The organism is Arthrobacter sp. KBS0703 (assembly GCF_002008315.2).
Classification (GTDB): Bacteria; Actinomycetota; Actinomycetes; order Actinomycetales; family Micrococcaceae; genus Arthrobacter.
The window spans coordinates 2,156,708-3,079,453 of the sequence record NZ_MVDG02000001.1 but is presented as its reverse complement, the minus strand read 5'-3'; the positions used below and the strand labels follow the sequence as shown (position 1 = coordinate 3,079,453).

Sequence of the window (922,746 nt, the reverse complement as noted above, 5' to 3'; positions counted from 1 at the left end):
GGAACCGGCGAGGTCGCGATACGTCTCAAAGTAGGCCAAGGACGTGACGGGGTTTACGTTGAACGCCCGGCTGATGCTGACAACGGTCGACTCGGCCACCTTGCCCCGGACCAGTTGCTGCGCCAGGGTGGTGCGCTTGACCCCCGACAACCTGCAAACATCCGCGATGCTGGTGTCCGGCGCAATGCCGTGCAGCCAGCGTTGGAAGGCTTTGGCGGGGAGTGGCATGGGACGCTCTCTGCGGAACGGATGATTGGCTTGATCTTAGCGGCGGGCGGCGGCCCGCACCGTACCGTCCCGGGTCTTTCTGCCCGCCCGGAGCTTGGCCACCCAGATCAGCGCCAAGCCGAACACAAAGCACAGGATGGCGGTGTAGTTGATGATGAACGTTAGGAAGCCCAGCGCAGGCGGAATCAGCTGGAAGAACATGCTGAGGTTGACGGCTATCCCGCCGACGGCCAGCAGGAGTGCGCTGATCCGGAGCAGGGCCGGCAGGGTGCTGCGCACCGCGCGAATCATGGCAGGCAGGAGGGCAAGGCAGACATATGCCGGGTAGGCCCTGCCGGCTGCCCCGTAGTACTCAACGAGGACCCTGTTCCGGTCATCCTTGTCGTAGACGCCCATCATCCCTGCTGATGATCCCTGGGTATCCATGAACGCGAACAGGACCAGCAGGGTCACTGAAATCAGCGCCAGGATTGCAGAGCCGGCATGACCCCGAACGAGCTGGAGGCCGCGCTGGTCTCCGAAGCCGTTCGCGATCCGGATGCCCAGGAAATAGATCGCCCCGAAGATGATGAACCGCAGGAGCAGATTGGCCAGGTTCGTGCCCCCCAGCAGGCCGTCAATGACCAGATAAGGCCCCTGGATACTCAGGAGGATGGCAAGGGTCATCAGCGCAAGAATGTAAAACAGCGATCTGTTCGTCTTGCGCACCAGATTCGGGACCCGGGACAGCGCCGCAGCTCCGCAGACGATCAGGGTGCTCCACTGCAGGATCTCAATCATCCCAGGTTCTCCCAGATCTTTTCGGTTTGTTGATGGTCGTGTTCCTGGCGCCGCAGGGTTTTCCCGAGGGCCTGGAGGCGGTCTCCCGCCAAAACTGTCAGGTCGCCGTCCGACAGCATATCGAGGGCTGCCTGCCGGGACCCCGGTTCCCAGCCTGCTTCGGCTTCTGTGACGAGGCCGGTGGCCACGAGGCCTCCGGTGAGTCCCACGCCGGCAGCGCGGGAGGTGGCGATGGCCACCTCGGGTGCCATCCGGTTTGCGGTCAGCTGGGCCGAGTAGTTCTGCGGGGCGATGCCCGTGGCGGCGGAGACGCGGTGGCGGAGCTCGCCGTCGTCGATTGCGTCCACCCAGTTCTTCACGGACGTGGCGTGCGCGGCGGGACCGAGAGCCAGCAGCCCGGCCTGCCGTGCCCCGGAGGCCTCCGGAGCCGGCTCGTTGCCGGAGCGCGCGATCATCGCGCGCAGGAGGTCCACCGTGGCGATCTGACTGACCAGCTCCCGCGGCGACGGCGGGATCTGGGAACCGGCGAGGTCGCGATACGTCTCAAAGTAGGCCAAGGACGTGACGGGGTTTACGTTGAACGCCCGGCTGATGCTGACAACGGTCGACTCGGCCACCTTGCCCCGGACCAGTTGCTGCGCCAGGGTGGTGCGCTTGACCCCCGACAACCTGCAAACATCCGCGATGCTGGTGTCCGGCGCAATGCCGTGCAGCCATCGCTGGAACGCCTTGGCGGGGAGTGGCATGGAACGCTCTCTACTGAACGAATAGGTGACACTGTGTTGGCGGCGGCCGACGTCGATTTTACGTAGCCCTCGGCATCAACTATGCTAGATGGTCGAACCCGTTGGTCCGTACACCCCCCAAGTCCGGACCAGCGGGTTCTTTCATGCCCGCCGGAATTTTCGGGCCAATACGGGCAGCGGTGAGAGGATGGACTAATGACTGCAACCCTTGTTGCCAAAGAACTTTCAGGCGGTCATGATCACCGCACCCTCTTCTCGAAGCTGTCCCTGACGGTGGCCCCCGGGGACGTTGTCGGCGTGGTCGGCGCCAACGGTGCCGGCAAGTCCACGCTGCTCCGGCTGTTGGCCGGCGTGGACCAGCCGCAGCAGGGCAGTGTCAGCCTGGCCCCGGCCGACGCCTTCGTGGGCTGGCTTCCGCAGGAGCACGAGCGGATACCCGGCGAGACCATCGCCGGGTACATCGCCCGGCGCACCGGCTCCGCCCAGGCAACCCACGAGATGGAAGCCACGGCCGAGGCCCTTGGCGCGGGCGCGCCCGGAGCCGACGACGCCTATTCCCTTGCGTTTGACCGCTGGATGGCCTCAGGCGCCGCGGACCTGGACGAACGCATACCGCCCGTCCTGGCCGATCTGGGCATGGACGTCGGTCCTGATGCTGAAATGACGGGGCTCTCCGGCGGCCAGGCGGCGCGCGTTGCACTGGCGGCCCTGCTGCTGAGCCGGTTCGACATCGTGCTGCTGGATGAACCCACCAACGACCTTGACCTGGACGGGCTGGCCAGGCTCGAAGCCTTCGTCCAGGGGCTCCGCGGCGGCGCCGTGCTCGTCTCGCACGACCGCGAATTCCTGGCCCGCTGCGTGACCACCATCGTGGAACTGGACCTCGCCCAGAATTCCGTGGCAGTGTACGACGGCGGCTACGAGGCCTTCCTGGAGGAGCGCGCCGTCGCCCGCCGGCACGCCCGCGAACGCTATGACGAATTCGCGGCCACCAAGGCGGACCTGGTGTCCCGGGCGAGGACCCAGCGTGAATGGAGCTCCCAGGGCGTCCGGAACGCGATGAAGAAAAACCCGGACAACGACAAGATCCGCCGCGCCGCCAGCTCCGAATCGTCGGAAAAGCAGGCGCAGAAGGTGCGGCAGATGGAATCCCGCATTGCCCGCCTGGATGTCGTGGAGGAACCCCGCAAGGAATGGCAGCTGCAGTTCAGCATCGGCCAGGCTCCGCGGTCGAGCTCCGTGGTGGCGACCCTCCGCGACGCCGTCGTGCGGCAGGGGAGCTTCACCCTCGGGCCGGTGAACCTGCAGCTCAACGCCGGCGAGCGGATCGGCATCACCGGGCCCAACGGGGCCGGCAAGTCGACGTTGCTGCGGCTGCTGCTGGGAGTACAGGAACCGGACTCCGGTGATGCGTCCCGGGGAGCGTCCGTGGCCGTCGGCGAAATCGACCAGGCCCGGGGGCTCCTTGCCGGCCACCTGAAACTCGGGGATGCGGTGGAGGCCGTGCTGGCCGATCAGACACCGGCGGAGGTCCGCACCCTGCTGGCCAAGTTCGGACTCAAAGCGGATCACACCGCCCGCACTGTGGACTCGCTGTCGCCGGGCGAGCGCACCCGCGCCGCCCTTGCCCTCCTGCAGGCCCGCGGCGTCAACCTCCTGGTGCTTGACGAACCCACCAACCACCTGGATCTGCCGGCGATCGAACAGCTGGAGGACGCGCTGGAAAGCTATGAGGGCGCCCTGCTGCTGGTGACCCACGACCGCCGGCTGCTGGAAAACGTCCGGCTCGATGTGCGCTGGAACGTGGACAACGGCATGGTGACCGAACTTATGACAGGCAAGATGGAGCACAAACTATGAGCATGGATGGCGTGGCCTGGCGCTCGCTTTACAACCTCACCAGCGCCAAGAGCGGCTCCAAGCCGTTCTCCAAGGAGACTCTGAAGCGCGTCCTCGGCTTCGCGCGGCCGCACCGCGGGCGACTGATTGCCTTCGTGGCGGTCTCCATTGCGATGGCCTTCCTGGCAGTGGCAACGCCGGTGCTGGCCGGCCAGGTGGTGAACGCCATCGTGGCCCGTTCGGGTTCGGGCGAAGTGATCCGCCTCGCCGCGCTCATCGCCGGCGTGGCCGTAGCGGAGGCCGCGATCGGCATGGTGAGCCGGTGGCTGTCCTCCACCATCGGCGAAGGCGTCATTGTGGATCTCCGCACCCGGGTCTTCGACCACGTGCAGAAAATGCCGATTGCATTCTTCACCCGGACCCGCACAGGTGCGCTGGTCAGCCGGCTCAACAATGACGTCATCGGCGCGCAGTCGGCGTTTGCCGGCACGCTGTCCGGGGTGGTCAGCAACGTCGTGGCCCTCGTGCTGACGCTCGTGGTCATGCTCAACACATCCTGGCTGGTCACCGTGCTGGCCATGATCCTGCTGCCGATCTTCCTCATTCCCGCACGCAGGATGGGCTCCCGGCTGGCCGACCTGCGCCGCGAGGCCGCCGAGCACAACGCCGCCATGGGCACCCAGATGACCGAGCGCTTTTCCGCGCCGGGCGCCACCCTGGTGAAGCTCTTCGGCCGCCCGGACGAGGAGTCCCGCGAGTTCGCCGTCCGGGCCGGACGCGTCCGGGACATCGGCGTCCGGACGGCGATGCTGCAGTTCACCTTCGTGACGGCGCTGACGCTGGTTTCGGCGCTGGCCCTGGCCCTCGTCTACGGCCTGGGCGGCTGGCTGGCCATCGCAGGCCAGCTCGCGCCCGGCGACGTCGTGGTGCTGGCCCTGCTGCTCACCCGCCTCTACGCACCGCTCACCGCGCTCTCCAACGCCCGGGTGGAGATCATGAGCGCCCTGGTCAGCTTCGAGCGCGTGTTTGAGATCCTTGACCTCCAGCCGCTCATCCAGGAAAAGCCCGATGCCGTGGAGGTCCCGCCGGGCCCCGTCGCCGTGGAGTTCGACGACGTCAGGTTCGCCTACCCGTCCGCGGACAAGGTCTCCCTCGCCTCGCTGGAGGAAGTGGCCACGCTGGACACCCGCGGCGGCGAGGAGGTGCTGCACGGCATCAGCTTCCGCGTGGAGCCGGGCCAGACCGTGGCCCTCGTGGGCTCGTCCGGTGCGGGCAAATCCACCATCGCCCAGTTGCTCTCAAGGCTGTACGACGTCGACTCCGGCGCCGTGCGCCTCGGCGGCCCGGCATTCGATGGCATCGGTTCGGGGGGCCTGGACGTCCGCGACCTGACCTTTGATTCCATGCGGGCGACGCTGGGCATGGTCACCCAGGACGGTCACCTGTTCCACGAATCGATCGCCTCCAACCTTCGGCTGGCCCGTCCCGACGCCACCGAGGAGGACATGTGGGACGTGCTCCGGCAGGCCCGGCTCGAATACATGATCCGTTCGCTGCCCGACGGCCTGGACACCGTGGTGGGGGAGCGGGGCTACCGGCTGTCCGGCGGCGAACGCCAGCGGCTCACCATCGCCCGGCTGCTCATCGCCCAGCCGCGCGTGGTCATTCTCGACGAGGCCACGGCGGCGCTGGATTCCACGAACGAAGCCGCCGTCCAGGCGGCGCTCAGCGCAGCGCTCGAGGGGCGCACCGCCGTCGTGATTGCCCACCGGCTGTCCACGATCCGCGCCGCGGACGTGATCCTGGTGGTGGAGGACGGCTCGATCGTGGAGCGCGGCACGCACACTGAGCTTCTTGCCGCCGACGGACGCTATGCCGAGCTCTACCGGACGCAGTTTGCCGAGGCGACCGCGGTGGCCGAGGAAGCCGTCCCGGAGCTCTAATCGCCTAGCGCTGCCAGGGCAGGAAGGATGTGGTCCGTGAGCAGCGGGGCGAGGTCGGCGGGCAGATCGGCGGCCAGGTCCAGCCAGCGGATTTCGGCGATCTCGGCCGAGGGGTGCGCAACCCACGTCCCCGGTGCCGTGAAGACCGTTGCCTCGATTTCGGTGGCGGCCTCGTTGGCGGCATCGGCCAGCCACACGCCCATGAGCGTCAGCTCGCGCGGATCCACGACGATCCCCACTTCCTCCTCGAGTTCCCGGGCGGCCGCCTGCACCGCGGTTTCGCCCGGTTCCGGCTTGCCGCCGGGGTGCATGAACTTGTCCGTTCCGCGTTTGCGGACGGTCAGGAGCCGGCCGGCCGGGTCATAGACGCAGACGGCGGAGACGATGATGCGCGGATTCACGGGTTTGAGCCTAGCTGTTCGGGGCCCGTCTGCTCCCTGCCCGGCTGCTGCGTGGCCGGCTGCTCTTCCGGGAAAACTGCCGCGGGAAGCCGCAGCAGCACGGATTCCAGCAGCAGATCCTTGCGGGGCCCGGAGACGTCCCAGGCGTAGCTGAATTCGTCCGGGCCGGTGAGCGAATATGTGACGCGGTAGGTGTCGGGATCACACCAGTGCCGGTCCTGGCTGGCCGCCGCGGAGAAGCTCATCCGGTGGAACGGCCGGCCGTCGGGAAACACCATGTCCATGGCGTCCGGGGAGTCGGTGGGCCGGAGCAGGTAGTCGCGTGTCGCGGGACCGGTGAAGGTTCCGCCCTCCGCAGCAGGCCAGCGCACCGTGCCTTCTTCGTGGAAGCGCAGCGCGCCGTCGTCGTCCGTTTCCGAAAAGGTGACGACGCCGGCAAAGGTTCCGCGGGTGCCGGCCGCACGGTCCAGCATGGTCCGCTGCACGGACCAGCGGCCCGCACTGCCCGGGCCCAGCAAATAGCCGCGGAGACCGGAGCTGTGCTGCGCATTCAAGTGCCCTCGATTGGAATCGAACCAACGACACCGGCTTTAGGAGAGCCGTGCTCTATCCACTGAGCTACGAGGGCGGGCGTCCGGCGCCGCCGGTATTAGCCGGCCCGTTCGAACACGATTACAAGCATACAAGGTGACGGCGCGTACTACGCTCTTGGCATGGCCGCCGCAGCTCAAGCACCGTCCGTCCGGGGCACGTTCCTGCCTGACACCGCCTCGACCCGGCAGTACATCGGTGCGTGGGCGGTCCTAAGTGTGGTCCAGTATTTCGTGGCGGAGGCGGCCGTCATCGGGGCCTGGGCCGGCCCTGAGCGGTACAGCCGGCGGACCGGCCTCATCAGCGATCTGGGCGCCGTCAGCTGCGGTATTCATGACGGGCGCAACATCTGCTCGCCCCTGCACGCACTCATGAACGCCTCGTTCGTGGTGCAGGGCCTGGGGATGCTGCTGGGCGCCCTGCTGCTGAGTTCGGCGCTGTTGCGGATCGCGGCCAGGCCGGGAGTGCGGGTTGCGGTCACCCCTCGCGGTGACGTGCCGTGGCTGGCGGCGGTTGCCGCGCGGATCCTGAGCGGGGCTGCCGGTGCCGGAACGGTCACCGTGGGGCTGGTCCCGGAGGATGTGGGCTCGGGCTGGCACTACGCCGGGGCGGTCACGTACTTCATCGCAGGAGCCTTCGCGCTTCTCCTCTTGGGCGCAGTGTGGCTGCGCCAGACCCCGCTGGGATGGCTCATCCTGGGCGCGGGCGGAGTGTCCGCGGCGGCGCTCGTCACGGCGGGCGTCACCGGACTGGACGTCCCCGAACCCGGCACCCTGGAACGGTTCATGGGATACCCCATCACCATCGGCCTGGCTGCCGCGGGCCTGGTCATCGCCCAGCGCGTCCGGCAGGAACGGGTGGCGCGCAGGGCCCTCCGGGTGGCGCTGTCTCTTATACACATCTGGCAGCCCGGGCTAAGCGGTGCCTGTGCCGGCGACACTCGGCCTAGGCCGGCGGCGGCTGCTTCCGCGCCCGGCGCCCCAGGAAGACGGACACGCCGCCGATCACCAGGCTCAGCACCAGCAGCACCCAGCCGGCAACCGTGAGGCCGGAGGCCAGGGCCACCTGGCCGGGATCGAGGTCGACGGCAGCCACCACGGAGTCAACGGCCACATTGGCCCAGAGGCGGACCACCACGAACAGAAGCGGCACGCACCACAGCGCCCAGCGGAGGGCCTTCTTCGCCACGTTCGTGCCGATCAGCAGCAGCCAGGTGAAACCGAAGATCAGCGGGAACAGGGTGCCGGCCGTCTTGTGGATGAAGTTGAGCTGGCCGCGCGCGTCGCCGTCCATGGCCCGGCGAAGCTGCTCCACATAGCCGGCGTCGAAGCCGCCGATGAGGGAATCGGGCATGGGCAGGCCGCCCGAAAGCTGGGTGAGCTGGTTCAGCGTGAGCAGGTGGACGTACCAGAACAGGAACAGGCTGGCCACGACGCCGGCTATGACAATGAGGCTGCCGTTGTTCTGGGCTTTTTCCGGCGTGCGGGCCGTGGTGGGGTTGATCACCGGAGGCAGGTAGTGCTGGGGGACAGCGGCCTTTGCGCCGTGCTTTTTGATCCGCTGTGCGGGTGTCTTGGCCATGCGTCCATTATCGCCCGGCAGGAAAGACCGGAACCGCATCGCACTGAGGGCGGCCGCGCCGATAGGCTGGGGACCGTGACCGAACTGGGAAGACACAAATTGGGTAAACACAGCGCCGCCAACCTGAGCCCCGAGCTCGACGACTTTGAATTGGCTTCCGCCCTGGTCCGCGAGGCGGGAATGCTGGCGCTGATGATGCGGCAGGGCGGGCTCGACGCCCAGCGCAAAACCTCCGTCTCCGACGTCGTCACGGCCGCCGACCACGCGGCCGAGGCGTACGTGCTGGAACAGCTGCGCCGCTGCAGGCCGGACGACGGCGTCCTCGGCGAGGAAGGCGCCGCCGTCCACGGCAGCAGCGGGCGGACGTGGGTCATCGATCCGGTGGACGGAACCTACAACTTCCTCCACGGCTCCACCTACTGGTGCTCCGCGATTGCCCTCAAAGACGAATCCGACGTCATCCTGGGCGCCATCTTCCAGCCCGAGGAAGACAAGCTGTGGCTCGGCGGCACGGGCCGCGCCGCCACGCTCAACGGCGATCCCGTCACCACGTTCGCGCCTGACGGGGCAAACCGCAGCGCCGACGATCTTTCCCAGATCGGTGCCGCCACCTACATCCACCCGCGCTGGCTGGCGGATCCGATGTGCGCCATGCCCTGGCATGCCGCCGCCAGCTCGGCTGCCACGCTGCGCATGTTCGGGTCCGGCTCGTGCGACCTCGGGCGCGTGGCGGACGGTGAGCTCGGCTGCTGGTTCCAGCACAGCTGCCCGGAGTGGGACTGGCTGCCGGGGAAGGCGATTGTGCTCGCCGCCGGCGGCGCCACCGGAAGCGTTTACGTCAACGGGCTGGAGTGGTTCATGGCAGGAGGCGCGACGGCGGTACACCAGCTCCGTGCGGCCCTTGAGTCAGGGTCTGTGGACTAGCTCGCTGCGGGGCTTCCGGGGGCACCATCGGGCCTTATCCACAGGACGGACTGCAGTGTCAGCCCCACCGCCTAGACTTGTAGTCACCATGGATATGTTGTTTGACCCGTACGCTGACGGTCCGTTCAAGGCAGGCTCCCGCGCCGCCGCCCTCACCAAGTCGCGCCCGGAATCCGGGCAGGCGCCCGTCGAATTCGGCGGCGGCGGACCCGGCCGGGGGGACCGCGCTGCGGGTTCCTCAACGGGTCCGGCCGGCGGCCCCACCGGTGGCGGCCAGCCTGGTGACTGGTCTCCCCGGCCGCAGCTGCCGGACGCTGCCGCCCTGCTGGAGGGGCTGAACCCTGAACAGGAAGAGGCCGTCAAACACGCCGGCAGCGCGCTGCTGATCGTGGCCGGCGCCGGCTCAGGCAAGACCCGCGTGCTCAGCAACCGGATTGCCTATCTGATCGCCACCCGGCGCGCCCACCATGGCGAGATCCTGGCCATCACGTTCACCAACAAGGCCGCCGCCGAAATGCGGGAGCGCATCGAAGCCCTCGTGGGCGGCCGGGCCAAGATCATGTGGATTTCCACCTTCCACTCGTCCTGCGTGCGCATCCTCCGGCAGGAAGCCGCCACCGTGGGGCTCAAGTCCAATTTCTCCATCTATGACTCCGCGGACTCCCTGCGGCTTGTCACACAGGTGTCCAAGAACCTGGACCTGGACCCCAAGAAGTTCGCGCCCAAGGCCATCCAGCACAAGATCTCCGCGCTGAAGAACGAGCTGATCGACGCCGATTCCTACGCCTCCTCCGCCAACCACAACGACCCCTTCGAACAGGCCGTGGCCGACGTCTTCAAGGGCTACACCCAGCGTCTCCGCCAGGCAAACGCCATGGACTTCGACGACCTCATCGCCGAGACCGTCTACATGTTCAGGGCGTTCCCGGCGCTCGCCGAATCGTACCGCCGGCGCTTCCGGCACGTGCTGGTGGACGAATACCAGGACACCAACCACGCCCAGTACGCGCTGGTCCGGGAAATCGTGGGCGAGGGGCCGGGAGCGGCCGAGCTCACTGTCGTGGGCGATTCCGATCAGTCCATCTACGCCTTCCGCGGGGCCGACATCCGCAACATCGTGGAGTTCGAGAAGGACTACCCCGACGCCCGCACCATCAAGCTGGAACAGAACTACCGCTCCACCCAGAACATCCTGAGCGCCGCCAACTCCGTCATCTCCCGCAATCCGAACCGGCCGGAGAAGCGCCTGTGGACGGCGGAGGGCGAGGGCCACAAGATCATCGGCTACGTGGGTGAAAACGAACACGACGAAGCCCAGTTCATCGCCAAGGAGATTGACCGGCTGCAGGACGAGGACAACCTCCGCCCCGGGGACGTCGCCATCTTCTACCGCACCAACGCCCAGTCGCGGTCCATCGAGGACGTCCTGGTGCGCGTGGGCCTGCCCTACAAGGTGGTGGGCGGCACCAGGTTCTACGAGCGCAAGGAAATCAAGGACGCCCTCGCGTACCTCCGTGTCCTGGTCAACCCCGACGACGACGTCAACCTCCGCCGGGTCCTCAACGAACCCAAACGCGGGATCGGCGACCGTGCCGAGGGCGCCGTTGCAGCGCTCGCCGAGCGGGAACGGAGCTCGTTCATGGCCGCCGCCCGCCGCGCCGACCAGGCTCCCGGCATGGCCACCCGTTCGGTCAACGCCGTGCTCGGCTTCGTCAAGCTCCTGGACGACCTCGCCGAAGTGGCAGCCGGTTCCGGCGCCGCCGCGGCGCTCGAAGCCGTGCTGGAACAGACCGGATACCTCGCCGGGCTGCGTTCCAGCACGGATCCGCAGGACGAGTCCCGGGTGGAGAACCTCGCCGAACTCGTGGCAGTGGTGCGGGAATACGAACAGGAGAATCCGGAGGGTTCCCTTGGCGCCTTCCTGGAGCAGGTATCGCTCGTCGCGGATGCCGACCAGATTCCGGATGCGCCGGGAGCCGACATCGACGCCGCGGTGGCAGAGGCCAAGCGGCTGGGCGTGGTCACGCTCATGACGCTGCACACGGCCAAGGGCCTCGAATTTCCCGTGGTGTTCCTGACCGGCATGGAACACGGGCTCTTCCCGCACCAGCGCTCCGCCACGGACCCCAAGGAGCTGGCCGAGGAACGCCGCCTCGCCTACGTGGGCCTCACCCGCGCCCGGAAGCGGCTGTATGTCACCCGCTCCGAAGTCCGGAGCATGTGGGGCCAGAGCCAGTACAACCCGGCCAGCCAGTTCCTCGAAGAAATCCCGTCCGAGCTCGTCGAATGGAAGCGCGAGGGCACCAGCCGGCAGGCAGGCGGCTGGGGGAGCGGCGCCCCGATCGGCTCGAACCGGTACGGCGGATCGTTCTGGGGGGCAGGTACGGCGCGCAGTGCCAAGGCCGATTCCTCGGCAGGCTTCAACGCGGATGTTCCGGCCGCCGTCGCAAAGAACCGCGTCCAGCCGCAAAAGGAAGTCGTCGCGGTCAGCGTGGGGGACAAAGTCAACCACACCAGCTTCGGCAACGGAACGGTGCTGGCGGTCGAGGGAGCGGGGGACAAGACCGTGGCGAAGGTGAAGTTCGACGTCGGCGAGAAGCGGCTGTTGCTGCGCTACGCGCCGCTCACCAAACTCGACGCCTGACCATGGCGGTTCGCTGGGCTGCCGCGGCGGCGGCCGCCGGCCTGCTTGCCGTGGTCACGGGCTGTTCCGTCACGGTGCGGGACCCCGGGTACACGCCGCCCCCGCCGCTGCCCGCCCTTGAGCAGCTGAGGCAGGCGCCGTTGTCCGATGCCCGGACATTTTCCGCGGGGGAGGACGTCCTGGCCTTCGTCACCGCGGACCGGAACGTGGTCTGCTCGCTGACCTCGGCGCACGGTCCGCACGTCAATCTGCCCTACGAACAAAACAACTTCAACGACCCCGCCAACCGGAAACTGGCCACGGTTCCGGCAGCGCACTGCGAGCTCGCGGTCTACCCGGCGCCCCAGGCCGCGGATATCAAGGACGACTGCTCGGGGACCGGCCTGGGCTATCTGGGCGGAACGGCCGTGCTCACGCCTGACCGGGCCGGATACGGCGAGTGCCGGTCCGGAGTCACCCAGATGGAGTCCGAGTACGGGCCCCAGGGGTCGCGCACCGGCCCGATCTCGCAGCTGCCGGTTCTTCCCGAGGGCGGAAACCTGGAACGCAACGGCCTGAGGTGCTCCGCATACGACGCCGGGGTGGCCTGCGGGAACCTCTCCGGAGGCACCGGTTTCTTCGTCAGCCGCGATCATTACGAACTCATCTCGGGCGGCGGCAAAAAGGCCTCCACGGCGCCCTCCAAGGCCTCAAAAACCCCGTAATCATGCGGTTTTTCTACGCTCCATAGAATAGTGTCCTTGCTCACATAACAGGTAGTCTGGAACGGGCATGTCCCCATAAAGGACTAGAGTTCCGAGAGGAGCATTGCGCCGCGCGGCTCGTTTCCTGACCTGCCGCAGGGCGCGTTTATTCCGCAGCCCGGTAACCGCGAGAACGTGGGGTCCGGCTGTACAGAAACTACTTCGACGTAGAAGGACACTAAACCGTGGACCTGTTTGAATATCAGGCGCGCGATATGTTCGAGGCGCACGGTGTACCCGTGCTTGCTGGCATCGTGGCGCATACCCCTGAAGAAGCAAAGGCAGCTGCCGAGAAGATCGGCGGCGTAACTGTCGTCAAGGCGCAGGTTAAGGTCGGTGGCCGCGGTAAGGCCGGCGGCGTCAAGGTGGCCAAGTCCGCCGATGAGGCGCTTGAGCACTCCACCAACATCCTGGGCATGGACATCAAGGGCCACACCGTTAACAAGGTGATGATTGCCCAGGGTGCGGATATTGCCGAGGAATACTACTTCTCCGTCCTGCTGGACCGGGCCAACCGCAACTACCTGGCCATGTGCTCGGTTGAGGGCGGCATGGAAATCGAGCAGCTCGCCGTCGAACGCCCCGAGGCGCTCGCGAAGGTTGCCATCGATCCCGCCGTGGGCATCGACCAGGCCAAGGCCGACGAAATCGTCGCCGAAGCCGGCTTCCCCGAGGAACTGCGCGGCAAAGTCGCCGCCGTCATCCTCAAGCTCTGGGACGTCTTCAAGAAGGAAGACGCCACCCTTGTGGAGGTCAACCCGCTGGTGAAGACCGGCGCGGGCGACATCGTTGCCCTCGACGGCAAGGTGACCCTGGACGAGAACGCCGAGTTCCGCCACGCCAAGCACGCCCTCCTCGAAGACAAGGACGCTGCAGATCCGCTCGAGGCCAAGGCCAAGGCGCAGGACCTGAACTACGTCAAGCTCGACGGCGAAGTGGGCATCATCGGCAACGGTGCCGGCCTGGTCATGTCCACCCTGGACGTTGTTGCCTACGCCGGTGAAAACCACGGCAACGTCAAGCCCGCCAACTTCCTGGACATCGGCGGCGGAGCTTCCGCTGAGGTCATGGCTGCAGGCCTCGACGTCATCCTCGGCGACGCGCAGGTCAAGTCCGTGTTCGTGAACGTCTTCGGCGGCATCACCGCCTGTGACGCCGTCGCCAAGGGCATCGTCGGTGCGCTGGCCGAGCTGGGCCACAACGCGAACAAGCCGCTGGTAGTCCGCCTCGACGGCAACAACGTTGAGGAAGGCCGCCGCATCCTGGCCGAGGCCAACCACCCGCTGGTTACCCTGGCCGCCACCATGGACGAGGGCGCCGACAAGGCCGCCGAGCTCGCCAACGCAGCTAAGTAAAGGGACGCACCATGTCTATCTATCTGAACAAGGACTCCAAGGTCATCGTCCAGGGCATCACGGGCGGCGAAGGCACCAAGCACACCGCCCTCATGCTCAAGGCCGGCACCAACATCGTGGGCGGCGTCAACGCCCGCAAGGCCGGCACCACCGTCCTGCACGGCGACACTGAAATCAACGTCTTCGGCACCGTCAAGGAAGCCATGGCTGAAACCGGCGCCGACGTCTCCATCGTCTTCGTGCCGCCGGCATTCACCAAGAACGCTGTTGTTGAAGCCATCGAGGCCGGCATCGGCCTGGTCGTTGTCATCACTGAAGGCGTGCCGGTCCAGGATTCCGCCGAGTTCTGGGCACTGGCCCAGTCCACGGTGGACGCTGACGGCAACCAGGTCACCCGCATCATCGGACCGAACTGCCCCGGCATCATCACCCCCGGCGAGGCACTCGTCGGCATTACGCCGAACAACATCACGGGCAAGGGCCCCATCGGACTGGTCTCCAAGTCCGGCACCCTGACCTACCAGATGATGTACGAACTGCGCGACCTGGGCTTCTCCACCGCCATCGGCATCGGCGGCGACCCCGTCATCGGCACCACCCACATCGACGCCCTGGCCGCGTTCGAGGCTGACCCGGAAACCAAGGCGATCGTGATGATCGGCGAAATCGGCGGCGACGCCGAAGAGCGTGCGGCCGACTTCATCAAGGCCAACGTCACCAAGCCGGTCGTCGGCTACGTGGCAGGCTTCACCGCTCCGGAAGGCAAGACCATGGGCCACGCCGGCGCCATCGTCTCCGGTTCCGCCGGTACCGCACAGGCTAAGAAGGAGGCCCTCGAGGCCGCAGGCGTGAAGGTCGGCAAGACGCCGTCCGAGACCGCCAAGCTGCTGCGCGAGGTCTACGCAACCCTCTAAGCTCTCCCCAAAGCAACGCGGGGTCACTTTTCGCATTTCCACCCGGTGGATTCGGCGAAAAGTGACCCCGCGTTGTTTGTTTTGACCCTTGCGCGGAATCCGGCACGGGCCTAATGTTGTTAACAACCAATTGGTTGATCAACAACTTAATTGATTACAGCAGCGCACTGATACACGAGAACGAATCCGGGGCAATGACAGTGGATACCGGGAACGACGACGACCTTCTGAATGCGGCCTTCCTGGCGCTCTCCGATCCCGTCCGGCGCCGTCTCATCTCCCGGCTCAGCCGGGGGCCAGCCACCGTCAATGAACTGGCCGAACCCTTCGCGATCACCAAGCAGGCGGTCTCGAAGCACATCCAGGTCCTCGAGCAGGCACAGCTGGTCACGCGCAGCCGCGATGCCCAGCGCCGGCCCGTCCACCTGAATCCCGCACGGCTCGAAGCGCTCACCGCGTGGATCGACCAGTACCGGCTGGTCCGCGAGGCGCAGTTCCGCAGCCTCGATGCCGTACTCCGCTCCAATGCCGCCCCGGCGGCGGCAGTGAAAAGGACCGACAATGAGCAACCCACTTAAACTCACCGTCCCCGACGGCGTCCCGTTCATCGACTTCGAGCGGGAATTCGATTTCCCGGTTGCCGACGTTTTCCGCGCCCACAAGGAGCCCGGGCTGATCAGCCAGTGGCTGGGCCCGCGGAACACGAACATCGACATCGACCACTATGATTTCCGCTCCGGCGGCACCTACCTCTACAACCACACCGGTCCGGACGGTGTGACCTACGCATTCAGCGGCATCTTCCACACCGTCCGCGAGAACGACTTCGCCATCCAGACCTTCGAGTTCAGCGGCTACCCGGACATTGTCAGCATCGAATTCATGAACTTCGAGGACCTGGGCGGCGGCCGTTCCAAGATCAGGGGGCATTCCGTCTACCCCAGCATGGAAGCCCGCGACGGCATGGCCCAGTCCGGCATGGAAGGCGGCATGACCGAGGGCTACGAGCGCCTGGACGAGCTGCTCGCCAAGTGATTTCGGCGCACCGGCGAGAACTCCGAAGCCGATAATTCCAGAAGTACGACGGCGGGCGGTCACCTTCTGCGCGAAGGTGACCGCCGCCGTCGTACGTCTTTAAGAAGCGCTCCAAATGCGGCCGGCCCGCGCCTGTACGCCGGTCCCGTGAGTTTGATAGTATGTCAGGACAAACTAGCAAGGGAGCGGAACATGCCACTGGTTCGAATCGACGTCAATGCAGGCCGCAGTCCGGAAGAGCTGGCTAGTCTAAGCCGGGGCATCCACGATGCCATTCTGGCCGAATACGGCATCCCCGAGCGAGACTACTTCCACATCCTGACCGAGCACCCGGCCGGGCAGATCGTCGCGCAGGACGCGGGCCTGGGCTTCGACCGCACGGCGGACGTGGTCATGATCCAGATCTTCACGCAGGGTGGCCGCAGCCAGGAGGCCAAGCAGTCACTCTTCGCCGCCGTGGCGGACCGGCTCGGACAACTCGGCGTTGCCGGTGAGAACGTCTTCATCGGCTATGTGGAAAACACCGCCGGCGACTGGTCGTTCGGGTTCGGCCGCGCGCAGTACGTCACGGGCGAGCTTGCGGTACCCAAGAAGTAGCCAAGAGGCAGGCCCGGCCCAGGTCTGGCGGCCTTGGCCGTTAGAGCGGTCTAATTGCGTTCCAACCGCGCGGATGCAAGTTGTAAATATGTCAGTACAAACCTTTGACAGGACATGAATTCTAGGGCAAAGTAGTGGATGTGGTCCCGCTCACGGGGGCCGCGAGGCACCGTAGCCCTGGCCGTTCGGCTGCTTAGAGGTACAGAGTTCAAACAGAAAGGTCCACGATCACCGTGACCCACGAACTGCTCACGATCGGGCGCATCAGCGTTGATATCTACCCGAACGACATTGGGGTGGACCTGGAGGACGTGACGTCCTTCGGCAAGTACCTCGGTGGCTCCCCGTCCAATGTTGCCGTGGCCGCTGCCCGCCACGGCCGCCGCGCGGCCGTCATCACCCGGACAGGAGATGACGCCTTCGGGAACTACCTGCACCGCGAACTGCGCAAGTTCAACGTGGACGACTCGTTCGTCACGCCGGTGAAGGAATACCCCACGGCCGTAACCTTTTGTGCGGTCAAGCCGCCCCACGATTTTCCGCTGTATTTCTACGGCCGCTTCCCCACGGCGCCGGACCTGCAGATCAAGGCCGACGAGCTGGATCTCGAGGCCATCAAGGGTGCCGGGATCTTCTGGTCCACCGTGACCGGCCTGTGCCAGGAACCCAGCCGCGAGGCGCACATCAAAGCCCATGAGGCACGGCCCCGCACCGAGCTGCGCGAAGGCCAGTACACCATCCTGGACCTGGACTACCGCCCCATGTTCTGGGCCTCCGAGGAGGAAGCCCGCGCCGAGGTTGCCAAGGTCCTGCCGCACGTCACCGTGGCCATCGGCAACGACCAGGAGTGCGCCGTCGCCGTCGGTGAGGGAACCCCCGACGAGCAGGCGGACCGGCTGCTCGCCGCCGGCGTGGAAATCGCCGTCGTCAAACTCGGGCCCGAAGGCGTCATGGCCAAGACCCGCACCGAGCGCGTGGTCTCCGCCCCCGTGCCGGTGGAAACCGTCAACGGCCTCGGTGCAGGAGACTCCTTCGGCGGCGCCTTCTGCCACGGACTGCTGTCCGGCTGGCCGCTGGCCCAGGTGCTCGACTACGCCAACGCCGCGGGCGCGCTCGTCGCCTCCCGGCTGTCCTGCGCCGATGCCATGCCGACGCCGGCCGAGGTCACCTCGCTGCTGGCCGAACGCGGACGCCTGGTCCCCGGCAAGAATGCCAGCCAACTCGCCCCCGAAGGAGCGGCCCTGTGAGCCTCAATCCCGGTACCGCCACCCTCTCGGTGGATGACGACCCCCGCCGCTACGCGCACCTCAGCGCCATCCGCCTGGAAGATCCGGACGCCGTTGCCCGCGCCGCCAAGGCCCGGCGCCGCCACCCCGGCCCCAGATCCGGCAAGCAGAACTTCATTGTTGCCGCCGACCACCCGGCACGCGGCGCCCTGGCGGTGGGCAGCGATCCGGTGGCCATGGCGGACCGCCGCCAGCTCCTGGACCGGCTGCGGATTGCCCTGGCCAACCCGGACGTGGACGGCGTGCTTGCCTCACCGGACATCATGGATGACCTGCTGCTGCTCGGAGCGCTGGACGGCAAGCTGCTGTTCGGTTCGATGAACCGCGGCGGGCTCACCGGACTGGTCAACGAATTCGATGACCGGTTCACCGGCCACACGGCCGCGGCCCTCGAGGCGCTCGGAGCCGACGGCGGCAAGATGCTCACCCGCATCTGCCTCGGGGACCCGGACACCGTGTCCATGCTGGAGGCAACGGCCAAGGCCATCGATTCGCTCGCCGAGCGCAGGCTGATCGCCATGGTGGAGCCGTTCCTCTCGGTCCGCGAGAACGGCAGGGTCCGTAACGACCTCTCCACCGACGCCGTGATCAAGTCCGTGGCCATCGCCGAAGGCCTGGGATCCACCAGCGCCTACACCTGGATGAAGCTGCCCGTCGTGGCCAACATGGAACGCGTCATGGCCGCCACCACCATGCCCACCGTGCTGCTGGGCGGGGACCCCGAGGGCACCCAGGACGAAGTCTTTGCCACCTGGGAAGCCGCCCTGGCCCTTCCCGGCGTGCAGGGACTCACCGTCGGACGGACCCTCTTGTATCCGCAGGACGGCGACGTTGCCGGCGCCGTCGCCGCGGCCGCCTCCCTCCTCACGCACACCACAGAAGTATCGGAGTAAACGATGGGAACAGGAACCCGCCGAATGACCGTGGCCCAGGCCGTGGTGGAGTACCTCTCCAAGCAGTACACCGTTGACCGCATCGGCAGCGAGGACTACCGGGAACGCCTGATTCCGGGCACGTTCGGGATCTTCGGCCACGGCAACGTGGCCGGCGTCGGGCAGGCGCTGAAGCAGTACCAGGCCGCCGACCCGACGATCATGCCCTACTACCAGGGCCGCAACGAGCAGGCGCAGGCGCACCAGGCAGTGGGCTACGCCCGCCACACCCGTCGCCGCCAGACGTTCGCCATCAGCACCTCGATCGGGCCCGGATCCTCCAACCTGCTCACCGGCGCGGCACTGGCCACCACCAACCGCCTGCCCGTGCTGCTGCTGCCCAGCGACACCTTTGCCACGCGCGCTGCGGACCCGGTCCTGCAGCAGCTCGAGCAGCCCTATGCCTACGACATCACGGTCAATGACGCCTTCCGTCCGCTGTCCAAGTTCTTCGACCGGGTCTCCCGCCCGGAGCAGCTGTTCTCCGCATTCCACCACGGGCTGCGGGTCCTGACGGATCCGGCCGAGACCGGCGCGGTGACCATCTCGCTGCCGCAGGACGTCCAGGCCGAGGCCTTCGACGTGCCCGAGGAGTTCTTGGCCGAACGCGAGTGGCGCATCCGCCGGCCCGACGCGGACGACGACGACATCCGCCGTGCCGCCGAAGCCATCCGGGCGGCAAAGCGCCCCCTCATCATCGCCGGCGGCGGCGTCCTGTACGCCTACGCCAACGACGAACTGGGCAGGTTCGTGGAACTCACCGGCATTCCCGTGGGCAACACCCAGGCCGGCGTCGGCGTCCTGCCCTGGGACCACAAGCTCTCGCTCGGAGCCATCGGCTCCACGGGCACGACGGCGGCCAACGCCATCGCTGCCGAGGCGGACCTCATCATCGGGATCGGCACCCGCTACGAGGACTTCACCACCGCCTCGCGGACCGCGTTCCAGAACCCGGACGTAAAGTTCGTCAACATCAACGTCGCCGCCATCGACGCCTACAAGCACGGCACCACGCTGCCCATCGTGGCCGACGCCCGGAAGGCCCTCATCAAGCTGAACCAGGCCCTGGGCGGCTACCGTGTGGGCGCCGACCTGGAACAGCAGGTCGCCGCGCAGAAGAAGCGCTGGGACGCCACCGTGGACGAAGCGTTTGGCACGCGGTTCACGCCCCTGCCGGCGCAGAACGAAATCATCGGCGCCACGAGCCGGGCCATGGACGCCCAGGACGTCGTCATCTGTGCTGCCGGCTCGCTCCCGGGCGACCTGCACAAGATGTGGCGCGTGCGTGACCCGTTCGGCTACCACGTCGAGTACGCCTACTCCTGCATCTGTCTCTTATACACATCTAGATGTGTCGTCAAGCGCGCATCTAGATGTGTATAAGAGACAGAGGCGGCAGCGGGCGGCGCCCAGCGCGACGTCGTCGTGATGGTGGGGGACGGCTCCTACCTGATGATGCACACCGAACTGGTCACCGCCGTCGCCGAGCGCATCAAGCTGATCGTGGTCCTGATCCAGAACCACGGCTACGCTTCCATCGGATCCCTCTCCGAGTCCCTTGGCTCCCAGCGTTTCGGCACCCAGTACCGTGCCCTGAACGAGGAGCAGCACAGCTTCGACGAAGGCGAGACCCTCCCGGTGGACCTGGCCCTGAACGCCGAAAGCCTCGGCGTGAAGGTGATCCGGATCGAACCGGGGGAGAAGGTCATTGCCGAACTCGAGCAGGCCATCCGCGACGCCAAGGCCGCACCGGAACGCGGCGGCCCCATCCTGATCCACGTCGAATCCGACCCGCTGCTGGACGCCCCGAGCTCCGAATCATGGTGGGACGTGCCCGTCTCCCAGGTTTCCGACCTCGACTCCACGCAGCAGGCCTTCAAGGCCTACACCGACCACAAGAGCCGCCAGCGCAAGCTGCTGGGCTGATCCCCTCCGCGAACAACAGCACCCTTCGACCACTCAAGGAAGAGTCCCATGACTGCCATAACTGACCAGAGCACCACCACGATCCACCACTTCATCAACGGCGCCGAGACCGCCGGCGAAGGCAGCCGCACCCAGCCCGTCTACAACCCCGCCACGGGCGCGGTCAGTGGCAAACTGCGGCTGGCGAACCGGGCCGACCTGGACACCACCGTTGCCGCGGCCCGCGCCGCCGCTGACAGCTGGGGCGACATCTCCCTGGCCAAGCGCACCACGGTGCTGTTCAAGTTCCGCGAACTCGTCGCCGCCCACGTTGATGAACTGGCCGAGCTGATCACCGCCGAGCACGGCAAGGTCCTCTCCGACGCCAAGGGCGAAATCGGCCGCGGCCTGGAGGTCATCGAGTTCGCCTGCGGCATCCCGACCCTGCTCAAGGGCGACTACTCGGACCAGGTCTCCACCGGCATCGACGTCTTCTCCTTCCGCGAACCGCTCGGCGTCGTGGCCGGCATCACGCCGTTCAACTTCCCCGTGATGGTGCCGCTGTGGATGGCGCCCATGGCCATCGCCACCGGCAACGCCTTCATCCTCAAGCCCTCCGAGCGCGACCCCTCCGCCTCGATGCTGCTGGCCAGGCTGTGGAAGCAGGCCGGCCTGCCCGACGGCGTCTTCCAGGTCCTGCACGGTGACAAGGAGACCGTTGAGGGACTCCTGACCCACCCGGACGTGGACGGCATCTCGTTCGTCGGCTCCACCCCGATCGCCCAGTACGTGCACGAGACGGCCACCAAGCACGGCAAGCGGGTCCAGGCCCTGGGCGGTGCGAAGAACCACGCCATCGTGATGCCCGACGCCGACCTCGACAACGCCGCCGACCACCTGGCCGCCGCCGCCTTCGGTTCCGCCGGTGAACGCTGCATGGCCATCTCCGTCGCCGTCGCCGTCGGCGATGCCGCCGAACTGCTGGTCAAGAAGGTCGAAGAGCGCGCCCTGGCCGTCAAGGTCAACAACGGCACCGCGCCCGACGCCGAAATGGGCCCGGTCATCACGCCGGCGTCCAAGGAACGCATCGTCAAGATCGTCACCGAGGCCGAAGCCGCGGGCGCCGCCATGGTGGTGGACGGCCGCGACCTCGTGGTTCCCGGCCACGAAGAAGGCTTCTGGGTCGGCCCCACCGTCCTGGACCACGTCAAAACCGAAATGACCGCCTACACCGAGGAAATCTTCGGCCCGGTCCTCGTAGTCGTCCGCGTCGACGACCTCGACGCCGGCATCAAGCTCATCAACGCCAACCCCTACGGCAACGGCACCGCCATCTTCACCTCCTCCGGCGCGAACGCCCGCAAGTTCCAGCGCTCCGTGCAAGTCGGCATGATCGGCATCAACGTGCCGCTGCCCGTCCCGGTGGCCTACCACTCCTTCGGCGGCTGGAAGGCCTCGCTGTTCGGGGACAAGCACATCTACGGCCCCGAGGGCGTCTCCTTCTACACCCGCGGCAAAGTAGTGACGTCGCGCTGGCCCGAGCCCACCCACGCCTCCGGCGCCTCGTACAACTTCCCGTCCAACTGAGTCCGGGCCCAAGAAGAAAGACAACGCTGTCATGACTGAAAACAAGCTGATCATCGGCACGGCACCGGACTCCTGGGGCGTCTGGTTCGCGGACGACCCCAAGCAGACACCGTGGGAGCGGTTCCTCGACGAAGTGGCCGAATCCGGCTACAAGTGGATCGAACTCGGCCCCTACGGCTACCTGCCGAACGATCCCAGCCGGCTGGCCGAGGAGCTCAAGGCCCGCGACCTTAAGGTCACCGCAGGAACCGTGTTCACCGCGTTCCACCGCGGACTGGACCAGTGGGAAACCGCCTGGGAGCCGGCCCGCAAGGTTGCCGAACTCACGGCAGCCATGGGCGGCGAGCACATCGTGGTCATCCCGGCCATGTGGCGCGATGACGTCACCGGCGAGGCGGTGGAAAGCGGCCAGCTGACGGAGAAGGCCTGGAGCGACCTGTTCGCCGGCCACAACCGCCTGGGCAAGACCCTGCTGGACGACTTCGGCCTGAAGCAGCAGTTCCATTCCCACGCCGATTCCCACGTCGGGGCCCAGGAAGACATCGAAACCCTGCTGGCCGCCACGGATTCGAAATACCTGAACCTGTGCCTGGACACAGGCCACGCCGAATACTGCGGGGCCTCCAGCCTCGAGCTGATCAAGAACTACCCGGACCGCATCGGCTACCTGCACCTGAAGCAGATCAACCCGGACATCCTCAAGAAGGTCAACGAGGAAAACATGACCTGGGCCGCAGCCAACCTCGCCGGCGTCATGACCGAGCCGCCGAACGGGCTGCCTGACCTCCGCGCCGTCATTGAAGCGGTGGAGGCACTGAACCGCCCCATCTTCGGCATCGTGGAGCAGGACATGTACCCGGTGGCCTTCGACGTCCCCATGCCGATCGCCAAGCGCACGCGCAACTACCTGCTCTCCTGCGGCTCCCGCACGGCCGTCAACTAACCGCCGCCTGGCACCCGAAACGTAAGGAAATGACAATGACTGAAACCCTTCGCGTCGCCGTTATCGGCGCCGGCCGCATGGGCGCGGACCACATCCAGCGCCTCAGCAAGCGCATCCACGGCGCTGAAGTCGCCGCCGTCGTCGATGTCGACCTCGCCCGTGCGCAGGCCGCCGTCGAGGGCATTCCGGGCGCGGTGGCCCTGGCCGACGCCGAGGAAGCCCTCAACAACGGCGACGTCAACGCCGTCCTGATCGCCACGCCCGGTTTCCTGCACGAGGACATCCTGCTCAAGGCAATTGCCAAGGACATCCCCATCCTGTGCGAGAAGCCGCTCACCCCGGACGCCGCGTCGTCCTGGAAGATCGTCCAGGCCGAGGAAAAACTGGGCCGCAAGCGCATCCAGGTGGGCTTCATGCGCCGCTTCGACGCCGAATACGCGGCCCTCGGCTCCATGATCCGCAGCGGCGAGCTCGGCGAACTGCTGATGCTCCACCACCAGCACCGCAACCCGACCACCCCCGCGGGCTTCACCAACGAGATGCTGATCAACGACTCGGTGGTGCACGAGTTCGACGCCATCCGCTTCTTCACCGGCGAGGAAATCACCAGCGTCCAGGTCCGGCTGGGCAAGGCCACGAAGAACGCCCCGGCCGGCCAGCACGATCCCCAGCACGTCCTGATCGAGACCGAGTCCGGCGTCCTGGCCGACGTCGAAATTTACGTCAACGCCAAGTTCGGCTACGAAGTGGCCACGCAGGCCTCCTTCGAAGACGGCATCGTGAGCATCGGCGGCGACACGGGTCCGTACACCCGCAGCGCCGGCCGCTGGGGCGGCAACGTCACCCCCGGCTTCGAAGAGCGCTTCGGCGCCGCGTACGACGTCGAAATCCAGGCCTGGGTGGACGCCGCCCTTCGCGGCGAGATCGGCGGCCCCACCGCCTGGGACGGCTACGCCACCGCCGCGTGCTGCGAAGCCGGTGTTGAGGCGCAGAAGAACGGCGAAAAGGTCGCCGTGAAGCTGAACTCCAAGCCCGCCCTCTACAGCTGAGAACGACGGGAAGGGGCCGGCACTTGCCGGTCCCTTCCCCTCCTTCCGGTCCTTTGCACAAACTGACTGATCCACAATGGAGTGCCCCGTGAAAATTGCCCTCGACCCCACGCCTTTCCACCACAGCCACAGCCTGCTGGAATTCCCCAAGGTGGTGGCGGACCTCGGCTACAAGTACATGCAGATGACGCCGCACGCCGATTTCATTCCGTTCTTCAACCACCCCAAGGCTGACGACGAGCTTGTGGGCCGGCTGAAGAAGTCATGCCGGGATGCCGGGATCGAAATTGCCTCGGTCCTGCCGGTGCTGCGCTGGTCCGGTCCGGACGAGGACGCCCGCGAGGCCGCCGTCCGCTACTGGAAGCGCGCCATCCAGATCACGGTGGACCTGGGCGTGGGCACCATGAACACGGAATTCAGCGGCCGCCCGGAGAAGGCAGAGGAATCCGAACGCGCCTTCTACCGCTCCATGGAAGAGCTGCTGCCCATCATCGAACGCGAAGGCATCGACCTCCTGATCGACCCGCACCCGGACGACTTCGTGGAGGAAGGCCTCGCCGCCATCCGCGTCATCCGCGGCCTCAACTCCAAGAACGTTGGCCTGGTCTACGTGGCCTCGCACAGCTTCCACATGCAGAACGCGCCCCTGGACATCATGCGCGCCGCGGGGGACAAGCTCCGCCTCGTCCACGTTGCCGACACCATGGACCACCACGCCTCGCACGGGCTGCGCTACATCACCAACCCGCCGGGCAATCCCGTGCGCGTGCACCAGCACCTGAAGATCGGCGACGGCGACGTCAACTGGGACGAGTTTTTTGGCGGCCTGAAGGAGATCGGCTTCCTCGACAGGGACAACTCCGTCATGGTGTCCAGCGTCTTTGCGGAAAACGACAACGCGCAGGACGTCTCGCGGTACCAGCTGGAGACGATGAAGCAGTACGTGCAGAAGGTCAGCGTATGAGGCAACAGGAAGACACCCGCGCAAGCTCTGAAACGACAGAAACCCCGGTACGGGCGGCGGCCGCCGCCAATCCCAAGGGGTTCTTGCGGCGGGTTGCCCTGTTCTCCACCTTTGGCGGGCTGCTGTTCGGCTACGACACCGGCGTCATCAACGGTGCACTGCCGTTCATGCAGCGCGACCTTGGGCTGACGCCGCTGACAGAAGGGCTGGTCACGTCCACCCTGCTGTTCGGCGCGGCGTTCGGCGCCATCACCGCCGGCCGGCTGTCGGACCGTTTCGGCCGGCGCAGGACCATCATGGGGCTCGCCCTGATCTTCGCCGTGGCCACCGTCGCCTGTTCCATTGCGCCCACCACGGAACTCCTCGTCGCCGCCCGCACGCTCCTCGGCCTGGCGGTCGGCGGGGCATCGGTGATCGTCCCCGTGTATCTGGCGGAAATGTCGCCGGCGGCCCAACGCGGGCGCATCGTCACACAGAACGAGCTGATGATCGTCACGGGCCAGTTCCTGGCGTTCACGTTCAACGCCGTGCTGGGCAATGCCTTCCCGGAGGCCTCCCACGTCTGGCGGTGGATGCTCGTGATCGCCACGCTGCCGGCGGTGGTGCTCTGGTTCGGAATGCTGGTGCTGCCCGAGAGCCCGCGCTGGCTGGCCTCGGCAGGACGCTTCGGCGAGGTCCTGGACGTGCTGCGGAAGACCCGCGCGGCGGAGGACATCTCAACCGAGTTCGACGAGGTTCGCCAGGCTGCCAGGGAAGACTACCAATCCAAGCTCGGAACCTTTCGGGACCTCACCGTTCCCTGGATCCGCCGGATTTTCGTGGTGGGCCTGGGCATGGCCATCATCAACCAGATCAGCGGCGTCAACGCCATCATGTACTACGGCACCTCCATCCTCTCCAGCTCCGGATTCGGGGACCAGGGCGCCTTGCTCGCAAATGTCGTCAACGGCGTCACTTCCGTGGTCGCCGTCATCGTCGGCATGTCCCTGATGACCCGTGTGCCCCGGAAGTCCATGCTGATTGTCGGCCTGGGCGGAACGGCGTCCTCGCTGCTGGCCATCGGCCTGATTTCGATGCTGATCCCGGAAAGCACTTTCCGGGGCTACCTCGTGCTGCTGTTCATGGTGACGTTCCTGGCCTCCATGCAGTCCTGCATCGGCACGGTCACCTGGCTGACCATGTCCGAGATCTTCCCGCTGCACGTCCGCGGGATCGGCATGGGCATCTGCGTGTTCGTGCTGTGGATGATCAACTTCCTGATCGGCTTTTTCTTCCCGCAGATGGTCGCCTGGGTCGGCGTTTCAGCGACGTTCTTCGGCTTCGTGGCCATCCAGCTGGCGGCCATCGTCTGGGTGAAGCGCGTGGTGCCCGAGACCAAGGACAAGAGCCTCGAGGACCTCGAGCACTACTTCAAGCAGCTCGCCGCCAAGTAGGCCTGGCCGGACAGCCAAAGAAGCCCCGCCCCGCATCAGATGCGGTGCGGGGCTTTTGGCTGTCCACTATTTACCTGTCCACCGCTTGCCGGGCCGTCAGTTGCCGTCCAGGCGGCTGGCTCACAGCGTTTAGAGGCGGGCGTGCAGCCGGGGGAGGGCGTCCACCAGCGTGGCCAGCTCGGGGACTTCCTGGGCCTCGGCCAGGGTCCGCTCCAGCGTTGCATCGTGCACCGGGCGGGCCTCCTCCAGCAGCTTGATGCCGTTTTCCGTGAGCTCGGTGTAGATGCCGCGGCGGTCGTCGGCGCAGAGGATGCGCGTCAGCAGGCCGCGGTCCTCCAGCCGGTTGACCAGCCGGGTGGTGGCGCTCGCGCTCAGCGCGGTTGCCCGCGCCAGCTGCTGCATGCGCATGTGCCAGCCGTCCTGCCGGCTGAGCGCGTCCAGCACGGTGTACTCCACGACGGACAGCTGCGCCCCGGCCTGCAGCGAGCGTTCGAGTTCCGCCTCGATCAGCCCGTGCAGCGCCGCGAGGGTCCGCCAGCCCTGCGCGCGCACTTCCACGGCGTCGTCCTTGATGCCCATCGTTCTTCCTCCTTCAGCGTGCCCGGCAGTTGACGGGGCAGCTTAAATAAATAGTTGCTTGCGCGTGATATCTGCTTGTGCAACAATAAATAACGCGTCTGCAACTAGTAGCGTACGCGCCCCACTCCATTCCGTACAGTTCCTAAGGAGCACCTTCATGCCTATTGGCCTGATTGCCCTCGCCCTCGGCGGGTTCGGCATCGGACTCACCGAGTTCGTCATCATGGGCCTGCTGCCCGAAGTGGCCGCGGACTTCCGGGTCAGCGAGGCCTCGGCGGGCTGGCTGATCTCCGGCTACGCGCTCGCCGTCGTGGTCGGAGCACTGGGGCTGACCGCCGCGGTGACCCGTTTCGAGCGGAAACCCGTGCTCGCCGTCCTGCTGGTTCTGTTCATCGCCGGCAACCTCATCTCCGCCGCGGCCCCCGACTACTGGACCATGATGATCGGCCGCATCGTGGCAGCCCTGGCGCACGGCGCCTTCTTCGGCATCGGCGCGGTGGTGGCCGCCGGCATGGTGGCCCCCACCAAGAAGGCCGGAGCCATCGCCATCATGTTCACCGGGCTGACCGCCGCCAATGTGCTCGGCGTCCCCTTCGGCACCATGCTGGGCCAGGCCGCGGGCTGGCGCTCCACCTTCTGGGCCATCACCGGCATCGGCGTGTTGGCCTTCGCCGGGATCCTGGCCCTCGTGCCGAAGGCCGGCCACGGTGACACGGCGCCCGGCGGATTGCGGAGCGAACTGCGCGCATTCCGTTCAGGCCAGGTCTGGCTTTCAATCCTGGTGACCATCCTTGGCTACGGCGGCATGTTCGGCGCCTTCACCTACATCGCCTTCACGCTCACCCAGATCTCCGGATTCGCCGCGCCCACCGTCCCCTGGCTGCTGATCGTGTTCGGCGTGGGCCTCTTCATCGGCAACACGCTCGGCGGGAAGGCTGCCGACCGGAACGTGGACCGCACGCTTCTCGTCGTCCTGTCGGTCCTGGTGGTGGTCCTCGTGGCCTTCGCCCTGACGGCCGGCAACCAGACCCTCACCATCGCCTCCCTGGTGCTGATGGGCGGGTTCGGCTTCGCCACCGTGCCGGGCCTGCAGATGCGGGTCATGAAATACGCCGAGGGCGCCCCCACCCTCGCGTCCGGCGCCAACATCGGCGCGTTCAACGTGGGCAACGCCCTGGGTGCATGGCTGGGCGGCGTGACCATCACCGCCGGCCTGGGCTACACCTCGCCCATCTGGGCCGGTGCCGGCATCACGCTGCTGGGCCTGGCCGTCATGGCCTTCGCCGCGGCCAAGGCCCCCGCCACGCCGCGCCCCGTCACCGCTCCGGCAGATTCCGACGCCTCCGACGCACTCGCTCCCGCGGTGCCGGCCGCCCGCTGATCCAGCCAAGCACCACAAACAACAGGAGAGAACTTCCATGAACACCGCCCCGATCCCCACCGTCACGCTCAACAACGGCGTCCGGATGCCGCAGCTCGGCTTCGGCGTCTTCCAGGTGCCCGACGACGACACCGCCGCCGCGGTCAGTGCGGCTCTTGCCGCCGGTTACCGGAGCATCGATACCGCCGCCATCTACGGAAACGAGGCCGGCACCGGCCGGGCCCTGGCGGAGTCCGGGATAGCCCGGGAGGAACTGTTCGTCACGTCCAAGGTGTGGGTTGCAGACCTCGGCTACGACGCCACCCTTGCCGCCTACGAGTCGAGCCTGGAAAAGCTGGGCCTGGATTACCTGGACCTCTACCTCATCCACTGGCCGGCTCCGGCCACGGACGGCTACCTCGAGTCCTGGCGGGCCCTGGAAAAGCTGCTGCGGGACGGCCGGGTCAGGGCGATCGGCGTGTCCAACTTCCTGCCGGAGCACCTGGAGAAACTGATCGGCCTGGGCGGAACCGTCCCGGCGGTCAATCAGGTGGAGCTGCATCCGGCGCTCCAGCAGCGGGACGTCGCCGCGTCCAACGCGGCCCACGGCGTAGCCACCGAGGCGTGGAGTCCGCTGGCGCAGGGTGCCGTGCTGGGGGAGCCGGCCGTCACCGCCATCGCCGCGGAGCACGGTGTGTCGCCCGCCCAGGTGATCCTCCGCTGGCACCTGCAGCAGGGCCGCATCATCATTCCGAAGTCGGTCACTCCGGCGCGGATCCGCGAGAACCTGGACCTGTTCGGCTTTGAGCTGGCGGACACCGAGCTGGCCGCCATCGATGCACTCGAGCGCGACGGCCGGACCGGCCCGCATCCCGCTGAATTCAACGGGTAAGCCGGGCGCTAGCCGCGGAACGGCAGCCGGGGATCCACGTCCTGGCCTTCCCAGCTCTGGCGGACCCACCCGTGGTGGGGGTCGTCGCTGATGAGCCAGTCGCGGACGCGGCCGGGGCCGGCCATGACATTGAGGTAGTACAGGTCGTAGCCGGGCGCGGCCATCGCCGGACCGTGCCAGCCGTAGGGGACCAGGACCACGTCGCCGGTGCGAACCTCCGCGGCGACATCGATGGGCCGCTCGTCCGAGGCATAGACCCGCTGGTAGCCGATGGCGTCAGCGTCCTCCCCGGGCCCGGCGATGCCGGGAAGATCGGCCACCCGGGTCTCGAAGTAGTAGATCTCCTCGAGGCGCGTCTCGCCGTCGTTCTCCTCGTCGTGCTTGTGGGGAGGGTAGGAGGACCAGTTGCCGGCGGGGGTGATCACCTCGCACACAATGAAACGGTCCGCCTCCAGCGCGGCCGGCGTGCCAAAGTTGTGGACCTGGCGCGAGCAGTTTCCGGCGCCGCGCAGCTCCACGGGCGTCTCCGCCGCGGTGATCAGGCGGGTGGGGTACTGGACCTTGGCGGGCGCCGTGGCGACCGCGACCCGGCCGCCGTCGGACGAGCTGACAGTGACGGCCTTCCCCGTTCCGGAATACAGCACATCGGAGGGGCCGCTGAAGACACCGGCGCGGCCGGCCAGCTGGTACTTCTCACCGTCCACGGTCACCGTGAAGGCGCCGCTGAGCGGAATCACGATCCGTTCCTCGCCCGCGGCGGGGAGTTCGACGGCGGCACCCGGGGCCAGCGTTGCCACCTTCAGTCCCGTGTGCGCCCACCCGTCGACGCGGAGTCTGGAGTCCGCCGTTCCCAGTGAGATGTCCCAGCAGCCTTCGGCTGCGCTGCCCAGCGGATATACCCAGTCGGCCATGAATGTGTTCTCTTTCAGATCGTGTCGGCTGCGCTGAGTGTCTAGCGCTGCACAAGGGTCATTTCAAAGCTGTACGAATCGGCGCGGTACACATGGTGGCCCGTCTCGACGTTCCGGCCGGTGTCGTCCACGGCGGTGCGCTCCATGGTGACCAGCGCGGAGCCCGGCTCGGTCTCGAGGAGCGGGGCCTGGTACCCGTTGGCCACCATCGCCCCGATCCGCTGCGTGGCCAGCCGGAAGTTGACCCCGCCGCTGCGCAGAATGCCGTAGAGGCCCTGGGAACCGAGCAGTTCCTCATCGATCCGCGTGATGTCATCGCGGACCCAGTTCTCCATCAGGGCCAGCGGCTTGCCGCCCACCTTGCGCAGCCGGGTGAAGTGGTAGACCTTCGCGCCTGCCGGGAGGTGCAGCGCCTGCCGCGTGGCGTCGTCGGCCTCGATGTGCGCGAACGTCAGGACCTCGGTGGTGGGCTTGCTGCCGTTGTTGGTGAGGTCGTCATAAAGGCTGGACAGCTCCAGGGGCCGGCGGACCTGGCTCGAAACCACCTGGGTGCCCACGCCGCGCTTCCGGACCAGCAGCCCGGAGCGGACCAGCTCATCCATGGCCTTGCGCATGGTGGGCCGGGAGAGGTTCAGCTGGGCGGCGAGATCTATTTCATTCTCCAGCCGGCTGCCTGGCTCCAGGAGCCCGGTGTGGATCGCGGCCTCGATGCCCTGGACCACCTGGTGGTACAGCGGCACCGGCGACGACCTGTCGATGCTGAGGTGAAGTTGGTTCGCCATTGAGTGCTCCCTTAGTGCTGCGGGCCGTCCTGCGTCCAGGAATTCGTATGTTCGGTGCATGTTCGCTTGATAGGACATACTGCCTTTTTGATAATAGCAGTGAGTTGCAGCCGGTCAAGGGTGCTCGCGGGCCCTTTTTGGACCGCTGCGCGGACGGCGCAACGGGCTCGCAGCGGGCTTCGGCTTCGGTCCCGGCGCCGGATCTCGTTAAAACATCCTAATGTCAGGACAAACTATTGACATCTGTGGCCTGAATCACCATGATCGGTGTAGCAGGCTTGCTGACCCCGCATTGTGGCGGTGGTCGCGGCCCCGAAATCAAAGGAGATAAATCGTGAAGAACTTTTCCTGGCGGAAGACGGCTTTGGTAGCGGCCGTCGTGCCGATGCTGGCGCTCAGTGCATGTTCAAGCACCGGCGGTAAGCCCGCAGACACGGGCAATGCGGCTGGCGGTGGGGGCCAGGCAGCCAGCACCGCACGCATCAAGGTCGCCCTCATCACCCACGCTGCGGCGGGCGACACTTTCTGGGACATCGTCCGCAAGGGCGCCGAGGAGGCGTCGGCCAAGGACAACGTTGAAATCCTCTACACGTCGGATCCTGAAGCCGGCCGCCAGGCCCAGCTCGTGCAGCAGGCCATCGACCAGAAGGTCGACGGCATCGCTGTCACCCTCGCCACGCCGGATGCCCTTAAGGACGTCCTGAAGAAGGCGGCCGACGCTGGCATCCCCATCGTGAGCCTCAACGCCGGTGAGGGCATTTCGGCGCAGTTGGGAGCATTCACACACTTCGGTTCCAATGAGAAGCTCGCCGGCGAGGCTGTCGGCACCAGGCTCGCGGCAGGGGGCTACAAGCACCCGGTCTGCGTGATCCAGCAGCAGGGCCACGTCGGCCTTGAAGCGCGCTGCGCCGGCGTCAAAGCCAAGGTGCCCGGAACGGAAATCCTTTATGTCGACGGCAAGGACATGACCGCCGTTCAGTCCACCGCCACCGCCAAGCTCCAGGCTTCCAAGGACGCCGACGTCATCATCGGCCTCGGCGCCCCCATCACTCTCACGCTCCTCAAGTCGGTCACGGATGCCGGAAGCTCCGCCAAGGTTGCAAGCTTCGACCTGAACGCGGACCTCGCACAGAAGATCGTCGACGGAGCTGTTCTTTTCACTGTGGACCAGCAGCCGTGGCTGCAGGGGTACATGTCCGTTGACGCTATCTGGCAGAACAAGCGCGGCGGATTCAAGCTCGGCGGCGGCCAGTCGGTCCTCACCGGCCCGAGCGTCGTCGACAAGAGCAATGCGGCTGATGTCCTGAAATTCGCCCAGCAGGGTATCCGCTAACAGCCCGCTGGCCGGGCCGGCCCCGCGCCGGCTCGGCAGCAAGGAAGAATTATCATGACCATTACACAGACAAAGCCAAAGCCCGCGGCGCCCGATGAGCGGGTCGCCAAGCGCAGCCCGTTCCAGAAACTTCTCGGACGTCCGGAGGTCGGCGCCCTCGTGGGCGCGATCGTCCTCTTCATTTTCTTCGCGTTGGTGTCCCCGACGTTTACCCAGCCGAATGCCTTTGCGACCATTCTGTACGGCAGCTCCACGATCGGCATTATGGCCGTCGGGGTGTCCCTGCTGATGATCGGCGGAGAGTTTGACCTTTCCACCGGTGTGGCCGTGATCAGCTCGGCGCTGACGGCGTCAATGTTCAGCTGGTACTTCAGCACGAACGTGTGGGTCGGCGTCCTCCTGGCCTTGGTGGTGTCGCTGTCCATCGGCTTCATCAACGGCTGGATTTTGATGAAGACCAAGCTACCGTCCTTCATTGTGACACTGGCGACGTTCCTCATGCTTACCGGCCTGAACCTGGGCCTGACCCGGCTGATCGGCGGCGGGGTGTCCTCGCCGTCGATCTCCACAATGGACGGCTACAAGGGTGCGCAGGCGGTGTTTTCCTCCTCGGTGAACATCGGCGGCGTCGACGTGAAAAACACGGTGTTCATCTGGTTCGCGCTCGTGGCGGTGGCCTCATGGGTGCTGCTGCGCACCAAGGTGGGCAACTGGATCTTCGCTGTCGGCGGCGATGCGAACGCCGCCCGCGCCGTGGGTGTTCCCGTCAAGGCGACCAAGATCGGTCTGTTTATGGCGGTCGGTTTCTGCGGCTGGATCCTGGGCATGCACAACCTGTTCGCCTTCGACGCCGTCCAGTCCGGCGAAGGCGTGGGCAACGAATTCCTCTACATCATCGCCGCGGTCATCGGCGGCTGCCTCCTCACCGGCGGCTACGGCTCGGCCGTGGGCGGCGCGATCGGCGCATTCATCTTCGGCATGGCCAACAAGGGCATCGTCTACGCCCAGTGGAACCCGGACTGGTTCAAGTTCTTCCTGGGCCTGATGCTGCTCCTGGCCACCATCGTGAACCTGATCGTCAAGCGCCGCGCAGACTCAAGTAAGTAAGGGCTGAACACCATGAACGCCAAACAGATCGACCAGCAGCAGCTCCTCAAGGACGAGAAGGACCCGCTGACCCACACCCCCGTGCACCTGCTCTCGCTGGAGAACGTCGGCAAACACTACGGCAACATCGTTGCGCTCACCGACGTCACCATGGCAGTCGACAACGGCCGCGTCACCTGCGTCCTGGGCGACAACGGCGCCGGCAAGTCCACCCTGATCAAGATCATCGCCGGGCTGCACCAGCACGACGAAGGCGTCCTCCACATCATGGGTGAAGAGCGGAAGTTCAGCTCTCCCCGCGACGCACTCGACGTCGGCATCGCCACCGTCTACCAGGACCTCGCGGTGGTGCCGCTAATGCCCATTTGGCGGAACTTCTTCCTCGGCTCGGAACTGACCAGCGGCTTCGGCCCGTTCAAAAGCATGGACGTCCAGCAGATGAAGGACATCACCAAGAAGGAACTCGCGGACATGGGCATCGACCTCCGCGACGTCGAACAGCCCATCGGCCAGCTCTCCGGCGGTGAACGCCAGTGCGTCGCGATCGCCCGCGCCGTCTACTTCGGCGCGAAGGTGCTGATCCTGGACGAGCCGACGGCGGCCCTCGGCGTCAAGCAGTCCGGCGTGGTGCTGCGCTACATCCTGCAGGCCCGCGACCGCGGCCTCGGGGTCATCTTCATCACCCACAACCCGCACCACGCCTTCCCGGTCGGTGACCGGTTCCTGCTGCTCAAGCGCGGCAAATCGATCGGCTACTACGACAAGAAGGACATCACCCTCGACGAACTCACCGCCCAAATGGCCGGCGGCGCCGAACTCGCCGAACTCGCCCACGAGCTCGAACAGCTCGGCGGCCACGGCGACATCGTCAAGGAAGTCCAGGCCGAAGTCGCCGAGGCGGCAAGCGCCGGAACGCCGACCCAGCTGCGTGCCTGAACACGGAGCCACTTCACTCAAAGGAAACGCATGAAGGACATAACGCTTGGACTGGTCGGCGTAGGCCGCATCGGCGTGATGCACGCCCGCAACATCACATCGCTGAACAGCGTGCTCCACGCGCAGGGGATCAAGGTGCGGCTCCGGCTGACGGATGTCGCGGCGGATCACGCCCGCACCGTAGCCGATAGTCTGAGCGCCGAGTTCCTGCCGTCGGTGGAGGAGCTGATCGGATCCGGGATCGACGGCCTGGTCATCGCCACCGGCACCGGCACGCATCCGGAGCTGATCAGGGCAGGCGTCGACGCCGGCATTCCGGTGTTCTGTGAGAAGCCGGTGGCCATGAACGTGGCGGATTCGCTTCCGGTCCTGGAGTACATCCGGGCCAACCGAGGCACCGTCCAGATCGGCCATCAGCGGCGGTTCGATGCCGGCTACCTCGAGGCAAAGCGCGCTTTCGAGGCAGGAGAGCTCGGCTGGATCCACTCGCTGCGCGCCGTCACCTGCGACATGGCGCCGCCGCCCGTGGAATTCCTGGCGACATCCGGCGGGCTGTTCCGGGACTGCTCGGTGCACGATTTCGACATCCTGCGCTGGCTCACCGGCCGGGAAATCGTCGAGGTCTACGCCAAAGGCTCCAACAACGGCGACCCCGCCATCGGTGCGGTGGGGGACGTGGACACGGCGCTGGCCTTCGTCACGTTCGACGACGGCACGCTCGGTTCCGTGGGAGCCTCGCGCTACAACGGGGCCGGGCATGATGTCCGGCTGGAAATCCAAGGCTCAGCCGGTTCCCTCATGGTGGGCCTGGACGAGAACTCGGCGCTGACGTCGGCGGAGGCGGGCATCGCGTTCCCGTCCGGAGAGTCCCACAAGACGTTCGCGGAGCGTTTTGACCAGGCCTACCGCTCCGAGATGGCGGCCTTCGTGGAGCTCGTGCTGGGCCGCCGGCAAAACCCGTGCACACCGGAGGACGCCGTGGCGGCTTCGCGCGTGGCGGACGCGGCGCAGGAGTCACTAGAAACCGGGCTGCCGGTGCGTCTGGCCGCCGCCATCGCCATCTAGGAGCAGTTTTACCCGCGGCACACGTCCACGAAGGCCCGGAACGGCGCCAGCCGCTGGGCCTCCGGCAGTTCGACTGCCTCGGGGTGCCACTGGACCGAAGCCACCCACCGGTCGGGATCCTCGAGGGCCTCCACTGTTCCGTCATCCGCGACTGCAGTCACCACCAGGCCGGGCGCCACGTGCGCCACGGCCTGGTGGTGTCCGGAAGCGATCTTCACGCTGCTGGCCCCGGTGCTTCCGGACACCGGATCCGTGACCGCGCCGTACAGCCGCGCCACCTTGGATCCTTGCGTGATGGTGACGTCGTGCCAGGCCCACAGCCCGCCGCCGTCAGCGGGGCTGTCGCGGTGGGGCACGGCTCCCGGTGCCATGTCCTGGATGAGCGTGCCGCCGTACAGGACGTTGAGCAGCTGGTGTCCGCGGCAGATCCCCAGCAGGGGGAGTCCCGCCTCGATCGCCTGCCGCGCCACCGCAATGTCCAGCCGGTCCTGTTCCGGGCTGACGTCGTAGCAGGCGCCGCCCGGTTCCTCGCCGTACAGCCGGGGGTCAAGGTCGCCGCCGCCGGGAAGGACGACGCCATCAAGCGCCCCGGGCGACACGGCGCCGCGTCCGCCGTCGCGCGTTCCGCCGCCAAGCAGTTGGGGAGTGAGCAGCACCGGTTCCCCGCCGCCGTCGCGCACCAGGTCAACAATGTAATCGAACAGGTCGTTGGCCTCGGCCACCCGGGGGTCGGGGTCGGCTGAGCTGCTGAGCCGGACGGGAATGCCGATGCGCGGACGCCGGACACCGGCTGACGATGAAGTCTGCATGCTCAATTCTGCAACACTTTGGAACGGCTAGGCTGGCGGGATGAACAACCGCTACCTCGTGTCCAGGGACCGTTTCATTGCCGCCTCGCCGGAAGAGATTTTCGAGGTCCTGGCCACGCCGGCCCTCCACAGCGAAATCGACGGCTCGGACACCGTGAGGGGCGCCCAGCCCAGCGGACCAGAGAGGCTGGGGCCGGGGGCCAGGTTCGGCATGGAGATGAACGTCAAGGTGGACTACAAGATCCTCAACACTGTGACCGAGTTTGAGGAAGGCCGCCGAATCGGCTGGCGGCACTTTTACGGCCATGTCTGGCGCTACCTGCTGGAACCGGCCACGGACGGCACGGGGACCCCGGGTACGCGGGTGACGGAACAGTGGGACGCCCGGCAGGTCCGCGGCAAGCTCTTCCTCCGGCTGGTGGGCTACCTCCGGCGCCACCCGGCGAACATCGAAAGGACCCTCGGGCGGCTGGACGCCTATGTTACGGGCTCCCGTGCCAACGGCTGACCCGCGGCCGGGCGTTTTCCTGAGTGTGCCCGCGTTTCTGTAGTGTTAGGCGCATCGAGGGGAAGTATGCAAGGCGAAAGTAGGACGTTCCATGGGTCGCAGGACACTTGTTGACGACCTCGTTGACGGCCTGCTGGACGACGTCCTTGACGGGCGGCTGAAGCCCCACGACGCCCTGCCCCCGGAAGCCGACATCGCCAAGGCCTACGAAGTCAGCAGGCTGACCGTCCGCGAGGCACTCAAAGTGCTGCGGGCGCAGAACATCCTGTATGTCAAAGCCGGGCGCGGAACGTTCGTGAACCCCACGGACAACTGGACCGGCCTTGACGCGATCATCAAGGCGGCCTCGCACGGCAATGCCGCGGACCAGGTTTCGCGGGGCCTGATTGAAGTGCGGCGCATGGTGGAGACCGGCGCCGCCGCTCTCGCCGCCAAGCGCCACACTCCCGAGCACGCCGAGGAGATGCGGAAGTACGTTGCGGACATGAAGCGGCACCACGAGTCCGGGGACCTGGACGGTTTCGTGCTGGCGGACATCGCCTTCCACGACACGGTCCTGAAGGCTTCCGGCAACCCCTTCGTCCGCGCCCTCCTGGCCCAGCTGGGACAGTCGCTGTACCTGGCGCGGCGGGAGACCTCCGCCATCAAGGAAATCCAGCGGCACGCCATCGCCTTCCATCAGCGTGTGCTCGACAGCATCCTGACCGGGGACTCCGAACTGGCGCGCCGGGCCATGGATGAGCACATGGACCAGACATTTGAGGACTACGAGCGCTACGTTTACGGGCCCAAGTCCTGAGCCTGCGCGGCCGCCCTTGACGTAATGCGCATCACCCTTCTATGCTTTTGCTCATGTTCTTCCGTCAGATGTCTGACATCAGATCGAATTCTGATCCAGCTTCCTGAACCGGGCAGAACCCCCTCATAAAAAGCATCGGATTCCCGCCGCGCGCAGCCGCCGGTCCGGAACCGACAGATAGAAGGTCGATGATGACTTCATTAACCAATAGGTCCACCGGACTCGGAGAGCTTGGCGACCGCACGCTCCGCAAGGTCCGCCGCCGCGTCATGCCCCTGATCGTCCTGCTCTACTTCGTTGCCTACCTCGACCGGAACAATGTCGGATTCGCCAAGCTCACCATGAGTGAGGACATCGGCCTGAACTCCGCTGCCTACGGCCTTGGCGCCGGCATCTTTTTCCTCGGGTACGCACTCCTCGAGGTTCCCAGCAACGCGGGCATGTACCGCTTCGGAGCCCGGAAGTGGCTGGCGCGCATCCTGATCACGTGGGGTCTCTTCGCGACCGCCATGTGCCTGGTGAACGGCGAAAGCACCTACTACATCGTCCGGTTCCTGCTCGGTGCCGCCGAGGCCGGCTTCTTCCCGGCCATCCTGTTCTACCTGACCCTGTGGTTCCCCGCAGCGCAGCGCGTCACCGTGCTGGGCATCTTCATCCTCGCCCAGCCCGTGTCCAATGCACTGGGCGCCCCGGTCTCGGGGCTCCTGCTCCAGATGGACGGCGTCATGGGCCTGCAGGGCTGGCAGTGGCTCTACATCCTCGAGGGCATCCCCGCTATCCTCCTGGGCCTGCTGACCCCCATTCTCATGACGGACCGCCCGCGGGACGCCAAGTGGCTCAACACCGACGAGCGCGAATGGCTTGCCACCACCATGGACGCCGAACTGGCAGCCAAGTCCAAGGGCGGCAGCCACAACTTCCTCTCCGGCCTCAAGGACAAGCGCACCCTCGTCTACTCGGCCCTGTACTTCGGCCTCGTCTGCGGCATCTACGGACTGGGTCTCTGGATGCCCACCATCGTTGCGGCCCTCGGCAAGTTCTCCACGGCCGAGGTCGGGTTCATCGTCCTCATTCCTTACGCCATCGCCGCGGTCTTCGTGTACTTCTGGAGCAAGCGTGCCGACAAGACCGGAAAGCGCGCCTGGCACAGCTCGGTGAGCATGGTCCTCGCCGGAATTGGCCTGCTGGCTGCCGGCTACCTGCTGCCCGTCAACCCGATCCTCGCGATGATCGCCCTGACCGCCGCTGCCATGGGCATCTACGGCGCCATCGCCCCGTTCCTGTCCATGCCGTCCGCAGCGCTCACCGGCGCAGCCGCTGCTTCGGGCCTCGCCCTGGTCAACTCCCTCGGTAACCTCGGCGGCTTCGTGGCACCGTATGCCGTAGGCCTGCTCAAGGACGCGACCGGCAGTAACCAGAGCGGACTGCTCTTCCTGTCCTTCTGCCTCTGCGTCACGGCAATCGCCACCTACCTCTATGCACGCAAGCGCCCCGAGGGCGATGCAGCGCTGGATCCGGCCGTCGCAGCTGCCGCTGAAGTCACCGTTACCCGCTAAGTACGACCCAAGTACCACCTGAAGGAATACCCGCAATGAGCTCAACCACTCCTTTCCCCGCAGAACGCACGGTCGTGCTGACCGGTGCGGCCTCCTCCCGCGGCATCGGCCGCGCAGCGGCTGACCGCATGGCCCGCGAAGGCTGGTCCATCGCGATCCTGGACATCAACGCCGAGGACGCGAAGGCCGCAGCCGCCGAGATCGGCTCCAACCGAGCGGTAAAGGCAATCGGCGTCGGCGCCGACGTCTCCGATGCAGCGTCCGTGGACCGGGCGATCACCGAGGTGGAAGAAGCGCTGCCGCCGATCGTGGCCCTGGCCAACCTTGCGGGCATCAGCTCGCCCACCACCTTCATGGAGACCACCGTGGAGGAGTGGGACAAGGTCTTCGCGATCAACATGCGCGGAACCTTCGTCGTCTCCCAGCGTGTGCTCAAGGGCATGATCGAGCGCAAGCTCGGGCGCATCGTGAGCATCTCCTCCATCTCCGCCCAGCGCGGCGGCGGCACCTACTCCAAGGTTGCCTACAGCGCATCCAAGGCCGGCATCATCGGGTTCACCCGTGCACTGGCCCGCGAAGTGGGCCAGTTCGGCGTCACCGTCAACTCCATTGCACCGGGCCCCATCGACACGGACATCATGGGTGGCACGCTGTCCGAGGAGCGCAAGGCGCAGATGTCGGAAGGCATCATGATGGGCCGCGTCGGCACCCGCGAGGAAGTGGCCGCACTGATCTCCTTCCTGTTGGGCGAGGACTCGGGCTACATCACGGCCGCCACGTACGACATCAACGGCGGTCTCCAGGTCTCCTGACCTGGTTCCGGCAAGACACGACTGAAGCGCCCCGCGGCCCACGCTGCGGGCGCTTCCGTTTTGGTGCCCGGCCCGCCGCACCCGCGCATGGCGGCGTCTCTTATACACATCTAGATGTGTATAAGAGACAGCCTGGCCCCCGCGCCTGGCACCACTCGCTAGGCTGGCACCCATGAACCCCTCCGGCAGCCTGACTCCCAGTCCTCGGACACTTGAGGTGGACAGCGTGGCCGGTTTCGACCAGCTGGTTCGCGCCGGCGCCAAGGCCATGCACGGCTGGCACGCGCAGTCGCTTGACCTCCGCGGGAGGTCGGCCGCGCTGGCCGCCTTGGACGCGGAAGGCGCCATTTTCCTGGGCTGCACGTTCGATCCCGGCGTGGAGGACTCACTGCGCCGGCGCGGTGCCCTGATTTTCCCGCGGCTCGGCGGCGTGCCGTTCGACCCCTACCGCGGTGAGCTGTACACACCGCAGGAGCTGTACGCCGGCATCCGGCACGCGCCGTATGAGGCAACCCCGGACGCTCTCGTGTACCAGTGGAGCATCCGGCCGGGCCAGCGCCGCCGCCTGGATTCCACCCTGGCGGCCGCCCTGCACGACCACGCCATCGGCGACGCCCTCGAGGCACTCGCGGGCTCGGCCCGGAGCGAGGGACGCACCATCGTCGGCGTGATGGGGGGCCACGCATCGCAGCGCGGAACCAAGGACTTCGCCGACGCCGCCATGCTGGGCCGGCTTCTCGCCCGCGGCGGGCGAATGGTGGCCACCGGCGGCGGGCCGGGCGCCATGGAAGCCGCGAATCTGGGCGCCTACCTGAGTGCGGTGCCCGGAACGGAATTTCACGGCGTCCTCGGTGAACTGTCCTCCGTCCCCGGCTTCCGCCCCTCGGTGTCCGCGTGGGCGCGGGCCGCGGAAGCCGTCGTCGAGCGCTTTCCGGGCGGAACCGCATCCCTGGGCATCCCCACGTGGTTCTACGGACACGAACCACCCAACTACTTCGCCACCCACATTGCCAAGTACTTCGCGAATTCGGTCCGCGAGGCCGTGCTCCTGGAGCTCTGCAACGGCGGGATTGTCTTCCTTCCCGGCGCCGCCGGAACCGTCCAGGAAATCTTCCAGGATGCGTGCGAAAACTACTACGGCGCCCCGGAGACAGTGACCCCCATGGTGCTCGTGGGGCGAGACCACTGGGAACGCCGGTTCCCCGCGTGGCCCATGCTCCGGAGCCTCGCCCAGGGCAGGAGGATGGAGCAGCGGATCTTCCTGGTGGACAGCGTGGAGGAGGCGCTCGCCGTCCTGGACGCCTGAGGGCACGTGCCCGCTGGAACCGCGGCTGGAGGACGCTGCGGCCTAGAGGTCCTTGCGGCAGGGCGCCTTGCCCAGCGCCTGCAGGCCGTTGAGGTCTCCGGAAGCCAGTCCGTCCGGAGCGCCGATCTCCGGGTACATCAGCTGGACGGGGTCATCAACGTGCTCGAGCCCCATCACGTGGCCCAGCTCGTGCAGGATGACCGCGGTGGCGTACGCGGCGCCGTCCGGGCGGTCCAGTTCCTCCGCAATCTGCGGGGCGTCCAGCTCGAGGCTGCCGGTGACAAACGTCTTGGGTCCGTCGCCGTAGCTGTAGTGCGTGCTGCCGCCGGTGCCGATGATCTGGCCCTTGAGTTTCGGCGCCACGTCCGGGTTGGTCCAGGCGACCAGCAGCGGCGCCCACCTGTCGCCGTACGTCCCTGGCTGGTACGGGGCGCGGTGTTCCGAGGGCTGTTCGTCCGTGGCGCCGTCGTTGATGAACCGGATGCCCGTGGCGCGGGACACGGTCTTGATCGCCTCGCTGACCAACCCGGCCGCTCCCTCCGGTGCCAGATCTGCGTTCACGACGTAGTGAAGCGGACGGCACGGCGAGTAGCCAACCGGGGTGCCGTCGGCATTCACGGCGAGGAACTTGTACGAGTCGCTGCGCTCCGCCGGAGGCACCGGCGTCCCCAGCGGCGAATCCGACTCCTCGAGGCCAGGCGGCGGCGCGTCCGCGGCGCGGCCTGCCCCACCGGGCTGGATACCTGGCCTGTCTCTTATACACATCTAGATGTGTATAAGAGACAGGCCTCCCCGGGCCCGGCCGCCCGGCCCGCGGGCTGGCCGCCGCCGGCGCGGAAATCCAGCAGCCCAACAAGGCGCTGTCTCTTATACACATCTGAGTCCTGCCGCCAGGAAAGCCACACACCCGAAGACGGCGATGAGGACAAGTTTGCGGACAAACCTGGCCGCCCCCGCTGGTGCCGAATGCCGCGCATGCTTCCTGCGCCGGAGTCCGCCGCCAGGGTGCTGGGCCCCTTCGCCCTGTTCGACCGGACCGTCCACTAAAGCGCCCCGGTAAGGTGCCGGGCGCCGGCCGTTCCCACTAGGCGATCACGGCGCCGAAGGCCATCCCCAGCAGATAGGTGACGCCGGCCGCGCCCAGGCCGATGGCCAGCTGCCGGAGGCCACGGGTCAGGGGAGAAGTGCCGGACAACAGGCCGACGACGCCGCCGGTTGCCAGCAGCGCGATGCCCACCAGGGCTGCGGCCACCACGAGCGCGCCGAGTCCCGTCATGCCGAAAATGAACGGAATGATGGGGACGATGGCGCCCGACGCGAAGAAGCAGAAGCTGGAGAGCGCCGCACCCCATGCCGTGCCCACAGCCTCGTGCTCATCCTCGGTTTTCGGCAGCTCGGGCCGGAGTGAAAGGCTCGGATCGCAGTCGCAGGCGAAGAGGCCCATGCGCTCGGCCACCCTGTGCTCGGCGGCCTCACGGGACATGCCGCGGGCGAGGTACACCAGCAGGAGCTCGTTGTGTTCGATGTCCAGCTGGGGAGCCGCGGCGAGCGTGACCTGGGTGGGAAGGGTTGCGGCCAGCAGTTCCCGCTGCGAACGCACGGACACGAACTCACCCGCGCCCATGGAAAACGCGCCGGCGAGCAGCCCGGCAATTCCGCTCAGCAGGACCACGGCACTGCCCACGCCCGTGGCCGCCATGCCCATGACCAGTGACAGGTTGCTGACCAGGCCGTCGTTCGCGCCGAAGACCGCCGCCCGGAACGTGCCCGCGAGCCGGTTGCGGCCGCGGGTGGCCAGGCCCCGCACCACTTCTTCGTGGATCTGTTCGTCGGCCGCCATGGCGGGGGTGGCGGACGGTTCCTTGGTGTACGGGGAGCGTCCTTCGGCGCGCTGCGCCAGCGCGAGCACGAAGACGGAGCCGAAGTGCCGTGCCAGGAAGCCGAGCAGCCGGCTGCGGAGCGAGGCGTGGCGGGGCTTGCCGGCGTGACCGCCGAGCAGCTTGAGCCAATGGGCCTCATGACGGCCTTCGGCTTCGGCGAGGGCCAGGAGGATGGCGCGCTCCTCGCCGGACCGGCTCTGGGCCAGGTCCCGGTACACGGCGGCCTCGGCGCGTTCGTCGGCCAGGTACTGGCGCCAGCGCTTGATGTCCGCTGCAGTGGGAACGCTGTTCGGTGCGGCGGTGTTTGGGGCTGGGTTCTTCGGGGCTGCGGCGGTGGATGCGGGGCCGAGCCCGGCGGGCGCCGTGGCGGCGTCGGGGTGGCGGTCAGATTTGGCGTGCTGAGACACGTGAGCTCCTGGGCTAGATGAGGCATGGTTCGGCCCCATTGCATGCCCAGCTTACCCCGCAATTCCGCGGATTTTCGGCCGGTGGTCCTCAGGCAAGAGTTTAGGGAGCCCTTAAAAATGCGGTCCCTTGCGGGGTTTTCCGTGGCCTTCCGCGCTGCCCTTGACCGCCCGCGCCCGTGGTGTTCGAATGAAACCCAGGGCGGGTTCGCCGGCAGGCCCGCCCCCGGCCGATTCGGGTTCAGGCCAGGCTGAAGGCGTGGTTCGATTCGGCTGCCGTCAGCCCTAGCGCACGGAGGTTTCACCATGAACACCAACGGCAAACTCCCCATCCCGCCCGTCCGGAACTCCCTGGAGTCCGATCCCGCCTACGACTACGCCGAGGACGCCCCCGTTAGCGATGACGAGACGGAGGAGGAGGAGTTGTTCGACGAAGCCGAGCGCGTGGTTCCGCTGGACGTGGACGACTTCCGCGGCGAGGACCAGCCCATCGTGCCGCCGCCATTGGACGGAGACGAGTTCCTGGAGTCCGAGGAAAACGAGTAAGCGCCACCACCTTGCTGTGAACGACGACGGCGGTGCCTTCCCCGCGAAGGGAAGGCACCGCCGTCGTGATTAATTCGGTGAGGCTCAGGGAGCCGCGTGGCTGGCCACCGGGTGGGCTTCCAGCGGGAGTTCTTCGGAGACCGCTCCGGCAACGCGACGGTCCCAGGCCTCGCGGACCTCGGGCTCCGTGGGAGGGGTGAGGTAGGAGACCACGACGTAGACGAGCAGCGATGCCCCGAGGCCCCAGTAAATGGGATCGTTGGCGTAGACGCCGTCTTCGCTCGGGATAATCCCTGTTGCGTAGGCGATCAGCAGAGCCAAGGTCAGGACCGAGCCGACGGCCATGGACCAGGCCGCAGCGATGCCCGTGCCACGCTTCCAGACCAGGCCGCCCAGGATGGCAACCAGCAGGCCGCCCACCAGGATGTCGTAGGCGATGGTCAGGGCCACCACGACGTCCTGCGCCGCCATGGAAATCAACACGGCCACGATGCCCAGGCCGAGGACCCAGTAGCGGTTGGCCCTGACGTCGTGTTCGGGGTTTTCGGTGTCGTCGGTGTTGATCGTCTTGCCGAACCAGCTGGCTACGAACGGGACCACGTCGGCGCGGGCAACCGTTGCAGCGGCGATGAGGGCGCCGGAGGCCGTGGACATCATGGCGGCGACGGCGGCGGCCATGACCAGGCCGCCGATGCCGATCGGCAGGATGTGGGTCGCGACCTCGGCGTAGACAACGTCCTTGCCAAGGGCCTTGACGTCGATGTCGGGCAGGGCCACGCGGGCGGCCAGGCCGATCAAGGCGCCGGCGACGCCGTACAGGATGCAGTAGACGCCGGCGGTGGCGCCGCCCCAGCGGGCCACGGTGGGGGTCTTGGCGGTGAAGACGCGCTGCCAGATGTCCTGTCCGATCAGCAGTCCAAGTGTGTACACCACGAAGTACGTGATGATGGTCTGCACGCCGATGCCGTCGAGCTGGAAGAAGCTCGCGTCAACGCGGGCACGGATGCCGTCCAGGCCGCCCGCGGCGTTGAGGACGAACGGGAGCATGAGGAAGAAGATGCCGACCGTCTTGATGATGAACTGCACTTGGTCGGCGAGGGTGATGGACCACATGCCGCCGATCGTGGAGTAGACCAGCACGATGGCGCCGCCGACGGCGATGGCGAGCCAGCGCTCCCAGTCGAACAGGACCACGAAGATGGTGGCGTAGGCGCCCGTGGAGGTGGCGCAGAGCATCAGCGTATAGGCCAGCATGACGATGCCGGAGGTCTGGGTGGCGCGCTGGCCGTAGCGCAGGCTCAGCATCTGGGAGACCGTGTAGATCTTCAGCCGCTGGATGGTGCCGGCGAAAAGCAGGCTCAGCAGGAGAACGCCCGAACCGATGGCGACTACCAGCCACATGCCGGAGATGCCGAACTTGTAGCCCAGGCCGACGCCGCCCACGGTGGACGCGCCGCCCAGGACGACGGCGGCCATGGTGCCGGTGTAAAGCAGGGGACCAAGGCGGCGGCCGGCCACGAGGAAGTCGCTGTTGTTCTTGGTGCGGGACTTGCCCCACCAGCCGAAGGCTAGCATGGCGACCAGATAGGTCACCACGATGGCGATATTGACGAAGTTTGCGTCCATGATTTTTTGGGGCTCCTTGGAGCTCTGGCAGCTTGTGCTGGAATCCGGGGGAGTGCCGTTGGTGGTGCAAGGATTCCGCTGCTCTGGGAGTGGAAGTGTGAAGGATTCACCTTCGGTTGCTTGATAAGCAACACTTGTTGCACAAAAGCGTAGGCTGTGATCGGAGTAACAGTCAAGACGCAATCTCCTGTGACGCGATTCCCGCCGCGTCGGATCGGGGGCGGGCCGCTAGTATGGCTCCAAAGATGGGGCCGAGCGGCCGGCCGTGAAAGGTTCGTAAATGAAGGCACTACCAGTTGAGCCGAGCAATGTTCCGGTTGCCATCGGTTCAAGAATCCGTGCCGCACGCCAGTCGCAGCGGCTCACCATTGAACAGGTTGCCGATGCCACCGGCCTGACCAAGGGCTTCCTCAGCCGGGTCGAGCGCGATCTGACGTCGCCGTCCGTCGCGTCGCTGGTCACGCTGTGTCAGGTGCTTTCGATCTCCATCGGCGACCTGTTCGCCGCCCCGGAAACCCACCTGACAAAGCGCGACGCCGGCCCGCGCATCTCGCTGGGCGGCGAAGGGATCGTGGAGCGGCTGCTGACGGCGCGCTCCGAGCGGCGCGTCCAGATCATCCAGGCCGTCATTGCCCCGATGGGCCGCGGCGAATCGGAGCTTTATGCCGTTGACTGCGACGTCGATGTGCTGCACGTCATCAAGGGCACCATCAAGCTCATCCTCACCAATGAGGAGTATGTGCTCAATTCCGGCGACACCGTCACCTTCCCGGGGCGGGAACCCCACACCTGGGTGAACCCGACGGATGAATCGGTTGAGGTGCTGTGGGTCCTGGTGCCCGCAGCGAGCCGGTAGCCCCCTTTCTCCCCTGAACTGAGTTCTCCCTTGAGCTGAGCCGGCCGCTGTGGAAGCGGACCGGGCCGTCCGCCGCGCGTTCATGCCCCGCAGTGCCGCATACCCCGCCGTCGGAGATGTTTGTAAACAGATGATGCGCATTAGGAAACTTTGAGTGTATGATGGCTGTCACACCCAACCTTTCATCCTCGAAGGAGAGGCGTTCCTTTGGAAGAGCTGCGCATCGAAGCCAACGGCAACCTTGGCCCCATCGATTCATCCCGTATTCCCCGCTACGCCGGGGCGGCCACGTATGCCCGCCTGCCCCGCCTGGACCAGGTGTCCAAGGCGGACATTACGGTGGTCGGCGTGCCGTTCGACTCCGGTGTTTCCTACCGCCCGGGCGCGCGTTTCGGCGCCAACCACGTCCGCGAAGCCAGCCGGCTGCTCCGCCCGTACAACCCGGCCTGGGACGTCAGCCCGTTCGAAAACTGCCAGGTGGCCGACGCCGGCGACATGGCCGTCAACCCGTTCAACATCAACGAGGCCATTGAGACCATCCAGCAGAACGCCCTGGACCTCACCGCCGCCGGCAGCAAGCTGGTCACCCTGGGCGGGGACCACACGATCGCCCTGCCGCTCCTCCGTGCCGCCGCCGAGCGCGCCGGGGAGCCTGTGGCCATGCTGCACTTCGATGCGCACCTGGACACCTGGGACACCTACTTCGGGGCCGAATACACGCACGGCACCCCGTTCCGCCGTGCGGTGGAGGAGGGCATCCTGGACACCGAGGCCATCAGCCACATCGGCACCCGCGGCCCGCTGTACGGCAAGAAGGACCTCGACGACGATCACCGCTTCGGCTTCGGCATCGTCACCTCGGCCGACGTCTACTACCAGGGTGTCCTCGAGACCGTGGCCAAGGTCCGGGACCGGATCGGCAACCGCCCGCTGTACATCTCCGTTGACATCGACGTCCTTGACCCCGCCCACGCCCCGGGCACCGGCACCCCCGAGGCCGGCGGCATCACCAGCCGTGAGCTGCTCGAGATCATCCGCGGCTTCCGCGGCATGAACCTGGTGGGTGCCGATGTCGTGGAAGTCGCCCCCGCGTACGACCATGCGGAAATCACGGGCGTCGCCGCCAGCCACGTGGCCTACGAACTGGTGACCCTGATGGCGGACAACACCGTCGCAGGGGACCGGTTTGGTGCCGACACCGGCTACGCCGCCCAGTCCCTGGGACAGGAAGCGCGGCGCCCGGCCGGGTTCGCCGCCCCGGGAGCGCCGAACCGGGCCGCCGAACGCATCGAGATCTCCGAGGCAGCGGGGGCCGTCAAGTGATCGACTTCGACCCCGGGACGGCAGCCCCCACCAAGGGGACGGACGTCCGCAACGGCGGGGATCTCGTCGTCGAAACCCTTGAAGCCCTGGGCGCGAAGACTGTCTTTGGCATTCCCGGCCAGCACGCCCTGGGCCTTTTTGACGCCATGGGGCGCGGAAACCTCCACTTCGTATCCTCACGCGTGGAGAACAACAGTGCCTTCGCGGCGGACGGCTACTCCCGTGCCACGGGCGAAGTCGGCGTGCTGTTCCTGTCCACCGGCCCGGGCGCGCTGACCTCGCTCGCCGGGCTGCAGGAGGCCTATGCAACCGGCGTGCCCATGGTGGTCATCGCCAGCCAGATCCCGCTCGAGGGCCTCGGCGCGCGCCGCAAGGGCATGCTGCACCAGCTCGATGACCAGAAGGCCTCGGCCGCGAACGTCACCAAGAGCCAGCGGCTGATCCAGCACGCCTCCGGCATCCCGTCGGCCATCCAGGATGCCTGGACCGAGGCGATCTCGTCACCGCAAGGCCCTGTCTGGCTCGAAATCCCGCAGAACGTGCTGCTGGACCCCATCATGGTGCCGCCCGTCGAGGATGCGCTCGCGGAAGCGGCGGACAACCCGCCGCGCGTCGAGCTGGTCCGCGAAGCGGTCAAATGGCTGTCGACGGCGGAACGTCCCGCCATCATCGCCGGCGGCGGAACGCGCCGCGGCCGGGCGGAAAAGTCACTCCTCTCCATCGCGGAGAAGCTGCGCGCCCCGGTCATCTGCACCCCCGGCGGCAACGGCGCCTTCCCATGGAACCACGAGCTGTCGCTGCAGTCCTGGATCGAGGACCGCCACATGACGGACCTGCTCGAGGACGCCGACGTCCTGATCGTTGTCGGCTCGTCGCTGGGTGAAGTAACGTCGAACTACTTCACCTTCGAACCGCGCGGCAGGATCATCCAGATCGACGCCGAACCGCGCGTCCTGGAGTCCAACAGGCCCGGCCTGGGCATCCGCGCCGACGCCGGCCAGGCCCTCGCGGCGCTGGACGCGGCACTGATCGAGCCGCACGGGGAACGCGCCAACTGGCATGGCACACCGCCCGAGGACCTGGTCCGGGAATCGGTGGCCAAGGTCAGGGAACGGCTTGAATCCCAGGACCTCGGCAAAGAGCTCAAATTCATGGCCGATATCCGTGAAGCCGTGCCCCCGGAGATGCAGACGTTCTGGGACATGACCATCTCTGCCTACTGGGGCTGGAGCTGCTGGGACGCCCGCGAGGGGCAGTTCCACTCGGCCCAGGGCGCCGGCGGCCTGGGCTACGGCTTCCCGGCGGCCATCGGCGGCGCCGTGGGGCTGGAGACGGTGGGCAAGTCCGGCGCCTCGGCGCGCGTGCTGGCCGTGTCCGGAGACGGCTCGGCCATGTACTCCATCTCGGAACTGGCCACGGCCAAGCAGCACAACGTGCCGGTCACGTGGCTGATCGTGGACGACGGCGGCTACGGCATCCTGCGCGAGTACATGGTGGGGGCGTTCGGCAAGGCCACGGCCACCGAACTGGCCCGGCCCGACTTCGTGAAGCTCGCCGAGGCGTTCGGCGTGCCGGCCACCCGGGTGGCGCCGGAGGACGTGGGGGACGCGCTCAAGGCGGGCTTCGCCGCGGACGGCCCGAACGTCGTCGTCGTCGAAACCCTGCTCCAGATGTTCGCCCCCACGCACCTGGCCCCGTAGCCGCACCAGCAACCTCCTAAGCGCGAACAACTCAGCGCGAACTGGCAGCTAATGACCTCTCAGCACGAATTTGAGGTCATTAGCTGCCGGTTCGCGCTTCGTGTTTAAGGGCAGGTTTACCGGCCGGCAGAGCAGTTAGTTTCCTAAAGCAACCATTTAAGGGTATAGTTGCCTAAGGCAAGCGATTAGGAGCAGTCCGTCATGGCAGTCGAGCCAAACACCGCGGCAGAACTAGTCCACCAGATTTTCGACCTTCAGCGGGCAGTCCGGTGCGTTGCTGTCGCCAATGCGCGCGGCCTGGACACCGGGGTGGCGCTGCAGGGGGTCCTGCGGTTCGTGGGGGAGAAGGAGTCCCGCGCAACACACCTGGCCGCGCGGCTGGGAGTCAGCGCACCCGTCCTCAGCCGGCACATCGCCGAACTCGAAGAGCTGGGGCTGGTCCACCGCAGGCCCGACCCCGAGGACGGGCGGGCGCAGCTCGTCGCCCTCACCGAGGCGGGGCGGGCCAGGCTGGTCGAAATCGAGGAGCACCGCACCGCCACCCTGCAGGGTTACCTGCAGGGATGGAGCCAGCAGGACGCCGAGGAGACGGCGCGAGTTCTCCGCAATCTCGCGGGATCCCTCAGGGACTCCGCCCGGGCAAAGACGGCCGGACCCATCACAACGAACCCCACTTTCTAGGAGATTCAGTGTCGATCCAGACATCTGCGCCGCCCGCGGCGATGACCCATCGCCAGATCATGGAAGCCCTCACCGGCCTCCTGGCCGCATTTTTCACCGCCATCCTCAGCAGCACCATCGTGGCCAATGCGCTGCCCACCATCATGTCTGAGCTGAAGGGCACGCAGACCGACTTCGCCTGGGTCATCACCGCAGCGCTGCTGGCCAACGCGGCCACCACGCCCATCTGGGGCAAGCTCGCCGACCTCTTCAGCAAGAAGGTCCTGGTCCAGCTCAGCATCGTGATTTTCGTCGCCGGATCGGTCATGGCCGGCCTGTCCGCAACCATCCCCCTGCTACTGACTGCACGCGTTATCCAGGGCGTGGCCATGGGCGGGCTGACGGCGCTGGCACAGGCGATCATCGGATCCATGATTCCGCCGCGCGACCGCGGCAAGTATTCCGGCTACATGGGCGCCGTCATGGCCGTCGGCACTGCCGGCGGACCCTTGCTCGGCGGTTTCATCGTCGACAGCCCGCTGGGCTGGCGCTGGACATTCTTCGTCTGCGTGCCGCTCGCCGTCGTCGCCCTGGTTCTGCTCCAGATCACCTTGAAGATCCCGCACATCAAGCGTCCCGCCAAGATCGACTGGCTCGGTTCCATCCTGCTCACGTCCGGCGTCAGCCTCCTGCTGATCTGGGTTTCGTTCGCGGGTAACCCTGACTACTACGACTGGTGGTCCTGGCAGTCGGCCCTGATGGTGGGCGGCGGCGTGCTCCTGCTCGCGCTGCTGGTGTTCGTGGAGTCCAAGGTGGCCCAGCCCATCATCCCGCTGAAGATCATTTCCGAGCGCACCACAGCACTGGCCATCGTCGCCTCCGTCGCAGTCGGAGTGGCCATGTTCGGCTCTTCCACCTTCCTCGGCCAGTACTTCCAGGTTGCACGCGGCGCCACGCCAACCGAGGCCGGCCTGCTGACCCTGCCCATGATCGCCGGCAACCTGATCGGCTCTGTGGTTTCAGGACTCCTCATCAGCCGCACCGGCAAATGGAAGCGCTACCTGGTTGTGGGCTCCATTCTCCTCATTGGCGGACTGGGTCTCGGCGGCACCATGGACCACACCACCGAACTCTGGCAGGCCGGCATCTTCATGGCCATCCTGGGCCTGGGGCTCGGCATGCTGATGCAAAACCTCGTCCTGGCCGTCCAGAACACCGTCAGCGCACGCGACATCGGCACCGCCAGCGCATCCGTGGCCTTCTTCCGGTCCGTGGGCGGCGCGATCGGCGTCTCGGTCCTGGGCGCCGTCCTCGGAAACCGCGTCAAGGAACTCGCCGCCCAGGGATTCGCAGCGGCCGGCATCCCCGTGGGCGGCGGATCGGCAGGGGCTACGCTCGACCTCGCCGACATGCCTGCCCCCGTGCGGGACATCATGCGGGCAGCTTACGGCGACGCAACGGCCGAGATCTTCCTGATCGCAGGCGTTATTGCCGTGGTGGCGCTCATCGCCGTCCTGCTCATCACGGAGCGCCCGCTGCGCCGCACAGTGGACATCCAGCCCGCCACCCACGCCGCAGATGCCGCGCAGGGTCCGGCCGGCACCGGTGAGGCGGCGGAGCGTGAAGTACAGCCGCGTGAAGCACGGCAGGAAAGCCCGACGGCGGAACTCACCTCAGCGCGCAACTGACCCGCAGCCTGCTGCGCGCCCCGAGCGTACTCCGTGGGGATGATCTTCGCCTGCCGATGTTTCGCACGGGCAACGGATTTCGTAGAGTGGGAAGGCCTAGGATGTCAGACCGGGCTGATATTACTTCCAGTACCAATTCGCGCTCTCTCCCAAAGGATCCGTGAGCATGCTCGTCACCCTCATACGGCGCTATTCCAAACCGTATATGCCGTACATATTGGCCGTTATTGTTTTTCAATTGGCGTCCACCATCGCGGCCCTCTACCTGCCAAGCCTTAATGCCCAAATCATTGACGAAGGCGTTTCCCGCGGCGATACCGACTTTATCTGGCGGACGGGCGGCGTCATGCTCGTGGTGGCGTTCATCCAGGTGGGCGCCGCCATCGCTGGTGTGTACTTCGGCTCCAAGACGGCCATGGCCGTGGGGCGCGACCTGCGCCGCGGCGTTTTCCGCAAGGTGACCAGCTTCTCCGCCAAGGACGTCAACACGTTCGGTGCACCCACGCTGATCACCCGCGGCACCAACGACGTCCAGCAGGTGCAGATGCTGGTGCTCATGGGTCTGAACTTCATGGTCTCCACCCCCATCATGTGCATCGGCGGCATCATCATGGCCCTCCGGGAGGACATCAGCCTGTCCTGGCTGGTGTGGGTCTCGGTGCCGGTGCTCATCGTCGTCGTCGGCTACATCGTGGTCCGCCTGATGCCGCTGTTCCGGTCCATGCAGAAGAAGATCGACCGCATCAACGAGGTCCTGCGCGAGCAGATCATCGGCATCCGCGTGGTCCGGGCCTTCGTCCGGGAGCCCTACGAAACCGAGCGTTTCGGCGAGGCCAACAAGGAACTGACGGACGTCTCCCTGAAGATCGGAGCGCTGTTCGTCCTCATGTTCCCGGCCATCGGCATGATCCTCCACCTCTCCACGGCAGCCGTGCTGTGGTTCGGTGGCCAGCGGGTGGACTCCGGCGACATGCAGGTCGGCTCCCTGACGGCCTTCCTGCAGTACCTGCTCCAGATCCTCATGGCCGTCATGATGGGCACGTTCATGGCCATGATGATTCCCCGCGCGTCGGTGTGCGCGGACCGCATCGGCGAGGTGCTCGACGTCGAGCCCTCCATCCATGACCCCGCACACCCGGAGACGCCCGCGGCACTGGAAGGCGTCGTGGAATACCGGAACGTCACGTTCGCCTATCCCGGGGCGGAAGCCCCCGTCCTGAGCAACATCAGCTTCACCGCCCGCCCGGGGGAGACCGTGGCGATTATCGGCTCCACGGGCGCGGGAAAATCCTCGCTGCTGTCCCTGCTGCCCCGGCTGTACGACATCGCCGAAGGCGAGGTGCTGCTCGACGGCGTCTCCGTCAGCAAGCTGGACCGGGCCGAGATCACCAGACGCGTGGCCCTCGTACCGCAGCGGCCCTACCTTTTCTCCGGAACCATCGAGCACAACCTGCGCTTCGGCAAAACCGAGGCAACCGACGAGGAACTCTGGGACGCCCTGCACGTGGCGCAGGGCGACGGATTCGTCCGGGACAAGAAAAACGGCCTCGCGTCCCGGATCGCCCAGGGCGGCACCAACGTCTCCGGCGGACAGCGCCAGCGCCTGTGCATCGCCCGGGCTCTGGTGACAAAACCCAGGGTCTACCTCTTCGACGACTCATTCTCGGCCCTGGACGTCGCCACCGACGCCCGGCTCCGCGCAGCCCTGAAGCCCACCACGGCCGACGCCACGGTGATCATCGTGGCGCAGCGGATTTCCACCATTACTGACGCGGACCAGATCCTGGTCCTGGACAACGGCAGGATCGTGGACCGCGGCACGCACGATGAACTGCTGGAAACATCGCCCACCTACCAGGAAATTGTTGAGTCCCAGCTGAGCGTGGAGGAAGTGGCATGACGGCCGACAAGAAGGGCGCACGCCTGGATAAAGCATCACTCGCGGAGCAGCCGGCCACGGACGCCACGGAGCTGGAGGACGACGACTTCGTCGAGGAGGAGTACAAGCCTTCCGAGGCGGACGGCGGCATGTTCGGCGCGATGCCGGCGAAGAAGGCCCAGAACTTCTGGCCCTCCGCCAAGCGGCTCCTGAGGCTGCTGAAGCCCGAGGCCGCGGGCATCTACGTCGTGGTGGCCATGGTCATCGTGTCCGTGGTTCTTAACGTCATCGCGCCCAAGGTGCTCGGCCAGGCCATGGACGTCATCTTCGGCGGCGTCGTAGGCAAGCAGCTCCCCGGCGGAGCCAGCAAGGAGCAGTTCGTCGAGGGCCTGCGGGCGCAGGGCCAGGACAACTTCGCCGACATGATCTCCCGGATGGAGCTCGTCCCTGGCACCGGAATCGACTTCCAGAAGCTGACCGTCCTGATTTCCGCAGTGCTGCTCATGTACTTCGTGGCCAACATCTTCCTGTGGCTACAGGGTTACGTGCTGAACCGGATTGTCATGAAGGTCATCCGCCAGCTCCGCGACGACACCGAAAAGAAGCTCAACCGGCTTCCGCTGAACTACTTCGACACCCGCCAGCGCGGCGATGTCCTGTCCAGGGTCACGAACGACGTCGACAACGTCCAGCAGGCGCTGCAGCAGGCTTTCGCCCAGCTGATCAGCTCGGTGCTCACGGTCCTAGGCATTGTCATCATGATGTTCATCGTCTCGTGGCAGTTGGCCCTTATCGCCCTGATCGCACTGCCGCTGTCCGGCGTGGCCGCCGGCATGATCGGCGCGCGCAGCCAGAAGCTGTTCGCCGCGCAATGGAAGAACACGGGCGAGCTCAACGGCCAGATCGAGGAGTCCTTCTCGGGCCACGACCTGGTGCGGGTCTTCGGCCGCGACGCCGACATGCTGGAGCGCTTCGAGGAGCGGAACGAGGCCCTGTACAAGGCCAGCTTCGGCGCCCAGTTCGTCTCCGGCATCATCTTCCCGGTCATGCAGTTCGTTTCCTACCTGAGCTACGTCGGCATCGCCGTGGTGGGCGGCCTGCGCGTTGCCTCCGGCAGCATGAGCCTGGGCGACGCCACGGCGTTCATCCAGTACTCGCGCGAGTTCACCCAGCCGCTGGGCCAGATGGCGGGCATGGCCAACATGCTGCAGTCCGGCGTGGCCTCGGCCGAGCGCGTGTTCGAGTTCCTGGACGCGGACGAGCAGGACCCCGAGACCGCCACCGAGCACCTGCCGGCCAAGACCGACGGGCACGTGGAATTCCGGAACGTCACCTTCAGCTACACCGAGGACAAGCCGCTCATCGAGCACCTGTCCTTCACGGCCGAGCCCGGGCACACCGTGGCCATCGTCGGGCCCACGGGCGCCGGCAAGACCACCCTGGTGAACCTCGTCATGCGCTTCTACGAGCTCAACTCCGGTTCCATCACGCTGGACGGCGTGGACGTCACACACCTGAGCAGGGCCGAGCTCCGTTCGAAGGTGGGCATGGTGCTGCAGGATGCATGGCTGTTCGGCGGCTCCATCTACGACAACATCCGGTACGGCAAGCTCGACGCCACCGAGGACCAGATCATGGCGGCGGCCAGGGCCACGTTCGTGGACCGCTTCGTCCGGGCGCTTCCGGACGGCTACGACACCGTCATCGACGAAGAGGGCAACAACGTCAGTGCCGGCGAAAAGCAGCTCATCACCATCGCCCGGGCCTTCGTGGCCAACCCGTCACTGCTGATCCTGGACGAGGCAACGAGCTCCGTGGACACCCGCACCGAACTCCTGGTGCAAAAGGCCATGGCGGCGCTGCGCACCGACCGGACCAGCTTTGTCATCGCCCACCGGCTCTCCACCATCCGCGATGCCGACACCATCCTGGTGATGGAGAACGGCAAGATCGTGGAGCAGGGCAACCACCAGGCCCTCCTGGCGTCCGAAGGCGCCTACTACCGGCTGTACATGTCCCAGTTCGCCGGCGCGGATGCTGAGGAAACGCCCGTGGACGACTCGACGGCGGTGCACAGCTGAGCGCGGCCGGATCCGGAAGCCCCGACCCCCGGCGCATCGAGGTGCTCGTCCCGATGCGCTGGGGCGACATGGACGCCTACGGGCACATCAACAACGTGCAGATTGTCCGCATGCTGGAGGAAGCCCGCATCGGCGCCTTCGGTCCGCCGCGCGGCGCCGGACTGCCCGGCGTTGAACCGCACGTCTCCCTATTCAACGATGTTCCCGCGGGCACCATGGCGCTCATCGTGGACCACCGCATCCGGTACGTGAAGACGCTTGAGTACCGGAACGTCCCCGCGGTGGTCCAGGTGTGGATCGGTGCCGTCAAGGGTGCCAGTTTCGACATTCACTACCTTGTGCAGGACCCCGTAACTCGCGACGATTGTGTGAAGGCCTCAAGTCATCTCGCCTTCGTTGATGAAGCCAGCGGAAGGGTCCTGAGGCTGACGCCGGAGCAGAAGCAGCGGCTGGAGCCCTTCACCGAACGCAGGGAGCCTTAACCGTGGAAAGGGAGCCGCAGCTGTGAAAAAGAAGAAGACATCCTGGAAGGACATGCCTCCGGCCGCGCGCATTGGGACGGTGATTGTGGGCGTGCTGCAGCTGGCATTCCTCGCGGCCGCCCAGCGGGACATCTCACGCCGGCCCGCGGAACAGATCCGCGGCTCGAAAGCCGTCTGGCGGATGGTCACGCTGATCAACTTCATCGGCCCCGGCAGCTACTTCGCGTTCGGCCGGAAGCCCCTGCCAGAGGCTACCCGGAGGTAGCTTTCCCGGCCGGCGTGGTGCTGGCGTTCAGCTTAAGCCTGTAAATTTGGAGGCATGACCCCCGCCACGAAGCCTCCCCTGCCCCGTGCCCTCGGAATCTCCAAAGAAATCGAAGACGCAGCATGGTTCGTGCTCGGGGCCGGGCTCCAGGGCAAGCCCTCGGCCATGGACGGGCGCACGCAGACGTGGACGTCGGACGCCGCCGCGGAGGTCCTGGAACGGCTGCAGCGGGGAGTGGCCGACGCCAAGGCGCCCATGATGACCAACCTGCGGCACAACCTTGAGGACGCCTCCCGCGCGGCGAAGCTGCTGGCCGTGGAACTGTTGTTCCTGCAGTCGCTGCCGCTGGCGCACGAGGTGAAATCGCTCAAGGTCAAGCGGGCCAGGGTTGCCGAAGCCGCGTCCTGGCTGGAGCCCGCGCTCAAGCTTCCGGACGAGCTCTACCAGGGCATGACCGACCACGGCGTTATCCGGGACCGGACGGCCGAGTTCAACTGGACCATCTGGGACCACCTGAAGTGGCTGTGCCGGTTTGTGCAGCACGTGGACCAGCAGCCCGCCCCTGCCATCAACAAGGCGCTCAAGGATCCGCTGGCCTTCCATGTGCTGGCCGCGGGCACGCCGGAGGACCAGCCGGCCATCCGGCGGAGCGTCGAATACCTGGCGTGGCCCAGCTACTTCGAACCCGTGGTGGCTGACGTCGAACGCCAGGAGATCCGGGACGCCTTCGCCTCCCTCGTGGGCGGTGCCAAGGGAGACAGCGACGAAGAAGTCACGGCCGACATCCGCCGCATCCGCCTGCACCTGGATGAGCAGGCAGGCCAGCGCATCGACTGGTACTCCCGGCAGCTGGTGAGCCAGTGGCGGAAGGTGGGGGACCCGGGCCGCCGGGCCTGGCTGCTGCGCACCCATCACGACAACGCCGAACTCCTCACCGCCTGGCAGGACGAGGAGAAGGTCACCCTCGGCGTCGAACACCTCCGCCTGCTGGACGCCGGCGTCACCGCTGGGCTGGTCCAGCACGCGGTGGACGAGGACTACAAGCACCTCGGCTACGTGGAGCGGGAGGACACGAAGACGGCGGTCTTCGCTTTCCTGACCGTCATGAAGCCGGGCGACCTGGCGCTCTACCAGAGCTCAGGGGCAGTCCGGATCGGCGTCGTCCTGGGCGAGCCGGACCACAACGAGGACAACCGCCGGATGCGCCGCAAGGTCCGCTGGTTCGACGAGGCCCACGCCACCGCCGACCTGCCGCGCCACGTCCAGCGCCAGCTCGCCACCGCCGGAGATGTGTATAAGAGACAGTGACCCGCGTGGTGCAGGCGCTGTCTCTTATACACATCTAGATGTGTATAAGAGACAGGGCGGAAACGGAGCCCGACGGCGGCACCGAGCCGGCCGCCGTCGCCCTTTCCGTCCAGGACGGGTTCCGTCCGCTGACGCAAGAGTTCGCGGACTCGCTCCACATGGACCTGGACCCGCTGCAGGAGATCGCCGAACTGCTGGAGGAAAACCGCCAGCTGGTCCTCTACGGCCCGCCGGGAACCGGCAAGACCTACCTCGCCAAGCACCTGGCGGCCGAGCTCGCCCAGGACAGCACCGACGAGCGCGTGAAACTGGTGCAGTTCCACCCCTCCTACGCGTACGAGGACTTTTTCGAAGGCTACCGGCCGGACAAAACCGATGAGGGCCAGGTGTCGTTCAAACTGGTTGCCGGGCCGCTGCGCCGGCTGGCCGAGGAAGCTGCGAAGCCCGGCAACGAGTCCAAGCCGTTCTTCCTCATCATCGACGAGATGAACCGCGCCAACCTGGCCAAGGTGTTCGGCGAACTGTACTTCCTGCTGGAATACCGCGACGACCGCATCTACCTGCAGTACAGCCCCAACGAGCCGTTTACGCTCCCGGACAACCTGTACATCATCGGCACCATGAACACCGCAGATCGCTCCATCGCCATGATGGACGCCGCCATCCGCCGCCGCTTCGCGTTCATTGAGCTGCATCCCAAGACCGAGCCGGTGAAGGGGTCGCTGCTGAGGTTCCTGGAGGCACGGCAGCTGGACACCACCCCGGCCCTGCTGCTGGACGCTCTCAACGATGCGATCGACGAGTGGGACCGCGACCTCATGATCGGGCCGTCCTACTTCATGAAGAAGGCCGCCCAGACCCCTGCAGGGCTGCGCCGGATCTGGAAGTACGAGCTCATGCCGCTGCTCGAGGAGCACTATCACGGGCAGCTGAACCGCGCGCAGCTGGAAGAACGCTTCGGGCTGGACCAGCTGCTGGGACGCCTTGCGGATCGCTAGTCCCGCAGCCGGCCGCGGCCAGGCAACCGCGCCGCGGCACATCGTGGTGGACGAGCTGTCCGGCGGCGTGGTGGAAAAGCTGGATGCTGCCAGCGCGGCGTTCCTGAACGCGAGCGGACTGGCGAAGGCCTCGCCCATGGGCATGGGCCTCTATCGTATCGAGCCGGTGGGCATGGTGGGATCCGTGCGGACGCCGCTGGTGCAGCTCGATGTGCGGCCCAAGGGGAGGCTGGGGCTCAGCAGGCTGCTCTTCCTCCTCAGCTTCGCCGGCGACCAGGGGTTCCGCGACGATCCCGTCGCCGCCGCCGAGGACACCGAGCTGTGGAGCGCGCTGGCGTCATCCCTCGCGCAGCTCGCCGAGCGTGCCCTGCAGCGCGGCGTGCTGCAGGGCTACCTCACCGTGGACGAATCCCTGAGGACGGTGAAGGGCCGGATCCGCATCTCGGACCAGATTTCGCGGCGGCCAGGCATGCTGGTGCCGTTGGAGGTGTCCTACGACGAATTCACCGAGGACATCGCGGAGAACCGGATCCTGCGTGCCGGCCTGGAACGCATGTCCCGTGTCCCCGGGGTACGGCCCGACGTGCTCAGCCGGCTGCGGCAGCTCAAGGGAAAGCTCGACGCCGCCACCCGGCTTCAGTCCGGCGCTCCACTGCCGCCGTGGCGGCCCAGCAGAATGAACACCCGGTACCACGCGGCGCTCCGGCTGGCCGAGGTGATCCTCCGCAACTCTTCCGCCGAGGCAGGGGAGGGCCGGCACCAGACAGCATCCTTCGTGGTGGACATGGGCAAGGTCTTCGAGGACTTCGTCGGTGCGGCGCTGCGGCAGGCCATGACGGCCTTTCCGGGTGAAATGAGGCTGCAGTTCGACGCCATGCTGAACGAGGCCGTCCGGGATTCGGACCGGCTGACGGTGCGGCCCGATGCTGTGCACCTGCTGGGCGGCCGGCCCGTGGTGGTGTACGATGCGCAGTACAGGGCCCGTTCGGACCATGGCGCATCGCTGTCGGCGGACCATTTCCAGATGCTGGCCTACTGCACCGCACTTCGCGTGCCCACAGCCTGGCTGATTTATGCCGGGGCCGGGGAAATAAAGCTAAGGCGGATCCTCAACACGGATATCGACATCGTGGAGTTTCCGCTGGACCTGTCCCTGCCGCCGTCGGAGATTCTGGCCGCAATAACTGATTTGGCTGAGCAGTCCTGGGGAGAAGTGGTGCGGCAGGCGAGCATCACGCGCTAGGGGAATTCTGCTTGATCGTCCTCGGGCCGGCCGTGCAGGGACAGCAGGTGATCCAGGAGGGCTTTCTCGGGGCGGCCGGCGTTTTGGGCGAGGCACTCACGCAGCCGGCTTCGGATGCAGGCGCCTTCCGGGGCGGGATCGCCGAGAATCGACCAAATGATTCCCATGACCTGCCGCCGGAGCGGGACCAGGTCCGGGTCCTGTGCCGCGCAGACCGTCGGGGGCATCGCCGGCAAGTCCGAGAAGTACCGCAGTTCCACCGGAATCAGTTCCTGCGACATGTCATTCTCCCGGACGTCTGGCAATTCACGTGCGGCTTATTCCGCATAAGCGGTGCGTCACGTTCTTGATAATTCAGTTCTCGATGCGTCGACTTCGCGGCCCGCCAAATTCGAGGGTCCAAAAAGGACAGATGACCTTTGAAAACCATATCGCAGGACAGACAAGTCTGTCTCGCTTTTGCGATAGGATATTAGCAATGGCCGATTCATACAGTTCAGGATCACCGCGCGCCGGAATTTTTCCTTCCGGCGGGCTACAGTCCGGCCCGGAAACCGACGCTTCCCTGGCCGGTGCCGCTGGATTGGATGCCGCAGGCATAGATGCCCCGGCTTTGGTTCCCACGGTCTCGGGTTCCGATGCGCCCGGTGCGGCCACGGCCGGTGCAGCCGGGATGCGGGAACGGATCGTCAACGCGGCCTATGATCTCTTTGCGCGCCGAGGCGTCCGCGACGTCGGCATCAATGAACTCATCAGTCGTTCAGGCGTCGCCAAGGCCACCTTCTACCGCCACTTCGCCTCCAAGGACGAGTTGGTGCTGGCTTTCCTCGAGCAGCGCGACCGCGTGTGGACGGTCAATGCAATTGTGGGCGAAGCGCGGCGCCGGGCGGACACGCCCGAGCAGCAATTGCTTTCGATCTTCGATGTTTTCTCCGATTGGTTCCGCCGCACCGACTTCGAGGCGTGCTCCTTTATCAACGTGCTCCTGGAAATGGGCTCCACGCATCCGCTGGGCCGGGCGAGCATCGATTACCTCGCAAAGATCCGCGGCCACGTGAAGCAGCTTGCGGACGAGGCCGGTCTCGAGCGCACCGAGGATTTCTCCCGGTCATGGCACATCCTGATGAAGGGCTCCATCATCTCCGCCGCCGAAGGTGACCTTGAGGCAGCCATGCGGGCGCGCCAGCTCGCCGGATGGCTGATCGAGCACCACCGGGCCTGACCGAAGGCAGCCCGCCGGCACCGCTGGTTCAGGTCGGCACCACTGGTTCAGTCGGCACCGCTAGGCCGGCACCGCAAAAGTGAAAGTGGTGCCTTCCCCTACTTCGCTGTGGAGCGAAACGCTGCCGCCGTGGGCTTCCACGATGGCCTTGCTGATGGACAGTCCCAACCCCACCCCGGGAATCGCGGAATTGCGGACAGCGGCCGAGCGGAAGAATTTGGCGAAGACCTCCTCCTGGTCGTGTTCACTCATCCCCATCCCGGTGTCGCTGACGCTGCAGACCACGTGCCCGTCCTCGGACCTCAGCGAAACCATCACGTCACCGCCGTCCGGCGAGTACTTGATGGCATTCGACACCAGGTTATCCAGCACCTGGGAAATACGGGCTGGATCGACGTGGGCGGCCACCCTGTCGGGGGCGTCCGCCATCAGCCGGATGCCCGAAACGGCGGCCCGCGGCAGTGCGGCTGTGACGCTGGCCCGGACCAGGTCCGCCACGTTCACGGCCAGGGGGCTGACGATCAACTGTCCGTTCCTGCTGGACAGGAGATCCGAAACCAGGGTGAGGAGCCGCTCCGAGTTCCGGTGGATGATCTCGAGCGGCCCGCGCTGGTACTCCGTCAGGTCGTCGTCGTCATCCAGCATGAGTTCCACGTAGCCCAGGATCGAGGTCAGCGGGGTCCGGAATTCGTGGGAGACGTTGGAGACGAAGTCGTCCTTGGCCGCCAGGGCATTCACGAGTTCGGTGACGTCGCTGAACACGATGACCGAACCCGCGAAGTTCCCGTCCTGGTCCCTCATGGGCCTGGCGCTCGTCGTGATGGCTCGCTGCTCGCTGCCGTGGCCGAGCCAGACGAGGTAATCGGTGAACTCCTCGCCCAGGATGGCACGCCGGACGGGCCGCTGCTCCACGGGAACAAGCGTGCTGCGGTCGGCCGCGAAGACCAGAAGCTCGGATTCATTGGGATCGGCGTTGCCGGCTGGAGTCGCCAGCTTGTGATGGGCACGCTGCTTTCGGTTCATCAGGATGTCATTGCCGTCGGCATCCACGGCGAGCACGCCCAGGTGCACTGTATCCAGCACGGTGTTAAGCAGCCGCTCCTGGCCCTTGCTGTCATCGAGCACCCCGCGCAGCTGGGCGTCCTTTTCCTCCAGATCGCGCTGCTGCCGGACCATGCTGAGGGTCATCACCGTCACCGAAACGCCGATCCCCAGCATCATGACCGGAAGGAGGAAGGACCTGGCCAGGTCCTGTCCCGTCACATCCCCACGGATCATCAGCGGCACCCAAATGATGGCCAATGGGCCGAAAAAGGAAATCCCCACCGCGGTTTTGGGAAATACCCCTGAGGCGCATAGCCAGATCACCGGGAAGACAGCCATGAGGCTGATTCCGGTCAGGCTGTCCTGGCCGCCCTCCCTGCCGAGCGCGATCGAGACCAGGTCCAGGATCGGAAGCACCAGGAACGCCGGGTACGGCAGCTTGTCCCACGGCACGGCGTAACAAAGCAGCAGAATGATCCCCTGCGACAACAAGAAGCTGATGAATAACGGATTCATGAGCGTCTCTGGGAAGAAAGCCAAAATCAGGAACGCGGTGATACCAGCCGTTACCGAGAGCGGCATCTGGCTTAGCGTTACGCGGCCCCGCAGGGAGTACTTATGGAACGGCCGCCGGAAGAGAAGGATTCTGCCGGAAGCGTCCTTCCACGTTGGACTGCTCATGGGTGCTTGTCCGATAGGGCGGGGCCGAAGAAACGCATACCTGCAGGATACTGGGCGGGAGCTATACTGCAGACGGGATGTAGCGGGCTGAGGGGGCTGCGATGGGTGATGCACGCGTGGGACTGGTCATTGAAGATGATCACGATATTCGCGAACTGGTGCGCGTTGTACTGACGCAAGCCGGTTTTGACGTGACCGCTGCGAGCAGCGGAGCCGAAGGCGTTCTGGCCGCCAAGGAGCTGGACCCCGCGGTCATCACGCTGGACCTCGGCCTGCCCGACATTGACGGGTTCGAGGTGGCACGGCAGATCCGTCAGTTCTCCGACGCGTACATCGTCATGCTCACCGCCCGCGCGGAGGAACTGGATACCCTGATCGGTCTCGAGTCCGGCGCGGACGACTACCTCACCAAACCCTTCCGTCCCCGGGAGCTGCGCGCCCGCGTCGCGGCCATGATGCGACGCCCGCGTTCGACGCCGGATCTCGCCGAAGAGACCGGCGCACCCTCCGCTGCGGCCAGTGATGAGAGCCTCTTCAGCCACAACGGGCTGGACCTGAGCTACGACTCCCGCACCGTGACCGTGGATGGCAAGGAGCTTAGCCTGACGCGCACCGAGTTCGACCTGCTGCATGCCCTCCTGGAGGCCGGCCGCATGGTCCGTACCAAAGCGGACCTGGTGCGCCGCCTGCGGGACGAACCGTACGACGTCGGAAGCTACATCAGCGAGGCCGACGAACGATCCGTCGAAGTGCACATGGGCAACCTGCGCAAGAAACTCGGTGACTCCGCGCAGAGCCCGCGTTGGCTCCAGACCGTCCGCGGCGTCGGCTACAGGCTCGCCCCCGCTGAACACTGACCACGCCGGCCTCGGTGCGTTCAGTCGCTAGCGAGGAATTGCTCGAGTTGCCGCTCCAGGGCTGATGCGTCCCGCAGTTCGCACTCCCACACGGTGAGCACCTCCCAACCGGCGCTTTCGAGCTGACGGCGCTGATCGGCGTCGCGGTTCCTGGTCTTTGTCCGCTTCGCCTCCCAGAATTCCGCGTTGGCTTTGGGGGAGTGCTGGCCGGCCTTGCAGTCGTGGAAGTGCCAGAAGCAGCCGTTGACGAAGATGACCTTGCGCCTGGCGGCGAAGACAAGATCGGGGTTCCCCGGCAACTTGGTGCCGCGGGAGGCACCGTGCAGGCGGTAGCGGTAGCCTTTGGCATGCAGGAGGCTGCGCACCAGTAATTCGGGCTTGGTGTTCTTGCCCCTGATCCGGGACATGTTCCAGCTGCGCTGCTCAGGTGTCAGCCGGTCCGCCATGCTTCAAGTCTAGGCTTGCTGCGGCTTGCTAGATTTCCCGTTCGGGCTGTTCCCCAAATTCGAAGTGCCGGCCGCTGACCGATCCTGGATCGATCTCCACGTAGAAGTCCTTGAGCGTGGGGACCCATGACGCGAGTCCGAGGGCCTCCGCCTCCGCAATTTCTGCGGACTTGCTCAGAACCCGTGCCGTGCCGCGGAGGACCACGGACCACGCCTGGTCTGACATGATGCCGTCCGTTTCGAAGAGGACGTGGTCGTTGATGGTCACTTGGGCCAGCTTGTTGCCGGGCGCAGTGCGGAAGTACAGCTTCCGGCGGCTCGTCACATAGTTGACCGGGAAAATATCGGGTTCACCCGCAACAGTGACCACGAGGCGGCCGTGCTTGGTGCCCTCCAGCAGCTGCCAGCATTGTTCGTCGTCGAGGATCAGGATGGGGTCGCCGTCTGCGTGGTTGAACATCATGGCTCCATTCTTCTACGTCTTGTAGAAAAACGATAGGGATATGAGGAAATTTTCCCAGCCGTGGACGTGAATCCGCCACCGTCCTGAGTTTGGGATACCCCGCCGGCGGAGCCCGCGGAGGAAAGCCTTGGATCTTTAACACCTTTGTAATGGCCCCGTGACGGGTCCGTCTCACGCGGTGACTAGCGTCAGCAAGGACCAACTGGCGACGAAAGCGATGAATGATGACCAATGATCTGAAGGACACCGAACTGCTGGAGCCGACGGCGGGCGGCGACACCGCCGTCGGACGCGGTCCGACCGGCAGCTCGACGGCGGGCAACGCCGATGCTTTGAGCGCCACCAAGGAAAGCCTGGAGGACTACACGCTGAGGTTCGCCCCGCGCTCCTACCGCAAGTGGAGCGCCGGGGTGGTGGCAACCAGTGCACTGGGCGGCATCGCCTACCTGGCCGATTTCTCGATCGGGGCGAATATCGGGATCGCCTATGGCACGGTGAACGCGATCTTCGGCATTCTTGTGGCCGCCGTGATTATTTTCGCCACGGGCTTTCCGCTGGCTTACTACGCTGCGCGGTACAACATCGACCTTGACCTCATCACGCGAGGCTCGGGCTTCGGTTACTACGGATCCGTGGTCACCAACGTCATCTTCGCGACGTTCACCTTCATTTTCTTTGCCCTGGAAGGGTCCATCATGGCCCAGGGGCTGGAGCTGGGACTCGGCGTCCCGCAGTGGCTGGGATATGCCGCCTCCACGGTCATCATCATCCCGCTCGTGATCTACGGGATGAACACCCTGGCCAAGCTGCAGGTGTGGACCACTCCGCTGTGGCTGCTTCTCATGGTGGTGCCGGTGGGATACCTGCTGGTGTCCCACCCCGGCAGCATCGATGACTTCTTCGCGTTCACGGGAGATTCCGGCGCCGAGGGCACCAGCCTGGCGTCCGTGATGCTGGCGGCTGGCGTCTGCCTGTCCTTGATGGCGCAGATTGCCGAACAGATTGACTATCTGCGCTTCATGCCGCCCAAGACCGCCGAGAACAAGGGCGCGTGGTGGAGGGCCGTGATCCTCGCCGGGCCGGGATGGGTCATGTTCGGAGCAGTGAAGCAGATCGTCGGCATGTTCATCGCCGTCTACCTGATCGCCAAGCTTGATCCGGCCGCCTCCGCGACGGCCAACGAACCCGTGCACCAGTTCCTCGGCGTTTATCAGGAAATGATGCCGGGATGGCTGGCCATGACGTTGGCGGTGGTGCTGGTGGTCATTTCCCAGATCAAGATCAACGTAACCAATGCCTACTCCGGCTCGCTGGCATGGACCAACAGCTTCACCAGGGTCACCAAGACCTACCCGGGCCGCATGGTCTTCGTGGTGGTTAACCTGCTGATTGCGCTGGTCCTGATGGAAGCAAACATGTTCAGCTTCCTCAACACTATTCTGGGCTTCTACGCCAACTGCGCCATGGCCTGGGTGGTCACCGTTGCGTCGGACATCGCGATCAACAAGTACCTGCTGAAGATCTCGCCGAAGACCCCCGAGTTCCGGCGCGGCATGCTGTATGCCGTGAACCCGGTGGGCTTCGTCTCCATGCTGGTATCCGCAGGGATTTCGATTGCCGTGTTCTTCGGGGCGTTCGGAGCGGGCATCCAGCCCTATTCGCCGATCTTCGCTGTGGGGCTTGCCTTGGTGTTGCCTCCGGTGCTGGCTGTCCTGACCAAGGGGCGCTACTACCTTCGGCGCACCGACGACGGGATTGACCTGCCGATGTTCGACGCCGACGGCAACCCGAGCGACGCCAAGCTCCTCTGCCACGTGAGTGGAATCGAATTCGAACGTCCGGACATGATCCGCTCCGCCCAGGACGGACCCGACGGCGAACCCCAGTATGTTTCTTCGCTCGCCTTGTCGGCCGATAAGTCGGGGGAGCTGGTGCTGCCGGCTCAGCGCTAAGGAATACGGGGCCTGTTTTGTTGGCCTCTGCGGTATTGACGGGTCCGGTGGCAAAGTGCATCGGGCCCGTTTTTTTGTGCGGTGTTCTCACGGTGCCTTGCGGAGTTTTTCTCGCTCGGAGCGGCGGCTTTGACTTTCGGCGCTGGCCGGCAGGTGGTAGAACGAAAGGGTTTGCTGGCTGTGGATAACTTTGAGCTCGAAAGTGTAGCCTCGGCTACCCTTTAACCATTGTTCGGAAACAGATGTCTTGAAACCTATCCGGGGGGATTAGCGCATGACTTCTCGTACCTTCAGTTCCGGGCGTCTGCGCCTCTCCGCGATATCCGTCCTCGCCGCTTCCGTTCTGGCGCTCAGCAGTTGCAGCAATGGTGAAGACCCTAAAAATGGTTCGAGCGGCGGGACCACGCCCTCGGCCTCGGCTACACCCACGCCGAGCGCCACTCCTACTCCCACCCCGAGGCCCGTGTATAAGCCCGCAGATGCTAAGGGCAAGGCGCAGAACGTGCCGGTTCCAGTGAAGCCAGCGTTGGCGGACAAGAATTCGAAAGAGGGCGTGGAAGCGTTCGCGAAGTACTGGTACGCGCTGCTCAATTACGCTCTTGAGACGGGAAATCTGAAGCCAGTCAGGGGCATAACTGGGCCGTCATGCGCCCTCTGTAGCAAGATTTTCCCGGGGATTGAGAAGTGGAACAAGGATGGCAAATGGATTGTAGGTGCTGGTATCCAAGTTCGTGCAGTTCAGTCGGCGTTTGTGAGAACAAGTTCGGGTGAATATCAAGTGGCGATGCAGTCGCAGCAGTCTGCCGGTTCCTTAAGGCAGGCTGACGGAACAGTGGGTCAGACCGTAACCGAGTCGCCCATGCTGGGGGACCTCATGATTGCGAAATACGTGGACGGTCGTTGGAAGGCAAACAACGTCGACAGGCTTGGCGGCTGAAATCATGCGCGCCCGGGGTAAACGCAATTGGTTCAGAGTCTTATTTTCGCTTGTGTTGGTCGGAACTATTGTCGGAATAGTGCCGGAACAATCATTTGCAGCTGACACAGATGTTTCTTGGACAGACGATGGCGTGGGTATCTGGCACTTCGACTCGGATCACCACGTTTGGGTCGATTCTCCTGGGGCATTGGAAGAAGACCCCAACGCCTACAAATTTGAGTACCTCTGTCTGGATGACGGCCGGAATAATTTCGATGTCGGCTGCCTGAATGCGGCGGTAGAATGCACGGACGGGAAAAATGGCCGTCCCGTTCGTTGGTATTCCTCCTTGAAGGCTTTTCGGCCGCCAGTCTGGAGCCAGATTCGTCCTGATCGCTGCGTCTACACGGAAGACCCGAGCGACGTCTTGGGGAGGATTGCGGCGCAGATTCAGTCAAAGTTCGAGCAGCTACCCGTTAAAGCGGGAACTGCCGGCGTGCAGCCAAGCCCGCATACTCTTCGCGGTGCTGAGACGAACTTCTACGCGGAGGCCTCGGAACAATCCTTCAGTGTGAACATGCTGGGCCAAAGCGTCGGAATTGTGGCCAAGCCAGTCCAGTACCGCTGGGACTACGGCGACGGCGCCTCGCTGGGCCCGACAACCACCATGGGTGGGCCCCTTACTCAGGATCGCTGGGGTGAGACGACGCGCACCAGCCACGCCTACGCTGCGACAGGTGACTTCAGCGTTGTGCTCACCACGTACTTCCAGGGCACATATTCAGTGAACGGCGGGCCAGCCCTTCCCATCCCCAACCAAGGCCAGTTCAGTTCGGCTCCACATACGGTAAGTGTGTGGCGTTCCGTCACGCGGAACTATGCGGACGACTGCATCGCCAACCCCCGCGGCCAAGGGTGTCCGGGAGCTGGCCCGGGCAACAGGTAAACGACCCGAACCACACCAAAAAACCAAGAACCAGATGCGGATAGGGCACTGAAGCAGCGGACCTACGAAGCGGACGACGACGGCGGTACCCCCTTGGGCGCCGCCGTCGCTGTGCTCGGAGTGCTTTGGACGCCGTAATCCCATGACCTGCGTCACACCCGGAATACTTGCACGCGCGCGGCAGTTGCACCGACTGGACCCAATGCATTCTGAAAGGAACCACGCATGCTGTTTTCTCCGCTGTCCCTCGGTGAGCTCGAACTGCCCAACCGCCTTGTCATGGCACCGCTCACCCGCCTCCGCTCGGGCAGGGAAGGCGTACCGGGACCGCTCGTGGCAGAGCACTACCGCCAGCGGGCCACCCTCGGCCTCATTGTCAGTGAGGGCACGTACCCCAGCCCCGCAGGCCGCTCCTACCCGGGACAGCCCGGCATTGTCACCCCTGAGCAGATCGCCGGCTGGAAGAACGTCACGGACGCAGTCCACGCAGAGGGCGGACGGATTTTCGCGCAGATCATGCACGGCGGCCGTGTCTCCCACGAGGACATCACGGGCGGCCACCGCATCGTTGCGCCGAGCGCCATCGCCGTCGAGGGCGAAACCCGGACGTACACCGGCAAGCAGGCATACCCGGTGCCGCACGAGCTCTCAACGGATGAACTCCCGGTAGTCCTCCAGGAAATCGTCACGGCGTCGCGCAATGCCATTGAAGCGGGGTTCGACGGCGTCGAACTGCACTCGGCCAACGGCTACCTCCTGCATGAATTCCTGGCGCCGAACGCCAACGTGCGCACGGACAGCTACGGCGGCTCGCCCGAAAACCGCGCGCGCTTTGTCATCGAGACCGTCAATGCGGTCGTCGAAGCGCTCGGAGCCAACCGCGTCGGCATCCGCATTTCACCGGAGCACAATGTTCAAGGCATCGACGAGAATGATCCTGCGGATGTCCGGGCAACCTACGAAGTGCTGGTGAACTCGATCGCTCCGTTGAACCTTGCCTACCTGAGCATTCTGCACAGCGACCCCTCGGGTGAACTCGTCCAGGATCTGCGTGCCCGCTTCAACGGCACGTTCCTGGTCAACACCGGGTTCGGGCTCGTCACCACCCGCGAGGAGGCAGTCGCGCTGGTGGCAGACGGTCACGCGGACGCCGTGGTGGTGGGCCGGCCGGCCATCGCCAATCCCGACCTCGCCCGCCGCTGGCGCGAAGGCCTGCCCCTGAACGAGCCCGACCAGGCCACGTTCTACGGCGAAGGCGCGAAGGGATACACCGACTACCCGGTGTACGAGACGGCCTAGCCAGCCTCAGAATCACCCAACCAGGGGAACCGTCCGGACACCGGGCGGTTCCCTTTGTTTGACCTTGTTTTCGGGGCAATATTTTCTTGAGTGAATCTTGACCTTTTGTGGCATCGAGTCCTGAGCCAGGCGCGGCATTGTTCTGGGTAGCAAGACAACTGCCACCACAAAATTTGAAGGGTCTCATCATGAAGAACAGCGCACTGATCAAGGGAACCGCCGCCATCGCCGTAGGCGCTGCACTGCTGCTGGGCGGCGGCGGCACGCTGGCCTCCTGGAACGCATCGGACAACGCGGCGCCCGGCACCGTCATCGCCGGCGACCTGAACGTCGCCAAGTCCGCGGCCGGCGTGTGGAAAGACCGCGCCGGCACCACGATCGACATCGCAACCTACAAAGTTGTTCCGGGTGACAAGCTCACCTACACCCAGGTCCTGGACGTGACCCTCACGGGGAACAAGATGGCTGCCGACATCACTGCCACCGGCACCGGCACGGCCAACGGATTCACCCCGGCCAACGTCGTTGTCTCCGGCCCCGTGCTGACCGTCGGCGGCGTGACCGTTGCCAACCCGCTGACGACCTCCAAGACGGTCACAGCCACCATCACCTTCGAGTTCCTCTCCACCACCACGGGCCGCGCCGACGTCAGCGCGACATACAACTTCGGCAACGTCGCGTTCACCCTGCAGCAGATCACCCAGACCGGCCTGTCCTAGCGAACTGCCGGCCACCCGCGGACTTTACTTCGCGGGTGGCCGGCATCCGCACCGAGGCAATAACCAGAAGAGGGTCAGGAGGAGGAACCATGGGCATCCCGCGCAGTTTGCGGGCCGCCGCGTTGATCGCCGCGGCGGTGCTCCTGGGACTCCTGACCGTGCAGGGCTCGTACGCCCTGTGGGCGGCCAATGCCTCCGCTGCTCCCGGATCCGTATCCGCCGCATCATTCAACGTCAGCCTCACGGGGCTGCCCTCCGGCCAGGTCACCAACATGACGCTGGCCGGCGGAGGGGCGGCCACCCTTGCACTGACCACCTCGGGCACGCCCCTAGCGCCCCTGACGCCGGGCGCCGCGGTCCACTCCAGCGTTTCGGCCACCAATAATTCCGACGCCGGTGGGCAGTTCAGCATCAGCGTCACCGCCGGCGCCCCAACAGTCACTAACGTGGGCGGGGGATCGCTGGCGCAATACCTGACCGTTAGCGCCAAGAACGTGGCGACGACCGCCGAATGCAGCACCACCACGGGCTATACCCAGCTCTCCCCGGCCGGCCTCACCACGGCGGCAGTCCCCAAGGGCGCAACCACCATCATCTGTTTCGAAGTCAAGCTCTCCTCCACCGCTCCAGCCACTGTGAAAGGACAAGCCGTGAGCATCTCGATCCCCCTCACCGCTACGCAGCTCTGCGGGGTGCCCAGTGGCTGCGCTTGATACCTTCCCGGCCAGCGGCAGAATGTCCGCTTCAAAGAGCGGCACGAAGGTTGCCGGTGAACAGGCCGCAAGCACCGACCAGGCAACAAAGCCGGCCCGCCGCCGGCTGGCTGGCGCGGGCCGCGTCGCCACCGTCGTGCTGCTGACGGTCGCAGTTTTCGCCGCACTGGTGCTGATCCTCGTACCCAAGGCCACCGGTTCCCAGACCTACTCGGTGCTGACCAACTCCATGGCTCCGAAGTACTCGCCGGGCACATTCCTGGTGGTCAAGCCCGCCGCATTCAGCGAACTCAAATACGGCGACATCGTCACGTTCCAGCTGGAATCGGGCAAGCCGGCAGTGGAGACGCACCGGATTGTCGGTTTCGGTGCCACGCAGACCGGGGAAAGAACCCTGATCACCAAGGGTGACAACAACGACATCAACGACGCCAACCCGGTCCGTGAACTCCAGGTCAAAGGGAAATTGTTCTACGCCGTCCCGCTTGTAGGTTACGCTGCCAATGCACTCGGCAATGCGGATCGTGGCCTCTGGGTGACGGCGGGCGCTGCCGGTCTCATTGGCTACGGCCTTCTGCTTATCGTCCGGCACATCCGCAGCCGGCGCCTGGAATCAGGAGAGGCGGCATGACCCCCCAGGCCAAGATACCCGGCGCCATGCTGGCGCTATTCGCATTTATGCTGACGGTGCTCCTCGGCATTGGCGGCACTGCCGCCGTCGCGCTCTGGCAGCAGTCAGCCACCGCGACTATGTCCGTCTCGGCAGGTGTCAACTGGGGTTCCCCGATCACACTGACCTGCGCCAACAGCACCAATGAAAAGACGGCAACCCTGACAGTCTCGTCGGCGCAGAGCCCCGTCACGCTCACCATCGCTGCCCGCCAGGCGGATGGCACGTACAGTCCCCTGGCCACCGAATACCCCGCCGGCTCCGGAACGGGGCCGATCGCCATCAGTGAGGGATCTCCCATCGTCCTAGCGAACCCCGGCGTCACCCCCTTGACTGTCCGCGTGACTGCGGCATTCGCGGACCTGCAGAAATCGACCGCGGAATGGAGCTTCACCATCATTCAAACCGGTGGAAAGGTGAAGTGTGGTCCATAGCTTCCCGCTGATCAGGCCGTGGGGTCAGCCCAAGGCCGGCCCCTATAGGATTTGACCATGCAGAAAGCGTCCAATGGCCCCCGACCCGGCAGCCAGCCCGCCGTGCAGGCTGACCGCAGGGGCGGCCGCACCGTCAGCCGCCAGGTCCTGGCAGACCATGTCTACGAGGAACTCCTGGCGTCCCTGATGGACGGACGGCTGGAGCCCGGCGCCGCAGTCAGCATCGACGGAACCGCCCGCGAACTCGACGTTTCGCCCACTCCGGTCCGTGAGGCCTTGGCGCGGCTGGAGCACACCGGCATGGTCCGGCGGGTGGCGCTGAAAGGCTACAGAGTGGCCCCGGTCTTCACCCGGGAGGACTTCGCCGAGCTCATGGAAGCGCGCCTCGCGATCGAGCCCGTCAACGCGCGGCTCGCCTGCGCGCGCCTGACACCGCAGCGGTTCGCCGAGCTGGAACAGGCGGTCGAGGACCTGAAATCGGCACCACGCGGCCCGTCCTTCTCCGAGTACAAGGACTACCTCGAAGCCGACGAACGCTTCCACCAGCTGATCGCCCAGCAAACCGGGAACCAGTTCATGGTTTCCGCGTACGCCGCTCTGGGCGGACAGGTCCAGCGCTTCCGGCTGTTCGGCGGCGTGGGCATCACGGACGCCGAGAACGCCATCGCGGAGCACCAGTCGGTGCTCGACGCACTTTCCACCGGCGATCCCGAAAAAGCCGCGGCCGCCATGGCGGATCACGTCCAAAGAGTCCGCGAGCGGGCCATGGCCGATGCTCCGGTTGACTAGCCTGAAGGTCGCGGGGCAGCCTGACCAGAGGGTCCACAGGACCGCCTGAAAAGCGGCCGAGGGCGGCCGCGTGAGCTTACCCCGGAAAACGACGCGCGGTTGGTAACAACTGTGTGACGATCCTCACAGCCTGTCCGATGTCCCTATAGGATCTTTGATTGTGCCGGCAATGCTGCCGACACCGCGATCACAAGGGAGTGAAAATGCAGACAGACACAGTGGCCGCCAAGCCCAGGGACTCAGCAACACGCCGCACTATCAAGAATCTGCGATGGGGGATCCTCGGCTGGGCCCTGCTCGCGGGCATCGTCAACTACATGGACCGCAGCGCCATCTCCATCGCTGCGCCACAGCTCATCAAAGACTTCGGCATGACCCGGACGGACATCGGTCTGCTAGGCACCGTGTTTTCCTGGACCTATGCCTTCAGCCAGCTCCCGGCCGGCTGGCTGGTGGACAAGCTGGGCGCCCGCCGCATGTACTTCCTGGCCATCGCCGGCTGGAGTATCGCCACGGCGCTGATGGCCGTCGGAGGCAAGATGTGGCAGTTTCTTACCTTCCGCTTCCTGCTGGGCGTGGCCGAAGCCCCCAATGGACCGGCGTCCGCCAAGCTGACCGCCGACTGGTTCCCCCGGGCCGAGCGTGGCCAGGCCACCGCCATCTGGGACAGCGGCTCTAAGTGGGGGCCCGCCATTGCCCCGCCCATCCTGACCGCCATCATGCTCGCCTTCGGCTGGCAGGCCATCTTCATCTTCCTCGGCATTGCCGGCCTGATTCTGGCCGTCGCTTTCTTCCTCTACTACCGGACCCCCGAGGACCACAAGCGCATCAGCGACGAGGAACTCGCCTACATCGAAGCCGAACGCACCGCCCAGCAGCTCTCCGCCAAGAAGGTCTCCTGGCTGGGCCTGTTCAAGCACCGCCAGATCTGGGGAATGATGGCAGGCTTCTTCTGCGTCATCTGGATCTGGAACATCTTCATCGTCTTCCTCCCGCTCTACCTGCAGGAAGAGCGCGGAGCGAGCATCGCCAACTCCGGCTGGCTGGCTGCGGTACCGTACCTCGGTGCGGCCATCCTGGGCATCACCGGCGGCTGGGTCATGACGCGCTATTCCAAGAAGGCCGGCCGCGATCCGCTGCTGGCCAAGCGCCACGTCATGTCCGTGGCTGCCATTGCTGCCGGCATCCTGATCTGCCTCATTCCGTTCGTGGATTCCCTCCCGCTCGCCATCGCCGTGATGACCGTGGCGCTGGGCTTCGTCGCCACCATGCAGGCGGCTGCCTGGGCCATGCCCGGTGACATCGTGGACAACTCCCAGGTGGCATCCGTCGGTGCCATCCAGAACTTCGGCGGCTACTTCGGCGGCGCTTTCGCCCCGCTGCTGACCGGCGTGATCGCGGACGCCACGGGCTCCTACGCGCCGTCGTTCGTGATCGGCGGCATCATCGCCGCCCTCGCCGCCGTGGCATACACCGTGCTGGTCCGCGAACCCATCAAGGACAAGACCGCAGTACTGCAGACAGAAAGCTGAACCGACGCATGAGCACAGCAACAAATGCATTGACGACGACGGCGGTCGCCACCTCGGCGGCCGCCCCGGCGGCGGGAACCACGCTGGCGGAGGGAACCACTACTGCGGGAACCGCCCGCCCGCCGTTCACCGTAGCCGTCACGGCCGACGCCGCGCGGCCCGACGGAAGCTCCATCCATGGAGACCTTGGACTCCGGAGACTAACCGAGAACGGCATCAGCTGGAGCGTCTTGCCCAGTTACACGGACCCGATCCCGCCAGCGGACCTTGCCGGCGTCCACGCGGTTCTGTCACTGGGCCACATCGCCTTCGATTCGCGCACGCTGGACCACGCGCCAGAACTGAAGCTGGTTGCCCGCTTCGGGGCCGGCTACGAGACCATCGACCTCGACGCCTGCACGCGCGCCGGCGTCGTCGTCACGAACACCCCGGATGCCATCCGGCGGCCGCTCGCGGTCGCGGGACTCACCCTGCTGCTGGCGCTCTCGCACAACCTGTTGGCCAAAGACCGGCTGACCCGCACGTCCGACTGGGCCTCCCGCGAACAGTATCGCGGTGCGCCCCTCGTCGGCCAGACAGTGGGCATTGTGGGCTTCGGGAGCGTGGGCGCAGAGCTCGCCAGGCTGCTGGCGCCGCTGGGAATGAAGGTCGTCGGCAACAACCGAAGCGGCCGCCATCCGGAGGCCGCCGAGCTTGGTGTGGAACTGCTCGGCCTGAACGAACTGCTCGAGCGCTCGGACTACGTGGTGCTCTGTGCCGCGCTCACCCCGGCCACAGAAAAGCTGATTGATGCAGACGTCCTGGCCCGGATGAAGTCGAGCGCCTACCTCATCAATATCGGCCGGGGGAAGCTTGTGGATACGGACGCCCTGCGAGACGCCCTGCAGTCCGGTCGCATTGCCGGCGCCGGCTTGGACGTCTTCGAGCCGGAACCGTTGCTTCCCGATGACGCGCTGCTGACCTTGGAGAATGTGGTGCTGTCGCCTCATTCGCTGTGCTGGACGGCCGATTTCACCCGGGACGTCGCGGACGGAGCCCTCGCCTCGATCCTCGCAGTCGCGGCGGGGGAGCGGCCCCGGAATGTCCTCAACCCTGAGGTCTTCGACACCGCCGCTTTCGCCGCGAAAGGACACTAAGCTTGCCGTGTGACCTTGACAACACCCCACTCGATGATGAATCCTATAGGAAAGAGGATTCCCACAAAGGAGTGAACAACAACGTGGTTTACACAGCTGATAACTGGCCCATCACCGCAGCACTGCTGCAGTTTCCCGGCACCGACGCGCAGGGCAACCACATCAACGATGCCGACGCGTCCGCCTGGGCCGAGGTCCTGACCGAGGTCAAGGAAGCCGGCTTCAGCAACGCCGACCTCACGGACAGCTGGGTCCGCCCCGGCGACCTCAGCAAGGAGCGCCTCGCGGAATTCAAGCAGACCGCCCAGAACGTGGGCGTCGGCATCCCCGTCATCTCGGCCATCCGGCGTAGCGTGATCGAGGAAGGCAACTGGGAAGCCAACCTCGAATACAGCCACCGCACCATCGAGGCCGCCGCCGAGCTCGGCTGCGAAGTTGTCTCGTTCGGACTGCACCAGGCGATCACCCCTGAGCAGCAGAAGCAGCTGTGGTTCTGGACCGTCGAAGGCTACAAGGATCCGGTCGGGGACAAGGATGCCTGGAACAAGGCCGTCACCCGCTTCCGCGAACTGGGCCGTCACGCCGCAGAGGTGGGGGTCCTGCTCTCGCTCGAAATGTATGAGGACACCTACCTCGGCACCGCGGACTCGTCCGTGCAGCTGGTCCAGGACATCGGACTCGCCAATGTGGGCCTCAACCCGGACATCGGAAACCTGATCCGCCTGCACCGGCCCATCGAGGACTGGCGCGAAATGGTCGCCAAGACCATGCCGTACTCCAACTACTGGCACATGAAGAACTACATCCGTGACGAGGACGTGGCCCGCGACAGCTACGTGGCCATGCCCGCCCCCATGGAAAGCGGCCTGATCAACTACCGCGAGGCATTCAAGGTGGCCATCGCCGCCGGCTACCAGGGGATCATCTGCACCGAGCACTACGGCGGAGACGGCCTCTCCGTGACGGCCAGCAACCAGGAATACCTGCGCCGCCACGTCCTGCCCAAGAAGGACGGCTACGCGCTCGGCAAGAGCCTCGTGGCACAGGGACGGCAGCAGCCGGCCGCCGTCGGACTCGCCAGCTCCTAGTCTCCCGGAAGTCAGGTTCCCACCGGAGCCTGACTTCCGACGGCGGCCGCCGGCAGTGCTCGGACGGCAGTCATCCCGGGGCACCGGCCGGAGTACGACTCCGGCCGGTGCCCGCCAGAACTGATCAACCCAACTCGGATTCAATGAGGAACCATGACTCAGATCTTCGACAATCCCGCTGATTTCGCGGATGAGGCGCTGGACGGCTTCGTGGCTGCCAACCGCGGCTACGTCGCCCGCGTGGACGGCGGCGTCGTCCGCTCCACCGAAATGACCTCCGGCCAGGTGGCACTCGTAATTGGCGGCGGCTCGGGACACTACCCGGCCTTCGCCGGGCTCGTCGGCCCGGGGCTTGCCGCAGCCTCCGCCTGCGGCAACATGTTCGCGTCCCCCGCGGCCGGGCAGGTCTACCGCGTGGCCAAGGCAGCCAACGCCGGCGGCGGCGTGCTCCTCAGCTACGGCAACTACGCCGGCGACGTCCTGCACTTCGGCCAGGCCCAGCTGCGGCTCAACGCCGAGGGCATCGAGACCCGCACCGTCCTGGTCACCGACGACATCGCCAGCGCCCCGCTGGACCAGATCGAAAAGCGCCGCGGCATCGCCGGCGACCTCACCGTCTTCAAGATCGCAGGCGCCGCAGCCGAGGCCGGCCTGGGCCTCGATGAGGTGGAACGGCTGGCCATCAAAACGAACCACCGCACCCGCTCACTGGGCGTGGCCTTCAGCGGCTGCACCCTGCCCGGCGCCTCCGAGCCGCTCTTCCAGGTGCCGGCCGGCCAGATGTCGCTGGGCCTGGGCATCCACGGCGAGCCCGGCATCTCCGAACACCCCATGCCCACCGCCTCCGAACTGGCCGAGCTACTGGTCTCCCGCCTCCTGGAGGATAAGCCGGCAGACTCCGGTGACCGGGTGGTGGCAATCGTCAACGGCCTAGGCACGGTCAAGTACGACGAACTGTTCCTCCTCTTCGGCAAGGTCGAAAAGCTCCTCAGCAAGGCCGGCCTGACAGTGGTGGAACCGGAGTGCGGCGAGTTGGTCACGAGCCTGGACATGTCCGGACTCTCGCTCACCCTCCTGTGGCTCGACGACGAACTCGAGCAGTTCTGGGCGGCCCCGGCCGACACCCCGGCGTACCGCAAAGGCAACCTCGCGCCGCGTGCCCGCCGCGAAATGGCCGGACCCGAAGCCGTCGCTGCGGAAGAGACCGAGAAGGCCACTGCGGCGTCCGCGGACCTGGGCCGGCTGGCAGCCGCCGTGCTCGCCCAGGTGCGGGACGTCGTCGTCGAACATGAAGAGGAACTGGGCAACCTGGACGCCATTGCCGGCGACGGCGACCACGGTATCGGCATGCGCCGCGGTGTGGACGCCGCAACGGCCGCCGGCGAGCAGAACGCGGCGGCCGGAGCCTCGGTACAGCACGTCCTCACCGAGGCCGGAGAAGCGTGGAGCGAGCGCGCCGGCGGAACCTCCGGGGCGCTGTGGGGATCGGCCGTGATCGCAGCGGGCCTGGCCCTGGGCAACCGCGAGTCGTACCGGGCCGCAGACGCGGCAGCCGCCGTCACCGCCTTCACGGACGCCATCACCGAACTGGGCAAGGCAGAACCGGGGGACAAGACCATGGTTGACGCCCTGCTGCCGTTCCGGGACGCCTTCCTGAAAGCGTCCGACGGCGGTGCCTCCTTGGGCAGCGCCCTCGCCGAAGCCGCTGCCGCGGCAACGGAAGCCGCCCGGCAGACCGCGGACCTTCGCCCCCTCAAGGGTCGGGCCCGCCCCTTGGCTGAAAAGAGCCTCGGCCACCCCGATCCGGGCGCAGTCTCCTTCGGACTGATCACCGAGCGGATCGCCACGTACATCGAATCCGGCGCCGGGACTTCGGGCGCCGACAATTCAAAGCTGGCCGCAGCGGCCGGAAATGGAGCAAAAAATGACTGACACCGCAGGCTGGCGCATTGTCATCGGCAACGATGAGGCCGGCGTCGAATACAAGGAAGCCCTGAAGGCCCTGCTCGAGGCAGACAGCCGCGTGGCATCGGTGCTGGACATCGGCGTGGGCGCCAACGATTCCACTGCCTACCCGCACGTCGCCGTCAACGCCGCCCGCAAAGTAGCCGCGGGCGAAGCCGACCGGGCGCTGCTGATCTGCGGCACCGGGCTCGGCGTGGCCATCGCGGCCAACAAGGTACCTGGAATCCGTGCCGTAACCGCACACGACAGCTACTCCGTTGAGCGCTCCGTCCTGAGCAACAACGCCCAGGTCCTCACCATGGGCCAGCGCGTGATCGGCCTCGAGCTCGCCAAGAAGCTCGTGGGCGAATGGCTCGCGCACCGCTTCGATGAGAACTCGTCCTCGGCCGCCAAGGTGGAGGCCATCTGCTCCTACGAACCCGACTACACGAAGGCTGACTGACCATGACAGAAACACCCAACAGCTCGCGCAAGATTGCCGTCGTCGGCTCGGGATACATGGGCGGCGGCATCGCGCAGGTCCTGGCCCTTGGCGGCGCACGCGTTGCCTTGGCTGACGTGTCCGCCGAGGTTGCCCAGAAGAACTACGAGCGGCTCCTCACCGAATCCGACCAGTTCGTGGCCGACGGCCTGTTCCCAGCAGGAGCCACCGAGATCCTGAAGCAGAACCTCTGGGCTGCCAAGGACATCGAGGAGGCCGTCGCGGACGCCGACTTCATCGAGGAGGCCGTGCCCGAGGTCATCGAGATCAAGCACCAGACGCTGGCCCGCATCAGCGCGGCCGCCCGTCCGGACGCGATCATCGGTTCCAACACCTCCACCATCTCCATCGCGGACCTGTCCGAACCGGTCAGCAACCCGGAACGCTTCCTGGGCGTGCACTTTTCCAACCCCTCGCCGTTCATCCCGGGTGTGGAGATCATCCCTCACGCAGGCACTTCGGCCGAGACCGTGGGCGCCGTCCGGGACCTCGTCCACGCCGCCAACAAGCAGACCGCCGTGGTCAAGGACGTCACCGGATTCGTGCTCAACCGCCTGCAGTACGCGCTGTTCCACGAGGCCGCGCAGCTGGTGGAACAGGGCATTGCGACGGCGGAAGACGTTGACACCCTGGTCCGCACCACCTTCGGCTTCCGGCTCCCGTTCTTCGGCCCGTTCGCCATCGCCGACATGGCCGGCCTGGACGTCTACAACTTCTGCTACAAGTCCCTGCAGACCGACTTCCCCGAGCGCTTCGCCACGCCCAAGATCCTCACGGACCTCGTTGAGGCGGGCAAGCTGGGCACCAAGACCGGCGCAGGCTTCCTGAACGTCCCGGCCGAGCGCACGCCCGAGCTGATCGCCTACCGCAACAAGGCCTACGTTGCGATGCAGAAGCTCATCGAAGACCTCGGCCCCGCGCCGATCAACTAACAGCGCCCATTAACTACGCGCTGATCCACTAACGACCCACTGGTCCGGGCCTTCTGGTCCGGACCGCAAGAAAGCGTCAGTCACTGCCCGGTCCTTGCCGGGCAGTGACTGTTGCTGCCTGCCCTTCGCCACACCCCAGGAGCCTATTCATGAGCATTTTTCCGTCAGAACGCACCGCAATCGTTACCGGAGCCGTCTCCGAGCGCGGGATCGGCCGGGCCACGGCCAACTACCTCGCCGAGCAGGGCTGGAACATCGGCATCATCGACCTCGACGACGCCCTTTGCCGGGCCACGGCCAAGGAAATTGCGGAACAATACGGTGTGAAGGCGCACGGCGCCGGCGCCAATGTGGCCGATGAGGCGTCGGTGCGTGCCGCGATCGACTCGATCGAGGCCGAACTTCCGCAGATCGTCGCGCTCGCCAACGTGGCAGGCGTCAGCTCGCCAGTTCCGTACCTGGAGCTCGACGCCGCCGAGTGGGACCGCGTGCTGAACATCAACCTCAACGGCGTCCACTACGCCACGCGCCGCGTCGCAGAGTCCATGGTCAAGAACCGGATCGGACGCATCGTGAACATCTCCTCCGTCTCCGCCCAGCGCGGCGGCGGAACCTTCTCCAAGACCCCGTACTCCGTGGCGAAGGCCGGCGTCATCGGCCTGACCCGCGCCACCGCCCGCGAACTGGGCGAGTACGACATCACCGTCAACGCCATCTCGCCGGGCCCCATCGACACCGACATCATGGGAGGAACGCTGAGCCAGGAACGCAAGGACGAGCTCACCAAGGACCTCGTGGTCAACCGCGTCGGATCCACCCGCGACATCGCAGCAGCCATCGCCTTCCTCATCAGCGAGGACGCCGGATACATCTCCGGCCAGACGCTGAATGTGGATGGCGGCCTCTACATGCACTAGGAAGGACCACCATGGCCCAGAACAACCACCGCGCCGGCCCGGCGAGCACACGGCCGGCAAGCGCCCAGGCACTTACCGCCGGATTCAGCTCGTGGACCAGGGAACGCAAGATTTACCTGGCCGTCGGCGTCCTCGCAAGCCTGGTAGGCGTACTGCTCATCGCGTTCTCGTTCTGAGTGCTCCGCTGACTTAGGCGCCCACCGAATTACCTGACTGGTTCCCGTCGAATCGGTCTCATCGATTTGCCTTTCTGATTTGCTCACTTACCTGCTCAACGAGGAGTTTGAATGACTGTCACAACGCCGAGCACTACCAAGGAATTGCTGGACTCGCCGGTTCTCAAATCGGCGATCTCCAAGGCGTCCTTCCGGCTCATGCCGATGCTCGTCATCCTTTACGTCGTGGCCTTCCTGGACCGCACCAACGTGGGCTTCGCCGAGGCCGCCCTCGGCGTGGACAAAGGCATCACGGCCGGTGCGTACGCCCTTGGCGCGGGCATCTTCTTCATCGGCTACGCCCTGTTCGAGATCCCGTCCAACCTGCTGCTGACCAAGTTCGGCGCCAAGGTGTGGCTGGCCCGTATCGCCATCACCTGGGGCATCGTTTCGGCCTGCTTCGCCTTCGTCCAGGGCGAGACCTCCTTCATCATCCTGCGGTTCCTGCTGGGTGTGACCGAAGCCGGGCTGTTCCCGGGCGTCATCATGTTCCTGGCGGCCTGGTTCCCGAACAAGGTCCGCGTCAAGATGTTCGCCATCTTCTACCTGGCCCAGCCGTTCTCCCAGATGATGGGCGCACCGCTGTCCGGCTGGCTCATCAACATCGGCGACCAGGTCCCCGGCGTCCAGGGCTGGCAGGTCATGTTCTTCGTCGAGGGCATACTCGCGGTGCTCGCCGGCGTCGCCGCCTTCTTCTTCCTCATCAACAGCCCGCAGGACGCCAAGTTCCTGGCCAAGGACGAGAAGAAGGCCCTCCTTGACGTCATGGCCCTCGAGGACACCGTCAAGGAAGAATCCGGTCCCCGTGGCGTGCTCGCGGCCATGAAGAACGGCAAGGTCTGGTACTTCACGGTGATCTACTTCTGCCTCCAGATCGCGGTTTACGGCGTGACGTTCTACCTCCCGCAGCAGGTGGCCCAGCTGACCGGCCAGAAAGTTGGCCTCGCCGTCGGGCTCATGGCAGCCATCCCGTGGTTCTTCGGCATCTTCGCCTGCTACTTCATCGGCAAGGCGGCCAACACGGTGGTCCGCCGCCGTGTCTGGGGTACCGGGCTGTTCATCTCCACGGGCCTCTGCATCTTCGGCTCGGCCTGGGCCGGCGCCAACCACGTTCCGGCACTGGGCATCGTCTTCATTTCGCTGGCGGTCTGCAGCTTCCTCTCGATCGGTCCCATTGCCTGGTCCTACCCGACGGCGTTCCTCACCGGAACCGCTGCCGCGGCCGGCATCGGACTCATCAACTCGCTCGGTAACCTGGGCGGCTTCGTAGCCCCGATCCTGCGGACCACCGTCAACCAGGTCACCGCATCGGACACCGGCACCATGGGTGTCTACGCGCTCGGTGTGCTGCCGTTCCTCGCAGCAGCCATGATGTTTGGTACCAGGAAGTTCCAGAACAAGGCAGACGAACTCCTGGAAAAGTAGGCACTGAAAGAGGCTGGCTGGTGCCCGATCGAACCTCGTATTGATCAGGCGCCTTCGCAAGTCGAGGAATGCCAGTCCCGGAACGAAACGGCAGGAAACACATTGACGCAGCTCAACCCGGTCAGCACCGGCACCGTGTACGTCGGAGTCAGCACCAAGATGTACCTCGGCTACCGGGACAGCCTGCGCTGGCTGGGCGAGCTGCGCAATGAAGTGGACGCCCGTCCGGCCCTCGCGGCCGGGCGGGTGGTCCCGTTTGTCATCCCGTCCTTCCCCGTGCTGCCAGCCGCTGGCGAGATCATTGCCGGCTCGCCGCTGGTCCTTGGTGCACAGAACTGCGGCTGGGCCGACGGCCCGTGGACCGGGGAAGTGTCGCCGTCGCTCCTCGCTGAGCTGGGCGTCCGGCTGGTCGAAATCGGCCACGCCGAACGCCGCCGCCACTTCGGCGAGGACGACGCCATGGTTGCGCTCAAGGTCAAGGCGGCCGACGGCGCCGGCGTCACCCCGCTGCTGTGCGTCGGGGAGGAAACCACTCCGGCGGCGGACGCCGATCCAGCCGACGGCGCCGGGGCAGCAGCCGCTTTTGTGTACGGACAGATCGAGGCCGCGATCCGGGGCGACTGGGACCTCGCGTCACGGCTGGTCATCGCCTATGAGCCCGTCTGGGCCATCGGCGCTGCCGAGCCGGCCAGCGCGGCATACGTGTCCGCCGTCGTCCGTTCCTTGCGGGACATGTTGGACGCCCACCGGTCCAATGAGGGCGGTTCGCACGGCGGCCGCAGTCTGCGGGAGCTGCCGGTCATCTACGGCGGCTCCGCGAAGCCCGGGCTGCTGCCCGACCTCAAGGGTGTGTCGGGCCTCTTCCTGGGCCGGTTCGCGCACGACGCCGCGAACTTCGGCAAGGTGCTGGACGAGGCGCTGTCGTTGGCGGAGACCCAAGGACAGTAGGGTCTTCAGCGGCAAGGCGCTTCAGAGGAACGCCTCGCGCCCGGTCCCTTCGCTGAGCACCAGCTCGCCGTCCTCGATGGACACGAGGAGGCTGCGGGGCCTGCCGTGGAGCTTCTTTTCGGCGCTGAGGTTGCGGCTGGTGACTTCCACGCCCACCGTGGCGCCTTTTGCGGGCAGTTCCACGGACACTTCCTCGGCCATTCCCAGGAGCGCCCGGGTAGTGACATCGCGGTCGTACCGGGCCTCCTTGCCGTTGACCGTGATGGCGACTTCGTCCCCGTTGAAGCCGTCCTGAAGAATGATCAGCAATTCCTGCATGATGCGCCGCCTATGCCGAGGACTTTCGCTGCCTACAGTCACTACACCACTTAAGCCCTGCCGTGGGTAGAGTGCGTTGGTTGGCCCGGGCCGGCCTGCTGGACGTGCCCGCCGTGTGCCCCCGTCTTCCGGCCGGGGTCCCTCCCGGATGGGCTGTTTTCCCGCCGTGCGGGGCCAAGTGAGGCAAAATGTACGGGTGACCCAAATCCCGCAGCCCCGTTCCGTGCCCGCGCCAGCAACAGTACCCACGCCCACCGCTGAGCGTGCTGCCGACCAAGGCGCCGCCTCCATCGCGGCCCAGATCGCCGACGAGCTCGGCGTGAAGACCTGGCAGGTGAAGGCCGCCGTGGACCTGCTCGACGGCGGATCCACCGTTCCCTTCATCGCCCGGTACCGCAAGGAAGCCACCGGGACGCTGGACGATACCCAGCTCCGCGAGCTCGACGAGCGCCTGCGGTACCTCCGCGAACTGGAGGACCGCCGTCGTGCCGTCCTTGAAGCGATCGCCGCGCAGGGGAAGCTGACGCCGGAACTGCAGGCCGCCGTCGTCGGCGCCGACACAAAATCCAGGCTGGAGGACATTTACCTGCCCTTCAAATCCAAGCGCCGCACCAAGGCGCAGATCGCCCGCGAGGCCGGGCTGGAGCCGCTCGCGGATGCGCTGCTCAAACGGCCCGAGCTGGATCCGGAGCAGGAGGCCGCGAAGTACCTGAACTCCGAGCACGCTATCGAGGACCCGGCTTCCGCGCTCGCCGGCGCGCGGGCCATCATCGTGGAGCGCGTGGCGCAGGATCCCGACCTCGCCGAGACGCTGCGGGAGAGGCTGTGGACGCAGGGGCGGATGGCGTCGCGCGTGAAGAAGGGCAAGGAGTCCGACGGCCAGAAGTTCGCCGACTACTTTGACTTCTCGCAGGCACCGTCGGGCATGCCGTCGCACCGGGTGCTGGCGCTGCTGCGCGGCGAGAAGGACGGCGTCCTGGAGCTCGACCTTGCCGAGGCGGACCCGGCCGACGACGACGCCCTCGCCGCCGCGCGCGCCCGTTACGAATCAGCGGTGGCCAGGTTCCTCGGGGTGGCCGACCGCGGCCGGCCTGCCGACGCTTGGCTGCTGCAGACTGCACAGGTGGCGTGGCGCTCCCGGGTGCTGGCGCGGCTGACGGCTGACCTGCGCGGGCGGATGTTCGCCGCCGCGGAGGACGAGGCCGTCCGTGTCTTCGCCGCCAACCTGCGGGATGTGCTGCTGGCCGCCCCCGCCGGAAACCGCGCCACCCTGGGCCTGGATCCCGGGCTGCGCACCGGCGTGAAGGTGGCTGTGGTGGACGGGACGGGCAAGGTGGTGGCCACGGACACCGTCTATCCGCACGCCCCGGCGCGCAAGTGGGACGAGGCGCTGGCCGCGCTCGTACGGCTGGCGCGGAGGCACGCCGTCGAGCTCGTGGCGATCGGCAACGGGACGGCGTCGCGCGAGACGGACAAGCTCGCGGCCGAACTGCTCAAGAGGCTGTCCGCGGAGGCGGCCGCAGGAACAGAGGCGGCTGCCGGGACTGGGGCGGCTGCCAGCGGGGCTGTGAAGCCGCAGAAGCTCGTGGTGTCCGAGGCCGGCGCGTCCGTGTACTCGGCGTCAGCGCTGGCCGCGGCCGAACTGCCGGGCATGGACGTGTCCCTGCGGGGCGCCGTCTCCATTGCGCGGCGGCTGCAGGACCCGCTGGCGGAACTCGTGAAGATCGATCCGAAGTCGATCGGCGTCGGGCAGTACCAGCATGACGTGACCGCAGCCAAGCTGGACCGCAGCCTGGACGCCGTAGTGGAGGACTGCGTGAACGCGGTGGGGGTGGACGTGAATACGGCATCGCCCGCGCTGCTGAGCCGAGTGGCCGGCGTCGGACCGCTGCTGAGCGAAAACATTGTGGCCTACCGGAACGAGCACGGGCCCTTCGCCAAGCGCAGCGAGCTGAAGAAGGTGCCGCGGCTGGGCGCCAAGGCCTTTGAGCAGTGCGCCGGGTTCCTGCGGATCACCGGGGGAGCCGAGCCGCTCGATGCCTCCAGTGTGCACCCGGAGGCGTACTCGGTGGCGCGGAAGATCCTAGCCGCGGCGGGTGCTCGGTCAGGGGCTGCATCCGGCAACGCAGGTGGGCCGGTCCATGCTGGGCTTCTGCCGGCGGGGGCGGCCGCGGCCAGTTCCCTGAATCCGGAGGACTTCGTGGACGGCACGTTCGGCTTGCCCACGGTCCGCGACATCATCGCCGAGCTGGAGAAGCCGGGACGGGATCCGCGGCCGGCGTTCAAGGCGGCCACCTTCTCCGAGGGCATCGAGAAGATCTCCGACCTCAGGCCCGGCATGGTGCTCGAGGGAACCGTCACCAACGTTGCCGCGTTCGGGGCGTTTGTCGACGTCGGCGTGCACCAGGACGGGTTGGTCCACGTGTCGGCACTCGCCAACCGCTTCGTGTCGGATCCGCGCGAGGTGGTGAAATCCGGCCAGGTGGTGAAGGTGAAGGTGCTCGAGGCGGACCCCGAGCGTAAGCGCATCTCCCTCACGCTGAGGCTCGACGACGAACCGGCGCCCTCCGGAGGAAGCGCACCTTCAGGAGAACGTCAGAAGAGCGGGGGCCGTCAGGCGGGCGGGGACCGGGCACGTTCCGGGGACCGTCAGGCGGGAAGCAACCGCCAAGCCGGAGGCAGCCGTCAAGAGACGGCAGCCCCGCGGAAGGCGTCTCCTCAACAGGCACCGAGCCAGGCGAACACGGCCATGGCGGAAGCGCTGCGGAAGGCCGGCCTCGCGAAGTAGCGGCCACACAAGCAGGCCAAACAACTGAAGCGGCCGGCGGTATTTACCGCCGGCCGCTTCAGTTGTGTGTTGAGGTCTGTGTGTTGAGGTCAGCTCAGTTGCCGGACCTGCTCCTCATGCGGAAGGAACCGCACCGTCATGGCCTTGTAGCCGGGGGTGTTCGACTCGCGGGCCACGAGCTCGCGGTGGACCAGGGCGTTCGCCTCCGGGAAATAGGCCGCTGCGCACCCGCGGGGAGTGGGGTAGAACACCAGCCGGAACTTGTCCGCCCGGCGCTCCTGGCCCTGGAAGGTGCTGACGACGTCAACAAGATCGCGGTCCTGGAAGCCGAGCTCGGCGGCGTCGTCCTTGTTGATGAGGACGACCCGGCGGCCGTTGGAAATGCCGCGGTAGCGGTCGTCCTGGCCGTAGAACGTGGTGTTGTACTGGTCGTGGCTGCGGACGGTCTGGAGGATCAGGTGCCCTTCGGGGGCCTTCAGGTATTCCAGCGGGCTGACGGTAAACCGCGCCTGGCCGATGTCGGTGGCGAAGCTGCGGGTGTCCCGCGGCGGGTTCGGCAGGATGAAGCCGTTCTTCGTCCTGAGCCGCTTGTTGAAGTCCTCGAAGCCCGGGAGTACGCGGGAGATGTGGTCGCGGATCACGTCGTAGTCATCCGCCATCGCCTTCCAGTCCACGGCATGGTCCGGGCCCAGCGTGGCTGCGGCCATGCGGGCCACAATCACGGGTTCGGCCAGCAGGTGCTCGGACACGGGGGTCAGCCGGCCTTGGGTGGAGTGCACGCAGGACATCGAATCCTCGACCGAGAGGATCTGGCGGCCGCCGGGATGCTTGTCGTCGGTGTCGGTCCGGCCGAGCGTCGGCAGGATGAGCGAGGTCTGGCCGTGCATCACGTGCGAACGGTTGGGCTTCGTGGAAATGTGGACCGTCAGCCCGACGCGCTTCATCGAGGCTTCCAGGACTTCGGTGTCCGAGCACGCCAGCGCGAAGTTGCCGCCCATCGAAACGAAGACGTCGACGTCGTCGTTCTCGAAAGCCTCAACAGTCTCCACGGAATCCAGGCCGTGCTCGCGCGGCGAAACGATCCCGAATTCCTGGTCGAGGGCGGCGAGGAGCCATTCCTTGGGCTTCTCCCAGATGCCCATGGTGCGGTCGCCCTGGACGTTGGAGTGGCCGCGGACGGGGCAGGCGCCCGCGCCGGGCTTGCCGAAGTTCCCCTGCAGCAGCAGGAGGTTGATGATCTCCTTGATCGTGTCCACCGAGTGCGGCTGCTGGGTGAGGCCCAGGGCCCAGCAGATGATGGTGGCCTTGGACTTGACCAGCATCTGGGCAATCGTGGAAATCTGCAGCCGGGACAGCCCGGTGGCAATTTCGATTTCCGCCCAGTCCAAATCCTTGCGGGCTGCGCGGTAGGCGTCGAAGCCCTCGGTGTTGGCCGTGACGAACTCGTGGTCGACGACGGAGCCAGGGACACGCTCCTCCTCTTCAAGCAGGAGGTGCCCGAGCGCCTGGAACAGGGCAAGGTCGCCGCCCACCTTGATGGGCAGGAACTCGTCGGCCAGGGACGAACCGTTGCCAATGACGCCGGAGATCGACTGCGGGTCCTTGAAATTGAAGAGGCCGGCTTCCGGCAGCGGGTTCACGGCCACGATCTTGCCGCCGTTGCTCTTGCAGTCAGCAAGCGCGGAAAGCATCCTCGGGTGGTTGGTTCCGGGGTTCTGCCCGACAACGAAAATCAGTTCGGCGTTGTGGATGTCTTCCAGGGACACGGTCCCCTTGCCGATCCCGATGGTCGGGTTCAGGGCGCTGCCCGAGGATTCGTGGCACATGTTGGAGCAGTCCGGCAGGTTGTTGGTGCCGATGGAACGGGCGAACAGCTGGTACATGAACGCTGTTTCGTTGGCGGTCCGGCCGGAGGTGTAGAAGACCGTGCGCTCCGGGGTGGTGGCGCGAACATGCTCGCCGATCAGGTCGAAGGCTTCCTGCCACGCGATGGGGGAGTAGTGGGTGTCACCGGGGCGGATCACCATCGGATGGGTGATGCGCCCTTGGTTTCCGAGCCAGTACTCCGTTTTGGTGGCCAGTTCCGCGATGGAATGCTCCGCCCAGAACTCCGGGGTCACGGTGCGGAGTGTGTTTTCCTCCGCGACGGCCTTGGCGCCGTTCTCGCAGAACTCCGCCGGCTTCCGGGTTCCTTGCGACTCCGGCCAGGCACAGCCCGGACAGTCCGTGCCGTCGCGTTGGTTCAGGCGCAGCAGGGACTGCATAGTCCGCGTCACGCCCGCCTGGGCGATCCCGCGTTCGAGGGCGACTTCGACCGCCTTTAGCCCGGCGGCTGATTTCTTGGGTTTTCCGACCAGCAGGTCATCTTCATTGATGTCATCGACAGGAGCTCCGCGTTTCATTAGTTCATCCTGACCGGTAGCCGACGCGAAATCGAGCTTATGGGGTGAATTTGGACTCGAAAGCCTTGCCATAACGGTCAACGGCTGAATTGTTACCGAGTTTCCCGTCAGACTCTCCCCTGCGCGGGGTCCCGGGCTGTGCGGGAGGGCGTGGCTACAGTAGCCCCATGAGTTTCACGCGGCCGGACCAATTCACCACCCGTCCCACCCTGCGGGGAACGTTCGGCATGGCTGCCTCCACGCACTGGCTTGCCACGGCTACCGCCCAGGCCGTGCTGGAGCGGGGCGGCAATGCTTTCGACGCCGCCACCGCGGCCGCGTTCGTCCTGCACGTCGTGGAGCCGCACCTCAACGGGCCGGGCGGTGACATGACCGGAGTGTTCAGCACAGCGGCGGAACCGGGAAAACCCGTCATCCTGATGGGGCAGGGCCCGGCGCCTGCCGGCGCCACTGTTCAGCACTTCCTGGACGAAGGACTGGACTTGGTTCCCGGCTCCGGTGCGCTTGCCGCTGCAGTACCCGGCGCCGTCGACGCCTGGCTTTTGCTGTTGCGGGACCACGGGTCGTGGGAACTGGCGGAAGTGTTGGACTTCGCGATCAGGTATGCGCGGGACGGGCACCCGGTGCTGGCGCGGGTAGGGAGCACCATTGCCGCGGTGGCCGGGCTGTTCCGGGAGCACTGGCCCACGTCCGCTGAGTTGTGGATGCCCGGCGGACGGATTCCGGAGGAGGGCGAATTGATCCGGAATCCGGCCCACGCCCGAACCCTGCAGAAGCTGGTGCAGGCGGGGGCCGGCCTCGGCGAGGCTGTCACGACTGCGTCGCACACGCGTGAAGCGCGCATTGACGCAGCTCGGCGGGAGTGGAGTGAGGGATTCGTTGCGCGCGCCGTGGCCAAGGCGGTGCAGGCACCGCACCGCCACTCGTCGGGGACGGACCACCGCGGCGTCCTGGCCATGGCGGACCTGGCCGGATTCCGCGCGTCCTATGAAGACGCGGCCACGCTGGAATTCCGCGGCCACACCATCGCCAAGACGGGGCCGTGGGGGCAGGGGCCGGCCCTGTTGCAGACGCTGGCCATACTGAACGGTTTCGACGACGACCGCCTCGACCCTTCCACGGAACTCGGCGCGCACACCATCCTTGAGGCGCAGAAGCTGGCGCTCGCTGACCGCGAGGCCTACTACGGCGACACGGACGTTCCGCTGGACTACCTGCTGTCGTACGAATACGCCGCTTCGCGCCGCGAGCTGATCACGGACAACGCCTCCCACGACTTCCGCCCTGGCAGCGTGCCCGGCCGGGAGCCGTTCATGCCCGCGCTGCGCACCGAGTACGTGCCGCGGGCGCTCGCGGGTGACGACGGCGGTCCCCGCGCCGACGGCGTAGATGTGTATAAGAGACAGCCTTACCGGCGGTGCCGGCGTTGGTTTCGCCGGCGTTGGCGAGCCGACGCTCGGCGAACCCACCGTGGAGGCGACGGGGGAGACTCGCGGCGATACGTGCCACATCGACGTCGTGGACCGCTGGGGCAACATGGTCTCGGCCACTCCGTCCGGCGGCTGGCTCCAGTCCTCGCCTGCCATACCGGAGCTGGGCTTTTGCCTCGGGACCAGGCTGCAGATGACATGGCTCGAAGAGGGGACGCCGTCCACTCTCACGCCGGGCAAGCGGCCCCGGACCACGCTGACGCCAACACTGGTGCTGCGCGACGGCGTTGCCGTGACTGCCCTTGGCTCACCGGGCGGAGACCAGCAGGATCAATGGCAGCTCCTGTATCTGCTCCGGACGATCGTTGGCGGATATTCGCCGCAGCAGGCGATCGACGCCCCAGCGTTCCATACGACGTCGATGCCCGGCTCGTTCTGGCCCCGCACGTGGGAGCCGGGTGGCGCCGTCGTCGAGGACCGGCTGGGCGACGACGTGATAGCGGGCCTCGAGCGCAGGGGGCACAGAATCACGCGGGCGGGTGACTGGGCGCTGGGCCGGCTCTCTGCCGTCGGCCGTGATCCGGCAACGGGCGTGCTCCAGGCCGCCGCCAATCCGCGCGGGGCTCAGGGATACGCGGCAGGGAGATAGCGGCCGGGAGATAAACGCGTGCAGGTGGACGCTGGCTCGAGCGATTCATCTGCCTCGCAGGCGCGGCGGGGTTTCGGCCATGGGGGCCGTTCTGCAAGGGTGGCAGCATGACTTATTTCTTGGAATACACGGTCCCCACTGCGCCCGACAACGCCGAATTCGAGTTTCCGCACGATGAAATCCAGACCGGGACTACCATCCCGCTGTCGGAAATGGACGCTGAAATAGTCCACACGCCCGAACTGCCGGCCCGCACGGGCATTATTGGGGCCACGGTTTCTGAGGCGAAGCTTGAAGCCGAACAGCTGATCCTGCACAGCCGCGCCACGGAGGCGACTTTGTATGAGGATCCCTCCAACTCCCTGCAGGCCGGCGTCGGAAACGTTGTGGCCACATTCGCGGAAGGCAGCGGCTGGCAGGACGCCTAGGGCGTCGCACTGAATTCAGACGATGAGTTGACGCGGTGAACTGCCCCCGCGAATTGAGAAGCTACTGCAGCGCCCGGACGCCCTGAACGGGACCGGGCGCTGCGTTGATTAGTGCGCGGACTCTGTCACCCGAACCGGCCTTCGCGGGCCCCACGGCTCCCGCGACTTGGTCTGGGAGTTCCAGCATTATTCAGGCACTCCCCAGCGCGATCATTTAGGCACTTCCCGGCGTGCGGGTGGCTTCTTCGCGTCGCGCCCTCACATCTCGGCTTCCCCGTGTCCGATTGCCTGGGCAGAGGGTTTCCCAGCTTGCGTTCCCCGGTGGGTTTAGTTGTGGTGTTGGTGGTTGCGGCGGGGTGTTTGTTTGGGGTCGATGTGGGGTGGGGGGGGGGGATGAACCAGGGGATGCCGGTTTGCATGTGGATGGTCCATTGTTCCTTGTGGATGAGGTGGTGGTGGTGGGTGCAGAGGAGTGTGCCGTTGTCGGTGTTGGTGGGTCCGCCGTGTGACCAGTAGGTGGTGTGGTGGGCTTCGCACCAGGGGCGGGGATGGTGCAGTTGGGGAAGGTGCAGCCTTGGTCGCGGGCGGTGATGGCTTTGCGGATGTGGGGCGGGAAGATGCGGGTGGTGCGGCCGATGTCGAGGATGCGGCCTTCGCTGCCGAGGAGGATGGGGATGATGTCGGCGTCGCAGGCGATTTTGCGGATGGTGGCGGGGGTGACGGGCCCGGTGTAGGTGAACGTTCCGGTCCCGGTCGCGGTGCCGGGTGGCCCGCCCGCGGGGGTGTTGTAGCGGGGTCCGTTGGTGGCGGTGGTCTCGAGGCGGTTGAGGAGGTCCTGGTAGCTGATGGTGACCATGACCTGGGGCCGGAGGCCGCCGGTGGCGGGCAGGGTTGCGGTGGCGAGGGCGGTTTTGCAGGCGCCGATGAGGCCGTCGAGGAGTTGTTGGGGCCGGGTGCGGCGTTCCAGGTGGGCGGTGTCGGCGGCGGCCTCGGCTGCGGCGCCGAATCCCGGCCCGGCGTGGGCTGCCGCCGTCGAAGTGTTCGTGCTCGCGTCGCTGTTTCCTGCCGCGCCGCTTGTGCTGTCTGTGCCGGTTCCGGGGCCGGTGGTGGGTGGGGTGCGGGGTTGGTGGCGGTGTTCATGACGGTGAGGAGGTGTTCGTATTGGTCGGCGGTGGCGAAGATTTCGAGGTGGTGGAGTCCGCGGCGGGGGCGGCGGAGGAAGGTGCCTTGGCGGTGGCGGAGGTCTTCTTCGCTGGGTTCGGTGCCGTCCTGGTCGATGGCGTCGGTCCAGCGCTGGGTGATGCGGGTGAGGAAGTCCTGGTCGTTGGTGGTCGCGGTGCGGGTCAGGACGTGTTCCATCCGGGCGAGGTCCTCGGGTGCGGCGATGTGGCGGACGCGGTCCAGGGCGGTGGTGATGATGGTGCCGGCGCGGGAGGCGATGGTGCCGGTGGCGAGGGCGGCGGCGGTTTCTTCGCAGGCCGGGGGCAGGGGCTGGCCGGTGATGCCGGTGCGGGGGAGGACGGCGGAGGCCAGGGCGAGCCGGCGGCGGGCTTCCCCGCCCCGATCCGCAGCCGGACCCGCAGGAACTCCGCGGTGTTCCGGCACCCGTCATCGGCCGGCGACACCGCCGGGACAGAGCCAGCGGAGTTTGTGGCGGCGGAGCCGGAAGGTGAAGTGGGAACGGCAACAGAGTCTGGAGAAGCGGCCGCGGCCGCGCCGCCGGCACCAGCGGCTTCGCCGTCGTCAGCCTCGTCGTGGCCCCAGCCGGTGGTCCAGCCGGCGGCTTTGCTTGCGGGTCCGGCGGGGTTGATCGCTTCGGTGCGGGTCCGGTCCACGGCCCCCGCACTGAGTACCTGCAGGTATTCGGCCCGGCGGGCGATCTCCTCGGCGAGCCCGGCGAAATCCGCGGCCTCCGCGAAACCGGCCAGGGCCAGCTCGTCCGGCGCGGACTCGACAGCGGCTTCCAGAACCGCCAGGCACAGTTGCAGGCGGTCGCTTGCCGCGCCAAAACCGGCGGCACCAAAGCCGGCGGCAGCACCGCCGTCGGACGCCACGCAATCCGTGCGGAAGGCAGAAGCAGGAACGCTGCGCAGCCGGCGGCCCCGCAGCAGGGCAACCGCGCCAAGGCCCGGCGTGACCGCCCGCCCCGCGGCGTGACCCGCTGCGCATTCCCCAATGGCTTCCATAGGGAAACTCTCCCAGAGGGGTCAGACAATTAAGCCGCGCCGGGGAAGTCAGGCGGAAAGCATGCCCGTCGCGGGCCGGGCTACGTCTCGGAAACCGCGGATTCCCGCTGCCGTGATCCGCCTGACCCGCCCGCGGCCGGCTCCTTCTGCCAGGGCCACCGGCCGGTGATCTCCAGCTCCAGCGAGAAGCTCAGGAAAGTACGGATCAGCACGATGATTGCCAGCACGCCCACGCTTTCAAACGTCGGCGTGACGGCCACGGTGCGGATGATGTCGGCCGCCACGAGCAGCTCCAGCCCCAGCAGAATGGAGCGCCCCAGCAGTTGGCGGTACGACCGGTAAACTGACATTCGCGCGGCATCCGCAGGCAAACGCCTCGGCTGGTAGCCGCGCAGCGCCATGGGGATCGAGACCAAGGCGCCGATCACCATCACCGCCACGCCCGCGAAGTCCATGAACCTGCCGATTGATTCAATGATGTGCTGAAAATCCATCACGCCCCCATACTTCCGGTCTAAGTTTTGTTCCGCTCTGGCTGAATCAGGCGGGTTGAATCAGACTGCCTGAACCTGCCTGAAGCAGGTCCAGAGGCAGCGAACGCCTAAGGATGCCGTACCCCAACGCCCGCCAGAATGTCCCGATACCCTTCGCGGAATGTGGGGTATTTGAACGAATATCCTGTGCCGCGGAGCAACGCGTTGCTGCAGCGTTTGTTGCCGCCGCGTGCGTCGCCAGCATTGCCCGACGGCGGGGCGTCCAGTCCCAGCTCCGAGGCCAGGAAGCGGAGGACGTCGCCCAGTTCGGCGGGATCGTCGTCGACTCCTACATACACGGGTGCCGGTTCCTCCGCCATCGTGCACAAATGCACGATCGCGGCAGCGGCGTCGTCGCGGTGAATGCGGTTGGTGTACCTCGGGTCGTCGGGGAGGACTGCTGTCCCGTCTCGGACCTGGTCAATGAGACGCGTGCGGCCAGGCCCGTAGATGCCGCCCAGACGGAGTATCACGGGTGCCGTCAGCGTCCCGCGCAAACGGTTCGCCAGCAGTTCCTCCGCCTCGCAGAGGATGCGGCCGGAGAATCCGCCGGGTGCCGGCGTCGTGCTCTCATCCACCCAGCCTCCGCCGGCGTCGCCGTACACCGCGGTGGAGGAGACGAAGAGGATGCGGCGTGGCGTCACGCCGTCGCGCTCAAGTACGTCCAGCACATGCGACAACCCGTCGACATAGGCGGCCCGGTAGGCCGCCTCGGTAGGGGAATTGGCAGCAATAGCGACGACGACGGCGGCCGTGTCCGCCGGGACCGGCGGCAGTTCAGCGGTGCTCAGGTCAGTCGCGGCGCCTTCGATTGCGGCCGGGAGTTTCTCCGGCGAACGCCGCCATCCCACGACTCGATGTCCTGCCGCGGCGAACCGCAGCCCCGCCTCGGTGCCAAGGTCGCCGCAGCCGGCGAGGAGTATGGTCATCCGGCTTAGGGGGCCGGGACCGGGAAGAAGACTCGGGGATCCTGCAGCAGGGCCGGGTAGTCGAACGCTGAGCGGTCCACAACATCGGTGACTTTGAAGTTTCGGCCGAAGCGGCCGTCGTCGAGCGTGATGGGCCGTCCCAGTACTATCCCGAGGGCGAACTTGTTGCCGTTTTCTAGCGGGATAGCCAGGGGCGACTTGCCCGGCAGGGTTGAGAAGGCCGCTTCCTGGCGCTGCCGCTTCCGCGACGGCTTCTTGACGAGCTTGCGCGGGAGCTTGCGTGCGACCTTGGCCGGCCGGCGCGATCCCGAGTCGGCGTATACGAACTGGTAGTCGTCGTCGGAGTCCCCGCCGGAAGCCTTGCCGGCGGTCTGGGCCGCACGGCCCACGGCGGGCAGGGCGACCTTGTCGAGCTGCTCGGGGTCGATGTTGCCCACGTGTTCGCGCAGAATCCATAGGACATCGCCCTCGGGATCCTGGGGCAGGAATTCATGGTGCGGCTCGGGCCAGACGTACTCGAGGTCCGCCTCGGTGTCCGGGAACACCTCGGAGTAGAAACGCGGGTCCTTGCGGACGAGGTTGGAGCGGTGGCTCAGGTGAAGCTCGGGATCCCCGAGCCACGGCGGCATGGGAATTTTGGCGGCGTAGTCCGGGTGGCCGGCCTGCGGGGCGAACTCGCGGATGTTAGCCCTGGTGGTGTCATCGAATCCGCGTTTGGTCCATTCGTCCACCATGGCCAGCCCGTACATGGTGAGCGCCGGAACATAGCCCATCCACATCCGGATCGCGGGGTGGGACTGCCAGCCGTACTCCGGGATCACCAGCGCACGGAGTGTCTGCAGCGCCTCCACGCGCTGCTTGCCGAGCCTGGCAGGGTCCAGCGCGGCGGCACTTTGCTGGAAATCGGAGTACGGGAGAAAGGTTTGCATCTCTTCAGTCTGACGCCCCGCGCCCGATGTGCCAATTGCGGTGTCCGGGGCCACATGCAGTCCTGCGGGCCGGCTGCCATGCAGGGCCCGCAGTGTTCACATAGTGGACCGATGCATACAGCGCTGCGCCTCAACCACTAAGATAGCCGAAACCTCCCCCAGCGTCCGGAAGCCCTCACATGACTCTTACCTCGCCAGCTCCTCTGTCAGCCGCGTCTTCAGAGCCTAAATCACACGCGTCACAGGAGCCTCAGCTGTTCGTTCCCAAGTACGGCCGGATGCTCGGCCCCGACGCGAACGGCATCCTTGTTCTCGACGAGTTTACGCTGGATCCTGCGGCCGCCCGCAAGGAGCAGCACCGCTTCCGCACGGCTCTTGCCTCGGTCGCATTGACCGTGCGCCGCCTGGTTGCCCTCCGTGTTGTGATCGCCATCGTGGCCATCGCCAATCTGCCGCTGTTCCTGATGTCCACCGGTTGGTGGATTTACGCCGTGTCGCTGTCCCTGGTGATCGGAGTGCACTTCGCCGTGAACTGGCTGAACCGCCACGAGCCGCGCGTGAAGCAGCGCCACGAACTTGAACTGCACCGGCACCGCGAACGCAGCGCCAACTACCGCAAGGTGCGCGACGCCGTGAAGTTCGTCATCGACACCCCCTCGCGCATGAACGAGCACCTCTACCTCGAACTGCTGCACGCGAAGCGCGTTGCCCTGCACATCACCTCCGGCACCGTCGCACTCCTGGATACCAGTGACGACGCCGCTTGGAAGGTCCGCATCGTCCGCGAGCTTCCCACCGCGGCGTAAGGCCAAACTCCACAGCAGACGACGACGCCGGGCGTCCCCGCAAGAGGGGGCCGCCCGGCGTCGTACTGCTTTAAGCGCTGTATTAAGGTGGTCGCCGGCGTGTCAGGTGCCGGCGTTGCGAAGCGCGTGATCAGCGAGCCTTCGGCATTAAACAAACGGCGCCGGGCGTCCCCCGTAAGAGGGGACGCCCGGCGTCGTGGTCACAGCCAGAGTGGCTGCCGGCAGCTAAGCCTAAATAGTTAGGCAGGCAGCTGCAGAACCTGGCCGACGAACACCAGGTCAGGATCGGTGATGCTGTCAGCGTTGGCGTCGGCAAGGTGCTGCCATCCGCCCTGGACGCCGAGCTTGTCGGCGATCTTGCTGAGCGTGTCGCCGTTCTGCACGGTGTAGGTCTCGCCGCTCACGGGCACTGTGGCCGCGTGCCTGGCCTGGGCCGGAGCCTCGGTGACAACCGGTGCTTGGGCCACGGGAGCGGTCTGAACCGGCGCCGTCTGAACGGGTGCTGCCTGGACAGGTGCTGGCTGGACAGGGACGCTCTGGGGCTGGATCTGCGGGGCGGCTGCGGTAGCTCCGCCGCTCAGGCCGAGCTTCGCGGCACAGGCGGGCCATGCGCCCCAGCCCTGACCGGCCTGGACCTTCTGGGCTACGGCGATCTGCTGGGCGCCTGAGGCGCTTTCAGGGGATCCCGTACCGCCATAGGCAGCCCAAGTCTGAGGGGTGAACTGGAGGCCTCCGGAGAAGCCGTTGCCGGTGTTGGTGGCCCAGTTGCCGCCACTTTCACACTGGGCGAGGGCGTCCCACGTGGAGGCGCTGGTGGCCGTGGGCGCTGCTGCGTTTGCTGCCGTGGCGGACAGGGCCAGGCCTGCAGCGGAAACGGCGGCCAGAGTGACTCCGCGGCGCGCGGCAGTACTGAAAGTTGATTTCTTCATGGTCGGGATGCTCCTGAGGCCACCCGCGCTCGGTCCGTCCCCGGACGTTGTCGCGCTACCGCCCGCCCCTGACAAATAGAGGTCATTACGGTGTCTGCCGGCCGGGCAGTAACTGGTGGAGGCAGCACCGGGCATTCTTGTCCCGCGCGGCGCGGGCATGTATTCCACGCTAAAGCAGTCCTGCTCCGTTATCAAATCGAGATCAATTTTCACGGTCAAATCAAATTGGACACCGAGATCGTGTCACCGCGGCGGGCGGCAGACGCCTCGGCGCCGAAGTGGACGCCGCGCTTGGGAATTCCAGGCCCGCCTCACGACGCCAGGGCCGCAGCCAGATAGGGTGCCGTCCGGCTGTCCGGTGAAAGTGCGACGGCGGCTGCCGTCCCGGCGGCTACGATCTCGCCGCCGGCGTCGCCACCGGCAGGTCCGAGGTCAATGACCCAGTCCGCGGCCGCCACCACATCCATTTCGTGTTCCACGACGATGACGGTGTTGCCGGCGTCGACGAGGCGGTTGAGCTGTGCCATGAGGAGTTGGACGTCCGCCGGATGCAGGCCGGTGGTGGGCTCATCGAGGAGGTAAAGCGTGTGGCCGCGTCGGGCCCGCTGGAGTTCCGTGGCCAGCTTGATGCGCTGGGCCTCGCCGCCGGACAGTTCGGTGGCCGGCTGGCCAAGGCGGAGGTACCCCAGGCCCACCTCGAGGAGGGTCTGAAGGCTGCGGGCCGCCGCCGGGACATCGGCGAGGAATCCGGTTGCGGCGCCGACGGTCATGCCCAGGACCTCGGCTACGTTCTTGCCGCGGTACGTAACGTCGAGTGTTTCCGGGTTGTAGCGCGAACCGCCGCACTCAGGGCAGGGCCCGTAGCTTCCGGGCAGGAACAGCAGTTCCACGGCCACGAAGCCCTCACCCTGGCAGGTATCGCACCGGCCGCCAGCCACGTTGAAGGAGAAGCGCCCTGCGCCGAAGCCCCTGGCCTTGGCTGCGTCCGTGGCGGCGAATTCCTTGCGGACCGCATCGAAGAGCCCGGTGTATGTGGCGAGGTTGGATCGCGGCGTGCGGCCGATCGGTTTCTGGTCCACCTTCACCAGCCGGTCCACCTGCTCCAGGCCGGACACGGGTCCCACCGTCATCGGCGCGCTGAGCCCACCGGCGTCCGCGGATTGAGCCGTGTCCAAGGGATCCGCTGAGTCCGCCCCTTGTGCCGTGTCCGCAGGGTCCGCCGAGTCGGCGCCGCCGCCGTCGGATGCCGGGTGCAGCAAGGAGCCCACGACCTCTGCAAGCACCTGGCTGACCAGCGTTGACTTGCCGGAGCCGGAGACGCCTGTGACGGCGGTGAGGACGCCCAGGGGGAAGTTGGCGTCAAGCTCCCGCAGATTGTGCCGGCTGATGTCGCGCAGCTCCAGCCAGCCCCCGGGTTCCCGCCGTACATCGTCAGCAGTGGGACCGCCGCGGGCGCCGCCGCCGCGCGCGCCAGTGTCGTCCGAACCGGCGTCGTCCGAATCCGCAGCGCGGGCGCCGCCGTCGTTCTTCTTTGCATTGGAACGCTTTGCAGCGGAACCCTTCGAATCGGCGGACCCCTTGGAACCAGCAGAACCGTCGGCGCCGCTGGGAAAAAGGAACGGCCGGGTCAGGGAGGCCTCCACCTCGGCGAGGCCAGCCACGGGGCCGCTGTAGAGCACCTCGCCGCCGCCTTCACCGGCGCGGGGACCGACGTCGACGATCCAGTCCGCATGGCGCACGATGTCCATGTTGTGCTCCACCACGAACACAGAGTTGCCGGAGGACTTGAGCTGGTCCAGGACGGCGAGGAGGGGCTCGGCGTCGGCCGGGTGCAGCCCTGCAGACGGCTCGTCCAGCACGTAGATCACGCCGAAGAGTCCGGAGCGCAGCTGGGTGGCGATCCGGAGGCGCTGCATTTCGCCGGGGGAGAGCGTGGGCGTGGAGCGGCCCAGGGCCAGGTAGCCCAGCCCGAGCTCCAGCAGCACGTTGACCCGGTGCAAGAGGTCGCGGGTGATGGCCACCGCCACCTCATTGCTTTCGCCCGAGGCCTGCTTGCGCGAGGCGGTTCCGGCGTCCGTGAGCTCGGCGGTGGGACGGATGATGTCCGCCAGTTCGGCCATTGGAACGGCGTTGAGGCCGGCGATGGTGTGGCCCGCGAACGTCACAGCAAGGGCCTCCGGCGTGAGGCCCGTGCCGCCGCAGCGCGGGCAGGGCCCGGTCTCCATGAACCTCAGTACGCGCTCGCGCATCGTGCTGCTTTTGGAATCGGCCAGGGTATGGAGGACATAGCTTTTGGCGCTCCAGAACCGGCCCTTGTAGGGCTTGGCCACGCGGTCGCGCTGGGGCGTCACCTCCACCACGGGCTGTTCCTCGGTGAAGAGGATCCAGTCGCGCTGCTTCTTGGGAAGCTTCCGCCACGGGGTGTCCACGTCATAGCCGAGATGGCTCAGGATGTCCCGCAGGTTCTTGCCCTGCCACGCACCCGGCCACGCCGCGATGGCACCGTCGCGGATGCTCAGCGAGGTGTCGGGGACCAGCGATGCCTCACTGACGGTGTGCGCAATCCCGAGCCCATGGCATTCGGGGCAGGCGCCCGCGGCGGTGTTGGGGGAGAACGCGTCGGAGTCCAACGGGGCCGCGCCGGAGGGATAGGTGCCGGCTCGGGAATATAGCATGCGGAGCGAGTTTGAGAGGGTGGTCACCGTGCCCACGGTGGAACGCGAGCTCGGTGAGCCACGGCGCTGCTGGAGGGCGACGGCGGGCGGCAGCCCGGTGATCATTTCCACCTTGGGGTTGTGCCCCTGCTGGATGAGCCGCCGGGCGTAGGGCGCCACGGACTCGAAGTATCGCCGCTGGGCCTCGGCGTAGATGGTGCCGAACGCCAACGAGGACTTGCCTGAGCCGGAGACGCCGGTGAAGGCGACGATTGCGTCGCGGGGGACGTCCACGTCCACGCTACGCAGGTTGTTCTCGCGGGCACCCCGGACGCGGACAAAGCCGTCAGTGTGATGGTCGGGTGCCAGCGCGGTTGTCAGCTCGGGCAGATAGTCAGCAGGCTGTTCACTTCGCATCTATTCGACTCTAGCGGTGATGTCTGTGCCGGGGTCTATTCTTGCGGTGTGGATACTTACGACGGCGCCGCCGAACCGAATGATCAGACCGCACTTCTGAACGAACCGGTGGCTGTGGCGGCACCGCCGATCCTGCCCGTGGCGGAACTGCACCTGCACATTGAGGGGACGTTGGAGCCCGAACTGATCCTTGCGCTCGCGGAGCGGAACGGAATCGAGCTGCCGTATTCGGGACTGGACGATCTGCGGGCGCGGTACGAGTTCACGGACCTGCAGTCGTTCCTGGACCTGTACTACGCCAACATGGCCGTGCTGCGGACCGAGGCGGACTTCGCGGACATGACCCGGGCCTACCTCACGCGTGCCGCGGCCGCCGGAGTGCGGCACGCGGAGATCATGATGGATCCGCAGGCGCACCTCTCCCGCGGAGTCTCGCTGGAAACCTGCGTCAACGGGGTGGCCTCGGTGCTGGCCACGTCCCAGGAGGAATTCGGGATTTCCACGCTGCTGATCGCCGCCTTCCTGCGCGATCTGTCCGAAGAATCCGCACTGGAGGTTCTTGAGGCGCTGCTTGCCATGAATGCGCCGATCGTCGGCATCGGACTGGATTCTGCCGAGGTGGGCAATCCGCCGGCCAAGTTCGAGCGGCTGTTTGCCCGGGCCGGCGAAGCAGGCCTGCGCAAGATCGCCCACGCCGGCGAGGAGGGCCCGCCGTCGTACATTATTGAGGCCCTGGACGTGCTGGGCGTGGAGCGGATTGACCACGGCATCCGGTGCATGGAGGATCCCGACCTGGTGGAGCGGCTGGTGGCCGACCGCGTGCCGTTGACCGTGTGCCCGCTGTCCAACGTGCGGCTCCGGGCCGTGGAGATGCTGGCCGAACATCCGCTTCCCGCGATGCTGGCGGCCGGGCTCAACGTGAGTGTCCATTCGGATGATCCGGCGTACTTCGGCGGCTACGTGGATGACAACTTCGCCCAGCTGGAATCGGTGATGGCGCTGTCCGAATTCGACCGCGTCCGCCTCGCCGCGAACTCGATCGGGTCCTCCTTTGCCACGGACGAGCGCAAGGCGGAGCTGCTGGCCGAGCTCTCAGGCTAAGCCGGGCGGGCCTTCAGCCTGAGCCGGGCGTTCGGGCGGCGCCGCCGTCCTGCCTCCGGTGCGGACGATCCACCAGCCCAGGGCGGCCATGGCCAGGCCGATCGGGATGCCGTACGGCGGCAGGCCCGCGTTGTAGCCCAGGAATCCGGCCACGATGAATGCCACGCCCGCCCACGCGGGGAACATGCGCGCCCGCCAGCCTGTAATGCCGAAGACGATCCAGCCGAGGGCAAACAGCACGTAGCTGGACAGGCCGCCGATCGCCAGCATGCCGGAGCCCCCGGCGAGGACGGCGCCGGGCGCGACGTCCACGATCCACGGTGCGGCGAATCCGTCGAACCACATGTTGCCCGCCATGTCCAAGGTGCCCACAAGCGCGAAGCAGAAGCCGGCGGCGCCGAGCCTGCCGGTGCGGCCGGCGGTGCGGAAGTACACGCAGACGAGGGCGAGGACGAGCCCGATGAACACCACCCAGTACAGGGCGTTCGTCACCTGGAACGGTGCCTGTCGCATCATCTCGATCCGGTCGAGGCTGCGGTCGGCAGTGAGCAGGCGTGCGAGGTCCGTGGCGGCAAAGACGAGGCCCGCCACTAGGGCGATCGGTCCGGCGGCCGAGGCGAGCGGTGAGGACATCTTCTGCTCCTGGGGATCGGTGGTGAGGCTGAGCGCGGGGGTGCTGTGCTGTCTGGCGCGGTGCCGGCCGGTGCTGTCCGGGGGGCTCTGCCGCGGGCAGTCGGTTTACATCGGACGCATCCTGAGGGAAAAACGCCCGACGGCGGTGGCTGAGCGGGGTGCCTTGCGCCAGGCCCCGCGGTCGAGCAGCACGGTGGCAAGAACGGCCAGGAGGACCATGACGAAGTAGATCAGTTCGGCGCGGCCGGCGTCCGCGCCGGTGAAGCCGAAGGAACCCACCGTGAACGTGCCTTGGCTGTTGTGGAACACAAGGCTCAGCAGGACGCTGCCACCGGTGCGGTTGAACAGCCACACGTACAAGGAGGTGATGGCGAACGTCGTCGGCAGCCCGATCAGGCTCAGCCCCTGGAAGAGGACCAGCGGCAGGTGCCACAGCGTTACCAGCAGGCCAAGAATTGCCGCGGACAGCAGCGGCGGGCGGGTGGCCTGGAGCAGCCGAAGCGCATAGCCGCGGAAGCCGGGTTCTTCGCCCAGCGGCCCGTCCATCGGGTTGACCAAACGGATCGCAAGCACCGTCAGCAGCTCCAGGTCAGGCGCGCAAGGCCCGGCGCGGAAGCGCCGAGGGCCATGGTGACGAACCCCGTCGCCAGCACCAGCACGGCCGGAAGCAGGAGGGCCACGGCGTACCAGATCCAGCCCACGCGCCAGCGGATGAGCCGGCGGCCCCATGCCCCGAACCCGGTTTTGCCTTCGGCAAGGGCGACCACGATGACTGCGGCAGCCAGCGGGCCTATCGGCAGGAACTCCATCCTGGGCACCAGCCCCGCCGCGTAGGCCGGCCACGAGGACCACGAAATCGCATAGGCAAGGACGAAGAAGGCCAGCAGCCTGTGGCGCTTCAGCCAAGCATTGGAACGGCGCATGACGGCTCCAAACGATCGTTGTTTGGTGGCCCAATTGTCCGCCCTGCCCGCGCCGGGGCGCCAGAGGGAGCGGGTCTCGGGGCCGCCGAACGGCCCTGTTGAACGCGCACAAGGAATGCTTGCAGCGGCCTGGCATACCTGCTACGCCTGAGAAAGGGGGAACACGAAGGCGAGTTCCCGGCCGCAGCCGCAGGAACCCGCACGGGCGAGCCAAGGAGGGTGCAGCATGCCGCGCAAGAACCCGCGTGTGGATGAGGCTAACGGCAAAGACCTTGAGGTAGGCAAGCCGAAGGAATGGGCCGCGGGCTTGCCTGGCGTGTATCACTCGATGGGGCCGGCAATCCAGCAGATGGGCGTGGGCAGGACCGGAAAAACGCTGCTGGCGATGAACCAGAAGGACGGCTTTGACTGCATGAGCTGCGCGTGGCCCGATCCCGGCGACCGCAAGACGTTCGAGTTCTGCGAACAGGGCGCCAAAGCCGTGACGTGGGAGGCCACGCCGCTGGTCATTGCCTCCGACTTTTGGGCTGAGCACCCGGTCAGCGAACTGCGCCAGCAGCCTGAGTACTGGCTCGGAATGCAGGGGCGCCTGACGGAGCCCGTTTACAAGCCGGCGGGGGAGGACCACTACCGTCCGGTCAGCTGGGAAGAGGCCTTCGGGATCGTGGGCGGCAAACTCAACAGCCTTTCCAGCCCGGACCAGGCCGCTTTCTACACCAGCGGCCGGACGTCCAACGAGGCCGCGTTCCTGTACCAGCTGTTCGTGCGGGCCTACGGAACCAACAACCTGCCGGACTGCTCCAACATGTGCCACGAGTCTTCGGGCTGGGCCATGGGCCAGACCATCGGCATCGGCAAGGCCACCATCTCCTACGACGACTTCGCCAAGTCCCAGCTGATCATCATCATGGGGCAGAACCCGGGCAGCAACCACCCGCGCATGCTCACCGCCCTGGAGGAAGCGAAGAAGGCCGGCTGTGAGATTGTCGGCGTCAATCCGCTGCCGGAAGCCGGGCTCATTCGCTACAAGAACCCGCAGAAGGTCAGTGGAATCGTTGGCCGCGGCACGGAACTCGCGGACCAGTATCTGCAGATCCGGGTGGGAGGGGACATGGCACTGTTGCAGGCCCTTTCCAAGCGCGTCCTCGAGGCCGAAGCGAAGAATCCGGGAACCGCGCTGGACTGCCAGTTCCTCGCGGAACACTGCCTGGGGCTGGAGGAACTCAAAGCGCACCTTGCGGTACTGGATGAGGACACCGTCGTCCAAGCCACGGGACTGCGCAGCGACGAGATTGACGAGCTGGCCGCCCGGTATTTGAAGGCCGAAAGGGTCATCATCACGTGGGCCATGGGCATCACGCAGCACAAGAAGGGCGTCGCCACCATCAAGGAAATCATCAACCTGCTGCTGCTCCGGGGCAACATGGGCAAGCCGGGCGCCGGTGCCTCGCCCATCCGCGGGCACAGCAACGTCCAGGGCGACCGCACCATGGGCATCTGGGAGAAGATGCCGCCCGCGTTCCTCGACCGCCTCGGCAAGGAGTTCCATTTCGATCCGCCACGCGAACCCGGCGCGGACGCCGTCGATACGATTCGGAGAATGCGCGACGGCGACATCAAGGTATTTGTGGCGCTGGGAGGCAACCTCGTCTCAGCAATTTCGGACACGCATGCCGCTGAAACAGCGATGGAGAACACGGACCTCACCGTCCAGATTTCTACGAAGCTCAACCGCTCGCACACCGTGACCGGCAAGGCCGCGCTCATTCTGCCCACAATGGGACGCACCGAGATCGACATGCAGGCGTCCGGCCCTCAGTTCGTCTCCGTGGAGGACACCGTTTCTGCTGTGCATGCCTCCGAAGGCCGGGTGAGGCCCGTCGCACCGAACCTGCTGTCCGAGGTGGCCATCGTGTGCCGCCTTGCCCGCGAGACTGTGGACGGCAAGACGAGCGCGGACTGGTCCGGATTCGAGAAGAACTATGACCTGATCCGCGAGCACATCTCGCACGTCGTGGCGGGCTGCGAGGACTACAACGACCGGATCAGGCAGGAAGGCGGGTTTGTCCTGCCGAACGGACCAAGGGACTCGCGCACCTTCAACACTCCCACCGGCAAGGCCATGCTAACGGGCAACCGACTGGAGCAGGTGGAGCGCCCACCCGGGACCCTGATCCTGCAGTCGGTCCGGTCGCACGACCAGTTCAACACCACCATCTACGCCAACAGCGACCGGTACCGGGGGATCAAGAAGGGCCGAAACGTCGTCTTCGTCAGCCCTGAGGACATTGCTGAGCTCGGGCTCAGCGACGGCCAGTTCGTGGATCTCCACGGGGTGTACGGGGACAACGTGGAGCGAGTGCTGCGCAAGATGCGAGTGGTGTCCTACCCCACGGCCAGCGGGTGCGCGGCCACCTACTACCCCGAATCCAATGTGCTGGTTCCGCTGGACAGCGTCGCGGAGGGGAGCAACACACCTGCGTCGAAGGCGGTCATCGTGCGGTTGGAGCCCAGTACCGCGTGAGGGGCAGGGCGCGCCGGCCCGAGGTACGTCGGCCTCGGGCATTTCTGCACCGCTGTGGCTGCACTGCGCGGCCGCCGGACCCGTGTTTCCGGGGGCCAGCAAAGGTGGGCCAGCCCAAAGTGGTGCAGAAATGCGTGGGCCGGGCCTTAGACACGGCTTGGGTCTGTCCAGCCCGGACCGCCACGGCCGCACGGCGTGCTCTGCCGGGCCCTTTCGCCGGTCGTCCCACATGGCTAGGCTGGCAATCCCAGACCGGCGGCCGTTGCGGCAGCCTGCACAACCCGAGGAGTGACGGCGATGAACAACCAGGAGATTCTGCAGCAAATCCAGGCGCTGGTTGAGGAAGAGCATCGGCTCCGCGACTCGACGTCATCGGGTGCGCCAAACGGGTCGGCGGCAGGTGAGGCCGAGGCGGAGCCGGGGGAGCGACTGGCCCGGCTTCGGCAAGTGGAGGAAGCCCTGGACCAGTGCTGGGATCTGTTGCGGCAGCGCCGGGCCAAGGCCAAAGCGGGCGAAGATCCCAACGAGGCCGACGCCCGCCCGGTCAGCGAGGTCGAAGGCTACCGGCAGTAGGCCCCATGGCGCGGGCTGAAGCCGGAGAGCGGCCTACTGCTCCGCACCGCCGTGCAGCCCGTCATCGCTGCTGTCTCCTGAAGCCACATCGCCGGTGTCGTCGGACAGGTCCATGTTCCCGCGCGCTTCGTCCATGGTGGGGCCGCCGGTGGGAACGCTGTAGGTCTGGGGCCGGATGCCGTGCGACTGCTCCTCGATCAACGCCTGTTCCTCGCTAAAACGGATCACGTTCGCCTCATCGCCGGCGTCGCCCGGAAGGTCTTCGCGGATCTCCGAAGGGTTTGGGCTGACAAAGTCGTCTTCATTCGAGCTGTGTTCGGTCACTTGTTCGTTCCTTCCATGCGGTGGCTTACATGGTCAGCCTACTTTCCATTTCAGGGCACCGGGAAGGATGGCCTCCGGTCCCAAAACGATGCCGCCTAGGACGCCCCTGACCCCTAAAAATCCGAGACTTCAGACTCAGTTCGGGTGTAATCCTCGTCATAGTCGGTCACGACACACACTGTTTACCGTTTCAAGTCGCCAGATTTACCGTCTACTTGGCAAACTACTGGGGGAACAATCGCTCTATAAGGGGAACCATGCGCAAGACCGCCGCAGAAAACACCAACTTCCGGCTTAAGGCCGTGCTGGACGTTCTGGCAGAGGGGGTGCTGTCTGGTGATCCCCAGAATGCCGGCACCGTCCTGGCTGAAGCACTCGTCCGGGTTCCGTTGAACGCCTACGAAGCTGAGCTGCTCAGCGGGGGCATTCCCCGGGGCCACAAATCGCTCACCACCGCAACGGCCAAGTTGGTCAAGGCCGGCTGGCTCGTCAAGGGCCGCTCCGGCTGGACCATCACCGAAGACGGACTGCGCGCCACTGTCGCGTTCGCGGATGCTGAGGCTTTCTCCGCAGCGCTCGACGCCGGAACTCCGGTTCCGGCCGGCACGCCCCTTCCGGTGGCCGCACCTGTCAAGCCCGCAGCCAAGAAGGCGCCCGCGAAGGCTACGAAGTCTGAGAAGGCACCTTCCAAGGCCGCAAAGGTTGTGGACAAGGCTGCCCAGCTGATCGAGGACGCCGTGGCTCCCGTTGCCAAGGCAGTGCGTGGCAAGAAAGCCGCCGCCGCCGAAACGTCCGTTGAAGCGGTTGACCAGCCGGAGGCCGTGGCGGTTGCCGGTGACTTCAACACGCTGCTTGGTGCTCCGGAAAACTGGGCCCCGCAGTACGACGAAGCGCAGATGCAGCTGGACGTCCTGGACCAGCTGTGGAAGCTTTCGGCTGACATCCCGGCCGGGTACTACACCTTCAAGATCGCGCTGAACCGTTCGTGGGAAGAGAACTACGGCGCGTTCGGCGCATTCGATGGTGCCAACCACGAACTGCACCACGACGGCGGCCAGCTCACCATCCGCTACGACCACCGCACCCGGGACATCACCGTCAACTGATTCCCGCTGAGGAAACACGCGACCGGTAGGGTCAGGGAACCCGGACAGTCTGAAGCCCCGTTGCCGCAACCGCGGCAACGGGGCTTCGCCGTTCCACGCCAACTTGGGGCACACGTGTGCGGGAGTGATGCTGGTCGTGACGGTCGTGACGCGGAGGGTGTTGCTGGTCGAGCCTGTCGAGACCCCGGCGGCGGGACTACATTGAATTCATGACTGGCTCGAAGGCATCGGATCCGGACATCGTCCGTCTCACGGCCCGCGTCACGGGCATGGTCCAGGGTGTCGGCTTCCGTTACTGGACGGCGCGGAAGGCCGACGAGCTGGGCCTCACAGGTGCGGTGAGAAACGACAACGACGGCTCGGTCTCCCTCGTAGTTGAGGGTCCGCAGCCGGTCATCATCGAATTCCGGCGCTGGCTGAGTTCCCCGCAGGCGCCGGGCCGGGTTGCCCACGTGGACGAGAAGATGTCGCCTGCGGAGGGCGGGTTCAGGAGCTTTGACGTAGTCGGCTGAGCGCAGGTGGTCAGCCGACGGGACGGGGACTGAGTCCAATGAACGCGCCGAGCTCCTCCAGCGCCGACGGCCGGGTGGGCATGTAGTTGGTCAACTCGGGCGAGCGGACGATCACCGCACGCCATTGGCCGCGGGAAACGGCCACGTTAATGCGGTTGCGGTTCAGCAGGAACTCGGCTCCCCGCGGCGCCTCGGCGATGGCGGAGCATGCCATGGACACGAACACCACGGGGGCCTCCTGGCCCTGGAATTTATCGACCGTCCCCACCCGCACGTCCGGGAGTCCTGCGTGATCGAGAGCGTGCCGGATGGCCTGCACTTGGGCGTTGTAGGCGGCCACGACGAGGATGTCGCTGGCCTCCAGCCGGCGCACGGGCTCATCCCGGCCCGGGGTCCACTTGAGCCCGATGTGGTCATTTGCCAGCCGCACGATCATCGCGGCTTCCTCCCGTGAGCTGGTGGTGTTGCCGCTGTGCTCAACAAGCACCGTCTCCACCCCGGCCGGGACCCCGTCCAGATGACGCAACGATGCCGCCGGAGCCGACTCCAGCTTCGCGTCGTAGCTGAGCCGTGACACTGCCTTACACAGCTGGGGATGCATCCGCCAGGAATCAGCAAGGAAGTAGCCCAGCTCGGCAGGCATGGTGGCATGTCCGGCGGACAGCCAGCCGAGGGCGGACTCGTCAACGGGCTGGGGATGGGACCCCTGCGTGACCTGTGGCAGTTGCTGCGGGTCGCCGAGCAGCAGCAGGCGCGAGGCGGACCTGGCCACTGCAAGGGTGTTGGCCAGCGAATACTGCCCGGCCTCGTCAATCACCAGCAGATCCAGCGATCCGGGCGGCACGCACTTGCCGGTCAGGGTCCACGCGGTCCCGCCAATCAGGCAGCCGGCCTGCCCGTCCAGGAGCCGGACGATGTCCTCGTCGGCGGTATGGATCCAGGGAACGTCGTGCGGCTGCGCCAGCCGCTTGGCCACCACCCGCGGATCCACGCCGGCCTTCTCAATGGCGGTGCACAGCATGTTTTCGACGACGGCGTGAGACTGGGCAACGACGCCCACCTTCCACCCGCGTTGCACCAGGCGGGCGATGACGTGCGAGCCGACATACGTCTTGCCAGTGCCCGGTGGCCCCTGGACGGCGAGGTAGGAACGGTCCAGGTCTTCCAGCGCCCCGGTGATGGCGGAGACGTAGTCGGCATTCCCCGAGGCATCATGCGCCACCGGCGGGAGGGCCGGCAGCGAGGCCAGCCGTGGAGGCTCCCGGCGGAGGATGTCGAGCCCGGCATGTTTGGGCAGCGACGGAAGTGCGGCGCCGACGAGTTGGGCGAGTTCGGCCAGTGCCGCTTCAATGCTCGCGGTGGGGATCGGCCGGTCCGGGGTCAGCGCCATAGGAAGCTGGAAGTACGGCGGGACCCGCCCGGACGACTTCTCCGTGACGGTGATGACGGTCTTGCCCTCCTGCTCGGGATGGTCCTCAACCGCCTCCACCACGGTGCCGAAGATCCCGTCCCGGGAGAGTGCTTCCCTGGCGATTCCGGCCTGCTGTGTCCCATCAGCGGTGTGAAGCCCCGCGCCGGGAGACGAGGGCCGCGGCGTGCGTCCGCCGTCGACTTCTCCGAGTCCGTCCGGCAGGGGGTCCTCGAACATGCGGAACCACGTGGAGCCGGCACGGAACTCCGAGGCCTCACTCATGACGCCGGTGAGCTGCAGGGTCCTGGATTCCGTGCGGGCACGGGCTGTGGGCGGCGCCCAGTCCGACAGGACGGCAGCCGACTCGACGATGAAGACGTTCCGCTGATCCGACCATCTGTCCACCTCGGATTCGAGGCGGTCGAAGTGCTCCCACCAGAACTGCTTGCGCTCCCGGCGGTGGTAGCCCGTGGCGGCCGCAACCATGGCCACGGCCTGTTCGTCGGCTGTCAGTTCGCGGTTGTCCGGGACGGCATCCAGATACGCGCGGAGGCGTTCCTCCTCGGCGCTTGGCTCGGCGTCGGGCTCTATCGCGGGCGCTTCCGGCGAGGAAACCTCTGCCTGGCCGGCGGCAGGCGCCGCGGCAGTAGCATCCGCTGGCCCAGCGCCAGCGGCCGGAACGCGGGCCGGGCTCCCACCCTGGTGTCGGAGCTCCAGCAGCCAGTCCCGGAGCCGCAGCGTGGAGAGGCAGTCGTACTCGTTGTAGTCGGAGATGGAGGCGAGGATGGCGGCAGCCTCCGCCTGGGTTCCGGGTCCGCCGTCGCGCGCGGTGCAATACGCCGCGTAGGCAACCACGGAGGCGCCGGCGTCCTTGACGTCCCCGGACCGCAGGTTGTTGCCCATGTACAGCGGCTCGAGTTTCTTGATGGAGTAGGAGGCCTCGGAGATCCGCAGCGAGTGCCGCACGGTTGCGTACAGGTCCACGAGCACCCCCTCGCGAAGCCAGCTGTCCACGATGTCCTCACCGGCAACATGGCTGAGCGACAGCTTGCGAAGTGCCGTCTTTTCGTACGGCGCGTAGTGGTAGACGTGCATGTCCGGGTACCGGGCGCGGCGTTCCTCCACGTAGGCGAGGAAGTCCAGGAAGGCCTGCCTTTCGCCCGCACGGGAGTGTGCCCAGAAGGGCCGGAACTCCGGCTGGGCGCCGGGAGGGTCTCCGGGCAGGGGCGCCTCAATGACGCCGAAGAGGTACTCAAGTCCCCACTGGCCCGCGGGGTCCTGCCACAGCGGATCGCCTTCGAAATCGAAGAAGATGTCACCACCGCTGGGTGCGGGGATGCTGGCCAGCGCGTTGTCCGCCAGCACCTTGTAGGTCACGGTGTGCTGTTCGCCGTCCTTGACGAAGGTGCGCGATCCGTCCGGATCCTCGCGGCTCGTCTGCATCCTGGCCTGGTCCCGCAGGCGGCGCTTGGATCCCGTCGCCAGCTCCTGCGGGAGCTCGGCCAGGGCGTCGATGGTGGTGACGCCGCCGGCAATGAGCTTCTTCCGCTGCACGGAGGTCATCCCCGCCACCATCAGCAGGTCACGGTGTTCCGCCACCTGTTCGGCGCAGTAATCGCACCTGCCGCAATGGCCGACGCCGGGCTGCTGCCACCTCACGCGCGCATCTGATGCCCGGTGGGCCGCGGTCAGCTCGCGGAACCGGACACGGCGCTCGCGGTACACAGGCAGAAGATCGGCGAGTGAGTGGACGCTGTGTTCGAGGTTGCCGAGAACCAGGGTGACACGCGGCGCCGGGGTGAGCCCGAGTTGGATCAGTTGGTCACCGTAGGCGGCCAGCTGCAGCAAGGCGCCCACCTTGGCATGCCGGGCCAGCTTGGTGTCCCACACGGCGTAGCGGCCGGCGGGTCCCCCGGCGTGGCCGCCCTCCTTGATCAGGAAGTCCGCATAGCCCAGGAACTCGCCGTCGAAAAAGGTGGCCTGGAAGACGACGTCAGCACCGGCATGTAGGGCGGCGGCTGTTTCATTGTGTTTGCTGGTCAGATCGGTGCGGTCAGTGGTTCCGCGCTCCACAGAGTAGACCCCCGTGCCGTTCGCGGCATCCCAGGCGCCGTGCTCGGCGATGAGGCCGGCCAAGACCTTGTGCTCGTGGAGATCGCCCAGCGTGCCGGCGCGCGCCTGCATCTCGTCGGCCGGAAAGTCGGCCTTGGGGGAGCGGCCCAGCTTCTCGTCGAGGATCCGGAGCGTGCGGTACTCGCACTCGCTGGCGGCCACAAGGTCAGTCGCCGAGAACACCAGATCAGCGGGCGCTCCCGGCGCAACAGGTTCGAGCAGGAACATGGGGCCTCCCCATTGGCAGCCTCGCTCCGGGACGGTTCCCGGTGCGCTGATTCGAATCTAGCAAGAGGCTATGACAATAAGGGCGATGACAATGGAGAACCCAGGATGCCTGCGTGGTTGGTGCCGCGTTGGTTACGTGTGTGCGTAGGTGAGGCAGTCGGCGTTGTCAGCACCCGGGCCCACATGGACTTCCGGGGCGTTGCACATCAGGTGGTCGTTGTGGACGCACTCGGCTCGCTGGCACGCCCCGACGTTGGCCAGAACCTTCGGCAGGCCGCCGTGGCTGCCCGTATCAATGAAAGTGGCGCAGGACGCGTGGTCAGTGGTGCCGCCAACCGTGATGGCCTCGGCGTTGCAATGGGTGTGGTCATTGAAGGAGCAGTTGGTGACGCTGCAGTCTGCGACGTGCGTGCTCATGGAGTTCCTCCGGGGTGGGTGCCGCCCGGGCTGGGCGAGGCGCTGGTTCCAACGTAGGCCCGGCCGGCCCAATCAAAAAGACCCAATAGTGTTGCGTATTTATTTGGTTCCGGGCGTCCGCTGCGGGTTGTTCGCCGGCGTGGTTTCGGCCCGGCGCATGCCGGTGAGGATCTGCTATCAATTTCCAAGTGAAGCCGGTAGACCTCACCTCCGCCGGAGTCCTAGACTGGCCTGACCCTCCACTGTCCAGGCACTGACGACGGCGTCCGGCCTGCCGCCGGGGCCTGCCCGGGAGGGCGCATCAGATCGCTCATGTATCACCGCCGACCCTTCATCGGGGAGGGTCCGGGAGGCCAGGAGGAAAAGATGGAAGGGAACAAAGCCGTTGCCTACAAGGGACCCGGCAAGGTGGAAGTCATTGATATTGACTACCCAAGTTTCGAACTCAAGGACGGGCCGGGCGTCAATCCGGCCAATGTGGGGCGCAAGGTTCCCCACGGCGCAATTCTGAAGACGGTGGCCACCAACATCTGCGGCTCAGACCAGCACATGGTGCGCGGCCGGACTACCGCTCCGCCGGACCTGGTCCTGGGCCACGAGATCACCGGCGAGGTGGTGGAGGTGGGACCGGGCGTCGAATTCATCAAGGTGGGCGATCTCTGCTCGGTGCCGTTCAATATCGCCTGCGGACGCTGCCGGAACTGCAAGGAACGCAAAACCGGTGTCTGCCTCAACGTGAACCCTGACCGGCCGGGTAGCGCGTACGGGTACGTGGACATGGGCGGCTGGGTGGGCGGCCAGGCCAACTATGTGCTGGTGCCGTACGCCGACTGGAACCTGCTGAAGTTCCCGGACAAGGACCGGGCCATGGAGAAGATCCTGGACCTGGCCATGCTGTCCGACATCTTCCCCACGGGCTTCCACGGGGCAGTCAGCGCCAACGTGGGCGTGGGCTCCACGGTGTACGTCGCGGGGGCGGGGCCTGTTGGACTCGCAGCGGCGACCAGCGCGCAGCTGCTGGGTGCCGCCGTCGTGATTGTGGGCGACCTGAACAGCGAACGGCTGGCACAGGCCCGGAGTTTCGGATGCGAAACAGTGGACCTGACCAAGGGCGGCCCGGCGGAACAGATCGAGCAGATCCTGGGGGTTCCCGAGGTGGATTGCGGCGTGGACGCGGTGGGCTTCGAGGCGAAGGGCCACGGTCAGGGCGCGCAGGAAGCCCCGGCCACCGTGCTGAATTCGCTGATGGACATCACTACTGCCGGCGGCGCACTGGGCATTCCGGGCCTCTACGTGACAGGTGATCCGGGCGGCATTGACGAGGCCGCGAAGAAGGGATCGCTGAGCCTGAGCCTCGGCACGGGCTGGGCAAAGTCGCTCAGCTTCACAACCGGCCAGTGTCCGGTGATGAAATACAACAGGCAGCTGATGATGGCCATCCTGCACGACCGCGTGCACATCGCCAAGAACGTCAACGCCAAGCCGATCCTCCTGAACGACGCTCCGAAGGGCTATGCCGAGTTCGACGCCGGTGCGGCCACCAAGTATGTCCTGAACCCCAACGGCTACCTGAGCTAAGGCGGCAGTCCGAAAGGAGGCGCGCGGAGCGGCGGTCCGGACGCCGGGCTGCCGCCCCGCCACGCGCCACACCAAAAGCGGAAACGCCCAGGGAAGCAGAGAGCCCCGCACTGCCAAATGGCGATACGGGGCTGCTCCTAGCGGCAGGAACACCACGGATGGGGGATCGAGGTGAACCTATAAATAAGGCTACGTACGTTTCCTGAAAATTAGCTAAGAGTTTGGGGGCAGTGCGGCAACTCCGGCAGGCGGACCCAGGGCCGGGTGCGGGGCCCCGTGGGGGACCTCCGTGTGCGCGTGAGGGGACTTGTTGGGGGCCATCGCCTCGCGGTTGATCCTTGACTTCACCGCCGCGCCGAACAAGTGTTGAGACCGCATCATTCGGCTGGTTTTTCGTCTTTAAGGAGATACGAACATGACTCTTCCCGCAGGCTTGACCCCCGGCACTTGGATCCTCGACGCGGCCCACAGCGAGATCGGTTTTACCGTTCGGCATGCCGGGATCAGCAAGGTCCGTGGGCGGTTTACCGACGCTACCGCCGAAGCCCGTGTGGGCAACTCGCTGGCGGAGTCATCGCTTCGCGCCACCGTCAAGACTGCCAGCTTTGACTCGGGGGACGCCAACCGCGACGCCCACGTGCGCGGACCGGACTTCTTCGACGTCGAGCAGTTTCCCGAGATGACGTTCCGCGCCACGAGCATTGAGGGCGATGGCGAGGACTACACGGTGACCGGGGACCTCACCATCCGGGGCATCACCAAGCCCGTGGAACTTGAAGTCGAGTTCACCGGCGTGGCGGTGGACCCGTTCGGTGCCACCCGGGCCGGCTGCTCCGCGGAGGCGGAGATCAGCCGCAAGGAGTTCGGCCTGACGTGGAACGCGGCGCTGGAAACCGGTGGCTTCCTGGTCAGCGACAAAGTAAAGATCGATATCGATGCAGCGCTGGTGAAGCAGGAATAGGTCAAGCAGGAACAGGTCAAGCAGGAACAGGCGCAACAGTAATGGCGCCGGCAGCAACGGCGCGTCAGGAAAGGCGCGCGATGCTCCGGCGGACAGGGCGGGATGCCGTGCCGTCCGAAAACAGGTCGGGCGACGACGCCTGAATACGCTTGACGTCCTCGAACACGCCGCGAAGGTGGATGCGGAGGGAGCTGTCCGCGTCCGCAAGGTTGTTGGCTTCCAACGCGTCCACCACCGCCGTGTGCTGCTCAATCAGCGTCGATACGGGGCGCGTGTCAATCAGGCTCAAACGCCGGGCACGGTCCAGATGCGCCTTGGCTGAATTGACGGCCGTCCAGGCCGATTCGTGGCCCGCGAGCCGGAGGAGCTCACGGTGGAAGTCCTCGTCCAGCCGGAAGAAGTCCTCGACGTCGCCCGTGGCCTCGGCGGCACGCTGGCTCGCGAGGATTTCCCGGAGGCCCGCTATCCCGGAAGCATCCAGCACCACGTCGGCGAGGGAAGCGCATTCGATGGCCTCGCGGACGAACTGCGCCTCGGATACGCGCCGCAGGTCCACCAGGGACACAAACGATCCGATCTGCGGAAAAACCTGAACCAGGCCCTCCTCGCGCAGCAGGATGAGGCTTTCGCGCACCGGCGTCCTGCTGACGCCGAGTTCCTGGGCAAGCTCGTTTTCGGACAGCGGCTCACCGGGCGGGAGCTGCAGGGAAATAATCCGACGCCGGAGGGTCTCCAGGGTCTGATCGCGCACCGAGAGCCGCGGTGACTGTCCTTTTTCGGGTCTGCCGTTTGCCATGTATCCAGTCTAGCTATCGTTGACAAACTAGAATGGTAGTGCTTGTATGGTAGTAAGAGGGCCGCCGGGACGCAGTCCCATGCGCTACCCAGGGTGGCGGCCACCTTCGCCCCGCAGAACAGCTCCACCTTCCTTTTTCATCGCCTGCAAAGGAGCAACAGATGACCGAGAGCATCGCACCGCCCACTACCACCAGGCGGGAATCCAGGACCACCCAAGACCTCGCCAAGGTTGCGGTGTCCGGCTGGCTGGGAACGGCCATGGAATTCATGGATTTCCAGCTCTACTCCCTGGCCGCGGCCATCGTTTTCAACAAGATCTTCTTCCCCGACGTAAGTCCCGTCATCGGCCTCATCGCCGCCATGGCCACCTACGGCGTCGGGTATGTGGCCCGCCTCGTGGGCGCCGTGTACTTCGGCCTCATGGGTGACAGGATCGGCCGCAAGAAGGTCCTGTTCATCACCATCGCCCTCATGGGCGCATCCACCACCCTCATCGGCGTCCTGCCCACCTACGCCATGATCGGCATCTGGGCCCCGATCCTCCTCGTGGCGCTGCGCTTGATCCAGGGCTTCGGAGCCGGCGCGGAAATCGCCGGCGCCACCGTGATGCTCGCGGAATACGCTCCCGCCCGCCGCCGCGGCCTGATCTCCTCGCTCGTCTGCCTCGGCACCAACTCCGGAACCCTCGCGGCCTCCGCCCTCTGGGCCATCCTGGTCAGCGTGCTCCCCGAAGACCAGCTGCTCAGCTGGGGCTGGCGCGTCCCGTTCCTGGCCAGCTTCGTGCTGATGATCTTCGCCGTCTGGATCCGCCGCTCCCTCAAGGAGAGCCCGGTCTTCGAACAGCGGGCCGACGTCGTGGACGGCGTCGCGCTGTCCAAGGCGGAGATCGCCAAGCAGGAAAGCGCGCAGCAGGAAACAGCACGTCCGGAAACCGTCAGGGCAACCGCCACCACAGCCAACCCCGCGGTTCCCGACCTTGCCGGCACCAGCACCATCGAGGCCGCCCTGCACCAGCGCAAGGGCAAGGCCTTCCTGATCGCCCTCGGCCTCCGCTTCGGCCAGGCCGGCAACTCCGGGCTCATCCAGACCTTCCTCATCGGCTACCTGGCAACCGTCCTGCTGGTGGACAAGTCGGTCGGCACCACGGCGATCGTCTACGGCTCCCTACTGGGGTTCATCACCATCCCCATCATGGGCCTCCTGGGTGACCGTTTCGGCCGCAGGCCGCTGTACCTCGTGCTGAGCACCCTGACGGCGCTGTTCGCCATTCCCATGATGCTCATGGTCACCAGCGGCAACACCACGCTGATCACCATCGCCATCGTCGCCGGCCTCAACCTCGGCGTGCTGAGCCTTTTCGCGATGGAAAGCGTCACCATGGCCGAGTTCTTCGGAGCGCGCACCCGCTTCACCCAGCTGGCCCTGGCCAAGGAGGTCGGCGGCATCCTCGCCACCGCCATCGGCCCGCTGCTGGCCGCCACGCTCACGGCCGTTACCGGACACTGGTGGCCGCTGGCCGCCATGCTGGTTGGCTACTCGCTCATCACCCTCGTCGCCGCCGTCGTCGGGCCCGAGGTCCGCGGCCGCGACATGGTCCGCCTGGAAGACGCGGTATGAAAGCCGTCGTAGTCCACGGAGCCAACGACCTCCGCATCGACGACCGCCCCGAGCCCGTTGCCGGGCCGGGGGAGGTAGTGCTCGACGTCGAATGGGGCGGCATCTGCGGATCTGACCTTTCGTATTGGCGCCACGGCGCCTCGGGGACGGCGGCGCTGAAGGCGCCGCTGGTCCTCGGCCATGAGGTGGCCGGCCGGATCGCCCAGTTGGGTGCCGGCGTCGAAAACCTCGACGTCGGCCAGCCGGTTACCGTGCACCCCGCGGAGCTCGTGGGGGACGGGACCATGCCAGAACGCCTCACTGGCAGGACGAACCTCTACCCGCAGATCAGGTACTTCGGCTCGGCGGCCTTCGATCCGCACACCGACGGCGGGTTCAGCGAACGGAAGCTCGCCAGGGCTTCGCAGATCCGCCCGCTGCCCGATGGCGTGGACACCCTGCACGGGGCGCTCGCGGAACCGCTCGCCGTCGCCATGCACGCCGTCAGCCGCGCCGGGTCGCTTGCCGGCCGGGACATCCTGGTCAACGGCGCCGGACCGATCGGCTCGCTGGTGATCGCGGCGGCCAAGTACGCCGGGGCGAGGGCCGTCATCGCCACGGACATCAACGACGCATCGCTGCGGATCGCCAAGGCCATGGGAGCCGACGAAGTCCTGAACGTCTCCGGCGGCGGCGCCCTGCCGCAGGACATGGAGCTGGTGTTTGAAGCCACCGGCATCCCCGCTGTGCTGGGCGGCGTCCTCCGGGCCACCGCCCGCGGCGGAACCCTGGTGCAGGTGGGCAACCTGCCCGGTGCCCCGGCGCCCGCCGCGCTGGGTGACCTGGTGACGCGGGAGATCACGTGGATCGGTTCCTACCGGTTCGTGGACGAGATCGGCGACGCGCTCCGCGCCATGGCCGACGGCCTGGACGTCTCCCCGGTCATCACCCACAAGTTCGGCATCGACCAGGCCGAGGAAGCCATGCGCGTCTCGGCTGACCCCTCTGCCGGCAGCAGCAAGGTCATGCTCCGCCTCAGCCCAACTGAGTAGCAGCAGGTGTCGTTCTGAGGGCTCAAAACGGCATCCGCTGCGACCTACTTGCCTATTTCCACCACACATCCGAAGGACCAACCAGTGAAGATCACCGACGCACGGGTAGTGGTTTCGTCGCCAGGACGGAATTACGTCACGCTCGTTATTGAAACCGAGGACGGCGTGACCGGCATCGGCGACGCCACGCTCAACGGCCGCGAGCTGGCTGTCGCGTCCTATCTCTCCGAGCACCTGTGCCCGCTGCTGATCGGCCGCGACGCACGCCGCATCGAAGACGCGTGGCAGTACTTCTATAAGGGCGCCTACTGGCGCCGCGGGCCGGTGACCATGACCGCGATCGCTGCGATCGACGTCGCGCTGTGGGACATCAAGGGCAAGGTGGCCGGCATGCCGGTCTACGAACTCCTGGGCGGGGCGGCGCGCGAGGGCGTCATGGTCTACGGGCACGCCAGCGGCTCAACGCTGCAGGACCTGAGCGCCGATTTCCAGCACCACCTGGACCTCGGTTACAAAGCCATCCGGGCGCAGGCTGCCGTGCCGGGGCTGGAAAAGACCTACGGGATCGCCCCGGTGGACGGCAGGACCTACGAGCCGGCCAGCGACAACGTCCCGCAGGAGGATATGTGGGAAACCACGTCCTACCTGGACTTCGCGCCGAAGATGATGGCGCACGTTCGCGAGGAGTTCGGCTACGGCGTGCACGTCCTGCACGATGTGCACCACCGGCTGACGCCAATCGAGGCCGGCCGGCTGGGCGCCTCGCTCGAGCAGTACCGCCCGTTCTGGATCGAGGATCCGACGCCGGCCGAGGACCAGTCGGCGTTCCGCCTGATCCGCCAGCACACCACCACGCCCATTGCCGTGGGCGAGGTATTCAACTCGATCTGGGACTGCCAGCAGCTGATCTCCGAACGCCTGATCGACTACATCCGCACGTCCGTATCGCACGCCGGCGGCATCACCCACCTGCGCCGCATCTTCTCGCTCGCGGACCTGTACGGCGTCCGGTCCGGCTCGCACGGCGCGGGTGACCTCTCGCCCGTTTCCTTCGCCGCGGCCCTGCACGTGGACATGAGCATTCCGAACTTCGGCGTGCAGGAATACATGGGCCACCGGGACCCTGCGGGCGAGGTCTTCAAGACGTCCTACACCTTCACCGACGGCTACATGCACCCCGGTGAGGCCCCGGGCATCGGCGTCGAGTTCAACGAGGAGGCGGCTGCCGCCTTCCCGTTCGACCCGAAGTACCTGCCCATCAACCGCCGGCTCGACGGGTCGGTGCACGACTGGTGAGCGCCTCAACGCAACAGAACGGGCCGTTCGACGTCGTCGTGATGGGGGAGATCCTCGTTGAGGTGGCCACCGACGTGGCGTTCGGCCACGGCGTGCCGGCCCAGCTGGGCATCTCCTGTCTCTTATACACATCTAGATGTGTATAAGAGACAGTCGCGGCGGCTGCCGCGGCGGCCGGCGCCCGCAGGGGCTGCTGGCCGTGCTGCCCGACGACGACCTCGGCCAGGCGATCGCCGCCAGAATCCGGGAACTCGGCATTTCCGACGAGCTGCTGACGTTCAGGACCGGCCAGCAGGGCGTCTACCTGGTGCACTGCGATCCGGACGGGCAGCGGGAGTTCTCCTACGCCCGCTCGGGCAGCGTGGGGTCCACGCTCGGCCCGGACGATGTTGATCCGGCCGTGGTCGCGGCGGCAGGGGCTGTCATTGCCGGCGGGATCGCCTGCGCCATTTCCGCGTCGTCCCGGGCGGCCGTCCTCAAGGCAGCGGCCGTGTCCCGCCGTTTCGTTTTCGATCCCAACTTCCGCCCCCGGCTCACGTCCGTGGAAGAGGCGACGGCGGTCCTCACCGAACTGGCGCCGCGGACCTTCCTGGTCACGCCGTCCTTTCCGGGCGAGACGTCCGCGCTCCTGGGCTGCGCCACACCGAAGGAAGCCGCAGCGAAGCTCCGCAGCCTTGGTGCCGCGAACGTCGCCGTGACCTGCGGGGCGGAAGGCATCCAGCTTGAGAGCGAGCATGACTCCGCCTGGGTCAACGCGATTCCGGCGCCGTCGGTGGTGGACCAGACGGGGGCGGGCGACGCCTTCGTGGGCACCCTGACCGCCCGGATGGTGCTGGGCGACAGCCTTCCCGCGGCCGCCCGGTACGGCGCGGCAGCCGCATCGCTCGTGGTGGGCGGCAAGGGCGGCACCGGCTTCATCCCCACCTTCGAGCAGACAAGCGCACATGCGCTGCGGACCCCCGAAGGAGAACTGTCATCACACGCCTGAGCGCCGCGTCGCTGGCTGCGTCGCTGGCTTCCGGCGGAAGCCGCCAGGAACTGTTGCCGCGCGAAAAGCTGCGGCCCGGCATCGTGCACCTCGGCCTGGGTGCCTTCGCCCGCGCGCACACGGCCGTGTTCACCGAAAACGCGATGCTGGCCACCGGCGATCTTAATTGGGGGATCACCGGGGTCACCCAGCGCTCGGATACGGTGGCGCGCCGGCTGGCGCCGCAGGACGGGCTTTTCACCGTGACCGAGCGGGGGAGCGGCGCCGCTCCGCTCCGCCTGGTGTCGAGCATCGTGGAGGCCATTTCCGGGCGGGACCATCCCGGAGCCGTGGTGGACCGCATTGCCGACCCGTCGACGTCGGTCATCACGCTCACCATCACGGAGAAGGGCTACCGGATCGATCCGCGCACCGGATCCCTCAACACCGCAGACGAACAGGTCCGGGCCGACCTCGCGGGGCAGCCTCCGCAGACGGCCATCGGGCAGATCGCACGCGGGCTGCAGCAGCGTGCCCGGGCCGACACCGGGCCCATCACCGTGGTTTCGTGCGACAACCTTCCCGGCAACGGGGAGCTGACTGGCAGGCTGGTGCGCGCGTTCGCCGCCGAACTCCCGGCCGCCGAGGCCGAGCCGCTGCTGGCCTGGCTCGCCGCGAACGTCACGTTCCCCAACACGATGGTGGACCGGATGGTCCCGGCCACCACGGCCGGTGACCTGGACGCCGTCGAACGCGAACTGGGGCTCCGCGACGAGGCCGCCGTGGTGGCGGAACCGTTCCTGCAGTGGGTCATCGAGGACAACTTTGCGTCCCGCCGGCCGCGGTGGGAAGACGCCGGCGCCCTGTTCAGCACGGACGTGGCGGCGTGGGAGGCGGCCAAACTGCGCCTGCTCAACGCGAGCCACTCCATGCTGGCGTACCTGGGCCTGGCGGCGGGCAAACCCACCATCAGCGACGCCGTGGGCGAGGACGCGTTCCTGACCGCTTGCCGGCGGATGATGCACGAGGACGCGCTGCCCACCATCAGCCTCCCCGAGGGGCTGGACGGGAACGAATACTGCGCCCAGGTGCTCAGCCGGTTCGCGAATCCCGCACTAGGCCACACCACCGCAAAGGTGGGCAGCGACGGCTCGCAGAAGATCGGGTTGCGGCTGCTGAGCACCGTCCGCGGGAATCTCGACGCTGGCCGCGAACCACGGTGGGCCGCGCTCGCCGTTGCTGCCTGGATGCGGCACGTGGCGTCGACGCCGCTGGAACAGCTCGACGATCCCCTCGCCGCTGAACTCCACGCGGCACTTCCCGCCACGCGGACCGCCGCCACGGTGGTGCCGGCGCTCCTGGGTTGCGGCAGCATTTTCGACGGCGAACTGGCGGCGAACGCTGTTTTCGCCGCCCTCCTCACGCACTGGTACGGCATTATCGACACGCACGGGCTGGACGGCCTGAGAAAAGAGATCAACCATGGCTGACGCCACCAGCGTTCTGCACGTTTCCCCGGTCATTCCGGTGGTGACTATCGACGATCCCCAGCACGCGGTTCCCGTGGCCCGCGCACTGGCCGACGGCGGCATCCGGATCATCGAGCTCACCCTGCGGACGGACAGCGCCCTGACGTCGCTGAAGCTCATCGCCAACGAGGTGCCGGACATCCTCGTGGGCGCGGGCACCATCCTCACGCCGGGCCAGGCCGACGCCGCAGTCTCGGCCGGCGCGCAGTTCCTGGTCAGCCCGGGCGTCACACCCGCCCTGCTGGATCACATGCTCGGCCTGGACGTTCCGGTGCTGCCCGGCGTGGCGACCGTGGGCGAGGTGATGGCCGTCCTGGAAAGCGGGCTCGAGGCCATGAAGTTCTTCCCGGCCGGTCCCGCCGGCGGCCCGGCCTACCTGGCGGCCATCGGGGCGCCCATTCCGCACGTGCAGTTCTGCCCCACGGGAGGCATCAGCCTGGCCACAGCGCCGGACTATCTCAGGCTGCCCAACGTCTCGTGCGTCGGCGGCAGCTGGCTCACCCCGCGGGCGGCGGTCGAATCCGGGAACTGGCAGCAGATCACGGACCTCGCGCGGCAGGCTGCAGGGCTCGGGACTTAGGCTCTTTAAGTCAGGCCGGCGTCAGCCCTGGGGATTTAGACCCCCGATTCCGGCGAGCATGGACGAACTCCGAAATTCCATAGTCGTGGCAACTGGACGCGCGTAGAGTCGAGAAGGACCGGTCTACCGACGGTCGCAGGCTGGATAGACGGACACTGAACGGAGGAGTTCACGATGAACTTGGGCAACAAGATCAGGCATGCCGCAGAACGTCTGAAGGGACGGACAGGCGGTGCCGCCGGACACACGGGCATGGCCCGGCCGAATGTTTCGGGACGCGGCCACACCGGCGCCAGCGGAATCGGCGAAAGAATCCGGCACTTCCTGAAGAGGCACTAACCCTGCGTGCATACCCCGAGTGTCCTGTGTTCCCGTGGTGACGTGTCGGGACTGACCTACACCTGACTGACACGCACGGGGACGCCGGACTGGCAGATAAATTGCGAAGCGGTCTTGGCCGCCGCCAAGGAGCAAGCGCAACGCGGGGTCACATCGCGCCCAATGGAGCGGCCGAATTGGGCCGTAGGTGACCCCGCGTTGCTATTTCTCTCCGGCCCGCTCAAGCGCCTGGTCGTGCTCGGCGTGGGCCTTCCGGAGCAGGTCCATGAACTCGGTCTCGTTCCGGATCAGCCGCTTGTACTTCTCCGGGAGCTTCTTCAGCTCTTCCTCCTCGCGGACCATCTTGTCGAAGATGCGCTCCCGCTCCCTGATGTCCGTTTCGTAGTTGAGGTCCACATACTCGGTGGCGTGCCGTTTGGCGCCGGATACCTTGGTCTTGGCCTTGCCCTTGGGGCTGAGGACCGAGGCGAGGACGGTGACGGTGAGGACGCCGAGGATCACCGCGAGGGAGGTTGCGGTGCTGATTTCGACGACGTTGACGTGTTCGCCGTCGTTGACGAACGGCAGGTTGTTCTCGTGCAGCGCATGCAGGATGAGCTTGACGCCGATGAAGGCGAGGATGGCGGCGAGGCCGTAGGCCAGGTAGATCAGGCGGTCCAGCAGTTCATCGATGAGGAAGAACAGTTGCCGCAGGCCCATGAGCGAGAACGCCGTGGCGGTGAAGACGATGAAGACGTTCTGGGTCAGGCCGAAGATGGCGGGGATGGAGTCGAGCGCAAACAGGATGTCCGTGCCGCCGATCGCCACCATCACCAGGAGCATCGGGGTGAGGACGCGTTTGCCGTTGTCCACGGTGAAGAGTTTGTCGCCGTCGTAGTGTTCCGAGGCCGGCAGGAACTTCTTGGCGAGCCGGACCACCAGGCCTTCGCTGTCGTCGTCGTGGGAGTCGGGCTTGAGCAGGTTGCCGGCGGTGATGAGCAGGATCAGTCCGAAAATGTAGAAGACCCAGGCGAAGCTGTTGATCAGCGCGGCGCCGAGGAAGATGAAACCGGTCCGGGCGATCAGCGAAAAGACGATGCCGAACAGGAGGACTTTCTGCTGGTCCGCGCGCGGCACCTTGAAGCTGGCCATGATGATGAGGAAGACGAAGAGGTTGTCCACGGACAGCGCCTTCTCGGTGACATACCCGGCGAAGTACTCGGTGCCCATCGTGTGGCCGCCGAAAATCCAGACGCCCAGGCCGAATGCCAGGGCCATGCCCACGTAGATGGCGGACCAGACGGCGGATTCTTTCAGGGAAGGGGTGTGGGCCTTGCGGACGTGGAAGAAAAAGTCGAAGGCCAGGAGCGCCAGAATTCCTGCGACGGTGAGGATCCAGACGAATAGGGGAACTTCCATGCTGCCTCTTTCCTGAGCGATGAGGGGCGCGCCGGAGAGCCCGCCGGGCAATTCTCCCGTGTGGAACACACCCCGGGGCCTGGAAACAACCCTACCCAGTCAGGTCTGGCGCGCCGCAACCCGCAGTTTCCGCGCAGCAGTTCCCCGCGGCCCGCTCAGGCGTACATGAGGGAGCCTGGCGTCGTCAGTTTCTGGCCGGTTTCGAGCCAGGTCTTCAGACCGGAGAGGATCATTGGCCAGCCGCCGTAGAGCTGTTCGTTGGCGCCTTCGCGGAGCTGATCGTGCGTGACGGTCAGGTGGCAGGAATCGTCGCCTACCGGTTCGATCTCCCAGGTGATCCGCGAGGTGCCCTCGGCCTTGACGTCCTCGCCCCAGAGTGCGCGCATGGTCTGCACCAGCCGCCGCGGGGGATCGACCTCGACGTTTTCGCCCTCGCCGAGGAGGTCCCCTCCCGCGGGCGCCATCTCGAACCGGGACCCCGGCGTCCAGTCCGACCGGATCCGCATCCCGAACTGGTACTTGCTGCGGATCTCGCTGTCCGTGATGGCTTCCCAGAGCCGTTCCGGGGTGGTCTTGATGTAGATCTCGAAAATCTTTTCCATGGGACTTTCCAATCTGGTTTTGAGGTCGCTGAGCGCAGCGGCCCATGGTTCTGCATATTTGCTCACCCAGCGGTCGTGGACGAGCCTGATGGGCACCGGATTCAGGAAGTGCAGCTTCTCGCGCCCCCGACGCCGGGTCACCACGAGGCCGGCGTCCTCTAGCAGCTTGAGGTGCTTCATAACCCCGAAGCGGGTGATCTCGAACCGCGCTTCCAGGGCCGAGAGCGTCTGGCCGTCCTCACGGAAGAGTTCGTCCAGCAGTTCCCGGCGGATGGGGTCGGCCAGGGCCTTGAATACGGCGTCCACAAGGCCAGAATAGGTGACCATTTGGTCACATGTCAACGGTCCGTGGGGGCCGCGGGGTTTCCGGATTCCGGGTTCGGGGGATTCCGGGGTTGGCGGCCGGCTTGGAACCCCTGGCCTCCGGCAACTGGGTAGCAGCTGACGCCGTTTTCAGGGCCGTTTTCAGGGCCCAGAACGGTGTGTGCTGCTACCCAGTCGGGCTGAGCGCTGAGCGCTATTTTGGGGGAGCGCCAGCGGTCAGGGAATAGAACGGGGTGCAGCTGGCCCTCATGCCGGGGGAAATATTGGACCGCACCATCGACGCGCCCTCGAGCGCTGCGAGGTGGTAGCGGACGGTGTCCCTGGAGGCACCAAGTGCGCTGCTGATGTCGGACACTTTGCTCGCCCCGTTTTCTGACAGATATTCGACGATCCCCGATCTGATCCGGTTGCGTCGCAAGGCGGGGCCGACGGTATCCGTGTGATGTGGCGCCCGGCGGACCGGGACGTTCATTACCTTTGGCAAGTAAACTGCCTTCCAGCCCGGGTCAGCGCGTCGCAGTTGCCAGGTCGCGGGCCTCTTGCCCGTCTTCAACCGGGAGAGCCTCAACCGGGAGAGCCTCGTCGCGGGGAGCAGATTTATCGTGGCTTCGGCCGATGACGGCGGTGGCGATGGCATTTCCCAGGATGTTGGTTGCCGTGCGGCCCATGTCCAGGAGCTGGTCGATCACCAGAAGGACACCGATACCTGCCGCGGGGATGCCGAAGCCTGGGACGACGGCGGCCACGACGACGAGCGACCCGCGCGGCACGCCCGCCATGCCTTTGCTGCTGAGCAGAAGCATCGCGGTCATGGCGATCTGCTGGCCAAGGTCCATGTCAATGCCGTACGCATTCATCAGGAAGACCGAGGCGAAGGTCATGTACATCATGGATCCGTCGACGTTGAAGGAGTAGCCCAAGGGCAACACGAAACCGGTGGTGCGCTTCTCGATGCCGAACTTGGTCAGGCCTTCAATGAGCTTGGGCAGGGCAGCTTCGCTGCTGGAGGTCGCGAATGCGATGACAATGGGTTCGCGTATGATCCGGACCAGGCGGAACGCCGCCCGTCCGAGAAAGGCAACGGCCACGGCGATCATGAGGACCCACAGGGCCGAGAGGGACATGTAGAACCCGCCGATGAAAGAAGCGTAGGTGGCGAACGCGTCGAGGCCCTGGGAGGTGAAGGCCGACGCGATGCCCGCGAAGACGCCGACGGGTGCCGCCAGCATCACGTACCCGGTCACCTTGAACATGACGCCCATCAGCTCGTCGATTGCGTTGGCGATGGAGGAGTGGCCCTTCTTCCGAAGGTTCAGCAGGGCGATGCCGAAGAGTGCGCCGAACACGAGGATCTGAAGGGGATTGTTGGCCGTCAGGGCAGCGAAGACGCTCGTGGGGATGATGTGGGTGATGAACTCCTGGTAATCGAGGGGTTTCGTTTCCATCCCCGCGTCACCTCCCGGCATCAGGTGGAGGCCGTCACCGACATTGAGTACGTGAGCCGTGATGAATCCGAAGGCGCCGACGAGGACGGAGGCGGTCAGGAACCAAATCATCGAACGGCCGAAGAGCTTCCCCACGCCGGCGGATTTCGCAGCTCCGGCAATGCCGGAGACAAGGGTGGCGAAGATCAGGGGAGCGATGATCATCTTGATCAGGTTAAGGAACATATGGGTCACGGTGTCGAGGACCGTCACGAGGGATTCGCGGGCGTCTGCGGCCAGCAGCCAGTGGCACACCAGACCGCTGATGATCCCGAACAGTAGCGCTGCCAGAATCCACATAGTTGATTTGTTTTTCATCGTCAGTCCTTGGGTAGGTCCAGTTTCACGGACGGTTCCGGGCACGACGGCGTGCCCCTCACCACTGTGCGGGAAGAGTGAATGGGTGGCTGGTGCGGCGGCGTGGTCGCCGGCCGCTGGGGGAGCTTGCGTCCGCCGGTCGAGCTTGTCGAGACCTGCGGGTGTGCCTATTTGCTGAGGTTGGCGAGGCGTTCGGGGCTGAGGAGTTCCTGGAGTTGGTCGGCGGTGAGGAGGCCGTGTTCGAGGACGAGTTCGGCGACGCCGCGGCCGGTGGCGAGGGCTTCCTGGGCGATGGCGGTGGCGGTGGCGTAGCCGAGGTGGGGGTTCAGGGCGGTGACCAGGCCGATGGATTGTTCCACGGTGAGGCGGAGGTGTTCGGTGTTGGCGGTGATGCCGCGGACGCAGCGTGCCGTGAGGGTGCGGGCGGCTGCTTCGAGGTGGGAGATGCTCTTGTGGAGGCTGTGGACGATGATGGGTTCGAAGGCGTTGAGCTGGAGCTGGCCGGCTTCGGCGGCCATGGTGATGGTGACGTCGTTGCCGATGACTTCGTAGGCGACCTGGGAGACGACTTCGGGGATCACGGGGTTGATTTTGCCGGGCATGATCGAGGATCCGGACTGGACCGCGGGGAGGTTGATTTCGCCGAAGCCGGCGCGCGGGCCGGAGGAGAGCAGGCGCAGGTCGTCGCAGATCTTGGAGAGTTTCACGGCGACGCGTTTGAGGACGCCGGAGAGGTGGACGAAGGCGCCGACGTCCTGGGTGGCTTCGATCAGGTCGGGGGCGGTGACCAGCGGCAGGCCGGTGATCTCGGCCAGGTGGCGGCAGGCGGCGGCGGCGTAGCCGGGGGGTGCGTTCAGGCCGGTGCCGATGGCGGTGGCGCCGAGGTTGATTTCGTGGATCAGCAGGTCCGCTTCGGCGAGGCGGAGGCGGTCTTCGCCGATGGTGATGGCGTAGGTGCCGAATTCCTGGCCCAGGGTCATGGGCACGGCGTCCTGGAGCTGGGTGCGGCCCATTTTGACCACGGTGCGGAATTCCAGGGCTTTTTCGGCGAACGCTTCTTCGAGTTCGGCCAGGGCGGAGAGCAGCTCGCGGGCGGCGAAGATGGTGCCGAGTTTGACCGCGGTGGGGTAGACGTCGTTGGTGGACTGGGAGAGGTTGACGTGGTCGTTGGGGTGCAGGCGGGTGTAGTGGCCTTTGGGGTGGCCGAGGATTTCCAGGGCCCGGTTGGCGATGACCTCGTTGGCGTTCATGTTCGAGGAGGTCCCGGCGCCGCCCTGGATGACGTCGACGACGAACTGCTCGTGCAGGTCTCCGTTCAGGACGTCGGTGCAGGCGGCTTCGATCGCGTTCGCACGTTCGGGGTCCAGGAGCCCGAGTTCGAGGTTGGTGCGGGCGGCGGCGAGTTTCACCGCGGCGAGGCCGCGGACCAGGTGCATGTTGGTGGACAGCGGCTGGCCGGTGATGGGGAAGTTCTCCACGGCGCGCAGGGTGTGCACGCCCCAGTACGCGGCGGCGGGAACGTCCCGGTCACCGAGGAGGTCATGCTCGGACCGGACGTCCGGGGCGGCGGTGATGGTGGTCATAGAGGGTCCTCACGGGGCTTCGTTGACGGGTTTGGACGGGAAATCAGGGTGTTGCGGCAGGCCGGCTGGGCGGGCATGTTGCCGGAGGGAACTCAGGCGCTCCGCATTGGAGAGTGATTGGGCACGGTCAGGGCGACAACTGGGCGGCGCCTCGTGGGCAGGCAGCGCCGAGGCCGCCGCCGGAAGCGGTTATGAGGATGGATCCGGGACGGGTCAGATTCTTCGTCAGCTCTCGCCGCCGGGGACGATGCTGCCCAGCGCACATTCCACCCCATGCAGGTGCCGTGTCATGGCCCTGGACGCTTCCTGGGCGGACCCGCGCTCGATGGCGGCGAAAATGCGGGCGTGCTCCCGGTCGGAATCCTTGCGCCGGTCAGCTACCAGGTTCAGGGTGTTCGACTGGTCGGCCATGGCCTCGCGGATGTCTGACAGGACGCCCACAAAGACCCCGTTGCCGCTGCACCGGGCGATGGTGGCGTGGAACTCGGCGTTGAGAAGGATCCACTGCTGGAGGTCATCTTCGTCCGACATGGCCTCGAGAATGTCCCGAAGTGCCTCCACATCCTCGCCAGTCCGGCGTTCGGCGGCGAGCGCTGCGGCGGGTACTTCGATGTGGGGACGCGCCTCCACGAGGTCGCGGGCGGAGTATTTTCCGAGCTTGAGGTCCGGGGCAACCCGGTCCGCGATGACAAACGTACCTTTGCCCGTGAAGGTAGCCGTCAGTCCGAGCGCATTGCATGACTTCAGTGCTTCCCGGACCATGGACCGGCTCACCCCGTACAGCTGGGCCAGCGAGGCCTCCGAATCCAGCCGCGCGCCGACAGGAATCTTGCCGGCTTCGATGGCGTTTCGAAGGGATGCGAACACGGCCTCGGCTGCGCCGACCCGTATCACTTTATCTTGTCCAACTGTCCAGCTGTCCAACAGGTTCATGCCGCCAATATGGCATGCGTCACGCCCGGCTGTCAACCGGTTACGGCGTCCGATGCGGCCTATCCAGAGGATCCTGCCAGCAGTCGCAGCTTTTCGAACCCCTCGGTCCAGCCGCTCCTGTGCAGTGCGAGCCGTTCCTCCGTGGCGAAAGTGTCCTGGGTGAGCGCAACGTGCGTGCTGTTCTCCGGTGCTTCGAGGGTGAGCGTGACCACCGTTTCAGGGTTGAGAACGGTGTGTGCTGCTACTCAGTTGGGTGGGGCAGCCCGTCACTTCGCCAGCGTCAGCAGCTTGCCCTCCGTGACGGCCTGCCGCGATAGCGTCTTGTAACCCTCCTGCTCGAACAGCACGGTGATCACGTCCTCCTCGTGCCGCATTACCAGGCCGGGCCCCCATTCCTTGTGCACAACAGCGGCCTGGAGCGGGAAAGGTTCCACGCCTGCGGCGGTCGCGGCGCCGCCGTCGTAGTCCTCCTCGTCCGCGGAGCCGTCCGCGCAGTTATCACAGTTGCCGCACGGCTCGGGCCGGTCCTCGCCGAAGTAGCCCAGCAGGAACTGGCGCCGGCAGCCGTCCGTCTCGGCGTAGCCGCGCGCCATCTCGATGCGCGAGCGATCCACGCGCTGGCGTGCTTCGGCGAGTTCGACGGCGCGTTCCACCACCGTGGGCAGTTTGGCGCCGGCTTCCAGCCGGATGCCGCGCTTGCCGGTCTTCACGGCGCGCGTTTCCTGCAGCTGGTTCAGCAGCCCGGTGAGTCGGCGGGCCGAGAGATCGGTCTGCTCGGCGAGGGCTTTCTGGGTGAGCGGCCTGTCGGCGGCGCGCAGCACCTGAAGAACGGCCATCAGCGAATCCTGGTCCGGGCTGTGCGTCCCAAAGAATTTGCGCAGGCCCAGGTCCTCGGGCCGGTAGTGCAGAACGGCGGCGGCCGGCTCGCCGTCGCGGCCGGATCGGCCGATCTCCTGGTAGTAGCTGTCCAGGGACTCGGGGATGTCCGCGTGGATGACGAAGCGGACATTGGGTTTGTCGATGCCCATGCCAAACGCGGTGGTGGCCACTACGACGTCGAGTTCGTCCTCGAGGAACTGCTCGTGGACCAAGTCCCGCTCGACCTGCTTCCGGCCGGCGTGGTACGCCGCCGCGCGAAGGCCGCGCTCGGCCAGCTCCGACGCGTAGGTTTCGGTGTCCTTTCGGGTGGCGGCGTAGAGCAGGCCCGGCCCCTTGAGACCGGCCAGCTGTTCCAGCACGGCGCGGCGCTTGTCGGTGTCCCGGAGGTGGCGGACGACGTCGAGCCGGATGTTGGGGCGGTCGAAACCGTGGACCAGCACCAGGGGGTGTGTCATCTTCAGGCGCTGCTGGATCTCGTCGCGCACCGGGGGAGAAGCGGTGGCGGTCAGCGCGGCGACGGGCGGATTGCCGAGATTCTGGCGGACCTCGCCGAGGCGGAGGTAGTCGGGCCGGAAATCGTGCCCCCACGAGGACACACAGTGGGCCTCGTCCACCACTAACAGCGAGACGTCGAGGGCGGCGAGCCGCTCCACGGCTTCGGTCTTAGCCAGCTGCTCAGGCGCGAGGAAGATGAAGGCGGCGTCGCCCCGTTCCGAGGCTTCCCAAGCGGCTTCGACGTCAGAATCGCTGCGCCCGGAGTTGATGGCGACGGCGGCTTCTCCGCCGAGGTCTTCCAGCAGCCCGTCCAGCTGGTCCTCTTGCAGGGCGATGAGCGGGGAAACGACGACGGCGGGACCGGCCGCCGGGGCATCCGGACTTGCGCAGTGGCCGGCGCGCGCACGGTGCAGGTGCAGGGCGGCCACCTGGTAGATGGCAGACTTTCCGTAGCCGGTGGGCATCACGGCGAGGACGTCCCGGCCCGTGACCAGGGCGCGCATTCCGGCGAGCTGGCCGTCCCGGAGGTGGGCGAGACCCAAGGAGCTGGCCGCGATCTGGCGGAGGCCGGCGTCGGTGTCTGGGATGTTGGCGGCGGCGGGATCTGAGGTGCTGGCGGCGGCTGAAGCGCTGGGGGCTTGGTCGACAGTCAAAGGGCTACTCCCGGGGTAACGGTGCAGTGGCCGGATGGCTTCAGCCGTGGGTTCAGCCTAACCCGGCGCCGCAGTGCGTCAACTTAACGTTGCTTAAGGGTTTTGTCCGCAACTAACGTAACTGAGGTCACATCAACCCAGAACGCAGGGAGGAACGGTCATGAAACAGCGCAGCGGCAACGAAGCTGTGGCGCACCGTCCGTCCCCTGTGTCGGCGGCGGCAGTCGCGAGGGCCGCGGGTGTTTCTGCTGCGGCGGTGTCGTATGTGCTCAACGGCAAGGCCGGCGTCTCCACGGAAACCAGGCGCCACATCATCGGCGTCGCCAACGAGCTGGGCTTCAGGCCCCGTAAGTCCACCCAGGCCGCGGATCCGCAGCGGACGCGGGTCATCGGCCTGATCCTCCCGAACATCATCAACCCCATGTTCCCGCGGTGGGCCCAGAGCATCATCACAGCGGCGGCCGACTCGGGATACGACGTTTTCGTCGCCACGACCCAGGATGATCCCGCAGTCCTAGCCCAGGTGACCGCCACCCTGGCCAACCGCAACGTGGACGGGATCATCCTCGCGGCCGCGCTCAGGGAGGACTCAACTGCGATGCGCACCCTTCGCTCGGCGCGGATCCCGTACGTCTGCCTCTCCCGGCGCGCCGAGTTCCTCCAGAGCGACTTTGTGGGGATCGACGATGACGCAGCTGCGGCACTGCTGATGGAGCACATGCTGGAACACGGCTACACGGACATCGCCACGGTGATCGGACCGCGGTTTTCCACCGCCTCGCTGGCGCGGGAACAGGCGTTCGTGCGCGCCGCCGCCGCTGCCGGCATCACCATCAGCGGCGAACGCCGGATCAGCACGCGAGTCAACAATGAAGGGGGCCAGCTCGCTGCCGAGCGGCTCTTCTTATCGGAGCGGCCCCCGCGGGCGGTGGTCTGCGGGAGCGACGAGCTGGCGATCGGCGTCATGGAATATGCGTTGGCCCGGGGACTTCGAATTCCGGACGACGTCGCCGTGGCCGGGTGTGACGGTCTCCCGCACAGCAGGTCCGGCCTCATCAACCTGACCAGCATCGTCCAGCCGCAGCAGGAGATGGCCCACGAAGCCTTTGCCATGTTGCTGAAGCGGATCGATGCACCCACCGACACCTACAGTTCCCTGATCTGCCCGCACCGGCTGCACCTGGGGAGGACCTGCGGCTGCAACCCGCCTGATACCTGATCCCCGGAGCAGTTCCGCTGCAAACCGAGGCCAGTTCCCCCTCATAACCGGCGGCCCGTCCAAGGACCCGCCGGCGCCAGTACCCTCATCGCCGTATCCCGGCATGCCCACTAAGGCCCGCCCCACAGCAACGCGCACTCCGCAGGACATTCCGCGCAGGGCCCCGATTCAAGGACGAAGACCCATGTCAGCTGTATCCGCACCAACGAAGATGCGCACACCGCAGGAAATCAACCGCGTGATTCTTCGCAGAGTCATGCCGCTGCTAATCGGCGCCTACATCATGGCTTTCCTGGACCGCACCAATATCGGCATGGCCAAGGACCGCCTGGAGATCGACCTCGGACTATCCGCCACCGCCTACGGGGTCGGCGCCGGCCTGTTCTTCCTGACCTACGCCCTTTCCGAGATCCCTTCCAACCTGATCATGCACAAGGTCGGCGCCCGTTTCTGGATCATGCGGATCATGATCACCTGGGGCATCATTTCGGCCGGCATGGCCTTCGTCCAGGGCGAATGGTCCTTCTATATCATGCGCATGCTGCTCGGCGTCGCCGAGGCAGGGCTCTTTCCCGGCGTGATGTACTTCCTGACGCAGTGGTTCGTGGTCAGGGACCGGGCCAAGGCCAACGGCATGTTCCTGCTGGGCGTGTCCATCGCCAACATCGTCGGCGCTCCGCTGGGCGGCCTCCTGCTGACCATGGACGGTTTCGCCGGGCTGCACGGCTGGCAGTGGATGTTCCTCGTCGAAGGCCTGCCTGCCTGCATCCTCGCCTACGTGGTCTGGAAGAAGCTCCCGGACAGGCCCGCGAAGGCCACGTTCCTCAGCCCCGAGGAAGCCTCCGACCTCGAAGCCCGCATCGCCGCCGAAGAGAAAGCCGGAGCGGAAGCCTCCGGCAACCACCGCCTCCGCGACGTGCTCAAGGACAAGCAGATCCTCCTGGTGGTGGGCGTCTACTTCACGCACCAGATCGCCGTCTACGCGCTGTCCTACTTCCTGCCCTCGATCATCGGCACCTACGGCAAGCTCAGCCCGATCCAGATCGGCCTGCTGACCGCCATCCCCTGGATCTTTTCCGCCGCCGGCGCCCTCCTGGTGCCGCGCTTCGCCACCGACGGCAAGCGCTCCCGCCTCCTGGTGACCGGCGCAATGATCGGGATCATCGCCGGATTCGCCATCGGCGCCATCGGCGGCCCGGTGCTCGGCATGATCGGCTTCTGCCTCGCAGCGTTCAACTTCTTCGCCCTCCAGCCCATCCTGTTCACCTACCCGGCCACCCGCCTCAGCGGCGCCGCCCTCGCCGGAGGCATCGCGTTCGTCAACACCATCGGCCTGTTCGGCGGCTTCGTCGGCCCGTACGTCATGGGCTTCATGCAGGAGGCCACGGGGTCCAAGCTCTCCGGCCTGTGGTTCATCGTGGCCATGTGTACGGTCGGGGCGCTCCTGTCCCTGATGCTCAAGCGCGGGACGGAGAAGCCGCAAGCCGGTCCCGCAGCGCACTGACTCAACCGCACCACTCAGGCAAGGAAAACTCATGGATTTCACCGCAAAAAGGGTCCTGGTCACGGCAGGGGCCAACGGCATCGGCCTGGCCATCGCCAACAAATTCCGGGACCTTGGCGCCACCGTCTTCGTCACCGACATCGACGCCGATGCCGTTGAGAAGGCCCGCGTCAACGGGCTGGCTGCCGCTGTCAGCGACGTCTCGGACGAGGACCAGGTCCGCCACCTCATGAACACGGTCCGCGAGGAACTCGGCGGCCTGGACGTCCTGGTCAACAATGCCGGCATCGCCGGGCCAACCGGCCCGGTGGAAACGCTCGACACGGCGGCCTGGAAAGCGACGTTCGACGTCAACATCCACGGCCAGTTCTTCTGCATCAAGCACGCCCTGCCAATGCTGCGGCAGGGGAGGGATGCCTCGATCGTGAACCTCTCCTCCGCGGCAGGCCGGCTGGGCATGGCGGGGCGCAGCGCCTATTCGGCGTCGAAGTGGGCGGTCGTCGGGCTGACCAAGACCCTCGCGATCGAACTGGGCCCGGACCAGATCCGCGTCAACGCCATCTGCCCCGGCGCAGTCAACGGCCCCAGGATCGACGCCGTCATCGCTGCCAAGGCGCAGATGCTGGACCGTCCGGCGGACGAGGTGTCCACGCTGTACCACAGCCAGTCCTCGCTCGGCCGGCTGATCGAAGCGGTAGACATCGCCAACATGGCCGCATTTGCGGCCAGCGACATGGCACGCAACGTCAATGGCCAGGCCCTCGCCGTCGACGGCAACACCGAAAAACTCTACTGAACCAGCCCACCCGGCAAGATTTCGGCCACCCAAGGAGACTTTCCCATGGCTACCGCACGCAAGGTCATCATCACCAGCGCCGTCACCGGCGCCATCCACACCCCCTCCATGTCCCCGCACCTCCCGGTCTCCCCGGACGAGATCGCTGACGCCGCGATCGGCGCCGCCGAGGCCGGAGCCGCGATTGTGCACATGCACGCCCGCGATCCCAAAGACGGCCGTCCCTCCCAGGACCCGGAACACTTCGCCCCGATCCTGGACAAGCTCAAGCGCAACACCGACGCCGTCATCAACATCACCACCGGCGGCTCACCGCACATGACGGTCGAGGAGCGAATGCAGCCTGCGGCGCTGTTCAAGCCGGAGCTGGCGTCACTCAACATGGGCTCCATGAACTTCGGGCTGTACCCGATGCTGGAACGCTTCACCGAGTTCGGCCACGAATGGGAGCGGGAAGGACTCGAAAAGAGCCGTGACCTGGTCTTCAAGAACACCTTCCAGGACATCGAGACCATCCTGGGCATCGGCAACGAGAACGGCACCCGCTTCGAGTTCGAGTGCTATGACATCTCGCACCTGAACAACCTGGCCCACTTCCACGCCCGCGGCCTCGCCAAGGGCCCCCTGTTCGTGCAGTCCGTCTTCGGCCTCCTCGGCGGGATCGGTGCGCATCCCGAAGACCTCATGCACATGCGCCGCACGGCCGACCGGCTGCTGGGCGCGGACTACGAGTGGTCCATACTGGGCGCCGGTAAGAACCAGATGCCGCTCGCTACCATCGGGGCGGCCATGGGCTCCCATGTCCGGGTAGGACTGGAAGATTCCCTGTGGATTGGCCCCGGGCAGCTGGCCACGTCCAACGCCGAGCAGGTCACCCGAATCCGGACCATCCTCGAGGCGCTCAACTTCGAGATTGCCACGCCCGACGAAGCCCGCCAGATGCTGCAGCTCAAGGGCCGCGACAAGGTGGGTTTCTGACGCGGACATTGAGGAGTGCGGCCAAGCTCCGGCCGCGCCGCGCGGGGAATGCAGACGACGACGGCGGGACACCCGCCGTCGTCGTTTTTACTTAATGCCGGGACCTTCACAGGCCGCCATGCGGCGTGTTCTGGAACGCCACGCGGCGGTGACGCGCGGAGTCCCAGAAGGCAGGTATCATCCCTTCAGGGGGCGGGGACGCCGCACGTCAAAATGGGGGATATCAGCGCATGTGCATGCCATAAAAGCCTATGGAATCAGGCGAGTTTTCAGAGGCCTGCGAGGCATCTGAAACGAGCTTGCCGCGCCGGGTCACGGCCCGTCACGCTCCGGAGGATCCGGCTTGCTCCTGCCTGCTGAACCTGCGGTCACTACCCCTTCTGCCGAACCCACTGCCCGCTGAGCCCTACGGCTCCGCTGGCATGGCGGCAACCTCCCCTCACTCACCACCATCACTCCGCGCATAATCGGTGACCCCTGCCGTCGCCAGCCCGAAAGGACAACCATGAGCCAGCCCGGCCCAACCCCGCCGCCACCGCTTGCCTCCGACTACACCACCTACGGTGTGCCTCAGATTCCCGCCGGGCAGCAGTATGGCGACGGGCAGTATCCTGGCCAGTTCGGTGCGTCACAGCAGTTCCCGGCGCCCCCGCAGAAGTCCTTCCTCACCACCTGGCTGCTCTCGCTGTTCCTGGGCGGGCTGGGTGTGGACCGTTTCTACCTGGGGAAGATCGGCACCGGCATCGCGAAGCTGCTTACGGCGGGCGGTCTCGGCGTCTGGTCGCTCGTGGACCTGATCATCACGCTGGCCGGCAAGCAGACCGACAAGAACCGGCAGCCGCTGGCGGGGTATCGGCAGCACAAGGTGCTTGCCATTGTTGTCTCGGCCGTCCTGGTGGTGGGCGGAATGGTCATCGGGATGGTCAGTGGGGCCGTGGCGGCCCTGGCCATCCAGAGCGCTGCCACCTCGCCGATCATCTCGGCTGCACCGGTTACGAATGAACCGGCGGCAGCCGCGAACTCCTCCGAGGCCCCGGCATCCGCGGAAGCAACCGCGGGGGAAGACCGTCCGTTGCTGGACGCGCAGACCCTGGCCGGCACCGGCGACGACATCAAGACCGTTGACCTCAAAGGCCTCCCGGCCGTGGTGACGCTCACTTGCAGCGCCTGCAAAGGCAACACCGTTCTGGAGACCAACGGGGCCGAAATGCTGCTGGTCAACACCGTCGGCGGCTACACCGGCTCGCACCTGGTGGACACCAGCACCGGTTCCCCGACCACCGAATTCAGCATCAGCGCCGACGCGGCGTGGACGCTGAAGATCGAGGACGTCGATACCATCGCCACGTCCGCCGGCAAGGCGAGCGGGCACGGCGACAAGGTGCTCTACTGGGACGCGCCGGGCACGAAGGCCGCCATCACCAACAAGGGCGCGGGCAACTTCCTGGTGGAAGGATTCGGCAGCGAGATCCCCGAGCTCGCCGTCAACAAGATCGGCGCCTACAGCGGCACCGTCCAGCTGACGCCCGGCTTCGTCCAGGTGAAGTCCGAGGGCGACTGGACCATCACCGCGAAGTAGCCGCATAGTGGCGCGTGATCACAGTCAGCGGGCACGACAGCAAATAGATGGCCCCGCCGGACGCCTTGGTTTCCAAGGCTCAGTCCGGCGGGGCCATGCGTTTTCAGGTGTGCAACACCTGGAAGCCGGTCTCTTCCGTTTCCGCAGCGAGCGACTGCCCGAAAACGCCAAGTGCCCGCGCCACCTCGGGAAGCGACTCCTGGCGGTCAAGGGCCGCGCGGTCCTCGAACACCTCGGTTGCTATAAAGACGTCCGGATCGGTCACGTCACGGCCGATGTCGAAGCTAATGACGCCGTCCATGGCTCGGCTCGGCGGGACGACGTCCTTCAACGCAGCCATGACGTCTTCGGCCTTGCCCGGCTGGCACCGCACCAGAAAACGAACCACGATCATCGGGGCCTCCACTCAAAGTTGGGGGGTGAATGCTACGCCGTTCGGCTGCTGGTGGGCAGGTCGGGCGGGCGCAAGCCACATGAACCTATGGCAAGGCGGCCGCCCCCGAAAGGGGACGGCCGCCGTCGTGCGTCCTGGCTGGAAGACTCTAGCCGTTCAGCGCGTAAGCCTTCGGCAGCTTCAGTCCGCGCTCCTGCATGAGGGTGCGCAGGCGCGTGGGGTAGTCGCTGATGATGCCGTCCACGCCGAGGTCCATCAGGCGCTCCATGTCCGCGGTGGTGTTGACCGTCCAGGGGATAACCGGCAAGCCGAGCTGGTGGGCTTCGGTGATCATCTTGGGCGTGACGGAGCTGAACGTGGGGGAGATGACGTCGTAGCCCTGGGCCTTGGCGGCCTTGGCGAGGGATCCGCCGTAGGTGTCGATGTCGATGCCGCCGAGGTTGGGGCTGGCGCCGGGCTTGCCCACCTCGAGCCACGCGTCGCCGCTGGAGAGGGCCACGAGGGGCAGCTGCGGGGCGATCTTCTTGGTCAGGTTCAGCGAGGACCAGTCGAACGACTGCACGGTGGTGCGCCCGGACATGCCGGCCTTGTAGATCTCGATGACCACGGCCTTGGTCAGCGCAACCATGCCGTCGCCGCCGGACTTGCCGTCCTCCACCTTGGTCTCCACGTTGAAACGGACCTTCTTGGCGTCGTAGTCGCGGGCCAGCTGGTAGATGTCCTTGAGCTCGGCGATCCTGTTGCCCGGGATGACCTGCTGCTCCGGGAAGCCGGGCAGCTGGGTGAAGCCGCAGTTCAGCGTCTTGATCTGGGCCAGGGACAGCTCGGCCACGCGGTCCCCGACGTACGGGAATTCGGGGTCGCCCGGGGTGGCCGGGGCAGTGTCGGCGCACTTGTTGGCCTGGATGGTGTCGTCGTGCCAGACGATGACCTTGCCGTCGTCGGTCAGGTGGGTGTCCAGCTCGAGGGTGGTCACGCCAAGCTTGAGCGAGTTGCCGAACGCGGCCAGGGATTCTTCGGTCCATTCGCCGCGGCCGCCGCGGTGGGCCTGCAGGTCAAAGTAGCCGCTGCCCTCGTTTGCCTTGATGCCGGACGTTGCTTTCCCGGCAGCGTTCGACGACGGTGTGCCGGCTTCCGCGGCAGGGGCGGCGAGATGTGTATAAGAGACAGCTGTCTCTTATACACATCTAGATGTGTATAAGAGACAGGCGGCGATGAGCGCGGCGGCGGCCGCGGCAGTCAGAACTGTGCGCATGGGAATGGTTCCTCCTGGATGAGACCGGTGCCGGCGATGCGGCCGGCTGACCCATCCACGCTACCCAGGCCAGATGGCGCGTGGTGTGCGGGGAGTTGGATGGGAGGTTAACAAGTGTGCTGACGGTCTGCGAAGTTCGGGCACCGGACTCCTAGGACGGCGGGAGGCTCAGAAAATGATGGGACGCGCCTGGCTGTCTTTCCCCGTAATCACGGGATATTGACACGCAGATTATCCGGGAATACGGTCTGCCTTAACGGGGCGTTCTGCCCCGTTCCTAAGTATTCTCGGCGCTGAATCTGGGCCGCTTTTGCTTGGCGACGGCGCCAGCGAGGAGGGTTCTGATGTCTTGGGAAATGTCCGGAAAATATCTTGCGAACTGCAACTGCCAGTTGATCTGTCCGTGTCCCGTGGACAACCCGCCCACGGGGCCGAACGGGGAATGCCGCGGCGCGGCGGTCTTCCACATCGCCAGCGGCCGGCTCGATGACACCGATCTTTCAGGCGTCGACTTCGCCTTCTGCAACCTGTTCCCGTCCAACCTGACGTCCGGTAACTGGAAGGTCGGCATCGTCCTCGGCGACGGCATCTCCGACGGCCAGGCCCAGGCCTTGGAGCGCATTCTCCACGGCGACGAAGGCGGTCCCTTCGCCGACTTCGCCGCCCTCTACGGCGAGTGGCTCGGCGTGGAGCGCGGAAGCATCAGTTTCTCCGACGGCGACGCCCCGACGGCATCGGTGGCGGGGCACACGAACCTGGCGTTCGAATCGCTTCCGGGCCCGGGCGGGGGAGTCACCACCGTCAAAAACGCGATGTTCGGCTTCGCCCCCGAGTTCCTGATCGGCAAGGGCAAGGGCGGATCGGACCTCTTCGGCCTCGACTTTGAGGCGGTATATGGCGAGACGGCGGATTTCACCTTCGCAAGCGAGATGGCTGAAGGTGGACCCAAGGGCCGCGCATGAGCCCCGGCATCACAGGCAGCGCAGCACTCTGATCCCGGGACCGGGCACGCAGGTCAACGCCGGCGTTGCACGTCCCGGGACGGGTCTGCGCGGCTACGGTCCCCGCAGGATGGACCTGCAGCGGATCGACGTGCGCCAAGCCGGGCTGGTTGCCGTTCTGCTCCTCCTCGCGGCGGCGGGCTGGGTGTTCACCGCTGACCGGATGAACGGAATGAACATGGGAGGCTGGACGGATCCGGGGCCGCTGGACTTCTTCCTCATCACCTGGGTGGTGATGCTGGCCGCCATGATGTTTCCGTCGGTGGCGCCCATGGTGACGGCGTACGCGAAGATCGGCCGCCGTCGTCGGGAAACGGGGCGGTATGCGCCGCGCGGTTCCACCGCGCTTTTCGTGGCCGGCTACCTCCTGGCGTGGACGGCGTTCGGGCTTGTGGCGTACGCGCTCTATGAGGCCGTGGCTTCGCTGGTGCCGGGCGGGCTCACCGCGGAGCCCGGCGGACGCTACGCCGCGGCCGGGGTGATCCTGGCGGCGGCCGTTTACCAGCTGACCCCGGCCAAGAACGTCTGCCTCACCAAGTGCCGGACGCCCCTGGACTTCATTCTGCACCGCCTCCGGCCGGGATACGGCGGGGCGCTGCGTATGGGAGCGGAGCACGGCGCCTGGTGCGTCGGCTGCTGCTGGGCGCTTATGGTGGCGCTGTTTGCGCTGGGCGTGATGAGCGTCGGCTGGATGGCGCTGGTGGGCGCATTCATTGCTGTGGAGAAGATGCTTCCTTGGAAGCGGCTGGCCAACCGTTCGGTTGCCGTGGCGCTCGCCGTCATTGCCCTCAGTATCGCCCTCACACCGGCGGCAACGGGCGGGATGGGGATGTGACAGCACGGTCCGCACGCCGAGTGCGCGTCCATGCATCCGGGGGAAAATTTGAACGGTCTCATGCACTGGAGGAGTCGGAAATGTCTGACGGGGCTGGACTGATCAAGCGTTTTTACACAGAGGTAATTGAGGGCGGAAATCTAGCTCTAATTGATGAATTGTCAACGAAAGACTTTGTCGATCACGAAGAGGGTTTTCCTGGACAACCGCCCGGCAAGGAGGGCGTCCGGTTCTTCGTGAATGCGATTCGGTCAGCGTTCCCGGACATCAAAGCCAAGACCATCGAGCCATCGCTGGCGGAAGGAGACATGGAAGCGTGCCACGTGATTCTAACGGGCACTCATGGTGGGGAGATGGCCGGCATTCCGGCAACGGGCAAGACGGTCGAGTTCAGCACTACTGACATCATTCGCGTCGTGGACGGCAAGGTCGCCGAGCACTGGGGAACCACCGACAACCTGAGGCTCATGCAGCAGATCGGTGCGATCCCGGAGTAGCGGAGCGCATCCGGGAAACAAGCCAAACCGTTCGCGGGACCGGCCAGAGGAGGGCCAGCCCGAGCGCGGGGACGAGCGCGACTCCGACGTCGGGAAACTGGCGGACTATGACGGCAAGATGGGTGTCGAACCGCGCGGGGGCGTAGACCAGGCACAGCCACAGCGCGAACCCGTCGAGGGCGAGCGCTGCAGCGCCCCCGGCCCACGGCACCCACCGCCTTCGGGCGGCGGACCTCCGCAGAAGAAAGGCGAGGGCCAGCGCGAGGCTCAGCAGTTCAGCGAGCAGCAGTACCAGCGACACCAGCCAGCTGGAGCGCTGGAGCCAGTCCTCCTGCACCACGGCCGGCACCGGCGGCTGCGCGTGGAGAATCCGCAGGACGTTGGTGTCAATGGCCTTGAGCCGTGACGGGGCCGACGTGTCGTTCGCGTTGATGACGAGGGCCACGCCGAGGCGGGAGGCCGGAACCATGGCCTTGTAAGTGTGGCTGTTGCCCCATTCGCCCTGATGCTCCAGGAGCAGGGGCAAGGCCTGGTCCGCGGTGGGCGGGTCTGCCGTGGGCGGGCTTGCGGCCCCGCTTGCGGGGCCAACGGACTCCACGAGCGGGCGGGTGAACCAGCCCATGGCGTAGCCCTTGGACTCGTCAATCTGCACCTCCGGCTTGAGCAGGGTTTCCACGCTTTCCGGCCGGAGGAATGCGCGGCCCCGGTACCGTCCCTCGTCCAGCAGGGCGGTCAGTTCGTGGCCGATGTCCTCGGCCGAGGAGTACATCGTGGAGGACGGCATTCCGGTGGTGGGCGCCGGCACTCCGGTCTGCCGCCAGAACGAGCCGAACCAGAGGGAATAGCCGGCGGCCGCGTTGTCCGCCTGCGCTGCGGCGCGTGTCGTATGACTGTGGGCCATTGCCAGCGGCGCAAAGACGTGCTGCTCCATGTAGTCCCCGAACGGCTGGCCGGAGACCGTCTGCACCAGCAGGCCCAGAATGTTGAAGTTGGCGCTGGCATACCGGAACCCCTCACCCGGCGATCCGGCCAGCGGGGAACCCGACAGGGCGCGCACCCCTTCCTCGATGGCCTCGGGGTCCTGGGCGTCGGAGGCTTCGAACGCCGTGTCCTTGGACGCCATGCCGCTTGTTTGGTGGAGTAATTGGCGCACCGTGATCGCGGAGGAGCGGCTGTCCTGCAGGGTGAACCAGGGAAGGTAGGTCCGCACCGGCTCGTCCAGCCGCAGCCGGCCCGCCTCCACCTGTTGCATCACGGCCATGGCGGTGAGGGGCTTGGTGGTTGAGGCCAGCAGCACCGGCGTCTGGGCTGTCATCGGCCGCCCCGAGTCGTCGGCGTGCCCGAACGCCGCGGAATGCACCTGGACGCCGTCTTTCACGACGACGACGGCGGCTCCCGGAAGCCCGATGGCTGCCATCTGCTCCCGCAGGTAGGCGTCCACCGCTTCATAGCCCCGGTCCGGGATCGCAGGTCCGGTCGCCGGCGTTCCGGTCGCCGGTATTTCGACGGCGGCCGCTACCGGCGTGCCGAACCCGCCGAGAACGCCAACCGCCAGGACGCATGACAGAACGCAATGCGACGATGCGGAAATGCTTCGGCGCGTCCTCACAACCTGCCTTCGACAACCCCGGCGGCGTCCTGTGCTGAACGTGTGGCCGGGCCCCAGGAACTGAGGAGGGCCAGGCCTGCTGCAGCCGCTGCGCTGAGCACCACCGCCCCCAGCCAGAGCGATACGGGCCAGCGGATCCCGTCCGCCACCGCGAAGGCCACCAGCTGGCCCGTCCACAGGAGAGCGGCGATGCCGGCCGTCACCGCGGGCAGCCGCCGGTTTAGCCAAGCCTGTGGCAGGCGGGCCAGCAGCACGTCCGCCGAAATTGCGGCCGCAGTGGCTCCGGCGGCTCCGGCGATTGCGGTGGGACGCAAGCCCACCATCGCCACCGGCAGCCAGGCGGCAGCTGCCACCAGCATGGTGACGATCCCGCGGGCAGGGCGTCGGGAGGCGGAGAGCGTAAAGAGGAAGGGAGCAATGATCAACGCTGTGGTCAGCAGGTAGCCGGTCAGGCTGACCACCACCGGCAGCTCCGCCTGTAGACGGCCCGGCGTGCCCACCGGCGTCGGGACGAAGAGGGCCGTCGGCCCGGGCCGGACGAAGGCAGAGCAGTAGATGAGGAAGAAGGCTCCCAGCCCGGTCATCAGGACGACGGCGAACAGCGCCGCCGGGGTCCACTCAAAGTTCCCGTTACGGCTGGCTGCGCGGGCGCTGCGGACTGCCGTTCCCAGAATGAGGAAGAGGCTGAAGCCGAGCAGCAGATGGGTGGGACTGACGAGGGCATCCAGCGAGACTTCGATGCCCAGAATTTCGTGCCACAGCAGGTCCAGGCCGCCGGCCACGCCGAAGAGGACCACCCCTATCGCGGTGCCGCGGTAGCCCGGCGGTGGGGCCTGCGAGAGCGGCTGCCCCGGCGTCCGGTTCCGCCAGATCACGAGGGCGGTCCACGCCGCGGTGGCCACCATGCCGGAGTAGAGGGCGGCGTGCCACGGCGTGAAGAATGTCTCCAGGCTGGGGAGGTTGAGGTGCGCCCAGCCGTCCAGGAAGACGGCCAGCAGCAGCCAAACACCCAGCAGCTCTGTGACCAGGTCGCGGCGCTTTTTCGTTACAGTGTTGCCTGCCGTATCGAGCATCGTTGCCCACTTCCACGGAGCTGTTCAGTGAGGGGATGGTACTGCTCTGGCCGGGCGCTCACAAGGGAAGCACGATCGGCGAGCGTATGGTCGCCGCGATGAACGCAGTGTCCACGCCGGCCGTGTTGCACCACTCGATCAGTGCCCTGGCGGCGAATTCCGTGCCGTGGCCGACTGTTCTATCGGGAGCCCGTTCGCCTTCCACTCGGGGAAGCCCTCCTCAAGCCTGGTGGCGACGCGCCCTTCGTCCGTGAGCAGCCGCACGGCTTCGTCTGCATATAGGCAGTATGGTCCGCGGCAGTAGGCGACGATTTCGCTCCCCTGGGGAACCTCGCGGAGTCGAGACTTAATGTCCGAGAAGGGTACGGAAAGCGCACCCGGGATATGTCCGGATTCGTACTCTGGCTGCGGACGCACGTCCAGCACAACAACGTCGCCCTGCCGCAGCCGCAGCAGCAGTTCGTCGCGCGTGATCATGCTCAGGTCGGCGCGATCGCCGACGTAGGCACGGACGAGATCGCCCAGCTCCCCCGAGTGCGCCTCGGCCGTCTCCCGAAGTGCTCGCCATAGCCGCTCCACTGCCGGGCTGGCAAGGGAGTAGTAGATCCGCGTCCCCGAGCGTCTGGAGCAGGCAAGGCCGGCTCGCAGCAAGCGCTGCAGATGCTGGGATGTGTTGGCCATAGTCTGGTGGATCTCGGCGGCCAGCTCGTCAACCGACCTCTCGCCCTGCCCGAGGATATCGATCAGCTGCGCCCTCCTGCCGTTCCCCAACGCCCTGGCAGCTTCTACGAGGGCGTCGAAGAGCGCATCCTTTTCCTGCTGATCGCCCACTCGGGCCTCCTATTCAAGAGTTCTCTTGACAATGCTACCGTCAAGGGATTCTTATTCAAGTACCTACTTGAATAAGAAAGGGGGTGGTGGCCGTGTCCACCATCCAAACTCCCCAAGCGGAACAATCCCGACTCCGGACGGGAGCCGCTCTCATGACACTGGCCGGGCTGGCCTTCGTGGGGTACGCCGTAATCTTCTTGGTACTCAACTTCACGGACGCCTTCCTCGAGCTGGGCATCGGCCCCGATCAAGTGGATAAGGGAAAGGCGGAGATCGAGGCGTTCAGCCCGCAGCTGTATCACTACATCAGCCATCTGCACATCGCGGTCAGCGGCTTCATCGCTGCGACCGGGCTGGCTGTCGCAGGCCTGTCCTGGTACGGGGTGCGCCGCGGAGAACGGTGGGCCTTCGCCACAGCCGTTATCGTCCCGGTCGTCGGACTCGCTGTGGCCCTCCCCGCGCACTACCCATGGGGTCTGGCCACGCTTGGGCACCTCGGCCTGATCTACCTCGCGGTCCTCGTCTTCCTGGTGGGGGTCGTGGCAGCCTACAGCGGAATGCGAAGCACCACGAGTACACACCGCACGACGGGCTGAATCCCTTAATCCAGCCGGGCGCTCGTCCAGAGCTTCAGGTCGCCCTGCCACGGGTTCAGCGCAAAACTGAGCTGGCGGTGGAGGCGATGGTGGCCAGGAAACGTCACCGAGTTCGCCGCAGAAGCGCCCCGTGGGGAAGACTGTTGCCGTGAGCAACCCTTCCCGCGCCGGACTCGCGGTGGCTGGCCTGAGCCTGGGCACGTCGCTGAACCCGCTGAACTCGTCGATGATCGCCGTCGCCCTGGTGGTGCTGCGCGAGGATTTCAGGCTCGACGTCGCCACGGTCACGTGGGTGATCACCGCCTTCTACATCACCTCGGCCGCGGGCCAGCCACTGATGGGGCGGCTGGCCGACAGGTTCGGGCCGCGGCGGCTCTTCATGCTCGGCATGGCGCTGGTGGCGGTGACCTGCGCGCTAGCGCCCTTCTCGCCTAACTTCGTGTTCGTCTGCATCGCCCGGGCGCTCATGGCGCTGGGAACTGCGACGGCGTACCCGAGCGCCGTCGTCATGGTCGGCGCCCTGGCCAGGCAGGCGAACTCGACCTCTACCCGGCCGCTGGGACGCATCCAGATGGCCAACACGTCCGGGGCCGCCGTCGGCCCGGTGGTGGGCGGGCTGCTGGTGAGCCTGGTCGGCTGGGAAGCGCTGTTCCTGATCAACGTTCCGCTGGCGCTGGCCGCCCTGTTCATCGTGCGGAGGTTCGCCCCTGCGGACCACGCGCGGGAGCAGGGCAGCGTGGCCACCCTGCTCCGCGACTCCGACATCCCCGGCATCCTCGCGTTCACCGGCGGTATGGTGCTCTTGCTTATGGGCCTGCTGAATGCGCTGCCCGGACTCCGTTGGGGGCTGCTGGGCGGGGCGATGGCGCTCGCCGTGCTGTTCGCCTGGCGCGAGCTGAGCTTCGGGAAGCCGTTCCTGGACCTGCGGCTGCTCGGCAGGAACCGGCCGCTGCTGCTCGTGTACCTGGGCTTCGTGCTGTTCAGCTGTGTCTACTACTTCGCGTTCTTCGGGCTGCCCCAGCTTCTGCAGGAGGCGGCCGGCTACGACCCCGGAGTGGTGGGCGGGCTAATGCTGCCGCTGGCTGCGATGTCCGTGGTCATTACGCCGCTTGCCGTCCGCGCGATCGACCGGTCCGGCGTGCGGCGGGTGCTGATTGTCGGCGTCGTGCTTCTGACCGTGGCGGCAGCTGCACTCTGGCTGCTGACGGCGTCGTTTGCCGTCCTGCTGGTGCTCGCCCTCACGGCCCTGATGGGCGTACCGTACGGCTCGGTCAGCATCGCCTCCAACCAGGGGCTGTACCTCTCCGCGGCCCCGCAGGACAGGGGAGTGGCCGCCGGGATCTTCCAGACCTGCCGCTACGTAGGGGCCATTGGCGCCACCGTGATGATCGGCATCTTCTACGGCGACGGGGTGAACCAGGAGAACTGGGGCCGCATGGTGCTGGTGATGCTGGGCCTCTGCGCGGTGACGTTCGTGGTGGCGTTGCTGTGGCGGGAGCGGAAGGCGGCGTAGGAACCAGGTTTGCGCGAGGGCATTGACCAGCGCGCTGGAAGGCCTACCATGAGCCGCATCAGGACATTTCAAGGAGGAGATGTGTGATGTCACGCGCTGATGTAGAGCAGCTTGATGACCGCGGAATGGCGGCCTGGGACCAGCACGATGCGGCGGCGTTCACCGCTCTGCTGGCCGACGGATTCACGTTTTCGGATGTGATGGCGCCTGAGCCGTTCCGTAGCCGGGAGCAAGTTCAAGCGTACATGGAAGGGTGGTTCACGGCATTCCCGGACATGCGCGCCAGGTCCACCAGCAGGGTGGTCACCGAGGACCAGGTCGCAGGGGAAGTGGAGTTCAGCGGCACCAACACGGGGCCGTTGCGGATGGGGAATCAGGAGGTCCCGGCCACGGGCAAGTCGGTGACCGGCACCGGCACCTACTTCGCGTCCGTTAAGGACGGAAAGTTCGTCTCCTTCCGCGCCCATCCGGACGTCGCGTCCATGATGGCGCAGCTGGGGCTGATGCCGGGGGTGTGATGGCGCGGTGCGTTGGGGGGCCTTGTGCGGGCGCTTGCCGGCCGGTGCTGAGTACCGCTCTGGCTGGCGCTCAGTGCTGTTGCCCTGCCCCGTTCCATTGCTGTGGCAGTCCTGCGGTGGGAAACTGATCGGAGGCTAAAGCCAACGACCGCGCCACTTGGGGATGACGCATGACCTCCACAGGAGGAATGAAAATGCCGCAGATCCAGCCGGAGGACAGTCGACGCGGGAGCGCCGCAACAGGACGGCCCAGAATCCGCCGCCTCCGCGTCTCCGACGTCAACGTTGTTGACCACCCCACGCTGAAGAAAGCGCTCGGCGGGACCATCGTGGGCAACACGATGGAATGGTACGACGTCGGCGTGTTCGGTTACCTGATCACCACCATGGGCCCGGTGTTCCTGCCCGAAGCGGACAAGTCCGTGCAGAACCTGTTCCTGCTGGGAACCTTCGGGGCCACGTTTATCGCCCGCCCGCTGGGCGGCGTGTTCTTCGGCTGGCTTGGCGACAAGATCGGCCGCCAGAAGGTCCTCGCAATGACCCTGATGCTGATGGCCGCGGCCACGTTCGCCGTAGGGCTCCTGCCCGGCTATGCACAGATCGGCATCTGGGCCGCGCTACTGCTGGTGGTCACCAAGCTGGTGCAGGGCTTCTCCACCGGCGGCGAATACGCCGGAGCCACCACATTCGTCAGCGAGCATTCGCCGGACAACCGCCGCGGCTTCTTCGCCAGCTTCCTGGACATGGGCAGCTATCTGGGCTTCGCCATCGGCGCCGGGATGGTCTCCGTCCTTCAACTGACCATGGGCCAGGAGCAGATGGAGGCGTGGGGCTGGCGCATCCCGTTCCTCGTCGCCGGCCCGCTCGGCATCATCGCCATCTACTTCCGGATGAAGATCGAGGAGTCACCGGTCTTCCAGGCAACCCTGGAAGCGGAAGAGGAATCGGCCCGGCACCCCGAGACGGGTGAGATCCTCGGGGCCATGGGCCCGGTGGGGATCTTCAGGGTCTATTGGCGCAGGATCGTGCTGGCCATGATCCTCGTGGCCGCCGCCAACACGGTGGGGTACGCCCTCACGTCCTACATGCCGACGTACCTGACCAGCAACAAGGGATACGACGAGATCCACGGGACGTTGCTCACCATCCCCGTCCTGGTGGTCATGTCCCTGTGCATCCCGCTGACCGGGCATCTTTCGGACCGGATCGGGCGCCGCCCGGTGCTCTGGATCGGAGCCGTCAGCACCGTGGTGCTGTCCATCCCCGCGTTCCTGCTCATCTCGCTGGGAAACGTTCCGGCCACGCTCACCGGCCTGGCCCTGGTGGCCTTCCCCGTCACGTTCTACGTGGCCAACCTCGCTTCGGCGCTGCCGGCTTTGTTCCAGACGGCCCACCGCTACGGGGCCATGGGCATCGCCTACAACTTCGCCGTCGCCATCTTCGGCGGCACGACGCCGTTCATCATCGCCTCCCTCATCCAGGTGACGGGCAACGACATGATGCCGGCCTACTATCTGATGGCCACCTCGGCGATTGCCGCCGTCACCATCTACTTCCTGCCGGAATCCGCCCAGCGGCACCTGCCCGGATCCATGCCCAGCGTGGACTCCGACGAAGCGGCCCGGGAGCTGGTGGCGACGCAGGACGAGAACCCCCTGCTGGACATGGACACGCTGCCGTTCGACAGCAGCTATGAGGCCGCGCGGGCCGCGCATGTGGCACATCAGGGGAGCCCGGGCAGCTAAACAGGTTAGGCGTGCACCCGTAGCTCCGGGGCCGCAGGCTCGGCCTTCACGTGGCCGGACTCCTTCGGCCCGGGCGGGTACGCGTGGTTGCGCCCGGTCACCATGATCCCGAGTGCGACGACGACGGGCACCGCCGCCGCGACCGGCACCAGCAGCGGGCCTGCCGTGGTGAGGGCGGCCGCGCCGTAGAGCGCCCCGACGGTGATGCCCAACTGGATGGTGAGGACGGTGAGGCCGTTGGCGGCTTCCCGGTACTCCTTGCCGGCACGGAGAATGGCGGACTGGTTGTAGATGCCGATCGCGCCGAAGCCCGCTCCCCAGACGGCCATGAGCGCCAGGGCGCCGGGGACGGTTCCCGCGCCCAGCGGCAGGAGGAGGAACGCGGCGGCGATGACCGCCGTCGTGATCAGCAGCGAACGGCGCGGCCGCAGGTCCACGGTGATGCCGGCTATCCAGATGCCCACCAGGCCGGAGAAGCCCAGGATGGTGAGCGAAAGGGTGATGCTGTAGCCGGGCAGGCCGGCCTCGCGGAGGAACGGGGCGATGAAGGTGAACAGGGCGAAGTGCGCCATCAGCATCAGCGAGATGTGTATAAGAGACAGGCTTCACCCCGGGCTGGCCGATCGCCTTGCGCAGCGACGGCCGCGGAGCGTCCGCGAGCCGCCGCACGGCCGGCAGCAGCCACAGTGCCAGTCCAGCGAGGACGACGCCGGTGCCCGCCAGCAGGAGGAACGACGCCCGCCAGCCGATCAGCCCGCCCAGCGCGGTGCCCAGCGGGGCGCCGATGGCCAGGCCCAGGCTGTCTCTTATACACATCTAGATGTGTATAAGAGACAGGGCCGGAACAATGCGCGCCACGAAGGGTGCCATGGCGGTCCAGAGCAGTCCGTGGGCGATGCCGCCCACCAGCCTGGCGGCGAGGGCGGCGCCGAAGTCGGACACCAGGCCCACGAGGGCATTGCTGATGGCGAAGGTCAGGACCAGCGCCACCATGAGGATGTGCCGGGGGATGCGGGAAAGCAGCAGGGCGGCCGGGATCACCGTGGCCACAATGACGGCGGCGTACCCGGCGGTGAGGTAGCCCGCCACGGGTTCGGACACATTGAGGCCGGCGCTCATCTGGGGGAGCAGGCCGGAGGGCAGGAGTTCGGTGGTGATGGCGGTGAAGCCGATCATCGACAGCACCAGCAGTGCGCCGAAGGGCATGCGGTCACGTGCGGGAGCGGAGGTCGCGGAAGACACGGGTGAAGGGTCCTTTTCAGGGAGCGGGGAAGGAGCACGGCGCCGGTTGCCGGTATCCTCCACTCAAATTACCTGATTTATTGGTGCTGAGGCAGGGTCTGCCAGAACCACCTTGACGGAGTGACTCTGGGGTTGTCAGCAGCCGTTGTTAGTGCGCCCAACTGGGCCTACGCTGTGCGCACGGACCCACTCCGGGGACGGCTCCAGGACTCACCCTCGATAGTGTCAGGCGCACCCTCGGTCGCCAGCGTCCTGGACATCACGGGAAAGGAAGGACCATGACCAAGTACCTCTTTGAAGCGAATTACGTGGGCGATGGCATCAAGGGGCTCATGCGCGAAGGCGGTTCCAAGCGGCGTGAGGCGCTGGTTTCCGCCCTCGATTCCGTCGGCGGATCGCTCGAGAGTTTCTACTATGCCTTCGGTGAGACTGACGTTCTGGGTATCTTTGATGTCCCGGAGCAGGCCAACGCCGCAGCGCTTTCGCTGATGATCAATTCGACCGGCAACGTGAACGTGCGTCTGAGGCCGCTTATGACGCCGGAGGATATTGACAACGCCGTCAAGAAAACACCGACCTACCGGGCCCCCGGTCAATAGGCGAACAGGAATTAGCAGGGCAAAGCAAGCGGAAGGGCAGCCATTGGCCGCCCTTCCGGCCTCCCTGAAGGCGCCCGATTGAGTCCGGCGCCAGGTCAGAAATCGACAGCAGTCAGCCGATCCGCTCGGCCAGGGACACGATGATCCCCTCCGGGCCTCGCACGTACGCCATCCGCCAGCTGTTCTCGTACTCGCCGATGCCGCCGACCAGCCCGTAGCCGTCGGCGGCCAGCCCGTCCACCGCCTCCTGAAGGTCGTCCACCTCGAAGGACACGTTGCGCAGCCCCAGCTCGTTGGCCATCGCGGCGGGCGAACCGGGCGTGTGGTCGGGCCGTACGAAGCTCGCGAGCTCGATCCGGCTCCCTCCGTCGGGCGGCCGCAGCATGACGATCTCGGTGCGGGAGCCCGGGATGCCGCAGACGGTGTCCAGGAACTCGCCCTCCACGAACGTCCGGCCCTCGACCTCGAGACCCAGTCCGACGAAGAATGCCGTCACCGCGTCGAGGTCCGCCACGGTGATGCCGACATGGTCGAAACGTTGTATATGTGGCACGGGACCACCTCCGTTCAGTACTTGCCCTTGATCACGAAGTAAGAGCCGCGGATGACGCCCGCGAGCTTAGATTTCTGGCGGGCGAACTTGAAGCGTGACGCCAGTTCCTCCGGAATTTCCATGCCGTCGGCAAGTTTGAACCCTACGGCCCGCTTCCCGCCGTCCTCGATGCTGTACATGACGTTGACCGACAGCCCCGACTCGTAGAAAACGTAGGCCATTCGCAAACCGTCGACGTCGAAGGCGGTCGCTTCCAGCGGGCGGGATCCGATGACGATGTCACGCTCGTCCCGGAGGATCCGGCTCACCCGGTCCACAACCTCGGGAACCTCGCTGGCAGGGCTCACGGTGAAGACGTGGCCGTACTTGTTCCGGTAATAGCGGGCCTCGTTGGCGCGCAACCCGGCGGCGGCCTCGGGCACCGGTGACGATTCCAGGCCGGCAGTGGAAACGTTCTCGAAGTCAACGATGTGCGGCATGCGCTCTCCTGGTCAGATGGGGTGGGACCAATGCTAACGCGCCGACAGCGACGACTGCCTCCGCACGCCAGCTGCCGCCGTCGTCCGCGGTGGCCCGGCCGGGGCCCGGACTACGCGTCCGGGACCGTCATGCCGCGGGCCCGTTTTACGGGGAACGCGGTCCGGAGCTGTGCCCGGAACGTCAGCGGGCTGCGCCGGCTCACCGCGATGACGGACAGCAGGCCTGTCAGCAGCACGATCGTGCCGCCTGCGGCCACCGACCAGCGTGCGCCGAATTCCGTGCCGATCCATCCCATCAGCGGCGCCCCGACGGCGGTGCCGCCCTGGAGGACGGCCAGGTAGAGGGCCAGGACACGCCCCCGGAACTGCGGCTCCACGGAGAGCTGGATGGTGGTGTTGCAGCTGTTCAGGAAGGTGATTGAGGCCAGGCCCACCGGTATCAGCACTGCGGCGTAGAGCCAGAACGACGGCGACACGCTGCCTACCAGCGTGAAGAACCCGAGTCCCAGGGCCCCGCCCAGCATGAAACGAAGCCGCGGGCCGGACCGGCGGGCCGCGAGCAGGGCACCGGCCAGGGTCCCGACGGCCATGATGGAGCCAAGGAGCCCGAATTCGCCCGGTCCCATCCGGAACTCCGCGGTGGACATCAACGCGTTGGTGATGGGGAAGTTCATGCCGAACGCGCCAAGGATCCCCACCATGACCAGGATGAGCACCAGGTCCGGCCGGCCCCGCACGTACCGCAGGCCCTCGGCCACCTGGTGTTTGCCGCGGGCTGCCAGCGTGGCAGGGGCCAGTTCGGAGGTGCGGATCCGGAACAGCGAGATGATGACGGCGGCGAAGCTGGCCGCGTTGAGTAGGAAGACCGGCCCGGTGCCCACCCAGGCAATGAGCACACCGGCGATGGCAGGACCGGTGAGCCGTGCGGTGTTGAAGGATGCGGAGTTCAGGGCCACCGCATTGGCCACCTTGTCCTGTCCCACGAGTTCGGAGACGAAGACCTGGCGGGTCGGCGCGTCAATGGCGCTGGCCAGTCCAAGGCACAGGGCGGCCAGGTAGGCGTGCCACAACTGGGCGGTGCCCGTTACCACCAGGAGTCCGATGGCAAGCCCGCACAGGCCCATCGCCAGCTGGGTCCACAGCAGGATCACCCGTTTGCGGTGCCGGTCCGCGAGGACACCGCCGTAGGGACCAAGCAACAGCATCGGCAGGAACTGAAGGGCGGTAGTGATGCCGACGGCTGTGCCGGAATGGTCGGTGAGGACGGTCAGTACCAGCCAGTCCTGCGCCACCCGCTGCATCCACGTGCCGATGTTGGAGACGAGTGCCCCTCCTGCCCATACGCGGTAGTTGGGGTTCTCCAGTGCCCGGAACATGGCGCTCATTTGGCGCTCAGCTGCTGCATGATGCAGGCGGCACGGCTGAGGATCTGGCGGTCCTCGTCGCTGAGTCCGGCGACGCGTTGGGCCAGCCAGGCGGTCCGCTGCTCGCGGGCCTCGGCCAGGACATCCTCGCCGGACGGGGTGATTCCCACCTGGACCTGGCGGCCGTCAGTCGGATGGGCTGTCCGGGTGACGAAGCCCTGCTCCGTGAGGGCGTTGACGATCCGGGTCATGGACGGCGCCTGCACGTGCTCGCGTTCAGCCAGTTCGCGGAGGGTCTGCGGGCCCGTGCCGTTCAGCTGGGCCAGGACGGTGTACTGGCCGGGGGTGATGACGTCACCGGTGGCCTCCACGCGGAGCCTGCGGGAGGTGCGCATCACCGCCGTCCGCAGGTCGATGGCCAGAATGTCCGGTTTGATGCTGTCCCTGGGCTCCCGGTCCGTAGCCGTCACTGTGTGTTGCACCTCCTGGGAATTTACTTAGCACTGCTAATTAGCTCTGCTAACCATTATGCTCCGGCTGAACGGAGGCGGCAAGTGCCTGCCGCCCTCGTGCGCTGACCGGGGGATTCCTCATCGGAGTGAGATCCGTTCAGCACTATTTCCGTAGGCAACAATCAGTTCCATAATGGCCCCATAAGCTTCGGGGACCCTCGCGCCATAGATGGCTGGCGGGGCGTCGCAGAGTCCCAGGTGGCCGGGCCGGTAATTGGCGGATCGGGCGGCCACGCGGCCCCGGACATCGGCGTTCCGGAACCGCCACCGGGGGAGGGTATCGCCATCAGCGCCAGAACAATGCACAAAGGAAAACATCATGCTCACGGATTCAGACATCATGGCTGTCCTGCCCGCGAAGGACATCAACAGGGCGAAGGATTTCTACCGGGACAAGCTGGGACTGGAACCTTCCGAGCCCGGGGCGGAGGACAACCTGATCTACACTGGCGGCCACGGAACGGGTTTCCTTCTTTATCAAACGGAGAATGCGGGGACGGCGAAGAACACCCAGATGGGCTGGAGCACGGACAACATCGAACGCGAGATGGAGGAACTGCGGGCCCGCGGCGTCGTCTTTGAAGAGTACGACCAGCCCGGGTTGAAGACGGAGAACGGCGTTGCCACGGACGAGTTTGGGAAGGCCGCCTGGTTCCTGGACAGCGAAGGGAACATTCTCAACATCTTCCAGCGGGCGTAGCGACCAACGTCCGGGCGGGGCAACGCGGCGAGCGTCGCCGTCGTTAACTTTGAAAGAGTACGACGGCGGCGCTCGCCGCTGTCGGCCCCGCGCCGCCGAACGGGAGCCGGCACGGGGGCCGGGCTGGTGAACAGCATCGACCCGATGGGTGTTGCGGTCCCGACGTCGCCACCGCGGAGGTTCAAGACGCGCAGGCACGCGCTCATGTGTCTCGTAACTAACCATGAACACGCCGATTCAAACAGAAGGTTGCGAGACATAGTTACGAGAATCGCCGGCCGGGGACGAACCCGCAGCAGTCGCCCGGGATACGAGACGCCTCGTATCCTAAGGGTTTCGAGACAGCAACGCGTTTAACAGTCCGGGCTAACCCCGGTTCCTGAGCTCTTTTGTCCTGGAAGGTTGAAGCCCGGCCGGGAAGCTCAGAAAGCGTCCCGGCCGGGCCGTCTTCCATCGGGTCAGGTTGCGACGGGCGCGGGCTTCCTGAGGAACAGCGCTACCAGGAGTGCCGCTGCCAGGCAGAGCGCGGCATTGACACCGATGGCTGGCAGGACTGCCCCCAGGACCTGGCTTGGGGCACCGCTGGAGCCGTGGCGGAGCAGAGCCGCGGCGATAATGGTGCTCATCACGGGGATGCCCATTGTGATGCCGATCTGCTGGCTCGTGGTGGTCAGGCCGGTGGCGAGGCCCTGCTCAGTGTCAGGAAGTCCCGTGGTGGCGGTGACCATGAAGCCGACGATCGCGGCGAGGTTCGCTACGCCGCCGACGAACGTGGCGCTCAGCACGATCACCAGCGAGACCTGATCAGCGTTGATGAAGAGCAGGGCACCCGTGGCAGCTGCCTGGACGGTGAGCCCCGCGATGATGGTGTTCTTGTTGCCGAGTTTGCCGATCAGTCTCGGGGCGATCATCCCGCCGACAACCGTGCCGATGCCGAGCACCGCGAACGCCAGGCCCGCTCCAAGGGGCGTGTAGCCGAGGACCTGCTGCAGGTAGAGGGTAAGGACGAACACTAAAGAGGTTTCAGTCGCGAAGGCCAGAACCCCGGCGACGTTGCCCCAGGCGATGTTGTTCCGCCGCAGAATGGCCACGGGCACCAGCGCGTGTTCTGTGTTCTTCTCGACGAAGAAGAACACAACGAACAGGATCAGCCCCGCTGCGAGGGGTCCCCAGGCCAGCAGGTCAGCCCAGCCTTTTTCGCCGGCTGTCGTTAGGCCGAAGACGAGCAGCAGCAACGCCAGTGTCACATTGACAGCGCCGGGCACGTCCAGCTTGGTCCGGCTTCCACGGGCGGACTCGGTCAGGAGCCTTGGTGCAAACACCAGGACGAACAAGGCGACGGGGATATTGATGAAGAACGCCCACCGCCACGAGAGAAGGTCAGTCAGCAGCCCGCCGAGGATCGCACCGGCGGTGAACCCCGCAGCCATCAGCGACCCGTTCAGTCCCAGCGCTTTGTCCCGCAAAGGTCCCTCGGAGAAAGCCGTGGTCAGCAAAGACATCGCAGCCGGGGTGACAGCCGCCGTGGCCAGGCCTTGGGCGAGACGAGCGGCGAGCAGCAGCCCGGGATCATTCGCGAGCCCGCCGAGCAGCGAGCCGATGCCGAGCAGCGCCATGCCGGCGATGAAGAGCCGTTTGCGGCCAAACAGGTCAGCGACCCGGCCGAAGAACAGGGTGAACCCGGCAGCGCACAACGCGAACGACGTGGCGATCCACTGCAGGTGCTCCAAGGAGAACCCGATGTCTGCCCCGATCCGCGGCAGTGCCACGTTCAGGATCGAGAAGTCCACCGCGAGGGTGAAACTCGAGGTCAGCAGCAGGACCATGATCAGCCGTTGCCGGCCGGTCATTTTGGCAGGAGCTGGCTGGACCGGCGGCTTTGGTGGTGCGGCGAGCTGAGGGAGAGGTGTGGTGTCGTTGGCTGTCATCGCGGAAGGTATCCAATCACTAGGTGCATGGGCGGGGTTTCCTCTCCACCCTGCCGAGCCGTGACAGGAACAGCTACGCCGAGTTGTGGGTAGCACTGGCAGTGCTACCCAGGTTCTTCATTGTTCGTGAATACTCGGGGACATGAATGAATCAGCGATGGGCGACTTCCTGCGCAAACGCCGGGCTTCGCTCACCCCGGCAGATGCGGGCCTGATGGACTACGGAAGCCGGCGTGTACCCGGGCTGCGCCGTGAAGAGGTCGCCATGCTGGCAGGAATGAGCGTGACCTACTACGCCCGGCTCGAACAGGGACAGCATGTGAATGCCTCCGACGCCGTCATCGACTCGCTGGTCCGAGCCCTGGCCCTGACCGAGGTCGAGCGCAAACACCTCACGGACCTGTCCGGGGCCAAGCGCCGCACACCCAAGACGGTAAGTAGCAAGCCGGATCAGGTCCGGCCCGGAACAAAGCGCCTGGTTGATTCCATGGGCGGTGTCCCATCGGTGGTACTGGGCAAACGGACGGAGGTTCTGGCCTGGAACCAGACGGGGCACAGACTCGTCGCTTCCCACCTGAGCTTCGACGCCCCGGACTCTGCGACGGGGCGCCCGAACATGACCAAGTTGCTCTTCATGGACGAGGCCACGCGCAGCCTTTACCCGCAGTGGCGCACCGAAGCTAAGCGTGCCGTCGCTTCGTTGCGGCTGCTCTCCGGCCGGTTCGCCGATGACACCGAGCTGGCAGCGCTGGTTGGTGAACTGACCCTCAAGAGCCCGGACTTCGCGACGATGTGGGCAGAGCACCCAGTCGAGAGCTGCATGTCCGGGCGGAAAACCCTTGAGCACCCCCAGATCGGCACATTGGAGCTCGGATTCGAAGTCCTGACCCTGCCCGATGACTCCGGGCACCGCATCCTCACTTACACAGCAGAACCCGAGAGCGAAGCGGCCACAGCCCTCACCCGACTAGTTCGCCCATCGCTGACACTGGCAGCGGCACCGAAGGCAGGACTTGGTCAGGCAGGTTAAGACGTAACCCGGTGTCTCGAAACCCATCTGTCTCAAAACGCTAAGGTTGCGAGACGGCCTAGCGCTCAAGTTGGGGGACCCGACAGTCGTCTCCTGCTGTGACTTTCGGCGGTAAATGGCGGTCTTTTTGCGGCGCTATTTGGCGCCCGGGGTGGTGGTCCGATAGGGGATCGTTCGTTGAGAATCGTCCCCTCGGCCGGTACAAGATTATGGGGCCCTGTGCCGACTGAAGCTGATTCACTTATCGGCTTCGGCCCCCTCCGCTGTCGACGTGTCTTGGTCCGGTTGAAGTTCCAAGTTTGCCCGCCAGCGAGTCAGCCGAAGCCAGACACCTCCAGTTTGCCCGCACACCCTCTCCGGCCACGCGCACCGCCCTGCGTGCTCGATGACAGGTGGGCCAAACCCACCTCGACCAGACAGGGCTAGGTATCTAAAATTAAGGCGCTGGGGCTAGTGCGCCGAGGCAGCCCTTGACCGGGGGCGGCGCAGGTGCGGCCCGTCCTTCAGGCTTTTTGGCTTCATCGTCTGGCGGCGTCATGAAAACGTCCTTTTTACCCTTTCTTGGTGGACTGGCCGGAGCGGTGCTGATCCTCAGCGCGTGCACCTACTCGGAGCCGGTTCCGGCCCCGACATCTTTTGACGCCGCGCCGCCGCCCACCAGGTCCATCGATAACACGATGCGCACGTTCGCGGAGCAGGGCTCGGTGGCCGTGGTGGCGGAAGTCAGGTGGCCGGGAGGGTCGTGGTCCCGGGCCTATGGCGTCCGAAATCTTGAGTCCAAAGAGGCCGCGACGCCGCAGGACCAGGTATTTATCGCCAGTGTTACCAAGTCCATGACTGCGGTCTCGGTCATGAAGCTTGTGGAAGACGGCCGGATCGGTCTGGATGATCCGGTGAACGGCATCCTAGAGAGTTTCACGACGGTCCTTAAGCCGCCTGGCCCGATAACCGTCCGCCAGCTTCTGGGGCACACGTCGGGCATGCACTCCTTCGAGGAGGTCACTGAAAAGACCGCCGACGACGTCCCCCGCCTAATGACGGAAGACATCACTTCAGAACGCGCATTGGAACTGACGGGTCAACTGCCGTGGGATTCCCGGGACGTGGGGTTTTTCCGGTATTCCGATTCAAATTACGTGGTGCTCGGCCAGCTCGTGGAAAAGCTACGTGGGCGGCCGTACCCTGAGGTGCTGCGCCAAGACGTGATTGAGCCGTTGAAACTGAAGCACACTTCCCTTGATAGTGCTGCAGTCGCTGAATCCAACGTAATTCGTGGCTACATCGATTACAGGAATGAACGCCTTGATATGACAAAAGTGCCAGGAGTTCTGGGGTCACCGGCCTATGGAGCTATCTCCACTATGTCGGATGTCAATGACTTCTTCGCCGCCCTATTCCGGGGAGACTTGGTGTCCAAAGAGTCACTGCAGGCGATGACCAAGACCGAGGCAATGCCGCTGTACGGCCTGGGGCTTTGGAAGTGGAATCAGGGATGCGATGGTTCCTATCGATACGGCGGCAAGGGGGGATTCTGGACCTACCGCACCGCGTCGGTCGCCAGCACCGATGGCCGGTACCAGGCCACCATGACCCTAATCCCACCACCGATGCCCACACCCCTTGAAGATCCCGGAACTCAAGACAAGATCAACCTGTGGGACCGTCAGATGGCCTCGGCCCTGCAGGAGACCCTGGACGAGCTCTGCCCATAGAGTCGCCGTCATGGCCGGCGCCGTGTTAGGCAGGTGCAGGAGGACTCACGGCAGGTGACACCCTACGGTCGGGGCCGGATGAGGCCTGCATGCCGCCAGCGTTCATCGCCCGTGTCTTGTAAATCAACAGCTTTCCGAGACACTGATGTCGTGTCTTGGAGGGTCTAAAGAATCGGCGTCGTGCCGGGCCGGCCCATGTCTTGGAAAGATGTCTCACCGTGGATCGTCTCAGGCGGGTGCCGCCCGGGGGTTTCTGAGGCACAATGGCCGGGTGAGACAACTTGGGTATACGCGTGTGAGTACGTCGGGCCAGGACGCGAAGCTGCAGCTCGATGCTCTTGTCGATGCCGGGATCCAGAAGCGTGATGTTTTCGCTGACGTCACGTCCGGAAGCAAGGCAGCCATTGAGCGGCCCGGGATGAAGAAACTCCTTGCGTATGTGGAGCCGGGTGACACGGTTGTCGTGTGGCGGGTGGACCGGCTCGGCCGGTCCTTGATCGATGTGTTGAACACAGTGAATCTGCTGCGGGAACGCGGTGTGTACCTGAGATCCATTTCAGACGGGATTGACCCCACAACAACGTCGGGCCGTCTGATGCTGAACATGCTTGCGACTTTGGCCGAGTACGAGAGGGAGCTGATCGTCGAACGCGTGAACGCGGGCATTGCCGCGGCGCGGCAGGGCGGAACCCGGTTCGGTCGGCCACTCTCTGATCCTGTCGTGATAGCCGACAAGCTTCGGATCGTGACCGACGCGCGGGCCAAGGGCCGCACCGCCGAGGAAGCAGCCCGGCTCGTCGGGTGGAGCCGGGCAACGCTTTACCGTCACCAACAGGCCCTCGCAACCAGCGAGAGCACCAAGATGTAGCTGCCGAATGGACGGCGCGGAGCGGTGGCGGATCCTTCGACTGCACGTCGAAGATGACATCCCACTCGCGGAGCTGGCCCGGGAAACGAAGGTCAGCCTGCGCACGCTGGAGCGCTGGCACCGGTTGTTCCAGGAAGGTGGCATCGCAGCGCTGGACCCGCGGACCCGCGTCGATGCCGGCACGCGCCGCACGGCATCGGAGACCTTGGCCTTCATCGAACGGCTCGCTCTGACGAAACCGCGCCCGAGCCTTGCGACACTGCACCGGCTCGCCGTCGCCGACGCCCGACAAAGGAATGCCCCGGCGCCAGGCTATTCAACTGTCCGGGACATCGTTACGGCCCTGGACCCCGGGCTCGTCACCCTCGCCCTGGAGGGACCGGCCTCATACCGTGATCGGCACGAACTCGTGTACCGCCGGCGCGCCGAACGGCCGAACCAGATTTGGCAGGCAGACCACACCGAGCTCGACATCCTCATCATCGGCGCCAACGGCAAACCGGACCGCCCCTGGCTGACCGCCGTGATGGACGACTACTCCCGGGCAATCTGCGGCTACACCGTCTTTAGCGGCGCACCCTCAGCCCTGAACACAGCACTCGCACTGCGGCAGGCGATCTGGCGCAAACAGAACCCGTCCTGGGTGATGTGCGGACTGCCCGACATCCTGCACGTCGACCACGGTTCCGACTTCACCAGCCACCACCTTGAACGCACCGCCGTCGCGTTGCACATCCGAACCATCCACTCCACCGTCGGCCGGCCTCAAGGCCGCGGCAAGATCGAGCGTTTCTTCGGAACGATCAACACCGAAGTGCTCGCCGCGCTGCCAGGACGCCTGGGACCCGGAACCCGCACACCGCAGCCCGCACTCGACCTGCCCGCACTCGACGGCGAGATCGGGGCATTCATCACCACGTACAACGACCGGACACACAGCGAACTCGGCACATCACCCCGCGACGCCTGGGTCGCTGACGGCTGGCTTCCACGCATGCCCGACACCCTCGAAGAACTCGACGGTCTCCTCCTCACCGTCCCGAAGAACCGCGTCGTGCAACGCGACGGCATCCACTTCCAAGGCCAGCGCTACCTCTCGCCCACCCTGGCACCATTCGTCGGGCGCACCATCACCATCCGCTACGACCCCCGCGACATCTCCGAGATCCGCGTCTACGACCACGCCACCTTCATCTGCACCGCCATCGACGAGGACCACCCGAATCTCCGGCTAAGTCTGCGGGACGTCGAAGCCGCACGCCGCGCACGCCGGCGCGAACTGCGCCGCACCATCAACGACCGCATCCCGATCATTGCCGTCCGCGAACAACCCCGAACCCCTGAACCACCGCGCCGCCGGCCGCGGCTTCGCACCTACGAAGAGGACGAATGATGGACCAGCCATTCATCGTGACCAAAGAACACCGGCGTTCCGCGACAACCACGACCGCACCCATCTCGGGATCATCCTCATCGGCATGCCCGGCATCGACCAACGATTCCGCCACTACCCTCAGCTCTACAGCCGTCTCGGCTTTTCCCACCGCTACAGGGCACTCGGTCGCGACGAGCTCTTGTTCGTCCTCGATCGGCACTGGAAACGGCTCGGCCGATCACTCGACCCGGACGACTTCACTGACGCCCAGGCAATCGCCGCGATCGAACGGATCACCCGCGGGAACTTCCGGCTCCTCGAACGGCTCTTCCCCCAGATCACCCGTGTACTGAAGATCAACCAACTCGAAACCATCACCGACGACGTCATCGAAGCAGCCGCCAGCACCCTCGTCATCGGCAACTAACGACAAAGAGCGCCAACAAAACACCGCCAAAAAGCGCCGAAGTCCACACGTCTCCTGCCTTGACGAGATCTTGACCGAGCAGAGTTAGATTGCGATGGTTGCCGTTTAGAGGCGTGATGTTTGGATTGGTAAATGCTCGGGGGGCCATGGGGACCGCATGGAAGGGTCGGTAGACATGGCTGGGTTACTCATTCGGCAGGGCGACGGGTCTTGGCTGGAGCCAGCCGATGCCGGCTACGCGTTGGAGTCTGAGCTGCAGGGGATCTTGGCATCACACCCGGAGCTCATTCCCGGAGTTAGCGCAGCTGCCAGGACCTGTCGTGAGTTCCAGTCGGAGGCTGGTCCTGCCGATATTGTCGTCGTGGACTGGACGGGGGAGTTGACGTTAGTGGAGTGCAAATTGGCCTCTAACCCGCAAATAAGGCGCGAGGTCGTGGGACAGATGTTCGACTACGCATCTCGTCTCTGGAAAATGGATGTCGACGAGTTCGCTACGCAATGGCGTACTCGCACATCCCGCCCGCTGGACCCCGATGATGCAGCGGAAGGATTTTCTCTGAGAGATTCCTTCGCGATGAACCTGGCGGAGGGCAGGTTCAGGATCGTTCTCGCCGTTGACCGCATTAACCCGCCGTTAAAGAGAATGATCGAATACCCCAATGTCATGGCGGGGCCTGCAACATCGGTCATTGCTGTCGAATATTCTCGACTCAAGCAAGGGGAGGTCGAGATCCTGATGCCGCATGTCTATGGGCAGGAACTGGCAGAAGCCAAGTCTGTTCCGGTTAAACGTGACCTTACTGCCTGGGATGCAGACAGCATCCGTTCATGGCTGCAGGAGTATGACAGTGGGAACGTCGACCGGTTCGAGCTATTCTTGGCGACGGCACGCTCGGCCGGATTGTCGTTCCTCGGTTCCAAGACGGTGAACCCCGCTGGAAGCCTGCCGATTTTTGGCCCCAGCAACACCCAGCTTGGAACAGTTTCCATCTTCTACTTCAGTGGACAGGGATCATCAGTGGAATTCAACTTCACCCGGATGTCGAAGATGTCGGACGAAGGAGTACCTGACTCCCCCGTGCTGGACCAGTTCCTCACGCAACTCGAAGACATCCCTGCCCTTCGGGATGTCGCACTGAACCTCCGGTCCAGCAGATTCGCCAGCCGAAAACCGAATGTACCGCTTTCCGACTTATCAAACGATTCAATCCAGAAGATGGTCGATGCGCTGAAGATCCTTACCTACAGGGCTGACTCAGTGTCTTGATACCACCGCGCCTCTAAACACAAGGGTTTTGAGACAACCTGGTGTGTAGCGTTTAGGGCACCTTCGCCGGGCAGTTTTGGGCCGGGGGGTCATGCCGGAATCCAAGAACTGCCGAACGGTGGGAATCCTGAAGAACCTTTGTTGAGGTTTGGCGACGGCCCTTGGAGGACCGGCATACGGGCACCCTTTTTCTGGGAGGCCGCCTGTTCCTTACTCGGTCGGCTCTCGGATGGGTCGGTGTAACAGTGGCCAGGGCTTAGAAAAATACAAGCAACTAATGGTTGCGCAACGAATCGGCCTGAGATACATTGATCTGCAACCAAACGTTGCAGAAAGCGGGAAGCTCATGGAATTTGGAAGCATCGAGCGAGAGATCTACGTCGACGCGTCCCCAGAGATCGTCTTCGAGGTAATCAGCAGTCCAGAGCACATCAGGGAGTGGTGGAACGGCGCGGAGACCGATATCTCGGCGACCCCGGGCGCGGTCGCCGAGATCGCATGGGGCAGGGATACACCAGAGCCGCATATCCAGCCGCTCACTGTTGTCGAAGCGGAACCGCCCCGCTTGTTCTCGTTCCGGTGGGTCTACGATGATGCAGCCGTGGCCACCCCTACGAACTCGTTGCTGGTCACCTTCGAGCTCGTGCCGTCCGGCACGGGCACAGTGGTCCAACTGAAAGAGACCGGCTTCCGAGAGAAGGGATGGGAGATCGCGGTCCTCGAAGCGGCATACGCCGACCATGTTCGGGGTTGGGACATCTTCGTGCCCAGCCTCGGCAACTACATCAACAGGTTGGTGTCGACGCCATGAGCATCGCAGTCGACGACGACCTTTGGTCAGCGATCGGGGACCCCACCCGACGCCGGATGCTCGACCTCTTGCTCGCCGAGGGCGCCGGCACACCCACTACTCTCAGTGAGCGCTTGCCGGTGACGCGTCAGGCCGTCTCGAAGCACTTGGTGATCCTGGACCGCGTCGGCCTGGTTCATGTCACCCCTTCCGGGCGCGAGAAGCGCTACCAGGTCGACGAAGCCCAACTCGCCCGCGCGGCCGCCCAGTTAGCAAACGTCGGGTCGACCTGGGACGCCCGCCTGCGGCGGATCAAGGGAATCGCCGAAGCGCTTCAGCGCCGCCAGGAAAAGTAAACAGTTCCCAAAGCAAGCAATATACGAGACGAGGAATCAACATGGTGGACATACTCCATAGAGTCGGGATGAAGTCGGCGTCAGTAGATGAGGTGTACGCGGCCCTGACCACACTCGAAGGCCTGTCGGGCTGGTGGGCGACTGACACCAAGGGCCGGGCCGAGGTCGGAGGGACCCTGGAGTTCCGGTTCGAGCCCGGCGGTTTCAGCATGAAGGTGCTCGAAGTGAACCCTTCCCGGAGCGTGCTCTGGGAAGTTACCGACGGGCCCGCCGAATGGATCGGCACGACGGTGCGGTGGGACCTCAAACAGGAAGGCGACTACGCGATCGTCCTGTTCGCCCACAAGGGTTGGAGGGAGCCCGTCGAGTTCATGTACCACTGCAGCACAAAGTGGGCGACGTTCCTGGTGAGCCTAAAGCAACTCGTCGAGACGGGAACCGGCGCACCCGAGCCGTACGACCTCAAGATCTCCAATTGGCACTGACCGGGTTGAAGAGATCGCCAATAACGAGGATCCCTAAAACTCCTAAACGGGCTCAACCGCACGGCTTAGGCAAGCAGCGCAATACGAGACTGTCGGAAGCCAACTGCAGAAAGCGGCATGCAAAACCCCGGTCAAGCGGCCAACATGCCCGGCCCGTCGGTTTTCGTTTTTGTAGAGCGTGAGCGGTCGCTGAGGTCGCTAGGTGCCCACCGCGAGGTAGTTGCCTAGAGCCTCGAGCAGGCCCAGGGTACCCTTCTCACGGACGTCGCTGTCAGCCCAGAACTGGTCGAAGAAGACACCGTGCTCGACGTGGGTGAATCGGGTGCCCTCGTCGATCGGGTCGAAGTCCAACGACGTCACTGACGTCGACGTGTGGATCCCGTCGAGCCACATGTCGTACGTCGTGACGATGCGGTTGTGCTCGACAATGTCGGTGTATGTGGCCTCGTACGGAGAGACTGGACCGTTGTGAAATTTGCCCTCAGCTATGTCCCGTCCGCCGACGCGGAAGTCGAAGGCCCAGTCGCGGGCCTCTATGCTGTTGCCGCCGCCCCACCAGCACAGCTTCTGCTTCTCGTCAGCGAACGCGTTCCAAACGCGCTCCATAGGTGCTGGGTAATCGCGGGTCAGGGTGAAACCAGAGCGGGCGAGTCGTCGTTGGATCGTCATGAGCGGGTGGCTTGTGAAAAAGTGTCGCTAAGGGGTCGCCGTGCGGCGCCCATTATCCGGCGCTGGCGCATGACCTCGAGGTTGGGGTGCTGCACCGACTCCGCGTCGCCCCGGCACCGACCTGGATGATCATGACCAGCCGCCTCGCCGTCCAGGTGGTTACCAACCTGGTTGCCTCTATCGTTGTCCTCATTGTCGGGGCGGCCGTGCATCATCTGGTACTGAAAGTGTAGCTGCGGGCACTTAGCAGGTGACCTGGCCGGTTTTGGTTCCGCCGGTCCAGATGTTGCTGGTGCCGGGGACCGTGTAACGGTTTTGGACGGTCCAGGCGTAAATGGTGCCGGTGTTGGGCGTGACTTTCAGGGCGTAGTGTGAGGTGTTGCCTTGGGTGCTGGTGGCTCTGAAGAGGTGTGTCCGCCGCTGGTTACGGTGAACACTCCGGTGAAGCGCGGATCCGCGATTGCCCAGGCCGTGAGGTTGATGCTGAGGTTCACACCTGAGCAGCTCACGGTGACGGTTGCGGTGGATGCCGGGATCAGGGCGGAGGAGATGGGGAGTGAAGCACTATCGGACCCATTGAAAGCGGCTTGGGCGATGCCGGGGGCGAAGACCAGTATTGCAGCCGCCGCCAGGACCGCGGCGACGCGCCCGGACGCGGGCGTCCGCCCGGTGTCGGGGGTGCTCCGGCTTCTACGCAAGGTGGGCGGCTTTCTGTCGGGCCCGGTGGTCCATTCCATTCTTACCTCTTTCATGCGGCAAGGGCAGGGCACCCGGTTCGGTTCTGTGAAGAGGATCTCATGCACCGCGGCGGGCGGTGTGACCGCCCAGGGCTTTCTCCAGCTGCTGCTGGTGCTGGCGGACGAGTTCCCCGGCCTGGACCGCCGCGGTGTGATCGGTCATGACCAGGGCGTGTTCGAGGCGGCCGCAGTGCTGTTCCATCCGGAGCGCCCCCACCATCGAGGAGCTGGTTTTCAGGCTGAGGACTGCATCCATCTCGTCTCGCTATGCGCGGGCACTTCCCGTTGTCGCAGTACGGGCGGCAATGGCGAGGGTGAAGGCTGTTGCGAGCCCGAGTATCGTCCAAGCGTAAATTTCCCAGCCGGGGAGGCTAGTGGTGGCAAGCCAGCGGATGGCGTAGTTGGTGGTTGCGCCCACGGGAAAGGTAAACACCCAGAACGCTGGTGAGAAGGGCAGCTTGCGATATTCGGGGAGGAGCATGACCTGCAGTAGCGCCATGATTGCCAGCACGCCGGTGAGCCCAAGCTGCGCGGCCCCCATTGGACCGGGGTGTGAGACCATCCAAGCGATGTTGGCCGTTGCAGGCGCAGCCAGGTATGCGGACAGTCCGGTCTTGGCTGCTGGTACCAGCGCGCCTCCGGTCATGAGCCGGACGGTGACGACGGTGCCCACGACAAGCCAAAAGAACACGCCGACGCCAAACGCAGCCATGGCCGCATCATGGACGTGGAGGCTTGAGAATCCGATGCTCGCAACGAAGGACCCGGCAACGACAGGCAGCAGGTAGCCGGGATGGATGGACTGCATCGATACCCCGCCGGTGACCCAGTGTGCGAGAAGTTGTGCGGCGACGATGGCCAGGGCGGCGATGAACGCCCCACACAGCCAGGCACCCCAGGGCGGCAGGTACTGGCTGTAGTGGGAGGAAAGCAGGATCCCGATGAGTGGAATAAAGGATGCGAAAGGCCCTGCCACCTCGTGCTTGAGGTCAGAACGGAATGTTCCTTTCCGCCGAAGGCCCCGGAACACGTACGTGACGGTCAGGACCAGCCACAGGGCGGTGGCTGTTCCGTAGAGAATTTCCTCCGGCCACACCGGGGATCCGAGAGCCCCCCTGGCAGCGGACCAGCCGCCGCCCAGACCGGCAAGCCCCAGCGGTACGCCGAACCGGCTCAACTCATGCATCCCTGGCTCGGCGTTCAAAGGCTCAGCAGGTTCGTGAGCTGCAGGTGCCGGGGCAACAGTGGCGGCACTAGGTGTCATGGTGTCAGCGCCTCCGGTTGGTGGGGAAAGACGAGGAGTGTGCTTGTGGCGGTGGCGAGGAGTTCACCCTCGGTGGTGCAGAGGCGGCCCTCGGTGAAAATCAGCCGCGAACCAGCTTTCACCACTGACCCCTCTGCGCGAAGGGCGCCCTGCCGAAGCGTGACGGGCCGCAGGTACTTCACCGCCAGGTCGATGGAGGTGTAGCCGAGACCTGCTGCCAAGGTGGTATGTGCTGCGCAGCCGAGGGCCGTGTCAAGGAGGGTGCAGGCAAGGCCGCCGTGCACCATTCCAAGGGGGTTGTAGTGCGCTTCACTTGGACGGCACTCGAATTCGACGTGCCCATGTTTAGCTTCGACGAGATCGAACTTCATCAGGGACGCGATCGGCGGCGGCGCAATGCTGCCATCGCGGAGGCCGGAAAAGTAGTCCAGACCCGACAGCCGTGGAAGCTGCTCGAGCGCGATTGCCGGATCAATCCAGGTGAAGGTCTCCGAGCGCTCTGCGGAGGTGTTGCTTGTCATGAATGTATCTCTCTGAGTTCTTAGGAGGTCTTCAGGCTTTGTCGGGTCATGCCGGGGCGCTGGCTGCCAGCGCCGGGTAAAGATCGGAGATCGCACCAGAGAGGCCAAGCTTCACCCCGGCAGTGATGTCATCCACGATGACCTCGTAATCTCCCTGCTCGAGCGCATCGAACGACTTCCGCACGACTTCCTCGGGAGAAGTTTTTGGGGCATCGACTCCCTTCGCCATGGCCGTATCGATGTAGCCGACGTGCACGCCCGTGACGTGCGTGCCTTGGGGAGCCAGTTCCACCCGGAAGGAGTTGGTCGCGGACCACAGCGCCGCCTTTGACGCGCTGTAGGCGCCGGTGAGCGCGATCCAGCTGAGCGCCGAGTGGATGTTGAGGACCACTGACGTCCCGCTGGCCGCGAGCACCGGCGCGAATGCCTTGGTAAGGGCGACCGGCCCGAAGAAATTGGTCTCCATCACGTTTCGGAATTCCTCGTCAGGCAGTGCCAGGAGTGTGTCCGATTCCACGAAGATGCCGGCGCTGTTAATCGGGACCGTGACGTCCGGAGCCTGCGCCACGGCGGCCCGGATTGAGGCAGGGTCGGTGACATCGAGAGCGAGAGGGATGACGCGGGAATCGTTCCATTCCTGGGGACGCCGTGCCGACGCGTAGACCTTCGCAGCGCCGCGGGCGAGGGCCTGTTCCACGAAGTGGCGGCCCAGCCCCCCGTTCGCGCCGGTGACAGGGACGACGGCGCCAGACAGCTGTGGCATGGATTCTCCCGATCTCAGACAGGGCGGCGACGCGGTTGCCGCTGCCTTCGAAAGTAAGGTTAGCGAAGTTAGTTTGATTTTCCAACTCACTTGTATACTTACAGAAAGCACTGAAAGCAGGTAAGTCATGACACCAACCGATACGGCCAGGGATGCGCCCAGGGCGTGTTTCATCGCAGCAGGGCTCGAGGTACTGGGGGAGCGGTGGGCGTTGCTGGCGCTTCGGGAGATGTCCCTGGGCGTTCATCGTTTCGATCAGATAGCCCGAAATACAGGCGCGTCCCGCGACATCCTGACGGGCCGGCTGCGCACACTCGAAAGCCACGGCGTGATTGAGCGCGTCCAATATTCCGAGCGCCCCCCGCGCCATGAGTACCACCTCACAACTTCCGGGGCCGAAGTTGCTCCCATCCTCATCTCACTCGCGGCGTGGAGCAGTACCTGGATGCGCGACGAGACACCCCGCGCCTCTTACCGGCACAGTTGCGGGGCCGACCTGAATCCGGTGCTGACCTGCGCCGAATGCGGCGAGGAATTCAGAGTGGGCAGTCTGATGCTGGGACCGCTGGTGTCAACGGCCGACGCCATCCCGGTCGAGCGGCCGCACGAACCAAGGAATTTCAATAAGACATACATCAAGAGGAGATAAATGTCCGGCAATCGGGCAGTAGTGACACTGGAGATGGTTGACTTTGAAGACCCCAGAGCAGCCAGTCTGCGGGATCTGTTAACAGACGAGCTGCTCGCCCGATACGCTACGGAAGAAGAACCTCATCTTTCCAAAGCAGCGCAGAAAGCGCTCTCCGTACCACCGCAAGATTTCGTCGCCAACGTCCTGGTACTTAACACCGTAGGTGAAGCCATAGGGCACGGCGCTCTCCGTCGGTTGAATGGGGAATGGGAGGTCAAGCGGGTCATTACAGACCCTGCAGCCCGAGGTATGGGCGCTGCGACCGGACTCATGGCGGAACTCGAGAGGATTGCCGCCAGTGCCGGCGCCCGCCGCGTTATCTTGCAAACCGGGGGTAAGCAGCCGGAAGCTGAAGCTTTTTATCGAAAACTTGGATACAGGCAGATACCCACTTATCCTCCCTACGAGCACTCCATCCCGTCGTCGATCTGCTTTGCAAAAGAGCTTCAGCCTATGGAGGACCGAATCCCGTCCATTCTCGGCCAGGAATAGAGGTCCGGCCGTGGGGGAGAAAAGGTCCATCTCTAACTTGAGCTATTAGTCTCGCTCGAACCCCGATAGTGGGCCTTCCGTAAGCTACGACGGTGGGGCAACGGCGCATCGACGGCGCCGTGTTCGGATGCGCATCCGGTTCGTTTGACGATCACTCTGTCGCCCGGGTTCAGGTGGATCCAGTTGTGGTAACTGAGCAGGCGGGTTTGGGGTACGGAGAAAGGGACGTCCACTAGGGCGTGTCTCCTTATTGGCGTAGCCAGATGACGACGGCGTAGAGGACGACGCCGGCTCGATAGGTCAGTGCGAGTTTGTCGTAGCGGGTGGCGATGCCGCGCCATTGTTTGAAGAGACTGAAGGACCTCTCCACAGAGTTGCGGCCCTTGTAGGTCTCGGCGTCGAAGTTCACGGGCCGTCCGCCGCGTGAGCCGCGGCGTTTGCGGTGCCCGATCTGGTCAGAAGGTTCCGGAATGACGGCTTTGATGCCCCGTCCGCGCAGCAGTGACCTGTTCGCCCTGGACGAGTAGGCTTTGTCGCCCATCACGGCATCCGGCCGGGTCCTGGCGCGGCCGCCGCCCAGGCGAGGAACCCGTACTGCCTCCATGACGACCGGGAACATGGGCGAATCGCCGGCCTGCCCGGGGCCGAGAATCATTGCCAGTGGTCGGCCTTTCCCGTCGCAGGCGTGGTGGATCTTGGTGCTCAGCCCGCCGCGGGAGCGGCCGATGGCGTGATCCGAGGGTTCAGCAAACAGTTTCTTGTAATTCGGGAGTTCCCCCTGTGGTGCGGGGAAGGTTCGTCCCGTGCTGGTGAGCTCGGTTGATGGTCGAGTCCACCGAAACCGTCCAGTCGATCACCCCGGCGGCGTCCGCTTCGGCCAGAAGCTTCCCGCGGACCTGGTCCCACGTTCCGTCGGACGCGTATCGGCGGTGCCGCTTCCACACCGTCTGCCACGGACCGAACTCCGCGGGAAGGTCCCGCCAGGCAATGCCGCACCGGTACCGGTAAATGATGCCTTCAACGATTTGGCGATTGCCCCGGAACGGACGTCCACGCCTCCCGTCAGAACTCGGCAGCAACGGCTCGATCCGGGACCACTGATCATCACTCAAAACAGAAGTTCGCGACACCTCTCAAGCATTCCAGCTAGCCAACCCCCGATTTAGGAGACACGCCCTAGCTGGGTGGCTGCATTCATGGTGTTCCGTCCGGTGGATTTGGCGTTTCCGTCCACCAGGTCCGGGTATATAAGGATGGGCGGGGGGCACCCGTGTGCACGCCCCGCCCTTTTTCCTTTAGCACTGCTAGGTCAGTTCTGGGGTACTACTTGCATGCTTGGGGGCTAGCGCCTCCTGCTCGGCGGAATTGTCTTCTGTGTCCGCTAGGCCCTCCTTTTTCTGCACCCGGCGGGCCCATGCTGAGGTGACGATGGGGCAGAGCACTGCGGAGACGACGACCGAGGCCGCCACGAGGACGGTGGCGTGTTCCGCGGCTGGCGCGTAGACGGGGTTGGCCGTGGCGATGATGGCGGGGACGAGGGCCGCGTTGCCGGCTGTGGTTGCTGCGGCGAGACCTGCTACGCCGTCGCCGCCGGTGAGTTTGTCGGCGAGCAGCAGCACTGCACCGCCGGCGAAGACCACGAACAGGCCAAGGGCGATGCCGAGCAGTCCTGCTTCGACGACGGCGTTGAGGTTGATGGTCAGGCCGAGGGCCAGGCCCAGGAACGGCACCATTGCCGGTACCAGCGGGGCCAGGAGATGCCGCATGTTCTTGTCCAGGTTTCCCAGGAGCATGCCCAGCGCCAGCGGGAGGATCGCGCCGACGAGTGCCTGCCAGGGGAAGGCAGCGAGGCCGGCGATGCCGAGGGTGACCATGGTCAGGAAGGGGCCGGACTCGAGCGAGAGGATGGAGTAGGCTCCGGCATCGCGTTTGCGGCCGAACTGTCCCATCAGGGAGATGTAGAGCCCGCCGTTGGTGTCGTTCAGGGCGGCGACGAGTGCGAGGGTTGACAGGCCGGCAAGGATTCCGGAGCCGATGGGCGCTTCGCCGAGGAAGCGTCCGGTGATGACGCCGATGAGGATGGCGAAGAGGATTTTTGAGCCGAGGAGCACGCCGCCCTTTTTGAGGATGTAGGGCGTTGATTTGACTTCGAGTGTCGCGCCGAGGCAGACGAAGAACACGGCCAGGAGGGGCGGAAGGCCGGTGAAGAAGGCCCCGGTGAAGGATCCGAAGAACTTTCCGGCGTCAGGTGCCAGGGTGTGGATGACGGCGCCGATGCCAAGGGGCACCAGCATCATGCCGCCGGGTACTTTTTCCAGGGCTTTCTTGATGGGAATCGACATTGATTTCTCCTGTGAATAGCTGGGGGCTTTGGTTGGCGCGTTCTGCGGGGCAGATTCGCGGGTGGGGGTGTGTTTAGCCGAGGCCCGGGATGAGCAGGACTTTGCAGGCGTCGCCGGTGAGCAGTTCGACGGCTTCGTCGATTTCGCTTAGCTTCTTGCGGTGGGTGATGAGCCAGTCCAGGTCCAGCTTCCCGGAGTCCAGCAGCAGCAGGCTTTGTTCCCAGGTTTCCCAGAGCCGACGTCCGAAGATCCCGCGAAGGGTGATGCCTTTTTTGTTGATATAGGCGGCGATGTCGACTTCGGCGGGGCGGCTGGGGTGGCCGACGGTGATGACGGTGGCTTCGCGGCGGACGGCTTCGAAGAGGGTTGTCAGAGTGCCGGGGGCCCCGGAGCATTCGAAGGCGACGTCGAAGCCGCCGCGGCGGCCGGTCAGCTCGCGGCAGCGTTCGATGATGCCGTCATTGGGGTGCAGGGCTGTCGCACCGAGCTTTTCGGCTTGGGCCCTCCGGTAGGGGTTGGGGTCGACGGCAATGACATGGCTGGCGCCCATGAGCAGCGCCAGGTTCACCACGACGAGACCGACCGGGCCTGCGCCGCTGACAAGCACCGCCCGGCCAGCGACGGAGTAGTTGGCACGCTGGATGGCATGCACAGCCACACCGGCTGCCTCGAGCAAGGCTCCGGACTCGAGCGACAGGCCGGTGGGGAGCTTGACGCAGATGTCCTGCGGCACGGCGGCGTATTCGGCGAAGACACCGTCGATGTGCATGCCGAGGATGCCGGTGCGTTCGCAGGTGTGGGCGTCGCCGGTGCGGCCGGGGAAGCACTGGCCGCAGGTCAGGTGGCTTTCGAGGGCAACCTGGTCGCCAACCTGCAGTCCGGTGACACCGGGACCGACCTCGACGATTGTTCCTGCGCCTTCGTGACCGAGGATGACCGGGAGGTTGAGGTTGAACGCCTGGGCAGAGGGGGTCCATTCGTAGAGTTCGCGGTCGGTGCCGCACAGGGATGCTGCGCCGACTTCGATGACGACTGTGCCTTCTGTTGCTTTGGGGTCGCCGGCGTCGATGACGTAGGTGACGCCTCGCTCTGCTGCGTTCTTAACTACTGCCCGCATGGGGGCCGCCTTTCATTGGTTCTGGTGGTGCGTGGAGGAATTGTGTTGGGGGGATCAGCCGGGGAGTTGGCCGGCGAAGCGGCGCAGGATGTCGGGCGGGCCGACTTGTCCGCCCTTGAGCAGGAGCCTGCACCCGCCGACAGCGGAGGCTCCGCCGGCCTGCAGGATCGGGCCGGCCGTGACGAACTGGTCGGAAACGCGCAGCTGGCGTACGCCCATGGCGATCAGTGCATGGCTGGAGGTGTCACCGCCGCAGACGGCGATGTCACGGGTGAGCCCGGCATCAGCCATCCTGGCGGCGATGCCGCCGATCAGTGTGCCCACGTAGCCGGCGTCCACCGGCGTCGATCCGTAGCGGGGGTCAGCCGCGCCGCGGGTGGTGTGAACGACAACGTTCCTCCCTGCCCGGAGGGCAGCCGAGACCCGTTCATCGAGGGCGGCCACGAGTGCGGTGTCATCGCGCTGCAGCAGCTCGGCCGGCACCGGAACGTCCTCCCAGCCATTGGAGACCGCGTCGTTAATCTGTTCCGCCGTGGTGCTGGACGCCGAAGCGCTCACGGCCAGCACCGGTCCGGTCGGGCGTTGCGGTCCGGGTGTGCGCGGAGCCTGGTCCGAGATGGACCGTGCCAAGGCTGCCATGATGCCGCCGGATCCCACCACGATCGAGGGACCGTGGCCGTGTTCCTCCCGGGTGAGGGCTTCTGCGATGGCGTCCATCTGGTGTTCGTCCACGGCGTCGACCACAAAGGCCTGCGCCCCGCGTTCCCGCCGCCGGTCCGCCCAGGCATCCTTGAAGGTGCCGTCGTCATAGGCGGGCAGGTGCATCGCCCCGGGCACCTGGCCGCCGCCGAGCTGTTCGGCCAGGACCTCGCGGAGGTCCGCCTCGGACATGGGCGTGGAAGGGTGCCGCGACATCACCGGATGGCGGTCCAGCCGGTAAATCTTGCCGGCGTAGGTCGCGTAGTGGTTGCTGAAGGCTGTATAACGACCGAAGCCCGGCTGCGCCGGCACCACGGGAATGGGGCCGTGCAGGGGGAACTGCTCATGGAGCAGCTGAATCCCGCGGCCAATGCTCCCGACAGTGACGGAGCTGTCGAACGTGGAGCAAACCTTGTACAGCAGCACGTCCAGATTCAGGGCCGCAATCCCGGCAAGGTCACGGGACACCAGGGTGTCGAACGCTGTTCCGGACAGGGACCGTGCCGGACCTGCGAACCCGACGACGTCGGTGTCCGTAGGCAGCGGCGCGTCCCCGATGACCAGCGCAGCTTCCAGGCCGTAGCGGTGGGACTGGGCCAGGACATCGGCGGCTCCGGTGAGGTCGTCGGCGACGAAACCAAAAGCTGGCATGTCAGGCACCCTTCCCAAAAGTCTGAACGGCGTGCAGGAGAGCATCGTCCCCCGTTGAGGCGAGTTTGTCGGCCGCCGACTGCAACGGCACCCCGTCCACGGCCGCTTCCCACGCCTGGCGCAGGCTCCGCACTCCGGCACCCGGGCCGTCCGGGTGGGCCGCGACACCGCCGCCGGCCAGCATCATCAGGTCCGTGGACCCCACCGCGTCAAACGTGGGACCGGGAGTGGTCACGTTCTGCCCTGAGGACAACACAGGCAGCGGTGAAATGGTCTGTCCGAGGGGGTCGAGCAGGCTCCGGATGTTGGCCGCGACCTCTTCGTCCAGTTCGTAGAACTTACTGCCAAGACCGCTGGCATGTAGGTGATCGGCGCCGGCGAGGCGGGCCATCTGCTGCCAGACCCGGTAATCCATGCCCAGGGCCTTGGACCGCATGGAGGCGGCGAGGCCGGCACGGTGGCCGTGAATGGGGACCTCCGCGAAGCTGCGCAGCAGGGCCAGGGCGGGCAGACCCATGACCGGGATGTTCAGCATCACGCAGCGACCACCGGCTTCAACAACCAGGTCGTGGCGCTTCCGCAGTCCGGCGAGGTCACCGGTGATGTTGAAGGCATACATGGTGGAGTGGCCGGTAACCTGCTCGGCGGCGCGGATTTCCTCGGTAGCGACCGCGACCCGGCGTTCCAGCGGCAGGTACGCCGGATCAGTCATCAGCTCGTCGTCCTTGATCAGGTCAATGGACGCCATCGCCAGATCCCGGACCACCAGTCGGAACTCCTCTTCCGAGAGCCCGACGTTGGGCTTGACGATAGTGCCGACCATCACGCCCTGAACGTCGCTGATGAGCTTGCGCGTCCCCTCAATCCCGAGGGCCGGGCCGGGATGGGCGGCGACGAAGTCCTCTGGCAGCTCAATGTTTTGGAGCCGGCAGGCATACAGGTCGCCCAGTTCGAAGAGGTTGCCTGCAATGGCGGTCTGCAAGGTCGCCAGGTCGGTTCCGACGTTCTCCATCGGGAAGTCGACGGTTACCAAGGCAGCGCGGACTTTTTCCGGGTTGGCACGTGACGGCAGGGAAGGGCGGCAAAAGCCAAGCTCCTGCACATCGGATATCCGGGCGGCGTGCCGTTCCCGGATCCGGGCCGATTCGCCCGGGACCGGCAGGAAGGTGCCGCTGGACTGCTCGCCCGCCATGATGGCGGCGGCCTTCCCGGGGTCAATCTCGGACTCTAGATAGTAGGTGCAACGCACCGAGCGCGGGTCGCGCATGGACTCTCCAATTCGAGGGGGTTTTGAAACTCACGTATCCGACTGTCACCTGCAGGTACTTTCACTTCGCTCACGCGCCGATGCGGGCTTAAGCAGGTGACTCGCACTTCGGGTCCGCGGCATCTTCTGTGATCCCTTGGCCGAAGTTGTACGTACCTTTGATACGTACAATAATGGGTGGCGTAGGTCACGTCAAGCCCGGCTGATAACACTGCAGCCCGCTAGGAGGCAGCGGGAGGGCTAAGATTTGCACAGCGGCAAAGGAGTTAGCGTGAGTTTGGAACCAGCAGAAACAGCGTCGGAGCCGGCGGGACGCAGCGGTGGTTTGAACCGGGAAGCCGGAGGCCCGCTCCATGCACAAATTCGGGACATCCTGCACCGGCAGATCGTGGACCTTGCACTGTCCCCGGGCTCCTCCCTGCCCACTGAAGAAGAACTGCAAAGGCAGTTCGGGGTCTCCCGCAGCGTCGTGCGTCAGGCGCTGTCAGGGCTTGCCGACCTCGGCTTGATCCGGCGCCAGCGGGGCCGCGGCAGCGTGGTGGCTGCGACACCTGTCCTTCGCCGGCACGTTCAGCGCGCGGGCGGTCTGGATGAACAGGCGGCCGCGCACGGCCAGCGCCTGCGCACCCATGTCCTCAGCGTAGAACCTTCCGAGCCGCCCCAGGCAGGCATCGAGGCCCTCAACACCACCAACACCTGGAAAATTGAGCGGGTCCGCTACCTCGACGATCTTCCCGTTGCCTTCATGCGCACCTGGGTCCCGCGGGACTTCTTCCCGCATTTCACCGTGGAATTGCTCGAAAACGCCTCACTCCTCAGCCTGATGCGCGACCACGGTTACCACCCCGCCGGTGGACCCCGCCAGGTACAGGCGGTGTCCTCAGATCCTGACCTGGCACGGAAACTGAACATCAACACCCGGGAGCCACTGCTCCTGCTCCAAGGTGTAACCCGGGACGCCCTCGGCCATGGTCTCGAATGGTTCAACGTCTGGCACAGCCCCAACACCGTTTTCGACGTCGACGCGCAAGTCACCAGCCAGCCAGGACGCGTCTCCCAAGAGCACCTCCGCCGCCTGCGGAACCTGACCCAGCAACTTGAATCAGAACTAGCCGACCTCGAACGAGGAGCACACTAAAGCGCGCCCCCACGGCCAACCGACGTCTGACATCTATCGGGACACCTCAAGAGTTGGAGTCGACGCCGGCAGGGAGCCGGCGCAGCCTTACCGGCCGCCAATGCCTACTCCTGTTTGGACGTTGCTTGTCTCATAACCTATGTGCCTCAAATCCCTAGGGTGGTGAGACGGCAGGGTGTTGGAGCCTCAACCACAACGTCGCTCCCCGCATTTGTGCTCTAGATGGGCATCACTCCTCCCGGGAAACCCGAGCCAGTCGCTAACCGTTGGATTACCGGGCCACCGCTTCACCATCACGAGAGTCCGCCTTACCATTGAGGTGCTGGGGCGACGGCGCCGTTGCAGGTCTGGCCGGACGTGGTGTCGCAAGCGGCCAAGAACCTGTCATCTCGTCCCGAGCGGATGGCCCGCAATGCGCACGAAGAATCACGTCTGGAGGCGGGCGGCCTTCGCCGTCATCCTCGCCGTCTCTGGCTGTACCTACACCACAGACGACACCATACCGCCACCAACCTCACCGAATCCCCTGGCTCCCTTGGAGAAGCAGGTCCAGCTGTTCATGGACCAAGGCGCGGTGGCCGCCGTCGTGCAAATCCGGTGGCCGGAGGGCGAGTGGTCCAAGGCATACGGCGTGCGCGACCTCGAGTCCAGGACTCCGGCGCAGCCGATGGACAGGGTGCAGATCGCCAGCGTCACCAAAACGATGACAGCCGTGGCGGTGCTCAAGCTCGTCGACGACCACCTCATCGGCCTCGACGACCCCGTCAATGACGTCATTCCGGGGTTCACGTCCGCGCTCAATCCTCCGGGGCCGATCACAGTGAGGCAGCTGCTCAGCCACACATCCGGGATGCCCGAGGTCAACGATGCCCTGCCACGCGATGTCGACTTCCGTTCCGCTAGCTCCCGTACGCTGACGATGGAGCGGGGCGTTCAGTTAGCCGGGACCCTCCCTTGGACCGCGGCCGGCGTCGGGTCCTTCGCGTACTCGAACACGAATTACCTCGCTCTCGGTCTCCTGATCCAGACACTGCGACACAAGCCCTTCGTCGAAGTCATGCGCGAGGAGGTCTTTGACCCGCTCGGCTTGAAGAACACCAGTCTGGACCGTCTCGACCTCGACGAGACCGGACTTTTGCACGGCTACGTTACCCTCCGCGGTGAACGCGTCGACACCACAGACAACATCTTCGCGGTCGGCTCTCCGGCATCGGGGGCCGTGTCGACAGTGGAAGACCTGAACCACTTCATGGCCAGCCTCTTCCAGGGACGGGCGCTCTCTGCGGCGTCGCTGCGGGAGATGAAGACTAGCCCCGGCTTCGCCCCGTACGGGCTGGGCCTGTGGGAGCACTCGGACGGATGCTCGGTCGAGTCGCGGCACGAAGGCCGGGGCTCCTTCTGGGATTACCAAACGGTCGCAGTCAGCAGCGGCGACGGGCGCTACCAGGCCGCAATGACCGTCACCACGCCACCGATGCCCACCGAGTTCGAGGACCCGTCCAGCCAGAACAAGCGTGTCCTCCTAAACGGCCAGATCGAGTCCACCCTCAATGAGACCCTCGACCGACTCTGCCAACCAGCCAACTGAGAATGCACGCGGAACTGCCCATCAGTCACGCTTCGCTCCCAAGAGTTCACTCTTCATGACGACCCACGGCCCGGTTGAGCGGCACCAAGCGATCACAGAACGACGACGGCGCTCGCCGCTGCCGGCCCCTCGCCCGCCGGGACGGGCGCCGGCGTCGTTAAACCGCGCATAGTCAGCCGTTGAGGATCTGCTCGCGCAGGATGTCTGCGTGCCCGCAGTGCTGGGCGAGCTCGCGCAGCATGTGAAGGTACACCCAGCGCAGCGGAAGCGGACCCCTCCGGTTGCCGCGGACCAGGTCGTCCAGCCCCAGGGCGGCCGCCGCGCGGCGTGAGGCCTCGCACGCCTCTCGGTGTGCCCGCTGGACGCTGGCGACGGTATCGCCGTCGTCGAAGATGAACGACTCATCCGGCGTGGCCGGTCAGCCCGTCCAGAGAGTCGTCGAGTGCGGCCCGGTGCTCGTCAATGAACGCCTCGAACTGGGTCCGGAGCGGCTGGCTGAAGACGTCCGGGACGAACGTGGCGGGGAGGCTGGGCATGACTGCAGTATGCCAAGGTCGCCGTGCGGGGGCAACGAGTACGCGGCCGGCTGCTTGTGCCGCTACTGCACCTGAGGGCAGGGGCATCCCACTTCTTCAGTGACGCATCAACCCCCTATTTGGGGTGGGAAATGACGTGAATTGCGGGTCGACTCCCACTTTTTCCTAGGGCGCGACGCTGACAGTGGGGTGGTCCTGACGTTGAGGGATTGGGAGCCCCGCTCAGGACCACCGGGCCCGATGCTTTCCCCATCTGCACCGGACACGGCGCCTAGTCCAACGACGGTCTGAAGCAGGTCTCAAACATGCGCGATCATCACGAAACTGGGGCGTTGACTCGCGCCTCGGCTGCAAGGGTGTCCTCCAGGCGAACTTCGCAGCGGCAACGCCGGCGCGCGTGGAGTGCTCTTTTGTCGGCAGCCCTGGCATTCACCGGCCTGTCCGTCAGCGAAGTCGCCGCCGCGGACGTCGGCACGATCGGCCGCGACACGTTCCGCACCGGGTGGGACAGCACCGAGAGCACGCTCTCGCCGTCGTCCGTCTCGTCATCGAACTTCGGCAAACTGTTCTCCACGGCGGTGGACGGGCAGGTCTACGCCCAGCCGCTCGTTATCGGCGGCACGGTGATTGCCGCGACGGAAAACAACGCCGTTTACGGGCTGGACGGCGTCACGGGGGAGACGAAGTGGCAGCGTTCCCTCGGGCCGGCCTGGCCGGCGTCGACCGTCAGCTGCGGTGACCTCGCGCCCAACATTGGAATCACCTCCACCCCGGTCTTCGACCCGGAAACAAACAGCGTCTTCCTGCTGGCGAAGACGAACGACGGATCCACCCCCCAGCTCCCGCACTGGTACATGCACTCCCTCGACCAGGTGACCGGTGCAGAGAGGCCCGGGTTCCCTGTCCTCATCAGCGGCGCCCCCACCAACGATCCGACCCGCCCCTTCAACGCGATGACCGCCATGCAACGGCCCGGGCTGCTGCTCATGAACGGGGTGGTCTACGCGGGCTTCGCCAGCCACTGCGACTACACGCCCTTCGTCGGCTACGTCATAGGCGTGTCCACCAGCGGACGGCAGACGACGATGTGGGCCACGGAGTCAGGCAACGCCAACGCGGAGGGCGGAATCTGGCAGTCCGGCGGAGGGCTGGTATCCGACGGTCCCGGTCAAATCCTGTTCGCCACCGGGAACGGCATCTCCCCGAAGGCCGGCCCGGGCAACATGCCTCCCAGCACCCTGGCGGAATCTGTGGTCAGGGTCCAGGTTGGAAGTGACGGCAACCTGACCCCAACCGACTTCTTCAGCCCCGCCGGCAACCTCAAGCTGGACCAGAACGACGCCGACCTCGGTTCCGGGGCCCCGGTTGCCATTCCTGACGGCTATGGCACGGCCGAGCACCCTCACCTGCTGGTACAGGTGGGCAAGGACGGGCACGTCTACCTGCTGGACCGGGACAATCTGGGCGGCATGGCGCAGGGGCCGGCCGGAACCGATGCAGTCCTCGACGCGGCCGGACCGTACAACGGAGTGTGGGGGCGGCCCGCGTTTCTCGGGACGGACGACGGCGGGTATCTCTACACCATCGAGAGCCGGGGGTTTCTGCGCGCGTTCAAGCTTGTGCCGAGCGGCACCGGCGGGATCAGGCTCGCCTCCGTCGGGACGTCCGCGGGCACATTCGGGTACACCTCCGGGGCGCCAGCGGTGACCTCGTCCGGCACGGACGGGTCCACCGCCCTCGTCTGGGCGGTCTACTCCACCGGAGCAACCGGGGTCAACGCGGAATTGCGGGCCTACCGCGCCCTTCCGGACAGCACCGGGTCCATCCAGCAGGTGTTCAGCGCTCCGCTAGGTACAGCCTCCAAGTTCTCCTCGGTGGCCACTGACAACGGCCGGGTGTACGTCGGCACCCGCGACGGCCACGTGCATGGCTTCGGCGCCCCGACAACGGCAGCCGTGGGCGCGACGGACACCGACCTGGGCGCGGTAGAAGTCGGCGCCACCCAGGCCGGCACTGTGACCATCACCGCCACCCGGGCCGTGACGGTCAGCTCCGTCACAACAGGGGCGCCGTTCGGGATCGGGGCTTCGGGCAGCCTGACCGGGACCCTGCAGAGTGGCGAGAGCCTGACCGTCCCGCTGACCTTCTCGCCGACGGCTCCCGGGCAGGCTGACGGCACGCTGAATGTTAAGACGGCCGACGGCGAGACCGTGCTCCTGGGCATCCACGGCGTCGGCACGCGGGACGGCCTGGGCGCCACCCCGGCCGCGCTCCAGTTCACCAACGTGCCGACCCTGACGAGCAACCGGCAAACTGTCAACATCGTCAACACCGGTGCGACCGTCGTCGAGATCACCGGCGTTACCGTGCCCGCGAACGCGGGGCTTAGCGTCGATACGGCCACCCTTCCGGTGGCGGGCCAGCAGATTCAACCTCTCGCGTCGGTTCCAGTGTCGGTGACGTTCAGCCCCACGACGGCGGACCCGGTGGCCGACTCGCTGGTCATCGCGAGTGACCGCGGTTCCGTGAGCGTGCCGCTGACCGCGACTGCCGTGTCCGGTGCGGCGCACCTGGAGATGCCGCCCTCGCTGGACTTCGGTGACGTCCCCGTCGGAACATCGGCCACGGCGGACTTCACCATCCTCAACACCGGCAATGTCCCGATGACGATCACCAAGGCGAAGGCGCCGCTGGGAGTCTTCTCCACTACCGCGCCCATCTCCGAAGGCCTCACCGTTCCCCCGGGTGAGTCCGCCTTCCAGAGCGTGACCTTCACGCCGGCGGCCCTGGGGCAGGCCGGCACACTGGACACCTTCTATCTGATCACCGCCGATGACGGCCAGGGCGCGCTGAAGGTCATGCTCACGGGCAACGGCACCGACGACCCCATCGCCGTCAAGGCACAACAGATCGGTGCCGGCCGCCCCGCGTCGTCCCTCGGGCGCGCGCTCACCGGACAGTACGCCGTCGCGGATGGAAAGTGCCAGGACTTCGTCAGCGGGGTGATCTGCTGGTCACCGGCGACGGGGGCACATGAAGTCCATGCTCCGATCTGCAACAGCTACAAGGCCGCGGGCGGCGTCACGGGCATGTTCGGCTTCCCGACCACCGACGTGACGGTCACGCCGGACGGCGTGGGGCGGTACAGTCACTTCTCCGGTTCGGGCGGGGCCTCGATCTACTGGTCAGCGAAGACCGGCGCGCATGAGGTGCACGGCCCCATCCGGGCCTTGTGGTCGTCGCTGGGCTCGGAGAAAGGCCTCCTCGGCTATCCAACCACCGACGTGGGCGGCACTGCAGACGGGGCGGGACAGTACAGCCACTTCTCCGGTTCGGGCGGGGCCTCGATCTACTGGTCGCCGAAGACCGGCGCGCATGAGGTCCACGGATCGATCAGAACCAAGTGGGCGGCACTGGGCTGGGAGAACGGCCCGCTCGGCTATCCAACCACCAACGTGGGCGGCACTGCAGATGGGGCTGGACAGTACAGCCATTTCTCCGGTTCGGGTGGGGCTTCGATCTACTGGTCGCCGAAGACCGGCGCGCATGAGGTCCACGGCGGGATCCGGGCCAGGTGGGCGGCGCTGGGCTGGGAGAAAGGCCCGCTCGGTTATCCGATGACTGACGAGATGGGCACTGCGGACCGGGTGGGGCGGTATGGCCACTTCTCCGGTTCGGGTGGGGCTTCGATCTACTGGTCGCCGAAGACCGGCGCGCACGAGGTCCACGGGGCGATCCGGGCCAGGTGGGCGTCGCTGGGCTGGGAGAAAGGCCGGCTCGGCTATCCAGTCACAGACGAGTACTCGGTTCCGGGCGGCCGGGAATCGGATTTCCGCGGCGGCCGGCTGGTCTGGAAGGCGCGGACAGGGGTCATTAGCGGATAGCGTCAGGGCAACCAAACACGCCGTGTCGACGGATTACCCTGACGAGATCTGCCGCTTGACCTGCTCAAGCTCATCTTTGAGCAGGTCAACGGTGGCACGGTATTTTTCGAAGTCCGCGGTTCGGCGCCTAGCCGCGGCGAAACTGATTCCGGCGGCGAGAATGGCAAGCGGGAACGACAGCAGCAGGGCCCAGCCGGCAGCGGCAAGGAAGTCCAGCGCTATGGGAAGTGCCTGCTTGAATGCCAAGAACTCGTTCACCCCGCCGACCACACCGTTCAGGGCGGAGTCCAGGGGGCCCAGAAACTGCCCCACGACTGGCGTCCCGGAAAACGACGGGGCGCTCAGCGGAGGTTCGTCTCCGGTAGACCAGCGCGAGTCACTGAAATGGTTCAGGACGTAGATCCCGGCACCCGCGTTGAGGGCCGCGAAGAGCAGGACGGAACCAAGCGCGGTCCAATGAAGCTGGCGCGGACGCCAGACGCCGGCCACAAGCGCGAAGACGGCGGCCGCAACCCAAGAAAAGATGCGGAGTTCGTCGCGGCTCATGCCGCCCAGTAGATCCAATGGAATTCCCGCCCTGGCAGTTGGAGTCGATGCTTGTTCCGGTTCCAAGCGAGACTATCCCAGAGGTACGGGTTCCGAACTCCTCAGGTGGATGACGCCGGGGCGCTCTCAATACCGAAGTGCCACAGTGCGGCGTCCAGGTCCTCAGCGCGCCACCCTCGTGAGTCTGCCGCAGCGCGGATCACGGCCGACATGTTGGCGTAAGACGTGTCCTCGATGCCGGCGGCCTCGGCCACTCTTCGTATCCGCGCATCAGTGGTCACCTGCGTTGAGAGTCCACTGAGAGCGTCGATGTAGTCCAGCGTCTTGGGGCTCACATGACGAACGCCTGCGAGGGCATCACGAAGAACCGGCCTTTCAGCCGGGTCAGCGAGTCTGGCTCGGAGTTCCTCTACAGTTTCGACGCCCTGATCCTCAAGCACACAGGTTAGGTCGTCTATCTGAGCGAGACGGCCCGGCGATGGCCAATCGATGACTTCCGAGAGGGTTCCCGTGGCCAGACGTTTCCGGAACCCACTCGTGGTTCTTGCATCTGGCCATGAGGCAAGAAGAGCGTCAACGCGCGGCTTCACGGTTGCCTCGTAATTCTGGCGTCGCTGCAAGGAGGCATCGACAATGATCGCTCCGATGGAAGCCCAACCACGGCTAACCTCAGTCGAGGCGTCGATGCCGTGGGAGTCAATGAAGGCTAGGAGTTTGGCGGTGTCGCCGTCGATAGTCATACGTGAATACTTCCACGGAAAACAGGGTGGTCGCGGAGCGCCGCCAGCTTCTCGTGGTAAAGCTCGACGGCGGTCCCCAGCCCTGGGGCGGTGCCCACCAGTTGGTGGAACTGCTCGTCCGCCCGGTGGTGGTCGGACCAGTCGATGGATTCGGCGACGGCATGGTGAGCTGGCGAGCTCATCCGGCTGCTCAGCCGCGGCATCGATGGCCGGACACACGAACAGGGAGAGTCCCTGGGGGTTACTCAGCACGCAAAAACTTGCTGCCCCGTTGGGCGCCCCAACGTGGACGGACAAAAGGGATAACCGCCCACGTTGGAGGAGTGCTGGCTATTTCGTCACATGGACGACAACAGCCTTATCGACGGATTGTTTGGTGCCAGGTCGGTCTACACCCGTAACTGTCCAGTTGCTGAGAAGCAGAACGGTTTTACCAGTATCGGAATTGTAGATAACCTTCTTGAATCCCAACGCGGTTAGGTCGTCGTCGAGGGCTTCAGCATTCATCCCCGCCACATCTGCAGGAATAACAGCCGTTGCTGGCACGGCCGGTGCAGCTGCTGCAGCCACCACCTCAGCAGGCTGTGGTGCAGCTGTCACAGTTGCGGTAGCGGTGGCCGTCACGGTTTCCGTGGCTGTCTGCGTCACAATCTGAGTGACTGCGGGAGCCGCTTGCGTTGCGCCGCCGGCGCAACCGGCGAGTGCCAAACACAAGAAAGCTCCAGCGGCTAATGCCTTCTTCATATGAATAGTTTCTCTTTCCATTGTCGTGATCGATGGTTTCCGGAGTGATTTAGCTGTTAATTCTTCAGCGCACTGATCTTCAGGAGAATCATTTGGAGGATCCGACGCAGAAAATCTTGTCTCAATTGTTGGATCTTGATGTTGATCCCAATACTCGGAATCGCAGCTCGTAAACTATCCTCGCTCCAAAGCTGCCGGATTGGCCGAGCTTGCGCCAATCCTGAGGGAACGCTGTGGAAATGACGACGCAGGGGCGTAGCGGACGGACATTGCTGGAGTAGAGGGCCGGCAACGCCATTTCACAGGACGCCGCGGCGGGTTGGTGATGGGCGCGGGGGAGGCAGTAACTGGGCCGTTCGAGGGAGGGGCTTCGCCCTGTTGGCTTCAACTGATTTTGCGCCCCTAATGCCAACTCCACAGCCCACCTGAACCATCGTCTGACGGAAAGTCAGGGGAGCTTTTGAACAGAGATGCCCCGGCCAGAAACGGCCGGGGCATCCTGGTTTCCAGCGTCGGAGTCGGGCTCGACACCATCGCGAAGAGACCTGAGACAGGCTGCTAGAGGCCCGTCTTGCTCACTCCGTACTCGGCCTGCGCCGGGGTGTAGCCCTCGAAGGTCAGTTGGTCGATCAGGCCGGTGCGCGAGAAGGCGGTGTATTCGAGGTAGTCCTTGGCCTTTTTGGCTGCCTGCTCGTTCCAGTTGACGGTCACGCGGTCCACGGCCCAGGTCGCATCTGCCGTCGAGTAGTCCTCGAACTCCAGTTGCCCGATCAGGCCGGTGCGCGAGAAGGCGGTGTATTCGAGGTAGTCAGCAGCTTTCCGCAGGGCGTTCTGCTGACTGACCGTCCCAGCCTTGGCGGCGGCCTCAGCGGCTGCTTTGGCAGCAGCGTCGGCTGCGGCTTTTTCGGCTTTGGCTGCAGCGTCGGCTGCGGCTTTTTCGGCTTTGGCTGCAGCGTCGGCTGCGGCTTTTTCGGCTTTGGCTGCAGCGTCGGCTGCGGCTTTTTCGGCCTTGGCTTTAGCGTCAGCCTCAGCCTTTTCGGCCTTGGCGGCAGCGTCGGCTTCAGCCTTCGCGACGGCGGGATCCTGCGCGGCGGTCTCAGCCGGAGCAGCAGCAGAGTCACTCACAGTGGATATGGACGTCGGGGCAGATCCGCCGCGGCCGGCGTTGAAGACGATGCTCAGGAGGATGACGACTCCGGTGACGATCAAGGCCACCTTCTTGTGCTTGTCGTATCCCTCCAGCGGCAGACCCTGCTTGTCGCGGGTTTTGTTAGTCAGTACGAGGATCAGGTCGATCAAGGCCCATATGCCCAGACCACCGAAGGTGACCAACTTGAGGATGCCGGTTCCGACTTTTCCCAGATAGAAGCGATCCACGCCGAACACGCCGATGAGCAGGGAGAGGAGCCAAGTAACGAGGAAAGACTTGTTGCTGACGCCGTATCCGCCCAGTGCTGGGCCTCCTGGATAGGGTGCGGGGGCACCGGGGTACGGCTGTGTACCCGCTGGTGCTTGCCCATAGGGGACCTGCGGCTGTTGCGGCGTTCCGTAGGGGTCGGTTGAGCTCATTGGGTTCCTTTCAAAGGGCGCCCCGGTGCAGGGCCCCCGGAATGCGTCGTGGGTGCGAGGATGTGCGGTCTGCTGGAAGGGGTGCGCCGGTGATTCGCCGGCGGACGGTGCGGAAGGATGGCTTGGCGCCATGGCATGCACATGTGTCTATCGCTTCCCCCAGAAGTGCGTCTACGGTGTAGCCGCCCGGCTTTAAGCATGCCCCGGCGCAGGCTTGGATTCAGGCAGTATTGCCACAGGACTGTGGAAGGCTTTGCCCAGTAATGACGGACTGACAAATGTTTTGCGCAGCGTCGAGCCCCAGTGCGCTGGCGCGTCAGGGACCACAGCTCTGATCTGCATTTCTCCGGCTAAGAGCGGCACCTATGGTCCGTCGACGCCGTCATGCGCCGGACACCGCTCATCACTCAGAGGCGGAGTGAGTCCCGCCGTCGGTCAGCCCCATGAACATCGTCCGGTGCAGGATGTCGACGTGCTTGCGGGCGATCTCCACGGCTTCGTCGCCGTGGCCGGCGCGCAGGGCTGCCACGAGCGCGACGTGGTCGCAGTTTGATTTGTGCAGCAGTTCGATGGGGTAGGGGATGAAGTAGGCGTAGAGCTCGGCCAGCGTCTCGTGGTAAACCTCGACGGCGGTCCCCAGCCCGGACGCGGTGCCCACCAGTTGGTGGAACTGCTCGTCGGCCTGGTGGTAGTCGGACCAGTCGGTGGATTCGGCCATGTCGCGGGTCAGCCGGTCGAGCTCATCCAGCTGTTCAGCCGTGGCGTTGATGGCCGCGTAGTGCGTCACGGCGCACTCGAAGAGCAGCCTCCGGTCCACCAGCCGGTTCACGGCCCGGGATTCGGCCGGTGATGCCGAGAGTTCGGCCAGCACGTTCCGCGGGGGATCATCGGCCACAAACGTTCCGCCGCCCCGGCCGCGGCGGCGGACCACCACGCCCTGCTCCGCCAGGCTTGCGAGCGCACGGCGGGCGGTGATCGGGCTGACGGACAGGCCCAGGGCCACGTCCTCCTGATCGGGCAGTCGCTCGCCGGGTTTCAGCAGCCCCAGCGAAATCGCCATGCCGATCCGCAGCCGGACGGCATCGATGGCACTGCGCCGGTCGATGCCGGCAAGCCTGCCGGCGCCGATGGGCGAAGCGTCGGCGGTGTCCTCCAACTGACGGGTCATATCCGCTACTTTACGGCCCAATCCCGCCTCTTCCCATAATTGGATCATTCTGATCTAATATAGTCCAGATCACATCCCCAACGCGGAGAACACCATGCAACGCATCCTTCCCCTCATCGCGGCCCAGGCCCGGCCCCGGCTCATCGGCGAACCCGTCTCGGCCTTCGCGGACGAGGTCACTGCCGCCCTCGCCGTCCAGCCGCACAGCACGCTGGCGGTCTTTCCCGAGCTGCACCTGTTCGGCGATTCCGACCCCGACCAGCAGCGCACGGAAATGCTCCAGGCCTCCGCCGAGCCGCTGGACGGACCCCGGGTCAAGGAGCTCCGGCAGCTTGCCGCGGACCTGGGCATCTGGCTGGTCCCGGGCAGCGTGTGCGAGCGAGGCCCGGAAGGGCAGCTGTTCAACACCCAGCTGGTCCTGTCCCCGGCGGGGGAGCTCGCCGGCTACTACCGGAAGGTCTTCCCCTGGCGCCCGTTCGAGCCCTACGACCCCGGCGACCGGTTCACCACCGTGGACCTGGCCGGCGTCGGCAGGGTGGGCCTGAACATCTGCTACGACGCGTGGTTCCCGGAGGTGTCCCGCCAGCTCGCCTGGATGGGCGCCGAGGTAATCCTCAACGTCGTGAAAACCACGACGCCGGACCGCCGACAGGAGCTGGTGCTCGCCAAGGCCAACGCCATCGTGAACCAGGTCTTCGTGGTCAGCGTCAACTGCGCCGGCCCCACCGGCAAGGGCCTGAGCATCATCGTCGACCCGGAGGGCAACACGCTCGCCGAGGCCGAGGGCGACGCCCCGGTGCTGCTCACCGCGGAACTGGACCTGGCCGCCGTCGAGCATGTCAGAACGCACGGCACCGAAAACCTCAACCGCCCCTGGTCCCAGTTCCGCGACGGCGAAGACGCCGTCGAACTGCCCGTCTACCAGGGCCGGATCAACCCCGCCACCTGGGCTCCCCAGACCTTCAACGCCTAAGGAAAACCCGTGACAACAACACCCTCCCTGACCCGCACGCTGAAGCTGCCCTCGCTGGTCCTGTTCGGCCTGGCGTACCTGACCCCGCTGATCGTCCTGGGGATCTTCGGCATCATCGCCGAAACCACCGGCGGGGCATCGCCGGCCGCCTACCTGGTGGCCATGGTCGCCATGCTGTTCACGGCGCACAGCTACGGCCGGATGGCCATCGCGTACCCCGTGGCCGGTTCCGCCTACACCTACGTCCGCCGGTCCATCGATCCGAGGGTCGGGTTCCTGGTGGGCTGGGCCATCCTGCTGGACTACCTCTTCCTGCCCATGGTCATCTGGCTGATCGGCGGCTCCTACCTGACCGCGCAGTTCCCCGGCATCCCCATCGGAGTCTGGATCGTGGGCTTCATCCTGATCACCACTGTGCTGAACATCCTGGGCATCAAGGTGGCGGACAAGGCCAACTACGTGCTGATGGCGTTCCAGCTGCTGGTCATCGTGTTCTTCGTGGCGCTGTCCGTCGGCAACGTGGTGGCCACCTCCGGCGCCGGCGGCCTGGCCAGCACCCAGCCGTTCTTCAACGACACCTCCAGCGTCGCCACCATCTCCGCCGGAGCCGCCATCGCCGCGTACTCGTTCCTGGGATTCGACGCCGTCACCACCCTCACCGAGGAGACCATCAACCCGCGCAAGAACATGCCCCGGGCCATCATGCTCATCGCCCTGATCGGCGGCGGCATCTTCGTGACCGTCTCCTACGTGACCCAGCTGGTCCACCCCGGCGGCGTGTTCGAGGACTCGGCCTCCGCGGCCAGCTCCATCGCCCTGCAGATCGGCGGGCAGCTGTTCGGCGCGGTGTTCCTGGCCGGTCTGGTGGTGGCGCAGTTCGCCTCCGGCCTCGCCGCGCAGGCCAGCGCCTCGCGCCTGCTGTACGCGATGGGCCGGGACTCGGTCCTGCCCAAGGCGGTCTTCGGCCGGCTCAGCGCCAAGTTCCACACCCCCGTGGTCAACCTGATCGTCACCGGCATCATCGGCCTGATCGCGATCTTCCTGGACGTGGCCACCTCGACGTCGTTCATCAACTTCGGTGCGTTCACCGCGTTCACGCTGGTCAACGCCTCGGTGGTGTTCCACTACGTGCGCCAGCGCCGGGCCGGGCACCAGCTGAACGTTGTGTCCTACGTGGTGGTCCCGGTGATCGGAGCGATCGTCTGCGCCTACCTGCTCTCCCAGCTGGACAGCAACGCGATTACGCTGGGACTGTCCTGGCTGGTGCTGGGCATCGTGGTCCTGGGCCTGATCACGCGCGGCTTCAAGGCGGCACCGCCGGAAATGACGGCCACGGAAAAGGCGACTGTCGAGGCGGCCGCCTGAACCGGACGTCTGGTTCCGGGCGGGCTGACCGAAGGGAAGGAACAACCGTGAGGATAGCGCTCGGGCAGCTGGAGTCGGGCACCGACATCCGGGCCAACCTTGCCGCGATCGACCGGTTCGCCGCCGGGGCCGCCCGCGACGGCGCCGCGCTGGTCGCCTTCCCGGAGTACGCCACCTATGAGAAGAAGAAGGTGGACGCGTCGTTCCCCGAGGTGGCCGAGCCGCTGGACGGCCCCGTCGGCCAGGAACTCGCCAGCATAGCCCGCCGCCACCGCATCGCGCTGGTGGCCGGCGTGGTGGAAACCTCGGACGAGCCGGGCAAGGCGTACAACACGCTGGTGGCGTTCGGGCCGGACGGCGGTCGGCTGGCTTTCTACCGGAAGATCCACCTGTTCGACGCGCAGGGCTTCGGGGAGTCGACGTTCATCAAGCCGGGTGCCTCCACGGACCCGGTGGTGTTTGAGGCCGGGGGAGCGCGGTTCGGCCTGATGACGTGCTACGACCTGCGGTTCCCGGAACTGGCCAGGTCAATCGCCGACGCCGGCGCCCAGGTGCTGCTGGTCTGTTCGTCTTGGGTGCCGGGCACGCACAAAACGGAACAGTGGCTGGCCTTGAACGCGGCGCGCGCCATCGAGAACAGCGTGTACGTGGCAGGGGTGTGCCAGGCACCGCCGGTCTCCGTGGGCAGGAGCGTTCTGGTTGATCCTATGGGGGTCGTTGAAGCTGACCTCGGGCTGGAACCCGGCGTGCGGGCGGTGGATGTCTCGCTTGAGACAGTGGCAAGGGTCCGGGAGCTGTTCCCGATGTTCCGGCAGCGGAGGCTGTCGTAGCGCGGACGCCACTGTTGGGCGTGTGGCGCTCTCACAGCCTCTTCAAAGGGCGTTCCATCGCTGCCTTCATGTTCGTGGGCAATGATCAATCAATGGGGCTTTGGAGGAGGGCCTTTGTGCCTGGAATAGCAGCTTTGGCAGTCATTTTCCTGAGCGGGGCCACCGCGTCCGGCATTGACCAGATGGCAAACGTCAAAATTCACAGTCCGACATCGGGCACGGTGTCCGCTGTCATGGCTGACGGTCAAATCTCGCTGCATCACTTGGTCCTGCGCGGTCTTGCCAAAGGGTCGCTTCCCGGTGGCTATCCTTACGATGAACCCCGGGATGAAAGGTCCGAGGAGAACTATCAGGAAACTCTGCACCAGCACCGATCATCGGTGAGCCCTGCGGAGTAGGAAAATGTCCGGTTGAAGCAGGCTTCCCTGCCGCTCCGCATCCTCACTAGTGCAAAATAGCGCTGATCTCAGCTCTGACCAGCCGCTCGGCCAGTTCGCCAAGGTCCAGGTTCAGGACGGCTTTGAGGGCGCGCGCCATGTTAGGGGCAGCGGCAAGGAATTCGGCCAGGCCTGGATCAGATTCCAACTCCCGTCCGAGCTTTTCTCTAACGTCATCAGCGGTCCAACGGCTGTCGGTATGCTGACTGGTGAGTACAGTCCTAGCGTTCATGGCCCTGTCCTTCCCTGCGCCCTGAGCATTGGCTTTGCTATAAGCGACTATGCCGGGCAGGGCTCAAGAATCCGTCATGCAACAGGCCAGATTTGCGCAGGATTTGTTCAGGTTTTATTGGGGTCCGCAGTTGGGAGAGCCGAAGTGTCCCGAGTTCGCTCCAGACGCACCGTGTGCGGAAGACTGTTGCCGTGAGCAACACTTCCCGCGCCGGACTCGCGGTGGCCGGCCTGGGCCTGGGCACGTCGCTGAACCCGCTGAACTCGTCGATGATCGCCCGGTTCAGCAGGCTACCGTGCAGCGCTTGACCGCGATTCCGACGGGATTGCCTGCGAGTAGACGCTCCTTCGTTCCTTCCCTGACATGTGCCGTGGATACCTGAATTCCCCGTCCGTAAAGGCAACCCTGGGTTCCCGAAGTGGACTACGCCACACCGCGGTCTGCCGCCGGGTAACAGCCTTTCGCGGAGGCCGTTGGATCGGGCCGCTTTCTGGCCCGTGATCTTCCCCGGGCCTCATGGCACACCATGCCGCTAGTTCGTGTCCGGTTCCCCCCGCCGCCGGTGTCTGTGGTGCAGCTCGTAGCTGTCGAACACATCGGACGATGTTGTTCCAGAGTGGCCGAATTTGCCGCGAAGGACCTCCGCAAGTCCGTCCAGCGCCGCGTGGAGCATCCGTCCGGCGAACTGGAGTTCAGGGCTCTCGCTGAGCTGGGCCTGGGATGCCAGCTCCTGGGCGTAGGCGACCGTGGCCGGCAAGGAGCCGCGCTGCTCGGCTTCACGGAAGTAATAGGTTTCATGGAAGGCAAGCAGATCTATGCTTACCGAAGCCACGCTTCCGGCCATTGACTCCAACAGCCCGGCAGCATGCCGGGGATCCAGCGACAATACACCCGCCGGACCTGCAGCCTCCCTGAACAGGTTCAGCTGGTGGGCAAGGGCCCGCCGGCGGTTCAGGGCAGGGTACGTCTGCAGGATCCAGGTGACCGTTGCTGTCAGCAACCCGAAACCGGTGACGGACTGGAGGGCGACAACCAGCCTGAGCAGCGGATGCGCTGCCACGATATCGCCAAACCCCACGGTGGAAAGAGTGACCAGGGAGATGTAGAGGGCTTCGGCAAAGTCGGCCCGCAGAGGAACCCCGGCTCCGTAAACAAAACCCTCCGTCAGATGCGGCAGGTAGAGCAGGGCCCAGCCGATGGCTGCCAGGGCTGCCCAGGCGCCAATGACAGCGGCCATCGCCAAGGGTGCTGCGATGAAGGAGCTCCGGCCCCGCAGTTTTCTCGACAACAGCCAGAATCCGCGCATGATCGCCCGGCCTACAGGACCGGAACCATGCGGATAAAGGAGCGTACGAAAGACGTCGACGAGCATCAGCAGAACCAACCCCGCACCCAAAACCGTCCAGAGCGTGTCCTCGAAGTCCATGCCTCATCATATGGGCGCGCGTTTGGGCACAGTGACAAACAGAGGAACCCCGCAGTGCTGGGCACTGCGGGGTTCCTTGCTGCCGGATGCCGGTTACTCGGAATCCGGTTTCTGTTCCCGATCCCGGAGGTTCTTCTTGATCTCGTCGAACTTCTCCTTGATGATCCGTTCCGCCTCCGCGAGGGTTTTCCCGGCGGTGCTCAGGGGATCCATCTGAACGTAGACGTTCTGGCCGACAGGCACGTCGTACTCGTCCTTCAGATGGGTGCCGCCGCCCACCCCTGAAGAGACAGGTACACCATGGCCTCCGTCCTGGCAATGCCGGACAGGGCCCGTGAAGCTCCGCGGGTTAATCGTGAGACGCCAACGCATGGGAGAAGCTGGCAAAGAGGCCGACGCGATCTGGCTGAGGCCGGCGTCTGGGTCATCGAGGAATGCAGGGTAGGGGCCGCCTTGGCCATGGCAACGGGTGCGCGCGTCTCACGCCCAAGATGCGTGGCAGTTACGCATTGAATGCGCAGTGTGACACGGATCCTCAAGGTTGGCTCAAGACTGGATCCACGTTGCCCAAGGATGCTGCCGATGCGTCCTACGGCACTGGCCAGTCCGACGCCGGTGGCGCGCATCCACGTGGGGAACAGTTCCGGGGTGTAGGCGTAGACGCCGGCGTAGGGCGGCCTCACCGAAGCGGGGGCCGCTTCGTGGACTGGCTTCTGCAGTTGCGGGAGCCAGTCTAATTGCACCTCCGCGGCGAATCGCGAGTCAACGGACGGGGCCACCCCTTCGAAAATCGCGGGTCCAATACGTCGCGCAGTCCTTGATGGATGGGCGGTTCACCGGGAAAGATGGCGCGCATGGCAACCTTTACCGAGTCCGATGACCTGTGGGGCGCGCAGTTTTCCGATGTCAACCTGAGCGGGTCCAGGTTCGTCCGCTCCGACCTGTCCGGTGCGGTGATGCGCGGTGTTTATGTTGAGCGCCTGGACATCGACGCTCCCTGGCTCCTCGAGGACCAGGGATCGATGCTGGTCAACGGCGTGGACGTGGCTCCGCTCGTTGACGCGGAACTCAACCGGCGCTTTCCTGGCCGGGAGCTGCGGCACGCCGGCGATCCGGACAGCCTGGGGAAGGCCTGGACCCGGCTCGAGGATACATGGGCCGCCACTTTGCGGCGGGCGGCTGCGCTGCCGCCAGGCACCGAGGATGTAACGGTCGACGGCGAGTGGTCGCTTGCGCAGACGCTGCGGCATCTGGTGATGGCCACCGATAAGTTGCTGGGTGGGGCGGCTATGGGGCTGGAGCAGCCGTACCACCCGATAGGGGAGCCAAATGTTGAGTACGAAACGGACGGCCTGGACATGTCGGTGTTTCAAACGGCAAAGCCATCCTACGATGAGGTCCTTGAGGTTCGGGCCGGCCGGGTGGCGGCGAGGGCAGCTAACTGTCCGCTTCAATAGCGCGGCCACAAAGATAAAATCCTTGGCATTTTGTGGCTTCTTTTGGAATTCTGGCAGTAGTTGTCGATCTACGCTTCCGGCGGGCGTCGTATGAGTAAGGGCTCGATTGGAAGGCCCTTCTGACAACGAGGTCTTCGACGTCGTTGCAGTGAAAGCGCAAACCAGAGTTACGACGAAGGGAGCACGAAAATGTCAAAGTATCTGGTCCTGATCTTCCAGGACGAAGCGGCGAAACAATCCGACGGCGAGGACATGAGCGCGCCTTACCAGGAGTTCCAGCAGCGCCGCGGCACGTCCCTGCTCAACGGGGCCGCACTGCAGCCACCTTCGACGGCGACGTCCATCCGGCGCGACGGAGCGGGTGGATTCTCGGTCACGGATGGTCCTTTCGCCGAGTCGAAGGAAACGCTGGGCGGCTACTACCTGATCGAGGCAGACGACCTTGACGAGGCGCTGGAGATCGCCAAGGAGGTTCCCGCCGGCATCGGGGTAGAGGTCCGGCCCGTGCGAATGGTCAGCTGATGGCGCAGGCCGCCAGCACGGAGGTTGCTGCCGCGGTTGCCGATGCGCACCGCAGGGAGTGGGCCTTCGTGCTGGCGGCCACCGTACGTGTTAGCGGTGATATCGATACCGCTGAAGAAGCCGTCCAGGACGCGTATGCCAGCGCACTGTCCACGTGGGGTCCGCGCGGCATCCCGAAGAACCCTGGCGCGTGGCTCACGGTGACCGCCCGCCGTCGGGCCCTGGACATGCATCGCCGTGCCGCGACGGCGCAGCGGGCGCTCCCCAAGCTGTTCGATCCGGAGGAGTACACAGAGGACGAGCCGGGCCGGGACTCGGAAGACATTGCCGATGACCGGCTGCAGTTGATCTTCACCTGCTGCCACCCGGCGCTGGCGATTGACGCCCAGGTCGCCCTGACGCTGCGGCTCCTCTGTGGCCTTTCCACGGCTGATGTGGCGCGGGCGTTTCTGCTGCCCGAGGCCACGATGGCGGCTCGGATCACCCGGGCCAAGAAGAAGATCGCGGCCGCGCACATCCCCTACCGTGTGCCGGCGGCGTCCGAGCTGCACGAGCGCGTCGACGGCGTGCTGTCCGTCGTCTACCTGGTGTACACCACCGGGCACACGGCCCCGTCAGGAGCAGACCTGATGCGCCGTGATCTCGCGGAACGCGGCCTTGAGCTCGCGAGAATGCTCCGGCTCCTGCTTCCCCACGACCGCGACGTCGCCGGGCTCCTGGCTCTCGTTGTGCTCACCGACGCTCGCAGGGGCGCCCGGCTCGATGAACACCGGGACCTCGTGCTGATGGAGGACCAGGACCGGTCGAAATGGGACCGGCCGGCCATCGAAGAAGGGGTGGCGCTCCTGGGCGAGGCGTTGAACTCGCGGCCCCCGGGCCGCTTCGCCGTCATGGCGGCGATCGCGGCCGTCCATGACGAGAGCGCGTCGTGGTCCGACACTGACTGGCAGGAGATCCTGGGGCTCTACGACGTGCTCATGGAGACGTGGCCATCTCCCGTTGTCCAACTCAACCGGGCCATAGCCCTCGGCTTTGCGGTGGGCCCGGCGGAAGGTTTGGCGGAGCTGGATGCGCTAGGTGCCGTGCCCCAGCTGGCCCGCTACCCATATTTGGCCGCCGCACGCGCCGACTTCCTGACCCGGGTGGGCCGTCTCGGCGAGGCGCGGGTCGCCTTCGAGGAGGCGTTGATCCTCAGTGAGAACGACGCCGAACGGCGCTACCTCCGGACCCGGCTGAACGAACTGACGGGTTGAGCCGGGCTTCGGGCCTCCCCTTGGGGTGCGACGGGGGCAGTGGCCTCTCAGCGGAATCGCCGGAGGGTGGGCAAGGTCGTGGTCCAAGGCCAGCGAACGCCGGCACCGTCGTCGCATTGAGCTGTACAAAATCAGAAACCAGGCGGTGCAGGCGGAACAAGCCAGCCAGGCCCAGGTCGCCGCCCTCATGGCAGCGCACGCCGCCGTGAACCGGCGGTGGCTGGACGGCCTCATCGTCCTGCCCGAGGCCACCATAGCGGCGCTTGAAGTGGAGATTGTAGGCGAACTGAACGCACCACACACCTCGGAGTAAGGGAGTACGACGGCGGTGCCCGGTCGGGTGGCGACCACGGCACCCCTGTATCCTGACAATGCACGTCGTGGAATCGCCGCCCGCAATCGTCAGTCTCCGATCCGCCCCCGGACACTTGGAATGGATCTATATCACTACTGACACGCCAGCTCCCGTGGGAATCCCGACGCCGGTCCCCAATCCCTCGCGCACAGCTGCGGTGGATGATCCCGCCGTCGTGACCTGGGCCGAGGCCGGTGGCAGCATGACCGCGCGATGGCGTTCTGCCAACGGCAGGCCGGCGCCGACGCGCGTCGAAGTGGTCTCCGACTCTCTTACGGCCGATGATGCGAACCGGATGGCGTCACAGGGGATCGCGATGCTCTGGCACGGTGACTTCCACAACGCGCGGCAGATCCTCAACGCCATGGACCGGCGGATGGGCGCCGGAAAGAAAGAGACCGCAGCAACTCCGGCCGATAGGTTCTACCGGCACCGCCAGTCCCGCTCGCACCGTGCACGCGTTCTCGGCCTGCTGCTGATTCCTCTTGATCCGGGCCCCGTGGTGCCGCTGCGCCGCGCACCGGACATCCGGCAGGCCGCCGCTGAAGCGTACGGTGATATCGGCGAATCTTCCATTGTGTCCCTGCATGAGCTTGTCGGGGCCATTGGCGCCCACGAGTGGCGACGGAATGGCGTCCACGTCGATGCCCTGCAGGGCCGCATCCACCCGCACTATGGCACGTTCTTCCCCACCCGGAGCGAGTATGTGGATCTCGTGGCCGCCGCTGCGCTTCCCTCTGACACGCTGGCGTTCGACGTCGGAACCGGCACGGGGGTGCTCGCTGCCGTCCTCGCGCGCCGTGGCGTCCACCGCGTGGTGGCGACGGACAATGAACCGCGTGCAATCGCCTGCGCCGCTGAGAATTTCCGGAACCTCGGCGTCCAGGACCGTGCTGAGGCCGTCCTGACCGACATGTTCCCGCCCGGACGGGCACCCCTGATCGTGTGCAACCCGCCCTGGATTCCGGCCACGCCGCATTCCACCCTGGACAACGCCGTCTACGACCCCGGAAGCAGGATGCTCTTCCGCTTCCTGAACGAACTCACCGACCATCTGGAGCCGGGCGGTGAGGGCTGGCTTGTCCTCTCCGACCTGGCCGAGCACCTTGGCCTGCGGACGCGCGACGATCTGCTGACCGCCATCACGGCGGCCGGGCTGAAGGTGGTGGAGCGGCTGGACACCAAGCCAACGCATCCGAAGGCATCGGACCGCGACGATCCCCTGTTCGAGGCGCGCACGGCCGAGGTCACGTCGCTGTGGCGGCTTGTCTGCCGATAGTCCGGTGCGATAGGGCGTAGCCGACGGGTCACCTGGCCAGCGGCCGCCGTCGTGGAGTACGACATGTCTCTTATACACATCTAGATGTGTATAAGAGACATGGGTGCCGCCCAGCCCAACGGCTTCGCAAGTTAGCCTGCCACCGCAGCGCGGGCTGCCCCGACGGCGCTGGCAAGGCCGAGCCCGATGGTCTGGAAGGCCGTGCCCACCATGACCAGGTCCTGCGGCCGCGGGATGTGCCAGTACATGGGGGCCCAGCCGAGGAAGTGCCCGCCGTCCTGGACCACGGTGCGGCGCTCCGGCAGCACGGCATCCAAGGCTGTGGCAAGGGCGCGCGGGTCCAGCCGGCCGGCCGCCCCCTCGCCCAGGCGCCTGCGGGCTTCCGCGCGCCACGCTTCTGCCTATCAGGTCCTGTCGAACGCGCCTGAGTGCTGCTGAAGCGCCGATTCCCTGACTTCCGGCTCTGACGAGCCGCCCTCTTCCGGCCCGGCGGGTAGGCGTGCTTCCGGCCGCCCGCGTGACCACGAGGGCGACAACGACCGGCACGGCCGCGGCGACAGGCACCATGAGCGGGCCGGCCACCACCAGGGCGGCGGAACCATAGAGCGCGCCGATGGTGATGCCGAGCTGGATGGTTAGGACGGTGAGGCCGTTGGCGGCTTCCTTGTACTCGCCCCCGGCCCGGAGGATAGCGGTCTGGTTGTAGACGCCGACGGCGCCGAGCCCGGCACCCCACACGGCCATGAGGACCATGGCGACGGGTATGTTGCCTCCGCCGAGCGGGAGGAGGAGCATCGCGACGGCGATGGCCGCCGTCGTGATGAGCAGCGAACGGCGAGGCCGAGAGTCCACGGTGAGGCCCGCCATCCAGATTCCGACCAGTCCGGCAACGCCGAGGACGGTGAGGGAGAGGCCGACGGCGTAGTCGGGCAGGCCGGCTTCCCGGATGAACGGCGCGATGTAGGTGAAGAGTGCGAAGTGTGCCAGGACCAGCAGCGGCCAGGCGATGGCCACGGATTTCACGCCGGGCTGCGCGATCGCTTTGCGCAGCGAGGGGCGGACGGCGTCGGGGATGCGACAGACCTGCGGCAGCAGCCAGACGGCCAGGCCGGTCAGGAGCAGGCCGAAGCCGGCGAGGAAGAGGAAAGCCGCGCGCCAGCCGAAGAGCGTGCCCAGTGCCGTGCCGACGGGAGCGCCGATGGCCAGGCTCAGGCTGTTGCCGCTGAAGACGATGGCCAAGGCCTTGCCCACCTTATCGGCAGGGACCACCCGCGAGACGAACGGGGCCGTGGTGGTCCAGAGCAGGCCGTGTGCCAGGCCACCGACCAAGCGCGCGGCCATGGCGGCGGTGAAGTTGGGCGCGAGACCGACCAGGACGTTGCTGAGCGCGAACGTCAGGACGAGTGACACGAGCAGGGTCTTCCGCGGCACCCTGGCCAGCAGCCGCGCGGCGGGGATCACGGTGACCACGATGACGGCGGCGTAGGCGGCGGCGAGGAAGCCGGCGACGGGCTCGGAGACGTTCAGACCCCCGCTGATCTGCGGCAGCAGGCCGGACGGCAGCAACTCCGTGGTGATCGCGGTGAAGGCAATGGTGGCCAGAACCAGCATCGCGGCGAGCGGGAAGCGTCTGGGCGCAGGTAAAGGCAGGGCGGAAGACATGGGGAGCGGATCCATTCAAAAGGGAGGAGCGGAGAGGGACGTCGCTGGCCCAGAAGTTCCAACCACAAAGCTAGCCGTTTTATTCGCGGCGAGGCAGGGCCTGCTAGTGCCTGTCTCAGGTCGACTAAGGGCGAAGACGAATTCGGCACCATCTGTCCGAGTAACAGAAGTGGCCTGGTCAAACAGCGGAAAACGGAAACCCCGGCATGATGATCAGGCCGGGGCGCGTCACATATGGGCTCGCGTGTCGATGCCACTATATTCTAAGCATGCTTACGAATGGCGTTTCGGGTCGGTCGGCTAACGGCGGGGTCAGGTGTGACTCCGGTGTACGACCTGGTTGCTGCGGTACCTCCCAATAGGAACGCGCGCTTATGGGTAAAGTCACCGCAACGATGTAGCACGGAAACGAACAGGGGCTTTCATTGGCAGGGAATGCAACTTTCCGGCATAGCAACACCGCGCTGCTCTCTGTTAGCAGTGTGGAGGCTCCCAGGATCGTGAGTTCTAAGGATTTCGACCGCAGGCTGGCTTCGACCCTGCAGCGGCTGAACTTTCCGCCCCGGTTGCTTGAGCGTGTTGCCGGCGTAACGCACCGCCGCTGGTGGGCGGCCGGGACCTCGTTTGATGATGCTGCCACCGAACGGGCGCCAAAGCCCTGGCCGAGGCTGGCGTCGAAGCGTCCGACGTCGGCCTGTTGATCAACACCTCGGTGACGCGGCGGAACCTTGAACCGTCCGTCGCGGTGAAGATCCATCACGAACTCGGCCTGCCGTCGTCGGCCATGAACTTCGACCTGGCCAACGCCTGCCTGGGGTTCGTGAACGGCCTGACCCTGGCGGCCAGCATGATCGACTCGGGGCAGATCACACACGCGGTGATCGTTAACGCCGAGGATGCCGAGGCCACCCAGGAGGCCACGCTGGCCCGCCTCCAGCGGACCGAGACCACGCGGGAGGACTTCAACCGCGAGTTCGCCACACTCACCCTGGGCTCTGGAGCTGCTGCCGCCGTCCTGGGTCCCGCGGACAAGCATCACGGTGCTCACCGGATCGTCGGCGGGGTGATGCGCGCCGGCACCGAACATCACGAGTTGTGCGTGGGCGGTCTTGACGGCATGACCACCGACACGAAAGGACTGCTCGACGGCGGCCTCCAGCTCGTCGTCGACGCCTGGCATGAAGCCCAGCCGGAGTGGGACTGGACCGCCATTGACCGCTACGTAACGCACCAGGTGAGCAATGCCTACACGCAGGCGATTATCGACGCCATCGACCTGGACCCCGCGAAGGTGCCCATCACGTTCCCGCACTGGGGCAACGTGGGCCCGGCCTCCCTTCCCATGACTCTCGCCGCCGAGGCCCAATCCCTTGAAGCGGGGGACCGGGTCCTGTGCATGGGCGTTGGATCCGGGCTGAACACCGCCATGCTGGAGATTCTTTGGTAACCGCCAACTGGCCTGGCGTCGATCCGGAATGGTCGCGGGAGATTGACGTCAAGTCCACCTCCGGCGCCGATACCCCGGGCACGGTGCGCCGCTGGCACCTGCTGGACAACGGAGCCCAGCTCAACAGTCTCGGACTGGTCCCCGCCGGTACCCTGCTCTGTGTGCACGGCAACCCCACCTGGTCGTATCTGTGGCGGACGTTGCTGGCAGCCGGATCGGATCCCGCCCACCCGTGGCGCGTTGTGGCGGTGGACCAACTGGACATGGGCTACTCGGAGCGCACCGGCACCTTCCGGCGCCTGGCCGACCGCATCAACGACCTAAGTGACCTGACCGGCGCTCTCGGCCTGGATGGGCCGGTGGTGACAGCGGGCCACGACTGGGGCGGCGTGATCAGCCTGGGCTGGGCCCTGGCGCACCCGCAGCACCTCGCCGGGGTGGTGCTGACCAACACGGCCGTCCACCAACCCTCCGGTTCAGCGATCCCGCCGGCGCTGCGCCTTGCCCTGCACCCCGCCGTCCACGGTTGGGGAACGACGACGACGGACGCGTTTCTTCGGGTGACGCACTCGCTGGCCCACCCGCCGCTGCCCGCCGACGTCCGAGCGGCCTACATGGCTCCCTACCGCGAAGCCCACCGCCGCACCGGAGTAGGGAACTTCGTGGCGGACATCTCCGTGGACGCCTCCCACCCCAGTTTTTCCGCGCTCACCGGCGCCGCGGAAAGGCTGCGCGGGTTGAAGGTCCCGGCGCTGATGCTCTGGGGCCCCCGTGATCCCATCTTTTCCGACCGGTACCTCAAGGACCTCATTACCCGGCTTCCGCATGCGGATGTGCACCGCTTCGAAGGCGCCGGCCATCTCGTGGCGGAGGACCGGAACATTGCCGCGCCGGTCTTCCAATGGCTCGCCAGAAACTTTGGCGCCGGAAATGCTGTCGCCCCCGACAGCCCATCCGCGGTAGCGGACGCCATGACGCCCGGCGGCCGGCGGCCGGACCACGCAGCTGAGCCGGAGCAGACCGAATTCCGGCCCCTGTGGGACCTGCTCGGCAAGCAGGCGGCAGGGCCCGGGGCGCGGACACCGCCGTCGCGGAAATGGCGCCGGACGGCACGGTGGCCAGCTCGCTCAGCTGGCAGCAGCTGGACCGGAACATCCTGGACCTGGCTGCGGGACTGCGGGAAGCCGGGGTGCACAGCGGCAGCCGGGTCAGCCTGATGGTTCCGCCGGGGTGGACCTGACCGCCGCCCTCTACGCCTGCCTCCGGCTGGGGGCCGTGGTGGTGGTGGCCGACGCCGGACTGGGAACCAGGGGCCTCAGCCGTGCCGTGAAAGGCGCAACCCCCGATTTCCTGATCGGAATCGACAAGGCGCTCGCGGCCGCCTCAGTGCTCGGCTGGCCTGGACGCCGGATCAGTGTGCGGGAGCTCCCGGCCGCCCGCCGCCGGATGCTGGGCGTCGAAGCCTCCCTCGACGCTCTGGCGCGTACCGGTGCCGCCGCGATTCATTGCAGCCGGGGACGGCGTGGACGCGGACGCCCCGGCCGCCGTCCTCTTCACCTCGGGCTCCACCGGCCCGGCGAAAGGCGTGCTCTATACCCACCGGCAGCTTGCCGCGATGCGGGACACCGTGGCCGCAACCTTCGACCTCCGTCCCGGAGCACGGCTGGTGGCCGGTTTTGCGCCGTTCGCCCTGCTGGGACCGGCACTCGGAGCAGTGTCGGTGACACCGGCCATGGACGTCACCGCGCCCCGCACCCTGACCGCGGGCGCGCTCGCCGGCGCCGCCAAGGCGATCGACGCCACGGTGGTCTTCGCCTCGCCGCCGCGCTGCGCAACGTCATCGCCACCCGCGATGGCCTGGATGAAGCAGGGCGTGAGGCTTTGACGGCATCGGATTGCTGCTCTCTGCCGGCGCGCCCGTCCCGGAACCGCTGCTGGCAGAGGTGCAGCGGCTGCTGCCCCGGCCTCGCTGCATACCCCGTACGGGATGACCGAAGCGCTGCCCGTTACCGACATCAGCCTGGGACAGATCCAGGCGGCCGACGCCGATGCTGCCGCCGGCACTGTCGCTGACACTGCCGCCGGCGCTGACACTGCCGCAAGCGCCGTGGCGGGAGCAGGCAACGGCGTCTGTGTGGGGTGGGCGGTGCATGGCGCCCGGGTGGCCGTCGTGCCGCTGGCGGCCGATGGCACGGCGCCCGGTTCCTGTCCCGTGACGGAGCCCGGAATAACCGGCGAGATCCTGGTCAGTGCCCCGCACGTCAAGGAAGCGTACGACCGGCTCTGGCTGACCCAGCAGGAGAGCGCGAGCCTGCCCGGCTGGCACCGCACCGGCGATGTGGGGCACTTCGACGGCGCCGGCCGGCTGTGGGTGGAGGGACGCCTCGCCCATGTGGTGACAGCGCCTGGTGCTGTGGTGACGCCCGTGGGCGCGGAGCAGGCCATCGAACGCCTGGACGGCGTCCGGCTGGCCGCGGTCACCGGCGCCGGGCCGGCGGGCACCCAGGCCGTGGTCGCCGTCGTCGAAACCGTCCCGGCCGCGCGTAAAGCCGCCCTGCTGCCCCGCAGCTCGCCGGGAGAGTCCGCAGGGCGGCGCTTGAGGCCGGCGTCCAGGTATCCGCTGTGCTTGAGGTCCCCGCACAGCCCACCGACATCCGGCACAACGCCAAGATCGACCGGAGCCGGCTGTCCCGCTGGGCTACGCGGGTGCTGGCCGGCGGGCGGCCAGGGAAGCCATGAGGGTCCTCGTCACCGGAGCAAGCGGGCTGCTCGGGGGAGAAGTTGCCAGGCTGCTGGTGCGCCAGGGCCATGACGTCACCACCTTCCAGCGCCGTCCGTCAGGGGTCGACGGCGCCACGGACTTCTGCGGGTCCGTCGCGGACGCTGAAGCGCTGCGGAAAGCAGTCGAAGGCGCGGAAGGAATCATCCACCTGGCAGCAAAGGTTTCTTTCGCGGGTCGTGCCGCGGAGTTCGATGAGGTGAATGTTGAAGGCACCCGCCGCCTGCTCCATGCCGCCCGTGCGGCCGGAGTGCGGGACCTGGTGTATGTGTCCTCCCCGTCCGTAGCCAATACCGGTGCCGCGATCGCCGGGCTGGGCGCGGAGCCGGCTGACCCGCAGCGTGCGCACGGTGACTACTCCCGCACCAAGGCCGAGGCTGAGCTGTTGGCGCTCGCAGCCGACGCTCCGGAATTCCGGGTCGCAGCCGTGCGGCCCCACATCGTCTGGGGCCCCGGGGACACCCAACTGGTGGAACGGGTCCTGGCACGTGCAAGCCGTCACCGCCTGCCGCTGCTCGATGCCGGTGCGGCCCTGATCGACACCACCTACGTGGACAACGCGGCCGCGGCCATCGTCGCCGCGCTGCACCGCATGGAACACGTGCACGGCAGGGCTGTGGTGGTGAGTAACGGCGAGCCGCGGCCGGTGGGGGAACTGCTGGCGGGCATCTGCGCCGCGGGAGGCGTCCCCGCGCCATCGTGGCACGTGCCCGGTGCGGTGGCACGGGCGGCGGGAGCCGTGGTGGAGAAGCTCTGGACCTGGGTTGGAAGGAAAGAGGAACCGCCGATGACCCGGTTCCTCGCCGAGCAGCTCTCCACCGCCCACTGGTTCGACCAGCGCGAGACCAGGGAACTCCTCGACTGGACCCCCGCCGTCTCGATCGACGAGGGGCTGGCGAGGCTGGCAGACGCCTACGCAGCGCGGGTGGGCCCTGCCCGCGTAGCGGTGGCGGAAACCGGACACCGCGCTGAACATCCTCCGGCACACCGCTTAGGTATCTGTCCGCCGTGACCCCGCGGGTTTAGCAATCCGCGGCCAAGGCGCCGGGCAGTTCGTCCAGGGTTGCCAAAGTGTAGTCCGGCTTCGAAAAATAGGCGGGGTACTGTGCTCCGGTGCGGTTGAGCCAGGCGGTGTGCAAGCCTGCCCGCGCGGCCCCGTGGATGTCCCAGGGGTGTACCGCCACCAGCAGCAGTTGCCCGGCCGGAACACCGAGGACGCCGCTGGCGTAGTGGTAGGAGGCGGGCGCCGGCTTCCAGGCCGGTGCATCCTCTACGGATAGCAGGAGGTCAAACTGGTCCCGGATCCCGCCGTCCGTGAACAGTTTCTCGGCGGTGCCAGTGGAGCCGTTGGTCAGTGTTGCCAGCCGGTAGCCGGCGTTCTTCAGTGCCCGTACGCCTCCGGGGACGTCCGGGTGCAGCTTCAGTCCGGACAGGGCGGTCATGATGTGTTGCACGGACTCCTCCGCGTCCCGGTTGAGTTCCTTTGCTGGAAGCAGCCCGCGCAGGGCTTCAGCCCCGATATAAGCAAACGCCTGCTTGTCCCCGGCGGCGGCAAGGGCGAAGCCGTCACGCAGCAGGCTGGCAAACCACACCTTCGCCAGCAGCGGAGGAGCACCCACGTCCGCAAACCGGTCCGCCAGGGGTGACATATCGGACAACGTCTCGTTGACGTCGAAGACTATTGCTGCAGGGTTTCCAGCCATGGTTTCCTCCCGGGTTCCGGCGCGATCCGCCTCTGCCATTGTGCCCGGACTGCCGCTCGAAGTGACAGTGTCGGATGGCCTGGGTTGTCGGCAGCTGCTGAACGTGAGCCTTCCCACTTTATTTTGAGTAGCTCGTGATAAGCCCTAAAGTTGAAACCAGGCCACCGTCGCCCTTGAGTACCGCACCGGTGAACATTCCCGGGCCAGCTGGGCATGCGACACAAGCCGCGGGCGCCCTTCTGCTTGAGCGGCACAAAAATCTGAACGGCTCTCATCCTGAAACCCCAAGGAGAACCCATGACTTTGCTGGCCGAACGCCCCGCAACCTCGCCATTGACCACCGAAACCGTTATCCCAGCCGCTGGCACCGCACCGCGTGGCGGTAGCTACGTGACTCGTCCTGCCGGCAGTCCCGCGGCCCGCTTTGAGGGCACGTATGTTGCCGTTGCCGGCAGCCGGAACCTCCCCCCTGTCACCCGTGGCAGCTATGCCACGGTGGACGGGCTCCCGACTGTTGACGCGAGTGTCGTCGAGGGCAACTTTGTAACACTTCCCGCGGCGGCTTAGACGCCCGGTGCCCCGGCGGGATTGCACCACCGAGGGTTGAGCAGGAGGCCGACGGCGACAGTCAGTGTCGTCGTCGGCCTCCTTTTTGGTTCTATCAGGGCGGGAGTCGGTGCTCGGCTAGCTCCCCAGGTCCAGCAGGGTTTCTCCTAGGTCCAGCAGGAATGCTGGCCGCCGCAGCCCCCGCCGCAGTCGGACACCACAACACCTTCCGCCCCGACGAACTTGGCAGCCGTTCTCGAGGGGAGCACCGCCAACTTACGCTGGACAGCCAGCAGCGATGACGTCGCCGTCGCTGGCTACCGCGTAACGCGCAATGGAACTGTCCTGCCAGGCACCGTAGCCGGCACGCTTCGCCGACCAGGGTCTCGCCGCCGGCACATAGACGTATTCGGTTACAGCCATCGACGGCGCCGGCAACGTATCGGGCCCGAGCAACAGCGCCTCAGTAACGGTCCCCGCAACGGAACCGCAGCCGCCGGACACCGCGGCCCCCAGCGTCCCGGCGGACCTATCGGCCATCGGCGAACGGCCACTACTCACGCACCAAGGCCGAGGCGGAGCTGCTGGCGCTGGCAGCGGACGCTCCGGAATACCGGGTCGCAGCCGTGCGGCCCCACATCGTCTGGGGCGCGTTCACGCCCGAACCGGCGATTGTGAGAATGTCCGACTTCAAGTCCAACGAGTACGCCAACCTCCTGGGCGGACCGGCCTACGAACCGCGCGAAGAGAACCCGATGCTCGGCTTCCGCGGCGCCTCACGCTACCTGGAGCCGTCCTTCCGTGACTGCTTCGACCTTGAGTGCGAGGACCGCGGGTCATCGAGCTGCTCGCCGAGAACGGGCTGCGCCGCGGCGAGAACGGCCTGAAGTGGTCATGATGTGCGAGCTTCCCTCTAACTCGCTGCTTGCCGACGAATTCCTGGACTACTTTGACGGCTTTTCGATCGGCTCCAATGACATGACCCAGCTGGCGCTGGGCCTGGACCGCGACTCGGCGATCGTGTCCGCAGGTTTCGAAGAGCGCGATCCTGCCGTCAAGAAGCTCCTCAGCATGGCCATCAGGGCCTGCCGGGAACGCGGCAAGTACGTGGGCATCTGCGGCCAGGGCCCCGGCGACCACCCGGATTTCGCAGAGTGGCTGGTGGATCAGGGCATCGACTCCGTCTCGCTGAACCCGGACACCGTGGTGGACACCTGGCTCCGGCTCGCGGACGTCGCGGCCAACGCTTCCCCAAGAGCCTCAGCCGGAGCTGAGGCCGCGGCCGTGGCGGGGGCGCTCTGACCCACCAGCTGTCCTGACTCACGAGCCTGACTGGCCTGCCGCCGTCGGAACATATCCGACGGCGGCAGCCTGAGGTAGTTAACCCGCCACCGCCGCCTTCGCCTCCTGCTTGGCCTGCATCCACTCGCTCAGCCACGGGGCCCGGACGCTCGACGTGATGCGGCAGTCGGCCACGAAGGTTCCTTTGGCGCCGGCGTCGATCCAGTCCTTGAGTGCGTCAAGGTCCGCCAGTGAGCGGATGATCGCCGACTCGGCACCGAGCGCGCGGGCGATGCCGCTGAAGTCCACCTCGGGGATCAGCATGGGCTTTTCAGTCAGGCCCTGGGAGCCGTACTGGTGGATTTCGGCTCCGTAGGCGGCATCGTTGTAGATCACCACGACGGCGCTGCCCGCCGCTCCAATCAGTGATTCGAGGTCGGACAGGCCCATCAGGAAACCGCCGTCGCCGGAGGCCAGCACCAGGGTGCGGCCGTCCTCCACGGCGCGGGCTGCCCCGACGGCGCTGGCCAGGCCCAGCCCGATGGCCTGGTAGGCGGTGCCCACCATGACCAGGTCCTGGGGGCGCGGGATCCGCCAGTACATGGGTGCCCAGCCGACGAAGTGCCCGCCGTCCTGGACCACCGTGCGGCGCTCCGGCAGCACCGCATCCAGTGCCGTGGCAAGGGAGCGCGGGTCCAGCCGCCGTCCGGCGTCTCCGCGGAGCCTGCCTGATGGGCCGGTCCCTCGGCCAGGCGCCGGCGGGCTTCCGCGCGCCAGGCATCTGCCCGGCCAGCGTCCGGCGAGGCCGTGCCATCCAGCATCCTCAGGATGTGTCCCGCAGCAGACTTCACGTCCGCGCTGACGAACGTATCCACCCGGGGGTTCGTCGGCTGCAGCGCGGCGTCGATCTGGACGACGGTGCTGTCCGGGCCGAGCAGGTGCCCGAACCGCATGGTGAACGGGCTCAGGCTTGCCCCGGCCACCAGGACCACGTCGGCCTCAGCCATGAGCCCGGCCGCGGTATCCGTGCCGAAGCCGCCGGCGACGCCCAGGTACCCCTCGCCCTGGAGCAGGTTGAGCGCCAGGGCGGTTCCGGCGGTCAGGGCGCCCAGCCGGTCGGCAAGCTCGCGGAGCTCCGGGCCGGCGCCGGCGAGGTGTCTCTTATACACATCTAGATGTGTATAAGAGACAGTCGCCCCGGCGAGCAGGCGGGCCACCTGCCCGAGTCCGCCGTCGACGTCGTCAATCACCGCCGGTGCCAGCGGCTCGGGAAGCTCTTCGTCCGCAGCCTCGAGTGCCGCGAGGTCGTAGGGGATGGCAATGACGACGGCGGTCCGCTTGGTGAGTGCGTACTCCACCGCCTGCTGCGTGATGGAGCCCGCGGCGTCGCGGGTGACGGTGAAGGTCGCCGCGCCGAGGCCTGCAGCGATTGCCGTCTGGTCCACGTCCTGGGGCCGGGCGCCGGTGCTCGGCGCGTCCCCGGTGATCAGCACCACGGGGATCTGGGCCTGGACCGCCTCGGCGAGGGCGGTGAGTGCGTTGGTGTAGCCGGGGCCGTAGGTGGTGGTGCCCGCGGCGAGACGTCCTGACGTCCGGTAGTAGGCATCGGCCGCGGCGATGGCGGCGCCTTCATGGCGGACGGGGGAGAAGCGGAGGCCCAGCTTTTCAGCGGCGTCCAGGAAGTAGACGTTTCCGTTGCCCATCACGCCGAAGACATCGCTGAGATAGCTGCTGAGAACCTGCGCCACGCGGCCGGAGACGGTAAGTGAAGTCATGCAGGAATCTTGTGGGCTGGTTCACAGATAGGCAAGAGAGTCGAGTTCGATTGGGATATTTGGCAGGCGAGTGCCGATTGAACTGAAAATATGCGCACCTGTGGTGTGCATCACCCGCACTCAGGAGGAGGGGCGGGATTCCTGCTCGGAGAGCCGGCTCAGGAGGCCGTCATAGCGGGGCGGCATGAGTTCCAGTACGGAAATGGCCGTGCTGGTCCGCTGGATCCCCTCGATTTCCAGGATCTCGTTGGTGATGCGGTAGAGATCCGCCGTGCTGCGTGCCACCACCTTGGCCATGAGGTCCGCGTCCCCGGTGGTGGCGTGCACCTCGATGACCTCCGGGATCGCGGCGAGCCCGTCTTCCACCGCGCCCGTCCGCGTCTGGCTGATGGACAGCGAGAGGAAGGCCATCAGGTCATAGCCGAGCGCGGCGGGATCCAGCCTCCGGCTGAAGGAGCGGAGGGCGCCGCTGCGCTCGAGCCGTGCCAGCCGGGCGTGCACCGTGTTCCGTGCCACGCCGAGCGTCCGCGAGAGTGCCAGGGCGCTGGCTTCGGGATCTTTGTCGAGGGCCAGGATGATCCTGCCGTCGAGAGAATCCAGGGCGCGGGGGTTCGGGATGGTCATATTTTCACCACAGACTGTTGAAGTTGAGCAGAAGTCCCAATGGCTTGAGGGTATCTTGCATTGTGGGCAGGGTCACAACCATGATCGGTCCTCATGACCCGTGATCAGCTCCTCACCGCACCGGACACCGCGCTCCCCACCCTTCGTGGCGCGGTGGCCGGCCTCCCGCCCTACGTCCCGGGACGGCGCAGCGCAGGCGCGGACATTGCAGCCCTCGCCAGCAACGAAAGCCACTACGAGCCCCTGCCCGCTGCCGCCGCCGCGGTGGCCGCCGCGGCCGGTACGATGAACCGCTACCCGGACAGTGCCGCCGTCGAACTCCGTGAACGGATTGCCCTCCACCTCGGCGTCACGGCCGGAGAGGTGGCGGTGGGACCCGGCAGCGTGGGCGTCCTCCAGCAGATCATCACCGGCCTGTGCGACGCCGGCGATGAAGTGATCTTCGCGTGGCGCTCGTTCGAGGCCTACCCCATCCTGGTTGAGCTGGCAGGCGCCCGGCCGGTCCGCATCCCGCTGGACGACGTTGAGGGCCACGACCTCGAGGCCATGGCCGCGGCCGTCACTGACCGCACGAAGGTCATCCTGCTCTGCACCCCCAACAATCCCACCGGCGTGCCGATCAGCCACGACCGCATTGAGGCCTTCCTGCAGGCCGTCCGCTCCGACGTCCTCGTGGTGATCGACGAGGCCTATGTGGAATACGCCGAAGCGGGCAGCGGCCCCGATTCCCTGGCGCTCTACCGCCGGTACCCGAACGTCTGCATCCTGCGCACCTTCTCCAAGGCCTACGGGCTCGCCGGCTTGCGCGTGGGATACGCCGTGGCGGTGCCGGCCATCGCCGAGGGACTCCGCCGGACCGCCCTTCCCTTCTCGGTCAGCGCGCTGGCCCAGAAGGCGGCCATCGCGTCGTTGGACGCGGGGGAGGAGATGGAAGCGCGGGTGGCCGCCGTCAGGCAGGAACGCGCACGGATGGCCGCGCAGCTCGAAGCCCAGGGCTGGAAACTGCAGCCGAGCCAGGGCAATTTCCTATGGATCCGCGCAGACGAGAGCCTCCGCGCGAGGCTGGTGGATGCGTTTGACGCCGCCGGCCTCATGGTCCGGGCGTACCAGGGCGACGGCGTGCGGATCACCGTTGCCGATACCGCCTCCAACGACCGCGTGCTCCGGCTCTTGGAAGCGCACGCAGCCTGACAACCGACTGACTTTTACCAACCCGTTCCACCTACAACCAGAGGAATTCCCATGGAACAACAGACAAAGACGTCTGCCCGCGCCCTCGGCGCGGCCCTCAAACCCCGCCAGCTCACCATGATGGGCCTGGGAAGCGCCATCGGCGCCGGCCTCTTCATCGGCTCCGGCGCAGGCATCCAGGCTGCCGGCCCGGCGGTGCTGATCTCCTACCTCGTGGCCGGCACGCTCATCATCCTGGTGATGTGGGCGCTGGGCGAGATGGCCGCCGCCAACCCGGACAGCGGCGCCTTCTCCGTTTACACCGCCAAGGCCTACGGGCCGGTGGCCGGTGCCACGGTGGGCTGGCTCTGGTGGCTGCAGCTCGTGGTGGTCATCGCGGCGGAAGCGCTCGGTGCGGCCGGCCTGCTGGCCACCATCTTCCCGGCCCTGCCCGTGTGGCTCATGGCCTTCGTGTTCATCGTGGTGCTCACCGCCGTGAACCTCACCAGTGTGAAGAACTTCGGCGAGTTCGAGTTCTGGTTCGCTCTGCTGAAGGTGGCAGCAATCGTGGCGTTCCTCGCTGTGGGCGCCGCGCTGCTCTTCGGCTGGCTGCCGGGCGTCCAGTCGCCGGGCCTGTCCAACTTCACGGGTGCCGGATTCGCGCCCAGCGGTTTTGCCGGTATTGCCACGGCACTCTTCGTGGTGGCCTTCGCGTTCGGCGGCACTGAGATTGTCTCGGTGGCGGCAGCTGAAACCGCCGAGCCTGCACGCAGCGTGAAGAAAGCAGTCCGGACGGTGCTGTGGCGCATCCTGGTCTTCTACATCGGCGCCATCTTCGTCATCGCGGCTGTTGTTCCCGTCGGTTCGGCCGGGCTGAAGAGCCCGTTCGCCGCAGTGCTGGACGCCGCCGGAATGCCCGGTGCTGCCACCGCCATCACCCTGGTGGCCGTGGCAGCACTGCTTTCGGCCCTCAACGCCAACCTCTACGGTGCGTCACGGATGGCGTACTCCCTCGCGGAGAGGGGTGAGGCACCACGCCTGCTTGCCTCGGTGTCCAAGGCGCGTGTCCCGGTTGTCGCAGTCCTGGCCAGCGTTGCCTTCGGTGTTGTCACGGTGGTGCTGGAGCTGGCCTTCCCCGAGAAGGTCCTGCCCGTCCTGCTCAACATCGTGGGTTCGACGTGCCTGCTGGTGTGGACGTCCGCGCTCCTGGCCCAGCTTGCGCTGCGCCTCCGCGCCGACCGCGAGGGGATGGAGCTTCCCCTGCGGATGCCCGGCTTCCCGTGGCTCACGGTGTTTGGCCTGGTCATCCTCGCCGCAATCTTCACGGTGGGCTTCATCGGCGAGGATTCCCGTCCCCAGCTCCTGAGCACTTTCGCACTCGTGGCGCTTCTTGCGGTGGGGTGCTGGGTGCACCACCGGAACCGGAAGGTTGCGCCGGTTGTCGAATCTTCTGAGCCCGCCAAGTCCCCGGTGCTCATCGACTGAACCCGGTGCTGTGAACCACTTCGTAGGGTTCGTATCAAACGATGGGCGCGTCCGGCTTGGTCGGACGCGCCCATCGACGCACACCAGAAGGCGTTGTTCAGCCCTCAGGCAACGGCCATGGCGCCAGAGAGTCCATCGTCATCATCATCGACGCTGCCAGATCTCGGTTCGTCAGCGTCAAGTACCGCCTCGAGGGTTGGAACCCTAGGTGTGATTACTCCGCCTCCGCTGAGGTATTCTGCAGCCCTCAACAGCGACTGAATGTTGTCGCGAAAGAGCCCAAGGCCGCGATTGCAGTCGGGGCAAAGGAGTCCTCGAATACAATTCCCGCATGAAAGGGTTCCCGGGCAACAAGCGTGGTCATGGTCTATGGACAAGCGAAAACCGTCAGCCCTTGCAGTTGCTGGGCAAATGGCACATTGCCCTCCCTGGGCTTGCATCAGCGTTTCGAACTCGCCTAGATCAATGCCGTACTTCGCCTTCTTTTGAGCCGATGCATGACAACGCCTGCACCGACCGTTCAGTCCGTCGCTGGACTTGGAGTTCTTGGAGAAGTCATGCTCAGGCTTCCACTCGCCGCAGGGCGGACACAGCTTGTTTCCAAACATGTCACGGACGAGCACTAGACGACCACGGTTCGGAGTTCCCTTAAGGGGGACAAGCTCATGGCCCAAGAACTGCTGGCGCCAATGGTGGCGACAGTATCCATTGCCGTCCGGAGCATCAAGGTACCTGCATCCAGGAAATTTGCAGGGAGTAGATAGTCCCCGCTTCCTGCTTTTCTTGAGCGGCGTCAGGACGTCCCCCCGATGTTGTTGGGCATAATGGCCACCACAGAGCTTCAGGGACTTGTTTTTCATCGGCCGCCCGCATGAGGTCGCTCCGTCGCCTGGACCTATGCAGGGGCCGTCTGGAGTGTTGGTACGGCGTATCGGTTTAAGATTCCCGGTTTTGCGGAACTGCCGGTCGTGCGGGGCGCAGTATCCGGAGCCGTATTCGGCCTTCCGGCCACAAGTCGGGGATCCGTCTTGCCCAGGTCCCTGACAATCGGAATCAGGAACCGGGGCTGGCTTCGGTGCTATGGTCCCCAACCAACCCCGGCGCTTCAATTGGTCGTAATGTGATTTGCAGACCCCATCATCCTGTCCTGGATCCCGGAAATAGACCCGACGGCCACAGGCCTCGCCATCGGGGCCGGGACCCACGCAAGGAGCCTTGCTTTTCCGCGTTCGCAGGGGTATCAGCTCGCCCCTCCGGCGTAGTTGACGGTCGTGGGAGGCACACAGGTTGGCAGCCTGCCTCACGGCGGGGTTACCGCACTTCACCTCGCCATTTCGACCAGGTCCACCGCAGGTCGGCCACGGGGTCCGCGGGTTCGTGCCGTCTCCGCGGGAATCCGGCATGACTGACGGTGGGGGGCCTGGCACATCCGATGGGGAGAAAATTTGCGCAGGCGTCTCACCTTTCAGCGCATGCTCACCCTTTTCCACATTATCTGATCCAGAAATCATGAGGGAATCTGTCCTTTCGTCTTGAGTCAGAAAATAACCGCCGATATTTGATGACCATCAACGTAGCAGCATTTTTTGAGAACGAAAAGCCAACCTTTCTTATGGCCTCCGGCGCAAAAGCGGCACCAAGGTACAGAGTTATGGCATAAGTACGTACCACCCCTTTAGGCGGCCACAAGGTTGTGTTTATATATGTAACTCGACCATTCTTCGGAAGTGTCGGTAGGTTGTGTGTATATGCGTAATTCAATCTTTCTTTGTGAAATGTCCGAAGGTTATGTGTTTATATTTAACTTAATCTTTCTTTGGGAAGTGTAGGAAAGTTGTGTAGATATGAAACTCAGCTTTTCTGGTCTATGCATGACTGCGAAGGTGCACGTGTTCGCTGTGTCAAACGTTCATGGGTTGCGTTCGTGGGCTTCATCGTCATCACCAGGCTGGTGAACATCCTGGGCATCAAGGTGGCGGACAAGGCCAACTACGTGCTGATGGCCAGCTGCTGGTCCTCGTGTTCTTTGTGGCGCTGGCCATCGGCAGCGTTGTGTCCGCCGACGACGCGGGAGGACTGGCCAGCGGACAGCCGTTCTTGAACGACACCGCCAGCTTCACCACCGTCTCCGCCGGCGCGGCTATCGCTCCTGGGGCTCGACGCCGTCACCACCCTCACCGAGGAAACCATCGCCCCGCGCCGGACCGTGCCGCGCGCCATCATGCTGGTGGCCCTGATCGGCGGCGGCATCCACGTGGCCGTGTCCTACGTGACGCAGCTGGTCCACCCCGGCGGCGTGTTCGAAGACTCGGCCTCCGCGGCCAGCTCTATCGCCTGCGGATCGGCGGGCAGCTGTTCGGCGCGGTGTTCCTCGCCGGCCTGGTGGTGGCGCAGTTCGCCTCCGGCCTCGCCGCACAGGCCAGCTCCCGGCTGCTGGGCGCGATGGGCCGCGACTGCGTCCTGCCCAAGGCTGTCTTCGGCAGGCTCAGCGAGAGGTTCCAAACCCCTGTAGTGAACCTGGTCATCACGGGCATTGTGGGCCTGATCGCCATCTTCCTGGACGTAGCCACGTCGACGTCGTTCATCAACTTTGGGGACTTCGCCGCCTTCACGCTGGTGAACGCCGCGGTGGTGTTCCACTATGTGCGCCAGCGCCGGGCTCCAGCTGAACCCGGTGTCCTACGTGGTGGTCCCAGTGATCGGCGCCGTCATCTGCGCCTACCTGCTCTCCCAGCTGGACAGCAACGCCATTGCGCTGGGAGTGTCCTGGCTGGTGCTGGGCGTGGTGGTCCTGGCCCTGATCACCCACGGCTTCAAGGCGGCACCGCCCGGAGACGACGGCCACGGAGAAGGCAACGGTCGAGGCCGCCGCCTGACGCTTGCGAGTTAGTAGTGTGGCCGCTGACGCGAGGGAGGGAACAGCCGTGAGGATAGCGCTGGGGCAGCTGGAATCGGGCACCGACATCCAGGCTAACCTCGCCGCGATCGACTGGTTCGCCGCCGACGCTGCGCGCGACCGCGCCGCGCTGGTCGCCTTCCCGGAGTACGCCACCTACGAGAAGAAGAAGGTGGACGCGACGTTCCCCGCAGTCGCCGAGCCAATGGACGGACCCGTCTGCCGGGAGCTTGCCGCCATCGCCCGGCGCCACCGCATTGCGCTGATGGCGGGCGTGGTGGAGACCTCGGAGGAGCCGGGCCGGGCGTACCAGACTTTGGTGGCGTTCGAGCACGGGGCAGTGCGGTTTGGCCTGATGACCTGCTACGACTTGCGGTTCCCCGAGTTGGCGAGATCATTGGCCGACGCCGGCGCGGAGGTCCTGGTGGTTTGCTCGTCCTGGGTGCCGGGCGAGCACAGGACGGAACAGTGGCTGGCATTGAACGCAGCCCGGCGAGCGAGAACAGCGTGTACGTGGCTGGGGTGTGCCAAGCGCCGCCGGTCTCGATGGGGCGGAGCGTGCTGGTGGACCCGATGGGGGTGGTTGAGGCCGATCCCGGCTTGGCTTCTGGTGTCCGGGCGGTGGAAGTATGGCTGGAGGCGGTTGACCGGGTGCGGGAGTCTTTCCCGATGTTCAAGCAGCGGCGGTTATAGCTGGCGCGCGGAGGCGGGTAAATCAAATCGTTCGGGTCCTGCCTCAACCGCTCGGACGAGTTTACGAGATATATGTGGAAGGGCCGGTACCAAGCCTTGGAGCGTGCAAGAGGGTGCGCTGGCTCCCTCGATTGATTCCTTTACCTTCCACGACGTAACAAGGCGGGCAGCGGCAGTAGATTGTTCCGGTCCCCTTTGGACGGTTACGGCCGTCAAGCGGCTAGGCTTGGCCCGAGAACCAATCAGCAGGAAAGGCTTCAAGCGTGAAATTGCAGGGCCAGTTAGTCGACAAGCTCCCGCTAAAAGAAGCGGCAACGAGGTCAATAAATCCGCCAGGCTCATTGATGCCTCTGCTCATTTCGCAACGTTGCCTCAGTAACGCCACTGAAGAGCTTGCCCGGCAGACGGGTGCTCTGGTCAAGTCTCATTACTCGCCAATCGTGGAAACGATCACAATGCCTAAGAGGGGGCATGGGCCAAGGCCGATAACTATCCTCCCACCTGAAGCGAGGGTGCTCTACGAAGCCTTGGTGCAGGAACTTGAGCCGCACCTCCCCGCTTCCTCCCGTGACATCGACATTGATGAACACCGCAAGTTTGGTACAGACGATTCTGTGGATCCGACAAAGTACATCGTTGACTTCGATATAGCCGCATTTTACGAATATGTTGACCACAGAATATTAGCCGAAGAGTTACTGATGCAGACTATGAACTCTTCCGCAGTATCTGCGCTCAACGATCTTTTACATGCAATGTTCCCCCGCAAAATTGGCATCCCTCAAGCAATGCAGCCAAGTCATCGCATTTCCGATGCCTACATACAAAAGTTAGAGCGACAACTTGTGCGCAAGGGATTTTCTGTCCACCGGTACGTCGATGACTTCCGGCTTATTGCCGATGATCAAAGCGCAGCACATGATGCAATAGAGTATGCGGTCGACATGGCTAGGGAGATTGGCCTAGTGCTGGCGGATGGGAAGACTAAGCTGTGGCCAAAGCAGCGAGTTAAGGAAGACATAGACAAAATCAACCGTGCATTCGACGAGTTTCGAAGCCAAGCTGAGGACGAACTCTGGGCTGTAGAAACCGAGAGGATGGGCTATGACGACGAGCCATTCTTTGACGATGACGATGACGATGACGACTTGGCGGCGCAGGACGAGGACGAGATCGACTTCGCATCTCTGAGCAGAGTCATAGAAGACTGGAGCCGCGGGGAAGAGCCCATGCGCGGTGTCCATGCTCATTTCGGCCCCGGTACTCTAAAGCGTCTCCAGTCGGCAACCAGCCGGCTAGAAGACGACTGGCTCGTTAAGATCACCGAGCGTGAGCCCATCAGGCTCTATGAAGTCATCTCCTACTTACGCCGACGGTCAGAAATGGATCAAAACTGGGCTGCACTGAGACGCTTGACCCAACTGCCGCGTCAAAGCCCATGGGCGAAGTTGTGGATGGTAGGGTTGGCGGGTCAATTAGCTGCAGGAGCCTCTGAACATGAACGGGAAATCCTAGATTGGGTTAAACAGCTGTTGCAAGACAGGCACGAGACGGTTAGGGCGGAAGCGGCCTGGTTCCTGTCAAGACGAAGGTCTATTTCAATGGAGGAGTTGGCCGAGATCTACATGCAAGCGTCTGATGTTACTAGGGTTGGTGTCGCCGCTTGTGTCGGATCCCTGGATGGTAATACTGCGAGCACGGTCGGAAAGGCCATCAAGGGAGACTCAAAGTTGTGTAATGCTGCCTATAACTGGGGCTCCACATATGTTGATTAGTGCTTCCGTGCATGCGCTTACAGAAGACACCGTTAGGTCACTGAACCGCGACAGTTTCCGATGGAATAATGACGTAAGTGGACAGATCGTAGCAGTGTCTTCCAGAGTTGAGGCGCTGGCAGATCGCTTTATCGATCTGCTGATACGAGATTCGGGTGTGGACTCCACTCAATTGGGAAAGAATTTGCTTCAAGAATATGGCGATTCATTTCATCAGTCTTGGCTCGCGCGGAATAGAGTTTTTAAAAATGGATTTGGTATTCAAGCGGCAAGTATGCCCGCATGGCAAGATATGGAATTGGTCATTGAAGTTCGAAATGCCATTGTCCACGGTGATGGCGGTCTGACTAGTAGGCAAGCAAAAGATCCTGCCTCGCTGATAACTATGCGAAAGAGAATGGCCAAGCTCTTGCGCTCGGATGTCCAAGGGCGCTTAGTGCGACTGAACGATGAAGCGGGTGTCCTCAGCGCGGAGATCGCCATCAGATATGCAACTTCTTTGGATGAAGTAGTATGTGCGGTCCGTCCTGCCTTCGTTGAGTGATGGTGCCCGTAGAGCGAAGACATGTAGATGCAATGCTACTGCGCCATTATCATGCGCATTTTTCGCCTGTCCTGGGGGCATGCCGCAGACCAATATCAGATCGCTGTCGGTCTAATCGTGCTTACGGCGTGTTGTGGGTGATCGCCTGATCAATCAGGACATTCGAAATCCTAACGGCAGAAATGCGCAATACACTATGGGCTCTTTATGCGCATAAACGACTTATAAAGAGCGGCTTCTTGAATTTGGAGGTTGATCTCAGTACATAGGTCCAGAACGTCCGACGCCACTGCCCTGGCATCTGCCGCGGTGATCGGCTGCCAATCGCCGTGGGCGATTCGATGCCTACGCCCACAGAGAACAGTGTCAATGTAGTTCTCGCGCGTTTCGTAGGCTGGCAGATAGGCGAGGCCTGCACAACCCAAGAGCGCTTTAAGCGTGGCCGCAGTCATGTTTCCGGTCTTCACGACTTCCTGCGGAGTAATCTTGAAGGGCTCTGCGGCTCGCGCATCCAGCAGTTGAAGCAAGTCTGAAATACGATCGACTGTTCGATCCGGTTCTACCGCCGCCCGGATAGAGTCTCGAAGAGCAAGTCCTTGCAGTCCGAGCTGCAAGTCTCCCACATTTAGCCCGCGGGTAAGCAGGTATTCCAGGTACCCTTTCAGCGCTCGTTTTACGAACCCTTCCCAATGGGCATATGCCATGACATGACAGGCGCGGGCCAAGAGGTCAAGCCGTGCCCCCGTGCTCGCGCTCACCATTAGCCGAATGTCAATAAGCTCCCGTCGTCTATTCGCCAGATCGCTATCTAGATCGTCAACAAGTTGCTCTAAAAGCGTGACCACTTCTACACCACCTGTTTTCTACTTTTGAAAAAGTTTTCTGCCGAGCGGGACGCTCTTCGCCATGCGGGTATCCGCCCGGACCCCTGTAGCGAACCCAGTGCTGAATTCATCATTGGCCCAGAAAGTCTTAGCTTTTTGGATAGCATCTGTCTCAGCCGCATCCGTGTAGGAATCGATGCTGTGACCAAGTCCCATTCCTACAACTTCGAAAGCTGTGTTGAGAAATGGCCCCTGGAATCGGTCTTTGGTATCATTCCAGCGCTTAAAGACCGAGTCATTCCCTACCTCATCGAGCAATGCAAATGTCTTCTTGAATGCGTCGCCCTCCTTGGCCATATCGAAAGCCGGGTCGAGTGCCATTCTTAGTGCCTGAGATGAAAGAAAGTCGCCTAGATTGCCAATCTTTGCTATCTCGGTCTCGGGGAGCGTCCTTAGGATGATGAAGCGCAAGGCGAGTTCTAGGTGGTACTGCTCATTGATCAGGCGCTCACTTAGAGCCACTGTCGAGAGGAAATGAGGATCTCTGGCGAGGTCATTGAGCCACGCGTAGAATTCACGATTTGTCCCAATGAGCATGCAACTTCTGACCTCTTGCGTGGTTGCTTGCGAACCGTATGAGTTCAGTCTCTGAAAGAGATCGTACTTGCTCTCGGCGCTGGATTCGCGCTTTACGATCTTGAGATCGAGCTTCGCCCTCTTAAAGTCCAAGCGTTGTGCTTGGGTTAGGGAGAGGGCCGGCGCGTCGTCGTTCTGCCATTGCTTACCAGCGAGGGACGGAAGAAGAGTTGTACCGTGCAAATTCAAGGGAGGTAAGGTTTCGCCTTCATCATTTTTTAGCACACCTTGAAACTGGAGAATAGTGCTCAGGCGCTGGACGCCATCTACAATATCCCACGCTCCATTTTCGGCCTGTGCGACAAAGATAGAGGGCAACGGTATCCCCAATAGGAGGCTTTCTATCAACCGTGATTTCTGAAGGTCATCCCAGCGAAAAATTCGCTGGAATTCCGGATGGATATCAACCTCGCCCTCCCGGTACAGATTGGTCAACTCACCGATGGACATGCTGTATGCGTCCGTAAATATGTCCCGCCGTCGCGCTGCTATCTCATCTTCCAACGTGGTCATGCCCACTCCATTCAGTATGTCGAGCTCGCTAATGCATCCTGCACGATCATGCCATGATGAGGTCAGCGCCGTATCCGTTCCGTAAAGCGCGCGTCAAGGGCTGCGATCTGTCCGAAGCAACGACACCGCTTAGTGGCTCCAGTCGGCCCCAAAGGCAAGAGAGTGATCCGCTGTGTGCGGTATTGACCAGGTGTGTGCTTTGACGTTTGCAACCTCTAGTGGAGATCGCTGTCGGCTTATCTGGTCATTGGAGTCCAGCGACACGGTAGACGGCTTGGCGGCATCTCACGTGACATTTGCCGGCATCCTTTCGCCAGCAAATCCAAGCTGAGAGTACCGGACCAGTCCTAGTCTTGAACTTGCACCGCGGTCAGATATTGGTTTCTGCGGCTACATTGCCATACATAATGGCTTGGGAGGGGTCGGCGGCCGACACATCGGTCTACCTCCCCATGGGGTCCACGAAATACAGGAGCAGGGTCTTGACAGTTACAGCCACACACCGGGAACTCAACGTCGCACCCGGTTCGGTGGTCCGTGTCCGGGACGAGGACTGGCTGGTCACCAGCGTCGAAAAATCCGTGGACGGCACCCTCATACGGGTCCAGGGCCTTAGCGAGCTCGTTCGGGACACCACCGCAGCTTTTTACTCCGCGCTGGACACCGTCGAAGTCGTGGACCCGGCCAAGTCCAAGGTCGTGGCCGATGACACCCCCAACTACCGCCGCGCGCGCCTCTTTCTTGAAACCACGCTTCGCAAGACTCCGACACCCCAGTCGGCAGAGTACCTGACTGTCTCCACCCGCATGCTGTCGCGGAACCTCAAGTACCAGCAGATCGCCGTCGCAAAGGCCCTGGACACCGAGAACATCCGCCCGCGCATCCTGATCGCAGACGCCGTGGGCCTCGGCAAGACCCTCGAGATCGGCATGATCCTCAGCGAGCTAGTCAAGCGCGGCCGCGGCGAACGCATCCTGATCGTCACCCCGCGCCACGTGCTGGAGCAGATGCAGCACGAGCTCTGGTGCCGCTTCGCTTTGCCGTTCGTCCGTCTCGACTCCGCCGGCATTCAGAAGATCCGGCAGAAACTCCCGGCCACCCGCAACCCCTTCACCTACTACAAGCGCGCCATCATCTCGATGGATACGCTGAAAAGCCCCCGCTACCGGGCCCAGCTCGGCAAGCTGCATTGGGACGCGGTGGTCATTGACGAGGCCCACAACGTCACGAACACCCAAGCCATGAACAACGAGCTCGCCCGGGTGCTCGCGCCGAACACCGAGGCGCTCATCCTGGCCTCCGCTACCCCGCACAACGGGCGCAACGAATCGTTCGCCGAAATCCTGCGTCTGCTGGACCCCACAGCCGTCCGCCCCGACGGCACCTTCGACCCAAAACACGTGGAGAACCTCATCATCCGCCGGCACCGGCACAGCCCCGAGGTCGCTCAAGAAGTCGGCGCGGACTGGGCCGAACGGGATGAACCGGACAACAGGCTCGTGTCCGCCTCCGCCGCGGAGAACGCGATTGCCGAGGAGCTCTCCGACGTCTGGCTCTACCCCGAAGGCAAAACGGCGCCGTATTCGGGCCAGAACGGCGCCCTGTTCTCCTGGATCCTTGCCAAGGCGTTCCTCTCCAGCCCGGCCGCCCTTCTGGAGACGGTCACTGAGCGCCTAAGGAAGCTCGACGCCGATTCCCCCTCCGAAGCCAAGGAAACCGAAGCCCTCACTCGTCTCGCCAAGCTCGCCGAGGCGGCCAACACCGGCGAATCGGCCAAGTACACCGAGCTTGTCAGCTACCTGAAGAAGATCGGCGTCGGCAAGGGCTTCCCGTTGCGGGCTGTCGTCTTCGCCGAGCGCGTTGCCACGCTCAAGTGGCTTCAAGAGTCGCTACCCAAATCCCTCGGCCTCAAACCGGAAAACGTCGGCCTCCTGCATGGTGGCCTCAGCGATGTCGAGCAGCAAAGCATCGTGGACCAGTTCAAGCGCGGCAACAGCCCGCTGCGTGTACTGGTCACCGGTGACGTCGCGTCCGAAGGCGTGAACCTGCACGCCGAATGCCATCACCTGATTCACTTCGACATCCCCTGGAGCCTGATCCGGATCGAACAGCGGAACGGCCGGATCGACCGCTTCGGCCAGCGCCAGAAACCGCAAATCACCACATTGCTCCTGAACCCGCACAACACCCGCTTCTCCGGCGACATCAAGGTCCTCACGCGTCTGATGGAACGCGAGTATGAGGCGCACACGGTCCTCAACGACGTCGCCTCCCTCATGGGGCAGTACAGCGTCAAGCAGGAGGAAGACGCCATCCGCGACGTCCTGCTCGGCAAAAAGGACTTCGAGGACGTTGTCGGGGAGCCAGACGCCGATCCGGACTCCGGTGACCTCTGGGACTTCCTCGACTTCGAGGCCTTGAAAGACGACGGGGAGACGGAGACGATCCCGGTCGAGAAACCGCTTGGTCTCTACTCCACGGATCTTGACTTCCTTGACGAAGCCCTCAAAGAGGCCTTCGGTGATCCGCACAAGGTCCTCGGCTGGACCATCCACGCCGGCCACGGCCTCGCCGAACTCAACCCGCCCGTCGACCTCCAGCACCGCCTCGGCTACCTCCCGCAGGACTACCTGTCTGAGCGGCGGGTCACCGAGCGCCTCAAACTCGCCACAACAGTCGACGCCGGCACCCGGGAACTGAACCGCGCCCGCGAATCCGATGACATGAGTTGGCCCGAGGCCCACTACCTCGGCCCCCTCCACCCCGTGCTGGACTGGGCCAGCGACCGGGCCCTCTCGTCGATGTCCCGCAGTGAAGTCCTCGTGGTCCGCGGCGACGTGGATGCCACCCAGATCCTGCTGATGGGGACCTTGATGAACCGCCGCGGGCAGGTGGTCTCCAAAGCCTTCATCGCGGTGGACTTCCCCGACCCCGCCAACCCGACGTTCTGTCTTTCCGAACCCCTCGGGGATCTGGGCGAGCACCTGAGCAGCATCGGCGTCGACGCCAAAGCGACCAACCCCGGACCCGTCACCGTGAACGGGCTGCAGGCCCTGCTGCCGCAGGCGGTGGAGAGCGCCCGGCAGACTATGCAGCTAACCTTTGAAGCAGCTGCCAATTCGGCCAACCAGCGGCTGCAGGTCTGGAAGGACCGGGCCACGGGCTGGACCCAGCTGTCCTTCGACTTCGCGCAGCGGGCGGAAGTGAAAAAGCAACGCGAGCGTGTCAGCGAGGAACAGCGCATCGCGGAGTCGCTCGCCCCTGCCCAGCGCCTGGTCCGCCCTCTCCTGATCGTCGTTCCCCGCGCAACCCCTGTCGCCATCCCGGAAGGTGCTGACCAGTAATGCCGTCCTTTGATTCAATCGTTGTAGGCGAAGACTGGATTAGTGAACACTTTTTCACCACGGACTCCACCAAAGAATCCTTCCAGGCCGAGGTGGTCAAACTCCGCAAGAACTGGGACGAGGCAGCCAAGGAGGGGCACTCCACCACAATGACCCGCTTCGCCGAGGTGCGTGGGCGCCTTCAGATCCTGCTCGCCGGGCTCTCGGAAGACTCGGCGGGTGCGTCTGAGGCCTACGCACTCGTGCGCGGCGCCCTCGGCTTTACGGGCCCGACGGCGGCCGTCACCTTCGAACGCAGCGGCACCGAAACGCTCGTACCCGGCGTGTGGGCAACGGAGAACTCCGAGGTCCTGTTCATCGAGGCCGCCCCGGCGGACGCGCTGGAAGACGTGCTGTCCATGGTGCTTCCGCTCGGGCGGGTTCTGGTGGACGGCAAAGAGCCGTCCCCGGCGCTGACTGTGGCGAAGGCCGTGTCTGAGGCCTACCTTTCGGACAAGGCCCCGAAGTTTGTCGTTATCATGGCCGGCCGGTGGCTGGTGCTGACCGAACAGGAACGCTGGGCCGAGGGCCGCTACTTGGCCGCGGATGCGCTCCTGGTTGCGGACCGCAACGACACCAAGAAGAACTCCGAGACGGACCGGTTTCTGGCGATCTTCGGCCGTGACTCCCTCATGCCGACGCCGGACGGCTCCATCTGGTGGGACGGCGTTCTCGACGCCTCCGTCAAACACACCGTGGGCGTCTCCCAGGACCTTCGCGAGGGCATCCGGCGCTCCATCGAAATCATCGCCAACGATGTCCTGGACCGCCGCCGTGCAGCAGGTCTGGGCGTCGAGAACGTGGACGGTCAGGTCCTGGCCCGCCAGTCTTTGCGGTTCCTCTACCGGATACTCTTCCTCCTTTACGCTGAGGCCTCCCCGGAGATGGGCGTCCTTCCGGTTGGTGCCGGCGAATACAACGAGGGCTACGGCTTGGACCGGCTGCGGGAACTGACCCTGGTCAACATCCAGTCCCCGGAGTCCCGGCGCGGCACCCACATCTACGAATCCCTCGCGCAGCTGTTTCACCTGGTGGACAACGGCCACGCTCCCGCAGGGACCAGCCCCTCCGACGAGGCCTCCGGCGAGAACGAAGGCCTGGCCTTCCAACCCCTCAAGGCCGACCTCTTCCACGACGCCGCAACCTCTCTGATCAGTGATACCAAGCTCAGCAATGCCGAACTGCAGCGAGTCCTCCAGCACCTTTTGCTCAGCAAGGAAGCCAAGGGCAAAGACCGGGGTTTCATTTCCTACGCGGAGCTGGGCATCAACCAGCTCGGGGCCGTCTACGAGGGGCTGATGTCCTACACGGGGTTCATCGCCGCGGAGCCCCTGCACGAGGTGGCCAAAGACGGGAACCCGGACAAGGGATCCTGGGTGGTCCCGGTGGACCGGTCCGAGTCCATTGACGCCAAGCACTTCGTAGTCGAAGAAGACGAACGGACGGGGGAGCGGCGCCCCGTGCTGCACGCTGCGGGTTCCTTCGTTTTCCGGCTCGCCGGCCGCGAACGCCAACAGTCCGCTTCCTATTACACGCCCGAGGTGCTGACGAAATTCGTTGTATCCCAGGCGCTCGAAGAGCTGTTGGACCAGAATGCGCAGAAGACCGCGGCCGACGACATCCTGGACCTTACGGTCTGCGAGCCGGCCCTGGGGTCCGGTGCGTTCGCCTTGGAAGCTGTCCGCCAGCTCGCGGACGAGTACCTGAAGCGCAAGCAGGATGAGCTGGACGTCCGGATCCCCGCGGACGAATACCCGCAGGAACTCCAGAAGGTCAAGGCCCAGATCGCTCTGCATCAGGTCCACGGCGTGGACCTGAACTCGACGGCGGTGGAACTCGCCGAAGTCTCCCTCTGGCTCGACACCATGGTGAAGGACCTGCAGGCCCCCTGGTTCGGGCTTCGCCTGCGCCGCGGCAACTCCCTGATCGGCGCCCGCCGGGCCACCTACTCACGGCAATCAGTGAATGACAAGTCGTGGCTGAAGAGCGCCCCGCAGGACGCGCCCTTGACCGGGCTCGTCGAGGCCATGACTGCCGAGACGGACGATCCCAATGTGGTGGGCCGCATCCACCATTTCCTGCTCCCTGCCGACGGCTGGGGGGCGGCGGCCGACGCCAAGGAAGTCAAGGATCTGGCGGGGGAAGCCCAGCAGGAGCTCAAGGCCTGGCGCAACAAGAGCAAGTCCAAACCCAACAAGACCCAGGTCGACCGCATGGTGAACCTTGGCCGCCGCGTCGAATCCCTGTGGAAGCTCACTCTGCGCCGGCTCCAGGTCGCCGAATCGGAGGCCCGGCGGGACATCAACTACTTCGGCAAGCAGCCCTCGGTTGTTGAACCTGGCGCTGCCGGCACGAAGGTTCAGGCCGTCACCCGCGAGCAGATTGAGGAAACTCTTAACGACCTGAACGGCGCCTACCAGCGTCTCCGCCGGGTCATGGATGCCTGGAACGCGCTGTGGTTCTGGCCCCTGACTGAGCGCGCCACCGGCGGGGCAACACCTCCGACACTGGACGAATGGCTCGCAGCGCTGGAGGCGATTCTTGGCCTGCACGGCAAAGAGTCGAAGATGACGGGGCAGCAGACTTTTGGTGCTGCGTCGACCTGGGACGAACTGAACGACGCCGAACGGGCGGACCTTGAGTTTGCCCTGGTGTCCGACATCGAGGTCGCTAAGAAGCAACATCCCTGGCTGCAGGTGTGCGAGGGCATCGCGGCCGACCAGGGGTTCTTCCATTGGGAACTCGATTTCGCCTCCGTCTTTGGACGCGATGGATTTGATCTACAGGTGGGTAACCCGCCTTGGGTGCGGCCAGACTGGGACGAAAACGCTGTATATGCGGAGTTTGATCCGTGGTGGCAGCTGAACGACAAGCAGACGCAATCGCAGAAGGCCGAAAAGCAGCGCCTGGCCAAGGCGGATCTCGCTCAGGTTGAGTTCATGTGTTCACAAGCTGTCGGGATTGTGGCGGTTCGTGAGCTTCTGACGTCGCCCGCGTCCTACCCGATCTTGGCTGGCCTTCGTCCGGACCTCTATCGGTCTTTCATGGAGAGGACGTGGGCCTCCGTTGCGAAGACCGGCGTTGTTGCTCTACTTCATCCCGAATCTCATTTCACGGAAAAGAAAGCCGCACACCTTAGGGCTGAAACCTACCGGCGTCTCCGCCGACATTGGCAGTTCATCAACGAACTGTCGCTTTTCGAAATCGACCACCATGTGACCTACGGTGTGCACGTCTATGGTGCGCGTGGCGAGTCTCCACGGTTCAAAATGGCGGCCTCGATCTACCATCCGGACACCATTTCACGCTCTGAGGTTCACGACGGATCCGGGGAAGTTCCGGGTCTCAAAGACGGTGACGGCAAATGGGATACCCGCCCTCACTTGGAACGCATCATCAATGTGGACGAATCCGTTCTGAGTGTCTGGGCTGACATCCTTGACGAGCCGGGAACGCCTGCAGTCCAGGCCCGCATGGTGTACCCCGTCAATCGGGCAAGCTCGCGGGTACTGGAAAGGCTGAGCAAAGCGCCACGGGTGCGTGAGCTGGGGCTGCAGTATTCATCCGGTTGGAACGAGACGACAGACCGGAAAAACGGATACTTCGAGGTTGGATCTGCTGTCCCGGGCTCATGGAACGACGTCATCCTACAAGGCCCGCACTTCACAGTGGCGAATCCTTTTGCCAAGCAGCCCAACCCAACCATGAAGAACAACCTTGACTGGACGGAGCTGGACCTCGAGGCTCTTCCGGGCAACTTCATCCCGCGCACCAGCTATCAACGCGTCGGCGACGGGCCGTTATATAACTCTAGTTTCGGGTCATGGGTGTCAGCCGACGGACGGCCGATTCAGCAACGGAGCCAGTACCGCATGGTCTGGCGAAGGATGGCCGCCGTCACGGGCGCCCGAACACTCCATCCTTCGGTTATCCCCCCGGGCGCTGCGCACGTTGATAACGTCTACGCGGCTGGCGTAGTTGTAGCGGATGACGCTCGAACGCTAGTGGCCGTAGCTGGTCTTTCGTCCTCGTTGATTGCTGACTTCCTGATGAAAGTCGTCGGTGCTTCCAAAATCTCCGGTGATGACATCGGCCGGCTCCCAATACAAATTAAGTCGCCATTTATCAACTCCATTGTGGAGAACTTTCTTAGGCTTATCTCTCTTACAGCAGCCTTCACTTCATTGTGTGAAGAGGCAGGAAACGCAGGGGCGGCCAAATCCGTCGTACGCAAAGCAGCCAGTCGTCGGTTAGTTCAAGTCGAGCTGGATGTACTCGCCGCTCTTTCTTTGGGGGTGCCCGTCGATGAACTCTGCACCATCTATCGAACTCAGTTCCCCGTTCTTCGAGGCTACGAGCAGATTGACCTCTACGACGCCAACGGCCGCAAGGTTCCGGGTGACATGAACCGGCTTTATCGTAAGGTCGGCGAGAGCCTGACTCCCGAGGAACGAACCTGGACGCACCCGCAGAGCGGTATCCAGTACGTCTTCGAGTTCCCTTTCCGAAGCTTTGATCGCGAGGAAGACATGCGGAAGGCTTACGCGCACTTCGCAAGCATGCTGGAGGAAAAGTCCTGATGTCTGAGCTTCTGCCCACCACCCAGGCCGGGGATCTTCGCCGCGGACTTTCCGACTACCTCGCCACCACGTTCGCGCTCACGGACGGGAACGCGCAGTCCGCCATCAAGGACTTCCTGGCAGATCCGGATCAGGGTCTTTTCAAAGGCGCCTACGTCCGGCTGCGGCTTCCCTTCGAAACCGCCGAGCCTGGATGGCGTGACTGCCTCGACTGGTACGAGGGCTTCGAACCCTACGGCCACCAGGCGAAGGCTTTCCAGCGGCTCAGCAGTAAGGGGGTCGCAGGCGCACACCGTCGCCCCGAGCCGACCCTGGTTACCACCGGCACAGGATCCGGTAAGACGGAAGCTTTTCTCTACCCGATCCTGGACCATGTGCTGCGCGCCAAACGGGACGGCATCACAGGCATCAAGGCGCTCATCCTCTACCCCATGAACGCCCTCGCCAACGACCAAGCCAAACGCTTGGCCGAGCTGCTAACAACTCATCCAGAGCTCTCCGGGGTCACCGCTGGCATCTACACGGGCCAAAAGGACACAAACCGCACCAGGGTCGGACCGGACGGTTTGATAAACGACCGCGATGTGTTCCACCAGGACCCGCCGGACATTCTGTTGACCAACTACAAAATGCTGGACATGCTCCTGCTCCGGCACACGGACGCACCGCTCTGGCAGAAGTCGGCAACCAGCCTGCAATACGTGGTCCTCGACGAATTTCACACCTACGACGGTGCCCAGGGCACCGACGTCGCCATGCTGCTGCGCCGGCTCGGATTGACGCTCAAGAGTTATTGGCCGGATGACCTGACGGATCATCCACACGGGCTGAGCGAGCAAGACCGCGCTCGGCCGCTCGGCCGGGCCACACCCGTTGCCACGTCCGCAACCCTGGGCAGCAAAGGTGACCCGGAAGCTATGCTCAGCTTCGCAGAGACCGTCTTCGGCGAAGTCTTCCGGCCCGAGTCCGTAATCACGGAAGCGCGTATGTCCGGTTCAGCTTGGAGTCAGGGCGGACATGACGCTGATCTTCATTCCCTCGATGCGATCGCAGAGGACTTGTCCCCTTCTCTAGAACATATCTACCAGGCGCCCGGTACCGATCGTTGGTGGACTGAGCCAGAAAGCGGCATTGATGTTGAGGTGGAGACGACGCTGGCCGACGCTATCGCCGACACACTTTTTCGAACTCCGCCGGCAAATCTGGTACTGAGCCTTCGGCGTCATCCGCTGACACTGGAGGTCCTCAAGCATGCCACTGCGGCGGTATCCCTTCGAGACCTTTCTAACCGCATCTTTTCCCGCCGAACCATGCTTTGGGGAGCAAACCTGGACGATGCTGAAGAGTACCTTTCACTCTTTATCGCCTTACTAAGTCATGTTCGCGCGACTGCGGGCCGTTCTGAGCTGACCGTGGAAACGCACCTGTGGATCCGCGAGATGTCCCGCGTGGACGCTGCCGTCGACACCTCACCGCGCTTCCGCTGGTCCGACGACGGCGTGGACCAGTCCCACGACATGTTCCTGCCGGCACTCTACTGCCGGCACTGTGGCCGCTCGGGCTGGGGCGCCGTCCTGGCCCCCACCGGCCTGGACCTGGAGCTGGACGATTCCAAGATCCGTGAAGCACGCGTCACGAACAACCCGCGCTTCCGGACCCTCGTCTCCGCCGCCGCCGAGGCGGACATCATCGAATTCCACCAGGACGGCTCGGAGCAAGTGCAGGGCCTGCACTGGCTCCACACCGTCAACCGTGGCCTCTCCACCATGCCGCCGAAGGCGGACAGCGCCGACCTTGCCGAAGGGCGGATCATTCCCGTCCTGATGCTCACCGGCCAGGACGCGGACGACCAATCCAAGAAAGACGTCTGCCCGTCATGCCTGGCCAAGGACGGCATCGCGTTCATGGGCAGTGCCATCGCCACCATGCTCTCCGTGAGTATCTCCAACCTGTTCGGCGCCGAGGGCCTGAACGATGAGGAAAAGAAAGCCCTCGTCTTCACCGACAGCGTCCAGGACGCCGCGCACAGGGCCGGGTACGTGCAGTCCCGTTCCCACACCATGACGCTCCGCACCGCCCTGCGGCGAGCCGTCGGCGAGCAGCCAGCCACGCTCTCGGAACTCGTGGACGCCGCGATTGCCCGCGCGGACACACCGGGGGCGCGGTACCAGCTGATCGCACCTGAATTCGTGGACCGGCAAAGCTTCCGGCCGTTCTGGGACCCGAAGGCCTCCCCGGCGGAACGCGTGCGGGCCCGGCGTTTCGCCAAACGCAGGCTGCAGTTCGACGCCCTCTTGGAGCTCGGGCTGCAGTCACGGACCGGCCGGACACTGGAACTCACCGGGTCTCTGGCCGTCGAAACCGACGCCGGCAACCCCACCCGCGTGCTCTCTGTGGCCCGGAAAGCCTACGACTCGGCCCTCCACCAGACCATGGTCGGGGAGACCCCGCCCACGCAGCAGCAGCTGCTGCAGTGGATCCGCGGCACCGTGGAAAGGGTCCGCCTCCAGGGCGGCGTCCACCACGAATGGCTCAAAGGCTACATCGCGACCGACGGCAAACGCTGGCAGATCTGGGGCGGGCGACCCAAGGGCGAAGGCATGCCCGCGTTCCCCTCCGGCCGGCCAGCCCCGGCCTTCCCCCGGATCGGCAGTGCCGCCGCAGCGACCGACAACCTGGACGGCGTCACCTCCTCGGCCTCCTGGTACTCACGCTGGACAGCCCGCTGCCTCGGCGTCGCCCCCGCAGACAGCGGCTACCTCGCCAAGGCACTTATCATCGCACTCGCCGACGACGGAACCCTCGGCAGCTCGAAGACGAACTCCGGCGCCGATGTCTACTGGCTCGACGCGGAGAAAATCGTGCTCTCCGTCCCGGACGCCGATGACCTGGCCGCAGGACGCCACACCGTCCAGTGCAAGGTCTGCCAGGCCATCACCCCGGGCAGCCTGACCGTCGTCGACCAGCTGGTTGGGGCCCCCTGCACCCTGGTCCGCTGCAGCGGCACCCTGCAGCGGCACGCCGCCGACGCACGCAACTTCTACCGCGATCTGTACTCCTCACGCGAAAGCAAGCGTGTCGTGGCCCGGGAACACACCTCGCTGCTCGACGACGCGACAAGGATCCTCTACGAAACGCAGTTCAAGTCCGGCGCCGACAACCCGCAGGCTCCCAATGTCCTGGTCGCGACCCCCACGCTGGAGATGGGCATCGACATCGGGGACCTGTCCTGCGTGATGCTTGCCTCGCTGCCGACGTCTGTGGCCTCCTACCTGCAACGGGTAGGGCGCGCCGGCCGCCTGACCGGCAACTCACTGGTTCTTGCCTTCGTGCGGGGACGAGGCGAGCACCTGCCCAAACTCCACGAACCGCTCTCCGTCATCAACGGCGAGGTCCGGCCGCCCGCAACGTATCTCGATGCCGAAGAAATCCTGGGACGCCAGTATGTAGCCCACGTCGCAGACCGCTTCGCCCGGGTTGCGGGCCGGCCGCACCCGGTTGACGCCATCCAGGCCCTCGGGAGCGTCGCGCCCGGATCATTCATCGGCGACCTCATCGAGGACGCCACGGCGAACGCTACCGCGTATCTCACCGAGTTCCTGGACCAGTTCGGCGAGCGGATTTCCGCGGACAGTGCCGCACGCCTGACAGCGTGGGCGTCGCGGCACGACGACGGCGAGCCCAGCGGCCTCGCCCGTCACCTAATCCGGGCGGCACGGGAGTGGAAGGCCGACGTCGACGAACTGGACACTCGCCGCAAGGAAATCGGCAACGCCCTGCCCGAGCTGGAGGAGGCCGCCGCCCTGGCGGAGCGTCTGGACGACAAAACCTCCGACGCGCATCAGGCCCTCCGGACCGCCAAAGCTACCCTCAAAATGATCCGCGACCAGCTCAAACAGCTCCGGGGCCAGTACTGGATTTCGGTCCTGGAGGCCTACGGCGTGCTGCCCAACTACACGCTTCTGGACGACTCGGTGAGCCTGGACGTGGGGCTGTCCTGGAAGGACGCAGACACACAGGAATTCGTAACCGACACAGTGACGTACAACCGAGGCGCCTCGGTGGCCCTGAGCGAATTCGCGCCCGGCGCTACGTTCTACGCGCAGGGCATGGAAATCCTGATCGACGCCGTGGACCTGGGCCCCCAGCAAAGCCACATCCAAAAATGGCAGGTCTGCCCGCAGTGCGGCTGGATCAAGACGGACCTCGGCGCCGCCGCGGCGGTGCAGAATTGTCTGCGCTGCGGCACTTCAGCCATCGCGGACATGGGCCAGATGATGGACGTCGTGGTCATGAAAAAGGTCTCCGCCGAGGTCCGCCGTGACGAGGCCGCGATCAACGACCGCCGGGACAACCGCGTTCGGGAACGCTTCACGATAGTCGCCGCGGCGGACATCGACCCGCAGCACCTGCAGAAGCGCTGGTTTGTGGAGGGCTACGACTTCGGCGCCGAATATTTCAACCGGGTGGACATCCGCTGGCTCAACACCGGGCGGACGGCCTCCAACGGCGGGGTGCGGACCATCGCCGGCGACGACGTCCGGACGCCCATGTTCCGTCTGTGCTCCTACTGCGGCCAGCTGGACCAGTCCGCCAAGGAGAATATGCCCACCGAGCACCGGTTCTGGTGCAAGTACCGCAAGGCAGCCCAGGAGAGCGTTAAGGAAGTGGTGCTTGCCCGTGAACTGAACACCCAGGGCGTGGTGCTGCATCTGCCCCTAGACGTGACCTACGGCGACGACTTCTCGGTCCCCAGCCTCCAGGCCGCCATGCTGCTGGGTCTCCAGAAAGTCCTGGGTGGGGCCCCGGACCACCTTGGGGTGCTGCGGATCAACGATCCGGCTTACGGCGGGGACCGGATTGCCCTGATGCTGCACGACAAAGTCCCTGGCGGAACCGGCTACCTGGCCGAGTTCGCCAACGCCGAACGGGTGTGGGAACTGCTGCACGCCGCGTGGCAGACCGTGCGGGACTGCAGCTGCCGTTTCGAGGAGCGGCTGGCGTGCCATCACTGTCTGCTTCCCTTTGCCGATCCGTGGACGGTGGACAAGGTGGCCCGGGCCAGCGCCGAACGCCTGCTCGGGTTGCTGCTGCGCTCCGGCGAGGCGGCCACGGACGGCGGCCTCCCGCCGTCGTTCTCCGACTGGACCGTCACCGAAGAGGCGCCCGACGCCGAGACCTCGATCGAATCGCTACTGGAAAAGCGCTTCCGGAAGGCCTGGATGGATCGGCTGAAGGCGGTGGGTGCACACACGAAGGTGACCCCCGGTGCGCTGGCGGACACCATAACCTTCCGGATCCCCGGGCAGCAGTTCCAATGGCAGCTCATCCCGCAGGTGGATGTCGCCGGAACCCGCCCCGACTTCTTGCTGAAGGGACCGCCGGACCCGAACTTCCCCGTGCTGGCGATCTACACAGATGGCTTCACTTTTCACGCGTCCCCGGAACACAACAGAATCGCGGACGACGCCACCAAACGCGACAAGCTCCGGCACAGCTCGGAGCTATCCGGGGCCGCAGTGCCGTGGGCCGTGACGTGGCAGGACGTGGAAGCGTTTGAAGCTGGCCGCGACGCCGCTGCTACGCTGCCTTCCTGGGCCAATGCCAAGCTCAACGCCCAGCTCATGGCCAACTACCCGGTGAACGCCGCGATCATGGACATGCTGGGTCGCGACGCCATGACAATGCTCTGGGAATGGGTCAACCGGCCTGATCCCGAGGCCTGGGCGAACTTCTCGGAGCTGGTGCCGCTCATGCTAATGGCCCAGCGGCCCGAGCCCGGCGACGCCGACGCGATGTACGCGCACGCGGCGGCACTGTCCCAAGGCCTGGCGCGATCTTTGCCCGCTGGCACGGTCTCGGCCTGGACGTACAGTTCGGGGAGCCTGGGGTTCGCGGCGGCCGGGTCGCCCAAGAGCCTGTCCACCATCGCCGTCGGGCTGTGCCTGGATGACCGGACAGAAGCGGTCGGCTCGCCTGTGCACGAGGCGTCCTGGCGCGAGTGGCTGCGGCTCTCCAACCTCCTGGCGTTCAAACCGATCGGTCTGACGATTGGATCGGTGATGTCTCCGGTCAGCGCTGGCGGTTCAGTTGAGGAGGAGGCCGTGCGGCTGGAGATGTCAGACGGCCTCAGCCCTGCCTGGAACGAGCTGCTGGAGCAGGCAACCGAGTTCGAAAAAACACTCCTGCTGGCTATCGCCAACGCGGACATCTCTGTCCTGCCCGAACTCGGGTTCGAGGTGGACGGCCTGCCGGTCTCGATAGCCTGGCCGGACTATCGGATCGCCGTCGTGATGGACGGCGACGACGGGCGCGCTGAACTTCAGGCCGCCGGCTGGGCCACCGTGGGAACAGACGTTGACGAAATTTGCGAACTGCTGAAAGTGAAGGGAGCTTGATATGGCGCTGGTGACATGGATCAAGCAAAAGGACAAGATCGACGGCACCATGAAGAACAAGGTGTACTCCTTCTTCGAGAAGCTCCAGAAGGACGACACCGCGCCCGGGCTCCATATCGAACCCATGCACACTCCCGCGGACCCCCGCGTGCGGACCGGCCGGATTGACCTCAACTACCGGGCCGTGCTCTTCAAGGTCGCCTTCGACACCATCCCGCACTACTTCTACTACGGCGCCTGGCCGCACGACGAGGCAATCGACATCGCCCGTTCCAGCGTGCTTCAGGTGAACTCCGTCAACGGCGTCCTGGAGGTCATCCGGGCGTCCACGCCCGACGGCGGCGCATCTGTCCCGCCAGTTCCGCCTGTTGCGCCGGTTGTGCCTGATGCTCGGACGCCGGAGGCCGAAGTGGAGTCCGAGGTTCAAGAGCCGCCGGGCGGCGAGACGGCCGAACCCTGGACGAACCCGCTTCTTGGGTGCGGTATGGATCTGGCTGAATTGGTTTCAGAGCTTGGCCTCGGCTTGGACCTTGTGGCCCGGGCATTCGCTGCGTCCTCGGACGAAGATCTCCTGGACGTCTTGGACGAGGCGCCCGAGTGGCAGGCAACTGCCCTCCTTGAACTGGCTGCCGGCACCTCCGTCCAGGAAGTCCAGGACAAGCTCGCGCTGAGCCGCTACGTGGACGATCCGCAGGCGACAGAAGAGGAGAAGATCCGGAAGTCACTGGAACATCCCGCCACGAGGATGCAATTCACGTTCGTGGGCGACAACTCGGACGAGCTCAAAAAGGTCATCGAGGGTGGAGACTTCGATTCCTGGCGCACGTTCCTTCATCCGGAACAACGTGTCTACTCGGAACGCCGCTACAACGGCTCCTTCCGTCTCTCCGGTGGTGCCGGAACGGGCAAGACGGTGGTCCTTCTCCACCGCGCCCGGATGCTGGCCGCGGCTGAACCGGCATCGCGGATTGTTCTGACGACCTACACGACGACACTTGCTGACTCGCTGGAAAGCGGATTGTCGAAGCTGGACGCCGATCTTCCGCGGGCGGCCAAGCCAGGAGCACGCGGCACCTATGTTTCCGGCGTTGATTCACTCGTCAGCAAGGTGTTTCGCGGTGCTCAGGAAACGGAGCAGCGCCGTGCCATGAAGAACCTTTTCGGGCTGGAGGTCTCTGCTCCAGGGAAGATCTTGGACACAGATGGTGCACGCCAGCAGTGGGAGTCCGCCCTGGCCGACGTCGATTATCAGCTGGAGCTCGAGCTAGCCAATCCGACATTCCTCCAGCAGGAGTACGAGACGGTGATCCTGCCCAACTTCATCAGCGGCAAGGACGAATACCTGAAGGTGCCCCGCGCCGGCCGGGGTACAGCCTTGAACCGGGCGAAGCGGCTTGCAGTCTGGAAGGTCGTGGAATCCTACCGGTACTACAACCGGATCGAAATGCATGCCTCGTTCGTGGAGCTGGCGCACCTTGCAGCTCTGGTGCTTCGCCAGCGTGCAGAGGCCAACGGGGCACGTCTTGCTGACCATGTGCTGATCGATGAAGGCCAGGACTTGCACGCCGGCCACTGGCTGTTTCTCCGGGAACTGGTCCAGCAGGGGCCGGATGACCTTTTCATCGCAGAGGATTCGCATCAGCGTATCTACGGTCAGAAGGTCCCGTTGTCCCGCTTCGGAATTGGCATCGTCGGTCGGTCACGCCGGTTGACGCTCAATTACCGCACCACCCAGCAGAACCTGGCCTACGCCGTCGGACTTCTTAGCGGAGCTCCGGTGACGGACATTGAAGGCGATCAGGAGTCTATTAACGGCTATACCTCTTCGCGGGTAGGGCCGCGGCCAGAGGAAATAGCCTCTGCCTCGATCGCTGAGGAACTGGACAACCTTGCTGACTATCTGCGGAGGTGGACAGACGAAGGGGTGCCGCTGGAGACCGTCGGAATCCTGGTCCGCTCCAATTTCCAGGTCGGCAAGGTCATCAACGGGCTGAATGAACGCGATCTCGAAGCCAGGACAGCTACTGCAGCGACGGTACCTGGCGTGCCGTCAGTGATGACCATGCACCGGTCGAAGGGTATGGAATTCACGAGAGTGGTTCTTTTCGGGATTTCGGACCAAACCCTGCCGGCTTCCTATCAGGTCAAGGGCCTAGCGCCGGCGGAGCAGGCTGACGCCATTCTTCGTGAACGGTCGCTGCTATATGTCGCGGCTACACGCGCCCGCGACGGCTTGGTCGTGTCTTGGAGCGGAAAACCGTCGGAGTTGCTTGGTACAAAGTAGTTTCAATATTCACGAATATAAGTGACAACTATTGGGGGAGTAATGACTGTTAGTGCGGTTGGGAACAAGGCGCGTTGGTGGGACGGCGACGCCTCGCAGCGTTACTGGATGGAAATCGCTTTTGAAGCGAAATTCGGAACGCAACTCATTGCTCCACCGACCGGCAACCATGACCGAATGCATGATGTGAAAGTCGGCGACGTAGTTCTGCACTGGGTAAGTAGGAAGAACCCAATGCGCTGGAAACCCGGGATCTACGGGGTCTCTCGAGTCGCCGGTGCACTTCGGTCTGACTCAGGCAGCTGGCTGGGGGAGAGCGCCGATACGATTCCCCTGACTGATTACAAGCCTCTTCCTCGTCCACAATTACTAGATGACTTGCGTGAGGACGAGGGGGTCATTCTTGGGATCCTTGACTCGCTTCGTGCCGAGTATGCCAAGCCCAAGCAGGATATCCATTTTCCTTTCAACCGGCACCGGAGAGCCGGACTAAAGCCAAATCAGGGCTATTTGTTCAAGATGCCCCGCCAGGTCATCGACGCCGTGCCCGAATTGCTCCCTGACAGCGACTGGGGCGGGTTCGACCGGCCACTCGTCGCACCGCCCGTAAGCGGACAAAATGGCGTGAGACAGCGCTACGCGGGCTTCTGCGCCGACCCTATATTGAAGAAGGCGATTGAGATGCAGGCCGTCCGGCAGGCAATTGTTCACTACGAAGCAGCTGGCTACAGTGTCGAAGACGTCGGCGCCTTCCGCTCTTACGATTTGCTGGCAATACGTGGTGACGAAGAGCGTCACATCGAAGTGAAGGGCTCTCAGGGATACGTGCAGAAAGTCATCCTGACGCGCAATGAGGTTAAGCACGCTAATGACTATGGCCTGACGGACTTGGTAGTGGTGGCTGATATCCCGTGGGAGCGCCACCTCGATGGTTCCATCACCAGCGACGACGGGACGATGAGTGTCTACCCGGATTGGCGGCCTTCGCCGGAGAACCTGAAGCCGCTGAGCTACGAGTACTTCCTGGACTAAGACCCGGTTTTGCGTGGGGGGTCGGAGGACCGACCCCCCACGCTAGCATTAGTAGACCTTGTCGGCTAGCTTGTCCGCGAGGTCCGCGGGTGCAAAATCGTTCGTGTGGTAGGTAGTCCAACCTTGTTCCGCGAGCCAGTCGTCGCGTTCGTCATCCCGTTCGACAAGTACCGCCACGCGCGAAGCCGCCCAGGATAGATCAACTTGCCACTGGTTCTCGGGGCCAATATCGGCGCCCCAGTCTCCAAGTTCCACATTTACCTCGACGAGCTCGGGAATGAGTTCCTGGAGCTCGGGACCGGATTCGGCGAAGACTGTCAACCAGGGGCTTTGACGCACGCTGACAGGGACGTTGTCGTCATGGGAAACGTCCGAAACGCTGCCTGGTTTTTCGGCGCCGGTAGTGGCAACGGGGTTAAGGGCCGCCCAGTCCATAAAGCCAAGCCCGATCTGACCATGGACGCCAAACAAGGAGCCCCGGTCGAGATTGGAATTGAACAGCTCGCAGCTTGTTTCCGGCACAAGGACGCAGCAGTGGCATGCCGCGAGGTTTCGGGCATCGGTTCCCGAACCTCGAGACTCGATGCAAACAGGATCCGCTGAACACCAGGACGTGCGGAACAGTCCTTCATCCAAGGAGGGGCCAAGGCGCCTGGGGCTCGCCTGTGCAGCGATGCCGCCCAGGCTGCCTGCAGAGTCGGACGATGCCGTATACAAGAGCACTCCGACTTGCTCAGGACCTACATAGAGGCGTTCCCGAATAGAAGACGCGGGGTAGCCAGCGTCCAGCGAGAGCTGGTCGATGATGATGTGGGAGAGGGTGTGGATCAGGGTCTCAACAATGCTGACGGGAATGGGGTCCTGGCCGCGCTGCTCAGCTGCGCGCTTCGCATTCAGGCGGAGAGTCTTCTCCCTGCCGGCTGCGAAGTCCGTTTCAGCCCAAGCCTCAACCTGTGATCGGTCCAGCGCCACAAAGAGTCCCTCACCCAGCGTCTCAATTGCGGGCAGCCAATTCTGCCGGTTGTCGTCGGGTGACAGCGGCGATAACTTGGCGTCAGGCTTGTCTTCGCTCCGGGGGTGTAGACGGCTAAAGCCGTATAGGGCGCGGACCTCCCTGAGCCGGGTGACCTTTCGTGCCGCCTTGATCCAGTGTTGATGGGCCTCCGGTACGGTGACTTTCTCAGCTACAAAATCGGTGTCCGGGCTGTCACGGCGGCCGTTCATCAGCGCGAGGAACTCTTGCTCCCGCAGCTGGTCCTCGGAAAGTTCAGCTTCCTCACTGCCGTGGAACTGGCGTTTTATCTCGGCGCGGAGTTCGTCGACGGAGAAGCGGCCGTCAAATTCATTGACCACGCCTTCTAGAACCCAGGTGGAACCGGGCTCCAGAGCCTGCGGTTGGCTGAGCTGCGACGCTTTTGATGTGACCACCTTGGCAAGAAATTCGGAATATGGCGGGATCGAGATTGCCGACCGAACCACCGGGAACCAGACATTTGAGGCACCGCGCTGAACCGTTTTTGAGGCTTTGCCGCATCCACGTTCGCTGTAGCCCCAGCCGAGCCAGGGGCGGTTCCCCTGGCACTTCATTTCCTTCAAGGCAATTGAGTTGAACGCATCGGCCATCGTTCGAGACTTTCCGCACGAGCACCGCACAACCATGTCGGCAAGCGACGATGTTCGGCCCTCGGACGCGAGAGACAGCAGATGATCCGCGTCGTCGCTCGGGGTGTGACCATGGACCCAATAGGAATATGGGAAGTCATCGATATGTCCGTCTTCGCACGCCACAACGAATCGGGAGGGGGTCAGCGGCGCCAGTGACTTGCACAAGCCGCACTTCGGGTCCTCGTACGATGCTTGCAGCTGCTGAACCCGTCCGATTCGATTGCAGTTGGGGCACACGAGCATCTGGGGAAAGCGCACAACCGGGATCTTCCCGCGCGTGCCGGCTGGCGGCAGCAGAAGCTCTGATACCCCGAGGCTGCGTGCCAGGCGCGGCTCACTGACCGGCTTCAAATGCTTCTTGTCCCATTGATCAATGCTTGTGATCATGAAGCTGTTGTTTTCGGCGGGGAATAGACTCCCTACTCCGAACGTGGAGATCAACTGGCTGCGTCGGGCAGCATAGGTCTTTCTAGCCAAGGGAGGCGTCCTTCCTCATAGGGGCCGGCCGGAGCGCGGTTTCTGCGTCCACGTCGCGCATGCTTCGGGGTGTCGGCCAGGGGATGCTGCTCGTGCTGTAGACGAAGTCGGGATCTTCGAGGGCTTTGCTGGAATCGATAAGAAGAGAGCGTGGCGAATTCTTCTTGCCTTCGTAGGGCAGGTCGGCGTCCGCCAGGGCAGCCTTTCGCCAGATGTTCAGCAGCCGCTCGAGCTCCTCGCGAGTTGCTGGGGCTTCTTCCGTATCGACAGCCGCGACACGGTCGCCTATCCACGACATGATTCCGTCAACTGTTGGGGACTCGTCCCGGACGTGACCAGCAGTACTCCGCAGCTCGGGGACGAGCATCCGAAGCGCAGAGACGAGAGTGGCATGAAGTCCTCGGTCGCGCGACCGAGCCGCGAAAGGTGTGGCACTGGTGGCTTCCACCGCCCGGTAAAGTGCACCGTGAAAGTCGTTGAACGATTCGTAGTGCGACCGGTCCCGTGTCCGCGCAGCATTGAAGATTGTCACAACAAGGCCCGGGTGCTGACGCCCTACCCGGCTGGTCGCCTGGATGTACTCAGCGCTGGACTGCGGCTGACCCATGACGGCCATCAACCCCAGACGATCCACATCCAGGCCGACTGAGATCATGTTGGTAGCCAGCACCACGTCTTCAGGCGTGAGGCCACTCATCAGGCTCTTCTCCAGGGACTTTAGAGCCTCGGGGATCTTATGGTTTTCGACGCGGCTCGTGAGCTCGCTCAACTGGATTCCACGCGCCCCCAGCCTGCCCTCCCGTTTGGCCAGAAGGTTAAGGCGAGCTCTGACGTCGTCGTACACCTGCAGGTATGCCGAGCCAAGCACGCGCAGGCTATTGAAGTAGCCGACTAGCGTCCAGTAGGGGTCGCGGTCCTCGGTTGCGGCCCCTTCGATGACGTTGGATGAGTGAAGTAAGGATGCGTAGGTGCGAACCATAAGCGTGGCGTGGCTCGTGCCAGATGCCAGGACGCCGACATATTGCCGTGTTCCGAACTGATCAGAGGGCGCCTTGTTGGCGAAGAAGGAATCGTCGGGGTCTAGCCCGGGCGGCGGGAACAGGCTGGATTCGCGGTTGAAGACGGACCGGATCTGATCCTTGGCTCGTCGGATTGTTGCTGTCGAGGCAATGATTTTAGGCTTTCGACTGGCGGAGCCAACTTCACGTCCGATGCCGCTTGCCGCCAGGTCGACCGCTGTTTCAAAGAGACCAACGGTTGAACCGAGAGGCCCCGAGATGAGGTGCAGTTCGTCCTGGATGATGAGGTCCGGGCCCAGATCGGCAGGAGAGATACGTCCCAACAGGGTTGCGATTTCACCTCGCCACGACATACCGGCAAATTTGTCCACCGTCCCGATCACGAGTTCTGGACGTTCCCGGTAGACGTCTGTGTCGATGATGTGAACGGGTAGGCCGTCCTCGAACTCGCATGCCGTGTTGGAGCAGCTGACGAGCATCCGGTCGGAGGGCACTTTCACGATCCGATAGTCGTCGACCGTGAGCCGAGTGCCGCACCAAGGGCAGGCTTCGATCTGCTTCGGATTTCCCTCGACGACTTCCTGATTGTTTCGAAGCTTTCCCAGATTTGTCCGTGCAGTTGCGATGTCGTTTGGCGTCGCGCCTCCGCCAACCCAGAGTCCGATGCCGAACGGTGCACCGCCGACCCGGTCCTCATTCGCCAGTCGAACAGATTCGAGGGAACAAATGAGCATGGCAGCACGCTCAAATTGCTGGATCGTCAGAAGCCGCAGGGTATAGCGCATGATCACGGCCACGCCCCGGACGCTTGTGTTCCTCAGCCGTCGGAGCAGCAGGAGGTAGGCGACAAGCCCCAGATAGGCTTCTGTCTTCCCTCCGCCTGTGGGGAACCAGAGGAGATCAGCAATGTCGCGTTCCGGGTGCTGGTCGTCGGTTACCGACGGCAAATTAATGAGGATGAATGCAATCTGGAAGGGCCGCCATGCCTGGGCGCCAAGCACGAACTCGCCCTTGGCGCCGTTGCGGACCCAATCCTGGCGTGAACGCTGCATGTGCATGGCCTGATTCGCCAGCTGAAATGCCTCAAAGGCTCTCTCATCGTTGACCAGCAACTGGATGCCCGCTTTGATTCGGTCGTGCGCCGTCCCCGCCTGCTTCATATGGTCGGCAGCGACACCGCGCAAGTGCGGCGGAACCTGGGTCTGACCGTCTGCTGTCACCGAGTCACTGGATGCAGCGATCCACGATGCGTAGTCCTCCGCGAGTAAGTTCAGCTGCGCGACCACATCTTCGCGCGTGGCCGAACCCATGAATGAGAGCGACAGGTTGGCGTTGCTGACGCCAGCCATGGACCTGTGGACATCTTGCCGGGGAACAAACGTCGTGGTCACTCGCTGACAGAGCCGGCCATCGACGTCGGACGCCTCCACATCGACCGCACAGCCGTGTCCGGCGCCGAAGACCATGTGGTTTCGGTAGAGGAGTTCGGAAGACGCCAGGTCGGGGTCCGAGGGAAGCGTGGTGCGCAGCTTCGAACGATCCACAAGAGCGGGCTTCTCGGTGTGAACGGAAAGGCCAGCCTGGAACCAGCACGCCACGTCTTTGTCTGATGTGGGGTCAGGTTTGGGCTGCGTGTTCCGCAGCACCACGGTCACGGTCACGACAGTCTCTTCGGGAATGCGTACCAAGGCGTAGAGCTCCAAAGCCCCTCCCTCCAGCAGATGCCTTTGGGGCCCAGCTGAAGCCAGGTCGATTTGCACCTCGGGGAGTTCTGCAGGCAAGCGCTGCCAGTCATATGCGTCGCGGCGCTTGCTACCGCTGTCCCGGACAGAAGGGATTGGGGCATATCTGGCGGCAGCAGGCGAGACGAGCAGAACGGTAGAAAGTGTAGTGTCCACGGAGACCGTCATGCCTACGCTGCTCGGGTAGGTCAGCCGTGCGTTCGCCACAGGGCTGTCGACCGAGGCCTCGCCGGAAGTGGCAGCTACGGACTCCGGCTCGTCCGGGGCCTCGGCATAAGAGTCATCTGCAGCAGGCCAGAGCACTCCTGTCACATACCGCTCAAGAGGGCGCTCCGTAATGAGCTCGTCGGAAGCGCCGGGTCCGTAGAGGTCGGTGACAAGGCGATCAACGATTTCGCGGCGGAAGGCGTATTTACTGTCCAGTTTCGACACTGTCATTCTCCTAGTCCTTAATCCGGCTGATAAGTCCGGTAAGCCGGGGTACCAGCCACATTCCGGAGGAACCGAGTCCTGCGAGTTTGGTCTCCTCCGGATGACCGGTGGCGCACTCGATGGATGTGACCCGGGCGCCGGTAAAGGCGATGGGCCACTCTTGGCCGGGGTGTCCTTTGAAGCTGAAATTCTTCTTCAGCGCGTACGCAAAAGATTGACTGGTTCGGCCAAGCACGCGGCCGTTGCTGGTAGTTAGCTCGTAGCGGGGAACTTCACCGGGCTCCGGTGGGGAGTCAATGCGGCCGGAAACGACTTCTCCCAGAAGGTCATCCAGTACAAGGCTGTTCTGCACCGCCTGAGCGTCTCCGTCTGCCGGGAAATAGGGCGAAATGTCGTCAATGTCGGAGTTCACGAACTCCATCCGTGCCGTGTATTGACCGAATTTCCCGTAAGCCTTCTCCAGCCATCGCCCAGTGGACCCGTCGGCGCGCTTGAGGATCTTTTTAGGCAGTTTGGTGGAGACGATCTCTTCTCGAGCCCGGCTCAGGGCTACGTACTTCTGCTTCAAGGTCGCTGCGTTCTGTTCTGCGGCGGGAGATCCGAACTCCGGTTGCAGATAAAGGACATTGGTGAACTCGAGGCCTTTGGCCCGATGTACTGTCGAAACGATCAACGGGGCGACGTCGGCCACCGTGAGGGTCAACGGGATCGATCTGCTGCGCAGCCGTTGGCTGAGCTGGGGGACATTTAGTGAGTCGTACGCTGAGAAGTTGCCCTCCGCTGTCTTCAACGCAAGCCAGCGGTCGGCAGCTGCGTCTCCGAAGAGCCGGTGCAGGCGTGACTTTATCTCATCGGCGTCATACGTCCTGTCTTCCAGGTCCCTGAACACCTGATGAACCCAAGGCGCCACACTCATGTCCTGTGCCTTCCGCCGGATCAGGTGCGGGTACCCGTTCTCCCACAAAAGTTCACTCGCGATGAGGACTTCGTAATTGGTCGAACACAGTAGGGCGGTGGTGTCGCCGTCATTCGGACTGAGCGCACCAGACTCATTCAGCACGGAGGTGCTGGAAACTTCTCTGCGGAAGTCGTCGAGCAGGCTATGCGCGGCCTCGCACGTTGGGTTGTCGAGCGCTCCCAGGTTGCGGATCTCGTCGCCAACGGAGATCAGCTCCCTCGTGCGATCGGTCACCGCCCTGTAGTGCTTCGCCAGCGTCTGTTGCTCGGCGCCAAACTCCTTGACGAGGGTCTCGATGAGCTCCGCGGAGGTGAGTTTGGATTCGGATTCTTCCAATTGAAAGTCGTAAATGCCTTGCAATGGGTCGCCGAGCACTGTGAAACCGAAGTCGTCACCGAGGACGGAGAACAACGCCAAGACTAGCTCCGCGCGGTCTCCCACGAGGTCCTGAGCTTCGTCGACCAGGATGTGCTGCAGATAAGTGAGCCGATCGGGCGTCTCGTCTCCAGCTATATACTTCGTGGCTTTTCGGATCCGGGCGTCAAAGCTGTCGCCCAGAGTCTCTTCGTCCATGTCGATCAGAATCTGCGCCGCAAAGGAGTCGAAAGTGCGGATTTGAAGACCATCGAGATCATGGATGCGTGCCCGTTTCCTGACAGCTTCGACAGCCGCCCGGGAAAAGCTGAGCACAAGGATTTCATCGGCAGGATTCAAGCCATCTTCAACCAAGGTCTTTACCCGGGCCAGAAGGACCTCTGTTTTCCCTTGCCCGGCCGCGGCCGTCACGAACATTCGCGCATCCGGATCGGCTTCCGCAACGTCTCGCTGACTTTCGTCCAGTTCAATCTCGGCGAGCACTACGAACCGTCTTTCCACAAGTAGTCGAGCTGGGTAAACGCAAGCTTGTCGCCGTATTGGTCCAAATTGTCTTTGACGTTGACTATTAGGACCTCTTGGCTTCCGCCGTTGAGCGGTCCACGGAGCCCTCGGCCGATCATTTGGATGTATTTATTCGGCGAGAACGTAGGCCGGCAAACGTATACGGCGTCGACCTTGGGTGCATCGAAACCCTGGGTAAGCACATCGAAGTTGGTCAGCACACGGATCTTTCCATTGCGGAAGTCTTCGATGATTGAACGCCGGTGGCCCAGATCCGTTTTTCCAGAGATGGCGGCGGCCGGAATTCCTTCTACGGACAGTACCGCCGCGAGAGCTTCGGCGTGTTCCACTGAAGCAGCGAATACCAAGGTCGGCCCGTTCGTCTCGGATGCCTTGATATGGTCGAGGATCGCTTCGTTGCGCTGAGTGCTGTCCGCTACGTGCTGCAGGTCGATCCGGGCCTCAAGCATTGCACTTTGGGAATCCTCGTCTGTGGCCGAGCGCATGTCCTTCAGCTTGAGCTCGATACCCTTCAACTCGCGATGATTGACCTTGGCCAGAACGCCCATACCTTGAAGATACTCGTGGGCGTTTTCCGCGCTGAACTCATCCGGCTCGATGAGATTACGTCCGAATCGGGCTACAAGTCGCTCGGTCTCTTTCTCGTTTGTACCCCGGTACGGCGTGGCCGAAAGTCCCAGCAACGACCGGGACTTTTCATTGAATGAGCGGCCGAACCAAGAGAGAACCGGAGTGTATGACGTTGCGGTCGCCCCGTGGGCTTCATCGATGATGACAAGATCGGGGTTAGACATCCATTCGTACATGGACTTTCGAGTCTGCAGGATGCTGCTGAGCGTCTGGATGGTTGCGACGATGAGGTGGAGTTTCGTTTCCTCTCGTATGGCGTTGTTCCCGCCCCACAGTCGGCTCACCGCCATTCGCTCACCGGGAACTCCCGCTGCCTGCCAGACGTACGTCCACGTGTCGATGGCCTGCTCGCAAAGTTCTTCTGATTGGGCAATCCAGATGACCAGGCGGTGGTTTTCCTTCGGAGAGGCTTTGATATCCCGGATAACGGATTCAACGGCTACGCGTGTCTTGCCGGCACCCGTGGGCAACTGCACCAACCCGCGGCGGTGCTTGGTATCCCCAGCAAGGAGGCCGACGATCTTCTTGCTGGTCGTTTCCTGGTACCGGTGAAGGGGGTTCAAACCCACCGGTCCAACGAACTCTTCGCGTTCCGGCTTTTTCTTGATTGACTCTCCAGCCATGGCCGGGGAGAACCCGAGCTCTTTCACGAACTCTTGGGCCGTGCGCCCCCCGCGGAACTGATCAGGCGTTTCAATGCCGGCTTCCGACAGGGCAGGCTTGAGCACTTTGAGGAGGCTGCTGCCGTGTAAGTTGCTAACGATCTCGAACAGGCGTTCATCGGTGAGGTCAAGTTCACGAGCATCCAGCATCTTCATGACCGCGTCTGGGATCAGCTTTCGAAGGGTCTCGCGACCAACAAGTTCGGCGATCTTGCCGGCATCCGTCTTTTGCTTGTTGACTCGTCCAATTCGGGCTTGGGCTTCGTCGTCCTTTTTGAGCTGCCGCATTGACTGCATGACCTGCGCGGTCGCGCGTTTGCTGCCGAATGCACCGAGAATTGTTGTGAGCAACGCCTGGTCACCCTGCGGGGCCCGGTAGTAGAGGACACCATCCTGGAGGCAGGACGCTTTGGGCGTGGCTTCCGCCCGAGAGTCGAAGCTGTTTGTTCGCACTTCATCCACGGAAGTGCAAGGAACACAGAGGGTCTGGACGGCAACTTCACTGGCTGCGCGCTTAAGGAACGGAAACTTCGACTTTATGCTCTCGGGTACCTCCCCATCCATAGGCGTGGCGCGGGCTGAGATATGGAACTCGACCGTGACCGGCTTGAGCCCCCAGTTCTCGGCTAGGGCTTCGTCCAAATCTGGATGGCCGGTGTATATGACGGGCACGTCCGCTGTATCAACCAGATAGTCGCGGGAGCCGAGGTCCGCAGCCAGAACTACATCAGACGTCAGGTAGCGTGTGTTTCGACCTCCGCTGAGAGGAGTCAGAAGCTCCTTCGGTGGACGCACATCGAGGACGGCAAGCGCCCCATAAAGTTCATGCAACTGGAGAATGGGCAGACGCTGCTCTGCCAATGAAAGGACGAAACTCCATTGGATCTTGCGTGTATCGGTGGGCAGTCCTAACGCCCTAGATTCCTCCTCTCCAGGAAATGGCAAAAAGTCTGTGGGAATCCCATCGATTTTGCCCACGCAGTGCTTGGTGTCTACTAAGCCGAGAGGGGTCTCAAAAGCGCCGTGGTTTTTTACCCACCAAAGGTCTGGCCCGTCGATTGTTTCAGCGGTCCTGAAGCCGCTGCTGAACTCAACTTTTGTCGGGTACTGCGGTCGGCCCAAAATTGTTCGCGTAACCTTTGCACGGGTTGCTGCAGATGCATCCGCCAGCAGATGGAGTCCATCTGTTGTCAAAGCCTGGCCAAAGCGGATTCCCGCTTCGGAAAGACGGACCGGTCCGTTCCGGGACTCATTTGAAAAGCGGGTTGCCTCTTGCCCTTTCCATAAATCGTAGGTGCCCCCGGCGCGGACCATCTTCGAGTCCCCAAGTGACGTTCGTGCGCCAAGATTTCTCAGCAGGGCGAGGTCGTGGCCGTGGAACTGATCGTCTACTAGAAGGTGCTCATCCCCGATATTGGTTTGGGGAATCAAGCCACCCGGCAGCCAGACCTCACCCAGCGTGCGCCACTTGTGATCGCGGCACCGAACAAGAATTTTGGTCGGTTCTGTTCTCTCATTAAGTATGGAGAGACTTTCCGGGACGGACAGCGAGCGGGTTAATTTCCAAAGAGATCCGGCCAGTTCTGTATCTAGATAGTCTCCGGCGACATCGCTCGCGACACGATTGACGATGCCCCGACCATCCTGTGCCTGGAGGTCCAGGGCCCGAAGGTAAGCATTCGCATTTCCATGATGCATGAGCTCATAGGACACAACATTGGCTGACTCGTCGTCAGCCTTCATGGGTAGAAAGACCCTCGAAGTGATTGGCGGTTGGACACTGCCGTCTGACATGAGCACAATCCGGCTTCGCCGCATTGCGGGCCGGTAGTCGGTGTAGGACTTGTCGATCATCGCCGCGATCTGCAGGGCGTTTTCATAATCCTGGAGATCTCCACCTGCGACAACTTCTTCCAGCCACTCCTCGATGGATGCGCGCTTGAGATTCGCTTCCTTCAATATGCGTACTACCTGGGATTCCCGCCGCAAGGCTGACGAGTGTAGCCAGAGCCGGCCCGCTGGCACCCAGGTGTCCCACAGAGCGATGAGTCGAGTGGCTTCTTCCAGGGCCGGTTGTACTTTGATTTCACGGGGGAGCCTGAGAACGCCCGATCTGTCCGGCAGACAGGGTGCGAACGGCAGAATTTCAAAAATGGGTTTGTTGATCACGGAGTCGGCCCACGAACTTGACTCCTTGTCACGCGACGGCAGAATGTCCAGAAAGAGAGCCGGATCCTCTGGTGTCCTGAGGTCGTTTAGGGCGCTTGCCACCATACGGGGAAGCGTCCGAATGAGAATTTCCCGGTTGTAGAGGGTCTCCAGCATGCTGTGGCGGTCTTCGTTCATTTTGAATGCCGCGTTAACGATGCCGCGAAGCGAAGTCTCGTGCTGAGTCGGGAAGTAGTTCCAGAACCGGCCCATCTTGCTCCGGTGGTTGCCCGTCAACGGGACAGCCCAAGTCACGTCAACATTTTGTCGCGCAACGATGCTTCCGGCCTCGATCGCAGCTTGAGGGCTGACCTCGTGCCTATTTTTGAATATCAGCCATTCGCTACTGTTTGCGCCGTCATAGAGGCTGACACGGCTGCCGTCGCGTGTTGCCGTCCACGTCCAAGATGAGCTTTGGGCTCTGTCCTCAAATTCAAGGGAACCAATCTTGTCGGAGAAGAGGAGGAACTCCTCGGGAAACTTCTTCATTTCGTCCGAAAGCCAAGAGACGCTGCCACTCAGGGGAAGCTTGACCACCGTGGTGGCCCATTCAAAAAGCTCCGAGAGGACGGGGTCTTTGGCGGCTTCGACGTCGGGGTCCACCGGGGTAGCCAAACGCAGAATCGGATAGGTAGCCAGGCGCGGATACAGGCCCTCCAAAAGCTTTCGGCTTTGATCCTGGCTCCAAGCAACGGAACCGCTTCGGCTGAATATCATGGGCTCTTCGGTCACCTGAATGACTGATTTGAACCCGAGGCCGAAGCGGCCGATCTCGTCGTCACGCTTCTCGGAGGAGTGGGACAGCATGAGGGTCCGGAAACCGGCCTCGGTGAAGGGATCTCCTTCGTTCGCGCAATAGAGTGAATCCCTTGTGAGGACGACTCTGATGCGGCCGCCCGGTTCCTTGATGGCATCAGCAGCGTTCTGGACAAGCTCGTTGAGCTGTTTTCGACCGTAGCCGCCCTGAGAGATAGCCGCCTCGATGTTGCTGTGCTCGCGTACCAGATCCGGGCGAGCCCGGTAAGCGTTGAGCGCGCTTTCTGTTTCGGCCGCTACGAACCTTCCGAGAGGCGAGGTCGTACCCGCCCACGAATGCTGAACCATCATTGGTTCCATCCCCCAAATCGAGATTAGTGCTCTCGGCCCCCGCCGAAGTCTTCACGCTAATATCTACCATCTAGATGCGACTTTTTTGCGCAGACTCCTTATAAAGCGAGGTGTCTTAGAGGTGCCGCACGAGCTGGCGGGCTATGGCACTAACTAGGGCTGTGGGGACCGCGTTGCTGTAGATCCAGATTTCTTCCAACATGGAGCGCGGGTCCCCGGGGAGATTTACCGGAAGGATCCCAACGAATGGGTCCAGCGACAACTTGGCGTGGCGCAGCTGAAATTAGGATGCCCAGACCTTGGCGGACTACGGGCCCGCAGTCTCGAAAGCACGCCATGTCCTTCGGGTATCTTCCCTCCCAGGGTTCCCCCATATCGGGCTAGGCCGCTCGCGTCTGGGGCGTGTCGTGATTCACCACCGCCGTCGGTTCCGATGATCCAGGCTGAGCGCGGCACGACAAATGAAGGAATCTGGGAAGAGAATCTGCTGTAGCGAGGGGACGCTCAGCGTTGTGACGACACGCGGCTGAGGGCCTTCCGGGACGGTTCGTCGACTGATCGTCGCCGCCCCGGTCCAGTCCTGGGCACAGGACAGTCGTGGGTACCCTCGGTGTTTTGTGGTGTGGGCGCGGTTTCGTCGGCCGTCTCGGTCCACCGTTTTCTTGTCATCGTGTCGAAGAAATCCGCGTCAAGTTCTCGACCGAGAGCTGCTGCTAGGACGTGAGCCGCCAGGCGCGGTGGAATGGCGTTGCCAATCTGTTGCGAGACGTCCTTGCCCGACCACGGGTAATCAGCGGGGAACGTCTGGAGCCGGCCCGCTTCAGAAACTTTGAGGCGATCGAGTTCATCCACGTTGGAGAACAAGCGGTTCCGGGACACTTTCCCGGTAACCGTGAAAGCCGGTTCCTTCGAAGTGCGCCGACCGCGGGCCTTCGGATCACCACCAGTTCCATAATTGGAGATCATCACAAAGGGCTCTACCCGGTCCAAGGTCTCGCCGATGCTTTGGCAGGGCAGCAACGCAGGTCGGTCCATAGAAGCTTTGACCTCATTTCTCCTGAACCGCTGATGCGTTGGGGCAGGAAGTACGGGCGTGCCGTACCGGTTCGCGATGAGGATCGCGCGGCGGCGGGTCTGCGGAACCCCGTACTCTTCTGCGTGGAGTATGCCAGTCACGGTCTCATAACCCAGTGGTTCCAGGGCCCTCGCCATGGCCTCCCACACGGGCAGAACCGCTGGCACCTGCTCTAATACGATCACCTCGTATGCGTTTCCCGCCTCATGGGCCTCCAATGCCCATCGCAGCGGCTGCAGCACCAGCCCGGTTCGTTCGTCATCCAACGTCGTTAGCTCGGTTGTGACGTCGTCCCCATCGGCCATGCGCGCAATGAAGGAAAGGACCTGGTCCAGTGCCTTACGCCCAGCACCTGCCCCGGCCACGGTGTACGTCTGACATGGAGGGCCCCCGGCGAGGATCCTCGCCTGGGGAAACTCGGCCGGACCGTGGTCCCGTACGTCACCTTGCACGGTTCCAAGCCCGGCGGCCCGCCTGGTTTCGCAGGCATTCTCGTCCCACTCGATACCGGCCACGGACAATCCCAGCCAGCGTGCAGCGACATCCAGTCCACCAGGACCGGCGAAGAGATCCACCATGTGAGCGTCAGAAGAAGGTGGGTCCAATTGCACGAAGGTCATGGGACACGATCTTATCGGTCGACAGGTCGCCGGCGTGGCAGCATCCCCGTTATCCCAGCCGATCATGCGCAGTTCTCGGCGGCCCGACGGTGACGTAAATCACGGTAATGATTGTCTTTGGGACAAACCTGGATGGAGACTCGTCACCGAGAGTGACGGTGGGCGAGGTGCTGCGACACCCTATACGAACTATTGTCTATAGCCCCTTTCTGAGGGCGAACCTGAGCAACAAGCAGGATAGCGGTGCATATTGGTCACGGTTGTGCTTTTCAGCAGGTGCATGGCGGCTTTTCACGGCGCTATTTGTCGCTTGGAACAGCCCGCAAGGGGGATCCCCTATTAAACGCACAGCGACCAGTCTGAGTGGTCACAGCTCGCTTTGTTGCTCTTTGGGCCACTAAGGCCCTCTGATGGACCCGAAAACAGCCCGCATAGGGGCCTGATCAGGGTGACGTTGATTGCAGAAGTCTTCGTTGCACTAGAGCTACGTGCATGCGACGAACCCCAACGTCAATTGAGGATTGGCGCGGCGCGTCGAGACCCTTGGTAATCCTGAACGGCGGCTGCGCTGTGTAGGTTCAGCTTTGGGCTTGTCTCGGGCCATCCCTTGCGGGGAGCCTATGACGGCGAATGACAATTGATTCACCCAGCTAGGAATATGCAGTTATGGCGACGAATGAGAACAAGGCATGAAGCCCGAGAAGGTCAATCCACGGGAGGTCTTCTATCAGCCCTCGAGACTGGTGGTGCCTCTTTTCCAGCGCCCTTATGTCTGGTCCAAGGAGCGGCAATGGCAGCCCCTGTGGGAGGACATAGCGCGGCTCGTTGATGTTCTGGCGACGAAGAACCCGGCCGCTACGCACTTCCTCGGCGCTTTCGTCGTACAGCAGCTGCCTTCCACGCTTGGCACCATGCAGGAGTGGAGTGTCATCGATGGTCAGCAGCGACTCACGACGCTCCAGATCCTCCTCGACTCACTTCACTCGCAGCTTGACGACCGCGGTCTGACGATGCTCGCGGCACAGGTCGAGCCGCTCATCGTCAATCCGGCCGCCTTCCTCAAGAAGCCTGAGGACTGCTACAAGGTCTGGCCGACGAATCTCGACCGGGTGGGATTCAAATCGGTCATGAGCGCCCCTGCTCCAGTTGACTACTCGAGCGTCGTGCCATCGCGGCTCGCAGAGGCGCATCAGTACTTCAGCGATTCCATCGGCGCGTGGCTCGACAAAGCGGACGAGTTGGAGATCAGCGCAAAGTTGCTCGTTGATGCCGTGTCCGGTCAGCTCGAGATCGTGAGCATTCGGCTCGACGCGACAGAGGATGCGCAGGCGATCTTTGAGACGCTGAATGCACGGGGCGAGCCGCTGAGCGCCGCTGACCTCATCAAGAACTTTATCTTCCAGAATCATGCCGGCACCGAAGCGGAAGTCGAAGTCGCGTACCTCAGTAACTGGGCTGAACTTGAGACTCCGTGGTGGGTCACGCAGGTCACGGCCGGACGCATCTCTCACCCGCGCGCGTCCTGGTTCCTCTGGCACTGGCTGCGCGCCCGACTGCTCGAAGACTTCCCGATCCGAGAGCTATTCACGCAGTTCAAGGGCTACGTGACTGACAAGCGGCCCGACCTGTCCAGTTTGCTACCGGAGATCAGGACGGCGGCCGATAGATATCGGTTCGTGATCGAGGGGGCGCAGGCGGTGAACGGTCCGTTGACGAGGGCGCAATGGTTCAGTTACCGCGTCGGCACTCTCGATTCCGAGGTCGTGCGACCGCTGCTGATTTGGCTCGATGAGGAGCCGCAGTCCGATGTTCCGGAAGAAGACAAGACCCAGATCCTCAAGCGCCTCGAAAGCTGGTTCGTCCGCCGCGCGATCGTGAAAGCGCCCTCGCAGGGCACAAACCGATTCATGGTCGACCTCATCGTCCACCTCAGCAAGCAGCCGCACGATCGTCTGGCCATTGAAGTCCAGTCCTACCTCGCTTCGAACAAGACGCCCGTCGGGTACTGGCCGGACGACGCAGAGGTCACCTCGGCGCTGAAGGGCGCGCCCGCATACAACAAGTATCTCCGGGCTCGACTTCGAATGATCCTTGAAGCGCTCGAAGACTACCGCCGTGGTTACCCTGATTGGAATGCACTCAGTATGGGGCCGATCGCGCGTGGGGTCGGCACGGTCGAGCACTTCCTCCCTCAGAAGTGGCGGGCAAACTGGCCAGCTATATGGTCGCCTGACGAAGCCGAAATGAAGGCGGCGTCACGTGACCGCACTCTGCACGAACTCGGCAATCTCACCTTGGTGACGCAGAAACTGAATTCGAAGGTTTCAAACGGGTCATGGGCGACGAAGGTAGAGCATTTTCAGAACATCAACGACGTGCTCCTCACGAACGATGTCATTCAGTCCGCCCCAACCAATTGGGACGAGACGATGATCACTGCGCGTACGGCCACGCTCGCGGCGTCGGTCCTAAAGGTTTGGCCTGCCCCAGCAGGACACATCGGACTCGCAACGCAGCCGGCGCAGCCTGAAGCTCCCGGGGAAGTCGACCTTGCTCTGCTTGTCTCGGAGGGGCTCATTCAGCCGGGAACCGTGCTCGTCGCTCGTCCCGCTGTCCTGAACGGTGCGACCGCCGCAGTCGGGCTCGACGGGCGCGTGTTCGTCGGCGATGTCGGTTATGACACGCCGTCCGCGGCGGGGGTGGCTGCCAACTCGGCCGACCTGTATCGGGGCGGCATCAATGGTTGGCGATTTTGGAAGATCCAAGGGTCTGGGAAGTCGCTCTGGGAGGTTCGCAACGAATACCGCGCCAGTCTTGGCGAAGATGACGGAGGAAACGAGGTCGGCGAGGATGTCCAAGACTCAGAGCAGATCGAGGCCGAACTGGTCGCCGCGGAGAGCGCAGACGAAGTCGACGACGAATAAGTCAACAGGCTTCTGCCTCTTCCCAAGCACCTCGGACGCGCTGGGTCGAATTTTGCCATGACTGTTCGGGTCAGCGATCGTCTGCCTGACACCCATGGATTCAGTGCCTCGATGTTCGGACCTTACGTATCTCTCTTGCGTCGTCTTCCAAACACGTCCACGGCCTGAAAGTCCCCAGCCCCCATGTCCGTGGACAGGCATCGAACCAGCAGCCCGGCGTCCCCACTGGCCCGCACAGCCGCCCCGACGGACAGATCCAGCTGGTCCCGCAGCAGCTGCACCGGCAGAACACCGGATCGGCTGAGCAGGGGAGCGGTATACGCCTCCAGGGCATCGGCCACCCGCCAGTCCCGCAGCAGCCGCCCCCGAATCCGAACGTACGGCCGGTCCGGCAGCCAGCCAGTACGGGTTCGATTCCACCGCATCAACGAGCATCGACCGCACCCGGAAAATCTCCGTGCGGCGTGCCCGCGTCGCCGTGCAGCTCGTAGGCCAACTCCTCCGCGGACCACCCCTGCGACCGCGAATCCGGCAGCGCCAGGATCTCCGCCCGGCGCAGCGTCAGCGGTACCCCGCTCCCGTCAGCCAAACACCGCGGCAGGCCTGTCGCCCAGCAACTCCAGCGACGACACCGCAACACCAGGGTCGCGCACACCATGCCGGGACGCATGAACAGAAGACGAAGCACCCAAGGAGGCTGTCGCCGTCGGACGTTCCCAGCAGTGACTCCGCCACCCCGACCGCGCACCGCACCATCCGCGGCGTGTCCGCGCTGATGGTGTCCAGCGGCCCGGAAACATCGAGCACGCCCAGCAGCCGGCCCGTGGCCGGGTCCGTGATGGGCGCCGCCGTACAGGCCCACTCGTGGTGAGTGCGGACCAGGTGCCCGGCGGAGAACAGCTTCACCGGCCGGCCGGTGACCAGCGCCTCGCTGATGGCGTTGGTGCCGATGCCGGCCTCGGACCAGTCCGCCCCTTCGGCGAACTCCAGCCGGTCCGCCCGCCGCATCCGTCCGGGCTGCCCACCCGCCACAGGATCTCGCCGCGGGCGTCGGTCAGCACCAGCAGGTGCCGACCGGAAGTGGAATCGTCGGCCACCAGGTCGTGGAGCGCCGGCATGACCTGCTGCGGCCGGTGCTCCCGCCGCTGCTCCAGGACGTCGGCGACGTCGTGCAGGTGCCGCGGGCTGTGCTGATCCGGGCTGATGCCCAGGCCATGGAGCGGCGCCACGAATCCGCCAGACCGGTGGGGATCTCCGGGCCCGTGACACCGGAAATGACCAGTTCGTGGGCGCGGCGCAGGGCACGCCTCGTCCTGGATCTGGACTCAAGCCCGTCGGGGCAGCCCGCGGAGGTAGTGTTGGCGAGGGGGGACCGTACACGGTCAAGTCCTACACCGGTGTTCAGGTTGACCGCGGCGGGCCGCACAGCAGCACGTCACCGGTGTCCGAGGTGACGGTGGAGGCGCCGTCCGGAATTACTGAGGAGCGTGACTGGTGGGCAACGCCAGTGATTGGGCTTTGGGGCTAAGAAAATCCATGAGAAGCAACTGGACCGTCCCCGCCGTGTACACCGGCTCGGCCGGACCAAAATTCTCTTCACGACCGGCCACGCGGCATGCACGGTGGGCGCAGCGGTGGGGGCAGTGTCGATCGATGCTCCCGATCTTGTTTTCTGGATTGCAACGGTGGCAGGGTTTTTCGGCGGCAAGTACTTCTACCCGGTTCCCCGCAGCAGTGTTGCGAGCCCATATGGCGTCAGGGATTTCGCCAAGAAATCCCCGGCCGAGCTTGACTTCATGACCCCGGCGCAGATCCGGGCCTACCAATTCAACGCAGAGTTCGCCCAAAAGGGCGTGACACCATTGGCTTTGGGGACCGAAGAGGCCCTGGGCCGCCAGCGGGAGGCAGTCCGAACAGAGTCCCAGGCCGCAGGCGTGGACGCCGTGTTGCTGGCTGATTTTTCCATGGCGGAGCTGAAGGAATACGGAAGGACCGCGGACCGCCACGATCTGCTGAAGCGGCGCTGGCTCACCTACGAGGTGGACCCGCAGCTGCAGTTCGACTTTCCCGCGATGTCAGATACTTCCCTTCCGACCACGTCAGCCATGCTCAGGGCCATGCGCGCCGCCGACCTTGAGAGAACCGCTGGTGCCCCGGGCGAGTACAAGCTCGCGGTGGACAGGTTTTCCCAGGCCTTGGCGGCGGCTGAAGCAGCAGCGGGAGTGCCCTGACCACGGAGCCGTCGACGCGGTGACCTGGCCGGCGGCGGGGGAGGGCTGAGCGAGAAGATCCCGGTGGACGCGCATCACGGGCCGGATCCAGCTGGAAGACCAATGGAGCAGGGCTTCGACACCCTCATCACTTAAAGGACATGGCGGTGAAGGTTCTGGGGCACCCGTAAGTTCTGGTGGGGTGGCGTCTGGAAAGACGACGGCGGGAGGCGAATACCGCCGTCGTCATTCCACGTCTGCCCTTGGCCGGGCGACCAGCCCAAGGTCTACAAGGACTCAGCGATTACTTCTCAGCATTGGCGCAGGAACACGGAAGCATTGGATCAAGACCGGTTTTGCCAGTGGGTTCACGTGAGACGATTCACGCACTACGCGCACCATGCACGATTTGGGGGTCTCCAACAGTGAAGTACAAAAGGTTATTGCCGTCGCTTGCTCTCATAGCGCCAACTGAACTGACCATCAGGCACGCGGAGCAACCTCCGCGCGCTCAGCCTGGTGAAAGTCACAGCCGTGGAATCCGCATCGAACTTGAGGGACACTGATGACCTTCGACTTCCACTCAGATACTCCGGCAGGCAAGGACCCCGACTCCTTCAGCCCCGCCCTGCGGAAGTACCACCAGCTGTTGTGGAGCAAGGAGTTGCCCAGCGGCCAGCACTTCCACCTGGCTATGGAACCCCGCAGGTACCTCGTGCACCGATCCTTGTCAGGTGTTTTCTTCCTCGCCAGCGACACGATCACCACCAGGCTGCGAAAGAAGGCTCGTAACGTCATCCGAGACATACCGGAAGGCGACCTACCCGAGTACCTCGGCTACACCCCCGGAAGCGCGCTCGTGTTTCCAGGCAACAGGATCGGCCGAAAGCCGACGATTAATGGTGCACGCGGACTCCATCCCAGGATCGCCGATCGCTTCGATCTGACCCTGGAATGCATCCGCCGCCACTATCTTGGTGAGCAGAGCCCCCTCTCAGCGGTCCTGCTCAGATATGCGGACTTCTTCGCACTGTTCGGGGATTTCGCCGGGTACGTCAGATTCTTTTTACTGGAAGACCTTGTGGAGGATGACGGCCGGACAATCCGGTTCTTCCACCCGTTTGCCGACTTCAGCACACCAGCTGTTCCGAAGGGCCGTGACGAATACCTCGGGTATCTACGGCTCAGCAACGCTTTCATCAGCGCGCGCAATCGTAGGATCGACGAAGAACTTCAAGGGCGGATCGCACGGTAAGCCGGAAGTCCACTTGGTCGCAGCCCCACCGGCCCTGCGGAACGGCGGCGTCCGCGGTCATAGCTCGCTGTGTCGGCCGGACTGCTCTTTCTCCGTTTCCGTAGCGTCGGGAGGGCCGAAAGGGCCGCAAACGACGGGTTCAATTGGTCCGGGCCGTAACTTACCGGTTTTCCGGACCGCTGAGCGGCGCCAGAACCAACAGACACGCAGGATTGTCAGTGCCGGATGCCATGATTGGTTGCATCGAGTGAATGACGGTACTGATGCCGGTGCCGTAGATGGGGGAATTTGATGAGTCTGTCCAACCGCGAGTATGTGGGCCGGGCCCTTGAGGCCTTGGCGGTTGGCCTTGAGCCCTACATCGCAGCAGTGCTCGCTGAGGTAGCCCCCGGCGTGGCATGGACCAAGATCATCCAGCACAAGGACGAGAACGCTGGCCGCGCTGCGCAGTCCTACGCACCCACGGATCTCAGCCTGCAGCTGCGCATCATGACTGAATCCATGGGCTCACTTGGCTACCCCTTCAACCTCCCGCATGACGCACGCAGCCACACGTCCGAGCTGCGCCAGGCACGGAACCGCTGGGCCCACAATGAGACCTTCGACGACGCCGATACCTTCCGTGCCCTGGACACCGCAGGCCGGCTGGCCAAAGTGCTCGGGATGGACCAAACTCAGAGCGAGTTGGTTGCGCTTCTCACCGAGTATCAAAACCGGGCCTCTCCGAAGGAACAAACGGAAGAAGACCAGCAGGCTCTGCCGGCCGCCGTCGCGCAGACCGACCACCCGGAGGAAAGCTTTCCGGGTGAGCCCGCGGTCCATGGACCGGCTATATCCGCTGCCCACGTTGTGGTTGAGGTGATCACTGCAGATTCACTGAGCTACGCGATGGCGCACAACGGCTTCCGCTTCGTCAGGCAGGTCAAGATCACCAACAATGGCGCGGAAATCCGTGGTGCAGTGGTCCAGGTGGAGGCCTCCGCGCAGACAGGCCGGATCTCCGGCGACTTCCAGCAGTATGTGGACCTTGCCGCAGGCCAAACCATCACGCTCGATGACCTCAACGTCCCGGTTCAGGCCACCACCATGTATGAACTGGCTGACCGCCAGATGGGAAAGGTGCTGGTGACCGTCCATTCGGCGGGCGCCGATGCCGCCGTGGCGGAGCTGGGCCGCGCAGAAGCGGACCTGACGCTCCTGCCCGCCCAGTTGTGGATCGCCGGACGGGGACTCGTCTCCTACGAGTTCCTGGCCGCGTATGTGCAACCGCACCATCCCAGCATTGCCAAGCTCATGTCCGAGGCCGCCGACATCCTCGTGCAAACAACGGGCAGCGGCAGCTTCGACGGGTACCTGGAAGACGGGGACCGGGTTGATCAGATCGTGTTCGCCATCGCCCAGGCGATGAGCGCCCGTGACATCCGCTACAGCATGCCACCCGCCAGCTGGGGACTGGAAGGCCAGCAGGTACGGACACCGGCGCAGGTCCTTGACGACCGTTTGGGCACGTGCCTGGACACCACGCTGGTCCTGGCCGCCGCTTTGGAATTCTGCGGCATCAGGCCTCTGCTCTGGCTGGTGGAGGGCCACGCCTTCCTCGGCTACTGGCGGGAAGAAGGCAGCCTCAGCACTGCGGCGTCCGACGACGTGCCAGAGCTGGTCAGCCTTGTCCAGCGGGGCTTCATCAGCCTTGTGGAAACCACGCTCCTCACCGGCAGCCAGCCGATCTCGGCGGCCGCACTCCGCAGCAGCCCGCTGAACCGTTATGTGGAAAGCGGCAATGACGAGATCAACGCGGTGACTGATGTCCGGCGCGCCCGCCTTGACGGCATTTACCCGCTGCCTGCCCGCACCACGTCTGACGCCGGAACCCACATCGTGGTCAACTACGTTCCGGAAACCAGGACTGCGCCGGCTCTGCCCCAGAAGGCACCCTCGAGCGGGGGAGCCTCCCGGACCGCATCCGATGTTCCACCCCGGGTGCTCCAGTGGAAGAACGCCTTGCTGGACCTGAGCCTGCGGAACAGGCTCATCAACTTCACTGAAACCGCCCGGTTCCCGCTCGCAGTGCCAACCGCATGGATGGGTGCCTTCGAGGACCTCATCAGCAAGGGCACGTCCGTCAGCCTGATACCTTCCAACCAAATCAGTGCCATCCACCAGGAGCGAGGCATCCGCTTCGGCCGGGACCTTCCCCAGGACGAACTCGCCGACCTGCTCAGCTCCAAAAAGGCCGTGTTCGCCGAGGTCAGCGAAGACGGCTACAGCGCCAAGATGCGCGGTCTCGCCTACAAGGCGAAGACCCAGCTGGAGGAAACCGGAGCTAACAACCTCTACCTGGCCATTGGCAGCCTGATGTGGGAGCTGGACGGCCGGGCGCTTCGGTCCCCGCTGGTTCTGGTCCCGGTGAAGCTGACTTCTGCAGGGAAAAACGGTCTGTACCGCGTCACACTCGATGAGACCGGCCAGTCCACGCCGAACTATTGCCTCCTCGAGAAGCTGGCGCAGTCCCATGACCTGCGCATTCCGGGCCTCGCGGAGCCGGAGGAAGATGGATCCGGAATCGATCTGGACGCCGCGTTCGCTGCTGTGCGGGCCGCCGTTTCGGCCAAGGGCCTGGCTTTCCGCGTGGAAAACACCGTGGACCTGTCCATGTTGCAGTTCGCCAAATTCCGCCTGTGGAAGGACCTTGACGAGAACTGGAAGGAATTCACCGCCAACAGCCTGGTCAAACACCTCATCAGCACCCCCACGGAACTGTATTCAGACAATGTTCCCGTCACACCCGACGTCGACCTGGACGCCCTTGCGGCGCAATGTCCAATACCAGCGGACTCGTCGCAGCTGGAGGCAGTCGCGTCAGCAGTCGCCGGCCAGACGTTCGTCCTGGAAGGCCCTCCGGGCACCGGGAAGTCACAGACCATCACCAACCTCCTGACCCGCGCCATTGCTGACGGCAAAAGGGTCTTGTTCGTCGCGGAGAAGCGGGCAGCACTGGATGTTGTCCAGAGGCGGCTCGACGACGTCGGGATGGGACCGTTCTCCCTTGACCTGCACGACAAGGGCAGCAAGCCTGCGGTGGTTCGGGCACAGATCAAACATGCCCTGGAGCTCCGCCTGTCTGCGAACAAGCAGCAGCTCGAGACTGCCTCCACCGATCTTGCCTCAGCCCGCCGCGGACTGGTCCGGTACGCCAACAACGTCCATGAGGAGAATGGCGCGCAGCTGTCCCTCTACAGCGCGCGGACCAAGGCTCTGACCTATGAACCTGACCACGCTACAGTTCCTCTTAGCCCGGAACTGACAGCGTCCCTGAATGACTCCACCCTGAGCTCGATTCGACAGGTGTTCCGGGAACTTCCTGAATTCACCGACCCCGTCCGTCCTGGGCCTGACCACCCATGGCGGTTCGTCTCTGTTGCCGGTGGCGACCAGCAGGAACAGCAGCTGCTGGCTGCGGGACGTCGCCTTAATGAGGCGCTGAACGCCTTGCGGCCAACGCCTGGACTACCGCCGGTTCTGGACGCAGCGCAAACGCCGGCCGACGTCGTAACTCTCGCTACTCTGCTGCAGGACCGGAACGTCCCGTTGGGAACACTGGATGTGGTCCGCTCCGGCGACTGGTCTGTCAACGCTGAACAACTGGAGAAGCTGGTGACGGCCTTTGCGTCCGTTCAGCATCCAGGCCTTGAGCACGTAGCGCCGGGGGCTATGGATCTTCCGCTGCCGGAAATCCTCGGCCGTGCGCAGCAGGCCGCAGCATCCGGGTTCTGGGGACGCAAGAAGCGGCTGCTGGCAGTGGCCGCCGAACTGTCTCCCGTGCTTGTATCCGGAGCTGAAATCCGCCACAAGGAGCTTGTGCCGCTGCTGGAGAAACTGGTGGCCGTCCAGCACGAGGTCTCCGGCCTGCGGGCAACGCGGGGCTCTTTGCCTGGGCTTCCTGCGGATCAGCAATGGAACCCGCTGAAGCCGGACGCACAGGCTGACCTGAGGCACCGTATTTCCTGGCTTCGCTGGGCCGCGCAGGCGGTGCAGCCGTCTCCGGAGCCTGACGCGGTGAGCTTTCAGACCGAGCTCCGCACGTTCCTGAAGGATGCGCCCGACGTCCACCAGAACGTTATCGGCTGGCTCCGGGAGCTTTCTCATGCCTGGGAAGAATTCCTTAAAATCCAAGGTGTGGGTAGCGATGACCTGCGTGCGTGGACCAGTGAGCGAGGTTTCCTGGCCCAATGGTGGGAAACGTCCGTGCCGCGGCGACTGGACGCGGCGGGGTCGGTACCGCTGACGCGGTGGCTTGAGCTGATTCGTCATGTCGAACCGCTGCGTACCGCGGGACTGGTGGACGCCCGTATTGCCATCCTCGACGGCGAGCTGGAAGCAGATGACGCAGCAGCAGCCTTTGAACGCGGCTTGGCTGAAGGGTCGCTGGCCGAACGGCGCATCGCTACCGGGTTGAGCGACTTTGACACCATCGTGCACGAGCGCACCATCGAGCGGTTCACCAGCCGAGCGGAAACGGTACGCGAGCTGCTCAAAACGAACCTCGCCGCCGAGGTCCTGCACTCCCGGACGGTTTCGTCGTCGTCGACCTCCGGGCGCATGGGCGAGCTGCAACGGCAACTGACCAGGCAGCGGGGTGGCATGTCCGTCCGCAAACTGATGGAACACTACGCCGACCTCATCACGGGGATCATGCCTTGCACACTGGTCAGCCCGGATTCGGTGGCGCGGTTCTTCCCTGCCAAGGCCGGTCTGTTCGACATCGTGGTGTTCGATGAAGCCTCACAGATCCGGGTAGCCGACGCAGTGGGTGCCATGGGCCGCGGTGCCTCCGTAGTGGTGGTGGGTGACAGCAAACAGATGCCGCCCACGTCGTTTGCGGAGATTTCCTCTGACTCCGGCACCGACGGTGACGCCGAGATCTCAGTGGTGGAGGATATGGAGTCGATCCTTTCCGAGTGCGTGGAAGCGCGGGTGCCGCGGCAGTGGCTGTCCTGGCACTACCGGAGCCAGGACGAATCGCTGATTGCTTTCAGTAACCAGCAGTACTACGACAGCAAGCTTTCCTCGTTCCCGGGCCCGTCCCACGGCGCTGCGAATGCGGGTGTCCGCGGGCACGGGGTGAACTTTGTCCGTGTTGTCGGCCAGTTCAACCGCTCGGGACCGTCCAAGGTCCTTCGTACCAATCCCGTGGAGGCCGCGGCAGTGGTGGCCGAGATTCGCCATAGGTTTGATGCTGATCCGGCGGGGACTCCCTCCGTTGGTGTGGTGACGTTCAACCTGCAGCAACGTGCCCTGATCGAAGGGCTGCTGCGCGACACCGAGGATCCGCGTATCGTCGGTGCCCTGGACGAGGATTCAGAGGGGCTCTTCGTCAAGAACCTTGAGAACGTGCAGGGTGATGAGCGGGACGTCATCCTGTTCTCGACGGGGTTCAGCAAGAATGACAAGGGATACCTGCCGCTGAACTTTGGTCCCTTGAACCGGTCTGGTGGGGAACGGCGCCTCAACGTTGCTGTCACCCGTGCACGCCGGCAAGTTATTGTCTTCTCCAGCTTCAACCCGGCCGATCTGCGCTCCGAGGAAACCAGTTCCGTTGGCATTAAACATTTGCGGTCCTACCTTGATCTTGCCGAGCAGGGGACCGCTGCTCTGCCTTACGATGGGCGCCGCGCTGCCAGTATCGACCTGCACCGGGAAGAGATTGCCGACGCACTGCGGGACCGCGGCTTTGTCGTTGCAACAGACGTGGGGCTGTCCGACTTCAAAGTTGATATCAGCGTTGCCGTTCCCGACAACCCCAACCGCCCGTTGATGGCCGTCCTTCTGGACAGCCCCGCGTGGGCTGCCCGCCGGACGGCGGGCGACCGGGACGGGCTTCCCGGGGATGTTCTTACCCGCATGATGCGCTGGCCCTCAGTGCAGCGGGTCTGGCTGCCGGCCTGGCTGGCCGACCGGGACGCCGTGCTGGACAAGCTTGAAGCTGCTCTGGAGGAAGCGTACGAGGCGGCAGCTCCTGCTTCAGAACCTCAGGATGCGTTGACTGGCGGAACTCCCGCGGTGACGCGCTCCGGACGACGGGCGGCAGAGGCGGCCGCACCTGAGCAGGAGTTCGTTCTGGTCGCCGGCAAGGACACTTCGCCTCTTGGCCCGGGAACCCTCCTGGAGGCCTCTCAAGCGAACCCTAGGCCAGCCACGCTTGTTACCGCATACGCCCAGTCCAGCTACGAGCCTTGGACTGTCCGGCGCTTCGGCGGCCTTGAAGTACTGGACACGCTTCGCTCCCGCCGCTCCGTAACAGCCGTACGCGAAGCTATCCAAGATGTGATCGCAGCAGAAGGACCTATCCACCAGGAGCGGCTGGCCAAGCTCGTCTGCGCTGCTTTTGAACTCAACAAGGTGAACTCGCAAAGGGCAAATTCCGTACTCGATGCTTTGGACGAATCACTCCACTACTGCGACGCCGACGGTTTTAGCTGGGACGCCTCGGTTGACCGGGAGATGTGGGAGCAGTTCCGCCCGAACAGCGCTGACATCACGAGGAAGCCTGAGCACATCAGCGTTGTCGAAATTCGGAACGCGATGGTCGACATCGTGCGGCTCTCCGGTGGCATCGCAGTGGACGAGCTCCACCGAGAAACCATCAGGACTTTCGGTGGCAAGCGTTTGACGGCAGGTGTGACAGCCCGCCTGAACGAAGGACTGCAGTATGGCGTCGACACGAAGAGGCTTGAGCTTCGAGGTGCATTCGTGCAGCTGGCTAGCTAGGCGAATAAGGCATTTAGGCAATCATTGATTTTTCCCAGAAGGCATAGCAAGCGGGCCTGCAGATGCCGTTAGCTAGCTGGCGCTCGCACCCTAAACACATTGATTCAAATTTTGATCGGAGTTCCCATGTCCCAAGAACCCACACTGCTCTTTCTGCACGGCGTCGGAGACGGAAACAGAGACCGTGCCTGGCTGACTGGCCTTGAGGCGGCGTTATCGCGCCTGGGGTATCCGGGCATAAACCCTGAACGCATACTTGCACCCAGGTATGCCCACGCACTCAGGGACTGTGATGAATCCTTCCCTCTTCCGAAGATCAACGTGAAGCAGCCTGCGAGGGATAAGGTCCGCCAGAATCGCCGGGATTTTGAGCGACGCACAGCTGCGCTGGAGTTTCGGTTAGGAAGACATGACCACGGAACCGGCTGGGGTGGCGCCGAACTAGTGGTTAACGGGGCGGCGAACCTTCCCGGTTTCGCGCAAGTCCGAAAGTACCTCGGTGACGCTGACGTCAGAGCACAGGTTCTGCGGCTCATCCTTAGCAAACTGCCCGCAGCCGGCCGGATAGTAATTGTTGGTCATAGCCTAGGGTCAGTAATTGCTGCAGACCTAATTCAGCGGTTACCCAAAGAGCTCGTGGTGGTCGGCTTGGTCACCATCGGCAGCCCACTGGCGAGCGGCAGATTCGATGTCGACAAACTGCGCGAAAATATGCAGGAGCCACCCACCAACTTGGCTTGGTGGGCAAATTTCTGGAACGTGCTGGACCCAGTAGCGGCCCACAGAGGCCTGTCGTCGGTGTACAACTGGATGCTTGACTTCCGAATTGGAACTGGATTTAACCACCACGTACACGACGCCGAAACGTACCTTTCACACGATGCCGTCGCCGAAGCCGTGGGGTTTGGGCTCTTCGGATCCAAGTCCAAGGAAATCGTCCTCGCGGAGCGAGGTCTCGATATTCCACTGGATGCGTCTGAACTGACTGCCTTGGTGGCACTGCGTTATGCCCATCTGCTCAAGGAACGGCTTGACGGCGAACAGGGTATTCGATTTGCTGGAGCGTTGCGGCAAGTGCAGGCCACCGTCGTCGATGAAATTCGTCAAAGGAATAAGGAAGCGGGGAGGCCGCTGCCCTCTCAAGTTGCAAGGCTGGCCTTCGACGCATCAGACTCGAATGCGAACGTCCCTGAGCCCCTGCCCAGCCGTCATCTCACTAAAGAGGACGCGGTAACGCTGCTGACAGTTCTGGCATCCGAAAATGTGATCAGGCCGTTTGATATCAATGTAGACCGCGGTAAATGGCTCGGCGCAATGCGGGAGCTTACCTCGGAGATGGGGTTGGGTAGCCAGTACGGTACTCACGTTTTTGAGGCTGCCAAAGAGGCCCAAGATGTGCTCAGTGGAGCGCTCGTAATTGATTGGAAGAAATGGGGAGCACTCGGCGCGGGTGCCGTTGCACTAGTCGTTGCTACCGGCGGCCTGGCCCTGGCTGCGGCACCTGGGGTAGTCGGGGCCGCAGTCATCACGAGTGCCCTGGCCGGATTCGGTCCTGGAGGGATGATTGGTGGACTTCTAACTGCGGGAACACTGGTGGGTGCGGGTGGTGGTGGCATCGCCTTTAGCCTTGCCAGCCCCGGCACTTCAGCCGAAACCGTCGAAGCAGTGATTCAGCGCCGCTTGGCGGCCGCAATACTCCGCCAGCGGCAAAACCTTGAACCGGACTACACGTTGTGGAGCATCCTAACTTCAAATGAGATAACAGTCCGCCGCGAATATGAGCGGCTGGACGAGTTCTCCGATGAGTCCGCTCAGGCACTGAAAGAGCTGAAGAAGAAGCTTGAGACAATTGGAAGGGCAATGAAGTACTTGTCCGAGAACGGCCTTGAGCCGAAGCTGGTTGAAGATCTAGCGGAAGATGCAGAGGACCTGGCGGAGCGCCAGGACACTGCTGCGCGCCAGCCCTCACCACTCAGCTAGGCGTACTATTCACCGAGGTTGGGAACGCGCGGCTCGCAGCCTTATGCCCAGGGCGGGTGGCGCGTCATAATCGGCCAGTTCTTGCTCTTGTATATGGTCTGAGGAAACCTGACTCGGCGATCCGCTGCGGCCGTTCCATACTGTGGAATTCCGAGAGGGTCTCGAGGACGAACAAAAATGGAGTCTCAACGATCATGAAGTTTTTGAAAGCAATAATGAATTTTTTCAAAGTCCGCGTTCTGCTTTGGCTTGTCCTGTTGGTCGTCGTGCTAGTTGTTGCAGGAACGGGCGTCGCATTTGCAACCGGCGGACTCAACGCGCTCGCACTCAGATCGCTATTCACCAGCAGCTCGCACGAACGTGATTCGCAGGTGGTTCAGTCTGTTACGCGCTTGCAAGAGGTCGCCCTGCTCAGCCTTCACATGGAGGGTATCTCGAGGCACGAAAGCAATGGAGAGGTTCTCGGTGTGGCCATACCCGCGAGCGAGAAAACGACCCTGATCCAGTATCAGTTCGACGCAAAATTAGGCATCGATGGGTCACAGGTAAAGATCGAACCCACCGGTCCAAAGTCCTTTCGGTTGACCATTCCTCAATTCATTGGCATCGGCTTCGACAAGCCCACGTTCGAGGACCCCCTAGAGAGCAACAACGCGCTTGGCTGGCTGGCAACGCCAGCAGTTGAAACTCGCATGGTCAACAACATCCTCAGTGACGAGAACAAGCAGAAATACATCTCCCAGAACGAAGTAGCGCTGAAGGAGCAGGCCAAGGTTTTCTACTCCGGACTCATCGAAAGTGTTGATTCCGAAATTACCGTCGACTTTGAATTTGCGGGGTAGACGCCGGCAGCGCTCCGTCCTCGCCGCATGAGCCCGAGAGTATGCTGCCGCTGTGACGCCTCCTGGTGCGCGCCCAGGGCCTTGGCGCCGCCGTTGTTGCGGGCAATGCCCCTGCTCTTTGGGGTTCGGCGGATCAACCACCGGCCGAGTCGGGCGCTTTCGACAAGATCGACCACCGCCAACTCCAACCGGAACACCCCCAGCAGCACATCCTCACCCGGCACGTACCAATCGCGGGCCGGGACCCTCCGGAAGCCCAGGGATTCGTAAAGAGCATGCGCCCGTTCCATGAACGTCGCGCTCGTAATGCTGATCGCCCTGATATTCGGAAACGACTCCGCGTGTTCGATGACCCGCCGGACAACGGCACGCCCAACGCCGCCGCCTTGAACGGCAGGATCAACCGCGAGCATCCGGAATTCGAGCTCATTTTCCACCGCGACCTCGCTGTACGGCTGGCCCGCGAACGTCAGCGTCACGGCCGCGACCACCGTGCCGGAGGCTTCGGCCACCCACACCTCGGCATGCTCCCCCCGGTGCTCCACGTTCTCAAGCACGCTCATGTACGGGTGGTCAGCCGTGAAATGCCCGGCGTGGAGATACGCCTCATGGGTGATTCGCCGGACCTCTGAATAATCGGCGGGCGTTGCCGGCCTGAAAACCAGATTCACCGCGGATTAACCCCGACGCCAGCCACTCGGGAAATGTATTCCTCCAGCGGAGCCAGCGCCGGCTGGGAAGAGGGATCGCTCACGGCGTCCGCCCCCACCGCGTTAGCCACCGCCAGCGCCCGAGCGTAGGAAAGTCCGGCCCGGAGCGCCAGAACCAGGGCCGCGCAAAATGCATCGCCCGCCCCGATCGTGTTCGCCACCGTCGCTGCCGACGCCGGCGCCTCAGCCACCCGTCGCCCGTGCTCAAACATCGCCGAGCCGTCCTTCCCGTACGTCACCGAAACGAGCTTGGCCTCGGCCAGCGCCGGGATCAGCTCGTACTCGGTCTCGTTGACGATCACCAGGTCGCAGCGCTCCAGCAGCTCCCCCGGCAGGTCTATCGCCGGGGCAGCATTCAGCACGAAGAATCCGGACGACCGCCGGGCCGCTTCCAGCACCACGGGCAGGCCGACCTCGAGCTGGCACAGCACCGTCTCCTCGGCAGAGAACTCCACGCCCTCCAGGGAGAACCCCGCGTTCGCTCCCGGGCACACCACGATCTGGTTCTCGCCGTCGCGGTCCACCACGATCAGTGCGGTGCCGGTCGCGTCGCCGTCGAGCACTGACACGTCAGACGTGTCCACGCCGGCAGCAGCCAGAGACTCAAGCATCAGGCGGCCTTGGGCGTCGTCGCCCACCGCGCCGATCATCCTCGCGCTTCCGACCAGCCGCGCCGCGGCGACAGCCTGGTTGGCACCCTTGCCGCCGGGCTGCTGCTGCAGAACCCCGCCGCCGATGGTCTCGCCGGCGGTGGGCAGCCGGTCCGTGGTGGCGATGATGTCGAGGTTGATGCTGCCGACGACGGTGACGGCAGGAAGTCGAGTGCTCATGGGAAGTCCTATCGGGTGAAGCCAGGGCGGCTGGATTAGGAAATAGTGTACGCCATGGTTGTACTTGTTCGTCATACATGGTTGTATAACAACTCACATCCCAACGGCAGGACCCCGCCTGCAGAACAAAGGAGTTTGATGTGAACAGCCCAACCCCGGTCACTACCTCGCCGCCAGCCGCCGTCGGCAACGAAACAAACGCAGACCAGCCACAGTTCGCCGGCCGCCGCGCCGCCCTGCTGATCTCCACGCTGCTGCTCGGCGTGCTGTCCTTCCAGCTCAACGCCAGCATGGTCACCCCGGCGCTGCCGCAGATCGCGGCCTCCTTCGGCCTGGGCGCCGACAGCGCCGCCCCCGTGCAGTCCATGTTCTTCCTCGCCGGAGCCATCGCAGGCCCGGTGATCGGACGGTGGAGCGACTTCATCGGCCGCCGCGCCGCGCTGCTGCTGGTCCTCGGCATCATGGGCGCCGGAACCCTTCTGTGCATCGCCGCCCCGACGCTGCCCCTGCTCGTCGCCGGCAGGTTCCTCCAGGGCGTGTCCAGCGCCGTCTTCGCCCTCGCCTACATCGTCCTCAGCGAGAACCTGCACGCCCGCCTGTTCGGCACCTCCGTGGGCATCATCGCCGCCATCAACGGCGGGATCGGTGGCGTCGACGGCTACGTCGGCGGCCTCATGGCCGAAACCCTCGGATTCCGGTCCATCTTCGTCGTCGTGCTGGTGCTGACCGCCGTCGCCGCCGGCTGCATTCTCAAGATCGTCCCGAAGGGACGGCCGCGGGGCGTCCGCGGCGCCATGGACTGGTGGGGAGCGGGCTCGCTCTCGGTGTTCCTCGTCTTCATCACCTACTTTGTCTCCGGCGGATCGGCCGCCGGCTGGACAGCGCCCAGCACCCTGGCCCTGCTGGCCGGCACTGTCGCGTCCTTCGCCGCCTTCTGGATGATCGAGAAGAAGCGCAGCCACCCGCTCATCGCCGTACACCACCTGCGCTCCCGCCGGGTCTGGCCCGTCATCGCCACCACCGTCCTGACCCTGGCCGGCATCTTCGCCGTCATCAACTTCACGGTGGTGCTGCTCAGCCAGGACATCCACCACGGCTTCGGGTTCAGCGCGTCCGTGTCCGCCCTGCTGTTCCTGACCCCGGCCGCGCTCATCGGCGTCTTCGCCGCACCGCTCGCCGGCTGGCTCGCCGACCGCCGCGGCTGGATCAAGACCCTCCGGGCGGGAACCGGGCTGAGCCTGGCCTGCGCCGTCGCCGCGGCCACGTTCTCCGACAACCAGGTGGCGGTGATGATCGCCGTCGCATCGCTCGGAATCTTCTACAACGGCTTCTTCCTCACCGCCATCAACGGGCTCTCCGTCCTGCTCTCGCCCAAGGAAGCCCCGGCCGCCCTGCCCGGCATCAACGGAGCCTCCTTCGGCATCGGCGCGAGCCTCGGCGTCGTGCTCGTGGCACCGTTCGCCGCCCAGGCCACCTCCGCCGGCTACGCCACCGCGCTCTGGATCTCCGTTGCCATCACCGCGGCGGCCTTCATCGTCAGCCTCTTCGTCGCCGCCCCCAAGGGCGAATCCCTCTGACGTCCCACCCCACCCAGCACCAACGAAACGAGAACCACCGCAATGACCACGCCCACCAGCAACCCGTTCTACCTTGACTGCGACACCGGGATCGACGACGCCCTCGCCCTGGCCTACCTGCTCGCCTCCCCGCAGGCGGACGTGCGGGGGATCGGCACCGTCAGCGGCAACGTCAGTGCCGCCGTCGGCGCCCGGAACACCCTGGACCTGCTCCAGCTCGCCGGGCACGCGCACATCCCCGTCGCGCTCGGAGCCCACGACCCGCAGACCGGCACGTTCCACGGCGGGGCGCCGCACGTCCACGGCGCCAACGGCATCGGCGAGGTTTCGCTCGAGGCGGCCTCTGTTGAGCTCGCGTCCGAGACCGCGGCGGAGATGCTCGTGCGGCTCGCCCACGAGCACCCCGGCACGCTGCGGATCCTCGCCATCGGCCCGCTCACCAACATTGCGGACGCGCTGCGGCTGGATCCGGAGCTTCCCCGGCTCGTGCAGGAGATCACCATCATGGGCGGCGCGGCGCTGGCCCCCGGAAACATCACCGCGGTGGCGGAGGCCAACATCGCCAACGACCCCGAGGCCGCCGCGGACGTCCTCGCCGCCGACTGGAACATCACCCTGGTGCCGCTGGACGTGACCATGTCCAACGTGCTGGAGGAAAGCCACCGGCAGGAGCTGCTGGCCGCCGGCCACCCGGTTCCGCAGGCCCTGGGGGAGATGCTCGGCTACTACTTCCGGTTCTACGAGGGCATCTTCGGCCGGGCCTGCTCGGCCATGCACGACCCCCTCGCGGCGGCGCTCGCGGTGGGCGGCGTCAAAGCCGCCGTCGCCCCGGTGGTGCGTGTCGCCGTCGACACCACTTTTGGGCCAAGCCGTGGTCAGACCGTCTGCGACCTGCGCGGACTCTACCTGGACTACCCGGAGCAGCCCGGCGCCCGCTGCCGGGTGGTGCTGGCGCTCGACGGCGACTTCGCGCCGCACTTGGTGGAAACGCTGCTGTCTGTTCCTGAAAGTACGACGGCGGCGCTCGCCTCCGCGGTCACGTCACCGGCCTGAGCATGTTGTCCGAGGCGAAGCCCCGGCATGCCTGGTCGTGCAGGCGCCCCGCCAGTACGTGCGGGGCGCCTGCTTTGGTACCAACGCTGACGCTTATGCCGGTGCGCCCACGAGGTGGCCGGCCGTGAGGGGCAGGCGCTGCCCGTTGATCTGTTCCGCATCCAGGCCGAAGATCCGCTGTACAGCGTCGGCAAGGACACTGACATCCGTGAAGCCCGGAAATTTCCGTTCCGGCTGGGCTGCGCGCATCCGGTCATCGACCAGAGCCTTGACGACGAAGACCAGGGCGGCCGAGTGCTGAGCGGAGAGGGGGCTTTCGTTTCCTCCCTGCAGGTGCCGGAATCCGTCGGCCACGGCCAGCGTCCATGCCTCGGCGGCGGACTTGACGGCGGCATAGGCGGCGCCGTCCGCTGTGGGCGAGGAAGCGGACTGTGCGGAAACGATGGCCAGGCGACCCACAGGGGAGGCAGCCAAGTCATCGTAAAACGCGCGGCTGGTGTTCCTCAGGGTGGTGAGGACGCTGGTGTGGAGGAAGTCCCAGTCTCCATCCGTCTGGCCTTTGATGCCGGTACCGCCTCGCCACCCTCCTACAAGGTGGATAAGGCCGTCCACGGGACCCAGATCGTTCCGGACCGACGTCGCCAAGTCCTCAACGGCCTGCAGGTCCGCGAGGTTGCAGACATAGCCCGTGACGTTGCCGTACGCTGCCGAGAGTTCCTGCACCCGGTCCTCAAGAATGTCCACGGCGGCCACGCGTGCCCCTGCTTGCGAGAGGGTGCGGACTACCGCGACGCCGGCTGCGCTTGTCGAACCGGCGACGACGACCGTACGCCCAGAGAGGTCCTGGCTCATGCGCCTACCTCGCCCTCAGTCTTCGCAGGGCTCTGACCGGTGATCCCGGCAGTTGATTCAATGACCGCGGACATCTTCTTCTCCAGTGCTTCGTAGAACATCGACAGGGGGAATTCGTCATCAAGGATCTGGTCCGTCAGACCCCGGGGAGGGCCTTCGAGCGGAAGGGCCTCCGGTCCCTTGGCCCACACGGAGGCCGGGTGGGGGGTGAGGGTTTCCGAGACGAGCTCGTAGGCAGCCAGCCAGTGTGCGGTCTTCGGCCGGTCGATTGAACGCCAGTAGAGTTCCTCGATGCGGAGACCCAGTTCGACCACCACGCCGGCGACGTCCTTCCAGTCGATGCTCAACTTCCCATCGGTCCAGTGCAGGACCCGGTGCTGGTGCATCCAGGCGAACAGCAACTGGCCGCCCACGGCGTCGTAGTTACGGACCCGGTTCCCGGTAATCGCGAAGCGGAAAATGCGGTCGAAGATCACGGCGTACTGGACCAGCTTGGCGTGCTTGCGGGCGTCCTCGGACGCCGTTTCGTCCCGCTCGATGAGGACTGATTCGCGGAAGGCGGTCAGGTCACAGCGGAGCTCCTCCAGGGAGTACAGGAAATACGGCATCCGCTGCTTGATCATGAACGGATCAAAGGGCAGGTCACCGCGCATGTGGGTCCGGTCATGGATCAGGTCCCACATCACGAAGGTCTTCTCCGTGAGGTGCTGGTCATCGATGAATTCCGCGGCGTCAGCCGGCAGGTCCAGGGAAGTGATGCCGGCAGCAGCTTTTAGGACGCGACGGAACCGGGCAGCTTCGCGGTCCGCGAAAATGCCTCCCCAGGTGAAGGAGAGGGTGCTCCGGACCGCGACGCTCTCGGGGAAGAGAACTGCGGAGTTCGTGTCATAGCCCGGCGTGAAATCGACGAAGCTGATGGGGACGAACAGCTTGTTGGAGTAGTTTCCTGCCTCCAGTTCAGCGACGAAAGAAGGCCAGATGACCTCGATGAGGACGGCCTCGAAGTAGCGGTTGGTGCTGCCGTTCTGCGTGTACATGGGGAACACCACCAGGTGCGGCAGCCCATCGATGCGCCACTGCTCGGGGTGGAAGGCTACCAATGAGTCGAGGAAATCCGGCACGACGAAGCCCTCGGACGCCCACCGCTGGAAGTCCTGCGCGAGCAGTTCAAAGTAGTCCGAGTCGTGGGGGAGGTGGGGGCGCAGATCGTTGATTGAGTCAGTAATGATGCCGACATTCTGGCGGGCCTGGCCATGGTCAGCGGGTTCCGGAACGGAACCGTCCTGCACTTGAACCTGCTGCAGTCCGATGACGGCTGCCTTCAGAGCCTGCCATGCCGGGAGCGCCTTGAGGTCTTCTGCCCGGGTGGTTGTCACTTCCGGGATTGCGATTACAGACATGCTCGTTCCTTCCGTTGAGGGGATTCCTTAAGAAGCTAGCAGTGCGTAAGCATCCGTGAAGGGTTATTCGCTCATGCATTAGGAATGCTTTTGCTGGTGGCTGTCTCTTCGCTGCTATGCCTTCGCTGGGCCTTAAGGTCGGGGTGTCTTTAGGGCATCCCAGAAACGGCCGCACTAATCGGCCCGCGGGCACGCCTGGCGTCATTCGCCGAACGCCGGCCGGCCGCTATAGCAGATCATCAGAGCTGCTTACTCGCCAAGCGTGGGCAAATCAGCAACCCTTAGGCTCAAATCGAGTAACCCATGCCCATGCGTAAGGACTTGACCCGTGGGGCGTGCAACATTCGCCACGCCAAAGGTCGCTCCCTTCACGTGTGTTAGCTTGATCACCATCCTTCCCGGACCGGGGCTCCGGAAGGCGTTAATCCACCGCAGCTACCTTTTCGGAGGCACCATGGGACCTGGCTCCCACACGCAAATAAGTGATCGGGCTATTGCTCCCGGCACCACCCCTGAAACCGCTCTTTGCTCCGGTTCAGGACTGATTCTTAGCTCCCTTGGCGGTGTTGCATGACACCAATGAGCGGAACTGCCGTAGACATCAAACCCGATGAAACAGCACAACAGGGGTCCTCTATTGCGATAGGGGCAGATCGCGCTTCCGGCGAAACCGGCAACGAACTCAAGCGCGGGCTAAGCAGCCGCCACCTGCAGATGATCGCTATCGGCGGTGCTATCGGTACCGGGCTGTTCGTGGCCTCGGGCAGCACCATTTCCCAGGCGGGTCCCGGCGGTGCGTTGCTCGCCTACGCGCTGGTCGGGCTGATGGTATTCCTGTTGATGCAGTCACTGGGCGAGATGGCGGCCAAGATTCCGGTCGCCGGTTCTTTCCAGTCCTTTGCCACCCGTTTCGTCTCCCCGTCCTTTGGGTTCGCGATCGGCTGGAACTATTGGTTCAACTGGGCCATCACAGTGGCCGCCGAGCTGGTCGCGGCCGGAATCATCATGGACTTCTGGTGCCCGGGGGTCCCAGGGTGGGTGTGGGCCGGGATCTTCCTGCTGGTGTTGACCGGGCTCAATGCCCTCTCGGCGAAGTCCTTTGGTGAATCGGAGTTCTGGCTCTCCCTGATCAAGGTCAGCGCAGTGGTGCTCTTCCTGATCGCCGGCGTGCTGATGATTTTCGGCATCCTCGGGGATAACTCTCCGGGACTGAGCAACTGGGAAAACCGCGATGACGTGTTCCACGGGGGTTGGGTCTCGATCATCTCGGTCTTCATGGTTGCCGGGTTCTCCTTCCAGGGCACCGAGCTCGTGGGAGTCGCCGCAGGCGAAGCCAAGAACCCGCGTCGCGAAGTGCCGAAGGCTATCCGCGCTGTCTTCTGGCGCATCATGCTTTTCTACATTGGTGCCATCTTTATCATCGGCTGCCTGATCCCGTTCAGCGATCCGAGCCTGCTGGCCTCCGGCGAGTCCGATATTGCGGCGTCGCCGTTTACCCTGGTCTTCTCGCGCGCCGGAATCGCCTTCGCGGCGGCCTTGATGAACGCCGTGATCCTGACCGCCATCCTGTCCGCGGGCAACTCCGGACTGTATGCCTCCACCCGGATGCTCTACGCCATGGCCCATGACGGCATGGCCCCGAAGATCTTCGGCCGAACCAATGGGCGTGGTGTGCCGATCCCGGCGTTGATGGCGACCGCGGCCGTGGGACTCTTCGGGTTCCTCTCCGCGATCGTCGGTCAGGGTGCAGCCTACTCCTGGCTGCTGAACATGTCAGGCCTATGCGGCTTCATCGTCTGGGCGGGAATCGCGGTTTCCCACTACCGTTTCAGGCGCGGCTTCCTGGCCCAGGGAAACAAGGTCAGCGACCTGCCATACAAAGCATCGCTGTTCCCCATTGGCCCACTGCTGGCGTTCGCCCTGCTGATACTGGTCATCGCGGGACAGAACTACGAGGCTGTGCTTGCCGGACGGACCATGGAGGTGCTTTCCTCCTACATCGGGTTGCCAGTCTTCATCGTTCTATGGCTGGCCCACCGCTTCATCACCAAGTCCAAAGTGGTGCCGCTGCTCGAGATGGATCTCACGGCACCTAAGGACCTCGAGGACGAACCGAGGGGCGGCACCCAGTAACCATGCTGCGCGGGCGGGTCTGTCAGAAAACGGTGGGTCTGGCCTGGCTTGTGGTTAGTTGATTCTGCTCTCGAATGCGATCGCGAACGCGTTCAAAGCCGGTTTCCACCTCGTGGCCCCTCGTGCCCGGCCCTGCCCTGTGGGGTCAAGGGACCGGGTCACGAGGTAGAGGCATTTCAGCGCCGCGGCATCGTTCGGGAAATGGCCCCGTGCCCTCACCGCGCGCCGGTAGCGGGCGTTGAGGGATTCGATCGCGTTGGTCGAACAGATCACCTGGCGGATTTCGGAGATGTCGCGGGAGTCATAGCGGATCGTTAAGGTGTGTCCGACGAACGGGGCGAGGTAGCGCTGGCCTTGGAAGTGGATGCCGTCGCGTTGCACCGTGCGGTGTTTGGGCACGGTGAGCAGTAGGCCGTCGAGCAGTTCGAGGCTGTTGGGCATCCGGGGAAGCCAGCCGTCGGAGACCCAGGCGTCCCGAGGAGAATGCCCGAGTTCCTGGTGGGGTCTTTCGTTGTAGGTGGCAATGAATGTGCCAATGGCTTGGTCTAGCCGGGGAAGGTCGAGGGAGGGTTGTGGTTTGCGGCTCCCGGGGCCGAGGTGGCCGGGGAGCGAGGCTAAAAAATCGGTGTTGACGGTGCCGAAGAAGCGCGTGCGTTCGAGGTGGGTGCTGGTGGAGTCAGAGCCGTGGTCCACGTGCAGGATGTCGGGAATGCCGCACATCGCCCAGGCGGGATCACTCTTCCGCCAGACGGCCTGCCGCAGTGAGAGTGCGGTGTTGAGGGCTGAGGGAGCACCGGTAAAGACCATGTAGCCGCAGATTGCCCTGGAATGATCGTCCGTAACAGTGGTCAGCCAAGGCCGGTCCGGTTTCCCGTTCAATCCCATGATGAGGATGTCACCAGCACTAAGTACGGGTACTCTCTCGGGCGGCAAGAGCGTGCTGATGTCGGTACAACGTTGCCCGGCTCCAGCCCACCAGGCGAGCCGCGTCTTCGGCCGTACGCCCCTTCGCCCTTGGGTCCGGCGCTGACAGCTTGTCTGCGATAACAATCGGATCGGAGGCTGGCCTGCCAAAGCGCGTCCCGTTCTGTCTAGCAGCGACAATACCGGCATTGACGCGCGCGCATGTGGTGTCTCCGGGCGCAGGTGGGTGGGATGGTGCTCAGGGCCTGACGTAGGCCCAGCCTTGCCACTGGCGTTTCGTCAGGTGCGCCACTGCTGCTGGAACAGTGCCGATGCGAACGGCAAGGTCAGCTGTTTCCAGTCCTGCTGAGCGCAGGCTGTTTGCACACGCGAGAATTTCTACGCCGAGTTGCCGGATATTGGTGATCGCCTCTTTGATCGGCGAGTGTCTGGTGAGCAGTCGGACACCTGCGCCTTGAACGACCACTTCGATCGCCGGGCCGTGCTTAAGTGCCGCTCGGGCATTGGCTGAACTGCGCAGCACGCCGGCCAGTGATTCCGCATCAAGCGGACCGGCTGCATGGAGGAGCAGGCCCGGATCATTCGGTCCTGGTGATGACATGGGTGAGCCCTCGTTGGCGGTCATGGTTGTCCGTGTCAGCTGTTTAGTGCTGCGAGGGTGTTCCGGAGGCGGGTACCGGCGTCGTCGGCGATTTCCTTGACGGCAGGAGCAGCGCTGAGCTGGACCATGGTCTGTGGGTCGATGGCTTCGATGGTGGTGACTCCTGCATTCTGGCCGCGGCGTACGACGACGTTACAGGGCAGGAGTGCTCCAATCTCGGGTTCAGCGGCAAGGGCGCGGCTGGCCAGGGCGGGGTTGCAGGCACCGAGGATGACGTAGTCACCAACCGCGTCAGCGGCTTCGACACCCAGTTTGGCTTCGAACGTGGACCGGACGTCGATTTCGGTGAGGATCCCGAATCCCTGGGCTGCCAAGGCCTCCCGGGTGCGCTTCACGGCTTCGTCCCATGGAAGATCGATGGTCGTGCTGAGCGTGTACGTCATGGTTCTCCTTTGGGGGCTGAAACGGGGGTCTGGTCAGGCGAGGGAGAGGAAGAGCTTCTCCAGGTCCTTCTTGTCCATGGTGGCGTCCTTTTGGACGATGCACTGCTCAAGGCCCGTAGCGATGATGGCGAAGCCGGCCCGGTCAAGGGCTTTGGACACGGCCGCCAGCTGGGTGACTACGTCTTTGCAGTCCCGCCCTTCCTCGAGCATCCGGGTGACAGCGGCGAGCTGGCCCTGGGCGCGCTTGAGGCGGTTGATCACGGGCGTGAGTTCGGTTGGGTTCAATTCCATAGGGGTTCTCCATCGATGGGGTGCTGCCCTCAACCATATACCCCCACGGGTGTTTTGACTACCCCGGGGGGTATCTGTAATACTCGGTGGGGTATCCACCCGACCCCTTCCGAGAGGCCACTTATGACTTCCCCCTCCAAAGCCACCGTCGCCGTTACGGCACTCGCCCCCGAAACCCTCCAGGCCTGGATCACTGAACACCAGGACCTCGTGGTCATCGACGTGCGTTCCGCTGCCGAATTCGAATCCATGCACATCCGCGGCTCCTACAACGTGCCGCTGCCGCTGCTGTCCGAGCACACCGACGAGCTCGCCGCCCGGCTGGGCTCCCGCGTGGTCCTGGTCTGCCAGTCCGGCGTGCGCGCCGAGCAGGCCCGGCAGCGCATGGCCACCGTGGGCCTCGACACCGCCTACGTGCTCACCGGCGGCGTTCCCGGCTTCGCTGCTGCCGGCGGCGACGTGGTCAAGGGCAAGGGCCGCTGGGACCTGGAGCGCCAGGTCCGCCTGGCCGCAGGCTCCCTGGTGATGCTGGGCCTGGCCGGGGGCAGGTTCGTTTCCCCAAAGGTCCGGATGTTGGCTGGCGCCATCGGCGCCGGGCTGACGTTCTCCGCGGCGACCAACACCTGCGCCATGGGCAATGCCCTCTCTGCCATGCCGTGGAACAAGGCCGCCAAGGAACTCACCCGCGAAAGCGCCATCCTGCAGCTTCCTCTGCAGGCGGCCACAGAGGACGCCGCGGCATGATCCCGGCCCTGGGTCTGGGGCTCGTTGTCGGCATCGTCCTGGGCGTAGTGGGCGGCGGCGGGTCCATCATCGCCGTTCCAGCCCTGGTCTACGGCGTCGGGATGAGCGCTGCCCAGGCCATTCCTACCTCGCTGCTGGTCGTGGGCATATCCTCGCTGGCAGCCCTGATCCCCAGGATCCGCGAGGGCCTGAACTGGCCGGTGATAGCACTGGTGGGAGGTGCCGGCATCCCTGCAGCCTGGGCTGGTGCGGCCGTAGGCAAGCTGCTGGATCCCAACATCCTGATGCTGGTATTTGCGGTGATCATGGTGGCCGCGGGCATCCGCATGCTCATGAAGACCCGCGAAACCGAGGGATCCTGCAGCACCGGGCCGGGCAGGGCCTTCCGGTCCTGCGCCCCGAAGGCCGTGGGGGTGGGCCTGCTCGTCGGGTTCCTCACCGGACTGCTCGGCGTGGGCGGCGGCTTCCTCATCACCCCCGCGCTGACCATCTTGCTGGGGCTGCGCATGAAGCAGGCCGTTGGGACCTCGCTGGCAATCATCGTCGTCAACTCCGCGGCGGGGTTCAGCGCCCACGCCGCCGGCTACACCATCGACTGGGCCACCACGCTGGCGTTCGCGGTACCGGCCATCGTGGGATCGGTGGTTGCCGCCCGGTTTGCCCGCCGCCTCAAGGACAAACACATCCGCATCTCTTTCGCGGTACTCATCTTTGCCGTCGCGGCATGGGTCACCGCCGGCGCCGTTACCGCCTGACCCATCCACAGAGGAGAACACCATGGGACTGATCGATTCCCTCAAGAAGGCCTTCAGCAAGCCCTACAAGACCATCTCCGTGGCGCAGGCCATGGAACTCCTGGGTTCCGGGGCCACGCTCATCGACGTCAGGTCAGCCCAGGAATGGCGGACCGGCCGCGCGCCGCAGGCCACGCACGTCCCACTTGATCGGCTGCAGACAAGCACCGCCGGCATCCAGAGAACCCGCCCGGTGATCGCCGTCTGCGCCTCCGGCGTACGCTCCGCCTCAGCAGCCCGGTTCCTGGCCGCCAAGGGTTACGACGCCTACTCGGTGCGCGGCGGCATGACCGCCTGGCGCCAAGCCGGCGAACCCGTCCGCTGAGCAAGCACCCACACCTGGACAAGGACCTCCCCACCAGCCGAAAACCACTTCGAAGGAGAACCATCATGGCTGAAATCACCATCACCGAAGCCGAACAGCGCCGCTCCACCGCCCGGATCCTCGACGTCCGAGAGGACTTCGAAGTCGCGGAGGGCATGATCCCCGGCGCCCTGCACATCCCGATGGGCCAGCTGCAGGCGCGCCTGGGCGAGCTGGACCCTGCCATCCCCGTGATCGCCGTATGCCGCAGCGGCAACCGCAGCGCCGCCGTCGCCGATGCCCTCAACGGCGCCGGCTACAAAGCGGACACCATGGCCGGCGGCATGACCGCCTGGACCCGCGCCGGACTCCCCACCACCTAGCCCCCGCCGCAGGGCAACCACACAACCCGCCCGAAAGGACACGACAGATCATGGCAACCATCGACATCACCGGCCAATCCTTCGCCCAGACCCTGGAGGACAACCACATCGTCTTTGTCGACTTCTGGGCAGCCTGGTGCGGGCCCTGCCGCATGTTCGCCCCCACTTACGGCGCCGCAGCAGAGCGCCACCCGGACATTACCTTCGCCAAGGTGGATACCGAAGCCGAGCAGGCCCTCGCTGCCGCAGCGAACATCACGTCCATCCCCACCCTGATGGCCTTCAAGGACAAGACCCTGGTCTTCTCCCAGCCCGGCGCCCTGAACGCCACGGGCCTGGAGGAAGTCATCCAGGCCGTGAAAAACCTGGACCCGGACAAACTCCGCGCCGAGGCCGGCCACCAGCACGCCTGACCGGCCCCGGCCGCCGCGCCCAAATGACCTTGGCGGCAGTCCCCTTGCGTTATACCCCCCGGGGTATCTAAACTTGTTATCAGAGACCCCCTTCATGAAGGAGAGCACCAGATGCTTATCGAGCGCATTTACGATGAAGACCTTGCCCAGGCCAGCTACCTGATCGGCTGCCAGGCCAACGGCACCGCCGTTGTTGTCGACGGCCGCCGCGACATCGCGGTCTACCAGGAGCTTGCCGAGAAGAACGGCATGAAGGTCGTGGCCGTCACCGAGACCCACATCCACGCCGACTACCTTTCCGGCACCCGCGAACTGGCCGCAGCGACCGGCGCGAAGATCTACGTTTCCGGCGAGGGCGGACCGGAGTGGCAGTACGAATTCGACGGCGAACGCCTCTACGACGGTGACAAGATCACCGTCGGCAACATCAGCATCCAGGCTGTCCACACCCCCGGACACACGCCGGAGCACCTGTCCTTCCTGGTCACTGACGGCGCGTTCAGCGACCAGCCCGGCTACCTGCTCTCCGGTGACTTTGTCTTCTCCGGCGACTTAGGCCGGCCCGACCTGCTGGACGAGGCAGCGGGCGGCGTGGACACCCGCTTTGAAGGCGCCAAGCAGCTCTTCGCCAGCCTGCGGGACAAGTTCCTCACCCTTCCCGATTATGTCCAGGTCCACCCCGCTCACGGCGCCGGCAGCGCCTGCGGCAAGGCACTGGGTGCTATCCCGTCGTCGACTGTGGGCTACGAGCGGCTCTACTCCTGGTGGGGACCTTACTTGGCCGCCAACGACGAGCAGGGTTTCATCGACGAGCTCCTCGATGGACAGCCTGACGCGCACGCCTACTTCGGCCGGATGAAGCGCGAAAACCGCGTCGGCCCGGCCGTCATGGGCGAACGCACCCCGCTGGCCGAACTGGCGACCGGCATGGTCGCCGCAGGCCTGGCCGAGGACACCCTGACCTTCATCGACACCCGCCCCAATTCCGAAGTCCACGAAGGCACGGTAGTCCGTTCGCTGAACGTTCCGGCCGGGAAGTCCGTGGCCAGCTACGGTGCCTGGGTAGTGAACCCCGAGACGGACAAGAACCCGCTGGTCCTCCTGGCCAAGGACCAGGAGGCTGCCCAGGACATGTGGGACCACCTGGTCCGGGTCGGCATCGACAACGTCGCCGGTTACGTCACCAGCATCGAGGGGCTGCCCACCTTCACCCCCAAGCTGATCCAGCCCGAGGAACTCAAGGGCTTCGACGCGGCCATGGTTCTGGACGTGCGCAACCGCAGCGAGCACATCGCCGGCAACATCCCGGGTTCGTACCAGCTCAGCGGGGGCCGCGTGATGTGGCACCTGGACAAGCTCCCGGGCGAGGGAACCATCGTGACGTACTGCCAGTCCGGTGTCCGGAACTCCGTGGCCGCCAGTGCCCTGCGCCGGGCCGGGTACGACGTCGTCGAACTAGACGGCAGCTACGCCGCGTGGAGCACCTGGCACAACAGCGTCCCCGCAGCCTAAAGGCCCAACCACCCCAAAACCGCCCGGGCAGGACCCCCCTCCTGCCCGGGCTCCCGGCCCGGGCGCGTTCCCCCAACGCACCCGGGCCACCTTCATGTCACGGACCAGGACGGAACAACCAATGCCGGGCAAAACATTTCCCAACGCCTCCGGTTCAGCCGGGCTCGCGCTGGGCCTGCGGCAGAACCTGGCCCAGTTCATGCTGCTGGTCACCGTCAACGCACTGGTCGGCGGCACCCTTGGCCAGGAACGCACCGTCCTGCCCCTGCTCGCCTCACAAACATTCCACCTCGACCTGTACACAGGCGCGCTGACGTACATCTTGGCGTTCGGCCTGTCCAAGGCCGCGATGAACTACTTCGCCGGAACGCTTTCCGACAGGTATGGCCGCAAACCTGTTCTCGTCGCTGGCTGGCTGGCCGCTGTACCGGTTCCGCTTATGCTCATCCTTGGCCCATCCTGGGCCTGGATCGTGGCGGCCAACGTGCTGCTCGGCATCAGTCAGGGCCTCACCTGGTCCACCGCGGTCATCATGAAAATGGATCTCGTGGGCCCGAAGCGGCGCGGCCTGGCCATGGGCTTCAACGAGGCGGCCGGCTACCTGGGCGTCGCCGTGACCGCACTGGTTACCGGCTACCTGGCCGCCACCTACGGCCTCCGCCCTGCCCCCTTCCTGCTCGGAGCCGCCTACATCGCCCTGGGCCTTGGACTGACAGTCCTTGCCGTCAGGGAAACCCACCATCACGCCCAGACCGAGGCCACCCAGCACGTAGAGGCCCACAGCGACGCCCATGCTGGACTCACGACCGGCCAGGTGTTTACCCTCACCAGCTTCAAGGACCGGTCCCTCTCAGCAGCAAGCCAAGCCGGCCTCGTCAACAACCTCAACGACGGCCTGGCCTGGGGCCTCTTCCCCGTCCTGTTCGCCAGCGCCGGGCTGAACCTAGGCCAGATCGGCATCCTTGCCGCCGCCTACCCCGCAGCCTGGGGCGCCGCCCAACTGGTTACCGGCGCCGCGTCCGACCGGTGGGGCCGAAAATGGTTCATCACAACCGGCATGATCGTCCAGGCCGCGGGTTTGGGAATCACCGCCTCAGCCCACAGCTTCGGCCCATGGCTCGGAGCCGCCATCGTCCTGGGACTCGGTACGGCCATGGTCTACCCAACCCTGCTGGCTGCCATCGGCGACGTAGCCCACCCTGCCTGGCGGGCGCGATCCGTGGGCGTATATAGATTGTGGCGCGACGGCGGCTTTGCAGTCGGTGCGCTCCTCTCCGGCATCCTCGCCGACCTCTACGGCATTCCCACCGCCATCGCCGCCATCGCCGCGCTCACCGCAGTATCCGGCGTCGTTGTAGCCGTCCGCATGCGCGACAACGACCACGCGTAGGCGATCAAAGAAGACCGCCATGAAGCGATCAAATCCACAAGACCAGAAGGAGGGAAGCCGGGTGAGAATAGCACCCGGCTTCGCTCTTCCCCCCAGGTCAATGACGACCGTTTCTGACCCGTCCGCGGCTAGCCTCCAAAATTGTCTGAGAATGGCAGCGGTAAGTGTCCAAGCGGATGGTCAGGCCGCCTACCGAAGCTGACCGGCCCGGCGGAGAAGTTCTCCTGCAGGTGGCCGATGGCCCCGCCGTCGCGGATCAGGGCCGATTCCCAGAGCCAGCAGTCGGCGCCGGGCTCGACACAGACACCGGGCGGGCCGAACCCGGATCCGCGGGCTGGCGCTCCCGAAGGAACGACCCCGAGGCCGCCGCGGATGTCCTCGCCGGCGACTGGAACATCACCCTGGTGCCGCTGGACGTGACCATGTCCAACGTGCTGAAGGAAAGCCACCGGCAGGAGCTGCTGGCCGCCGGCCACCCGGTTCCGCAGGCGCTGGGGGAGATGCTCGGCCACTACTTCCGGTTCTACGAGGGCGAGGGCATCTTCGGCCGGGCCTGCTCCGCCATGCACGACCCCCTCGCCGCGGCGCTCGCGGTGGGCGGCTTCAAAGCCGCCGTCGCCCCGGCGGTGCGTGTCGCCGTCGGCGCCACTTTTGGGCCGGGCCGCGGCCAGCCGTCTCTTATACACATCTAGATGTGTATAAGAGACAGAACCTGGACTACCCGGAGCAGCCCGGCGCCCGCTGCCGTGGGTGCGGCGGTCGCCTGACCGCGGCACCGGTGCGCCATTAAAGCGCTGAGGGCCACGCCCAGCGTGGCCCTCAGCGTGAACTCGCCGCCTACTCGGGGGTCACGTAGGCTCCGGCAATGCCGCCATCGACGAGGAAGGTGGAGGCGGTGATGAATGACGCATCATCGCTGGCAAGGAAGGCCACGGCAGCGGCCAGCTCTTCAGGTTCGGCGAACCTGCCGAGGGGAACATGGACCAGCCGGCGGGCGGCCTTCTCGGGGTCCTTGGCAAAAAGCTCTTTCAGCAGGGGCGTGTTGACGGGGCCGGGGCACAGGGCGTTTACCCGGATGCCCTCGCGGGCGAACTGGACCCCGAGTTCACGGCTCATCGACAGGACGCCGCCCTTGGAGGCGCTGTACGAGATCTGGGACGTGGCTGCGCCCATTACCGCGACAAAGGATGCCGTGTTGATGATGGACCCTTTGCCCTGCGCCTGCATGTACGGCAGGGCGTACTTGCAGCAGTAGAACACGGACGTGAGGTTCACTTCCTGCACCCTCCGCCAGGCGTCGATGCCCGTGTCGATGATGGAGGCGTCGTCCGCCGGAGAGATGCCGGCATTGTTGAACGAGATGTCCACGCTGCCGTAGGTTTCGTTGGTCACGGCGTAGAGGTTCTTGACCTCTTCCTCGCTGGTGACGTCCACTTTGACGAAGAGGCCGTCGATTTCTTCGGCGGCACGCTGCCCGGCGGTCGGATCGAGATCGGCGATCACAACGTGCGCCCCCTCGGATGCGAACCGACGTGCGGTGGCTAGTCCGATTCCGCTTGCGCCGCCGGTGATGACTGCGCTGCGGCCTTTGAGTCGGTTGGAGATGACTTCAATCATTTTGCTTTTCCTCGTCTTGTGTTCAGGCGGTGGTGGAGATGAAAACGTTCTTGGTTTCGGTGAAGGCGTTGAGGGCGTCAGGTCCCAGCTCACGGCCCAGGCCTGACTGCTTGAATCCGCCAAACGGCGTGGAGTACCTGACGGATGAATGCGAGTTGACGGACAGGTTTCCGGATTCCAGTCCGCGGGCAACCCGCAGTGCGCGTCCGATGTCCCGGGTCCAGATGGAGCCCGACAATCCGTAGATGGTGTCGTTGGCCAGGTGGAGCGCGTCCGCTTCGTCCTTGAAGGGGACTACTGCCACGACCGGGCCAAAGATCTCCTCTTGCATCACCCGGTCCTCGCGGGACGGAGTCAGGACGGTGGGCGGGAACCAGAACCCCTTGCCTTCGGGCGCCGATCCGCGGAATGCGACGGGCGCGCCATCAGGCACGAAGCCTGCCACGGCGCGGTGCTGCGCGGCGGAAATCAGCGGCCCCATGAACACGTCCTCGTCGCGGGGGTCCCCGACTTTCAGCGCTTTGACGGCAGGTTCAAGCAGTTCGAGGAACCGTTCGTACACATCGTGCTGAACCAGGATGCGGGACCGGGAGCAGCAGTCCTGGCCGGCATTATCAAAGGCCCCGCCAGGGGCTGCCGCTGCGGCCGCCTCCAGATCTGCGTCAGCAAAGATGATGTTCGCGCTCTTGCCGCCCAGCTCCAGCGTCACCGGCTTAACCTGCTCAGCGCAGCCGGCCATGATCCGCTTGCCGACGCCCGTTGAACCGGTGAAAACCACCTTGCGCACAGCCGGGTGTGCGACGAAGCGCTCACCGACGACGGATCCCTTGCCGGGAATGATCTGGAGCACGCCGTCGGGCAGTCCGGCTTCCCGCGCCAGCTGCCCGAGGCGCAGGGCGGTCAACGGCGTCAGCTCGGCAGGCTTGAGGACGACGGTGTTGCCCGCTGCAAGCGCCGGAGCAAATCCCCACGCGGCAATGGGCATCGGGAAGTTCCACGGGACGATAACTCCCACAACACCCAAGGGTTCGTTGAAGGTGACATTGACGCCTCCGGCAACAGGTATCTGCTGGCCCGTGTGGCGTTCGGGTGCGCCGGAATAGTACGCGAGGACATCCCGGACGTTTCCTGCCTCCCACCGGGCGTTTCCGATGGTGTGGCCGGCGTTGATCACTTCGAGTTGGGCGAGGTTCTCAAGGTCGGCATCCACTGCAGCGGCGAAGCGGCGCAGCAGCAGTGCCCGGTCGGCGGGTGAGACGTTGCGCCACGTTTCAAAGGTCACGGCGGCCTTTTCGATGGCGCGGTCCGTTTCTTCCAGTGTGGCGAGCGGGACCGTTTCAATGATCTCTTCCGTGGCCGGGTTCAGGACGTCAAACGTGCTGGTGGACATCGACTAGGTTCTCCGTTCGTACTTGGCGGTAGTTGCGGGCTGCTTCAACAAATCCCCTGAAAAGCCGCAGGTCGTCCGGGTTCTGTTCGGGGTGGTACTGCACTCCCAGCACCCATCCCCCGGCTGTCGTCTCGAGGGCCTGTACGGTTCCGTCCTGCGACGCCGCCGTCACAGACAGTCCATCCGCGATCCGGTCCATGGCCTGGTGGTGGTAGCAGGGGGCGCTGGCCCGTGGCCCGAGCAGGCTTTCGCTGATGCTGCCGGGCGCGGTGGTGAACTCGACGTTGCCAAACACTCCGGGCGCCGGCTGGTACCGGGCTGCGCCCGGATTGACGTCAGGGACGTGTTGGATCAGGGATCCTCCCAGGGCCACGTTGAGGATTTGGGCGCCGCGGCAGATGGAAAACAGCGGAAGCCCTGTGGCCAGCGCCGCCCTGGTCAGGGCGATGTCATGGGTGTCCCTCGCCGGTTGGGAGCGGGTCAGTTCATGAGGCTCCGCGCCGTACTGCTCCGGGCCGACGTCGGTTCCCCCCGCGATGATGAGCCCGTCCAGGAGGTCAACGATTGTGGAGTCTGTGCCTACCGGCGGCAGCAGAACCGGCGTGCCGCCGGCAGCGACCACTGCCTGTACATAGGTTCCGGGCAGGATGGCCGCATCGGCCTTCCAGACTCCCCAGGCGGCCTCTTGGTAGTAGGTGGTGAGGCCGATTCTCGGCCGGTAGGAATCAGAGACGTTCAAAGCCACGCTTGTGCTCCCAATCTGTGACTGCACTGTCGAATGCCTTGAGCTCGACGTCGGCCGCGTGCACATAGTGGTCCACCACTTCGTCGCCGAAGGACTTGCGGGCGATTTCGCTGGTGACCAGCAGTGAGCGCGAGTCACGAAGCGTCGTCGGGATCCGGTCGGCAGTGGACTCGTAGGCGTTCCCGGCCATGACGGGCTCCAGGGGCAACTCGTTCTCGATGCCGTGAATGGCTGCCGCAATCAGTGCTGCCGCGGCCAGATACGGGTTGACGTCACCGCCGCCCACCCGGTTTTCCACGCGGAGGCCGGCGCCGCGCCCCACGATGCGCAGTGCACAACTGCGGTTGTCCAGGCCCCACGCGATGGCGGTCGGTGCGAAGCTGCCCTCGACGAAGCGCTTGTACGAGTTGATGTTTGGCGCCAGGAAGTACGAGAGTTCCTTCATGGCTGCCAGCTGGCCCGCGACGAAATGCTCCATCAGGGGGCTGAAGCCGTGCTCACCGTCACCTGCAAGCACCGGATTGCCGTCCAGGTCCGTCAGGCTGAAGTGGATATGGCAGGAACTGCCTTCCCGCTCGTTGTACTTGGCCATGAACGTGATGCTTTTGCCGTGCTTGCCCGCGATCTCCTTGGCACCGTTCTTGTAGAACGCGTGGCTGTCGCAGGCTTGGAGCGCTTCTGCGTACCTGAAGGTGATTTCCTGCTGGCCGTGGTTGCACTCACCCTTTGAGGATTCGACGACGAGCCCGGCGCTTTCCATGCTGTTGCGGATGTCGCGGATGACCGGTTCGAGGCCGGCCGTCGCAAGCAGGGAGTAATCGACGTTGTAGCGGGTGGACGGCTTCAGCCCCACATACTGCTTGTCCCATGCCTGCTCGTAGCTGTCGTCGAACATGATGAACTCAAGTTCCGTGCCGATGTGGGCACGGTATCCGAGGGCCTCGAGGCGTTCGATCTGGGCACGAAGGATCTGCCGCGGCGACTGGGTGACGGGGCGGCCATCAAGCCAGAGGATGTCGCACTGGACCATCGCCGTGCCCGCCAGCCACGGCACCAGCCGAAGCGTGCTGACGTCGGGCCGCATGACCATGTCACCGTAGCCGTTTGCCCAGGACGACATTGCGTATCCATCGACCGTGTTCATTTCCACGTCGACGGAAAGGAGGTAGTTGCAGCCTTCGGCCCCATGTCCGAGGACGTCCTCGAGGAAGGACCTCGCGCCGCAGCGCTTGCCCTGCAACCGGCCCAGCGAGTCGGTGATGGCTACGACCACCGTGTCGATTTCACCTGAGGCAACCTTCTGCTTCAGCTCCTCGACGGTCAGCCTTGCCGGGGAGTCTTTCACTGCGATTTCATTGGTCATTTGATTTCCATAACTTCGATCGGGGTGTTGGACGTGATCCGTGCTCTCCGCCGGACAGTGCCGGCGAGCGTGTATCAGTTGCTGAGTTCGGCTTCGGCTGCCGCGAGCTGTGCAAACTCCTCTTCGGGTGCGCCGGCCACAATCCTGTGGCGGCTGTAGAACCAGTAATAAAGCAGCGCAGCCGCGAACACAGCGGCGGTGATGGACGCAGCCAGTACATCGACCACGAAGGTGGCAACGACGGCAACGGCAGCCAGGGCCAGGGCGATGCTTGTGGTGACGGCACCCCCGGGGGTCCGGTATCCCCGGGGAAGGTCTGGTTCCTTTACCCGCAGGACTATGTGCGACAGGTTCAATAGCACGTACGAGACGGTGGCCCCGAAAACCGCGATATTGATGAGCAGGGCGCCGTTGCCCGTGGCGGCAGCCAGGACGAATCCGAGGGTGCCGGGAACGATGAGCGCCCAATACGGCGTACGCCTCTTACCCGTCAATGACAACCACTTGGGGAGGTACCCTGCGCGGGACAGTGCGAACAGTTGCCGGGAGTAGGCATAGATGATGGAGAAGAAGCTGGCCACTAGCCCTGCCAGTCCTGCATAGTTCACAAAGTCGGCGAGGATCGTATTGCCACCATAAGCCCGGCGGATCGCTTCCGGGAGGGGGTTGCTTGAGGTACCCATCGCGCCTGATCCGGCCGCACCGGGAACCAGGACGAGCATCAGGGCTCCGAAGATCACCAGCACCAGGAGAGCGACGATGATGCCGCGGGGCATGTCCTTTTTGGGGTCGGCGGTCTCTTCCGCTGCCAGTGGAACGCCTTCGACGGCGAGGAAGAACCAGATGCCGTATACGAGGGCACCCACCACGCCGCCGATGCCCATGGGGAGGAACGCGCTGGACGTCGGCGAACCGTCCGGCACAACATCGAAGAGGTTTGCCGCGTTGAAGTGCGGTACCAGGCCGACGACCACCGCCGCCAAAGCAACGACGGCTATCGTGGTGATCGCAAAGATGAGTTTCAGTGCCTCGCCAACTCCCCGGAGATGGATTCCGACGAAAACAGCGAAGGTTACAAGGTAGACCGGCCAGGAGTTGGTGAGGCCGAACAGCCCCAGGGCTTCGACATAGCCGCCGATGAAGGTGGCGATGGCGGCCGGTGCAACAGCGTATTCGATCAGCACGGCCATTCCGGTGGCAAAGCCGCCCAGCGGGCCAAGCGCCCTGCGTGCGAATCCGTAGCCCGCGCCGGTGGTTGGCAGGGCGGAGGACAGTTCGGCCAGACCGAACACCATGCACGTGTACATGATGCCCATCAGAATGAATGCGATGAGCAGGCCGCCCCAGCCGCCCTGGGCCAGGCCCAGGTTCCAGCCGGCGAAGTCTCCGGAGATCACATAGGCGACTCCGAGCCCTGCCAGCAGGACCCATCCGGCCGCTCCACGTTTGAGTTGACGGTGATGGAGGTAGCCTTGGTCGTCGTTGACGGGCTGCTCCGAGGGACGTAATGACATGGGATTTCCCTTCTTTCAAGGGTCTTAATGGTCTGTAATTAGTCCAAAAGTCCTTTGCCAGTGTGGTGCACATCACCGCAAGGAGTCAAGGGTGATGGTGAATTTCACCGAAATGGGCCAGGCTTACGCCTAAAACCGGGTGAATCATAGGCCTGTTATTAGACCGCGCTAGGATGGGGTTATGGAAGAGGCATTGCTTGGGGTCCCCACTAGGCTCATACGGCCGGTCCGGCATGGGAACGCCTTCGAGGAAACCATCGAACGGCTGCTCCAGAACATCAAGCTGGGGCTTTTCGGCGTGGGTGACAAATTACCTGCCGAGCGCGAGCTCTCGGAATTGCTGGGAGTATCCAGGGCAACGCTGCGCGACGCCCTGGCGGAGCTCCAAAAGGCCGGCTACGTGGAAGTCCGCCGCGGCAGGTCCGGCGGAACCTACGTCTCGGCGCGGAGGCTGGGGGAGTTGAGGGGCGCTGCAGGCCTCGACCCTGCGGAGGTCAATGACGTTCTAACCTACCGCGCCGTGCTGGAACCGGCCGCAGCATCGCTGGCCGCGCAGGCCATGCTGTCTCCCGGGCAGAGGCGCCATCTGCTGAACACCCTCGCTGACGTGGCAGGGGCACCCGCGGAACTGTACAGGCCGAAGGATGCGAGGTTCCACGTGGCCATCGCAGAGGTGAGTGGATCGCCAAGCCTGGTTGCCGCCGTTGCAGACGCGCGTGCACGGGTAAGTGACCTTCTGGACCGCATCCCGTTCCTGGAGCCCAACCTTGAGCATTCCAACCGGCAGCATCAGGAAATCATCGACGCCATACTCCGCGGCGATGCGGACGGCGCCTACCGCGCTGCCCTGGATCACCTGCAGGGCACGGCCTCGCTGCTCCATGGATTCCTGCTCTCGCCGGAGAATTCCTCGGCAGCAACATCCGACGTTCCGTGACCTGCTTGAGTGCCATACCCGCATTGCACGTTTGTGCAGATGCGTCTGGCGGTTCTCCCTGGCCGCCGTCCTGCGATAAAAGCTACTGACCAGTAGCTTTGGGTTAGGCCGGAGCGTCACGTCAGGGCAGACAGGCTTCGCCAGACAGCCGATTTCCGCGCACATCCGTGCAAAATCATGGCCGTACCGGACTCCGGGCTGCCTACATTTGAGTACCCGGGGCAAGCACTGGCTCAGACGCTGAACTAGGTCTTGCTCCTGCCCCCGGCCCCAGACACACGAACAAAGAGGTTTTCATGTCGCTGCTCACCAGAGCCCTGTCCGTTACCGCTGCCGCCGCCCTTGCCTTGTCCCTGGCTGCGGCTCCAGCCCAAGCAGGCCTCGTTGAGATTTCCCCGCCGGGAGCCAACGACTGGTCCTGCAAACCAACGGCCGCGCATCCCTATCCGGTCATCCTGGTGCCGGGCACCTTCGAGAGCATGGAGAAGAACTGGTCCACCCTGTCGCCCCACCTCAAGAGCGCCGGGTACTGCGTCTTCGCCCTCAACTACGGCGAGACGAACGGAGTGTATGCCACCGCCCCGGTGGCCAAGTCTGCGCAGGAACTGGCGCCATTCGTGGATGCGGTCCGCAGCGCCACTGGCGCCAAGAAGGTGGACCTCGTGGGCCACAGCCAAGGCGGCATGATGCCCCGCTACTACATGGGCTTTCTCGGCGGCGCCAAGTATGTTCATCACCTCATTGGTATCGCACCCTCCAACCACGGCACCGAAGGTGTGATCGTCCCGTCGCCGGGCGTTGTCCCGGATCCGAACTACACCGGCCTGGGCTGTGCCGCCTGCGCCGACCAGCAGGCAGGGTCGGCTTTCATGCAGAAGCTCAACTCCATCGGGGACACTGTTGCGGGGCCCTCCTACACCGTCGTCTCCACGGTCCACGACGAAGTGGTGGTCCCCTACAACAGCCAGTTCCTTAACGGCCCCGCGCGGCAGGTCACCAACATCACCATCCAGGACAAGTGCCCGGCCGATGTCTTCGAACACGACCAGACGCCGAACGACCCCGTGGTGCACCAGATTGTGGCCCACGCGCTAGGTAATGCGTCCGGTCCCGCTGATCCGGCCTACCAGCCCAGGTGCCTTTAACAGTAAATGACGGCAGGCCGCGGGGGTAACTTTCCGGAAGTCACTATCTAGCCAGTGCAGATTGAAGCAAGATACTCCCCATGAAGAGAATCGTTATAGCTAGTTTCGCGGCGGTAGTCATAGGCTGTGGCGCAATCACGTTCGCTGCCCCGAGCAACGCCGTAGCCCCAAGCAACGCACTCCCGAGCAATGCGGCGGCCCAGCCGTCACACATTGCGGGGCACATCATGGTGAACTTCCGCGACAAAGGCGCGGCAGCCGGCGTACTGCGCCAGCATGGCCTCAGTGCGGGCCCCAGTATCGGCAGCACCGGCGCTCAGCTCATCAAAGTGCCGGCCGGCAAAGAGCTTCAACTCATCGACGCCCTAAGCCGGAACCCGGCTGTCGACTACGCCGAGCCGGACGAGCTCGCTACTGCCTCTACAGCGGACGAGTATTTCCCCCGCCAGTACGCCCTGCAAAACAATGGCCAGTCATTTACCAACACTGCCGGCACCTTATCTGTAGCAGGGGGCACGGTGGACGCTGATGTGGACGCCGTCGAAGCGTGGAACGTCACGACAGGTAGCGGCATCAAAGTCGCCGTTCTTGATTCGGGTGTTGCCAGCGACAACCCCGACATCAACCCGAAGGTTGTACTACGGGCCAATTTCAGTAGTTCGGCAACCAATGAAGACAATTACGGCCACGGCACCCACGTGGCCGGTATCGTCGCGGCCAGTCACAATACCGTTGGTGTGGCCGGTGTATGCCCGGGCTGCACGATTCTGGCTGGAAAGGTGCTGAACGACACCGGTGTTGGATCCAGCTCAACCCTTGCAAACGGGATCAACTGGGCCGTCAATAACGGTGCGAAGGTTATCAATATGAGCCTCGGAGTGCGGGCGTCACGCACACTCGAAACTGCCGTCAATAACGCCTGGAGTAATGGTGTGGTGCTCGTTGCCGCGGCAGGCAACGGCAGTAACCAGACCAAAATCTACCCCGGCGCATACCCCAACGTCATTGCCGTCGCCGCTACCGACAACACCGACGCCAAAGCATCGTTCTCGACCTACGGTGCCAGCTGGGTGGACATCGCAGCACCCGGAGTCAACGTCTACTCAACCTTCCCGAACCACACGTTCGTCCTCGGGACGCAGAACAACCGCTCTTTCGGTTACGACGTCGGCAACGGGACCTCGATGTCCTCACCGATCGTCGCCGCCACGGCCGCGCTTGCCTGGAGCTCCCACCCCGGCGCAACGAACACGTCAGTCCGCGCAAACGTCGAATCAACCGCAGACCCCATTTCCGGCACTGGTACCTACTGGGCCCACGGCCGCGTAAACGCAGACAGAGCCGTCCGGTAGTTTCCGGTCCTTGGGTCTAGGACTGGAGGGACTGCATCACGGAGAGGTGCCCGACGCGGTCCGGGATGAGGCACTTCGCCAGGTAGAAGGGCCGGTTCGCGTGCCTGACGTACTGCGTCAGCACGAGGACCGGATCCGATGCGCGCAGGTCCAGGAGCTTGGCCCGGCTGGGCCCTACCTGGCTCAGGCCAATCTGGCATTCGCCCGGTCCCAGAACCCGGCCACCGCGTTTGTAGAGCGCCGCGAGCAGCGTGGTGCCGCCGTCGTCGTCGAGCTCCAACGTGGCGGCGGCAGCGGAACCGCTGGCGAAGCTGACCGGCCCGGCGGAGATGTTCTCCTGCAGGTGGGCGATGGCCTCGCCGTCGCGGATCAGGACGGACTCCCAGAGCCAGCAGTCGGCGCCGGGTTCGACACCGATGCCGGGGGCGACGAACTCGGAGGCGGGCTGCCGCTCCCTTTGGACGCGTTTGATCTCGATGTGCTGCCCTGGGCCGCCGAGGACTTCCTCGAAGGGGCGGATCCGCTCGATGCCGATGCGGGGGAGGGTGTCGGAGACGAACCGGCCGACGCCGCGGCGGGCCCGGATGAGGCCGTCCTCCTCGAGCAGCATGAGCGCTTCGCGGACCACGGTGCGGCTGACCTTCATGTCCGTGCCGAGCTCGGTTTCCGTGGGCAGCATCGAGCCCGGCGTCAGCAGGTTGTTGCGGATGGCCTCGGCGATCCGGGAGTACACGGCAACCCGGAGCGGTGAGCCGGGCTGGGCCTGCACCGGCTGGGACAGGAACCTGGCGGCGTCCTCGAGCACGTTATGCCTCGCTTGCGTTTGGTCGGGGAAGTCCAGCGTACCGCGGGGTGTGACGCGTTTGTTGGACAAGGTCAGCGGATCTATGTAGGCGACGCGTCCACTGCGGAAAAGCGCACGTTCGGGTGTCACGTTCGGCCGGGCCAAAGCTGCCGCCGGCAAGACCTTCGCCTATCTTTCGTGAAACTTTCGCCGATCTTGCCTGAACGGGGTCACCATCAATTCATAGCCGGAAGGAGTGGACATCATGGCTGACGATCAAGAATTGCTGGACTGGATTTCCCCGCGCAAACAGAGGGAAATCGACAAGCAGGCGGCATTTCTGCTCTATCTGCTGGAGCGTGAAGAGGCGCAAGCAGGTGGGACATCATGAACGATTTCGTTCCCCGTTCTCGTGAACCGTACGACGCGCATTGGGTCATTAAACGCGACCTGGCGAACATCATCGCCAAGTACACCGCTAGGGGCGACTATGAAACCGCCGCCGTCTACATGGAAGCGCTTGCCCGTTACAACGGCAACTGAATCTGGCAACCGGCGGGCTTGGTTTCGGCGGCGGGAGGGTTTACTCAGCTCTGCGTCGTACGCTTAGCCGTGAACCGGGTATCCGGATCCCGACGTTGTCCGAACGGAACCGGCATGGCAGAGCTCAACGTCCGCGAGCGGAGTTTCCACCAGCTGCCCATCACCGACGCCGCAAGCCTTGCGGCCGAGCAGGTGGTTGAGCAGCTGGCCTCCGGGCCGGCAGGCCTGTCCGACAAGGAAGCAGCGGTGCGCCTTGCCGAGCTGGGACCCAACGCCGTCCGTACCCACCGCGCCAACGGCTGGGCAGTGCTGGGCCGGCAGTTCGCCAGCCCCATCCTTATCCTGCTGCTCATCACGGCCGGGCTGTCCCTGTTTCTGGGCGATGCCACCAACTCAATCGTGATCGGCGTGATCCTCCTGGTCAGCGTGGGGCTGGGCTTTACCAACGAGTTCCGCGCCGAACGAGCCTCTGAGGCCCTGCACTCCCGCGTCACCCACCGCGCCGTGGTGCTCCGCGGCGGAACCACCAAGGACGTGGACGTGACCACCCTCGTGCCCGGCGACGTCGTCCATCTGTCCCTGGGCGCCATCATCCCCGCCGACATCCGGCTCCTGAACACCAGGAACCTCCTGTGCGATGAAAGCATCCTGACGGGGGAATCCCTGCCGGCCACCAAGGACCCGGCGCCCGTGGCGGCCGGAGCCGCCCTGGGTGACCTCGCCTCCTGCGTCTTCATGGGCACCGTCATCCAGTCCGGCAGTTGCGCCGGTGTGGTGGTGGCCACCGGTGGCCGCGCCGAATTCGGCCGCATCGCCCTGGGACTGGGGGAACGGCAGCCGCAGACCGAATTCCAGCTCGGGCTCAGGCGGTTCTCGTTCCTGCTGCTGCAGGTGGCCATCGGGCTGACTACCCTGATCTTCATCGCCAACCTCCTGCTGCAGCGCCCGCTCATCGAATCGCTCCTCTTCTCCCTGGCCATCGCAGTGGGCATCACGCCGCAGCTGCTCCCCGCCGTCGTGAGCACCAGCCTGGCCACCGGCACCCGCCAGCTGGCCAGGCGGAAGGTCCTGGTCAAACGGCTGGTCTGCATCGAGGACCTGGGGGACATGGACATCCTGGTCACGGACAAGACCGGCACCCTGACAGAAGGGCGCGTCAGTTTCACGGCGGCCCTTCCGGCCACCCCGGAGACGTCCGACGCCGGCCTGCTCACCATGGGGCTGCTGGCCACCGAAGCGGACTACGCCGAAGCCAGATCCTCCTCGGCAGGTCAGAACCCGCTGGACGCGGCGCTTTGGGACAGCCCCGGGGCATCCGGCTTTGATCCGGCGCGCTTCGAGCGTCTGGACCTGGTGGGCTTCGACCACCAGCGACGGCGCACCACCGTACTGGTGCGGGAGGCCGGCGGCACCGCACGCCTGGTCACCAAGGGCGCCCCCGAGGACATTCTGGCCCTCTGCGGGCCCACCCTTCCTGCCGTGCAGGCCATGCTGGACGAACAGTTCGACGCCGGCTCCCGGGTAATCGCGGTGGCCTCCCGCCCCGCCCCGGGGCAGTCGACCATCACCCCGGCCGACGAGCGCGACCTCGCCCTGGCCGGCTTCCTCATCTTCCTGGACCGGCCCAAAGCCAAGGCCAAGGCGTCCCTGGACCAGCTGGCCGCACTGGGAATCTCGGTGAAAATCGCCACCGGCGACAACGCCAAAGTCGCGGAGAGAGTCTGCGCGGACCTCAGCGTGCGCTCCGGTGGGACCCTGACCGGTGCCGACATTGACGCGCTGTCCGACGACGAGCTCGCGGCCTCCGCCCGGACCGCAACCATCTTCGCGCGCGTTTCCCCGGAGCAGAAGGCACGCATCATCAGCCTGCTGCGCCAAAGCGGTGGGTCCGTCGGCTTCATGGGCGACGGCGTCAACGATGCCCTGGCCCTGCACAAAGCGGACATCGGCGTCTCTGTGGACAGCGCCACTGATGTTGCCAAGGACGCGGCCGACGTCGTCCTGCTGGACAAGGACTTGGGCGTTCTGGCCGAAGGTGTGATGGAGGGCCGGCGGATCTTCGCGAACACCATCAAGTACGTGCTGATGGGAACGTCCAGCAATTTCGGCAACATGTTCAGTGCGGCCACGGCCTCCGTGGTGCTGAGCTTCCTGCCCATGTTGCCGGGCCAGATCCTGCTCAACAACCTGCTCTACGACACCGGCCAGCTGGCCATTCCGGGCGACCGCGTGGACAAGGAACAGCTCCGGGCCCCTTCTCACTGGGACATTGCCTTCATCCGGCGGTTCATGGTCCTCTTCGGGCCCATCAGCTCGCTCTTCGACTTCGCCACGTTCGCCCTGATGCTGTTCGCATTTGACGCAGTCCCGGGGGAGTTCCGGGCCGGCTGGTTCATCGAATCCATCGCCACGCAGACCCTCATCATTTTCGCCATCCGAACCCGGCGGGTGCCGTTCCTGCGCAGCCGGCCTTCCGCCAGCCTGATCGTCGCTTCGGTGGGCGTGGTTGCCCTGGGCATCTTCCTGCCGCTTTCGCCGCTGGCGGGCGTGCTGGGGTTCGATCCCCTCCCGGTCCCGTTCTTCCTGGCCCTGCTGGCCATGGCGGCGGTGTACCTGGTCCTGGTGGAGGTCGCCAAGCAGTGGTTCTTCTCCAGGGCCGGGCAGCGACTCCCCAGTGTTCCCCCTGTCTCTTATACACATCTAGATGTGTATAAGAGACAGCCACCACATCGCCCGCCGCGCCTCCCGCTTCAGCGCGCCGGTCCGGGTACGCGCGGCGCCGCGCGGCAGTGTCTCTTATACACATCTAGATGTGTATAAGAGACAGGTACGGGCCGGCCGGCCGGGCGGACGCGTTAGTGCAGAGCCCGGGCGGTTCCGTCGTAGCCGCCTGCAGGCGGCTTTAGGCCGTAGATCCCGCCGATGGTCGGCGCGACGTCGGCGGTACGGGCAGCTTCGGACGAAACCGTCCCTTTCGCCACCAGCGGGCTGCCGCCGGAGATGAAAAAGGGAATGGGCTCCGTTGCGGGGTGACCGTGGTTACCCGGAATCGGATTCGAGGCCACGTATGGGTCGGAAAAGCGCCAGCCGGCGCGGCAGAAGGCTACGAGGTCTCCGGCCTCGGTGCCCAGCCGGAGGTCGGCCGGCCTGTTGACGGACAGCACGCCCTCATGGGCCCTTACAAGCTGTTCGACGGCGGCCAAACCAGCCGTGCGGTCTGCTTCGGAGCCGGTCCAGTAGAGCAGGTCAGCACCGCCGTTCTGGGCGATTTTGATGCTGTTCTGCAAATCCGGGCGGGACTGCAGGATCAGGTCGACCGAAATGACGTTCGTGGGAATGGACCAGTCCATGGAATGGTCCGCGAGCACCATAACTACGCTGGACTCCCACTTGCCGGTGCTCTTGAGGTGGTCGATAAAGCGCCCCACCTGCACGTCGGTGTCCGCAAGGGCAGCCTCACGCGCTGCCCGCAGCGTGGTGCCGGAAACGTCGGAGTGGCCTACGCGGTCAATGTCGCCCAGGTTGGTGAACACGAAATCCGGGTCCGGCCCGCTGACCATCGCGAGCAGGGCGTCCATCGTGGCGGCGTCGGGCGCGTGCCCGGTGACTGGCAGCAGCGGCTGGGGTTCCCAGCGGTAGCTGGCGCGGGTCCCGAAAATGCCGTAAAGGTACTTCTTGCTGAGCACAGATCCGGTCGTGAGCCCGCGCTCCTGCACCCGTTCCAGGAGGGTAGGGAAGCGGAGGTCCGTGGACCGGTCAAGGTCGCGGACCACGCCTTCGGTCTTGTCGAAGATCGAGTTGGCAGGAACGCCGGAGCGGTCCGGGCGGACGCCCGTCATCATCATCACGTGGTTAGGGATGGTTTCCATCACTGGCAGGGAACGTGCGGCCGGGAAGTTCCTGCCGTCCGCACGGAGGCTGGCCAGCCGCGGAGTCAAGGTGGCTGTGATCTCGTCCGGCCGGCAGCCGTCCACCACGAGCACGTAACTGCGCGTCCGTCCCGCCGCCGGCGCGGCCCACGCTGTTCCCTGCGCGGCGGACAGCACGACGGCGGCACCTCCGGCAGCGGCGACTTGCAGGAACTGCCGGCGCCCCGGCGTCGAAATTCTGTTGCTTGCGGGCGCGCCCTGCTGCGGTGAACGGCTCACTGGAGTCCTCCCCGTGTCGGCGTGACTTTGCCGGTGTTGGCTTGAACATTGAACGACGTGGACAGCGTGGACCCGGAGCTGGCCGAGGTGCGTTCGGCCAGGACATACCAGTCCATCCGGACTCCGGCAGGGGTCACGTCAACGACTGAGTATCCGTGCGAGTCGAAGTCCAGGTACTTCACGTGCGGGTTTGCTGCCTTGATGGCGTTCTCGACCGCGACGGATCCGGTCCGGGGCGGAACGTTCAGGATATCGTCGAGGTTATCGCTCGTGACGGAGGTGCATACCAGCTCTGCGGCCACGGAATCGCCGGTGGCCGGGTAGGTGGAGGGATCCGCGGGGATGTCGCAGGCCCAGCCGGAGTGGATATCGCCGGTGAGGAATACGGTGTCCTTGACGGCGTTGTCCCGCAGGTGGCGGACCACGCGGTTACGGTCTGCTTCGTAGCCGTCCCACTGGTCCACGTTGTAAGGGACTCCGCTGATGTTGGTGCCACCCATCAGCTTCTGGACGCCAGCCAGTTCGGAGGTGCTCAGGGTCGAGGGCACCCGGACGGGGGCAATCATGACGGGGTTGCCCACGAGCTTCCATTGGGGGCCTGTGGATTTGAGGCTGCCCAGCAGCCAGTCCATCTGGGCGGCGCCGGTGATGGTACGGACGGGGCTGCTGATCGAAGAGTCTGCACCGTTGGCGGCCTGTTGGTCCCGGTAGGAACGCAGGTCCAGCATGGACAGGCTGGCCAGCGAACCGAAGTCCAGCCGGCGGTAAATCTGGCCGCCCGGTTCGTAGCGCACGGGCATCCACTCGGCGTAGGCCTGGTGCGCCGCCGCAAACCGCTCGCTCCACGCCCCTTCGGCACCCTCGGTGTGGTTCTCGGCCCCGCCCTTCCAGGCGTCGTTGGCCGATTCATGGTCGTCCCAGGTCACGATGAACGGTGCGGCGGCGTGCAGGGCCTGCAGGTCGGGATCGGTCTTGTACTGGGCGTGGCGGCGGCGGTAGTGGGCCAGTTGGGTCATCTCGTGCGAGGGGTCGTGGGGACGGACCACCACGCCGCGTGACTGGTATTCGCCCGGTCCGTATTCATAGAGGTAGTCGCCGAGGTGGAGCACCGCGTCGAGATCACCTCGGGCGGCGAGGTGGCGGTAGGAGGAGAAATAGCCAGCCTGCCAGTTGGCGCAGGACACCACACCAAACTTCAGCCGGTCAACCGGGGCTCCTGCCGCCGGTGCCGTGCGGGTGCGGCCCACGGGTGAAATCTCCTGTCCGAGAGTGAACCGGTACCAGTAGTTCGTGGCCGGAAGCAGTCGGCCTGCAATGACCTTGACGGTGTGGTCGCGGCCCGGGCCAGTCGAAGTAGTACCTCGGCCCACCACTTTCGTAAACGCGGCATCGGTGGATACTTCCCATCGGACGGAAACGTCCGGGCCGGCACCGCTGCCGGGTAGTGATTCCGGAGTGGGCGTCACACGGGTCCACAGCAGCACGCTCCCCGGCATGGGATCTCCTGAGGCGATGCCGTGGCCAAAGACGCCGTTCTGGGAGGCGGCAAACGCGCCCGCCGGAGAGCCCGAAGTCACGGCTCCCGCCACGGCGGCGACCCCCGCTGAACGCAGTACTTGACGACGAGTAAAGGTAGTCATGTCTTCCAGTATCCAGATGATCTAGGCACCGATCGGCGGTTTTTAGGGCAGTTAACCCGACGTTCGCCCAGAGTTCCCCTTGGGAAAACCCGACGAACCTTGTGGGCCGAAATTCCTCCGCTACCGAAACGCCGCCCCGGTTCCCGGGGCGGAGGGCACCGGCCCCTGGGCAAGACGGGCCCCCATGGTCTCCAAGGTTCGCCGGGAAATCATCATCAGTTGCCGCAAGCATATGGAGGGACAGATAAAGGTGGATCCTCTTGCAGACCGGGGATCACCGGCAGCTCGCCGGTGTGAACGGCCGCACGGGCCGGGCATGGCCGGCACCGGCGAAAGGCACGACCCGTGACGCTCTTCCAACTCCAGCCGCCCGCCAATCCCCGGCTGTGGCGCGACCTGCCGCTACCAGGGCCGGTGCCCGCGGTTTCGGCGCCGGCCCCGATGGCTCCGGCTCCGGCTCCGTGCGGGGGACTCCTGCAGTTCCAGCTCAATCGCCTCATTGCGGACCTGCTCGCGCAGCCGGACCTCGATCCGGACACTCGCGTCTCGCTGCTCGTGCATTTGGTCGAGAGGCCTGGGCGTCCCGAACAGGCCCTGGTCGCCCACCTCCGCGACATCCAGGACCCCGAGGACCTCCCAGCATCCTTATAGGCGGAGCACGGTATCAGGATGCCGGAGTACTTATTCGGATGGATCTGGCGAGGAGACCCGCATGGTGGCAAGGGCTCAGCGATTCGTGTCGGGCGGTTGAGTGGCCGGCCTCGAGCGTGGGTGCTGCAGCTTGCGGGTGAGCCTGGCGTTCTCGGCCTCCAGTTCCAGGACCCTGGCAATGCCAGCGAGGTTCAGGCCCTCTTCAAGCAACTCGCCGATCCTGCGGAGAACGGCGAGGCCGGATTCGCTGTATTGCCGCGTACCCCCGGATGTCCGCTCGGGCGTCAGCAGACCTTTACGTTCGTAGAGTCTGATGTTTTGCTGTCCGGTTCCGATGAGTTCTGCTACCACCGAGATGGCGTGGACACCCCTGTTCCGGTCCTGCGGTGCGTCGGCCGCTCGTCCTGCCATGATGCGCCGACTCCCTCTGGTTCTTGTTCTCGCCGGAATTTTCGAAAGTACCTCTTGCACCACTATGGCACCGATGTTATAAAAAATCTGTACCCGCTGACATAGAAAATTGATGCGGCGCAATACAAGGCCATTCGAACAACCCATGCTGAAGGAGTGGGAAATGATGTTGATGCGGACGGACCCGTTCCGTGAGTTGGACCGGCTGACCCAGCAGGTCTTTGGAACAACTGCCCGGCCGGCGGCGATGCCGATGGATGCCTGGCAGGAAAACGGCCACTTCGTCGTAGCCTTTGACCTTCCCGGCGTCACTGCGGATTCCGTGGACCTGAGTGTGGAACGCAACGTGCTCACCGTCCGGGCGGAGCGTAGGGACCCCGCAGATCCCGACGTCGAGCTCATCGCTTCGGAACGGCCGCGCGGGGTCTTCAACCGGCAACTGATCCTGGGCGACACGCTGGACACGGAGAATGTCGCGGCGAGCTACGACGCGGGAGTCCTGACCCTTCGTATCCCCGTGGCTGAACAGGCTCAGCCACGCAAAATCTCGATCGAGAGCAAGCAGGACCAGTCCCGCGAGATCGCGAGCTAGCGGCGCTGCCGGGCAGGGCCGGGGCGGCTTCCGCCGGAACCGCCCCAGCCCGACCGCGCATCGCCGGTCCGGTGGGAGAACGGGCCATGGGCCGGGAAGTTACACCCGATGAAGGAAGGAGACTTAAGAAATGAGTGACTGGCGCCGCTACGACTCCCACCTCTTTCCGGCGTTTTACGAACGCTTCGAGCAACGCTGGGGACAGGGCACGGCACCGTTCCTGGACCCGGAAGCCCATGAACAGCCACTGCCCCGGGCCCAGTGGGTCAATCCCGGGACCGGTGCGGCACTGGCCGTGGTTCCCATCTGGACAGAGGATGACCAGCAGCACCGCTCGTTCGGTGTTTTCTATTTGCCGCCCGCCGGTGACATCTGGGTGCTGCGGCCCGGCTTTACCGGCTACTTGGAACCGGCGGATGGCGACACGGAACACCTGATCGCCCTTCGCAACGACGCGTTTAAAAAAGCTGTCGCACACGCCAGGGAATTCCTCTACGGTCCGGAGGGCATGGCCCAGTAAAGCCTCCGGGCAATCCCGGGGCCTCCGTGCTGATCCACTTTGACTAGCAGCGGGCAGCGGAACGCCAGCCGACCGCATCCACAGCTCAAACGGGCTTGGCAAGACGTCTTCGCGCCCAGTCCCAGCGGATCAGCTCCTGTTCCAGGCGGACGGATGATCCATAGGTGTCGTTCCCGAGTCCTTCGTAGAGCGCTGCTTCCCCAGGAGTCAGCCTGGTCAGGGCCGCCGTAGATGGTGACGGCTCCGTTGCCCAGGCATCGCGATGGGACAGCAGTGTTTCTTCGTCCATCAGCACGCTCTCCACGTACTTACTGCGGAAGTCCGCCATCAGCCGGACGGCGCTTTCCGAGGCTCGGGCGATGCGCTTGGATAGGGCATCGATGGTGTCCGTCAGCCCGGAGCGGACCGAACTTTCCACCGTGCCGGTGTTCTTGTAGGTCAGTGTCTTGTCCCCGAGCGCGGCGGCGGTGGGCCCTTCGACGGCCGGAAATACTACGTTCCCGGCCAGGACGAACCCCGCCAACAGGGAGCGTGACGTAGTCCCGTCGTCGAAGTCCAAGAGTTTCGACAGCACGGGCACGGCCACCGGCATAGACGGGGCGAGCCGGGGAATCCACGCCACCAGACCAGCATCGATCCCAGCCCTGCCGTCCCCACCATGCGAACCCATTCCCCAAGAATGCTCCGGGGGACCGCAAGCCGGCAACGACCTTGCGCAGTGGCCGTGGCGCTCGCGGACAACGTTCCCGTGGATGACGCTCCTGCTCGCCCTGACGGGACCCGGCCAGCGTTGACGCCGTTCCCGGGAGCTGCCAGTCTGGCCGGGAAAGCGTTGTTTCGCGACAACGATGCTCTGTGGACCGGCGAAGGAGAAGGGCATGGGCGAACTCGAGGATTTCCTGACCGCGATGCTGGACCGCCAGATAGCGGCGGAAGCGGCGCTTCACAACGGCGATGCGGAGCCGAGGATTGCCCTGTGGTCACGCGCCGACCCGGTCACATTGTTGGGTGCCATGGGGATGTCCGATTCGGGGTGGGACACGGTCAGCCGGACCTTCCGCTGGGTTGCCTCCCGGTTCTCCCACTGCACCGCCTACAGTTTCGAACTTCTTGCGGCGGGAGCCAGCGGGGATCTTGCGTATACGGTCGGTTTTGAACGAGCAAACCTGTCGGTCGACGGCGGCCCGCCCCAGTCCACCAAGCTTCGCGTCACCCATGTCTACCGCCGCGAAGCCGGGGAATGGAAGATCGTCCACCGCCACGGCGACTACGTTCCGGTTGATGAGCCCGCCGGCTGAGGAAGCTGGCCAACCGTCACTGCTAGGTGGCGGAGGAATTGAATCCCGGGTCATTGGTAGCGGTTTCGAGGAGCCGGTCGAAACTGCCAATGCCGTAATCGGGTGGCGTGCCCGCGATGACGATTCGGGTCGTGGTGACCGCGTCAGTTTTCGGCGGGGCAATCTGCTTCGGCTTGGGCTTCGGCGTGGGCTCCGGGATGACCTTCAGGTGCAGACCGGACACCCCGTTCACAAGCCGCGGGAGGCTCCCGCCGTCGACGAGCAGTGAGCGGAGCTCATCAGTCGAAAGCTGGTTCGCCCTGTCCGCCGTGAGTTCGAGAATCACTTCATTCACAGCGGCAGTCAGCCGCTGCAGAAACGCGCGCTCGCTCGAACCCGTGCCCAGGATGCCCAGGACCGTGAAAGTCGAGGCGAAGATCCCGACGAACAGCATGGTGGCGCCGACGTCCCGGAGGCCGGGCACGAACAGCATCAGGATCAGGCACAGGACGAAGCCGACAATTGAAAAGCCGCCGAACATGGCGCCCGCGCCGTCGGCCGGCCTGCCGGTCCATTCCTTCGAAGTGAAGCTGCAGATTTCCCGGTGCTCGGTCCGTGGAATTTGCATGTTCAGTTCCCTTTCACTTCCAGCAGGGCTTCGGCCAGGATGATTGCTTCCCGCGCCTCCCGCAGACTTTCCTGTAGGCCAGGGTCCGGGAAACCGTGGCTGATGCCCTCACCGGTGACCGAAAGATCGGCGACCACCTTGCTGAGATTCTCGCGCTCTTGCGCCAGCATCTTGGACGACGTTAATTTGACCTTGCTCTTCTCCAGCTCAAACAGAGACGTGTTGATCTGAACCCGGCGGGCCCTGATCACGTTGCACACCTGCTGTACGCGCTCCGCTCGGCTGCCGAACATCTGCTTCATCTTGATGGCAATGTCGTGAAGCTCCCTCAGGGTGCTGTAAGTCCGCGCCTCCCGGTTGCCGGTGTGCTGGTCCAGGATTTGATGCGGGAGAGGCGCTGGCCCCAAAGCTCGAGCCCTGCGTGGTTCTGGTGGTGGAGCAGCTCCGCAGCACCAAGGGCCGTGGTCAGGGCATCCCGCCGCGGCGTGAGCCTCCCGGCTGCTGCGTCCAGCCGGCCGAGGAACGCCGCGTAGTTGTCGAGCGGCGGCGCTGACGCTGCGATGGTGCCCGAGGCACGCACGGCGGAGCGTTCGTTTGCCGACGCCGGATGTTCCTTCGCTGTTCCGATCCGCGGCGGTTTGGCAGGCTTCCGTGGTGGGACGGCGCGGGGTTCTGAACTAACGTCAGGTGCGCCGTTGCTCATGATCAGCCATCCCCATTCATGGTCCGTCCAAGGCAGCTTCACGCTGCCCACAGACGGAGCAGGAGCGTCGACGCGCCTGCGTGAGAATGCTCGTTGTAGAGGTCGGAACTGACGTTGTCTGCGGGGCGGCGGCAGCGGAGTTCTCGGCTTCGGGTGTTAGGGCGCTTAGCCTGGCGAGAGGGCACTCAGCCCCGCCTCTGTCGCTCACAGCAGCGGACTCGGTTTCTGGCGGACAGCCGGGCAACGCGGGGTCAGTTGGCGCCCAATCAAGGCGGCAAATTGGGCGCCAAGTGACCCCGCGTTGCTGTCTGAGTGCTGGTTCAGGTCCGGCTGGCTAGGGGAGCGGCTGCCGTTCGCCGACGGCGGCCGCGCCGTCGAGCGCGACGTACGTCCGCCGTCGTCGTTCCAGTCTTTCCTGCTGCGCTGGCGACGGTATCTGCGCGCCTTTCGCGCGGTTGCATCTGCTGCACGCGGCGACGAAGTTCTGCAGACTGGTGGACCCGCCCTTGGACCACGGATAGAAATGGTCGCCGTGCTCTGCCGGCCGGGAACAACGACGGCGGAAGCCCGCCTCCATCTCGCACTGGCCGGCAGCCCGTGCCATGCCTTCGCAGCGCTGCTGGCGGCTGAAGCGCCGGACCGGGCCGCGGCGCCGGACGTCCCGGGCTCTCATGACGGCGGCCACGATTACCAGGGCGACGATGAAAGTGGCGGGAAGCGCCACGGCGACCAGGACGCCGTCGAACATCTTCACTGACGCTACGGGGAGGCGGGGCCTCTCCAAGAGCATGTTCGCAGAGGGTGTTCTGGTTCAGGTCGGACTGCAATACCTTTTTCCTATGGCCATGGGCAAGCAACGGTGCTCTGACCCCCTACAGGAATTTCTACTCAGAAGGAGTGGGAAAGGTCATGAATTCACGAACCAAAATCTTCTTTGGAGTCATCGTCCTGCTGCTGGTGGTTGGCGGGGCGACACTTTTTGCCTTCGACAACACAAAAAGGAGTAGGGCCGCGGAGTACAACCCACAGGTCAACCCCGCCGATTTCACCACGAAAATCACCAATAAATACTTCGCCCTCCCTGTCGGCAAAAAACTGACCTACGAAACTACCGCGCAAGGAACAGTCACCGAGAGGATCGAAATCGAAATCCTGCAGGAGACCATGACCATAGAGGGTGTTGAGACGGTGGTGTATCTGGATAAGGAGTACAAGAACGGGCAGCTCGTAAAGGAAACCCGGGACTACTTGGCGCAACACAAGAACGGCGACGTGTGGTACTTCGGCGAGGACGTGAACAACTACTGGAATGGGATGTTGCTGCACCACTCGGGCAGCTTTCTCCACGGAAAAGACGGGGCAAAAGCCGGCATCTGGATGAAGGCCGAACAGCGCGTCGGCGACTCCTACAGGCAGGAATTTTACGTTGGTAACGCGGAAGACATGCGGGACACCGTCGCTACCGGCGAGACCGTCACCACCAAATCAGGCACATACACCGATTGCGTCAAGGTCTACGACTGGACGCCCCTCGAAAAGAACTCGCGGGAGCATAAGTATTACTGCCCGCAGGTTGGTTCGCTGGTGCTTACAGAGGACCTGGAGACAGGCGGCCGGTCAGAACTCGTGAATGTTGTCCTGCCCTAGGCTTCCACAGCACATCCGCCCGCAACCGGATGACCGCCGAAACGTCAATGTTTTCGGGATTCTTCACTCGGCCGGTGAAGGTGGCCAGCTTACATCCGCGCGAATTTGGCCTTCACCATCAGGTAGAGGCCGTAACAGATAAGGCCGACGCCGACGGCGGTCAGCATATACACCCCGTACGGCTGCTCGCGCAGCGCCTTCAGTCCGCCATCCAGGCCGGTGGACTCCTGAGGGTTGGCCTGAACGGTGGAAATGATGAACAGCAAGCCCACCAGAAACAGTGCGACGCCCTCCGCTATGTAGCCGACCACTCCCAGCCCCGTCACGACGGACCGCGCGGTGCCCGAGGGCGGCAGCTGCAGGTCCTTCTTGAACGATCCCTTGAAGCCGAGAACCACGAAGACAAGGCCGGCGATGGCGATGGCGGCTCCGATGATCATCAGCAGGAACGCGCCCCCTGGTGCTTTCATGATTGAGACGGTGAAGTCGCTGGTCGTCTTTCCGCTGGTTTGGCTGTTTCCGCTTGCGGAGGCAGCGAACGTCAGCGCCATGACCGCGAACACGACGGCCTTGCCGGCTGCGGACAGCTTCCTTACCACCTTCTTCCTGGCCTCCAGCTGACCGTAACCGAATACGGCGTTACTGGTTTGCCAGAGTGCCAGAGCCACGCAGGCGGCGAATCCGACCCACAGCAACAGCAGCCCCTGCGGCTGGGCAGCGAGTTGGGCGACGGCACCGGCCTGATCCGCCTTTCCCGCCTTGCCCAATGCCAACTGGATAGCGACGAACCCGACCAGAAGGTGCAACAGGCCGCTGACGGCAAAACCTGCCCTGGCCGCAAGCACAAAAGCCCTGGAGTTCGACGCATCCTCGACCGCGTTCGCGGCGTCCTTCAGCTCTTTCTTCATTGCCGATCCTTAAGGAAAGCGCAGATGTGGTGGCGGGCATGCGGAAGGGGGTGCCTTACGACGCCGCAGGGGGTCCGGGGTGACGGCGCTGAAGTGAGCGTGTCAGATCAGCTGTTTCCGGGATCGACGAGGCTGTGTTCGTTCTCGTCCTGTGCAGGGGCATCCTTGAGTCCCAGAGGTGAAAGATCCATATCCTCCACTTCGGCGCCAGGTTCGTTCCCCTCAGCGTCCTTGTCCGGGCCGGGATGTACAGACTTGCCAATGGTTTCTTCTTCACCGGCATTGGTATCGGGTGTCTCTGCGGTGGGGACGGGATTCTGTGTCATGAAGTGTCCTTATCTTTCAGTAGCGCCAAGGCATCCGAGGAGCCCAAGGCTCCTTTCCAGTCTATTCTTCGGAGGGCCGGCGCGGCCGCCGTAGCGGGCGATGGTTTTTGGCCAAGCCACCGGGCCCCGGCGCCGGACCCTGGCACCCATGGTGACAGCGACGAATGTCAGGCCGAAGATGAACTACTTCTTGGCCCGGGGCTTGGAAACCTTCGGCTCCTTGGGCGGCAGCCCGGCCACATACGAGTAGGCCTTCGCCACCCAGGCTTTGGCCCGCGCATCATCACCGCTGCCCTCGGCGTTCCATACCTCCGGCAATCCCGTGTAACCGCCCATGGGCCGCTCAGCCGGCCCGAAGGGAACGGTCCGCTCAGTGCCTTCGAGTTCCTCCCGGTCCGCGTCCGCGAGTTTCACCCCGATGGTGGGGCCGAAGAGGCCCGCGAACATGTTCCCGTTGACGAAGGCGCCAAGGTTGCCGAACATCGGCTTCACCACGACGTCGGGATCCGTGGGCATGACGGCGCGGAAATGTTCCTTGTCGGCCTCTGACGGCTTGGGCATCTGCATGGCTTCTTCCTTCGGTACGCATGGGAGACCAATGGGGGCTGGTTTGTGTGAAGCATATTGCGTTCCGGGGGCGCGGGCGAGGCTATCTGCCGTCCGTGCCAGCCGGGTCGTTTGGGCGGTCTCCTGCTGCCTTCCGTACTGAGCGGATGTGCCCCATCTGGCTTTTGGTAGGTCCCGCCCTGAAACACGTGTACAGTAGAGACCGTTGTTGTGTTTGTATTTGGTAGTTCAGGCAGTACGCGCGGTCGAAAGTCCGCGTTCTTCTGAAGTAGCGGTTTTGAACACCCCACACCGGAGGACCCGAAAGTCGGGACTTTTCCTCCACCTTCACGAAGGACAAAAATAATGGCTACTGGTACCGTCAAATGGTTTAACGCTGAAAAGGGCTTCGGCTTCATTTCCCCCGATGACTCTTCACAGGACGTCTTCGCACACTACTCTGCGATCGCTTCCTCCGGCTTCCGCTCCCTCGAAGAGAACCAGAAGGTCTCCTTCGAAACCGAGCAGGGCCCCAAGGGTCCCCAGGCTGTAAACATCCAGGCTCTCTAAGACTTAGCTTCTAGCTAACTCTTCTGAGTCCGGAACCTTACAGGTTTCGAGCAGGGTCCGTCTTTGACGGGCCCTGCTTTTGTTTAACCCGAGTGTGCTTGTTCGGAGGTTTCGACAGTCTCAACCAACGTGCCGCTTCGCCAGGAACGCCTCCAACGCCGGGTTGTCGATCTCCTTCGCCAGCCAGGGCACCGTCTGGGCGGCTGCCTCGTCGCCGAGCACCGCCCGGTGCGACTGGGCCCGCACCACGAACTCCCGCATTCCACTGCGGCTCGCCAGTTCGAGCAGCCGCCCGACGAACTCTGAAGCCCGGGGGGACCGGACGGCGATGGCGACTTCCGCCGCGGTATCCAGCAGCCGCGCCGAATACCAGAGGTACCACGGCTTGGGTTCAAGGCCGCGGCCAACCCAGTGTTCCGCGGCCACCAGATCGCCGTGCGCCAGGAACAGCCGTGCCTCGGCGCCTGCCGCCAACGCCATGTAGCAGTGGTCACCCGCCAGATCGGCCATGACCCAGGACCGGTCGATCAGTTCCGCAGCTTCCTCCAGCCGACCGGCGGCCAGATATGTTTCGCCCCGCACGCCGTCGACAAACGGTTCGAACGCCGTCCAGTGTTCTCCGGCGATCCAGTCGCGGGCCTGGTCCAGTGAACTGGCCGCCTGATCCAGTTCGCCGCGGAGCAGCCGCACCCTGCCGAGCAGCGCCTCGCTGAAGGCCTGCTGCCGGCGGTTCCGGAGTTCTTCGGCGAGCCTTCCGGACTCGGTCAGCGCTGTCACGGCGTCTTCATACCGGGCGGTATCCGAGGCGAGCATGCCTTGGATCCCGAGAATTCTTGCCTGTTCGTCGGGGAATCCCTCGGCAGCCCGCATCGCCCGGTCAAGCCAGCCGGCCGCGCGGTCCGGGACGCCCCGCTGCACCTGTCTCTTATACACATCTAGATGTGTATAAGAGACAGCTCGCGGTACGCCGCGGCGGCAGTGCGGGAGGCGCCGTCGGGCCCTGTCTCTTATACACATCTAGATGTGTATAAGAGACAGCGGTGCAGGAAGTCCGCCACCTCGGCGCCGCGGCCGCCGGCTTGGTGGATCAGCGCCCCGGACAGCGTCACGAGGGACTCGGCGAGCAGATGGTCGTCGCCGGTGCGCTGGGCCAGCACGACGGCGAGCCGTAACTGATCCAGCCCCCGGTCGACGGCGCCCGCCCAAAGTGAGGCGCCGCCGGCGTCGAGATAGGACCGCACTGTCGCCGCAGTGGCACGGATGCCGGGGTCCGCCTCCGGAGCGGCAGCGGACAGGGCCTGCCGGATTTCCGCTGGCAGCGGCAGGCCCAGCTCCTGGCGGTAGAGGTTCCCGCATTTGGTGACGTGCTCCCGGGCCCGGCGGTGCTCGCCCAGTGCCACGAGCGCCTTGACCAGAACGGCGTTGCAATCCGCATGGAACGGATCCCGGTGCAGCGCGAGCGTCGTCAGCTCCACCGCCTCACCCGGATTGCCCGCAGCAAGTGCGGCCAGCGAGGCCTCATAGAGCAGGGACTGGACCACGTTGTCGAGGCGGTAGCGCTGGTCCGCCAGCCAGGAATCAAAGACGGGACAATCGGCGAAGGACAGCCCTTCCAGCAACTGGCCATCGAGCGTGCGGGGATCGAGTCCTCCCAGGCCGCCCGAGTGGACTGCCTGCATAGCGTCGCAGCGCCACGGCGGCTGAACGGCCCAGCCGCAGGGGATCGCCGGCGATTTCCACGCCGTCGAGGGCCCGCCGCAGCTCGGACAGGTTCCAGCGCAGCGCGCCGAGCGGATCCTCGGCATCCGGAAACAGCAGCGCGGCTGTCCGGGACCGGCCTGTGGCGTCCGCCTGCAGCGCGAGGTAGGCCAGCACCGCCCAGGCCTTGCGGCCCCGGGGCTGCGGGGGAGTTGTGCCAGGGGACTCGATCCGCGGCGGACCGAGGAGCCGGATCCACGTCTCGGCCATACCGCCCATGGTACTGCTGCGGCTTCCCGGCGTCTGCGCTGCCTCACACGCTTGCTCACACGCAGGGCGGACACACTGAAATCACCCAATCAGCACACACTCAACCGAGGTGCACCACCATGGAACTGCTCATCCTCCTGTTCGTCGGACTCGGCGTTGTCTCGGCCACCGTCCGGTCCGTCATCACCGACGGCCGGGGCCACACTCCCGGTGTGCGCTCCACCGAGCCGTGGAAAGCGGGCAACCTTCCGAGCGTGCCGTTTTCGGAGGCGCGGTTTTAGCGGGTTCGGCCGACTTCAGCGGCGGCTGGTTTCGGCAAGCTCAACCAGCGGCCGACGGCGGGAGGCCGGCAGATCTGCCGGCCTCCCGCCGTCGTGCTCATGATCCGCCCTCACCCGCGGTTCCTGTGCCCAGCCGCGAGGAGTAGGGTCGATATATGTCTGTGTGTACTCACCAGATCGATCCGCTGCAATATCCGTGGAGTCCGCCTGAAGCCTCGGGTGTCATGCATGGCGGTGATTTCATTTCGCTGCAGCTGGCAGCCGACCTGCCGCTGGGGCAGTCGACCCTGCTGGATGGCGAAGACGATTCGCTTTCCTCCTGCCTCAGTGAGGCCCTGGCGGAAGCCAATGCGGAGCCGCTGGACTCCCGGTCTCCCGTGGTCTCCATCGGCTCGAATTCCAGTCCCGACGTCCTGAGGCGAAAGTTCGCTCGGTTCAGGCATCCCGTCAGCGGAATTCTGCCGCTGGTCCGTGCCCAGTTACACCACGTCGCTGTGGGCCACTCGGCGCACGTGAGTAAGGCCGGCTATATCGCGGCCGCTCCGTATTCCCGGCGGGGAAGGCGCAGCACCGTGTGGGTGGCGTGGCTTGATGAGTGCCAACTGATGGCGCTCGACGAGACCGAACCGAACTACCAGCGGATTGAACTCAATGGCGAGGACTGTCCGCTGGTATTGGACAACGGCGAGCGGCCGGAGTCCTTCTCGCTCTTTGCCTCGAGCTGGGGTGTTCTGACCGATGGCCGGGGCGAGAAGCTTCCCTTCCTGGACCAGCCGGCTCTCTTTCGGCACCTCGCAGCCAGCGTGACCGCGGAAGACCTGCAGGACGGGAAATCAGTCTTCGATGGACCGCCTGCACGGGTTGTTGGGCAGCTCGCGATGCCTTCGGTCCAGGCAAGAGCCAAGGAATGGTTCCGCGCGGCCGGGTTGGCGGCGCAGGTGGAATTCGCCGCTGTGGGTGCGGGGTAGGCGGGGTTCTCGAGGCCTCGGTTTCGACAGACTCAACCAGCGTTGCCGGCGATGTGCTCCGCGATGTACTTCGCGTCCCGGCCCACGCCGGCGAAGATCGATGAGCCGTGGCTCGTCAGCCAGGGCAGCCCCACGGCGTACAGGCCGGGGTGTTCGGTGACGCCGCGGCTGTGCCGGGGATAGTTCCACTCGTCCAGGACCGGGATGTCCAGGATGCTGAAGTCCAGCCGGTAGCCGGTGGCCCAGATGACTGACGTGATGTTTTCCGCCGCCAGGTTCACCCGCGCGGGTCCGGCGGGGAGCCAGTCATCCGCCCTGGGCGCTTCCGCCGCCGGCGCCGAAATCCCGGCCGCGGCGATGTACGCATCGAACATCGGCTGCATGCGCTGGTAGAACGCTGTCTCGACTGTGGCCAGACGCTCGGCGAGGTCGTCGCTGAAGACGAGGCCGCCGTCGTCGGCTGCTTCCAGGTGGCCGTGCAGCCGGACGCCTCGGCGGCCGAGGTTCCGGAGGCGGATGTCGTGGCCGCCGTCGGCGCCGGACACCAGCGGGTTGCAGGCGAACCGCGCCGCGGGGGAGGGCAGCTGCCCCGTGGTGAGGCCGTTGAGTCCGTACTTGGGCCCGTGCTCGGCAAGGTGCATCATCCAGAAGAGGATGTCCCGGCCGCGGTACCGGCGCGGCGCCTCCGGGCAGGTGTACACGGCCAGGTGGATCTCGCGGCCGGCGGCGAGCAGCTCCTCCGCGATCTGGCCGCCGGACTGGCCGGTGCCCACGATCAGGACGGCGCCCGCAGGCAGCTGCTCCGGGTTGCGGTAGGCATCGGTGTGCAGCTGCAGGATGCTGCCTGGCAGTTTCGCGGAAACTGCGGGGATCTTCGGTTTCTGGTAGCCGCCGGTGGCCAGCACCACGTTGCGTGCCCGCCAGCCGCCCCGGTTCGTTTCCGCGCTGAATCCGCCGCCGCTGGGGGCGATCCGCGTGACGTCCGTGTCCGTGCGTACCGGCGCGCCGACCGTCTCCGCGTACTTCCGCATGTAGTCCACCACGTCCGCGCGCGGCATAAAGGCTTCCGGTTCGGGCCCGTCGTAGGGCATGCCGGGCAGCGCGAGCGAAAAGTTCGGCGTGTTCAGGACGAACGCGTCCCACCGGTCCTGCCACGCGCCTCCGAGGGCGGGGCGCCGCTCGAGCAGCTGGTGTTGGACGCCGGCCTGGCTCAGCCAGTAGCTCGTGGCCAGGCCAGCCTGCCCGGCGCCGACCACCAGGGTGTCCACCTCCTGGGCATCATCGCCCGGGCGGAATTCCATGCTGTTGGCAGCGGCATTTACCGGTCCCATGGCAGGAGTGTACGCCCGTGGCGGGCGCTTCAGGAGGAGCTGTCTGTGGCCTGGCCGGACAGCGACGGCCGCACCTGCCGTTTCAGCTGGTTCGCCTCGCGGTTGTAGACCTCGTAGCGCGCCTTCCCGCCGTGTTTTGCCGCGTACATGGCGGAATCCGCCTGCCGCAGCAACTCCGCGGCGTCGGCCGTTTCGGCGCTCCGCTGGGCCACGCCGATGCTCACCGACACGGTCAGCGGAAGATCGCCGATGAGAAACGGCTCGCTCAGCGTCTCGTAAATCCGTTCGGCGACGGGCCCCGTCGCGGGAGTGCCGTCGTCGTTATCCAGAACGACGACGGCGAACTCGTCGCCGCCCAGCCGGGCCACCATGTCGTGGCTGCGGACGCTGGCCCGGAGCCGGGCAGCCAGCTGGACGAGGAGTTCGTCGCCGCCCTCATGGCCGAAGGAGTCGTTGACGTCCTTGAAGTCGTCGATGTCAATGAAAAGCAGGCCCTCGTGCTGCGTCCTGAGGTCGCTTCCGGAGGCGAACGATCCGGCCAGCCGCTCGGTCAGGGCGGAGCGGTTGGCGAGTCCGGTGAGGGCGTCGTGCGTGGCGCGGTGCGTCAGTATCCTGTGGCTGTCCTGCAGCGCGGCTGCCATCCCGTTGAACGCGGTGGCCAGCTCGCCCAGCTCGTCCCGCCGGGCAACGCTGATGCGGTGGCCGTAGTCACCGGCCTGCAGCTTATGGACGCCGCGGCGCAGGCTGTTCACCGGCCGCATCAGGTCCTTGACCATGCGGCGCCGGAAGTAGAGGGTGGCGCCGACAGCCACGGTCAGCAGCCCCGTCCTGCCCACAATGAGCAGCTGTTCAAGGTCGCCGGTGTCAACGAGCCCCCTGTCCAGCGCTTCGAGGGCGGACCTCTGGATGCCTATGAGTTTGTCGCGCACGCCCTTGCTGGCCGTGGCGAAGGCGGGAGTCTCCGCCACGTGGTTCCCCTTGAGTTCCAGCACCTGGTTTCCCCAAAGGCCGCGCGCCGTCAGGGCCGCCTGCCAGTCCTGCCGGCCAAGACGGAGGGCGGACTGCATGCCGTCCTCCTCCGGCAGGACCCCTGCGGTGTCATCGAAGAGCTTCGAGACTTCGCGCTGCTGCAGGATGAACGCCTCGCGGTTCACCGGCGCATCGGCCAGGATCTGGTGCCCAAGCTGCTCGTGGTCGTCAACCGCGGCGGCCAACGTTGCTGCCGCGCGGGACTCGAGCTGTATCTGGTGGGCCGTCGTCTCCAGCTGGTGGACCACGGCCCGCACACCCACAATAGTGACGATCGCCCCAAGTATCAGCGCCGACAGCATGAAGACGAAGGCCCTGGACCACTCACGCTGTAAACTCCAGGTGCGGGCCGGGCTCGGGGGAGCCGCCGGAGGTGGGGGATTGACGTTGGCCGGATCAGCCGGCGTGTCCGCAGGCGTTATCTCCGGGGCCGTCCCGCGAGGATCGGTTGACCCGACCATCGGTCCGGTTGTCATAGGAGGAGGCTAGCAGGAGCGGGGTTCACGGCGGCGTTGCCGCGGGTACATTTCGTTGTCATGATCCCGTGTGATGGGGGCGCCGCACTTTGCAGGCCGAAAGTGCGGGAGACTTGAAGCCACGACCACGAAAGCGGAACACCATGATTACTCTCCAGCAGGACACAGAAGGCTTCATCCGGATGAGCCGGCACTTCCCGGAAAGCGTCCTGATTTCCATCACGTTTGCCGACGGCACGACGGAACAGGTCGCGGGCGGCCGGCTCAACAAGGCCTACGACGACGCGCTCGCCGAATACCGTGCCCAGAACCACCTGGACGCGAAAGGCTTCACGAGGTCCCCGGCGAAGAAGAAGGCCAGCCCGGGCAACAAGATCGACTTCGTAAAGGTCCACCCCGGCATGGGTGAGTAGCCCGCTGGCCCGCTAGGTTCGACAGGCTCAACCAGCGCTCGCCGCTGATCGAGCCTGTCGAGATCCAGGGGTTTAACCAGCAGCCGTCCACTTCCTGAGCCGCAGCGGTGCTTCTTCGCCGCCGTGCTTTTGCACCAGCACCTGGTTTACGCCGGTCAGCCCGTTCTCGAAGCCCAGTGCGCTCGATGCCATGTACAGCCGCCAGATCCGGGCCCTGCCCGCGCCGGCGAGCCGAACGGCCTCGTCCCAATTCTCTTCGAGGTTCCGTACCCAGGCGCGCAGGGTCAGGGCGTAGTGCCGGCGGAGGGCCTCGACGTCGAGCACTTCGAAGCGGCCGCCCTCCAGCGCCACCACCATGTCCGAAAGGCTCAGCATCTCGCCGTCGGGGAAGACGTAGCGGGGGATGAACGAATCGGGGTCGTCCTCGGTGGGCCCGGCGTTCCACGAAATGGCGTGGTTGAGCAGCAGGCCGCCCGGGCGCAGCAGCCCGTGCAGCGTGGAGACGTAATGCCCGAGCTGTTCGCGGCCGACGTGCTCAGACATGCCGATGGAGCTGATCGCGTCGAACGGCCCGTCGTCGATGTCGCGGTAATCCTGGACGCGGATGTCCACGCGCTCGGTCAGCCCGGCCTCGGCCACCCGTTTGCGGGCCCGTTCCGCCTGCTCGGTGGACAGCGTCACGCCGACGACGTTTACCTCGTAGCGCTCCGCGGCATGCAGGGCAAAGCTGCCCCAGCCGCAGCCCACGTCCAGCACCCGCATCCCGGGCTTCAGCCCGAGCTTGCGGCAGACCAGATCGAGCTTCGCTTCCTGGGCGGCCTCAAGAGAGGTGTCCTCGCTGTCAAAGACCGCGCAGGAGTACACCATCGACGGCCCGAGGACCAGGCGGTAGAAGTCGTTGCCGACGTCGTAATGGTGCGAGATCGCCGCGGCATCCCGCTTCTTCGAGTGCCGTCGGCCGTGCTTTTCCACCTTCGCTTCCTCCGGCGGCGGCGCGGGATTCGGCCCAACCGCGCCCACACTGACGGCGGTGGTGAGCAGCGTCCCCAGCTCACGTGGGGTTGGCTTGCGGAAGGGGCCGGGCTCAGCGAACTTGCCCGCGGAACTCAGGGCCGTGAAAGTGGCGAAGATGTCGCCGTGTGCTTCAATTTCGCCGGCTACGTAGGCCCGGCTCAGGCCCAGCTGACCGGGGGACCACAGCATCCGCCGCAACGCCCGGCGGGACCGGAACTCGATGACCGGCGCATCTGCCGGACCTGCTTCCGAGCCGTCCCATGCCCGCAGCCTGATGGGGATCTCCTCCGTGCCCAGGACTACGGCCAGTGCCTTGGCCAGCCGTGGTGCCACACCCGATGTCTTTGCCATGTTCGTTGCCTCTCGTCCGGTGCTCGCGTCAGGCGGGGCGGGACTGCGCCGTTGCAGTCCCGCCACTAGAACCTAAAGTTACACAAGCCCGCGGGCCCCGGACAGGGAGACAAGCCTGTCCCGTTTTTCGTGTCGGTCCGTTGCCGCTCGCAGCGTCCGTTGTTATTGACTCTGGACCGGGAATCTGTGGTGGTGGGATCCTGATCGCACACTCTCGGAGAGGGAAGCTGGTGGCAGACCATGGACGATTCACCGGAGACTCGTCAGAGCTTGTCCGACCGCATCGACCAGAAACAGCAGGACATCCGATCCTATCTGGGACGGCAGCTGCCGCGCCGGCACAAACTCACAGAATTCAGCGTGGTCGGGAGTGTGCTGGCGGCCATGTTCACGGCAGGGCCTGCGTTCGGAGGCACGGAGTTCACGGGAGCGGTTCAGGACACATTGTCCCTGGGTGACGCTTCAATCGTTTGGCGTGCTTTATGCCTAGGTGCTGTGATTCTGTCCGTCGGGGCGGGGCTGGCCACGAACTTCGCCAACTCCCAGGCTCTCGCCGAAAAAGTCAGCGCGGCCGAAACGGCGATTGCACAGTTGGAAGGGCTGCAGCTGTCTCTGAACTTCGGACACTTAGCCCTCGACGAAGCCGCGATGCTATTTAAGCAATATGTTTCCCACGTAACGTTCATGGACCAAGTACCCGCGCGCTGACGTAGCGAGAGCGCGTCCTTCTTTGCCCGCCATGCCTCGCTTCCCTGCGGCCAATCGCGGCTGCCGGCACCGGAGCGGCCGAGTCTGGACCGGTCACGGGTGCGGTGGGATCCTGATCGCAACCGTCCGACAGGAAGGCTGGTAGCAGATCATGGACGAATCACCGGAAACGCGGCAGAGACTGTCCGACCGCATCGAACAGAGGCAACAAGCCATCCGCTCCTATCTGGGGCGGGAACGGCCCCGCCGGAACAGGCTGTCAAACATCAGCATCGTGGGCAGCGCACTGGCCGCCATGCTCACCGCCGGACCGGCGGCCGGCGGCACAGGGTTCACCGAAGCGGTCCAGGGCATATTTTCGCTGGGCGACGATTCCGTGGTGTGGCGATTTCTGTGCCTGGCAGCGGTAATCCTGTCCGTAGCAGCCGCGCTGGCCACTAACTTTGCCAACTCACATGCCCTGGCTGACAGGGTCACTGCGGCAGAGACAGCGAACGCACAACTCGACGGCCTGCAGGACACGTTGAACTTTGGCCACATCCCCATTGACGACGCACTAAAGCTGTACCAGCAGTACGTCGCCCAGGTCCCGTTCGTGGACCAAGTGCCGTCGCGTTGAGCTCGGCAAAACGGGAACGCACGACGGCGGGTGGCTGGCAGATATGCCAGCCACCCGCGGTAGGCAAGAGCGGTAGATGGTAAATGGGAAGGGTATTCAAAAATAAATACGTGTTTACTAGCTAAATTCCGCCAACAGCCGCGCCCCGGTCCGGGCACCGTCGGACGCCCGGATCCGGCGGCCCACCATGGAGGCAGCCGTGCGGAAAATCGCAGAGTCCACCACAGTCATCAGGGCCCGGCCGATCTCCCCCGGGGACGATGACGCCTTGATCAGCAGCCCTGCGCCGGCGTCCTGCACCGCCTTGCCCACCATCCGCTGGTCCAGCATCGGATGCATCGGGGCGATCACCAGCGGGAGTCCGTGGGCCAGGGCCAGCATGGTGGTGGCATGGCCGCCGTGGCCGATCACCGCGCTGCAGTCCGGCATCACGTCCCGGTGCGGCAGGTAGCGGTGCACAATCGTGTTGGCCGGCGCTCGCAGGCCCGCCGGATCAATGGCGGGACCCGTAGTCACCACCACCTCGAGCGGCAGATCGGTCACCGCGTTCAGCGCCTTCTGAAGAAACGCCTCCTGCCCGGGGAAGGCCGTGGTGCTCAGGCTCACCAGCACCCGGGGCCACAACCCCGGCGGGGCAGGGTTTGCCGGCTGCTGCACTTCCACTACCGCCCCGGACCACCCCACCTTGCCGTTGCCGTTCGCGCTGCCGGCCGGGTCCAAGAGGGGATCGGAGCAGACAAGGATCCGGTCTGCGCGCTGCATCACGTGGCGCGGTCCAAGCCCCCGCGCGGCAATGATGGCGGTGACGGGCGTCCGCCGGAACGGACCGTCGAAAAACGCATAGAAGCTGTGGACCAGCACCACGGTGCGAAGCCCTGCCTTGGCCGCGGCGTCGATGGCGGCGAGCAGCAGGCAGTCCACGATCACCACATCCGGAGGGTCGCGCCGTGCCTCCTCAGCGAGTTCCCGCGCGATTCCGGCGTCGGTGAACACGGACACCATCATGGATATCTGCTGCAGGGCGGACATGTGGTCCGCCGGGGCCATCGGCTGGGAATGGCCGTACGCGCGGAATTCGGCGCCCGCCGCTTCTATCGGCCCGGCCTGACGCGCGTGCCCCAGGAAGCGGACCCGGTGGCCGTCACGGACCAGTTCACGGGCGATGCCGAGGGCCGGCGGCAGGTTCCTTCCGGCGTCGAGCGTTGCGAAGAGAAAATCCGTCATTGGAACCTCCCGGCGGTCATGCCGGCGGTGAACACCGGCGGGCAGAAGCCTAGTCCCGATGAACTCTCGCGAACAGTGGCCGCTAACAGAGGCCCCGAACAGCAGACGCAACACAGCCTGCGGAGTGAGCTAGCGGGAAACCCGACGTAACGCGGGCGTTCACATCACCGTCGCCGCCGGTTCACACGCACCGTCAACGATGGCAGCATGACTCCTTTCACCCGCCGAAACATCCTCAAAGGCGCCATCGCCGCTGCCGGTGCTGCCGCCGTCACCCCTTCACTCGTCGTGCCCGCGCACGCAGCCCGGCCCTCCGGCGTCGCGCTGGTCCGCGACCGCCTGACCCTCCCGTCCGGCATCTCCACCGGCGATGTCACCGCCGACTCCGGCGTCCTGTGGTCCCGCGCGTCTGGCCCCGGCCGGCTGGTGGCCAGCCTGCTGGCGGTCTGTCTCTTATACACATCTAGATGTGTATAAGAGACAGCCCGCCCGCGGCGGCCGCGCCTTCCGGCGGGTGCTCCGGGGACCCGGGCCAGCGAGGCCACCGACTTCACGTCCAAGATCAATGCCCGCGACCTCCCGGCGGGCACGCGGTTCGCCCTGACCATGCACTTTGAGGACCCCGAGGGCCAGGCAGGCGAAACCGCCCGCGGCTCCTTCGGCACCGCGCCCGGCACGGGCGGGTTCGCGAGCGGCCGCACACCCCGTCGCCAGAGCTTCGTCTGGACCGGTGACACAGCCGGCCAGGGCTGGGGCATCAACGAGGACATCGGCGGCATGCGCGGCTACGCTGCCATGCACGCCACGAAGCCGGACTTCTTCATCCACTCCGGCGACACCATCTACGCCGACGGCCCCATCGCCGCCGAGGTCACGGAGCCGGACGGGCAGGTCTGGCGCAACCTCGTCACCGAGGAGGTGTCCAAGGTGGCCGAGACGCTCAACGAGTTCCGCGGCCGGCACCGCTACAACATGATGGACAAGAACATCCGTGCCCTCTACGCCGAGGTCCCGGTGATCGCCCAGTGGGACGACCACGAAACCCACAACAACTGGTACCCCGGGCAGATCATCACCGACGCCCGCTACACCGAACGCCGCGTGGACGTGCTCGCCGCCCGCGGCCGCCAGGCCTGGCAGGAGTACCAGCCCATCGCCCAGCTGAGCGATGGCAGCACCGGCTTCGAGCCAGCCCGCATCTACCGCAAAATCTCCCGCGGCCCGCAGCTGGACATCTTCTGCCTGGACATGCGCACCTTCAAGGACCCCAACACGGACGGCAAGGAAACGAGCCTGACCCACATCCTCGGTGAGGAACAGGCCCGCTGGCTCATCAAGGAAGTCAGCAAGTCCAAGGCCACCTGGAAGGTCATCTCCGCCGACCTCCCGCTCGGCATCATCGTGCCGGACGGCCCGGTCAACCAGGAGTCCCTTTCAAACCGCGACGCCGGCGCCCCCTTGGGCAAGGAACTCGAGATCGCCGGGGTACTGTCCGCGTTCAAGCGCAACCGGGTTAAAAACGTCGTGTGGCTCACGGCTGACGTCCACTACTGCGCCGCCCACCACTACTCGCCGGAGCGGGCCTCGTTCCAGGACTTCGACCCCTTCTGGGAATTCGTGGCTGGCCCTATCAACGCCGGAACGTTCGGCCCCAGCCAGATGGACGGCACCTTCGGCCCCGAGGTGGCCTTCTTCAGGGCCGGCGCCTACGCCAACGAGTCCCCGCGCAGCGGCGAAAGCCAGTACTTCGGCCACGTGGACCTCGGCGAGGACGATGTCTTCACCGTCAGCCTCCGCAACGCCAACGGCACCGTGCTCTGGAGCAAGGCTCTGCAGCCGGAGCGCTGACCAGGTTTAGCTCAACCAGCGGTAACGCCCGACGGCGGGTGGCCGGCAATCATTGCCGGCCACCCGCCGTCGGGCTTTCTGAAGTTTTACGTCCCCTGCCGGCGGCCACGCTATTCGAAGAACTCAATCCTCGGTTCGCCCTGGACGCCGCCCCTTTGCATGGCGTCTTTCAGCTCCGGATTGGCGAAGAACGCCTTGGCGGCGTCCACGGTGTCGAAGTAGTGGAGGACTAGAACGTTGTCCGGGTCGCCGGCCATCCGGTGTACGGACTCCTTGGTGACGCCGCCGGCCTTCTGCACGTCGGCGAACGAATCGTAGACCTTACGCCAGGCATCGTAGTCGGCTACCTGGTGCAGGACGACTGAAACAGCCATAACGGTACTCCTTGGTGCTCGTTGCTTCGGGTGGTGGCTTACGCCTTGGGGCCCGCGGTCAGGTAGTTATGCACGTCGAAGAACGTGATCTCCGGCGGGCCGGGGATGCCCACTTCGGCGGCTATTGGTGTGGTCTTCTCCTGCGTAAATGCCTCGAACAGTTCGCGGCTCTCCCAGGTGTCCACGACACGGATGCCGGTGTCCGTGGCCGCTACCCAGTGGGTGAGGCCGCCAGGGGCGCCGGGTCCGCCCGGCGTGAAGCCCATTTTTTCAAGGACTTGGTCATACTGCTCGAGTGTTCCACCGGGGAAATCCAGGATGACGGCGACAGGCATGTGATGCTCCTAAGGCTTTCAGAACAAACCAGAGACGGCCCGGGAGTGGACCGTCTAAGCCCCGTGGTACTCCGCCGCCGGTGGGGTGTCAACGGTGAGTTGCTTGGGCCGTGGACTGCCCGCGGCGCAGTGCCCAGACGGCGCCCCGAAGCGTACACTGAGAGCCACAAATCGGCTCATTGCCGCAGGTCCTGGACGCCTTCGCTGCAGGTCCGGGCGTCCGGCGATGGCCTGGTTGTAGTGGCGGGCGGAGGAGGATCCGTGGTCAGGTCGGCTGAAAGCGTGATCATCAGGCGGACGCCGGAAGAGGTCTTCGCCTACGTCGCGGATCTGCGTAATGAACCCGCCTGGCACGTCGACATTGACTCGGTGGACCCTGCCACGGAGCCCGTGCCAACCGTCGGCACGGCGTACCCCCTGCGGTTCAAGCCGTTCATGGGCAAGACCGAGGGCACGTTCACGGCGCTGGAAGTGTCGCAGGGGGAGCGGGTGGTGTACCGCGGTGACTTCGCCGGCCTCCGGCCCCTGATCACCTACGCCGTGGAGCCCGCGCCGGAAGGCGCCCGGTTCACCCGAAGCGTGGAAATGCGGCCCCGCGGGCTGAGCGCGGTGATGGCGCCGGCCATGGCCTTCATGGTGCCGCGCAGGAACAGGGTCTTTGTCAACAACCTCAAGTCGGTGCTCGAACGCTGACGCGGGGCGGCGGTTCACAATGCCGGCGGGACTGTAATCTGGCATGCCATCTGCGAGAATGTTCCCGTCAGCGGAACAGGCCAAGCAGCTGCGCCTTCCGCCCATTTAGCGCGCCTGGGGGAGGCATTCATGGCTGGAATCAGCTTTACCGCCATCGACTTTGAAACCGCGAACAGCAACCCCGGGTCGGTGTGTGCTGTGGGCTTGGTCAAGGTCCGGGACGGAAAAGTCGTGGACAAATCGCATTGGCTCATCAAACCGCCGCCGGGCATCGACCACTTCGATCCCATCAACGTCGAAGTCCACGGCATCAGGGAACGCGACATTGTGCACGCAGCGGACTGGGAGATGTCCATCGAGGGGATCCTGCAGTTCGCCTGTGAGGACCAGCTGGTGGCATACGACGCCCCGTACGACGCCTCCGTGATGCGGAAAGCCACCGAACAACTGCAGCTGGACCTGCCCGCCAAGGACTTCTACTGTGCCCAGGAACTGGCCCGGACCGAGCTGGGGCTGCCGAAGCACAACCTCAACGACGTACTGGAGGCGTTGAAGCTCCCGCCCGTCCGCCATCACGAGCCCGGCACGAATGCCCTGGCCTGCGCCAACGTAGTCCTGACCATCGCCGCCCTGCGCCAGTTCGCCAGCCTGGCCGAGATCTGGGGTGGCCCTGCCGCCTCGATCGGCCAGCGGCGCCAGGGCCGGCGCGTCCGTGATGAGGAATCTGAGGCGGAGGGTGAAGCGACCGACGCCGACGCGCGCGACGGTGAGGCGCCGGACGGCGAAGCGCGTTACGGCGAGGCGCCCGACGCCGTCGGGCCTGCCGACGCGGTGCGTCCCGCAGAAGCGCAAACGGCTCCGAACCCGGCCCCGCGGGCCGAAGCCACTCCCACCCCGGCCCCCGCACGGCCGGGGGGCCGCCGGGGGGCCAGGTCCGGCGTAAAATCCGGCCTTGCCCTGTTGGCGGCGGGACTTCTTGCCGCCTTTTTCCTGTCCGCCCTTTCCGGCCTCGCGATCCAGTCATTCTCCGCGGGCCAAGTAGGAACCGGCGCGGTGGAGGCGGCGCTGGCGGTGGCCGCAGCGTGGGGTGTCTGGGCCTCCATCACCGCCGGCTGGCGAAGGATCTGGTCTGCCAGGTAATCGCGCCGCCACAGACCAGATTCTTGGATTCCTGAGTTATGGGGCCTTGGGAATGATGATCCACAAAGCGATGTAGACGAGTTCTCCGACGCCAAACAAGCCGAAGAGAACGAAGCCGATGCGGACTAGCGTCCTGGAGATGCCGAAGCGGTCTGCCAGCGCTGCACAGACTCCTGCGATGATTTTGCCGTCCCTGGGCCGAGCCATTAATGCTGCCATTTCGCCACACTAGCAGCCGGTCCGGGGCCAGGTAAGCGGTCCGGGAGAGTCAATCTCGGGTTCGGATCGGCACGGCCTTGCCGGCTGCCGTGGATTGCGGAAGGGCCTTGAACCCGGTTTACCCCGACGACGGGAGGACAGCATCGTTGGCACCCTCCCGCCGTCGAGCTTTTGGTGACCGGACATTCACATGAGGAGAGCCGGTCAGGCGGCAATGACGGTGCGGGAGGCAACTTTCTGCGGGGCAGTCCAGCACAGATAATCGACGGCACGGGTGTACGTTCCGGGCGAGGGAAAGCGCAGCGGGACGTCCGTCACGGCCAGGGGAACAAATCCGCCATGGGCGTGGACGTCCAAGATGCTCACGGCCGGGCCCTGAAGCGCTGTCGGCCGGAAATTGAAATACGAGAATTCATGTCCCCCCCATAGCTTTTTGCGGACATTGCCCATCGTCCCCGCGGAAACCTAGAGAAACGTTGGGCTCCGCGGGACCGGAATGGGGGGGGCAGGAATGCGCCTCAGGAAGAGGTGGACGACTGGGCGGTCCGGATTTCGAGGCGCTGTTCGAGATCGTTCATGACCACCGCGGCGAGGTCCCCGAGCATCTCGGCTTCCGAGGCATCCAGGACGCGGGGCTCGTAGTCGAGGATGCACAGGGTCCCCAGGTTGTACCCGTCCCGGGACTTGAGGGGCGCCCCGGCGTAGAACTTGAGGCCGAACTCGCCGGCGACGAGCGGATTCGCCAGGGCCCGCGGATCCTCCGGGGCGTTCTCGATGACCCACACGTCGTCCTGCAGAATCGCCGACGCGCACAGGCCGGGATCCCTGTCGATCTCCTCAACGGCCACGCCGTGGTGGGACTTGAACCAGATGCGGTCGTGGTCCACAACCGAGACGATTGCAATGGGCACCGAAAAGACCCTGGCGGCCAGTGACGTGACCCTGTCGAAGGCGCCGTCGGCGGGGGTATCGAGAATGGCATAGCGTCGAACGGCCTCCATCCTGGCCTCCTCGTCGCTGGGGATCAGGGCGGTGTCCACTTTGTGCTTTGCCCTGCTGCCGGCGGACTGGTCCTGCAGGGCCTGTGTCACCTCCCGGCTCGAGGGCCGGTCCTCCGGATTCCGTGCCGTCATGGCGGCCAGGAGCATCTGCCACTCCGGCTCCAGGGTGGCAGGGATTCTCGGATCCTCGATCAGCCGTGCGAGGGCACTCTGCAGCGGATCGCCCGGAAAGGACTGCTGGCCGGTGAGGCATTCGAGCAGCACCAGGCCCAGCGAGTACACGTCGCTGGCGGGACCGACGCGCTCACCCCTTGCCTGCTCCGGGCTGAGGTACCCGGCGGTTCCGAGGAAACCGCCGTCCGGACCCTCGGGCTTATCGGCAATGAGGGCAATGCCGAAGTCCGTGAGTTTCGCGCGCATCCTTGCGGCGTCATGGTCGTAGTCGAAGACCATGACGTTTCCGGGTTTGACGTCCCGGTGGATTACGCCGCATTCGTGGATGTATGCGAGGGCGTCCGCGAGGTCGTGACCGATCTGGGCTGCATGGCGGGCCGGGAGCGGCCCGTCCGCCAGGCGGCGCTTGAGATCCGGGCCCTCCACCAGCTCCATCACGAGGTAGATGCGCGGCCGTTCCGGTTCGGTTCTGTCGACGCCCGCGTCGAGGAGGGTCACCAGGCTGTGGTGGTTCAGGCGCGCCAGAACCTTCAGCTCCGCCTCGTCGTCGTGCGGCGCATCGTTGCCGCGGGACTTGGTGACAATCTTGACCGCAACGTCGCGCTCGAGGAATCCGTCCAAGGCCCTGTAGACGTTTGCCATGGCGCCCGATCCGATTTGTTCCAGGACGTGGTACCTGCCGCCTAGGATCGTGTCTGCTGAAATACCGGACTGTACGTCCATCGTGTGCCTTTGGGTCTTGCCGCGCGGTGCTCGGGGCCCGTACGCGTATTAGATTGTGAGGTTTTAGCAGGAGTGCGTTAAAAGCGAGTGGCTTAAAAGGCCGAAAGAGCCGATTCGCATCGACTCTTCCTGGATGACTGGGCTATATGAGGCTTGGTGCGCTGGCAAGGATGTAGTCCGCAGCTGCCGGCCCGGTCATGGCAAGCTCACAGTCCTCGGGAGAGATGCCCTGGTCCTTGAGCGATGCCCATAAGGCAGCGGGAGGCTGGGGCTCTGTCTGGTGAATGAGGCACCAGCTTGTGTACAGGCCGTAAAGATCGTCCGGGGTCAGCTGGGAGTCGGTCTCGCGCTCCGCAGTGAGGGCCTCGGCTACAAATCGTTCGAAATGGGTGGCAGTCATGGGGTCCTCCAAGGCAAGCATATTGATCCGCCGTTCTGCTTCAGCGTTAACGGATCGCCGCCCGAGGGCCAGTGATCTCCTTGAAATCTATGCGAGACAGACCGTTCTGTCTAGTCGTCTCCAACCGCCCGTCGCGCCGGCCTGCTCGGTGGGACTACGGCGTCCGGCCGGCCGATTTGCGCGGATGATTCCGGGTGTGTAAAGTAATTCGAGTCGCCGCCGCTGAAGCGGAAAAATAGCGACCGACCCCAATGAAACAGCCCGAAAATGGCGTACTTACTAGTGCGCCGACGACGGGCGGGGACCTTCCTGTTGAACCGAAAATCGCGGAAACGCTGATTTGCAAAGGTTCGCCGGACCGGGTAAGTTTGAAAAGTTGCTCCGGAGCGATCCACGGCTGTTTGGTTGTGGTGGTGCCGGGTGTGTCTGTTGTTTGAGAACTCAATAGTGTGCCAAGTTTGTTGATACCGGTTTATTTTATATGAATTGGTTGAATTTGCCAGGTTGCGCCACCCCGTGGTGTGGTCTGGTTTTGACAGCTGGTTTCAAATTTTGTGCAGGGTGCGTGTCCCGTTTTCCCGGGGGCGCATGTTGTGTCTGTTTTACTTCAACGGAGAGTTTGATCCTGGCTCAGGATGAACGCTGGCGGCGTGCTTTAACACATGCAAGTCGAACGATGACCCGGTGCTTGCACCGGTGATTAGTGGCGAACGGGTGAGTAACACGTGAGTAACCTGCCCTTTAACTCTGGGATAAGCCTGGGAAACTGGGTCTAATACCGGATATGACTCCTCATCGCATGGTGGGGGTGGAAAGCTTTATTGTGGTTTTGGATGGACTCGCGGCCTATCAGCTTGTTGGTGAGGTAATGGCTCACCAAGGCGACGACGGGTAGCCGGCCTGAGAGGGTGACCGGCCACACTGGGACTGAGACACGGCCCAGACTCCTACGGGAGGCAGCAGTGGGGAATATTGCACAATGGGCGCAAGCCTGATGCAGCGACGCCGCGTGAGGGATGACGGCCTTCGGGTTGTAAACCTCTTTCAGTAGGGAAGAAGCGAAAGTGACGGTACCTGCAGAAGAAGCGCCGGCTAACTACGTGCCAGCAGCCGCGGTAATACGTAGGGCGCAAGCGTTATCCGGAATTATTGGGCGTAAAGAGCTCGTAGGCGGTTTGTCGCGTCTGCCGTGAAAGTCCGGGGCTCAACTCCGGATCTGCGGTGGGTACGGGCAGACTAGAGTGATGTAGGGGAGACTGGAATTCCTGGTGTAGCGGTGAAATGCGCAGATATCAGGAGGAACACCGATGGCGAAGGCAGGTCTCTGGGCATTAACTGACGCTGAGGAGCGAAAGCATGGGGAGCGAACAGGATTAGATACCCTGGTAGTCCATGCCGTAAACGTTGGGCACTAGGTGTGGGGGACATTCCACGTTTTCCGCGCCGTAGCTAACGCATTAAGTGCCCCGCCTGGGGAGTACGGCCGCAAGGCTAAAACTCAAAGGAATTGACGGGGGCCCGCACAAGCGGCGGAGCATGCGGATTAATTCGATGCAACGCGAAGAACCTTACCAAGGCTTGACATGGACCGGACCGCCGCAGAAATGTGGTTTCCCCTTTGGGGCCGGTTCACAGGTGGTGCATGGTTGTCGTCAGCTCGTGTCGTGAGATGTTGGGTTAAGTCCCGCAACGAGCGCAACCCTCGTTCCATGTTGCCAGCGCGTAATGGCGGGGACTCATGGGAGACTGCCGGGGTCAACTCGGAGGAAGGTGGGGACGACGTCAAATCATCATGCCCCTTATGTCTTGGGCTTCACGCATGCTACAATGGCCGGTACAAAGGGTTGCGATACTGTGAGGTGGAGCTAATCCCAAAAAAGCCGGTCTCAGTTCGGATTGGGGTCTGCAACTCGACCCCATGAAGTCGGAGTCGCTAGTAATCGCAGATCAGCAACGCTGCGGTGAATACGTTCCCGGGCCTTGTACACACCGCCCGTCAAGTCACGAAAGTTGGTAACACCCGAAGCCGGTGGCCTAACCCCTTGTGGGAGGGAGCCGTCGAAGGTGGGACTGGCGATTGGGACTAAGTCGTAACAAGGTAGCCGTACCGGAAGGTGCGGCTGGATCACCTCCTTTCTAAGGAGCACCTACAGTCGCCTTGCCTCATGTATGTGAGTGTGGAGGGGTTGTCAGGAGTAAAGCCCGTTGCGCAGGCGATTGTTCTGCGGCGGGTGCTCATGGGTGGAATATCAACGGATAGCGGCCGCAGGTTCTTTTCCTTGCCCAGTACGGTTCCTCTCTTGAGGGGTGCCTGGAACGGTGGGGCGGGTGCGTGCGGTTTAGTGTTTGGCACACTGTTGGGTCCTGAGGCAACAGGACCATGGCCCGCGGGCCGTCCCTTGCGGGGGACGGTGGTGCGGGGTGTGGGACTTGTGTTTCTGGTTTCCTGGCTGCACCGATCATGCATGGTGGTTTCTTCTTTTGGGAGGGGCTGGTGTGTGGGGTGTGTGGTACGGGGTTGTTGTTTGAGAACTACATAGTGGACGCGAGCATCTTTTATAAGAAGCAATTTCCAAGAATATGAACCTGGATCTGGCTGCGCGTGATGATGGCGCCCTTTTTGGGGTGTGGTTGTTGGGTGTGGTTGGTTTCTGTGGTTCTCTCGTAAATTAGCGTTTTTGATCTTTTGTGGTCAAGTTTTTAAGAGCACACGGTGGATGCCTTGGCATTAGGAGCCGAAGAAGGACGTAGGAATCTGCGATAAGCCTGGGGAGTCGATAACCGGACTGTGATCCCAGGGTGTCCGAATGGGGAAACCCCGCCAGGGGCGCGAGCCACCTGGTGACCCGCATCTGAACACATAGGGTGCGTGGAGGGAACGCGGGGAAGTGAAACATCTCAGTACCCGCAGGAAGAGAAAACAATAGTGATTCCGTTAGTAGTGGCGAGCGAACGCGGATCAGGCTAAACCGTTCCATGTGTGATAGCCGGCGGGCGTTGCATGGGCGGGGTTGTGGGACTTTCCGTTCTGTCTCTGCCGGGACAGTGGGGTGAGGGTGCAGGTATAGGTGAACGGTCTTGAAAGGCCGGCCGTAGAGGGTGTGAGCCCCGTAACCGTAATGCTGTGCACCGCCTGGAGAGTATCCCAAGTAGCACGGGGCCCGAGAAATCCCGTGTGAATCTGTCAGGACCACCTGATAAGCCTAAATACTCCCTAATGACCGATAGCGGACCAGTACCGTGAGGGAAAGGTGAAAAGTACCCCGGGAGGGGAGTGAAACAGTACCTGAAACCGTGTGCTTACAATCCGTCGGAGCAACCGCGAGTGATCGCATAGTAGTTGTGACGGCGTGCCTTTTGAAGAATGAGCCTGCGAGTTAGTGTTACGTCGCGAGGTTAACCCGTGTGGGGAAGCCGTAGCGAAAGCGAGTCTGAATAGGGCGTTGCAGTGGCGTGATCTAGACCCGAAGCGAAGTGATCTACCCATGGCCAGGTTGAAGCGACGGTAAGACGTCGTGGAGGACCGAACCCACTTCAGTTGAAAATGGAGGGGATGAGCTGTGGGTAGGGGTGAAAGGCCAATCAAACTTCGTGATAGCTGGTTCTCCCCGAAATGCATTTAGGTGCAGCGTTGCGTGTTTCTTGCTGGAGGTAGAGCTACTGGATGGCTAATGGGCCCTACAAGGTTACTGACGTCAGCCAAACTCCGAATGCCGGTAAGTGAGAGCGCAGCAGTGAGACTGTGGGGATAAGCTTCATAGTCGAGAGGGAAACAGCCCAGACCACCAACTAAGGCCCCTAAGCGTGTGCTAAGTGGGAAAGGATGTGGAGTTGCGAAGACAACCAGGAGGTTGGCTTAGAAGCAGCCATCCTTAAAAGAGTGCGTAATAGCTCACTGGTCAAGTGATTCCGCGCCGACAATGTAGCGGGGCTCAAGTACACCGCCGAAGTTGTGGCATTCACATATTTTCCAAGCCTTCGTGGTTCAGGAGTGTGGATGGGTAGGGGAGCGTCGTGTGGGCAGTGAAGTCGCGGTGTAAACCAGCGGTGGAGCCTACACGAGTGAGAATGCAGGCATGAGTAGCGAAAGACGGGTGAGAAACCCGTCCGCCGAATGATCAAGGGTTCCAGGGTCAAGCTAATCTGCCCTGGGTAAGTCGGGACCTAAGGCGAGGCCGACAGGCGTAGTCGATGGACAACGGGTTGATATTCCCGTACCGGCGAAAAACCGTCCATGTTGAACAGGGGATACTAACTGCCCGAAGCCTGCCCTATCACCCTTGTGGTGTGCGGGTTTTGGTGGAGCGCGGGACCTGATCCTGGGAGGCAAGCGTATTAACAGGTGTGACGCAGGAAGGTAGCCGAGCCGGGCGATGGTTGTCCCGGTCCAAGGATGTAGGGCGAACGGTAGGCAAATCCGCCGTTCATGATGCCTGAGATCTGACGGGACTCCCGTAAAGGGGGATTCGGTGATCCTATGCTGCCTAGAAAAGCATCGGCGCGAGGTTTTAGCCGCCCGTACCCCAAACCGACACAGGTGATCAGGTAGAGAATACTAAGGCGATCGAGAGAATTATGGTTAAAGAACTCGGCAAAATGCCCCCGTAACTTCGGGAGAAGGGGGCCCCAACCTTGAACACCACTTGCTGGTGGGAGGGATCGGGGCCGCAGAGACCAGGGGAAGCGACTGTTTACTAAAAACACAGGTCCGTGCGAAGTCGCAAGACGATGTATACGGACTGACTCCTGCCCGGTGCTGGAAGGTTAAAGAGGACCGGTTAGCCGCAAGGCGAAGCTGAGAATTCAAGCCCCAGTAAACGGCGGTGGTAACTATAACCATCCTAAGGTAGCGAAATTCCTTGTCGGGTAAGTTCCGACCTGCACGAATGGAGTAACGACTTCCCCGCTGTCTCAACCATAAACTCGGCGAAATTGCAGTACGAGTAAAGATGCTCGTTACGCGCAGCAGGACGGAAAGACCCCGAGACCTTTACTATAGTTTGGTATTGGTGTTCGGAGTGGCTTGTGTAGGATAGGTGGGAGACGTTGAAGCCCGGACGCCAGTTCGGGTGGAGTCATCGTTGAAATACCACTCTGGTCACTTTGGACATCTAACTTCGGCCCGTAATCCGGGTCAGGGACAGTGCCTGATGGGTAGTTTAACTGGGGCGGTTGCCTCCTAAAAAGTAACGGAGGCGCCCAAAGGTTCCCTCAGCCTGGTTGGCAATCAGGTGTCGAGTGTAAGTGCACAAGGGAGCTTGACTGTGAGAGAGACATCTCGAGCAGGGACGAAAGTCGGGACTAGTGATCCGGCGGTACATTGTGGAATGGCCGTCGCTCAACGGATAAAAGGTACCTCGGGGATAACAGGCTGATCTTGCCCAAGAGTCCATATCGACGGCATGGTTTGGCACCTCGATGTCGGCTCGTCGCATCCTGGGGCTGGAGTAGGTCCCAAGGGTTGGGCTGTTCGCCCATTAAAGCGGTACGCGAGCTGGGTTTAGAACGTCGTGAGACAGTTCGGTCCCTATCCGCTGCGCGCGCAGGAAATTTGAGAAGGGCTGTCCTTAGTACGAGAGGACCGGGACGGACGAACCTCTGGTGTGTCAGTTGTACTGCCAAGTGCACCGCTGATTAGCTACGTTCGGATGGGATAACCGCTGAAAGCATCTAAGCGGGAAGCTCGCTTCGAGATGAGATTTCCATACACCTTGTGTGTGAGAGGCCCCCAGCCAGACCACTGGGTTGATAGGCCGGATGTGGAAGCGAGGACTAACGACTCGTGAAGCTGACCGGTACTAATAGGCCGATAACTTACACCACACACCACCCCGCAAACGGATTCAAAAGCGTTTGCACCCAGGGGCGGTACGAAGATAACAAGACTGCTTGCGTCCACTATGTGGTTCCCGACCAACAAACCCGCACCACCGGTTTGTTGCACAGGAACCAACAACTACATAACAACACCACACCTGCCCTTCACCGGGCAGGGATGTTGTAACCACAAATTTCCCACCCCGGGCCTAACACCCGCGGGACGGGAGCAAGGGTTACGGCGGTCATAGCGTGGGGGAAACGCCCGGTCCCATTCCGAACCCGGAAGCTAAGACCCACAGCGCCGATGGTACTGCACCCGGGAGGGTGTGGGAGAGTAGGTCACCGCCGGACAACCATTACACGGTCGAGAGCCCCAACCACACGGTTGGGGCTCTCCCGCATTTAAACGTTTATCCAATTTTGGTGCTTAAACGTTTATCCAAACTCATGAGCCTTTTTCTTCCAGGAAGTTGGATATTCCTGGCGACGCATATGCTCTGGTCAGATGCCAGTCGCGATCATTGTTTGCGGGATTCCAAATATTTTGCCGCAGAACTTTGGTCTTTTTCCTTCTGCATATGGCTAAGGTGTACAGACGCATCGATGACGATGCGTACATCGGCTTTAGGAGTCCCCGATGAGCATCGAAACTGACTTCCCCAAAACCAGGAAGAGCACCCGCAGGAAGCCGCTCAAGCACCGGTTTCCGCGCGCCAGGTTGGTCTCTCTGGCTACAACTTTCCTACTCGTGTCCACAATTTCGATTATCGGAGGCCCCGCGGAAGCGGCTACCGTGACCATCTCCCCTTCTGCGGACGCAGTGGTGAAACGGGACACTCCAACCACCAACTACGGCACGGCTACCGGCTTGAAAGCCGACAATTCACCGGTCGAAATGGTGTTCCTGAAATTCACCGTAAGCGGCACGGGCAGTACCGTTACCGGGGCAAAGCTCCGGCTGTTCGTAGCCGACCCGTCCAACCTCGGTGGCCAGTTCCGGAGGGTCCTGAACAATTCGTGGGTTGAAAACACCATCAACTTCAACAATGCACCGGTAGCCGAAACCGCCGTGATCGCGTCGGTGGGCGCCGCAACGCAGAATACCTTCGTGGAAGTGGACGTCTTCAGCGTCATCAAGGGCGACGGGACCTACTCGTTCCGGATCAGCAACACGTCCTCCGACGGAGTGATCTACAGCTCAAAGGAGACCGCAGACCCCACCCGCCGGCCCCAGCTGATACTGACCACCAATGCAACGCCGCCCCCGCCTCCGCCACCTCCACCGCCGCCGCCCCCACCGCCGCCTCCGCCAGCCAACCCCTGCGGCCAGACAGCGACGCCGCCGGCTGTCTCTTATACACATCTAGATGTGTATAAGAGACAGACCTACGACCATGTCATATGGGTTCTCTTCGAGAACAAGACCTACTCGCAGGTCATCGGGAGCCCGAATGCGCCGTACATGAGCCAGACTGCCCGGCAGTGCGCCTCGGTCTCCACCTGGAGCGACGCCGGCCAGGGGCTGCCGTCCCTCCCCAGTTATCTGGCCATGACCTCTGGCAGCACCCAGGGAGTCACCAGCGACTCGAATCCCGGCAACCTTCCGCCTATCACCAGCGACAACATCTTCAGGCAGGTCAGGACACGAGGCCTGACCTACAAGAGCTATCAGGAGGACATGTCCACCAACTGCCGGCTGAGTTCCTCCGGCCTGTATATGGTTCGGCACAACCCGGAAGTGTATTACCAGGGTCCGGGTGACAGGACGGCGTGCGCCACCAACAACATCTCGCTGGGCACGCCAACCTCTGGAAACCTTGCCCGCGATCTCGCCAACAACACCCTGCCGAATTTCTCCTTCATCACGCCGAACGTCTGCAACGACATGCACGACTGCAGCATCGCAACCGGTGACACGTGGCTTTCCGGATGGCTTCCCGTCATCCTTAACAGCCAGAGCTATCAGGCAGGGCGAACGGCAGTGTTCGTGCTCTTTGACGAGGACACGCCCGTTCCCAACTTCGTCGTGGCGCCCTCGGTCGTCCCCAACAGGGTGGTGCAGGGCTCGTTCAGCCATTACTCCCTGCTGCGGGCCACAGAGGAAATGCTGGGAATCAACGTCCTCCTCCTCAACGCGGGGCAGGCGCAAAGCCTTCGGCCGGCGTTGAACCTGTAGCCTCCTCGAATCACAACTCCGTAGCAAACAGCCGACATCCGGCCGAGGAACATATCCCGGCCGGATGTCGTTGTGAGAGCGGAGCCAGTTCAGCTTGGGTTCCGGTTGCCAGGCCATCTCCGACGTCACTCAAAGGACCCTCATGCCCCAGCGCACCATCGTCATCACCGGAGCCAGCGACGGCATCGGAGCAGCAGCCGCTCGGAACCTAGCGAAGGCAGGCGAGCGGATCGTCGTCGTCGGGCGTTCCCCGCAGAAAACCGCAGCGGTGGCCGCGGAACTGCGTGCCGACTACTTCGTCAGTGACTTCGCCGAGCTGGCGCAGGTGCGGGAGCTGGCCGCTGCGCTGAAGGAAAAGTACCCGCGGATTGATGTCCTGGTGAACAACGCCGGCGGCATCATGGGCGCGCACGAGCTCACCGTGGACGGCTACGAGAAGACGTTCCAGATCAACCACCTGGCTCCGTTCCTGCTGACCACCGAACTGATGGATGTGCTCACGGCCAGCCGCGCCACGGTCATCAATACCGCCAGCGCGGCGAACGGGTTCGGCAAGCTGGAACTGGATGACCTGAATTCGGCCGGGAGGTACTCGACCAACCGTGCCTACGGAACTGCCAAGCTGGCGAACATCCTGTTCACCGCGGAGCTGCAGAACCGCTTCGGCGGTGCTGGAATTTCGACGGCGGCCTTCCACCCTGGCGTGGTGGCCACGAACTTCGCGGCCGAGTCCACCAGCTGGATGCGGCACGCCTACAAGACGATCATCAACCGCTTCCTGTTGACCCCGGAACAGGGCGCAGACACCCTCGTGTGGCTCGCGACCTCGACGCCGGGGCAGGACTGGGTACCCGGCGCCTACTACGCGAAGCGCGCCCTGGCCAAGGCCAACAAGCAGGCCTACGACGCCGATCTCGCACGTGAACTGTGGGACCGCAGCCAGGAGATGGTGACGGCCAGCGAGCCGGCGGAAAAGCCTGAGCTGGACAACGCCTGACGCAGGCGGGTACCCCTGATCGAGCTTCTCTACCGCTGATCGAGCTTGTCGAGATCCAGAGGTTTCGACAGGCTCAACCAGCGGCGAATGCTGCTCAACCGGCGGGGAGCGGCGCCTCACCGCCTTAGCCGCAGGCCCTCCAGGGCGTCGATGGCGTCGGCCGAGCGCAGGATGGCCAGCTCCAGTCCGGACTCGGGTTCCGGATGCGAGAACAGGTAACCCTGCAGTGAATCGCACTGCAGGTCCGTCAGGTAGGCGGCTTGTTGGGCCGTCTCCACGCCTTCCGCCGTGACCCGCAGGCCCAGGCTGTGGGCCATGTTGATCATGGAGCTGAGGATGGGCAGTTTCTCCGCCCCTGTGCGGATCATCGAGACGAAGGACTGGTCGATCTTCACCGCGTCCACGGGCAGGTCCTGAAGCCGGCCCAGCGAAGAATAGCCCGTGCCGAAGTCGTCCAGGGCAACCCGCACCCCGGCGTTGCGCAGGCTTCCGAGCTGCCGGATCACGTGGGCGTCTGGGTCGAGGAACACGCTCTCGGTCACCTCCAGCACGAGCTGCCGCGGATCCATCCCGCAGGATGCGGCCAGGCACAGCACGGCGTCGGCGAAGTCGCGCTCCCCGAGCTGCACACTGGAGACGTTCACCGCGAGAGACCGGTCCAGCCGTCCGCCGAGCCATGCCCGCAGCTGCAGGAAACTTTCCCGCATCATGTGCATGCCGATCGTGGAGATCAGTCCGCTGCGCTCCGCCGTCGGAATGAACTGCGACGGCGGGACGCTCTCGCCGCCGCGGGCCCACCGCGCCAGCGCCTCGAACTGCGTCACTTCACCCAGCCGCGGCGAAACGACCGGCTGGAAATTGACGGTGATCCCGCCGTCGTCGACCGCGAGCCGCAGGCCCGCTTCCATGGCCGTCCGCTGCACCAGCGCGGTCATCATTTCGGGCTGGAAGCGCATGAACCGGTTCTTGCCGGCGGCCTTCGCCGCGTACATCGCCACGTCCGCCCGGCGCAGCAGTTCCGACGCGGCCACGGCATCCTCGCACATCGAAGAAAGCCCCAGGCTCAGGCTGGGCCGCAGCATGGATCCCTCGATCCGTACCGGAACGTTGAGCGACTGCACAATGTTTTCCGCCACGGCTTCGGCGTCGGTGGACCCGGTGAGGAGCACCACGAACTCATCGCCGCCCAGCCGGGCCACGGTGTCCTCCGGCCGGACGCAGGCCCTCAGCCGCCGGGCCACCTCCACCAGCATCTGGTCGCCGGCGTGGTGGCCAAGGATGTCGTTGACCTCCTTGAAATCGTCCAAATCCAGGAGGAGGACGTCGACGGCGGTGCCGTCCTTGCCGTGCAGGGCTTCGGTCAGCTGGTCGTGGAACAGCTTCCGGTTGGCCAGCCCGGTCAGCGGGTCCTGGAACGCCATCGCCTTGAGCTGCGCGGCCTGCTCGGCGAGTTCCGCCATCGCCTGCCTCGCTTGTTCCTGGGCACGGCGCCGGGGAGTCACATCGCGGAAGCTCCAGACGCGGCCCACCACCGCGTTGCCTACCCGCTGCGGGCGTGAGTAGCGTTCAAAGGTGCGGCCGTCCAGGAAGTCCAGGACGTCGTGGCTTTCCGCCGTGGGGTGGGCGTACAGCTCGTTGACTTTGTCCACGAAGCCTGCCGGGTTGGAGAGCAGCCCGAGCACGTAGTCGATGACGGCGGCATCATCGCCGGTGGCCATGAGTTCGTCGGGGATGCCCCACATGGTGGTGAACTGCTCGTTGATGCCGGCGATCTTTCCGTCGATGCCCACCACCAGGATGCCGTCCGCCGTCGATTCCAGGGTGGCACTGAGCAGTGACATCGCCTCGCGGAGCCCGGCATCTGCCTCCTCCCGGTGGAACGTCGCGCGGACTGCTGCGACCACGGATGTGCTGTGGTCCGCATGCAGGAAAGAGCAGGCCACCTCGGCCGGGAACTCGGTCCCGTCGCTGCGCAGGCCGTGGGCTTCAAACGGTGTGGGGGCCGGGACGTCGTGGCCGGATTCCTGGCTTTGGCGAAGGCCGGCGAAGAGCTGCTCAAAGCCGCGCCGGTGCCCGTCGGCAAAGGCCATGCGGTGGTCCTTGCCCAGCAGTTGGTGTTGTTCGTACCCGAACAGCCGGTCCGCGGCGGCGTTGGCCTGGCTGATAATGCCGGCGCCGCTGATCACCAGCACGGCGTCCGGCAGCGCGTCGAAGAGCACGCCCTCGATGCCGGTTTCCAGCCGTTGCCCGGGGCGTGAAGGAACGGCCATTATGCAGCCACCACGTGAGACCAGGAAATATTCATTGAGCGTCCTCCCCTCTGGAAATCATAGAGGTTCGTTGCCTAGGGACTCGACCCTTGCGGGGTTTCGACGGGCTCAATTTGCGTGCAACGTCAGTATTGACCGGCGATTCGGAAACGTTCTTGGGTGGCAATAAGCATACGAAGGACGATTAATCAATGGGTGATTTAACTTCTAAAGGGAGGAAACGGGAAGTACGCTTACCTCCTCAACGCCGTGAAGAGCGCACGGCCCGCGCCACGAATATAACCGTGATGAAGCTGGCGGCACCTTCCACGGAATACGCGCAGCGATTGCTGCGTCACTTTGCCATGATTTCTGCGGCCAAAGGCGGCCGCCGAGCACTTGGAGAACCTGATGAAACGCACTACAGCCCGTCGACTCGCTCCGCCACTCCTGCTGGCCGGTTCCCTGCTGGGACTGTCTCCCGCAGCGAACGCCGCCCCACCTGTTGTGGGGCCCCCTCCGCCAAATTTCTCGGCCGATCTGCCGGCCGGACAAGGTTGTCCCGATTTTGCATTGAGGGTTGACGCCGACGGCTCAAACGTGACCGTGAGGACATTCGTTGACCGGAAGGGGAAGACCCTGCGCACGCTCCAGGCGGGAAGAGGATACACGCTTACTTATACGAATCTCGACACCGGGAAATCAATAACTATTCGGCCAACTGGTTCGAACCGGAGCACAGTAACCAATCCGGACGGAACGTTCACGGTCACCGAGACGGGTACCGCAGGAATTATTCTCTTTCCGACTGACAATCCTCAAGGCCCCAGCAGCACGCAGTACTACGGTCGAATTGTCTACACGCTCAAGGCTGATGGTTCCACGCTCACGTCCCTCACTACAAGCGGTACGAGCATCGATATCTGTGCCGCACTGGCTTGATACCGCGGGCCCACTGCACAACCTAATCGTCAATTAACGGTCAGCCTTGCCGCGGTTCAGATGGCCGCGGTGAGGCTGACGATTCAACCCGCAGTTGATGCGGGCGGCGATAGTTGATGTCGGGGTTTGGACAGGCTCAACCAGCCCGGGCAGGCTCGGTTAGCGGACGGTCCGGGTTTCGGCGGGCTCAGCCAGCGGAACGTCGGCATGCTGGTTCGTCCCGAGACCGCGGACCGTCCAGCCTTCCGCCCGCCATGCCGAAGCGTCCAGCACGTTCCGTGCGTCCAGCACCGCCCGCCGTCGCACAAGCTGTCCGACGGCGGCCGGCGACAGCTCGCGGTACTCATCCCATTCGGTGAGCAGCAACACCAGCTCGGCGCCTTCCAGGGCCCGCTTAGTAGAGGCCTCGAAACGCAGCTGCGGGTAGCGCATCCAGGCGTTGTTGATGGCCTTCGGATCCGTCACCGTCACGTGCGCGCCTGCCGCTGCGAGCCGGAGGGCGACGTCCAAGGCGGGGGAGTCGCGGGTGTCGTCCGTTGCCGGCTTAAACGCAGCACCCAGCACCGTCACTGTCCGGCCGGCCAGATGTCCGGCGCACAGCTCCCGGGCGATACCAACGGTGCGTGCCCGCTGGCCGAGATTGATCGCGTCCACCACGCCCATCCAGTCGTCCACGGACCGGACCTCGAGCGCCTGCGCCTGCGCCCGGAAGCTGCGGATGTCCTTGGGCAGGCAGCCGCCACCGAAGCCCAACCCGGCATGCAGGTACCGGTTGCCGATGCGCGGATCCATGCCCATCGCCTCACTCAACTCGGTGACGTCCGCGCCGGAGGCATCGCACAGTTCGGACATCGCGTTGATGAAGCTGACCTTCGTGGCCAGGTACGCGTTCGACGCCGACTTGATCAGCTCCGCGGTGGCGAAATTGCACACCAGCCGCGGAATGCCGGCGCACAGCAGCGGCTCATAGACGGCGTCGAGCACCGCCGTCACGCCTCGCGCCGCGCCGGTCCCGCGCTCGAAGGCGGCCTCCCTGTCTCTTATACACATCTAGATGTGTATAAGAGACAGCCGTACACCAGCCGGTCCGGCACCAGCGTGTCCTTCACGGCAGTGCCCTGCCGCAGGAACTCCGGGTTCCAGCCCAGCAGCACGTCCGGACGGGTAGCCAGCATCCCGCCGAGCATGTCCACCGTGCCCACTGGCACCGTTGATTTGCCGACGACGGCGGACCCCTGGCCCAGGTGCGGAAGGAGACTTTCGGTGGCGGAGACCAGGTAGGTAAGGTCGGCGCCGTCGGACGTCTTGGACTGCGGCGTGCCCACGCACAGGAAATGGACCTGGGCGGATGCGGCATCCGCGAAGTCCGTGGAGAACGTGAGGCGGCCGGTCGCCCGGCCATCACGGAGCAGCTCATCCAGGCCCGGTTCGAAGAACGGTGCGAACCCGCGCGCCAGGTGGTCCACTTTGGCGGGATCGACGTCGATCCCCACCACCGTGTGGCCCATTGACGCGAGCGTGGCCGCGTGCACGGCGCCGAGGTAGCCGCAGCCGATCACGGAAATTTTCACAGGGGGACTCCTTCAGGGGCGCGGGCTCGGGTTTCGCGGGCGGCTCCGGTTTCGCTCCCCGCAGGCACCCTAACCTCGCAAGCTCGGCCAGGGGACCCTGCCGGCGTGGGCCCCGGCTCAACCAACGGTCTCGCGGGGCCTTGATCTCGGCAGGCTCGATCAGCGGAAATCGAGACCGGGGTACCCGCGATCACGGACGTGTAGTGCCGGACCAGTTCCGCGCTCAGGGCCGGCCACGTCCGGCCCTGGACCGAAGCGTGGGCTGCAGCCGCGAACGCCCGGCGCTTGGCGTCGTCGCCCATCAGGTCCATGACGTGCCGGCGCAGGCCGGCCAGGTCGCCGGGCTCGTACAGCCACCCGGTGCGGGAATTTTCCACGAGGTCCAGCGGGCCGCCGCGGCCCGTGGCCACCACCGGAACGCCCGATGCCATGGCCTCTTGGATGGTCTGGCAGAAGGTCTCGAATTCGCCGGGATGGACGAAAAGGTCGAAGGAGGCCACGGCCCGGGCCAGCTCCTCGCCGCCGAGGAAACCGGCAAACACGGCGTCCGGCAGGGCCTCCTGAAGGGCCTCCCGCTGCGGCCCGTTCCCCACGATCACCAGCCGGGTGCCAGGAACATCGGCCAGCACGGCCAGGTCCTCCACCTGCTTCTCAATCGCGAGCCGGCCCACGTAGCCGATGATCCGCTCGCCGCCGGGCGCCATCGAAGCCCGCCAGCCGTCGTCGCGCTTTCCCGGCGCAAAACGCGCGGTGTCCACACCGCGCCGCCACATGTCCACCCGCGGAATCCCGCGGCCGCGCAGCTGGTTCAGCGCGAAGGTGGACGGCACCAGCGTCCGGGAGGCCAGCAGGTGGATGTTCTCCACCCGGTTCCAGGCCCAGTTCTCCAGGAACGGCACGCCGTACCGGGCGGCGTAGCTGGGAACCTCGGTCTGGTAGATGGCCACGGTGGGGATGCCCAGCTGGTGCGCCGCCTGCGCCGCCCGCCAGCCGAGGACGAACGGTGATGCAAGGTGGACCACGTCCGGTGCGTAATCGGCAAGGATTCGCTTGACCCGGTACACACCGCCCAACGCCACCCGCACGTTCGTGTATCCGGCCAGCGGCACGGAGGGGAGCCGGTGCACAACGGCCCCGTGCACAACGTCGAGAACATCTGTGTCCGACGTCGACGGCGCAATCACCAGCACCTCATCGCCCCGTTCCTGCAGATGCTCCAGCACCCGCAGGATGGAGTGCGTAACCCCGTTCATCAGCGGCAGGAATGATTCGGCAACGATTGCGATCCTCACCCCTCCACGGTGTGCCCGGCGTCTGACACTGCGGGGGAGCAGGCGTTACCGGGAGGGGAAGGTTGGGTTAACACGAAGTCGGCGGGTTTCGGCAGGCTCAACCGGCGCGGCGGGTTCGGCGGGTTTCGGCAGGCTCAACCAGCGGTGTCGGGCCGGAGGATGTCCGGCAGCTCGTCCACGTAGACGGTCTGGGGCGGTTCGAAGTAGATCACCAGCACCTTTTCCCCGACCCGGAAGACACTGACCTTGTCGAACGGGTGGGCATGGAAGGCGCTGGTTCCGCCCCGGTACGGAAGCATGACCTCGCCGATGGTTCCTGGCCCGATCAAACCGGTGACCCTGCCGATCTTTCCGGTCAGGCTCCGGTCCACATTCCTATGCACCGGGAGTCTTCGGAGGCCGTTTGGCCGGATCCTGCCCGTTCTTGAGCGCGGACGATAGGCGGGGCAGGAAGGTGCCGGCCTGGGAGAGGATTCCGCCGACCATGCTGTTGAGGCCGTCGGCGCCGTTCAGGACCGTCAGCTGGTCCACATGGCCGAACGGTTCCGCGGCTGCTGCCACGATGGCCGGCATGTTCTCCGCCAGCTGCTGGGCGATGACGGCGTCCTGGTTGCTTTCGAGGGCCTCACCGCGGGCCTTGATGCCGTCGGCTTCTGCCAGGGCCTTGGCCTTGATCGCGGAGGCGGCAGCATCGCCGCGTGCCTTCGTCGCGGCGGCTTCAGCTTCACCTGTCACCCGCGTGGCGCCGGCGATGGCCGCGGCGGCAGTTGCGCTTGCCTGTGCCTCGACTTCCACCCGCCGGGCGTTGGCCTGGGCCTCGAGCTCGGTGCGCTTGGCCCGTGCTTCGGCGGCGCTGATATCGGCGGCCTTCTGCGCTTCAGCCTCGGTCCGCTGGGCGTACGCCTTGGCATCGGCGGGTTTGCGGATGGTGGTCTGGAGTTTCTGCTCCTCACGGTCGGCCTCAAGCTTGGCCACCTCAGTTTCCTGGACCACCACCTGCTGGCGCGCTGTTGCGTCTGCCAGCGGGCCGGCCTGTGCTGCGTTGGCGCGTGCCCGTTCGGCATTGGCCTGGGCCACGGACTGCTTGATGGCCGAGACGCTCTGCGCGTCGGCAATCTGCGCCGCCGCCTCGGCTTCCTTCTCGGCCGCTTCGCGGTTCCTGGTGGCCTCGGCGATGCGGGCTTCCATCTTGACCTGCGCGATGTGCGGCTTGGCGATGTTTTGAATATAGCCGGTGGGATCCTGCAGGTCCTTGATTTGCAGTGAATCGACCACTAGGCCGAGCTTCTCCATCTCTACGCCGCTCGCGCCGCGGACCTGTGATGCCAGTTTGTCGCGCTCGCGGATAATTTCCTCGACCGTCATGCTGCCGATGATTGACCGCAGGTGGCCTTCAAAGACGTTGTAGACCTGGCTTTCCATTTTTGGCTGCTGGCCGAGGAACCTACGTGCAGCATTGGCGATAAAGGCCGGGGCGTCGCCGATTTTGTAAATCACCACGCCGTCCACGATCACCTGGATGCCCTGGGACGTCACACAGGAGACTTTGAGTTCCGTTTCGTTCAGCGTCAGGGAGAGGGCCCGGACCGTCTGCAGCCCGGGGACCACCAGGGCGCCTTTGCCCGTGACGATTTTGAAGTCCATCCCGTCGGTGTTCTCCAGCGTGCCGCGCGTCAGCCCGGAAATAATGAGTGCTTCGTTTGGTTCAGCCACCTTCCACATCAGCTTCACGGCCAGCCAAATCGCCGCAATCCCGCCGAGCACCGCCGCGATGGTGGCGATGAGGGGGAGGAAGGCTGCCAGGTTCTCCATGGCCGGGTCCTTTCCGAGCAATCAAAATGGTCTAACGGGAGACCCCCAAAGACGGAAGCTAAATCCTGCTTGGTTGACTGCAGGAACAGCAACGCTGGTGAACCTCGAGCTGCGGGAATCCCAGCTGTAATAGACAGTTTGGGCAGGTCAGAGCGCAGAAGTCCAGCAATTCCGCCATCCGGAATCTGGGCACGTACCCGGCAGTAGCCATCTGGCGCTGGCACGAAAACGGCCGCCCTGCCCGGAGGCGAGGCGGCCGTCGTCGTCGTCAGAGACTTAGGTGTTCTGGACGCGGTCCTTGGCGTCCGTGGCGCTGTCCTTGACGTCGGAGACGGCCGCCTGGCCTTCTCCCTTGACGTGCTCGGCAGCGTCGGTGGTCGTGGCTTTGACGTTTTCCATGGCTTCCTGGGCGGGTTCCTTGAGGCCCTGGGCGACGTCCTTTGCGGCCTCGGTCAGTTGCGCGGTGACCGGTTCCGCGGCTGTCTTCAGGGCATCGGCAGCCTCCCGCTCCTTCTGGCTCGGCGGGATCAGCGACGACACGAGAAGCCCGGCGCCGAAGGCGATCAGCCCCGCCGCAAGGGGATTGCCCTGCGTTTTCACGGCTGCCTTGTGCGGCGCATCGCCGATGGCTGAGCCCGCGTCGCCAATGGTCGATCCGGCAGAACTAGTGGCCGAGTGGACGCCGCCTGAAGCGTGGTCCGCTGCTCCCATGACTTTCTCCTTCACTCCGAATACGGCGTCTTTGACCTTGTCGGTCTGCCTGTGGACGATGTTGGACGGTGTTACTTTGTCAGCAACCGCGTCCACGTTAGTGCCGAGGCGCGCGCGGGTGGCTTCAATGTCGGCGCGGATGGCGTCCGGGTTTTCACTCATCGGTGGTCTCCATTGGGTTTCAGGGTGGGCGGGATTTCCTGGACGGTCTCAACGGTCTGGGGCATGCCCTTGATCGCTTTGAGTTCCTTGCGGCCCATCGATGCCAGTACCGCCGCGATGATGCCCCAGAGCACTGCGACGACGACGGCGGACCAGCCAAGGCCCATCAGTTCGCCCAGTGCGTACCAGAGTGCGACGGACAGGAACAGGAGGACGAAGTGCCCGGCCACGCCGGCGCCGGCAAGCATGCCGCCGCCCTTGCCGGCCTTGGTTGCGGACTGCTTCGCTTCGGCCTTGGCGAGTTCCACTTCCTGGCGCATCAGGGTCGATATGTCCCGGGAAACCTCCCCGAGGAGATCGCCCAAGGAGGTGGAGTCCGCCTTGGCGTGTGCGGGTGTGGACGGAATTTCGCTGCTCACAGGTGGCGTCCTTCACCCTCGGCATTGGGGTCATCTGCATCGCGCAGCGGAACGCCGGGCGCGGTGGTACCCCGTGGCTCACCGTAAGCGGGTTCGCCGTAAGCGGGTTCGCCGGGTGCGGGCTCGCCGAAGGCCGGTTCCGCGCTGGCGGGTTCGGCGTAGGCGGGCTGACCATACCCCGGGGCGCCCGGTGCGGGCTCACCGTAGGGCGGCTCGCCGTAGGCCGGTTCCGCGCTGGCGGGTTCTCCATAGGCGGTGGCGGTGTAGGCAGGCTCGCTGAGTTCAGCATGGTCGTAGAACGGTTCTCCGGCGCCCGCGTCTCCGGCGCCCGCGCCGACGATGCCTTCGGCCACCGGAGGCTGGACCGGCTGAGGGGGCACAGTCGTGCCCGTCGCGGAACTGGCGTCCGGGGCTCCGGCCTGCAGGCTCCTGCCCAGCCGGCCTGCCAGGACGCCTGCCCCGGCCGCGATGAGCAGGAATGCGCCGGGGCGCTGGCGTGCAAAGGACTTGACCTCGTCCAGCAGTGATCCCGGGTCCCGGTTGTCCAGCCAGGAAGCGACCGCCTGTGAGCGCTCCGCAGCCTGGCGAACCAGGTCCGAGGCGACACCGGGCTGGTCCGAGGCGCTGGCCATGCTGTGCAGTTCGCCGGAGATGTTCCGGAGTCCGGCGGCGACCTTCTGCTGTTGCGTTCCTGCCTGGCTGGTGAGGTCAGATTTCGCCTGGTGCAGAAGGTCCCGGGCGTTCGTCTTCACTTCGGAGGCAACGTTCGCTGCCTCCGCCTTTGCCGTCCCCGCCACGTTCTGGGCGGCCCCTGCTGCTTGGTCGGCCACGTTCGCGGCTTCTTCTTTGGCCGTGTCGGTCTTCGAGGCTGACGCTGGGCTCCCGGAGAGGCCCGAGCCATATGCTGTTGAGTTCTGTGTAGCCGGGGGAACGGTGAGGCTACCGTCCTGCGGCCATTGGTTCTCTGTCATCTTCGCTCTCTTTCCGAAAAGGTCAGCTGCTGTTTCAGGAACCAGCATTGCTGGCATGCAATAGTAAGCATGATTACTATTAAATAGTAAGTACCCTTTGCAATCTCGGGAATAACCGAAGGAAGCTTGCCCCCGGGATGGTAAGCATGCTTATGGTGGAGTGGATCGATACCGACGGCGTTGACGGTACTTGCCGCCGGCATCGCAGAACTCCGGCGCTCAGGCAGTTCACGGGCGGTGACGCGTCCTGGCCAGCCACCTTGGTGCTTTCCAGCGTCGAGGGCCGGGCTCCCGACCGACTCAGACTTGAGAAAGAAGGATGACACCGATGGTCCCGAATGCTGACGCTGAGCCGTGGGGCCCTCATCAGTTGCTGTCCATGGCAGCCCGACTCATCCAGCGCCGCCAAGATCAGGCGCTTGCAGACCTGGGGCTCACACACGCGGCCGTCATTGCCCTTCAGGGGCTCACCGCGGGTCCGCTCAATCAGGAGAATCTGGCCGCCGAGATCAAAGTCCGCAGCCAGTCGCTCGGCAGGGTGCTCGCGCGGCTTGAAGGCGAGGGTCTGGTGACGCGCACGTCGAGTTCCCGCGACAGGCGCAGCAATGATGTGGCCATCACGGACGCAGGGCTTGGCGCCTTGGCGGCTGCCCGCGAGGTGGAGAAGGATGCCCTGCCGCCGAACTTGGCCGAGGGGGCTGTCTTGAGTCGCGAACTGGCGCGGGTGATCAGCTACTTTCCCGGTCCGCACCGGGCTCGTGCGACGGGCAGGGAGGAAGCGGCGACCGAGGCGCCAAGCGGAGCGGACCGCCCCACGGCCACGGAGAACCCTGGCGCTACGACGCCTCCGGGCGCAGCGCAACAGTCCGCCGACCGGGCGCCGGACGTAACGGATTTCACTGAGGACTCATAGACCCTGAGGCTTCAAAAGGCGCTGGGGCCTTGCGCGATGCCCGGGCTTCAAACGCCGTGGCCCTAAACAGGGCCTTTCCCTAAGTGCGGGCTGAGAGCCCAGGGCGCCCGGACGGCGGGTGGCCGCCGGGTGGCCGGTACGTCTAGGGTGACGGATTTCAACGTCGTCCCCGCGCCGCCGCCTGGCAGCGCGGGCACAAACGTCGTCCGTGATTCTGCTGAGTGATCCCTTCCAGGACTTCTTCGGTTGACCGAGGCGACCTAAGACCTGGCAGCCAGGCTGCGCCGGCCCATCGGGTCCGGCCCGTTGCCGATGATTCCTGACATGGGATCGGGCCAGTTTCCGATGCCCGACCGGGCCTGGGCTGAGTGGCCGCGAACGGCTCCGGATGATTGCAGGGCAGGACGCGGGGCAGCGGGAAGTTGGGTGTGTGTAGACATGACATTTTCTCCTGACTGAACTTTTGAGCCGTACGCCGATGGCGCAGGTGGTCATTTCTGCCGTGATGAGGGCAGAGTTGACCTGTTCAGTCGGGAGAAGACCCCGGATCGAAGGCGGGGCTGGCAGGGACGGATTGGCTGGCGTCATGGGTCCGTGCGCCGGAACGGAGGTTCATGCCGCTCCAAGATCCGGCGACGTCGGCCGCCTGGACGCCGGAACCTTGTGCCGCTGAGGACGACGATCCGGACGGGCCCTCTGCAAGGGATGCGACCGGTTCCAGGGGCAGCGTGGCGCGGGGCAGGCCAAGGGGTGCCGACCGGATTGCTCCGGCTGCCTCAGGCCGGTGGGGAGTTGTCATCTGAAGCTGCGCCAGCGACGGGCCGGCCACATCGAATGTCGGCACTGCTGTGGCGCGAGCGGGTGTAGTGGCTTTCGATTCGTTGCCTGCGCCGAGGGACGGTGCGGCTTGCGCCTTATCCGCTGCGGCAGCTTCAGGGGCATCGACCCGCGGGGATGTCACTACCGGCGGCACGCCCGGCAGCGATTCCACCGGCGGTACGGAGGGAACAGCGCCCTCTACGACGCCAATGACCTCGTTCGCTTCCGCCAACACCGGGGCCGCCGGCTTGGTCACCGTTGATGCGACGGCGGCCGCCTCGCCGACTACCGTGTTGGCGGTGCCCGTCGCACTGCCGACGACGGTGTTGGCGGCGCCCGTCGCACTGCCCACTGTGGTGTTGGCGGCGCCCGTCGCACTGCCCACTGTGGTGTTGGCGGCGCCCACCACAGCGCTGGCCGTTCCGGTCACGGAGTCTGCGGTGCTCGCCACGGCGGAAATTGTGGTGGCGACGGGAGCCTTGAGGTTCGGGATCGCCGGGTCGGCAGGCGCAGCCCGCAACGGTTTTGCGGCAGGCGACGCAATGAGATCTGAAGCGGAACTGGCAGCAATCCCGGCCGGGCCCGCATCCAAAGTCGAGGCCTCCGCAGCGGCGGACCCCCATATCAGCCATGCCAAGGCAAGGATGGCGGGGGCCAAGAACGAGCGCACGGCAACAGAGCAAACGAGACGCACGCTGCTGCCGCCCATCCGATACACCCCCCAGAGGCAATGGGAAACCAGAATATGCCCGGCCAGCGGTTCCGTCTAGACAAAAAATATCCCAGCGCCAATTTGGCCGCTGATTTGTGGGCCGCTGACAGCGATCCGCCGGTTCCTCCGCCGTAAAATTAAAGCAAGAGGTGTTGGAGGAATGTCCGGTTCGATCGCCGTCGTCCTGCTGGTTCTGGCAGTGATTGCCGTTGTGGCCATTGCCGCCACGGTGAGGGAAGTCCTGCGCGCGGGACGCGGCCACATGCCCGCCGAGCCGTCGCAGCGCCCCTGGACGGCGGGCAATCTGCCGAGCCAGCCGTACTCCCTGATCCGCTTCTAGAACCCTGTTGAGGTGCCGCCTCCGCAGGTGGGGGTCTGAGGAGGTGGCGGTCATGGGTGCCGGCAGGCGCCAGCGAATCGGGGGAGATGCCGGCGGTGAAGCCGCAGCGCCTGGTTTTGCGGGACTGCTAGACGATATGAAGTGTGGCGGGCCGGTCCCTGATGTAGGACTGGAACCTCGGGTTCAAAGAGGTTCGTGGGTTGCCGGGCCACGGTCTGTTCCGCCACCAAGAGGCGGGGGTGTGGACTGGTAGAGCCACATTTGAACGTCGGGAGGTTCCAGCCATGAATAAGCGTACCTACGTGGGTTTGGATGTCCATGCGCGCAGTGTGAAGGGCTGCGCGATCGATCGTGAGACCGGCGAGATCCTGCGTCAGAGCCTCGCCGCGAACGATGCCGGGATCGCCGAGTGGATTTCTGGATTGCCGGGTCCGGTCCGCGTTGTCTATGAGGCAGGCCCAACGGGATTCGGCCTGGCCCGGTTGCTGGCAGCCGCAGGGGTCGAATGCCTGGTCGCGGCGCCGTCCAAGCTCCAGCGGCCGTCCGGGGACCGGGTGAAGACCGATGCCCGCGATGCAGAGCATCTGGCCCGGTTGGCGCTGCTCGGGCAAATTACCCCGGTGCGGGTCCCGGGTCCGGCTCAGGAGGCGGCCCGTGATCTGGTACGTGCCCGCGAGGACGTCCGTTCGGATCTGATGCGGGCAAGGCACCGGATCTCGAAGCTCCTGCTGCGCCACGGTCTGGTCTACTCCGGCGGCCATGCCTGGACCGACGCCCACCACACCTGGCTGCACCGGCAGCGTTTCGACGATCCTGCCCTGGAGGCTGCGTACGAGGCCGGCCTGGAAATGGCAGAGCTGACGCTGGACCGCCGCAACCGTTTGGATGCGAAGATCACGGCGATGGCGGCGACCGAGCCGTATGCCCCGGTCGTGCGGGCGCTGATGTGTCTGCGCGGCATCTCGGTGCTCACCGCCTTCGGCCTGGCGGTGGAGATCGGCGACTGGACCCGCTTCACCGGCTCCACGATCGGCGCGTATCTGGGTCTTGTCCCCTCCGAACATACCTCCGGTGCGTCCCGGTCCCAGGGAGCCATCACCAAAACCGGAAACACCCACGCCCGACGCCTGCTGGTCGAGGCCGCGTGGCACCACCGGCGCCCCTACAACAATGCCAGCCGCGACATGCGTTCCCGCTGGGATGCAGCCGACGAGGCCTCCCGGGTCCGCGGACACCAGGGGAACCACCGGTTGCACCACAAGTGGGAGCAGTTCGAAGCCCGGCACAAACGCCGGGTCATCGCCAATGTCGCCGTCGCCCGCGAATTGGCCGGCTGGTGCTGGTCCCTCGCCGCCGCGGTCCAACAGGAGCAGCCGTGGACGGATGAATAGACGTGTGCCGTTCCCGGCCCTGTCCTGATGGCTTGGCAGCGTGGAGGAGACCCGCGAAACACCTATGGACAACCGGGTAGTTCCGGTGACGCCCGACATTGCTAGACCAGCGGCACCCCTCCAGCCGAACACCTCGTCCTGCGGTAACCAACCCGCGCATATCAGTCTGACAGCGCCCGTCGATCACGACGCGCCAGCCAGCCCCGGACGGGCCCAAGGAACGGAACACAAAAGGAGCGGTCCAAGACACCCAGTCTCGGACCGCTCACCCTTGCCCCCTTGACAAGAAATACCTACATATCAGGTGTTCACCACGGCACGCATGGGGCTGACGGTGTCGAGGACCAGGTCGTCGCCCACCACGCGGCCCTTGCCGTGCACCACGTTGAACACGCCTGCGGCAGCCCGGCATCCTGAAGTGCGTATTTGGCGGTTTTGGGTGTGGGATGTCCCCCGACACAGAGCTGGTGCAGCTGCCCACGAATCTGCGCGGGTCACCTGCACCAACCGGTAGTACGAATATTCAGATTAGATATCTACTCATTCGCGGCTCCTAGTTCCCGGCGTTCGCGTTCCGGGTTTATTTCCTGTCCTCGGCCAGATGCCGCGAGAACATCCAGCCGGCGGCAATCATCAGTACACCCACCACCAACAGGGTCCAGCTATCCGTCATGTTCAGCGACAGGAAATTGGCCGCCGAATCCACTCCGACACTGAGCCCGTAGATGCTGAGGATGATGTACAGCGCCCCGGCGCCCATGAGGAACCTGCGCGCACCCATTTCACTGCGGGACATCGCCCAGCCGGTTCCGCCGATAACCAACTGCACAACGTTGAGCAGGATGGATACCTGGAACAGGCCAAACAACATGGCGTGCGAATCAGGCCCAAGGAACATCAGTTCGCCATACCGGGCGGTGATGCCTGGGACAAATGCCAGTACACCAGCCACCAACGCGACAATACCAACACCCATGCCAGCGTTCTGGACGTCTGCCCGACCAAAGTGAACGCCGTGTGCATGTGGGGATGCGGTAGTCATTTTCTGCCTCCAACCACTGATTGCGGACATGCTAATTTTACGTCCGTACCCTCGAAAAAGCGCTGGGCATGGCCTCTATGACGGGCCCTCCCGACTCCCTCGCCACGCCGTCTTCTCAAGGGATTGAGCCTGTCGAAAACGGCCGGGCGGGGCCGCCCATGGCACGATGGAACACGATGAAACTGCGCGCTGATCAGACCGGAGACCGTGGCCTCCCCATGCCCCTATGGCTGCAGGGCGGACTGGAGTCGGCCCAGGCGGCAATCATTTCCGCCCTGGCGGTCATTGCGCCCATCGCGGCGGTGTGGGCAACGTCCGGTTTCCGCGACACGCACCTCGACGTTTTGGCCCGCCTGGCGGGCCAGGCATGGCTGGTCATCCACGGCGTGCCGCTGTACGTGACCACCGTTGCCGAGGGTGCCGCGGCCCGGCCGGCAACCGGCACGCTCTCGCTCATCCCGCTCGGCCTGACGCTCATCCCGTTCCTGTTGGCCTGGCGTGCCGGCCGGCGCCTCGCCCGGGCTTCTTACACGGACCAGTTGTGGCAGGCGCTGCTGGGTTCCTGGCTCGTCTACTCGGCTTTTGGCATCGCCACCGGCTTCGTCTGCCGGACTGACGAGGTGGAGGTGTTCCTTTGGTGGGCCGCCCTGCTGCCCCTGGTCCCCTTTGCCCTGGGCATGGTGATCGGCGCACGGCGCGAGGCCGGATCATGGAGCCGGCTGATCGGCGTCGACGCCGTGGATTGGATTGCCCGCACCAGCCAGCACTCCCGCTGGGCCGGGTCCTACCTGGCCTCCGCCGCGAAAGCGGGTTTCGTGGCCGTCATGGCGGCGGTGGCGATGTCCTCGGCGCTTTTGGCGGCGGACCTCTTCATCCACTGGAACCTCGTGGTGGCGGTCTATGAAGGGCTCGACGCCGGAGCCATGGGAGGCGCGGTGCTCACCATTGCCCAGCTCGGCTTCATCCCCAACCTCGCCGTGTTCGCGCTCGCCTGGGTGTCCGGCTCGGGCTTTGCGCTCGGCGCCGGATCGCAGGTGGGTCCGCTCGGCACGGCCGTCGGCCCGCTGCCGTCCGTCCCGGTGTTTGCGGCCATTCCGGCCGGCCCGCTGGACTTCGGCTTCGTGGCCCTCGTGGTGCCTGTGCTCGCCGGTGTCCTGGCCGGCTGGTGGTTCCTGCGCGAAGGCGAAAACCACTTCGACGAATGGCTGTCCATCAAGGTCCGCACGCGCTGGTTCACCGCTGCCGCCTCCACGGTGGTCCTCGGCGGCATCATCGGCGTGGCCGCCGGGGTGCTGGCCGGTGTCCTGGCCTGGATCGCGCGGGGATCGGCCGGAATCGGCCGCCTCACGGACATCGGCCCGGACCCGCTGTGGACGGCGGTCTGGCTGGCCGCGGAAGTGGGCATCGGCGTCGTCGTCGGATACGCGGCGGGACCCTGGCTGGAACGCCGGCAGCAGCTGCGGGAAGAAGCGGACCTCGGGGCTGCACCAGGCAAGTAGCCCCGCGGCCGGGTTGAAGTGACCCGCGGCAGAAGAGGGCTTACGGCCGGAACTGGCCCGGCAGCGAGTCTTCCAGCTGGACCCGGCAATCGGTGCTGGCCTTGCTGGTCAGGGCATGCCGGGCGCACTGCTGGTAGTCACGAACCTGGTTGTAGAACAGGGCCGAGGTGAGCACGATGAGGACCATCACGGCGGACACCACCAGGCCGGAGATCGAGCCGAAGAGCACAAGCCGGGATTCCTTGAGCTTGATGGCGCGGATGAGCAAGATGATTCCCAGCACAATACCGGCGGCTGTCAGGATGGCCGTGAGCCACAGGTAGGCGATGTCCAGCTGGAAGACGAAGAACGAGCCCAGCACGGCCACGATGAACATGCGGAACAGTGTGTGCGTCTTCAGCAGCGACGATTTCGCGGCCTCGCTGAGCGGATGCCTGGTCCGCTGGGACCCGTTCGGGCCCGGGGTGGGGTTCATGTTTTCCAGCCTACGCGAGCAGCCGCCTAAGCTGGACCAATGCGCATAGTAGTCCTCGTTTCCGGAACCGGCTCCAACCTCCAGGCCGTCATCGACGCCGTGCAAGCCCGGGAACTGGACGTGGAGATCGCCGCGGTGGGCGCGGACCGGCCGGGGACCTTCGGCGTGGACCGCTCCGCCGCCGCCGGAATCCCCACGTTCGTGGTGGACTTCAAGGCGTATGCGGACCGCGCGGAGTGGAACGCGGCGCTGACCGAAGCGGTCGCGGCGTACCAGCCGGACGTCGTGGTGTCCTCCGGCTTCATGCGGATCGTGAGCCCGGAATTCATTGACGCGTTCGACGGCAAATACCTCAACACCCACCCCGCCCTCCTGCCCTCTTTCCCCGGGGCCCACGGTGTCCGCGATGCCATGGCCTACGGCGTGAAAGTCACCGGCTGCACCGTGCACTGGGCGGACGCCGGAGTGGACACCGGGCCCATCATCGCCCAGGAGGCGGTGGCCATCAAGGACGGCGACACAGAGGAAACACTGCACGAACGGATCAAGGTGGTGGAGCGCCGGCTGCTGGTGTCCACACTCGGGTCCCTCGCCGCCGAGTACCGCCGCGCGGCATCGACTCTCAAAAGCGAGTAACCCGGCCCGCTAAACGGGTATGACCGGCGAAAAGACGGGTAGCTGGAAGCACCCCACCACGCTGGTTGAGCGCAGAATCCGCGCCATACGCTGACACCGTCTAATTCAGCGTATGCCGATCCTGGAGGTCTCCCGTGTCCCAATTCAGCTTAGCCAAAACCAGTCCGAAGGTGTTGTGCCTTTCCGTTGCCCTTGTTCTCGGAACAGGGGCAGCGACGGCCGTCTACGCGGCGTCCACCACGCCTGCAGCAGGCGAGATCAGCGCCTGTTTCAATAACAACAACGGCGGCCAGTTGCGTGTGCTTCCCGCCGGCGCGTCCTGTGACACCAAGAAGGAGACGCCGATCTCCTGGAATATCCAGGGCATTCAGGGCGTCCAAGGCGGCCAGGGTAACCAAGGAATTCAGGGACTCGTCGGCCAAACGGGTGCACAGGGGGACAAGGGCGACACCGGTGAGACCGGTGCGCAGGGCATCCAGGGTGAGAAGGGCGACACCGGTGAGACCGGTGCGCAGGGTATCCAGGGTGAGAAGGGCGATACCGGTGAGACCGGGGCGACCGGCGAGACCGGTGCGCAGGGCATCCAAGGGGAGAAGGGCGATACCGGTGAGACCGGGGCGACCGGCGAGACCGGAGCGCAGGGCATCCAGGGCGATACCGGCGCCACCGGCGCCCAAGGCATCCAAGGCATCCAGGGCGAAAAGGGTGACACCGGAGCGACCGGTGCGACGGGCGCCGTCGGGCCCGTCGGTGCCACAGGCGCTACCGGAGCCACGGGCGCTACCGGAGCTGCCGCCTCCACGAGCGTTTCCGTGGTGACGGTCAGCGGCTCGGGCTTCACAGTCTCAGCCCTGTGCCCCGTCGGCAAGGTCGCCATCGGCGGCGGTTTCAGCGCCCTGCTGACGACCTCCAGCAACCAGGTGACGGCAAGCAAACCGGTCACGGTCGGGACGCAGACCGGTTGGTCGGTGTCTCAGAGTAAGGACAACTTGTCCATCACCGTCCATGTCACCTGCATCCAGTAACCCGTTGCGCTATCACTTGTGGTGGTTCCCAAGGCTCAGAAGCACTGCAAGTGATAGCTCATCAGGCCAGGCCTTACTCGAGGCGGCGCTGACGGGTCTCGGGGGAGAAGAACATCATCCACAGCACGGCCAGCACCACCAGGCCGCCGGCCAGCGCAAAGGACGTTGCCAGCCCCAGCTCCGGCCAGAAGTAATTCGCGAAGACCAGCGGGCCAAAGCCTGCCCCCAGCCGCGAGAACGTGGACGCCCAGCCGAAGCCCGATCCCCTGAGCTCGGTGGGGTAGAGCTCGGAGACGTACGTGTAAAGGACGGGGATGGCCACCTGCACCACGAACCCGAACACCAGCAGCCAGAACACGGCCGCCGCCGGAATGTCCACCACGAACGCCACGATCACCAGCGTCAGGGCGGACAGCGGTCCGGTGACGGCCAGCAGCCACTTGCGGCCCACGCGTTCCACCAGCAGCGCTGCCGCCACGACGCCAAGAAGCCCGACGGCGGCCATTCCCGCCGTCGTCAGGAACGCCTTGTACTCGGCGAACCCGGCGCCGATCAGGATCCGGGGCATCCACGTCAGTGACAGGTAGTAGACCAGCAGGATGCTCAGGAACAGCGCCCAGGACGCCGCCGTGATTTTCCAGTTGAACTGCCAGACGCCGCGCAGCTGCTGCCATGCGCTGCCCGGTGAAAGGCGCGGGACGGCCTGCGGGTCGGGCAGGCTGTAGGCACGCGGTTCGGCTCCGGTGGCCAGGACCAGCTCGTCGATCACCTTGGCTGCTTCCTCGCGGCGGCCCTTGCGGATCAGGAACAGCGGGGATTCGGGCACGCTGCGGCGCACCCAGAACACGAGCAGGGCCGGCAGCACCATCACCAGCATGGTGAGGCGCCAGTCCGCGAAGGCCGCCACCAGCCCGGCGGACACGAAACCGCACAGCGCGGCTCCCACCGGCCACCAGCCGTCCATCGCCGTGAGGACCCTGCCGCGCTGCTTCCGGGGAGTGAATTCACCCACCAGCGCGTAGTCCACCGGAATGCAGCCGCCCAGGCCGAATCCGGCCATGAACCGGAACACGCAGAACCAGGTGAAATCGGGGGAAAAGGCGCCGAGCACCGTGAATAGCGAGAAGATCAGCAGCGTGGCGGTGAAGGCCTTCTTCCGGCCGATGGTGTCCGCGATGGTGCCCCAGATGAAGGCGCCGAGGGCCATGCCGATCAGGTTGGCGGTGCCGATCCAGCCGGCTTCGCCCGGCGTGAGCTGCCAGTGGGTCGAGAGCAGGGGGATCAGGATGCCATTGAGCGTCACGTCCCACGCATCGAACATGAACCCCAGGCCGCCGATCACGAAGATCCTGCCCTGGACCTTCCAACGCCACGGCAATTCCTGGACCACCTGTTCGCCGCTGGGCACAGTGGTGTAAATGTTCATTTCGGCCTCCTGTTAAAACCTTACGTTGCGGCGCGGCCGGGGTGCGCCGCCTTCACACTCCGGCCGGCAGGAAGACCACGTCCGGCAACGCGATAAACTGGCCACATCCCCACCAACCGCGGCACCCACCGTGTCAAAAGACGGAGACCTTTGTGAGCTTTACGCAGCTAGACCGTGTTCCCATCCGCCGAGCCCTGATCTCGGTCTACGACAAGACCGGTCTGGAGGAGCTCGCCAAGGGCCTGCACGAAGCAGGCGTCAAAATCGTCTCCACCGGCTCCACCGCCAAGAAGATCGCCGCCGCCGGCATCCCGGTGCAGGAAGTCGAGGAAGTCACCGGTTCGCCGGAGATGCTGGACGGCCGCGTCAAGACGCTCCACCCGCGCGTCCACGGCGGCATCCTGGCCGACCGCCGCGTCCCGGCCCACATGGAAACCCTGGCCAGCATGGAGATCGAGGCATTCGACCTCGTCGTCGTCAACCTCTACCCGTTCGTGGAGACCGTGAAGTCCGGCGCCGCGCAGGACGACGTCGTGGAGCAGATCGACATCGGAGGGCCCGCCATGGTGCGCTCCGCGGCGAAGAACCACGCCGCCGTCACCATCGTGGTGGACCCCACGTTCTACGGCAACGTTGTCCGCGCCGCCGCTGAAGGCGGCTTCGACCTGAAGACGCGCCAGCGCCTTGCCGCCAAGGCATTCGCCCACACCGCCACCTACGACACCGCCGTGGCCACCTGGACCGCGAGCCAGTTCCTCGACGAGGACGGCGACGGCGTCATCGACTGGCCTGCCTATGCCGGCCTCGCACTGGAACGCTCCGAGGTGCTCCGCTACGGCGAAAACCCGCACCAGCAGGCCGCGCTCTACGTAGACAAGGCCGCTCCGGCAGGCATCGCCCAGGCAGACCAGATCCACGGCAAAGCGATGAGCTACAACAACTTCGTTGACGCCGATGCAGCCCTCCGCGCCGCGTTCGACTTCGCCGAGCCCGCCGTGGCCATCATCAAGCACGCCAACCCGTGCGGCGTGGCCGTCGGTTCCGCCGACGCCGCGGACCCCATCGCGGACGCCCACGCCAAAGCGCACGCCTGCGACCCCGTTTCGGCTTTCGGCGGCGTCATCGCAGCCAACCGCGTCGTAACCGCCGGCATGGCGCGCACCGTGGCCGGCATCTTCACCGAAGTGGTCATCGCGCCCGGTTTCGAGCCGGAAGCCGTGGAGATCCTCTCCAAGAAGAAGAACATCCGCCTCCTGTCCCTCCCGGAGGGCTACGGCCGCTACCCGGCCGAAATCCGCCAGGTCTCGGGCGGCGTGCTCGTGCAGATCTCAGACAAGGTTGACGCCGACGGTGACAACCCCGCCAACTGGACCCTCGCCGCCGGCGAAGCCGCTGACGCCGCCACGCTGGCCGACCTCGCGTTCGCCTGGACCGCCTGCCGTGCCGCCAAGTCCAACGCCATCCTGCTGGCCGATCACCGTGCCGCAGTCGGCATCGGCATGGGCCAGGTCAACCGGCTCGACTCCTGCAAGCTGGCCGTGGAACGCGCCAACACGTTGGGCGTGAAGGTCGAGTCCGACGTCGAAGGTGCCGGCGGTGCCTCCAACACCGACGCCAGCGGCGCCCCGCAGCGTGCCCGCGGCGCCGTGGCTGCGTCCGATGCGTTCTTCCCGTTCGCTGACGGACTGCAGATCCTGATCGACGCCGGCGTCCGCGCCGTGGTCCAGCCCGGCGGTTCCGTCCGGGACGACGAAGTCGTCGCCGCCGCCAACGCTGCCGGGATCACCATGTACTTCACCGGAGCCCGCCACTTCTTCCACTAGGCCGAGGCGCCGGTTGGGCTTGTCTAAACTGGTGAAACGCCCGACGGCGGTCGCCCCTCAAGGGGGCGGCCGCCGTCGGGCGGTTAACGTTGGTTCAGTTGTCCTCACGCTGTGTGTCAGGTTCGCCTGCCGCCTCCGGGAGGCTGATCTCCCGGGGCTTTGCCAGGGTCATCCGCTCCGGCGTCCAGTACGCCAGGACTTCCTCCGGCGTCTGGCTGACCTGGGCGAAGCTCACAGCTTCGCCACTTTCATCGCGGGGCAGTTCAGCCGGCCCGGAGCCGTCAGGCGGACGAGGCATTCTGGTAAACCTTCTCTATGGTCTTTCCCCAGTACGGTCCGAACATCGTGGTGGACTGCGTGCCGTAGCCGTAGCTGTTGATGGAGTTCTGGAAGCCGTTGGAGTCGCGGTCGGCGTCCGTGCCGCCCTGGACGAACCACGGCCCGCCTGAGGAACCGCCGGTCATGTCACACGGGATGCCCTGGGTCTTGAACTGGGGGTTGATGGAGTCCGTGCCGGCCTTGCCCGTGCAACTGACCAGAGTCTGGCCGGTGAAGGGGACCGCTGCCGGGTAGCCGAACGACATATAGGTCATCTCGCGCGCCTGGTTGAACTGGACGCCGGATGCGCCCACCACGTCTGACAGGCTCTCACCGTTGACCTTGGAGACGATAGCGAATCCCGTGTCGTACTGAATGTTCCCCAGCTTGCTCCACTGTGACGGCGCGTAGAGTTTCCTGGCCGGCCACTTTCCGTAGGGCGCCGTACCGTTGACGTACCCCGGCACGAAGACGAAGTTGGTGGCGAAGGCGCCGGGGCCCTCGTTGACACAGTGGCCGGCAGTGGAGACGGTGCTCTTGTTGTCGGCAATCACCGAATTGCCCGAGCAGACGTAATTGGCGCCGGCCATGGTGAAGAAGACCTTGCCGATGTGGGCGATGGGGGCAACGTTGGCGTGCAGCGCCTGCAGCGTGACCTGCGCTGTGGTGCCCGCGATCTCGGTACTGGTGCCTGTTTCCGCGACGTCGGCAGTGGCGGACGGGCCTTGGTTGATCTGACGGGCCACTGCCTTGTCAGCCAGCACATCGCCGGGAACAGCTGCCCGCATACGCTCGGGCGTCCAGTATTGGTCCGTGGGTGAATTGGAAACTACGGTGCTGGTGACCTGCAGCGGGTCGGAATCCTGCGACTTTGCAGGAGCAGCGGTTGCGCCGCCGGCTACGGACAGCGCCAGCATCAAACCAGTTGAAAGGCTCGCCAGGCTGGTCGCCAGAGTCTTTTTACTCGTCATTGCGGTCCTACCTATCGGGGTGGAGGGCGGGCGATGGTGGTGCCAGCCGAGTGACGGATTGACCTACCCGGGTATGACAAGCGCTGTAGTTGGAAACGTCAAGTGTGTATTCCAGGTAGGGGTTGTGTAGATATTTCCCCGCCGCGAGGGGTTCACTGGTACGTTCAGCCGCCGGAGCGGTTTTCCTTCATGAGCTAAAGATAGGGCTCAGCCGGGTTTCGGACAATGGATCGATGCCGCGGATGGCCCGGAGGGTGGTCACGGAATCGGGTCCGGGTGACCCGGTAGGGTTCAAAACGGTCTCCTCGGGTAAGTTAAAGGTTGGTGAAATAGCCGGATTTCCATATACAAGCCGACCTTCAGGGAGACGCCCGAGCATGGCCAAAATTATCTATACCCACACCGACGAAGCGCCGATGCTGGCCACATATTCGTTCCTGCCGATCGTCGAGGCGTTCGCCTCCACCGCAGGTGTGCAGGTGGAAACCCGCGACATTTCCCTGGCCGGCCGCATCATCGCCGTCTTCGGCGACTACCTCACTGACGAGCAGCGGATCAGCGACGCCCTGGCTGAACTCGGCGAACTGGCGAAGAAGCCGGAATCCAACATCATCAAGCTGCCGAACATCAGCGCCTCCGTGCCGCAGCTGAAGGCGGCCATCGCAGAGCTTCAGGCCCAGGGATACAAGCTGCCGGACTACCCGGACAACCCGTCGTCGGACGAAGAAACCGTCATCCGCTCCCGCTACGACAAGATCAAGGGCTCCGCCGTGAACCCGGTCCTGCGCGAGGGCAACTCGGACCGGCGCGCGCCGCTGTCCGTGAAGAACTACGCCCGCCAGAACCCGCACTCCATGGGTGCCTGGTCGTCGGATTCGAAGACCAACGTTGCGCACATGGACGCTAATGACTTCCGTTCCAACGAAAAGTCCGTGGTCATCCCCGCTGACGGCACCATCGAAATCCAGCTGGTCCGCGAAGACGGCACCGTCAAGGTCCTGAAGAAGGCCTTCCCGGTCCTCGCCGGCGAAGTGATCGACGGCACCGTGATGCGCGCTGCTGCGCTGGACGAGTTCCTCGCCGCCCAGGTTGCCCGGGCGAAGGACGAGGGCGTGCTCTTCTCTGCTCACCTGAAGGCCACCATGATGAAGGTCTCTGACCCCATCATCTTCGGCCACGTGGTCAAGGCGTACTTCTCCGAACTGTTCGACACCTACGGCAAGCAGCTGGCCGCTGCCGGCATCAGCCCCAACAACGGCCTCGCCGCCATTCTGAGCGGCCTGGACGACCTTCCCGAGGACGTGCGCGAGGGCGTCAAGGCCGCGATCAAGAAGGGCCTGGAAGATGGCCCCGCCCTTGCCATGGTCGATTCGGACAAGGGCATCACCAGCCTGAACGTACCCAGCGACATCATCGTGGATGCCTCCATGCCGGCCATGATCCGCACCTCCGGCCACATGTGGGGCCCGGACGGCAAGGAAGCCGACACCCTGGCGGTTCTTCCGGACAGCTCGTACGCCGGCATCTACCAGGTGGTCATCGATGATTGCCGCGCCAACGGCGCCTTCGATCCCACCACCATGGGCACCGTGCCGAACGTCGGCCTCATGGCCCAGGCCGCGGAGGAGTACGGCAGCCACGACAAGACCTTCGAAATCCAGGCGCCCGGCAAGGTTCAGATCGTGGACGGCTCCGGTGCTGTCCTGATCGAACACGAAGTGGCGCCCGGCGACATCTGGCGTGCCTGCCAGACCAAGGACCTGCCGATCCGCGACTGGGTCAAGCTGGCAGTCACCCGCGCCCGCGCCTCGAAGACGCCCGCTGTGTTCTGGCTGGACGAGGACCGCGCGCACGACGCCCAGCTGATCGAAAAGGTCCGCGAGTACCTCAAGGAACACGACACCGAGGGCCTGCAGATCGAAATCATGTCCCCGGATAAGGCCACGGCATTCACGCTGGAGCGCATCCGCAAGGGCGAGGACACCATCTCCGTCACCGGCAACGTGCTCCGCGACTACCTGACGGACCTGTTCCCGATCCTGGAACTCGGCACGAGCGCCAAGATGCTGTCCATCGTTCCGCTGATCAACGGCGGCGGGCTCTTCGAGACCGGCGCCGGCGGATCCGCCCCCAAGCACGTCCAGCAGCTGCTGCAGGAAAACCACCTCCGCTGGGACAGCTTGGGTGAATTCCTGGCGCTCGCCGTCAGTTTCGAGCACCTTGCCAACACCACGGACAACGCCCGGGCCCAGGTCCTGGCCGACACCCTGGACCGCGCCACCGGCACGTTCCTGCTGGAGGACAAGTCCCCGAAGCGCAAGGTGGGCGAGCTCGACAACCGCGGCAGCCACTACTACCTGGCGCTCTACTGGGCCCAGGAGCTGGCCAAGCAGACGGAGGACGCCGAGCTGGCGTCGTCGTTCGCCGAGGTGGCCGCGGCACTGGCGTCCAACGAGGAGGCCATTGTTGCCGAGCTGCTGGAGGTCCAGGGCTCTCCCGTGGACATCGGGGGCTACTACCGGCCCGACGCCGCAAAGGCCTCAGCCATCATGCGGCCGTCGGCAACGCTCAACAAGGTTGTTTCCAGCCTGGGCTGATCTCCGGCAGCTTGCCTGGGTTTGAAGACGAAGCGCCCCGCCACTCGTTCGAGTGGCGGGGCGCTTCGGTCTATTGCCGTCCGTCCGCCCGGCTGGTTGGCCGGCCCGGATGCGGTGGTTAGCGGTCGGGCGTCTCGTCGCGGCGCGTGTCGGCATGCCGGGTTTCTGTCCGCGGGTCACCTGTCTCCGTGTCCCCGTAGGGTGCGTCGACGGCGAGATCCGGGTCGGCGTCGACCGGCCGTTCAGTGGCGGCTGCGTCGTAGGCGTCGCCTGATTCGTAGGTTCGGCCTGGGACGGCGTCCATGCCGGAGCCGGACGCGTAACCCGTGCCGTCGTCGGCAGATCCGTTGCCGATGCCCGCTCCTGCGGCGCCGGCTCCCGCGGTGCCCGCTCCTGCGGTGCCCGCTCCCGTAGCGCCCGCTCCCGCTCCCGTCGGGCTTTCCACTTCGCCTTCGTTGACGCTTTCACGCCAGGCGCCGGTTTCAGAGCCACGGCTCTCAATGAATTCCTTGAACTTCTTCAGATCCGAAGCAACCTGGCGGGAGTCGAGGCCAACGGCGGCGCCGATTTTCTCCATCGCTGATTCCGGCTCCCACGTGAGCTCGACATTCACCTTGGTTTCGTCAGGGCCCAGGGACTCGAACCAAACGGTACCGGCGTTACGGGGTTCGTTCAGGCTTTCCCACGTCACGCGCTGATCGGGTTCCTGAACAGTGATCTGGGCATCATATTCGCGCTTGACGCCGCCGATGCTGGTCTCGAAATGGACCGTCGTGTCGTCGAGTTGGCGGACGGCGTCGACGCCGCTCATGAAACGTGGGAAGTCCTCGAACTGGGTCCATTGGTTGTAGGCCTGGCCTACCGGGACGTTGACGTCGATGGATTCCTGAACAGTTGCCATGCGTAGTTCACTCCTTCAGCGTGCAGGCGGTTAGCCCGTAGTTCTGATTGCTGGGTGTTCGGGTGGAACATCTCCAACGTATCGGGAACGGATCGGCAATTGAAGAGAAGAAGTAAGTTTGCTGACTAAAAAGTGTGATGGGTTTGGATTGAATGCCCGCATACCCCTGAAACTAGTCCTTGCCCTTGCCGGAACCCTTGCCATTGCCGGAGCCGGTACCGGAATTGCCCTGCTCGGACTTCCCGGGTGCCGGCGCGACAACCTGCGGTGTCGCCGGGGCAGGAGCTGGTGTTGCCGCCTTCGAGGCGGCTGCCTTCTTGGCCGCAGCCGCGGCCGTGAGGTCTGCACGCACGGCGTTGATGGCCACGGTGATGCTCTGGTGCCGCCGGAAGGACACCTGGCCGGCGACAGCAGCGGCGTCGAGCTCTGACCCCAGTCCTGTCTCTTATACACATCTAGATGTGTATAAGAGACATTGGCGGGGTCGCTGCCGGCGGCAGCGCTGGTGACGGCGAGGACGCGTTGCTGAAGCTGGGCCGCGGTCTTGCCCTCCAGTTCCGGGGCGGGCCCGGCGCACCCGGCGAGCCCCGCGGCGAGGAGGCCGGCCGCCAGAGCGGCCGACGCGCGGATCCCGGCGCACGACGCCGCCGTGGTCCGGCGAGCAGGATCACGGCTCCACGCTCTTCTGCAGCTCCGAGAGGTGGTCGCCCAAGGTTCCGGTCACGGTGGGGTACGTGACGACGTCGGGCGTTGTAGGTGACGTTAAGGCGACCGTCACCGCGGCTACGCCGCCGAGCAGCGCCGCAGCAACAAGGGCCGAAGCAATCCGGATGCGACGGCTGCGCCACTGCACGCCGGCGGGGCGCGAGCGGCCGTGCAAGCTTGCCGTCGCAGGTTCCTCGACCGGCTGTTGCGCCGTGTCATAGCCCACCGGAAGAAAGGACGACGGCCGCCGCGACGGCAGCGCCGGGAGGACCTTGGTATGTTCCTCGGCCAGTACTGCCGGGGTTGATTCAGGTGAAACCAAGGCTTGACGGAGGGCAATCTCCAGATCGGCGGCCGTCGGCCTGACCGCCGGATCGATGGCCGTCATGGAGGCCAGGAGCTGCGCCCACTCCGCCGGTACGTCCCCGGGGATTTCCGGCGCGCGGTGCAGGCGGGCCACTGCCGATTCCACAGCGCCGCCGGGGTATTCGACCGCACCCTTGATGCATTCCAGGAGCACGAGGCCCAGCGAGTAGATGTCCGTGGCCGGTGAGAGCGGCGAGCCCATGGCCTGTTCGGGGCTGAGGTACGCTGCGGTGCCCACCATGGTGCCGGTTGCGGTAAGCCGGGTGGCGTCGATGATGCGGGCGATTCCGAAGTCGGTCAGCTTGGGCCGCAGGGGTTCCCCGGGCCGGACCTGAACGAGGAGGATGTTGGCCGGTTTGATGTCGCGATGGATGATCCCCAGCCCGTGGACGTAGGCGAGGGCGTCGGCGATTCCGGCGCCGATCACTGCGAGTTCGTCGAGGAGGACCCGGCTGTGCCGCAGGCGGCCCCGCAGGTCCTGCCCCTCCACGAGTTCCATGGTGAGGAACGGCCGTGGCTGGTCCGGGATGCGCGTGTCAATGCCGGCGTCGAACAGCGTCACCAGGCTCGGATGGTTCAGCGTGGCCAGCAGCTCGATCTCGGCTTCCTGCCGCTTGAGCTCATCGGCGTCCGCTGCCTGGGGCGCGAACAGCTTCAGGGCCACATCCCTGCCGAGGTTCTCGTCCCGGGCCGTGTAGACCGAGGACATGCCGCCGCGGCCAATGACGTCTCCGAGCCTGTACCGCCCACCCAGTACTTCAGCTGCCACCCCGCGGGGCGAATCTTCCAACACTTTGCCGTCCTTATCCGCAGTGGCTCCGGTTAAGGGTAATACGCCCATGCAACTGTGGGGGACCGCAGGACGATTCACGGCGGGCATGGCTGCGCCGGCGGCCTGGCTCCGGAACGTCCAAAGACCAATCGGAGCCGGACAGCCGGCCATGGAGCGCGGGGATAGCCCGGACCGGAAGTCCGGGCTATCCCTTCTTGGCTAGGCCATCTTCCTCCGGAGGACCATCAGCATGCCGATGGCGAGGAGGAGAAAAGCGAAAGGCAACAGCTCAGGGTTCGCGCCGGTGTTGGCGAGCGACTGCTTGCCACCCGCCATCTGGGCCGAGGTGGCAGCCGATGCCGAGGCGCCGGTTGTCATCGAACCAGCGGGCTGAATCGTTATTCCCGAGCCTGCCCCGGTGTCTGTTCCGCTGCCGGTGCCGTCTGTGCCCGTGCCGGTGCCGCTTCCGTCGGTGGTACCTGATCCGTCGGTGGTGCCTGATCCGTCGGTGGTGCCTGATCCGTCGGTCGTGCCTGTTCCGTCGGTGGTTCCGTCACCGGGATCCGTGCCGGTTCCATCACCGGGATCGGTAGCGGGAGGGGTGACTACGGACCCTGCGCCGAGGTCGACACCCAGATCGATGCCGAGATTGACGGAAGAATCCGTACCGGTGCCGAGCCCCAGGTCGATTGCGCCTTCAGCAGCCGCACCTGCATCATCCAGAGGACCCGGGTTTCCGAGGTTGACGTCCACGACGGCGGTTGCATCGGTTGCCGGCGTGGTGCCGGTTCCGGTGGTGTTGCCGAGGTTGACGTCGACGAGGGCGTCGGCGGTGGTGCCGGTTCCGGTGGTGTTGCCGAGGTTGACGTCGACGGCGGCGTCGGCGGTGGTGCCGGTACCGGTGGTGTTGCCCAGGTTGACGGCGGCTGCGGCGGCTGCGGCGGTTGCCGGTGCCGTGGTGGTGCCGGTACCGGTCGTGTTGCCGAGGTTGACGTCGAGGACGGCGGTCGCGGCGGTTGCCGGTGCCGTGGTGGTGCCGGTTCCCGCGGCGTTGCCGAGGTTCACGTCGACAAGGGCCGTCGCATCGGTGCCGGTTAGGGAAGTATTCGACGGCGTTGAGCCACCCAGCAGGCCCAACGACGCCGAAGCAGTGAGGTCCGCAGTGGCGGATTCAGGCGCGACGGTGACCGCGCCATTGATGGTTGTGTCCGCGCTTGCTGCGGTTGCTCCTAGGGCCAAGAGCCCGCCCGCAAACAGGGTGCCCAGCAGGCCCCTGCGAAGATTCTGATGCATTGTGATGTCTCCTGAAGAGTTGTTTGTCAGGCGCTCAAGGCAGCCCGATTGGCCGTGTTTCTGCACATGGAAAGGCAGAAAGGCCCAACTAGTCAGGAGAAGAGCCGGGGTCGATGGCCACCGGCGAAGGGACGTGCTGAAGGGGTCCGCTTACCGGAACGATGCCGGTGAGAGGAAGGTAGTCAAAAGGGCTGGACAGCCACGCGGCCGAGGCCGCCGGGCCGCCCGAGGATTGCCCGCTGCCAGAGCCCGAAGGCGAAGCCGGAAGCAGGGCTTCGAGAACTCGTGTGGCGTCTCCTGCTGGCCCGCCGCCTGCAGGGCTGGCGGGGGAGGACGCAGGGCTGTCGCCGGAGCTTGAAGAACCCGAACTCTGAGAATGAGTCGACAGCGTCCCGCGGGCACCAGTGGCGGCCAAAACGGATGGTAACGGCGGGGTTGCCGTGCCAAGAGCCGGGCCGTCAGGCCTGGCCGCGGGAGGGCTCCCGGGGGCGGACGCTGCCCGATCCGCTACAGGCACGACGTTATTGACAACCTCCACCACGCCGGCAATCGGCGTGACCACCGGAGTAATCAGCGGCGGCGCACCTGCCAGGAGGTCTGAAATTGGCTCGACCGGCAGGTCAACGGGAAGCGTGTCCGTCACGGGTTGACCAACGGTGCCTGCGATGTCCGCAGCCGCTGCGTCAGCCAAGGCAACCACCGGGTCGGTCACCACAGCCACGGGGGCCGGAGGGAGGATGGCGGGCGCAGGCAATTCGCTGAGGAGTGTGTCCACCGGCCCGGTAATCTCGGCCACGATTGGCGCCAGCGCGGTTTCAGGCGCAGCCATCACAGGCACTGCGTTCACGGGCTCGATCGCACCGGCGGGCGCCTTGGTGATGGGCGACGGCACAGGAACCTGTGCCGGATTCGGTGCGGCGGCGGAATGATTGGGAACGTGCGCTCCGCCGGCCGCGTTCCCCACGGCGTCGCCCACCGCCTTGCCCGCGCCGTTGCCGACGGAAGAAACCGTCGACGCAATGCCGCCAAGAAGGGAAGGTTCATCGTGCGGATTGTGGGCGTCCGCGGCCGGTGCGGAAAACGCCAGCCACGCCAAGGCCGCGGCTCCGGCGAGGAGGACCGGGCGCAGGGGGCGGAACGCAGCCCAAGGCAAACGTGCATCGGCCATGCTCAACACCCCCCAGTCACCGAATAATTCGACGATCGTCTACAGCCTAAGCCTGCCGCAAAGTGAGAGTCCAGACCCGGGGAATTAAATCTTCCGATTCGATAAAGCGCCGTCGAGGTCAGCGAAGGACGTCAGTGGGCATCATTCGGGTAACTGACGCCAAGCTGCGCGCGGACGCCGTCGAACAGCCGCATGGTGTTCAAGGAGTCTTCCAGCGGCATGACCGGGCTCTCTGTCAGGCCCTGCTGGACGCACCTCGTGACCTCACGAAGTTCGTAGGTGTAGCCCTGGCCGGCAACCTCGAAGTGCTCGGTCCGGGGGGGCTCACGGCCAATTCCGACCACGAGCTGTTTGGGATTGTTGATGGAACCGAGCGCCTGGAGGTAGCCGAGGCTGCCGGCAACCGTGGCAGCACGCGGGCCGTACGCCAGCAGCGACGACGTGAGTTGCGCCTGGGCGCCGTCGTGGTAGCCGAGGGTCAGCGCATTCTGGGCGTCGACGCCGTCGTCGTTGAGCGTGCCCATGGCACTGACCGCCTGCGGGAATCCCAGCGTGCCCAGTGCCCACAGCAGCGGGTAGACAGTCAGGTCGAGGAGTGCCCCGCCGCCGTCCTTGACGGCCCAGAGCCTGGCTGTGGGGGAGTACGGTGCGGGGAACCCCAGATCGGCGGTGACCCACTGCACGGTCCCCAGTTCGCCCGATCCGGCGATCTCGAAGGCCCGCTGCATGCTGGGGAGGAAGCGGCTCCATACGGCTTCCATCAGGAAAAGGTTCTTCTCGCGGGCCACGGCTACCAGTTCGGCCGCCTCCCGGGCATTGATGGTAAAGGCCTTCTCGCAGAGGACGTGCTTTCCGGCGCTGAGGGCCGCCAGCACCATCTGGTGGTGCTGGGCGTGGGGCGTGGCCACGTAGACGACGTCCACGGAATCGTCCGCGAGCAGCCGTTCGTAACCTTCCTGCCCGCCGTCGTCCCCGTACGCCGTGGTGAAGCCGAACTCCTCGGCGAACGCGTCGGCCGTGTGCTGCCCGCGGGAGCTGACGGCGTAAAGATCAGCGTCCTCAAGCAGGGCCAGGTCCCGGGCTACCAGCGACGCGATGCGCCCCGTGGCGATGAAGCCCCACCGCAGTGGGGCTCCGGTGGCGGCGCGGGGATCCTGATTCTGCTGGCTGAACAGCCACGGCTTGGCAATAGGAGAGGTCATCTCGCCATCCTCTCACCCGTCTGTTCGTGTACCGGGAAATTACGGCGGGAGGCGCAGGAGGGTTGGAACCTCCCACACCTCCCGCAGCGCGCACCTCCCGGGGCGTGGATTACACCGCCGCCGGCACCACAGCGCGGTTATGTGCAGGTTCTTCGGTCAACTTGCCCTGCTGCAGCCTGAACCGGCGGTCCGTCTTGTTGGCCAGCGAACGGTCATGCGTGACCACAAGGATGGTGGTGTTGTGGTCCCGGGTGAGCGAATTGAGCAGCTCGATGATGTGCTCGCCGGTCTGCTCGTCCAGGTTGCCCGTGGGCTCATCGGCCAGGATCAGCTTGGGTTCATTGGCCAGCGCCCGGGCAATGGCGACCCGCTGCTGCTCGCCGCCCGAGAGCCGGTTGATGCGCCGCACGTGCTTGTCCGGGTCCAGCTGCACCTGCTCAAGCAACTCGCGCGCCCGCTGGGCCCGCGCGGACTTCCGGACCCCGGCGAACTCCATCGGGAGCATCACGTTATCCAGGGCGGACAGGTTGGGGATCAGGTTGAACTGCTGAAACACGAAGCCGATGTCCCGGCGCCGGTATTCGGTCAGCTTGCCGTCCGGCATGCCGGCCAGGCTGACGCCGTTGACGACGACGTCTCCGCTGGTGGGCTTGTCCAGCGCGCCCAGGAGGGACAACAGCGTGCTTTTGCCGCTGCCGCTCTTGCCCACGATGGACGCCAGCGTGCCCTGTTCCAGCTCGAAGCTGACGTCATTGACGGGCTTGATGGTGCGGTCGCCGGACTTGAAGGCGCGGACGAGGTTCTTGACTTCGATCATGGCTATTCTCCTCGGAGGACTTCGATGGGACGGATGCGGGCGGTCAGCAGCGCCGGAACCAGCGCACCGATGATGGCGACGCCAAACACCGCCACGATGCCCGCGGCAATGACGCCGGGGGACGCGCTTGCCGTGACGGACGTGAGCAGTTGCGAACCGCCGCCGAAGGGTCCGCCCTGACCCGGAATGCCGCCGGCGAAGCCGCCGCCCGCGATGCCGGGGCCGCGCTGGCCGGCGGTCGCCGTCGTCGTGCTTGTGCTCGAACTGACCAGTGCGGAGGCGATGCCGCCGCTGGCAAATGACGCGATCGCCGCGCCGACGACGCTGCCGAGCGCCACCAGAACCAGCGCCTCGAGCACGAACTGCAGGCCAACGGTCCGGTTAGGTGCCCCGATGGCCTTCAGCACGCCGATTTCGCGGCGGCGCTCGCGGACCAGCATGACCATGATCAGCAGGATGATCAGGCCGGCCGTGCCCAGCGCTGCGATGAAGGCAACGAGGGAGATGTTCTTGACGCTGTCCAGCGAGCTGACGGCGGTTTCGAGGTTGCGCTGGCCCTGGGTGACATCGGCCTTGTCGGTGCCGAGCGCGGACTGGAGCGCGGTCTTGGTGGAGTCGACGTTCTCCATGCTGTTGACCGTGACGATCATGGTGGAGAGCTCGCCGGGCAGCGCGGCAAGGGTCTGGGCCGCCGGAAGGGTGACGTACAGGGCGTTGTTGCCGAAGGTCGTGCCGGCGTCAAACAGGCCGGCCACGGTGAAGGTCTTGCTGTTGATGGTGAACGTGGAGCCGACCTTGAGGTTGTTCTTTTCGGCGAGCGTCGTGCCGAGCAGGGCCTTGGCGGAGTCCGCGGTGTAGTCGCCGAGCCCGGTGCCCGCCGTCAGTGCGAGGGCCTTGCCGGTGCTGTCCACTTCCTGTCTCTTATACACATCTAGATGTGTATAAGAGACAGCGCCGGCTGCGTGGTTCCGGTTGCGCCGGTGGTGCTGTCGCTGGCCTGGTTGCGGTTGCCAAGGGTTCCGGCGTCGACGGCGGCGGTGAGGCTGGTGGTGAGCGTCGTGGTGGACTGCCCGCCGGGACCCCCTGGCCTCCGCCCGGGCCGCCTGTCTGGCGGGCCGCCGCCTGCGCGGCAGCTTCGACGGCGTTGCGGAGGCGGAGGGCCTTTGTTCCGACGACGGCGGTCACGTTGGGCACGCCGGCCGCGGTTGCCGCCAGATGTGTATAAGAGACAGGCGGTCAGCGGCTCGCCGCCGCCTTCGAATCCCTGGCCGCCGGCCGGGTTGACCGTCAGGACGGTCCCCACCGAAGCGTTCAGCTCCTGGACCTTGGCGGCCACGGCCTGGTTGGCCACGAGCATGGCCAGGGCCAGGCCGATCGCTACGGCCAGCACGGCCACCACGGCTGCCGTTCTGACCTTGTTTCTAAAGGCATTGCCTACACTTCGGGCGAGGACGCTCACTGCACTCCTTGGGATCACGTGCCGGCGGAATGTCCGGCTTCAGATCCCACATTGGTGCCTGCTGCTGTGTAGGAAACCGGCCAAAGCTATGTTTGCGCTGTGAAGGGCCCCCGGCCCGGGCAGCGGACGGGGCCCGGCAGCAGACGGGCGCCCCGGCCCGGGGAGGCGGACGGGGAGAAGGGGCCGGGGAAAGGGCCGGGGACGCCAAAAGCCCCGGCCCTCCCTCGCGGGAGAACCGGGGCCCTTGGATGCAGCGCCTGGGACGTTACTTGGTGATCGGTCCGAGTACCGGATCGTCCACGTAGGCCGTCTTGACGTTTTCCTTGGTCACGATGACCGGCTCCAGCAGGTAGGCCGGAACGGTCTTGACCTTGTTGTTGTAGGACTTGTCGTCGTTGATTTCGGGCTTCTTGCCTGCCTGGATGTCCTTGACCATGACGATCGCGTGCTCAACGAGCTTGCGGGTGTCCTTGTTGATGGTGGAGTACTGCTCGCCGGCCATGATGGACTTGACGGACTCAACCTCGGAGTCCTGCCCTGTGACAACCGGAAGCGGCTTGCCGGCCGCCTTGACTGAGGTCAGGACTGCACGGGCCAGGGTGTCGTTCGGGGACAGCACGCCGTCCAGCGAAGCGGAGGAGTAGCTGCCGGTCAGCAGCGTGTCAGCACGGCGCTGGGCGTTCTCTGCCTTCCAGCCCTGGGTGACAGCCTGTTCGAACGTCTTCTGGCCTGAAACGACCTTGAGGGTGCCGTCGTCGATCTTGGGCTGGAGCACCTTCATGGCGCCGTCGAAGAAGACCTTCGCGTTGGCGTCGTCAGGAGATCCGGCGAAGAGCTCGATGTTGTAAGGGCCCTGCGGCTTCTTCTTCGCCATGCCCTCGAGGAGTGCCTGGCCCTGCAGCTCGCCGACCTTGAAGTTGTCGTAGGCCACGTAGTAGTCCACGTTCTCGGTGTTCAGGAGAAGACGGTCGTACGCGATGATGGTCGCGCCGGCGTCCTTGGCCTGCTTGAGCTGGGTGCCGAGCTGGGCGCCGTCGATGGCTCCCACGATGATGACCTTGGCGCCCTTGGTGATCATGGCGCTGATCTGGTTCTGCTGCTCCGAGACGCCGCCGTTGGCGAACTGGACGTCCGCTTTGAAGCCGGCGCTGGTGAGTCCGTCGTTGAACAGCTTTTCCGCCAGAACCCAGTTTTCGGAGGTCTTCTGCGGGAGTGCGACGCCGATCGAGGAGTTCTTGGGGAACGCCTCGCCGCCCGCAGTGCCACCGCCCGTTGTACCGGAGTCGGAACGGCCGCAGGCTGTCAGCGCCAGTGCCGCAATGGCAGCGATCGCTGCCGCCTTTCCTGCTTTACCAATCATTCGCATTGCTTGGTTCACTTTCTATAGGGGTGGGAAATGCATCCGGGAGCAGTGCGTGCTCAGGCTTCCCGGGAGATGGTTTCTTTGGTCGAGGTGACCTCGTCCGGCTGGAGCGGCGTGCCTCCGCTGGGACGGTTGAAGCCCTGGGTCAGCATGCCGATGATGGACCTCTTGCCCTGGGACTTGTTGTAGACATCGAATGCCACAGCGATCAGCAGGACCAGGCCCTTGATGATCTGGGTGAGGTCCGCGCCGACACCGAGGAGCTGGAGGCCGTTGTTCAGGACGGCCATCACCAGGCCGCCGACGATCGAGCCGATCACGGTGCCCACCCCCCCGGTCACCGCTGCGCCGCCGATGAACACGGCTGCGATGGCGTCCAGTTCCCAGCCGACGCCGTCGAACGGGCCGGAGGCCGTGGACCGGCCCACGAAGATCATGCCGGCGAGGCCGGCCAGGATGGACATGTTCATCATGACCAGGAAGTTGACCTTCTTGGACTGGACGCCGGAGAGCTCAGCGGCGTGGCGGTTGCCGCCCACTGCGTAGACGTGGCGGCCGACGACGGTCTTGGCGGAGATGAAGCCGTAGATCAGGACGAGGACGGCGAGGATGAGGCCGGGGATCGGGAACGAGGTGCCCGGGCGGCCGGTGGCGAAGAGGTACGTGGCGTACAGGATGGCGCCGCAGACCAGCACCAGCTTGGTGATGACCACCCAGCCCTCGGGGACCTCGGCGCCAAGCGCCTTGGCGGTGCGGCGTGCGCGGAGTTCGCTGAAGACCACGAACGCGACGCCCAGCAGGCCGAGCAGCAGGGTGAGGTTGTTGAACCCCGTGTTCGGGCCGACCTCGGGCAGGTAGCCCGAGCCGATGTACTGGAAATCGGCCGGGACCGGGATGGTGTTGGACTTGCCGACGAACTGGTTGAAGCCACGGAACAGCAGCATGCCGGCCAGCGTCACGATGAAGGCGGGAATCCCCACGTAGGCCGTCCAGAACCCTTGCCAGGCGCCGATCAGGGCTCCCAGCCCGAGTCCGAGCAGGATGCCCAGGTACCAGGGGATTCCCCAGTCCCTGATGGCCAGCGCCACGGTGACGCCGACGAATGCCGCCACAGAGCCCACCGACAGGTCGATATGGCCGGCGATGATGACCAGCACCATGCCGATGGCCAGGATCAGGATGTAGGAGTTGCCGTTGAAGAGGTTGATGACGTTGCCGGGGGTGAGCGTGCGGCCCTCGGTGGCGAATTGGAAGAAAACGATCAGTGCAACCAAGGCGAAGATCATGCCGAATTGGCGGGTGTTGCCGCCAAAGAGCTTCTTGAGCGCGTTCATTGTGTCAGTCCTTGTTCTGGAAGGTTCTGGAGGATTCCAGAGGGTCAGGCGGTTTTTCGGGCGGAAGTCATGAGTTTCATGAGGCTTTCCTGGCTGGCTTCGTCTTTGTCCACGACGCCGGTGATGGCGCCTTCGAAGATGGTGTAGATGCGGTCGGAGAGGCCGAGCAGCTCAGGGAGTTCGGAGGAGATGACGATGACGCCCTTCCCCTGGTTGGCCAGCTGCTGGATGATGCCGTAGATCTCGTACTTGGCGCCGACGTCGATGCCGCGGGTCGGTTCGTCCAGGATCAGCAGGTCGGGGTCGGTGAACATCCACTTGGCCAGGACCACCTTCTGCTGGTTGCCGCCGGAAAGCTTGGCCACGCCTTCCTCCACGGACGGCGTCTTGGTGCGCAGCGATTTGCGGTACTGCTCGGCCACCGTGAATTCCTTGTTGGTGTCCACCACGAAGTGCTTGCTGATCTTGTGCAGCGCCGCAGAGACCGTGGTGGTCTTGATGTCGTCCAAGAGGTTCAGGCCAAGGGACTTCCGGTCCTCCGTGACGTAGCCGAGGCCGGCATCGATGGCCTGCTTGACGGTCTTGAGGTGGAGTTCCTTGCCGTCCTTGTAGATGCTGCCCTTGATGAATCGGCCGTAGGAACGGCCGAACACGGAGCGTGCCAGTTCGGTGCGGCCAGCCCCCATGAGCCCGGCAAAGCCTACGATCTCGCCGCGGCGGACGAAGAAGTTGGAGCCCTTGCAGACCAGGCGGTCCTGCACCTGCGGGTGACCGACGGTCCAGTTCTTTACCTCGAACAGCACCTCCCCGATCTTGGGCTCGTGGTCCGGGAAGCGGGACTCCAGCGTGCGCCCCACCATGCCCTTGATGATCCGGTCCTCGTCAACGCCGTCGGCCTTTACGTCGAGGGTCTCGATCGACTTGCCGTCGCGGATGATGGTGATGGAATCCGCGATCTGCTCGATCTCGTTGAGCTTGTGGGAAATGATGATCGACGTGATGCCGCGGCCCTTCAGGCCCAGGATCAGGTCCAGCAGGTGCTGGGAGTCGGATTCATTCAGCGCGGCGGTCGGTTCATCGAGGATGAGGAGCCTCACGGACTTGTTCAGCGCCTTGGCGATCTCCACGAGCTGTTGCTTGCCGACGCCGATTTCCTTCACGGGGGTATCCGGGTCCTCCCGCAAACCCACGCGGGCGAGCAGTTCCCGGGTGCGGGTCCGGGCCTCGGCCCAGTCGATCACGCCCCGCTTGACGGGCTCGTTGCCCAGGAAGATGTTCTCGGTGATGGACAGTTCCGGGATCAGCGCGAGTTCCTGATGGATGATCACGATGCCGGCGTGCTCGCTGGCGCGGATGTCCTTGAACTGCTGGACCTCCGCCTGGTACACGATGTCGCCCGTGTAGCTGCCGTACGGGTAGACGCCCGAGAGCACCTTCATCAACGTGGACTTTCCCGCGCCGTTCTCCCCGCAGATCGCGTGGATCTCGCCGGCTTTCACCCTGAGGTTCACATCGGCCAATGCTTTAACGCCGGGGAACTCCTTGGTGATGGAGCGCATCTCGAGGATTACCGGATCACTTTGCGTGTCGAGGGACGTCATTTGCCCTTACGCCTCCAATGCGTGACTTCGTTGTCTGCCCTGCAATCCGCAGGGCCGTCTGATGAAAAAGTAAACTGGATCACAACCCTTGTCGTCAAGTCTTTAACGCAACGGGCAGATAACGAAAAGCTTACGAACGCCGGATTCCGGCATGTTGGAAGACCAGGGCTGCGGCGCCCAAGGCTTCGGCGCGGTCGCCCAAAGAGGACATTGTCAGGGTTGTGGTTTCCCCGATAACGGGCACTGCATGCCGCACCAGGCCACGGCGCACGGGGTCCAGCAGCAGCTCGCCCAGCCCGGCCAGCGGACCGCCCACCACTATCACTTCCGGGTTGATCAGGTTAGCCACATTGCCTAGCGCCCGGCCCACCGCCAGCCCGGCGTCGTCCACGACACGCAGGGTTGCCGCGTCCCTGGCCAGCGCCTTGCGGACGATGTCCGCGGGTGTCAGCGGCCGTTCCTCACCCCGGCCCAGCAGCTCGATCATGGTGGTGGTGGAGGCGATGGTCTCGAGGCAGCCCCTGTTGCCGCAGCGGCAGATCAGGCCGTGTTCATGGATGGTGGCGTGGCCGATTTCGCCCGTGATCCCCACGTTCCCGTAGTACGGAATGCCGTTCAGGATCAGGCCGGCGCCGATGCCCGAACCGATCTTGAGGAACATCAGGTTGCTGACGCCGCTGTGCGGGCCCCACGTGACCTCGGACAACGCCCCCAGATTGGCGTCATTGTCAATGAATACCGGGAACTGCAGGGTGTTTTCGAGGTGCTCCAGGATGTTGATGCCCACCCACTCGGGGAGGATGGCGCCCTGCGCCACGGTGCCCGTCCGGCGGTCGATGGGCCCGGGAATTCCGACGCCGGCACCCACCACGGCGCTGCGCTCCACGCCGCTGCCGGCGAGGAGTTTGGCCAGCAGTGTAACGGCGGCTTCGATGCCCTGATCGGCGTGGTGCCCGAGGGGAAGCAGGACGGATTCCTCGGCGATGATGTGGTAGCTGAGCGAGGCGAGCACGACGCGGAGGTGCCTGCGGCCGAAATCGATCCCGACCGCTACCGCGCCGTTGCTGTTCAGCCGGACGTTGAGCGCCCGCCGCCCGGAGCTGGTGATCGGCTCGGTGGACGCCAGCCCGGAGTCCTGCATGATTTTGACGATGTTGGACACCGTTGCGGTGGACAAACCGGTTTGCCGGGCGAGTTCCGCCTGCGTGGAGGGGCCGTTCAGGAGGCACTCGATGATCCGCTGCTGGTTGAGGTGTCTCAGAGCGGACTGCGATCCGGGGTTCTTGGTTCGGCTCCTCGTTGAGCGCGATGTTGAGGGCATGGTAAGAAGATTGCACCATCGGCTCCTTGTAGTCAAGAAGTTAACGCAAGGCGGGCTCGCCCGAGGTTTTGGGCTCCCCGGACGATCCGTCCCGCAGGCCGGTCTGGCAGGTGCAAATACACCGGCGCGCCCGGCCGGCACCGCGGATACGCTGAGGAGAAAGACGGCCCGGTATGGGGCGGGCGTTCACAAAGACTCGAGGTGATCATGGTGCTACTGGCGCTGTTGCAGGCAAATGCCGCTGTTTTAGACATCGAACGGAACTGCCGGGCCGTTGACGAGGCTGCCCGGAAGGCTGCCGAAGCCGGGGCCGGCGTGCTGCTGACTCCCGAACTCTTTCCCGTGGGGTACGCGCCGCTGCGGATCCGCACCGATCTGGATCCGGCACTCCTACCGGATATCCGCAGCACCTTGGCGGAAATCGCCGCGCGCCACCGGATCGCGCTGGTCTACAGCCTGCCGGCGCTCACGCCCGAGGGGCAATGGCAGATCACCGCGACGCTTCTCGGCGACCGGGGGGAGGAACTCCTCACCTACGCCAAGGTCCACTTGTTCGGGCCGGAGGAGCGTAAGGCGTTCAGCCCGGCACAAGCAGCCCCCGCCGTCGTCGATCTGGCCGGCGTCAGGGCATCGCTGGCCATCTGCTATGACGTGGAATTTCCCGAGATTGTGCGGGCAGCCGCGGCCCGCGGCGCCGAACTGCTCCTGGTTCCCACCGCGCTGGCGCACGGATTCGACGCCGTTCCCCAGGTCCTGCTGCGCGCCCGGGCGCTGGAGAGCCAGCTGACGGTGGCCTACGCCAACCATTCGGGCGCGGAGGACGGCTGCGAGTTCCTCGGCGGAAGCGTCATCGCCGCCCCGGACGGGTCGCTGCTGGCCGCCGCGGGCACCGGCCCGGATCTGCTGTTCGCCGAGGTCAGTGCCGACGCCGTCCGGGACGCGAGGGCGGCCGTGCCGTACCTCGACGACCGGCGTCCCGCCGTTTACCGGTCTTGGGAAGACGGCCTGGGCGGGGACGGCTCAGCCGGGAACTAGGACGGCTCCGCCGGCGGCTGAGCCGTCGGCCGGAGGTAGGTCTGCTGAAGGGACCGTCGCCGGCAGCTCATCCGCGTACTGCAGCGCAATCCACAGCTCGGCCCGCACCTGGGCCTCGTTGAGGTCCATGTCCAGCAGCTCCGCCACCGCGTTGATCTGGCGCCGGACACTGTTGCGGTGCAGCCCGAGCACTTTCGCGGTGGCGTCCCAGTTGCCGTTTTCGCCCAGCCAGGATCTCAGCACGGAGAGCTGGGCGCGGCGGCGGTCGGCGTCCTGGCTGAGCAGCGGCTCCAGGAGCCGGCTTGCCAGCATGGTGCCGGCCTCGCGTCCCAGCAGCCCTGCCACGGTCCAGCTGACTTCGCCCACCCGCGCACTTTTGCCGGTGCTTTGGACGCGGGAGCGGAGGGACGTCACGCGCTGGTAGGCGCCGCTCAGGCCGGCCAGTTCGGTGGCATCGCCGATCACCAGGCGCCAGCCGAGCTTTTCGATTTCGGCCAGCAATGCATCGTCCACTTTGAGGCGGGTGACGGCCGCGAAGCCGTAGTCGGTGATTTCCACGAGCTTGGTGTCGAACAGCCGGCGCCACTGCAGCAGCTCACGCACCGGGCTGTCCCCGGCGGGCCACGTTGCCTGGTCCGCCTTGACGCCCTGGACCACCCGAACCGGGGCCGAGCGGGTGGACGAGGTGCTCTGGGCGAGCAGGTCCCGGAGCCCGTTGATGTGCCGCGTTCCGCCGCTGGCCAGGCTGTCCGGGTGGAGCAGCAGTGCCGTGGCCAGCTGGCTTGGCGCCAGGGAACCGCTGGTCCGCTGCCGGACCAGGAGTTCCAGGAGGCCGACGGCGGATGACACCACGCTGTTCTGCGCCGGTGTCAGCGGGGCGCCGGCACCCAGGACCAGGGCCCCCAGGTTGGCGTCGCGGGTGCTGCGCAGCGGATGCCCGAAGACCAGCGCCGACCCTGCGACGTCGAAGGAGTCCATTTCCACCCGGGGCCCGCTCCCGCCCAGGAGGCGGTCCAGGATCGGCTGCAGCGCGGGAAGTTCGACGCCGGAGCCCGCCCGGGCGCGGACCCTTCCGTCCGCGCCCACCAGCACGGCCCACACGGGGACCCTCCGGGTCAGCGCTGCCAGGAGTTCGTGCTCCGGCCGGGCGGAAAGGACGGCACGCATCAGCTGCCTGTTGGTGTCCGCCAGGTGCCGGAACAGTTTGGCGTTGTCCGACTCCAGGAGCTGGGAGAACTCGAGTCCGATCGCCGCGAACGGGACCGTGCTGGGCACCTCCACGAGGGTCAGGTTGTGCCGCACGCAGGCCGCCACCACGGTCTCCGGCACGGCGTCGAAGTACGGTTCCAGCCCGAATCCCAGGGCCCCCACCCGGGCGTGCACGAGGCGTCGCACATAGGCGTCAACCCGGTCCGCGTCGCCCGCCTCGCCCACGAACGGCAGGCCGGCCGTGAGGAGGAACTCGCCGTCGAGCAGGTAGGGGGTCGGGTCTTCCAACTCACTAGGCTCCACCCACCGCAGCAGGCCGGAGCCGTTGCCGCCGTCGTGAAGCACCTTCAACGCCGGCGGCAACTTTGCCAGGAACTGCTCCAGCGTGACGACGCTAAGCCGCTCGGCGCCGGTGGCGGCCTCAGGCGACATGCGGCACACCGTCCCGGGGATCCTCGTAATCCGGGCACTCGTAGGCCCGGGGGAGGCGCGGGGCAATCCTGTTGATGATTTCGTCGCCGTGGCTGCCGATCGCCGCGCCCCATTCGTCCGCGCTGGCCGCACCCGTGCCCGGATCACCAAACAGGACGGCTGTGTCGCCGACGCAGACGCCGCCGGATTCCGGGCCCAGATCCACCATGAACTGGTCCATGCATACCTTGCCGATCACGGGAACCCGCCTGCCGCCGACACGGACGATGCTGCGGCCGGAAATGCCCTTCGGAATGCCGTCCGCGTAGCCGAGCGGGATCAGCCCCAGGAACCGCTCCTCGTAGGTGATGGCCTGGTGCTCATAGCTCACTCCGGTGCCCGCCGGGACCTTCTTCACGAGCACCACGGGAGCCGTCACTGTCAGGGCCGGGCGGAGCCCGTAGTCCGCCGGATCAAGGTGGTCGGCGGGGGCCAGGCCATAGATGGCCAGGCCCGCCCGGACCATGTCGAACGCGAATTCGGGGCGGTCCAGGATGTTGGCGGAGCTGGAAACATGCCTGAGCTGCGGATCCAGTCCGGCCTCCCGCGCCTGGCGGACGGCTTCCTCGAAGGCGGCCACGGCCGCGGCGTTGCCCGGGTGGGCCGGAACGTCGGCCCAGGCGAGGTGGGTCCAGACGCCCCGCACCGTCAGGGTTCCGGCCACCTCGGCCGTGCGTGCGGCGGCCACGAGGTCCGGCCAGTCCTCGGCGCGGGCGCCACCTCGGCTCAGCCCGCTGTCCAGCTCGAGGTGGACGGCTGCCGGCCGTCCCAACGACCGGGCAATGGCCGCCACCACGTCCAGCTGGGCGGTGCTGCCGACTGACATATCGACGTCGTTGTCCACCGCTTCGCGGATGATGTCGCTGGACGCTGTGGCGAGATATAGCCAGGAAAGAACCGGGGCTGTGATGCCGGCGCGGCGCAAGGCGAGGGCCTCGGTGAGCTGGGCGGTCCCGAGCCAGTCGGCGCCGGCCGCGAGCGCCGCCTGCGCCACGTCCACGAGCCCGTGGCCGTAGGCGTTGCCCTTCACCACCGCCATGAAATGCGTGGCAGCGGTGAGGGAGCGGAGGGCCCGGACATTGTCCGAAATCGCGGCCAGATCAACGCTGACCTGGCCGGAAAGCGCCGCGTTTGGGGCGCCTGTCTGTTGTGCATTACGTCTCATGCCAGAACACTATAGGTCATTTTGCACACCGGTGAGAGATGGCTCACACGCCTACTCTTGGTGAGGGGAATCGACAACTACTCACGAACGGACGTCAACGATGACTGTGCCCACCTACACAGAACAGCGGCCGGCGGCGCCGGCTGGCCGCCCCGGCCTGGCAGCCCAGCTGCTTCGCCGCAAGCCGATCGGACAGATGGTCAATGAAGCCGAGACAGGCCACGGCGGACCCCGCCTGGTCCGCAGCTTCGGCGTCCTTCAGCTGACGATGATCAGCGTGGGCGCGACACTTGGGACCGGCATCCTGGTGATCCTGGGCGAATCGGTTCCGCTGGCCGGGCCGGCCATCTGGATTTCATTCGCCATCGCCGGCTTCGCGGCCCTGTTGTCCGCCGTGTCCTACGCCGAGATGGCTGGCCTGGTTCCCGTGGCGGGCTCCAGCTACTCCTACAGTTACGCCACCCTGGGCGAGGGCATGGCCTGGATCTGCGGCTGGTGCCTCGTGCTCGAGTACGCCGTCTCGGTGGCGGCCGTGGCCGTAGGCGCCGGACAATACGTCAACGAGACGCTCGCTGTGTTCGGCCAGGTCCTGCCGGACGCCATCTCGCAGCCGCCCGGCGACGGCGGCGTCATGAACATCCCGGCCATGGTCATTGTCCTGCTGGCCATGATCCTGCTGATACGGGGCGCCAGGGAAAGCGCCTGGGTCAACACGGCCATCGTGATTATCAAGGTGGCCATCCTGATCTTCTTCTGCGCAGTCGCCTTCACGGCCTTCAACGCCGGCAACTTCGAGCCTCTCCTGCCCATGGGCGCTGCCGGGGTCTCCGCCGCCGCTTCCGGAGTGTTCTTTTCCTACATCGGCTTCGACGCGGCCTCCACCGCCGGCGAGGAAGCCCGCAACCCCAAGCGCGACCTGCCCCGCGCCATCATGCTCTCCATGCTGATCGTCACCACCATCTACGTCCTCGTCGCCGTGGCCGCCGTGGGCGCCCGGCCCTGGGGATGGTTCGACGGCAATGAAGCCGCACTGGTCAAGATCCTCGAAGAGACCACCGGCCAGCCCTGGATCGCCCTGGTCTTCGCCGTCGGTGCCGTCCTTGCCATCGCCAGCATCGTGCTGACCGTCCTGTACGGGCAGACCCGCATCCTTCTCTCCATGGCCCGCGACGGCCTCATCCCCAAAGTCTTCGGCCGCGTCTCCCGGAGGACCGGCACCCCGGTTGCAGGCACGCTGATCGTCGGCACCCTCGTGGCCCTGACAGCCGGCCTGGTTCCCCTGGGCGCCCTGGCCGACGCCACCAGCATCGGCACCCTCTTCGCCTTCGCCCTGGTGAACGTGGCCGTCATCTACCTGCGCCGCACCCGGCCCGAGCTCGAGCGGACCTTCCGGGTGCCGCTGTTCCCGCTGACGCCCATCCTGGGCGCGCTGATGTGCGCGTACCTGATGGCCAACCTGGGCGCCGACACGTGGGTGACCTTCGGCATCTGGATGCTGGTGGGGCTCGCCGCCTACTTCGGCTACGGCCGCCGCCATTCCAGGGTGGCCGCGCTGAGCCATGAGGAATACCGTGAACTATCCAGCCGTGAACTTTCCAGCGCTCCGTCCATCCCCGAACTGTCAAAGGCAGACCTTTCATGACCATCGCTACCGAACTGCCGGCCTTCGATCCGTCCAGCACCTCGACCGGACCTGCACCTGCGGCCGCCGACCGGGCGGACCGTGCCCCCGTCACCATGCTGAATCCGGACTTCCCCTTCAGCTATGACCATTACCTCTCCCACCCGGACGGGCTGGGGTCCCTTCCGCCGGAACTGTACGGAACCGAAGTCGCTGTCGTCGGCGCCGGGCTGTCCGGGCTGGTCACGGCCTACGAACTGATGAAGCTCGGGCTGCGGCCGGTCGTCTACGAGGCCGACCAGATCGGCGGCCGCCTGCGCACGGCGAGCTTCCCGTCGGCCCCGGGCGTGGTGGCGGACCTGGGCGGCATGCGTTTCCCGGTATCCGGCAAGGCGTTCTACCACTACGTGGACCTGCTGGGACTCGAGACCCAGGAGTTCCCCAACCCGCTGGCTCCCGCAACGTCCAGCACGGTGATCGAACTGGCCGGGCAGAAGCATTACGCGACCACCCCGGCCGACCTTCCGCCGTTCTTCCGCGAGGTGGCCGACGCCTGGAAAGCCGCCGTCAACGACGGCGCCAGGTTCAGCGAGATGCAGGAGGCCATCAGGGCACGGGATACCGCCCGGATCAAGGAACTCTGGAATGAGCTCCTGCCGCTGCTGGACGAGCAGACGTTCTACGGCTTCATCGCCGGCAGCGAGTCATTCAAGGCAGCGGGCTTTGCCCACCGCGAGGCGTTCGGCCAGGTGGGCTTCGGCACCGGCGGCTGGGACACGGACTTCCCCAACTCCATCCTCGAGATCCTGCGCGTCGTATATACCGACGCCGATGACCAGCACCGCCTCATCGCCGGAGGGGCGCAACGCCTCCCCGAGGCACTGTGGCACCACGCGCCGTCGGGCATGGCCCACTGGCCGGAAGGGACATCGCTGGCGTCCCTGCACTCCGGCTCCCCGCGGGGAGCCGTGGACCGGATCAGCCGGGACGCCAACGGCGACCTCCGCCTCCGTGAGCGGTGGGGACGCGAATCGTCCTACCCGGCCGTGGTCACCACCTGCCAGTCGTGGCTGCTCTCCACGCGAATCCACACGGAGGAGGCGCTGTTCCCGGCGGAGCTCTGGACGGCGATCGAACGCTCGCACTACATGCAGTCCTCCAAGACGTTCGTCATGGTGGACCGGCCGTTCTGGAAGGACATCGACCCGGAAACCGGCCGCGAGGTGCTGTCCATGACCCTGACCGACCGGCTCAACCGCGCCACCTATCTCCTGGACAACGGCCCGGACCAGCCCGCGGTGATCCTGCTGTCCTACACGTGGAACGATGACGCGCTCAAATGGCTCGCGCTTGACGCTGACCAGCGCGTGGAGCTCATGCTTCACTCGCTCGAGCAGATCTATCCCGGCGTGGACATCGCCAGCCACATCGTGGGCCAGCCCATCACGGTTTCCTGGGAAGCGGACCCCAATTTCATGGGCGCGTTCAAGGCGAACCTGCCCGGGCACTACCGCTACCAGCAGCGGCTCTTCACGCACTTCAAGCAGGACCACCTGCCGGAAAGCCAGCGCGGGATCTTCCTGGCCGGCGACGACGTTTCGTTCACCGCCGGCTGGGCCGAGGGCGCCGTGACCACCGGGCTGAATGCGGTGTGGGGAGTTGTGAACCACCTCGGCGGATCGTCCGCCGCGGGGAACCCCGGCCCCGGCGACCTGCTCGACGCGCTCGGACCCATCAGCCTGGACTAGCCGACATCAGCCGGAGTGGACCTCGCGGTGGGCCTGCGCGAGCTCGCGGTAATGGGCCGCGTTGTGCTTCACGCCGTCGAACTCCTCATCCGTGAGTTCCCGGCGGACCTTGGCGGGGACGCCGGCCACCAGGGACCGCGGCGGAACGACCGTGCCTTCCAGGACGACGGCGCCGGCCGCCACGAGCGAGCCGGCGCCAATCACTGCGCCGTTGAGGATGGTGGCGCTCATGCCGATGAGGCAGTCATCCTCAACGGTGCAGCCGTGCACGACGGCGCTGTGCCCGACGCTGACCCGGGCCCCGACGCTGCACGGGAACCCGGGATCGGCGTGCAGCACCACGTTGTCCTGCAGGTTGCTGCCGGCGCCGACGCTGATCGCAGCCGTGTCCGCCCGCACTGAGACGCCGTAAAAGGCGCTGGCGTCTTCGGCGAGGGTGGCACGGCCGATGACGGACGCCGTCGGCGCCACGAAAACTGAGGGATGGATGTCCGGGGTGTCGCCGGCGAAAGAATAGATGGGAGCCATGCCCCAAGCCTAGGACACCCAGTCGGGCTGGCCGGGGCTAGGGGAGGACGACGGCGATTGGCGCGCCTGGCGCGGCCACGCGTTCCAGTTCACGCACGACGCCGTCCGCCTCGTCGGCGGTGAGCCCCGCCAAGGCCTGCACCGCCCAGATAGCCGGGAAGACATGGTCCGCAAACGGCAGGCTTGCGGGTTCCGCCACCGAGACGCTCAGCCGGCGGGAAACGGCATAGCGGACGTTCCCGTCGAATGGATCCACGCCCGTGTAGTGGATGCCCGCCCGGACGAACCTGATTCCGTCGTCGCCCGGGCCGCAGCACACCTCCAGCACGGAGCGAAGGCCCTGCGCCTTGAGCAGGGCGATGAACGGTTCCAGTGAGGTTTCCGTGAGCAAGGTCATGGTATTAACCAGTCTCAGTTAAAACATCCGGGGTTGGAAGCCGCGGAGGCAAAGGCCGGACGCCATGACGATCTGTTTCCGGCGTCCCGGACAGACACCACGCCTCAGTCAGGGGCCACGGCTCAGTTGAAGACCACGGTCCGGTTGCCGTCCAGGAGCACCCGGTGCTCGGCGTGCCACTGCACCGCCTGGGCGAGCGTGCGTCCTTCCACATCCCTGCCCATCTGCACAAACTGCTCCGGAGTCCGCGCGTGGTCCACGCGGATCACTTCCTGTTCGATGATGGGGCCCTCGTCCAGCGCGGCGGTGACGTAGTGCGCGGTGGCGCCGATCAGCTTCACGCCGCGGGCGTGGGCCTGGTGGTAGGGCTTGGCGCCTTTAAAGGAAGGCAGGAAGGAATGGTGGATGTTGATGGCCTTGCCTGTCAGCTCGGTGCACAGGTCGTCGGAGATGATCTGCATGTAGCGCGCCAGCACGGTCAGCTCGATGCCTTCTTCGGCAATGATCTTCCGCAGCTGGTCCTCGGCCTGCACCTTGGTGTCCGCGGTGACCGGAATGTAGTGGAAGGGAATGCCGTAGAACTCAGCCAATCCGGCGAGGTCGCGGTGGTTGGAGACGATCGCCGGGACCTCGATGGGCAGGGTGCCGGAGCGCTGCAGGAACAGGAGGTCGTTGAGGCAGTGCGCGGACTTGCTCGCCATGAGCAGCGTGCGGACCTTCTGGCCCACCGGGTGGAGGCTCCACTGCATGCCGAAGGCCTCGGCAACAGGTTCCAGCGCGGCCTGGACCTCGGCCCGGGAAGCGGGGGTAGTGGCTTCCACGCGCATGAAGAACGTCCCGGTGGACTGGCTGCCGTACTGCTGCGAGTCCGTAATATTGCAGCCGGCCACCAGAAGGGCGCCGGCGACGGCGTGGACGATTCCGGGGCGGTCGGGGCAGGACAGGGTTACTACGTACGCTTTGGCGAGCTGGTCATCAATCACGAAGAACAGCCTACCCGCGAGGACGCCCGGCATTTGGTAGTCTGTTGGGGTCGCAACTGGCGTTGGGTGGCTAACCACCAGGGAGCGGCATTCACGAAGACCACGGATCGTACGCCTGGGCCGAGGGTCATGTTATGCCGGAAGATCGCTGCGCTTCTCCAAGTGCGCGTTTCCCCGGTGCGTTACAGCGCCTTTGCGGACTCGTGTCCGGGACGGGTCCCTTGGGCTTGTCATCAAAGGGCGGAGCAGCGCCCCAGCCGGTAGCCTGACCTTAGCAGTGCCCATCCCTAGCCAGGAGTTTCTTCGTGACTACTTCACCGACTTCCGTCAGCACTTCCTCCACCGTCAGCAACCAGCCGCTGGCTGAGCTCGATCCCGAGATCGCCGCAGTCCTGGACCAGGAGCTTGGCCGCCAGCGCGGCACCCTGGAAATGATCGCCTCCGAAAACTTCGCGCCGCGCGCCGTGATGGAAGCCCAGGGCTCCGTCCTGACCAACAAGTACGCCGAGGGTTACCCGGGCCGCCGCTACTACGGCGGCTGCGAGTACGTCGACATCGCCGAGCAACTCGCAATCGACCGCGTCAAGGAACTGTTCGGCGCGGAGTACGCCAACGTCCAGCCCCACTCCGGCGCGCAGGCCAACGCCGCGGCACTCTCCGCCATGATCACCCCCGGTGACAAGATCCTGGGCCTGTCCCTCGCGCACGGCGGCCACCTCACCCACGGCATGAAGCTCAACTTCTCCGGCAAGCTCTACAACGTGGCTGCGTACCAGGTGGAGCAGGACAACTTCCGCATCGACATGGACAAGCTGCGCGAACAGGCCATCGCCGAAAGGCCGCAGGTGATCATTGCCGGCTGGTCCGCCTACCCGCGCCACCTCGACTTCGCCGCCTTCCGCTCCATCGCCGATGAAGTGGGCGCCCTCCTCTGGACCGACATGGCGCACTTCGCCGGCCTCGTTGCCGCGGGCCTGCACCCGAGCCCGGTGCCGCACTCCGACGTCGTCACCTCCACCGTGCACAAGACCCTCGCCGGCCCGCGCTCCGGCGTGATCCTGGCCAAGCAGGAATGGGCCAAGAAGCTCAACTCCAACGTCTTCCCGGGGCAGCAGGGCGGCCCGCTCATGCACGTCATCGCGGCGAAGGCCGTGGCCTTCAAGATCGCCGGCACCGCGGAGTTCAAGGAGCGCCAGGAGCGCGTCCTCGAAGGCGCCAAGATCATCGCCGACCGCCTCAACCAGTCCGATGTGGCCGAGGCCGGCGTTTCCGTCCTCACCGGCGGCACCGACGTGCACCTGGTCCTGGTTGATCTGCGCAACTCGCAGCTGGACGGCCAGCAGGCCGAAGACCTCCTGCACTCCGTGGGCATCACGGTCAACCGCAACGCCGTCCCATTCGACCCCCGCCCGCCGATGGTCACCTCGGGCCTGCGCATCGGCACCCCGGCACTGGCTACCCGCGGCTTCGGCGCGCAGGAATTCACCGAGGTCGCGGAGATCATCGCCACCGCGCTGAAGGCCGGCTCGGGCACCGACGTCGAGGCCCTGCAGGCCCGCGTGGACAAGCTCGCCGCCGACTTCCCGCTGTACCCGCAGCACGAGCAGTGGTGACCCCGTCCATGGCGCAGACCGCGAAGATCCTTGACGGCAAGGCAGCCGCTGCCGCCATCAAATCCGAGCTGGCTGAGCGTGTCGCGGCGTTGAAGGCCCATGGCGTCACCCCGGGCATCGCCACTGTGCTCGTGGGCGCGGACCCTGCCTCGCAGCTGTACGTGTCCATGAAGCACAAGCAGTCTGTGGAGATCGGGATGAACTCGATCCAGCGTGAGCTTCCGGCGGACGCCACCCAGGCCCAGGTTGAGGCTCTCATTGACGAACTCAATGCGGACCCCGCCTGCCATGGTTACATCGTGCAGCTGCCGCTGCCCAAACACCTGGACACCGACGCCATCCTCGAGCGGATCGACCCCGCCAAGGATGCCGACGGGCTGCACCCGACCAACCTTGGCCGGCTGGTGCTCAACGTCAACGGCGAGATCACCTCGCCGCTGCCGTGCACGCCCCGCGGCGTCATCGAGCTCCTGGAGCGGAACGGCTACAGCCTCTCGGGCAAGCACGTCGTGGTGGTCGGCCGCGGCGTCACGATCGGCCGCTCGATCGGGCTGCTGCTCACCCGGCGCGCCGTGAACGCCACCGTGACGCTGACGCACACCGGCACCAAGAACCTCTCGGAGCTGCTCCGGCAGGCGGACGTCATTGTGGGCGCGGCAGGTGCAAAGCACATCGTCAAGGCTGCGGACATCAAGCCTGGCGCGGCCGTGCTGGACGTCGGCGTCACCCGTGAAACCGACCCCGAGACGGGCAAGAGCAAGGTCCATGGCGACATCGATCCCGCCGCCGCCGAGGTGGCAGGCTGGATTTCGCCGAACCCCGGCGGGGTCGGTCCCATGACCGTGGCTCTGCTCATGACCAACGTGGTCGAAGCCGCGGAACGAAAAGCGGGACTCGCTTAGTCGCCCCGAGCTCAACCAGCAGCACCGTAGGGCGCCTACTCCTCCGGGAGTAGGCGCCCTACGCCGTTAAGCAGACGACGATCAGCACCTCCGCCGCTAGGCTCGGACTATGCAGCGCCGTTTCCGTGGACCGCCCACCGCCGTCATCGTGGCCGTGGTGGCGCTGATCCAGGTGGTCGGCACGGTTTTCGCCTCCGCGAGGCAGCCTGACCACCGGCCGCTGGATGCCCTCGCCGTCGCCCTGCTGCTGGCGGGTCCGGCCGCTTTATCGCAGCGCCGGCGCGCCCCGCTGGTCATGCTTCCCGTCGCGGCAGCCGCTGCGGGGGCGTATTTGGCGCTCGGTTACGCCTGGGGTCCGGTGGTTCTGTCGCTGGCGCTGGCCATCGTGTTCTCCGCTGCTGCGGGCAAGCGCTGGCAAACCTGGGCCGTGGCTGGAGCGTGCGGCACGGCGCTGGTGGCCGTGTCACTGTCGCGCGGCGATGAGGCAGCCTTGCTCCGGGCCTTCGCCGGCACTGCGTGGCTGGCCATCCTGGTGCTCCTGGGGGAGGGGGCCAGGCTCCGTAGTGAACGCGTGGCCGAACGGCGCCGGCAGCGGGAGGCCCGGGAGCAGGCGGCCCGCGACGAGTACCGCCTCACCCTCGCCCGCGACATCCATGACGTCGTGGCGCATTCGCTATCCCTGATCAACGTCCGCGCCTCGGTGGCGCTCCATCTGGGCGAGAAGGATCCCGAGCAGTTCCGCCCGGCACTGGAAGCGATCAAGGCTGCGAGCAAGGACTCGCTCGCCGAGATCCGCCAGCTCCTCGGCGTCCTGCGGGACGACGCCCCGCTTAGCCCGGCGCCTCCGCCGCGGCTGTCGCAGATCCCGGCGCTCGCGGACAACGCCCGGCGGGCAGGGCTGGAGGTGAGGGTGAGCCAGCCGGATCCGGACGCAGCCCCCCAGATTCCGGACGCGGTCCAGGAGGCCGCCTACCGGATAGTCCAGGAGCTGTCTCTTATACACATCTAGATGCGTATAAGAGACAGGCGCCCGGCAGGCCGCCGTCGTCCTTTCCGTTCAGGCCGCCGGCACAGCGCAGACCGCCGGACTGCTCACCGTGACCATTGACGACGACGGCGCCGGCGCGGCCGGCGTGCCGGACGGCAACGGCGTGACCGGGATGCGCGAGCGGACGGCCGCCCTGGGCGGCACGCTGGAGCTGGCTTCACTGGATCCGGGCTGGCGGGTCCGGGCCGTGATCCCTCTGCGTGATGAGACAACCCCCGGTTCCCGGAACCCGGACGACCGGCCATGATCCGCATCCTGCTGGCGGACGATCAGACCCTTATCCGCGCCGGATTCCGCGCCCTGTTGAGCGCGGAACCGGACATGACGGTGGTGGCCGAGTGCGGCACCGGCCGTGATGCCGTGCGGCTGGCGGCCCGCGAACATCCCGATGTGGTGCTCATGGATATCCGCATGCCGGACGGCGACGGGCTCGAGGCCACCCGGCAGATCATGGCCGGCAAGGACCTCACGGGCACGCGCATCATCATCCTGACCACCTTTGAACTGGACGAATACATCGCCGAGGCCGTCCGGGCCGGCGCCGCGGGATTCCTGGTCAAGGACACCGAGCCGGAGGAGTTGCTCCGTGCGGTGCGCGTGGTCCACGACGGCGACGCGCTGCTGTCGCCATCGGTCACCCGCCGCATTATGGCCCAGCTCGCGGTCCAGTCGCGGGCGGCGGCACCGCCGGCCTCTCTGGACCAGATCACGGAGCGCGAACGCGAGGTCCTGCGGCTCGTGGGCGAGGGGCTGAACAACGCCGAGATCGCCGAGCGGCTGTTCATCACGCCGCTCACGGCCAAGACCCACGTCTCCCGGATCATGACCAAGCTGCTGGTCCGGGACCGGGCGCAGCTGGTGGTGCTCGCCTACGAATCGGGGCTGGTGCGTCCTGGCTGGGCGGCTGACGGCGTGACCCTCTGACGGCGTGACCCTCTGACGGCGTGACCCCGGGCGGCGTGACCCCGGGCGGCGTGACCCCCCGGGCGGCGCGGCCGGGGGCCTCCCGGCGGAGTATGCCGGCCGCCTAAGGTGACTCCCGACGGCGGACGCCAGGCGGGCGCTTCACGACCAGACTCGATGCAGAGCCGAAATACGGCCCGGTATTGAGAGTTTGGATGATTGACATGTTTACCGACCTTGCCACCACCGTTACGGCAGCGGCCTCCCAGCTTCCTGCCGACCTTGCCGCCCATGGACCTTGGGGCGGCGGCGGATTCTCGCCCTGGTTCCTGCTTTTTCCGCTGTTCTGGATCCTGGTGATCGGACTGTTCATCTTTTTCGCCCGGCGTACCTGGCGGCGGAACCACGAATGGGCCACCGCCCGGGGCGGGGAAAGCCTCCTCCGGGAGCGCTACGCACGCGGCGAGATCAACGAATCTGAGTACCGTGAGCGGCTCAAGGTGCTGCGCGGCGACCAAAAATAATGTCGGTTCCGGGACGCCTGCCGGCGCCACGCACAACGAATGGATCTTTCGAGACCGGGCTATTCCTTTGACCCCCCGGGCGTACTAGCTTAGGGGGGTGCCCGAACTCCATTCCGCTCAAGAAACGTCCAAAGAGCCTGTGTCCGCCAAAGAAGCCGGAACCGCACCGCCCCACTACGTGATCACCGCGGAAAACCTGACCAAGGCCTACGGCGACGTCACCGCCGTCGACGGTATTTCCTTCAGCGTTCCCGCGGGGGAGTCGTTCGGGCTGCTCGGCCCCAACGGTGCCGGCAAGTCCACCACCATGAAGATGATCGGCGGGGTGTCGCAGCGGACGTCGGGCAGCCTGACCATCATGGGCCTGGATCCGGAGCAGCACGGGCCGGAGGTCCGTGCGCACCTGGGGGTGGTGCCCCAGCAGGACAACCTTGACGAGGAGCTCAAGGTCCGGGACAACCTCCTGGTCTACGGGCGCTATTTCGGCCTGCCGATGAGCTACCTCAGGCCCAAGGCGGACGAGCTCCTGGAATTCGCGCAGCTCACGGACAAAGCCAAATCCAAGGTGGACGCGCTGTCAGGCGGCATGAAGCGCCGCCTGACCATCGCGCGCTCGCTCATCAACGAGCCCCGCATCCTCCTTCTTGACGAACCCACCACGGGACTTGACCCGCAGGCGCGGCACATCCTCTGGGACCGCCTGTTCAGGCTCAAGGAACAGGGCGTCACGCTGATCCTCACCACGCACTACATGGACGAGGCCGAGCAGCTCTGCGACCGCCTCATCGTGGTGGACAAGGGCAGGATCATGGCGGAAGGGTCGCCGGCAAGCCTGATCCGGGAGTACTCCACCCGCGAGGTGCTCGAGCTGAGGTTCGGCTCCGAGCGGAACGCCAGCATCGGCGCGGAACTCGAGGGCATCGGCGAACGGCTGGAGACACTTCCCGACCGTGTCCTCATCTACACCCACGACGGCGAGGCGGCCCTGGAGGAAGTCTCGGGCCGCGGCCTGCGCCCGCTCACCTCGCTGGTGCGCAGATCGTCGCTGGAGGACGTCTTCCTCCGGCTTACCGGCAGGAGCCTCGTTGACTGAGCCGTCTTTTGCCGAGGACGTGACGGCACGTCCGACGGCGGCACCTCCTTTGCGTGCCCACTCGCCGGAGGTTTCCGCGGCCAAGGCGCGCCGGTGGGGCGCGTTCTACTATGCCGAGCAGGTGCTGCGCGTCATGAAGGGGTACGGCTGGTCCATCTTCCTGTACAGCGTGGGGCAGCCGGCGGCCTACCTGTTTGCCATGGGCGTCGGCCTGGCCACCCTGGTGGACACCAACACCACCGCAATCTTCGGCGGCGTGAGTTACATCGCCTTCATCGCCCCCGCCCTGCTCATCTCCGCCGCCGTCATGACGGCGGCCACCGAGTTCACGTTCCCGGTGATGGACGGCTTCAAATGGCGGAGGGTCTACTACGGCCCCCATGCGTCCCCGCTGACCCCGGAGCAGATAGCGGGCGGGCAGGTCATCGCCGTGACCTTCCGCTTCCTCCTGCAGTCCGTCATCTACTTCGCCATCGTGGCGCTGTTCGGAGCGTCGCCGAGCGGCTGGGGCTGGGGTTCCGTGGTGGTGGCGACCCTCGCCGGGCTCTCGTTCGGGCTGCCACTGATGGCCTACGCCGCCTCCATCAAGGAGGACAAAGGCCAGTTCGCCATGGTCATGAGGTTCATCGTGATGCCGCTGTTCCTGTTCTCCGGCACCTTCTTCCCGCTGGATACGCTGCCCGTGCTGGTCCGCTGGATCGGCTGGATCTCGCCCATCTGGCATGGCACCGAATTGGGCCGTGTCATGACCTACGGCTACGAGGAATCCCCGGTGCTGACCATCATCCACGTCCTCTTCCTGCTCGGCCTCGCCTGGCTGGGATGGGTCCTCACCAAGCGCCAATTCGTCAGGAGGATGGGGCAGTGACAGTCCTGACCCAGGGCCACAGCGTCACGGAAGAGGCTCGGAACCGGCGTTTCGGCCCGCTGTATTCCCGAAACGTCAGGGCGGTGGTCGGACGTGGCCTGATGGCCACCAAGAGCAGCAACTGGATGGTCATGCTGTCCGGGTTCTTCGAGCCCGTGCTGTTCCTGCTCTCCATGGGGGTCGGCATGGGCGCCGTGGTGGGGTCCGTCCAGGGCCCGGGCGGCCAGGAGATCAGCTACGCGGCCTACATCGCGCCCGCCCTCCTCGCCGTGTCCGCGATGAACGGGGCGGTGTACGACTCAACCTGGAACGTCTTCTTCAAGATGAACTTCGCCAAGCTCTACCAGGGCATGCTCTACACCTCGCTGGGGCCGCTGGACGTGGCGATGGGGGAGATCTTCCTGGCGCTGCTGCGCGGGCTGTTGTACGCCACAGGGTTCACCGCCGTCATGGGCCTCATGGGACTGATCACCACGCCGTGGGCCCTCCTGATGGTTCCGGCCTCGGTCCTCATCGCGTTCGGCTTTGCCAGCTTCGGGATGGGCATCACCAGCTTCATGAAGACGTTCCAGCAAATGGACTGGATCAACTTCATCATGCTTCCCATGTTCCTGTTCAGCGCCACCTTCTATCCGCTCAGCGTGTACCCCGAGTACATCCAGTGGCTGATCCAGGCAATGCCACTGTGGCACGGCGTTGAGCTGCTGCGGGAGATCAGCGCGGCCACCTTCACGCCCGCCACCGCCATCCACATCGGCTATTACCTGGTGATGATCGTGCTCGGGCTCATGCTGACCACCGGCCGGCTCAGGAGCCTGTTCCTCAAGTAGCTGGCCGCGGCGCGCTGTTCGCCGGCGGTGGAAGCGTGCGGGGCAGGCCGCAGGGGTTTGAGACAATAGCTGCATGCAATCTCTGGGCAGCCCCAAGTCTTCGTCCAACCCGTCCAAGGGCGGATTCTCCATGTTCCGCATCAGCGGACCCGGCCTGATGGTCCTGGTCACGGCCTTCGTGGTGGCCGTCATCTTCGCCGCCAACCAGAACGACGTCGTGGGCTGGGTCGTGGCTGTCATCGCACTGTTCTGGCTGCTGCTGGCGTCCTTCGTGGTTTTCAGTATCCAGAAGGCCGCGAAGAAGGCAGGGGCGAAGCTCAACGAGGCGCAGAACGCCTTCAACGCAGCTGCCGGGCGCGCGCCGTCGCGGGTTTCCACGGACCAGGGCGGAACCCGCCTCGTGGGCCAGCGCGGCGAAGCCGAGGAAATCCGGGATTTGAAGCTCGACCACTCCTTCAAGATCGTGCAGGTCCAGGTGCGGGTAGTGGAGAACGAGCGTGCCAAGGGCGACGCCGCGGACCAGGACACCATCCGCCGCGCCCTCGAGACCATCGAGATCACGGCCACCAACGCCCGCGACATGATCAAGTCCTCCGGCGACTCCGGTGAGCCCGTGACCGGAACCATCATCGACTAGAGTGGAACGGGTGAGCTCGGCATTGAAGAAGGACCACCTTCGCATCGCAACAGTCAACGTAAACGGCCTTCGCGCTGCCTACAAGAAGGGCATGGCCGAGTGGCTGGCGCCCCGCGAGGTGGACATCCTGACGCTGCAGGAAGTCCGCGCGCCTGACGCGATCGTCCACCAGCTCCTTGGCGAAGGCTGGCACATCCTGCACGCGGAGGCCGAGGCCAAGGGCCGCGCCGGCGTCGCCATTGCCTCCCGGGCCGAGCCGGTCGCCACGCGCACCCACATCGGCGATGACTACTTCGAGACGGCCGGGCGCTGGGTGGAGGCGGATTTCCGTGTCACGGACGCTGCGGGCAATCCTGCCCAGCTGACCGTGGTGAGCGCCTACGTGCACTCCGGCGAGGTTGATACTCCGAAGCAGGTGGACAAGTTCCGATTCCTGGACGTCATGACCACCCGCCTGACCGAGCTGTCCAAGCACAGTGACCATGCACTGGTCACAGGCGACCTGAACGTAGGCCACACGGAGCTGGATATCAAGAACTGGAAGGGCAACGTCAAACGTGCGGGGTTCCTTCCGGAGGAGCGTGCCTACTTTGACCGCTTCTTCGGCGAGGAGATCGGCTGGAAGGATGTTCACAGGGGCCTGGCGGGTAACGTCAACGGCCCCTACACTTGGTGGTCGCAGCGCGGCCAGGCCTTCGACAACGACTCGGGCTGGCGCATCGACTACCACATGGCCACCCCGGGCCTCGCCGCCGCAGCAGTTTCCGCCGTCGTGGACCGGGCCCCCTCGTGGGACACACGTTTCTCTGACCACGCACCGCTGGTAGTGGACTACCAGCTCTAGTCTTAAGGCTTCGACGAATGACCTCCACCCCAACCGTGACCGACGCCGCAGCTTCCGAGCAGCCCGTTGCCGGAATCCAGCAGGACACCGGCATCCGGCACCGCATCCTTTCCGGAATGCAGCCGTCCGCGGACTCGCTGCACCTCGGCAACTACCTGGGCGCCCTCGTGAACTGGGTGCGGATGCAGGATGAGTACGACGCCATCTTCTTCATCCCGGACCTGCACGCCATCACCGTCCCGCAGGACCCCCACGAGCTTGCCCGCCGCACCCGCGTCACCGCCGCCCAGTACATTGCCGGTGGCGTGGACGTGGACAAGTGCACGTTGTTCGTCCAGTCCCAGGTGCCCGAGCACGCGCAGCTGGCCTGGGTCCTGAACTGCATCACGGGCTTCGGCGAGGCCTCCCGCATGACGCAGTTCAAGGACAAGGCGCACAAACAGGGCTCCGAGCACGCCAGCGTGGGGCTGTTCACCTACCCCGTCCTCCAGGCCGCGGACATCCTGCTTTACCAGCCGCACGGCGTGCCGGTGGGCGAGGACCAGCGGCAGCACGTGGAGCTCAGCCGCGACCTCGCCGCCCGGTTCAACACCAGGTTCGGCAAGACGTTCACGGTTCCCGAGCCCTTCATCCAGAAGGAATCGGCGAAGATTTACGACCTTCAGCACCCCACCGCCAAGATGTCGAAGTCCTCGGAGTCTCCGGCCGGCCTGATCAACCTGCTCGATGACCCCAAGGTCACCGCCAAGCGGATCAAATCTGCCGTGACGGATACCGAGACGGAAGTCCGGTTCGACCGCGAGGCCAAACCCGGCGTCTCCAACCTGCTGACCATCTACTCCGCCATCACCGGCCAGAGCGTCGAGCAGCTCGTCAAGGCCTACGAAGGCAAGATGTACGGCCACCTGAAGGTGGATCTGGCCGAGGCAGTGACCGAGCACCTGACGCCGATCCGCAGCCGCGCCAATGAACTGCTTGCAGACCCCGCCGAGCTGGACCGACTCCTTGCGCTGGGGGCGGACAAGGCGCGCGAGATTGCGTCGGCCACCCTGCAGGACGTCTATGCCAAGGTCGGATTCCTTCCATACGCCGGAGCCCGCTAGACCGATGCCCGCTCCCACGCCCGCCAACAGCGGAGTCAGCAACAGAATGAGCCTCGGGGTCATTCTGGGCTTCCCGCCTGAGATCGCCGAGGAACTGCAGCGATGGCGGGCGTCCTTCGGGGACCCCATGGCCACGGTCATCCCTGCGCACATCACCCTCGTCACCACCACACCCACGCAGGACTGGGAGACGGCCCGGGACCACGTCCGCGCGGTGGCGCGCACGCAGGCTCCGTTCATGGTCACCATCGCCGGGACGGGCTCCTTCCGGCCTGTTTCGCCCGTGGTGTTCATCAATGTGGAGGAAGGCTTCGGCGCCTGCGTTGAACTCCACGAAAAACTGCAGACCGGGCCGCTGGAACGCGATCTGCCCTTTGCCTACCACCCGCATGTGACGATTGCCCACGACGTCGCCCCGGAGAGCCTCGACGAGGCCGAAACAGTGCTGAAGGACTACAGGGCGACCTTCCCCGTGGTTAGCATGGGACTTTACGAGCACGACGCAGACGGTATTTGGCAGCTACGGGAAGAGCTTGACTTTGGTACCGAACCAGACGGCGAACGAGACACACTCCGAGCAGCAGACGCCGACGGAGCAGCCGCTACCCACTGAGCGTGCCCGCCTCAAGCTGGAGGTCATCCGCAAACAGGTGGAGTGGGGCAAGGCACGCAGGTCAGGCGCCGGTACGGCGGCCCAGGCCATGGCGTTGTTACAGTGGCTGCTCGCCCGGCTGAACGCGTTCCGGCCCATGCGGTCGTGGCAGCACTACACCCTCCAGCATGGCCCGCTGATGAGCGCCGGCATCGGGTTCAACATGTTCTTCTCCATCACCGGCCTGCTTACCACCGGATTCTCCGTCGCCGGGCTCGTGCTCCGCAGCCAGCCGGTGCTGCTGGACCGGATCATCGCCAGCGTCTCGGAAAGTGCGCCGGGCCTGCTCAAGGTCAACGGGGGCGACGGGCTGGTGGACCCGAAGGACCTCCTGAACCCTGATGGCCTCGGCTGGACCGCGGTCATCGCCGCCGTCGTCACCGTGATCACGTCGCTGGGCTGGATCGCCGGACTCCGCGAGGGCCTCCGCGGCGTCATGCGCCTGGGGCCGCTGAAACTCAACCCGGTGATCATGAAACTGCATGACGCCGGAACCCTGCTGCTGCTCGGCGTCGTGCTCGTCATCAGCTCCGGCGCGTCGCTCGTGTTCGGAACCGCGGCCGGCTGGGTGATCGAGCAGCTCCGGATGGACGCCGCCGTCGCCGTGCCGCTCGCGGCAGTGATCAAGATCGCCGTTCCGCTGGTGCTCAACTGGGTCACGGCAGTCATCATGTTCAGGCTGGCAGGGGGACTCAAACTTTCCCGTCAGGCACTGCTGGAGGGAACCATTCTCGCCGGAGTCGGCACCACAATCCTGCAGGTCTTCAGCACCGAGCTGCTGGCGGGCGCCGGACGCAATCCCATCCTGGCGCCGTTCGCGATCATCATCGGACTGCTGATCTGGTTCAACCTCGTCAGCCAGGTGTACCTCGTGGCAGCGGCGTGGTCCGCCATCCGCGAGGAAGACCTCAAGGCCGCTCCTGCCGCCAAGCCAACAGGCTGGGGATCACGCCAGGTGCAGCCCGGGAAGACGCCCGTGGAGCGCCACCACCCGGCCGAGCACCCGCGCCCGGTGGGCGTTACCGCCCGGCGTCGAGGTACTGATCGGCCCACGCCGCGATAATCTTTGCGGCCCGGGCCGCCTGGCCCTTGCCCGTCAGCAGGTGGTCGCTGCCCTCGAGGGACACGAAGTTCCTCGGATGGCGCGCCGTCTGGAAGATCGTGCTGGCGTTCTCGATGCCCACGGTGTTGTCCGTGGGGGAGTGCAGGACCATCAGCGGCTTGTGCAGCCGCTTGATGCAGTCGGTGAGGTCGGCGTTTTCGAGGTCCTCCACGAAGTGCCGGCGGATCTCCACGCGCTTGCCGCCGAGGTCCACCTCGGCACTGCCTTCGCTGAGGATCTTGTCCAGGGCTGCGTCAAAGACGTGGGCCACGTGCTTGGGTGAAAACGGCGCGCCGACCGTGGCCACGGCGTCGAGCTCCGGTATTTCGGAGGCGGCCGCAAGGACGGCGGCGCCGCCAAACGAGTGGCCCACCAGGAGCGAGACCGGCCGGCCTTCGGCGCGCATGTACTCTGTAGCGCGGACAGTGTCGGCCACCTTATGGCTGAAGGACCCCTCGGACCACATGCCGGCGGAATCGCCCAGGCCCAGGTTGTCGAAGCGGAGCATGCCGATCCCGTTGTCCGCCAGCGCCTTGCACATCCGCGACGCCGCGGGGCTGTCCTTGCCCAGCGTGAAGCCGTGCGAGAACACCCCCCAGCCCTTGACGGGCCCGTCGGGCAGGTCAATGATCCCGGACAGCATCTCGCCGGTGGACCCTTCAAACGTGATTTTCTCGGAACGTGACATGAGGCCCCTTGGTGACGGCGGAGATGTTGCGGTGGTAATCGTTAAACGACGGCGGCGCCACCCACCGCACGCTTGCCGCGCAGGGTGAGAGACGCCGTCGTCCGCGGTGACCTTTACTAGATCTTGCGGGAGAGAATTGCCTGCTTGACCTCGGCAATCGCCTGCGTGACCTGGATGCCTCGCGGACACGCTTCGGAGCAGTTGAAGGTGGTGCGGCAGCGCCACACGCCTTCCTTGTCGTTCAGGATCTCCAGGCGCATATCGCCGGCATCATCACGGGAATCGAAGATGAACCGGTGGGCGTTGACAATCGCGGCCGGGCCGAAGTACTGGCCGTCCGTCCAGAAAACCGGGCAGGACGACGTGCACGCGGCGCACAGGATGCACTTGGTGGTGTCGTCGAAGCGCTCACGGTCCTCCGCGGACTGCAGGCGTTCCTTGGTGGGCTCGTGGCCTCGGTTGATCAGGAACGGCATGACCTCGCGGAAGGACTGGAAGAACGGTTCCATGTCCACGATCAGGTCCTTTTCAACCGGCAGGCCCTTGATGGGCTCAACGGTGATGGGCTTCGTGGTGTCCAGGTCCTTGAGCAGGGTCTTGCAGGCAAGGCGGTTGCGGCCGTTGATGCGCATGGCATCGGAGCCGCAGACGCCGTGGGCGCAGGAACGGCGGAAGGAAACGCTGCCGTCCACTTCCCACTTGATCTTGTGCAGGGCGTCCAGCACACGGTCCGTGCCGTACATGGTCAGCTTGAAGTCATCCCAGCGGGCTTCTTCGGAAACCTCGGGGTCGTAGCGGCGGACGCGCAGGGTGATGTCGAAGGTGGGGATTTCTCCGCCGCCTCCCACATGGGCAGGCAGCTCGATCTTTGAGGCTGGCTCAGCAAGTTCAGCGGACATATTAGTACTTCCTCACCATCGGCTCGTAGCGCGTAAATACAACCGGCTTGGTGCCAAGCCGAATCCCGGCAATGCTCTCCGCGGATCCGTCCGCGGGAGCGTGCTCGTCCTTGTACGCCATGGAGTGCTTCATGAATTTTTCGTCGTCGCGTTCCGGGAAGTCCTCGCGGAAGTGGCCGCCGCGCGATTCCTCGCGGTGCAGGGCAGCAACCGTCATGACCTTCGCCAGTTCCAGCAGGAAGCCGAGTTCAACGGCCTCCAGGAGGTCCAGGTTGAAGCGCTTGCCCTTGTCCTGGACGTTGATGCGCTTGTAGCGCTCCTCGAACGAGGCGATGTCCTTCAGGACCTGGTTGAGGGTTTCGGCCGTGCGGAACACCTGCATGTTGGCGTCCATGGTGTCCTGCAGTTCCTTGCGGATCTGGGCCACCTTCTCGTCACCGGTGCCGTTGCGGGCAATGTTGAGGAGCTCAATCGTGTAGGCCTCCGGGTCCTCCGGCAGTTCCACGAAGTCCGCCGTCTTGGCGTACTCGGCGGCGGCGATGCCGGCGCGCTTGCCGAACACGTTGATGTCCAGCAGCGAGTTGGTGCCGAGGCGGTTGGAGCCGTGCACGGAAACGCAGGCCACTTCACCGGCTGCGTAGAGGCCCGGCACCACGGTGTCGTTGTCCTGCAGGACCTCGGTGGTGATGTTGGTGGGGATGCCGCCCATGGCGTAGTGGGCCGTCGGGAAAACGGGCACCGGCTCCGTGTAGGGCTCGACGCCGAGGTACGTGCGGGCGAACTCGGTGATGTCCGGCAGCTTCGCGTCGATGTGCGCCGGCTCCAGGTGCGTCAGGTCCAGGAGGACGTAGTCCTTGTTCGGTCCGCAGCCGCGGCCTTCGCGGACCTCGTTGGCCATGGAGCGGGCCACGATGTCACGTGGGGCGAGGTCCTTGATGGTGGGGGCGTAGCGCTCCATGAAGCGTTCGCCCTCGGAGTTGCGCAGGATGGCGCCTTCGCCGCGTGCAGCCTCGGAAAGCAGGATGCCCAGGCCGGCAAGGCCGGTCGGGTGGAACTGGAAGAACTCCATGTCCTCCAGGGGGATGCCGCGGCGGAACGCGATGCCCATGCCGTCACCGGTCAGGGTGTGGGCGTTGGACGTGGTCTTGAAGACCTTGCCCGCGCCGCCGGAGGCGAACACCACGGACTTGGCCTGGAACACGTGCAGTTCGCCGGAAGCGAGGTCGTAGGACACGACGCCGGCAACGCGTTTCTGCTTGTACGGCGTGCCGTCCTCGCGGACGGCGTCTTCCTCGACGGTCAGGAGGTCCAGGACGTAGTACTCGTTGTAGAACTCGACGTTGTGCTTGACGCAGTTTTGGTAGAGCGTCTGCAGGATCATGTGGCCGGTGCGGTCGGCTGCGTAGCAGGCGCGGCGGACGGGAGCCTTGCCGTGGTCACGGGTGTGGCCGCCGAAGCGGCGCTGGTCGATGCGGCCCTCGGGCGTGCGGTTGAACGGCAGGCCCATCTTCTCGAGGTCCAGCACTGCGTCGATGGCCTCCTTGGCCATGACTTCGGCGGCATCCTGGTCAACCAGGTAGTCGCCGCCCTTGATGGTGTCGAACGTGTGCCATTCCCAGTTGTCTTCTTCGACGTTGGCCAATGCCGCACACATGCCGCCCTGCGCCGCGCCCGTGTGGGAGCGGGTGGGGTAGAGCTTGGTCAGTACTGCTGTTCGCGCGCGCTGACCGGATTCGATCGCGGCGCGCATGCCAGCGCCACCGGCACCGACGATGACGACGTCGTACTTATGGACCTGCATACCAGACGCTCTTTCTCTCAAAATTCGCAATAAAACAACGGGCGGGCTGAAGCCGGCTCCGCAAAACAGAAGCCCGCCGGACGGGCGGGCAGCCGCGGTTTGCTACGCGGGGCAGAAGCCGCCGGGCAGCTGGACGCCGTTCACGACCGGGCACGGGTTGAAGGTGAAGATCACCAGGGTGCCCAGGATGATGATGACGGCGGCGGCGGTGAAGAGGACCATCTTGAGCCAGAAGCGGGTGGCGTCCTTCTCGGCGTAGTCGTTGATGATGGTGCGGACGCCGTTGGTGCCGTGCAGCATGGCGAGCCAGAGCATGGCGAGGTCCCAGAACTGCCAGAACGGGTCAGCCCACTTGCCGGCCACGAAGCCGAAGTCGATGGCGTGGATGCCCTCGCCCACCAGGAGGTTGACGAAGAGGTGGCCGAAGATCAGGACAACCAGCACCACGCCGGAGAGCCGCATGAAGAGCCATGCAAGCATTTCGAAGTTGCCGCGGGAGCTGCCGCCGCGGCGGTACTTCGGAGCGATGCCGCTGCGCGGGGAGGGGATCTGCGTTGCAGTCATGGCTTAGTGACCTCCGAGTGCGAGGGACAGGTGGCGGATGGCGAAAGCCACGATGGTGACGATCCAGAGGCCCAGCACTACCCAGAGCATCTGGCGCTGGTATTTGGCACCCTTCTTCCAGAAGTCGACGGCGATGATCCGCAGGCCGTTGAAGGCATGGAACACGATCGCTGCGACGAGGCCCGTTTCACCCAGGGCCATCAGCGGGTTCTTGTAGGCACCGATCACAGCGGTGTAGGCCTCCGGCGACACCCTCACAAGGGAGGTGTCCAGCACATGGACCAACAAGAAGAAAAAGATCACAACACCGGTAATACGGTGTCCAACCCAGGACCACATGCCTTCACGGCCGCGGTACAAGGTGCCAGCTGGTTTCGTCGGCACTGAATAAACCTCCCTGCAACACAGCGGCGCTGGCGTGGGATCCACGCGGGGGGAACGCCTACTGCGAGAGCACTCGTAGCTCAGGCCTAAATCTAGGCTTCGCTCACAGCTTATTCAATTCAGGTGGTCCTTGGTGACCACGTACTGTACGGTTTTTCGCGGATTTTGAGACGAACGCCACATTCGGTTCCCACTGTGTCCGCAGTGCTGGCGGCGTTGCGGGGGCTTGGCCGGGGTCGTCGGCTAAAGTAGGCCGTGATGAGTAAAGACAAAGTGATAAGCCAGGATTCACCTCTCAGCCGTTTTATTGCTGTGATTCCTGCAGGCGGTGTGGGGACCCGCCTCTGGCCTCTGTCACGTGCAGCAGCTCCCAAATTCCTTCATGACCTCACCGGTTCCGGAAGCACGCTTTTGCGCGCCACTTACGACCGGCTCGAGCCCCTTGCGGGCAATCGCGTCCTGGTTGTCACCGGGACCGCGCACCGCGCGGCAGTCTGCCGCCAGCTGCCGGAGGTCCAGGACGGCGACCTCGTCCTGGAAAGCGAGCCGAAAGACTCCGGCGCCGCCATCGGCCTGGCCGCAGCCATCCTGCACCAGCGGGATCCGGACATCATCATGGGCTCCTTCGCCGCCGACCAGGTGATCAGCCCGGACGAGCTTTTCCAGGACGCCGTCCGCGAAGCCATTCACACTGCAGCGGCAGGCAAGATTGTCACCATCGGCATCAAGCCGACGCACCCGTCCACCGGATTCGGCTACATCCGGTCCGGCGCGTCGCTTCACATTCCCGGAGCGCCCAGCGCCCAGGCTGTGGTCGAGTTCGTTGAGAAACCGGACGAGGACGTCGCCCAGCAGTACGTGGACAGCGGCGAATACGTATGGAACGCCGGCATGTTCGTCGCCCCCGTGGCCCTCATGCTCAAGCACCTGGAAGCAAACCAGCCCGTCCTGTTCAACGGCCTGCAGGAAATTGCCGAGGCCTGGGACACGCCGCATCGTGACGAAGTCACCGCGCGGATCTGGCCCACGCTGCCCAAGATCGCCATCGACTATGCGGTGGCCGAGCCCGCCGCGGCCGCCGGGGACGTCGCCGTCGTGCCCGGAACCTTCCGCTGGGACGACGTCGGCGACTTCGCCTCCGTTGGCCGGCTCAACAGCGCCAAGGAAGTGGACGAGGTCACGGTCCTCGGTGAAGGCGCGCGCGTCTTCACCGAAAACGCCAGCGGCGTGGTGGTCTCGGACACCAAGCGTGTCATCGCGCTGATCGGGATCAAGGACGTGGTCATCGTGGACACCCCTGATGCGCTGCTGGTCACCACCAAGCAGCATGCCCAGCGGGTGAAGCAGGCCGTGGACGCCCTGAAGGCCAGCGGCGACACCGACGTCCTCTAACACGCCGTAACGCGGCGAAGGCGATGCCGCTATTCTTTCGGCCCTCGCTACAGTTGAGGTGTGCGCAATTACACTACTGAAGCTGAGCCCACCGCGTTGGTGGGGCCGTGGCTCGAACCGCTCCTGCCGGAACTGATCGATTTTCGCCGGGATTTGCATGCGCACCCCGAACTATCGTTCAAGGAGTTCCGCACCACCGACAAGCTCGTGGAACGGCTGGAGGCCGCAGGCCTGGAGCCGCGGCGGCTCGAGGGTACCGGCCTGACAGTCGACGTCGGCGAGGGTCCCATCGCCACCGCGCTGCGCGGCGACATCGACGCCCTGCCCATCATCGAGGAAACCGGCCTGCCCTTCGCCTCGAAGAACCACGGCGTCACCCACGCCTGCGGCCACGACGTCCACACCACCACCATGCTGGGCATCGCCCTGGTGCTGCACCGCATGCACCAGGAAGCCCCCCTGGGCGGTTCGGTCCGGATCATTTTCCAGCCGGCCGAGGAAACCATGCCGGGCGGCGCTCACGCCTGCATCGAGCAGGGTGTCCTGGACGGCGTGCCGCGCATCCTGGCCCTGCACTGCGACCCCCGAATCAACGTGGGCAAGATCGGGACGCGCATCGGCGCCATCACCTCGGCGTCGGACACGATCAAGATCGAACTCAGCGGCCGCGGCGGCCACACGTCCAGGCCGCACCTCACCGAGGACCTGGTCTTCGCGCTCTCGCAGATTGCCGTGAATGTCCCCGCCGTGCTGTCCCGCCGGGTGGATGTCCGCAGCGGCGTATCGGTGGTGTGGGGGCAGATCAATGCCGGCTCGGCGCCGAACGCGATTCCGGGCACCGGCTACATGGCCGGCACCATGCGCTGCCTGGACCGCGACGCCTGGCACAGCGCCGGCGAGCTGCTCGACGAAGTGGTGCAGCAGGTGGCCGCCCCCTACGGCGTGGATGTCCACCTGGAGCACACCCGCGGCGTGCCGCCGGTGGTCAACTCGGAGCACGAGACTGCGCTCATCGAGGCCGCGGCCCGCGCTGAGATCGGCGAAGGCGCCGTTGTCCTGACCCCGCAGTCCATGGGCGGCGAGGACTTCGCCTGGTTCCTCGCCGAGCTCCCTGGTGCCATGATGCGCCTGGGCACCAAGACCCCCGGCGGCGAGGAGTACGACCTCCACCGCGGCGACTACATCCTGGACGAGCGCGCCGTGGGCTACGGCATCCAGGTGCTCACGGCCGCGGCCCTCCGCACCATCCGCGACCTCTAGGCCCCTTCCCCTATCCAGCGCGAACTGGCAGCTAATTCCCTCAAACTCCGGGTTTGCGGGCATTAGCTGCCACTTCGCGCTTGCTTTTTGCCAAGGTAAGTTGTGCACAATGGAATTGTGGGCTAGCGTTATAGCATGACCGACGCTCCCCGCCTTGACCGCCAGGTGTGCTTTGCGCTCTATGCAGCATCCAGGGCGGCCACCGCCGTCTACCGGCCGCTGCTGGACGGGCTCGGCCTGACCTACCCGCAGTACCTCGTGATGCTGGTGCTGTGGGAAAACGAACCCCGCGGCGTGCGGGAACTGGGGGAGGAGCTGGGGCTCGACTCCGGCACGCTCTCACCACTGCTCAAGCGGCTCGAAGCCATGGGGCTGGTGGAACGCGGCCGCTCCGCAGAGGACGAGCGCCGCGTGGCCGTGCATCTGACCGCGGACGGCACGGCCCTCAGCAGCAAGGCCTCCGGCATCCCCCAGCGCCTCGCCGACGCCGCCGGCCTGAGTCCCCGGGAGCTTGACCAGCTCCGCGAAACCCTGGGCAAGCTCACTGCCGCCCTGCACGATTCGCACTGACGCTCTATTCCGGCCCCAACCCGATACCCCTGGCACCGCACCAGACCCGGATTCCGAAACCATCAGAACGGAACTTATCTTGAAGACTCTCTACACTGCCGAGGCCCTCGCTTCCGGCGAAGGCCGCGACGGCTCCGCACGCACCAAGGACGGCAAGCTGGACGTGATCCTGGCCAGCCCCGTGGAGCTCGGCGGAAACGGCCAGGGCACCAACCCGGAACAGCTCTTCGCTGCCGGCTATGCCGCCTGCTTCCATTCGGCCCTCCGCGTGGTGGGCCGCCAGGAACGCGCCGACCTCACCGATTCCGCCGTGGCGGCGAAGATCCACTTCGGCGCCCTCGACGGCGGTGACGGCTACGGACTGGCGGCCGAACTTGAGATCGCCCTGCCGGCACTGGACCGGGCCGCCGCCGAGGCGCTCATGGCCAAGGCGCACAGGATCTGCCCCTACTCCAACGTGACCCGCGGCAACATGGATGTGGCCCTGAACCTCGTGGAGTTCGCAGCATGAGCGGCAGCCAGGACCGGGCCCTGCCCGCTGTGACCCGCGAAATCCAGCTGGCCTCGCGCCCAGTGGGCCGCCCCGCCCCGGAGGACTTCCGGCTCGCCGAAAGTCCGCTCCCTGAGCTGCGGGACGGGCAGGTGCTGGTCCGGAACCAGTTCATCTCGGTGGATCCGTACATGCGGGGCCGCATGAACGACGTCAAATCCTACTCAGCACCGTTTGCGCTGGATAAGGCGCTCGACGGCGGGGCAGTGGGTGAGGTGATCGCGTCCCGCGCCGCCGACCGCAAGGTGGGGGACGCCGTCGTGCATCACCTCGGCTGGCGGGAGTATGCCGTGGTGGACGCCGCCGCAACCACGCCCGCGCGCACCGACCTCGCCCCGGCGTCCGCCTTCCTCGGCGCGCTGGGCATGACCGGTCTCACCGCCTACGCCGGCCTGCTGAAGGTGGCCGGGTTCAAGGCCGGGGACGCCGTGTTCGTCTCCGGTGCTGCCGGCGCCGTCGGCTCGCTCGTGGGGCAGATCGCCAAGGCCATGGGCGCCTCCCGGGTGATCGGCAGCGCCGGCTCGCCGGAGAAGGTGGCCCGCCTCCTGGAGCTGGGCTTCGACGCGGCCTTCAACTACCGCGACGCCCCCGTCCTGGACCAGCTCAAAGCTGCCGCCGGCGGACGCGGGATCGACGTCTACTTCGACAACGTGGGCGGGGACCACCTCGAGGCCGCGCTGTCCGTCCTGAACGTCGGCGGCCGCGTGGCCATGTGCGGCGCCATCGCGCAGTACAACTCAACCGAACCGCCGGCTGCTCCCCGCAATCTTGCCCTGGCGATCGGCAAGCAGCTGACGCTGAAGGGATTCCTGGTGAGTAGCTACCGGCAGTACGCCGGCGAGTTTGCCGAGCACATGGCCGGCTGGCTGGCCGATGGCACCGTGTCCTACGACGAAACCGTGGTGGACGGCCTCGAGAACGCGCCGCAGGCCTTCATTGACCTCCTGGACGGAGCGAACACCGGAAAAATGGTCGTCCGCATCCAGTAGCAACAAGAGCGCGAACGAAGACTTGAGGCCCTGTTTCGGCGACGATTCAGGGCCTCAAGTCTTCGTTCGTGCTGTCTTTGGCGGGGCTGCCGTGATGCTCCGCGGCCCGGGTGCAGGTGCCCGGCTACTGATAGGTAACAAGTTCTCAACAATCTTCGTTTTCGGCCGCCGATGTGTTATCCGGACGTGGCGCAGGCCACTACAGTGGCTTTCATAAGTGCGCTTCGGCGCAGTGCTGCGAAACCATCAGTGAAAACAGAGTTTCAGTGTGGAGCATTAGAAACGGACACTCATTGAATCTCCGTCGTGGCGCCTATCTCTTTCTTCCTGGAGGAATTTTGAAGAACTCACTGCGTGCAAACGCCAAGCGCGGTTCACTCGCCGGCATGGCTTCCGTTGGCGCGGCGGCCCTGCTGCTGACCGGCTGCGGCCCGGCACCCCAAGCAGGCAGTCCGACCGCCACCGCCAGCGACTACACCGGCTGCATCGTGTCCGACTCCGGCGGATTCGACGACCAGTCGTTCAACCAGTCGTCCTACGAGGGCCTGAAGAAGTCTGAGAAGGACCTTGGCATCAAGGTCAACCAGGTCGAGTCCAAGACCAACAACGACTTTGAACCGAACCTTCGGGCCATGGTGTCCGCGGGCTGCAACCTCACCGTGACGGTCGGTTTCCTCCTTGGTGACGCCACGAAGAAGCAGGCCGAGTCCAACCCCAACAGCCACTTCGCCATCATTGACTTCGGCTACGCCAAGCCGATTGCCAACGTCAAGCCCATCATCTACGACACGGCACAGGCCGCCTTCATGGCCGGCTACCTGGCAGCGGCTTCAACGAAGACCGGCACGGTGGCAACCTTCGGCGGCATCAAGATCCCGACGGTCACCATCTTCATGGACGGCTACGCGGACGGCGTGAAGTACTACAACGAGAAGAAGGGCAAGAACGTCAAGCTCCTCGGCTGGGACAAGGCCAAGCAGGACGGCAGCTTCACCGGCGACTTCGAAAAGCAGGACAAGGGCAAGCAGCTGACCCAGAATTTCCTGGACCAGGGTGCTGACGTGGTCATGCCCGTTGCCGGCCCGGTCGGCAAGGGCGCCGGTGCGGCACTCAAGGAAGCCAAGGCCGCAGGCAAGGACGTCAAGCTCATCTGGGTGGACTCCGACGGCTTCCTCACCGCGCCTGACTACAAGGAGATCATGCTGTCCTCGGTCATGAAGCAGATGGGCTCCGCCGTTGAAACGGTCGTCAAGGAAGACAAGGACGGCAAGTTCACCAACGAGCCGTACATCGGCACGCTCGCCAATGAAGGCGTCCAGCTGGCCCCCTTCCACGACCTCGATTCGGCTGTCCCGGCCGACGTTAAGTCGGAGCTGGACCAGATCAAGAAGGACATCGTCGACGGCAAGCTGAAGGTTGAGTCCGCGGCCAGCCCCAAGGCCTAACTTCCTCCGCTAAGCGCCACCGCCCGGATGGTCATTGACTGCACGGGAGGTGGCGCTTTCCGTTGGGCGCCAACGGCTCACGCCATGACTGCAGGCACTAGGCTGGTGCTGCAGCCACATATCCCGTCCGGCCAGCAGTTCCGGACGCAACGAGATTGGTCAGAGTTTTGAAACTTGAACTCAAAGGGATCACCAAAAGCTTCGGCTCCCTGCTCGCCAATGATCACATAGACGTGGTTGTTGAACCCGGACAGATCCATTGTCTGCTGGGCGAGAACGGGGCCGGCAAGTCCACCCTGATGAATGTTCTTTACGGGCTCTATGAGCCCACCGACGGCGAAATCCTCGTCGACGACGAACCGGTAAACTTCCGCGGACCCGGTGACGCCATGGCAGCCGGGATCGGCATGGTGCACCAGCACTTCATGCTGGTGCCCGTGTTCACCGTGGCGGAAAACGTGGCGCTCGGCGCCGAATCCACCAAAGCGGGCGGCTTCCTGAACCTGGACGACACCCGCCGCAAGATCCAGGAGATCTCGGACCGCTACGGGTTCGACGTCGATCCCGACGCCCTCGTGGAAGACCTCCCGGTCGGTGTCCAGCAGCGTGTTGAAATCATCAAGGCGCTCGTCCGCGACGCCAAGGTGCTGATCCTGGACGAGCCCACCGCGGTGCTGACACCGCAGGAGACCGATGAGCTGCTGGACATCATGCGCCAGCTCAAAAGCGGAGGCACGTCCATCGTGTTCATCTCCCACAAACTGCGGGAGGTGAAGGCCGTCTCGGACATCATCACAGTCATCCGGCGCGGCAAGGTGGTGGGGAGTGCCGATCCCGGCGCCTCAACCACCGAGCTGGCCTCGATGATGGTGGGCCGCGCGGTGAGTCTCACCCTGGACAAGGCACCGGCGCAGCCGCAGGAAACCACGTTCGAGGTCAAGGACCTTACCGTCATTGCGCCGAACGGCCACCACACCGTGGACGGCATCAGCTTCAGCATTGCCCGCGGCGAGATCCTCGCCGTCGCAGGCGTCCAGGGTAACGGCCAGACGGAACTCACCGAGGCGATCCTCGGTTTGCAGGAGCGCGTCAGCGGCTCCATCCTGCTCGACGGAAAGGAACTCCTGGGCCGCAGCGTCAAGGAGGTCCTGCACGCCGGCGTCGGCTTCGTGCCGGAGGACCGCAAGGTGGACGGGCTGGTGGGGACGTTCTCCGTGGCCGAAAACCTGGTGCTTGACCTCTACGACAAAGCTCCCTTCGCCAAAGGCATCAGCATGAGCCCGGCCAGGGTCTTGGAGAACGCCAACTCCCGGATCGGCGAATTCGACGTCCGGACGCCGTCGGCCGCGTCTGCCGCCGGAACCCTCTCCGGCGGCAACCAGCAGAAGGTGGTGATGGCACGTGAGCTGTCGCGGCCGCTGCGGCTGTTCATCGCCTCACAGCCCACCCGCGGCGTCGACGTCGGCTCCATCGAGTTCCTGCACCGCCGCATCGTGGCGGAGCGGGACACGGGGACGCCGGTCATGATCGTCTCCACGGAACTCGATGAGGTCATGGAACTCGCCGACCGCATTGCAGTGCTCTACAAGGGCAAGCTCGTGGGCATCGTGCCCGCCGGAACCGGCCGCGACGTCCTGGGCCTCATGATGGCAGGGCTGTCACCCGACGAGGCGCACGCGGACGCCGTTCACCATCGCCCTGTTCTCCACAGCGAGCAGGAAGCGACGTCCCCCTCCCACGCCGAAGGAGGCGACCATGACTGACCAGAACGAGCAGCAGCACCCCGGCGGCACGCCCGCTGGCCCCCAGGCTGACAACCACCAGGCTGACACCCACGACGCCGGCACACACCACGCCGACAAGCATCACACTGACAAGCACCACGTTCCCACGCCCGCGGACGAGGAGACTGCCGCGGTGGTGTCCCTGGACACGGCCGGCGGAGCCATGGGACCCTCCGCGGTTCCGGCCACGGCCCAGAGCGGCAAGATCCCCGGCGGCCCGGACACCCTGGCACGCCGGATCTTCACCGGCAGCGGCATGGTGTCCGTCCTGGCCGTGCTGCTCGCCCTGATTCTCGGCGGACTCCTGATCGCGCTCACGGACAAGCAGGTGGGTGCCACGGCAACGTACCTGCTGGCCCGCCCCGCCGATTTCTTTTCCGCGGTCTGGGATGCCGCCACCCGCTCCTACGTGGCGCTCTTCCAAGGCTCCGTGTTCAATCCCCGCGGCGCCGGCATCGGCGGGCAGTTCGCCCCGCTCATGGAAACGCTGACCATCGCCACGCCCCTCATCACCGCAGGCCTCGGCGTCGCCCTGGCCTTCCGGGCCGGGCTGTTCAACATCGGCGCCCAGGGGCAGATCATCATGGCCGGCATCCTGGCAGCGTGGGCCGGTTTCGCCCTGCACCTGCCCCTGGGCCTGCACCTGCTGCTGGTCCTTGTGGCCGGGATCGTCGGCGGCGCCATCTGGGGCGGCCTGGTGGGTTACCTCAAGGCCCGGACCGGAGCCCACGAGGTCATCCTCACGATCATGTTCAACTACATTGCGCTGTACCTGCTCAGGTATCTCCTGAATACGCCGGCCTTCCAGCGGCCGGGCGAGTCCAACCCGATCTCGCCCATCCTGGACCCCAACGCCGTCTACCCGCAGATCCTTGGCACGCAGTACCGGCTCCACCTCGGATTCCTGCTGGCCATTGCCGCCACGGTCTTCGTATGGTGGCTCCTCAACCGCTCCACCGTGGGTTTTGAGTTCCGGGCCGTCGGCGCCAACCCCAAGGCAGCGCAGACCGCGGGCATCAACGTCTCCCGGTCAACCGTCCTAGTCATGGCTCTCGCCGGCGCCCTCGCAGGCCTTTCCGGCGTGGCCCAGGTGGCCGGCACGGAGAAGGTCCTCACCGACGGCGTCGCCGCCACCTACGGTTTTGACGCCATCACCGTTGCCCTGCTGGGACGCTCGACGCCGTGGGGGACTTTCGCTGCCGGGCTCCTGTTTGGCGCCTTCCGCGCCGGAGCCGTGCAGATGCAGATCCAGACCGGAACCCCGATCGACATCGTGCTCGTCGTCCAGTCGCTGATCGTGCTCTTCATCGCGGCTCCGCCGCTGGTGCGGGCGGTCTTCGGGCTCAACCCGCGGCGCAAGAAGCGGACACCCGCAGGCAGGTCCAAGACGGCAGCAACCACCGGAGGTGCAGCATGAGCACAACATCAACGTCGCCCCTTCCGGGAAAGCCGGGAACCCCGCAGCCGGCTGAAGAGCGCCAGCAGGCCACCTCAGCGAAGCCCGTCACGTGGAAGGTTCCCGTTCTTCTGTCCGTCCTGGGCACCCTGGCATTCATCTTCTTCGGCCTCATGGGGCCCAACCAGACGGCAGGCTTCGGGCTGTCCTCCAGCGGGGACTTCTTCCAGCTGCCCGCCGTCGAAGTGCCGGCCTTCCTGGGCGGCATCGTCCTCTCGGTCCTGATGCTCGGCCTGGCCGGGTACGCCGTGTACCTCAAGACGAAGGACCAGCCCGCGCCGCGCTGGCTCCCGGTCACCTTCACCGTGCTGTTCGTGGCCGCCTTCCTGATCTGGGTGGTGGGTGGTGCCCGCACTCCCAGCATCTCCCTCGCAGGCCTCATCGCAGGCTCGGTGACCCTCGCGGTCCCGCTGGTCTTCGGATCCCTTTCCGGCGTGCTGTGCGAGCGGGTGGGCGTCGTGAACATCGCCATTGAGGGCCAGCTGCTGGGCGGAGCCTTCACCGCGGCATTGGTCGCATCCATGACCAGGAGCCCCTTCCTCGGGCTGCTGGCCGCGGCCGTGGCGGGCGCCGCCGTTTCCATGGTGCTGGCGCTGTTCAGCATCAAGTACCTCGTCAACCAGATCATCGTCGGCGTGGTCCTGAACGTGCTGGTCTCCGGCCTGACGGGCTTCCTGTTCAACACGGTGATGCAGGCGGACAAGGCCACGTTCAACTCGCCGGGCCGGTTGCCCATCATCGACATCCCGGTGCTGTCCAGCATCCCGGTACTAGGTCCCATCCTCTTCAAACAGTCCGTGGTGGGCTACCTCATGTACATCGCCGTCATCGTGGTGTGGGTCGGGCTGTTCAAGACGAAGTGGGGCCTCCGTGTCCGGGCCGTCGGCGAGCACCCGCAGGCCGCGGACACCATGGGCATCAAGGTGAACTCCACCCGGTTCTGGAACGTCACCCTGGGCGGCGCCATTGCCGGCATCGGCGGATCGTTCTTCACGCTGGTGGCGATCGACAGCTTCACGGAGGAGATTTCCGGCGGACGCGGCTTCATCGCCCTGGCGGCGCTCATCTTTGGACGCTGGAACCCCATCGGCGCCTTTTTCGCCTCCCTGCTGTTCGGCTTCGCGGACAACCTGCAGAGCATCGTGACCATCATCGGCACGCCGGTTCCCAGCCAGTTCATGGCCATGCTGCCGTACCTCGTAACCGTCCTGGCCGTGGCCGGCCTGGTCGGCAGGTCACGTCCGCCGGCGGCCAGCGGCATCCCCTACGTCAAGGGCTGACGGCCGTGGACAGTGAAACGTCCGACGTCGATTGGCCGGCTCTGGAGGCCGCCGCCGTCGGCGCCATGAAGAATGCTTACGCCCCCTATTCGAAGTTCCCGGTGGGGGCGGCGGCCTTCACCACTGACGGCCGGATCGTGAGCGGCTGCAACGTCGAGAACGCCAGCTACGGGCTGACCCTGTGCGCGGAGTGTGCGCTCGTGGGCAACCTGCAGATGACCGGCGGCGGGCTGCTGCGGGCCTTTTACTGCGTGGACGGCGGCGGCAACGTTCTGATGCCCTGCGGACGCTGCCGCCAACTGCTGTACGAATTCCGGGCTCCGGGCATGGAGCTCATGACCACTCAGGGAATCAAGACCATGGACCAGGTGCTGCCCGACGCATTTGGCCCCCAACATCTGGAGGAAACCCGGTGACCCAGAAGACCGAGGCGTTTGACGCCGTCGACATCATCCGTACGAAGCGCGACAAGGGCGTCCTGAGCCCCGAACAGATCGACTGGACGATCGACGCCTACACGCGCGGCGTCATCGCCGACGAACAGATGGCGGCGCTGAACATGGCCATCCTGCTCAACGGGATGGACCGGTCGGAGATCTCCCGCTGGACCGCTGCCATGATTGCCTCGGGCGAGCGGATGGACTTCTCCGCCCTCCGGCGGCCCGACGGCGGCGTCAAGGCCACGAGCGACAAGCACTCCACGGGCGGCGTGGGGGACAAGATCACGCTCCCGCTGGCGCCCCTCGTGGCCGTCTTCGGCGTGGCGGTTCCGCAGCTATCCGGACGCGGGCTGGGCCACACCGGCGGCACGCTCGACAAGTTGGAGTCCATCCCGGGCTGGCGGGCCGCACTGAGCAACGACGAGATGATGGCCCAGCTCCAGGACGTCGGCGCCGTGATCTGCGCTGCCGGTGCCGGCCTTGCCCCGGCGGACAAGAAGCTCTATTCGCTCCGCGACGTCACGGGAACCGTCGAGGCCATTCCGCTGATCGCGTCGTCGATCATGAGCAAGAAAATAGCCGAGGGCACGGGCTCGCTTGTGCTCGACGTGAAGGTGGGCAGCGGCGCGTTCATGAAGGACGAGGCACGGGCGCGGGAGCTGGCCGAGACCATGGTGGCCCTCGGCAAGGACGCCGGCGTGAACACGGTGGCGCTGCTGACCAACATGAACACGCCCCTGGGACTGACCGCGGGGAACGCCATCGAGGTGGAGGAATCCGTCGAGGTCCTGGCCGGCGGCGGCCCGGAGGACGTCGTCGAACTGACCGTCCGGCTCGCGGAGGAGATGCTGGCGTGCGCCGGAATCCGCGACGCCGACCCCGCCGCAGCCCTCAAGGACGGCCGGGCCATGGACGTCTGGAACCGGATGATCGGGGCGCAGGGAGGAGACCCGAGGGCGAAGCTGCCCGTCGCCAGGGAAACTGAGACTATTTACGCCCCGGCCGACGGCGTCCTCGTGGAACTTGATGCGATGGCAGTCGGCGTGGCCGCCTGGCGGCTGGGGGCAGGCCGTGCCCGCAAGGAGGACGCGGTGCAGGCAGGCGCCGGAGTCCGCATGCACGCCAAGCCCGGCGCCGCCGTGCGCGCCGGCGAGCCGCTCATGACCCTGCTGACGGACACCCCCGAGAAGTTCGCCCGGGCGAAGGAGGCACTTGACAACGCCGTCACCATCGCGCCGGAAGGCTCGCGCCCGGCACAGCAGCTGATCATTGACCGTATAGCCTGAACCCGTGCAGGCCATCAACGACTTCATCCTTGCTGCCGCCGGGCAGCCCTGGGTCCTGCTCCTTGTCCTGGCCTGCTGCGTCATTGACGGCTTTTTTCCGCCCATTCCCAGCGAATCCGTCGTGGTGGGGCTTGCTGCCGTCGCATCGACGGCGCATGTCCCCAACCCGTGGCTCCTCATCGCCGTCGCGGCCCTGGGGGCGTTCACGGGGGACAACACCGCCTACCTGATCGGCCGCGGCGTCGGCACCACACGCTGGCGCTGGATGCGGGGGCCGCGCATGCAGCGGGCGTTCCGGTGGGCCGGGCGCGAACTGCGGAAGCGTCCGGCGTCACTGATCCTCGTGGCCCGGTTTGTTCCGATCGGCCGGGTAGCCGTCAACCTGACCGCCGGCGCCACGCATTACTCGCGGCCACGGTTCATCGGGATGACCGTGCTGTCCGCCAGTCTGTGGGCCACGTACTCCGTGGCGATCGGACTGTTTTTCGGGCAGTGGTTCGAGCACAACCACCTGCTCGGCGCCGCCATCGCCATAGCCTGCGCCATCGTCCTGGGGATACTGGTGGACATGGCGTTGGCGAAGTTGCGGGGGCGGTTGCCGGATCCGTCCAGTGAGGGGTAATTTCCCGAGCAGGGCGTAGCGGACTATGCTGCGGCCATGGGACACTAAAGAGCGATTTGCGTCACTAATTGTTTTGGTCATTTTCCGCTAGGAGCAACACCCGCGTGGAGTTTATTAATGAGGCCGTGCTCCATGCAGCGGGTCAGTGGTGGATTTACCCTGTATTGCTCGTGTTCTTTTTCGTGGACGGCTTTGCAATGGTCGTTCCCAGCGAGACGCTCATTGTTGCGCTGTCGGCCTTCTCGCGGAACAGCGGCAATCCTAACCTTTGGGTTCTCGGGCTGACGGCGCTCGTAGGCGCCATGGCCGGCGATAACATGGCCTACCTCCTGGGACGGAAGATCGGCTTGGACCGCTGGAAGTGGATGCGCCGGCCGAAAGTTCAGAAGGCCTTCGGCTGGGCACGCTACGAACTCGAAAAGCGCGGGGCCGTGCTCATCTTCACGGCACGCTACATCCCCTGGGGACGCGTGGCGGTCAACTACGTCGCCGGCACCACTGGATTCCCACACCGCCGGTTCTTCGTGCTGGACGCCTTCGCCTGCCTCACGTGGGTAGGGTATTCCATCGGTATCGGGATCGTGGCCAGTTCGTTTTCGTTGCTGCACGACTATCCGCTTCTCGGTGCGGGCATTGCCGTTGTCTTCGCCATCATCCTGGGAATCTTCATCGACCACATGCTCCGCTGGTGGCACAAGAGGCTCGGACGCAACGACGCCGTCACGGCACCGGAAACCCGGGCGGAGGAGCCCGAAAGGGGCGCTGAAAGCACCGTTGACGGAACAGGCGATGCCGGCCGCATGGCCCGCGCCGTGCCTGTCGCGGCTGCGGCCGACGCCGAATCCGGGCGCTAAACCGGGGACGCGGGAAGGCCGTTGGCATTGCAGGCGGTCCAACCCTAGAGTTGGTACGTGACTGAGCCAATCGTTGACGCTGCCCCTGCCCTAGACTTCGACCTGAAGAGCCTTCCCAAGGTTTCCCTTCACGACCACCTGGACGGGGGACTCCGCCCGGCCACCATCATTGAGCTGGCCGAGGCCGCTGGCCACACGCTCCCCTCGACCGACCCCACTGCGCTCGGCGTGTGGTTCCGCGAGTCCGCGGATTCCGGCTCCCTGGTCCGCTACCTCGAGACTTTCGACCACACTGTCGCCGTGATGCAGACCAAGGAAAGCCTGGCCCGGGTGGCCAAGGAATTCGTGGAGGACCTCGCGGACGACGGCGTGGTGTACGGCGAGGTCCGCTGGGCGCCGGAGCAGCACCTGCAGCAGGGCCTGACCCTGGACGAAGCCGTCGAGGCCGTCCAGGAAGGCCTGGAAGCCGGGGTAGACGCTGTTGCCGAGACCGGACGTGAGATCCAGGTGGGACAGCTGATCACCGCCATGCGCCACGCCGACCGCGGCCAGGAAATCGCCGAACTCGCCGTCCGCCATCGTGACAAGGGCGCCGTCGGCTTCGACATTGCCGGAGCCGAAGATGGCTTCCTTCCCTCGCGTTTCCGTGAGGCATTCACGTTCCTGGCTGAGAACAACTTCCCCGCCACGGTCCATGCGGGCGAGGCAGCTGGCCTCGAGAGCATCCAGTCGGCGCTTGTGGACGGCCGGGCGCTCCGCCTTGGCCACGGCGTCCGCATTGCCGAGGACATCATGGTGGAGTTCGAGGACGAAGACGCCGATGACGATGACGAAACCGATGACAACATCGGCCTCGTGACGCTGGGCAACCTCTCCAGCTGGGTCCGCGACCGCGGCATCGCCCTGGAAATCTGCCCGTCCTCCAACCTTCAGACAGGCGCCATCGCGGGCTTCGGCGAAGGCATCGAAAGCCACCCGCTCGACATGCTCTACCAGCTCGGCTTCAACGTCACCATCAACACGGACAACCGCCTCATGAGCGGCGTGACGCTCACCGACGAGTTCGAGCTGCTCGTGGAGACGTTCGACTATGACCTCGACGACCTGCTGGAACTCACGCTCAACGCCGCTGAGGCCTCCTTCCTGCCGCTGGAGGAAAGGGAAGCACTGGTGGAGTACATCAACGACGCCTACGCCAACCTTGGCTGAAACCCCGTCCGAGGCGCCCGCCGAAGGGCCGGTGGGGGAGCTTCTCGACGTGATCGCCGCCCTCCGCGAGCATTGCCCGTGGATGGCGGCGCTCACCCACGGGTCGCTCGTGGAGTACCTCCTCGAGGAGGCTTATGAGGTGGCCGAGACCATCGAAACGGGCGCCGATGAAGCGGAACTCCAAGGCGAACTGGGTGATGTGCTGCTCCAGGTGGTGCTGCACGCCCGGCTTGCCGAGGAGCGCGGCACCTTCGCTTTCGGCGACGTCGTCCGCGGCATTACCGCCAAGATGATCCGCCGCAACCCCCATGTCTTCCGGCCGGACGGCTCCCTGCAGGATAGTTTCCCCGCCACCGTGGAGGAGATTGTGCTGAAATGGGACGCGGTCAAGAAAGCCGAACGGCCCGAACGGCTCAACCATTTTGAGGGCATCCCGGGTGCGTTGCCTGCGCTTGCCCGGGCGCAGAAGACCCTCGATCGGGCACAAAGGGCAGGCCGGGCACCGAACGTTGGGCTTGCCCATCCGCTCGTTGAGCTTGCCGAAACCTGCGACACCGAGAACCAGCTAGGCGAGCTGCTGCTCGCCATCGTCGGCTCCGCCCGTAGCAGGGGATTCGACGCCGAACGCGCCCTCCGCGGGGCCGTGCGGCGGTACCAAAACACGGAATCACCGGGATCATGACGTCCGGGTGATGGATAGGTTTCCGTAACGTGCACCACTCTCGACTACGCTAGTCCCTGACGAGGACGTCGAGATTTTCCGCTAGTTTCCCAGTAAATCGCTTCACCATAAGGAGCATATTCATGGCGCTTATCGATGCCATCCACGCCCGCGAGATCCTCGATTCCCGTGGCAACCCGACCGTCGAAGTTGAAGTTCTGCTGTCCGACGGCCAGATCGGCCGGGCAGCAGTTCCCTCCGGCGCTTCCACCGGCGAACACGAGGCCGTTGAACTCCGCGACGGCGACAAAGGCCGCTACCTCGGCAAGGGCGTCCAGAAGGCCGTTGACGCCGTCATCGATCAGATCGCCCCGGCGCTGACCGGTTTCGACGCTACCGACCAGCGCAGCATCGACCAGGCCATGATCGACCTGGACGGCACCCCCAACAAGGGCAAGCTCGGCGCCAACGCCATCCTGGGTGTTTCCCTCGCCGTGGCCAACGCCGCCGCCGCCTCCGCGGACCTGCCGCTGTACAAGTACCTCGGCGGCCCCAACGCGCACGTCCTGCCCGTTCCGCTGATGAACATCCTCAACGGCGGCTCGCACGCCGACTCCGACGTGGACATCCAGGAATTCATGATCGTCCCGATCGGCGCCGAGACCTTCTCCGAGGGCCTGCGCTGGGGCGTTGAGGTCTACCACAACCTCAAGTCCGTCCTGCAGGCCAAGGGCCTCTCCACCGGCCTCGGCGACGAGGGCGGCTTCGCGCCGAACCTGCCGTCCAACCGTGCCGCCCTGGACCTGATCCAGGAAGCCATCAAGAACGCCGGCTACACCCCGGGCAAGGACATCGCCCTGGCCCTGGACGTCGCCTCCTCCGAGTTCTTCACCGACGGTGCCTACCAGTTCGAGGGCAAGGCCCTGACGGCTACCGAGATGAGCGCCTACTACGCCGAGCTCGTGGCCGACTACCCGCTGGTTTCCATCGAGGACCCGCTGGACGAGAACGACTGGGAAGGCTGGAAGACCCTCACCGACACGATCGGCGACAACGTCCAGCTGGTGGGCGATGACCTCTTCGTCACCAACCCTGCCATCCTGCAGCGCGGCATCGACACCAAGACCGCCAACTCCCTCCTCGTCAAGGTCAACCAGATCGGCTCCCTGACCGAGACCCTGGACGCCGTCTCCCTCGCCCAGCGCGCGGGTTACACCACCATCACCTCGCACCGCTCCGGCGAAACCGAGGACACCACCATTGCTGACATCTCCGTTGCCACCAACGCGGGACAGATCAAGACCGGTGCCCCCGCACGCTCCGAGCGCGTTGCCAAGTACAACCAGCTGCTGCGCATCGAAGAAGAACTCGACGACGCCGCACGCTACGCCGGCCGCAGCGCCTTCCCGCGTTTCAAGGGCTAGTTAGCCGCGAAAACCCGTAACCGGTGGCTATGGTTGAAAGACCATAGCCACCGGTTCTCGTTTAAGGTGGCTGCCCGTCCAGGCCACAGACAAGCGCCACACGTTCACAGGAGTGTCATGGCTACCCGCCGTCCCAAAGTTCCCCGGGTGACCCCAGCAGCACCGCAGTCCCACCCCGGCTCCGCCGGGGGCGACGTCATCCAGGCGGACTTCGGCGGCCACCGTCCGGGAGACACGCACCGCGCGGCGGACGCTGCGCACGGCCGGGGGGAAGCCGCCCGGGAAAGGGACTCGAGCGCGACATCTGCCGGGCCAGCGAACGCCAAGGGTGCAGCAAAGAGTACCCCCGTCAGCACCGGGCCGGCCAAGGAACGGGTGAAGGGAACCGCCGGGAACGGTCGCGTGAAGTCCGCATCCGCCGGGACTGCAGCGGCCGACGAATCCCTCGACCCGGTCCCTGCAAAGGCCTTCTCCGGGCGCATGCTGGCGCTGGCCGTCGTCATGATTGCCATCACCATCATGCTGGCGCCCACCGTAAAGATCTTCATTGACAAGCGCGCCGAAATTGCGGCGCTGGAAGCGGATATCGCGGCCAGCAAGGCGGACCAGGACAACCTCAAACGGCAGGTCTCGCGCTGGCAGGATCCGAACTACGTCAAGCAACAGGCCCGGGACCGCATTAACATGGTTATGCCGGGAGAGACCGGCTACTGGGTGTTCGGCAGCGATCTGCCGGCCGGCGCGTCAGGCAGCCAGCCCGGTGCAGCAGCAGCACAAGACCCCGCCGACCTGCCGTGGGTGGATTCCCTGTGGGAGTCCATCAGGCGCTCGGCAACAGACTAGGAGCGGCGCCCGCCGCGGGACTGCCTCAAAGGAGGCGGCCAGAACCGGGCAGGAAGGACGGCCGCGCCAGTGGACGAGAACACGGCAACCGCGCCGGAGGAATCCAGCCAGCCATCGGCACACGACCTTGATGTGCTCAGCCGCCAGCTCGGGAGGCCCGTCCGCGACGTCGTTGAGATCCCGGCGCGCTGCGTCTGCGGCAACCCCCTCGTGGCCGCCACGGCTCCGCGCCTGAGTAACGGGACCCCGTTCCCCACCACCTTCTACCTGACGCACCCCGTCATCACGTCCGCCGTGTCCCGGCTGGAAGCTGCGGGCCTCATGAACGAGATGAATGACCGGCTGACCGCGGACGAGCCGCTGGCAGCCGCCTACCGGGCTGCCCACGAGGCGTACCTGGCGGCACGCGCTGCGATCGGTGCCCGCTCCGGCATCGCTGAGGTCCCCGAAATCGACGGCGTCTCGGCCGGAGGAATGCCCACCCGCGTCAAGTGCCTCCACGTCCTCGTGGGGCACTCGCTCGCGGCCGGTCACGGCGTCAACCCCCTCGGCGACGAGGCCATCGCCGCCATCGCCGAGTGGTGGACGGCCGACCGCTGCTACTGTGACGGCGCGTGGGACACCGACGGCGAAGCGCCGTCCCGGGACCTCAGCCGCCACGGGCCCCAGGGCCTCCCCGCCATCGTCGGGCGGCCTGCGCCGGTCAGGAAGGCCGCGGCCCAGGAGGCCGCAGGCCACGAGTCCGCAGGCCATGAGACCGCCACGGAGGCAGGAAAATGACCACCGTTGCCGCCATCGACTGCGGCACCAACTCCATCCGCCTGCTGATCGCCGACGTGGACCGCAGCAACGGGACCACGAAACTCACCGACCTCGTGCGGGACATGCGTGTGGTGCGGCTGGGCCAGGGCGTGGATGCCACCGGCGAGCTGGCGCCCGAGGCGCTGGAGCGCACGTTTGCGGCCACCGCGGAGTATGCAGAGCTGATCCGCCAGTACAGTGCCGAGAGAGTCCGCTTCGTGGCAACCTCCGCCAGCCGGGACGCCCGCAACCGCCAGGTATTCGTGGACGGCATCCGCAGCCTCCTGGGCGTCGAACCCGAAGTGATCTCCGGTGACGAGGAAGCAGCCCTGTCCTTTGCCGGGGCCAGCAGCGTCCTGCCAATCGCGGGCGATGACCGCGTGCTGGTGGTGGACCTGGGCGGCGGCAGCACGGAGTTCGTGCTGGGCGATGCCGGGGGAGTGCTGGCCGCCAGGTCCGTGGACATCGGCTGCGTCAGGCTCACCGAACGCCATCTCAAGGGAGATCCGCCCACTGCCGAGCAGGTCGCCGCAGCGGAAGCCGACGTCGACGCCGCCATCACCGAAGCGGGGCTGGACGTTCCGCTGGAACGCAGCACCGCCGTCGTCGGGGTTGCCGGTTCCATCACCACCATCACCGCGCATGCGCTGAAGCTTCCGGGGTACCTGCCGGCAGCCATTCACGGAGCCGAACTGTCCATCGGCACCATCCAGGCGGCAGCGACGGACCTGCTGGAGATGACCAGGGCGCAGCGCGCGGAACTGCCCTACATGCACCCGGGCAGGGTAGACGTGATCGGCGCCGGCGCCCTGGTCTGGCGGCGGATCCTCACCAGGATGGGTGAGCTGAGCGGCGGCCGCATCATTACGGCCACCGCCAGCGAGCACGATATTCTTGACGGAATTGCCCTGAGTGTCAGCTAGTCAGGCACCAGCCAACCGAGTATTGGATCTTGAATGACCAGAGCAACAGCCCGGCTCCGCCGGACGGTCTCGGCTCTCCTGTCGGCGACGATCATCGGGGGCATCGCTGCCACGGTGGTCGCAACAGCCCCCGCGGCGCAGGCCGACACCTGGCGCGACAAGGAGTATTGGCTCAAGGAAGCCGGCATCACCAAGGCGTGGGAGGTCTCCAAGGGAGCCAACGTCAAGGTGGCCGTGATCGACAGCGGCGTGGACGCCAACCACCCGGATCTCAAAGGCGTCCTTGCTGGCGGGCATGACGTCTCCGGCGCGGGAACCAGCGACGGGCGGAAGAGCATCGGCGCCAAGCCCGAACACGGCACGCTCGTGGCCACCATGCTTGCCGGCCGCGGGCACCAGCCCAAGAAGGCCGCCAGCGCAAAACCCAGCCCCAGCGCCACGCCGTCCAAGAACATGCCGGACGGCATCATGGGTGTGGCACCTGAAGCCGAGATCCTCTCCGTTTCAACGTGGCTCGGCTCGGCCAATCCCGGCGGAAAAAGCGACCAGGACCAGATCCCGGAGGCCGTCCGCTGGGCCGTGGACAACGGCGCGAAAGTCATCAACATTTCGCTGGGCAGCACTTCCCCGGAATGGCCGCAGAGCTGGGACGCCGCATTCCTGTATGCCGAACAGAAAGACGTGGTGATCGTCGCGGCGGCAGGCAACAGGGTCGGCGGAAACGTGCAGGTTGGGGCGCCGGCCACCATCCCCGGCGTGCTGACCGTGGCCGGCCTGGACCGCGGCGGCGCCGCCAGCACCGACTCGTCCTCCCAGGGCATCAGCATCGGCGTTGCGGCTCCGGCGGAGAAACTCGTCGGAGGGCTTCCGGGAGGCAGCTACGCCGAATGGGCCGGAACATCAGGAGCCACCCCCATCGTGTCCGGCGTAGCCGCCCTGATCCGGTCCAAGTGGCCGCAGATGAGCGCCAAGCAGGTCATCAACCGGATCGTCTCCACGGCCAAGGACGCGGGCGCCCCGGGCAAGGATCCGCTCTACGGCTTCGGCGTGCTCAACGCGGAGGCGGCACTGACGGAGAACGTCGCCGAGACCCAAAGCAATCCGCTGGGGTCTATCTCAGACTGGATCCGCGTGCACCGCCGCGGAAACCTTGCCACGCCCACTCCTGTTCCACCAGCCGAGGCGCCGAGCGCCCACCCCACCCTGCCCGAGGCGACCGTCCCTGTGGCCCAGCCGCCGTCCCGGCTCGACAGCGCACTGCCAGCCGCCGTGGTCCTAGGTTTCGGCGGACTCTTCCTGGCCATCATTGTGGCCGCCGCCATCCAGCTGCGCCGCGTGTACCGGGGTTCAGACGGGAGCCGGGACGAGACCGAGACCGGCGTGCTGGACAAGGTGGACCCGGGCGGACCGACCAGTTAGTGAAGATTTTCACAAACTAATGTATTCTTGAAGCATGGCAACCACCCCCCAGCTCCAGGACCGTCCCCGGGTGCTCGTCGTCGGCGGCGGGTACGTCGGCCTGTACGTAGCACTGAAACTGCAGAACAAGATCGCGAACGCCGGTGGCATCGTCACCGTCGTCGATCCACTGCCCTACATGACCTACCAGCCCTTCCTGCCGGAAGTTGCCGGCGGAAACATCGAGGCACGCCACGCGGTGGTGTCCCACCGCCAGCACCTCAAGCAGACCGAGCTCATCCAGGGCCGCGTCACCTCGATCGACCACGCCAACCGCACTGCCGTGGTTGCCCCGGCAGACGGCGGCGAAAACTTTGAGGTGCCCTACTTCGACGTCGTCATTGCAGCAGGCGCCATCACCCGCACGTTCCCCATCAAGGGCCTGGCGGACAAGGGCATCGGCCTGAAGACCATCGAGGAAGCCGTTGCACTGCGCAACAAGGTCCTCGACCGCATCGAGGTCGGCTCCCTTATCACCGACCCCGCGGAGCGGGCCAAGGCCCTGACCTTCGTGGTTGTCGGCGGCGGCTTCGCCGGCATCGAGTGCATCACCGAGATGGAAGACCTCGCCCGCGCGGCCGTCAAGAACAACCCCCGCGTCAAGCAGGAGGAAGTCCGCTTCGTCCTCGTCGAGGCCATGGGCCGCATCATGCCCGAGGTCACCGAGAAGCAGGCAGTCTGGGTTGTGGAACACCTCCGCAGCCGCGGCATCGAGGTCCTGCTCAACACCTCGCTGGACAGCGCCGAGGGTTCCCTCAAGCTCATCAACCTGCCGGACAAGTCGCTGGCGCAGGAATTCGCAGCCGACACCCTGGTGTGGACTGCCGGTGTCCAGGCCAACCCGATGGTCCGTTCCACCGATTTCCCGCTCGAACCGCGCGGACGCGTACGGGTCCTCGCGGACCTGCGCATCGCCGGCGACGAAGGCATCATCGAGAACGCCTGGGCCGCCGGTGACGTTGCAGCTGTCCCGGACCTCACGGGCAGCGGCCTGCCGGACGGCACCTGCGTCCCCAACGCCCAGCACGCGCTGCGCCAGGCCAAACGCCTCGCCAAGAACCTGTGGGCCTCCCGCTGGGACAAGCCGCTGGTCGACTACAAGCACAAGAACCTTGGTGCCGTGGCCGGCTTCGGCGAGTGGAAGGGTGTTGCCAACATCAACCTCCTGGGCCGCATCGGCCTCAAGGGCGGCCTCGCGTGGCTGGCACACCGCGGCTACCACGGCATGGCCATCCCCACGGTGGAGCGCAAGATCCGCGTGATCATGGGCTGGATCCTGGCTTTCTTCATGGGCCGCGACACCACGCAGCTTGAAGACCTGGACAACCCGCGCGGCGCCTTCGTGGCCGCCGCCACTCCGGCTCCCAAGCCGGCTGCTGCCCCCGTCGCTGCGGCTGCGGACAAGCCCGCAGCCGCCCCGCAGGGCGGTTCCAAGGACGCTGTTGCGGCGGACGCCAAGTAGCACGGACTAACTGACGACGGCGGCCGTTCCCTTTCGGGGGAACGGCCGCTTCGTCGTTTGGCCGCCGTCCGGCTGACCGCCTGCGGCGTGGTGGGGTCCCCGGCAGCGGCGGTCCGCCAGCTTAGACTGGCTGCATGACGGGCGAAAAGAACCTCCAGACCCTGCTGGCCTCGATCCACCCCGTGCTGCGCGAAGGGGAGTATGTATACGTTCTCTGGCCGCACGGAAAACCGCTGACTGGCGGCATCGAAGCGGCCGTGCGGGAGGCCGAGGGGCTGACAGTGGTGTTGCCCCGCGCGGAGGCGGACAGGCTGGAGCTCCCTTACGATTTTGTGGCTGCCTGGATCACGCTCCAGGTCCATTCGGAGCTGGAAGCCGTGGGCCTGACGGCGGCGGTAAGCAGGGCGCTGACGCAGGCCCGGATCAGCTGCAACGTGCTGGCGGGCTTCCATCACGATCACCTGCTCGTGCCAGTGGGGGACACGGCGCGTGCCCTGGAGGCCCTGGCGGAGCTCTCGGCCGCCAACGCCCCGGAGCCTGAGCCGGTCCGGGAGCTGGTGCTGCGCAACGAGAATCCGGAAGACCGGGCAGCAATCCTCAGCCTGACGGCCGAGGCGTTCGCGGTGTCCCCGGTGACGGGGCTGCCCGTGGAAGGCCAGCCCGTGGAGGTGGAGCTGCTGCGGCAGCTCTTCGACTCCGAGGAATACCTGCCGGAGTTCAGCGTCGTGGCGGAGCTGGACGGTGAAATCGTCGGGCACGTCATCAGTACGCGGGCCTGGGTGGATGGGCTGGAGCTGCTGGGGCTCGGCCCCATCGGAGTGACCCCCAGACTGCAGCGCCACGGCATCGGCTCGGCGCTGATGCGCGAAACTGTGGTCCGGGCCAACACGGCGGGGGAGCGCGGCATCGCCCTGCTGGGGAGCACAGAATACTATCCGCGCTTCGGCTTTGTGCCGGCGTCGTCGCTGGGCATCGAGGCCCCGGACAAGAACTGGGGGGACAATTTCCAGTTTCTTCCCCTCGCGCTGTGGCCGGGCGGCGTTCACGGCACCTTCCGATACGCAGGACCGTTTGCCCCCGCGGAAGGCGATACCATTGACCGGGCGCCCCAGTAGCCCAATTGGCAGAGGCAGCGGACTTAAAATCCGCGTGTTGTGGGTTCGAGTCCCACCTGGGGTACTTAGGGCATGGAAGTGCCCGCTTGTGTGCGGGGCCCAGAGGCTGTCGCTTGCCCAAGGCGGCCGCGCTGAAGCTGTCTCCGGCCGTGGCCAAGTGACCGTCCACGCGCATACGGCCGTGGCATTTCTCCGGCCCCAACCGTTCCCTTTGTGCCTTTGCGGCGTTCCCTTGGCACTCCTGTTTCCGAGGTGCCTGTTCTGGCTGCTTCGAAGTCAGGGGCCCCAGTATCCGCAGGTGTCCCATATGCAACGAGTGTTATAAGGATGTGACCTTACTCACTTATGTTCGGGCCTGATTTGCATTAGCTTGAAGTTAAATCAGGAACACCTGACCAATCGCATCAAAGGCCGTTCGCACCTTTCGATCGAGGAGACTCTCAAATGATTTCACTCCCCCAGGCGGCGCCCCGAGTCGCTAAGCTCACAGCGCTTAGCATCGGCGTCGCCCTTCTGGCTTCGGCTTGTGGTGGCAGCTCCACCCCAACCGCGACCACCTCCGCGGCAGGCGCGGCCGGCGGCATTTCCTGCCCGGCGCCCAGCGCGACTGCTGGTGCCTCCAGCACAGCGACCGAAACCGGCGCCGTGCCGCCTTCGACGACGACCACCCCTACGCCACTCAAAATTGGATCGCTTCTGCCGACAACGGGGTCGCTGGCGTTCCTCGGCCCGCCCGAGATCGCCGGTGTTAACCTTGGCATCAAGGAGATCAATGCCGCCGGCGGCGTCCTCGGCAAGCCCGTGCAGGTCATCCACCGCGACTCCGGTGATACCAAGACTGACATCGCGACACAGTCGACCACGGCTCTGCTGGGCCAGGGCGTCAGCGCCATCATCGGTGCGGCATCCTCCGGCGTGTCGAAGACCGTCATCAACCAGATCACTGGAGCAGGTGTGCTGGAATTCTCGCCGGCCAACACGTCCCCGGACTTCACCACCTGGGACGACAAGGGCCTTTACTGGCGTACGGCTCCCTCTGACGTCCTGCAGGGCAAGGTCCTGGGTAACTACATTGCCACCTGCGGAGCTCAGACCTTGGGGATGATGGTCCTGAACGACGCCTACGGCACAGGCCTGCAGAAGAACGTGAAGGAAGCCTTCACCGGGGCCGGCGGCCAGGTCGTGGCTGAGCAGCTCTACAACACCGGCGATTCGCAGTTCAGTAGCCAGGTCGATGCCCTGGTGGCAGCCAAGCCGGACGCTATTGCGCTGATCACCTTCGACGAAGCCAAGAGCATCATTCCGCTGCTGACGGGCAAGGGCATCAAGCCGGAACAGCTGTTCCTGGTTGACGGTAACCTCTTCGATTACAGCAAGGACTTCAAGGCAGGAACCCTTAAGGGAGCTCGCGGCACGCAGCCGGGAACCTTTGCCAAGGAAGACTTCAAGAAGCAGCTACTTGCCATTGACCCCGCCCTGCGGACGTACAACTATGCAGGCGAGTCATATGACGCCGTCAACATGACTGCACTTGCGGCAGAGGCGGCAAAGAGCACGAAGGGCACGGACATTGCCAAGCAGCTCAAGGCAGTCTCCGAGGGCGGCGAGAAGTGCAACACCTTCCCGTCATGCGTCACCCTGCTCCGCAACGGCAAGGACATCGACTACGACGGCCAGTCCGGTCCGATCACGTTCTCTGACGCCGGTGACCCCACAGAGGCTTACATCGGCATCTACGAGTACGACGACACCAACAAGCCGCAGCCTGCTCAAGAAGAGTTCGGCAAGCTGTAAGCCGCTTTCCTAACCAGGTCAGAAGCCCCCGTCCGGCAGGACGGGGGCTTCTGCGTGCCCGCGGGCCTGCGTGAGGTACGTACGAGCGCGGGCGCCGAGCAAAGAGCTGCGGAGGCGGCCGGACGTGCCAGGTGCCAGGCGGAACCAGGCATGCAGAAGGGCCGCCACCGGATCGGTGACGGCCCTGGTGCTAGGTTCTGCCCGTGCGGTTAGCGCCTATTTTTCGTGTTCGTCGGCGAGCGTGCCGAGGTACAGCTGGATGACCTTCGGGTCCTTCATCAGTTCCCGTCCTGTTCCCGTGTACGCATCCTTGCCCTGGTCCAGGACGTAGCCGCGGTCGCAGATCTGCAGGCACCGGCGGGCGTTCTGCTCCACCATGATCACGGACACGCCGGCACGATTGATCTCGTGCACGCGAAGGAAGGTCTCGTCCTGCTTCACGGGGGAGAGGCCTGCCGAGGGCTCGTCCAGCAGCAGCACTGCGGGGTCCATCATGAGGGCACGGCCCATGGCCACCATCTGGCGTTCACCGCCGGACAGCGAACCCGCCCGCTGGGCCCTGCGCTTGCCAAGCTCCGGGAAAAGGCTGGTGACAAAGTCGAACCGCTCGGCGAAGTCCTTGGGACGCTGGAACATCCCCATCTGCATGTTCTCCTCGATGGTGAGCGTGGCGAACACGTTGTTGTTCTGCGGGACAAAACCCACGCCCTGGGTCACCAGCTTGTTGGCTTTGAGGCCGGTCAAGTCCTTGCCACGGACCACGACTGACCCCGAGTGCACCTTCACGAGGCCAAACATGGCCTTGAGAAGTGTGGACTTTCCGGCGCCATTCGGCCCGATGATGCCGATCAGCTCGCCTTTGCGGGCTTCGATGCTGCAGCCGTTGAGGATGTTGACCCCTGGAAGATATCCAGCCACCAGGTTGGTAACTTTGACGACGGAGTCGTCCGCTGCTGCGCTCTGTGCGGCCGGGGCCGCGCTCGTGGCACTCATGCTTTGTCCTTGTCTGTGTGGCCGGGCTCGTGCAGCTCGGGCGCCACAACGTCGACGGCAATGATGCCGGCGTTCTCCGTGCCCACGATAGATTCCTCGTCCGCGACCAGTTCCTGCTCAAGTGCCTTGATGCCTTCAGAGTCGCCGAGGTCGACGTCGTGGTGGGCGCCCAGGTAGGCGTCGATCACGGCCGGGTTCTTCATGACCTCACCCGGGGGACCCTCAGCCACGATCTTGCCTTCGGCCATGACTACCACCCAGTCCGCGATGTGGCGGACCATGTTCATGTCGTGTTCCACGAAGAGGACGGTCATGCCCTCTGCCTTGAGATTCTTGATGTGGTCCAGCAGGGACTGGGTCAGCGCCGGATTGACGCCGGCCATCGGCTCGTCGAGCATTACCAGCTTGGGCCTTACCATGAGCGAGCGGGCCATTTCGAGCAGCTTGCGCTGGCCGCCGGACAGCGATGCCGCGTAGTCGTCCTTCTTCGTGTCCAGCTTGAATTTCTCCAGCAGGACGTTCGCCTGATCGGTGATTTCCTTTTCCCGGCTGCCCCACATGCCCTTGAACAGGGCCTTGGACAGCCGTTCACCGGGCTGGTCGGAGCCGCCCAGGCGCATGTTCTCCATCACCGTCAGCTTGCCCATGACCTTGGTCAGCTGGAAGGTGCGGACCATGCCCATCCGCGCCACCTTGTAAGAGGAGACGCCGGCAATGCTCTGCCCTTCAAACTGCCATTTGCCGGAGTTCGGAATGTCGAATCCAGTGAGCAGGTTGAAGAGGGTGGTCTTGCCCGCCCCGTTAGGACCGATCAGTGCGGTGATCTTGTGGCGCGGGATCTCAAGGTACTCGACGTCGACGGCGTTGATGCCGCCGAACGTGCGCGTCACGTTTTCGGCGACGACGATGGGGTCCCGTTTCTTGCAGCCGGGGGTGTTCTCGCCGACGGCGATCGCGCGGGCGTCCGTCATGTAGTCGACGCCGGCTTCCATTGACTCTTCGCTGTGCTTGCTCATGCGAACGCCAGCTCCTTCTTGTTACCGAAGACGCCCTGCGGCCTGAAGATCATCAGCAGCATCAGGGCGACTCCCACCAGGATGTAGCGCAACTGCCCGGCCTGGACTGTGGTCAGCCAGGTCACTGCGCCCGATTCGATGAGGCCGTAGAGAATGCCCTGGGTCAGCGACAGAACCACCCAGAAGATCATGGCGCCGATAACCGGCCCCAGGACCGTGGCCATGCCGCCAAGGAGCAGGCAGGTCCACAGGAAGAACGTCAGCTCGGTGCCGTAGTTGGCAGGCTGGACTGCGCCGCGGGGGAGGGTAAACACCATGCCGGCCAGCGCCCCGACGATGCCGCCGATGACCAGCGCTTGCATCTTGTACGCGTAGACGTTCTTGCCGAGCGAGCGCACTGCGTTCTCATCCTCGCGGATGCCCTTCAGGACCCGGCCCCAGGGGCTGCGCATCAGCAGCCAGACGATGATGCAGCAGACAACCACCAGGCCCCAGCCCACGATGCGGATGAAGAAGTCGCGGTTGTTCATGCCGAAGTAGGAGCCCTCGGGGAACGGGTTCATCGAGTAGAAACCGCTTTCAAAGGCTGCGAGTCCGTTGGCCGACCCGGTCACGGAGGTGAGTTGGTTGGTGGTGACGACGTAGCGGATGATCTCCGCCGCGGCAATGGTGACGATGGCCAGGTAGTCTGCCCGCAGGCGGAGGGTGGGGATACCCAGCACCAGCGCGAACAGCACAGAGCAGATGACGGCGATCAGCAATCCCACGAAGAACGGGACGCCGAAGCTGAGGGTGGAGATGGCGAAGCCATAGGCTCCCACCGCCATGAAGCCGGCCTGGCCGAAGTTCAGCAGGCCAGAGTAGCCGAAGTGGACGGCCAGGCCGAGGGCGGCAAGTGCGTATGCGGCCGTCGTCGGGCTGAAAATTTCACTTGCTGCGCTGGAAAGAATGAATCCGAAGTCCATGGCAGCCTCCTAACCCACGCGCTCGCGTCGGCCCAGGATCCCCTGGGGCCGGAACAAGAGGACAACAATCATGATGAACAGTGCTCCCACGTATTTGAGGTCGGCTGCAAGGCCGAAGACGGTGGTCAGTTCGACGAAGATGCCGACGATGACGGATCCGATGAGGGCGCCGAAGACGGTGCCGAGGCCACCGAGGGTAACGCCCGCGAAGATGAGCAGCAGGATCTGCGAGCCCATGTCGAACGTGACGCCGGGACGGTAGTAGGCCCAGAGGATGCCGCCGAGGGAGGCAAGCACGCCGCCAACAATCCAGACGAGACGGATGACGGAGTCCACGTCAATGCCGGATGCCGCTGCCAGGGCGGGATTGTCCGCCACGGCCCGGGTGGCCTTGCCGAGCCGGGTCTTCAGGAGCACTATGCCGATCAGGCCGATCACGATTGCGCTGATCACCAGCGACCACAAGTTATTGGGCGAGATGGAGACCGGGCCGATCTGGATTTCCGCGCTTTGGGCGAAGGGCAGTTGCTGGGTGGCCCCGCCAAAGTAGAACTGGATGATGTAGCGGATTGCCAGGGCCAAGCCGATGCTGACGATCATCATGGGGACCAGTCCGGTGCCGCGGCGGCGCAGGGGCCGCCAGAGGCCGGCGTCCTGGGCATAGCCGAAGAGTCCTCCGCCCAGGAGGGCTAGGAGGATGGCCAGCCAGAACGGCAGGTTCATGGCATCGAAGATGAATACGAGCACGGCCCCGAGCGTCACCATCTCGCCGTGGGCGAAGTTCGTCAGTCCGGTGGTGCCGAAAATCAGGGACAGCCCCACGGATGCGAGGGCCAGCAGGAGGCCGAAGCTCAGGCCAGCGACCAGCCTGTTGAGCAGGTTCTGGCCGAAGTCCTGCTGTTGGACGACGATGCCCTTGCCGAAGGCGAAGATCACCGAAACGTTGGACGTCTGGCTAAACGTGACGTTCCGGGGGTTGGCCTGGCCTTCCGCGAGCTTGATGCCCTGCGGCAGGGTGGACTCGTCCAGTTTGACCTCGTAGGTGCCCTGCGACGGCACCCCTATGTTCCAGGCCCCGTTGGCACCCGACGTTGCTGTTCCAGTGAAGTCACCGTTTTTGGCCGTGATCTTCACACCTTGGATGGGGGCGCGTGCATCATCGCGGAGAAAGCCGCTGATGTTGTTCTGGAACTGCTGGTTCGACGGGGATGGTGTCGGGGATGGCGTGGCCGCCAGCGATGTTGGTGCGGCGACGAGCAGGATCGCCACGACTGCGGCGGCAATTGCCCCCATGGCCTTGAGCAATCCGGCTTGCCGTCGGCGCGGCAGGCCTCTCGGTGTGCGTCTCAAATTGAAAACCTCCACATGGGGATGGTCTGGGTTGCGTCGTTGCAACCGCTGCGAACGGAGAAGGTGACGGACGGCGGAACGGGTGGTGCAAATGGAGCGATGCGATGCTGATGGCTTGACTTCTTGTGATATCCGTCACCCTACTTCGCCCCATGTTACAGCGAGAGCAGTACAAAGTTTGCGCGTCAAGGCGGCCGCCAGATAGCGATCCGATAACGACTGTGAAGCTGGCCACAACCACTAATTCAGCCCAGCTTATGAAAACTTTTGTTGTATGCCAGTATTCCTAAACAGTCCTTCGGTGGCGGGCTGAGCGACCCGCCACGCGGCGGGTGCGTCCATGTCACGATTCCGTGTCAACGGGCCGTCCGCGGAACTTTACACACCGCTGACGCGTGGAAATTGGTAGTTTGAACTTAGAAAATCCATTACTCACCCCTTATTTGGAGGACACCCGCAATGGCACTTGGCGGAAACCCGATCTTCAACGGAAAGAATTTCCGTGAAGCCACCCAGGCACCGCCTGTCCCGCAGGCGTACGGCCAGAACCAGTACGGACAGGGCGCCTACGGCCAGGCGCCCGTCATGGACGCCCCCAGGGGCTGGGGCTCCCAGCAGCCGGGCATGACCGATGACCAGCTGCAGCAGATGTACAACCGGCCGGCCGCCGGGCCGGTCGAAACCGGCCGGATGTCCTACGACGACGTCATCGTCAGGACCGCTATCTGCCTCGGAGCCGTGATGGCAGGAGCCGCCGTCACGCTGTTCGTCGGCATGGCGCTGGCCAGCCTGCTCATGATCGTCGGCGCGCTGGGCGGGTTCGTCCTGGCCATGGTCAACACATTCAAGAAGCAGCCCTCGCCCGCACTCATCCTGGCTTACGCCGGTCTTGAAGGCCTGTTCCTCGGCGGACTGACCCGCATCCTTGACGCCTTGTACCCGGGTGTCGGGCTGCAGGCCGTGATTGGCACGCTCTCCGTCTTCGCGGTGACCCTCCTGCTCTTCCGGAGCGGCAAGGTCCGCGCCACCCCCAAGGCCATGCGCTTCTTCATGATCGCCATGATCGGCTACGCCGTGTTCGCCCTCGTGAACATGGTGATGGTCTGGACCGGCGCGGTGCAGTCCCCGTTCGGCCTCAGCACGAGCGTCGAGATCTTCGGCATCCCGCTCGGTGTTTTCATCGGCATCCTGGCCATCGGACTGGCCGCTTTCTCGCTGATCATGGACTTCACGAGCATTGAAGCCGGCGTCCGTGCCGGCGCCCCTGAGCGCTTCGCCTGGACGGCAGCCTTCGGGCTAACCGTCACCCTCGTCTGGCTGTATGTGGAAATCATCCGCCTGCTGGCGATCCTCCGCGGCGAGGACTAGAACTAAAGCCGGCCTATGCCGTCGTGATTTGAACAAAAGGAGAGGGCCCCGCCAGTTCACCGGCGGGGCCCTCTTTTTGCAGGTCCCTCACCCGGCTAGGCGGGGAGGCGGCGGGCCGGATCAGCTGAGGCGTTCCAGAACGACGGCCATGCCCTGTCCGCCGCCCACGCACAGCGTGGCCAGGCCGAGCGTTCCGTCCGTCTCGCGAAGGCCGTTGAGCAGCGTGGCGGTCATGCGGGCGCCGGTCATGCCGAAGGGGTGGCCCAGTGCGATGGCGCCGCCGTGGATGTTGAGCTTCGCGGAGTCGATCCCGAGTTCGCGGGCACTGGCCACAACCTGGACCGCGAAGGCCTCGTTGAGCTCCACTAGGTCGATGTCGCCGATGGTCAGCCCGGCGGAGGCCAGTGCCCGGCGCGTGGATTCCACGGGACCCATCCCCATCAGCTCGGGTGAGAGCGCGCTGACGCCGGTGGAGACGATGCGCGCAAGCGGCTCCAAGCCGCGTTCCCTGGCCCGCGAATCGCTCATGATGACGACGGCGGCCGCGCCGTCGTTGAGGGGGCAGGCGTTTCCGGCCGTCACGGTACCCCCGCGCCGGAAGACGGGCTCCAAAGCGCTGACGCCTTCGAGCGTGACCCCCGCGCGCGGCGAGTCGTCCCGGTCCACCACGATGCCGTCGCGCCGCCGGTAGGGCGTGATTTCCCGGGCGTAGAAGCCCGAGGCGATGGCAGCCTCCGCGCGGTTCTGGCTCAGCACGGCCCAGGCGTCCTGATCGGCGCGGCTGATGCCGTAGGACGTGGCCACATTCTCGGCCGTCTGCCCCATGGCGATGTAGATGTCCGGCATCCGGCCGCCCAGCCTCGGGTCCGTCCAGGGCGTGTTGGAGGCGGCCCGTGCGGTGGTGCGCTGGCGTGCGGGTTCGAAGAGCGGGTTGTGGTTGCCGGCGTCGGTTTCGCCTGCCCCGGCCCAGCTTTGGTACCGCGACACCGCTTCGACGCCGGCAGCCACGAAGGCCTGCCCCTCGCCGGCCCGGATGGCGTGGAAAGCCATGCGGACGGTCTGCAGGCTCGAGGCGCAGAACCTGTTGATGGTGGCGGCAGGCACATGGTCCAGGCCGGCCAGGATGGTGACCACGCGGGCCATGTTGGAACCGGCTTCCCCGCTGGGCTCGGCGCACCCGAGGTACAGGTCGTCGAGCCCGGGCGTGCTGTCCCCGGTGGGGTCGAACGCCGGCAGCTTGGCCAGCGCCGCACTCACCATGGCCGCGGCGAGGTCGTCCGGCCGCTCGTCCTTCAGGGACCCCTTGAAGGCGCGTCCGATCGGGCTCCTGGCGGTTGAAACAATGACTGCTTCCGGCATGCGCCCAGCCTACGCCCGGTGCTAGGCGAGCCGCATCGCCCCGGCCGCCGGGGTGACGGTGAAGATGTCAGGGGCGGTGTAGCCCGCCTTGGCAAAGGCCTGTTCGACGGCGGCGCGCACCTGCTGCTCCGCCGCCACCGGCGTGAGCGCGATGGCCGCCCCGCCGAACCCGCCGCCGGTCATCCGGGCCCCGATGGCGCCGTTCGCCCGGGACGTGTCGACCGCAAGGTCCAGTTCCGCGCACGAGATTTCAAAGTCGTCCCGCATCGAGGCATGGCTGGCGTCCAGGAGCCCGCCTATCGCTGCGGGACCCTGCCGGCCAAGGAGCTCCACAGTCTGCAGCACGCGCTCATTTTCCGTGACGATGTGCCGGACCCTGCGGAATGTGACTTCGTCCAGAAGTCCGCTGGCCTCCTCCAGGTCCTCCGGTCCGACGTCCCGCAGCGCCCTGACGCCCAGCACCTCGGCGCCGAGCTCGCACGACGCGCGGCGTGAGGCGTAACCGCCGTCGGCATGGGAGTGGGACACCTTGGTGTCGATCACGAGCATGACCAGTCCCGCGTTCTCCGCCTCGAACGGCACCAGCTGCACGCTTTGGTCTCGGCAGTCCAGGAACACCGCATGGCCCTTGGACCCGCGCAGCGACGCGGACTGGTCCATGATGCCCGTGGGGGCGCCCACGAAGTCGTTCTCGGCCCGCTGGGTTGCGAGGACCATCTGCTCGGCACCCAGTCCGGCGCCGGTGAGGTCGTTCAGCGCGGAGATGACGGCGCATTCGATGGCGTGCGACGAGGAGAGCCCGGCACCCAGCGGGACGTCCGAGTCCAGCAAAAGGTCCAGTCCCGGAACGTCGATGCCGCGTTGCTGCAGGGACCAGATGACGCCGAGCGGGTACTTGGTCCATCCCTTGGCCGCCCGGCCATCCAGCGAGGCGGTGTTCGCTGTCGTCAGGCCCTGGTCCCCGTAGGTGGACAGAAGCCGGACGGTTGAGTCGGGACGCACGCCGACGGCGACGCGCGCCGTCTTGTCGATGGCGAACGGGAGCACGAAGCCCTCGTTATAGTCGGTGTGTTCGCCGATCAGGTTGACCCGCCCGGGAGCCTGCCAGACACCGTCCGGGAGGCGGCCGAAGGCGGTCTGGAACTGTTCCGCGAGGTCGGTGGTGCTGACGGCGGGGGTCATGCGTGGGCTCCTTCGGTGAGGCCGGGGGCGGTCGGGGCCAGTGCTTCGGCCGGTGAGGCGGTAACAGTTCCCGGGGAAGCGGGAACGGTGACGGCACGCAGGCGTTCCGCGACCAGCTCGGGGGTGGTGTCGTTGATAAAGGCCCCCATGGCAGCTTCCGATCCCGCCAGGTACTTCAGCTTGTCGGCGGCGCGGCGGGGGGAAGTGAGCTGCAGGTGCAGGTAGCCCGCCGGTCGGAGCAGTTCGTCCACCGGGGCCTGGTGCCACGCGGAGATGTACGGGGTCGGCGTCGGGTAGAGGGCGTCCAGGCGCTTGAGGAGGTCGAGGTACACGTGCGCCAGCTCGTCTTTCTCGTCCCCGCTCAGGGCGGCCAGATCGGGGACCTGGCGGTGGGGCACCAGATGGATTTCCAGCGGCCAGCGGGCAGCGAACGGCACGTAGGCGCTGAAGTTCGAGCTTTCCATGATCATGCGGCTGCCGTCCTCGCGCTCGGCGCGCAGCAGTGAACCGGTCAGCGTCTGCCGGCCGCCGGCGTCGTCATAGAACCTGCGGGCGGCCGCGCCCATCACGGCGGCGCGGGGCGTGACGTATGGGTAGGCGTAGATCTGGCCGTGCGGGTGGTGCAGCGTGACACCGATGTCGGCTCCGCGGTTCTCGAACGGGAAGACCTGCTTGATGCTCGGCAGTGCGCTGAGGGCAGCGGTGCGGTGCGCCCAGGCCTCCACCACCGTGCGGGCGCGGGTTTCACTGAGGCCACTGAACGAACCGGTGTGCTCGGGCGTAAACGTCACCACTTCGCACCGGCCGAAGGCGGGTCCCGTGGTTCCCCAGCCCGGATTGTCCGGGACAGGACCCACTGCCGGACCAAGGGATGGGAAGCGGTTCTCAAACACCGCGACGTCGTAGTCCGGCGCCGGGATCTCCGAGGGATTGGCGTCCGTGGTGGGGCAGATCGGGCACTGGTCCGCCGGCGGCAGGTGTGTGCGGGTCTGGCGGTGCGCTGCCACGGCAACCCATTCGCCCGTGAGGGCGTCGAACCGGACTTCGCCGGGCTCGCCCCTGGGCGGCAGGTCCCGGTGGTCCCTGGTGGTTTCCACGGACCGCGGCCGGGCGGAGCCGGCGTCGTCGAAATAGAGCAGTTCGCGGCCGTCTGCTAGCTGGGTGCTGGTGATGTGGGTCATGCGTCGTGTCCTTTGTACGCGGAAACCTGCGGCGTCCGGCTGGAAGGGAGGGGGGAACGGAGTTGTGCCGAGGGGGCTGCCGCTATGCGCAGATCACCGACAGCCTGTCTTAGTACGTCGGCGGCCTCATGCCGGGCGCCGCGGGTGGCGATGCCGGAATCGGTAATCAGGGTGCCGATGGACGCGAGCGGCGCGATTCCCGCCAGGCCCACAACGCCGTACTTTGACGCATCGGCGAGCACCACCAGCGCACCCGAAGCGCCAATCATGGCTGCGTTGGCCTCTGCTTCCAGAAGGTTCGGTGAGGTAATGCCGGCTTCAGGGTCAATGCCGTGGACTCCCATGAAGCAGAGGTCCGCATGAAGGTTTTCCATGGCGTGCATGGTGACCGGTCCCACGAGAGCCTCGGACGGAGTGCGCTGCCCGCCCAGCACCAGAGTCCGGATGCCGCCGCGCGCGGCTGTGGCCGCGGTTGCCGGGCCCACGGTCCCGGGGACAAGGGCGTTGGCCACCATGATGGAGTTCGTGGCCACCGTCAGCCCGAGATCGCGGGGGAGGAGGCGGGCAAACTCGTACGTGGTGGTGCCGCCGGAAATAAGCAGGGTCATGTCCGGCCGCAGCAGGCTCAGCGCCTCCGCGGCGATGGCCTGCTTTGCCTCGGTCTCCTGTGCCGACTTGCTGACAAACCCGGGTTCGATGGCGCTGAAGGTGCCGGTCCGGGTAGCGCCGCCGTGGACGCGAAGCAGCTGGCCCTCCGCATCGAGGGTGTCGATGTCCCGGCGCACAGTCATTTCGGAGACTCCGAGCACGCCCGCCAGGTCCGCCACGCGGACGGTGCCGCTGGATTGGAGTTCCTGGAGGATCAGGTGCCGCCGCTGGGTTGCGAGCAAGGCTCCTCCTTCCTGTCTGTGGGGCGTATCACCATTGTGGCACAAAACGATCAAAAACAAATACTTTCTAACAAAAGATAACAAGCCGGCCTGCCGGCCGCACGGCCCGGGAGCGTTGTACGGTAGGTTCCATGACTCCCGCCGCCGCTCCTGATCCCAGCGAAAACCACTCGGAACCCAGGCGCTACGCCTCAGGCCGGCAGTACGAACTGAGGCGCGGCGACGCGCTCGCAGTCGTCACCGAGCTCGCCGCGGGCCTCCGTTGGTACAGTCGCGCCGGCATCCAGCTGACCGAGACGTACGGCGATTCGGACATCCCGCCCGGAGCCACCGGAATCACGCTGGCGCCATGGGCCAACAGGGTTGAGGACGGCGTCTGGCACCTTAACGGCAAGAAGCAGCAGCTGGACATCACGGAGGTCTCGCGGAACAACGCAAGCCACGGGCTCCTGCGCAATGCGTCGTACGCGCTGGTCACGGAATCCGAATTCTCCGTGACCCTTGAGGCTCCGGTGTTCCCGCAGCACGGATATCCGTTCCTGCTACGCCACCGCGTGGAGTATTCGCTTGCCGATGACCTGGGGCTCGTGGTGCGGCAGACGCTGATCAACGATTCCCGGGCCGACGCACCCTTCGTGCTGGGCGCCCATCCGTATCTCCGCCTCGGCGAAACTCCCAGCGAAGAGCTCACCCTGACGGTCAGCGGCGCGACGCGGCTGGTGGCCGACGGCAGGCTCATACCGCGCAGCTCCGAACCCGTCAGCGCCGACAGCGACCTGCGGGACGGGCGGAACGTGGGGGACCTCGACGTCGACGTCGCCCTGACTGATCTGCAGTTCGACGGCGGGATCGCCCGCCACACGCTGTCGGCGGCGGACGGCCGGAGCGTCAGCCTCTGGCAGGACGAAACATGCCGGTTCGTCCACGTGTTTGTGACCCGGGAATTCCCGGGCCGCACGAAGGCCGTGGCCATCGAACCGATGACCGGTCCGGCAAACGCCTTCAACTCGGGCGACAGCCTGCGGTGGCTGGCGCCCGGCGAATCCTTCACCATGACGTGGGGAATCGGCGCCGCCCTGGATGCCGCCGCCTAGCGTTTTCTGATCCGGCGGGCGCCGTGCGGGCAACCTGGGCCCGGTATTCCGCGACGCCCCGTTTCCCATTGCCGCAAGGCTAGGGAATTATTGGGCTATGACGCCAGCCAAGGACGCCACACCCGAAGAATTCCCCAGCGCAACGAGAGTGCCGCCGCCCGCCGGACCGGTGCAGCCGGCCAGATCAGACCGGGACCTGGAGGAGGACATTCCCTACGGCGTCCGCATCGCGGCCGCCTGGGCGTGGCGCCTTGGACTGATCCTGCTGATCAGCGCTGCCCTCATATGGCTGCTCGCCAAAGTCACCTTCCTCATTATTCCTGTCATGGTGGCAGCCCTGCTGGCCGGCCTGCTCAGCCCGGTAACAAAGTGGCTGCGGAAGCGGCGCCTTCCGAACGGCCTGGCCGTCGCTGCGACGGTCCTGGGCTTCGTCGGACTGATCGCCGGATCGCTGGCACTCGTCGGGCGGCAGCTGGCGCTGGGCTTCCAGGAACTGTGGACTGAAGCGCTGACCGGCGTCCAGCAAGTCCAGGACTGGCTCGCGGAGGGGCCGCTGCACCTCACCGCCGCACAGATCGACAAATACATCGAGGAAGCGACGGCTGCGCTGCAGAACAACAGCAGCAGCATCCTGAGCGGCGCGCTCTCCTTCGGCAGCACCGCCGGACACTTTGCGGCCGGACTGGTGCTGGCGCTCTTCATCCTGATCTTCTTCCTCCTTGAAGGCGACCGCATCTGGCTCTTCCTGGTCCGCCTCCTGCCCAGGCGGGCGCGGATCCCCGCCGACGGAGCCGGCCGGCGCGGATGGGCGTCGATGGTCAGCTACGCCCGGATCCAGATGTTCGTGGCCTTCGTCGATGCCTTGGGCATCGGAGTGGGCGCGGCCATCCTCGGCGTCCCCCTGGCACTGCCCCTGGGTGTGCTCGTCTTCATCGGCTCGTTCATTCCGGTGGTCGGTGCGCTCGTGACGGGCGCCATCGCGGTGCTGCTGGCACTGGTCTCCAACGGCCCCGTGAACGCGCTGATCATGCTCGGGATCGTCCTGCTGGTCCAGCAGCTCGAAAGCCACATTCTCCAGCCGCTGGTGATGGGCAAGGCCGTCGCGCTGCATCCCGTGGCCGTGATCCTGTCCGTCGCCGCCGGCTCCTATCTCGCTGGAATCCCGGGCGCGCTGTTCTCCGTTCCCATCCTGGCCGTAGCAAACTCGGCGATTCGCTATATTGCCGGCAGAACGTGGGAACATGAACTTGTGCCGGCTGCCGCGGATGGCAGTGCCATTGCAGGTTCTGCCGGTGCCGGGCTGGACAACACGTTCAGGGAAGTCCGGCTGCCGGGTGCGCATCCCGGCCACGTTAAAGATGCCGATCGTATAACGGGGGCTCCGGGCAGCACTGCCGCTCCGGGCTCCGACGTCGAATCCCCCAAAGGAGAATAGTTCGTGAACACCCCTGAAAGCCTTCCCGTCACGCTGGACGATGTCCTTGAGGCGCAGAAGCTGCTTGACGGGATCATTACCCGGACACCGGTGGAATCGTCCAGGGCCCTGGGCGGCATGGTAGGCGGGGACGTCTTCTTCAAGTGCGAGAACCTCCAGCGCGCGGGTTCCTTCAAGGTGCGCGGTGCCTATGTCCGGATGGCGCGGCTTTCCGAGGCTGACAAGAAGCGCGGAGTGGTGGCAGCCTCGGCCGGCAACCACGCCCAGGGAGTGGCCGTCGCGGCCAAGAGCCTGGGGATCAAGGCGCGGATCTACATGCCGCTCGGCGTGGCCCTCCCCAAGCTCGCCGCCACCCGCAGCCACGGCGCGGAGGTTGTTCTTCACGGTCACAACGTGGACGAGGCACTCGCGGAGGCCCAGCGCTACGCGGACGAGACCGGCGCCGTCTTCGTCCACCCGTTCGACAACGTGGACGTCGTGGCCGGCCAGGGAACGGTGGGCCTTGAAATCCTCGAACAGATCCCCGACGTCGACACCGTCCTCATGGGCGTCGGCGGCGGCGGCCTGCTGGCCGGCGTGGCCGTCGCCATCAAGGCCAGGGCCAAGGAGCTGGGCCGGGAAATCCGGATCATCGGCGTCCAGGCCGAAAACGCCGCCGCGTACCCGCCGTCGCTCGCCGCTGACGCGCTCGTGCCGCTGAAAAAGGTTTCCACCATGGCCGACGGCATCGCCGTCGGCCGTCCCGGGCAGCTGCCGTTCAGCATCATCCGCGAACTTGTCGATGACGTGGTCACGGTCAGCGAGGATTCGCTCGCCAGGGCACTCATCTTCCTGCTGGAGCGGGCCAAGATGGTGGTTGAGCCTGCCGGTGCCGTAGGCGTCGCCGCGCTCATGGACGGCAAGATCGAAAACCCCGGAACGACGGCGGTGGTCCTGTCCGGCGGCAACATCGACCCCATGCTGATGCTCAAGGTCATTCAGCGCGGCCTGTCCGCCGCCGGCCGCTACATGACCGTTCGCATGATGCTCGATGACCGCCCGGGTTCGCTGGCCACCATCGCCCGGATCATTGCCGAGAACGACGCCAACGTGACCGGCCTTGACCACACGCGGGTGGGCGGTTCCATCAGCATGGGAGACGTCTCCATCACCGTGAACCTGGAAACCAAGGGCCACGAGCACTGCGAACAGGTCCTGGGCGCCCTCCGTGCCGAGGGCTTCCAGCCGATCGTGGTGCACTAGGAGCCGGCATGCTGGACACCCCGGGAGACGCTCCGGCAACGCGGGAAACCCCCGCGGCCCGGGCCAAGGGCGGGCTGCTGGTGGTCGGGTCCTTCGTGGTGCTGCTGTTCGCCATTGAGCTGGTGAACATGGTGACGCTGCACGCCCTGAACGGAGTGTTCGGCCTCAGGCCGCGCAGCGCCGACGGCGTCCTGGACATTTTCACGTTCCCGCTGCTGCACGCAAACCTGAACCATGTCCTCTCCAACGCGCTTCCCCTGATCATCTTCGGATTCCTGGTCTTCATGTCCGGGCTGCGCGTCTTCCTCACCGCGGTGGCCTGCAGCTGGCTGGGTTCCGGCGCCGCCGTCTGGCTGATCGGCACCGGGGGAGTCACGGTGGGCGCCTCCGGCCTGGTCTTCGGCCTGTTCGCGTTCCTGCTGGTGCGCGGATTCTTCAACCGCAACTGGTGGCAGATTCTGCTGTCCGTGGTGCTATTCATGGCGTACGGCAGCATCCTCTTCGGGCTGATTCCCAGCGTGGCAGGCTACGTTTCCTGGCAGGCGCACCTCGGCGGCGCCGTCGGAGGCGTCCTCGCTGCCCTGGTGCTGAAGGCGCGGGTTGCTGCCCGCCGCTAACAAGGGTTAAACGGCGACGCCGGCCGTCCCCGCGGAAGGGAGGCCGGCGTCGTGCGTTATTCAGTACCGCCGCAAGTGGCGGGAGAAATGCTTAACCCGCGTACGGCTTGGCGGACAGGATCTCCACGGTGATCTCCTTGCCGTTGGGGGCGGTGTAGCTGAGCTTATCGCCCTCCTTGTGTCCCACGATGGCGGCGCCAAGCGGGGACTTCTCGCTGAAGACGTCGAGATCGGAGTCCCCGGCGATTTCGCGTGAGCCGAGCAGGAAGGTTTCTTCGTCGCCGGCGATCCGGGCAACGACGATCATGCCTGGCTCCACGATTCCGTCATCAGCGGGGGCCTCGCCGACGTGGGCGTCACGGAGCAGGGCGGTGAGCTGGCGGATGCGGGCCTCGATCTTGCCCTGTTCCTCCTTGGCCGCGTGGTAACCGCCGTTTTCCTTGAGGTCTCCCTCTTGGCGCGCAGCTTCGATTTTCTGGACGATTTCCGCCCGGCCGGCGCTGGAAAGGTGGTCCAGCTCTGCCTTCAGGCGGTCAAAAGCTTCCTGGGTAAGCCAAGCTGCAGGCGCGCTGTTGGTGGTAGACACGGACTTCTCCTCTAGTGGTCAAAACAAGCAGTCATACAAGCAAAGACCCCGCCACGGTGGCCACTTGTGGAACTCAGTAACCAACTCAGCGGGGTAAAGGTATTGATCCATTGTAGTCAATCCTGTGGACAAAACCCAACGACCGAGCGGCGTGGGTCACATACCTTCCCTACTTTGCCGCGTCCTTCGCGGCGTCCGGGATCCAGCAGTTGTCCACGACTCCGGACACGGCCTGCGATTCGGTGCGCAGGACGGCGCGCTGGGCCACGGTGCGGCCGCCGTCGGCGCCCTGGTCCTGCTGCGAGTCCGGCTGCACCGGCGGAATGTCAACCACCTTCCAGCCGACCACGGCGAACTTGGAATCGAGGGCCTTGACAGCGCACTTCACCGCAGTGCCGGGTTCCCGAATGACCTGGAAGTCCACCTCGGCCTTCGTGGCATCAACTGTGCTGTAGCCGATGTCCTTGAACGTGACGGACGACGTCGCCGAGGACGTGGACACCCATGCCAGGAAACCGATCCCGGCCGCCAGGGCGGCAACTCCCGCCCAGCGTTTGGCTTTTGCGGACAGCCCGCGCTTTGGACCGCCATAGCGATTGGCTAGGCTAATGTCTGCAGGCTGGGGAGCGCCCGACTTGTCCTCGGTAGTCACCACTCCAGTTTAGTGGTGATCCGCAGGGGAATTATCCGGCCACAGACACCGCAGCCGGCAACCGGCAACCGTAGAAAGAGGAGCAGTCCCCGATGACAGCGTCCACCAGCCAGTCACCTTCGCTTCGCCTTTTGGCCGTCCATGCGCACCCTGACGATGAATCCAGCAAGGGCGCAGCGACCATGGCCATGTACGCGGCCAACGGAGTGGACGTCATGGTTGCGACCTGCACGGACGGCTCCCGCGGCGACATCCAGAATCCGGCGATGGAGGGCGAACCGCACCCGAAGCGGGACATGGCCGGCGCCCGCAGGCTCGAAATGAACCGGGCCGCCCGGATCCTGGGCGTCCGGCAGCGTTGGCTTGGCTTTGTGGATTCCGGGTTGCCTGAAGGCGATCCGCTTCCGCCGCTGCCCGCCGGGTCCTTTGCCCTGCAGCCGCTGGAACGCGCCGCCGCGCCCCTGGTGCGGCTGGTCCGTGACTTCAAGCCGCACGTGATTGTCAGCTACGACGAAAACGGCGGCTACCCGCATCCGGACCACATCATGGCCCACCGTGTGGCCGTGGAAGCCTTCGACGCGGCGGGGGATCCGGCGAGGTATCCGGGCACCGGGGAGGCCTGGGCGCCCAGCAAGCTGTACTACGACCGCGCCTTCAGCCCCGACCGGTTCCGCGCCCTGCACTTCGCCCTCGAGGAGGCGGGCCTCCAATCGCCCTATGCCGAGCGCCTGGCAGCGTGGCTCGAGACGGATGCCGAGGGGCACACCCCGCCCCGGCCGGCCCACGAGACCACGACGCAGGTGGACTGCGGCGACTACTTCGAAGCACGCGATGACGCCCTTCGCGCCCACCGCACGCAGGTGGACCCGCTGGGGTTCTTTTTCGCGGTGTCTGCCGATATGCAGCGGCGCGCGTGGCCGTGGGAGGACTACACCCTCGTCCGGTCCCTGGTGCCCGCCGAACTCCCCGAGAAGGACCTGTTCGCGGGGCTAAGATAGAGACAAGAGATCATTTCTATCCCGTGTAGAAAAGTGCGGGGTAACAACCAACAAGGCCAGGCGTCCCGCGCCCGGCTCCTGAGAAGGTTCCAACAGTGCACCACTTGCTCATCGCCCTGGCTTCGTCCCCGGCACCCTCGCCGTCGCTGCGCCCCGGCGTCACCGAGGACCAGGTGACCCCCGGCCTCCTCGGATTCCTGCTGACGGCGTTCATCGTGGTGCTCACGGCGCTGCTGATCGTGGACATGGTGCGGCGCATCCGGCGCGTGCGTTACCGCGCCCAGGTGGAGGAAGATCGCATGGCAGCGGCCGAAGCCGCCGACATCGCCCACGACGACGCCGCCAACGGCAATGCAGGCCGACAAGACACCTGACCCCGGCACGGGTGACAACGGCCGGGGAACCGGCCAGCCCGGGGAATCCCGGCCGCCCGTGGAAGCCCGGCGGCAGGGACACAACGCGCTGGGCGGGGAACCGTCGGCCTACCTGCGCCAGCACGCCCACAACCCCGTGCACTGGCAGCCGTTCGGCGACCAGGCCTTTGCTGCCGCCGCCGCCCGGGATGTCCCGGTGTTCCTCTCCGTGGGCTACGCCGCCTGCCACTGGTGCCACGTCATGGCCCACGAATCCTTCGAGGACGACGCAACCGCCGAATACCTGAACAGCCACTTTGTCGCGGTCAAGGTGGACCGGGAGGAGCGTCCTGACGTCGACGCCGTGTACATGACCGCCACGCAGGCGATCAGCGGCCAGGGCGGCTGGCCCATGTCCGTGTTCCTGACCCCCGATGGCCTTGCGTTCCACGCCGGAACGTACTTTCCGCCCCGGCCAATGCCCGGCCGCCCGTCGTTCCGCCAGGTGCTCGAGGCCGTGCACGACGCCTGGACCGAACGCCGGGACGCGGTGGAGGAGAACGCCCGCTCACTCGCGCGCAACATGGGCGACGCCCAATTGTCCGCCGCGGTGGACCTGTCCGGGCCGCCCGAGCTGATCGACGCCGGCGTGTTGCCCGCCGCCGTCCGCTCGCTGGCCGCCGAGGAGGATTCCGACGGCGGATTCGGCAACGCCCCCAAGTTCCCGCCGTCGGCCGTACTGGAGTTCCTGATCAGGCACGCGGCAGTCCCCTCGGAAACAGCAGGGGAGGCTCGGGACATGGCGGGCCGCACCCTCGCGGCCATGGCCCGGTCGGCGCTCTTCGACCAGCTCGACGGCGGGTTCGCCCGATATTCCGTGACCCGGGACTGGTCCGTTCCCCATTTCGAGAAAATGCTCTACGACAACGCGCAGCTGCTCAGGGTCTATGTGCACTGGATCCGGCTGGGCGGAACCGCAGGTTTCCCCGCGGCCGAGGCGGCCGACGTCGCCGGGCGCACCGCCGACTGGATGCTGGCGTCGCTGGGGCTGCCGTCCGCAAACGGCCGCACGGCAGACGCCGGATGCGTTGCCCTGGCGTCCTCGCTGGATGCTGATTCGGTGGTGAACGGGGAACACCACGAAGGCGCCAGCTACCTGTGGACACCCGGTGGCCTGGAGCAGGTGCTCGGCGCCGCCGATGCTGCCGCCGTCGCCGGGATGATGAATGTCGGCGCCTCCGGAACCGCTGTCTCTTATACACATCTAGATGTGTATAAGAGACATCCCGGCCGGGCGCTGTCCGGAGAGGAAGCAGAGGCCTGGGCACGCGCGCGGCCACGGCTTCTGGCGTCCAGGGCGACCCGTCCGCAGCCAGCCCGGGACGACAAAGTGGTGGCCGGATGGAACGGCCTGGCCGTGGCGGCACTCGCCGAAGCCGGAGCGGTCCTGGGCCGCCCGGAGCTCGTAGCTGCAGCGGTGCGCATCGCGGACTACCTGGAACAGGTCCACTGGCGGGCATCGGCCGGGAACCCCGCGGACGGGGAACTGATACGCGTTTCGCATGACGCTGTGGCCCGGGGGATCGGCGGCCTGCTCGAGGACTACGCGTTCTGCGCGGACGGATTCCTGGCGCTTTACTCTGTCACGGGAGATGCCCGCTGGTACGGACTGTCCGAAGCGGTGATTTCCGCAGCCTGCAGGCGCTTCGTGGCCGGCGGCAGGCTCACGGATTCCGCCGGGGAATCAGGACAGGTTTCCAACGCCCAAGGCGGGCAGCCGGGACTGGACCCCTTTGATAACGCAACGCCCAGCGGTGCTGCAGCCTTCGCCGGGGTTTTGCTGGGCTATGCCGCCCTGTCGGGGTCCGCAGAACACCTGGTCATGGCCGGAAACATCCTGTCGCTCGTGCGTCCGCTCGCAGCACGCGCGCCCCGCGTGGCCGGGCTGGCTGCTGGCCACCGCGCAGGCGGCGCTGGCGGGCCCGGTGGAGGCCGCCGTCGTGTCTCTTATACACATCTAGATGTGTATAAGAGACAGCCGAAAGGGACTCGCTTCACCGGGCGTTGCTGCTGGCCCCGAGCCCCGGACTGGTGGTGGCGGTATCCGGCGGCCGTCCGGCTGCAGATGCCCCTGGGCAGCCGGAGGCTGTGCCGTTGCTGCGGGGCAGGACGGCCGGCGCCGACGGGGCGCCGCTGGTGTATGTGTGCCGCGACATGGTCTGCGACATGCCGGTGGCAACCGTATCCGACGTGCTGGAACGGATCAGCTCAGCACCGCGATGACAATCGCCACGAAGTGGGCTGCGAAGGCGAGCACGGTGAAGGCATGGAACAGTTCGTGGAAGCCGAAGTGCTCGTAGCTGATGTTCGGTTTCTTGAGCGCATAGAACACGGCGCCGGCGATGTACAGCGCTCCGCCGATGCAGATGAGCAGGGCGGCAGGGACGCTTGCGGCGAAGAAATCAGGCAGGTAGAAGAGCGAACCGCAGCCAAGGGCAATGTAAATGGGGACGTAGAGGCAGCGGGGCGCATTGGTCCACAGGAGCCGGAACAGCACCCCCAGGATGGCGCCGGACCAGATCAGCCACAGCAGCAGCACCGCGGTGGGCCTCTCAAGAAGGCTCCAGGCCAGCGGGGTGTAGCTGCCGGCGATCACGAGCATGATGTTGGTGTGGTCCAGGCGCTTGAGGACGATCTTCACGCCGGGGGACCAGTTGCCGCGGTGGTAGACGGCGCTGATGCCGAACAGCAGGACGCCCGTGAGGGCGTAAATGGCGGACGTGAGTTTGCGGTCCGGCGTGGGTGCCAGAACAACCAGGATGATCCCCGCGGCGAGGGCCAGCGGCGCGGTGACCGTGTGGATCCAGCCCCGCCACTTGGGCTTGATCATCAGCAGTTCGGCAATGCGGACCGCGGCGCCGTCCACGGCGCTCGGCTGTGGTTCCGTGGCGCCGGAGCTTCCGTCGGGGGCGTTGCTCTTCATGTCTCCAGAATAACCTACGCTCCAGTAAGTTACTTGCTGGTAACATTTCGCCGGGCGGTGGCAGCGCCCCGAAACGGCGCCGGCGGGGCCGATGTGTGCACGCGGCCGCTTCGTCCGGGCGGTAGCCTAGGATTTGCATTGAAGTCATTGAGCCAGGAAGTCAGGTGAATCTCCGGATGGAATTGCCCGGGTTCCTCTATGGCTTCTATGAACGCAAGCTGCTCCGCTCGCTGGAACCGGAACGCATTCCCAGGCACATCGGCGTCATGGTGGACGGCAACCGGCGCTGGGCCCGGCAGTTCAACGCGCCCACCAGCCAGGGGCACCAGGCCGGCGCGGACAAGATCCACGAATTCCTCGGCTGGTGCCAGGAACTCGGGGTCAGGGTGGTCACCCTCTACATGCTGTCCACGGACAACATGAACCGCTCGGGCGAAGAACTGGACCTGCTCATGGGGATCATCGCGAACACGCTGGACCGCCTGGACGAGGACGCCGACATCTCGGTCCATGCCATGGGCGCGCCGGAACTCCTGCCTGACTACCTGGCCGAGCGGCTCACCTCGTTGACGGCCCGAACGCCGGTGCGCGAGAGGCTCCACGTCAACGTGGCAGTCGGCTACGGCGGCCGCCGCGAAATCGTGGACGCCGTGCGCGAGCTGCTGCATGATGCCGTGGCACGCAAGGCGGATATCGGCGAGCTCGCCGACAACCTGTCGGTGGACGACATTTCCCGGTTCCTGTACACGCGGGGCCAGCCGGACCCGGACCTTGTGATTAGGACCTCCGGCGAGCAGCGCCTGTCAGGGTTCCTCATGTGGCAGAGCGCCTACAGCGAGTTCTACTTCTGCGAGGCGCTCTGGCCGGCGTTCCGGAAGGTCGATTTCCTCCGCGCGCTGCGCGACTACGCCGGCCGGCAGCGGCGGTTCGGGACCTAGTCTCCCGCCGGGGCCTGACTTCCGCCTGAACTTCTCCCGCCGGAACCTCCTCTGCGGGGTCGGCCGTGCCCGCGGGGCGCCGCAGGGCGCGCCGTTAATCTCGAATTCACATGACGGCAACAGGAATCGCCGGACGAAGGCTTTGGAAATTAGTTCGGGGAGATTTACGTTAAAACCATCAGCAGGCAAACCGCCGGCTGATCGGGGAGGCCAGTACATGGAGCGAATCATCGCACCGGTTGTATGGGAGGCCGAGCCCGGCCTCCAGGCCGAGCCGCCTCACCAATAACAATTCCGGGCACGCGCCCCGGGGCTGGAGTCGATGTGGCTATTTCTGAACAACTGCCCGAAGTCATCACGGACCAGGGTGAGAAGGCTACCTCTCGCGCCAAGCGAGCTATTTCAAAGACCGGTGCGGCCACGAAAGACGCCGTAGCCGGTCTTGCTGTTTCCGGCCCAAGGTCTGAATCCCAGCCTGCCGTCTCCACCTTTGTCATTGATACCTCGGTGTTGCTCTCCGACCCCCGCGCGCTGCTGCGCTTTGCAGAGCACGAGGTCATTGTGCCCATCGTGGTGATCACCGAACTTGAAGGAAAGCGGCACGACCCCGAACTGGGGTACTTCGCCCGCAAGGCCCTCCGGCTCCTTGATGACCTGCGCATCCAACACGGCGGGCTCAACCGGCCCATTCCGCTGGGAGACGCCGGCGGCACCCTCATGATCGAGATGAACCACATCTCGGCGGAGGTGCTCCCGGCAGGATTCCGGGCCGGCGACAATGACAGCCGCATCCTGGCCGTGGCCAAGAACCTCTCCAACGAGGGCCGCAACGTCACCGTGGTGTCCAAGGACCTTCCCATGCGGGTCAAGGCCTCAGCCATGGGCCTGCTGGCGGACGAATACCGCAACGAGCTCGTCAAGGACTCCGGCTGGACCGGCGTCGCCGAAATCGACGCCAGCGAGGAGGAGATCTCAACGCTCTACGGCCACGAGCCGGTCTTCATCCCGGCAGCCGCCGAGATGCCCGTCAACACAGGACTGGTGCTGCTCTCCAACCGGGGATCCGCACTGGGGCGCGTCGGCGCCGACAAGCAGGTCCGCCTGGTCAAGGGAGACCGCGATGTCTTCGGCCTTCATGGGCGCTCCGCCGAACAGCGGCTCGCCATTGATCTGCTGATGGACCCGGCTGTCGGCATCGTGTCCATGGGCGGACGGGCGGGCACCGGCAAGTCGGCCCTGGCCCTGTGTGCCGGGCTGGAGGCCGTGCTGGAACGGCGCGAACACCGCAAGGTGATCGTCTTCCGCCCGCTCTACGCCGTCGGCGGCCAGGAGCTGGGCTATTTGCCGGGCTCGGAGTCGGAAAAGATGAATCCCTGGGCGCAGGCCGTCTTCGACACCCTGGGCGCGCTGGTGAGCCAGGAAGTCGTGGAAGAGGTCATGGACCGCGGCATGCTGGAGGTCATGCCGCTGACCCACATCCGCGGCCGCTCCCTGCACGACGCCTTCGTGATCGTTGACGAGGCGCAGTCCCTCGAAAAGAACGTCCTGCTCACCGTCATGAGCCGCATCGGGCAAAACTCGAAGATCGTCCTCACCCATGACGTCGCCCAGCGCGACAACCTCCGTGTCGGACGGCACGACGGCGTCGCCGCCGTCGTGGAGACCCTCAAGGGCCACCCGCTCTTCGGCCATATCACCCTCACCCGGTCCGAGCGCTCGCCGATCGCCGCACTGGTGACGGAGCTGCTGGAAGGGGCGGAGATCTAGTCTGAGTGTCGGCAGCCGCGCGGGGTCACCTCCGCGCGGCTGTCGCGTCCCGCCGTCGCTTAGACACCTCCCGCCGCTCCGCTCCGGTCGCTGGGCGACCTCCGCTTCGCTTTGGTCGGCGATGCGCTCCTTTGCGGAACACCACAGCCGCGCTAGTGGGGAAGCGCTGGTTGAGCTTGTCGAAACCCAGGTGCCCGGCCGCTGGTTAGAGCCCCAGGAATCTGGCTGTGGGCTCGTGGCCTTCCACCTTCAGCTGCCAGTCGGGGCGATGGAGGGTTTCCGGGGTCAGGCGGACGCGCTGCACTGACTCCCGCTTGCCGCCCCAGGACATGCGGGTCACGCCGTTGAGTTCGTAGCCCAGGGACCGCGACACGCCCAAGGACTGGGCATTCCAGGCCGCTGCCTCGGACTCCGCCACTTCCGCCTTGAGCCAGTCAAACGCGTAAAGCGCGACGGCGGCGCGCATCTCCTTGCCGAACCCCTGGCCGTGCGCGCTTGACCTCAGCCATGATCCGGTGGTTACGGTCCGAAGCGTGGCGAAATCCTTGGCGTCCATGTCCTGGCAGCCGATGAACGTGTCCCCGTGCCAGATGCCCAGGATGAGCGTCCAGGCCTCCGGCGAGGTGTTGGCCCGGCACCGCCAGTACCACCGGGCCATGTTGGGCCCCAGATCGCCGGCGGCGGCCTCGGCCCACGGTGTGCTGAACGGGCTGCGGCCGCGTTCGTGGATGCCGCTGGCCGCTGCTTCCACCGCAGAGGGAATGTCGTCGTCACGGAGCGGGCGCAGCGTCAGCCGGGGCGTCGTCAGGGTGAGGGCGAACGGAGGCCACACGGAGAACAGCTCAGTCATTTCGGAAGCCTAGCCGATGGCCGGGCTGCTAGCTGCCGGTGTGGTGTGAAACGCCCAGGGACAGCCGGATGCCGTCCGCGTTCTTCAGGACCAGGGCGATGGCCTTGTTCGGAAGTTCGAAGACCATGGTGGCGTCGAGCGACTCGCCCTGGCGAATCTCCGCCTTGGAGGGGGACACCCACAGCGGCCGCAGGTCGCTGCCGCCGAGGCCGCTGACGACGAACCCGGACGTATCCAGCCGGATTCCGCCGGCTTCCAGTGCCGTGAACCGGACCAGCACGCGGACCCGGTGTGTACCCGCGGACGGTCCTTCTTCCAGGACCTGCACGTGCTCGGGCGGCAGCCAGCCGTCATCCTCCAAGGGAACGATTCCGTTGATCCTCGCCGTTCCGCCGGGGACCGTGGCACTCGCCCCGAGGGGCACGCTGGCCTCCGGCTTGGCGTTGAGGAACAGATAGCCGAGAACCAGGCCCAGGGCGCACACGAGGGCAAGGGGGATCACCATCAACCGGCGGCGCCTGTTTCGCGGCGTGGCCAATTCAGTGCCTTCTGTCGATTCTTCCGGGGCAATCGTGGACATGGCTCGAGTCTGCACGGGCCAGGTTGGGAAAACCCTGTGTCCTCAGGCAGGGTTGGGCCGCAGCGGCCACTGGATGTGGGCGCGCACATCCGTGAGGTTCATCGGCTCGGCCACGAAGAGATCATCCAGCATGTACTCGTCCACAGCCAGGATGCGGATCCAATGCCCGCCATGCCGCGATTCGGCGTCGAGGGGTTCGCTGGCCACGCAGACCCCGGTTCCGGCGTCAATCCGGATCCGGGTCCGGCCGGGACCCAGCAGCGGGGCCCCGGGATCGAGAGGACGGTAGCCGGGGTTGGGGGAAACCACTGCTTCCAGCGCCGGCCGCCCCTCGTGGTCCACGTCATGCGCCGGCTCGAGTATCTCCACCGCGTTGGCGTTGGGGAACTCCAGCGGCACGGGCGCGTTGCCTGCCAGTTCCACGGGGTCGAGGGCGGCCGCGAAGCGGCCGTTTCCGAACGACGGTTCCCCGTACGCAGCCTCCGGGCGGCGCCTGACCAGCCCGCCGTCGTCGTACACGGGGGTGACCAGGTGGGCGGGAAGCAGCCACGACCGCCTAGTGGCGCTGATGTACAGGCCGTCGCGTGAATCGTTGATTCCCGTGGTGCTGTTGAGCAGGATCCCGTCGGCGGACTCGAGGCGAAGTGCGCCGGGGCGCCGCAGCCAGGCGCGCACCGGGCCGGGGCCGCTGACGGCCGAATCGGAGTATTCGAAGCGGAGGGACTGCCATTTCCACGGGGACGACCGGCAGAGGTTCCGGAAGGATGCGGCCGAATCCGCGGGCGTGGCGGCCCCGCCGTGTTCCTGCCGGTGCTTGGCATCCCAGGTCCCCATATCCACAGTTTACGCGCGGGCCCAGCAGCGGCCGGGGCAAATCCAGTAGCATCCGAGAGTGATCCAACGACTTGGCGAACTCTGGGAAGCAGTTCCGTTCGCATTCTGGCTGGTGCTGGCGGCGTGCGCCTATTTTGTGGTGATGGCCGTGAGGCTGACGGTGATCGATGTGTGACACCATCTCCTGCCGAACCGGATCGTCTTTCCGTCGTACGCCGTTGCCGGCGTGTTGCTGCTGGGCGCCGTGGCCAGCCTGGCGGCGTGGGCGCCGGCCGGTGCCGGCGTGCCCGACGGCGGGGCTCAGCTGTTCGGGGTTCCCGCGCTGAGGATCGTGGCCGGTGGGGCCGTTCTGTGGCTTTTCTATTTTCTCCTGCGGATGGTCTACCCGCCGGGTATGGGGTTCGGCGACGTCAAACTGGCGGGAGTGCTGGGCATGTATCTGGGCTATCTGGGGTGGCCGCACGTCTTCGCCGGCACGTTCGCCGCGTTCCTGCTCGGCGGCATGTGGAGCATCGGACTGCTGGCGCTCCGGCGCGGAACGCTGAAGTCGGCCATCCCGTTCGGGCCGTTCATGCTCGCCGGTGCCGCCGCGGCCATGATGCTGCTGCCGGCCTGAGCAGGCCCAAAGGCAGGGGCGCCGCAACCCCCAAGGTTGCGGCGCCCCTGCTTTTGCTGCGGCTGACTTCCCGAACCCGTCGCCCGGAGTCTTTCCAGGGGCGTGTCAGCGGCGCCGGTCGGCCAGCTCGCCGTCGTCGTTATTGGCGCCGCCGCCGCCGGGGGTCCGTCTGCGGACGCTGCCGGCAGGTGGGCGGCCGGTTCAGTACCGGTGACGACGGCGGTGCCGCCGTTGTCTCTTATACACATCTAGATGTGTATAAGAGACAGGCTTCCAGCCGCTCGGCTTCCTCGCCGCCCACCGCCTCGCCGCGGGCCACCATGCCGGCCGTGTCGGAGAGCGGGATCTGCTTCAGGGTCAGCGCCAGGACCAGCGCAATCCCAAGGAACGGCAGCAGGTACCAGAACACCGGTGCCAGCGAATCTGCGTAGGCGTTCACAATGGCGTCCCGGAGCTGTTCCGGGAGCTGGCTCAGCGCCTGCGGGTCCAGGGTCTGGGTCGACTGCGCCGCTTGTCCGGCGGAGGCACCGGCCCCGGTGAAGGCGTTGGTCAGCGACTCGGACAGCCGGGAGGTGAAGATGGAACCGAACACGGCCACGCCCAGGGACGCACCCACTTCGCGGAAGTAGTTGTTGGTGCTGGTGGCCGTGCCGATCTGTTCCGCAGGCACGGAGTTCTGCACTACCAGGACGATGACCTGCATGATGGAGCCCAGGCCGGCGCCGAAGACGAACAGCTGGACGCAGATGACCCAGATGGGGGTGTCGGCCGTCAGGGTGGTCAGCCAGAGCATGGCGCCCATGGTGAGGGCGGCGCCCATAATGGGGAACATCTTGTACTTGCCGGTCTTGGAGATCCGGATGCCGGAATAGATGGCCATGCCCATGAGGCCCGCCATCATGGGCAGCATGAGCAGCCCGGATTCGGCAGCGGAGGTCCCGGAGGACATCTGCAGGAACGTCGGAACGAAGGCGATGGCAGCGAACATGCCCAGTCCCAGCGTGAAGCCGATGGCCGTGGAGTTCACGAAGATCCGGTTCTTGAACAGGCTCAGCGGGATGATGGGATCCTCGGCCCGGCGTTCCACGGCCACGAAGGCGGCCGCAGCCAGCACCAGGCCGGCGCCGAAGGCCCAGGTGAGCGGCGAATCCCAGCCTTCGTCTTTCTTGCCGCCGAAGTCGGTGAAGAAGATCAGGCATGTGGTGGCGGCAGAGAGGAGCAGCACGCCCAGGATGTCGATCCGTTTCTCCGCCTTCTTGTTCGGCAGGGTCAAAGTGAACCACGCGATGGTGAAGGCGGCGATGCCGATGGGGATGTTGATGTAGAAGGCCCATTCCCAGGTCAGGTGGTCAACGAAGTAGCCGCCCAGCAGCGGTCCGGCCACGGCGGAGAGGCCGAAGATGGCCCCGAGCGGGCCCATGTACTTGCCGCGGTCCTTGGCCGGGACGATGTCGGCAATGATGGCCTGCGAGAGGATCATCAGGCCGCCGCCGCCCAGGCCCTGGATGGCGCGGAAGACCACGAAGCCCCAGAAGTCGCTGGCGAACGCGCAGCCCACCGAGGCGAGGGTGAACAGTGCGATGGCTACAAGGAACAGGTTGCGCCGGCCCAGGACGTCACCAAACTTGCCGTAGATGGGCATGACGATGGTGGTGGCGAGCAGGTACGCGGTGGTGATCCATGCCTGGTGCTCCACGCCGCCGAGCTTCCCCACGATGGTGGGCATCGCGGTGGAGACGATGGTCTGGTCCAGGCTGGACAGCAGCATCCCGGCGATCAGGGCCGAGAAAATGATCCAGATACGTTTCTGGGTCAGCAGCAGCGGCTCGGCTGCTGCCTTGGAACTGACTGCGGTGCTCATTGGTGTCCTTCTGCGGAATGGTGTTCGGGGAGTGTCAGGGGCTGTGAGAAGAGCAGGCGCGCGGAGGCGATGTTTTGCAGCAGCAGGTCCTGGTAGGAACGGGTGTTGCCCTCGGAGAAGTAGGCCATGCTGGTGTGCCGGGCAATGCTGCCCAGGGCCACGACGGCCATCCGGACCACCGGGTGGTCCGGGGTCACGCCTTCGCGGGCGGCCAGTACGCGGGCAAAGTGGGCTTCGCGTTCCTCCGTGGCACCGATGATCTTGAGCATCAGCTGCGGTTCCTTTTTGATGACACCGATCACCTGGCGCGTCTCCTCCTCGGAGGAGCTCATGCGTTCCGACATCTTCAGCGCCAGCTCCACCAGGTCCTGGAGCAGGCCGGGGGAGATCTCACCGGAGGGGGAGCCGGCGCCGCCGCGGATGAACTCGGCAAAGACCTCGGCAGGCAGCTCATCGTCCACGTGGCCGAGGATGGCGTCCTCTTTGGACGGGAAGTAGTTGAAGAACGTCCGGCGCGAGATGCCGGCCTGTTCGCAGACGTCTTCCACGGTGTAGCCGTTGAGGCCGCGTTCGGCCGTCAGCGACCGCGCGATGGCGGTGATCGCCGCCCGGGTCGCGGCCCGCTTCCGTTCCCGCAGGCCGGTGTCACTAGTTGCACTATTACTCACAAAGTAAAGTTTTGCACCAATTCCTAAATAGTGCAATCTTTGGCAGGAGCGGCCACGTGAGCACCCCCAAAGGGGCGAACGGACACCTGAGCCCCGGCCCGCCGCAGCTCCCTCAACGCCAGCGGCCGCCCGCCTTCGCCGGGAAGGTGGGCGGCCGCCGTCGTACGTAAGGGAGCCGGTGGGGACTTAGGCCTTGTGCGGCGGGCGGGTCATGGACATGACGTCCAGGGCGGTGTCGAGCTGCTCTTCGGTCAACTCGCCGCGCTCCAGGAAGCCCATGGCGACGACGGTCTCACGGATGGTGAGGCCCTCGGCCACTGCCTTCTTGGCGATCTTTGCCGCGTTCTCGTAGCCGATGTATTTGTTCAGCGGGGTGACGATCGACGGCGACGCCTCGGCGAGGAAGCGGGCGCGCTCGACGTTGGCGGTGATGCCGTCGATCATCTTGTCGGCCATGACGCGGCTCGTGTTGGCCAGCAGGCGCACGGATTCGAGCAGGTTGGCGGCCATGACGGGGATGCCGACGTTCAGTTCGAAGGCGCCGTTGGTGCCGGACCAGGCGATGGCCGTGTCGTTGCCGATCACCTGGGCGCACACCATGATGGACGCCTCGCAGATGACGGGGTTGACCTTGCCGGGCATGATCGAGGAGCCGGGCTGCAGGTCGGGGATGGCGATTTCGCCGAGGCCGGTGTTGGGACCGGAGCCCATCCAGCGCAGGTCATTGTTGATCTTCATGAAGGAGATGGCAATGTTGCGCAGCTGGCTGGAGGCTTCGATGAGGCCGTCGCGGTTGGCCTGGGCCTCGAAGTGGTCGCGCGCCTCCGTCAGCGGCAGGCCGGTGTCGGTGGCGAGGAGCTCGATGACGCGCTCCGGGAAGCCGGCAGGGGTGTTGATGCCGGTGCCCACGGCGGTGCCGCCGAGGGGAACCTCGGCCACCCGGGGGAGGGAGGCGTTGATGCGCTCGACGCCGTAGCGGACCTGCGCGGCGTAGCCGCCGAACTCCTGGCCCAGGGTGACGGGGGTGGCGTCCATGAGGTGGGTGCGGCCGGACTTGACCACGTCCTTGAACTCCACGGCCTTGCGCTCCAGCGAATCGGCGAGGTAGCCGAGGGCCGGGATGAGGTCGTTGATCAGCGCGGACGTGGCGGCAACGTGGACCGACGTGGGGAAGACGTCGTTGGAGGACTGCGAGGCGTTGACGTGGTCGTTGGGGTGGACCACTTTGTCGCTGCCGGCAGCCTTCAGGGCGCGGGAGGCCAGCTCGGCGATGACCTCGTTGGTGTTCATGTTCGAGGACGTGCCGGAACCGGTCTGGAAAACGTCGATGGGGAAGTCGCCGTCGTACTTGCCCGCGGCCACCTCGTCGGCAGCGTCTGCGATCGCCTTGGCCAGCTCGCCGTCGAGCACACCCAGTTCTGCGTTGGCCTGGGCGGCGGCCTTCTTTACCCGCGCCAGGGCCTCGATGTGGGCACGTTCAAGGGTCTTGCCGGAGATGGGGAAGTTCTCGACTGCACGTTGCGTCTGCGCGCGGTACAGGGCGTTCACGGGGACGCGGACTTCGCCCATCGTGTCATGTTCAATGCGGAACTCTTCAGTGGAAGTCATGGGGCTAGCTTAGGGCGATCAGGGGCCGCACCGAAAACCGTGAACCGCTTGCTACGGCGCTCCTGGCGGGGCCGCTGCAGTGCCGGTTTAGAGCTCGCCGATTCCGGAAACCAAGTCGGCGCGGCCCTCTGCAAGGCTGTAGGAAAGCCCGATCACAGCCGCCCGTCCGCTTTCGATTGCGTCGGAAATCACACGCGAGCTGTCCACGAGGCGCTGCGACGTCTGCTTGACGTGCTCCACCACCATCTGGTTGACCTCGGTTTCGTCGTTGCGCAGGGAGGTCAGGACGGACGGCGTGATCCGCTCGACGAGGTCGCGGATGAAGCCCACGGGCATCTGGCCCGTTTCCACTGCAGTTTTGGTGGCGCTGACGGCGCCGCAGCTGTCATGACCGAGCACGACAATCAGCGGCACGGCGAGGACGCCGATGCTGTATTCGAGGGAGCCGAGCACTGCGTCGTCGATCACCTGGCCTGCGGTGCGCACCACGAAAGCGTCGCCCAGGCCCAGATCGAAGATAATCTCGGCGGCGAGCCGGGAGTCCGAGCAGCCGAAGATCACGGCGAAAGGATGCTGGTTTTCCACCAGCGAGGACCTTCGCGACGCGTCCTGGTTGGGGTGTGACGATTCGCCGTTGACGAAACGTTCGTTGCCTTCGCGCAGACGGCGCCAGGCCAGAGCAGGGGTGAGGTAGGTTGCCACGGCAACTACCTTACGGTGCGGGGCGCGCCGAAGGGGAAACCGTTACCGCCGGGTTACTGTCCATGGAATTTACGACGGCGGCGGCCAGCACTGCGAACTCGTCCAGTTGGGCCTCGCCGCTCAGGACGACGGTGGTGCCGCGGTGGTCCAGCACCATACTCTTCTCACCTTTGCCGGTGTCGCGCAGTTCCCATTCCTGTCCTCCCGCATTCCGGGTTCCGGTCACCGGAGCATTCTTTGTCTGCTGCAGGAGCCAGGTGGGATTGGCGTTCCGGGTCTGGACGAGGCCGATGAAGGCCTCCTTCGGAGTGAGGTAGCCAATTTCCCAGGTGGGCACCCCGGTGCCGGTGCCGGCTTCCCAGCGGGCGTAATTGGGGCGGAATGTGTCGCCCGCCGCGGGGGTCACCGGTGTGAATCCCGCCACACCGGCAGCGTTGCGGGCCACGGCCGTCACATCGATGTTGGGGTGGAACCCGTCGGACTTCGGTGCGGGGTTCATCAGGACGATCGGCAGGAAGGCGGCGATGCTGACCACCAGCGCGACGATCATGCCGATCACCGAGGCGTTGGCCCGTTTGGCGGCAGCGGCGGGGATTACCGGCTTGACAGGCGGCGCTGCCATGGCGGTGGAGCTGCCGTGGCCGGCTTCCGGTGTCGTGGGGGTGGACTTGTCCTGCGTTTCACTCACACCTCTATAGTCGCCCATGCAGGGGCGGAACTCACATTCCGTGCCGGCGACGGTGAGGGAGATCGTGCGTTACGCGGGTGGGTCATCCCATGACCTTGGTGGTCCACCGCGACTATGATCAGTTACAGAGGAATCACCGCGTTGGCCGCCTCAGGCATCGCGGGTCCAATGATCGCCACTCGAAGAAGAGGTTCACGTGTCACCAGCGTCCATGACCCAGAAGTATTCCACGCTTTCCCCGTCGCTTGCCGTTGGCATCGACGAGCCGGACCGCAACCTAGCACTTGAGCTTGTCCGCGTCACCGAGGCCGCGGCGATCGCCGGCGGCCACTGGGTGGGTTTCGGTGACAAGAACAAGGCCGACGGTGCCGCCGTCGACGCCATGCGCTCGTTCCTCCAGACTGTCCACTTCAACGGCGTTGTGGTCATCGGTGAAGGCGAAAAAGACGAAGCCCCCATGCTCTTCAACGGCGAGCACGTCGGTGACGGCACCGGCCCCGAGTGCGACGTCGCCGTCGACCCCATCGACGGAACCCGCCTGACCGCCCTCGGCATCAACAATGCCCTGGCGGTCTTGGCCGTTGCCGAACGTGGCTCCATGTTCGACCCCTCCGCCGTGTTCTACATGGAAAAGCTCGTCACCGGCCCGGAAGCGGCCGACATGGTGGACCTGCGCCTGCCGGTCAAGCAGAACCTGCACCTGATCGCCAAGGCCAAGGGCGTCAAGGTCAACCAGCTCAACGTTATGATCCTGGACCGCGACCGGCACCGCCCCCTCGTGGAGGAAATCCGTGAAGCCGGCGCGCGCACGAAGTTCATCATGGACGGCGACGTCGCCGGTGCCATCGCGGCGGCCCGTGCGGGCACTGGCGTGGACGCCCTCATGGGCATCGGCGGAACCCCGGAAGGTATCGTCGCGGCCTGCGCCATCAAGTCCCTCGGCGGCGTCATCCAGGGACGCCTGTGGCCCACAAGCGACGACGAGAAGCAGAAGGCGATCGACGCCGGCCACGACCTCGAGCGCGTGCTCTCGACCAACGACCTCGTCTCCAGCGACAACTGCTACTTCGCCGCCACCGGCATCACCGACGGCGACCTCCTCAAGGGCGTCCGCTACTCCAAGGACAAGGTGCTGACGCAGTCGATCGTCATGCGCTCCAAGTCCGGCACCATCCGCTTTGTCGATGGCGAGCACCAGGCCAGCAAGTGGGAAGGCTACGCCCGCCGCTAGCCCCACCGCCTAACAGCGCGAACTGGCAGCAAATGACCTCAAATCCAAAGTTTTGGGGTCATTAGCTGCCAGTTCGCGTTAAGCGCCGGCGTCGTCCTGTCCCGCGATTCGGACCAGTACCGATGCGACATCAAGCGGCAGCGTGTGACGGAACGTCTGGGCTGGCGGGAAGTCCGTGGGCACAGGAGCGACCTGGACGGCGAGCGGCCGTTCGTCGTCGAAAGAGTCTGGGCGCTTCTCGGCGGTCCGTCCTCGCCGATCCGTTCGGCGCGAACTGGCAGCCACTGCCGGCAAAGAACGGAACTGAGGGCTTATCTGCCAGTTCGCGTCAAAACCGAGCGCAGGGTGTCGCGGAGCTTTCGGGCCACCTGGTAGGCCGCGTAGCGGGGCTTGTTGACCGGCAGGTCCCATGTTCCGGGGTAGGCGATCTCGCGGCCGCCGAAGGACTTCTTGAACGCCGTGAAGCCGGCCCACTTGTGGTCCGGCTGGTCGGCCGGGGCCACGCCCCAGAGGTCCACGTGCTTGAGGCCCTTGTCCTGGGCATCGGCCATCAGCGTCACTAGCAGGGGGATGCCGGCACTCAGCTTCCGATGCGTGTCGTCCATGGCCGCGTGGGCATAGGTCCGAGTGTCCGCTGAATCGTACGCCAGGGCAGCCGCGATGGGCCCGCCGTGGAGCTCGGCGATGAACAGCGTGGCGGCGCCGGCGGGCATCATGGCGGCGGCCACCTGGCTCAGGTACTCGTCACTCTGTGGCTTGAAGCCGTTGCGCCTGGCCGTCATATGCAGGAAGTTCAGGAGCACGCGGATGTCCTCCGGATCCTGCGACGAGCGGAACGTGACGCCCTTCTTGTGGATGTTCCGGTAGAGGTTGCGGTTGACCGGCTTCATCTCGGCAAGGACTTCTTTGAAGTCCCGGTCGAGGTCCACAATCCAGCTGAGCTCGGGCTGCTGATTGACCGGGGCAGGCTGCAGTCCGCGGCTTCGGAGCGCCGCCGGGGCCGTTGCCGGATCCAGTCCTGCCGCTGCGGGCTCGATCCGGATGAAGACGGCGCCGCAGGACTTCGCCACAACCCGAAGGGCCGCCAGGGCGGCATCAAATGCGTCGACGGACTCGGCCACCGGTCCATACGGCGCATACAGCACCTTGCCCGCGGGGTTCTTTTCCTCAACAGCGAGGAAGCTCCACCCCGGGCCGGAGTCCCGGTGAACCGTCCGGCCCAGCGAGGTCTGGAAATCAGCCCATGCCTGGGTCTGCAGGAAGTATTCCACCGGGCTCAGGCCTTCATCGAGGTGGTCACGGCGAAGGCCACGGCTGTTTCCCCGGCACCGGAGACAGAGTGGACATTCACGGGGGCGTCAGCGGCCGGCAGGAACGCGCTCCCGCCGCGGCCCAGTTTAAGGTCACCCCTCGGCGAGTCAAGGTAGACGGACCCCTCAACCACGATGATTACCGCCGCACCTGATTGCGCCAGCGGCACGGGGGCTCCGTCCGGCAGCAGCGCGATCCGCTGGAGCTGGAATTCGCGGAAGGGCGGCTGGTACAGCTCCTGGCCCAGGTCCGAGGCTTCCGCGCGGAGCATGGGAACGCCCACGGACTCGAAGGCAATGGTGTTCAGCAGCTCGGGCACATCGATGAACTTCGGCGTCAGCCCGCCCCTGAGCACGTTGTCCGAGGAGGCCATGACCTCGACGCCGAGGCCGTGCAGGTACGCATGCACGTTGCCGGCGGGAAGATATACGGCTTCGCCGGGCTCCAGCGAGAGCCGGTTCAGCAGCAGGGAAATCAGCACCCCCGGATCTCCGGGGTACTCGCTGTTGAGGCTGAGCACCGTGGAAAGTTCCGGCTGGTAGGGCGCCATCGGCGCGCCGGACGTCAGCGCCTCAACAACCCTCGACGTCGCCTCCTGGACGCCCTCCCCGCCCGCGATCAGCCGCTCGAACGCTGCCCGCAGCGCGGCGTCCTCCTCAGGCAGAGAAAGGTCATCAATCACCTCGGTCAGGATCTGCGGCACGCCGGAGCCGGAGAGCTCCAGGCACCCGGCCAGGTGGAGGAAAACGTCCCGGGACTTCGCCGTTTCCCGGAAACCGCACAGCGCGTCGAACGGGGTGAGCGCGAAGATCATTTCCGGCTTGTGGTTGTCGTCCCGGTAATTGCGGTTCGGTGCATCGGCCGGGACGCCGTCAGCGTTCTCGCGGGCAAAACCGGCCCTGGCCTGTTCGAGGCTGGGATGGACCTGCAGCGAGAGCGGCTTGGCCGCGGCGAGGACCTTGGTGAGGAAGGGGAGGCGGGGGCCGAATTCAGCGACCGATGCCTCGCCCAGGAAATGGTCGGGATCCTCGGAAATCAGCTCGTCCAGTGGCGCCGTGGTGCCGTCCGGACGGGTGGCCACCGACGGGGAATCCGGGTGCGCGCCGATCCACAGCTCCGCTTCGGGGCCGCCCGACTCCGGCCGGCCGAGCAGTCCGGCGATCGCCGTCGTCGATCCCCAGGCGTACGGCCTGAGGACATTGTCGATTTCGTACACAGCCGGGTGTCCTTCTCTCTTGAAGCAGGTGTGACTAAAGGGGAGCGCACTGGCCGTTGGTGGCCACGAGATCCCGGATGGCCTGCTCGTTCCCCTCGCGCTTGAGCTGGTTCAGCATCTTTTCGGTAATAGGTTCGCCGGCCGGCGTGGTGGTCACCGGCGTGAAATCCGACGACGACGACGGCGACGGCGACGGCGCGGGTGTGGTTGCTGGTACGCGCAGCGGTGGACCGGCCCTGTCTCTTATACACATCTAGATGTGTATAAGAGACAGCCGGCCGCGCTCTGCGGCTGGAGCACGGTGTCGTCAGGACCGGCCGCGGCCGGTGACGAGGAACTCTGCGAGTCGAGGAGCTTCCGGACACGGTCGTGGATGACGTCGAAGTCAGGCACCGTGGAGAACGACGCGGCGAAGTCCGGCGGACCAATAGTGAGGCGGCGGATCTCCTTGCCCTTGGCCTTCATGGCCAGGTCAACGAAGCTTCCCAGCTGGCTGGAGGAGATGTTGGACTCCACCACCTTGGTGCCGGCGTTGGCGATGTCTTCGAACTTCGAGAGCAGCGTGGCCGGGTCCAGTTGCCTCAGCATGGCCTGCTGGACGCACTGCTGCCGCTGGATCCGTGCGTAGTCGTCAACGAACTCACGGGAACGTCCGTACCACAGCGCGTGGTAGCCATCCAGCTTCTGTTCGCCGGCGGGGATCCAGCCGAGGGGCATGCCATGGATGCCGTTCGCCTCGTCGATCATGTCGCCGCTGATGGGCACCCAGCCGCCGGCCTTGATCCGGATTCCGCCCATGGCATCGATGAGCTTGGCGAAGCCGTCCATGTCCACCAGTACGTACGCCTGGACGGTGATGCCCAGGGTTCCGGACACGGCTTCCAGGGTCGCCTGCGCGCCGGGATCGGCCACGCCGGGGTAGAGGTCCTTGTGTTCGTTGGTGACCTCGGTGTTGATGGCGTTGATGAGGCAGTCGTTGCCGCAGTTGTAGCCGTCGGGATACACCTGGCGCATGGGGGAGCCCTCGCTGAACCGGGCGTTCTGCAGGTTGCGGGGAATGGAGATGATGGCCGTCTTGCCGCTCTCGGCGTCCACGCTGAGGACGGACAGGCTGTCCGGCCGCCGGCCGGTGCGGTCTGCGCCCGCGTCGCCGCCCATCATGAGGAAGTTGTACCGGCCGTCCACGGGATCGATCGCCGGGCCGTTGGCATTGAAGATGCTGCCGATCGCGTTGCGGCTCACGTTGAGCAGGTAGGCCGCATAGCCGAGCGAGCCGCTGCTGAGCACCATCGCGAGGGCCAGCGTGATGCCGACCGCTGGCCGCATCCCCCGCGGAAGGAGGACCGGCCGGATGAGCCGCAGCGTGTTGACGAACAGCACGAACCAGCCGACTGCCAGGGCCGCGAGGATGAGGACGATGAGCAGTGAGGCGATCGGGTTGGTGACAATGTTGATGAGCAGGGTGCGGTTGGTGAACAGCAACACCAGGGCCAGGATCGCCACAGCCCAGACGCTGAGCGTGACCCGCAGTGCTATGCGGCCAAGCTTGCGGTCGCCCGCCACGATCTGGGCGCTCCCCGGCACGAAGAGCGTCAGGAGGATCAGCAGGAAGGCGCGCTTCGTGCGGACGGGCTCCGGCGCACTCGCCGGATTCCGGACGGGGTCCGTCAGCAGGCCCTTGGATGGCAGTTCGTTGTTGGCCATGACGGATCCCTAACGGCTGCCCCGGAGACCGACGTTGTTGTCGGAGAAGACTTCATTGACTTTCTGCCGGAGGTTGGCGCCCTTCCGGCTGGCCACGTCGTTCAGCTCTTGCGCAAAGTCCATGAGCTCGGCGCGCAGGCGCACGGCGAGGTCGTCCGTTCCGGCTGCCAGCATCCGCACGGCAAGCAGGCCGGCGTTCCGGGCGCCGGCAATGGAGACTGTCGCCACGGGGACTCCGGCGGGCATCTGCACGATGGAGAGCAGCGAGTCCATGCCGTCGAGGGTCTTGAGCGGGACCGGCACGCCGATGACGGGCAACGGAGTGACGGAGGCCAGCATGCCCGGCAGGTGGGCTGCGCCGCCGGCCCCGGCGATGATCACGCGGAGACCGCGCTCGTGGGCCGTCTGTCCGTACCGGATCATTTCGGTGGGCATGCGGTGCGCGGAGACAACGTCGGCCTCGAAGGGGATGCCGAACTCTGCCAGGGCATCAGCGGCGGCCTCCATCACGGGCCAGTCCGAATCCGACCCCATGACGAGGCCGACCAGTGGGGCGGGTGTTTCGGGGCTCATGCGTTCTCCTCGGTTGTTGCTGGTCCTGCGTCGGCCGGCAGCCTGCCGTCGCGGATGATGCTGGCCACCGCAGTTGCCCGTTGCCGCAGGGATCCGACGTCCGCAACGGATGCGCCCACCAGGTTGACATGACCTATCTTCCTGCCGGGTCGCACGGATTTCCCGTAACAGTGGACTTTCGCGGCGGGTTCCGCCGCCAGGGCCGCCGGGTAGGCGGAGAACAGGTCCTGGTTGTCGCCGCCCAGGAAGTTCTTCATCACCACCACCTGGCCGAGAACGTCGGTGGCGCCCAGGGGGAGGTTGAGGACCGCCCGGAGATGCTGTTCGAACTGGCTCGTGACGGAGCCGTCCTGGGTCCAGTGGCCGGTGTTGTGCGGACGCATGGCCAGTTCGTTGATGAGGAAGCCGGCCCCGGTCCCGGGCGTCTCGAAGAGCTCCACGGCCATGACTCCGGTGACGCCGAGTTCGTTGGCGATCCGCAGGGCTGCCTCTTCTGCCGACGCGGCAACCTCGAGGGGGATGTCCTGTGCGGGCGCGATCACTTCGTCGCAGACGCCGTCCACCTGGATGGTGTGGACCACGGGCCAGGCCCGGGACGCGCCGTCCGGCGTGCGTGCCACGAGGGCGGACAGTTCACGGCTGAACTCTACCTTGGCTTCGGCGAGGAGCGGGCTCATGGCTTCGAACCAGTCCGCCGTTTCCGCGGCGTCCTCGGCGGAGCTGACGATGCGGACGCCCTTGCCGTCGTAGCCGCCGCGCGGCATCTTGAGCACTACTGGCCACCCGGTCCTGTCGCCGAACGCGATGAGCCCGGCCACGTCGTCCACAGATGCCCATACGGGATTGGGAAGCTCGAGGCGGTCGATGGCGGCACGCATGACGAGTTTGTCCTGGGCGTTGATGAGTGCGTCGGGCCCCGGCTGGACGTTGACTCCGGCTTCGATCAGGGCATGGAGGTGCTCGCCGGGAACGTGCTCGTGGTCGAAGGTCAACACGTCCAAGCCCTTGGAGAACTCCAGGAGCGCAGCGAGATCCTTGTAGTCGCCCACAGGGGCGTTCGCCACGGCTGAGACTGCGGAAACGTCTTCGCCTTCGGCCAGGACGCGGAGTTCAAAGCCCAATGCGGTGGCGGCTGGGGCCATCATGCGCGCAAGCTGGCCGCCGCCAACCACGCCGATTACTGGAAAAGTCACATATGCCAGCCTACAGAAAAGGAGCGCGGTTACCGGCTTCGACGGCGGCGAAGCGCCCTAAATTGCCCGATATCCATGCCGCAGCCCGCTACGGGAGCGCCGTGGGCGGTTCCCCCGTTGAGGATACTCACGGGAAACCGGGCTAAAATGGGAGCTTGGCCCAACGGCCCCCAGTATTCAGACGGCCACGGAGGGTCATGTTTAACACACTTGCAGAGCGCATCCGGGGACTCGCCTCGCTGTTTTGGCGCGAGGTGGCGAAGTTCGGTGCCGTGGGCGGTGTGGCGTTCGTCATTGACAACGGACTGACCTACTACCTCATGCACGGTCCCATGACGGACAGCGAAGCCAAGGCCCGGTTCGTGGGGGCCACAGTGGCCACCGTGTTTTCCTGGATCGCCAACCGCCTCTGGACGTTCCGCCACCGCCGCCAGGCCAATGTGTTGCGTGAGTTCTTCATGTTCATCCTGATCAACGGCATCGGTATTGGCATTTCCACCGGTTTCACGGCCCTGGCCAAGTATTCGATGGGCGTCACGGACAAGAACATGCTCTTCGCCGCCGGCATCGTCGGCATCCTCGTGGCTACCGTTGTCCGCTTCTTTGCCTACCGGTTCCTCGTGTTCAACCAGGAGCTGGACCAGGAGCCGGAGTTTTCCCACGACCACGAGCTCATCGAGCACCACCATGCCGCCAAGCCGGCCGCCCGCCAGGCGGAGCCGGCAGCCGAGGATCCGGAAGTTCCGGCCCGCCGGGAGTGAGTGCGGCGGCGCGGATTTCAATCGCCGTGGATGCGCTCCGCCGCGAGCAGTTTGTCCGTGAGCTCCACGTCGCCGTGCACCAACACCACTGACCCGTCGTTCTTCCACACGCCGAGGGCGTTGGCCAGCGCGGCCTCCAGCCCGTCAGCGGCTTTGACCAGCAGCCTGGCCCCGCCCTCGTGCCCGGCGGCGAACCCGTCCAGCAGTTCCCCATGGCGCACGGCTGTGCCGCCGGCGCGTCGGACGGCCGGCTGACCTGGATCCGGATCGTTGTGGGCCATGAAGACGTCACCGTGCGAGCGGACCTCAGCCGCGTAGTCGAGAACACCGGCGGGCAGTTCACCAGGCCACCGCATGGCCAGGGCGGGCAGCGGCACCGCAATGACGGCGTCGAACCCGTCCCCGGCCCGCGTCGGCTCGGAGGTCGCCAGTAGCTCCGCGCCGTCGCCGTCCAGGATCACCTCCATGCCGAGCTGCCAGGCCGCAAGGGCCCAGATCATGGATTTCCAGTGTGCCGGCAGGTCAAGCCGCAGCCGCGTTCCGGGTCCTGCGTCGAGTTCGTCCTGCAAAAGGTTGCTTGTCTTTGCCACCCAGTTATCCAGCACCCGGCCGGAGAGCTCCACACGCTCCGAGTCGGGTCCGTACCAGGTGAGGCGGGGGGAGGTGGAGTGGCCCGAGCGCAGGGCCGTCATCAGATCAATGGCCGGGATGTTCATGGCTTCATCTTGCCACGCAGCGCACCTGTGTCCACCGGGGTCGTGGCTGGACCGGGCAGCGCCCAGGCCGGCCGCTGGGCCGGTGTCCGCCGCCGGCGTCAGCAGTCCCCGGCACAGCCCGCGAGGGCCGCGGCCGCCCGGATCAACCATCCGGAAGCCGTGATCTCCGACACATCGCGTTACTAATGTCGTTTTGCGATAACGTGCCGCATTCCTGCGGTTTCCGCGGAATTGCGGTGCACGCTAACCAAACACTAAGCTTGCTGTCAAATTATGCGACCCCGGAATCCGGTCCCGCGAAAAAATTCCCGGGCGTGGCGCGGCCCGTGATCAGGTCGGCCATTGATTATTATCCGGGCGACGGCTTGACTCCCATTACTTACACGCGTGTAATTAGTAATCAAAGCCACCGCGAAGCTCGGGCACACAAACCTAGTGTCCTGAGCGTCCGGGCAAAGGCTGCACTATTCGGGGAGGGGACGCCATGGGGCAAGTTGAGCGTATCCATGAGGAAGCCGTTGTGGCCGGCCAGGCCACTGCAAAATACCGCTCGCGGGGCGTGCCGAGTGACTGGTACGTAGATCCGGCTGATCCGGATGCCGCCGAGCGGTACAACTTGGACACCACTGCGTCGTTGCAGGACCAGGCCACCGCGTTCCTGGCAGAGCATGAAGCACTGCTGGGCGGCCGGCCAGAGCTGGACGAGGACCTCAGCGATCCGCCGATGGAACTGCGGACCCCCGGAGCGGGCACGCTGACCCAGCCGGTATGGATAGGTTTGCCCCGCGAGCAGGACTTCGACGACGAAGGCGAGCTCGGCTGGCAGACTGATGCTCTGTGCGCGCAGACTGACCCTGAGGCGTTCTTCCCCGAAAAGGGAGGCTCCACACGGGACGCCAAGAAGGTCTGCGGAGCGTGCAACGTCCGGTCCCAGTGCCTTGAATATGCTTTGGCGAACGATGAGCGCTTTGGTATTTGGGGAGGCCTCTCCGAACGTGAGCGCCGTCGGCTGAGGAAGCGAGCAGTCTAATTCTTCAGGAAGTGCACGTCACTGCCGTTGTGGTTGCCCATAACGGCAGTGACTATCTCCCCAGGACCCTGGCGGCATTGGCGGGCCAGACCCGGCCGGCGGACGCTGCGATCGGGGTGGATACAGGTTCACAGGACAATTCCGCCGCCCTCCTTGCAGGTGCGTTCGGCAAAGCCAGCGTCACCCGTATCCGCGCCGGCAAAACAGGGATGGGCGCTGCCGTATCGGCAGGCCTTGCTGCACTGGCCCCGTGGAACCCGGAAACCGAGGAGACTGCCTCCGAATGGATCTGGCTCCTGCACGATGATGCAGCCCCCGCCCCGGAGGCGCTGGCGGAGCTGCTGCAGGCCGTGGAGCGTGCGCCGTCAGTCACGGTGGCAGGGTGCAAGCAACTGGACTGGGACGACAGGCGGCGGCTGATCGACGTCGGACTTTCCACCAGCCGCTGGGCCGAGCGGCTCACCCTGATCGAAGCGGATGAGCTCGACCAGGGCCAGTATGACGGCCGCTCCGACACCTTCGCCGTCAACTCTGCCGGAATGCTGGTCCGGCGCGACGTCTGGGAACACCTCAAAGGTTTTGATCCGGCGCTCGCCGGCACCGGTGACGACGTGGACTTCTGCTGGCGGAACCGGCTGGCCGGACACCGCGTTGTCGTGGTGCCCAGCGCCAAAATGTTCCACGTTGCGCACCGACCGCATGCACTGGGCACCGCCACGGCCGCGCGCCGGGCCCAGGTGCACCTCCGGCTCAAGCATGCACCGCTGTGGGCGGTCCCGCTGCACACGGTGGGGGCGCTGCTGGGCAGCATCTTCAAGCTGGTCTTCAGCATTGCCGTGAAGGACCCGGGGCACGGCTTCTCCCAGCTTTTGGCGACACTGGCGGCCCTTGGCCGCCCGGGCAGTCTTCCGCGGGCGCCGGAATGCCGCCCGCACCCGCCGCGTGCGGCGCTCGGTGGTCAACGCGCTGCAGACCGAACGGCGCGAAGTGTGGGGCCACCGGCGTTCGCTCATGGAAGCTTTGGGCGCCGACGACGATACACAGGCGGCCGACAGCGGGAACGATTCACTGGCGGAACAGCCCAGCGGCGACTCCACGAACGACTTCGCTGCTCTCTCCACCAGCGAACGCGGCTGGGTGGGTAACGGCGCCCTCGCCGCCGTGATTCTTGCCTCGGTGGCTTCCTTTGCCGGACTGGCCGCACTCTTCCAGGCCGACGCCGCCGCCGGAGGCGCACTCCTGCCGGCCTCCGCCAGGCTGGGGGACATCTGGCATCACGCCTCGAGCTGGTGGATCGGACTCGGCGCCGGATTGCCGGGCCACGGTGATCCCTTTGGCTACGTCCTGTGGGTCCTGGGCCTGCTGGGCGGGGGAAACGCGAACGGCGCCCTCATCTGGCTGCTCCTGCTTGCCATGCCGTTGTCCGGGCTGGCCGCCTGGTTCGCTTCGGGCGCCTTGACGTCGCTCCGCCGGTTCCGGCTCGCAGCGGCGGTCGTTTGGGCCGGGGCACCGGCCTTGCAGATCGCCGTCAACCAGGGACGCGTGGGCGCCCTCGTGGCCCACGTCATGATGCCTCTGCTGGTGCTCGCGCTGCTGCGCGCCACAGGCTCCGCGATCGGACGCGGCCGCTTTGCCGTGCCCGCCACGGGCCAGCGGCATCAGGGTGACAAGCTACCGGTGAAACCCGGCGTCAACGGCACACCGTCCTGGACGGCTGCCGCAGCGGCAGGGCTCGCCTTGGCCGTAGTCACCGCTTCGGCGCCGTCGCTCCTGGTGCCGGCCGCCGTCGTCGTGGTCCTGAGCGGGCTGCTGCTGCGGGGAGGGGACGCACCCTGTGGTGGGCCCTGCTGCCGAGCGCGGCTCTGTTCGTCCCGTTCGCCCTGTCCACCCTGGACCGGCCCCGGGCCCTTCTCGCCGATCCGGGACTGCCGCTGGCGTTCGACGCGGCTCCGCTCTGGCAGCAGGTTCTGGGCCAGCCCCTCAGCTTCGACTCCGCAGCCGGGCTGTCCGGCCTGGCGTTTTTCGCGGCCGGTCCCGTGCCATGGGCACTCGTGCTGGCGCTCCTGATCGGCGCGCCGGTGCTCGCACTGGCGGTGGCTGCGCTGCTCATTCCGGCTCGGCGCGTCCGCGTTGCCCGGGCCCTGTGGGCGGGCGCGCTCGTTGTGCTGGCCGGGGATGGCTGGCCGGGCACGTCGCCACCGGAGCCACGGAGCAGGCCCTGGTGGCGCCGTTCGCCGGGCCCGTGGTGTCCGCCGCCGTGTTCGCGCTGCTCGGGGCGGCACTCATCGGCGGCGACGCCCTGCTTTCCCTTGCCGGGCCCCGCACTTCCCCGAAGCCGGCGCCGCTTCAGCCGGCAAGGCTCCTGAAACTGCGCCGCGCGGCCGGGCGGGCCATCCTGGTCCGTTCCGCTGCGGCGGTGGCCGTAGTGCTCCTCCTTGCCGGTCCGGCCGCGGGCCTCGCCGCCTGGGCGGCCCAGAACGTTCTCCAGCCCGCCGCTACTGCAGGGGCCGCTGCGGACACACCTGCCCTGGGAACTCCCCGCCTCGTGGCTGCCACGAATCCGCGAAGCCTTCCTGCCACGGCCATCGACCGCGGTGAAGGTCCGGAGCAGTCACGCACCCTGCTGATCGGCACGGGTGAGGACGAGACGTACGACGCCTCGCTGATGCGCGGTGCCGGCACAACGCTGGACGGCCTTTCCACCATCGCCTCGGCGCGCAACATCCGGGGAATCCGGGCAGCGAATCGGTGCGCGAGGATGACGAAGTCACAGCCGCGCTTCGCACCACCGTGGCCACGCTCGTCGCGGGCCAGGTGCTATCCGTCAATGTTCCAGGTCCTGTCTCTTATACACATCTAGATGTGTATAAGAGACAGTTCGTGGTGCTCCGCGCGTCGGACACCGCGGCGCAGCTGACGGCGAGCCGCATGGACGCCGTGCCCGGGCTCGTGGCCGTGGGCCAGACGGACTCCGGCTGGCTATGGCGAGTCAGCCCGCTGAACCAGGCCGTCCTGCAGCCCGCCGACGTCGCCCACCGCGTCCGCATCGTCGACGGCAAGGGCGCTACGATCAGTCTCCTTCCGTCGGGCCTTACCAACGTGGAAACGGCCGTGCCGAAGGGCCCCGAAGGCAGGCTCCTGGTCCTCGCGGAGCGCGCGGACCCGGGCTGGACCGCCTGGCACGACGGCCGCAGGCTCACCTCCACCACCTCGGGCTGGTCCCAGGCATTCACGCTGCCTACGCAGGCGGGGCAGGTCACCGTCCGCTACGAGAGCCCGTGGGCGCCGTGGACGGGAATCATCCAGGCGGCGGTGATCGGCCTGACAGTCCTCCTGGCGCTGCCCATGCCGGCACGGCGCCCCAATACCGGCCTGTCCAGGGACGAAGGCTCCCTGCGTAAGGAATACCAGAATGCATAAGGAAGAGAACGACGCCGGAACACCGGCAGCGTCTTCACCGGCACCCTCCGAAGGAGTCGGCGTCCGCAGCGAAGAACGGGCGAAACCTGCAAAAAAGGGCAGGCGCCCCGCACGCCGCGGCATGGTTACCGGCCTGCTGTCGGCGGTAGCGATTCTGGCGGCCGGGGGCGGCCTGGTCTCAGCTGCCTCCCTCGCTCCGCAGCCCGCCAGTGACCGCCGGCTCGAGATCCCGCTGGCTTCCGTTCCTGCGGGCAGCAGCCAGGATGTGTGCCCCGGCCCGGCGAAGCTGCTCGAAGGAACGCCGGTGGGGACGGACCCGCAGTTCAGTCCGGTATCGGCCACGGCCCGGAGTTCCGTCTCGGCGGCCGTCGTCAGCGCGGCCGGCGGTTCGCTGCCCGGAAGTAGGCTGTCCGCACTGGGCGGCTCGGAACTGCTGCGCATTGCTGACGTTCCCGGCAGTGCGACAGCTCCGGCGGGCGCGTCCGGCCAGCTCGCCGGCATCGTCGCCCAGCGGAGCGTGGAGGACGTCAGCGTCCTGAGTGCCGACGCGCTGGGCAACCGGCAGCCGTCCGCAGCCGCCGTCATGAACTACACGGCTACGGACGGGGACCTGCAAGGGTCAGCCGCCGCTGCGTGCCAGGCGCCGTCGAACGACCTCTGGCTTACGGGGGCCAATACGGCAGTGGGCCGCAGCAGTGTCCTGAACATGACCAACGCCTCCACCACGCCAGCCACGGTCAGCCTGGAGCTTTTTGGCAAGAGCGGCCAGATCAAGGCCCCCGGCAGCAGGGGGCTGCTGGTTGCTCCGAAATCCACCCGCTCCATTGTGCTGGCAGGCCTGGCCCCCGGTGAAGAGCGGTTAAGCGTCCACGCCCGCAGCACGGGCGGACCGGTCAGCGCATTCATCCAGCAGAGCGTGCTGCGGGGTCTGACGCCGGGAGGGGTCGATTTCATTGCCCCCGGGACCGCGCCGGCGGCCCGCCAGGTCATGACGGGAATCGACATCCAGGACCCGGACGGGCTGGCAGCGCTCACCGCCGCGCCAGGCTACCTCGACGCCGCACCTTCCCTCCAGATCACCGTTCCGGGGCCCATTGATGCCGTGGTGGAGGTCAAGCTCTTCGGGAGCGCCGGGCAGAAGGCGCTGCCCGGCGGTGGCGTCGTTACCGCCAAGGCCGGGACGGTGACGGAGGTTCCACTGGCCGGCGTTCCGGCCGGCCAGTACACCGTGTCGGCGACGTCGGATGTGACCATCGTGGCCGGCGCCCGCGTGAACCGGGGCCTGAAGGCCAGCCAAAGTTCGGATTTTGGTTGGGCGCCGTCAACGGCCCAGCTCGGCAGCCAGCATGTTGTGCCGGTTCCGCAGGACGGCGAGCGGCTGCTCGTATTCGGGGCGCTGGATGACCGGGCCACCATTTCCTACACCCCCATCACTGCCGACGGCAAGCTCCGTCCCGCCGCCAGCGCGAACATCGCCGGGGGCACCACGACGTCCCTGAAGGTGCCGGCCGAAATCGGAAAGTCACCGGTCGTCGCCTACGTGGTGTCCGCCTCCGGCGGCGCGGCCTACGGCACGGTCCTCCTTGAGCGGGAGGGCCGCAACGACGTCTCCACGGTCGCCATCGCTCCCGGCGCCGAGGGGCAGGAAAAAGTGAAGGTGACGCTGGGCCAGTAGGTCCGGTGTGCGGTGCAGGCCCTGCCGGACTGCGGCCAGGCCCTGTTTACCGCCGCGAATCAGTAGCGGCGGCGGTAAACAGGGTCCAGGGTCTCCGGCGCCACGCCGAGCATTTCAGCAGTGTGTTCGACCACAACGTCGTGCACGAGGTCCTGAAGTTCTTCCGGGACCGGGCACGCCTGTTCAACCACCCTGCGGAACAGCGTAATGACGGGTCCCTCGTCCTCGGTGGCGGGCGTGTAGGAGCCAAGGGGGGCCGGCGATCTGTCGGCCACGAGCTGCTCCAGGTTCGGCGGGATCTCCTCGACGGCGAACCGCACGCCGTCGAGCGGCTTGCCCCAGATGTCGTGGAGGCGCTGGGCGGAGTCCATGACGAATTCGTCGAACCGGTCCGAGCGCGTCCGGTAAGCGGGCAGCGTGGGCAGCATCAGTTCGCCGCGGAGCCCGCGTCCGTGCCGGTTGCGCCGGCGCTGCACAAAGCTTCGCGCGGGAACAGAGCCGGTGGCGTTTAGGGGAGCGTCGGGGTCAGCCAACCGGACCGTAAAACCCGAATCATGGTGCGATGACTGCATATACAGACTCTAAACCCGGCGGATGATTTGCGCGACATAATCCGCGCCGAGCGGCACCGGCGCGGCGCGGGCCGCCGTCAATGTCGGAAAACGATCCCCACCCGGAGTAGTCTGTGATGTCGTGGGTGCTATCCGTCAATGTTCCAGGTCAGCCTGCCGCCAGTCCGCGGTGGCAACTTTGACGTACGTCTACGCAGATTCCACGGCGGTCCTCGGACCGCTGGCCACCTACGCGGAGCCGCATTGTTACGATCTCTGCGAGCAGCATGCCGGCTCCCTGACCGTGCCGCGGGGCTGGGAAGTCCTGCGCCTAGCGATGCCGTCGCAGCGGCCACAGCCCGGCCCGGATGACTTGCTGGCGCTGGCCGACGCCGTGCGCGAGGCGGCCTCCCGGCCAGATGTGTATAAGAGACAGGACAGCCCCTGCGCAAGGGCAGCGCGGCACGCATTCAGCGCTCGAGGCGCCCGCCAGCACGGAGGGTGCCCGCCGGGGCCATCTGCGTGTCCTGCGCGAACCGTCCTGACGCCGAACTGGCGGTAGGCTGGGAGCTGCAAATCCGTCAGCCACAGCGCGCCGCGCCCAGCAGGGAGCAACCATCATGCCAAAGATCAGTCCTGAACTGTTGTCCGTCCTGCGGTGCCCGGTCACCGGATCGGCCCTGACCCAGGAAGGCGAGGAGCTCGTCTCAACCGCCCCGGCAGACAATGGCGAACCGATGCGCTACGCCATTGAAGACGGCATTCCCCTGCTCCTTCCCCCCGAACTCGTCGCCGCGGCCAACGCTGCCCGTTCGGACCAGCACGACGGCCCCGCGACGGCCGCACCCACCGCCTAAACTCCCGCCCGCACCGCAGAAGCCACGACGCCGGATACAGCAAAGGATTCCCATGACTCTCGATTACAAGGTTGCCGACATCTCCCTGGCCGAGGCCGGACGCCACCAGATCCGCCTCGCCGAGCACGAAATGCCCGGACTGATGTCCCTGCGCCGGGAATTCGGGCCCAGCCAGCCGCTGAAGGGCGCACGCATCGCGGGTTCGCTGCACATGACCGTGCAGACGGCCGTCCTCATCGAGACCCTGACCGCGCTCGGCGCCGAGGTCCGCTGGGCATCCTGCAACATCTTCTCCACCCAGGACGAGGCCGCGGCCGCCGTCGTGGTCGGCAAGGGCACCGTCGAGGACCCGCAGGGTGTTCCGGTCTTCGCCTGGAAGGGCGAGACCCTCGAGGAATACTGGTGGACTGCCGAGCAGATCCTCACCTGGCCGGGCGCCGACACGAACCCCGAGCTGGGGCCGAACATGATTCTCGACGACGGCGGCGACGCCACGCTGCTGGTGCACCGCGGTGTCGAGTTCGAGGCTGCCGGCGCCGTTCCGGCCGCCGGGGCCAACGATCCCGAGGAATACGGCATCGTCCTTGACCTCCTGCGCCGGACCCTGGCCGAGGACCCGAAGAAGTGGACACGCCTCGCCGCAGGAATCCACGGCGTCAGCGAGGAAACCACCACCGGCGTGCACCGCCTCTACCAGCTGGCCGAGCAAGGCAAGCTGCTCTTCCCCGCCATCAACGTCAACGACTCCGTGACCAAGAGCAAGTTCGACAACAAATACGGGATCCGTCACTCGCTGCCGGACGGCCTCAACCGGGCCACCGACGTCCTGATCGGCGGCAAGGTCGCCGTCGTCTGCGGTTACGGCGACGTCGGAAAGGGCGCCGCCGAGGCGCTCCGCGGCCAGGGCGCCCGGGTGATCGTCACCGAGATCGATCCCATCTGTGCGCTGCAGGCGGCCATGGACGGCTACCAGGTGGCAAAGCTTGAGACTGTTCTGGCGCAGGGTGACATCTTCATCACCACCACGGGCAACAAGGACGTCATCATGGCCGAGCACATGGTCGGGATGAAGAACAAGGCCATCGTGGGCAACATCGGCCACTTCGACAACGAGATCGACATGGCGGGCCTCGGCCGGGTTCCCGGCATCAGGAAGGTCGAAATCAAGCCCCAGGTCCACGAATGGGTCTTCGAAGGCGACGCCGCGGACGGCGCCGAAGCACGGTCCATCATCGTCCTCTCCGAGGGACGGCTCCTGAACCTGGGCAACGCGACCGGCCACCCGTCGTTCGTCATGAGCAACTCCTTCGCGAACCAGACGATCGCCCAGATCGAGCTGTTCACGAAGAAGGACCAGCCTGCGGGCGCGAGGGAATACGACAACCAGGTCTATGTCCTGCCGAAGATCCTCGACGAGAAGGTGGCCCGGCTGCACCTCGGTGCGCTGGGCGTAGAACTGACCGGGCTGTCCAAGGACCAGGCTGACTACCTCGACGTGGACGTGGCCGGTCCGTACAAGCCCGAGCACTACCGCTACTAGGCGCTGGCACCGGACGCCCCGGAGGGCGGCGCCGGGTGTGCCATGCCCCCGCCCGCATGGCCCGGGCGGGGTGTTGCCCTGCCGTGCGATAAAATTGACTGGTCAGCGTTACTGCTGGGCACACGGACGGACGCCGACGGGCGGCCCGGCGGGGGACATGGAGAATCTGTCATGACGGATAAGAACACGCGGAAGATCGGCAAGATCCTCGCCGTCGTGGCGCTCTGCGCTGCGGTTGCCGCAGGAGGAATCGGTGTCGCCACCGCGCCGGGCTGGGCAAACCCCGCGCCCGAATCCGAGGCTTCCACGCCCGTCCGCAATGAGCCCGGACTGGCCGCCCCCGTGGTCAAGGCCGTCGAACTGGGTGTCACGCCCACGGACGGCGCCAAGGGCGTCAACCCGGCGGTGGCACCATCGGTGAAGGCCGTAAACGGACTCGTCAAGGACGTGGTGCTGGCGCCCACTTCGGGCGGAGCGCCGGTCAAGGGCACGGTGAGTGCCGACGGCAGCACGTGGACCACCCTGGACCCGCTGCTCTTCAACACGGCCTACTGCTACAGTTTCACGATCGTGGATGAGGCGGGCCGGGAAACCAAGAGGAGCCAGACCTTCCACACGGTTGAAAGCGCCAACGAGGCGGACGCCGCCGTCTATCCGGAGAACGGCTCCACCGTCGGGGCGGGGCAGCCCATCGACATCGTCTTCAGCGAACCTGTGGCCAACAAGGCCGCCGTGGAGAAGGCAGTGAAGATCACCGTTTCCTCCAAGCAGCCCGTGGCCTGGCACTGGTACTCGGACCAGCGCGCCCGCATCCGGCCAGAGAAGTTCTGGGCGTCCAACAGCCGGGTCAGCCTGGACATGAAGCTCTTCGGCGTCGACTTCGGCAACAAGATGATCGGCAACTTCAATGCCAAGGTGCAGTTCAAGGTCGGCACGCAGCGCCTGGCGGTCGTGGACGACATCACCAAGACCATGAAGGTCTATTTCGACGGCAAGCTCGTCAAGACTGCTCCCGTCACTCTGGGCAATCCCGAATGGCGGTCACCCACGGGTTACGCCGTCATCCTGCAGCAGGAACGGCGTTCCAAGTTCAACGCCGGCAGCATCGGCCTCAAGCCGGGGGACAAAGGCTACTACCCGCCGCTCACCGTGGAGTACGCCAACAGGCTCACGTGGTCCGGTGTCTACGTCCACCAGGCCCTTGAGTCTGCGTGGAGCTACGTGGGGGTCTCCAACGTGTCGCACGGCTGCGTGGGGCTGCTGCCCGCGGACGCCGTGTGGTTCTTCAACAACATGAAGACAGGGGACGTGGTCCAGGTCCTCAACACCGGCGCGGCGGCCGTCGAGCCGCTCGAAGGCTACGGTGACTGGAACATCCCCTGGGCGCAGTACGCCAAACGTTAGCCCGCGGGGGTGTCCCGGCCGGCGCTGAAGGGGAGGCGGTGGAGGCGTTCGCCGATCCTGCCGCTCTGTTTCCTGGCTTGCTCGAGGCGCCGGAGCTCGCGGCTGCGGCGCTCGGCAAGGACCGCCGCAAGGTAATCGTCGGGAGTCGTGCCGGACGGCGGAGCCGGGGCCACGAAGGCGGCCACTTCCGATGCAAGGGACGCTGCCATTCCGCTGCGTGACAGCGGAGACATCCGTGGTGCCTGCCGGACGAACTGTGCCGCGCGGCGGCCCAGGGCATCCGGGATCCGGCCAATGTCCGCCGCGGCCGCCCAGGCGTGAAGATACCGCGGGGTGACCGCCACGACCGGCGGCTCCACCGGGACGCGTCGGCGCAGCGAATATGTTCCGGCCACAATGTCGCCGAGCCGCCGCGACCTGTCATCGAACAGGGCAACGACAATCGCGATTCCGCCGAACGTCAGGTAGATCTCCAGGAAGCCAATCAATGCCCGGATGACCGCGTGGCGGAAGCGGATCGCCCCGCCGTCGTCCCGCACGATCCGCATCCCGGCGGCCAGCTTTCCGAGCGAAAGGCCCCGGGTCAGAGTTTCCACGGCCGCAGGAACAATGACGAGACAGAACACCACGCTGACCAGGATGAGCGCCTGCACGGCAGCCTGGTCCAATTCATCGCCCGCGGCGGCCACTGCCAGCAGGATCCCCACCAGCAATGCGGTATGCGCCAGGACGTCAAGCAGCAGCCCCATGGCGCGGGCCGCAAAGGACGCCGGGCGCAGTTCAAGGACAACTGCCTCGCCTGTGATGAGTGGACTCAATTCGTGCCCCTTACCTCGTGCGGCCTAGCGGTCGCCTAAAGTCTAGTTCGCGGCAGGTTAGGGTAGTGGCGTGGACATGGATGCCTTCTCCGCCGTCAACTCGGACACGTGGTCGAGACTGCATTTCCTCGCGCACAAGCGGCGTCTCAGCGGCGCTGACGCCGACGAACTCTTGCGCCTCTACCAGGCGACTTCCGCACACCTGTCCCTGCTGCGGTCCACCGGCGCAGAAAGCGGTCTCTCGGCGTCGCTATCGGCCACGCTTGCGCAGGCGCGCACGCGATTCACCGGCGCACGGTCGAATTTCCTGGCGGACCTTGCGAAGTTCTTCGTCGTCTCCCTGCCCGCCGCCTTGTTCCGAATCCGCTGGCTGACGCTTGCCTGCGGAATCGTGTTCTGCATCATCGGCTGCGCATATGCCTGGTGGATCGGAACGTCCCCCGAGGCCCTGCGGGCCGTTGCGTCGGAGGACGAGGTCCGGCGGTATGTGGAGGAGGACTTCATCGACTACTACTCGGAGAACCCGGCCGCCTCGTTCGCAGGGGCTGTGTGGACCAACAACGCCTGGATCAGTGCGCAGGCGGTGGCTCTGGGCATCACCGGATTCTGGGTCCCCATGATCCTGCTTTCCAATGCGCAGGGGGTGGGAGTGGCTGCCGGCATCTTCGCCGCGGTGGGAAAGGCGGACGTCTTCTTCAGCTACATCCTGCCGCACGGACTGATGGAACTGACGGCGGTCTTCGTGGCATGTGCCGCGGGACTGAGGATCTTCTGGGCGATGGTGTCGCCGGGTCCGCGGACCAGGTCCCGCGCCGTGGCCGCTGAGGGGCGTTCCATGATTACCGTGGCCCTGGGACTGGTCCTGGTGCTGTTGGTGTCGGGACTGGTGGAGGGCTTCGTTACGCCCAGCGACCTGCCGGTGTGGGGGAAGATCAGCATTGGCGGGGCCGTGCTGGTCGCCTTCTGGCTATACATACTCGTCTGCGGCGGCAGGGCATACCGGGCCGGGGCGAGGGGCGACCTTGACGCCCAAGACGCCGGCTACGGAGAAATAGCCGCGTGATTCCCGCGGGACGCGGGGTGGCATCTCGCGGTGCCGGAGCGCCTGACGGTAGGCTCTTCAGGAGATACACAGCGCTGCCTGGGCCCGACCCGGAGCGCGGACGCCTACGGAAGTGAAGCTGCAGTGAACGACAATACTCCGACCCCGTCCAGACGGCTCGATCCGCAGCTGGATCCGGCCAATGAGCCGGCCATTGATCCTGCCGGCGATTCCGATGCGCCTGCGTTTGACTGGATGAAGCCGGCACCCGCACCGCGGGAGACCGCCGCAGGCACGGAGCGCCCCTCTGAGGACGGCGATTCCGCCGCCCAGCCCGGCAGCCGCGCGGACCGCAAGGCGGCGGTAGCGGCTGCTGCGGACACTGTCTCTTATACACATCTAGATGTGTATAAGAGACGCCGCTGGGCCAGCAGATGCCGCAGCGTCCACCGTCCCCCGCCCGCGGCGCCTGTCTCTTATACACATCTCCCCTGCCCACCTCCGCGCTCCAGATGCGTCCGCCGCGCGAGGACGTGGAGCGACGCAACGCCGAACGCGAACAGGCAGCGAACGCCAAGCCGGTGCTGCCGCGGATCCTGCAGGTCCTGTTGGCAGTCTTCTACCCGGTGATCCTCCTTGTCCTGGCCGTGCGCGCCGTGACCAGCCCGCTCTTCCTGTGGGTCGAGTACCACCGGCCGGGTTTCCCGGGCGATGGCTATGGCTTCAACGCCGACGACCGCATGACCTACGGTTCCTACGCCGTGGACTACCTGAGCAACTGGTCGGGCCCGCGCTACTTGGGCGAACTGGTCAACCGCAGCGGCGACAAGCTGTTCAAGGACGGCGAAGTTAGCCACATGGCCGACGTCAAGCTCGTGATCCTCTCGACTTTCGGCGCCGGAGCACTCCTGGCGCTCATCAGCATCGCGGCTGTCATTTACCTGCGCCGCCGCACCCAAGGCGGCGTCCGCCGCGGGCTGTTCGCCGGTTCCGTCGTCACCCTGGTCATCATCTTGGGCCTCGGCACGCTGGCCGCGCTCGGCTGGCAGCAGTTCTTCACGGAATTCCACCGCATCTTCTTCGCCAACGGCTCCTGGACGTTTGCCCTGGAAGACACGCTGATCCGGCTCTTCCCGGGGCAGTTCTGGATCGACGCCGGCATCGTCATCGCGGCACTCGTCCTGGTCACCGCCGTCGTGACCCTGGTTCTGACCTGGCCGACCCGCCGGCGCCGCGGATTGCCCAAGCCCGTCAAGAAGGACGGCAAGGAAGACGCCGGAGAAGCCGGCACGGACGAAGACGCCGAAGCCGGTGCGGACCAGCCCTCCCGGCTGTAACCGCGACGGCGTACGCCGGCCTGTGCCTCAGATCCGGCCCGTGCGTCAGATCCGGATCGTGCCTCAGATCCAGGAGGGCATCCACATCCTGACGCGCCAGTCCTGGTACGAAATGATCTCGGCTGTCCAGACCGGATAGAAGAAAGCCGAGAGCAGCACGGCGCCCACAACAAACAGGGCAACGCCGTACAGCCCCGACCGCCTGCGCCACAGCGGGTCTGTCCTGCGCCCCAGCACCAGGCCCAGGCAGTAGACCAGGGCGAGGATCAGGTACGGCTCAAAGGAAACGGCGTAGAAGAAGAACATGGTGCGTTCCGGGTACAGGAACCAGGGCAGGTACCCCGACCCGACGGCTGCCAGAATGGCACCTGCCCGCCAGTCGCGGCGTCCCGCCCACCAGAACAGCAGGACCACCAGGGAGACGGCCGCGCCCCACCAGATCAGCGGGTTCCCCACGGACAGGATGGCCGACGTGCAGTTGGAAAAGTCGCAGCCGGGCGTGCCCTGCTTCGGGGATTCATAGAAGAAGGACGTGGGCCTGCCCATGACAAGCCAGCTCCAGGCGCTGGCCTCGTACGGGTGTTCGGAGCTGAGCCCCTGATGGAACTTGAAGGCCTCAAGGTGGTAGTGCGCCAGGGACCGGACCGCGTCCGGCAGCCAGCCCCATACCGCGCTCGGATTCGAGGCGGCCCATTGCCGGTAGTAGGCATCCGTGGACCGGAACCACCCGGTCCAGGTGGCGGCGTACGTCACCGCGGCCACGGGGACGATGCTCGCGAACGCCAGGATGCCGTCCTTGATGATGCCGGCGCTGGTCCAGCCGCGGATGCCGGCGATCCGGCGGGCACTCAGGTCCCAGAAGACCGTCAGGAGACCGAACCCCGCCACGAAGAAGAGGCCCGACCACTTGGTTCCCACGGCCAGGCCCAGGCCTGTCTCTTATACACATCTAGATGTGTATAAGAGACAGGGGCCGGACAGCAGCTGGAGGGGCGACGGACGCCCGGCCGGGGTGGCGGCTGCCTGCCGGGCGAGCCTGTGTATAAGAGACAGGGCGCCGGCCGTCGTCGCGGTCCATCAGCAGCGCCCCGAAGGCGGCCAGGATCCAGAACGTCAGGAAGATATCCAGCAACGACGTGCGTGACATCACCAGGTGATGCCCGTCAACGGCCAGCAGCAGCCCCGCCAGCGCCCCCAGAATGACGGAACTGAAGAGCTTCTGGGCGATCAGGGCGAGCAGCGCGATGGACAGCGTTCCCGTCAGCGCCGCTCCAAAGCGCCAGCCCACCGGATTGTCCGGTCCGAATAGCCACATGCCGGCGGCGATCATCCATTTGCCCACGGGAGGGTGGACCACGTACTCGGGCGTGTTCAGGAGCACGCCGGGATTGCCTGCGATGAACGAGTCGTTCGCCTTCTCCGGCCAGTTCCGCTCATAGCCGCTCACCAGCAGGGAGTAGGCGTCCTTGACGTAGTACGTTTCGTCGAACACCAGGGCGCGGGGGACGTCCAGGCGGACGAACCGGAGGACACCGCCCACGGCGGCGGTCAGGGCTGGAACCAGCCAGAACCAGAGCCTGAGCGACGGCGGGTAGTCCCGCCAGGTGCGGATGCCGCCGAGCAGCCGAAGGGTAAGGGCTTCAGCGGTGAACGCTTCCGTGGGGCGGCTGATCCAGCGGACCCCTCCCGGCTTGCCGCCCGAAGGTTCCGAGGCTGAATCCGGTGTGCTGGCTGATCCGGCCACGTCAGGCCGCACGGAGGTCTGTGTCACCTGCCCATGCTACCTTTCGCCCCCCACGGTCAGCTGACGCCCGGCTATGTGCCCGCTGAAGGTTCCGGCCGGCAGTAGGCTGGACCTGTGGACCAAGACCCGAGCAATGCCCAGACCAGCAGTTCCGAACCGCCTGCAAGCTCGGGGCAGGACGTCACCGCCGGCGGTCCCGGACGAATTGTCCTGGCGGCCACGCCCATCGGCAACGTCGGCGACGCGTCCGCGCGGCTCATCGAGCTGCTGTCCTCCGCTGACATCGTCGCCGCCGAGGACACCAGGCGCCTGCACCGGCTGGTCCAGAGCCTGGACGTCACCGTCGCCGGCCGCGTCATCAGCTACCACGAGCACAACGAAGCCACCAAGACAGCGGAGCTGCTGGAGCAGGTCCGCACAGGGAAAACGCTGGTCATGGTCACCGACGCCGGGATGCCTTCGGTTTCCGATCCCGGCTTCCGGCTCGTCGAAGGGGCAGTAGCCGCGGGGCTCACTGTCACGGCCGTTCCCGGACCCTCCGCCGTGCTCACGGCACTGGCACTCTCCGGACTTCCCACGGACCGCTTCTGCTTCGAGGGATTCCTGCCGCGGAAGGCCGGTGAACGCGCGTCGCGGCTGGCGGATCTCGACGCCGAGCGCCGCACCATGGTCTTCTTCGAGGCGCCGCACCGGCTCGAGGTCATGCTGCGGGCGCTGCACGAGCGCTTCGGGCCGGACCGTAAGGCGGCGGTCTGCCGTGAGCTGACCAAGACTTATGAGGAGGTCATCCGCGGCTCCCTGCGCGAACTTCTGCAGTGGGCGGAAAGCAGCGAGGTCCGGGGGGAGATCGCCGTCGTCGTGGGAGGCGCGCCGGAACGGGCCCCCGGGACACCGGAGGATAGCGTGGCGGCCGTCAATGAACTGGTTTCGCAGGGCATCCGGCTCAAGGATGCCGTGGCCGCCGTGGCCGAAGAGGCCCGCGTCAGCAAGCGCGAGCTCTATGCCGCGGTGCTCGCTGCCAGGTAATTTCCCGCCCGGTTTCGGGCGGGGGCCGGGCTGTGCAGTTGCACAGCGGATGACCGTATGTGTAGTGCGTGCATGCGTAGACACTGGCGAGACGCGGGCAGTAGCGTGGCTTTAAACCGGCCAAGGTTCCGGCAGGGCCGCACGCGGCCAGATGCCGGATGCCGGAGCTGCACACAAACCCGCAACCCGAATTGCTGACGAGGGAGTCACCGTGTCTGTAAATACACAGTCCACTGTTACCGCAGAACGTGAAAGCGAACTGCTCGCATCTGTTCCCACCGGCCTGCTCATCAATGGTGAGTGGCGTCCGGCGGCGTCAGGCAAAACCTTCGACGTCGAAGACCCCTCAACCGGCAAAGTGCTGCTGAGCATCGCCGATGCCTCCGCCGAAGACGGGATGGCCGCCCTTGATGCCGCCGCGGCCGCGCAGGATTCCTGGGCCAAGGTGCCCGCGCGCGAGCGCGGCGAGATCCTGCGCCGGGCATTTGAGCTGGTCACCGAGCGCGCGGAGGACTTCGCACTGCTCATGACCCTGGAGATGGGCAAACCGCTGGCCGAGGCCCGCGGCGAGGTCACCTACGGTGCTGAATTCCTGCGCTGGTTCTCCGAGGAATCAGTCCGGGCTTTCGGCCGCTACTCGGTCTCGCCGGAGGGCAAGACCCGCCTGCTCGTGCAGAAGAAGCCCGTTGGACCCTCGCTGCTGATCACGCCGTGGAACTTCCCGCTGGCCATGGCCACGCGCAAGGTGGCCCCTGCCGTGGCCGCCGGCTGCACCATGGTGCTCAAGTCCGCCAACCTCACTCCGCTGACCTCCCAGTTGTTCGCCGCCGTCATGCTGGAAGCCGGCCTGCCCGCCGGTGTCCTCAACGTCATCCCCACGTCCACCGCCGGTGCCACCACGGGGCCGCTGATCAAGGACGCCCGGCTGCGCAAACTGTCCTTCACCGGCTCCACCGAGGTGGGCCGACGCCTCCTGTCCGACGCCTCGGAGAATGTCCTGCGGACCTCGATGGAACTTGGCGGCAATGCCCCGTTTGTCGTGTTCGAGGACGCCGATGTCGATGCCGCCGTCGCCGGTGCCATGATCGCGAAACTGCGCAACATGGGCGAGGCCTGCACCGCTGCGAACCGGTTCATCGTGCACGAATCCGTTGCCGACGAGTTTGCCGAGAAGTTCGCGGCCAAGATGGCGGACATGACCACCGCCCGCGGCACCGAGCCCGAGTCCAAGGTGGGCCCGCTGATCGACGCCAAGAGCCGGGACAAGGTTCACGAGCTGGTCAGCGATGCCCTCGCCTCCGGCGCCACCGCCGTTGTCGGCGGAGCTCCCGTGGACGGGCCGGGCTACTTCTACCAGCCCACGATCCTCAAGGGCGTCACCGAGGGCACCCGGATCCTGTCCGAGGAAATCTTCGGACCCGTCGCGCCGATCATCACGTTCTCCTCCGAGGACGAGGCCGTCCGCCTGGCCAACAACACCGAATACGGCCTGGTGGCCTACGTCTTCACGAGGGACCTCAACCGCGGTATCCGGATGGGCGAGCGCCTCGAAACCGGCATGCTCGGCCTGAACGCGGGCGTCGTCTCCAACGCGGCTGCGCCGTTCGGCGGCGTCAAGCAGTCCGGGCTGGGACGTGAAGGCGGACTCGAAGGCATCGAGGAGTACCTTTACACCCAGTACATCGGCATCGCCGACCCCTACGCCGGCTAGCCTTCGCGCAACCGCCGTACGCCTGTCTCTTATACACATCTAGATGTGTATAAGAGACAGGCCCTGCTTCGGGCAGCCACACCGCGCACCGCGCGGAAGGGCGCTCCGGCGATCCGAGCCCAGCGGGACATCACCGACGGCGGCAGCCAGTCCGCGCGGAGCCGCGACATCACTCCTGCGTTGCGGCGCAGTGCCTCCCGCACCAGGGCGATCTGTTGCGCCGGTGTTTGTTCCGCCGTGGTTTGGCGGCCCTCGCCGGCCGAGCCAGCATGCCCGTTACCGGGCCGCCATACTGGTGCCGCTCGAAGTCTCCCGTCAGGGTGATCACCGCGCGGTGCCCGGCGTCGACGGCCCCGGCGTCGGTGGCCCCGGAGCCGGGAGTCCCGGCGTCCACGGTCCCGGCGGATGCGGCACCTTCCGGTTTCCGGCCGTCGTCCCGGTCGAGGGCCGACGAGCCGCGGAGCCGCGCACAAAAACTCCTGGGTGTTTCACTGGCCGCCGGCGGCACGCCGTAATCCTCGGCCAGGTCCAGCAACTCTGCCCAGGCGAGCGGCACCGCGTCCCGGCCGTTCCTCGCGGCGGCCGGCCTCCGGAGGCGCCGGGCGCGGATGCTGCTGCGTACACATCTAGATGTGTATAAGAGACAGCGGCAACCAAGACCAGCACCAGAGCCGCGGCAGCGCCGAAGAGCAGAGGCGCCAGCTGGCTTCCGGTGTCGGCTTCGCCCGCTCCCGGCAGGGGGAGAGGCGGCGTTTCCGGGGCAGCCGGCGGTGTTGCCCCGCCGGTCGGCAGGAGGCCGTCGTTGTTCCCGTCATTCGTGCTGGCGCCTCCGGAGGAGGGATCCTGGGCATAAGGCGGCACCACGCCACGTGAGGGTGTGGGCTCGAACTGAACCCAGCCCAGGCCCTGGAAGTACAGCTCCGGCCACGCGTGGGCATCCCTGGCATCGACCTCGAACTCGGGGAGCGCGCCCTGGCCCGCGACGGACACCGTTTCCCCGGTCAGCCGGCCGGGCGCGTAGCCCACGGCGATCCTGCTGGGGATGCCCTCGACCCGGGCCATCACGGCCATGGCCGAGGCGAAGTGGATGCAGTATCCGCTCTTCTGGGTCAGGAAATCGGCCAGCACAGACAGCCCGTTGCCGTCATAGCCGCCCTGGACCGGTGATTCCAGTGAATAGGTGAAGTCACCGGCACGCAGGTACCGCTGGATTGCCATCGCCTTTGCGTAGGCCGTCGCGCTGTTTCGGGTCACGGCATCGGCAGTGGTGCGGACAATTTCCGGCAGGTTGGCCGGTGGCCTGAGGAACTCGTCCGGAACCCCCTGGACCGGCGCGGAGGACTCGTTCAGCAGCTCCGTGGTCAGCTTGGGGGTGGAGGACACGACGAGGTACTGCTGGTTCCTGGAGTTGGTGTCGGTGCCTTTGATGGTCAGCGTGGCGGGGTCCCAGCTCCACCGGCCCGTGAGCCCGTTGACGGCTTCCGGCGCGTAGGGCGCGGGGAGGTAGGGGCTGGTGAAATCCCCGGTGTTGATCGCCGTTATTTGCCGGACCTGCTCCGGAGCGAGAATCTCGTGCCCCACGTCCATCCGCCCGGCACCCGCCCGGCGGGTTGAATCGCGGTCGTCCGGCGACCAGGACTCGCCGTCGAACCGGTCCACCGTGACGGAGCGCAGATACAGCGGCGCGGTGGCATTCGTGGCATAGGTGATGCGGCCGTCACCTGACGGGCTGCGCAGGCTGTTCCCGAGGCTGATCATGGGATTCAGCCCGTTGGAGGAGCCCCAGGGGTTCAGCCGTGACCCCTGGGGGAAGGTGCCCTGGTCAAAGCCCGGGATGACGAGCTGCAACAGCAGGGCTGCCACCAGGGCCACGGATCCGGTGAGGGCGGCGCGTTTGACCTGTCCGGGGTTCCGGGCGGTGTCCGCCTGGGTGCGCGCATCGGGAGCGAACCACTGGCTGCACGCGAGAATGGCGAGGTACCCGGCCGCCGTCCCCAGGAATCCCGCCAGCCCCACGCTCTGCGGCTTGATGATGGCGGGCACCATCAGGACGGCCAAGAGGCCCAGGCCGCTCGTGGCGGGCATGCCCAGGGGCAGGGCCAAAGCGTCCACAAGGATGACGACGAGGCCCAGCGCGGCGCACGTGACCAGGACGATGCCGGCGTTCGGTGCCACCGGAGAGCTTTCAGCCAGCACGGTTTCGCTGGCGCGCTGGAGAAGCCGGCCCAGAGCGGCCATGGTCGTGTCGGAAGGAATGAACCCCGCAATGCTTTCCCGGCGGAAGAAGGTGAACGTCAGGATGAGCACCAGCGATGCCAGGCCACCCAAGGGCACCAGCACCGGCTGCGCCCGGACGGTGCGCAGGACAGCCATCGCCAGGGACACCACCAGGACGGTGGTGAGAACCGGCAAGAACCACGCCCATCCCCGGAGAACACCGTTGAGGGACAGTGCTGCGCCGCAGACGGCGAGCGCAACGGCGCCCGCCATGACCCAGGGGTAGGCGCCGACGCCGCTGCGTTTGGGGCGGGGAGGTTCCGTCCAGGGCGGCCGTGCTTCGGCGCTGACCTGGCGCTGGGGCGTGAGCGTCACCGGGCCACCCCCGCACCGCGCCGGACGTCGGCCGAGGCCGTCCAGCTGTCTCTTATACACATCTGAAGTACGTCCAGGCTGCGGGCAGCGACGTGGCCGCCTCCACCGCCACAGCACGCCAGCCGCCGAGGCGCAGGGCCTCGAGGACGTCGTGGCACTCGGCGGGCCTGTCGGCGACCACCAAGGCGAACGCGTTCGCCGCATAACCCGCCGCCGGCGCCAGGGCACGGGCTGTCTCTTATACACATCTAAGGAGATTTTGCCCAGGACAGCCACGACGGGTCCGCGCATTCGGTGTGCCGCGAGCTTGTCCATGAGCCGGTCGTCGAAAACGGACTGGCCGGAGTCCAAGCCGGTGTGCTCGCGGCGGGCAGCGTCGTGCTCGCGGCGCATGTGGTGCGGACCGGATAACTGGATGGCGGCGAGGCTTTCGGCTACGGACTGCAGGCCGCCGGCGCCGCTGTACTCTTCTGCGTCAGGTTCCGGCGCGGACTGCGAGCGGTGAAAGGCGGGATCGCCCGCCGCGTCAAGGAACCTGAGGGAGTAGTTGCGTTCGGCGAGGTGCGCGCTGACGGACATGGCCGCCGTCACGGCCCATTCGAAGGTGTCACTCGTGACAAGGTCGTCGCCGTCGTCGCTGCCGAAGACCGCGCCGAAGCCCGTGGCAAAGGAGATGAAGCGCTGGTCCAGGATGATCGTGGCCTCAGGCGTGGTGACCGATTCCTCCTGCCTGACCATCAGGGCGCCGTGGCGGGCTGTGGCCGGCCAGTGCACCCGGCGCATCGGGTCGCCATGCCTGTACTCGCGCGTCATGACGTCGTCATCGCTGGGATTGGCCCGCGTGCGGGTCGCCGTGATGCCGTCGTTTCCGCGGGCGCCGGCCAGTCCCGTCGCGGGAAGTTCGACGGCGGCCGGCGTCACGGTGAGCGTGTCGCCGTCGTCGATGGAGTGCCTGTGCAGCGAAAGCCCGAACGGATCCGTGAACTCCGCCGTCACGGGGCCGATGGTGAACTGCCCCCGTTTTCCGGAACGCAGGTGGTACTCGTAACGGCTGGTACCGCCCGAGGCGGACCGGGCGGGGAAACGGAACGCCGGAGATTCGCCGAATCTCGGCGGCAGGCGTTCCTCCATGATGACCCTGCCCACGCCGGTCCCGGTCCGGGCCACGGCCAGCCGGACGGTGGTGATGGAGGCCGTTTCGACCGTCGAGGGGCTGAACTCGCGGTATACCCGGAACCTGGGCTTGACCACCCTGATGCCGGCCAGCGAAATCAGCGGCAGGAGGGTCAGCAGCACGCCGAGCAGCAGGAGGTCCCGGCGGCCCATGACCTGGGCGCAGAGCAGCGAAATCACCCCGGCGGCCAGCAGGCCCCAGCCGCGAGTGCTGAAGAGATGGCGGGGGAGGCTGTCCAGCAGTGCCACGGCGGCGATCCCGGCTAGCGGCTAGGACGCAGTTCGGCTGCCGGCCGCCCCGAGCGGGATCCCGGCTCTCCGGAGCCTGCCGCCTGCCGGTGGGCTTTGGCGGAGTCGGCCATGTCCTGGCTGACGGGCAGCTTGGCCAGGACCCCGCGGATGACGCTCTGCGGGGTCTCACCGGTGCTGGCCGCCTTGCGGTCCAGGATGATCCGGTGCGCCAGCACCGATTCGGCAACGGCAACGACGTCGTCCGGCAGGACGAAGTCCCTGCCGTCCAGCGCCGCTGTTGCCTTGGCCGCACGGAGCAGCTGCAGCATGGAACGGGGGCTGGCGCCGAGGCGGAGCATGGCGCTGTCCCGGGTTGCCCGGCCTACGGCGACTGTGTACTCCTTGACGGATTCAGAGACGAAGACCTGCTGAACCGTGGCGATCATTGCCGCCACGTCTGCCGAGGTGACCACTGCCGTGACGCGCTCCAGCGGCGAGGTGGCCTGGTGGGTCTCCAGCATCTGGATCTCGGACTCTTTGTCCGGATAGCCCATGGAGATACGGGCCATGAAACGGTCCCGCTGCGCTTCCGGCAGCGGGTAGGTCCCCTCCATCTCGATCGGGTTCTGTGTGGCCACCACCATGAACGGCGCGGCGAGTCCGTAGGAGTGCCCATCCACCGTCACCTGGTGCTCCTCCATGCATTCGAGCAGGGCGGACTGCGTCTTTGCGGAGGCGCGGTTGATTTCGTCTCCGATCACGATGTTCGCGAACACGGCGCCGGGCCTGAACTCGAACTGGCGCGAGGACTGGTTGTAGATGGAAACGCCAGTGACGTCGGAGGGAAGCAGGTCAGGCGTGAACTGGATGCGGCTGACGGAACAGTCGATGGTTCGGGCCAGGGTCTTGGCGAGGAGCGTCTTACCCACGCCGGGCACGTCCTCGAGGAGCAGGTGGCCTTGGGCAAGCAGGACCGTGAGCGCCAGCTTCGCGGCCTCAGCCTTGCCGTCGATGACCGTGTTGATGGCTGTCAGGATGCGTTCGCTCGCGGCGCGGAACGCCACGGCATCCAGCGCGGCCGGCTTGTGGCCGTTGAGCTGGTGTCCGCTGTGGGCAGCGCCCCCTGCGAAGCCGTGCCCGCCTTGGATCACTTCGTCGATCGCGGTGCGTCGGTGCGGTTCCATCGGCAACCTTTCAGCCCTGAGTGACGCCCGGAACGGTGCGGCGGAAGTCTGCCGATGCCCGTTGGCGGGCGTTCACATCTTTCCGTACCAGCGTACTAAGACAACTGCCGTGGCTAACAGAGAGTTCCAAGTAATTCTGCGGCCAGTTCCAAGAGGCCAAGCTCCCGCCGCTAGGCTGGAGGGATGCGCCATTCCTTGCCCCCCAGCCCCTATCGCGCGACCGGAAGCGACGGGTCTGGCAAGCAAACCTACCCGCCGGCGCCCGAGCCCCTGCCGGTGCCCGTGATGGACAACCACACGCACCTCGATTTCCCTGGCGACGACGTCCGCGTGGAGGTTGCCGCTGCGCTGGACGCCGCGGAGGCCGTGGGCGTGTGCGGCGCAGTCCAGGTTGGCTGCGACCTCGAATCGTCCAGGTTCACGGTGCGGGCGGTTGATGCGGATGCCCGGCTGCTCGGAGCGGTGGCAATCCACCCGAACGATGCACCTGCCTACGCCCAGCGCGGTGAGCTGGAGGCAGCCCTGACCGAAATCGAAGATCTGGCCGGCCACCCCCGGATCCGCGCCATCGGCGAAACCGGCCTGGACTTCTTCCGCACCGAGGGGGACGGGCTGGCCCACCAGCGGTACTCCTTCCGGCGGCACATCGACATCGCGAAACGGCTGGACCTGACCCTTCAGATCCATGACCGCGACGCCCACAGTGACGTAGTACAGGTCCTGCGGGAGGAGGGCGCGCCGGCACGGGTGGTGTTCCACTGTTTTTCGGGCGATGCGGACCTCGCCCGGATCTGCAACGCCGAAGGCTGGTTCATGTCGTTCGCCGGCACGCTCACCTTCAAGAATGCCGCCAACCTCCGTGCGGCACTGGCCGTGGCGGACCCGGAACTGGTGCTCGTGGAAACAGACTCCCCGTTCCTGACGCCGCATCCGCACCGCGGCCGGCCCAACGCGAGTTACATGGTGCCTTACACCGTCCGGGCCGTGGCCGAATTGACAGGGGCGGACCTCGCCGGTCTGTGCACCGCAATCAGCCGTAATACCGTGCGGGCCTACGGATCCTGGGACTAAGAGGCACGGCTCGCCGCCCCGCTGGCGTGCATACCAGGTAGGCAATAATTTTGGTGGCTTTATAACGCTTCGGTTACAGTGAAAAACTATTAGCCGGGGTCGGGGAAGGCCTCCGGATGATGTCACTCACTTCTTTCAGGCAGGGCGCCTTCGGATGTCCTGCCATGTGAGTGTGGCGGCGCACATGCCTGCTGCAGGCTCCGGGATGGCCCGGAGTCCACCCTAGGGTGATTGCCTCAGGTGCCTCTGTGCGTTTTTCCCCGTGCCCGGACAGCTCAACAGTTACGGGCAATCGTGGTCAACTTCTTCAAGTCGGACGGCAAGTTCAGTTTCGTCAAGGTCGGCACCCAGATGGTGGTGCTCGCGGCACTCGTGCTCGGGCTCGTCGCCTTCGTGGGCAACAACAAGACAGTCACCCTGAATGTTGACGGCAAAGTCAGCTCCGTCCAGACGTTCGGCGGCACAGTGGGCCAGGTGGTCAAGAGCGCCAAGGTTGAGCTCCAGGCAGCCGACCGCGTCTGGCCGTCGGCGGACGCCCGCGTCGAGAACGGCTCCGTCATCAACGTGAACCTGGCCAAGGCCGTGAAGGTGAGCCTCGACGGGGCGGAAAAGACCGTCAGCACCACGGCACCGGACGTGGCCGGGCTCGTGACGCAGCTTGGCGTGGCCAGCGCCTCCGAGATTTCCGTGCCGAAGGACGCCCAGCTGGCCGTCGATGGATCATTCGTGGCCATCTCGACCCCCAAGACGGTGAGCATCATCGCCGACGGCAAGGCAGCCAAGACCACCACGACGGCACCCAACGTCGGAGAAGTACTCAAGGACGCCGGCGTGAAACTGGCAGCGGCAGACCGGTCCTCGCAGCCGGCGAACGCGCCGGTGGTCAACAATATGGTGATCAAGGTTTCCCGTGTTGAGACGGGCAAGACCGCAACCACCACCGAGGAAGTTCCGTTCGACAGGCTGAGCACGGACAGCGCCCAGCTGGCCAAGGGCGAGCAGAAGGTCACCCAGCCCGGCGTCCCGGGCGCGGTCACCAAGACGTACAAGCTGGTGCTCGTTGACGGCCGCGAAGCCTCCCGGACACTGGTCTCCACCACGGCCACCCGGGAGCCGGTCACCGAGAAGGTCACCGTGGGCACCAAGGAAGAGCCGAAGCCGGAAGCGGCCAACACCGGAGCAGCGGCCCCGGCCATGATGAACGTGGCCATGTGGGACAAGATCGCGCAGTGCGAATCGACCGGGAACTGGTCCATCAACAACGGCAACGGCTACTACGGCGGCCTCCAGTTCGACATTCAGACCTGGATCGGCGCCGGCGGCGGAGCCTACGCCCCCAACGCCAGCCTGGCCACGAAGGCGCAGCAGATCGACATCGCCAACCGGGTCTACGCAGAGCGCGGCCTTTCGCCGTGGGGCTGCGGCTGGGCAGCAAGCAGCTAACCAGAAACCTTTAAGCCATCCGGCGCCGCGGCAGCTGACCACAGCTGCGGATCCGCGAAAGGCCGGGTCCGGAACCTCCGGGCCCGGCCTTTGCCGTGCCGCCGCCGTGCCCGCCGTTTCCAGGCGCGGCCGGGCGCCGGGATAGGATACCTAGGTGACTGACCCGACTCCCTCCGCCTCCGGTACTGCGCCAGCCCCCCTATTTGGCGCCTCCGATATCCGCAGGCTGGCCGAGGAAATCGGCGTCCGCCCCACCAAGACCCTCGGCCAGAACTTCGTGATCGACGGCAACACCATCCGCCGGATCGTGGCCGCTGCCGGTATCGGCGCGGAGGAAACCGTCCTGGAAATCGGACCCGGCCTCGGTTCCCTGACTCTCGGCCTGCTGGACGCCGCGAAGTCCGTGGTCGCCGTCGAGATTGATCCCGTCCTGGCGGCCAAGCTCCCGGAAACTGTCCGGCAGTGGCGGCCCGACGCCGCCGGGGAATTCCATCTGGTGCGTGCCGACGCCATGAAAGTCACGGAACTCCCGGCGGAACCCACAGCCCTCGTGGCAAACCTGCCCTACAACGTGGCCGTGCCCGTGGTCCTCCACCTCCTGCAGCACTTCCCGGCGATCCGGCACGGCCTGGTCATGGTGCAGGACGAAGTGGCGGACCGGCTCGCCGCCGGCCCCGGCTCCAAGATCTACGGCGTGCCCTCGGTCAAGGCCGCGTGGTACAGCAGCATGCGCAAGGCCGGCGTCATCGGAATGAACGTGTTCTGGCCGGCACCGAAGATCCAGTCGGGACTTGTGGCCTTCACGCGCCGCGAACCGCCGGTCACCACAGCCACCCGCGAGCAGGTTTTCGCCGTGATCGACGCCGCCTTTGCCCAGCGCCGGAAGACGCTCCGCGCCGCCCTCGCAGGATGGGCGGGGAGCGCTGCCGAAGCGGAGCGCTGCCTCGTCGCAGCGGGGGTGGACCCCACCGCACGCGGCGAAGTCATCGACATCGCAGCGTTCGCCAGGATCGCCGAAGCCCGCCAGGCCGCGGGCGCCTGATGCGCCGAAGCCGGACCCCGGCATCGGCGGCCCGGCCAACGGTGTCCTCTGTAACAGTGTCCCCGGACGACGCCGCCGCGCCCGGGCCTTCTTGGAGCCCGGCACCACCATGCCCTAGCTTGGACTCATGAACGCAGTGAGAGGGCGCTTTGCGGCAAGGACTGTCCGGGTCAAGGCTCCGGGCAAAGTGAACGTCTCACTGGATGTGGGTCCTCTGCGTCCGGACGGCTACCATTCGGTGGCCAGTGTGTACCTGGCCGTCTCGCTATACGAGGAAGTGGCTGCCACGAGCACCGACGGTGACGGCATCACCGTCAGTATCAGTCCCGCCAGCACCCTGGACCTCGACGGCGTGGATATCCCGCTCGATGAGCGCAACCTCGCCTACAAGGCGGCCGCCATCATGGCTGATGTTTCGGAACACTCCACCGGCGTGCACCTGGAAATCACCAAGCGCGTGCCGGTGGCCGGCGGCATGGGCGGGGGATCGGCGGACGCCGCCGCCACCCTGCTGGCCTGCGATGCGTTGTGGAACAGCGGACTGTCCCGGGACGAACTGGCCCATCTCGCCGCCGAGCTCGGGGCGGACGTGCCGTTTGCGCTGCTCGGCGGGACGGCAGTGGGCCTGGGTGTGGGCGATGATCTGTCGCCGGCCCTGGCCAGGGCGCAGATGGACTGGGTCCTGGTCACCGCCGATTTCGGGCTCCCCACCCCGGAAGTTTTCCGGACGCTGGACAGGCTGCGCGACGCCGAGGGGCTGGACGTCGCGGAGCCCACGGCGGTGGACCCGCAGATCCTGCAGGCACTGCGGAGCGGGGACGCCGACGCCCTGAGCAGGGTGCTCGTCAACGACCTCCAACGGGCATCCATCGAACTTGCCCCGAGCCTCCGGGACACCTTGGGCCTTGGCGAGTCATCCGGTGCCATTGCCGGGATCGTCTCCGGCTCCGGCCCCACGGTTGCCCTGCTGGCCCACAATCCCGAGGCCGCAGAAGGACTCGCCGAGGAGCTGCAGCATAAGGGCCTCAGCGCGATTGCCGTCCATGGCCCGGTGCCCGGCGCCCGCATCATCTCCGATACCCTCCTTTAATACCTTCCAACTTTCAGATCCCCCGTTTGCAGAAGAAAGCAGTTCCACGTGGCACACCTGCTCGGCGGCGAGAACCTTACGGTCTCGTACGCAACCCGCACCGTTCTCGATGGCGTAACCCTCGGACTCGAGGAGGGCGACCGGATCGGCATGGTGGGCCGGAACGGCGACGGCAAGTCCACGCTGATGCGCCTGCTTGCGCTGCGGTCCACGCCTGATTCCGGCCGGGTCACCAAGCGCGGGGACGTCAACATCGGCTACCTGGACCAAAGCGACGTGCTCGACGGCGACCTTACCGTCGGTGCGGCGATCGTCGGTGACCAGGCCGACTACGAATGGGCCCGCAATCCCCAGATCCGCGAAGTCATGGGCGGGCTGGTGTCCGACGTCGACTGGCACGCCAACGTCCACGCCCTGTCCGGCGGCCAGAAACGGCGCGTTGCGCTGGCCAAGCTGCTGATCGAGGACCACGACGTCATCATGCTCGATGAGCCCACCAACCACCTCGACGTCGAAGGCGTCGCGTGGCTGTCCAGGCACCTCAAGACCCGCTGGCGCGCCAACCAGGGCGCCTTCCTGGTGGTCACCCACGACCGCTGGTTCCTCGACGAAGTCTGCACCAAGACGTGGGAAATCCACGACGGCATCATGGACCCGTTCGACGGCGGCTACGCAGCCTACGTGCTGGCCCGCGCCGAACGCGACCGCTCCGCATCCGTGGTGGAAAGCAAGCGCCAGCAGCTCGTGAAGAAGGAACTGGCCTGGCTGCGCCGCGGCGCCCCCGCCCGCACGGCCAAGCCCAAGTTCCGGATCGAGGCCGCCAACGCCCTCATCGCGGACGTGCCTGAACCGCGTGACTCCACGGCGCTGAGCAAGATGGCCACGGCGCGCCTGGGCAAGGACGTCCTGGACCTTGAACACGTGTCGCTGGATTTCCTGGGCGGCGACGCCGGCCAGAAGCTGTTCGACAACATCACCCTCCGCCTCGCGCCGGGCGAACGGCTGGGACTCGTGGGCGTAAACGGCGCCGGCAAGACCACCCTGCTGAAGCTCCTCAACGGCGAGATCCAGCCCACCTCCGGGAAGGTCAAACGCGGCAAGACGGTGGTCACCGCGGTCCTCACCCAGGAAGTCAAGGAACTCGACGACGTCTCGGACCTGCGCGTGATCGAAGTGATCGAGCGCGAAAAGCGCTCCTTCAACGTCGGCGGCAAGGAATTCACCGCCGGCCAGCTCGTGGAGCAGCTCGGCTTCACCAACGAGAAGCAGTGGACCCCGGTCAAGGACCTCTCCGGTGGCGAACGCCGCCGCCTCCAGCTCCTGCGCCTGCTGGTGGGGGAGCCGAACGTGCTGATGCTGGACGAACCGACCAACGACCTCGACACCGATACCCTCGCCGCCGTCGAAGACGTCCTCGACGGCTGGCCCGGCACCCTCGTCGTGGTCAGCCACGACCGCTACCTGCTGGAGCGCGTCACGGACCACCAGATGGCCCTGCTGGGCGACGGCAAGATCCGTGCCCTGCCGCGCGGCGTGGACCAGTACCTCGAACTCCGCGAATCCGCCCTCGCCGGTTCCACGGTCACCGGCGGCGGAAACCCGGTCACGTCCGCCAGTTCCGCCCCCGCACAGGCCGTCTCCGGAGCCTCGGAAGCCGAGAAGCGCGACGCCCGCAAGGCCAAGAACCGCATCGAACGGCAGCTGGGCAAAATCACCCAGCAGGAAGAAAAGATCCACGCCCAGATGACCACGGCCTCCGCGGACCCCTCCGCCGTCGGCCAGCTTGCGGACCTCAACAAGAAGCTCAAGGACCTCTCCGCAGACCGCGAAGCCCTCGAGCTCGAATGGCTCGAGGCGCTCGAAGTACTCGGCGAGTAACTGTCGCAAGGGGTGCCGGAGACGGCCCTTCGACGTCGCTTAGACACGACGCAAAGGGGCTGCTCGCTCGCTGAGCGAGCTCCCACCCCGTTGCGCCGCGATGCGCTCCTTTTCGAAGGACCGCCTCCGGCGAGCGGAGTCACCTCAGCGTTGTGGAACAGCGGGCGTCCCCGAACGGAACTTTTGCAATAGCGGTGCTGGGGTCCTTCGCGTAGTCGCGCATCGCGACGCATCGTGGCGTGAAGGTCGCCCGGCGACCGTAGCGTCACCTATGCGTTGTGTCTAAGCGACGGCGAAGGGCCGTTGCACCGCGTAGGTGACCACAGACGGCGAGGGCTTAGGACTCGCTGCGGAGCTCGGGTTCCTTCTTGAGGCCCGTCAGCCCGTTCCAGGCGAGGTTCACGAGGTGCGCTGCCACGGCGCGTTTGTCAGGCTGGCGGCTGTCCTGCCACCACTGGCCGGTCATCGCCACCATCCCCACGAGCATCTGGGCGTACATGGCGCCGTCGGCCGCACTGAAGCCGCGGCGGGCGAATTCGTCGGACAGTATGTGCTCGACGCGGGCCGTGACATGCGAGAGCAGCGTGGAAAAGGCGCCTTCGGGCTGGGACGGGGGAGCGTCACGCATGAGGATGCGGAAGCCGTCGGTGCGGTCCTCGATGTACGTCAGCAGGGCCAGGGCGGCACGCTCCACGAGGACCCTCGGCTTGGCTTCGTCGGCCAGGGCGTCATTGATGGATGCCAGCAGGATCTTGAACTCAAATTCGACCACCTGCGTGTACAGGCCCTCTTTCGAGCCGAAGTGTTCGTAGATCACGGGCTTTGAGACCCCGGCCGCGGCGGCGATCTCCTCGATGGTGGTGCCGTCCAGGCCGCGCACCGCGAAGAGGCCCCGGCCCACTTCCACCAGCTGGGAACGCCGCTGGGGCCCGGTCATCCGGGACCGCGGGATGCGCGCGGGGACCGCCTCCGGCGTTGCTGTCCGGCTCCCCGCGCCGTCAGTCGTCCCTGTGCTGTTGCTCACCGTCCCATCATGCCTTATGTCAAGCGCCTGTCTCTTATACACATCTAGATGTGTATAAGAGACAGGTCCCGGCGCGCTGCCCGGAGCGGACCGGCGGCCGTGCGGTCCGAGGTCGCACGAGCATCAACGTTCGTGGCAGAATTGGTTCTCGTGCCTCGGCCTCTGGGCCTTGGCGTGGTCCGCCCTGGTGTAATGGCAGCACCCCGGCCTTTGGAGCCGTGGAGTATAGGTTCGAATCCTATGGGCGGAACTGCTGCATCAGAGGTGTCCAGTAGGATAAGCCTGTTGCCGGTTCCGGGCACACGCTCGGACGCCGCGCATGTAGTACCGCGCAACCGAGCAAGGAGAGCCCGTACGTGAGCCCCGAGAAGTCCGGCCCAGCCGCCGTAATCGTCCTAGCTGCAGGTGCCGGTACCCGGATGAAGTCCCGTACCCCCAAGATTCTCCACGAAATCGGCGGCCGCTCCATGGTCGGCCACGCCTTGCTGGCCGCACGCAGCATCACCCCCCAGCGGCTTGCCCTCGTGGTCCGCCATGAACGGGACCGCGTGGCAGCCCACCTCGCGGAGCTCGATCCCGAGGCCCTCATCGTGGACCAGGACGACGTTCCCGGCACGGGAAGGGCCGTTGAAGTGGCGCTCGAGGCGCTCGACGCCGACACCCCTGTGGCGGGTACCGTCGTCGTGACCTACGGCGATGTCCCGCTCCTCACCGGCGAGATGCTCGCTGAACTCGTCAATACCCACGAAGTCGAGGGCAACGCCATCACTGTGCTGACCGCGCTCCTCGACGACGCCGCGGGGTACGGCCGCATCCTCCGCGGAGAAGACGGAACGGTCACCGGCATCCGCGAGCACAAGGATGCCACCGACGCCGAGCGCGAGATCCGCGAGATCAACTCCGGGATCTACGCCTTCGACGCCGCCGTGCTGAGGGACGCCCTCCGGCACGTCACCACCGACAACTCGCAGGGCGAGAAATACCTCACCGACGTCCTGGGGCTGGCCCGCGAGGCCGGCGGCCGGGTCGCGGCCGTGGTCACCTCGGACCGCTGGCAGGTCGAGGGCGCCAATGACCGCGTGCAGCTCGCCGCCCTCGGCGCCGAGCACAACCGCCGGACCGTGGAGTCCTGGATGCGCGCGGGGGTCACCGTGGTGGATCCCGCCACCACGTGGATCGACTCCACCGTCACCCTGGCGGAGGACGTCCGGATCCTGCCCAACACCCAACTGCACGGCAGCACCACCGTGGCGAGGGACGCCGTCGTCGGCCCCGACTCCACCCTGACCGATGTCCGCATCGGCGAAGGCGCCAAGGTGACGCGCACGCACGGTTCGGGCGCGGAAATCGGCGCGGGCGCGAGCGTCGGACCGTTCACCTACCTGCGCCCGGGCACCATCCTGGGGGACACCGGCAAGATCGGCGCCTTCTACGAAACCAAGAACGTGAAGATCGGCCGCGGCTCCAAGCTGTCGCACCTGGGCTACGCCGGGGACGCCGAAATCGGCGAAGACACCAACATCGGCTGCGGCAACATCACAGCCAATTACGACGGCGAGAAGAAGCACCGCACGGTGATCGGCTCGGGCGTCCGCACCGGCTCCAACACAGTATTCGTCGCACCCGTCACGGTGGGGGACGGTGCCTACAGCGGCGCCGGAGCCGTGATCCGCAAGGACGTACCCGCAGGCGCCCTGGCGCTGTCCATGGCCGCGCAGCGCAATGCCGAGGGCTGGGTTAAAGCCAACCGCCCGGGCACGCTGTCCGCGGAACTGGCAGAAGCCGCAGCCGCCCGCGAAGCCCGCAAAGATTCCCCAAATTCCCCGGCATCTACAGAAGAGGGCAAGCAACCATGACCGAAATTACGGCTCGCGGCGAGAAGAAGCTGGTGCTCGCCGCAGGGCGTGCCCACCCGGAGCTTGCCCGGGAAATCGCCAAGGAGCTGGGCACCGAGCTGCTGCCTGTCGACGCCTATGATTTTGCCAACGGCGAGATCTACGTCCGTGCCGGCGAGAGCGTCCGCGGAACCGACGCCTTCGTCATCCAGGCCCACCCGGCACCCCTGAACAACTGGCTCATGGAACAGCTGATCATGATTGATTCGCTCAAGCGGGCCTCGGCCAAGCGGATCACCGTGGTGTCCCCCTTCTACCCGTACTCCCGCCAGGACAAAAAGGGCCGCGGCCGCGAGCCGATCTCGGCCCGCCTTGTGGCGGACCTGTACAAGACCGCCGGTGCCGACCGCATCATGAGCGTGGACCTGCACACCTCCCAGATCCAGGGCTTCTTCGACGGCCCCGTGGACCACCTCATGGCCATCCCGCTGCTGGCCGACTACATCCGAACCCGGGTCGCCGCGGACAACATCACCGTCGTTTCGCCGGACACCGGCCGCGTCCGGGTTGCCGAACAGTGGGCTGAGCGCCTTGGCGGCGCGCCGCTGGCGTTCGTGCACAAGAGCCGCGACCTCACGGTTCCGAACCAGGCTGTGTCCAAGACCGTCGTGGGCCAGATCGAAGGCCGCACCTGCGTCCTGATCGACGACATGATCGACACCGGCGGAACCATCTCCGGCGCCGTCCAGGTGCTCAAGAACGCCGGCGCCAAGGACGTCATCATCGCCGCCACGCACGCGGTGTTCTCCGATCCCGCCGCGCGCCGGCTGTCCGAGTCCGGCGCCCGTGAAGTGGTGGTCACAGACACCCTGCCCATTCCGGCAGACAAGCGCTTCCCGCAGCTCACCGTCCTCTCCATCGCTCCGCTGATTGCGCGCGCCATCCGTGAGGTGTTCGACGACGGTTCGGTCACCAGCCTGTTCGACGGCAACGCCTGACACCCTGGCTTAAACCATCCGGCCGGCGTTGTGCCCGTTTTCAGTAATCGGGCACAACGCTGGTAGGATTTTTCCCGATACCTTGGCGAGGGAGAGCACCTCCGGAAAACCGGACTGCTGGTCTCCGTTATCGACTGGGTCTGAAACTCCCTTCTGGAAGGGCCGCCCTCCGGCCGCCCGGCGTTGAAGGTCGCTACAGACCTCCGCCCTTGCTGAACACAGTTTTGTTGAACACAGTCGTGATCAACACAGTAAAGCCACCAGGAGAACACTATGTCTGAGCAGAAGCTCGCAGCAGAAGTACGCGCCGAATTCGGCAAGGGCTTCGCCCGCCGCGCCCGCATGGCCGGCAAGATCCCGGCTGTCATCTACGGCCACGGTGCAGAGCCCATCCACATCACGCTGCCCGCCAAGGCCACCACGCTGGCTGTGCGCACCGCCAACGCCCTGCTGTCCCTGGACATCAACGGCGAGGCACACCTTGCCCTCGTCAAGGACATCCAGCGCAACCCGATCAAGCAGATCATCGAGCACATCGACCTCCTGACCGTCCGCCAGGGCGAGAAGGTCACCGTGGATGTTGCCGTGCACGTGTCCGGCGAAACCGCCCCGGGCACCGTTCACAACCTCGAGCTCACCGTTGTCTCCCTCGAGGCCGAGGCAACCCACCTGCCCACCGCCGTCGAGGTCGACATCGAAGGCCGCACGGCCGGCGAGCACATCCACGCCTCCGACCTCGTCCTCCCGAAGGGCTCCGTGCTGCTGACCGACGCCGATGCCCTGGTCGTCAACATCTCCGAAGCCACTGAGGCTGGCGAAGAAGAAGGCGAAGAAGCAGCCGCAGTGGCAGCCCCGGCCGAAGCTTCCGCCGAGTAATCACTGCGTTTCACTTCGCGGTGCCTTCACGCACCGTGTATCAGTGGCCGGGTCCCGTTCGGGCCCGGCCACTGGCGTACCGGCGGGGAACCGCCGGAAACCACTCCCGGCCCGCACCGTTGCCGGCCCGCCCGGCGACCAATTTAGGATTGATGCATGACTGACACCTGGCTGATCGTAGGCCTCGGAAACCCCGGACCCGAGTACAGCCGCAACCGGCACAACGTGGGCCAGATGGTCCTCGACGAACTGGCCGCGCGCATCGGCGGGAACTTCAAGGCCCACAAGTCAAGGGCCCAGGTCCTCGAAGGCCGGCTCGGAATAGGGGGCCCGCGCCTGGTGCTGGCGAAACCCGCCACGTACATGAACGTCTCCGGTGGCCCGGTGTCCGCCCTGGCCAGGTTCTACGACGTTGACCCGTCCCGGGTGGTGGCCGTCCATGACGAAATCGACATTCCCTTTAATACGGTGAAACTCAAGATCGGCGGCGGGGAGGGGGGCCATAACGGCCTTCGGGACATCTCCAAGGGGCTCGCCACCAAGGACTACCTTCGCGTCCGTGTGGGCGTCGGCCGGCCGCCGGGCCGGATGGACACCGCAGATTACGTCCTGCGGGATTTCGCCCCTGCCGAGAAAAAGGAGCTGCCGTTCCTGCTGGACGACGCCTCGGACGCCGTCGAACTCCTGATCAGGGATGGCCTGGCCGCTGCACAACAGAGGTTTCATCCCGCGAAAGTTTGAGCGGCGAATTCATATTCCGCACGCCGAATATCAAGGTCGCCTCAAGGTCTGCGAAATGTGATTCCATGCCCTGTTTTACGGCGGGGGTATCGGGGTAGTCTTCTTCTAAGCGGGGGAGGCGATGGGGCCTTGATCCTGCCAAGCGGGATGTAAGGAAAAGTTCATGTCAATTGAGCCACTGAGCTGGGGACGTGGGTCTACGGCGGGCGTGCTGGCCGGGCCAGCGGCTGCCGGCGGAACGGACCTTCAACGATGGTCGGTTCCGGCGCGTAGTGCCGACCTCGAGGCCATCCGCAATGCGCTGACGGATCCCGATTCCCTGGGGGTAGTAATTACCGGTGCCCGGGGTGTGGGAAAATCCTCGCTCGCACGCACCGCGGTGGCGGAACTTGGCCCTGACGTCTGGGCGATTCAGCTCCGCAGCCCCCTGACCGGTTCACAGACTTCCTACGGCTGCCTGGCTTTCCTGCTCGCAAGGCTTCCGCAAACGGCCATGGGTTCACCCACGGCCATCCTCCAAGGGATCACGTCCCTCATCCGCAGCGACGCCGCAGGCCGGGACTGTGTCATCACCCTGGACACCACCGGCATGATCGACGACATGAGCGCCGGCGTCCTCCTGAACATCATGCTCACGCGCACCGCCAGGGTGATCGCCATTGCCCCCGGCACCAGCGACCTTCCCGCAGATTTCCACTGGCTACTCACGGACCGCCGGCTCACCGAAGTGCGGCTGGAGAACCTCAACGAACTGCAGACCCGGCAGGTGCTTCTCACCCTGCTCGGCCACCGGGTGTCAGCCTCGCTCGTGAGCACGTATCACGCCATCGTCGGCGGCAACCCGCTGCTGCTCAAAGCGCTCGTTACGGAGCAGCAGCAGTCAGGAAACCTCGTCCTGTCCGACTCCGTCTGGACGTTGCGGGACAAGGTGGTGCTGGACGGCGCAACCGGGCTCGATGACATTGTCCGCTCCCGCTGGTCCCGTGAAACCCCGGAGACCCGCGAGGTCATCGAAATGCTGTCCTGTGCCCGCCGGGTGTCCCTTGCCCGGCTGACTGAAATCTATGGCACCGCAACGGTGGCAGACATGGAGGATGCCGGCCTGCTCACCGTTGGGGACACCGAGGCCCGCTGGGTATCCCTGCGGGAACAGTACCTGGGGGATGTCGTCCGTTCCTGGCTGAGCATTTCTCGCCGGCGGGAGCTCCGGGACCAGCTGCTGAACGGGGCGGAACCCGAGCTGACCAACCTGTCCATGGAAGAGCGCATTGAATTCGCCGCCTGGACGCGCGAATGCCAGGCGGAACTCAGCCCGGCCCTGGCAGTGGCCGCGGCAGAGGCGGCCGTGCAGCTGTTCGACCCAAGGTTTGCGCTCAGCTGCCTCGAGAGCCTCAAGAGGACCGACGCCGAATGGGTCGTGGGGCAGCAGCACAAGGGCTCCGCCTACCTGCTGCTGGATCTGCCGCTGCAGGCCATGGCAGCCCTCGACGACATTTCACAGGCCCAGCTGGACCAGCTCGGCGTGGAGGACTTCGCCAACGCTGTGGCACACAAGTGCCGGGTCATGGTCTGGCTGCCGGAACTGACCGGCAACGTCCCCGCTGAGTTGGAAAGGGCGCGCGCGCGCCTGGGCGTGTCCCCCGGCATGGCCACCACCTGGCCGGAGCCGCTGGGTGCGGCCATGAACCGCCTCACGCTGACCGAGTTCGAGTACAAGACCTTCATCGGCGACTACGCCCCCATGATCGAGGCGCTGGAGCAAGCCGCGGATCCGGCAACCAACAAGGACACGGCTTTCCGCATCCAGGCCTCCATGATCCTGATGCAGGCCCTCTCCGCCGTCGGCAGGGAGATGGACGCCCTCCAGCTGATGCGGCGGGTTGGCGGCCAGCTTTCCGACGCCGGACCCATGACCGGACTGCGCGAGAAGTTCGCGATGACGGCCTTCGGCGTGCTGCTGCAGGCCGGCCAATGGCAGCGGTGCCTGGACCTGGTCGGTCCGCCGAAAGGCCAGGCGGAGCGCCGTCTGGCCCACCGTACGTCAGCCACCGAGCTGGCCACCGGAATCGCCTACGTATATTCCGGCCGCGGTGCCGTTGCACTGGATTCGCTGCTGTCCGCTGTGGCACAGCTGGAACTGCGCCCGGTCCTGAACATGCTCCAGGCCGCCTATGCAGCCACGGCCTTCGCTTACGCCCAGATCGGCAACGCCGGACAGTCCCGCAAGTACCTCGACAAGCTGCGGGGCGCGAGGGGCCCGTGCAACTTCGGCACCCAGACCATCACCGATTTCTGCGCTGATATGGCCGGAAGGTGGCTGGGTGACACCGACGCCGTTAAGCGGCTGCTGGAGACGGCCCGGCGCGACATCGCCGCCGGCCGGTACACCCTCGCGGGGATCAGCCTGCTGGGTGCCACCGTCAACGGCACCGACGACGACTTCCGGCTGCTGGAGGAGGTAGCCGGCCACCGGCAGGGAAAGCTGGCGGAGATCTCGCGCCTGATCGCCGTGGGCAGCCGCACCAAGGATGCCAAGGTGCTTCTGGAGGGCGCGCACCTAGCAGCCGAGCTGGAACTGGACGCGGTCGAGGCACGGTGCGTTGCGCTCGCTGTGGACTTTGCCAGGCACTCCGGCGACTCCGCCTCCGCCCGCATCGCGCAGGCCAGGCTGGACAACCTCACCGCCACAGTGCCCAGCCTGCCGATCGTGCCCAGTAGCGGCAGCCCCCTTCTGACCGCCCGTGAGCGGCAGATTTCCAGGCTGGCGGGCAAGGGCGTCTCCAACAAGGATATTGCCCTGGAGATGGGCGTCTCCGTGCGCACCGTTGAAGGCCACCTGTATCAGGTCTTCACCAAGCTCGGCGTGACTTCCAGGGGTGATCTGCCTGGACTCGTCTAATGGCCGCGTGAAAGCGGAATCCGAGCAGAGGCAGCTCACGGGCCGCCGGGAAGTGATTGAGCACGTCTGCAGCATTATCCGCAGCCGGGCGAGCCAGGCTGTCTACCTCATGGCGGGGCCCGGCCTCGGGAAGTCCTCGGTCACGGATGCCGTCAGCGACCAGATGGCCTCGGAAATGACCATCCTGCGCATCCATGGCAGCTCCTCGCTCGCCAAGGTTCCTTATGGTGTGCTGGCCCCGTATACGGCTGAACTCCCCGCGGAAGAGGCGGACTCCCCGGTGGCCGTCCTCAGGGCGGTCTGGACCTATTTTCAGCAGCTCAAAGGGGTCAACGACGTTCCCTTGCTCCTTGTCGTGGACGACGCCCACCACCTTGACGACGCCACCGCAAGCCTGGTGGTGGACATGATGTCGGCCGGGTGGGCCAGCGTTCTGGCCGCCGGCCGTCCACGTCCCGGACTGCCCCAGGCACTGAACCAGCTGTGGTACGACGGCCTCGCTGAGCGCGTGGACCTCAGGCCCCTCACCGGGGACCAGGTGACAGAGGTGGTGGAACACACCCTCCAGGGGACTGTCCCGGCAGGCACCGTGCAGTCGCTGTCGTCGGCGTCAGGCGGCAACCCTTTGCTCCTGAACTGCCTGCTCAGCGATGCGGTCGCGGACGGAACCCTCGTCAAACGGAACGGGATCTGGCTGCTCCTGGGTTCCCTGCCGGCCGACGGGCCCAGGCTCTCTGACGTCGTGGTCAAGGACCTCCTCCGCAGAACCCCGGAGGAACAGGATGCCCTACGCGTCATCGCCCTCGCCGAACCCGTGCAGCGCAGCCTGATCGAAGACGTGTGCGGGGCCGCCGTAGTCCGGTCCCTGTTGGACAACCAGATCGTGAGCGAATCCACCGGCCGGCAAAGCGAACTGCGGCTGTGGCATCCCATCCTGGGCCAATCCATGCGGCACCAGGTGTCAGTCTCCAGGAGCCTGCAGCTGCGACAAAAGCTCGACGGGTACCTGGACACCAGGAACGCCGGCGCCGAAGGCAGGCTGCGGATGGTCGAGTGGTCACTCGAATGCGGCATGGACGTGCCTGATCCGGACCTGCTGGACGCTGCGCTGCTGGCTGTGACCATGTTCAACAATGCCGGTGCCCGGCTTATGACGGCGCACGTCAAGGCCCCGGAACTGCTGGCCCACGCGGAGTCCATCACCGCGAGGGCACTTTTCAACGAAGGCAAATACCGGGAAGCCGCGTCCCTCCTGGACGGATGCTGGCTTGAGCTGGCACGGGATCCTGAGGCTCCGCACATTCTCATGCTCCGGGCGTCAGCCCATTTGGCGCTGGGCAAGTCCGCCCAGCTCCTTCGGGCCGAATCCCGGCACCAACTCGAAACCGCCGGACACGAAGTGGCCGATTCCTGGCAGGACCGGATCCACGCGTTGCTCGAGATGGCAGACACCGGCGATCACGAGAGGATACGCAAAGTCATTGCCGCGCTCGGGTACGCCGGTGTTGCCGACGCTCGCGGCCCCGGGACAGTCATTGGCGGGGAGACCGCAGGGCAGGGCAGTGGACGGTCCAGGGCGGACCTCCGCGCCGCGTCCGTCGGCGAGATCACTCACGCGGTGGCTCAGGCCCTGCTCGCACAAACCCTGGCGTCGGCCGGGTTGGCACACCAGGGTCACGCTGCCGCCCTGACGGCGGCACCGTCGCTGCCTGCACTGCAGGGGGGCCTGTACTTCTTTAATGAGTTCGTCCTGACCCGCCTTGTCGCGACGTCCCTTGCAGCCGGCAACTGGGAATCGGCGGAGCACGAGTTGTCGACCTACGCGCCGGAGCGGGCCGAGGGGGCAGCCACGTTTGGCGGCGGAATCCAGGTGCTGCGCGGCCTCGGGTTCCTGCGGCAAGGGCAGCTGGAACGCGGCTATCAGGTTCTCCTGCCCGCCGTCGAGGCCCTTCGCGTCAACGACCCGCTCCAGGAGTTCAGGTTCGGCTCGGCGCTGGCCTTCTACGCGGCAGCCCGGCTGGGGGACACCGCTCAGGCCAAGCGGCTCGAACAGGACTTCATCGCCGCGCGCCACGCCAGCGGCCCGGGGTACGACCTCTTGGCAGAGGCATACGCGGCGGCTGCCGCGGAGTATCTGGACCGGAAGGGCAGCGGGCTGGACAAACTCCGGGAGCTGGCGGCGTCGGACCCTGTTGCCGCCCAGCCGGGGATCAGGATGGAATGCCTGATCCTGTGTTCCGATCTTGGGGACCGGTCGGTCATCGAGGAGCTTGCCTCGCTGGCCGCTACCGTTGAAGGCCGGTGGGCTGCTGGGTGGCGGCAGCTGGCCCAGGCGTGGGCCTCGGAGGACGCTGACGTCCTCATGGAGACCGCCGCCGGACTGGAGGAAGCGGGACTCATCAACCTGGCGCGTGAGGGGTACGCCCGGGCGGGTGCCCTGCTGGACGGCGCAGGGGAGCGCCGGCGCGCCCGGCAGGCTGTGGCCCACCGGGAGAAGTGCGACGAGGAACTGGGCGAGCGGTTCAGGGAAAGCCCGTTCATCGCCTCGGTTCCGAGCGTCCACCTGACCCGCCGCGAGCGGGACATCGTGGAACTGGCGGTGCAGGGGCTCTCCGACCGCGAGATTGCCCAGCAGCTCATGGTGTCGGTCAGGACCGTCGAGGGCCATCTGTACAGAAGCTACGTCAAACTCGGCGTCCGCCGGCGCGATGAGCTCGCCCTCGCGCTGCCCAAGAAATAGCCTCGCCCACAAAGTAGCGCTGCCCAGGAAAATAGTCCGGCCCAGGAAATAGCCCTACCCAAGACGTAGCTGCGCGAAATCCGCGCCGTTCGGGCCGCGGCAGGGCCGCCTGCGCGGACCAGTAGTCGATCACCCGAAAAAACGAGTACACAATACTCGTGCCGGAAACGGCAGTGCGCGATTAACTGAGAGAGGCAGCAGAAGCGGTGTCCAGGTGCACCGCCTCAGCTGCCGCCAGGCAGTGCAGGTCTCGATCCGCATACTTCCGGCCACAGCGGCCCGGGTGAAGACGGGGCCGGCGACGTCAGAGCCTTCTGAGACCGAGGCTCTCCCCCCAGCCGTCGCCGGCCCTTATAACTGATAGGCGTGCCGGAGGATACCGGCACAGTCAGGGCGGCCTTTCCCGGGGAAGGGCCGCCTTTACTGTGCTGTGGGACAATTGAGACATACCTCAAGGCACCCCAAGGAGTCCCATTGGCCGTCGTATCAACGCCACCCACGCTCTCGCGTGCCCTCCCCGCCATGGACAACGCTGAGGTCTTGCGGATCCGGAACGACTTTCCCGTACTGGACCAGCTGGTCAATGGCCGTCCGCTGATCTACCTGGACTCCGGTGCCACGTCACAGAATCCCCTGAGCGTCATCGAGGCCGAACAGGAGTTCTACGAGCAGCGGAATGCCGCCGTGCACCGCGGCGCGCACCACCTCGCCGTTGAGGCCACGGAGGTGTTCGAAGACGCCCGGCAGACTGTTGCCGACTTCGTCGGGGCGCAGTTTGAGGAAATCGTCTGGACGTCCAACGCCACCGAGGGCCTGAACCTCATCAGCTATGCGCTCTCCAACGCCAGCCTGTGGGCGGCGCAGGGGCGCGGCGATGCGCGGCTGCGGGAACTGGCCCTTGGCCCGGGCGACGAGATCGTGGTCACCGAAATGGAGCACCACGCCAACCTGATTCCCTGGCAGGAACTGGCTTACCGGACCGGGGCCACGCTGCGGCACATCCCGATCGACGACTCAGGATCGCTGCGCCTGGACCAGGCCGCGGAAATCGTCGGGGAGCGCACCAGGCTGCTGGCCTTCACCCACGCGTCCAACGTGCTCGGCACGATCAATCCGGTCAGTGAACTCGTGGCCTTGGCCCGGCGCGCCGGTGCGCTGGCGGTGCTGGATGCGTGCCAGTCGGCACCGCATCTGTCCCTTGACGTCAAGGAGCTGGACGTCGACTTTGCCGTATTTTCGGGCCATAAGATGCTCGGCCCCACCGGCATCGGCGTGCTGTACGGCAAGCAGGAGCTCCTGGACGTGCTGCCTCCCTATCAGACCGGAGGCTCCATGATCACCACCGTGACCATGGAACGGGCCGAATACCTTCCCTCGCCGCAGCGGTTCGAGGCCGGGACGCAGAAAATCTCCCAGGCCGTGGCCCTCGCCGCAGCGGTCAATTACCTGACGGAGACCGGGATCGACCGCGTGCACCACTGGGAGTCCGAACTGGGCCAGCGCATGGTGGCCGGCCTCGAACGCATCGACGGTGTCCGCGTGCTCGGCCCGGCGTCCGGCCAGGACCGCATCGGCCTGGCGGCGTTCGACGTCGCCGGTGTCCACGCCCACGACGTCGGCCAGTTCCTGGACGCACGCGGAATCGCCGTCCGCGTGGGCCACCACTGCGCCCAGCCGCTGCACCGGCGCCTGGGCCTGACGGCCACCACACGGGCCAGCGCCTACTTGTACAACACCACCGACGACGTCGACGAATTCCTGGATGCAGTGTCCGGGGTCCGCGCCTACTTCCGGGTCTAGTGCCCGGCTACACGAAGACAGGTACCTGAGCATGAGCCTCGACCAGCTTTACCAGCAGATCATCCTGGACCATTCCAAGGCCAGGCATGGCAGCGGCCTGTCGGACACGCCGGCTCCCGAAGGCGCGTCCACCGGCCAGTCGCACCAGCTGAACCCCGTATGCGGCGACGAGGTCACCCTGCGTGTTGCCGTGGATCACGGAACCGTTGCCCAGCTGGCCTGGGACGGCGCCGGCTGCTCGATTTCCATGGCGTCCGCGTCCGTGCTGAGCGAGATGGCCGAAGGCATGTCCGTGGAGGAACTGCGCTCGGTGATCGGCAACTTCCGCGAGGTCCTGCGCTCGCGCGGGAAAGTCCATGCGGATCCCGAAGTACTCGGCGACGCCGCCGCCTTTGAGGGCGTCGCCCGCTATGCAGCGCGGGTGAAGTGCGCCATGATCTCCTGGGTTGCCGCGGAGGACGCCCTGAACCAGGCCGCGTAGCCCGCAGTTCAGCCGTTGGGCTGTCAGCCGGTCCGCTCGAAAACATCCGGCACGCCGTCGCCGTCGTCGTCCCGCTTTTCCTCAAGCTCCACCCGGCGGTAGTGCCGGTTTCGGGCCTTAAGCACGACGGCGGCAATCGCCGACGCCGTCAGCGAGCCGGCCAGGATGGCCACCTTCGCGTGATCATCGTGCACCGAGCCGGGCCCGAAGCTAAGTTCCGCGATCAGCAGGGACACCGTGAAGCCCACCCCCGCGAGCAGCGACAGGCCGGCAACGTCGATCCACTTCAGCCCGTCGTCGAGCTTTGCCCGGGTGGTCCTGGTGACGGCGTAGGTGGCACCGAAGACGCCGATGGCCTTGCCCGCGACCAGGGCAGCCACGATTCCCAACGCCACGGGGTCGGCCAGGGCGGAGGCGATCCCGGCGGCACCGCCGATCGCGACGCCGGCGGAGAAGAAGGCGAAGACGGGCACCGCGAGTCCGGCGGAGACCGGCCGCAGCACGTGTTCCAGGCGTTCGGCCATTCCCGCTGCGTGGCCGGCGCCATGGCCTCCGCCCGCGGCCCGCACCGCGTGGCGGTCCCGGCGTGACACGAGAACCGGGACGGTGAACCCGAGCAGGACACCGGCCACGGTGGCGTGGATCCCGGAGGCATGCACCAGGGCCCAGGTGGCTCCGGCCAGCGGCACCAGCAGGTACCAGTGGCTGATGCGTTTCTGCACCAGCAGGGCAAAGAGCGCCAGCGGGACCAAGGCGGCCAGCAGGAAAACCGGCTCGAGGCCCGAGGAGTAGAAGAACGCGATGATCCCGATGGCGATCAGGTCATCCACCACGGCCAGGGTCAGCAGGAAGGTCCTGAGCGCAGAGGGGAGGTGGGTATTGATGACGGCCAGCACGGCCAACGCGAACGCGATGTCAGTGGCCGTGGGGATCGCCCAGCCCCTGAGGGTTTCGGCACCCTGGCTCCAGGTGACGGCGGCGTAAATGAGGGCCGGCACGGCCACCCCGCCCGCTGCCGCGGTCACCGGAACGATCGCCCGGGACGGCCTGCGGAGTTCGCCGGAAACAAACTCGCGCTTGAGTTCCAGACCGGCAATGAAGAAGAAGATCGCGAGCAGGCCGTCCGAGGCCCAGTGGCCCACGCTCAGCCGGAGGTGCCAGGGATCGAAGCCCAGTTCCAGGTCCCGCAGGCCGAAGTAGGCGCCCGCCGCAGGGGAATTGGCCCAGATCAGGGCGGCGGCCGTGGCAACGAGGAGCAGAGCGCCGCTTACGGTCTCCAGCCGGAGGATGGCTGCTATCCGGAGGTATTCCTTGTAGGTGGAGCGGCTAAACACCGGGCGTGCGCGGGAAGGAAGGGGCGGTCTGGCCACTGGGGCTCCTTGCTCAGGGGGTCGGCAAACGTATTGCCGACCAGACTTCCCGGCGCACCTTTTCTGCCAGCTTAGCCGAGGGTGCCTGAGCGCGACAGCAGAACCCGCCACGGCCGGCTCGGGACCAGTCCCCGGCGGCGCCGCTCAGCCGAGCAGCGCCGCGATACCGATTCCGGCCGTGGCGGCACCCAGAACCATGGATACCGCCACGAGGACCACGTGGACCGTGAGGAACTTCGTGGCCTTGCCGGCGGTGTCCCGCGCCCGCGGGTCCTTCATCACCCGGCGCAGGAACTGGGGCCACACAACGAGCGACCAGAAGCCGGAGATGATCAGGATCCAGGCCAGCACGGCGGGGACGTCCATGGCCTTAGTGGCTTTCGAGCCAGGCCTGGGCCTGCTGCGACTGGATGTTCAGCGCCTTGCCCACCATGGGCTCGGCTGCTTCGGCAATCTTCCCGCCCAGGAACGGGACGGAGGAGGTGACGGTGCCCTCAAGCTCCACGCGGGTGCTGCCGCCGTCGGCCACGAGCCGCTGGACGGCAGTGACGTCGATCGGTGCCCCCGCGATCTTGAGGGAGATGCTGCTCTGGCGGGAGCCGTCGGCGGCCGGAGCGGCCCACTTCTCCACCTGCGTCACCTTGAGGGTTTCACCCACGAACTTGCGGGCGATTTCCGGCAGGCGGGTGGTGGGGAGGGTGCGGACCGAGGTGGTGCTGAAGGCTCCGGCAACGTCACCGTCCACGGTGAAGGACTCGAGGCTGCCGCCCACGAATTCGCTGGTGTGGCGCTGGAAGTCCTCGTTGGCGAACACCTCAGCGACCTTGTCGACGCCGTGGGGAAGGGTAGTGGATGCACTCAGTGCCATGGATCCTCCATTGTTGTGGGGTCAGAACGCTTTTTGCTCCCAACATCCTACGGGGTTGCCTGCGTCTCCTTGTCACCGGGCTTCCTGTTCCCGGACTTTTCAGCGCCGGCGATCTTCCGCGCCGCGGCGGTGATGTTGCGTGACATGGCCGGAAAGATCAGGCTGTGGAACGGTAGGACGGCCAGCCAGTAGAGCCGGCCGCTGAGCCCTTTGGGGAAGAAGATGGCCCGCTGGCGGTAGCGGCTGCCGGCCCCGTCGGGCTCCACGGACAGCTCAAGCCAGGCGCGTCCCGGCGCGCGCATCTCGGCCCGCAGGCGGAGCAGCCTGCCGCGTTCGATCCGCTCCACGCGCCACCAGTCCACCACTTCGCCGGCAACAAGGTGGTGCGGGTGCCGCCGTCCCCTGGTCAGGCCGGCGCCTCCTGAGAGCTTGTCCAGCCAGCCGCGGACACTCCATGCGAGCGGCAGGGAATACCAGCCGTTCTTGCCGCCGATGCCCTCAATGATGGTCCACACCTGCGCGGGGTCCACGTCGCCGTGGAAGGTCCGCTCATCCACGTAGACCTTGTGCCCTGCCCACTGCGGGTCGCTGGGCAGCGGATCGGCGTCGGCGCCGGCGTTGGCCCACGTGGTTTCCACCTGCCCGTCGCGTTCCTTGCCCAGCGCCAAGGCGACGGCCGTGCGGTAGCCGGTCAGGCCGCCGTCGGGCTGTTTGATGTAGTCGTCGATGTCATGTTCGGCGGAGACGGCGTCGTGCTGCAGGGACTGCACCAGCGGCACGGACATGGACAGCGGAATCGGGGTCACGAGTGCCACCCAAAGGCCCGCGAGCCTGGGCGCCGGGATAGGCAGCGCCAGGACCACGCGCCGCGGCAGGCCGGCCTCGGCGCCGTACTCCTGCATCATTCCGGCGTAGCTCAGGACGTCCCGGGAACCGATGTCGAAGGTCCGGTTGAGGCGTTCCTGCAGTGATGCGGCGCCCACCAGGTAATGCAGCACGTCCCGGACGGCGATGGCCTCGACCCGGTTCCGCACCCAGCTGGGGGCCGGCATGAGGGGCAGTGTTTCGGCGAGGTGCCTGATCATTTCGAACGAGGCCGAGCCGGAGCCGATCACCACGCCGGCCTGGAACACCACGGCGTCCACGGGGCCGGACAGGAAGACCTTGCCCACGGCTTCGCGGGAGCGCATGTGCGTCGACAGTTCGGTGTTGCGGGGGTGCAGGCCGCCGAGGTAGACGATCCGGTGCACGTCGGCCGCGGCCGCGGCGTTCGCCACGAGTTCCGCCATGGATTTTTCCTTGGCCTCGAAGCCGGACCCCGCAGCCATGGAGTGGACCAGGTAGTACAGGACGTCGACGCCCTTCAGGGCATCCTGCAGGGCAGCGGTGTCGTCGAGGCTGCTGCGCACCACCTCAACGTCGCCGAACCAGGGCACACCGGCGATTTTCTCCGGGGACCGGACCAGCACCTTCACGCGATGCCCGGCCTCGAGCAGCCGCGGGACCAGCCGCCCGCCGATGTAGCCGGTGGCGCCCGTGACCAGCACAGTCCTGCGGTCATTTCCGGGGTGGTCGCTCATGGGAGTCTCCTTAGGATGGCTGCGGTGCTGGGTCCAGGCCCAGTTGCCAAGCAAGCTTAGCAACGGGCCCTTCGGGGCGGGCCCGGATGCCGCCCCGCGGCGGCGGGGGTAGGCTGGGACCACCCGGCATTCTCGCGAATTTCGGGTTTTCGTGTTGCCTGCGTTCGAAGTGAAAACCACAGGAGATCCTTGCCATGAGCCCCACCGGCCCGTCCCTCACCGGCCTGCGCCGCGTCCTCGCCGCAGACAAGACCTTCGCCCGCGTTCAGGCCGAGGCAGCCAGGAGCTTCGGCGTCCGCAGCGAGGACTACCAGATCAGCGCCCCCGCGGGTCTGCGCGCGGTGTTGCTGGCGGAAATGGCGGACGGACTCGCACAGGATCAGGGCGGGGATGCCGCATCCGCCGTGGTCCTGGCGGTCACCGCCACGGGCCGCGAGGCGGAGGACCTGACGGCGGCCCTCCGGGCCTACCTGCCGGCCGACTCGGTGGTGGAGTTCCCCAGCTGGGAAACGCTCCCGCACGAGCGGTTGTCGCCGCGCTCGGACACCGTGGGACGCCGGCTTTCGGTGCTGCGCCGGCTGGCGCACCCGGAAAGCTCGACGGCGGGACCCCTGCGTGTGGTGGTGGCTCCCGTTCGCGCCGTGGTCCAGCCGATCGTGGCCGGGCTGGGGGAACTGGTGCCCGTGACCCTGAAGGTTGGCCAGGAGGCCCCCTTCAGCAGTGTTGTGAAGAGCCTCGCCGACGCCGCCTACGCTCGGGTGGACATGGTGACCCGCCGCGGCGAGTTCGCCGTCCGTGGCGGCATGCTGGACGTCTTCCCGCCCACCGAGGACCACCCCATCCGGGTGGAATTCTTCGGCGACGAGGTGGACCAGATGCGCTGGTTCGCCGTCGCCGACCAGCGCTCGCTGACCTCGCCCGGCCTGCACCACCCCACCGAACTCCACGCCCCGCCGTGCCGCGAAATCCTGATCACGCCGTCCGTCATGTCCCGCGCCGCGACGCTGAAATCCCAGCTCCCCGCCGCCGCGGACATGCTGGAGAAGATCGCCGGCGGCATCGCCGTGGAAGGCATGGAATCCCTGGCCCCCGTACTTGTGGACGCCATGGTTCCGTTCATGGAACAGCTCCCCGCCGGGTCCATTTCGGTGGTGGTCGAACCGGAGAAGGTCCGCACCCGCGCGCACGACCTCGCGGCCACCAATGAGGAGTTCCTGGAGGCGGCGTGGTCCACGGCGTCCGACGGCGGAACCGCGCCGTTGGATCTGAGTTCCCAGGCGTCCGCAGCCCTGCACTCCGCCAGCTTCCGCTCGCTGACCGAGACCCGTTCCGCGGCCTTGGGCCATGACGTGTCCTGGTGGTCCATCACCTCGTTGGCCACTGACGAGGAACTCACCCCGGACATCAACGTGCTCAACCTCCACGCCCGCGAACCCCGGGGGTACCAGGGCGACGTCGCCGAAATGATGGAATTCATCGGTTCCCACGTGCGGGACCAGTGGCGCATCGTGGTGGCTACCGAAGGGCCCGGACCGGCTCAGCGCCTGGCTGAGCTGTTCCACGACGCCGACATCCCGTGCGCACGGGTGGAGTCCCTGGACCACGAACCCCAGGCGGGGATCATCGAGGTGACCACGGCCGCCGTCGGACGCGGTTTTGTCCTGGACGGGCTGAAAACCGGGCTGCTGACGGAAGCCGACCTGCTGGGACGCACATCGGCCGGCTCCACGAAGGACATGCGCCGCATGCCGTCCAAGCGGCGGAACGCCGTGGACCCGCTGCAGCTGCTGGCAGGGGACCACGTGGTCCACGAACAGCACGGCATCGGCCGGTTCATCGAACTCATCCAGCGGAAGGTCGCCGGCGGCGGCGACGGCGTCCGCGAGTACCTGGTGCTGGAGTACGCGCCCTCCAAACGCGGGGCGCCGGGCGACAGGCTCTTCGTCCCCACCGACCAGCTGGACCAGGTGACCCGCTACGTGGGCGGCGACACTCCCGTGCTCAGCAAGATGGGAGGCTCCGACTGGGCCAGCACCAAGTCCAAGGCGCGCAAGGCGGTCAAGGAAATCGCTGGCGAGCTCATCCGGCTCTATTCGGCCAGGATGGCGTCCCGCGGCCATGCGTTCGGCCCGGACACTCCTTGGCAGCGCGAGCTCGAGGAGGCGTTCCCCTACGTGGAGACGCCGGACCAGCTCACCACCATCAACGAGGTCAAGGCTGACATGGAACGCGAGATCCCCATGGACCGCCTCGTGTCCGGCGATGTGGGCTACGGCAAGACCGAAATTGCCGTCCGCGCCGCGTTCAAGGCAGTGCAGGACGGCAAGCAGGTGGCCGTGCTGGTGCCCACCACCCTGCTCGCGCAGCAGCACTACGAGACGTTCACCGAGCGGTTCTCCGGGTTCCCGCTGAAGGTGAAGCCGCTGTCCCGGTTCCAGGGGTCGAAGGAGGCGAAGGAAACCGCGGAGGGCGTCAAGAACGGCACCGTGGACGTGGTGATCGGCACGCACCGGCTGCTCTCTAAAGATTTCGCCTTCAAGGACCTGGGCCTGGTGATCGTGGACGAGGAACAGCGTTTCGGCGTGGAGCACAAGGAAGCGCTGAAGAAGATGCGCACCAACGTGGACGTGCTGGCCATGAGCGCCACCCCCATCCCGCGCACCCTGGAGATGTCCCTGACGGGCATCCGCGAAACCTCCACCCTGGCCACGCCGCCCGAGGAACGGCATCCGGTGCTGACCTACGTGGGGCCCTATACGGACAAGCAGACCTCCGCCGCGGTCCGGCGCGAGCTCATGCGCGAAGGCCAGGTCTTCTTCGTGCACAACCGCGTCTCCACGATTGAACGGACCGCCGCCAAGATCCGCGAGCTGGTGCCGGAGGCCAGGGTGGAAGTGGCGCACGGGCAGATGTCGGAGAGCCGGCTGGAGCAGATCATCGTGGACTTCTGGGAGAAGCGCTTCGACGTGCTGGTCTGCACCACCATCATCGAAACCGGGCTGGATATTTCCAACGCCAACACGCTGATTGTGGACGGCGCGGACAAATACGGCCTTTCACAGCTCCACCAGCTCCGCGGCCGCGTGGGCCGCGGACGCGAGCGGGCCTACGCCTATTTCCTGTACCCCTCGGAGAAACCGCTGGGCGAGGTGGCGCTCGAACGCCTGAAGGCGGTGGCCACCCACAACGAGCTCGGCGCCGGCATGCAGCTGGCCATGAAGGACCTCGAAATCCGCGGCGCCGGCAACCTGCTCGGCGGTGAGCAGTCCGGCCACATCCAGGGGGTGGGCTTCGACCTCTACATCCGCCTTGTGGGCGAGGCCGTGGCGGACTACCGCGGCGAGGCCGAGGAAAAGGCCGCCGACATGAAGATCGAGCTTCCGGTCAACGCGCATCTGCCGCACGACTACGTTCCGGGCGAACGCCTCCGCCTGGAGGCCTACCGCAAGCTGGCGGCGGCGCTCACGCACGAGGCGATCGAGGAGGTGCTCGCCGAGCTCGTGGACCGGTACGGCGAGCCGCCGCTGCCCGCGCAGAACCTCGTGGCAGTGGCACGCTTCCGGGTGGGTGCCCGGGAGGCCGGGCTGTCCGACGTCGCGCTGCAGGGCAACTTCATCAAGTTCTCGCCAGCGCAGCTTCCGGAGTCCAAGACCATGCGCCTGAACCGCATGTATCCGGGCGCTCAGTCGAAGCCGGCGCTGGACGCCGTGCTCATCCCCAAGCCCAAGACGGCGAAGATCGGCGGACGGGACCTCCAGGACGCCGAGATCCTGGAGTGGGCCAACGGCGTGATCCGCAACATCTTCTCCGACGCGCCGCTGACAGTGGGCTGAGCCATGATGGGAGGGCACCACGCCGCGTCAGGGGCTGCGGCGTGGGTAGCTGTTGCCTCGACGGGGCCGTACACCCTGGGATGGTATCCGCTGGATGCCACAGGGGTGCTGATCGGCGGAATGGCGACGGCGGGCACTGCCCTGGTCTGTGACTGGGACCACCGCTCCAGCACCGTCGCGCATTCGCTGCCGCCCCTCTCCAACGTGATTGCCGTGGGCATAGAGAACGCCAGCGGCGGCCACCGCCAGGGCACGCACTCCCTGCTCGGGGGCGCGTTTTTCGTGGTGCTGGCCGCGATGGCCGGCCAGATCCAGCTGCAGACGGACTGGGGGCTCCTCTCCGTGGGCGCCGGGCTGCTGTGCATGTTCATGATCAATATCGCAGCCAAGGCGCTGAAGCTGTTTCCGAAGTCGGGCTTCATCAGCAACTGGATCTTCGCGCTGACCATGGCCGGCCTGGTCACCTGGTTCGCGCCCGACCAATGGACCTGGTTGCCGGTGTCCATGCTGATCGGCGTCGTGGTCCACATTGTGGGCGACATGGTGACCACCGGGGGAGTACCCCTCCTGTGGCCGCTGGTGATCAGGCCGCCCAAGTTCCTGCGCCGGCTGCCGGTGCTGAGGACGTTCTGGCGGCCCAACGGCGCGCTGTCCATCCCGCTCCTGGGCCGGGCCGGCTCGCGGCGGGAATGGCTCGTGCTGATTCCGGTGAGCAGCTACGCCATGGTGGGCATGTGCATGGCGGCCTGGTCGCTGGCAGACGCCCATTTTCCTGCCGCGCTGGCGCTGGCCGCCCGGCTGGCCAACAGCCTGATGGGCCTGCTCTGAGGTGAAGCCGCGTTAAACAGCTGAAGCTCCGGACGGGTCCGGAGCTTCAGCTGCTCTTACGTTTGGATGCTGACTGCGGCAGCGGGTCAGTACTCGCCGGCGGAATCCGAGCGGCCCAGGATGGTCTGCGGGATCCAGAACGCGAGGGCGAACAGGCCCAGGCACACAGCCATCGGCCAGGGGTTGTCCAGGGTCAGGAAGGACAGCGAGTAGATGGCGCCCAGGAACAGGGCCATCATCACTGCGAACAGAACAATGCTGGTGACCAGGCTGTTCTCGTTCTGGGGTGTCTGCGTGTCGGTCTTGCTGGACATTCGTTCCTCCTCGGCCCCGCGGGGCTCAAACTGTGGCGGCTTCGGCGGATCAGTAGCCGGACGAACCCTGTTCGCCCTTGACGATCGCAATTCCGGAGCTGGCACCAATACGTGTTGCACCTGCTGCAATCATAGCCTGTGCGTCCGCCAGGGAACGCACCCCGCCGGAGGCTTTGACGCCCAGGTCGGGACCCACGGCGCGCCGCATGAGGGCGATGTCGTCGGCGGTGGCGCCGCCGCCGTTGAAGCCCGTTGACGTCTTGACGAAGTCGGCCCCGGCCTCCACGGCTGCCTCGCAGGCGAGCACCTTCTGGGCGTCGTTCAGCAGGGCGGTCTCGATGATGACCTTCAGGATTGCCTCGCCGGTGTGGACGGCCTCTGCGACCGCCTTGATGTCGTCCACCAGGGCGCCTTTGTCGGAGGCGCGGGCCGCGGCGATGTTGATGACCATGTCCACCTCGTCCGCCCCGTCGAGCACAGCGCCGCGGGCTTCGAAGGCCTTGACGTCGCTGGGGGTGGCGCCGAGCGGGAAGCCGACCACCGAGCATGTCAGCACGCCCGAGCCCTTGAGGGCTTTCTTCACAGTCTTGACCCAGACGGGATTCACGCAGACCGACTTGAACTTGTATTCGGCGGCTTCGGCGCAGACTTCGAGGATTTCCGCCTCGCTCGCCTCCGGCTTGAGCAGCGTGTGGTCGATGAAGGATGCGATATTGGACGCCTGGGCACCGGTAGCGGGGGTCCCTGTGGGGCTTGTCGCAGATGTGTATAAGAGACAGGGGCTGGCTTCGTTGCTCATGCTGGTCCTTTCCGTTGGCCTCGTGGGCCGCAGATGCCGCGGTGGTCGCGGTCCTTGCGTGACCATCTTGCCACAGCGCCGGTGCCCCGGCGCCGCAGCGCCAGGCCGCCCACCGTCGCGCCCGCCATCGAGGTCAGGCGGCCGCGGCCAGCCTCCTGCGGGGACCGCCGCCATGAGCTGCGCGGCGCAGACGCCGCCCGCGGAACCGGAAGCCACCAGCAGCCCCAGCCGCACGCCGTCGAACGACGCCGCATCACCGATTGCCCAGATGCCAGGCACGGAGGAACGGAAGTCGCGGCCGACCACCACGCCGCCGGACTCGGCAGTCTTGACGCCTGCGCCGGCGGCGAGGCTGTCCCGCGGAACCCTGTCCTCCGCCATGACCACGAGGTCGCCGTTCATCCGGCTGCCGTCCTCGAAGACGATGCCTGCGGCCGGCAGCACTGAGCCGGCCAGGGTGGGCACCACAGCTGCGGGACGGGCGGTGGTGCGCACGGGACGGACGCCCCGGGCCCGCAGCACGGCCTCAGCCTGGCCGGCGGCGGGGCCTGTGCCAACGAGGATTCCCAGGGGCCGCCGTCCGAGGACCCGCGTGACTTCCTTGACGGCGTCGCCGATCCTCGCGGCGTCATCAATCGTGGAGTAGCTGAGGCAGCGGCTGGAGCCGTCAACGGGGGAATGCACAGGGGCGGAACCCGTCGCGATGACCAGCTGGTCGTAGCTGAACTCCATGCCGTCGGCAGTGGTCACCACGCGGGCGGCGGCGTCGATGTGGCTGGCAGGCTGGCCGAAACGCACGGAGACAAACGGCAGCGCGGCGAGTTCGAGCAGCTCCGCCGGGGCGTCGTCCCGGCTGCTCAGGACCGTGACCGTTCCGGCGAACCGTGAGGCGGCGAGCTGGCTAACCAGGGCCTGGGCGGCGGGGCCCGCCCCGGCGATGAGGATTTTCGGGGCTGCCTCCGGTGCCGGATCGGAGGTGCGTGCGGTGGCGACGGGGAACTGTGCCGGAGCGGACATGTGCGGGCCCTTTCAAAATGCTGCACCAGGCGGGCCGGATCTCGAGCCCTGTTGTGCTGATGGGACCACTGTAGGCGGGCGGCTTTTCGCGCTTGTTTCCCGTCTGTTGCGGAATTGTCCCTGCCTGTTCGCCAGTTTTTACCCGCCGGTAATACAACCAACGCGGGGTCACTTCGCGCCCATTCGAGTGTGTGGAATGGGCGCGAAGTGACCCCGCGTTGCAGAGGCTGTCCGTGGACTAGACGCGGATCCTGTAACCGCGCTTGACCACTGTCTCCACGAGGCTCCCGTCCGGCAGCGACGACCGCAGCCGGCTCACCGTCATGTCCAGCGCGTGCACGGAGCCGCGCAGTTCGAGGAGTTCGGAGAGCGACTCCCGGGAGAGCACCGCCCCGCCGGCGCCCAGGAGCGCGCGAAGCAGCAGCAGGGGCGCCGGGGCCATTTCCACCAGCTCGCCGTTGATCCGCAGCGAGCGGCCACGCAGCTCCACGCTGCCGGAGCGGGTGTCCAGGCGGCGGACGTGGTTAAGGGCGAGGTGTTCGCACACGAGCCGGATCAGCGCGCCCATCCGGAAACGCTCCGGAACCAGGGGATGGATACCGGCGTCCAGCAGCGGCTGTGCGGTCACCGGGCCCACGACGGCGGTGGTGACGGTGGTCTGCAGGCACTCCACGAGTTGCTTGTACAGTCCCATTTCGTGGGCAGTGCTCCACATGGCGTCCACTGCGGGGGCGCTCGTGAACGTCAGGACGTCCAGGTTGCCGCTGCAGGCGGCCTCGATCAGCCGCGGGAGGCGATCGGCGCCGTCGGGCTTCACCCAGCGGTACGGGGTGACCGTCAGGACGGTGGCGCCGGACATCCGGAGCCGCTCGAGCTGGCGGACGTCCGTGTAGCCGTGCAGCTGCACCGCCACGGTCTTGCCGCGGACTCCCTCGGTCAGCAGCATGTCCACCAGCGTCGCGGTGGTTTCGTCGCTGCTGATCCCGACGTCGGCAAGGCCGGCCGCACGGACGGCGCCGCGGGCTTTGGGCCCGCGGACGAACATCCGGCAGGCAGCCAGGGTTTCCAGCAGCTCCTCGCCGATGCCGGAGGCGTCCGCCGCCTCGCACCAGCGGCGCATGCCGTACGCCGTGGTGGCGATGCACAGATCGGGCTTCGCGGCGATGATGGCCTTGGTGTCCTCGATGAGGCTGATGTCCTCGTTCACCGGCGCGATCTTGAGCGCCGGAGCGTGCAGCACCTCAGCGCCGCGGCGCTCCAGAGCCTCGATGAGGTCGCGGGAACGGCGGTGCGAAGTGACGCCGATCCGGAATCCTTCCAGGGGCGCCTCGGCAACTTCCGGGGCCGCCGCCTCCTGCGGCTCCGAGCCGGCGGTGCCGGGCGCGGCGGATGATGAAGCGGAGGACCCTGCTCGTGCAGTGGGTCCCGTAGCGGGGGCCAGGGCGTTCAACGGACTCATATCGATCACGAACCCAGCAGCGAGGCAGCCAGGCGGTCAAGATCCGCGGCAGCCTCGGCATGCCCGCGGTTGGCCTCAGCCACGCGCACCACCTCGCCGATCACCAGGACGGCAGGGTTGCTGCAGCCGGCGGCGGCGCTGGCAATGGTGCCCAGCTCCGCGATGGTGGTCCGCTGCCCGGGCCGGTAGCCCCGCTCGACGACGGCCATGGGCATGTCGGCGCGCATGCCGGCCCGGCGCAGGCCTGCGGCCAGGTGGTGCAGCGTGCCGATGCCCATCAGGACCACGATCGTGCCGCCCAGGCCGGCCAGGTGGGTGAGTTCCTTCTCAGTCAGCGGCGCGTGGCCGGACACCACGGTGAACATGTGGCTGACTTCCCTGTGCGTCACCGGGATTCCGGCCGCGGCCGGAACGGAGATGGCGCTCGTCACGCCGGAGACCACGCGGACGGGAACGCCGGCTGCAACGCAGGAGGCAACTTCCTCGCCGCCGCGGCCGAAGACGTAGGGGTCCCCGCCCTTGAGCCGGACCACGTTGTTTCCGGCGAGGGCGCTCTCCACCATGAGCTTCTCGATGTCGCCCTGGCTGACTTTGTGGTGCCCCGGGCGCTTGCCGACGTCCACGAGTTCGGCGGACGTCAGGGACGGCAGCTCCTGGTACGGCGCCAGGCGGTCGTAGAACACGACGTCGGCGTCCCGCAGGGCCTTGACTGCCGCCACGGTCAGCAGCTCGACCGTGCCCGGCCCGCCGCCGACGAGCGTGACGTGGCCGATAGGGCCGGCTGCAGGCTCGGCTGCGACCGGAATGCCGGTTGCGCGGCACCTGTCCAGCAGGGCCTCCCAGCCGGGCTGGCCGTCGTCGATCGCCGCGACGAGGAACGGGCGTTCGGGCAGCGGGCCGTCGTGGCCCGCTCCCTGCGGGGTGCTGAGGCGGAAGACGACGGCGCCGGCGGCCTCGTAGCGGCGGACGGCCTGGCGGGCTGCGTGGTCCGAGCCGGTGACCAGGACGTCGCGTCCGGTGAGATCAATGCTGAGCTGCATGCTTATACCTCGTTCTCATCGCGGGGCCTCATGGGGATGGAAGCCCCGATCAGGACCTTCCCCTTTTCTTCTGCCGTGGCCGGGCGCATCTGGCCGCGCTCGTCGGGGACGAAGGTGATGGACTCGTCCTTCTGGTCAGGAGCGTTGACGAAGGAGCGGAACCGGCGCAGGCGCTCGGGATCCTTCAGGGTATCGGCCCACTCGTCCTCGTAGGTGTCGACGTGCTTGGCCATGGCCGCCTCGAGTTCCTCGGCGATGCCCAGGGTGTCGCGCACCACCACGTCCTCGACGTGCTTGATGCCGCCGTCGAGCTCTTCCTGCCACCGGGCGGTGCGCTGCAGGCGGTCCGCGGTGCGGATGTAGTACATGAAGTAGCGGTCAATGTACTTGATCAGCGTCTCGTCGTCGAGGTCCTTGGCCAGCAGCTGGGCGTGGGCCGGGGTGGCACCGCCGTTGCCGCCGACGTACAGGTTCCAGCCGTCGGCGGTGGCGATCACGCCGACGTCCTTGCCGCGGGCCTCGGCGCATTCGCGGGCACAGCCGGAGACGCCCATCTTGAGCTTGTGCGGGCTGCGGAGGCCGCGGTAGCGCAGTTCCAGCTGGATGGCCATGGCCACCGAGTCCTGGACGCCGAAGCGGCACCAGGTGGAACCGACGCAGGACTTCACCGTGCGCAGGCTCTTGCCGTAGGCCTGGCCGGACTCGAAGCCGGCATCCACAAGTTCCTTCCAGATTTCCGGGAGCTCTTCCAGCCGGGCACCGAACATGTCGATCCGCTGGCCGCCGGTGATCTTGGTGTACAGGTTGTACTTCTCGGCCACGGCGGCGATGACGCCGAGCTTCTTGGGCGTGATTTCACCGCCGGCGATGCGGGGAACCACCGAGTAGGTGCCGTCCTTCTGCATGTTGGCCAGCGCGCGGTCGTTGGTGTCCTGCAGGGTTCCGCGGCCGGCGTCGAGGACGTAGGCGCTGTTCTGGCTGGCCAGGATGTTGGCGATGGTCGGCTTGCAGATATCGCAGCCTGCGCCGGTGCCGTACTTGGCCATGATCTCTTCGAAGGAGGTCAGTTCCAGGACGCGGATCGCGTCGAACAGTTCCTGGCGGGACAGCTCGATGTGTTCGCAGAGTGCCTTCGAAACTTCGACGCCGGACTTGGTCAGTTCGGTTTCCAGCAGCTTCTTCAGCATCGGCACGCAGGAACCGCAGCTGGTTCCGGCGCGGGTGCAGCCCTTCAGCTCGCCAAGTTCCTGGACGGGTGCGTTACCGTCGCAGGCGCCGCAGCCGTTGACGGTGTCGCGAATGGTTCCGGCGGACACGTTGTTGCAGGAACACAGGATCGCGTCGTCCGGGAGTTCGGTGTCCGGGGCGTCGCCGCCGCCGGCCGCGGTGAGGTAGGCGCCCGGTTCTGCCGCGAGCTCGCGGCCGAGGAGCGGGCGGAGGCTCGTGTACGGGGTGGCGTCGCCCACGAAGATGCCGCCCAGGAGGGTCTTGGCGTCGTCCGTGGTGACGATCTTCTGGTAGACGCCGCGGGCGGGGTCCGCGTAGACGATTTCGAGGGCGTGCTCGGTCCTGGCGAAGGCATCGCCGAAGCTGGCCACGTCCACGCCGGACAGCTTGAGCTTGGTGGCGGTGTCAAAGCCGGGGAAGGTTGCCTGGCCGCCGTGCAGGCGGTCGGCCACGATCTCGGCCATGGTGTTGGCCGGAGCAACGAGGCCCAGGCACATGCCGCCGAAGTTGGCCACTTCACCGATGGCCCAGATGCCGGGCACCTGCGTTGAGCAGTCGTCGCCGATGACCACGCCGCCGCGGGGGCCCAGATCGAACTGGGGTTCCTCGCCCTCGGCAGCGCGGAAGAGTTCGTCGCGGGGCTTGACGCCGATGGCGACCACCACGAGGTCGGCCGCGATGGTGCGGCCGTCGGCCATCAGCACGCCGGTGACCTGGCCGTCGTCGTCGGCGAGGATCTCGGAGGGGAACACGCCGCCGTGGACTTCGAAGCCCTTGGCCTCGATCAGCCGGCCCAGCGCCTGGCCGGCGCCTTCGTCGAGCTGGGTGTTCATGAGCCAGGGGGCGCCGTTGATAACGACGGGGGTCGCGCCGAGCTGTTCGGTGCCGGCTGCGGATTCAAGGCCCAGGAGGCCGCCACCGATAGTGACGGCGTTGACCTTGCGGCCGAGCTTCTCGGTGAGCTCTGCGATCGACTTGTTGATCGCCCAGACGTCTTCGAGCGTGCGGTAAACGTGCACGTGCTCGGCGCCGGGGATCGGGAGCCTCGCTGCATCCGAACCGGTGGCAACCACCAGTTCGTCGTATTCGTACGTGCTGCCGGCCGCGGTTTCAACGGTCTTGCCCGCGGTGTCGATCCTCACCACGCGCTCGCCGGTCTTCAAGTCGAGTGCGTCGTGCTCCCACATGGATGCAGCTCCAAGCGTGAGGTCAACGCTGCTGTCCGTGAGGGCCTTGCTCAAGGCAACGCGGTCATAGGGCAGGTGCGCTTCTTCCGTGAGAACAGTTACCTGCCAGCCTTCGAGGCCACGGGCATGCATGGCATCCGCAAAACGGTGGGCTGCGGGGCCGCCGCCGGCGACCACGATGCGGCGTGGTGTCTCTGTGCTTGAAGTCTGTTCGGTCACTGTGGGCCTTTCGCTGGGCCGCAGACGGTGCTCTGCAGCTTGTCCATTCAGACTAGGCAAAGGGAATTTCGCTTCAGTTTCCCTTATGTTTCGTGAACTTAACTTCTGCATCACAAACACATTTCCGGACAGGTGAGGTGTCTTTTACGTTCCGGACACATTGACTGCACGCCTCGGAAACACCCGCCGCCTAGCTTGGATATACGGCCGCACTGGCGGCTGATGCAGGCGGAAATACGCCTCGCAGGAACCGGCCCACTGCCGGGAAGCAGGCAAAGGGAGAGGAGCCGACATGACGGCAACACTGGAACTTGAGGATCTGGCCACCGGGTACGCCACTGGCTGGCACCAGGTCTGCGCCGTGGAGGATCTGGAGATCGCCTGGGGCGAAGCGGCACTCATTGCCGGCCTTCAGGTGGCGCTTTTCCGCACCGCGCCCGGTGAGGTTTTCGCCGTGGCACAGGAGGACCCGGCCACCGGCTCCTTCGTCATGGCACGCGGCATACTCGGGTCACGCGGCACGCGTCCCACCATCGCATCGCCCTTGCACAAGGAGGTCTACGACCTCGAGACCGGAGAGTGCTTCGGCAACCCCGAACTGCGTCTGGCCACGTTCAGCACGCGCATCGCCGACGGCGTCCTCGAGGTTGAACTGTAGGACTGCCCTGATTACAGGCCCAGGGCCTCGCGGACGTCGCCCAGCACCTGGTCCAGGGCCGTCCGCGCGGCCAGCCGGGCCTCGGGCAGTTCGGCGGCCGATCCTACAATGCGGATAACCTCCAGGTAGCACTTGAGCTTCGGCTCGGTGCCGCTGGGACGGATGATCACCCGGCTCAGATCGCGGGTCAGGTAGAGCAGGCCGTCGGTTGGCGGCAGCTGTTCGCTGCCCTCGGCCAGGTCAATGAACGTTTCGACGGCGGAACCGCCGAATGATTCGGGCGGACTCACGCGCAGCCGGTTCATCATGGCATCCAGCAGGCCCAGGTCTGCCACGCGGATGCTCAGCTGGTCGCTCGCGTGCAGGCCGTGGACCAGATACAGCTCGTCCAGGGTGTCGAAGATGGTTTTGCCGTCCGCCTTGGCCGCGGCGGCGAATTCCGCGATCAGCACGGCCGCGGAAATGCCGTCCTTGTCCCGGACCAGGTCCGGGGCCACGCAATAGCCCAGCGCCTCCTCGTAGCCGTACAGCAGGCCCGGGACCCGGGAAATCCACTTGAATCCGGTCAGGGTCTCCTCGTGCGCATACCCTGCCGCGGCTGCGATGCGTGAGAGCAGCCGCGAGGAAACGATCGAATTGGCGAATACGCCGTCGGGCCTTTCCTCGCCGTTTGAGGCCAGCCGCGCCACCACATGTGCCCCGAGCAGGGCGCCCACTTCATCGCCGCGGAGCATCCGCCACGCGCCCGTGTCCGGGTCCTTCGCGGCAACCGCGGCGCGGTCGGCGTCGGGGTCGTTGGCCAGGACGATGTCCGCGTCGGCCTGCATGGCGGCCCCGAGCGCGAGGTCCAGGGCCCCGGGCTCCTCGGGGTTGGGGAAACTTACGGTGGGGAAGTCCGGGTCCGGTTCGGCCTGTTCGCTGACAACCGTGACGTCGGTGAAGCCGGCAGCGCTGAGGACGGACACGGCGGTTTCGCCGCCCACGCCGTGCATCGGCGTCAGCACGATCTTGAGATCGCGGGCCGGGAAGAGTTCACGGTTGGCCAGGGCCGCCGTGGCCGACTCGTAGTCCCGGGCGATGCCGGCGTCCAGCACGGTCCACCCGCCGTCGGCCAGCTGGATGGAATCCACGGCGCCGACCTTGGCGATTTCCGCGGCGATGAGGGCATCGTACGGTGCCACGATCTGCGCACCCCGGCCGCTTTCCTCGACCGCGTGGCGGCCCAGGTACACCTTGTAGCCGTTGTCCTGCGGCGGGTTATGGCTGGCCGTGACCATCACGCCGCCGTCGCAATCCAGTGCCCGCACGGCGTACGCCCTGTCTCTTATACACATCTAGATGTGTATAAGAGACAGCGCGCCCGGCATCAGGAACGTGTCGATTCCGGCTGCGGTGAAGATCGCCGCAGTCTCTTGGGCGAAGATGTCGGAGTTGTAGCGGGCGTCATAACCGACGACGGCGCGCGGCCGGGTTCCGCGGGAGGCCTGCGCCACCGCCCCGGCGAGGAAGCTCGCGAAGCCTGCCGCCGCGCGGCGGACCACCACCCGGTTCATCCGGTTGGGGCCGGGCCCGAGGGCCGCCCGGAGGCCTGCCGTGCCGAACTCCAGCGTTCCGTTGAAGCTGTCGGCCAGTTCCTGGCGCGCCGCCGGCGTGCCGGCTGTCTCTTATACACATCTAGATGTGTATAAGAGACAGGCGTGGCGGCGGTCACGGGATCCGGATCCTGCGCAGCCCAGGCACGGGCGTCGTTGAGCAGCTGGGAATCGGCATCGGAAGACGTCATAGGAACCAAACTATCGTCAAAGCGGCGGGGACCGGTGCCGGACAAGCCTTCGGTCCGGTCACAACTTGGCTCGCTGCAGCTCCTCGACCGCAGGAATTGCCGTTCCTTGACAGTGAAAATTCAGGACACGTACTGTCTCGGAATGAAGATGAACCAGGGCGTGGAGTGGGCGCTGCACTGTTGCGTGAACATGGCCTGGTTGCCCGGCGATGAGCCAATCAGCAGTGCGCGGCTGGCGGAGCTGTACAAGCTGCCGCCGGCCTACCTGAACAAGCAGCTCCAGGCGCTGGTGCGGGCAGGGGTCCTGGTGTCGGTCTCCGGCCCCAAGGGCGGATTCCAGCTGGCGCGCCGGCCGGACAGGATCACCGTGCTGGACGTGGTGCTGGCCATCGAAGGCAGGGAGCTGGCCTTCCGCTGCGACGGCATCCTGAAGAACGGCCCCGGAGGGGAGATGGACGAGGACTACGCCCGGAGCTGCCTGATCTCCCAGTCCATGCGCCAGGCCGAGCTCGCCTGGCGGACCGAACTCGCCAGGCAGTCCGTGGCGGGCATCGCGCTGTCCATTGAGCGGCGGTTCCCTGAGGCGCGCCCCAACACCGTCGCGCACCTCCTGGGCAGGGTCAGTTAGAGCTTGGCGATGATTTCGGCCAGGAGCTTGGAGATCCGCGGTCCGGCGGCTTGGCCGGATTCGATCACTTCCTGATGGCTTAGCGGCGCGGGGCTGATGCCGGCGGCGAGGTTGGTGACCAGTGAAATGCCGAACACCTCCATGCCCGCGTGCCGCGCGGCGATGGCTTCCAGCGCCGTGGACATGCCGACGAGATCGGCGCCGATCCGCTTGGCGTACTGCACCTCAGCCGGGGTTTCGTAGTGGGGCCCGGTGAACTGCGCGTACACGCCCTCGTCCAGGGAAGGATCAACCTCACGGGCCAGGCCGCGGATCCGGGACGAGTAGAGATCCGTCAGATCCACGAAGGTTGCGCCCTCGAGCGGTGATGTTGCGGTGAGGTTGATGTGATCTTTGATGAGCACGGGGGTGCCCGGCGTCCAGTTTTCGTCGAGTCCGCCGCAACCGTTGGTGAGCACGAGGGTCTTGCAGCCGGCGGCGGCGGCCGTGCGCACGCCGTGGACGACCGCGCGGACGCCTTTGCCCTCGTAGTAGTGCGTACGGGCGCCGAGCACCAGCGCGCGCTTGCCTTCCCGCGTCAGGACCGAGCGGATGGTGCCCACGTGGCCCTCCACTGCCGGCGCGGAAAAGCCCGGCACCTCCGACGCCGTGAGGGTGGCGGTGGTCTCGCCGATGAGTTCCGCGGCCTCGCCCCAGCCGGAGCCCAGGACCAGGGCGATGTCGTGCGAGTCGACGCCGGTCTCTGCTGCGATGTAGTCGGCGGCGGTGCGGGCTGCTTCGAAGGGGTCAGTGTTCAGGAATTCTGTATTACTCACTGGTACAAGCTATCGTGCGGACGCCGGTGTGCACAGCGGAAAACACGGATCGAAGGCACGCCTGCCGGGCGCCGGAGCGGGCCCCGTTTGTTGGTGGTGCGGCAGGGATGCGGGAGAATGGTTGATTGTGACTATGCATCCTGATTTCAGCGCCCCCCGAATCGCAATCCTCGGCGGAGGCCCGGGCGGTTACGAAGCCGCCATGGTGGCCGCCTCCCTGGGGGCACACGTCACCATCATTGAGCGCGCCGGCCTCGGCGGCTCCGCGGTGCTGACCGACGTCGTGCCCTCCAAAACGCTGATCGCGACGGCGGATCTGATGACCCGCGTCGGTGAGGCGGGGGAGCTGGGAGTCAAGTTCGACGTCGACGGCGGGGACTTCGTTCCGGTCATGCGCGCGGACCTGAAGCACATCAACGACCGCCTGCTGGGCCTCGCGCGGCAGCAGTCGAGGGACATCACCGCCGGCCTGGAGCAGCAGGGCGTCCGCATCCTGATCGGCTCCGGCAAGCTGGTGGACAACCACACCATCGAAGTCCTGACGGCCGACGGCACCGAAACCGTTGAAGCCGACGCCATCCTGCTGACCGTTGGCGCCCACCCGCGCGAACTGCCCACGGCCCGCCCCGACGGCCAGCGGATCCTGAACTGGGCCCAGATCTACAACCTGGACGAGCTGCCCGAGGAACTGATCGTGGTGGGCTCCGGCGTCACCGGTGCCGAGTTCGCTTCCGCCTATAACGGCCTGGGTTCCAAGGTCACCCTGATCTCCAGCCGCGACCGCGTTCTCCCCGGCTCGGACACCGACGCTGCGGAGGTGCTCGAGGAAGTCTTCGAACGCCGCGGCGTCAAGGTGCTTTCCCGCTCCCGTGCCGAGACTGTGGAGCGCACGGACGACGGCGTGGTGGTCACCCTGGGCGACGGCTCCCAGGTGACCGGCAGCCACTGCCTGGTCTGCGTGGGCTCCATCCCCAACACGGCCGGGATCGGGCTCGAGGAAGCGGGCGTCGCGCTGACCGAGAGCGGCCACATCAAGGTGGACGGCGTCTCCCGCACCACCGCCCCCAACATCTATGCCGCCGGCGACTGCACCGGCGTTCTAGCGCTCGCGTCCGTGGCGGCCATGCAGGGCAGGATCGCCATTGCGCACTTCCTCGGCGACGGCGTGACGCCCATCAAGCTGCACCAGGTGGCGTCCAACATCTTCACGTCGCCGGAAATCGCGTCGGTGGGCGTGTCCGAGGCCGAGATCGACTCCGGCAAGTACCAGGGCGACGTCGTCAAGCTTTCCCTGAAGAGCAATGCCCGTGCCAAGATGCGCAACCACAAGGACGGCTTCGTCAAGATCTTCGCCCGCAAGGGATCGGGCACCGTGATCGGCGGCGTCGTGGTGGGACCCAACGCGTCCGAGCTGATTTTCGCGATTTCCATCGCGGTGACCCAGAAGCTTCACGTCGACGACGTCGCCAGCACCTTTACCGTGTACCCGTCACTGAGCGGCTCCATCTCTGAAGCGGCGCGGCGCCTGCACGTGCACATGTAGGGGTGCGAGACCCGTGATGTCGATAGGCTCAATCGGCCGTGTCGAGACCGCGCTCCGCGTCCATGCGCCGGTCGGCCACGGGAAGCGCCAGCAGGGTTCCCCAGATCACCATGGCCACACCCCACATGGGACTTGGCATGGCGCCGTCGCGGTCGGGGTATGCGAGCATCGCCGCGCCGATAAGAGTCGCTGACAAGCTGAGGCTCAAGCGCATTAGCGGGCGGCCCGCTGGCCAGAAAGCCATGACTAGGGCGCAAGCCCCCACAGCGAGGCCCGCGGCGCCCTGGACCGGCCAGTGGTTGATGCCCATCGTCTGGAACATCCAATCCTCCGGGCCCGCGGGTTTTGTGCGCGATTCCTCCATGGCCCGCAGGGAGTAGAACAGCCACATCGGCGCGCCGGCGATAGCCAGCAGCAGAACCGGCCAGTCCACCGAAAAGGCACGCGGGAACGGGCCCGCCACTTCCCGGCTCAGCCAGGCGAAGAGCGCAGCCGAGCCTGAAACGGGTACGCCAAGAAGGAGGGGCCGCACATCGGCGCCGATAATGCTGCTGATGGTCAGCGCCACCGCGGCCACCGCGAGCTGCACTACTGCGGGCCAAGCACGGTGGGGCCTGAGCGCGATCCACGCGTAGGATCCCGCCAGGACGAACGTGAACAGGCTTCCCCAGCTGACTTCGAGGGGAACCTTCCACTCGTAGTCCGGATTAGCCCCGTCCGCCAACGTGGTCAGATCGATGATGCCATAGAAGACGACGGCCGATAACCCGGCCATGATCCAGGCGAGCGGTTTCACTGCCTGCACGCGCTCGGAGGTCGCTGTCCCGGGTGTCGCCGCCGCCTCGGCCATACGCAGAGGTTACCTCCGGCCTTCCCTCAGCGGAATACACGCCGGATTTCGACGGGCTCAATCGCGGCCGCGTCAGGTTTTAGGCGGCTGCCGCCTGGAAGTGTTTTTCGATGAGCCCCTTGATGTCCTCGTGGCAGCCGCCGCAGCCGGTGCCGGCGCGGGTTGCTGAGGAGACCTCGGCCACCGTGGAGCAGCCGCCTGTCACGGCCTCCGTGATCTTGCCGCCGCTGACGCCGGCACACCGGCACACGGTGCTTTCCGGATCGTTGGAGGCAGCGGACGGCGCCAGCTGGTCCGGTCCGTCCAGACGCAGGAGCAGGGAGCGGTCGGCGGGCAGTTCCGCGCCTCGTTCAAAGAGCTGCACCAGCTCTCCGGCGGTGCGGGGCATTCCCACGCTGACCAGGCCCTCGAGCACGCCGCCGCGGGTGGTCATCTTCACGTAGCGGCCGTGTTCGGGATCGGCCCACTGGGCGATCTGGAGCCGGGGCCGGCCGTTGACTGCTCCGGCGGTCAGGACTTCCTCGTCCCAAGGCTCCGCCGCGTTGTCCCCGGCCACGGCCATGTTCATGCCGCGGGCCTTGAGCACAATCACGCCGGGCTTCTCCTGGGGGAGTGCGGGCAGCGAATCGGCGTCCTCCTGCGATCCCTCGTTGAGCAGCAGCAGGTACTCGGCGAGCCATTCGGCCTGACGCCAGCCCGGTCCGACGAGTCCGGACGGTCCCCGGGCGGTGCGGCACTCAACGCAGTCCGGTTCCGGGCACCGGACTTCGGCGCAGTCGCCAATGGCGAAGATGTGCGGTTCGTGGTGCGCGCGCAGCCGGTGATCCACCAGGATGCCCGTCGCCGTGGAAAGCCCGCAGCCTTCGGCCAGTTCGGTTCGCGGCCGGACGCCGCACGAGAGGACCAGGAGGTCGCCATCGATCGCCGATCCGTCGTCGAGCAGCAGGGCCGAGAACCCGCCGTCGGGAGCGTTGTGTTCCACGCCGGTGGAACGCGCGTTGCCGGCGACGCGCACGCCGCAGTTGCGCAGGCTGGCGGCAAGCACCGCGCCGCCGCCGCGGTCGATGTTGCGGCCCAGCGGGTGGGGTCCGTTGTGCACCACGGTGACGGTGGCGCCTTCCTCGGCGGCGGCCAGGGCGGTTTCCAGCCCGAGCACGCCGCCGCCGAGCACCACCACGCGCTTGCGGCCGGCCACGGCCTTGCGGAGGACCTCGGCGTCGCGGAGGTCGCGCAGCGCGGTGACGCCGGCTGGCAGGACGGGCGCGGCGGGGTCCGGGTTGATCCCGGTCAGGTTGGGGATGACGGGGCGGGAGCCGGTGGCGAAGACCAGCCGGTCGTAGTGGGCCGAGGTGCCGTCGGTGAGAATGACGTTTTGCCGTGCCCGGTCCACGCGCTTGACCTTGACGCCCAGCCGGACGTCAACGCCTTCCGCCGTGAGGGCGGCGGCGTCAGCGAGGGCCAGTGCCTCGGCGGTGGTGCGCCCGACGCCCAGATCGGCGACCAGCACACGGTTATAGGCGGCGTCGGTTTCCTGGCCGATGACCGTCAGCCGCACTTGCCCGCCGCGAACCGCCGGCAGCAGTTCGTCGACCAGCCGCGCCGCCACCGGACCGAATCCGACAATTACAATCTGCTCGCTCATGAGGCCTCCGAGGTCTGAAGAACACTGTTGCTTGGTACGTTCGCGGCCAGCCGGATCCATACTTTGTTGAACTTGAATTCGGGCATTCCCGAGATGGGGTCGGTGGCGGCTTCGGTCAGCCGGTTCGCGCTTTCCAGCTCCGGGAAATGGAAGGGCAGGAACACGGTCTCCTGGCGGATGGCCGTGCTGAGCTCCGCCCGGCACACTACCTCGCCGCGCTCGTTCGCCACCGATACCCGTGCGCCGTCCGTGATGCCCATGGCGGCCGCGGCTGCGGGGTGGATCTGCAGCCTGGCTTCCGGCTGGGACGCCAGCAGTTCGGAGACGCGCCGCGTCTGGGCGCCGGACTGGTAATGCTCCAGCAGGCGTCCGGTGATGAGGGTCATCGGCTTCGCGGCCGGGTCAGGGTTCGCCATGGGGGTACGACGACGGCGGGGCGTCACCGCGGTCATGACTGCCCTTCCGTCGGCGTGCGCAAACCCGTCCAGGAACATCCGTGGCGTGCCGGTGCTGCCCGCGGGGTACGGCCAGTACGCGGCTTCGCCGCGGTCCAGCATGGCGTAATCGATGCCGGAGTAGTCCGCCGCGCCGCCGGCGGACGCCAAGCGAAGCTCCTCGAAGACCGTCTCGGGGTCATCGCTGTACGTGGACGGCGCCTCGAGTGCTTCGGCCAGCCGGGCCATGATCCACAGCTCGCTGCGGGCCCCGGCGGGCGGCTGGATGGCCTTGCGGCGGCGCAGGACGCGGCCTTCGAGGTTGGTCAGGGTGCCCTCTTCCTCGGCCCACTGGAGGACCGGCAGGACGAGGTGGGCCTCGGCGGCGGTTTCGGACATGAAGAAGTCGCAGACCACGAGGAAATCCAGGCTGCGGAGTCCTTTGATGACGGCGTTCGCGTCGGGGGACGCCACGGCGATATTGGAGGCGTGCACGAAGAGGCAGCGCACGCCGTCGGGCTCTCCCAGCGACTTGAGCATCTGGACGGCCGGCAGGCCGGGGCCGGGGATCAGCGACTCGGGCACGTCCCAGACCTTGGCCATGTGGGCGCGCGCGGCGGGATCGGTGATCTTGCGGTACCCCGGCAGCTGGTCGGCCTTCTGGCCGTGTTCGCGCCCGCCCTGGCCGTTGCCCTGGCCGGTGAGTGTGCCGTAGCCGCTGCGGGCGGAGCCGGGCAGGCCGAGCAGGAGGCTGAGGTTGATGGCGGCCGTGGCGGTGTCGGTCCCGTCGACGTGCTGTTCGACGCCGCGGCCGGTGAGGATGTAGCTGCCGCCCTTGCGTGCGCCGTCCGCCAGCCTGCGGGCAGTCTCACGGATGAGGTCGGCAGGAACGCCGGTGAGGGACTGGACCCGTTCGGGCCAGAAGGCGTTGACGCTGCGGACCAGGGCGTCGTAGCCGGAGGTGCGCTCCTGGACGTAGCCGGCGTCGACGAGCCCTTCGTGAATGACCACGTGCGACAGGCCGAGCAGGAGCGTGAGGTCGGTGCCCGGCATGGGCTGGAGGTGGAGGCCGCCGCCGTCGGACGTGAAGGCAGCCGTGGCCGAACGGCGCGGGTCCACCACAATCAGGCCGCCGGCTTCACGGACGCCCTGCAGGTGCTGGACGAAGGGCGGCATCGTTTCGGCGACGTTGGAGCCGAGCATCATGATGGTGCTGGCGCCGTCCAGTGCTTCGAGGGGGAACGGCAGGCCGCGGTCCAGGCCGAAGGCCCGCATTCCGGCGGCGGCGGCCGATGACATGCAGAACCGGCCGTTGTAGTCGATGCGGGAGGTGCCCAGCGCGAGGCGGGCGAACTTTCCCAGCTGGTAGGCCTTCTCGTTGGTGAGGCCGCCACCGCCGAAAACGCCGACGGCGTCGGCACCGTACTTGGAACGGGTGTCCTTGACCGCGGTGGTGATGCGGGCCAGCGCCTCGTCCCAGGTGATGGGGCGGTGGACGCCGTCGGGCCCTTTCAGCAGGGGCTCGGTGACGCGGTCGGGGTGCTGCAGGAGCGTGGCCGAGGTCCACCCCTTGCGGCAGAGGCCGCCGCGGTTCGTGGGAAAGTCGCGGCCGCTGACCTCCAGGGCCGGCGCGGCCGGCACGGGGTCTGACCCCGGCTGGACAGCCGGGGTCAGAGCCGCTGGGGACTTGAGCGTCATGGCGCACTGCAAGGCGCAGTAAGGGCAGTGCGTGTCGGCGCTTTTGGTCATGTTAGACGTGTCCCATCGCATTTCGGTTGGCGTTGCGGATGTAGAAGAACCAGCAGACCGCCAGCATTACGACGTAGGCTCCGACGAAGCCGTAGAACGCCGGGGTGTAGGAGCCGCTGGCCGTGTTGGAAGCGTTCAGCACCTGCGGGATCACGAACCCGCCGTAGGCGCCGATGGCCGAGATCAGGCCGAGGGCCGAGGAAGCAAGGCGCTGGGTTGTCACCGAGCTGGCACCCGAGCGGGCGGCCTTGCTGGAGATGGCGAAGATCACCGGGATCATGCGGTACGTGGCACCGTTTCCGAAGCCGCTGGCCGTGAAGAGCATGAGGAAGAGGACCAGAAAGAGCCAGAAGTTCTTCAGCGGCAGGGTCCAGATCATGGTCAGCGTGATCACGGCCATGGCGGCGAAGGCTGAGACGGTCATCCGGGCCCCGCCAAGGCGGTCAGCCATGCGTCCGCCGTAGGGGCGGGCCAGCGAGCCCACCAGCGGGCCGAGGAAGGCCAGCGAAAGGGCCACCGTGCCGACTCCGATGGAGGAGAAGGCGGGGAAGTAGTCCTTGATGAGCTTGGGGAAGACGCCGGCGAAGCCGATGAAGGAGCCGAACGTGCCGATGTACAGCAGGGCCATGATCCACAGGTGCGGTTCCTTGAGCGCGGCCAGCGATCCGGCCACGTCACCCTTGGCGCTGGTGAGGTTGTCCATGTACTTCCAGGCGCCGAAGGCGGCGAGGAGGATCAGCGGTACCCACATGAGGCCGGCTACGGGCAGGTTGACGGTGCCGGCGGCCAGGAGCGTGATGGCGATCGGAACGGCGAGCTGTGCGACGGCGGCACCCATGTTGCCGCCGGCCGCGTTCAGCCCCAGCGCCCAGCCCTTTTCGCGGGCAGGGTAGAAGAAGGTGATGTTGGCCATCGAACTGGCGAAGTTGCCGCCGCCGAAGCCGGCCAGGGCTGCCACGAGCAGCATGACGCCGAACGGGGTCGCAGGGTTCGAGACGCACAGGGCCAGTCCGACCGAAGGAATCAGGAGGAGCATGGCGGAAACTATGGTCCAGTTCCGGCCGCCGAAGCGGGGGACCATGAACGTGTAGGGGATCCGGAGCGTGGCGCCGACGAGGCTCGGCATGGAGATGAGCCAGAAAATTTCCGAGGTGCTGAAGGTGAAGCCTGCGGCGGGGAGCTGGACCACGACGATGGACCAGAGCTGCCAGACGACGAAGCCGAGGAATTCGGCGAAGATGGACCAGTTGAGGTTGCGGCGCGCAATGGCGCGGCCCTGAGTTTCCCACTGGTGCTTGTTCTCAGCGTCCCAGTTGGCGATCCAGCGGCCCGGACGGACCTCAAGGGCGGGTGCGTCGGTGGCGGTTGCGGAAGCGGAGGCGCTTCCGTACCTCGGCTCGGCGGCAAGATCGAGGGAATTGCCGGTGCCGGTTTCTGCGGGGCGGTCAGCAGTCACGGTGTACCTCCTTGGGGGATGTTGTCCTTCTAAGGTAGGGAAGCCGCATTTCGCGGACGGTCGCCGTTTGTTAACGTGCTGTGACATTTGCCTATCAGCGCGCTTCCGGCGGCGTTAGGCTGTTTGAAGGCGCTCATTTTGAGACGGCAGAAAATGTCCGCATTCCGGACCTTTTGTCCATTGAGTGGACTTTGCTAAGTAGTATTGAAGTCTCTGTATCCCTCTGCCGGGCAGCCTTTTTGGAGACGCCGGCCCGGTTCTCACGAAAGCGTTACTACATGTCATCCACTGCCACAACACCGCAGCCGGGGTCAGCCAAGCAAGTGAACTCGCGCGGGCGCGTGATCGTCGCCAGCCTGATCGGCACCACAGTCGAGTTCTACGACTTCTACGTCTACGCCACGGCCGCGGTACTCGTTTTTCCACGGCTGTTCTTCCCCGGCCAGAACGAAACCACCCAGCTGCTGAGTTCCTTCGCAGTCTTTGGCGTCGCTTTCATCGCCCGCCCGCTTGGCTCGATCGTCTTTGGCCACTTCGGTGACAAGTTCGGGCGCAAGGGCACCCTGGTGGCGTCACTGCTGACCATGGGTATTGCCACCTTCCTCATCGGCTGCCTGCCCACGGCCCTCGTTCCGGGCTGGGAATTCTGGGCCCCAGCGCTGCTGGTGGTCATGCGGTTCGCCCAGGGCCTTGCCCTCGGCGGCGAATGGAGCGGTGCAGCCCTGCTGGCCACCGAGAACGCCCCGGCGAACAAGCGCGCCGTCTACGGCACCTTCCCGCAGCTGGGTGCGCCCATCGGTTTCATCATCGCCAACGTCATCTTCCTGGTGTTCAGCTACGCCCTGACCCCGGAGGACTTCGTGGCGTGGGGCTGGCGCGTGCCGTTCCTGCTGAGCGCCGTGATGGTCATCATCGGCCTCTATGTCCGCCTCAAGCTGATCGAGACGCCTGCGTTCACCAAGGTGCTCGAATCCAACGAGGTGGCCAAGCTGCCGCTCGCCCGGGTCTTCAAGACCAGCTGGCGTCCGCTGATCCTGGGCACGTTCATCATGCTGGCCACCTACGTGCTCTTCTACCTGATGACCACGTTCACGCTGACCTACGGCACCCGCCCCGCCACACTGGACGCCGCCAAGGCGGCCGCGGAGAAGGCCGGCAAGCCGATGACCGAGGCCGCTGCCGCGGCGTTCGTTCCCGGACTGGGCTACAGCCGTAACGACTTCCTCTGGATGCTGATCGCCGGCGTCGTGTTCTTCGGCATCTTCACCCTCGTCTCCGGCCCCCTGGCCGAGAAGTGGGGCCGCCGCAAGATGCTGATCGCCGTGACGGCCGGGATCTTCGTGTTCGGCCTGCTGTTCGTCCCGCTGTTCAGCGGCGGGTTCGTCGGCACCATGGCGCTGCTGATCATCGGCTTCTCGCTGATGGGCCTGACGTTCGGACCGATGGGCGCGTTGCTGCCGGAGCTGTTCCCGACGAACGTCCGGTACACCGGCTCGGCCGTCAGCTACAACGTCTCCAGCATCCTGGGCGCAGCGGTGGCACCGTTCATCGCCGTCTGGCTCTGGGAGATAGCGAAGGGCAGCCCCGTGCTGGTCGGCGTCTACCTCACCGTCATGTCGGTGCTGACCCTTGTCGCGCTGTTCCTGAGCAAGGAAACCCGCGACTTGGACTACGAAAACAACGTGGCCTGATACGTAGGCCCTTCCGGACCGCTGGTCCGGCACATACAAATGCCCGGTGTGATCACACACCGGGCATTTGCATGCGTTCTCAGTCCTCGATCGGTCAGTCCTCGATCGTGGCGATGACGGCGCCCGCGGCCACCGTCTGGCCGGCTGCGGCCGTCAGGCCGGTCACGGTGCCGGCACGGTGTGCGGTCAGCGGCTGCTCCATCTTCATCGCTTCAAGCACGACGACGAGATCGCCTTCAGCGACGACGTCGCCCTCGGCCACGGCCACCTTCACGATGGTTCCCTGCATGGGGGAGGTCAGCGAATTTCCGCCTGCCGCCGCGGTGGCGCCGCCCGAGCGGCTGCGCTTCTTGGACTTGGCCGGCTTCGCACCGGCGCTGGAGGCCGCGCCGCTGAATCCGAGGGAGGCCGGGAGTGCCACTTCAAGGCGCTTGCCGCCCACTTCGACCACCACGGTGCGGCGTTCCCCGGCTTCCTCGGCGTCGGGAGTGCCGCCGTCGGGCGTCCATGCCGGAAGGTCGTTGACGAACTCGGTCTCGATCCAGCGTGTGTGGATGCTGAAGGGCCCCTCGGCGGGGGCGAAGGCGGGGTCGCTGACCACGGCCAGGTCGAACGGGATGACGGTGGGGATGCCTTCCACCACCATCTCCTCGAGGGCGCGGCGGGAGCGCTGCAGGGCCTGGGGGCGGCTGGCGCCGGTGACGATCAGCTTGGACAGCATGGAATCGAAGTTTCCGCTGATGATGTCGCCCTGCTCCACGCCCGAATCGATCCGGATGCCGGGCCCCGTGGGGTTCTTCAGCGTGGTGATGGTGCCCGGGGCGGGCATGAAGTTCCGGCCCGGATCCTCGCCCGTGATGCGGAATTCGATCGAATGGCCGCGGACCTCGGGATCGCCATAGCCCAGTTCCTCGCCGCGGGCCAGCCGGAACTGCTCGCGGACGAGGTCGATTCCGGTGACCTCCTCGGACACGCAGTGCTCCACCTGGAGACGGGTGTTGACCTCAAGGAAGGAGATGGTGCCGTCCTGGCCCACCAGGAACTCGCACGTTCCGGCGCCGAGGTACCCGGCCTCCTTGAGGATGGCCTTGGAAGATTCGTAGAGGCGGCGGTTCTGCTCCTCGGTGAGGAAGGGCGCCGGCGCCTCCTCGACGAGTTTCTGGTTCCGGCGCTGCAGGGAGCAGTCGCGGGTGGAGACCACGACGACGTTGCCGTAGGCGTCCGCGAGGCACTGGGTTTCGACGTGGCGGGGGGAATCCAGGAAGCGCTCGATGAAGCATTCGCCGCGGCCGAAGGCAGCGACGGCCTCGCGGACGGCGGAGTCGTAGAGTTCCGGAATTTCCTCGCGGGTGCGCGCCACCTTGATGCCGCGTCCGCCGCCGCCAAAGGCAGCCTTAATGGCCACGGGCAGGCCGAACTTGTCCACGAATTCGAGGATCTCTTCGGCGGACTCCACCGGGTCCGCGGTGCCGGGAACCTGCGGTGCGCCCACCTTCTCGGCGATGTGGCGGGCCTGGACCTTGTCGCCGAGGGCGGTGATTGCCTCCGGGGACGGGCCGATCCACGTGATGCCGGCGTCGATGACCTTCGCGGCAAACTGGGCGTTCTCGGCCAGGAAGCCGTAACCGGGGTGGATGGCGTCGGCGCCGGACTGGCGGGCCGCCTCGATCAGTTTGTCCATCACGAGATACGACTCGGCGGCGGTGTTGCCGCCCAAGGAGTACGCCTCGTCGGCCAGCCGGACGTGCAGGGCGTCGCGGTCGGGATCGGCGTAGACGGCAACGGAGGCGATGCCTTCGTCGCGGGCTGCGCGAATGATGCGGACTGCGATCTCACCGCGGTTCGCGATCAGGACTTTGGTGAGATTTGCGTGCACTGGACCTGCGGACTGCTCCGGCTTTACTGACAAGGCGTCTCCTTCTTTCCTTCAGGGAGCCTAGCTTGATTTTGAGGATTCCGCCGATATTACTGGCGGAATCCGCGCGTAGGAAGCCTCTGCTTTGTAGGTTTGCTACAAGAAGCCGCCATCTGGCTCATTCGGCCCGCACCTCGGCGGGATCGACGGCGCCGCCGGTCCAGAGTTCAGTGACGCCGACGTTCGCCTGGCCCAGCAGTCCGCGCAGGGTGGAGATGGAGAGCCCGACGACGGTGTGGGGGTCGCCGTCGACCTTGCGGATGAAGGCCCCGCCGTAGCCGTCGATCGTGAAGGATCCGGCGCACTGGAGCGGCTCCCCGGTGGCGATGTACGTATCGATCTCGGCTTCGCTCATGTCCATGAAGTGGACTTCGGCGGAGGACACGGAGCCGAGGGTCGCGCCGGAACCGGCGCGGCCGCCGTCGTCGTCGTAGGAGTTGTCTGTGTCCCGGCAGTCCACGAGCCAGTGGCCGGTGTGCAGGACGCCGATGCTGCCGCTCATCCGGAGCATCCGTTCCTTGGCCACCTCGGCGGTGTACGGCTTGCCGTGGGCCTCGCCGTCGAACTCGAAGACCGAATCGCAGCCGATCACCAGGGCGCCGTCGGCCTCGGGCAGGGAGGCCACGGCCTCGGCCTTCGCGCGGGCCAGCAGGAGGGCGGTGTCGTGCGGGTCTGTCACGCCGTAGCGGGCCTGGACGGCGTCCTCGTCCACATCGGAAACGAGGACCTCGTGGGCGATGCCGGCGTTGCTGAGCAGTTTGGTGCGGGCGGGGGACTGGGAGGCAAGAATGAGGCGGGTCACCGCTCCAGCCTAATCCCGGAAGCCGATCCGGTCCTCTGCCACCGCCCGTCCTTAAATGTCACAGCCCACAGGGACACTTGCATCATCGACGGAATCAGGGACCGGAAGGGGCCAACAATGGCCGGACGCTTTGATTACGACCTCCGTGGCTTGCTCACGATCGGCATCCGCGCGCTTCGGGAAGTGACTTTGCCCGACCGGCTTCGGCGGGCCCTCATTAGGGTGATCGCGCTTAATGTCAGAGCCCACCGGGACACTTGAGCCATGGACGGTAATTGGGGGTCCGACCCGGCTCCGGCCGCAGCGGGGTGCGGTTGCGCCTGCAGCTGCGGTCAGGGTCCGGCAACCGACGGTGCAGGCTCAGCCCTGAGCGGAGGCACGGCCGAGCAGGACGGTGCCCGCCTGATTGATGAGATCCGGACACTGGAAGACAGGAAGTCTGCGTTGGCTGCTCGTCAGGCCCGCCTGTCGGTAGCATTTGACCAGCTGCAGCGCCGGGAGCGGGCTGCGGCCGGGATCCCCGCTGACCAGCTCGGGGCAGGCATTGGAGCACAGATAGCCCTCGCGCGTCGCGAATCCCCGGCCAAGGGGAACCGGTTGTTGGGCCTGGCCAAGGCCTTGGTGATGGAGATGCCGCACACGCTCGCTGCCTTGGAGGCGGGGCAGCTGAACGAGTGGCGGACCACGCTGCTGGTGCGCGAAACGGCGTGCCTGTCCTCCGCGGACCGGTGTGCTGTCGATGAGGAACTCGCGCCCGACGCAGGAACACTGACCGGTTTCGGAGACCGGGCACTGGTGGCCGCAGCCCGCACCGCCGCCTATCGCCGCGACCCGCGCTCCGTCACTCAGCGCGCAGCCCACGCCGCCACCGAACGGCATGTCAGTCTCCGTCCCGCTCCGGACACCATGTGCTACCTGACCGCCCTGTTGCCCGTCTCGGCCGGTGTGGCCGTGCACGCAGCGCTCAGCCGCCACGCGGACTCCCTCCGCTCCGAAGGGGATGAACGTTCCCGGGGGCAGATCATGGCCGACGGCCTGGTTGAAAGGATCACGGGCACACAAGGCGGGATCACGGGGATCGAGATCCAGCTCATCATGACAGACCGCACCCTGTTCCAGGGCGACTCCGAACCGGCCCGGCTGCCCGGTTACGGTGTGGTCCCGGCGGAATGGGCAAGGAGTGCCGTCAGGAAAGCCGCCGCAGTGGAGGGCGGGGCCGCTGGTTCGGACGACGTTGAGGCCTGGCTGCGACGGCTGTACACGGCCCCGGGTGCCGGAGACCTGGTTGCTATGGATTCCCGGGCCAGGCTGTTCCCCGCGGGGCTGCGCCGCTTCATCGATGCCCGCGACCACACCTGCCGCACACCTTATTGCGACGCGCCCATCCGCCATCTGGACCACATCGTTCCCTGGCATCGCGGCGGGACCACCACCCAAGGAAACGGTGCCGGGCTCTGCGAAGCCTGCAACCACACCAAAGAAGCGCCTTGCTGGACAGTGAAGCCTCTTGGTTCCGGCGACGCCGGCCGGCTCAGGCACACTCTCGAAGTCTGTACGCCGACCGGCCACAGCTACCGCTCCACAGCACCGCCGCTACCGGGGACGCAGGGTGATGCTCCCGGCGTGGAAGTGAGCCGGCACAGACGCGAACTCCGGCGGTACGCGAAGGTTCGCAAACGTGCCCGGCGACGCGAGGCGGCGCCACGAGACGGTGCGCTCGCGGCCTGAGCCGACAACGCAGATGCTGATTCCACCTGCCCAGTGGCGTTGGCCTTAGAAATGGTCCACTAGTCGGCCTCGTATGTGGAAACAGGATCGCGAGGCTGTTCATGGCAGGCTGAATGGCATCAAAGCCTGGATGGCATCAAAGAAAGGCGCAGGAGCTTCATGAAATGGTTCGGCAAACGGCCTGGCGGTCGTGAGATCGCTTATGAACTTGCGGCGATCGCCAACTGTGCCGTGCACCCTAAGTTTCTGGATGACGCAGTCGTAACCACCGCGAAAGTCGACAGTTGCTTCCTCAACTTCTCGGAACATTTGCACGACTTCGTTGACGCGGTGGAAGAGAGGTTTGCTGTGGACGGCCGTCTGAAAGCCTCGTTCGTCCAGGACGAGTGGGCACGGCACATGAGTGAACTTCCGGATAATTTCGTTTTCCATCGGATTGCTCAGGTTCATTTTCAGCGTTTGGTTGACGGAGTGACTGGGTCCTGAGTCGATTTAGCCGGCGCTGAGTTTGACGACGATGTTCGCCTCGAAGCTGATCTTCCAGATCGTCCGCCGGGTACATCTAAACTGCGCGGCAGTCGGCGCCGGTCCAGGCGGTCGGGCCTTCACCGTCGCCTCCATCGCCTCGGGTGTTACACGTTTCGAATGTGAGCGGCGCCAGGAACCGACTAGGGACTGCGGGAAGAAAGCCGCCCGCCGATCCAAAAGGATCAGCGGGCGGCTTTCCATCAATCCGGGGCGCTGCAGCCGGCAACCGCTGCGGCTACCAGCAGCAGCGGCAGACGGGATCAGCCGGCCGGAGCTTCGGCGGGTTCGGGTACAGAGGCGGCCGCCGCCGTCGTGCTTGGTTTGCGGAGGCGCGCGCCTTCCACATCCACGTCGGGCAGGATGCGGTCCAGCCAGCGGGGCAGCCACCAGGCCTTGTCGCCGAGCAGGTACATCACGGCCGGGACGATCGTCATGCGCACCACGAACGCGTCCACCAGCACGCCGAAGGCCATCGCGAAGCCGAGCGGCCGGACCATGTTCAGGTGGGAGAAGATGAAGCCGGAGAACACGCTGACCATGATGATCGCGGCCGCGGTCACCACGGCAGCGGCGTGGCTGAAGCCCGAGCGGACCGCGTGCCGTGCCGATTCGCCATGCATGAAGGATTCGCGCATGCCCGAGGCGATGAACACCTGGTAGTCCATGGCCAGGCCGAACAGCACACCGATCAGGATGATAGGCAGGAAGCTGAGCACGGCACCCGGGTTGTCGACGCCGAAGATCGCCCCCAGCCATCCCCACTGGTACACCGCCACAACAGCGCCGAAGGCGGCAGCCAGCGAGAGCAGGAAACCGCCCGTGGCCAGTAGCGGCACCACAATGGAGCGGAACACCAGCAACAGCACGATCAGCGAGAGTCCCACCACGATCCCCAGGTAAGGCGGCAGGGCGTCGCCGAGCTTGGTGGAGACGTCGATGTTGCCGGCGGTCTGGCCGGTGAGTCCGATGCTTACACCGGTGGAGTCCTGAATCGCGGCTTTCTCGGCGCGGAGCCGGGAGACGACCTCAACGGTGCTGGCGCTGGCCGGTCCCTCCCTGGGGATGACCTGGAACACGGCGGTGCGGCGGTCCTCGCTCAGGGCTACGGGGATGGCGGCCGTGACGTTCTCCGTGCTGCGGAGGATGTCCGCGACGTCGAGCTGCTTTGCCTGTGCCTCCGCTGCGCTGAGCCCCCCGGGGAGGTCGCCGACGACGACGATCGGGCCGGTTGCGCCTTCGCCGAAGCTGCGGCTGGTCACGTCATAGGCCTTGAAGGCCTGGGAATCGACGGGCTCAGAACCGCCGTCCGGCAAAGCCAGCCTCAACTGGCTCGCCGGCAAGGCGACAATGCCGAGCAGCAGGACGCCGGCCAGCGTGGCCATCACGGGGTGTTTGGTGACGAGTCCGCCCCAGCCGTGGCTGCTGCGGTGCTCGTCCTTGGCGCGGTCCGCGGCCTCGTGCCCGGGCTCGGCATTGTGCTGTTCAGCCCTGGCCCACGCCCGCTTCGAAATCAGCCTCCTGCCGATCAGCGAGAGCACCGCAGGGGTCAGGGTCAGGGCGACGACGACGGCAACGGCCACCGTTGCGGCGGCGGACAGGCCCATCACCGCCAGGAACGGCAGGCCCGGAACGACGAGGGCCGCGAGGGCGATGATGACCGTCAGACCGGCAAAGAGCACGGCATTGCCGGAGGTCCCGGTGGCAAGGGCCACGGACTCCTCGCCGTCCATGCCGGCCAGCAGCTGGCTGCGGTGGCGGTTGACGATGAACAGGCAGTAGTCGATGCCGACGGCGAGGCCGAGCATGAGCGCCAGCATCGGAGAGATGGAGCTCATGTCGACAACCCCGCTCAAAGCAAACGTGCCGCCCACGCCGGCGGCCACGCCCAGCAGCGCCATGAGGAGGGGCAGGCCGGCGGCGACCAAGGTGCCGAGCATGAGGATCAGGACGAGGGCCGCGACGGCGATGCCGGTAATCTCGGCAATGCCGAAGATCTCGGAGACGTCCTCGCTGATTTCCTTGCTGGGCAGGGCAGCTACCCCGGCGGGGGAGACTTCCTTGGCGATGTCCTGGACTTGCTGGCGGACCTCGGGTTTCAGTCCGTTGATGGACGTCTTGAACTGGACCTGGGCGATCGCGGCCTTGCCGTCCTCGGAGACGAAGCGCATGCCACGGGAGGCCTCCAGCTGGCGCTTGCCGAGGGCGAGCTTTTCATTGGCCGCCTCGAGTTCCTTGGTGCCGGCGTCAATCTTTTCCTGCCCCGCGGCGAGGGCGGCCTTCTGCTGACCGAGCTGCGCTTCGATGGCTTCCGCCGGAAGTCCTGCAGCGGTCATTTGCTGTTCGGCGGCCTCCAGCTGGGCCTTGCCGGCGGCGAGTTCGGCGGCGGCCTTGTCCAACTGGACCTTGCCCACGGCTGCCTTCTGTTCGCCGCCCGCGACGTCCGCGGCGGCCTTGTCCAGCTGCGCCTGCGTGGCGAACGGGTCCACCGTTCCCCGGACGTCCGGGAGGCTGGAGAGCTTTGTCAGCGCGGCGGACACAGCGTCCTTGCCCGCCTGGGTGAACCGGGCGTCATTGGCTTCGAATACGATCCCGGCGGAGCCGCCCGACGCCGAGGGCAGTTCCTTCTTGAGCTTGTCCGCCATCTGCTGGGTCTCTGTGCCAGGGATCTGGAAGTTGTTGGACATGGTTCCGTGAAACGCGGCTGCGGAACCGCCGACGGCCGCAAGGGCCACTAGCCAGAGCGAGATGACGAGCCAGCGGTGGCGGTAGGAAAACTTGCCGAGGCGGTACAAAAGAAGTGCCATGTCAGGACCGTTCTGAGGAGGGCGGGACGGGGGAGATGGATGCCTGGGGCGGGGACAGCGGGGAATCCTGGCCCGTCAGGGCAGGGCGTTCCAGCGGCGGGGCGGCGAAGCCGGATCCCAGCAGGCCCATCGAATCGATCAGCAGTTGCCGGAGGATGGACAGCGATTCCGCGGAGAGGTCGGTGCCGCAGCGGCTGAACCACACTTCCATCGCGGCTTTGCCGCAGGAGATGACGGAGCCGGCCAGGGCGCGGAGGTAAAGCTCGTCCATCTCCGCGGCAGGGCTGTTGGCGGCGCGCTCGCGGGCGGCGGCGATGATCTGCTCCGTACAGTGGTCCCAGGCCTCGAGCTCGGAGCGGGCCAGCAGGGGACTGGCCTGGGTCAGGCTGAAGAGCTCGGCCATCGGTGCGACCGTCATGGGGTCGGCCAGCTCAACCAGGGCGGCACGCGCAGACTCCAGGATGGGTTCGTCCGCCGGGCGGAGCCGGAACTGCTCCAGGGCGCTGTCCAGGAAGCCGTGAGTGACCGACGCGATGGCGGCCTCGGTGCTGCTGAAGTAGTTGAAGAAGGTGCGGCGCGAAATGCCTGCCGATTCGGCGATGTCCTCCACCGTGAAATTGCCGGGCCCTTCGCTGCGCAGGAGTTCCAGCGTGGAGTCCGAGATGGCCTGCCGGGTTGCGGCTTTGTTGAGTTCACGCCGGGACGGCGGAGCGGCGGAGGGCATGGCCCCTGAAGAAGTGGAAGTTGGCACGCAATTACACTACGTGCATGTTTGCACTCTGCGCAAGAATTTACGGAGAGGGCCGGCTCACAGGTTCGCCGCCGGATTCACATGCAGTTCACAGCCCCCTCATAGGCCCCGGTTTATGTCCGCAGTGCACACTGGTCCCATGGCCGGTACGGCCAGCGAGGACGGCGCCGTCACTGTACGGCAGATCCAGGAGAAATATCATGAAGCGTGCAAAGAAGCTGGCTCTCGGACTCGGTGCGGCGGCCGTGGCGCTCGGTGCGGGATTCGGCGTTACGGGGATGGCGGCGGCAACAACTGCCACTCCGACTCCCACGCCCAGTGCCAGCAGCACTTCCGGCAATCCGGCTCCGGACGGTCATTGGCCGGATGGCGGCAGGCATGGGCACGGCCACGGTGAGCGCGGCGCCCAGGCCGCCGCGCTCGCGGCCAAGCTGGGCGTCGACGAAGCCAAAGTGACGGACGCGCTGAGGGCGTTCCGCGAGGCCAACCGGCTGTCTCTTATACACATCTAGATGTGTAGGCCCGCGACGCCCCGAACGGAAGGACAGCGGCCGGACCGGGCGGCGCGGGAGGCGGCCCTTGCGGCGTCCCTGGCAAAGTCCCTCGGAATTGACGAGGCCAAGGTGAAGACCGCCCTGGAAGAACTGCGCACGGAGGCGCTAAAGAACCGGGCGGCGGAGCTGAAGCCGCGGCTCGATCAGGCAGTTAAGGACGGCACTCTGACGCAGGCTGAGGCGGACGCCGTGGCCAAGGCGGTCGAAAAAGGCGTGATCGGCGGCGGCGGGCGCTAGCTGGCACGCCGGGAGTTTGCTGATTTTGTCGCTGAAGCCTCGCCGGTTTGGTTCAGGCCGTGCGGTCCACCGCGGCGAGGATGGCCGCGCCGAGTTCGGCGGGCTTGGTGAACTGGGGCCAGTGCCCGGTGGGCAGGTCCACGAATTCGACGTCGTTGATGCGCGCCAGTTCCGCCACGTACGGATGGCTGGCTTCGATCCATTCCGTGAGCAGGGAGGACGGAAACTCGCACGCGATGACCGTGGCCGGGACGTCGTAACGGCGGACATCGTGCAGGTGCTGCTGATCCTGGGCCACGCCGCGCGGCTGCGGGATGGCCCGTGCGCGGAACGCGGCCCGCAGCCCGGCATCGAGATCCGTCAGGTCGGCGTCCTCGAAGCCCTCCCACGGCGGCAGCGGCACGTCGTCCCCCTCAGCCGGAAGTTCGTCGTTGATCACTCCGCCTTCGCCGAGCGGGCCGCTGTCCACATACACAGCGCGGGCAACGCGGTCCGGGCGCGCGTCGACGGCGCCGTGGATGATGGCGCCTCCGCCGGAATGGCCGACCAGAAGCACCTGGCCGTCGATGGCGTCGACCGCCGCCACGACTGCGTCAATGTGGCTGCGCAGCCCGATGCCCGCACGCGGTGCATCCGCGGACTCCAGCCCGGGCAGCGTGAGCGGATGAACCCGATGTCCGGCCGCTACCAGTGGCGGCGTGACCTCCGACCACGACGACGCATCCAGCCAGAACCCGGGAACCAGAATGATATCCATGGCCGTACCCTACCCGCCCTGCCGACGATTTGGGCTTAACGGACTGTTCCCCGGCGAATAGCCGGGGAACAGTCCTGCTGGCGGCGGTCCGAGGCTAGGGCTTGGAACCGGCCAGCTCACGGCCTTCCGCCGCAGCTTCGGAACGTGCTGCTTCCGAGGCTTCGGCCGCGGAGGCCGCGGAGGCAGGAGCCGGGGCATCGTCCGTGAACGGGTCACCGTTGCGAGGGGCGTTGTAGAGTGCCTCGTCCAGGATGCCCTGGCGTTTGGCCACGATGGTGGGGATCAGCGCCTGGCCTGCCACGTTGACCGCCGTGCGGCCCATGTCCAGGATGGGGTCGATCGCCAGCAGGAGTCCGACGCCGGCCAGCGGCAGTCCCAGCGTGGACAGCGTCAGCGTCAGCATGACGACGGCGCCCGTGGTTCCGGCCGTCGCGGCGGATCCGAGGACTGACACGAGGGCGATGAGCAGGTACTGGCTGAAGTCCAGCTGGATGCCGAAGAACTGGGCCACGAAGATGGCGGCGATCGCGGGGTAGATCGCGGCGCAGCCGTCCATTTTGGTGGTGGCGCCCAGCGGAACGGCAAAGGAGGCGTAACCGCGGGGAACGCCGAGGTTCCGTTCCGTCACGCGCTGGGTCAGCGGCAGCGTTCCGATGGAAGAGCGGGACACAAATGCGAGCTGCACGGCCGGCCACACGCCGGAGAAGTACTGCTTCACGGAGAGCCCGTGGGACCGCACCAGTACGGGGTACACGCCGAAGATCACCAGGGCGAGGCCGATGTAGATCGCAACGGTGAACTTGCCCAGCGAGCCGATGGTGTCCCAGCCGTACACGGCGACCGCATTTCCGATCAGGCCCACCGTGCCGAGGGGAGCGATGCGGATGATCCACCACAGCACCTTCTGGATGACGGCCAGCGCCGAAGCGTTGAGTGCCAGGAACGGTTCGGCCTGCTTGCCCACCTTGAGGGCGGCGATGCCGACGGCGATCGCGATCACCAGGATCTGCAGAACGTTAAAGCTGACAGCCGTGGTCACGGCGCCGGAATCGGCAACCGTGGTGGTTGCGCCGAGGCCCAGGAAGTTCTTGGGGAAGAGGCCGGTCAGGAACGCCCACCAGTCACCCGACTTGCCCGAGTATTCCTTTGCCTCGCCGGAAATGCCGGTGTTGGCGCCGGGCTGCAGCAGCACGCCGAGGCCGATCCCGATCACCACGGAAACCAGCGCGGTGATGGCAAACCACAGCAGGGTGTTCCAGGCCAGCCTGGCCGCGTTGGAAACCTCGCGGAGGTTGGAGATCGAGCTGACCACGGCGGTGAAGATCAGCGGCACGACGGCGGTCTGCAGCAGCGAGACGTAGCTCGAGCCGATGGTCTGCAGCGTGGCGCCGAGCCCGTTGGGGCTGGTCTTGGTGCTGCCGGTGTACTTGGCCAGGAGGCCAAGCCCGAGCCCGACGATCAGGGCGGCGATGATCTGGAAGCCGAAGGAGCCTGCCCACCGGGGCAGCTGGAAGCCGGTCTGTCCGGCCGGGGAAGAAGTGCTGGTTTGATTGCTCACCCGAACAACCTAGGCCGCACAAAATACAGCTTCCAGCCGCCATTGAGAAATATTACGCGCACCTTGCTGCCCGGCATGGCCCAGATGCCCGGAAAATCAGCGCCAGAGCAAGCTTTTGTGAAGTTATTCCCGCCCTGCCTGTGGCAAAGATCTCTCGGCGAGGAGGTTTAGCCCAGCATCGCGCGCTTGAGCGTGTCGAGACCTACGGAACCGATGTTCAGCGCCTTGGTGTGGAAGGCCTTCAGGTCGAAGCCGGGGCGGGCCTCGACTTCGGCGCGGATCTGCTCCCAGAGCCGCTGGCCCACCTTGTAGGACGGAGCCTGGCCCGGCCAGCCCAGGTAGCGGACGAATTCGAACTGCAGCTGCCCTTCGCTGATGTCCAGGTTGGCCTTGAGGAAGCCGAGCCCCTTGTCCGGCGTCCACGCGCCCGACCCCCAGCGTTGCGGCATCTCCAGCTCAAGGTGGACGCCGATGTCGAACACCACCCGGGCCGCCCGCATCCGCTGCATGTCGAGCATCCCCATGTGGTCGCCGGGGTCCTTGAGGTAGCCGAGTTCCTCCATGAGCTTCTCGGCGTACAGCGCCCAGCCTTCGCCGTGGCCGGACGTCCAGCAGACGTTCCGGCGCCAGTTGTTGAGGAGCTCGCGCCGGTAGACGGCAGTGGCGATCTGCAGGTGGTGGCCGGGCACGCCCTCGTGGAACACCGTAGTGGTCTCGGCCCAGGTGGTGAACGTGTCCTCGCCGGCGGGAACGGACCACCACATCCGGCCCGGCCTGGTGAAGTCGTCCGAAGGGCCGGTGTAGTAGATGCCGCCGTCGTCCGTGGGGGCGATCCGGCACTCGAGCGTTTTCATGACCTCGGGGATCTCAAAATGGACGCCGGCCAGCTCCGCCACGGCGCGGTCTGAGAGCCCCTGCATCCACGCCGTGAGGGCGTCGGTGCCCTTGAGCTGGCGCGAGGGATCGTTGTTCAGGATTTCCTTCGCCTCCGCAACGCTGGCTCCGGGCCGGATCTCGCCGGCCACGGCTTCCTGCGCGGCGATGATCCGGTCGAGTTCGCCCACGCCCCACGCGTAGGTTTCCTCCAGGTCCACGGTGGCTCCGAGGAACGACCGCGATGCGAGCGCGTACCGTTCGCGCCCCACGGCGTCCTTGTCCGGCGCAACCGGCAGCAGTTCCTCGCGGAGGAATTGGGCAAACGCCGCGTACGCTGCCCGGGCGGCGGCAGCGCCGTCGTCGAGGTTTTTCCGCAGGTCCTCCGGCAGCGGGCCGTCGGAGGACGTGGCACCTGCCGCCAGCTTCGCGAAGAAGCCGTCCTCGGCGGCGTACCTGGTGGTCTGCTCAATCACGATGCCCACCTGGCGCGAGGCGGAGACCCGGCCGGCCGCCTTGGCCGCGCGGAGGGACTCGATGTAGCCGCTGAGCGCGCCGGGAACGTTGTGGGCGCGGCCGGCGATGTGCTCCCAGTGCTCCAGGGTGTCGGTCGGCATGAGGTCAAAGATGGAGCGGATGTTCTGCGCCGGGGATTCGATGTTGTTCAGCTCGGCGGCGTCCCAGCCCGTTGCGTGGATTTCCAGCTGGAGCCCGAGCCGCTCGCGCATGGCATCAAGCGTGACGGCGTCGACGTCGTCGGCAGGAGCCAGGCCAGCGAGCTCGTCGAGGGTTTCGCGGGCCGCCGCGGCGAATTCCGCGATCCCGGCGGGGGAGAAGTCCTGGAATTCGGTGTCGTGGCCCGGCACGCCCAAGATGGTGGCGAAGCTCGGGTTGAGCCGGATGAGCGTGTCCGTATACGCGTCGGCGACGGCATCGATGGCGGTCTTGGGGCGCGCGGGGGCTGAGGTTTCACTAGTCACCCCACGAGACTAACGGCGCCAGCCCAGTTATGAAAGACTTACTGAACTTTTCCGGATCCCGAGGGCCCCAGCCGCATATTCAGCCGCCGCTGCGCTTCCACGCGCCGGGACCGGGCGTCGGGCCGAGCCGAAGCTGCTGCCGCCGGACCCAGTGCCGGACGCTGGGCTTCTCGAGGCCAGCCTCTTCGGCCGACCCCAGGGAAAGGACGACGGCGGTCAGCGCCGCCAGCTCCTCGGGCGTCGGTTCTCCCTTGGTCACGGAGAAGAGCGGGGCTTCGGCAGGCTCTTTGGTTTCGCCAGGCTCAACCAGCGGGGCGTCGGCCGGCGGATCTTTCGGGCTCACAGCGGGATGTTTCCGTGCTTCTTGGTGGGGAGGCTGGCGCGCTTGTCACGGAGCGCCCGGAGTCCCTTGATGATCTGGACCCGGGTGTCCGAGGGGGCGATGACGGCGTCAACGTAGCCAAGCTGCGCGGCCTGGTAGGGGTTCAGCAGCTCCTCCTCGTACTGGCGGATGACCTCGGCGCGCTTGGCCTCGACGTCGCCGCCGGCTTCGGCCACGGCAGCAAGGTCGCGGCGGTAAAGGATGTTGACGGCACCCTGCGCACCCATGACACCGATCTGCGCGGTGGGCCAGGCGAGGTTCAGGTCGGCCCCGAGCTTCTTGGAGCCCATGACGATGTAGGCGCCCCCGTAGGCCTTCCGTGTGATCACGGTCAGCTTGGGCACGGTGGCTTCCGCGTAGGCGTACAGGAGCTTGGCGCCGCGGCGGATGATGCCCTGGAATTCCTGGTCCTTGCCCGGCAGGAAGCCGGGAACATCCACCAGCGTGATGATGGGAACGTTGAAGGCGTCGCAGTGCCGCACGAACCGGGCGGCCTTCTCGGAGGCCGAGATGTCCAGGGTGCCGGCGAACTGCATGGGCTGGTTGGCCACGATGCCCACGGTGTGGCCCTCGACCCGGCCGTAGCCGATCATCACGTTGGGGGCGTACAGCGACTGCATCTCCAGGAAATGGGCATCGTCGACGATCTGCTCGATGACCTTGCGCATGTCGTACGGCTGGTTGGCGGAGTCGGGGATCAGTGTGTCCAGGGCGAGGTCGTCGTCGTCGACCTCGAGTTCCTGCTGGTGCTCCAGGACCGGGGCTTCGGAAAGGTTGTTGGAGGGCAGGAAATCGAGGAGTTCCCGCACGAATTCGATGGCATCGGCTTCATCCGACGCCAGGTACGTGGACGTGCCGGTGGTCGCGTTGTGCTGGCGGGCGCCGCCGAGGGTTTCCATGTCCACGTCCTCGCCCGTGACGGTCTTGATGACGTCCGGGCCGGTGATGAACATGTGCGAGGTCTTGTCCACCATCACCACGTAGTCGGTCAGGGCGGGGGAGTAGGCGGCGCCGCCGGCGCACGGGCCCATGATCAGCGATATCTGGGGGACGACGCCGGATGCGTGCACGTTGTTGCGGAAGATGTCCGCAAACATCGCCAGCGAGGCCACGCCTTCCTGGATGCGGGCGCCGCCGCCGTCGTTGATGCCCACCACGGGGCAGCCGTTGCGCAGCGCGAATTCCTGGACCTTGACGATCTTTTCACCGTTGACCTGGCTCAGCGAACCTCCGTAAACGCTGAAGTCCTGGCTGTAGAGCGCCACGAGCCGGCCGTCCACCGTGCCGTAGCCGGACACCACGCCGTCGCCGAGCGGCTTCTTCCTCTCCATGCCAAAGGCCGTGGAGCGGTGCACCGCCAGGGCGTCGAACTCCACGAAGGATCCTTCGTCCACGAGGAGGTCGATGCGCTCGCGGGCCGTGTTCTTGCCGCGGGCATGCTGCTTCTCGACGGCTTCCGGGCCGGAGGGCTGCTCTGCACTGGCCTGGCGGTCGCGGAAATCGGCAATCTTTCCCGCCGTCGTGGTCAGATCGTGGCTCATGAATGTCTCCGGCTCTGTAGCTGATCGGTGCTGTAGCAGCGTAACGCGGGGCGCTGGGTGCAGGCTTAAGTAGCTTCCGCACAAATCCAAGGCCCCGATGGCTAGTCTAATGACGCTTATTCCCCGCACCGCTGTAGGGATCCTACAATTTTCGTCCGCGGCGTCGGCGAGATGACCAATGTTACTCGCCAGTAACATTAAGCGGCTAGAGTGTCCCTATGACTTCAAGCGACGATGCTTTCCACGCCCCGGCCACGCCCTACCGTGCCGCCGGTTCCCTGCAGGGCCGCACTATCCTGATGTCCGGCGGCAGCCGCGGGATCGGCCTCGCCATCGCCCTGCGCGCCGCCCGCGACGGCGCCAATGTGGTGCTGCTCGCCAAGACGGGGCAGCCCCACGCCAAACTCCAGGGCACAGTGTTCAGCGCCGCCGAAGCGCTGGAGGCCGCCGGCGGCAAGGCCCTGCCGCTCGTGGGGGACGTCCGCAATGACGAGGACGTGGCGCACGCCGTGACGGCCGCCGTTGAGCATTTCGGCGGGATCGACGTCGTCATCAACAACGCATCAGCAATCGATTTGTCCACCACGGACGCCGTGGACATGAAGCGGTACGACCTCATGCAGGACATCAACGTCCGCGGCACCTTCCTGCTATCCAAGCTGGCCCTGCCCGCACTTCGGAAGTCGGACGGCGGGCACATCCTCACGCTCTCGCCGCCGCTGAACCTTGATCCCAAATGGGCAGGCAAGCACCTGGCCTACACGATGGCCAAGTACGGCATGAGCCTGACCACGCTGGGCCTGGCGGAGGAACTCAAGGCCGACGGCGTCAGGGTCAACTCGCTCTGGCCCTGCACCCTGATTGACACCGCAGCCATCAGGAACATGCCCGGAGGGGACGCGATAGTCCGTGCGGCCCGCGGTCCGGAAATCATGGCGGACGCGGCGCACGCCGTGCTCACCGGCAGCAACCTCGCGGAGGGGACGGGCAGCCCCAGCGGAAACTTCTACACGGATGAACAGGTGCTGTCCGCGGCCGGAGTAACCGACTTCCGGCCCTACAGCCTGGGCGCGGACGAGGACAGCCTCGTCCCTGACATCTTCCTCTGACCGGTTGACCCGATCCGGCCGGCCGTTCCTGCCCGGTAACTCGATAGGATTCAACTATGGAAGCCGCACGCCCTGACGATAGCCGTGAACCGCAGGAGAACCTCACCGGAGCGAAGGGGCTGCCCGAGCGGCCCGCGCTGGACCGGGACGCGCTGTCCAGCGCCGAATTCCTGTCCGCCAACGGAATCGCGCAGCTGACGGTGGTAGACACCACTGGTTCCACCAACGCCGACCTCCTACGTGCGGTAACCGTGGACCCGAAAGCCTGGCCGGACCTGGCGGTCCTGACGGCGGAACACCAGACTGCGGCCCGCGGACGGCTGGACCGGGCGTGGGAAGCACCCGCCCGCAGCTCGGTCCTGGTCTCGGTGGTGCTGCGGCCCGTCAACGCTGACGGCCGGCCGCTGCCCACGCAGACCTACTCGTGGCTCTCCCTCCTGGCCGCGCTGGCGCTGCGCGATGCCTTGCTGGAGACGGCGGGAATCCCTGCCGAGCTCAAGTGGCCGAACGACGTCCTGGTCCGCGGCAGGAAGGTTGCCGGCATCCTGGCCCAGCTGGGGCCGATGGGCGACGGCTCCGTACCGCCCGTCATCCTGGGCACCGGCCTGAACGTCACGCTCACGGACTCCGAGCTCCCGGTTCCGACGGCCACGTCCGTGCAGCTTGAGGGTGCCGGGACCGTGGACCGGACCGTGCTCCTGAAGAGCTACCTGTCCCGGTTCTGCATGCTGTACCGCAGCTTCTGCAACGCCGACGGCGACCCCACGGCGGGGCTGGCTGGCGGACCGTCACTCCACAAGCGCGTGGAAGCCGTCATGGTGACACTGGGCAAGCAGGTCCGTGCCCAGCTGCCGGGCGACCACGAAATCATCGGCCACGCCACCCGGCTCGATGACTCCGGCTCGCTGCGGGTGGTGGATGCCGCCTCCCACGAACACGTGGTGACTGCCGGGGACGTGGTTCACCTGCGCCCCTGGACCCCGCCGGGGCAGTCCGCGGAAAGCGGCTATGCGTAAAGAACTCCTGCCGGGGGAGCAGGTCATTGTGATGACCCGCCCGCAGCCCAGGATGCTGTTTGTCCCGGCGGTAGTGTTCGTTCTGATGCCTGCCCTCGCCGCCTTTGCCAGCGCCTGGATCATCCGCGGCGGACTGTCCGGGCTGGTTCCGGCCGTGTCGGGCCAATGGACGTCCTGGCTGGTTGCGGCCTGCGTGCTGGCGGCCGTGTGGGTCCTGGCCGGCTATTGCCTGCCGAGGCTGATGCGGTGGCATGCAACCCGCTACTTCCTGACCAGCCAGCGGATCCTGGCCCGCTACGGCGTGCTGCGGCGGCGGGACCAGCAGGTCTTCCTGGCCTCAGTGCGTAATGTCACGGTTAGCCAGACGATGCTCCAGCGGATGTTGCGCTCCGGGAATATATCCTTGGATGCCGGGCACCAATTTAGCGCCGAGTTGCGGGACGTGCCGGAAGTTGCCACGTTCCACAGGTTCTTGCTGGATGCTATTGATGAGCTCCCGGATGAAGAAGTTTTTGGAATGGGCCATGCGCCGGAGGAATTCGACGCCGGTTTTCCGCGGGACATGAGAGAAGGTGGAAGAGATGAACGATGATGATCCGCGCAGCAGCCAGGAAACGGACACCGGCGAGGTGACCGACGCCGTCGTCGAAGCTCCGCACACCGGCACCCTCTCCGCGGAACGGATCGCGGCAAAAGCACTCGAGGCGCGCCTGCTGGGTGGCGAGCGCAAGCTGCGCCGCCGTGAGGTGGCCGCCGGCGCCGGACTCTCGCTGCTGTCGGCCCGGAAGCTGTGGCGCGCCCTGGGCTTCCCCAACCTCGGCGACGACGACGTAGCCTTCACCGAGCGCGACCAGGCCGCCCTGAACACCGTGGTGAACCAGGTCCGGTCAGGAAAGCTCACCGAAGACGCCGCCATCTCCGTCACCCGGGCCATCGGCCAGATGACGGACCGCATGGTGGTGTGGCAGATCGAGGCCCTCGTCGAGGACATGGTCCATGAGCAAGGGCTCACGGACGCCCAGGCCCGCAAGCGCCTGGTGCATGAACTTCCCGCGCTCGTGGAACCCCTTGAGGAAATGCTGGTCTACTCGTGGCGGCGCCAGCTCAACGCCGGCGTCCAGCGGCTGGCCGTCCGGGCCGAGGCCGGGCTGCAGGCCAGCGAGGAAGGCCGCGAAGGCGATGAGGACGACGCTCCGCTGCCCCTGGCGCGGGCCGTGGGCTTCGCCGACCTGGTGTCCTACACGAGCCTCTCCCGGCGGATGAACGAAAAAACCCTGGCCAAGCTGGTCCAGCGGTTCGAAAACAAATGCGCCGAGATCATTTCCGTGGGCGGTGGCCGCCTCGTGAAGACGGTGGGCGACGAAGTCCTCTACATCGCCGAAACCCCTGCTGCCGGCGCGGAAATTTCCCTGGCGCTGGCGGAGGCCTTTACCCGGGACGAAATCCTCCCCGAGGCCCGGGTGGCCATGGTCTGGGGGCGGATTCTGTCCCGCCTGGGAGACATCTACGGCCCCACCGTCAACCTCGCCGCCCGGCTCACCACCCTGGCAGATCCGGGAACGGTGCTGGTGGACTCCATGACCGCGGCAGCCCTGGACCAGGACGAGCGGTTCGTGCTGATTCCCCAGGACGTGGAGAACGTCCGCGGGTTTGGCGAGATCCAGCCGGTGGTGCTGGCCCGTGGCCAGGGCAAGGGCCTGGTCCTGGACTGAACCCGTAGCGGACCAGGTGCCGGAACGGGGGAGTCCTCCCCATCGCGCATCGCGGCGGCCGTGGGTAGGCTTGCGCGGGTAACGGGGAGTCCCGCACCGGGCCCTCCTTGGACAACCGCCTGCACCCATGTAATAGTCGAAACTCAGAATTATTCCGGCGTCTCAATGGGGGAGTGGCGGAGTGTCACGGCTCCTGATGAACATCAGGGCCAATAAGCCGCGCTCAGGCGGCTGTGATTTCGGGGGAATAAAAACGCTGTGTCAACTTTGTTCGGCAGGCTGGGGCTCAGGAACCGCCGCAACAAGCTCATCACCGGTACTGCGTTTTCTGCGGCAGCCGTCGCGCTTGTTGCCGGCGCCGTGATCTACCCGGGCTTCAAGACCACCGAGGTGGACTTGAACGACGGCGGCGTATGGGTGGTCAGCAAGGCACGCAACGCTGTGGGCAGGCTGAATTACCCCTCGCGGGTCCTGGACGGAGCGGTAACCCCGGCCAGCACCACCTTTGACGTCCTGCAGAACGCCGGCAAGGTGTTCGTCGATGACGAATCCGGCTCCACCCTGAACCAGTTGTCCGCCGCCAACATGAGGCTCGGCGGGGACAGACAGCTCCCCGGCTCGGCGCAGGTCAGCTTCGGGACCGAGGTCATTTCCGTCACGGACCCCGCCGCCGGCAAGATGTGGGCGATGTCCCCCACCACGGTCAATGCCTTCGACGAGGAATCCAGCGAGCCGGCAGTCGCCGGCTCCCAGGGGCTGGTGTCGGCGGTTGGCTCGGATGACCGGATCTACTCGGCGGATCCGAAAACGGGGCAGGTAACCGTCACCGCCGTGGACGCCTCCGGCCAGCCTACCGCCACGGAATCCAGCACCTGGGACGGCCTGAAGGGCGCCGGCGACCTCCAGCTGGCCGTGGTGGGGGACCAGCCTGTAGTCCTTGACGCCGCCGCCGGCCGGCTGTTCCTTCCGGGCGGCCGTGAGCTGGCGCTGGCGGACGCGAGGGAAGCGAAACTCCAGCAGTCGGGCCCGGCGTCGGACTCCGTGGCCCTGGCCACACCCAAGGCGCTTGTGAAGCAGCCGCTGGACGGCTCGACGGCGAAGACCGTCACCTCCGGCGGGCAGGGCGTGCCGGCCGCGCCCGTGCAGCTGGGCGGCTGCACTCACGCCGCGTGGTCCGGCGTGAACAAGTACGTGCGGGACTGCGCCAACGACGCGGACGACAAGAACGTCGCCGTGCCCAAGGCAAGTGCGTCGCCGAGCTACGTGTTCCGTGTCAACCGGGACCTCGTGGTGCTGAACGACGTGAATTCGGGGAATGTGTGGCTCGTCAACCAGAACATGCAGCTGGTCAATAACTGGGACGACGTGGTTCCGCCGAAGAACCAGGCCGATGACCAGGACGAGGAATCAGCGGACGACAACACCATCAACATCCTGCCGGACCGCACCAAACCGAACCGGCCGCCGGAAACCAAGCCCGACGTCGTCGGCGTCCGGCCCGGCCGCACCACGGTCCTGAGCGTGCTGGACAACGACTCGGACCCCGACGGCGACGTCCTCACCGCATCGGTGGGGAACGAGGGCCCCGCAGCGGGCAGCCTCGAGAGCATCCACGGCGGATCGGCGTTCCAGATCGCCGTCCCCGCGGACGCCGCGCCCGGAACCGAGACGTTCGACTACAGCGCGGCGGACGGCCGCGGCCTTTCCGCCGGCGGCAAGGTGACCCTGAACGTGGTGGGTCCCGACGAGAACAGGCCGCCCGCGTTCAAGCGGAGCGATCCCACCACCCTGCTCGTGGAGCAGGGGAAGACGGTCAGCCAGAACATCCTGACGGACTGGGCGGATCCCGACGGCGACGACCTCGTCCTCATGTCCGCCACCGCCGACAATGAACAGGACCGGGTGAAGGTCCGGCGCGACGGGCTGCTCACCTATCAGGACTCCGGGGCCTCGGCCGGCAAGAAAAGCGTCACCGTGTCCGTGTGGGACGGACAGGGCACCTCCACCGGAAAAGTCGTGGTGAACGTGCAGCCGCCGGGCGCACTGGCGCCGGTGGTGAACTCCGACCACGTGACCGCCGTCGTCGGCCAGGACCTGGTCATCGCACCGCTGAAGAACGACGTCGACCCCAACGGCGGCGCCCTCCGGCTCGCCCAGGTGGAGGCCGGCGGTCCCGCCGAACTCGGTCCCGTCACCGACGGCGGCACGGTCACCTTCCGCAGCCGGACGCCCGGGCCCGTCTACCTGACGTACATTGCGAGCAACGGTCCCCAGAGCAGCCAGGGCCTCATCCGGGTGGACGTCGAATCCGGCAAGGACACGGGAAAGCCTGTGGCCGTCCATGACGTGGCCCTGCTGCCGGTGGGCGGCAGCGTGCTCCTGGACCCCCTGGCCAACGATTCCGATCCCTCCGGCGGCGTCCTGGTGCTCCAGTCCGTCTCGCTGCCGGAAAATGCCACCGCCTCGGTCAGCGTCATTGACCACAGCGTCCTGCGGATCACCGACATCGCCGGAACCAAGGACCCCTTCGTGTTCCGCTACACCATGTCCAACGGCCGGGATTCAGCCACCGGAAGCGTGTCCGTGGTGCCGGTTCCCGCCCCGGCCGTGGTGGAAGCTCCGCAGCCCAAACCCGATGAGATCAACGTCCGCGTCAACGACGTGGCCACCATCCCCGTCCTGGACAACGACACCCACCCGCAGGGCGAAAAGCTGAGCGTCGATCCGGTCCTCCCGCAGGCCGTGCCCGCCGAGGACGGCAGGAGCTTCGTTTCGGAAAACACCCTCCGGTTCATCGCCGGCGGCCAGCCGAAGACCGTCCGGGCGATCTACAACGCGGTGGACCCCCAGGGCCAGAAGAGCGCGGCTGCCGTCACCATCCATATTCTTCCGCTCGAGGGCGCCGAGAACTCCCGCCCGCAGCCCAGGAACCTCACGGCCAGGGTGGTTGCGGCCGGCACGGTCCGGATCCCGGTGCCGCTGGACGGCATCGATCCCGACGGCGACTCCGTCCAGCTGACCGGAATCGACAGCACGCCCGCCATGGGCACCGCGACGGCCGGAAGCAACTTCATCGACTTTGTCGCAGCCGGGGACGGAGCCGGAACCGATTCCTTCCGGTACAAGGTGGTGGACCGGCAGGGTGCGGTGAACACCGGCACCGTGACCGTGGGCATCGCGCCCCGCGGCGACACGAACCAGAAGCCCACGCCCGTGGATGACGAAGTCAAGGTACGCCCCGGCCGGCAGATCGCCGTCGACGCGACCGGAAACGACACCGACCCCGACGGTGACCTGATCCGCATCCTCAGTGACGGCATCGAAGCGGACGCCGCACTGAAGGCGCAGGTCAGCAAGCAAAGCGGACGCATCATCCTGCAGGCTCCGGCTGCCGAAGGCACCGTCAACGTCCGGTACACCGTTGCCGACGAGCGGGGCGCCTCCGCCCAGGCGGCCATCCGGGTGGTGGTGGACAGCAAGGTCCCGCTGCAGGGGCCCATTGCCCGGGATGACCGGGTGACCTCCGCCCAGACCCTCGGCAAGACCGCCGTCGACGTTCCCGTCCTCAAGAACGATGAGGATCCCGACGGCGTGGGCGAGAACCTGAAGGTGGCCAGCGGCGCCGAAACGGCCCGCCCCGGGGCGGACGGCAACATGATCGTCGAACTGACCGAGCAGCCGCAGCTGGTGCCGTACACGGTTGAGGATGTGGACGGCAAGACGTCCACCGCCATCATCTGGGTGCCGGGCATCGGGCAGCAGGTGCCGACCCTCGCCAAGGACGATGTGCTCGAGGTCGTTGCCGGCCAGTCCGTCACCGCCGACCTCGCCGAGTGGGTGAAGGTGCGCGAAGGCCGCTCGCCCCGCCTGACCCAGACTGACCGGATCAAGCTGATCGGAGCGGACGGCGCCGACCCCGTGGCGAACGGCGGCACCGCCATCACGTACACCGCGGGCAAGGACTACGTGGGCCCGGGGTCCATCAGCTTTGAAGTGACGGACGGCACCGGTCCCGACGATGCTGCCGGACTCAAGTCCACCCTGAGCATCCGCACCAAGGTGCTGCCGGACCCCAACCGGAACAACCCGCCCACGCTGCTGGGCGGCGCGGTGGACGTGCCGCTGGGAGATTCCGCCGCAACCGATCTGGCCAAGCTGACGTCCGACCCCGACGCCGACGACTTAAGGAACATGAAGTACGAGGTCCTCGGCGCGGCTCCGCAGGGCTTCAACGCGGACATCGACGGCGCGTCCCTCAAGGTCTCGGCGAAGGACGGCGTGCGTCCGGGCGAGGACGGCTCCGTGCAGGTCCGGGCGAAGGACCCGCGCGGGCTGGAAGCCGTCGCCACGTTCCGCCTCTCCGTCACTGCCTCCAACCGCGCCAAGGCCATGGCCAACGACGACATCGAGGCCGATGCGGCGGCCGGCAAGCCCGTGACGGTGAAGGTGCTGGCGAACGACTCCAACCCCTTCCCGGACGTGCCCCTCAAGATCCTGGGCGTGGCGACCGAAACCGGCCAGGGCTCTGCCGCCATCTCGGGGGACTCGGTGACCGTCACGCCGTCGGCCGGATTTTCCGGAACGCTCATTGTGTCCTACACCGTGGCGGACAAGACCGACGAAGCGTCCCGGTACGCCACGGCCCGGATCCGGCTGACGGTCAAGGACAAGCCGCTGGCGCCCACCACGCCGCAGGCCCAGAGCGTCGGCGACCAGACAGCCCTGCTGAACTGGACCGCGCCCGCGGACCGCGGCTCACCCATCACCAAGTACACGGTCTACGGCGAGGGCGGCTACCGGCAGGACTGCCCGGCCAACTCGTGCACCCTGAACAACCTGGTGAACAACACCAAATACCACTTCCAGGTGACGGCCACGAACGACTTCGGCGAGTCCGAACGTTCACCCGTTTCAGCCGAGGTCCGCCCCGACGTCAAGCCCGACGCCCCTCTTGCTCCGGCGATGAAGTTCGGCGACAAACAGCTCACCATCACGTGGAAGGCACCGGCCAGCAAGGGCTCGCCGGTCAAGTCCTACGACCTCGAGATCTCGCCGGCGCCCAACGGTCAGAACGCGCAGGTCCAGAACCTCACGGCCGCCGCCTACGTCTGGAAGGGCCTTCAAAACGGCGTTGCCTACAAAGTGCGCGTCCTGGCCAGGAACGACGCCAAGGACCCTTCTGAATGGAGCGCCTACTCCGCCGCGGAAACACCCGCCGGAGTCCCCGTGACACCGGCCGCGCCGACAGTCTCCGGCGCCGGCTCCGTGGGCAACCAAAGCCAGCTGCAGGTGAACTGGACGGCACCCAACAACAACGGTGACGCAGTGTCCGCCTACACGCTGACAACGTTGCGCGGAGGGACGGCGGTCAAGAGCCAGCAGGTGGCCTCCGGAACGTCCCTGAACGTTTCGGTGGCAAACTCCGAAACCGACTACACGTTCACCGTGTCGGCCACCAACAAGGCGGGAACGTCCGGGACCAGCGCCCAGTCCGCGCCCATACGTGCTGCAGGAAAGCCGGGAACGGTAAACAGCGGCAGCGTGCGCGCGCCGGGAAACAGCGGGCAGCTGGACGTGACGTTCACGCCACTGACCGAAGCCCAGCGCAACGGCTCCCAGGCCGATGAAATCCGCTACCGCTGGTCCACCGCGTACGGTTCAGGCCCGATCAATGCCGGCGGCGGAACCATCACGAACCAGCCCAACGGCAGGACCGTGACGGTCAACATCATCGCCACGTCCATCAAGAACAACGTGTCCGGGGACGCCAAGGCGATCGGATCGGCAGTGCCGTACGGGCCGCCCGGCGCGCCGGCCGTTTCAGGCGAAACGTCCCCCAAGGGAGACCCCCAGGTGCACTGGACCTGGACCGCACCTAACAACAACGGGCGGCCCATCAACCGCTACGAGGTCAACTATGACGGCACCGGCTTCAAGTCCGTGGGCCTGACCCGGCAGTACAACCACTCCGGCGGCGGCTGGGGCCAGCGGCATACCCTGGCGGTCCGAGCCTGCAACGGCACCAACGGGATCAAGGACTGCGGCACGGCGGACTCCGCGGCCTCAACGTCGGGGGCCGATCCCACGCCGCCGCTCACCGAAGTCAGGGTCAAGCGGAGCGACAACAACAGCTGCCCGGGCAAGCCCGGCGTCGCGGACCGCTACAACGCTGCGACGCGCAGCTGCGGAGGCAGCGACGCCAACTGGGTGTCCTATTCGGACGGTTGGATCGCCACGCCGTGCTGGGCGGACATCTACAACAACAACGGCCGCTGGTACCTGATGAACGGCGGGCCGCACTCCGGCTGGTACGTCAAGGGCGTCACGGTGGACGTGAGGGGACCTGGCGTTGGCCAGTGCTGATCCCGGGGAGCCATCCCATGACGAACCAACGAACCGCCGCGGAATTGCCGGAAACTATGCGCCACACAGAAACTTTGCGCCCCACAGAAGAGGAACCAACTCATGACCATGACCACCGAGCAGGCCGCCTGGTTTGCAGGCACGTTCGAAAAGCTCGTTGCCAACGTGGGCCAGGCCGTCCTGGGCAAGGCACACGTCATCCGCCTGACGTTCACCGCCATGCTGGCCGAAGGCCATGTGCTGTTCGAGGACGCACCGGGAACGGGCAAGACATCTCTGGCGCGCGCGCTGGCCGCCACCGTCAAGGGGTCCAACAACCGCATCCAGTTCACTCCGGACCTGCTGCCCTCCGATGTGACCGGTGTGACCATCTACGACCAGAAGACCCAGAAGTTCGAATTCCACAAGGGCCCGATCTTCAACAACTTCGTTCTCGCCGATGAAATCAACCGCGCCTCGCCCAAGACGCAGTCGGCGCTCCTGGAAGTCATGGAGGAATCCCGCGTCACCGTGGACGGCACCACGTACGAGGCGGGACGCCCCTTCATGGTGATGGCCACCCAGAACCCGATCGAGCAGGCCGGCACATACCGTCTGCCCGAAGCCCAGCTGGACCGGTTCCTGATCAAGACGTCCATCGGCTACCCGGACCACGCCTCCACCGTCCAGTTGCTCGGCGGCGCCAACCTGAAGGACCGGTCCCGGGACCTGCAGCCGGTCATCACCACGCAGGCCGTGGCGGACATGGCCGACCTCGCGGCCACCACGCACGTGGACACCGCCGTGCTGGAGTACATCTCCCGGCTCTGCGAGGAGACGCGGAACGCCCCGGAGACGCGGCTGGGAGTGTCCGTCCGCGGTGCCCTCGCCATGGTCCGGGCGGCCAAGGTCTGGGCAGCCAGCCAAGGGCGCAATTTCGTCCTGCCGGACGACATCAAGGACCTCGCGGCGGTCGTCTGGACGCACCGGTTCGTGATGGACCCCGAGGCCGAGTTCTCCGGTGCGACGGCCGACGCCGTGCTCGCCCGGGTGCTGGCCGACGTCGCAGCGCCGCAGCAGCGCGCGACCGTCTGATACGCGGTATCCGGCCCGCTGCCACCGCTCCGCCACCCACCGAAGCATCGCTAACAAAGGTTCCAACATGTCCACCGGCACCCCGCTCACCAGGCTTGCTGACCGCTCGCGGCCGCCCTTCGGCAAGGACGGCATGCCCTCCGCCAAAGGCAGCCGGCTCCACCGCCCGGCGGTGTGGCGCGAGGCCGGCAGCACCGCCGGACAGGCGCTGGCCCCTGCCTGGCGCGCCGTCCGCGGTTTTTGGGAGCGCCACATCGGTCCCGTGCTCTCCGTGGTGAGCGTCCTGGGCTGGTCCGTGCTGGGGGCGTCGGCGTTCCTCTGGACTGCCGGTCACGCCTACGGCTGGCAGGAAGCCAAGGCCGCGGCGGTCGCAGCGCTGGTGCTCTTCCTCATCGCGGTCGGCTTCATCCTGGGGCGGTCCTCGTACGGCGTCCTGCTGGATCTCGCCCGGACCAGGGTGGCCGTGGGGGACAGCGCCGTGGGCAGCATCGCCGTCTCCAACACGTCCGCACGGCCACTCCTGCCCGCCGACCTGGAACTGCCGGTGGGCGGAGCGACGGCCGTCTTCCACCTGCCCCGCATGAAGCCGCAACAGGTGCACGAGGACCTCTTCACCATCCCCACGGCACGCCGGGCCGTCATCGTGGTGGGCCCCGTGCGTTCCGTCCGCGCCGACCCGCTGCACCTCCTGCGCCGCCAGGTGCTCTGGACCGAGCCCGAGGACCTCTACGTCCATCCGCGGACGGTGGCCTTGGCAGGTTCCGCCGCCGGCTTCATCCGCGACCTGGAGGGCATGCCCACCACCGATCTCTCCAGTGCGGACGTCTCCTTCCACGCCCTGCGCGATTACGTGCCCGGTGATGACCGCCGGCACATCCACTGGAAAACCACGGCCCGGACCAACAAGCTCATGGTGCGTCAGTTCGAAGAAACACGCCGGGCCCACCTTGCCATTTCGCTGTCCATCAACACCGACGAATACGCCTCCGAGCACGAGTTCGAGCTGGCCATCTCCGCCGCCGCCTCCATCGGCCGCCAGGCCATCCGCGAGCAGCGCGAACTGGACGTCCTGACCCAGGCGGGCCCGCTCCGCTGCGAAACCGGCCGCAACATGCTCGATGACATGACCCGGATTGTCGGCGCCCCGCAGCGGAAGACCGCCGTCGACCTTGCCCGGACGCTGGCCGACACCGTCCCCAACGCCTCCGTCGTCTTCTTCGTGGTGGGCAGCCAGGTGAAGCCCGCCCAGCTCCGCTCTGCCGCGGCCTCGGTGCCGCCCGGCGTGCGCAGCATCGCCGTGCGGCTCGACGCCGGTGCGGCCCCGGCACGTGCCAACATCGCCGACCTCACGGTGCTGACCCTCGGCGACCTCTCCGACCTTCCCGCCGTCCTCCGAAAGGCTGCCGCATGAGCCAGGCACCCGGCCTCCGCCCGCGGCGGCAGGTTCCGTCCGCGCCGCCCTCGGCCTTCGCCAGCGGCCAGCCGCGGTGGCATTTCCTGCTCGACGGCGGCGCATGACGTTGCCGCCAAGACCCTGTCTCTTATACACATCTAGATGTGTATAAGAGACAGGTACTACCTGGTGGCGGGCTTCGGCGGGATCATCCTCGGCCTGGCCGTCTCCGCCTGCAGCGCGCATTTCCGGCTGGGCCTCCTGATCACCACGGCCCTGGCTCTAGGTTCCTATCTGGTCCTCGGCACCGCCCTGGCTGTGCCCGGCGCAGCCATCGCGGGCGTCATCCCGAGCCCGGAATCGCTGCGCACGCTCCTGCTCGGGGTGGTGTTCTCGTGGAAGGACATGCTCACGGTCGGGGTCCCCGTGGGAACGGCGGGCGGGGTGCTGATCGTCCCCTTCCTGAGTTCGCTCATCGCCGCGGCGGTTGCTGGGGTGCTGACCTGGCGGGTCAGGAGCCCCTACTGGCCCCTCCTGCCGGTGCTGGCCCTGTTCGTCACCGGCATCGCGTTCAGCACCAATGCCGGGTTCCTCACCGTGGAACGGGGCACCGCCCTGACGGTCGTGGGCATTGCCTGGGCCACGTTCCGCCGGGACTGCCTGCGCCGCACCGACACCCGCAAGGTCTCGGTCAACCGTCCCCAGCACGACGCCGATACCGCCGGCCGGGCGCGGCTGCGGCGCCTGGCAGCCGGGGCCGCCGTCATAGCCGCCACCGTGGGCATCACGGCCGTCGTGTCGCCGCTGTTCGCCGCCGGCGACGAACGCAAAGTCCTGCGGAACGTCGTCGTGCCGCCGTTTGACCCCAAGGACTACGTCACGCCGCTGGCGAGCTTCCGCAACTTCGTCAAGGACAAGAAGGACGACGCCCTGTTCGTCGTCAAGGGTCTCCCCAAGGACGCCCGGGTCAGGCTCGGGGCCCTGGACGCCTTCAACGGCACCAATTACACGATGGACCCGAACGGCTCAGGCAACTTCAGCAAGGTGGGCGACGCAAAGTCGATCAACACCCTCGCCGATACCGCGGCATCGGTGCCCACCAACGACTACACGCTGGACATCACGGTCGAGGACTATCAGGGCTACTTCGTCCCCGGCGGCAGGAAAACCACCGGCCTCAGCTTCGCCACGGGCTCGTCCAACGCAGCCGCGGGGCTGTACTTCAATTCCGGAACCGACACGGCAGTCACCACCAAGGGCCTGTCCCAGGGCGATTCCTACAGCGTCCAGGTTTCGGACCCGGTGAAACTGGAGCACGGCCAGCTGACGCAGTACGACTTTGCCAAGGTCACGCTCCCGGATGCCGCGGAGGTCCCGCCGGTGGTGGGCGCCCAAGCCAACGACCTCGCGGCCGACGCGCCCACGGCCATCGACCGGGTCCGGCAGATCGAGGCCCATTTCCAGAAGAAGGGCGCCTTCAGCAACGGGCTCATCGCCGACGGTCAGCTCCCCAGCGTGTCCGGCCACGGCGCGGCGCGCATCCGGGACCTGCTGACCGCCAAGCAGATGCTGGGCGACGACGAACAGTATGCCGTGGCCATGTCCCTCATGCTGCGGCACCTGGGCATCCCCTCCCGCGTCGTCATGGGCTTCTACCCGGACCCGAAGAGCCCGGAAAACGGCGCAGGTGAAGTCAGGATCCTGGGCAAGGATGTCCACGCGTGGGTCGAGGTTGCCTTCGACCGCGTCGGCTGGGTCACGTTCGATCCCACGCCGCCCAAGGACAACATCCCCATTCCGCCGGACCCCGAAAGTAAGTCCAAGCCCAAACCCCAGGTCCTGCAGCCGCCGCCCCCGCCGCAGGAACCGGCCGACCTCCCGCCGGACTCCTCGCCTGACGCGCTGGACGCGGACGAGAAGAAGAACAATCCGTGGCTCTTCTGGGGTCCCATCCTCAGCGCCATCGGCATCGGCCTGATTCCGGTCGGAATCCTGACCCTGCCGCTGCTGGTCATTGCGCTGCTCAAGTCGCGGCGGAGGAAGTCCCGTTTCGCTGAGGGGCACCCGGCACAGCGGGTCGGGGGCGGATGGAACGAAGTCCTCAGCCTGGCCACGGACATGGGCGCGGCTGTTGACGGCCGCGCCACGCGGCGGGAGACGGCAGCCGTTGTGGCGGAGGCGTTTCCGGCGGCCGGTACCACCACCACGATGCTGGCACACCGGGCGGACGCTTCCATCTTCGGGGCGGGCCAGCCCAGCGAGGACGAGGTCCGGGAGTACTGGGAGATCGTGGACGGTTCGCTCAAGGAAATCACCGGCACGGTCGGGTTCTGGCGGCGCCAGCAGGCACGGTTCTCGCCGCGGTCCTTGCTGGCCGATGCCCGGGCCGCCCTGAATTCCCGCGGCGATAATGCACGGACGGCCCTGAATCCTCGGGCCGTCCTGAAGGCACCAGCTGCCCTGCGGGCACGCTTCCGGGGACGGAACGCGTCCAAGGGCGGAGCCGGCGATGAGTGACAGGGTGGAGCGGTGCGTGCACTGCCGTCAGCCTGTCCGCACCGGGGCAACCTACTGCGGTGCGTGCGGGGCGCCCCTGGCGAACCGCGGCGGCCGCGCCGTTCGCGGGTCCAGCGGCGGTGCCCGGTCCGACCTGACCGGGCACAACAGTGTGGGCGGCGCCGAAACCCGGGCCGCGCCGCACGCCGGGCCGATGTCTCTTATACACATCTAGATGTGTATAAGAGACAGTCCCGGTAGGGCCGGGGGAAGGATCTGGAATGGGAGGGACACTGGAGCTGGTGCCGGCTGCGCCGGGCAAGCGTCTCGGCGCCGCCGTGCTTGACTGGCTGGCTCCGGCAGTGATCCTAGTGGTCCTTCTGTCCGTCGGATTTGCGAGCGTCACCAGCACCCGTAGCTCCGGCTTCATCGTGTACGACACGGGCATGCTGGTCCTCCTCGGAAGCGTGGCCGTAGGCCTGACCCTCATCTACACGTTCGTCCTGGCAGGCATCGAGGGCAGGTCCGGCAACACCATCGGAAACCGCCTCATGGGCATCCGCAGCACTGACAGCGACGGCTACGCACCGGGCGCCGGTACTGTATTCCTGCGCGGCATCGTCACCGGAGCAGGAATACTCCTGGCAGTCCTCGCCGCCGCACTCGTGGCCATCTTCAAGTGGTTCGATGTTGCGCCGTGGATCCTGGCGCCCGCCGTGCTCCTCGGCATTGCCTGGGCGGTCGTCGTGGTCCTGTCAAATGCCTGGGACAGGAACGGCCGGCTCCGGGGATGGAATGACGTTGCCGCCAAGACCCTCGTGTTTGACGTCGGCGCCGGCCGCAATCCGGTGACCACCGGCGGCATCCAGGGCCCGTACAGCTTCGCGCCCCTGGACCTTCCACCCGTGCAGCAGGTGGCCTCACCGGTCGCCTCGCCCGTTGTTTCACAGCCGGTCTCCCCGGCGGCGGCCAACGCCGGCGGCCACCCCGACGACGGACTGGACCGGACGCAGCTGCGCTCCGGTTCCGGCTTGGCCGGACCGGTCGCAGTGCTGCGGATACAGCTCGACGACGGCCGCGACTTCCGGCTGGACCGGCACGTTCTTGTCGGGCGCAATCCCGCCGCCAACCCGGGCGAGTCCCAGGCCCAGCTGCTGGCGGTTCCGGATCCCGGGCGGACCATTTCCAAGACCCACCTTCACCTCCTCACGGACGGTGCGGGCGTCTGGGTGACGGACCGCAACTCCACGAACGGCAGCGCCGTCACCACACCGGACGGCGTCCGCACGGCGCTGCAACCCGGCGTGCCATCATTTGTCAGCCCCGGAACCACGGTTCATTTCGGGGACCGCAATTTCACCGTAGGACAGGCATGAACTCACAGCAGGCGGCCCACACTCCAGGGGCCGGCCGGGAGCCGGGCCTCAGCCTGAGCTACGGCTACGGCACAGACCGCGGCCTTCGCCGCGAGCTCAACGAGGATTCGTTCATCGCCTCCGATCCCGTGTTCGCCGTCGCGGACGGCATGGGCGGCCATGAAGCCGGCGAAGTCGCGAGCGGCATGTGCGTCAGGGCACTGGCGGCAATGCCGCAGCTGGCCACGGGGGAGCGGACCGCCACGGCTTCCGTCGTGCAGCACTTCCTGGCCGCCGCGGATGATTCCATCCGCACCGCCACAGGCTCGCGTGCGGGCACCACGCTGAGCGGCGTGGTGGTGGTGGAGCAAATGGGCGTTCCCTACTGGCTGGTCATGAATATCGGTGACTCCCGGACGTACCGCCTCAGCCAAGGCCAGTTCGCCCAGGTCAGCGTGGACCACTCCGAAGTCCAGGAGCTGGTGGACACCGGAGAGATCACGGCCGAGCAGGCCGCAGTCCACCCCCGCCGGCACGTCGTGACCCGCGCACTGGGCACGGGCGATGACACGGAAGCCGACTACTGGCTGCTCCCGATCGAGGAGGGCGACCGCGTCATGATCTGCTCGGACGGGCTCAACGGGGAGCTGACGGACGACCGCATGCTGGGCATTCTGGGCTCGGTGGAAGACCCCCAGGAAGCTGTGGACGCGCTCATCCAGGCAGCCCTGAGGAGCGGCGGCAGGGACAACATCACCGTGATCGTCATCGACGCCAGGAACGTCCTGGATGATGCAGGCGCGGCCACCACGGCACCGAGGACTGCCTCGGCCGCCGAGGACGAGGACACCCTGCCGCGTGCAGCCGCGACCGAGGAATCTGCCCATGACCGCAGCTAGCTACGTTCCGGGCGGCTGGTTGGGGCTGGTCCGCTCCGGAACGGCGGTCGTCCTTGGCCCCGATACGCCGGCGCCGCTGGTCAACACCGTGTGGGACCTGTTGGGCGACGGGCCAGAAGTCCATGACGTGCTCCACGCCGTGACGAGCGGATTCGGCGTGCCCCTGTCCCGTACGCCCTGGTTCGGCATCATTGGAATCGGGGAGTCACTGAGGGTCTTCCTCCGCGGTGACCTCGACCTGACGGTTCAGCTTCCGGGCGGCCCGGTGGAGCTCGACGGCCGGAATGTCACCACCTGGACCGAGCGGTGGCTGGACGCGCCGGAGTGGTTCAGCCTGACCGTTCCGGGCCAGTCCTCGGCCTTGGAGCTGCCGGTCACGGAAGGCGCAGTCTTCCTTAAGACCCTCCGAGTGGAGGTCACCGGAGGCGGCAAGCCTACGGTGAATCCGCGTGAGGCGGCTTCCGCGCAGGAAGCCAACCCTGAAGCGGTCCTGGAGCAAGCGCCGGAAGCCTCGGCCGAGACCGTCGCGGGGATCCCCGAGGAAACGTCCGCGGGGATGCCGGGGAACGGGCCGGCTGACGGCGGGATTGAAGAGACGCGCATGCCCGAGACGGGCTTCACCGTCACCGGGGCCGCTGACCTGTCCGGCTCAATTGAAGAAGAGCCACAGCCACAGCCGCAGCCGCAGCCGCGGCAGCCGGCACCGGCCACCGAACTTACCGGTTCGTACGACCACCTCTGGGACAAGACTGTGGTGCGCCGCATCGAGGACGCGGCCGTCCGTGACGACCAGGACGACGACGGCGCCCCGCGACCGGCGAGCGAGGCAACCGACGGCACGGAATCAGCAGGCCAGGAATCAGCAGGCCAGGAGCCTGCGGAACCCCGGGAAGCCAACCAGAAGCTGGCTGCCGCGCCGGATGCCGAGCCAGTTGCAGAGCCCGCACCGGCCAGCCACGCGCCGGCGTCCGGCGGACTGATTGATTCGGTGCCGTGGGCCACCGGCGGTGACCGGGCCCGCGCCCCCAGGCCCCGCCGTCGTTCATTTCCCTGCCTGACGCCCGTCCGGAAGCGGAGGGGGCGCCCGAACAGGAGCTGCCGGCACAGCCGCCCGCCCAGGAGTCACCCGGACAGGATCTACCCGGACAGGAGCTGCCTGGACAGCTTGCCGACGGCGACCACGACGGGCAGACCATTCTCAAGAGCGACCTGGCGGCGGCGCCCGTCCAGCCCGCCGCGGCCGCTGCCTCCGGCCGGTCGCCGGGCGGAGGCCCGCTGGTTTTGGCCCGTGTGTGCGCACGGGGCCACGCCAGCCCGCCCACGAGCGCGCAGTGCCCCGCCTGCGGTTCCGCCCTCCCGGACGTCGCCGTGCAGGTGCCGCGTCCCCGGCTCGGCCGGCTGCGGCTGTCCACGGGAGACGTGATCGATCTCGATGAGTCGCTGGTGATTGGACGGCAGCCGTCGGTGTCGCGCGTCCAGGGCGGCGTCATGCCGCGGCTGGTCCAGGTGGCGAGCCCCGGCGGCGACATTTCGCGGTCCCACGTCGAGGTGCGACTGGAGGGCTGGCACGTGATGCTGTGCGACCTGAAGGCCACCAACGGCACCGTGCTGATCCGTGAAGGCCAGCCGCCGCGGCGCCTGGCCCAGAACGAGATGGCCATTGTCCTGGACGGTGACATCGCCGAACTGGGCGATGACGTTTCCTTGCGCTTTGAGGAGATCCTGTGAGTTCCAAGCGGCCCGTAGCCCCGCCGCCCCGCATCCCCGGCTTCACCTACGTCAGCCTGCTCGGATCGGGCGGATTCTCCGATGTCTACCTCTATGAGCAGGACCGCCCGCGCCGCAAGGTGGCCGTGAAGGTTCTCCTCTCCGGCCTGAAAACGGAAGGCGCGCGGCGCCGGTTCGAGTCTGAGGCCAACCTCATGGCCCAGCTGTCGTCGCATCCGTTCATCGTCACCATCTTCGAGGCCGAGGTCACGGAGGACGGGCACTCCTACCTGGCCATGGAATACTGCTCCCGGCCCAGCCTGGACGTCCGGTACCGGCGGCAGCGCTTCAGCGTGGACGAGGTCCTGGCCGTCGGCATCCAGGTGGCCTCCGCCGTCGAAACAGCCCACCGGGCCGGCATCGCGCACCGTGACATCAAACCGGCCAACATCCTGGTCACGGACTACAACCGGCCGGCCCTGACCGACTTCGGCATCTCCGGAACCCTCGGCGGCGACGCCGACGAGGACGCCGGGATGTCCATCCCGTGGTCCCCGCCGGAACAGTTCCGGGAAGGAAAGGTCGACGGCGCCATGGTGGACGTGTGGGCACTCGGCGCCACGCTGTACACCCTCCTCGCCGGACGCTCGCCGTTCGTCCTGCCCGGGGCGGACAACTCACAGAAGGAACTGATTTCCCGCATCACCGCCATGCCCGTCCCGCGGCTCGGCCGGGCCGACGTTCCTGAATCGCTGGAACAGGCGCTGGCAACAGCCATGGCGAAGTCGGCGTCCTCCCGGTATTCCTCTGCCCACGCCTTCGCGCTGGCACTCCAGCGCATCCAGGCCGAGCTCAACCTGTCCGTCACGCCCTTCGAGGTCCTGGAGGAGCGCCAGCAGGAGGACAGCCATCCCGACGACGGGTTCGAGGAAACCCGCGTACGCAGCATCGCCGCCATCGACCCCGACAGAACGGGCAGTGCCCCGACCTTCCCGGCGCGGACGTGGCCGCTGGACAGCGGACAGCCTGCCCCGGCGCCGTCCCCGGCTCCTGCGCCGTTAGCACCGGCAGCCGTCCCTGCCGCAGCACCCGACGGCGAGATGTGTATAAGAGACAGGGCAACGGTCCTCCGCAGCGGCCGGCCCAAGGCCCCGGACGCGCCCGCGACCGACGCGCCGCCCGCGGACCACGGGAAGCGCAACCTCTGGCTGGCCATCTCCGGCGGAACAGTCCTGGTGCTCGCCGTCGTGGTGGGCGTCGTAGTGGCGTCCTCGGCGCCGCAGCCCCAGGTGCTGGCCAGCGAACAGCCCAGCAAGCCGCCAGCAGATGCCCTGGATGACGGGTCCGTGCCGGACGTCGCGAAGCTCGCTGGTGCGGCGGGAGCAGCCGGGAAGGTCCGGTTCACGTGGACCAACCCGCAGCCGAAGCCGGGCGACACCTATAAGTGGCGGATCAAGACCGTCAAGGACGGCGGGGGCTACCAGTCCACGTCCGTGCCGCGCGTGGATGTGACCGCCAACCCCACCGAACCCACCTGCGTGCAGGTGATCATTGTCCGCAGTGACGGCTCCGCGTCCCCGGCGGGCGAGGACTCCATCGCGTGCGTCTGACGAAACAGCCCAAAGAGGAGACACTGAAAATGGGAGACCTGGCCATAGACTTCTGCGGCGAATGGTACGAGCCGACGGACGAGGACATCTTCAGCATCGGCCGCGAAGGCGACTTGGAAGTGGATGACAACCCGTACCTGCACCGGCGCTTCCTGCAGATCGCCCGGTACGACGGCATCTGGCGGCTCAGCAACGTGGGCAGCATGCTCTCGGCAACCGTGGCCGACGGCTCTGGCGGAATGCAGGCCTGGCTCTCCCCGGGCGCCCGCCTGCCGCTGGTCTTCAGCCACACCACCATCATCTTCACGGCCGGGCCCACCACCTACGAATTCGCCGTGCACCTGAAGACGCCGTCGTTCCGGCAGGAGGCTCCGGGCGATTCCAGCGCCGGCGACACCACCATTGGGCCTGTGGTCTTCACGGACTCCCAAAAGGCGCTAATCGTGGCGCTGGCCGAACCCATGCTGCGGCGGGAAGGGACCGGATTCAGCGCGATTCCGTCCTCCGCGGCCGCCGCCAAGACCCTCGGCTGGGCGCTCACCCGGTTCAACCGGAAGCTGGACAACGTGTGCGACAAACTGGACCGCGTAGGCGTGGCCGGCCTCCGGGGAGGCGGCGGGAAGCTCGCCACCAACCGGCGCGCCCGGCTCGTGGAGCATGCCGTCACATCCCATTTGGTGACCGCAGATGACCTGTACCTGATTGAAAAAATGAGAGGGACCGACGAAGGATGAGAATCCGACTGACGCTTCGCCGGGACCCCGCTGACGCCAAGGACCTCGCCGTCACCGTGGACGGCCTGGCCACTGTGGCGGACATCGCCACGGAACTCTGGACCGCAGACCCCGGCCGGCGTGATGAGCCCGCCCCGCCCAATCTCTCGCTCCGGATCGATGAGGCGTTCGTGGCCGGCGGCATGCGCGGCATTGTGCTCAACCGCACGGACAACCTGCTGGAATCGGGCCTGCGGCCGGGATCGGTTGTCTCGCTGACCCAGGTCAGCGAGCAGTTTGGAGTTCCCGGGGCCGGGAGTGGTCCTGGCGGCGGCCGCGGACCAGCAGCCGCCACCCTCCGCATTCTGTCGGGGCCCGACGTCGGCCGGGAGTTCTCGCTGCCGTCCGGCACCAGCTACATCGGCCGGGACCGGGACGTCGACGTCCGGCTGACCGACCCGCTGACCTCGAAGCGGCACGCACGCATCACCGTGGGGGAGAGCGTCGAGATCGTTGACACCAACTCGGCCAACGGCCTCCAGATGGACGGGCTGCCCGTCACCCGGGCCACCCTGAATTCCTCGGACACCGTGACGCTCGGCGACACCGAGCTGACCGTGGTGCCGCTGGCCCGCAGCGGCGCGGCCGCTCCGACGTCGCCCCTTGTTGACTTCAACCGTTCCCCGCGCGTGGTTCCCCGGTTCGCCCCGTCAAAGCGGGTGGCGCCCGCCGGGCCAAAACGGCAGGACCACCACGCCTTCCCGTACATCATGCTGATAGCCCCGCTGATGATGGGGGCCGTCCTCTTCGCTGTCACGCAAAGCCTGATTTCCATGGTTTTCATGCTGATGATGCCGCTGTTCATCGTGGGTCACTACGTGGACCAGAAACTGCAGTCCAAGCGGGAACACAAGGAGCAGGTCAAGCAGTTCCGCGAATCCATGGCCGCGTTCCGGCTGGACATCACCGAGCTGCAGCGCGTGGAACGTGCGGTCCGGCTGCAGGAGGCGCCGTCCGTCAGCGACACCGTCGATTCGATCTACAAGCTTGGCCCCCTGCTCTGGACCCACCGGCCCGAGCACCAGGGGTTCCTCGGGCTCCGGTTCGGACTCGGCACGGTGCCGTCGCGGGTGCCGTTCGAGGAGCCGAACTTCAGCGAAACCGAAACGGCGTACCGGCGCGAAATCGAGGACAGCCTGGACCAGTTCCGCGAGATTGAAGGCGTGCCGGTCGTCTCCCAGCTGCGGTCTTCCGGCTCGTTCGGCCTCGCGGGCTCCCGCGGGCTGGTCGACGACGTGGCCAGGGGCATGGTGCTGCAGCTCGTGGGCCTGCACTCGCCGGCCGAGGTTGCGGTCGCGGCCATCACGTCCACCCGGTCGCGGGAACGCTGGAACTGGCTCCAGTGGCTGCCGCATGTCGGGTCGAGCCACAGCCCGATCGCGGGCGACCACCTTGCGGCCGGTTCCGCCAGCGGCTCCGGCCTCCTGGCCCGACTGGAGGACCTCCTGGAGCTCCGCGAAGCCGCGCTGAAGTCGGCAGGCCCCGTCCACCGGCCCGGGATCCACGAGGAAACCGGGGACCTCCCCGCCCCGGTGCTGCCCTCGGTCCTGGTCATCATCGAGGACGACGCCCCGGTGGACCGGGGGAGGCTCACCCGGCTCGTGGAGCGCGGACCCGACGCCGGGGTGCACGTTCTGTGGGTGGCCACCGGCGTTGAGGCCCTCCCGGCCGCGTGCCGTGACTTCATGGCGGTCGACGGCGAACACGGCACCACTACGGGGCAGGTGCGGCTGGGACGCCACACGTATCCCGTGAGCTGCGAAAGCCTCGACGCCGAACTCGCCGGCCAGCTGGCGCGCATGCTCTCGCCCGTGGTGGACGCCGGAAAGCCCCTCGAGGACGACTCGAACCTGCCCCGCGCCGTTTCCTACGTGGCGCTGATCGGCAAGGACTTCCTGGACAATCCGCAGGTCGTCGCGGAACGGTGGCAGGAAAACAACTCGGTCCGAACCACCGCCGTCGCGAACCGCAAGGAGAGCGGGTCGCTGCGGGCGCTGGTGGGATCCAAAGGCGTCGAGCCGCTGTACCTGGACCTGAAGAATGAGGGCCCCCACGCGCTCGTGGGCGGCACCACGGGCGCCGGCAAGTCCGAGTTCCTGCAGTCCTGGGTCATGGGCATGGCCACCGCCTACAGCCCGGACCGGGTGAGCTTCCTCTTCGTCGACTACAAGGGCGGTGCCGCGTTCGCCGACTGCCTGCACCTGCCGCACACGGTGGGGCTCGTCACGGACCTCTCGCCGCACCTCGTGCGCCGCGCCCTGACCTCACTGCGCGCCGAACTGCATTACCGGGAGCGGCTGCTGAACCGGAAAAAGGCCAAGGACCTGCTGGCCCTGCAGCGCGAGGCGGACCCCGACGCGCCGCCGTACCTGGTCATCGTGGTGGACGAGTTCGCCGCCCTCGCCACCGAGGTCCCCGAATTCGTGGACGGCGTGGTTGACGTCGCCGCCCGCGGCCGGTCCCTCGGGCTCCACCTGATCCTCGCCACCCAGCGCCCGGCCGGCGTCATCAAGGAGAGCCTGCGCGCCAACACCAACCTCCGCGTGGCGCTGCGCATGGCCGACGAGGACGACGCCACCGACATCCTCGGCGTCCCGGATGCCGCCTACTTCGACCCCTCCATCCCCGGCCGCGGCGCGGCAAAAACAGGACCGGGCCGGATCCAGGGGTTCCAGACCGGCTACGCCGGCGGCTGGACCACCGAACGGCCGCAGCGCCCGCAGGTCGACATCGTGGAAATGGCGTTCGGGTCCGGTCCCGCCTGGGCGACGCCGGCGCCGGAGTCTGCGGTCAGGGACGAGCCGTCCGGTCCCAACGACATCGCCCGGATGACCGCCAACGTCATCCGGGCCGCGGACCTCCTCGCCATCCGGCCGCCCCGCAAGCCGTGGCTGAACGAACTGGCCATGACCTACGATTTCTCCCTGCTGCCGAACCCGCGCACGGACGAGCGCCTTCTGCTCGGCGTTGCCGACGATCCCGCCCGCCAGGACCAGCCCACGGTCTTCTACGAGCCGGACAGGGACGGCAACATGGCCATCTACGGCACGGGAGGCTCGGGCAAGTCCGCCGCGCTCCGCGGGATAGCCATTGCTGCCGCCGTCACCCCGCGCGGGGGCCCGGTGCACGTCTACGGGATCGACTGCGGTTCCGCCGGCCTGAAGATGCTCGAAGAACTCCCGCACGTCGGCGGGATCATCGACGGCGACGACGTCGAGCGGGTGGGCCGGCTCCTGCGCTGGCTCCGCGACCTCGCTGATGACCGCTCCGCCCGCTTTGCCGAGGTCCGGGCGTCCACGATCGTGGAGTACCGGAAGCTCGCCGACATGCCCGACGAGAAGCGCATCTTCGTGCTCGTGGACGGCATGTCCGCCTTCCGCGAGGCATACGAATACAGCCGCCTCTCAGCCTTGTGGGACCTCTTCCTGCAGCTGGCGACCGACGGCCGTCCCCTGGGCATCCACCTCGTCGTCACCGGTGACCGCCCCAACTCCGTGCCGCCGTCGTTGCTTGCGTCCATCCAGCGCAGGCTGGTGCTGCGGCTCTCCGCTGAGGAGGACTACATCACCATGGACGTCCCGAAGGACGTCCTGGGCAAGGCATCGCCTCCCGGGCGCGGCCTGCTCGGCAGCCATGAGGTGCAGCTGGCCGTCCTGGGCGGCAACTCCAACCTGGCGCTGCAGGCGAGGGAGGTCCACAAGCTCAGCGAAGCCATGCTGCGCCAGGGCGTCGAGAGGGCCCCGCGGATCGAACGGCTGCCGGAACAGGTGGACCTGGACATCCTGCCGGCAGGCCGGCCGGACCTGCCCGTGATCGGCGTCGACGACGAAACGCTGCAGCCTGCCGCCATCATGGCCAAGGGCCCGCTCCTACTGGCCGGCCCGCCGGGCGCCGGCAGGACCGTGGCGCTGGTGACGCTCGCCTACGCGCTGCGCCGCTCGAACCCTGAGACGGAGCTGGTCTACATCGCGTCGCGGAAGTCGGCGGTGGCATCGCTGCCGGTCTGGGACCGTTCGCTCGTGGGACCGGACGACGTCGAGGAATCCGTGGAGGCACTGACGGACCATTCCTCGGCCAACCCCGGGAAGCTCGCCATCTTCATCGAGAGCCTTACGGATTTCACGGACACCCTGGCGGAGTCCGGCGTGGAACGGCTTGTGGCGGCTTCCATCAAGGCCGATCAGTGGGTGGTCGGGGAGTCCGAGACGTCCACGTGGTCCTCGGCCTGGTCGCTGGCCCAGCCCTTCAAGTCCGGCAGGCGGGGACTGCTCATCAATCCGGGCGATATCGAAGGCGACAGCCTGCTTAATACGTCGCTGGGACGGGTCAGCACCGACTTCATTCCGGGCCGCGGCTACATCGTGGGCAGGGGCAAGGTGCGCAAACTCCAGATCGCCCTGCCACCGGAGAGCCGGCAGTAGGGGATTTGCTACCCCGCGCTGCCCTGTAGGACTGTCTCTTATACACATCTAGATGTGTATAAGAGACAGTCCTCCGCGGCTGCAAAGGTAACCAATGATCCGACCCCATTTCCTACGGACCACGGTGGTGCCCGGACTCGCTGCCACGGCGCTGGCCCTAGCGGCGGCGGCAGGCGTCACGGGGCCGCGCACGCCGAACCGCTGTGCGGCCTGCCCACACAGCCGTGCTCGTCCGGTTCGCCCGCGCCGACGGCTCCGTCGTCCGGTTCGCCCGCACCCACGGCCGAGCCTTCGACCCCACCGCCTGCGAGGAAGGCGCCGGCCCCGCGCCTGCCCCGCCGGCTCCCGCCAAGCCGCCCGCGAACCCCGCCCCGGTTGCGCCCACCGCGGCACCGGCTCCGACTGCCCCGGCCACGGGGCGCATGACGGCGACATCATCACCGTCCGCCACGGCGGCCCGCACGACGGCGGTCCCCGCCACTGCGAGCGCCTCGCCCAGCCGATCCGACTCCGGCCCGACCGCCGAGTCCAACTGGAACAAGCCGATTGCCAAGCCCGTGAAGGCGAGCCATGCAGCGGCCTGTCTCTTATACACATCTAGATGTGTATAAGAGACAGACCTGGGGGTGTTCGCCATCATGGGAGGCGTTCTGCTGGTGGGCTTCGCCGGACTCGTGTTCGCCCTGTGGAGCAGGAACCGCCTCGCCGGCCACGTGTGATCCCTCAGGGACGGCACGTCCAGTCGGCACAATGTCAGGGCTGTAAGGCAAGATAGGTCTGTGAGCACAGCATCAGGCCCCGCAGACAATGCAGCTACCGGAACTGACCAGCTCGAGCCGGAAGTGATTCCGCCGGAGTCGGTCCGTGAAGAATACGAGAACCTGGCGGACCTCGTCCGGAAATACCGGTTCGCGTACTACCAGGAAGACGAGCCGCTCGTCTCGGATGCCGAGTTCGACACCCTCTTCCGGCGGCTGGAGGAACTCGAGGCCCTGCACCCCGAGCTCGTGTCCAATGATTCACCCACCCAGGAGGTGGGCGGGGAAGTGTCGGCGGCGTTTGCCGCCGTCGAACATCTCCAGCGCATGTACAGCCTCGAGGATGTCTTCTCCCTCGAGGAGCTGGAAGCCTGGATCATCAAGGCCGAGGCCGGCATTGCCAAAGTCGGCGACCACCAGGTTTCGTGGCTGACCGAGCTGAAGATTGACGGCCTGGCGGTGAACCTGCTGTACCGCGACGGAAAGCTGGTCCGGGCGGCCACGCGCGGCGACGGCACCACCGGCGAGGACATCACCCACAACGTGCTCACCATCAAGGAAATCCCGCAGGAGCTCAGCGGCAGCGGGTTTCCCGCCGAAATGGAGATCCGCGGCGAGGTGTTCATCCCGTCAAAGGCCTTCGCGGAGTTCAACGAGGCGCTCATCGAGGCAGGAAAGGCGCCGCTGGCCAACCCGCGGAACGCCGCGGCGGGTTCGCTCCGCCAGAAGGATCCCGCCGAAACCGCCAAACGCCCGCTGAAGATGTTCGTCCACGGGATCGGCGCCCGCGAGGGCCTTGAAGTGGCCAGCCAGTCCGAAACCTACCGGCAGCTGGAGGCGTGGGGGCTGCCCGTCAGCCCGTACTTCGAGGTGCTGGGCGGCCTGCCCGACGTCCTGAAGTTCATCTCCCGGTACGGGGACAAGCGGCACAGCCTGCTGCACGAGATCGACGGCATCGTGGTGAAGGTGGATGACTTCGCCACCCAGCGCGCCCTCGGGTACACCACCCGCGTCCCGCGCTGGGCCGTCGCCTACAAGTACCCGCCCGAGGAAGTGCACACCAAACTGCTGGACATCGCCGTGAACGTGGGGCGCACCGGCCGGGTCACGCCTTACGGCATCATGGTGCCGGTCAAGGTGGCCGGCTCCACCGTGGAAATGGCCACCCTCCACAACCAGGACGTGGTCAAGGCCAAAGGCGTGAAGATCGGCGACATCGTGGTGCTGCGCAAGGCCGGCGACGTCATTCCGGAAATCGTCGGGCCCGTCCTGGCCCTGCGCGACCAGCAGGATCCGCCGGTGCGCGACTTCGTCATGCCCACGGAATGCCCGTCCTGCGGCACCCCGCTCTCGCCCGCGAAGGAGGGGGACGTCGACATCCGCTGCCCCAACGCGCGGTCGTGTCCCTCGCAGCTGCGCGAACGCGTGTTCCACCTGGCAGGACGCGGCGGCTTCGACATCGAGGCGCTCGGCTGGGAAGCAGCCATTGCGCTCACGCAGCCCGCCGAACCGGAGGTTCCGCCGCTGACCACCGAGGCCGCCCTCTTCGACCTCACCCCGGAGGACCTCGCCCCGGTGAAGATCCGCCGCGAGAAGCGGTCCAAGGGCGTGGCCACCGGCGAGTTCGAGCTCGTGCCGTACTTCTACAGCAAGGGCACCGCGAAGACGCCGTCCAAGCCGACGGCCACCACGGAAAAGCTCTTCAAAGAACTTGAAAAGGCCAAGACCCAGCCGCTCTGGCGGGTGCTGGTGGCGCTGTCCATCCGGCACGTCGGGCCGCGGGCCTCCCGGGCCCTCGCCACGCACTTCGGCACCATGGACGCCATCCGGCGGGCCTCCGAGGAGGAGCTCGCCGGCGTGGACGGGGTGGGTCCCACCATTGCCGCAGCGCTCAAGGAGTGGTTTGCCGAGGACTGGCACCGGGAAATCGTTGACCGCTGGGCCGCCGCCGGAGTCCGGATGGCGGATGAGCGGGACGAATCGACGCCGCGCACCCTTGAAGGGCTGACCATCGTGGTCACGGGCACCCTGCCCGGCTTCAGCCGGGACGAGGCCAAGGAGGCCATCCTGATCCGCGGCGGCAAGGCCGCCGGCTCGGTGTCGAAGAACACGAGCTACCTGGTGGCCGGCGAGAATGCCGGCACCAAGCTGGACAAGGCCGAGCAGCTGGGCGTGCCGGTCCTCGACGAGGACGGGTTCCGGGAGCTACTGGCCAACGGACCGGCTGCCGGAGCACCGGAGGAAGCGGCCGCTCTAGATGCTACGGACGACGACAGGAACGGCTCCGAATGAGCACGGATCCGACTGAGCTGCTCGGCGTGGCCAAGGCAGCCGCCGAGGCCGGCGCCGCGGTGCTGTCCACCCGGACCAGCGGTTCCCTGGCTGACGGCGCCGTCAGCAACAAGGGCGACGCGGGGGACTGGGTCACCGCGTTTGACGTTGCTGCCGAGGACGCGGTCCGCAGCGCCATCCGCGGCGCCCGCCCGCAGGACACCATCACCGGCGAGGAGCACGGGACCACCCGCCCCGAGAATCCCAGCGGATTCCGCTGGTCCATCGACCCGCTGGACGGCACCACCAACTTCATCCGGAACATCGTCTACTACGCCACCTCCGTCGCAGTTGCCGACGCCGACGGCGCGTGGCTGGCCGGCGTCGTCAACGCCCCGGCCCTGGGGCGCGTGTACTACGCCGCCAAGGGCCACGGCGCCTGGCTCGAACAGGACGGCCGCCGCGTCCAGCTCACCGGTCCAGTGTCCGGCCGCGCCGGCCAGATCCTGGCCACCGGATTCAGCTACGATCCCGAGGTCCGCGCTGAGCAGGCAGCCGCGCTCGGCGGCTTCATGGAAGGGTTCGCAGACGTGCGGCGGCTCGGTTCCGCGGCCCTGGACCTGTGCCTGGTCGCCGACGGCACGCACGACGCCTTCGGCGAGCGGGGCCTCAACGAACATGACTTCGCCGCGGGAGCCCTGATCGCCGAGGAAGCCGGCTGCTGGGTGCGGCGTCCCCGGCTCACCAGCCCGCTGAACGGCGGCCCAACGGACGACGAACGCCTCGCAGCGTGGACATGCGCGGGAACGCTGGAAATGTCCGGCAAGTTTCCGCTCTGAGGCGGCGGCGGTGGACTTGTTACCCGTATACCAGACGTGCCCGGCAAATTTCAGCCCGGGGGCGGGGTCAGGTTGCAGCGCTCAATGATGTCCGGCAGCCAGGGTGCCTCGGCGAAATGCAGCCATAGTCGGACGCCAGTTTTTCGATGACGGCAGGGTCGGGCAGACCCGCCTCAATTGCGGCGGTACGAGCGCCCCAACCGGAAACGGGTGCGAGTGATAGTTCAATCACGGAAACAGCTGTTTCGCGCTGCCCATCCGGGCGCTGGAACTAGCATTGACTGGTGCAGCCGCAGATCATTGTCCGTCCAGCAGTCCCCGCCGATTACGAGGCAATAGCCCGGATCACCCGCGATTCCTATTTGGCGGCGGGATATTTCGACAACGCCGACCACCCCTATATGAAGCAGATCCAGGACGTGGCCAGGCGGGCGGAACAGGCCACCATCTGGGTGGCCGAACGGGACGGCCGGATTGTGGGGTCCGTGACGCTGGCTGTAGCCGGCGAGCCGTATGCGGACATTGCCCTGGGCGACGAACTCGAATTCCGCATGCTCGTGGTGGACCCTGCCGTGCAGCGCAGCGGCGCCGGGCTGGCGCTGGTGGAGGCGATCATCGCGCACGCCAGGTCGCTGGACGGCATCAGCGCCGTGGCCCTGACCACCGGCGGGACATGGGAGAGCGCCCACGGCCTGTACCGGAAGACCGGCTTCCGGCGGGTCCCCGAGCGTGACTGGTTCGTGCCGGACACCGACATAAAGCTGCTGGTTTTCCGGCTGGACGTCTAGCCGACCTAGAGTGGTGCCGACTCATTCCCCCGGCCCATTCCCCGGCTGCCAAGCGCCGGCCGGCGTGCGGCCCCAGTGAAAGGCGCACCATGCGCAAGACATTCGGCACCGGTTCCGTCTGGGAACAGACCCTTGGGTATTCCCGCGCAGTCCAGGTGGACAACACCCTGTACATTTCCGCCACCGCCGCCAGCGGTGAGGACGGCATCGTCGGCAACGACTTCTACGAACAGACCAAGTACATCCTCGAGAAGCTGGAAACCGTCCTGGCCGACGCCGGCTTCGCTTTCGCCGACGTCGTGCAGTCCAAGCTATACCTGACGGACATCACCAAGTGGGAGGACGCCGGCCGCGCCCACGGCGAGGTGTTCGGGGAGATCCGCCCCACGCTGTCACTCGTGCACGTGCTGCCGTTCCTGGACCCCAAGATGCTTGTGGAGATCGAACTCGTCGCCCAGAAGAGCGCCAGCTCTTAGGAGGCCGGGAGGCCGTAGCGGTGTTCGGGCCGGCCCGTGGTTCCGTAGCGGAGCTGGATCTCGACGGCGCCGTCGTCCGCCAGCGAGGACAGGTACCGCTGCGCGGTGGCGCGCGAGACGCCCACCCGCGCGGCGACGTCGTTCGCTGAGTACTGCTCGCCGGGCAGAAGGGATTCCAGCACCGCCGCTTCCGTGGCGGAACGCGGCCTGGCCGACGGCGAGACGTCGCCGGGGATGAGGGCCCGTTTGGCGCGCTCCACGGTGTCCTGGTCCAGCGACCCCGGCTGGGCCAGGATCCGCCGGTACCTGGCATAGGACCGCAGCTGCTGGGACAGGGATTCCGCGGTGAACGGCTTCAGCAAGTACCCCAGGGCGCCGCGTCGGAACGCCGTCCGCAGCGAGGCGGCGTCGGAGGCCGCGCTCAGGATCATGGTGTCCACGTCCAGCTGGTGCAGCAGGTCCAGGCCGGAGGCGTCCGGCAGATATACATCCAGCAGGACCAGGTCCGGCCGAAGGCTATGGATGGACTGCAGGGCGAGCGACGCCGAACCCGCCGGCGGCAGGGCCAGGAACCCCGCCACCGAGTCGACGTAGGCGGCGTGGAGTTTGGCCACGTGGAAATCGTCGTCCACAATCAGCACCCTGAAATCCTCAGACATCATCGTCCCATCCTCGTTGTCGCTCAGTCTTTCCGCGCCGTGGTGGTGCCCGGCAGCATGGCCATGAAAACGGCGCCCGGCCCGCCCGCGCTGCCGGGCTCCAGCACCTGACGTCGCCGCCGCGGCGCGCGCGAGCTGCCGCGCGAGGGCCAGCCCCAAGCCGTGGCCCCCTGCCGAGCGGGCGGGTCCGCCCGCCGAGCGGACCGGGCCGGCCGCCGTCGTGAATCCTTCGGCGAACACGGACTCCAGGTCAGCGGCGTCAGGCAGCCCGTCGCCGGAATCGGCGACGACGATATGCAGCGTCCCGCCGTCGTCCGTCGGTTCGTCGAGCAGTTCCAGCTCCACCCAGCGTTCGCCGCCCGAGCCGGCCACCGCCGCGTTGACGGCGTTGTCGATCAGGTTTCCGAGGACCGTGGTGACGTCCTGCGGATCGGTCACCTGGCCCCGCACCAGGGTCTCGGGACCGATGCGCAGGGTGACGCCGCGTTCGTCGGCCTCCACCCCCTTGGCCCCGATGAACGCCTGGAGATACGGGTCCTGGAGCAGTTCGGCCTGGTCCACCGGGAACTTCAGCGGCCCGGTGGCGGCGAGCCGCGCCAGGTAATCCCGCGCCTGCTGGTGCTGGCCGATGCTCATGAACCCCGCAATCGTGTGCAGCTGGTTGGCGAACTCGTGCCGCTGCGCCCGCAGGGCCGTGGACATGGTGCCGACGGCGTCGAGCTGGCGCGTCAGCTGCTGCAGCTCGGTGCGGTCGCGCAGCATGACCACCCAGCCAAGGTCCTCCTGCCGGTGCAGTGCCTTACGGGCGCTCGCCACCAGGACCTGGCCGCCGGCGATCAGCTCCACTGCTTCGCCTTCCCTGGCGTCAGGCTGCGTGAGCGCCTTGAGCTGGGGCGGGACCGGCGCGGCACGCCAGAGGCTTCCGGACAGGTCGGGCTGGCCCAGGAGCCGCTGGGCCGCGGCGTTGAAGACGCTGATGCGGCCTTCCGCGGAGATGCCCACCACGCCCTCATCCACGCCCTCGAGCACGGCCACCTGGTCGTGGACCAGGGTGCTGATTTCCTCGGGTTCCAGGCCCAGGGTGAGGCGCTGCAGCCTGCGCCGGAGCAGGAACGAGGCCAGGACGCCCGCCAGGAGTGAGCCGGCCGCCGTCAGCACGATGGGCCCGATGTCCCGGCCCAGGCTCTGGCCGATGGACTCGGTGGAATAGCCGACGCTCACCTCGCCCACCACGGCGGGGACGCCCCGCCGGAACCGGGCCGGCGCCGGTGCCGGGCGCGAAGACCGGCACCTTTGCCCCGGCCGACGGCCCCAGCGTTCCCGTGTTGCGGGTGGTGACTTCGCGGCCGGCCAGCGCCTCGGACGGATCCGTGCTGACCCGCTCGCCCAGCCGCTCGGCGTCGGGATGGGCCAGCCGGAGTCCCGTTTCGTCGGTGATCACCACGAAGAGGGCGCCGGTGCGCGTGCGTGCCCCTCGGCGGCCGCCATCAGCGGGCCGGCCAGCAGTTCGGCCCGCGGGGGTGCCGGGCTGCCGGCTGATGGCCTGCACCTCGGCCCGCACGGACGGGTCCGAAGCCACCGTCCGGGCGAGCGTCAGCGCCTGGTTTTCGGCCTCCCGGCCCAGTCGTTCATACGTGAGCCACGCGTGCACGGCGCCGCTCAGCAGCACCACGAGCAGCACCACGCCGAGCTGCAGCAGCAGCGTCTGCGTGGAGAACCTGAGCGGCAGCCTGCGGGCGGGGCTCGTCATGGGACTCCTTGGGCGGACATGGGCGGGGCTGTGTGCAGACCGCCGGCGGGGCGTGAGCAGAATGCGCAAAATGCTCCCAATAAGCAGTATGCCAATCAATTGAGCCAAAGGCACTGCCGTGACCCGCGCCACTCTAACGTCTGTAGTGCGCATCACATCGAGGTGGTGCCACTCATCAAGAAGGAGCCGGCTGTGCTGGTATTACTTGGATTCGCCATGATCGCGGTATTCATGGTGCTGATCATGACGAAGAAGTTGACGCCAGTGCTGGCGCTGATCATTGTCCCCACCGTTTTCGGTCTTTTCGCAGGCGCAGGCCTCGGCATCGGGGACATGGTGATGGACTCGATGAAGTCCATGACCTCCACCGCTGCGCTGCTGATGTTCGCCATCATCTACTTCGGCCTGATGATCGACGTCGGGCTGTTCGACCCGCTGGTCCGGTTCATCCTGCGCAAGCTCGGCAATGATCCCGCGAAGGTGGTCCTCGGCACCGCAATCCTGGCGGCCGCCGTATCCCTGGACGGCGACGGCTCCACCACCTTCATCCTCACCACGGCGGCCATGCTGCCAATCTACCTCCGGCTGAAGATGAGCCCCGTGGTCCTCACCTGCGTGGCCGGCCTGGCCAACGGCACCATGAACATCCTGCCGTGGGGCGGCCCCACCGCCCGCGCCGCCAGCGCCCTCAAACTCGACGTCAACGACGTCTTCGTTCCCATGATCCCGTCGCTGATTGCCGGCCTGGTTGTCGTCCTCGTGTTCTCCTGGCTGCTCGGCCTCCAGGAACGCAACCGCCTCCGCGCCACGGCGCCGGAAATCTGGTCCGTGCCGGACACCGCCGAAGCGTTCGACGGCGGAACCCCCGCCGGCGGTTCGGGAACCGGCCCTGGCCGCAAGGGCACCGGAACCGCACCTGTTCCCGCAACGGGAGGCCCCGCCGTCGGCGGCTCCTCCGTGGCCGTCCTGGAACGCACCGAGACACTCGCGGACGGCGACGCCGGCCTGACGGACACCGCACTGGACCCCAACCGCAAGACGCTCCGGCCCAAACTGCAGTGGTTCAACCTGGGCCTCACCGTCGCCGTGATGGTCATGCTGGTGGCCGACCTCGTGCCCCTGCCGTTCGTCTTCATGGTGGGCTCCGCCATCGCCCTGCTGGTGAACTTCCCCAAGGTCAAGGACCAGGGCGCCCAGCTCGTGGCCCACGCACCGTCCATCGTTGCCGTGGTCAGCATGGTCATGGCCGCCGCCGTCCTGACCGGCGTGCTCAAGGGCACCGGCATGGTCGAGGCCATGTCAGCCTGGCTCGTGGCCATCATCCCCTCCGACATGGGCCCGTTCATGGCCGTCATCACCGGCGTCCTCAGCATCCCGATGACGTTCTTCATGAGCAACGACGCCTTCTACTTCGGCGTACTGCCCGTCCTGAGCGAGACCGCCGCACACTACGGAGTCAGCGCAGCCGAAATGGCCCGGGCCTCCATCACAGGCCAGCCGTTCCACCTGCAGAGCCCGCTGGTTCCGGCCATCCTGCTGCTCGTTTCGCTCGCCAAGGTGGACCTCGGCGACCACCACAAGAAGGTGCTGTGGCGGACCGCCGTCATCTCCCTCGTGATGCTCGGCGTAGGAATGCTGACCGGAGCCATCGGCATCGGCTAGCCAGCCAACCACCCGCACCAAGCAACGCGGGGTCACTTACGGCCCATTCCGGAGCTCCGGATGGGCCGTAAGTGACCCCGCGTTGTTCGTCGTCCAACCCACGTAGACTGGTTCGGAAAACAATCCGAACTTGCAGGGGAGATCCATGGCTGCGATCAACCGTGACGACGTCGCGCATCTCGCGCGGCTCGCTCACATTGAGATGAGTGCTGAAGAGCTGGACAGGATGGCCGGCGAGCTTGCCGTCATCGTGGATGCGGTGAAATCCGTAAGTGAAGCCGCAGGTGACGATGTCCCTGCCACCTCGCACCCGATTCCGCTCAGCAACGTGTTCCGCGAAGACGTGGTGGGCCACACCTTCACCGCCGAGCAGGCACTGTCCGGTGCCCCGGATTCCGATGAGAACCGTTTCAAGGTCCCGGCCATCCTGGATGAGGCATAAGACACAATGACTGACACCAACAGCAACCAGCTCATCCGCCTCTCCGCAGCCCAGCTGGCCGAGAAGCTCGCCGCCCGCGAAATCACCTCCGTCGAGGTTGTCCAGGCGCACCTGGACCGCATCGCCGCAGTGGACGGCGGGGACCGCGGCGTGCACGCGTTCCTGCACGTCAACGCGGAAGAAGCGCTCGCCGTCGCCGCTGAGGTAGACGCCATCCGCGCCGCCGGCGGACCTGCCGCCGAGGAGCTGCACGAGCTCGCCGGCGTGCCGATCGCCGTCAAGGACCTCATCGTCACGGTCGGCCAGCCCACCACCGCCGGGTCCAAGATCCTCGAGGGCTGGCACAGCCCGTACGACGCCACCGTGGTGCAGAGGCTGCGCGCCGCGAAGATGCCCATCCTGGGCAAGACCAACCTGGACGAATTCGCCATGGGCTCCTCCACGGAGCACTCCGCCTACGGCCCCACCCGCAACCCGTGGGACCTGGACCGGATCCCCGGCGGCTCCGGCGGCGGCTCGGCTGCCGCCGTCGCCGCTTTTGAGGCGCCGCTGGCCCTCGGCACGGACACCGGCGGATCCATCCGCCAGCCCGGCGCGGTCACCGGCACCGTGGGCGTCAAGCCCACCTACGGCAGCGTGTCCCGCTACGGCGCCATTGCGATGGCCTCGTCGCTGGACCAGATCGGCCCGGTCTCACGCACCGTGCTGGACTCGGCCCTCCTGCACCAGGTGATCGGCGGCCACGATCCGTTCGATTCCACCTCCCTGCCGGACCCGCTCGGCGACCTCGTGGCCGCGGCACGGCTCGGCAACGTGGACGGCATGAAGATCGGCATCGTCAAGGAACTCCACGGCGAGGGCTACCAGGCCGGCGTGGAGAACCGCTTCAACGAGTCACTCGAGCTGCTCAAGGAAGCCGGCGCGGAAATCGTTGAGGTGTCCTGCCCCAACTTCCAGTACGCCCTGGGCGCCTACTACCTGATCATGCCGTCCGAGGCCTCCTCCAACCTGGCCAAGTTCGACGGCGTCCGGTACGGCCTGCGCGTCCTCCCGGAGGACCCGCCGCTGACCATCGAACGCGTCATGGGCGCCACCCGCGCCGCCGGCTTCGGCGACGAAGTCAAGCGCCGCATCATCCTCGGCACCTATGCGCTGTCCGCGGGCTACTACGACGCCTACTACGGTTCCGCGCAGAAGGTCCGTACCCTGATCCAGCGCGACTTCGACGCCGCCTTCGCCAAGGCCGACGTCCTGATTTCCCCGACGGCCCCCACCACGGCCTTCAAGCTGGGCGAGAAGCTCGACGACCCCCTGGCCATGTACCTCAACGACGTCGCCACCATCCCGGCCAACATGGCCGGCGTTCCCGGCCTGTCGCTGCCGGGCGGCCTGGCCGATGAGGACGGACTGCCCGTGGGCATCCAGCTCCTGGCGCCCGCCCGCGAGGACGCCCGCCTGTACCGCGTGGGCGCCGTCCTGGAATCGCTGCTGGAGGCGAAGTGGGGCGGCCCGCTCCTGGACCGTGCCCCGGAACTGGCCGCCTCACCGGTGGCCAAGCCTGTCGAGACCCTTGTCGACGCCCAGGAGGCAAAATAATGAGCACTGACGCAACCCTGACCTTCGAAGAGGCCATGGAGAAGTACGATCCCGTCCTGGGGTTCGAGGTCCACGTTGAGCTGAACACCAAGACCAAGATGTTCTCCTCCGCGCCGAACGTCTTCGGCGACGAGCCGAACACCAACGTCAACGAGGTGGACCTCGGCATGCCCGGCGTCCTGCCGGTGCTGAACAAGACGGCCGTGGAATCGTCCATCAAGATCGGCCTGGCGCTGAACTGCAAGATCGCAGAGGCCTGCCGCTTCGCCCGGAAGAACTACTTCTACCCGGACACCCCGAAGAACTTCCAGACGTCCCAATACGACGAACCCATCGCGTATGACGGCTACCTGGACATCGAGCTCTCCGACGGCACTGTGTTCCGCGTCGAGATCGAACGCGCGCACATGGAAGAGGATGCCGGCAAGCTGACCCACCTCGGTGGCTCGGCCGGCCGCATCCAGGGCGCCGACTACTCGCTGGTGGACTACAACCGCGCCGGCGTTCCGCTGGTTGAGATCGTCACCAAGCCGATCGAGGGTGCCGGTTCCCGCGCCCCCGAACTGGCGAAGGCGTACGTGGCCGCGGTGCGGGAAATCGTCAAGAACCTCGGCGTGTCCGACGCCAAGATGGAGCGCGGCAACGTCCGCTGCGACGCCAATGTCTCGCTGCGCCCGCACGGCCGCGAACGCTTCGGCATCCGGTCCGAGACGAAGAACGTGAACTCGCTGCGCGCCGTCGAGCACGCCGTCCGTTACGAGATCCAGCGGCACGCCGCCGTCCTGGACTCCGGTGAGCCGGTCATCCAGGAAACGCGCCACTGGCACGAGGACACGCGCACGACGACGTCTGGCCGGGCAAAGTCCGACGCCGACGACTACCGCTACTTCCCGGAGCCCGACCTCGTTCCCGTGGTCGCCTCACGCGAATGGGTGGAGGAACTGCGCGCCACGCTGCCCGAACCGCCGGCTGCCCGCCGCAAGCGGCTCCAGGCCGACTGGGGCTACTCGGATCTTGAGTTCCGCGACGTCGTCAATGCCGGCGTCATGGACGAGATCGAAGAGACCATCGCCGCCGGTGCCACGGCTTCCGTGGCCCGCAAATGGTGGATGGGCGAGATCGTCGGCCGCGCCAAGAACGCCGACGTCGACCCCGGCCAGCTGGGCGTCTCACCGGCCACCATCGTTGAGCTGAGCAAGATGGTGGAAGACGGCAAGATCAACAACAAGATGGCCACCGAGGTGCTGGACGGCGTGCTCGCCGGCGAAGGCACGCCCGCCGAGATCGTCGAAAAGCGCGGCCTCGCCGTGGTTTCCGACGACGGCCCCCTGCTGGAAGCCATCGACGCTGCGCTGGCCGCACAGCCCGACGTCGCGGACAAGATCCGCGCCGGCAAGTTGCAGGCCATCGGCGCGATCGTCGGCGGTGTCATGAAGGCAACCCGCGGCCAGGCCGACGCCGGCCGCGTCAAGGAGCTGATCCTGGAGAAGCTGGGCGTCAGCGCCTGACGCATGCGTTTTAACCCAACTGGGTCGCAGTTAACGCCGTTCTGAACGCTCAGAACCGCGCGAGCTGCGACCCAGTTGGGTTAACAGCCGCGTTCCATGTTCTCCATAAGGTCCGGGCCCTAAACTGCGGGTTCAGGGCGCCGGAGTCCCGCCGGTGCGGCGGAAGGACATGCCATGCCGGTCAAGGATCCAGGCAAACGACGCAGCACCGCGCTGGCGGTGGCCATCGTCTTCGCGCTCAGTGGAGCGGGGGTGGCCGTCGCATGGGCCGCCAGTGAACCCGGAGCACAGGCCCGGGACTGTCTCTTATACACATCTAGATGTGTATAAGAGACACCGCCGCAGCTGGCACCGCCGCAGGCCGCGGCGACGCCGTCGCCCTCGGCGCCGGGCAGTTCCGACAAATCCCAAGGCAAGGTCAAGGCGCGTGAACTTCACGGCGAAAGCGTGGTGAAGAAGGCCGACGGCAGCTTTGAAAAGCGGTTGACGCAAACCGGCACTGTGGAATCCGTGAGCGACAAGGCCATCACGGTCAAGAGCGAGGACGGATTCAGCCAGGAGTATGTGATCAACGCCGGGACGCGGATCGGGAAAGCGCCAAAGCCTGCGGCAGCCGCCCCCGCGGACCTCAAGCAGGGGGACACCGTGCGCGTCAGGGGCATCCGGGACGGCTCCTCGGTCACGGCAACGGTGATCGTTGAGGGCGCCGCCAACGGAAAGGGACTCGGCCAGGGTCTGGGCAAGAAACCCGGCCACGGACTGGGCCGGAGTAACGGCCAGGGCAAGGGACTCGGCCAGGGCCAGGGTTAATCGTGGGCGAGGCGGGCCATGATGTCCTGCAGGGCCTCGCAGACCACCAGGACCGATGCGCGTTTGAGGTTTTCCGGCCGGGCCAGGATGTCGATCCGGCGTCGCGTGCTGATGCCCTTCAACGGGCGCAGCACGATGTCCGGGTTCAGCACGGGCCGCGCCGTGTGCCGCGGCAGCAGCCCGATCACCCCTCCCGCCGCCACCAGGGCGGCCACCGTGGAGTAGTCGTTGATCCGGTGGACGATATTCAGCTCCCGGCTGGAGACGGCGGCGACGGCGGACAGCACGTCGGCAGGGGAGTAGCCGGTGCGGCTGGTCACCCACGGTTCGCCGACGACGTCGTCCGCTTCCAGCGTTGCCTGGGCCGCCAGCCGGTGGCCGGCCGGAAGCGCGACGTCGAGTGGCTCATGCGCCAGCGGGATCACCGCCACCCGTTCCTCCGGCCAGCGCGGGCTGTGATCCATCCGGTGCGCGATCACTAAGTCGTAGCGGGCCGTCAGTGCGGGGAAGTCCTGCTGCGCCACGTCCTCGTCGGAGAGCAGCACCTTCGGCTTGTCCGGCCCGTCCAAGAGCCGCGCCAGCGGCGCGAAGAGCGCCTGCCCGGCACTGTGGAACCCGCTCACGGTCACGGGAGCCACGGTCGAGCCGTGGTAGGCGCCGATGGCCATGCGGGCCTCCGCCATGGCACTGACCACGGCGGCACCGGCGTCCGCAAGCACCTGGCCGGCCTCCGTGAGCACCAGGTTCCGGCCCTCCTTGCGCGTCAGCGGAACCTCGACGCTCTTCTGCAGCTGGGCCAGCTGCTGTGACACGGCGGACGGCGTGACGAGCAGGGTTTCGGCCACGGCCTTGACGCTTCCGAGCGCGCCGAGTTCGCGCAGCATCTCAAGCTGGTGGATTTCCATGGCCACCATCTTATGCCTTAGCAATTGCTAAATCGTCGATTGAGAAAATTCCCCTTGTGCTAATGCGTTGGAGTGGCTCTAATGAAGGGAGATTCCCCCGCATGATGCTGCCAAATGATGCTGCCGCTCATGCCGAAAAGTTAGGAAGCCAATGAAGGCCCTCTACAAGGCCGGCGCGCACGCCGGGTTCGAACTCGTCGACCGTCCCGAGCCCGAGGCGGGCCCCGGGGACGTCAAGATCCGCGTGATGACCACGGGCATCTGCGGCACGGACCTGCACATCCAGTCGTGGGATGCCTGGGCCCAGGGGATCATCCAGGCACCGCTGATCGCCGGCCACGAGTTCTATGGCGAGGTTGTGGAGACCGGCGAAGACGTCCGGGACGTCAAGGTGGGGGACCGCGTCTCGGGCGAGGGACACATCGTCTGCGGCATCTGCCGCAACTGCCGCGCCGGCCGCCGGCAGATGTGCATCCACACTGTGAGCGTTGGCGTGCAGCGGGACGGGGCGTTCGCCGAGTACGTGGTCATCCCGGAAACGAACGTCTGGGTGCACCAGGATCCCTCGGTCACCCCGGAGCTCGGCGCCATCTTCGATCCTTTCGGCAACGCCGTGCACACCGCGCTGAGCTTCCCGCTCGTGGGCGAGGACGTGCTGATCACCGGGGCCGGCCCGATCGGGCTCATGGCCATCGCCGTTGCCCGCCACGCCGGCGCACGCAAGATCGCCATCACCGACGTCTCGGCCCCCCGTCTGGAGCTGGCCCGCCAGCTCGGCGTGGACCTGGCCATCGACGTGTCCAAGACACGGGTCCGGGAAGCGCAGCGGGAACTGGGCCTCCGCGAGGGCTTCGACATCGGCCTGGAGATGTCCGGGCACCCCACGGCACTGCCGGAAATGATCGACAACATGAACCACGGGGGCCGGATCGCCATGCTGGGCCTGCCCAGCCAGTCCATCGAGATCGACTGGGGCAAGGTGGTCACGCACATGCTGACCCTGAAGGGCATCTACGGCCGCGAAATGTTCGAGACCTGGTACGCCATGAGCGCCATGCTGTCCTCCAACCCCGTCCTGCGCGCCAGCATCTCCGCCGTCGTGACGGACGTGCTGCCGGCCTCACAGTGGGAGAAGGGCTTCGAAATCGCCCGCGCCGGAGTCAGCGGCAAGGTTGTGCTCGACTGGTCTGGATTCTAGCCAGCGCCTGCCCGAAAACAGCACCTGACCCCCAGCCTCAAGAACCCTACCCTTTCCCAGCCGAGGAGCCCCCCATGTATTCAGCCATCAAGGACCAGCTGCGCAGCGAACTGGACGAGATCCGCGCCGCAGGCCTCTACAAGACCGAGCGCCACATCGACTCGCCGCAGGCAAGCCACATCACAGCGGGCCAGATCGGGCAGTCCGGCCAGCCCGTCCTGAACTTCTGCGCCAACAACTACCTGGGCCTCGCCGACCACCCGGACATCATCGCCGCGGCCAAGTCCGCCATGGATGAGCGCGGCTTCGGCATGGCCAGCGTCCGCTTCATCTGCGGCACCCAGGACCTGCACCTGGAGCTCGAAGCCCGCGTGTCGAAGTTCCTCGGCACCGAGGACACCATCCTGTTCTCCAGCTGCTTCGATGCCAACGGCGGCGTGTTCGAGTCCCTGTTCGGCCCGGAGGACGCTGTGATCTCCGATGCGCTGAACCACGCCTCGATCATCGACGGCATCCGGCTCTGCAAGGCCCAGCGGTTCCGCTATGCCAACCAGGACATGGCCGACCTCGAGGCCAAACTCGTCGAGGCAAAGGATGCCCGGCGCAAGATCATCGTCACGGACGGCGTCTTCTCCATGGACGGCTACCTCGCGCCGCTGGAGGCCATTTGCGACCTCGCCGACAAGCACGATGCCCTGGTGATGGTGGACGACTCGCACGCCGTGGGCTTCATGGGCGCCACCGGGGCCGGAACCCCGGAACACGCCGGCGTGTCCTCCCGCGTGGACATCTACACCGGAACGTTCGGCAAGGCCCTTGGCGGGGCGTCCGGCGGCTACGTTTCGGGCCGCAGCGAGGTGGTGGCCATGCTCCGCCAGAAGGCCCGCCCCTACCTCTTCTCCAACTCCCTCGCGCCTGCCATCGTGGCCGCGACCATCAAGGCCCTGGACCTCGTGGAGACCTCCGCAGAGCTGCGCGCGCGGTTGTTCCAGAACGCCGAACTGTTCCGCCGCCGGATGACCGAGGAAGGCTTCGAACTGCTCGACGGCGAACACGCGATCGTTCCGGTGATGTTTGGTGACGCCGTGATGGCCGCGAAGATCGCCGACCAGATGCTTCAGCACGGGGTCTTCGTCACGGCCTTCAGCTTCCCGGTGGTGCCGCGCGGTGCTGCCCGCATCCGCGTCCAGCTGTCCGCCGCGCACAGCGCCGACGACGTCGAAACGTGCGTCCAGGCGTTCGTCAAGAGCCGGAACGCGGTGGCCGGCTAGCCCTCGCCGCCACCGTACATCTGCAAGGATGGAGCCATGGCAGCAACTTACGACGTGGTGATTGTCGGCGGCGGGATCGCGGGCCTGTCCCTGGCTTCCGCGCTGGCCGGGCGGTGCAGCGTGGCGCTGGTGGAGGCGGAACAGCAGCTGGCGTACCACACCTCCGGACGCTCGGCCCGGCAGCTCATCCCCAGCTTTGGCCCGTCGGTGGTCCAGGAGCTCACCGTCCGCACGCTGGAACTGATGGCGGCGAGGGATGCCGTGCTTCCGGAACCCGTCCTGACGCCGCGGAGCTTCATGCTGATCGGCGACGAGGAAACCGTGCGGGCGGAAGCCAGCGGCCACATGCGGACCATCAGCCATGCGGAGGCCCTCGCGCAGTGCCCGGTCCTGGCACCGGAATCATTCACCGCTGCCGGCCTGGACACGGGTTCCTTCGGCTGCAACGCACCGGTCCTCCTCGAAGACCACCGGGCGCGGGCCGAGGCCGCCGGCGTGGACATCATCACCGGTGCCCGGGTCCATTCGGCGCAGCGGCTCGGAACGGGATGGCAGCTGGGCGCCGGTCAGGAAGCCTTTCAGGCCGGCGTCGTAGTCAACGCCGCCGGCGCCTGGGCGGACGACCTGGCAGTCATCAGCGGCGTCGAGAAGCTCGGGCTGCAGCCGTACCGGCGCACGGCGGCCATAGTCGCCGTCGAACATTCCCTTCCTGACGCGTGCCCCATGGTGGCCGCTGCTGACGACTCCTTCTACTTCCGCAGGGAAGGGGCCGACGTGCTGATTTCCCCGTCCGAACACGTGCCCAGCGGGGCCGGGGATGCGCGCCCGTTCCCCGGCGACGTGGAGCGGCTGATCACCCGGCTGAACACGGTGACTTCGCTCGGCATCGGCGCGGTCCGCACGGCCTGGACCGGCCTGCGCACCGAGGCCGCCGACGGCGTCCCGGTGGTGGGGTTCGACGCCGAGGCCCCCGGATTCTTCTGGCTCGCCGGCCAGGGCGGCTACGGATTCCAGACGTCGTCCGGGATCGCCGAGCTCGCTGCCGCCCAGATCCTCTCCGGGTCACAATATCCACCGGCTGAGGGCACCAGTCCGGAATCCCGGACAGCGGACGCGCTTGCCGCAACGCGCTGGTCCATCAGGCGCTGAAGAATGGGTTCATGACTACCCTCATCACCAACATCGGCGAGCTCATGACACAGGACCAGGAACACCGGGTCCTCCGGGATGCCGCGGTGGTGGTCGAGGGCGAGCGGATCGCCTGGATCGGGGCGGCGTCCGATGCCCCTGCCGCGGACGAGTCGGTGGACGCCGGCGGCCGGGCTCTGCTGCCCGGCTGGGTCGATTCGCACACCCACCTGATTTTTGCGGGTGATCGGACAGCGGAGTTTGAAGCCCGGATGGCAGGGCAGACCTACAGCGCCGGCGGCATCGCCGTCACTAACGGAGCCACCCGGAGCACCGGAGATTACGACCTCACCCGGCTCGCGATGGGCCGAGTGGCGGAGGCGGCCTCACAGGGAACCACCTACGTGGAGACCAAGACGGGGTACGGCCTGGACGTGGAGCAGGAGGCCAGGAGTGCCCGGATCGCCGCGGGCGTGGCCGACGAAGTGACCTATCTGGGCGCGCACCTGGTCCCCGCGGGAATGGACGCCGACGACTACACCGCCCTCGTCTGCGGCGCGATGCTGGATGCCGTGCGCCCTTTCGTGGCGTGGGCCGACGTGTTCTGTGAGCGCGGCGCCTTTTCCGAGGAGCAGTCCCGCCGGGTGCTGCAGGCCTGCCGCGATGCCGGGCTGGGACTGCGCGTCCACGGCAACCAGCTGGGCCACGGATCCGGTGTGCAGCTCGCCGTCGAGTTCGGCGCCGCGAGCGTGGACCACGTGAATTACCTGTCCGGGCAGGACATCGACGCGTTGGCTGCGAGCTGGTCCGGCTGGGATCTCGCCGCCGGCGCGGGGCGGCGGGGAACCGTGGCCACGTGCCTGCCCGCGTGCGACCTTTCCACCCGCCAGCCGCTGTCTCTTATACACATCTAGATGTGTATAAGAGACAGCTCCTGGACGCCGGCGTGGCCGTCGCGCTCGCCTCCAACTGCAACCCCGGGACGTCCTACACCAGCTCCATGGCGTTCTGCGTCACCACCGCCGTGCTGCAGATGCATCTGAGCGTCCACGAGGCCGTCCGCGCGGCGACGTACGGCGGCGCCCTGGCGCTCGGCCGTGAGTCCGGGAACGACGTCGACGGCGAACGCGCGGTGGGGTCGATCGCCATCGGGCACCGCGCGGACCTGCACCTGCTGAACGCGCCGTCGGCCACGCACCTGGCCTACCGTCCGGGCATGCCGCTGACACATGCCGTGTGGCGTGCCGGAGTGCGGGTACGGTAGGAACCCGGGCGGGCCGAAAGCCGGCCCGCGGATGACGGAAGATGATCGTTTGGCATCTGTTAGAATCAAGAAACGTCACTTTCCAGTGACTTTTGGTTTCCGGAGAGGCTAGCATGACCCGCACCGACCGACTGACGGCAATCCTGGATCTCCTTGCCGAAACCGGGCAGGTGGAGGTCGACGAAATCGTCACCCGGCTCGGCGTCTCTCCGGCCACCGCCCGGCGTGACCTCGACAGCCTTGCAGAGCGCCGTCTGCTGAGCCGGACCCGCGGCGGGGCCACCACCGGGGCCCTGGCGTACGACCTCCCCGGCCGGTACAACCGGGACGACCACGCGGCAGCCAAACAGCAGATTGCCCTGGCGGCCTCCGCCCTCATCGCTCCCGGCATGGTGATCGGACTCTGCGGGGGTACCACCAGCACCGCGCTGGCCCAGATCCTGGCAACCCGGGAGGACCTCAACTCGCCGTCCAACCAGCCGACGCTGACGGTGGTCACCAACGCCATCAACATCGCCTCGCAGCTGGCCGTGCGGCCCAACATCAAGGTCATGGTGACCGGCGGCGTCCTCAACCCGCGGTCCTACGAGCTGGTGGGGCCGTACACGGACATCATCATGCAGAAGGTGGTGCTGGACATCGCGTTCATCGGCGTCAACGGCATTGATGCAGAGGTGGGCCCCACCAACACCGGCGAGGGCGAGGCCTCCGTCAACGCTCTGCTGGCCAGCCGTGCCAGCGAGTCCTACGTCATCGCGGATTCGTCCAAGGTGGGCCGCCGCGCCTTCGCCACCATGGACGGCTACGAGTTCACCCGGCTGATCACCGATTCCGGCATTTCCGCGGCGGACAAGGCGGCCTTCGAAGCCCGGGGCACCGAGGTGATCGTGGCGCCCGAGACGCCGCGGACCAGGACGCTCTGACCGCGGGCCAGCGCTGAAGGCGGCCGCCAGAAGACCGGGGGCCCCTAAGACCGGCGGCCCCTAGAAGACCACGGGCGGCGCGTCGAGCACGGTCTCGTCCACGCGGCGCTCAACCCACTGGGTGAAGGGCTTGTCCAGTTCATACTTGCCGAGCTCGGTGCGGACCAGCATGCGGACCTCCGCGTTCTCCGGGTTGTTCAGCGACTCGAAGTATTCAACGGACCAGTGGAACCAGCGCATGCAGAACAGCCGCATGGTCAGCCCGTGCGTGACCAACAGGGTGTTGGGGGAGTAGCTGGGCTTTGACCAGTGGCGGTAGAGCGTCTCCATGAACGACGAAATGCGGTCATAGACGTCCGAACCGGATTCGCCTTCCCGGAACCGGTAGAAGAAGTGCCCGTAGGCGTTGCGCAGCTCCTTCTGGTCTTCGATGTCGCCGGAAATCTGGAAGTTGGCCCAGTCCTGCTCGCGGAGCCGGGGCTCTTCGATCACGCGTTCGGTGAGGGACCCCAGGTTCAGCGCCTCAAGGGTCTGGTACGCCCGCAGGTACGGCGAGACGTAGACGCTCACCTCGCGGCCGTCCAGTTCGCGCCGGATGCGCTCGCCGGCGGCCTTGGCCTGCTCCAGGCCCAGGTCCGTCAGCGGAATCCGGTAGTCGGGCACCCGGTTGTAGATGGAGGTGTCGGCGTTGGCGGCGGACTGGCCGTGCCGGATCATGATGATTTTCCCGGGCGCACTCATAGTTCCCCAGCATAGGGCCAGACTCCCGGCGCAGGGCCGGCCGCCCCCCATGAGGCGGGGCCGGACCCAAACAGGAAAGTACCAGCAACTGCAGGCAAGATAGGAGCATGTTGGTTCCTTCCCGCCGTCGGCTGCGCATTGAAGTCTGGATAGTCCTGGGGCTGTCCCTGGGGCAGTCGGCCGTGTATTCGGTGGTCCAGCTGCTGGACAAGATGACGCGCGCGCCCCTGGCCCAGGGCACGTCCACCCTGAACCGTTCGCAAAGCACGCGCGAATATTTCGACCTGACGTACCAGCTGCTGGACATCATCTTTGCCCTGGTGCCGGTCCTGCTCGTCATCTACTTCATGACGGAGCAGCGCCAGACGAAGGCAGGAGTGGGCTACGACTCCGGCTCGGCCTTCCAAAAGCTCGGCTTCAACTTTGCCCGCCCGGGACGGGACCTGCTGCAGGGCCTGGGCCTGGCAGCCCTGATCGGCGTCCCCTCGCTGGGTCTGTATGCAGCGGGGCGGGCCCTGGGCATCACGACGGCGATCATCCCCAGCGCCCTGGACGCCTACTGGTGGACCATCCCCGTGCTGATCCTCTCCGCCATGCGCCACGCCATTCTGGAGGAAGTCATTGTGGTGGGCTACCTTCTTGACCGTTTCGGCAAGTTCGGCTGGTCCACGCCGCTGGCCATTTTTGCGAGCTCCATGCTCCGCGGCAGCTACCACCTGTACCAGGGGTTCGGGCCGTTCATCGGGAATGCCGTCATGGGCGTGGTGTTTGCCTGGATCTACACCAAAACCCGCCGGGTGATGCCGCTCGTCATTGCCCACGCGCTGCTGGACATCGTGGCATTCGTCGGATTCAGCCTCTTCGGCAAGGCCGTGGGCTTGGGATGAAAGTAATTCGGCCGCCATCGGTGGGTGACGTCGTTGGCACCCGCTGATGGCGGCCGAAGCGTAGGGGCAGCATGCTGCCGGGCCCGGCCACGCTGCCGGAGCCGGCGTGCTGCCGGAGGTGAAGAGGACGTCAGATGGTGACGGCGCCCGCTGCGGTTTCGAAGGTGACGGACAGGATCCCCGGCGTTCCGTGCGGAGCCACCCAATTGACGGCGACATCCTCCAGGGGCTTTTCGACCGGCTCGCCGAGCCACTCGGTGACCCGTTCAGCGGACCCGGCGATGGTGAGGCTGGACATCTTGACGTTGCTGTCATAGGCGTTGGACGGGTGAAGGGAAGGATCGCCCTCCCACTTGAGCATGTACGGAACCTGCGGATCGGCGATGAGTCCGAGGATGCCGATCTGCTTCCATACCAGCTCGCGGCCGTCCGGGAATTTGCGGTTGCCGTTGACGGCGGCCCGCCCCAGTCGCGTCTCGAACGGGGCGAGGTCGTCCACTTCGACGCACCAGCCCATCCAGCCGCCGCCGGCAGCGGACCGGGCACGGACAGCCTGCCCGAAGGGGGCCTTGTCCGACGCCGGGTGGTCCAGCACTTCCACAACTTCCAAATACTTGTGCCCCGCGAGCGGGATAATCATGTTCCGGGTCCCAAACCGGGGATGCACTCCGCCCTTCACGGCTTCGACGCCGAGGGCAGAGGAGATACGTTCGGTGGTGGCAGCCAGGCCATCGTGTTCACAGGCGTAAGAGACGTGATCCATGCGCATGCCATCATCTTGGCATTTTGTGACGGGGCTCTCAGCTAAGGGGATCCTAACCGTGGTGGGATGTCCGGATTTCGACGAAGTTCGTCATAATGCCAGGCGCGTTCAGTGGGTACTGACCGCGTCGTGGCCAGCCCCAGCCTGTACCGCGGCACGTATAACCGGCCTCGAGCACATCGATGACATCCTGGCCGATCTCGACGCCGGATTCCGGGCGGCCAAGGGCGCCTAAGGTGTGCACTCCCAAGGCCGCGGCGCGGCCGGGAGTCACACAACCGTCACAATCTTCGCGCAGGCGGCGACGTGTTTCGTAAACTTGGCCTAGGTCATGAGTGCCAGCAACAGCCCCGGCTTGCTGGCCGGCAACCCTCCTTCCGCGGCGGGGTGCCCCGGGTGAAGACCTGGCCTGCCGGTCAGTCGTCGGCAGGCAAGCGCGTAGAAGAGGTTTACCTATGACGATTTCCGTCACCCGCACCGAAGTCCCGGACGGCACTGTGCAATACGTCAACATCGGCAGCCTGGAGCTTGAAGCGGGCGGATTCCTTCCGGACGTGACCCTTGCCTACGAAACCTGGGGAACTCTGAACGAGGACGGCTCCAATGCCATCCTCGTCCAGCATGCCCTCACGGGGAGTACTCACGTCACGCGGGGGAGCGGAAATGAAGAAGGCTGGTGGGAGCAGCTGGCCGGCCCGGGTGCCCCGGCTGATACGGACCGGTTCTTCGTGGTGTCCATCAACATCGTCGGCGGCTGCTACGGATCCACGGGGCCGTCGTCGGCCGCGCCGGACGGCAAGCCGTGGGGATCACGCTTCCCGCTCGTGACGCTGCGGGATTCCACCGCGGCCGAGGCGCGGCTCGCGGACCAGCTGGGCATCAGCAGCTGGTTCGCGGTGCTGGGCGGTTCCATGGGCGGGGCCCGCGCCCTCGAGTGGGCCGTCACCTACCCGGAGCGCGTGCGCCGCTGCGGCGTTATAGCGGTAGGGGCCAACAGCACCGCCGAACAGATCGCCTTCGCCCAAGCGCAGACTCTCGCAATCAGGCAGGACCCCAACTTCAACGGCGGGGACTACTACGGCGGCCCGCTGCCCGAGGCGGGGCTGGCACTGGCCCGGCGGATCGCGCACATCACGTACCGTTCCGCCTACGAATTCGATTTCCGGTTCGGCAGGAACGCCCAGACCTCCGAGGCGCCGCTGGAGGCCGAATCCCTGGGGGTCCGCGGCCGGTACCAGGTGGAAAGCTACCTGGACCACCAGGGCAGCAAGCTTGTGCGGCGTTTTGATGCCAACAGCTATATCGCCATCACGGAAACACTGATGAGCCACGACATCTGCCGCGGGCGCGGAACCCTGAAGGAAACGCTGTCCAGGACCACCGCCGAGTTTTTCGTCGCCGCCGTCGACACGGACCGGCTGTACTTCCCGGCCCAGTCCCGCGAGCTCGCCGAAGCGCTGCCCGGCGACGTCGACGTCCATGTGATCGAGGCGCCGATCGGCCACGACGGCTTCCTCACAGACATCGGGCAGCTAAATGCCCAGCTGAGGGACCACTTCCTGGCTTAGCCGCCGCCGCACACGGCGGCGCCAGGCGCTGCCGGAATGTGCATTTATGCAGATGCGTTCTGCACTATTTGGCGTTGAGCTTGCAGCAATGGCAGACCATACTCGTTGGAACCGGCGGTTCGTGGTGCGCGTCACACACGTCCGCCACTGACTGGTCCCATGGGCGTCGAAGAAGACCCCGAAGGAGTTCACTAATGAGTACGGAAAACTCCGCCGCAAGGCGCGTAGAGGAAACCGATGTCAAGGCATCCGGCCTGAAAAAAGTCGTCACGGCCTCCATGGCGGGCACCGTTGTTGAGTGGTATGAGTTCTTTCTCTATGCCTCGGCGGCCACCCTGGTGTTCGGCAAGATGTTCTTCCCCAACTCCGGCACGGAGCTGGACGGCATCATTGCCGCGTTCGTCACGTACGCCGTCGGCTTCGTGGCGCGCCCGATCGGCGGCATCGTCTTTGGCCACTTCGGCGACAAGTTCGGCCGCAAACAGCTCCTGCAGCTGAGCATCGTCCTGGTGGGTATCTCCACCTTCCTGATGGGCTGCCTGCCGACCTTCGCACAGATCGGCTACTGGGCACCGGCCTTGCTGGTCTTCCTGCGCTTCGTCCAGGGCTTCGCCGTCGGCGGTGAATGGGGCGGCGCCGTCCTGCTCGTGGCCGAACACAGCCCGAGCAAATCGCGCGGATTCTGGTCCAGCTGGCCCCAGTCCGCCGTCCCGATGGGCAACCTGCTCGCCACCGGCGTACTGTTCACCCTCTCCTCCACGCTGTCGCAGGCCGACTTCCTCGGCTGGGGCTGGCGCGTCGCCTTCTGGCTGTCGGCCGTGATCGTCATCATCGGCTACTACATCCGGACCAAGGTCCAGGATGCCCCGATCTTCCTCGAGGCGCGCAAGGAAGTCACAGTCGAAAAGAAAGGCTACGGCGTCGCCGAAGTCTTCCGCCGGTACCCCCGCGGCGTCTTCACGGCCATGGGCCTGCGCTTTGCCGAGAACATCCTCTACTACCTCGTGGTGACCTTCTCCATCACCTACCTGAAGGTTGTGGTGCAGACTGACACGTCCCGGATCCTGTTGCTCCTGCTGGTGGCGCACTTCATCCACTTCTGCGCCGTGCCGATGGTCGGCAAGCTTTCCGACTCCCTCGGCCGCAAGCCGGTGTACATGGCAGGCGCCGTCCTTGGCGGAACCTGGGGCTTCTTCGCCTTCCCGATGATGGACACCAAGAACGACATGGTCATCCTCGCCGCCATCACCATCGGCCTGCTGTTCCACGCACTGATGTATGCGGGCCAGCCGTCCATCATGGCGGAAATGTTCCCCACCCGGATGCGCTACTCCGGCGTTTCCCTCGGCTACCAGGTGACGTCCATTGTGGCCGGCTCGCTGGCACCGATCATCGCCACGGCGCTGCTGGGCAGCTTCAAGTCCTCTGTTCCGGTGGCCCTGTACCTGCTGGCAGCCTGCGTCGTGACTGCTGTCTCGGTGTACTTCCTCAAGGAAACCCGCGGCATCTCGCTCCACGACGTTGACGCCGCCGATGCCCAGGGAACGGCCGATCTCCTCGCAGCCGGCAGGAAGTAAGCGCCCCGGCAAGAGGAACAGGCAACATCACCAGGCAGCTGCCCGGACCCGCGGCCAACGCGGGCCCGGGCAGCTGCGTGTCAGCCATTCACGCAAAGGCAGGATCCCCATGCGAGCAGCAATCCTCTATTCAACCGTCCCGTCCGGAACCAGGTACGCCGAGGCGCAGCCCCTCGTGGTGCAGGACCTGGACCGGCCCGAGCCCCGGGCCGGTGAGCTGGGCATCGACATCACCTACTCCAGCCTGTGCCACTCGGACCTCTCCGTGGTGGACGGCTCCCGGGTCCGGCCCCTCCCCATGGCGCTGGGGCACGAGGCCGTGGGGCGGGTCGCGGCCGTGGGGGAGGGCGTTGCGGACATTTCCGTCGGGGATCACGTGGTGCTGGTCTTCGTGCCCAGCTGCGGTGACTGCCGGGCCTGCAAGGCCGGCCGCCCCGCCCTCTGCCACCGGGCAGCGGAAGTCAACGGTTCCGGCGACCTGCTGCACGGTGAGGCGCTGCTGCGGACGCCGTCTGGCGAGCGGATCAACCACCACCTGGGCGTCTCCGCGTTTGCCGATTACGCCGTCGTGGCCCGGGAATCCGTGGTGGCCATTGACGACGACGTCCCGGACACCGTGGCGGCGATGTTCGGTTGCGCTGTGCTCACTGGCATGGGGGCCGTCCTCAATACCGCAGCGGTCGACGCCGGCCAGTCGGTTGCCGTCTTCGGGCTGGGTGCCGTGGGGCTCTCCGCCGTCATGGCGGCGTCGCTCGCCGGGGCCTCCGCAGTGATCGCCATCGACCCCAACACCGGCAAACACCAGCTGGCCCTCGACTGCGGCGCGACGGCGGTGGGCACCCCCGATGATGCCGCCCGGCTCATAGCGGAGGCCACCGGCGACGGCGTGGATGTTGCCATCGAGGCCGTGGGTTCGGCCGGTGTGATCGCATCGTGCCTGGAGCGGGTGACGAGGGGCGGAGCCGTGGTCTCGGTGGGCCTGCCCCACCCGTCCGCCGAGCTGACCGTCCCGGCGCTGCAGTTCGCGGGCGCGGGCAAGCGGCTGCTGGGCTCTTACATGGGCGACGCCGTTCCCGGGCGGGACATCCCGCTGTATCTGGGCTACTGGCGCGACGGCCGGCTGCCGGTCGAACTCCTGCACACGGACACCAGGCCGCTGGCCGAAATCAACGAGGGGCTGGACGCCCTTGCCTCCGGGCGCGTGGTCCGGCGGCTGTTCCGGGCGTGACGCCGTCCCGCCGTCGTTCTTGTGCTGCTGTTCAGCCGGTCACGCTGTTCAGCCGGCCAGCACAGTTCAGCCGGCCAGCAGCTCCTGGCGTGTGTGCACTTCCTCCTTGAGGGATGCGATCACGGCCTGCACCGGGGCTGACCGGAGCGATTCGGGGCGGGCCACCGCCCAGATGGGTAACTGGCGCTGGAAGTCGCCGGGGAGGACAGGAACGAACTCCGGCTTCCCCGACACCATGAAATTCGGCAGCAGGCCGATTCCGGCGCCCCGGCGCACGGCCTCCACCTGGGCGAAGACGCTGGTGGCCTGGAAGCTGGATTTCGGCACAGGCAGCTGCGCGGACCACCGGTGACCCAGCTCGGCCACCTGCAGGGCCGATTCCACGTAGGACACAAAGCTGTGCTGCCCTACGCCGTCGAGCGTTTCCGGGAGCCCGAATTCGTCGGCGTACGCCGGGCTGGCGTAGAGGCGGAGGTAGTAATTGCTCAGGAAGATGGTCTGGGCGTTGCTGACGTCGGTCCTGCCCACCACTATTTCGAGGTCCACGCCGGACCGGTTCTGGCTGACCTTCCGCGTGGCGCTGAGCATCTCCACGTTCAGCAGAGGGTGCTGCCGCTGGAGCCGGACCAGTGCGGGGGTGACGAACTCGGACCCGAAGCCGTCCGACGTGCTGATCCGCACCAGGCCGGAGAGCGCATGCTGATCCTGACGGATAAGCCCGGACAGCGACCCCAGGGTCTCCTCGATGGCTTCGGCTGCGGTCACCGCCGACGCCCCGAGCTGCGTCAGCTCCCAGCCGTGCGGGCTGCGTTCGAGAGTCCTGCCGCCGAGCTGCTTGTCGAGGGCGAGAATCCTTCGGGAGATGGTGGTGTGGGTGGTGCCCAGCGTCTCCGCCACCGCGTTGAACCGGCCCAGCCGGGCCACGGTCAGCAGGATGAGCAGGTCGTCCGGACTAGGAAGCCGCCGCGAGTCCACGGATGTGCCTTTCACTCGTATGTGCATCAATGCACATGCCGTCTGTATTTTTTCCCCTTGATTGCACTGTAGCAGGGTGTGATGGTTGACACAGAACCTTCGGCCCCAGCGGCCGGACCCAAAGCAAAGGAGCTTGCGCCATGGCAGTAATCGGTTGGATCGGTCTGGGGAACATGGGTGGTTCCATGTCGGCAAACCTGGCGCAGGCCGGGCATGACGTGCGGGGCTTCGACCTGAACCCGGCAGCGGTCGCAGCCGCCGAAGCAGGCGGCGTAAAGCCGGTGGCGAGCATCGCGGACGCCGTTAACGGCGCCGACGTCGTGTTCACCATGCTGCCCAAGGGCGAGCACGCCAAGGCTGTTTACCTGGGCCAGGACGGCGTCCTCGCGCACGCCAACACCCGCACGCTGCTGGTGGACTCCTCCACTATCGACATCGCCTCCGCGCAGGAACTGCACGACGCCGCCGCTGCCGCCGGCTTCCGCTTCGTCGACGCCCCGGTCTCGGGCGGCATGAGCGGCGCCAAGGCCGGAACCCTGACCTTCATGGTGGGCGGCGAGGCGCCGGCCGTGGCCGACGCCACCGGCTACATCGAACCGATGGCCTCCAACATCATCCCCACCGGAGGGGCCACCACCGGGCAGGCCGCCAAGATCTGCAACAACCTGATGCTCTTCATCAACCTCGCATCAACGGCCGAAGGAGCCGTGCTAGCCGATCGCCTCGGGCTCGACAAGCAGGTCTTCTGGGACATCGCGTCCGTCTCCTCGGGAGACAGCTGGGCCCTGCGCACCTGGTACCCCGTGCCGGGCGTGGTTTCCACCGCCGCCTCGAACAACGATTTTGCTCCTACCTTCACCACCGAGCTGGCCAACAAGGACATCGGCCTGGCCATCAGCGCCGCGGAGGACACCGGAACGCCCCTGGAGATCGGCAGGCACGTCCAGCAGCTTTTCCAGCAGCTCATCGACGCCGGCGAGTCGGGCAAGGACTGCTCCATGATCATCAAGCTGGTCGACGGTTCGCTGGACACCGCCAAGTAGCCGCCCACTCCCGTTTCACCCGATTCATTTCACGCGCTTCCATTCACCCCACGGTCAACGCCGACCCGCCCCCGTCCGGAACAGCCCGTGCCGGACCCGCCAGAAAGAGACATCCATGGAAACCATTCCGCATTTCATCAACGGGAACCGCGTCAGCGACGCCGACCGTTTCGGCCCCGTCTTCAACCCCGCAACCGGCGAGCAGGAGAAGCAGGTTGCGCTCGCCTCAGCCGCCCGGGTCGAGGAGGCCATCGCAGCGGCGCGTGCGGCCCTGCCGGCCTGGCGGGCAACGAGCCTTGCCAAGCGCACCAACATCTTTTTCCGCGTCCGCGAAATCCTGACGCAGCGCAAGCCCGAGCTCGCGGCGATCCTCACCAGCGAGCACGGCAAGGTCCTCTCCGACGCCGAAGGCGAAATCTCCCGCGGCCTCGAGAACATCGAGTTCGCCACCGGACTTTCCCACATGCTCAAAGGCGAGCGGTCAGAACAAGTCTCCAGCGGCGTCGACGTTCACTCCGTCCGGCAGCCCGTGGGCGTGGTGGCGTGCATCACGCCCTTCAACTTCCCGGCCATGGTGCCGCTCTGGATGATCGGCAGCGCGCTGGCCTGCGGCAACACCGTGCTGCTGAAGCCCAGCGAGAAGGACCCCTCGTCCGCCGTGTTCATCGCCGAGGTCTTCGCCGAAGCGGGACTGCCGGCAGGCGTGCTGAACGTGGTCCAGGGCGACAAGGAGGCCGTGGACGTCCTGCTGGAACACCCCGACGTGAAAGCTGTCAGCTTCGTCGGGTCCACGCCGATCGCCCAGTCCATCTACAAGCGGGCAGCCGACCACGGCAAGCGCGTCCAGGCCCTCGGCGGCGCCAAGAACCACATGGTGGTCCTGCCCGACGCCGACCTGAACATGGCTGCGGACGCCGCGATCTCGGCCGCGTACGGCTCGGCCGGTGAACGCTGCATGGCGGTCAGCGTGCTCGTCGCCGTCGGGAACATCGCCGACGATCTTGTCTCGGCCATCAGCAGCCGCATGGTGACGCTCAAGATCGGCCCAGGCACTGACCCGTCCTCCCAGATGGGGCCGCTGATCACCGCTGACCACCGCGACAAGGTTGCGTCCTACGTGGCGGGCGCCGAAAACGAAGGTGCCACCGTCGTCGTGGATGGCCGTTCGCAGCAGTTCGATTCGGACGGCTTCTTCATCGGCGTCAGCCTGGTGGACCACGTCAAGCCCGGCATGAAGGTGTACGACGACGAAATCTTCGGCCCGGTCCTGTCAGTGGTGCGCGTTGACACCTACAACGACGCCGTGCGGCTGGTCAACGAGAACGAGTTCGGCAACGGCGTGGCCATATTCACCCGCGACGGCGGCGCCGCGCGGCAGTTCGAGTTCGACGTCGAGGTCGGGATGGTGGGCGTCAACGTGCCGATCCCGGTGCCGGTGGGGACGTTCTCCTTCGGCGGCTGGAAGAATTCCCTGTTCGGCGACACGCACATGTACGGGCCGGACAGCATCCGTTTCTACACGCGCGGCAAAGTCGTGACCACCCGCTGGCCCGATCCGTCCACGTCCGTCATTGACCTCGGGTTCCCGCAGGTCGACTGAATGGTCGGCTAAGCGTCCGCCCGTTCAAACACCGGGCCTGCAGTAAGACAGCCCGTGTCCCCGCCGCCAAAAGCGGCGGGGACACGGGCCGTTCAGTTTCTGCCGCGGATTTGCCGGCAGAGTCCCACTCAACATCCAGGGTTCGGATTTGTAGTTCCGGTGGCCGCCGTTTTGTCAGTGGTCGCCGGCAGACTTCAGGTATGGAAGGCATGGGGAACCGGGACAGGATCGAGAAGTGGCGGCGGGGCCCGCACGAGTGTGCGGGACCTGATCGCGTCCCTGGCCGGCATCCGCCCCTGTCACGGCGGCGGTGCCGGGATGATTGATCAGGTGCGGGATCTGGAGGATCTGAAGTCCGCCGCGGCCGCGCTGCAGGCCCGGATCGCGGTGGGGTTCGACGCAGGCCAGCGCCGCGCCCAGGCCGAGGCGGGGGTCCCGGCGGATGAACGCGGCAAGGGCGTGGGGGCGCAGATCGCGCTGGCCCGGCGCGAATCCCCGGCCCGCGGGTCCCGGCTGTTGGGCCTGGCCAGGGCCCTGGTGACGGAGATGCCCCGCACCCTGGCTGCGCTGAGCGCCGGGGAACTGAACGAAAGGCGCGTTGCTCCCGGTCACCCGGCGTCGCCGTCCACGCCGCCCTTACCCGGCACGCGGACACCCTCGCCGGGACGGGGAGACGGCCGCTCCCGCGGGCAGATCATGGCCGATGACCTCGTCGAACGGATCACCGGCACGCCGGGCGGGATCACCGGCATCGAGATCCAGCTCGTCATGACCGACCGCACCCTCCTCCAGGGCGACTCCGAACCCGCCCGCCTCCCCGGCTACGGCATCGTCCCCGCCGCCTGGGCCCGGGCTGCCGTCCGGGACGCCGCGGCAAGGGAGGGCCGGCCAGCCGCTGCGGAAGACGCACATATCGCGGAAGGCGCACTCAGCGCGGAAGCCGCCACGGGGAACGCCACTGTGGATGTCTGGCTGCGGCGGCTGTACACCGCCCCGGGCACCGGGGAACTCACGGCCATGGATTCCCGTGCCAGGCTCTTCCCGGCCGGGCTGCGCCGCTTCATCCGGGCCCGCGACCACACCAAAGAAGCCCCCGGCTGGCGGGCAGAAACCGCGCCGCGGGCCGCCGATGCCCGGCCCGTGGCGCCGGCCGACGAAGGCACACCCTCGAGATCCGCAGCCCCACCGGCCACAGCTACCACTCAACCGCGCCACCACTGCCCGGCGCACCACTCAGTGATACTTCACGGGCCGCGTCGCTAATGGCCGGCACCGCGCCGTCCGGAAGCCGCCGACGCAGGCGCGAGCTTCTGCGCCACGCCAAAAGCCTCAAACGCGCAGCCCTCAAACGCGCGCAGGCCAAAGCCGCGGTTGCCGCCTAGGAGTCAATCGACGCCGCGCACCGGAGAGAGCGCGTTGGCAGACAGTAGTTTGAGGTCCTGCTACCCGTTGGTGATGTCATTGCGGCGGGTCATGTACTCCTCCATGGAGATTTCACCGTTGCTGTACTGCTGGTCGAGTTCGGCCAGTTTCCGGGCGCGGAATCCCTGCGGGGCCGACGGTGGCGGGGGAGCCGAGGGGGCAACGCCCCCTTGCGGGGGCCCTGACTGCTGCTGCGGGTTGGCGCGGTACCCGGGGCTGTCCTCGTACGGCATGGGCCCCTGCGCTCCTGAGGGGTTAGCACCCGCGCCAGGCGATCCCGGGTAGGGAGGGTATCCGTAAGGCTGGTCCAGCGGGGGAAGCTCCTGCCGGCCGCCCGGCGGAAGTCCAAGGCCACCGCTGAGGTAGTCCTGCTGGGTGTAGCCGTCCCTGGGCCCGTTGTCCCGCCGGCCCTGATGAGGGCCACCGAACCGGCCATCAAACTGTCCGGAGAAGCCCTGCCCCTGGTCCCTGCGTTGTACGGACCGCCGGTACATCCGCATTCCCACGGGAACGAGGAACGACAGAATGATGATCCAGAAAAACAAATTGTTCACAGTGGAGGGCCTCTCGTGAGTGTTGTTCCAGCTTAGTCCTCCCGGATGATCTGTTCAGGAGCGGTCTCCGGACCGGAGGGAGGCTGGCATGCCCAGAAAATCCCCGTACTGCGCCATGCTCCGGTGAAGCGCTTGGTTCATCGCCTCATCGCCGGGCCCGTCGCGCATCCCGGGCAGGCGGACGTCCAGTTCGCAGCGCTGCCCGGCGGATCCGTTCCGCACGAACGAATGCCGCCATGAACCGGCCATGCGTCCGTCCAGGAGAACCATGTGCAGGGGAGCGCCATCAAGCGGATATGCCGGCGCGCTTCCGCCGAGGTAATGGCGGGAGACCGAGTACCCCATGATGTATTCGTCGTAGCACTGCACGAGGTCTATCCGCGGCCGCCGGCCAAGCGATAGAGAGTCAGGCGCCCGGAAATAGAACGTGAGGCCGTCGATCGTTGAAGTCTCCAGCGCCGCGGGGTTGGCTTCCAGCCCGAGCGCCAGCCCCAGCCGAACGTCGGCCATCGTCAGGCCGGACCAGTCGGCGCAGTCCTTTACCGTGGCAGGGCCGCGGCTCCGGAAGTACCGCACCGCCAGCGCGGCCAGGGATTCCTCTTTGGATAAGGCGGTAAGGCCGGGCGGCGCCCCCTGGACGCGTTCGTCGAAGGCCGCGTAGGTCTGCCGGAGGGCGCCGCCCGCACTGCGCACGGGCACCCCGCTCGTCAGCACTCCGCTGATTTCGGCATGCATGATCAGGTAGGCCAGGCCGAGCCCCGTGGCCGCAAAACCCGCACGCTGCGGTTCCGCTGCCAGCTGCTCCCGTGTCCGATGTGCGCCGTCCGCCACCGCCGCAGCCAACACTGCGGCGCTCTTTGCCGCAGTTTCGGAGTCGATCCCGGTTCTCCGGTACGTCCCGGCATTGGTCCGGTGCAGGCGCGGAGCGGACAGTGCCCGCAGCCACGGCAAGTCGTCCCGGTGCACGAAATGCCAGGTGGGCCGCAGGATATGGGTCCGGAGGATCCTCCCGTCAGCGACTGCCTGCTCCACGTCGTCCGCGGTGGCGTCCGCAGTCCGCTGCGCCAGGGACCAGCGGGCATAGGGAAATTCCTGGGCCTGAACGGCGAGCAGGTTTTTCAGCGCGTCGTCCGCCGTGGCCGCCGCAGGAGCGCGGAGCTGCTGGCTCGCCAGCCGGATCCGTACCACGTCCTCCGGTTCCATCTCCGCCGTCGCTCCTTACGCGCAGCCCGCTGCTACTGCCGGACCGCGTCCTCCGAGCCCAGGGGGCCTTCGCCGGAACCCAGCGGAACCCCCGGACCAAACACGGGTCCCGGGGTGGGGCGCTTCGGGGTGATGCCGTCTCCGGAGGAGCGGTGGCGCAGGCGCCGGACCACCCAGGGCACAAAGTACTCCCGTGCCCAGACGAGGTCTCCGGTGCGGGCCTCACGCCAGCTGCGCGGGGGCAGCGGCTTGGCGGCCAGCGGCTCAAGACTGTGCTGGACGTTGAGGGCCTCGAGCACCATTGCCGCAATGGTGTGGTGGCCGAGTGGCGAAAAGTGCAGGCGGTCCTCGTCCCACATCTGCGGGTCCTTCAGCTGACGGAGGGACCACATGTCGGCGATGATGGCGTCATGCCGGGCGGCGATGGTGCGGAGGTTCTCGTTATAGATGGCCACCTTGCTGCGGATCCGGCCAAGCACGGACGAACCGGTGTCGGGGCCGTTGAACAGGACCACCGTCGCGCCGCTCATCGTCAGGATCTGCACGACGGGGTCGAGCCGTTCGGCCAGGGTATCGGGGTCCCCGCCAGGGCGGATGAGGTCGTTGCCTCCGGCGGAGAGCGTCACGAGATCGGGTTTGAGGGCCAGGCAGGGGGCGAGCTGCTGGTCGATGACCTGCTGGAGCAGGCGGCCCCGCACGGCCAGGTTGGCGTACGCAAAGTCGTCGTGGCCGCGCCCCAGCTCCTCCGCCACGCGGTCGGCCCACCCCCGGTAGCCGCCCGGGCTGCTCGGTTCGGGATCACCGATTCCTTCGGTGAAGGAGTCTCCCATGGCGACATAGCGGCTCCACGGGTGGCGGCCGGGAGGTCCTTGGGGATTCTGCATCGATTCGGCTCCGCTCACCCTCACATCCTGCCTTGTCCCTGCCAAGCTACGCCACCGTAGGTTGTTACTGGCGGGTAACTGCAAGAATGGAGCCATGACTTTTGCCGACTCCTTTCCTGCCCCCGTCGTTCTGTGGTCCGAGCCCGAGGAGGCACGGGCCGGCAAGCCCCTGTTGGTCCTGCTGCACGGCTACGGAGCGAACGAGCAGGACTTGCTCAGCCTGGCGGACATGCTCCCGGACGAGTTTGCCGTGGCTTCCGTCCGCGCGCCCATCGCCATGGGGCCGGGCTTCTCCTGGTTCCCGCTGACCGGCACGGCCGACTACTCCGTCGACGCGGTCAAGGCCGCCTCCGGATACGTCCTCGACTGGCTCGACACCGTCAGGGCGAACCACCCGTCCGTGACGCTCCTCGGCTTCTCCATGGGAATGGCGATGGCCACCACGCTGCTGCGGCAGCGCCCCGCGGACTTCGCCGCCGTCGTCGGGCTTTCAGGCTTTGTGGTCAACGCGGGCGTCGACGGCGAGTTCCGTGACGCCGAGCTCGACGGCACCGTGCCCCTCTTCTGGGGCCGGGACCAGCAGGACCCGGTCATCACACCGGACAAGATCGAGTACACGATGGGGTGGGTCCGGAACCACGTGAAGCTGACCAAGGTGCTCTACACGGGGATGTGGCACGGCATCAACGCCCAGGAGATCGGCCACGTGTCCGAGTTCCTCACCCATGAGGTGCTGAACAAGTAAACCTGCGCCGGCCACGGCGCCTCATTCACCGTGGCCGGCCCAGCTTTGCCCCCTACACAGCCCCCTCTGCAGCCGCGTTACGCCGCTGGCGCACTGACCCGGACGGTCTGGCCGTTGACGGTGACCGTGTCGCCGTCGTGAAGCTGCCGGCCGCGGCGGTCGTCGATCTCGCCGTTGACCTTCACCAGGCCGTTCTTGATCAGCTCCGCGGCCTCCACGCCGTCCTCCACGAGGTTGGCGAGCTTCAGGAGCTGGCCCAGACGGATCATGGCGTCGCGGATGGGGATCTCTTCGATTTCCTGGTTGCTCATACCAGTAATGATGCCTGACGTAAGGTGAATCCAATGACCCATGCACCCCGGCTTCCGCTTGCCGCGGGCCTTCCAATGGCCGTGGCCGCCGGCCTGGCCATCCCCGTCCAGGGACGGATCAACGGTGCCCTGGGTGCCCGCCTCGGAGACGGCATCGCCGCCGCCGTGGTCAGTTTCAGCACCGGCCTGGCCGTGATGATCCTTGTGTCCCTGATCCTGCCGCGCGGACGGGCCGGCCTCCGCCGGATCCTGCCGGCCCTGCGCGAACGGCGCTTCCCGCCGTATTACGCCTTGGCCGGAGGCATCGGTGCCTTCTTCGTCTTCGCGCAGTCCTTCACGATCGGCCTGCTGGGGGTCGCGCTGTTCACCGTGTCCACTGTCACGGGGCAGACCGTCAGCGGGCTGCTCGTGGACCGGCTGGGAATAGGCCCGGGGGGCAAGAAGGCCGTGACGGGCATCCGCGTCATCGGCTGCGTCCTCACGATCGCGGCTGTGGCGTGGGCAGTGTCGCCGCGCTTCGGGGCCTCCGGCGCCGCCAGCGACCCCGCCCAGCTCATCCTCCTGGTGTTCCTTCCCGTGGCGGCCGGCTTCCTCATGAGCTTCCAGCAGGCGATGAACGGCACTGCCACCATGCACTACGGCACGCCGATCGCGGCAACCCTGGTGAACTTCATCGCCGGCGGCTTCGTGCTGTGGACGGCGTTGCTCGTGAAGCTGGCGATCGCCGGTGCGGGCAACCCGCTGCCGGGGGAGTGGTGGTATTACCTCGGCGGCCCCATGGGATGCGTCTTCATCGGAGTCGGTGCCCTGCTGGTGCGCAGCCTCGGAGTGCTAGTGACCGGGCTCGGCATGATCGCCGGCCAGCTCCTGGGCTCGCTGGGCCTTGATCTGCTGGTTCCCGCCCCCGGCACCGTGGTGGAAGTGCCCACGGTGCTCGGGACACTGCTGACCCTGGCGGCCATCGTCGTCGCAACCCTGCCGTGGCCGCGGGGCGCCTTTCGGAGGTAGCGCCCGGTAGGCTAGGACACGCAGCTTTCTGCACATTCTTCCCTTCGCACACCCCCCCGCCCGGCAACCAGCCGGGGTTCCGGGGCCAGAAACCGCGGACCGCACCCAGCGGCCCTGTAGAAATTGGAGTTCCCATGGCAGCAAAATCCGTCCTCGACCAGGTCATCTCCCTCTCCAAGCGGAGGGGCTTCGTATTCCAGGCCGGCGAGATCTACGGAGGCTCGCGTTCCGCCTGGGACTACGGCCCCCTCGGTGCCGAGCTGAAGGAAAACATCAAGCGCCAGTGGTGGCAGTCCGTGGTGCGCGGCCGCGAGGACGTGGTTGGCCTGGATTCCTCCGTGATCCTTCCCCGCCAGGTCTGGGAAGCATCCGGCCACGTGGATGTCTTCTCCGATCCGCTCGTTGAGTGCCTCTCCTGCCACAAGCGCTACCGCGCCGACCACCTCGAGGAAGAGTACGAGGAAAAGAAGGGTCGGCCGGCTGAAAACGGCCTCAAGGACATCGCCTGCGCCAACTGCGGCACCCGCGGCGAATGGACCGAACCGCAGGAGTTCTCCGGGCTCCTGAAGACCTTCCTCGGCCCCGTGGCCAGCGACGAGGGCCTGCACTACCTGCGGCCCGAGACGGCCCAGGGCATCTTCGTGAACTTCAACAACGTGCTCACCACGTCGCGCAAGAAGCCGCCGTTCGGCATCGGCCAGATCGGCAAGTCCTTCCGCAACGAGATCACGCCCGGAAACTTCATCTTCCGCACCCGCGAGTTCGAGCAGATGGAGATGGAATTCTTCGTCGAGCCCGGCACGGACGAGCAGTGGCACCAGTACTGGATGAAGGAGCGCATGGACTGGTACACCGGCCTGGGCATCCGCGAGGACAACCTCCGTTTCTTCGAGCACCCGCTGGACAAGCTCAGCCATTACTCCAAGGGCACCACGGACATCGAGTACCGCTTCGGTTTCCAGGGCTCCGAGTGGGGCGAGCTCGAAGGCATCGCCAACCGCACGGACTTCGACCTCACCACGCACGCCAAGGCCTCGGGCACTGACCTGAGCTACTTCAACCAGGCCACGAACGAGCGCTACACGCCGTACGTGATCGAGCCTGCTGCCGGCCTGACCCGGTCGTTCATGGCCTTCCTGATCGATGCGTACACCGAGGACGAGGCACCCAACGCCAAGGGCGGCGTGGACGTCCGCACCGTGCTCAAGCTGGACCCGCGGCTCGCACCGGTCAAGGCCGCCGTGCTTCCGCTGAGCCGCAACGAGGACCTCTCGCCGAAGGCCAAGGCCCTCGGCACCCAGCTCCGCAAGAACTGGAACATCGATTTCGACGACGCCGGCGCGATCGGCCGCCGCTACCGCCGCCAGGACGAAATCGGTACCCCGTTCTGCATCACGGTGGACTTCGACACCCTCGACGACCAGGCCGTCACCATCCGTGAGCGCGACACCATGAGCCAGGAGCGTGTCTCCCTGGACAAGGTGGAGGGCTACCTGGCCGCACGGCTGATCGGCGCCTAGGCGTGGCGATCCAATACCGTGAATGGCGCGAGGGCGACGACCTCGCGCTGCTGGAGGTCTGGGGAGACCCGGAAACCGTCCAGGCCGGACAGTTCCGCGGAACGCTGGCACCGTCCGGCAACTCTCCCTGGCGCCGCTGCATCGTGGCCGAGGACGTTGTTGACGGCGTCGCCATCCCGGTGGCTGCCGGCGTGGTCCACGAGGCGTCGCTGCACCCGGAGCGCCTTTGGGCCTACATCGAGGTGGCGCGGGACCACCGCCGCACCGGCATAGGTTCCACCCTGCTGGTCATGCTCCGGCGCGAGGCTGAAGGGTCGGCGTCGGGCGTTTCCAAGCTGCGGTGCAAGGTGGAGCCGGGCACTCCCGGCGCGGCCTTCGCGGAGGCGGCCGGGCTCGCTCCCATCCAGCGCTCGCAGCTCGTGGTGGTGGAGCCGGCCGCGCTGAAGCTCCCCGTCTTCGGGGACGGTTCCGAGGAAGCGGCGTCGGAGCGCATCGAGGATCTGGCCACCGGTTCGGTGGAGCTCTCCGACGTGGTGGGCAGGTACTACACCGCCGTGCACGGCTGGGACAGCCCGGGCGACCTGAGCGTCGCCACGGTGCAGCGGCTGTTCCTGGACGACCTCAGCGGCGCCCACGGCGCGATTGTGCTGCGGGCCCCGAAGGCCAGCGCCTTCGGCCAGGGCGTGCCGGCATCGAAGAAGGGCAGGCTGCAGGCGTTCGCCGTCAGCTATGCGCAAGGCAGCTCGGACCATCCCTCGGATGTGTTCCTCGGCCATGAGCCGGAGCTGGACCCGGACGAGGCCCAGGCCGCGGTCCGCGATCTCCTGGCCCTCATCGCATACCAGTACCCGGTCCTGATGGAACTGGACGACTCCATGACAGCGCTGCGCGCCGTCGTCGAACCCCTGATGGAATCCGGCAAGGCCCGTCGCCAGGGGTCCGAGACGTTCGTCGTCTCCGACCCGGCCTAGCCCTTAACCCCGCTGACCCGCAGTAGTGACCGTTTCCAACGGTGGCTGCTGCGGGTCAGTTTGGTTAACAGCTACTTGCTCGGGATTACCGGGGGAACGAAGCCGAACGTCATTCCCAGCAGCCACACGAGCAGGAGCACCACGGGCAGGTGGAACACGAACTGCAGGAACGTGAAGCCCACCAGGTCCCGGGCCCGCAGCTTGAGCACCGCGAGCAGCGGCAGCATGAAGAACGGGTTGACCAGGTTGGGCAGGGCCTCGGCGATGTTGTAGATCTGGACGGTCCAGCCCAGGTTCATGTTCACATCCGTGGCCGCCTGCATGACGTATGGCGCCTCCACCAGCCACTTGCCGCCGCCGGAGGGAACAAACAGCCCCAGCACGGCGGTGTAGAGGGCAATCACGACGGCGAACGCGCCGCCGCCGCCGATGTCCGAGAAGAATTCGGCCAGGTGCGCCGAGAGGGACATGCCGCCGTTGCCGGTCGCCTTCGTGAGGATGGCCGCCATGGCTGCGTACAGCGGAAACTGCACGAGGATGCCGGCCGTCGCGGGCACGGCCTTGGTCACCGCCTGCAGGAAGTTCCGCGGAGTGCGGTGCAGCACAAGCCCCAGGATGAGGAACACCAGCAGGTATCCGTTGAGGCTGCTCACCACGGTCAGGAACGGCTTGGTGAGGAACTGCGACACCAGCCAGCCCAGGGTCAGGAGTCCGGCGAGGATCGGCAGGATCATGCTGTATTCCAGCCATTCGCCCGGCCGCGACCGCGGCGCCGGTTCAGTGAGATCGTCGTCGAGGTCCACACCGAGGTCCTCGGCCGTGCGCACGGCGGCGCCGCGCGGCGCCGAGAAATGGGCGATGACCGTGGTGAGCGCCATCAGGATGGCCAGGGTGAGCAGCGACTGCCACGTGAAGATGGTGGTGCCGAAGTCCAGGACGCCGGTGATCTTCAGGAGGGCCGGCGGCAGAGAGGCGGCCGTGGCCTGCAGCTGCGCGGCCGAGGATGACAGCCCGAGTGCCCACACGGCACCGAGGCCCATGAAGGCGGCCGCGCCGAGCGCCCGGTAGTCCACGGACAGGTCCTTGCGGCGGGCGATGGCACGCGCCAGCAGTCCGCCAAAGATGAGGCTGAGGCCCCAGTTGAGGAAGGAAACGGACATGGAGAGCATCGCCACGAAGCTCACGGCGGTCCGCGCCGTCGACGGAACCAGCGCAAGCCTGTTGATGAGCTTCGCCACCGGCGGAGACGTTGCCACGACGTAGCCGGTCAGCACAACCATGGCCATCTGGAGGGTGAAGGCGGTGAGGTCCCAGAAGCCGTTGCCGAACGAATCGGCGATGGACTGGGGTGAGGCGCCGATGGCGAGGGCGGCCACGGCAATGAGGACCACCCCGGCCAGCGCGAAGATGTAGGCATCCGGGAACCACTTTTCCGTCCATGCCGCCAGCCGCTGGGCCAGGCGGGCCAGGCCGCGTTCGTCGATCTCACTTCTTGTCAGGACTCTGTCTGCCACAGGAAGGATCCCTCTCCATTGAGTGTGTGCGTACCTATGGAGCCTAGCGCCGGAAGTCAGTGGCGCCGCGGCGGCCGGGGGATGAAGCCGCTCGTGGACTCCACGTACTCGCGGTAGCCGGGGCGGCCGGACATGGCTTTTTCGGTGAGCGGCTTGCCGGTCTTGCCTGCCAGCGTCCAGATCATCAGCGCGGGAGAGAGAACCGTGAGGATTCCCGGCCAGGAATCCGCCGCGATGAGGAACAGCCCGGCCCAGACGGCGGCGTCGCCGAAATAGTTCGGGTGGCGGGTGTAGCGCCACAGCCCCGTGTCCAGCACCGTTCCACGCCGGGACGGGTCCGCCTTGAAGCGCGCCAGCTGCCAGTCGCCTACGGCCTCAAAGAAGAAGCCGATCAGCCAGCACAGCACGCCGGCGACGGCGAGCGCCCCCAGCGGCCCCGTGCTGAACATGCCCACCTGCACGGTCAGGGACACGAAGAACATCACCGTGCCCTGCGGCAGGTACACCCGGCGGAGGGCGTAGACGTTCCGCGGCCCGGGCGCGCCTTCCAGAAGAGCGGCATAGCGCGGATCCTCGTGCCCGCCGCGGGCGCGCCGGCCGATATGCGTGCCCAGCCGGCTCCCCCAGATCCCCGTCAGGACCAGGAGCAGCAGCCGCCTCGCGTCATCTCCCGCGCCGGCCGACAACGCAAAGGAGACGGCCGCGACGGCGACGAATCCCGGCCCCCACGCCACGTCCATGACCGAGTGCCGGCCCTGGGCCACGGCCACCGCAAAAGTCACGCCAAGCACCACGATGACGGATAGCGCCGTCCACGGCAGACCGGCCAGGAACGCCTCCAGCGGGAACGGGCTCACAACACCACCGGAACGTTTCCGGCGGCGGGCGGCAGCATCCGATCCAGCGCAGCTGCCGGCGCGGACGGCTTGGCCCCCGCCCCGCCGGTCTTGTCGGTGAAGGCCTTCATCAGGAAACCCGTGGCCAGCGTGTGCCACAGCCGCACGCGCCGGAACATGAAGTGCCCGGCGCCCCGGAGCGACACGTACTGCACCACCCCGGCCTCCTGGGCAGCGCGTCGGGCGAACCGCAGTGAGGCCGCCGGGCTCGTCCAGCGGTCCTGGTCGCCGTGCACGATCAGGAGCTTCCGCCCGGCCAGCGGCGTGGCCGGCGTGGTGTCATCGAGCCACGGAGCCAGTGCCACCGCGGCGTCCACCTGGGGATCGTCCGCCGCGCAGATTGCGGTGAGGCCGCCCATCGAGTGCCCCAGCAGGTACACGGGGAGGCCGGGATGCGCTTCGTGGATCTTCGCCAAGGCCCAGCGGGCGTCCTTCAGCGGTGACATCTCGTCGCCGTTCCAGCCGCGCACGCGGTTCCGCAGGATCCATACCGCCAGCCCCCGGTCCTTCCCCGCCCGGTGCAAATGCCGCGCAAACGGCACCATCCGGGCCGGGCTCAAATGGCGGGCCTCGACCGGCTCGAAGCTGTGCGAGCGGCCTCCGTGCAGGACCAGCGCCACGCCCCGCGTGGTTCCGGCCGGGTGCAGGACGGTCAGGACAGCTTCCGACGGCGTTCCCTCCGGCAGTGCTGCGGGTACCGTCTCGCGCCGGTCAGTTCTGCGCTGGCTCACTCCTGCGTCCTCCGACTTCCTGTGGTCTATTTATCAACACTATGGTGCCCGCCGTAGAGTTCAAGCATGAGGTCTAACTGCTGATGGGTTCAGGTCACTCCCACGGTCACACAGGGCATTCGGAGCCAACCGCCGAACAGATTGCCGCCCGCCGGAAGGCAAACAGGATTCTGGCTGCGGTGCTGATTCCGCTGACCCTGCTGACGCTCGCAGCCATGGCGGCGCTGTGGCCGTCCGGCAGCCGCGAGGGCCTGACCCTCGCCAATCCGTATGCCGCTGCCCCCGGCGTCAGCTTTGACACCGGCCGGATCCAGCGGGTCGTCACGGAGGGCTGCAGCCAGGCGACGGCGCAGAACCCGCAACAGGGTTCCCAGGGCGGCGCCCAGGACGGCGGCGGCTCCCAGTGCACGTTCGCCTTCACCGAGCCGGACAAGGGCGGCAACCCGGTCAAGGTGGTGATCAACCCTGACATCGCCAAATCCCACGGCGTGCGGGTTGGCGACAACATCCGCTACCTCAACCTCTCCAACGCCCAGGGCGCGTCCGCTGCCCAGGGTTCGCCGGCCTACATCTTCGTGGACTTTGTCCGGACCATGCCCATCATCCTGCTGGCTGTCCTCTACGCCCTGGTGGTGGTGGCGGTGGCGCGCTGGCGCGGACTCCGCGCCCTGATCGGCCTCGTCGGCGCCTACTTTGTGCTGGTGAGCTTCATGCTGCCCGGGCTCGTCGAGGGGAAGCCGCCGCTCCTGCTGGCGCTGGTGGGATCCACGGTGATCATGATCGGCGTCCTGTACTTCGCGCACGGTTTCTCGGCGCGGACGTCCACCGCCCTGCTGGGAACCATATTCGGGCTGGGCATCACGGCGCTGCTTGCGGCCTGGGCAACGGACGCGGCAAACCTCGCCGGGGTGGGGAACCACGATGCCGCCACGCTGACCAATATCTCGGGCAGCATCTCCATTTCCGGCATCATCCTGTGCGGGCTCATCATTTCCGGCCTTGGCGTCCTGAACGACGTCACCATCACGCAGTCCTCGGCGGTCTGGGAACTGTACGAACTGGCGCCGGCCACCAGCGCCCGCAAGCTGTTCACGTCCGCGATGAGGATCGGCCGGGACCACATCGCCTCCACCGTGTACACCATTGCCTTCGCATACGCCGGCGCGGCCTTGCCCGTCCTCATCATCGTGATGCTCTACGACCGCCCGCTCGGCGAGGCGCTCACCAGCGCCGAACTGTCCGAGGAGGTCATCCGCACCCTGGTGGGATCGATCGGCCTGGTGCTGGCCATTCCCGTCACCACGCTCATCGCCGTCCTCGTGGTCAAGGCCACCGGCATCCGCACCGGCGGCCAGGCTGCCGTGACGCCCGACGACGTCGAGGACACCGGAGCGCTGGCGGCTGCGGCGGCGGTCGCCGGGGAAACCCGGATCTAGATGTGTATAAGAGACAGGACGAGGCGTTCGGCCCGGCGTCCGAGACCCGGCGCGGCAGGCGGGCCGCCCAGCGCGGCTGAACGCCGTCGTCGGCGGTTCCTGCTCGATTTGCCCGTCTTTGAGACAATGGACGGGTGACTGTTGTAGCAACGCCTCCCGCCCCCAAGCTGGAACTTCCGCCGCTGAAACTCGGCCCCATCACCGTGGACACCCCGGTGGTGCTGGCACCCATGGCCGGAATCACCAACACCGCCTTCCGCAGGCTCTGCCGTGAATACGGCGGCGGCATGTACGTGGCGGAGATGGTCACCTCCCGCGCACTGGTGGAACGCACGCCGGAGTCGCTGCGCATCATTTCGCACGACGACGACGAGAAAGTCCGTTCCGTGCAGCTCTACGGCGTGGACCCCGTCACGGTGGGGCAGGCCGTGCGCATGCTCGTTGACGAGGACCGCGCGGACCACATCGACCTCAACTTCGGCTGCCCCGTGCCCAAGGTCACCAGGCGCGGCGGCGGCTCGGCCCTGCCGTGGAAGATCGACCTCTTCACCGCCATCGTGCAGACCGCGGTGAAGGAAGCGTCCAAGGGCGGCATCCCGCTGACCATCAAGATGCGCAAGGGCATCGACGACGACCACCTGACGTACCTCGACGCCGGCCGCATCGCCCGCGATGCCGGGGTTGCCGCCGTCGCGCTCCACGGCCGCACGGCCGCACAGTTCTACTCCGGCCAGGCCGACTGGTCAGCGATCGCCCGCCTGCGCGAGGCCCTCCCGGACATCCCCGTGCTGGGCAACGGCGACATCTGGTCCGCGGAGGACGCCGTGCGCATGGTCCGCGAAACGGGCGTCGACGGCGTAGTGGTGGGCCGCGGCTGCCAGGGCCGCCCGTGGCTCTTCGGCGACCTGCAGGCCGCCTTCGAAGGAAGCGATGAGCGGCACCGCCCGGGCCTGCGCCAGGTGGCCGAAGGCGTGTACCGCCACGCCGAACTCATGGTGGAGACCTTCGGCAACGACGAATACAAGGCCCTGCGCGAAATCCGAAAGCACATGGCCTGGTACTTCAAGGGCTACGTCGTGGGCGGCGAACTGCGCGCCAAGCTGGCCACCGTGCCCACCCTGGAGGTGCTGCGCGAACTGCTGGACCAGCTGGACATGGACCTGCCCTACCCGGGCGCCGATTCGGAAGGCCCGCGCGGCCGCGCCGGTTCGCCCAAGAAGCCGGCGCTGCCCAAGGACTGGCTGCTGAGCCGGCAGATGGACGCAGAGCAGACCCGCGACATCTCCGCCGCGGAACTGGACGTGTCCGGTGGGTGAAAGCCAGCTCGCCGAGAGCCAGTTGGTCCCCGCCCGCGGGCCGTCCCAGCCCCTGCCCGGCTACGGGCCCCACGATTCGGCCCGCTGGGTGGAGGAACCGCCCAAAAACACCTACCGGTCCGACTTTGAGCGTGACCGGGCCCGCGTGCTGCACTCCTCGGCCCTGCGCCGGCTCGGTGCCAAGACCCAGGTGGTGGCGCCGGACACGGACGACTTTGTCCGGACCCGGCTGACGCACAGCCTCGAGGTGGCGCAGGTGGGCCGTGAGCTCGGACGTGCCTTGGGCTGCGACCCCGACGTCGTGGACACCGCCTGCCTCAGCCACGACCTCGGACACCCGCCGTTCGGCCATAACGGCGAGTCGGCGCTGAACGAGATGGCGCACGCAATCGGCGGCTTCGAAGGCAACGCCCAGACGCTCAGGCTGCTCAGCCGGCTCGAGCCGAAGGTCATGGACCCGGCCGGCCTGCCGGCCGGCCTGAACCTCACGCGGGCGAGCCTGGATGCAGCGGCCAAGTACCCGTGGTCCGCCCTGGACGCCCCGGTGATCCATGGCCAGCGCACTAGCAAGTTCGGCGCCTACGAGGACGATCTGCCCATCTTCAACTGGATCCGGGAGGGGGCGCCGGAGCGCCGCTCGTGCCTCGAGGCCCAGGTCATGGACCTCGCCGACGACATTTCCTATTCCGTCCACGACGTCGAGGACGCCATCGTCGCCGGCCATTTCCAGCTGCGCTGGATGGACAACCCGGACCACCGGGCACGCGTGGTGGGCTACGCCAAGCAGTGGTACCTGCCCCACAACGATCCCGCGGCCATCGACGCCGCCCTCGCCCGGCTGGAGGCCACCGACGTCTGGGTGCGCGAGGCCGACGGCAGCCGCAAGTCCATGGCGGCGCTCAAGGACATGACCAGCCAGCTGATCGGCCGGTTCTGCCAAAGCGCACTGGAGACCACCCGCGCCGTCTACGGCCCGGAAAGACTGACACGCTACCGGGCCGAACTCATGGTCCCGGACGAGACCGTCATGGAAATCGCCGTGATGAAGGGCCTGGCCACCACGTTCGTCATGACCACGGACCACCGCCAGCCCATCTACGAACGCCAGCGTGAGGTCCTGCACGCCCTCGTGACGTCCCTAAACGCCTCCGGGGACCGGCACCTGGAACCGATGTTCGCCGCCGACTGGCGGGATGCGGCCGACGACGGCGCGCGGCTCCGCGTGGTCATCGACCAGGTGGCGTCGCTGACGGACGGCTCCGCGCTGGCCATGTACGAACGGCTGGTCGGCAGCCTGCCGTCCCTGTGGTGACGGAGGCCACTGTCTGCGCTTCGTTGTCGGCCCCCGGGACTAGGATGGCTTCGTGGCCGGCCTGATCAAACGTGAAGATATCGATGAAGTACGCCAGCGCACGGACATCAAGGAAGTAGTCGACGGGTACGTCACGCTCAAGGGTGCCGGGCTGGGTTCGTTCAAGGGCCTGTGCCCGTTCCACGATGAGCGCTCGCCGTCGTTCACCGTCCGCCCCCAGGTGGGGCGCTACCACTGCTTCGGCTGCGGCGAGGACGGCGACGTCATCGCGTTCGTGCAGAAGCTGGACCACACCTCCTTCCACGAGGCCGTGGAGAAGCTGGCCGCCCGGATCGGCTACGAGCTGCGCTACGAGGACGGCGGCACCGGCCCGAACCGCGAGGAGGTGGGCAAGCGCCAGCGGCTCCTGGACGCCCACAAGGTGGCCGATGAATTCTTCCGCTCGCAGCTGCTGACCCAGGGCGCCGCCGAGGGCCGGAAGTTCCTGCAGCTCCGGGGATTCGACCGCGCGGCGGCGGATCAGTTCGGCGTCGGCTACGCGCCGCAGGGCTGGGACGCGCTGCTGAAACACCTCCGCGGCCGCGGTTTCACGGATGCCGAGCTGAAACTGACGGGCATGTTTTCCGAAGGCAACCGGGGCATCTACGACCGCTTCCGCGGCCGCCTCATCTGGCCCATCCGGGACATCGCCGGGGACACCATCGGCTTCGGCGCGCGCAAGCTCTACGAGGATGACCAGGGCCCCAAATACCTGAACACCCCGGAAACCACCCTGTACAAGAAGTCCCAGGTCCTGTACGGCATCGACCTCGCCAAGCGAAGCATCGCCAAGGAGCGCCAGCTGGTGGTCGTGGAGGGCTACACGGACGTCATGGCCTGCCACCTCGCGGGGATCCCGACGGCGGTGGCCACCTGCGGCACAGCGTTCGGCGCCGACCACATCAAGATCGCCCGCCGGCTGCTGTCCGACGACGGCACCGGGGGAGAGGTCATCTTCACCTTCGACGGCGACGCCGCCGGCCAGAAGGCGGCCCTGCGGGCCTTCGAGGAGGATCAGCGCTTCGTCGCCCAGACATACGTTGCCGTGGAGCCGACCGGCGCGGACCCCTGCGACCTGCGCCAGACCCGGGGTGACGCAGCTGTCCGCGAACTGATCGCCACACGCCGGCCGCTCTTTGAATTCGCCATCCGGGCGGCCTTGAAGAGGCACAACCTGGACACCGTGGAAGGCCGCGTGGCCGCGCTGCGGGAATCCGCACCGGTGGTGGCCCAGATCCGCGACGCCGGCATCCGCCCCGCGTACACGCGGGAGCTGGCCGGATGGCTGGGAATGTCCATCGAGGACGTAGGCGGCGCGGTTGCCGCGGCCGCCAAGCGCGGCGCCCAGGGCGCCCCGCATAACTCTGCTCCCGGCGTTGCCCCGCTCCCGGCGTCGGGCGTCCTCCCGTCCTTCAACCGTCCTGATCCGCGGGACCCGGTGGCCTCCATGGAGCGCCAGGCGCTGGAGGTGGCCCTCCAGGAGCCGGCAATGCTGGGCGGCGGCATCTGGGAGCGGTTTGCGGCCGTCCGGTTCGCCACTCCGGCCTACCAAGCCATCCACGATGCCATCCGTGCCACGGGGCACGGCTTCATCGGCGATCCTGTGCAGTGGGTGGAGAAGCTGCGCCAGGAGGTTCCGGAGCCGTTGCAGCCGCTGGTCTCCGAGCTCGCCGTGGTCCCGCTGCCGGCCAACACCGCCGAGGGCGTGCTCAAATACTGCCGGGACATCCTGGCGAGGCTCTTCGAGCTGCAGATCACGCGCGTGAAGGCGGAAAAGATGGGACAGCTGCAACGGCTGGATGCCAGCGCCCAGCCGGAGGAATTCCAGCGGCTGAACCGCGAACTTATGATGCTGGAAATGGAGCGCCGCTCGCTCCGCTCGGACGCCTAAACCGCCCTGCGAGGAGGCCCGGCCCGGGGCCGATTTCGTTTCCCGGCAGGGTCTTTGCTAGGCTTATACCCGCTTCATTCCTCCTTAGCTCAATTGGCAGAGCATTCGACTGTTAATCGAAGGGTTGCTGGTTCAAGTCCAGCAGGAGGAGCGCACAGTCCCCGTTCCGGGCCTCCGGAACGGGGACTTTTTCATACCCGGGCGGGGTATTTCGCCGCCCTGTTCCGCCGATTTCCCATAGCGGCGGAACCTTTGCTAATGTCATACCTGCTTCATTCCTCCTTAGCTCAATTGGCAGAGCATTCGACTGTTAATCGAAGGGTTGCTGGTTCAAGTCCAGCAGGAGGAGCAAGTAACAGCCCCCGGCCTCATGAGGCCGGGGGCTGTTGTCTTAAGTAGCGATTCAGACGAAGTCCATCTCCACCTGGAGGAACCTCTCGGCCTCGGCCACGGCCTCGGCGAAGGCCTCCCTTTCTGTGGGCGACTTCCGGGGCTCCCGCGGGTGCCATTCGTGCGGAGAGGAATGGACGCGTGTGAACCCGCCGTCGGGCGGGGCGTAGAAGATGCCGAAGCGCTGAACCGGCCATTCCGGGGACGTCTCCGGGGCCACCAGCAGGGCCGCATTGAATGCCGGGTTGAACCACTGGGCTATGGGCCGCCGTCGGTCTTCAGTGAAAAGTCCCGCCGCATAGAGAGCTGCCGACTGCGCACTGGTCTGTGTGCACAGCCGGTCCCACCACAACGGCAGTATGCCGGCGTCGCAGCGCTGCCACGTGGCCGGAAGTGGAGGATGATCCTGCCAGTGGGGCACGTAACAACTTTATCGCGCACGGGGCCGCGCCGAAAAGATGGCCGCAGCAGCTGGCCGTAAGGGAGAGCGGGCGCTCAGTGCCGGGTCCCTCGCCGGTTCCCAAAGCGGGTTCAGAGCCGGCTCAGGGCCGGTTCCATGGCCCCGGATTGAGGCGGTACAGCAGCGCCGAACCCGCCACGGCACCAAGGATGATGCCCATCGCAGGGTTCCCCACGGCCCTGCCGGCGAAGTACCCTGCCACTGCTCCGAGGATCGCTCCAACGAACAGTCCGCGGCGGTTGCGGTGCGGTTTGCGGGTCATGCTGCCAGCCTACTGGCTGCGTGCAGCCAGGGGCCTAGTGGATGGACGGGACGGTCCTGGGCCGGACCACGAGCCACAGGGCCGCGGCGGCGAGGAAAATGCAGCAGGCCTGGACGGCGCCCATGGGAGTGGCGGAACTGCCGCCCAGCCAGCCCACCACGGGCGAGATGATGCCGGCCATCATGAACGTGGAGGCGCCCAGCAGCGATGCCGCAGTGCCGGCCTGCGCGCCGTGGCTGGACAGTGCCAGGACCTGCACGCTCGGGAAGGTGAAGCCCGTACCGAGGATGTAGAACCACAGCGGCACCATCACGCCCCAGAGCCCGAACCCCAGCTGGTCGAAGATGACGATCAGGACGGCCATCAGGAACATCCAGGCGGTGGAGCCGGCGAGGATCCACTGCGGGGGCACGCGGCGGATGAGCCTGGAGCTGGTCTGGACTCCGGCCACGATGCCGAGGGAGTTCACGCCGAACAGCAGGCCGTACTGCTGCGGCGTGAATCCGTAGATGTCCTGGAACAGGAACGGGGACGCGGAGAGGTATGTGAACAGCCCGGCGAAGTTCATGCCGCCGAGCATCAGCAGGCCAACGAAGATCCGGTCGGAGAAGAGCGCACGGTAGCGCTGCCGCGCCGTCATGCCCGACTGGCCGCGCTTCTCCCGCGGCAGTGTCTCGCGGACCAGGAACATTGCGGCGACGATGACCACGGTGCCGTAGCACGCCAGGAACACGAAGATGCCAGGCCACGGCATCACCAGGAGCAGCTGCGATCCGATGACGGGCGCCAGGATGGGGGCCAGCCCGTTGACCAGGGCCATGCGTGAGAACATCCGGACCATGGCGTAGCCGCTGAAGAGGTCGCGCACCATGGCCATGGCCACGACGCCGCCGCCCGCTGCGCCAATGCCCATCAGGACACGGAAGAGGCCCAGGCTGGCAATGTCCGTCGAGAGCGCGGCCCCGACCGAGGCGGCGATGTGCAGGGCCGTTGCCAGGATGAGGGGCATCCTCCTGCCGAACTTGTCGCTGAACGGCCCAACCACCAGTTGTCCCAGCGCAAAGCCGAGTGTTGTGCCGGTCAGGGTGAGCTGGACGGCCGCCTCCGATACTCCCAGGCTCGCCTCCAGCGCCGGGAAGGCCGGCAGGTAGAGGTCCACGGTGAACGGGCCCAGAGCCGTGAGGGCGCCAAGAAGGAGGATGTAGAGGAACTTCTGGCGGCGGCTGAGTGCATCGCCCGGGTTGATGGTGGTCACAGAGACCAATCCTAGGGTGCAAAGATCATACTTTTACAGCGTTGGAGGGCTCGCCGGAAAGTATTTCCAGAAGTTGGGGAAGACCCTGAATGATAGTTTTGTCACCGGGGACGCGCTGAGCAACAGTCCGACCCGGAGAAGCCGAAGAAGAATCAACTATGGAACCAGTTAGGCGGAACCTATGAGCGGGCGTCACAGCGGGCGGGCCAACCAGGGATTGCGTATTACTGCGCTGCCAAAAACGTTGAAACTCATCTTCCAGTTGGCGCCGCGCCAGCTCAACGACGAGATTGCCCTGGCCAAGGTCGAGGTCAAGCGCAAGGGCAAGCAGCTGGGCGTTGCCGGAGCGTTTTTCGGAGTGGCCGCCGTGTTTGCCGCCTTCCTGCTGACCGGCCTGATCGTCGCCGCCATCATGGGACTGGCCACCATCATGCCTGCCTGGCTCGCGGCACTGATCGTATGCGCCGTGTTCCTCATCATTGCCCTCATCGGCGGGCTCGTCGGCCTCCGGAAGTTCAAGCAGGCAATGCCGCTCGTCCCGGAGGACACTATCCGCGGCCTTAAGCATGATCTTGGCATCGCCAAGGAAGGCTCGGACTTCGACCCCGCTGTGCTGGACCCGAACTCGCCGCAGGCCAAGGCTGCCAAGGAAGCCAAGGAGGCTGCCAAGGCCAAGGAGAAGACAGACAAGGAAGCCAAGGCCGCAGCAGAGGCCGTTGACCTGCCCGCCCCCACCGAGCCGGAACTCCGCCGCCGCCTGCACCAGCGCCGTGAACACCTCAAGGGCGTCCGTGACGAGCTTGGCGAGGAGATCGACGTCAAACCCCAGGCCCAGGCCCTCCTTGCTCTTGCCCGGCACCGCCTGGACAACGGCAAGGACAAACTCCGGGAAGGCACGGAGCGGGCGGCCGAAAAGCTTTCGTCACTGTCGTCATCGGCCCGCTCCGGAGAAAACCGGGGCTCCCTGCCGGGGCAGCTGGAAGCCCGCTGGAAGCCGCTGCTCGCCCTCGCCGCATCCGCCGCGGTCCTGCTCGCGCTGCTACGCAAACTGTTCAAGAGCTGAGCGCTGCCCTGAACTTTGACAGGAAGACGCCGCCCGCCATGGAGAGGGGGACCGGATGAGGTTCACCGGCGCTGGTTCCGGGCCCGGCCAGCCGCACGTCGACCGCGATCTGGTCTTCACCATCCCCAACTTCCTCACGGTTCTGCGCTTCATGGGCGTGCCGCTCTTCATCTGGCTGGTGCTTTCCCGGCACGAGTACGGACTGGCTGTTCTGGTGCTGGCCGTCATGGGCGGCACCGACTGGGTTGACGGGTACGTCGCCCGGCGGTTCAACCAAACCTCCAAGCTGGGCCGCGTCCTGGACCCCATTGCCGACCGGCTGGCGCTCATCGCCGTGGCGGTCACACTGGTGATAGCAGAAGTGGTGCAGTGGTGGTACCTGGCCGCACTCCTGGTGCCGGATGCCGTGTTGCTCACCATGTCGCTGTTCTATTTCCACGGCCATCCGGATCTGCCGGTCAGCATGGTGGGCAAGGCCCGCACCGGACTGCTGCTGCTGGGAACTCCGCTCCTGGTGCTTTCGAAACTGGCCATACCCTTTGCTGATGCCTACTTCGTTGCGGCGTGGATCGTGCTCGGCCTGGGGCTGCTCGGCCACTGGGTGGCCGCCTACAACTATTTCTGGGCCATCCGCCGGAAAGGCAAAGTGCTTGCTGCTGACGACGGCGGGCACGGCTGATGGTGTGGGTTGCGGTTTTCCTCGCGGTCATGGGCGCATTCTTCCTGGCCTTTGGCGCCCAACGGCAGGGGAGCGCGGTCAAAGCCGACACCGGCGGGCTGGCGCTCAGCTCCAACGGATTCCTGCGCCTGCTGCGGAATCCCCGGTGGGTTTTCGGGCTCCTGCTCTTGTGCATGGGCATGGCGATGAACGCCGTCGCCCTGGTGTCGGCCCCGCTGACCGTCGTGCAGCCAATCGGAGCCATCGCCCTGGTCATCACCACCATCGTGAACACCAAGGACCAGGGGCTGAGCATCAACCGGGCCACGGTGGTGGCGATCACCGCCTGCGTCACGGGCTCGGCGCTGTTTGTTCTCCTGGCCGTGTTCGTTACGCAGGAAAACCACCACGTCAGTTCCGCCGACGAGCTCACCATTGTCCTGCTGCTTGCCCTGGCCGTGAGTATCTTCGGCACGCTGGCGGCCATGTTCAAGCACCGCATGAGCGCCTTCATCTACATCCTTGGCGCCGGCGTCCTGTTCGGATTCGTGGCGGTGCTGACCCGGATCATCGGCAAGCACCTCATCGATCCGAACGGTTTGGCCCTGCTGAACGTGCAGTGGTACTCGGTGGTTGCCATCGCAGCGGCAGGAGGCCTGGGGTCCTGGTTCGTGCAGAGTGCCTACTCCACCGGCCCGCCGGACCTGGTGATTGCCGGGCTGACGGTGATTGATCCCATTGTGGGCATCGCGATCGGCATCGCCATCCTGGGAGAGCTGCGTCCGGATGTCCACGCCGTCTTGGCGATTGCCATGGGTACGGCCGCATCCCTTGCTATCGTGGGAGTGATAGCCCTCTCCAGGCACCATCCCGAAGTCACCAAGCGCAAGAAAGACGCTCGGAAGGCTGCAGGCAGGGCATCCCACTAGCCGATTTTTCACTGCGGGCCAGGCGCCAACGCGCCAGCGGCCACCAGGTGCGGTCTGTCAAAGCCAACCGCACCGTGACCATCAGGAGCTCTCCACGTGACCATGCCCGATGCCCAGCGTCCACTGACCGTCCTCATTGCGGCGGACACCTATCCGCCCCACGTCAACGGCGCAGCACAGTTCGGCTACAGGCTGGCCCAGGGAATGACGGCCCGCGGACACAACGTCCACGTTCTCGCCTGCCGGCCGGACAAGGGTAAAAGCTTCACCGAAATCCGCAAGGAAGCCACCGTCCACCGGCTTCGCTCGCACGGTGTCTTCACGCACGAGTATTTCCGGATCTGCTTCCCGTGGGAGATCAAGAAGGAGATCAGCCTGCTGTTCGACAAGGTTCAGCCGGACGTAGTGCACATCCAGAGCCACTACATGATCGGCGAGCACGTGCTCTACGAAGCCGCGAAGCGCGGTATCCGGATCGTGGCCACCAACCATTTCATGCCCGAGAACCTCAACCCGTTCCTGCCGTTCCCGCAGTGGTTCAAGGACATCATCGGGAAAATATCCTGGAAGGACATGGGCAAGGTGATGGGCCAGGCGGATGTCGTGACCACGCCTACCCCGCTGGCCGCCAAGGCCATGCACCAGCACGCCTTCCTGCGCAAGGTGCTGCCGCTGTCCAACGGCATCGACTCCGCTGCCTACGAGCTCAGGCCGGACGAGGTCATTGAGCCGCACGCTCATCCCACCGTCCTTTTTGCGGGCCGGCTGGCGGAAGAGAAGCACGTTGATGTGCTGATCAAAGCCGTGGCGGCCAGCCCCGCGGACCTGAACGTGCACCTGGAGATCGTGGGCGGAGGGGAAGTCCGGTCTGCGCTTGAGGCGCTCGTGGAGCGGCTCGGCCTGCAGGACCGGGTCAGGTTCCTGGGCCTGGCCAGCGACGAGGACCTGCGCAAGGCGTACATCAGGGCGGACATCTTCTGCATGCCGGGAACCGCGGAGCTGCAGTCGCTGGTGACCCTTGAAGCGATGTCAGCCTCCACACCTGTGCTCCTGGCCGACGCCATGGCCCTTCCCCACCTGGTGCGGGACGGTGAGAACGGCTATCTGTTCACGCCCAACGACAGCGCGGACCTGGCGGAGAAGCTGACGCGGATCCTGCGCCTGCCGGCCGAGGAGCGGAAGGCCATGGGTCACGCCAGCCGCTGCATGGTGGAGCCCCACAGCATCCAGGGGACCCTTCAGACCTTCGAGGACCTGTACCGTGGCGCGAGCTACGACGACAAGGTGGTCTAAGGCCAAGGTGGTCTAGAGCCGGCCGCCAGTTTGCTAGAGTGTTTTTGCCCTGCAGATGGCGGACCCCGGTGAGGGGCCGCAGCATCCGGGGCGTGGGGCTATAGCTCAGCTGGTTAGAGCGCGGGACTCATAATCCTAAGGTCCTCGGTTCAAGTCCGAGTAGCCCTACCCGAAAAGTGCCCCTGAGCCGCGGAAACGCGGCTCGGGGGCACTTTCATTGTGATGCCGGCCCGTGAAAGCGTCGGGCGAGGTTCCGACGGCCGTTCTTCCGTTGGAGGATCCGTCGGTGGTTACCGGTCGGGACGGCGGAGATGGTGCCTAAGCTTGCGCCATGAATATCGATCCGGACGCGGCAGGATTGCTCGCCCAAGTCATCCCCTCCCTCTTGGTCTTCCTGGCCCTTGAAGACAGGTTGTCTCCCGCGAACGTGCCTCGTCGGAAGGTGCGGAGAAGGCTGTCGAAGTGGCGGGAAGTGGCAGTCATCATGAACCTGGCTGCCCTCTTTCTTTGCCTGGTCATCGTGGTGACAGGGTTGGAAAGCGCCGGAGTGAGCTGGTTCATTGGCGTCAGCGTCGGTTACCTGGTGGCGGTCCTGGCGCTGCTTTTCGCGGCCATGTTCGGAAAGGAAGAAGGGCGGGGCCTGAAGAGGTTGCAGTAGTCACATGCCAGTGGCCGCACGCGGGTGTGCTCCGCGGGCTTTGTTTCCCAGGGCAACTGCGGTAAGTTACTCACCAGTAACATACTGCTGACGCAAGGCGCGGCCGTCAGGCCGGTGCTGATCACCCGCGAAGGAACATCATGTCCACAGCTGCGACCGACATTAACGACCTGCCCTACGCCGACGGCGACTTCTTCGCCTTCGAGCAGCTGCTCAACGGCAAAGAACAGGACCGGCTGGCCGAGATCCGCTCCTTCCTGGCCCGCGAGGTGAAGCCCATTGCGGTGGACTGCTGGAACCGGGGCGAGTTTCCGATGGAGCTGATCCCGAAGCTCGCCGAGATCGACCTCGTCAGCCCGGTGCGCCGCCAGGGCTACTCCAACCTCTTCGCTGGCATCGTGCACGCCGAGGTCACGCGCGCGGACACGTCCATTGCCACATTCATGGGTGTCCACGACGGACTCTTCACTGGGTCCATCGAGGCGCTCGCCTCCCGCGAGCAGCAGGACGCCTGGCTGCCGGACATCTACGCACTCAGGAAGATCGGTGCCTTCGGCCTCACGGAACCCCTGGGCGGCTCCGACGTCGCCGGCGGAACGCGCACTACGGCCCGGCGCGAGGGTGACCAGTGGATTCTCAACGGCGCAAAGCGCTGGATCGGGAACGCGACCTTCTCCGATTGGGTAGTCATCTACGCCAAAGACGTGGCTGACAACCAGGTGAAGGCATTCCTCGTGGCCACCACGCTGCCCGGGTTCAGCGCCACCAAGATCGAGAACAAGATATCGCTGCGGACCGTGCAGAACGCGGACATCACGCTCAAGAATGTGGCCGTTCCGGAGTTCTTCAAACTCGCCCATGCCAACAGCTTCCGCGACACCAACAAGGTCCTGAAGGTCACCCGTCTCGCAGTGGCGTGGCAGGCCGTGGGCCAGCAGCTTGCCGCCTTTGACGTCGCCCGGCGCTACGCGGTGGAGCGCCACCAATTCGGACGCCCCCTCGCGTCGTTCCAGCTGGTGCAGAGCCAGCTGGTCCAGATGCTGGGCAACACCGTCAGCTCCATGGGCATGATGGTGCGGTTGTCGCAGCTCGAAGACGCGGGCCAGGCCAAGGATGAGCAGTCTGCTCTGGCCAAGGCGTTCACCACCGCCCGGATGCGCGAGAGCGTGGCCATTGGCCGCAGCCTGCTCGGCGGAAACGGCATCGTGACCGACTTTGAGATGGCCAAGATCTTCGCCGACGCAGAGGCCATCTACTCCTACGAGGGCACCCATGAGGTCAACACGCTGGTGACCGGCCGTGCCATCACCGGCATCTCGGCCATCGTCTAGCCCCACGTGTAGTCCCGGCCGCAATCCCGCCCGATCCCGCCCGACCCCGCAGGGTCAGTCGGGAGGCCGTCCGTCCAGGGGCAGCAGGACCGACGGCCGCAGGTCCAGGACGAATTCCAGCGGGTTAACGTACTCGTCGCCCCGGCGCACGCCCCAGTGAACGCAGGGCGTCGGGCCGCAGTGCCCGGCAAGAAGCGTGCCCAGGAGCTGCCCCTTGGCCACGGCGTCGCCTTTCGCCAGCGTGCTCGCCACGGGTTCGAAGCTGCTGCGCAGGCCGTTGCCGTGGTCCACGGTGATGACGGGCCGGTCCACCACGACGCCCACAAAGCTCACGGTGCCGGACTCCGGCGCGGTGACCGGTCCGCCGTCGGACGAGGACTTCAGGTCCACGCCCCGGTGGCCACTGAGCCACGGCTTGTCCGGCGGGTCAAAGGCCCGCAGGACCGCCGGCCGGGGAGTCAGCGGCCAGCTCCACGAGCCCGCCGCCGGCAGCGGAGCACGGAGGCTGACGGGGGCAGCCGGAGCGCCGGCGGCAGGCACGGTTGCCGGTGCTGTTGCGGCAGCCGCGAGGAACAGGAGGGCGATGAGCGCGGGGGCTTTCATTCACCCAGCTTCGCCGCCGGGACCGGCGGCCGGAACCGCCTCTTCGGCGTATGTGGAAAACGCCGCCGGCGGCCCCGGAACTGGTGCTTTTGCCACGTGCCCCTGTAGTACACTTGGTGGAGCAGTTTGCTGTGCCCTCAACGTATTCCAGTCTCTGGGGTAGCGTCAGCACGCCCCATTCAGGAGTGCGGGGGAGCAGCAGCTGACTACGCGTATCCAGCCCTCCAAAACCGGAAGCCGATGCTTCCCGCCGAGGAGGATTGTGCCTCTTGCGGTCAGGCCGGCAACGGTCCTGATGAGAAGCGCAATGGATGCCAGGAGCTTGGCCCGCCTGGGCGAAGCTAAATAACCGTCAACTATTGGCAGGGTAAGAGCGGCCCATGGGCTCTCTCATGAATGACCTGCCGGAAGGAGCGTCGGCATGCCCGTCGTAACTATGCGCCAGCTGCTTGACAGCGGCGTCCACTTTGGACACCAGACCCGTCGTTGGAACCCGAAGATGAAGCGTTTCATCTTCACGGAGCGCAACGGCATCTACATCATTGACCTTCAGCAGTCGCTGTCCTACATCGACCGCGCCTACGAGTTCGTGAAGGCCACCGTCGCGCACGGCGGAACCGTACTCTTCGTCGGCACCAAGAAGCAGGCTCAGGAAGCAATTGCCGAGCAGGCCACCCGTGTTGGCCAGCCGTACGTCAACCAGCGTTGGCTCGGCGGTATGCTGACCAACTTCCAGACGGTTGCCAAGCGTATCCAGCGCATGAAGGAACTCGAAGAGATCGACTTCGACGACGTCGCCGGTTCCGCTTACACCAAGAAGGAACTGCTGCTCCTTCGCCGCGAACTCACCAAGCTTGAGTCCAACCTCGGCGGTATCCGCAACCTGACCAAGGCACCCTCCGTGCTCTGGATCGTGGACACCAAGAAGGAACACCTGGCCGTTGACGAAGCCAAGAAGCTCAACATCCCCGTTGTGGCCATCCTGGACACCAACTGCGACCCGGACGAAGTCGACTTCCCGATCCCCGGCAACGACGACGCCATCCGCTCCGTGAACCTCCTGACCCGCGTTGTTGCTGACGCTGTTGCAGAGGGCCTCATCGCCCGCAACCAGCGCGCAACCGGCACTGCCGAGACCCCGGAAGAGCCGCTGGCCGAGTGGGAGCGCGAACTCCTCGAGGGCAGCAAGTCCGAGGAAGCTCCGGCAGCCGCCGAAGCACCGGCCGCTGAAGCTGCTCCTGCTGAAGATGCTGCCGCTGCAGAGGAAGCCCCGGCCGCTGCCGAGGCTACCGACGCCGAGAAGTAAACAACTCCACCGGGATTTCCCGGCTCTGTCCGCAGTGCCGGGGTAACTGACAGGATGGCGGCTCACCAGGTGAGCTGCCGTCCTGTCGGTCCGTACACCACATAAATTTTCTAGACAGAGGGGTTCACATGGCGAACTACACTGCCGCTGATATCAAGGCTCTGCGCGAGCGCACCGGCGCCGGCATGATGGATGTCAAGAAGGCTCTCGACGAAGCCAACGGCGACGCCGAGAAGGCCATCGAGATCATCCGCATCAAGGGCCTGAAGGGCGCTACCAAGCGCGAAGGCCGCTCCACTGCTGAAGGCCTGGTTGCTGCCAAGGTCGACGGCGGCGTGGGCGTAATGATCGAGGTCAACTGCGAGACCGACTTCGTCGCCAAGGCTGACAAGTTCATCCAGCTGGCCGACAAGGTCCTCGCCATCGCCGTCGAGTCCGGCGCCGCCGACCTCGAGACCCTGCTCGCCACCGACGTGGACGGCAAGCCGCTGTCCGAGGTCGTTGTCGAAGAGGGCGCTGTCCTCGGCGAGAAGGTAGTGGTCCGCCGCATCTCCCGCATCGAGGGCGCCACGGTCGACGCTTACCTGCACAAGACCTCCAAAGACCTCCCGGCCCAGGTCGGCGTTCTGTTCGCTGTTGACGGCGAAGGCGAAGCCGCTGTAACGGCCGCCCACGACGTCGCAGTCCACATCGCAGCCATGGCTCCGAACTACCTCTCCCGCGAAGACGTTCCGGCTGAACTCGTTGAGTCCGAGCGCCGCATCGCCGAAGAGACGGCCAAGGCCGAGGGCAAGCCCGAAGCCGCCATGACCAAGATCGTGGAAGGCCGCGTTACGGGCTTCTACAAGGGTGAAGTCCTGGTTGACCAGGCTTTCGCCAAGGATGCCAAGAAGTCTGTGGCGCAGGTCCTCGAAGAGGCCGGCGTCAAGGGAACCGCCTTCACGCGTTTCCGCGTCGGCTCCTAGTCAGACACGCAAGGGGGTGGTCACTTCGGTGGCCGCCCCTTTTGCATGCACGGGCCAGGCGGGAATATGAGCTTTGGCCGTGCAGCACGATAATCTAGCTCAGAGTTCACCAACGGGAAGGCACCATGGAAGCCGTCAAAACTTCAGTCCAGTCAGAGAAGAACAGGCGCCGGGTCCTCCTGAAGCTGTCCGGTGAGGTCTTCGGAGGAGGCAAGCTGGGCGTTGACCCGGACACCGTCCGGGGAGTCGCCAAGCAGATCGCCGCAGCCGTTCCCGACGTCGAGGTTGCCATTGTCGTGGGTGGCGGAAACTTCTTCCGCGGAGCCGAACTCTCCCAGAGCGGCATGGACCGGTCGCGTGCCGACTACATGGGCATGCTGGGAACCGTCATGAACTGCCTCGCCCTGCAGGACTTCCTGGAGCAGGCCGGCGTCGAGACCCGGGTCCAGAGCGCCATCACCATGGGCCAGGTCGCCGAGGCCTACATTCCCCGCCGTGCCATCCGCCACATGGAGAAGAACCGCGTCGTGATCTTCGGCGCCGGGGCCGGGCTGCCCTACTTCTCGACCGACACCGTGGCCGCCCAGCGCGCCCTCGAGGTCCACGCGGACGTGGTGCTGATGGCCAAGAGCGGCGTGGACGGCGTGTACACGGCCGATCCGAAGAAGGACCCGAGCGCGGAGAAGCTGGAAAAGCTCAGCTACGACGACGCCCTCCGCCGCGACATCCGGGTCATGGACCAGACCGCGATGACCATGTGCAAGGACAACAACCTGTCCATGGTGGTCTTCGGCATGGAAGGCGAAGGCAACGTCACGCGCGCCATCCGCGGCGAACAGCTGGGAACGCTGGTCACCCCCTAGTTACAGCTAGGATATTTTTAGGAAGGTTCCGCCCATCGGGCGGAACCCGGATTGTGAAATGCCCCGGTCCGCCGGGAACCAATTTCTGAGGAGAGATCGTGATCGAAGAAACCTTGCTCGAAGCCGGGGACAAGATGGACAAGGCGGTTGAGGTAGCCAAGGAAGACTTCGCCTCGATCCGGACCGGCCGGGCAACCCCGGGCCTGTACAACAAGGTGATGGTGGAGTACTACGGCACCCCCACGCCGCTCCAGCAGCTGGCCTCCTTCGCGGTTCCCGATGCCCGCACCATCCTCATCACCCCGTACGACAAGACTGCCCTGCGCGACATCGAACGGGCCCTCAGCGATTCGGAGGTCGGCGCGAACCCGTCCAACGACGGCAACGTCATCCGCATCACCATCCCGGAGCTCACGAAGGAACGCCGCAAGGAGTACGTCAAGATCGTGAAGTCCAAGGGTGAGGACGCCAAGATCTCGATCCGGAACATCCGGCGCAAGGCCAAGGAAACCCTGGACAGGCTCGTCAAGGACGGCGAAGCAGGGGAGGACGAAGGCAGCCGCGGTGAAAAGGAACTCGATGCCATGACCAAGCAGCACGTCGACGGCATCGACGAACTGCTCAAGCGCAAGGAAGCTGAGCTGCTCGAAGTCTGATGGGCCAGGCACAGCAGGCCCCCGGAGCCCGGGCGCGATCGCGGACCCGCCAGCCGAGGCCTAACCCGACCCCCGGGGCCGGACGCAACCTGCCGGCGGCAACCGCCGTCGGATTGGCCATGCTCTTTGCCGTGCTGGGCGGCCTGCTGTTCCTGCCGCTGGGGTTCGTCGCCGTCACCACTACCTTTGCCATTTTCGGCGTGTGGGAAATCTTCCGTGCCCTCGAGGCCACCGGCACACGCCTGCCGATCGTCCCCGTGATGGTCGGCACCGTGGCCATGCCGTTCTCCGCCTACTTCGGCGGACCGGAAAGCCTGCTGTTCGCCATGCTGATCAGCAGCGTTGCGGTGCTGCTGTGGCGGTCCGTCGAGAGCGCAACCGGCTCGGCCCGGAGCATCTTCGCCGGCGTCTTCACCCTGGCCTGGGTTCCGTTCCTGATCAGTTTCGCGGCGCTGCCGCTCCACGTGGCGGGCGGTGTGACTCCGATCGGCCCCTGGCCCGGCGGCGTGGTGCCGGAGGGGGCGTGGCAGATCGTCATCCTGCTCCTGCTCGTGGTCTCCAACGACACTTTCGGTTACCTCGTGGGGGCATCCCTCGGCAAGCACCCCATGGCTCCCAAGATCAGCCCCAAGAAATCATGGGAAGGCTTTGCCGGGTCCATGGCCGGCGCCATGCTGATCGGTGTCCTGGCAAGCATCTTCCTGCTGGGCAAGCCGTGGTGGGTGGGCGTGGTCCTGGCCGTCGGCATGGTTGCATCCGCCACCGCCGGCGACCTCGCCGAGTCCATGGTGAAGCGCGAACTGGGCATCAAGGACATGAGCAGCATCCTGCCCGGGCATGGCGGGGTCATGGACCGGCTCGACTCCATTGTGTTCGCGTCCCCGGTGGCGTACATGCTGTTCGTCCTGGTGTCCGGCACCTGACACTCCGGCCCTGAGGCTCCGGCCCTGGGGGTCCGGGTTTGCCGGGCACGGCTCTGCCGGGTCCCCGCCGGCTAGCGCGGCGCCCTACAATATTGCGGTTACTACTGAGCTGAAAAGCATTGAAGGAAACATGGTGAGAGTGGACAGCAAGCGGCAGATCCCCGCGTCTTTCGAGCGTGTGGCGCGGACCGACTACGGCTACAACGCCAAGCAGGTGGACCAGTTCCTGCAGCGGGCCCGTGTATCCCTGGAGACGCCGGCGGCGGCCGTCCACCCCATCAAGAGCGCCGACGTCCGGTCGGTGTCTTTCGACCCGGTCAAGGGCGGATATTCCGCTACGGCGGTTGACGCGGCCCTCGATCGGCTCGAAGACGCCTTCGCCCGCCGCGAACGCGACGAACTCATCGCGGTGCAGGGGGAGGATGCCTGGCTGCGGCAGATCGGGCAGCTTTCCGGAACGCTTCGGGGCCGCCTGCACAGGCCCGACGGCGAGAGGTTCCGCCACCCGGTCAAGAAGAAGGCGCGGAGCTACAACACCAAGGACGTGGACAGGCTCTGCAAGGACCTGATCGGCTACCTTGAGGAGGACAAGCCGCTCAGCGTGGACAACGTCCGCCGGGCCGTGTTCCGTCCGGCCGTCGGAAAGGACGGCTACGAGGAAACCCAGGTGGACGCATTCCTGGACCGCGTCGTCGAACTGATGGCCGCGATCGACTGAACGGCGTCACCCGCCGCTGAGCGTCCGCGTTCCGTAGGCTGGGGCCGCCGGAGCCCGCTCAGCGTTCCGTGGCGAGCGGCCTTTCGGGCGTGTGCAGCCTGGTCATGACCTTGGTGATGGTCCGCGGCACGCGTGCACTGGTTGCCCGGGACGTCAGGATCATGACGGCAAAGGCTGCAGGCACCGTCCAGGCCGCCGGCTGGGCCAGCCAGGACGGCGTCCCGGCCGCCCCGAGCACTGTTCCGGCCACCATGGCCCCGCCGCACAGCACGCCTCCCGTCACCATGCCCGCAATGGCACCGGCATCGGTCAGGCCCCGCCACCAGATTCCCAGCAGCAGCACCGGGCAGATCGTGGAGGCCGTGAAGGCGAAGACCAGGCCCACGCTGCCGGCGAGGGCCAGCGAGTCCGTCGTGAATGCCAGGCCCAGCGGAACCGTGGCTGAAACCAGCGCGGCCAGCCTGAAGCCGCGGACGCTGCCCCCGAGCACGTCCTGGCTGATCACGCCGGCCAGGGAAACCACCAGCCCTGACGTCGTGGACAGGAAGGCGGCGAAGGCTCCGGCCACCACGAGGGCCGACAGCAGTTCGCCGGCAGGCCCGCCCACGAGGCGTCCCGGCAGCAGCAGCACCACGGCGTCGGCCTGCCCTGTGTCGGCGAGTTCGGGTGCGAAGACGCGACCCAGCAGTCCGAAGGCCGTGGGGAACAGGTAGAACACGGAGAGCAGGCCCAGCACAATCAGGGTGGTGCGCCGGGCGGAGTGCCCGTCCGGATTCGTGTAGAAGCGGACCAGGACATGCGGCAGGCCCAGGGTTCCGAACAGCAGCGCCACCAGAAGCGAGATGTTTTGGTACGGGCCGGCCGGAACCTGGCCCGTGGGGTTGGTGGCAGGGGCGGCCTCTGCCGGAAGATCGTTTCCGCTCAGGACAAAGACCATGAAGATGATGGGGACGGCCAGCGCCGTGAGCTTGAGCCAGTACTGGAATGCCTGCACAAAAGTGATCGAACGCATGCCGCCTGCAACCACGGTCAGGCACACCACCACAACCACCGCGGTGGACCCTACCCAGGGCGGCAGGCCCGTGGTGGTCCGGATCGTCAGGGCGGCGCCGTGCAGCTGGGGAACAATGTACAGCCAGCCCACAATGACCACTGCCAGGCTCGTCACCCGCCGCACGGCGCGGGAGTCCAGCCGCGCCTCCGTGAAGTCCGGAATCGTGTAGGCCCCCGAGCGGCGGAGCGGGGCCGCCACGAACAGCAGGAGCATCAGGTAGCCGGCCGTGTACCCCACGGGATACCACAGGGCATCAGTGCCGGACAGCAGGATCAGGCCGGCCACGCCGAGGAAGCTTGCGGCAGACAGGTACTCGCCGCCGATCGCGGAGGCGTTCCACCAGGGCCGCACGGTGCGGGAAGCCACGTAGAAGTCGCCGGTGGTCCGGGAGATCCGGAGCCCGTAGAAGCCGATCACCGCGGTGGCCACCGACACGGCGGCAACGGCGGCGATCCCGACGGCGGGGCTCACAGCTTGTCCTCGGCGAGGTCCCGGTACCGCGCCTCGTTGCGCGTGGCGCTGCGGATATACAGCCACGCGCTGATCCCGGCCACCGGATAGATTCCGGCGCCCAGCAGGAGCCAGTCAAAGGGGATTCCCGCAATCCGGGTTTCGGCCAGCCCGGGGATGGCACCGAGCAGCAGGGGAAACGCGCCGAGAATCAGCAGGAATCCGCCCGCAACCACCAGGGCGAGCCGCAGCTGGGACCGGATCAGGGAGCGGACAAACACCTGCCCCATTTCCGATTCCTCGGCGGCCTCCCGCGGCTCGGTTGCCGGCCTGGCCGCGGAACGGGGCGCCGTCACCCTGACGCGTGTCATGCCTGCGGCCGGATCCGGGTGGCCTCGAGCTTCTCCCGGACGGCCGGCAGGTGACGGCGGCTGATGGGCAGCTCGGCATCCTCCACAGTGACGCTGGGACGGACCGCGGCGAGCTTCAGGTGCGTGACGTGCGAGAGCGCAATGAGATACGAACGGTGGGTGCGGATGAAGCCGGCGTCCGCCCACTGCTGTTCAAGGTCCGCCAGGGGAACGCGGATGAGGTAGCTGGCATCGGCCGTGTGCAGCCGCGCATAGTCCCCCTGCGCCTGGACGTAAGTGACGTCGTCGCGCCGGATCATTCTGGTGGTGCCGCCCTGGTCCACGGTGATCATCTCCGGGGCGGGGCCGCCGCCGTCGCGGATCAGCTCGCTGATCCGGCCCACGGAGCGGGCCAGCCGCTCCGCCCGGACGGGCTTCAGCAGGTAGTCCACCGCGGCCAGCTCGAAAGCCTCCAGGGCGCAGTCCTCGTCCGCGGTGACAAAGACGACGGCGGGTGGCCGGCTGCTGCGGGAAATGACCCTCGCGATCTCCAGGCCGGACACTGCCGGCATGTGGATGTCGAGGAAGACGGCGTCCACAGTTTCGGCTTCGAGGGCCCGCAGCGCCTCGGCGCCGGAGGACGCGCGGAAAATGGTGCCGATCCTCTCATCCCTGCCCAACAGGAAGGCGAGTTCTTCGATGGCGGGCAGCTCGTCGTCGGCGACGAGTACGTTAATCATGGTTCTAGGTTATCTGCCGGCCGGGCCGCGGGGTTCTCAGGCGTTGTGCCCCGGCTGGGACTTGGGGACCCGCATGGTGATCAGCGTCCCCTCGCCGGGGGCCGTCTCGATCACCAGCCCGTGGTCGTCGCCGTACACCTGGCGAAGCCGTGCGTCGACGTTCCGCAGCCCGACGTGTTCCCCGTCCAGATGTCCGGCCAGCATGGACTGAAGCTGCACCGGATCCATCCCCACGCCGTCGTCCTCGATGGTGACCTCCGCGAAGGCGCCGGAATCGTTGGCGGAGATGGTGATGTGGCCGGGGCCTTCCTTCGCCTCGAGGCCGTGCCGGACCGCGTTTTCCACGAGCGGCTGCAGGCTCAGGAACGGTATCACCGTGCTCAACACCTCCGGCGCGATCCGCAGGCTCACCTGTACCCGGTCACCGAACCGGGCCCGTTCCAGCAGGAGGTACCGGTCTATGCACCGCAGCTCCTCGGCGAGCGTGGTGAAGTCCCCGTGCCGCCGGAACGAGTAGCGGGTGAAGTCCGCGAACTCCACCACCAGTTCGCGGGCCCGCGCCGGGTCCGTGTTGATGAAGGAGGCAATGGCGTTGAGCGAGTTGTAGATGAAATGCGGGCTGATCTGTGCCCGCAGCGCCCGGACCTCCGCTTCCATCAGGAGGGTCCGCGAGGCATCCAGCTCCGCCAGCTCCACCTGGGCGGCCACCCAGTCGGCCACTTCGGTGGTGGCGCGGACCAGGCCGGCTCCGGCGGAAGGGGCAAAGGCCGCAACAACCCCCACCACCCGGGAGCCCGCCCGGATGGGCGCGATGACGGCGGACGCAATCGAACCGGATTTCCGGGGAGGCACCTGCAGGTCGCCGGCGCTGAACATCTGCGTCCTCCCGTTGGACAGCACATCGGCGGCGAGCTCCATGAGCCGGGGCCGGAGCTCTTCGCCGGGACCGTCCCAGGCCAGCACCCCGGACACGTCGGTGATGGCCAGGGCGTCGCACCCCAGCAGGGCCCGGAGCTGCCGGCTGGCCTTCGCAGCACCGGCCGGGTTCAGCCCCGTCCGGAGGTGCCGGCCGGCCTTCGACGCCGCATGAAGGGTGTTGTAGGTGGCACGCTCGGCGTCGGTCCCCAGCTCGCGGAAGGAGCGGAGCACCTTGAGGCCAACCCCGACGACGACGGCAATCGCCAGGGCGATCACCGCCACGGCGGCGACAGCGTAGAGAGGGGAGTCGGGCATGTTGCCCAGCGTAGCGCGTGCCGTTTGTCGCAGCATCGTGACCGCTAGGCGACCGGTTTCCGCAGGTACTGGAACCTTTCCCAAGACCGGAGCACAGTGATAGGAGTCACACTGGCCTGGAGCGTGCGAGCCCGTGTGGGAGAAAGTCTCAATGAGGAGGAACGATGGGTAACAGTGCCCGAACTCCGGACGTCGCGGCGTCCGCGGACTTCGAGGAAGTCCAAGCCACCGAGCAGTTCCAGAAACTGCGCAAGCGCCACCGCAGCTTTGTTTTCCCCATGGCCGTGGCATTCCTGCTGTGGTACTTCGCCTACGTCCTGCTGGCCGACTATGCGGTCGACTTCATGTCCACCAAGGTGTGGGGGAACATCAACGTGGGGCTGATCATGGGCCTGCTCCAGTTCGTCACCACCTTTGCCATTACGGGCTGGTACGTCAGCTACTGCAACCGGAAGCTGGACCCCATCGCCGCGGAGATCCGCCACGGCATTGAGGGCCACGAATTCGACAAAGCGGGCAACCGCATGGGTGGAGCATCCAAGTGATCAGCATTCCTACAGCGGTCGACGTCGCCGCGCTCAAGGACACCACGCTCCTGAACATGGGCATCTTCGCCCTGTTCGTCGCCGTCACCATGGTGATCGTCCTGCGGGCGAGCCGGAACAACAAGACCGCGGCCGACTACTACGCGGCCGGCCGCTCCTTCACCGGGTCCCAGAACGGCACCGCCATCGCCGGTGACTACCTGTCCGCGGCATCCTTCCTGGGGATCACCGGTGCCATCGCCATCAACGGCTACGACGGCTTCATGTACTCCATCGGATTCCTTGTCGCCTGGCTCGTGGCGCTCCTGCTCGTGGCCGAACTGCTGCGCAACACCGGCAAGTTCACCATGGCCGATGTCCTCTCCTTCCGGCTCAGGCAGCGTCCGGTCCGCATCGCCGCCGCCATCTCCACCCTGGCAGTGTGCTTCTTCTACCTGCTGGCCCAGATGGCCGGTGCGGGCAGCCTGATCTCCCTGCTGCTGGGCATCAGCGACTGGGGCGGCCAGGCCCTGGTGATCATCGTCGTGGGCGCCCTCATGATCACTTACGTGCTGATCGGCGGCATGAAGGGCACCACCTGGGTGCAGATCATCAAGGCCATCCTGCTCATTGCCGGTGCCGCCGTGATGACGCTCTGGGTCCTGGCCATCTACGGCTTCAACCTGTCCAGCCTGCTGGGTGCGGCCGTGGAGACCTCCAACAACCCCAACGTCCTGAACCCGGGCCTGCAGTACGGCAAGACCGAAACATCCAAGCTGGACTTCATGTCCCTCGGCCTCGCCCTGGTTCTCGGCACGGCCGCCCTGCCGCACGTGCTGATGCGCTTCTACACCGTGCCCACGGCCAAGGAAGCCCGGAAATCGGTGGTGTGGTCCATCTGGCTGATCGGCCTGTTCTACCTGTTCACCCTGGTCCTCGGTTACGGTGCCGCTGCCCTCGTCGGTGCGGACACCATCAAGGCTGCTCCCGGCGGCGTCAACTCCGCCGCCCCGCTGCTGGCCTTCTACCTGGGCGGACCGCTGCTCCTGGGCTTCATCTCCGCGGTTGCTTTCGCCACGATCCTCGCGGTGGTGGCCGGACTCACCATCACCGCCGCGGCGTCCTTCGCCCATGACATTTACGCCAGCGTCATCGCCAAGGGAAAGGCCGACGCCGACACTGAAGTCAAGGTGGCCCGCCGCACCGTGGTGGTCATCGGCATCATGGCCATCCTGGGCGGCATCTTCGCCAACGGCCAGAACGTCGCCTTCCTGGTGGCGCTCGCGTTCGCCGTCGCCGCATCCGCCAACCTGCCCACCATCATCTACTCGCTGTTCTGGCGCCGGTTCACCACCCAGGGCGCAGTATGGAGCATGTATGGCGGCCTGGCATCGGCGATCATCCTGATCGTGCTCTCACCGGTGGTGTCAGGGGCCAAGACGTCGATGATTCCGGGAGCCAGCTTTGCGATCTTCCCGCTGAGCAACCCGGGCATCGTGTCCATCCCGCTGGCCTTCCTCCTCGGCTGGCTGGGCACGGTCCTGGACAAGAACCGCGAGGACCGCAGCAAGCAGGCCGAGATGGAAGTCCGCTCCCTGACCGGCGTCGGTGCCGAGAAAGCCGCTGATCACTGATTCCGTGATCTAGCTCCGGGCCGCTGACCGGCCAACAAGACAGAAGCCCCCGCGCGTAGGCGCGGGGGCTTCTGTGTGCCTGGCTGCTGGTGCTGCTTCAGGGACCGTGGTGTCCGGCCGCGCCGCCGGAATGGCTGCCGTGCGGGACGGCGAACTGGCCGGCCGTGGACCCCGCGAGTCCCGGCGTCGCGATGGCCGCGACCGCCAGGGCGCCGGCGAAGGCAGTGGCGAGGAGCCGCCCGGCACCCGTTCCACCGGAGGCGGGCCGGCCGCCGTCGACATCAACGCCGCCGTCATCACCGCCGGGCTGCCGGCCAAGCCAGGCTTTGGCAGCGATGATCATAAGGGTCAGCAGCAAGGCAGCGAGGTGGCTGAGGCTGAGGCCGGCCATGTCGCCTCCTGCGCCCGTGACGATGGCCAGCACGTGGACCGCCGCGGCTGCCGGGAGCGCCGCTGCGGATGTGCGGGCCCAAGGAAAGTTGCCGTTCCGCAGTGCCGCCACCGTCCAGGCGAGCAGGGTTGCTCCCCACAGGGCGGCAGCCACGGCCAGGCCGGTCTGCCACGGCGGCCCGGTCCCGTCCGCAGCGAACAGGCTGGAAGAGACTGCCAGATTGACGGAAGCGGCGCCGAGACCCGCGAAGCCTGCGAACAGCCGGACGGCTGCCTCCCCGGGCGACGCCGGCGGCGGGGCATCCGCCGTCGGCGTTTGTCTTATCAAGCCCGCTTCCCGGCGGTTGCGGAGCTCTGCCTCGCGCTGCATGGGGGTTGGCTCTCTGCTGCCCTGGCCGAGTACACCTAGGCGCGGGCGGCCACGGGGGCCTTGTCCATGGACAGGCCGACGCCCAGCAGCAGAACGGCGCTGGCCAGGTGGAGCACGTTGTCCGCTCCGTTGAGGGCAATGATGTTCAGCGGCGAGCTGAGCAGGAACAGGCCGAGGATGCCCACCAGCAGGTACACGGCACCGACGCCGGCGTTGACGGTGCGGGCCAGCTGGACGTTTTTCAGGCCCGCGGACAATAGTGCGGCGCCGATGGCGAGGTGGATTACGTTGTGCAGCGGGTTGACCTCGAAGATGATGAGGTTGGCGCCTTCGGTGGAGAAGAAGCCGATTCCCGCTGTCACGGCGAATCCGACGAGTCCCACGAGCAGGTAGACGGCTCCGAAGACGGTGGCGATAAGGCGGTTCGGTGAGTTGCGCATGGCCCGAATCCTTCCGGTTAGGCCGGGGCGCCTGCCCCGGCCGGACTGCGGAGCCCCGGGCGGGGCTCTCGGAAGCAATTCGGACCGTGGCGGCCCGTGGATGGGTGGGCGGCGGTCAGCCCTTCGGCTTGAGCCGGATGTTGACCATCTTCAGCTCGTCCTTGCCGGCGAAGCGGTATACGAGTGCAATGTCCTTGCCGTCGCAATTAATGACTCCGGTCACATCGGCGATATTGGATCCGCTTTCGGAGCTCATCTTGAGGTCGTCGTACACAGTGGCGCAGGACTGGTCCAGCTTGAGGCTCTCGACGCCGGAAGCGAAATCCTCCTTGGTCAGCTGTTTCTTGAGCGCCGGGTCCATGAAGTCGTCGTAGGCCTTGTCCGTCTCCCCGGCGAGCACCAGCTTGGTGAAGTCGTCCGCAAGGTCAGAGGCCTTCCGCGTAGCCCCGCCCACGAGGTTCAGCAGCAGCAGCACTCCCACCACCACCAGCAGCAGGACGCCTCCGACGATCCCCACGACGATCCACAGGCCCTTGCGGCTCCTCGCCGGAGGCTGGCCCGGCAGCCCGAAGGGCGCGGGAGGGAGCGGCCGGCGGCCGCGGAACTGCTGGCCGTACGGTTGCTGACCGGGCTGATACGGGTCCTGTGGGTTGCTCAACTGGAGCCTTTCCGGCAACCGCCACACGGGCGTACCTGATTACTGGGCCGTTGCCGGCGCCCGGGCATGTCTCGAGTCATTTTACGTGGCAATATCCTGTGGCCCGATCCCCTGGGCGGATCGGCCCCGGGCGGAACGGCGGCATCACTCGGCTGCGGAGCCACGGTCCAGCAGGGGCTGGATCCGGAACGGAATAAGCTCGCCCATGGCCAGGGCTGTATCGGTCCTGTCCACGCCGTCGCACGCGAGGATTTTTCCGTTGATCCGGAAGAGGTCTTCGGCGTCAAGTGCCACTACGCGGAGCAGAAGGTCGGCCGAACCCGTCAGGCCGTAGCCTTCCAGGATCTCGGGCACGCTTGCCAGCTCTTCGGCGAGCCGGCCCAGTTTCTGCTGCTGGACGTGCACCGAGATGAAAGCCATGAGCGGGTAGCCGAGCGACACCGGATTGATGCGGCGTTCGAAGGAGAGGAAGACGTGTTTCTTCTCGAGTTGGGCCATCCGTGCCTGGACCGTGTTCCGGGACAGTCCCAGCTTCTGGGCCAGGGCCACCACGGTCCTGCGCGGATCCCGGGCCAAGGCTGAAAGCAGCCGCGTGTCAGTGCCATCCAAAGCTTGCATAATGCGCAAGGCTAGCACGGTCCGGGTCGGCCAAATGGTGCATTGTGCTCAGTTTCCGCGGCGGTGGTTGTACCCCTTGAGCATTGTGAGTATGGTCACAATTATCCGGGGCAACGGTGCCCCGAAGGCTGTCGCGCGGCGGGATCACGAGTCCTTGCACGGGGCGGTCACACGACGTCAGAAGGTTGCGCAACGGTGTTGACAGACGAAGTGGGCCAGGGCGGTACACCCGCCGTCGGCCCGGGCAACAGTACGGGACATCGAGGAGGGGCCAGCCAGAACCTGGTCCAGCTGATCACCCCCCAAGGGGAGCGTGTCAGCCATCCGGAGTACGACCCCTGGGTCCGGGACATCTCGGACGAACAGCTCGGCTCCCTCTATGAGGACATGGTGGTCATCCGCAGGATTGACGCCGAGGCCACGGCGCTCCAGCGCCAGGGCGAACTGGCACTCTGGCCGCCGCTGCTCGGCCAGGAAGCAGCCCAGATCGGATCGGCCCGCACGCTGCGCGACGACGACTTTGTTTTCCCCAGCTACCGTGACAACGGTGTTGCCTACTGCAGGGGAGTGAGACCGGAGGACTTGGTCCGAGCCTGGCGGGGCAACGCCTCCGCCGGCTGGGACCCGTTCACCGTGAACGTCGCCACGCAGCAGATCATCATCGGGGCGCAGAGCCTGCACGCCACGGGCTATGCCATGGGCATCCAGAACGACGGCGCCGACTGCGTCGCCGTGGCCTACTTCGGCGACGGCGCCACGAGCGAGGGCGACGTCAACGAGGCCATGGTGTTTGCGGCCAGCTTCCAGGCTCCCGTGGTGTTTTTCTGCCAGAACAACCACTGGGCCATCTCGGAGCCCGTGCGGCTGCAGTCCCACATCCACCTCGCGGACCGCGCCTCAGGCTTCGGAATTCCCAGCATCAGGGTCGACGGCAACGATGTCCTCGCCGTCATGGCGGCGACCCGCATTGCCTTGGACCGTGCCCGCCGCGGCGGCGGCCCCACCTTCATCGAGGCCGTGACCTACCGGATGGGACCGCATACGACGGCGGATGACCCCACCCGGTACCGGGATGCCAACGAGCTCGAGGACTGGGCCGCCAAGGACCCGATCAGCAGGGTGAAGTCGCTGCTGGACCGCAAGGGACTGCTGACCGCGGACCTTGAGGCCGCGGTCGCTGCGAAGGCCGACGCCGTGGCCAAGGAACTCCGGGCCGGCACCATCAACATGCCCGAGCCGGAGCCGCTTGACATCTTCAAGCACGTCTACAGCACGCCGAACTCCTGGCTGGACCGCCAGCAGGACCACTACTCCCGTTACCTGGCATCCTTCGGCGATCCCGCAGGAGCCAACTCAGAGGAAGGTGCACGCTGATGACACAGATGACCTTTGCCCGAGCCATCAATTCGGGCCTGCGCAAATCCCTCGAAAACGATCCCAAAGTAGTCCTTATGGGCGAGGACATCGGAACCCTGGGGGGCGTCTTCAGAGTCACCGACGGCCTGCAGAAGGACTTCGGCAAGCACCGTGTTGTGGACACGCCCCTGGCCGAGGCCGGCATCATGGGCACGGCGGTGGGCCTTGCCTACCGCGGCTACCGTCCCGTCGTGGAGATCCAGTTCGACGGCTTCATCTACCCGGCGTTCGACCAGATCGTCAGCCAGGTCGCCAAGATGCACTACCGCACCCAGGGCGCCGTTAAGATGCCCATCACCGTCCGCGTCCCGTTCGGCGGCGGAATCGGTTCACCCGAGCACCACTCCGAGTCTCCGGAGGCGTACTTCACGCACACCTCCGGCCTGCGGGTGGTGAGCCCGTCCAGCCCGCAGGACGCGTACACCATGATCCAGCAGGCCATTTCCTGCGATGACCCCGTGCTGTATTTCGAACCCAAACGCCGCTACCACGACAAAGGCGACGTCGATGAGACCCTGGAGCCGGGCAGCGCGCTGCCGCTGGGGAATGCCCGCGTCATCACGGACGGACGGGATGTCACGCTGGTGGCTTACGGCCCGCTGGTCAAGACCGCCCGGGACGCCGCCATTGCCGCGGCGGATGAGGGAGTTTCCATCGAAGTCATTGATCTCCGCTCCCTCGCGCCCGTCGACTATGCGGCGCTGGAGGCATCCGTCCGCAAGACCGGCCGGCTTGTCATCACGCACGAGGCCGGGCAGTCGGGTGGCCTGGGCGCCGAGCTGGCCGCCAGTATCACCGAGCGCTGCTTCTACTACCTGGAGACTGCTCCCGTCCGCGTCACCGGATTCGATGTGCCGTACCCCTATTCCAAGCTGGAGATGCACCACCTTCCGAGCCTGGACAGGATCCTCGACGGCGTTGACCGTGCGCTCGGCCGGCCGAACTCGCTGAGCGGGCTGGAAGGATGACCGCCACCATGATCAAGGAATTCCGGCTCCCCGATCTCGGCGAAGGCCTGACCGAGTCCGAAATCGTCAGCTGGAAGGTCAATGTTGGCGACACCGTGACCCTGAACCAGATCATTGCCGAAGTGGAAACGGCGAAGGCCGTCGTGGAGCTGCCTTCCCCGTTTGCCGGTGTGGTCACCGCCCTGCACGAGCAGCCGGGCACCGTGGTGGAGGTGGGCAAGCCGATCGTCTCCTTCGAGGTGGAGGGTGAGGCCGCCGGCCAGCCCGCCGGCGGTGCGGCTGAGGCGCCCGCCGCCAAACGCGAACCGAACCTGGTGGGGTACGGCGCGGTCCTCGAAGATACCGGCCGCCCTGTCCGCAGTGCGCGCACCTTCGCAGCCGCGCCGGTTGAGCATATCGAAACCGCCGCGCCGCTGGTTGAGCCTGTCGAAACCAAGCCCGCCGAACCGTTGACCGGCGAGCGGCCCCGCTCCACGCCGCCGGTGCGGAAGCTGGCCAAGGACCTTGGCGTGGACCTGGAGCATGTTACCGGCAGCGGCCCCGGCGGGCTGATAACCCGCGACGACGTACGGAACTTCGTGGGCGGCGGTGACCTTCCGGCCGCGGCCCAGGAGCTGGCGGGCGAAGCCGGCCAGGCGCAGGAACACGTTCCGTCTCCCCGGCCTGGTGAACGCGAGATGCGCACGCCCATCAAGGGGGTGCGCAAGTTCACGGCGGCGGCCATGGTCTCCAGCGCGTTCACCGCGCCCCACGTCACGGAGTTCCTGACCGTGGACGTCACGCCGGCCATGGAGCTCCTGACCAGGCTGAAGGCGAGCAAGGCCTTTGCCGGGTTGAAGCTGACGCCGCTGACCCTCGTGGCCAAGGCGGCCCTGATCGCCCTGCGGCGCAGTCCAACCCTCAATTCCCGGTGGGATGAGGCCAACCAGGAGATCGTGCAGTTCAACTACGTGAACCTGGGGATTGCGGCGGCCACCCCGCGCGGCCTGACGGTTCCCAACATCAAGGACGCGGACCGGATGACGCTGGCGGAGCTGTCCACGGCGCTGACCGGGCTGACCGAGACGGCCCGAGCCGGCAAGACCAGCCCGGCGGAGCTCTCCGGCGGCACCATCTCCATCACCAACATCGGTGTATTCGGGATCGATGCCGGGACGCCCATCCTCAATCCGGGGGAGGCCGCCATCCTGGCCATGGGCGCGGTGCGGAAGATGCCGTGGGAGTACCAGGACGAGGTCGCGCTCAGACAGGTCATGACCCTGAGCCTGTCCTTCGATCACCGGCTGGTGGACGGCGAGCAGGGATCCCGGTTCCTGGCGGACCTCGGAGCCCTCCTGGCTGATCCGGGCATGGCGCTCGCGATGGTCTAGTGCCTGCTGATTGAGCCTGTCGAAACCGATTTCGGCGGGCTCAATCAGCGCTGGGCGGGCTCAATCAACGGTGGGCGGGCTCAATCAGCGGTGCGCCGGCTCAGTCAGCGGCGGCTTGGGGTCCGCCGGGCGCCGTGAGGGCGGCCAGCGCCATGTTCTCCAGGAGCGGCCGTGCCGACCTGATGGCCATTCTCCGCCCGTGGTTGCGGACCGAGTGCGGCGTGGAGTTGATCAGTCCGAAGGTTGCATGGGCGCGCATCCGGAGGTCTGCCGTGTCCGTTGCGTGGTGGATCCCCGCCAGAACGTCCACCCACAGCTCCACGTAGCTGCGCTGCAGCGCCCGGACATGGGCCTGGTCCTCGTCGGTGAGGTTGCTGAAGTCCCTGTCCTGGACCCGAATCACGTCCGGATTGCTGAGCGCAAAGTCCACATGGAACTGGACCAGCCGGCCCAGCGCCGCGAGGGGGTCCGCGGCGTCGGCAACAACGAGCCGGCCGCCGTCGAGCAGGTCCTGGCTGACCGTCAGGAGCAGGGCCCCCAGCACGGCCTGCTTCCCCGGGAAGTGGCGGTACACGGCGGGGCCGCTCACCCCCGCGGCGGCACCGAGGTCCTCCAGGGAGACGCGGTTGAAACCGTCGGCGGCGAAGAGGGAGGCGGCCGCGGACAGCAGGGCCTGACGGCGGGTTTCCTTGGCCCGGCTGCGCTGCGTCGCGCGGTTGGGCGTGGTTCCCTGGTCCGGCGGGGCGGGCTGGACGGCATCGCTGCTTTCGGCAACCTGGCCGTGCTCCGTGATCTGCACATTTCCTCCTCGAAACTGCAAACTCTAGCAACTCATCCGTGTGTTGGACATCACAGTTAATAGAGACTAACCTAAATCTCAGTTACACGGCACTAACCGAAAATAGCCGGGCCCGCGGGAATCCGGGCCGGTCAAGGAAATGGAAGCGGTCAATGGAGACACTCGCCAGCAAGCTGGACGCCACGAGCGAGGCCTTTGCGGCCAATAGCGTCGCCCAGGAGGCGCTCGCCGGCGAACTGCGGAAGCGGCTCGCCGTGGCCGCCCTGGGCGGGCCGGAGAAATCCCGCGAGCGCCATGTGGCCCGGGGCAAGCTCCTTCCGAGGGAGCGGATCGACCAGCTCCTGGACGACGGCAGCCCGTTCCTTGAGATTGCCCCGCTGGCAGCCAACGGGATGTACAACGACGACTCTCCTGGCGCCGGCGTGATCACGGGCATCGGCCTGGTCCACGGGCGCCAGGTCCTGGTCATCTCCAACGACGCCACCGTCAAGGGCGGCACCTACTACCCCATGACGGTGAAGAAGCACCTGCGGGCCCAGGAGATCGCGCTGGAAAACCGGCTGCCCTGCGTCTACCTCGTGGACTCCGGCGGAGCCTTCCTCCCCAAACAGGACGAGGTCTTCCCGGATAAGGAGCACTTCGGCCGGATCTTCTACAACCAGGCCAGGATGTCCGCGGCCAAGATTCCGCAGATTGCCTCCGTCATGGGCTCCTGCACCGCCGGCGGCGCGTACGTTCCGGCCATGAGCGACGAGACGGTCATCGTCCGCAATCAGGGAACGATCTTCCTGGGCGGACCGCCGCTGGTGAAGGCGGCCATCGGCGAGATCGTCACGGCCGAGGAGCTCGGCGGGGGCGACGTCCATTCCCGGATCTCCGGCGTCACGGACCACTTGGCCGAGAACGACGAACACGCCCTGCAGATCGTCCGCGACATCGTCTCCACCCTGCCGCGGCCAGCCGCGCCCGCCTGGGACGTGGACACCGCCGTCGAGCCTGTAGTGAACCCCGCGGAGCTCTACGGAGCCGTCCCCACGGACGTCAACGCACAGTATGACGTCCGTGAGGTCATCGCCCGCCTCGTGGACGGCAGCCGGTTCCACGAATTCAAGAAGAACTACGGCACCACCCTGGTCACCGGCTTCGCGAAGCTGCACGGGCATCCCGTGGGCATCGTGGCCAACAACGGCGTGCTCTTCAGCGAGTCCTCGCTCAAAGGCGCCCACTTTATTGAGCTCTGCGACCAGCGGGGCATCCCGTTGGTCTTCCTGCAGAACCTCTCCGGCTTCATGGTGGGCAAGGACGTCGAACAGGGCGGCATCGCCAAGAACGGCGCCAAGATGGTGACGGCCGTCGCCACCGCCCGCGTGCCGAAGCTGACTGTCGTGATCGGCGGATCCTTCGGCGCCGGCAACTATTCGATGTGCGGGCGGGCCTACTCGCCGCGCTTCCTGTGGATGTGGCCCGCGAGCCGCATCTCCGTGATGGGCGGCAACCAGGCTTCCAGTGTGCTGGCCACGGTGAAGCGCGACCAGTATGAGGCCGCCGGGCAGGAGTGGTCCGCAGCGGACGAGGAAGCCTTCAAGGCTCCCATCAAGCAGCAGTACGAGGACCAGGGGAGTCCCTATTATTCCACCGCCCGTGTCTGGGACGACGGCGTCATCGACCCCGCGGACACCCGCACTGTCCTGGGACTGGCGCTCGACGTCGTCTCCCGAACCCCGCTGCCGGAGACTTCCTTCGGCCTCTTCCGGATGTGAGCGGCCATGACCAATCCAGCTGACCCCAACCTGTTCCACACCGTCCTCGTGGCCAACCGCGGCGAAATCGCCTGCCGGGTGATCAGGACGCTGCACGCCATGGGCATCCGTTCGGTCGCCGTCTACAGCGACGCCGACGCCGACGCCCGCCACGTGCGGGAAGCGGACCTCGCCGTGCGGATCGGTCCGGCCGCCGCGGCCGAAAGCTACCTGAAAATCGAGGCGATCATCAGGGCCTGCAAGGACACCGGCGCCCAGGCGGTGCACCCCGGCTACGGTTTCCTGAGCGAGAACGTGGAGTTCGCCCGCGCCCTGGAGGCCGCCGGCATCGCCTTCATCGGCCCCGGCGTCGAATCCCTGGACGTCATGGGGGACAAGATCCGCTCCAAGAACCACGTGGCCGGATACGGCGTCCCGGTGATCCCGGGCATCGCCGAACCGGGGCTGACCGACGACGACCTGATCGCCGCCGCCGCGGCCGTGGGGTATCCCCTGCTCATCAAGCCGTCCGCGGGCGGCGGAGGCAAGGGCATGCACGTGGTGGAACGGCCGGAGGACCTCCCGGCAACGCTGGCCACCGCGCGTCGCGTCGCGGCCAGCGCCTTCGGCGACGACACGCTTTTCCTGGAACACCTCGTCAAGGCCCCGCGGCACATCGAAGTGCAGGTGCTCGCCGACACGCACGGGAACGTCATCCACCTGGGGGAGCGCGAATGCTCCCTGCAGCGCAGGCACCAGAAGGTGATTGAAGAAGCGCCGTCGCCGCTCCTGGAATCACTGGCCGACGGCGGAACCACCCGGGCGCGGATCGGCGAGGCCGCCTGCCAGGCGGCCCGGAGCGTCCACTACACCGGGGCGGGCACCGTGGAGTTCCTGGTCTCGGACAACGCCCCGGACGAATTCTTCTTCATGGAGATGAACACGCGCCTGCAGGTGGAGCATCCGGTCACCGAAATGGTCACCGGGGTGGACCTCGTGGAGTGGCAGGTGCGCATCGCCGCCGGCGAGGTGCTCACCGTGGCGCAGGACGACGTCGTGCTTAACGGCCACGCCGCAGAGGCGCGCGTATACGCGGAGGTCCCGGAGCGGAACTTCCTGCCGTCCTCCGGCGAGGTGGTCCTGCTCGATGAACGGGGCACCACCTTCACGGCCCGGGCGGACCCGCCCGCCTTCGCGCCCGCCTCCGCGGACCCGCACATCCGCATCGACTCGTCGCTGCAGCCCGGACTGGAAATTTCCAGCGACTACGATCCCATGCTCTCCAAGGTCATCGCGTGGGGCCCGGACCGCAAAGCGGCACTCGACAAGCTGGACAGGGCGCTGGAGCGGTACACGGTGCTGGGGGTCGGAACCAACGTGGAATACCTGCGGCTCCTGATCAACGACGACGACGTCCGCGCCGGCCGCCTCGACACGACCCTCATTGACCGCAAGATGCCGGACCTCACGTTCCGGAGCGCCGGAGACACCGAGCTCATCGCCGCGGCGCTCCCGTTCTGGGCCATGCATGAGGCGCCGGCCGGCGTCGCCTCGCCCTGGGACACCGGCCGGGGCTGGCGGCTGGGCACCCCCGCCCCCTGGCGCATGAGCTTCGGGCTCCCCGGCGGAGCCGCGGCCACCTGTCTCTTATACACATCTAGATGTGTATAAGAGACAGGACCTCGGCCATGCGACGGTCCGCGTCAACGGCGGACCGGAGCGAAAGGCCGCCCTCCTGGCCCTGACCAGCCGGTCCGTCGACCTTGAAATCGACGGGCAGGCACACACCTTCGCGCTGGGCTCCCACTGGGAGGGCCACCCCCATGAAGGGCGTCCGCAGCAGGTCTACGTGGGAAACGGCGGATGGTCCTGCGGCCTCGACGTCCTCACCCGGGAATCCCGCCTCGCGCGCGTCCTGGCCGCAATCGAGCGGGAAGAGGGTGTGGCCGACCCCGAAGTCCGCTCACCCATGCCGGGGACCGTCGTGTCAGTCTCCGTGGACAACGGCGACGCCGTGGAAGCCGGGCAGGTGCTGCTAGCCGTGGAAGCGATGAAGATGGAGCACCAGCTCGTGGCCGAGGTGGCCGGAACGGTGCACATCAGCGCGAAGACCGGTGACCTCGTGAAGGCGGACCAGGTGCTCGCCACGATCCACGCCGAGCCGCCCGCCGGCCCGTCAGAATCCCCAATCCAAGATCCAACCAATGAACGTAAGGAAGCCTAGCTATGGCCGATTTTGAGCTCAGCGAGGAATACCAGGACCTCAGCAACACCGTCCGGGAATTTGCCGACGAGGTCGTCGCGCCCGTCTCGGCCAAGCACGACGAAGAGCACAGCTTCCCCTACGAGGTTGTCTCCCAGATGGCGGACATGGGCCTGTTCGGTCTGCCGTTCCCCGAAGAATCCGGCGGCATGGGCGGGGACTACTTCGCCCTGGCCCTCGCGCTGGAACAGCTCGGCAGGGTGGACCAGTCCGTGGCCATCACCCTGGAAGCGGGCGTTTCCCTGGGCGCCATGCCCGTCCACCGCTTCGGTACCGAGGCCCAGAAGGAGGAATGGCTGCCGCTGCTGGCGTCCGGAAAGGCGCTTGCAGGCTTCGGCCTGACCGAGCCGGAAGCGGGCTCGGACGCCGGCGGCACCAAGACCACCGCCCGGCTGGAAGACGGGCACTGGGTGATCAACGGCAACAAGGAATTTATCACCAACTCCGGGACTGACATCACCCGGCTGGTGACGGTGACCGCCGTGACCGGCCAGCACGAGCGCAAGGACGGCAGCGTCAAGAAGGAAATCTCCACCATCCTGGTGCCGACCGACACGCCCGGCTTCAAGGCCGAGAAGGCGTACAACAAGGTGGGCTGGAACGCGTCCGACACCCACCCGCTGACGCTGAAGGACGTCCGCGTGCCCGAGGCCAACCTGCTGGGTGAACAGGGGCGGGGCTACGCCAACTTCCTGTCCATCCTTGACGAAGGCCGCATCGCCATCGCGGCACTGGCCACCGGCGCGGCCCAGGGCTGCGTGGATCTCTCGGTCCGCTACGCCAAGGACCGCAGGGCCTTCGGCCACAACATCGGCAAGTACCAGGCCATCTCCTTCAAGATTGCCCGCATGCAGGCACGCGCCCACACGGCCCGGCTGGCCTACTACGATGCGGCCGCCAGGATGCTCGCCGGCAAGCCGTTCAAGACCCAGGCGGCCATAGCTAAGATGGTCGCAGGCGAGGCAGCCATGGACAACGCGCGGGACGCCACCCAGGTGTTCGGCGGCTATGGCTTCATCAACGAATTCACCGTGGCGCGCCATTACCGCGACTCCAAGATCCTTGAAGTCGGGGAGGGCACCACGGAGGTCCAGCTGATGCTGATCGCCCGGGAACTCGGACTGTAGCCGGCCTGAAAGGATCAACGATGATTGACAAGGTTGTTGCCAGCGCTGCTGAAGCGGTCGCGGACATTCACGACGGCGCGTCGCTCGCCGTCGGGGGTTTCGGCCTCTGCGGGATCCCGGTGGCCCTCATTGACGCCCTGCACCACCGCGGCGCCAAGGACCTGGAAACCGTGAGCAACAACTGCGGCGTGGACGACTGGGGCCTCGGCATCCTGCTCAGGGACGGCCGGATCCGCCGCACCATCAGCTCGTACGTCGGGGAGAACAAGGAGTTCGCCCGGCAGTACCTCTCCGGCGAACTCGAGGTGGTCCTCACCCCGCAGGGCACGCTGGCGGAGAAGCTGCGCGCCGGCGGTGCCGGCATCCCGGCGTTCTACACGAAAGCGGGCGTGGGTACCCAGGTGTCCGACGGCGGCCTGCCGCAGAAGTACGACGCCGACGGCAGCATCGCGGTCGCCTCCGCTCCCAAGGAGGTGCGCAGCTTCGGCGGCGTGGACTACGTCCTCGAAGAGTCCCTCACACCCGACTTCGGCCTGGTCCACGCCTGGAAGGGCGACCGCCACGGCAACCTGGTCTTCCACGCCACGGCAATGAACTTCAACCCGCTCTGTGCCATGGCGGGCAGGGTCACCATCGCCGAAGTCGAGGAACTGGTGGAGCCGGGGGAGCTGGACCCCGAACACATCCACGTGCCCGGCATCTTCGTCCAGCGCATCGTCGTCGCACCCGAGATCGAGAAGCGGATCGAAAAGCGGACGGTTGCCCTTTCGGCGCAGTCCGCAGCCGGCACCACCGAACAGGCAGGAGCGTAGCCATGGAGTCGAACAGCTCGCAGGGGGCGCCGCCCCGCCCCGAGGCCGTCCGCCATGAGTACCGGCGTGCCGCGACGTCCCACCCGGAGGGCAAGGGATGGACGCGCAACGAGCTCGCGGAGCGGGTGGCGCAGGAACTCAGCAACGGCCAGTACGTCAACCTGGGCATCGGCATGCCCACGCTGATCCCGAACTACATCCCCGCCGGCGTCGAGGTGGTGCTGCACTCGGAGAACGGGATCCTGGGCGTCGGACCCTACCCCGGCGAGGACGAGGTGGACCCGGACCTCATCAATGCGGGCAAGGAAACCGTCACGGTCAACAAGGGCGCGGCCTTCTTCGACTCGTCGCTGTCCTTCGGCATGATCCGGGGCGGCCATGTGGACGTCGCCGTGCTCGGCGCCATGGAGGTCGCCGCCAACGGGGACCTGGCCAACTGGATGATCCCGGGCAAGATGGTCAAGGGCATGGGCGGCGCCATGGATCTGGTCTTCGGCGCCAAGAAGGTCATCGTCATGATGGAGCACGTGGACCGGAGCGGCCGGCCAAAGATCGTGGAGCGGTGCACCCTGCCGCTCACGGGCAAGGCCTGCGTGGACCGGATCATCACGGACCTCGCCGTCATTGACGTGACGCCGGACGGCCTGGTGCTGCGGGAGCTGGCCCCGAACGTCTCCGTCGAGGACGTCGCCGCTGCCACCGGCGTCGAGCTGCTCGAGGAAGACCAGGAACTGACCGTATGACGGCGAACGCTGAACAGAGTGCTGACGGGGTTTCGACAAGCCCAACCAGCGGCAGCCCCCGCGTGATCGAACAGCGCGGGCTGTACTTTGAGGAACTCGAAGAGGGCGTGGTGTACGCGCACCGTCCGGGCCGGACGGTCACCGAAACCGACAACGTCCTGTTCACCACCATGACCATGAATACGCAGGGGCTGCACCTTGACGCGGCGTGGAGCGCGGGGCAGCCGTTCGGCCAGCGGCTGGTGAACTCCATGTTCACCCTGGCAACCGTCGTCGGGCAGTCCGTTCCGCAGCTGACGCAGGGCACCATCATCGCGCAGCTGGGACTGACCGATGTGTCCTTCCCCGGTCCGCTGTACCACGGCGACACCCTCTACACCGAGACCGTCATCACGGGCAAACGGCTCTCCGCGTCCCGGCCCGGCCAGGGGATCGTCACCATGAAGCACACCGGCCGCAACCAGAACGGCACAGTGGTGGCCCTCGCCACGCGCAGCTGCCTGATGTGGACGCGGGAGGCGTACATGCAGGCGCAGACGGAAAAATAATCGGACAATGACTGTATGACTTTTGTGATGGGCCCGGCCCTGCTCTTCTGCCCTGCTGACCGCCCCGAGCGTTTCCAGAAGGCTGCCGAGCGCTCCGACGCCGTGATCATCGACCTCGAGGACGCGGTGGCGGCTGCGGACAAGAAGCGGGCCCGGGGGGCCATCCTTGCCCAGCTCGGCAGCTCAGGCGAAGGGCCGGAGCTCGATCCCAGCCGGACCATCGTCCGGATCAACCCGGCGGGCACGGAGGACTTCGAAAAGGACCTGCACTGCCTGGCCCACACGCCCTACCGCACCGTGATGCTCGCCAAGACGGAAAGCGCTGAGCAGCTCCGGGCGCTGGAGGGCTTCCACGTGATCGCGCTGTGCGAGACGGCGGCCGGCATCGTCAACGCGCCGGCCATCGCCGCCGCCCCGAACGTCGTGGCGCTCATGTGGGGCGCCGAGGACCTGCTCGCGTCCCTCGGCGGGACATCCAGCCGCAAGGACGACGGCGGCTACCGCGCCGTGGCCCTGCACGCGCGCTCGTCGGTGCTCCTGGCTGCCGGTGCCTTCGGCAAGGAGGCGGTCGACGCCGTCTACGTCAACATCCCCGACCTTGAGGGGCTGGCCGAGGAGGCACGGGACGCCGTGGCCTCCGGCTTCAGCTCGAAGGCCTGCATCCATCCCGGCCAGGTGGCTGCCGTCCGTGCCGCCTACGCGCCGTCGGGGGATGAAGTGGCCGCCGCCAGGGAACTCCTCGAGGCCGCCCGCGCCGCCGGGACCGGCGTGTTCCAGTTCAAAGGCAAGATGATCGACGGCCCCATCCTCAAGCACGCCGAAGCGACCCTCCGCAAGGCCCGCTAACGCGGGCGCTTCCTCTCCGCACTTGCCTGCTCAGCCGCCGCGCCGCAGGGACAGGGGCGGGATGGCCTCGTACAGCGGCGTCCGGATCCAGACCTGGCCGGTCTCACGGAACTCGGCCCGGCTGGAGAAACGGTACAGGTACGTCCGGGCGCGCACCCAGCGGGGGCGCTCGCCGTCGAACGGGTCGTCGCGCAACAGGCGCAGCACCACCTTGTCCGCCTTCAGCAGCTTTTCCAGGAAGGCGTAAAACCACTCCTCGTGCACGGTGCGCAGGGGCAGGAACCACATCAGCCAGTCGAGCCGCAGGTGGTACGGGGCCCACTGGCGCGGCAGCCTGCGCACGTCCCCGGGCTTTCCCTTGAATCCGTACTCCCGCCAGTCCGCCGACTCGTCGGGCTCCTCGTCGCTGGTGCCCTCCACCGCCACCTCGATCCGCTGCTTCGTGACCGTGCCGAACGCGCCGTACGTGTTCACGAGCTGCCACCGGTTGAAGCTGGCATTCATCAGCTGATGATGGGAGAACAGGTTACGGACCGGCCAGTAGCTGAGCACCAGGAGCAGCACCGTGACGGCGAGCGTGAGGATGAGCCACCACAGCGGAGTTTGCCGAGCGCCGCCGGCCGCGTGCCAGTCCAGCGGAAGGACCGGCAGGACTGCGTGGGCCACGGAGTCGCTGACTGCGGCGAAGGCCAGCACAATCGCTATCCAGTTCAGCCACGCGAAATTGCCGCTGGCCACAAGCCACAGCTGCGTGAAGATGATGATGCCCGCCGCGGCGCTTCCCACGGGCTGGGGAGCGAACAGGAAGAACGGCACCACGAGCTGGGCGAAGTGGTTGCCCAGCACCTCCAGCCGGTGAAAGGGCTTCGGCAGCAGATGCGCCTGCCGGCTCAGGGGACCCGGCATGGGCTGGGTCTCATGGTGGTAGTACAGGGCTGTGAGGTCCCGCCACTCCCGGCCGCCGCGGATCTTGATCATGCCCGCGCCGAACTCCAGGCGGAACACCAGCCACGCCACCAGGAGCAGGACGGTCCGGGGCGGATCTGTCTGGTCTGAACCCAGGAAAGCCACGGTGAAGCCGGCCTCGAGGATCAGCATCTCCCAGCCAAATCCGTAGAACGTCTGCCCCACGTTCACGATCGACATGTACAGCAGCCACAGCGCCAGGAAAGCGATCATCGGCAGCCACGGGGGCCCCGCCTGCGGAAGTCCGGCCACCAGGACGGCCGAGATGGCAAGCCCCGTCCCGCACACGGCGCGGAGCAGCCGGTCCGAGTAACGCCATCGGAAGAGCGTGGGCCGCCGCAGCCTGCTGAACCCCGACAGGTAATCGGGGACGGGAAGGAGGCCGCGCTCGCCGAGCAGCGCAGGGAACTGGTTCAGGGTTGACAGGAACGCAACGAAATAGAGCGCGGCTATGCCCCGCTGCAATACCAGCCGGGCGAATTCGTAGTCCGGCGCGTCGAACCAGGAAGCCCAGTCCACGTTTCCACGTTACGCCTGCCGGGAAACCCGTCAAGGCAGTCGCGGGCGGCACTAGGATCGAACCATGTTTGCTCTGGTGCTCATCGTGGTTGTCGCGGGAGCGCTGGCGCAAAGACTGGCCGGGCTGGGATTCGGCCTCCTAGTCTCGCCGGTCCTGGTGGTGCTCCTGGGGCCGTTCGACGGCGTGATGATCATCAACCTCTGCGGTGCGGCGTCGTCGCTGCTGATCCTGTCGCGGGTCTGGCGGCACGTCCAGTGGCGGCGCTACTTCGGCCTCGCGGCTTCCGCGCTGACCGGCGTGGTACCCGGCGCCTGGCTGGCCAGCCATGTCCCTGAGGCCCCGCTGGAGATCTGCATCGGAGTCCTGCTGATCCTGGGGCTGCTGGCTTCCCAGCGGCTGAACCGCAGCTCCTGGCGGGCCGCGGGCGCTGCCCCCATGGTGACGCTGGGATTTACCAGCGGGCTGATGAACGCGGCCGCCGGAGTCGGCGGTCCGGCCATCACCGCGTATGCCATCGTCACGCGCTGGGAGCAACGGAGCTTCGGCGCCACCCTGCAGCCCTACTTCATCACCACGGGCCTGTCCTCGCTGCTGACCAAATACCTGTTCTCCGGCGGCCACCTTCCGGCCCTGGAAGGCTGGCAGTGGCTGGGCATCCTGGCCGCCATGATCCTCGGAATCGTCGCCGGTGACCTGCTGTCGGGGCGGGTGCAGCCGGGCTTGGTGCGGAAGATCGTCGTCGTGATCGCGTACGCCGGCGCGGTATCCACCGTGTCCAAGGGCGTCCTGGAACTCGCGCTCGGCTAGTCCGGGTGCTTACCGCCCGTCCGGAGGCGGCCCGCGGTGCGGGATACTTAATCCATGCAGACTTCGGGCTCCAGCCGTCCAGCCGGCCGTCCAGCGACAGGGCAGCCGCGCAGAATCGTACTCCTCGGATCCACCGGTTCCATCGGCACGCAGGCGATTGACGTCGTCGACGGCGCCCCGCACCTTTTCGAGGTGGTGGCACTGAGCGCCGGCGGCGGCAACCTGGAGCTCCTGGCGCAGCAGGCCGTGCACACGCAGGCCGCCGCGGTGGGCATGGCCCAGGGGGATCCCCGCCGTCTGCAGGACTTGATCGACGACGCCGCTCGGGCGGCCGGGCTGGCAGGGTACCGTCCGGAGGTCATCAGCGGCCCCGACGCCTCCACCCGGATCGCCGCCGTCGAGGCGGACGTGGTGCTCAACGGCATCACCGGATCCATCGGACTGGCACCGACGCTGGCCGCCCTGGAATCCGGAGCCACGCTGGCGCTGGCCAATAAGGAATCGCTGATCGTGGGCGGCTCCCTCGTCAAAGCCGCCGCCGCGGAAGGCCAGATTGTGCCGGTGGATTCGGAGCATTCGGCCATCGCCCAGTGCCTGCGTTCAGGCTCCGCCGCCGAAGTGGACAGGCTCATCCTGACGGCGTCGGGCGGTCCGTTCCGCGGCCGGACCCGGGAGCAGCTGTCGTCCGTCAGCCCGGCGGAAGCCCTCGCCCACCCCACGTGGGACATGGGGCCCATGGTCACCACCAACTCCGCCAGCCTGGTCAACAAGGGTCTCGAGGTGATCGAGGCCCACCTGCTCTTCGACATCCCGCTGGACAGGATCGACGTCGTGGTCCATCCGCAGTCCGTGGTCCACTCCATGGTCCAGTTCGTGGACGGCTCCATCATCGCCCAGGCCTCCCCGCCGGACATGCGGTTGCCCATCGCCCTCGGGCTGGGCTGGCCGGACCGCGTTCCGCAGGCGGCCACACCCTGCGACTGGACGCAGGCAACCAGCTGGACGTTCGAGCCGCTGGACGCCGCCGCCTTCCCGGCCGTCGGCCTTGCCAAGGACGCGGCGAAGCAGGGAAGCACTTACCCGGCCGTGTTCAACGCCGCCAACGAGGAAGCCGTGATGGCGTTCCATGCGGGCCGGATCCGGTTCACAGACATCGTGGATACCATCGAAGCCGTACTCAGCGAACATCCGGGTTCCTCCGTGCTAACGGTCGAGTCCGTGCTGGATGCTGAGAAGTGGGCACGTGCACGCACGCACGAACGTTTAGCAGTGAGCAGTCTCTAGGAAGCAGCAGATCGAAAGCATGAGTCCCGTCATTCTCTTCATTATTGGTGTCGTCTTTGTGGCCGTCGGCATCGCGGTCTCCATCGCCCTGCACGAGGTGGGACACCTGCTCCCGGCCAAGCTCTTCAAGGTGCGCGTCACCAAGTACATGATCGGCTTCGGCCCCACCCTCTGGTCCACGAAAAAGGGCGAGACCGAATACGGATTCAAGGCGCTTCCGCTCGGCGGCTACGTGTCGATGATCGGCATGTACCCGCCCAACAAGGAAGACGGTTCCGTCCGTCCCTCCAGCACCGGCATGTTCCAGACACTGGCCACCGAGGCCCGCTCCATGGCCCATGAGGAAGTCGGCCCCGGGGACGAGAACCGCGTGTTCTACCGGCTCCCGGTCTGGAAAAAGATCATCGTCATGCTCGGCGGACCGGCGATGAACCTGCTGATCGGCGTGGTGCTGACCGCAGTGATGCTCATGGGATTCGGCCTGGCCGAGCCCACAACCACCATCGCCGACGTCTCCAAGTGCCAGGTGAAGGCGGGGGAGACCGTCGATCCGAACTCAGCCGACTGCAAGCTGACTCCCGCTGCCGCCGCGCACATCAAGCCCAACGACGTCATCACGGCCTTCGACGGCAAGGCCGTGACCAGCTGGGATGAGCTGACAGGCTGGATCCGCGCCTCGGCCGGCAGGGAAGTCAGCATCACCGTGCAGCGGAACGGTGCGCCCGTCACCACCACCGTCACGCCGGTGCTTTCGGCGCGGCCGGTGGTCGGTGCCGACGGCCGCCAGGCCAAGGACGACGCCGGGAAGCTGATGTACCAGGATGTCGGCTTCCTCGGCATCGGGGCGCAGACGGCGCTGGTGCCGCAACCGGCGTCGGCCGTCCTGCCCATGGCAGGGGAGAACATCCGGCAGGTTGCCGGCGTCATCCTCAATCTCCCCGCCCGCGTGGCCGGGGTGGCCAAGGCGGCCTTCAGCGAGGAGCCCCGGGACCCGAACGGTCCCATCAGTGTGGTGGGCGTGGGCCGGGTGGCCGGCGAAGTGGCCGCCATGGAAGAGGTTCCGGCGCAGTCCAGGCTCGCGGCCCTGGTGGGCCTGATTGCCGGCCTGAACTTCGCGCTGGCGGTCTTCAACCTGGTGCCGCTGCTGCCTCTCGACGGCGGACACATTGCCGGAGCGCTCTACGAGGCCGTCCGCCGGCGCGTGGCCAAGCTGTTTGGCAAACCCGATCCCGGAGCCTTTGACATCGCGAAGATGCTCCCGGTGACCTATGTGGTGGCCGCGCTCCTGATGGGCATGGGCGCGCTGCTGATCTACGCGGACATCGTGAAACCGGTGAATCTCTTCGGTTAGCACCCGCTGGGCGGTGACGTCAGCATTCACCTCTTTTTGGCTGATTTTAAACAATCAGCTGAAAATGATTGATGTTGGAAGTTGAGCCGCCTAAGGTTGATTCATGTACGTCATGACCATCGACCAGCGGGGCAGCAGTACTGACATTGACAGGGTGCCCGAATTCCTCGACGGGCTGCGGCCGTTCTCCAGTGCCCGGTTCGAGCGCTCGGTGGGTGACGAGGTCCAGGGCGTCCTTGACGAGCCCGCTGCCGTGGTGGACGTAGCCCTGCATGCGCTCCGGAGTGGCCTTTGGTATGTGGGCATCGGCGTCGGGCCGGTGAACCTGCCGTTAACGGCCAGCCCCCGCGAAGGATCCGGACCTGCCTTCGTAGCGGCGCGCCAGAGATGTGTATAAGAGACACGGGCAAAGGCCGCCGCCGCCACGTCCCCTGGCGGTGGTCTCCGGGGTGTCCGGCGCGGCCTGCCTGCCTCCGCGGGCGCCCCGGCGGGCGGTGGCGCCGGGAGCCGTGGTGCCGAAACCCGCGATGCCGGGGTGAGGGCCTGCGCCAACGCAGAGGCTGTGCTGCGGCTCATCGGACGGCTGGTCCGGGAACGGACCGAAGCCCAGTGGCGGGTGGTCGATGCGCTCCGCGCCAAGAATGAGCGTGATCCCGGCCGGCACGGATTGCAGAAACAGGTGGCCAGGGAGTTGGGAATCAGCGACCAGTCGGTGAGCCGGGCCATCCTCAGATCCGGATGGCAGGAAGAATGGGCGGCGAGGCCAGCGGCGGAAATGCTGCTGGCAACCGCCCATGGGCTGATCCGCGACACCGTCGGCCCCGACGCAAGCAACCGAGGAGAACGGTGAACGCACTCTGGATCGCCGCAGCACTGCTGACGGCCGGTTTCGTAGGCTGGCCCGTGACAGCGCTGGTGTTCAGGCTGGCCCGGACCATCGACGACAAAGCCGACGCTGTCACCGCCGGCGCGGACGCTGCCGATGACCCCTCGGCCGACGTCACTGTGGATCATGAAAGCGTGGACCGTGAAAACGTGGACCGTGAAAAACCGGACCGTGAAAACACCGTGAACGGCGATATTACGGTGGGCGGTGAAGCGACCGCGGCGGCGCCCACCGTGCGCATCCTCCGGGGCGGGGCGATCATCGGAGTGCTGGAGCGCCTGGCCGTATGCCTCGCCATTCTCGCCGGGCAGCCTGTGGCCATTGCCTACGTGGTGGCCATCAAGGGCCTGGGCCGCTTCGCCGAGCTAAAGGAAACGCCGGTTGCGGCAGAGCGCTTCATCATCGGGACCCTCGCCTCCATGCTGTGGGCCGCCGGCGTCGCCGCTTTCACGAAGGTCGTGCTCCTCGGCTAGCCCGGCTGCGGGATAGGGTATCCGTATGACTGTTTTTGCTGTTGAGTACGTATACGACGCCGAGTCCACCGAGACCCGCAATGCCAGCCGCCCGGCGCACCGCGAATGGACCGCAGGACTGGCGGAGGAGGGGACCATCCTGGCGAGCGGCCCCTACGGTGACGGCGCCGGTGCACTGCTCATCTTCAAGGCGGCCGACGAGAACGCGCTGAACGAGATCCTCCGGCAGGACCCGTTCGCGGCAGCCGGCGTCATTTCCGGCACACGCACCACGGTGTGGGCGCCGCTGACCGGCCTGCTGGCCGGGCACGCAGCCTAGCCGCCGTACTTACTGATTCTTCGATACAAGGAGTCCACGTGACCTCGGTCAGCCTGGGAATGCCATCCGCACCGCCGCCCGTCCTTGCGCCCCGCCGCAAGACGCGCCAGATCAAAGTCGGCTCCGTGGGCGTCGGGTCCGATTCGCCCATCAGCGTGCAGTCGATGACCACCACCCCCACCACGGACATCAACGCCACGCTGCAGCAGATCGCGGAACTGACGGCGTCCGGCTGCGACATTGTCCGTGTGGCCTGCCCGTCGGCGGATGACGCCGAGGCGCTGCCGATCATCGCCCGCAAATCCCAGATTCCGGTCATCGCGGACATCCACTTCCAGCCCAAGTACGTCTTCGCGGCCATTGAGGCCGGCTGCGCGGCCGTGCGCGTGAACCCCGGCAACATCCGCAAGTTCGATGACCAGGTCAAGGAAATCGCGAGGGCGGCCAAGGACCACGGCACGTCCATCCGCATCGGCGTCAACGCCGGGTCCCTCGAGCCGGGCATCCTGAAGAAGTACGGCAAGGCCACGCCGGAAGCGCTGGTTGAATCGGCCGTCTGGGAGGCCTCCCTGTTCGAGGAGCACGGCTTCCACGACTTCAAGATCTCCGTCAAGCACAATGACCCGGTCATCATGGTGGCGGCCTACGAGATGCTGGCCGAGAAGGGTGACTGGCCGCTGCACCTCGGTGTCACAGAGGCCGGCCCCGCCTTCCAGGGCACCATTAAGTCCGCCACCGCCTTCGGGGCGCTGCTTTCGCGCGGCATCGGCGACACCATCCGCGTCTCCCTGTCCGCCCCGCCGGTCGAGGAGATCAAGGTGGGCAACCAGATTCTGCAGTCGCTGAACCTGCGCCCGCGCAAGCTGGAAATTGTCTCCTGCCCGTCGTGCGGACGCGCGCAGGTGGATGTGTACACGCTGGCCGAACAGGTGACCGCCGGACTCGAGGGCATGGAGATCCCGTTGCGCGTCGCCGTCATGGGCTGCGTCGTCAACGGACCGGGCGAAGCACGCGAAGCGGACCTGGGCGTTGCGTCCGGCAACGGCAAGGGCCAGATCTTTGTGAAGGGCGAGGTCATCAAGACTGTTCCCGAGAGCCAGATTGTTGAGACACTGATCGAAGAGGCCATGCGTATCGCGGAAGAGATGGGGGAGGCCGATGGCGAAGATGCTGTCAAGGGTAGCCCCGTGGTTAGCGTCTCATAAGGACGGAACAGACCCGGACGGCGCAACCGTCCGGGTACTCGGCGTCGCGGACACGGCCGGGCTGCGCCAGTTGGCCGGCGCGGATCCGGTGGCGAATGTCTTCATCCTTGCGCACCTGGAATCCACCGGAACGGCCGCGCCGACTCCCGGCGGCGCCAATGTGCTGGGCGTCTTTGAGGACGGCGTGCTGGTCGGTGCCTGCTGGGCGGGCGCCAACCTGGTTCCCGTCCAGCTTGATCCCGGTTTCACCGGGGCAGTGGCAGCGGCAGCCCACCGGTCCGGCCGCCGGTACGCCTCAATCTTCGGCCCGGCGGGCACAGTCCTTGCCCTGCACAGCCATCTGGAGCAGCTCGGCCACGCCGCACACGAGGTGCGGCCGGACCAGCCGCTCATGACCATTGCCGGACCGCCGGCCGTTGAACCTAACTGGCAGCTGGGGTTCGGGCAATATGCCGACTTCGACACCATCCTGCCCGCCTGCGCGGCAATGTTCGAGGAGGAAGTGGGCTACTCGCCGTACCTGGGCGGGCGCGATTTCTACAGCCGGAGGGTGGCCGGGCTGATCCGCCAGGGGCATTCCCTGGTCCACCTGAGCGACGGCGAGGTGGTGTTCAAGGCCGAGCTCGGGGCAGTGACGTCGGAAGTCACCCAGGTCCAGGGCGTGTGGATGAACCCCAGCTACCGCGGGCTGGGCCTGAGCGCGGGCTACATGGCCGCAGTGGTGCTGCTGGCCCAGAAGATAGCGCCAATCACCAGCCTCTACGTCAACGACTACAACTCCCGGGCCCGCGCCACCTATGAACGGGTCGGCTTCCGCCAGGTCGGGACCTTCGCCACCGTTCTGTTCTGAACGTTTCTCAAAGTCGTCCCGTCAGGTAACGCTGGATGTTCGGCGCAACGAGCCGCACCACGTCATCCTGCGAGGCCGAGGCAAGCGGCTCAAGCCTGACCACGTAACGGACCAGTACAAGCCCCACGAGCTGGCTGGCCATGAGGTTGCCCCGAATGGCCACCTCATCTGCCGTTCCGGGCACACCGGCCATGATCCGGGGCAGCACTGTGCGTGCCACCAGATCCCTAAGGAGCGCGGTCTTGGCTGTGGACCCGATGGTGCCGCGGAGGAAGGCAAGCAGGCCGCGCTGTGCCGGGCTGTCCCAAAGGCGCAGGACCGCACGGACAATGGCTTCGGCGCGCTGCCCGGGTGCGGATGCCGCCACTCCGGCAAAGACCTGCGCGGGATCGGCGGGCAGCCCCACGCTCCGGGAGAACAGCTCATCCTTGCCGCTGAAGAAGTGATGGACCATGGCGGGGTCCACGCCGGCTTTCCGCGCCACCTGCCTCAGGCTGGTGCCCTCGAAGCCCTGTTCGGCAAAAAGCCCCCGCGCGGCAGCGAGGATCTGGTCGCGGGATCCTTCCCCGCCCGCGGAACGCCGTCCGCGCCGTTCCGTCACGGCGTGCTCCGCCGCAGGGTCAGCGCAGCGAGGACCAGCACCGCCAGGACCACGGCGGCCATGACTCCGACGTCCTGCCACATTGCGGCCGTGGCCGTGCTGTTGCCGGCGATCTCCTGCAGTGCGTCCACCGAGAACGTCAGCGGAAGCACGTTGGAGGCGCCCTCCAGGAAGCCGTTCATCCGGCTGCGCGCCACAAAGAGTCCGCAGAGCAGGATCTGCGGCACCACCACCACGGGCATGAACTGCACGGCCTGGAACTCAGTCCGGGCGAAGGCCGAGCAGAACAGTCCCAGTGCCACGCCCAGCACCGCGTTGACGACGGCCACCATGACCACTAGGGCAGGGCTGCCCTTGATGTCCAGGCCGAAGATCCAGTACGCCACCGCCGTGGCCACGAGGGACTGCATGGCGGCCATGACCGAGAACGCCACGGCGTAACCGAACAGTAGGTCCGCCTTGTGGATGGGCGTGGTCAGGAGCCGCTCAAGCGTCCCTGACGTTCGCTCCCTGAGCATGGTGATGGAGGTCACCAGGAACATCACCACGAACGGGAAAATCGCCAGCATCATCAGTCCCACCCGGTCAAAGGTCCGCGGGACGCCGGCGGGCAGTGCTTCATTTTCGAAGAGGAAGTAGACCGCCGTCAGCAGCAACGCCGGAACCACGAGAATCAAGGCGATGCTCCGCCGGTCGTGCCGGAGCTGGTCCAACACCCGGCCCGCCGTGGCCAGCATCATCCCGAAGTTCATGGCGCCACCTCGCTCCCGGCGCCGCGGATGATGTTGAGGAAGGCCTTCTCCAGGTCCTCGCTTCCGCCCCGCCGGCTGAGCTCCGCGGGCGTGAGCTGCGCGAGTATCAGGCCCTCCCGGAGCAGCAGGAGCGAGGCGCAGTGGCCGGCTTCCTCCATGACGTGGCTGGAAACCAAAAGTGTCGTCCCGGCGTCGGCCATGGTGCGGAAGCGGTCCCACAGCTCGGCCCGAAGCACCGGATCCAGCCCCACCGTGGGCTCGTCAAGGATCAGCAACGCGGGCTCTGACACCAGGGCGCACGCCAGCGACACCCGGCTGAGCTCCCCGCCGGACAGGTCGCCGGTCTTTCGCCCGGCCAGGTCCGCCAGGCCGACGGCGGCAATCGCCGCTGCGGCGTCGCCGCGGTTCCGGCCGTGCATGGCGCCGAAGTAGCGCACGTTGGCCTCGACGCTCAGGTCTGTGTACACGCTGGGGGACTGCGCGACGTAGCCAACCTCATGCCTAAGGCGGGCATGGCCCGCGGGCCTGCCGAGCACGCGGACAGTGCCGGAGGATATCCGCTGAACGCCGAGGAGGACCCGCATGAGCGTGGTCTTGCCGCTTCCCGAGGGCCCCAGCAGCCCGGTGATCCGGCCGGGTGGAATGGTGAATTCGAGGCCGCGGAGGACGTGGGTTCCGCCGCGGCGGACGTGGAGGCCCGCGGCTTCCACGGCGGGGCCCGCAGCGCCGTGCCCGGAACCCGACGACGGGCCCGGAGCCGGGCCCGCATCTGTTGCTCTTCCCATGTCCGCCTCCGGCATCACCGGAAGGTTCCCGGCGAGTAATTCATCGGTTGATGAAATAAATCTAGATCTGCCAGGGGCTGTGATCAACGGGCTGCGATTAAACGGACGCCGGTCCGCCGGTGCGGAAGCGTGCGGTAACGGGGCTGTCAGCGGGATCATCCGGGCACGCAGACTTGAATCGGTGACCACCATCACATAGGTTCTACCTAACCGTGTCGTTCGGGCGCGGATGGTCTCAGAGAATTAGCGGCATGACCGGCCGCGGAGCCACGCCACCACAAGGATGACCAGCCGGAGACGGCCAGGGGCTTCTTTGCGGGGCGTGGCTCTTCTGTAGTGCGGCCACCGGCGCCCGGGACGCGGAAGCCGCGGCGCTGCCTTGCCGGTAGATTAGTACCCAGACAATCAGCACTTTCCCCCAGAAACGGATACCGACCCGTGGTCCTTAGACTTTCCAAGCTGTTCCTGCGCACCCTGCGTGAAGATCCCGCCGACGCAGAGGTGGCCAGCCACAGGCTCCTCGTCCGCGCCGGCTACATCCGCCGTGCCGCGCCGGGCATCTACACGTGGCTGCCCCTCGGCCTGAGCGTGCTGCGTAAGGTTGAACAGATTATCCGCGAGGAGATGGCGGCCATCGGCGCCCAGGAAGTGCATTTCCCCGCACTGCTGCCGAAGGAGCCCTACGAGGCCACCAACCGCTGGACCGAGTACGGCGAGGGACTTTTCCGGCTCAAGGACCGCAAGGGCGGGGACTACCTCCTGGCCCCCACCCACGAGGAAATGTTCACCCTCCTGGTCAAGGACCTCTACTCCTCGTACAAGGATCTGCCGCTGAGCATCTACCAGATCCAGAACAAGTACCGTGACGAGGCACGTCCCCGCGCCGGCCTGCTGCGCGGCCGGGAGTTCATCATGAAGGACTCCTACTCGTTCGACGTCGACGACGCCGGGCTGGACGCCAGCTACGCCGCGCACCGGGCCGCCTACCTGAAGATCTTCGAGCGCCTTGGCCTGGAGGTCATCCCGGTGGCGGCCACCGCCGGGGCCATGGGCGGCTCCAGGAGCGAGGAATTCCTGCACCCCACCGAGATCGGCGAGGACACGTTCGTGCGTTCGGCCGGCGGCTACGCAGCCAACGTCGAGGCCGTTACCACCGTGGTGCCGGCCGAGATCGACTTCACGGACACCCCCGCTGCCGAGATCCGCGACACCCCCAACACGCCCACCATCGAAACCCTGGTGGACGCGGCGAACCAGCTCGTGCCCCGGAGCGAGGCCGACGGCGGCGCCTGGACCGCCGCCGACACCCTGAAGAACGTGGTCCTCGCCGTGACGCTGCCCACCGGTGAGCGCCAGATCGTGGTCATCGGCGTGCCCGGTGACCGCGGAGTCGACCTCAAGCGCGTCGAGGCCAACATCGGCGCCTACCTCCCCGTCGCCGGCGAGATCACCGTGGAAGCGGCAGGAGACGAGGACCTCGCCAAGAATCCCTTGATTGTCCGGGGATACCTCGGCCCGGGAATGTCCCTCGGCGCACCCCTGCTCGGCCTCGAGGGCGCCGCCAAGCTCCTTTACCTGGTGGACCCGCGCATCGTGAACGGCACCGCCTGGGTGACCGGCGCCAACATGGCCGGCAAGCATGTCTTCGGACTTGTGGCCGGGCGCGACTTCGGCTGGGACGGCGTCATTGAATGCACCGAGGTCCGCGCCGGCGACGAGGCACCCGACGGCTCCGGGCCGCTGGAGACCGCCCGCGGCATCGAAATGGGCCACATCTTCCAGCTCGGCCGCAAGTACGCCGAGGCCCTGGAGCTGAAGGTCCTGGACCAGAACGGCAAGCAGGTCGTGGTGACCATGGGCTCCTACGGCGTCGGTGTCACCCGCGCCGTGGCTGCCCTGGCCGAAGCCAACCACGATGCCAAGGGCCTGATCTGGCCCCGGTCCGTGGCCCCGGCGGACGTCCACGTCGTCGCCGTCGGCCGTGGCGAGGAAATCTTCGCCGCAGCCGAGCAGCTCTCCGTCGAACTCGAAGCCGCCGGCCTGGACGTCATCTACGATGACCGCCCCAAGGTTTCCCCCGGCGTGAAGTTCGGCGACGCCGAACTCGTCGGCGTGCCCACCATCGTGGCCGTCGGCCGCGGACTCGTGGACGGCGTGGTTGAGATCAAGGACCGCCGCACAGGCGAAGCGGAAAACGTGGCCGTGGACAAGGCTGTTGACTTCGTGGTCAACGCCGTCCGCAGCAACTGACGTCCCTGAGCCGCCAGGGTGGTCTCGGGGTTCGAATCGATCCAGCTCGCCACTCTCGTCCTGATAGTGGTGGCCGGATTCGCTGCCGGCTGGGTGGACGCGGTAGTGGGCGGGGGCGGGCTGCTGCAGCTTCCGGCGCTGCTGCTGGTACCGGGCATCACGCCGGTGCAGGCGCTGGCCACCAACAAGATGGGGTCCATCTTCGGCACCACCACCAGCGCCGTGACGTACTACGGCCGCGTCCGGCCTGACCTCAGGACGGCGCTGCCCATGGCCGTCATTGCCCTGGCCGGCAGCTTCGGCGGCGCCTTGCTGGCCGCCCGGCTGCCGGCCGAAGTCTTCAAGCCGATCATCGTTGTGGCGCTGGTCGCCGTCGCGCTTTTCACCGCCCTCAAACCCGACGCCGGCCACCTGACGGTACTGAGGCACGACGGCCGCACACACTACGTGGTGGCCTGCACCATCGGCGCGGTGATCGGTTTCTACGACGGACTGATCGGCCCCGGAACAGGCTCGTTCCTGGTGATCGCGCTGGTCTCGGCCATGGGCTACGCGTTCCTCGAAGCCAGCGCCAAGGCGAAAATCGTCAACATGGCCACCAACGCGGGCGCCCTGCTGTTCTTCCTGCCGCACGGATCGCTGCTGTGGGGGGTGGGCTTGGTGCTCGGGCTGGCGAACATGGCCGGAGGATACCTGGGCGCTCGGACGGCCGTGAGGCAGGGGAGCCGGTTTGTGCGCATCGTGTTCTTGACGGTTGTTGCCGCCCTGATCATCAAACTCGGGGCTGACGTGTGGCAGGAAAACTTCGCCTGAAGCGCGCTCGGTGGCGCGCCCCGGGAGGGGACACACGGACCTCGCGAGCCGCCCGGGGAAGGCGTAGCATGCCCGTATGTCAGCCGGTGCGGAACCCTATGCGGAGGCCCTTCATGCTGCCGTAGGCCACGCCACAAGATGGCTCGCGAGCCAGCCTGGCCGCCGGGTGGGGCCGGCGCAGACGGCCGGTGAACTGGCGGCCGCGTTCGGCGGCGACCTTCCGCGCTCCGGAATGCCGGCGGCGGAGGTCGTGGATTACCTCGCCCTGCATGCCGAACCGGGGCTCATGGCCATGCCGTCGGGCCGGTTTTTCGGCTGGGTCATCGGGGGAACACTGCCGGCAGCCATGGCGGCGGACTGGCTTGTCAGTGCCTGGGACCAGAATTCGGTGCTCCGCTACGCCACGCCCGCCATTGCGGCCATCGAGGAAGCAGCGGGCGGCTGGCTGCTGCGGCTGCTGGGCCTGCCGGAGGAGTCCGACGTCGGGTTCGTCACCGGTGCCACCATGGCGAATTTCACCGGCCTTGCCGCTGCGCGCTGGCGCCTCCTGACGGACGCCGGCTGGGACGCGGACCGCGACGGCCTGTCCGGCGCGCCGCGAATCCACTGCCTTGTCGGCGAGGAACGGCACGACACGATCGACCTCGCGCTGCGCTACCTGGGCCTGGGCAGCCCCACCGTGGTCCCTGCCGACAGCCAGGGACGCATCGACGCCGCGGAACTGGACTGTGCCCTGGACCGCGCCCTGGCGTCCGGACCCGCCCGGATACTGGTGTGCCTGCAGGCCGGAAACCTCCATTCCGGGGCCTTCGACCCCTTTGCCGCGGCCATCGCGGTGTCGAAGGCACACGGCGCCTGGGTGCACGTGGACGGGGCCTTCGGGCTGTGGGCCGCTGCCGTCCCCGAACTCGCCGAGCTGACCGCAGGCGTCGCACGGGCCGACTCGTGGGCCACGGACGCCCATAAGAGCCTCAATGTCCCGTACGACTGCGGAGTCGCCGTCGTGAAGGATGCCCGGGCAATGCGGAGCGCCATGGGGGTCAGCGCCAGCTACCTGATCCAGGATGCAGACGGCGCCGGTGATCCGAGCCAGAAAGTCCCGGAACTCTCCCGCAGGGCGAGAGGCGTGCCGGTGTGGGCCGCCCTGAAATCGCTGGGCAGCGACGGCGTGGCCGCGCAGATCCGCGGGCTTGCTGCCTCGGCGGCAATGCTCGCGGAAAAGCTTGCGGCCATGGACGGGGTGCAGGTGCTGAACGAGGTCGGCTTCACCCAGATTTCCGTCGCCTTCGGCGACGACGCCACCACGCGGGACGTGACGGCGCGAATCCTGGCGGACGGGAAGGTCTGGATGTCCGGATCCCGCTGGCACGGCAGGGACGTGCTGCGGATCTCGGTCAGTAACTGGAGCACCGGCGCGGACGACGTCGACACGGCGGCCGAGGCCGTCAAACAGGCTCTTGAAGCGGTCCGGGCCCGCTGACAGCCGGACCCCGTACGGGCAGTGCTGCTGCCGACCCTGCCGCCTGGCCCGGTTCGGGCAGCGCGTGCGGAGCCGGGAGCCCGTCCAGGGTCCGGCCGGCCAGCGTGCTGGAAATCCAGAGGGAACGGGCCAGGTCCCCGCCATGACCGGCCTTCGAGGCGTAGTGCAGGGCGTTGTCCACCTCCCGGGCGATGCTCCACTGGCGGGCGGTCTCGGGATCCAGGCCGGCCGCGAGGCTGAAGTCGCGGCAGCGCTCGAGCAGCCCTGCCGCGGGATCGGCGGCGGGGAGGTCCCGGATGCGGTTCCACAGCAGGGGCGCTACGGCGAACTCGGCCTCGCCCACCATCGGCTGCGGATCGATGGCGGCAAAATTCCCCGGCCCGGGCTGCTCCGGCGCGCCGGGGCGGGCCAGGATATTGAGGAAGTGGAAATCCGTATTGACCAGTACGTCGGAACCGGAACGGCGGCCCACGGCACCCCTCGTCTGGCACACCTCAAGGGCGGCCTCCAGGAGCCACCGCGGAAGAGGCCTGCCGAGCTGTTCCCACTCGGCGGGCAGGTCATCGCTCCACTGCTCCGCGCGGGCCGCGACATGGGCAAATTCCCGCCACTGCGGGCGGCCGTCAGGCACCAGGCACAGATCCCGCATGAGCCCGCCCCACACCTCCACGGCCGTGTCCATCGGCTCGGTATGGAGCGACCTGCCGGCATCCAGGCGCTCCAGCAGCATGGCGCATGTTCCGGCGTCGGAGGCGAGCAAGCGAACGGCGCCGTGCCCGTCCCAGAGGGTCAGCGCATGGCGCTCCACGAGGGCCTCGTCATGGGGGAAGGCCACCTTCAGGGCCGCGGCGGTCCCGTCTGACCGCACCGGCACAACGATGCCGCCGTGTCCGCTCCACGGAAGCGGATCCTGCCCGAGGTCCAGTTCGAGTTGCCACTGGTCCATGCGTCCGCGGATCATGCCGGGAAGGGAGGCCAGCCAGGCACGGCCCGCGCTGTTACCCGCGTAGCGGCGCGCCAAGTCCGGCGGAATGGGGACGTCTCGTGGCTGGCTCATCCGTTCCAGCGTAGTTGACGGGCCTTCCTCAGCCCGGAAGGCTCCGTCCAGGCGGGCTAGACGATGCCGCTGGCCCCCAGCAGGTTGCCGATGGTGAACGTGGCGGCCAGGGCAAGCCCGCCGCCCACCACCACCCGTGCGGCAGCCCGGACCTTGGAGCCGCCGCCGATCCATGCCCCGAGGCCCCCGGTCAGGGCCAGCGCCACCAATACGGCGCCGAATGTCACCGCCACCCTGATGTTCTCCGGCGGCAGCAGGATGGCCAGCATGGGCAGGACCGCGCCCAGGGTGAAGGCGATGGCCGAGGCAAAGGCGGCGTGCCAGGGGCTGACGATGTCCTCCTCATCGATGTTCAGCTCGGCCGAAAGGTGCGCCGCCAGTGCATCGTGCTCAGTCAGCTCCCGGGCCACAGTCCTGGCAGTCTCTTCGCTCAGTCCTTTGGTCCGGTAGATTGCCGCGAGCTCATGAAGCTCTTCCTCGGGTTCCTCGGCGAGTTCGCGGCGCTCCTTTTCGATCATCGCCTTCTGGCTGTCGCTTTGGCTGCTGACGGACACGTACTCGCCCAGGGCCATGGACACGGCGCCGCCCACAAGCCCGGCAGCGCCCGCCGCGAGAATTGGCCCGTGTTCGCTCGTGGCGCCGGCAACCCCCACCACGATCGCCGCGACCGACACGATGCCGTCGTTCGCGCCGAGGACGCCCGCGCGCAGCCAGTTCAGGCGGTGGACGATGTCGTTGCTATGGGGCTCGTTTTCGTGCTGCCCTTCAGGGGGCAATGCCGCATTGTCCGCTGAATCCATGCCTCCAGCAAACCACTCAGGGCGTCACGCTGCCAGAGTGCATCTCTTCCGTGCTGGGGCTAGCCTGCCGGCAGCGGCGGCAGCAGGGTGGTGTCCAGCACGATTCCCGGAACCGGGCCGGTGTCGGATCCCCAGCGGATAGAGCGTTGTGCGGCTTGAAGGAGCGATGCGATGGCCCAGCACCGGGTCCCGCCGTCGCTCAGGGCTACAAGGTCGCCGTACACCGGCAGTGTTCCGGCCTCCAGGCTGGCCAGGCCGGCCGCGGGCGTTTTCAGGAACGAGGTGCCGAGCGTGTAGCCCGGATCCCTGGGAGGGATGGGCGCGCAATGGGCACGGCTGTGCCCCTCGGCCTCATCCACCAGCGCCTCGTGTCTGGCCAGCAGGTCCTTGGCCTGTCCGGCGGCGGCGCCTTCCAGCCTCGTGAGGGCCACCTGGTATCCGTAGACGGTCTCCACCTCGGTGCGGACCACTCTGTCCAGCGCGTCCGCCAGGGACGCTGCCCCCGGGTTGGGGGAGGCCGTCCCCGCGTCAGCCGTAGCGGCGCCACCCGGCGCCGGGCGGGACGCGGGCGCGGGGCCGCGCCGGCGGGGAGGCTGATGCCGCGCACGGGTCCGCCGCTGTGCGCTGCGGTGCCGGGGCTGTCGGCAGTGCCGGGACCGGCGTCCCGGACGCCTCGGCGAGGACCTCGCCTGAAGCAGCTGCGCGGTACCTACCGCGGCCAGCAGGCGGGCCATCCCGCCGTCGGCCGTTTCCGCCTGGACGAGGCGCTGTTTGCCGCTGGCGGACAGTCCGGCCACCAACGCAGCAACGGTGGCCGGAGCCGCGGTGGCCGAGGCCCTGCCCGTCGCCGGACCCGTAGCCGAACCTGGCGACGGGGAGGCCGGTGCGCCGTCGGGTCCATTTTCGGCCGGGAGGACCAACGCCCTGGCCTGCGTAGTCAGCAACGTCACAGTCCGCGAGAAAAGCTGCCGCTGGGCACCGGAAGCGCCCTCGGCAAGTTCGTGGCCCGCGGCCCGCAGCCGCATGGTTTCAGCCAGCGCCGAGGCGCGCGCCTGCTCGGAAAAAGGCGGTACGGCGGGGGCCGGAGCTTCGCGCGGAATCAGCGCAAAACCGAGACTCAACACCAGGAACGCGGTGAAGCAAAGCAGGGCATAGCGGAAAAAGTTCCGCGGCCTGCTGTTTTCCCTGGTGTCGTCTTTCACAACAGACCATGTTGTCACGGCCGGAAGGAACTCGGTGCACCAAGCCCGTCGGAAAATGGCTACGCTAGTAGTCACAACATCATCTATCGGGAGGCGGCCGGCATCGTGAGCAATGCAGAAGCCACGGCTTCATCAGACCGGACCGACGCGGGAAGGGCTGAACCCGCGGCAGTCCACAATCCCGAGGCTGAACGCCTCCGGGCCTTGCTTGAGCCCGCGGTTTTGGCGAACCGGCTCTACCTGGAGGATGTTGCCATCAACATCGCAGGCTCCAACCGCGTGGTCAACGTGGTGGTGGACCTGCCGCAGGAAGAAACCGGCGGGGTCAGCCTTGATGTCATCGCAGACATCTCCAAGGAGCTCTCCGACATCCTGGACGGCGATCCCAGCACCGACAGCCGTCCGTACGACCTTGAAGTCTCCTCGCCCGGCGTGGGCCGCCCCCTGACCGAGCCGCGGCACTGGCACCGCGCCCGTGGACGCATGGTGAGCGTCAAGGTCATCCAGGGCGAGAACGTCACCGGACGGATCCAGTCCGTGGACGAATCCGGAGTGACCCTCGTCCCCGAAATTGCAGTGAAAAAAGGCATGAAGCCGAAACAGGGCGACCCCGTAAAACTTCCTTTCGACAAGATCCGCAGCGGAAAAGTCGAAATTGAGTTCAGCCACCTCGACGAGGCCGGTCTGGAAAATGAACACAATGGACCTTCTGAGGAGGCCTGATGGATATTGACATGAGCGCACTGAGACTCCTGGAGCGTGAGCGCGAAATCCCGCTGGATCTCCTCATCCCCACGATCGAGCAGGCGCTGCTGGTTGCCTACCACAAGTCGCCGGGAGCCTTCGAGAAGGCCCGCGCCGAGCTGGACCGCAAGAGCGGCCACGTGACCATCTGGGCCACCGAAATCGACGACGACGGTGCACCCATCGGCGAGTTCGAGGACACCCCCGCCGGTTTCGGCCGCATCGCAGCCAGCACCGCCCGCCAGATCATCCTCCAGCGCCTGCGCGACGTCGAGGATGACAACGTCCTGGGCGAGTTCAAGGGCCGCGAGGGCGAACTCGTTGCCGGCCTGATCCAGCAGGGCAACAACCCCCACATGATCCAGGTCAACCTCGGCACGGTGGAGGCGCTGCTTCCGCCGCCCGAGCAGGTGCCGGGGAGAAGTACGTCCACGGGAACCGTCTGCGCGCGTTTGTGATTGACGTGCACCGCGGCACCAAGGGTCCGTCCATCACGCTGTCCCGGTCGCACCCGGGCCTCGTGCGGAAGCTCTTCGAGCTGGAGGTACCCGAGATCGCCGACCACTCCGTGGAGATCGTTGCCCTGGCGCGTGAGGCCGGCCACCGCACCAAGATCGCAGTGAAGGCCAATACGCCCGGCATCAACGCCAAGGGTGCCTGCATCGGAGAAATGGGTTCCCGCGTGCGGGCCGTCATGACCGAGTTGAACGACGAAAAGATCGACATCGTGGACTTCAGCGAGGATCCGGCGACGTTTATCGCCAGCGCACTGTCGCCTTCACGTGTGAATTCAGTCACCATCACCGACGAAGCGACCCGCTCGGCGCGGGTAGTGGTGCCGGACTACCAGCTCTCCCTGGCCATCGGCAAGGAGGGCCAGAACGCCCGCCTCGCTGCGAAGCTGACCGGCTGGCGGATCGACATCGTTTCCGACGCCGCCGCTCCCCGCGGCTAAAGGACTCCTCCCCGGCTCGGCGCCGCCCGGACCGGCACCGAAACTGCCCGCGATTGCAGCGGGCAGTTTCGGTGACAGGCCCCTGAGGGGCTAGAATAGAACATGACCGCGCCTCGCAGCCGGCATCAGCGTGCTTGTGTGCGCCCGCAAATTTGCCTCACGGCAGCAGCGGGCCGCCGGGCAAGCAGTTATGTATAGGCAGGAAGATACTCGACAGTGGCACACGTGCAACACCTCGGGAATCAGCCGCAACGTACCTGCATCGGATGCCGGAAAAAAGGATCGCGGTCTGAGTTACTCCGGCTTGTCTCCGGCGCCGGCGGTTCGTCCGCCGTCGTAGTGGATGAACGACGCCGGATGGCTGGCAGGGGTGCATGGCTGCACCCCAGCGAAGCGTGCCTCGCACTGGCGGTCAAACGTCGAGCGTTCGGACGCGCCCTCAACGGCGCGACCGGAACAGCCGATGTTGAACGCCGGATCACGGCAGGCACGCAAGCCGTGGACACTCCGGTGGCCGCAGCAACAACCGTCCAACCTGAAAGCGGGTCAGAAAACTGATGGAAACCCGATGAGTTCCCAGCGATGAGTGCGCAACGATGACAACTTTGTTGCGCTCTGCAATGGGCCTTTCAGCTGCACTCGCGGCGGAGGCCCGCAGTAAGAAGTAGACGGTTCGTGCCTGGCTCGGTGCGGACCGAGACAGGAGAAATGTGGCCAAGGTCCGCGTACATGAGCTTGCTAAAGAGCTCGGTATCACTTCCAAAAGATGCAGTAACCAAACTGCAGGAACTGGGCGAATTTGTTCGCTCCGCCTCTTCCACCATTGAGGCCCCCGTTGTGCGGAAACTCCGTAACGCCTTCCCCGACGCGACTGCTTCGAAGTCCGAAGCACCCGCATCCGCGCCAAAAGCACCGGCCAAGGCGGCAGAATCACGTCCCGCCCCGGCTCCCGGTCCCGCCGCCCCCAAGGCTGCGGCACCGCTCCGGCGCCGGCCGCCAAGGCTGAAGCTCCGGCCGCGCCCGCAGCACCTGCTGCTCCCGCCGCCGCTGCCCCCGCAGCTCCTTCCGCCAGCGCTCCCGCGGCACCCTCCACGGGCGCCAAGCCCGGGGCACGCCCGGCACCGAAGGCTGAAGCTCCGGCCGCGCCGGCAGCCCGCCAGGGTGGTTCGGCTCCGCGTCCGGGCGGCCCGCGCCCCGGCAACAACCCCTTCGCCACGTCCCAGGGCATGCCCGCGGCCGTGGCGGCGACGGAGACCGTCCGCCGCGCCCGGGAAACAACCCGTTTGCACCGTCCCAGGGCATGCCCCGTCCCGGTGGCAGCCGCACTGACGGCGACCGCCCCGGCGGCCCCCGTCCGGCAGCAGGCGCCGGCGGTCCCCGTCCGGCAGCAGGCGCAGGTGGCCCCCGTCCGGGCGGTCCCCGTCCGGCAGCAGGCGCCGGTGGCCCCGTCCGGGCGCTCCCCGTCCGGCTGGCGCCGGCGGAAACCGTCCGACTCCCGGCATGATGCCGAACCGCACTGAGCGTCCCGCACCGGCCGGTGCAGGACGTCCCGGCGGCGGCGGCGGCGGACGCGGTCCGGTCGTCCCGGCGGCGCTCCCGGAACCGGCGGCCCCGGTGCCGGCGGCGGTGCTCCGGCCGGCGGTGGCTTCGGCAAGGGCGGCCGCGGTCGCGGCGGAACCCAGGGTGCGTTCGGTAAGGGCGGCGCTGGCCGTGGCAAGCAGCGCAAGTCGAAGCGCGCAAAGCGCCAGGAGCTTGAGCAGATGAGCGCCCCGTCGCTGGGTGGCGTGAGCGTACCCCGCGGCGACGGCAACACTGTAGTCCGGCTTCGCCGTGGCTCGTCCATCACGGACTTCGCCGACAAGATCGAGGCGAACCCCGCAGCGCTGGTGACCGTGCTCTTCCACCTCGGTGAGATGGCAACGGCCACCCAGTCGCTGGATGAGGAAACCTTCGCACTGCTTGGCGAGGAGCTTGGTTACAAGCTTCAGGTCGTTTCGCCGGAGGACGAGGAGCGCGAGCTGCTCTCCACCTTCGACATCGACTTCGATGCCGAGCTCGAAGCAGAAGGCGACGAAGACCTTGAGGCGCGTCCTCCGGTAGTCACCGTCATGGGTCACGTTGACCACGGTAAGACCCGACTGCTTGACGCCATCCGCAAGTCCGACGTCATGGCGGGCGAGCACGGCGGCATCACGCAGCACATCGGTGCCTACCAGGTCACGCACAACCACGAAGACATTGATCGGAAGATCACCTTCATCGACACCCCCGGTCACGAGGCGTTCACCGCCATGCGTGCCCGTGGTGCGAAGGTCACCGACATCGCCATCCTCGTGGTCGCAGCGGACGACGGCGTTATGCCGCAGACCGTTGAAGCCCTCAACCACGCCCAGGCGGCCAACGTGCCGATCGTCGTGGCCGTGAACAAGATCGACAAGGAAGGCGCCAACCCGGACAAGGTCCGCGGCCAGCTGACCGAGTACGGCCTGGTTCCGGAAGAATACGGTGGCGACACCATGTTCGTGGAGGTCTCTGCCCGCCAGAACCTCAACATCGACGAGCTGCTCGGCGCGGTCCTGCTTACCGCAGACGCCGCCCTGGACATGCGAGCCAACCCGAACAAGGACGCCCGCGGTATCGCGATCGAAGCCAACCTGGACAAGGGCCGCGGTTCCGTGGCCACCGTCCTGGTGCAGTCCGGCACGCTGCGCGTCGGCGACACGATCGTTGCGGGAACGGCCCACGGCCGCGTCCGTGCGATGTTCGACGACGACGGCAGCGCCCTGACCGAGGCCGGCCCGTCCCGCCCCGTGCAGGTGCTGGGTCTGTCCAATGTGCCGCGCGCCGGTGACACCTTCTTCGTGACTGCTGACGAGCGCACCGCCCGCCAGATCGCCGAGAAGCGTGAAGCAGCCGACCGCAACGCCGCCCTGGCCAAGCGCCGCAAGCGCATCAGCCTGGAAGACTTCGACCAGGCCGTCGCCGAAGGCAAGATCGACACCCTCAACCTCATCCTCAAGGGTGACGTGTCCGGTGCCGTGGAAGCCCTCGAAGACGCGCTGCTCAAGATCGATGTCGGCGAGGGTGTCCAGCTCCGCGTTATCCACCGCGGTGTCGGTGCGATCACGCAGAACGACGTCAACCTGGCAACGGTCGACAGCGCCGTCATCATCGGCTTCAACGTCAAGCCCGCCGAGCGTGTTGCCGAACTGGCAGACCGCGAAGGCGTGGACATGCGCTTCTACTCCGTCATCTACGCAGCAATCGATGACATTGAGGCAGCCCTCAAGGGCATGCTCAAGCCGGAGTACGAAGAGGTCCAGCTTGGTACCGCCGAGGTCCGCGAAGTGTTCCGTTCCTCCAAGTTCGGCAACATTGCAGGCTCGATCGTCCGCTCCGGTGTTATCCGGCGCAACGCCAAGGCCCGCATCAGCCGCGACGGCAAGATCATCGGTGACAACCTCGCCGTTGAGACGCTCAAGCGCTTCAAGGACGACGCCACCGAGGTCCGCACGGACTTCGAGTGTGGTATCGGGCTTGGCTCGTACAACGACATCAACGAGGGCGACATCATCGAGACCTTCGAGATGCGCGAGAAGCCGCGCGTCTAGGTTGTTCTAGCTGACACAAAGGTGCGCGGGGCCGTTGGATTTTTCCGGCGGCCCCGCCCCTACGCTGGGCGGCATCGGATCTGCGATCCTTTGCCGCCCAGCTCCGGCAGGCCCGACGCCACTCCCACGCCGCCGGAAAAAATCCAACGGGAGTCCGTCGTAGACTCGCCTTAGGTGCGTGGCAACAAATCCCAACGTGTGTACGAAAGCCGCTAACGCGCCGTCGTGCATCCAAATATTTAGGAGTGGAAATGGCTGATCCGGCACGCGCTGCCAAGTTGGCGCAGCGGATTAAGGTTGTTGTTGCAGAGGCCCTGGGCCGGAAGGTCAAGGATCCGCGGCTTGAGGGCATCACTGTCACCGACGCCCGCGTGACCAATGACCTGCAGCACGCCACGATCTACTACACCGTGTTCGGCGACCAGGCCGTGCAGGCCGATGCCGCCAAGGGCCTGGAGAAGGCCAAGGGTGTGCTGCGGCAGGAGGTGGGCCGGAACATCACTGTCCGCCTGACTCCCACGCTGGAGTTCGTGGCGGACCAGATCCCCGTGAACGCCTCCAACCTGGAGGAACTGCTCCGTGCGGCGAAGAAGCGCGACGCCGAGGTTGCGGCCCTGGCCGAGAACGCCAAGCACGCCGGCGACGCCGACCCGTACAAGAGCGACATTCCCGAGGACGTGGAAATCGACGAAGACGATTTCGACGAAGAGGACATCGACCTCAGCGCCGACGGCGCCATCGACGAGGACCGGAACAAGTAACGTTCGCCTCGGAATTGCGTTCCCCTAATGGTGCGGCCGGATCCACTGGATCCGGCCGCACCATTTTCTATTGGTCCTCCAGGGGCGCCGTCACAACGTGCCCGTCGGGAGCCTTGTTCGAGTCCGGCAGTGCGTTGACCGTGGCGTAGAGGGTTTCGCCCCTGACGTCCACGTCCGCCGTCAGTGCGCCAGGGAGGGCCACGCTCTGCTCGCCCGAGCGGGCAGCAAGCCTGAGCACGCCCTCGCCGAAGAGTGAGGCAACGTAGACGTTGCCGTCATTGTCCATGTCCAGCCCGGTGGGGGACATCACGTCGTCGGCAAACAGCTTCACCCGGCCGTTGTCCGGATCGACCTTGTACACCGCACCGCGGGCGCCCAGGGCCGGATCTTCCGGTCCGCCCGGGAGCACTGTCACATACAGCCAGCCATCCGGACCCCGTTTGACGTCGGTGGGCACAGGCTCGAATTCATATGTGTGGCCCGCAATGCAGCCGGGGAGCTTCAGCGCAGTCGCCTCTGCGGCCGTGAAACGGTGCGGCCGGGACGGCAGCACCGCCACGGTCTGGGCCTCGCCGGTCTCCACCTCCACGGAAACGATGCTGTTGGCTCCGGCATCGGCCACGTAGATGGTGCCGCCGTCGACATCGATGCCATACGGATGCGAATCGATCTGGCCCTTGTACGAGGCTTCAACGTCCGGGGGTAGCTGGGCCGCGCAGGCGGCGGGAAGATCGCGGAATCCGTAGCTTGAACCGCCGTCGGCATTTTCCTTGGTCTCGAGGGCGGCAAGATCCCCGAAGGTGCGCTGCTTGCCGTCGGAATCAATGCTGCGGATATGCCCGGCCAGGGCTCTCGGATCCATCGGCCCCGCCCCTTGGCTCTCCGCCAGATAGACCGTCCCGCCCCGGCGGTCCGTGCCGGCAACGTCCCAGGCTGGGTTCTCGTAAACGACGGACTTCGCACCGGCGCGGGCGAGCTGCGTGAGCCTGCCGGCGAATTCTTCGCTCACCAGAACAGATCCGTCCGGTCCGTCGCTGAGGTGGAGCGGAGTCAGCAGGCCTTTCGCGAGCACGGTTGCTGCCGCGGGCGACGCGGTAACGCCGGTCGGTTGCACGCCGTTCGGATCACCGGCGGCGTGGCTGGCCGGAGCAAAGGACACAAGAAGCGAGGAAGCGGCGACGGCCGCCACAAATGAACGTCGATTTTTCATGGTGTCTCCAATGTCAATGGTGTTCATCCAGAGCATTGAGACCGTTGTTTGGCGCGAAATGCGGGGTGCCCCCAACGCGCGCATTTTAATCCCGCGGGTCCCGGCTGTCGATGGGCTCCGCATTACCGAACGTGTAGGGGCCCGGACGGGCGCGTGCTGGCTATGATCAGATCATGCTTGCCCAACCTTCAGCTGCAGATGTCGTGGAGTACCTGAATCAGGCTGTGGCCTTGGCGGAACGGAATGTGGCCGCCGGCGGCGGGCCCTTCGGTGCCCTCGTTGTCACCGCCGACGGCACCATCCACGAAGGCGTCAACCGGGTCACCCGGGACAACGATCCCACCGCCCACGCTGAGGTGGTGGCCATCCGGACTGCGGCCGCGGAATCAGGCAATTTCGATCTGGGCGGCGCGGTCCTCTACACCAGCTGCGAACCCTGCCCGCTCTGCCTGGCGGCGGCGCTCTGGGCCCGTATCGACCGCGTCTACTACGCGGCGGACCGGCACGGCGCTGCAGCGGCGGGATTCGACGACGCCGTGTTCTACGAATACTTCGGCGGCACCCGGCCGGAACTGCTTCCGGTCAGCCACACTCCGGTTCCGACGTCGGACGCCCCCTTCCGGGCCTGGCGCGGCAACGCGGAACGCACCGATTACTGATCGGACCCTCAGCATGTCAATTGAAGAGAAAGGCGGAGAGGTGGCCTCACAGCTGCTTAGTTGTCCAAGCTGCGGAACGACAAACCGGGTTCCCGATGCGGCGACCGGCCACCCTCGCTGCGGACGCTGCCGCAAGGACCTCCCCTGGATCGTGGCGGCAGGTGATTCTGACTTCGCAACGATCGCGGAACAGTCAGCCGTACCCGCTCTGATCGATTTTTGGGCCGCTTGGTGCGGCCCCTGCCGGATGGTCAGCCCGGTGCTCGACAAGCTCGCACAGGAAAGAGCAGGAGAGATCAAGCTTGTCAAAGTCGACGTGGACCGAGCCCCGGAACTATCACGGCGTTTCGCCGTGCAGTCGATTCCCACGCTTATGGTCATCAGCGGAGGCAAGGTGGTGGCCCGGCAAACCGGAGCGGCACCCGCTCCCGCGCTTCGCTCCTGGCTCGAGCAGGCACTCGCCGACATCAGAGGCTGAGCTACGCCGGCTTGGAGACGGCACCCACACCGCCGCGGGGGAGCCGGCCCAAGCCCTCCACCAGTTCCGCCCTGTCCGCGCATAAGGCTATGCGGATCCAGCCCTCGCCAATGGACCCGAAGGCGGTGCCGGGGGCGAACGAAACGCCGGACTCGGCGAGGAACTGGCGAACCCAGGCCCGGACATCACCGCCGCTGACATGCGAGACGTCGGCCCACAGATAGAACGCGCCCTGCGCGCTCAGGAACGGGATGCCCTTGGCCGCCAGGACGGATGACGCCGCGTCACGGTTGGCGCGGTAGTGCGAACGGGCGTGCGCCACGTAATCCTGCGGGCCGGTCAGGGCCGCGAGCGCCGCGTACTGGGAGGGTGAAGCCACGCAGGAGACGATCGCCTCCATCACATTGTTCATCCGCTGCTCGAGGCCGGGCGGGCAGACCAGGGCGCCGATCCGGAGCCCGGTCAGCCCGTAGGTCTTGGACAGCGTCAGCGACGTGAACACCCTCGCTTCGCCGGGAACGGCGCTGTCGAAGCGGGCAGGGCTCACATGCGGGACGTCGTACGTGAAGGCCTCGTAGCATTCGTCGGAAATGATCCAGAGGTCGTGGCGCCGGGCCAGTTCCACGAGCCGGCGGGTCAGGTCCTCGCCCAGCACGGCGCCCAGCGGGTTCGACGGCGAATTGAGCATGAGGACCCTGGTCCGCTCCGTGATGAGTGCTTCGATGTCCTCGATCCGGGGCTGGAAGTCGTGCGCGGGATACAGCGGATAGCCCACCGGCACGGCGTGAAGCAGCCGGCTGGTCATGGCGAAGGTGGGATAGCCGGGATTGGGGATCAGGATCTCGTCACCCGGGGCGAGCAGCAGGCTCATGGCAAAGTGCAGGCCCTGCTGGGCTCCGTCAACCACGTACACGCGGTCGGCCCCTATGTCCGCGCCGGACTGCTCACGGAACCTGGCCGCGAAGGCTTCCCTCAGCGCGGGGATCCCGGCGTTCGGTGTGTAGTTCGTCTCGTCGCGGTCCAGGCAGGCCATGCCCGCCTCCAGGACGTGCCGGGGGAGGGGAAAGCCCGGTTCCCCGATGCTCAGCACCACAGCGCCCGGCGTGCGCCAGGCCGCCTCGGTGATCTCGCGGATCTGGTTGACGGGGACTTCGCGGACGTGCGCTGCAAGCTCGGGCATGACTGCCATCCTAGCCCCGCCCCTCCGGGACCGGCCGTGTCATCCGCCCGCGCGAACCATGCGGCCTCGGCGAGGCGGCGGCTGGAGGACGCGGCACCGGGCGCCCGGCTGGCCCCGATATACTGGGAGGCGTGCTTTCTGGACTGGTAATAGTGGACAAGCCGCAGGGATGGACCAGCCACGATGTGGTTGGCCGGATGCGGCGGATCGCCGGTACCCGGAAAGTGGGCCATGCCGGGACGCTGGATCCCATGGCAACCGGCGTGCTCGTCGTCGGAATCAACAAGGCCACACGGCTGCTCACCTACATTGTCGGCACCTCCAAGACCTACACGGCGACCATCCGGCTGGGTGAGTCCACCGTTACGGACGACGCCGAGGGAGACATCGTCAGCAGCGCCAGCGCCGCGGACGTGACCGACGACGCCGTCCGCACCGGGGTAGCCGCCCTGACGGGCGAGATCCAGCAGGTGCCCAGCAGCGTCAGCGCCATTAAAGTCAACGGCGAACGTGCCTATGCCCGCGTCCGTTCCGGCGAGGACGTCAAGCTCGCGGCCAGGCCCGTGACCATCCACCGCTTCGAAGTCCACGGAATCAAGCGGGAACAGGGCGGGGAGGTGGTGGACGTGGATGTCACGGTGGAGTGCTCCTCCGGCACCTACATCCGTGCGCTGGCCCGCGACCTGGGCGATTCCCTGGGTGTCGGCGGGCACCTGACGGCGCTGCGCCGGACCCATGTGGGGCCGTACTCGCTGGAGCAGGCCCGGACGCTCGAACAGCTCGCCGAAGAGCTGGAGGTCCTGGAAATGTCCCAGGCCGCCCGTGCCCTCATGCCCAACCGTGAGCTCAGCGCCGAAGAAACCACCGAGATCTCCTTCGGTCGCCGGATCGCCGCCGGCGCCCCGGCAGGCTCGGCTGACGCCGCCACAGCGGAGCGTCCGGCGGCGGCGTTTGCGCCCGACGGTTCACTCGTGGCGCTGCTGGCGGACACCGGCAGTTTCGCGAAGCCCGTGCTCGTGTTCGCGCCGGGAACCGGCGGACAGGACAGCGGCGGGCAGGCCGGATAGCCTTGGACGCGTATTTCTACATCATCCTGGCCATCGGCCTCCTGTCCACCGTCATCTGCGTGGTGGCCGGCATCCTGAAGAAGGCCCCCAACGATGTCACCATCCTGTCGGTGGCCGCCGTCGAACTGGCCTTGCTGGTCTACCTCGTGGGGTCGATCGTCCGCGTGATCGCCGGGGAACGCATCGCGGGGGAGGCCTGGGAATTCTGGGGCTACATCGTCACCGCCCTCATGCTGCCCGTCGCCGCCGTGTACTGGTCCATCCTGGAACGGACCCGCTGGAGCAACTTTGTCCTGGCCGCCGTGGGAGTGACCGCCCTGGTGATGGCCGCCCGAATGAATCAGATCTGGTACTGAAGTGGAAGAAGCAGACAACGTGACAGCTACGTCCTCCGAACATGCGGCCAAGAAGCCGGCCGACACCCGGAACACGGGACCGGGCCGCCTCCTCATCGCCGTCTACGCCGTCTTCGCCATTTCTGCCACGGCCCGTGCCGGCTACCAGATTCTCACCAAGTTCTCCGAGGCCCCGCTGGCGTACCTTCTGTCGGCTGTCGCCGCCCTCGTGTATCTCGTGGCCACGGTGTCGCTGGCGAAAGCCGGACGGACCTGGTTCAAGGTGTCCGTCATCGCCGTGCTGGTGGAACTGATCGGCGTGCTCGTGGTGGGCGCGCTCAGCGTGTTCGACTCCGTCCAGTTCCCGCACGAAACCGTGTGGTCATTGTTCGGCCGCGGCTACGCTTTCATCCCGCTCATCCTGCCCGTGCTCGGCCTGATCTGGCTCTACCGCCGGCGGCCGGCCCCGCGGTCCGCGTAGTCACTGCCGCGGGCCGGGCTCCTGTCCGCCCGGATTTTCCTCGCCCGGCAGGTCCACGTCGATAAGCTCGCCGGGCGTCACTGACCGCTGCGTCGGCAGCCCCTGCGCGGGCTGTGACTCCTGCGCCGCTGCCTCCGGGGCCGGGTCGGAGGGGCTCCCCTCTGCAGGCTCCGGAGCCGGCTGTGGCTGCTGCGGCTGGCCGCCGCCCAGGATGCCGCCGAGGATGTCACCCAGGCCACCCTGCCCCTGCCCGCCTGCGCCGGCCGCGCCGCCGAGGATGCCGCCCAGGATGCTGCCGAGATCGATGCCGCCCGCTCCGCCGTCGCCGGTTCCGCCGTTGCCCGCTCCGCCGGGCAGCGGCGAAGCCTGCCCGCCACCCTGCTGTCCGCCGAGGATCTTCTTGGCCAGGTAGGACATGATGATGGGGGCGAGAATCGGAAGGAGCCTGCGGACCAGGTCCCCGCCGGCGCCGCCCAGATTGGCCGTTCCCGCCAACTGGTTCGCCACCTGGTCCTGCTGCCCGCCGAACGCGTGGCCGACGATCTTCTCGCCGTCGGCGGTGTCCACCTGCGCGGGGTCCACGCCGCCGTCGGCCAGGCCGTCCTGTCTCTTATACACATCTAGATGTGTATAAGAGACAGGTCCGGGGCCTGGGCGTTGTTCTGCAGCCCGGCAAGGAGCGTGGGCACCGCAGCTTCCACGGCGGCCCGCGCGGACGCCGTGTCGGTGCCGAGCAGGCTTGCGATCTGGTCAACCGGGATCTGGTGCAGGAGGTCATGGAGGTCGGTCAAGGCGTACTCCTTTTGGTCCGCAGGCAGCGCGGATTCTCGGGGGAGCGGCGCAGGTTCGCGTCGCCGGACAGCTGCCCCTGCATCGTAGTCCGGGACTCCCGCAGGCGGTAGATCACCGCGTCGCCGGGCTCCGCCGCGGTCCGTGGCGCCGGACGAATGCGGGTAATCTTAGAGAGTTCCGGAGCCTGGATGGGCACCCGGACGTGTTTCCTGTCAGGCAGTAAAAGGCGAGGTTGATGGTCCACATCTGGAACGATCCGACCGAGGTCCCCGGCGACTTTGGTCCTTCCGTTGTCACTATCGGCAATTTCGACGGCGTCCATCGCGGCCACCAGCAGGTGCTGTCCCAGCTGATCCGGACCGCACGGATGAACCGCGCCAAATCGGTCGCCGTGACTTTCGATCCGCACCCGGCGCAGGTTCACCGGCCCGAGAGTGCGCCCGAGCTGATCATGGGGCTGGAGGACAAGCTCCAGGCCCTCGGCGAGCTTGGCCTGGATGCCGTGCTGGTCATGAAGTACTCGCTCGAGCTTGCGAGCCTCACCGCCGAGGAGTTCGTGGCTTCGGTCCTGGTGGACAGCCTTCACGCCAGCCACGTGGTCATCGGCCACGACGCCCGCTTTGGCCGGGGCAACTCCGGTGACCTGAACACCATGAAGCAGCTGGGCGAGAAGTTCGGCTTCGAGGTGCTGGTCATCAGCGAATTCGGTTCCGAAGGTTTCCCGCTGCACGACGACGGCGGGACGGACCGCCGCTGTTCGTCCACCTGGGTGCGCGAGGCGCTGAACGACGGCGACGTCGCCACCGCAGCGGCCGTCCTGGGCCGACCGCACCGGATGCGGGGGGAAGTGGTGCACGGGGCAGCACGGGGCCGTGCCCTGGGATTCCCCACTGCCAACCTTGCCCATGAAGCGAGCGGCCTCATCCCCGCCGACGGCATCTATGCGGGCTGGCTGGTGGACCAGGACGGCACGCGGTGGCCAGCCGCCATCTCCGTTGGATCAAATCCGACGTTCGACGGCGTCAGCCGCCAGGTGGAAGCCCATGTCATCGACCGCCCGGAAGAGACCGTGGACGAGTTCAATCTGTACGGCCAGACAGTAGTGGTGGAATTTGTTGCCAGGCTCCGCGGCATGGTGGCATACCGTGGGCCAGAAGCCCTCGTGGAGCAGATGCGCGAGGATGTGGTGCAGACGCACGGCATCCTCCTCAAGCGCTGAACCGTCAGCCCCACACAGTTCTTGGCAAGGAAGGCAACGCTGTGAGCGTGGAGAAGAACACCAGAAAACTGGACAAGGGGATCGTCCGCGACTTCAGTTCGCGGATGAGCTACGCGTCCTATCTGCAGCTGCCCACGCTGCTCAGCGCCCAGCAGCCGGTCAGCGAGCCGGAACATCATGACGAACTGCTGTTCATCATCCAGCACCAGACCACCGAACTGTGGCTCAAGCTCGTGCTCCATGAACTGCGGAGCGCCGCGGAACGGCTGCGGGCCGACGACCTCGGCACAGCGCTCAAAGGCATCGCGCGGGTCAAGCACATCCAGAAGACCCTGACGGAGCAGTGGTCGGTGCTCGCCACGCTGACGCCCACGGAGTACTCGGAATTCCGCGGTTTCCTGGGCAACTCCTCGGGCTTCCAGTCCAGCCAGTACCGGGCCGTGGAATTCGTGCTGGGCAACAAGAACAGGAAGATGCTGCCCGTGTTCGAATCCGATCCGGAGGCGCATGCCCTGCTGCAGGAAGTCCTCGAGGCTCCGAGCATCTATGACGAATTCCTGGCGTACCTGAAGCGGCAGGGCTTCGACGTTCCCGATTCCGTGCTCAACCGGGATGTGACCAGGGCTCACGAGTTCGCGCCCGAGCTGGTGCCGCTGTTCAAGTACATCTATGAAAACGCCTCCGCCAACTGGGGCGCCTATGAGGCCTGCGAGGAACTCGTGGACCTGGAGGACAACTTCCAGCTCTGGCGGTTCCGGCACCTGCGCACCGTGCAGCGGACCATCGGCATGAAGGCGGGGACCGGCGGTTCCAGCGGTGCGGCCTTCCTGCAGAAGGCCCTCGAACTCACCTTCTTCCCGGAGCTGTTCGCCGTCCGGACGGAGATCGGCCGGTGAGCGCCCTGAACCCGCAAGCGGCTGACCCGCAGGCGGCTCACGCCACGGACGCCCTCCGGCAGCGCGCCGTCGAGCTCGACGCCGCCGACCCGCTGGCCGCTTACCGCGGCCACTTCATCGGCACGGAAACCGACCTGTCCTACCTGGACGGCAACTCCCTGGGCCGGCCGCTCAAGCGCACGCCCGGCGACATCAGCACGTTCATCCATGAGGGCTGGGGCGGCCGCCTGATCCGCGGCTGGGACGAAGAATGGCTGGATTTGCCCCAGGCCATCGGCGACCAGCTGGGCCGTGCGGTCCTCGGTGCCGCCCCGGGCCAGGCCATCGTCGCCGATTCCACCACCGTGGTCCTGTACAAGCTGATCCGCGCGGCCCTGGCTGCCGTGAAGGACCGCGCACGGACAGAAATCGTCCTGGACACGGACAATTTCCCCACCGACCGCTACTTGGTCGAGGGCATCGCGCGGGAGGAAGGGCTGACCCTGCGCTGGATCGACGCCGACCCCGCCTCCGGGGTGACCCTTGACCAGGTGAGGGAGGCCGTAGGGCGGGCCACCGCCGTCGTGCTTCTCAGCCATGTGGCGTACCGCTCCGGGTTCCTGGCCGATCTGCCCGGAATCACGGCGGCCGTGCACGACGCCGGCGGGCTGATGGTGTGGGACCTGTGCCATTCCGCCGGGTCAGTGGAGCTGGAACTGGACGCCTGCGGCGTCGATTTTGCCGCCGGCTGCACCTACAAGTACCTGAACGGCGGCCCCGGCTCGCCGGCCTTCGCCTACGTCAACGCCCGGCACCTTGCCGGGCTGTCGCAGCCCATCTGGGGATGGATGGGCCGGAAGGACGCTTTCGAAATGGGGCCCGGCTACGAGGCGGCTCCGGGAATCCGCGGCTTCCTCAGCGGCACCCCCGCCATCTTCGGAATGATCGCGATGCGGGGCACGCTGGACCTGATCGAGGAAGCCGGCATGCCCGCCATCCGGGAGAAATCGCGCCGGCTCACCGCGTATGCGCTGGAACTGCACGACGCGTGGCTCGCACCGGCCGGCGTGAAGCTCGCAACGCCCCGGGATCCGGAACTGCGCGGCAGCCACATCACCATCGACCACCCGGCCTTCCGCGAGGTGACGGCGAAGCTGTGGGAGAAGGACGTCATCCCGGATTTTCGCGCACCGCAGGGCATCCGCATCGGCCTCTCCCCGCTGAGCACGGGCTTTGCCGAGGTGCACCGGGGCATGGACGCCATCCGCGCGCTGCTTCCGGCGGGCTGACGGGCTTCCTGCCGCGTTTCGACAAGATTGCAACAAGGCCGGTAAACTAAGCGGTGGATCCGGCTGCAGTCCGTGGTGGCTGGTTCTTGCCTTGTGCGGGACTCCCTCTTTGAGGGGACGATCCGCCCGGCACACCCGGCAGTGAAGTACTGACTCGGGCCTCACGGCACATCTCTAGGAGTTATTGTGGCACTTGACGCCGCTGTAAAGCAGTCCATCATCAAGGATTTCGCAACGTCCGAGGGCGACACCGGTTCGCCGGAGGTCCAGGTTGCGGTCCTGACTCAGCGGATCAAGGATCTCACTGAGCACATGAAGGAGCACAAGCACGACTTCCACACCCAGCGCGGTCTGCTGGCCATGGTCGGTCGTCGCAAGCGCATGCTCACCTACCTCAAGAACACGGACATCGCCCGCTACCGTGCGCTCATCGAGCGCCTCGGCCTGCGCCGCTAGTCTGAACCAGGGGGCGGCCCTTTCCTCTGATGGAACGGGCCGCCTTCTTCAGTAGAAAAATTAAACAGGAGGATCAACCGCATCACGCATTCGCGGTCCTCGGTAGTGATCCCCGGGAAGCTTCGTTGACTGAAGCCCGGCCCGTGGGTCTCGATCGATGACCGGGTGCAGTGCAGGCCAGTAGACAGATGCTGGGCTGGGTTGATGCGGCTGGACTTCCGTTAAACAAGAAACGGAGGTGACTCTCTTGGAGGGTCCCGAAATCCAGTTCTCAGAAGCAGTCATTGACAATGGCCGCTTTGGCAAGCGTGTAATCCGCTTCGAAACCGGCCGTCTTGCCAAGCAGGCAGCCGGCGCAGCCATGGTGTACATCGACGAAGACACCGCGCTTCTGTCCGCCACCACGGCCGGCAAGCACCCCCGCGAAGGCTTCGACTTCTTCCCGCTGACGGTCGACGTCGAAGAGCGCATGTACGCCGCGGGCCGCATCCCGGGCTCGTTCTTCCGCCGTGAAGGCCGCCCGTCCACCGAGGCCATCCTGGCTTGCCGCCTGATGGACCGCCCGCTGCGTCCGGCCTTTGTGAAGGGCCTGCGCAACGAGGTCCAGATCGTGGTCACTGTCCTGGCCATCAACCCGGATGAGCTCTATGACGTCGTGGCCATCAACGCCTCCTCGATGTCCACCCAGCTGTCCGGACTGCCGTTCTCCGGCCCGATCGGCGGCGTCCGCGTTGCCCTTGTGGCGGACGAGCAGGGTTCGCAGTGGGTTGCCTTCCCGAAGCACTCCCAGCTGGAGAACTCCGTGTTCAACATGGTGGTTGCCGGCCGCGTTGCCGGTGACGACGTCGCGATCATGATGGTCGAGGCAGAAGCCACGGACAACTCCTGGAACCTCATCAAGGAACAGGGCGCCACTGCCCCCACCGAAGAGGTTGTTTCGGAAGGCCTCGAGGCCGCCAAGCCGTTCATCAAGGCCCTCTGTGAAGCCCAGCAGGACCTGGCAGCCCGCGCCGCCAAGCCCACCGTTGAGTTCCCGGTCTTCCTGGACTACCAGGACGACGTGTACGCCGCCGTTGAGGCAGCTGCAGCAGAGAAGCTGACCGCCGTGTTCCAGATCGCTGACAAGCAGGAACGCGACAACGCCGCGGACGAACTGAAGGACGAAGTTGCTGCTTCCCTGTCCGGCCAGTTCGAAGGCCGCGAGAAGGAGCTGTCCGCAGCCTTCCGCTCCGTCACCAAGCACGTGGTGCGCCAGCGCATCCTCAAGGACCAGGTCCGCATCGACGGCCGCGGCCTGACGGACATCCGCCAGCTCACCGCCGAGGTCGAGGTTCTGCCCCGCGTCCACGGTTCGGCTATCTTCGAACGCGGCGAGACCCAGATCATGGGTGTCACCACGCTGAACATGCTGAAGATGGAACAGCAGATCGATTCGCTGTCGCCGGTAACGCGCAAGCGCTACATGCACAACTACAACTTCCCGCCGTACTCCACCGGTGAGACCGGCCGCGTGGGCTCGCCCAAGCGCCGCGAAATCGGCCACGGTGCCCTGGCCGAGCGCGCGCTCGTGCCGGTGCTGCCGTCCCGCGAGGAGTTCCCGTACGCCATCCGCCAGGTGTCTGAGGCCCTCAGCTCCAACGGTTCGACGTCGATGGGCTCGGTCTGCGCCTCCACGCTGTCCATGCTCAACGCCGGTGTGCCGCTGAAGGCCGCCGTTGCCGGCATCGCCATGGGCCTGGTCTCCGACCAGGTTGACGGCCAGACCCGCTACGCGGCCCTGACCGACATCCTTGGCGCCGAAGACGCTTTCGGCGACATGGACTTCAAGGTCGCCGGTACGTCCGAGTTCGTCACGGCCATCCAGCTGGACACCAAGCTCGATGGCATCCCCGCCTCCGTGCTGGCAGCAGCGCTGAAGCAGGCCCGCGAAGCACGCCTGCACATCCTCGAGGTCATCAACGCCGCGATCGACACCCCGGACGAGCTCTCCGAGTTCGCACCGCGCGTCATCGCCGTCAAGATCCCCGTGGACAAGATCGGCGAGGTCATTGGCCCCAAGGGCAAGATGATCAACCAGATCCAGGAAGACACCGGCGCTGACATCTCCATCGAGGACGACGGCACCGTCTACATCGGCGCCACGAACGGTCCGTCTGCTGACGCTGCACGGTCCGCGATCAACGCCATTGCCAACCCGCAGGTTCCGGAAATCGGCGAGCGCTACTTGGGCACGGTCGTTAAGACCACCACGTTCGGTGCTTTCATTTCCCTGACCCCGGGCAAGGACGGCCTGCTGCACATCTCCGAGCTGCGCAAGCTCGCCAGCGGCAAGCGCGTGGACAACGTCGATGACGTGGTCTCCGTGGGCCAGAAGATCCAGGTCGAGATCACCAAGATCGACGACCGCGGAAAGCTGTCCCTGTCTCCCGTGGTGGCTGACGAAGAAGGCGCCGGCGAAGGCGAGCGCGTTCACGCTTCGACGCCCGCCGAGGGCTCTGACTCCGCCGAGTAGTTCCAGGGTTCCGGCACTGGCACACAGTCATTGCTGAACCGAAGACGGCGGGGCCGGTGGGTTAATCCACCGGCCCCGCCGCCGTTAACCCGGGCTCCCGGGGAGACGCCGACTGCGGGGCCCGCTGGTACGATTGCAGGCAGATTTGGCTCCGCTTCCTGAAAGGCCTTGATGACTGTCGTACCCCTGCCCCTGGCGCAGAACCACCCCGGCGAGACCCTGATCCACGGAGCCGACGGAGGCTCCGAAGTGCGCCGTTCCGTCCTCCCCGGCGGCGTGCGGGTGCTGACGGAGGCGATGCCGGGCCAGCGGTCCGCGACCATCGGTTTCTGGGTCGGCGTGGGCTCCCGCGATGAAGCCCCGGGCCAGCACGGCTCCACGCACTTCCTGGAGCACCTGCTGTTCAAGGGCACCAAACGGCGCACCGCACTCGAAATCGCGTCGGCCTTCGACGAGGTCGGCGGCGAATCGAATGCGGCCACGGCCAAGGAGAGCACCTGCTACTTCGCCCGCGTCCTGGACACCGACCTGCCCATGGCCATTGATGTCATCGCGGACATGATCACCGGGGCCGTGCTGGACCCCGCGGAGATGGAGCAGGAACGGGACGTCATCCTGGAGGAAATCGCCATGGACAGCGATGACCCCACCGATGTTGCCCACGAGCACTTCGTGGCCGCGGTGCTCGGAACCCACCCGCTGGGCCGGCCCATCGGCGGCACGCCGGACGCCATCCGGGCCGTGGCCCGCGATTCAGTCTGGGACCACTACCGCCGTTACTACCGTCCCGACGAACTCGTGATCACCGCCGCCGGCGGCCTGGAGCACGACGTCGTCTGCCGCCTCGTGGTGGACGCCCTCCACACAGCCGGCTGGTCGCTTGAGCTCGGCGCGGCGCCGGTTGACCGCCGGTCCACGGTACGCGCGGACATCACCGGGACGGCGGGCCTCCACGTGGTCAAGCGCCCGGTGGAGCAGGCCAACATCATCATGGGCTGCCCCACGATCGTGGCCACGGATGAGCGCCGCTACGTCATGAGCGTACTGAACGCCGTGCTGGGCGGCGGAATGTCCTCCCGGCTGTTCCAGGAGATCCGCGAGAAGCGCGGACTGGTTTACTCCACCTATTCCTTCGCCTCCTCCTACGCCGACGCCGGATACTTCGGGATGTACGCCGGCTGCACTCCCACCAAGGTCCGCCAGGTGGTGGAACTCCTCGGCGCGGAACTCGACAAGCTCGCAGACGGCGGCATTTCCGACGACGAACTCCGCAAAGCGGTGGGCCAGCTGTGCGGTGGCATCGTGCTGGCGCTGGAAGACACCGGCTCGCGCATGTCGCGCCTGGGACGTGCAGAGCTCGTGTCAGGCGAGTATCAGGACATCGACGAAACGCTCCGGCTCATCAAGGCCGTGACGGCAGGGCAGGTCCAGGAACTGGCCCGCGAACTTGCGGCCGCGCCCCGCACGGTGACGGTGGTCGGACCCTTCGAGGAGACCGAAACCTTCGGCCTCTGACGCATCGGTGACCCTGGCGGCGCCGTCCGGCGGCATGCCGCTGGACAGGCCTCGCGGGCCGGACCATGATGGAGCCAATGCCACTCGGGAGGAAGAATGGACCGTCCGCAACCGGGGTCAGCACACGAGGCTCTCGAGATTTTCGTCGGGCGCTGGCTGGGAACCACCGAGCTCGCCGCCTCCTACTGGGGGCCCGCCCGGACCGCCACGGCAGAGGTGACGTTCACCCGGGCCGCGGGCGGCTTCGCCGTGGTCCAGACCTACCGGCACACCGAGGCCGACGGCAGCCACTTCGAGGGCCACGGCGTCTTCACTGTGGACCCCGACCACGATGAAACCCTCTGGTATTACGTCGACAGCATGGGACGGCCGCCGGCGGCGCCGGCGCGCGGTGTCTGGCATGATTCCACGCTGACCGTGGAGCGGCACAGCGACCGCGGAACCGCCAGGCACACGTTCCGGGTTGACCGGGGGGTCCTGACCCACACGGCGGAACTTAGGCTGGGCGACGCCCAGGACTTCAGCCCGTTCATGACGTCGATCTGCCACCGCGCCTGAGCTGCTATGGGGTCCTGCAAGCCGGGCGACTAGCCCACTACCTCAACGACCCGGGTTTTCGGGGAGCCGGACAGGGCAGGCGCCACGTCGGGGGAGTTCCACACGTTCTCCTGCAGCTTGGCCAGCAGCCCCTCGGCCTGTTCCTGGCTCTCAAAGTCGAGTTCCACCACCACGTAGTGCGGATCGTCCACCGGGCGGCTGATGCGGTGGGTGATCACTCCCGAGCCCGCACGGTCCACCGGGTCGCGGTCAAACGCGGCCCTCCACATGTCAAAGTCTTTGATCGCGTGCTCAATTTGCAGCGTGAACATTCCGGTCTCCTTAGGCGTACCGCTCTCCGTCGGGCGGTAGTGCCATGGTAGATCCCGGTGTGCGGCGGCGACATAGCACTGACGCAACTGGGTAGCAGCTGGCGCGCTTCTGGGCGCTGGGAACGGCGCGAGCTGCGACCTAGTTGGGCCGATGGGGTGCTGAGATGGGGTGCGGGGGAAGGCTGCGGGAGACTATCCGCCGGCGAAGGGCGGCAGGACGTCAATCACGTCGTCGTCGGACAGCACAACCGTCCGGTCCCGCACGGCGATCTCGTTCAGCAGGAAACTGCTCCGGGCCAGGATTCGGTCCAGCGGGGGAGTACCGGCCGGCGGCACGGGACGTTCGACACCGAGCACTGCGGCCAGCAGCGCTCCCACCGTGGATCCGGGAGGAAGCTCGAAGCGTTCCTCGTCGACGCCTGCCGCGGCGCGCGCCGCAGCGAAGTACCTTACGTTCAACTGTTCAGCCTCCGATGGCGCTCATGCTGCGGTCCGGCTGGACGAAGTCCGGCGCATCGAGACCCACGTGGTCCATCCCGTGGGCTTTCGGCTTGACCCACATGGCGTCCTGCCAGCGCCCGGCCAGCTGCCGGTCGCTGGCGCCCTCCCGGAGCAACCCGAGCAGGTCAAACTCCTCGCGGGAGAAGAGGCAGCTCATGATCTTGCCCTCTGCAGTGATCCGCGTCCGGCGGCAGTCCGAACAGAACGGTTCGGTGACCGAGGCGATGATGCCCACGGTTCCCAGCACGGGGCCGGCGGCTTCGGCCGAACCGGCCACCCGGCGTCGTACTTCAAAACGTTCGGCGGGCGCACCGTCGCGTTCCCGCGGATCCGGGCTGAGGACGTACTCGGCCGAAAGCAGCTCCCGGATTTCCGACGCCGTGATCATGTTCCGGCGCGTCCAGCCGTGGTCGGCGTCGAGCGGCATCTGCTCGATGAAGCGGAGTTCATAGCCGCGTTCCAGCGCCCAGGCGAGCAGCGACGGCGACTCGGCGTCATTGATGCCCCGCATCAGCACCGCGTTGATCTTGACCGGGCCGAGGCCGGCGGCCCAGGCGGCGTCGACTCCCGCCAGGACGCGGTCCAGGAAGGGGCGCCGCGTTAGCTCGGCAAAGGTTTCCTCGTGCAGGGAATCGAGGGAGACGTTGATGCGCGTCAGCCCGGCAGCCTTGAGTGCGGCGGCCTTCTTGTCGAGCCCCACACCGTTGGTGGTCATGGAGATCGGAAGCTCCGGGTGGGCCTTCCGCAGGGCGGCGATGATGTCGATGAGGTCGGCCCTGACCAGAGGTTCCCCGCCGGTGAGGCGAAGCTCGCGCACGCCCAGCAGATCCACGCCGATCCCCACGATCCGGACGATTTCCGCGGCGGACATGACGGCCTGCTTGGCCAGCCATTCGAGCCCCTCCGCCGGCATGCAGTAGGTGCAGCGCCTGTCTCTTATACACATCTAGATGTGTATAAGAGACAGCCTCATGTCCGTGGCCCGGCGTCCGTAGCGGTCCGCAAGGCCGGCGGGAGCATCGGCCGGACGGGCAGCGGGAAGGGGCTGCGCGCCGGAAACCGGAACGCCTCCTTCGCGGGGCTGCGGGATGCCAAGCTGAACACTCATGAATTCAGGCTACGCCACGCGGGGGCCATCGCTCACGCTGTGACTTCGCGCTTTGCGTTCCGGCGCAGTGCGAACGGACTTCATCGAACCTATGCTGGGGAAGTGTGAACGAGTCCCAGCCAGCCGGACCCGGGGCGGCAGCCGGACACCAGGTCCACCCCGAAGCAAAGCCGGGACCGTCCAACGCGTTACCTGCGGGACCGTCCGGCGCCGGGGCGGCGTCCGGAGCGGGCCGGAGGGTGCCGCGCCGCTGGGCTGCCGCCGCCGGTGTCGTGGCGGCAGGCACAGGACTCGTGGCCAGCGAACTCATCGCCGGGTTCGTCAGCCCGTCCCTCTCCACCATGACCGCTTTGGGCGGTGCCGTCATCGACGCCGCCCCGCCGGGCGTCAAGGACTGGGCAGTTTCGCTTTTCGGCACCGCAGACAAACTGGCGCTGCTGGCAGGCATGGCGCTGGCGATCGCTGCCTTCGCGGCGGTGTCCGGCGTGGTTGAGCTGCGCCGGCGCTTCGCGGGCGCCGCGATTTTCGCCGCCTTCGGCATCGTGGGCGTGGTGGCGGTCCTGACGCGCGCGCAGGTGACCGTCACCGCCGTCGTGCTTCCTGTGCTTGCCGCCGGCATCGCCGTGCTGGTGCTCCGGAGCCTGATCGGACGGCTGGCCGCCTGGCACGTCGCCGGGCCGGGCAAGGCGAGGCAGCGGGCCTGCCCGCGCGGCGCGGCTTCTTCCAGCTGCTGGGCGGCACCGCGGCGGCCGTCGTCGTCGGCGGGGCCCTTGCCACCGCCTGGCGGGGAGGCGCCGCCGGCGTCAGCGAGCTCCGCAGGGCACTGCGGCTGCCCAAGCCGCTGCTGCCGGCGGCAGCGATTCCGCCCGGCGCCGAGATCGGCCTGGCCGGGATGCAACCGCTCGTGACGCCGAGCCCCGAGTTTTACCGCATCGACACCGCGCTGTCAGTCCCGGTCATCGATCCGCGCGAATGGAGGCTCAAGGTCACCGGCCTGGTGGACCGTGAGATCGAACTTGATTTCGACGCGCTGCTGGCCAAACCGCTGAGGGAGCGCCATGTGACCATCGCCTGCGTGTCCAACGAGGTGGGTGGCGACCTGATCGGCAATGCGCTCTGGCTTGGCTGGCCCGTCCGCGAGCTGCTGGCGATGGCAGGTCCGAAGCCGGGCGCGGACATGGTGCTCGCCAGGAGCACGGACGGCTGGACCGCCGGCACTCCGCTGGAGGTCCTCACGGACGGCCGGGATGCGCTGCTCGCCGTGGGCATGAACGGCGAGCCGCTTCCGCTGGAACACGGGTTTCCGGTCCGCATGATCGTCCCCGGCCTCTACGGATACGTGTCAGCCACGAAATGGCTTACGGAACTCAAAGTCACCACGTTCGCCGACGACGTCGCCTACTGGACACCGCGCGGATGGTCCGCGCGCGGACCCATCAAGATCTCTTCGCGCATCGATGTTCCCCGTGACGGCCGGTCCGCGCCTCCGGGCCGCGTGGTGTTCGGCGGCGTGGCGTGGGCGCAGCACACCGGAATCGGGAAGGTGGAGCTGCGGGTCGATCGGGGCAGCTGGCAGCAGGCCGACCTTGCTCCCGGCATCTCTGTGGACACCTGGTACCAGTGGCAGCTCGGCGTCGATCTGCAGCCGGGACAGCACGAGGTCCAGGTGCGCGCCACCGACCTTCACGGTGCCGCGCAGACCGAGGAGCACCGGTCCGTCGCCCCGGACGGCGCCACGGGCTTCCACACCATTAGAGTTGACGTAAACCCGTAGCCGCCGCATCGAAGGCAGGACCATGCACAGCCACCCGCAGCCGCACGCCACTGCCACCACGTCCGCCCCCAAGCACCCCACGCGCACGGGACCTCTCACGCGCCCCGGAGCGTGGCCGAGCACCGGCAGGCGGTCCGGGAGCTCCTGGCGCCGCTCGCAGCCGGCCGCAGCCAGCGGCTGTCTCTTATACACATCTAGATGTGTATAAGAGACAGGCCCAGGCGTTGGGCCGCGGGCTGGCCGAGACCGTCACGGCGCCGCTGAGCCTGCCTCCGTTTGCAAACTCCCAGATGGACGGCTTCGCCATCCGCTCCGCGGACGTGCCCGACGCCGGCGCGGAACTGCGCGTGGTTGCTCCCGTTCCGGCCGGCGCCAGCCCGGCAGCCCTTGAACCGGGCACGGCGGCCCCGATCATGACGGGGGCCATGGTCCCCGTCGGGGCAGACGCCGTCGTACCCGTCGAGCGGGCGGTTCCAGCCGCGTTCCCTGCCCCCGGCGAAGCAGCCACAGTGTGGCTGCCCCCGGCGGCGGCCGGGACGTTCATCCGCGACGCCGGAAGCGATATCGAGGCGGGCGAACGCGCCCTGGCTGCCAGCACTTTCCTGGGACCCGGGCAGCTGGGGCTGCTGGCCGCCCTGGGGCTGGCGGACGTCCTGGTCCACCGTCCGCTGACCGTTCTCCTCGTGACCACGGGCGATGAGGTGGTGGAACCCGGCGAACCGCTGGCGGACGGCAAGGTCTACGACGCCAACGGCACGCTGCTGGAAACCGCGCTGCGGCAGGCGGGGCTGGCCGTGGTCCGGGCGGGCATCGCCACCGACAACCCGGCGGAGCTGCGCAGCCTGTTGCGCAGCCACACGGCGTCCGTGGACCTCATTGTCACCACCGGTGGAGTCAGCAAGGGCGCCTACGAGGTGGTCCGGCAGGCCATGGACGGCCAGGACGTGGCATTCCAGCACGTGGCCATGCAGCCTGGCGGCCCGCAGGGACTCGGAATGTTCGACGGCGTCCCCCTCCTCGGGTTCCCGGGGAACCCGGTCAGTTGCCTCGTCTCCTTCGAGATGTTCCTTCGTCCCGTCCTCAGCGGACTGTTCGGGTCGCCGGCGCCGAGGCCCGCGGTCCGCGCCCGGCTCGCGCAGCCGCTGACGTCCCCGGCGGGCAAGCACCAGGTCCGGCGCGGGAACCTGCTGCCGGACGGAACCGTGCGGCTGGAGGGCGGCGAAAGCTCCCACCTGGTCCGTGCCCTCGCGCAGTCAAATGCCCTGGTCCATGTGCCCGATGGCGTCGGCGCACTCGCCGAGGGCGCCGAAGTGGAAGTATGGATGCTGTGACTGCAGAAAATGACAACGCCGCGCTGACGCACCTCCGCCGTGACGGGACGGCCCAGATGGTGGACGTCTCGGGAAAACCGGAGACCACCCGCGAGGCCACGGCCACCGCAACGGTCCGGAGCACCCCGGAGGTCCTGGCGCTGCTGGGCTCCGGCGGCCTGCCCAAGGGCGACGCCCTGGCCGTCGCGAGGGTCGCCGGAATCATGGCGGCCAAGAAAACCCCCGAACTCATTCCGCTGTGCCACCCGCTGCCGATTTCGAAGGTCACGGTCGACTTCGAACTGGGAGCAGATGCCGTGGACATCCTTGCCACAGTGAAGACCAGGGGAGTCACCGGCGTCGAAATGGAAGCCCTGACCGCCGCCTCCGTCGCGGCGCTGAGCGTGTACGACATGATCAAGGCCGTGGACAAGCATGCCGTCCTGACGGACATCAAGGTGCTCGCCAAAAGCGGCGGCAAGAGCGGGGACTGGGCACTGTGAGCAGCGCTGCAACCCATTCAACGCCCCACGTCCACGGTGAGGTGCAGGGCCGGAAGGCCGGCGTCGTCATTGCCTCGACGCGGGCCGCGGCCGGAATCTACCGGGACGAGACCGGCCCGGTCATCATCGACTGGCTCACCGAACACGGCTTTGAGCCCTTTCCGGCAATGGTGGTGCCCGACGGCGAGCCGGTGGGAGCCGCGATCCGCGCCCTCCTGACCCAGCAGCCCGCCGTCGTCATCACCAGCGGCGGCACCGGGCTGAGTCCCGATGACCGGACGCCGGAAATGACGCTGCCGCTGCTGGACCGCGAGATCCCCGGCATCATGGAGGGCATCCGGCAGGCCGGGATCGCCAAAACTCCCCATGCCATGCTCAGCCGCGGGCATGCCGGCGCGGCCGGCCGGACATTCATCGTTAATCTGCCCGGATCACCGAAGGGCGTCATGGACGGACTGTCCGTGCTGGATCCGGTGATCGGGCACCTGTGCGACCAGTTGGAGGGCGGACATGGGCACTGAACCATTCCTGACGGGGCCATCATTCACGGGGCCGGCATTCGAAGTAGTGCATGCGGTGCTGAGCGCCGAGCCCATCTCCGTGGACCAGGCCATCGCGGCCGTGGAGTCGGACACCGCAGGCGCGGTGGTCAGCTTCAGCGGCGTGGTGCGGAACCACGACGGCGGCAAGCCGGTTGACCGGCTCAGTTACAGCGCGCATCCGACGGCGCACCAGGTGATGGCCGACGTCGTGGCGCAGCTGGCGGCCGAGCACGAAGGTGCCGGCGCCTCCACGCCGCCGGTCCGGATCTGGGCAGCACACCGGGTGGGCTCCCTGGAAATCGGCGAACCGGCCCTGGTCTGCGCCGTGTCGGCGGCACACCGCGGGCAGGCCTTCGCCGTGTGCTCCGAACTCGTGGACCGCATCAAGGCACAGGTCCCCATCTGGAAGGAACAGTTCTTCAGCGACGGCACCGTCGAGTGGGTCGGGGCCGGGGCGTAGGTACCGGGCCCGGTTTTGGTTCGGGGCCTGCCCGCCGGCCGCACGTGAGGTAACGCATGGCGCCCGGTTCCTTTCGCCGGGCGGGCGAAAGGTAGTGTTGAATCCATGACCGAACAACTCGCTGTCGCCGTCCTGGGCGCGAACGGGCGCATGGGCGCCGAGGCCGTCAAAGCGGTAGAGGCCGCCCCCGACATGAAGCTCGTCGCAGCCTTGGGACGGGGCGACTCCCTGGACACTTTGCTCAGCGCCGGTGCCAGGTTCGTGGTGGATCTCACCGTTCCGGAGAGCACCCGGGAGAACGTACGTTTCGCCGTCGAGAACGGCATGCATGCGGTCGTGGGCACCACTGGCTGGGACGCCGGAAAGCTGCAGGAGCTCGGCGACCTGCTGGCAGGCCGTCCGGACGTCGGCGTGCTGATCGCGCCAAACTTTGCCCTCGGTTCCGTCCTGGCCTCGGCATTCGCCGCCAAGGCTTCCAAGTACTTTGAATCCGTGGAAATCATCGAGCTCCACCACCCTGACAAGGTCGATGCGCCCTCCGGCACGGCCGTCCGGACCGCCCAGCTGGTCGCGGCGGAACGCGCAGCGGCCGGCGTCGGGCCAAGCCCGGATGCCACCACCAGCGAACTTGCCGGCGCCCGCGGGTGCGACGTGGACGGCGTCCGTGTGCACAGCGTGCGGCTCCGCGGCCTCGTTGCGCATCAGGAGGTCCTCCTCGGCGGCACGGGGGAGCAGCTGACCCTGCGGCATGACTCGTTTGACCGGGCGTCGTTCATGCCCGGCGTCCTCCTGGGGATCCGGAACGTCGCGAACCACCCCGGACTGACCGTGGGCCTGGACGGCTACCTGGACCTGGGGCTGTAAGTACCGTGAAAACACTCCTCGGCCCGCTGAAAAAGAACCGCACCAAAATCTGGGTGGGCGCGGTCACCCTCCTGCTGGTCTTCTACCTGGTGGTGTCCTTTCAGCGCTCGGTGCTCCTGCTCACGGACGCTGAACCCGTGGCCAAGGCCATCGGGGCGGCGTACCTTGTTCTGCCGGGCATCGGCGCGTGGGCGCTGATCCGTGAACTGCTGTTCGGCGCCCGCACCGAACAGATGGCCCGCGTGCTTGAAGCCGAAGGCGGCCTGCCGGTGGACAACCTTCCCCGCACACCCGCCGGACGGATTGTCCGTGCCGCGGCGGACCAGGAATTCGAGAAGTACCGTGCGGAAGCCGAAGCTGCCCCGGACGACTGGCGGTCATGGTTCAGGCTCAGCTGCGCCTACGACGCCGCCGGTGACCGCAAGCGCGCCCGTTCCTCCATGCGGGACGCCGTGCGGATGTTCCAGGCCTCCGAGGCGCCCTAACGGGGCAAGCGGGGACGCGGCAGCCCGGAGGTCACCGGATCCGCGCCGGCTGGTGCCGTCCCACCTGATTGGCGGCATGCCCCAGCCATTCCAGCGGGCCGCGCCACTTCAGGACGGCGAAGACCATCCCGATCAGCACCGCCAAGGCGGCATGGGCGACGTACATCCCGTCCTCGGTCCACCCGGCCGGGAGGGGCTTGAGGTGGAACGACGCCACCACGCAAACGTGGGCCGTGTACAGCGTCAGCGTCATGGCCCCGGCGCCGCGCAACGGAAGCAGCAGGTCCAGATCCAGCCATTCCCCGAGCCGGCCAATCAGCAGGCAGAGTCCGACGACGGCGGCCGCCACGCCGCTCGTGTGCAGCAGGTCCAGCGTGGTTCCGGAGTGGGGTGCGCTGCCGGCCAGCCACCACCATGAACCCTCCTGCCGGACGCCGGCGAGATTGACCTGCAGGAGGCTGTCCAGCGGGTAGTCGGGGTCGGTGAGGAGCGCCTGCAGTGCGGGCCTGCCGCCCAATTCCTCCATGGCTGCCGTGCCCAGGACCTTCGCGAAGGCGGCCACCGCGGTGCCGCCGGCCAGTAGCAGCACCGGTACCACCGCCGCCGACAACGCCAGGCGGCCGAGGATGAGCCCCACCAGCAGATACGCAATCCACTGGAACACCGGGTAGTAGCCCGTCAGGAACAGGTCGCCCAGCAGTTGGCCCGGCGTGGACAGATCCTCCCAGCCGGGGTTGTGGTTCAGCTGCAGCGGCGGATCCGCGGCCATGAGCCAGGGCCGGAGCAGGAAAGCGATCACCGGGGATGCCAGGATCCAGCCTGCGGCCCAGGCGCAGAGTGCCTTCAGCCGTAGCCCGATAAACGGCAGGATGCACAGGAAGAGGGCGGCGTAGTGGACCAGGATCACTGCCACATTGACGTCCAGTCCACCTAGGGCGAGCCCGACGACGGCAATCACCAGGGCGCGCAGGGCGATGCCCCGCCGTGCCGCAGAGAGGGCGCTGCCCTCGAGGGGCCTCTGCTTGCCGGTGGAGAGGGCCAGTCCGATGCCTGCCAGGACGGCGAAGAGGGCTGCGGCCCGCCCGGAGAAGGTCAGTCCGATCCAGGTCGGGGTCAGCGCGGCGTCGGATTCGAACGTCGGCAGCAGGTGGGTGGCCATCATTCCGAGGAGGGCGAGGCCACGCGCGGCGTCTATTCCCGCAAGCCGGGTGCTGACTGCTGCGCCTTTCTTGGTTCCGGACTGTGCAGCCGTGCTCCGCGAGGTCATGAAGCGATCGTCTCACATCCGGATATGGCGCCGTTCCCTCACGGCCTGCCGTCCTGCGGGGCTCCGACGCGGCGTGGATGGAAGCAGGCCTTGTATTCGAATATATGTTCGAATAGCATCGTCAGCATGAACAACTCATCGAGGCATATGTCAGAGCGCGGCTCGGACAACCGCGCGGACAAACCGGCTGCACGCAGCACGGCAGGGCCACTGAAGGCGATGAGCCCCGGCGTGGTGGACTACCTGTTCCGGCAACTGGTCGCCGGCGAGCCTGCCGAGGACCTGCAGTGGAGCAGCCAGGGAATCGCGCTGTCGGCACAGGTTCCCGGGGCGGAGCTGGCGCGCCGGCTGTCCGAAACCGACCTGGATGCGCTGACGCCCACGGAGCTGTTCCACTACGTCCGCGCCGCCCAGCGCCTCGCCAGCTGGGCGGAGTCCCTGCGGGAGGCGGCTGTGGAACGCTACTGCGCGGGGACGGACCCTGCCTAGGATGGAGGCGTGACCTCAGCGCTGACCGTATCCGCCGTCCAGTACCAGGCCCTGGAGGGCGGCATTGCCGTCAACGCGCCGGAGCACGTGCGCCTCATCGAGGATGCCGATTCGCACGGTGCCAGGCTGGTGCTTTTCCCCGAACTCTCGCTCACCGGATACAACCTGCCCCTTCTCCGGGACGGGGATCGTCCGGGCGGAGACCAGTGGCTGGTGCCTGGCGACGTCCGCCTCGATCCCGTTCGGGAAATCTGCCGGCGGACAGGGATCACCGCGGTGGTCGGTGCGGCGTATCGTGAAGCGGATGGCACGCCACGGCTGGCTGCCCTGGCACTCCACCCGAACGGCGACGCCGATGTCGGCTTCAAGACACACCTCCACGGGGACGAGGAGTCCCTGTTTGCCGCCGGGCCGGGCCCGGCTGTCCTGGACGTCGACGGCTGGAAGATTGCCCTGGCCATTTGCTTCGACGCAGCCCACCCCGGCCACTCGGGCACGGCCGCGGACGCCGGCGCCGACGTTTACGCCGTATCTGCCCTCTACACGGAGGGGGAAGGGCACCGCCTGGGGCTGCACCTGGGGGCGCGGGCCATGGACAACCGGACCTACACGGTGCTGGCCAACCTGGGCGGCCGGACACCCCTGGGTCCGTCCTGTGGCCTGAGCGGCTTCTGGGGCCCGGACGGCCTGCCCATGCAGCATGCCTCCGGGACCGGAACGGAAGTGGTCACCGCCGTGCTGCGGCGCGGCCCCCTCGATCGGTACCGGCAAGAACGGCTACGGCACGATCGGTAACGGCAGCCGAGCTGGCGGCACGGCCGCAGATCCGCTGTTTTCCCGAATTTGACGATCATCACGCACCGGCCATTGTCCTAACCTGCAGGTGACAGGGTAACGTTTTTCCCATGGCTGACACTTCCGCGCACATTCCTGCTCTTGGTACGCTCTTGACCGCTATGGTCACGCCCTTCACCAAGGATGGCAAAGTGGACTACCAGCAGGCTGCGGAGCTGGCCAGCAAGCTCGTCGACGACGGCTGCGACGGCCTGGTGGTCACCGGAACCACGGGGGAAACCTCCACCCTCAAGGACGAGGAAAACCTCGGAATGTTCCGCGCCGTCAAGGAAGCGGTCGGCGGACGGGCCAGCATTATCGCCGGCACCGGGACCAACGACACAGCCCACTCCGTGCACCTTTCCCAGCAGGCGGCTGCGCTCGGTGTCGACGGGCTCCTGCTCGTCACGCCGTACTACAACAAGCCCAGCCAGGCCGGCGTCCGCGCGCACTTTGAGACCATCGCGTCGTCAACGGACGTGCCCGTCATGCTCTACGACATCCCGGGCCGCTCCTCCATCGCGATCGCGCCCGAGACCATGATCCGCCTCGCGCAGCACCCGAATATCGTTGCTGTCAAGGACGCCAAGGCCGATTTCGCCGCTGCAACGCGTGTCATGGCCGAGACCGACCTTCTCTTCTACTCCGGCGACGACGGCCTGACCCTTCCCTGGATGGCCCTGGGCGCCGTGGGACTCGTGGGCGTGACCACCCACGTTGCCACCCGCCGCTTCCGGGAACTCATCGACGCCGTCAATGCGAACGACCTCGGCACCGCCCGCAAGATCAACTTCGAACTTGAGCCCGTGGTGCGCGCAACCATGACCCGCATCCAGGGAGCCGTTGCGGCCAAACAAATTCTTAAATGGCAGGGAGTCCTGCCCAACTCGGTTGTCCGTTTGCCCCTCGTGGAGCCGGACGAAGCTGAGATCGAAATCATCCGCGAGGACTTGGCGGAGGGAGGGCTGGTCTTTTCCTGACGGACTGAGACCGGCACTCTTCCGCCTGGAAAGAAGTGCATTATGACCCAAGTAGCCCTACCCGGCCTCGTCACGCCTCCCCGTCTTCCCCAAGGCACCCTGCGGATCGTTCCGCTCGGCGGGCTCGGCGAGATCGGCCGCAACATGGCTGTGTTCGAAATCGACGGCAAGCTGCTCATCGTCGACTGCGGCGTCCTCTTCCCCGAGGAAACGCAGCCGGGCGTCGACCTGATCCTGCCCGATTTCTCCTACATCGAGAACCGGCTGGATGACATTGTCGCCGTCGTCCTGACCCACGGCCACGAGGACCACATCGGCGCTGTGCCGTACCTGCTCCGGCTCCGCAACGACATCCCGCTGGTGGGATCGCAGCTGACGCTCGCCCTCATCGAGGCAAAGCTGCAGGAACACCGGATCAAGCCGTACACCCTCACGGTGGTCGAGGGTCAAGTGGAGAAGTTCGGCCCCTTCGAATGCGAGTTCGTGGCCGTCAACCACTCGATTCCCGATGCCCTCGCCGTCTTCCTGCGCACCGCGGGCGGAACCGTCCTGCACACCGGTGACTTCAAGATGGACCAGTTGCCGCTGGATGGCAGGATTACGGACCTCCGCCACTTCGCCCGCCTCGGCGAAGAGGGCGTGGACCTGTTCATGTCGGACTCCACCAACGCCGACGTCCCCGGGTTCACCACCGCGGAAAAGGAAATCGGCCCCACCCTGGACCGGCTCTTCGGGCAGGCCAGCAAGCGCATCATCGTGGCCTCCTTCTCGTCCCACGTGCACCGTGTGCAGCAGGTCCTTGACGCCGCGGGCAAGCACAACCGAAAGGTCGCCTTCGTGGGCCGGTCCATGGTCCGCAACATGGCCATCGCCGCGAAGCTTGGCTACCTGGACGTGCCGGACGGCATCCTGGTGGACGTGAAGAACATCGGGAACCTGCCGGACAACCGCGTGGTGCTGATGTCCACCGGTTCCCAGGGCGAGCCGATGGCCGCGCTGTCCCGCATGGCCAACGGTGACCACCCGGTGGTGGTCGGCGAGGGCGACACCGTCATTCTGGCTTCTAGCCTTATCCCGGGCAACGAGAACGCCGTCTTCCGCATCATCAACGGGCTGCTGAAGCTGGGTGCGGACGTCATTCACAAGGGCAACGCCAAGGTCCACGTGTCCGGCCATGCCGCGGCCGGAGAGCTGCTGTACTGCTACAACATCCTTGAGCCGCTCAACGCCATGCCCGTGCACGGCGAGACCCGCCACCTCATCGCCAACGGAAAAATCGCAGAGGAATCGGGCGTGCCGGAGGCGAGCATCCTGCTGGCGGACAACGGCACCGTGATTGACCTCAGGGACCACCAGGCTGACGTGGTGGGCCAGGTTGAGGTCGGCTTCGTCTACGTTGACGGCTCCAGCGTGGGCGAAATCACGGACGCGGACCTCAAAGACCGCCGTGTCCTGGGCGATGAAGGCTTCATTTCCATCATCACGGTCATCAACCGCGCCACCGGCAAGGTGGTCTCGGGGCCGGAAATCCACGCCCGCGGCGTCGCCGAAGACGATTCGGTTTTCGACGACATCATCCCTCGGATCAATGCTGCGCTGGAGGAAGCCGTCCTCAACCGCACGGACCACACCACCCACCAGTTACAGCAGGTTGTCCGCCGCGTGGTCGGAACCTGGGTCAACCGCAAGCTCCGCCGCAAGCCGATGATCATTCCGGTGGTCCTGGAAGCCTAGGCGGCCGTCGCGGCGCCGGCCGCGCTGGCGAACACAGCCCCGAAAGCCCGTAAATCCGCGGATCCGGGGCCCGGGCTGTCTCTTATACACATCTAGATGTGTATAAGAGACACGTACTTCCCCGCGCCAAAACGTACTTCCGGCGGCAAAGCAGGCACGTCCGCGAGCCGCTCCGGTTCCGCCGCGGCCAGATCCGGCCGGGCGGGAGCGTCGGCCGCTCTGGCCGTACGCGGCAGATGCCCGCCGTCGAAGCCCGGCAGCCCTGGCTGCTGCGGGTGGTCGGCGGCGCGTGGCTCGGCATCGGGCACCTGGTGGGCGGGGGAGTGCGGAGAATCGGCCACGACGTGAGCGACCTCGCCCCAGAGGACCGCCGCGACGGTGCCGCGCTGTTCAACCTGGCGCTGGCGGTCTTCATCGCCACCTTTGCCTGGTGGGGCCTCCGGGGCTGGTTCCCGGACGCCGTCTACGCGGTGGTCAACGGGACGTTCGGCTGGATGTCGCTCGTGCTGCCGCTGATGCTATCGGTCTGCGCCTTCAGGCTGTTCCGCCAGCCGGCCGACGGCCGGGGCAACAACCGCGTGGGCATCGGCTTCCTCATCATGACGTTCGCGGGGTGCGGGCTTGCCCACATCGTCGGCGGCCAGCCGACCGTGAGCGACGGCTTTGACGGACTGCGTCGGGCCGGCGGCATGCTGGGCTTCCTGGCGGCCACGCCGCTCGCGGCCATTCATGCGGCGGTGCCGGTGGTCCTGTACGCCTTGCTGGCCTTTGTCTCGCTGCTCATCATCACGGCCACCCCCTTCGGTGCCATTCCCCGGCGCCTGCGCGGCGCCTACGAGCACCTGATGGGCATCGACCTTCAGGACGACGGGGACGACGGCGGCGGCCACGACCGCAGCTACCTCTACGACAGCGCCCCGGCCGAGCCGAAAAAGAAGCGGAAACGGCTTTTCGGCAAGAACGACGACGCCGACGCCCGGCTCGAGGGATACGTCGGAGACGAAGCCTTCGAACATGCCGTCATCGACGACGACGCCGAACCCGGCCCCGCCAAGGGCACGAAGGGCGCGAAGGGCGCCAGCGCCGTGGCGCCCGGCGTGCGCCGCCCCACGCAGGCCGAAATGTCTCTTATACACATCTAGATGTGTATAAGAGACAGGGACTGGGCAGCACTGCCGGAGAGGCGGGCGAAAACGCCACCGAGGCCATCCCGCTCGTCACTCCCGGAATGGTCGCCGCCGGTTCGTTGAACCCGGCAGCCGGCGCGGCGGCCGCCCAGGTCCCGTCGCGTCCCGTCGCCCCCGCGCCGCCGCCCACACCGATTCCGCAGCGCACCGAGCAGCTGTCGCTGGCCGGCGACGTCACGTACACCCTGCCGTCGTCGGACGTCCTGACGCCGGGATCCATCCCGAAGGAGCGCACGGAAGCCAACGACGCCATCGTTGCCTCCCTGACCGAGACGCTGACGCAGTTCAACGTTGACGCCCAGGTGACCGGCTTCAGCCGGGGCCCCACAGTGACCCGCTACGAGATCGAGCTGTCACCGGGCACCAAGGTGGAACGCGTCACGGCCCTGTCCAAGAACATCTCCTACGCCGTCGCCTCGAGCGACGTCCGCATCCTGAGCCCCATCCCGGGCAAGTCCGCCATCGGCATCGAGATCCCCAACACGGACCGCGAAACCGTCTCGCTCGGCGACGTCCTCCGCAGCCAGAACGCCCGCCGCACGGACCACCCCATGGTGATGGGCGTCGGCAAGGACGTCGAGGGCGGCTACGTCGTGGCGAACCTCGCCAAAATGCCGCACCTGCTCGTGGCCGGCGCCACCGGTGCCGGCAAGTCGTCCTTCGTGAACTCGATGATCACGTCCATCCTGATGCGCGCCACCCCGGACGAGGTCCGCATGGTCATGGTGGACCCGAAGCGCGTGGAACTCACGGCGTACGAAGGCGTGCCGCACCTGATCACGCCCATCATCACCAACCCCAAGAAGGCCGCCGAGGCGCTGCAGTGGGTGGTCCGCGAGATGGACGCCCGCTACGACGACCTCGCCAACTACGGGTTCAAGCACATCGATGACTTCAACAAGGCCGTCCGTGCCGGCAAGGTCCACCCGCCGGTCGACTCCAAGCGCGTCATCCGCCCCTACCCGTACCTGCTGGTGATCGTGGACGAGCTCGCCGACCTCATGATGGTGGCGCCCCGCGACGTCGAGGATTCCATCGTCCGCATCACCCAGCTGGCCCGCGCCGCCGGCATCCACCTGGTCCTGGCCACCCAGCGCCCCTCCGTGGACGTCGTCACCGGCCTGATCAAGGCCAACGTGCCGTCCCGCATGGCGTTCGCCACGTCCTCGGTCACGGACTCCCGCGTGGTCCTGGACCAGCCCGGAGCGGAAAAGCTGATCGGCCAGGGCGACGCCCTGTTCCTGCCGATGGGCGCCTCCAAGGCCATGCGCGTCCAGGGCGCCTGGGTCACCGAGTCCGAAATCCACAAGGTGGTGGAACACGTCAAGGGCCAGCTCAAGGCGGTCTACCGTGACGACGTCGCCCCGGAAGCGCAGAAAAAGCAGATCGACGACGACATCGGAGACGACCTCGAGGTGCTGCTGCAGGCCACGGAACTGGTGGTCACCACGCAGTTCGGCTCGACGTCGATGCTCCAGCGCAAGCTCCGCGTCGGGTTCGCCAAGGCCGGCCGCCTCATGGACCTCCTCGAGTCCAGGGGAGTCGTGGGGCCCTCCGAAGGATCCAAGGCGCGCGACGTGCTGGTCAAGCCGGACGACCTCGCCACCGTTCTGGCCGCCATGAAGGGGCAGGAATCCCCGGCGATGCCCGATTCCCAAACCGCAGCGCTCAGTGACAACGCCAACGCCAACATCGCCCAGGGCGGATACGCCGAGGACCTCGTTGCCGCCGGCCTGGACAACCGCACCCAGAACGTGGAGTACTACGACGGCGCGGACGGCAGCTCCGGCGACGACGAGGACGGTTCCGAAGACGCCTGGTCCCTCACCGGACGGTAGCCTAGAAGGGTGACTAGCACCGAAGCGACCGCGGCCGGCTCCAACAGCTCCGGGATCTGGAATCTTCCCAACATCCTCACCATGCTCCGCATCGTGCTGGTGCCGTTCTTCGTCTGGTTCCTTATCGCCGATGCCCCCGGCCAGCACAGCGAGTCCGGGCCCTGGCGCTGGGCCGCCGTGGCGGCGTTCGCCGTCGCCATCTACACGGACAAGCTCGACGGCGACATCGCCCGGAGCAGGGGACTGGTCACCGACTTCGGAAAGATCGCCGATCCGATTGCCGACAAGCTCCTGATCGGCTCCGCCCTGGTCATGCTCTCCGTCCTGAACGAGCTGCCCTGGTGGATTACGGTGCTCATCCTGGTCCGCGAATGGGGCATCACCGCCCTGAGGTTCTTCGTGATCCGTTACGGCGTGATCCCGGCGTCCCGCGGCGGCAAACTGAAGACCGTAGTCCAGACCGCGGCCATTTTCCTCTACCTCCTCCCGCTCTCCGGCCTCGCGCCGTGGCTGGTCTGGGTGGCCTTCGCCGTCATGCTTGTCGCCGTGGGGATCACCGTGTGGACCGGCGCCGAGTACGTCATTGAAGCGATGAAGGTACGGACCCAGGGGCTGCGCCGGCGGGCCGAGGAACGCCAAAACCAGGAACACCAGGAGCACCGGAAACCGGAAACCCAGGAGGGATGACCATGACCAACCTGCACCGGATCGCCGGCGAGGCTGTCGCCGCCGCCGTGCAACGGGGAATCACCGTTGCCACCGCAGAATCGCTCACGGCCGGCATGGTCACGGCGATGCTGGCAGACACGCCCGGCGCATCGGCCATGCTGCAGGGCGGCGTTGTTTCCTACCAGAACTCCGTCAAACGGGACGTCCTTGGCGTTCCGCAGGCGCTGCTGGACTCCCTCGGTTCCGTTGACGGCGCAGTGGCGGCAGCGATGGCCGACGGCGCCCGACGCACCTGCGGTGCCGACCTTGGAGTGTCCACCACGGGAGTCGCGGGGCCGGACGAGCACGACGGCAAGGCGGTGGGAACAGTGTTCATCGGGGTCGCCACGGCCCAGGGCTCGACGTCGTTTCCGTACAGCTTCGAGGGCACCCGGGCAGAGATCCGGGCCCTGGCCTGCGCGGCCGCCATGGAGCGACTGCAGGAGGCCCTAGCGTCGCTAAGCTACCGGGAGTAAGGTTGCCGGGAACAAAAAGCGAATCCGAATAGTTGTTATTTTGTGTCGCCTCCGCATTAGGGAGGCGCCTAGGATGAAAAGACCAACAGCGGTTCGCTTCACGCGAACCGGACTAACGAGGGAGCAAGGCGATACAGATGGTAAAGCAGCCCGTATCCGTAAACGGCGTTGTCCGCTGGAAGGATGTGGGCCTCGCCGATCAGGCAAAGAGCGAACAGAAGGAGCGCAAGATGGTAGTACTTCGTCACGAAATCGGTGATGTTCTGCGCGACGTTCGCCAGCGTCAGGGCCGGACCCTCCGCGAAGTTTCACACAGTGCCAGGGTTTCCCTCGGCTACCTCAGTGAAGTGGAGCGCGGCCAGAAGGAAGCCTCTTCGGAGCTGCTGTCTTCGATCTGCTCGGCCCTCGACGTTCCGTTGTCCAGCATGCTCCGAGAGGTCAGCGACCGCGTCGCCGTGGCCGAAGGTGTTGCCGTTCCGGACACCGTCCCGCAGGAATTCTCGCAGCGTTACGGCCGCGACCTTGACCGCGAACTCAATACTGAACTGTCTGACGAACTGGCCAAGGGACTGCTCTCGGGCGCCCGGTAACCAGCTCCACGGAATATAAACGCCAGGCCTCCGGCACATGCCGGAGGCCTTCGTCGTGCCATGCCAGTCGTGCCGCCAGTGCCGCGCCAGGGCCGCCCGGCGTCCTAGGGGGTCCCGTCCTTGGGGAACCCGTCGCGTTCGTACGTGGCGTTGAGCTTGGCCATGTAGGAGGCCAGCGCCTCAAGGTCCTCCACGGGCCATTCGCCCAGCCTCTCGCGGAAAACCTCCCGCCTGGCGTCCTGCACCTGGTGCATTTTCTCTTCACCGTGCGCCGTGAGCCTGATGGTCTGGGCACGGCCGTCCAGCGGGTCCGCTTCCTTGACTACGAGGCCGATGCTTTCCAGGAAGGCAATCTGCCGGCTGACCGACGGCTTGCCCACTCCGATGCAGGATGCCAGCTCCGTCAGGCGGATAGGGCCCTCTTTGCGGATCACCGTCAACAGGCCGTAGGCCGCGGGCTCCATGTCCGGGTGCACCTGGCGTGACAGCTGCTGAGAGACGGACCGGGCGCGCCGCCAGAAGATGCTGATCTGATGCTCCACGGTCTTTAGCGCGGCATCGAGGGTGTCCTCGGAGGGGGCAGAGACTCCGGGGGCGTCGGCTGGGTTGCTCATGGCAACCATTCTAAGGTCCGCACCCGTGAGAGACTCTATGTCGTGAGAATTAGTGATTTCTGGCGGCTTATGGATGACGAATTCGGCGCAGGCTACTCGCGCGTGCTCGGTGGTTCTCTGGTCCTCGCCGGCGTCGGCAGCCGGACGGCGGAGCAGTGTCTCTTATACACATCTCCGGCGTCAGCCCCCGCGATGTGTGGCTCGCCGTCTGCGACGTCCAGGACGTCCCCGCGGAGCGCCGCCTGGGCCGCGACATCAAGCCCAGCAGGAACTGACAGGCGCCCGCCTGCCTGAAGAGCCCTGACACGCCGACAGATTGTTCGAATATCTGTTCGGGTGCGGCTATGCTTTTTTCGAGCAGGTTATCCACATACGCACGCCCGTCCGGCAACAATGTCAGAGGGCGGGGATAGCGTCAGTGATGACAGAAACAGGCCGCACAGGCCACTCCACAGCGAGAAAGCATTAGAGGTGTGAACCATGGCGGCAGCCCCGGATCGTGAAAAGGCGCTCGAAGCAGCGCTTGCCCAGATTGACAAGCAGTTCGGCAAAGGCTCCGTCATGCGGCTGGGCGATGAAGTCCGGGCCCCGATTGAGGTCATCCCGACCGGCTCCATTGCCCTGGACGTCGCCCTGGGAATTGGCGGACTGCCGCGCGGCCGGATCGTTGAAATCTATGGACCGGAATCGTCCGGTAAGACCACCGTCGCCCTGCACGCCGTGGCGAACGCGCAGCGGCAGGGCGGCATCGCCGCCTTCATCGACGCCGAGCACGCCCTCGACCCCGAGTACGCGGCCAAGCTTGGCGTTGACACCGACGCCCTGCTGGTTTCCCAGCCGGACACCGGTGAGCAGGCACTGGAAATCATGGACATGCTGATCGGCTCCGGCTCCCTTGACGTCATTGTCATCGACTCCGTGGCTGCGCTGGTGCCGCGTGCGGAAATCGAGGGCGACATGGGAGATAGCCACGTTGGCCTGCAGGCACGCCTCATGAGCCAGGCCCTGCGAAAGATCACCGGACGGCTGAGCCAGACCAAGACCACCGCGATCTTCATCAACCAGCTCCGCGAAAAGATCGGTGTCTTCTTCGGCTCGCCGGAAACCACCACCGGCGGTAAGGCGCTGAAGTTCTACGCCTCCATCCGGATCGACGTCCGCCGGATCCAGACGCTGAAGGAAGGCGCCGACTCGGTCGGCAACCGGACCAAGGCCAAGATCGTCAAGAACAAGATGGCCCCGCCCTTCAAGATCGCCGAGTTCGACATCATCTACGGCCAGGGCATCTCCCGCGAGGGCGGCATCATCGACATGGGCGTCGAGCACGGCATCATCAAGAAGTCGGGGTCCTGGTTCACCTACGACGGTGATCAGCTCGGCCAGGGCATGGAAAACTCCCGCCGCTTCTTGCGCGACAACCCTGAACTGGCTGCGGAGCTGGAACGGCTCATCAAGGAAAAGCTGGGCGTCGGGGTGGCCCCCGCAGCCGCTGACGCCGCGGCCTCGCCGAAGCTGAAGGCCGTTGACGGGTTCTAGCAGCAAGCGTTCCGGCAGCAAGCGCCGCGCCGCGTCCGCCGGCCAGGATCCAGTCCCGCCGTCCTCGTCCGCCGAGGACAGGTTCGCGGGGGACCGGGAGCCTGACCCGGCGGCTGTGGCGCGCGCTATCGTGCTCCGGCAGCTGACCAGTTCGCCCAAGAGCAGGCTGCAGCTCGAGCGCAAGCTGGCGGAGCGCAACGTGCCCGAGGACGTCGCCGCGGCGGTCCTGGACCGCTTCGAAGAAGTCAGGCTGGTCGACGACGCGGAGTTCGCCGAGATGTGGGTGCGCAGCCGCTCGCAGACCCGGAAACTGGCCAAAGGTGCCCTCCGGCGGGAGCTGGCGGAAAAAGGCATCGACGGGGATGCTGCGGCCTCTGCCCTGGAACAGCTCAGCGACGCCGACGAGGAAACGGCGGCCCGCCAACTGGCGGAACGCCGCCTCCGGCCGGGAACCGACCTGTCGGACCGTGCCGAGCGGGACAAGGTCACCCGCCGGCTGGCGTCCATGCTTGCGCGCAAGGGGTACCAGCCGTCTCAGGCCTTCCGCATCGTGGGTGAAGTGCTCGACGCCGCATCCGGCAGCTAGGCTCTAATACGCTGAGGCCTGGGCGGCTCGGGCTTCGTGCAGACACGGCGTCGGGCACTTTGGCCGCCCGGTGGCCGGGGCATCGGGGAGTTGGGCGCAGCCGGTACGCTTAACGGGTGAGTCTGACCTACCCTTCCCCCGCATCCGGCACCGTTCCAGCAGCAACCGACGCCTCCGCCGCGCCCCGCACTTACCAGGTGCGGACGTTCGGCTGCCAGATGAACGTTCACGATTCCGAGCGGATGGCAGGGATGCTGGAGGCTGCCGGTTACGTTCCGGCGGACGGTGCCCAGGCCGACGTCGTGGTGTTCAACACCTGCGCCGTCCGGGAAAATGCGGACAACAAGCTGTACGGCAACCTGGGCATGCTGGCGCCCATCAAGGAAGCCAACCCCGGGATGCAGATCGCCGTGGGCGGCTGCCTCGCCCAGAAGGACCGAGAAACCATCCTGAAAAAGGCGCCGTGGGTGGATGCCGTCTTCGGGACGCACAACGTGGGCGCCCTGCCGGCACTCCTCGACCGGGCACGCCACAACAACGAAGCGCAGCTCGAGATCCTCGAGTCGCTGGACGTCTTTCCGTCCACCCTGCCCACCAAGCGCGACTCCGTCTATTCGGGCTGGGTGTCTATCTCCGTGGGCTGCAACAACACCTGCACGTTCTGCATCGTCCCGGCCCTGCGGGGCAAGGAGAAGGACCGCCGGCCCGGAGACATCCTCGCCGAGGTCCAGGCGCTGGTGGATGACGGCGCCATCGAAGTGACACTGCTTGGCCAGAACGTCAATTCGTACGGCGTGGAATTCGGCGACCGCCAGGCGTTCTCCAAACTGCTCCGCGCCTGCGGTGAGATCCCGGGCCTGGAAAGGGTCCGCTTCACGAGCCCACACCCGGCAGCGTTCACTGACGACGTCATTGACGCCATGGCCGAGACCGGGAACGTCATGCCCCAGCTGCACATGCCGCTCCAGTCGGGCTCCGACAAGGTCCTCCGCGACATGAAGCGGTCCTACCGTTCCGCGAAGTTCCTCGGAATCCTGGACAAGGTCCGGGAGAAGATTCCGCACGCCGCGATCTCGACCGACATCATCGTCGGCTTCCCCGGCGAGACGGAAGAAGATTTCCAGGCCACCCTGGACGTCGTCGAAAAGTCACGGTTCGCCACGGCCTTCACCTTCCAGTACTCCAAGCGTCCCGGCACGCCGGCCGCCGACCTGCCGGACCAGCTGCCCAAAGCCCTGGTGCAGGAACGCTTCGAACGGCTCACCGCCCTGCAGGACCGCATCGCCGCCGAGGAGAACGCGAAGCAGCTCGGACGCCGCGTCGAGGTCATGGTCACCGCCCAGTCCGGCCGCAAGGCGGAGGAAACCCACCGGTTGTCGGGCCGCTCGCAGGACTCGCGGCTCGTGCATTTCTCCATCCCGGAAGGTGCCCCGGCGCCGCGCCCGGGCGACGTCGTGACGGTCACCGTGACGGAAGCGGCGGCATTCCACCTGGTCGCGGACCCGGCGACGCCCGACGACTACGTCCTCCGGCGTTCGCGCGCCGGCGACGCCTGGGACAGGGCACAGGCTGACTCCTGCGGCGCCCCGGCACCGGGAGCCCCCGGCACAGCGGGGAAAACCGGGGTATCGCTAGGCATGCCGTCCCTTCCGGTCCGGACCCGCTAACAGCGTGGGCGAAGGTTCCCCAGCCGTGAGTGACCACCCGGCCAGTCCGGAGCAGCCGCCCGTCATCGCCGTCGTCGGGCCCACGGGCTCGGGAAAGTCCGACCTCGCCGTCGAACTCGCCCTGGCGCTGGACGGCGAAGTCATCAACGCCGATGCCATGCAGTTCTACCGGGGCATGGACATCGGAACGGCCAAGATCACCGATGCCGAGCGCAGGGGAGTCCCGCACCACCTGCTGGACATCCTCGACGTCACCCAGGAAGCGTCTGTCTCCGACTTCCAGCGGCTGGCCAGGGGAGCCGTCGCCGATATCCACAGCCGCGGAAAGCGGGCCATCCTGGCAGGTGGATCCGGCCTGTACGTCCGTGCAGCGCTCGACGTCCTCGATTTCCCGGGGACCGACCCGGACATACGCGGCCGGCTCGAGCAGGAACACGCCGCGGCCGGGACGGACCCCCTGCTGGAACGACTGCGCGCCGTCGACCCGGTGTCCGCCGGGCGGCTCGGTGACAGCCGCCGCATCATTCGTGCGCTGGAGGTCTTCGAGCTCACAGGGCGGCCGTTCAGCTCCTTCATGCCCACCCGCGAGTACGTCCGGCCGGCCGTGCAGATCGGCCTGGAGGTTGACCGGGACGTGCTCCGCGAACGGCTGGCCGAACGGGTTCACCGGATGGTGGAGCGCGGACTGCTGGCCGAGGTTGAACGGCTCGACGCTGCCGGACTGCGCCGCGGCAGGACGGCTCCCCGCGCCCTGGGCTACGCCCAGTTCCTCAAGGTGCTCGACGGCGAGGCTGACCTCACCCAGGCCACCGAGGAAACCATCGTGGCCACGAGGCAGTTCGCCCGCCGCCAGCTCACCTGGTTCCGTGCGGATCCGCGCATCGGCTGGCTTGGCTGGCAGGATCCGGACCTGACAGCCAAGGCCGCGGCGCTGTGTTCCTGAAAGCCCGTTTTCCGGACCGTGGCGGCGTGAAGGTAACCTTGAAGCATGGATGAAACCCTTGCCGAAACAGCCGAGTCTGCCACCGCGCGGCTGAGCGGACTCCGCTTCTCCAAGGGCCACGGAACGGGCAACGACTTCGTCCTCATCGCCGACCCCGAGGGCCTGCACGCCATCTCGCCCGAGCAGGTGGCCGAACTGTGCGACCGCCACCGCGGCATCGGCGGCGACGGGCTCATCCGGGCCGTTCCTTCCCGGCTCCTCGACGAAGGGCGGCAGCTTCTTGCCACGCACCCCGACGCCGAATGGTTCATGGACTACCGGAACGGAGACGGCTCACTGTCGGAGATGTGCGGTAACGGGGTCCGCGTGTTCGTGCACTTCCTCCTCGCCGAAGGCCTGGCAGAGCTCCCGGCCGGCGGTTCGCTGACCATCGGCACCCGCGGCGGCGTCAAGACCATTGTCCGCACGGGGAACGGATACGCCGTCGATATGGGGCCGTGGGAGTTCATCTTCCCGGCTGAGGCGGCGGCGCGGGCCATGGATTCCCTGGTCGGCGCCGACGGCCTGGAAGTGCCCCGCCCGGCGCTGTCCGTCAGCATGGGCAACCCGCATACGGTGGTCGCGCTGGCCGAACTCGCTGAGTTGGAGGGCATGCGGCTTTTCACGGCACCGCACGTTGACCCCACCCCCGCCCACGGCACCAACGTCGAGTTCGTCGTACCGTCGGAGCCGCTGGTCCATGACGGCGTCGGCACGGTGACCATGCGCGTCCACGAGCGCGGCGTCGGCGAAACGCAGTCCTGCGGAACCGGAGCATGCGCTGCGGCGGTGGCGATCCGTCACTGGGCCGGACAGGGCGCACCGGACGCCTGGCACGTGAAGGTGCCGGGCGGCGTCGTCGGGGTTAAATTCTTCACCGTGGCCGACGGCCGCGAGCACGTGGAGCTCAGTGGCCCGGCAACGATCGTTGCTACCGGGACGCTTTCCTGACCCGGAGGATCCGGAACGACTTCGATGTACTCTCCCGGCTCACACTGAACGAGTCGTCGAGCACCTCGACCAGCCAGCGCTGAAGGGAATCCGAGCCCAGGTTCTTCTGCACCACGAGCCAGGCGGAACCGCCAGGGGCCAGCCGCGGCAGCCACAGCAGAAGCAGTGAATGCAGTTCATCCTTGCCGATCCGGATCGGCGGGTTGGACCAGATCGTGTCGAAGCGCAGGTCGGGATCAACAGCTTCGGGCGTGCTGGCCGTGACGTTGTCCAGGCCAAGCAAGGCGGCGTTCCCGTTCGTCAGCGCGATGCAGCGCTCGTTGACGTCAACGGCGTAAACCCGTGCATGCGGAGCGCGCAGCGCCATGGTCAGGGCAATCGGGCCCCATCCGCAGCCGATGTCCAGCAGGTTCCCCTGCGGTGCCGGTGCCGGAACATCTGCCAGCAGGACCGCCGTGCCTTTGTCGATGCCGTCCGGGCTGAAGATTCCGGCGGAGGTCTGCAGGTTCCGCGTTTCACCCGCCAGTTCAACCGTGAGGGGCTTGCGGGTGAAGGGCCCCGCGGGCGAGGCGCTGAAATAGTGGGCAGACTCCATAACTGGCCAGATTAGTGGGCCGCCCGCCCGATGGGAAACCGGACCATACGGTCTGCTAGTCTGGAACGCATGTTCTTGATCTTTGAGTAGTCGGCCCCCTTCGCCGGCCTTGAGCTGCCCCCTTCGGACCTCTCCGAACGGCCAGCCATCCCGGCCTCACCGGCACAGACGTCCCCTCCCGGAGCGATGCAGGTACTGACCTTCCGCCCGGCGCGCCGCAGCACCCCACTCAGATCAATTTACCGGCCCAGGCGTGTCCGCCACGGCCTCATAGGAGCCTCTCCATGACCCCTCGCCGTCAGCCCAGCGCGAATACCGCGCCCAAGGGCAGCAATCAGCACTATTCTGAAGATGCAGAACCTTTTAGGGAGACCATGACCAGTCAGCAAAACTCCGGATCCGAGCCGGCGGCCCAGGACATGAGTCCTGAGGAAATCCAAGCTGTCATCGACCGGATCCTCGCCAAGGACGTCCCGGCCAGGAATGCCTCGGCGGCAAACGGCGGCGGAGCCGGCAGCAAGGCAGTATTTGGCAAGGCCCAGGCGATTTCCGGGATCGATGAGGAACACAGCCTGTTCGACGGCGATCAGCAGGACCTCGAGGAACGCCGGGCACTGCGCCGCACCGCGGGGCTGTCCACCGAACTCGAAGACGTCACCGAAGTCGAGTACCGGCAGCTTCGCCTGGAGCGTGTGGTCCTGGCAGGGCTCTGGACCGAAGGCACCTTGGCGGACGCCGAAAACTCGCTGCGTGAACTTGCCGCGCTGGCGGAAACCGCGGGCTCAGAGGTCCTCGACGGCCTGGTCCAGCGGCGCGCCAAACCGGATCCCGGCACGTTCCTCGGCTCCGGCAAGGCCTTGGAACTCAAGGACATCGTGATGTCCACCGGTGCGGACACCGTCGTAGTGGACGCGGAACTGGCACCGTCGCAGCGGCGCGGACTCGAAGACATCGTCAAGGTCAAGGTCATCGACCGCACGGCCCTCATCCTCGACATCTTCGCCCAGCACGCCAAGAGCCGCGAAGGCAAGGCCCAGGTGGAACTGGCCCAGCTGGAATACCTCCTCCCTCGCCTCCGCGGCTGGGGCGAGTCCATGTCCCGCCAGGCCGGTGGCCAGGTGGGCGGCGCCGGCGCCGGCATGGGATCGCGTGGTCCGGGTGAAACCAAGATCGAACTGGACCGGCGGCGGATCCGGACGCGGATGGCCAAACTGCGGCGCGAGATCGCCGCGATGAAGCCGGCCCGGGAGACCAAACGTGCCAACCGACGTCGCAATGCCGTGCCTTCGGTCGCGATCGCCGGCTACACCAACGCCGGAAAGTCGTCCCTGCTGAACCGGCTCACGGATGCCGGAGTCCTGGTGGAGAACGCCCTGTTCGCCACCCTGGACCCCACCGTCCGCAAAGCCGAAACCGCTGACGGGCTCGGCTACACGCTGGCTGACACCGTGGGCTTCGTGCGTTCGCTTCCCACCCAACTGGTGGAGGCGTTCCGCTCCACCCTTGAGGAAGTCGCGGATTCGGACCTGATCCTCCACGTGGTGGACGTCTCCCACCCCGATCCGGAGGGGCAGATCGCCGCTGTGCGCGCCGTTTTCGCCGAGGTGGACGCCCGCAAGGTGCCCGAGATCATCGTGCTCAACAAGGCGGACGCAGCGGACCCGTTTGTCGTGGAGCGGCTCAAGCAGCGCGAACCGCGCCACGTGGTGGTGTCCGCCCGCACGGGCCAGGGCATCCCGGAGCTCCTGAAGGCCATCAGCGAGTCCATTCCGCGCCCGAGCGTCAAGCTCGAGCTGCTCGTCCCGTACCACCGTGGCGACCTGATCAGCAAGCTCCACGACTCCGATGCGGAGATCCTGAGCCTGGATCACGAAGAGGGCGGCACCCGCGCCGTGGTCATGGTCCGGGAAGGCCTCGCGGCTGAACTGGAATCCTTCATCAGCAATGACTGAGCGGGCGGCGGACCACGCCGATGCCACGGCCGGCGAGCAGTTCGTCATCGAACTGCTCGACCGCGCCGTGGCCGGCATGGGCGGCCAGAGCCGCAGCGGCCAGCATGAGATGGCTCGGCAGGTGGCCAGGGCGATCGAAACCGGGGACCACCTGCTGGTCCAGGCAGGCACGGGAACCGGAAAGTCACTCGCCTACCTGATCCCCCTGATTGCCCACTCGCTGGAAAGCGACAAACCAACCCTCGTGTCCACGGCCACCCTGGCACTGCAGACCCAGATCGTGGGCCGGGACCTGCCGCGGCTGCTCAAGACCATCACGCCCGCCCTGGACAGGCCCGTCAAGATCGCGCTCGTCAAGGGCCGGTCCAACTACGTGTGCCGGCACAAGCTGGAGGGCGGCTTCCCCTCGGAAGAGCCCTCCGAAGGCCAGCTCTTCTCCTTAGGCGAGGACACCAGCGTGCCGCATTTCGCCGCGGCCATGGGCGGGCCGTCATCGCAGCTCGGCAAGGAAGTGGTCCGGCTCCGTGAGTGGGCCGAGAAGACCGACACGGGGGACCGCGACGAACTCCTCCCCGGCGTGACGGACCGGGCCTGGCGGCAGGTCTCGGTCACCTCCATGGAGTGCCTCGGGGCGCAGAAGTGCCCCCTGGCGGCCGAGTGTTTCAGCGAACTCGCGCGGCACAACGCCGCCGAAGCCGACGTCGTGGTCACCAACCACGCGATGCTCGCAGTCAGCGCCTTTGAGGGCCTGGCCGTCCTGCCCGAATACGACGTCGTGGTGGTGGACGAAGCCCACGAACTCCAGGACAGGGTCACCGGAGCCGTCTCCGGGCAGCTGTCGGTGGCCATGGTCCACGCGGCTGCCTCAGGCGCGCGAAAACACACCGGCATCACCGTTGATGCGCTCAACACGGCCGCCGCGAACCTCGAACTCGCCGTGGCCGGGGTGCCCAGCGGGCTGCTCCCGAACGGACTCAATGACGAGCAGCTGGACTGCGTGGACCAGCTCCGCGAGGCCTGCCGGGCAGCATTGTCCGATTCCAAGGGGGACAGCAACAACACACCCGACGGCGGGCGGCAGCTCGCGCGTTCCCGCCTCCTCGTGATCCTGGAACTGTGCGAGCGGCTGCTGGCGGCGCGTGAAAACCGCGAAGTGGTGTGGTTCTCGCGGAACAGCACGTTCGATCCGCAGCAGGGCTACTCGGCGCCGGACGAATCGTCGCCCGCCCTCATCAACATCGCTCCGCTCAGCGTCGCGGGCCGGCTGCGGGAAGGCCTCTTCGCCGGCCACACCGTGGTGCTGACCTCAGCCACGCTTGCCATCGGCTCGGCCTTCGAACCCGCTGCCGGCGGGCTTGGCCTCGTGGGCGAGGGCGCTCCGAGCTGGACCGGTCTGGATGTAGGGTCGCCCTTCGACTATCCCAAGCAGGGCATCCTGTACGTGGCCGGCCATCTGCCCAAGCCGGGCAGGGGAACTTCGCCGGAGGCCCTCGACGAACTTGAGTCGCTGATCCGTGCCTCCGGCGGGGGAGCCCTGTGCCTCTTCTCGTCGCGGCGCGCCGCCGAGGACGCCGCCGAGGCGCTGCGCCCCCGGCTGGATGTCAGCCTCCTGTGCCAGGGCGATTCCACCATGACGGCCCTGGTCAAGCAGTTTGCCGATGAGCCGGACACGTGCCTGTTCGGAACGATGTCGCTGTGGCAGGGTGTGGACGTGCCCGGCGGATCATGCCGGCTCGTGGTGATTGACAGGATTCCGTTCCCCCGGCCCGACGACCCGCTGATGACCGCACGCTCCCGGGCCGTGGCCCAGGCCGGCGGCAACGGCTTCATGTCGGTGTCAGCCACCCACGCGGCGATCAGGCTGGCCCAGGGGGCGGGACGGCTGATCAGGTCCACTGATGACAAGGGCGTGGTGGCGGTGCTGGATTCGAGGCTGTCCACCGAGCGGTATGGCGCTTTCCTCCGCGCAGCACTGCCGCCGTTCTGGCCGACGACGGACCGGAAGATTGCCGTGGCTGCCCTGGAGAGGCTGGCCGGCGCGCGGTCCTAGGCTTTACGGCCAGCTGGGACTTATAGCCGGCCGGGATACGGGCGGCATCGTTGAGGCGTAGCCGGGCGCAGACGGGTGGGGCTAGAGCGAACGCAGCACTGAGACCACTTTGCCCATGACCACGGCGTGGTCGCCCAGGATCGGTTCGTACTGGGTGTTTTGCGGAAGCAGCCAGGTGTGGCCGTCCCGCTGCCGGAAGGTCTTGACGGTCGCTTCGTCGTCGAGCAGGGCGGCAACGATGTCGCCGTTGACGGCGTCGCTTTGCCGCCTGACCACCACCCAGTCGCCGTCGCAGATGGCGGCATCCACCATGGAATCGCCGGCCACCCTCAGCATGAAGAGTTCGCCATGGCCGACGAGCTGGCGGGGCAGGGGCATGAGTTCCTCCACGACCTGGTCCGCGAGGATGGGCCCGCCTGCCGCAATCCGGCCGACCAGCGGCACCATGGCCGTGTCCATGGCGCTGGGCAGTTCAGAGACGGTTCCGCCGCCCACGCTGTGGAGCGCGGCGTCCTTCGAGGCCCCCGGGGCCTTTGCTGCGCCCGCGTCCAGGGTGAGGGGCATGAGGACTTCCATGGCCCGCGGGCGCTTGGGATCGCGCCGCAGGTAACCGAGCTTTTCCAGCTGCGAGAGCTGGTGGGTGACGCTGGACAGGCTGGCCAGGCCGACGGTGTCGCCAATTTCGCGCATGGACGGCGGATAGCCGTTCTCGTTGACTGACCGCTGGATCGTTTCCAGGATCCGCTTCTGGCGGACAGTGAGTCCCTTGGGTGTCCGCTGAGACCGCTGGCTGCGCTGGGGAGCCGTGCCGCCGGAGGCTTGTGCTGCCATGTTTGCCAACGCCTTTCCATTCCACCCGGCATCCGTGGCTGCAGTTGCCGGGAACTTCCGGACTGAAATTGTCAGACCCTGCTGATCAACTGCAGATGTGGTTGTTCTTTGATTCCCAACGTAGGCCAGCCCTACGGCTTTTTCAAACATTTGTTCTAGCGAGTCTCGACTTAATTCGTTGATAAGTGCTAAAACTGAGGAAAGCAAAGTTCGAACATGTGTTCTAGTCAAGCAGTCGAGTGTGCGGGTTATTCGAATATCCCGGCGATCGGCCGGTGGACAGGCGCAAACCGGGCAGCACAGATTGGTCCAGGAGGGCTCAGGTCATGTCAGCTTCAACAACAGTTCAGTGCTCACTTCCGCAGGGTATGGAAACGGCGGCGCGGCAGAGTTTCCGGCACAGTGACCGGCGTAGTGCGCCGGTCAGCGGCCGGCCGGTCAAGCCGCCGCGGCTGCGTCTCACGCGCCGCGGCCGGATCGTCCTGATTGGCCTGCCGCTCGTACTGCTGGCCGCACTTCTGCTGTCGCTGGCCGGCCTGCTGAACTCGCCGGCCAAGGCGGCCGACACCGCCAGCGGGCTGGCAGTCACGCCGACGGTGTCCGTGACGGTCCAGCCAGGGGAGTCCTTGTGGGCCATTGCCGGGGCGGTGGACCCCGGCCGCGACCCGCGCGACGTCATCGCGGATATCGTCCAGCTGAACGATCTGGATGGCGGCAGGGTTATGCCGGGCCAGCAGTTGTTTGTTCCGTCCAAGTAGCCAGCGTGTGTTTGGACGCCGGGCGTCCGGTTTGCTTCGACCGACACGGTGGTCCGGACCCCGCCAGATCGTCACAGTTTCAGGCCCGCCGCCCGTGGCACTTAAACTGTTCCAGTGAGTGACCAGCTTGAGCGACTTAACCGATTGCCCCTCCGGACCAACCTGCGGGGGCTGACACCCTACGGTGCGCCGCAGCTTGACGTCCCCATCCTGCTCAACGTCAACGAGAACACTCATGGCGTGCCGGCCGATGTCAGGGCCGCCATCGCCGTGGCCGTGACCGAGGCCGCCGCGGGCCTCAACCGCTACCCGGACCGCGAATTCACCGAACTCCGGGAAGCCCTCGCCGAGTACCTCGGCCACGGGCTCGGCGCCGAAAATATCTGGGCAGCCAACGGCTCCAACGAAGTGCTCCAGCAGATTCTGCAGGCCTTCGGCGGGCCGGGGCGTACGGCGCTCGGGTTCCCGCCCACGTACTCCATGTACCCGCTGCTCGCCAGCGGAACGGACACCGGCTACATTGTCGGCAAGCGCGCCGGGGATTACGGCTTGAGCGCTGAGGACGCTGCACGCCAGGTCCGCGAGCTGCAGCCGAACATTGTGTTCCTGTGCTCACCCAACAACCCCACCGGCACCGGCCTCGGCCTGGACGTGGTGGAGGCCGTCTACGAAGCCGGCGAGGCCAGCCAGACCATTGTGATCGTGGACGAGGCTTACCATGAGTTTGCCCACGACGGCACGCCAAGCGCTCTCACCTTGTTGCCGGGCCGGGAGCGGCTCATCGTGTCCCGGACCATGAGCAAGGCATTCGCCCTCGCCGGCGCGCGGCTCGGCTACATGGCGGCGGCACCGGAAGTGGCCGACGCCCTGCGCCTCGTGCGCCTGCCCTACCACCTGTCGGCCATCACCCAGGCCACCGCCCTCGCGGCGCTGCACCACCGCGAGGCGCTCATGGCCGACGTCGAGGACATCAAACTGCAGCGCGACCGCATCGTCGCCGAACTGACGCGGATGGGGCTGCGGCCGGCGGCATCTGACTCCAACTACGTCTTTTTCGGCGGCCTCGAAAACCCGCACGAAGTCTGGCAGGCCCTGCTGGACGCGGGCGTGCTGATCAGGGACGTCGGCATCCCCGGGCACCTGCGGGTCACGGCAGGAACTGAGACGGAAACCACAGCATTCCTGGAGGCGCTGGAAAGCATCCTGGCCAGCCGGGCTGCCCTTCCGGCCTAAACTTGAGCGTAGACCAAGCAACGTCTGAACCCTCCTTCGTCAAAAGGACACCTATCACCATGAGCGACACCGGAATCAAGGCTGCCGGGACCCGGACTGCACGCCTGGAGCGTGCCACCAGCGAATCTTCCGTCCTGGTGGAGATTAACCTCGACGGCACCGGAGTGTCGGACATCAGCACCTCGGTCCCGTTCTACGACCACATGCTGACCGCGCTGTGCAAGCACTCACTCATCGACATGACCGTCAAGGCCACCGGCGACATCCACATCGACGTGCACCACACCGTCGAAGACGTCGCCATCACGTTCGGCGAAGTACTGCGCACCGCCCTCGGCAACAAGGCGGGCATCCGCCGCTTCGGCGAGGCCACGGTGCCGCTGGACGAAGCCCTTGCGCACGCCGTGGTGGACGTTTCCGGCCGCCCGTACCTGGTGCACGGGGGAGAGCCCGCGGGGCAGGAGTACCACCTGATCGGGGGCCACTTCACGGGATCCCTGACCCGGCACGTCTTCGAGGCCATCACACTGCACGCCGGCATCTGCCTGCACATGAACGTCATCGCCGGCCGCGATCCGCACCACATTGTCGAGGCCCAGTTCAAGGCCTTCGCCAGGGCGCTGCGCGCAGCCGTGGAACCGGACCCCCGAGTGGAAGGCATTCCGTCCACCAAGGGTGCCCTGTGACCGGCAAGGTCTTGCGGGAGGGCGCCATCATCGATCCCTCGGCCACCGTCAGGCCGGCCTCCCCGGAGGGGAAGCCGACCGTCACTGTCCTGGACTACGGCTCCGGCAATGTCCGTTCCGCCGTCCGTGCCCTCGAGCGCGCCGGCGCCGAGGTCATCCTGAGTTCCAAGCCCGAAGACGTCCTCAATGCGGACGGGCTGCTTGTTCCTGGTGTCGGCGCCTTCGAGACCGTGATGCGCGAGCTCAAGGCAGTGGACGCCATCAGGATGATCGGCCGCCGCGTAGCAGGCGGCCGGCCGGTCCTGGGCATCTGCGTGGGCCTCCAGGTGCTGTTCGAGGCCGGCGTCGAACACGGAACCGAAGCTGAAGGCATGGGGGAGTGGCCCGGCAAGGTGGAACTCCTGCCCGCAGACGTCGTTCCGCACATGGGCTGGAACACCGTAAAGGTTCCGGAAGGCTCCAAGCTCTTCGAGGGCGTGGAGTCCGAGCGTTTCTACTTCGTGCACTCCTACGGTGTCCAGAGGTGGGACTTCGACGTCGTGCAGCCCCGCATGGCCCCTCCGCTCGTGACGTGGTCGGAGCACGGCGCGCCCTTCATCGCCGCCGTCGAAAACGGACCGCTGTGCGCCACCCAGTTCCACCCGGAAAAGTCGGGCGATGCCGGCGCGAGGCTCCTGAAGAACTGGGTGGAAGGGCTCCGCAGCCACCACCAGCGGCACGCAGCGTCCGCGTCGGGCGCCACGCCGGCCGACACCACCCCGGCAACCCCAGCGGCGGACGCCTAGATGTGGTCCATCGTGCTGATGGGCCTCGCCGGCCTGCTGGCGGGCGGCGCGCTGTCCTTCCGGCAGCAGAACAAGCCGCTCTGGACGCAGATCGGGTTCTACGTGCTGGCAGGAATGTCGCTGCTGGCGGCGTACCTGCTGACCTTGCCCGGCCAATAACCGGCGGCCTCCGGAACCACCGGCGGCACAACAGCGCTTCACGCCACAACCGCGCTCCATGGAAATCAGCGCTACACGAGAACTGAGGACACGAGATGATCAGCCAAACCGAGCTTCCTGTACTGGAGCTGCTCCCCGCAGTCGACGTCGTGAACGGCCAGGCTGTCCGCCTGGTCCAAGGTGAAGCGGGCAGCGAGACGAGCTACGGCACGCCGCTGGAGGCGGCCCTCAACTGGCAGGAGCAGGGCGCGGAATGGGTCCACCTGGTGGATCTGGACGCTGCGTTCGGCCGCGGCTCCAACGCCGAACTCCTGCGCGAGGTGGTGGGCCGGCTGGACATCAACGTGGAGCTGTCCGGCGGCCTGCGCGATGACGAGTCGCTGGAAAAGGCGCTGGACCTGGGCGTGGCCCGCGTGAACCTCGGCACGGCCGCGCTGGAAAATCCGGACTGGACGGCGCGGGCCATCGAGCGCTTCGGCGACAGGATCGCCGTCGGACTGGACGTCCGGGGCACCACGCTGGCCGGCCGCGGCTGGACCAAGGAAGGCGGCGACCTCTGGGACGTCCTGGGCCGCCTCGAGGAGGCCGGCTGCGCCCGTTACGTGGTCACCGATGTGACCAAGGACGGCACCCTCCAGGGCCCCAACGTCGAACTGCTGCGGCAGATGGTCGAGAAAACCGGCAAGCCCGTGGTGGCGTCCGGCGGCATCTCCAGCCTTGACGACCTGAAGGTCCTCCGCTCGCTGGTTCCGCTCGGCGTCGAGGGTGCCATCGTCGGCAAGGCCCTGTACGCCGGGGCATTCACCCTGCCGCAGGCCCTCGACGTCGCCGGCCGCCGCTAGGCGGCGCATGTCATGGCCGAGCACAGGCTGACGCCCGAAGGTGGGGCAGGCGCGCAGGAGGAACAGCCGCCGGCACGCCGCCTTCCCGGGCACATCCAGGCTGCCCTTGCGGGCGCCGGCGGCCTCACGGATTCTGCCGGCCAGCCGTGGGCGGGCCGCAGTCTTGAGGGTGAGAACGCCAGCATCCACAACTTCGAGGACGACGACGGTACAGCGGACGCAGGGTATCTCGCCGCCGTTTCGGCCCTCCTCACCGCCGACGGCGACGAAGCCGCCGTCGTCGCTTCCCTGGCCACGGCGCGCGTTTTCGTGCCGATTGTGGCCCAGTTGGCCGAGGAAGCCGAGGGCGTGGACGGGCTGCATGCCGACAAGCAGGCCGACATGGCACTCGTGACGCTGAAGGCGCCCGACGGCCGGCTCGCGATGCCGGTGTTCAGCTCGGCCGGGGCCCTGGCCGCGTGGCATCCCGACGCGAGGCCCGTTGCGGTCTACGCGGCACGGGCGGCGCTGTCCGCCGTGGCCGAAGGCGCCGAGTTGCTGGTCGTGGATCCGGGATCCGAGGTCACCTTCGTGGTGCGGCGACCGGCCGTCTGGGCACTTGCCCAGCAGAAGCAGTGGATTCCCGCCTACCGTGACGCCGAGCTGGCGGCCCTGCTGCGCTCGGCCGCGAAAACCCGGCCGGCGGTCCGCGGCCTGGAAGTCCTCCCCGGCGCAGGCGTGGCAGCAGCAACGGCCTCAGGCGTTCGGATTGACGGTGGCGGGCCCGGGCCGGAACTGCGCGTGGTGCTCTACCTTGAGGACGGGCTCGATGCCGCCGCGGTCCAGTCCCTCGTCGCCGGCCTCCAAAACGACTGGAGCCGGAATGTATTGTTTGGTGAGCGTGTTGACTCGATCGAAGTCAAGCTAAGGCGCGCCGCGGAGTAACCGGCGGTCCCCAGATGGTCCGTCCTGCTGCTGCCCGGCCGCGGAACTAAGGACCTACCTGTGAATTTCACCCTGTACCGGGAGCTGCTGGCCGTCAGGCCCATCCGGCGCCTCCTGGTCGTCGGCATGATCGCGCGCATTCCCCATTCGGCGGCCGGCGTGCTCCTGACCCTGCACATCGTTCTGACCCTGGGAGAGGGCTACGCCGCTGCCGGGGCAGCAGCGGCCGTCATGACCATCGGCATTGCCCTCGGCGCCCCGTGGCGGGGGCGGCGCGTGGACACGGCCGGACTCCGGACAGCCCTCATCCCGTCCGTCGTTTCCGAGACCGTCATCTGGTCCATCGTGCCGCACGTCTCCTACCAGTGGCTGCTGCCGCTCGTCTTCGTCGGGGGACTGCTCACACTTCCCATTTTTAGCGTTGTCCGCCAATCGCTGGGCGTATTGGCGGACGGTGACCAGCGCAGGACCGCCTTCGCCCTGGACGCCATCAGCACCGAGGTGGTGTTCATGATCGGGCCGGCCGCAGGAGCGATCGTCGCCACGAGCGGACATTCGGTCCTCGGACTGACGATCGTCGGCGTCTCCACATCCCTGGCCGGGCTTTTTCTGATGTGGTTCAACCCGCCCACCCGCAGCGCTGGCCGCGATGAGGCATGCGAGGCGGACGAGCAGGAGGCCGCCGAGGTTGCCGTCGTGGCGGCCGCCCCCGCCCACCTGCAGGAAGCTGCTGCCGAGCTCGGGCCCGCGGCCGCCGGCAGCCGCCGCCGCGCAGGTATCCGGCGCAAGGTGGCCCACAACTTCAGCTGGTTCACCGCGTCCGTTGCCGCGGTCTTTGCCGTCGCCTCCGGGGCGGGCATGGTGCTGAGCGGCACCGATGTGGGCATCGTTGCCGCGCTGGAGACCGGCGGGCATCAAAGCGAAATCGGGATTGTCTTCCTCTTCTGGTGTGCCGCTTCGGTCATCGGCGGCCTCATCTACGGTGCCATGCACCGCCCGGTGTCGCCGATCCTCCTGCTCCTGGGCATGGCGGCGCTGACCATCCCCATGGGCTTCGCCACAGACACGCTGACGCTGAGCCTGCTCGCCCTGCTCCCGGGCCTCCTCTGCGCGCCGGTGCTCCTGTCTCTTATACACATCTAGATGTGTATAAGAGACACGGCGCGGTGAGGCGATGGGCTGGTACGGATCCGCGCTCACTGCCGGCGTCGCCCTGGGTGCCCCGCTCGCCGGGGTGTTCATCGACGGCGTCGGGCCGTGGGGCGGGTTCGTTTCGGTGGGGGTGGCCGGCGTCCTGCTGTGCGCCGTCGGACTCACCCTGCAGCGCCGCCGCCCGGCGGCGCGCGTGTCTCTTATACACATCTAGATGTGTATAAGAGACAGGCCTAAGAGGGCGCCAGACGCGACTGCCCGCGAGACAGAACGACGGCGGGCCGACCTCCCAAGGTCAGCCCGCCGTCGTCGTGATATGTCTTCGTGGGACTTAGTTAACTGCTCCGGTGTACTTTTCGCCCGGGCCCTTGCCCGGAGGATCGGGGATGATCGACTCTTCACGGAAGGCGAGCTGCAGGGAGCGGAGGCCGTCACGCAACGGTCCGGCGTGCTGGGAACCGATCTCCGGAGCGGCTGCGGTCACCAGGCCGGCGAGGGCCGTGATGAGCTTCCGGGCCTCGTCCAGGTCCTTGAGTTCTTCTGCGTTCTCTTCGGCAGCCAGGCCGAGTTTCACGGCGGCGGCGCTCATGAGGTGCACGGCGGCAGTGGTGATGACCTCGATGGCCGGAACCTCGGAGATGTCGCGGACCTGCTGGGAAACATCGGCCTGGTCTCCGGCGGCCTGGTAAACGTGTGAATTACTGTCTGGAGTGCTCATACGGTAAGCTTGTCACAGACCGACTGGATGTCGTTATTTTGCCGTGGATGAGACCCAATGCCCGCAATGTGCGGGAAGCGGGAATCTTTCTGTAGAATTGACATTCAGTTTGCAAGCGGAGTTCTCTCCCACCCGCGTCAGCCGTTTTTCCGAGTAGTTACGGGAAGCAAGGTTGCCGGGTAAAGGTCGGGCGTTTTCATCAGGCAGGAGCCTGGGAAAGTGCGTGCAGTCCCTGCGGGGCCTGCGCATCCGATCCTCGAGGCCTTCGATTGCTCCGGCAATTGGGGGCCTTCTCTATTTTGCCGGTGGAATACCCATCACGAACACAGGAGCTTTAACATTAGCGAGCCAAGAATCAATGAGCGTATCCGCGTCCCTGAGGTGCGGCTGGTCGGCCCTGCCGGCGAACAGGTAGGAATCGTCCGTATTGAGGATGCCCTGCGTCTGGCTGCCGAGTCCGATCTTGATCTCGTTGAAGTTGCACCGCAGGCCAAGCCTCCGGTGTGCAAGCTGATGGACTTCGGCAAGTACAAGTACGAGGCCGCAGTCAAGGCCCGTGAGGCCCGCAAGAACCAGACCAACACGGTTCTGAAGGAAATCCGGTTCCGCCTGAAGATCGACACCCACGACTACGAGACCAAGCGCGGCCACGCCCTGCGCTTCCTTGGAGCCGGGGACAAGGTCAAGGCCATGATCCAGTTCCGTGGCCGCGAACAGCAGCGCCCCGAAATGGGCCTGCGCCTGCTCCAGCGCTTCGCCGAAGACGTCAATGAAGTTGGCGTGGTTGAGTCGAGCCCGCGCATCGATGGCCGCAACATGGTCATGGTGATCGGTCCGCTGAAGAACAAGGCGGAGGCCAAGGCCGAAGCCCGCCGTGCAACGCAGCGTGCCGAAGCCAAGGCCCAGAACGAAGCGAAGGCATCGGGCCGCGTCGACACCTCGGGTGACGATCAGGCACCGCTGACACAGTCGCTCGCCGACCTTCTGCCGGAAGGCTTCCAGGTTTCCACGGAGGAAACCGTGCAGGACGCCCCGGCAGCAGCTGAGACGGCCGCTCCGGAAGCCGCCGTCGAAGCGCCTTCGGCTCCGGCCGAAGCGGCTCCGGCTGCCGAAGCTCCCGCCGAGGAAGCACCGAAGGCTGAAGCACCGAAGGCTGAAGCCCCGAAGGCGGAAGCACCCAAGGCTGTCAAGGAGGCCGAGCCGAAGCGCGAGGCTCCCGCAGCGGCTGCTCCCAAGGCAGCAACCGCTGCGCCCAAGGCGGCAGCACCTGTTGCTCCGAAGGCGGCTGCTCCCGAGGCTGCAGCGCCGGTGGCACCGAAGGCGGCAGCACCTGCTAGATGTGTATAAGAGACAGAGGCTGAGAAGGCTGCTCCGGCAGCGCCGAAGCCTGCAGCTGTTCCTGCTCCGCCCAAGCCGGTGGCCAGGCCGGCCTGTCTCTTATACACATCTGCCCGCTGCGCGCCCCGCGCCGCGTGCCACGCCGAAGCCGGCAGGCAAGAAGACCACTTAGTTCACAACTGCGGAAGGTATCGCCTTCAGGCAGTCAGCAACCAGCATGCCGCCCGCAGGGGCGGCTGCACGAAAGAACTGCGGACATTGTCCGCGGATACGTTAGGAGATCGGTTCCCATGCCGAAGATGAAGACCCACAGTGGTGCTAAGAAGCGCTTCAAGCTGACCGGCAGCGGCAAGCTGCGCCGCCAGCAGGCCAACCGCCGCCACTACCTCGAGCACAAGTCCTCCAGGCTGACCCGCCGCCTCGCCGGCGACAAGATCGTCTTCAAGGGCGACGCCAAGGTCATCCGGAAGATGCTCGGCATCTAATTTCCAAGCATTCTGACTGACTGCCACCTGGCACCAGTCAACTACCAATAAGCCTTCTCAGGCCGGCCGGGTTACCGGCAGTAGACGCTTGGGAGCAGATTTTTGAAGGAGTACGCACGTGGCACGTGTGAAGCGGGCGGTAAACGCCCACAAGAAGCGCCGGGTTATCCTCGAACGCGCCAAAGGTTACCGTGGACAGCGCTCACGCCTGTACCGCAAGGCCAAAGAGCAGCTGCTGCACTCGTTTGTGTACAGCTACGGTGACCGCAAGAAGAAGAAGGGCGACTTCCGCCGCCTGTGGATCCAGCGCATCAACGCTGCATCCCGCGCCAACGGACTGACCTACAACCGACTGATCCAGGGCCTGAAGGCCGCTGAGGTCGAGGTTGACCGCCGCATGCTGGCCGAGCTGGCTGTCTCCGACGCCAACGCCTTCGCCGCGCTGGTCAAGGTCGCCAAGGACTCCCTGCCCGCCGACACGTCCGCTCCCGCCGTCAAGGCTGAAGCTGCTGCGGCTCCCAAGGCAAAGGCTGCTAAGAAGCCTGCCGCCAAGAAGACTGCTGCGAAGAAGCCGGCTGCAGCCGCTGCCGAGTAGTACAGCAACAGGTGGTTCAAGGACGGGTGGCAACTGCCACTAAGGTTCTTATATGAACGAAACCGGGCGCCCGCAAGACTTTCCGCTTTCCAACCCCCGAGCTGATCGGGTGAGGAAGGTGGCACAGCTTGCCGGGCGCCCGGCCCGTTTAAAGCGCCGCGAGTTCCTGGCCGAGGGGCCGCAGGCCGTGCGCGAAGCCCTGACGCTGCATCAGAAGCGGGTTGCCGCGGGGGAACCCGGCATCGTCTATGAGGTCTACGCAAGCGAGTCCTGCCTGGACCGGCACCCGGATCTGGAGACACTCGCCGAGGGCACCACGGCATACCTTGCCACCGACGAAGTGCTGGCCGCGATGGCGGATACGGTCACCCCGCAGGGCATTCTCGCGGTCTGCGGTTTCCTGGATGTAGGCCTCGAGCAGGTGCTCGACGCCGGCCCGCAGCTGGTTGCCGTGCTGTGCCAGGTCCGCGACCCCGGCAACGCCGGAACCGTGCTCCGGGCGGCCGACGCGGCCGGCGCCGACGCCGTCATCCTGACAGCCTCCAGCGTTGACATCTATAACCCCAAGGCCGTGCGCTCGACGGCCGGATCCCTCTTCCACCTGCCCGTGGTGCTCGGCGCTGAGGTCGGGGACCTGGTGGCCCGCTGCAAGGAACGCGGCATCGGGGTCCTCGCGGCGGACGGCCAAGGCCAGCTGAACCTGGACCGTCTCCAGGACGAGAACGCGGCCCGCCGCCTGGGGGCCTCGGCGGCCGAGTCGGTATATGCGCTGGAGAGCCCCACGGCCTGGCTCTTCGGCAACGAGGCCCAAGGCCTGTCCGAGGACGAGATCGCGCTGGCCGACCACCGGGTGGCCGTGCCGGTCTATGGGGAAGCCGAAAGCCTGAACCTCGGCACCGCGGCCACCGTCTGCCTTTACGCGAGTGCCCGTTCCCAGCAGCCGGTCCCGTCCGGGCCTAAGTAAGCGCCCGGCGCAAGAAAAGCGGGGACCCACCGGCTGGTGGGTCCCCGCTTTCCTATGTGCAGCTGGCATGCCTTCCGGCTGACCAGCGCCTCGTGGTCTTAGGTGGTCCGGTTGCGGCCGGTGATGGCCCCGTAGACACCGGCGACTACCAAGCCGCCGATAATGGCGAGGATCCAGGTGCCGAGGTCGAAGAACGCCAGGTCACCCTTGCCGAAGAGAAGGCTGCCGATCCAGCCACCAACGATGGCGCCTACGACGCCCAATACCAAGCTGGTGACCCAGCCGCCGCCAACCCTACCGGGCATAACGGCCTTAACAATTGCGCCTACGATCAGGCCGAGAATAATCCAAGCAAGAAAACCCATTGTCTCCTCCTTCATATTCGTCGGGATCGATTCGTGTCAGTCCCGATATGGCTTCAAGCTAACACAGCGCACGATTATTTGTCAGCACGCTTAGTTTCAAGGTTTTCGTGGCGCCAGCGCGTCATGCCTGGTGCACTGCCGCGGACCGGCCGGGTACGGTATTTACTAGACGGCTGCGGTAGGCGGCCTATCCATTCCCTTGTAATTTCCTGTGAAGAGGTGAAGTTCCCTTGGCTGCAACTGGCGGTACCAAGGCGATCGTCGCGGCTCTGGCTGCAAACCTGACCATCGCTGTCTTGAAGTTCGTCGCATTCATTCTGACGACGTCGTCCTCCATGCTGGCCGAAGCCATCCACTCGGTGGCCGACTCCGGAAACCAGCTCCTGCTGCTCGTGGGTGGAAAGCGTGCCCAGAAGGCTGCCAGCGAGGAACACCCCTTTGGCTACGGCCGCGAACGTTACATTTACGCGTTCATCGTCTCGATTGTGCTGTTCAGCGTCGGCGGCCTGTTTGCCCTGTATGAGGCGTGGGAAAAGATCCAGCACCCGCACGCCATCGAGGGCGACTTCTGGTGGGTTCCGCTCGCCGTGCTGGTGGGCGCGATCATCGCTGAGTCCTTCTCGTTCCGGACGGCCATCGTCGAATCGAACCACATCCGCGGCAACCAGACCTGGGTCAAGTTCGTGCGGAACGCCAAACAGCCCGAGCTGCCCGTGATCCTGCTGGAAGACCTGGGCGCACTGCTTGGCCTTGTGTTTGCGCTCTTCGGCGTCGGCCTGACCTTGATCACGGGGAACGGCATCTGGGATGCACTCGGCACGGGCATGATCGGGCTGCTGCTCGTGGCCATCGCCGTCATCCTGGCCATGGAGACGAAATCGCTGCTGCTGGGTGAATCCGCGACGCGGGACGACGTTGCCAAGATCAGGGCGGCCATCGAGTCCGACGGGACGGGCATCATCCACCTCAAGACCCTCCACCTCGGGCCCGAGGAACTGCTCGTGGCCGCCAAGATCACCGTGGGTGCCGCGGAGTCCGGACTGGACATCGCCAGGCTCATTGACGCCGCCGAAGCGCGTATCCGCACGGCCGTGCCGATTGCCAGGGTCATCTACCTTGAGCCGGACGTGCACCGTGCTGAACTGCCCAGCGGACAGGCGTTCGCGGGGGACTCCGGAGCCTGACACCCCGGGCGCCATCCCGTCTTCCGGCCGCTGGCCGCGTGCCCCTTGGTTACGCGGTCAGCGGCTTTTTACGTTCCAGCATGCCGCTGAGGACCGCGACGCCGAGTCCCAGAACGGCGAGCACGGCCCCCACGAGGGCGGGCGCGACATAGCCCCAGCCCCAGGCGATGACCAGGCCGCCCAGGAAGGCGCCCAGGGCGTTCGCCACGTTCAATGCCGCGTGGTTGAGCGAGGACGCCAGCGACGGCGCGTCCGGCGACGCGTCCAGCAGGCGGGTCTGCAGTGCCGGGACCAGCATGGAACCGGCCGCTCCCACGACGAAGACCATCACGAATGCCGACCACGGCCAGTGCACAGCGACGGCGTAAACGACCAGGGCAACCGCGATGGCGGGCAGGACCCGGTAGATGGTTCCCATGACGGATTTGTCCGCGATCCGGCCTCCCACAATATTGCCTGCCACCATTCCCAGGCCATAGAGGGCCACAACGAACGGCAGCAGCGCCGACGGGATGCCGGCTACGGACGTCATGGTGTGGGCGATGTAGGTGTAGGTAGCGAAGAACCCGCCGAACCCGACGACGCCGATCATCAGGGCGAGCCAGACCTGCGGGCGTTTGAGCGCGCCCAGTTCCCTGCGGATGCTGGCGTCGGCGTGCACCGTCTGGAACGGGACGAACCGCCAGATCAGCGCCAGGGTGACCAGCCCGAGCGCTCCCACCAGGACGAAGAGCAGCCGCCAGCCGAAGGCCTGGCCGAGCCACGTGGCGAAGGGTACGCCGATGACATTGGAAACGGTCAGTCCGGCCATGACCATCGAGATGGCCCAGCCCCGCTTTGTGGGTGCCACGAGTGAGGCCGCAATGACGGCCGCCACGCCGAAGAACGCACCGTGCGGCAGCCCGGCGGCGAAGCGCGACACCAGCATGCTTCCGTAATCGGGGGCGATGAACGACGTCAGATTGGCGACGCTGAAGAACAGCATGAGGCCCAGCGCCAGGTGCTTGCGCGGAAGCTTCGCGCCGACGGCCGCCAGCAGGGGAGCGCCGATGACGACGCCCAGGGCGTAGGCCGAGATCAGGTGGCCGGCCTCCGGCGTGCTGATGCCCAGCCCCAGCTCAACCTCTTTGAGCAGCCCCATCATGGCGAACTCCGTGACTCCGATGCCGAAGCCTCCCATGGCCAGGGCAAGGATGGCCAGTCCCGGGTGGGTGGCGCCGGACTTGAGTTTGCCGGGCGCGGTAACAGTGGTCGTCATGTGCCTTCTTTTCGCGAACGTAAGGTGGTGAACCGCCTCAGCGGGCCGGGCGGGACCGGCAAAAGCGCGCAACAAATCGTATTTTTGGATCTGAATTTTCAACGGCGAAGGCGCGGCCGGTATTCCCGCTCTTTCCATTCTGCCGCATGGCGCCCCATAGACTGGGGCCGTGACTGAACTTATCCAGGTGGTGGGCGGCGCCGTCCTTGATTCTCTGGCGGATCCCTGCCGGCTCCTCGTCGCGCGGAGGACGGCACCCCCGCAGTTTGCCGGCATGTGGGAATTTCCCGGCGGCAAGGTGGAACCCGGCGAGGCCCCCGAGGTTGCGCTGCACCGGGAACTTCACGAGGAGCTGGGCATAACCGTCCGGCTGGGCGCTGAACTGCAGGCTCCGGACGGCACGGGGTGGCCGCTGAATGAGCGCGCTTCCATGCGCGTGTGGTTCGCGGAGATCGCAGGGGGCGAGCCCCTTCCGCTCGAGGACCATGACGAACTCCAGTGGGTCAGCCTCCGTGAGTGTGACGATGCTCTCACGCTGCCGTGGATCCCGGCGGACCTCCCCATTGTCCGGGCGCTGCTCAAAACACTGGCCGCCCCGGTGCGCGCCGACTCCATCCGCCGGAATTAACTGGCCCCCCGGCCGCATATTCGTGCGTATTGTTCGGATTTGGGGCGGCTGTGTGCGCCTTGGCAGAATCTATATGCTGGACGCCGCCGCTGCGTCCACCCCTTGGACATCTCCGACGGGGACTGCCACGCATTCTTAAAAGGAGCCCCATGATCTCGGTGAGCCGCGTCGTCAAGAGCTATGGCTCCGGGGCCTCGCAGGTCCGCGCCCTTGACGATGTGACGCTGACCGTGGAACGGGGCGAGATTTTCGGCGTCGTCGGCCAAAGTGGTGCCGGAAAGAGCACGCTGATCCGTACGATCAACTCGCTGGAACAGCCGGACTCCGGAAGTGTCCACGTTGCGGGCAGGGACATGACGAGTCTGGCGGGCACCGAACTGCGGCGAGCACGCCACGACATCGGCATGATCTTCCAGCACTTCAACCTGCTCAGCAGCCGGACCGTGAAGGCCAACGTTGAACTCTCACTGGAAATCACCGGCGCGGGCCGCAGCGAACGCCGGCGGCGCGCCCTCGAGATCCTTGAACTGGTGGGGCTGCAGGGCAAAGCCGCCGCGTACCCCGCGCAGCTGTCCGGCGGCCAGAAGCAGCGCGTCGGGATCGCCCGCGCGCTGGCGTCCAACCCGACCGTGCTGCTGAGCGACGAAGCCACCTCCGCGCTGGACCCCGAAACCACACGCCAGATCCTGGACCTGATCCGCCAGCTCAGCAAGGACCTCGGGCTGACAGTGCTGCTGATCACGCACGAGATGGACGTGGTCAAGAGAATCTGTGATTCCGCGGCCGTCATGAGCCAGGGCCGGATCCTTGAGCAGGGGCCGGTCGAGAAACTCCTGACCACCGAGAAGTCCCTGCTCGGACAGGCGCTCTTTCCGTTGGGCGAAATCCCCGAAACCTCGGGCTCGGTTGTCGAAATCACCTTCACCGGCATCCCGACCGACCGCCCTGTGATCGCCCAGCTGGCGCGCCAGCACGGGCTCGACGTCGGGATCCTCGGTGCCGCCGTGGAAACCATCCACGGGCGCCAGACCGGCCGGACCCGGCTGGAACTTCCCGGTGACCAGGAAACCGTCGACGCTGCTGTTGCCGACCTGCGTTCGCAGGGACTTTTCGTGGAGGTAATCAAGTGATCGACCGCAACGACCCCTATTTCTGGGCCGACCTGCTGGACACCATCCTCAAAGGCGCGGGGGAGACGTTCTACACGGTGGGCGTGAGCCTGTTGCTGACAATTGTCTTCGGCCTCGCAGTCGGCGTGCTGCTTGTCACGACGGAGGCAGGCGGGCTGCTCGGCAAGCCGTTCGGAAGCCGGATTCTCGGAATTGCGCTCAACCGGGTCCTCGACGTCCTCGTGAACATGGGGCGCTCCATTCCCTTCATCATCCTGATGATCCTGCTCATCCCCTTCACCCGCCTGCTGGTGGGATCGTTTATCGGCCCCACTGCTGCCATTGTCCCGCTCACGATTGCCGGCGTGCCCTTCTTCGCCAGGCTCGTCGAAATCGGCATCCGCGAGGTGCCGACCGGCCTGGTCGAAGCCGCCCAATCACTGGGTGCCACGCGGTGGACCATCCTCACCAAGGTCCTCGTTGCCGAGGCCGTGCCCGCCCTGGCGCTGGGTCTCTCCACCACGGTGGTGGGGCTGATCGGATACTCGGCGATGGTCGGTGCCGTCGGCGGCGGCGGCCTGGGCGATGTTGCCTTCCGCTACGGCTACCAGCGCTACAGCCCCGAGTACATGTTCGGCGTCGTCATCCTGCTTGTCCTGCTCGTCCAGCTGTTCCAGTCCCTGGGAAACTTCGCCGCCCGCAGGCTTTCCCACCGCTGACCTCCTCCCCGGTTTCATCCCCACCGCTCCATCTCCGAAAGAAAACCATGATCCGATCGAACATCCTCAAGGCGGCCGCACTCGGCGCGGCCGCCATCCTTGCCCTCTCCGCCTGCGGAAGCGGAGGCTCATCCGCACCTTCGGGAACCATCAAGGTCGGTGCCCTCGCGGTGCCCGCCGGCGACATGCTCAAGCACGTCCAGCGGGAGCTCGCCTCCAAGGAAGGCCTCACGGTCGACTACAAGGAGTTCAGCGACTACAACACGCCGAACCCCGCCGTCAGTGACGGCGACATCGACGCAAACCTTTTCCAGAACACCACATTCCTCGCGACATACAACAAGGCCTCCGGCAAGGACCTGGTGAGCGTGGGCAAGGTGTACCTGCCGCCGATGGCCCTGTACTCCAATGACGTGAAGAGCCTGGACGCACTCCCCGCCGGCGCGTCAGTGGCGATCCCCAACGACCCCACGAACGAGTCGCGCGCGTTGAAGCTGCTCGCGTCCAAGGGGCTCATCGAGGTCGCCGAGAACCCCATCACGCTCAAGGACGTCAAGGCGAACCCGAAGAACCTGAAGTTCACCGAGATTGAAAACGCCAGCCTTCCGCAGGCGCTCAACGACAAGGACGCCGCGATCGTCACGCTGGCTTTCGCCCTTCCGGCCGGCCTCACCGCCGACAAGCAGCTCCTCGTCGAAGGCAAGGACAGCGCCTACTACAACGTTCTCGCGGTCAAGTCTGAAATGAAGGACGATCCCCGCGTGCAGAAGCTCTACAAGATCCTCACGTCGCAGGACATGAAGGACTTCCTCCAGGAAAAGTACAAGGGCCTGGTCATTCCGGCCAGCTAGTACCGGCCGGCAGGAACTGGCGAAGGGCAGGACGGTTCAGCGTCCTGCCCTTCGTTGTCTGTTTTGCGGCCTGGCAGTCCCCGGGGGTACTTCCGTTCAGAAAAGTGTCGGCTGGGAAGCTGCGGGCGCAGCGCCGGCCTGGGCCGCCCTGCCGGCACCGTCCAGGGGTATGCTGCCGGCCGGGTACTGCGCCTCTTCGCCGCGGGGATCGTCGACGTCGCGGTGGCTGAACCCGTGTGAACCGGAAAAACCATGGCGGGCCTTGAAGTAGCGGATCCTGCCTGCAAGCCACTCGCGGTATTCCTTTGACGCGTAGGAGCCTGTGCCGTACAGCCTGCGGTACCGTCCGGCCAGTTCCGGGTGGCGCGCGGCGATCCACTGCATGAACCATTCGCGCGTGCCGGGTTTCAAGTAGAGAGCTCCGGCCGTGACTCCGGTGGCGCCGGCGGAGGCCAGGGCGCCGAACAGGGAGTCCAGGGCTTCGTCGCTATCCGACAGCCAGGGCAGGATCGGCATGGCCATCACCCCGCACGGCAGCCCGGCGTCGCGAAGCCGCGATACGAGCTTGAGCCGGGCCCGCGGCCCGGGGGTGCCGGGTTCCACGGCTTCCGAGAGCCGCTCGTCCGTCATGGCCAGCGAGATCCCGATGCCCACCGGGACCTGGGCGGCCGCGTGCTTCAGCAGTGGAATGTCGCGGGCTAGCAGGGTCCCCTTGGTCAGGATGGACAAGGGAGTGCCGGAGTCGGCCAGTGCCCCGATGATTCCCGGCATCAGGCTGTAGCGGCCCTCGGCACGCTGGTAGGGGTCGGTGTTGGTTCCGAGGGCGACGTGCTGCCGCCCCCACGAGGGTTTGGCCAGCTCCTTGCGCAGGACTTCAGCGGCGTTGATCTTGACCACCACATGGCTGTCGAAATCCAGGCCGGCGTCGAAGTCCAGATAGGTGTGGCTCTTGCGGGCGAAGCAGTAGACGCACGCGTGGCTGCAGCCGCGGTACGGGTTGACCGTCCACTCGAAGGGCATCCGCGAACCGGCAGCCACCTTGTTGAGCACCGATTTGGCAGTGACCTCATGGAAGGTGACCCCGGCAAATTCAGGGGTGGAGACGGACCGCACAAGCCCGGCCAGTGGCAGCAGCGGTTCCGCGGCAGGGGCGGCGGTGCCCGTGCTGTTGGATCCTTGTTCTCCCGGCTGCTCGCCGAGCCTGGGTCGGAGTGCCTGTGCGTCCCATCTCATGCACTCCATTCGAAGGTATGTTCGAATTTAAGTCAAGGTCCGTGGCCGGTGTTTCGCCCGGCCGCCCGGCATCGATGGAGGGCGGGACGCTACGCTTGGTCCATGATCCTGCTCACCGGGTTTGAACCTTTTGGCGGCCACGCCGCAAACCCGTCGTGGGGGGCGGCCGTGCATGCCCGGACCATACTCCGGGGAGAAGGCCTGGCCGTGGAGGCGGTGGAGCTGCCGTGTGTCTTCGGTGCCGCGGCCACTGCCCTCGGCAATGCCCTCGATGCGCTCGAGCCGGAGCTGGTGGTGTGCATTGGCCAGGCGGGAGGCCGCGACCGGGTATCCCTCGAGCGGATCGCCATCAACTGCGAAGACGCGCCGATTCCGGACAACGCCGGCAACCAACCGGTGGACTGCCAGGTCGTTGCGGACGGGCCGGCCGCGTACTTCAGCTCACTGCCGGTGAAGGCGGCGCTCCTGGCCGTGACCACGGCCGGATTTTCCGCGGAGGTTTCGCAGACGGCGGGAACCTACGTCTGCAACCACACCTTCTATGCATTGATGCACGCGCTCGCGTCGCGACCCGGCGTCCGCGGCGGGTTCGTCCACGTCCCGTTTGAAACCGGTCAGGTGCCGGAGGGAAGCGCCGCCCCGTCGATGCCGTTGGAGTCGATGGCGGAGGCGATCGCCGTCGTCGTCCGCGCCTCACTGGCGCAGCGGCCGGACCCGAAGCTGGCAGCGGGCAGTACCCACTAGCTCAGCCACTCGCCGGGGCGCTTCAGCCAAGTCAGCCCGTCCGCTGCCGCAGCCCCCATTGCACCGTGATGGTGACGCTCACAGCGGCCGTACCCGCTTCCACGGCCACCGCGTCGGTGGCAAACGCGGGCTCCATCTTTGCCACCGGGACGGGGGCGGAGGACGCGGGGTGCTCTGAGACGGTCACGACGTCGCCCAGCTCCGCATTGGCCAGTGCGGCGAACTGCGCAGCCGAGGACGCGGAGATGTGTATAAGAGACAGGCCGCCTCCCGCGCCGACGCCGTCACGGCCGCCGCGTCCGTGAAGCCCAGCTGAAGCCCGTCCAGCCTCACGTCGTTCCCGCCGGCCTCCACAGCCGCGGCTATGCTCTCGGCTGCGGCCGCCACGTTACGGAGACGCACGCTCAGCACGCTGGACGCCACATAGCCGGTGACTTTCTGGCCCTGTCCCTCCTGCCAGATCACATCGGCGCGGACATTCAGGCCGGACGTGCTGATGTCACGGTGGTCGACGCCGTGGCCGCGCAGCGCCGTTGCCACCGCGGCGGACGCCGCGCCTGCGGCCGTGAACGCCTCTCCGGCGTTCTCCCTCCGGCATTCCACACCGACGGAGATGGTCAGCTGGTCCGGGACAGCCTCAGCCGTTCCGGTCCCCGTGACCGTGACGGTCCTGGACAACCCACCCACTCAGGCCCCCGTTCCGCCGGCGTTGCCGCCGGACGTTCGGCCGGTTCGCCGCGGCGGCCGGGGCCGCCTGCGATCCGGGTAGCCGCCGGCTTCCAGTCCGGCCCGGCGTTCAAAGAGGTTCCCCGACGCCGGATCGCCGGTCCGCAGCCTGGACCAGGCGGCGGCCAGGAAGTAGAACACGAGGAATGGAGCACCCAGGCACCACGCGTACTGCGTGCTGTGCCGTTCCTCATGCTGCAGGAGGGCCGGGTTGGCCAAGGCTGCGTCCGGGCCGGCGCAGTAGATGACCACGTTGCCCACCGTAAATGCCCCCGCGAAGGGCAGCCTCCACCGGTAACCGGTGGCGATCACCAGGCCGCGCGGACCGCCCACCGTCCTGGTTCGCGCCAGCGTGGCCAGCAGCAGCCCAAGCGGCGTGGAGCCATTCAGCACGTTCGCGAGTTGCCGCAGCCGCTGTCCCGGGGTCATGAGGCCATGCTAGCGGCAGGCGCTCGCGGTAAACATGGCTGCGGTGCCGGGCGCCGCGTTCGGGCAGCCGGGCCCCGTCAATTAGACTGGGAACAGTGCCTGCCGGCCACCGCCGGCGAGCCTGCCCTTGTCATTGGGTGACGTCAGGGATGACTTCATGCAATGACGTGCCAGTGACGGACGCGCCGCCGGGGAACCGGCACAGCAGCACCGGCCATTGGCATCACCCGACTCGTAGCTAAGAACAGTAGATGACTGAAACTTTGCCGGGCGCTGCCATCCCGAACCCTCTGGATGAAGCCGCCATCGCCGCCGCCGTAGACCAGGCCATCACCGCCATTGCCGGTGCCTCCACGCTCGATGAACTCAAGGCTGTCCGCCTGGCCCACACCGGTGAGAAATCGCCGCTGAGCCTGGCCAACCGGGAGATCGGCGGCCTTCCCAAAGACCAGAAGGCCGCCGCCGGCAAGATCATGGGTTCCTCCCGCGGGCGCGTCAACAAAGCGCTCGCCGAACGCACCGCCGAGCTCGAGGCTGAAAACGATGCCCGCATCCTGGTCGAGGAAACCGTGGACGTGACGGCCGCACCGCGCCGCCGCCGCGCCGGAGCCCGCCACCCCCTCTCCACGCTCCAGGACCGCGTCGCGGACATCTTCGTGGGCATGGGCTGGGAAATCGCCGAGGGTCCCGAAGTCGAGTCCGAGTGGTTCAACTTCGACGCACTGAACTTCAAGCCGGATCACCCCGCTCGCGAAATGCAGGACACCTTCTTCGTGGAGCCGCCGGAAGCCCACCTGCTGATGCGCACCCACACCTCCCCGGTGCAGGTCCGGTCCATGCTGGAACGCGAGCTGCCCATCTACGTGCTGTGCCCCGGCAAGGTGTTCCGCACCGATGAACTCGACGCCACGCACACCCCGGTCTTCCACCAGTTCGAGGGCCTGGCCATCGACAAGAAGCTCAGCATGGCGGACCTCCGCGGGACGCTGGAGCACTTCGCCCGGCAAATGTTCGGCGACGAAGCCCAGATCCGGCTCCGTCCCAACTACTTCCCGTTCACCGAGCCGTCCGCGGAACTGGACATCTGGCACCCGGGCGCCAAGGGCGGCCCGCGCTGGATCGAATGGGGCGGCTGTGGCATGGTCAACCCCAACGTGCTGCGCGCCGCGGGCATCGATCCGGATGTCTATTCAGGTTTTGCCTTCGGCATGGGCATCGAGCGCACGCTCATGTTCCGCAACGAGGTCGGCGACATGCGCGACATGATCGAAGGCGATGTACGTTTCAGCGAGCACTTCGGGATGGAGATCTAACAGTGCGTATTCCCCTTTCCTGGCTGCGCGAATTCGCGCAGGTACCGGCCGGAGCGACGGCCGAAGACGTCATGGCGGAGCTCGTCAAGGTCGGCTTTGAAGAAGAAGCGGTCCACCGTCCCACGGACGGCCTCAAAGGCCCCGTCGTCGTGGGCCAGGTCCTGAGCCTGGTCAAGGAACCGCAGACCAACGGCAAGACCATCAACTGGTGCCAGGTCCGCGTTGTCCCCGAAGGCCGGGAGCAGACCCTGGCCGGCGAGGGCATCGACCCCTCCGGCGTGCAGGGCATCATCTGCGGTGCCCACAACTTCGTGGAAGGGGACAAGGTGGTGGTCACGCTTCCGGGCGCCGTCCTGCCTGGCGACTTCCACATCTCGGCACGCAAGACCTACGGACACCTGTCCGCCGGCATGATCGCCTCCGTCCGCGAACTGGGCATAGGCGAGGACCACGACGGCATCCTGGTGCTCTCCCGGATCGGGCTGGATCCGGAAATCGGCGCCGACGCCATGGAACTGCTGGGCCTCTACGACCAGGCCGCCGAGATCAACGTCACGCCGGACCGCGGTTACGCCTTCTCGATCCGCGGCGTGGCCCGCGAATACGCCCACGCCACCGGCACGGTCTTCACTGACCCGGCGTCGAAGGTGCAGGCGCCGGCAACACTGTCCGGCGGCTACGGCGTCAAGATCAACGACGACGCGCCCATCTACGGCAAGCCCGGCTGCGACCGGTTCGTCGCCCGCACCGTCCGCGGCGTGGACGCCACTCGGGCCACTCCGCCGTGGATGTCCGCACGCCTTCGCCTGGCCGGTATCCGCTCCATCTCGCTGCCCGTGGACATCTCCAACTACGTGATGCTCGAACTTGGCCAGCCGCTGCACTTCTATGACCAGGACAAGCTGTCCGGGGATATTGTGGTCCGGCGCGCCGTCGCGGGGGAGAAGCTCACCACCCTTGACGGCAAGGAGCGCGCGCTGGACCCCGAGGACCTCCTGATCACGGACGCCTCCGGCCCCATCGGCGTCGCGGGCGTCATGGGCGGCGCGTCCACCGAAGTATCGGATGCCACCTCCACCGTCCTGATCGAGGCAGCCCACTTCGAGGAAGTGTCCATCGCCCGCTCACGCCGGCGCCACAAGCTGCCCTCGGAGGCCTCCAAGCGCTTCGAGCGCGGCGTGGACTGGCAGGTGGCCAACATCGCCGCGCAGCGCGCCGTCGACCTCCTCGTCGAGCTGGCCGGCGGGACGGCGGATGAGGCGGGTACCGACGTCGGAACCGCTCCCGACGCCGTCACGATCGCCCTGCCCGCGGAGTTCCCCGCCACGCGCATCGGCCTTGACTTCACCGAAGAGCAGATCGTCACGTGCCTTGAGGACCTCGGTGCCGTCGTCGAAAAGAACGACGGCGGCTGGTCAGTCGCTGCCCCGAGCTGGCGGAACGACCTGGAAACCAAGGAGGACCTCTCCGAGGAGATCGCCCGCCTGGTGGGGTACGACAAGATCCCGGCCACGCTGCCCGTGGCGCCTCCCGGCCGGGGCCTGACCCGCGTGCAGCAGCAGCGCCGCCGCCTGGTCCAGGCGCTGGCGGATGCCGGGCTGACCGAGGTCCTGTCCTATCCGTTCGTATCGAAGGCTGCCAACGACACGTTCGGCGTGGCCGGGGCGGGCGAGCCCAGGACTGCGGTCAAGCTCGCCAACCCGATCAGCGAGGAGCACGGCTACCTGCGCACTTCGGTGCTGCCGGGCCTCATCGAGGTGGCCAAACGCAACCATTCCCGCGGGTTCCGCGACCTGGCGCTCTTCGAAGCCGGCCTCGTGTTCCTGCCCGGCGATACCCTGGGCACGGCCAGCATTCCGCCGCTCGGCGCCAAGCCCTCCGACGAGGTGCTGGACGCACTGTACGACGGCGTTCCGGACCAGCCGCTGCACATCGCCGCCGTGCTGACCGGCCACGATTCGCCCGCCGCCGCGGGCCACACGCCCAGGGCATGGGACTGGGCGGATGCACTCGACATTGCCCGCCAGGCCGGCGACGTGCTCGGCGTTGAGATTGTGGTGAGCCAGGGACATCACCAGGCCTTCCACCCGGGCCGGGCCGCGCAGCTTTCACTGCGTACCGGCGAGGTGGTGGGATACGCCGGTGAGCTGCATCCGAAGCTCCTGGCCGCGCACGACATGCCGGCGCGGTCCGTGGCGCTGGAAATCAACGCCGACGCGCTGTTCGAGGCCGCGGCCGACGTCATTGTGGCCCGCCACATTTCCACCTTCCCGGTGGCCACCCAGGACGTGGCGCTCGTAGTGCCGCAGGAGGTTCCGGCGGACGACGTGCTGGCCGCGCTGCGCGAGGGAGCCGGCGAGCTGCTGGAAGACGTGGCGCTTTTCGACGTGTACGCGGGCAAGGGCATCGAAGAAGGCAAGAAGTCGTTGGCGTTCGGGCTCCGGTTCCGCGCCGCGGACCGGACGCTGACTGCCGACGAGGCCTCCGCTGCCCGGGAGCACGCCGTTGCCCTGGCCGCCTCGCGGTTCGGTGCGGTACAGCGCTAGGCCCAGCACAACCGGACCGGGAACTGCCGGCTTGAAAACCATGGAAGACCACGCCCGCCGGCGTGGTCTTCCGTGCTTTCCCGGGCGGTCCCGCCGACGAATTTGCTGCTGGACCGCGGCGTCAGCTCCCCGGCATGGCCGGAAGCGCCTCTTCATACAGCCAGGGGTGCAGGAGGGCTTCCGAGTCCAGGCCCGTCACGTGATCGGCGGTCAGGATGAATTCGGCGGTGGACACGGAGCCGTGGCTCTTGGTCCGGGTCCACTCCTGGAGCAGCGCGAAGAAAGCCATGTCCCCGCAGGCCAGGCGGAGCGCGTGAAGCGCCAGCGCACCGCGCTTGTAGACCCTGTCATCGAACATTAGTTCGGGGCCCGGGTCTCCCACCAGCAGGTCCTGGGGGCTGGTGCTGAGGCGCCGCCAGGCGGCCGCGGCCCGGTTCTGCACGGGCATGATGGCGGCTTCCTCCGACCAGATCCATTCCGCGTAGCAGGCAAATCCCTCGTGCAGCCAGATGTCGCTCCAGGTGCTCGCCGTCAGGGAATTTCCGAACCACTGGTGGGACAGTTCGTGCGCGATGAGGCGCTGGGACTCCCATTCGGAGCCGAGATGGTTGCGGCCCAGGATGGACAGGGACTGCGCCTCGAGGGGGATTTCCAGGGCGTCATCCGTCACCACCACCGTGTACTCGGGAAACGGATAGGGGCCAAAGCAACTGACAAAGGTGCGCATCATGTCGGCCTGGCGGGTCAGCCCTGCCAAGGCGGAATGCGTGAGCGTCGGCGGGACGGCGGCGAACTGGGCCACCCCGCCGGACGCCGGCAACGTCAGAAGCTCGTACCGGCCGATCTGAACCGTGGCCAGGTACGTGGCCATGGGCTCTGCCTGTTCGTAGACCCAGGTCTGCCGGCTCGACCTGGTGGTGTGGCCCACGAGCAGGCCGTTGCATACGGCGCGGTACCCGGCGTCGGTGGTGACAGAGATGCGGTAGCTCGCTTTATTGCGCGGGTGGTCGTTGCAGGGGAACCACGACGGCGCGCCGTTGGGCTGGCCCGCGACGAGCACGCCGTCGGTGAGCTCCTCCCAGCCCACTTCGCCCCAGAGGCCCTTGCGGGGCGCCGGATTTCCCTCGTAGCGGATGTCCAGGGTGAAATCCGCTCCCGCGTCCAGGACCTGCTCGCAGTGCACCACGAGCTGCTCGGCCCGCTGGGCGAACCGGCGCACCCGCGCGCCGTTTAGCTGGATTTTCAGGGCCCGGAGGCCGGTCATGTCGAGGACGACGGCGGACGTCCGCCGGGCGGCGACGGCATGCAGCACTGCGCGGCCGTTCAGGCGGTTGCTGGCGAGTTTGTAGTCAAGGTCCAGTTCGTAGCGCACCACGCGGTAGGCATCCGTCCCGTGCCCCGGAACGTAGGGGTCGCTGGTGCCGGCGGCGCCGGGCACAGGCAGGACCGCCGGGCCGGGGGATTCTGCGGGACTCATAAACGGGTGCCTCACTCAAGCTGTCGTCGGGACCGTCCGGGTATCCCGGCTGGCCATTATTTCAGGCGGGGGGCCGGAACCGAAGGCCCCGTCCAGGGGCTCACCGGGTTGCCCATCCAGTAGGTCCCTGCAGGAACGGTCTCGCCCCGCATGACCAGGGACGCCGGACCCACGGTGGCGCCCTTGCCCATCCGCGCCTGCGGCAGAATGACGCCGTGCGGGCCCATCGTTGCCCCGTCTTCGAGCGTAACAGTGTCAATGCTCATGATGCGGTCGTGGAAAAGGTGGGTCTGGACCACGCAGCCACGGTTGACCGTTGAGCTGGCGCCAAGGGTCACCAGGTCGGCCTCCGGCAGCCAATAGCTTTCACACCACGTGCCGCGGCCGATCCTGGCGCCGAGGGCCCGCAGCCACCAGACAAGGGCAGGCGTTCCGCTGGCAGACCTGGCGAACCAGGGCGCGCTGACCATCTCAATGAACGTGTCCACCACTTCGTTGCGCCAGATGAATGAGCTCCACAGCGGGTGCTCGCCGGCCTTGATCCTGCCCACCAGCAGCCATTTGGCGGCCACGGCGCTTCCGGCCGCCACGCCGCCGACGAGCAGGATGACCAGGCCGCCGAGTGCGGCCGCGGCGCCGTAGTTGAACATGGCTGCCAGCCAGTCAAACGTGACCATGACCGCCAGGGCCAGGGCAACGGTCAGCATCACCGGCACGAAGCGGCACAGTTCCCAAAGGGTCCTGGCCACCTTGAGCCCGAACGGCGGCTGGAACGTCCTGGTGTCATCGGACGCCACCGCCGTCCGCCGAAGCCTGACCGGCGGGCTGCCCAGCCACGAGGTGCCGGACTTCGCCTTGCTGGGCGTGGCGGACAGGACTGCAACCAAAGAATACTTCGGAACGTTGCGTCCCGCCGCGGTCATCCCCGAGTTGCCCAGGAAGGAACGCTTTCCGATCTTGGCAGGAGCGATCCGCATCCAGCCGCCGCCCAGTTCGTAGGAGGCCACCATCGTGTCATCGGCCAGGAAGGCGCCCTCGCCCACCGTGGTCATCTTCGGCAGCAGGAGGACGGTGGAGGCCTCCACATTCTTGCCGATCTTGGCTCCCAGCAGCCTCAGCCAGACCGGAGTGAAAAGGCTGGCGTAGATCGGGAACAGCAGGTCGCGGGCCAGGTCCAGGACGCGTTCGGTGGCCCATACCTGCCAGCCGATGCGGCTCCGGACGCGGTAGTAGCCTTCCTGGAGGCCCGTGCCCAGCAGGCGCGTGGTGCCCAGAATCAGCAGGGCATTGACCAGGAACCAGGTGAGGGAAGCCAGCGGCAGCGACGCCAGCAGCTGCGGCCACGCACCCACCAGGGATTCGCTTCCCCTGATAAACAGGAAAACCACCAGTGCGGCCGACACCGCTGAGGCGTAGGGAATCATGGCAAGGACTGCGGAGGCGGCGGCGAAGGCGGCGAACCAGAGCCGGCCGATGAGCGAGCCGACCGGCTGGACATCCGGCCAGTCCTGTTTGGCCTTGCCGCGGCGTTCGGCGGGGGAGCCGGCCACGACCTGCCCGGCCTTGACCTTGCCCAGGACCGCCGAGCCCGGCTCCACCTGGGCTGTCTCTTATACACATCTAGATGTGGATAAGAGACAGCGTGCTGCGGGCGCCGACCGTGGCGCCGGCCCGACGTGCACCCGGCCGATATGCACGATGTCGCCGTCGATCCACCACCCGGACAGGTCCACCTCGGGTTCGATGTTGCTGCCGCTGCCCAGGGCGAGGAATCCGGTGTCTCTTATACACATCTAGATGTGTATAAGAGACAGCGTGGACGTTGTTGCCGATCTTGGCTCCCAACGCCCTTGCGTAGTGGGGAACCCACGGAGCGCTGGCCAGGCTGATGGCGCTTGCGAGGTCCTGGATCTGCTCGGCGAGCCAGAGCCGCAGATGCACCCTGCCGGAACGGGGATACATCCCGGGCACGACGCCACGGAGCAACACCCGCGCCGCTGCCACCGAGATGGCCATCCGGCCGGGCGGGCTCACGAAGACGAGCCAGGACACCGCAACCCACCACCAGGACAACGTGGGAGCGGCGGCAAAGCCCGCGAACGCGGCGAGCAGGTTGTTGGCGGCCATGAGGTAGGTGAGCCAGCGCATGCCTACGAGGATGTGCAGCGGGATGCCCATGAGGGTCTGGAAGACCTGGGACTTTAGGGCCGTGGGCCGCACCGGCCGGTCCGGTGCGGGCCCCGCGGCGGCGCCTTCGGGCAGGGACTGCCGGGCGGCGTCGATCAGGGCGCCGACGCGCGGGGTGGCGTAGATGTCCGCCACCGTGATGGTGGGATAGCGGACACGGAGGGCCGAGACGAGCTGGGCTGCCGCCAGCGAGCCGCCGCCGTGGGCGAAGAAGTCTGCGTCGAGGCTTGCCACGGCGCTGCCAAGGACTGCCTGCCACTGGTCAACAATCCATTGGGCGTCGTCCGGCAGGTTCAGCGGCGCGGCCGCGGCGTCCGCCGCTCCGACCCCTTGGAGGGGCCACGGGAGTGCATGCCGGTCCACTTTTCCGCTGGTTTTCGTGGGCAGGCTTTCGACGACGGTCAGCATCGGGATGAGAGGTGCGGGCAGCGTGGCGAGGAGCTGCTCCCTGGATGCCACCAGGTCCAGTGCGGCGTCCCCTGCGGGTGCCAGGTATCCCACGAGGACCTGGTTGCCGGCGGCGGTGGTGCGGACCGCGGCGGCTGCACCTGCCACGCCCGGTAGGGACTGCAGGGCGGCGTCGATCTCGCCGAGTTCGATCCGGCGGCCGCCGAGCTTGACCTGTTCGTCGGCACGTCCCATGAAAATCAGGCCGGCCTGTTCGTAGCGGACGAGGTCGCCGGAGCGGTAGGCGCGGCGCCAGCCCAGCGAGGGCATGGGGGCGTACTTCTCCGCGTCCTTGAGAGGGTCGAGGTAGCGGGCCAGGCCGACGCCGCCGATGATGAGTTCGCCGATTTCCCCTTCGGCTACGGGAACGCCGCTGGCATCAACCACGGCGAGGTCCCAGCCGTCGAGGGGCAGGCCGATCCTGACCGGACCGCTGCCGCCCAGGGGCGCGGCGCAGGCAACGACGGTCGCCTCGGTGGGGCCGTAGGTGTTCCAGACCTCGCGGCCCTCCACGGCGAGGCGTTCGGCGAGTTCCGGCGGGCACGCTTCGCCGCCGAAAATCAGCAGCCGGACACTTTCGAGGGACTCGGCCGGCCACAGGGCCGCGAGGGTGGGCACCGTTGAGACAACGGTGATGCCGTGGCTGATGAGCCACGGCCCCAGGTCCATCCCCGTGCGGACCAGCGCGCGGGGAGCCGGCACGAGGCACGCGCCATGGCGCCAGGCCAGCCACATCTCTTCGCACGACGCGTCGAAGGCCACGGACAGGCCGGCGAGCACACGGTCCTGCGGCCCCACGGGTTCATCCTGCAGGAAGATCCTGGCTTCGGCGTCCACGAAGGCCGCCGCGGAACGGTGCGGGACGGCCACTCCCTTGGGCGTCCCCGTGGAACCGGACGTGAAGATGACCCAGGCGTCGTCGTCGGGCCGTGCGGTGCGCGGCCCGGGGTACGGCCGGGGACGATTCTTGTCGGTGACGATGTCCCCGTGGGCCCGCAGGATCCCCGACACGCCAGCCTCACCAAACACCAGCTTGGCGCGCTCGTCGGGATCGTCGGCGTCGACCGGGACATAGGCCGCGCCGACCAGCATGACGGCCAGGATGGAGATGTAGAGCTCATTCGTGCCGGAGGGGATCCTGACGCCGATCCTGTCGCCCGCGCCGAGGCCGGCCAGATGCAGCCGGCGGCCGGCGGCCCGAACCTCTGCCATGAGCTGCGAATAGCTCAGGGACTGGTGGCCGTCGTCCAGCGCCGATGCGTCGGGAAAACGGCTGGCGGAATCGGTCAGGATGTCCAGCAGCGTGCGCTCCGGCGGCGCCGCCGCAGCGTGCGCTCCGGCGGCCCGCGGCGCCACCGGGCAGCTGCGGGGCGTGCACGACGGCGGCCGGCGCCTCATCAGTGGGAGTGGTGCCGGTGGTCTGCGGTAGCTGGTCATTCACAGGGTGATTCTTTCCCGGCAACATGAACGGAAGGTGTCGCGGTTTGCCTGGTGTTCACCGGCGCCGGCGGCGGGTAGCCGCTTAGGGAACCAGCAGGACCTTGCCGGTGGTGCGGCGGCCCTCGAGGTCCTCATGGGCGCGCCGGGCCTCGGCCAGCGGATACGTGGCACCGATGCGGACCTTCAGGTCTCCGCTGGCTGCGGCGGCGAAGACCTCGCTGGCGCGCCAGCGCCGCTCCTGCTCGTTGAGCAGGAAATGCGCGAGCGAGGGCCGGGTCAGGGTCAGCGATCCGCCCGCGTTGAGCCGCTGCGGATCAAACGGCGGCACCGGACCGGAGGCGGCACCAAACAGGACCAGGGAACCCCTGGTGCGCAGGCAGGACAGTGACCCGTCGAACGTGTCCCTTCCCACGCCGTCGTACACCACGTGCACGCCGGTCCCGTCCGTCAGCTCCCTGACCTGGTGCGGGAAGCCGTGGTAGCGGAGCACATGGTCGGCGCCGGCCTCCAAGGCGAGCGCTTCCTTCTCGTCGGTAGAAACGGTGGTGATGACCCGCGCCCCCTTGGCTTTGAGCAACTGGATCAGGAGGAGGCCGACGCCGCCGGCTCCGGCATGCGTCAGGACGGTGTGGCCGGGTTCCACCCGGAAGGAGGAGTTGATGAGGTAATGCGCGGTCATGCCCTGCAGCGGCAGCGCCGCGGCGGTGAGGTCGTCCACTCCGTCCGGGACCGGGAGGGCCTTGCTGGCATCCAGGACGGTGTAGCGCGCGTAGCACCTGGAGCCTTCGGCCGTGGCCACCCTGTCCCCGACGGCGACGGCGGTGACGCCCTCGCCGATTTCCTCGACCGTTCCCGAGGCCTCGGAGCCGGGAACGAACGGGAACGGCACGTTATACGTGCCGTTCCGCTGGTACGTGTCAATGAAGTTGACGCCGGTTGCCGCAACCTTGAGCAGGACCTGGCCGGGGCCAGGAACGGGGCGTTCCACTTCCGTGAGATCCAGGACTTCCGGCCCGCCCGGCTGTGGGGCAACGATGGCGTGTGTCATTGAATGTCTCCTTTTCCGGCGCCGGACCTCCGGCACCTGATCCTCACTTCATCCTAGGGACCGGGGTGCTGAAGGGTGAAGTCGGACCGCCTGCTGGTCGGCGTGCAACGGCGCGCCGCAGGTCCTGCCGTGTCGGTCAGTAGCGCCGGGTGACGGTGGCCATGGGGCATTCGAAGTGGCGACCGGCGGAGAGCCCTACGTCATTAAGGTAGCGGACGATGATGCCGTAGGACTGCAGCAGCGTGGTCTCCGTGTACGGGACCTGGTGCTTGGCGCAGAACTCCCGGACGATCACGGCGGCCTTATCCAGCTGCGGGCGGGCCATGTCGGGGAAGAGGTGGTGCTCGGCCTGGCGGTTGAGGCCGCCAAGCAGAATGTCCATGAAGCGGCCGCCGGAGATGTTCCGGGACGTCAGGACCTGGCGGCTGAAGAAGTCCACGCGGCTGTCCGCGGGCAGAACGGGCATGCCCTTGTGGTTCGGGGCGAAAGAAGCGCCCATGTAGAAACCGAAGACGGCGAGCTGGACGCCGATGAACGCCAGGGCCATGCCCCACGGCAGGAAGGTGAAGGTGAGGACCGGCAGGACGCTGAGCCTGGCCAGGAGGATGGGCAATTCAACCCAGCGGTGCGTGACCTGGGCGCGGCGGAAGATGAACTTGACCGAATCGATCTGCAGGCCGAGGCCGACCAGGAACAGCAGCGGGAAGAAGAACCAGCCCTGCTTGCGCGTCAGGAAGGAGAACCGTCCCTGCCGGGCTTCAACCGCTTCGGTGTGGAAAGCGATCGGTCCGGGGGCGATGTCGGGGTCCTTGGAAATGACGTTCGGGTGGTTGTGGTGGGCGCCATGCTTCTGCTCCCACCAGGAATAGCTCATGCCGGCCACGGAAGTGGCGAGCAGCCTGGCCGCCCAATCGTTGGCACGCCGGGAGGCGAAGATCTGGCGGTGCCCGGCCTCGTGGGCCAGGAAGCTCAGCTGGGTGCACAGGATGCCCAGGGCGGCGGCGATGAGGAGCTGAAACCAGCTGTCACCGATGAGCGCGAAACCGAACCAGGTGGCCGTCATCAGGAGCACCAGGACGGAGAAGACCGTGATGTAGAAACCGACGCGTCGCTCGAGGAGGCCCTCGGCCTTAACGGTCTTGAGGAGTTCTGAGTAGCTCAAGACAACCGCATTGGATTGCCGGACCCGGGACTGCGGGCGTTCTGAAGTGAGGGAGGGGGTCATGAACTGCATGCCTCGTAACTGTTACGGGCAACGCTGCAGCCGACATTCGGCCCGCAGCGGTCTGGATTACCCTCTCTCAAGCATACGCCGGGCGTAGTAGTCCAATGTTTCGGGAAACCCGGAGCGCGGGACGATTCCGGGCGCACCAACGCAGTGCATAAATATCGGAACCTATGCATAGTCTTGCTGTATAGTCGTTCCCATGACTATTTCTGTTGCCGTTTCCGGCGCTAGCGGCTACGCCGGCGGCGAAGTGCTCCGCCTCCTGGCCGGTCATCCCGACGTCACCATCGGTGCCATCACCGCGCACAGCAACGCCGGTTCCAGACTAGGCGAACTGCAGCCCCATCTCCATGGCCTGGCAAGCAGGATTCTTGAAGACACCACGGTGGACAACCTGTCCGGGCACGACGTCGTGTTCCTGGCGCTGCCGCATGGCGCCTCGGCGGAGATAGCAGCGCAGCTGCCCGAAGGCACCGTGGTGATCGACGCCGGAGCGGACCACCGGCTGGAAGACGCCGCAGCGTGGGAGAAGTTCTACGGCTCCGCGCACGCCGGCACCTGGCCCTACGGTCTGCCGGAGCTCCCCGGCCAGCGCGAGAAACTCAAAGGCGCCACCCGGATCGCCGTGCCCGGCTGCTATCCGACGTCGGCGCTGCTGGCGCTCACCCCCGGGTTCGCCGCTGGGCTGCTCCAGGTCGAGGACGTCGTCATCGTCGCCGCCTCGGGCACGTCGGGGGCCGGGAAGGCCGCCAAGGTGAACCTGATCGGCGCCGAGGTCATGGGCTCAATGAGCCCGTACGGCGTGGGCGGCGGCCACCGGCATACGCCCGAAATCGAGCAGGGGCTCGGCAACGCAGCGGGGGAGCCCGTGACGGTGTCCTTCACGCCCACGCTCGCCCCCATGAGCCGCGGCATCCTCACCACCGCCACGGCCCGGGTCAAGCCCGGAGTGACGGCCGAACAACTGCGCAGCGCCTGGGCCGAGGCCTACGACGACGAACCGTTCGTGCACCTGCTTCCGGAAGGCCAGTGGCCCTCCACGAAGTCGGTCCAGGGGTCCAACCACGCTGCCATGCAGCTGGCCTTCGACGAACACGCTGGCCGCGTCATCGTCACGTGCGCCATCGACAACCTCACGAAAGGGACCGCCGGCGGCGCCGTGCAGTCCATGAACATTGCCCTCGGCCTGGCGGAGACCGCCGGCCTCAACCTGCAGGGAGTTGCCCCGTGACCGTTACCGCCCCCAAGGGATTCCGCGCCGCGGGCGTCAAGGCCGGCCTCAAAGCCTCCGGAAACCCGGACCTCGCACTCGTGGTCAACGACGGCCCGTCGCAGGCGGCCGCAGCCGTCTTCACGTCCAACCGCGTGGCCGCCGCCCCCGTCCACTGGTCCCGCCAGGTGGTCTCGGACGGCCGCGTGGACGCCGTCATCCTGAACTCCGGCGGAGCCAACGCCTGCACCGGACCGCAGGGCTTCCAGAACACCCACACCACGGCAGAGAAAACCGCCGAGGTCCTCGGCATTTCAGCCACGGACGTCTTCGTCTGTTCCACCGGACTGATCGGCGAGCAGCTGCCCATGGACAAGATCGTCCCGGGGATCGACGCCGCCGCTGCCGCGCTCAGCGCGGACGGCGGAACGGACGCCGCGACGGCCATCATGACCACGGACACGGTGCCGAAGCAGGCAGTCTTCACCGGCGTGGACGCCGAAGGCAATGAATTCACCATCGGCGGCATCGCCAAGGGCGCCGGCATGCTCGCGCCCGGCCTTGCCACCATGCTGGTGGTCCTCACCACCGACGCCGACGTCCAGCCGGAAATGCTCGACGTCGTCCTCCGCGACGCCACGCGCGTCACCTTCGACCGGGCGGACTCGGACGGCTGCATGTCCACCAACGACACCGTGGTCCTGATGGCCTCCGGTGCCTCCGGTGCCGTGCCGTCCGCCGAGGCATTCGGCGAGGGCCTCACCGGCGTGTGCGCCGAGCTGGCCCGCAAGCTGATCGGCGACGCCGAAGGCGCAAGCCACGACATCGCCATCCGCACGTTCAACGCGGCCAGCGAACGGGACGCCGAAATTGTCAGCCGCGCCGTGGCCCGGTCCAACCTCTTCAAGGCCGCCATCTTCGGCAAGGACCCGAACTGGGGACGTGTCCTGTCCGCGGTCGGAACCACGGACGCCGTCTTCGAACCCGACGAGCTGAACGTCTCCATGAACGGCATCCAGATCTGCCAGAACGGCAGCATCGGCCAGGACCGGAAACTCGTGGACCTGGAGCCGAGGGAAGTGCTGGTGGAGATCGACCTCCAGGCCGGCGGCGCGGAAGCCACCGTCTGGACCAACGACCTCACGCACGAGTACGTCCACGAGAACAGCGCCTACTCAAGCTAGATCCACCAGCCATCCCTGGAGAACAGCCCGCATGAACACCCAGACCCGCGAGACCACGTCCATGAGTGATGCCCAGGACAAGGCCGGCACGCTGATCGAGGCCCTGCCGTGGATCCAGCGCTTCGCCGGAACCACCATGGTGATCAAGTACGGCGGCAACGCCATGGTCAACGATGAACTCCGCCGTGCCTTCGCCGAGGATGTCGTGTTCCTGCACCACGTGGGGATCCACCCCGTGGTGGTCCACGGCGGCGGCCCGCAGATCAACGCCATGCTGAGCCGGCTGGGCATCGAATCCGAGTTCAAGGGCGGCCTGCGTGTCACCACCCCCGAGGCGATGGATGTGGTGCGCATGGTCCTCACCGGCCAGGTGGGCCGCGAACTCGTGGGCCTGATCAACTCCCACGGTCCGTACGCCGTCGGCATGTCGGGCGAGGACGGCGGCCTGCTGCGCGCGGTCCGCACCGGAACGGTCGTCGACGGCGAAGAGGTGGACCTTGGCCTGGTGGGCGAGGTCGTGGGCGTGAACCCGGAGGGAATCGTCGACATCCTGGCCGCCGGCCGGATTCCGGTGATCTCCACCGTGGCCCCGGAGATTTTCGACGACGGCGGGGCCGACGGCGGGTCCCAGCGCGTCCAGACCACCGGGCAGGTCCTCAACGTCAACGCGGACACAGCCGCCGCCGCGCTGGCCGAGGCACTCGGCGCCTCGAAACTGGTGATCCTGACCGACGTCGAAGGCCTGTTCGCGGACTGGCCGGACCGTTCCTCGCTGATTTCGTCGCTGACGGCCTCCGAGCTCCGGGACCTGCTGCCGTCGCTCGAATCCGGCATGATCCCCAAGATGGAGGCCTGCCTGAAGGCGGTCGACGGCGGGGTGGAGCGCGCGCACATCGTGGACGGGCGCCTCGCCCACTCCATGCTGCTTGAAACATTTACGACGGCGGGAATCGGCACCCAAGTGGTCCCGGACGAGGAGACGAACGCATGAGCAACTTTGAACAATCCGCAGTCGCTGAGCAATCCCCGGTGGCCGAGCTGGTGGAAACACGCGGCCATGCCGGCGCGGAATGGCTGGCCCGCTATTCGTCCTCGCTCATGGGCGTGTTCGGCACGCCGCAGCGCGTCCTGGTCCGCGGAGCCGGCTGCCTGGTCTGGGACGCCGACGGCAAGGAATACCTGGACCTGCTCGGCGGCATCGCCGTGAACGCCCTGGGCCACGCCCACCCGTTCGTGACGTCCGTGATCGCCAGCCAGCTGGCCACGCTGGGGCACGTTTCCAATTTTTTCACCAGCCCCACGCAGATCGCCCTGGCCGAGAAGCTCCTGGCCTTGAGCAAGGCGCCGTCAGGCTCGAAGGTCTTCTTCACGAACTCCGGCACCGAGGCCAATGAGGCCGCCTTCAAACTGGCCCGCCGGAATTCCGCCGGTCCCGACGGCAAACCCAGGACCCGGATCATCGCGCTCGAGGGCGCCTTCCACGGCCGGACCATGGGGGCGCTGGCCCTCACGGCGAAGGAAGCGTACCGGGCGCCCTTCGAACCGCTGCCCGGCGGCGTGGTCCACATTCCGTTCGGCGACGTTGAAGCCCTCCGCAACGCCGTGGACGATACCGTCGCAGCGGTCTTCCTCGAACCCATCCAGGGGGAAGCCGGCGTCCGGCCCCTCCCGGCCGGCTACCTGCAGGCGGCCCGCGAGCTCACATCCCAGGCCGGTGCCCTGCTGATCCTGGATGAAGTGCAGACGGGCATCGGCCGGACCGGAAAATGGCTGGCCAGCGACGACGCCGGGATCGTCCCCGATGCCGTCACCCTGGCCAAGGGCCTTGGCGGCGGTTTCCCCATCGGAGCCCTGGTCACGTTCGGCGAGAAGACCTCGTCCCTGCTGACCGCCGGACAGCACGGCACCACCTTCGGCGGCAACCCCGTGGCCACGGCCGCGGCCCTGGCCACCCTGCACGCCGTCGAAAGCCAGCACGTGCTGGACAACGTCCGGGCGGTCGGCGAGCACCTCCGCGCTGCCCTGGCCGGCGTCGACGGCGTCACGGAAGTCCGCGGCGAGGGACTCCTGATCGGCTTCGACCTCGACGCCGATGTTGCCCCCGCCGCCGTCACGGCCGCGCTCGACGCCGGCTTCATCATCAACAGCCCCGGGCCGCGCACCATCCGCCTGGCCCCGCCGCTCATCCTCACGGAAGACCAGGCAGACCGTTTTCTGGCCGCCCTTCCGGCCATCCTGCAAACCGCAAAGGAAGCACAGTGACTGCAGCAGTGACTCCCAAACCCATGACCCGCCACTTCCTCAAGGACACCGACCTCAGCCCTGCCGAGCAGGCCGAAGTCCTCGAACTGGCCGTCCGCATGAAAGCGGCGCCGTACAGTGTCCAGCCCTTTGCCGCGGACGGCAGCGGCCGCAAGACCGTGGCCGTGATCTTCGACAAGACCTCCACCCGGACCCGGGTTTCCTTCGCCACCGGGGTGGCGGACATGGGCGGAAACGCCCTGATCATCAACCCCGGCGAAGCGCAGATCGGCCACAAGGAATCCGTCGAGGACACTGCAAGGGTGCTGGAGCGCATGGTCTCCACCATCGTGTGGCGGACGGGCGCACACTCCGGGCTCGTTGCGATGGCGGAAAACTCCCGGGTTCCCGTGATCAACGCCCTGTGCGATGACTACCACCCCTGCCAGCTGCTGGCGGACCTCCTGGCCGTCAAGGAGCACAAGGGCGAACTCAAGGGGCTCACCATGGCCTACCTCGGGGATGCCGCCAACAACATGGCCAACTCCTACCTGCTGGCCGGTGTCACCGCCGGAATGCACGTCCGGATCGCCGGCCCCGAAGGCTACCTGCCCGCCGCCCGGCATCGTGGCCGCCGCCCAGGAGCGCGCCGCCGACACCGCGGCGGCTCGGTCCTGATCACCTCGGACGCCGCGGAAGCACTCAAGGGCGCCGACGTCGTGGCCACCGACACCTGGGTATCCATGGGCCAGGAAGCGGAGAAGGAAGCCCGGCTGCAGCTGTTCCGTGAGTACGCCGTCGACGAGGCCGCCATGGCACAGGCGGCGGAAGACGCCGTCGTGCTTCACTGCCTGCCCGCGTACCGGGGCTACGAGATCTCGGCGGGCGTCATCGACGGCCCGCAGTCCATCGTGTGGGACGAGGCCGAAAACCGCCTGCACGCGCAGAAGGCGCTCATGGCCTGGCTCATGCACCGCTCCGGGCTGGCAGTCGTTGACGGGCTGGCGCCGGTTGACGGGCTGGCGCCGGTTGACGGGCTGGCGCCGGGGGCAGGGCAGGCCTAGTTGTCCGTCCAGCCCCCGTCGCCGGGCGCGAGCCCGGCCACCAAGACAGCCCGCCAGGCGCGGATCACCGCCATCTTGACGGGCGAATCGGTGCGCTCCCAGGCGGAGCTCGCCGCTCTGCTGGCCGACGACGGCGTGCAGGTCACCCAGGCCACGCTGTCGCGGGACCTCGTTGAACTCGGCGCGGTCCGCGTGCGCGGCAAGGAGGGGGTCCTGGTTTACGCCGTCCCCGGTGAGGGCGGGGAGCGCGCTGCCAAGAGCGGGGTCAGCCAGGAAATCCTCGACGCGCGGCTGGCCCGGCTGTGCGGGGAACTCCTGGTGACTGCCGAGGCATCGGGGAACATCGCCGTGCTGCGGACGCCTCCCGGGGCGGCGAACTTCCTCGCCCTCGCGATCGACCATTCCGTCATGCCGTCCATCCTGGGCACCATAGCGGGGGACGACACTGTGCTGCTGGTTGCCCGGGATCCCTTGGGTGGACCTGAGCTCGCGGCCCGGTTCCTGCGGCTCGCCGAGGAAGCCGGCGCCGGCCAGTAGCCGGCCAGTTGCCGGCCGCGTGCGTCGGTGTGAAAGGCTTTCACCGGGCGGCTTTTTTCAGGCGAATTTATTCAGACAAGCATGATCATCAAAACAACTAAGGAGCATTTCAAGTGACTGAGCGTATTGTTCTGGCCTACTCCGGTGGCCTCGATACTTCCGTAGCCATCGGCTGGATCGGTGAAGCCACCGGCGCCGAGGTCATCGCCGTGGCGGTCGACGTCGGGCAGGGCGGCGAATCACTGGAGACCATCCGCCAGCGCGCGCTGGGCTGCGGCGCCGTCGAAGCCTACGTGGCCGACGCCAGCGACGAGTTCGCCAACGAATACTGTGTGCCCACGCTGAAGGCCAACGCGCTCTACCAGGGTCACTACCCGCTGGTGTCCGCGATCTCCCGCCCGGTGATCGTCAAGCACCTGGTCAAGGCCGCCCGCGAATTCGGCGCCACCACCGTGGCCCACGGCTGCACCGGTAAAGGCAACGACCAGGTCCGCTTCGAAGTGGGCATCCAGACCCTCGGCCCGGACCTGAAGTGCATCGCCCCGGTCCGCGACCTCGCGCTGACCCGCGACAAGGCCATCGCCTTCGCCGAGGAAAAGGGACTGCCGATCGAGACCACCAAGAAGAACCCGTACTCGATCGACCAGAACGTCTGGGGCCGCGCCGTCGAAACCGGTTACCTCGAGGACATCTGGAACGCCCCCACCAAGGACATCTACGACTACACCGCCGCCCCGGAATTCCCGCCGGCACCGGATGAGGTCACCATCTCCTTCGAAGCCGGCGTGCCGGTGGCGATCGACGGCGTCAAGGTCACCCCGCTGCAGGCCATCAAGGAGCTGAACCGCCGCGCCGGTGCCCAGGGCGTGGGCCGGATTGACGTCGTCGAGGACCGCCTCGTCGGCATCAAGTCCCGCGAAATCTACGAGGCTCCCGGCGCCATGGCCCTGATCACGGCCCACAAGCACCTCGAGGACATCACCATCGAGCGCGAGCAGGCCCGCTTCAAGGCCACTGTCGGCCAGCGCTGGGCCGAGCTGGTCTACGACGGCCAGTGGTTCTCCCCGCTGAAGCGCTCACTGGACGCTTTCATCGAAGACACCCAGAAGTATGTCTCCGGCGACATCCGCATGGTGCTGCACGGCGGCCAGGCTATCGTCAACGGACGCCGTTCGGAGACGTCGCTGTACGACTTCGACCTCGCCACGTACGACACCGGCGACACCTTCGACCAGTCCATGGCCCGCGGCTTCATCGAGCTGTGGGGCATGTCCGCCAAGGTTGCCTCCGGCCGCGACATCCGCGTCGCAGGACAGTAATCCCTGTGGCTGAGCCTGTCGAAACCCAGAAGTCCGAAGCGACCAATACAGGCGCACTGTGGGGCGGCCGGTTCGCCGGCGGCCCCGCGGACGCCCTCGCCGCCCTGAGCAAGTCCACGCACTTTGACTGGCGGCTGGCCCGCTACGACATCGCCGGGTCCAAGGCGCACGCCCGCGTGCTGCACAAGGCCGGGCTGCTGGACGACGCCGAGCTCGAAGGCATGCTCGACGCCCTGAGCCGGCTGGACGACGACGTCGCCTCCGGCGCCTACCTGCCGGCGGAGTCCGACGAGGACGTGCACGGTTCGCTGGAGCGCGGCCTGATCGAGCGGGCCGGCACCCAGCTCGGCGGCAAGCTCCGCGCCGGGAGGTCCCGCAACGACCAGGTGGCCACCCTCGGCCGCATGTTCCTGCGCGACCACGCCCGGATCATCGCCCGCGGCGTCCTGGCCACCATCGACGCGCTGGTGGACCAGGCGAAGGCCCACCAGGGAGTGGCCATGCCCGGCCGCACCCACCTGCAGCACGCCCAGCCGGTCCTGCTCAGCCACCACCTGCTGGCCCACGCCTGGGCGCTGCTGCGCGATGTGCAGCGGCTGGCCGACTGGGACAAGCGCGCCGGGGTTTCGCCCTACGGTTCGGGTGCCCTCGCCGGCTCCTCGCTGGGCCTTGACCCGGAGGCCGTGGCCGCGGACCTGGGCTTCTTCTCGGCAACGCACAACTCGATCGACGGCACCGCCTCCCGCGACGTCTTCGCCGAGTTCGCCTGGGTCACCGCCATGATCGGCGTGGACCTGTCCCGCGTGTCGGAGGAGGTCATCCTGTGGGCCACCAAGGAGTTCTCCTTCGTGACACTGCACGATTCCTACTCCACCGGTTCCTCGATCATGCCGCAGAAGAAGAACCCGGACGTGGCGGAGCTGGCGCGCGGCAAGGCAGGGCGCCTGATCGGCAACCTGACCGGGCTGCTGGCCACGCTCAAGGGACTGCCGCTCGCGTACAACCGCGACCTGCAGGAGGACAAGGAGCCGGTGTTCGACGCCGCCGACACCCTGGAGGTCCTGCTCCCGGCAGTCTCCGGCATGATTGCGACGCTGACGTTCAACACCGAACGAATGGAATCGCTGGCTCCGCAGGGCTTCGCGCTGGCCACGGACATCGCCGAATGGCTGGTCCGCCAGGGTGTTCCGTTCCGTGAGGCGCATGAGCTCTCGGGTGCCGCCGTGAAGCAGGCCGAAAGCCGCGACGTCGAGCTGTGGGACCTGACAGATGCCGAGTACGCGGCCATCTCCGAGCACCTCACGCCCGAGGTCCGCACTGTCCTGAGCACGGAAGGCTCGCTCAACAGCCGGAACTCGCAGGGCGGGACGGCGCCGGCCGCCGTCGAACGCCAGCTTGCCGCGCTGGAAAGCGAGCTAGCCGGCGTCCGCGGGTACGCAGGCTGACAGCCACACGCTCTCTCAGTTGTTGCAGCTTTCTGGCCAGCGCTCACTCACTTTCCGCAAGAAAGTGAGAGAGCGTGGCCGATATTCATGCAACAACTGAGAGAGCGTTGGGGTCTACCGCCGAAAGCTCCCCGCAGGCCCGGCACGACCGCCGGCACATCAGGCATTTCTACGGCCCCGGCCGGCCGCGGGACCTGCGTTAAGGCCGATTAACTGTCCGCTACGATTGCCGTATGACCGCAATCACACCTGACACGGTTCTCGCCGAACTTCACCACGCGGCCGACGTCGTTGCCTCCCTCGCCGCAAAGCTCACCGAGGAAGACGTCCCGGCGCCCTCACTTCTCCCCGGCTGGACGCGCGGACATGTGCTGGCGCACATCACCGGCATCTCGAATGCCATGGCCCGGCAGCTTGAATTCGCATCCCGCGGTGAAACGGTGGAGCTTTACGACGGCGGCTACGACGGCCGCACGAGTGCCATCGAAGCAGCTGCCGGCCATGGCATCGACGAACACCGCCGCGACCTCGCCGCAGCGCTCGAACGGGCCCTTCGGGCGTTCGACTCGCTGGAACCGGGCGGCTGGCAGGTCCCCATTTCCTACCGCGGGGGAGTGGTGCTCGACGGCGGCCAGGCCCTGTGGCGCGAACTCGTGATCCATGCGTCAGACCTCGGCGCCGGGCGCGGGCCGGAAACCTGGAGCAGGCAGTTCTGCGAACACCTCTTCGATTTCCTGTCGGCCCGTGTGCCGGAAGGACAGAAGTTCGTGCTCCAGCCCCTCGGCCTGCCGCCGGTCGCCATCGGTACCGGCGGCCATTCCACGGTCATCAGCGGAATGGTCACCGACATCGCGGCCTGGCTCGCAGGCCGCGAACCGTCACTCGGCAGCCTGCTGTCTCTTATACACATCTAGATGTGTATAGCGGCCGACGGCGTGGACCTGCCGAAGCTGCTGCCGTGGCCGTCGGGAGTTCCGGCGTCCCAGTAGGGCCCGGCCGGCGTCTTCGCCTAGCGCACCTGTGCTGGCCCTGGCCTAGCGCACCTGTGCTATTTGACGTTCCGCCGGGAGTGAGTCCGTCGGGCGGGCATGCGCCGTGAGCGATTCCCGTTCGCGGGCCAGGAGGCTTTCCTTGACCCGGAGCCCCCAACGGAAGCCGCCGAGCGTGCCGTCCGTTCGGACCACCCGGTGGCACGGCACGAACAGTGCCGCGGCGTTGAGGGCGCACGCGCTGGCGGCCGCACGGACTGCCTTCGCGTTGCCTGAAAGTTCCGCGTACTCGGTGTAGGTGACGGGGGCTCCAGGACCGACGGTGCGCAGCACGTCCCAGGCGTGGGAACGGAACGGCCCTGATTTCTGCAGCACCGGCACGCCCATTGCGGGCGCCGGATCGCCCGCGTAGAAAGCTTCCACGGCCGCGGAAATGGGGCCGAGATCGTCCACCGTGTCGTAAGTCTCGGGCAGCAGCTCCGGATGGATCTGACCGGTCAGTTGGCCGGTGTCCGCGGTCCAGCCCGACGCAAGAACCACGCCGTCCCGGGCAATGATGGTGAACGGGCCGTCCGGTGTGGCCATGGTGAGTAACTGGGCTTTCATGTCATCGCCTTCGTTGTCTGTGCGGTCTTGGCAGTGGTTTTGGGGGCGGCAGCGGCGGCGCGCCAGAGGTGCATCGTGGCGTAGGACCGCCACGGGCTGACCTCGCTGAAATCGGACGTCGGCGCCGTGCTGTTTGAGCCGGCACCGTCCCCGCCAGCACCGTCCCCGCTGGAAAGGGCTCGGATTCCGTTGCGGACGGCGGCGTCGTTGGCCAGGAATACATCCGGGGCGCCAATCACGCGCATGGCGACGTACCCCACCGTCCAGGGTCCCACCCCCGGCACGGGCAGGAGTTTCGCGCGCAGCCCGGGCAGGTCATCCCCGTACCCCAGATCCAAGTCCCCGCTGGCAAGCGCCTGGGCGGTTGCCACTAGTGATTCTATTCTTCGCCTCGGTCCGCGCAGCAGTCCGCCGCCGGCCTCGGCGATCTGTGCCGGTGTGGGGAACAGCCGGTCGAGCCCGTCGCCGGCCGTCATGCTGGGGCTGCCGGCCGCGGAGAGTTGCGTGAGTGCCGTCCGGGCCGCGGCCACCGTGATCTGCTGGCCGATCATGGCGCGGATCAGGAGCTCCTGCGGGTCCAGCGCACCGGGCATGCGGATGCCGGGAGCGGAGGCGACCGCCGCCGCGAGCCGGGGATCCGCGCCCAGCGCAGCGTCGATGGCCACCGGATCGGCGTCAAGGTCGAAGAGCCGCCGGACCCGGCTCAGCAGCGACGGGAGATCCCGCAGGTCCACCGCGCCGATGGTGAGAACCAGCGGCCGGCCCGGGGCGTCGCCGTCGTAATCCACCCGAAAGCGGGCGTCGCCGTGCGGCAGCCTCAGTGAGCGGGCGTAGGAAACCGGCGTTCCGGCTTCGATCCCCGGGATGGCGCGGACCGCCAGGAAACTGAAGATGCCCGGATCGAACGGTTCGCGGTAGGGAAGATTGAGGGTCAGGGCTGTGCTGGCCGCCGGTGTCGGGTGGTGGCGGGCGGTGGCCCGCAGGGCGGTCGGCGTCATGTCGAACACCTCGCCCACGGTCTCGTTGAACTGGCGCACACTGCTGAAGCCGGCGGCAAAGGCGATGTCCGCGAGTTTCATGGGCGTGGACACCAGCAGCGTGCGGGCGGTCTGCGCCCTACTGGCCCGGGCGAGGGAGAGGGGACCGGCGCCGAGTTCATGGCTGAGGATCCGGTTCAGCTGCCGGGACGAATAGCCCAGGCGCGCGGCCAGGCCTTCCACGCCGTCGCGGTTGATGACGCCGTCGTTGATGAGCCGCATGGCGCGGCCGGCGATGTCTGAGCGGATGTTCCAGGCAGGTGTTCCCGGCACAGCTTCGGGCAGGCAGCGCTTGCAGGCGCGGTAACCGGCGTCGTGGGCTGCGGCCGACGTTTCGTAGAAGGTGACATTCTCGGCCTTCGGCGTCCTGGCCGGGCACGAAGGCCTGCAATAGATGCCCTGTCTCTTATACACATCTAGATGTGTATAAGAGACAGGTCCTGAGCAACGGGTGTCCCGCGCATCGATTGCGCGGTAGCGCTGCCAAAAGTCCATGAACCCATCCTGCCAGCCGGCAGGAGGCAGGGGCTAGCGGAAATCGGACATGGGCGTGGGTGGGCTGCCGTGCGGCCGAACCGGCTCGGCGCCCGCACTGCCGGACTGGCCCGTGTTTGCGGCCAACCCCCGGCGGCCCGGAGCACCGTTCCGCCCGCGGGGGCTCAAAACCGGGCCAGTCCGGCACGCAGGCCCCTCCGCGGAGCGTTCGGTAGAGTCGGAGCATGACCGTTCGCAGCAGCCCGTCGGTCCCGGAGGACCCGGTGCCGGAGGACCCGGTGCCGGAGGACCGTGTGCGGGAGGTATTGTCCGGCGATGCGCGGGAGATCGCCCCGCTGCTGCTGGGCGCAGTCCTGACCCACCACACCCCGGACGGCCCGGTCTCCGTGCGGCTCACCGAGGTGGAGGCCTACATGGGTCCGGGCGATTCCCTGCATCCGGACCCCGGTTCCCATACGTTCCGCGGCCCCACCCGCCGGAACGCCCCCATGTTCGGCCCGGCGGGATACCTTTACGTCTACTTCACGTATGGGATGCACTACTGCGCCAACATCGTGTGCGGACCGGCCGGACACGCCTCCGCCGTCCTGCTGCGCGCCGGTGAGGTGGTGGCCGGCCGGGAGGCTGCGCTGGTGCGGCGGAGGACGTCGAAATCTGCCCGGGACCTGGCCAGCGGCCCGGCCCGGCTCGCCCTCGCCCTCGGCCTGACAACGGCGGACAGCGGACGCGACGCGTTGAGCGCTCCGTTCGGGCTGCAGCTTCCCCCGGTTCCCGCCGCGGATGTCAGCTCCGGCCCCAGGGTGGGCGTCTCCGGCGACGGCGGATCGCACGACTACCCGTGGCGGTTTTGGCTGACCGGCGACCCCACTGTGTCCCGCTACAAGGCGGCGAAGGTCCGTTCCGCGCAATAGGTTTCTGCGCAGTAAGTTTGGCGGGCCAACCGACGTAGGCTTGACGGGTGAACCAGCGCGAACCAGCCCCTGCCCCGAAATCCGTCCCCGTGGACGAACTGATCAGCAGCCTCTGCGCCACCGTGCCGGACTACCCCAAGCCGGGGATCATGTTCAAGGACCTGACTCCCGTATTCGCCGACGGCGGGGCGCTGCGGGCCATCGTGGACGCCTTGGTGGAACCTTTCAAGGGGCAGTTCGACGCCGTGGCCGGAGTCGAAGCCCGCGGTTTCCTGCTCGCCGCCGCGGCCGCGTATGCCACGGGAACAGGCGTGATCACCGTGCGGAAGGCCGGCAAGCTGCCCCGCGCCGTATTCTCGGAGGACTACGCCCTGGAATACGGCACGGCCACGCTCGAGCTGCACACCACGGACCTGGCAGCGGGCAGCCGCGTACTGATCCTGGACGACGTCCTCGCCACGGGCGGCACCCTCGGCGCTGCGGCCCGGCTGTTCGAGCGCTGCGGCGTCCACGTCTCCGGGGTGGGTGTGGTTATGGAACTCGGGGAACTGCGCGGACGCTCGGCCCTGGCCGGGCACCGCGTGCGCTCCCTGCTCCGCCTCTAGCGTCCGCCACGCTGCCGCCGGTCACGCCCGGCGGCAGCCACGGCCACCGCCGCCATGTTCTTCAAAATGGTTGTAGAATGGACGGTCTGTCTTTTGCGATAGGGGAAACGTCTAAATGCACGACGCCGATTTGGCCCACGAGCGGGCCTACGTTGCCGGTTTGTATGCACGGCTTGATGAATTGCGCGCTGAAAAGCGTGCCCAGTTGGCGCAGGTTCGCCGTGCCGGTGCCGTGGGCACCATGCAGAACGTTTCCGAACGCGACGCCTTTGCGGCCCTTTACGAGGACCGCCTGGCACAGCTGGACGCCGTCGACGACCGCCTCGTCTTCGGGCGGCTTGACCTCGACTCCGGTGAGGCACAGTACATTGGCCGGATCGGACTGACCACCGAGGACCTGGTCCGGCTCATGGTGGACTGGCGCGCGCCGGAGGCCGGCCACTTCTACCAAGCCACGGCCTTCGACCGACAGGGCGTGCGCCGACGGCGGCACCTGATCCTCCAGGGCCGTGACGTCAAGGCCATTGAAGACGACGTCCTCGACGCCGACATGCTGGCCGACTCGGATTCCCTGCAGGGCGAGGGCGCGCTGCTGGCTGCCCTGAACTCGAAGCGCACGGGCCGGATGTCGGACATCGTCGGCACCATCCAGTCCGAGCAGGACCGCATTATCCGCTCCTCGATCTCCGGGGCCCTCGTGGTCCAGGGCGGGCCGGGCACCGGAAAAACCGCCGTCGCCCTCCACCGTGCCGCCTATCTGCTGTACACCCACCGAGACCGGCTCAAGACCGCCGGAGTCCTGCTGGTGGGGCCGTCGTCGTCGTTCATGAAATACATCGAACGGGTCCTCCCGTCACTGGGCGAAACGGGCGTGGTGATGGCCAGCCTCGGCAGGCTGATGCCGGGCATCATTGCCGTCCCTGAGCCCGAGGCGGACGTTGCTGCCATCAAGGGCCGGCTGGACATGGCCGATGTCATTGCCAACGCTGTGGCCAACCGGCAGCGCATTCCCGCCGAGAACCGCATTCTGGAAGTTGACGGGCGCAAGCTTGTCCTCACGCCGCGCCAGGTGCGCCGCGCCCGGGAACGCGCCCGCTCCACCGGAAAGCCCCACAACGAGGCCCGCGTGACTTTCGTCAAGATCCTCCTGCGGGAACTGACGGAGCAGATGACGGAGCTCGTGGAAGCGGGAAGCATCGGCAACAATGCCGACCGCTCCTACCTCGCCGAGGACGTCCGCACGGCCAGGGACGTGCGCATCGCGTTGAACCTGTGCTGGATGCCCATGACGCCGGAGAAGCTGGTCAGCGAACTGCTGAGCAAGCCCGCCATCCTGGAAGCCTGCACGCCCAAGCTCACCGCACGGGAACGCGAGCTGCTGCTGCGCGCCCCGGACGCGCCGTGGACTGAATCCGACGTTCCGCTGCTCGACGAGGCTGCAGAGCTCCTCGGCGAACTCGATGCCGCCGCAGGCCGCGGACTCGCCCAGCAGGAACACGACCGCGCCCGCGACCTGGCCAATGCCCGGCAGACGCTGGTCAACATGGAGACCGCCGGTGTGGATGTCCTGATGTCTGCCGAGGAACTCGTGGAGCAGAACCAGGAGCGGGAGGCCCGGCTGACGGCAGCCGAGCGCGCCACCACCGACCGCACGTGGGCGTTCGGCCACATAGTGGTCGACGAAGCGCAGGAACTGTCACCCATGCAGTGGCGCCTCCTGGTCCGCCGCTGCCCGCTGAAATCCTTCACCATCGTGGGGGACATCGCGCAGACCAGCTCCGTGGCTGGCGCAAATTCGTGGCAGGGCGCCCTTGCGCCGCTGTTCGGCGACCGCTGGCAGCTTGAGGAACTCACTGTCAACTACCGGACGCCGTCGCAGGTCGCCGAGGCAGCTGCCCGCATGGCTAACGCGGCCGGCCTCGTGGTGTCCGCGCCCAAGGCGGTCCGGGAGGGCCGCTGGTCGCCCATCATCGACCGCGTGGAGCCGGGCAGCCTGGTGAGCCGGCTCGTGGAGGTCCTTCCGGACGAACTGGACGCGATCGACGGCGGCTTGCTGGCCGTGATTGCCGACGGCGAGCTTCTTGGCGAGGCCACCGCCGCGCTGCGCGCGGTCTACGGCCGCCGGATCGGCACCGGTGCCGGCAGCTACGAGCAGGACGTCGTGGTGATCAGCCCCCGGGAAGCCAAGGGACTGGAATTCGACGGCGTCGTGGTTCTGGAACCGTCCGCCATGCTGAACCACGAACACGGCCGGGTGGGCGATCTGTACGTGGCCATGACCCGGCCGACGCAGCGGCTCCGGCTGATCGCGGGCGCGGGCATTCCGGCAGGCATCGAACGCTGAGATTGTCCGGAGCAGTTCCGGGCACCCGTCGCCGGCCCTGATGACGGGCGCCCGGTGCGCTGACACGGGGCCGCCGCGGGCCGCCGATCCTGCTAACTTAGAAGGCGTGTCACACCTAAACGACCTCGAATCCCAGCAGAACGACCCCAGCTTCGCCAATGTTTGGCAGGAGCTCAAATGGCGCGGACTTGTCCACGTGTCCACCGATGAGGTGGAACTGGAGAAACTCCTCGCGGGGGACCCTGTCACGTATTACTGCGGGTTCGATCCCACGGCCCCGAGCCTTCACCTGGGAAACCTGGTCCAGCTCCTCCTCATGAGGCGCCTTCAGCTGGCGGGCCACAAGCCCCTTGGCCTCGTGGGCGGCTCCACGGGCCTGATCGGTGACCCGCGGCCGACGGCGGAACGCACCCTTAACACGAAGGACACAGTTTCCGAGTGGGTGGGCTACCTGCAGGCACAGGTGCGGCGGTTCCTCAGCTTCGATGGCGCCAACGCGGCCCGCATGGTGAATAACCTTGACTGGACCGCGCCGCTGAGCGCCATCGACTTCCTGCGCGAGATCGGAAAGCACTTCCGCGTGGGCACTATGCTGCGCAAAGATGCCGTGGCGTCGCGCCTCAGCTCCGACGAGGGCATCAGCTACACGGAGTTCAGCTACCAGATCCTGCAGGGGATGGACTACCTGCAGCTCTACCGCGACTACGGCTGCCTGCTGCAGACCGGGGGATCCGATCAGTGGGGAAACCTGACAAGCGGCACGGAACTCATCCGCAAGGTGGAGGGCAAGACCGTGCACGCGCTTGGCACGCCGCTCATCACCAACGCCGACGGAACCAAGTTCGGCAAGAGCGAAGGCAATGCCATCTGGCTGGATCCGGCCATGTGCAGCCCGTACGCGTTCTACCAGTTCTGGCTGAACACCGCCGACGCCGATGTTGTTGACCGGCTCAAGGTGTTCACCTTCCTCAGCCGCGCCGAGATCGAGGCGTTTGCGGTGTCCGTTGCCGAACGTCCGTTTGCACGCGAGGGCCAGCGCAAGCTCGCGTACGAGGTGACCTCGCTGGTTCACGGCGTCGAAGCGACTGAGAAGGTCATCGCGGCATCGGCTGCGGTCTTCGGCCATGGGGACCTGTCGGTGCTGGATGAGCAGACCCTCGCAGCGGCGACGTCCGAGCTGCCGTCGGCGGCAGTGGACGGGGCCGGCCTGGGGATCATTGATCTGCTGGTGGCGTCGGGGTTGTCGGAGAGCAAGTCGGCCGCGCGCAGGGTCGTTGGCGAAGGCGGCGCGTACGTCAATAACGCCAAGGTGTCAGACCCCGACGCCGTGATACCGCGGTCCGAGCTGTTGCACGGCAAATACCTGCTGTTGCGCAGGGGCAAAAAGAACCTGGCCACCGTGCAGGTATCGGGTAACTAGCACCACGATCCCTACATCGCACGCTCCTCCGCAGCCGATTTGCACGGCCGCGGGGGAGCGTGTAATGTCTTCTGAGTCGCCGCCGCTGAGTGGTGACAAACCCCCTTCACTGAGAAGCAATTCTTCATGTTCAAAGCACTGAATGAAGAAAAGCTTTCAATGGTGCTGGGCGGATTCGTTTTACGGAAGTGAATATCGGGAAAATAACCCGGATTTGCAAAGTGAATATGAATGAAATAAGCTATAAACATCGCAGCGAAGAAATGCGGAACAAATAAATTAGCGGATTGAATTGCTAATTGTTTCGAGAAGTATTCGAATGTGTCTGTTGTTTGAGAACTCAATAGTGTGCCAAGTTTGTTGATACCGGTTTATTTTATATGAATTGGTTGAATTTGCCAGGTTGCGCCACCCCGTGGTGTGGTCTGGTTTTGACAGCTGGTTTCAAATTTTGTGCAGGGTGCGTGTCCCGTTTTCCCGGGGGCGCATGTTGTGTCTGTTTTTGTTTTACTTCAACGGAGAGTTTGATCCTGGCTCAGGATGAACGCTGGCGGCGTGCTTAACACATGCAAGTCGAACGATGACCCGGTGCTTGCACCGGTGATTAGTGGCGAACGGGTGAGTAACACGTGAGTAACCTGCCCTTAACTCTGGGATAAGCCTGGGAAACTGGGTCTAATACCGGATATGACTCCTCATCGCATGGTGGGGGGTGGAAAGCTTTATTGTGGTTTTGGATGGACTCGCGGCCTATCAGCTTGTTGGTGAGGTAATGGCTCACCAAGGCGACGACGGGTAGCCGGCCTGAGAGGGTGACCGGCCACACTGGGACTGAGACACGGCCCAGACTCCTACGGGAGGCAGCAGTGGGGAATATTGCACAATGGGCGCAAGCCTGATGCAGCGACGCCGCGTGAGGGATGACGGCCTTCGGGTTGTAAACCTCTTTCAGTAGGGAAGAAGCGAAAGTGACGGTACCTGCAGAAGAAGCGCCGGCTAACTACGTGCCAGCAGCCGCGGTAATACGTAGGGCGCAAGCGTTATCCGGAATTATTGGGCGTAAAGAGCTCGTAGGCGGTTTGTCGCGTCTGCCGTGAAAGTCCGGGGCTCAACTCCGGATCTGCGGTGGGTACGGGCAGACTAGAGTGATGTAGGGGAGACTGGAATTCCTGGTGTAGCGGTGAAATGCGCAGATATCAGGAGGAACACCGATGGCGAAGGCAGGTCTCTGGGCATTAACTGACGCTGAGGAGCGAAAGCATGGGGAGCGAACAGGATTAGATACCCTGGTAGTCCATGCCGTAAACGTTGGGCACTAGGTGTGGGGGACATTCCACGTTTTCCGCGCCGTAGCTAACGCATTAAGTGCCCCGCCTGGGGAGTACGGCCGCAAGGCTAAAACTCAAAGGAATTGACGGGGGCCCGCACAAGCGGCGGAGCATGCGGATTAATTCGATGCAACGCGAAGAACCTTACCAAGGCTTGACATGGACCGGACCGCCGCAGAAATGTGGTTTCCCCTTTGGGGCCGGTTCACAGGTGGTGCATGGTTGTCGTCAGCTCGTGTCGTGAGATGTTGGGTTAAGTCCCGCAACGAGCGCAACCCTCGTTCCATGTTGCCAGCGCGTAATGGCGGGGACTCATGGGAGACTGCCGGGGTCAACTCGGAGGAAGGTGGGGACGACGTCAAATCATCATGCCCCTTATGTCTTGGGCTTCACGCATGCTACAATGGCCGGTACAAAGGGTTGCGATACTGTGAGGTGGAGCTAATCCCAAAAAGCCGGTCTCAGTTCGGATTGGGGTCTGCAACTCGACCCCATGAAGTCGGAGTCGCTAGTAATCGCAGATCAGCAACGCTGCGGTGAATACGTTCCCGGGCCTTGTACACACCGCCCGTCAAGTCACGAAAGTTGGTAACACCCGAAGCCGGTGGCCTAACCCCTTGTGGGAGGGAGCCGTCGAAGGTGGGACTGGCGATTGGGACTAAGTCGTAACAAGGTAGCCGTACCGGAAGGTGCGGCTGGATCACCTCCTTTCTAAGGAGCACCTACAGTCGCCTTGCCTCATGTATGTGAGTGTGGAGGGGTTGTCAGGAGTAAAGCCCGTTGCGCAGGCGATTGTTCTGCGGCGGGTGCTCATGGGTGGAATATCAACGGATAGCGGCCGCAGGTTCTTTTCCTTGCCCAGTACGGTTCCTCTCTTGAGGGGTGCCTGGAACGGTGGGGGCGGGTGCGTGCGGTTTAGTGTTTGGCACACTGTTGGGTCCTGAGGCAACAGGACCATGGCCCGCAGGGCCGTCCCTTACAGGGGATGGTGCGGGGTGTGGGACTTGTGTTTCTGGTTTCCTGGCTGCACCGATCATGCATGGTGGTTTCTTCTTTTGGGAGGGGCTGGTGTGTGGGGTGTGTGGTACGGGGTTGTTGTTTGAGAACTACATAGTGGACGCGAGCATCTTTTATAAGAAGCAATTTCAAGAATATGAACCTGGATCTGGCTGCGCGTGATGATGGCGCCCTTTTTGGGGTGTGGTTGTTGGGTGTGGTTGGTTTCTGTGGTTCTCTCGTAAATTAGCGTTTTTGATCTTTTGTGGTCAAGTTTTTAAGAGCACACGGTGGATGCCTTGGCATTAGGAGCCGAAGAAGGACGTAGGAATCTGCGATAAGCCTGGGGGAGTCGATAACCGGACTGTGATCCCAGGGTGTCCGAATGGGGAAACCCCGCCAGGGGCGCGAGCCACCTGGTGACCCGCATCTGAACACATAGGGTGCGTGGAGGGAACGCGGGGAAGTGAAACATCTCAGTACCCGCAGGAAGAGAAAACAATAGTGATTCCGTTAGTAGTGGCGAGCGAACGCGGATCAGGCTAAACCGTTCCATGTGTGATAGCCGGCGGGCGTTGCATGGGCGGGGTTGTGGGACTTTCCGTTCTGTCTCTGCCGGGACAGTGGGGTGAGGGTGCAGGTATAGGTGAACGGTCTTGAAAGGCCGGCCGTAGAGGGTGTGAGCCCCGTAACCGTAATGCTGTGCACCGCCTGGAGAGTATCCCAAGTAGCACGGGGCCCGAGAAATCCCGTGTGAATCTGTCAGGACCACCTGATAAGCCTAAATACTCCCTAATGACCGATAGCGGACCAGTACCGTGAGGGAAAGGTGAAAAGTACCCCGGGAGGGGAGTGAAACAGTACCTGAAACCGTGTGCTTACAATCCGTCGGAGCAACCGCGAGTGATCGCATAGTAGTTGTGACGGCGTGCCTTTTGAAGAATGAGCCTGCGAGTTAGTGTTACGTCGCGAGGTTAACCCGTGTGGGAAGCCGTAGCGAAAGCGAGTCTGAATAGGGCGTTGCAGTGGCGTGATCTAGACCCGAAGCGAAGTGATCTACCCATGGCCAGGTTGAAGCGACGGTAAGACGTCGTGGAGGACCGAACCCACTTCAGTTGAAAATGGAGGGGATGAGCTGTGGGTAGGGGTGAAAGGCCAATCAAACTTCGTGATAGCTGGTTCTCCCCGAAATGCATTTAGGTGCAGCGTTGCGTGTTTCTTGCTGGAGGTAGAGCTACTGGATGGCTAATGGGCCCTACAAGGTTACTGACGTCAGCCAAACTCCGAATGCCGGTAAGTGAGAGCGCAGCAGTGAGACTGTGGGGGATAAGCTTCATAGTCGAGAGGAAACAGCCCAGACCACCAACTAAGGCCCCTAAGCGTGTGCTAAGTGGGAAAGGATGTGGAGTTGCGAAGACAACCAGGAGGTTGGCTTAGAAGCAGCCATCCTTAAAAGAGTGCGTAATAGCTCACTGGTCAAGTGATTCCGCGCCGACAATGTAGCGGGGCTCAAGTACACCGCCGAAGTTGTGGCATTCACATATTTTCCAAGCCTTCGTGGTTCAGGAGTGTGGATGGGTAGGGGAGCGTCGTGTGGGCAGTGAAGTCGCGGTGTAAACCAGCGGTGGAGCCTACACGAGTGAGAATGCAGGCATGAGTAGCGAAAGACGGGTGAGAAACCCGTCCGCCGAATGATCAAGGGTTCCAGGGTCAAGCTAATCTGCCCTGGGTAAGTCGGGACCTAAGGCGAGGCCGACAGGCGTAGTCGATGGACAACGGGTTGATATTCCCGTACCGGCGAAAAACCGTCCATGTTGAACAGGGGATACTAACTGCCCGAAGCCTGCCCTATCACCCTTGTGGTGTGCGGGTTTTGGTGGAGCGCGGGACCTGATCCTGGGAGGCAAGCGTATTAACAGGTGTGACGCAGGAAGGTAGCCGAGCCGGGCGATGGTTGTCCCGGTCCAAGGATGTAGGGCGAACGGTAGGCAAATCCGCCGTTCATGATGCCTGAGATCTGACGGGACTCCCGTAAAGGGGGGATTCGGTGATCCTATGCTGCCTAGAAAAGCATCGGCGCGAGGTTTTAGCCGCCCGTACCCCAAACCGACACAGGTGATCAGGTAGAGAATACTAAGGCGATCGAGAGAATTATGGTTAAAGGAACTCGGCAAAATGCCCCCGTAACTTCGGGAGAAGGGGGCCCCAACCTTGAACACCACTTGCTGGTGGGAGGGATCGGGGCCGCAGAGACCAGGGGAAGCGACTGTTTACTAAAAACACAGGTCCGTGCGAAGTCGCAAGACGATGTATACGGACTGACTCCTGCCCGGTGCTGGGAAGGTTAAAGAGGACCGGTTAGCCGCAAGGCGAAGCTGAGAATTCAAGCCCCAGTAAACGGCGGTGGTAACTATAACCATCCTAAGGTAGCGAAATTCCTTGTCGGGTAAGTTCCGACCTGCACGAATGGAGTAACGACTTCCCCGCTGTCTCAACCATAAACTCGGCGAAATTGCAGTACGAGTAAAGATGCTCGTTACGCGCAGCAGGACGGAAAGACCCCGAGACCTTTACTATAGTTTGGTATTGGTGTTCGGAGTGGCTTGTGTAGGATAGGTGGGAGACGTTGAAGCCCGGACGCCAGTTCGGGTGGAGTCATCGTTGAAATACCACTCTGGTCACTTTGGACATCTAACTTCGGCCCGTAATCCGGGTCAGGGACAGTGCCTGATGGGTAGTTTAACTGGGGCGGTTGCCTCCTAAAAAGTAACGGAGGCGCCCAAAGGTTCCCTCAGCCTGGTTGGCAATCAGGTGTCGAGTGTAAGTGCACAAGGGAGCTTGACTGTGAGAGAGACATCTCGAGCAGGGACGAAAGTCGGGACTAGTGATCCGGCGGTACATTGTGGAATGGCCGTCGCTCAACGGATAAAAGGTACCTCGGGGATAACAGGCTGATCTTGCCCAAGAGTCCATATCGACGGCATGGTTTGGCACCTCGATGTCGGCTCGTCGCATCCTGGGGCTGGAGTAGGTCCCAAGGGTTGGGCTGTTCGCCCATTAAAGCGGTACGCGAGCTGGGTTTAGAACGTCGTGAGACAGTTCGGTCCCTATCCGCTGCGCGCGCAGGAAATTTGAGAAGGGCTGTCCTTAGTACGAGAGGACCGGGACGGACGAACCTCTGGTGTGTCAGTTGTACTGCCAAGTGCACCGCTGATTAGCTACGTTCGGATGGGATAACCGCTGAAAGCATCTAAGCGGGAAGCTCGCTTCGAGATGAGATTTCCATACACCTTGTGTGTGAGAGGCCCCCAGCCAGACCACTGGGTTGATAGGCCGGATGTGGAAGCGAGGACTAACGACTCGTGAAGCTGACCGGTACTAATAGGCCGATAACTTACACCACACACCACCCCGCAAACGGATTCAAAAGCGTTTGCACCCAGGGGCGGTAAGAAGAAACAAGACTGCTTGCGTCCACTATGTGGTTCCCAACCAACAAACCCGCACCACCGGTTTGTTGCACAGGAACCAACAACTACATAACAACACCACACCTGCCCCTTCACCGGGCAGGGATGTTGTAACCACAAATTTCCCAACCCCCAAAAGGGTTGCGGAGCAAGGGTTACGGCGGTCATAGCGTGGGGGAAACGCCCGGTCCCATTCCGAACCCGGAAGCTAAGACCCACAGCGCCGATGGTACTGCACCCGGGAGGGTGTGGGAGAGTAGGTCACCGCCGGACAACCATTACACGGTCGAGAGCCCCAACCACACGGTTGGGGCTCTCCCGCATTTAACCCCCTCAACCCGGCCGCACCGCGGCCTGCGCCGTGCCTCCACGGCTCGAGTCTGCCCTGACCGCGGTGACTTGCCGCGTGGGGCCGGGCTTTGCCGTCCACGACCAGTTTCCGAGGGAGTTGATCGTTGCGGCGCCGAGGCGGGCGGCCGCACGGCCCGGTGTGACGTCGTAGAGCATAACGCTGGCCCCTGTCGCAGGGCCGGCGTTCTTGGACGTCCCCGCGAAGGTGATGTCCTTGTTCAGCCGGTGCCTGGCGGTGCTAACGGTGACCACGTCCTTTGGCGCCGTGGTCACGGGGTCACCGGGGCTGCCGGCTGCGGTGCCGCCGGCGCCGCAGCCTCGGTGGGCTCGCTAGATCCGCCGCCCCCGCCGCCGGTGGATTCGGCCGGCTGCGTTGCCGCCCCGCCGGCCGGCGGGACCTGGCCGATGGGATGCGGTTTCACGGCTTCGATGGGGTCGTTGGGGTCGGGCTCGTTCGGGTTATAGCCCACGCTGAACTGGCCCATCATGTCGTGGTCCTCATGCGGAAGGTTGTGGCAGTGGATCATGTACCGGCCCCGGTTATGCTCGAACTTCATGAGCAGGCGAACCGTCTCGCCTTCTCCGACATACACGACGTCCTTGGGGCCACGCTCGTAAGCGAAAGGTGCCTGGCCGTTGCGGCTGAGGATCTGGAAATCCACAAGATGGATATGCAGCGGATGGAACCAGCCTCCCGAGCTGTTTTCGACCTCCCAGATTTCAACATCGTTCAGGTCCGGGTTAGCCAGGACCTTCTTGTAGCCGCTCTTGATGACTTCATCCCACGTCGTGCCGCCAATGGTCCAGATGCCGTTGTCCCTTTTCAGGCGCATTTGCCGGGTTTTGACGGACTGGGACGGCGTCAGGCTCATGGCCGTGCTGCCGGCGAGGAGCGTCGGCATCACCGTGGCAGCGGGACCGGACGTGTCGACCGGATCGCCGGTGACGTCGAAGGCCATGATCCTGCCGGTGTTGTCGTAATCGACGTTGTTCTTGTTCGACAGGTTGCGCAGTTCAACGCGCTTGCCTGCCGGGTACTTGGAGAAGTCAATGAGGATCTCGTAGCGTTCGGCACCGGCTTGCCGCCAGGAGGTGACCTGCTGGGCGGACGGCATCAGGCCGCCGTCGGTTCCAACCACGGTCACCGGGTCTCCGGTGCTGAGCTGGAACCTGTAGGAGCGTGAGATGGACGCATTGAGGATGCGGAAGCGGTAAATTCGGCGCTGAACCTTCATGTACGGCCACGGCGCACCGTTGACCAGGATGACGTCGCCCCACAGCCCGGAATGCGTGTTGTCGTTGTAGCCGAGTGCCCCGTTCCTGGCAAACATGGCGTCGGAGACTGTCAGGGGCACGTCGTACTGGCCCTGCGGCAGCAGGTTTTGCTCCACCTCGTCGTGAAGGTGGTATTGGCCTGCCAGGCCCGAGTACACGCTTTGCGCGGTGTTGTGCACGGCATGGTCGTGGTACCACAACGTGCGCGCGGGCTGGAAGTTGGGGTACTCGTAGTCCTTGCACATCCCGCGGCCGGTGATGTCGTTGGCGTACCCGTCGAACTGAGGCAGGGACGCGGAACCGTGGAGATGCGTCGAGGTATCCAGGCGGTATCCCCACTGCGGATGGAAGAGCGGCAGGACGTTATCCATTTCCAGTTTGATGCGCTCTCCCTGGTTCACCTTGATGGTGGGACCGGGAAAGGAGCCGTTGTATCCCAGGATCGGCGTCTTCAGGCCTGGAACGATGCTGGCCATGCCGGCCGTCTGCTCGATGTGATAGAGGTGCGTCTTCTTACCGTCCGTACCTACTACCGTGCTCTTGGGCTTGAGCACCGGCGGGACGGTGAGCGCCTGCTGGTAAGGCTTAGGCATGTTTCGCGGATCCAGCAGGCTGGCAGACTTCGCGCTGACCGATGACAGCGGCACCGCGAGCCCCATGGCCCCGATAATTCCCACCCCACCGATCTGGAGCGCTTGGCGACGTGAAACTGGCATGTTTTCCTCCGGCGTGCCGTAAGTCCAATTGGTTTAGATAAAGGATGTAAGGCCCACCCTGCGAATACCTTGAGCAAACATGGGCCTTGAGGAACCAGAAAGGGCTGGTCACAACGCCCGGCCGCGGCGTTGGGCGGTCCCGCCACCTGGAAACGCCGCCAAACGCAGGCGGCCACCACCTTGCTGATCAGCGGACCAGTTCCCGGGCACGATCGATGGCGCGGCCCTTACCGTGCCGGGCCATGGCGGTGCGGCGTGCCTTGAGGACGACGGTCAGCGCGGCAACGCCCAACGTGGCTGCCGCCACGATCCACATCACCGCCCCGGCGGGTTCCGGCGCCGCCAGGACGGAGTGGTTCCATGGCTGCTGGACCGTTATCAGCCACTCTTGCCTTCTGCTGTCCGGCTGTTGGTCGGGCTGCTGTGCCAGTGCCCAGCCATGGATCGCGTACAGGACTGCTGTGCCGCCGATGCTCAGGAGCTTTGCTGCCAGGCTGGACGCCTGCCTGGCACCGGAGGAACCGGCCAGCGAAGAGGCGAAGAGGCAACCGGACAGGAGCGCCAGTACGGACATGGCTTCGTAACCGAGCTGGGTGCGTGACGAGTATTCCAGGAGGGGCGTGTAGTACAGCACAGCCAGCACGGCGGCCAGCCCGGCGGCGGGAACGTAGGGGGCCGCTGTGGCGGCGTAAAACGGCCGGAGTCCGAGGCGGAGCACTTCCGCGCCGCCTACGGTCCCGTCCGTCCTGCGGGGTATAACCTGGCTGGCCAAGGTGAGCGGCGACGCCGGCACCAGGAGGAGGGGAACCACCGCCATCAGCGCCATCTGGGTCAAGACATGTGCGCTGATGAGGGATTCCTGCAGGACGCGAAGCCCTCCGCTTGTCACGGTGAAGAGGACCGCCATGCCCAGCACCCACAGGATGGAGCGGTAGGGCGGCCAAGACCGGCCCTGCTGCCGCAGCCGGCGCGTTCCCGCCAGGTACAGGAAAACAGCGGCACCGCAGAAGAGGGTCCACAACGGATCGGGTTTCCAGCTGATGAATGAATCCATGAGCGAAGGAATCTTCGGTGTCTCCAGGGAGAAACCGGTACGGGTGACCGCCGGGGGCGGCGTCCGGGCCAGCGCGGCCGCCATTCCTGAGGCAGCTCCCATGACCGCCAGTTCGGCCACGGCCAAGACAGTGAACGTCAGCGCGCCGCCGCCCGGATTTGCGTCCAGCCTGCGGATGACCCACCCTCGGTGCAGTGCCCCGATCAGCCCCAGAACTACGAAGGCGACGCACTTGGCCGCGACGATGGTTCCGTAGGGCGACGCCAGTCCTTCCAGCGAACCCATGCCCGCCCACGCGGCCAGGAATCCTGTTACAGCCAAGGCCACGAACGCACCCAACGCCAGCGTTGAGTACCGCCGGACCACCGTGGCGACCCTGTCAGGGTTTAGCGCCCGGCGCAGTATGACGACGGCGGCGAGCCCGCCAAGCCAGACGGCCGCAGCGCCCATGTGCATCACCACCGTGACAGTGCTGTCCGGATGGCTCCCGCCTCCCGCAGCATGGGAGTTCAAAGCGAGCGGAAAGAGCCCGGCGAGGGCAAGCACCACCGTCAGGGCCACAGACCGCTGGCTCGATGCCGCGAAACAAAGGCACGTCACAGCCGCGGCGATCAGAATGGTCAGGGCTCCCCGCCTCCCGGCGTCGACGTCGGCCAGGAAACTGACCAACGCGCCGCCCGAGCCGTCCGAGAACAGCGGGAGATTGGCCAGCGAATGGAATGTCAGGAAGCTCATCACCGAGGCAGCGGCCGTCCAGGCCGCGGCGGAGTAGCCGGCGAGGTCAAGGGCCAGCCGAAACGCTCTTTCCTTGGGCCGCAGGGCAACGAGCGCCAAAGCAAGCGCCCCGACAGTGCAGGCAGCCGAGGCGTTGAAGACCAGCTTGGCAATGGGCAGCCCCCACGCTACCGCCGGCCCTGTCCGGTCCAGTGCGGCGCCCGCATCGGCACCGGCCTCGGCAGAGTACGAAATGACCAGGGCAAGGAGCCCGCTTCCCAAGACCACCGCCGCTACGGCCACTGCCATTGTGCGTGACTTGTACATGGTTCTCCCTCAGCCGCTAACAGTCGGGGAAAGTCTGGCCACCACGCCTTGGAATTTCCCTATGGGCACCGGTGCCGGCCGCTGGTTGCCAACCGGCCGCGGCAGGACATCGCGCGCAGGAACGGGTCTGCACACGCAGCCGTTGTGAGGATTCACACGCCGGCCCGGCAAACGGCCTCGCCGTTAGTGGCTGGGACGCGCTCTCGCCTAGAATTGCAGAAGATACGCGGACGGCGGGTGGTTCACCCCGGGTCCCGCAGGACAACAAAACACGGACAAGAGCGGCTGCAAATTGCGCCAGTGGTCGGCTCACTACAGGAGGAATCCACAATGGCTGAGCACAACGGCGGCAACCGCGGAGGAAATGACCGGGGATACTCGGGCAGTAACCGCGGATCACAGGGCGGCCCTTTCAGGGGGACCAACAACTCAGGCGGAGACCCCCGCGGCTTCCGTGCCAAGGACGGCCGCGGCTCAGACGGCCCCCGTCGGGCTCCGGGCGGCGACGACCGCAAGCCGTTTGCTGACCGTCCGCGCCGGGAGGGCGACGGCGACCGCCGCGGCTTTGACGGCGGCGAGAAGAAGCCCTTTGCCGATCGTGACCGCAAGCCGTTTGGTGACCGTCCGCGCCGCGAAGGTGACGGTGAGCGCCGCAGCTTTGGCGCCGGTGAGCGCAAGCCTGTCTCTTATACACATCTCCCGCGGCGAGCGTGACGGCGAGCGCAAGCCGTTTGGTGACCGTCCGCGCCGCGATGGCGAGGGTGAGCGCAAGCCGTTCGGCGATCGTGACCGCAAGCCGTTTGGTGACCGTCCGCGCCGCGATGGCGAGGGTGAGCGCAAACCCTTCGGTGACCGTGACCGCAAGCCGTTTGGTGACCGTCCGCGCGGCGAGCGTGACGGAGAGCGCCGCAGCTTCGGTGCCGGCGAGCGTAAGCCCTTCGGCGACCGTGACCGCAAGCCCTTCGGCGACCGTCCGCGCCGCGAAGGCGAAGGCGACCGCCGTCGTGATGGCGAGGGGGAGCGCCGCAGCTTCGGCGGCGGCGAGAACCGCAAGCCGTTCGGCGACCGCCAGGACCGGGCCCCGCGCAGTTTTGACCGCAACGATTCAGGCCCGCGTCAGTTCGGCCGCGACAGGGCAGAAGACCGCCCGGTCCGCGTGCCCAACGCCCGCGACCTCCGCAGTGCCAACCGCCCGGACCGTGAGCGCTCTCCCCAAATCGACGAGGACGTCACAGGCAAGGAGCTGGACCGGGCCACACAGCACCAGATCAAGACACTCGAAGCCAAAAGCGCTGAATGGGTGGCACGCCACCTGGTCATGGCCGGACGCCTCATTGATGACGAACCCGAGCTGGCCTTCCAGCATGCACTGGCCGCCAGCCGTCGCGGCGGACGCCTTTCCGCCGTCCGCGAAGCCGTGGGCCTGACCGCCTACGCCGCCGGACACTACGGCGAGGCCCTCCGCGAGTTCCGCACGTACCGCAGGATCAGCGGCTCCAACGTCCACCTTCCCGTCATGGCGGACTGCGAACGCGGACTGGGACGCCCGGACCGTGCCCTGGACGTGGTCCGCTCCGAAGAAGCCCAGGACCTGGACGCTCCCGGGAAGGTGGAACTGGCGATCGTTGCCTCCGGTGCGCGCTCGGATCTGGGCCAGCTGGACGCTGCAGTGGCCGAGCTGGAGATCCCGCAGCTGGACATCAACCGCGCCTTCTCCTACAGCCCGCGTCTGTTCCGTGCCTACGCGGACGCCCTCGCAGCAGTGGGCCGCGGAGCCGAATCCGAGAAGTGGCTGCGGCAGGCTGCCGTCGCCGAGGAGGCCCTCGGCATGGGCGTCTCCGAGGAGCCGGACATCATCGACCTCGGCTGGGACGAGGAAGAGGAGGCCCGGGAGGAAGCCGAACGAAAGCGGCTGATGGCCCACGCCGCCACAGACGCTGCTCCCCAGGAAGCCCGGACCTCGGAGCATGCCACCGGCATCGCGCCGGCAGCCGAGACGGCTCCTGAACAGCCTGAAGCTGCGTCCGCCGATGACAACCTCGACGACGTCGAATCGGACTACTTTGAGTCCGACGACGCCGAGTCCGACGCCGACTCCGCGGAGCCGGATGAGGACGAAGACGGCGACGGCGAGGCATCCGCCAAGGACACCCGGCACGAGGGCCAGGAGGACTAGCCGCGCATGACTGACGCTCAGCTCATTTCGCGGTTCGACGCCCTGCTCTCGGACCTGGACGGCGTGGTTTACGCAGGCCCGCATGCCATCCCCGGCGCGGTTGAGTCGCTGCTGCGGCTGGCCGGCGCCGGCATTGGCCTCGGCTACGTGACCAACAACGCCTCACGCACACCGGCCCAGGTTGCCGCCCACCTGCGCGAGCTCGGCGCCCCGGCCGAGGACCACCAGGTGGTGAGCTCCTCGCAGGCGGCGGCGGAGCTGCTGGCATCGCTCCTTCCGGCGGGCGCCGCAGTCCTGATCACCGGCAGCCCGGCGCTTGCCCACGAAATAGAGCTCGTTGGCCTCAAGCCCGTGCACGGCGCCGAGGACAAGCCGGTGGCCGTGGTCCAGGGTTTCAACCCGGGGATCGGCTGGAAGGACCTGGCTGAAGCGTCGTATGTCGTGGCAGGCGGGGCACTGTGGGTCGCCACCAACACGGACATGTCCATTCCGCAGGCCCGCGGAATTGCGCCGGGCAACGGCACCCTCGTGGCTGCCGTCGCGGCAGCAACACGCCAAACCCCCCTCGTCGCAGGCAAACCCGAGGCTCCACTTTTCCATGCCGCGGCGAAGCGGCTGTCCGCGGAGCGGCCGCTCGTCGTGGGCGACAGGCTGGACACGGACATCCTGGGCGGCAACAGAGCCGGCTTTGCCACGGTCGCCGTCCTGACCGGCGTCGACACCCTGGAAACCATCCTGGCCGCCCGCACTGACGAACGGCCTGGGTACATCATCAACGACCTGACCGGGCTGTACGAGCCGTATCCGGAGGTGGAGGGCGGCGACGGAACGTACCGTTGCGGGGACGCCACGGCATCCGTCGACGCCAACGGCATCCGGGTCCGGGGTGACAAGGCGAGCCTCGATTCGTGGCGTGCGGCATGCGCTGCCTGGTGGGCGGCCCACCCCCATGCGGCGGAACCCACGGCTCCCGAGCTTGAGTGGCTGGATCAATAGACTGGTGCCATGACCGAGCTGAATCAGAATGACCTTTCCGGGGCCGCACCGGACGTTGCCTGGCCGGAACTGCCTCTTTCCGGGGCGGAAGACTCCAGTGCAGTGTCCGACGGTGCCGTCCAGGAGGTCCTCCGCCGGGTCCGGGACGTTCCTGGGCTCCCGGTCTCCGAGCACCCTGACGCGTACACGGACATGCATGACGCCCTGCTCGAAGCGCTGAACCAGGACACGTCGTCCGTGCCCGGTGCAGCACCCCGCCCCGGGGCCGCCTGACCATGGCCAGACTCGACCAGCTGCTCGTCAGCAGGGGACTGGCGCGGTCCCGCACGCATGCCGCGCGGCTCATCGCCGAGGGCAAGGTTTCCTCGGCGGGCGATGTGCTCGGAAAAGCGTCCCTACAGATGGCCGATGACCGCGAGCTGTCCGTGGCGGAAGACGCCACGGATGCGTACGTCAGCCGGGCCGGCCACAAACTTGCAGGGGCGCTGGACGCATTTCCCGCCGTCGCCGTCGGCGGCAAAAGGTGCCTGGACGCGGGTGCCTCCACCGGCGGTTTCACCGATGTCCTGCTGCGGCGCGGCGCCGCGCACGTGGTGGCGGTCGACGTCGGGCACGGACAGCTGGTGCCGCAGCTCCGAAGCGACGCGCGCGTAACCGTCCACGAAGGGCTCAACGTCCGCTACATGGATCCGGAAGAGATCGGCGGCAGGGCCGAGCTGACGGTTGCGGACCTGTCCTTCATCTCCTTGACGCTGGTGCTGGCGCCCCTGGCCGCATGCACCAGCCCCGGCGGTGACCTGGTGCTCATGGTCAAGCCGCAGTTCGAGATCGGCAAGGACCGGCTGGGGCGCACCGGCGTGGTCACGTCAGAGCGCGAACGGCGGATGGCGGTCGGTAAAGTGGCGGGGGCAGCCATCGACGCAGGCCTCGAACTGCGCGGGTTGGCCGCCAGCCCCCTCCCCGGGCAGGACGGAAATGTCGAATACTTCCTGTGGATAAAACGAAGAATTGCCGAAGACTTGCCTAAGATCGAAGAGCGGGACGCAGCCGTGGCTGCGTTGCTGGGAAAGATCTGGCCGAACCATTAGAGAGCGGAACCCGATGAGCAGGCGTGTACTGGTACTTGCCCACACCGGCCGCGAAGAATCCCTGAAGGCTGCCTGGGAGGCGTGCGCCCAGTTGCACGCCTCGGGCATCATCCCCGTGATGCAGAAGTCCGAGCTGGGGGACATGGAAGGGTTTTTCGGCCGGCTGGAGCAGCCGGTCGAGATCCTGCACGACCACATCCAGCTCCCCGACGTCGAACTGGTCATGGTCCTTGGCGGGGACGGCACCATCCTGCGCGCCGCGGAACTGGTGCGGGAAGTGGACGTGCCGCTGCTGGGCGTCAACCTTGGCCACGTCGGCTTCCTGGCCGAAAGCGAGCGTGCGGACCTCGCCCAGACGGTCGAATGGATCGCCAGCCGTGAGTACACGGTGGAGGAGCGGATGACCATCGACGTCCAGGTCTGGGTCCGTGGCCAGAAGATCTGGCACACCTGGGCCCTCAACGAAGCCGCCATCGAAAAGGGCAACCGTGAGCGGATGCTTGAAGTGGTCACCGAAGTGGACGAACGCCCGCTGACCTCATTCGGCTGCGACGGCGTGGTGCTGGCAACTCCCACGGGCTCCACCGCCTACGCCTTCTCCGCCGGCGGCCCGGTGGTGTGGCCGGAAGTGGAAGCCCTGCTGATCGTCCCCATCAGCGCCCACGCCCTGTTCGCGAAGCCGCTGGTGGTGTCGCCGCGGTCCCGGCTGGCCGTCGAGGTGCTGAACCGGACGGATGCCCAGGGCGTGCTGTGGTGCGACGGCCGGCGTTCGGTGGACCTGCCGCCCGGCGCCCGCGTCGAAGTCACCCGGTCCGCCACGCCGGTCCGGCTGGCGCGCACCCACCAGACGCCGTTCTCGGCACGGCTGGTCCGCAAGTTTGAACTGCCCATCCATGGCTGGCGCGGACCAGTGCCGCAGTCAGAGACCGTCCACACCGGACCGGTGCCCATCGTGCGCACCCCCCGGCCCATGACGCCGCCCTCCGCGCAGCACGCTGCCGCGTCCGACGACGAATCCGATCCTCTGACGGAGAAGTGAACCATGCTTGAAGAACTGAGAATCCGAGATCTGGGCGTCATCGCCGACGCCACGCTGCCGCTGGGCCCCGGGCTCAGCGTGGTTACCGGCGAGACCGGTGCCGGCAAGACCATGGTGGTCACCGCCGTCGGGCTGCTGCTCGGCGCGCGGTCGGATGCGGGCGCGGTGCGGAGCGGAGCGAAGAGCGCCTCCGCTGAAGCCGTGGTGCGGCTCGACGCCGGGCACTTCGCCCTGGAACGCGCCCGTGATGCGGGCGCGGAGATCGAGGAGTTCGACGGCGGCGCGGAATTGCTGCTGGCACGGCGTCTGGGCGCGGACGGACGCAGCCGGGCCTTCCTGGGCGGCCGGGGTGCGCCGGTGGGTGTGCTGGCCGAAATCGGCGAATCGCTCGTGGTGGTACACGGGCAGTCGGACCAGATCCGGCTCAAGGGCTCGGCGGCGCAGCGTGAAGCCCTCGACAGGTTCGCGGGAGAAAACCTCGCCGCCGCGCTGGCCAGTTTCCAGGAACTCTACGGCTCGTGGAAATCCAGCCAGGCCGAGCTCGAATCGCTCCGCAGCGCGGCGAGGGACCGGCTGCGCGAAGCGGAGTCGCTGGAAGCGGCCCTGGCGGAGATCGATGCCGTGGACCCGCAGCCGGGGGAGGACGATGCGCTCAAGGCCGAGGCCGTGAAGCTCGCCAACGTCGAGGAACTCCGCATCGCCGCCACCACGGCGCACCAGGCCATCATTGCCGAGGACTTCGCAGAGACCGGCGATGCCACGTCCCTCGTGGACGCGGCCAAGCGGACGCTGGAGCACGTGGCCGAGCACGATGAGGAGCTCGGCACGGCCGCAGCCCGACTCGCCGAAGTGGGCTTCCTGCTCAACGACATCGCCACCGAGCTTGCCAGCTACCAGGCCGGGCTGGATTCGGAGGGGCCGGAGCGGCTGGCCGAGATCGAAGACCGGCGGGCGGCCCTGGCCAAGCTGGTCCGCAAGTACGCGCCGAGCATCGACGAGGTCCTGGTGTGGGCGGAAAACGCCCGTGTCCGCTTCGACGAACTCCAGGACGATTCCACCCGGATCGAGGGCCTCGACGCCGAAGTGGTGCGGGCCGAGGCCGAACTCAGGAAACAGGCAACGGCCATCAGCAAGATCCGGGCCAAAGCGGCCAAGGAGCTGTCCGCACGGGTCAGCGCGGAGCTGAAGGCCCTGGCCATGGCCGATGCCACGCTCGTTATCACCATCGAAGCCGCCGCACAGCTGGGGCCCCACGGCGCGGACGAGATTTCCTTCCTGCTCCAGCCGCACTCCGGCGCGCCCGCCCGGCCGCTGGGCAAGGGTGCCTCCGGCGGCGAGCTCTCCCGGGTGATGCTCGCCATCGAGGTGGTGCTGGCCGCCGTTGATCCGGTGCCCACGTTCGTCTTCGATGAGGTGGATGCCGGCGTGGGCGGGCGTGCCGCCGTCGAGATCGGCCGGCGGCTCGCCATGCTGGCGCAGCACGTGCAGGTCCTGGTGGTCACCCACCTGCCCCAGGTGGCTGCCTTCGCGGATCAGCACATCCGCGTGACCAAGACCTCGGTGCGGGGATCCGACGGCGGCACCGCCACCGGGTTCACCTCCAGTGATGTCCAGCTCCTGGACGAAGCGGAGCGGGTCAGGGAGTTGGCCCGGATGCTCGCCGGCCAGGAGGACTCCGAAACGGCTCAGGCGCACGCCCAGGAACTGCTGGACGACGCCAAGCTGCTGCCGCAGCGCGCCTGATCCCGTCCGGCCTGAACCGGCGCCGGATTCGGCCGCCCGATTCGTGCCGCCCTTGCCCATGGCGCACGGGCACGGCAAACTTGGGCAGTTGGGGATGCGTTATCCGATCCGTGGAAGGCTCAATTGATGATAGGCTCGAATTCCGTGGTGCAGCGATCAAATTCCCGTGTAAATTCCCGGTTCCCGGGCTCGTCCAAGACGACCAAACACATCTTCGTCACCGGTGGTGTGGCGTCCTCGCTAGGTAAGGGACTGACGGCTTCGAGCCTCGGCCACCTGCTGCGGGCACGCGGTTTGTCTGTAACTATGCAGAAGCTCGATCCCTATCTGAATGTGGATCCGGGCACGATGAACCCCTTCCAGCACGGCGAGGTCTTCGTCACAGACGACGGCGCCGAGACGGACCTGGACATCGGCCACTACGAGCGCTTCCTCGACGAGAACCTCGAGGGCTCGGCCAACGTGACCACCGGCCAGGTCTACTCCACGGTGATCGCCAAGGAACGCCGCGGCGAGTACCTCGGCGACACCGTCCAGGTCATCCCGCATATCACCGATGAGATCAAGCGCCGCATGCGGCTTCCCGCCGAGGGCAAGAACGCGCCGGACGTCATCATCACCGAGATCGGCGGCACGGTGGGCGACATCGAGTCGCAGCCCTTCCTTGAGTCCGCCCGCCAGGTCCGCCAGGACATCGGCCGCGGCAACGTCTTCTTCCTGCACGTGTCGCTGGTCCCGTACATCGGTCCCTCGCAGGAGCTCAAGACCAAGCCCACGCAGCACTCCGTGGCAGCCCTCCGCTCCATCGGCATCCAGCCCGAGGCCATCGTGATCCGCTCGGACCGCGAAGTGCCCGACGCCATGCGCGAGAAGATCGGCCGCATGTGCGACGTCGACATCGACGCCGTGGTCAACGCCGCAGATGCCCCCAGCATCTACGACATCCCCAAGACGCTGCACACGCAGGGCCTGGACTCCTACATCGTCCGTGCCCTGGACCTGCCGTTCAAGGACGTCGACTGGACCAGCTGGGACAAGCTGCTGGAGGCCGTGCACAACCCCAAGCACGAGGTCGAGATTGCCCTCGTGGGCAAGTACATCGACCTCCCGGACGCCTACCTCTCCGTGACCGAGGCCCTGCGCGCCGGCGGCTTCGCCAACGACGCCAAGGTCAAGATCCGCTGGGTCCCGTCGGATGAGTGCGAAACGCATGAAGGCGCCGTTCGGTCGCTGGAGGGCGTGGACGCCATTTGCGTGCCGGGCGGGTTCGGCATCCGAGGCCTTGAAGGCAAGCTGGGCGCGCTGAAGTTCGCCCGCGAAACCAAGCTGCCGGTCCTGGGCCTGTGCCTGGGCCTGCAGTGCATGGTCATTGAGTACGCCCGGAACGTGGTGGGCCTGGAGGGAGCGTCCTCCAGCGAGTTCGAGCCGGACTCCAAGTACCCGGTGATCGCCACCATGGAAGAGCAGCTGGACATCGTTGAAGGCAAGGGAGACCTCGGCGGCACCATGCGCCTGGGCCTCTACGAAGCCAAGCTTGACGAAGGTTCCGTCATTGCCGAAACCTACGGCACCACCACCGTCAGCGAACGCCACCGCCACCGCTACGAGGTCAACAACAAGTACCGCGAGCAGATTGCCCAGCAGGGGCTGGTGTTCTCCGGAACGTCCCCCGACGGCAAGCTCGTGGAATACGTGGAGCTGCCCCGCGAGGTGCACCCGTACTACGTGGCAACCCAGGCCCACCCGGAGCTGAGCTCACGGCCCACCCGGCCGCACCCGCTATTCGCCGGCCTCGTCAAGGCTGCCCTGGAGCACCAGAGCGGCAGCGCCGACAACGGCACGGCGGCCGCCGGGACGACGGCCGGGGAAGCAGCAGCTCCGGAAGCGGCAGCTGTGGAAGCCGGTGCCGCCGGCAAGGCTGCCCGTACGGTCACCGCAAAGTAGATACAGCCACAACGTAAGGACGGCGCGATGCCCGGTAATTCTGAAAATACTCCTGCTGCCCGGCAGGTTTCGGATGCGCCGAGCCCGCGCCGTCTGCTGTCTACGGAAAAGGTCTACGAGGGACGGATCTGGGACGTTGTCAGTGACAGCTTCAAGCTCACTGACGACGGCGAGGCCCTGGTCCGCGACTACATCGACCACCCTGGGGCCGTCGCGGTGCTGCCCATGAATGACGCCGGCGAGGTGCTGCTGATCAAGCAGTACCGGCACCCGGTGGGCATGGACCTCTGGGAGATTCCGGCCGGCCTGCTGGACGTGGAGGGTGAGGACTTCGTGGCAGGCGCCGCACGGGAACTCGCCGAGGAGGCCGACCTCGTGGCCGGCACCTGGAATGTCCTGGTGGATTTTTTCAATTCACCGGGGTCCTCCAGTGAGGCGATCCGCATCTACCTTGCCCGCGGGATCAGCGAGGTGCCGCATCACGAACTGCACGTGCGCACGGACGAGGAAGCGGAAATCGAGCTCCACTGGATTCCGCTCGAGGACGCCGTTGCGGCGGTTCTTGACGGCCGCCTGCACAACCCGTCCGCCGTCGTCGGAATCCTCGCCGCCGCGGCCGCGGCGGCCGATGACTTCGGCGGCCTCCGGCCCGCAGACGCGCCCTGGCCCGCCCATCCAAGCCAGCGCTGATGACTGCGGGCACGGCAGCAGCAGAACGGCCTCCGGCGGACGCCGCGGGGGAAGCAGGCACTCCAACGGGTCCGGGGCGCGGGGATCCGGCGCCGGCAGAAGCCGTTCCGGTCCCCGCGCGCCCGGAACGCCCGCGGACGGCCATCGACCGCGCGGTGACGGATTACCTCCAGCACATGGGCGTCGAACGCGGCCTGGCGGCCAACACGCTCTCTGCCTACCGTCGTGACCTTGCCCGCTACTCGAACTACCTCGCCGCCGAGGGCGTCAGCAGCCCCGGCGACGTGACCCGCCACCACGTGTCTCTTATACACATCTAGATGTGTATAAGAGACAGGCTCCGACGGCGGGACCCCGCTTGGGGTGCGCTCGGCGGCGCGGACGGTGGTCGCCGTCCGCGGACTGCACAAGTTCTGGGCACTGGAAGGGACCACGACGGCGGACCCGGCCAGCGATGTCCACCCGCCCATGCCGGGGAAAAGGCTGCCCAAGGCCATCACGGTGGACGAGGTCACCAGGATCCTGGAAGCGGCCGGTACGGACACCGCCACGGGCCTGCGGGACCGGGCGCTGCTCGAGTTCCTCTACTCCACCGGGGCGCGCATCAGCGAAGCCGTGGGGCTGGACGTGGACGACATCTCGCTGCAGCCGGCCGAGCACGGGCCCGCGATCGTACGCCTGTTCGGCAAAGGCTCCAAGGAGCGGCTCGTTCCGCTGGGTTCGTACGGAGCCCGGGCGCTTGATGCCTACCTGGTCCGCGGCCGCCCCCTGCTGGCCGCCAAAGGCAAGGGCACGCCCGCGCTTTTCCTAAACGCCAGGGGAGGGCGCATCAGCAGGCAGAGCGCCTGGACCATCCTAAAGGCTGCGGCGGACAAGGCCAACATCACCAAGGACGTTTCCCCCCACACGCTCCGCCACTCGTTCGCCACCCACCTGCTTGAGGGCGGCGCGGACGTGCGCGTCGTCCAGGAACTCCTCGGGCACGCGTCCGTGACCACCACGCAGGTCTACACCCTGGTGACGGCGGATACCCTGCGGGAGATCTACGCCGCCGCCCACCCCCGGGCCCTGGGCTAAGCGCCCCGGGCGTTCCAGCGCAATGCATTCACAACGGCCCTCTAGCGAAACAGCGGGAGACCCTGAGCTGCCCCGGCGCAATTGACGACGCGAGAATCGCGCCGCTTATCGCTGCCACCTGCGACGACATGCATTTAACAGAAATGCATGTAAAAACCGGCCGCTCCGGAGACACTTAACGGTCAGCGGGTGAAGGTCAGCCGTCACAGGGGGAAACAGCATGTTGGCTACCAGGGAGCATCAGTTCGTCGCGATGCACTCCGAACACTTCGGCCGGGTGTACAAATACATCGCGTACCGCGTCAATGACAGCCCCCGGGCTGAAGAACTGGCCAACGACGTCTTTCGCATCGCATGGGAGAAGGACTTTCCCGAGGCCCCCAGCCCCGGCTGGCTGATCGCCACCGCAAGAAACGTCGTCGGCAACGAATATCGGGGCAGGGAACGCAAACAGCGGCTGACGGAGCGGCTGCAGGCCGAAGCCCGGATTTCGGCCCAATCCGGCGGCGACGACGAGCGCGCAGCTGTCGCCGAAATACTGCTCCAGCTCAACGACAAGGACCGTGAAGTGCTCATGCTCAGTTATTGGGATGACCTGACGACGGCGGAACTCGCCGAAACGCTCAAATGCTCCGTGTCGGCGGCCGGGGTGCGGCTTCACCGTGCCCGTAAGGCATTTGCACGGCGCCTCCCGGCACACCTGAAGACGGACAGGAAGGGCTAGGAATGGACCGCATTGAAGAGCTTATGAGGAACGCCCGGCCCCGCGTCGCGGTTCCGGACCAGCCGCCCGGCAGTCCCATTGGTGTCACGGCGGCGCCGGCGGTTCATTTGTCTGCAGTGCCAGCGCCCGGGGGAGTCCCCGGGGCAGACGGCGGGATTCGTGCCTTCACGGACGACGCCGGCCGGGCTTCTGCCTCGCAGGCACGCCCGGACGGGCGCCGGAACAACCGGACCGTGCTCAGGGCTTCCGTGGCCGGGCTGGCCGCTGCGGCCGTCATCACGGTGGGCGTCGTAGCCGGAAACGTCGGTAGTCCCGCTCCCGTGCCGGCGCCGGCGGCCAGCACCGAGACCGCGCGGCCAGTCACACCCCTGTCTCTTATACACATCTAGATGTGTATAAGAGACAGCCCCAATTCGCCGGGCGCCGCCTCGGCGACGGTAGCCACGGCGGCGCCCCCGACGCCTCCCGTGGCATTGCCTCCGCTGCCGGCCGAGCCCGCAGCGCCGGCAACGTCCGCCGCCGCCGCCGCCAGCGCAAGTGCAGGGCCGCTGCCCGCCGGCTGGGCCACGTACCGGAGCAGCGGCGGGAAGGTCAGCTTCGACCACCCCGGCACCTGGACCGTTGTTCCCGCCGCAGGCGCTGCCCCGGACGCCGTCAACATCGAGGTGAAGGACCACGCCGGAAAGATCGTGGCGATCTTGACCTACGGAGGGTCCGGAGCGGTGGGCGGTGCCTGCTTCACGGAGCCCGTCCCCTACACGGTGCTGGACTTCGCCGAAGTGGACCTCCCGTACAACCCGCAGGTTCCGGATTCCGTGACCCCGCGGTTCGCCTTCCGTGCCATGGAGGATGCCGGCGGAGTCATCGCCACCTATGGACTGACGAGCACGGCGGGCGGCCCGGACGGCAAAGCATGCACGATCTACAACCTGGTCAACGGAACATCCGCCTCGCCGATCTACATGTTCGCCGGTGCTCTCCAGATGGGGCCGGGTAATTCACCGCAGCAGGGTGTTCTGCAGTTTGCCAACCTCGATGCTGCCCGTGCCTACATGAAGACGCCGGCGTACGCGGACGCCAAACGTATGATCACGTCGCTCCGGATTTCGGACTGACAGACATTCCGCGGCTAGGCTGGTCTGCATGACCTCTGTGCCCGTCACCCTGTGCTTCCTCCTCCGGGAGCGCCCTGGCGACGGGACGGAGGTCCTGCTGGGCCTGAAGAAGACCGGATTCGGAACCGGGAAAATCGTCGGCCTGGGCGGGCACGTCGAAGCGGGCGAAACGGACGCCGAGGCCGCCTGCCGTGAGGTACTGGAAGAGGCGGCCATCGTTGTCCTCGAGGAGGACCTGCGCGATGCGGGAACAGTGGAGTTTGTATTCCCCGCCCGGCCGGACTGGAACATGTCCACACGACTATTTACTGCCCGTCGGTGGGCGGGCGACCCCGCGGAGAGTTCCGAGATTATTCCGGAGTGGTTCCTGACCTCCGCCCTTCCCCTGGGCCGCATGTGGCAGGACGCAGAGCACTGGCTGCCGGTGGCGCTCAACGGTGGCGTCGTCGACGCGATCATCACGCTGAACGAGGACAACGAAACAGTGGCGTCCGCCGAATATTCTTACCGGGGCGTGTAACCGCACGCTTCTTCGCGGAAACTAACCGGTTAGCCTGCCAGGTCAGGACTCAACTTCTTACGTTTGGGGGATGCGTGGAATCGGAACGCGAACTGGCGTTCATCGCCGTTCACAGGGACAGCTATCCGCGGGTTTACAGATTTGTGCGGCGGCGCGTGGAATCGACGGAGCTCGCCGAAGAGCTCGCCGCGGACGTGTTCCGCGTTGTGTGGCAGAAATGGGGTGACGCGCCGCGGACCGACATCGCCTGGATGTTCACCGTCGCGCGGAACCTGATCGGAAATGCGTACCGCAGCCGTGACCGGCTCCTGGCGCTCCAGATAAAACTGCGGGCATCCGCTGAGCTCTCCGGCTCGGGGTCCGAGGACCTGGTGGTCCACGACGCGCTGGCCGCCCTCCGCGACAGTGAGCGCGACATCCTCCAAATGGCCTACTGGGACGAGCTGAGCACGGCCGAGATCGCCGGTGTCCTGGGGTGCAGCGAATCCGCCGCAAAGGTCCGCCTGCACCGTGCCAGGGCCGCCTTCCGCAAGCACATGCCTGTGGCCGCCGGGTCGGTCACACAGAAGATGGGTGCATGAGATGGATCCGATCAAAAACCTGATTTCCAGTGCAGACCCGCTCCGCCACGATCCCGCCGCGGAACCCGCCGCTGAGGCTGCCCTGCGCAGAGTGCTCAACGAGGCCCCGATATTCAGCGACAGCCTGCCGGCCAGCATCACAGCACTTCCGGACCGCAGGCTGAGGCGCGCCCGGCTGGCTGGCGTACTGATGCTCGCGGCAGCCGTCACCGCAGGCATCCTCGTGGCCACCAACCTTGGTCCGCTGACCTCCTCGACCTCTCCGGCCGGAACGGTGCCCCCGTCGGAATCGACGGCGGCGACACCCGGACCCACACGCACACGCACGCCATCACCGGCGGCCGCCGCATGGACTTCCTTCACCGACGGCACGGGGCAGGCAACCTTTGAACACCCTGCTGGCTGGACCTTATCTGAAGCTCCCCAGAAGACCGATGTGGGTGCGTTCAACACCGTTGAAGTGAGGAATCCGGCCGGCAAAACCATGGCAACCTTGTCATTGGCCTACGACGGCGCGGGCGGTCCGGCCTGCCCGGAACCCAAGCCGTTCGCCATGCTCGATTCAGTCGTCCTCGACATTCCGCAGAAGGCGTCGAAGCTCAGGGAGTTTCCCCGCGGTCCGTCGGCCTTTGTGTTCAGGGTTATCCAGTCAGACAAGGTGTATGGCTCCATGGCATTAACCGACATCCCCCAGAGTCCCGGCACCGTAACCTGCGGGTTGGACAACATGATCCTCGCCCCGGACGACGTTCCCTTCGTTCATTTTGGCGACTCGTTGTGGCTCGAGGCCAGCGGCCGGGCGGCGGCGCTCACCTTCGATTCGCTTGCCGAAGCGAAGGCCTATATGAAGACGCAGGAGTATCAGGACGTGAAAAAGATGCTGGTCTCACTGGAGCTGCGGCGTGTGAAATAGCATCCCCGACATGACGACGCCGGGCCGGTCACCCGATAAGGTGACCGGCCCGGCGTCGTGCGTTCCGCGGAAGCGGACGCTACGGAACGTGCCGTTCCTCTACGCCGTTGTAGGCGCTCAGCGGACGGATCAGCGAGTTCGAGTCCAGCTGCTCCATGAAGTGCGCGGTCCAGCCCGTGATCCGGCTGGCGACGAACAACGGCGTGAACATGAGCGTGTCGAAGCCCATCAGGTGGTACGTCGGGCCCGCCGGGTAGTCAAGGTTCGGCTTGATTCCCTTGGCCTCATCCATGGCGGTCTCGAGCCCGTTGTACAGTCCCAGCAGTTCCGGGCGGCCGTAGTGCGCGATCATCTTGTCCAGGGCGGCCTTCATGGTGGGCACACGGGAGTCACCGTGCTTGTAGACCCGGTGCCCGAAGCCCATCACTTTCTTCTTCTGGGCCAGGGCGTCTTCCATCCAGGTCTTGGCCCGGGTGGCTGCCTCCTCGAGCGATTCCTCGGGACGGATGCCGATCTCGTCGAAGGTGTGCATGACGGCTTCGTTGGCGCCGCCGTGCAGCGGTCCCTTGAGCGCGCCGATGGCACCCGTGACGGCCGAATGGAGATCGGACAACGTGGACATGATGACGCGTCCGGCGAAGGTGGAGGCGTTAAACGAGTGCTCCGCGTACAGGATCATGGAGACGTTGAACGCATCCACCACCTCGGGAACTGATTCCTCCCCGAACGCCATCCACAGGAAATTGGCGGAGTAGCCCAGGTCGTCCCGGGGCTCCACCAGTTCCTGGCCGCGACGGCGGCGCTGGTCATAGGCCACCACCGCGGGCATGGCCGCGAACAGGTCCACGGCCTTGGTCATGTTTGCTTCGCGGGACGAATCCTCCGAGAGCTCGTGGCGGGCCCCCATCACCGACGCCGCGGTCCGGCAGACGTCCATGGGGTGCGCCGTGGTGGGGATGGCGTCAACCACCTGCTTGACCACCGGATCCAGGCGCCGGCCGGCCCGCTCCCTGGCTGTGAAGGCGGCCAGTTCCTCGGCATTGGGGAGTTCGCCGTTCCACAGCAGGAAGGCGACCTCCTCGAAGCTGCACCGTGCCGCCAGTTCCTGGACGGGGTAGCCGCGGTACAGCAGTGAATTCGTGTCGGAATTGACCTTGGAGACGGCGGTGTAGTCCACCACGACGCCGGCGAGGCCCTTCTTGATCTCTTCTTCAGCCATGCTGAACTCCTTCGTTCCTTGCGTCTGTCTGTACACCGGCCGCCCCGGCCGGTGGTCCTGGATGGAATGCGCGTCAGTGCGTTCCGGGGATCCGGAAGTTGAAGACGCCGGTGTCGAAGCGGTTGTAGGCCTCGTAGTCCACGAGGTCATACAGCCGCGCGCGGGTCAGCATGTTCCCTACCTGTGCCTCCTGCGTTCCGTCGGCCTTAATCGATTCCAGCGTACGCTCCGCAGCGCCCATGGCACTACGGAGCAGGGTGACGGGATATATCACCATGTTCACGCCCACGCCCTGCAGCTGCTCCACGGTGAAAAGGTCGCTCTTGCCGAATTCGGTCATGTTGGCCAGGATCGGCACGTCCACTGCGTCCCGGATGGCCTGAAATTCGCCGAGGTCCTTCATGGCCTCCGGGAAAATAGCGTCCGCACCGGCCTCGACCAGGGCTTTGGCCCGCTCCTGCGCCGCTTCCAGCCCGTCCACGGCACGGATGTCTGTGCGGGCCATGATCAGGAAGTTCGGATCCCGGCGTGCGTCGGCCGCGGCCCGGATCCGTTTCGTGGCCGTGTCCAAGTCCACCACGTTCTTGCCGTCCAGGTGGCCGCAGCGCTTCGGGTTGAACTGGTCCTCGATGTGGCAGCCGGCCAGCCCGGCGTTCTCCAGTTCCTGGACGCTCCGGGCAACGTTCATTGGCTCGCCGAAGCCGGTATCGGCATCCACGATGCATGGAAGGTCGGTCATGCGCGCGATCTGCCCGGCGCGGGTGGCCACTTCGGTGAGGGTGGTGAGGCCGATGTCCGGCAGCCCGAGGTCGTTCGCCAGCACGGCGCCGGAAATGTAGACGCCGGCGAAGCCCTTCTCCTCGATCAGCCGGGCCGAGAGCGGATTGAAGGCACCCGGGAACTGCTGGACGGTCCCGGACGCGAGCAGCTCACGGAAGCGGATGCGCTTCTGCTCCGGAGTGGTCTTGGAATACAGCATCTAGAACAGCCCCTTGGGCGCGGCGGCGAAGTCGATGACACCGGGTGCGGCCGTGATGTTCAGCTGGTCAAGCTCGCCGGCGGCCAGCTGCGGAAGCCGGGCAGCGGCGTCGAGGAACCGTTCGATTTCCGCGTCCTCCACCAAACCTGCTGCGAGTGTGCGGAACTTGTCCACGTACTGCTCGCGGGCGAACGGCCGGGCGCCCAGCGGATGGGCGTCCGCCACGGCAATCTCGTCGGTGACGACGGTGCCGTCGGCCAGCGTGATTTCGACGGAACCGCCGAATGCCTTCTCGGAGATGTCCAGGGAGTGGTAGCGGCGGGTCCACTCCGGGTCTTCCACGGTGGTGACCTTGTGCCAGAGTTCCACGGTGTCCGGCCGGCCGGCGCGCTCGGGGGAGTAGGAATCCACGTGGTGCCAGGAGCCGTCCTGCAGGGCCACGGTGAAGATATAGGGGATGGAGTGGTCCAGGGTTTCGCGGCTGGCGGTGGGGCTGTACTTCTGCGGATCGTTTGCGCCGGAGCCGATCACGTAGTGCGTGTGGTGGCTCGTCCTGATCAGCACGGACTTGACGTTGGCCGGGTCAGTGGCCTCCGGGTGTTCCTTGTGGAGTTTCCGGGCCAGGTCGATCCAGGCCTGGGCCTGGTACTCGGCGGAGTGTTCCTTGGTGTAGGTGTCCAGGATGGCCCGCTTGGCCTCGCCGGCGTCGGGGAGCGGAACCATGTAGGAAGCGTCCGGGCCGTCGAGCATCCAGGCGATCACGCCGTCTTCGCCTTCATAGATGGGAACCGGGGAGGTCTGGCCGCGCATGGAGCGGTCCACGGCTTCGACGGCCATTTTGCCGGCAAACGCGGGGGCGTGGGCCTTCCAGGTGGAGATCTCACCCTTGCGCGACTGACGGGTTGCGGTGGTCGTGTGCAGCGCCTGCCCAACTGACTGGAAGATGGTTTCGACGTCGAGCCCCAGCAGCGTGCCGATCCCGGCAGCCGCCGACGGGCCGAGGTGCGCCACGTGGTCAATCTTGTGCTTGTGCAGGCAGATGGCCTTGACCAAGTTGACTTGGATCTCATAGCCGGTGGCGATTCCGCGGATGAGGTCCGCCCCGCTGGAGCCCACGTGCTGTGCCACGGCCAGGATGGGCGGGATGTTGTCGCCGGGGTGGGAGTAGTCAGCTGCCAGGAAGGTGTCGTGGTAGTCCAGTTCGCGGACCGCCACCCCGTTGGCCCATGCTGCCCATTCGGGGGAAACGCGCTCGCCGATGCCGAAGACCTTGGCGCCCTTGCCGTTGGCCGAGGGCCCATGGGTCAGGGCCTGCGCCCGCGCGGCGATGATCGGGGCACGGTTCAGCGAGGCAACGGCGACAGAGGCGTTGTCGATGACGCGGTTGATCACCATGTCGGTGACGTCGTCCGTGACTGCCACGGGATCGGCCGCCACCACCGCGATCTTGTGGGCGAGCTGGTCTTCGCGCGGCAGGTTTTCCTCGCTCTTGTACACGCGGACGTGGTGTTCCTTGACCATGTGGGCTCCTTGCTATTGAGGTGTATGGGTGGCTTTGACGTGGGAAAGGCTGCGGTGCAGGTGCATGGTGGTGGCGGCCTGGGCCAGCCGCGGGTTGCCGGCCGCTATCGCCTCGGCGATGGCGGCGTGTTCGGCAGCGGCGGCGGTCAGCCGCGCGTAGTCGTCGGCGGCGAGCCTGCGGACCCGGACCAGGTGCACCCGCAGGCTCCGCATGGCCTGCGCCAGGTAGGAGTTGGAGATGGCGGCGTCGATCGCCGAATCGAGCCGGCCCACGAGCTCGTAGTACTCGTGACGGGCCGGATCAGTGGTGCTAATAAGTGACGGCGCTTCGAGCAGCTCGCCCTGCAGTTGCAGGAAGATGGCGGCATCGCCTCGTTCGGCTGCCAGTGCGGCAGCCTTTCCTTCGAGCGTTTCGCGGAGCTCGAAGAGTTCGTCGATGTCCTCCAGCGAGATGTCGGTGACGACGACGCCGCGGCCGCCGGCCGTCGTCGTGAGCCCTTCGGCCGTGAGCCTGCTCAAGGCCTCGCGGAGGGGCGTCCGGGAAATACCCAGCCGCTCGGACTGTTCCACTTCGGCAAGGACGGATCCGGGGCGGAGGCGCCATTCGATGATGTCGTCGCGCAGTGCCGCATACGCCCTGTCGCTGGCGCGCATCCCGCCTCCCTTCGTTGGTGATCGCCTTCAGTGTATACAGAAAACCCGATCTGTCCCAGCGATTACGGAAAAATTGCCGGAAATCCTGCCGGTATGTATACACAACCCTTGTCGGCGGACCAGCGCCGGGGATAGCATGGGCCGCAACACAACGCAGTGGACAGGAACTCTTCATGGTCACCAACAGTTACCGCGACGCCTATGGCCGAAGCCTCGCCGAACCCGACCGATTCTGGCTGGAGGCGGCCGCGGGGGTGTCCTGGTCGCGGGCGCCGCAACAGGCGGTGGACAGCACCCGTGCTCCGGTCTACGGCTGGTACCCCGACGGCGTCCTCAACACGTCCTTCAATGCCCTGGACCGGCACGTCCTGGCCGGCCGAGGGGACCAGGACGCACTCATCTATGACTCCGCCATGCTGGGCAGCCAGCGCCGGTACAGTTATGCGGAACTCACCGATCTCGTGGCCAGGTTCGCCGGCGTCCTGAGGGCACAGGGCGTGGGCAAGGGGGACCGGGTGGTGATCTACATGCCCATGATCCCCGAGGCCGCCATCGCCATGCTTGCAACAGCCCGGCTGGGTGCAATCCACTCCGTGGTGTTCGGCGGATTCGCCCCCAAGGAACTGGCTTCCCGCATCAAGGATGCCTCCCCGGTGGCCGTCGTCACCGCGTCCGGCGGAATGGAGCCGTCCCGGCGCGTGGAGTATCTGCCGGCAGTCGCGGAAGCCCTCGCGCTCGCAGGAGCGGAAGGCGCGCGGGTCCTGGTCAAGGAGCGGGACGGCTTCGAGGCCCGCGGCACGGACTATTCCGGCTGGCTGGACTGGGATGACGAAATGGCCGCGGCCGAACCCGCAGGGCCGGTCGACGTCGCCGCCACGGATCCGCTCTATATCCTGTACACGTCGGGGACCACCGGGAGCCCCAAGGGCGTGGTCCGTGACAACGGCGGGCATGCCGTGGCCCTGAGCTGGACCATGAAAAACATCTACGACGCCGGCCCGGGGGACGTGATGTGGACCGCGTCCGACGTCGGATGGGTGGTGGGCCATTCCTACATCGTGTACGGTCCCCTCATCGCCGGGGCCACCACCGTGCTGTACGAGGGCAAGCCCGTGGGCACGCCGGATGCCGGGGCCTTCTGGCGCGTGATCGGTGACCACAAAGTCAACGTGCTATTCACCGCGCCGACTGCCCTGCGTGCCATCCGCAAGGCGGATCCCGGGGCCGCCCTGCTGGCCGGCTACGACACTTCCAGCCTCAAGACCCTCTTCGTCGCCGGGGAGCGCCTGGACACCGACACCTACCACTGGGCCGCGGCAGCGCTGGGCGTGCCGGTCGTGGACCACTGGTGGCAGACCGAAACTGGCTGGGCCATCTGCGCCAATCCCCGGGGCCTGGACGCCCTGCCCATCAAGCCCGGCTCACCCTCGATGCCGATGCCCGGCTTCAACCTTGGCATCGTGGATGCCGCTGGCGCAGCGGTCGAGGCAGGCGTGGAAGGCAATATTGTGCTGGGGCTTCCGCTGCCGCCGGGGACCCTCACCACGCTATGGGGAAATGATGAGCGGTATGTCTCGTCGTACCTCCGGGCGTTTGAGGGCTGCTACGCCACCGGCGACTCCGGCTACCGGGACGAGGACGGCTACGTCTTCGTGATGGGGCGCACCGACGACGTCATCAACGTGGCCGGTCACCGGCTGTCCACGGGATCGATGGAGCAGGTCATCGGGCAGCACCCGGCGGTGGCGGAGTGCGCGGTCATCGGCGTGGCTGACACCCTGAAAGGCCAGCATGCCAGCGGCTACGTGGTGCTCAAGGCCGGGGCTGACGTGCCGGAGGACGTGCTGGTGCAGGAGCTTATCGCCCTGGTCCGGCGGGACATCGGGGCGGTGGCCGATTTCAAGCACGTTGCGGTGGTTGAGGCACTGCCCAAGACCAGGTCCGGGAAGATCCTTCGGAAGACGATGCGGCAAATTGCCGACGGCGACAACTACGTGGTGCCGTCCACCATAGAGGACCCCGGCGTGCTCGACCGGCTGATCGGAATTCTGCGCCCGGCGGCCGGCGCTGCTGGTTGAGCTTGTCGAAACCTAGGCCCGGGACCAGCGGTATTCATTCTCGGGGCGCCCCGGCGCGCCGTAGCGTGCGGTCCTGGAGACGGTGCCGGCGTCGGCAAGATACTCCAGGTAGCGCCGGGCCGTCACGCGCGACATTCCCAGCGCGGTCATGACCTCGGTGGCGGACACCGCCCCCGGCTGGTTCCGGATGAAGTCGCGGACGGCGTCAAGGGTTGAGGGTGCCAGGCCTTTCGGGAGGGGCAGTTCCGACGGCGCCCTGAGGCTGGCGAATGCCTGGTCGACGTCGCTCTGGGAGGCGCCGGCCTTGGCTGATCCCGCCTCGGCGCTGGCAAGCTGCTCGCGGAACTGGCGGTAGCTGTCCAGCTTGTCCGAGAACGTGGCAAACGTGAACGGCTTGATGAGGTACTGCACCACGCCGATTGACACGGCGCTGCGGACGATCGCGAGCTCCCTGACCGCGGTGATCGCGATGATGTCCGCGAAATGGCCGGAGGAGCGCATCCGGCGCGCGATGTCGAGTCCGTGCAGGTCCGGAAGGTTCATGTCCAGGAGCACCAGCTCCACGGGGGTGCCGGCCGCTGCGAATTCCGTGAGCATCCGCAGGGCAGACTGTCCGTCGGGAGCGGTGCCCGCCAGGGTGAACCCGTCCAGCCTGCCCACGTAGGCGGCATGGGCTGCCGAAGCTATCGGCTCGTCCTCGACGACGAGGACTCGGATGTCTGTCACGCGTGTTCCTCCGGGAGGCTGTGCGGGTCCGGCGCGGGCAGCACGATATGGAATCGTGCACCGCCGGTGCCGCCGGAGTTGGTGATGGTCATCGTACCGGCCAGACGCTGAACGGCCTGCTTCACAAGCGCCAGCCCGAGGCCGCGGCCGAAGGGACCGGCCTCCTTGGTGCTGAAGCCGTACCGGAAGATGTCGTCGACGGCACCTGGTTCAATGCCCTTTCCGGAATCCTGCACGGTGATCTCCAGTCCGCCGTCGTGTGAATTCACCTGCAGCTCCACCCGCCTCGGCGCGGGGGCGTCGGCGGCGGCATCGATGGCGTTGTCCAGCAGGTTGCCGAGGATGGTGACGAGGTCCTGGACGGCGAGGCCTGCCGCGCCCGCTGCGCCGGATGCCTGCACCGCCAGCTCCACCCCGCGTTCGTTGGCCTCGGCGGCCTTGCCCATGACGAGGGCGCTGACCACGGGTTCCTGCACTGAGCTCACCATGTCGTCCGTCAGCTGCTGGCTCAGTTCGAGATCCTGGGTGGCGAAGTCCAGTGCATCCCCGGTGCGCCCCAGCTCCAGGAGCGAAACCATGGTGTGGAGCCGGTTTGCGTGCTCGTGGGTCTGGGCCCGCAGTGCGTCCGAAAGTGTCCGCATCGTCTCAAGCTCGGTTCCCAGGGACTCGATTTCGGTCCGGTCCCGGATCGTCGCCACAGTTCCGAACACGGCTGTGCCGAACGCCGCCGCCGGGCGTCCGGACCGGGAACCCGGGCCCACGGCCGGACCCTGGTTCACCACGAGGACGCCGGAGCCGGTCAAATGGATCTCGTCGTGGGCGGCGCGGCCTGACTCAAACAGGTTTTTCAGGCTGGGAGCCAGCGGGAGGTCGGCCAGGAGAGGCGTGTTCGCCGGATCATCGCCGGAGTCCCGCGGCTCAAGCCCCAGCAGCTCAGCCGCCTGGTCGTTGTACATCACCACGCGCCCCTTGGAGTCGATCAGGATGACGCCTTCGCGCACCGAGTGGAGCACCGATTCGTAGTAGGCAAAGAGCTGGGCCAGCTGTTCGGGTCCCCAGCCACGGGTTACCCCGCGGAGATAACGCCCCAGGAGCCAGGACGTCAGCGATCCGCCCAGGAGGAGGCCTCCCGCGATGACGAGCAACGCCGGAATCCTGCCGGCAACCGCCACATCAATGTTCCGAACTGTCACCCCCGCAGCCACCAGCGCCTTGACCGAGCCGTCAGCGGCCTTGACCGGAGCGATCGTCCGCACGGAGGGCCCCAGGGTTCCGGCCGTGATCTCCGTGAACACGTGCCCGGCGAGGGCATCGGAGATCGAGCCAATGTACGGCTGGCCAATCTCCTCGTGGAGGGGGTGCGTCCACCGTGTCCGGTCCGGGGCCATGATGGTGATGAAGTCGGCGTCGGCGTTGTCCATCACCTTGAGCGCGTAAGGCTGGAGCCGGGCGGACGGATCTGGGGAGGCCGCGGCCTGGAGCACCAGCGGGTTATCGGCGATGGAGACCGCCAGGGCAGCCATCCGGCGTCCGGTTTCGTCGTACGTGCGGTCGCGGGCGTCCACGAAGGCGGCCGTCCCCACGACAGCGGTCAATGCCAGCACGAACAGCAGGTTGGCCACGAACAGCCGCCTGGCAATGCTCCAACGGTGGATCACAACACCTCCTATGACCAATATGAACGCAACGGTGAGCCAAGTCACTCAGTGGCGAATGATGGAAATCACAAAGGACGGACGCGAAGAGCCCAGAGACTGTGCCGAAGCGTCTTCCAGATTATCCATAAGGAGACACATCATGGCTTCTCAACGAGGAGAGTCGGCCGCACCGGCCAAGACCGGGCGCAAGGGACTGGACAAGTCCCACTACCTTTACATTGCCGTCATCGCCGCCGTCATCCTGGGCGCACTGGTGGGGCTGCTGTTCCCGGAGGTCGGCAAATCGCTGAAGCCGCTGGGGGACGGGTTCATCAAGCTCATCAAGATGATGATCGCCCCGATCATCTTCTGCACCATCGTTTTGGGCATCGGCTCCATTGCCAAGGCCGCAACGGTCGGCAAGGTGGGCGGTCTTGCCCTCGGCTACTTCGTTGTCATGTCGACGTTCGCGCTGGCCATCGGTCTCGTTGTCGGCAACATCATCCACCCCGGTGAGGGACTGGAGCTTGCTCCCTACGACCCGAACAAGAAGGCCGCAACGGACAGCACCGTGGACTTCCTGCTGGGCATCATCCCGAGTGACGTCCCCGTGCTTCCCACGCTGCTCGCCGCGATCCTCGTTGGCTTCGCCCTCCAGAAAATGGGCCCGCAGGGCGCCCCGGTCCTGAAGGCCATCGGCCTCGGCCAGGCAGTCGTCTTCCGGATCCTGATCATGATCATGTGGCTCGCCCCGGTCGGCGCCTTCGGTGCCATCGCCGCGGTTGTCGGCGCCACGGGCTTCCAGGCCATCGTGAGCATGTTCACCCTCATGGTCGCTTTCTACATCACCTGCGCACTCTTCATCGTCGTCATCCTGGGCGGCCTGCTGCAGGTCGTGGCCGGAGTGAACATCTTCAAGCTCATGAAGTACCTCGCACGTGAGTACCTCCTGATCTTCTCCACCTCGTCCTCCGAAGCCGCGCTGCCCCGACTGATCGCCAAGATGGAACACCTGGGCGTCTCCAAGCCGGTGGTCGGCGTGACCGTGCCCACGGGCTACTCGTTCAACCTGGACGGCACTGCCATTTACCTGACCATGGCATCACTGTTCGTGGCCAACGCGATGGGAACCCCTCTGGACCTGGGGGCCCAGATCTCCCTGCTGATCTTCATGATCATCGCTTCCAAGGGCGCAGCCGGTGTGACCGGTGCAGGCCTTGCCACCCTGGCGGCCGGCCTGCAGGCCCACAGGCCGGAACTCCTCGGCGGCGTCGGCATGATCGTCGGCATCGACCGGTTCATGTCCGAGGCCCGCGCCCTGACCAACTTCACCGGCAACGCCGTGGCCACGGTCCTGATCGGAACCTGGGTCAAGGAGATCGACGGCGAACAGGTCAGCCGCGTCCTGTCCGGCGAAGAGCCCTTCGACGAGCAGACCATGATGGCCCATCACGGAGTGCTCGAAACCCAGGAGAAGGCAATTCCTGCCCACGCCTAGGACTCCCGAGTCCACGGCGCCTCGGCGCCGGCCAACCGCCCGTACAGGCCCAGCCTGTGCGGGCGGTTTGCTTGGGCGGAACACCAACCTTCGACCTCAGGTAAAAGGTCAAGGCTCAAGCGCCATCAAAAGTCAAGTTCCACCGAATGCCGTGTCGGGCGCTGTAGCCTTGGGTGGAAGCAGCATGGGCGCCGGGCAGATAGCGGCCCGGGCATTCAGCGGCAGAGAACAATCACCGTCATCGAAAGTGTGGATAGATACGTGAGCAGCGAACAGGGTTCAGCAACTCTGGAAGGCACGGAACTCGACCTGGAAGACGCCGTGATGGGTCCCACAGGACGTCCCTACCGCGAATTTCCGGAGCCCGCGCCGCTGTCCTCCCATGGACCGGCCCGTGTGATTGCCATGGTCAACCAGAAGGGCGGCGTGGGTAAGACCACGTCCACCATCAACCTCGCGGCCGCGCTGGCGGAATACGGCCGCCGCGTGCTCCTGGTGGACTTCGACCCCCAGGGTGCATTGTCCGCCGGGCTGGGCGTCAACCCCCACGAACTTGATCTCACTGTCTACAACGTCCTCATGGACCGCAAGGTGGACATCCGCGATGCCATCCACCAGACCGGCGTGGAAAACGTTGATCTCCTGCCCGCCAACATCGACCTTTCCGCTGCCGAGGTCCAGTTGGTCAATGAGGTTGCCCGCGAACAGGTGCTGGACCGGGCGCTGAAGAAGGTTGAAGACGATTACGACGTCGTCCTCATCGACTGCCAGCCGTCCCTCGGGCTCCTCACCGTCAACGCCCTGACGGCCGCCCACGGCGTCATCATCCCGCTGATCTGCGAATTCTTCGCGTTGCGGGCGGTGGCCCTCCTGGTCGAGACCATCGACAAAGTCCAGGACCGCCTCAACCCGCGGCTGCAGGTGGACGGCGTGCTCGCCACCATGTACGACGCCCGCACGCTCCACAGCCGCGAGGTCATTACGCGCCTCGTGGAAGCCTTCGGCGACAAAGTCTTCGAGACCGTCATCAAGCGTTCCATCAAGTTCGCCGATGCCACTGTGGCCGCCGAACCCATCACCAGCTACGCCGGCAACCACATCGGCGCCGACGCCTACCGCCGCCTCGCCAAGGAACTCATCTCGCGCGGCGGCGCGCCCTAGCCTGGATGTCGGCTGAGTCGGCAACGCCGCTCGCGCAGCGCGGCCAGCAGGCGGACGACGGCGGGACCCCGCCGGAAGTCCGGAAGCCCGGCTTCGAAGTCCGGCTGGCGAACTTCACCGGCCCGTTTGACCTGCTTCTGGGCCTGATCTCCAAGCACCAGCTGGACATCACCGAGGTGGCGTTGGCCACAGTGACCGATGAGTTCATCAAGTACATCCGGAACCTGCAGAAACTGGGGGAGGAGTGGGCCCTTGATGAGGCCAGCGAGTTCCTCGTCATCGCTGCCACCCTGCTGGATCTGAAGGCTGCACGCCTGCTTCCGGCCGGCGAGGTCGAGGACGACGAAGACGTCGCCCTGCTGGAGGCGCGGGACCTGCTCTTTGCGCGGCTGCTGCAGTACAAGGCGTTCAAGCAGGTGGCGGCGCTGCTGGATGCCACGCTCGAGCTGGAGGCTCGGCGGTACCCGAGGCAGGTGGCGCTGGAAGAGCACTTCGCGGCCATGCTGCCGGAGCTCGTCTGGAAGCATACGCCTCGGCAGTTCGCCGCCCTCGCGGAAACTGCCCTGAAACCCAAGACCCCCGCGCCCACCGAAGTGGGGCTGGCGCACCTCCACGGCAGCCCCGTCAGCGTCAAGGAACAGGCTGAGCTGATCGGACTGCGCCTGCAGCAGGGCAGGCCACTGTCGTTCCGCGCCCTGATTGCAGATGCAGAATCCACGCTGGTGGTGGTTGCCCGCTTCCTGGCCCTGCTTGAGCTGTTCCGCGACCAGGTGGTGGCCTTCAACCAGCTTGCGCCGCTGGGTGACCTCACCGTCCGCTGGACGGCGCCCGGCGCGGAGTGGAGCAGCGACCACCTGACCGAAGAATATGAGGAACAGCCGTGAGGAAACCTGTGCAGGAACCGTCGTCGGATGACACGGACAGCGGCGGCACCGATGTCACGGCGCTGCCGGGCGGAGCGCGCGCTGCGCTCGAGGCCGTCCTGATGGTGCTGGACCAGCCGGCATCGGCAACGGACCTCGCCGCGGGACTCAACCTGACCGTGGCGGCCGTGGAGAACCTGCTGCTGGAACTGCAGCGCGAGTATGACGGCTATACTGTTAAAGCCCCGGATATGGAAATTGCCAGTAACGCTGGCTTCACCTCCAGCCCCCGGGGCTTTGAATTGCGGAATGTCGCCGGTGGCTGGCGCATCTACTCCAGGGCTGAATTCGCTGACGTCGTCGGTGCCTTCGTCTTGGAGGGACAGACGGCCAGGCTGACGCAGGCGGCGCTCGAAACGCTCGCCGTCATCGCGTACCGGCAGCCCGTTTCCAGGGCGAGGGTGTCTGCAATTCGCGGGGTCAATGTTGACTCTGTCGTGCGGACGCTGACCCAGCGGGGGCTGATCGAGGACTCCGGAACAGATCCGGAGTCAGGCGCTGTCCTGTACCGTACGACGTCGTATTTCCTTGAACGCATGGGAATCGGCTCGGTGGCTGAGTTGCCTCAGCTTTCACCGCACCTTCCGGGGCTTGAAGGAATTGAAGAGTTCTATGACGCCGGAAGAATGTAGGCAGTTTTGCCTGCGCAACAGTATTCACCAGGGCAGATTTAATCTGCACGGCTGGCTAGTGTTGTCCTAGGACAACCGTTGCCGGTCAACACAACGAAGGACGGGTCATGACACAGGCGGGACGCCAGGGTTCACCACGTAAAAGTTCAGGACGTAAAGGTCCGGAACGAAATTCAGCGGGCAGCGCAGGACCTGTCTCTTATACACATCTAGATGTGTATAAGAGACACCCGCGGCGGCGGCTTCGGCGCCGGCCAGCGGGACTTCTCCAAGGGCGGCGACCGCCCCTACAAGGCACCCAGGCCGCGGGAGGAGCCTTTCGTCGATCCCGACGAATCGCCCGCCGGCGAGACGGCGGCCGGCCGCCGCTGGCGACTGGAAGTCCGGCGCCAAGCCGGCAGTCCGGAAGCCCGGAGCCCGCAAGCCCGGGGCAGGAAAGGCGCCCGGCACCCCCGGCGCGCTCAAGCCCAAGCCGCGGTCCGCTGCGGCCAAGACCTTCGGCACGCGCGCATTCGGCGGCGAACGGTTCGGCCAGAGCCTCGGTGCGGTCCGCAAGCCTTCGCGCAAGCGCGGCCCCAGCGGTCCCGTGCCGCAGTCCGAACTGCACGACGCCGACGGCGTCCGCCTGCAGAAGGTCATGGCGCAGGCGGGAGTGGCTTCGCGGCGCGTCTGCGAAGAGATGATCGCCGAAGGCCGCGTGAAGTCGACGGCCAGGTAGTCACCGAGCTCGGTGTCCGCGTCGATCCCAAGGCGTCCGTTATCCACGTGGACGGCCTGCGCATCCAGCTCGATGAGTCCCTCGTGTACATGGTCTTCAACAAGCCCAAGGGCGTCGTGTCCACCATGGAGGACCCGGACGGGCGTCCCTGCATCAGCGACTTCGTCCGCAACACCCATGGAGAGCGCCTCTTCCATGTCGGCCGCCTGGACGTCGCCACCGAGGGCCTCCTGCTGCTGACCAACGACGGCGAACTGGCCAACCGCCTGACGCACCCTTCCTACGAGGTTCCCAAGACGTACCTGGTCCAGGTCCGGGGGCCGTTCCCGCAGGGCATCGGCGCGCAGCTGAAGGCCGGCGTTGAACTGGAGGACGGCATCGCCTCGGTGGACTCGTTCCGGCTCGTTGATTCGACTCCCGGGCATGTGCTCATCGAAGTCGTGCTGCACTCGGGCAAGAACCGTATTGTCCGCCGGCTCTTCGACGCCGTCGGATTCCCCGTGCTGCGCCTGGTGCGCGTCAAGGTGGGCCCCATCGGCCTGGGCGACCAGCGCCAGGGGAGCATCCGCAACCTCGGCAAGCAGGAAGTCGGCCACCTGCTGGCGTCCGTGGGGCTGTAAGGCATGTCTGCTTTCCGCACGCACGGTCGCGGGCACCTGAACGGCCCGGTCGCCGTGATCGGCACCGGGCTGCTCGGCGCCAGCATCGGCCTCGGCCTGCGCGGCCGGGGCGTCTCTTATACACATCTAGATGTGTATAAGAGACAGGTGTACCTCTCTGACCCGTCGCCCACCAACCAGGCCGTCGCCGTGGACATCGGCGCCGGCCTGCCGCTGGACGCACTGGGCCAGGAGCAGCCCGAACTCGTCGTCGTGGCGGCTCCGCCGGACGTGACGGCGGACGTCGTGGAACGTGCACTGGCTGACTACCCGGAGGCCACCGTCGTGGACATCGCCAGCGTCAAGGCGGCCATCCTGGACGAACTGCGCCGCCGCGGCGTGGACCTGTCGCGGTACGTCGGAACGCACCCCATGGCAGGGCGCGAGAAGTCCGGGCCTGTTGCCGCACGCGGCGAGCTCTTCACGTCCATGCCCTGGGTGGTGTGCCCCGCCGAGGAGTCCTCTCCCGCGGCGCTGCAGGCCGCCCGCGCCCTGGCGGGCGACCTTGGCGCCGTCGTCTCGCAGTTCACCGCGGACGAACACGACGAGGCCGTAGCGCTCGTATCGCACCTGCCCCAGGTCATGTCGTCGCTGCTGGCCAGCCGGCTGCAGGGCACTCCGCTGCCCGCGTTGTCCCTCTCCGGCAACGGGCTGCGGGACGTGACGCGCATCGCCGCCAGTGATCCCACGCTCTGGGTGCAGATTCTTGGGGCCAACGCCGAAAAGGTCGTTGGCATCCTGCACGGAGTCCGCGAGGACCTGAACAGGCTGATCGGCACGCTGGAGGATCCAACGGCCCCGGGCGCCCACCTGGACCTTGCCCAGCTGATCAGCGAAGGCAACGCCGGGCAGGCACGGATCCCTGGCAAGCACGGGGGGCCGCCGCAGGCGTATTCCTGGCTGACCGTCCTCGTGGACGACAAGCCGGGCCAGATCGCCCGGCTCCTGACGGAGATCGGCGAGATCGGCGTCAACGTGGAGGACCTGCGGCTCGACCACTCATCCGGCCAAAACGTCGGCATGGTGGAACTGTCCGTTCTCCCCAACAGGCACGATCTCCTCATCGAAGCCCTCAATGACCGCGGATGGCGGGTACTGCAGTAAATGACACAGGAACTGATTGATACTTTGCCTGCCCTGCGCCTGGGCCGGCCCCTCGTTGTCGCCATCGACGGGCCGTCCGGATCCGGAAAATCAAGCGTCAGCAAGGAAGTTGCCCGCCGGCTGAACCTCGCCTACCTGGACACCGGCGCCATGTACCGGGCGCTGACCTGGTTCTGCCTCGACCGCGCCATCGACCTCACCGACGCAGCCGCCGTCGAACTTGCGGCTGAAGAACTGCCGCTCGACATCAGCACCACTCCGCATGAAGAGTATGTGCGCGTGGACGGCAAAGACGTCACCGAGGCCATCCGCGAGCCGGCGATCTCCGCCGCGGTCAGCGCCGTGGCCACAACGCTGGGAGCCCGGACCGAACTCATCCGGCGCCAGCGCGCGCTGATCGAAAAGCACCACCGCCGCATGGTGGTGGAAGGCAGGGACATCACCACCGTCGTCGTGCCCGGTGCACAGGTGCGCATGCTCCTGACCGCAAGCGAGGAAGCCCGCCTGCGCCGGCGCGGCATCCAGCTTGGCGGCACCCAAAGCGCGGAGGAGCTTGCCGCCCAGGTGACCCAGCGCGACGCCAGGGATTCAACCGTTGTGAATTTCACGCAGGCCGCTGACGGTGTGGTCACGCTCGATTCGTCGGAGCTCGACTTCGAGGAGACCGTGGCCGCGGCACTGCGGATTGTCACCAAGGTCATCAACCATGAGTGACGCGTCCGGCGCTGCCAACGAGGGTGCTCCGGGCAGCGGCGTGCCTGCGGCCTGGACCATGGGATGGAGCCGGCCCGTGGGCTGGCTGCTGGACCACGTCATCTACCGGACCTCCGTCACGGGCCGCGACAACGTGCCGGCCGACGGCCCGGTGATCTTTGCGGGCAACCACATCAGCTTCCTGGACGGCCCGGTCATGTTCGGCGCATCCCCGCGCCCCATGCACATCCTCGTCAAACAGGAGATGTTCAAGGGCTTCCTGGGGCGCGTGCTGAGGGCCTCCGGCCAGCTTCCGGTGGACCGCTCCGGGGACCGGTCTGCCCTCCAGCTCGGCAAGGCGGTGCTCGACGCCGGCCGTTGCGTCGGGATTCTTCCCGAAGGCACGCGGGGCAGCGGCAAGGCATCCGGAATCAGTAACGGAGTGGCATGGCTCGCCTTGAACTCCGCGGCAGCGGTGGTCCCGGTGGCCATCCTCGGCACGCGGAAGGGCGGCGAACACCTGGACACGGTTCCCAGGCCGGGCCGGAGGCTGCACGTGAGCTTCGGTGAGCCCCTCCGCATTGGCCGAAAACCCAACGAAACCGGGCGTGCTTCAATGGACAGGGCGGGAATGGAAATCCGCGCTGCGCTGGCGAAACATGTCCAGGACACCATTTACCTGAGCGGGCAGCCATTGCCCGACGCGGAATTCCCGCAAGAACGTCCCAACGCAGTAGCCGGGTCGCCGGCAGATCACCACTAAGGAAAGTGCAATGAGCGATACGACTCAAACCTCCGGCCTCTCGGGCGCCGGCGAAGACGAATACACGCCCACCGGCACCGACCAGGTGGCTGAGCATCTCGCAGCCCTGGACGATGACGAGGCCGAGCTCCGCGCGGCCTCTCTCCGGGCCGGGCTGGACGACTACGAACTCGACGACGAAGACGCAGCGCTGCTCAGCGGCCGCTACGACGACGAGGACTTTGAAGGGCCGGTCAAGCTCGATCCCGTGCTGGCCATCATCGGCCGCCCGAACGTGGGCAAGTCCACCCTTGTGAACCGCATCCTCGGCCGCCGCGAGGCCGTCGTGGAGGACACCCCGGGCGTGACCCGCGACCGCGTGATGTACTCCGCCCACTGGAACGGCCGTAACTTCACCGTGGTGGACACCGGCGGCTGGGAGCACGATGCCCGCGGCATCCACGCCCGGGTGGCGGAACAGGCCGAAATGGCCGTGGAGCTGGCTGATGCCGTGCTGTTCGTCGTTGACTCCGCCGTGGGCGCGACTGCCACGGACGAAGGCGTCATGAAGATGCTGCGCAAGAGCAAGAAGCCGGTCATCATGGTCGCCAACAAGGTGGATGACTTTGCGCAGGAAGCCGATTCCGCCACGCTCTGGGGCCTGGGATTCGGCGAGCCGTACCCCGTGTCCGCCCTGCACGGCCGCGGCGTCGCCGACCTTCTGGACCATGTCATGGACACGCTGCCGGAATTCTCCACCATCGAGGGCCTGGAACGTTCCGGCGGCCCCCGGCGTGTGGCCCTGATCGGCCGCCCGAACGTGGGCAAGTCGTCGCTCCTGAACAAGCTCGCCGGTTCCGAGCGTGTCGTCGTGGACAACACTGCGGGCACCACGCGCGACCCGGTGGATGAGTTCATCGAACTCGGCGGCCGTACCTGGCGCTTCGTCGACACCGCCGGCATCCGGCGCCGCCAGCACATGGCCCAGGGCGCCGACTTCTACGCCTCCCTGCGGACCCAGAGCGCGCTCGAAAAGGCGGAGGTCGCCGTCGTGCTCCTCGCCGTGGACGAGGTCCTCAGCGAGCAGGATGTCCGCATCCTCCAGCTCGCCATCGAATCCGGACGCGCCATGGTGCTGGCGTTCAACAAGTGGGACCTGCTGGACGACGAACGCCGGACTTACCTGGAACGCGAAATTGAGCAGGACCTGGCCCACGTGGCCTGGGCGCCGCGGGTCAACATCTCGGCCAAGACCGGCTGGCACAAGGACCGCCTCGTGCCCGCGCTGGACCTTGCCCTCGAAAACTGGGACAAGCGCATCCCCACGGGCCGGCTCAACGCCTTCCTGGGCGAGCTCGTGGCCGCCCACCCGCACCCGGTCCGCGGCGGCAAGCAGCCCAGGATCCTCTTCGGCACGCAGGCCTCCAGCCGGCCGCCGAAGTTCGTCCTGTTCACCACAGGCTTCCTGGACCCCGGATACCGCCGGTTCATCACCCGGCGGCTCCGCGAAACGTTCGGTTTCGAAGGCACGCCCATTGAAGTCAACATGCGTGTCCGCGAAAAACGCGGCAAGAAGCGTTAATTAGGACACACCGTGCCCGTGGCGGCTGAAAATGTCACGGGCACCCTCCGGAATCGTGTAAGCTTTTGGAGGTGGTTCGGCCGGACTGCTTAGGTGAAATTCTTCTGAACTTCACTGAAGCGGAGAACGGCGGAACTGACGGGCTGTAGCGCAGCTTGGTAGCGCACTTGACTGGGGGTCAAGGGGTCGCAGGTTCAAATCCTGTCAGCCCGACCAACTAAACCCCGCCAATCCGGTATCCGGATTGGCGGGGTTTTTTGTTGTCCGGAACCGGCCGCGTAGGCCCTGCCGGAAAGGCGACTATTTGAGGAAGCGGGACGTCCTGCGGTCGGCCAGGATCTTCCCCTTGGTCTGGCACGTCGGGCAGTACTGAAGCGCGGTGTCGGAGAAGGACACTTCACGCACGGTATCGCCGCACACCGGGCACGGCAGGCCGGTGCGGCCGTGGACCCTCATGGCGCCCCGCTTCGTGTCCTTCAGGTCGCCGGGCGCCTTGCCCACTGCCTCCTTCACCGCTGCCCCCAGGACACTGTGGACGGCGTCGTACAGAATCCGCACGCTGTCCCGGTCGAGGGAACTGGCGATGGCAAACGGCGAGATTCTTGCCGCGTGCAGGATTTCGTCGCTGTAGGCGTTCCCGATGCCGGCCATGACGCCCTGGCTCCGTAGCACGCCCTTGATCTGCTGCGAATGTGACGCGAGAATATCGGCGAACTCCCCGGGGCCGAATCCGGGGTCCAGCGGATCCGGTCCCAGCCCGGCAACGCCCGGGACATCACGGGGATCACGCACCACATAGACCGCCAGGCTCTTCTTGGTCCCGGCTTCAGTCAGGTCGATGCCGACATGCTGGCCGTCCGCTCCGGCGAACCCGACCCGGGCGGCGATGGGGCCCTTTCCCGGACGGAGGGGAGCGGCCGAGGGAGATTCCGTGTATCGGACCCACCCCGCCCTGGCGAGGTGAAACACGAGGTGCAGGCCGTCGGCGTCGATGCTGATGAATTTTCCGAAGCGTTCCACGCCGGTGACGGTGCGGCCCACCAGGGCCGTGTAGGGCGGGTCCGCTGTCTTAAGCACGGCCACGGACAGCACCTGGAGCTTCTCCAGCACGGCGCCCCGCAGACGCCCGTTCAGGAAAGACGTCAGACCGGCCACTTCCGGTAGTTCTGGCATGCACCCACTTTGCCACAGCCGGACGCCGGAGTGGGCGTTCGGGCCGCGTCCGGCGGCTTCGGAGATGTGCATATACTTTCAGCGGTGGCTTGTTCCCTACGCCTCCGTTGACATTGGTGACAAACCCGATGAAAGGCCCCTGATGAGCAACATTCCCTCTGATCTGTCCTACACCGCCGAACACGAATGGGTGTCCGCTCCGAATGCCGACGGTGTTGTCCGCGTGGGGATCACCGACTTCGCCCAGGACGCGCTCGGGGACGTCGTTTACGCCCAGATGCCGGAAGTCGGCACCACTGTTAAGGCAAACGACGTCATCGGTGAGGTTGAGTCCACCAAGAGCGTCAGCGACATTTACGCCCCGGTCTCGGGCGAAATCGTCGCCCGGAATGAATCGCTGGACACCGATTCGGCCCTGATCAACTCCGATCCCTACGGCGACGGCTGGCTCATCGAGGTCAAGCTCGCCGAAGCCGACGCGGTGGACTCCCTGCTCAGTGCATCGGAGTACGAACAGCAGGTAGGCTAAAGCTAACCGGTCCCGCTGACCGGCTATTGGAGTCCAATGGCCGGCCAGCAGGCGGTACACCGGATTTGCCAGGCATTTCCGGACGGTATGCGTTGATTGCAGGGGGACATCTGCAACGAAGGAGGAGGAATCCATGGTTGGCGGCGAACAGAACCACACCAACAGCGATTACGGCACGGGCGTGGGCAGGGCTTCGGAGACAACCTCGATCAACCTCACTCCCGTCCATGATGAGCCCACGATCGTGCCTAAGCTTTCCCCGGAGGAACGCTCCGCGGTCGAGGCGCTGCCCTCCGGCTCCGCGCTGCTCGTGGCCCACAGCGGGCCCAACTCGGGTGCCCGATTCCTGCTTGACTCCGACGTCACCACGGCCGGGCGGCACCCGGACGCCGACATCTTCCTCGACGACGTGACGGTGTCCCGCCGCCATGTCGAGTTCCGGCGCACGTCCCGGAGCTTCGAGGTGGTGGACACCGGCAGCCTGAACGGCACATACGTCAACCACGACCGCGTGGACAGCGTGGAGCTGAAGTCCGGAAACGAAGTCCAGATCGGCAAATTCCGACTCACCTTCTACCTGAGCCCTGCCCGCGCAGCAGGACGCGTCTGATTCGGAGCGGCTGCCTGTGGCAATGGCACAACCGGAGCGCCGGGGACCCCAGGTCCTGAACATCGGGGAAGTGCTCGCTCAGTTGAGCGACGACTTTCCAAGCATGACGGCGTCGAAAATCAGGTTCCTTGAGGAAAAAGGGCTCATTAATCCGCGGCGCACGCCCGCGGGATACCGGCAGTATTCGGACAGCGACGTCGAGCGCCTCCGCTTCGTCCTGTCCCTCCAGCGCGACCAGTACCTGCCGCTGAAGGTGATCAAGGACTACCTTGACGCGATAGACCGCGGGGAACGCCCCGAAAACCTCCCGCCCGGCGTGACGGTGTCCCCGCGGATCGTCTCGGATGAACTCGCCGCCGAGCTGCAGAATAAAGCCCGCAAGCTGAGCGAGGAACAGCTGCGCGCGGAGTCAGGCGCCAGCGTTCCGCTCCTGCAGTCCCTGCTGAGCTTCGGCCTGATCGGCCACACCAACGGCAAGTTCGACGAACACGCCCTGCAGGTGGCCCGTGCATGCGTCCAACTCGAGGGACATGGCCTGGAGCCCCGGCACCTGCGTCCCTTCCAGGCCGCGGCTGAGCGGGAATTCGGCCTGGTGGAACGCGCCGTGGCCACGCTGACGTCGCGCAAGGACGCGGCATCGCAGGCACGGGCCGCTGAGGCGGCCCGCGAAATCAGCGACCTCTGCCTGACACTGCACAGAGCGCTGGTCCAGGACCGTATTTCGCGGATGGAAATCTGATGATCGAAGTAGAGATTGTGGGCGTACGGATCGAGTTGCCCTCCAACCAGCCGCTGGTTCTGCTTCGGGAGATCCACGGTGAACGGCACGTACCGATCTGGATCGGTACGCCGGAAGCAAGCGCGATCGCCTTGGCACAACAAGGTGTCGTGCCGCCGCGGCCCATGACCCACGACCTCCTTGTCGACGTCGTGGAAACCCTGGGGCATGCCGTGGTCAGCGTGAACATCGTGGCAGTGGAAGACAACATCTTCTACGGCCAGCTCCAGTTCGACAACGGCGCCACGGTCAGTTCCCGGGCCTCGGACGCCCTGGCCATCGCCCTGCGGGCAAAATGCCGCATCTGGTGCGCCGACTCCGTGATGGACGAGGCCGGCGTGAGGATCACCGAACACGACGACGGCGAGGACACCGAGCCCGGCCCCACTGTGGACGAAGAGCGTGAGCTGCGCAGGTTCCGGGAGTTCCTGGATGACGTGGAGCCAGAGGACTTCGACGGCTGAAGGTCACGTTAAGGTTAAAGTTAAGGGTGAAAGTTTCGACACGCCCCAACAATGACCCGAACGTCTTTGACCTTGGGCCGTGGCGGGCCTAACGTCGAAGGTACCAAGTTCCCATTGCATACAACAGCCGCGCAAGTCACACTGGAAAGTGCTACTCCGGCCAAATTACATGCGTGATCTTCATGCCTGTAGAAGCTGTTGCGGCAAGTTCCCCCGGGGAACTCATGACAAGGAGGATCCACGTGAGTCCGAAAGGCGAAGCAGGCGAGCTGAAGCAGCCCTCCACGGCCGGCGTAGCTGTGCCCGCGAGCGGCGCTCAGGGCCTTCTCTTCACTGAGGACCTCCCCGTCCTTGACGAGGACGCGGGCTACCGTGGCCCCACGGCCTGCAAGGCGGCAGGCATCACCTACCGGCAGCTTGACTACTGGGCCCGCACCGGACTGGTCGAACCCGCCGTGCGCGGCGCCGCCGGCTCGGGTTCGCAGCGGCTCTACGGCTTCCGAGACATCCTCGTGCTGAAGGTGGTCAAGCGGCTCCTGGACACCGGCGTCTCACTTCAGCAGATCCGCTCCGCGGTGGAACACCTGCGCGAGCGCGGGGTGGAGGACCTGGCCCAGATCACTCTCATGAGCGACGGCGCGAGCGTCTACGAATGCACCTCCGCAGACGAGGTCATCGACCTCGTCCAGGGCGGTCAGGGCGTCTTTGGCATTGCCGTGGGCCGCGTGTGGCGCGAAGTGGAAGGCAGCCTGGCGTCCCTGCCCAGTGAGCACGCAGGCGAGCAGACGTTTCCCGACGACGAACTGAGCAAGCGCCGTGCAGCCCGGAAGATCGGCTAAGCGCCGTCCATCGCATACAACGAAGGCCGCCTCCCTGATGGGGAAGCGGCCTTCATTTGTTGTCAGCGGAAGCTGGTGGGCAGTGAAGGAGCCCCTTAACGGTGGCTGCGGCTCCTGCTGACCTTGTTCAGTGACATCAGGTTGCCGAGCAACGTGTCGTAGAGGCCTGCCGCGGACTTGGCGGATTCGCCGGGCCAATGGTGCACGGAGTGTGCGGCCCCCTGGATCTGCTGCCAGTTGGCCTGTTCCGGGATGTGCGGCGTCAGTAGGAGCTCGCCGAACATGGACTTCATTTCGGCGAGCCGGAACGCATGCTCCGAGGATCCGGTCCGGACGCGGTTGGCCACGATGCCCGCCGGGGAAAGATTGGGGGCGAACTCCTGCCGGAACAGCTGGATGGCGCGCATGGTCCGCTCCGTGCCGGCCACCGAGAACAGTCCCGGTTCGGCCACCAGGGCCACCTTGTTGCTGGCCGACCACGCCATGCGCGTCAGCCCGTTCAGCGACGGCGGGCAGTCCACCAGGACGAGCTCATACTTGTCCGCGCCGGCCAGGACCGCGGAAAGCCTGCGCAGGTCCCTTTTGCCGAGATCGGGGCGGTCGTAGATTCCGGTGTAGGCAGACCCGACGGCCACGTCCAGCACGGCCGGGCCGGAGCCGTTGCTTTCCGCGCGCCCGATCCAGCCGCTGGGGACCACATTCTCAGGAAGCCGGGCCTTGCGCGGGTTCCGGAGCATCCTTCCGATGTCCAGCTTGTCGTTGGGCTGCACTCCCAGGGCAGTGCTGGCGTCGGCATGCGGATCGAGGTCCACCACGAGCGTGGGAATGCCTGCGGCCAGCGCCGCAGACGCCAATCCGGTTGTGACCGATGTCTTGCCGACACCGCCTTTGAGGCTGCTGATGCTGACTACTTGCACTTGAAAAACCAATACCTAACGCCGGTTGCCGAGTTGGGGTAGTTTCCGTTCCGGTACTGCCGGAACCGGGGACAGGCTTCCGCCGCCCCATTCATCATATGTTGACCCCGCCCCGAAACCCTCCTTATCCGGCCCGGGCATGGCTCATCGGTAAGCAGCTCCGGCTCCAGCCGGGCACAGGAGTGAATGTGGCCCCGACATGACGGATAATTCTGTGATGGTAGACACAATGATTTGTGTTTCAACGCGCCCGTCTTAGACACTGTGACCACTTACCGATACACCCGCAATGATGCAGGAGAAGTATGTTTTCCAAGATTCTGGTGGCCAACCGCGGCGAAATCGCTATCCGCGCTTTCCGCGCGGGCTACGAGCTCGGCGCAAAAACCGTCGCTGTGTTCCCCAACGAGGACCGTAACTCGATCCACCGCCAGAAGGCCGACGAGGCGTATCTGATCGGTGAAGAGGGCCACCCCGTCCGCGCCTACCTTGACGTTGACGAAGTGGTGCGCGTGGCCAAGGAGTCCGGGGCCGACGCCATATACCCCGGCTACGGCTTCCTGTCCGAAAACCCGGACCTCGCCCGCGCCGCGAAAGCAGCCGGCATCACCTTCGTCGGGCCGCCTGCCGAGGTCCTCGAGCTCGCCGGCAACAAGGTCGCAGCCCTGGAGGCCGCGCGCAAGGCCGGCGTCCCGGTGCTGAAGTCCAGCCAGCCGTCAAAGGACCTCGATGAACTGATCGCGGCCGCGGACGAGATCGGCTTCCCGATCTTCGCCAAGGCCGTGGCGGGCGGCGGCGGCCGCGGCATGCGCCGGGTGGACACCCGGGAGGCCCTGCCCGAGGCCCTGCAGTCAGCCATGCGCGAGGCCGACGCCGCATTCGGTGATCCCACGATGTTCCTTGAGCAGGCGGTGTTGCGCCCGCGCCACATCGAAGTGCAGATCCTGGCGGATGCCGAGGGCAACGTCATGCACCTCTTCGAGCGCGACTGCTCCATCCAGCGGCGCCACCAGAAGGTGATCGAGATCGCTCCGGCCCCCAACCTGGACGAAGGCATCCGGCAGGCGCTGTACCGCGACGCCGTCAAGTTCGCCAAGGCCCTCAACTACGTCAACGCCGGAACGGTCGAGTTCCTCGTGGACACCGTGGGGGAGCGTGCCGGGCAGCACGTGTTCATCGAAATGAACCCGCGCATCCAGGTGGAGCACACCGTCACGGAAGAAGTCACCGACGTCGACCTCGTCCAGGCGCAGATGCGCATCGCCTCCGGCGAAACCCTGGCCGATCTTGGCCTCTCCCAGGACACGGTCTTCCTCAAGGGCGCGGCGCTGCAGTGCCGCATCACCACCGAGGACCCTGCCAACGGCTTCCGCCCCGACGTCGGAAAGATCACCGGCTACCGCTCTGCCGGCGGTGCCGGCGTCAGGCTCGACGGCGGTACGGTCTACTCGGGCGCCGAAATCAGCCCGCACTTTGACTCCATGCTCGTGAAGCTCACGTGCCGCGGCCGGGACTACCCCGCAGCCGTGGCCAGGGCACGCCGTGCCCTGGCTGAGTTCCGTATCCGCGGCGTGTCCACCAACATCTCGTTCCTGCAGGCCGTGCTGGACGATGCCGACTTCATCTCCGGCAACGTGGCGACGTCGTTCATCGACGAGCGTCCCGAGCTGCTGAAGGCCCGCGTTTCCGCCGACCGTGGCACCAAGCTGCTGACGTGGCTCGCCGAAGTCACGGTTAACAAGCCCAACGGCGAGCTCACCGTGCACTCCGATCCGGCCGCCAAGCTCCCCGCCGTGGCGGGCCGCACGCCGCAGCCCGGCTCACGCCAGCGGCTGCAGGAGCTCGGTCCGGAAGGGTTCGCCCGCGCCCTGCGCGAGCAGTCAGCTGTTGCGGTCACCGATACCACCTTCCGCGACGCCCACCAGTCGCTGCTGGCCACCCGCGTCCGCACCAGGGATCTGGTTGCCGCCGGACCCGCCGTGTCCTCGCTGCTGCCCGGGCTGCTCTCCGTTGAGGCCTGGGGTGGCGCGACTTACGACGTCGCCCTGCGCTTCCTGGGCGAGGATCCCTGGGACCGCCTCGCGGCACTCCGGAAGGCGCTGCCGAACATCTGCCTGCAGATGCTGCTCCGCGGCCGGAACACCGTGGGCTACACGCCGTACCCGGAAGAGGTCACCGAGGCGTTCGTGAACGAGGCTGCCGCCACCGGCATCGACATCTTCCGGATCTTCGACGCCCTCAACGACGTCAACCAGATGGCACCTGCCATCCGTGCTGTCCGCGCCACCGGAACGGCCGTCGCCGAAGTCGCACTGTGCTACACGGCCGACATGCTGGACCCGGACGAGAACCTCTACACCCTGGACTACTACCTGGAGCTGGCGCAGAAGATCGTCGACGCCGGCGCCCACATCCTCGCGATCAAGGACATGGCCGGACTCCTCCGGCCCGCCGCCGCCGCGAAGCTCGTCACGGCGCTGCGGGAACGGTTCGACCTCCCCGTCCACCTGCACACCCACGACACCGCCGGCGGACAGCTTGCCACCTTGCTCGCCGCGGTTGATGCGGGTGTGGACGCCGTGGACGTTGCCTCCGCGTCACTGGCCGGGACCACCAGCCAGCCGTCGGCCTCCGCGCTGGTCGCGGCACTGGCCCACACCGAGCGGGACACCGGGCTGAGCCTGGCCAACGTCAGTTCGCTGGAACCCTACTGGGAAGCGGTGCGCCGGGTCTACGCTCCGTTCGAGTCCGGACTTCCGGGCCCCACCGGCCGCGTCTACCAGCACGAAATCCCGGGCGGGCAGCTCTCGAACCTCCGGCAGCAGGCCATGGCCCTGGGCCTGGGCGAGCGCTTCGAGGCGATCGAGGACATGTACACCGCGGCGGACCGCATCCTGGGCCGCCTCGTGAAGGTGACGCCGTCCTCCAAGGTGGTGGGCGACCTCGCCCTGCACCTCGTCGGCCTCAACGCCGACCCGGCCGACTTCAACGAGAACCCGCAGAACTACGACATCCCGGACTCGGTCATCGGCTTCCTGTCCGGCGAACTCGGAGATCCTCCCGGTGGCTGGCCGGAGCCGTTCCGCACGAAGGCCCTGCAGGGCAGGAGCATTAAGGTCCGCGATGCCGAGCTTAGCGCCGAAGACAGCGCAGCGCTCCAGGGCGATTCGAAGACCCGGCAGCAGACCCTGAACCGGCTGCTGTTCGCCGGTCCCACCAAGGACTACCTGAAGAGCGTGGAGACGTACGGCAACGTCTCCGTGCTGGACACGCGCGACTACCTTTATGGCCTGCAGCGCGGCGAGGAGCACGTCATCCAGCTGGAGAAGGGCGTCCGTCTCATCGCCTCGCTGGAAGCCGTCTCGGAACCGGACGAGAAGGGCATGCGCTCGGTCATGTGCACCCTCAACGGCCAGTCCCGGCCGGTCCTGGTGCGCGACAAGTCCGTGGTCAGCAACGTTAAAGCCGCGGAGAAGGCCGACCCCGCCCAGCAGGGCCAGGTCGCCGCCCCGTTCGCTGGAGCCGTGACGGTCACCGTCAAGGCGGGCGACACTGTCAAGGCAGGCGACACCGTTGCCACTATTGAGGCCATGAAGATGGAAGCATCCATCACGACGCCGGTGGGCGGCAAAGTGGCGCGACTGGCCATTTCCGCCGTGGAACAGGTACAGGGCGGGGACCTGCTGCTCGTGGTTGAGTAGCCGCCGGCTCCGTCGCAGGGCAGCACTCCTGCTTCCCGCGGCCTCATACCGGTAGGCTGGAATCCTGAGTGAAGGCTGTGAGGGCGGCATTTGCCGCCCTCACAGCCTTCGCATACGAGATGACCACACTGAGCGGGAGCCATGACGCAGACGAACACGCCCAAGCCCGCGCCGCGGCCTGACCGGAGTCCCGGTTCTGCAGTTTCGGCGCCGGACCCGGGCACAGACCGGATGAGCCCGGACCATTTGAGCCCGGACCATTTGAACGCAGACCAGACGAACAGCCCGCCGCCGGATGCGGCCACTCTGGCGGCCGCGGCCGCAGCTGAAAGCGCGGCCCCCGCGTTAGCCGTAGACGAGGGCGCTGTCGACGACGACGCCATTCGCGCGGACGGCATGCGTGCAGACTCGGTTCCGGCCGTTCCAAATTTTCCGCCGTCCGGTGAAATCAGCGTCGTGACCGTGTCCGACGCGCAGGACCGCACGTCTGCGGGGTCGCTGTCGGCCGTCAACAGCATTCTGCAGCCTGTTGCGGGACCATCGATTCCCGTTGTCACCGCCGGGCCCGGCCCGCAGGATGCCAGTCCGCAGGAGGCCGGCCAGCCGGAGCCGGGGCACCCCGCCGTGCAGGAACCCGCAGATACGCAAGCCGTGCCGGCGACTTCAACGGCGCAGGCACCCGCTTCAGATCAGGCACCCGCTTCAGGTCAGGCACACGAACACGTGAGCGAACGCCGGGAACGCGCCGAAGGGCCGGAGCCGGCAGCGGCGCTGACCGCCGACCGCCTGCTGAACAGAACGGCAGCCGCGCCCGTCGAGGGCTGGCGCCGGTGGCTGTTCCAGGCGACTTTTGGCTACGTGAACCTGGGCGATCCGGACCGGATCCGGATCCAGCGGGCCATGGAGCACCGGATCGCCATGCGCCTGGGGGAGCGGACGCGGTACGTGCCGGTCCTCTCCCGCAAGGGCGGCGTCGGAAAGACCACGGTCACCACCCTGCTGGGCATGGTGCTCGCGGACCTGCGCGAGGACCGCGTCATCGCCATGGACGCCAATCCGGACCGCGGAACCCTGTCAGACCGTTCTCCCGGCCGGGCGGACTTCACGGCACGCCAGCTGGTCAAGGACAGGTTCACGGTCAATTCCTTCGCGCAGCTGTCCAATTACACGGCCCGCGACGGCTCGCGGCTCGACGTCCTGGCCTCGGACACCGATCCCATGGTGGCGCACGCATTCGACGACGCCGACTACCGGGCCGTCACTGACATCCTCGGCCGGTACTACTCAATCGTCCTGACAGATTCCGGCACCGGCATGGTGCACTCCGTCATGAAGGGCACCCTCGAAAAGGCCGACGCCGTGGTCCTCGTCTCGGGCGGCAGTGTGGATGAAGCGCGGCTGGCCTCGGAGACATTGTCGTGGCTGGAAGCCCACGGCCGCCAGGACCTCGTGGCCAAGGCCACGGTGGTCATTAACATGGCGGCGGGCGACCGGACACTGGTCAACATAGATGAGATCGAGCAGCACTTCCTGTCCCGGGTCAAGAATGTGGTCCGGATTCCGCACGACCGGCATCTTGCGGAGGGATCCCGGATCCAGCTGAGCCAGCTCCGGCCCGCAACGCGTGGTGCCGCCGTCGAGCTTGCCGCTTTGGTGATGGACGAACTCCAGCAGGCCTGACCTTCAGCGGGCGGCTGTCAGCCTGCACCGTATGGACGCTGCCGGATGACGGTGCCAAGGTGAATCAGTACAGGTGCACAGTCCGGTACTGAAGCAACGGAGGTTGGTCATGAATCTCGACGAACTGGTCTTCCATCCCTGGGCCGTCCAGGGGCCGCGGGACGTGCCTACCTTGGTCGGGGGCTCCGGGAGCTACGTCGTCGACGCCAGCGGACGGCGCTACCTGGACTTCAGCTCGCAGCTGGTGTTCACCAACCTTGGTCACCAACATCCGCGCATCGTTGCTGCGATCAAGGACCAGGCTGACCGCCTGTGCACGCTCGCACCCGGCAATGCGTCCGATGTCCGGGGCGAAGCGGCGCGGCTGATTGTGGAAGTGGCGCCGGAGGGCCTTGGGCACGTGCTGTTCACCACCGGGGGAACGGAGGCCATCGAGCATGCGGTTCGGATGGCGCGCCTCTACACTGGACGGCCGAAGGTGCTCGCCGCCTACCGCTCCTACCACGGCTCGACGGCGGCCTCCATCCACCTCACCGGCGACCCTCGCCGCTGGGCCTCGGACACTGGCGCGGCGGGAGCCGTCCACTTCTTCGGACCTTTCCTGTACAGGTCGGCGTTCGGATCGGGGACCCCGGAAGAAGAGTCCGAGCGGGCGCTGGCCCATCTCGAGCAGGTGATCCTGATGGAAGGCCCGTCGACGATCGCCGGCCTGGTCCTGGAATCGGTGATCGGCAGCTCGGGCGTTATCGTGCCACCGGCCGGCTACCTGCGTGGGGTCCGCGACCTGTGCGACCGCCACGGGATCGTCTACATAGCCGACGAGGTGATGGTCGGCTTCGGCCGCACGGGAGCCTGGTTCGGCGTCGACCACGCTGGGCTGGCACCGGACCTGCTGGCGTTCGCGAAGGGCGTGAACTCCGGGTACGTGCCGCTCGGCGGCGTGCTGGTCGGCGACGCAATCTACGAGACGTTTACCAAGCGCCCCTACCCGGCGGGCCTGACGTACAGCGGCCACCCGCTCGCCTGCGCAGCAGCCGTCGGTGCCATCAACGCGATGCACGAGGAGGGCACCGTCGCGGCAGCTGCCCGTCTCGGCGCGGACATCCTCGGGCCAGGACTCCGGGAAATTGCCAAGAAGCACCGGACGGCCGGCGACGTTCGCGGCATCGGCGGCCTCTGGACCGTCGAACTGGTCCGCGACCGGCTGACCAAAGAGCCGCTCGTGCCGGTAGGAGCCACCGGCCAGGCGAATGCGCCGATGGCCGCCTTCACGAAGGCGTGCCTAGAGCGGGGCCTGTTGCCGCTGACCATGGGCAACCGCGTGAACGTCGCCCCTCCCCTCAACGTGAACGACGCCGACGCCGCCGCCGGCCTGGCGATCCTGGACGAGGCACTGGCGGCAGCCGACGCTTTCCTGAGCTAAAAACCACTCTCAGTCATCTGTTGTGAGGCTCGGTGGCAACTGCCCGGCTAGGCCGGGGTGGGCTTCGGCGACTTGTACATCTCGTCAATCACGTCCTCGAAGTCCTTCATGACCTGCGCCCGCTTGACCTTCATGGACGGTGTCAAGTGACCGGACGCTTCCGTGAAGTCGCTGGGCACGATCCTGAATGCCTTGATGGCCTCCGCCTGCGATACGGACTGGTTCGCATGGCTGATCAGCTCCTGCACCGCGGCCTTGACCACGGCGTTGCCGCCCGCGTCGGTGACCGTGATCTCCGCGGGCAGTCCGTGGCGCTGCAGCCACCCGGGAAGGGCTTCCTCATCGAGCGTCACCAGTGCGCCGATGAACGGGCGGTTGTCGCCCACCACGAGCACCTGCGAGACCAGGGCGTCCGCCCGGATCTGGTCCTCGAGCTGGGCGGGCACCACGTTCTTGCCGCCGGCCGTCACGATGATTTCCTTTTTCCGGCCGGTAATGGTCAGGAAGCCGTCGTCGTCGAGCTGGCCGATGTCCCCGGTGCGGAACCAGCCGTCCACGAATGCCTCCGCAGTCAGGTCATCACGGTTGTAGTAGCCGCGCATGACGCACGTGCCCTTGATGAGGATTTCCCCGTCGTCGGCAATCTTGACGGTGTTGCCGGGAATCGGCGCGCCGACCGTCCCGATTTTGATCCGTTCGGGCGTGTTGACACTGATGGGCGCCGTGGTCTCGGTGAGGCCGTAGCCTTCCAGGATCTGCATGCCGATTCCCTGGAAAAAGTGGCCCAGCCGTTCGCCCAGCGGGCCTCCGCCGGATACGGCATGGGCCACCTGGCCGCCCATGGCCGCGCGGAGCTTGCTGTAGACGAGCCTGTCGAAGATCGCGTGCTTGATTTTGAGGCCGAGTCCGACGCTGCCGTTCTGCCTGGCGCGGGAATAGGCGATGGCAGTATCCGCGGCCTTGTGGAAGATTGCTCCCTTGCCGCCGTCCTCTGCCTTGGTGAGGGCCGAGTTGTACACCTTTTCGAACACCCGGGGCACGGCGAGGATGAAGGTGGGCTGGTAGCTCTGCAGATCGGGCAGCAGGTGCTTGATGTCGGGCGTGTGGGCCACGGTGACACCGGCCGCAACGGACAGGACGGAAATGAACCGTGCAAAGACATGCGCCAGGGGGAGGAACATGATGGTCCTGGCCTGCTGATTGACGATCTGGCGCAGCGATGTGGCCAGGGCGTTTTCGGACAGTTCCACAAAGTTGCCGTGGGTCAGTTCACAGCCCTTGGGCCGGCCCGTCGTTCCCGAGGTGTAGATGATGGTGGCGAGGTCACTGAGCCCGGCGGCCCTCCGCCGTGCTTCCAGGTCGTCGTCGCTGACGCCGGTTCCGGCCGCACGGACCGCATCGAGGCCGCTGCCTTCAAGCTGCCACACGTGGGCCAGCGCGGTGAGCCCTTCGGACGCTGCGGCCTGCCGGATGATGTTCTCGTGATGGGCAGACTCGCCGAAAGCCGCCACCGCGCCGGAGTCGCCCAGGTTCCAGGCGACCTGCGAGGGCGAGGACGTCTCATAGATGGGCACGGAGACGGCGCCCGCGAACCAGATGGCGAAGTCGATCAACGCCCACTCATAGCGCGTCCGGGACATGATGCCCACACGGTCACCCGCGCCGACGCCGCTGGCGATGAGGCCCTTGGCCAGGGCGGAGACGTCCGCGAGGAACTCGGTGGCCGAGATGTCCTGCCACTGGCCGGCGGAATCCAGCCGCGAAAACAGGGCGGGATTCGAGGCCTTCGAGGCTTGGCGCAGCACAAGGTCCGTGATGTTGGTGTCCCGTGGGACGTTTGCCAGGGGCGGAACGATGAATTCGCGCACGATAGCTCCTTTGATATCCGTAGGCCGCAGCGGGTAGTCCTAACCTTAGTACGCCGCCTTGAACGGTCGGGCGCACATTACCTACTGGCCAGTAACTTTACGTCGGCAGGCCGGAATGCGCCACTGTGTCGCGGCCGGACCCATGCGGCCGGACACCTAGAATGGGAGATTATGCAGCCTCCCCCGCCCACTGGACAGTCCAGCCAAACCGACCACCATGGCAGAACCGGGCACTACGGGATCCGCGCGTGGCAGCGGGGGCCGCTGGGACAGCAGGGCCGCGGGGCGCACCACAGGATGCTGCGGCAACAGCTTCGGCTGCGGCGCCGGGGACTGGCCATCGGCATCGACATCGGCGGCACCAAGGTGGCGGCCGGCGTTGTTGACGCAGACGGAAGGATTCTCCGCGAAGCCCGGCGTTCCACTCCCGGAAGCGATCCCCGCGCCGTGGAGCAGGTCATCGTGGAGCTGGTGGATGAGCTGAGCCGTGGTTCCCGCATCAGGTCGGTGGGCATCGGCGCAGCCGGCTGGATGGACCTCGACGGCGGCACCGTCCTTTTCAGCCCGCACCTCGCCTGGCGCAACGAGCCGCTGAGGGAAAACCTCCAGCGCCTGCTGCGCCGTCCGGTCATGCTGGTCAACGATGCCGACGCCGCGGCGTGGGCGGAATGGCGCTTCGGCGCCGGGCAGGGCCAGGACCGCCTGGTGTGCATCACGCTGGGGACCGGCATCGGGGGTGCCATGGTGATGGACGGGCGCGTGGAACGCGGCAGGTTCGGCGTCGCGGGCGAGTTCGGGCATCAGATCATCATGCCCGGCGGCCACCGGTGTGAATGCGGCAACCGCGGCTGCTGGGAACAGTACGCCTCCGGCAACGCGCTGGGCAGGGAGGCCCGGGAACTGGCGTTGGCCAACTCCCCGGTAGCCCAGGAACTCCTGAAGGCAGTGGACGGCCAGGCGGACCGCATTACCGGCGCCACCGTCACCGAGCTGGCCATCTCCGGCGACGCTGCGTCGAGGGAGCTGCTGGAGGACGTGGGGGACTGGCTGGGACTGGGCCTGGCGAACCTTGCCGCCGCCCTTGACCCGGGAAAATTCGTGATCGGCGGCGGGCTCTGTGCCGCCGGAGAGCTGCTCGTGGCACCGGCGCGCAAGGCCTTTGCCCGGAACCTGACCGGGCGCGGGTTCCGGCCCGCCGCGGAAATCGACCTCGCCGCCCTCGGGCCGAATGCAGGACTCATCGGTGCCGCGGATCTGTCCCGCGTGAGCAGCCGAACGCACGTCTGACCCGGCCGGCGCAGCGGGTCAGGCGCCGTCAGACGCGCGCGCCGTCGTCGTTTTCGTCCTTCTCCTGGGGCAGTTTCATGATCAGGTACACCACGGCTGCGATAAAGGCGGCCACCATGCCCAGGATGGCCAGCAGCGGCGCTGAACGCCAGAACATCGCCGATAGGACCAGCGCCACCGGCGCGCCCACGGCGCCCAGCCACGCCAGCATGGTCAGGGGATCCGTGGCGGAAAGGCTGGGGGGTTCCTCCGGAACGAACGCGCCGCCGTCGTTGTCCTCCAGGCCGTAATCGCGCGGGCCGTCGGTTACTGGTTGCTCGGCGGCTTCGCTGTTCTCGGCGTCCCGCTGCCGGGCGGCGGCCGCCTGGCGCTCCGCTGCCGACAATTCCGTCGGAGCCCCGGGGGCGAGTCCCAGCGGATCAAAATCAGTGAACCGCTTGGCCCGGCCGTGTTCCGGTCCGTCAGGTCCGCGGCCGTCTGCGGCAGCTGCGCCGCCGTCCCCTTGCGAACCGGCGCCGTCTTCGGGCCGGGCACCGGTGCCGGGAGCGGGCGTACCGCCCTGGAGCCTGGCCACGAGGTCAAGCCAGACGGCGTCGTCCTGGTTGGCGCTCGGATCGGACGGGTTTGAATCGGGCCTATTCATCGGGCGTGCCCTTCTCGCTGGCGGTCGCGGACTGGTTCGAAGCCTGGCGGGATTCCGCAACCACGGAGCGGATGAAGTCCACCGAGCCGCTGAAAATTTCCTCGGCGTCGTTGTCAAGGGTGGCCACGTGGTAACTGTTCGCCAGCATGCTGACCTGCAGCGGGGCGTGCGTCAGTCCCCGCCGGAGCGCAGCCATGCTGGAGTCGGAAACAACGTGGTCCACGGTGGAGCGGAAGACCCGGACCGGAGCAGTGACGTCCGGAAGCAGCCGCAGCGTGTCTTTGAACATCCTGTTCAGCTGGTGTGCCGCCGCCACCGGCGTCCGGGCATAAGCGCCCTCATCCATGCCGGGCTTGAGGATGTCGTTGGCTATGGCGGGGGTGCTCTTGAGTACGAGCTTGAGGATGCCGGCCAGCGGGGCGCGGGGGTCGTCAATGACCAGGCCAGGGTTGACCAGGATGGCTCCGGCAACCGGGCGCGTCGCGGCGATGCGCAGCGCCAGTGCGCCTCCCATGGACAGGCCCGCGGCGAAGACATACTCACACTCGGAGTCGAGTTCACGGTAGGCGGCATCCACGGTTTCGTGCCATTCGGTCCAGCGGCTGCGCGACAGCTCCTGCCACGTGGTGCCGTGGCCCGGGAGCAGCGGCATGCGCACGGCGAAGCCGGCTGCGGCCAGTTCCACGGCCCAGGCCCGGACCCCGTGCGGGCTGCCGGTGAATCCATGGGACAGGACCACGCCGACGCGGGGCCCCTCGCCGGAGAACGGGCTACTGAACGGACTGTGGTCCGGAACTATGCGCATGACTTCTCCGACGGTATGGTGCTTCGCGCGTGCACCTGGAAGAACCGCGCCGAGGCTTCGAAAATTTCCGCGGCATCCACATCAAGGGTTGCCACGTGCCCGCTGTTTTCCAGCGCGACGACGTCCAGGACGGGCGACCCGAGCCGCCTCCGGATAAGCGCCAGGGACGTCGGCGGCACCACGATGTCGTTCCGCGACTTGAAGACCAGGACCGGCGCCGTGACGCGCGGAAGTCCGCGGACGGCGGCGGCGAAGAGCCGCTTCAGCTGATGGACGGCAGCCAGCGGGGTCACGGAGTAATCGCCGTCGTCGGTGCGGGCCGACGTCGGGCTCTCTTCCTCGATGGGAAGTGTGGTCCGCTGGAAGTACTTGAGGAGGCCGATGATCCGGACGCGGCGGTCGTAGAAGCTCAGGCCCGGATTCACCACCGCCACACCGGACACCTTCTGGCGGGCCGCGGTCAGCAGCGCGACGGCGCCACCCATGGACAGCCCGGCCACGTAGCAATCGTCCGTCGTGGCGGCGAGGTCCAGGTACGCCTCTTCAAAGGTGCTGTGCCAGTCCCGCCACCCCGTGCGGGCCAGGTCCTGCCAGCTGGTTCCATGCCCCGGGAGCAGCGGCACCGATACGGCGAAGCCGCGGCCGGCAAGGAACTCGGCCCACGGCAGGATGCTCAACGGGCTGCCGGTGAAGCCGTGGCAAATGGCGATTCCGATCCGCGCATTGGGTCCGTGGCCCGGGTAGCTGAAAGCGGCGGGCGTAGTCCGGGCGCTGCTTTCTGTCATGAGACCATCGTGTCACTGTTCCGGACAATTCTCACTAGAGTAGGGTTGCATTGCAGTGCTGGCCGGGCCCTTTGGAGCGCCTGCCAGTTGCCTTCCGGAGGGGTAAGACACGTGTTCTATTGGGTCATGAAAAGGATCTTCCTGGGGCCGGTGCTCCGCACGCTCTTCCGGCCATGGGTCAAGGGACTGGACAACGTTCCGGCTGAAGGCGCGGCGATTATTGCCTCGAACCACCTGTCGTTTTCGGATTCCATCTTCATGCCGCTCATGGTGCAGCGGCCCGTCATCTTCCTGGCCAAATCGGAGTACTTCACCGGCACCGGCCTCAGGGGCCGGCTGACCGCCTTGTTTTTCCGGCTCACCAACCAGCTCCCCATGGACCGCTCCGGCGGTGCCGCCTCCGCCGCGTCATTGGAGGCCGGCATGGATGTGCTGACCGGCGGCGGACTGTTGGGCATCTACCCCGAGGGCACGCGCAGCCCGGACGGGCGGCTCTACCGCGGGAAGGTCGGGGTAGCCCGCCTTGCGCTAGCGGCCGGCGTTCCGGTCATTCCCGTGGCGATGATCGGAACCGACAAGGTCCAGCCGATCGGAAAACGGCTGCCCAATATCCGCCGGATCGGCATGATCTTCGGCGAACCGCTGGACTTCAGCCGCTATCAGGGCATGGCCGAAGACCGGCTGATCCAGCGGTCTGTGACCGACGAGATCATGTATGAGCTCATGCGGCTCTCCGGGCAGGAATACGTCGACGAATACGCCGCCGTCGTCAAGCTGCAGCTGGCCGGGAAGGCCACCGCCGCCCCGGCAGTCGCCGGCGCTGGCCCTGCCCAGACCGCAGCCGAGCCCGAACCCGAGCCCGAACCCGAGGCGGCGGGGCCCGCGCAGGGACCGGACGATGCGCCCGCAGGGTCTGAGGACGTACCGGATGGGGAATCCGGGCGGGACTCCGGCGACGGGAACGACGTCGGCACTTCCCGCTCTGCCTGAGCGGTACAGGCCCGGCGCGGATACCTCTGTGACGCCGGGCGCGGGGTCGATGACAGATCGGGTGTCCGGATGCCGGTTGCGGCAACTACTCTTAGTAGTGTGACTGAGCTATCTGCAAAACCTGCCTCTTCCCTGACCAGCACCTCACAAAGCGGTGCAGCCAACTATCCGGGACTCGACAACTGGCGGGACCTTCCGGTTTCCCAGCAGCCGAGCTGGCAGGACAGGGACGTTTTCGACGCCTCCGTCAAGGAACTTTCGGTGCTTCCACCCCTCGTGTTCGCCGGTGAAGTGGACATCCTCCGCGAACGCCTCGCGGCCGCAGCCCAGGGCAAAGCGTTCCTGCTCCAGGGCGGTGACTGTGCCGAGACATTCGGCGACGCGACCGCGGACAAGATCAGCGCACGGGTGAAGACCATCCTGCAGATGGCGGTTGTCCTGACGTACGGCGCCGCGATGCCGGTCATCAAGATGGGCCGGATGGCCGGGCAATTTGCCAAGCCCCGTTCCTCGAATGATGAGACCCGCGACGGCGTGACCTTGCCCGCGTACCGCGGGGACATCGTCAACGGGTACGACTTCACTCCCGAGTCCAGGGGCCACGACGCCAGCCGGATGCTTCGGGCGTACCACACGTCCGCTTCCACGCTGAACCTGATCCGCGCCTTCACCCAGGGCGGCTTCGCGGATCTGCGCCTCGTCCACCAGTGGAACAAGGGCTTCACGGAAAACCCTGCCCACGCGCGCTACGAATCCCTGGCACGGGACATCGACCGCGCCATCAAGTTCATGGCGTCCTGCGGCGCTGACTTCGAGGCGCTGAAGCGCGTGGAGTTCTATGCCAGCCACGAGGCACTGCTGCTCGACTACGAACGGGCCCTGACCCGCATCGACTCGCGGACAGGCTTTCCCTATGACACCTCGGCGCACTTCCTCTGGATCGGTGAACGGACCCGCGGGCTGGACGACGCGCACGTCGACTTCCTGTCCCGCGTCCGCAACCCCATCGGCGTCAAGCTGGGTCCGACCACCTCCGGGGACGACGCCCTGAGGCTCATCGACAAACTGGATCCGGAACGGGAGCCCGGCAGGCTCACCTTCATCACCCGCATGGGTGCGGGCAACATCCGCGAAAAGCTCCCCGCCGTCGTGGAAAAAGTCACCGCTTCCGGTGCGCAGGTCCTCTGGGTCACCGACCCGATGCACGGCAACACCGTCACCTCGCCCAACGGCTACAAGACCCGTAATTTCGACGACGTCATCGACGAGGTCCGCGGGTTCTTCGAGGTGCACCATGCCCTCGGGACCGTGCCGGGCGGCCTCCACGTCGAGATGACCGGTGACGACGTCGCGGAGTGCCTCGGCGGTGCCGACCCCATCGACCAGGAAGCATTCCTGGACCGGTACGAGTCGGTGTGCGACCCGCGGCTGAACCACATGCAGTCGCTGGAGATGGCCTTCCTCGTGGCTGGCGCCCTTACACGGCACTAGATTCACGGCACCAGATTCCCGGCGTCGGATGGCTGCCGTTGAGTCGCTGCTGAAATAGCGTTCCCGCTCTGTGCCTCCCGCTGATGCCTGCGCCGTTTATGCGGCGTCAGCGGGGGAGCCGTCCCGGAGCCGGCTAAACGACCGTGAGCGTGACGACGGACCCCTCAGGCACCTCGGTGTCCACGGGATCCTGGTCACGCACCGTGCCGAAGAATCCGCCCAGGATGTTGTTCACCCGGACCTCGAAGCCGCGTTTCTCCAGGGCCTCGCGGGCGTCACGCACCTGCTTTCCGATGTAGTTCGGCACCTTGACAAGTTTTGGTCCCTCGGAGATCGTCAGCGTGACGGTCTGTCCCCGGGTGAGTGTTCCGGAGGCCGGCTCCTGCTTCACCACGGCGCCCTTGGGGACGTTCCTGTCATTGACGGTTTCTTCGGCCACCACTGCCTTCAGCCCGGCCGCCTCGATCGCCCTGAAAGCCGCGCTCTGGTCCTCGCCGCGGACGTCCGGAACCGGAATGGGCTGCGGGCCCTTCGACACCGTCAGTGCTACGGGCGTGCCGTGTTTGACTGCGGTCCCGGATGCCGGCGTCTGGCCAAGGACCGTGCCGGCCGCCGCCTGTTCGTCGAATTTTTCGGTGATTTTGCCCAGGGCCATCTCGGCGCGGTTAAGTTCACTCTTGGCGGCGTCGAGCGTTTTTCCCGCCAGCTGCGGCAGGGGGAAAAGTTGGGGGCCCTTGGACACGAACAGCGAAACCGGCTGGAACTTTCTGATCTCCGTCCCCGCGGTGGGTTCAGAGCCCACTACCAGACCCGCCCTGACGTCGTCGTCGAACACATCCTGGGTGCTGGACTGGAAGCCGGCGGACCTGAGGAGGGCCTGGGCCTCCGCGACGGTCCTGTTTGCCACCGCTGGCACCGTGCCGGGGGAGCCTGGCCCCATGCCGAAGAACCAGCCGGCACCCGTGGCCAGGAGCGCCGCGATGATCAGTATCACGATCCAGAGAGCTCCGCGACGCCTGGAATTGCCCTCCCGCAGCGTGCGGACCGGAGTGGCTGCGGCGCGCGCCCGGGCTTTTTGATCGTCGCGGTCCAGCTTCCGCAGTTCCCGCTTGCTCAAGGCGGCGGGAGTGGGGCCTTCCGCCTCGCCCGGTTCGAACGCGAACCCGGGCGGCAGCTGCCGGGACTGGGGGAAGACCGCTGTCGGGTTACTGGTGTGCGAGATGATTTCCGTGGGCCGCTGGACACCAGGACCCTGACCTGCAGGACCCTGAACTGAGGGACCCTGTCCGCCGCGGCCCTGTGCAGGGGGCATTTGCGTTGTGGGCACCTGCGCGGACGGCATTTGTACAGGGGACAGCAGTTCGGTGTGGTTCCCCAGGGACGGCATTCGGTCCGGCAGGGGATGCGTCTCCATGCCCCGCGCCGCAGGGGCCAAACCCGCGGCCGCGGCGGACGCAACGAGATGTGTATAAGAGACACGGCGGCAGCAGGCGGCTGCACGTCAAGTTCGGCGTCCGAAAGGTTGGTCCGGATGTGCCGCAGCTCTGCCAAGAGCGCATTTCCATCCACGGGCCGGTTCTCGGGGTCGTTGGCGGTGCACCACTGCACAAGCTCGTCCACTTCGCCGGCCAGGCCGGGAACCAACCCCGACGGCGGTCCGACCGTCGAGTTGACGTGCTGGTAGGCGACCTGAATGGGAACCTCGCCGTCAAAGGGCTGGCGGCCCGTCAGCATTTCGAACAGCATGATGCCGGTGGAGTAGATGTCGCTGCGTGCGTCGGCGGGCTTGCCGAGCACCAGCTCAGGCGAAAGGTAGCCCACGGTGCCGATCAGGGCGCCGGTACTCGTGTTCGCAGTCACCGCCCTGGCCAGGCCGAAGTCGCCGATCTTGATCCGGCCGTCGTCGGCGATGAGGACGTTTTCGGGCTTCACATCACGATGGATGAGGCCGGCCGCGTGGGCGGCTCCGAGCCCTTCGACCACCGGGTCAATCAGGGCGAGGGCGAGCCGGGGGGACAGGGCACCCTTGGTATTGATGACGTCCCGGAGCGTGTGGCCCTTGATGTACTCCATCACAAGGTAGGCCGTGTGTCCGTCATATCCCTGGTCAAGGACGCCCACCACGTGCGGGTGGGAGAGCTTCGCGGCGGCCCGCGCCTCGCGGGCCAGCCGGTCCAGGAAATTGCCGTCGTTCACCAGGTGCGGGTGGAGGACCTTCAGCGCCACATCCCGGTCCAGTCTCTGGTCCGTGGCGACGTAGACGGTGGACATCCCGCCCCTCGCCAACCTCGAATTGACCTGGTAGCGATTATCTACCAGGGAGCCAACGAGGGTGTCCGACACGTTTTCCTGCACCTTAAGATACTAATTGCTGCACGGAAACGGGTCCGAACCAACATGCGATCCGGACCCGTATCGTTATCCTCAGCCCGGCATCAGGACGCCCGGCCCAGGAGGCTAGCTGAAGGTCTTGCGGTGCGCCTTGATGGCTGCGACGTAGTTCTTCGTGTCGGAGTACATGCCGTGCTTGCTGACCGAGTACTGGCCCTGGTAGTAGCCGGCGATCGCGTAATCCACGCTCTTGCTGGTTCGGATCAGCTGCCGGATGATGGCTACGCCGGCGGTCGCGTTGTCATACGGGTCCAGCAGATTGAGCTTGCGCCCCACAAGGTCGGATGCCCACTCGCCCGACGACGGGATGACCTGCATCGTCCCGATGGCGTTCGCGGGGGATACCGCGCGCTGGTTGAATCCGGACTCCTGGTACGCGAAGGCCTGGGCAAGCGCGGGATCCACTCCCATCCGGCGGGCCGTATCAGCCACGATGGACTGCATCTGGGCCAGGGAGGGGACCGGCGAGGCGTTCAGCAGCGCCTTGTTCTTGTTGGCCGAGCTGACCACGGCGGCCGGGTACGTGAACCCGAGGAAGGAACTGGGCACCAGCGGTGTCACACTCGACGCCGGCTGGATGGCGGACGACTTTCCCGGGATGACGAGCTTGTGCCCGGGGTAAATGACGCTGGTCACCTTGAGCCGGTTCGCCGACAGGATGTCGGCCAGCCGCACGCCGTGCCTGGACGCGATGCCGGACAACGTGTCCCCGGCCTTGATGACATAGGAACCTGACGGCGTGGCAGCCGCTTTTGCTGCTGGTTTGGCGGCCGGTGACGCCGCCACGCCCGCCCCGATCCGGATCTTCTGGCCCGGATAGATAACGGAAGCAAGCTTCAGGCCGTTCCAGCCGAGAACCTGGGAGAGCTTGACGCCGTGCCGCGCAGCGATGCCGCCCAGGGTGTCCCCGGACTTCACTGTGTAGGTCCGGCTCGTGCTGGCGGGTGCAACCGTTGCAGCGGCCTTTTTGGCCGGCGCGGCGGTGCCTGTCAGCTTGATCCGCTGGCCCGGGTAGATCACGGAGTTTGATTTCAGATGGTTGAGCTTGAGCACAGCCGTAGTGCTGAGTCCGTAACGCCCGGCGATGCCGCTCACCGTGTCGCCACGGACAACCGTATGAGCGCCAGGGGTCACGCGTGCGGGCTGCAGGCCGGCCGGAATCGCTGCCGGAACGGAAGCGGCGGGAATGATGCCGGCCTTCACTGCTGCGGCCTGCGCCTGGATGGCGGCGGCGAGCGTGGCCGGAATGGCGCTGGGCCGGGATTCCGCGGCTGCGGGCTGGGCAACAGCAAGGGAGGAGAGCATGACGGCGGGCAGCGTTGCCGTCGTCGCCGCAATCATGGGCAAGCTCGGCCGGGGAGGCTGCTTGGGTGAGCGGGTCGTCGTCATGGGAAAGATCCTCTTCTCAGCGGCGAATGCTGTCGGTCAGGCCAGTGTGACTATTGATACCAATGTTACTTGAGTTAATGCTGTTACAAATGTGACCTATGAGAATCTCTCACGATTTCGCGGATAGCACAAGAAACGGCCGACGTGCAGAAAGTCAGGGTATCTGGGTGTGTCGTGGCCGGAAAGTGGTTGAAACGCACCGACGTGGCTCTCCGACTAGGCGCGCGGGCGCCCGCCGTGGCAACCTTGACCCGTGAGTACTGTAGAAAGCCTTGTTGGCGACTGGTTGCCGCTGCCCGACGTCGCCCAATTGCTGGATGTTTCCATTACCAAAGTCCACGGGCTGCTCGATGAGCGCGCGCTGGCGGCGCTGAGGGTTGGCGAGCGCCGTATCAGGTCCGTCCCGGCGGCGTTCATCCAGGACGGGCACGCCGTGGAAAGCCTCAAGGGCACGATTGTGGTGCTGGCGGACGCCGGCTATTCCGACGAAGAACTGATCACCTGGCTCTTCACTCCCGATGAATCACTCCGGGGTCGGCCGATTGATGCCCTTCGGGAGGGCCGGAAGACCGAAATCCGGCGCAGGGCCCAGTCCCTGGCCTGGTAGCCCGGGGCGGTAGTACCGGTCCGATATCCGGACCAGTAAACCCTGCTCCTTATAGCCGCTGCTGCTGGCCCGCGTCGGAAATCGACGCGGGCCAGCAGCGGCTGGCCGCTCAGGCGGCCCGGCTCACCGTTGCTTCGGCCAGCTTGCGCAGCGCCGTCTTCGGCAGGTCCTCCAGGGGCAGGATTTCGAGGGCCGCGAACGCGGCGGCGCCGAAGTCCCCGATGAGGGTCTCCGTTGCCTGCAACGCCCCGCAGTCCGCAATGATCCTGCGGATCTCCGCCACGTCCTCGTCGCTCAGGTCGGGGCTGCCCAACCTCGCGTCGATGAAGGCGGACTCCTCGGGCGTGGACAGGTCCAGCGCAAACGCCACCAGGACGGTCCGTTTCCCTTCGCGGAGGTCATCGCCGGCGGGCTTCCCCGTGGTGACGGGGTCACCGAAAACGCCCAGGACGTCGTCGCGAAGCTGGAAGGCCTCTCCCAGCGGAAGGGCGAAGGCCGAATAGCCCCGCAGCAGTTCGTCCGAGGCTCCGCCCAGTGCACCACCGAGGGCGAGAGGATGCTCGGTGGAATACTTGGCCGACTTGAAGCGGATGATCGACTGGGCCCTGCTGACGGCGCCGGCGCGGTCCCGCACCGGGCCCGCCACCTCTTCCAGGATGTCCAGGTACTGCCCGGCCATGACTTCGGCCCGCATGAGGTTGAAGATCAGCCTCGCCCTGCTCCCGGATGCGGCATGCTCGCCGATCTCCGTAAAGGCTTCCTCGCTGAAGGACAGGCACAGGTCGCCGGCAAGGATGGCGGCCGCATGACCGAACCGTTCGCTGTCCAGGGCCCAGCCCTGCGCCTCGTGGAGCTGCATGAACCTGCGGTGGACGCTGGGGCCGCCCCGCCGGGTGTCGGACCGGTCGATGATGTCGTCGTGGATGAGGGCGGCGGCCTGGAAGAGCTCAAGTGCCGCGCCGGCGGTGACGACGTCGACAGCGGACGCCGGTCCGCCGGCGCCCCGCCATCCCCAGTAGCACATGAGGGCCCGGAGCCTCTTGCCCCCGGTGACGAGGTTGGAGATCGAGCCCATGATGGGATCGATGTCCGGGGAGATCGATGCCATCACGGACTGCCTTGTGGTCAGGAAGTCGGTGAGTCGTCCCGCGACGGCAGCAACAAAGGCTGTCTGCTCATCGCGCAGCTGCTCTGCCACGGTCACTTGACGGACTCGGGAGCCACGTTGGCGCCGATAGTGAAGGTGGATACCCCGGCAATCTCGGGAACCGCAATGTTGACGGTTTCGTTTCCGGTTCGGACAAAGTCCTTGGAGGCCACCGTCCCCACCGTGTTGCCCGGGACCGGCTTGAAGCCCTGCGCCTCCAGCGCTTTGGTATAAAAATCGACGACGGCGGCCGGCTTGGCAGCGATGGAACCCACCAAGGCGACCGTTGCGGGGGAGGTGGACTTATCGAAACTGCTGGCGACGATCTTGGCCCCGGGCATGACCGGAAGGAGCTTTTGCGGGAATCCTGCAACGAGCGCTCCCACTGCTGCCGAGGTGCCGGGTGAGGCCGACGGACTCGGAGGCGCCGTAGTGCTCACCTGTGCTGATGCCGAGGTGGAAGCCGAAGCTTCGGGGGACGGAGCGGAGCCCGGCGACGGCGCACTGCACGCCGACACCGCCAGCAATACCGTTCCGGCCGCCAGCAGGCCTAGGCGTGCAGGCACGGGCGTTCCAATGACCTTCACAGGTGCGTTCCTCCTGGGGTTGATGCCGGATTCAGCCTCCAGTTTAGTCAGTAGCAGGGCATAGGATTGCAGATGTGGGGCCGGACCAGGACAAAGAGCAAATAGAAGCGCGTCTTCGCGACCTCCGGCGCAGCAGCATTATGCACGTGGACATGGACGCCTTCTTCGTCTCCGTCGAACTGCGGGGACGCCCGGAATTGCGCGGCAAACCGGTCATCGTGGGTTATCCGGCGGACCGCTCCGTGGTGCTGTCGGCGTCCTATGAAGCCCGGGCTTTCGGCGTCAAGTCCGCGATGCCGATGGTGATTGCCCACCGCCTGTGCCCCCAGGCCGTGATTATTGAGCCCCGGCATAAGCTCTACTACGAGGTCTCCGGCCAGCTGATGTCCATTTTCGAGTCGATCACGGAGCTCGTTGAGCCCGTGAGCGTGGATGAGGCGTTCCTCGATGTCGGCGGTGCGATCCGGAGGCTCGGCACGCCGCTGCAGATCGGGGAGCTGGTCCGGATCAGGGTCTCCAGGGAACTGGGAATCACAGCCTCCGTGGGGGTCGCGGCCAGCAAGTTCGTGGCCAAGATCGCCTCCACAAGGTGCAAACCGGACGGCATTTTGCTGATCCGGCCCGAGCAGACCGTTCCGTATCTGCACAGCCTCCCCGTCAACGCACTCTGGGGCGTAGGTGCGAAGACCGCGGACGTCCTTGCCAGGATGGGAATCCGCACCGTGGCCGATGTCGCCGCGACGCCCGTCTCGTCCCTCAAGAAGGTGCTGGGCGCTGGTGGCGAACATGTCCACCGGCTGGCGTGGGGGATTGATCCGCGCGTCGTGACTCCCGTGCGGCTTGAGAAAAGCATTGGAGCCGAGGAGACCTTCGCGGTGGACACCGCCGACGACGCCCTCCTCCACCGGGAACTCCTGCGCCTTTGCCACAGGACAGCCGAACGCCTGCGCGCGTCCGGCCTGGTGGCGCGCACTGTTGCCCTCAAGCTGCGCTACGCCGATTTCTCGACCGTGACGCGGAGCCGGACGGTCCACACGCCGCTGGACAGCGCGCAGCTCCTCTACGCTGTGGCCGTGCAATTGCTGGAGTCGCTGGGTGAGCGGTCCATGACCGTCCGGCTCGTGGGTGTGCGTGCCGAGCAACTCGAGGCGGCGGCCCAGACCTCGCTCCAGCTGAGCTTTGACCGGCGTGACGACAACTGGCGTGCCGCGGAGCAGGCGCTGGACAGGGTGACGGAGAAATTCGGCAGTAAATCAGTGCTGCCGGCCCGCCTCCTGGACCCGGGGAGCGGCACGCGCTGAGCCGGCTCCCCGCCAGGTGCGGGAACAGCAACTTTTGCCGGGATTTCAAGGTCAAATCGGGTTGCGGTCCGTGAACAGCGTCTTTCAGATCAGCGCCTAACAAACTATCCTTAGATATACAAAGATTTCGAACGTCTGGACATGTGTGGATCAACTGACCCGCCCGCGTCCGTATGCTTGGATCCATGGATCTGCCAATGTCGGGAGGCCGGGAACCTGTACAGCATGCCGGTCGTTGACGTGGCAGAAAGAACTGGTCCCGATCAGTCCGGACGTTGGCCTACTTAAGGAGGTCGTGATGCCGCTCTCGGAGCACGAACAGAAGCTGCTCGAGCAACTCGAGAGGCAACTGCATGAGGACGATCCCAAGTTTGCCAATTCCATGGGCTCGGATCCGGGCCGCACATGGTCTACCAGGCACATTGTGATCGGTGTGCTGGCCACGCTGGCGGGAGTGTTGCTCCTCCTCGTGGGCGTTTCCCTGCAGAACATCTTCGTTGGTGTCCTCGGATTTGTCGTCATGGGAGCCGGGGTCTACTTTGCCACGATGCGCAGCGCTGCGGCGGGCAAGGCAAAGACCTCCGGACGGGGCAAGAAGTCCAAGGGCAAGAGTTCCTTCATGAACAGCCTCGAAGAGCGCTGGGACGAAAGGCGCCGCGGGGAGCCCTGAGCTTATCCGCGCTCCACTTCCCACCACCTCCACTTCGCACCACCTCGATTTCTGCGCCGCCTCCACTTAGCGCCACCGGTTCACGACCAGGCCCGAACAAAGACCCGCTCCCGGCGGGTCTTTTGTTTTTAACCCCGGAATTCCGGCCCTGGACTGCCGCAGTGCCCGGCACCCGAATCCGTCCGTTTCCGGGCCCATGGCTGTGGAAATGGAAGGCTCCGGTCGTGGCTGACGCTTCCGTGCGGGCCGGCAATTTTCCCTCCACTTCCCACCCCCGCGAAAAACCCTTGGTATTTAGCGGAATAAGTTTGTCCAAGCCTCAGAGAAACGTCCGTGTTGCGTTGACTGTGGGGAGAAGTGGAGTAAAGTGGAGCGCGTAAGAGGGTAGTGGCAGCGCGGGGGTTGTTCGGCTTCTGACGGCAGACGGGCGGTGGGGACGTGTTCCTGGGGACACACTCGCCGCGTCTGGACGAAAAGGGGCGGATCATTCTTCCCGCCAAGTTCCGTGAGGAGCTTGCCGGCGGACTTGTTCTCACGCGAGGTCAGGAGCGCTGCATCTACGTCTTCAGCGAGCAGGAATTCGCGAGGGTTCACGAGCAGATCCGGGAGGCTCCCATCTCCAACAAGCAAGCTCGTGACTACATCCGGGTCTTTCTCTCTGGAGCCTCGGACGAGGTGCCTGACAAGCAGGGGCGCGTGACTATTCCTCCCGCGCTCCGGGAGTACGCAGGGCTTGGCAGGGAGCTGGCGGTGATCGGTGCCGGCACTCGCGCTGAGATCTGGGACGCCCAGGCCTGGAATGTGTACCTGGCGGAGAAGGAAACCTCCTTCTCCGAAACCGACAACCCCATTGCCGGCATTCTCTAGGATGCCGGCACGAAATATCGCAACCTGTTTCTTGGACGAGATCTCCAGCCGCCCATCCACACGACTTCCTGGCTCACTTCCCCGGAGCCAGGCAGCCATGAGGATAGGCGCGGATGGGGATCTGGCTCAAGAAACCACACGAGGCGCTCAAGGAAGGACGAAGGTATGAACGAACACGACCAGGCCAAACCTACGTCCGAACGCCATGTGCCGGTCCTGAAGGACCGGTGCATTAATCTGTTGGCGCCGGGATTCGAAGCAGCACGCCAGAGGGGCGAGACCCCGGTGGCCATCGACGCCACGCTGGGAATGGGCGGACATGCCGAAGCTATGCTCCAGCGCTTCCCGGACCTCCACCTGATCGGCATCGACAGGGACGAAGAAGCGCTGGCCCTCGCCGGTGAGCGGCTCAAGCCCTTCGCCGCCCGCACCGACCTTGTCCATGCCGTCTACGACGAAATCGCCGACGTCCTCGAGGACCTCGGCGTTCCGGAGGTCCACGGCATCCTGATGGACCTCGGCGTCTCCTCCCTTCAGCTCGATGAGCGTGAGCGGGGCTTCGCCTACTCATTCGACGCGCCCCTGGACATGCGGATGGACACCAGCCGCGGGCAGACGGCGGCGGACGTCGTCAACAACTACAGCGAAGAAGACCTGGTCAGGATCATCCGCAAGTGGGGCGAGGAGAAGTTCGCCGGCCGCATCGCCAACCGGATTGTCGCGGCCCGGGCCGTGAAGTCCTTCGCCACCACCGGCGAGCTGGTGGAACAAATCCGGGCAGTTGTTCCGGCGGGGGCCGCCAAATCCGGAGGCCACCCGGCGAAGCGGACGTTCCAGGCGCTCCGGATCGAGGTCAACGAAGAACTCGAGGTCCTCGAGCGCGCGGTCCCGGCGGCGGTGGAAGCCATCGCCCTGGGCGGCCGGATCGTCGTCATGTCCTACCACTCCCTGGAGGACAAGATCGTTAAAAGCGTCTTCCAGGCGCGTTCCAAGTCGTCAGCTCCGCTCGGATTCCCGGTGGAGCTCGAAGAGCACAAAGCCGAACTCAAGACCCTGACCAAAGGCACCGAGGTGCCTACCGCCGTCGAGATCGCGGAGAATTCGCGCGCAGCTTCAGCCCGGCTGCGCGCCGTGGAACGCATCAGAGCCAGGAGAGCCGCATGAGCACCGCAGCTGTCAAGAACCTCACCCTCACCTCCGGCCCCGGCGTTCAGGAGGAAAGCGCGCGCAAGGCGCGGACCCCGCTCTCGCTGGTCCGCTCGATGCCCAAGAAGCGCCGTGCCCCCTTCGTGGTTCTCTGCTTTGGGATGCTCGCAGTGGCGCTCATGGCGGTCCTGGTGCTCAACATCTCCGTGTCCACGGCCCAGTACCAGCTCGTGAAGCTCCGCAGCGAGCAGACGGCGCTCACGAAGCAGAACCAGGATCTGACACAGCAGGTCCAAAACTTCGAGGCTCCCCAGAATCTCGCGGCCAGGGCCTCAGAATTGGGAATGGTTGCTTCCACCGGCAAAGGCCAGATTGATCTGTCCACACTGACTGTCAGCGGAAAGGCCAAGCCGGCGGTCAAGGGCGACTCCGCAGGTGCCGTGATCGCCGCCCCGGCAGTCCCGGGCCAGTTGAACGTTGTCCCGCCGGCAAGCACCAAGGATCCGCTGGAAAGCAGGCGGCCCGCGGGTAGCGACAAGGCTGCGGCTCCGGTGGCGGCCCCGGCGGCCGCAAAGAAGCCAGCGGCGGTCCTCAACGGAGGCACCATTCCGGCGCCGGAACAAAAAGCACCGGGGCAGTAACTGGTACGGGCGCGGCGACCAGCCGGCAAGGCAAGCAGTAAGGGATGATCGTGGCGCAAGGCACCGGCAAGGCAGGCAGGCAGAAAGTCCCGAACGCCACCAAGAGGCTCCGTCTCGGCCTGAGCATCATGCTGGCGCTGCTCCTCGTGGTCGGCGGAAAACTCTTCCTGGTCCAGGGCCTCGACGTCGGCGGCATGGCTGAAGCTGCCCTTGATAACCGGCTGCGTCCCACCGTCCTCCCCGCCGAGCGCGGCAGCATTGTCGATGCAAACGGAACGGTACTGGCCAACAGTGTCATCCGCTACAACATCACTGTTGACCAGTCCGTCAACACCAAGACGGAATCCTTCAAACGGCTTGAGACGGTGAACGGCAAGGAAGAGCTGGTGACGGTATCCCGGGACCAGGGGATTTCCGAGCTCGCCGATGTCCTGGGAATGGACGCCCAGGACGTCCGGAAGGCCGTCACGGGCGAACGCACCTACTACGTCGTGGCCAAGGACCTCAAGCCGGACGTCGAGGACCGCGTCTCCAACTTGCAGATCCCCGGCATTTTCTCCGAGGGAACCAGCAAGCGCGTCTACCCCAACGGTTCGGTGGCCGGCGGCATCGTGGGCTTCCTGGAGAACGGCACCACGGGCCAGGCCGGACTGGAACAGACCCAGGACGAAATCCTGAGGGGCACCCCCGGCAAGCGCCTGTTTGAGATCGGCGCCGACGGCCTCCGCATCCCCGTGGGAGTGGACCAGCTGACACCGGCGCAGGACGGCAAGGACGTCAAACTCACCCTGAACTCCGATATCCAGTACTTCGCGCAGCAGGCGATCCAGAGCCAGGCGGACAAGCTCAGCGCCGAATGGGGCGTCATCATCGTCTCCGACGTGAAGACCGGGAACATCATTGCCATGGCCGATACCAACGCCCCCGATCCCAACGATCCCGGCAAGGTGGCGGCCAAGGACCGCGGCGTGCGGTCCGTGACCGCAGCGTACGAGCCCGGATCCGTGGAGAAGCCACTCACAACCGCCGCGCTGATCCAGGAAGGCAAGTCCAGCCCGCTGGACACCTTCACGATCCCGCCGTCCCTGGTGATTGACGGACAGCAATTCGATGACGCGTTTTCCCACGGAACAGAGAAACGGACCCTCGCTGGCATCATCGGCTACTCCATGAACACCGGAACCGTGATGGCGGGCAGCCGCCTGACCAGGGACCAGCGGCATGACTGGCTGCAGAAGTTCGGCATCGGGGAGGCGCCGGACATCGGACTTCCCGCTGAAGCCAAAGGCATCCTGACTCCGGCGGCGCAGTGGGATGACCGGCAGCAGTACACTGTCCTGTTTGGCCAGGGCGTATCCCAGTCGACGTTGCAGACCGTGCGTGCGTACCAGACAATTGCCAACGACGGCGTCATGCTGCAGCCCCGGCTTATCGACAGCTACATCAGTCCGGACGGCAGCGAAGAGAAAGTAGCGGCCAAACCGTCCCGCCAGATCGTCTCCAAAAACACAGCCAAACAGGTCCGGGACATGCTTGAAAGCGCCGTGACCGAGGGCGAAATCAAGGAAGCGGCCCTCGACGGTTACCGGGTCGGCGCCAAGACGGGAACATCCGAATCGCCATGCGACGACGGAACAGCCGGGTTCTGCGGCTACACCGCTTCTATCCTGGGAATGGCGCCCATGGACGATCCGCGGTTTATTGTTGAGGTGGTCCTGCAGCGGCCCAAGGGGTCCATTTACGGAATCACCAACGGGCCTGTGTTCCGCTCGGTCATGAGCCAGGTACTGCGGACGTACAACGTTCCGCCGTCCACCGGCGAACCGGTCAGACTGCCGCAGTACGCCAAGTAGCACGCCCGCTAAACCAAGTAGCACGCCCGCTAAACAAAGACCGCGGCGCACCTGAACAAACCGTTCTGTCGTGTCCGTTGGTCCACTAGTACCAACGGAGATCCACTTGTCAGAGCACAATGCCCCCGGCACTGCCGATGCCCCGGACGGAGAGGAGTCCGTCAGCGGATTCCGGCCCACGGCCGTCGCCGCAGTCGAGCTGGGTGCCATCGGACGGTCGGTCGGCGTCACAGTGGCCGGAGCCTCGGCGTCAGTCCCCGTTACCGGCATCTCGCTCAATTCGCGCGCTGTGGAGCCGGGAGACCTGTACGTCGCATTGCCGGGTGCGGCCCGCCACGGCGCCGACTTCGCCACTCCGGCGATCGAGGCCGGCGCGGTTGCCGTCCTGACTGACGACGCCGGCGCCCGGCTCCTGGCGTTGTCGCCGGATATCTCCGTGCCCGTGCTCGTGGTGGACAAGCCACGCGCCGTGGTGGGGCGGCTTTCCGCGCTGATCTACCGGAGCCAGGCTGCCGACAGCGCTTCCCCCGCGCTCTTCGGCGTCACCGGCACCAATGGCAAGACGACCACGACATACTTTCTCAACGCCCTGCTGCAGGCACTGGGCAAGAAGACCGGGCTGATCGGCACCATAGAGATTGTGGCTGGGGGGAAACCGATTCCCAGCCTCCTCACCACGCCTGAGTCCACCGACGTCCACGCGCTGCTCGCCCTCATGCGGGAACGGGGCCTGGACGCAGCGTCCATGGAAGTGTCCTCGCACGCCGTGTCCTTCCGCCGCGTGGACGCCGTCGTCTTCGACGTCGTCGGATTCACCAACCTGACCCAGGACCACCTGGACCTGCACGGCACCATGGACGACTACTTCCGGACCAAGGCTGAGCTCTTCACGCCGGAGCGCGCCCGGGCTGCCGTCGTGACGGTCGACGACGAATGGGGCCGCCGCCTCGCCGCCGAGGCGAAGCTCCCGGTCACCACCCTCGCCACCACCCTTCAGCCGGGCGGCCGGCAGGCAGGCACCGTGGAGGCGCCCGACACCGACTGGACAGACGCCGACTGGACAGTGGCCGATCCGCGGCCCAGGGGCCTTGGCACGGAATTCACCCTCCGCGGCAGGACCGGGACGGAGCTGCGCGTCCACACCGGGCTGCCCGGCGCGTTCAATGTCTCCAACGCCGCGCTGGCCCTTGCCATGGTGCTGGCAGGCGGTGCGGACGCGGCAGAAGTCCAGGCCGCGCTGGACGCCAGCGACCCCTTCACCGTAGCCGTGCCGGGCAGGATGCAGCTCGTCTCCGCAAAGCCCGCAGCCGTGGTGGACTTTGCGCACAACCCCGATGCCTTGGCGCGTGCCCTCGAGGCCGTCAGGTCCCCGGACCCGGCCGCCAAGGTCATAGTGGTCTTCGGCGCCACCGGACAGCGCGACCAGGGGAAGCGGCCGGCCATGGGAGCCATCGCTGCCCGGCTTGCCGACGTCGTGATCATCAGCGACGACGATCCCCACGATGAGGACGCCGCGGCGATCCGCGCGGACGTCCTGGTGGGAGCCACGGACGCCAAAGAGGCAGAGCAGCTCGATTGCCGCATTATGGAGGTCTTCCCCCGCGACGCCGCAATCCGCGAGGCCGTGGAACTGGCGGCGCCGGAGGACACCATCCTCATAGCCGGGCGCGGACACGAAGTGTGGCAGGAGGTCAAGGGAGTCAACCTTGCCCTCGACGACAGGGTGGAACTCCGGAACGCCTTGACGGCACGAGGATTCACCGTTCTTGGCGACGACCGGATAGAGTCCTAGACCGACATGATTGCACTAACTGCGGCGGAAATCGCCGAAATCACCAACGGCCGGCTGCTTGCCGACCCCGACGTCACTCCGGGATCCGTGGTGACCGACTCGCGCGAGGCCATCGGCGGGTCGCTGTACGTGGCCAAGCCGGGCGAGCACGCCGACGGGCACGCGTTCGTGGGCGCGGCGTTCGACAAGGGCGCCGTGCTGGCCCTTGCCGAACGCGAAATCGCCGACGGCGCCGGGCAGACGTATCCGTCGGTGATCGTCGACGACGCCGTACTGGCCATGGGCGCCCTGGCAGCGGAGCAGGTCCGGCGGATCCGGGCGCGCCGCGAGGCATCCGGCGAACAGTTCACGGTCATCGGCATCACCGGTTCCGCGGGCAAAACCACCACGAAGGACCTGCTGGCCGGGATCCTTTCCACGGAAGCCAAGACGGTGTCGCCGCACGGGTCGTACAACGGTGAAGTGGGCGTTCCCCTCACCGTGTTCCAGGCAGGCTTCGAGACCCGCTTCCTTGTCATTGAAATGGGCGCCACGGGCATCGGGCATATCCGGTACCTGGCGAACATGGTCGCCCCCGAGATCGGCGTCGTGCTCGGCGTGGGAACGGCACATGCCGGCGAATTCGGCGGCGTTGAGAATATTGCGGCAGCCAAGGGCGAACTCGTGGAAGCCCTGGACCCCGCCGGCACCGCCGTGTTGAACCTGGACGATCCGCGGGTTGCGGCCATGGCGGTGCGCACGTCTGCCACAGTTCTGGGCTTCTCTGCCCGGAACGCCGCCGCCCAAGGACCGACCGTCCGTGCAGAACACCTGGACACGAACGCGTCCGGCCACCCCGAGTTCGACCTTGAACTGCCGGGGGAGGAGGCTGTCCGGGTGAGCAGCCGGCTCATCGGAGAGCACCACGTCTCAAACCTGCTCGCCGCGGCAGCCGCCGCCCACGCTGCCGGCATCCCGGCCGCACGCATCGGCGCGTCACTCAGCTCGCAGTCAGCCGCCAGCCGGTGGCGCATGGAACGGACCGAGCGGCCCGACGGCGTCACCGTCATCAACGACGCATACAACGCCAACCCGGAATCCATGCGGGCGGCACTCCGGACCCTGGCCGACCTTGGCCGGGGACGCCGGACCTGGGCCGTGCTCGGAGCGATGCTCGAACTTGGCGAGGACTCCATCCGCGAGCACACCGCCGTGGGCACCCAGGTGGTCCGGCTCAACATCTCACGCCTGGTGGTAGTGGGGCGCGAGGCTCGTTCGCTCTACGTATCAGCCGTCCAGGAAGGGTCCTGGGGTGACGAATGCGTCTTTGCCGAGAACGCGGACGAAGCGTATGACCTGCTCCAGGAACAGCTCGAACCCGGTGACCTGGTGCTCTTCAAATCCTCGAACAGCGTCGGACTTCGCCATTTGGGCGATCGGATAGCATTACCCCCACAAAACCCCGCAACTGCCAACGAAGGGAGCGAGCTGCTGTGATTGCACTACTTATCGGCGCTGGCCTGGCCCTGCTGATGGCATTGGTAGGAACTCCGCTGTTCATCCGGCTGCTGGTCCGCAAGGGCTACGGCCAGTTCATCCGCGATGACGGCCCCACGTCACACCACACAAAGCGCGGCACCCCCACCATGGGCGGCGCCGTCGTTGTGGGGGCGGTCCTGGCCAGCTACGGACTGACACACCTCATCATGTGGCTCCTGAACCCCGGATCGGCCGGCCCGTCGGTGTCCGCCCTGCTTCTCCTGTTCCTCATGGTGGGCATGGGCCTGGTCGGCTTCCTCGACGACTTCATCAAGATCTCGCGCCAGCGCAGCCTCGGCCTGGACGCCAAGGCCAAGCTGATCCTCCAGGCCGCCGTGGGCGTCATCTTCGCCGTGCTGGCCCTGTACTTCCCGGACCCGGACGGACTCTCGCCGGCGTCCACCAAGATTTCCCTGGTCCGCGACATCCCGTGGCTTGACCTCGCCTTCGGCGGCTCGGTGCTCGGCGCGATCCTCTTTGTGCTGTGGTCCAACCTGATCGTCACCGCCGCGACAAACGGCGTCAACCTCACCGACGGACTGGACGGACTGGCCGCGGGCGCCGCCGTGATGGTCTTCGGCGCCTACACGCTGATGGGCATCTGGCAGAGCAACCAGGCGTGTGGTTCGCCCCGCCAGGCCGGGAGCGGCTGTTATTCCGTGCGGGACCCGCTGGACCTCGCGCTGCTTGCCGCCATTATGAGCGCGGCCCTCGTCGGCTTCCTCTGGTGGAACACGTCGCCCGCCAAGATCTTCATGGGCGACACCGGATCCCTGGCCATTGGCGGGGCCATCGCCGGGTTCGCCATCCTGTCGCGCACCGAACTGCTGCTCGCCTTCATCGGTGGCCTGTTCGTCCTCATCACGCTCTCCGTCATCATCCAGGTGGGCTATTTCAAGGTCACCAAGGGCAAGAGATTCTTCAAAATGGCCCCGTTGCAGCACCACTTCGAACTCAAGGGCTGGGCGGAGGTCACCGTGGTGGTCCGGTTCTGGATACTGGCCGGACTGTTTGTGGCCGCGGGCCTGGGCATCTTCTACGCAGAATGGGTGGTCCTGCTGTGAGCAGCAACGCACCGGGCGCCGGCCACGCCGCCGCCGACAGGCTCAAGGACCTCGTCAGCTGGGACTCGGACTGGGCCGGACTCCGCGTGGTGGTCACCGGAATCGGCGTCTCAGGCTTCGCAGCTGCGGACACGCTGATCGAGCTCGGAGCCCGTGTGGTGGTGGTGGACGCCTCCGCGACCGACATTGCCACCGCCAAAGCGGACACGCTCAAAATCGTCGGAGCCGTGGACGTGCTGCTGGGCGAAAGCGCGGTCGGATCCGTTCCGAAGATCGACGGCGTGAAGCCGGACCTCATCGTGACGTCGCCCGGCTGGCGGCCGGACCAGGCTCTGCTGGCGGCCGCCAAGCGTGCGCACATCCCGGTGTGGGGCGACGTCGAACTCGCCTGGCGCGTGCGGGTCCGCGAGGGCCGCAAGACGGCGGACTGGCTGACCATCACGGGCACGAATGGCAAGACGACGACCGTCGGCCTGACCGAATCGATGCTGCGCGCAGCCGGGCTCAAGGCACTGGCCGTCGGAAACGTCGGAACGCCCATCCTCGACGCCCTTCGGGATCCGGTCGAATACGACGTCCTGGCAGTGGAGCTTTCCAGCTTCCAGCTGCACTGGTGCGAATCCGTGTCCGCCGTGGCGAGCGTCTGCCTCAACGTGGCCGAGGACCACGTGGACTGGCACGGCTCCTACACCTCGTACCTCGCCGACAAGGCAAAGATCTACGAACATACCCAGAAAGCCTGCATCTACAACGCCGAGCAGATCGAAACCGAGCGCATGGTGGAGGACGCCGACGTTGTGGAAGGCTGCCGCGCAGTCGGCTTCACCACGCTCACCCCGGCCATCAGCATGCTGGGCGTCGTCGAAGGCCTGCTGGTGGACCGGGCGTTCATCGCCGAGCGCAAGGACAGCGCCGCCGAGCTGGCGTCGATGTCGGATCTCGGACCGGTGGCTCCGCGCCACATGGTGGCCAACGCCCTGGCGGCCGCCGGGCTGGTGCGGGCCTACGGACTCAAGCCCGAGCACGTCAGGCAGGGACTGCAGGCCTACATTCCGGGAAATCACCGCATCCAGCCCGTGGCCAGGCAGGACGGCGTGCTCTGGATCAACGACTCAAAAGCCACGAATCCGCACGCGGCGGCTGCATCGCTCTCCGCCTTCGACCCGGTGGTCTGGATCGCCGGCGGCCTGTCCAAAGGCGTCAACTACGACGAACTCGTCCGTGAGAACGCTGGGCGGCTCAAGGGAGTGGTGCTCATCGGCACCGACACGGCGTCACTGGAAGACTCCCTGCAGCGACACGCTCCCGATGTCCCCGTCATACGGCCGGCCACGGGCCACACTGAAATGGTGCAGCCTGCCGGAACCGGACCTGACGCCGCCCCGGCTTCGCCAGAGACCGGTGAGGACGTGATGGCACGGGCCGTCGCTTCGGCGGCGCAGCTGGCCACCTCGGGTGACACTGTGCTCATGGCCCCGGCGGCTGCTTCCATGGATCAGTTCTCTTCCTATGCTCACCGTGGCGACGCCTTCATCGAAGCAGTCCGCGAGCTCGTGGAAGGGCAGGCCCAGACCGGCAAGGAGTAAGAATGGTCAGCACGCCCACACGTCCCGCGGCCGCCAAGACGCGAACCGCAGGCACGGCTCGTGGGACCGCCGTGACGACTGCCGGCAAAGGCCCGGGGCAGAAGCCTCCGGCCGTTGCCAGGCTGCTGCGCTGGTACCGTTCGTTCTGGTCTGCGCTCGAGGGAACCGGAAAGTCGCGCAACGGCTCCACGTACTACCTCATCCTTGGCACCACCCTCGCCCTGACGGCCATCGGCATCATGATGGTGCTCTCGGCGTCCAGCGTGGAGGCCATCGCCGCAGGGGAGTCCCCCTACACGGCGGCCCTCAAGCAGGGACTGTTCGCGGGGATCGGCATCTTCCTGATGTTCATGCTGTCCCGGATCAACGTGGTCTGGCTGAAGCGCCTCGCGTGGCCCGGTATCATGCTCGCGTACGGCCTGCTCGGGCTGGTCCTGCTCATCGGCACCACCGTAAACGGCAACAAGAACTGGATCGAGGTCGGCCCGTTCTTCACACTGCAGCCGTCCGAGGCGGCCAAGCTTGCCCTGGCGCTGTGGATGGCTACAGTGCTGGCCAAAAAAGGCCGGCTCCTCCAGCGCTGGCAGCATGCCGTCATACCGGTGGTCCCGCTCGCACTGGGCATCATCGGACTGGTTCTTGCCGGCAACGACCTCGGCACCGGCATGATCATCATGATGATCATGGCCGCCGCCCTGTTTTTCGCCGGCGTGCGCCTTTACCTGTTCGGCTTCGCCGCGATCGCCGGCATCGCGGCCACCGCCGTCATGGCCATGACCAGCTCGAACCGAATGTGCCGCATTACCTCGTGGTGGACGGGGCAGTCCTGCGGCGACGGCACCGACGCCAATTACCAGTCGACCAACGGCTTGTACGGCCTGGCCTCCGGCGGCTGGTTCGGCGTCGGGCTGGGGCAGAGCCGCCAGAAGTACAGCTGGATCCCGGAAGCGCACAACGACTTCATCTTCGCCATCATCGGCGAGGAACTCGGGCTGGTGGGGACCGTCGTCGTACTGATTCTCTTCGCCATCCTGGGCGCCGCGATCTACCGCGTGGTGGTGGCGCAGGAGGACCTGTTCCACCGGGTCCTCGCGGGCACCATCATGGTGTGGCTGCTGGGCCAGGCCACGGTCAACATGGCGGTGGTCACGGGGCTCGTCCCGGTGATCGGTGTTCCGCTGCCGTTCATTTCCTACGGCGGCTCGGCCCTGCTCATGTCGCTCTGCGCAATCGGCGTAGTGTTGTCACTGGCCCGGGTCCAGATGGCGCCCAGCATGAGGCCCCGGAAAATGCTGGGCCCGCTCCGGATGCCCGGACGCAAGAAACCCCGTACGAAAGCGTAAACAGCACCTGATGAAAACCGAGTCATTGTCCGTGGTCCTCGCCGGCGGCGGAACGGCGGGCCATATCAATCCGCTACTGGCCATCGCCGCCGCCATCCGCGATGCGCGCCCCGACGCCCGGCTGCTGGCGGTGGGAACCTCCGCTGGCATGGAGACCCGGCTGGTGCCGGCCGCAGGCCTCGAGCTCGCCACGATTGACCGCGTCCCGTTCCCGCGCAGGCCCTCCGTGGAACTGCTGCGCCTGCCCGGCCGGCTGGCCGGAGCCGTAAAGCAGGCCGGCCGCATCCTCGACGACGCCAGGGCGGATGTCCTCGTGGGGGTCGGGGGCTACGTCTGCACGCCGATGTACCTGGCCGCGTGGCGGCGCAGGATTCCGATCGTGATTCACGAGGCCAACACCCGGCCCGGCCTGGCCAACAGGGTGGGTGCCCGGCTGAGCAGCCACGTGGCCGTGGCCTTCGCCGGCACGCGGCTGAAGAACGCCAGGCATGTCGGCATGCCGATGCGCCGTGAAGTCTCAGCCCTGGTCCGGGCCACCGCACGCGCCAACGCCCTCGGTGCCCTGGGCCTGCAGCCGGACAAGCCGGTGCTGATCGTCACCGGCGGCTCCTCAGGAGCGCAGAGCATCAACCGCACCGTCGCCGCCTCCCTCCAGGCCCTGGCGGACGCCGGAATACAGACCCTCCACATCACCGGCCGCGGGAAGTCGGTCGAGGACAGCGCCGGCAACCCGCTGCAGGCCGACGGCTACCGGCAGCGCGAATACGTCGACGGCATGGAGACGGTCTACGCCGCCGCGGACCTGCTGCTCGCCCGGGCCGGAGCGGCCACGGTCAGCGAGGTGGCCGCCGTCGGCGTTCCTGCGGTGTTCGTGCCGCTGCCCATCGGCAACGGCGAGCAGGCACTGAATGCGGACGGACTCGTGAAGGCCGGCGGCGCCCTGATCGTCGCGGACCGGGACTTCACCCCCGACTGGGTCCGGACCCAGCTCATACCGCTGCTTACTGACCGGGCCAGGCTCGGCTCCATGGCGGCGAACTCGGAAAACCTCGGCATCAGGGATGCCGATCGGCTCATGGCCGATCTTGTACTGGAAGCGGTATCCAAATGACAGGCAACGCCCCACTCCGGCAGGACGCGCTTGGCCGCGTGCATTTCATCGGGATCGGCGGGGTGGGCATGTCCGCCGTCGCCAGGATCATGGTGGCCCGCGGCGTGCCGGTGAGCGGATCCGACGCCAAGGACCTGCCCGTGATGGCAGACCTCGCCGCAGCCGGGGCGAAGATTTCGGTCGGGTATGCGGCGGCAAACCTCGGCGACACCCAGACCGTCGTGGCAGGTTCGGCCATTCGAGCTGACAACCCCGAACTGGCCGCAGCGAGGGCAGCCGGGCTTCCGGTCCTGCACCGTTCCGAGGCGCTGGCGGCCACCATGGCCGACGACCTCGTGGTCACCGTGGCGGGCACACACGGGAAGTCCACCACCACGTCCATGATCACCGTGCTGCTGCAGGGCGCGGGCCTGGACCCCTCCTTCGCCATCGGAGCCAACGTCCCGGCGCTCGGCGTCAATGCCGCCAACGGCAGCTCCAAGGTGTTCGTGGCGGAGGCCGACGAATCCGACGGGTCGTTCCTGAACTACCGCCCGCAGATCGCCGTCGTCACAAACGTTGAACCGGACCACCTGGACCACTACGGCACGGCCGAGGCAGTGTACGAATCGTTCGACCGCTTCACGGCGCTCCTGCCCGCGGACGGCGTGCTGGTGGCCTGCGCGGACGACGCCGGAGCGCTTGCGCTGGCCCGCCGCACGCGGGAACGCGGAAACACCCGCGTTGTTCTTTACGGCACCTCTGCTGCCGCCGACCTCAGGCTGGACGACGCCGGCCCCGGCAACGTAGCGGTCTCGACGGCGGCAGGACAGTTTCCCCTGACACTGCAGGTGCCGGGGCGGCACAACGCGCTCAACGCCGCGGCGGCGATGGCCGTGGCCCTTGAACTGGGCGTCGAGGCAGGCTCAGCCGCCGCGGCCCTGGCAGGTTTCGCCGGTGCCTCCCGGCGGTTTGAGTTCAAGGGAGAAGGCAGGGGAGTGCGCGTGTACGACGACTACGCCCACCACCCCACGGAGGTCCGCGCGGCACTTGCGGCTGCCCGCTCTGTTGCCGGCGCCCACAAGGTCCACGTGCTTTTCCAGCCGCACCTTTTCTCCTGTCTCTTATACACATCTAGATGTGTATAAGAGACAGCCTCGGAATTCGCCGACGCCCTCAACGCAGCCGACACCGCCCTGGTGCTGGACATCTACCCCGCCAGGGAAGATCCCATCCCGGGTGTCAGCAGCGGACTCATCGCCCAGCACCTGGGCCCCGGCGGGCGCCTCGTCGCGGCCGGCGCCGCCGCCGTGGAGGCCGTCACCTCCGCCGCCCAGCCGGGGGATATCATCCTCACGGCGGGGGCCGGAGACGTGACCGCCTACGGGCCCCTCATCGTGGAGTCCCTCCTTGGCTAGCAGCCGCCGTCCCACGTACAAGCCTGTGCGGCCGGGGAGCCGGGACAAAGCGTCGGAACCGCGCGAAGCAACGCAGCCGGGCGTGATCTCGGCTTCCAAGAGCGCACCCGCGTCGCCGGCCGCACCGCAGGACAGCCAGCGGGGGAAGCAGCCGGCAAAGCAGCCGGCCGGACAGGCATCCGGACAGGGTTCCGGGCAGGCGGCGAAAGAGCAGGGGCCGGGGAAGCAAGGGCAGCAGCTGTCAGGCAGCCAAGCCGAACCGGACAACGTTCTCGCTTTCCCCGAGCCCAAGGGCAAACGCGTCAGGCGCAATGTCATCGTGGCGTCGTGCATCATTGCCGCCCTCGTTGCGGGCCTGCTGCTGGCCGCGGTCTACTCCCCGGTGCTCGCCGTCCAGACGGTGACGGTCAGCGGCACGAAGCTGCTCAAGCCGGCCCAGGTCCAGGCGGCACTCAAGCCGCTCCTGGGTACGCCGCTGCCGCAGGTGAGCGATGAGGACGTCAACGCGCTGCTGAAGCCGCTCGTCCAGATCAAATCGGTGACCACCCAGGCGCACCCGCCGTCCGTCCTGGTGGTCCAGGTGCATGAGCGCGTGCCGGTGGCTCTGGTCAAACGCGGCCAGGAGTACCTGCTGGTGGATGTGGACGGCGTACGGCTCGGCGCGACGGCCGATCCGGGATCGGTGAAGCTGCCCGTCATCGACGGCGGGGCCGGCACCATCGGCAAGGATCTGTTCCAGGCGACCGCAGCAGTCCTGGGCGCTCTTCCCGCCAATGTCCTTGCCAAGCTCTCCAACGCTTCCGCCAAGTCCGTCGACGCCGTGGAACTGAAGCTGGTGGACGGCCAGACGATCATTTGGGGCAATGCGGGGGAGAAGGAGCTGAAGGCACGCGTGCTGGAGGCCCTCCTGAAGGTTCCCGCCGATCCGGCAAATCCCGTCAACATCTATGACGTCAGCGTGCCGCGGCATCCGGTGACGCGCTGAACCGCTCTATTTCGCGGTGATTAGTCCGACACGCGGCGGCGGTTATTGAATGTACGAGGCATAGGAAATAGCGTCACAGACATGAGTTACTTGACATAACTATAACCTTCAACTCGAAGGTTAAGGTTCGGAACTTCAAGCTCGACTCCATCAGTTTTCGCAATAGGACACGAACAAGGGACACGTAACGTGGCAGCTCCGCAGAATTACTTGGCCGTCATCAAGGTCGTCGGCATCGGCGGCGGTGGCGTGAACGCAGTCAACCGCATGATCGAGGTGGGTCTCCGCGGTGTCGAATTCATCGCCATCAACACCGATGCGCAGGCCCTGCTGATGAGCGACGCCGACGTCAAGCTTGACGTCGGACGCGAGCTGACCCGGGGCCTTGGCGCAGGCGCGAACCCCGAAGTGGGCAAGCAGGCGGCAGAAGACCACGCTGACGAGATCGAAGAGGTCATCCGCGGCGCGGACATGGTCTTCGTGACGGCGGGCGAGGGCGGCGGCACCGGCACAGGCGGCGCCCCCGTGGTTGCCCGCATTGCTCGCTCCCTCGGCGCGCTCACCATCGGTGTTGTCACCCGCCCGTTCACCTTCGAGGGCCGCCGTCGTGCCGGCTCCGCAGAGGCAGGCATCGATGCCCTCCGCGACGAGGTCGACACCCTGATCGTGATCCCCAACGACCGCCTGCTGTCCATTAGCGACCGCAACGTCTCTGTCCTTGATGCGTTCCGCTCCGCTGACCAGGTCCTGCTGTCCGGTGTCCAGGGCATCACGGATCTCATCACCACGCCGGGCCTGATCAACCTTGACTTTGCCGACGTGAAGTCGGTCATGCAGGGTGCGGGATCCGCACTCATGGGCATCGGTTCGGCGCGGGGCGAAGACCGCGCGGTCAAGGCCGCCGAGCTTGCCATCGCCTCGCCGCTGCTGGAAGCCTCCATTGACGGCGCCCACGGCGTCCTGCTGTCCATCCAGGGCGGTTCCGACCTCGGCCTGTTCGAGATCAACGAGGCAGCCCGCCTGGTTCAGGAAGTCGCCCACCCCGAGGCCAACATCATCTTCGGTGCCGTCATTGACGACGCCCTGGGCGATGAAGCGCGCGTCACCGTGATCGCTGCCGGATTCGACGACGTCAAGGCCACCTCGCCGTCCATGGACCAGTCGCAGCCGCAGTCGGCCCCGCAGCGCCCGGCAGTGCCGCTGTCTCTTATACACATCTGGCGAGCCAGCCGCCGTCGCACAGCCAGCAGGTCCATGTCCAGCCCGCGCACGCCGGGGTCGGCGCCGCCGGCCTCAGCAACTGGGGCCAGCACCGCCCGTCGGCGGTTCCCGCGGACTCGGGATTCGACGTCGACCTTCCGTCGGTTGTTGAACATGACCTGTCCGGCAACCGCTCGGACGACCTGGATGTCCCGGACTTCCTGAAGTAGGAGGCCGCCGGCCGGCTTTGCCGTCCACCCGTCCTCCGCCTGTTGCTCTCCTGATTGTCGGTGTTCTGATTGTTTTTGTGGCGTGCTGAAGTCCTGCCGGGCGTGTCTGTGGCGTTCACGGACACCGGGGCGGGCAACCTCGCATTGCACGTAGGCGACGACGCGCCGTCGGTCATTCGCCGCCGGGAGGAGCTGGAGCATGCCGCGGGCATCGCGCCCCGCCGGTTCCAGTACATGAACCAGGTGCATGGAAACCATGTTTCCGTCGTTGAAACCGGCTGTGAGGCGCCAACGGCGGACGCCATGGTGTCCGTCAGCCTCCCGCTGGCAGTGATGGTGGCTGACTGCATTCCCCTGGTTCTGGTGGGCGATGGCCCCGCCGCCACGTGCTTGGCGTCGTCCACGCCGGACGCCCCGGGTTTCCGCCGGTGTCATCCCGGCCGCGGTCGAGCAGATGCGCGCCGCTGGGGCCACGGGCATCCGCGCCTGGCTCGGGCCGTCCGTCTGCGGACGGTGCTACGAGGTGCCGGCGGAACTGCGCGCGGAGGTTGCCGCCGCCGTTCCTTCCGCCTGGTCCACCACATCCTGGGGGACGCCGGCACTCGACCTGCCCGCAGGCGCTGCGAGCCAGCTCGAATCAGCGGGCGTGCCCGTCGAATTCCGGGGCCCGTGCACCCTCGAAAACGACTCCCTGTTCAGCTACCGCAGGGATACCCAATCAGGGCGGTTCGCCGGGCTGGTCTGGACCCATGACTGAGGCGGACCCGGTGCGGGAAGATCCGCGGGCGGACCAGCTGCGGCAACGCCTGGAGGCCGTCAGGCAGCGGATCGCCGAGGCGACGGCGGCAGCGGACCGCAACGATGATCCTCCACGGCTGATCGTCGTCAGCAAGTTCCACCCCGCCGAGGACGTGCGCCGGCTGGCAGGTCTTGGCGTGACAGACTTCGGCGAGAACCGCGACCAAGAGGCATCGGAGAAGGCGGCCCTGCTCCTGGAACTGGACCTTAAGTGGCACTTCGTCGGCCAGGTCCAGAGCAAGAAAGCCAAGACCGTGGTCCGGTACGCCCACGCCGTCCACTCCGTGGACCGGCCGCAGCTCGTGACGGCATTGGAAAAGGCGATGGCCGCCGAACAGGAAAGGTCCGGGCGGGACAGCCTCGATTGCTTCATCCAGGTGAGCCTCGACGACGACGCCGGTGCCCACCGGGGCGGCGCGGCCCCGGCTGACGTTCCGCTGCTGGCAGAACAGCTGGAAGAAGCGGGCGGCCTTCGGCTTGCCGGCGTCATGGCGGTTGCGCCCCTGGGCGCCGATCCGGACCGGGCGTTTGAGAAACTCGCTGCCATTGCGGTCCGGTTGAGGGGTGACTACCCCGCGGCGACGGGGATTTCCGCCGGAATGAGCCAGGATCTTGAAGCGGCCGTGCGGTTCGGTGCGACACACCTCAGAATTGGTTCGGATATTCTCGGTTCGCGCCCGGCCGTGCGGTAGCGTCTGAGTATTGGAAGTGAATGGCGGGCACTTTCAATGCTGTCAGGACTTTGGGCGGCCCGCTTACGGACACGATTAGGAGTCGACCATGGCCGGCGCTCTGCGCAAGACAATGATCTATCTTGGGCTCGCCGATGGCGACGAACACTACGAGTCTGAGCTTTCCACCCAGCAAAAAGACGAGGACCACTCAATGGAGCATGACCGTGAGGAGCGCCGCGCCCCGGCGCCGGTCCGCGAGGTCGTCCGTGAAGTGCCACCAGCTGCCGAAGAGGAATACCGCGCACCCGTGACACCCATAAAGCGTGCGGCTTCGAGCCGCGAAGAGACCACCGGCCTGCGGCAGATCACCACGATCCACCCGCGGTCCTATAACGACGCCAAGCTCATCGGTGAAAGCTTCCGGGACGGCATTCCTGTCATCATGAACGTCACCGACATGGGTGAGTCCGATGCCAAGCGCCTCGTGGACTTCTCCGCGGGCCTCGTCTTTGGCCTGCGCGGAAGCATTGAGCGCGTGACCAACAAGGTCTTCCTGCTGTCGCCGTCGTACATCGAGGTCATCGGCGACGACAAGAAGGCCAGCGAGACCACCGCCAGCTTCTTCAACCAAAGCTAAGAAGGCTCTCCGGATGCCAGGCAGGGACACCTGCCTGGCATCCGTGCTGAAATAGTGGAAGCACAACAGGCAAGATCCACAGGACACTTCGGTATCCGGAATGAATCATGGAGATATTGGTTAGCTCATGGGAATAGTATTCGGGCTCGTCTATATCGTGCTGCTGTTCATTTTCGTGGCCTTGATTGTCCGACTGGTCTTTGACTGGGTCCAGATGTTCGCCCGCGAATGGCGTCCCCGCGGCGTTGCCCTGGTGGCGGCCCACGCGGTGTACTCCGTCACGGACCCGCCGCTGAAGGTCCTTCGGCGGCTCATTCCGCCGCTGCGGCTCGGGGGCGTCTCGCTCGACCTTGGCTTCCTGGTGCTGTTCATCGCCCTGAGCCTGGCCATGACCTTTACCAAGGCATTTGCGTAGTTTCATATCAGCTTGCAGCGTAACGGCCGTTCGAGAATCGGCCGCCGCGCGGAGAATCTCCGGTTTGACATCACAGTGTTGAATTAGAGTAACCAGACCATATTTAGGTACCGTAGTTTTGACGGCCGGAAGGCCTACTGACTAACTAGACCAACGAGGTGACCAGATGGCTTTGACGCCAGAAGACGTTGTCAACAAGCGCTTTCAGCCGACCAAGTTCCGCGAAGGCTACGACCAGGACGAAGTTGATGACTTCCTGGACGAAATCGTCGTCGAACTGCGGCGCCTGAACCAGGAGAACGACGAACTTCGCAAGAAGCTCGCCGAAGTCAGTTCCGGATCGCCCGCGGCCTCCGCAGCGGTCGCACCGGTGGTCGAAAAGGTCCCGGCGCCCGTCAAGTCCGACAAGGACGAATCGCGCGCCAAGGCCGAAGCTGAGGCCAAGGCTGCTGAACTGGCCAAGAAGAAGGGAGCCGAGCAGGCTGCCCCGGCCCAGGTTCCCGCCACCACGAACCCGAACGCCTCCGAGTCAGCTGCCGGCCTGCTGGCCATGGCGCAGCAGATGCACGACCGCCACGTTGCGGACGGCCAGGAGCAGCGCGACAAAATCATCGCCGAAGCGCAGATCGAGGCAAGCAGCCTCGTCAACGACGCCCAGGAGAAGTCCCGCAAGATCCTCGGCGCACTGGAGCAGCAGCGGTCTGTCCTGGAGCGCAAGGTGGAGCAGCTGCGCGGCTTCGAGCGCGACTACCGCTCACGCCTGAAGGCCTACATCGAAGGCCAGCTGCGCGACCTGGACGCCCGCGGTTCTGTCGCTGCCCCCGAGGTCGGCGAAAGCAGCGCTGCCGTTTAGCACGTATTCTGAAAGCCGGTGGCTGAGGATTCCTCGGCCACCGGCTTTTGTGATTAACAACGGTTCCCGAATGAAAGCACCATGACTGACGAACTTGCCGCTGACGCAGCGCACCCAGCCTCCTCCTCACCGCGGCCGCGGCGCGCCCTGCTGCTGTCCCTGTTCGCAGGCTTCGCGGCGTTCGCGTACGTTTTCGATCAGCTGACCAAGCTCTGGGTCACCGGCAACATGGTCGAGGGCGAACGGATTCCCGTGCTCCCGCCCGTGCTGCACTGGTACTTCATCCGGAACTCCGGAGCCGCATTTTCCATCGGCGAGAACGTGACCTGGGTGTTCACCATCATCATGGTCGCCGTCGCCGTCGCCATCCTGTTCCAGCTCCGCAAGCTCGGTTCGGCCTGGTGGGCGCTGGCCCTGGGCCTGCTGCTCGGCGGCGCGCTGGGCAACCTGACGGACCGCCTCTTCCGGGAGCCGTCCTTCGCCATGGGCCACGTCGTCGACTTCATCCAGCTGCCCAACTTCGCGATCTTCAACATTGCGGACTCGGCCGTCGTCTCCTCCGTGGTCATCATCTGCCTCCTGACCTTGCGGGGCATCGCCCTGGACGGCTCGCACCACGCCGTCGCCAAACGCGAAGGAGCCACGGATGTCTGAGCGCGTCGTCGTGCCCGACGAGCTTGACGGCAGCCGCGTGGACGCGGGCCTGGCCAAGCTGATGGGCATGTCGCGGTCGCTCGCAGCCACGCTGGTCGCCGAAGGGAACGTTCTCAGCGGCGGCAAGCGCGTGGGGAAGTCCGCCAAGCTCACGTCCGGCGCCGTGCTGCACGTGACCGTCCCGGAGCGGCGGGACCCCCTTGAAGTAGTGGAGGAAGTAGTGGAAGGCCTGAAGATCCTGCTGGACGACGACGACTTCGTGGTTGTCGACAAACCGGTAGGAGTCGCGGCCCATCCGTCTCCCGGCTGGGTGGGGCCGACAGTTGTCGGCGGACTCGCCGGCGCCGGCTACCGCATCTCCACGTCCGGGTCTCCGGAACGGGCGGGCATCGTCCACCGGCTCGACGTCGGAACATCCGGTGTCATGGTGGTGGCCAAATCGGAACAGGCGTATACGGCCCTCAAACGCGCGTTCAAGGAACGCACCGTGGAGAAGGTCTATCACGCCGTCGTCCAAGGCCTCCCGGACCCGCTGCAGGGTACCATCGACGCACCCATCGGCCGGCACCCGGGCCACGACTGGCGTTTCGCCGTCATCGAGGACGGCCGCCCGTCTGTCACGCACTACGAGGTCCTTGAGGCATTCGGGAAGGCGACCCTCGTGGAGGTGCACCTGGAGACGGGACGCACCCACCAGATCAGGGTCCACTTCGCCGCGCTCCGGCATCCGTGCGCCGGCGACCTGACCTACGGGGCCGATCCCCGGCTCGCCGCCACGCTCGGCCTCACCCGCCAGTGGCTGCACGCCCGCCAACTCGGCTTCGACCACCCGCGGACCGGGGACCGGGTGACCGTCATCAGCGACTACCCCGAAGACCTGTCCTACGCGCTGGAAGTCCTGGAGTCCGGCAAGGCCTGAAGCGCGGGGCGGCGGCCTGACGTGTCATGCCCTGGAGCATGCCCTGTCCTGGGGCTGGACCTGCCCGGTTCCGGGCCGGCGGCGCGGGCGCCGTGAATGTCGCCCGGCGGCACTAGAATGGTCCGGTGACTTCCAGCAATGACTCGTTTGTCCATCTCCACAACCACACCGAGTATTCGATGCTGGACGGCGCCGCCCGGCTCGGAGAGCTCTTCGACGAAACCGAGCGGCTGGGCATGCCCGCCCTGGCCACCACCGACCACGGCTATCTCTTCGGCGCCTTCGACTTCTGGAAGAGGGCCACGGACAAGGGCATCAGGCCGATCATCGGCGTCGAAGCCTATGTGACTCCCGGGACCGCCCGCGGTGACAAGAGCCGGGTCCGCTGGGGCGAGGAAAGCCAGCGCAAGGATGACGTCTCCGGCGGCGGTTCCTACACCCACATGACCCTGCTGAGCTACAACAACGTTGGCATGCGGAACCTGTTCCGTGCCTCGTCGATCGCCTCCCTGGACTCGGTCTTCGGCAAATGGCCCCGGCTGGACCGTGAGCTGCTGAACACGTACTCGGAAGGGCTCATTGCGACCACCGGCTGCCCGTCCGGTGAGGTCCAGACCCGGCTGCGCCTCGGCCAGTACCGGGAGGCGCTTGAGGCTGCCGCAGAGTTCCGCGACATCTTCGGCGCGGAGAATTACTTCTGCGAGCTCATGGACCACGGCCTGGACATCGAACGGCGTGTCACGGGCGATCTGCTGCGCCTGGCGAAGGACCTGAACCTGCCGCTCGTTGCCACGAACGACCTGCACTACACGCACGAGCACGACGCGAAGGCGCATGAGGCCCTGTTGGCCATCCAGTCGGGTTCCACGCTCCTGGAGCCGACCTACGACAACGGCGGTTCGCGCTTTGCCTTCTCCGGCAGCGGCTACTACCTGAAGTCGCCGCAGGAGATGCGTGAACTGTTCCGCGACCACCCGGACGCGTGCGACAACACGCTGCTGATCGCCGAGCGCTGTGAAGTCTCGTTCAACACCGGGGCCAACTACATGCCGCGGTTCCCCTGCCCGGAGGGGGAGGACGAAACGTCCTGGCTGGTCAAGGAAGTCGACAGGGGACTCCAGTACCGGTATCCGCAGGGCATCCCGGACAAGGTGCGCAAGCAGGCCGACTATGAGCTGGAGGTCATCACCTCCATGGGCTTCCCGGGCTACTTCCTGGTGGTGGCCGACTTCATCAACTGGGCCAAGAACAACGGCATCCGGGTCGGTCCCGGCCGTGGCTCGGGTGCAGGCTCCATGGTGGCCTATGCCATGCGCATCACCGACCTTGATCCGCTGCACCACGGCCTGATCTTCGAGCGGTTCCTCAACCCGGACCGCGTCTCCATGCCTGACTTCGACGTCGACTTCGATGACCGGCGCCGCTCCGAAGTGATCGACTACGTCACGCGCAAATACGGCGACGAACGTGTCGCGATGATCGTCACCTACGGCACCATCAAGACCAAGCAGGCCCTCAAGGACTCGTCGCGCGTTCTGGGCTACCCGTTCAGCATGGGCGAGCAGCTGACCAAGGCGCTCCCGCCGGCCGTCATGGCCAAGGACATTCCGCTGGCCGACATCCAGAACAAGGATGCCAAGCGCTACAGCGAAGCCGGCGACTTCCGCCAGCTGATCAGCACTGACCCCGAGGCCGCTAAGGTTTTCGAGACGGCACTGGGCATCGAGGGCCTGAAGCGGCAATGGGGCGTACACGCCGCCGGCGTCATCATGTCCTCGGACCCCATCATCGACGTGATTCCGATCATGCGCCGCTTCCAGGACGGCCAGGTCATCACCCAGTTCGACTATCCGACGTCCGAAGGCCTCGGCCTGATCAAGATGGACTTCCTCGGGCTGCGAAACCTGACGATCATTTCGGATGCCCTGGAAAACATCAAGATGAACCGCGGCGTCGACCTCGACCTTGAAACCCTTGAGTTGGACGACGCCGCGTCCTACGAGCTGCTGGCCAGGGGTGACACCCTGGGTGTGTTCCAGCTCGACGGCGGACCCATGCGGTCGCTGCTCAAGCTGATGAAGCCGGACAACTTCGAAGACATCTCCGCCGTGCTGGCGCTCTACAGGCCCGGACCGATGGGCGCCAACGCGCACACCGACTACGCGCTGCGCAAGAACAAGATCCAGGAAGTCATCCCGATCCACCCGGAGCTGGAGGAACCGCTCGCCGAAATCCTCGGCGGCACCTACGGGCTGATCGTGTACCAGGAGCAGGTCATGGCCGTGGCGCAGAAGCTCGCCGGCTACAGCCTCGGCCAGGCCGACATCCTGCGCCGCGCCATGGGCAAGAAGAAGAAATCCGAGCTGGACAAGCAGTTCGCCGGCTTCTCGCAGGGCATGCAGGACAACGGCTATTCCATGGCCGCGGTCAAGACCCTCTGGGACATTCTGCTGCCGTTCTCCGACTACGCCTTCAACAAGGCGCACTCGGCCGCCTACGGCGTGATCTCCTACTGGACCGCCTACCTGAAGGCGCACTACGCGCCGGAGTACATGGCTGCCCTGCTGACCTCGGTGGGCGACGACAAGGACAAGTCGGCGATCTACCTCAACGAATGCCGGCGGATGGGCATCACGGTGCTGCCGCCCGACGTCAACGAGTCAGCGCTGAACTTCACTCCGGTCGGCAACGACATCCGCTTCGGCATGGGCGCCATCCGCAACGTCGGCGTGAACGCCGTCGAAGCCATGGTGGCGGCGCGCGAAAAAGAAGGCGCCTACACCTCCTTCAAGGACTACCTCATGAAAGTTCCCGCGGTGGTGTGCAACAAGCGCACCATCGAGTCCCTCATCAAGGCGGGCGCCTTCGACTCCCTGAATCATCACAGGCGGGCCCTCGCCATGATCCACGAAGAGGCGATCGACTCCGTCATCACGCTCAAGCGCAACGAGGCGATCGGGCAGTTCGACCTCTTTGCCGGTTTCGACGAAGCCGAATCCGAGGCGTCCCTGAGCATCGAGATCCCCGACCTCCCCGAGTGGGAGAAGAAGGACAAGCTCTCGTTCGAACGCGACATGCTCGGGCTTTACGTCTCGGACCACCCGCTGCAGGGGCTGGAAGGGCTCCTGAGCCAGCACGCCGACCAGTCCATCACGTCGATCATCGCCGAGGACGGCCCGCACGACGGCGCGATCGTCACCATTGCGGGCATGATCACCTCGCTCAGCCGAAGGATCGCCAAGGCCAGCGGCAACGCCTACGCCCGGGCCGAGGTCGAGGACCTGGGCGGATCCATGGAAGTGATGTTCTTCGGCCAGGTCTACGGCCCCATCGCGTCGGTCCTCGCCGAGGACCTGATCGTGGTGGTCAAGGGCCGGCTGCAGCGCCGCGACGACGGCGCCATCGCCTTGAACTGCATGGAACTGTCCGTGCCGGACCTCAGCGAGGGCACCAACGGGCCCATCGTGATCACGATGCCCACGCACAAGGCCACGGAGGCCGTGGTCACCGAACTCGGGGATGTGCTGCGCAACCACCGCGGAAACTCGGAGGTTCGGGTCCACCTGCAGGGCGACACCCGCGTGGAGGTCATGGGCCTGCCCGTGCACCTGCGGGTCAACCCCAACCCGTCACTCTTCGGAGACCTCAAAGTGCTGCTCGGTCCGGCCTGCCTGGACGCCTGAGCTGTTCGGCCCGCTGGGTGCCCGGGACGCCGTGCGGGCGTTCCGGCACTTGGGGCCGCGGCCGGCCGGCCTAGATTTCGTAGTCGAGCGGAACCGGCTGCCCGTAGGCTCCGGAGTGGTAGAGCAGCGGGGCGCCGTCTTCGCCGACTTCCCCCTCCACGACTTCCACGACCACCACGGCGTTGTTTTCGAAGGAAAGCCGCATTTGGATCTTTCCGATCAGCCAGCCGGCCACGTCCTTGAGGACGGGCACATCGTAGGGCCCGTGGGCCCAGTGGTCGCCCGCGAACCGCTCCTTGGTGCGTGCAAAGCGGTCAGCCAGTTCCTGGTTGTCGAGCCCCAGCATGTGGACGCCGATGTATGTTGTGTTGGCAACGGCCGGCCACGAGCTCGAGCTGCGGGCCATGTTGAAAGTGAAGCGGGGCGGCTTCGCCGACAGGGATGCTACCGACGTTGCCGTGAACCCGTAGGGCACGCCGTCGTAGTTCACCGTGATAATCGCCACACCGGCCGCATGGCGCCGGAACATTTCCTTGAACGTGCCCTCGAAGGCGTTGTTGTCTGAGGCCACTGTGATCGATCTCCCTGCTGAACCTGTTGGTGATTCTGTCTCTACTACAAGACTATTGGGCTTCCCGGGTGTTGCATCATCCGGCCCCCGCACAGCCCCGTTTCCGCAACGCGGACCAACATTTGTTAACGTTTCTTCATGACACAGCCTGCAACCGCACCTCCGGTCCGCCACCACCACCAGCCGGATGGGGCCCCGGAGAGCGTCCGGCGGAGCTGGCCGTGGGTGGCCGGCATCATCGGGGCCGGCATCCCGGCAGGCGTGCTGTGGTGGCTCCTGGCCCCGGGCGGAATGAACCTGATCTCCGGCAACGCCGCGCTCGCGTCGGGAACCAACACTGAGGGCTGGCTCCCGCGGGACCTGGTCCTGGCCGGGCTGTTTGTCTTCGCCGGCAGCCTCGTTGCCGTGCTGCTTTCCGGGCGCACGGACGGCGCAACACGCCGCATACTGGTGCTCTCGGTGGCAGCGGCCGGGGCGGCAGCCGTCCTCGCCTGGCAGACCGGGGTGCTGGCGGGCCTCTGGCTGGGGCAGCCCGAGGACACCTCGGCCAATGCCAGCGTCGCGTTCTCGCTGAGGTCCCACACTGTCCTCCTGCTCTGGCCCGCGGCCGTGGCAGCCGGCTATTTCGTCCTGCGCGTGATCAGCCTGCTGGGCAAGTCCAGGGGCCCGGCGGCAGGGCAAGACGCAGGGCAGGTTTCCTGACGTTGCCCGCCGTCCTGCACGCTGGCGGGACGGCATCCCGTAACACCGCAGGCGCCGGCGCCGCGGCGCGTAAAATGAACGGGTGACCACTTCTCCGGACAGTTCCGTACGCCCGACTTCCCCCGCCGTCGAATTCCGCACCGTTGACCTGCGGGGGCGGCGCCTGAGCCTGGCGGAACTCCGCCAGGCGGTGCCGCGGGCACGGCACCAGACCGTCGCCGACGCAGAGCAGAAAGTCACCGACATCATTTCCGCCGTCCGCCAGCGCGGCTTCGCTGCCCTCGCTGACTTTGCACAGGCGTTCGACGGCGTGGAACAGACGCACCCGCGCGTTCCGTCGGCGGCGCTCCAGTCGGCCTTGGACGGCCTCGACCCGGCCGTGCGGGCCGCACTTGAGGAGTCCATCAGCCGGGCCCGGCGGTTCGCGGACGGCCAGCGGCCGGCCGACGTCGACTGTCTCTTATACACATCTAGATGTGTATAAGAGACAGGCCGTGGTGAGCCAAAAGTGGGTTCCGGTGGCCCGCGTCGGCCTCTATGTCCCGGGCGGCCTGGCTGTCTACCCGTCCTCGGTCATCATGAACGTGGTCCCCGCCCTTTCCGCGGGCGTGGAGTCCATCGCGCTGGCATCGCCGCCGCAGAAGGACTTCGGCGGACTCCCTCACCCCACCATCCTCGCCGCTGCCGCGCTGCTGGGCATCGACGAGGTGTACGCGATCGGCGGGGCCCAGGCCATCGCCGCGTTCGCTTACGGAGTTCCCGGCGCCGACGGCGAGCCGGACCTGGAGCCGGTGGACGTCGTGACCGGACCCGGCAACATCTTCGTGGCCACGGCTAAGAGGCTCGTCAAGGGCGTCGTGGGCATCGATTCCGAGGCAGGCACCACGGAAATTGCCATCCTGGCGGATTCCACCGCACGGGCAGCGTTCGTCGCTGCGGACCTGATCAGCCAGGCCGAGCACGATCCGAAGGCCGCGTCCGTCCTGATCACGGACTCCCTCCAGCTTGCCGCGGAGGTGCGGGAAGAACTCGAGCTGCAGGCAGCCTCCACCAAGCACAGCCAGCGCGTCCGCGAAGCCCTGTCCGGGCCGCAGTCCGGCGTCGTCCTCGTGGATGACCTCGAGCAGGGGATCGCCGCCTGTGACGCCTATGCCGCGGAACACCTTGAGATCATGACGGCGGACGCCGCCGCTGTGGCGGGGCGGATCCGGAATGCCGGCGCCATCTTCGTCGGGGACTACAGCCCCGTCAGCCTCGGCGATTACTGCGCCGGCTCAAACCACGTGCTGCCGACCAGCGGAACTGCGGCATTTTCGTCGGGGCTGAACGTGACCACTTTCCTACGCGCAATCCAGGTCATCAACTACACGGAGTCCGCATTGGAACAGGTCAGCGGACACATCGTCAGCCTGTCCGGCGCGGAAGACCTCCCGGCACACGGAGACGCTGTGACAGCCCGCTTCAGGAACGGCGCTAACCACTAGATGTAGTAATTACAGGCTTGTTATTCAGCTACATGTAGCCGTAAACTGGATCCGGAACAAAGCTCCGGCCGTCTGAAGCCGGAAGCGCCATGACGCACCGGGGAAGGAACAGCGTGTACTGTCCGTTTTGCCGTAACCCCGACTCCCGCGTGGTGGACAGCCGGATGGCCGACGACGGCTCCGCCATCCGCCGCCGCCGCCAATGCCCCGAGTGCGGGCGCCGGTTCACCACGGTCGAAACCACCAGCCTCTCGGTGATCAAGCGTTCCGGCGTGGGCGAGCCCTTCAGCCGCAGCAAGGTCATCAACGGCGTCCGCAAGGCCTGCCAGGGCCGGCCGGTCAGCGAGGACGATCTCGCCCTGCTGGCGCAGGAAGTCGAAGAAAACATCCGTGCCTCGGGCGCGGCCGAGATCGATGCCCACGAGGTGGGCCTGATCATCCTCGGCCCCCTCCAGAAGCTGGACAAGGTGGCGTATCTCCGCTTCGCCAGCGTCTACCAGGCCTTCGAATCGCTGGAAGACTTCGAATCCGCCATTGCGCTGCTTCGCCACGAGGCCGAAGTGGAAGCCAAGGGTGCCGAAGCCAAGCGTTCCGAAGGCAAGAGCTCCGAAAAGAGCCCGCTCTAAGCTCCGGTGGCGGCAGCGGAGGGGAAGCCGCGGCCGCCACCGGCTCCAGAAGGACAACAGAAGGCGGCAGACATTGTGTCTGCCACCTTCTGCGTAAGCCGCTTGCTGCTAGTCCAGCCCCGGGGGCCTGTCCGGACCTACTTCGCCAGGTCGTGCTGCAGCGCGATTTCGATGGCGGCGCCGACGATACCGGCCTCGTTCTTCAACTCGGCGGGAACGATCGGTGTGCGCAGCTTCATGTGCGGCAGGTATTCGTCGGCACGCTTGGAGATGCCCCCTCCGACGATGAACAGCTCGGGGGAGAACAGGAACTCCACATGGGAGAAGTAACGCTGCAGGAGCACGCTGTACTCTTCCCAGCTGAGGCCGTCCCGTTCCCGCGCCACGGCAGAGGCCTTGGTCTCGGCATCGAAGCCGTCGATCTCGAGGTGGCCGAGTTCAGCGTTGGGTACCAGTTGGCCGTTGAAGATGAACGCCGAGCCGATGCCGGTGCCGAGGGTAATGACGAGGACCGTGCCGCCGATTCCCGCGCCGGCGCCGTAGCGGGCCTCCGCGAGGCCGGCGGCGTCGGCGTCGTTGATGACCTCCACTGGGCGGCCCAGCCGTGCCGTCAGCAGCGCATCGATGTCGGTGTCGATCCAGCTCTTGTCCACGTTGGCGGCGGAGTGGACCACGCCGTGCTGGATGATGCCGGGGAACGTCACGCCAACCGGGCTGTCAGCGTCGGGGGCATCCGGGCGCGCCGACAGTTCTTCGACCACCTGCGCCACAACCTCCGCGACCGCTGCCGGGGTCGCAGGCTGGGGCGTGGCCAGCCGGAACCGGTCACCAATCAGTTTGCCCTTCTTCAGGTCGACGATGCCGCCCTTGATTCCGGTTCCGCCGATGTCGATGCCGATCAGCGGTGCGTTCTTGCGGGTTTTTTCGTCCTTCTTGGCCAATGGAATTCCGTTCGTGGCAGGGTAAGGGGCTCGGGGGGCAAGAGTGGCTTGCCGGATTGCGGCCGGGGCGGCCGGCGGGTGTTAGGGCAGCGTGAGGATTTCCGCGCCCGATTCGGTGACCAGGAGCGTGTGTTCGAACTGGGCGGTTCGCTTGCGGTCCTTGGTGACCACGGTCCAGTCGTCCGCCCACATGTCCCATTCGATGGTGCCAAGGGTCAGCATGGGCTCGATGGTGAACACCATGCCCGCTTCGATCACGGTGTTGTACGCCGGTGCGGCGTCGTAGTGCGGAATGATGAGGCCGGTGTGGAAGGCTTCTCCGACGCCGTGCCCGGTGAAGTCGCGGACCACCCCGTAGCCGAAGCGCTTGGCATAGGACTCGATGGCGCGGCCGATCACGTTGATCTGCCGCCCGGGAGCCACCGCCTTGATGGCCCGGTTGAGGGATTCCTTCGTCCGCTCCACGAGCAGGCGCGATTCCTCGTCCACGTCCCCGACGAGGAAGGTGTAATTCGTGTCGCCGTGCACGCCGCCGATGAACGCCGTGATGTCGATATTGAGGATGTCGCCGTCCTGCACCACCGTGCTGTCCGGAATTCCGTGGCAGATGACTTCGTTGAGCGAGGAGCACAGGGACTTCGGGAAGCCGCGGTAACCGAGCGTGGAGGGATAGGCGTTGTGGTCCAGCAGGAACTCGTGGCCGATCCGGTCAAGTTCGTCAGTGGTGACGCCGGGCGCGATGTGCTTTCCGACTTCCACGATCGCCTGGGCGGCGATCCGGCCCGCGACGCGGATCTTCGCGATGGTTTCGGCCGACTTCACCTCAGAGCCGGTGAATTTCGCCGGGCCGGGCTTGCCGACGTACTCGGGCCGCGGGATCGACGCGGGTACAGGCCGCTGCGGGCTGACAGATCCCTGGGTGAGCGTGCCGGTGGGTGCGGTCGAGGCTAAGGAAGGCATAGATTGATCATATAAGGCAGCGCAGAATGCCATGTAAATTTATGCGGCATCCCGGCCCCGGTTGCGGTTTACGTTACGTGGATCACGCCCGCGGGGCCGGCTGCCAACCGGAAGCGAGGAACGTCGATGCCCGAGTACTGGTACAACGTGAACACCCACGAGGTCGAAGAAGACGCGATGTCGGACTGGAGCCAGCTGATTGGCCCCTACAAGACCCGGCAGGAAGCGGAACACGCCCTCGAGAAGGTCAAAGCACGCAACGAGGCCTGGGACAAAGGCGACGAGGACTGACCGGCGGCCCCCGTTCGCGCTAGCAGGCCCGGTTTGTCCTAGAAGGAGTGCTCAGGACCGGGGAACTGGCCGGAGCGGACGTCGTCGCCGTATGCCTTGGCGGCATCGCTGAGTACCGTCCGCAGATCCGCGTACTGCTTGACGAACTTGGCCATCTTGCCGCCGCGGAGCCCCGCCATGTCCTGCCAGACCAGGACTTGGCCAGTGGTCACGTTCCCGGCCCCGATCCCGATCGTGGGCACCGGAACTGCTGCGTCCACGGCAGCGGCTGTCTCGGCGGGAACCATTTCCATGAGGACGCAGAATGCGCCGGCGTCGGCGAGGGCAACGGCATCCTCGATCAGCCGCGCCGCGTCATCGCCGCGGCCCTGCACACGGTAGCCGCCGAGGGAGTGCTCGCTCTGCGGCGTGAAGCCGATGTGCGCCATGACGGGAATGCCCGCCTGCACCATGGCGCGCACCGTTTCGGCGTAGAACTTGCCGCCCTCGATCTTGACCGCGTGCGCCAGGCCCTCCTTGAGGAAACGGACGCCCGTGGCAACACCCTGCTGCGGCGATACCTCGTAGCTGCCGAACGGAAGGTCCGCCACCACCAGCGCGCGCTTGGCCGAACGAGACACGGCGCGGCAAAGCGGCAGCAGTTCGTCGACCGTGACGGGCAGGCTGGTTTCGTTGCCGAACACATTGTTCGACGCCGAATCGCCCACCAGCAGCACTTCGATGCCCGCCTGGTCGAAAATCTCCGCCGTGTACTGCTCGTAGGCGGTCAGCATCGCGAAGCGCTCACCCTTGGTTTTGGCCTCCTGCAGGTGGTGTGTGCGGATTCGGGCTGCCGGCTTCTTGGGAGTTTCCGACGACGGCGCCGCGGCCGCCGCGGGTCCGTTTCCGTACGGTGCGGATACTTCGGCGGACATGCTTGAGTCGGAACTGCTGCTTGAGGCCATGGCTAGAGCGTAATGCGAGACCCGCGGTCCTTGCTACCGGGCGGCAGGGGCTCCCCGGGTGATTCGCGCCACAACCCGGCCGTCCGCACGTGCCTCCCCGGGTCCTGCCGGCCACCGGTCCGGCCGTCCCGTCGTGTTAACGCTGTGTTACGCGCCGCAGCTGCGCCAGCACCGCGCCGAAATGCTTAGTAAAGTGATTCGTGAACTGCCGCCGGCTTCGTCATCAACGGACCCGGGGCATGGACGATGACCCGGAGAAGAGGCCTTCATGGACCGCCAGCAAGAGTTTGTCCTGCGCACGATCGAAGAGCGTGACGTACGGTTCGTGCGTCTGTGGTTCACCGACGTCGTGGGTTCACTCAAGTCCGTGGCCCTGGCGCCGGCAGAAGTAGAGGGTGCCTTTGAAGAGGGCCTGGGCTTCGACGGTTCCGCCATCGAAGGCTTGGCGCGCGTCTTCGAATCGGACATGCTGGCCCAGCCGGATCCCTCGACGTTCCAGATCCTGCCGTGGCGCGGCGAGACGGAGCAGACGTCGCGGATGTTCTGCGACATCCTGACGCCCGACGGCGAGCCGTCGGCCGCCGATCCCCGCAACGTCCTCAAGCGCACGCTGGCCAAGGCCGCGGACATGGGCTTCACGTGCTACACGCACCCGGAAATCGAGTTCTACCTCCTCAAGTCCCAGGAACCCGGTCCCGACGGGTCACCCATCCCGGTTGATGAGGGCGGCTACTTCGACCACGTCCCCGGCGGCGTGGCACAGGACTTCCGCCGCACCGCGGTGACCATGCTCGAGTCCGTGGGCATCTCCGTGGAGTTCAGCCATCACGAGGCCGGACCGGGGCAGAACGAGATCGACCTTCGCTACGCCGACGCCCTCCAGACGGCGGACAACATCATGACGTTCCGGACCGTCATTAAGGAAGTCGCACTTCAGCAGGGCACGTACGCCACCTTCATGCCCAAGCCGTTCACGGCGCACCCGGGGTCAGGCATGCACACGCACTTCTCGCTCTTCGAGGGCGACACCAACGCGTTCTACGAGGCCGGGGCCGAGTTCCAGCTTTCGGAAACCGCCCGTCAGTTCATCGCCGGAATCCTCAAGCACGCCCCGGAATTCACCGCCGTCACCAACCAGTTCGTGAACTCCTACAAGCGCCTGTGGGGCGGGGGAGAGGCGCCCAGCTACCTGAGCTGGGGCCACAACAACCGCTCGGCCCTGGTCCGTGTTCCGCTGTACAAGCCGGGCAAGGGACAATCCGCCCGCATCGAGTACCGAGGCATCGACTCCGCGGCCAACCCCTACCTCGCCTACGCGGTGCTCCTGGGCGCCGGACTGAAGGGGATCGAGGAAGGTTACCAGCTGCCGGCCGCGGCGGAGGACGACATCTGGTCGCTGAGCTCGGCGGAGCGCCGTGCCATGGGCCACGATCCCCTCCCGGCAAGCCTGCACGACGCCATCCGCGCCATGGAGGACTCCGAACTCATGCCGCAGATCCTGGGCGAGCAGGTCTTTGAACACTTCCTGCGCAACAAGCGCGCCGAGTGGCAGGACTACCGCCTCCAGGTGACGCCCTATGAACTGCAGCGCAACCTCGCCATCCTTTAGGCGGCCGCGGTGAGCCTCGCCCGCCGTCTCATATCGGCCGGCTTCAGCGACCTGGAGAAGGGCGAACGGTTCCTCGCTGCCCGCGAGCTCGAGGGGATTGACCAGGACGTGCTGTTCGCCGGGCTCCAGCTCGCCGCGAACCCGGATGTGGCCCTTCAGTCCCTGGTGCGGCTCATCGAGAAGCACCCGGACCTGAGGAAGCTGGCAGCGGCGGACACCGACACGAGCGAGCCGCTCTACCGTGTCCTCGGTGCCAGCGAGGCGCTGGGCGAATTCCTCATCCGCCATCCGGAGCATCTGGACGCCTTCGAGGTGACCGCCAGCCCGGAGCCGCTCCAGGCGGCACCGGACCAGCTGCGGGCCCAGCTGCTCAGGGCAGTGCGCGCAGACCCGAAGGCCTCCCGGCCGGTGGCGGGGATCTCCGGGCCAGAAGCCTACGAGGCGCTGCGGACGGCGTACCGCCGGGGCGTGGTGGACCTGGCCGTCAAGGACCTCTGCGCCGCCGATCCGCTCGACTTCATGCCCGCCGTAGGAGCCGAGCTCGCCGATCTGGCCGGGGCGGCCGTCGAAGCCGCCCTCGCCGTGTCCCGGGCTGAAGCGGCCACGCAGTTCGACCCCGCCGAGGTCGCCGACGTCGCACTGGCCGTGATCGGCATGGGCAAATGCGGTGCCCGCGAACTGAACTACATCTCCGACGTCGATGTCATCTATGTGGTGGAAGCCGGGCAGCTGGATGACGACGCCCGGGCAAACACCATCGGCACGGCGTTGGCTTCGGGCATCTCCCGCGCTATTTCGTCGCCGGCGCGGGAGCCGGGCCTGTGGGAAGTGGACGCCAACCTCCGGCCCGAGGGAAAATCCGGGCCCCTGGTCCGGACCTTGGCTTCGCACCAGAGCTACTACGCGCGCTGGGCCGAGAGCTGGGAATTCCAAGCGTTGCTGAAGGCACGGACCATCGCCGGCGACGCCGGCCTGGGCAAGCGGTATGAGGATGCGGTTTCGCCGCTGGTCTGGACGTCGGCGAGCCGGGAGGGGTTCGTCGAATCCGTGCAGGCCATGCGCCGCCGCGTCACCGAACACATTCCCGTGGCGGAGGAGCAGCGCCAGATCAAGCTCGGCAGGGGAGGGCTCCGGGACATCGAATTCACGGTGCAGCTGCTCCAGCTGGTCCACGGGAAATCCGACGAAACACTCCGGCACCGCGACACCACCTCGGCGATAGCCGCCCTGTCCACGGGCGGCTACATCGGCCGCGCAGACGCAGCCGAGTTCGATCACGCCTACCGGTACCTTCGTCTGCTCGAGCACCGCATCCAGCTGTTTCAGCTGCGCCGGACCCATCTGATGCCGGTCAAGGAGGACCTGCTCCGTGCCCTGGCCAAGGCCGTGCTGGGGCCGTTCTCCCTTGACCGGCCCCACCCGGACGCGCTCTTGGCCACGTGGCAGAAAACGAAACGCTCGGTCCGGGAACTCCACGACCGGATTTTCTACCGCCCGCTCCTGAACACCGCCGCCAAGCTCAGCAGCGAGGATGCCCGCCTGACGCCGGAGGCCGCGCAGGGCCGGCTCGCGGCGCTGGGCTACCGCGATCCGCAGGGTGCCATGCGGCACATCGAGGCGCTTACTGCGGGCGTCAGCAGGCGCGCCGCCCTGCAGCGGCAGCTGCTGCCGATCCTGCTGGGCTGGCTCGCCGAAGGCGTGGATCCCGACGCCGGCCTGCTCGCCTTCCGCCGGGTCAGTGAAACGCTGGGCACCACGCACTGGTATCTCGGCATGCTGCGGGATTCCGCGGCAGCGGCGGAGCGGCTCTGCCACATGCTGTCCAATTCACGGCTCATTGCCGACCTTCTTGAGGTGTCGCCGGAATCCGTGGCGTGGCTGGGAACGGACAAGGAACTGGCGCCGCTCAGCTTCGAGGCCCAATGGCAGGAAATCGCCTCAAAGATGTCCCGGCACGCGGATCCGGAAAGCGCCATGAGGCTCATCCGGCTGATCCGCCGTCGGGAAATCCTGCGCATCGCCATAGCCGACAGCGCGGGACTGCTCGCCCAGGACCAGGTGGGGGAGGCCCTCGCCGAGACCGACAGGGCTGCCATCCTCGGTGCCCTGCGTGCCGCCGAGAACATCGTCGCCGCGTCCGGCCCGCTGAAGACGTCGGTGCTTGTGGTGGCCATGGGCCGGCAGGGCGGCCGCGAAATCGGCTACGGTTCCGATGCCGATGTCCTGTACGTCCACCGGGCGCTGCCGGGCGCCTCGGACGATGAAGCCCAGCAGCAGGCCGCGAAGATCGTGGGGCACCTGTCGAGCCTGCTGACGCAGCCCCTCAAACCGGCGATCATGGCCGAACGGGTCCTAGCGGTCGACGCCGACCTGCGTCCCGAGGGCAAGAGCGGCGCCATGGTGAGGTCGCTGGAGTCTTACGCGGAGTATTACCGGCGATGGTCACTGGGCTGGGAAGCGCAGGCGCTCCTGCGTGCCCGGCCGATCGCCGGCGACGACCAGCTCGCCGCGGATTTCGTCACGCTCATCGACCCGATCCGGTACCCGGAATCGCTCTCCGACTCTGACGTCCGCGAAATCCGTCGGATCAAGGCGAGGGTGGAATCCGAGCGGCTGCCGCGCGGCGCGGATCCCGCCCGGCACCTCAAGCTCGGCCGCGGCGGACTCAGTGACGTCGAATGGCTGGTCCAGCTCCTGCAGCTCCAGTACGCCGGAAAGCATCCCGAGCTGCGCACGACGTCAACGTTGAAGGCGCTCGACGCCGCGGCTTCGCTGGGGCTGATCGACGCAGCCGACGCCGGGCTGCTCGCGGACGCCTGGCGGCTGGCCAGCCGGATCCGCTCCGCGAACGTGATCTGGACGGGCCGGGCGTCGGACCTCCTGCCGTCCTCACGGCGCGACCTCGAGGCGGTGGCCCGGTGGTGCGGCTACGAGGAGGGGATGGCAGCGGCCTTCGAGGAGGACTACCTGCGGGTCAGCCGGCGTGCACGGGGCGTCTTTGAGAAGGTCTTCTACGGCCAGTAGGCGCCGGCCGCGGGGCAGGATTCCGGCGGCCGCGAAGGGCTGACACGTGCTGGGCCAAGTGCTAGGTTGGGGCGCATGGCAACCCAAATCTACACGAATCTGCCTGTCAAGGACCTCGGCAGGTCGGTCGAATTCTTCACGGCCCTCGGGTTCTCCTTCAACCCGGATTTCACCGATGAGAATGCCACCTGCATGATCATCAACGACGACGCCTACGTCATGCTCCTTGTCGAGGGATTCTTCAAGACCTTCACGTCCAAGAGCATCGCGGACGCCACCAGCAGCACCGAAGCGATCATGGCGTTCTCGGTGGGCAGCCGTGAGGGTGTCGATGACATGTACCGGAAGGCGATCGCCGCGGGAGGGACGGAGTCCCAGCCGGTCCAGGATTACGGCTTCATGTACAGCCACAGTTTCCAGGACCCGGACGGCCACCTGTGGGAAGTGATGTGGATGGATCCGGCGGGACCTCCGGCCGACGCCCCGGCGCCGCCAGCAGGATAAAAGGCGACCGCCGCGCGGGTAGGCTCGGATCATGCTTTCCACCGTATGGCTCATTTCCCTCCGGGACCTTGACGCCGATGCCCGGTCCATCCACCTCGGCGAAGTGGCCGGGATGGAAGTGGGGCCCGGCCAGGAGGACTTCGTGGGCGATCCCCTGCGGATGATGCTGGTGGGGCTCGAGGAAGAGTCCCGCAGGCCCTACGTCATTGAAGCGGGCGGGGAGGCAGTGGGCGTGCTGACGCTGCAGTCGGGAGCCGCCCGGCTCGCCGGGTGGCCGGACGACGATTCCGTGTGGCTGCTCCGCGGATTCCTGATTGACCGGCGCCGCCAGGGCGCAGGCTTGGGGAAGGCCGCGGCTGCCGCGGCGGTGGTGACCGCCGCAAAACTGACGGCGAGGACGGGAAGCGGCCAGGCCGGCGTCGTACTTTCCGTCAACGAACGCAACGGTGCCGGGCAGTCCGCCTATCTCAAGGCGGGATTTGAGGATGCCGGCAGATATCTGGGCGGCGACGCCGGGCCGCAGAGAATCATGTACGCCGCCTTCTGAGCCGGCGCCGGGTCACCGCCGGTTGAGAGAGGGCGCCCGGACCATTGCACCGTTCCCGCTAGGTGCCTACTCTGTGTCTTGGCAGTGTTCTTCAAACCTTGTTGGGGGGAAGGCTTGAAAGAGTCTTCATCTCGGGGACACTCGCCGAAAAAGGCTGGCTCCATGGTCTCAGCACGCCTGGAGCCAGCTTTCGGCGCTCTATCCGGCGCCGTCAGCAGCACCGCAATGTGACCACCACGGAGTGCGGACATGGAACTCGGCGACCCGGACGGCGGACCAGGCAGACAGGCCATGGCCGCGCCCCGGGAGGAACCGGGCGTCGGCCGGCGTGGCACGGTGGGCCGGGACATGGACCATGCCCGGGCGCAGCTGAAAAGCAGCCGCTCCAGGAAACACAGGAGGGTCGAGCTGCTGCTCATCGCGGCCGGCGTGGCCGCCACCCTCATTGCAGCGGCGTACCAGTACTTCGGCATCAGGAGCACACTGGAAAGCAGCACTGCAGCGTCTTTGTATGCCCAGCAACAGGAGATCGACAAGATCTTCGTGGAAAATGTGGACCTTCAGCCGTACTTTTGGCGCCGCGAGGAACTGCCCGATCCTGCGGCCATCCGGGATCCGGCGGCCAAACGGGAGGCACAGCAGCTGGCCGCCAGGTCTGAAGCCACCGCCCACCGGATACTGGATCACTTTGCCCACTTGAAGTACCAGATGGGAACGCAGGCCTTCACCTCTGAACGGGCAGACTGGGAGGCGTATATCAGGCGAAGTTTTGCGGAATCGCTCATCCTGTGCCGCGCCCTGTCCGCAGACAGGGACGCGTTTGGCGGTGCCGGATCCGATTCGCTCTGGGGACTTTACGCGGCGGAGCCCTGCCGGGGAAGCTGAAGCTCGGCGGCCCACGCCCGCAGGGGGAGTTGCCCGGCACCGGGTCGGGGTTCAGGGTAACTCATGGTGAGGAACACGACCGGGCTTACGGGCCGTGTCCTAATCGTGAGCAATTTCCCCGGCGATTCTCCGGCAATGCCACGTTTGGGCGCGTAGCTTCAGTGCAACACAAGCGGAAGGTGCACGGCCATGACTATTACTGAATACATCTCAGGCGTTGCCGTTATGTTTGGATCCCTGATGGCCGTCCTTGGCCTGTCTGCCGCGGTCCTCCGGGCAAGGTCCCGCCCCTGAGGAGCTACCTGGGCTCCCTGCACGCCACCACCGCCGAGGGTGCTGGCGTTTGAACCCGCGGACCCAGTAACTCGGACAGACAGATCCGCAGACGACAAAAGGCCGGCTCCAGGTGGTGAAACCCGGGGCCGGCCTTTGTTGTAGCGAGACTCTTGCGGACTATCCGCGGACTAATGCCGCGTCAGCCGGTTCATCTGACTAGACGCCGTAGTAGAGCTCGAATTCGTACGGGTTCGGGCGCAGGGAGAGCGGCTTGATCTCGTTCTCGTACTTGTACTCGATCCAGGTATCGATCAGGTCCTGGGTGAACACGCCGCCGGCCTGGAGGAACTCGTTGTCCTCGGCCAGTGCGTCGAGGGCTTCCTCGAGCGTGCCCGGGGCCTTGGGGATGTCCTTGGCTTCCTCGGCGGGGAGCTCGTAGAGGTCCTTGTCGATGGGAGCCGGCGGTTCGATGCGGTTGCGGATGCCGTCAATGCCGGCCATCAGCTGGGCAGCGAAGGCCAGGTACGGGTTCGAGGAGGGGTCCGGAGCGCGGAACTCGATGCGCTTGGCCTTCGGGTTGGAACCCGTGATCGGGATGCGGATACCGGCGGAGCGGTTGCCCTGCGAGTAGACCATGTTCACGGGGGCTTCGAAGCCCTTGACCAGGCGGCGGTAGGAGTTGACCGTCGGGTTGGTGAAGGCCAGCACAGCCGAGGAGTGCTTCAGCAGGCCGCCGATGTACCAGCGTGCCATGTCGGACAGGCCGGCGTAGCCCTTCTCGTCGTAGAACAGCGGCTCGCCACCGTTCCAGAGCGACTGGTGGCAGTGCATGCCCGAGCCGTTGTCACCGAAGACCGGCTTCGGCATGAACGTGACGGACTTGCCCCACGCGTCGGCGGTGTTCTTGATGACGTACTTGAACTTCTGCAGGTCATCAGCCGCGTGGGTCAGCGTGGTGAACTTGTAGTTGATTTCAGCCTGGCCGGCGGAACCGACTTCGTGGTGGCTGCGCTCGACCTCAAGGCCGGCCTCGTCCAGGGCAACACACATGGCGTCGCGCAGGTCGGCCTGCTTGTCGGTGGGGGAAACCGGGAAGTAACCGCCCTTGACAGGGGTCTTGTAGCCGAGGTTTCCGCCTTCTTCTTCGCGGCCGGTGTTCCAGTGGGCTTCTTCGGAGTCGATCTTGTAGAAGCTGCCCTGCGGGGAGGACTGGTACTGGACGTTGTCGAACACGAAGAACTCTGCCTCAGGGGCGAAGAACGCGGTGTCGGCGATGCCGGTGGAGGCGAGGTAGGCTTCAGCCTTCTCGGCAACACCACGGGGGTCGCGGTGGTAAGGGTCACCGGTGCGGGGGTTCACGATGGAGAAGTTCAGCGCAAGGGTCTTTTCCATGCGGAACGTGTCCAGGAATGCGGTGGTGACATCCGGAATGAGCTGCATGTCGGATTCTGCGATGCCCTGGAAGCCACGGATGGAGGATCCGTCGAAGAGCTGGCCGTTGACGAAGAAATCTGCGTCCACGCTCTTGGCGGGCACATTGAAGTGCTGCTGAACGCCAGGAAGATCGGTGAAGCGGATATCGACGAACTTAATATCTTCGTCTTTGATGAACTTGAGGACTTCGTCCGCAGTCTTGAACATCTATGCTCCTTACGCATATGTAATAACTGGCTGGAAAGCCATGTGGCCCAGCGCAATCAGCAGGGGCGAAAACACAAAAGTGCCCCCGCTCCCAGCTCGCTAGCAACTGTTACCACCCTAGGGACATGGGATTTCTCGGCCGTGTCCGCTTTGTTTCCGGCAGGTTACAGAACCGCCTGATATGTAAACGCTATACGGTGTCCACACTGTGGTCCATCCGCATCCACAGTGTGAGCGTCCCTGGCGGCGCGGCCGGCTCGCTAAACTGGGACGGTGGTAGATCGCAGAGACATCGGCTCCTGGCTCAGTGGGCCGGACACTTCCGGCATTTCAAAGTACCCGGGGGAGCGCCTCGGCCTCCCCGAATCGGGCCCCGGGTCCATCGCCCGCGCGGGACGCAGAATCCTGGCGATTACCATCGACTGGACCGTTGCCCTGCTGATCAGCAACTCTTTCTTCGCCGGCAACTCCTGGGCCACGCTCGCTGTCTTCGCCGCCGAGCAGATCCTGCTGGTCGGCACGCTGGGCTACAGCATCGGACACAGGGTCTTGGGGATCCACGTGGTCCGTCTGGGCGGCATGCCCGCCGGGCCAATCGCGGCGCTCGTCCGCACGCTGCTGCTCTGCCTGGTGGTTCCCGCAGTAATTTTCGATCCCGACCAGCGCGGGCTGCATGACAAGGCCATGGACACCGTGCTGGTGCGGATGTGACCGCGCCCTGACGCAGGGCCCGGCTGACGCAGGGCCCTGCGTCAGGGCGCGGCTCTTTCCTTGCCCGGCTAGCGGACCGCTGTCTCTTCGACGGCCCGTTCCGGGGCCGGAGCCTCGCCGCCCTGTCCTGCCGTTGCGGCATCGGCGGCTGTCGTCCCGGTTGCTGTGAGGTGCCCCCTTCGGCCAGCCCAGCGTTCGAACAGCACGGTGGCAAAGGGGACAACGGCCGATAGCCCGGCGAACAGCGCCACGGGGAACGGCCAGCGCTGCAGACGCCACAGGACCAATGCGGCCACGCCGTAGCCGATGAACAGTGCGCCGTGCACGGGCCCGGCAATCTCTACGCCGAGTTCGGTGGTCCGGGCGACCCACTTGAAGTACATTCCGGTCAGCAGGGCAGCCCAGCTGAAGGCTTCGGCTACGGCCAGGAGCCGGAAGACGCGGATGACGGCGGACGTTGGCGGGTAATTCACAGGGGCTCCGGCTTCAGTTGGTTTCGCTGGGCTGGCTTGGCAATCCTGACAAAAGCGCCCCGGGGCCGGCGCGGATGCGGCGGCCGCCGGGGCGGTTCAGGGGTGTGTTAGCGTCCCCGCTGGGGGCGGGCCTTGTAGGGGTCGATGCCCTTGGGGATGGGGAGCCGGCCGCCCAGGGACGAGATGCGCTTCGAAACGGCGCTGACCTCGGTCTTGGTGAGCTCGTTGTTCAGCTTGTTCATCTTTTTGGCGACCTGGCTGATCGGGACCTGGCCTTCTCCGCGGCCGCTCTCAATGACGTGGATCGTGACGTTGGGCAGGATCCGGACGAGTTTCTTCCGTTCGGCTTCCACCAGGGGCCGCACACGGTGCGTCGGTCCCTCGGAGACGAGGACGACGCCGGGACGGCCGATGGCGCGGAAGACCGCGTCCTGCGTGCGCGGGTTGACGGCCACCGGCTGTTCCTCGGTGATCCAGCCCCTCTTGAGCGTGCTCAGGGCGGCCCCCGATGCTCCCGGCTGGTTCTCGATCTGGGCGAACGCCGCACGCTCGGCCCGCCGTGACAGGATCAGGGTGGCGGCGAGGAAGCCAAGCGGGATGCCGATGATCAGCGCGGTGATCCAGTTTTCCAGCACCAGGCCAATGATGAGGCTTACGGCGACGACGCCAAGGAAGGCCAGCAACATGAGCCACGGAACCATGGGATCGTGGCGGCGCGTCATGTTGAAGACTTCGCCGATCTGCTTAAGCCGGCTGGGCTTCTTGTCCTTTGCCTCTTTGGGCTTGCGCGAGAAGAGGCCGCGCTTGGGAGCGTCAGCTGCCGGTGAGTTGCTGGAATCAGGGGATTTCGCCATAGTGCCTTAATTCTACGTGATTCACGACAAAGGGCCGGACGCCGGAGAGAACCGGCCCCGGCCCCCGGCCAAGGAAAAGATGTGTTTCTTTAGGAGTGCGCCGCGAGCAGTGAGCTGGCTTCCTGGCGGGTGGTTCCGGAGGACTCGATGTGGGCGAGTTCGGCCGGGATGTCCCAGCCCTTCTTGCGCATCGCGGTGGCCCAGAGCCGGCCGGCCCGGTAGGAGGACCGGACGAGGGGTCCGGACATGACGCCGAGGAAGCCGATCTCGTCCGCTTCCTGCTGCAGGTCCACGAATTCCTGCGGCTTGACCCAGCGGTCCACCGGGAGGTGGCGTTCGGACGGGCGCAGGTACTGGGTGATGGTGATCAGGTCGCAGCCGGCCTCGTGCAGGTCCCGGAGCGCCTCGGAGATTTCCTCGCGGGTCTCGCCCATGCCCAGGATCAGGTTGGACTTGGTCACCATGCCCAGGTTCCGGCCCTGGGTGATGACGTCCAGGGACCGGTCGTAGCGGAACGCGGGGCGGATCCGCTTGAAGATCCGCGGCACGGTCTCGACGTTGTGGGCGAAGACCTCGGGCTTGGAATCGCAGATCGCCTCGATGTGCTCGGGCTTGCCGGAGAAGTCCGGGATCAGCAGTTCGACGCCGGTGCCCGGGTTCAGCTCGTGGATCTTGCGGACCGTTTCGGCGTAGAGCCAGACGCCCTCGTCGGCGAGGTCGTCACGGGCCACGCCGGTCACGGTGGCGTAGCGCAGCTGCATGGCCTGGACCGAGCGGGCCACCTTGGTGGGTTCGAAGACGTCCACCGGGGAGGGCTTGCCGGTGTCGATCTGGCAGAAATCGCAGCGCCGGGTGCATTCGGAGCCGCCGATCAGGAACGTGGCTTCCTTGTCTTCCCAGCACTCGAAGATGTTCGGGCAGCCGGCCTCCTCACACACGGTGTGGAGGCCTTCCTTCTTGACCAGGTTCTTGAGCTGGACGAACTCCGGGCCCATCTGGACCTTGGCCTTGATCCATTCCGGCTTGCGCTCCACCGGGGTGGCCGCGTTCCGCTGCTCAATGCGCAGCATCTTCCGGCCTTCTGGTGCCAGTGTCACAGTAGAGCTCCTTCGGGGGTTGCAACTAGGGCGTCTTCATTCTTGCGCAGTTCTTCGGTGATCCGCGAAACGAGGTCTGCCGGGGCGACGTCCCGGCCGGTCTCCCGGGCGATGGTGGTCACGCCGGCATCGGTGATTCCGCACGCGATGATCTGGCCGTACGGGGCCAAATCATTGTTGCAGTTGATAGCGAATCCATGCATGGTCACGCCCTCGTTGACGCGGATGCCGATGGCAGCGATCTTGCGGGCGGGACCCTTGTCGTCCTCGGCGATCCAGACGCCGGCACGGCCCTTGATCCGGACGGCGGTGATGCCGTAGTCGGCGAGGACGGCGATGATCACGGCCTCAAGCCGTTCGACGTAGTCCCGGATTCCGGCTTTGTTCTTCAGCTTGATGATGGGGTACCCAACGAGCTGGCCGGGGCCGTGCCACGTCAGCTTGCCGCCGCGGTCCACCGCCACCACCGGGGTGCCGTCGAATGGGCGCTCGTGGTCTTCCGTGCGTTTACCTGCGGTGTAAACGGCGGCGTGTTCGAGCAGGAGTACTGTGCTGGGGGCCTTGCCGGCCAGGACATTCTCGTGGATTTCGCGCTGGAGATCCCAGGCATGCGTGTAATCCACAAATTCCGGGGCGAGACCCAGCTGTGTGAACTCAAGAGTCATGGCATCCAGCTTAGACCCCGGGCGCAATCCTGCCCGATACTGTGCCCAAGCTCTCATCCGGCTGCGGGCCGGCTCACGCCTGCGCCGCCTGTGGATAACTTCTGCAGGATGCCGCCGTTTCCGGTAATCCTTAAGCCATGGACGAGGTGGGGCAGGAAACGGGGCAGTCCGGCGGCGAACCGAGGGCAGCCGGCTATCGGGTTTGCCGCTGGCTGGGCCGCGGCGGGAGCGCTGCGGTGTGGCTTGTGACCGAGGAAGCAACCGGACGGACGCTGGCCCTGAAATGCCTGGACGCAGGCGCGGGCAACCGTGCCGCCGGGACAGGCGCCGTTCTGGAGGAGGACCTCCGCCGGGAAATCCTAATCATGTCCGTCCTTGACCACGAGCACCTGGTTAAGGCCCACGACGTCGTTCGGATCGTCGAACCGGGAGGCGACGGGGTGGGGCTGCTCATGGACTATGCCTCCGGCGGTTCACTGGGCCAGCTCATCCGCGCCCGCGGCAGGCTCAGCGTCGGCGAAACCGTGACCGTGCTGACGCCTGTCGCGCAGGTTCTCGGCTACCTCCACGGCAGGGGATTCACTCATTCCGACGTCTCTCCCGGAAACGTGCTGTTCTCCGCGCACGGCAAGCCGCTGCTCGCAGACCTCGGCGTGGCACGGATGGTGGGGGATCCCTCCGGCGCTGCGGACCTTGGTACTGACGGCTTCACTGATCCTGCTCCGGTGGATGCCGTCCGGGCAGGGCTGCAGCCTGAACGCGACGTCTATGCTGTGGCAGCCCTCGGCTGGTACTGCCTCACCGGCGCGCCACCCCTTCCGGCGGCCGACAGGCCCCCGCTTTCGGTGCTCGTTCCGGAAGTCCCGGCTGAATTGGCAGCGGCGCTGGAGGCGGGCCTGAGCGAAGACCGGAGGCAGCGGCCGGCCGCCCCGGAACTCGCCACCGCCATTTACCGCAGCGCCCGCGCTACCCCCGTGGACCTGTCCAGCTCCGTGCACGCGACGGTGCTGCCCGAACTCCTGACGCGCCGGCAGGGCCCGCCGTCCGGCCCCCGCCGGGACCGCGTCCGGGCCTGGGGAGGCGCCTGTCCACTTCGCCGTTGATTCTCGCTGTCAGGCAGCGGCGCGGCGGTGGCCGTCTCTTATACACATCTAGATGTGTATAAGAGACAGGCCCCGCCATGCCAGGCGGGCCGCAACGGAGAGTCAGCAGCTCTCCTCCCGGCGGTCAGCAACTGCCGGTCCGCGCCGTCGTCGCACCGCCGCATGGGCCGGCTTTGTAACGGCTTCGGCCGTCGCCGGAGCATTCCTGCTGGTGCCGTGGGCGCAGTCGGCGGACCACATCCAGGGAGGAACTGCCGGACGCCCGCCCGTGGTCGGGACCGCGCCTGCTGCTCCGGGACCGGAGCCGGGATCGGCAACGGTCCCCGATGCCGTGCGGAGCCAGCTACGGGCGGGAAATCCGGCTGAAGCAGTCAAGGGATTGGCCTGGTTGCGGTCGATGGCCTTCAGGGATGGAAAGCCGGAGCTGTTGGACGAGGTCAATGCGCGTAACTCGCCGGCGGCGGAGGCCGACCGCAAGATCAGCGCGCGGCTGCAGGATTCCGGGAGCGTCCTGGCCGGGTTCACCACGAGCCTCACCTCGGTCCGGACCTTGCAGGAAAGCACGAAGGCCAGGGCGGTGGTCGCGCTGACGTCGGCCACGTCCGGATACGAGGAGCGGCTGGCCGACGGCACGGTGGTCGCCGTTGGCGGTCCGCAGCCGGGCGCGGAGCTGCGCCTGATCCTTGTCCCCGTGAACGGGATGTGGCGGATTGCCGACATCCTGCCCGCGGCATGACCGCACCGCGCCGGCGGCAGGACGACGTCGGGCCTGCGGTCAGGAGCCGCCGACCACCCAGCTAACGGCGCCCTGGACCGAAGGATGCTGCCACCTGAACCCGTCGCCCCGCAACAGTGCGGGCTCCATCCGCTGGCTGGCGAGCAGGAGCTCGTCCGCCAGCTTGCCCATGACCAGCCGCAGCGCGGGCGCCGGCACACGGAGCAGTGCCGGCCGGTGCAGCGCCGCGGCGAGCTCGGTCACCAGGGTATTGACGTCGGCGGCCTGCGGCGCTGAGACGTTGACCGGGCCGGAGAGGGCGGACGTCATGAGGAAAGCGAAAGCGGAGGAAATGTCCGGAAGAGTGATCCACGGCCAGTACTGGCGGCCGTTGCCCAGGGGGCCGCCAAGGCCTGCACGCAGCAGCGGCATGAGCCGGCCCAGCGCACCTCCGGACCTGCTCAGCACTACGGCCGAGCGGGGAGTCACCACACGGACGCCCGGCGGCGCCTCATGGGCTGCGGCCTCCCACTCAACGCAGATCCGTGCCATGATGCCGGCGCCCGCGGGTGCTTCCTCCGTGACAAGGTTCTGCCCGGCGTTGCCGTAATATCCGGCGCCGGACTGGCTGATGAAGACTTTCGGCGGAGCGTCGAGGTGGCGCATCGCTGCCGTGAGTGTCCGGGTGGGGTCGAGCCGTGAGCGGAAAAGTTCGTCGATCCGGCCGCGCGTCCACGGCTTGTCGCCGATGCCGGCCCCGCAGAGGTTGATGACCGCGTCGGCACCCTCAAGGCAGGCCGGGTCAAGGCTGCCGGCCGCAGGATCCCACCGGACTTCGGCCGCGGCGTTGGGCGGCCTCCGGACCAGCCGCGTGACGTCGTGTCCGTCCGAGATGAGGCGGGAGGAGAGATCGGATCCGATGAGCCCCGAGGAGCCGGCCATGACGATTCGCATGATCCATCTCACCATGTCCCGGCACGGTACGGCACCTCCCGGAAGCCTCTGTTGACTTTGACTATGATCGAACGATGACCTCTTCGAGCTACTTCCGATTCCCGCATGTTCACGGCGATCTGGTCACGTTTGTGGCCGAGGACGACGTCTGGATCGCGCCGCTCGACGGTGGCCGCGCCTGGCGCGTCTCCTCGCTCCAGTTGCCGGCCCGCAATCCCCGGTTCACCCCGGACGGCAAGCGGCTGGTCTGGACGGTCGTGCAGGGAACAGCGCCCGAAGTTGTCATCGCCGACGTCGACGGCGGCGGATACCGCCAGCTGACCTTCTTTGGCCACAGCACCACGAGGGTAAAGGGCTTTACGCCGGCAGGAGACGTCGTCGTCACCAGCGCGTTCCGGCAGGCGGAGAGCCGCCACACGCATGCCTACCGGCTGTCCACCGACGGCGGCTGGGCCGAGGAGCTCCCGTTCGGGCCGGTTGAATCCGTGGCCTTCGGGCCTGTTGTCGGAGATGAAAAGCCGGTGGTTCTGGGCAGCGTCCTGTCCCGCGAACCGGCGTGGTGGAAGCGCTACCGCGGCGGCACAGCCGGCAAGCTGTGGATCGACGCCGACGGCAACGGCGAGTTTGAACGGTTGCTGCCGGACCTTGACGGTAACCTGGCCGATCCCATGTGGGTGGACGGGCGGATCGCGTTCCTTTCGGACCACGAAGGCTACGGCAACCTCTATTCGGTGCTGCCCGGCGGCACAGACCTCCGGCGCCACACGGACCACGAAGACTTCTATGTGCGCCACGCATCCACCGACGGCAAACGGGTCATTTTTGAATCCGCCGGCGAGCTGTGGATCCTCCCTGACCTGGCATCCGAGGCCGTCCGGCTGGAGATCAAGCTCGGATCCGCCTCGCAGGGCCGGCGTCCCGCCATGCTCAAGGCCGCCAAGCACCTCGGCGACGTCCGCCCGGACAGCACCGGAGCCGCCAGCGCCGTCGAGGCCCACGGCACCGTCCACTGGCTGCGGCACAAGGACGGGCCGTCCCGGGTCGTCGAAGCCACTCCGGGCGTCCGCGCCCGGCTTCCGCGCCCCCTGACGGACGGACGCATCGCCTACGTCGCCGACCTTGACGGCGACGAGTCCCTGTTCATCAAGGAGATTGCTCCGCAGCTGGAAGTGCAGGCAGAGGCGCCGGTTTCCCCGATGGCGCCCGACACCTGTCTCTTATACACATCTAGATGTGTATAAGAGACACCGGCGTCCTCCGGAGTCTCCCCTGCCGCTTCCCGTGTCCGCGGCCGGACTTGTTGGCCACGGCACCGGGCTGACGGTCGCCGATGACTCGGCGGCGGACGTCGCTCCGCCGCCGCGGCGGAGGACCAGGCCGGCCGGCCGGGAACGGCACCGGCAGGCCCGGCCTCGCTGAAGATTTCCTTCCCGAAGCCGTCGCGGGCCAGCGCCATGGAGACGAGCCCCGACGGCCGCTGGGTGGCGGTCGGCACGGCGTTCGGCGACGTTTTCCTGGCCGACGCGCGCGACGGGACCATCACGGCCGTGACGAGCATCGGCGAAGGCAGCATCGAGGACCTGTGCTGGTCACCGGACTCCGCATGGCTGGCGTGGTCGGAACCCGTAACGTCGTTCGGCTCCCGCAGCCGCCTGCGCCTCGTCCCGGTTGCCGCCGGGCAGTCCGGGATCGTTGAGGTGACCGACGGTCGCTTCCGTGACGAGTCGCCGTCGTTCACGCCGGACGGAAAGTTCCTCGCATTCCTGTCCAACCGCAGTTTTGATCCCGTGTACGACGGGCATTCCTTTGACCTGTCCTTCCCCAGCCCGATCAAGCCCTACCTGGTGGCGCTTGCGGCGGAGACAGCATCACCCTTCGGTCCCAGCGTGGACCTCTCCGTCGAAGCGGATTCAGCACCGGTGGGGGCGGAACAACAGCCCGGACAGCCCGCCACGGTCAGGGTGGACGCCGACGGACTGTCACACCGGGTCATCAGCGTGCCCGTCCCGCAGGGCAACTACTCGTCACTGACGGCTGCCGAAGGTGCCCTGCTGTGGCTGGACAGCCCCCTCGCCGGCGTCACCGGCGATGGCAGGGCGAGCCTGGAGGACAAGGACGCTGCGCCCGGCCTGGTCAGGTTCGACCTTGCCAAGCGCAAGACAGCCACTATCGTCGAGGCGCTCGACAGGTACCGGGTGTCCGGCGACGGCAAAAAAGTGGTGCTGGTCCACGACAAGCAGGTCCGGGTGGTGCCCTCCGACGTGAAGGCGGATGAGGAGTCCGGCCAGCTGGTCAAGGTGGACCTGACGAGGATCCGCGTCCTGATGGACCCCCTCAGCGTCTGGGGCCAGGCCTTCGACGAGGCATGGCGGCTGCAGCGCGACTTCTTCTGGACCGAGGACATGGCGGGCCAGGACTGGGCCTCAATCCACAAGCGCTACCGGCCGCTGGTCGACCGGCTGGGCTCGCACGACGACCTCGTGGACCTGCTGTGGGAGCTTCACGGCGAGCTTGGCACCTCCCACGCCTACGTCCGGCCCGCGGCCGCGACCGAGAACGGCAGCAACGGCCAGGGGCGCCTTGGCGCCGACCTGGCGTTCACGGGGGAGGGCTGGGAGATTGTCCGCATCCTAGCCGGCGAATCCTCGGATCCGCTGGCAACATCGCCGCTGACCCGCCCCGGAGCCGACGCCAAGGCCGGGGACGTCCTGCTCGCGATCGACGGTGTCCGGCTGACGGAAACCCTCACACCCGCCATGCAGCTGGTCGGCGCGGCCGGCCGTGCGGTGGAACTCACCATCCGCAACGGAGCAGGTCACGGCCCGGCAGCAGGAGCCCAGCGGCGCATCGCCGTCATTCCGATCAAGGACGAAGAACGGCTCCGCTACCAGGACTGGGTCTCCGCGAACCGGCGCACCGTCCGCGAAGCCTCGGGCGGAAGCTTCGGATATCTGCACGTCCCGGACATGATGGCCAACGGCTGGGCGCAGCTCCACCGCGACCTGGACACCGAAACGGCGCTGGACGGGCTCATCGTTGACGTGCGCCGCAACCGCGGCGGGCACACCTCCCAGCTGGTGGCCGAGCTGATCGGTCGCAAGGTGACCGGCTGGAGCATGCCGCGCGGCGAGAAGCCGCGGACCTACCCGCACCACGCACCGCGGGGGCCGGTCATTATCCTGGCCGACGAATTCGCCGGTTCCGATGGCGACATCATCACCCAGGTGTCGAAGCTGCGCGGGATCGGCCCCGTGATCGGGACCCGCACCTGGGGCGGAGTGGTCGGCATCGACAGCCGCTTTACGCCTGTCTCTTATACACATCTAGATGTGTATAAGAGACAGCCGCGCTACGCCACCTGGTTCGCCGGCGGCGTGGGCTGGAGCGTCGAGAACTACGGTGTTGCGCCGGACATCGAGGTGACGTTCCCGCCGCACGCCTACGCGGCAGGACGCGACCCGCAGCTGGAGTACGGAATCGGCGCCCTGAAGGAAATGGTCCAGGAGCTTCCCACAGACCGGCCGCCGGCCCGCGATTTCAGGCTCGCAGTAGGTGACCTCTGTCTCTTATACACATCTCCCGCCGCCCCGCGGACGGCTGACGCCCCGGGCGCCCCTGAACGGCACATACAAAAGGCCCCGTTCCCGGCTGGATTCTCCAGACCGGGACGGGGCCTTTTGCTGTGCGGCCCGGCCGCTAAGCAGCCTGGCCCGAAAATTAGGAAGCGGCGAGCGTGGCGTCCAAGGTGATGTCGATGCTGGCGAGGGCACCGGAAACAGGGCAGCCGACCTTGGCTTCCCCGGCGATCTTCTGGAATTCCTCTTCGGAAATGCCTGGGACCTTCGCGTTCAAGGTCAGGTGGCTGCCGGTGATGCCGGTGCCCGGCACGAACGTGACGTCCGCCTTGGTGTGCACCTCTTCCGGGGTGTGGCCGGCCTGGGCCAGCGCGTGGCTGAAGGCCATGGAGAAGCAGGCGGAGTGGGCTGCGGCGATCAGCTCTTCCGGGCTGGTCTTGCCTTCTGACGCCTCCGTGCGCGCCTTCCAGGTGACCTCATAGGTGCCCAGTCCGGAGCTGTCGAGCGTCGTGTTGCCGGCACCCGTAATCAGGTCGCCGTTCCATACAGTGTGTGCGGTGCGTGTTGCTGCCATGTCCACTCCTTAGCTTGGGTTCAATCAGGACCCGGCTGACGCCCGATCCTTCCTGCACAATCCTATGGATTAGCCGGCGCGGGCGCACGGGTTGTCCGCTGTCAGAGGATTATGACCGGCCGCGGTAGGCGGCGGCAGGCTAACGCGAAGAACGACGACGGCGACGCCCCCGCGGTGGGTGCGTCGCCGTCGTCGTATGGAAAAAGTGGCTGTCAGTTCCAGAGGGTGGCGATGGCCACGTTCAGCAGCGCCAGGCCGCCGACGCTGTGTGCCAGGCCGGCTGAGATGTCCTCGCCCTTCTTGTACTTCCGGCGGCCCATAAAGGCCAGTACGCCGACGGCCAGGGCGATGGCGAACTTGATGCCCAGCTTGAAGTAGTTGGCGTCCATGTCGAGCGCCGGAATCAGGCCCATCATGACGATGCCGGTGATGATCTGGAGAGCCGCGCCGTCAAACTGCCGGGGGTGGACGGTGGGCTTCTTCATGTTGCCGATCCAGATGCCGACGATCATCGCGGCGCCGACGATGTGCAGGAAGACCATGATGTTATAGACGATTATCATGGCATCAGTCTAGCCAGATGTTTCTACGCTTCGTAGTAAGCCCGGGCGTGGGTCGGAACGCGACCAGCAGCAACGGAAAACGGCGGCGGCCGCCGGGTCCGCCGGTGGTTTCCCACCGTGTCCCGGACGGCCGCCGCCGCCGAAATTCCGGAGCTTAGAGTCCCAGATCCGCTTCGAACGCGCCCTCTTCAAGGCGGGCCTTGAGGGACTGCAGGAAGCGGCCTGCATCGGCGCCGTCCACCAGGCGGTGGTCGTACGTCAGGGACAGGTACATCATGGAACGGATGGCGATCGAGTCGTCGCCGTTCTCATCGGCCACCACCACGGGGCGCTTGACGATCGCACCGGTGCCAAGGATGCCCACCTGCGGCTGGTTGATGATCGGGGTGTCGAACAGGGCGCCGACGGATCCGATGTTGGTGATGCTGAACGTGCCGCCGGACAGCTCGTCCGGGCCGATCTTGCCGTCGCGGGTGCGGCCGGCCACATCTGCGATCTTGCCCGCCAGGCCGGCCAGGTTAAGGTTGCCGGCATCGGAGATGACCGGGACCAGCAGGCCCTTGTCGGTGTCCACCGCGATCGCCAGGTGCTCGGCGTTGTGGTAGGTGATTTCCTGCTTGTCCTCGTCGTACGCAGCGTTGAGCTTCGGGTGCTGCTTGAGGGCCTCGGCCACTGCCTTGGCAATGAACGGCAGGAAGGTGAGCTTGACGCCGTTCTGGGCCTGGAACGAGTTCTTGGCCTTGAGGCGCAGCTTGGCGATCTTGGTCATGTCCACTTCGTGCACCTGCGTGAGCTGGGTGGAGATCTCGAGGGACTCGCGCATGCGGCGGGCAATGACCTGGCGGATGCGCGGGGCCTTCTGCGTCTGTCTCTTATACACATCTAGATGTGTATAAGAGACAGCGGACGGAGCGGCGGAAGCGGCGGGGCCGCCGGGCGCTGCAGCCGGCGCTGCCTTGGCCTCGGCGGCAGCGAGCACGTCCTGCTTGCGGATGCGCCCGCCCACCCGGTGCCGGTGAGGGAGGAGATGTTTACGCCCTGCTGGTTGGCAAGCTTGCGCACCAGCGGAGTGACGTAGCCGGACTCGGCGCCGGCCGCAGGTGCCTCGGCCGGGGCAGCAGCAGGAGCGGCAGCCGGAGCAGCAGGTGCCTGGGCGGCAGGTGCCGGAGCTTCTTCCTTGGCCGGAGCCGGGGCAGGTGCCTCGGCCGGCTTCTCGGTGCAGCAGCCGGCGCTTCGGCCGCCTTCTCGGGAGCAGCGGCGGGTGCGGGTGCGGCGGCCGGGGCAGCAGCGCCGGAGCCGATGACCGCGAGGACGGAGCCGACCTCGGCCGTTTCGTCTTCGTTGACGCGGATTTCCTGGAGCGTGCCGGCAACAGGCGACGGGATCTCGGTGTCCACCTTGTCCGTGGAGACCTCGAGGAGCTGTCTCTTATACACATCTAGATGTGTATAAGAGACAGGAGCCAGCGGGTCACAGTGCCCTCCGTGACGCTCTCGCCCAGTGCGGGGAGGGTCACTTCGTGGCCTTCGCCGGACGCGGCGGGAGCCTCTTCGGCGGCGGGAGCCTGCTCGGCGGGTGCCTCGGCGGCGGGTGCTTCCTCGGCAGGCGCCTCTTCGGCGGCCGGTGCTTCCTCGGCCGGAGCGGCTTCGGCGGGGGCGGACCCGCCGCCTGAACCGTCACCGATGCGGACCAGCGGAGCACCAACTTCTGCGGTTTCGTCTTCGGCAACGAGGATTTCCTCGATGACGCCGGCGATCGGAGAGGGGATTTCAGTGTCTACTTTGTCGGTGGAGACTTCGAGCAACGGCTCGTCCACCTCTACCCGGTCACCTACCTGCTTGAGCCAGCGGGTGACGGTTCCTTCGGTGACGCTCTCACCGAGGGCGGGCAAGTTAACGGATTCAGACATGTCGTCCCCGTTCTCCTTATTGATCTTTAGTGCGGATGATTGCTGGCTTGTTCGAGCTTAGTGCACCCTGCGGATCATGCCGGGTGCACTAAGCCCTGTTGTTTTGCGGAGCTGCGTTAGCCGTGGAGGGCTTTGCCCGCGAGGGCGAGGTGGGCTTCGCCCAGCGCCTCGTTCTGGGTCGGGTGGGCGTGCAGCAGCTGGGCCACATCCTCGGGGTAGGCTTCCCAATTCACGATCAGCTGGGCTTCGCCGATCTGCTCACCCATGCGGGAGCCGATCATGTGGACGCCGACGACGGGGCCGTCCTTCTGGCGGACCAGTTTGACGAGGCCGCCGGTGCCGAGGATGGAGCTCTTGCCGTTGCCGGCGAGGTTGTATTCCTGGGTCTCGACCTGGTCCTCGCCGAACTTTTCCTTGGCGCCCTTTTCCGTGTAGCCCACAGTGGCGATTTCAGGCTCGCAGTAGGTGACCTTCGGGATGTTGACGTCCTCGACGATGACGGGCTTCAGGCCGGCAATTTCTTCGGCGACGAAGATGCCCTGCTGGTAGCCTCGGTGCGCCAGCTGGACACCGGGAACGATGTCGCCCACGGCGTAGACGTTGCCGACGCCGGTGTGCAGGCGCTCGTTGGTGATGACGAACCCGCGGTCGATGGTGACGCCGGCCTCTTCATAGCCGAGGTTGGCCGTGACGGGGCCGCGGCCAACGGCGACCAGGAGGAGTTCGGCTTCAAACGTCTTGCCGTCAACCAGCGTGACCTTGACGCCGTTTTCGTTCTGCTCGACGCCCTGGAAGAAGGTGCCGGTGGAGAATTTGATGCCGCGCTTCTTGAAGGCCCGCTCGAGGCTCTTCACGATGGTGGCGTCTTCGTTCGGGACCAGCGAGGGCAGGCCTTCGACGATCGTGACGTCCACGCCGAACGACTTCCACACTGAAGCGAACTCGACGCCGATCACGCCGCCGCCCAGGACGATGACGCTCTTGGGGATGTAGTCCATGGTCAGCGCTTCGTCCGAAGTGATGACGCGGCCGCCGATTTCAAGGCCGGGAAGCGAACGGGAGTAGGAGCCCGTGGCGAGGACGATGTTCTTGCCCTTATAAGCGGTGCCGTTGACGACGACGGTGTCGGTGCCCTGGAGCTTGCCCTCACCTTCGATGACGGTGATGCCCTTGGACTTGATGAGGCCCTGCAGTCCCTTGAACTTACCGGCGACGATTCCGTCCTTGTAGGCGTTGACGGCCGTGATGTCGATGCCGTCCAAGGTGACGTTCACGCCGTACTTGGCGGAGTCGCGGGCGTGGTCAGCCAGTTCGGCCGAGTGCAGCAGCGCCTTGGTGGGGATACAGCCGTTGTGCAGGCAGGTCCCGCCCAGCTTGCCCTTCTCCACGAGGCCGACAGTGAAGCCAAGCTGAACGGCCCGGAGGGCCGTGGCGTATCCGCCGCTGCCGCCACCGAGTACCAGGATGTCGAATTCTTGCGCAGTTGCCTGATCGGCCACTTAGACGCTCCCTCGCGTGAACGATGACACGAGAGTACGCATCATCTGGTCTTGGAACTTGCTCTGCCGTGATTATGCCAGCAGGCCGGTTCCCTTTCATTTGTGACTACCGTGGTTCACCTTAGCGAACCACTTATCCATGCTCCACCTTGCCGGGACATTTGTGGAGCGCTTGTGTCGAGTGTCACGCGGCTGTGTGGCGGGCGGATCACGCCGCCCGTCACACAGCCGCGTCACCGGTCAGGCCGCGGCCAGGAGATCCTCAACGTAGGCCACCAGCGTGCGCACCGTGCAGCCGGTGCCCTGTTTCGGTGTGTAGCCGTAGGGCGCGCCGTTGTTGAAGGAGGGGCCCGCGATGTCGATGTGCGCCCACGGGATGGGCTGGCCGTCCTTGCCCTTCCCCACGAACTCGCGCAGGAACACCGCCGCGGTCATCATGCCGCCGTGACGCTCGCCGATGTTGGCCAGGTCCGCCACCTGCGAATCGATGCTGGGCCGCAGTTCCTCCGGCAGCGGCATGGGCCAGACGAGCTCCCCTGCACGGTCCGCCGCCGCCTTGAGCGGGCCGGTGACGCTGTCCGCACCCATGACACCTGCCGTGCGGTTTCCGAGCGCGATCAGCTGCGCCCCTGTCAGCGTGGCGACGTCGATGATGGCGTCCGGGTATTCCTGGCTCGCCGCGACAATGCCGTCCGCCATGACCAGCCGGCCCTCGGCGTCGGTGTTGAGGACTTCAACGGTTTTCCCGCCGAACATCGTGAGGACGTCGGCCGGACGGGACGCCGCGCCGGACGGCATGTTCTCCGCGATGCAGAGCCAGGCGGTTGCCTTGACCGGAAGGCCCAGGCCCGCGAGGGCCAGCACTGTATTAAGGACGACGGCGGCACCGGCCATGTCGCTCTTCATGTCGCCCATGCCGAGGGCCGGCTTGATGGAGATGCCACCGGTGTCGAAAGTGATGCCCTTGCCCACGAGTGCGATCTTCCGGGTGGCCTTCGCCGGCGCATACTCCACCTTGACGAGGCGGGGCTGGCGGGCCGAGCCCTTGCCGACGCCCATGATGCCGCCGAAGCCTTCCTTCTCGAGGCGCTTCTCGTCCCACACCGTGACCTTGACGGGCAGGCCCTTGGACAGTTCCTTGGCCGCTTCGGCGAAAGATTCGGGGTAGAGGTGGCTCGGCGGCTGGTTCACCAGCGAACGGGTGGCGTTGACTGCCCGGCCGAGGAGGCCGGCGCGCTTAAAAGCGGGTTCGAGCTGCTTGTCGCCGGCCAGCTCGGTGAAGATGGCCACGTTGCTGACCGGTTCCTTGAGGCCGTCCTTGGAGGACCGGTGCTCGGTGAAGGAGTAGGCTCCCAGCGCGGCGCCTTCGGCGACAGCCGCCACGTCGGCGACATCCGCCGTCGGGAAGGCCAGTGTGACAGACGAGAGCCCGGCGAGCTGGCGGACGGCGGAGCCTGCAGCGCGGCGCAGGGCCTCGCCGGACAACCGCTGGCCGTTGCTGACCTTGCCGACTCCCGCCAGCACCAGGACTCCGGAACCCGTCTCGGGGAGCCCAGGCAGGCGGACTGCCTGGTCCGCGGCCCCGGTGATGCCAAGAACCTTCAACGAATCGGCCAGGGCCTCGGCCGACTTCGCCGTCAGCGGATTCTCCAGCAGGACAGGACCGTCCGCCCCCTGGCCGACGCCGATGACAACTGCGTCGCTGGCTGCCTTCTTCAGGTCCCGCGCAATGGCACTAAGGTTGATTTCAGTATTCTTGACCACGAGGATCAGTCCTCAATTCTCTGTGATTATTTCGGGCAGGAAGTGCATGTTAGGCGCCCTGCCATGGGTACCCGGCCGCGGTCCGTGTGGGAGGCCGCCGGCAGCAGTGGCCCTCAGTGAAGGCCAGTTCCGATCGTAGTCTCTCGGCGGCGCAGGAGCCGGATTCATTGAGAGCCGCGCCACAGCAGGATGAGGAATTCCGTATGGTTGCCCAGCGTTATGGACATTAACCCTCCGACCACGAAAGGAACTCGCCGTGTTTGAACGGATTTCCGGCTCGCTGCTGGACCCCGATGCGCTCTATGCCAAGAACATTGAGCTGTTCCACAGCCCCGAATTGCGCGGGCTGAATCTGGTGATGGGATTTACCGGTTTTGCCGACGCCGGCCATGTGGTCAGGCAGATCACGGCCGAGCTCCTCGACACCCTCGATTCCGAACGCGTTGCTGTGTTCGATGCCGACCAGCTGATCGATTACCGTTCCCGGCGCCCCCACGTGTCCTTCGTGGAGGACCATTTGCAGGACTACCAGGCCCCCAGCCTGGCGCTGTACCGGCTGGTTGACGGGCTGGGGAGTCCGTTCCTGTTCCTCGGCGGATTTGAGCCGGATCTGCAGTGGGAACGCTTCGCCCGGGCCGTTGTGCACATTGTGGAGGAACTGGACGTCAACCTTGTGACGTGGATCCACTCCATCCCCATGCCGGTGCCGCACACGCGGCCGGTGGGCGTGACGGTGCACGGCAACCGCCCCGAACTCATCGAGGGCATCTCGGTCTGGAAGCCGACCGTCGAAGTTCCTGCCGCCGTGGGGCATGTGCTGGAGCTCCGCCTGACGGAGGCGGGACGGAACGTCGCCGGCTACGTCATTCACGTTCCGCACTATCTCGCCGAAGCCGAATACCCCACCGCGGCCGTGGCGGGACTTGAGTATCTCGGTGCTGCCACGTCGCTGATGCTCCCCACGGACAGGCTCCGGGAATCCGGGCGCGAAGTGGGCCGGCAGATTGCCGAGCAGATCGAGGCCTCCGAAGAGGTGCAGCAGGTGGTGTCCAAGCTGGAGGCCCGCTACGACGAGAAGGCGGAGGGCACGGTGCGGCGATCCCTGCTGGCAGACGAGAACGACGAACTGCCCGACGGCGATGCGCTCGGTGCGGCCGTGGAGGCCTACTTGGCCCGCGAAAATCCGGCTCAATAAGCCGTCAATAAAATACGATTTTTGCGGCGTCCGGGCATAATGTAAGGGTGACTGCACCCCGCGCCTGGCTCGTTTGGTCGATCGGCATTTTTTCGTACCTGGTGGCTGTGACCCAGCGTACGTCGTTCGGCGTGGTCGGCCTCGAGGCGACGGAGCGGTTCCATGCCAGTGCTTCGGCGATTTCGTTCTTCACTGTCCTCCAGTTGCTCGTATACGCGGGACTGCAGATTCCGGTGGGCGTGCTGGTGGACAGGTTCGGCTCCCGGGCGATGATTGCCGGCGGAGCAGTGCTCATGGGGCTCGGCCAACTGCAGCTCGCTTTCGCTGACAGCGTTCCGGCCGGCGTGCTGGGCCGCGTCCTGGTGGGCGCCGGCGACGCCATGACGTTTATCTCGGTCATCCGGCTGATCCCGCTCTGGTTCGCCCCCGCCCGGGTGCCGCTGCTGACGCAGCTCACCGGCATGTCCGGGCAGCTCGGGCAGCTGATCAGCGTGGTGCCGTTCGCCCTGATGCTGCATTCGGCTGGCTGGACGCCCGCCTTCCTGTCCCTGGCAGGACTGTCCGGAGTCGCCGTCGTACTGGTGGTCCTGCTGCTGCAGGACCTTCCGCACGGCACTCCTGCCCAGCCAGCGACGAAAGGCCTGCGCGCCACCGGCGTGTCCCTTTCCCGGGCCTGGAAGCAGCCGGGCACCAGGCTTGGCCTGTGGAGCCACTTCACCATCCAGTTCAGCGGCACCGTCTTTGCCATGACCTGGGGTTATCCGTTCCTGATTTCGGCCCAGGGGCTCGACGCCAGCACGGTTGCCTCGCTCATGGCCCTGTACGTGGCGGGCGCCATCGGTGCCGGTCCGGTGATCGGCCGCTTCGTTTCGCGGCACCCGCTCCGGCGTTCCACCATGGTTCTCCTCATTGCCGGCGCCACCGCCGCAGCCTGGGCCGCCGTACTGCTCTACCCGGGCCGCTCGCCCCTGTGGCTCCTGGCCGGCCTCATTGTTGTGCTGGCCATCGGAGGGCCGGGGTCCATGATCGGCTTCGACTTCGCCCGCACGTTCAACCCGGCCCACCGGATCGGTACTGCCACGGGCATCGTCAACGTCGGCGGGTTCATCGCCGCCCTTGTGGCGATCTACCTGATCGGCGCGGTGCTGGACATCCTGTATGCCACGGGGTTCTCCAACGGGGTGCTGTACGGCCTGGAGCCGTTCCGCGTCGCCCTGTCCGTGCATTTCCTGCTGATCGGAATCGGCGCCGTCGCCATGCTGGTGGTCCGCCGCAAAGTGCGCCGCCAGATGGCGGCCCAGGGCGTGGTGGTGCAGCCGCTGCTCAAGGCCATGGCCGAACAGCGCAGGGCGAAGAACATCCGGCGCAACACGCCGTCCCGCGACTAATACCGCAAGACGCCGTCACGCAGCCCGCGGTCTCCAGACCGGCACTGTCCCTCCACAAACGGGCCGTATTCACATAGCCAAAAATATTCACATAGCCAAAGTCCTGCATACCGGGCGGTAACTAACTGGCCGAAGCTGGATGCATGACAGCACCCCAGCACCTCACCATCACCGGCCCCGAAGACATCCTCGGCTACGTTCCGCACAGCCTGGGTTATTGGCCGTCCCGCAGCCTGGTGGCCATGACCATGCAGGGCAAGCGCCTCGGAGCCACGCTCCGGGTCGATCTGCCCGCCACCGGATCCCGCCGCGAACGGGAACACTTCGCCCGGACCGTGGCCGGCTACCTGCTGGCAGACGACCACGCCGACGGCTCCCTGCTGATGTTCTTCACGAATGACGGCTGGGCGGCCGCCGCCGGGCCGGGGGAATCCGTCCAGGGTGCAGGCCGGCTGCTGATGGCTGATCTTGAATGTGCGCTCGGACTCGCCGGGATGCCAGTGCGGGATGCCTGGTACGTCGGCGATGAGTACTGGCGCAACGCCTACTGCACTGACGCCGGCTGCTGCCCGCTGCCCGGCCGCCCTGTGGCTGAGATCCGCGACAGCCGCCTCAACGCCGAGATGGTGTTCCTTGGCAGCAGTGTCGGGGCGCCGCCCGGAACATCCCCGGCCGGGGACCATATCCCGCAGGCTACGCAGGACCAAGCCGTGGAGGCCGCCGAACAGCGCTGGGCCGGCGAGCTTGACAGCAGGCGGGCCAGCAGGCCCCAGTTCGAACGGGTCCTGGACGTGTGGCAAAGGGTGCTGGCGGCCGCACCCGCCGCACCCGGCGGACCCGGCGCCGGCCTTCCGCCGGAAATGGCCGGATTCCTGCGGGCCTGCCTGTGCGTGCCGGCGTGGCGTGACGCCGTCCTGGTCATGGCGGCCGCGGGACGTCCAGCGGCTGAGGCAGGCGCGGAGGAATTCGGGATCTTCTCGGCGCGGACACCCCTGCCGGTGTCCGGTCCGGCACTGTCTGATCGGTCCCCGTGCGATCCGGTTCCGTCGGGTTTGCCCGCGCCGGCAGTCCGGCCTGACCCTGCCGGCGGCAGCGACGGCCGTGCAGACCAAGGCGCGCCCTCCGGTTGCGGATCCGCGCCCGTGCCCGGATACGGCGAAGTCCTCCTGGGCCTGAGCCCCGCGCTGCCCGACTGGGAGACGATGAAGCGGCTCGAAGACCTGATGCTTCAGCTGTCGTCCCGCGGGCCGGGGGAAGCGCGGGCTGCGGCGCTGACGGCAAAAGGATGGATCGAATGGTGCCGGGGGAGGGGGTCCTTCGCGCACGCCTCGCTGAGTCAGGCATTGGAGGCCAGCCCGGGATACAGGCTCGCGGAACTGCTTTCCGAAGTGGTCCGCCGGGGAACCATCTGTGGCTGGGCCAGCCGCCGCGAGGCGGCCTGGCAGAAATTCGGCACCGACGCCGCCCAGGGTGGCGGATCCGCGTAAGGGGAGCCCCGCCCCCGGATTACACCCCCAGCGGCCATGACGGGGAAAACATGAGACAATGGTTGCCGAGACCCGGTTGGGTCCGTGAATCAGTGCTTGCAATTGAACCCGGAAACGGGAACATTGCGGCCGCTCCGGCAGTTCTACTTAATGGCTCTGCCAGCCGCGGTTGCACCTGATATCAATCACGGACTTGACAGGGTCATAGTGGTGTTGCCCGTATGGTGATTCCACAGACCGCCGCTAGAAAGGTTTTCTGTGACCCCGTCTTCCGCGAAGAAGGAACCCGCCGCCCTGGCCGATGCGTCAGCCGAGGAGAAGAAGGCGGCAACTAACGCCAAGCGTGCAGCCACCCGCGCCGCCAACAAGGCTGTCAAGGATGCCGCGATCGCCGATGGCGGCTCAGCGTCTGCCGCTTCCAAGCCCGAGCCCAAGAAGCGCGGCCCCAAGCCCGGCGCCAAGGCGGCAGCCGAAGCTGCCGGAAGCCGCTCCACGTCCGATGACGATGCGGACGTCGAAGAGGATCTCGACGACGTATCACCCGACAGCGCGGATCTCGTTGACGAAGCCGACGAGGCAGGCAAGGGTGCCGCAGCGCCCACTGGCTCTGGATTTGTCTACTCCGATGCCGATGACGACGACGCCCCCGTCCAGCAGGTCATGTCCGCCGGCGCCACAGCCGACCCCGTCAAGGATTACCTGAAGCAGATCGGCAAGGTCGCCCTCCTCAACGCTGAGCAGGAGGTTGACCTCGCCCTCCGGATCGAGGCCGGACTCTTCGCCGAGGAAAAGATCAACGCCGACGACGGTTCCATGGATCCGAAGTTCAAGCGTGAGCTGGAATTCATCATCCATGACGGCAAGCGCGCCAAGAACCACCTCCTTGAGGCGAACCTCCGCCTCGTGGTGTCGCTGGCCAAGCGCTACACCGGCCGCGGCATGCTCTTCCTCGACCTCATCCAGGAAGGAAACCTGGGCCTCATCCGTGCTGTCGAGAAGTTCGACTACACCAAGGGCTTCAAGTTCTCGACCTACGCCACGTGGTGGATCCGCCAGGCCATCACCCGCGCCATGGCCGACCAGGCCCGCACCATCCGTATCCCGGTCCACATGGTTGAGGTCATCAACAAGCTCGCCCGCGTCCAGCGCCAGATGCTGCAGGACCTCGGCCGGGAACCCACGCCCGAAGAGCTGGCCCTCGAACTCGACATGACGCCGGAAAAGGTTGTCGAAGTCCAGAAGTACGGCCGCGAACCGATTTCCCTCCACACGCCGCTCGGCGAGGACGGGGATTCCGAGTTCGGCGACCTCATCGAAGACTCCGAAGCCGTGGTTCCGGCCGACGCCGTGAGCTTCACGCTGCTGCAGGAACAGCTCCACTCGGTGCTGGATACGCTGTCCGAGCGCGAAGCCGGAGTGGTGGCTATGCGCTTTGGCCTCACGGACGGTCAGCCGAAGACTTTAGACGAAATCGGCAAGGTCTACGGTGTCACGCGTGAGCGTATCCGCCAGATCGAATCCAAGACCATGTCCAAGCTGCGGCACCCGTCGCGGTCCCAGGTCCTGCGGGACTACCTGGACTAGGAGCTTCCTGATACAGGAGCTTTGGATTGGACGCTAGAGCCAGGGCCGCCGCCGGATAATCCGGGTGGCGGCCCTGGCTTTTGCTTTTTGGCAGAACCTGGCTTCTGCTTTCAGGCAGAAAAAAGCCAGGGTCCCTTGCCGGGAGCCCTGGCTTTTTGCTTCGCGCTTTTCAGCGGCGTGGTCTAGTCGACCGGTACCGGTGCCTTCTCGTGAAGCCGGCCCGTCTCGTCGTGCCAGTCCGAGCTCAGCGGCTTGAGGGTCGCTTCGACGGCACGTGAATGGTGAGCGCAGAACAGCAACTCGCCTCCGGAGGACTCGAGTACAACCCGGACGTATGCCTGCGCACCGCAACGGTCGCAACGGTCAGCCGCAGTGAGTGTGCGGTCGGCAACTGCTGTGGTCATGTCGGCCTCCTTAGTAGATCTGTACATCTATATAACCAGCATTCGCAGCCAAACCATGGCAAGGATGTGTCACTTTCGCTGTCCGCGTATCACGTCTGCGTAACGAACGGGGTCCGCCTGACGCTGCGGCGGGAGTGGCAGCAGGGTGAAACGGCCCCGCAGGACTAGGCTAGAGGGAGCTTTTTAACGCCTCACCAGGCCCGTTGCTGAAGGAGTTCACGACCTGTGACACCGAGTTCTGATTACACCGCCCGCCACCTTTCGGTGCTGGAGGGCCTGGAGGCTGTCCGCAAGCGTCCGGGCATGTACATCGGTTCCACGGACTCCAGGGGACTCATGCACTGCCTGTGGGAAATCATCGACAACTCCGTCGATGAGGCCCTGGCGGGCTTCGGCCACGACATCAAGATCATCCTGCACGCGGACAATTCCGTCGAAATCCACGACGACGGCCGCGGCATCCCCGTCGACATGGAACCCAAGACCGGCCTCACCGGCGTCGAGGTCGTCTTCACCAAGCTCCACGCCGGCGGCAAGTTCGGCGGCGGCTCCTACACCGCATCGGGCGGCCTGCACGGCGTGGGCGCGTCGGTGGTCAACGCGCTGTCCGCACGGCTCGACGTGGAAGTGGACCGTGGGGGCAAAACCTACAAGATGTCCTTCCGCCGTGGCGAGCCCGGCCGCTTCAAGGACAGCGGCCCGCGGCCCGATCCGGCCGCCAGCTTCACCGCGTTCGTGGACGATTCCGTGCTCGACGTCGTGGGCAAGGCCAAACGGGGCGTGACCGGAACGCGCATCCGCTACTGGGCGGACCGGCAAATCTTTACGCCGGACGCCAAGTTCTCGTATGACGAACTGGCCGCCCGCGCACGCCAGACCTCCTTCCTGGTGCCGGGCCTGAAGCTCACGGTGCGGGACGAACGCAAGCTCGCAGGCACGCCGGGGGAGCTGGGCCCGCACGAGGAAGTGTTCCACCATGACGGCGGCCTCTCGGAGTTCGTGGAATTCCTCGCGATCGACTCCGGCGTGACGGACGTCTGGCGCCTGCACGGCGCCGGGAAGTTCAAGGAAACCGTCCCCGTGCTGGACGACAAAGGCCACAGCAAGCTGGCGGAGGTCGAACGGGACTGCGAAGTGGACGTCGCACTGCGCTGGGGGATCGGCTACGACACCGCGGTCCGCAGCTTCGTCAACATCATCTCCACCCCCAAGGGCGGCACACACCAGGCAGGCTTCGAGCAGGCCCTGGTCAAGACGTTCCGCAAGGCCGTCGAGACCAACGCCAGGAAGCTGAAGGCCGGCAACGACAAAATCGAGAAGGACGACATTTTTGCCGGCCTGACCGCCGTCCTGACCGTCAGGCTCGCTGAGCCGCAGTTCGAGGGCCAGACCAAAGAGATCCTGGGCACCTCCGCGGTCAAGGCGATTGTGGCCAGGGTGGTGGAAAAGGAGATTGCGGCCAAGCTCAACTCGGCGAACCGCAACGACAAGGCACAGTCGGCGCTGCTGCTGGAGAAGATCGTCAGCGAGATGAAGTCGCGCATCTCCGCCCGCGTCCACAAGGAGACGCAGCGCCGGAAGACCGCCCTCGAGACGTCATCGATGCCCACGAAGCTGGCGGACTGCCGCACCGACGACGTCGCCCGCTCGGAACTGTTCATCGTTGAAGGTGATTCGGCCCTCGGCACCGCGAAGCTGGCCCGGTCCTCCGACTTCCAGGCCCTGCTGCCCATCCGCGGCAAGATCCTGAACGTCCAGAAGGCATCGGTGGGGGACATGCTCTCCAACGCGGAATGCGCCGCCCTGATCCAGGTGGTCGGAGCGGGTTCGGGGCGCAGCTTCGCGATCGAGGCCGCCCGCTACGGCAAGGTCATCCTCATGACCGACGCCGACGTGGACGGGGCCCACATCCGCACGCTGCTGCTCACCCTCTTCTTCCGCTACATGCGCCCCATGGTTGAACAGGGCAGGGTGTTCGCTGCAGTGCCGCCGCTGCACCGGGTGGAGGTCATCAACCCGGGCCAGAAGGCCAACGAAATGATCTACACCTACTCCGAAGCTGAGCTCCATGCGCTGCTGGCCAGGCTGGCCAAGGACGGCAAGAAGTACAAGGAACCCATCCAGCGCTACAAGGGCCTGGGGGAGATGGACGCCGAGCAGCTGGCCGAAACCACCATGGATCCGCGGCACCGCATGCTCCGCAAGGTCAACATCGAAAACGCCCAGCATGCCGAAGCCACGTTCGACCTGCTGATGGGATCGGACGTTGCACCGCGGAAGGACTTCATCATCGCCGGTGCCGCGAGCCTGGACCGGGACCGCATCGACGCCTGAGGCTGTCTCTTATACACATCTAGATGTGTATAAGAGACAGGCGCGGCGACCCCGGCCGGACTCAGTGCGGCGCTGTCAGCGGGAAGCCGCCAGCCGCGAGCAATCAGCCGAGCAGGCCGGGCACAATCAGCAGTGCGGTGGGGATGGCCAGCAGCAGGACGCAGACCGCCACCACTGCGGCGCGGAGGGCGGCGGGAAGTGGTGGCCGGGGCGAGAGAAGACGGCTGACGCGTGACGCCGTCGTGCTTGCCGAGCCGGAACCGGCGGAGCCGTCCGGCAGCTGCAGGCCAGCGCCGGGAAGTACGCCCGGGCCCATGGCCGGTGCCGCCTGCGGAACGGCGGAGCCGCTGGCCACGATCGCAATGGCCTTAATCAGCGTCACCTTACTTTCGGTCCTGAGGGCGACGTCGTCGGCGAGCATCTCGATCAGGGAGTTCACGGCTTCCTGGGCGAGGCGGGTGGTGGGCAGCCAGGGCAGGGCCTGACGCCAGGCCGCGAAGGCCCACAGCAGTAGATGGTGGCGCTGGTTCAGGTGGGCGTTCTCGTGAATGAGGACAGCGCGGAGCTCCGCGGGTTCCAGTGCTGCCATCAGTCCGTCGGAGAGCACGGTGACGGACCGGGCCCCGCCGGGCAGGCAGTACGCCACCGGCGAGTCATGGTTGATCACCACGGTGCCCGTGCCGTCGGCCGAAGGCGAGGCCAGCAGCGCCAGCAGTTCACGGTGGCGCCGGCGCTGCCGCTCGATCTTGTAATAGGTCAGCAGCAGCGTGAAGACGAGGTGCGCCGTCAGCAGGGCGGCCGCGGAGAGCGCAAACAGGTGCCAGAAGCCCAGCGCCGTGGTGGGTGCGTTGTGGAGCACCATTCCGGCCAGGGCCTGCAGCCCGGCGATTAGGTTGTCCCCGACCGGTTCGAGGCCGTAGACCAGCATGGCGCCGATCATCGACAGGCCGCCGGCGAGGCCGATGGCCTGCCAGAGCAGCATGGCCGTGAACGGATCCCGGGCCGGCCAGTGGGCGCGGGAAAGGAGGATAGGCACCGGCCAGGCCAGTACTATCGCCAGGACCGCCAGGAAGTATGAGGTCCAGAACATCTGCCGCTAGCTGTGGCCAAGCAGTTTGCGCAGCGTCTCGGCTTCACTTTCGGTGACGGATCCGATGAACCGGGCGAGAACGGCCTCGCGGTCCGGGGCGGATCCCAGCACCTCGTGCATGAGTTCGGCGGTGTGGTCCTCGCGGCTGGATACCGCCTGGTAGCGGTGGGGCCGCATGCCGCGTTCCCGTTCCACCAGGCCCTTCTTTTCAAGGCGCGACAGGACGGTCAGGACCGTGGTGACTGCCAGGTCCTTGCCCTCGTGCCCCGCTGCGCCGCCATGGGCAACCGTGCTCTGCGCGAGCATATCCCGCAGCGTGTTGGCGGTGGCTGCTTCGTGGCCCGCCCAGAGCAGGTCCATGACCGCCCGTTCCAGTTCCCCAAGACTTGCCATGTGTACATCCTTTTGACAACGCACTGCCTTAGGGCCGGCTGGCCCCGTGCTGTGATTCCAATTCTTCAAGTTCAAATCTAGCGTGTTTGTGCCGTTCTTTCTACATGAAGTAGAAGGCGTGGCGCGCCGCGTCTCATTGCAGCCCGGCGCGGGCGGTGTAACGATGTTTAC

Annotated in this window: 782 protein-coding genes, 7 tRNA genes, 6 rRNA genes, 53 pseudogenes and 1 riboswitch (1 of these 849 running past the window's edge); of the genes and pseudogenes, 523 read left to right on the top strand and 325 right to left on the bottom strand. The window is 66.1% G+C overall.

From position 1 onward, the window contains the following. The 3 genes in view from B1A87_RS14300 to B1A87_RS14290 are tightly spaced (at most 36 nt apart) and all read right to left on the bottom strand, a layout consistent with a single transcriptional unit that may run on beyond the window. Positions 1-228, bottom strand: the beginning of a protein-coding gene (locus B1A87_RS14300) for a hypothetical protein (protein WP_144275825.1). 522 nt of this gene lie to the left of the window's left edge; the window shows 228 of its 750 coding nt (coding positions 1-228); its start codon is at positions 226-228; the stop codon falls past the left edge of the window. A 36-nt stretch (positions 229-264) separates the two neighbouring features. After that, positions 265-1,008, bottom strand: a complete 744-nt coding sequence (locus B1A87_RS14295; RefSeq protein WP_078028531.1) for a hypothetical protein — start codon at positions 1,006-1,008, stop codon at positions 265-267. Further along, complete coding sequence (locus tag B1A87_RS14290; RefSeq protein WP_144275824.1) at positions 1,005-1,754, bottom strand: hypothetical protein; 750 nt, start codon at positions 1,752-1,754, stop codon at positions 1,005-1,007. Before B1A87_RS14290 ends, B1A87_RS14295 begins: the two co-directional genes overlap by 4 nt. Before the next feature lie 195 nt (positions 1,755-1,949). Between B1A87_RS14290 and B1A87_RS14285 the strand changes: the two genes are divergently transcribed. Together B1A87_RS14285 and B1A87_RS14280 are read left to right on the top strand one after the other, a co-directional pair. Further along, positions 1,950-3,614 (top strand): ABC-F family ATP-binding cassette domain-containing protein, encoded by a 1,665-nt coding sequence (locus B1A87_RS14285; RefSeq protein WP_078028533.1) that lies wholly within the window; start codon positions 1,950-1,952, stop codon positions 3,612-3,614. Next, positions 3,611-5,536, top strand: a complete 1,926-nt coding sequence (locus tag B1A87_RS14280; RefSeq protein ID WP_078028534.1) for an ABC transporter ATP-binding protein — start codon at positions 3,611-3,613, stop codon at positions 5,534-5,536. The genes B1A87_RS14285 and B1A87_RS14280 overlap by 4 nt, the downstream gene beginning before the upstream one ends. Here B1A87_RS14280 and B1A87_RS14275 read toward each other — a convergent pair. The 3 genes from B1A87_RS14275 to B1A87_RS14265 form a co-directional block, all read right to left on the bottom strand. Further along, positions 5,533-5,937: an NUDIX domain-containing protein gene (locus B1A87_RS14275; RefSeq protein ID WP_078028535.1), complete on the bottom strand. Its 405-nt coding sequence runs from the start codon at positions 5,935-5,937 to the stop codon at positions 5,533-5,535. The two genes, B1A87_RS14280 and B1A87_RS14275, sit on opposite strands and share 4 nt — an antisense overlap. Continuing rightward, a complete protein-coding gene (locus B1A87_RS14270; protein ID WP_221937584.1) occupies positions 5,934-6,491 on the bottom strand; it encodes a DUF6314 family protein in 558 nt (185 codons plus the stop codon). The genes B1A87_RS14275 and B1A87_RS14270 overlap by 4 nt, the downstream gene beginning before the upstream one ends. Position 6,492: 1 nt before the next feature. After that, positions 6,493-6,565, bottom strand: a tRNA-Arg gene (locus tag B1A87_RS14265). A gap of 85 nt (positions 6,566-6,650) precedes the next feature. Here B1A87_RS14265 and B1A87_RS14260 point away from each other — a divergent pair. Continuing rightward, positions 6,651-7,574 (top strand): DUF998 domain-containing protein, encoded by a 924-nt coding sequence (locus B1A87_RS14260; protein WP_144275823.1) that lies wholly within the window; start codon positions 6,651-6,653, stop codon positions 7,572-7,574. Here B1A87_RS14260 and B1A87_RS14255 read toward each other — a convergent pair. Continuing rightward, a complete protein-coding gene (locus tag B1A87_RS14255) occupies positions 7,474-8,109 on the bottom strand; it encodes a hypothetical protein (RefSeq protein WP_078028537.1) in 636 nt (211 codons plus the stop codon). The genes B1A87_RS14260 and B1A87_RS14255 overlap by 101 nt on opposite strands. Before the next feature lie 75 nt (positions 8,110-8,184). Between B1A87_RS14255 and B1A87_RS14250 the strand changes: the two genes are divergently transcribed. The 16 genes and pseudogenes from B1A87_RS14250 (at position 8,185) to B1A87_RS14175 (ending at position 26,420) form a co-directional block, all read left to right on the top strand. Beyond that, entirely contained in the window at positions 8,185-9,033 is an 849-nt protein-coding gene (locus tag B1A87_RS14250) for an inositol monophosphatase family protein (RefSeq protein WP_078028538.1), read from the top strand. Positions 9,034-9,121: 88 nt separating this feature from the next. Further along, the gene (gene pcrA / locus B1A87_RS14245; protein WP_144275822.1) at positions 9,122-11,677 is read left to right on the top strand and encodes a DNA helicase PcrA; all 2,556 of its coding nucleotides are present in this window, start codon (positions 9,122-9,124) and stop codon (positions 11,675-11,677) included. A gap of 2 nt (positions 11,678-11,679) precedes the next feature. Beyond that, a complete protein-coding gene (locus B1A87_RS14240; RefSeq protein WP_078028539.1) occupies positions 11,680-12,381 on the top strand; it encodes a hypothetical protein in 702 nt (233 codons plus the stop codon). 224 nt (positions 12,382-12,605) lie between these two features. Beyond that, entirely contained in the window at positions 12,606-13,775 is a 1,170-nt protein-coding gene (gene sucC, locus B1A87_RS14235) for an ADP-forming succinate--CoA ligase subunit beta (protein ID WP_078028540.1), read from the top strand. Between the two features lie 11 nt (positions 13,776-13,786). Further along, positions 13,787-14,689 (top strand): succinate--CoA ligase subunit alpha, encoded by a 903-nt coding sequence (gene sucD / locus B1A87_RS14230; protein WP_078028541.1) that lies wholly within the window; start codon positions 13,787-13,789, stop codon positions 14,687-14,689. Between the two features lie 194 nt (positions 14,690-14,883). Beyond that, positions 14,884-15,267, top strand: coding sequence for a helix-turn-helix transcriptional regulator (locus B1A87_RS14225; RefSeq protein ID WP_078028542.1), 384 nt, complete (start codon positions 14,884-14,886; stop codon positions 15,265-15,267). Continuing rightward, entirely contained in the window at positions 15,251-15,724 is a 474-nt protein-coding gene (locus tag B1A87_RS14220; RefSeq protein WP_078028543.1) for an SRPBCC family protein, read from the top strand. Before B1A87_RS14225 ends, B1A87_RS14220 begins: the two co-directional genes overlap by 17 nt. A 192-nt stretch (positions 15,725-15,916) precedes the next feature. Continuing rightward, positions 15,917-16,321 (top strand): tautomerase family protein, encoded by a 405-nt coding sequence (locus B1A87_RS14215; protein ID WP_078028544.1) that lies wholly within the window; start codon positions 15,917-15,919, stop codon positions 16,319-16,321. A gap of 233 nt (positions 16,322-16,554) precedes the next feature. After that, positions 16,555-17,568 carry a 5-dehydro-2-deoxygluconokinase gene (gene iolC, locus B1A87_RS14210; RefSeq protein ID WP_078028545.1) on the top strand — a complete coding sequence of 338 codons (1,014 nt, stop codon included), beginning with the start codon at positions 16,555-16,557 and terminating at the stop codon, positions 17,566-17,568. Next, on the top strand, positions 17,565-18,500 hold the full coding sequence (locus B1A87_RS14205) for a deoxyribose-phosphate aldolase (RefSeq protein ID WP_078028546.1): 936 nt from the start codon (positions 17,565-17,567) through the stop codon (positions 18,498-18,500). The genes iolC and B1A87_RS14205 overlap by 4 nt, the downstream gene beginning before the upstream one ends. Before the next feature lie 3 nt (positions 18,501-18,503). Beyond that, positions 18,504-20,465: pseudogene (gene iolD, locus B1A87_RS14200) on the top strand (3D-(3,5/4)-trihydroxycyclohexane-1,2-dione acylhydrolase (decyclizing)). A 48-nt stretch (positions 20,466-20,513) separates the two neighbouring features. After that, entirely contained in the window at positions 20,514-22,031 is a 1,518-nt protein-coding gene (locus B1A87_RS14195) for a CoA-acylating methylmalonate-semialdehyde dehydrogenase (RefSeq protein WP_144275821.1), read from the top strand. 31 nt (positions 22,032-22,062) lie between these two features. Beyond that, positions 22,063-22,974 carry a sugar phosphate isomerase/epimerase gene (locus B1A87_RS14190; protein ID WP_078028548.1) on the top strand — a complete coding sequence of 304 codons (912 nt, stop codon included), beginning with the start codon at positions 22,063-22,065 and terminating at the stop codon, positions 22,972-22,974. A 35-nt stretch (positions 22,975-23,009) separates the two neighbouring features. Next, the gene (locus B1A87_RS14185; protein ID WP_078028549.1) at positions 23,010-24,023 is read left to right on the top strand and encodes a Gfo/Idh/MocA family protein; all 1,014 of its coding nucleotides are present in this window, start codon (positions 23,010-23,012) and stop codon (positions 24,021-24,023) included. An 88-nt stretch (positions 24,024-24,111) separates the two neighbouring features. Continuing rightward, a complete protein-coding gene (locus B1A87_RS14180; RefSeq protein ID WP_078028550.1) occupies positions 24,112-24,987 on the top strand; it encodes a sugar phosphate isomerase/epimerase family protein in 876 nt (291 codons plus the stop codon). Continuing rightward, positions 24,984-26,420: a sugar porter family MFS transporter gene (locus tag B1A87_RS14175; RefSeq protein WP_144275820.1), complete on the top strand. Its 1,437-nt coding sequence runs from the start codon at positions 24,984-24,986 to the stop codon at positions 26,418-26,420. Before B1A87_RS14180 ends, B1A87_RS14175 begins: the two co-directional genes overlap by 4 nt. Positions 26,421-26,549: 129 nt before the next feature. Here the strand turns inward: B1A87_RS14175 and B1A87_RS14170 are convergent, their stop codons facing one another. After that, on the bottom strand, positions 26,550-26,999 hold the full coding sequence (locus B1A87_RS14170) for a MarR family winged helix-turn-helix transcriptional regulator (protein WP_078028551.1): 450 nt from the start codon (positions 26,997-26,999) through the stop codon (positions 26,550-26,552). Between the two features lie 157 nt (positions 27,000-27,156). Here B1A87_RS14170 and B1A87_RS14165 point away from each other — a divergent pair, with 157 nt between their 5' ends. Continuing rightward, entirely contained in the window at positions 27,157-28,380 is a 1,224-nt protein-coding gene (locus tag B1A87_RS14165; protein WP_078028552.1) for an MFS transporter, read from the top strand. 37 nt (positions 28,381-28,417) lie between these two features. Continuing rightward, the gene (locus B1A87_RS14160; RefSeq protein ID WP_078028553.1) at positions 28,418-29,251 is read left to right on the top strand and encodes an aldo/keto reductase; all 834 of its coding nucleotides are present in this window, start codon (positions 28,418-28,420) and stop codon (positions 29,249-29,251) included. Between the two features lie 8 nt (positions 29,252-29,259). Here the strand turns inward: B1A87_RS14160 and iolB are convergent, their stop codons facing one another. Both iolB and B1A87_RS14150 read right to left on the bottom strand, forming a co-directional pair. Then, positions 29,260-30,162, bottom strand: coding sequence for a 5-deoxy-glucuronate isomerase (gene iolB, locus B1A87_RS14155; RefSeq protein ID WP_078028554.1), 903 nt, complete (start codon positions 30,160-30,162; stop codon positions 29,260-29,262). 41 nt (positions 30,163-30,203) lie between these two features. Beyond that, complete coding sequence (locus tag B1A87_RS14150) at positions 30,204-30,944, bottom strand: GntR family transcriptional regulator (RefSeq protein ID WP_078028555.1); 741 nt, start codon at positions 30,942-30,944, stop codon at positions 30,204-30,206. Between the two features lie 334 nt (positions 30,945-31,278). Between B1A87_RS14150 and B1A87_RS14145 the strand changes: the two genes are divergently transcribed. Genes B1A87_RS14145 through B1A87_RS14130 form a run of 4 tightly spaced genes read left to right on the top strand, consistent with a single transcriptional unit; the run spans position 31,279 to position 35,385 of the window. Then, a complete protein-coding gene (locus tag B1A87_RS14145) occupies positions 31,279-32,277 on the top strand; it encodes a substrate-binding domain-containing protein (RefSeq protein WP_139362838.1) in 999 nt (332 codons plus the stop codon). 54 nt (positions 32,278-32,331) lie between these two features. Further along, positions 32,332-33,384, top strand: coding sequence for an ABC transporter permease (locus B1A87_RS14140; protein WP_078028556.1), 1,053 nt, complete (start codon positions 32,332-32,334; stop codon positions 33,382-33,384). Between the two features lie 12 nt (positions 33,385-33,396). Beyond that, a complete protein-coding gene (locus B1A87_RS14135) occupies positions 33,397-34,320 on the top strand; it encodes an ATP-binding cassette domain-containing protein (protein WP_078028557.1) in 924 nt (307 codons plus the stop codon). Between the two features lie 30 nt (positions 34,321-34,350). Beyond that, positions 34,351-35,385 carry a Gfo/Idh/MocA family oxidoreductase gene (locus B1A87_RS14130; protein WP_078028558.1) on the top strand — a complete coding sequence of 345 codons (1,035 nt, stop codon included), beginning with the start codon at positions 34,351-34,353 and terminating at the stop codon, positions 35,383-35,385. Between the two features lie 8 nt (positions 35,386-35,393). Here the strand turns inward: B1A87_RS14130 and B1A87_RS14125 are convergent, their stop codons facing one another. Next, a complete protein-coding gene (locus tag B1A87_RS14125) occupies positions 35,394-36,194 on the bottom strand; it encodes a gamma-glutamyl-gamma-aminobutyrate hydrolase family protein (RefSeq protein ID WP_078028559.1) in 801 nt (266 codons plus the stop codon). 40 nt (positions 36,195-36,234) lie between these two features. Between B1A87_RS14125 and B1A87_RS14120 the strand changes: the two genes are divergently transcribed. The 5 genes from B1A87_RS14120 (at position 36,235) to B1A87_RS14100 (ending at position 41,175) form a co-directional block, all read left to right on the top strand. Further along, the gene (locus B1A87_RS14120; protein ID WP_078028560.1) at positions 36,235-36,702 is read left to right on the top strand and encodes an SRPBCC family protein; all 468 of its coding nucleotides are present in this window, start codon (positions 36,235-36,237) and stop codon (positions 36,700-36,702) included. Between the two features lie 91 nt (positions 36,703-36,793). Then, positions 36,794-37,501, top strand: a complete 708-nt coding sequence (locus tag B1A87_RS14115; protein WP_078028561.1) for a FadR/GntR family transcriptional regulator — start codon at positions 36,794-36,796, stop codon at positions 37,499-37,501. 188 nt (positions 37,502-37,689) lie between these two features. Beyond that, positions 37,690-39,057, top strand: coding sequence for an MFS transporter (locus B1A87_RS14110; protein ID WP_347033962.1), 1,368 nt, complete (start codon positions 37,690-37,692; stop codon positions 39,055-39,057). Between the two features lie 35 nt (positions 39,058-39,092). Next, positions 39,093-39,869, top strand: a complete 777-nt coding sequence (locus B1A87_RS14105; RefSeq protein ID WP_078028562.1) for an SDR family NAD(P)-dependent oxidoreductase — start codon at positions 39,093-39,095, stop codon at positions 39,867-39,869. A gap of 172 nt (positions 39,870-40,041) precedes the next feature. Then, entirely contained in the window at positions 40,042-41,175 is a 1,134-nt protein-coding gene (locus tag B1A87_RS14100; protein WP_078028563.1) for an LOG family protein, read from the top strand. 42 nt (positions 41,176-41,217) lie between these two features. On the opposite strand, the gene B1A87_RS14095 is transcribed toward B1A87_RS14100, so the two are convergent. Beyond that, positions 41,218-41,940, bottom strand: a complete 723-nt coding sequence (locus B1A87_RS14095; protein ID WP_144275819.1) for a matrixin family metalloprotease — start codon at positions 41,938-41,940, stop codon at positions 41,218-41,220. Positions 41,941-42,259: 319 nt separating this feature from the next. After that, a complete protein-coding gene (locus B1A87_RS14090) occupies positions 42,260-43,462 on the bottom strand; it encodes a VIT1/CCC1 transporter family protein (RefSeq protein WP_078028565.1) in 1,203 nt (400 codons plus the stop codon). A 303-nt stretch (positions 43,463-43,765) separates the two neighbouring features. On the opposite strand from B1A87_RS14090, the gene B1A87_RS14085 reads away from it, so the two are divergent. Next, positions 43,766-44,005 (top strand): hypothetical protein, encoded by a 240-nt coding sequence (locus tag B1A87_RS14085; RefSeq protein WP_078028566.1) that lies wholly within the window; start codon positions 43,766-43,768, stop codon positions 44,003-44,005. Positions 44,006-44,089: 84 nt separating this feature from the next. Here the strand turns inward: B1A87_RS14085 and B1A87_RS14080 are convergent, their stop codons facing one another. Further along, entirely contained in the window at positions 44,090-45,631 is a 1,542-nt protein-coding gene (locus B1A87_RS14080) for a sodium:solute symporter (RefSeq protein ID WP_078028567.1), read from the bottom strand. Positions 45,632-45,911: 280 nt separating this feature from the next. Here B1A87_RS14080 and B1A87_RS14075 point away from each other — a divergent pair, with 280 nt between their 5' ends. From B1A87_RS14075 to B1A87_RS14025, 11 genes and pseudogenes are all read left to right on the top strand, one after another. Further along, positions 45,912-46,487, top strand: coding sequence for a helix-turn-helix domain-containing protein (locus tag B1A87_RS14075; protein WP_078028568.1), 576 nt, complete (start codon positions 45,912-45,914; stop codon positions 46,485-46,487). Between the two features lie 207 nt (positions 46,488-46,694). Continuing rightward, positions 46,695-47,810 carry an agmatinase gene (gene speB, locus B1A87_RS14070; RefSeq protein ID WP_078028569.1) on the top strand — a complete coding sequence of 372 codons (1,116 nt, stop codon included), beginning with the start codon at positions 46,695-46,697 and terminating at the stop codon, positions 47,808-47,810. Further along, a complete protein-coding gene (locus tag B1A87_RS14065; protein WP_078028570.1) occupies positions 47,807-49,510 on the top strand; it encodes a thiamine pyrophosphate-binding protein in 1,704 nt (567 codons plus the stop codon). Before speB ends, B1A87_RS14065 begins: the two co-directional genes overlap by 4 nt. Before the next feature lie 201 nt (positions 49,511-49,711). Continuing rightward, positions 49,712-50,191 (top strand): MarR family winged helix-turn-helix transcriptional regulator, encoded by a 480-nt coding sequence (locus B1A87_RS14060; protein WP_078028571.1) that lies wholly within the window; start codon positions 49,712-49,714, stop codon positions 50,189-50,191. 41 nt (positions 50,192-50,232) lie between these two features. Further along, a complete protein-coding gene (locus tag B1A87_RS14055; RefSeq protein WP_313902507.1) occupies positions 50,233-51,858 on the top strand; it encodes an MFS transporter in 1,626 nt (541 codons plus the stop codon). A gap of 166 nt (positions 51,859-52,024) precedes the next feature. Next, positions 52,025-53,758 (top strand): ABC transporter ATP-binding protein, encoded by a 1,734-nt coding sequence (locus B1A87_RS14050; protein ID WP_078028572.1) that lies wholly within the window; start codon positions 52,025-52,027, stop codon positions 53,756-53,758. Beyond that, positions 53,755-55,818: an ABC transporter ATP-binding protein gene (locus B1A87_RS14045; RefSeq protein ID WP_078028573.1), complete on the top strand. Its 2,064-nt coding sequence runs from the start codon at positions 53,755-53,757 to the stop codon at positions 55,816-55,818. The genes B1A87_RS14050 and B1A87_RS14045 overlap by 4 nt, the downstream gene beginning before the upstream one ends. A gap of 53 nt (positions 55,819-55,871) precedes the next feature. Then, positions 55,872-56,300 carry a thioesterase family protein gene (locus B1A87_RS14040; protein WP_078028606.1) on the top strand — a complete coding sequence of 143 codons (429 nt, stop codon included), beginning with the start codon at positions 55,872-55,874 and terminating at the stop codon, positions 56,298-56,300. 22 nt (positions 56,301-56,322) lie between these two features. Beyond that, positions 56,323-56,565 carry a PLDc N-terminal domain-containing protein gene (locus tag B1A87_RS14035; protein ID WP_347033966.1) on the top strand — a complete coding sequence of 81 codons (243 nt, stop codon included), beginning with the start codon at positions 56,323-56,325 and terminating at the stop codon, positions 56,563-56,565. A 54-nt stretch (positions 56,566-56,619) separates the two neighbouring features. Then, positions 56,620-58,871: pseudogene (locus B1A87_RS14030) on the top strand (McrB family protein). Next, a complete protein-coding gene (locus B1A87_RS14025) occupies positions 58,858-60,114 on the top strand; it encodes an McrC family protein (RefSeq protein ID WP_260680852.1) in 1,257 nt (418 codons plus the stop codon). The pseudogene B1A87_RS14030 and the gene B1A87_RS14025 overlap by 14 nt, the downstream one beginning before the upstream one ends. On the opposite strand, the gene B1A87_RS14020 is transcribed toward B1A87_RS14025, so the two are convergent. Further along, on the bottom strand, positions 60,111-60,395 hold the full coding sequence (locus B1A87_RS14020; protein ID WP_078028575.1) for a hypothetical protein: 285 nt from the start codon (positions 60,393-60,395) through the stop codon (positions 60,111-60,113). The two genes, B1A87_RS14025 and B1A87_RS14020, sit on opposite strands and share 4 nt — an antisense overlap. Positions 60,396-60,787: 392 nt before the next feature. On the opposite strand from B1A87_RS14020, the gene B1A87_RS14015 reads away from it, so the two are divergent. Continuing rightward, positions 60,788-61,336, top strand: coding sequence for a TetR/AcrR family transcriptional regulator (locus tag B1A87_RS14015; RefSeq protein ID WP_078028609.1), 549 nt, complete (start codon positions 60,788-60,790; stop codon positions 61,334-61,336). 60 nt (positions 61,337-61,396) lie between these two features. On the opposite strand, the gene B1A87_RS14010 is transcribed toward B1A87_RS14015, so the two are convergent. After that, positions 61,397-63,061: a cell wall metabolism sensor histidine kinase WalK gene (locus B1A87_RS14010; protein ID WP_078028576.1), complete on the bottom strand. Its 1,665-nt coding sequence runs from the start codon at positions 63,059-63,061 to the stop codon at positions 61,397-61,399. 101 nt (positions 63,062-63,162) lie between these two features. On the opposite strand from B1A87_RS14010, the gene B1A87_RS14005 reads away from it, so the two are divergent. Then, positions 63,163-63,918 carry a response regulator transcription factor gene (locus B1A87_RS14005; protein WP_185982337.1) on the top strand — a complete coding sequence of 252 codons (756 nt, stop codon included), beginning with the start codon at positions 63,163-63,165 and terminating at the stop codon, positions 63,916-63,918. A gap of 20 nt (positions 63,919-63,938) precedes the next feature. Here B1A87_RS14005 and B1A87_RS14000 read toward each other — a convergent pair whose 3' ends face one another. Together B1A87_RS14000 and B1A87_RS13995 are read right to left on the bottom strand one after the other, a co-directional pair. Further along, on the bottom strand, positions 63,939-64,364 hold the full coding sequence (locus B1A87_RS14000; protein ID WP_078028577.1) for a very short patch repair endonuclease: 426 nt from the start codon (positions 64,362-64,364) through the stop codon (positions 63,939-63,941). Between the two features lie 28 nt (positions 64,365-64,392). Next, positions 64,393-64,827: a pyridoxamine 5'-phosphate oxidase family protein gene (locus tag B1A87_RS13995; RefSeq protein ID WP_078028578.1), complete on the bottom strand. Its 435-nt coding sequence runs from the start codon at positions 64,825-64,827 to the stop codon at positions 64,393-64,395. A gap of 224 nt (positions 64,828-65,051) precedes the next feature. Here B1A87_RS13995 and B1A87_RS13990 point away from each other — a divergent pair, with 224 nt between their 5' ends. The 19 genes from B1A87_RS13990 to B1A87_RS13905 all read left to right on the top strand — a co-directional run bounded on the left by B1A87_RS13990 (position 65,052) and on the right by B1A87_RS13905 (position 83,907). Beyond that, positions 65,052-66,779 (top strand): cytosine permease, encoded by a 1,728-nt coding sequence (locus B1A87_RS13990; RefSeq protein ID WP_078028611.1) that lies wholly within the window; start codon positions 65,052-65,054, stop codon positions 66,777-66,779. Between the two features lie 463 nt (positions 66,780-67,242). Then, positions 67,243-67,716, top strand: coding sequence for a DUF6318 family protein (locus B1A87_RS13985; protein WP_144275818.1), 474 nt, complete (start codon positions 67,243-67,245; stop codon positions 67,714-67,716). Then, the gene (locus B1A87_RS24010) at positions 67,706-68,644 is read left to right on the top strand and encodes a PKD domain-containing protein (RefSeq protein ID WP_260680851.1); all 939 of its coding nucleotides are present in this window, start codon (positions 67,706-67,708) and stop codon (positions 68,642-68,644) included. The genes B1A87_RS13985 and B1A87_RS24010 overlap by 11 nt, the downstream gene beginning before the upstream one ends. Positions 68,645-68,869: 225 nt before the next feature. After that, on the top strand, positions 68,870-69,943 hold the full coding sequence (locus B1A87_RS13975) for an alkene reductase (RefSeq protein ID WP_078028580.1): 1,074 nt from the start codon (positions 68,870-68,872) through the stop codon (positions 69,941-69,943). Between the two features lie 188 nt (positions 69,944-70,131). Continuing rightward, on the top strand, positions 70,132-70,662 hold the full coding sequence (locus tag B1A87_RS13970; protein ID WP_078028581.1) for an alternate-type signal peptide domain-containing protein: 531 nt from the start codon (positions 70,132-70,134) through the stop codon (positions 70,660-70,662). Between the two features lie 89 nt (positions 70,663-70,751). After that, entirely contained in the window at positions 70,752-71,375 is a 624-nt protein-coding gene (locus B1A87_RS13965; RefSeq protein WP_078028582.1) for a hypothetical protein, read from the top strand. Then, entirely contained in the window at positions 71,362-72,006 is a 645-nt protein-coding gene (locus B1A87_RS13960) for a signal peptidase I (protein WP_260680850.1), read from the top strand. Before B1A87_RS13965 ends, B1A87_RS13960 begins: the two co-directional genes overlap by 14 nt. Further along, complete coding sequence (locus B1A87_RS13955) at positions 72,003-72,479, top strand: hypothetical protein (RefSeq protein WP_078028584.1); 477 nt, start codon at positions 72,003-72,005, stop codon at positions 72,477-72,479. Before B1A87_RS13960 ends, B1A87_RS13955 begins: the two co-directional genes overlap by 4 nt. A gap of 57 nt (positions 72,480-72,536) precedes the next feature. Beyond that, positions 72,537-73,268, top strand: coding sequence for a GntR family transcriptional regulator (locus tag B1A87_RS13950; protein ID WP_078028585.1), 732 nt, complete (start codon positions 72,537-72,539; stop codon positions 73,266-73,268). Positions 73,269-73,471: 203 nt separating this feature from the next. Then, positions 73,472-74,800, top strand: coding sequence for an MFS transporter (locus B1A87_RS13945; RefSeq protein WP_078028586.1), 1,329 nt, complete (start codon positions 73,472-73,474; stop codon positions 74,798-74,800). A gap of 8 nt (positions 74,801-74,808) precedes the next feature. After that, the gene (locus B1A87_RS13940) at positions 74,809-75,936 is read left to right on the top strand and encodes a 2-hydroxyacid dehydrogenase (protein WP_078028587.1); all 1,128 of its coding nucleotides are present in this window, start codon (positions 74,809-74,811) and stop codon (positions 75,934-75,936) included. Positions 75,937-76,019: 83 nt separating this feature from the next. Then, the gene (locus B1A87_RS13935; RefSeq protein ID WP_078028613.1) at positions 76,020-77,024 is read left to right on the top strand and encodes a sugar phosphate isomerase/epimerase; all 1,005 of its coding nucleotides are present in this window, start codon (positions 76,020-76,022) and stop codon (positions 77,022-77,024) included. Between the two features lie 153 nt (positions 77,025-77,177). Then, positions 77,178-78,956 carry a dihydroxyacetone kinase subunit DhaL gene (dhaL, locus tag B1A87_RS13930; protein ID WP_078028588.1) on the top strand — a complete coding sequence of 593 codons (1,779 nt, stop codon included), beginning with the start codon at positions 77,178-77,180 and terminating at the stop codon, positions 78,954-78,956. Continuing rightward, positions 78,949-79,431: a ribose-5-phosphate isomerase gene (locus B1A87_RS13925; protein ID WP_078028589.1), complete on the top strand. Its 483-nt coding sequence runs from the start codon at positions 78,949-78,951 to the stop codon at positions 79,429-79,431. The genes dhaL and B1A87_RS13925 overlap by 8 nt, the downstream gene beginning before the upstream one ends. A gap of 2 nt (positions 79,432-79,433) precedes the next feature. Continuing rightward, entirely contained in the window at positions 79,434-80,402 is a 969-nt protein-coding gene (locus B1A87_RS13920) for a 3-hydroxyacyl-CoA dehydrogenase family protein (RefSeq protein ID WP_185982336.1), read from the top strand. 149 nt (positions 80,403-80,551) lie between these two features. Next, positions 80,552-81,319 (top strand): SDR family NAD(P)-dependent oxidoreductase, encoded by a 768-nt coding sequence (locus B1A87_RS13915; RefSeq protein ID WP_078028591.1) that lies wholly within the window; start codon positions 80,552-80,554, stop codon positions 81,317-81,319. 11 nt (positions 81,320-81,330) lie between these two features. Then, entirely contained in the window at positions 81,331-81,495 is a 165-nt protein-coding gene (locus B1A87_RS23090; protein WP_185982423.1) for a hypothetical protein, read from the top strand. Between the two features lie 111 nt (positions 81,496-81,606). After that, positions 81,607-82,959 carry an MFS transporter gene (locus tag B1A87_RS13910; RefSeq protein ID WP_078028592.1) on the top strand — a complete coding sequence of 451 codons (1,353 nt, stop codon included), beginning with the start codon at positions 81,607-81,609 and terminating at the stop codon, positions 82,957-82,959. A gap of 102 nt (positions 82,960-83,061) precedes the next feature. Next, the gene (locus tag B1A87_RS13905) at positions 83,062-83,907 is read left to right on the top strand and encodes a triose-phosphate isomerase family protein (protein WP_221937583.1); all 846 of its coding nucleotides are present in this window, start codon (positions 83,062-83,064) and stop codon (positions 83,905-83,907) included. Positions 83,908-83,928: 21 nt separating this feature from the next. On the opposite strand, the gene B1A87_RS13900 is transcribed toward B1A87_RS13905, so the two are convergent. Further along, on the bottom strand, positions 83,929-84,225 hold the full coding sequence (locus tag B1A87_RS13900) for a hypothetical protein (protein WP_056633683.1): 297 nt from the start codon (positions 84,223-84,225) through the stop codon (positions 83,929-83,931). 196 nt (positions 84,226-84,421) lie between these two features. Between B1A87_RS13900 and B1A87_RS13895 the strand changes: the two genes are divergently transcribed. Continuing rightward, positions 84,422-87,013 (top strand): Tex family protein, encoded by a 2,592-nt coding sequence (locus B1A87_RS13895; RefSeq protein WP_260680849.1) that lies wholly within the window; start codon positions 84,422-84,424, stop codon positions 87,011-87,013. An 89-nt stretch (positions 87,014-87,102) separates the two neighbouring features. On the opposite strand, the gene B1A87_RS13890 is transcribed toward B1A87_RS13895, so the two are convergent. Then, positions 87,103-89,415 carry an FdhF/YdeP family oxidoreductase gene (locus tag B1A87_RS13890; protein ID WP_078028594.1) on the bottom strand — a complete coding sequence of 771 codons (2,313 nt, stop codon included), beginning with the start codon at positions 89,413-89,415 and terminating at the stop codon, positions 87,103-87,105. Positions 89,416-89,582: 167 nt separating this feature from the next. Here B1A87_RS13890 and B1A87_RS13885 point away from each other — a divergent pair. Both B1A87_RS13885 and B1A87_RS13880 read left to right on the top strand, forming a co-directional pair. Then, positions 89,583-91,494, top strand: a pseudogene (locus B1A87_RS13885) (gamma-glutamyltransferase family protein). 107 nt (positions 91,495-91,601) lie between these two features. Then, complete coding sequence (locus tag B1A87_RS13880) at positions 91,602-91,922, top strand: hypothetical protein (protein WP_078028596.1); 321 nt, start codon at positions 91,602-91,604, stop codon at positions 91,920-91,922. Positions 91,923-92,047: 125 nt separating this feature from the next. Here the strand turns inward: B1A87_RS13880 and B1A87_RS25065 are convergent, their stop codons facing one another. From B1A87_RS25065 to B1A87_RS13860, 6 genes and pseudogenes are all read right to left on the bottom strand, one after another. Beyond that, on the bottom strand, positions 92,048-92,479 hold the full coding sequence (locus B1A87_RS25065; RefSeq protein ID WP_395940274.1) for an HNH endonuclease signature motif containing protein: 432 nt from the start codon (positions 92,477-92,479) through the stop codon (positions 92,048-92,050). Between the two features lie 80 nt (positions 92,480-92,559). Beyond that, positions 92,560-92,889 (bottom strand): annotated as a pseudogene (locus B1A87_RS25060) (HNH endonuclease); the annotation flags it as partial. A 203-nt stretch (positions 92,890-93,092) separates the two neighbouring features. Then, a pseudogene (locus tag B1A87_RS25055) lies at positions 93,093-93,527 on the bottom strand (DUF222 domain-containing protein); the annotation flags it as partial. Positions 93,528-94,188: 661 nt separating this feature from the next. After that, positions 94,189-94,602: a DUF1622 domain-containing protein gene (locus B1A87_RS13870; RefSeq protein ID WP_078029031.1), complete on the bottom strand. Its 414-nt coding sequence runs from the start codon at positions 94,600-94,602 to the stop codon at positions 94,189-94,191. 107 nt (positions 94,603-94,709) lie between these two features. Next, positions 94,710-95,570 carry an SDR family oxidoreductase gene (locus tag B1A87_RS13865; protein ID WP_078029032.1) on the bottom strand — a complete coding sequence of 287 codons (861 nt, stop codon included), beginning with the start codon at positions 95,568-95,570 and terminating at the stop codon, positions 94,710-94,712. A 5-nt stretch (positions 95,571-95,575) separates the two neighbouring features. Next, complete coding sequence (locus tag B1A87_RS13860; protein ID WP_078029033.1) at positions 95,576-96,499, bottom strand: MSMEG_6728 family protein; 924 nt, start codon at positions 96,497-96,499, stop codon at positions 95,576-95,578. Positions 96,500-96,777: 278 nt separating this feature from the next. Between B1A87_RS13860 and B1A87_RS13855 the strand changes: the two genes are divergently transcribed. Further along, positions 96,778-97,305, top strand: a complete 528-nt coding sequence (locus tag B1A87_RS13855; RefSeq protein ID WP_139362872.1) for a hypothetical protein — start codon at positions 96,778-96,780, stop codon at positions 97,303-97,305. 239 nt (positions 97,306-97,544) lie between these two features. Here the strand turns inward: B1A87_RS13855 and B1A87_RS13850 are convergent, their stop codons facing one another. Further along, the gene (locus B1A87_RS13850; protein ID WP_078029035.1) at positions 97,545-98,234 is read right to left on the bottom strand and encodes a transglycosylase family protein; all 690 of its coding nucleotides are present in this window, start codon (positions 98,232-98,234) and stop codon (positions 97,545-97,547) included. 311 nt (positions 98,235-98,545) lie between these two features. Further along, positions 98,546-101,305, bottom strand: coding sequence for an excinuclease ABC subunit UvrA (locus tag B1A87_RS13845; RefSeq protein WP_078029036.1), 2,760 nt, complete (start codon positions 101,303-101,305; stop codon positions 98,546-98,548). A gap of 96 nt (positions 101,306-101,401) precedes the next feature. Between B1A87_RS13845 and B1A87_RS13840 the strand changes: the two genes are divergently transcribed. Next, on the top strand, positions 101,402-102,406 hold the full coding sequence (locus B1A87_RS13840) for an adenosine deaminase (protein ID WP_395940273.1): 1,005 nt from the start codon (positions 101,402-101,404) through the stop codon (positions 102,404-102,406). Here B1A87_RS13840 and B1A87_RS13835 read toward each other — a convergent pair. The 3 genes from B1A87_RS13835 to B1A87_RS23080 form a co-directional block, all read right to left on the bottom strand. Continuing rightward, positions 102,398-103,039 (bottom strand): hypothetical protein, encoded by a 642-nt coding sequence (locus tag B1A87_RS13835; protein ID WP_078029037.1) that lies wholly within the window; start codon positions 103,037-103,039, stop codon positions 102,398-102,400. The two genes, B1A87_RS13840 and B1A87_RS13835, sit on opposite strands and share 9 nt — an antisense overlap. 105 nt (positions 103,040-103,144) lie before the next feature. After that, positions 103,145-103,612, bottom strand: a complete 468-nt coding sequence (locus B1A87_RS23085; protein ID WP_185982335.1) for a CPBP family intramembrane glutamic endopeptidase — start codon at positions 103,610-103,612, stop codon at positions 103,145-103,147. Between the two features lie 2 nt (positions 103,613-103,614). Next, positions 103,615-103,962 carry a hypothetical protein gene (locus B1A87_RS23080; protein WP_185982334.1) on the bottom strand — a complete coding sequence of 116 codons (348 nt, stop codon included), beginning with the start codon at positions 103,960-103,962 and terminating at the stop codon, positions 103,615-103,617. 226 nt (positions 103,963-104,188) lie between these two features. On the opposite strand from B1A87_RS23080, the gene B1A87_RS13825 reads away from it, so the two are divergent. Together B1A87_RS13825 and B1A87_RS13820 are read left to right on the top strand one after the other, a co-directional pair. Beyond that, a complete protein-coding gene (locus tag B1A87_RS13825) occupies positions 104,189-106,486 on the top strand; it encodes an FdhF/YdeP family oxidoreductase (protein WP_078029039.1) in 2,298 nt (765 codons plus the stop codon). A gap of 297 nt (positions 106,487-106,783) precedes the next feature. Continuing rightward, positions 106,784-107,059: a DUF2630 family protein gene (locus B1A87_RS13820; RefSeq protein WP_078029040.1), complete on the top strand. Its 276-nt coding sequence runs from the start codon at positions 106,784-106,786 to the stop codon at positions 107,057-107,059. 33 nt (positions 107,060-107,092) lie between these two features. Here the strand turns inward: B1A87_RS13820 and B1A87_RS13815 are convergent, their stop codons facing one another. Then, positions 107,093-107,383, bottom strand: coding sequence for a hypothetical protein (locus tag B1A87_RS13815; RefSeq protein ID WP_078029041.1), 291 nt, complete (start codon positions 107,381-107,383; stop codon positions 107,093-107,095). Positions 107,384-107,640: 257 nt separating this feature from the next. Here B1A87_RS13815 and B1A87_RS13810 point away from each other — a divergent pair, with 257 nt between their 5' ends. Continuing rightward, positions 107,641-108,489, top strand: coding sequence for a glycosidase (locus B1A87_RS13810; protein ID WP_078029042.1), 849 nt, complete (start codon positions 107,641-107,643; stop codon positions 108,487-108,489). 209 nt (positions 108,490-108,698) lie between these two features. Beyond that, positions 108,699-109,001, top strand: a complete 303-nt coding sequence (locus tag B1A87_RS13805) for an acylphosphatase (protein WP_078029043.1) — start codon at positions 108,699-108,701, stop codon at positions 108,999-109,001. A 10-nt stretch (positions 109,002-109,011) separates the two neighbouring features. Here the strand turns inward: B1A87_RS13805 and B1A87_RS13800 are convergent, their stop codons facing one another. Continuing rightward, entirely contained in the window at positions 109,012-112,752 is a 3,741-nt protein-coding gene (locus B1A87_RS13800) for a TM0106 family RecB-like putative nuclease (RefSeq protein ID WP_078029044.1), read from the bottom strand. 132 nt (positions 112,753-112,884) lie between these two features. After that, complete coding sequence (locus tag B1A87_RS13795) at positions 112,885-113,169, bottom strand: DUF1540 domain-containing protein (RefSeq protein ID WP_078029045.1); 285 nt, start codon at positions 113,167-113,169, stop codon at positions 112,885-112,887. Between the two features lie 366 nt (positions 113,170-113,535). On the opposite strand from B1A87_RS13795, the gene fdhA reads away from it, so the two are divergent. Continuing rightward, positions 113,536-114,747: a formaldehyde dehydrogenase, glutathione-independent gene (gene fdhA, locus B1A87_RS13790; RefSeq protein WP_078029046.1), complete on the top strand. Its 1,212-nt coding sequence runs from the start codon at positions 113,536-113,538 to the stop codon at positions 114,745-114,747. Positions 114,748-115,162: 415 nt separating this feature from the next. After that, positions 115,163-115,708: a YceI family protein gene (locus B1A87_RS13785; RefSeq protein WP_078029047.1), complete on the top strand. Its 546-nt coding sequence runs from the start codon at positions 115,163-115,165 to the stop codon at positions 115,706-115,708. A 64-nt stretch (positions 115,709-115,772) separates the two neighbouring features. Here the strand turns inward: B1A87_RS13785 and B1A87_RS13780 are convergent, their stop codons facing one another. After that, the gene (locus B1A87_RS13780; RefSeq protein ID WP_078029048.1) at positions 115,773-116,504 is read right to left on the bottom strand and encodes a GntR family transcriptional regulator; all 732 of its coding nucleotides are present in this window, start codon (positions 116,502-116,504) and stop codon (positions 115,773-115,775) included. A 161-nt stretch (positions 116,505-116,665) separates the two neighbouring features. Here B1A87_RS13780 and B1A87_RS13775 point away from each other — a divergent pair, with 161 nt between their 5' ends. The 7 genes from B1A87_RS13775 to eda all read left to right on the top strand — a co-directional run bounded on the left by B1A87_RS13775 (position 116,666) and on the right by eda (position 123,526). Beyond that, a complete protein-coding gene (locus B1A87_RS13775) occupies positions 116,666-118,123 on the top strand; it encodes an MFS transporter (protein ID WP_078029049.1) in 1,458 nt (485 codons plus the stop codon). After that, positions 118,120-119,154 carry an L-idonate 5-dehydrogenase gene (locus B1A87_RS13770; protein WP_078029050.1) on the top strand — a complete coding sequence of 345 codons (1,035 nt, stop codon included), beginning with the start codon at positions 118,120-118,122 and terminating at the stop codon, positions 119,152-119,154. Before B1A87_RS13775 ends, B1A87_RS13770 begins: the two co-directional genes overlap by 4 nt. A gap of 84 nt (positions 119,155-119,238) precedes the next feature. Next, positions 119,239-120,450, top strand: coding sequence for a D-mannonate dehydratase ManD (gene manD, locus B1A87_RS13765; protein ID WP_078029051.1), 1,212 nt, complete (start codon positions 119,239-119,241; stop codon positions 120,448-120,450). Next, the gene (locus B1A87_RS24005) at positions 120,447-120,596 is read left to right on the top strand and encodes a hypothetical protein (RefSeq protein ID WP_260680848.1); all 150 of its coding nucleotides are present in this window, start codon (positions 120,447-120,449) and stop codon (positions 120,594-120,596) included. Before manD ends, B1A87_RS24005 begins: the two co-directional genes overlap by 4 nt. After that, positions 120,587-121,438 carry a PfkB family carbohydrate kinase gene (locus tag B1A87_RS13760; protein ID WP_260680847.1) on the top strand — a complete coding sequence of 284 codons (852 nt, stop codon included), beginning with the start codon at positions 120,587-120,589 and terminating at the stop codon, positions 121,436-121,438. Before B1A87_RS24005 ends, B1A87_RS13760 begins: the two co-directional genes overlap by 10 nt. 53 nt (positions 121,439-121,491) lie before the next feature. Next, a complete protein-coding gene (locus tag B1A87_RS13755; RefSeq protein WP_260680846.1) occupies positions 121,492-122,907 on the top strand; it encodes a mannitol dehydrogenase family protein in 1,416 nt (471 codons plus the stop codon). Beyond that, positions 122,900-123,526, top strand: a complete 627-nt coding sequence (gene eda / locus B1A87_RS13750) for a bifunctional 4-hydroxy-2-oxoglutarate aldolase/2-dehydro-3-deoxy-phosphogluconate aldolase (RefSeq protein ID WP_078029053.1) — start codon at positions 122,900-122,902, stop codon at positions 123,524-123,526. Before B1A87_RS13755 ends, eda begins: the two co-directional genes overlap by 8 nt. Positions 123,527-124,066: 540 nt before the next feature. Here the strand turns inward: eda and B1A87_RS13745 are convergent. From B1A87_RS13745 to B1A87_RS13710, 8 genes are all read right to left on the bottom strand, one after another. After that, positions 124,067-125,263 (bottom strand): TerC family protein, encoded by a 1,197-nt coding sequence (locus B1A87_RS13745; protein ID WP_078029054.1) that lies wholly within the window; start codon positions 125,261-125,263, stop codon positions 124,067-124,069. Between the two features lie 155 nt (positions 125,264-125,418). Continuing rightward, a complete protein-coding gene (locus tag B1A87_RS13740) occupies positions 125,419-126,171 on the bottom strand; it encodes an SRPBCC domain-containing protein (RefSeq protein ID WP_078029252.1) in 753 nt (250 codons plus the stop codon). Positions 126,172-126,382: 211 nt separating this feature from the next. Continuing rightward, on the bottom strand, positions 126,383-126,661 hold the full coding sequence (locus B1A87_RS24000) for a winged helix-turn-helix domain-containing protein (protein ID WP_260681055.1): 279 nt from the start codon (positions 126,659-126,661) through the stop codon (positions 126,383-126,385). Between the two features lie 34 nt (positions 126,662-126,695). Beyond that, the gene (locus B1A87_RS13730; RefSeq protein WP_078029056.1) at positions 126,696-127,991 is read right to left on the bottom strand and encodes a dicarboxylate/amino acid:cation symporter; all 1,296 of its coding nucleotides are present in this window, start codon (positions 127,989-127,991) and stop codon (positions 126,696-126,698) included. 167 nt (positions 127,992-128,158) lie between these two features. Next, positions 128,159-129,574, bottom strand: coding sequence for an aspartate ammonia-lyase (locus B1A87_RS13725; RefSeq protein ID WP_144275817.1), 1,416 nt, complete (start codon positions 129,572-129,574; stop codon positions 128,159-128,161). A 225-nt stretch (positions 129,575-129,799) separates the two neighbouring features. Beyond that, on the bottom strand, positions 129,800-130,507 hold the full coding sequence (locus B1A87_RS13720; protein WP_078027741.1) for a FadR/GntR family transcriptional regulator: 708 nt from the start codon (positions 130,505-130,507) through the stop codon (positions 129,800-129,802). Positions 130,508-130,566: 59 nt separating this feature from the next. After that, the gene (locus tag B1A87_RS13715) at positions 130,567-130,719 is read right to left on the bottom strand and encodes a hypothetical protein (RefSeq protein ID WP_139362751.1); all 153 of its coding nucleotides are present in this window, start codon (positions 130,717-130,719) and stop codon (positions 130,567-130,569) included. Positions 130,720-130,773: 54 nt separating this feature from the next. Next, on the bottom strand, positions 130,774-132,468 hold the full coding sequence (locus B1A87_RS13710) for an ATP-dependent DNA helicase RecQ (protein ID WP_139362756.1): 1,695 nt from the start codon (positions 132,466-132,468) through the stop codon (positions 130,774-130,776). 226 nt (positions 132,469-132,694) lie between these two features. Between B1A87_RS13710 and B1A87_RS13705 the strand changes: the two genes are divergently transcribed. The 5 genes from B1A87_RS13705 to B1A87_RS13685 all read left to right on the top strand — a co-directional run bounded on the left by B1A87_RS13705 (position 132,695) and on the right by B1A87_RS13685 (position 138,610). Continuing rightward, positions 132,695-133,753, top strand: a complete 1,059-nt coding sequence (locus tag B1A87_RS13705; RefSeq protein ID WP_078027739.1) for a LacI family DNA-binding transcriptional regulator — start codon at positions 132,695-132,697, stop codon at positions 133,751-133,753. Between the two features lie 184 nt (positions 133,754-133,937). Further along, a complete protein-coding gene (locus B1A87_RS13700) occupies positions 133,938-135,257 on the top strand; it encodes an MFS transporter (protein WP_260680845.1) in 1,320 nt (439 codons plus the stop codon). A gap of 31 nt (positions 135,258-135,288) precedes the next feature. Beyond that, positions 135,289-136,053 carry an SDR family oxidoreductase gene (locus B1A87_RS13695; RefSeq protein WP_078027738.1) on the top strand — a complete coding sequence of 255 codons (765 nt, stop codon included), beginning with the start codon at positions 135,289-135,291 and terminating at the stop codon, positions 136,051-136,053. A gap of 45 nt (positions 136,054-136,098) precedes the next feature. Beyond that, a complete protein-coding gene (locus B1A87_RS13690) occupies positions 136,099-137,031 on the top strand; it encodes a 3-keto-5-aminohexanoate cleavage protein (protein ID WP_078027737.1) in 933 nt (310 codons plus the stop codon). A gap of 505 nt (positions 137,032-137,536) precedes the next feature. Then, the gene (locus B1A87_RS13685) at positions 137,537-138,610 is read left to right on the top strand and encodes a TM2 domain-containing protein (protein WP_078027736.1); all 1,074 of its coding nucleotides are present in this window, start codon (positions 137,537-137,539) and stop codon (positions 138,608-138,610) included. Positions 138,611-138,713: 103 nt separating this feature from the next. Here B1A87_RS13685 and B1A87_RS13680 read toward each other — a convergent pair whose 3' ends face one another. Further along, positions 138,714-139,004 (bottom strand): putative quinol monooxygenase, encoded by a 291-nt coding sequence (locus B1A87_RS13680; protein ID WP_078027735.1) that lies wholly within the window; start codon positions 139,002-139,004, stop codon positions 138,714-138,716. 148 nt (positions 139,005-139,152) lie between these two features. Beyond that, the gene (locus B1A87_RS13675; RefSeq protein WP_260681054.1) at positions 139,153-140,013 is read right to left on the bottom strand and encodes a glycerophosphodiester phosphodiesterase family protein; all 861 of its coding nucleotides are present in this window, start codon (positions 140,011-140,013) and stop codon (positions 139,153-139,155) included. On the opposite strand from B1A87_RS13675, the gene B1A87_RS23995 reads away from it, so the two are divergent. From B1A87_RS23995 to B1A87_RS13660, 4 genes are all read left to right on the top strand, one after another. After that, the gene (locus B1A87_RS23995) at positions 139,954-140,205 is read left to right on the top strand and encodes a hypothetical protein (RefSeq protein ID WP_260680844.1); all 252 of its coding nucleotides are present in this window, start codon (positions 139,954-139,956) and stop codon (positions 140,203-140,205) included. The two genes, B1A87_RS13675 and B1A87_RS23995, sit on opposite strands and share 60 nt — an antisense overlap. A gap of 398 nt (positions 140,206-140,603) precedes the next feature. After that, the gene (locus B1A87_RS13670) at positions 140,604-141,221 is read left to right on the top strand and encodes a DUF1326 domain-containing protein (RefSeq protein WP_078027733.1); all 618 of its coding nucleotides are present in this window, start codon (positions 140,604-140,606) and stop codon (positions 141,219-141,221) included. Positions 141,222-141,330: 109 nt separating this feature from the next. After that, positions 141,331-142,095 carry a DUF2182 domain-containing protein gene (locus B1A87_RS13665; RefSeq protein ID WP_078027732.1) on the top strand — a complete coding sequence of 255 codons (765 nt, stop codon included), beginning with the start codon at positions 141,331-141,333 and terminating at the stop codon, positions 142,093-142,095. An 80-nt stretch (positions 142,096-142,175) separates the two neighbouring features. Then, entirely contained in the window at positions 142,176-142,592 is a 417-nt protein-coding gene (locus B1A87_RS13660) for an ester cyclase (protein ID WP_078027731.1), read from the top strand. On the opposite strand, the gene B1A87_RS13655 is transcribed toward B1A87_RS13660, so the two are convergent. From B1A87_RS13655 to B1A87_RS13645, 3 genes are all read right to left on the bottom strand, one after another. Continuing rightward, positions 142,561-144,201, bottom strand: a complete 1,641-nt coding sequence (locus B1A87_RS13655; protein ID WP_260680843.1) for a serine hydrolase — start codon at positions 144,199-144,201, stop codon at positions 142,561-142,563. The genes B1A87_RS13660 and B1A87_RS13655 overlap by 32 nt on opposite strands. After that, positions 144,198-145,274, bottom strand: coding sequence for a hypothetical protein (locus B1A87_RS13650; protein ID WP_078027730.1), 1,077 nt, complete (start codon positions 145,272-145,274; stop codon positions 144,198-144,200). The genes B1A87_RS13655 and B1A87_RS13650 overlap by 4 nt, the downstream gene beginning before the upstream one ends. Positions 145,275-145,412: 138 nt before the next feature. After that, the gene (locus B1A87_RS13645; protein ID WP_078027729.1) at positions 145,413-146,105 is read right to left on the bottom strand and encodes a metalloregulator ArsR/SmtB family transcription factor; all 693 of its coding nucleotides are present in this window, start codon (positions 146,103-146,105) and stop codon (positions 145,413-145,415) included. 152 nt (positions 146,106-146,257) lie between these two features. Here B1A87_RS13645 and B1A87_RS13640 point away from each other — a divergent pair, with 152 nt between their 5' ends. The 4 genes from B1A87_RS13640 (at position 146,258) to B1A87_RS13625 (ending at position 150,477) form a co-directional block, all read left to right on the top strand. Then, a complete protein-coding gene (locus tag B1A87_RS13640; RefSeq protein ID WP_260680842.1) occupies positions 146,258-146,701 on the top strand; it encodes a hypothetical protein in 444 nt (147 codons plus the stop codon). A 148-nt stretch (positions 146,702-146,849) separates the two neighbouring features. Beyond that, positions 146,850-148,214 (top strand): MFS transporter, encoded by a 1,365-nt coding sequence (locus B1A87_RS13635; RefSeq protein ID WP_078027760.1) that lies wholly within the window; start codon positions 146,850-146,852, stop codon positions 148,212-148,214. An 86-nt stretch (positions 148,215-148,300) separates the two neighbouring features. Then, on the top strand, positions 148,301-148,732 hold the full coding sequence (locus B1A87_RS13630; protein ID WP_078027728.1) for an ester cyclase: 432 nt from the start codon (positions 148,301-148,303) through the stop codon (positions 148,730-148,732). A gap of 194 nt (positions 148,733-148,926) precedes the next feature. Continuing rightward, a complete protein-coding gene (locus tag B1A87_RS13625) occupies positions 148,927-150,477 on the top strand; it encodes an MFS transporter (protein WP_260680841.1) in 1,551 nt (516 codons plus the stop codon). 5 nt (positions 150,478-150,482) lie between these two features. On the opposite strand, the pseudogene B1A87_RS13620 reads toward B1A87_RS13625, so the two are convergent. Then, positions 150,483-151,719: pseudogene (locus B1A87_RS13620) on the bottom strand (MFS transporter). 278 nt (positions 151,720-151,997) lie between these two features. Here B1A87_RS13620 and B1A87_RS13615 point away from each other — a divergent pair. Beyond that, positions 151,998-152,318 carry a GYD domain-containing protein gene (locus B1A87_RS13615; protein ID WP_078027725.1) on the top strand — a complete coding sequence of 107 codons (321 nt, stop codon included), beginning with the start codon at positions 151,998-152,000 and terminating at the stop codon, positions 152,316-152,318. Positions 152,319-152,430: 112 nt separating this feature from the next. On the opposite strand, the gene B1A87_RS13610 is transcribed toward B1A87_RS13615, so the two are convergent. The 4 genes from B1A87_RS13610 to B1A87_RS13595 form a co-directional block, all read right to left on the bottom strand. Next, positions 152,431-152,871 (bottom strand): VOC family protein, encoded by a 441-nt coding sequence (locus tag B1A87_RS13610; protein ID WP_078027724.1) that lies wholly within the window; start codon positions 152,869-152,871, stop codon positions 152,431-152,433. Positions 152,872-152,885: 14 nt separating this feature from the next. Continuing rightward, complete coding sequence (locus tag B1A87_RS13605) at positions 152,886-153,350, bottom strand: phage tail protein (protein ID WP_078027723.1); 465 nt, start codon at positions 153,348-153,350, stop codon at positions 152,886-152,888. Positions 153,351-153,460: 110 nt separating this feature from the next. After that, complete coding sequence (locus B1A87_RS13600) at positions 153,461-154,735, bottom strand: MFS transporter (protein WP_078027722.1); 1,275 nt, start codon at positions 154,733-154,735, stop codon at positions 153,461-153,463. Next, positions 154,732-155,109: a MarR family winged helix-turn-helix transcriptional regulator gene (locus B1A87_RS13595; protein WP_078027759.1), complete on the bottom strand. Its 378-nt coding sequence runs from the start codon at positions 155,107-155,109 to the stop codon at positions 154,732-154,734. The genes B1A87_RS13600 and B1A87_RS13595 overlap by 4 nt, the downstream gene beginning before the upstream one ends. A 436-nt stretch (positions 155,110-155,545) precedes the next feature. Here B1A87_RS13595 and B1A87_RS13590 point away from each other — a divergent pair, with 436 nt between their 5' ends. Then, positions 155,546-155,926 (top strand): VOC family protein, encoded by a 381-nt coding sequence (locus B1A87_RS13590; protein WP_078027721.1) that lies wholly within the window; start codon positions 155,546-155,548, stop codon positions 155,924-155,926. Between the two features lie 458 nt (positions 155,927-156,384). Here B1A87_RS13590 and B1A87_RS13580 read toward each other — a convergent pair whose 3' ends face one another. Next, positions 156,385-157,854 (bottom strand): MFS transporter, encoded by a 1,470-nt coding sequence (locus tag B1A87_RS13580; protein ID WP_078027720.1) that lies wholly within the window; start codon positions 157,852-157,854, stop codon positions 156,385-156,387. 142 nt (positions 157,855-157,996) lie between these two features. On the opposite strand from B1A87_RS13580, the gene B1A87_RS13575 reads away from it, so the two are divergent. The 9 genes and pseudogenes from B1A87_RS13575 (at position 157,997) to B1A87_RS13535 (ending at position 166,164) form a co-directional block, all read left to right on the top strand. Further along, positions 157,997-158,884, top strand: a complete 888-nt coding sequence (locus B1A87_RS13575) for a helix-turn-helix transcriptional regulator (protein WP_078027719.1) — start codon at positions 157,997-157,999, stop codon at positions 158,882-158,884. A gap of 536 nt (positions 158,885-159,420) precedes the next feature. Beyond that, positions 159,421-160,596: a serine hydrolase gene (locus B1A87_RS13570; protein WP_078027718.1), complete on the top strand. Its 1,176-nt coding sequence runs from the start codon at positions 159,421-159,423 to the stop codon at positions 160,594-160,596. A 271-nt stretch (positions 160,597-160,867) separates the two neighbouring features. Then, complete coding sequence (locus B1A87_RS13565; RefSeq protein WP_078027758.1) at positions 160,868-161,464, top strand: recombinase family protein; 597 nt, start codon at positions 160,868-160,870, stop codon at positions 161,462-161,464. 7 nt (positions 161,465-161,471) lie between these two features. Further along, positions 161,472-162,857, top strand: a complete 1,386-nt coding sequence (locus B1A87_RS13560; protein WP_078027717.1) for a Mu transposase C-terminal domain-containing protein — start codon at positions 161,472-161,474, stop codon at positions 162,855-162,857. A 40-nt stretch (positions 162,858-162,897) separates the two neighbouring features. Then, positions 162,898-163,266: pseudogene (locus B1A87_RS13555) on the top strand (ATP-binding protein); the annotation flags it as partial. Between the two features lie 433 nt (positions 163,267-163,699). After that, positions 163,700-164,533 (top strand): hypothetical protein, encoded by an 834-nt coding sequence (locus B1A87_RS13550; protein ID WP_139362749.1) that lies wholly within the window; start codon positions 163,700-163,702, stop codon positions 164,531-164,533. 277 nt (positions 164,534-164,810) lie between these two features. After that, a complete protein-coding gene (locus tag B1A87_RS13545; RefSeq protein ID WP_260680840.1) occupies positions 164,811-165,344 on the top strand; it encodes an SRPBCC domain-containing protein in 534 nt (177 codons plus the stop codon). Further along, positions 165,341-165,679 (top strand): metalloregulator ArsR/SmtB family transcription factor, encoded by a 339-nt coding sequence (locus tag B1A87_RS13540; protein ID WP_078027715.1) that lies wholly within the window; start codon positions 165,341-165,343, stop codon positions 165,677-165,679. The genes B1A87_RS13545 and B1A87_RS13540 overlap by 4 nt, the downstream gene beginning before the upstream one ends. A gap of 41 nt (positions 165,680-165,720) precedes the next feature. Beyond that, a complete protein-coding gene (locus tag B1A87_RS13535; RefSeq protein WP_139362748.1) occupies positions 165,721-166,164 on the top strand; it encodes an SRPBCC domain-containing protein in 444 nt (147 codons plus the stop codon). Between the two features lie 198 nt (positions 166,165-166,362). Here B1A87_RS13535 and B1A87_RS13530 read toward each other — a convergent pair whose 3' ends face one another. After that, positions 166,363-166,770, bottom strand: coding sequence for an SRPBCC domain-containing protein (locus tag B1A87_RS13530; protein WP_260680839.1), 408 nt, complete (start codon positions 166,768-166,770; stop codon positions 166,363-166,365). Positions 166,771-166,919: 149 nt separating this feature from the next. Here B1A87_RS13530 and B1A87_RS23070 point away from each other — a divergent pair, with 149 nt between their 5' ends. Next, positions 166,920-167,066, top strand: a complete 147-nt coding sequence (locus B1A87_RS23070; protein ID WP_185982332.1) for a hypothetical protein — start codon at positions 166,920-166,922, stop codon at positions 167,064-167,066. A 126-nt stretch (positions 167,067-167,192) separates the two neighbouring features. On the opposite strand, the gene B1A87_RS13525 is transcribed toward B1A87_RS23070, so the two are convergent. From B1A87_RS13525 to B1A87_RS13505, 5 genes are all read right to left on the bottom strand, one after another. After that, complete coding sequence (locus tag B1A87_RS13525) at positions 167,193-167,570, bottom strand: hypothetical protein (protein WP_139362747.1); 378 nt, start codon at positions 167,568-167,570, stop codon at positions 167,193-167,195. A gap of 58 nt (positions 167,571-167,628) precedes the next feature. Continuing rightward, the gene (locus B1A87_RS23065; protein WP_078027713.1) at positions 167,629-167,826 is read right to left on the bottom strand and encodes a hypothetical protein; all 198 of its coding nucleotides are present in this window, start codon (positions 167,824-167,826) and stop codon (positions 167,629-167,631) included. 9 nt (positions 167,827-167,835) lie between these two features. After that, a complete protein-coding gene (locus B1A87_RS13515) occupies positions 167,836-168,756 on the bottom strand; it encodes a TDT family transporter (protein WP_260680838.1) in 921 nt (306 codons plus the stop codon). A gap of 74 nt (positions 168,757-168,830) precedes the next feature. Beyond that, positions 168,831-169,355: a PaaI family thioesterase gene (locus B1A87_RS13510; protein WP_078027711.1), complete on the bottom strand. Its 525-nt coding sequence runs from the start codon at positions 169,353-169,355 to the stop codon at positions 168,831-168,833. Positions 169,356-169,401: 46 nt separating this feature from the next. Next, positions 169,402-170,118: an SDR family oxidoreductase gene (locus tag B1A87_RS13505; protein WP_078027710.1), complete on the bottom strand. Its 717-nt coding sequence runs from the start codon at positions 170,116-170,118 to the stop codon at positions 169,402-169,404. A 127-nt stretch (positions 170,119-170,245) separates the two neighbouring features. Here B1A87_RS13505 and B1A87_RS13500 point away from each other — a divergent pair, with 127 nt between their 5' ends. Together B1A87_RS13500 and B1A87_RS13495 are read left to right on the top strand one after the other, a co-directional pair. Continuing rightward, positions 170,246-170,767, top strand: coding sequence for a helix-turn-helix domain-containing protein (locus B1A87_RS13500; protein WP_144275816.1), 522 nt, complete (start codon positions 170,246-170,248; stop codon positions 170,765-170,767). After that, complete coding sequence (locus B1A87_RS13495; protein ID WP_078027709.1) at positions 170,768-171,301, top strand: GNAT family N-acetyltransferase; 534 nt, start codon at positions 170,768-170,770, stop codon at positions 171,299-171,301. A gap of 247 nt (positions 171,302-171,548) precedes the next feature. Here B1A87_RS13495 and B1A87_RS13485 read toward each other — a convergent pair. The 5 genes from B1A87_RS13485 to B1A87_RS13465 form a co-directional block, all read right to left on the bottom strand. Further along, positions 171,549-172,431 (bottom strand): IS5 family transposase gene (locus B1A87_RS13485; RefSeq protein WP_139362746.1). Its coding sequence is split into 2 segments (ribosomal slippage): positions 171,549-172,070 and positions 172,072-172,431, totalling 882 coding nucleotides; the frame shifts between segments, so codons are not numbered across the junction. Positions 172,432-172,605: 174 nt separating this feature from the next. After that, the gene (locus B1A87_RS13480) at positions 172,606-173,643 is read right to left on the bottom strand and encodes a 2-keto-3-deoxygluconate permease (RefSeq protein ID WP_078027705.1); all 1,038 of its coding nucleotides are present in this window, start codon (positions 173,641-173,643) and stop codon (positions 172,606-172,608) included. Positions 173,644-173,716: 73 nt separating this feature from the next. Continuing rightward, a complete protein-coding gene (locus tag B1A87_RS13475; protein ID WP_078027704.1) occupies positions 173,717-174,760 on the bottom strand; it encodes a zinc-binding dehydrogenase in 1,044 nt (347 codons plus the stop codon). Between the two features lie 54 nt (positions 174,761-174,814). Further along, the gene (locus B1A87_RS13470) at positions 174,815-176,110 is read right to left on the bottom strand and encodes a four-carbon acid sugar kinase family protein (protein ID WP_078027703.1); all 1,296 of its coding nucleotides are present in this window, start codon (positions 176,108-176,110) and stop codon (positions 174,815-174,817) included. 1 nt (position 176,111) lies between these two features. Beyond that, complete coding sequence (locus B1A87_RS13465) at positions 176,112-177,377, bottom strand: RuBisCO large subunit C-terminal-like domain-containing protein (RefSeq protein WP_078027702.1); 1,266 nt, start codon at positions 177,375-177,377, stop codon at positions 176,112-176,114. Between the two features lie 271 nt (positions 177,378-177,648). Here B1A87_RS13465 and B1A87_RS13460 point away from each other — a divergent pair, with 271 nt between their 5' ends. Then, the gene (locus B1A87_RS13460) at positions 177,649-178,515 is read left to right on the top strand and encodes a GntR family transcriptional regulator (protein ID WP_185982331.1); all 867 of its coding nucleotides are present in this window, start codon (positions 177,649-177,651) and stop codon (positions 178,513-178,515) included. 412 nt (positions 178,516-178,927) lie between these two features. After that, positions 178,928-180,103, top strand: a complete 1,176-nt coding sequence (locus tag B1A87_RS13455; RefSeq protein WP_078027700.1) for a serine hydrolase — start codon at positions 178,928-178,930, stop codon at positions 180,101-180,103. Positions 180,104-180,275: 172 nt separating this feature from the next. Here B1A87_RS13455 and B1A87_RS13450 read toward each other — a convergent pair. Next, positions 180,276-180,639 (bottom strand): annotated as a pseudogene (locus tag B1A87_RS13450) (DUF664 domain-containing protein). Between the two features lie 410 nt (positions 180,640-181,049). Here B1A87_RS13450 and B1A87_RS13445 point away from each other — a divergent pair. Beyond that, a complete protein-coding gene (locus tag B1A87_RS13445) occupies positions 181,050-184,523 on the top strand; it encodes a choice-of-anchor D domain-containing protein (RefSeq protein ID WP_185982330.1) in 3,474 nt (1,157 codons plus the stop codon). 33 nt (positions 184,524-184,556) lie between these two features. On the opposite strand, the gene B1A87_RS13440 is transcribed toward B1A87_RS13445, so the two are convergent. The 6 genes from B1A87_RS13440 to B1A87_RS13415 all read right to left on the bottom strand — a co-directional run bounded on the left by B1A87_RS13440 (position 184,557) and on the right by B1A87_RS13415 (position 189,290). Continuing rightward, positions 184,557-185,069, bottom strand: a complete 513-nt coding sequence (locus tag B1A87_RS13440; RefSeq protein WP_078027698.1) for a hypothetical protein — start codon at positions 185,067-185,069, stop codon at positions 184,557-184,559. Positions 185,070-185,170: 101 nt separating this feature from the next. Next, positions 185,171-185,809: a hypothetical protein gene (locus tag B1A87_RS13435; protein WP_078027697.1), complete on the bottom strand. Its 639-nt coding sequence runs from the start codon at positions 185,807-185,809 to the stop codon at positions 185,171-185,173. Further along, positions 185,806-185,991 (bottom strand): hypothetical protein, encoded by a 186-nt coding sequence (locus B1A87_RS13430; RefSeq protein ID WP_078027696.1) that lies wholly within the window; start codon positions 185,989-185,991, stop codon positions 185,806-185,808. The genes B1A87_RS13435 and B1A87_RS13430 overlap by 4 nt, the downstream gene beginning before the upstream one ends. Before the next feature lie 148 nt (positions 185,992-186,139). Beyond that, positions 186,140-186,553: a hypothetical protein gene (locus B1A87_RS23060; RefSeq protein ID WP_185982422.1), complete on the bottom strand. Its 414-nt coding sequence runs from the start codon at positions 186,551-186,553 to the stop codon at positions 186,140-186,142. 558 nt (positions 186,554-187,111) lie between these two features. Beyond that, positions 187,112-188,122: an Ltp family lipoprotein gene (locus B1A87_RS13420; protein ID WP_144275815.1), complete on the bottom strand. Its 1,011-nt coding sequence runs from the start codon at positions 188,120-188,122 to the stop codon at positions 187,112-187,114. A gap of 403 nt (positions 188,123-188,525) precedes the next feature. After that, positions 188,526-189,290: a FadR/GntR family transcriptional regulator gene (locus B1A87_RS13415; protein ID WP_078027694.1), complete on the bottom strand. Its 765-nt coding sequence runs from the start codon at positions 189,288-189,290 to the stop codon at positions 188,526-188,528. 73 nt (positions 189,291-189,363) lie between these two features. Between B1A87_RS13415 and B1A87_RS13410 the strand changes: the two genes are divergently transcribed. The 4 genes from B1A87_RS13410 to B1A87_RS13395 all read left to right on the top strand — a co-directional run bounded on the left by B1A87_RS13410 (position 189,364) and on the right by B1A87_RS13395 (position 192,856). Next, positions 189,364-190,263: a carbon-nitrogen hydrolase family protein gene (locus B1A87_RS13410; protein WP_313902506.1), complete on the top strand. Its 900-nt coding sequence runs from the start codon at positions 189,364-189,366 to the stop codon at positions 190,261-190,263. Between the two features lie 9 nt (positions 190,264-190,272). Then, the gene (locus B1A87_RS13405) at positions 190,273-191,628 is read left to right on the top strand and encodes an APC family permease (protein WP_078027692.1); all 1,356 of its coding nucleotides are present in this window, start codon (positions 190,273-190,275) and stop codon (positions 191,626-191,628) included. Positions 191,629-191,675: 47 nt separating this feature from the next. Next, a complete protein-coding gene (locus B1A87_RS13400) occupies positions 191,676-192,458 on the top strand; it encodes a carbon-nitrogen hydrolase family protein (protein ID WP_078027691.1) in 783 nt (260 codons plus the stop codon). 134 nt (positions 192,459-192,592) lie between these two features. Further along, the gene (locus B1A87_RS13395; RefSeq protein WP_078027690.1) at positions 192,593-192,856 is read left to right on the top strand and encodes a hypothetical protein; all 264 of its coding nucleotides are present in this window, start codon (positions 192,593-192,595) and stop codon (positions 192,854-192,856) included. A gap of 46 nt (positions 192,857-192,902) precedes the next feature. On the opposite strand, the gene B1A87_RS23055 is transcribed toward B1A87_RS13395, so the two are convergent. From B1A87_RS23055 to B1A87_RS23050, 3 genes are all read right to left on the bottom strand, one after another. Further along, the gene (locus B1A87_RS23055) at positions 192,903-193,043 is read right to left on the bottom strand and encodes a hypothetical protein (protein WP_185982329.1); all 141 of its coding nucleotides are present in this window, start codon (positions 193,041-193,043) and stop codon (positions 192,903-192,905) included. 616 nt (positions 193,044-193,659) lie between these two features. Next, on the bottom strand, positions 193,660-194,553 hold the full coding sequence (locus B1A87_RS13385) for a potassium channel family protein (protein WP_078027688.1): 894 nt from the start codon (positions 194,551-194,553) through the stop codon (positions 193,660-193,662). 93 nt (positions 194,554-194,646) lie between these two features. Continuing rightward, positions 194,647-194,796: a hypothetical protein gene (locus tag B1A87_RS23050; RefSeq protein WP_185982328.1), complete on the bottom strand. Its 150-nt coding sequence runs from the start codon at positions 194,794-194,796 to the stop codon at positions 194,647-194,649. Positions 194,797-195,407: 611 nt separating this feature from the next. Here B1A87_RS23050 and B1A87_RS13375 point away from each other — a divergent pair. The 5 genes from B1A87_RS13375 (at position 195,408) to B1A87_RS13355 (ending at position 199,419) form a co-directional block, all read left to right on the top strand. Next, positions 195,408-196,010, top strand: a complete 603-nt coding sequence (locus B1A87_RS13375; RefSeq protein WP_078027754.1) for a pentapeptide repeat-containing protein — start codon at positions 195,408-195,410, stop codon at positions 196,008-196,010. 189 nt (positions 196,011-196,199) lie between these two features. Further along, positions 196,200-196,532, top strand: a complete 333-nt coding sequence (locus tag B1A87_RS13370) for a YciI family protein (protein ID WP_078027687.1) — start codon at positions 196,200-196,202, stop codon at positions 196,530-196,532. Further along, complete coding sequence (locus tag B1A87_RS13365) at positions 196,532-197,785, top strand: RNA polymerase sigma factor (RefSeq protein WP_078027686.1); 1,254 nt, start codon at positions 196,532-196,534, stop codon at positions 197,783-197,785. Before B1A87_RS13370 ends, B1A87_RS13365 begins: the two co-directional genes overlap by 1 nt. Positions 197,786-197,930: 145 nt before the next feature. Then, positions 197,931-198,098, top strand: coding sequence for a hypothetical protein (locus tag B1A87_RS23045; protein ID WP_185982327.1), 168 nt, complete (start codon positions 197,931-197,933; stop codon positions 198,096-198,098). 58 nt (positions 198,099-198,156) lie between these two features. Continuing rightward, positions 198,157-199,419 carry a class I SAM-dependent methyltransferase gene (locus B1A87_RS13355; protein ID WP_313902505.1) on the top strand — a complete coding sequence of 421 codons (1,263 nt, stop codon included), beginning with the start codon at positions 198,157-198,159 and terminating at the stop codon, positions 199,417-199,419. Positions 199,420-199,903: 484 nt separating this feature from the next. On the opposite strand, the pseudogene B1A87_RS13345 reads toward B1A87_RS13355, so the two are convergent. Continuing rightward, positions 199,904-201,081: pseudogene (locus tag B1A87_RS13345) on the bottom strand (MFS transporter); the annotation flags it as partial. A gap of 425 nt (positions 201,082-201,506) precedes the next feature. Here B1A87_RS13345 and B1A87_RS13340 point away from each other — a divergent pair. The 3 genes and pseudogenes from B1A87_RS13340 to B1A87_RS13330 all read left to right on the top strand — a co-directional run bounded on the left by B1A87_RS13340 (position 201,507) and on the right by B1A87_RS13330 (position 206,319). Continuing rightward, a pseudogene (locus B1A87_RS13340) lies at positions 201,507-202,528 on the top strand (3-oxoacyl-ACP synthase III). Beyond that, positions 202,522-205,267 (top strand): annotated as a pseudogene (locus B1A87_RS25050) (alpha/beta fold hydrolase). The pseudogenes B1A87_RS13340 and B1A87_RS25050 overlap by 7 nt, the downstream one beginning before the upstream one ends. Further along, complete coding sequence (locus B1A87_RS13330) at positions 205,264-206,319, top strand: NAD(P)-dependent oxidoreductase (protein ID WP_078027683.1); 1,056 nt, start codon at positions 205,264-205,266, stop codon at positions 206,317-206,319. The pseudogene B1A87_RS25050 and the gene B1A87_RS13330 overlap by 4 nt, the downstream one beginning before the upstream one ends. Before the next feature lie 10 nt (positions 206,320-206,329). On the opposite strand, the gene B1A87_RS13325 is transcribed toward B1A87_RS13330, so the two are convergent. Both B1A87_RS13325 and B1A87_RS13315 read right to left on the bottom strand, forming a co-directional pair. Further along, positions 206,330-207,049 (bottom strand): haloacid dehalogenase type II, encoded by a 720-nt coding sequence (locus B1A87_RS13325; protein WP_260680836.1) that lies wholly within the window; start codon positions 207,047-207,049, stop codon positions 206,330-206,332. Positions 207,050-207,832: 783 nt separating this feature from the next. Beyond that, positions 207,833-208,117, bottom strand: a complete 285-nt coding sequence (locus tag B1A87_RS13315) for a hypothetical protein (protein ID WP_185982326.1) — start codon at positions 208,115-208,117, stop codon at positions 207,833-207,835. 89 nt (positions 208,118-208,206) lie between these two features. Between B1A87_RS13315 and B1A87_RS13310 the strand changes: the two are divergent. After that, a pseudogene (locus B1A87_RS13310) lies at positions 208,207-208,858 on the top strand (putative PEP-binding protein); the annotation flags it as partial. A gap of 78 nt (positions 208,859-208,936) precedes the next feature. Here the strand turns inward: B1A87_RS13310 and B1A87_RS13305 are convergent. Next, a pseudogene (locus tag B1A87_RS13305) lies at positions 208,937-210,612 on the bottom strand (thiamine pyrophosphate-binding protein). 120 nt (positions 210,613-210,732) lie between these two features. After that, positions 210,733-211,236, bottom strand: a complete 504-nt coding sequence (locus B1A87_RS13300) for an Lrp/AsnC family transcriptional regulator (protein ID WP_078027679.1) — start codon at positions 211,234-211,236, stop codon at positions 210,733-210,735. Positions 211,237-211,329: 93 nt separating this feature from the next. Here B1A87_RS13300 and hisC point away from each other — a divergent pair, with 93 nt between their 5' ends. Together hisC and B1A87_RS13290 are read left to right on the top strand one after the other, a co-directional pair. Continuing rightward, complete coding sequence (hisC, locus tag B1A87_RS13295; protein ID WP_078027678.1) at positions 211,330-212,427, top strand: histidinol-phosphate transaminase; 1,098 nt, start codon at positions 211,330-211,332, stop codon at positions 212,425-212,427. A gap of 51 nt (positions 212,428-212,478) precedes the next feature. Next, positions 212,479-213,891, top strand: a complete 1,413-nt coding sequence (locus B1A87_RS13290) for an amino acid permease (protein ID WP_078027677.1) — start codon at positions 212,479-212,481, stop codon at positions 213,889-213,891. A 104-nt stretch (positions 213,892-213,995) separates the two neighbouring features. Here the strand turns inward: B1A87_RS13290 and B1A87_RS25045 are convergent, their stop codons facing one another. Beyond that, the gene (locus B1A87_RS25045) at positions 213,996-214,499 is read right to left on the bottom strand and encodes an endonuclease domain-containing protein (protein WP_395940272.1); all 504 of its coding nucleotides are present in this window, start codon (positions 214,497-214,499) and stop codon (positions 213,996-213,998) included. A 1,381-nt stretch (positions 214,500-215,880) separates the two neighbouring features. Next, a complete protein-coding gene (locus B1A87_RS23975; RefSeq protein ID WP_260680835.1) occupies positions 215,881-216,141 on the bottom strand; it encodes a hypothetical protein in 261 nt (86 codons plus the stop codon). Positions 216,142-216,255: 114 nt separating this feature from the next. Here B1A87_RS23975 and B1A87_RS23970 point away from each other — a divergent pair. From B1A87_RS23970 to B1A87_RS13265, 6 genes and pseudogenes are all read left to right on the top strand, one after another. After that, a pseudogene (locus B1A87_RS23970) lies at positions 216,256-216,498 on the top strand (hypothetical protein); the annotation flags it as partial. A 34-nt stretch (positions 216,499-216,532) separates the two neighbouring features. Further along, positions 216,533-216,781, top strand: coding sequence for a hypothetical protein (locus tag B1A87_RS23965; protein ID WP_260681087.1), 249 nt, complete (start codon positions 216,533-216,535; stop codon positions 216,779-216,781). Between the two features lie 4 nt (positions 216,782-216,785). Beyond that, a pseudogene (locus B1A87_RS13275) lies at positions 216,786-217,265 on the top strand (nitrilase-related carbon-nitrogen hydrolase); the annotation flags it as partial. Next, on the top strand, positions 217,256-217,480 hold the full coding sequence (locus B1A87_RS23960) for a hypothetical protein (RefSeq protein WP_260681086.1): 225 nt from the start codon (positions 217,256-217,258) through the stop codon (positions 217,478-217,480). The pseudogene B1A87_RS13275 and the gene B1A87_RS23960, both read left to right, overlap by 10 nt. A 440-nt stretch (positions 217,481-217,920) precedes the next feature. Further along, positions 217,921-219,255 (top strand): reverse transcriptase domain-containing protein, encoded by a 1,335-nt coding sequence (locus tag B1A87_RS13270; RefSeq protein WP_185982324.1) that lies wholly within the window; start codon positions 217,921-217,923, stop codon positions 219,253-219,255. Between the two features lie 94 nt (positions 219,256-219,349). Beyond that, positions 219,350-219,799, top strand: a complete 450-nt coding sequence (locus B1A87_RS13265; protein WP_144275814.1) for a hypothetical protein — start codon at positions 219,350-219,352, stop codon at positions 219,797-219,799. 194 nt (positions 219,800-219,993) lie between these two features. Here the strand turns inward: B1A87_RS13265 and B1A87_RS13260 are convergent, their stop codons facing one another. Next, positions 219,994-220,644, bottom strand: coding sequence for an MAE_28990/MAE_18760 family HEPN-like nuclease (locus B1A87_RS13260; protein ID WP_078027674.1), 651 nt, complete (start codon positions 220,642-220,644; stop codon positions 219,994-219,996). An 18-nt stretch (positions 220,645-220,662) separates the two neighbouring features. Then, a complete protein-coding gene (locus tag B1A87_RS13255) occupies positions 220,663-221,772 on the bottom strand; it encodes a DUF262 domain-containing protein (protein ID WP_078027673.1) in 1,110 nt (369 codons plus the stop codon). Positions 221,773-222,254: 482 nt separating this feature from the next. Between B1A87_RS13255 and B1A87_RS13250 the strand changes: the two genes are divergently transcribed. The 5 genes from B1A87_RS13250 to B1A87_RS13230 are packed head-to-tail and all read left to right on the top strand — an operon-like array spanning position 222,255 to position 239,449. After that, a complete protein-coding gene (locus B1A87_RS13250; RefSeq protein WP_260680834.1) occupies positions 222,255-225,116 on the top strand; it encodes a DEAD/DEAH box helicase in 2,862 nt (953 codons plus the stop codon). Continuing rightward, positions 225,116-229,735: a DNA methyltransferase gene (locus tag B1A87_RS13245; RefSeq protein WP_078027671.1), complete on the top strand. Its 4,620-nt coding sequence runs from the start codon at positions 225,116-225,118 to the stop codon at positions 229,733-229,735. The genes B1A87_RS13250 and B1A87_RS13245 overlap by 1 nt, the downstream gene beginning before the upstream one ends. Beyond that, positions 229,735-236,133 carry a DEAD/DEAH box helicase gene (locus tag B1A87_RS13240; RefSeq protein ID WP_078027670.1) on the top strand — a complete coding sequence of 2,133 codons (6,399 nt, stop codon included), beginning with the start codon at positions 229,735-229,737 and terminating at the stop codon, positions 236,131-236,133. Before B1A87_RS13245 ends, B1A87_RS13240 begins: the two co-directional genes overlap by 1 nt. A gap of 1 nt (position 236,134) precedes the next feature. Next, positions 236,135-238,417 (top strand): 3'-5' exonuclease, encoded by a 2,283-nt coding sequence (locus B1A87_RS13235; RefSeq protein ID WP_078027669.1) that lies wholly within the window; start codon positions 236,135-236,137, stop codon positions 238,415-238,417. Between the two features lie 42 nt (positions 238,418-238,459). Beyond that, positions 238,460-239,449, top strand: a complete 990-nt coding sequence (locus tag B1A87_RS13230) for a protein NO VEIN domain-containing protein (RefSeq protein ID WP_078027668.1) — start codon at positions 238,460-238,462, stop codon at positions 239,447-239,449. A 48-nt stretch (positions 239,450-239,497) separates the two neighbouring features. Here B1A87_RS13230 and drmB read toward each other — a convergent pair whose 3' ends face one another. The 5 genes from drmB to B1A87_RS13205 form a co-directional block, all read right to left on the bottom strand. Continuing rightward, entirely contained in the window at positions 239,498-241,591 is a 2,094-nt protein-coding gene (gene drmB, locus B1A87_RS13225) for a DUF1998 domain-containing protein (RefSeq protein ID WP_221937581.1), read from the bottom strand. Beyond that, positions 241,584-244,784: a helicase-related protein gene (locus tag B1A87_RS13220; protein ID WP_221937580.1), complete on the bottom strand. Its 3,201-nt coding sequence runs from the start codon at positions 244,782-244,784 to the stop codon at positions 241,584-241,586. The genes drmB and B1A87_RS13220 overlap by 8 nt, the downstream gene beginning before the upstream one ends. Before the next feature lie 10 nt (positions 244,785-244,794). Next, entirely contained in the window at positions 244,795-246,600 is a 1,806-nt protein-coding gene (locus B1A87_RS13215) for a UvrD-helicase domain-containing protein (protein ID WP_078027666.1), read from the bottom strand. Next, positions 246,600-251,249 carry a DEAD/DEAH box helicase gene (locus B1A87_RS13210; protein WP_185982322.1) on the bottom strand — a complete coding sequence of 1,550 codons (4,650 nt, stop codon included), beginning with the start codon at positions 251,247-251,249 and terminating at the stop codon, positions 246,600-246,602. The genes B1A87_RS13215 and B1A87_RS13210 overlap by 1 nt, the downstream gene beginning before the upstream one ends. Positions 251,250-251,753: 504 nt before the next feature. Next, positions 251,754-252,944 (bottom strand): DNA cytosine methyltransferase, encoded by a 1,191-nt coding sequence (locus B1A87_RS13205; RefSeq protein WP_078027664.1) that lies wholly within the window; start codon positions 252,942-252,944, stop codon positions 251,754-251,756. Between the two features lie 689 nt (positions 252,945-253,633). On the opposite strand from B1A87_RS13205, the gene B1A87_RS13200 reads away from it, so the two are divergent. Further along, positions 253,634-255,868: a DUF262 domain-containing protein gene (locus B1A87_RS13200; RefSeq protein WP_078027663.1), complete on the top strand. Its 2,235-nt coding sequence runs from the start codon at positions 253,634-253,636 to the stop codon at positions 255,866-255,868. Positions 255,869-256,429: 561 nt separating this feature from the next. Here B1A87_RS13200 and B1A87_RS23955 read toward each other — a convergent pair. Both B1A87_RS23955 and B1A87_RS23950 read right to left on the bottom strand, forming a co-directional pair. Then, on the bottom strand, positions 256,430-256,876 hold the full coding sequence (locus tag B1A87_RS23955) for a GAF domain-containing protein (protein WP_260680833.1): 447 nt from the start codon (positions 256,874-256,876) through the stop codon (positions 256,430-256,432). Continuing rightward, a complete protein-coding gene (locus tag B1A87_RS23950) occupies positions 256,771-257,097 on the bottom strand; it encodes a hypothetical protein (RefSeq protein WP_260680832.1) in 327 nt (108 codons plus the stop codon). Before B1A87_RS23950 ends, B1A87_RS23955 begins: the two co-directional genes overlap by 106 nt. A 414-nt stretch (positions 257,098-257,511) precedes the next feature. Between B1A87_RS23950 and B1A87_RS13190 the strand changes: the two genes are divergently transcribed. From B1A87_RS13190 to B1A87_RS13170, 5 genes are all read left to right on the top strand, one after another. Continuing rightward, the gene (locus tag B1A87_RS13190; RefSeq protein ID WP_139362741.1) at positions 257,512-258,099 is read left to right on the top strand and encodes a hypothetical protein; all 588 of its coding nucleotides are present in this window, start codon (positions 257,512-257,514) and stop codon (positions 258,097-258,099) included. 544 nt (positions 258,100-258,643) lie between these two features. Beyond that, positions 258,644-259,333, top strand: coding sequence for a DUF6994 family protein (locus B1A87_RS13185; protein WP_078027661.1), 690 nt, complete (start codon positions 258,644-258,646; stop codon positions 259,331-259,333). A 291-nt stretch (positions 259,334-259,624) separates the two neighbouring features. Further along, positions 259,625-266,101 (top strand): DUF3320 domain-containing protein, encoded by a 6,477-nt coding sequence (locus tag B1A87_RS13180; protein ID WP_139362740.1) that lies wholly within the window; start codon positions 259,625-259,627, stop codon positions 266,099-266,101. A gap of 639 nt (positions 266,102-266,740) precedes the next feature. Then, on the top strand, positions 266,741-268,081 hold the full coding sequence (locus B1A87_RS13175) for a hypothetical protein (protein ID WP_185982321.1): 1,341 nt from the start codon (positions 266,741-266,743) through the stop codon (positions 268,079-268,081). A gap of 194 nt (positions 268,082-268,275) precedes the next feature. Then, positions 268,276-268,923, top strand: coding sequence for a hypothetical protein (locus B1A87_RS13170; protein ID WP_078027660.1), 648 nt, complete (start codon positions 268,276-268,278; stop codon positions 268,921-268,923). Here the strand turns inward: B1A87_RS13170 and B1A87_RS24670 are convergent. Both B1A87_RS24670 and B1A87_RS13160 read right to left on the bottom strand, forming a co-directional pair. Continuing rightward, positions 268,860-269,486, bottom strand: coding sequence for a GNAT family N-acetyltransferase (locus B1A87_RS24670; RefSeq protein WP_313902477.1), 627 nt, complete (start codon positions 269,484-269,486; stop codon positions 268,860-268,862). The two genes, B1A87_RS13170 and B1A87_RS24670, sit on opposite strands and share 64 nt — an antisense overlap. 104 nt (positions 269,487-269,590) lie before the next feature. After that, positions 269,591-270,463 (bottom strand): ribokinase, encoded by an 873-nt coding sequence (locus B1A87_RS13160; RefSeq protein WP_078027659.1) that lies wholly within the window; start codon positions 270,461-270,463, stop codon positions 269,591-269,593. A gap of 140 nt (positions 270,464-270,603) precedes the next feature. Here B1A87_RS13160 and B1A87_RS13155 point away from each other — a divergent pair, with 140 nt between their 5' ends. Together B1A87_RS13155 and B1A87_RS13150 are read left to right on the top strand one after the other, a co-directional pair. Beyond that, positions 270,604-272,040 carry an MFS transporter gene (locus B1A87_RS13155; RefSeq protein ID WP_078027658.1) on the top strand — a complete coding sequence of 479 codons (1,437 nt, stop codon included), beginning with the start codon at positions 270,604-270,606 and terminating at the stop codon, positions 272,038-272,040. Between the two features lie 42 nt (positions 272,041-272,082). Further along, complete coding sequence (locus tag B1A87_RS13150) at positions 272,083-273,093, top strand: nucleoside hydrolase (RefSeq protein WP_078027657.1); 1,011 nt, start codon at positions 272,083-272,085, stop codon at positions 273,091-273,093. Between the two features lie 93 nt (positions 273,094-273,186). Here the strand turns inward: B1A87_RS13150 and B1A87_RS13145 are convergent, their stop codons facing one another. Both B1A87_RS13145 and B1A87_RS13140 read right to left on the bottom strand, forming a co-directional pair. Further along, on the bottom strand, positions 273,187-273,945 hold the full coding sequence (locus B1A87_RS13145) for an SDR family NAD(P)-dependent oxidoreductase (protein ID WP_078027656.1): 759 nt from the start codon (positions 273,943-273,945) through the stop codon (positions 273,187-273,189). Continuing rightward, positions 273,942-275,345 (bottom strand): DUF6421 family protein, encoded by a 1,404-nt coding sequence (locus tag B1A87_RS13140; RefSeq protein ID WP_139362739.1) that lies wholly within the window; start codon positions 275,343-275,345, stop codon positions 273,942-273,944. The genes B1A87_RS13145 and B1A87_RS13140 overlap by 4 nt, the downstream gene beginning before the upstream one ends. Before the next feature lie 570 nt (positions 275,346-275,915). Here B1A87_RS13140 and B1A87_RS13135 point away from each other — a divergent pair. Then, positions 275,916-277,478, top strand: a complete 1,563-nt coding sequence (locus B1A87_RS13135) for an amino acid permease (RefSeq protein WP_078027655.1) — start codon at positions 275,916-275,918, stop codon at positions 277,476-277,478. A 54-nt stretch (positions 277,479-277,532) separates the two neighbouring features. On the opposite strand, the pseudogene B1A87_RS25040 reads toward B1A87_RS13135, so the two are convergent. The 5 genes and pseudogenes from B1A87_RS25040 to B1A87_RS13110 form a co-directional block, all read right to left on the bottom strand. Beyond that, positions 277,533-277,926 (bottom strand): annotated as a pseudogene (locus B1A87_RS25040) (transposase); the annotation flags it as partial. 456 nt (positions 277,927-278,382) lie between these two features. Beyond that, positions 278,383-278,598, bottom strand: a pseudogene (locus tag B1A87_RS23945) (recombinase family protein); the annotation flags it as partial. A gap of 42 nt (positions 278,599-278,640) precedes the next feature. Further along, entirely contained in the window at positions 278,641-279,027 is a 387-nt protein-coding gene (locus tag B1A87_RS13120; protein WP_260680831.1) for a DsrE family protein, read from the bottom strand. 11 nt (positions 279,028-279,038) lie between these two features. After that, complete coding sequence (locus B1A87_RS13115; protein WP_078027654.1) at positions 279,039-279,446, bottom strand: DUF302 domain-containing protein; 408 nt, start codon at positions 279,444-279,446, stop codon at positions 279,039-279,041. Between the two features lie 33 nt (positions 279,447-279,479). After that, the gene (locus tag B1A87_RS13110) at positions 279,480-279,737 is read right to left on the bottom strand and encodes a metal-sensitive transcriptional regulator (protein WP_062071535.1); all 258 of its coding nucleotides are present in this window, start codon (positions 279,735-279,737) and stop codon (positions 279,480-279,482) included. Between the two features lie 123 nt (positions 279,738-279,860). Between B1A87_RS13110 and B1A87_RS13105 the strand changes: the two genes are divergently transcribed. The 8 genes from B1A87_RS13105 to B1A87_RS13065 all read left to right on the top strand — a co-directional run bounded on the left by B1A87_RS13105 (position 279,861) and on the right by B1A87_RS13065 (position 285,969). Then, positions 279,861-280,481 (top strand): rhodanese-like domain-containing protein, encoded by a 621-nt coding sequence (locus tag B1A87_RS13105; RefSeq protein ID WP_078027653.1) that lies wholly within the window; start codon positions 279,861-279,863, stop codon positions 280,479-280,481. Continuing rightward, positions 280,478-281,236, top strand: coding sequence for a sulfite exporter TauE/SafE family protein (locus B1A87_RS13100; RefSeq protein ID WP_078027652.1), 759 nt, complete (start codon positions 280,478-280,480; stop codon positions 281,234-281,236). The genes B1A87_RS13105 and B1A87_RS13100 overlap by 4 nt, the downstream gene beginning before the upstream one ends. Before the next feature lie 22 nt (positions 281,237-281,258). Then, positions 281,259-281,600: a rhodanese-like domain-containing protein gene (locus tag B1A87_RS13095; RefSeq protein ID WP_078027651.1), complete on the top strand. Its 342-nt coding sequence runs from the start codon at positions 281,259-281,261 to the stop codon at positions 281,598-281,600. A gap of 65 nt (positions 281,601-281,665) precedes the next feature. Next, entirely contained in the window at positions 281,666-281,962 is a 297-nt protein-coding gene (locus B1A87_RS13090) for a rhodanese-like domain-containing protein (RefSeq protein ID WP_078027650.1), read from the top strand. Between the two features lie 50 nt (positions 281,963-282,012). Then, positions 282,013-282,375: a thioredoxin gene (trxA, locus tag B1A87_RS13085; protein WP_078027649.1), complete on the top strand. Its 363-nt coding sequence runs from the start codon at positions 282,013-282,015 to the stop codon at positions 282,373-282,375. A gap of 111 nt (positions 282,376-282,486) precedes the next feature. After that, positions 282,487-283,887, top strand: coding sequence for a rhodanese-like domain-containing protein (locus B1A87_RS13080; protein ID WP_078027648.1), 1,401 nt, complete (start codon positions 282,487-282,489; stop codon positions 283,885-283,887). 121 nt (positions 283,888-284,008) lie between these two features. Continuing rightward, positions 284,009-285,277 (top strand): MFS transporter, encoded by a 1,269-nt coding sequence (locus tag B1A87_RS13075; RefSeq protein ID WP_078027647.1) that lies wholly within the window; start codon positions 284,009-284,011, stop codon positions 285,275-285,277. Positions 285,278-285,453: 176 nt separating this feature from the next. Beyond that, the gene (locus tag B1A87_RS13065; RefSeq protein ID WP_395940250.1) at positions 285,454-285,969 is read left to right on the top strand and encodes a nucleoside hydrolase; all 516 of its coding nucleotides are present in this window, start codon (positions 285,454-285,456) and stop codon (positions 285,967-285,969) included. A gap of 145 nt (positions 285,970-286,114) precedes the next feature. Here the strand turns inward: B1A87_RS13065 and B1A87_RS13060 are convergent, their stop codons facing one another. The 5 genes from B1A87_RS13060 to eat form a co-directional block, all read right to left on the bottom strand. Then, entirely contained in the window at positions 286,115-286,894 is a 780-nt protein-coding gene (locus tag B1A87_RS13060; protein ID WP_078027646.1) for a 3-oxoacyl-ACP reductase, read from the bottom strand. A gap of 22 nt (positions 286,895-286,916) precedes the next feature. Beyond that, positions 286,917-288,284, bottom strand: coding sequence for an aldehyde dehydrogenase (locus tag B1A87_RS13055; RefSeq protein WP_078027645.1), 1,368 nt, complete (start codon positions 288,282-288,284; stop codon positions 286,917-286,919). Then, positions 288,265-289,029, bottom strand: a complete 765-nt coding sequence (locus B1A87_RS13050) for a gamma-glutamyl-gamma-aminobutyrate hydrolase family protein (protein WP_260680830.1) — start codon at positions 289,027-289,029, stop codon at positions 288,265-288,267. Before B1A87_RS13050 ends, B1A87_RS13055 begins: the two co-directional genes overlap by 20 nt. After that, positions 289,010-290,392 carry a glutamine synthetase family protein gene (locus tag B1A87_RS13045; RefSeq protein ID WP_078027643.1) on the bottom strand — a complete coding sequence of 461 codons (1,383 nt, stop codon included), beginning with the start codon at positions 290,390-290,392 and terminating at the stop codon, positions 289,010-289,012. Before B1A87_RS13045 ends, B1A87_RS13050 begins: the two co-directional genes overlap by 20 nt. Positions 290,393-290,466: 74 nt before the next feature. Further along, positions 290,467-291,906, bottom strand: coding sequence for an ethanolamine permease (eat, locus tag B1A87_RS13040; RefSeq protein WP_078027642.1), 1,440 nt, complete (start codon positions 291,904-291,906; stop codon positions 290,467-290,469). A 181-nt stretch (positions 291,907-292,087) separates the two neighbouring features. Between eat and B1A87_RS13035 the strand changes: the two genes are divergently transcribed. From B1A87_RS13035 to B1A87_RS13025, 3 genes are all read left to right on the top strand, one after another. Then, entirely contained in the window at positions 292,088-292,843 is a 756-nt protein-coding gene (locus B1A87_RS13035) for a FadR/GntR family transcriptional regulator (RefSeq protein WP_078027641.1), read from the top strand. Positions 292,844-293,139: 296 nt separating this feature from the next. Next, entirely contained in the window at positions 293,140-293,988 is an 849-nt protein-coding gene (locus B1A87_RS13030; protein WP_078027640.1) for a triacylglycerol lipase, read from the top strand. 80 nt (positions 293,989-294,068) lie between these two features. Further along, positions 294,069-295,340, top strand: a complete 1,272-nt coding sequence (locus tag B1A87_RS13025; protein WP_078027639.1) for a S8 family serine peptidase — start codon at positions 294,069-294,071, stop codon at positions 295,338-295,340. A gap of 16 nt (positions 295,341-295,356) precedes the next feature. Here B1A87_RS13025 and B1A87_RS13020 read toward each other — a convergent pair whose 3' ends face one another. Continuing rightward, a complete protein-coding gene (locus tag B1A87_RS13020) occupies positions 295,357-296,145 on the bottom strand; it encodes a GntR family transcriptional regulator (protein ID WP_078027748.1) in 789 nt (262 codons plus the stop codon). Between the two features lie 244 nt (positions 296,146-296,389). Between B1A87_RS13020 and B1A87_RS23940 the strand changes: the two genes are divergently transcribed. The 3 genes from B1A87_RS23940 (at position 296,390) to mgtA (ending at position 299,487) form a co-directional block, all read left to right on the top strand. After that, entirely contained in the window at positions 296,390-296,515 is a 126-nt protein-coding gene (locus B1A87_RS23940; RefSeq protein ID WP_260680829.1) for a hypothetical protein, read from the top strand. After that, positions 296,512-296,667, top strand: coding sequence for a hypothetical protein (locus B1A87_RS23030; protein ID WP_185982320.1), 156 nt, complete (start codon positions 296,512-296,514; stop codon positions 296,665-296,667). Before B1A87_RS23940 ends, B1A87_RS23030 begins: the two co-directional genes overlap by 4 nt. Before the next feature lie 114 nt (positions 296,668-296,781). Next, positions 296,782-299,487, top strand: a complete 2,706-nt coding sequence (gene mgtA, locus B1A87_RS13015; protein WP_185982319.1) for a magnesium-translocating P-type ATPase — start codon at positions 296,782-296,784, stop codon at positions 299,485-299,487. Between the two features lie 35 nt (positions 299,488-299,522). Here the strand turns inward: mgtA and B1A87_RS13010 are convergent, their stop codons facing one another. Together B1A87_RS13010 and B1A87_RS13005 are read right to left on the bottom strand one after the other, a co-directional pair. Next, positions 299,523-300,815 (bottom strand): alkaline phosphatase family protein, encoded by a 1,293-nt coding sequence (locus B1A87_RS13010; RefSeq protein WP_260680828.1) that lies wholly within the window; start codon positions 300,813-300,815, stop codon positions 299,523-299,525. Next, positions 300,812-302,455: an alkaline phosphatase gene (locus B1A87_RS13005; protein WP_078027637.1), complete on the bottom strand. Its 1,644-nt coding sequence runs from the start codon at positions 302,453-302,455 to the stop codon at positions 300,812-300,814. Before B1A87_RS13005 ends, B1A87_RS13010 begins: the two co-directional genes overlap by 4 nt. Before the next feature lie 345 nt (positions 302,456-302,800). On the opposite strand from B1A87_RS13005, the gene B1A87_RS13000 reads away from it, so the two are divergent. Continuing rightward, a complete protein-coding gene (locus tag B1A87_RS13000) occupies positions 302,801-303,106 on the top strand; it encodes a hypothetical protein (protein WP_078027636.1) in 306 nt (101 codons plus the stop codon). Between the two features lie 75 nt (positions 303,107-303,181). Here B1A87_RS13000 and B1A87_RS12995 read toward each other — a convergent pair whose 3' ends face one another. After that, positions 303,182-303,517, bottom strand: a complete 336-nt coding sequence (locus tag B1A87_RS12995; protein WP_078027635.1) for a MerR family transcriptional regulator — start codon at positions 303,515-303,517, stop codon at positions 303,182-303,184. Positions 303,518-303,683: 166 nt separating this feature from the next. Here B1A87_RS12995 and B1A87_RS12990 point away from each other — a divergent pair, with 166 nt between their 5' ends. Further along, a complete protein-coding gene (locus tag B1A87_RS12990; protein ID WP_078027746.1) occupies positions 303,684-304,109 on the top strand; it encodes an Hsp20/alpha crystallin family protein in 426 nt (141 codons plus the stop codon). 130 nt (positions 304,110-304,239) lie between these two features. Then, positions 304,240-304,629 carry a hypothetical protein gene (locus tag B1A87_RS12985; protein ID WP_078027634.1) on the top strand — a complete coding sequence of 130 codons (390 nt, stop codon included), beginning with the start codon at positions 304,240-304,242 and terminating at the stop codon, positions 304,627-304,629. Positions 304,630-304,714: 85 nt separating this feature from the next. Here B1A87_RS12985 and B1A87_RS12980 read toward each other — a convergent pair whose 3' ends face one another. Beyond that, a complete protein-coding gene (locus B1A87_RS12980; protein WP_221937579.1) occupies positions 304,715-305,251 on the bottom strand; it encodes a Wadjet anti-phage system protein JetD domain-containing protein in 537 nt (178 codons plus the stop codon). A 256-nt stretch (positions 305,252-305,507) separates the two neighbouring features. Here B1A87_RS12980 and B1A87_RS12975 point away from each other — a divergent pair, with 256 nt between their 5' ends. Continuing rightward, on the top strand, positions 305,508-305,927 hold the full coding sequence (locus tag B1A87_RS12975) for a nuclear transport factor 2 family protein (RefSeq protein WP_078027632.1): 420 nt from the start codon (positions 305,508-305,510) through the stop codon (positions 305,925-305,927). A gap of 22 nt (positions 305,928-305,949) precedes the next feature. Here the strand turns inward: B1A87_RS12975 and B1A87_RS12970 are convergent, their stop codons facing one another. The 4 genes from B1A87_RS12970 to B1A87_RS12955 form a co-directional block, all read right to left on the bottom strand. Next, positions 305,950-306,534: a hypothetical protein gene (locus B1A87_RS12970; protein ID WP_078027631.1), complete on the bottom strand. Its 585-nt coding sequence runs from the start codon at positions 306,532-306,534 to the stop codon at positions 305,950-305,952. A gap of 2 nt (positions 306,535-306,536) precedes the next feature. Next, positions 306,537-306,836 (bottom strand): hypothetical protein, encoded by a 300-nt coding sequence (locus B1A87_RS12965; protein ID WP_139362738.1) that lies wholly within the window; start codon positions 306,834-306,836, stop codon positions 306,537-306,539. A gap of 26 nt (positions 306,837-306,862) precedes the next feature. After that, positions 306,863-307,237: a hypothetical protein gene (locus B1A87_RS12960; protein WP_139362737.1), complete on the bottom strand. Its 375-nt coding sequence runs from the start codon at positions 307,235-307,237 to the stop codon at positions 306,863-306,865. Positions 307,238-307,571: 334 nt separating this feature from the next. Then, positions 307,572-308,027: an HNH endonuclease gene (locus tag B1A87_RS12955; RefSeq protein WP_144275813.1), complete on the bottom strand. Its 456-nt coding sequence runs from the start codon at positions 308,025-308,027 to the stop codon at positions 307,572-307,574. A 119-nt stretch (positions 308,028-308,146) separates the two neighbouring features. Here B1A87_RS12955 and B1A87_RS12950 point away from each other — a divergent pair, with 119 nt between their 5' ends. After that, positions 308,147-308,884, top strand: a complete 738-nt coding sequence (locus tag B1A87_RS12950) for a hypothetical protein (RefSeq protein WP_078027745.1) — start codon at positions 308,147-308,149, stop codon at positions 308,882-308,884. A gap of 89 nt (positions 308,885-308,973) precedes the next feature. Here the strand turns inward: B1A87_RS12950 and B1A87_RS12945 are convergent, their stop codons facing one another. The 3 genes from B1A87_RS12945 to B1A87_RS12935 form a co-directional block, all read right to left on the bottom strand. After that, positions 308,974-309,792, bottom strand: coding sequence for a DUF1206 domain-containing protein (locus B1A87_RS12945; RefSeq protein ID WP_078027627.1), 819 nt, complete (start codon positions 309,790-309,792; stop codon positions 308,974-308,976). Positions 309,793-309,899: 107 nt separating this feature from the next. Continuing rightward, complete coding sequence (locus tag B1A87_RS12940; protein WP_078027626.1) at positions 309,900-310,118, bottom strand: hypothetical protein; 219 nt, start codon at positions 310,116-310,118, stop codon at positions 309,900-309,902. 183 nt (positions 310,119-310,301) lie between these two features. After that, positions 310,302-310,685 carry a TfoX/Sxy family protein gene (locus tag B1A87_RS12935; RefSeq protein WP_078027625.1) on the bottom strand — a complete coding sequence of 128 codons (384 nt, stop codon included), beginning with the start codon at positions 310,683-310,685 and terminating at the stop codon, positions 310,302-310,304. Positions 310,686-311,030: 345 nt separating this feature from the next. Between B1A87_RS12935 and B1A87_RS12930 the strand changes: the two genes are divergently transcribed. Continuing rightward, entirely contained in the window at positions 311,031-311,234 is a 204-nt protein-coding gene (locus B1A87_RS12930; RefSeq protein WP_024365339.1) for a cold-shock protein, read from the top strand. Positions 311,235-311,354: 120 nt separating this feature from the next. Here the strand turns inward: B1A87_RS12930 and B1A87_RS23935 are convergent, their stop codons facing one another. Genes B1A87_RS23935 through B1A87_RS23925 form a run of 3 tightly spaced genes read right to left on the bottom strand, consistent with a single transcriptional unit; the run spans position 311,355 to position 313,202 of the window. Continuing rightward, a complete protein-coding gene (locus B1A87_RS23935) occupies positions 311,355-312,251 on the bottom strand; it encodes a hypothetical protein (protein WP_260680827.1) in 897 nt (298 codons plus the stop codon). Next, entirely contained in the window at positions 312,242-312,913 is a 672-nt protein-coding gene (locus B1A87_RS23930; protein WP_260680826.1) for a hypothetical protein, read from the bottom strand. The genes B1A87_RS23935 and B1A87_RS23930 overlap by 10 nt, the downstream gene beginning before the upstream one ends. Then, positions 312,813-313,202 carry a hypothetical protein gene (locus B1A87_RS23925; RefSeq protein WP_260680825.1) on the bottom strand — a complete coding sequence of 130 codons (390 nt, stop codon included), beginning with the start codon at positions 313,200-313,202 and terminating at the stop codon, positions 312,813-312,815. Before B1A87_RS23925 ends, B1A87_RS23930 begins: the two co-directional genes overlap by 101 nt. Positions 313,203-313,321: 119 nt before the next feature. Here B1A87_RS23925 and B1A87_RS23025 point away from each other — a divergent pair, with 119 nt between their 5' ends. Together B1A87_RS23025 and B1A87_RS12920 are read left to right on the top strand one after the other, a co-directional pair. Then, positions 313,322-313,483, top strand: a complete 162-nt coding sequence (locus B1A87_RS23025; protein ID WP_185982318.1) for a hypothetical protein — start codon at positions 313,322-313,324, stop codon at positions 313,481-313,483. A 161-nt stretch (positions 313,484-313,644) separates the two neighbouring features. Next, the gene (locus B1A87_RS12920; protein WP_144275812.1) at positions 313,645-314,451 is read left to right on the top strand and encodes a hypothetical protein; all 807 of its coding nucleotides are present in this window, start codon (positions 313,645-313,647) and stop codon (positions 314,449-314,451) included. Between the two features lie 32 nt (positions 314,452-314,483). On the opposite strand, the gene B1A87_RS12915 is transcribed toward B1A87_RS12920, so the two are convergent. Together B1A87_RS12915 and B1A87_RS12910 are read right to left on the bottom strand one after the other, a co-directional pair. Continuing rightward, on the bottom strand, positions 314,484-315,752 hold the full coding sequence (locus tag B1A87_RS12915; protein WP_078027744.1) for an NAD(P)/FAD-dependent oxidoreductase: 1,269 nt from the start codon (positions 315,750-315,752) through the stop codon (positions 314,484-314,486). Positions 315,753-315,811: 59 nt separating this feature from the next. Next, positions 315,812-317,287, bottom strand: a complete 1,476-nt coding sequence (locus B1A87_RS12910) for a diguanylate cyclase domain-containing protein (protein WP_260680824.1) — start codon at positions 317,285-317,287, stop codon at positions 315,812-315,814. 143 nt (positions 317,288-317,430) lie between these two features. On the opposite strand from B1A87_RS12910, the gene B1A87_RS12905 reads away from it, so the two are divergent. Beyond that, complete coding sequence (locus tag B1A87_RS12905) at positions 317,431-317,700, top strand: hypothetical protein (RefSeq protein ID WP_078027622.1); 270 nt, start codon at positions 317,431-317,433, stop codon at positions 317,698-317,700. A 72-nt stretch (positions 317,701-317,772) separates the two neighbouring features. Here the strand turns inward: B1A87_RS12905 and B1A87_RS12900 are convergent, their stop codons facing one another. Then, entirely contained in the window at positions 317,773-319,065 is a 1,293-nt protein-coding gene (locus B1A87_RS12900) for a cyclopropane-fatty-acyl-phospholipid synthase family protein (protein ID WP_078027743.1), read from the bottom strand. A gap of 240 nt (positions 319,066-319,305) precedes the next feature. On the opposite strand from B1A87_RS12900, the gene B1A87_RS12895 reads away from it, so the two are divergent. Both B1A87_RS12895 and B1A87_RS12890 read left to right on the top strand, forming a co-directional pair. Next, positions 319,306-319,773, top strand: a complete 468-nt coding sequence (locus tag B1A87_RS12895) for a hypothetical protein (protein WP_078027621.1) — start codon at positions 319,306-319,308, stop codon at positions 319,771-319,773. A 151-nt stretch (positions 319,774-319,924) separates the two neighbouring features. After that, positions 319,925-320,392, top strand: coding sequence for a hypothetical protein (locus tag B1A87_RS12890; RefSeq protein WP_078027620.1), 468 nt, complete (start codon positions 319,925-319,927; stop codon positions 320,390-320,392). A 117-nt stretch (positions 320,393-320,509) separates the two neighbouring features. On the opposite strand, the gene B1A87_RS12885 is transcribed toward B1A87_RS12890, so the two are convergent. After that, complete coding sequence (locus tag B1A87_RS12885) at positions 320,510-321,616, bottom strand: glycosyltransferase (protein WP_144275811.1); 1,107 nt, start codon at positions 321,614-321,616, stop codon at positions 320,510-320,512. 207 nt (positions 321,617-321,823) lie between these two features. On the opposite strand from B1A87_RS12885, the pseudogene B1A87_RS12880 reads away from it, so the two are divergent. Continuing rightward, positions 321,824-323,464: pseudogene (locus B1A87_RS12880) on the top strand (alkaline phosphatase D family protein). Between the two features lie 110 nt (positions 323,465-323,574). Here the strand turns inward: B1A87_RS12880 and B1A87_RS12875 are convergent. After that, positions 323,575-323,838: a hypothetical protein gene (locus tag B1A87_RS12875; protein ID WP_078027618.1), complete on the bottom strand. Its 264-nt coding sequence runs from the start codon at positions 323,836-323,838 to the stop codon at positions 323,575-323,577. A 38-nt stretch (positions 323,839-323,876) separates the two neighbouring features. After that, positions 323,877-324,173, bottom strand: coding sequence for a hypothetical protein (locus tag B1A87_RS12870; protein WP_078027617.1), 297 nt, complete (start codon positions 324,171-324,173; stop codon positions 323,877-323,879). A 261-nt stretch (positions 324,174-324,434) separates the two neighbouring features. Between B1A87_RS12870 and B1A87_RS23020 the strand changes: the two genes are divergently transcribed. Then, positions 324,435-324,866 carry an SRPBCC family protein gene (locus tag B1A87_RS23020; protein ID WP_185982317.1) on the top strand — a complete coding sequence of 144 codons (432 nt, stop codon included), beginning with the start codon at positions 324,435-324,437 and terminating at the stop codon, positions 324,864-324,866. Between the two features lie 129 nt (positions 324,867-324,995). After that, complete coding sequence (locus tag B1A87_RS12860; RefSeq protein WP_078027615.1) at positions 324,996-326,006, top strand: exonuclease domain-containing protein; 1,011 nt, start codon at positions 324,996-324,998, stop codon at positions 326,004-326,006. Positions 326,007-326,042: 36 nt separating this feature from the next. Here the strand turns inward: B1A87_RS12860 and B1A87_RS12855 are convergent, their stop codons facing one another. From B1A87_RS12855 to B1A87_RS12845, 4 genes are all read right to left on the bottom strand, one after another. After that, positions 326,043-326,225: a PspC domain-containing protein gene (locus B1A87_RS12855; RefSeq protein ID WP_078027614.1), complete on the bottom strand. Its 183-nt coding sequence runs from the start codon at positions 326,223-326,225 to the stop codon at positions 326,043-326,045. Positions 326,226-326,429: 204 nt separating this feature from the next. Next, positions 326,430-326,591 (bottom strand): hypothetical protein, encoded by a 162-nt coding sequence (locus B1A87_RS23015; RefSeq protein ID WP_185982316.1) that lies wholly within the window; start codon positions 326,589-326,591, stop codon positions 326,430-326,432. 152 nt (positions 326,592-326,743) lie between these two features. Then, a complete protein-coding gene (locus tag B1A87_RS12850; protein ID WP_078027612.1) occupies positions 326,744-328,123 on the bottom strand; it encodes a GAF domain-containing serine/threonine-protein kinase in 1,380 nt (459 codons plus the stop codon). A gap of 142 nt (positions 328,124-328,265) precedes the next feature. Then, on the bottom strand, positions 328,266-328,523 hold the full coding sequence (locus tag B1A87_RS12845; RefSeq protein WP_078027742.1) for a hypothetical protein: 258 nt from the start codon (positions 328,521-328,523) through the stop codon (positions 328,266-328,268). Between the two features lie 607 nt (positions 328,524-329,130). Here B1A87_RS12845 and B1A87_RS12840 point away from each other — a divergent pair. The 5 genes from B1A87_RS12840 (at position 329,131) to B1A87_RS12820 (ending at position 337,516) form a co-directional block, all read left to right on the top strand. Continuing rightward, a 16S ribosomal RNA gene (locus B1A87_RS12840) occupies positions 329,131-330,659 on the top strand. 554 nt (positions 330,660-331,213) lie between these two features. Then, positions 331,214-334,346: ribosomal RNA gene (locus B1A87_RS12835) — 23S ribosomal RNA — on the top strand. A 231-nt stretch (positions 334,347-334,577) separates the two neighbouring features. Continuing rightward, positions 334,578-334,694, top strand: a 5S ribosomal RNA gene (gene rrf, locus B1A87_RS12830). Together the 16S, 23S and 5S rRNA genes form the textbook arrangement of a ribosomal RNA operon. A gap of 286 nt (positions 334,695-334,980) precedes the next feature. Beyond that, complete coding sequence (locus B1A87_RS12825; protein ID WP_144275810.1) at positions 334,981-336,519, top strand: alkaline phosphatase family protein; 1,539 nt, start codon at positions 334,981-334,983, stop codon at positions 336,517-336,519. A 142-nt stretch (positions 336,520-336,661) separates the two neighbouring features. Continuing rightward, positions 336,662-337,516, top strand: a complete 855-nt coding sequence (locus B1A87_RS12820) for an SDR family NAD(P)-dependent oxidoreductase (RefSeq protein ID WP_078028482.1) — start codon at positions 336,662-336,664, stop codon at positions 337,514-337,516. 116 nt (positions 337,517-337,632) lie between these two features. On the opposite strand, the gene B1A87_RS12815 is transcribed toward B1A87_RS12820, so the two are convergent. The 8 genes and pseudogenes from B1A87_RS12815 to B1A87_RS23910 form a co-directional block, all read right to left on the bottom strand. Next, positions 337,633-339,786: a bifunctional diguanylate cyclase/phosphodiesterase gene (locus B1A87_RS12815; protein ID WP_078028481.1), complete on the bottom strand. Its 2,154-nt coding sequence runs from the start codon at positions 339,784-339,786 to the stop codon at positions 337,633-337,635. A 1,080-nt stretch (positions 339,787-340,866) separates the two neighbouring features. After that, positions 340,867-342,278, bottom strand: a pseudogene (locus B1A87_RS25035) (UDP-glucose dehydrogenase family protein). After that, positions 342,275-343,570 (bottom strand): glycosyltransferase family 1 protein, encoded by a 1,296-nt coding sequence (locus B1A87_RS12805; RefSeq protein WP_260680821.1) that lies wholly within the window; start codon positions 343,568-343,570, stop codon positions 342,275-342,277. Before B1A87_RS12805 ends, B1A87_RS25035 begins: the two are co-directional and overlap by 4 nt. A 134-nt stretch (positions 343,571-343,704) precedes the next feature. Beyond that, complete coding sequence (locus B1A87_RS12800) at positions 343,705-343,953, bottom strand: hypothetical protein (protein WP_139362833.1); 249 nt, start codon at positions 343,951-343,953, stop codon at positions 343,705-343,707. Beyond that, positions 343,946-345,382 (bottom strand): flotillin family protein, encoded by a 1,437-nt coding sequence (locus tag B1A87_RS12795; protein ID WP_078028479.1) that lies wholly within the window; start codon positions 345,380-345,382, stop codon positions 343,946-343,948. Before B1A87_RS12795 ends, B1A87_RS12800 begins: the two co-directional genes overlap by 8 nt. Before the next feature lie 276 nt (positions 345,383-345,658). Continuing rightward, positions 345,659-346,255 carry a DUF3618 domain-containing protein gene (locus tag B1A87_RS12790; RefSeq protein WP_144275809.1) on the bottom strand — a complete coding sequence of 199 codons (597 nt, stop codon included), beginning with the start codon at positions 346,253-346,255 and terminating at the stop codon, positions 345,659-345,661. Further along, positions 346,252-346,674 (bottom strand): phage holin family protein, encoded by a 423-nt coding sequence (locus tag B1A87_RS12785; RefSeq protein ID WP_078028478.1) that lies wholly within the window; start codon positions 346,672-346,674, stop codon positions 346,252-346,254. Before B1A87_RS12785 ends, B1A87_RS12790 begins: the two co-directional genes overlap by 4 nt. Next, positions 346,671-347,645, bottom strand: a complete 975-nt coding sequence (locus tag B1A87_RS23910; RefSeq protein WP_260680820.1) for a hypothetical protein — start codon at positions 347,643-347,645, stop codon at positions 346,671-346,673. Before B1A87_RS23910 ends, B1A87_RS12785 begins: the two co-directional genes overlap by 4 nt. 328 nt (positions 347,646-347,973) lie before the next feature. Between B1A87_RS23910 and B1A87_RS12775 the strand changes: the two genes are divergently transcribed. Further along, on the top strand, positions 347,974-348,558 hold the full coding sequence (locus B1A87_RS12775; protein WP_078028476.1) for a MarR family winged helix-turn-helix transcriptional regulator: 585 nt from the start codon (positions 347,974-347,976) through the stop codon (positions 348,556-348,558). 526 nt (positions 348,559-349,084) lie between these two features. Here the strand turns inward: B1A87_RS12775 and B1A87_RS12765 are convergent. Then, positions 349,085-349,828: a hypothetical protein gene (locus tag B1A87_RS12765; RefSeq protein WP_139362831.1), complete on the bottom strand. Its 744-nt coding sequence runs from the start codon at positions 349,826-349,828 to the stop codon at positions 349,085-349,087. 421 nt (positions 349,829-350,249) lie between these two features. Here B1A87_RS12765 and B1A87_RS12760 point away from each other — a divergent pair, with 421 nt between their 5' ends. Next, positions 350,250-350,429, top strand: coding sequence for a hypothetical protein (locus tag B1A87_RS12760; RefSeq protein WP_078028474.1), 180 nt, complete (start codon positions 350,250-350,252; stop codon positions 350,427-350,429). Positions 350,430-350,713: 284 nt separating this feature from the next. Next, a complete protein-coding gene (locus B1A87_RS12755; protein WP_144275667.1) occupies positions 350,714-351,820 on the top strand; it encodes an IS110 family transposase in 1,107 nt (368 codons plus the stop codon). A 336-nt stretch (positions 351,821-352,156) separates the two neighbouring features. Here B1A87_RS12755 and B1A87_RS25030 read toward each other — a convergent pair. Both B1A87_RS25030 and B1A87_RS12750 read right to left on the bottom strand, forming a co-directional pair. Next, a pseudogene (locus tag B1A87_RS25030) lies at positions 352,157-352,242 on the bottom strand (aldehyde dehydrogenase family protein); the annotation flags it as partial. Between the two features lie 158 nt (positions 352,243-352,400). Continuing rightward, positions 352,401-352,862: a DUF4383 domain-containing protein gene (locus B1A87_RS12750; protein WP_260680819.1), complete on the bottom strand. Its 462-nt coding sequence runs from the start codon at positions 352,860-352,862 to the stop codon at positions 352,401-352,403. A gap of 176 nt (positions 352,863-353,038) precedes the next feature. Between B1A87_RS12750 and B1A87_RS12745 the strand changes: the two genes are divergently transcribed. Further along, the gene (locus B1A87_RS12745; RefSeq protein ID WP_078030195.1) at positions 353,039-354,361 is read left to right on the top strand and encodes a DUF6350 family protein; all 1,323 of its coding nucleotides are present in this window, start codon (positions 353,039-353,041) and stop codon (positions 354,359-354,361) included. A 40-nt stretch (positions 354,362-354,401) separates the two neighbouring features. Here the strand turns inward: B1A87_RS12745 and B1A87_RS12740 are convergent, their stop codons facing one another. Continuing rightward, entirely contained in the window at positions 354,402-354,836 is a 435-nt protein-coding gene (locus B1A87_RS12740) for a hypothetical protein (protein WP_078030194.1), read from the bottom strand. A 39-nt stretch (positions 354,837-354,875) separates the two neighbouring features. Here B1A87_RS12740 and purN point away from each other — a divergent pair, with 39 nt between their 5' ends. Then, positions 354,876-355,472, top strand: a complete 597-nt coding sequence (gene purN, locus B1A87_RS12735) for a phosphoribosylglycinamide formyltransferase (protein ID WP_078030193.1) — start codon at positions 354,876-354,878, stop codon at positions 355,470-355,472. Between the two features lie 170 nt (positions 355,473-355,642). Next, complete coding sequence (locus B1A87_RS24665) at positions 355,643-356,497, top strand: collagen-like protein (RefSeq protein WP_221937578.1); 855 nt, start codon at positions 355,643-355,645, stop codon at positions 356,495-356,497. A 73-nt stretch (positions 356,498-356,570) separates the two neighbouring features. Here the strand turns inward: B1A87_RS24665 and B1A87_RS12725 are convergent, their stop codons facing one another. Next, positions 356,571-357,923, bottom strand: coding sequence for an MFS transporter (locus B1A87_RS12725; RefSeq protein WP_078030191.1), 1,353 nt, complete (start codon positions 357,921-357,923; stop codon positions 356,571-356,573). Between the two features lie 152 nt (positions 357,924-358,075). On the opposite strand from B1A87_RS12725, the gene purH reads away from it, so the two are divergent. Then, a complete protein-coding gene (purH, locus tag B1A87_RS12720) occupies positions 358,076-359,746 on the top strand; it encodes a bifunctional phosphoribosylaminoimidazolecarboxamide formyltransferase/IMP cyclohydrolase (protein WP_078030190.1) in 1,671 nt (556 codons plus the stop codon). Positions 359,747-359,840: 94 nt separating this feature from the next. On the opposite strand, the gene B1A87_RS12715 is transcribed toward purH, so the two are convergent. Continuing rightward, positions 359,841-359,981 carry a hypothetical protein gene (locus B1A87_RS12715; protein WP_185982421.1) on the bottom strand — a complete coding sequence of 47 codons (141 nt, stop codon included), beginning with the start codon at positions 359,979-359,981 and terminating at the stop codon, positions 359,841-359,843. A 46-nt stretch (positions 359,982-360,027) separates the two neighbouring features. Beyond that, the gene (locus B1A87_RS12710) at positions 360,028-360,981 is read right to left on the bottom strand and encodes a hypothetical protein (protein WP_313902476.1); all 954 of its coding nucleotides are present in this window, start codon (positions 360,979-360,981) and stop codon (positions 360,028-360,030) included. Positions 360,982-361,412: 431 nt separating this feature from the next. On the opposite strand from B1A87_RS12710, the gene B1A87_RS12705 reads away from it, so the two are divergent. Next, entirely contained in the window at positions 361,413-363,632 is a 2,220-nt protein-coding gene (locus B1A87_RS12705) for an NADP-dependent isocitrate dehydrogenase (protein ID WP_078030188.1), read from the top strand. Between the two features lie 118 nt (positions 363,633-363,750). Here B1A87_RS12705 and B1A87_RS12700 read toward each other — a convergent pair whose 3' ends face one another. Both B1A87_RS12700 and B1A87_RS12695 read right to left on the bottom strand, forming a co-directional pair. Next, positions 363,751-364,533 carry an SRPBCC family protein gene (locus B1A87_RS12700; protein WP_144275808.1) on the bottom strand — a complete coding sequence of 261 codons (783 nt, stop codon included), beginning with the start codon at positions 364,531-364,533 and terminating at the stop codon, positions 363,751-363,753. A gap of 172 nt (positions 364,534-364,705) precedes the next feature. Beyond that, positions 364,706-364,900, bottom strand: coding sequence for a hypothetical protein (locus tag B1A87_RS12695; RefSeq protein WP_144275807.1), 195 nt, complete (start codon positions 364,898-364,900; stop codon positions 364,706-364,708). Between B1A87_RS12695 and B1A87_RS23010 the strand changes: the two genes are divergently transcribed. Further along, on the top strand, positions 364,893-365,042 hold the full coding sequence (locus B1A87_RS23010; protein WP_185982315.1) for a hypothetical protein: 150 nt from the start codon (positions 364,893-364,895) through the stop codon (positions 365,040-365,042). The two genes, B1A87_RS12695 and B1A87_RS23010, sit on opposite strands and share 8 nt — an antisense overlap. Before the next feature lie 158 nt (positions 365,043-365,200). On the opposite strand, the gene B1A87_RS12690 is transcribed toward B1A87_RS23010, so the two are convergent. From B1A87_RS12690 to B1A87_RS12645, 10 genes and pseudogenes are all read right to left on the bottom strand, one after another. Beyond that, positions 365,201-366,397, bottom strand: coding sequence for a serine/threonine-protein kinase (locus B1A87_RS12690; RefSeq protein WP_078030185.1), 1,197 nt, complete (start codon positions 366,395-366,397; stop codon positions 365,201-365,203). 198 nt (positions 366,398-366,595) lie between these two features. Then, positions 366,596-367,669 carry a hypothetical protein gene (locus B1A87_RS24660; RefSeq protein WP_078030184.1) on the bottom strand — a complete coding sequence of 358 codons (1,074 nt, stop codon included), beginning with the start codon at positions 367,667-367,669 and terminating at the stop codon, positions 366,596-366,598. An 88-nt stretch (positions 367,670-367,757) separates the two neighbouring features. Next, the gene (locus B1A87_RS12680) at positions 367,758-368,837 is read right to left on the bottom strand and encodes a hypothetical protein (RefSeq protein WP_139362953.1); all 1,080 of its coding nucleotides are present in this window, start codon (positions 368,835-368,837) and stop codon (positions 367,758-367,760) included. 131 nt (positions 368,838-368,968) lie between these two features. Continuing rightward, the gene (locus B1A87_RS12675; protein ID WP_078030182.1) at positions 368,969-370,039 is read right to left on the bottom strand and encodes a Gfo/Idh/MocA family protein; all 1,071 of its coding nucleotides are present in this window, start codon (positions 370,037-370,039) and stop codon (positions 368,969-368,971) included. Between the two features lie 109 nt (positions 370,040-370,148). Further along, complete coding sequence (locus B1A87_RS12670) at positions 370,149-370,856, bottom strand: ABC transporter ATP-binding protein (RefSeq protein WP_078030181.1); 708 nt, start codon at positions 370,854-370,856, stop codon at positions 370,149-370,151. Between the two features lie 2 nt (positions 370,857-370,858). Continuing rightward, positions 370,859-372,315: pseudogene (locus B1A87_RS12665) on the bottom strand (ABC transporter permease). 265 nt (positions 372,316-372,580) lie between these two features. Further along, positions 372,581-373,681 carry a sugar-binding protein gene (locus B1A87_RS12660; protein ID WP_078030179.1) on the bottom strand — a complete coding sequence of 367 codons (1,101 nt, stop codon included), beginning with the start codon at positions 373,679-373,681 and terminating at the stop codon, positions 372,581-372,583. Between the two features lie 53 nt (positions 373,682-373,734). Then, complete coding sequence (gene mmsB, locus B1A87_RS12655; protein ID WP_078030178.1) at positions 373,735-375,012, bottom strand: multiple monosaccharide ABC transporter permease; 1,278 nt, start codon at positions 375,010-375,012, stop codon at positions 373,735-373,737. Between the two features lie 44 nt (positions 375,013-375,056). Then, on the bottom strand, positions 375,057-376,613 hold the full coding sequence (mmsA, locus tag B1A87_RS12650; RefSeq protein WP_078030177.1) for a multiple monosaccharide ABC transporter ATP-binding protein: 1,557 nt from the start codon (positions 376,611-376,613) through the stop codon (positions 375,057-375,059). A 130-nt stretch (positions 376,614-376,743) separates the two neighbouring features. After that, the gene (locus B1A87_RS12645; RefSeq protein ID WP_078030176.1) at positions 376,744-377,934 is read right to left on the bottom strand and encodes an ROK family transcriptional regulator; all 1,191 of its coding nucleotides are present in this window, start codon (positions 377,932-377,934) and stop codon (positions 376,744-376,746) included. A gap of 207 nt (positions 377,935-378,141) precedes the next feature. On the opposite strand from B1A87_RS12645, the gene B1A87_RS12640 reads away from it, so the two are divergent. Further along, positions 378,142-378,969, top strand: coding sequence for a nitrilase-related carbon-nitrogen hydrolase (locus B1A87_RS12640; RefSeq protein ID WP_078030218.1), 828 nt, complete (start codon positions 378,142-378,144; stop codon positions 378,967-378,969). Here B1A87_RS12640 and B1A87_RS12635 read toward each other — a convergent pair. Both B1A87_RS12635 and alr read right to left on the bottom strand, forming a co-directional pair. Continuing rightward, on the bottom strand, positions 378,955-380,610 hold the full coding sequence (locus tag B1A87_RS12635) for a PucR family transcriptional regulator (protein WP_078030175.1): 1,656 nt from the start codon (positions 380,608-380,610) through the stop codon (positions 378,955-378,957). The genes B1A87_RS12640 and B1A87_RS12635 overlap by 15 nt on opposite strands. Further along, on the bottom strand, positions 380,600-381,814 hold the full coding sequence (alr, locus tag B1A87_RS12630; protein ID WP_078030174.1) for an alanine racemase: 1,215 nt from the start codon (positions 381,812-381,814) through the stop codon (positions 380,600-380,602). The genes B1A87_RS12635 and alr overlap by 11 nt, the downstream gene beginning before the upstream one ends. Positions 381,815-381,914: 100 nt before the next feature. Here alr and B1A87_RS12625 point away from each other — a divergent pair, with 100 nt between their 5' ends. Further along, positions 381,915-383,456, top strand: coding sequence for an amino acid permease (locus B1A87_RS12625; protein ID WP_078030173.1), 1,542 nt, complete (start codon positions 381,915-381,917; stop codon positions 383,454-383,456). Further along, on the top strand, positions 383,453-385,183 hold the full coding sequence (locus B1A87_RS12620) for an NAD(P)/FAD-dependent oxidoreductase (RefSeq protein ID WP_185982313.1): 1,731 nt from the start codon (positions 383,453-383,455) through the stop codon (positions 385,181-385,183). Before B1A87_RS12625 ends, B1A87_RS12620 begins: the two co-directional genes overlap by 4 nt. Positions 385,184-385,189: 6 nt before the next feature. On the opposite strand, the gene B1A87_RS12615 is transcribed toward B1A87_RS12620, so the two are convergent. The 3 genes from B1A87_RS12615 to purU form a co-directional block, all read right to left on the bottom strand. After that, complete coding sequence (locus B1A87_RS12615) at positions 385,190-385,711, bottom strand: gamma carbonic anhydrase family protein (RefSeq protein ID WP_078030172.1); 522 nt, start codon at positions 385,709-385,711, stop codon at positions 385,190-385,192. Positions 385,712-385,748: 37 nt separating this feature from the next. Beyond that, positions 385,749-386,108 carry a class I SAM-dependent methyltransferase gene (locus tag B1A87_RS12610; RefSeq protein WP_078030171.1) on the bottom strand — a complete coding sequence of 120 codons (360 nt, stop codon included), beginning with the start codon at positions 386,106-386,108 and terminating at the stop codon, positions 385,749-385,751. Between the two features lie 122 nt (positions 386,109-386,230). Next, complete coding sequence (purU, locus tag B1A87_RS12605) at positions 386,231-387,091, bottom strand: formyltetrahydrofolate deformylase (protein WP_078030216.1); 861 nt, start codon at positions 387,089-387,091, stop codon at positions 386,231-386,233. A 305-nt stretch (positions 387,092-387,396) separates the two neighbouring features. On the opposite strand from purU, the gene glyA reads away from it, so the two are divergent. The 14 genes from glyA (at position 387,397) to B1A87_RS12535 (ending at position 399,171) form a co-directional block, all read left to right on the top strand. Further along, positions 387,397-388,704 (top strand): serine hydroxymethyltransferase, encoded by a 1,308-nt coding sequence (gene glyA / locus B1A87_RS12600; RefSeq protein WP_144275806.1) that lies wholly within the window; start codon positions 387,397-387,399, stop codon positions 388,702-388,704. An 8-nt stretch (positions 388,705-388,712) separates the two neighbouring features. Continuing rightward, entirely contained in the window at positions 388,713-389,606 is an 894-nt protein-coding gene (locus tag B1A87_RS12595) for a bifunctional methylenetetrahydrofolate dehydrogenase/methenyltetrahydrofolate cyclohydrolase (RefSeq protein ID WP_078030215.1), read from the top strand. 109 nt (positions 389,607-389,715) lie between these two features. Then, positions 389,716-390,615 (top strand): sensor histidine kinase, encoded by a 900-nt coding sequence (locus tag B1A87_RS12590; RefSeq protein WP_144275805.1) that lies wholly within the window; start codon positions 389,716-389,718, stop codon positions 390,613-390,615. A gap of 88 nt (positions 390,616-390,703) precedes the next feature. Beyond that, positions 390,704-390,901, top strand: coding sequence for a hypothetical protein (locus B1A87_RS12585; RefSeq protein ID WP_144275804.1), 198 nt, complete (start codon positions 390,704-390,706; stop codon positions 390,899-390,901). After that, a complete protein-coding gene (locus B1A87_RS12580; RefSeq protein ID WP_144275803.1) occupies positions 390,898-391,578 on the top strand; it encodes a response regulator transcription factor in 681 nt (226 codons plus the stop codon). Before B1A87_RS12585 ends, B1A87_RS12580 begins: the two co-directional genes overlap by 4 nt. Positions 391,579-391,781: 203 nt before the next feature. Next, on the top strand, positions 391,782-392,081 hold the full coding sequence (locus B1A87_RS12575) for an SHOCT domain-containing protein (RefSeq protein WP_139362952.1): 300 nt from the start codon (positions 391,782-391,784) through the stop codon (positions 392,079-392,081). 139 nt (positions 392,082-392,220) lie between these two features. Beyond that, positions 392,221-393,174 carry an ABC transporter ATP-binding protein gene (locus tag B1A87_RS12570; protein ID WP_078030167.1) on the top strand — a complete coding sequence of 318 codons (954 nt, stop codon included), beginning with the start codon at positions 392,221-392,223 and terminating at the stop codon, positions 393,172-393,174. Then, a complete protein-coding gene (locus tag B1A87_RS12565; RefSeq protein ID WP_260680817.1) occupies positions 393,167-394,042 on the top strand; it encodes an ABC transporter permease in 876 nt (291 codons plus the stop codon). Before B1A87_RS12570 ends, B1A87_RS12565 begins: the two co-directional genes overlap by 8 nt. Beyond that, positions 394,039-394,872: an ABC transporter permease gene (locus B1A87_RS12560; protein WP_078030166.1), complete on the top strand. Its 834-nt coding sequence runs from the start codon at positions 394,039-394,041 to the stop codon at positions 394,870-394,872. The genes B1A87_RS12565 and B1A87_RS12560 overlap by 4 nt, the downstream gene beginning before the upstream one ends. Before the next feature lie 73 nt (positions 394,873-394,945). Then, positions 394,946-395,509, top strand: a complete 564-nt coding sequence (locus B1A87_RS12555) for a hypothetical protein (protein ID WP_078030165.1) — start codon at positions 394,946-394,948, stop codon at positions 395,507-395,509. Between the two features lie 10 nt (positions 395,510-395,519). After that, complete coding sequence (locus B1A87_RS12550; RefSeq protein WP_078030212.1) at positions 395,520-396,353, top strand: exodeoxyribonuclease III; 834 nt, start codon at positions 395,520-395,522, stop codon at positions 396,351-396,353. Between the two features lie 17 nt (positions 396,354-396,370). Further along, positions 396,371-397,456: a tryptophan--tRNA ligase gene (gene trpS, locus B1A87_RS12545; protein ID WP_139362951.1), complete on the top strand. Its 1,086-nt coding sequence runs from the start codon at positions 396,371-396,373 to the stop codon at positions 397,454-397,456. A 4-nt stretch (positions 397,457-397,460) separates the two neighbouring features. Beyond that, positions 397,461-398,069 carry a 2'-5' RNA ligase family protein gene (locus tag B1A87_RS12540; RefSeq protein ID WP_078030164.1) on the top strand — a complete coding sequence of 203 codons (609 nt, stop codon included), beginning with the start codon at positions 397,461-397,463 and terminating at the stop codon, positions 398,067-398,069. A 37-nt stretch (positions 398,070-398,106) separates the two neighbouring features. Further along, entirely contained in the window at positions 398,107-399,171 is a 1,065-nt protein-coding gene (locus B1A87_RS12535) for a YihY/virulence factor BrkB family protein (protein WP_078030163.1), read from the top strand. On the opposite strand, the gene B1A87_RS12530 is transcribed toward B1A87_RS12535, so the two are convergent. The 5 genes from B1A87_RS12530 to sdhC all read right to left on the bottom strand — a co-directional run bounded on the left by B1A87_RS12530 (position 399,128) and on the right by sdhC (position 403,546). Beyond that, positions 399,128-399,898 carry a S9 family peptidase gene (locus B1A87_RS12530; RefSeq protein ID WP_078030162.1) on the bottom strand — a complete coding sequence of 257 codons (771 nt, stop codon included), beginning with the start codon at positions 399,896-399,898 and terminating at the stop codon, positions 399,128-399,130. The two genes, B1A87_RS12535 and B1A87_RS12530, sit on opposite strands and share 44 nt — an antisense overlap. A gap of 116 nt (positions 399,899-400,014) precedes the next feature. Beyond that, entirely contained in the window at positions 400,015-400,797 is a 783-nt protein-coding gene (locus tag B1A87_RS12525; protein ID WP_078030161.1) for a succinate dehydrogenase iron-sulfur subunit, read from the bottom strand. Between the two features lies 1 nt (position 400,798). Continuing rightward, the gene (gene sdhA, locus B1A87_RS12520; protein WP_078030160.1) at positions 400,799-402,598 is read right to left on the bottom strand and encodes a succinate dehydrogenase flavoprotein subunit; all 1,800 of its coding nucleotides are present in this window, start codon (positions 402,596-402,598) and stop codon (positions 400,799-400,801) included. Between the two features lie 102 nt (positions 402,599-402,700). Beyond that, positions 402,701-403,162 (bottom strand): succinate dehydrogenase hydrophobic membrane anchor subunit, encoded by a 462-nt coding sequence (locus B1A87_RS12515; protein WP_078030159.1) that lies wholly within the window; start codon positions 403,160-403,162, stop codon positions 402,701-402,703. A gap of 3 nt (positions 403,163-403,165) precedes the next feature. Further along, the gene (gene sdhC / locus B1A87_RS12510) at positions 403,166-403,546 is read right to left on the bottom strand and encodes a succinate dehydrogenase, cytochrome b556 subunit (RefSeq protein ID WP_078030158.1); all 381 of its coding nucleotides are present in this window, start codon (positions 403,544-403,546) and stop codon (positions 403,166-403,168) included. Between the two features lie 258 nt (positions 403,547-403,804). On the opposite strand from sdhC, the gene B1A87_RS12505 reads away from it, so the two are divergent. The 24 genes from B1A87_RS12505 (at position 403,805) to B1A87_RS12390 (ending at position 429,164) form a co-directional block, all read left to right on the top strand. Beyond that, positions 403,805-404,938 (top strand): mannose-1-phosphate guanylyltransferase, encoded by a 1,134-nt coding sequence (locus B1A87_RS12505; protein ID WP_078030157.1) that lies wholly within the window; start codon positions 403,805-403,807, stop codon positions 404,936-404,938. A gap of 60 nt (positions 404,939-404,998) precedes the next feature. Next, a complete protein-coding gene (locus B1A87_RS12500) occupies positions 404,999-406,198 on the top strand; it encodes an amidohydrolase (protein ID WP_078030156.1) in 1,200 nt (399 codons plus the stop codon). A 135-nt stretch (positions 406,199-406,333) separates the two neighbouring features. Next, the gene (locus tag B1A87_RS12495) at positions 406,334-406,768 is read left to right on the top strand and encodes a MarR family winged helix-turn-helix transcriptional regulator (RefSeq protein WP_078030155.1); all 435 of its coding nucleotides are present in this window, start codon (positions 406,334-406,336) and stop codon (positions 406,766-406,768) included. 79 nt (positions 406,769-406,847) lie between these two features. Then, complete coding sequence (locus tag B1A87_RS12490; RefSeq protein ID WP_078030154.1) at positions 406,848-407,279, top strand: organic hydroperoxide resistance protein; 432 nt, start codon at positions 406,848-406,850, stop codon at positions 407,277-407,279. After that, positions 407,276-408,307 (top strand): NADP-dependent oxidoreductase, encoded by a 1,032-nt coding sequence (locus B1A87_RS12485; protein ID WP_078030153.1) that lies wholly within the window; start codon positions 407,276-407,278, stop codon positions 408,305-408,307. Before B1A87_RS12490 ends, B1A87_RS12485 begins: the two co-directional genes overlap by 4 nt. 386 nt (positions 408,308-408,693) lie before the next feature. Continuing rightward, entirely contained in the window at positions 408,694-409,752 is a 1,059-nt protein-coding gene (locus B1A87_RS12480; RefSeq protein WP_185982312.1) for a BMP family protein, read from the top strand. 167 nt (positions 409,753-409,919) lie between these two features. Next, positions 409,920-411,515, top strand: coding sequence for an ABC transporter ATP-binding protein (locus tag B1A87_RS12475; protein ID WP_078030151.1), 1,596 nt, complete (start codon positions 409,920-409,922; stop codon positions 411,513-411,515). Beyond that, the gene (locus tag B1A87_RS12470) at positions 411,508-412,953 is read left to right on the top strand and encodes an ABC transporter permease (RefSeq protein ID WP_260680816.1); all 1,446 of its coding nucleotides are present in this window, start codon (positions 411,508-411,510) and stop codon (positions 412,951-412,953) included. The genes B1A87_RS12475 and B1A87_RS12470 overlap by 8 nt, the downstream gene beginning before the upstream one ends. Further along, entirely contained in the window at positions 412,950-414,272 is a 1,323-nt protein-coding gene (locus tag B1A87_RS12465; RefSeq protein ID WP_078030150.1) for an ABC transporter permease, read from the top strand. The genes B1A87_RS12470 and B1A87_RS12465 overlap by 4 nt, the downstream gene beginning before the upstream one ends. Continuing rightward, a complete protein-coding gene (locus B1A87_RS12460) occupies positions 414,269-414,688 on the top strand; it encodes a cytidine deaminase (RefSeq protein ID WP_395940271.1) in 420 nt (139 codons plus the stop codon). The genes B1A87_RS12465 and B1A87_RS12460 overlap by 4 nt, the downstream gene beginning before the upstream one ends. Continuing rightward, entirely contained in the window at positions 414,685-415,998 is a 1,314-nt protein-coding gene (locus tag B1A87_RS12455) for a thymidine phosphorylase (protein WP_078030148.1), read from the top strand. The genes B1A87_RS12460 and B1A87_RS12455 overlap by 4 nt, the downstream gene beginning before the upstream one ends. Positions 415,999-416,002: 4 nt before the next feature. Further along, entirely contained in the window at positions 416,003-416,620 is a 618-nt protein-coding gene (locus B1A87_RS12450; RefSeq protein WP_078030147.1) for a DedA family protein, read from the top strand. 104 nt (positions 416,621-416,724) lie between these two features. Beyond that, positions 416,725-417,474 (top strand): DedA family protein, encoded by a 750-nt coding sequence (locus tag B1A87_RS12445; RefSeq protein ID WP_078030146.1) that lies wholly within the window; start codon positions 416,725-416,727, stop codon positions 417,472-417,474. 57 nt (positions 417,475-417,531) lie between these two features. Beyond that, positions 417,532-418,683 (top strand): adenosine deaminase, encoded by a 1,152-nt coding sequence (locus tag B1A87_RS12440; protein WP_078030145.1) that lies wholly within the window; start codon positions 417,532-417,534, stop codon positions 418,681-418,683. An 82-nt stretch (positions 418,684-418,765) separates the two neighbouring features. Next, entirely contained in the window at positions 418,766-419,365 is a 600-nt protein-coding gene (locus B1A87_RS12435) for a MazG nucleotide pyrophosphohydrolase domain-containing protein (protein WP_078030209.1), read from the top strand. A 122-nt stretch (positions 419,366-419,487) separates the two neighbouring features. Beyond that, positions 419,488-420,768 (top strand): phosphopyruvate hydratase, encoded by a 1,281-nt coding sequence (gene eno, locus B1A87_RS12430; protein WP_078030144.1) that lies wholly within the window; start codon positions 419,488-419,490, stop codon positions 420,766-420,768. 117 nt (positions 420,769-420,885) lie between these two features. Continuing rightward, on the top strand, positions 420,886-421,611 hold the full coding sequence (locus tag B1A87_RS12425) for a septum formation initiator family protein (protein WP_078030143.1): 726 nt from the start codon (positions 420,886-420,888) through the stop codon (positions 421,609-421,611). A gap of 69 nt (positions 421,612-421,680) precedes the next feature. Further along, entirely contained in the window at positions 421,681-422,391 is a 711-nt protein-coding gene (locus tag B1A87_RS12420; protein ID WP_078030142.1) for a DUF501 domain-containing protein, read from the top strand. Beyond that, entirely contained in the window at positions 422,388-423,335 is a 948-nt protein-coding gene (locus tag B1A87_RS12415) for a Ppx/GppA phosphatase family protein (protein ID WP_078030141.1), read from the top strand. Before B1A87_RS12420 ends, B1A87_RS12415 begins: the two co-directional genes overlap by 4 nt. A 33-nt stretch (positions 423,336-423,368) precedes the next feature. Then, entirely contained in the window at positions 423,369-424,754 is a 1,386-nt protein-coding gene (locus B1A87_RS12410) for a S8 family serine peptidase (protein ID WP_078030140.1), read from the top strand. 34 nt (positions 424,755-424,788) lie between these two features. After that, entirely contained in the window at positions 424,789-426,255 is a 1,467-nt protein-coding gene (locus tag B1A87_RS12405; protein WP_078030139.1) for an NAD(P)/FAD-dependent oxidoreductase, read from the top strand. 134 nt (positions 426,256-426,389) lie between these two features. After that, entirely contained in the window at positions 426,390-427,370 is a 981-nt protein-coding gene (locus tag B1A87_RS12400) for an N-acetyltransferase (RefSeq protein WP_078030138.1), read from the top strand. Beyond that, positions 427,361-427,434: transfer RNA gene (locus tag B1A87_RS12395), tRNA-Leu, on the top strand. Before B1A87_RS12400 ends, B1A87_RS12395 begins: the two co-directional genes overlap by 10 nt. A gap of 380 nt (positions 427,435-427,814) precedes the next feature. Continuing rightward, positions 427,815-429,164, top strand: coding sequence for an ABC transporter substrate-binding protein (locus tag B1A87_RS12390; protein ID WP_078030137.1), 1,350 nt, complete (start codon positions 427,815-427,817; stop codon positions 429,162-429,164). A 216-nt stretch (positions 429,165-429,380) separates the two neighbouring features. Here the strand turns inward: B1A87_RS12390 and B1A87_RS12385 are convergent, their stop codons facing one another. The 4 genes from B1A87_RS12385 to B1A87_RS12370 are packed head-to-tail and all read right to left on the bottom strand — an operon-like array spanning position 429,381 to position 433,431. Further along, positions 429,381-430,157, bottom strand: a complete 777-nt coding sequence (locus B1A87_RS12385; RefSeq protein WP_078030136.1) for an ABC transporter ATP-binding protein — start codon at positions 430,155-430,157, stop codon at positions 429,381-429,383. Beyond that, positions 430,154-431,173: an ABC transporter ATP-binding protein gene (locus B1A87_RS12380; protein WP_078030135.1), complete on the bottom strand. Its 1,020-nt coding sequence runs from the start codon at positions 431,171-431,173 to the stop codon at positions 430,154-430,156. The genes B1A87_RS12385 and B1A87_RS12380 overlap by 4 nt, the downstream gene beginning before the upstream one ends. Then, entirely contained in the window at positions 431,170-432,138 is a 969-nt protein-coding gene (locus tag B1A87_RS12375; protein WP_078030134.1) for a branched-chain amino acid ABC transporter permease, read from the bottom strand. The genes B1A87_RS12380 and B1A87_RS12375 overlap by 4 nt, the downstream gene beginning before the upstream one ends. A 9-nt stretch (positions 432,139-432,147) precedes the next feature. Beyond that, entirely contained in the window at positions 432,148-433,431 is a 1,284-nt protein-coding gene (locus B1A87_RS12370) for a branched-chain amino acid ABC transporter permease (RefSeq protein WP_078030208.1), read from the bottom strand. A 516-nt stretch (positions 433,432-433,947) separates the two neighbouring features. Here B1A87_RS12370 and B1A87_RS12365 point away from each other — a divergent pair. Next, the gene (locus B1A87_RS12365) at positions 433,948-434,856 is read left to right on the top strand and encodes a Bax inhibitor-1/YccA family protein (RefSeq protein WP_078030133.1); all 909 of its coding nucleotides are present in this window, start codon (positions 433,948-433,950) and stop codon (positions 434,854-434,856) included. A 120-nt stretch (positions 434,857-434,976) separates the two neighbouring features. Here the strand turns inward: B1A87_RS12365 and B1A87_RS12360 are convergent, their stop codons facing one another. The 4 genes from B1A87_RS12360 to B1A87_RS12345 are packed head-to-tail and all read right to left on the bottom strand — an operon-like array spanning position 434,977 to position 439,468. After that, complete coding sequence (locus B1A87_RS12360) at positions 434,977-436,215, bottom strand: acetyl-CoA C-acetyltransferase (protein WP_078030132.1); 1,239 nt, start codon at positions 436,213-436,215, stop codon at positions 434,977-434,979. Between the two features lie 21 nt (positions 436,216-436,236). Then, the gene (gene galK, locus B1A87_RS12355) at positions 436,237-437,397 is read right to left on the bottom strand and encodes a galactokinase (RefSeq protein WP_078030131.1); all 1,161 of its coding nucleotides are present in this window, start codon (positions 437,395-437,397) and stop codon (positions 436,237-436,239) included. Continuing rightward, positions 437,394-438,578 carry a galactose-1-phosphate uridylyltransferase gene (gene galT / locus B1A87_RS12350; protein ID WP_078030130.1) on the bottom strand — a complete coding sequence of 395 codons (1,185 nt, stop codon included), beginning with the start codon at positions 438,576-438,578 and terminating at the stop codon, positions 437,394-437,396. The genes galK and galT overlap by 4 nt, the downstream gene beginning before the upstream one ends. After that, positions 438,575-439,468 (bottom strand): DeoR/GlpR family DNA-binding transcription regulator, encoded by an 894-nt coding sequence (locus B1A87_RS12345; protein ID WP_078030129.1) that lies wholly within the window; start codon positions 439,466-439,468, stop codon positions 438,575-438,577. Before B1A87_RS12345 ends, galT begins: the two co-directional genes overlap by 4 nt. Before the next feature lie 131 nt (positions 439,469-439,599). Here B1A87_RS12345 and B1A87_RS12340 point away from each other — a divergent pair, with 131 nt between their 5' ends. The 4 genes from B1A87_RS12340 (at position 439,600) to B1A87_RS12325 (ending at position 443,856) form a co-directional block, all read left to right on the top strand. Then, positions 439,600-440,562, top strand: coding sequence for an aldose 1-epimerase family protein (locus tag B1A87_RS12340; protein WP_078030128.1), 963 nt, complete (start codon positions 439,600-439,602; stop codon positions 440,560-440,562). A gap of 97 nt (positions 440,563-440,659) precedes the next feature. Next, a complete protein-coding gene (locus B1A87_RS12335; RefSeq protein WP_078030127.1) occupies positions 440,660-441,997 on the top strand; it encodes an AI-2E family transporter in 1,338 nt (445 codons plus the stop codon). A 3-nt stretch (positions 441,998-442,000) separates the two neighbouring features. Continuing rightward, positions 442,001-443,239 carry a threonine ammonia-lyase gene (ilvA, locus tag B1A87_RS12330; protein ID WP_078030126.1) on the top strand — a complete coding sequence of 413 codons (1,239 nt, stop codon included), beginning with the start codon at positions 442,001-442,003 and terminating at the stop codon, positions 443,237-443,239. An 8-nt stretch (positions 443,240-443,247) separates the two neighbouring features. Further along, on the top strand, positions 443,248-443,856 hold the full coding sequence (locus tag B1A87_RS12325; RefSeq protein WP_078030125.1) for a rhomboid family intramembrane serine protease: 609 nt from the start codon (positions 443,248-443,250) through the stop codon (positions 443,854-443,856). 91 nt (positions 443,857-443,947) lie between these two features. Here the strand turns inward: B1A87_RS12325 and greA are convergent, their stop codons facing one another. Beyond that, positions 443,948-444,442 (bottom strand): transcription elongation factor GreA, encoded by a 495-nt coding sequence (greA, locus tag B1A87_RS12320; protein WP_078030124.1) that lies wholly within the window; start codon positions 444,440-444,442, stop codon positions 443,948-443,950. A 169-nt stretch (positions 444,443-444,611) separates the two neighbouring features. Next, on the bottom strand, positions 444,612-445,094 hold the full coding sequence (locus B1A87_RS12315; RefSeq protein WP_078030123.1) for a DUF4307 domain-containing protein: 483 nt from the start codon (positions 445,092-445,094) through the stop codon (positions 444,612-444,614). 92 nt (positions 445,095-445,186) lie between these two features. Between B1A87_RS12315 and mca the strand changes: the two genes are divergently transcribed. The 3 genes and pseudogenes from mca to B1A87_RS25025 all read left to right on the top strand — a co-directional run. Continuing rightward, a complete protein-coding gene (gene mca, locus B1A87_RS12310; protein ID WP_078030122.1) occupies positions 445,187-446,092 on the top strand; it encodes a mycothiol conjugate amidase Mca in 906 nt (301 codons plus the stop codon). A gap of 95 nt (positions 446,093-446,187) precedes the next feature. Further along, on the top strand, positions 446,188-446,466 hold the full coding sequence (locus tag B1A87_RS12305) for a hypothetical protein (protein ID WP_078030121.1): 279 nt from the start codon (positions 446,188-446,190) through the stop codon (positions 446,464-446,466). Continuing rightward, positions 446,444-446,971 (top strand): annotated as a pseudogene (locus B1A87_RS25025) (DUF255 domain-containing protein); the annotation flags it as partial. The gene B1A87_RS12305 and the pseudogene B1A87_RS25025, both read left to right, overlap by 23 nt. A 1,737-nt stretch (positions 446,972-448,708) precedes the next feature. Here B1A87_RS25025 and B1A87_RS12295 read toward each other — a convergent pair. Next, complete coding sequence (locus B1A87_RS12295; RefSeq protein ID WP_078030207.1) at positions 448,709-449,350, bottom strand: hemolysin III family protein; 642 nt, start codon at positions 449,348-449,350, stop codon at positions 448,709-448,711. Positions 449,351-449,604: 254 nt separating this feature from the next. Here B1A87_RS12295 and B1A87_RS12290 point away from each other — a divergent pair, with 254 nt between their 5' ends. Both B1A87_RS12290 and B1A87_RS12285 read left to right on the top strand, forming a co-directional pair. Further along, complete coding sequence (locus B1A87_RS12290) at positions 449,605-450,366, top strand: isoprenyl transferase (protein ID WP_144275802.1); 762 nt, start codon at positions 449,605-449,607, stop codon at positions 450,364-450,366. A gap of 324 nt (positions 450,367-450,690) precedes the next feature. Next, complete coding sequence (locus tag B1A87_RS12285) at positions 450,691-452,133, top strand: PhoH family protein (RefSeq protein WP_078030119.1); 1,443 nt, start codon at positions 450,691-450,693, stop codon at positions 452,131-452,133. A 205-nt stretch (positions 452,134-452,338) separates the two neighbouring features. On the opposite strand, the gene B1A87_RS12280 is transcribed toward B1A87_RS12285, so the two are convergent. From B1A87_RS12280 to B1A87_RS12270, 3 genes are read right to left on the bottom strand one after another with little or no spacing between them, the layout of a single operon-like run. Continuing rightward, positions 452,339-452,983, bottom strand: coding sequence for a GNAT family N-acetyltransferase (locus B1A87_RS12280; protein WP_078030118.1), 645 nt, complete (start codon positions 452,981-452,983; stop codon positions 452,339-452,341). Positions 452,984-453,011: 28 nt separating this feature from the next. Next, positions 453,012-453,563, bottom strand: coding sequence for a hypothetical protein (locus B1A87_RS12275; protein WP_260680814.1), 552 nt, complete (start codon positions 453,561-453,563; stop codon positions 453,012-453,014). Positions 453,564-453,605: 42 nt separating this feature from the next. Next, positions 453,606-454,397 carry a hypothetical protein gene (locus B1A87_RS12270; protein WP_078030117.1) on the bottom strand — a complete coding sequence of 264 codons (792 nt, stop codon included), beginning with the start codon at positions 454,395-454,397 and terminating at the stop codon, positions 453,606-453,608. A gap of 58 nt (positions 454,398-454,455) precedes the next feature. On the opposite strand from B1A87_RS12270, the pseudogene B1A87_RS12265 reads away from it, so the two are divergent. Both B1A87_RS12265 and B1A87_RS23005 read left to right on the top strand, forming a co-directional pair. Beyond that, positions 454,456-455,013: pseudogene (locus tag B1A87_RS12265) on the top strand (prepilin peptidase). A 102-nt stretch (positions 455,014-455,115) separates the two neighbouring features. Beyond that, on the top strand, positions 455,116-455,265 hold the full coding sequence (locus B1A87_RS23005; RefSeq protein WP_185982310.1) for a hypothetical protein: 150 nt from the start codon (positions 455,116-455,118) through the stop codon (positions 455,263-455,265). Here the strand turns inward: B1A87_RS23005 and B1A87_RS12260 are convergent. From B1A87_RS12260 to B1A87_RS12240, 5 genes are all read right to left on the bottom strand, one after another. Then, a complete protein-coding gene (locus B1A87_RS12260; protein ID WP_144275801.1) occupies positions 455,252-456,874 on the bottom strand; it encodes an MDR family MFS transporter in 1,623 nt (540 codons plus the stop codon). The genes B1A87_RS23005 and B1A87_RS12260 overlap by 14 nt on opposite strands. Further along, positions 456,871-457,542, bottom strand: a complete 672-nt coding sequence (locus B1A87_RS12255) for a TetR/AcrR family transcriptional regulator (protein ID WP_078030114.1) — start codon at positions 457,540-457,542, stop codon at positions 456,871-456,873. Before B1A87_RS12255 ends, B1A87_RS12260 begins: the two co-directional genes overlap by 4 nt. A gap of 186 nt (positions 457,543-457,728) precedes the next feature. Then, on the bottom strand, positions 457,729-459,150 hold the full coding sequence (locus B1A87_RS12250) for a class II fumarate hydratase (protein WP_078030113.1): 1,422 nt from the start codon (positions 459,148-459,150) through the stop codon (positions 457,729-457,731). An 87-nt stretch (positions 459,151-459,237) separates the two neighbouring features. Beyond that, positions 459,238-459,852: a carbonic anhydrase gene (locus B1A87_RS12245; protein ID WP_078030112.1), complete on the bottom strand. Its 615-nt coding sequence runs from the start codon at positions 459,850-459,852 to the stop codon at positions 459,238-459,240. A 10-nt stretch (positions 459,853-459,862) separates the two neighbouring features. Beyond that, positions 459,863-460,558 (bottom strand): DUF4245 domain-containing protein, encoded by a 696-nt coding sequence (locus B1A87_RS12240; RefSeq protein ID WP_078030111.1) that lies wholly within the window; start codon positions 460,556-460,558, stop codon positions 459,863-459,865. Between the two features lie 193 nt (positions 460,559-460,751). Here B1A87_RS12240 and glpX point away from each other — a divergent pair, with 193 nt between their 5' ends. Next, positions 460,752-461,771: a class II fructose-bisphosphatase gene (gene glpX / locus B1A87_RS12235; protein WP_185982402.1), complete on the top strand. Its 1,020-nt coding sequence runs from the start codon at positions 460,752-460,754 to the stop codon at positions 461,769-461,771. A 311-nt stretch (positions 461,772-462,082) separates the two neighbouring features. On the opposite strand, the gene B1A87_RS12230 is transcribed toward glpX, so the two are convergent. From B1A87_RS12230 to B1A87_RS12210, 5 genes and pseudogenes are all read right to left on the bottom strand, one after another. Continuing rightward, positions 462,083-463,042 (bottom strand): peptidoglycan bridge formation glycyltransferase FemA/FemB family protein, encoded by a 960-nt coding sequence (locus B1A87_RS12230; RefSeq protein ID WP_078030109.1) that lies wholly within the window; start codon positions 463,040-463,042, stop codon positions 462,083-462,085. Between the two features lie 5 nt (positions 463,043-463,047). After that, positions 463,048-464,298: a mannose-6-phosphate isomerase, class I gene (gene manA, locus B1A87_RS12225; protein ID WP_078030108.1), complete on the bottom strand. Its 1,251-nt coding sequence runs from the start codon at positions 464,296-464,298 to the stop codon at positions 463,048-463,050. A 34-nt stretch (positions 464,299-464,332) separates the two neighbouring features. Then, positions 464,333-466,002, bottom strand: a pseudogene (locus tag B1A87_RS12220) (LCP family protein). Between the two features lie 9 nt (positions 466,003-466,011). Then, positions 466,012-466,575, bottom strand: a complete 564-nt coding sequence (gene purE, locus B1A87_RS12215; RefSeq protein WP_078030106.1) for a 5-(carboxyamino)imidazole ribonucleotide mutase — start codon at positions 466,573-466,575, stop codon at positions 466,012-466,014. After that, positions 466,572-467,720, bottom strand: coding sequence for a 5-(carboxyamino)imidazole ribonucleotide synthase (locus B1A87_RS12210; protein WP_260681050.1), 1,149 nt, complete (start codon positions 467,718-467,720; stop codon positions 466,572-466,574). The genes purE and B1A87_RS12210 overlap by 4 nt, the downstream gene beginning before the upstream one ends. Positions 467,721-467,965: 245 nt before the next feature. Between B1A87_RS12210 and B1A87_RS12205 the strand changes: the two genes are divergently transcribed. After that, entirely contained in the window at positions 467,966-468,529 is a 564-nt protein-coding gene (locus B1A87_RS12205; RefSeq protein WP_078030104.1) for a GtrA family protein, read from the top strand. Positions 468,530-468,546: 17 nt separating this feature from the next. Here B1A87_RS12205 and B1A87_RS12200 read toward each other — a convergent pair whose 3' ends face one another. Continuing rightward, positions 468,547-469,245, bottom strand: coding sequence for a TIGR03089 family protein (locus B1A87_RS12200; RefSeq protein ID WP_078030103.1), 699 nt, complete (start codon positions 469,243-469,245; stop codon positions 468,547-468,549). A gap of 484 nt (positions 469,246-469,729) precedes the next feature. On the opposite strand from B1A87_RS12200, the gene B1A87_RS23895 reads away from it, so the two are divergent. The 3 genes and pseudogenes from B1A87_RS23895 to B1A87_RS12185 all read left to right on the top strand — a co-directional run bounded on the left by B1A87_RS23895 (position 469,730) and on the right by B1A87_RS12185 (position 475,370). Beyond that, positions 469,730-470,275 (top strand): WhiB family transcriptional regulator, encoded by a 546-nt coding sequence (locus B1A87_RS23895; RefSeq protein ID WP_078030102.1) that lies wholly within the window; start codon positions 469,730-469,732, stop codon positions 470,273-470,275. A gap of 29 nt (positions 470,276-470,304) precedes the next feature. Continuing rightward, positions 470,305-473,695 (top strand): annotated as a pseudogene (locus B1A87_RS12190) (glycosyltransferase). Next, positions 473,688-475,370 carry a DUF5719 family protein gene (locus tag B1A87_RS12185; RefSeq protein WP_078030100.1) on the top strand — a complete coding sequence of 561 codons (1,683 nt, stop codon included), beginning with the start codon at positions 473,688-473,690 and terminating at the stop codon, positions 475,368-475,370. Before B1A87_RS12190 ends, B1A87_RS12185 begins: the two are co-directional and overlap by 8 nt. Positions 475,371-475,429: 59 nt before the next feature. On the opposite strand, the gene B1A87_RS12180 is transcribed toward B1A87_RS12185, so the two are convergent. After that, on the bottom strand, positions 475,430-475,942 hold the full coding sequence (locus B1A87_RS12180; RefSeq protein ID WP_078030099.1) for a metallopeptidase family protein: 513 nt from the start codon (positions 475,940-475,942) through the stop codon (positions 475,430-475,432). A 169-nt stretch (positions 475,943-476,111) separates the two neighbouring features. Between B1A87_RS12180 and B1A87_RS12175 the strand changes: the two genes are divergently transcribed. From B1A87_RS12175 to B1A87_RS12160, 4 genes are all read left to right on the top strand, one after another. After that, positions 476,112-476,483 (top strand): DUF3499 domain-containing protein, encoded by a 372-nt coding sequence (locus tag B1A87_RS12175; protein WP_313902475.1) that lies wholly within the window; start codon positions 476,112-476,114, stop codon positions 476,481-476,483. Between the two features lie 58 nt (positions 476,484-476,541). Further along, complete coding sequence (locus B1A87_RS12170; RefSeq protein ID WP_078030097.1) at positions 476,542-476,778, top strand: Trm112 family protein; 237 nt, start codon at positions 476,542-476,544, stop codon at positions 476,776-476,778. A 52-nt stretch (positions 476,779-476,830) separates the two neighbouring features. Continuing rightward, entirely contained in the window at positions 476,831-478,318 is a 1,488-nt protein-coding gene (gene ahcY / locus B1A87_RS12165) for an adenosylhomocysteinase (protein ID WP_078030096.1), read from the top strand. Positions 478,319-478,489: 171 nt separating this feature from the next. After that, positions 478,490-479,722: an Ig-like domain-containing protein gene (locus B1A87_RS12160; protein WP_078030095.1), complete on the top strand. Its 1,233-nt coding sequence runs from the start codon at positions 478,490-478,492 to the stop codon at positions 479,720-479,722. Here B1A87_RS12160 and B1A87_RS12155 read toward each other — a convergent pair. Further along, on the bottom strand, positions 479,719-480,540 hold the full coding sequence (locus B1A87_RS12155) for an RDD family protein (protein WP_078030094.1): 822 nt from the start codon (positions 480,538-480,540) through the stop codon (positions 479,719-479,721). The genes B1A87_RS12160 and B1A87_RS12155 overlap by 4 nt on opposite strands. A 70-nt stretch (positions 480,541-480,610) precedes the next feature. Here B1A87_RS12155 and B1A87_RS12150 point away from each other — a divergent pair, with 70 nt between their 5' ends. Together B1A87_RS12150 and B1A87_RS12145 are read left to right on the top strand one after the other, a co-directional pair. Then, on the top strand, positions 480,611-481,603 hold the full coding sequence (locus tag B1A87_RS12150; RefSeq protein ID WP_185982309.1) for a stage II sporulation protein M: 993 nt from the start codon (positions 480,611-480,613) through the stop codon (positions 481,601-481,603). Between the two features lie 413 nt (positions 481,604-482,016). Then, positions 482,017-482,919, top strand: a complete 903-nt coding sequence (locus B1A87_RS12145; RefSeq protein ID WP_395940249.1) for a TIGR01906 family membrane protein — start codon at positions 482,017-482,019, stop codon at positions 482,917-482,919. Positions 482,920-482,982: 63 nt separating this feature from the next. On the opposite strand, the pseudogene B1A87_RS12140 reads toward B1A87_RS12145, so the two are convergent. Continuing rightward, positions 482,983-484,690: pseudogene (locus B1A87_RS12140) on the bottom strand (dolichyl-phosphate-mannose--protein mannosyltransferase). Between the two features lie 177 nt (positions 484,691-484,867). Between B1A87_RS12140 and rsmI the strand changes: the two are divergent. Next, positions 484,868-485,689 (top strand): 16S rRNA (cytidine(1402)-2'-O)-methyltransferase, encoded by an 822-nt coding sequence (gene rsmI, locus B1A87_RS12135; RefSeq protein ID WP_260681049.1) that lies wholly within the window; start codon positions 484,868-484,870, stop codon positions 485,687-485,689. A 151-nt stretch (positions 485,690-485,840) separates the two neighbouring features. Further along, a complete protein-coding gene (locus B1A87_RS12130; protein ID WP_395940248.1) occupies positions 485,841-487,400 on the top strand; it encodes an NAD-dependent succinate-semialdehyde dehydrogenase in 1,560 nt (519 codons plus the stop codon). A 29-nt stretch (positions 487,401-487,429) separates the two neighbouring features. On the opposite strand, the gene B1A87_RS23890 is transcribed toward B1A87_RS12130, so the two are convergent. The 5 genes and pseudogenes from B1A87_RS23890 to B1A87_RS12115 form a co-directional block, all read right to left on the bottom strand. Further along, a complete protein-coding gene (locus tag B1A87_RS23890) occupies positions 487,430-487,603 on the bottom strand; it encodes a hypothetical protein (RefSeq protein WP_260681085.1) in 174 nt (57 codons plus the stop codon). Continuing rightward, entirely contained in the window at positions 487,570-487,908 is a 339-nt protein-coding gene (locus B1A87_RS23885) for a hypothetical protein (protein WP_260680812.1), read from the bottom strand. The genes B1A87_RS23890 and B1A87_RS23885 overlap by 34 nt, the downstream gene beginning before the upstream one ends. Before the next feature lie 431 nt (positions 487,909-488,339). Further along, positions 488,340-489,812 (bottom strand): annotated as a pseudogene (locus B1A87_RS23880) (DUF3488 and transglutaminase-like domain-containing protein); the annotation flags it as partial. A gap of 176 nt (positions 489,813-489,988) precedes the next feature. Continuing rightward, a pseudogene (locus B1A87_RS12120) lies at positions 489,989-491,414 on the bottom strand (DUF58 domain-containing protein). Positions 491,415-491,428: 14 nt separating this feature from the next. After that, a complete protein-coding gene (locus B1A87_RS12115) occupies positions 491,429-492,580 on the bottom strand; it encodes a MoxR family ATPase (protein WP_078030087.1) in 1,152 nt (383 codons plus the stop codon). A gap of 183 nt (positions 492,581-492,763) precedes the next feature. Between B1A87_RS12115 and B1A87_RS12110 the strand changes: the two genes are divergently transcribed. The 5 genes from B1A87_RS12110 (at position 492,764) to B1A87_RS12090 (ending at position 499,104) form a co-directional block, all read left to right on the top strand. After that, positions 492,764-493,651 (top strand): TatD family hydrolase, encoded by an 888-nt coding sequence (locus B1A87_RS12110; RefSeq protein ID WP_078030086.1) that lies wholly within the window; start codon positions 492,764-492,766, stop codon positions 493,649-493,651. A gap of 294 nt (positions 493,652-493,945) precedes the next feature. Next, the gene (locus tag B1A87_RS12105; protein ID WP_078030085.1) at positions 493,946-495,094 is read left to right on the top strand and encodes a resuscitation-promoting factor; all 1,149 of its coding nucleotides are present in this window, start codon (positions 493,946-493,948) and stop codon (positions 495,092-495,094) included. Positions 495,095-495,248: 154 nt separating this feature from the next. After that, a complete protein-coding gene (gene rsmA / locus B1A87_RS12100) occupies positions 495,249-496,136 on the top strand; it encodes a 16S rRNA (adenine(1518)-N(6)/adenine(1519)-N(6))-dimethyltransferase RsmA (protein WP_078030084.1) in 888 nt (295 codons plus the stop codon). Positions 496,137-496,263: 127 nt separating this feature from the next. Continuing rightward, on the top strand, positions 496,264-497,226 hold the full coding sequence (locus B1A87_RS12095) for a 4-(cytidine 5'-diphospho)-2-C-methyl-D-erythritol kinase (RefSeq protein WP_078030083.1): 963 nt from the start codon (positions 496,264-496,266) through the stop codon (positions 497,224-497,226). A 48-nt stretch (positions 497,227-497,274) separates the two neighbouring features. Further along, positions 497,275-499,104 carry an ABC-F family ATP-binding cassette domain-containing protein gene (locus B1A87_RS12090; RefSeq protein ID WP_078030082.1) on the top strand — a complete coding sequence of 610 codons (1,830 nt, stop codon included), beginning with the start codon at positions 497,275-497,277 and terminating at the stop codon, positions 499,102-499,104. Between the two features lie 337 nt (positions 499,105-499,441). On the opposite strand, the gene B1A87_RS12085 is transcribed toward B1A87_RS12090, so the two are convergent. Beyond that, positions 499,442-500,041, bottom strand: a complete 600-nt coding sequence (locus B1A87_RS12085) for a TetR/AcrR family transcriptional regulator (protein WP_078030081.1) — start codon at positions 500,039-500,041, stop codon at positions 499,442-499,444. Positions 500,042-500,054: 13 nt separating this feature from the next. Here B1A87_RS12085 and B1A87_RS23875 point away from each other — a divergent pair, with 13 nt between their 5' ends. The 10 genes from B1A87_RS23875 to sufU all read left to right on the top strand — a co-directional run bounded on the left by B1A87_RS23875 (position 500,055) and on the right by sufU (position 512,498). Next, positions 500,055-500,186, top strand: a complete 132-nt coding sequence (locus tag B1A87_RS23875) for a hypothetical protein (RefSeq protein WP_260680811.1) — start codon at positions 500,055-500,057, stop codon at positions 500,184-500,186. Between the two features lie 120 nt (positions 500,187-500,306). Beyond that, positions 500,307-500,378: transfer RNA gene (locus B1A87_RS12080), tRNA-Gln, on the top strand. A gap of 106 nt (positions 500,379-500,484) precedes the next feature. Further along, complete coding sequence (gene glmU / locus B1A87_RS12075; RefSeq protein ID WP_078030080.1) at positions 500,485-501,984, top strand: bifunctional UDP-N-acetylglucosamine diphosphorylase/glucosamine-1-phosphate N-acetyltransferase GlmU; 1,500 nt, start codon at positions 500,485-500,487, stop codon at positions 501,982-501,984. After that, the gene (locus tag B1A87_RS12070; protein ID WP_078030079.1) at positions 501,981-502,961 is read left to right on the top strand and encodes a ribose-phosphate diphosphokinase; all 981 of its coding nucleotides are present in this window, start codon (positions 501,981-501,983) and stop codon (positions 502,959-502,961) included. Before glmU ends, B1A87_RS12070 begins: the two co-directional genes overlap by 4 nt. Before the next feature lie 273 nt (positions 502,962-503,234). Then, complete coding sequence (locus B1A87_RS12065) at positions 503,235-503,837, top strand: 50S ribosomal protein L25/general stress protein Ctc (protein WP_078030078.1); 603 nt, start codon at positions 503,235-503,237, stop codon at positions 503,835-503,837. A gap of 156 nt (positions 503,838-503,993) precedes the next feature. Further along, entirely contained in the window at positions 503,994-504,578 is a 585-nt protein-coding gene (gene pth, locus B1A87_RS12060; RefSeq protein WP_078030077.1) for an aminoacyl-tRNA hydrolase, read from the top strand. A gap of 163 nt (positions 504,579-504,741) precedes the next feature. After that, positions 504,742-507,477 carry a LuxR C-terminal-related transcriptional regulator gene (locus B1A87_RS12055; protein ID WP_078030076.1) on the top strand — a complete coding sequence of 912 codons (2,736 nt, stop codon included), beginning with the start codon at positions 504,742-504,744 and terminating at the stop codon, positions 507,475-507,477. Positions 507,478-507,484: 7 nt separating this feature from the next. Next, entirely contained in the window at positions 507,485-510,217 is a 2,733-nt protein-coding gene (locus tag B1A87_RS12050) for a LuxR family transcriptional regulator (RefSeq protein WP_260680810.1), read from the top strand. 474 nt (positions 510,218-510,691) lie between these two features. Continuing rightward, a complete protein-coding gene (locus B1A87_RS12045; protein WP_078030075.1) occupies positions 510,692-512,017 on the top strand; it encodes a SufS family cysteine desulfurase in 1,326 nt (441 codons plus the stop codon). A gap of 31 nt (positions 512,018-512,048) precedes the next feature. Continuing rightward, a complete protein-coding gene (gene sufU, locus B1A87_RS12040; protein ID WP_078030074.1) occupies positions 512,049-512,498 on the top strand; it encodes a Fe-S cluster assembly sulfur transfer protein SufU in 450 nt (149 codons plus the stop codon). 23 nt (positions 512,499-512,521) lie between these two features. On the opposite strand, the gene nhaA is transcribed toward sufU, so the two are convergent. The 4 genes from nhaA to B1A87_RS12020 all read right to left on the bottom strand — a co-directional run bounded on the left by nhaA (position 512,522) and on the right by B1A87_RS12020 (position 516,316). Continuing rightward, entirely contained in the window at positions 512,522-513,868 is a 1,347-nt protein-coding gene (gene nhaA / locus B1A87_RS12035) for a Na+/H+ antiporter NhaA (protein ID WP_078030073.1), read from the bottom strand. Between the two features lie 144 nt (positions 513,869-514,012). Then, the gene (locus B1A87_RS12030) at positions 514,013-514,234 is read right to left on the bottom strand and encodes an SCO4848 family membrane protein (RefSeq protein WP_078030072.1); all 222 of its coding nucleotides are present in this window, start codon (positions 514,232-514,234) and stop codon (positions 514,013-514,015) included. 4 nt (positions 514,235-514,238) lie between these two features. Continuing rightward, entirely contained in the window at positions 514,239-514,736 is a 498-nt protein-coding gene (locus B1A87_RS12025) for a DUF2505 domain-containing protein (RefSeq protein WP_078030071.1), read from the bottom strand. Between the two features lie 47 nt (positions 514,737-514,783). Continuing rightward, positions 514,784-516,316, bottom strand: coding sequence for an SDR family oxidoreductase (locus B1A87_RS12020; protein WP_078030070.1), 1,533 nt, complete (start codon positions 516,314-516,316; stop codon positions 514,784-514,786). 194 nt (positions 516,317-516,510) lie between these two features. On the opposite strand from B1A87_RS12020, the gene mfd reads away from it, so the two are divergent. Both mfd and B1A87_RS12010 read left to right on the top strand, forming a co-directional pair. Next, the gene (gene mfd, locus B1A87_RS12015; RefSeq protein WP_078030069.1) at positions 516,511-520,149 is read left to right on the top strand and encodes a transcription-repair coupling factor; all 3,639 of its coding nucleotides are present in this window, start codon (positions 516,511-516,513) and stop codon (positions 520,147-520,149) included. Positions 520,150-520,152: 3 nt separating this feature from the next. Further along, complete coding sequence (locus B1A87_RS12010; protein WP_185982308.1) at positions 520,153-520,977, top strand: metal-dependent hydrolase; 825 nt, start codon at positions 520,153-520,155, stop codon at positions 520,975-520,977. Positions 520,978-521,063: 86 nt separating this feature from the next. On the opposite strand, the gene B1A87_RS12005 is transcribed toward B1A87_RS12010, so the two are convergent. The 6 genes and pseudogenes from B1A87_RS12005 to nirB all read right to left on the bottom strand — a co-directional run bounded on the left by B1A87_RS12005 (position 521,064) and on the right by nirB (position 528,239). Continuing rightward, entirely contained in the window at positions 521,064-521,291 is a 228-nt protein-coding gene (locus tag B1A87_RS12005; protein ID WP_078030068.1) for a hypothetical protein, read from the bottom strand. A 49-nt stretch (positions 521,292-521,340) separates the two neighbouring features. Next, positions 521,341-522,090: a deoxyribose-phosphate aldolase gene (deoC, locus tag B1A87_RS12000; RefSeq protein ID WP_260681047.1), complete on the bottom strand. Its 750-nt coding sequence runs from the start codon at positions 522,088-522,090 to the stop codon at positions 521,341-521,343. Positions 522,091-522,252: 162 nt separating this feature from the next. After that, positions 522,253-523,107 (bottom strand): annotated as a pseudogene (locus B1A87_RS11995) (FAD-dependent oxidoreductase); the annotation flags it as partial. A gap of 238 nt (positions 523,108-523,345) precedes the next feature. Then, positions 523,346-524,557, bottom strand: coding sequence for a uroporphyrinogen-III synthase (locus B1A87_RS11990; RefSeq protein WP_395940270.1), 1,212 nt, complete (start codon positions 524,555-524,557; stop codon positions 523,346-523,348). Positions 524,558-524,571: 14 nt separating this feature from the next. Then, a complete protein-coding gene (gene cobA / locus B1A87_RS11985) occupies positions 524,572-525,606 on the bottom strand; it encodes a uroporphyrinogen-III C-methyltransferase (protein ID WP_078030066.1) in 1,035 nt (344 codons plus the stop codon). Between the two features lie 2 nt (positions 525,607-525,608). Beyond that, complete coding sequence (nirB, locus tag B1A87_RS11980) at positions 525,609-528,239, bottom strand: nitrite reductase large subunit NirB (protein WP_078030065.1); 2,631 nt, start codon at positions 528,237-528,239, stop codon at positions 525,609-525,611. Between the two features lie 292 nt (positions 528,240-528,531). Between nirB and nirD the strand changes: the two genes are divergently transcribed. After that, positions 528,532-528,897: a nitrite reductase small subunit NirD gene (gene nirD, locus B1A87_RS11975; RefSeq protein WP_078030064.1), complete on the top strand. Its 366-nt coding sequence runs from the start codon at positions 528,532-528,534 to the stop codon at positions 528,895-528,897. 11 nt (positions 528,898-528,908) lie between these two features. Here nirD and B1A87_RS11970 read toward each other — a convergent pair. Continuing rightward, positions 528,909-530,680: pseudogene (locus tag B1A87_RS11970) on the bottom strand (phospho-sugar mutase). A gap of 142 nt (positions 530,681-530,822) precedes the next feature. Between B1A87_RS11970 and B1A87_RS11965 the strand changes: the two are divergent. Continuing rightward, positions 530,823-531,308 carry an Rrf2 family transcriptional regulator gene (locus B1A87_RS11965; protein ID WP_078030062.1) on the top strand — a complete coding sequence of 162 codons (486 nt, stop codon included), beginning with the start codon at positions 530,823-530,825 and terminating at the stop codon, positions 531,306-531,308. Here the strand turns inward: B1A87_RS11965 and B1A87_RS11960 are convergent. Continuing rightward, positions 531,305-532,123, bottom strand: coding sequence for a purine-nucleoside phosphorylase (locus B1A87_RS11960; RefSeq protein WP_078030061.1), 819 nt, complete (start codon positions 532,121-532,123; stop codon positions 531,305-531,307). The genes B1A87_RS11965 and B1A87_RS11960 overlap by 4 nt on opposite strands. A gap of 127 nt (positions 532,124-532,250) precedes the next feature. On the opposite strand from B1A87_RS11960, the gene B1A87_RS11955 reads away from it, so the two are divergent. After that, positions 532,251-533,666, top strand: a complete 1,416-nt coding sequence (locus tag B1A87_RS11955) for an NAD(P)H-quinone dehydrogenase (RefSeq protein ID WP_078030060.1) — start codon at positions 532,251-532,253, stop codon at positions 533,664-533,666. 28 nt (positions 533,667-533,694) lie between these two features. On the opposite strand, the gene B1A87_RS11950 is transcribed toward B1A87_RS11955, so the two are convergent. From B1A87_RS11950 to B1A87_RS11935, 4 genes are all read right to left on the bottom strand, one after another. Next, entirely contained in the window at positions 533,695-534,516 is an 822-nt protein-coding gene (locus B1A87_RS11950) for a hypothetical protein (RefSeq protein WP_078030059.1), read from the bottom strand. A 79-nt stretch (positions 534,517-534,595) separates the two neighbouring features. Beyond that, positions 534,596-536,158, bottom strand: a complete 1,563-nt coding sequence (locus B1A87_RS11945; protein WP_078030058.1) for an FAD-dependent oxidoreductase — start codon at positions 536,156-536,158, stop codon at positions 534,596-534,598. Next, entirely contained in the window at positions 536,155-538,341 is a 2,187-nt protein-coding gene (locus tag B1A87_RS11940) for a molybdopterin oxidoreductase family protein (RefSeq protein ID WP_078030057.1), read from the bottom strand. The genes B1A87_RS11945 and B1A87_RS11940 overlap by 4 nt, the downstream gene beginning before the upstream one ends. Position 538,342: 1 nt before the next feature. Further along, positions 538,343-539,797, bottom strand: coding sequence for an MFS transporter (locus B1A87_RS11935; protein WP_078030056.1), 1,455 nt, complete (start codon positions 539,795-539,797; stop codon positions 538,343-538,345). Positions 539,798-540,075: 278 nt separating this feature from the next. Between B1A87_RS11935 and B1A87_RS11930 the strand changes: the two genes are divergently transcribed. After that, complete coding sequence (locus tag B1A87_RS11930; RefSeq protein ID WP_078030055.1) at positions 540,076-541,488, top strand: MFS transporter; 1,413 nt, start codon at positions 540,076-540,078, stop codon at positions 541,486-541,488. Positions 541,489-541,582: 94 nt separating this feature from the next. On the opposite strand, the gene B1A87_RS11925 is transcribed toward B1A87_RS11930, so the two are convergent. Both B1A87_RS11925 and B1A87_RS11920 read right to left on the bottom strand, forming a co-directional pair. After that, the gene (locus B1A87_RS11925) at positions 541,583-543,397 is read right to left on the bottom strand and encodes a biotin carboxylase N-terminal domain-containing protein (RefSeq protein WP_078030054.1); all 1,815 of its coding nucleotides are present in this window, start codon (positions 543,395-543,397) and stop codon (positions 541,583-541,585) included. 124 nt (positions 543,398-543,521) lie between these two features. Next, a complete protein-coding gene (locus tag B1A87_RS11920) occupies positions 543,522-544,205 on the bottom strand; it encodes a nucleoside triphosphate pyrophosphatase (protein ID WP_078030053.1) in 684 nt (227 codons plus the stop codon). A gap of 264 nt (positions 544,206-544,469) precedes the next feature. Between B1A87_RS11920 and B1A87_RS11915 the strand changes: the two genes are divergently transcribed. Continuing rightward, the gene (locus B1A87_RS11915) at positions 544,470-545,933 is read left to right on the top strand and encodes an HNH endonuclease signature motif containing protein (protein ID WP_078030052.1); all 1,464 of its coding nucleotides are present in this window, start codon (positions 544,470-544,472) and stop codon (positions 545,931-545,933) included. Between the two features lie 99 nt (positions 545,934-546,032). On the opposite strand, the gene B1A87_RS22995 is transcribed toward B1A87_RS11915, so the two are convergent. The 3 genes from B1A87_RS22995 to B1A87_RS11900 form a co-directional block, all read right to left on the bottom strand. Then, positions 546,033-546,383 carry a hypothetical protein gene (locus B1A87_RS22995; protein ID WP_185982307.1) on the bottom strand — a complete coding sequence of 117 codons (351 nt, stop codon included), beginning with the start codon at positions 546,381-546,383 and terminating at the stop codon, positions 546,033-546,035. A 338-nt stretch (positions 546,384-546,721) separates the two neighbouring features. Further along, positions 546,722-549,265: an MMPL family transporter gene (locus B1A87_RS11905; protein WP_078030050.1), complete on the bottom strand. Its 2,544-nt coding sequence runs from the start codon at positions 549,263-549,265 to the stop codon at positions 546,722-546,724. A gap of 1 nt (position 549,266) precedes the next feature. Then, positions 549,267-549,989, bottom strand: a complete 723-nt coding sequence (locus B1A87_RS11900) for a TetR/AcrR family transcriptional regulator (RefSeq protein ID WP_078030049.1) — start codon at positions 549,987-549,989, stop codon at positions 549,267-549,269. 227 nt (positions 549,990-550,216) lie between these two features. Between B1A87_RS11900 and B1A87_RS11895 the strand changes: the two are divergent. Beyond that, positions 550,217-550,807 (top strand): annotated as a pseudogene (locus B1A87_RS11895) (hypothetical protein). Between the two features lie 52 nt (positions 550,808-550,859). On the opposite strand, the gene B1A87_RS11890 reads toward B1A87_RS11895, so the two are convergent. The 5 genes from B1A87_RS11890 to B1A87_RS11870 all read right to left on the bottom strand — a co-directional run bounded on the left by B1A87_RS11890 (position 550,860) and on the right by B1A87_RS11870 (position 556,898). After that, positions 550,860-551,564, bottom strand: coding sequence for an alpha/beta fold hydrolase (locus B1A87_RS11890; protein ID WP_078030047.1), 705 nt, complete (start codon positions 551,562-551,564; stop codon positions 550,860-550,862). Between the two features lie 94 nt (positions 551,565-551,658). Further along, positions 551,659-553,122 carry a dicarboxylate/amino acid:cation symporter gene (locus B1A87_RS11885; RefSeq protein WP_078030046.1) on the bottom strand — a complete coding sequence of 488 codons (1,464 nt, stop codon included), beginning with the start codon at positions 553,120-553,122 and terminating at the stop codon, positions 551,659-551,661. A gap of 167 nt (positions 553,123-553,289) precedes the next feature. Next, complete coding sequence (locus tag B1A87_RS11880; protein WP_078030045.1) at positions 553,290-554,975, bottom strand: DUF885 domain-containing protein; 1,686 nt, start codon at positions 554,973-554,975, stop codon at positions 553,290-553,292. A gap of 79 nt (positions 554,976-555,054) precedes the next feature. Then, on the bottom strand, positions 555,055-555,318 hold the full coding sequence (locus B1A87_RS11875; protein WP_347032462.1) for an acyl-CoA carboxylase subunit epsilon: 264 nt from the start codon (positions 555,316-555,318) through the stop codon (positions 555,055-555,057). After that, positions 555,315-556,898 (bottom strand): acyl-CoA carboxylase subunit beta, encoded by a 1,584-nt coding sequence (locus tag B1A87_RS11870; protein ID WP_078030044.1) that lies wholly within the window; start codon positions 556,896-556,898, stop codon positions 555,315-555,317. The genes B1A87_RS11875 and B1A87_RS11870 overlap by 4 nt, the downstream gene beginning before the upstream one ends. A gap of 218 nt (positions 556,899-557,116) precedes the next feature. Here B1A87_RS11870 and B1A87_RS11865 point away from each other — a divergent pair, with 218 nt between their 5' ends. The 18 genes and pseudogenes from B1A87_RS11865 (at position 557,117) to B1A87_RS11795 (ending at position 583,437) form a co-directional block, all read left to right on the top strand. Then, the gene (locus B1A87_RS11865; RefSeq protein ID WP_078030043.1) at positions 557,117-558,007 is read left to right on the top strand and encodes an NAD(P)-dependent oxidoreductase; all 891 of its coding nucleotides are present in this window, start codon (positions 557,117-557,119) and stop codon (positions 558,005-558,007) included. Positions 558,008-558,063: 56 nt separating this feature from the next. After that, positions 558,064-559,023, top strand: coding sequence for a biotin--[acetyl-CoA-carboxylase] ligase (locus tag B1A87_RS11860; RefSeq protein ID WP_078030042.1), 960 nt, complete (start codon positions 558,064-558,066; stop codon positions 559,021-559,023). Beyond that, the gene (locus B1A87_RS11855; protein WP_078030041.1) at positions 559,016-559,615 is read left to right on the top strand and encodes a PH domain-containing protein; all 600 of its coding nucleotides are present in this window, start codon (positions 559,016-559,018) and stop codon (positions 559,613-559,615) included. The genes B1A87_RS11860 and B1A87_RS11855 overlap by 8 nt, the downstream gene beginning before the upstream one ends. Then, complete coding sequence (locus tag B1A87_RS11850) at positions 559,605-560,735, top strand: adenylate/guanylate cyclase domain-containing protein (RefSeq protein WP_078030040.1); 1,131 nt, start codon at positions 559,605-559,607, stop codon at positions 560,733-560,735. Before B1A87_RS11855 ends, B1A87_RS11850 begins: the two co-directional genes overlap by 11 nt. Before the next feature lie 258 nt (positions 560,736-560,993). Then, positions 560,994-567,098, top strand: a complete 6,105-nt coding sequence (locus B1A87_RS11845) for an Ig-like domain-containing protein (RefSeq protein WP_078030039.1) — start codon at positions 560,994-560,996, stop codon at positions 567,096-567,098. Between the two features lie 102 nt (positions 567,099-567,200). Continuing rightward, a complete protein-coding gene (locus tag B1A87_RS11840; RefSeq protein ID WP_078030038.1) occupies positions 567,201-568,172 on the top strand; it encodes a MoxR family ATPase in 972 nt (323 codons plus the stop codon). 67 nt (positions 568,173-568,239) lie between these two features. Further along, the gene (locus B1A87_RS11835; RefSeq protein WP_078030037.1) at positions 568,240-569,583 is read left to right on the top strand and encodes a DUF58 domain-containing protein; all 1,344 of its coding nucleotides are present in this window, start codon (positions 568,240-568,242) and stop codon (positions 569,581-569,583) included. Next, positions 569,580-572,082 (top strand): annotated as a pseudogene (locus tag B1A87_RS11830) (transglutaminase domain-containing protein). The gene B1A87_RS11835 and the pseudogene B1A87_RS11830 overlap by 4 nt, the downstream one beginning before the upstream one ends. Continuing rightward, positions 572,075-572,131 (top strand): annotated as a pseudogene (locus B1A87_RS25020) (hypothetical protein); the annotation flags it as partial. The pseudogenes B1A87_RS11830 and B1A87_RS25020, both read left to right, overlap by 8 nt. Positions 572,132-572,145: 14 nt before the next feature. Beyond that, positions 572,146-572,322: a hypothetical protein gene (locus tag B1A87_RS22990; protein ID WP_185982306.1), complete on the top strand. Its 177-nt coding sequence runs from the start codon at positions 572,146-572,148 to the stop codon at positions 572,320-572,322. Positions 572,323-572,342: 20 nt separating this feature from the next. Then, entirely contained in the window at positions 572,343-573,437 is a 1,095-nt protein-coding gene (locus tag B1A87_RS11825) for an RDD family protein (RefSeq protein ID WP_078030035.1), read from the top strand. Beyond that, complete coding sequence (locus B1A87_RS11820) at positions 573,434-574,315, top strand: PP2C family serine/threonine-protein phosphatase (RefSeq protein WP_078030034.1); 882 nt, start codon at positions 573,434-573,436, stop codon at positions 574,313-574,315. Before B1A87_RS11825 ends, B1A87_RS11820 begins: the two co-directional genes overlap by 4 nt. Then, positions 574,302-575,738, top strand: a complete 1,437-nt coding sequence (locus B1A87_RS11815; RefSeq protein WP_260680808.1) for a hypothetical protein — start codon at positions 574,302-574,304, stop codon at positions 575,736-575,738. The genes B1A87_RS11820 and B1A87_RS11815 overlap by 14 nt, the downstream gene beginning before the upstream one ends. Next, complete coding sequence (locus B1A87_RS23870) at positions 575,735-576,043, top strand: FHA domain-containing protein (protein WP_260680807.1); 309 nt, start codon at positions 575,735-575,737, stop codon at positions 576,041-576,043. The genes B1A87_RS11815 and B1A87_RS23870 overlap by 4 nt, the downstream gene beginning before the upstream one ends. Further along, the gene (locus B1A87_RS11810) at positions 576,040-577,632 is read left to right on the top strand and encodes a serine/threonine-protein kinase (protein ID WP_144275799.1); all 1,593 of its coding nucleotides are present in this window, start codon (positions 576,040-576,042) and stop codon (positions 577,630-577,632) included. The genes B1A87_RS23870 and B1A87_RS11810 overlap by 4 nt, the downstream gene beginning before the upstream one ends. A gap of 29 nt (positions 577,633-577,661) precedes the next feature. Further along, positions 577,662-578,366 (top strand): hypothetical protein, encoded by a 705-nt coding sequence (locus B1A87_RS11805; RefSeq protein WP_078030031.1) that lies wholly within the window; start codon positions 577,662-577,664, stop codon positions 578,364-578,366. After that, on the top strand, positions 578,363-582,826 hold the full coding sequence (locus B1A87_RS11800) for an FtsK/SpoIIIE domain-containing protein (RefSeq protein WP_078030030.1): 4,464 nt from the start codon (positions 578,363-578,365) through the stop codon (positions 582,824-582,826). Before B1A87_RS11805 ends, B1A87_RS11800 begins: the two co-directional genes overlap by 4 nt. 224 nt (positions 582,827-583,050) lie before the next feature. After that, positions 583,051-583,437 carry a hypothetical protein gene (locus B1A87_RS11795; protein ID WP_144275798.1) on the top strand — a complete coding sequence of 129 codons (387 nt, stop codon included), beginning with the start codon at positions 583,051-583,053 and terminating at the stop codon, positions 583,435-583,437. Here B1A87_RS11795 and B1A87_RS23865 read toward each other — a convergent pair. After that, positions 583,414-583,539, bottom strand: a complete 126-nt coding sequence (locus B1A87_RS23865) for a hypothetical protein (protein ID WP_260680806.1) — start codon at positions 583,537-583,539, stop codon at positions 583,414-583,416. The two genes, B1A87_RS11795 and B1A87_RS23865, sit on opposite strands and share 24 nt — an antisense overlap. A gap of 66 nt (positions 583,540-583,605) precedes the next feature. Here B1A87_RS23865 and ligA point away from each other — a divergent pair, with 66 nt between their 5' ends. The 4 genes from ligA (at position 583,606) to B1A87_RS11770 (ending at position 587,958) form a co-directional block, all read left to right on the top strand. Next, a complete protein-coding gene (gene ligA / locus B1A87_RS11790) occupies positions 583,606-585,876 on the top strand; it encodes an NAD-dependent DNA ligase LigA (protein ID WP_078030028.1) in 2,271 nt (756 codons plus the stop codon). Next, positions 585,873-586,694, top strand: a complete 822-nt coding sequence (locus B1A87_RS11785; RefSeq protein WP_078030027.1) for an inositol monophosphatase family protein — start codon at positions 585,873-585,875, stop codon at positions 586,692-586,694. The genes ligA and B1A87_RS11785 overlap by 4 nt, the downstream gene beginning before the upstream one ends. A 284-nt stretch (positions 586,695-586,978) precedes the next feature. Beyond that, entirely contained in the window at positions 586,979-587,482 is a 504-nt protein-coding gene (locus tag B1A87_RS11775) for a GNAT family N-acetyltransferase (protein ID WP_185982305.1), read from the top strand. 89 nt (positions 587,483-587,571) lie between these two features. Continuing rightward, entirely contained in the window at positions 587,572-587,958 is a 387-nt protein-coding gene (locus B1A87_RS11770; protein WP_078030025.1) for a RidA family protein, read from the top strand. On the opposite strand, the gene B1A87_RS11765 is transcribed toward B1A87_RS11770, so the two are convergent. The 3 genes and pseudogenes from B1A87_RS11765 to B1A87_RS25010 form a co-directional block, all read right to left on the bottom strand. Next, on the bottom strand, positions 587,955-588,617 hold the full coding sequence (locus tag B1A87_RS11765; protein WP_078030199.1) for a response regulator: 663 nt from the start codon (positions 588,615-588,617) through the stop codon (positions 587,955-587,957). The genes B1A87_RS11770 and B1A87_RS11765 overlap by 4 nt on opposite strands. Positions 588,618-588,800: 183 nt before the next feature. After that, positions 588,801-589,319, bottom strand: a pseudogene (locus B1A87_RS25015) (sensor histidine kinase); the annotation flags it as partial. Positions 589,320-589,626: 307 nt separating this feature from the next. Further along, the gene (locus B1A87_RS25010; RefSeq protein WP_395940247.1) at positions 589,627-590,367 is read right to left on the bottom strand and encodes a hypothetical protein; all 741 of its coding nucleotides are present in this window, start codon (positions 590,365-590,367) and stop codon (positions 589,627-589,629) included. Positions 590,368-590,385: 18 nt separating this feature from the next. Here B1A87_RS25010 and B1A87_RS11755 point away from each other — a divergent pair, with 18 nt between their 5' ends. From B1A87_RS11755 to B1A87_RS23860, 5 genes are all read left to right on the top strand, one after another. Further along, positions 590,386-592,029: a CitMHS family transporter gene (locus tag B1A87_RS11755; RefSeq protein WP_395940246.1), complete on the top strand. Its 1,644-nt coding sequence runs from the start codon at positions 590,386-590,388 to the stop codon at positions 592,027-592,029. A 145-nt stretch (positions 592,030-592,174) separates the two neighbouring features. Then, entirely contained in the window at positions 592,175-592,471 is a 297-nt protein-coding gene (gene gatC, locus B1A87_RS11750) for an Asp-tRNA(Asn)/Glu-tRNA(Gln) amidotransferase subunit GatC (RefSeq protein ID WP_056629433.1), read from the top strand. 6 nt (positions 592,472-592,477) lie between these two features. Continuing rightward, positions 592,478-594,067: an Asp-tRNA(Asn)/Glu-tRNA(Gln) amidotransferase subunit GatA gene (gene gatA / locus B1A87_RS11745; protein WP_078030022.1), complete on the top strand. Its 1,590-nt coding sequence runs from the start codon at positions 592,478-592,480 to the stop codon at positions 594,065-594,067. Next, positions 594,067-595,575, top strand: coding sequence for an Asp-tRNA(Asn)/Glu-tRNA(Gln) amidotransferase subunit GatB (gatB, locus tag B1A87_RS11740; protein ID WP_078030021.1), 1,509 nt, complete (start codon positions 594,067-594,069; stop codon positions 595,573-595,575). The genes gatA and gatB overlap by 1 nt, the downstream gene beginning before the upstream one ends. Positions 595,576-595,749: 174 nt before the next feature. Beyond that, positions 595,750-595,905, top strand: coding sequence for a hypothetical protein (locus tag B1A87_RS23860; RefSeq protein WP_260680804.1), 156 nt, complete (start codon positions 595,750-595,752; stop codon positions 595,903-595,905). On the opposite strand, the gene B1A87_RS23855 is transcribed toward B1A87_RS23860, so the two are convergent. Continuing rightward, positions 595,882-596,013, bottom strand: a complete 132-nt coding sequence (locus B1A87_RS23855; RefSeq protein WP_260680803.1) for a hypothetical protein — start codon at positions 596,011-596,013, stop codon at positions 595,882-595,884. The genes B1A87_RS23860 and B1A87_RS23855 overlap by 24 nt on opposite strands. 9 nt (positions 596,014-596,022) lie before the next feature. Here B1A87_RS23855 and B1A87_RS23850 point away from each other — a divergent pair, with 9 nt between their 5' ends. After that, positions 596,023-596,385: a DUF5666 domain-containing protein gene (locus B1A87_RS23850; protein WP_260680802.1), complete on the top strand. Its 363-nt coding sequence runs from the start codon at positions 596,023-596,025 to the stop codon at positions 596,383-596,385. On the opposite strand, the gene B1A87_RS11730 is transcribed toward B1A87_RS23850, so the two are convergent. Continuing rightward, entirely contained in the window at positions 596,382-597,290 is a 909-nt protein-coding gene (locus tag B1A87_RS11730) for a LysR family transcriptional regulator (RefSeq protein WP_078030198.1), read from the bottom strand. The two genes, B1A87_RS23850 and B1A87_RS11730, sit on opposite strands and share 4 nt — an antisense overlap. A 151-nt stretch (positions 597,291-597,441) precedes the next feature. On the opposite strand from B1A87_RS11730, the gene tdh reads away from it, so the two are divergent. The 5 genes and pseudogenes from tdh to B1A87_RS11705 all read left to right on the top strand — a co-directional run bounded on the left by tdh (position 597,442) and on the right by B1A87_RS11705 (position 603,074). Next, a complete protein-coding gene (gene tdh / locus B1A87_RS11725) occupies positions 597,442-598,488 on the top strand; it encodes an L-threonine 3-dehydrogenase (RefSeq protein WP_078030019.1) in 1,047 nt (348 codons plus the stop codon). 74 nt (positions 598,489-598,562) lie between these two features. Next, positions 598,563-599,759, top strand: a complete 1,197-nt coding sequence (locus B1A87_RS11720; protein ID WP_078030018.1) for a glycine C-acetyltransferase — start codon at positions 598,563-598,565, stop codon at positions 599,757-599,759. 36 nt (positions 599,760-599,795) lie between these two features. Continuing rightward, positions 599,796-600,908: an FAD-binding oxidoreductase gene (locus B1A87_RS11715; RefSeq protein ID WP_078030017.1), complete on the top strand. Its 1,113-nt coding sequence runs from the start codon at positions 599,796-599,798 to the stop codon at positions 600,906-600,908. 11 nt (positions 600,909-600,919) lie between these two features. Continuing rightward, positions 600,920-602,151: pseudogene (locus B1A87_RS11710) on the top strand (amidohydrolase family protein). 113 nt (positions 602,152-602,264) lie between these two features. Continuing rightward, positions 602,265-603,074 (top strand): DeoR/GlpR family DNA-binding transcription regulator, encoded by an 810-nt coding sequence (locus tag B1A87_RS11705; RefSeq protein WP_078030015.1) that lies wholly within the window; start codon positions 602,265-602,267, stop codon positions 603,072-603,074. Positions 603,075-603,134: 60 nt separating this feature from the next. Here the strand turns inward: B1A87_RS11705 and B1A87_RS11700 are convergent, their stop codons facing one another. Continuing rightward, on the bottom strand, positions 603,135-603,815 hold the full coding sequence (locus B1A87_RS11700; RefSeq protein WP_139362949.1) for a histidine phosphatase family protein: 681 nt from the start codon (positions 603,813-603,815) through the stop codon (positions 603,135-603,137). Positions 603,816-603,922: 107 nt separating this feature from the next. On the opposite strand from B1A87_RS11700, the gene B1A87_RS11695 reads away from it, so the two are divergent. Further along, the gene (locus B1A87_RS11695; protein ID WP_078030013.1) at positions 603,923-604,702 is read left to right on the top strand and encodes a CPBP family intramembrane glutamic endopeptidase; all 780 of its coding nucleotides are present in this window, start codon (positions 603,923-603,925) and stop codon (positions 604,700-604,702) included. 130 nt (positions 604,703-604,832) lie between these two features. On the opposite strand, the gene B1A87_RS11690 is transcribed toward B1A87_RS11695, so the two are convergent. After that, positions 604,833-605,471, bottom strand: coding sequence for a VOC family protein (locus B1A87_RS11690; RefSeq protein ID WP_078030012.1), 639 nt, complete (start codon positions 605,469-605,471; stop codon positions 604,833-604,835). Between the two features lie 160 nt (positions 605,472-605,631). On the opposite strand from B1A87_RS11690, the pseudogene B1A87_RS25005 reads away from it, so the two are divergent. From B1A87_RS25005 to B1A87_RS11670, 4 genes and pseudogenes are all read left to right on the top strand, one after another. Next, positions 605,632-605,700, top strand: a pseudogene (locus tag B1A87_RS25005) (O-acetyl-L-homoserine sulfhydrolase); the annotation flags it as partial. A gap of 92 nt (positions 605,701-605,792) precedes the next feature. Next, positions 605,793-605,908: riboswitch (SAM riboswitch) on the top strand. Positions 605,909-605,920: 12 nt separating this feature from the next. Continuing rightward, positions 605,921-607,033, top strand: a complete 1,113-nt coding sequence (locus B1A87_RS11680) for a homoserine O-acetyltransferase (RefSeq protein WP_185982304.1) — start codon at positions 605,921-605,923, stop codon at positions 607,031-607,033. Between the two features lie 194 nt (positions 607,034-607,227). Continuing rightward, entirely contained in the window at positions 607,228-608,610 is a 1,383-nt protein-coding gene (locus B1A87_RS11675; RefSeq protein ID WP_078030011.1) for an MFS transporter, read from the top strand. A gap of 109 nt (positions 608,611-608,719) precedes the next feature. Beyond that, a complete protein-coding gene (locus B1A87_RS11670) occupies positions 608,720-609,838 on the top strand; it encodes a zinc-dependent alcohol dehydrogenase family protein (protein ID WP_078030010.1) in 1,119 nt (372 codons plus the stop codon). A gap of 66 nt (positions 609,839-609,904) precedes the next feature. On the opposite strand, the gene B1A87_RS11665 is transcribed toward B1A87_RS11670, so the two are convergent. Beyond that, positions 609,905-610,828 carry a LysR family transcriptional regulator gene (locus tag B1A87_RS11665; protein ID WP_260680801.1) on the bottom strand — a complete coding sequence of 308 codons (924 nt, stop codon included), beginning with the start codon at positions 610,826-610,828 and terminating at the stop codon, positions 609,905-609,907. Between the two features lie 125 nt (positions 610,829-610,953). Between B1A87_RS11665 and mmsB (B1A87_RS11660) the strand changes: the two genes are divergently transcribed. The 3 genes from mmsB (B1A87_RS11660) to B1A87_RS11650 all read left to right on the top strand — a co-directional run bounded on the left by mmsB (B1A87_RS11660) (position 610,954) and on the right by B1A87_RS11650 (position 614,719). Next, on the top strand, positions 610,954-611,856 hold the full coding sequence (gene mmsB / locus B1A87_RS11660; RefSeq protein WP_078030008.1) for a 3-hydroxyisobutyrate dehydrogenase: 903 nt from the start codon (positions 610,954-610,956) through the stop codon (positions 611,854-611,856). Positions 611,857-611,971: 115 nt separating this feature from the next. Then, a complete protein-coding gene (locus tag B1A87_RS11655) occupies positions 611,972-613,456 on the top strand; it encodes a CoA-acylating methylmalonate-semialdehyde dehydrogenase (protein ID WP_078030007.1) in 1,485 nt (494 codons plus the stop codon). Positions 613,457-613,774: 318 nt separating this feature from the next. After that, positions 613,775-614,719, top strand: a complete 945-nt coding sequence (locus B1A87_RS11650; protein WP_260680800.1) for a 13E12 repeat family protein — start codon at positions 613,775-613,777, stop codon at positions 614,717-614,719. Between the two features lie 179 nt (positions 614,720-614,898). Here the strand turns inward: B1A87_RS11650 and B1A87_RS11645 are convergent, their stop codons facing one another. From B1A87_RS11645 to B1A87_RS11635, 3 genes are read right to left on the bottom strand one after another with little or no spacing between them, the layout of a single operon-like run. After that, entirely contained in the window at positions 614,899-615,432 is a 534-nt protein-coding gene (locus B1A87_RS11645) for a hypothetical protein (RefSeq protein ID WP_078026352.1), read from the bottom strand. 54 nt (positions 615,433-615,486) lie between these two features. Further along, positions 615,487-616,635, bottom strand: a complete 1,149-nt coding sequence (locus B1A87_RS11640; RefSeq protein ID WP_078026353.1) for a winged helix DNA-binding domain-containing protein — start codon at positions 616,633-616,635, stop codon at positions 615,487-615,489. Between the two features lie 32 nt (positions 616,636-616,667). Next, positions 616,668-617,519 (bottom strand): SGNH/GDSL hydrolase family protein, encoded by an 852-nt coding sequence (locus B1A87_RS11635; protein WP_139362664.1) that lies wholly within the window; start codon positions 617,517-617,519, stop codon positions 616,668-616,670. Between the two features lie 94 nt (positions 617,520-617,613). Between B1A87_RS11635 and B1A87_RS11630 the strand changes: the two genes are divergently transcribed. Next, the gene (locus B1A87_RS11630) at positions 617,614-618,264 is read left to right on the top strand and encodes an alpha/beta hydrolase (protein WP_078026355.1); all 651 of its coding nucleotides are present in this window, start codon (positions 617,614-617,616) and stop codon (positions 618,262-618,264) included. A gap of 77 nt (positions 618,265-618,341) precedes the next feature. Here the strand turns inward: B1A87_RS11630 and B1A87_RS11625 are convergent, their stop codons facing one another. Continuing rightward, on the bottom strand, positions 618,342-618,575 hold the full coding sequence (locus B1A87_RS11625; RefSeq protein ID WP_078026356.1) for an RNA-binding S4 domain-containing protein: 234 nt from the start codon (positions 618,573-618,575) through the stop codon (positions 618,342-618,344). A gap of 33 nt (positions 618,576-618,608) precedes the next feature. Between B1A87_RS11625 and B1A87_RS11620 the strand changes: the two genes are divergently transcribed. From B1A87_RS11620 to B1A87_RS11610, 3 genes are all read left to right on the top strand, one after another. After that, the gene (locus B1A87_RS11620; RefSeq protein WP_078026357.1) at positions 618,609-619,583 is read left to right on the top strand and encodes a DMT family transporter; all 975 of its coding nucleotides are present in this window, start codon (positions 618,609-618,611) and stop codon (positions 619,581-619,583) included. Between the two features lie 134 nt (positions 619,584-619,717). Further along, positions 619,718-621,103 carry a glycine--tRNA ligase gene (locus tag B1A87_RS11615; RefSeq protein ID WP_078026358.1) on the top strand — a complete coding sequence of 462 codons (1,386 nt, stop codon included), beginning with the start codon at positions 619,718-619,720 and terminating at the stop codon, positions 621,101-621,103. Positions 621,104-621,105: 2 nt separating this feature from the next. Beyond that, entirely contained in the window at positions 621,106-622,074 is a 969-nt protein-coding gene (locus B1A87_RS11610) for a GNAT family N-acetyltransferase (RefSeq protein WP_078026359.1), read from the top strand. A 71-nt stretch (positions 622,075-622,145) separates the two neighbouring features. On the opposite strand, the gene B1A87_RS11605 is transcribed toward B1A87_RS11610, so the two are convergent. From B1A87_RS11605 to B1A87_RS11595, 3 genes are read right to left on the bottom strand one after another with little or no spacing between them, the layout of a single operon-like run. Then, complete coding sequence (locus tag B1A87_RS11605; RefSeq protein WP_260680799.1) at positions 622,146-623,588, bottom strand: short-chain fatty acid transporter; 1,443 nt, start codon at positions 623,586-623,588, stop codon at positions 622,146-622,148. 56 nt (positions 623,589-623,644) lie between these two features. Next, positions 623,645-624,445: a DUF1295 domain-containing protein gene (locus tag B1A87_RS11600; RefSeq protein WP_078026360.1), complete on the bottom strand. Its 801-nt coding sequence runs from the start codon at positions 624,443-624,445 to the stop codon at positions 623,645-623,647. Then, the gene (locus B1A87_RS11595) at positions 624,442-625,215 is read right to left on the bottom strand and encodes an alpha/beta fold hydrolase (RefSeq protein ID WP_347032491.1); all 774 of its coding nucleotides are present in this window, start codon (positions 625,213-625,215) and stop codon (positions 624,442-624,444) included. Before B1A87_RS11595 ends, B1A87_RS11600 begins: the two co-directional genes overlap by 4 nt. A gap of 179 nt (positions 625,216-625,394) precedes the next feature. On the opposite strand from B1A87_RS11595, the gene B1A87_RS11590 reads away from it, so the two are divergent. The 6 genes from B1A87_RS11590 (at position 625,395) to B1A87_RS11565 (ending at position 631,558) form a co-directional block, all read left to right on the top strand. Continuing rightward, positions 625,395-626,651: a YibE/F family protein gene (locus B1A87_RS11590; RefSeq protein ID WP_395940245.1), complete on the top strand. Its 1,257-nt coding sequence runs from the start codon at positions 625,395-625,397 to the stop codon at positions 626,649-626,651. 134 nt (positions 626,652-626,785) lie between these two features. Then, positions 626,786-627,967, top strand: a complete 1,182-nt coding sequence (gene dusB / locus B1A87_RS11585; protein WP_078026362.1) for a tRNA dihydrouridine synthase DusB — start codon at positions 626,786-626,788, stop codon at positions 627,965-627,967. Next, positions 627,960-629,279, top strand: coding sequence for a deoxyguanosinetriphosphate triphosphohydrolase (locus tag B1A87_RS11580; protein WP_347032493.1), 1,320 nt, complete (start codon positions 627,960-627,962; stop codon positions 629,277-629,279). Before dusB ends, B1A87_RS11580 begins: the two co-directional genes overlap by 8 nt. A 52-nt stretch (positions 629,280-629,331) precedes the next feature. After that, positions 629,332-631,209 (top strand): DNA primase, encoded by a 1,878-nt coding sequence (gene dnaG, locus B1A87_RS11575; protein ID WP_078026363.1) that lies wholly within the window; start codon positions 629,332-629,334, stop codon positions 631,207-631,209. Positions 631,210-631,287: 78 nt separating this feature from the next. Continuing rightward, positions 631,288-631,360, top strand: a tRNA-Asn gene (locus B1A87_RS11570). 125 nt (positions 631,361-631,485) lie between these two features. Continuing rightward, a tRNA-Asn gene (locus B1A87_RS11565) sits at positions 631,486-631,558 on the top strand. Between the two features lie 54 nt (positions 631,559-631,612). On the opposite strand, the gene B1A87_RS11560 is transcribed toward B1A87_RS11565, so the two are convergent. From B1A87_RS11560 to B1A87_RS11550, 3 genes are all read right to left on the bottom strand, one after another. Beyond that, entirely contained in the window at positions 631,613-632,020 is a 408-nt protein-coding gene (locus B1A87_RS11560; protein WP_056629491.1) for a hypothetical protein, read from the bottom strand. Between the two features lie 121 nt (positions 632,021-632,141). After that, a complete protein-coding gene (locus tag B1A87_RS11555; protein WP_078026364.1) occupies positions 632,142-632,321 on the bottom strand; it encodes a glycine zipper 2TM domain in 180 nt (59 codons plus the stop codon). Positions 632,322-632,355: 34 nt separating this feature from the next. Next, entirely contained in the window at positions 632,356-633,576 is a 1,221-nt protein-coding gene (locus B1A87_RS11550; RefSeq protein WP_395940244.1) for a multidrug effflux MFS transporter, read from the bottom strand. Positions 633,577-633,757: 181 nt separating this feature from the next. Between B1A87_RS11550 and B1A87_RS11545 the strand changes: the two genes are divergently transcribed. The 7 genes from B1A87_RS11545 (at position 633,758) to B1A87_RS11515 (ending at position 639,508) form a co-directional block, all read left to right on the top strand. Next, positions 633,758-634,639 carry a phage holin family protein gene (locus B1A87_RS11545; RefSeq protein ID WP_078026366.1) on the top strand — a complete coding sequence of 294 codons (882 nt, stop codon included), beginning with the start codon at positions 633,758-633,760 and terminating at the stop codon, positions 634,637-634,639. Between the two features lie 55 nt (positions 634,640-634,694). Then, positions 634,695-635,318, top strand: a complete 624-nt coding sequence (locus B1A87_RS11540) for a CDP-alcohol phosphatidyltransferase family protein (RefSeq protein WP_078026367.1) — start codon at positions 634,695-634,697, stop codon at positions 635,316-635,318. Then, entirely contained in the window at positions 635,318-636,226 is a 909-nt protein-coding gene (locus tag B1A87_RS11535; RefSeq protein WP_078026368.1) for a DMT family transporter, read from the top strand. Before B1A87_RS11540 ends, B1A87_RS11535 begins: the two co-directional genes overlap by 1 nt. Positions 636,227-636,322: 96 nt before the next feature. Next, entirely contained in the window at positions 636,323-637,519 is a 1,197-nt protein-coding gene (locus B1A87_RS11530; protein ID WP_078026369.1) for a glycosyltransferase, read from the top strand. Positions 637,520-637,613: 94 nt separating this feature from the next. Beyond that, positions 637,614-637,687: transfer RNA gene (locus B1A87_RS11525), tRNA-Ile, on the top strand. A gap of 163 nt (positions 637,688-637,850) precedes the next feature. After that, on the top strand, positions 637,851-638,177 hold the full coding sequence (locus tag B1A87_RS11520) for a hypothetical protein (RefSeq protein ID WP_078026370.1): 327 nt from the start codon (positions 637,851-637,853) through the stop codon (positions 638,175-638,177). A 140-nt stretch (positions 638,178-638,317) separates the two neighbouring features. After that, positions 638,318-639,508, top strand: coding sequence for an acyl-CoA dehydrogenase family protein (locus B1A87_RS11515; protein ID WP_078026371.1), 1,191 nt, complete (start codon positions 638,318-638,320; stop codon positions 639,506-639,508). 54 nt (positions 639,509-639,562) lie between these two features. Here the strand turns inward: B1A87_RS11515 and B1A87_RS11510 are convergent, their stop codons facing one another. Beyond that, entirely contained in the window at positions 639,563-640,111 is a 549-nt protein-coding gene (locus tag B1A87_RS11510) for a M23 family metallopeptidase (protein WP_078026372.1), read from the bottom strand. Positions 640,112-640,532: 421 nt separating this feature from the next. On the opposite strand from B1A87_RS11510, the gene rpsB reads away from it, so the two are divergent. The 6 genes from rpsB (at position 640,533) to B1A87_RS11480 (ending at position 645,542) form a co-directional block, all read left to right on the top strand. Next, entirely contained in the window at positions 640,533-641,417 is an 885-nt protein-coding gene (gene rpsB / locus B1A87_RS11505; protein ID WP_078026373.1) for a 30S ribosomal protein S2, read from the top strand. Between the two features lie 128 nt (positions 641,418-641,545). Continuing rightward, the gene (tsf, locus tag B1A87_RS11500) at positions 641,546-642,382 is read left to right on the top strand and encodes a translation elongation factor Ts (protein WP_078026374.1); all 837 of its coding nucleotides are present in this window, start codon (positions 641,546-641,548) and stop codon (positions 642,380-642,382) included. Positions 642,383-642,507: 125 nt separating this feature from the next. Beyond that, complete coding sequence (gene pyrH, locus B1A87_RS11495) at positions 642,508-643,245, top strand: UMP kinase (RefSeq protein ID WP_078026375.1); 738 nt, start codon at positions 642,508-642,510, stop codon at positions 643,243-643,245. 98 nt (positions 643,246-643,343) lie between these two features. Then, positions 643,344-643,901, top strand: coding sequence for a ribosome recycling factor (frr, locus tag B1A87_RS11490; protein ID WP_078026376.1), 558 nt, complete (start codon positions 643,344-643,346; stop codon positions 643,899-643,901). Next, positions 643,901-644,824, top strand: a complete 924-nt coding sequence (locus B1A87_RS11485) for a phosphatidate cytidylyltransferase (protein WP_078026377.1) — start codon at positions 643,901-643,903, stop codon at positions 644,822-644,824. Before frr ends, B1A87_RS11485 begins: the two co-directional genes overlap by 1 nt. 130 nt (positions 644,825-644,954) lie before the next feature. Continuing rightward, complete coding sequence (locus tag B1A87_RS11480) at positions 644,955-645,542, top strand: DivIVA domain-containing protein (protein ID WP_395940243.1); 588 nt, start codon at positions 644,955-644,957, stop codon at positions 645,540-645,542. Positions 645,543-645,600: 58 nt separating this feature from the next. On the opposite strand, the gene B1A87_RS11475 is transcribed toward B1A87_RS11480, so the two are convergent. The 4 genes from B1A87_RS11475 to B1A87_RS11460 are packed head-to-tail and all read right to left on the bottom strand — an operon-like array spanning position 645,601 to position 649,369. Beyond that, positions 645,601-647,067, bottom strand: a complete 1,467-nt coding sequence (locus B1A87_RS11475; RefSeq protein ID WP_078026378.1) for a cation acetate symporter — start codon at positions 647,065-647,067, stop codon at positions 645,601-645,603. Next, entirely contained in the window at positions 647,064-647,417 is a 354-nt protein-coding gene (locus B1A87_RS11470) for a hypothetical protein (protein ID WP_078026379.1), read from the bottom strand. Before B1A87_RS11470 ends, B1A87_RS11475 begins: the two co-directional genes overlap by 4 nt. Continuing rightward, positions 647,414-648,136 carry a LytTR family DNA-binding domain-containing protein gene (locus tag B1A87_RS11465; RefSeq protein WP_078026380.1) on the bottom strand — a complete coding sequence of 241 codons (723 nt, stop codon included), beginning with the start codon at positions 648,134-648,136 and terminating at the stop codon, positions 647,414-647,416. Before B1A87_RS11465 ends, B1A87_RS11470 begins: the two co-directional genes overlap by 4 nt. Before the next feature lie 36 nt (positions 648,137-648,172). Then, the gene (locus tag B1A87_RS11460; RefSeq protein ID WP_078026381.1) at positions 648,173-649,369 is read right to left on the bottom strand and encodes a sensor histidine kinase; all 1,197 of its coding nucleotides are present in this window, start codon (positions 649,367-649,369) and stop codon (positions 648,173-648,175) included. Between the two features lie 164 nt (positions 649,370-649,533). Here B1A87_RS11460 and B1A87_RS11455 point away from each other — a divergent pair, with 164 nt between their 5' ends. Together B1A87_RS11455 and B1A87_RS11450 are read left to right on the top strand one after the other, a co-directional pair. Beyond that, entirely contained in the window at positions 649,534-649,914 is a 381-nt protein-coding gene (locus tag B1A87_RS11455) for a DUF485 domain-containing protein (RefSeq protein WP_078026382.1), read from the top strand. Between the two features lie 56 nt (positions 649,915-649,970). Continuing rightward, positions 649,971-651,527 carry a cation acetate symporter gene (locus B1A87_RS11450; RefSeq protein WP_260681046.1) on the top strand — a complete coding sequence of 519 codons (1,557 nt, stop codon included), beginning with the start codon at positions 649,971-649,973 and terminating at the stop codon, positions 651,525-651,527. 97 nt (positions 651,528-651,624) lie between these two features. Here B1A87_RS11450 and B1A87_RS11445 read toward each other — a convergent pair whose 3' ends face one another. The 4 genes from B1A87_RS11445 to B1A87_RS11430 all read right to left on the bottom strand — a co-directional run bounded on the left by B1A87_RS11445 (position 651,625) and on the right by B1A87_RS11430 (position 654,003). Then, complete coding sequence (locus B1A87_RS11445) at positions 651,625-652,287, bottom strand: hypothetical protein (protein ID WP_260680798.1); 663 nt, start codon at positions 652,285-652,287, stop codon at positions 651,625-651,627. A 35-nt stretch (positions 652,288-652,322) separates the two neighbouring features. Further along, a complete protein-coding gene (locus tag B1A87_RS11440; protein ID WP_078026384.1) occupies positions 652,323-652,727 on the bottom strand; it encodes a DUF4383 domain-containing protein in 405 nt (134 codons plus the stop codon). A 115-nt stretch (positions 652,728-652,842) separates the two neighbouring features. Further along, positions 652,843-653,385, bottom strand: coding sequence for a hypothetical protein (locus B1A87_RS11435; RefSeq protein WP_078026385.1), 543 nt, complete (start codon positions 653,383-653,385; stop codon positions 652,843-652,845). Between the two features lie 144 nt (positions 653,386-653,529). Continuing rightward, positions 653,530-654,003 (bottom strand): Lrp/AsnC family transcriptional regulator, encoded by a 474-nt coding sequence (locus B1A87_RS11430; RefSeq protein ID WP_078026386.1) that lies wholly within the window; start codon positions 654,001-654,003, stop codon positions 653,530-653,532. A gap of 195 nt (positions 654,004-654,198) precedes the next feature. On the opposite strand from B1A87_RS11430, the gene pdhA reads away from it, so the two are divergent. The 3 genes from pdhA to B1A87_RS11415 are packed head-to-tail and all read left to right on the top strand — an operon-like array spanning position 654,199 to position 657,757. Beyond that, positions 654,199-655,377: a pyruvate dehydrogenase (acetyl-transferring) E1 component subunit alpha gene (pdhA, locus tag B1A87_RS11425; protein WP_078026387.1), complete on the top strand. Its 1,179-nt coding sequence runs from the start codon at positions 654,199-654,201 to the stop codon at positions 655,375-655,377. Continuing rightward, complete coding sequence (locus B1A87_RS11420) at positions 655,377-656,387, top strand: alpha-ketoacid dehydrogenase subunit beta (protein WP_078026388.1); 1,011 nt, start codon at positions 655,377-655,379, stop codon at positions 656,385-656,387. Before pdhA ends, B1A87_RS11420 begins: the two co-directional genes overlap by 1 nt. Then, positions 656,384-657,757 carry a dihydrolipoamide acetyltransferase family protein gene (locus B1A87_RS11415; protein WP_078026389.1) on the top strand — a complete coding sequence of 458 codons (1,374 nt, stop codon included), beginning with the start codon at positions 656,384-656,386 and terminating at the stop codon, positions 657,755-657,757. Before B1A87_RS11420 ends, B1A87_RS11415 begins: the two co-directional genes overlap by 4 nt. Before the next feature lie 100 nt (positions 657,758-657,857). Here the strand turns inward: B1A87_RS11415 and B1A87_RS11410 are convergent, their stop codons facing one another. Further along, positions 657,858-658,556 (bottom strand): TetR family transcriptional regulator, encoded by a 699-nt coding sequence (locus B1A87_RS11410; protein ID WP_313902474.1) that lies wholly within the window; start codon positions 658,554-658,556, stop codon positions 657,858-657,860. Between the two features lie 152 nt (positions 658,557-658,708). Here B1A87_RS11410 and B1A87_RS11405 point away from each other — a divergent pair, with 152 nt between their 5' ends. The 8 genes from B1A87_RS11405 to B1A87_RS11375 are packed head-to-tail and all read left to right on the top strand — an operon-like array spanning position 658,709 to position 666,634. Next, on the top strand, positions 658,709-660,316 hold the full coding sequence (locus B1A87_RS11405) for a carboxyl transferase domain-containing protein (RefSeq protein WP_078026390.1): 1,608 nt from the start codon (positions 658,709-658,711) through the stop codon (positions 660,314-660,316). A 6-nt stretch (positions 660,317-660,322) separates the two neighbouring features. Then, complete coding sequence (locus B1A87_RS11400; RefSeq protein WP_395940242.1) at positions 660,323-661,966, top strand: acetyl/propionyl/methylcrotonyl-CoA carboxylase subunit alpha; 1,644 nt, start codon at positions 660,323-660,325, stop codon at positions 661,964-661,966. Next, positions 661,959-662,519, top strand: coding sequence for an acetyl-CoA carboxylase biotin carboxyl carrier protein subunit (locus tag B1A87_RS25000; protein WP_395940241.1), 561 nt, complete (start codon positions 661,959-661,961; stop codon positions 662,517-662,519). Before B1A87_RS11400 ends, B1A87_RS25000 begins: the two co-directional genes overlap by 8 nt. Before the next feature lie 2 nt (positions 662,520-662,521). After that, on the top strand, positions 662,522-663,685 hold the full coding sequence (locus B1A87_RS11395; RefSeq protein ID WP_078026392.1) for an acyl-CoA dehydrogenase family protein: 1,164 nt from the start codon (positions 662,522-662,524) through the stop codon (positions 663,683-663,685). Positions 663,686-663,705: 20 nt separating this feature from the next. Further along, positions 663,706-664,497, top strand: a complete 792-nt coding sequence (locus B1A87_RS11390) for a CoA transferase subunit A (protein WP_078026393.1) — start codon at positions 663,706-663,708, stop codon at positions 664,495-664,497. Positions 664,498-664,499: 2 nt separating this feature from the next. Next, positions 664,500-665,240: a CoA transferase subunit B gene (locus B1A87_RS11385; RefSeq protein WP_078026394.1), complete on the top strand. Its 741-nt coding sequence runs from the start codon at positions 664,500-664,502 to the stop codon at positions 665,238-665,240. Next, positions 665,237-665,788, top strand: a complete 552-nt coding sequence (locus B1A87_RS11380) for a MaoC family dehydratase (RefSeq protein WP_260680797.1) — start codon at positions 665,237-665,239, stop codon at positions 665,786-665,788. Before B1A87_RS11385 ends, B1A87_RS11380 begins: the two co-directional genes overlap by 4 nt. Before the next feature lie 15 nt (positions 665,789-665,803). Then, the gene (locus B1A87_RS11375) at positions 665,804-666,634 is read left to right on the top strand and encodes a CoA ester lyase (RefSeq protein ID WP_078026395.1); all 831 of its coding nucleotides are present in this window, start codon (positions 665,804-665,806) and stop codon (positions 666,632-666,634) included. A 30-nt stretch (positions 666,635-666,664) separates the two neighbouring features. Here B1A87_RS11375 and B1A87_RS11370 read toward each other — a convergent pair whose 3' ends face one another. Continuing rightward, on the bottom strand, positions 666,665-668,119 hold the full coding sequence (locus tag B1A87_RS11370; protein WP_078026396.1) for a lipase maturation factor family protein: 1,455 nt from the start codon (positions 668,117-668,119) through the stop codon (positions 666,665-666,667). A 64-nt stretch (positions 668,120-668,183) separates the two neighbouring features. On the opposite strand from B1A87_RS11370, the gene B1A87_RS11365 reads away from it, so the two are divergent. The 9 genes from B1A87_RS11365 to B1A87_RS11330 all read left to right on the top strand — a co-directional run bounded on the left by B1A87_RS11365 (position 668,184) and on the right by B1A87_RS11330 (position 675,295). After that, positions 668,184-668,927, top strand: a complete 744-nt coding sequence (locus B1A87_RS11365; RefSeq protein ID WP_078026397.1) for a sulfite exporter TauE/SafE family protein — start codon at positions 668,184-668,186, stop codon at positions 668,925-668,927. 54 nt (positions 668,928-668,981) lie between these two features. Beyond that, positions 668,982-670,211 carry a 1-deoxy-D-xylulose-5-phosphate reductoisomerase gene (dxr, locus tag B1A87_RS11360; RefSeq protein WP_078026398.1) on the top strand — a complete coding sequence of 410 codons (1,230 nt, stop codon included), beginning with the start codon at positions 668,982-668,984 and terminating at the stop codon, positions 670,209-670,211. 19 nt (positions 670,212-670,230) lie between these two features. Then, the gene (locus B1A87_RS11355) at positions 670,231-671,562 is read left to right on the top strand and encodes an RIP metalloprotease (protein ID WP_078026399.1); all 1,332 of its coding nucleotides are present in this window, start codon (positions 670,231-670,233) and stop codon (positions 671,560-671,562) included. A 103-nt stretch (positions 671,563-671,665) separates the two neighbouring features. Next, the gene (locus tag B1A87_RS24655) at positions 671,666-671,959 is read left to right on the top strand and encodes a hypothetical protein (RefSeq protein WP_313902473.1); all 294 of its coding nucleotides are present in this window, start codon (positions 671,666-671,668) and stop codon (positions 671,957-671,959) included. 165 nt (positions 671,960-672,124) lie between these two features. Further along, complete coding sequence (locus B1A87_RS24650; RefSeq protein WP_313902472.1) at positions 672,125-672,412, top strand: hypothetical protein; 288 nt, start codon at positions 672,125-672,127, stop codon at positions 672,410-672,412. Beyond that, positions 672,409-672,921, top strand: a complete 513-nt coding sequence (locus B1A87_RS11345; protein WP_078026401.1) for a hypothetical protein — start codon at positions 672,409-672,411, stop codon at positions 672,919-672,921. The genes B1A87_RS24650 and B1A87_RS11345 overlap by 4 nt, the downstream gene beginning before the upstream one ends. A gap of 25 nt (positions 672,922-672,946) precedes the next feature. After that, positions 672,947-673,240 carry a YciI family protein gene (locus B1A87_RS11340; RefSeq protein WP_078026402.1) on the top strand — a complete coding sequence of 98 codons (294 nt, stop codon included), beginning with the start codon at positions 672,947-672,949 and terminating at the stop codon, positions 673,238-673,240. A 38-nt stretch (positions 673,241-673,278) separates the two neighbouring features. Beyond that, entirely contained in the window at positions 673,279-674,445 is a 1,167-nt protein-coding gene (gene ispG, locus B1A87_RS11335) for a flavodoxin-dependent (E)-4-hydroxy-3-methylbut-2-enyl-diphosphate synthase (protein WP_078026403.1), read from the top strand. Then, positions 674,408-675,295: a GNAT family N-acetyltransferase gene (locus B1A87_RS11330; protein ID WP_144275796.1), complete on the top strand. Its 888-nt coding sequence runs from the start codon at positions 674,408-674,410 to the stop codon at positions 675,293-675,295. Before ispG ends, B1A87_RS11330 begins: the two co-directional genes overlap by 38 nt. 7 nt (positions 675,296-675,302) lie before the next feature. Here B1A87_RS11330 and B1A87_RS11325 read toward each other — a convergent pair whose 3' ends face one another. Genes B1A87_RS11325 through B1A87_RS11315 form a run of 3 tightly spaced genes read right to left on the bottom strand, consistent with a single transcriptional unit; the run spans position 675,303 to position 677,433 of the window. Continuing rightward, positions 675,303-675,896, bottom strand: a complete 594-nt coding sequence (locus tag B1A87_RS11325; RefSeq protein ID WP_078026404.1) for a TetR family transcriptional regulator — start codon at positions 675,894-675,896, stop codon at positions 675,303-675,305. Next, the gene (locus B1A87_RS11320; protein ID WP_185982303.1) at positions 675,893-676,648 is read right to left on the bottom strand and encodes an ABC transporter permease; all 756 of its coding nucleotides are present in this window, start codon (positions 676,646-676,648) and stop codon (positions 675,893-675,895) included. The genes B1A87_RS11325 and B1A87_RS11320 overlap by 4 nt, the downstream gene beginning before the upstream one ends. Next, complete coding sequence (locus tag B1A87_RS11315) at positions 676,645-677,433, bottom strand: ABC transporter ATP-binding protein (protein WP_078026499.1); 789 nt, start codon at positions 677,431-677,433, stop codon at positions 676,645-676,647. Before B1A87_RS11315 ends, B1A87_RS11320 begins: the two co-directional genes overlap by 4 nt. A gap of 438 nt (positions 677,434-677,871) precedes the next feature. Here B1A87_RS11315 and B1A87_RS11310 point away from each other — a divergent pair, with 438 nt between their 5' ends. From B1A87_RS11310 to B1A87_RS11300, 3 genes are all read left to right on the top strand, one after another. Next, positions 677,872-679,683: a proline--tRNA ligase gene (locus B1A87_RS11310; protein ID WP_078026405.1), complete on the top strand. Its 1,812-nt coding sequence runs from the start codon at positions 677,872-677,874 to the stop codon at positions 679,681-679,683. Positions 679,684-679,701: 18 nt separating this feature from the next. Beyond that, positions 679,702-680,496, top strand: coding sequence for a TSUP family transporter (locus B1A87_RS11305; RefSeq protein ID WP_078026406.1), 795 nt, complete (start codon positions 679,702-679,704; stop codon positions 680,494-680,496). Positions 680,497-680,572: 76 nt separating this feature from the next. Further along, the gene (locus tag B1A87_RS11300) at positions 680,573-681,976 is read left to right on the top strand and encodes a pyridoxal-dependent decarboxylase (RefSeq protein WP_078026407.1); all 1,404 of its coding nucleotides are present in this window, start codon (positions 680,573-680,575) and stop codon (positions 681,974-681,976) included. Here B1A87_RS11300 and B1A87_RS11295 read toward each other — a convergent pair. Genes B1A87_RS11295 through B1A87_RS11285 form a run of 3 tightly spaced genes read right to left on the bottom strand, consistent with a single transcriptional unit; the run spans position 681,942 to position 685,035 of the window. Then, positions 681,942-683,033 carry an aminoglycoside phosphotransferase family protein gene (locus B1A87_RS11295; protein WP_078026408.1) on the bottom strand — a complete coding sequence of 364 codons (1,092 nt, stop codon included), beginning with the start codon at positions 683,031-683,033 and terminating at the stop codon, positions 681,942-681,944. The two genes, B1A87_RS11300 and B1A87_RS11295, sit on opposite strands and share 35 nt — an antisense overlap. Before the next feature lie 56 nt (positions 683,034-683,089). Beyond that, entirely contained in the window at positions 683,090-683,833 is a 744-nt protein-coding gene (locus B1A87_RS11290) for a VIT1/CCC1 transporter family protein (protein ID WP_078026409.1), read from the bottom strand. Between the two features lie 59 nt (positions 683,834-683,892). Continuing rightward, positions 683,893-685,035, bottom strand: a complete 1,143-nt coding sequence (locus B1A87_RS11285) for a ferritin-like domain-containing protein (protein ID WP_144275795.1) — start codon at positions 685,033-685,035, stop codon at positions 683,893-683,895. A gap of 105 nt (positions 685,036-685,140) precedes the next feature. On the opposite strand from B1A87_RS11285, the gene rimP reads away from it, so the two are divergent. The 5 genes and pseudogenes from rimP (at position 685,141) to rbfA (ending at position 691,106) form a co-directional block, all read left to right on the top strand. Continuing rightward, a complete protein-coding gene (gene rimP / locus B1A87_RS11280) occupies positions 685,141-685,758 on the top strand; it encodes a ribosome maturation factor RimP (protein WP_078026411.1) in 618 nt (205 codons plus the stop codon). Further along, positions 685,758-686,734, top strand: a pseudogene (gene nusA / locus B1A87_RS11275) (transcription termination factor NusA). Before rimP ends, nusA begins: the two are co-directional and overlap by 1 nt. A gap of 216 nt (positions 686,735-686,950) precedes the next feature. Beyond that, entirely contained in the window at positions 686,951-687,292 is a 342-nt protein-coding gene (locus B1A87_RS11270) for a YlxR family protein (RefSeq protein WP_078026413.1), read from the top strand. A 152-nt stretch (positions 687,293-687,444) separates the two neighbouring features. After that, a pseudogene (gene infB, locus B1A87_RS11265) lies at positions 687,445-690,345 on the top strand (translation initiation factor IF-2). 251 nt (positions 690,346-690,596) lie between these two features. Next, positions 690,597-691,106, top strand: coding sequence for a 30S ribosome-binding factor RbfA (rbfA, locus tag B1A87_RS11260; RefSeq protein WP_078026415.1), 510 nt, complete (start codon positions 690,597-690,599; stop codon positions 691,104-691,106). 67 nt (positions 691,107-691,173) lie between these two features. Here rbfA and B1A87_RS11255 read toward each other — a convergent pair whose 3' ends face one another. Further along, the gene (locus tag B1A87_RS11255; protein WP_260680796.1) at positions 691,174-692,343 is read right to left on the bottom strand and encodes a ScyD/ScyE family protein; all 1,170 of its coding nucleotides are present in this window, start codon (positions 692,341-692,343) and stop codon (positions 691,174-691,176) included. Positions 692,344-692,489: 146 nt separating this feature from the next. Here B1A87_RS11255 and B1A87_RS11250 point away from each other — a divergent pair, with 146 nt between their 5' ends. Both B1A87_RS11250 and trxA (B1A87_RS11245) read left to right on the top strand, forming a co-directional pair. Next, positions 692,490-692,975 (top strand): nucleoside deaminase, encoded by a 486-nt coding sequence (locus tag B1A87_RS11250; RefSeq protein ID WP_078026416.1) that lies wholly within the window; start codon positions 692,490-692,492, stop codon positions 692,973-692,975. Positions 692,976-692,988: 13 nt separating this feature from the next. Next, a complete protein-coding gene (gene trxA, locus B1A87_RS11245) occupies positions 692,989-693,453 on the top strand; it encodes a thioredoxin (RefSeq protein WP_078026417.1) in 465 nt (154 codons plus the stop codon). Between the two features lies 1 nt (position 693,454). Here trxA (B1A87_RS11245) and B1A87_RS11240 read toward each other — a convergent pair whose 3' ends face one another. Next, positions 693,455-694,633, bottom strand: coding sequence for a pyridoxal phosphate-dependent aminotransferase (locus B1A87_RS11240; RefSeq protein ID WP_185982302.1), 1,179 nt, complete (start codon positions 694,631-694,633; stop codon positions 693,455-693,457). A 131-nt stretch (positions 694,634-694,764) separates the two neighbouring features. Here B1A87_RS11240 and truB point away from each other — a divergent pair, with 131 nt between their 5' ends. Genes truB through B1A87_RS11225 form a run of 3 tightly spaced genes read left to right on the top strand, consistent with a single transcriptional unit; the run spans position 694,765 to position 696,516 of the window. After that, positions 694,765-695,700, top strand: coding sequence for a tRNA pseudouridine(55) synthase TruB (gene truB, locus B1A87_RS11235; RefSeq protein WP_144275794.1), 936 nt, complete (start codon positions 694,765-694,767; stop codon positions 695,698-695,700). Between the two features lie 2 nt (positions 695,701-695,702). Further along, on the top strand, positions 695,703-696,056 hold the full coding sequence (locus B1A87_RS11230; RefSeq protein WP_078026419.1) for a hypothetical protein: 354 nt from the start codon (positions 695,703-695,705) through the stop codon (positions 696,054-696,056). 1 nt (position 696,057) lies between these two features. Next, a complete protein-coding gene (locus tag B1A87_RS11225; protein WP_078026420.1) occupies positions 696,058-696,516 on the top strand; it encodes a hypothetical protein in 459 nt (152 codons plus the stop codon). Here the strand turns inward: B1A87_RS11225 and B1A87_RS11220 are convergent, their stop codons facing one another. Continuing rightward, positions 696,517-697,134 (bottom strand): DUF937 domain-containing protein, encoded by a 618-nt coding sequence (locus B1A87_RS11220; protein ID WP_260680795.1) that lies wholly within the window; start codon positions 697,132-697,134, stop codon positions 696,517-696,519. 2 nt (positions 697,135-697,136) lie between these two features. Further along, complete coding sequence (locus tag B1A87_RS23845) at positions 697,137-697,307, bottom strand: DUF937 domain-containing protein (protein WP_260680794.1); 171 nt, start codon at positions 697,305-697,307, stop codon at positions 697,137-697,139. Between the two features lie 236 nt (positions 697,308-697,543). Here B1A87_RS23845 and B1A87_RS11215 point away from each other — a divergent pair, with 236 nt between their 5' ends. From B1A87_RS11215 to B1A87_RS11185, 7 genes are all read left to right on the top strand, one after another. Continuing rightward, complete coding sequence (locus B1A87_RS11215) at positions 697,544-698,527, top strand: bifunctional riboflavin kinase/FAD synthetase (RefSeq protein ID WP_078026423.1); 984 nt, start codon at positions 697,544-697,546, stop codon at positions 698,525-698,527. 41 nt (positions 698,528-698,568) lie between these two features. Continuing rightward, a complete protein-coding gene (kynA, locus tag B1A87_RS11210) occupies positions 698,569-699,423 on the top strand; it encodes a tryptophan 2,3-dioxygenase (protein ID WP_078026424.1) in 855 nt (284 codons plus the stop codon). Continuing rightward, the gene (locus B1A87_RS11205; protein ID WP_078026425.1) at positions 699,420-700,691 is read left to right on the top strand and encodes a kynureninase; all 1,272 of its coding nucleotides are present in this window, start codon (positions 699,420-699,422) and stop codon (positions 700,689-700,691) included. The genes kynA and B1A87_RS11205 overlap by 4 nt, the downstream gene beginning before the upstream one ends. A 186-nt stretch (positions 700,692-700,877) precedes the next feature. Further along, entirely contained in the window at positions 700,878-701,147 is a 270-nt protein-coding gene (gene rpsO, locus B1A87_RS11200) for a 30S ribosomal protein S15 (protein WP_028271969.1), read from the top strand. A gap of 247 nt (positions 701,148-701,394) precedes the next feature. Continuing rightward, complete coding sequence (locus B1A87_RS11195; RefSeq protein ID WP_078026426.1) at positions 701,395-703,659, top strand: polyribonucleotide nucleotidyltransferase; 2,265 nt, start codon at positions 701,395-701,397, stop codon at positions 703,657-703,659. Between the two features lie 171 nt (positions 703,660-703,830). Continuing rightward, complete coding sequence (locus B1A87_RS11190) at positions 703,831-705,174, top strand: pitrilysin family protein (RefSeq protein WP_078026427.1); 1,344 nt, start codon at positions 703,831-703,833, stop codon at positions 705,172-705,174. A gap of 96 nt (positions 705,175-705,270) precedes the next feature. Further along, complete coding sequence (locus tag B1A87_RS11185) at positions 705,271-705,732, top strand: DUF1579 family protein (protein WP_078026428.1); 462 nt, start codon at positions 705,271-705,273, stop codon at positions 705,730-705,732. 29 nt (positions 705,733-705,761) lie between these two features. Here B1A87_RS11185 and B1A87_RS11180 read toward each other — a convergent pair whose 3' ends face one another. The 3 genes and pseudogenes from B1A87_RS11180 to moaA form a co-directional block, all read right to left on the bottom strand. Next, positions 705,762-706,043 (bottom strand): hypothetical protein, encoded by a 282-nt coding sequence (locus B1A87_RS11180; RefSeq protein WP_078026429.1) that lies wholly within the window; start codon positions 706,041-706,043, stop codon positions 705,762-705,764. 192 nt (positions 706,044-706,235) lie between these two features. After that, positions 706,236-706,502, bottom strand: a complete 267-nt coding sequence (locus B1A87_RS11175; protein ID WP_078026430.1) for a MoaD/ThiS family protein — start codon at positions 706,500-706,502, stop codon at positions 706,236-706,238. Positions 706,503-706,506: 4 nt separating this feature from the next. Further along, positions 706,507-707,652 (bottom strand): annotated as a pseudogene (gene moaA, locus B1A87_RS11170) (GTP 3',8-cyclase MoaA). Positions 707,653-707,756: 104 nt separating this feature from the next. Here moaA and B1A87_RS24995 point away from each other — a divergent pair. From B1A87_RS24995 to B1A87_RS11135, 8 genes and pseudogenes are all read left to right on the top strand, one after another. Further along, positions 707,757-708,560, top strand: coding sequence for a hypothetical protein (locus B1A87_RS24995; protein ID WP_395940240.1), 804 nt, complete (start codon positions 707,757-707,759; stop codon positions 708,558-708,560). Further along, on the top strand, positions 708,557-709,426 hold the full coding sequence (locus B1A87_RS24990) for a molybdopterin-dependent oxidoreductase (protein ID WP_395940239.1): 870 nt from the start codon (positions 708,557-708,559) through the stop codon (positions 709,424-709,426). The genes B1A87_RS24995 and B1A87_RS24990 overlap by 4 nt, the downstream gene beginning before the upstream one ends. Before the next feature lie 111 nt (positions 709,427-709,537). Continuing rightward, positions 709,538-710,757, top strand: a pseudogene (gene glp, locus B1A87_RS11160) (gephyrin-like molybdotransferase Glp). Continuing rightward, entirely contained in the window at positions 710,745-711,239 is a 495-nt protein-coding gene (gene moaC, locus B1A87_RS11155; RefSeq protein WP_078026432.1) for a cyclic pyranopterin monophosphate synthase MoaC, read from the top strand. The pseudogene glp and the gene moaC overlap by 13 nt, the downstream one beginning before the upstream one ends. Beyond that, positions 711,236-711,760: a MogA/MoaB family molybdenum cofactor biosynthesis protein gene (locus tag B1A87_RS11150; RefSeq protein WP_078026433.1), complete on the top strand. Its 525-nt coding sequence runs from the start codon at positions 711,236-711,238 to the stop codon at positions 711,758-711,760. Before moaC ends, B1A87_RS11150 begins: the two co-directional genes overlap by 4 nt. Further along, on the top strand, positions 711,750-712,241 hold the full coding sequence (locus B1A87_RS11145) for a molybdenum cofactor biosynthesis protein MoaE (protein WP_078026434.1): 492 nt from the start codon (positions 711,750-711,752) through the stop codon (positions 712,239-712,241). The genes B1A87_RS11150 and B1A87_RS11145 overlap by 11 nt, the downstream gene beginning before the upstream one ends. 105 nt (positions 712,242-712,346) lie before the next feature. Beyond that, complete coding sequence (dapB, locus tag B1A87_RS11140) at positions 712,347-713,105, top strand: 4-hydroxy-tetrahydrodipicolinate reductase (protein WP_078026435.1); 759 nt, start codon at positions 712,347-712,349, stop codon at positions 713,103-713,105. Positions 713,106-713,110: 5 nt separating this feature from the next. Next, complete coding sequence (locus B1A87_RS11135; protein WP_078026436.1) at positions 713,111-713,590, top strand: hypothetical protein; 480 nt, start codon at positions 713,111-713,113, stop codon at positions 713,588-713,590. 31 nt (positions 713,591-713,621) lie between these two features. On the opposite strand, the gene B1A87_RS11130 is transcribed toward B1A87_RS11135, so the two are convergent. Then, positions 713,622-714,857: a heparan-alpha-glucosaminide N-acetyltransferase domain-containing protein gene (locus B1A87_RS11130; protein WP_078026437.1), complete on the bottom strand. Its 1,236-nt coding sequence runs from the start codon at positions 714,855-714,857 to the stop codon at positions 713,622-713,624. A gap of 126 nt (positions 714,858-714,983) precedes the next feature. Here B1A87_RS11130 and B1A87_RS11125 point away from each other — a divergent pair, with 126 nt between their 5' ends. From B1A87_RS11125 to B1A87_RS11090, 8 genes and pseudogenes are all read left to right on the top strand, one after another. Next, positions 714,984-715,346, top strand: a complete 363-nt coding sequence (locus B1A87_RS11125) for a hypothetical protein (protein WP_260680793.1) — start codon at positions 714,984-714,986, stop codon at positions 715,344-715,346. A 9-nt stretch (positions 715,347-715,355) separates the two neighbouring features. Then, complete coding sequence (locus B1A87_RS11120) at positions 715,356-716,141, top strand: carbon-nitrogen hydrolase family protein (RefSeq protein WP_078026438.1); 786 nt, start codon at positions 715,356-715,358, stop codon at positions 716,139-716,141. A 110-nt stretch (positions 716,142-716,251) separates the two neighbouring features. Next, a complete protein-coding gene (gene dapA, locus B1A87_RS11115; RefSeq protein ID WP_078026439.1) occupies positions 716,252-717,160 on the top strand; it encodes a 4-hydroxy-tetrahydrodipicolinate synthase in 909 nt (302 codons plus the stop codon). A 42-nt stretch (positions 717,161-717,202) separates the two neighbouring features. Next, positions 717,203-718,894 carry a ribonuclease J gene (locus tag B1A87_RS11110; RefSeq protein WP_078026440.1) on the top strand — a complete coding sequence of 564 codons (1,692 nt, stop codon included), beginning with the start codon at positions 717,203-717,205 and terminating at the stop codon, positions 718,892-718,894. A gap of 96 nt (positions 718,895-718,990) precedes the next feature. Then, a pseudogene (locus B1A87_RS11105) lies at positions 718,991-721,919 on the top strand (DNA translocase FtsK). Positions 721,920-721,928: 9 nt separating this feature from the next. Next, a complete protein-coding gene (pgsA, locus tag B1A87_RS11100; protein WP_078026442.1) occupies positions 721,929-722,606 on the top strand; it encodes a CDP-diacylglycerol--glycerol-3-phosphate 3-phosphatidyltransferase in 678 nt (225 codons plus the stop codon). Between the two features lie 2 nt (positions 722,607-722,608). Next, positions 722,609-723,103, top strand: coding sequence for a CinA family protein (locus B1A87_RS11095; RefSeq protein ID WP_078026443.1), 495 nt, complete (start codon positions 722,609-722,611; stop codon positions 723,101-723,103). A 137-nt stretch (positions 723,104-723,240) separates the two neighbouring features. Further along, the gene (locus tag B1A87_RS11090; RefSeq protein ID WP_078026444.1) at positions 723,241-723,693 is read left to right on the top strand and encodes a helix-turn-helix domain-containing protein; all 453 of its coding nucleotides are present in this window, start codon (positions 723,241-723,243) and stop codon (positions 723,691-723,693) included. A gap of 104 nt (positions 723,694-723,797) precedes the next feature. On the opposite strand, the gene B1A87_RS11085 is transcribed toward B1A87_RS11090, so the two are convergent. After that, positions 723,798-724,307 (bottom strand): MarR family winged helix-turn-helix transcriptional regulator, encoded by a 510-nt coding sequence (locus B1A87_RS11085; protein ID WP_078026445.1) that lies wholly within the window; start codon positions 724,305-724,307, stop codon positions 723,798-723,800. A 69-nt stretch (positions 724,308-724,376) separates the two neighbouring features. Between B1A87_RS11085 and B1A87_RS11080 the strand changes: the two are divergent. The 6 genes and pseudogenes from B1A87_RS11080 (at position 724,377) to dapF (ending at position 730,029) form a co-directional block, all read left to right on the top strand. After that, positions 724,377-724,582, top strand: a pseudogene (locus tag B1A87_RS11080) (DUF3046 domain-containing protein). Between the two features lie 205 nt (positions 724,583-724,787). Continuing rightward, entirely contained in the window at positions 724,788-725,843 is a 1,056-nt protein-coding gene (gene recA / locus B1A87_RS11075) for a recombinase RecA (protein WP_056627843.1), read from the top strand. After that, on the top strand, positions 725,830-726,429 hold the full coding sequence (locus B1A87_RS11070) for a regulatory protein RecX (RefSeq protein ID WP_395940238.1): 600 nt from the start codon (positions 725,830-725,832) through the stop codon (positions 726,427-726,429). Before recA ends, B1A87_RS11070 begins: the two co-directional genes overlap by 14 nt. Before the next feature lie 116 nt (positions 726,430-726,545). Then, a complete protein-coding gene (gene miaB, locus B1A87_RS11065; RefSeq protein WP_078026447.1) occupies positions 726,546-728,096 on the top strand; it encodes a tRNA (N6-isopentenyl adenosine(37)-C2)-methylthiotransferase MiaB in 1,551 nt (516 codons plus the stop codon). 25 nt (positions 728,097-728,121) lie between these two features. Beyond that, the gene (miaA, locus tag B1A87_RS11060) at positions 728,122-729,039 is read left to right on the top strand and encodes a tRNA (adenosine(37)-N6)-dimethylallyltransferase MiaA (protein WP_144275792.1); all 918 of its coding nucleotides are present in this window, start codon (positions 728,122-728,124) and stop codon (positions 729,037-729,039) included. A gap of 45 nt (positions 729,040-729,084) precedes the next feature. Then, positions 729,085-730,029 (top strand): diaminopimelate epimerase, encoded by a 945-nt coding sequence (gene dapF / locus B1A87_RS11055; protein WP_144275791.1) that lies wholly within the window; start codon positions 729,085-729,087, stop codon positions 730,027-730,029. Here dapF and B1A87_RS11050 read toward each other — a convergent pair. Continuing rightward, positions 730,010-730,624: a class I SAM-dependent methyltransferase gene (locus B1A87_RS11050; protein WP_078026449.1), complete on the bottom strand. Its 615-nt coding sequence runs from the start codon at positions 730,622-730,624 to the stop codon at positions 730,010-730,012. The genes dapF and B1A87_RS11050 overlap by 20 nt on opposite strands. A gap of 374 nt (positions 730,625-730,998) precedes the next feature. Here B1A87_RS11050 and hflX point away from each other — a divergent pair, with 374 nt between their 5' ends. Both hflX and B1A87_RS11040 read left to right on the top strand, forming a co-directional pair. After that, positions 730,999-732,576 carry a GTPase HflX gene (hflX, locus tag B1A87_RS11045; protein ID WP_078026450.1) on the top strand — a complete coding sequence of 526 codons (1,578 nt, stop codon included), beginning with the start codon at positions 730,999-731,001 and terminating at the stop codon, positions 732,574-732,576. After that, complete coding sequence (locus tag B1A87_RS11040; protein WP_078026451.1) at positions 732,569-734,626, top strand: ATP-dependent DNA helicase; 2,058 nt, start codon at positions 732,569-732,571, stop codon at positions 734,624-734,626. The genes hflX and B1A87_RS11040 overlap by 8 nt, the downstream gene beginning before the upstream one ends. An 81-nt stretch (positions 734,627-734,707) precedes the next feature. Here B1A87_RS11040 and lexA read toward each other — a convergent pair whose 3' ends face one another. Continuing rightward, positions 734,708-735,457: a transcriptional repressor LexA gene (gene lexA / locus B1A87_RS11035; protein ID WP_078026452.1), complete on the bottom strand. Its 750-nt coding sequence runs from the start codon at positions 735,455-735,457 to the stop codon at positions 734,708-734,710. Positions 735,458-735,783: 326 nt separating this feature from the next. Here lexA and B1A87_RS11030 point away from each other — a divergent pair, with 326 nt between their 5' ends. The 8 genes and pseudogenes from B1A87_RS11030 to B1A87_RS11000 all read left to right on the top strand — a co-directional run bounded on the left by B1A87_RS11030 (position 735,784) and on the right by B1A87_RS11000 (position 742,210). Beyond that, positions 735,784-736,215 (top strand): LysM peptidoglycan-binding domain-containing protein, encoded by a 432-nt coding sequence (locus B1A87_RS11030; protein ID WP_185982301.1) that lies wholly within the window; start codon positions 735,784-735,786, stop codon positions 736,213-736,215. A gap of 114 nt (positions 736,216-736,329) precedes the next feature. Next, positions 736,330-737,448: a histidinol-phosphate transaminase gene (locus tag B1A87_RS11025; RefSeq protein ID WP_078026454.1), complete on the top strand. Its 1,119-nt coding sequence runs from the start codon at positions 736,330-736,332 to the stop codon at positions 737,446-737,448. Positions 737,449-737,507: 59 nt separating this feature from the next. Continuing rightward, positions 737,508-738,134: an imidazoleglycerol-phosphate dehydratase HisB gene (gene hisB, locus B1A87_RS11020; protein ID WP_078026455.1), complete on the top strand. Its 627-nt coding sequence runs from the start codon at positions 737,508-737,510 to the stop codon at positions 738,132-738,134. Then, positions 738,131-738,919 (top strand): imidazole glycerol phosphate synthase subunit HisH, encoded by a 789-nt coding sequence (gene hisH, locus B1A87_RS11015; RefSeq protein WP_078026456.1) that lies wholly within the window; start codon positions 738,131-738,133, stop codon positions 738,917-738,919. The genes hisB and hisH overlap by 4 nt, the downstream gene beginning before the upstream one ends. Then, entirely contained in the window at positions 738,920-739,078 is a 159-nt protein-coding gene (locus B1A87_RS22985) for a hypothetical protein (RefSeq protein ID WP_185982300.1), read from the top strand. A 95-nt stretch (positions 739,079-739,173) separates the two neighbouring features. Continuing rightward, complete coding sequence (gene priA / locus B1A87_RS11010; protein ID WP_078026457.1) at positions 739,174-739,920, top strand: bifunctional 1-(5-phosphoribosyl)-5-((5-phosphoribosylamino)methylideneamino)imidazole-4-carboxamide isomerase/phosphoribosylanthranilate isomerase PriA; 747 nt, start codon at positions 739,174-739,176, stop codon at positions 739,918-739,920. A gap of 12 nt (positions 739,921-739,932) precedes the next feature. Beyond that, entirely contained in the window at positions 739,933-740,844 is a 912-nt protein-coding gene (locus tag B1A87_RS11005; protein ID WP_078026458.1) for an SseB family protein, read from the top strand. 60 nt (positions 740,845-740,904) lie between these two features. Further along, a pseudogene (locus tag B1A87_RS11000) lies at positions 740,905-742,210 on the top strand (MFS transporter). A gap of 117 nt (positions 742,211-742,327) precedes the next feature. Here the strand turns inward: B1A87_RS11000 and B1A87_RS10995 are convergent. Further along, positions 742,328-742,714, bottom strand: coding sequence for a DUF1844 domain-containing protein (locus B1A87_RS10995; RefSeq protein ID WP_078026460.1), 387 nt, complete (start codon positions 742,712-742,714; stop codon positions 742,328-742,330). 381 nt (positions 742,715-743,095) lie between these two features. Here B1A87_RS10995 and infC point away from each other — a divergent pair, with 381 nt between their 5' ends. The 4 genes from infC to B1A87_RS10975 all read left to right on the top strand — a co-directional run bounded on the left by infC (position 743,096) and on the right by B1A87_RS10975 (position 746,096). Further along, complete coding sequence (gene infC / locus B1A87_RS10990; protein WP_260680792.1) at positions 743,096-744,061, top strand: translation initiation factor IF-3; 966 nt, start codon at positions 743,096-743,098, stop codon at positions 744,059-744,061. A gap of 281 nt (positions 744,062-744,342) precedes the next feature. Further along, positions 744,343-744,537: a 50S ribosomal protein L35 gene (gene rpmI / locus B1A87_RS10985; protein ID WP_009358635.1), complete on the top strand. Its 195-nt coding sequence runs from the start codon at positions 744,343-744,345 to the stop codon at positions 744,535-744,537. Positions 744,538-744,655: 118 nt separating this feature from the next. Then, on the top strand, positions 744,656-745,132 hold the full coding sequence (gene rplT, locus B1A87_RS10980; RefSeq protein WP_078026461.1) for a 50S ribosomal protein L20: 477 nt from the start codon (positions 744,656-744,658) through the stop codon (positions 745,130-745,132). A gap of 52 nt (positions 745,133-745,184) precedes the next feature. Then, positions 745,185-746,096 (top strand): RNA methyltransferase, encoded by a 912-nt coding sequence (locus B1A87_RS10975; RefSeq protein ID WP_078026462.1) that lies wholly within the window; start codon positions 745,185-745,187, stop codon positions 746,094-746,096. Between the two features lie 98 nt (positions 746,097-746,194). On the opposite strand, the gene B1A87_RS10970 is transcribed toward B1A87_RS10975, so the two are convergent. Next, positions 746,195-746,461 carry a GlsB/YeaQ/YmgE family stress response membrane protein gene (locus B1A87_RS10970; protein ID WP_078026463.1) on the bottom strand — a complete coding sequence of 89 codons (267 nt, stop codon included), beginning with the start codon at positions 746,459-746,461 and terminating at the stop codon, positions 746,195-746,197. Between the two features lie 230 nt (positions 746,462-746,691). Between B1A87_RS10970 and B1A87_RS10965 the strand changes: the two genes are divergently transcribed. Beyond that, entirely contained in the window at positions 746,692-747,645 is a 954-nt protein-coding gene (locus B1A87_RS10965; protein ID WP_078026464.1) for a cation diffusion facilitator family transporter, read from the top strand. A 49-nt stretch (positions 747,646-747,694) separates the two neighbouring features. On the opposite strand, the gene B1A87_RS10960 is transcribed toward B1A87_RS10965, so the two are convergent. Then, on the bottom strand, positions 747,695-748,903 hold the full coding sequence (locus B1A87_RS10960) for an MFS transporter (RefSeq protein ID WP_078026465.1): 1,209 nt from the start codon (positions 748,901-748,903) through the stop codon (positions 747,695-747,697). Positions 748,904-749,072: 169 nt separating this feature from the next. Here B1A87_RS10960 and B1A87_RS10955 point away from each other — a divergent pair, with 169 nt between their 5' ends. The 4 genes from B1A87_RS10955 (at position 749,073) to B1A87_RS10940 (ending at position 752,210) form a co-directional block, all read left to right on the top strand. Continuing rightward, positions 749,073-749,531: a (deoxy)nucleoside triphosphate pyrophosphohydrolase gene (locus B1A87_RS10955; protein ID WP_078026466.1), complete on the top strand. Its 459-nt coding sequence runs from the start codon at positions 749,073-749,075 to the stop codon at positions 749,529-749,531. A 149-nt stretch (positions 749,532-749,680) separates the two neighbouring features. After that, the gene (locus tag B1A87_RS10950) at positions 749,681-750,661 is read left to right on the top strand and encodes a methionine ABC transporter ATP-binding protein (RefSeq protein WP_078026467.1); all 981 of its coding nucleotides are present in this window, start codon (positions 749,681-749,683) and stop codon (positions 750,659-750,661) included. After that, positions 750,658-751,359: a methionine ABC transporter permease gene (locus B1A87_RS10945; RefSeq protein ID WP_078026468.1), complete on the top strand. Its 702-nt coding sequence runs from the start codon at positions 750,658-750,660 to the stop codon at positions 751,357-751,359. Before B1A87_RS10950 ends, B1A87_RS10945 begins: the two co-directional genes overlap by 4 nt. Positions 751,360-751,406: 47 nt before the next feature. Then, complete coding sequence (locus B1A87_RS10940) at positions 751,407-752,210, top strand: MetQ/NlpA family ABC transporter substrate-binding protein (protein WP_078026469.1); 804 nt, start codon at positions 751,407-751,409, stop codon at positions 752,208-752,210. A 96-nt stretch (positions 752,211-752,306) separates the two neighbouring features. On the opposite strand, the gene B1A87_RS10935 is transcribed toward B1A87_RS10940, so the two are convergent. After that, positions 752,307-753,443, bottom strand: coding sequence for an Rv2578c family radical SAM protein (locus B1A87_RS10935; RefSeq protein WP_078026470.1), 1,137 nt, complete (start codon positions 753,441-753,443; stop codon positions 752,307-752,309). Between the two features lie 102 nt (positions 753,444-753,545). Between B1A87_RS10935 and pcp the strand changes: the two genes are divergently transcribed. Then, a complete protein-coding gene (pcp, locus tag B1A87_RS10930; protein ID WP_078026471.1) occupies positions 753,546-754,187 on the top strand; it encodes a pyroglutamyl-peptidase I in 642 nt (213 codons plus the stop codon). A 31-nt stretch (positions 754,188-754,218) separates the two neighbouring features. Here the strand turns inward: pcp and B1A87_RS24645 are convergent, their stop codons facing one another. The 3 genes from B1A87_RS24645 to B1A87_RS10920 are packed head-to-tail and all read right to left on the bottom strand — an operon-like array spanning position 754,219 to position 755,342. Beyond that, positions 754,219-754,374: a hypothetical protein gene (locus B1A87_RS24645; protein WP_313902471.1), complete on the bottom strand. Its 156-nt coding sequence runs from the start codon at positions 754,372-754,374 to the stop codon at positions 754,219-754,221. Then, on the bottom strand, positions 754,371-754,865 hold the full coding sequence (locus B1A87_RS10925; protein WP_313902470.1) for an SIMPL domain-containing protein: 495 nt from the start codon (positions 754,863-754,865) through the stop codon (positions 754,371-754,373). The genes B1A87_RS24645 and B1A87_RS10925 overlap by 4 nt, the downstream gene beginning before the upstream one ends. A gap of 9 nt (positions 754,866-754,874) precedes the next feature. Continuing rightward, on the bottom strand, positions 754,875-755,342 hold the full coding sequence (locus B1A87_RS10920; protein WP_078026473.1) for a hypothetical protein: 468 nt from the start codon (positions 755,340-755,342) through the stop codon (positions 754,875-754,877). 251 nt (positions 755,343-755,593) lie between these two features. On the opposite strand from B1A87_RS10920, the gene pheS reads away from it, so the two are divergent. Both pheS and pheT read left to right on the top strand, forming a co-directional pair. Next, positions 755,594-756,655, top strand: coding sequence for a phenylalanine--tRNA ligase subunit alpha (pheS, locus tag B1A87_RS10915; protein ID WP_078026474.1), 1,062 nt, complete (start codon positions 755,594-755,596; stop codon positions 756,653-756,655). A gap of 2 nt (positions 756,656-756,657) precedes the next feature. Further along, positions 756,658-759,201, top strand: coding sequence for a phenylalanine--tRNA ligase subunit beta (gene pheT, locus B1A87_RS10910; protein WP_078026475.1), 2,544 nt, complete (start codon positions 756,658-756,660; stop codon positions 759,199-759,201). A gap of 121 nt (positions 759,202-759,322) precedes the next feature. Here pheT and B1A87_RS10905 read toward each other — a convergent pair whose 3' ends face one another. The 4 genes and pseudogenes from B1A87_RS10905 to B1A87_RS10890 all read right to left on the bottom strand — a co-directional run bounded on the left by B1A87_RS10905 (position 759,323) and on the right by B1A87_RS10890 (position 767,025). After that, the gene (locus tag B1A87_RS10905) at positions 759,323-760,678 is read right to left on the bottom strand and encodes a M1 family metallopeptidase (protein WP_078026476.1); all 1,356 of its coding nucleotides are present in this window, start codon (positions 760,676-760,678) and stop codon (positions 759,323-759,325) included. A gap of 56 nt (positions 760,679-760,734) precedes the next feature. Further along, positions 760,735-764,753 (bottom strand): annotated as a pseudogene (locus B1A87_RS10900) (Pls/PosA family non-ribosomal peptide synthetase). An 81-nt stretch (positions 764,754-764,834) separates the two neighbouring features. Then, the gene (locus B1A87_RS10895; RefSeq protein ID WP_078026477.1) at positions 764,835-765,800 is read right to left on the bottom strand and encodes a quinone oxidoreductase; all 966 of its coding nucleotides are present in this window, start codon (positions 765,798-765,800) and stop codon (positions 764,835-764,837) included. Positions 765,801-765,936: 136 nt separating this feature from the next. Beyond that, the gene (locus B1A87_RS10890; protein ID WP_078026507.1) at positions 765,937-767,025 is read right to left on the bottom strand and encodes an acyl-CoA desaturase; all 1,089 of its coding nucleotides are present in this window, start codon (positions 767,023-767,025) and stop codon (positions 765,937-765,939) included. Positions 767,026-767,227: 202 nt separating this feature from the next. On the opposite strand from B1A87_RS10890, the gene argC reads away from it, so the two are divergent. The 9 genes and pseudogenes from argC (at position 767,228) to B1A87_RS10845 (ending at position 777,017) form a co-directional block, all read left to right on the top strand. After that, entirely contained in the window at positions 767,228-768,259 is a 1,032-nt protein-coding gene (gene argC, locus B1A87_RS10885; RefSeq protein ID WP_078026478.1) for an N-acetyl-gamma-glutamyl-phosphate reductase, read from the top strand. Then, positions 768,256-769,422, top strand: coding sequence for a bifunctional glutamate N-acetyltransferase/amino-acid acetyltransferase ArgJ (argJ, locus tag B1A87_RS10880; RefSeq protein WP_078026479.1), 1,167 nt, complete (start codon positions 768,256-768,258; stop codon positions 769,420-769,422). The genes argC and argJ overlap by 4 nt, the downstream gene beginning before the upstream one ends. Positions 769,423-769,453: 31 nt before the next feature. Next, on the top strand, positions 769,454-770,413 hold the full coding sequence (gene argB, locus B1A87_RS10875; protein ID WP_078026480.1) for an acetylglutamate kinase: 960 nt from the start codon (positions 769,454-769,456) through the stop codon (positions 770,411-770,413). Continuing rightward, on the top strand, positions 770,410-771,684 hold the full coding sequence (locus B1A87_RS10870; protein WP_078026481.1) for an acetylornithine transaminase: 1,275 nt from the start codon (positions 770,410-770,412) through the stop codon (positions 771,682-771,684). The genes argB and B1A87_RS10870 overlap by 4 nt, the downstream gene beginning before the upstream one ends. Continuing rightward, positions 771,681-772,727, top strand: coding sequence for an ornithine carbamoyltransferase (gene argF, locus B1A87_RS10865; protein ID WP_260680789.1), 1,047 nt, complete (start codon positions 771,681-771,683; stop codon positions 772,725-772,727). Before B1A87_RS10870 ends, argF begins: the two co-directional genes overlap by 4 nt. Further along, positions 772,728-773,264 carry an arginine repressor gene (locus B1A87_RS10860; protein WP_078026483.1) on the top strand — a complete coding sequence of 179 codons (537 nt, stop codon included), beginning with the start codon at positions 772,728-772,730 and terminating at the stop codon, positions 773,262-773,264. A 113-nt stretch (positions 773,265-773,377) separates the two neighbouring features. Then, positions 773,378-774,583, top strand: a complete 1,206-nt coding sequence (locus tag B1A87_RS10855; protein ID WP_078026484.1) for an argininosuccinate synthase — start codon at positions 773,378-773,380, stop codon at positions 774,581-774,583. A 5-nt stretch (positions 774,584-774,588) separates the two neighbouring features. Beyond that, positions 774,589-776,028: an argininosuccinate lyase gene (argH, locus tag B1A87_RS10850; RefSeq protein ID WP_078026485.1), complete on the top strand. Its 1,440-nt coding sequence runs from the start codon at positions 774,589-774,591 to the stop codon at positions 776,026-776,028. 233 nt (positions 776,029-776,261) lie between these two features. Beyond that, positions 776,262-777,017, top strand: a pseudogene (locus B1A87_RS10845) (maleylpyruvate isomerase family mycothiol-dependent enzyme). A gap of 45 nt (positions 777,018-777,062) precedes the next feature. On the opposite strand, the gene B1A87_RS10840 reads toward B1A87_RS10845, so the two are convergent. After that, on the bottom strand, positions 777,063-777,623 hold the full coding sequence (locus tag B1A87_RS10840; protein WP_078026486.1) for a methylated-DNA--[protein]-cysteine S-methyltransferase: 561 nt from the start codon (positions 777,621-777,623) through the stop codon (positions 777,063-777,065). After that, entirely contained in the window at positions 777,620-779,155 is a 1,536-nt protein-coding gene (locus B1A87_RS10835; RefSeq protein WP_144275790.1) for a DNA-3-methyladenine glycosylase 2 family protein, read from the bottom strand. The genes B1A87_RS10840 and B1A87_RS10835 overlap by 4 nt, the downstream gene beginning before the upstream one ends. A gap of 224 nt (positions 779,156-779,379) precedes the next feature. On the opposite strand from B1A87_RS10835, the gene B1A87_RS10830 reads away from it, so the two are divergent. The 7 genes from B1A87_RS10830 (at position 779,380) to rrf (B1A87_RS10800) (ending at position 790,502) form a co-directional block, all read left to right on the top strand. Beyond that, complete coding sequence (locus tag B1A87_RS10830) at positions 779,380-780,066, top strand: DNA-3-methyladenine glycosylase (RefSeq protein ID WP_078026488.1); 687 nt, start codon at positions 779,380-779,382, stop codon at positions 780,064-780,066. A gap of 47 nt (positions 780,067-780,113) precedes the next feature. Then, positions 780,114-780,671, top strand: a complete 558-nt coding sequence (locus tag B1A87_RS10825; RefSeq protein ID WP_078026489.1) for an adenine phosphoribosyltransferase — start codon at positions 780,114-780,116, stop codon at positions 780,669-780,671. Positions 780,672-780,786: 115 nt separating this feature from the next. Then, positions 780,787-783,015, top strand: a complete 2,229-nt coding sequence (locus tag B1A87_RS10820; RefSeq protein WP_078026490.1) for an AAA family ATPase — start codon at positions 780,787-780,789, stop codon at positions 783,013-783,015. Between the two features lie 106 nt (positions 783,016-783,121). Then, positions 783,122-784,435: a tyrosine--tRNA ligase gene (gene tyrS, locus B1A87_RS10815; RefSeq protein ID WP_078026491.1), complete on the top strand. Its 1,314-nt coding sequence runs from the start codon at positions 783,122-783,124 to the stop codon at positions 784,433-784,435. Between the two features lie 512 nt (positions 784,436-784,947). Beyond that, positions 784,948-786,474 (top strand): 16S ribosomal RNA (locus tag B1A87_RS10810). A 552-nt stretch (positions 786,475-787,026) separates the two neighbouring features. Next, positions 787,027-790,162, top strand: a 23S ribosomal RNA gene (locus tag B1A87_RS10805). Positions 790,163-790,385: 223 nt separating this feature from the next. Beyond that, positions 790,386-790,502 (top strand): 5S ribosomal RNA (gene rrf / locus B1A87_RS10800). A gap of 60 nt (positions 790,503-790,562) precedes the next feature. Here rrf (B1A87_RS10800) and B1A87_RS10795 read toward each other — a convergent pair. The 3 genes from B1A87_RS10795 to B1A87_RS10785 all read right to left on the bottom strand — a co-directional run bounded on the left by B1A87_RS10795 (position 790,563) and on the right by B1A87_RS10785 (position 794,648). Next, entirely contained in the window at positions 790,563-790,853 is a 291-nt protein-coding gene (locus B1A87_RS10795; RefSeq protein WP_144275789.1) for a hypothetical protein, read from the bottom strand. After that, positions 790,850-792,571: a multicopper oxidase family protein gene (locus B1A87_RS10790; protein ID WP_144275788.1), complete on the bottom strand. Its 1,722-nt coding sequence runs from the start codon at positions 792,569-792,571 to the stop codon at positions 790,850-790,852. Before B1A87_RS10790 ends, B1A87_RS10795 begins: the two co-directional genes overlap by 4 nt. 187 nt (positions 792,572-792,758) lie before the next feature. Further along, positions 792,759-794,648: a cytochrome c oxidase assembly protein gene (locus tag B1A87_RS10785; protein WP_185982299.1), complete on the bottom strand. Its 1,890-nt coding sequence runs from the start codon at positions 794,646-794,648 to the stop codon at positions 792,759-792,761. 348 nt (positions 794,649-794,996) lie between these two features. Here B1A87_RS10785 and B1A87_RS23840 point away from each other — a divergent pair, with 348 nt between their 5' ends. The 16 genes and pseudogenes from B1A87_RS23840 (at position 794,997) to B1A87_RS10705 (ending at position 809,272) form a co-directional block, all read left to right on the top strand. Beyond that, on the top strand, positions 794,997-795,380 hold the full coding sequence (locus B1A87_RS23840) for a hypothetical protein (RefSeq protein ID WP_260680788.1): 384 nt from the start codon (positions 794,997-794,999) through the stop codon (positions 795,378-795,380). Next, positions 795,310-796,842, top strand: coding sequence for a hypothetical protein (locus B1A87_RS22980; protein ID WP_260680787.1), 1,533 nt, complete (start codon positions 795,310-795,312; stop codon positions 796,840-796,842). The genes B1A87_RS23840 and B1A87_RS22980 overlap by 71 nt, the downstream gene beginning before the upstream one ends. Positions 796,843-796,848: 6 nt before the next feature. Further along, complete coding sequence (locus B1A87_RS10770) at positions 796,849-797,838, top strand: HAD-IIA family hydrolase (RefSeq protein ID WP_078029017.1); 990 nt, start codon at positions 796,849-796,851, stop codon at positions 797,836-797,838. Between the two features lie 9 nt (positions 797,839-797,847). Further along, on the top strand, positions 797,848-798,111 hold the full coding sequence (locus B1A87_RS10765; RefSeq protein WP_078029016.1) for a hypothetical protein: 264 nt from the start codon (positions 797,848-797,850) through the stop codon (positions 798,109-798,111). Positions 798,112-798,113: 2 nt separating this feature from the next. Next, positions 798,114-798,926: a TlyA family RNA methyltransferase gene (locus tag B1A87_RS10760; RefSeq protein ID WP_078029015.1), complete on the top strand. Its 813-nt coding sequence runs from the start codon at positions 798,114-798,116 to the stop codon at positions 798,924-798,926. 13 nt (positions 798,927-798,939) lie between these two features. Beyond that, complete coding sequence (locus tag B1A87_RS10755) at positions 798,940-799,965, top strand: NAD kinase (protein WP_078029014.1); 1,026 nt, start codon at positions 798,940-798,942, stop codon at positions 799,963-799,965. Positions 799,966-799,968: 3 nt separating this feature from the next. Continuing rightward, complete coding sequence (gene recN, locus B1A87_RS10750; protein ID WP_078029013.1) at positions 799,969-801,708, top strand: DNA repair protein RecN; 1,740 nt, start codon at positions 799,969-799,971, stop codon at positions 801,706-801,708. A gap of 126 nt (positions 801,709-801,834) precedes the next feature. Continuing rightward, entirely contained in the window at positions 801,835-803,652 is a 1,818-nt protein-coding gene (locus B1A87_RS10745) for a CTP synthase (RefSeq protein ID WP_144275787.1), read from the top strand. A gap of 27 nt (positions 803,653-803,679) precedes the next feature. Further along, on the top strand, positions 803,680-804,342 hold the full coding sequence (locus B1A87_RS10740; RefSeq protein WP_078029012.1) for an NUDIX hydrolase: 663 nt from the start codon (positions 803,680-803,682) through the stop codon (positions 804,340-804,342). 176 nt (positions 804,343-804,518) lie between these two features. Then, positions 804,519-805,419 (top strand): annotated as a pseudogene (locus B1A87_RS10735) (site-specific tyrosine recombinase XerD). Positions 805,420-805,639: 220 nt separating this feature from the next. Beyond that, entirely contained in the window at positions 805,640-806,143 is a 504-nt protein-coding gene (locus tag B1A87_RS10730) for an RNA polymerase sigma factor (protein ID WP_078029011.1), read from the top strand. 2 nt (positions 806,144-806,145) lie between these two features. After that, on the top strand, positions 806,146-806,532 hold the full coding sequence (locus tag B1A87_RS10725) for a hypothetical protein (RefSeq protein ID WP_144275786.1): 387 nt from the start codon (positions 806,146-806,148) through the stop codon (positions 806,530-806,532). Continuing rightward, positions 806,533-807,258 carry a hypothetical protein gene (locus tag B1A87_RS10720; protein WP_144275785.1) on the top strand — a complete coding sequence of 242 codons (726 nt, stop codon included), beginning with the start codon at positions 806,533-806,535 and terminating at the stop codon, positions 807,256-807,258. A 28-nt stretch (positions 807,259-807,286) separates the two neighbouring features. Then, positions 807,287-807,778, top strand: coding sequence for an 8-oxo-dGTP diphosphatase (locus tag B1A87_RS10715; protein WP_144275784.1), 492 nt, complete (start codon positions 807,287-807,289; stop codon positions 807,776-807,778). 74 nt (positions 807,779-807,852) lie between these two features. Beyond that, positions 807,853-808,359, top strand: a complete 507-nt coding sequence (locus B1A87_RS10710; protein WP_078029009.1) for an RNA polymerase sigma factor — start codon at positions 807,853-807,855, stop codon at positions 808,357-808,359. A gap of 91 nt (positions 808,360-808,450) precedes the next feature. Further along, positions 808,451-809,272 (top strand): hypothetical protein, encoded by an 822-nt coding sequence (locus B1A87_RS10705; RefSeq protein ID WP_139362866.1) that lies wholly within the window; start codon positions 808,451-808,453, stop codon positions 809,270-809,272. Positions 809,273-809,351: 79 nt separating this feature from the next. Here the strand turns inward: B1A87_RS10705 and B1A87_RS10700 are convergent, their stop codons facing one another. The 4 genes from B1A87_RS10700 to B1A87_RS10685 form a co-directional block, all read right to left on the bottom strand. After that, entirely contained in the window at positions 809,352-810,491 is a 1,140-nt protein-coding gene (locus B1A87_RS10700; RefSeq protein ID WP_078029007.1) for a bifunctional 2-methylcitrate synthase/citrate synthase, read from the bottom strand. 73 nt (positions 810,492-810,564) lie between these two features. Beyond that, positions 810,565-811,470 (bottom strand): methylisocitrate lyase, encoded by a 906-nt coding sequence (gene prpB / locus B1A87_RS10695; protein ID WP_078029006.1) that lies wholly within the window; start codon positions 811,468-811,470, stop codon positions 810,565-810,567. Further along, positions 811,471-812,991 (bottom strand): MmgE/PrpD family protein, encoded by a 1,521-nt coding sequence (locus tag B1A87_RS10690; protein ID WP_078029005.1) that lies wholly within the window; start codon positions 812,989-812,991, stop codon positions 811,471-811,473. It lies immediately after the preceding gene. Positions 812,992-813,003: 12 nt separating this feature from the next. Then, positions 813,004-813,645 (bottom strand): GntR family transcriptional regulator, encoded by a 642-nt coding sequence (locus B1A87_RS10685; RefSeq protein ID WP_078029004.1) that lies wholly within the window; start codon positions 813,643-813,645, stop codon positions 813,004-813,006. Between the two features lie 173 nt (positions 813,646-813,818). Between B1A87_RS10685 and B1A87_RS10680 the strand changes: the two genes are divergently transcribed. Continuing rightward, positions 813,819-815,723, top strand: coding sequence for an AMP-binding protein (locus B1A87_RS10680; RefSeq protein ID WP_078029003.1), 1,905 nt, complete (start codon positions 813,819-813,821; stop codon positions 815,721-815,723). Positions 815,724-815,735: 12 nt separating this feature from the next. Here B1A87_RS10680 and B1A87_RS10675 read toward each other — a convergent pair whose 3' ends face one another. Both B1A87_RS10675 and B1A87_RS10670 read right to left on the bottom strand, forming a co-directional pair. Beyond that, positions 815,736-816,449 (bottom strand): response regulator, encoded by a 714-nt coding sequence (locus B1A87_RS10675; RefSeq protein ID WP_078029002.1) that lies wholly within the window; start codon positions 816,447-816,449, stop codon positions 815,736-815,738. After that, positions 816,446-818,107 carry a sensor histidine kinase gene (locus tag B1A87_RS10670; protein ID WP_078029001.1) on the bottom strand — a complete coding sequence of 554 codons (1,662 nt, stop codon included), beginning with the start codon at positions 818,105-818,107 and terminating at the stop codon, positions 816,446-816,448. The genes B1A87_RS10675 and B1A87_RS10670 overlap by 4 nt, the downstream gene beginning before the upstream one ends. A gap of 139 nt (positions 818,108-818,246) precedes the next feature. On the opposite strand from B1A87_RS10670, the gene B1A87_RS10665 reads away from it, so the two are divergent. The 10 genes and pseudogenes from B1A87_RS10665 (at position 818,247) to B1A87_RS10615 (ending at position 828,014) form a co-directional block, all read left to right on the top strand. Then, entirely contained in the window at positions 818,247-819,584 is a 1,338-nt protein-coding gene (locus B1A87_RS10665) for a cation:dicarboxylate symporter family transporter (RefSeq protein ID WP_078029000.1), read from the top strand. A 261-nt stretch (positions 819,585-819,845) separates the two neighbouring features. Continuing rightward, positions 819,846-820,745, top strand: a complete 900-nt coding sequence (locus B1A87_RS10660; protein WP_078028999.1) for a ParA family protein — start codon at positions 819,846-819,848, stop codon at positions 820,743-820,745. A gap of 5 nt (positions 820,746-820,750) precedes the next feature. Further along, complete coding sequence (locus B1A87_RS10655) at positions 820,751-821,629, top strand: ScpA family protein (RefSeq protein WP_078028998.1); 879 nt, start codon at positions 820,751-820,753, stop codon at positions 821,627-821,629. Further along, a complete protein-coding gene (locus B1A87_RS10650) occupies positions 821,626-822,300 on the top strand; it encodes an SMC-Scp complex subunit ScpB (RefSeq protein ID WP_347034207.1) in 675 nt (224 codons plus the stop codon). Before B1A87_RS10655 ends, B1A87_RS10650 begins: the two co-directional genes overlap by 4 nt. A gap of 107 nt (positions 822,301-822,407) precedes the next feature. Continuing rightward, positions 822,408-823,638 (top strand): annotated as a pseudogene (locus B1A87_RS10640) (pseudouridine synthase). A 3-nt stretch (positions 823,639-823,641) separates the two neighbouring features. Then, positions 823,642-824,781: a prephenate dehydrogenase gene (locus tag B1A87_RS10635; protein WP_144275782.1), complete on the top strand. Its 1,140-nt coding sequence runs from the start codon at positions 823,642-823,644 to the stop codon at positions 824,779-824,781. Next, on the top strand, positions 824,782-825,495 hold the full coding sequence (gene cmk, locus B1A87_RS10630) for a (d)CMP kinase (RefSeq protein WP_078028995.1): 714 nt from the start codon (positions 824,782-824,784) through the stop codon (positions 825,493-825,495). It abuts the gene before it with no gap. Between the two features lie 58 nt (positions 825,496-825,553). Continuing rightward, complete coding sequence (locus B1A87_RS10625) at positions 825,554-826,237, top strand: 1-acyl-sn-glycerol-3-phosphate acyltransferase (RefSeq protein WP_139362869.1); 684 nt, start codon at positions 825,554-825,556, stop codon at positions 826,235-826,237. A gap of 10 nt (positions 826,238-826,247) precedes the next feature. Further along, entirely contained in the window at positions 826,248-827,798 is a 1,551-nt protein-coding gene (der, locus tag B1A87_RS10620) for a ribosome biogenesis GTPase Der (protein WP_078028993.1), read from the top strand. Between the two features lie 139 nt (positions 827,799-827,937). Continuing rightward, positions 827,938-828,014: transfer RNA gene (locus tag B1A87_RS10615), tRNA-Pro, on the top strand. An 84-nt stretch (positions 828,015-828,098) separates the two neighbouring features. On the opposite strand, the gene B1A87_RS10610 is transcribed toward B1A87_RS10615, so the two are convergent. Then, entirely contained in the window at positions 828,099-828,971 is an 873-nt protein-coding gene (locus B1A87_RS10610) for an Fpg/Nei family DNA glycosylase (protein ID WP_078029025.1), read from the bottom strand. A 142-nt stretch (positions 828,972-829,113) separates the two neighbouring features. Here B1A87_RS10610 and gcvH point away from each other — a divergent pair, with 142 nt between their 5' ends. The 5 genes from gcvH to B1A87_RS10585 all read left to right on the top strand — a co-directional run bounded on the left by gcvH (position 829,114) and on the right by B1A87_RS10585 (position 832,191). Beyond that, entirely contained in the window at positions 829,114-829,500 is a 387-nt protein-coding gene (gcvH, locus tag B1A87_RS10605) for a glycine cleavage system protein GcvH (RefSeq protein WP_078028992.1), read from the top strand. A 133-nt stretch (positions 829,501-829,633) separates the two neighbouring features. Then, the gene (locus B1A87_RS10600; protein ID WP_078028991.1) at positions 829,634-830,110 is read left to right on the top strand and encodes an FHA domain-containing protein; all 477 of its coding nucleotides are present in this window, start codon (positions 829,634-829,636) and stop codon (positions 830,108-830,110) included. Positions 830,111-830,132: 22 nt separating this feature from the next. Continuing rightward, positions 830,133-830,849: a MerR family transcriptional regulator gene (locus B1A87_RS10595; protein ID WP_078028990.1), complete on the top strand. Its 717-nt coding sequence runs from the start codon at positions 830,133-830,135 to the stop codon at positions 830,847-830,849. After that, complete coding sequence (locus B1A87_RS10590; RefSeq protein WP_056628245.1) at positions 830,849-831,352, top strand: bifunctional nuclease family protein; 504 nt, start codon at positions 830,849-830,851, stop codon at positions 831,350-831,352. The genes B1A87_RS10595 and B1A87_RS10590 overlap by 1 nt, the downstream gene beginning before the upstream one ends. Before the next feature lie 242 nt (positions 831,353-831,594). Further along, positions 831,595-832,191, top strand: a complete 597-nt coding sequence (locus B1A87_RS10585) for a MerR family transcriptional regulator (protein WP_003801807.1) — start codon at positions 831,595-831,597, stop codon at positions 832,189-832,191. A gap of 95 nt (positions 832,192-832,286) precedes the next feature. On the opposite strand, the gene B1A87_RS10580 is transcribed toward B1A87_RS10585, so the two are convergent. Then, positions 832,287-833,108 carry a ParA family protein gene (locus B1A87_RS10580; RefSeq protein ID WP_078029024.1) on the bottom strand — a complete coding sequence of 274 codons (822 nt, stop codon included), beginning with the start codon at positions 833,106-833,108 and terminating at the stop codon, positions 832,287-832,289. Between the two features lie 305 nt (positions 833,109-833,413). On the opposite strand from B1A87_RS10580, the gene B1A87_RS10575 reads away from it, so the two are divergent. The 3 genes from B1A87_RS10575 (at position 833,414) to B1A87_RS10565 (ending at position 839,912) form a co-directional block, all read left to right on the top strand. Then, a complete protein-coding gene (locus B1A87_RS10575) occupies positions 833,414-836,809 on the top strand; it encodes a pyruvate carboxylase (RefSeq protein WP_078028989.1) in 3,396 nt (1,131 codons plus the stop codon). Between the two features lie 141 nt (positions 836,810-836,950). Further along, positions 836,951-838,489 (top strand): MinD/ParA family protein, encoded by a 1,539-nt coding sequence (locus B1A87_RS10570; protein WP_260680785.1) that lies wholly within the window; start codon positions 836,951-836,953, stop codon positions 838,487-838,489. A gap of 88 nt (positions 838,490-838,577) precedes the next feature. Then, positions 838,578-839,912 carry an aspartate aminotransferase family protein gene (locus tag B1A87_RS10565; RefSeq protein WP_260681040.1) on the top strand — a complete coding sequence of 445 codons (1,335 nt, stop codon included), beginning with the start codon at positions 838,578-838,580 and terminating at the stop codon, positions 839,910-839,912. Between the two features lie 47 nt (positions 839,913-839,959). Here the strand turns inward: B1A87_RS10565 and B1A87_RS10560 are convergent, their stop codons facing one another. Further along, positions 839,960-841,780, bottom strand: coding sequence for a long-chain fatty acid--CoA ligase (locus B1A87_RS10560; RefSeq protein ID WP_078028987.1), 1,821 nt, complete (start codon positions 841,778-841,780; stop codon positions 839,960-839,962). Between the two features lie 297 nt (positions 841,781-842,077). On the opposite strand from B1A87_RS10560, the gene B1A87_RS10555 reads away from it, so the two are divergent. Beyond that, a complete protein-coding gene (locus B1A87_RS10555; protein ID WP_078028986.1) occupies positions 842,078-843,067 on the top strand; it encodes an ROK family glucokinase in 990 nt (329 codons plus the stop codon). A gap of 28 nt (positions 843,068-843,095) precedes the next feature. Here the strand turns inward: B1A87_RS10555 and B1A87_RS10550 are convergent, their stop codons facing one another. The 3 genes from B1A87_RS10550 to B1A87_RS10540 are packed head-to-tail and all read right to left on the bottom strand — an operon-like array spanning position 843,096 to position 845,300. Next, positions 843,096-843,710 (bottom strand): hypothetical protein, encoded by a 615-nt coding sequence (locus B1A87_RS10550; protein WP_078028985.1) that lies wholly within the window; start codon positions 843,708-843,710, stop codon positions 843,096-843,098. After that, positions 843,703-844,515, bottom strand: coding sequence for a carboxylesterase (locus B1A87_RS10545; protein WP_078028984.1), 813 nt, complete (start codon positions 844,513-844,515; stop codon positions 843,703-843,705). Before B1A87_RS10545 ends, B1A87_RS10550 begins: the two co-directional genes overlap by 8 nt. Further along, positions 844,506-845,300, bottom strand: a complete 795-nt coding sequence (locus B1A87_RS10540) for a carboxylesterase (RefSeq protein ID WP_078028983.1) — start codon at positions 845,298-845,300, stop codon at positions 844,506-844,508. Before B1A87_RS10540 ends, B1A87_RS10545 begins: the two co-directional genes overlap by 10 nt. Positions 845,301-845,411: 111 nt before the next feature. On the opposite strand from B1A87_RS10540, the gene B1A87_RS10535 reads away from it, so the two are divergent. Together B1A87_RS10535 and B1A87_RS10530 are read left to right on the top strand one after the other, a co-directional pair. Continuing rightward, on the top strand, positions 845,412-846,290 hold the full coding sequence (locus B1A87_RS10535) for a 1-acyl-sn-glycerol-3-phosphate acyltransferase (RefSeq protein ID WP_078028982.1): 879 nt from the start codon (positions 845,412-845,414) through the stop codon (positions 846,288-846,290). Positions 846,291-846,389: 99 nt separating this feature from the next. Then, positions 846,390-847,781: a class II 3-deoxy-7-phosphoheptulonate synthase gene (locus B1A87_RS10530; protein WP_185982298.1), complete on the top strand. Its 1,392-nt coding sequence runs from the start codon at positions 846,390-846,392 to the stop codon at positions 847,779-847,781. A 133-nt stretch (positions 847,782-847,914) separates the two neighbouring features. Here B1A87_RS10530 and B1A87_RS10525 read toward each other — a convergent pair. Beyond that, positions 847,915-850,136: pseudogene (locus B1A87_RS10525) on the bottom strand (PASTA domain-containing protein). Between the two features lie 102 nt (positions 850,137-850,238). After that, positions 850,239-851,561: a lytic transglycosylase domain-containing protein gene (locus B1A87_RS10520; protein ID WP_078028979.1), complete on the bottom strand. Its 1,323-nt coding sequence runs from the start codon at positions 851,559-851,561 to the stop codon at positions 850,239-850,241. 253 nt (positions 851,562-851,814) lie between these two features. On the opposite strand from B1A87_RS10520, the gene B1A87_RS10515 reads away from it, so the two are divergent. Further along, positions 851,815-852,168 (top strand): Rv2175c family DNA-binding protein, encoded by a 354-nt coding sequence (locus tag B1A87_RS10515; RefSeq protein ID WP_078028978.1) that lies wholly within the window; start codon positions 851,815-851,817, stop codon positions 852,166-852,168. 109 nt (positions 852,169-852,277) lie between these two features. Here the strand turns inward: B1A87_RS10515 and B1A87_RS10510 are convergent, their stop codons facing one another. Both B1A87_RS10510 and B1A87_RS10505 read right to left on the bottom strand, forming a co-directional pair. After that, positions 852,278-853,372, bottom strand: coding sequence for a polyprenyl synthetase family protein (locus B1A87_RS10510; protein WP_078028977.1), 1,095 nt, complete (start codon positions 853,370-853,372; stop codon positions 852,278-852,280). Beyond that, complete coding sequence (locus B1A87_RS10505; protein WP_078028976.1) at positions 853,369-853,902, bottom strand: hypothetical protein; 534 nt, start codon at positions 853,900-853,902, stop codon at positions 853,369-853,371. The genes B1A87_RS10510 and B1A87_RS10505 overlap by 4 nt, the downstream gene beginning before the upstream one ends. Positions 853,903-853,976: 74 nt before the next feature. On the opposite strand from B1A87_RS10505, the gene dinB reads away from it, so the two are divergent. From dinB to dnaE, 23 genes and pseudogenes are all read left to right on the top strand, one after another. Next, the gene (gene dinB / locus B1A87_RS10500; RefSeq protein WP_078028975.1) at positions 853,977-855,203 is read left to right on the top strand and encodes a DNA polymerase IV; all 1,227 of its coding nucleotides are present in this window, start codon (positions 853,977-853,979) and stop codon (positions 855,201-855,203) included. A 298-nt stretch (positions 855,204-855,501) separates the two neighbouring features. Beyond that, complete coding sequence (locus B1A87_RS10495; RefSeq protein WP_078028974.1) at positions 855,502-855,873, top strand: DUF3040 domain-containing protein; 372 nt, start codon at positions 855,502-855,504, stop codon at positions 855,871-855,873. Positions 855,874-856,311: 438 nt separating this feature from the next. Beyond that, positions 856,312-856,740 carry a division/cell wall cluster transcriptional repressor MraZ gene (mraZ, locus tag B1A87_RS10490; protein WP_078028973.1) on the top strand — a complete coding sequence of 143 codons (429 nt, stop codon included), beginning with the start codon at positions 856,312-856,314 and terminating at the stop codon, positions 856,738-856,740. 165 nt (positions 856,741-856,905) lie between these two features. Beyond that, entirely contained in the window at positions 856,906-857,904 is a 999-nt protein-coding gene (gene rsmH, locus B1A87_RS10485; protein WP_078028972.1) for a 16S rRNA (cytosine(1402)-N(4))-methyltransferase RsmH, read from the top strand. Further along, complete coding sequence (locus B1A87_RS10480; protein ID WP_078028971.1) at positions 857,901-858,527, top strand: hypothetical protein; 627 nt, start codon at positions 857,901-857,903, stop codon at positions 858,525-858,527. Before rsmH ends, B1A87_RS10480 begins: the two co-directional genes overlap by 4 nt. A gap of 44 nt (positions 858,528-858,571) precedes the next feature. Beyond that, complete coding sequence (locus B1A87_RS10475; RefSeq protein ID WP_347034189.1) at positions 858,572-860,380, top strand: penicillin-binding protein 2; 1,809 nt, start codon at positions 858,572-858,574, stop codon at positions 860,378-860,380. Positions 860,381-860,486: 106 nt separating this feature from the next. Further along, complete coding sequence (locus tag B1A87_RS10470) at positions 860,487-862,172, top strand: UDP-N-acetylmuramoyl-L-alanyl-D-glutamate--2,6-diaminopimelate ligase (protein WP_078028970.1); 1,686 nt, start codon at positions 860,487-860,489, stop codon at positions 862,170-862,172. A 6-nt stretch (positions 862,173-862,178) separates the two neighbouring features. After that, positions 862,179-863,648, top strand: coding sequence for a UDP-N-acetylmuramoyl-tripeptide--D-alanyl-D-alanine ligase (gene murF / locus B1A87_RS10465; RefSeq protein ID WP_078028969.1), 1,470 nt, complete (start codon positions 862,179-862,181; stop codon positions 863,646-863,648). Then, positions 863,645-864,754 carry a phospho-N-acetylmuramoyl-pentapeptide-transferase gene (gene mraY / locus B1A87_RS10460; RefSeq protein ID WP_078028968.1) on the top strand — a complete coding sequence of 370 codons (1,110 nt, stop codon included), beginning with the start codon at positions 863,645-863,647 and terminating at the stop codon, positions 864,752-864,754. Before murF ends, mraY begins: the two co-directional genes overlap by 4 nt. Then, positions 864,736-866,340, top strand: coding sequence for a UDP-N-acetylmuramoyl-L-alanine--D-glutamate ligase (murD, locus tag B1A87_RS10455; protein ID WP_078028967.1), 1,605 nt, complete (start codon positions 864,736-864,738; stop codon positions 866,338-866,340). The genes mraY and murD overlap by 19 nt, the downstream gene beginning before the upstream one ends. 2 nt (positions 866,341-866,342) lie before the next feature. Continuing rightward, a complete protein-coding gene (gene ftsW / locus B1A87_RS10450; protein WP_078028966.1) occupies positions 866,343-867,683 on the top strand; it encodes a putative lipid II flippase FtsW in 1,341 nt (446 codons plus the stop codon). Between the two features lie 10 nt (positions 867,684-867,693). Further along, the gene (gene murG / locus B1A87_RS10445; protein ID WP_144275781.1) at positions 867,694-868,794 is read left to right on the top strand and encodes an undecaprenyldiphospho-muramoylpentapeptide beta-N-acetylglucosaminyltransferase; all 1,101 of its coding nucleotides are present in this window, start codon (positions 867,694-867,696) and stop codon (positions 868,792-868,794) included. Next, a pseudogene (murC, locus tag B1A87_RS10440) lies at positions 868,791-870,191 on the top strand (UDP-N-acetylmuramate--L-alanine ligase). The gene murG and the pseudogene murC overlap by 4 nt, the downstream one beginning before the upstream one ends. Then, a complete protein-coding gene (locus B1A87_RS10435; RefSeq protein WP_078028964.1) occupies positions 870,184-871,176 on the top strand; it encodes an FtsQ-type POTRA domain-containing protein in 993 nt (330 codons plus the stop codon). The pseudogene murC and the gene B1A87_RS10435 overlap by 8 nt, the downstream one beginning before the upstream one ends. Before the next feature lie 189 nt (positions 871,177-871,365). Continuing rightward, entirely contained in the window at positions 871,366-872,601 is a 1,236-nt protein-coding gene (gene ftsZ / locus B1A87_RS10430) for a cell division protein FtsZ (RefSeq protein ID WP_395940237.1), read from the top strand. Between the two features lie 74 nt (positions 872,602-872,675). Continuing rightward, positions 872,676-873,363, top strand: a pseudogene (locus B1A87_RS10425) (polyphenol oxidase family protein). Beyond that, entirely contained in the window at positions 873,356-874,096 is a 741-nt protein-coding gene (locus B1A87_RS10420; protein ID WP_078028961.1) for a YggS family pyridoxal phosphate-dependent enzyme, read from the top strand. Before B1A87_RS10425 ends, B1A87_RS10420 begins: the two are co-directional and overlap by 8 nt. Positions 874,097-874,184: 88 nt before the next feature. Further along, entirely contained in the window at positions 874,185-874,715 is a 531-nt protein-coding gene (locus B1A87_RS10415; RefSeq protein WP_078028960.1) for a cell division protein SepF, read from the top strand. 127 nt (positions 874,716-874,842) lie between these two features. Further along, on the top strand, positions 874,843-875,130 hold the full coding sequence (locus B1A87_RS10410) for a YggT family protein (protein ID WP_144275780.1): 288 nt from the start codon (positions 874,843-874,845) through the stop codon (positions 875,128-875,130). Between the two features lie 166 nt (positions 875,131-875,296). Then, the gene (locus B1A87_RS10405; protein WP_078028959.1) at positions 875,297-875,983 is read left to right on the top strand and encodes a DivIVA domain-containing protein; all 687 of its coding nucleotides are present in this window, start codon (positions 875,297-875,299) and stop codon (positions 875,981-875,983) included. A gap of 81 nt (positions 875,984-876,064) precedes the next feature. Further along, entirely contained in the window at positions 876,065-876,637 is a 573-nt protein-coding gene (gene lspA / locus B1A87_RS10400) for a signal peptidase II (protein WP_078028958.1), read from the top strand. Then, positions 876,630-877,556: an RluA family pseudouridine synthase gene (locus B1A87_RS10395; protein WP_078028957.1), complete on the top strand. Its 927-nt coding sequence runs from the start codon at positions 876,630-876,632 to the stop codon at positions 877,554-877,556. Before lspA ends, B1A87_RS10395 begins: the two co-directional genes overlap by 8 nt. A gap of 125 nt (positions 877,557-877,681) precedes the next feature. Then, entirely contained in the window at positions 877,682-881,239 is a 3,558-nt protein-coding gene (gene dnaE, locus B1A87_RS10390; protein ID WP_078028956.1) for a DNA polymerase III subunit alpha, read from the top strand. Positions 881,240-881,309: 70 nt separating this feature from the next. Here the strand turns inward: dnaE and B1A87_RS10385 are convergent, their stop codons facing one another. Next, positions 881,310-881,768 (bottom strand): flavin reductase family protein, encoded by a 459-nt coding sequence (locus B1A87_RS10385; protein ID WP_395940269.1) that lies wholly within the window; start codon positions 881,766-881,768, stop codon positions 881,310-881,312. A 180-nt stretch (positions 881,769-881,948) separates the two neighbouring features. Between B1A87_RS10385 and B1A87_RS10380 the strand changes: the two genes are divergently transcribed. From B1A87_RS10380 to nrdR, 3 genes and pseudogenes are all read left to right on the top strand, one after another. Next, a complete protein-coding gene (locus B1A87_RS10380) occupies positions 881,949-882,512 on the top strand; it encodes a hypothetical protein (protein ID WP_078028954.1) in 564 nt (187 codons plus the stop codon). 82 nt (positions 882,513-882,594) lie between these two features. Next, positions 882,595-883,996, top strand: a pseudogene (gene hisD, locus B1A87_RS10375) (histidinol dehydrogenase). Positions 883,997-884,109: 113 nt separating this feature from the next. Continuing rightward, positions 884,110-884,622: a transcriptional regulator NrdR gene (gene nrdR / locus B1A87_RS10370; protein ID WP_078028952.1), complete on the top strand. Its 513-nt coding sequence runs from the start codon at positions 884,110-884,112 to the stop codon at positions 884,620-884,622. Positions 884,623-884,759: 137 nt separating this feature from the next. Here nrdR and ppgK read toward each other — a convergent pair whose 3' ends face one another. Continuing rightward, positions 884,760-885,563: a polyphosphate--glucose phosphotransferase gene (gene ppgK / locus B1A87_RS10365; RefSeq protein ID WP_078028951.1), complete on the bottom strand. Its 804-nt coding sequence runs from the start codon at positions 885,561-885,563 to the stop codon at positions 884,760-884,762. Between the two features lie 81 nt (positions 885,564-885,644). Further along, positions 885,645-886,523: a type I methionyl aminopeptidase gene (gene map / locus B1A87_RS10360; protein ID WP_078028950.1), complete on the bottom strand. Its 879-nt coding sequence runs from the start codon at positions 886,521-886,523 to the stop codon at positions 885,645-885,647. Between the two features lie 126 nt (positions 886,524-886,649). Here map and B1A87_RS10355 point away from each other — a divergent pair, with 126 nt between their 5' ends. Further along, complete coding sequence (locus B1A87_RS10355; RefSeq protein ID WP_139362865.1) at positions 886,650-886,814, top strand: SPOR domain-containing protein; 165 nt, start codon at positions 886,650-886,652, stop codon at positions 886,812-886,814. Between the two features lie 38 nt (positions 886,815-886,852). Here B1A87_RS10355 and panB read toward each other — a convergent pair whose 3' ends face one another. Beyond that, positions 886,853-887,758 carry a 3-methyl-2-oxobutanoate hydroxymethyltransferase gene (gene panB, locus B1A87_RS10350; RefSeq protein ID WP_078028949.1) on the bottom strand — a complete coding sequence of 302 codons (906 nt, stop codon included), beginning with the start codon at positions 887,756-887,758 and terminating at the stop codon, positions 886,853-886,855. A 268-nt stretch (positions 887,759-888,026) separates the two neighbouring features. Between panB and glnA (B1A87_RS10345) the strand changes: the two genes are divergently transcribed. The 5 genes from glnA (B1A87_RS10345) to B1A87_RS10325 all read left to right on the top strand — a co-directional run bounded on the left by glnA (B1A87_RS10345) (position 888,027) and on the right by B1A87_RS10325 (position 894,327). Then, entirely contained in the window at positions 888,027-889,367 is a 1,341-nt protein-coding gene (glnA, locus tag B1A87_RS10345) for a type I glutamate--ammonia ligase (protein ID WP_078028948.1), read from the top strand. A gap of 9 nt (positions 889,368-889,376) precedes the next feature. Next, complete coding sequence (locus B1A87_RS10340) at positions 889,377-892,391, top strand: bifunctional [glutamine synthetase] adenylyltransferase/[glutamine synthetase]-adenylyl-L-tyrosine phosphorylase (protein WP_078028947.1); 3,015 nt, start codon at positions 889,377-889,379, stop codon at positions 892,389-892,391. A 75-nt stretch (positions 892,392-892,466) separates the two neighbouring features. Continuing rightward, entirely contained in the window at positions 892,467-892,895 is a 429-nt protein-coding gene (locus B1A87_RS10335) for a VOC family protein (protein ID WP_078028946.1), read from the top strand. 31 nt (positions 892,896-892,926) lie between these two features. Next, a complete protein-coding gene (locus B1A87_RS10330) occupies positions 892,927-893,442 on the top strand; it encodes a GNAT family N-acetyltransferase (protein ID WP_078028945.1) in 516 nt (171 codons plus the stop codon). 249 nt (positions 893,443-893,691) lie between these two features. Then, positions 893,692-894,327, top strand: coding sequence for a hypothetical protein (locus B1A87_RS10325; protein ID WP_078028944.1), 636 nt, complete (start codon positions 893,692-893,694; stop codon positions 894,325-894,327). Between the two features lie 492 nt (positions 894,328-894,819). Here B1A87_RS10325 and glnA (B1A87_RS10320) read toward each other — a convergent pair whose 3' ends face one another. Next, positions 894,820-896,244, bottom strand: a complete 1,425-nt coding sequence (gene glnA, locus B1A87_RS10320) for a type I glutamate--ammonia ligase (RefSeq protein WP_078028943.1) — start codon at positions 896,242-896,244, stop codon at positions 894,820-894,822. Between the two features lie 273 nt (positions 896,245-896,517). Between glnA (B1A87_RS10320) and B1A87_RS10315 the strand changes: the two genes are divergently transcribed. Next, positions 896,518-896,955 (top strand): RDD family protein, encoded by a 438-nt coding sequence (locus B1A87_RS10315; RefSeq protein ID WP_078028942.1) that lies wholly within the window; start codon positions 896,518-896,520, stop codon positions 896,953-896,955. 68 nt (positions 896,956-897,023) lie between these two features. On the opposite strand, the gene B1A87_RS10310 is transcribed toward B1A87_RS10315, so the two are convergent. From B1A87_RS10310 to lipB, 4 genes are all read right to left on the bottom strand, one after another. Continuing rightward, positions 897,024-897,428, bottom strand: coding sequence for a DUF3817 domain-containing protein (locus tag B1A87_RS10310; RefSeq protein WP_078028941.1), 405 nt, complete (start codon positions 897,426-897,428; stop codon positions 897,024-897,026). A 107-nt stretch (positions 897,429-897,535) separates the two neighbouring features. Continuing rightward, positions 897,536-898,282, bottom strand: coding sequence for a DUF4191 domain-containing protein (locus B1A87_RS10305; protein ID WP_078028940.1), 747 nt, complete (start codon positions 898,280-898,282; stop codon positions 897,536-897,538). Positions 898,283-898,371: 89 nt separating this feature from the next. After that, positions 898,372-899,379 carry a lipoyl synthase gene (lipA, locus tag B1A87_RS10300; RefSeq protein ID WP_144275779.1) on the bottom strand — a complete coding sequence of 336 codons (1,008 nt, stop codon included), beginning with the start codon at positions 899,377-899,379 and terminating at the stop codon, positions 898,372-898,374. Further along, complete coding sequence (gene lipB / locus B1A87_RS10295; protein ID WP_078026854.1) at positions 899,376-900,044, bottom strand: lipoyl(octanoyl) transferase LipB; 669 nt, start codon at positions 900,042-900,044, stop codon at positions 899,376-899,378. Before lipB ends, lipA begins: the two co-directional genes overlap by 4 nt. A 137-nt stretch (positions 900,045-900,181) precedes the next feature. Here lipB and B1A87_RS10290 point away from each other — a divergent pair, with 137 nt between their 5' ends. Next, complete coding sequence (locus B1A87_RS10290) at positions 900,182-901,147, top strand: serine/threonine-protein kinase (RefSeq protein ID WP_144275778.1); 966 nt, start codon at positions 900,182-900,184, stop codon at positions 901,145-901,147. A 38-nt stretch (positions 901,148-901,185) separates the two neighbouring features. Here B1A87_RS10290 and B1A87_RS23825 read toward each other — a convergent pair whose 3' ends face one another. Continuing rightward, a complete protein-coding gene (locus B1A87_RS23825) occupies positions 901,186-901,311 on the bottom strand; it encodes a hypothetical protein (protein ID WP_260680783.1) in 126 nt (41 codons plus the stop codon). Positions 901,312-901,544: 233 nt separating this feature from the next. On the opposite strand from B1A87_RS23825, the gene B1A87_RS10285 reads away from it, so the two are divergent. Continuing rightward, on the top strand, positions 901,545-901,883 hold the full coding sequence (locus B1A87_RS10285; protein WP_144275777.1) for a hypothetical protein: 339 nt from the start codon (positions 901,545-901,547) through the stop codon (positions 901,881-901,883). A gap of 39 nt (positions 901,884-901,922) precedes the next feature. Here B1A87_RS10285 and B1A87_RS10280 read toward each other — a convergent pair whose 3' ends face one another. Further along, the gene (locus B1A87_RS10280; protein WP_078026852.1) at positions 901,923-902,816 is read right to left on the bottom strand and encodes a TIGR01777 family oxidoreductase; all 894 of its coding nucleotides are present in this window, start codon (positions 902,814-902,816) and stop codon (positions 901,923-901,925) included. A gap of 74 nt (positions 902,817-902,890) precedes the next feature. Between B1A87_RS10280 and B1A87_RS24985 the strand changes: the two are divergent. Continuing rightward, positions 902,891-906,352 (top strand): annotated as a pseudogene (locus B1A87_RS24985) (PDZ domain-containing protein); the annotation flags it as partial. A 181-nt stretch (positions 906,353-906,533) separates the two neighbouring features. Here B1A87_RS24985 and B1A87_RS10270 read toward each other — a convergent pair. The 5 genes and pseudogenes from B1A87_RS10270 to B1A87_RS10250 all read right to left on the bottom strand — a co-directional run bounded on the left by B1A87_RS10270 (position 906,534) and on the right by B1A87_RS10250 (position 912,700). Beyond that, complete coding sequence (locus B1A87_RS10270) at positions 906,534-906,965, bottom strand: OsmC family protein (RefSeq protein WP_078026850.1); 432 nt, start codon at positions 906,963-906,965, stop codon at positions 906,534-906,536. 212 nt (positions 906,966-907,177) lie between these two features. After that, positions 907,178-907,528 (bottom strand): hypothetical protein, encoded by a 351-nt coding sequence (locus tag B1A87_RS10265; RefSeq protein ID WP_078026849.1) that lies wholly within the window; start codon positions 907,526-907,528, stop codon positions 907,178-907,180. A gap of 154 nt (positions 907,529-907,682) precedes the next feature. Further along, positions 907,683-909,437: pseudogene (sucB, locus tag B1A87_RS10260) on the bottom strand (2-oxoglutarate dehydrogenase, E2 component, dihydrolipoamide succinyltransferase). 116 nt (positions 909,438-909,553) lie between these two features. Further along, positions 909,554-910,936 (bottom strand): dihydrolipoyl dehydrogenase, encoded by a 1,383-nt coding sequence (gene lpdA / locus B1A87_RS10255; RefSeq protein ID WP_078026847.1) that lies wholly within the window; start codon positions 910,934-910,936, stop codon positions 909,554-909,556. 240 nt (positions 910,937-911,176) lie between these two features. Continuing rightward, complete coding sequence (locus B1A87_RS10250) at positions 911,177-912,700, bottom strand: leucyl aminopeptidase (RefSeq protein ID WP_078026846.1); 1,524 nt, start codon at positions 912,698-912,700, stop codon at positions 911,177-911,179. A gap of 256 nt (positions 912,701-912,956) precedes the next feature. Between B1A87_RS10250 and B1A87_RS10245 the strand changes: the two genes are divergently transcribed. The 4 genes from B1A87_RS10245 (at position 912,957) to B1A87_RS10230 (ending at position 918,354) form a co-directional block, all read left to right on the top strand. Next, positions 912,957-913,895, top strand: a complete 939-nt coding sequence (locus B1A87_RS10245) for a proteasome assembly chaperone family protein (protein WP_078026845.1) — start codon at positions 912,957-912,959, stop codon at positions 913,893-913,895. A gap of 47 nt (positions 913,896-913,942) precedes the next feature. After that, a complete protein-coding gene (locus B1A87_RS10240) occupies positions 913,943-915,283 on the top strand; it encodes a nitrate/nitrite transporter (protein WP_078026844.1) in 1,341 nt (446 codons plus the stop codon). A 143-nt stretch (positions 915,284-915,426) separates the two neighbouring features. Beyond that, positions 915,427-916,770, top strand: a complete 1,344-nt coding sequence (locus tag B1A87_RS10235; protein ID WP_078026843.1) for a DUF4192 domain-containing protein — start codon at positions 915,427-915,429, stop codon at positions 916,768-916,770. A gap of 258 nt (positions 916,771-917,028) precedes the next feature. Beyond that, complete coding sequence (locus B1A87_RS10230) at positions 917,029-918,354, top strand: RNA polymerase sigma factor (protein ID WP_078026842.1); 1,326 nt, start codon at positions 917,029-917,031, stop codon at positions 918,352-918,354. A 182-nt stretch (positions 918,355-918,536) separates the two neighbouring features. Here the strand turns inward: B1A87_RS10230 and B1A87_RS10225 are convergent, their stop codons facing one another. Continuing rightward, positions 918,537-918,758 carry a hypothetical protein gene (locus B1A87_RS10225; protein WP_056628651.1) on the bottom strand — a complete coding sequence of 74 codons (222 nt, stop codon included), beginning with the start codon at positions 918,756-918,758 and terminating at the stop codon, positions 918,537-918,539. Positions 918,759-918,983: 225 nt separating this feature from the next. On the opposite strand from B1A87_RS10225, the gene B1A87_RS10220 reads away from it, so the two are divergent. Continuing rightward, a complete protein-coding gene (locus B1A87_RS10220; RefSeq protein WP_078026841.1) occupies positions 918,984-921,092 on the top strand; it encodes a type IIA DNA topoisomerase subunit B in 2,109 nt (702 codons plus the stop codon). Between the two features lie 103 nt (positions 921,093-921,195). Here the strand turns inward: B1A87_RS10220 and B1A87_RS10215 are convergent, their stop codons facing one another. Together B1A87_RS10215 and B1A87_RS10210 are read right to left on the bottom strand one after the other, a co-directional pair. Then, positions 921,196-922,182, bottom strand: coding sequence for a M56 family metallopeptidase (locus B1A87_RS10215; protein ID WP_078026840.1), 987 nt, complete (start codon positions 922,180-922,182; stop codon positions 921,196-921,198). Between the two features lie 6 nt (positions 922,183-922,188). Next, positions 922,189-922,575 carry a BlaI/MecI/CopY family transcriptional regulator gene (locus B1A87_RS10210; protein ID WP_078026839.1) on the bottom strand — a complete coding sequence of 129 codons (387 nt, stop codon included), beginning with the start codon at positions 922,573-922,575 and terminating at the stop codon, positions 922,189-922,191. Positions 922,576-922,746 lie beyond the last annotated feature (171 nt).

What these genes read in the sequence shown, in the direction of transcription:
- B1A87_RS14295 (WP_078028531.1), bottom strand. Translation starts at nt 1,008, where the DNA reads ATGATTGAGATCCTGCAGTGGAGCACCCTGATCGTCTGCGGAGCTGCG.
- B1A87_RS14290 (WP_144275824.1), bottom strand. Translation starts at nt 1,754, where the DNA reads ATGCCACTCCCCGCCAAGGCGTTCCAGCGATGGCTGCACGGCATTGCG.
- B1A87_RS14285 (WP_078028533.1), top strand. Translation starts at nt 1,950, where the DNA reads ATGACTGCAACCCTTGTTGCCAAAGAACTTTCAGGCGGTCATGATCAC.
- B1A87_RS14280 (WP_078028534.1), top strand. Translation starts at nt 3,611, where the DNA reads ATGAGCATGGATGGCGTGGCCTGGCGCTCGCTTTACAACCTCACCAGC.
- B1A87_RS14260 (WP_144275823.1), top strand. Translation starts at nt 6,651, where the DNA reads ATGGCCGCCGCAGCTCAAGCACCGTCCGTCCGGGGCACGTTCCTGCCT.
- B1A87_RS14255 (WP_078028537.1), bottom strand. Translation starts at nt 8,109, where the DNA reads ATGGCCAAGACACCCGCACAGCGGATCAAAAAGCACGGCGCAAAGGCC.
- pcrA (WP_144275822.1), top strand. Translation starts at nt 9,122, where the DNA reads ATGGATATGTTGTTTGACCCGTACGCTGACGGTCCGTTCAAGGCAGGC.
- B1A87_RS14240 (WP_078028539.1), top strand. Translation starts at nt 11,680, where the DNA reads ATGGCGGTTCGCTGGGCTGCCGCGGCGGCGGCCGCCGGCCTGCTTGCC.
- sucD (WP_078028541.1), top strand. Translation starts at nt 13,787, where the DNA reads ATGTCTATCTATCTGAACAAGGACTCCAAGGTCATCGTCCAGGGCATC.
- B1A87_RS14225 (WP_078028542.1), top strand. Translation starts at nt 14,884, where the DNA reads ATGACAGTGGATACCGGGAACGACGACGACCTTCTGAATGCGGCCTTC.
- B1A87_RS14220 (WP_078028543.1), top strand. Translation starts at nt 15,251, where the DNA reads ATGAGCAACCCACTTAAACTCACCGTCCCCGACGGCGTCCCGTTCATC.
- B1A87_RS14215 (WP_078028544.1), top strand. Translation starts at nt 15,917, where the DNA reads ATGCCACTGGTTCGAATCGACGTCAATGCAGGCCGCAGTCCGGAAGAG.
- B1A87_RS14195 (WP_144275821.1), top strand. Translation starts at nt 20,514, where the DNA reads ATGACTGCCATAACTGACCAGAGCACCACCACGATCCACCACTTCATC.
- B1A87_RS14190 (WP_078028548.1), top strand. Translation starts at nt 22,063, where the DNA reads ATGACTGAAAACAAGCTGATCATCGGCACGGCACCGGACTCCTGGGGC.
- B1A87_RS14185 (WP_078028549.1), top strand. Translation starts at nt 23,010, where the DNA reads ATGACTGAAACCCTTCGCGTCGCCGTTATCGGCGCCGGCCGCATGGGC.
- B1A87_RS14175 (WP_144275820.1), top strand. Translation starts at nt 24,984, where the DNA reads ATGAGGCAACAGGAAGACACCCGCGCAAGCTCTGAAACGACAGAAACC.
- B1A87_RS14170 (WP_078028551.1), bottom strand. Translation starts at nt 26,999, where the DNA reads ATGGGCATCAAGGACGACGCCGTGGAAGTGCGCGCGCAGGGCTGGCGG.
- B1A87_RS14165 (WP_078028552.1), top strand. Translation starts at nt 27,157, where the DNA reads ATGCCTATTGGCCTGATTGCCCTCGCCCTCGGCGGGTTCGGCATCGGA.
- B1A87_RS14160 (WP_078028553.1), top strand. Translation starts at nt 28,418, where the DNA reads ATGAACACCGCCCCGATCCCCACCGTCACGCTCAACAACGGCGTCCGG.
- iolB (WP_078028554.1), bottom strand. Translation starts at nt 30,162, where the DNA reads ATGGCCGACTGGGTATATCCGCTGGGCAGCGCAGCCGAAGGCTGCTGG.
- B1A87_RS14150 (WP_078028555.1), bottom strand. Translation starts at nt 30,944, where the DNA reads ATGGCGAACCAACTTCACCTCAGCATCGACAGGTCGTCGCCGGTGCCG.
- B1A87_RS14140 (WP_078028556.1), top strand. Translation starts at nt 32,332, where the DNA reads ATGACCATTACACAGACAAAGCCAAAGCCCGCGGCGCCCGATGAGCGG.
- B1A87_RS14135 (WP_078028557.1), top strand. Translation starts at nt 33,397, where the DNA reads ATGAACGCCAAACAGATCGACCAGCAGCAGCTCCTCAAGGACGAGAAG.
- B1A87_RS14130 (WP_078028558.1), top strand. Translation starts at nt 34,351, where the DNA reads ATGAAGGACATAACGCTTGGACTGGTCGGCGTAGGCCGCATCGGCGTG.
- B1A87_RS14125 (WP_078028559.1), bottom strand. Translation starts at nt 36,194, where the DNA reads ATGCAGACTTCATCGTCAGCCGGTGTCCGGCGTCCGCGCATCGGCATT.
- B1A87_RS14120 (WP_078028560.1), top strand. Translation starts at nt 36,235, where the DNA reads ATGAACAACCGCTACCTCGTGTCCAGGGACCGTTTCATTGCCGCCTCG.
- B1A87_RS14115 (WP_078028561.1), top strand. Translation starts at nt 36,794, where the DNA reads ATGGGTCGCAGGACACTTGTTGACGACCTCGTTGACGGCCTGCTGGAC.
- B1A87_RS14110 (WP_347033962.1), top strand. Translation starts at nt 37,690, where the DNA reads ATGATGACTTCATTAACCAATAGGTCCACCGGACTCGGAGAGCTTGGC.
- B1A87_RS14105 (WP_078028562.1), top strand. Translation starts at nt 39,093, where the DNA reads ATGAGCTCAACCACTCCTTTCCCCGCAGAACGCACGGTCGTGCTGACC.
- B1A87_RS14100 (WP_078028563.1), top strand. Translation starts at nt 40,042, where the DNA reads ATGAACCCCTCCGGCAGCCTGACTCCCAGTCCTCGGACACTTGAGGTG.
- B1A87_RS14095 (WP_144275819.1), bottom strand. Translation starts at nt 41,940, where the DNA reads ATGTGTATAAGAGACAGGCCAGGTATCCAGCCCGGTGGGGCAGGCCGC.
- B1A87_RS14085 (WP_078028566.1), top strand. Translation starts at nt 43,766, where the DNA reads ATGAACACCAACGGCAAACTCCCCATCCCGCCCGTCCGGAACTCCCTG.
- B1A87_RS14080 (WP_078028567.1), bottom strand. Translation starts at nt 45,631, where the DNA reads ATGGACGCAAACTTCGTCAATATCGCCATCGTGGTGACCTATCTGGTC.
- B1A87_RS14075 (WP_078028568.1), top strand. Translation starts at nt 45,912, where the DNA reads ATGAAGGCACTACCAGTTGAGCCGAGCAATGTTCCGGTTGCCATCGGT.
- B1A87_RS14060 (WP_078028571.1), top strand. Translation starts at nt 49,712, where the DNA reads ATGGCAGTCGAGCCAAACACCGCGGCAGAACTAGTCCACCAGATTTTC.
- B1A87_RS14055 (WP_313902507.1), top strand. Translation starts at nt 50,233, where the DNA reads ATGACCCATCGCCAGATCATGGAAGCCCTCACCGGCCTCCTGGCCGCA.
- B1A87_RS14050 (WP_078028572.1), top strand. Translation starts at nt 52,025, where the DNA reads ATGCTCGTCACCCTCATACGGCGCTATTCCAAACCGTATATGCCGTAC.
- B1A87_RS14045 (WP_078028573.1), top strand. Translation starts at nt 53,755, where the DNA reads ATGACGGCCGACAAGAAGGGCGCACGCCTGGATAAAGCATCACTCGCG.
- B1A87_RS14040 (WP_078028606.1), top strand. Translation starts at nt 55,872, where the DNA reads ATGCGCTGGGGCGACATGGACGCCTACGGGCACATCAACAACGTGCAG.
- B1A87_RS14020 (WP_078028575.1), bottom strand. Translation starts at nt 60,395, where the DNA reads ATGTCGCAGGAACTGATTCCGGTGGAACTGCGGTACTTCTCGGACTTG.
- B1A87_RS14015 (WP_078028609.1), top strand. Translation starts at nt 60,788, where the DNA reads ATGCGGGAACGGATCGTCAACGCGGCCTATGATCTCTTTGCGCGCCGA.
- B1A87_RS14010 (WP_078028576.1), bottom strand. Translation starts at nt 63,061, where the DNA reads ATGAGCAGTCCAACGTGGAAGGACGCTTCCGGCAGAATCCTTCTCTTC.
- B1A87_RS14005 (WP_185982337.1), top strand. Translation starts at nt 63,163, where the DNA reads ATGGGTGATGCACGCGTGGGACTGGTCATTGAAGATGATCACGATATT.
- B1A87_RS14000 (WP_078028577.1), bottom strand. Translation starts at nt 64,364, where the DNA reads ATGGCGGACCGGCTGACACCTGAGCAGCGCAGCTGGAACATGTCCCGG.
- B1A87_RS13995 (WP_078028578.1), bottom strand. Translation starts at nt 64,827, where the DNA reads ATGATGTTCAACCACGCAGACGGCGACCCCATCCTGATCCTCGACGAC.
- B1A87_RS13990 (WP_078028611.1), top strand. Translation starts at nt 65,052, where the DNA reads ATGACCAATGATCTGAAGGACACCGAACTGCTGGAGCCGACGGCGGGC.
- B1A87_RS13975 (WP_078028580.1), top strand. Translation starts at nt 68,870, where the DNA reads ATGCTGTTTTCTCCGCTGTCCCTCGGTGAGCTCGAACTGCCCAACCGC.
- B1A87_RS13970 (WP_078028581.1), top strand. Translation starts at nt 70,132, where the DNA reads ATGAAGAACAGCGCACTGATCAAGGGAACCGCCGCCATCGCCGTAGGC.
- B1A87_RS13965 (WP_078028582.1), top strand. Translation starts at nt 70,752, where the DNA reads ATGGGCATCCCGCGCAGTTTGCGGGCCGCCGCGTTGATCGCCGCGGCG.
- B1A87_RS13955 (WP_078028584.1), top strand. Translation starts at nt 72,003, where the DNA reads ATGACCCCCCAGGCCAAGATACCCGGCGCCATGCTGGCGCTATTCGCA.
- B1A87_RS13950 (WP_078028585.1), top strand. Translation starts at nt 72,537, where the DNA reads ATGCAGAAAGCGTCCAATGGCCCCCGACCCGGCAGCCAGCCCGCCGTG.
- B1A87_RS13945 (WP_078028586.1), top strand. Translation starts at nt 73,472, where the DNA reads ATGCAGACAGACACAGTGGCCGCCAAGCCCAGGGACTCAGCAACACGC.
- B1A87_RS13940 (WP_078028587.1), top strand. Translation starts at nt 74,809, where the DNA reads ATGAGCACAGCAACAAATGCATTGACGACGACGGCGGTCGCCACCTCG.
- dhaL (WP_078028588.1), top strand. Translation starts at nt 77,178, where the DNA reads ATGACTCAGATCTTCGACAATCCCGCTGATTTCGCGGATGAGGCGCTG.
- B1A87_RS13925 (WP_078028589.1), top strand. Translation starts at nt 78,949, where the DNA reads ATGACTGACACCGCAGGCTGGCGCATTGTCATCGGCAACGATGAGGCC.
- B1A87_RS13920 (WP_185982336.1), top strand. Translation starts at nt 79,434, where the DNA reads ATGACAGAAACACCCAACAGCTCGCGCAAGATTGCCGTCGTCGGCTCG.
- B1A87_RS13915 (WP_078028591.1), top strand. Translation starts at nt 80,552, where the DNA reads ATGAGCATTTTTCCGTCAGAACGCACCGCAATCGTTACCGGAGCCGTC.
- B1A87_RS23090 (WP_185982423.1), top strand. Translation starts at nt 81,331, where the DNA reads ATGGCCCAGAACAACCACCGCGCCGGCCCGGCGAGCACACGGCCGGCA.
- B1A87_RS13910 (WP_078028592.1), top strand. Translation starts at nt 81,607, where the DNA reads ATGACTGTCACAACGCCGAGCACTACCAAGGAATTGCTGGACTCGCCG.
- B1A87_RS13900 (WP_056633683.1), bottom strand. Translation starts at nt 84,225, where the DNA reads ATGCAGGAATTGCTGATCATTCTTCAGGACGGCTTCAACGGGGACGAA.
- B1A87_RS13890 (WP_078028594.1), bottom strand. Translation starts at nt 89,415, where the DNA reads ATGAAACGCGGAGCTCCTGTCGATGACATCAATGAAGATGACCTGCTG.
- B1A87_RS13880 (WP_078028596.1), top strand. Translation starts at nt 91,602, where the DNA reads ATGACTTATTTCTTGGAATACACGGTCCCCACTGCGCCCGACAACGCC.
- B1A87_RS13870 (WP_078029031.1), bottom strand. Translation starts at nt 94,602, where the DNA reads ATGGATTTTCAGCACATCATTGAATCAATCGGCAGGTTCATGGACTTC.
- B1A87_RS13865 (WP_078029032.1), bottom strand. Translation starts at nt 95,570, where the DNA reads ATGACCATACTCCTCGCCGGCTGCGGCGACCTTGGCACCGAGGCGGGG.
- B1A87_RS13860 (WP_078029033.1), bottom strand. Translation starts at nt 96,499, where the DNA reads ATGCAAACCTTTCTCCCGTACTCCGATTTCCAGCAAAGTGCCGCCGCG.
- B1A87_RS13855 (WP_139362872.1), top strand. Translation starts at nt 96,778, where the DNA reads ATGCTCGGCCCCGACGCGAACGGCATCCTTGTTCTCGACGAGTTTACG.
- B1A87_RS13850 (WP_078029035.1), bottom strand. Translation starts at nt 98,234, where the DNA reads ATGAAGAAATCAACTTTCAGTACTGCCGCGCGCCGCGGAGTCACTCTG.
- B1A87_RS13845 (WP_078029036.1), bottom strand. Translation starts at nt 101,305, where the DNA reads ATGCGAAGTGAACAGCCTGCTGACTATCTGCCCGAGCTGACAACCGCG.
- B1A87_RS13835 (WP_078029037.1), bottom strand. Translation starts at nt 103,039, where the DNA reads ATGTCCTCACCGCTCGCCTCGGCCGCCGGACCGATCGCCCTAGTGGCG.
- B1A87_RS23080 (WP_185982334.1), bottom strand. Translation starts at nt 103,962, where the DNA reads ATGCGCCGTTCCAATGCTTGGCTGAAGCGCCACAGGCTGCTGGCCTTC.
- B1A87_RS13825 (WP_078029039.1), top strand. Translation starts at nt 104,189, where the DNA reads ATGCCGCGCAAGAACCCGCGTGTGGATGAGGCTAACGGCAAAGACCTT.
- B1A87_RS13820 (WP_078029040.1), top strand. Translation starts at nt 106,784, where the DNA reads ATGAACAACCAGGAGATTCTGCAGCAAATCCAGGCGCTGGTTGAGGAA.
- B1A87_RS13810 (WP_078029042.1), top strand. Translation starts at nt 107,641, where the DNA reads ATGCGCAAGACCGCCGCAGAAAACACCAACTTCCGGCTTAAGGCCGTG.
- B1A87_RS13805 (WP_078029043.1), top strand. Translation starts at nt 108,699, where the DNA reads ATGACTGGCTCGAAGGCATCGGATCCGGACATCGTCCGTCTCACGGCC.
- B1A87_RS13800 (WP_078029044.1), bottom strand. Translation starts at nt 112,752, where the DNA reads ATGTTCCTGCTCGAACCTGTTGCGCCGGGAGCGCCCGCTGATCTGGTG.
- B1A87_RS13795 (WP_078029045.1), bottom strand. Translation starts at nt 113,169, where the DNA reads ATGAGCACGCACGTCGCAGACTGCAGCGTCACCAACTGCTCCTTCAAT.
- fdhA (WP_078029046.1), top strand. Translation starts at nt 113,536, where the DNA reads ATGGAAGGGAACAAAGCCGTTGCCTACAAGGGACCCGGCAAGGTGGAA.
- B1A87_RS13785 (WP_078029047.1), top strand. Translation starts at nt 115,163, where the DNA reads ATGACTCTTCCCGCAGGCTTGACCCCCGGCACTTGGATCCTCGACGCG.
- B1A87_RS13780 (WP_078029048.1), bottom strand. Translation starts at nt 116,504, where the DNA reads ATGGCAAACGGCAGACCCGAAAAAGGACAGTCACCGCGGCTCTCGGTG.
- B1A87_RS13775 (WP_078029049.1), top strand. Translation starts at nt 116,666, where the DNA reads ATGACCGAGAGCATCGCACCGCCCACTACCACCAGGCGGGAATCCAGG.
- B1A87_RS13770 (WP_078029050.1), top strand. Translation starts at nt 118,120, where the DNA reads ATGAAAGCCGTCGTAGTCCACGGAGCCAACGACCTCCGCATCGACGAC.
- B1A87_RS13760 (WP_260680847.1), top strand. Translation starts at nt 120,587, where the DNA reads ATGTGTATAAGAGACAGTCGCGGCGGCTGCCGCGGCGGCCGGCGCCCG.
- eda (WP_078029053.1), top strand. Translation starts at nt 122,900, where the DNA reads ATGGCTGACGCCACCAGCGTTCTGCACGTTTCCCCGGTCATTCCGGTG.
- B1A87_RS13745 (WP_078029054.1), bottom strand. Translation starts at nt 125,263, where the DNA reads ATGGAAGTTCCCCTATTCGTCTGGATCCTCACCGTCGCAGGAATTCTG.
- B1A87_RS24000 (WP_260681055.1), bottom strand. Translation starts at nt 126,661, where the DNA reads ATGAACGTCCCGGTCCGCCGGGCGCCACATCACACGGATACCGTCGGC.
- B1A87_RS13730 (WP_078029056.1), bottom strand. Translation starts at nt 127,991, where the DNA reads ATGAAAAACAAATCAACTATGTGGATTCTGGCAGCGCTACTGTTCGGG.
- B1A87_RS13725 (WP_144275817.1), bottom strand. Translation starts at nt 129,574, where the DNA reads ATGACCACCATCACCGCCGCCCCGGACGTCCGGTCCGAGCATGACCTC.
- B1A87_RS13720 (WP_078027741.1), bottom strand. Translation starts at nt 130,507, where the DNA reads ATGAACCTGTTGGACAGCTGGACAGTTGGACAAGATAAAGTGATACGG.
- B1A87_RS13705 (WP_078027739.1), top strand. Translation starts at nt 132,695, where the DNA reads ATGAAACAGCGCAGCGGCAACGAAGCTGTGGCGCACCGTCCGTCCCCT.
- B1A87_RS13700 (WP_260680845.1), top strand. Translation starts at nt 133,938, where the DNA reads ATGTCAGCTGTATCCGCACCAACGAAGATGCGCACACCGCAGGAAATC.
- B1A87_RS13695 (WP_078027738.1), top strand. Translation starts at nt 135,289, where the DNA reads ATGGATTTCACCGCAAAAAGGGTCCTGGTCACGGCAGGGGCCAACGGC.
- B1A87_RS13690 (WP_078027737.1), top strand. Translation starts at nt 136,099, where the DNA reads ATGGCTACCGCACGCAAGGTCATCATCACCAGCGCCGTCACCGGCGCC.
- B1A87_RS13685 (WP_078027736.1), top strand. Translation starts at nt 137,537, where the DNA reads ATGAGCCAGCCCGGCCCAACCCCGCCGCCACCGCTTGCCTCCGACTAC.
- B1A87_RS13680 (WP_078027735.1), bottom strand. Translation starts at nt 139,004, where the DNA reads ATGATCGTGGTTCGTTTTCTGGTGCGGTGCCAGCCGGGCAAGGCCGAA.
- B1A87_RS13670 (WP_078027733.1), top strand. Translation starts at nt 140,604, where the DNA reads ATGTCTTGGGAAATGTCCGGAAAATATCTTGCGAACTGCAACTGCCAG.
- B1A87_RS13665 (WP_078027732.1), top strand. Translation starts at nt 141,331, where the DNA reads ATGGACCTGCAGCGGATCGACGTGCGCCAAGCCGGGCTGGTTGCCGTT.
- B1A87_RS13660 (WP_078027731.1), top strand. Translation starts at nt 142,176, where the DNA reads ATGTCTGACGGGGCTGGACTGATCAAGCGTTTTTACACAGAGGTAATT.
- B1A87_RS13650 (WP_078027730.1), bottom strand. Translation starts at nt 145,274, where the DNA reads ATGCTCGATACGGCAGGCAACACTGTAACGAAAAAGCGCCGCGACCTG.
- B1A87_RS13640 (WP_260680842.1), top strand. Translation starts at nt 146,258, where the DNA reads ATGACACTGGCCGGGCTGGCCTTCGTGGGGTACGCCGTAATCTTCTTG.
- B1A87_RS13630 (WP_078027728.1), top strand. Translation starts at nt 148,301, where the DNA reads ATGTCACGCGCTGATGTAGAGCAGCTTGATGACCGCGGAATGGCGGCC.
- B1A87_RS13625 (WP_260680841.1), top strand. Translation starts at nt 148,927, where the DNA reads ATGCCGCAGATCCAGCCGGAGGACAGTCGACGCGGGAGCGCCGCAACA.
- B1A87_RS13615 (WP_078027725.1), top strand. Translation starts at nt 151,998, where the DNA reads ATGACCAAGTACCTCTTTGAAGCGAATTACGTGGGCGATGGCATCAAG.
- B1A87_RS13605 (WP_078027723.1), bottom strand. Translation starts at nt 153,350, where the DNA reads ATGCCGCACATCGTTGACTTCGAGAACGTTTCCACTGCCGGCCTGGAA.
- B1A87_RS13600 (WP_078027722.1), bottom strand. Translation starts at nt 154,735, where the DNA reads ATGAGCGCCATGTTCCGGGCACTGGAGAACCCCAACTACCGCGTATGG.
- B1A87_RS13595 (WP_078027759.1), bottom strand. Translation starts at nt 155,109, where the DNA reads ATGCGCACCTCCCGCAGGCTCCGCGTGGAGGCCACCGGTGACGTCATC.
- B1A87_RS13590 (WP_078027721.1), top strand. Translation starts at nt 155,546, where the DNA reads ATGCTCACGGATTCAGACATCATGGCTGTCCTGCCCGCGAAGGACATC.
- B1A87_RS13580 (WP_078027720.1), bottom strand. Translation starts at nt 157,854, where the DNA reads ATGACAGCCAACGACACCACACCTCTCCCTCAGCTCGCCGCACCACCA.
- B1A87_RS13575 (WP_078027719.1), top strand. Translation starts at nt 157,997, where the DNA reads ATGAATGAATCAGCGATGGGCGACTTCCTGCGCAAACGCCGGGCTTCG.
- B1A87_RS13570 (WP_078027718.1), top strand. Translation starts at nt 159,421, where the DNA reads ATGAAAACGTCCTTTTTACCCTTTCTTGGTGGACTGGCCGGAGCGGTG.
- B1A87_RS13560 (WP_078027717.1), top strand. Translation starts at nt 161,472, where the DNA reads ATGGACGGCGCGGAGCGGTGGCGGATCCTTCGACTGCACGTCGAAGAT.
- B1A87_RS13545 (WP_260680840.1), top strand. Translation starts at nt 164,811, where the DNA reads ATGGTTGCGCAACGAATCGGCCTGAGATACATTGATCTGCAACCAAAC.
- B1A87_RS13540 (WP_078027715.1), top strand. Translation starts at nt 165,341, where the DNA reads ATGAGCATCGCAGTCGACGACGACCTTTGGTCAGCGATCGGGGACCCC.
- B1A87_RS13535 (WP_139362748.1), top strand. Translation starts at nt 165,721, where the DNA reads ATGGTGGACATACTCCATAGAGTCGGGATGAAGTCGGCGTCAGTAGAT.
- B1A87_RS13530 (WP_260680839.1), bottom strand. Translation starts at nt 166,770, where the DNA reads ATGGAGCGCGTTTGGAACGCGTTCGCTGACGAGAAGCAGAAGCTGTGC.
- B1A87_RS13525 (WP_139362747.1), bottom strand. Translation starts at nt 167,570, where the DNA reads ATGGAATGGACCACCGGGCCCGACAGAAAGCCGCCCACCTTGCGTAGA.
- B1A87_RS23065 (WP_078027713.1), bottom strand. Translation starts at nt 167,826, where the DNA reads ATGGATGCAGTCCTCAGCCTGAAAACCAGCTCCTCGATGGTGGGGGCG.
- B1A87_RS13515 (WP_260680838.1), bottom strand. Translation starts at nt 168,756, where the DNA reads ATGCATGAGTTGAGCCGGTTCGGCGTACCGCTGGGGCTTGCCGGTCTG.
- B1A87_RS13510 (WP_078027711.1), bottom strand. Translation starts at nt 169,355, where the DNA reads ATGACAAGCAACACCTCCGCAGAGCGCTCGGAGACCTTCACCTGGATT.
- B1A87_RS13505 (WP_078027710.1), bottom strand. Translation starts at nt 170,118, where the DNA reads ATGCCACAGCTGTCTGGCGCCGTCGTCCCTGTCACCGGCGCGAACGGG.
- B1A87_RS13500 (WP_144275816.1), top strand. Translation starts at nt 170,246, where the DNA reads ATGACACCAACCGATACGGCCAGGGATGCGCCCAGGGCGTGTTTCATC.
- B1A87_RS13495 (WP_078027709.1), top strand. Translation starts at nt 170,768, where the DNA reads ATGTCCGGCAATCGGGCAGTAGTGACACTGGAGATGGTTGACTTTGAA.
- B1A87_RS13480 (WP_078027705.1), bottom strand. Translation starts at nt 173,643, where the DNA reads ATGTCGATTCCCATCAAGAAAGCCCTGGAAAAAGTACCCGGCGGCATG.
- B1A87_RS13475 (WP_078027704.1), bottom strand. Translation starts at nt 174,760, where the DNA reads ATGCGGGCAGTAGTTAAGAACGCAGCAGAGCGAGGCGTCACCTACGTC.
- B1A87_RS13470 (WP_078027703.1), bottom strand. Translation starts at nt 176,110, where the DNA reads ATGCCAGCTTTTGGTTTCGTCGCCGACGACCTCACCGGAGCCGCCGAT.
- B1A87_RS13465 (WP_078027702.1), bottom strand. Translation starts at nt 177,377, where the DNA reads ATGCGCGACCCGCGCTCGGTGCGTTGCACCTACTATCTAGAGTCCGAG.
- B1A87_RS13455 (WP_078027700.1), top strand. Translation starts at nt 178,928, where the DNA reads ATGCGCACGAAGAATCACGTCTGGAGGCGGGCGGCCTTCGCCGTCATC.
- B1A87_RS13440 (WP_078027698.1), bottom strand. Translation starts at nt 185,069, where the DNA reads ATGAGCCGCGACGAACTCCGCATCTTTTCTTGGGTTGCGGCCGCCGTC.
- B1A87_RS13435 (WP_078027697.1), bottom strand. Translation starts at nt 185,809, where the DNA reads ATGACTATCGACGGCGACACCGCCAAACTCCTAGCCTTCATTGACTCC.
- B1A87_RS13430 (WP_078027696.1), bottom strand. Translation starts at nt 185,991, where the DNA reads ATGAGCTCGCCAGCTCACCATGCCGTCGCCGAATCCATCGACTGGTCC.
- B1A87_RS23060 (WP_185982422.1), bottom strand. Translation starts at nt 186,553, where the DNA reads ATGAAGAAGGCATTAGCCGCTGGAGCTTTCTTGTGTTTGGCACTCGCC.
- B1A87_RS13420 (WP_144275815.1), bottom strand. Translation starts at nt 188,122, where the DNA reads ATGAGCTCAACCGACCCCTACGGAACGCCGCAACAGCCGCAGGTCCCC.
- B1A87_RS13415 (WP_078027694.1), bottom strand. Translation starts at nt 189,290, where the DNA reads ATGACCCGTCAGTTGGAGGACACCGCCGACGCTTCGCCCATCGGCGCC.
- B1A87_RS13385 (WP_078027688.1), bottom strand. Translation starts at nt 194,553, where the DNA reads ATGGACTTCGAGGACACGCTCTGGACGGTTTTGGGTGCGGGGTTGGTT.
- B1A87_RS13375 (WP_078027754.1), top strand. Translation starts at nt 195,408, where the DNA reads ATGGCAACCTTTACCGAGTCCGATGACCTGTGGGGCGCGCAGTTTTCC.
- B1A87_RS13370 (WP_078027687.1), top strand. Translation starts at nt 196,200, where the DNA reads ATGTCAAAGTATCTGGTCCTGATCTTCCAGGACGAAGCGGCGAAACAA.
- B1A87_RS13365 (WP_078027686.1), top strand. Translation starts at nt 196,532, where the DNA reads ATGGCGCAGGCCGCCAGCACGGAGGTTGCTGCCGCGGTTGCCGATGCG.
- B1A87_RS13355 (WP_313902505.1), top strand. Translation starts at nt 198,157, where the DNA reads ATGCACGTCGTGGAATCGCCGCCCGCAATCGTCAGTCTCCGATCCGCC.
- B1A87_RS13330 (WP_078027683.1), top strand. Translation starts at nt 205,264, where the DNA reads ATGAGGGTCCTCGTCACCGGAGCAAGCGGGCTGCTCGGGGGAGAAGTT.
- B1A87_RS13325 (WP_260680836.1), bottom strand. Translation starts at nt 207,049, where the DNA reads ATGGCAGAGGCGGATCGCGCCGGAACCCGGGAGGAAACCATGGCTGGA.
- B1A87_RS13300 (WP_078027679.1), bottom strand. Translation starts at nt 211,236, where the DNA reads ATGACCATCCCGAACCCCCGCGCCCTGGATTCTCTCGACGGCAGGATC.
- hisC (WP_078027678.1), top strand. Translation starts at nt 211,330, where the DNA reads ATGACCCGTGATCAGCTCCTCACCGCACCGGACACCGCGCTCCCCACC.
- B1A87_RS13290 (WP_078027677.1), top strand. Translation starts at nt 212,479, where the DNA reads ATGGAACAACAGACAAAGACGTCTGCCCGCGCCCTCGGCGCGGCCCTC.
- B1A87_RS25045 (WP_395940272.1), bottom strand. Translation starts at nt 214,499, where the DNA reads ATGTTTGGAAACAAGCTGTGTCCGCCCTGCGGCGAGTGGAAGCCTGAG.
- B1A87_RS23975 (WP_260680835.1), bottom strand. Translation starts at nt 216,141, where the DNA reads ATGCCGCCGCCGATCAGGGCCACCAGCATGATGGCGCGCGGCACGGTC.
- B1A87_RS23965 (WP_260681087.1), top strand. Translation starts at nt 216,533, where the DNA reads ATGTGCGCCAGCGCCGGGCTCCAGCTGAACCCGGTGTCCTACGTGGTG.
- B1A87_RS13255 (WP_078027673.1), bottom strand. Translation starts at nt 221,772, where the DNA reads ATGACCACGTTGGAAGATGAGATAGCAGCGCGACGGCGGGACATATTT.
- B1A87_RS13245 (WP_078027671.1), top strand. Translation starts at nt 225,116, where the DNA reads ATGCCGTCCTTTGATTCAATCGTTGTAGGCGAAGACTGGATTAGTGAA.
- B1A87_RS13240 (WP_078027670.1), top strand. Translation starts at nt 229,735, where the DNA reads ATGTCTGAGCTTCTGCCCACCACCCAGGCCGGGGATCTTCGCCGCGGA.
- B1A87_RS13235 (WP_078027669.1), top strand. Translation starts at nt 236,135, where the DNA reads ATGGCGCTGGTGACATGGATCAAGCAAAAGGACAAGATCGACGGCACC.
- B1A87_RS13230 (WP_078027668.1), top strand. Translation starts at nt 238,460, where the DNA reads ATGACTGTTAGTGCGGTTGGGAACAAGGCGCGTTGGTGGGACGGCGAC.
- B1A87_RS13210 (WP_185982322.1), bottom strand. Translation starts at nt 251,249, where the DNA reads ATGATGGTTCAGCATTCGTGGGCGGGTACGACCTCGCCTCTCGGAAGG.
- B1A87_RS13205 (WP_078027664.1), bottom strand. Translation starts at nt 252,944, where the DNA reads ATGACCTTCGTGCAATTGGACCCACCTTCTTCTGACGCTCACATGGTG.
- B1A87_RS13200 (WP_078027663.1), top strand. Translation starts at nt 253,634, where the DNA reads ATGAAGCCCGAGAAGGTCAATCCACGGGAGGTCTTCTATCAGCCCTCG.
- B1A87_RS23955 (WP_260680833.1), bottom strand. Translation starts at nt 256,876, where the DNA reads ATGCGGCGGGCGGACCGGCTGGAGTTCGCCGAAGGGGCGGACTGGTCC.
- B1A87_RS13185 (WP_078027661.1), top strand. Translation starts at nt 258,644, where the DNA reads ATGACCTTCGACTTCCACTCAGATACTCCGGCAGGCAAGGACCCCGAC.
- B1A87_RS13180 (WP_139362740.1), top strand. Translation starts at nt 259,625, where the DNA reads ATGAGTCTGTCCAACCGCGAGTATGTGGGCCGGGCCCTTGAGGCCTTG.
- B1A87_RS13170 (WP_078027660.1), top strand. Translation starts at nt 268,276, where the DNA reads ATGAAGTTTTTGAAAGCAATAATGAATTTTTTCAAAGTCCGCGTTCTG.
- B1A87_RS24670 (WP_313902477.1), bottom strand. Translation starts at nt 269,486, where the DNA reads ATGAGCGTGCTTGAGAACGTGGAGCACCGGGGGGAGCATGCCGAGGTG.
- B1A87_RS13160 (WP_078027659.1), bottom strand. Translation starts at nt 270,463, where the DNA reads ATGAGCACTCGACTTCCTGCCGTCACCGTCGTCGGCAGCATCAACCTC.
- B1A87_RS13150 (WP_078027657.1), top strand. Translation starts at nt 272,083, where the DNA reads ATGACCACGCCCACCAGCAACCCGTTCTACCTTGACTGCGACACCGGG.
- B1A87_RS13145 (WP_078027656.1), bottom strand. Translation starts at nt 273,945, where the DNA reads ATGAGCCAGGACCTCTCTGGGCGTACGGTCGTCGTCGCCGGTTCGACA.
- B1A87_RS13140 (WP_139362739.1), bottom strand. Translation starts at nt 275,345, where the DNA reads ATGTCTGTAATCGCAATCCCGGAAGTGACAACCACCCGGGCAGAAGAC.
- B1A87_RS13135 (WP_078027655.1), top strand. Translation starts at nt 275,916, where the DNA reads ATGACACCAATGAGCGGAACTGCCGTAGACATCAAACCCGATGAAACA.
- B1A87_RS13120 (WP_260680831.1), bottom strand. Translation starts at nt 279,027, where the DNA reads ATGACCGCCAACGAGGGCTCACCCATGTCATCACCAGGACCGAATGAT.
- B1A87_RS13115 (WP_078027654.1), bottom strand. Translation starts at nt 279,446, where the DNA reads ATGACGTACACGCTCAGCACGACCATCGATCTTCCATGGGACGAAGCC.
- B1A87_RS13110 (WP_062071535.1), bottom strand. Translation starts at nt 279,737, where the DNA reads ATGGAATTGAACCCAACCGAACTCACGCCCGTGATCAACCGCCTCAAG.
- B1A87_RS13105 (WP_078027653.1), top strand. Translation starts at nt 279,861, where the DNA reads ATGACTTCCCCCTCCAAAGCCACCGTCGCCGTTACGGCACTCGCCCCC.
- B1A87_RS13100 (WP_078027652.1), top strand. Translation starts at nt 280,478, where the DNA reads ATGATCCCGGCCCTGGGTCTGGGGCTCGTTGTCGGCATCGTCCTGGGC.
- B1A87_RS13095 (WP_078027651.1), top strand. Translation starts at nt 281,259, where the DNA reads ATGGGACTGATCGATTCCCTCAAGAAGGCCTTCAGCAAGCCCTACAAG.
- B1A87_RS13090 (WP_078027650.1), top strand. Translation starts at nt 281,666, where the DNA reads ATGGCTGAAATCACCATCACCGAAGCCGAACAGCGCCGCTCCACCGCC.
- trxA (WP_078027649.1), top strand. Translation starts at nt 282,013, where the DNA reads ATGGCAACCATCGACATCACCGGCCAATCCTTCGCCCAGACCCTGGAG.
- B1A87_RS13080 (WP_078027648.1), top strand. Translation starts at nt 282,487, where the DNA reads ATGCTTATCGAGCGCATTTACGATGAAGACCTTGCCCAGGCCAGCTAC.
- B1A87_RS13075 (WP_078027647.1), top strand. Translation starts at nt 284,009, where the DNA reads ATGCCGGGCAAAACATTTCCCAACGCCTCCGGTTCAGCCGGGCTCGCG.
- B1A87_RS13065 (WP_395940250.1), top strand. Translation starts at nt 285,454, where the DNA reads ATGGTCAGGCCGCCTACCGAAGCTGACCGGCCCGGCGGAGAAGTTCTC.
- B1A87_RS13060 (WP_078027646.1), bottom strand. Translation starts at nt 286,894, where the DNA reads ATGATTGAAGTCATCTCCAACCGACTCAAAGGCCGCAGCGCAGTCATC.
- B1A87_RS13055 (WP_078027645.1), bottom strand. Translation starts at nt 288,284, where the DNA reads ATGTCCACCAGCACGTTTGACGTCCTGAACCCGGCCACGGAAGAGATC.
- B1A87_RS13045 (WP_078027643.1), bottom strand. Translation starts at nt 290,392, where the DNA reads ATGACCAATGAAATCGCAGTGAAAGACTCCCCGGCAAGGCTGACCGTC.
- eat (WP_078027642.1), bottom strand. Translation starts at nt 291,906, where the DNA reads ATGTCATTACGTCCCTCGGAGCAGCCCGTCAACGACGACCAAGGCTAC.
- B1A87_RS13035 (WP_078027641.1), top strand. Translation starts at nt 292,088, where the DNA reads ATGGAAGAGGCATTGCTTGGGGTCCCCACTAGGCTCATACGGCCGGTC.
- B1A87_RS13030 (WP_078027640.1), top strand. Translation starts at nt 293,140, where the DNA reads ATGTCGCTGCTCACCAGAGCCCTGTCCGTTACCGCTGCCGCCGCCCTT.
- B1A87_RS13025 (WP_078027639.1), top strand. Translation starts at nt 294,069, where the DNA reads ATGAAGAGAATCGTTATAGCTAGTTTCGCGGCGGTAGTCATAGGCTGT.
- B1A87_RS23940 (WP_260680829.1), top strand. Translation starts at nt 296,390, where the DNA reads ATGGCTGACGATCAAGAATTGCTGGACTGGATTTCCCCGCGCAAACAG.
- B1A87_RS23030 (WP_185982320.1), top strand. Translation starts at nt 296,512, where the DNA reads ATGAACGATTTCGTTCCCCGTTCTCGTGAACCGTACGACGCGCATTGG.
- mgtA (WP_185982319.1), top strand. Translation starts at nt 296,782, where the DNA reads ATGGCAGAGCTCAACGTCCGCGAGCGGAGTTTCCACCAGCTGCCCATC.
- B1A87_RS13005 (WP_078027637.1), bottom strand. Translation starts at nt 302,455, where the DNA reads ATGACTACCTTTACTCGTCGTCAAGTACTGCGTTCAGCGGGGGTCGCC.
- B1A87_RS12995 (WP_078027635.1), bottom strand. Translation starts at nt 303,517, where the DNA reads ATGGCAGGACGAGCGGCCGACGCACCGCAGGACCGGAACAGGGGTGTC.
- B1A87_RS12990 (WP_078027746.1), top strand. Translation starts at nt 303,684, where the DNA reads ATGTTGATGCGGACGGACCCGTTCCGTGAGTTGGACCGGCTGACCCAG.
- B1A87_RS12985 (WP_078027634.1), top strand. Translation starts at nt 304,240, where the DNA reads ATGAGTGACTGGCGCCGCTACGACTCCCACCTCTTTCCGGCGTTTTAC.
- B1A87_RS12975 (WP_078027632.1), top strand. Translation starts at nt 305,508, where the DNA reads ATGGGCGAACTCGAGGATTTCCTGACCGCGATGCTGGACCGCCAGATA.
- B1A87_RS12970 (WP_078027631.1), bottom strand. Translation starts at nt 306,534, where the DNA reads ATGCAAATTCCACGGACCGAGCACCGGGAAATCTGCAGCTTCACTTCG.
- B1A87_RS12965 (WP_139362738.1), bottom strand. Translation starts at nt 306,836, where the DNA reads ATGAAGCAGATGTTCGGCAGCCGAGCGGAGCGCGTACAGCAGGTGTGC.
- B1A87_RS12960 (WP_139362737.1), bottom strand. Translation starts at nt 307,237, where the DNA reads ATGAGCAACGGCGCACCTGACGTTAGTTCAGAACCCCGCGCCGTCCCA.
- B1A87_RS12955 (WP_144275813.1), bottom strand. Translation starts at nt 308,027, where the DNA reads ATGCTCTTGGAGAGGCCCCGCCTCCCCGTAGCGTCAGTGAAGATGTTC.
- B1A87_RS12950 (WP_078027745.1), top strand. Translation starts at nt 308,147, where the DNA reads ATGAATTCACGAACCAAAATCTTCTTTGGAGTCATCGTCCTGCTGCTG.
- B1A87_RS12945 (WP_078027627.1), bottom strand. Translation starts at nt 309,792, where the DNA reads ATGAAGAAAGAGCTGAAGGACGCCGCGAACGCGGTCGAGGATGCGTCG.
- B1A87_RS12940 (WP_078027626.1), bottom strand. Translation starts at nt 310,118, where the DNA reads ATGACACAGAATCCCGTCCCCACCGCAGAGACACCCGATACCAATGCC.
- B1A87_RS12935 (WP_078027625.1), bottom strand. Translation starts at nt 310,685, where the DNA reads ATGCAGATGCCCAAGCCGTCAGAGGCCGACAAGGAACATTTCCGCGCC.
- B1A87_RS12930 (WP_024365339.1), top strand. Translation starts at nt 311,031, where the DNA reads ATGGCTACTGGTACCGTCAAATGGTTTAACGCTGAAAAGGGCTTCGGC.
- B1A87_RS23935 (WP_260680827.1), bottom strand. Translation starts at nt 312,251, where the DNA reads ATGTGTATAAGAGACAGGGCCCGACGGCGCCTCCCGCACTGCCGCCGC.
- B1A87_RS23930 (WP_260680826.1), bottom strand. Translation starts at nt 312,913, where the DNA reads ATGCAGGCAGTCCACTCGGGCGGCCTGGGAGGACTCGATCCCCGCACG.
- B1A87_RS23925 (WP_260680825.1), bottom strand. Translation starts at nt 313,202, where the DNA reads ATGGCCGAGACGTGGATCCGGCTCCTCGGTCCGCCGCGGATCGAGTCC.
- B1A87_RS23025 (WP_185982318.1), top strand. Translation starts at nt 313,322, where the DNA reads ATGGAACTGCTCATCCTCCTGTTCGTCGGACTCGGCGTTGTCTCGGCC.
- B1A87_RS12915 (WP_078027744.1), bottom strand. Translation starts at nt 315,752, where the DNA reads ATGGAATTCCGCCCGGGCGATGATGCCCAGGAGGTGGACACCCTGGTG.
- B1A87_RS12910 (WP_260680824.1), bottom strand. Translation starts at nt 317,287, where the DNA reads ATGACAACCGGACCGATGGTCGGGTCAACCGATCCTCGCGGGACGGCC.
- B1A87_RS12905 (WP_078027622.1), top strand. Translation starts at nt 317,431, where the DNA reads ATGATTACTCTCCAGCAGGACACAGAAGGCTTCATCCGGATGAGCCGG.
- B1A87_RS12900 (WP_078027743.1), bottom strand. Translation starts at nt 319,065, where the DNA reads ATGGCAAAGACATCGGGTGTGGCACCACGGCTGGCCAAGGCACTGGCC.
- B1A87_RS12895 (WP_078027621.1), top strand. Translation starts at nt 319,306, where the DNA reads ATGGACGATTCACCGGAGACTCGTCAGAGCTTGTCCGACCGCATCGAC.
- B1A87_RS12890 (WP_078027620.1), top strand. Translation starts at nt 319,925, where the DNA reads ATGGACGAATCACCGGAAACGCGGCAGAGACTGTCCGACCGCATCGAA.
- B1A87_RS12885 (WP_144275811.1), bottom strand. Translation starts at nt 321,616, where the DNA reads ATGACGGATTTTCTCTTCGCAACGCTCGACGCCGGAAGGAACCTGCCG.
- B1A87_RS12875 (WP_078027618.1), bottom strand. Translation starts at nt 323,838, where the DNA reads ATGGCTGTTTCAGTCGTCCTGCACCAGGTAGCCGACTACGATGCCTGG.
- B1A87_RS12870 (WP_078027617.1), bottom strand. Translation starts at nt 324,173, where the DNA reads ATGCCTGTCGCCGTCATCCTGGATTTCCCCGGTGGAACACTCGAGCAG.
- B1A87_RS12860 (WP_078027615.1), top strand. Translation starts at nt 324,996, where the DNA reads ATGGCTGGAATCAGCTTTACCGCCATCGACTTTGAAACCGCGAACAGC.
- B1A87_RS12855 (WP_078027614.1), bottom strand. Translation starts at nt 326,225, where the DNA reads ATGGCAGCATTAATGGCTCGGCCCAGGGACGGCAAAATCATCGCAGGA.
- B1A87_RS12850 (WP_078027612.1), bottom strand. Translation starts at nt 328,123, where the DNA reads ATGGACGTACAGTCCGGTATTTCAGCAGACACGATCCTAGGCGGCAGG.
- B1A87_RS12845 (WP_078027742.1), bottom strand. Translation starts at nt 328,523, where the DNA reads ATGACTGCCACCCATTTCGAACGATTTGTAGCCGAGGCCCTCACTGCG.
- B1A87_RS12825 (WP_144275810.1), top strand. Translation starts at nt 334,981, where the DNA reads ATGAGCATCGAAACTGACTTCCCCAAAACCAGGAAGAGCACCCGCAGG.
- B1A87_RS12820 (WP_078028482.1), top strand. Translation starts at nt 336,662, where the DNA reads ATGCCCCAGCGCACCATCGTCATCACCGGAGCCAGCGACGGCATCGGA.
- B1A87_RS12815 (WP_078028481.1), bottom strand. Translation starts at nt 339,786, where the DNA reads ATGGCCGTTCCTTCACGCCCCGGGCAACGGCTGGAAACCGGCATCGAG.
- B1A87_RS12795 (WP_078028479.1), bottom strand. Translation starts at nt 345,382, where the DNA reads ATGGAGAACCTGGCAGCCTTCCTCCCCCTCATCGCCACCATCGCGGCG.
- B1A87_RS12790 (WP_144275809.1), bottom strand. Translation starts at nt 346,255, where the DNA reads ATGAGTGAAAACCCGGACGCCATCCGCGCCGACATTGAAGCCACCCGC.
- B1A87_RS23910 (WP_260680820.1), bottom strand. Translation starts at nt 347,645, where the DNA reads ATGACAGAGAACCAATGGCCGCAGGACGGTAGCCTCACCGTTCCCCCG.
- B1A87_RS12775 (WP_078028476.1), top strand. Translation starts at nt 347,974, where the DNA reads ATGGTCCCGAATGCTGACGCTGAGCCGTGGGGCCCTCATCAGTTGCTG.
- B1A87_RS12760 (WP_078028474.1), top strand. Translation starts at nt 350,250, where the DNA reads ATGTCCGGTTCGATCGCCGTCGTCCTGCTGGTTCTGGCAGTGATTGCC.
- B1A87_RS12755 (WP_144275667.1), top strand. Translation starts at nt 350,714, where the DNA reads ATGAATAAGCGTACCTACGTGGGTTTGGATGTCCATGCGCGCAGTGTG.
- B1A87_RS12750 (WP_260680819.1), bottom strand. Translation starts at nt 352,862, where the DNA reads ATGACTACCGCATCCCCACATGCACACGGCGTTCACTTTGGTCGGGCA.
- B1A87_RS12745 (WP_078030195.1), top strand. Translation starts at nt 353,039, where the DNA reads ATGAAACTGCGCGCTGATCAGACCGGAGACCGTGGCCTCCCCATGCCC.
- B1A87_RS12740 (WP_078030194.1), bottom strand. Translation starts at nt 354,836, where the DNA reads ATGAACCCCACCCCGGGCCCGAACGGGTCCCAGCGGACCAGGCATCCG.
- purN (WP_078030193.1), top strand. Translation starts at nt 354,876, where the DNA reads ATGCGCATAGTAGTCCTCGTTTCCGGAACCGGCTCCAACCTCCAGGCC.
- B1A87_RS12725 (WP_078030191.1), bottom strand. Translation starts at nt 357,923, where the DNA reads ATGAACATTTACACCACTGTGCCCAGCGGCGAACAGGTGGTCCAGGAA.
- B1A87_RS12710 (WP_313902476.1), bottom strand. Translation starts at nt 360,981, where the DNA reads ATGCTGGCGCTGTCCGTAGCCGGCGGCGCAACCGCTGCTCCTGCAAAG.
- B1A87_RS12705 (WP_078030188.1), top strand. Translation starts at nt 361,413, where the DNA reads ATGGCCAAAATTATCTATACCCACACCGACGAAGCGCCGATGCTGGCC.
- B1A87_RS12700 (WP_144275808.1), bottom strand. Translation starts at nt 364,533, where the DNA reads ATGGCAACTGTTCAGGAATCCATCGACGTCAACGTCCCGGTAGGCCAG.
- B1A87_RS23010 (WP_185982315.1), top strand. Translation starts at nt 364,893, where the DNA reads ATGGCCACGGTGATGCTCTGGTGCCGCCGGAAGGACACCTGGCCGGCG.
- B1A87_RS24660 (WP_078030184.1), bottom strand. Translation starts at nt 367,669, where the DNA reads ATGCATCAGAATCTTCGCAGGGGCCTGCTGGGCACCCTGTTTGCGGGC.
- B1A87_RS12680 (WP_139362953.1), bottom strand. Translation starts at nt 368,837, where the DNA reads ATGGCCGATGCACGTTTGCCTTGGGCTGCGTTCCGCCCCCTGCGCCCG.
- B1A87_RS12675 (WP_078030182.1), bottom strand. Translation starts at nt 370,039, where the DNA reads ATGACCTCTCCTATTGCCAAGCCGTGGCTGTTCAGCCAGCAGAATCAG.
- B1A87_RS12670 (WP_078030181.1), bottom strand. Translation starts at nt 370,856, where the DNA reads ATGATCGAAGTCAAGAACCTCGTCCGCGCCTTCAAGTCCGGCGACCGC.
- B1A87_RS12660 (WP_078030179.1), bottom strand. Translation starts at nt 373,681, where the DNA reads ATGCGAATGATTGGTAAAGCAGGAAAGGCGGCAGCGATCGCTGCCATT.
- mmsB (WP_078030178.1), bottom strand. Translation starts at nt 375,012, where the DNA reads ATGAACGCGCTCAAGAAGCTCTTTGGCGGCAACACCCGCCAATTCGGC.
- mmsA (WP_078030177.1), bottom strand. Translation starts at nt 376,613, where the DNA reads ATGACGTCCCTCGACACGCAAAGTGATCCGGTAATCCTCGAGATGCGC.
- B1A87_RS12645 (WP_078030176.1), bottom strand. Translation starts at nt 377,934, where the DNA reads ATGCCCTCAACATCGCGCTCAACGAGGAGCCGAACCAAGAACCCCGGA.
- B1A87_RS12640 (WP_078030218.1), top strand. Translation starts at nt 378,142, where the DNA reads ATGGTGCTACTGGCGCTGTTGCAGGCAAATGCCGCTGTTTTAGACATC.
- B1A87_RS12635 (WP_078030175.1), bottom strand. Translation starts at nt 380,610, where the DNA reads ATGTCGCCTGAGGCCGCCACCGGCGCCGAGCGGCTTAGCGTCGTCACG.
- alr (WP_078030174.1), bottom strand. Translation starts at nt 381,814, where the DNA reads ATGAGACGTAATGCACAACAGACAGGCGCCCCAAACGCGGCGCTTTCC.
- B1A87_RS12625 (WP_078030173.1), top strand. Translation starts at nt 381,915, where the DNA reads ATGACTGTGCCCACCTACACAGAACAGCGGCCGGCGGCGCCGGCTGGC.
- B1A87_RS12620 (WP_185982313.1), top strand. Translation starts at nt 383,453, where the DNA reads ATGACCATCGCTACCGAACTGCCGGCCTTCGATCCGTCCAGCACCTCG.
- B1A87_RS12615 (WP_078030172.1), bottom strand. Translation starts at nt 385,711, where the DNA reads ATGGCTCCCATCTATTCTTTCGCCGGCGACACCCCGGACATCCATCCC.
- B1A87_RS12610 (WP_078030171.1), bottom strand. Translation starts at nt 386,108, where the DNA reads ATGACCTTGCTCACGGAAACCTCACTGGAACCGTTCATCGCCCTGCTC.
- B1A87_RS12595 (WP_078030215.1), top strand. Translation starts at nt 388,713, where the DNA reads ATGGCGCAGACCGCGAAGATCCTTGACGGCAAGGCAGCCGCTGCCGCC.
- B1A87_RS12590 (WP_144275805.1), top strand. Translation starts at nt 389,716, where the DNA reads ATGCAGCGCCGTTTCCGTGGACCGCCCACCGCCGTCATCGTGGCCGTG.
- B1A87_RS12580 (WP_144275803.1), top strand. Translation starts at nt 390,898, where the DNA reads ATGATCCGCATCCTGCTGGCGGACGATCAGACCCTTATCCGCGCCGGA.
- B1A87_RS12575 (WP_139362952.1), top strand. Translation starts at nt 391,782, where the DNA reads ATGTTTACCGACCTTGCCACCACCGTTACGGCAGCGGCCTCCCAGCTT.
- B1A87_RS12555 (WP_078030165.1), top strand. Translation starts at nt 394,946, where the DNA reads ATGCAATCTCTGGGCAGCCCCAAGTCTTCGTCCAACCCGTCCAAGGGC.
- trpS (WP_139362951.1), top strand. Translation starts at nt 396,371, where the DNA reads ATGACCTCCACCCCAACCGTGACCGACGCCGCAGCTTCCGAGCAGCCC.
- B1A87_RS12540 (WP_078030164.1), top strand. Translation starts at nt 397,461, where the DNA reads ATGCCCGCTCCCACGCCCGCCAACAGCGGAGTCAGCAACAGAATGAGC.
- B1A87_RS12530 (WP_078030162.1), bottom strand. Translation starts at nt 399,898, where the DNA reads ATGTCACGTTCCGAGAAAATCACGTTTGAAGGGTCCACCGGCGAGATG.
- B1A87_RS12525 (WP_078030161.1), bottom strand. Translation starts at nt 400,797, where the DNA reads ATGTCCGCTGAACTTGCTGAGCCAGCCTCAAAGATCGAGCTGCCTGCC.
- sdhA (WP_078030160.1), bottom strand. Translation starts at nt 402,598, where the DNA reads ATGCAGGTCCATAAGTACGACGTCGTCATCGTCGGTGCCGGTGGCGCT.
- B1A87_RS12515 (WP_078030159.1), bottom strand. Translation starts at nt 403,162, where the DNA reads ATGACTGCAACGCAGATCCCCTCCCCGCGCAGCGGCATCGCTCCGAAG.
- B1A87_RS12505 (WP_078030157.1), top strand. Translation starts at nt 403,805, where the DNA reads ATGAGTAAAGACAAAGTGATAAGCCAGGATTCACCTCTCAGCCGTTTT.
- B1A87_RS12495 (WP_078030155.1), top strand. Translation starts at nt 406,334, where the DNA reads ATGACCGACGCTCCCCGCCTTGACCGCCAGGTGTGCTTTGCGCTCTAT.
- B1A87_RS12485 (WP_078030153.1), top strand. Translation starts at nt 407,276, where the DNA reads ATGAGCGGCAGCCAGGACCGGGCCCTGCCCGCTGTGACCCGCGAAATC.
- B1A87_RS12480 (WP_185982312.1), top strand. Translation starts at nt 408,694, where the DNA reads ATGGCTTCCGTTGGCGCGGCGGCCCTGCTGCTGACCGGCTGCGGCCCG.
- B1A87_RS12470 (WP_260680816.1), top strand. Translation starts at nt 411,508, where the DNA reads ATGACTGACCAGAACGAGCAGCAGCACCCCGGCGGCACGCCCGCTGGC.
- B1A87_RS12465 (WP_078030150.1), top strand. Translation starts at nt 412,950, where the DNA reads ATGAGCACAACATCAACGTCGCCCCTTCCGGGAAAGCCGGGAACCCCG.
- B1A87_RS12435 (WP_078030209.1), top strand. Translation starts at nt 418,766, where the DNA reads ATGGCGGCGCTCACCCACGGGTCGCTCGTGGAGTACCTCCTCGAGGAG.
- eno (WP_078030144.1), top strand. Translation starts at nt 419,488, where the DNA reads ATGGCGCTTATCGATGCCATCCACGCCCGCGAGATCCTCGATTCCCGT.
- B1A87_RS12425 (WP_078030143.1), top strand. Translation starts at nt 420,886, where the DNA reads ATGGCTACCCGCCGTCCCAAAGTTCCCCGGGTGACCCCAGCAGCACCG.
- B1A87_RS12415 (WP_078030141.1), top strand. Translation starts at nt 422,388, where the DNA reads ATGACCACCGTTGCCGCCATCGACTGCGGCACCAACTCCATCCGCCTG.
- B1A87_RS12410 (WP_078030140.1), top strand. Translation starts at nt 423,369, where the DNA reads ATGACCAGAGCAACAGCCCGGCTCCGCCGGACGGTCTCGGCTCTCCTG.
- B1A87_RS12405 (WP_078030139.1), top strand. Translation starts at nt 424,789, where the DNA reads ATGGCAACCACCCCCCAGCTCCAGGACCGTCCCCGGGTGCTCGTCGTC.
- B1A87_RS12400 (WP_078030138.1), top strand. Translation starts at nt 426,390, where the DNA reads ATGACGGGCGAAAAGAACCTCCAGACCCTGCTGGCCTCGATCCACCCC.
- B1A87_RS12390 (WP_078030137.1), top strand. Translation starts at nt 427,815, where the DNA reads ATGATTTCACTCCCCCAGGCGGCGCCCCGAGTCGCTAAGCTCACAGCG.
- B1A87_RS12385 (WP_078030136.1), bottom strand. Translation starts at nt 430,157, where the DNA reads ATGAGTGCCACGAGCGCGGCCCCGGCCGCACAGAGCGCAGCAGCGGAC.
- B1A87_RS12380 (WP_078030135.1), bottom strand. Translation starts at nt 431,173, where the DNA reads ATGAGCAAGCACAGCGAAGAGTCAATGGAAGCCGGCGTCGACTACATG.
- B1A87_RS12375 (WP_078030134.1), bottom strand. Translation starts at nt 432,138, where the DNA reads ATGGACTTCGGATTCATTCTTTCCAGCGCAGCAAGTGAAATTTTCAGC.
- B1A87_RS12370 (WP_078030208.1), bottom strand. Translation starts at nt 433,431, where the DNA reads ATGGGGGCAATTGCCGCCGCAGTCGTGGCGATCCTGCTCGTCGCCGCA.
- B1A87_RS12365 (WP_078030133.1), top strand. Translation starts at nt 433,948, where the DNA reads ATGGCACTTGGCGGAAACCCGATCTTCAACGGAAAGAATTTCCGTGAA.
- B1A87_RS12360 (WP_078030132.1), bottom strand. Translation starts at nt 436,215, where the DNA reads ATGCCGGAAGCAGTCATTGTTTCAACCGCCAGGAGCCCGATCGGACGC.
- galK (WP_078030131.1), bottom strand. Translation starts at nt 437,397, where the DNA reads ATGACCCCCGCCGTCAGCACCACCGACCTCGCGGAACAGTTCCAGACC.
- galT (WP_078030130.1), bottom strand. Translation starts at nt 438,578, where the DNA reads ATGACCCACATCACCAGCACCCAGCTAGCAGACGGCCGCGAACTGCTC.
- B1A87_RS12340 (WP_078030128.1), top strand. Translation starts at nt 439,600, where the DNA reads ATGACTCCCGCCGCCGCTCCTGATCCCAGCGAAAACCACTCGGAACCC.
- B1A87_RS12335 (WP_078030127.1), top strand. Translation starts at nt 440,660, where the DNA reads ATGACGCCAGCCAAGGACGCCACACCCGAAGAATTCCCCAGCGCAACG.
- B1A87_RS12325 (WP_078030125.1), top strand. Translation starts at nt 443,248, where the DNA reads ATGCTGGACACCCCGGGAGACGCTCCGGCAACGCGGGAAACCCCCGCG.
- mca (WP_078030122.1), top strand. Translation starts at nt 445,187, where the DNA reads ATGACAGCGTCCACCAGCCAGTCACCTTCGCTTCGCCTTTTGGCCGTC.
- B1A87_RS12290 (WP_144275802.1), top strand. Translation starts at nt 449,605, where the DNA reads ATGGAATTGCCCGGGTTCCTCTATGGCTTCTATGAACGCAAGCTGCTC.
- B1A87_RS12280 (WP_078030118.1), bottom strand. Translation starts at nt 452,983, where the DNA reads ATGACTGAGCTGTTCTCCGTGTGGCCTCCGTTCGCCCTCACCCTGACG.
- B1A87_RS12275 (WP_260680814.1), bottom strand. Translation starts at nt 453,563, where the DNA reads ATGTCCACGATTGCCCCGGAAGAATCGACAGAAGGCACTGAATTGGCC.
- B1A87_RS12270 (WP_078030117.1), bottom strand. Translation starts at nt 454,397, where the DNA reads ATGGGGACCTGGGATGCCAAGCACCGGCAGGAACACGGCGGGGCCGCC.
- B1A87_RS12260 (WP_144275801.1), bottom strand. Translation starts at nt 456,874, where the DNA reads ATGAGCACCGCAGTCAGTTCCAAGGCAGCAGCCGAGCCGCTGCTGCTG.
- B1A87_RS12250 (WP_078030113.1), bottom strand. Translation starts at nt 459,150, where the DNA reads ATGACTTCCACTGAAGAGTTCCGCATTGAACATGACACGATGGGCGAA.
- B1A87_RS12240 (WP_078030111.1), bottom strand. Translation starts at nt 460,558, where the DNA reads ATGGGCGACTATAGAGGTGTGAGTGAAACGCAGGACAAGTCCACCCCC.
- glpX (WP_185982402.1), top strand. Translation starts at nt 460,752, where the DNA reads ATGACCCAGAAGTATTCCACGCTTTCCCCGTCGCTTGCCGTTGGCATC.
- purE (WP_078030106.1), bottom strand. Translation starts at nt 466,575, where the DNA reads ATGAGCCCCGAAACACCCGCCCCACTGGTCGGCCTCGTCATGGGGTCG.
- B1A87_RS12210 (WP_260681050.1), bottom strand. Translation starts at nt 467,720, where the DNA reads ATGATGGCCCCAGCCGCCACCGCATTGGGCTTTGAACTCCGCGTCCTG.
- B1A87_RS12205 (WP_078030104.1), top strand. Translation starts at nt 467,966, where the DNA reads ATGTTTAACACACTTGCAGAGCGCATCCGGGGACTCGCCTCGCTGTTT.
- B1A87_RS12200 (WP_078030103.1), bottom strand. Translation starts at nt 469,245, where the DNA reads ATGAACATCCCGGCCATTGATCTGATGACGGCCCTGCGCTCGGGCCAC.
- B1A87_RS23895 (WP_078030102.1), top strand. Translation starts at nt 469,730, where the DNA reads ATGGGGCAAGTTGAGCGTATCCATGAGGAAGCCGTTGTGGCCGGCCAG.
- B1A87_RS12185 (WP_078030100.1), top strand. Translation starts at nt 473,688, where the DNA reads ATGCATAAGGAAGAGAACGACGCCGGAACACCGGCAGCGTCTTCACCG.
- B1A87_RS12180 (WP_078030099.1), bottom strand. Translation starts at nt 475,942, where the DNA reads ATGCAGTCATCGCACCATGATTCGGGTTTTACGGTCCGGTTGGCTGAC.
- B1A87_RS12170 (WP_078030097.1), top strand. Translation starts at nt 476,542, where the DNA reads ATGCCAAAGATCAGTCCTGAACTGTTGTCCGTCCTGCGGTGCCCGGTC.
- ahcY (WP_078030096.1), top strand. Translation starts at nt 476,831, where the DNA reads ATGACTCTCGATTACAAGGTTGCCGACATCTCCCTGGCCGAGGCCGGA.
- B1A87_RS12160 (WP_078030095.1), top strand. Translation starts at nt 478,490, where the DNA reads ATGACGGATAAGAACACGCGGAAGATCGGCAAGATCCTCGCCGTCGTG.
- B1A87_RS12145 (WP_395940249.1), top strand. Translation starts at nt 482,017, where the DNA reads ATGCCGCAGCGTCCACCGTCCCCCGCCCGCGGCGCCTGTCTCTTATAC.
- B1A87_RS12130 (WP_395940248.1), top strand. Translation starts at nt 485,841, where the DNA reads ATGCCGGATGCCGGAGCTGCACACAAACCCGCAACCCGAATTGCTGAC.
- B1A87_RS12115 (WP_078030087.1), bottom strand. Translation starts at nt 492,580, where the DNA reads ATGGAACCGCACCGACGCACCGCGATCGACGAAGTGATCCAAGGCGGG.
- B1A87_RS12110 (WP_078030086.1), top strand. Translation starts at nt 492,764, where the DNA reads ATGCGCCATTCCTTGCCCCCCAGCCCCTATCGCGCGACCGGAAGCGAC.
- B1A87_RS12095 (WP_078030083.1), top strand. Translation starts at nt 496,264, where the DNA reads ATGAACGCAGTGAGAGGGCGCTTTGCGGCAAGGACTGTCCGGGTCAAG.
- B1A87_RS12085 (WP_078030081.1), bottom strand. Translation starts at nt 500,041, where the DNA reads ATGACCGGGCCCCAGCGGCGTTCCCAGCTGGTGGAAGTGGGCCGGGGC.
- B1A87_RS23875 (WP_260680811.1), top strand. Translation starts at nt 500,055, where the DNA reads ATGCGCGCGGGGACCGCCTCCGGCGTTGCTGTCCGGCTCCCCGCGCCG.
- B1A87_RS12070 (WP_078030079.1), top strand. Translation starts at nt 501,981, where the DNA reads ATGACCGAAATTACGGCTCGCGGCGAGAAGAAGCTGGTGCTCGCCGCA.
- B1A87_RS12065 (WP_078030078.1), top strand. Translation starts at nt 503,235, where the DNA reads ATGTCTGAGCAGAAGCTCGCAGCAGAAGTACGCGCCGAATTCGGCAAG.
- pth (WP_078030077.1), top strand. Translation starts at nt 503,994, where the DNA reads ATGACTGACACCTGGCTGATCGTAGGCCTCGGAAACCCCGGACCCGAG.
- B1A87_RS12055 (WP_078030076.1), top strand. Translation starts at nt 504,742, where the DNA reads ATGTCAATTGAGCCACTGAGCTGGGGACGTGGGTCTACGGCGGGCGTG.
- sufU (WP_078030074.1), top strand. Translation starts at nt 512,049, where the DNA reads ATGAGCCTCGACCAGCTTTACCAGCAGATCATCCTGGACCATTCCAAG.
- B1A87_RS12030 (WP_078030072.1), bottom strand. Translation starts at nt 514,234, where the DNA reads ATGGACGTCCCCGCCGTGCTGGCCTGGATCCTGATCATCTCCGGCTTC.
- B1A87_RS12025 (WP_078030071.1), bottom strand. Translation starts at nt 514,736, where the DNA reads ATGGCACTGAGTGCATCCACTACCCTTCCCCACGGCGTCGACAAGGTC.
- B1A87_RS12020 (WP_078030070.1), bottom strand. Translation starts at nt 516,316, where the DNA reads ATGAGCGACCACCCCGGAAATGACCGCAGGACTGTGCTGGTCACGGGC.
- mfd (WP_078030069.1), top strand. Translation starts at nt 516,511, where the DNA reads ATGAGCCCCACCGGCCCGTCCCTCACCGGCCTGCGCCGCGTCCTCGCC.
- B1A87_RS12010 (WP_185982308.1), top strand. Translation starts at nt 520,153, where the DNA reads ATGATGGGAGGGCACCACGCCGCGTCAGGGGCTGCGGCGTGGGTAGCT.
- B1A87_RS12005 (WP_078030068.1), bottom strand. Translation starts at nt 521,291, where the DNA reads ATGTCCAGCAAGACCGACACGCAGACACCCCAGAACGAGAACAGCCTG.
- deoC (WP_260681047.1), bottom strand. Translation starts at nt 522,090, where the DNA reads ATGAGCAACGAAGCCAGCCCCTGTCTCTTATACACATCTGCGACAAGC.
- cobA (WP_078030066.1), bottom strand. Translation starts at nt 525,606, where the DNA reads ATGCAGCTCAGCATTGATCTCACCGGACGCGACGTCCTGGTCACCGGC.
- nirD (WP_078030064.1), top strand. Translation starts at nt 528,532, where the DNA reads ATGACGGCAACACTGGAACTTGAGGATCTGGCCACCGGGTACGCCACT.
- B1A87_RS11965 (WP_078030062.1), top strand. Translation starts at nt 530,823, where the DNA reads ATGAAGATGAACCAGGGCGTGGAGTGGGCGCTGCACTGTTGCGTGAAC.
- B1A87_RS11950 (WP_078030059.1), bottom strand. Translation starts at nt 534,516, where the DNA reads ATGGCCGAGGCGGCGGCGACACCCGGGACAGCGACCTCCGAGCGCGTG.
- B1A87_RS11945 (WP_078030058.1), bottom strand. Translation starts at nt 536,158, where the DNA reads ATGAGCGAGCAGATTGTAATTGTCGGATTCGGTCCGGTGGCGGCGCGG.
- B1A87_RS11940 (WP_078030057.1), bottom strand. Translation starts at nt 538,341, where the DNA reads ATGACCAAAAGCGCCGACACGCACTGCCCTTACTGCGCCTTGCAGTGC.
- B1A87_RS11930 (WP_078030055.1), top strand. Translation starts at nt 540,076, where the DNA reads ATGTCATCCACTGCCACAACACCGCAGCCGGGGTCAGCCAAGCAAGTG.
- B1A87_RS11915 (WP_078030052.1), top strand. Translation starts at nt 544,470, where the DNA reads ATGGACGGTAATTGGGGGTCCGACCCGGCTCCGGCCGCAGCGGGGTGC.
- B1A87_RS22995 (WP_185982307.1), bottom strand. Translation starts at nt 546,383, where the DNA reads ATGAACCTGAGCAATCCGATGGAAAACGAAATTATCCGGAAGTTCACT.
- B1A87_RS11905 (WP_078030050.1), bottom strand. Translation starts at nt 549,265, where the DNA reads ATGGCACTTCTTTTGTACCGCCTCGGCAAGTTTTCCTACCGCCACCGC.
- B1A87_RS11900 (WP_078030049.1), bottom strand. Translation starts at nt 549,989, where the DNA reads ATGCCCTCCGCCGCTCCGCCGTCCCGGCGTGAACTCAACAAAGCCGCA.
- B1A87_RS11890 (WP_078030047.1), bottom strand. Translation starts at nt 551,564, where the DNA reads ATGGATATCATTCTGGTTCCCGGGTTCTGGCTGGATGCGTCGTCGTGG.
- B1A87_RS11870 (WP_078030044.1), bottom strand. Translation starts at nt 556,898, where the DNA reads ATGAGCCACGATCTGACCACGACGGCGGGAAAGATTGCCGATTTCCGC.
- B1A87_RS11865 (WP_078030043.1), top strand. Translation starts at nt 557,117, where the DNA reads ATGACTTCAAGCGACGATGCTTTCCACGCCCCGGCCACGCCCTACCGT.
- B1A87_RS11860 (WP_078030042.1), top strand. Translation starts at nt 558,064, where the DNA reads ATGGAAGCCGCACGCCCTGACGATAGCCGTGAACCGCAGGAGAACCTC.
- B1A87_RS11855 (WP_078030041.1), top strand. Translation starts at nt 559,016, where the DNA reads ATGCGTAAAGAACTCCTGCCGGGGGAGCAGGTCATTGTGATGACCCGC.
- B1A87_RS11850 (WP_078030040.1), top strand. Translation starts at nt 559,605, where the DNA reads ATGAACGATGATGATCCGCGCAGCAGCCAGGAAACGGACACCGGCGAG.
- B1A87_RS11840 (WP_078030038.1), top strand. Translation starts at nt 567,201, where the DNA reads ATGACCATGACCACCGAGCAGGCCGCCTGGTTTGCAGGCACGTTCGAA.
- B1A87_RS11835 (WP_078030037.1), top strand. Translation starts at nt 568,240, where the DNA reads ATGTCCACCGGCACCCCGCTCACCAGGCTTGCTGACCGCTCGCGGCCG.
- B1A87_RS11825 (WP_078030035.1), top strand. Translation starts at nt 572,343, where the DNA reads ATGGGAGGGACACTGGAGCTGGTGCCGGCTGCGCCGGGCAAGCGTCTC.
- B1A87_RS11820 (WP_078030034.1), top strand. Translation starts at nt 573,434, where the DNA reads ATGAACTCACAGCAGGCGGCCCACACTCCAGGGGCCGGCCGGGAGCCG.
- B1A87_RS11815 (WP_260680808.1), top strand. Translation starts at nt 574,302, where the DNA reads ATGACCGCAGCTAGCTACGTTCCGGGCGGCTGGTTGGGGCTGGTCCGC.
- B1A87_RS11805 (WP_078030031.1), top strand. Translation starts at nt 577,662, where the DNA reads ATGGGAGACCTGGCCATAGACTTCTGCGGCGAATGGTACGAGCCGACG.
- B1A87_RS11800 (WP_078030030.1), top strand. Translation starts at nt 578,363, where the DNA reads ATGAGAATCCGACTGACGCTTCGCCGGGACCCCGCTGACGCCAAGGAC.
- B1A87_RS11785 (WP_078030027.1), top strand. Translation starts at nt 585,873, where the DNA reads ATGAGCACGGATCCGACTGAGCTGCTCGGCGTGGCCAAGGCAGCCGCC.
- B1A87_RS11770 (WP_078030025.1), top strand. Translation starts at nt 587,572, where the DNA reads ATGCGCAAGACATTCGGCACCGGTTCCGTCTGGGAACAGACCCTTGGG.
- B1A87_RS11765 (WP_078030199.1), bottom strand. Translation starts at nt 588,617, where the DNA reads ATGTCTGAGGATTTCAGGGTGCTGATTGTGGACGACGATTTCCACGTG.
- B1A87_RS25010 (WP_395940247.1), bottom strand. Translation starts at nt 590,367, where the DNA reads ATGACGAGCCCCGCCCGCAGGCTGCCGCTCAGGTTCTCCACGCAGACG.
- B1A87_RS11755 (WP_395940246.1), top strand. Translation starts at nt 590,386, where the DNA reads ATGGGCGGGGCTGTGTGCAGACCGCCGGCGGGGCGTGAGCAGAATGCG.
- gatC (WP_056629433.1), top strand. Translation starts at nt 592,175, where the DNA reads ATGGCTGCGATCAACCGTGACGACGTCGCGCATCTCGCGCGGCTCGCT.
- gatA (WP_078030022.1), top strand. Translation starts at nt 592,478, where the DNA reads ATGACTGACACCAACAGCAACCAGCTCATCCGCCTCTCCGCAGCCCAG.
- gatB (WP_078030021.1), top strand. Translation starts at nt 594,067, where the DNA reads ATGAGCACTGACGCAACCCTGACCTTCGAAGAGGCCATGGAGAAGTAC.
- B1A87_RS23860 (WP_260680804.1), top strand. Translation starts at nt 595,750, where the DNA reads ATGCCGGTCAAGGATCCAGGCAAACGACGCAGCACCGCGCTGGCGGTG.
- B1A87_RS11730 (WP_078030198.1), bottom strand. Translation starts at nt 597,290, where the DNA reads ATGGAAATCCACCAGCTTGAGATGCTGCGCGAACTCGGCGCGCTCGGA.
- tdh (WP_078030019.1), top strand. Translation starts at nt 597,442, where the DNA reads ATGAAGGCCCTCTACAAGGCCGGCGCGCACGCCGGGTTCGAACTCGTC.
- B1A87_RS11720 (WP_078030018.1), top strand. Translation starts at nt 598,563, where the DNA reads ATGTATTCAGCCATCAAGGACCAGCTGCGCAGCGAACTGGACGAGATC.
- B1A87_RS11715 (WP_078030017.1), top strand. Translation starts at nt 599,796, where the DNA reads ATGGCAGCAACTTACGACGTGGTGATTGTCGGCGGCGGGATCGCGGGC.
- B1A87_RS11705 (WP_078030015.1), top strand. Translation starts at nt 602,265, where the DNA reads ATGACCCGCACCGACCGACTGACGGCAATCCTGGATCTCCTTGCCGAA.
- B1A87_RS11700 (WP_139362949.1), bottom strand. Translation starts at nt 603,815, where the DNA reads ATGAGTGCGCCCGGGAAAATCATCATGATCCGGCACGGCCAGTCCGCC.
- B1A87_RS11695 (WP_078030013.1), top strand. Translation starts at nt 603,923, where the DNA reads ATGTTGGTTCCTTCCCGCCGTCGGCTGCGCATTGAAGTCTGGATAGTC.
- B1A87_RS11690 (WP_078030012.1), bottom strand. Translation starts at nt 605,471, where the DNA reads ATGCGCATGGATCACGTCTCTTACGCCTGTGAACACGATGGCCTGGCT.
- B1A87_RS11680 (WP_185982304.1), top strand. Translation starts at nt 605,921, where the DNA reads ATGACGATTTCCGTCACCCGCACCGAAGTCCCGGACGGCACTGTGCAA.
- B1A87_RS11675 (WP_078030011.1), top strand. Translation starts at nt 607,228, where the DNA reads ATGAGTACGGAAAACTCCGCCGCAAGGCGCGTAGAGGAAACCGATGTC.
- B1A87_RS11670 (WP_078030010.1), top strand. Translation starts at nt 608,720, where the DNA reads ATGCGAGCAGCAATCCTCTATTCAACCGTCCCGTCCGGAACCAGGTAC.
- mmsB (WP_078030008.1), top strand. Translation starts at nt 610,954, where the DNA reads ATGGCAGTAATCGGTTGGATCGGTCTGGGGAACATGGGTGGTTCCATG.
- B1A87_RS11655 (WP_078030007.1), top strand. Translation starts at nt 611,972, where the DNA reads ATGGAAACCATTCCGCATTTCATCAACGGGAACCGCGTCAGCGACGCC.
- B1A87_RS11650 (WP_260680800.1), top strand. Translation starts at nt 613,775, where the DNA reads ATGATTGATCAGGTGCGGGATCTGGAGGATCTGAAGTCCGCCGCGGCC.
- B1A87_RS11640 (WP_078026353.1), bottom strand. Translation starts at nt 616,635, where the DNA reads ATGGAACCGGAGGACGTGGTACGGATCCGGCTGGCGAGCCAGCAGCTC.
- B1A87_RS11635 (WP_139362664.1), bottom strand. Translation starts at nt 617,519, where the DNA reads ATGCAGAATCCCCAAGGACCTCCCGGCCGCCACCCGTGGAGCCGCTAT.
- B1A87_RS11630 (WP_078026355.1), top strand. Translation starts at nt 617,614, where the DNA reads ATGACTTTTGCCGACTCCTTTCCTGCCCCCGTCGTTCTGTGGTCCGAG.
- B1A87_RS11625 (WP_078026356.1), bottom strand. Translation starts at nt 618,575, where the DNA reads ATGAGCAACCAGGAAATCGAAGAGATCCCCATCCGCGACGCCATGATC.
- B1A87_RS11620 (WP_078026357.1), top strand. Translation starts at nt 618,609, where the DNA reads ATGACCCATGCACCCCGGCTTCCGCTTGCCGCGGGCCTTCCAATGGCC.
- B1A87_RS11615 (WP_078026358.1), top strand. Translation starts at nt 619,718, where the DNA reads ATGGCAGCAAAATCCGTCCTCGACCAGGTCATCTCCCTCTCCAAGCGG.
- B1A87_RS11555 (WP_078026364.1), bottom strand. Translation starts at nt 632,321, where the DNA reads ATGACCCGCAAACCGCACCGCAACCGCCGCGGACTGTTCGTTGGAGCG.
- B1A87_RS11545 (WP_078026366.1), top strand. Translation starts at nt 633,758, where the DNA reads ATGAGCGGGCGTCACAGCGGGCGGGCCAACCAGGGATTGCGTATTACT.
- B1A87_RS11540 (WP_078026367.1), top strand. Translation starts at nt 634,695, where the DNA reads ATGAGGTTCACCGGCGCTGGTTCCGGGCCCGGCCAGCCGCACGTCGAC.
- B1A87_RS11535 (WP_078026368.1), top strand. Translation starts at nt 635,318, where the DNA reads ATGGTGTGGGTTGCGGTTTTCCTCGCGGTCATGGGCGCATTCTTCCTG.
- B1A87_RS11520 (WP_078026370.1), top strand. Translation starts at nt 637,851, where the DNA reads ATGAATATCGATCCGGACGCGGCAGGATTGCTCGCCCAAGTCATCCCC.
- B1A87_RS11515 (WP_078026371.1), top strand. Translation starts at nt 638,318, where the DNA reads ATGTCCACAGCTGCGACCGACATTAACGACCTGCCCTACGCCGACGGC.
- B1A87_RS11510 (WP_078026372.1), bottom strand. Translation starts at nt 640,111, where the DNA reads ATGAAAGCCCCCGCGCTCATCGCCCTCCTGTTCCTCGCGGCTGCCGCA.
- rpsB (WP_078026373.1), top strand. Translation starts at nt 640,533, where the DNA reads ATGCCCGTCGTAACTATGCGCCAGCTGCTTGACAGCGGCGTCCACTTT.
- tsf (WP_078026374.1), top strand. Translation starts at nt 641,546, where the DNA reads ATGGCGAACTACACTGCCGCTGATATCAAGGCTCTGCGCGAGCGCACC.
- pyrH (WP_078026375.1), top strand. Translation starts at nt 642,508, where the DNA reads ATGGAAGCCGTCAAAACTTCAGTCCAGTCAGAGAAGAACAGGCGCCGG.
- B1A87_RS11485 (WP_078026377.1), top strand. Translation starts at nt 643,901, where the DNA reads ATGGGCCAGGCACAGCAGGCCCCCGGAGCCCGGGCGCGATCGCGGACC.
- B1A87_RS11480 (WP_395940243.1), top strand. Translation starts at nt 644,955, where the DNA reads ATGGTGAGAGTGGACAGCAAGCGGCAGATCCCCGCGTCTTTCGAGCGT.
- B1A87_RS11470 (WP_078026379.1), bottom strand. Translation starts at nt 647,417, where the DNA reads ATGACACGCGTCAGGGTGACGGCGCCCCGTTCCGCGGCCAGGCCGGCA.
- B1A87_RS11465 (WP_078026380.1), bottom strand. Translation starts at nt 648,136, where the DNA reads ATGATTAACGTACTCGTCGCCGACGACGAGCTGCCCGCCATCGAAGAA.
- B1A87_RS11460 (WP_078026381.1), bottom strand. Translation starts at nt 649,369, where the DNA reads ATGCCCGACTCCCCTCTCTACGCTGTCGCCGCCGTGGCGGTGATCGCC.
- B1A87_RS11455 (WP_078026382.1), top strand. Translation starts at nt 649,534, where the DNA reads ATGGGTAACAGTGCCCGAACTCCGGACGTCGCGGCGTCCGCGGACTTC.
- B1A87_RS11450 (WP_260681046.1), top strand. Translation starts at nt 649,971, where the DNA reads ATGGGCATCTTCGCCCTGTTCGTCGCCGTCACCATGGTGATCGTCCTG.
- B1A87_RS11445 (WP_260680798.1), bottom strand. Translation starts at nt 652,287, where the DNA reads ATGCAGCGCGAGGCAGAGCTCCGCAACCGCCGGGAAGCGGGCTTGATA.
- B1A87_RS11440 (WP_078026384.1), bottom strand. Translation starts at nt 652,727, where the DNA reads ATGCGCAACTCACCGAACCGCCTTATCGCCACCGTCTTCGGAGCCGTC.
- B1A87_RS11430 (WP_078026386.1), bottom strand. Translation starts at nt 654,003, where the DNA reads ATGCAAGCTTTGGATGGCACTGACACGCGGCTGCTTTCAGCCTTGGCC.
- B1A87_RS11420 (WP_078026388.1), top strand. Translation starts at nt 655,377, where the DNA reads ATGACACAGATGACCTTTGCCCGAGCCATCAATTCGGGCCTGCGCAAA.
- B1A87_RS11415 (WP_078026389.1), top strand. Translation starts at nt 656,384, where the DNA reads ATGACCGCCACCATGATCAAGGAATTCCGGCTCCCCGATCTCGGCGAA.
- B1A87_RS11405 (WP_078026390.1), top strand. Translation starts at nt 658,709, where the DNA reads ATGGAGACACTCGCCAGCAAGCTGGACGCCACGAGCGAGGCCTTTGCG.
- B1A87_RS11400 (WP_395940242.1), top strand. Translation starts at nt 660,323, where the DNA reads ATGACCAATCCAGCTGACCCCAACCTGTTCCACACCGTCCTCGTGGCC.
- B1A87_RS11395 (WP_078026392.1), top strand. Translation starts at nt 662,522, where the DNA reads ATGGCCGATTTTGAGCTCAGCGAGGAATACCAGGACCTCAGCAACACC.
- B1A87_RS11390 (WP_078026393.1), top strand. Translation starts at nt 663,706, where the DNA reads ATGATTGACAAGGTTGTTGCCAGCGCTGCTGAAGCGGTCGCGGACATT.
- B1A87_RS11385 (WP_078026394.1), top strand. Translation starts at nt 664,500, where the DNA reads ATGGAGTCGAACAGCTCGCAGGGGGCGCCGCCCCGCCCCGAGGCCGTC.
- B1A87_RS11380 (WP_260680797.1), top strand. Translation starts at nt 665,237, where the DNA reads ATGACGGCGAACGCTGAACAGAGTGCTGACGGGGTTTCGACAAGCCCA.
- B1A87_RS11375 (WP_078026395.1), top strand. Translation starts at nt 665,804, where the DNA reads ATGACTTTTGTGATGGGCCCGGCCCTGCTCTTCTGCCCTGCTGACCGC.
- B1A87_RS11365 (WP_078026397.1), top strand. Translation starts at nt 668,184, where the DNA reads ATGTTTGCTCTGGTGCTCATCGTGGTTGTCGCGGGAGCGCTGGCGCAA.
- dxr (WP_078026398.1), top strand. Translation starts at nt 668,982, where the DNA reads ATGCAGACTTCGGGCTCCAGCCGTCCAGCCGGCCGTCCAGCGACAGGG.
- B1A87_RS11355 (WP_078026399.1), top strand. Translation starts at nt 670,231, where the DNA reads ATGAGTCCCGTCATTCTCTTCATTATTGGTGTCGTCTTTGTGGCCGTC.
- B1A87_RS24655 (WP_313902473.1), top strand. Translation starts at nt 671,666, where the DNA reads ATGTACGTCATGACCATCGACCAGCGGGGCAGCAGTACTGACATTGAC.
- B1A87_RS11340 (WP_078026402.1), top strand. Translation starts at nt 672,947, where the DNA reads ATGACTGTTTTTGCTGTTGAGTACGTATACGACGCCGAGTCCACCGAG.
- B1A87_RS11330 (WP_144275796.1), top strand. Translation starts at nt 674,408, where the DNA reads ATGCTGTCAAGGGTAGCCCCGTGGTTAGCGTCTCATAAGGACGGAACA.
- B1A87_RS11320 (WP_185982303.1), bottom strand. Translation starts at nt 676,648, where the DNA reads ATGAACTTCGGGATGATGCTGGCCACGGCGGGCCGGGTGTTGGACCAG.
- B1A87_RS11315 (WP_078026499.1), bottom strand. Translation starts at nt 677,433, where the DNA reads ATGGGAAGAGCAACAGATGCGGGCCCGGCTCCGGGCCCGTCGTCGGGT.
- B1A87_RS11300 (WP_078026407.1), top strand. Translation starts at nt 680,573, where the DNA reads ATGTCAGCCGGTGCGGAACCCTATGCGGAGGCCCTTCATGCTGCCGTA.
- B1A87_RS11295 (WP_078026408.1), bottom strand. Translation starts at nt 683,033, where the DNA reads ATGAGCCAGCCACGAGACGTCCCCATTCCGCCGGACTTGGCGCGCCGC.
- B1A87_RS11290 (WP_078026409.1), bottom strand. Translation starts at nt 683,833, where the DNA reads ATGGATTCAGCGGACAATGCGGCATTGCCCCCTGAAGGGCAGCACGAA.
- rbfA (WP_078026415.1), top strand. Translation starts at nt 690,597, where the DNA reads ATGGCTGATCCGGCACGCGCTGCCAAGTTGGCGCAGCGGATTAAGGTT.
- B1A87_RS11255 (WP_260680796.1), bottom strand. Translation starts at nt 692,343, where the DNA reads ATGAACACCATTGACATTGGAGACACCATGAAAAATCGACGTTCATTT.
- B1A87_RS11250 (WP_078026416.1), top strand. Translation starts at nt 692,490, where the DNA reads ATGCTTGCCCAACCTTCAGCTGCAGATGTCGTGGAGTACCTGAATCAG.
- trxA (WP_078026417.1), top strand. Translation starts at nt 692,989, where the DNA reads ATGTCAATTGAAGAGAAAGGCGGAGAGGTGGCCTCACAGCTGCTTAGT.
- B1A87_RS11240 (WP_185982302.1), bottom strand. Translation starts at nt 694,633, where the DNA reads ATGCCCGAGCTTGCAGCGCACGTCCGCGAAGTCCCCGTCAACCAGATC.
- B1A87_RS11215 (WP_078026423.1), top strand. Translation starts at nt 697,544, where the DNA reads ATGGTCCACATCTGGAACGATCCGACCGAGGTCCCCGGCGACTTTGGT.
- B1A87_RS11190 (WP_078026427.1), top strand. Translation starts at nt 703,831, where the DNA reads ATGACTGTCGTACCCCTGCCCCTGGCGCAGAACCACCCCGGCGAGACC.
- B1A87_RS11185 (WP_078026428.1), top strand. Translation starts at nt 705,271, where the DNA reads ATGGACCGTCCGCAACCGGGGTCAGCACACGAGGCTCTCGAGATTTTC.
- B1A87_RS11180 (WP_078026429.1), bottom strand. Translation starts at nt 706,043, where the DNA reads ATGTTCACGCTGCAAATTGAGCACGCGATCAAAGACTTTGACATGTGG.
- moaC (WP_078026432.1), top strand. Translation starts at nt 710,745, where the DNA reads ATGGATGCTGTGACTGCAGAAAATGACAACGCCGCGCTGACGCACCTC.
- B1A87_RS11145 (WP_078026434.1), top strand. Translation starts at nt 711,750, where the DNA reads ATGGGCACTGAACCATTCCTGACGGGGCCATCATTCACGGGGCCGGCA.
- dapB (WP_078026435.1), top strand. Translation starts at nt 712,347, where the DNA reads ATGACCGAACAACTCGCTGTCGCCGTCCTGGGCGCGAACGGGCGCATG.
- B1A87_RS11130 (WP_078026437.1), bottom strand. Translation starts at nt 714,857, where the DNA reads ATGACCTCGCGGAGCACGGCTGCACAGTCCGGAACCAAGAAAGGCGCA.
- B1A87_RS11125 (WP_260680793.1), top strand. Translation starts at nt 714,984, where the DNA reads ATGAACAACTCATCGAGGCATATGTCAGAGCGCGGCTCGGACAACCGC.
- dapA (WP_078026439.1), top strand. Translation starts at nt 716,252, where the DNA reads ATGGCTGACACTTCCGCGCACATTCCTGCTCTTGGTACGCTCTTGACC.
- B1A87_RS11110 (WP_078026440.1), top strand. Translation starts at nt 717,203, where the DNA reads ATGACCCAAGTAGCCCTACCCGGCCTCGTCACGCCTCCCCGTCTTCCC.
- B1A87_RS11095 (WP_078026443.1), top strand. Translation starts at nt 722,609, where the DNA reads ATGACCAACCTGCACCGGATCGCCGGCGAGGCTGTCGCCGCCGCCGTG.
- B1A87_RS11090 (WP_078026444.1), top strand. Translation starts at nt 723,241, where the DNA reads ATGGTAAAGCAGCCCGTATCCGTAAACGGCGTTGTCCGCTGGAAGGAT.
- B1A87_RS11085 (WP_078026445.1), bottom strand. Translation starts at nt 724,307, where the DNA reads ATGAGCAACCCAGCCGACGCCCCCGGAGTCTCTGCCCCCTCCGAGGAC.
- recA (WP_056627843.1), top strand. Translation starts at nt 724,788, where the DNA reads ATGGCGGCAGCCCCGGATCGTGAAAAGGCGCTCGAAGCAGCGCTTGCC.
- dapF (WP_144275791.1), top strand. Translation starts at nt 729,085, where the DNA reads ATGGATGAAACCCTTGCCGAAACAGCCGAGTCTGCCACCGCGCGGCTG.
- B1A87_RS11050 (WP_078026449.1), bottom strand. Translation starts at nt 730,624, where the DNA reads ATGGAGTCTGCCCACTATTTCAGCGCCTCGCCCGCGGGGCCCTTCACC.
- hflX (WP_078026450.1), top strand. Translation starts at nt 730,999, where the DNA reads ATGACCAGTCAGCAAAACTCCGGATCCGAGCCGGCGGCCCAGGACATG.
- B1A87_RS11040 (WP_078026451.1), top strand. Translation starts at nt 732,569, where the DNA reads ATGACTGAGCGGGCGGCGGACCACGCCGATGCCACGGCCGGCGAGCAG.
- lexA (WP_078026452.1), bottom strand. Translation starts at nt 735,457, where the DNA reads ATGGCAGCACAAGCCTCCGGCGGCACGGCTCCCCAGCGCAGCCAGCGG.
- B1A87_RS11030 (WP_185982301.1), top strand. Translation starts at nt 735,784, where the DNA reads ATGTCAGCTTCAACAACAGTTCAGTGCTCACTTCCGCAGGGTATGGAA.
- hisB (WP_078026455.1), top strand. Translation starts at nt 737,508, where the DNA reads ATGAGCGACACCGGAATCAAGGCTGCCGGGACCCGGACTGCACGCCTG.
- B1A87_RS22985 (WP_185982300.1), top strand. Translation starts at nt 738,920, where the DNA reads ATGTGGTCCATCGTGCTGATGGGCCTCGCCGGCCTGCTGGCGGGCGGC.
- priA (WP_078026457.1), top strand. Translation starts at nt 739,174, where the DNA reads ATGATCAGCCAAACCGAGCTTCCTGTACTGGAGCTGCTCCCCGCAGTC.
- B1A87_RS11005 (WP_078026458.1), top strand. Translation starts at nt 739,933, where the DNA reads ATGGCCGAGCACAGGCTGACGCCCGAAGGTGGGGCAGGCGCGCAGGAG.
- B1A87_RS10995 (WP_078026460.1), bottom strand. Translation starts at nt 742,714, where the DNA reads ATGAGCACTCCAGACAGTAATTCACACGTTTACCAGGCCGCCGGAGAC.
- rpmI (WP_009358635.1), top strand. Translation starts at nt 744,343, where the DNA reads ATGCCGAAGATGAAGACCCACAGTGGTGCTAAGAAGCGCTTCAAGCTG.
- B1A87_RS10975 (WP_078026462.1), top strand. Translation starts at nt 745,185, where the DNA reads ATGAACGAAACCGGGCGCCCGCAAGACTTTCCGCTTTCCAACCCCCGA.
- B1A87_RS10970 (WP_078026463.1), bottom strand. Translation starts at nt 746,461, where the DNA reads ATGGGTTTTCTTGCTTGGATTATTCTCGGCCTGATCGTAGGCGCAATT.
- B1A87_RS10960 (WP_078026465.1), bottom strand. Translation starts at nt 748,903, where the DNA reads ATGACGACCACTGTTACCGCGCCCGGCAAACTCAAGTCCGGCGCCACC.
- B1A87_RS10950 (WP_078026467.1), top strand. Translation starts at nt 749,681, where the DNA reads ATGATCTCGGTGAGCCGCGTCGTCAAGAGCTATGGCTCCGGGGCCTCG.
- B1A87_RS10940 (WP_078026469.1), top strand. Translation starts at nt 751,407, where the DNA reads ATGATCCGATCGAACATCCTCAAGGCGGCCGCACTCGGCGCGGCCGCC.
- B1A87_RS10935 (WP_078026470.1), bottom strand. Translation starts at nt 753,443, where the DNA reads ATGAGATGGGACGCACAGGCACTCCGACCCAGGCTCGGCGAGCAGCCG.
- pcp (WP_078026471.1), top strand. Translation starts at nt 753,546, where the DNA reads ATGATCCTGCTCACCGGGTTTGAACCTTTTGGCGGCCACGCCGCAAAC.
- B1A87_RS10920 (WP_078026473.1), bottom strand. Translation starts at nt 755,342, where the DNA reads ATGACCCCGGGACAGCGGCTGCGGCAACTCGCGAACGTGCTGAATGGC.
- pheS (WP_078026474.1), top strand. Translation starts at nt 755,594, where the DNA reads ATGACTGAAACTTTGCCGGGCGCTGCCATCCCGAACCCTCTGGATGAA.
- B1A87_RS10905 (WP_078026476.1), bottom strand. Translation starts at nt 760,678, where the DNA reads ATGAGTCCCGCAGAATCCCCCGGCCCGGCGGTCCTGCCTGTGCCCGGC.
- B1A87_RS10895 (WP_078026477.1), bottom strand. Translation starts at nt 765,800, where the DNA reads ATGACACACGCCATCGTTGCCCCACAGCCGGGCGGGCCGGAAGTCCTG.
- B1A87_RS10890 (WP_078026507.1), bottom strand. Translation starts at nt 767,025, where the DNA reads ATGACCCCCTCCCTCACTTCAGAACGCCCGCAGTCCCGGGTCCGGCAA.
- argC (WP_078026478.1), top strand. Translation starts at nt 767,228, where the DNA reads ATGACTATTTCTGTTGCCGTTTCCGGCGCTAGCGGCTACGCCGGCGGC.
- argB (WP_078026480.1), top strand. Translation starts at nt 769,454, where the DNA reads ATGAACACCCAGACCCGCGAGACCACGTCCATGAGTGATGCCCAGGAC.
- B1A87_RS10870 (WP_078026481.1), top strand. Translation starts at nt 770,410, where the DNA reads ATGAGCAACTTTGAACAATCCGCAGTCGCTGAGCAATCCCCGGTGGCC.
- B1A87_RS10840 (WP_078026486.1), bottom strand. Translation starts at nt 777,623, where the DNA reads ATGAAAGCCCAGTTACTCACCATGGCCACACCGGACGGCCCGTTCACC.
- B1A87_RS10835 (WP_144275790.1), bottom strand. Translation starts at nt 779,155, where the DNA reads ATGGACTTTTGGCAGCGCTACCGCGCAATCGATGCGCGGGACACCCGT.
- B1A87_RS10830 (WP_078026488.1), top strand. Translation starts at nt 779,380, where the DNA reads ATGACCGTTCGCAGCAGCCCGTCGGTCCCGGAGGACCCGGTGCCGGAG.
- B1A87_RS10820 (WP_078026490.1), top strand. Translation starts at nt 780,787, where the DNA reads ATGCACGACGCCGATTTGGCCCACGAGCGGGCCTACGTTGCCGGTTTG.
- B1A87_RS10790 (WP_144275788.1), bottom strand. Translation starts at nt 792,571, where the DNA reads ATGCCAGTTTCACGTCGCCAAGCGCTCCAGATCGGTGGGGTGGGAATT.
- B1A87_RS10785 (WP_185982299.1), bottom strand. Translation starts at nt 794,648, where the DNA reads ATGGCAGTGGCCGTAGCGGCGGTGGTCTTGGGAAGCGGGCTCCTTGCC.
- B1A87_RS23840 (WP_260680788.1), top strand. Translation starts at nt 794,997, where the DNA reads ATGGCTGAGCACAACGGCGGCAACCGCGGAGGAAATGACCGGGGATAC.
- B1A87_RS10770 (WP_078029017.1), top strand. Translation starts at nt 796,849, where the DNA reads ATGACTGACGCTCAGCTCATTTCGCGGTTCGACGCCCTGCTCTCGGAC.
- B1A87_RS10765 (WP_078029016.1), top strand. Translation starts at nt 797,848, where the DNA reads ATGACCGAGCTGAATCAGAATGACCTTTCCGGGGCCGCACCGGACGTT.
- B1A87_RS10760 (WP_078029015.1), top strand. Translation starts at nt 798,114, where the DNA reads ATGGCCAGACTCGACCAGCTGCTCGTCAGCAGGGGACTGGCGCGGTCC.
- B1A87_RS10755 (WP_078029014.1), top strand. Translation starts at nt 798,940, where the DNA reads ATGAGCAGGCGTGTACTGGTACTTGCCCACACCGGCCGCGAAGAATCC.
- recN (WP_078029013.1), top strand. Translation starts at nt 799,969, where the DNA reads ATGCTTGAAGAACTGAGAATCCGAGATCTGGGCGTCATCGCCGACGCC.
- B1A87_RS10745 (WP_144275787.1), top strand. Translation starts at nt 801,835, where the DNA reads ATGATAGGCTCGAATTCCGTGGTGCAGCGATCAAATTCCCGTGTAAAT.
- B1A87_RS10740 (WP_078029012.1), top strand. Translation starts at nt 803,680, where the DNA reads ATGCCCGGTAATTCTGAAAATACTCCTGCTGCCCGGCAGGTTTCGGAT.
- B1A87_RS10730 (WP_078029011.1), top strand. Translation starts at nt 805,640, where the DNA reads ATGTTGGCTACCAGGGAGCATCAGTTCGTCGCGATGCACTCCGAACAC.
- B1A87_RS10725 (WP_144275786.1), top strand. Translation starts at nt 806,146, where the DNA reads ATGGACCGCATTGAAGAGCTTATGAGGAACGCCCGGCCCCGCGTCGCG.
- B1A87_RS10720 (WP_144275785.1), top strand. Translation starts at nt 806,533, where the DNA reads ATGTGTATAAGAGACAGCCCCAATTCGCCGGGCGCCGCCTCGGCGACG.
- B1A87_RS10715 (WP_144275784.1), top strand. Translation starts at nt 807,287, where the DNA reads ATGACCTCTGTGCCCGTCACCCTGTGCTTCCTCCTCCGGGAGCGCCCT.
- B1A87_RS10700 (WP_078029007.1), bottom strand. Translation starts at nt 810,491, where the DNA reads ATGGCTGAAGAAGAGATCAAGAAGGGCCTCGCCGGCGTCGTGGTGGAC.
- prpB (WP_078029006.1), bottom strand. Translation starts at nt 811,470, where the DNA reads ATGCTGTATTCCAAGACCACTCCGGAGCAGAAGCGCATCCGCTTCCGT.
- B1A87_RS10690 (WP_078029005.1), bottom strand. Translation starts at nt 812,991, where the DNA reads ATGGTCAAGGAACACCACGTCCGCGTGTACAAGAGCGAGGAAAACCTG.
- B1A87_RS10685 (WP_078029004.1), bottom strand. Translation starts at nt 813,645, where the DNA reads ATGCGCGCCAGCGACAGGGCGTATGCGGCACTGCGCGACGACATCATC.
- B1A87_RS10680 (WP_078029003.1), top strand. Translation starts at nt 813,819, where the DNA reads ATGGTCACCAACAGTTACCGCGACGCCTATGGCCGAAGCCTCGCCGAA.
- B1A87_RS10665 (WP_078029000.1), top strand. Translation starts at nt 818,247, where the DNA reads ATGGCTTCTCAACGAGGAGAGTCGGCCGCACCGGCCAAGACCGGGCGC.
- B1A87_RS10655 (WP_078028998.1), top strand. Translation starts at nt 820,751, where the DNA reads ATGTCGGCTGAGTCGGCAACGCCGCTCGCGCAGCGCGGCCAGCAGGCG.
- B1A87_RS10635 (WP_144275782.1), top strand. Translation starts at nt 823,642, where the DNA reads ATGTCTGCTTTCCGCACGCACGGTCGCGGGCACCTGAACGGCCCGGTC.
- cmk (WP_078028995.1), top strand. Translation starts at nt 824,782, where the DNA reads ATGACACAGGAACTGATTGATACTTTGCCTGCCCTGCGCCTGGGCCGG.
- B1A87_RS10625 (WP_139362869.1), top strand. Translation starts at nt 825,554, where the DNA reads ATGGGATGGAGCCGGCCCGTGGGCTGGCTGCTGGACCACGTCATCTAC.
- der (WP_078028993.1), top strand. Translation starts at nt 826,248, where the DNA reads ATGAGCGATACGACTCAAACCTCCGGCCTCTCGGGCGCCGGCGAAGAC.
- B1A87_RS10610 (WP_078029025.1), bottom strand. Translation starts at nt 828,971, where the DNA reads ATGCCAGAACTACCGGAAGTGGCCGGTCTGACGTCTTTCCTGAACGGG.
- gcvH (WP_078028992.1), top strand. Translation starts at nt 829,114, where the DNA reads ATGAGCAACATTCCCTCTGATCTGTCCTACACCGCCGAACACGAATGG.
- B1A87_RS10600 (WP_078028991.1), top strand. Translation starts at nt 829,634, where the DNA reads ATGGTTGGCGGCGAACAGAACCACACCAACAGCGATTACGGCACGGGC.
- B1A87_RS10595 (WP_078028990.1), top strand. Translation starts at nt 830,133, where the DNA reads ATGGCACAACCGGAGCGCCGGGGACCCCAGGTCCTGAACATCGGGGAA.
- B1A87_RS10590 (WP_056628245.1), top strand. Translation starts at nt 830,849, where the DNA reads ATGATCGAAGTAGAGATTGTGGGCGTACGGATCGAGTTGCCCTCCAAC.
- B1A87_RS10575 (WP_078028989.1), top strand. Translation starts at nt 833,414, where the DNA reads ATGTTTTCCAAGATTCTGGTGGCCAACCGCGGCGAAATCGCTATCCGC.
- B1A87_RS10570 (WP_260680785.1), top strand. Translation starts at nt 836,951, where the DNA reads ATGACGCAGACGAACACGCCCAAGCCCGCGCCGCGGCCTGACCGGAGT.
- B1A87_RS10555 (WP_078028986.1), top strand. Translation starts at nt 842,078, where the DNA reads ATGCTGCGGCAACAGCTTCGGCTGCGGCGCCGGGGACTGGCCATCGGC.
- B1A87_RS10550 (WP_078028985.1), bottom strand. Translation starts at nt 843,710, where the DNA reads ATGAATAGGCCCGATTCAAACCCGTCCGATCCGAGCGCCAACCAGGAC.
- B1A87_RS10545 (WP_078028984.1), bottom strand. Translation starts at nt 844,515, where the DNA reads ATGCGCATAGTTCCGGACCACAGTCCGTTCAGTAGCCCGTTCTCCGGC.
- B1A87_RS10540 (WP_078028983.1), bottom strand. Translation starts at nt 845,300, where the DNA reads ATGACAGAAAGCAGCGCCCGGACTACGCCCGCCGCTTTCAGCTACCCG.
- B1A87_RS10520 (WP_078028979.1), bottom strand. Translation starts at nt 851,561, where the DNA reads ATGACGACGACCCGCTCACCCAAGCAGCCTCCCCGGCCGAGCTTGCCC.
- B1A87_RS10495 (WP_078028974.1), top strand. Translation starts at nt 855,502, where the DNA reads ATGCCGCTCTCGGAGCACGAACAGAAGCTGCTCGAGCAACTCGAGAGG.
- rsmH (WP_078028972.1), top strand. Translation starts at nt 856,906, where the DNA reads ATGAACGAACACGACCAGGCCAAACCTACGTCCGAACGCCATGTGCCG.
- B1A87_RS10480 (WP_078028971.1), top strand. Translation starts at nt 857,901, where the DNA reads ATGAGCACCGCAGCTGTCAAGAACCTCACCCTCACCTCCGGCCCCGGC.
- B1A87_RS10475 (WP_347034189.1), top strand. Translation starts at nt 858,572, where the DNA reads ATGATCGTGGCGCAAGGCACCGGCAAGGCAGGCAGGCAGAAAGTCCCG.
- murF (WP_078028969.1), top strand. Translation starts at nt 862,179, where the DNA reads ATGATTGCACTAACTGCGGCGGAAATCGCCGAAATCACCAACGGCCGG.
- murD (WP_078028967.1), top strand. Translation starts at nt 864,736, where the DNA reads ATGGGTGGTCCTGCTGTGAGCAGCAACGCACCGGGCGCCGGCCACGCC.
- ftsW (WP_078028966.1), top strand. Translation starts at nt 866,343, where the DNA reads ATGGTCAGCACGCCCACACGTCCCGCGGCCGCCAAGACGCGAACCGCA.
- murG (WP_144275781.1), top strand. Translation starts at nt 867,694, where the DNA reads ATGAAAACCGAGTCATTGTCCGTGGTCCTCGCCGGCGGCGGAACGGCG.
- B1A87_RS10420 (WP_078028961.1), top strand. Translation starts at nt 873,356, where the DNA reads ATGACTGAGGCGGACCCGGTGCGGGAAGATCCGCGGGCGGACCAGCTG.
- B1A87_RS10415 (WP_078028960.1), top strand. Translation starts at nt 874,185, where the DNA reads ATGGCCGGCGCTCTGCGCAAGACAATGATCTATCTTGGGCTCGCCGAT.
- B1A87_RS10410 (WP_144275780.1), top strand. Translation starts at nt 874,843, where the DNA reads ATGGGAATAGTATTCGGGCTCGTCTATATCGTGCTGCTGTTCATTTTC.
- B1A87_RS10405 (WP_078028959.1), top strand. Translation starts at nt 875,297, where the DNA reads ATGGCTTTGACGCCAGAAGACGTTGTCAACAAGCGCTTTCAGCCGACC.
- lspA (WP_078028958.1), top strand. Translation starts at nt 876,065, where the DNA reads ATGACTGACGAACTTGCCGCTGACGCAGCGCACCCAGCCTCCTCCTCA.
- B1A87_RS10395 (WP_078028957.1), top strand. Translation starts at nt 876,630, where the DNA reads ATGTCTGAGCGCGTCGTCGTGCCCGACGAGCTTGACGGCAGCCGCGTG.
- B1A87_RS10385 (WP_395940269.1), bottom strand. Translation starts at nt 881,768, where the DNA reads ATGTTCCGGCGCCATGCGGCCGGTGTGGCGATTATCACGGTGAACTAC.
- B1A87_RS10380 (WP_078028954.1), top strand. Translation starts at nt 881,949, where the DNA reads ATGACACAGCCTGCAACCGCACCTCCGGTCCGCCACCACCACCAGCCG.
- map (WP_078028950.1), bottom strand. Translation starts at nt 886,523, where the DNA reads ATGCCTTCCTTAGCCTCGACCGCACCCACCGGCACGCTCACCCAGGGA.
- B1A87_RS10355 (WP_139362865.1), top strand. Translation starts at nt 886,650, where the DNA reads ATGCCCGAGTACTGGTACAACGTGAACACCCACGAGGTCGAAGAAGAC.
- panB (WP_078028949.1), bottom strand. Translation starts at nt 887,758, where the DNA reads ATGGCCTCAAGCAGCAGTTCCGACTCAAGCATGTCCGCCGAAGTATCC.
- glnA (WP_078028948.1), top strand. Translation starts at nt 888,027, where the DNA reads ATGGACCGCCAGCAAGAGTTTGTCCTGCGCACGATCGAAGAGCGTGAC.
- B1A87_RS10335 (WP_078028946.1), top strand. Translation starts at nt 892,467, where the DNA reads ATGGCAACCCAAATCTACACGAATCTGCCTGTCAAGGACCTCGGCAGG.
- B1A87_RS10330 (WP_078028945.1), top strand. Translation starts at nt 892,927, where the DNA reads ATGCTTTCCACCGTATGGCTCATTTCCCTCCGGGACCTTGACGCCGAT.
- B1A87_RS10325 (WP_078028944.1), top strand. Translation starts at nt 893,692, where the DNA reads ATGGAACTCGGCGACCCGGACGGCGGACCAGGCAGACAGGCCATGGCC.
- glnA (WP_078028943.1), bottom strand. Translation starts at nt 896,244, where the DNA reads ATGTTCAAGACTGCGGACGAAGTCCTCAAGTTCATCAAAGACGAAGAT.
- B1A87_RS10305 (WP_078028940.1), bottom strand. Translation starts at nt 898,282, where the DNA reads ATGGCGAAATCCCCTGATTCCAGCAACTCACCGGCAGCTGACGCTCCC.
- lipB (WP_078026854.1), bottom strand. Translation starts at nt 900,044, where the DNA reads ATGACTCTTGAGTTCACACAGCTGGGTCTCGCCCCGGAATTTGTGGAT.
- B1A87_RS10290 (WP_144275778.1), top strand. Translation starts at nt 900,182, where the DNA reads ATGGACGAGGTGGGGCAGGAAACGGGGCAGTCCGGCGGCGAACCGAGG.
- B1A87_RS23825 (WP_260680783.1), bottom strand. Translation starts at nt 901,311, where the DNA reads ATGCGGCGGTGCGACGACGGCGCGGACCGGCAGTTGCTGACCGCCGGG.
- B1A87_RS10285 (WP_144275777.1), top strand. Translation starts at nt 901,545, where the DNA reads ATGGCCTTCAGGGATGGAAAGCCGGAGCTGTTGGACGAGGTCAATGCG.
- B1A87_RS10280 (WP_078026852.1), bottom strand. Translation starts at nt 902,816, where the DNA reads ATGCGAATCGTCATGGCCGGCTCCTCGGGGCTCATCGGATCCGATCTC.
- B1A87_RS10270 (WP_078026850.1), bottom strand. Translation starts at nt 906,965, where the DNA reads ATGGCAGCAACACGCACCGCACACACTGTATGGAACGGCGACCTGATT.
- B1A87_RS10265 (WP_078026849.1), bottom strand. Translation starts at nt 907,528, where the DNA reads ATGATAATCGTCTATAACATCATGGTCTTCCTGCACATCGTCGGCGCC.
- B1A87_RS10235 (WP_078026843.1), top strand. Translation starts at nt 915,427, where the DNA reads ATGACAGCACCCCAGCACCTCACCATCACCGGCCCCGAAGACATCCTC.
- B1A87_RS10225 (WP_056628651.1), bottom strand. Translation starts at nt 918,758, where the DNA reads ATGACCACAGCAGTTGCCGACCGCACACTCACTGCGGCTGACCGTTGC.
- B1A87_RS10215 (WP_078026840.1), bottom strand. Translation starts at nt 922,182, where the DNA reads ATGTTCTGGACCTCATACTTCCTGGCGGTCCTGGCGATAGTACTGGCC.
- B1A87_RS10210 (WP_078026839.1), bottom strand. Translation starts at nt 922,575, where the DNA reads ATGGCAAGTCTTGGGGAACTGGAACGGGCGGTCATGGACCTGCTCTGG.